At 45.4% G+C, this 922,746-nt stretch carries 786 protein-coding genes, 8 tRNA genes, 3 rRNA genes, 1 other RNA gene, 25 pseudogenes and 3 riboswitches (2 of these 826 running past the window's edge); of the genes and pseudogenes, 416 read left to right on the top strand and 407 right to left on the bottom strand.

All coding sequences use genetic code 11. The features are described 5' to 3' along the window. The 9 genes in view from ACYIA1_RS09595 to ACYIA1_RS09555 are tightly spaced (at most 54 nt apart) and all read right to left on the bottom strand, a layout consistent with a single transcriptional unit that may run on beyond the window. Positions 1-99, bottom strand: partial view of a DNA topoisomerase gene (locus ACYIA1_RS09595; protein ID WP_074908989.1) — the beginning only. It extends 1,806 nt beyond the left edge of the window; only the first 99 of its 1,905 coding nucleotides appear in the window; its start codon is at positions 97-99; its stop codon lies off the left edge, out of view. 54 nt (positions 100-153) lie between these two features. Beyond that, entirely contained in the window at positions 154-267 is a 114-nt protein-coding gene (locus ACYIA1_RS09590) for a hypothetical protein (protein WP_005805286.1), read from the bottom strand. 30 nt (positions 268-297) lie between these two features. Beyond that, on the bottom strand, positions 298-1,182 hold the full coding sequence (locus ACYIA1_RS09585; RefSeq protein ID WP_103877869.1) for a phospholipase D-like domain-containing protein: 885 nt from the start codon (positions 1,180-1,182) through the stop codon (positions 298-300). A 13-nt stretch (positions 1,183-1,195) separates the two neighbouring features. Next, on the bottom strand, positions 1,196-2,407 hold the full coding sequence (locus ACYIA1_RS09580) for a DUF6047 family protein (RefSeq protein ID WP_074908980.1): 1,212 nt from the start codon (positions 2,405-2,407) through the stop codon (positions 1,196-1,198). A 1-nt stretch (position 2,408) separates the two neighbouring features. Further along, positions 2,409-3,509: a DUF6047 family protein gene (locus ACYIA1_RS09575; protein WP_074908977.1), complete on the bottom strand. Its 1,101-nt coding sequence runs from the start codon at positions 3,507-3,509 to the stop codon at positions 2,409-2,411. A 17-nt stretch (positions 3,510-3,526) separates the two neighbouring features. Beyond that, positions 3,527-4,486 (bottom strand): DUF6047 family protein, encoded by a 960-nt coding sequence (locus ACYIA1_RS09570; protein ID WP_074908974.1) that lies wholly within the window; start codon positions 4,484-4,486, stop codon positions 3,527-3,529. A 12-nt stretch (positions 4,487-4,498) separates the two neighbouring features. Next, positions 4,499-5,311, bottom strand: a complete 813-nt coding sequence (locus ACYIA1_RS09565) for a DUF6047 family protein (RefSeq protein WP_074908971.1) — start codon at positions 5,309-5,311, stop codon at positions 4,499-4,501. Between the two features lie 5 nt (positions 5,312-5,316). Continuing rightward, on the bottom strand, positions 5,317-6,747 hold the full coding sequence (locus tag ACYIA1_RS09560) for a DUF6047 family protein (protein ID WP_074908967.1): 1,431 nt from the start codon (positions 6,745-6,747) through the stop codon (positions 5,317-5,319). A 4-nt stretch (positions 6,748-6,751) separates the two neighbouring features. After that, entirely contained in the window at positions 6,752-7,840 is a 1,089-nt protein-coding gene (locus ACYIA1_RS09555) for a DUF4099 domain-containing protein (RefSeq protein WP_074908963.1), read from the bottom strand. Between the two features lie 74 nt (positions 7,841-7,914). Here ACYIA1_RS09555 and ACYIA1_RS09550 point away from each other — a divergent pair, with 74 nt between their 5' ends. The 6 genes and pseudogenes from ACYIA1_RS09550 to ACYIA1_RS09525 form a co-directional block, all read left to right on the top strand. Continuing rightward, positions 7,915-8,049 carry a hypothetical protein gene (locus ACYIA1_RS09550; RefSeq protein ID WP_258042720.1) on the top strand — a complete coding sequence of 45 codons (135 nt, stop codon included), beginning with the start codon at positions 7,915-7,917 and terminating at the stop codon, positions 8,047-8,049. Positions 8,050-8,157: 108 nt separating this feature from the next. Further along, on the top strand, positions 8,158-8,499 hold the full coding sequence (locus ACYIA1_RS09545; protein ID WP_074908960.1) for a M23 family metallopeptidase: 342 nt from the start codon (positions 8,158-8,160) through the stop codon (positions 8,497-8,499). Positions 8,500-8,518: 19 nt separating this feature from the next. After that, entirely contained in the window at positions 8,519-8,677 is a 159-nt protein-coding gene (locus ACYIA1_RS09540) for a hypothetical protein (RefSeq protein ID WP_167369817.1), read from the top strand. A gap of 60 nt (positions 8,678-8,737) precedes the next feature. Then, positions 8,738-9,418, top strand: coding sequence for a toprim domain-containing protein (locus tag ACYIA1_RS09535; protein ID WP_074908957.1), 681 nt, complete (start codon positions 8,738-8,740; stop codon positions 9,416-9,418). A 134-nt stretch (positions 9,419-9,552) separates the two neighbouring features. Beyond that, positions 9,553-12,486 carry a TrlF family AAA-like ATPase gene (locus ACYIA1_RS09530; protein WP_074908955.1) on the top strand — a complete coding sequence of 978 codons (2,934 nt, stop codon included), beginning with the start codon at positions 9,553-9,555 and terminating at the stop codon, positions 12,484-12,486. A 342-nt stretch (positions 12,487-12,828) separates the two neighbouring features. Beyond that, a pseudogene (locus ACYIA1_RS09525) lies at positions 12,829-13,002 on the top strand (site-specific integrase); the annotation flags it as partial. Positions 13,003-13,070: 68 nt separating this feature from the next. On the opposite strand, the gene ACYIA1_RS09520 reads toward ACYIA1_RS09525, so the two are convergent. From ACYIA1_RS09520 to ACYIA1_RS09475, 10 genes and pseudogenes are all read right to left on the bottom strand, one after another. After that, positions 13,071-13,232 carry a hypothetical protein gene (locus ACYIA1_RS09520; RefSeq protein ID WP_181979412.1) on the bottom strand — a complete coding sequence of 54 codons (162 nt, stop codon included), beginning with the start codon at positions 13,230-13,232 and terminating at the stop codon, positions 13,071-13,073. Then, positions 13,233-13,976, bottom strand: coding sequence for a DNA adenine methylase (locus ACYIA1_RS09515; protein ID WP_074908953.1), 744 nt, complete (start codon positions 13,974-13,976; stop codon positions 13,233-13,235). A gap of 36 nt (positions 13,977-14,012) precedes the next feature. After that, positions 14,013-15,314 (bottom strand): annotated as a pseudogene (locus ACYIA1_RS09510) (TraM recognition domain-containing protein); the annotation flags it as partial. Between the two features lie 113 nt (positions 15,315-15,427). Further along, complete coding sequence (gene ltrA / locus ACYIA1_RS09505; protein ID WP_187423474.1) at positions 15,428-17,092, bottom strand: group II intron reverse transcriptase/maturase; 1,665 nt, start codon at positions 17,090-17,092, stop codon at positions 15,428-15,430. A gap of 624 nt (positions 17,093-17,716) precedes the next feature. Next, positions 17,717-17,983 carry a hypothetical protein gene (locus ACYIA1_RS09500; protein ID WP_269114398.1) on the bottom strand — a complete coding sequence of 89 codons (267 nt, stop codon included), beginning with the start codon at positions 17,981-17,983 and terminating at the stop codon, positions 17,717-17,719. Between the two features lie 69 nt (positions 17,984-18,052). After that, positions 18,053-18,391 (bottom strand): annotated as a pseudogene (locus tag ACYIA1_RS09495) (YWFCY domain-containing protein); the annotation flags it as partial. Between the two features lie 81 nt (positions 18,392-18,472). Continuing rightward, positions 18,473-18,913: a hypothetical protein gene (locus ACYIA1_RS09490; protein WP_225700305.1), complete on the bottom strand. Its 441-nt coding sequence runs from the start codon at positions 18,911-18,913 to the stop codon at positions 18,473-18,475. A gap of 99 nt (positions 18,914-19,012) precedes the next feature. Next, positions 19,013-19,600, bottom strand: coding sequence for a relaxase/mobilization nuclease domain-containing protein (locus tag ACYIA1_RS09485; RefSeq protein WP_225700304.1), 588 nt, complete (start codon positions 19,598-19,600; stop codon positions 19,013-19,015). An 89-nt stretch (positions 19,601-19,689) separates the two neighbouring features. Next, positions 19,690-20,091, bottom strand: a pseudogene (gene mobA / locus ACYIA1_RS09480) (conjugal transfer protein MobA); the annotation flags it as partial. 180 nt (positions 20,092-20,271) lie between these two features. Further along, positions 20,272-20,901 (bottom strand): RteC domain-containing protein, encoded by a 630-nt coding sequence (locus ACYIA1_RS09475; protein WP_074908940.1) that lies wholly within the window; start codon positions 20,899-20,901, stop codon positions 20,272-20,274. Positions 20,902-21,903: 1,002 nt separating this feature from the next. Between ACYIA1_RS09475 and ACYIA1_RS09470 the strand changes: the two genes are divergently transcribed. Continuing rightward, the gene (locus ACYIA1_RS09470; RefSeq protein WP_371325560.1) at positions 21,904-22,287 is read left to right on the top strand and encodes a nucleotidyltransferase domain-containing protein; all 384 of its coding nucleotides are present in this window, start codon (positions 21,904-21,906) and stop codon (positions 22,285-22,287) included. A gap of 194 nt (positions 22,288-22,481) precedes the next feature. Here the strand turns inward: ACYIA1_RS09470 and ACYIA1_RS09465 are convergent, their stop codons facing one another. The 4 genes from ACYIA1_RS09465 to ACYIA1_RS09450 all read right to left on the bottom strand — a co-directional run bounded on the left by ACYIA1_RS09465 (position 22,482) and on the right by ACYIA1_RS09450 (position 25,308). Continuing rightward, a complete protein-coding gene (locus tag ACYIA1_RS09465; protein WP_005805251.1) occupies positions 22,482-22,769 on the bottom strand; it encodes an HU family DNA-binding protein in 288 nt (95 codons plus the stop codon). A gap of 168 nt (positions 22,770-22,937) precedes the next feature. Continuing rightward, the gene (locus tag ACYIA1_RS09460; protein WP_229040227.1) at positions 22,938-23,168 is read right to left on the bottom strand and encodes an MscL family protein; all 231 of its coding nucleotides are present in this window, start codon (positions 23,166-23,168) and stop codon (positions 22,938-22,940) included. 204 nt (positions 23,169-23,372) lie between these two features. Then, the gene (locus ACYIA1_RS09455) at positions 23,373-24,065 is read right to left on the bottom strand and encodes an MIP family channel protein (RefSeq protein WP_074908934.1); all 693 of its coding nucleotides are present in this window, start codon (positions 24,063-24,065) and stop codon (positions 23,373-23,375) included. A gap of 82 nt (positions 24,066-24,147) precedes the next feature. Beyond that, on the bottom strand, positions 24,148-25,308 hold the full coding sequence (locus ACYIA1_RS09450; RefSeq protein WP_074909083.1) for an OmpA family protein: 1,161 nt from the start codon (positions 25,306-25,308) through the stop codon (positions 24,148-24,150). Positions 25,309-25,832: 524 nt separating this feature from the next. On the opposite strand from ACYIA1_RS09450, the pseudogene ACYIA1_RS09445 reads away from it, so the two are divergent. The 13 genes and pseudogenes from ACYIA1_RS09445 to ACYIA1_RS09385 form a co-directional block, all read left to right on the top strand. Beyond that, positions 25,833-26,574: pseudogene (locus ACYIA1_RS09445) on the top strand (TonB-dependent receptor domain-containing protein); the annotation flags it as partial. Between the two features lie 45 nt (positions 26,575-26,619). Next, positions 26,620-27,227: pseudogene (locus ACYIA1_RS09440) on the top strand (TroA family protein); the annotation flags it as partial. 240 nt (positions 27,228-27,467) lie between these two features. After that, positions 27,468-28,547 (top strand): linear amide C-N hydrolase, encoded by a 1,080-nt coding sequence (locus tag ACYIA1_RS09435; protein ID WP_005805240.1) that lies wholly within the window; start codon positions 27,468-27,470, stop codon positions 28,545-28,547. Positions 28,548-30,059: 1,512 nt separating this feature from the next. Continuing rightward, entirely contained in the window at positions 30,060-30,524 is a 465-nt protein-coding gene (locus tag ACYIA1_RS09430; protein ID WP_005823213.1) for a beta-barrel fold lipoprotein, read from the top strand. 86 nt (positions 30,525-30,610) lie between these two features. After that, the gene (locus ACYIA1_RS09425; protein ID WP_117720842.1) at positions 30,611-33,607 is read left to right on the top strand and encodes a SusC/RagA family TonB-linked outer membrane protein; all 2,997 of its coding nucleotides are present in this window, start codon (positions 30,611-30,613) and stop codon (positions 33,605-33,607) included. A gap of 19 nt (positions 33,608-33,626) precedes the next feature. Then, the gene (locus ACYIA1_RS09420; protein ID WP_074908918.1) at positions 33,627-35,231 is read left to right on the top strand and encodes a RagB/SusD family nutrient uptake outer membrane protein; all 1,605 of its coding nucleotides are present in this window, start codon (positions 33,627-33,629) and stop codon (positions 35,229-35,231) included. Between the two features lie 413 nt (positions 35,232-35,644). Further along, positions 35,645-36,049, top strand: coding sequence for a hypothetical protein (locus tag ACYIA1_RS09415; protein WP_005798039.1), 405 nt, complete (start codon positions 35,645-35,647; stop codon positions 36,047-36,049). After that, the gene (locus tag ACYIA1_RS09410) at positions 36,046-37,326 is read left to right on the top strand and encodes a DUF3440 domain-containing protein (RefSeq protein WP_074908912.1); all 1,281 of its coding nucleotides are present in this window, start codon (positions 36,046-36,048) and stop codon (positions 37,324-37,326) included. The genes ACYIA1_RS09415 and ACYIA1_RS09410 overlap by 4 nt, the downstream gene beginning before the upstream one ends. A 5-nt stretch (positions 37,327-37,331) precedes the next feature. Next, complete coding sequence (locus tag ACYIA1_RS09405) at positions 37,332-37,853, top strand: IbrB-like domain-containing protein (RefSeq protein ID WP_074908909.1); 522 nt, start codon at positions 37,332-37,334, stop codon at positions 37,851-37,853. A gap of 106 nt (positions 37,854-37,959) precedes the next feature. Next, entirely contained in the window at positions 37,960-38,292 is a 333-nt protein-coding gene (locus ACYIA1_RS09400; RefSeq protein WP_074908906.1) for a hypothetical protein, read from the top strand. Between the two features lie 97 nt (positions 38,293-38,389). After that, positions 38,390-40,726, top strand: a complete 2,337-nt coding sequence (locus tag ACYIA1_RS09395) for a TonB-dependent receptor (protein WP_074908904.1) — start codon at positions 38,390-38,392, stop codon at positions 40,724-40,726. A gap of 41 nt (positions 40,727-40,767) precedes the next feature. Further along, the gene (locus ACYIA1_RS09390; protein WP_074908901.1) at positions 40,768-41,784 is read left to right on the top strand and encodes a hypothetical protein; all 1,017 of its coding nucleotides are present in this window, start codon (positions 40,768-40,770) and stop codon (positions 41,782-41,784) included. A gap of 373 nt (positions 41,785-42,157) precedes the next feature. Next, positions 42,158-43,371, top strand: a pseudogene (locus tag ACYIA1_RS09385) (tyrosine-type recombinase/integrase). 577 nt (positions 43,372-43,948) lie between these two features. On the opposite strand, the gene ACYIA1_RS09380 reads toward ACYIA1_RS09385, so the two are convergent. Further along, the gene (locus tag ACYIA1_RS09380; RefSeq protein ID WP_005805222.1) at positions 43,949-44,794 is read right to left on the bottom strand and encodes an AraC family transcriptional regulator; all 846 of its coding nucleotides are present in this window, start codon (positions 44,792-44,794) and stop codon (positions 43,949-43,951) included. 493 nt (positions 44,795-45,287) lie between these two features. Here ACYIA1_RS09380 and ACYIA1_RS09375 point away from each other — a divergent pair, with 493 nt between their 5' ends. The 17 genes and pseudogenes from ACYIA1_RS09375 to ACYIA1_RS09295 all read left to right on the top strand — a co-directional run bounded on the left by ACYIA1_RS09375 (position 45,288) and on the right by ACYIA1_RS09295 (position 67,924). Then, entirely contained in the window at positions 45,288-45,899 is a 612-nt protein-coding gene (locus ACYIA1_RS09375) for a DUF3575 domain-containing protein (protein ID WP_005823195.1), read from the top strand. A 55-nt stretch (positions 45,900-45,954) separates the two neighbouring features. Next, a complete protein-coding gene (locus tag ACYIA1_RS09370) occupies positions 45,955-47,457 on the top strand; it encodes a hypothetical protein (RefSeq protein ID WP_065849806.1) in 1,503 nt (500 codons plus the stop codon). 55 nt (positions 47,458-47,512) lie between these two features. After that, complete coding sequence (locus ACYIA1_RS09365) at positions 47,513-48,946, top strand: hypothetical protein (RefSeq protein ID WP_117720841.1); 1,434 nt, start codon at positions 47,513-47,515, stop codon at positions 48,944-48,946. Between the two features lie 194 nt (positions 48,947-49,140). Further along, the gene (locus ACYIA1_RS09360) at positions 49,141-50,055 is read left to right on the top strand and encodes a FimB/Mfa2 family fimbrial subunit (RefSeq protein WP_008760204.1); all 915 of its coding nucleotides are present in this window, start codon (positions 49,141-49,143) and stop codon (positions 50,053-50,055) included. Beyond that, complete coding sequence (locus ACYIA1_RS09355) at positions 50,055-51,467, top strand: DUF5042 domain-containing protein (protein ID WP_065849807.1); 1,413 nt, start codon at positions 50,055-50,057, stop codon at positions 51,465-51,467. Before ACYIA1_RS09360 ends, ACYIA1_RS09355 begins: the two co-directional genes overlap by 1 nt. Before the next feature lie 36 nt (positions 51,468-51,503). Beyond that, positions 51,504-54,761, top strand: coding sequence for a fimbrial protein (locus ACYIA1_RS09350; RefSeq protein WP_103877861.1), 3,258 nt, complete (start codon positions 51,504-51,506; stop codon positions 54,759-54,761). A 211-nt stretch (positions 54,762-54,972) separates the two neighbouring features. Beyond that, a pseudogene (locus tag ACYIA1_RS09345) lies at positions 54,973-55,805 on the top strand (RteC domain-containing protein). Between the two features lie 895 nt (positions 55,806-56,700). Next, positions 56,701-57,117: a hypothetical protein gene (locus ACYIA1_RS09340; protein ID WP_074908884.1), complete on the top strand. Its 417-nt coding sequence runs from the start codon at positions 56,701-56,703 to the stop codon at positions 57,115-57,117. A gap of 408 nt (positions 57,118-57,525) precedes the next feature. After that, positions 57,526-58,380, top strand: coding sequence for a helix-turn-helix domain-containing protein (locus ACYIA1_RS09335; RefSeq protein WP_046452333.1), 855 nt, complete (start codon positions 57,526-57,528; stop codon positions 58,378-58,380). Between the two features lie 1,727 nt (positions 58,381-60,107). Next, positions 60,108-61,406 (top strand): DUF3575 domain-containing protein, encoded by a 1,299-nt coding sequence (locus ACYIA1_RS09330; RefSeq protein ID WP_373188497.1) that lies wholly within the window; start codon positions 60,108-60,110, stop codon positions 61,404-61,406. Beyond that, a complete protein-coding gene (locus ACYIA1_RS09325; RefSeq protein WP_046452332.1) occupies positions 61,403-62,347 on the top strand; it encodes a DUF5119 domain-containing protein in 945 nt (314 codons plus the stop codon). The genes ACYIA1_RS09330 and ACYIA1_RS09325 overlap by 4 nt, the downstream gene beginning before the upstream one ends. A gap of 66 nt (positions 62,348-62,413) precedes the next feature. Continuing rightward, positions 62,414-63,541 carry a fimbrillin family protein gene (locus ACYIA1_RS09320; RefSeq protein ID WP_480335097.1) on the top strand — a complete coding sequence of 376 codons (1,128 nt, stop codon included), beginning with the start codon at positions 62,414-62,416 and terminating at the stop codon, positions 63,539-63,541. A gap of 196 nt (positions 63,542-63,737) precedes the next feature. Further along, a complete protein-coding gene (locus ACYIA1_RS09315) occupies positions 63,738-66,389 on the top strand; it encodes a fimbrillin family protein (protein WP_259296590.1) in 2,652 nt (883 codons plus the stop codon). Between the two features lie 422 nt (positions 66,390-66,811). Beyond that, positions 66,812-67,055, top strand: a pseudogene (locus tag ACYIA1_RS09310) (chromosome partitioning protein ParB); the annotation flags it as partial. Positions 67,056-67,133: 78 nt separating this feature from the next. Continuing rightward, complete coding sequence (locus ACYIA1_RS09305) at positions 67,134-67,415, top strand: hypothetical protein (protein ID WP_181035911.1); 282 nt, start codon at positions 67,134-67,136, stop codon at positions 67,413-67,415. A gap of 10 nt (positions 67,416-67,425) precedes the next feature. Beyond that, positions 67,426-67,563: a RagB/SusD family nutrient uptake outer membrane protein gene (locus ACYIA1_RS09300; RefSeq protein WP_252199434.1), complete on the top strand. Its 138-nt coding sequence runs from the start codon at positions 67,426-67,428 to the stop codon at positions 67,561-67,563. Positions 67,564-67,588: 25 nt separating this feature from the next. Next, positions 67,589-67,924, top strand: coding sequence for a RagB/SusD family nutrient uptake outer membrane protein (locus ACYIA1_RS09295; protein WP_229040303.1), 336 nt, complete (start codon positions 67,589-67,591; stop codon positions 67,922-67,924). Between the two features lie 1,190 nt (positions 67,925-69,114). Here the strand turns inward: ACYIA1_RS09295 and ACYIA1_RS09290 are convergent. Next, positions 69,115-69,288 (bottom strand): hypothetical protein, encoded by a 174-nt coding sequence (locus ACYIA1_RS09290; RefSeq protein ID WP_164674624.1) that lies wholly within the window; start codon positions 69,286-69,288, stop codon positions 69,115-69,117. 121 nt (positions 69,289-69,409) lie between these two features. Between ACYIA1_RS09290 and ACYIA1_RS09285 the strand changes: the two genes are divergently transcribed. The 10 genes from ACYIA1_RS09285 to ACYIA1_RS09240 all read left to right on the top strand — a co-directional run bounded on the left by ACYIA1_RS09285 (position 69,410) and on the right by ACYIA1_RS09240 (position 77,790). Beyond that, positions 69,410-69,826, top strand: a complete 417-nt coding sequence (locus ACYIA1_RS09285; protein ID WP_074908871.1) for a DUF3408 domain-containing protein — start codon at positions 69,410-69,412, stop codon at positions 69,824-69,826. Between the two features lie 25 nt (positions 69,827-69,851). Further along, positions 69,852-70,238, top strand: coding sequence for a DUF3408 domain-containing protein (locus ACYIA1_RS09280; protein ID WP_074908868.1), 387 nt, complete (start codon positions 69,852-69,854; stop codon positions 70,236-70,238). A gap of 95 nt (positions 70,239-70,333) precedes the next feature. After that, positions 70,334-71,122, top strand: a complete 789-nt coding sequence (locus ACYIA1_RS09275) for a ParA family protein (protein WP_074908865.1) — start codon at positions 70,334-70,336, stop codon at positions 71,120-71,122. 146 nt (positions 71,123-71,268) lie between these two features. After that, complete coding sequence (locus ACYIA1_RS09270; protein ID WP_074908862.1) at positions 71,269-72,198, top strand: amidoligase family protein; 930 nt, start codon at positions 71,269-71,271, stop codon at positions 72,196-72,198. Then, a complete protein-coding gene (locus ACYIA1_RS09265; protein ID WP_008766505.1) occupies positions 72,195-72,428 on the top strand; it encodes a hypothetical protein in 234 nt (77 codons plus the stop codon). The genes ACYIA1_RS09270 and ACYIA1_RS09265 overlap by 4 nt, the downstream gene beginning before the upstream one ends. A 296-nt stretch (positions 72,429-72,724) precedes the next feature. Further along, positions 72,725-73,525, top strand: a complete 801-nt coding sequence (locus tag ACYIA1_RS09260) for a ParA family protein (protein ID WP_480335093.1) — start codon at positions 72,725-72,727, stop codon at positions 73,523-73,525. A 6-nt stretch (positions 73,526-73,531) separates the two neighbouring features. Continuing rightward, positions 73,532-74,188 (top strand): hypothetical protein, encoded by a 657-nt coding sequence (locus tag ACYIA1_RS09255; protein ID WP_074908859.1) that lies wholly within the window; start codon positions 73,532-73,534, stop codon positions 74,186-74,188. Positions 74,189-74,872: 684 nt separating this feature from the next. Further along, positions 74,873-75,088: a DUF4134 domain-containing protein gene (locus ACYIA1_RS09250; protein ID WP_085938935.1), complete on the top strand. Its 216-nt coding sequence runs from the start codon at positions 74,873-74,875 to the stop codon at positions 75,086-75,088. A 10-nt stretch (positions 75,089-75,098) separates the two neighbouring features. After that, positions 75,099-75,449: a DUF4133 domain-containing protein gene (locus tag ACYIA1_RS09245; RefSeq protein ID WP_074908856.1), complete on the top strand. Its 351-nt coding sequence runs from the start codon at positions 75,099-75,101 to the stop codon at positions 75,447-75,449. Further along, positions 75,412-77,790: a TraG family conjugative transposon ATPase gene (locus ACYIA1_RS09240; RefSeq protein WP_480335090.1), complete on the top strand. Its 2,379-nt coding sequence runs from the start codon at positions 75,412-75,414 to the stop codon at positions 77,788-77,790. Before ACYIA1_RS09245 ends, ACYIA1_RS09240 begins: the two co-directional genes overlap by 38 nt. Here the strand turns inward: ACYIA1_RS09240 and ACYIA1_RS09235 are convergent. Together ACYIA1_RS09235 and ACYIA1_RS09230 are read right to left on the bottom strand one after the other, a co-directional pair. After that, on the bottom strand, positions 77,731-78,714 hold the full coding sequence (locus tag ACYIA1_RS09235; RefSeq protein WP_016270043.1) for an ISAon1 family transposase: 984 nt from the start codon (positions 78,712-78,714) through the stop codon (positions 77,731-77,733). The two genes, ACYIA1_RS09240 and ACYIA1_RS09235, sit on opposite strands and share 60 nt — an antisense overlap. Next, complete coding sequence (locus ACYIA1_RS09230; RefSeq protein ID WP_016270338.1) at positions 78,680-79,060, bottom strand: ISAon1 family transposase N-terminal region protein; 381 nt, start codon at positions 79,058-79,060, stop codon at positions 78,680-78,682. Before ACYIA1_RS09230 ends, ACYIA1_RS09235 begins: the two co-directional genes overlap by 35 nt. 65 nt (positions 79,061-79,125) lie before the next feature. Between ACYIA1_RS09230 and ACYIA1_RS09225 the strand changes: the two are divergent. The 15 genes and pseudogenes from ACYIA1_RS09225 to ACYIA1_RS09155 all read left to right on the top strand — a co-directional run. Then, a pseudogene (locus ACYIA1_RS09225) lies at positions 79,126-79,338 on the top strand (TraG/VirB4 family ATPase); the annotation flags it as partial. A 30-nt stretch (positions 79,339-79,368) separates the two neighbouring features. Continuing rightward, complete coding sequence (locus ACYIA1_RS09220; RefSeq protein WP_074910852.1) at positions 79,369-79,995, top strand: DUF4141 domain-containing protein; 627 nt, start codon at positions 79,369-79,371, stop codon at positions 79,993-79,995. A gap of 23 nt (positions 79,996-80,018) precedes the next feature. Next, complete coding sequence (gene traJ, locus ACYIA1_RS09215; protein WP_480335088.1) at positions 80,019-81,038, top strand: conjugative transposon protein TraJ; 1,020 nt, start codon at positions 80,019-80,021, stop codon at positions 81,036-81,038. Positions 81,039-81,074: 36 nt separating this feature from the next. Further along, positions 81,075-81,698 carry a conjugative transposon protein TraK gene (gene traK / locus ACYIA1_RS09210; protein WP_074910857.1) on the top strand — a complete coding sequence of 208 codons (624 nt, stop codon included), beginning with the start codon at positions 81,075-81,077 and terminating at the stop codon, positions 81,696-81,698. A 2-nt stretch (positions 81,699-81,700) separates the two neighbouring features. Further along, positions 81,701-82,036, top strand: coding sequence for a hypothetical protein (locus ACYIA1_RS09205; protein WP_244155015.1), 336 nt, complete (start codon positions 81,701-81,703; stop codon positions 82,034-82,036). 1 nt (position 82,037) lies between these two features. Beyond that, a complete protein-coding gene (locus tag ACYIA1_RS09200; RefSeq protein WP_234154693.1) occupies positions 82,038-82,220 on the top strand; it encodes a hypothetical protein in 183 nt (60 codons plus the stop codon). Between the two features lie 57 nt (positions 82,221-82,277). Then, the gene (traM, locus tag ACYIA1_RS09195) at positions 82,278-83,327 is read left to right on the top strand and encodes a conjugative transposon protein TraM (protein WP_234154694.1); all 1,050 of its coding nucleotides are present in this window, start codon (positions 82,278-82,280) and stop codon (positions 83,325-83,327) included. A gap of 36 nt (positions 83,328-83,363) precedes the next feature. Next, a complete protein-coding gene (gene traN / locus ACYIA1_RS09190; RefSeq protein WP_074910865.1) occupies positions 83,364-84,257 on the top strand; it encodes a conjugative transposon protein TraN in 894 nt (297 codons plus the stop codon). A gap of 4 nt (positions 84,258-84,261) precedes the next feature. Further along, positions 84,262-84,849, top strand: coding sequence for a conjugal transfer protein TraO (locus ACYIA1_RS09185; protein ID WP_074910867.1), 588 nt, complete (start codon positions 84,262-84,264; stop codon positions 84,847-84,849). 20 nt (positions 84,850-84,869) lie between these two features. After that, positions 84,870-85,364: a TraQ conjugal transfer family protein gene (locus ACYIA1_RS09180; RefSeq protein ID WP_074910870.1), complete on the top strand. Its 495-nt coding sequence runs from the start codon at positions 84,870-84,872 to the stop codon at positions 85,362-85,364. Continuing rightward, a complete protein-coding gene (locus tag ACYIA1_RS09175; protein WP_211435803.1) occupies positions 85,354-85,677 on the top strand; it encodes a hypothetical protein in 324 nt (107 codons plus the stop codon). The genes ACYIA1_RS09180 and ACYIA1_RS09175 overlap by 11 nt, the downstream gene beginning before the upstream one ends. A 183-nt stretch (positions 85,678-85,860) precedes the next feature. Further along, entirely contained in the window at positions 85,861-86,325 is a 465-nt protein-coding gene (locus tag ACYIA1_RS09170; protein ID WP_074910872.1) for a hypothetical protein, read from the top strand. A gap of 5 nt (positions 86,326-86,330) precedes the next feature. Then, the gene (locus ACYIA1_RS09165) at positions 86,331-86,684 is read left to right on the top strand and encodes a hypothetical protein (protein WP_225700288.1); all 354 of its coding nucleotides are present in this window, start codon (positions 86,331-86,333) and stop codon (positions 86,682-86,684) included. 112 nt (positions 86,685-86,796) lie between these two features. Then, positions 86,797-87,264 carry a hypothetical protein gene (locus tag ACYIA1_RS09160; protein ID WP_074910874.1) on the top strand — a complete coding sequence of 156 codons (468 nt, stop codon included), beginning with the start codon at positions 86,797-86,799 and terminating at the stop codon, positions 87,262-87,264. A 124-nt stretch (positions 87,265-87,388) separates the two neighbouring features. Further along, on the top strand, positions 87,389-87,718 hold the full coding sequence (locus ACYIA1_RS09155; RefSeq protein WP_074910876.1) for a hypothetical protein: 330 nt from the start codon (positions 87,389-87,391) through the stop codon (positions 87,716-87,718). A 91-nt stretch (positions 87,719-87,809) separates the two neighbouring features. Here the strand turns inward: ACYIA1_RS09155 and ACYIA1_RS09150 are convergent, their stop codons facing one another. The 4 genes from ACYIA1_RS09150 to ACYIA1_RS09135 form a co-directional block, all read right to left on the bottom strand. Continuing rightward, the gene (locus ACYIA1_RS09150) at positions 87,810-88,586 is read right to left on the bottom strand and encodes a phage antirepressor (protein WP_074910879.1); all 777 of its coding nucleotides are present in this window, start codon (positions 88,584-88,586) and stop codon (positions 87,810-87,812) included. A gap of 5 nt (positions 88,587-88,591) precedes the next feature. Further along, positions 88,592-89,437, bottom strand: a complete 846-nt coding sequence (locus tag ACYIA1_RS09145; RefSeq protein WP_225700322.1) for a DNA cytosine methyltransferase — start codon at positions 89,435-89,437, stop codon at positions 88,592-88,594. Positions 89,438-89,643: 206 nt separating this feature from the next. After that, a complete protein-coding gene (locus tag ACYIA1_RS09140; RefSeq protein WP_008766487.1) occupies positions 89,644-90,018 on the bottom strand; it encodes a MerR family transcriptional regulator in 375 nt (124 codons plus the stop codon). A gap of 3 nt (positions 90,019-90,021) precedes the next feature. Continuing rightward, positions 90,022-90,354, bottom strand: a complete 333-nt coding sequence (locus ACYIA1_RS09135; protein WP_008766486.1) for a helix-turn-helix domain-containing protein — start codon at positions 90,352-90,354, stop codon at positions 90,022-90,024. Positions 90,355-90,977: 623 nt separating this feature from the next. On the opposite strand from ACYIA1_RS09135, the gene ACYIA1_RS09130 reads away from it, so the two are divergent. From ACYIA1_RS09130 to ACYIA1_RS09120, 3 genes are read left to right on the top strand one after another with little or no spacing between them, the layout of a single operon-like run. Further along, positions 90,978-92,543: a glycerol-3-phosphate dehydrogenase/oxidase gene (locus ACYIA1_RS09130; RefSeq protein WP_121962819.1), complete on the top strand. Its 1,566-nt coding sequence runs from the start codon at positions 90,978-90,980 to the stop codon at positions 92,541-92,543. 32 nt (positions 92,544-92,575) lie between these two features. Then, positions 92,576-94,075 carry a glycerol kinase GlpK gene (glpK, locus tag ACYIA1_RS09125; protein WP_008773317.1) on the top strand — a complete coding sequence of 500 codons (1,500 nt, stop codon included), beginning with the start codon at positions 92,576-92,578 and terminating at the stop codon, positions 94,073-94,075. 56 nt (positions 94,076-94,131) lie between these two features. Beyond that, positions 94,132-94,869 (top strand): MIP/aquaporin family protein, encoded by a 738-nt coding sequence (locus ACYIA1_RS09120; RefSeq protein WP_005855011.1) that lies wholly within the window; start codon positions 94,132-94,134, stop codon positions 94,867-94,869. Here ACYIA1_RS09120 and ACYIA1_RS09115 read toward each other — a convergent pair. From ACYIA1_RS09115 to ACYIA1_RS09085, 7 genes are read right to left on the bottom strand one after another with little or no spacing between them, the layout of a single operon-like run. Further along, a complete protein-coding gene (locus ACYIA1_RS09115; RefSeq protein ID WP_005865036.1) occupies positions 94,835-95,314 on the bottom strand; it encodes a HyaD/HybD family hydrogenase maturation endopeptidase in 480 nt (159 codons plus the stop codon). The two genes, ACYIA1_RS09120 and ACYIA1_RS09115, sit on opposite strands and share 35 nt — an antisense overlap. Beyond that, positions 95,311-96,048 (bottom strand): Ni/Fe-hydrogenase, b-type cytochrome subunit, encoded by a 738-nt coding sequence (gene cybH / locus ACYIA1_RS09110; protein ID WP_005865039.1) that lies wholly within the window; start codon positions 96,046-96,048, stop codon positions 95,311-95,313. The genes ACYIA1_RS09115 and cybH overlap by 4 nt, the downstream gene beginning before the upstream one ends. 14 nt (positions 96,049-96,062) lie before the next feature. Further along, positions 96,063-97,784: a nickel-dependent hydrogenase large subunit gene (locus tag ACYIA1_RS09105; RefSeq protein WP_413639322.1), complete on the bottom strand. Its 1,722-nt coding sequence runs from the start codon at positions 97,782-97,784 to the stop codon at positions 96,063-96,065. A gap of 15 nt (positions 97,785-97,799) precedes the next feature. Further along, positions 97,800-98,897: a hydrogenase small subunit gene (locus ACYIA1_RS09100; protein WP_413639323.1), complete on the bottom strand. Its 1,098-nt coding sequence runs from the start codon at positions 98,895-98,897 to the stop codon at positions 97,800-97,802. Positions 98,898-98,916: 19 nt separating this feature from the next. Next, positions 98,917-99,966: a hydrogenase expression/formation protein HypE gene (gene hypE / locus ACYIA1_RS09095; protein ID WP_196009470.1), complete on the bottom strand. Its 1,050-nt coding sequence runs from the start codon at positions 99,964-99,966 to the stop codon at positions 98,917-98,919. 6 nt (positions 99,967-99,972) lie between these two features. Then, positions 99,973-101,052, bottom strand: a complete 1,080-nt coding sequence (hypD, locus tag ACYIA1_RS09090) for a hydrogenase formation protein HypD (protein WP_146375161.1) — start codon at positions 101,050-101,052, stop codon at positions 99,973-99,975. Continuing rightward, positions 101,040-101,273, bottom strand: coding sequence for a HypC/HybG/HupF family hydrogenase formation chaperone (locus ACYIA1_RS09085; protein WP_005865048.1), 234 nt, complete (start codon positions 101,271-101,273; stop codon positions 101,040-101,042). The genes hypD and ACYIA1_RS09085 overlap by 13 nt, the downstream gene beginning before the upstream one ends. A 159-nt stretch (positions 101,274-101,432) precedes the next feature. Between ACYIA1_RS09085 and hypF the strand changes: the two genes are divergently transcribed. The 4 genes from hypF (at position 101,433) to ACYIA1_RS09065 (ending at position 106,997) form a co-directional block, all read left to right on the top strand. After that, on the top strand, positions 101,433-103,715 hold the full coding sequence (hypF, locus tag ACYIA1_RS09080; RefSeq protein ID WP_259011132.1) for a carbamoyltransferase HypF: 2,283 nt from the start codon (positions 101,433-101,435) through the stop codon (positions 103,713-103,715). 12 nt (positions 103,716-103,727) lie between these two features. Further along, positions 103,728-104,075: a hydrogenase maturation nickel metallochaperone HypA gene (gene hypA, locus ACYIA1_RS09075; RefSeq protein WP_048928657.1), complete on the top strand. Its 348-nt coding sequence runs from the start codon at positions 103,728-103,730 to the stop codon at positions 104,073-104,075. 29 nt (positions 104,076-104,104) lie between these two features. After that, positions 104,105-104,857 (top strand): hydrogenase nickel incorporation protein HypB, encoded by a 753-nt coding sequence (gene hypB / locus ACYIA1_RS09070; RefSeq protein ID WP_008780253.1) that lies wholly within the window; start codon positions 104,105-104,107, stop codon positions 104,855-104,857. A gap of 79 nt (positions 104,858-104,936) precedes the next feature. After that, positions 104,937-106,997, top strand: a complete 2,061-nt coding sequence (locus ACYIA1_RS09065) for an acetate--CoA ligase family protein (protein ID WP_005855031.1) — start codon at positions 104,937-104,939, stop codon at positions 106,995-106,997. Between the two features lie 88 nt (positions 106,998-107,085). Here the strand turns inward: ACYIA1_RS09065 and ACYIA1_RS09060 are convergent, their stop codons facing one another. Further along, the gene (locus tag ACYIA1_RS09060) at positions 107,086-107,700 is read right to left on the bottom strand and encodes a recombinase family protein (RefSeq protein ID WP_250788958.1); all 615 of its coding nucleotides are present in this window, start codon (positions 107,698-107,700) and stop codon (positions 107,086-107,088) included. A 139-nt stretch (positions 107,701-107,839) separates the two neighbouring features. Further along, positions 107,840-107,926: transfer RNA gene (locus ACYIA1_RS09055), tRNA-Ser, on the bottom strand. Between the two features lie 139 nt (positions 107,927-108,065). On the opposite strand from ACYIA1_RS09055, the gene mltG reads away from it, so the two are divergent. The 7 genes from mltG to ACYIA1_RS09020 all read left to right on the top strand — a co-directional run bounded on the left by mltG (position 108,066) and on the right by ACYIA1_RS09020 (position 117,206). Next, positions 108,066-109,115: an endolytic transglycosylase MltG gene (mltG, locus tag ACYIA1_RS09050; protein WP_009018288.1), complete on the top strand. Its 1,050-nt coding sequence runs from the start codon at positions 108,066-108,068 to the stop codon at positions 109,113-109,115. A gap of 104 nt (positions 109,116-109,219) precedes the next feature. Beyond that, positions 109,220-110,821: a thiamine pyrophosphate-dependent enzyme gene (locus ACYIA1_RS09045; RefSeq protein ID WP_122380886.1), complete on the top strand. Its 1,602-nt coding sequence runs from the start codon at positions 109,220-109,222 to the stop codon at positions 110,819-110,821. Continuing rightward, positions 110,818-111,399: an indolepyruvate oxidoreductase subunit beta gene (locus ACYIA1_RS09040; protein ID WP_005865060.1), complete on the top strand. Its 582-nt coding sequence runs from the start codon at positions 110,818-110,820 to the stop codon at positions 111,397-111,399. Before ACYIA1_RS09045 ends, ACYIA1_RS09040 begins: the two co-directional genes overlap by 4 nt. Before the next feature lie 213 nt (positions 111,400-111,612). Next, complete coding sequence (locus ACYIA1_RS09035) at positions 111,613-112,122, top strand: TlpA family protein disulfide reductase (RefSeq protein ID WP_029257199.1); 510 nt, start codon at positions 111,613-111,615, stop codon at positions 112,120-112,122. Positions 112,123-112,127: 5 nt separating this feature from the next. Next, positions 112,128-112,916 carry a 4Fe-4S binding protein gene (locus tag ACYIA1_RS09030; RefSeq protein WP_005865064.1) on the top strand — a complete coding sequence of 263 codons (789 nt, stop codon included), beginning with the start codon at positions 112,128-112,130 and terminating at the stop codon, positions 112,914-112,916. Between the two features lie 121 nt (positions 112,917-113,037). Continuing rightward, the gene (locus tag ACYIA1_RS09025; protein ID WP_480335074.1) at positions 113,038-115,464 is read left to right on the top strand and encodes an alpha-L-rhamnosidase-related protein; all 2,427 of its coding nucleotides are present in this window, start codon (positions 113,038-113,040) and stop codon (positions 115,462-115,464) included. 11 nt (positions 115,465-115,475) lie between these two features. Next, the gene (locus ACYIA1_RS09020; protein ID WP_480335072.1) at positions 115,476-117,206 is read left to right on the top strand and encodes a bifunctional metallophosphatase/5'-nucleotidase; all 1,731 of its coding nucleotides are present in this window, start codon (positions 115,476-115,478) and stop codon (positions 117,204-117,206) included. 240 nt (positions 117,207-117,446) lie between these two features. On the opposite strand, the gene ACYIA1_RS09015 is transcribed toward ACYIA1_RS09020, so the two are convergent. Next, positions 117,447-117,671: a hypothetical protein gene (locus ACYIA1_RS09015; protein WP_005865070.1), complete on the bottom strand. Its 225-nt coding sequence runs from the start codon at positions 117,669-117,671 to the stop codon at positions 117,447-117,449. Positions 117,672-118,197: 526 nt separating this feature from the next. Here ACYIA1_RS09015 and ACYIA1_RS09010 point away from each other — a divergent pair. The 21 genes from ACYIA1_RS09010 (at position 118,198) to ssrA (ending at position 143,476) form a co-directional block, all read left to right on the top strand. Further along, a 16S ribosomal RNA gene (locus tag ACYIA1_RS09010) occupies positions 118,198-119,722 on the top strand. 171 nt (positions 119,723-119,893) lie between these two features. Further along, a tRNA-Ile gene (locus ACYIA1_RS09005) sits at positions 119,894-119,967 on the top strand. A 10-nt stretch (positions 119,968-119,977) separates the two neighbouring features. Beyond that, a tRNA-Ala gene (locus ACYIA1_RS09000) sits at positions 119,978-120,051 on the top strand. Between the two features lie 105 nt (positions 120,052-120,156). Next, positions 120,157-123,033: ribosomal RNA gene (locus tag ACYIA1_RS08995) — 23S ribosomal RNA — on the top strand. An 83-nt stretch (positions 123,034-123,116) separates the two neighbouring features. Next, positions 123,117-123,227, top strand: a 5S ribosomal RNA gene (gene rrf, locus ACYIA1_RS08990). The 16S, 23S and 5S rRNA genes sit together here with 2 tRNA genes alongside, the layout of an rRNA operon. Before the next feature lie 138 nt (positions 123,228-123,365). Continuing rightward, entirely contained in the window at positions 123,366-124,247 is an 882-nt protein-coding gene (locus tag ACYIA1_RS08985) for an alpha/beta hydrolase (RefSeq protein ID WP_480335070.1), read from the top strand. 206 nt (positions 124,248-124,453) lie between these two features. After that, positions 124,454-126,766, top strand: a complete 2,313-nt coding sequence (gene bglX, locus ACYIA1_RS08980) for a beta-glucosidase BglX (protein WP_480335068.1) — start codon at positions 124,454-124,456, stop codon at positions 126,764-126,766. A gap of 314 nt (positions 126,767-127,080) precedes the next feature. Continuing rightward, positions 127,081-128,250 carry a site-specific integrase gene (locus tag ACYIA1_RS08975; RefSeq protein ID WP_036633021.1) on the top strand — a complete coding sequence of 390 codons (1,170 nt, stop codon included), beginning with the start codon at positions 127,081-127,083 and terminating at the stop codon, positions 128,248-128,250. Positions 128,251-128,295: 45 nt separating this feature from the next. Beyond that, a complete protein-coding gene (locus ACYIA1_RS08970) occupies positions 128,296-129,156 on the top strand; it encodes a hypothetical protein (RefSeq protein ID WP_036633024.1) in 861 nt (286 codons plus the stop codon). Between the two features lie 177 nt (positions 129,157-129,333). Beyond that, positions 129,334-129,630, top strand: coding sequence for a helix-turn-helix transcriptional regulator (locus ACYIA1_RS08965; protein ID WP_005865081.1), 297 nt, complete (start codon positions 129,334-129,336; stop codon positions 129,628-129,630). Beyond that, a complete protein-coding gene (locus ACYIA1_RS08960) occupies positions 129,627-130,643 on the top strand; it encodes a hypothetical protein (RefSeq protein WP_005865083.1) in 1,017 nt (338 codons plus the stop codon). Before ACYIA1_RS08965 ends, ACYIA1_RS08960 begins: the two co-directional genes overlap by 4 nt. Before the next feature lie 260 nt (positions 130,644-130,903). Beyond that, positions 130,904-131,200 carry a nucleotidyltransferase family protein gene (locus ACYIA1_RS08955; protein ID WP_036633026.1) on the top strand — a complete coding sequence of 99 codons (297 nt, stop codon included), beginning with the start codon at positions 130,904-130,906 and terminating at the stop codon, positions 131,198-131,200. Continuing rightward, positions 131,184-131,525 (top strand): HepT-like ribonuclease domain-containing protein, encoded by a 342-nt coding sequence (locus ACYIA1_RS08950; protein WP_196041616.1) that lies wholly within the window; start codon positions 131,184-131,186, stop codon positions 131,523-131,525. The genes ACYIA1_RS08955 and ACYIA1_RS08950 overlap by 17 nt, the downstream gene beginning before the upstream one ends. Before the next feature lie 724 nt (positions 131,526-132,249). Next, a complete protein-coding gene (locus ACYIA1_RS08945; RefSeq protein WP_036633029.1) occupies positions 132,250-133,320 on the top strand; it encodes a DUF2971 domain-containing protein in 1,071 nt (356 codons plus the stop codon). A gap of 20 nt (positions 133,321-133,340) precedes the next feature. Then, positions 133,341-135,371: a site-specific DNA-methyltransferase gene (locus ACYIA1_RS08940; protein ID WP_036633030.1), complete on the top strand. Its 2,031-nt coding sequence runs from the start codon at positions 133,341-133,343 to the stop codon at positions 135,369-135,371. 14 nt (positions 135,372-135,385) lie between these two features. Beyond that, complete coding sequence (locus tag ACYIA1_RS08935; protein ID WP_036633032.1) at positions 135,386-138,274, top strand: DEAD/DEAH box helicase family protein; 2,889 nt, start codon at positions 135,386-135,388, stop codon at positions 138,272-138,274. Between the two features lie 154 nt (positions 138,275-138,428). After that, positions 138,429-138,731: a hypothetical protein gene (locus ACYIA1_RS08930; protein WP_196041618.1), complete on the top strand. Its 303-nt coding sequence runs from the start codon at positions 138,429-138,431 to the stop codon at positions 138,729-138,731. 363 nt (positions 138,732-139,094) lie between these two features. Further along, positions 139,095-139,658, top strand: a complete 564-nt coding sequence (locus ACYIA1_RS08925) for a hypothetical protein (protein ID WP_080707180.1) — start codon at positions 139,095-139,097, stop codon at positions 139,656-139,658. A 253-nt stretch (positions 139,659-139,911) separates the two neighbouring features. Further along, positions 139,912-141,996 carry an ADP-ribosylglycohydrolase family protein gene (locus ACYIA1_RS08920; protein WP_036633037.1) on the top strand — a complete coding sequence of 695 codons (2,085 nt, stop codon included), beginning with the start codon at positions 139,912-139,914 and terminating at the stop codon, positions 141,994-141,996. 491 nt (positions 141,997-142,487) lie between these two features. Continuing rightward, a complete protein-coding gene (locus tag ACYIA1_RS08915; protein ID WP_229099613.1) occupies positions 142,488-142,781 on the top strand; it encodes a hypothetical protein in 294 nt (97 codons plus the stop codon). A 295-nt stretch (positions 142,782-143,076) separates the two neighbouring features. Beyond that, positions 143,077-143,476: a transfer-messenger RNA gene (gene ssrA / locus ACYIA1_RS08910) on the top strand. A 39-nt stretch (positions 143,477-143,515) separates the two neighbouring features. Here the strand turns inward: ssrA and ACYIA1_RS08905 are convergent. Continuing rightward, a pseudogene (locus tag ACYIA1_RS08905) lies at positions 143,516-144,336 on the bottom strand (M23 family metallopeptidase). 423 nt (positions 144,337-144,759) lie between these two features. Here ACYIA1_RS08905 and ACYIA1_RS08900 point away from each other — a divergent pair. The 4 genes from ACYIA1_RS08900 to ACYIA1_RS08885 all read left to right on the top strand — a co-directional run bounded on the left by ACYIA1_RS08900 (position 144,760) and on the right by ACYIA1_RS08885 (position 148,072). Beyond that, positions 144,760-145,062: a helix-turn-helix transcriptional regulator gene (locus ACYIA1_RS08900; protein WP_005865121.1), complete on the top strand. Its 303-nt coding sequence runs from the start codon at positions 144,760-144,762 to the stop codon at positions 145,060-145,062. 249 nt (positions 145,063-145,311) lie between these two features. Next, positions 145,312-146,307 carry a TRAP transporter substrate-binding protein gene (locus ACYIA1_RS08895; protein WP_480335061.1) on the top strand — a complete coding sequence of 332 codons (996 nt, stop codon included), beginning with the start codon at positions 145,312-145,314 and terminating at the stop codon, positions 146,305-146,307. Then, on the top strand, positions 146,291-146,761 hold the full coding sequence (locus ACYIA1_RS08890; protein ID WP_048927709.1) for a TRAP transporter small permease: 471 nt from the start codon (positions 146,291-146,293) through the stop codon (positions 146,759-146,761). Before ACYIA1_RS08895 ends, ACYIA1_RS08890 begins: the two co-directional genes overlap by 17 nt. A gap of 12 nt (positions 146,762-146,773) precedes the next feature. Further along, positions 146,774-148,072: a TRAP transporter large permease gene (locus tag ACYIA1_RS08885; RefSeq protein WP_008780864.1), complete on the top strand. Its 1,299-nt coding sequence runs from the start codon at positions 146,774-146,776 to the stop codon at positions 148,070-148,072. Positions 148,073-148,250: 178 nt separating this feature from the next. Here ACYIA1_RS08885 and uxuA read toward each other — a convergent pair whose 3' ends face one another. The 4 genes from uxuA to ACYIA1_RS08865 form a co-directional block, all read right to left on the bottom strand. Further along, positions 148,251-149,429 (bottom strand): mannonate dehydratase, encoded by a 1,179-nt coding sequence (gene uxuA, locus ACYIA1_RS08880; RefSeq protein ID WP_413640047.1) that lies wholly within the window; start codon positions 149,427-149,429, stop codon positions 148,251-148,253. A gap of 82 nt (positions 149,430-149,511) precedes the next feature. Beyond that, the gene (locus ACYIA1_RS08875; protein ID WP_005855387.1) at positions 149,512-150,324 is read right to left on the bottom strand and encodes an SDR family oxidoreductase; all 813 of its coding nucleotides are present in this window, start codon (positions 150,322-150,324) and stop codon (positions 149,512-149,514) included. Next, positions 150,324-151,385 (bottom strand): LacI family DNA-binding transcriptional regulator, encoded by a 1,062-nt coding sequence (locus tag ACYIA1_RS08870; RefSeq protein ID WP_008771620.1) that lies wholly within the window; start codon positions 151,383-151,385, stop codon positions 150,324-150,326. Before ACYIA1_RS08870 ends, ACYIA1_RS08875 begins: the two co-directional genes overlap by 1 nt. A gap of 34 nt (positions 151,386-151,419) precedes the next feature. Beyond that, complete coding sequence (locus ACYIA1_RS08865) at positions 151,420-152,046, bottom strand: DUF7847 domain-containing protein (RefSeq protein WP_008771621.1); 627 nt, start codon at positions 152,044-152,046, stop codon at positions 151,420-151,422. 300 nt (positions 152,047-152,346) lie between these two features. Here ACYIA1_RS08865 and ACYIA1_RS08860 point away from each other — a divergent pair, with 300 nt between their 5' ends. The 5 genes from ACYIA1_RS08860 to ACYIA1_RS08840 all read left to right on the top strand — a co-directional run bounded on the left by ACYIA1_RS08860 (position 152,347) and on the right by ACYIA1_RS08840 (position 159,665). Then, positions 152,347-153,558 carry an efflux RND transporter periplasmic adaptor subunit gene (locus ACYIA1_RS08860; protein ID WP_005865137.1) on the top strand — a complete coding sequence of 404 codons (1,212 nt, stop codon included), beginning with the start codon at positions 152,347-152,349 and terminating at the stop codon, positions 153,556-153,558. A 53-nt stretch (positions 153,559-153,611) separates the two neighbouring features. Beyond that, complete coding sequence (locus ACYIA1_RS08855) at positions 153,612-156,833, top strand: efflux RND transporter permease subunit (RefSeq protein WP_146375555.1); 3,222 nt, start codon at positions 153,612-153,614, stop codon at positions 156,831-156,833. 3 nt (positions 156,834-156,836) lie between these two features. Further along, on the top strand, positions 156,837-158,228 hold the full coding sequence (locus ACYIA1_RS08850) for a TolC family protein (RefSeq protein WP_005865140.1): 1,392 nt from the start codon (positions 156,837-156,839) through the stop codon (positions 158,226-158,228). Positions 158,229-158,251: 23 nt separating this feature from the next. After that, a complete protein-coding gene (gene lpxA / locus ACYIA1_RS08845; RefSeq protein ID WP_480335056.1) occupies positions 158,252-159,019 on the top strand; it encodes an acyl-ACP--UDP-N-acetylglucosamine O-acyltransferase in 768 nt (255 codons plus the stop codon). Positions 159,020-159,203: 184 nt separating this feature from the next. After that, entirely contained in the window at positions 159,204-159,665 is a 462-nt protein-coding gene (locus ACYIA1_RS08840; RefSeq protein WP_022193087.1) for a hypothetical protein, read from the top strand. 270 nt (positions 159,666-159,935) lie between these two features. Here ACYIA1_RS08840 and mdh read toward each other — a convergent pair whose 3' ends face one another. Further along, positions 159,936-160,877, bottom strand: a complete 942-nt coding sequence (gene mdh / locus ACYIA1_RS08835) for a malate dehydrogenase (protein WP_005855409.1) — start codon at positions 160,875-160,877, stop codon at positions 159,936-159,938. A 272-nt stretch (positions 160,878-161,149) separates the two neighbouring features. Here mdh and ACYIA1_RS08830 point away from each other — a divergent pair, with 272 nt between their 5' ends. The 4 genes from ACYIA1_RS08830 to ACYIA1_RS08815 all read left to right on the top strand — a co-directional run bounded on the left by ACYIA1_RS08830 (position 161,150) and on the right by ACYIA1_RS08815 (position 166,321). Continuing rightward, positions 161,150-163,927 (top strand): SusC/RagA family TonB-linked outer membrane protein, encoded by a 2,778-nt coding sequence (locus tag ACYIA1_RS08830; RefSeq protein WP_480335053.1) that lies wholly within the window; start codon positions 161,150-161,152, stop codon positions 163,925-163,927. A gap of 12 nt (positions 163,928-163,939) precedes the next feature. Next, on the top strand, positions 163,940-165,565 hold the full coding sequence (locus tag ACYIA1_RS08825) for a RagB/SusD family nutrient uptake outer membrane protein (protein ID WP_480335051.1): 1,626 nt from the start codon (positions 163,940-163,942) through the stop codon (positions 165,563-165,565). Between the two features lie 89 nt (positions 165,566-165,654). Next, complete coding sequence (locus ACYIA1_RS08820) at positions 165,655-165,948, top strand: nucleotidyltransferase family protein (RefSeq protein ID WP_048927716.1); 294 nt, start codon at positions 165,655-165,657, stop codon at positions 165,946-165,948. After that, positions 165,941-166,321 carry a HepT-like ribonuclease domain-containing protein gene (locus ACYIA1_RS08815; RefSeq protein WP_170104864.1) on the top strand — a complete coding sequence of 127 codons (381 nt, stop codon included), beginning with the start codon at positions 165,941-165,943 and terminating at the stop codon, positions 166,319-166,321. Before ACYIA1_RS08820 ends, ACYIA1_RS08815 begins: the two co-directional genes overlap by 8 nt. 41 nt (positions 166,322-166,362) lie before the next feature. Here ACYIA1_RS08815 and ACYIA1_RS08810 read toward each other — a convergent pair whose 3' ends face one another. The 3 genes from ACYIA1_RS08810 to ACYIA1_RS08800 are packed head-to-tail and all read right to left on the bottom strand — an operon-like array spanning position 166,363 to position 168,674. Next, positions 166,363-167,547 (bottom strand): class I SAM-dependent rRNA methyltransferase, encoded by a 1,185-nt coding sequence (locus ACYIA1_RS08810; RefSeq protein ID WP_480335048.1) that lies wholly within the window; start codon positions 167,545-167,547, stop codon positions 166,363-166,365. Beyond that, positions 167,548-168,129 (bottom strand): 3'-5' exonuclease, encoded by a 582-nt coding sequence (locus ACYIA1_RS08805; RefSeq protein ID WP_005855416.1) that lies wholly within the window; start codon positions 168,127-168,129, stop codon positions 167,548-167,550. Continuing rightward, positions 168,126-168,674, bottom strand: a complete 549-nt coding sequence (locus ACYIA1_RS08800) for a DUF5063 domain-containing protein (protein WP_005865156.1) — start codon at positions 168,672-168,674, stop codon at positions 168,126-168,128. The genes ACYIA1_RS08805 and ACYIA1_RS08800 overlap by 4 nt, the downstream gene beginning before the upstream one ends. A 211-nt stretch (positions 168,675-168,885) precedes the next feature. Here ACYIA1_RS08800 and ACYIA1_RS08795 point away from each other — a divergent pair, with 211 nt between their 5' ends. The 19 genes from ACYIA1_RS08795 to metH all read left to right on the top strand — a co-directional run bounded on the left by ACYIA1_RS08795 (position 168,886) and on the right by metH (position 192,018). Beyond that, positions 168,886-170,271, top strand: a complete 1,386-nt coding sequence (locus ACYIA1_RS08795) for an aldo/keto reductase (RefSeq protein ID WP_009017539.1) — start codon at positions 168,886-168,888, stop codon at positions 170,269-170,271. 21 nt (positions 170,272-170,292) lie between these two features. Continuing rightward, positions 170,293-171,813, top strand: a complete 1,521-nt coding sequence (locus ACYIA1_RS08790) for a 4Fe-4S dicluster domain-containing protein (protein ID WP_480335045.1) — start codon at positions 170,293-170,295, stop codon at positions 171,811-171,813. A 156-nt stretch (positions 171,814-171,969) separates the two neighbouring features. Then, on the top strand, positions 171,970-174,489 hold the full coding sequence (locus ACYIA1_RS08785) for a DNA translocase FtsK (protein ID WP_121961076.1): 2,520 nt from the start codon (positions 171,970-171,972) through the stop codon (positions 174,487-174,489). 2 nt (positions 174,490-174,491) lie between these two features. Further along, entirely contained in the window at positions 174,492-175,166 is a 675-nt protein-coding gene (gene lolA1 / locus ACYIA1_RS08780) for an outer membrane lipoprotein periplasmic chaperone LolA1 (protein ID WP_121961075.1), read from the top strand. A 37-nt stretch (positions 175,167-175,203) separates the two neighbouring features. After that, on the top strand, positions 175,204-176,157 hold the full coding sequence (trxB, locus tag ACYIA1_RS08775; RefSeq protein ID WP_480335043.1) for a thioredoxin-disulfide reductase: 954 nt from the start codon (positions 175,204-175,206) through the stop codon (positions 176,155-176,157). A 72-nt stretch (positions 176,158-176,229) separates the two neighbouring features. After that, on the top strand, positions 176,230-177,006 hold the full coding sequence (locus ACYIA1_RS08770; protein WP_008780879.1) for a glycerophosphodiester phosphodiesterase: 777 nt from the start codon (positions 176,230-176,232) through the stop codon (positions 177,004-177,006). 12 nt (positions 177,007-177,018) lie between these two features. After that, the gene (locus tag ACYIA1_RS08765) at positions 177,019-178,506 is read left to right on the top strand and encodes a glycoside hydrolase family 10-like protein (RefSeq protein WP_057329385.1); all 1,488 of its coding nucleotides are present in this window, start codon (positions 177,019-177,021) and stop codon (positions 178,504-178,506) included. 45 nt (positions 178,507-178,551) lie between these two features. Beyond that, the gene (locus ACYIA1_RS08760) at positions 178,552-178,980 is read left to right on the top strand and encodes a hypothetical protein (RefSeq protein ID WP_008771636.1); all 429 of its coding nucleotides are present in this window, start codon (positions 178,552-178,554) and stop codon (positions 178,978-178,980) included. A 113-nt stretch (positions 178,981-179,093) separates the two neighbouring features. After that, positions 179,094-181,331 carry a TonB-dependent receptor plug domain-containing protein gene (locus tag ACYIA1_RS08755; protein ID WP_121961074.1) on the top strand — a complete coding sequence of 746 codons (2,238 nt, stop codon included), beginning with the start codon at positions 179,094-179,096 and terminating at the stop codon, positions 181,329-181,331. A 164-nt stretch (positions 181,332-181,495) separates the two neighbouring features. Further along, positions 181,496-181,846, top strand: coding sequence for a cation transporter (locus ACYIA1_RS08750; RefSeq protein ID WP_022193096.1), 351 nt, complete (start codon positions 181,496-181,498; stop codon positions 181,844-181,846). Positions 181,847-182,014: 168 nt separating this feature from the next. Then, the gene (locus tag ACYIA1_RS08745; protein WP_005865183.1) at positions 182,015-182,542 is read left to right on the top strand and encodes an RNA polymerase sigma factor; all 528 of its coding nucleotides are present in this window, start codon (positions 182,015-182,017) and stop codon (positions 182,540-182,542) included. A 6-nt stretch (positions 182,543-182,548) separates the two neighbouring features. Next, the gene (locus ACYIA1_RS08740) at positions 182,549-183,817 is read left to right on the top strand and encodes a porin family protein (RefSeq protein WP_005865185.1); all 1,269 of its coding nucleotides are present in this window, start codon (positions 182,549-182,551) and stop codon (positions 183,815-183,817) included. Positions 183,818-183,872: 55 nt separating this feature from the next. Continuing rightward, complete coding sequence (locus tag ACYIA1_RS08735; protein WP_005865187.1) at positions 183,873-184,646, top strand: BFO_2992 family lipoprotein; 774 nt, start codon at positions 183,873-183,875, stop codon at positions 184,644-184,646. A 128-nt stretch (positions 184,647-184,774) separates the two neighbouring features. Further along, on the top strand, positions 184,775-185,536 hold the full coding sequence (locus tag ACYIA1_RS08730) for a BFO_2992 family lipoprotein (RefSeq protein WP_048927726.1): 762 nt from the start codon (positions 184,775-184,777) through the stop codon (positions 185,534-185,536). A gap of 5 nt (positions 185,537-185,541) precedes the next feature. After that, positions 185,542-186,291, top strand: coding sequence for a BFO_2992 family lipoprotein (locus ACYIA1_RS08725; RefSeq protein WP_121961072.1), 750 nt, complete (start codon positions 185,542-185,544; stop codon positions 186,289-186,291). 33 nt (positions 186,292-186,324) lie between these two features. Beyond that, positions 186,325-186,891 (top strand): YIP1 family protein, encoded by a 567-nt coding sequence (locus ACYIA1_RS08720; protein WP_480335037.1) that lies wholly within the window; start codon positions 186,325-186,327, stop codon positions 186,889-186,891. A 14-nt stretch (positions 186,892-186,905) separates the two neighbouring features. Continuing rightward, complete coding sequence (gene smpB / locus ACYIA1_RS08715) at positions 186,906-187,367, top strand: SsrA-binding protein SmpB (RefSeq protein ID WP_005855460.1); 462 nt, start codon at positions 186,906-186,908, stop codon at positions 187,365-187,367. Between the two features lie 6 nt (positions 187,368-187,373). After that, on the top strand, positions 187,374-188,333 hold the full coding sequence (locus tag ACYIA1_RS08710; RefSeq protein ID WP_005855462.1) for a nucleoside recognition domain-containing protein: 960 nt from the start codon (positions 187,374-187,376) through the stop codon (positions 188,331-188,333). Next, positions 188,326-192,018: a methionine synthase gene (metH, locus tag ACYIA1_RS08705; RefSeq protein ID WP_480335035.1), complete on the top strand. Its 3,693-nt coding sequence runs from the start codon at positions 188,326-188,328 to the stop codon at positions 192,016-192,018. The genes ACYIA1_RS08710 and metH overlap by 8 nt, the downstream gene beginning before the upstream one ends. 119 nt (positions 192,019-192,137) lie before the next feature. Here metH and ACYIA1_RS08700 read toward each other — a convergent pair whose 3' ends face one another. The 7 genes from ACYIA1_RS08700 to ACYIA1_RS08670 all read right to left on the bottom strand — a co-directional run bounded on the left by ACYIA1_RS08700 (position 192,138) and on the right by ACYIA1_RS08670 (position 200,954). Continuing rightward, on the bottom strand, positions 192,138-193,694 hold the full coding sequence (locus tag ACYIA1_RS08700) for a M81 family metallopeptidase (protein ID WP_005855465.1): 1,557 nt from the start codon (positions 193,692-193,694) through the stop codon (positions 192,138-192,140). 34 nt (positions 193,695-193,728) lie between these two features. After that, positions 193,729-193,971: a RagB/SusD family nutrient uptake outer membrane protein gene (locus ACYIA1_RS08695; protein ID WP_480335032.1), complete on the bottom strand. Its 243-nt coding sequence runs from the start codon at positions 193,969-193,971 to the stop codon at positions 193,729-193,731. A gap of 23 nt (positions 193,972-193,994) precedes the next feature. Continuing rightward, positions 193,995-194,201: a hypothetical protein gene (locus tag ACYIA1_RS08690; RefSeq protein ID WP_480335030.1), complete on the bottom strand. Its 207-nt coding sequence runs from the start codon at positions 194,199-194,201 to the stop codon at positions 193,995-193,997. A gap of 173 nt (positions 194,202-194,374) precedes the next feature. Further along, entirely contained in the window at positions 194,375-198,310 is a 3,936-nt protein-coding gene (locus ACYIA1_RS08685) for a hybrid sensor histidine kinase/response regulator transcription factor (protein ID WP_272060130.1), read from the bottom strand. Positions 198,311-199,255: 945 nt separating this feature from the next. Further along, on the bottom strand, positions 199,256-199,870 hold the full coding sequence (locus tag ACYIA1_RS08680; RefSeq protein ID WP_234154533.1) for an SIMPL domain-containing protein: 615 nt from the start codon (positions 199,868-199,870) through the stop codon (positions 199,256-199,258). A gap of 89 nt (positions 199,871-199,959) precedes the next feature. After that, positions 199,960-200,394 (bottom strand): copper resistance protein NlpE, encoded by a 435-nt coding sequence (locus tag ACYIA1_RS08675; RefSeq protein ID WP_234154532.1) that lies wholly within the window; start codon positions 200,392-200,394, stop codon positions 199,960-199,962. Positions 200,395-200,456: 62 nt separating this feature from the next. Next, entirely contained in the window at positions 200,457-200,954 is a 498-nt protein-coding gene (locus tag ACYIA1_RS08670) for a DUF4825 domain-containing protein (RefSeq protein WP_234154531.1), read from the bottom strand. Between the two features lie 331 nt (positions 200,955-201,285). On the opposite strand from ACYIA1_RS08670, the pseudogene ACYIA1_RS08665 reads away from it, so the two are divergent. The 3 genes and pseudogenes from ACYIA1_RS08665 to ACYIA1_RS08655 all read left to right on the top strand — a co-directional run. Then, a pseudogene (locus ACYIA1_RS08665) lies at positions 201,286-202,270 on the top strand (DUF3945 domain-containing protein); the annotation flags it as partial. A gap of 38 nt (positions 202,271-202,308) precedes the next feature. Next, positions 202,309-203,037 (top strand): IS110 family transposase, encoded by a 729-nt coding sequence (locus tag ACYIA1_RS08660; protein ID WP_480335027.1) that lies wholly within the window; start codon positions 202,309-202,311, stop codon positions 203,035-203,037. 6 nt (positions 203,038-203,043) lie between these two features. Continuing rightward, complete coding sequence (locus ACYIA1_RS08655; protein ID WP_234154529.1) at positions 203,044-203,274, top strand: hypothetical protein; 231 nt, start codon at positions 203,044-203,046, stop codon at positions 203,272-203,274. Positions 203,275-203,696: 422 nt separating this feature from the next. Here ACYIA1_RS08655 and ACYIA1_RS08650 read toward each other — a convergent pair whose 3' ends face one another. The 7 genes and pseudogenes from ACYIA1_RS08650 to ACYIA1_RS08620 form a co-directional block, all read right to left on the bottom strand. Further along, the gene (locus ACYIA1_RS08650; RefSeq protein ID WP_234154528.1) at positions 203,697-203,927 is read right to left on the bottom strand and encodes an ISAon1 family transposase N-terminal region protein; all 231 of its coding nucleotides are present in this window, start codon (positions 203,925-203,927) and stop codon (positions 203,697-203,699) included. Between the two features lie 494 nt (positions 203,928-204,421). Further along, positions 204,422-205,261 carry a prenyltransferase/squalene oxidase repeat-containing protein gene (locus ACYIA1_RS08645; protein ID WP_234154527.1) on the bottom strand — a complete coding sequence of 280 codons (840 nt, stop codon included), beginning with the start codon at positions 205,259-205,261 and terminating at the stop codon, positions 204,422-204,424. 186 nt (positions 205,262-205,447) lie between these two features. Further along, the gene (locus ACYIA1_RS08640) at positions 205,448-206,086 is read right to left on the bottom strand and encodes a GyrI-like domain-containing protein (RefSeq protein ID WP_480335024.1); all 639 of its coding nucleotides are present in this window, start codon (positions 206,084-206,086) and stop codon (positions 205,448-205,450) included. A 20-nt stretch (positions 206,087-206,106) separates the two neighbouring features. Further along, the gene (locus ACYIA1_RS08635; RefSeq protein ID WP_234154525.1) at positions 206,107-206,646 is read right to left on the bottom strand and encodes a ClbS/DfsB family four-helix bundle protein; all 540 of its coding nucleotides are present in this window, start codon (positions 206,644-206,646) and stop codon (positions 206,107-206,109) included. Between the two features lie 19 nt (positions 206,647-206,665). Next, complete coding sequence (locus ACYIA1_RS08630; RefSeq protein WP_234154524.1) at positions 206,666-207,019, bottom strand: VOC family protein; 354 nt, start codon at positions 207,017-207,019, stop codon at positions 206,666-206,668. 47 nt (positions 207,020-207,066) lie between these two features. After that, positions 207,067-207,540, bottom strand: a pseudogene (locus ACYIA1_RS08625) (DinB family protein). 171 nt (positions 207,541-207,711) lie between these two features. Further along, the gene (locus ACYIA1_RS08620) at positions 207,712-208,077 is read right to left on the bottom strand and encodes a VOC family protein (protein ID WP_480335021.1); all 366 of its coding nucleotides are present in this window, start codon (positions 208,075-208,077) and stop codon (positions 207,712-207,714) included. Positions 208,078-208,712: 635 nt separating this feature from the next. Here ACYIA1_RS08620 and ACYIA1_RS08615 point away from each other — a divergent pair. The 6 genes and pseudogenes from ACYIA1_RS08615 (at position 208,713) to ACYIA1_RS08590 (ending at position 212,338) form a co-directional block, all read left to right on the top strand. After that, positions 208,713-209,456, top strand: a complete 744-nt coding sequence (locus ACYIA1_RS08615; RefSeq protein ID WP_480335019.1) for an MGH1-like glycoside hydrolase domain-containing protein — start codon at positions 208,713-208,715, stop codon at positions 209,454-209,456. 318 nt (positions 209,457-209,774) lie between these two features. Next, complete coding sequence (locus tag ACYIA1_RS08610; RefSeq protein WP_480335018.1) at positions 209,775-210,803, top strand: hypothetical protein; 1,029 nt, start codon at positions 209,775-209,777, stop codon at positions 210,801-210,803. Positions 210,804-211,225: 422 nt separating this feature from the next. After that, positions 211,226-211,469: pseudogene (locus ACYIA1_RS08605) on the top strand (chromosome partitioning protein ParB); the annotation flags it as partial. Positions 211,470-211,547: 78 nt separating this feature from the next. Continuing rightward, positions 211,548-211,829 (top strand): hypothetical protein, encoded by a 282-nt coding sequence (locus ACYIA1_RS08600; protein WP_334312045.1) that lies wholly within the window; start codon positions 211,548-211,550, stop codon positions 211,827-211,829. 10 nt (positions 211,830-211,839) lie between these two features. Further along, entirely contained in the window at positions 211,840-211,977 is a 138-nt protein-coding gene (locus ACYIA1_RS08595; RefSeq protein ID WP_252199434.1) for a RagB/SusD family nutrient uptake outer membrane protein, read from the top strand. A 25-nt stretch (positions 211,978-212,002) separates the two neighbouring features. After that, entirely contained in the window at positions 212,003-212,338 is a 336-nt protein-coding gene (locus ACYIA1_RS08590; protein WP_229040303.1) for a RagB/SusD family nutrient uptake outer membrane protein, read from the top strand. Between the two features lie 1,465 nt (positions 212,339-213,803). Here the strand turns inward: ACYIA1_RS08590 and ACYIA1_RS08585 are convergent. Next, positions 213,804-214,070, bottom strand: coding sequence for a hypothetical protein (locus ACYIA1_RS08585; RefSeq protein ID WP_118328058.1), 267 nt, complete (start codon positions 214,068-214,070; stop codon positions 213,804-213,806). A gap of 379 nt (positions 214,071-214,449) precedes the next feature. Here ACYIA1_RS08585 and ACYIA1_RS08580 point away from each other — a divergent pair, with 379 nt between their 5' ends. The 7 genes from ACYIA1_RS08580 (at position 214,450) to ACYIA1_RS08550 (ending at position 219,091) form a co-directional block, all read left to right on the top strand. Next, positions 214,450-215,202, top strand: a complete 753-nt coding sequence (locus tag ACYIA1_RS08580; RefSeq protein WP_195286901.1) for a type IV toxin-antitoxin system AbiEi family antitoxin domain-containing protein — start codon at positions 214,450-214,452, stop codon at positions 215,200-215,202. Positions 215,203-215,206: 4 nt separating this feature from the next. Next, positions 215,207-216,013 (top strand): nucleotidyl transferase AbiEii/AbiGii toxin family protein, encoded by an 807-nt coding sequence (locus ACYIA1_RS08575; protein WP_195286900.1) that lies wholly within the window; start codon positions 215,207-215,209, stop codon positions 216,011-216,013. Positions 216,014-216,058: 45 nt separating this feature from the next. After that, on the top strand, positions 216,059-216,232 hold the full coding sequence (locus ACYIA1_RS08570) for a hypothetical protein (RefSeq protein ID WP_480335014.1): 174 nt from the start codon (positions 216,059-216,061) through the stop codon (positions 216,230-216,232). Positions 216,233-217,030: 798 nt separating this feature from the next. Continuing rightward, the gene (locus tag ACYIA1_RS08565; protein WP_480335012.1) at positions 217,031-217,960 is read left to right on the top strand and encodes an amidoligase family protein; all 930 of its coding nucleotides are present in this window, start codon (positions 217,031-217,033) and stop codon (positions 217,958-217,960) included. Then, positions 217,957-218,190 carry a hypothetical protein gene (locus ACYIA1_RS08560; RefSeq protein WP_234182795.1) on the top strand — a complete coding sequence of 78 codons (234 nt, stop codon included), beginning with the start codon at positions 217,957-217,959 and terminating at the stop codon, positions 218,188-218,190. The genes ACYIA1_RS08565 and ACYIA1_RS08560 overlap by 4 nt, the downstream gene beginning before the upstream one ends. A 391-nt stretch (positions 218,191-218,581) precedes the next feature. Continuing rightward, entirely contained in the window at positions 218,582-218,785 is a 204-nt protein-coding gene (locus tag ACYIA1_RS08555) for a helix-turn-helix domain-containing protein (RefSeq protein ID WP_083810220.1), read from the top strand. 12 nt (positions 218,786-218,797) lie between these two features. Further along, the gene (locus tag ACYIA1_RS08550; RefSeq protein WP_480335009.1) at positions 218,798-219,091 is read left to right on the top strand and encodes a helix-turn-helix domain-containing protein; all 294 of its coding nucleotides are present in this window, start codon (positions 218,798-218,800) and stop codon (positions 219,089-219,091) included. 64 nt (positions 219,092-219,155) lie between these two features. Here ACYIA1_RS08550 and ACYIA1_RS08545 read toward each other — a convergent pair whose 3' ends face one another. Both ACYIA1_RS08545 and ACYIA1_RS08540 read right to left on the bottom strand, forming a co-directional pair. Continuing rightward, on the bottom strand, positions 219,156-220,367 hold the full coding sequence (locus ACYIA1_RS08545) for a site-specific integrase (RefSeq protein WP_272060309.1): 1,212 nt from the start codon (positions 220,365-220,367) through the stop codon (positions 219,156-219,158). A gap of 19 nt (positions 220,368-220,386) precedes the next feature. Continuing rightward, a complete protein-coding gene (locus tag ACYIA1_RS08540) occupies positions 220,387-221,616 on the bottom strand; it encodes a site-specific integrase (RefSeq protein ID WP_272060310.1) in 1,230 nt (409 codons plus the stop codon). Between the two features lie 344 nt (positions 221,617-221,960). On the opposite strand from ACYIA1_RS08540, the gene ACYIA1_RS08535 reads away from it, so the two are divergent. From ACYIA1_RS08535 to ACYIA1_RS08385, 31 genes are all read left to right on the top strand, one after another. After that, positions 221,961-222,098, top strand: coding sequence for a hypothetical protein (locus tag ACYIA1_RS08535; RefSeq protein WP_480335007.1), 138 nt, complete (start codon positions 221,961-221,963; stop codon positions 222,096-222,098). A gap of 419 nt (positions 222,099-222,517) precedes the next feature. Continuing rightward, entirely contained in the window at positions 222,518-223,180 is a 663-nt protein-coding gene (locus ACYIA1_RS08530; protein ID WP_005865210.1) for a transcription termination/antitermination NusG family protein, read from the top strand. A 9-nt stretch (positions 223,181-223,189) separates the two neighbouring features. Further along, positions 223,190-223,627: a hypothetical protein gene (locus ACYIA1_RS08525; RefSeq protein ID WP_048927730.1), complete on the top strand. Its 438-nt coding sequence runs from the start codon at positions 223,190-223,192 to the stop codon at positions 223,625-223,627. 238 nt (positions 223,628-223,865) lie between these two features. Beyond that, complete coding sequence (locus ACYIA1_RS08520) at positions 223,866-225,815, top strand: polysaccharide biosynthesis protein (RefSeq protein WP_036613982.1); 1,950 nt, start codon at positions 223,866-223,868, stop codon at positions 225,813-225,815. Positions 225,816-225,849: 34 nt separating this feature from the next. Next, the gene (locus tag ACYIA1_RS08515; RefSeq protein WP_048927731.1) at positions 225,850-226,278 is read left to right on the top strand and encodes a BT0820 family HAD-type phosphatase; all 429 of its coding nucleotides are present in this window, start codon (positions 225,850-225,852) and stop codon (positions 226,276-226,278) included. A gap of 51 nt (positions 226,279-226,329) precedes the next feature. After that, positions 226,330-227,127 (top strand): polysaccharide biosynthesis/export family protein, encoded by a 798-nt coding sequence (locus tag ACYIA1_RS08510; RefSeq protein WP_005855491.1) that lies wholly within the window; start codon positions 226,330-226,332, stop codon positions 227,125-227,127. Between the two features lie 37 nt (positions 227,128-227,164). After that, positions 227,165-229,612: a GumC family protein gene (locus ACYIA1_RS08505; protein WP_057327102.1), complete on the top strand. Its 2,448-nt coding sequence runs from the start codon at positions 227,165-227,167 to the stop codon at positions 229,610-229,612. Between the two features lie 21 nt (positions 229,613-229,633). Next, positions 229,634-230,833 (top strand): DegT/DnrJ/EryC1/StrS family aminotransferase, encoded by a 1,200-nt coding sequence (locus ACYIA1_RS08500; protein ID WP_005865220.1) that lies wholly within the window; start codon positions 229,634-229,636, stop codon positions 230,831-230,833. 18 nt (positions 230,834-230,851) lie between these two features. Next, positions 230,852-231,958: an ATP-grasp domain-containing protein gene (locus ACYIA1_RS08495; RefSeq protein ID WP_480335003.1), complete on the top strand. Its 1,107-nt coding sequence runs from the start codon at positions 230,852-230,854 to the stop codon at positions 231,956-231,958. A 14-nt stretch (positions 231,959-231,972) separates the two neighbouring features. Then, the gene (locus ACYIA1_RS08490; RefSeq protein ID WP_005865224.1) at positions 231,973-232,854 is read left to right on the top strand and encodes an NAD-dependent epimerase/dehydratase family protein; all 882 of its coding nucleotides are present in this window, start codon (positions 231,973-231,975) and stop codon (positions 232,852-232,854) included. Beyond that, the gene (locus ACYIA1_RS08485) at positions 232,855-233,442 is read left to right on the top strand and encodes a sugar transferase (RefSeq protein ID WP_005865226.1); all 588 of its coding nucleotides are present in this window, start codon (positions 232,855-232,857) and stop codon (positions 233,440-233,442) included. It begins immediately after the preceding gene. A 20-nt stretch (positions 233,443-233,462) separates the two neighbouring features. Beyond that, a complete protein-coding gene (locus tag ACYIA1_RS08480) occupies positions 233,463-234,359 on the top strand; it encodes a glycosyltransferase family 2 protein (protein ID WP_005865228.1) in 897 nt (298 codons plus the stop codon). 9 nt (positions 234,360-234,368) lie between these two features. Further along, entirely contained in the window at positions 234,369-235,340 is a 972-nt protein-coding gene (locus ACYIA1_RS08475; RefSeq protein WP_057327103.1) for a WaaS/CpsH family glycosyltransferase, read from the top strand. A gap of 14 nt (positions 235,341-235,354) precedes the next feature. Continuing rightward, positions 235,355-236,632, top strand: coding sequence for an O-antigen polymerase (locus ACYIA1_RS08470; protein ID WP_005865232.1), 1,278 nt, complete (start codon positions 235,355-235,357; stop codon positions 236,630-236,632). Then, positions 236,607-238,097 carry a flippase gene (locus ACYIA1_RS08465; RefSeq protein WP_347511293.1) on the top strand — a complete coding sequence of 497 codons (1,491 nt, stop codon included), beginning with the start codon at positions 236,607-236,609 and terminating at the stop codon, positions 238,095-238,097. The genes ACYIA1_RS08470 and ACYIA1_RS08465 overlap by 26 nt, the downstream gene beginning before the upstream one ends. A gap of 18 nt (positions 238,098-238,115) precedes the next feature. After that, complete coding sequence (locus ACYIA1_RS08460; protein ID WP_221735060.1) at positions 238,116-239,069, top strand: ATP-grasp fold amidoligase family protein; 954 nt, start codon at positions 238,116-238,118, stop codon at positions 239,067-239,069. Positions 239,070-239,177: 108 nt separating this feature from the next. Next, entirely contained in the window at positions 239,178-240,083 is a 906-nt protein-coding gene (rfbA, locus tag ACYIA1_RS08455) for a glucose-1-phosphate thymidylyltransferase RfbA (RefSeq protein WP_005865238.1), read from the top strand. A 1-nt stretch (position 240,084) separates the two neighbouring features. Beyond that, positions 240,085-240,666: a dTDP-4-dehydrorhamnose 3,5-epimerase gene (gene rfbC, locus ACYIA1_RS08450; protein ID WP_005865240.1), complete on the top strand. Its 582-nt coding sequence runs from the start codon at positions 240,085-240,087 to the stop codon at positions 240,664-240,666. Position 240,667: 1 nt separating this feature from the next. After that, a complete protein-coding gene (gene rfbD, locus ACYIA1_RS08445) occupies positions 240,668-241,579 on the top strand; it encodes a dTDP-4-dehydrorhamnose reductase (protein ID WP_005865242.1) in 912 nt (303 codons plus the stop codon). 5 nt (positions 241,580-241,584) lie between these two features. After that, entirely contained in the window at positions 241,585-242,724 is a 1,140-nt protein-coding gene (locus ACYIA1_RS08440; protein ID WP_005865244.1) for a dTDP-glucose 4,6-dehydratase, read from the top strand. A gap of 14 nt (positions 242,725-242,738) precedes the next feature. Next, complete coding sequence (locus tag ACYIA1_RS08435; protein WP_005865246.1) at positions 242,739-244,001, top strand: nucleotide sugar dehydrogenase; 1,263 nt, start codon at positions 242,739-242,741, stop codon at positions 243,999-244,001. Positions 244,002-245,158: 1,157 nt separating this feature from the next. Then, entirely contained in the window at positions 245,159-245,662 is a 504-nt protein-coding gene (locus tag ACYIA1_RS08430; protein ID WP_008778517.1) for a hypothetical protein, read from the top strand. A 200-nt stretch (positions 245,663-245,862) separates the two neighbouring features. Continuing rightward, entirely contained in the window at positions 245,863-246,312 is a 450-nt protein-coding gene (locus tag ACYIA1_RS08425) for an HU family DNA-binding protein (RefSeq protein WP_005865250.1), read from the top strand. A 5-nt stretch (positions 246,313-246,317) separates the two neighbouring features. Beyond that, positions 246,318-246,515 (top strand): hypothetical protein, encoded by a 198-nt coding sequence (locus tag ACYIA1_RS08420; protein ID WP_005865252.1) that lies wholly within the window; start codon positions 246,318-246,320, stop codon positions 246,513-246,515. A gap of 12 nt (positions 246,516-246,527) precedes the next feature. Continuing rightward, positions 246,528-246,998 (top strand): D-Ala-D-Ala carboxypeptidase family metallohydrolase, encoded by a 471-nt coding sequence (locus ACYIA1_RS08415; RefSeq protein WP_005865254.1) that lies wholly within the window; start codon positions 246,528-246,530, stop codon positions 246,996-246,998. A 46-nt stretch (positions 246,999-247,044) separates the two neighbouring features. After that, positions 247,045-248,088, top strand: a complete 1,044-nt coding sequence (locus ACYIA1_RS08410) for a DUF3810 domain-containing protein (RefSeq protein WP_250788684.1) — start codon at positions 247,045-247,047, stop codon at positions 248,086-248,088. A gap of 60 nt (positions 248,089-248,148) precedes the next feature. Beyond that, complete coding sequence (gene ileS, locus ACYIA1_RS08405) at positions 248,149-251,571, top strand: isoleucine--tRNA ligase (protein ID WP_480334996.1); 3,423 nt, start codon at positions 248,149-248,151, stop codon at positions 251,569-251,571. 167 nt (positions 251,572-251,738) lie between these two features. After that, entirely contained in the window at positions 251,739-252,119 is a 381-nt protein-coding gene (locus tag ACYIA1_RS08400; protein WP_005855535.1) for a TraR/DksA family transcriptional regulator, read from the top strand. After that, a complete protein-coding gene (locus ACYIA1_RS08395; protein WP_005865261.1) occupies positions 252,120-252,737 on the top strand; it encodes a lipoprotein signal peptidase in 618 nt (205 codons plus the stop codon). Beyond that, entirely contained in the window at positions 252,738-253,523 is a 786-nt protein-coding gene (locus ACYIA1_RS08390; protein WP_008771662.1) for a DUF4296 domain-containing protein, read from the top strand. 24 nt (positions 253,524-253,547) lie between these two features. Beyond that, on the top strand, positions 253,548-253,877 hold the full coding sequence (locus tag ACYIA1_RS08385; RefSeq protein ID WP_224202554.1) for a hypothetical protein: 330 nt from the start codon (positions 253,548-253,550) through the stop codon (positions 253,875-253,877). On the opposite strand, the gene ACYIA1_RS08380 is transcribed toward ACYIA1_RS08385, so the two are convergent. Continuing rightward, on the bottom strand, positions 253,800-254,567 hold the full coding sequence (locus ACYIA1_RS08380) for a TrmH family RNA methyltransferase (protein ID WP_057329213.1): 768 nt from the start codon (positions 254,565-254,567) through the stop codon (positions 253,800-253,802). The genes ACYIA1_RS08385 and ACYIA1_RS08380 overlap by 78 nt on opposite strands. 76 nt (positions 254,568-254,643) lie before the next feature. Here ACYIA1_RS08380 and tamL point away from each other — a divergent pair, with 76 nt between their 5' ends. Beyond that, entirely contained in the window at positions 254,644-257,004 is a 2,361-nt protein-coding gene (gene tamL / locus ACYIA1_RS08375) for a translocation and assembly module lipoprotein TamL (protein WP_005865267.1), read from the top strand. A 78-nt stretch (positions 257,005-257,082) separates the two neighbouring features. After that, positions 257,083-257,156: transfer RNA gene (locus ACYIA1_RS08370), tRNA-Arg, on the top strand. Positions 257,157-257,247: 91 nt separating this feature from the next. On the opposite strand, the gene ACYIA1_RS08365 is transcribed toward ACYIA1_RS08370, so the two are convergent. Together ACYIA1_RS08365 and ACYIA1_RS08360 are read right to left on the bottom strand one after the other, a co-directional pair. Continuing rightward, a complete protein-coding gene (locus ACYIA1_RS08365) occupies positions 257,248-258,219 on the bottom strand; it encodes an ISAon1 family transposase (protein ID WP_416921281.1) in 972 nt (323 codons plus the stop codon). 7 nt (positions 258,220-258,226) lie between these two features. Continuing rightward, the gene (locus ACYIA1_RS08360) at positions 258,227-258,589 is read right to left on the bottom strand and encodes an ISAon1 family transposase N-terminal region protein (RefSeq protein ID WP_044546025.1); all 363 of its coding nucleotides are present in this window, start codon (positions 258,587-258,589) and stop codon (positions 258,227-258,229) included. Between the two features lie 279 nt (positions 258,590-258,868). Here ACYIA1_RS08360 and trxA point away from each other — a divergent pair, with 279 nt between their 5' ends. Beyond that, positions 258,869-259,168, top strand: coding sequence for a thioredoxin (gene trxA / locus ACYIA1_RS08355; protein WP_044546266.1), 300 nt, complete (start codon positions 258,869-258,871; stop codon positions 259,166-259,168). Here trxA and ACYIA1_RS08350 read toward each other — a convergent pair. Together ACYIA1_RS08350 and ACYIA1_RS08345 are read right to left on the bottom strand one after the other, a co-directional pair. After that, positions 259,165-260,748: a YfcC family protein gene (locus ACYIA1_RS08350; RefSeq protein ID WP_005865271.1), complete on the bottom strand. Its 1,584-nt coding sequence runs from the start codon at positions 260,746-260,748 to the stop codon at positions 259,165-259,167. The two genes, trxA and ACYIA1_RS08350, sit on opposite strands and share 4 nt — an antisense overlap. Then, on the bottom strand, positions 260,745-262,016 hold the full coding sequence (locus ACYIA1_RS08345) for a DNA recombination protein RmuC (protein WP_048927736.1): 1,272 nt from the start codon (positions 262,014-262,016) through the stop codon (positions 260,745-260,747). Before ACYIA1_RS08345 ends, ACYIA1_RS08350 begins: the two co-directional genes overlap by 4 nt. A 164-nt stretch (positions 262,017-262,180) precedes the next feature. Between ACYIA1_RS08345 and tpx the strand changes: the two genes are divergently transcribed. Beyond that, the gene (gene tpx, locus ACYIA1_RS08340; RefSeq protein WP_005865275.1) at positions 262,181-262,681 is read left to right on the top strand and encodes a thiol peroxidase; all 501 of its coding nucleotides are present in this window, start codon (positions 262,181-262,183) and stop codon (positions 262,679-262,681) included. Between the two features lie 97 nt (positions 262,682-262,778). Here the strand turns inward: tpx and ACYIA1_RS08335 are convergent, their stop codons facing one another. Beyond that, positions 262,779-263,459, bottom strand: coding sequence for an ABC transporter ATP-binding protein (locus tag ACYIA1_RS08335; RefSeq protein ID WP_005865277.1), 681 nt, complete (start codon positions 263,457-263,459; stop codon positions 262,779-262,781). A 49-nt stretch (positions 263,460-263,508) separates the two neighbouring features. Continuing rightward, complete coding sequence (locus ACYIA1_RS08330) at positions 263,509-265,851, bottom strand: ABC transporter permease (RefSeq protein WP_480334990.1); 2,343 nt, start codon at positions 265,849-265,851, stop codon at positions 263,509-263,511. Between the two features lie 175 nt (positions 265,852-266,026). On the opposite strand from ACYIA1_RS08330, the gene ACYIA1_RS08325 reads away from it, so the two are divergent. Genes ACYIA1_RS08325 through ACYIA1_RS08315 form a run of 3 tightly spaced genes read left to right on the top strand, consistent with a single transcriptional unit; the run spans position 266,027 to position 268,712 of the window. Further along, a complete protein-coding gene (locus ACYIA1_RS08325) occupies positions 266,027-266,551 on the top strand; it encodes a response regulator (protein WP_036613417.1) in 525 nt (174 codons plus the stop codon). Continuing rightward, positions 266,548-267,390, top strand: a complete 843-nt coding sequence (locus tag ACYIA1_RS08320; RefSeq protein WP_480334988.1) for a sensor histidine kinase — start codon at positions 266,548-266,550, stop codon at positions 267,388-267,390. Before ACYIA1_RS08325 ends, ACYIA1_RS08320 begins: the two co-directional genes overlap by 4 nt. Positions 267,391-267,404: 14 nt before the next feature. Next, positions 267,405-268,712, top strand: coding sequence for an MATE family efflux transporter (locus tag ACYIA1_RS08315; protein WP_480334986.1), 1,308 nt, complete (start codon positions 267,405-267,407; stop codon positions 268,710-268,712). Positions 268,713-268,848: 136 nt separating this feature from the next. Here ACYIA1_RS08315 and ACYIA1_RS08310 read toward each other — a convergent pair whose 3' ends face one another. The 20 genes from ACYIA1_RS08310 to ACYIA1_RS08215 form a co-directional block, all read right to left on the bottom strand. Further along, positions 268,849-270,558, bottom strand: coding sequence for an acyl-CoA dehydrogenase family protein (locus ACYIA1_RS08310; protein ID WP_005865287.1), 1,710 nt, complete (start codon positions 270,556-270,558; stop codon positions 268,849-268,851). 2 nt (positions 270,559-270,560) lie between these two features. After that, the gene (locus ACYIA1_RS08305; RefSeq protein ID WP_087346086.1) at positions 270,561-271,580 is read right to left on the bottom strand and encodes an electron transfer flavoprotein subunit alpha/FixB family protein; all 1,020 of its coding nucleotides are present in this window, start codon (positions 271,578-271,580) and stop codon (positions 270,561-270,563) included. A gap of 4 nt (positions 271,581-271,584) precedes the next feature. Beyond that, positions 271,585-272,490 (bottom strand): electron transfer flavoprotein subunit beta/FixA family protein, encoded by a 906-nt coding sequence (locus ACYIA1_RS08300; RefSeq protein ID WP_480334983.1) that lies wholly within the window; start codon positions 272,488-272,490, stop codon positions 271,585-271,587. A gap of 415 nt (positions 272,491-272,905) precedes the next feature. Continuing rightward, positions 272,906-278,584 carry a T9SS type A sorting domain-containing protein gene (locus tag ACYIA1_RS08295; protein WP_480334981.1) on the bottom strand — a complete coding sequence of 1,893 codons (5,679 nt, stop codon included), beginning with the start codon at positions 278,582-278,584 and terminating at the stop codon, positions 272,906-272,908. Further along, positions 278,581-280,104, bottom strand: a complete 1,524-nt coding sequence (locus ACYIA1_RS08290; RefSeq protein ID WP_048927742.1) for a hypothetical protein — start codon at positions 280,102-280,104, stop codon at positions 278,581-278,583. Before ACYIA1_RS08290 ends, ACYIA1_RS08295 begins: the two co-directional genes overlap by 4 nt. Before the next feature lie 16 nt (positions 280,105-280,120). Then, positions 280,121-281,227 (bottom strand): FimB/Mfa2 family fimbrial subunit, encoded by a 1,107-nt coding sequence (locus tag ACYIA1_RS08285; RefSeq protein WP_122382767.1) that lies wholly within the window; start codon positions 281,225-281,227, stop codon positions 280,121-280,123. A gap of 196 nt (positions 281,228-281,423) precedes the next feature. Next, positions 281,424-283,424: an Mfa1 family fimbria major subunit gene (locus tag ACYIA1_RS08280; protein WP_048927744.1), complete on the bottom strand. Its 2,001-nt coding sequence runs from the start codon at positions 283,422-283,424 to the stop codon at positions 281,424-281,426. A 105-nt stretch (positions 283,425-283,529) separates the two neighbouring features. After that, positions 283,530-284,951, bottom strand: a complete 1,422-nt coding sequence (locus ACYIA1_RS08275) for a DUF3868 domain-containing protein (protein WP_480334979.1) — start codon at positions 284,949-284,951, stop codon at positions 283,530-283,532. Positions 284,952-284,964: 13 nt separating this feature from the next. Further along, a complete protein-coding gene (locus tag ACYIA1_RS08270; RefSeq protein WP_044545715.1) occupies positions 284,965-285,558 on the bottom strand; it encodes a DUF3575 domain-containing protein in 594 nt (197 codons plus the stop codon). A 619-nt stretch (positions 285,559-286,177) separates the two neighbouring features. Next, positions 286,178-287,158 carry a tyrosine-type recombinase/integrase gene (locus tag ACYIA1_RS08265; RefSeq protein WP_048927745.1) on the bottom strand — a complete coding sequence of 327 codons (981 nt, stop codon included), beginning with the start codon at positions 287,156-287,158 and terminating at the stop codon, positions 286,178-286,180. A gap of 168 nt (positions 287,159-287,326) precedes the next feature. Further along, positions 287,327-288,712: an MFS transporter gene (locus tag ACYIA1_RS08260; protein WP_048927746.1), complete on the bottom strand. Its 1,386-nt coding sequence runs from the start codon at positions 288,710-288,712 to the stop codon at positions 287,327-287,329. 112 nt (positions 288,713-288,824) lie between these two features. Then, positions 288,825-289,934, bottom strand: coding sequence for a glycoside hydrolase family protein (locus ACYIA1_RS08255; protein WP_008778512.1), 1,110 nt, complete (start codon positions 289,932-289,934; stop codon positions 288,825-288,827). Then, positions 289,931-292,783, bottom strand: coding sequence for an aminomethyl-transferring glycine dehydrogenase (gene gcvP, locus ACYIA1_RS08250; RefSeq protein ID WP_480334976.1), 2,853 nt, complete (start codon positions 292,781-292,783; stop codon positions 289,931-289,933). Before gcvP ends, ACYIA1_RS08255 begins: the two co-directional genes overlap by 4 nt. A gap of 12 nt (positions 292,784-292,795) precedes the next feature. Then, positions 292,796-293,434, bottom strand: coding sequence for an MBL fold metallo-hydrolase (locus ACYIA1_RS08245; RefSeq protein ID WP_044545423.1), 639 nt, complete (start codon positions 293,432-293,434; stop codon positions 292,796-292,798). After that, positions 293,431-294,123: a 16S rRNA (guanine(527)-N(7))-methyltransferase RsmG gene (gene rsmG / locus ACYIA1_RS08240; protein WP_347511298.1), complete on the bottom strand. Its 693-nt coding sequence runs from the start codon at positions 294,121-294,123 to the stop codon at positions 293,431-293,433. Before rsmG ends, ACYIA1_RS08245 begins: the two co-directional genes overlap by 4 nt. A gap of 13 nt (positions 294,124-294,136) precedes the next feature. Further along, complete coding sequence (locus ACYIA1_RS08235; protein ID WP_005855566.1) at positions 294,137-294,988, bottom strand: DUF3298 and DUF4163 domain-containing protein; 852 nt, start codon at positions 294,986-294,988, stop codon at positions 294,137-294,139. Positions 294,989-295,189: 201 nt separating this feature from the next. Continuing rightward, positions 295,190-295,624, bottom strand: coding sequence for a hypothetical protein (locus tag ACYIA1_RS08230; protein WP_048927749.1), 435 nt, complete (start codon positions 295,622-295,624; stop codon positions 295,190-295,192). 919 nt (positions 295,625-296,543) lie between these two features. Beyond that, positions 296,544-298,313: a C13 family peptidase gene (locus ACYIA1_RS08225; RefSeq protein ID WP_048927750.1), complete on the bottom strand. Its 1,770-nt coding sequence runs from the start codon at positions 298,311-298,313 to the stop codon at positions 296,544-296,546. 11 nt (positions 298,314-298,324) lie between these two features. After that, a complete protein-coding gene (locus ACYIA1_RS08220) occupies positions 298,325-298,777 on the bottom strand; it encodes a hypothetical protein (RefSeq protein ID WP_005865306.1) in 453 nt (150 codons plus the stop codon). Between the two features lie 448 nt (positions 298,778-299,225). Then, positions 299,226-299,510 (bottom strand): hypothetical protein, encoded by a 285-nt coding sequence (locus ACYIA1_RS08215; protein ID WP_227793693.1) that lies wholly within the window; start codon positions 299,508-299,510, stop codon positions 299,226-299,228. Between the two features lie 395 nt (positions 299,511-299,905). Between ACYIA1_RS08215 and ACYIA1_RS08210 the strand changes: the two genes are divergently transcribed. From ACYIA1_RS08210 to rseP, 8 genes are all read left to right on the top strand, one after another. Further along, the gene (locus tag ACYIA1_RS08210; RefSeq protein WP_005855578.1) at positions 299,906-301,720 is read left to right on the top strand and encodes a glycoside hydrolase family 2 protein; all 1,815 of its coding nucleotides are present in this window, start codon (positions 299,906-299,908) and stop codon (positions 301,718-301,720) included. A gap of 95 nt (positions 301,721-301,815) precedes the next feature. Then, positions 301,816-302,313, top strand: a complete 498-nt coding sequence (locus tag ACYIA1_RS08205; protein WP_480334972.1) for an N-acetyltransferase family protein — start codon at positions 301,816-301,818, stop codon at positions 302,311-302,313. 66 nt (positions 302,314-302,379) lie between these two features. Continuing rightward, positions 302,380-302,985: a DUF4290 domain-containing protein gene (locus tag ACYIA1_RS08200; protein WP_005855584.1), complete on the top strand. Its 606-nt coding sequence runs from the start codon at positions 302,380-302,382 to the stop codon at positions 302,983-302,985. After that, on the top strand, positions 302,982-304,286 hold the full coding sequence (gene murA, locus ACYIA1_RS08195) for a UDP-N-acetylglucosamine 1-carboxyvinyltransferase (protein ID WP_005855586.1): 1,305 nt from the start codon (positions 302,982-302,984) through the stop codon (positions 304,284-304,286). The genes ACYIA1_RS08200 and murA overlap by 4 nt, the downstream gene beginning before the upstream one ends. Before the next feature lie 12 nt (positions 304,287-304,298). After that, entirely contained in the window at positions 304,299-304,832 is a 534-nt protein-coding gene (gene rimM, locus ACYIA1_RS08190; protein ID WP_005865312.1) for a ribosome maturation factor RimM, read from the top strand. 10 nt (positions 304,833-304,842) lie between these two features. Continuing rightward, positions 304,843-305,706, top strand: a complete 864-nt coding sequence (locus ACYIA1_RS08185) for a M23 family metallopeptidase (RefSeq protein ID WP_048927751.1) — start codon at positions 304,843-304,845, stop codon at positions 305,704-305,706. Between the two features lie 6 nt (positions 305,707-305,712). After that, entirely contained in the window at positions 305,713-306,864 is a 1,152-nt protein-coding gene (locus ACYIA1_RS08180; RefSeq protein WP_022193136.1) for a 1-deoxy-D-xylulose-5-phosphate reductoisomerase, read from the top strand. Between the two features lie 30 nt (positions 306,865-306,894). Continuing rightward, positions 306,895-308,223, top strand: a complete 1,329-nt coding sequence (gene rseP, locus ACYIA1_RS08175) for an RIP metalloprotease RseP (RefSeq protein WP_005865319.1) — start codon at positions 306,895-306,897, stop codon at positions 308,221-308,223. A 91-nt stretch (positions 308,224-308,314) separates the two neighbouring features. Here the strand turns inward: rseP and ACYIA1_RS08170 are convergent, their stop codons facing one another. The 5 genes from ACYIA1_RS08170 to ACYIA1_RS08150 form a co-directional block, all read right to left on the bottom strand. Beyond that, positions 308,315-309,058 carry a tetratricopeptide repeat protein gene (locus ACYIA1_RS08170; RefSeq protein WP_005855602.1) on the bottom strand — a complete coding sequence of 248 codons (744 nt, stop codon included), beginning with the start codon at positions 309,056-309,058 and terminating at the stop codon, positions 308,315-308,317. A 155-nt stretch (positions 309,059-309,213) separates the two neighbouring features. After that, complete coding sequence (gene ald, locus ACYIA1_RS08165; RefSeq protein WP_005865321.1) at positions 309,214-310,308, bottom strand: alanine dehydrogenase; 1,095 nt, start codon at positions 310,306-310,308, stop codon at positions 309,214-309,216. Positions 310,309-310,404: 96 nt separating this feature from the next. Next, positions 310,405-313,785, bottom strand: a complete 3,381-nt coding sequence (gene secA, locus ACYIA1_RS08160) for a preprotein translocase subunit SecA (RefSeq protein WP_480334967.1) — start codon at positions 313,783-313,785, stop codon at positions 310,405-310,407. Positions 313,786-313,951: 166 nt separating this feature from the next. After that, positions 313,952-315,541 carry an alkaline phosphatase family protein gene (locus tag ACYIA1_RS08155; RefSeq protein ID WP_080707573.1) on the bottom strand — a complete coding sequence of 530 codons (1,590 nt, stop codon included), beginning with the start codon at positions 315,539-315,541 and terminating at the stop codon, positions 313,952-313,954. Then, positions 315,538-316,725: a lipoprotein N-acyltransferase Lnb domain-containing protein gene (locus ACYIA1_RS08150; RefSeq protein ID WP_480334965.1), complete on the bottom strand. Its 1,188-nt coding sequence runs from the start codon at positions 316,723-316,725 to the stop codon at positions 315,538-315,540. Before ACYIA1_RS08150 ends, ACYIA1_RS08155 begins: the two co-directional genes overlap by 4 nt. A 209-nt stretch (positions 316,726-316,934) precedes the next feature. Between ACYIA1_RS08150 and ACYIA1_RS08145 the strand changes: the two genes are divergently transcribed. Together ACYIA1_RS08145 and ACYIA1_RS08140 are read left to right on the top strand one after the other, a co-directional pair. Continuing rightward, the gene (locus tag ACYIA1_RS08145; RefSeq protein ID WP_005862367.1) at positions 316,935-317,312 is read left to right on the top strand and encodes a transposase; all 378 of its coding nucleotides are present in this window, start codon (positions 316,935-316,937) and stop codon (positions 317,310-317,312) included. A 26-nt stretch (positions 317,313-317,338) separates the two neighbouring features. After that, complete coding sequence (locus ACYIA1_RS08140; protein WP_009018803.1) at positions 317,339-318,301, top strand: IS3 family transposase; 963 nt, start codon at positions 317,339-317,341, stop codon at positions 318,299-318,301. Between the two features lie 335 nt (positions 318,302-318,636). Here the strand turns inward: ACYIA1_RS08140 and ACYIA1_RS08135 are convergent. Then, positions 318,637-318,709 (bottom strand) — tRNA-Gly (locus tag ACYIA1_RS08135). A gap of 77 nt (positions 318,710-318,786) precedes the next feature. Here ACYIA1_RS08135 and argB point away from each other — a divergent pair. Beyond that, entirely contained in the window at positions 318,787-319,554 is a 768-nt protein-coding gene (gene argB, locus ACYIA1_RS08130; protein WP_258912258.1) for an acetylglutamate kinase, read from the top strand. Positions 319,555-319,605: 51 nt separating this feature from the next. Here the strand turns inward: argB and ACYIA1_RS08125 are convergent, their stop codons facing one another. Then, positions 319,606-320,274: a 3-keto-disaccharide hydrolase gene (locus ACYIA1_RS08125; RefSeq protein ID WP_008771694.1), complete on the bottom strand. Its 669-nt coding sequence runs from the start codon at positions 320,272-320,274 to the stop codon at positions 319,606-319,608. A gap of 559 nt (positions 320,275-320,833) precedes the next feature. On the opposite strand from ACYIA1_RS08125, the gene ACYIA1_RS08120 reads away from it, so the two are divergent. The 3 genes from ACYIA1_RS08120 (at position 320,834) to ACYIA1_RS08110 (ending at position 327,201) form a co-directional block, all read left to right on the top strand. Continuing rightward, entirely contained in the window at positions 320,834-324,079 is a 3,246-nt protein-coding gene (locus ACYIA1_RS08120; RefSeq protein ID WP_480334962.1) for a SusC/RagA family TonB-linked outer membrane protein, read from the top strand. 25 nt (positions 324,080-324,104) lie between these two features. Beyond that, positions 324,105-325,592: a SusD/RagB family nutrient-binding outer membrane lipoprotein gene (locus ACYIA1_RS08115; RefSeq protein WP_057327194.1), complete on the top strand. Its 1,488-nt coding sequence runs from the start codon at positions 324,105-324,107 to the stop codon at positions 325,590-325,592. A 136-nt stretch (positions 325,593-325,728) separates the two neighbouring features. Beyond that, complete coding sequence (locus ACYIA1_RS08110; RefSeq protein ID WP_480334960.1) at positions 325,729-327,201, top strand: ATP-binding cassette domain-containing protein; 1,473 nt, start codon at positions 325,729-325,731, stop codon at positions 327,199-327,201. A gap of 95 nt (positions 327,202-327,296) precedes the next feature. Here the strand turns inward: ACYIA1_RS08110 and ACYIA1_RS08105 are convergent, their stop codons facing one another. Together ACYIA1_RS08105 and ACYIA1_RS08100 are read right to left on the bottom strand one after the other, a co-directional pair. Continuing rightward, entirely contained in the window at positions 327,297-328,841 is a 1,545-nt protein-coding gene (locus ACYIA1_RS08105) for a SusD/RagB family nutrient-binding outer membrane lipoprotein (RefSeq protein ID WP_480334958.1), read from the bottom strand. A gap of 13 nt (positions 328,842-328,854) precedes the next feature. After that, on the bottom strand, positions 328,855-331,797 hold the full coding sequence (locus ACYIA1_RS08100; protein ID WP_480336316.1) for a SusC/RagA family TonB-linked outer membrane protein: 2,943 nt from the start codon (positions 331,795-331,797) through the stop codon (positions 328,855-328,857). A gap of 400 nt (positions 331,798-332,197) precedes the next feature. On the opposite strand from ACYIA1_RS08100, the gene ACYIA1_RS08095 reads away from it, so the two are divergent. From ACYIA1_RS08095 to ACYIA1_RS08080, 4 genes are all read left to right on the top strand, one after another. Then, positions 332,198-335,371, top strand: a complete 3,174-nt coding sequence (locus ACYIA1_RS08095; protein ID WP_480334956.1) for a SusC/RagA family TonB-linked outer membrane protein — start codon at positions 332,198-332,200, stop codon at positions 335,369-335,371. A 27-nt stretch (positions 335,372-335,398) separates the two neighbouring features. Beyond that, positions 335,399-336,871, top strand: a complete 1,473-nt coding sequence (locus ACYIA1_RS08090) for a SusD/RagB family nutrient-binding outer membrane lipoprotein (protein WP_005865342.1) — start codon at positions 335,399-335,401, stop codon at positions 336,869-336,871. Positions 336,872-336,914: 43 nt separating this feature from the next. Then, positions 336,915-337,415, top strand: a complete 501-nt coding sequence (locus ACYIA1_RS08085; RefSeq protein WP_008771702.1) for a lipid-binding protein — start codon at positions 336,915-336,917, stop codon at positions 337,413-337,415. A 188-nt stretch (positions 337,416-337,603) separates the two neighbouring features. Further along, complete coding sequence (locus tag ACYIA1_RS08080) at positions 337,604-338,782, top strand: site-specific integrase (RefSeq protein ID WP_259013130.1); 1,179 nt, start codon at positions 337,604-337,606, stop codon at positions 338,780-338,782. A 90-nt stretch (positions 338,783-338,872) separates the two neighbouring features. On the opposite strand, the gene ACYIA1_RS08075 is transcribed toward ACYIA1_RS08080, so the two are convergent. Both ACYIA1_RS08075 and ACYIA1_RS08070 read right to left on the bottom strand, forming a co-directional pair. Continuing rightward, positions 338,873-340,402, bottom strand: coding sequence for a SusD/RagB family nutrient-binding outer membrane lipoprotein (locus tag ACYIA1_RS08075; RefSeq protein ID WP_005865349.1), 1,530 nt, complete (start codon positions 340,400-340,402; stop codon positions 338,873-338,875). A 15-nt stretch (positions 340,403-340,417) separates the two neighbouring features. Then, positions 340,418-343,591, bottom strand: coding sequence for a SusC/RagA family TonB-linked outer membrane protein (locus ACYIA1_RS08070; RefSeq protein ID WP_005865351.1), 3,174 nt, complete (start codon positions 343,589-343,591; stop codon positions 340,418-340,420). A 692-nt stretch (positions 343,592-344,283) separates the two neighbouring features. Here ACYIA1_RS08070 and ACYIA1_RS08065 point away from each other — a divergent pair. The 8 genes and pseudogenes from ACYIA1_RS08065 to ACYIA1_RS08030 all read left to right on the top strand — a co-directional run bounded on the left by ACYIA1_RS08065 (position 344,284) and on the right by ACYIA1_RS08030 (position 357,043). After that, positions 344,284-347,481, top strand: coding sequence for a SusC/RagA family TonB-linked outer membrane protein (locus ACYIA1_RS08065; protein ID WP_480334953.1), 3,198 nt, complete (start codon positions 344,284-344,286; stop codon positions 347,479-347,481). A 22-nt stretch (positions 347,482-347,503) separates the two neighbouring features. Then, complete coding sequence (locus tag ACYIA1_RS08060) at positions 347,504-349,072, top strand: SusD/RagB family nutrient-binding outer membrane lipoprotein (RefSeq protein ID WP_008771706.1); 1,569 nt, start codon at positions 347,504-347,506, stop codon at positions 349,070-349,072. A 481-nt stretch (positions 349,073-349,553) separates the two neighbouring features. Continuing rightward, entirely contained in the window at positions 349,554-350,825 is a 1,272-nt protein-coding gene (locus tag ACYIA1_RS08055) for a replication-associated recombination protein A (RefSeq protein WP_480334951.1), read from the top strand. Positions 350,826-350,957: 132 nt separating this feature from the next. After that, on the top strand, positions 350,958-352,025 hold the full coding sequence (serC, locus tag ACYIA1_RS08050; protein WP_005855647.1) for a 3-phosphoserine/phosphohydroxythreonine transaminase: 1,068 nt from the start codon (positions 350,958-350,960) through the stop codon (positions 352,023-352,025). A 17-nt stretch (positions 352,026-352,042) separates the two neighbouring features. After that, positions 352,043-352,966, top strand: coding sequence for an NAD(P)-dependent oxidoreductase (locus tag ACYIA1_RS08045; RefSeq protein ID WP_005855649.1), 924 nt, complete (start codon positions 352,043-352,045; stop codon positions 352,964-352,966). Positions 352,967-353,038: 72 nt separating this feature from the next. Further along, positions 353,039-354,286 carry a DUF1015 domain-containing protein gene (locus tag ACYIA1_RS08040; RefSeq protein WP_044546169.1) on the top strand — a complete coding sequence of 416 codons (1,248 nt, stop codon included), beginning with the start codon at positions 353,039-353,041 and terminating at the stop codon, positions 354,284-354,286. A gap of 173 nt (positions 354,287-354,459) precedes the next feature. After that, positions 354,460-354,633 (top strand): annotated as a pseudogene (locus ACYIA1_RS08035) (HAD family hydrolase); the annotation flags it as partial. A 28-nt stretch (positions 354,634-354,661) separates the two neighbouring features. Further along, positions 354,662-357,043, top strand: coding sequence for a hybrid sensor histidine kinase/response regulator (locus ACYIA1_RS08030; protein WP_480334948.1), 2,382 nt, complete (start codon positions 354,662-354,664; stop codon positions 357,041-357,043). 69 nt (positions 357,044-357,112) lie between these two features. On the opposite strand, the gene galE is transcribed toward ACYIA1_RS08030, so the two are convergent. The 9 genes from galE to ACYIA1_RS07985 all read right to left on the bottom strand — a co-directional run bounded on the left by galE (position 357,113) and on the right by ACYIA1_RS07985 (position 365,311). After that, entirely contained in the window at positions 357,113-358,153 is a 1,041-nt protein-coding gene (gene galE / locus ACYIA1_RS08025) for a UDP-glucose 4-epimerase GalE (protein WP_005855657.1), read from the bottom strand. A 25-nt stretch (positions 358,154-358,178) separates the two neighbouring features. After that, entirely contained in the window at positions 358,179-358,751 is a 573-nt protein-coding gene (gene rsxA, locus ACYIA1_RS08020; protein ID WP_005855659.1) for an electron transport complex subunit RsxA, read from the bottom strand. A 12-nt stretch (positions 358,752-358,763) separates the two neighbouring features. After that, positions 358,764-359,348, bottom strand: coding sequence for an RnfABCDGE type electron transport complex subunit E (locus ACYIA1_RS08015; RefSeq protein WP_005865370.1), 585 nt, complete (start codon positions 359,346-359,348; stop codon positions 358,764-358,766). A gap of 17 nt (positions 359,349-359,365) precedes the next feature. Beyond that, complete coding sequence (locus ACYIA1_RS08010) at positions 359,366-359,980, bottom strand: RnfABCDGE type electron transport complex subunit G (protein ID WP_259013126.1); 615 nt, start codon at positions 359,978-359,980, stop codon at positions 359,366-359,368. Positions 359,981-359,982: 2 nt separating this feature from the next. Next, positions 359,983-360,951, bottom strand: coding sequence for an RnfABCDGE type electron transport complex subunit D (locus tag ACYIA1_RS08005; protein WP_005855664.1), 969 nt, complete (start codon positions 360,949-360,951; stop codon positions 359,983-359,985). Between the two features lie 12 nt (positions 360,952-360,963). Beyond that, positions 360,964-362,295: an electron transport complex subunit RsxC gene (gene rsxC, locus ACYIA1_RS08000; protein WP_005865372.1), complete on the bottom strand. Its 1,332-nt coding sequence runs from the start codon at positions 362,293-362,295 to the stop codon at positions 360,964-360,966. 11 nt (positions 362,296-362,306) lie between these two features. Next, the gene (locus ACYIA1_RS07995; RefSeq protein WP_022193142.1) at positions 362,307-363,239 is read right to left on the bottom strand and encodes a Fe-S cluster domain-containing protein; all 933 of its coding nucleotides are present in this window, start codon (positions 363,237-363,239) and stop codon (positions 362,307-362,309) included. 9 nt (positions 363,240-363,248) lie between these two features. Next, a complete protein-coding gene (locus ACYIA1_RS07990) occupies positions 363,249-363,665 on the bottom strand; it encodes a SoxR reducing system RseC family protein (RefSeq protein ID WP_057327145.1) in 417 nt (138 codons plus the stop codon). A gap of 101 nt (positions 363,666-363,766) precedes the next feature. After that, complete coding sequence (locus tag ACYIA1_RS07985; RefSeq protein WP_008778497.1) at positions 363,767-365,311, bottom strand: DUF3078 domain-containing protein; 1,545 nt, start codon at positions 365,309-365,311, stop codon at positions 363,767-363,769. A 417-nt stretch (positions 365,312-365,728) separates the two neighbouring features. Here ACYIA1_RS07985 and ACYIA1_RS07980 point away from each other — a divergent pair, with 417 nt between their 5' ends. The 3 genes from ACYIA1_RS07980 to ACYIA1_RS07970 all read left to right on the top strand — a co-directional run bounded on the left by ACYIA1_RS07980 (position 365,729) and on the right by ACYIA1_RS07970 (position 371,221). Beyond that, positions 365,729-367,336, top strand: coding sequence for a CTP synthase (locus ACYIA1_RS07980; protein WP_005865380.1), 1,608 nt, complete (start codon positions 365,729-365,731; stop codon positions 367,334-367,336). Between the two features lie 10 nt (positions 367,337-367,346). Next, a complete protein-coding gene (gene yidC, locus ACYIA1_RS07975; RefSeq protein ID WP_057327146.1) occupies positions 367,347-369,248 on the top strand; it encodes a membrane protein insertase YidC in 1,902 nt (633 codons plus the stop codon). A 248-nt stretch (positions 369,249-369,496) separates the two neighbouring features. Further along, positions 369,497-371,221 (top strand): DUF6057 family protein, encoded by a 1,725-nt coding sequence (locus ACYIA1_RS07970; protein WP_036630262.1) that lies wholly within the window; start codon positions 369,497-369,499, stop codon positions 371,219-371,221. Positions 371,222-371,237: 16 nt separating this feature from the next. On the opposite strand, the gene kdsB is transcribed toward ACYIA1_RS07970, so the two are convergent. Together kdsB and ACYIA1_RS07960 are read right to left on the bottom strand one after the other, a co-directional pair. Further along, the gene (gene kdsB / locus ACYIA1_RS07965) at positions 371,238-371,990 is read right to left on the bottom strand and encodes a 3-deoxy-manno-octulosonate cytidylyltransferase (RefSeq protein WP_005865386.1); all 753 of its coding nucleotides are present in this window, start codon (positions 371,988-371,990) and stop codon (positions 371,238-371,240) included. A 17-nt stretch (positions 371,991-372,007) separates the two neighbouring features. After that, a complete protein-coding gene (locus tag ACYIA1_RS07960) occupies positions 372,008-374,278 on the bottom strand; it encodes a monovalent cation:proton antiporter family protein (RefSeq protein WP_044546197.1) in 2,271 nt (756 codons plus the stop codon). Positions 374,279-374,348: 70 nt separating this feature from the next. Between ACYIA1_RS07960 and ACYIA1_RS07955 the strand changes: the two genes are divergently transcribed. Continuing rightward, a complete protein-coding gene (locus ACYIA1_RS07955; protein WP_259013124.1) occupies positions 374,349-374,984 on the top strand; it encodes an AlbA family DNA-binding domain-containing protein in 636 nt (211 codons plus the stop codon). Positions 374,985-374,990: 6 nt separating this feature from the next. Here ACYIA1_RS07955 and ACYIA1_RS07950 read toward each other — a convergent pair whose 3' ends face one another. After that, positions 374,991-376,370 carry an NfeD family protein gene (locus ACYIA1_RS07950; RefSeq protein ID WP_009017742.1) on the bottom strand — a complete coding sequence of 460 codons (1,380 nt, stop codon included), beginning with the start codon at positions 376,368-376,370 and terminating at the stop codon, positions 374,991-374,993. Positions 376,371-376,635: 265 nt separating this feature from the next. Here ACYIA1_RS07950 and ACYIA1_RS07945 point away from each other — a divergent pair, with 265 nt between their 5' ends. After that, complete coding sequence (locus ACYIA1_RS07945; protein WP_005855686.1) at positions 376,636-377,145, top strand: RNA polymerase sigma factor; 510 nt, start codon at positions 376,636-376,638, stop codon at positions 377,143-377,145. A gap of 49 nt (positions 377,146-377,194) precedes the next feature. Here ACYIA1_RS07945 and ACYIA1_RS07940 read toward each other — a convergent pair whose 3' ends face one another. After that, complete coding sequence (locus ACYIA1_RS07940) at positions 377,195-378,853, bottom strand: AMP-binding protein (protein WP_005855687.1); 1,659 nt, start codon at positions 378,851-378,853, stop codon at positions 377,195-377,197. 140 nt (positions 378,854-378,993) lie between these two features. On the opposite strand from ACYIA1_RS07940, the gene mtgA reads away from it, so the two are divergent. Genes mtgA through ACYIA1_RS07925 form a run of 3 tightly spaced genes read left to right on the top strand, consistent with a single transcriptional unit; the run spans position 378,994 to position 381,339 of the window. Then, the gene (mtgA, locus tag ACYIA1_RS07935) at positions 378,994-379,794 is read left to right on the top strand and encodes a monofunctional biosynthetic peptidoglycan transglycosylase (RefSeq protein WP_259013122.1); all 801 of its coding nucleotides are present in this window, start codon (positions 378,994-378,996) and stop codon (positions 379,792-379,794) included. Next, a complete protein-coding gene (gene lipB / locus ACYIA1_RS07930; RefSeq protein ID WP_259013121.1) occupies positions 379,740-380,405 on the top strand; it encodes a lipoyl(octanoyl) transferase LipB in 666 nt (221 codons plus the stop codon). Before mtgA ends, lipB begins: the two co-directional genes overlap by 55 nt. 1 nt (position 380,406) lies before the next feature. Then, positions 380,407-381,339 (top strand): tRNA-dihydrouridine synthase family protein, encoded by a 933-nt coding sequence (locus tag ACYIA1_RS07925; protein ID WP_259013120.1) that lies wholly within the window; start codon positions 380,407-380,409, stop codon positions 381,337-381,339. Here ACYIA1_RS07925 and ACYIA1_RS07920 read toward each other — a convergent pair. Next, positions 381,296-385,759 carry a translocation/assembly module TamB domain-containing protein gene (locus ACYIA1_RS07920; protein WP_480336315.1) on the bottom strand — a complete coding sequence of 1,488 codons (4,464 nt, stop codon included), beginning with the start codon at positions 385,757-385,759 and terminating at the stop codon, positions 381,296-381,298. The two genes, ACYIA1_RS07925 and ACYIA1_RS07920, sit on opposite strands and share 44 nt — an antisense overlap. A gap of 139 nt (positions 385,760-385,898) precedes the next feature. On the opposite strand from ACYIA1_RS07920, the gene tsaD (ACYIA1_RS07915) reads away from it, so the two are divergent. Together tsaD (ACYIA1_RS07915) and ACYIA1_RS07910 are read left to right on the top strand one after the other, a co-directional pair. Then, complete coding sequence (gene tsaD / locus ACYIA1_RS07915; RefSeq protein ID WP_048928394.1) at positions 385,899-386,918, top strand: tRNA (adenosine(37)-N6)-threonylcarbamoyltransferase complex transferase subunit TsaD; 1,020 nt, start codon at positions 385,899-385,901, stop codon at positions 386,916-386,918. A gap of 62 nt (positions 386,919-386,980) precedes the next feature. Next, positions 386,981-387,517 (top strand): CinA family protein, encoded by a 537-nt coding sequence (locus ACYIA1_RS07910; protein WP_082211393.1) that lies wholly within the window; start codon positions 386,981-386,983, stop codon positions 387,515-387,517. A gap of 12 nt (positions 387,518-387,529) precedes the next feature. On the opposite strand, the gene ACYIA1_RS07905 is transcribed toward ACYIA1_RS07910, so the two are convergent. Then, complete coding sequence (locus ACYIA1_RS07905; protein WP_480334938.1) at positions 387,530-389,269, bottom strand: SGNH/GDSL hydrolase family protein; 1,740 nt, start codon at positions 389,267-389,269, stop codon at positions 387,530-387,532. Between the two features lie 82 nt (positions 389,270-389,351). On the opposite strand from ACYIA1_RS07905, the gene ACYIA1_RS07900 reads away from it, so the two are divergent. From ACYIA1_RS07900 to serS, 5 genes are all read left to right on the top strand, one after another. After that, positions 389,352-391,343, top strand: coding sequence for a glycoside hydrolase family 97 protein (locus ACYIA1_RS07900; RefSeq protein ID WP_480334936.1), 1,992 nt, complete (start codon positions 389,352-389,354; stop codon positions 391,341-391,343). A gap of 98 nt (positions 391,344-391,441) precedes the next feature. After that, positions 391,442-392,464, top strand: a complete 1,023-nt coding sequence (locus ACYIA1_RS07895) for a sensor histidine kinase (protein ID WP_005865410.1) — start codon at positions 391,442-391,444, stop codon at positions 392,462-392,464. Continuing rightward, on the top strand, positions 392,461-393,171 hold the full coding sequence (locus ACYIA1_RS07890) for a LytR/AlgR family response regulator transcription factor (protein ID WP_122246769.1): 711 nt from the start codon (positions 392,461-392,463) through the stop codon (positions 393,169-393,171). Before ACYIA1_RS07895 ends, ACYIA1_RS07890 begins: the two co-directional genes overlap by 4 nt. A gap of 129 nt (positions 393,172-393,300) precedes the next feature. Beyond that, positions 393,301-393,840, top strand: coding sequence for an NlpC/P60 family protein (locus ACYIA1_RS07885; RefSeq protein WP_005865414.1), 540 nt, complete (start codon positions 393,301-393,303; stop codon positions 393,838-393,840). Positions 393,841-393,887: 47 nt separating this feature from the next. Next, positions 393,888-395,162: a serine--tRNA ligase gene (gene serS, locus ACYIA1_RS07880; protein WP_005865416.1), complete on the top strand. Its 1,275-nt coding sequence runs from the start codon at positions 393,888-393,890 to the stop codon at positions 395,160-395,162. 75 nt (positions 395,163-395,237) lie between these two features. Here the strand turns inward: serS and ACYIA1_RS07875 are convergent, their stop codons facing one another. The 5 genes from ACYIA1_RS07875 to ACYIA1_RS07855 all read right to left on the bottom strand — a co-directional run bounded on the left by ACYIA1_RS07875 (position 395,238) and on the right by ACYIA1_RS07855 (position 400,533). Then, entirely contained in the window at positions 395,238-397,706 is a 2,469-nt protein-coding gene (locus tag ACYIA1_RS07875; protein ID WP_005865418.1) for an FAD-dependent oxidoreductase, read from the bottom strand. A 67-nt stretch (positions 397,707-397,773) separates the two neighbouring features. Continuing rightward, on the bottom strand, positions 397,774-398,139 hold the full coding sequence (locus ACYIA1_RS07870; protein WP_005855716.1) for a MarR family winged helix-turn-helix transcriptional regulator: 366 nt from the start codon (positions 398,137-398,139) through the stop codon (positions 397,774-397,776). A 209-nt stretch (positions 398,140-398,348) separates the two neighbouring features. Continuing rightward, positions 398,349-399,326, bottom strand: coding sequence for a dihydroorotate dehydrogenase-like protein (locus ACYIA1_RS07865; RefSeq protein WP_005855718.1), 978 nt, complete (start codon positions 399,324-399,326; stop codon positions 398,349-398,351). A gap of 29 nt (positions 399,327-399,355) precedes the next feature. Further along, positions 399,356-400,024 carry a YggS family pyridoxal phosphate-dependent enzyme gene (locus ACYIA1_RS07860; RefSeq protein WP_005865421.1) on the bottom strand — a complete coding sequence of 223 codons (669 nt, stop codon included), beginning with the start codon at positions 400,022-400,024 and terminating at the stop codon, positions 399,356-399,358. A gap of 5 nt (positions 400,025-400,029) precedes the next feature. Beyond that, positions 400,030-400,533 carry a DUF4494 domain-containing protein gene (locus ACYIA1_RS07855; RefSeq protein WP_005855722.1) on the bottom strand — a complete coding sequence of 168 codons (504 nt, stop codon included), beginning with the start codon at positions 400,531-400,533 and terminating at the stop codon, positions 400,030-400,032. Between the two features lie 155 nt (positions 400,534-400,688). On the opposite strand from ACYIA1_RS07855, the gene ACYIA1_RS07850 reads away from it, so the two are divergent. From ACYIA1_RS07850 to ACYIA1_RS07820, 7 genes are all read left to right on the top strand, one after another. Beyond that, positions 400,689-401,621, top strand: a complete 933-nt coding sequence (locus tag ACYIA1_RS07850; protein ID WP_008778492.1) for a tyrosine-type recombinase/integrase — start codon at positions 400,689-400,691, stop codon at positions 401,619-401,621. Between the two features lie 509 nt (positions 401,622-402,130). Continuing rightward, on the top strand, positions 402,131-403,243 hold the full coding sequence (gene nusG / locus ACYIA1_RS07845) for a transcription termination/antitermination protein NusG (RefSeq protein WP_008778434.1): 1,113 nt from the start codon (positions 402,131-402,133) through the stop codon (positions 403,241-403,243). A gap of 5 nt (positions 403,244-403,248) precedes the next feature. Then, positions 403,249-403,653: a hypothetical protein gene (locus ACYIA1_RS07840; protein ID WP_005863167.1), complete on the top strand. Its 405-nt coding sequence runs from the start codon at positions 403,249-403,251 to the stop codon at positions 403,651-403,653. A 173-nt stretch (positions 403,654-403,826) separates the two neighbouring features. Beyond that, entirely contained in the window at positions 403,827-404,255 is a 429-nt protein-coding gene (locus ACYIA1_RS07835; RefSeq protein WP_057317744.1) for a BT0820 family HAD-type phosphatase, read from the top strand. A gap of 47 nt (positions 404,256-404,302) precedes the next feature. Next, positions 404,303-405,100, top strand: a complete 798-nt coding sequence (locus tag ACYIA1_RS07830; protein WP_005865687.1) for a polysaccharide biosynthesis/export family protein — start codon at positions 404,303-404,305, stop codon at positions 405,098-405,100. Between the two features lie 37 nt (positions 405,101-405,137). Further along, positions 405,138-407,597, top strand: coding sequence for a GumC family protein (locus tag ACYIA1_RS07825; protein WP_121956824.1), 2,460 nt, complete (start codon positions 405,138-405,140; stop codon positions 407,595-407,597). Positions 407,598-407,628: 31 nt separating this feature from the next. Further along, positions 407,629-408,294 (top strand): sugar transferase, encoded by a 666-nt coding sequence (locus ACYIA1_RS07820; protein WP_005867954.1) that lies wholly within the window; start codon positions 407,629-407,631, stop codon positions 408,292-408,294. Positions 408,295-408,296: 2 nt separating this feature from the next. On the opposite strand, the gene ACYIA1_RS07815 is transcribed toward ACYIA1_RS07820, so the two are convergent. From ACYIA1_RS07815 to ACYIA1_RS07805, 3 genes are all read right to left on the bottom strand, one after another. Then, positions 408,297-408,743: an N-acetylmuramoyl-L-alanine amidase gene (locus ACYIA1_RS07815; RefSeq protein ID WP_008778242.1), complete on the bottom strand. Its 447-nt coding sequence runs from the start codon at positions 408,741-408,743 to the stop codon at positions 408,297-408,299. A gap of 33 nt (positions 408,744-408,776) precedes the next feature. Beyond that, positions 408,777-408,872, bottom strand: a complete 96-nt coding sequence (locus ACYIA1_RS07810; RefSeq protein WP_005855736.1) for a smalltalk protein — start codon at positions 408,870-408,872, stop codon at positions 408,777-408,779. A 279-nt stretch (positions 408,873-409,151) separates the two neighbouring features. Then, positions 409,152-409,649 (bottom strand): HU family DNA-binding protein, encoded by a 498-nt coding sequence (locus ACYIA1_RS07805; protein WP_005855743.1) that lies wholly within the window; start codon positions 409,647-409,649, stop codon positions 409,152-409,154. Between the two features lie 229 nt (positions 409,650-409,878). Between ACYIA1_RS07805 and ACYIA1_RS07800 the strand changes: the two genes are divergently transcribed. Next, complete coding sequence (locus tag ACYIA1_RS07800; protein ID WP_005855745.1) at positions 409,879-410,118, top strand: DUF4248 domain-containing protein; 240 nt, start codon at positions 409,879-409,881, stop codon at positions 410,116-410,118. A 133-nt stretch (positions 410,119-410,251) separates the two neighbouring features. On the opposite strand, the gene ACYIA1_RS07795 is transcribed toward ACYIA1_RS07800, so the two are convergent. Together ACYIA1_RS07795 and ACYIA1_RS07790 are read right to left on the bottom strand one after the other, a co-directional pair. Further along, on the bottom strand, positions 410,252-412,084 hold the full coding sequence (locus tag ACYIA1_RS07795) for a DUF3987 domain-containing protein (RefSeq protein ID WP_044546484.1): 1,833 nt from the start codon (positions 412,082-412,084) through the stop codon (positions 410,252-410,254). 55 nt (positions 412,085-412,139) lie between these two features. Further along, complete coding sequence (locus tag ACYIA1_RS07790; RefSeq protein ID WP_005855750.1) at positions 412,140-412,703, bottom strand: BT4734/BF3469 family protein; 564 nt, start codon at positions 412,701-412,703, stop codon at positions 412,140-412,142. A gap of 137 nt (positions 412,704-412,840) precedes the next feature. Between ACYIA1_RS07790 and ACYIA1_RS07785 the strand changes: the two genes are divergently transcribed. The 14 genes from ACYIA1_RS07785 (at position 412,841) to ACYIA1_RS07720 (ending at position 424,647) form a co-directional block, all read left to right on the top strand. Then, the gene (locus ACYIA1_RS07785; RefSeq protein ID WP_005855752.1) at positions 412,841-413,269 is read left to right on the top strand and encodes a hypothetical protein; all 429 of its coding nucleotides are present in this window, start codon (positions 412,841-412,843) and stop codon (positions 413,267-413,269) included. Between the two features lie 86 nt (positions 413,270-413,355). After that, positions 413,356-413,610 (top strand): hypothetical protein, encoded by a 255-nt coding sequence (locus tag ACYIA1_RS07780; RefSeq protein WP_005867958.1) that lies wholly within the window; start codon positions 413,356-413,358, stop codon positions 413,608-413,610. Position 413,611: 1 nt separating this feature from the next. Further along, entirely contained in the window at positions 413,612-414,013 is a 402-nt protein-coding gene (locus ACYIA1_RS07775) for a type II toxin-antitoxin system VapC family toxin (protein WP_005867959.1), read from the top strand. Further along, entirely contained in the window at positions 413,998-414,306 is a 309-nt protein-coding gene (locus ACYIA1_RS07770) for an IS66 family transposase (RefSeq protein ID WP_227793779.1), read from the top strand. The genes ACYIA1_RS07775 and ACYIA1_RS07770 overlap by 16 nt, the downstream gene beginning before the upstream one ends. Continuing rightward, positions 414,278-414,529: a nucleotidyltransferase domain-containing protein gene (locus ACYIA1_RS07765; RefSeq protein WP_008778244.1), complete on the top strand. Its 252-nt coding sequence runs from the start codon at positions 414,278-414,280 to the stop codon at positions 414,527-414,529. Before ACYIA1_RS07770 ends, ACYIA1_RS07765 begins: the two co-directional genes overlap by 29 nt. Before the next feature lie 327 nt (positions 414,530-414,856). Next, on the top strand, positions 414,857-416,395 hold the full coding sequence (locus tag ACYIA1_RS07760) for a lipopolysaccharide biosynthesis protein (protein ID WP_008778245.1): 1,539 nt from the start codon (positions 414,857-414,859) through the stop codon (positions 416,393-416,395). Between the two features lie 83 nt (positions 416,396-416,478). Continuing rightward, on the top strand, positions 416,479-417,255 hold the full coding sequence (locus ACYIA1_RS07755) for a glycosyltransferase family 32 protein (protein ID WP_005867964.1): 777 nt from the start codon (positions 416,479-416,481) through the stop codon (positions 417,253-417,255). Positions 417,256-417,274: 19 nt separating this feature from the next. Then, positions 417,275-418,474, top strand: coding sequence for an O-antigen ligase family protein (locus tag ACYIA1_RS07750; RefSeq protein ID WP_034530492.1), 1,200 nt, complete (start codon positions 417,275-417,277; stop codon positions 418,472-418,474). An 18-nt stretch (positions 418,475-418,492) separates the two neighbouring features. Continuing rightward, the gene (locus ACYIA1_RS07745) at positions 418,493-419,458 is read left to right on the top strand and encodes a glycosyltransferase family 2 protein (protein ID WP_005867966.1); all 966 of its coding nucleotides are present in this window, start codon (positions 418,493-418,495) and stop codon (positions 419,456-419,458) included. A gap of 7 nt (positions 419,459-419,465) precedes the next feature. Beyond that, entirely contained in the window at positions 419,466-420,077 is a 612-nt protein-coding gene (locus ACYIA1_RS07740; protein WP_480334925.1) for a DUF1919 domain-containing protein, read from the top strand. Positions 420,078-420,084: 7 nt separating this feature from the next. Further along, a complete protein-coding gene (locus tag ACYIA1_RS07735; protein ID WP_008778250.1) occupies positions 420,085-420,963 on the top strand; it encodes a glycosyltransferase in 879 nt (292 codons plus the stop codon). A gap of 101 nt (positions 420,964-421,064) precedes the next feature. Beyond that, positions 421,065-422,270, top strand: coding sequence for a UDP-N-acetyl-D-mannosamine dehydrogenase (wecC, locus tag ACYIA1_RS07730; protein ID WP_129984386.1), 1,206 nt, complete (start codon positions 421,065-421,067; stop codon positions 422,268-422,270). 29 nt (positions 422,271-422,299) lie between these two features. Further along, a complete protein-coding gene (gene wecB / locus ACYIA1_RS07725) occupies positions 422,300-423,460 on the top strand; it encodes a non-hydrolyzing UDP-N-acetylglucosamine 2-epimerase (RefSeq protein ID WP_129984385.1) in 1,161 nt (386 codons plus the stop codon). After that, positions 423,457-424,647: a glycosyltransferase family 4 protein gene (locus ACYIA1_RS07720; RefSeq protein WP_005867971.1), complete on the top strand. Its 1,191-nt coding sequence runs from the start codon at positions 423,457-423,459 to the stop codon at positions 424,645-424,647. Before wecB ends, ACYIA1_RS07720 begins: the two co-directional genes overlap by 4 nt. Positions 424,648-424,843: 196 nt before the next feature. On the opposite strand, the gene ndk is transcribed toward ACYIA1_RS07720, so the two are convergent. Together ndk and ACYIA1_RS07710 are read right to left on the bottom strand one after the other, a co-directional pair. Continuing rightward, positions 424,844-425,305: a nucleoside-diphosphate kinase gene (gene ndk / locus ACYIA1_RS07715; protein WP_005867972.1), complete on the bottom strand. Its 462-nt coding sequence runs from the start codon at positions 425,303-425,305 to the stop codon at positions 424,844-424,846. 224 nt (positions 425,306-425,529) lie between these two features. After that, the gene (locus ACYIA1_RS07710; protein ID WP_005867974.1) at positions 425,530-426,159 is read right to left on the bottom strand and encodes a master DNA invertase Mpi family serine-type recombinase; all 630 of its coding nucleotides are present in this window, start codon (positions 426,157-426,159) and stop codon (positions 425,530-425,532) included. A gap of 145 nt (positions 426,160-426,304) precedes the next feature. On the opposite strand from ACYIA1_RS07710, the gene ACYIA1_RS07705 reads away from it, so the two are divergent. After that, a complete protein-coding gene (locus tag ACYIA1_RS07705) occupies positions 426,305-429,217 on the top strand; it encodes a bifunctional fucokinase/fucose-1-phosphate guanylyltransferase (protein ID WP_005867976.1) in 2,913 nt (970 codons plus the stop codon). Positions 429,218-429,336: 119 nt separating this feature from the next. Continuing rightward, entirely contained in the window at positions 429,337-431,895 is a 2,559-nt protein-coding gene (locus ACYIA1_RS07700) for a DUF5686 and carboxypeptidase-like regulatory domain-containing protein (protein ID WP_005867978.1), read from the top strand. Positions 431,896-431,903: 8 nt separating this feature from the next. Here ACYIA1_RS07700 and dinB read toward each other — a convergent pair whose 3' ends face one another. The 3 genes from dinB to ACYIA1_RS07685 all read right to left on the bottom strand — a co-directional run bounded on the left by dinB (position 431,904) and on the right by ACYIA1_RS07685 (position 434,497). Further along, the gene (dinB, locus tag ACYIA1_RS07695) at positions 431,904-432,992 is read right to left on the bottom strand and encodes a DNA polymerase IV (RefSeq protein ID WP_162613643.1); all 1,089 of its coding nucleotides are present in this window, start codon (positions 432,990-432,992) and stop codon (positions 431,904-431,906) included. A 61-nt stretch (positions 432,993-433,053) separates the two neighbouring features. Further along, on the bottom strand, positions 433,054-433,818 hold the full coding sequence (locus ACYIA1_RS07690; RefSeq protein ID WP_005867982.1) for a peptidylprolyl isomerase: 765 nt from the start codon (positions 433,816-433,818) through the stop codon (positions 433,054-433,056). 7 nt (positions 433,819-433,825) lie between these two features. Beyond that, positions 433,826-434,497, bottom strand: coding sequence for a peptidylprolyl isomerase (locus tag ACYIA1_RS07685; protein ID WP_005867983.1), 672 nt, complete (start codon positions 434,495-434,497; stop codon positions 433,826-433,828). A gap of 197 nt (positions 434,498-434,694) precedes the next feature. On the opposite strand from ACYIA1_RS07685, the gene ACYIA1_RS07680 reads away from it, so the two are divergent. Next, positions 434,695-435,966 (top strand): MBL fold metallo-hydrolase, encoded by a 1,272-nt coding sequence (locus ACYIA1_RS07680; RefSeq protein WP_480334920.1) that lies wholly within the window; start codon positions 434,695-434,697, stop codon positions 435,964-435,966. Positions 435,967-435,997: 31 nt separating this feature from the next. On the opposite strand, the gene ACYIA1_RS07675 is transcribed toward ACYIA1_RS07680, so the two are convergent. Further along, positions 435,998-436,894, bottom strand: a complete 897-nt coding sequence (locus ACYIA1_RS07675) for a helix-turn-helix domain-containing protein (RefSeq protein WP_005867986.1) — start codon at positions 436,892-436,894, stop codon at positions 435,998-436,000. Positions 436,895-437,054: 160 nt separating this feature from the next. Here ACYIA1_RS07675 and ACYIA1_RS07670 point away from each other — a divergent pair, with 160 nt between their 5' ends. Further along, the gene (locus tag ACYIA1_RS07670) at positions 437,055-438,218 is read left to right on the top strand and encodes an aldo/keto reductase (RefSeq protein WP_005867987.1); all 1,164 of its coding nucleotides are present in this window, start codon (positions 437,055-437,057) and stop codon (positions 438,216-438,218) included. Positions 438,219-438,235: 17 nt separating this feature from the next. Then, positions 438,236-439,261 (top strand): alpha/beta hydrolase, encoded by a 1,026-nt coding sequence (locus ACYIA1_RS07665; protein WP_005867989.1) that lies wholly within the window; start codon positions 438,236-438,238, stop codon positions 439,259-439,261. Between the two features lie 202 nt (positions 439,262-439,463). Here ACYIA1_RS07665 and ACYIA1_RS07660 read toward each other — a convergent pair whose 3' ends face one another. Beyond that, positions 439,464-440,366 carry a glycosyltransferase family protein gene (locus ACYIA1_RS07660; RefSeq protein ID WP_005867990.1) on the bottom strand — a complete coding sequence of 301 codons (903 nt, stop codon included), beginning with the start codon at positions 440,364-440,366 and terminating at the stop codon, positions 439,464-439,466. An 82-nt stretch (positions 440,367-440,448) separates the two neighbouring features. Further along, positions 440,449-441,984 (bottom strand): alpha-N-arabinofuranosidase, encoded by a 1,536-nt coding sequence (locus ACYIA1_RS07655; protein ID WP_005855809.1) that lies wholly within the window; start codon positions 441,982-441,984, stop codon positions 440,449-440,451. Between the two features lie 182 nt (positions 441,985-442,166). Here ACYIA1_RS07655 and ACYIA1_RS07650 point away from each other — a divergent pair, with 182 nt between their 5' ends. Both ACYIA1_RS07650 and ACYIA1_RS07645 read left to right on the top strand, forming a co-directional pair. After that, entirely contained in the window at positions 442,167-444,209 is a 2,043-nt protein-coding gene (locus ACYIA1_RS07650; protein ID WP_270228860.1) for a M13 family metallopeptidase, read from the top strand. 146 nt (positions 444,210-444,355) lie between these two features. Beyond that, positions 444,356-445,948, top strand: a complete 1,593-nt coding sequence (locus ACYIA1_RS07645; RefSeq protein WP_048928263.1) for an alpha-galactosidase D — start codon at positions 444,356-444,358, stop codon at positions 445,946-445,948. A 3-nt stretch (positions 445,949-445,951) separates the two neighbouring features. Here the strand turns inward: ACYIA1_RS07645 and ACYIA1_RS07640 are convergent, their stop codons facing one another. Continuing rightward, entirely contained in the window at positions 445,952-446,821 is an 870-nt protein-coding gene (locus ACYIA1_RS07640; protein ID WP_008778253.1) for a helix-turn-helix domain-containing protein, read from the bottom strand. Positions 446,822-447,016: 195 nt separating this feature from the next. On the opposite strand from ACYIA1_RS07640, the gene ACYIA1_RS07635 reads away from it, so the two are divergent. Further along, a complete protein-coding gene (locus ACYIA1_RS07635; protein WP_005855817.1) occupies positions 447,017-447,238 on the top strand; it encodes a winged helix-turn-helix domain-containing protein in 222 nt (73 codons plus the stop codon). A 275-nt stretch (positions 447,239-447,513) separates the two neighbouring features. Here the strand turns inward: ACYIA1_RS07635 and ACYIA1_RS07630 are convergent, their stop codons facing one another. From ACYIA1_RS07630 to ACYIA1_RS07620, 3 genes are read right to left on the bottom strand one after another with little or no spacing between them, the layout of a single operon-like run. After that, entirely contained in the window at positions 447,514-448,623 is a 1,110-nt protein-coding gene (locus ACYIA1_RS07630; RefSeq protein ID WP_005855818.1) for a SusE domain-containing protein, read from the bottom strand. 28 nt (positions 448,624-448,651) lie between these two features. After that, the gene (locus ACYIA1_RS07625) at positions 448,652-450,199 is read right to left on the bottom strand and encodes a RagB/SusD family nutrient uptake outer membrane protein (protein ID WP_005867993.1); all 1,548 of its coding nucleotides are present in this window, start codon (positions 450,197-450,199) and stop codon (positions 448,652-448,654) included. 20 nt (positions 450,200-450,219) lie between these two features. Continuing rightward, a complete protein-coding gene (locus tag ACYIA1_RS07620; RefSeq protein ID WP_211737598.1) occupies positions 450,220-453,189 on the bottom strand; it encodes a SusC/RagA family TonB-linked outer membrane protein in 2,970 nt (989 codons plus the stop codon). Positions 453,190-453,389: 200 nt separating this feature from the next. On the opposite strand from ACYIA1_RS07620, the gene ACYIA1_RS07615 reads away from it, so the two are divergent. Further along, the gene (locus ACYIA1_RS07615; protein WP_005855821.1) at positions 453,390-454,403 is read left to right on the top strand and encodes a LacI family DNA-binding transcriptional regulator; all 1,014 of its coding nucleotides are present in this window, start codon (positions 453,390-453,392) and stop codon (positions 454,401-454,403) included. Positions 454,404-454,530: 127 nt separating this feature from the next. After that, the gene (locus tag ACYIA1_RS07610) at positions 454,531-455,895 is read left to right on the top strand and encodes an MFS transporter (RefSeq protein WP_005867995.1); all 1,365 of its coding nucleotides are present in this window, start codon (positions 454,531-454,533) and stop codon (positions 455,893-455,895) included. Between the two features lie 146 nt (positions 455,896-456,041). On the opposite strand, the gene ACYIA1_RS07605 is transcribed toward ACYIA1_RS07610, so the two are convergent. Next, positions 456,042-456,236, bottom strand: a complete 195-nt coding sequence (locus tag ACYIA1_RS07605) for a hypothetical protein (RefSeq protein WP_005855829.1) — start codon at positions 456,234-456,236, stop codon at positions 456,042-456,044. A gap of 393 nt (positions 456,237-456,629) precedes the next feature. After that, positions 456,630-457,031 carry a hypothetical protein gene (locus ACYIA1_RS07600; RefSeq protein ID WP_005867997.1) on the bottom strand — a complete coding sequence of 134 codons (402 nt, stop codon included), beginning with the start codon at positions 457,029-457,031 and terminating at the stop codon, positions 456,630-456,632. A 93-nt stretch (positions 457,032-457,124) separates the two neighbouring features. On the opposite strand from ACYIA1_RS07600, the gene ACYIA1_RS07595 reads away from it, so the two are divergent. After that, positions 457,125-458,015 (top strand): 1,4-dihydroxy-2-naphthoate polyprenyltransferase, encoded by an 891-nt coding sequence (locus ACYIA1_RS07595; protein ID WP_008780291.1) that lies wholly within the window; start codon positions 457,125-457,127, stop codon positions 458,013-458,015. Here ACYIA1_RS07595 and ACYIA1_RS07590 read toward each other — a convergent pair. Next, positions 458,001-458,933 (bottom strand): DMT family transporter, encoded by a 933-nt coding sequence (locus ACYIA1_RS07590; protein WP_005855838.1) that lies wholly within the window; start codon positions 458,931-458,933, stop codon positions 458,001-458,003. The genes ACYIA1_RS07595 and ACYIA1_RS07590 overlap by 15 nt on opposite strands. Positions 458,934-459,032: 99 nt before the next feature. Here ACYIA1_RS07590 and ACYIA1_RS07585 point away from each other — a divergent pair, with 99 nt between their 5' ends. Further along, positions 459,033-460,109, top strand: a complete 1,077-nt coding sequence (locus tag ACYIA1_RS07585; RefSeq protein ID WP_083790429.1) for a linear amide C-N hydrolase — start codon at positions 459,033-459,035, stop codon at positions 460,107-460,109. Positions 460,110-460,236: 127 nt separating this feature from the next. On the opposite strand, the gene ACYIA1_RS07580 is transcribed toward ACYIA1_RS07585, so the two are convergent. The 5 genes from ACYIA1_RS07580 to ACYIA1_RS07560 form a co-directional block, all read right to left on the bottom strand. Next, positions 460,237-460,782, bottom strand: coding sequence for a DJ-1 family glyoxalase III (locus ACYIA1_RS07580; RefSeq protein ID WP_005855842.1), 546 nt, complete (start codon positions 460,780-460,782; stop codon positions 460,237-460,239). Between the two features lie 9 nt (positions 460,783-460,791). Beyond that, a complete protein-coding gene (locus ACYIA1_RS07575) occupies positions 460,792-461,646 on the bottom strand; it encodes an energy transducer TonB family protein (protein WP_008771765.1) in 855 nt (284 codons plus the stop codon). 5 nt (positions 461,647-461,651) lie between these two features. After that, positions 461,652-462,062 (bottom strand): ExbD/TolR family protein, encoded by a 411-nt coding sequence (locus tag ACYIA1_RS07570; protein WP_005855860.1) that lies wholly within the window; start codon positions 462,060-462,062, stop codon positions 461,652-461,654. Positions 462,063-462,153: 91 nt separating this feature from the next. Then, positions 462,154-462,864: a MotA/TolQ/ExbB proton channel family protein gene (locus ACYIA1_RS07565; protein WP_057329418.1), complete on the bottom strand. Its 711-nt coding sequence runs from the start codon at positions 462,862-462,864 to the stop codon at positions 462,154-462,156. Positions 462,865-462,913: 49 nt separating this feature from the next. Beyond that, positions 462,914-463,630, bottom strand: coding sequence for a pyridoxine 5'-phosphate synthase (locus ACYIA1_RS07560; protein WP_480334910.1), 717 nt, complete (start codon positions 463,628-463,630; stop codon positions 462,914-462,916). A gap of 84 nt (positions 463,631-463,714) precedes the next feature. On the opposite strand from ACYIA1_RS07560, the gene ACYIA1_RS07555 reads away from it, so the two are divergent. The 7 genes from ACYIA1_RS07555 to ACYIA1_RS07525 all read left to right on the top strand — a co-directional run bounded on the left by ACYIA1_RS07555 (position 463,715) and on the right by ACYIA1_RS07525 (position 470,364). After that, on the top strand, positions 463,715-464,374 hold the full coding sequence (locus tag ACYIA1_RS07555; RefSeq protein ID WP_480334908.1) for a CBS domain-containing protein: 660 nt from the start codon (positions 463,715-463,717) through the stop codon (positions 464,372-464,374). A 15-nt stretch (positions 464,375-464,389) separates the two neighbouring features. Further along, positions 464,390-465,265 (top strand): NAD kinase, encoded by an 876-nt coding sequence (locus ACYIA1_RS07550; RefSeq protein ID WP_005855867.1) that lies wholly within the window; start codon positions 464,390-464,392, stop codon positions 465,263-465,265. Between the two features lie 245 nt (positions 465,266-465,510). Next, positions 465,511-466,473, top strand: coding sequence for a glycosyltransferase family 2 protein (locus ACYIA1_RS07545; RefSeq protein ID WP_191215908.1), 963 nt, complete (start codon positions 465,511-465,513; stop codon positions 466,471-466,473). 19 nt (positions 466,474-466,492) lie between these two features. Continuing rightward, a complete protein-coding gene (locus tag ACYIA1_RS07540) occupies positions 466,493-466,699 on the top strand; it encodes a hypothetical protein (protein WP_480334905.1) in 207 nt (68 codons plus the stop codon). Between the two features lie 104 nt (positions 466,700-466,803). Continuing rightward, on the top strand, positions 466,804-468,018 hold the full coding sequence (locus ACYIA1_RS07535) for a tyrosine-type recombinase/integrase (RefSeq protein ID WP_117991734.1): 1,215 nt from the start codon (positions 466,804-466,806) through the stop codon (positions 468,016-468,018). Between the two features lie 422 nt (positions 468,019-468,440). Then, a complete protein-coding gene (locus tag ACYIA1_RS07530; RefSeq protein ID WP_480334873.1) occupies positions 468,441-469,334 on the top strand; it encodes a tyrosine-type recombinase/integrase in 894 nt (297 codons plus the stop codon). Beyond that, a complete protein-coding gene (locus tag ACYIA1_RS07525; protein WP_117852433.1) occupies positions 469,324-470,364 on the top strand; it encodes a tyrosine-type recombinase/integrase in 1,041 nt (346 codons plus the stop codon). The genes ACYIA1_RS07530 and ACYIA1_RS07525 overlap by 11 nt, the downstream gene beginning before the upstream one ends. A gap of 104 nt (positions 470,365-470,468) precedes the next feature. On the opposite strand, the gene ACYIA1_RS07520 is transcribed toward ACYIA1_RS07525, so the two are convergent. The 12 genes from ACYIA1_RS07520 to ACYIA1_RS07465 all read right to left on the bottom strand — a co-directional run bounded on the left by ACYIA1_RS07520 (position 470,469) and on the right by ACYIA1_RS07465 (position 480,070). Further along, the gene (locus ACYIA1_RS07520; RefSeq protein WP_480334903.1) at positions 470,469-470,843 is read right to left on the bottom strand and encodes a lysozyme family protein; all 375 of its coding nucleotides are present in this window, start codon (positions 470,841-470,843) and stop codon (positions 470,469-470,471) included. A 65-nt stretch (positions 470,844-470,908) separates the two neighbouring features. Further along, complete coding sequence (locus ACYIA1_RS07515; RefSeq protein ID WP_480334901.1) at positions 470,909-471,409, bottom strand: DUF3872 domain-containing protein; 501 nt, start codon at positions 471,407-471,409, stop codon at positions 470,909-470,911. A 13-nt stretch (positions 471,410-471,422) separates the two neighbouring features. Continuing rightward, on the bottom strand, positions 471,423-471,995 hold the full coding sequence (locus ACYIA1_RS07510) for a conjugal transfer protein TraO (protein WP_195358107.1): 573 nt from the start codon (positions 471,993-471,995) through the stop codon (positions 471,423-471,425). A gap of 2 nt (positions 471,996-471,997) precedes the next feature. Then, complete coding sequence (traN, locus tag ACYIA1_RS07505) at positions 471,998-472,984, bottom strand: conjugative transposon protein TraN (protein WP_057327270.1); 987 nt, start codon at positions 472,982-472,984, stop codon at positions 471,998-472,000. Positions 472,985-473,004: 20 nt separating this feature from the next. After that, a complete protein-coding gene (gene traM, locus ACYIA1_RS07500; RefSeq protein ID WP_195358109.1) occupies positions 473,005-474,294 on the bottom strand; it encodes a conjugative transposon protein TraM in 1,290 nt (429 codons plus the stop codon). Then, positions 474,287-474,583, bottom strand: a complete 297-nt coding sequence (locus tag ACYIA1_RS07495) for a hypothetical protein (RefSeq protein ID WP_195358111.1) — start codon at positions 474,581-474,583, stop codon at positions 474,287-474,289. Before ACYIA1_RS07495 ends, traM (ACYIA1_RS07500) begins: the two co-directional genes overlap by 8 nt. A gap of 30 nt (positions 474,584-474,613) precedes the next feature. Then, complete coding sequence (gene traK, locus ACYIA1_RS07490; protein WP_007664650.1) at positions 474,614-475,237, bottom strand: conjugative transposon protein TraK; 624 nt, start codon at positions 475,235-475,237, stop codon at positions 474,614-474,616. 19 nt (positions 475,238-475,256) lie between these two features. Further along, positions 475,257-476,264, bottom strand: coding sequence for a conjugative transposon protein TraJ (traJ, locus tag ACYIA1_RS07485; RefSeq protein ID WP_258328226.1), 1,008 nt, complete (start codon positions 476,262-476,264; stop codon positions 475,257-475,259). Positions 476,265-476,282: 18 nt separating this feature from the next. Further along, positions 476,283-476,912 carry a DUF4141 domain-containing protein gene (locus tag ACYIA1_RS07480; RefSeq protein WP_025018902.1) on the bottom strand — a complete coding sequence of 210 codons (630 nt, stop codon included), beginning with the start codon at positions 476,910-476,912 and terminating at the stop codon, positions 476,283-476,285. A 31-nt stretch (positions 476,913-476,943) separates the two neighbouring features. Next, positions 476,944-479,442, bottom strand: a complete 2,499-nt coding sequence (locus ACYIA1_RS07475) for a TraG family conjugative transposon ATPase (protein ID WP_342975025.1) — start codon at positions 479,440-479,442, stop codon at positions 476,944-476,946. Further along, the gene (locus ACYIA1_RS07470; protein WP_342975044.1) at positions 479,439-479,771 is read right to left on the bottom strand and encodes a DUF4133 domain-containing protein; all 333 of its coding nucleotides are present in this window, start codon (positions 479,769-479,771) and stop codon (positions 479,439-479,441) included. Before ACYIA1_RS07470 ends, ACYIA1_RS07475 begins: the two co-directional genes overlap by 4 nt. Positions 479,772-479,773: 2 nt before the next feature. Then, positions 479,774-480,070, bottom strand: coding sequence for a DUF4134 domain-containing protein (locus ACYIA1_RS07465; protein ID WP_005794045.1), 297 nt, complete (start codon positions 480,068-480,070; stop codon positions 479,774-479,776). Between the two features lie 355 nt (positions 480,071-480,425). Here ACYIA1_RS07465 and ACYIA1_RS07460 point away from each other — a divergent pair, with 355 nt between their 5' ends. Continuing rightward, entirely contained in the window at positions 480,426-481,694 is a 1,269-nt protein-coding gene (locus ACYIA1_RS07460) for an ATP-binding protein (RefSeq protein ID WP_342975026.1), read from the top strand. Between the two features lie 176 nt (positions 481,695-481,870). Here ACYIA1_RS07460 and ACYIA1_RS07455 read toward each other — a convergent pair whose 3' ends face one another. Genes ACYIA1_RS07455 through ACYIA1_RS07445 form a run of 3 tightly spaced genes read right to left on the bottom strand, consistent with a single transcriptional unit; the run spans position 481,871 to position 483,932 of the window. After that, a complete protein-coding gene (locus ACYIA1_RS07455; protein ID WP_342975027.1) occupies positions 481,871-482,755 on the bottom strand; it encodes a DUF4122 family protein in 885 nt (294 codons plus the stop codon). Positions 482,756-482,760: 5 nt separating this feature from the next. Further along, positions 482,761-483,174 carry a DUF3408 domain-containing protein gene (locus tag ACYIA1_RS07450; protein WP_007664664.1) on the bottom strand — a complete coding sequence of 138 codons (414 nt, stop codon included), beginning with the start codon at positions 483,172-483,174 and terminating at the stop codon, positions 482,761-482,763. A 2-nt stretch (positions 483,175-483,176) separates the two neighbouring features. Then, positions 483,177-483,932: a ParA family protein gene (locus ACYIA1_RS07445; protein WP_342975028.1), complete on the bottom strand. Its 756-nt coding sequence runs from the start codon at positions 483,930-483,932 to the stop codon at positions 483,177-483,179. Positions 483,933-484,536: 604 nt separating this feature from the next. On the opposite strand from ACYIA1_RS07445, the gene mobA (ACYIA1_RS07440) reads away from it, so the two are divergent. The 7 genes and pseudogenes from mobA (ACYIA1_RS07440) to ACYIA1_RS07410 all read left to right on the top strand — a co-directional run bounded on the left by mobA (ACYIA1_RS07440) (position 484,537) and on the right by ACYIA1_RS07410 (position 491,742). Then, entirely contained in the window at positions 484,537-484,983 is a 447-nt protein-coding gene (gene mobA / locus ACYIA1_RS07440) for a conjugal transfer protein MobA (protein ID WP_151882808.1), read from the top strand. Between the two features lies 1 nt (position 484,984). Then, entirely contained in the window at positions 484,985-486,241 is a 1,257-nt protein-coding gene (gene mobB / locus ACYIA1_RS07435; RefSeq protein ID WP_480334894.1) for a conjugal transfer protein MobB, read from the top strand. 33 nt (positions 486,242-486,274) lie between these two features. Then, positions 486,275-487,195 (top strand): annotated as a pseudogene (locus ACYIA1_RS07430) (YWFCY domain-containing protein); the annotation flags it as partial. A 639-nt stretch (positions 487,196-487,834) separates the two neighbouring features. Beyond that, positions 487,835-489,487: a group II intron reverse transcriptase/maturase gene (ltrA, locus tag ACYIA1_RS07425; RefSeq protein ID WP_025836412.1), complete on the top strand. Its 1,653-nt coding sequence runs from the start codon at positions 487,835-487,837 to the stop codon at positions 489,485-489,487. A 121-nt stretch (positions 489,488-489,608) separates the two neighbouring features. Beyond that, positions 489,609-490,721 (top strand): annotated as a pseudogene (locus ACYIA1_RS07420) (TraM recognition domain-containing protein); the annotation flags it as partial. 219 nt (positions 490,722-490,940) lie between these two features. Beyond that, on the top strand, positions 490,941-491,432 hold the full coding sequence (locus ACYIA1_RS07415; protein ID WP_446475696.1) for a hypothetical protein: 492 nt from the start codon (positions 490,941-490,943) through the stop codon (positions 491,430-491,432). A gap of 19 nt (positions 491,433-491,451) precedes the next feature. After that, entirely contained in the window at positions 491,452-491,742 is a 291-nt protein-coding gene (locus tag ACYIA1_RS07410; protein ID WP_446475695.1) for a DUF4120 family protein, read from the top strand. Positions 491,743-491,837: 95 nt separating this feature from the next. Here ACYIA1_RS07410 and ACYIA1_RS07405 read toward each other — a convergent pair whose 3' ends face one another. Then, positions 491,838-492,575 (bottom strand): hypothetical protein, encoded by a 738-nt coding sequence (locus ACYIA1_RS07405; RefSeq protein ID WP_480334891.1) that lies wholly within the window; start codon positions 492,573-492,575, stop codon positions 491,838-491,840. Between the two features lie 15 nt (positions 492,576-492,590). After that, a complete protein-coding gene (locus tag ACYIA1_RS07400) occupies positions 492,591-493,361 on the bottom strand; it encodes an NERD domain-containing protein (RefSeq protein ID WP_480334889.1) in 771 nt (256 codons plus the stop codon). 719 nt (positions 493,362-494,080) lie between these two features. On the opposite strand from ACYIA1_RS07400, the gene ACYIA1_RS07395 reads away from it, so the two are divergent. From ACYIA1_RS07395 to ACYIA1_RS07345, 11 genes are all read left to right on the top strand, one after another. Beyond that, positions 494,081-495,832: a DUF3945 domain-containing protein gene (locus ACYIA1_RS07395; protein ID WP_480334887.1), complete on the top strand. Its 1,752-nt coding sequence runs from the start codon at positions 494,081-494,083 to the stop codon at positions 495,830-495,832. A gap of 51 nt (positions 495,833-495,883) precedes the next feature. Further along, complete coding sequence (locus ACYIA1_RS07390) at positions 495,884-496,138, top strand: DUF4099 domain-containing protein (RefSeq protein WP_005794016.1); 255 nt, start codon at positions 495,884-495,886, stop codon at positions 496,136-496,138. 81 nt (positions 496,139-496,219) lie between these two features. After that, a complete protein-coding gene (locus ACYIA1_RS07385; RefSeq protein WP_480334885.1) occupies positions 496,220-498,316 on the top strand; it encodes a type IA DNA topoisomerase in 2,097 nt (698 codons plus the stop codon). 196 nt (positions 498,317-498,512) lie between these two features. Continuing rightward, positions 498,513-498,746: a hypothetical protein gene (locus ACYIA1_RS07380; RefSeq protein WP_480334883.1), complete on the top strand. Its 234-nt coding sequence runs from the start codon at positions 498,513-498,515 to the stop codon at positions 498,744-498,746. A gap of 376 nt (positions 498,747-499,122) precedes the next feature. Then, positions 499,123-499,335, top strand: coding sequence for a hypothetical protein (locus tag ACYIA1_RS07375; RefSeq protein WP_202192080.1), 213 nt, complete (start codon positions 499,123-499,125; stop codon positions 499,333-499,335). A gap of 45 nt (positions 499,336-499,380) precedes the next feature. After that, positions 499,381-500,340: a PRTRC system protein E gene (locus tag ACYIA1_RS07370; RefSeq protein WP_480334881.1), complete on the top strand. Its 960-nt coding sequence runs from the start codon at positions 499,381-499,383 to the stop codon at positions 500,338-500,340. A gap of 4 nt (positions 500,341-500,344) precedes the next feature. Then, positions 500,345-500,566: a PRTRC system protein C gene (locus ACYIA1_RS07365; RefSeq protein WP_025018924.1), complete on the top strand. Its 222-nt coding sequence runs from the start codon at positions 500,345-500,347 to the stop codon at positions 500,564-500,566. Between the two features lie 34 nt (positions 500,567-500,600). Beyond that, on the top strand, positions 500,601-501,692 hold the full coding sequence (locus tag ACYIA1_RS07360; protein WP_202578457.1) for a hypothetical protein: 1,092 nt from the start codon (positions 500,601-500,603) through the stop codon (positions 501,690-501,692). A 5-nt stretch (positions 501,693-501,697) separates the two neighbouring features. Next, entirely contained in the window at positions 501,698-502,396 is a 699-nt protein-coding gene (locus ACYIA1_RS07355) for a PRTRC system protein B (RefSeq protein WP_480334879.1), read from the top strand. After that, positions 502,393-503,181, top strand: a complete 789-nt coding sequence (locus ACYIA1_RS07350) for a PRTRC system ThiF family protein (RefSeq protein WP_480334877.1) — start codon at positions 502,393-502,395, stop codon at positions 503,179-503,181. Before ACYIA1_RS07355 ends, ACYIA1_RS07350 begins: the two co-directional genes overlap by 4 nt. Positions 503,182-503,410: 229 nt before the next feature. Beyond that, positions 503,411-505,657, top strand: coding sequence for an ATP-binding response regulator (locus ACYIA1_RS07345; RefSeq protein ID WP_480334875.1), 2,247 nt, complete (start codon positions 503,411-503,413; stop codon positions 505,655-505,657). An 88-nt stretch (positions 505,658-505,745) separates the two neighbouring features. Here ACYIA1_RS07345 and ACYIA1_RS07340 read toward each other — a convergent pair whose 3' ends face one another. From ACYIA1_RS07340 to ACYIA1_RS07330, 3 genes are all read right to left on the bottom strand, one after another. Beyond that, a complete protein-coding gene (locus tag ACYIA1_RS07340) occupies positions 505,746-506,786 on the bottom strand; it encodes a tyrosine-type recombinase/integrase (protein WP_117852433.1) in 1,041 nt (346 codons plus the stop codon). Continuing rightward, positions 506,776-507,669, bottom strand: coding sequence for a tyrosine-type recombinase/integrase (locus ACYIA1_RS07335; RefSeq protein ID WP_480334873.1), 894 nt, complete (start codon positions 507,667-507,669; stop codon positions 506,776-506,778). The genes ACYIA1_RS07340 and ACYIA1_RS07335 overlap by 11 nt, the downstream gene beginning before the upstream one ends. 422 nt (positions 507,670-508,091) lie before the next feature. After that, positions 508,092-509,306: a tyrosine-type recombinase/integrase gene (locus tag ACYIA1_RS07330; protein WP_117991734.1), complete on the bottom strand. Its 1,215-nt coding sequence runs from the start codon at positions 509,304-509,306 to the stop codon at positions 508,092-508,094. Positions 509,307-509,436: 130 nt separating this feature from the next. On the opposite strand from ACYIA1_RS07330, the pseudogene ACYIA1_RS07325 reads away from it, so the two are divergent. Together ACYIA1_RS07325 and ACYIA1_RS07320 are read left to right on the top strand one after the other, a co-directional pair. After that, positions 509,437-509,646, top strand: a pseudogene (locus ACYIA1_RS07325) (glycoside hydrolase family protein); the annotation flags it as partial. Positions 509,647-509,722: 76 nt separating this feature from the next. Then, a complete protein-coding gene (locus tag ACYIA1_RS07320) occupies positions 509,723-510,529 on the top strand; it encodes a site-specific integrase (protein WP_195358101.1) in 807 nt (268 codons plus the stop codon). Between the two features lie 30 nt (positions 510,530-510,559). On the opposite strand, the gene folP is transcribed toward ACYIA1_RS07320, so the two are convergent. The 6 genes and pseudogenes from folP to ACYIA1_RS07290 all read right to left on the bottom strand — a co-directional run bounded on the left by folP (position 510,560) and on the right by ACYIA1_RS07290 (position 517,270). Further along, positions 510,560-511,420, bottom strand: a complete 861-nt coding sequence (gene folP / locus ACYIA1_RS07315; protein ID WP_480334871.1) for a dihydropteroate synthase — start codon at positions 511,418-511,420, stop codon at positions 510,560-510,562. 106 nt (positions 511,421-511,526) lie between these two features. Next, positions 511,527-512,075: an Arm DNA-binding domain-containing protein gene (locus ACYIA1_RS07310; protein ID WP_226789571.1), complete on the bottom strand. Its 549-nt coding sequence runs from the start codon at positions 512,073-512,075 to the stop codon at positions 511,527-511,529. A gap of 938 nt (positions 512,076-513,013) precedes the next feature. After that, positions 513,014-513,385: pseudogene (locus ACYIA1_RS07305) on the bottom strand (helix-turn-helix domain-containing protein); the annotation flags it as partial. Between the two features lie 339 nt (positions 513,386-513,724). After that, a complete protein-coding gene (locus ACYIA1_RS07300; protein ID WP_057252323.1) occupies positions 513,725-514,672 on the bottom strand; it encodes a hypothetical protein in 948 nt (315 codons plus the stop codon). A gap of 304 nt (positions 514,673-514,976) precedes the next feature. Next, positions 514,977-516,146, bottom strand: a complete 1,170-nt coding sequence (locus ACYIA1_RS07295; RefSeq protein WP_057252324.1) for a site-specific integrase — start codon at positions 516,144-516,146, stop codon at positions 514,977-514,979. A gap of 149 nt (positions 516,147-516,295) precedes the next feature. Then, positions 516,296-517,270 (bottom strand): helix-turn-helix domain-containing protein, encoded by a 975-nt coding sequence (locus tag ACYIA1_RS07290; RefSeq protein WP_117475664.1) that lies wholly within the window; start codon positions 517,268-517,270, stop codon positions 516,296-516,298. 526 nt (positions 517,271-517,796) lie between these two features. Between ACYIA1_RS07290 and ACYIA1_RS07285 the strand changes: the two genes are divergently transcribed. Beyond that, positions 517,797-518,978, top strand: a complete 1,182-nt coding sequence (locus tag ACYIA1_RS07285) for a site-specific integrase (RefSeq protein ID WP_068855511.1) — start codon at positions 517,797-517,799, stop codon at positions 518,976-518,978. Continuing rightward, entirely contained in the window at positions 518,975-520,135 is a 1,161-nt protein-coding gene (locus ACYIA1_RS07280) for a tyrosine-type recombinase/integrase (protein ID WP_074557834.1), read from the top strand. Before ACYIA1_RS07285 ends, ACYIA1_RS07280 begins: the two co-directional genes overlap by 4 nt. 271 nt (positions 520,136-520,406) lie before the next feature. Here the strand turns inward: ACYIA1_RS07280 and ACYIA1_RS07275 are convergent. After that, positions 520,407-521,695 (bottom strand): annotated as a pseudogene (locus ACYIA1_RS07275) (IS1380 family transposase). A 100-nt stretch (positions 521,696-521,795) separates the two neighbouring features. Here ACYIA1_RS07275 and tet(X) point away from each other — a divergent pair. From tet(X) to ACYIA1_RS07255, 4 genes are all read left to right on the top strand, one after another. Next, positions 521,796-522,956 (top strand): tetracycline-inactivating monooxygenase Tet(X), encoded by a 1,161-nt coding sequence (tet(X), locus tag ACYIA1_RS07270; protein WP_480336314.1) that lies wholly within the window; start codon positions 521,796-521,798, stop codon positions 522,954-522,956. 175 nt (positions 522,957-523,131) lie between these two features. Beyond that, positions 523,132-523,995: an aminoglycoside 6-adenylyltransferase AadS gene (locus ACYIA1_RS07265; protein ID WP_003013318.1), complete on the top strand. Its 864-nt coding sequence runs from the start codon at positions 523,132-523,134 to the stop codon at positions 523,993-523,995. Positions 523,996-524,176: 181 nt separating this feature from the next. Continuing rightward, a complete protein-coding gene (gene estT / locus ACYIA1_RS07260) occupies positions 524,177-525,091 on the top strand; it encodes a macrolide hydrolase EstT (protein ID WP_006744646.1) in 915 nt (304 codons plus the stop codon). Between the two features lie 182 nt (positions 525,092-525,273). Continuing rightward, the gene (locus ACYIA1_RS07255) at positions 525,274-526,245 is read left to right on the top strand and encodes an aminoglycoside phosphotransferase family protein (RefSeq protein WP_015431540.1); all 972 of its coding nucleotides are present in this window, start codon (positions 525,274-525,276) and stop codon (positions 526,243-526,245) included. Between the two features lie 186 nt (positions 526,246-526,431). Here the strand turns inward: ACYIA1_RS07255 and erm(F) are convergent, their stop codons facing one another. Further along, a complete protein-coding gene (gene erm(F) / locus ACYIA1_RS07250) occupies positions 526,432-527,232 on the bottom strand; it encodes a 23S rRNA (adenine(2058)-N(6))-methyltransferase Erm(F) (protein WP_432684517.1) in 801 nt (266 codons plus the stop codon). Between the two features lie 305 nt (positions 527,233-527,537). Between erm(F) and tet(X1) the strand changes: the two genes are divergently transcribed. After that, complete coding sequence (tet(X1), locus tag ACYIA1_RS07245; protein WP_005790841.1) at positions 527,538-528,677, top strand: tetracycline-inactivating monooxygenase Tet(X1); 1,140 nt, start codon at positions 527,538-527,540, stop codon at positions 528,675-528,677. Positions 528,678-529,063: 386 nt separating this feature from the next. On the opposite strand, the gene ACYIA1_RS07240 is transcribed toward tet(X1), so the two are convergent. Continuing rightward, positions 529,064-530,344, bottom strand: coding sequence for an IS1380-like element IS612 family transposase (locus tag ACYIA1_RS07240; protein WP_034533139.1), 1,281 nt, complete (start codon positions 530,342-530,344; stop codon positions 529,064-529,066). A gap of 151 nt (positions 530,345-530,495) precedes the next feature. Between ACYIA1_RS07240 and mef(A) the strand changes: the two genes are divergently transcribed. The 8 genes and pseudogenes from mef(A) (at position 530,496) to ACYIA1_RS07200 (ending at position 538,767) form a co-directional block, all read left to right on the top strand. Further along, the gene (mef(A), locus tag ACYIA1_RS07235; RefSeq protein ID WP_074560477.1) at positions 530,496-531,713 is read left to right on the top strand and encodes a macrolide efflux MFS transporter Mef(A); all 1,218 of its coding nucleotides are present in this window, start codon (positions 530,496-530,498) and stop codon (positions 531,711-531,713) included. Positions 531,714-531,790: 77 nt separating this feature from the next. Then, positions 531,791-532,362, top strand: a pseudogene (locus ACYIA1_RS07230) (aminoglycoside adenylyltransferase domain-containing protein); the annotation flags it as partial. 102 nt (positions 532,363-532,464) lie between these two features. Next, entirely contained in the window at positions 532,465-532,782 is a 318-nt protein-coding gene (locus ACYIA1_RS07225) for a hypothetical protein (protein WP_428844997.1), read from the top strand. After that, a pseudogene (locus tag ACYIA1_RS07220) lies at positions 532,763-532,993 on the top strand (class I SAM-dependent methyltransferase); the annotation flags it as partial. The gene ACYIA1_RS07225 and the pseudogene ACYIA1_RS07220, both read left to right, overlap by 20 nt. A 197-nt stretch (positions 532,994-533,190) precedes the next feature. Continuing rightward, complete coding sequence (tet(Q), locus tag ACYIA1_RS07215) at positions 533,191-535,116, top strand: tetracycline resistance ribosomal protection protein Tet(Q) (RefSeq protein ID WP_119236896.1); 1,926 nt, start codon at positions 533,191-533,193, stop codon at positions 535,114-535,116. Continuing rightward, positions 535,116-536,228: pseudogene (locus ACYIA1_RS07210) on the top strand (sensor histidine kinase); the annotation flags it as partial. The gene tet(Q) and the pseudogene ACYIA1_RS07210, both read left to right, overlap by 1 nt. A 223-nt stretch (positions 536,229-536,451) precedes the next feature. Further along, positions 536,452-537,468 (top strand): tRNA (adenosine(37)-N6)-threonylcarbamoyltransferase complex transferase subunit TsaD, encoded by a 1,017-nt coding sequence (gene tsaD / locus ACYIA1_RS07205; RefSeq protein ID WP_297060443.1) that lies wholly within the window; start codon positions 536,452-536,454, stop codon positions 537,466-537,468. A 48-nt stretch (positions 537,469-537,516) separates the two neighbouring features. Continuing rightward, on the top strand, positions 537,517-538,767 hold the full coding sequence (locus tag ACYIA1_RS07200; RefSeq protein ID WP_297060442.1) for a CinA family nicotinamide mononucleotide deamidase-related protein: 1,251 nt from the start codon (positions 537,517-537,519) through the stop codon (positions 538,765-538,767). Positions 538,768-539,081: 314 nt separating this feature from the next. Here ACYIA1_RS07200 and bla read toward each other — a convergent pair whose 3' ends face one another. Further along, positions 539,082-540,116, bottom strand: coding sequence for a class A beta-lactamase (gene bla / locus ACYIA1_RS07195; RefSeq protein ID WP_480334864.1), 1,035 nt, complete (start codon positions 540,114-540,116; stop codon positions 539,082-539,084). 146 nt (positions 540,117-540,262) lie between these two features. Here bla and ACYIA1_RS07190 point away from each other — a divergent pair, with 146 nt between their 5' ends. After that, positions 540,263-541,369 (top strand): IS4 family transposase, encoded by a 1,107-nt coding sequence (locus ACYIA1_RS07190; RefSeq protein WP_480334862.1) that lies wholly within the window; start codon positions 540,263-540,265, stop codon positions 541,367-541,369. A gap of 352 nt (positions 541,370-541,721) precedes the next feature. On the opposite strand, the gene ACYIA1_RS07185 is transcribed toward ACYIA1_RS07190, so the two are convergent. The 13 genes from ACYIA1_RS07185 to ACYIA1_RS07125 all read right to left on the bottom strand — a co-directional run bounded on the left by ACYIA1_RS07185 (position 541,722) and on the right by ACYIA1_RS07125 (position 553,495). Then, complete coding sequence (locus tag ACYIA1_RS07185; protein ID WP_480334860.1) at positions 541,722-543,371, bottom strand: tetratricopeptide repeat protein; 1,650 nt, start codon at positions 543,369-543,371, stop codon at positions 541,722-541,724. An 87-nt stretch (positions 543,372-543,458) separates the two neighbouring features. Then, a complete protein-coding gene (locus ACYIA1_RS07180; RefSeq protein ID WP_480334858.1) occupies positions 543,459-543,971 on the bottom strand; it encodes a hypothetical protein in 513 nt (170 codons plus the stop codon). A gap of 8 nt (positions 543,972-543,979) precedes the next feature. Continuing rightward, positions 543,980-545,002, bottom strand: a complete 1,023-nt coding sequence (locus tag ACYIA1_RS07175; protein ID WP_480334856.1) for an LPD29 domain-containing protein — start codon at positions 545,000-545,002, stop codon at positions 543,980-543,982. An 11-nt stretch (positions 545,003-545,013) separates the two neighbouring features. Continuing rightward, a complete protein-coding gene (locus ACYIA1_RS07170) occupies positions 545,014-545,223 on the bottom strand; it encodes a hypothetical protein (protein ID WP_480334854.1) in 210 nt (69 codons plus the stop codon). 11 nt (positions 545,224-545,234) lie between these two features. Next, entirely contained in the window at positions 545,235-545,846 is a 612-nt protein-coding gene (locus ACYIA1_RS07165; RefSeq protein WP_480334852.1) for a hypothetical protein, read from the bottom strand. Positions 545,847-545,857: 11 nt separating this feature from the next. Beyond that, positions 545,858-546,433 carry a hypothetical protein gene (locus ACYIA1_RS07160; protein WP_480334850.1) on the bottom strand — a complete coding sequence of 192 codons (576 nt, stop codon included), beginning with the start codon at positions 546,431-546,433 and terminating at the stop codon, positions 545,858-545,860. A 28-nt stretch (positions 546,434-546,461) separates the two neighbouring features. Next, positions 546,462-547,406 (bottom strand): hypothetical protein, encoded by a 945-nt coding sequence (locus ACYIA1_RS07155; protein ID WP_480334848.1) that lies wholly within the window; start codon positions 547,404-547,406, stop codon positions 546,462-546,464. An 85-nt stretch (positions 547,407-547,491) separates the two neighbouring features. Then, positions 547,492-547,779 carry a hypothetical protein gene (locus ACYIA1_RS07150; RefSeq protein ID WP_480334846.1) on the bottom strand — a complete coding sequence of 96 codons (288 nt, stop codon included), beginning with the start codon at positions 547,777-547,779 and terminating at the stop codon, positions 547,492-547,494. 12 nt (positions 547,780-547,791) lie between these two features. Continuing rightward, positions 547,792-548,106, bottom strand: coding sequence for a hypothetical protein (locus ACYIA1_RS07145; protein ID WP_480334844.1), 315 nt, complete (start codon positions 548,104-548,106; stop codon positions 547,792-547,794). A gap of 12 nt (positions 548,107-548,118) precedes the next feature. Further along, complete coding sequence (locus tag ACYIA1_RS07140) at positions 548,119-548,622, bottom strand: hypothetical protein (protein ID WP_480334842.1); 504 nt, start codon at positions 548,620-548,622, stop codon at positions 548,119-548,121. Positions 548,623-548,633: 11 nt separating this feature from the next. Continuing rightward, complete coding sequence (locus ACYIA1_RS07135) at positions 548,634-551,636, bottom strand: N-6 DNA methylase (protein WP_480334840.1); 3,003 nt, start codon at positions 551,634-551,636, stop codon at positions 548,634-548,636. Between the two features lie 81 nt (positions 551,637-551,717). After that, the gene (locus ACYIA1_RS07130; protein WP_480334838.1) at positions 551,718-552,668 is read right to left on the bottom strand and encodes a hypothetical protein; all 951 of its coding nucleotides are present in this window, start codon (positions 552,666-552,668) and stop codon (positions 551,718-551,720) included. Between the two features lie 29 nt (positions 552,669-552,697). Then, on the bottom strand, positions 552,698-553,495 hold the full coding sequence (locus ACYIA1_RS07125; RefSeq protein WP_480334836.1) for a DUF4121 family protein: 798 nt from the start codon (positions 553,493-553,495) through the stop codon (positions 552,698-552,700). 290 nt (positions 553,496-553,785) lie between these two features. Between ACYIA1_RS07125 and ACYIA1_RS07120 the strand changes: the two genes are divergently transcribed. The 6 genes from ACYIA1_RS07120 (at position 553,786) to ACYIA1_RS07095 (ending at position 561,495) form a co-directional block, all read left to right on the top strand. Continuing rightward, entirely contained in the window at positions 553,786-555,294 is a 1,509-nt protein-coding gene (locus tag ACYIA1_RS07120) for a caspase family protein (RefSeq protein ID WP_480334834.1), read from the top strand. Between the two features lie 158 nt (positions 555,295-555,452). Next, positions 555,453-556,499 carry a glycosyltransferase gene (locus ACYIA1_RS07115; RefSeq protein WP_480336313.1) on the top strand — a complete coding sequence of 349 codons (1,047 nt, stop codon included), beginning with the start codon at positions 555,453-555,455 and terminating at the stop codon, positions 556,497-556,499. A 6-nt stretch (positions 556,500-556,505) separates the two neighbouring features. Then, complete coding sequence (locus ACYIA1_RS07110) at positions 556,506-557,810, top strand: DUF362 domain-containing protein (RefSeq protein WP_480334831.1); 1,305 nt, start codon at positions 556,506-556,508, stop codon at positions 557,808-557,810. A gap of 16 nt (positions 557,811-557,826) precedes the next feature. Next, positions 557,827-558,726, top strand: a complete 900-nt coding sequence (locus tag ACYIA1_RS07105) for an ATP-grasp fold amidoligase family protein (RefSeq protein WP_480334829.1) — start codon at positions 557,827-557,829, stop codon at positions 558,724-558,726. 679 nt (positions 558,727-559,405) lie between these two features. Next, positions 559,406-560,716 (top strand): UDP-glucose dehydrogenase family protein, encoded by a 1,311-nt coding sequence (locus tag ACYIA1_RS07100; RefSeq protein ID WP_480334827.1) that lies wholly within the window; start codon positions 559,406-559,408, stop codon positions 560,714-560,716. Between the two features lie 2 nt (positions 560,717-560,718). Further along, positions 560,719-561,495, top strand: coding sequence for a glycosyltransferase family 2 protein (locus ACYIA1_RS07095; RefSeq protein WP_480334825.1), 777 nt, complete (start codon positions 560,719-560,721; stop codon positions 561,493-561,495). A 75-nt stretch (positions 561,496-561,570) separates the two neighbouring features. Here ACYIA1_RS07095 and ACYIA1_RS07090 read toward each other — a convergent pair whose 3' ends face one another. From ACYIA1_RS07090 to ACYIA1_RS07040, 11 genes are all read right to left on the bottom strand, one after another. Then, the gene (locus tag ACYIA1_RS07090) at positions 561,571-564,084 is read right to left on the bottom strand and encodes a beta-N-acetylglucosaminidase domain-containing protein (RefSeq protein WP_480334823.1); all 2,514 of its coding nucleotides are present in this window, start codon (positions 564,082-564,084) and stop codon (positions 561,571-561,573) included. Between the two features lie 146 nt (positions 564,085-564,230). Beyond that, complete coding sequence (locus ACYIA1_RS07085) at positions 564,231-565,829, bottom strand: DUF3858 domain-containing protein (RefSeq protein WP_480334821.1); 1,599 nt, start codon at positions 565,827-565,829, stop codon at positions 564,231-564,233. 13 nt (positions 565,830-565,842) lie between these two features. Beyond that, the gene (locus tag ACYIA1_RS07080; RefSeq protein WP_122369434.1) at positions 565,843-567,804 is read right to left on the bottom strand and encodes a DUF3857 domain-containing transglutaminase family protein; all 1,962 of its coding nucleotides are present in this window, start codon (positions 567,802-567,804) and stop codon (positions 565,843-565,845) included. A 2-nt stretch (positions 567,805-567,806) separates the two neighbouring features. Next, positions 567,807-568,805 carry an AMP-binding protein gene (locus tag ACYIA1_RS07075; RefSeq protein ID WP_005862237.1) on the bottom strand — a complete coding sequence of 333 codons (999 nt, stop codon included), beginning with the start codon at positions 568,803-568,805 and terminating at the stop codon, positions 567,807-567,809. 3 nt (positions 568,806-568,808) lie between these two features. Further along, positions 568,809-569,861, bottom strand: a complete 1,053-nt coding sequence (locus ACYIA1_RS07070) for an o-succinylbenzoate synthase (RefSeq protein ID WP_211737834.1) — start codon at positions 569,859-569,861, stop codon at positions 568,809-568,811. 27 nt (positions 569,862-569,888) lie between these two features. Continuing rightward, positions 569,889-570,713 (bottom strand): 1,4-dihydroxy-2-naphthoyl-CoA synthase, encoded by an 825-nt coding sequence (gene menB, locus ACYIA1_RS07065; RefSeq protein WP_048927313.1) that lies wholly within the window; start codon positions 570,711-570,713, stop codon positions 569,889-569,891. 3 nt (positions 570,714-570,716) lie between these two features. Then, positions 570,717-572,405 carry a 2-succinyl-5-enolpyruvyl-6-hydroxy-3-cyclohexene-1-carboxylic-acid synthase gene (gene menD, locus ACYIA1_RS07060; protein WP_022192642.1) on the bottom strand — a complete coding sequence of 563 codons (1,689 nt, stop codon included), beginning with the start codon at positions 572,403-572,405 and terminating at the stop codon, positions 570,717-570,719. A 14-nt stretch (positions 572,406-572,419) separates the two neighbouring features. Further along, a complete protein-coding gene (locus tag ACYIA1_RS07055; RefSeq protein WP_048927312.1) occupies positions 572,420-573,517 on the bottom strand; it encodes an isochorismate synthase in 1,098 nt (365 codons plus the stop codon). Then, positions 573,514-574,746 carry a Cof-type HAD-IIB family hydrolase gene (locus ACYIA1_RS07050; protein WP_005862246.1) on the bottom strand — a complete coding sequence of 411 codons (1,233 nt, stop codon included), beginning with the start codon at positions 574,744-574,746 and terminating at the stop codon, positions 573,514-573,516. Before ACYIA1_RS07050 ends, ACYIA1_RS07055 begins: the two co-directional genes overlap by 4 nt. Before the next feature lie 260 nt (positions 574,747-575,006). Then, positions 575,007-575,813 (bottom strand): Cof-type HAD-IIB family hydrolase, encoded by an 807-nt coding sequence (locus tag ACYIA1_RS07045; RefSeq protein WP_005862248.1) that lies wholly within the window; start codon positions 575,811-575,813, stop codon positions 575,007-575,009. Continuing rightward, entirely contained in the window at positions 575,803-577,725 is a 1,923-nt protein-coding gene (locus tag ACYIA1_RS07040) for an AAA domain-containing protein (RefSeq protein ID WP_480334816.1), read from the bottom strand. Before ACYIA1_RS07040 ends, ACYIA1_RS07045 begins: the two co-directional genes overlap by 11 nt. Positions 577,726-577,910: 185 nt before the next feature. Between ACYIA1_RS07040 and ACYIA1_RS07035 the strand changes: the two genes are divergently transcribed. Genes ACYIA1_RS07035 through guaD form a run of 4 tightly spaced genes read left to right on the top strand, consistent with a single transcriptional unit; the run spans position 577,911 to position 581,884 of the window. Then, positions 577,911-578,282, top strand: coding sequence for an Hpt domain-containing protein (locus ACYIA1_RS07035; protein WP_005856873.1), 372 nt, complete (start codon positions 577,911-577,913; stop codon positions 578,280-578,282). Positions 578,283-578,326: 44 nt separating this feature from the next. Further along, positions 578,327-579,619 carry an L-cysteine desulfidase family protein gene (locus tag ACYIA1_RS07030; protein WP_008772137.1) on the top strand — a complete coding sequence of 431 codons (1,293 nt, stop codon included), beginning with the start codon at positions 578,327-578,329 and terminating at the stop codon, positions 579,617-579,619. A gap of 9 nt (positions 579,620-579,628) precedes the next feature. Continuing rightward, entirely contained in the window at positions 579,629-580,531 is a 903-nt protein-coding gene (locus ACYIA1_RS07025; protein ID WP_009017469.1) for a cation diffusion facilitator family transporter, read from the top strand. 12 nt (positions 580,532-580,543) lie between these two features. After that, positions 580,544-581,884 carry a guanine deaminase gene (gene guaD, locus ACYIA1_RS07020; protein ID WP_480334813.1) on the top strand — a complete coding sequence of 447 codons (1,341 nt, stop codon included), beginning with the start codon at positions 580,544-580,546 and terminating at the stop codon, positions 581,882-581,884. On the opposite strand, the gene ACYIA1_RS07015 is transcribed toward guaD, so the two are convergent. Together ACYIA1_RS07015 and ACYIA1_RS07010 are read right to left on the bottom strand one after the other, a co-directional pair. Further along, on the bottom strand, positions 581,849-582,817 hold the full coding sequence (locus ACYIA1_RS07015) for a 4Fe-4S binding protein (protein ID WP_122143805.1): 969 nt from the start codon (positions 582,815-582,817) through the stop codon (positions 581,849-581,851). The two genes, guaD and ACYIA1_RS07015, sit on opposite strands and share 36 nt — an antisense overlap. A gap of 44 nt (positions 582,818-582,861) precedes the next feature. Next, on the bottom strand, positions 582,862-584,130 hold the full coding sequence (locus tag ACYIA1_RS07010; RefSeq protein ID WP_005856883.1) for a type IX secretion system plug protein: 1,269 nt from the start codon (positions 584,128-584,130) through the stop codon (positions 582,862-582,864). Positions 584,131-584,262: 132 nt separating this feature from the next. Between ACYIA1_RS07010 and ACYIA1_RS07005 the strand changes: the two genes are divergently transcribed. The 8 genes from ACYIA1_RS07005 (at position 584,263) to ACYIA1_RS06970 (ending at position 591,076) form a co-directional block, all read left to right on the top strand. Next, complete coding sequence (locus ACYIA1_RS07005) at positions 584,263-585,609, top strand: Na(+)-translocating NADH-quinone reductase subunit A (RefSeq protein WP_008772142.1); 1,347 nt, start codon at positions 584,263-584,265, stop codon at positions 585,607-585,609. A 23-nt stretch (positions 585,610-585,632) separates the two neighbouring features. Further along, on the top strand, positions 585,633-586,835 hold the full coding sequence (locus ACYIA1_RS07000; protein WP_005862260.1) for an NADH:ubiquinone reductase (Na(+)-transporting) subunit B: 1,203 nt from the start codon (positions 585,633-585,635) through the stop codon (positions 586,833-586,835). Between the two features lie 13 nt (positions 586,836-586,848). Beyond that, on the top strand, positions 586,849-587,661 hold the full coding sequence (nqrC, locus tag ACYIA1_RS06995) for an NADH:ubiquinone reductase (Na(+)-transporting) subunit C (protein WP_005856889.1): 813 nt from the start codon (positions 586,849-586,851) through the stop codon (positions 587,659-587,661). 7 nt (positions 587,662-587,668) lie between these two features. Then, on the top strand, positions 587,669-588,298 hold the full coding sequence (locus tag ACYIA1_RS06990) for an NADH:ubiquinone reductase (Na(+)-transporting) subunit D (protein WP_005856891.1): 630 nt from the start codon (positions 587,669-587,671) through the stop codon (positions 588,296-588,298). Positions 588,299-588,323: 25 nt separating this feature from the next. Then, entirely contained in the window at positions 588,324-588,941 is a 618-nt protein-coding gene (nqrE, locus tag ACYIA1_RS06985) for an NADH:ubiquinone reductase (Na(+)-transporting) subunit E (RefSeq protein WP_005856893.1), read from the top strand. A gap of 40 nt (positions 588,942-588,981) precedes the next feature. Next, positions 588,982-590,256, top strand: coding sequence for an NADH:ubiquinone reductase (Na(+)-transporting) subunit F (gene nqrF, locus ACYIA1_RS06980; protein ID WP_010182986.1), 1,275 nt, complete (start codon positions 588,982-588,984; stop codon positions 590,254-590,256). Positions 590,257-590,519: 263 nt separating this feature from the next. Next, on the top strand, positions 590,520-590,747 hold the full coding sequence (locus ACYIA1_RS06975; RefSeq protein ID WP_010182987.1) for a hypothetical protein: 228 nt from the start codon (positions 590,520-590,522) through the stop codon (positions 590,745-590,747). A 77-nt stretch (positions 590,748-590,824) separates the two neighbouring features. Further along, positions 590,825-591,076, top strand: a complete 252-nt coding sequence (locus ACYIA1_RS06970) for a hypothetical protein (RefSeq protein WP_005862263.1) — start codon at positions 590,825-590,827, stop codon at positions 591,074-591,076. Positions 591,077-591,137: 61 nt separating this feature from the next. Here ACYIA1_RS06970 and ACYIA1_RS06965 read toward each other — a convergent pair whose 3' ends face one another. Continuing rightward, positions 591,138-591,599: a type I restriction enzyme HsdR N-terminal domain-containing protein gene (locus tag ACYIA1_RS06965; protein ID WP_005856901.1), complete on the bottom strand. Its 462-nt coding sequence runs from the start codon at positions 591,597-591,599 to the stop codon at positions 591,138-591,140. A gap of 56 nt (positions 591,600-591,655) precedes the next feature. On the opposite strand from ACYIA1_RS06965, the gene ACYIA1_RS06960 reads away from it, so the two are divergent. The 5 genes from ACYIA1_RS06960 (at position 591,656) to ACYIA1_RS06940 (ending at position 596,521) form a co-directional block, all read left to right on the top strand. Then, positions 591,656-592,432: an AMP nucleosidase gene (locus tag ACYIA1_RS06960; RefSeq protein WP_005862265.1), complete on the top strand. Its 777-nt coding sequence runs from the start codon at positions 591,656-591,658 to the stop codon at positions 592,430-592,432. Between the two features lie 19 nt (positions 592,433-592,451). Continuing rightward, a complete protein-coding gene (gene holA / locus ACYIA1_RS06955) occupies positions 592,452-593,474 on the top strand; it encodes a DNA polymerase III subunit delta (protein WP_005862267.1) in 1,023 nt (340 codons plus the stop codon). A gap of 841 nt (positions 593,475-594,315) precedes the next feature. Continuing rightward, on the top strand, positions 594,316-594,765 hold the full coding sequence (locus ACYIA1_RS06950) for a helix-turn-helix domain-containing protein (RefSeq protein WP_005856911.1): 450 nt from the start codon (positions 594,316-594,318) through the stop codon (positions 594,763-594,765). Positions 594,766-594,830: 65 nt separating this feature from the next. Beyond that, positions 594,831-595,616: a dihydroorotate dehydrogenase electron transfer subunit gene (locus ACYIA1_RS06945; protein WP_005856914.1), complete on the top strand. Its 786-nt coding sequence runs from the start codon at positions 594,831-594,833 to the stop codon at positions 595,614-595,616. After that, positions 595,604-596,521, top strand: a complete 918-nt coding sequence (locus ACYIA1_RS06940) for a dihydroorotate dehydrogenase (RefSeq protein ID WP_005862273.1) — start codon at positions 595,604-595,606, stop codon at positions 596,519-596,521. The genes ACYIA1_RS06945 and ACYIA1_RS06940 overlap by 13 nt, the downstream gene beginning before the upstream one ends. Before the next feature lie 101 nt (positions 596,522-596,622). On the opposite strand, the gene ACYIA1_RS06935 is transcribed toward ACYIA1_RS06940, so the two are convergent. After that, positions 596,623-597,384, bottom strand: coding sequence for an exodeoxyribonuclease III (locus tag ACYIA1_RS06935; protein ID WP_034530498.1), 762 nt, complete (start codon positions 597,382-597,384; stop codon positions 596,623-596,625). A 136-nt stretch (positions 597,385-597,520) separates the two neighbouring features. On the opposite strand from ACYIA1_RS06935, the gene ACYIA1_RS06930 reads away from it, so the two are divergent. Then, entirely contained in the window at positions 597,521-598,225 is a 705-nt protein-coding gene (locus tag ACYIA1_RS06930) for an MgtC/SapB family protein (RefSeq protein WP_005862277.1), read from the top strand. 9 nt (positions 598,226-598,234) lie between these two features. Here ACYIA1_RS06930 and ACYIA1_RS06925 read toward each other — a convergent pair whose 3' ends face one another. The 3 genes from ACYIA1_RS06925 to serB are packed head-to-tail and all read right to left on the bottom strand — an operon-like array spanning position 598,235 to position 600,249. Continuing rightward, the gene (locus ACYIA1_RS06925) at positions 598,235-598,705 is read right to left on the bottom strand and encodes a C-GCAxxG-C-C family protein (RefSeq protein WP_008772149.1); all 471 of its coding nucleotides are present in this window, start codon (positions 598,703-598,705) and stop codon (positions 598,235-598,237) included. Continuing rightward, positions 598,692-598,997, bottom strand: a complete 306-nt coding sequence (locus ACYIA1_RS06920; protein WP_005856923.1) for a Dabb family protein — start codon at positions 598,995-598,997, stop codon at positions 598,692-598,694. Before ACYIA1_RS06920 ends, ACYIA1_RS06925 begins: the two co-directional genes overlap by 14 nt. Before the next feature lie 25 nt (positions 598,998-599,022). Continuing rightward, on the bottom strand, positions 599,023-600,249 hold the full coding sequence (gene serB, locus ACYIA1_RS06915) for a phosphoserine phosphatase SerB (RefSeq protein WP_005856925.1): 1,227 nt from the start codon (positions 600,247-600,249) through the stop codon (positions 599,023-599,025). Between the two features lie 101 nt (positions 600,250-600,350). On the opposite strand from serB, the gene ACYIA1_RS06910 reads away from it, so the two are divergent. Beyond that, positions 600,351-600,944 carry a hypothetical protein gene (locus ACYIA1_RS06910; protein ID WP_258919887.1) on the top strand — a complete coding sequence of 198 codons (594 nt, stop codon included), beginning with the start codon at positions 600,351-600,353 and terminating at the stop codon, positions 600,942-600,944. Positions 600,945-600,968: 24 nt separating this feature from the next. On the opposite strand, the gene ACYIA1_RS06905 is transcribed toward ACYIA1_RS06910, so the two are convergent. Genes ACYIA1_RS06905 through ACYIA1_RS06885 form a run of 5 tightly spaced genes read right to left on the bottom strand, consistent with a single transcriptional unit; the run spans position 600,969 to position 605,661 of the window. Next, positions 600,969-603,278: an outer membrane beta-barrel protein gene (locus ACYIA1_RS06905; RefSeq protein ID WP_057318760.1), complete on the bottom strand. Its 2,310-nt coding sequence runs from the start codon at positions 603,276-603,278 to the stop codon at positions 600,969-600,971. 45 nt (positions 603,279-603,323) lie between these two features. Beyond that, positions 603,324-603,731, bottom strand: coding sequence for a hypothetical protein (locus ACYIA1_RS06900; protein ID WP_122114906.1), 408 nt, complete (start codon positions 603,729-603,731; stop codon positions 603,324-603,326). 8 nt (positions 603,732-603,739) lie between these two features. Beyond that, positions 603,740-604,108 carry a GntR family transcriptional regulator gene (locus tag ACYIA1_RS06895; RefSeq protein WP_005856933.1) on the bottom strand — a complete coding sequence of 123 codons (369 nt, stop codon included), beginning with the start codon at positions 604,106-604,108 and terminating at the stop codon, positions 603,740-603,742. Further along, a complete protein-coding gene (locus tag ACYIA1_RS06890; RefSeq protein ID WP_122143813.1) occupies positions 604,105-604,821 on the bottom strand; it encodes a hypothetical protein in 717 nt (238 codons plus the stop codon). The genes ACYIA1_RS06895 and ACYIA1_RS06890 overlap by 4 nt, the downstream gene beginning before the upstream one ends. 12 nt (positions 604,822-604,833) lie before the next feature. Then, positions 604,834-605,661, bottom strand: a complete 828-nt coding sequence (locus tag ACYIA1_RS06885; RefSeq protein ID WP_009017461.1) for an ABC transporter ATP-binding protein — start codon at positions 605,659-605,661, stop codon at positions 604,834-604,836. Positions 605,662-606,318: 657 nt separating this feature from the next. On the opposite strand from ACYIA1_RS06885, the gene ACYIA1_RS06880 reads away from it, so the two are divergent. Then, on the top strand, positions 606,319-606,819 hold the full coding sequence (locus ACYIA1_RS06880; protein ID WP_005856939.1) for a thioredoxin family protein: 501 nt from the start codon (positions 606,319-606,321) through the stop codon (positions 606,817-606,819). A 241-nt stretch (positions 606,820-607,060) separates the two neighbouring features. Then, positions 607,061-607,741: a hypothetical protein gene (locus ACYIA1_RS06875; RefSeq protein ID WP_008779890.1), complete on the top strand. Its 681-nt coding sequence runs from the start codon at positions 607,061-607,063 to the stop codon at positions 607,739-607,741. A gap of 99 nt (positions 607,742-607,840) precedes the next feature. Here the strand turns inward: ACYIA1_RS06875 and ACYIA1_RS06870 are convergent, their stop codons facing one another. Further along, positions 607,841-609,214, bottom strand: a complete 1,374-nt coding sequence (locus ACYIA1_RS06870) for an aminopeptidase P family protein (protein ID WP_005856943.1) — start codon at positions 609,212-609,214, stop codon at positions 607,841-607,843. Between the two features lie 112 nt (positions 609,215-609,326). Here ACYIA1_RS06870 and ACYIA1_RS06865 point away from each other — a divergent pair, with 112 nt between their 5' ends. The 6 genes from ACYIA1_RS06865 to ACYIA1_RS06840 are packed head-to-tail and all read left to right on the top strand — an operon-like array spanning position 609,327 to position 613,098. Then, positions 609,327-609,671 carry a hypothetical protein gene (locus ACYIA1_RS06865; protein WP_005856945.1) on the top strand — a complete coding sequence of 115 codons (345 nt, stop codon included), beginning with the start codon at positions 609,327-609,329 and terminating at the stop codon, positions 609,669-609,671. 18 nt (positions 609,672-609,689) lie between these two features. Continuing rightward, complete coding sequence (locus ACYIA1_RS06860) at positions 609,690-610,115, top strand: ATP-binding protein (RefSeq protein WP_480334801.1); 426 nt, start codon at positions 609,690-609,692, stop codon at positions 610,113-610,115. Between the two features lie 3 nt (positions 610,116-610,118). Further along, positions 610,119-611,498, top strand: a complete 1,380-nt coding sequence (locus ACYIA1_RS06855) for a [Fe-Fe] hydrogenase large subunit C-terminal domain-containing protein (protein WP_272057436.1) — start codon at positions 610,119-610,121, stop codon at positions 611,496-611,498. Next, positions 611,485-611,829: a DRTGG domain-containing protein gene (locus ACYIA1_RS06850; protein ID WP_022192654.1), complete on the top strand. Its 345-nt coding sequence runs from the start codon at positions 611,485-611,487 to the stop codon at positions 611,827-611,829. Before ACYIA1_RS06855 ends, ACYIA1_RS06850 begins: the two co-directional genes overlap by 14 nt. Beyond that, a complete protein-coding gene (locus tag ACYIA1_RS06845) occupies positions 611,826-612,572 on the top strand; it encodes a PHP domain-containing protein (RefSeq protein WP_048927298.1) in 747 nt (248 codons plus the stop codon). The genes ACYIA1_RS06850 and ACYIA1_RS06845 overlap by 4 nt, the downstream gene beginning before the upstream one ends. Next, positions 612,565-613,098: an ATP-binding protein gene (locus tag ACYIA1_RS06840; protein ID WP_005862300.1), complete on the top strand. Its 534-nt coding sequence runs from the start codon at positions 612,565-612,567 to the stop codon at positions 613,096-613,098. Before ACYIA1_RS06845 ends, ACYIA1_RS06840 begins: the two co-directional genes overlap by 8 nt. Before the next feature lie 787 nt (positions 613,099-613,885). Here the strand turns inward: ACYIA1_RS06840 and ACYIA1_RS06835 are convergent. The 3 genes from ACYIA1_RS06835 to ACYIA1_RS06825 all read right to left on the bottom strand — a co-directional run bounded on the left by ACYIA1_RS06835 (position 613,886) and on the right by ACYIA1_RS06825 (position 615,908). Next, positions 613,886-614,647 carry a hypothetical protein gene (locus ACYIA1_RS06835; protein ID WP_044546841.1) on the bottom strand — a complete coding sequence of 254 codons (762 nt, stop codon included), beginning with the start codon at positions 614,645-614,647 and terminating at the stop codon, positions 613,886-613,888. A 384-nt stretch (positions 614,648-615,031) separates the two neighbouring features. Continuing rightward, positions 615,032-615,250 carry a hypothetical protein gene (locus ACYIA1_RS06830; protein ID WP_009017457.1) on the bottom strand — a complete coding sequence of 73 codons (219 nt, stop codon included), beginning with the start codon at positions 615,248-615,250 and terminating at the stop codon, positions 615,032-615,034. A gap of 466 nt (positions 615,251-615,716) precedes the next feature. After that, positions 615,717-615,908, bottom strand: a complete 192-nt coding sequence (locus ACYIA1_RS06825; RefSeq protein WP_009017456.1) for a hypothetical protein — start codon at positions 615,906-615,908, stop codon at positions 615,717-615,719. Positions 615,909-616,200: 292 nt separating this feature from the next. On the opposite strand from ACYIA1_RS06825, the gene ACYIA1_RS06820 reads away from it, so the two are divergent. Then, positions 616,201-616,368, top strand: a complete 168-nt coding sequence (locus ACYIA1_RS06820; protein WP_157310332.1) for a hypothetical protein — start codon at positions 616,201-616,203, stop codon at positions 616,366-616,368. 88 nt (positions 616,369-616,456) lie between these two features. On the opposite strand, the gene ACYIA1_RS06815 is transcribed toward ACYIA1_RS06820, so the two are convergent. The 5 genes from ACYIA1_RS06815 to gyrA form a co-directional block, all read right to left on the bottom strand. Further along, the gene (locus ACYIA1_RS06815) at positions 616,457-616,708 is read right to left on the bottom strand and encodes a hypothetical protein (RefSeq protein ID WP_147425488.1); all 252 of its coding nucleotides are present in this window, start codon (positions 616,706-616,708) and stop codon (positions 616,457-616,459) included. A 669-nt stretch (positions 616,709-617,377) separates the two neighbouring features. Further along, complete coding sequence (locus tag ACYIA1_RS06810) at positions 617,378-617,761, bottom strand: D-Ala-D-Ala carboxypeptidase family metallohydrolase (RefSeq protein ID WP_372584216.1); 384 nt, start codon at positions 617,759-617,761, stop codon at positions 617,378-617,380. A 100-nt stretch (positions 617,762-617,861) separates the two neighbouring features. After that, positions 617,862-618,449 carry a hypothetical protein gene (locus ACYIA1_RS06805; protein ID WP_147425487.1) on the bottom strand — a complete coding sequence of 196 codons (588 nt, stop codon included), beginning with the start codon at positions 618,447-618,449 and terminating at the stop codon, positions 617,862-617,864. A 593-nt stretch (positions 618,450-619,042) separates the two neighbouring features. Beyond that, complete coding sequence (locus ACYIA1_RS06800; RefSeq protein WP_122382406.1) at positions 619,043-620,260, bottom strand: tetratricopeptide repeat protein; 1,218 nt, start codon at positions 620,258-620,260, stop codon at positions 619,043-619,045. Between the two features lie 42 nt (positions 620,261-620,302). Then, entirely contained in the window at positions 620,303-622,915 is a 2,613-nt protein-coding gene (gene gyrA / locus ACYIA1_RS06795; RefSeq protein ID WP_122135186.1) for a DNA gyrase subunit A, read from the bottom strand. Between the two features lie 204 nt (positions 622,916-623,119). On the opposite strand from gyrA, the gene ACYIA1_RS06790 reads away from it, so the two are divergent. Further along, positions 623,120-625,678: an ATP-dependent Clp protease ATP-binding subunit gene (locus ACYIA1_RS06790; protein ID WP_005862303.1), complete on the top strand. Its 2,559-nt coding sequence runs from the start codon at positions 623,120-623,122 to the stop codon at positions 625,676-625,678. Positions 625,679-625,817: 139 nt separating this feature from the next. Here ACYIA1_RS06790 and ACYIA1_RS06785 read toward each other — a convergent pair. The 7 genes from ACYIA1_RS06785 to ACYIA1_RS06755 all read right to left on the bottom strand — a co-directional run bounded on the left by ACYIA1_RS06785 (position 625,818) and on the right by ACYIA1_RS06755 (position 630,920). After that, positions 625,818-625,901: transfer RNA gene (locus tag ACYIA1_RS06785), tRNA-Leu, on the bottom strand. Between the two features lie 13 nt (positions 625,902-625,914). Next, positions 625,915-625,998: transfer RNA gene (locus tag ACYIA1_RS06780), tRNA-Leu, on the bottom strand. A gap of 16 nt (positions 625,999-626,014) precedes the next feature. Next, positions 626,015-626,087 (bottom strand) — tRNA-Gly (locus ACYIA1_RS06775). 79 nt (positions 626,088-626,166) lie between these two features. Beyond that, the gene (locus tag ACYIA1_RS06770; RefSeq protein ID WP_005862304.1) at positions 626,167-626,994 is read right to left on the bottom strand and encodes a purine nucleoside phosphorylase I, inosine and guanosine-specific; all 828 of its coding nucleotides are present in this window, start codon (positions 626,992-626,994) and stop codon (positions 626,167-626,169) included. Positions 626,995-627,005: 11 nt separating this feature from the next. Next, entirely contained in the window at positions 627,006-628,262 is a 1,257-nt protein-coding gene (locus tag ACYIA1_RS06765) for an amidohydrolase (protein WP_480334795.1), read from the bottom strand. 11 nt (positions 628,263-628,273) lie between these two features. Further along, positions 628,274-629,629, bottom strand: coding sequence for a dipeptidase (locus tag ACYIA1_RS06760; protein ID WP_009017450.1), 1,356 nt, complete (start codon positions 629,627-629,629; stop codon positions 628,274-628,276). 145 nt (positions 629,630-629,774) lie between these two features. Next, positions 629,775-630,920: an acyltransferase gene (locus ACYIA1_RS06755; RefSeq protein ID WP_008772162.1), complete on the bottom strand. Its 1,146-nt coding sequence runs from the start codon at positions 630,918-630,920 to the stop codon at positions 629,775-629,777. 96 nt (positions 630,921-631,016) lie between these two features. Here ACYIA1_RS06755 and ACYIA1_RS06750 point away from each other — a divergent pair, with 96 nt between their 5' ends. Beyond that, complete coding sequence (locus ACYIA1_RS06750; protein WP_413639794.1) at positions 631,017-631,748, top strand: SDR family NAD(P)-dependent oxidoreductase; 732 nt, start codon at positions 631,017-631,019, stop codon at positions 631,746-631,748. 34 nt (positions 631,749-631,782) lie between these two features. Here the strand turns inward: ACYIA1_RS06750 and ACYIA1_RS06745 are convergent, their stop codons facing one another. Beyond that, positions 631,783-632,115 (bottom strand): DUF3795 domain-containing protein, encoded by a 333-nt coding sequence (locus tag ACYIA1_RS06745; protein ID WP_087342680.1) that lies wholly within the window; start codon positions 632,113-632,115, stop codon positions 631,783-631,785. Positions 632,116-632,229: 114 nt separating this feature from the next. On the opposite strand from ACYIA1_RS06745, the gene ACYIA1_RS06740 reads away from it, so the two are divergent. Further along, a complete protein-coding gene (locus ACYIA1_RS06740) occupies positions 632,230-633,888 on the top strand; it encodes an amino acid permease (RefSeq protein ID WP_005862312.1) in 1,659 nt (552 codons plus the stop codon). A gap of 146 nt (positions 633,889-634,034) precedes the next feature. Here the strand turns inward: ACYIA1_RS06740 and ACYIA1_RS06735 are convergent, their stop codons facing one another. Next, positions 634,035-634,415 (bottom strand): GtrA family protein, encoded by a 381-nt coding sequence (locus ACYIA1_RS06735; protein ID WP_005856979.1) that lies wholly within the window; start codon positions 634,413-634,415, stop codon positions 634,035-634,037. Between the two features lie 101 nt (positions 634,416-634,516). On the opposite strand from ACYIA1_RS06735, the gene ACYIA1_RS06730 reads away from it, so the two are divergent. Beyond that, on the top strand, positions 634,517-634,792 hold the full coding sequence (locus ACYIA1_RS06730) for a putative quinol monooxygenase (RefSeq protein WP_005856980.1): 276 nt from the start codon (positions 634,517-634,519) through the stop codon (positions 634,790-634,792). A gap of 112 nt (positions 634,793-634,904) precedes the next feature. Here ACYIA1_RS06730 and ACYIA1_RS06725 read toward each other — a convergent pair whose 3' ends face one another. The 5 genes from ACYIA1_RS06725 to aspT all read right to left on the bottom strand — a co-directional run bounded on the left by ACYIA1_RS06725 (position 634,905) and on the right by aspT (position 643,435). Then, complete coding sequence (locus ACYIA1_RS06725; RefSeq protein ID WP_008772165.1) at positions 634,905-636,248, bottom strand: citrate/2-methylcitrate synthase; 1,344 nt, start codon at positions 636,246-636,248, stop codon at positions 634,905-634,907. Between the two features lie 5 nt (positions 636,249-636,253). Beyond that, positions 636,254-637,531, bottom strand: a complete 1,278-nt coding sequence (icd, locus tag ACYIA1_RS06720) for an NADP-dependent isocitrate dehydrogenase (protein ID WP_005856984.1) — start codon at positions 637,529-637,531, stop codon at positions 636,254-636,256. A 24-nt stretch (positions 637,532-637,555) separates the two neighbouring features. After that, entirely contained in the window at positions 637,556-639,805 is a 2,250-nt protein-coding gene (locus ACYIA1_RS06715) for an aconitate hydratase (RefSeq protein WP_480334790.1), read from the bottom strand. 270 nt (positions 639,806-640,075) lie between these two features. Continuing rightward, on the bottom strand, positions 640,076-641,725 hold the full coding sequence (locus tag ACYIA1_RS06710; protein WP_480334788.1) for a bifunctional aspartate transaminase/aspartate 4-decarboxylase: 1,650 nt from the start codon (positions 641,723-641,725) through the stop codon (positions 640,076-640,078). A gap of 12 nt (positions 641,726-641,737) precedes the next feature. Beyond that, positions 641,738-643,435, bottom strand: a complete 1,698-nt coding sequence (gene aspT, locus ACYIA1_RS06705; protein ID WP_036610880.1) for an aspartate-alanine antiporter — start codon at positions 643,433-643,435, stop codon at positions 641,738-641,740. An 85-nt stretch (positions 643,436-643,520) separates the two neighbouring features. Further along, positions 643,521-643,718: riboswitch (cobalamin riboswitch) on the top strand. A gap of 128 nt (positions 643,719-643,846) precedes the next feature. Between aspT and ACYIA1_RS06700 the strand changes: the two genes are divergently transcribed. The 12 genes from ACYIA1_RS06700 (at position 643,847) to thiC (ending at position 660,594) form a co-directional block, all read left to right on the top strand. Further along, positions 643,847-644,764: a sirohydrochlorin cobaltochelatase gene (locus tag ACYIA1_RS06700; RefSeq protein ID WP_005862321.1), complete on the top strand. Its 918-nt coding sequence runs from the start codon at positions 643,847-643,849 to the stop codon at positions 644,762-644,764. A gap of 146 nt (positions 644,765-644,910) precedes the next feature. Further along, complete coding sequence (locus tag ACYIA1_RS06695) at positions 644,911-647,292, top strand: TonB-dependent receptor (RefSeq protein WP_008779872.1); 2,382 nt, start codon at positions 644,911-644,913, stop codon at positions 647,290-647,292. 18 nt (positions 647,293-647,310) lie between these two features. Continuing rightward, positions 647,311-648,774, top strand: coding sequence for a PepSY domain-containing protein (locus tag ACYIA1_RS06690; RefSeq protein ID WP_480334785.1), 1,464 nt, complete (start codon positions 647,311-647,313; stop codon positions 648,772-648,774). A gap of 56 nt (positions 648,775-648,830) precedes the next feature. Further along, complete coding sequence (cobJ, locus tag ACYIA1_RS06685; RefSeq protein ID WP_005862324.1) at positions 648,831-650,243, top strand: precorrin-3B C(17)-methyltransferase; 1,413 nt, start codon at positions 648,831-648,833, stop codon at positions 650,241-650,243. Beyond that, positions 650,240-651,439 carry a precorrin-6y C5,15-methyltransferase (decarboxylating) subunit CbiE gene (gene cbiE, locus ACYIA1_RS06680; RefSeq protein WP_480334783.1) on the top strand — a complete coding sequence of 400 codons (1,200 nt, stop codon included), beginning with the start codon at positions 650,240-650,242 and terminating at the stop codon, positions 651,437-651,439. The genes cobJ and cbiE overlap by 4 nt, the downstream gene beginning before the upstream one ends. Beyond that, complete coding sequence (gene cobM, locus ACYIA1_RS06675; protein ID WP_122382400.1) at positions 651,436-653,217, top strand: precorrin-4 C(11)-methyltransferase; 1,782 nt, start codon at positions 651,436-651,438, stop codon at positions 653,215-653,217. Before cbiE ends, cobM begins: the two co-directional genes overlap by 4 nt. Continuing rightward, the gene (cbiD, locus tag ACYIA1_RS06670; RefSeq protein ID WP_121961126.1) at positions 653,217-655,151 is read left to right on the top strand and encodes a cobalt-precorrin-5B (C(1))-methyltransferase CbiD; all 1,935 of its coding nucleotides are present in this window, start codon (positions 653,217-653,219) and stop codon (positions 655,149-655,151) included. Before cobM ends, cbiD begins: the two co-directional genes overlap by 1 nt. 152 nt (positions 655,152-655,303) lie before the next feature. Beyond that, on the top strand, positions 655,304-656,533 hold the full coding sequence (locus tag ACYIA1_RS06665; protein ID WP_005862328.1) for a BamA/TamA family outer membrane protein: 1,230 nt from the start codon (positions 655,304-655,306) through the stop codon (positions 656,531-656,533). A 103-nt stretch (positions 656,534-656,636) separates the two neighbouring features. After that, a riboswitch (TPP riboswitch) is annotated at positions 656,637-656,734 on the top strand. After that, positions 656,729-657,577: a bifunctional hydroxymethylpyrimidine kinase/phosphomethylpyrimidine kinase gene (gene thiD / locus ACYIA1_RS06660; RefSeq protein WP_005862329.1), complete on the top strand. Its 849-nt coding sequence runs from the start codon at positions 656,729-656,731 to the stop codon at positions 657,575-657,577. (Overlaps the previous riboswitch by 6 nt.) Then, complete coding sequence (locus ACYIA1_RS06655; protein WP_005862330.1) at positions 657,570-658,166, top strand: thiamine phosphate synthase; 597 nt, start codon at positions 657,570-657,572, stop codon at positions 658,164-658,166. The genes thiD and ACYIA1_RS06655 overlap by 8 nt, the downstream gene beginning before the upstream one ends. Next, positions 658,157-658,885 (top strand): thiamine phosphate synthase, encoded by a 729-nt coding sequence (locus tag ACYIA1_RS06650; RefSeq protein ID WP_005862331.1) that lies wholly within the window; start codon positions 658,157-658,159, stop codon positions 658,883-658,885. The genes ACYIA1_RS06655 and ACYIA1_RS06650 overlap by 10 nt, the downstream gene beginning before the upstream one ends. 11 nt (positions 658,886-658,896) lie before the next feature. Then, positions 658,897-660,594 carry a phosphomethylpyrimidine synthase ThiC gene (gene thiC / locus ACYIA1_RS06645; RefSeq protein WP_005862332.1) on the top strand — a complete coding sequence of 566 codons (1,698 nt, stop codon included), beginning with the start codon at positions 658,897-658,899 and terminating at the stop codon, positions 660,592-660,594. Between the two features lie 40 nt (positions 660,595-660,634). On the opposite strand, the gene ACYIA1_RS06640 is transcribed toward thiC, so the two are convergent. Together ACYIA1_RS06640 and ACYIA1_RS06635 are read right to left on the bottom strand one after the other, a co-directional pair. Beyond that, positions 660,635-661,471 carry a patatin-like phospholipase family protein gene (locus ACYIA1_RS06640; RefSeq protein WP_048927287.1) on the bottom strand — a complete coding sequence of 279 codons (837 nt, stop codon included), beginning with the start codon at positions 661,469-661,471 and terminating at the stop codon, positions 660,635-660,637. A 101-nt stretch (positions 661,472-661,572) separates the two neighbouring features. Beyond that, positions 661,573-662,571, bottom strand: coding sequence for a 2-hydroxyacid dehydrogenase (locus ACYIA1_RS06635; RefSeq protein WP_005862334.1), 999 nt, complete (start codon positions 662,569-662,571; stop codon positions 661,573-661,575). A 112-nt stretch (positions 662,572-662,683) separates the two neighbouring features. On the opposite strand from ACYIA1_RS06635, the gene ACYIA1_RS06630 reads away from it, so the two are divergent. Then, a complete protein-coding gene (locus ACYIA1_RS06630) occupies positions 662,684-664,642 on the top strand; it encodes a biosynthetic peptidoglycan transglycosylase (RefSeq protein WP_048927481.1) in 1,959 nt (652 codons plus the stop codon). Here the strand turns inward: ACYIA1_RS06630 and ACYIA1_RS06625 are convergent. From ACYIA1_RS06625 to ACYIA1_RS06590, 8 genes are all read right to left on the bottom strand, one after another. Continuing rightward, complete coding sequence (locus ACYIA1_RS06625; protein WP_048927286.1) at positions 664,593-665,768, bottom strand: sensor histidine kinase; 1,176 nt, start codon at positions 665,766-665,768, stop codon at positions 664,593-664,595. The genes ACYIA1_RS06630 and ACYIA1_RS06625 overlap by 50 nt on opposite strands. Then, the gene (locus tag ACYIA1_RS06620) at positions 665,765-666,442 is read right to left on the bottom strand and encodes a response regulator transcription factor (protein WP_048927480.1); all 678 of its coding nucleotides are present in this window, start codon (positions 666,440-666,442) and stop codon (positions 665,765-665,767) included. Before ACYIA1_RS06620 ends, ACYIA1_RS06625 begins: the two co-directional genes overlap by 4 nt. Positions 666,443-666,672: 230 nt before the next feature. Beyond that, positions 666,673-669,798 (bottom strand): efflux RND transporter permease subunit, encoded by a 3,126-nt coding sequence (locus ACYIA1_RS06615; protein WP_480334778.1) that lies wholly within the window; start codon positions 669,796-669,798, stop codon positions 666,673-666,675. A gap of 9 nt (positions 669,799-669,807) precedes the next feature. Then, entirely contained in the window at positions 669,808-670,893 is a 1,086-nt protein-coding gene (locus tag ACYIA1_RS06610; protein WP_121961134.1) for an efflux RND transporter periplasmic adaptor subunit, read from the bottom strand. Between the two features lie 16 nt (positions 670,894-670,909). Further along, complete coding sequence (locus ACYIA1_RS06605) at positions 670,910-672,169, bottom strand: TolC family protein (protein WP_141806838.1); 1,260 nt, start codon at positions 672,167-672,169, stop codon at positions 670,910-670,912. A gap of 90 nt (positions 672,170-672,259) precedes the next feature. Continuing rightward, positions 672,260-673,192, bottom strand: a complete 933-nt coding sequence (locus ACYIA1_RS06600) for a UDP-glucuronic acid decarboxylase family protein (protein ID WP_122297240.1) — start codon at positions 673,190-673,192, stop codon at positions 672,260-672,262. Positions 673,193-673,202: 10 nt separating this feature from the next. Beyond that, positions 673,203-673,664: a septal ring lytic transglycosylase RlpA family protein gene (locus tag ACYIA1_RS06595; protein ID WP_005857026.1), complete on the bottom strand. Its 462-nt coding sequence runs from the start codon at positions 673,662-673,664 to the stop codon at positions 673,203-673,205. A gap of 17 nt (positions 673,665-673,681) precedes the next feature. Continuing rightward, positions 673,682-675,061, bottom strand: a complete 1,380-nt coding sequence (locus ACYIA1_RS06590; protein ID WP_009017426.1) for a cytochrome c peroxidase — start codon at positions 675,059-675,061, stop codon at positions 673,682-673,684. 328 nt (positions 675,062-675,389) lie between these two features. On the opposite strand from ACYIA1_RS06590, the gene ACYIA1_RS06585 reads away from it, so the two are divergent. Beyond that, positions 675,390-675,977 carry a LemA family protein gene (locus ACYIA1_RS06585; protein ID WP_005857030.1) on the top strand — a complete coding sequence of 196 codons (588 nt, stop codon included), beginning with the start codon at positions 675,390-675,392 and terminating at the stop codon, positions 675,975-675,977. 14 nt (positions 675,978-675,991) lie between these two features. Then, on the top strand, positions 675,992-676,963 hold the full coding sequence (locus tag ACYIA1_RS06580) for a TPM domain-containing protein (protein WP_005862349.1): 972 nt from the start codon (positions 675,992-675,994) through the stop codon (positions 676,961-676,963). Positions 676,964-677,036: 73 nt separating this feature from the next. Here ACYIA1_RS06580 and ACYIA1_RS06575 read toward each other — a convergent pair whose 3' ends face one another. The 15 genes from ACYIA1_RS06575 to ppdK all read right to left on the bottom strand — a co-directional run bounded on the left by ACYIA1_RS06575 (position 677,037) and on the right by ppdK (position 694,384). Next, the gene (locus ACYIA1_RS06575; protein ID WP_005857033.1) at positions 677,037-677,525 is read right to left on the bottom strand and encodes an NADH-quinone oxidoreductase subunit NuoE family protein; all 489 of its coding nucleotides are present in this window, start codon (positions 677,523-677,525) and stop codon (positions 677,037-677,039) included. 3 nt (positions 677,526-677,528) lie between these two features. After that, positions 677,529-679,319, bottom strand: a complete 1,791-nt coding sequence (locus ACYIA1_RS06570) for an NADH-dependent [FeFe] hydrogenase, group A6 (protein WP_122379655.1) — start codon at positions 679,317-679,319, stop codon at positions 677,529-677,531. 14 nt (positions 679,320-679,333) lie between these two features. Beyond that, complete coding sequence (locus ACYIA1_RS06565) at positions 679,334-681,124, bottom strand: NADH-ubiquinone oxidoreductase-F iron-sulfur binding region domain-containing protein (RefSeq protein WP_158532601.1); 1,791 nt, start codon at positions 681,122-681,124, stop codon at positions 679,334-679,336. A 21-nt stretch (positions 681,125-681,145) separates the two neighbouring features. Beyond that, on the bottom strand, positions 681,146-681,544 hold the full coding sequence (locus ACYIA1_RS06560) for a (2Fe-2S) ferredoxin domain-containing protein (protein ID WP_158532600.1): 399 nt from the start codon (positions 681,542-681,544) through the stop codon (positions 681,146-681,148). 74 nt (positions 681,545-681,618) lie between these two features. After that, positions 681,619-682,515: a serine O-acetyltransferase gene (locus ACYIA1_RS06555; RefSeq protein ID WP_005857041.1), complete on the bottom strand. Its 897-nt coding sequence runs from the start codon at positions 682,513-682,515 to the stop codon at positions 681,619-681,621. A gap of 2 nt (positions 682,516-682,517) precedes the next feature. Then, the gene (locus ACYIA1_RS06550) at positions 682,518-684,680 is read right to left on the bottom strand and encodes a Kelch repeat-containing protein (RefSeq protein ID WP_480334772.1); all 2,163 of its coding nucleotides are present in this window, start codon (positions 684,678-684,680) and stop codon (positions 682,518-682,520) included. A 12-nt stretch (positions 684,681-684,692) separates the two neighbouring features. Then, positions 684,693-685,649: a hypothetical protein gene (locus tag ACYIA1_RS06545; protein WP_036629346.1), complete on the bottom strand. Its 957-nt coding sequence runs from the start codon at positions 685,647-685,649 to the stop codon at positions 684,693-684,695. Positions 685,650-685,690: 41 nt separating this feature from the next. Next, on the bottom strand, positions 685,691-687,484 hold the full coding sequence (locus ACYIA1_RS06540; RefSeq protein ID WP_196009829.1) for a serine/threonine-protein kinase: 1,794 nt from the start codon (positions 687,482-687,484) through the stop codon (positions 685,691-685,693). Positions 687,485-687,525: 41 nt separating this feature from the next. Continuing rightward, a complete protein-coding gene (locus ACYIA1_RS06535; protein ID WP_005862361.1) occupies positions 687,526-688,329 on the bottom strand; it encodes a PP2C family protein-serine/threonine phosphatase in 804 nt (267 codons plus the stop codon). Between the two features lie 12 nt (positions 688,330-688,341). Then, a complete protein-coding gene (locus tag ACYIA1_RS06530; RefSeq protein WP_008772194.1) occupies positions 688,342-688,857 on the bottom strand; it encodes an FHA domain-containing protein in 516 nt (171 codons plus the stop codon). Continuing rightward, a complete protein-coding gene (locus ACYIA1_RS06525) occupies positions 688,854-689,108 on the bottom strand; it encodes a hypothetical protein (RefSeq protein WP_005857054.1) in 255 nt (84 codons plus the stop codon). Before ACYIA1_RS06525 ends, ACYIA1_RS06530 begins: the two co-directional genes overlap by 4 nt. Positions 689,109-689,250: 142 nt before the next feature. Continuing rightward, entirely contained in the window at positions 689,251-689,904 is a 654-nt protein-coding gene (locus ACYIA1_RS06520) for an FHA domain-containing protein (RefSeq protein ID WP_005857056.1), read from the bottom strand. Positions 689,905-689,908: 4 nt separating this feature from the next. Then, entirely contained in the window at positions 689,909-690,298 is a 390-nt protein-coding gene (locus ACYIA1_RS06515) for a LytTR family DNA-binding domain-containing protein (RefSeq protein WP_005857058.1), read from the bottom strand. A 58-nt stretch (positions 690,299-690,356) separates the two neighbouring features. Continuing rightward, positions 690,357-691,451: a PAS domain-containing sensor histidine kinase gene (locus ACYIA1_RS06510; RefSeq protein ID WP_005862364.1), complete on the bottom strand. Its 1,095-nt coding sequence runs from the start codon at positions 691,449-691,451 to the stop codon at positions 690,357-690,359. Positions 691,452-691,663: 212 nt separating this feature from the next. Next, complete coding sequence (gene ppdK / locus ACYIA1_RS06505) at positions 691,664-694,384, bottom strand: pyruvate, phosphate dikinase (RefSeq protein ID WP_008772196.1); 2,721 nt, start codon at positions 694,382-694,384, stop codon at positions 691,664-691,666. A 342-nt stretch (positions 694,385-694,726) separates the two neighbouring features. On the opposite strand from ppdK, the gene ACYIA1_RS06500 reads away from it, so the two are divergent. From ACYIA1_RS06500 to ACYIA1_RS06485, 4 genes are all read left to right on the top strand, one after another. Next, positions 694,727-695,104 (top strand): transposase, encoded by a 378-nt coding sequence (locus ACYIA1_RS06500; protein ID WP_480334767.1) that lies wholly within the window; start codon positions 694,727-694,729, stop codon positions 695,102-695,104. A 26-nt stretch (positions 695,105-695,130) separates the two neighbouring features. Continuing rightward, on the top strand, positions 695,131-696,093 hold the full coding sequence (locus tag ACYIA1_RS06495; protein ID WP_009018803.1) for an IS3 family transposase: 963 nt from the start codon (positions 695,131-695,133) through the stop codon (positions 696,091-696,093). A gap of 441 nt (positions 696,094-696,534) precedes the next feature. Further along, on the top strand, positions 696,535-697,947 hold the full coding sequence (gene rlmD, locus ACYIA1_RS06490) for a 23S rRNA (uracil(1939)-C(5))-methyltransferase RlmD (protein ID WP_005857064.1): 1,413 nt from the start codon (positions 696,535-696,537) through the stop codon (positions 697,945-697,947). 12 nt (positions 697,948-697,959) lie between these two features. Next, positions 697,960-699,345, top strand: a complete 1,386-nt coding sequence (locus ACYIA1_RS06485; RefSeq protein ID WP_048927278.1) for an MltF family protein — start codon at positions 697,960-697,962, stop codon at positions 699,343-699,345. Between the two features lie 68 nt (positions 699,346-699,413). On the opposite strand, the gene ACYIA1_RS06480 is transcribed toward ACYIA1_RS06485, so the two are convergent. Beyond that, positions 699,414-700,295 (bottom strand): DUF3078 domain-containing protein, encoded by an 882-nt coding sequence (locus ACYIA1_RS06480; RefSeq protein WP_011966289.1) that lies wholly within the window; start codon positions 700,293-700,295, stop codon positions 699,414-699,416. Positions 700,296-700,460: 165 nt separating this feature from the next. Between ACYIA1_RS06480 and ACYIA1_RS06475 the strand changes: the two genes are divergently transcribed. Further along, the gene (locus ACYIA1_RS06475; protein WP_048927276.1) at positions 700,461-700,694 is read left to right on the top strand and encodes a YecH family metal-binding protein; all 234 of its coding nucleotides are present in this window, start codon (positions 700,461-700,463) and stop codon (positions 700,692-700,694) included. A gap of 93 nt (positions 700,695-700,787) precedes the next feature. Here the strand turns inward: ACYIA1_RS06475 and ACYIA1_RS06470 are convergent, their stop codons facing one another. Continuing rightward, positions 700,788-701,051 carry a hypothetical protein gene (locus tag ACYIA1_RS06470; RefSeq protein ID WP_227154340.1) on the bottom strand — a complete coding sequence of 88 codons (264 nt, stop codon included), beginning with the start codon at positions 701,049-701,051 and terminating at the stop codon, positions 700,788-700,790. Between the two features lie 504 nt (positions 701,052-701,555). Here ACYIA1_RS06470 and ACYIA1_RS06465 point away from each other — a divergent pair. Next, positions 701,556-701,906: a DUF1622 domain-containing protein gene (locus ACYIA1_RS06465; protein ID WP_008772200.1), complete on the top strand. Its 351-nt coding sequence runs from the start codon at positions 701,556-701,558 to the stop codon at positions 701,904-701,906. Positions 701,907-702,262: 356 nt separating this feature from the next. On the opposite strand, the gene ACYIA1_RS06460 is transcribed toward ACYIA1_RS06465, so the two are convergent. Both ACYIA1_RS06460 and ACYIA1_RS06455 read right to left on the bottom strand, forming a co-directional pair. After that, entirely contained in the window at positions 702,263-702,484 is a 222-nt protein-coding gene (locus ACYIA1_RS06460; RefSeq protein ID WP_005862373.1) for a helix-turn-helix domain-containing protein, read from the bottom strand. A gap of 2 nt (positions 702,485-702,486) precedes the next feature. After that, the gene (locus tag ACYIA1_RS06455) at positions 702,487-702,966 is read right to left on the bottom strand and encodes a DUF2975 domain-containing protein (protein ID WP_057326559.1); all 480 of its coding nucleotides are present in this window, start codon (positions 702,964-702,966) and stop codon (positions 702,487-702,489) included. 1,166 nt (positions 702,967-704,132) lie between these two features. On the opposite strand from ACYIA1_RS06455, the gene ACYIA1_RS06450 reads away from it, so the two are divergent. Both ACYIA1_RS06450 and ACYIA1_RS06445 read left to right on the top strand, forming a co-directional pair. Continuing rightward, positions 704,133-707,369 (top strand): FAD-dependent oxidoreductase, encoded by a 3,237-nt coding sequence (locus ACYIA1_RS06450; RefSeq protein ID WP_480334762.1) that lies wholly within the window; start codon positions 704,133-704,135, stop codon positions 707,367-707,369. 105 nt (positions 707,370-707,474) lie between these two features. Then, positions 707,475-708,563, top strand: a complete 1,089-nt coding sequence (locus ACYIA1_RS06445; RefSeq protein WP_005862537.1) for a tyrosine-type recombinase/integrase — start codon at positions 707,475-707,477, stop codon at positions 708,561-708,563. A gap of 69 nt (positions 708,564-708,632) precedes the next feature. Here the strand turns inward: ACYIA1_RS06445 and ACYIA1_RS06440 are convergent, their stop codons facing one another. The 11 genes from ACYIA1_RS06440 to ACYIA1_RS06390 all read right to left on the bottom strand — a co-directional run bounded on the left by ACYIA1_RS06440 (position 708,633) and on the right by ACYIA1_RS06390 (position 721,243). After that, a complete protein-coding gene (locus ACYIA1_RS06440; RefSeq protein ID WP_233523998.1) occupies positions 708,633-709,778 on the bottom strand; it encodes a DUF4906 domain-containing protein in 1,146 nt (381 codons plus the stop codon). A gap of 79 nt (positions 709,779-709,857) precedes the next feature. Beyond that, positions 709,858-710,868: a BF2992 family fimbrillin-A clan protein gene (locus ACYIA1_RS06435; protein ID WP_227154344.1), complete on the bottom strand. Its 1,011-nt coding sequence runs from the start codon at positions 710,866-710,868 to the stop codon at positions 709,858-709,860. Positions 710,869-710,885: 17 nt separating this feature from the next. Beyond that, positions 710,886-711,839, bottom strand: coding sequence for a fimbrillin family protein (locus ACYIA1_RS06430; protein WP_227806139.1), 954 nt, complete (start codon positions 711,837-711,839; stop codon positions 710,886-710,888). A 30-nt stretch (positions 711,840-711,869) separates the two neighbouring features. Beyond that, positions 711,870-712,745, bottom strand: coding sequence for a fimbrillin family protein (locus tag ACYIA1_RS06425; RefSeq protein WP_233563968.1), 876 nt, complete (start codon positions 712,743-712,745; stop codon positions 711,870-711,872). A gap of 30 nt (positions 712,746-712,775) precedes the next feature. Continuing rightward, positions 712,776-713,672 carry a fimbrillin family protein gene (locus ACYIA1_RS06420; protein WP_230328005.1) on the bottom strand — a complete coding sequence of 299 codons (897 nt, stop codon included), beginning with the start codon at positions 713,670-713,672 and terminating at the stop codon, positions 712,776-712,778. Positions 713,673-713,693: 21 nt separating this feature from the next. Beyond that, entirely contained in the window at positions 713,694-714,830 is a 1,137-nt protein-coding gene (locus ACYIA1_RS06415) for a hypothetical protein (protein ID WP_480334758.1), read from the bottom strand. A gap of 16 nt (positions 714,831-714,846) precedes the next feature. Then, complete coding sequence (locus ACYIA1_RS06410; RefSeq protein WP_480334756.1) at positions 714,847-715,950, bottom strand: fimbrillin family protein; 1,104 nt, start codon at positions 715,948-715,950, stop codon at positions 714,847-714,849. Between the two features lie 151 nt (positions 715,951-716,101). Beyond that, positions 716,102-717,328 (bottom strand): fimbrillin family protein, encoded by a 1,227-nt coding sequence (locus ACYIA1_RS06405; RefSeq protein WP_480334754.1) that lies wholly within the window; start codon positions 717,326-717,328, stop codon positions 716,102-716,104. 49 nt (positions 717,329-717,377) lie between these two features. Then, positions 717,378-718,436 (bottom strand): fimbrillin family protein, encoded by a 1,059-nt coding sequence (locus ACYIA1_RS06400; protein ID WP_480334752.1) that lies wholly within the window; start codon positions 718,434-718,436, stop codon positions 717,378-717,380. Between the two features lie 22 nt (positions 718,437-718,458). Beyond that, positions 718,459-719,502: a hypothetical protein gene (locus ACYIA1_RS06395; RefSeq protein ID WP_480334750.1), complete on the bottom strand. Its 1,044-nt coding sequence runs from the start codon at positions 719,500-719,502 to the stop codon at positions 718,459-718,461. Between the two features lie 52 nt (positions 719,503-719,554). Beyond that, positions 719,555-721,243, bottom strand: coding sequence for a fimbrillin family protein (locus tag ACYIA1_RS06390; RefSeq protein WP_480334748.1), 1,689 nt, complete (start codon positions 721,241-721,243; stop codon positions 719,555-719,557). 798 nt (positions 721,244-722,041) lie between these two features. Between ACYIA1_RS06390 and ACYIA1_RS06385 the strand changes: the two genes are divergently transcribed. From ACYIA1_RS06385 to ACYIA1_RS06330, 12 genes are read left to right on the top strand one after another with little or no spacing between them, the layout of a single operon-like run. After that, positions 722,042-722,776 (top strand): UpxY family transcription antiterminator, encoded by a 735-nt coding sequence (locus ACYIA1_RS06385; RefSeq protein ID WP_005807993.1) that lies wholly within the window; start codon positions 722,042-722,044, stop codon positions 722,774-722,776. 25 nt (positions 722,777-722,801) lie between these two features. Continuing rightward, positions 722,802-723,620, top strand: a complete 819-nt coding sequence (locus ACYIA1_RS06380; protein WP_480334746.1) for a hypothetical protein — start codon at positions 722,802-722,804, stop codon at positions 723,618-723,620. A gap of 57 nt (positions 723,621-723,677) precedes the next feature. Beyond that, complete coding sequence (locus ACYIA1_RS06375; RefSeq protein ID WP_480334744.1) at positions 723,678-723,983, top strand: hypothetical protein; 306 nt, start codon at positions 723,678-723,680, stop codon at positions 723,981-723,983. 1 nt (position 723,984) lies between these two features. Next, on the top strand, positions 723,985-724,401 hold the full coding sequence (locus ACYIA1_RS06370) for a hypothetical protein (protein ID WP_005807989.1): 417 nt from the start codon (positions 723,985-723,987) through the stop codon (positions 724,399-724,401). 11 nt (positions 724,402-724,412) lie between these two features. Further along, positions 724,413-725,831 carry a hypothetical protein gene (locus ACYIA1_RS06365; protein WP_005807987.1) on the top strand — a complete coding sequence of 473 codons (1,419 nt, stop codon included), beginning with the start codon at positions 724,413-724,415 and terminating at the stop codon, positions 725,829-725,831. Positions 725,832-725,833: 2 nt separating this feature from the next. Continuing rightward, on the top strand, positions 725,834-729,316 hold the full coding sequence (locus ACYIA1_RS06360; protein ID WP_480334742.1) for a hypothetical protein: 3,483 nt from the start codon (positions 725,834-725,836) through the stop codon (positions 729,314-729,316). Next, positions 729,309-730,172, top strand: a complete 864-nt coding sequence (locus ACYIA1_RS06355; protein WP_005807983.1) for a hypothetical protein — start codon at positions 729,309-729,311, stop codon at positions 730,170-730,172. The genes ACYIA1_RS06360 and ACYIA1_RS06355 overlap by 8 nt, the downstream gene beginning before the upstream one ends. A 3-nt stretch (positions 730,173-730,175) precedes the next feature. Beyond that, positions 730,176-730,994: a hypothetical protein gene (locus ACYIA1_RS06350; protein ID WP_005807981.1), complete on the top strand. Its 819-nt coding sequence runs from the start codon at positions 730,176-730,178 to the stop codon at positions 730,992-730,994. Between the two features lie 3 nt (positions 730,995-730,997). Further along, on the top strand, positions 730,998-732,638 hold the full coding sequence (locus ACYIA1_RS06345; RefSeq protein ID WP_008665053.1) for a coiled-coil domain-containing protein: 1,641 nt from the start codon (positions 730,998-731,000) through the stop codon (positions 732,636-732,638). 5 nt (positions 732,639-732,643) lie between these two features. Then, a complete protein-coding gene (locus ACYIA1_RS06340) occupies positions 732,644-733,291 on the top strand; it encodes a hypothetical protein (protein WP_005807978.1) in 648 nt (215 codons plus the stop codon). A gap of 1 nt (position 733,292) precedes the next feature. After that, a complete protein-coding gene (locus ACYIA1_RS06335) occupies positions 733,293-734,054 on the top strand; it encodes a S1C family serine protease (protein WP_008665050.1) in 762 nt (253 codons plus the stop codon). Between the two features lie 6 nt (positions 734,055-734,060). Next, positions 734,061-734,357, top strand: a complete 297-nt coding sequence (locus tag ACYIA1_RS06330; RefSeq protein WP_005807974.1) for a DUF6804 family protein — start codon at positions 734,061-734,063, stop codon at positions 734,355-734,357. Here the strand turns inward: ACYIA1_RS06330 and ACYIA1_RS06325 are convergent. The 20 genes from ACYIA1_RS06325 to ACYIA1_RS06230 all read right to left on the bottom strand — a co-directional run bounded on the left by ACYIA1_RS06325 (position 734,246) and on the right by ACYIA1_RS06230 (position 756,679). Then, positions 734,246-734,593, bottom strand: a complete 348-nt coding sequence (locus ACYIA1_RS06325) for a PcfJ domain-containing protein (RefSeq protein WP_082431359.1) — start codon at positions 734,591-734,593, stop codon at positions 734,246-734,248. The two genes, ACYIA1_RS06330 and ACYIA1_RS06325, sit on opposite strands and share 112 nt — an antisense overlap. Positions 734,594-735,070: 477 nt before the next feature. Continuing rightward, positions 735,071-735,280 carry an IS66 family transposase gene (locus tag ACYIA1_RS06320; protein WP_055169702.1) on the bottom strand — a complete coding sequence of 70 codons (210 nt, stop codon included), beginning with the start codon at positions 735,278-735,280 and terminating at the stop codon, positions 735,071-735,073. Positions 735,281-735,368: 88 nt separating this feature from the next. Further along, positions 735,369-735,947, bottom strand: coding sequence for a hypothetical protein (locus ACYIA1_RS06315; RefSeq protein ID WP_008665046.1), 579 nt, complete (start codon positions 735,945-735,947; stop codon positions 735,369-735,371). 10 nt (positions 735,948-735,957) lie between these two features. After that, positions 735,958-737,175, bottom strand: coding sequence for a hypothetical protein (locus tag ACYIA1_RS06310; RefSeq protein ID WP_022219048.1), 1,218 nt, complete (start codon positions 737,173-737,175; stop codon positions 735,958-735,960). Next, positions 737,165-737,635: a plasmid mobilization protein gene (locus ACYIA1_RS06305; RefSeq protein ID WP_022219047.1), complete on the bottom strand. Its 471-nt coding sequence runs from the start codon at positions 737,633-737,635 to the stop codon at positions 737,165-737,167. Before ACYIA1_RS06305 ends, ACYIA1_RS06310 begins: the two co-directional genes overlap by 11 nt. 437 nt (positions 737,636-738,072) lie before the next feature. After that, positions 738,073-738,546: a hypothetical protein gene (locus ACYIA1_RS06300; protein ID WP_008665043.1), complete on the bottom strand. Its 474-nt coding sequence runs from the start codon at positions 738,544-738,546 to the stop codon at positions 738,073-738,075. A gap of 28 nt (positions 738,547-738,574) precedes the next feature. After that, the gene (locus ACYIA1_RS06295; RefSeq protein ID WP_480334737.1) at positions 738,575-738,817 is read right to left on the bottom strand and encodes a helix-turn-helix domain-containing protein; all 243 of its coding nucleotides are present in this window, start codon (positions 738,815-738,817) and stop codon (positions 738,575-738,577) included. A gap of 247 nt (positions 738,818-739,064) precedes the next feature. Next, positions 739,065-739,478 carry a hypothetical protein gene (locus tag ACYIA1_RS06290; protein WP_008665041.1) on the bottom strand — a complete coding sequence of 138 codons (414 nt, stop codon included), beginning with the start codon at positions 739,476-739,478 and terminating at the stop codon, positions 739,065-739,067. Next, entirely contained in the window at positions 739,475-740,095 is a 621-nt protein-coding gene (locus ACYIA1_RS06285) for a hypothetical protein (protein ID WP_008665040.1), read from the bottom strand. The genes ACYIA1_RS06290 and ACYIA1_RS06285 overlap by 4 nt, the downstream gene beginning before the upstream one ends. A 5-nt stretch (positions 740,096-740,100) precedes the next feature. Then, entirely contained in the window at positions 740,101-741,534 is a 1,434-nt protein-coding gene (locus ACYIA1_RS06280) for an AAA family ATPase (RefSeq protein ID WP_008665039.1), read from the bottom strand. A 338-nt stretch (positions 741,535-741,872) separates the two neighbouring features. Next, positions 741,873-743,039: a site-specific integrase gene (locus tag ACYIA1_RS06275; protein WP_022219044.1), complete on the bottom strand. Its 1,167-nt coding sequence runs from the start codon at positions 743,037-743,039 to the stop codon at positions 741,873-741,875. Between the two features lie 3 nt (positions 743,040-743,042). Continuing rightward, positions 743,043-744,176 (bottom strand): site-specific integrase, encoded by a 1,134-nt coding sequence (locus ACYIA1_RS06270; protein WP_008665036.1) that lies wholly within the window; start codon positions 744,174-744,176, stop codon positions 743,043-743,045. A 368-nt stretch (positions 744,177-744,544) separates the two neighbouring features. Further along, positions 744,545-745,312: a DNA-binding domain-containing protein gene (locus tag ACYIA1_RS06265; RefSeq protein WP_005862562.1), complete on the bottom strand. Its 768-nt coding sequence runs from the start codon at positions 745,310-745,312 to the stop codon at positions 744,545-744,547. 56 nt (positions 745,313-745,368) lie between these two features. After that, the gene (locus tag ACYIA1_RS06260) at positions 745,369-745,773 is read right to left on the bottom strand and encodes a fibrobacter succinogenes major paralogous domain-containing protein (RefSeq protein WP_480334733.1); all 405 of its coding nucleotides are present in this window, start codon (positions 745,771-745,773) and stop codon (positions 745,369-745,371) included. Continuing rightward, positions 745,745-747,775 (bottom strand): DUF4906 domain-containing protein, encoded by a 2,031-nt coding sequence (locus tag ACYIA1_RS06255; RefSeq protein ID WP_480334731.1) that lies wholly within the window; start codon positions 747,773-747,775, stop codon positions 745,745-745,747. Before ACYIA1_RS06255 ends, ACYIA1_RS06260 begins: the two co-directional genes overlap by 29 nt. Before the next feature lie 585 nt (positions 747,776-748,360). Further along, entirely contained in the window at positions 748,361-750,046 is a 1,686-nt protein-coding gene (locus ACYIA1_RS06250; protein WP_170105222.1) for an AAA family ATPase, read from the bottom strand. A 155-nt stretch (positions 750,047-750,201) separates the two neighbouring features. Next, entirely contained in the window at positions 750,202-751,911 is a 1,710-nt protein-coding gene (locus ACYIA1_RS06245; RefSeq protein WP_480336312.1) for a DUF4906 domain-containing protein, read from the bottom strand. Positions 751,912-753,453: 1,542 nt separating this feature from the next. After that, positions 753,454-754,467 (bottom strand): ABC transporter ATP-binding protein, encoded by a 1,014-nt coding sequence (locus tag ACYIA1_RS06240; RefSeq protein ID WP_008779842.1) that lies wholly within the window; start codon positions 754,465-754,467, stop codon positions 753,454-753,456. Between the two features lies 1 nt (position 754,468). Beyond that, positions 754,469-755,506 (bottom strand): iron ABC transporter permease, encoded by a 1,038-nt coding sequence (locus ACYIA1_RS06235; protein ID WP_044546063.1) that lies wholly within the window; start codon positions 755,504-755,506, stop codon positions 754,469-754,471. A gap of 9 nt (positions 755,507-755,515) precedes the next feature. Further along, positions 755,516-756,679: an ABC transporter substrate-binding protein gene (locus ACYIA1_RS06230; protein WP_122380547.1), complete on the bottom strand. Its 1,164-nt coding sequence runs from the start codon at positions 756,677-756,679 to the stop codon at positions 755,516-755,518. A gap of 63 nt (positions 756,680-756,742) precedes the next feature. After that, positions 756,743-756,941, bottom strand: a riboswitch (cobalamin riboswitch). Between the two features lie 66 nt (positions 756,942-757,007). On the opposite strand from ACYIA1_RS06230, the gene ACYIA1_RS06225 reads away from it, so the two are divergent. After that, positions 757,008-757,712: a precorrin-2 C(20)-methyltransferase gene (locus tag ACYIA1_RS06225; protein ID WP_480334728.1), complete on the top strand. Its 705-nt coding sequence runs from the start codon at positions 757,008-757,010 to the stop codon at positions 757,710-757,712. A 48-nt stretch (positions 757,713-757,760) separates the two neighbouring features. Here ACYIA1_RS06225 and ACYIA1_RS06220 read toward each other — a convergent pair whose 3' ends face one another. Then, positions 757,761-758,273, bottom strand: a complete 513-nt coding sequence (locus ACYIA1_RS06220) for a hypothetical protein (protein ID WP_048927265.1) — start codon at positions 758,271-758,273, stop codon at positions 757,761-757,763. Between the two features lie 393 nt (positions 758,274-758,666). On the opposite strand from ACYIA1_RS06220, the gene ACYIA1_RS06215 reads away from it, so the two are divergent. Continuing rightward, positions 758,667-760,334, top strand: coding sequence for a formate--tetrahydrofolate ligase (locus ACYIA1_RS06215; RefSeq protein WP_005862573.1), 1,668 nt, complete (start codon positions 758,667-758,669; stop codon positions 760,332-760,334). Positions 760,335-760,431: 97 nt separating this feature from the next. On the opposite strand, the gene proS is transcribed toward ACYIA1_RS06215, so the two are convergent. After that, positions 760,432-761,913, bottom strand: a complete 1,482-nt coding sequence (proS, locus tag ACYIA1_RS06210) for a proline--tRNA ligase (RefSeq protein WP_196009643.1) — start codon at positions 761,911-761,913, stop codon at positions 760,432-760,434. Between the two features lie 108 nt (positions 761,914-762,021). Here proS and ACYIA1_RS06205 point away from each other — a divergent pair, with 108 nt between their 5' ends. Next, positions 762,022-763,125, top strand: a complete 1,104-nt coding sequence (locus tag ACYIA1_RS06205; protein WP_005862575.1) for a Gfo/Idh/MocA family protein — start codon at positions 762,022-762,024, stop codon at positions 763,123-763,125. Positions 763,126-763,129: 4 nt separating this feature from the next. Here ACYIA1_RS06205 and ACYIA1_RS06200 read toward each other — a convergent pair whose 3' ends face one another. From ACYIA1_RS06200 to ACYIA1_RS06190, 3 genes and pseudogenes are all read right to left on the bottom strand, one after another. Further along, positions 763,130-764,869: a thiamine pyrophosphate-dependent enzyme gene (locus ACYIA1_RS06200; RefSeq protein ID WP_158533119.1), complete on the bottom strand. Its 1,740-nt coding sequence runs from the start codon at positions 764,867-764,869 to the stop codon at positions 763,130-763,132. Positions 764,870-764,942: 73 nt separating this feature from the next. Continuing rightward, positions 764,943-765,065, bottom strand: a pseudogene (locus ACYIA1_RS06195) (cytochrome-c peroxidase); the annotation flags it as partial. A gap of 162 nt (positions 765,066-765,227) precedes the next feature. Continuing rightward, positions 765,228-765,632 carry an HsmA family protein gene (locus ACYIA1_RS06190; protein WP_005857157.1) on the bottom strand — a complete coding sequence of 135 codons (405 nt, stop codon included), beginning with the start codon at positions 765,630-765,632 and terminating at the stop codon, positions 765,228-765,230. A gap of 114 nt (positions 765,633-765,746) precedes the next feature. Between ACYIA1_RS06190 and ACYIA1_RS06185 the strand changes: the two genes are divergently transcribed. Further along, complete coding sequence (locus tag ACYIA1_RS06185) at positions 765,747-766,904, top strand: MFS transporter (RefSeq protein ID WP_036615868.1); 1,158 nt, start codon at positions 765,747-765,749, stop codon at positions 766,902-766,904. Positions 766,905-766,916: 12 nt separating this feature from the next. Next, entirely contained in the window at positions 766,917-770,027 is a 3,111-nt protein-coding gene (gene lacZ, locus ACYIA1_RS06180; RefSeq protein ID WP_480334724.1) for a beta-galactosidase, LacZ type, read from the top strand. Between the two features lie 90 nt (positions 770,028-770,117). Here the strand turns inward: lacZ and ACYIA1_RS06175 are convergent, their stop codons facing one another. Genes ACYIA1_RS06175 through ACYIA1_RS06165 form a run of 3 tightly spaced genes read right to left on the bottom strand, consistent with a single transcriptional unit; the run spans position 770,118 to position 773,238 of the window. Beyond that, the gene (locus ACYIA1_RS06175; protein ID WP_044545375.1) at positions 770,118-771,284 is read right to left on the bottom strand and encodes a MalY/PatB family protein; all 1,167 of its coding nucleotides are present in this window, start codon (positions 771,282-771,284) and stop codon (positions 770,118-770,120) included. 5 nt (positions 771,285-771,289) lie between these two features. After that, on the bottom strand, positions 771,290-772,156 hold the full coding sequence (locus ACYIA1_RS06170) for a DUF3737 family protein (RefSeq protein ID WP_196010042.1): 867 nt from the start codon (positions 772,154-772,156) through the stop codon (positions 771,290-771,292). 8 nt (positions 772,157-772,164) lie between these two features. Next, positions 772,165-773,238, bottom strand: a complete 1,074-nt coding sequence (locus ACYIA1_RS06165; protein ID WP_196010043.1) for an alpha/beta hydrolase — start codon at positions 773,236-773,238, stop codon at positions 772,165-772,167. Positions 773,239-773,471: 233 nt separating this feature from the next. On the opposite strand from ACYIA1_RS06165, the gene ACYIA1_RS06160 reads away from it, so the two are divergent. Continuing rightward, positions 773,472-774,389 (top strand): helix-turn-helix domain-containing protein, encoded by a 918-nt coding sequence (locus tag ACYIA1_RS06160; RefSeq protein WP_036615856.1) that lies wholly within the window; start codon positions 773,472-773,474, stop codon positions 774,387-774,389. 15 nt (positions 774,390-774,404) lie between these two features. Then, positions 774,405-775,292 (top strand): helix-turn-helix domain-containing protein, encoded by an 888-nt coding sequence (locus ACYIA1_RS06155; protein ID WP_048927257.1) that lies wholly within the window; start codon positions 774,405-774,407, stop codon positions 775,290-775,292. Between the two features lie 43 nt (positions 775,293-775,335). Here ACYIA1_RS06155 and ACYIA1_RS06150 read toward each other — a convergent pair whose 3' ends face one another. Both ACYIA1_RS06150 and ACYIA1_RS06145 read right to left on the bottom strand, forming a co-directional pair. Further along, positions 775,336-777,852 carry a glutaminase domain-containing protein gene (locus tag ACYIA1_RS06150; protein ID WP_480334721.1) on the bottom strand — a complete coding sequence of 839 codons (2,517 nt, stop codon included), beginning with the start codon at positions 777,850-777,852 and terminating at the stop codon, positions 775,336-775,338. Between the two features lie 4 nt (positions 777,853-777,856). Then, positions 777,857-778,540: an SGNH/GDSL hydrolase family protein gene (locus ACYIA1_RS06145; protein ID WP_195283871.1), complete on the bottom strand. Its 684-nt coding sequence runs from the start codon at positions 778,538-778,540 to the stop codon at positions 777,857-777,859. 123 nt (positions 778,541-778,663) lie between these two features. On the opposite strand from ACYIA1_RS06145, the gene ACYIA1_RS06140 reads away from it, so the two are divergent. Next, positions 778,664-779,848, top strand: a complete 1,185-nt coding sequence (locus ACYIA1_RS06140; RefSeq protein ID WP_480334719.1) for a dicarboxylate/amino acid:cation symporter — start codon at positions 778,664-778,666, stop codon at positions 779,846-779,848. Between the two features lie 51 nt (positions 779,849-779,899). On the opposite strand, the gene ACYIA1_RS06135 is transcribed toward ACYIA1_RS06140, so the two are convergent. Next, positions 779,900-780,733: a helix-turn-helix domain-containing protein gene (locus ACYIA1_RS06135; RefSeq protein ID WP_057326551.1), complete on the bottom strand. Its 834-nt coding sequence runs from the start codon at positions 780,731-780,733 to the stop codon at positions 779,900-779,902. 150 nt (positions 780,734-780,883) lie between these two features. Between ACYIA1_RS06135 and ACYIA1_RS06130 the strand changes: the two genes are divergently transcribed. From ACYIA1_RS06130 to cysK, 4 genes are all read left to right on the top strand, one after another. Next, entirely contained in the window at positions 780,884-781,993 is a 1,110-nt protein-coding gene (locus ACYIA1_RS06130) for an efflux RND transporter periplasmic adaptor subunit (RefSeq protein WP_008772235.1), read from the top strand. 5 nt (positions 781,994-781,998) lie between these two features. Continuing rightward, complete coding sequence (locus tag ACYIA1_RS06125; protein WP_122382272.1) at positions 781,999-785,202, top strand: efflux RND transporter permease subunit; 3,204 nt, start codon at positions 781,999-782,001, stop codon at positions 785,200-785,202. Between the two features lie 26 nt (positions 785,203-785,228). After that, complete coding sequence (locus tag ACYIA1_RS06120; RefSeq protein ID WP_048927253.1) at positions 785,229-786,593, top strand: efflux transporter outer membrane subunit; 1,365 nt, start codon at positions 785,229-785,231, stop codon at positions 786,591-786,593. Positions 786,594-786,762: 169 nt separating this feature from the next. Further along, positions 786,763-787,710, top strand: a complete 948-nt coding sequence (gene cysK / locus ACYIA1_RS06115) for a cysteine synthase A (protein WP_122382273.1) — start codon at positions 786,763-786,765, stop codon at positions 787,708-787,710. 130 nt (positions 787,711-787,840) lie between these two features. Here the strand turns inward: cysK and hisB are convergent, their stop codons facing one another. The 9 genes from hisB to ACYIA1_RS06070 all read right to left on the bottom strand — a co-directional run bounded on the left by hisB (position 787,841) and on the right by ACYIA1_RS06070 (position 798,696). Further along, complete coding sequence (gene hisB / locus ACYIA1_RS06110; RefSeq protein ID WP_057326549.1) at positions 787,841-788,977, bottom strand: bifunctional histidinol-phosphatase/imidazoleglycerol-phosphate dehydratase HisB; 1,137 nt, start codon at positions 788,975-788,977, stop codon at positions 787,841-787,843. After that, positions 788,974-790,011, bottom strand: coding sequence for a histidinol-phosphate transaminase (gene hisC / locus ACYIA1_RS06105; protein ID WP_022192692.1), 1,038 nt, complete (start codon positions 790,009-790,011; stop codon positions 788,974-788,976). Before hisC ends, hisB begins: the two co-directional genes overlap by 4 nt. Beyond that, the gene (hisD, locus tag ACYIA1_RS06100) at positions 790,008-791,288 is read right to left on the bottom strand and encodes a histidinol dehydrogenase (RefSeq protein ID WP_122297244.1); all 1,281 of its coding nucleotides are present in this window, start codon (positions 791,286-791,288) and stop codon (positions 790,008-790,010) included. The genes hisC and hisD overlap by 4 nt, the downstream gene beginning before the upstream one ends. A gap of 1 nt (position 791,289) precedes the next feature. Continuing rightward, complete coding sequence (gene hisG, locus ACYIA1_RS06095) at positions 791,290-792,141, bottom strand: ATP phosphoribosyltransferase (RefSeq protein ID WP_005857196.1); 852 nt, start codon at positions 792,139-792,141, stop codon at positions 791,290-791,292. 243 nt (positions 792,142-792,384) lie between these two features. Then, positions 792,385-792,546 carry a hypothetical protein gene (locus ACYIA1_RS06090; RefSeq protein ID WP_005862614.1) on the bottom strand — a complete coding sequence of 54 codons (162 nt, stop codon included), beginning with the start codon at positions 792,544-792,546 and terminating at the stop codon, positions 792,385-792,387. Further along, positions 792,536-792,799: a hypothetical protein gene (locus ACYIA1_RS06085; protein ID WP_005862616.1), complete on the bottom strand. Its 264-nt coding sequence runs from the start codon at positions 792,797-792,799 to the stop codon at positions 792,536-792,538. The genes ACYIA1_RS06090 and ACYIA1_RS06085 overlap by 11 nt, the downstream gene beginning before the upstream one ends. 54 nt (positions 792,800-792,853) lie before the next feature. Continuing rightward, entirely contained in the window at positions 792,854-795,382 is a 2,529-nt protein-coding gene (locus ACYIA1_RS06080) for a M1 family aminopeptidase (protein ID WP_480334714.1), read from the bottom strand. Between the two features lie 9 nt (positions 795,383-795,391). Beyond that, positions 795,392-795,847, bottom strand: a complete 456-nt coding sequence (locus tag ACYIA1_RS06075; RefSeq protein ID WP_005857205.1) for a DUF4268 domain-containing protein — start codon at positions 795,845-795,847, stop codon at positions 795,392-795,394. Beyond that, positions 795,847-798,696, bottom strand: a complete 2,850-nt coding sequence (locus ACYIA1_RS06070; RefSeq protein WP_005862620.1) for a M16 family metallopeptidase — start codon at positions 798,694-798,696, stop codon at positions 795,847-795,849. Before ACYIA1_RS06070 ends, ACYIA1_RS06075 begins: the two co-directional genes overlap by 1 nt. A 142-nt stretch (positions 798,697-798,838) precedes the next feature. Between ACYIA1_RS06070 and ACYIA1_RS06065 the strand changes: the two genes are divergently transcribed. Then, positions 798,839-800,008, top strand: a complete 1,170-nt coding sequence (locus tag ACYIA1_RS06065) for a mechanosensitive ion channel family protein (protein WP_005857209.1) — start codon at positions 798,839-798,841, stop codon at positions 800,006-800,008. 69 nt (positions 800,009-800,077) lie between these two features. Further along, complete coding sequence (locus ACYIA1_RS06060) at positions 800,078-801,367, top strand: mechanosensitive ion channel family protein (protein WP_057326544.1); 1,290 nt, start codon at positions 800,078-800,080, stop codon at positions 801,365-801,367. 277 nt (positions 801,368-801,644) lie between these two features. On the opposite strand, the gene ACYIA1_RS06055 is transcribed toward ACYIA1_RS06060, so the two are convergent. The 24 genes from ACYIA1_RS06055 to ACYIA1_RS05940 all read right to left on the bottom strand — a co-directional run bounded on the left by ACYIA1_RS06055 (position 801,645) and on the right by ACYIA1_RS05940 (position 826,512). Continuing rightward, a complete protein-coding gene (locus ACYIA1_RS06055; protein WP_011966257.1) occupies positions 801,645-803,165 on the bottom strand; it encodes an MBOAT family O-acyltransferase in 1,521 nt (506 codons plus the stop codon). Between the two features lie 9 nt (positions 803,166-803,174). Beyond that, entirely contained in the window at positions 803,175-804,506 is a 1,332-nt protein-coding gene (locus ACYIA1_RS06050) for a GDSL-type esterase/lipase family protein (protein WP_057326543.1), read from the bottom strand. Beyond that, positions 804,478-805,926 carry an SGNH/GDSL hydrolase family protein gene (locus ACYIA1_RS06045; RefSeq protein WP_122382274.1) on the bottom strand — a complete coding sequence of 483 codons (1,449 nt, stop codon included), beginning with the start codon at positions 805,924-805,926 and terminating at the stop codon, positions 804,478-804,480. The genes ACYIA1_RS06050 and ACYIA1_RS06045 overlap by 29 nt, the downstream gene beginning before the upstream one ends. A gap of 98 nt (positions 805,927-806,024) precedes the next feature. Beyond that, positions 806,025-806,630, bottom strand: a complete 606-nt coding sequence (locus tag ACYIA1_RS06040; RefSeq protein ID WP_005862629.1) for a rhomboid family intramembrane serine protease — start codon at positions 806,628-806,630, stop codon at positions 806,025-806,027. Positions 806,631-806,702: 72 nt separating this feature from the next. Beyond that, positions 806,703-807,467: a hypothetical protein gene (locus ACYIA1_RS06035; protein ID WP_005862631.1), complete on the bottom strand. Its 765-nt coding sequence runs from the start codon at positions 807,465-807,467 to the stop codon at positions 806,703-806,705. Positions 807,468-807,586: 119 nt separating this feature from the next. Then, the gene (locus ACYIA1_RS06030; RefSeq protein WP_480334708.1) at positions 807,587-808,705 is read right to left on the bottom strand and encodes a universal stress protein; all 1,119 of its coding nucleotides are present in this window, start codon (positions 808,703-808,705) and stop codon (positions 807,587-807,589) included. A 114-nt stretch (positions 808,706-808,819) separates the two neighbouring features. After that, positions 808,820-809,092 carry a hypothetical protein gene (locus ACYIA1_RS06025; RefSeq protein WP_005862635.1) on the bottom strand — a complete coding sequence of 91 codons (273 nt, stop codon included), beginning with the start codon at positions 809,090-809,092 and terminating at the stop codon, positions 808,820-808,822. A 139-nt stretch (positions 809,093-809,231) separates the two neighbouring features. Then, positions 809,232-809,924 (bottom strand): phosphatase PAP2 family protein, encoded by a 693-nt coding sequence (locus ACYIA1_RS06020; protein ID WP_008772270.1) that lies wholly within the window; start codon positions 809,922-809,924, stop codon positions 809,232-809,234. 3 nt (positions 809,925-809,927) lie between these two features. Then, positions 809,928-810,695 (bottom strand): tetratricopeptide repeat protein, encoded by a 768-nt coding sequence (locus tag ACYIA1_RS06015; RefSeq protein WP_008779812.1) that lies wholly within the window; start codon positions 810,693-810,695, stop codon positions 809,928-809,930. Between the two features lie 4 nt (positions 810,696-810,699). Then, entirely contained in the window at positions 810,700-812,511 is a 1,812-nt protein-coding gene (locus tag ACYIA1_RS06010) for a BatD family protein (protein WP_480334705.1), read from the bottom strand. A 32-nt stretch (positions 812,512-812,543) separates the two neighbouring features. Beyond that, positions 812,544-813,284, bottom strand: coding sequence for a tetratricopeptide repeat protein (locus ACYIA1_RS06005; protein WP_005862642.1), 741 nt, complete (start codon positions 813,282-813,284; stop codon positions 812,544-812,546). 12 nt (positions 813,285-813,296) lie between these two features. Then, complete coding sequence (locus tag ACYIA1_RS06000) at positions 813,297-814,316, bottom strand: VWA domain-containing protein (RefSeq protein WP_005857235.1); 1,020 nt, start codon at positions 814,314-814,316, stop codon at positions 813,297-813,299. A 13-nt stretch (positions 814,317-814,329) separates the two neighbouring features. Continuing rightward, a complete protein-coding gene (locus ACYIA1_RS05995) occupies positions 814,330-815,316 on the bottom strand; it encodes a vWA domain-containing protein (RefSeq protein ID WP_005862644.1) in 987 nt (328 codons plus the stop codon). A 3-nt stretch (positions 815,317-815,319) separates the two neighbouring features. Continuing rightward, on the bottom strand, positions 815,320-816,294 hold the full coding sequence (locus tag ACYIA1_RS05990; RefSeq protein ID WP_195319935.1) for a hypothetical protein: 975 nt from the start codon (positions 816,292-816,294) through the stop codon (positions 815,320-815,322). Between the two features lie 9 nt (positions 816,295-816,303). Next, positions 816,304-817,173: a DUF58 domain-containing protein gene (locus ACYIA1_RS05985; RefSeq protein ID WP_005857241.1), complete on the bottom strand. Its 870-nt coding sequence runs from the start codon at positions 817,171-817,173 to the stop codon at positions 816,304-816,306. Beyond that, positions 817,174-818,169, bottom strand: coding sequence for an AAA family ATPase (locus tag ACYIA1_RS05980; protein ID WP_005857243.1), 996 nt, complete (start codon positions 818,167-818,169; stop codon positions 817,174-817,176). Between the two features lie 168 nt (positions 818,170-818,337). Further along, a complete protein-coding gene (locus ACYIA1_RS05975; RefSeq protein WP_480334701.1) occupies positions 818,338-819,429 on the bottom strand; it encodes an HU family DNA-binding protein in 1,092 nt (363 codons plus the stop codon). Further along, positions 819,422-819,712, bottom strand: a complete 291-nt coding sequence (locus tag ACYIA1_RS05970) for an HU family DNA-binding protein (RefSeq protein ID WP_008778384.1) — start codon at positions 819,710-819,712, stop codon at positions 819,422-819,424. Before ACYIA1_RS05970 ends, ACYIA1_RS05975 begins: the two co-directional genes overlap by 8 nt. A gap of 77 nt (positions 819,713-819,789) precedes the next feature. Further along, positions 819,790-821,088 carry a 30S ribosomal protein S12 methylthiotransferase RimO gene (gene rimO / locus ACYIA1_RS05965; RefSeq protein WP_005857250.1) on the bottom strand — a complete coding sequence of 433 codons (1,299 nt, stop codon included), beginning with the start codon at positions 821,086-821,088 and terminating at the stop codon, positions 819,790-819,792. Continuing rightward, entirely contained in the window at positions 821,085-822,038 is a 954-nt protein-coding gene (gene ftsY / locus ACYIA1_RS05960) for a signal recognition particle-docking protein FtsY (protein ID WP_005857252.1), read from the bottom strand. The genes rimO and ftsY overlap by 4 nt, the downstream gene beginning before the upstream one ends. Before the next feature lie 23 nt (positions 822,039-822,061). Next, complete coding sequence (locus ACYIA1_RS05955) at positions 822,062-822,403, bottom strand: toxin RelE (protein ID WP_005857254.1); 342 nt, start codon at positions 822,401-822,403, stop codon at positions 822,062-822,064. Beyond that, positions 822,393-822,632: a hypothetical protein gene (locus ACYIA1_RS05950; RefSeq protein WP_005857256.1), complete on the bottom strand. Its 240-nt coding sequence runs from the start codon at positions 822,630-822,632 to the stop codon at positions 822,393-822,395. Before ACYIA1_RS05950 ends, ACYIA1_RS05955 begins: the two co-directional genes overlap by 11 nt. Positions 822,633-822,652: 20 nt before the next feature. Further along, positions 822,653-823,792, bottom strand: coding sequence for a carboxynorspermidine decarboxylase (nspC, locus tag ACYIA1_RS05945; protein ID WP_480334697.1), 1,140 nt, complete (start codon positions 823,790-823,792; stop codon positions 822,653-822,655). Between the two features lie 413 nt (positions 823,793-824,205). Next, positions 824,206-826,512: an ATP-dependent helicase gene (locus ACYIA1_RS05940; protein ID WP_480334695.1), complete on the bottom strand. Its 2,307-nt coding sequence runs from the start codon at positions 826,510-826,512 to the stop codon at positions 824,206-824,208. A gap of 121 nt (positions 826,513-826,633) precedes the next feature. Here ACYIA1_RS05940 and ACYIA1_RS05935 point away from each other — a divergent pair, with 121 nt between their 5' ends. Then, positions 826,634-826,867, top strand: coding sequence for a hypothetical protein (locus ACYIA1_RS05935; RefSeq protein ID WP_005862659.1), 234 nt, complete (start codon positions 826,634-826,636; stop codon positions 826,865-826,867). Positions 826,868-827,038: 171 nt separating this feature from the next. On the opposite strand, the gene ACYIA1_RS05930 is transcribed toward ACYIA1_RS05935, so the two are convergent. Continuing rightward, a complete protein-coding gene (locus ACYIA1_RS05930; protein ID WP_005862663.1) occupies positions 827,039-829,252 on the bottom strand; it encodes an outer membrane beta-barrel family protein in 2,214 nt (737 codons plus the stop codon). Positions 829,253-829,494: 242 nt separating this feature from the next. On the opposite strand from ACYIA1_RS05930, the gene ACYIA1_RS05925 reads away from it, so the two are divergent. Continuing rightward, positions 829,495-830,421, top strand: coding sequence for a helix-turn-helix domain-containing protein (locus ACYIA1_RS05925; protein WP_048927239.1), 927 nt, complete (start codon positions 829,495-829,497; stop codon positions 830,419-830,421). Positions 830,422-830,449: 28 nt separating this feature from the next. Here ACYIA1_RS05925 and ACYIA1_RS05920 read toward each other — a convergent pair whose 3' ends face one another. Together ACYIA1_RS05920 and ACYIA1_RS05915 are read right to left on the bottom strand one after the other, a co-directional pair. Further along, a complete protein-coding gene (locus ACYIA1_RS05920) occupies positions 830,450-830,821 on the bottom strand; it encodes an RNA recognition motif domain-containing protein (RefSeq protein ID WP_005862667.1) in 372 nt (123 codons plus the stop codon). Positions 830,822-831,035: 214 nt separating this feature from the next. Further along, positions 831,036-836,570 (bottom strand): alpha-2-macroglobulin family protein, encoded by a 5,535-nt coding sequence (locus tag ACYIA1_RS05915; protein WP_480334691.1) that lies wholly within the window; start codon positions 836,568-836,570, stop codon positions 831,036-831,038. A 168-nt stretch (positions 836,571-836,738) separates the two neighbouring features. On the opposite strand from ACYIA1_RS05915, the gene ACYIA1_RS05910 reads away from it, so the two are divergent. From ACYIA1_RS05910 to pbpC, 3 genes are read left to right on the top strand one after another with little or no spacing between them, the layout of a single operon-like run. Further along, positions 836,739-837,782 (top strand): virulence RhuM family protein, encoded by a 1,044-nt coding sequence (locus ACYIA1_RS05910; protein ID WP_288653596.1) that lies wholly within the window; start codon positions 836,739-836,741, stop codon positions 837,780-837,782. Between the two features lie 12 nt (positions 837,783-837,794). Continuing rightward, complete coding sequence (locus ACYIA1_RS05905; RefSeq protein WP_122378617.1) at positions 837,795-838,232, top strand: DUF6078 family protein; 438 nt, start codon at positions 837,795-837,797, stop codon at positions 838,230-838,232. Continuing rightward, positions 838,204-840,750 carry a penicillin-binding protein 1C gene (gene pbpC / locus ACYIA1_RS05900; protein ID WP_480334688.1) on the top strand — a complete coding sequence of 849 codons (2,547 nt, stop codon included), beginning with the start codon at positions 838,204-838,206 and terminating at the stop codon, positions 840,748-840,750. Before ACYIA1_RS05905 ends, pbpC begins: the two co-directional genes overlap by 29 nt. Positions 840,751-840,758: 8 nt before the next feature. On the opposite strand, the gene ACYIA1_RS05895 is transcribed toward pbpC, so the two are convergent. After that, positions 840,759-842,207 carry an alpha-amylase gene (locus ACYIA1_RS05895; RefSeq protein ID WP_217772254.1) on the bottom strand — a complete coding sequence of 483 codons (1,449 nt, stop codon included), beginning with the start codon at positions 842,205-842,207 and terminating at the stop codon, positions 840,759-840,761. Positions 842,208-842,312: 105 nt separating this feature from the next. Between ACYIA1_RS05895 and ACYIA1_RS05890 the strand changes: the two genes are divergently transcribed. Next, a complete protein-coding gene (locus tag ACYIA1_RS05890) occupies positions 842,313-844,079 on the top strand; it encodes a glycoside hydrolase family 13 protein (RefSeq protein WP_480334685.1) in 1,767 nt (588 codons plus the stop codon). A gap of 97 nt (positions 844,080-844,176) precedes the next feature. After that, entirely contained in the window at positions 844,177-844,428 is a 252-nt protein-coding gene (locus ACYIA1_RS05885) for a GlsB/YeaQ/YmgE family stress response membrane protein (RefSeq protein WP_005857281.1), read from the top strand. Positions 844,429-844,541: 113 nt separating this feature from the next. Here ACYIA1_RS05885 and nhaA read toward each other — a convergent pair whose 3' ends face one another. The 6 genes from nhaA to ACYIA1_RS05855 form a co-directional block, all read right to left on the bottom strand. Further along, positions 844,542-845,903, bottom strand: a complete 1,362-nt coding sequence (nhaA, locus tag ACYIA1_RS05880; RefSeq protein WP_121962303.1) for a Na+/H+ antiporter NhaA — start codon at positions 845,901-845,903, stop codon at positions 844,542-844,544. Between the two features lie 113 nt (positions 845,904-846,016). Further along, complete coding sequence (locus tag ACYIA1_RS05875) at positions 846,017-847,225, bottom strand: cation:proton antiporter family protein (RefSeq protein ID WP_005862684.1); 1,209 nt, start codon at positions 847,223-847,225, stop codon at positions 846,017-846,019. A gap of 107 nt (positions 847,226-847,332) precedes the next feature. Beyond that, the gene (locus ACYIA1_RS05870) at positions 847,333-847,932 is read right to left on the bottom strand and encodes an IMPACT family protein (protein ID WP_005857285.1); all 600 of its coding nucleotides are present in this window, start codon (positions 847,930-847,932) and stop codon (positions 847,333-847,335) included. Between the two features lie 3 nt (positions 847,933-847,935). After that, a complete protein-coding gene (locus ACYIA1_RS05865; RefSeq protein WP_005857287.1) occupies positions 847,936-848,157 on the bottom strand; it encodes a hypothetical protein in 222 nt (73 codons plus the stop codon). After that, positions 848,154-851,009 carry an excinuclease ABC subunit UvrA gene (gene uvrA / locus ACYIA1_RS05860; RefSeq protein WP_480334681.1) on the bottom strand — a complete coding sequence of 952 codons (2,856 nt, stop codon included), beginning with the start codon at positions 851,007-851,009 and terminating at the stop codon, positions 848,154-848,156. The genes ACYIA1_RS05865 and uvrA overlap by 4 nt, the downstream gene beginning before the upstream one ends. A 157-nt stretch (positions 851,010-851,166) precedes the next feature. Next, positions 851,167-851,913 (bottom strand): potassium channel family protein, encoded by a 747-nt coding sequence (locus ACYIA1_RS05855; protein ID WP_121772422.1) that lies wholly within the window; start codon positions 851,911-851,913, stop codon positions 851,167-851,169. Positions 851,914-852,110: 197 nt separating this feature from the next. On the opposite strand from ACYIA1_RS05855, the gene gadC reads away from it, so the two are divergent. The 7 genes from gadC (at position 852,111) to ACYIA1_RS05820 (ending at position 861,640) form a co-directional block, all read left to right on the top strand. Beyond that, positions 852,111-853,598 carry a glutamine/gamma-aminobutyrate antiporter GadC gene (gene gadC / locus ACYIA1_RS05850; RefSeq protein ID WP_005857294.1) on the top strand — a complete coding sequence of 496 codons (1,488 nt, stop codon included), beginning with the start codon at positions 852,111-852,113 and terminating at the stop codon, positions 853,596-853,598. A 160-nt stretch (positions 853,599-853,758) separates the two neighbouring features. Then, positions 853,759-853,971 (top strand): hypothetical protein, encoded by a 213-nt coding sequence (locus tag ACYIA1_RS05845; protein ID WP_005857296.1) that lies wholly within the window; start codon positions 853,759-853,761, stop codon positions 853,969-853,971. A 138-nt stretch (positions 853,972-854,109) separates the two neighbouring features. Then, positions 854,110-855,666: a DUF4435 domain-containing protein gene (locus tag ACYIA1_RS05840; protein WP_022192595.1), complete on the top strand. Its 1,557-nt coding sequence runs from the start codon at positions 854,110-854,112 to the stop codon at positions 855,664-855,666. Positions 855,667-855,764: 98 nt separating this feature from the next. Beyond that, positions 855,765-857,531, top strand: a complete 1,767-nt coding sequence (locus ACYIA1_RS05835) for an ArnT family glycosyltransferase (protein WP_480334677.1) — start codon at positions 855,765-855,767, stop codon at positions 857,529-857,531. A 24-nt stretch (positions 857,532-857,555) separates the two neighbouring features. After that, on the top strand, positions 857,556-858,797 hold the full coding sequence (locus ACYIA1_RS05830; protein ID WP_005862697.1) for an anaerobic sulfatase-maturation protein: 1,242 nt from the start codon (positions 857,556-857,558) through the stop codon (positions 858,795-858,797). Further along, the gene (locus ACYIA1_RS05825; RefSeq protein ID WP_008772291.1) at positions 858,787-860,319 is read left to right on the top strand and encodes a TldD/PmbA family protein; all 1,533 of its coding nucleotides are present in this window, start codon (positions 858,787-858,789) and stop codon (positions 860,317-860,319) included. The genes ACYIA1_RS05830 and ACYIA1_RS05825 overlap by 11 nt, the downstream gene beginning before the upstream one ends. Before the next feature lies 1 nt (position 860,320). Continuing rightward, positions 860,321-861,640, top strand: coding sequence for a TldD/PmbA family protein (locus ACYIA1_RS05820; protein ID WP_005862700.1), 1,320 nt, complete (start codon positions 860,321-860,323; stop codon positions 861,638-861,640). An 80-nt stretch (positions 861,641-861,720) separates the two neighbouring features. Here ACYIA1_RS05820 and trhA read toward each other — a convergent pair whose 3' ends face one another. Genes trhA through ACYIA1_RS05805 form a run of 3 tightly spaced genes read right to left on the bottom strand, consistent with a single transcriptional unit; the run spans position 861,721 to position 864,824 of the window. Continuing rightward, positions 861,721-862,371: a PAQR family membrane homeostasis protein TrhA gene (trhA, locus tag ACYIA1_RS05815; protein WP_009275107.1), complete on the bottom strand. Its 651-nt coding sequence runs from the start codon at positions 862,369-862,371 to the stop codon at positions 861,721-861,723. A gap of 17 nt (positions 862,372-862,388) precedes the next feature. Beyond that, a complete protein-coding gene (locus tag ACYIA1_RS05810) occupies positions 862,389-862,595 on the bottom strand; it encodes a heavy-metal-associated domain-containing protein (protein WP_005857310.1) in 207 nt (68 codons plus the stop codon). A gap of 15 nt (positions 862,596-862,610) precedes the next feature. After that, positions 862,611-864,824, bottom strand: a complete 2,214-nt coding sequence (locus tag ACYIA1_RS05805; protein ID WP_005857312.1) for a heavy metal translocating P-type ATPase — start codon at positions 864,822-864,824, stop codon at positions 862,611-862,613. 215 nt (positions 864,825-865,039) lie between these two features. On the opposite strand from ACYIA1_RS05805, the gene ACYIA1_RS05800 reads away from it, so the two are divergent. After that, positions 865,040-865,489 carry a NanQ anomerase/TabA/YiaL family protein gene (locus ACYIA1_RS05800; RefSeq protein WP_005857314.1) on the top strand — a complete coding sequence of 150 codons (450 nt, stop codon included), beginning with the start codon at positions 865,040-865,042 and terminating at the stop codon, positions 865,487-865,489. Positions 865,490-865,542: 53 nt separating this feature from the next. Here ACYIA1_RS05800 and ACYIA1_RS05795 read toward each other — a convergent pair whose 3' ends face one another. After that, positions 865,543-865,683 carry a hypothetical protein gene (locus ACYIA1_RS05795; RefSeq protein WP_005857316.1) on the bottom strand — a complete coding sequence of 47 codons (141 nt, stop codon included), beginning with the start codon at positions 865,681-865,683 and terminating at the stop codon, positions 865,543-865,545. A gap of 135 nt (positions 865,684-865,818) precedes the next feature. Between ACYIA1_RS05795 and ACYIA1_RS05790 the strand changes: the two genes are divergently transcribed. The 6 genes from ACYIA1_RS05790 to ACYIA1_RS05765 all read left to right on the top strand — a co-directional run bounded on the left by ACYIA1_RS05790 (position 865,819) and on the right by ACYIA1_RS05765 (position 871,599). Beyond that, positions 865,819-866,997: a M24 family metallopeptidase gene (locus ACYIA1_RS05790; RefSeq protein ID WP_087344418.1), complete on the top strand. Its 1,179-nt coding sequence runs from the start codon at positions 865,819-865,821 to the stop codon at positions 866,995-866,997. Between the two features lie 43 nt (positions 866,998-867,040). After that, entirely contained in the window at positions 867,041-868,741 is a 1,701-nt protein-coding gene (locus tag ACYIA1_RS05785) for an alkaline phosphatase (protein WP_036611509.1), read from the top strand. A gap of 74 nt (positions 868,742-868,815) precedes the next feature. Next, on the top strand, positions 868,816-869,736 hold the full coding sequence (pyrB, locus tag ACYIA1_RS05780; RefSeq protein ID WP_005857322.1) for an aspartate carbamoyltransferase: 921 nt from the start codon (positions 868,816-868,818) through the stop codon (positions 869,734-869,736). 12 nt (positions 869,737-869,748) lie between these two features. Further along, entirely contained in the window at positions 869,749-870,213 is a 465-nt protein-coding gene (gene pyrI / locus ACYIA1_RS05775) for an aspartate carbamoyltransferase regulatory subunit (RefSeq protein ID WP_005862713.1), read from the top strand. Between the two features lie 92 nt (positions 870,214-870,305). Beyond that, a complete protein-coding gene (locus tag ACYIA1_RS05770; protein ID WP_005862715.1) occupies positions 870,306-870,872 on the top strand; it encodes a flavin reductase family protein in 567 nt (188 codons plus the stop codon). A gap of 4 nt (positions 870,873-870,876) precedes the next feature. Next, positions 870,877-871,599 carry a porin family protein gene (locus ACYIA1_RS05765; protein WP_005857327.1) on the top strand — a complete coding sequence of 241 codons (723 nt, stop codon included), beginning with the start codon at positions 870,877-870,879 and terminating at the stop codon, positions 871,597-871,599. 9 nt (positions 871,600-871,608) lie between these two features. On the opposite strand, the gene ACYIA1_RS05760 is transcribed toward ACYIA1_RS05765, so the two are convergent. After that, a complete protein-coding gene (locus ACYIA1_RS05760; protein WP_005857328.1) occupies positions 871,609-872,883 on the bottom strand; it encodes a hemolysin family protein in 1,275 nt (424 codons plus the stop codon). Between the two features lie 168 nt (positions 872,884-873,051). Between ACYIA1_RS05760 and pheS the strand changes: the two genes are divergently transcribed. Both pheS and crcB read left to right on the top strand, forming a co-directional pair. Beyond that, entirely contained in the window at positions 873,052-874,071 is a 1,020-nt protein-coding gene (pheS, locus tag ACYIA1_RS05755) for a phenylalanine--tRNA ligase subunit alpha (RefSeq protein ID WP_005857329.1), read from the top strand. Between the two features lie 70 nt (positions 874,072-874,141). Then, the gene (gene crcB / locus ACYIA1_RS05750; protein ID WP_008779782.1) at positions 874,142-874,528 is read left to right on the top strand and encodes a fluoride efflux transporter CrcB; all 387 of its coding nucleotides are present in this window, start codon (positions 874,142-874,144) and stop codon (positions 874,526-874,528) included. Between the two features lie 70 nt (positions 874,529-874,598). On the opposite strand, the gene ACYIA1_RS05745 is transcribed toward crcB, so the two are convergent. From ACYIA1_RS05745 to ACYIA1_RS05670, 16 genes are all read right to left on the bottom strand, one after another. Next, positions 874,599-875,375: a glycosyltransferase family 2 protein gene (locus ACYIA1_RS05745; protein WP_158532856.1), complete on the bottom strand. Its 777-nt coding sequence runs from the start codon at positions 875,373-875,375 to the stop codon at positions 874,599-874,601. 2 nt (positions 875,376-875,377) lie between these two features. Then, positions 875,378-876,688: a UDP-glucose dehydrogenase family protein gene (locus tag ACYIA1_RS05740; protein WP_480334669.1), complete on the bottom strand. Its 1,311-nt coding sequence runs from the start codon at positions 876,686-876,688 to the stop codon at positions 875,378-875,380. A 136-nt stretch (positions 876,689-876,824) separates the two neighbouring features. Continuing rightward, entirely contained in the window at positions 876,825-877,229 is a 405-nt protein-coding gene (locus ACYIA1_RS05735) for a HEPN domain-containing protein (protein ID WP_005857332.1), read from the bottom strand. After that, on the bottom strand, positions 877,226-877,540 hold the full coding sequence (locus ACYIA1_RS05730) for a nucleotidyltransferase domain-containing protein (RefSeq protein ID WP_008778387.1): 315 nt from the start codon (positions 877,538-877,540) through the stop codon (positions 877,226-877,228). Before ACYIA1_RS05730 ends, ACYIA1_RS05735 begins: the two co-directional genes overlap by 4 nt. Before the next feature lie 141 nt (positions 877,541-877,681). Continuing rightward, positions 877,682-878,959, bottom strand: a complete 1,278-nt coding sequence (locus tag ACYIA1_RS05725; RefSeq protein WP_480334666.1) for a hypothetical protein — start codon at positions 878,957-878,959, stop codon at positions 877,682-877,684. Between the two features lie 12 nt (positions 878,960-878,971). Continuing rightward, the gene (locus tag ACYIA1_RS05720) at positions 878,972-880,351 is read right to left on the bottom strand and encodes a phenylacetate--CoA ligase family protein (RefSeq protein WP_480334664.1); all 1,380 of its coding nucleotides are present in this window, start codon (positions 880,349-880,351) and stop codon (positions 878,972-878,974) included. Positions 880,352-880,465: 114 nt separating this feature from the next. Further along, entirely contained in the window at positions 880,466-881,299 is an 834-nt protein-coding gene (locus ACYIA1_RS05715) for a hypothetical protein (RefSeq protein ID WP_272056897.1), read from the bottom strand. Positions 881,300-881,335: 36 nt separating this feature from the next. Then, entirely contained in the window at positions 881,336-882,406 is a 1,071-nt protein-coding gene (locus tag ACYIA1_RS05710) for a glycosyltransferase family 4 protein (protein WP_480334662.1), read from the bottom strand. Next, the gene (gene wzy / locus ACYIA1_RS05705; protein WP_480334660.1) at positions 882,397-883,575 is read right to left on the bottom strand and encodes an oligosaccharide repeat unit polymerase; all 1,179 of its coding nucleotides are present in this window, start codon (positions 883,573-883,575) and stop codon (positions 882,397-882,399) included. Before wzy ends, ACYIA1_RS05710 begins: the two co-directional genes overlap by 10 nt. Before the next feature lie 43 nt (positions 883,576-883,618). After that, complete coding sequence (locus ACYIA1_RS05700; protein ID WP_051635696.1) at positions 883,619-884,533, bottom strand: glycosyltransferase family 8 protein; 915 nt, start codon at positions 884,531-884,533, stop codon at positions 883,619-883,621. Next, positions 884,530-885,963 (bottom strand): lipopolysaccharide biosynthesis protein, encoded by a 1,434-nt coding sequence (locus ACYIA1_RS05695; RefSeq protein ID WP_480334658.1) that lies wholly within the window; start codon positions 885,961-885,963, stop codon positions 884,530-884,532. The genes ACYIA1_RS05700 and ACYIA1_RS05695 overlap by 4 nt, the downstream gene beginning before the upstream one ends. Before the next feature lie 91 nt (positions 885,964-886,054). Beyond that, on the bottom strand, positions 886,055-886,351 hold the full coding sequence (locus tag ACYIA1_RS05690) for a nucleotidyltransferase domain-containing protein (protein WP_036614956.1): 297 nt from the start codon (positions 886,349-886,351) through the stop codon (positions 886,055-886,057). Continuing rightward, on the bottom strand, positions 886,330-886,716 hold the full coding sequence (locus tag ACYIA1_RS05685) for a HEPN domain-containing protein (protein ID WP_036614952.1): 387 nt from the start codon (positions 886,714-886,716) through the stop codon (positions 886,330-886,332). Before ACYIA1_RS05685 ends, ACYIA1_RS05690 begins: the two co-directional genes overlap by 22 nt. A gap of 75 nt (positions 886,717-886,791) precedes the next feature. Continuing rightward, entirely contained in the window at positions 886,792-887,727 is a 936-nt protein-coding gene (locus tag ACYIA1_RS05680; protein ID WP_480334655.1) for a UDP-glucuronic acid decarboxylase family protein, read from the bottom strand. Beyond that, positions 887,724-889,040, bottom strand: coding sequence for a UDP-glucose dehydrogenase family protein (locus ACYIA1_RS05675; protein WP_036614948.1), 1,317 nt, complete (start codon positions 889,038-889,040; stop codon positions 887,724-887,726). Before ACYIA1_RS05675 ends, ACYIA1_RS05680 begins: the two co-directional genes overlap by 4 nt. 14 nt (positions 889,041-889,054) lie before the next feature. After that, positions 889,055-889,441, bottom strand: coding sequence for a hypothetical protein (locus ACYIA1_RS05670; RefSeq protein ID WP_232428590.1), 387 nt, complete (start codon positions 889,439-889,441; stop codon positions 889,055-889,057). 197 nt (positions 889,442-889,638) lie between these two features. On the opposite strand from ACYIA1_RS05670, the gene ACYIA1_RS05665 reads away from it, so the two are divergent. Further along, positions 889,639-889,773: a hypothetical protein gene (locus tag ACYIA1_RS05665; RefSeq protein WP_259012395.1), complete on the top strand. Its 135-nt coding sequence runs from the start codon at positions 889,639-889,641 to the stop codon at positions 889,771-889,773. A 360-nt stretch (positions 889,774-890,133) separates the two neighbouring features. Here ACYIA1_RS05665 and ACYIA1_RS05660 read toward each other — a convergent pair whose 3' ends face one another. From ACYIA1_RS05660 to ACYIA1_RS05540, 25 genes are all read right to left on the bottom strand, one after another. Next, a complete protein-coding gene (locus ACYIA1_RS05660; RefSeq protein WP_004320758.1) occupies positions 890,134-890,658 on the bottom strand; it encodes a UpxY family transcription antiterminator in 525 nt (174 codons plus the stop codon). Between the two features lie 19 nt (positions 890,659-890,677). Beyond that, entirely contained in the window at positions 890,678-892,024 is a 1,347-nt protein-coding gene (locus ACYIA1_RS05655) for a sugar phosphate nucleotidyltransferase (RefSeq protein ID WP_259012385.1), read from the bottom strand. Positions 892,025-892,040: 16 nt separating this feature from the next. Continuing rightward, the gene (locus ACYIA1_RS05650) at positions 892,041-892,982 is read right to left on the bottom strand and encodes a GDP-L-fucose synthase family protein (RefSeq protein WP_259012379.1); all 942 of its coding nucleotides are present in this window, start codon (positions 892,980-892,982) and stop codon (positions 892,041-892,043) included. An 11-nt stretch (positions 892,983-892,993) separates the two neighbouring features. Next, positions 892,994-894,082, bottom strand: a complete 1,089-nt coding sequence (gmd, locus tag ACYIA1_RS05645) for a GDP-mannose 4,6-dehydratase (protein ID WP_259012378.1) — start codon at positions 894,080-894,082, stop codon at positions 892,994-892,996. Positions 894,083-894,100: 18 nt separating this feature from the next. Then, positions 894,101-894,844: a WecB/TagA/CpsF family glycosyltransferase gene (locus ACYIA1_RS05640; RefSeq protein ID WP_259012373.1), complete on the bottom strand. Its 744-nt coding sequence runs from the start codon at positions 894,842-894,844 to the stop codon at positions 894,101-894,103. Positions 894,845-894,872: 28 nt separating this feature from the next. Beyond that, positions 894,873-895,826, bottom strand: a complete 954-nt coding sequence (locus ACYIA1_RS05635) for a glycosyltransferase family 4 protein (RefSeq protein ID WP_259012372.1) — start codon at positions 895,824-895,826, stop codon at positions 894,873-894,875. A 159-nt stretch (positions 895,827-895,985) separates the two neighbouring features. Further along, positions 895,986-896,927, bottom strand: coding sequence for a polysaccharide pyruvyl transferase family protein (locus ACYIA1_RS05630; RefSeq protein WP_259012371.1), 942 nt, complete (start codon positions 896,925-896,927; stop codon positions 895,986-895,988). Further along, positions 896,896-897,990: a glycosyltransferase family 4 protein gene (locus ACYIA1_RS05625; protein ID WP_259012369.1), complete on the bottom strand. Its 1,095-nt coding sequence runs from the start codon at positions 897,988-897,990 to the stop codon at positions 896,896-896,898. Before ACYIA1_RS05625 ends, ACYIA1_RS05630 begins: the two co-directional genes overlap by 32 nt. Continuing rightward, on the bottom strand, positions 897,987-899,159 hold the full coding sequence (locus ACYIA1_RS05620) for a glycosyltransferase family 4 protein (RefSeq protein ID WP_302437546.1): 1,173 nt from the start codon (positions 899,157-899,159) through the stop codon (positions 897,987-897,989). Before ACYIA1_RS05620 ends, ACYIA1_RS05625 begins: the two co-directional genes overlap by 4 nt. Next, the gene (locus ACYIA1_RS05615; protein ID WP_480334649.1) at positions 899,132-899,695 is read right to left on the bottom strand and encodes an LbetaH domain-containing protein; all 564 of its coding nucleotides are present in this window, start codon (positions 899,693-899,695) and stop codon (positions 899,132-899,134) included. The genes ACYIA1_RS05620 and ACYIA1_RS05615 overlap by 28 nt, the downstream gene beginning before the upstream one ends. Next, a complete protein-coding gene (locus ACYIA1_RS05610; RefSeq protein WP_259012366.1) occupies positions 899,692-900,771 on the bottom strand; it encodes a glycosyltransferase family 4 protein in 1,080 nt (359 codons plus the stop codon). Before ACYIA1_RS05610 ends, ACYIA1_RS05615 begins: the two co-directional genes overlap by 4 nt. Beyond that, a complete protein-coding gene (locus ACYIA1_RS05605; protein WP_259012365.1) occupies positions 900,768-901,550 on the bottom strand; it encodes a glycosyltransferase family 2 protein in 783 nt (260 codons plus the stop codon). The genes ACYIA1_RS05610 and ACYIA1_RS05605 overlap by 4 nt, the downstream gene beginning before the upstream one ends. A gap of 24 nt (positions 901,551-901,574) precedes the next feature. Continuing rightward, a complete protein-coding gene (locus tag ACYIA1_RS05600) occupies positions 901,575-902,354 on the bottom strand; it encodes an O-antigen ligase family protein (protein ID WP_259012360.1) in 780 nt (259 codons plus the stop codon). Positions 902,355-902,882: 528 nt separating this feature from the next. After that, positions 902,883-903,563 carry an acyltransferase gene (locus ACYIA1_RS05595; protein WP_272060519.1) on the bottom strand — a complete coding sequence of 227 codons (681 nt, stop codon included), beginning with the start codon at positions 903,561-903,563 and terminating at the stop codon, positions 902,883-902,885. Continuing rightward, a complete protein-coding gene (locus ACYIA1_RS05590; RefSeq protein WP_259012349.1) occupies positions 903,551-904,894 on the bottom strand; it encodes a lipopolysaccharide biosynthesis protein in 1,344 nt (447 codons plus the stop codon). Before ACYIA1_RS05590 ends, ACYIA1_RS05595 begins: the two co-directional genes overlap by 13 nt. A gap of 713 nt (positions 904,895-905,607) precedes the next feature. Then, a complete protein-coding gene (locus ACYIA1_RS05585) occupies positions 905,608-906,306 on the bottom strand; it encodes a tyrosine-protein phosphatase (protein ID WP_259012339.1) in 699 nt (232 codons plus the stop codon). Between the two features lie 58 nt (positions 906,307-906,364). Next, complete coding sequence (locus tag ACYIA1_RS05580) at positions 906,365-908,782, bottom strand: GumC family protein (protein WP_349967810.1); 2,418 nt, start codon at positions 908,780-908,782, stop codon at positions 906,365-906,367. A gap of 16 nt (positions 908,783-908,798) precedes the next feature. Continuing rightward, entirely contained in the window at positions 908,799-909,590 is a 792-nt protein-coding gene (locus ACYIA1_RS05575; RefSeq protein WP_259012331.1) for a polysaccharide biosynthesis/export family protein, read from the bottom strand. 13 nt (positions 909,591-909,603) lie between these two features. After that, positions 909,604-910,725: an MraY family glycosyltransferase gene (locus ACYIA1_RS05570; RefSeq protein ID WP_259012329.1), complete on the bottom strand. Its 1,122-nt coding sequence runs from the start codon at positions 910,723-910,725 to the stop codon at positions 909,604-909,606. Between the two features lie 62 nt (positions 910,726-910,787). Further along, the gene (locus ACYIA1_RS05565) at positions 910,788-911,348 is read right to left on the bottom strand and encodes a UpxY family transcription antiterminator (protein ID WP_011967227.1); all 561 of its coding nucleotides are present in this window, start codon (positions 911,346-911,348) and stop codon (positions 910,788-910,790) included. Positions 911,349-912,127: 779 nt separating this feature from the next. Beyond that, complete coding sequence (locus ACYIA1_RS05560) at positions 912,128-913,342, bottom strand: tyrosine-type recombinase/integrase (protein WP_259012324.1); 1,215 nt, start codon at positions 913,340-913,342, stop codon at positions 912,128-912,130. Positions 913,343-913,349: 7 nt separating this feature from the next. After that, a complete protein-coding gene (locus ACYIA1_RS05555; RefSeq protein ID WP_259012322.1) occupies positions 913,350-914,117 on the bottom strand; it encodes a hypothetical protein in 768 nt (255 codons plus the stop codon). A gap of 30 nt (positions 914,118-914,147) precedes the next feature. Continuing rightward, positions 914,148-915,068: a relaxase/mobilization nuclease domain-containing protein gene (locus ACYIA1_RS05550; protein WP_259012320.1), complete on the bottom strand. Its 921-nt coding sequence runs from the start codon at positions 915,066-915,068 to the stop codon at positions 914,148-914,150. Positions 915,069-915,072: 4 nt separating this feature from the next. Next, complete coding sequence (locus ACYIA1_RS05545; RefSeq protein WP_480334643.1) at positions 915,073-915,444, bottom strand: plasmid mobilization protein; 372 nt, start codon at positions 915,442-915,444, stop codon at positions 915,073-915,075. A gap of 227 nt (positions 915,445-915,671) precedes the next feature. Further along, a complete protein-coding gene (locus ACYIA1_RS05540; protein ID WP_480334641.1) occupies positions 915,672-916,166 on the bottom strand; it encodes a DUF3408 domain-containing protein in 495 nt (164 codons plus the stop codon). 477 nt (positions 916,167-916,643) lie between these two features. Between ACYIA1_RS05540 and ACYIA1_RS05535 the strand changes: the two genes are divergently transcribed. Together ACYIA1_RS05535 and ACYIA1_RS05530 are read left to right on the top strand one after the other, a co-directional pair. Beyond that, entirely contained in the window at positions 916,644-916,955 is a 312-nt protein-coding gene (locus ACYIA1_RS05535; protein ID WP_004295307.1) for a helix-turn-helix domain-containing protein, read from the top strand. A gap of 44 nt (positions 916,956-916,999) precedes the next feature. After that, a complete protein-coding gene (locus tag ACYIA1_RS05530; protein WP_004295308.1) occupies positions 917,000-917,323 on the top strand; it encodes a helix-turn-helix domain-containing protein in 324 nt (107 codons plus the stop codon). A 338-nt stretch (positions 917,324-917,661) separates the two neighbouring features. On the opposite strand, the gene ACYIA1_RS05525 is transcribed toward ACYIA1_RS05530, so the two are convergent. The 3 genes from ACYIA1_RS05525 to ACYIA1_RS05515 are packed head-to-tail and all read right to left on the bottom strand — an operon-like array spanning position 917,662 to position 918,830. Continuing rightward, a complete protein-coding gene (locus tag ACYIA1_RS05525; RefSeq protein ID WP_480334639.1) occupies positions 917,662-917,841 on the bottom strand; it encodes a hypothetical protein in 180 nt (59 codons plus the stop codon). 4 nt (positions 917,842-917,845) lie between these two features. Next, positions 917,846-918,238, bottom strand: a complete 393-nt coding sequence (locus tag ACYIA1_RS05520) for a hypothetical protein (protein WP_004295310.1) — start codon at positions 918,236-918,238, stop codon at positions 917,846-917,848. A 31-nt stretch (positions 918,239-918,269) separates the two neighbouring features. Further along, positions 918,270-918,830 carry a sigma-70 RNA polymerase sigma factor region 4 domain-containing protein gene (locus ACYIA1_RS05515; RefSeq protein WP_151850995.1) on the bottom strand — a complete coding sequence of 187 codons (561 nt, stop codon included), beginning with the start codon at positions 918,828-918,830 and terminating at the stop codon, positions 918,270-918,272. A 324-nt stretch (positions 918,831-919,154) separates the two neighbouring features. Here ACYIA1_RS05515 and ACYIA1_RS05510 point away from each other — a divergent pair, with 324 nt between their 5' ends. Beyond that, positions 919,155-919,406 carry a hypothetical protein gene (locus ACYIA1_RS05510; protein ID WP_237471067.1) on the top strand — a complete coding sequence of 84 codons (252 nt, stop codon included), beginning with the start codon at positions 919,155-919,157 and terminating at the stop codon, positions 919,404-919,406. Between the two features lie 373 nt (positions 919,407-919,779). On the opposite strand, the gene ACYIA1_RS05505 is transcribed toward ACYIA1_RS05510, so the two are convergent. From ACYIA1_RS05505 to ACYIA1_RS05485, 5 genes and pseudogenes are all read right to left on the bottom strand, one after another. Beyond that, the gene (locus ACYIA1_RS05505) at positions 919,780-920,379 is read right to left on the bottom strand and encodes a GNAT family N-acetyltransferase (RefSeq protein ID WP_004295313.1); all 600 of its coding nucleotides are present in this window, start codon (positions 920,377-920,379) and stop codon (positions 919,780-919,782) included. Between the two features lie 5 nt (positions 920,380-920,384). Continuing rightward, entirely contained in the window at positions 920,385-920,552 is a 168-nt protein-coding gene (locus ACYIA1_RS05500; protein ID WP_004295314.1) for a hypothetical protein, read from the bottom strand. A 33-nt stretch (positions 920,553-920,585) separates the two neighbouring features. Next, positions 920,586-921,066, bottom strand: a pseudogene (locus ACYIA1_RS05495) (hypothetical protein). Then, a complete protein-coding gene (locus tag ACYIA1_RS05490) occupies positions 921,056-922,303 on the bottom strand; it encodes a site-specific integrase (protein WP_005835714.1) in 1,248 nt (415 codons plus the stop codon). The pseudogene ACYIA1_RS05495 and the gene ACYIA1_RS05490 overlap by 11 nt, the downstream one beginning before the upstream one ends. A gap of 256 nt (positions 922,304-922,559) precedes the next feature. Continuing rightward, on the bottom strand, positions 922,560-922,746 hold the 3' portion of the coding sequence (locus tag ACYIA1_RS05485; RefSeq protein ID WP_157304492.1) for an AAA family ATPase. Its footprint extends 77 nt past the window's final position; 187 of the gene's 264 nt are visible here — the last part of the coding sequence; its start codon lies off the right edge, out of view; it ends in the stop codon at positions 922,560-922,562.

Raw genomic sequence — 922,746 nt, 5'->3', positions numbered from 1 at the left:
GGTGGCTAGCGGGTCGGTGACATACCCTTCCTCCGTCCTGACTTGTCTGACAACGAGGCGGAACGGGACCGGAATAAGGGGAAGCGCCTGCCGTTCCACACGGGCGGGCCCGTAAGCGGACGGCGGTGCCTGTGCCAGCAGGTGGCCGTAAGTTCATGTGACGGCATACCCGTTACCGTAAAGATATCCTTCCGCCTTTTCGTTGGCGCCCAGTACGGAGGCGATGCTCCTTGCCATGGCTGGCTTGTCTGTAAGTACGATTCTCATAATTTTTGTTTTTATCAGGTAAATAATTAATTACATTCTTATGCCTTTGTTTTTGGCTTTTGTATTTTTGACTTTTGTGTTCTGGACCGTTCTCTTCTCCCTTGCGATATTCCTCCCGTTTTTTTCCATCTTTTCGGAGAGCGGTACGGCCTCTTCCGCCCCTTGGGAAACGGAAGGGTCCTTCGGGCCGTCGGGCCGACGGGCGGGAAGCATGTCATACCCTCCCGGGCCGGCATCCAGCCTCACGTGTTCCAGAGGACGCAGATATTGTTGCCCTTTCCCGCCAGAGGCGAACTCGTAGATGACCGTCTCCCTTCCTTGCAGCAGGCTTTCGTAATTCTGGTAATACAGGCTCTCCGGCGGCACACCGTTCTGCCGCAGCATCCCGCAGATTCCGTCCGGACAGAGGGCACTGAACCGCCTGTCATGGGGAGCCATGAATATATACCTGTAGGTGGAGAGCAGCAGCTTCTCTGTGAGCAGGCTGGGACAATGCTCATAGCCGGTCATCCGGTTTATCATCCTTCCGACACGATCCAGCCTTTTGGCAAGGTCACGCGGTCTGGAATGCAGTGGGATGCTCCCCAGCTCTTCCAGCGAGAGGTTGATACGGCCGATGACCGCCCTTTCCCAGTCCGCTGTCAGGTCCGCGCGGTTCTGCCGGAAGTTGTCGCGGAGAATCCGTAGCGGGTTTCTGGTGCCGAGGAACAGCCTGACGCGTTTTCCGAGTGTCGGTTCCCTGAGATTGGATGCGCTCCAGCGGATGACGTTGAAACGGTAGGCGTCCATGAACTGCCGTAGCGGGTTACGGTACGAGAAAATGTCCCTCAGTGTTCGCATCAATGCCCGCCGGCCGACAGCGCGGCGGCTCATGTCGACGGCCTCTTCCGGGGTGAGTGGTTTGTTGGTTGCCATATATGTTTACAATTTACAGTTTTACTTGTCTTCCTGCGGCATGTTTCCGTTTGGAAGAAGGTTGTTTTCTCTTTTTGCCGGTATCGGATCCCCTGAGGGTATCCGCCGGACTCCCCAGCATGCGTGATATCCTGTCGGCATACCTCGTTTCTGACCGTGGCATCCCTGTTCGGACTCCCTCCCTTACTAACAGGGCGGCGGCGATCTTCCTGGAAGTCTCTCGGAGTTCCGCCATCCTCTCCACGAGAGGAAAGTCCGGATGGAGCTCCTTTTCCCTGGATAGCCTTCCGAGTTCTTTTTCCACGGGGGCGAACTCCCTCCTGTAGCGGAACGGTTCCTCCAGCGTCAGGTGGGCGTATCCTTTTTCTGCGATGTCCTGCAGGGTCATGATATCCAGATTGCGTCTGGAAAGTTCCAGGGAGCCGGCCGTAATGAACCTGTCGAGGTTGGCCGCCGTGGGTGACAGCTCGAAGGAGGCTACCGGACGGTAATTCCCGAACACTTCCAGTCCGGGCTGGGAGGCGGGGAAACATCTTCCGGGTTGCCGGGACATCTCCATCAGCCGTTTTGACGAGGTCTCGATGCGGAATATGGACAATGTCCCCGGTCTCTTTCCACAGGATGAGTAGAAATTGTCGGCTATTTCCTGCAGGTATTCGCGTAGGTGGCGCGGGCCGTGCAGCCCCCTGTTGAACACCCTGACACCCTGGTCTGTCTTTACGGCGGTCACGAGGAACCGGGCGTTCTTTCCTTGAAGGATGCGCTCCCGTGCGGTCTCGTGTGCCACGAAGTCTTTGTAGCCTGGCGAGTGTTCCAGCCCCTCCAGATTCCTGCGGTCCGTTTCCACACCGTGTGCCTCCAGATAGGCGGCCCGTCTCAGCGGGACGGAGTTGCCGTCCGTGATCCCGCCGTTTTCGATGATAAAACGCCATGCCTGCCTGGGTTCCTTCTCCAGCAGTCCGTTGGAAGGAGGCAGCTCCTCTTTCCGGATGCCGGCATAGAAGAGCAGCAGGTTGTCAGGGACGCCCCTGGCTTCCTCAAGTACGGCTTTACGGGCCGCTTCTTTGACGAACCGGATGAAGGGATTCCCGCTCCGGGGCGTATGGTCCGTTATCATGAAGGAGGCTATCCGGTTGTCCGGACACAGTTCCAGACAGAAGTCCTTCAGCTCTTCTTTTGGGGGACGCGTTCTTTGCAGTCCCAGCTTTTCCAACCACGAGGCCATATTATCTTCCTATTTTAGTTTTTTTACCTGTCTTTTCCGGTTTCTTTTCCCGTCTGCGCCTCGTATCCGGGGTGGGCAATTCATATCCCCGCACGTCGTATTCGTTCTGCAGGATGCGCCGTGCCGTATCGCTGACGGCTTGTCTCATGGAGCTCCCGAGCAGCGTGTCCGCCTGTAAGGAGAGGAAGGAATGGTTCATCTGCAAGTGCAGGGAGGAAAAGCTGCAGAAATGCCTGAAGTTTCTGTTTTCCGGCATCTCGTCAAGATTTCCCGTCCTGCACAACCTGTCCAGTATGCCGATGTTGAAGGCGGGCTCACTTTCCCTAAGCTTGAATGTCTTCAGCATCTCCCGGTATCGGGCGAGGTCGGGGAACATGTCGCACTCCACGGCGGGCTTGCATCCCCGCAGGATGTCCGACCGGAGGAATTCCGCCTTGGCAGGGATGAAACGGCACCGGTCATCAGAGGTGAACATCCTGCCGCACTCCCGCGCCTTTTCCACCAGCCTTGCGTTGTCCGTACTGAAATAATAGACGCCCAGTTTGTCGGTATTCCGGTGTATCGGACTGAAGAAGTTGTCCGCATTATACTGGAGATAGCTCTCTGCCCGCTCCAGTCCCCGGCCTGTGTCATCGAAGAGCAGCACGCCTTGTCCGGTCTGTATAGCCGTGAGCACACGGTTGCCGGTATCCTTCTCGCGGATCCGGTGGAAGTCGTGGTAGGCTTCCAGCAGCCTGCCCGCCCTCCCGTTGTGGAGTGTCCGTTCAAGCTCGCCGACAATAAAGTCCCGGCTGTCGGTCCTCCTGTAGGAGTCGGCCGTTTCATGGACAAATCCGATATCCCGCAGCCTCTGGTAGTCGTCGGAGGGCCATGCACCTCTGTCAATTATATTCCGCACAAGGGATTCCACCTGGTTGCCATCTTCACCGGCGGCCTCGATGCAGTAGATCCTTTCCTCGGGCAGGTAGGCCCCTTTCAGCTGTCCTCTGACCTGACTGAAACAGAACTCCCCGAACCGGCGGTCCAGGTCATTTACGTCAGAAGACAGCATCCGGCAGTATTCCAGCTCGTTCCTGCCGTTCAATATGAATCCAATATACATGGTGGTACTGTTTTAATTTATAATTTTCTGCCGGAAGGTTTCCGTCCGGCCCTTTTCCTTTTCTCTGATGCCTCCTCACGCTGCCCTGCCGGATGACGGATACCGTCCTTTACCCGGTAGGTCCTGATAGGGAACGGTTCACCGGATACCAGCAATTTGTTCCGTGTAAAATCCGCCATGCAGTAGAGCAGGTGCCGTGAGGCGGGGCGGTCATTCTCCGGCAGGTACAGGGCGTGGCCTTCGGAGAGTACCCTGAACTGCTCGTTCTCCAGCCTCACGTTTCCCACAAGCAGGGCGGTGTCGGGATTGCCGAGGTATTTCTCCAGCGACCGGTGTCCCCTTACGTCAAAGTCCCGGCGAAGGATATCGTCCGCCTTTTTCCTTATCTGGGATGAAAGCTCCCTGAAAGCCTGCGGGTCAAACAGCTCCGCAGCTTTCACCTGCGTCACCTCTTCGAACCGTTCGGCCAGGGGAAGTAGCTCCCTGTAATAGGTGAACGGCCGGTCATGGATATTCATGTAGCCGCGTTCCCTGATCGATAGCAGGCGGTATATATCCTCGTTCTCTCCCCTGGAAGAGAGTTCGAAGCCTGTGTATCCCCTCACTTTAGAGAATAGTCCCCGGTATTCGTCGGCTGTCGGGTTCATCGCGTGGTAGAGCCTTGGCTCGAGGCTCTCGGCAAACCCGGCGGGAAGGGCCTCCCGTGGAATGTATTCCGCCTTTCCCGTTCCTTCCCGGCAGGACATGCCATGTCCGCCACCGTTGATATGGGGCATCAGCTCCCTGCGCCGCCCGGAGTACTCATAGATCTCCAACGCCCCGTCATGAGCATGCGGTTCGAAGTACCTGTCAGCGGCACGCTGGAGATATCTCTTGAGGGCCTCCTCGCCGGCCCTGCTGCCGGAGAACAGCAGGTAACCGTGTTTTCGAAGCACCACTTTTAAGGGTGCGGTCCTGTTGCTTTTTTCCATTGTCATCTGTTTCTTATTTTACATTTTGGGACGTATCTCGGTCCTTTTACGTGTTTTTCCTGGCGGGCTGTACAGTCTCTTCTCGACCTCCGGTCTGATCCTGACGGTTTTCCGGTCCACTGGCGGGTTGCCGCCGAAGATGATCCGGTCTGTAGCTTGGTCCACCCACGCGTAGGCATGCGAGGGGTTATTCCCGCTTTCGTGCGGCAGGTACAACCCAAGGCCCTCTTTCAGTACGCTCCTGTGAGGTCCGTAGAGCGGGACTCCTTCCAAGATAACGCACTCTGCCGGGTCGTCCAGTATCCTCCCGGCCGTCCGGTATCCCCGGACATCATAGGCGGAGTCCATCAGTTTCTGCAGCTGCCTCCTGGTCTCGAGGGTCTGCAGTAATTCCTCCCTGTCCCGGGCGGATTTTGCGGGTATCCGTTGTAACTCCTCCGCCTGGCGGTCATAACGCTCCAGGGCATCCAGGGTGTCCGTGATATTAACGTTGCGGACGCTTATCTCACAGCCCGCGTTATGGCAGAAACTGCGGAGGTCCTCCGCAGTGGGTCTCATCTGATTGCTGTAGAGGAGTTCCATCCAGCTGCCATGGGGCTTCGGACCATAAGGGTACTCGTCCGGCCGCATCCTCCCCGGGTTGACCCAGGGTCGGTTACCAAGTTTCCCTTCGGCCCTGTAGACATGTAACGCTCCGGAATTGAATGCCGGATTGAAATAGGCGTCGGCCGTCTGTTGCAGGAACTGCCGCAGCTTTCCCCTGCCTTCTGCCGTGTCGGTAAAGGCGAGGAAGCCGCCCCAGGTCTCTATTGCTGTGTAGGTCTGCTCCATGATGTCTATAACTTTAAATTGTTCCTCTTACTGTTTCTCTTTGCCCGTGATTTATCCGTTTTTACTGCCTTCGCCTCATAAGGGACGATCTTACCGTCCTTGACCTGGTATACAGGCTTGAGCCCCGGGGGATTCTTATAAGCCATGACCCGGTCGCAGGTCTTATCGGCATGGATGTAACGGAGTCCGGGCATTTTTGCCGATAGTCCGGGGAAGTAAATCCATTTCCCTTCAAGCAGCGCCCTTCTCAAAGTGTCATCGGCCTCGTGGTCACCGATGAGGAACGGCACGCTGCAGTCATTCAGAAGCCGCTCCAGGGTACGGTGCCCCCTTACGTCAAAATCCGTTTTCAGGATGCGCCCCGCCTTGCCGTGCATGTCGTCCAGTATCTTTCCCATGTCATCGTCGCCGGGATTTCCCCGGAGAAAGCTGTCCATGCGTTCCACGAACTCCCGGAACTGATGCCGGTAGGAAAAAGCGGGGTCAAGAATGAGTTGCCGGTCGAAGTGGCGGGTAAGGGAGAGCAGTCGGTAGATATCCGCGTTGCATCTGTTCATCCCGCATCCGGAAAACTCCGTGAGGTTACGGTATCCTTCAGCGGAGGGTGTCATGTCGGTAAAGAAGACCGGCTCCAGTTTTCTTTCATCGGGCAGGTCCGCTCGTACCGGGGAGTCCGTGAACTCGTACACGTATCTCCCGGTATCGGGATCTTTCCTGCAGGAGGCGTCAATCAGCGGGGCCAGGCTTGCCGGAACGGAATGCATGTCATATTGTTTGACCGGTCCCGGTTCGCTATGTATCCACCAATAGTTGTCCGCCAGGTGCTGGTAGAACTCCTCCAGCCCTTTCTGGCCCGCCGGTCCGTCACTGAAAACAAGTATCCCCCTTGATGTTTCCACGATATGCAGGGGCAGCTTGTAAGCGGGATCATAACCATATAGCCGTGCCTTCTCGTCCTGCAGCAGGCGGAAATCCATCAGGCGGTCGATTTCTGCGGCCGTCAGCCGCAACCGTCCGCCCGGTTCCATGGGCCGTTTCAGGGCGGACCTCATGAACACCGCATCACGTAGATTGACGCTTACTACCGGTTCCAGGCCATATCTTCGGATATGGGGCAGCAGTTTGTCCGTGATGTATTCCCTTACGGGGATATCCCGGGATATGGAAGGGACATCGGACATGCGGGGGAAGCGGTAGATCTCCAGGCGGGTATCGGGGACGAAGGCCGATATCCGGGCGGTCTCCACCCCGACATGCAGCAGGCCGAGGAACTGGTAGGTCATGCCGTCTTGTTCCGGATTGACAGGATAAAGTTGGTAGGAAATCGCGGCATGGGGCTTGTCCATGCCGGTTTCGTACCCGATGAGCAGGCACCCTCTGCCGTCCTGCCTGAACAGCTCCTCCAGTTGTTCCATGTTGTCTTTTGGGGATGCCATGCCGTTACATTTTCGGGGTTATCTTTGATTTGCGAGCATAGGTCCTCTTTTCAGGCTTCTGCGTTTTCTCCGGCAAGCCGTCTTTCTGTTCCAGCCCCTGTCTGTTCTCCAGTTTCTTGGTGCTTCTTTCCCACAGGAACTCGGTCCCGCGTTCGGCGGCGCTCATCTGGATGGAGGTTCGCAGGATTTTCCCATTCGATGACTTGAACTCGATGGGGACCTCCTTGCCAGCCGTATAGTCAGCGTACTCCTGCTGCGAGAGCGTATAGTCCTTGATTTTTTTAGAACAGCGCGCCTGGTCTGCCGGAAGGAAGAACATCTCGTTGGTAACCGGATCTTTTGAAAGGTAGCACGGTTTCGTCTCCTTGCTGCGGAAGTCGACGACCAGGTCCACCAGCCTTCCGGCGTTGCCCGTCCGGTTCAAGGCGTCCAGTACGTCCTCCTCCAGCTTGTATCCCCGGTATTCCTGTCCTACCTTGGGGGCCTGGCGGATAAAGTGCAGATCGAACTTGGCCAGGCCGTTCTCGTCACGGAAAAGCGAGAGTTTGGCATCCCCTTTCTGGCGTCCCAGCTCGGTGTTCATGGAGATGTCATAGGCTATGCCGGACTGTCTGCCCTGTAACAGCCTTTCCATGTCGCCTGTCTGTCTGAGCACGTCTGGGGTAAGCCCGTAACGCTCGGCCTGCTGCCAGTTGATCTCGCGCTCATTGAAAAGGTGGTTGTTGTAGATTCGGTTATCCCGGGAGAGCTCGCGTCTTAAAGACTCGTTCTCGGGGAGCTGGGCCTGCTCGATCCTGCGTTTCGCTTCCTCCACCGGAGTCTTCTCCTCCATCCGGTACAGCGCGTAGCGTGTCGGATGGTTGTACTGGTACATGAAGTTCTTCCCGAAGTTGGTGAAGAAATTCCCGTACCGGTCCACACGGATAAACTGGCTCTTGTTCGTTTCATTGGCCTCGAGCGTCTCCAGCTCCCCGTTTGCCGCGATGCCCTTGACACCTTTCGCCTTCTGTTCCTTCTTGTCGTAAGCCATCAGGTAACCCTGTTCCTGAGTGGCGTTTTCGCTGCCTGTGGCAGCCGGTTTTAGTTCTTCCATAACTGTTAAATTTTAAAGTGGATAAATCGTTTCGGGAGATAAAATTACTATCTTCGTCTTAAAATATTCTGATTATGAGAAAGTTGTCATTGATAGTCATGTTTTGTCACCTTTTGTCAGTCTCCTCCTGTGTGAGGGGGGACGGTACGGCTGGCGGAAACAAGGGTGAATTGTTAAAGGAACGTTCCACCGGTACTGCCGGGAAGTGAACGGTTACTTGAAGGTCCCGACATGGCCTCATTCTCCTGACGGATTATCCCGTACTCTTCCCCCTTGACAGAAGATACACCCGTTTCAGGGTCTCGTCCACGTTCGGTATGAGGGTACATCCGGTAAAGGGAAGGAGGCTGTTCCACCAGGGGGTGGACCTGGCTGCTCCCTGTGGCACCCCCGTGTACAGTGCGGGTAACGGCAGGGTCGCCGAGGCACGTTACAGCCGGAGTTACGGTTGGTTCGTGCATGTCCGGCATACGGAAGGATACTCGACACTGTACGCGCATATGAGCAGGCTGCATGTGAAGGCGGGTACTCATGTCCGTATCGGGCAGCATATCGGGGATGTCGGACATACGGGGGTAGCGACCGGCAACCACCTGCATTTTGAGTTAAGGAAGGACGGTGTCTTGCTGGACCCGCTCTCATGGCCGCCTTTTAAATAACCTGTAAAACAAGCAAGCGATGAACATCGAGGAAGTAAAGAAGATTCCGCTGGAGGATTTCCTGGGGCGGGCGGGATTCTCGCCTGTCAGAAGACAGGGGGACAGTGTATGGTACCTTTCGCCTTTCAGGCAGGAGCGTACCCCGTCATTCAAGGTCAGCCTTTCCTTGAACCTGTGACATGATTTCGGGGAGGGAACCGGGGGCAGTATCATCGACCTGGCACAAAAGCTGTACGGGGTGACGGATATCCCGACCGTATTGCAGAGGATCGGGAGCGATTTTCCGGCGTTCAGACCGGTTCCTTCTCCTGCGAAAGGACGGACTGTGGCATCGGCCTTTGAGGAACTGCGCGTCTCACCTCTTAAGAACACCGTCCTGCTGGATTATCTCGGGACAAGGGGCATTCCTTCCGATATCGCCTCAAGGGAATGCGTGGAGGTACATTACCGCATGCGCGGCAAATGGTATTTCGCGGTCGGTTTCAAAAACAGGAAGGGGGGGCTTGAGATACGTAATCCATACTTCAAAGGAGCGGTCTCTCCCAAGGACATCACACATGTCAGCCATAATACAGGGGATAGACGGCAGTCATCGGTACTGGTTTTCGAGGGGTTTATGGACTATCTCTCGTACCTGGCCTTGAAGAAAGGGCAAGCCGTACCGGACTGCGTGGTGCTCAATTCTGTGGCCAACCTGCCCAAGGCAATGGATATCCTTAGAAGCTACGGACAGGTCTGTTGCTTCCTGGATAATGATGAAGCCGGCAAGAAGGCGGTGGAGGAGATCGGAAGGCAGTGTGAAAAAGTGATCGACAAGGCCATGCACTATCTGCCACACAAGGATCTGAACGAATTCCTGCAGGAGAGGATAAAATCTTCTTTGGCGGACCGTACGAAGTTAGGACAAGCCTGTGGATGAAAAATAAAGAGGTAACATCTTTCCCCAACGAGCGGCTGTTACGATATAAAGAAATAGAATAAACAGAACGACAATTTTGTCAATTAAAAGCTGTATCTTCGTATTATATATGTAGGTTTTTAATATTTAGTAATATGATGCATAAAGCTGGTTCAATATGGCATAAATGGGATTTGCATATCCATACCAATGCTTCAGACGGTAAAGGCTCTTGTCAAGAGATATTAGATGAAGCAAAACTAAAGCATGTAAAATGTATTGCAGTAACAGACCATCATACCGTGGATAATGTTGATATAATGAAAAAATTGGCTGCGCCCATGGAAATTTCTGTTATATCTGGTGTAGAATTTCGTACAGAATACGGGAAAGCCTCTGTACACATGATAGGGCTTTTTCCAGATGTACATAATGGAGTAAAACTTTCCGCAGAGTTTCTTAAAGAAAATGTCTTGAACCCACTTGGAATAACTCGTACAAAAATAATACAAAAAGGCCGCGAGATAACAAAAGAAGAATTATCTGATGAACAGTATTTCAAGATAGGAATCTTTCAAGTGCAAGTCGATTTCAAACAGGCTGCAAATATTATTCATAAATATGGTGGGTTAGTAACTGTACATGCCGGTTCAAAATCTAACAGTATAGATGAAGAAATGAAACATGAAGGAAAGGCCGCTAAAAATGTTTCAATTGAAGATTCTTTAGGACCTGTAAAAGAAGAATTGTTCAAAGATGGTTATATTGATATATGCGACTTGACTAAACCAAAGGAAGCTGCTTTTTATCAAAAAGTTTTTGGAAAGCCTTCCATTGCAACATCTGATGCTCATGAAATAAGTGAAGTTGGAACAAATGCTTGCTGGATAAAGGCAGATTTGACATTTGAAGGTTTAAGACAAATTTTAGCTGAGCCAGAACGTATATTCTTCGATGAACCTGATATAATAAACAGAATCAGAAAAAATCCTGATAAATTTATAAAATATTTGGAAGTACGTCGCACAACTAATGCTACGATGTCAGAAAAATGGTTTGAGAATATTAGTATACCTCTAAATCCAGGGTTAGTTGCCGTCATTGGGAATAAAGGCAGTGGTAAAAGCGCTCTTACAGATATTATCGCTCTGTGTGCAGATACGACCAATCAAAATTGGGCTTTTCTGACTCCCACAAAATTCAGAATGTCTAAACCTTATAATCGTTCTAAACAAACTGAGGCCTCTATACAATGGTTTGATGGAGCACATTCAACTATAAAAACATTGGATATGCAGTCGGACTTAACACAGCCAGAGCGAGTTAAATATATACCACAAAATTTCCTTGAAACGCTTTGTACAACTGAAGATGATCAACAGTTTGAAAATGAACTGAAGAAGATTATATTTCAGTATTTAGAGCCAGCACAAAGGTTCGGTCTTAATGACCTTGAAAGTATAATCAATTATCTAACAAAAGAGAACAATGCTTCATGTAATGACATTAAGTCTTTAATTAAATCTATCAATACAGACATTATAGAACTAGAGGCAATGCTTACTCTTTCCTATAAGAGCAAAATTGAAAATGAATTAAAATACAAGCAAGAACAATTAAGTAATGCACAATTAGCTAAACCACAAGAAGTGGCGAAACCTTCGCTGGAAGATGATCCTAATGCAAAGAAAGCTAAGGAAAACATTGAAAAAAATCAGGAATTCTGCAAAACTATTCTTACGTCATTGCAGAAGTTAAATGATGAACGAGAAGCGATTATAAAATTAATACAAGATATCACAGACAGTAAAGTACGCTTAGAAAGATTTTATGCCCAAATCACATCTACGAGAAATGAGTTACGCCCTTTATATGAACAGAATAAATTGGATATTGATTCAATAATGACCCTTTCATTTCACCCTGAATTAATAGACCAAAAGATTAATGAACTAAATGGACGTCTGGCAGATATAAATAACCAGCTTGATGAGAAGAATCCTGAAGGATTAAAATATAAATATGTGCATACTTTACAGCAATTAGAAGAAATCAAGAAAAAGCTGAGTGCTCCGGAACTTGAATATCAAAAATATTTAAAAGATAAACAAGACTGGGAAAACATGATAGAAAAGATAATCGGTACGCCAGAAAAAGATGGAACAATAAAAAATCTTCAAGCGCGTATAGATTATATTGAACACCGACTTATCAATGACCTTTCAATAAAGAAAAATACTAGAAATCAACATGTTAAAGAGCTGATGCAAAAGAAACATCTTGTTCTTGATACTTATAATAGCCTTTTTGCTCCTATTGTAAAATTCATTCATGATTATCATGAGGAATTGAAAGACTATCCAATTGAATTTAATTCAACTTTTGCTATAAGGAGTTTTGGCGAACGATTGTTTGATTATGTTAGTCAACAAGCTGCAGGTTCTTATTACGGTAAAGAACAAGGCGCATCCAGAATAAAGGATAGTATTGATAGTATTGATATATCCAATATTCAATCAATAGTAGAGTTTGCTTGTCTTATCAACGATGATTTACTATGTGACAAACGAGACGGTCAAAATATCGATCGAGAAATTGAAGCACAATTAAAGAAAGGGCATACAAAACAAGAATTATACGATTTTATTTACGGGATGGATTATGTAATCCCTTTCTTTCAATTGAGAATGAACGGAAAACCGTTGTCATCATTATCCCCAGGAGAAAGAGGTGCATTACTTTTATTGTTGTATCTTTTTATAGATATGGATGATAAACCGTTAATCATAGATCAGCCAGAAGAAAACCTTGATAATGAAAGCGTATTCAAATATCTAGTGCATTTTATCAAGACAGCTAAGAAAAAACGTCAAATTATCATGGTTACTCATAATCCAAACCTTGCTGTTGTTTGTGATGCTGATCAAATTATTCAGATGAAAATAGATAAATTAGATGGAAATAAAGTTACTTATGAATCAGGTGCTATAGAAAATCCAAAAATGAACAAAGTAATAGTTGATATTCTTGAAGGCACATATCCTGCATTCCATAATAGAGACTGTAAATATTTTGATAAAACAATTTGATGTATGTGGTTTATAGGTTATCTTAAACTTATAATAGCATTGAAATATAAATCAAATACGCCAAATAAGGTAAATTCAATTTATTTGGCGTACTTTGTTCAAACAAATAAACTTAATGGCAAAATCGTTCAATTTATAAGCATTTTTTTATATACAAAATACTAACATACAGTGAATAATGGCCGCAGTGACAACTTCTTTACTTCTCATTTGGTTATCTGTTCAGCCCAGGTAATCGGATAACTAACATTCTGGTAATTGGACATCTGCAATATCCTGTCCATTTTTCCTTTCTCATTCCTTCATTTACTAACTTCACGTGTTCTGTTCCAATTTTGATATCACTCGTTTGCCTCGCTCGTCATTCTTGAAGCGGGCGTGCCGATAGTGACCATCGGCAAGATGTTGGGGCATAACAATATACAGTCCACATAGGTATATGCCCCCGTGACGCAGAAAAAGCTCTTTGAGGATATGGACAGGATCATTGAGGCTGTTAAAGATTTCAAACTTGTTTTTAATACAGCAGGCGAAAAGATCTCCACCCGCTGTATTAAACTTCTTACGTTTTTGAATGATGTGCATTAATAATTTCTGATCAGCAGTTCGTTGACCGTCTCCCTCTTCTCGGGTATGGAACATACCGAGCGGAAGATGCTCAGTCGTTGGATATGGAAGCCGGCGTACAGGTCGTCGAAGAAGGTGTTCTCTGGATTCTTCTGACGGGGGTCGGAGTTGGAGAGCATTCATTTGCTTCCCTTCTCTCCCAAGTCCCTGCAGAATCCGGCCAGCTCTATCTGACAGTCGTCATCGAAGTCGTCCGGCATGTAGGAGGTACAGGCACCGGCCTCGTTGACGGGCTTGTAGGGCGGGTCGAAGTAGAAGAACGATTTCTCTCCCGCGTATTTTTCCGTCTGGCGGTAGTCCCCGTCCAGGATGATGACGCCCTGCAGCAGCTTGTGGTTGAAGCGGATCAGTTCCTCCTCCAGTATCCTGGTGCGGCTGCCCGTACCGAAGGTTACCGAGAGCCTGCCCTTGCGGTTGACCGAATAGATGCCGTTATAGCAGGTGCGCATGAAGAAAATGAAAAGGGCGGCACGGGTGATGTCATCCGGGTACTCCTCGTTGAATACCCTTCGCTTTTCCATGAAATAGTCCCTTCTTTCCGTACGTTCCTCAAGGGCGTGGTATTCGCCCTGGATGCCGGCAAGCAGTCCGACCAGTTCTTCCGGCGTGTCGCGTATGACGCGGTAGACATTCACTAGGCTCTCGTTCGAGTCGTTGATCACGCAACGGATATGCGGATAGGTCTGTCTCAGCCAGAAGAACAGGGCGCCGCCCCCGACAAAGGGTTCCACATAGGTTTCCATTTCCGTGATATTCTCCGGTAGTGACTGGATCAGTACCGGAAGCAGTCTTCTCTTGCCTCCCACCCAAGGGAAGCAGGGTTTGCCGGGCAGACAGCCCGCGCTGGTTTTCTTCTTTTCCATGATTCGATAAATTAAAATGAATGGTTTAAACTATTGTTACCCGTCATCTTCCGTTTCCAGCAGATGTTTCAGGTTCGGATCGTTCTCTATGCGGCGGAGCTCCTTTTGGATGATCCCGCCCACCTCCTCCTTGATGCGGTAGTAGTTCCGCTCTATCTCTTCCCGCATATGGTCCTTACCGTCCCCGCCGGTAAAGTCCGTAATCACGGGGATCGGTTTATAGGCTTTCGTCTCGGCCGCCACCCTTGCGTTGTCCACGACGATCTCGCAGTGGAAGATTTTCTGTTCCATCTTCTCCCGGAAACTGTCGCAGACGCTTCCCACGAACATGCCCTGGGAGAGGTTGGATATTTTCGAGGCCGGTATCAGCGAGTCTAGTTGGGTGCTGATGCTGGTCGATGTGTCCTCACGGGTCATGTTGACGGACTTGCGCTGCTGGAGCACCTTCCCGAACCGTTCCGAGAGGTTCTTGGCCGTTTCCCCCAACACTTGCCCGGAAAAGATATTGCCGACGGTATTCTGGATGACGCGCGCCTCCTTTTCACCGTAGTCACGTACCAGCTGACTGAAATCCTGCGCGCCCAGACAGACGGCCACCTTGTTGCTGCGGGCCGTGGCTATCAGGGTGTCGAGCCCTTTGAAATATATCGTCGGAACCTCGTCCACCAGGATGGAGCACTTAAGCTTTCCCTTACGGTTCACCATCTTGACGATACGGGCGTTGTACAGCCCCAGGGCCGCCGAATAGATGTTCTGCCGGTCCGGGTTGTTGCCTACGCACAGTACCTTTGGCTCATCCGGGTTATTGATATCCAGCGTGAAGTCGTCCCCGCTCATGATCCAGTAGAGCGAGGGGCTGATCATGCGCGAGAGCGGGATCTTGGCACTTGCGATCTGGCCCTGGAGCTGCTCCATCGCCCCGCCTTTCCAGGCGTCCATGAAAGGCGAGAGGTAGTTCTCCAGCTCCCTGTACGAGGTCAGGATGGTGAATATGTCCGAGTAGGGCTTGTTCAGCAGCTCGATGGCGTGGGGGAAGGTACAGTACTTCCCGTTCTCGTAGATTTTGAGATACCATATGATGGCGGCAAACAGTACGATCGGACTTTCTACGAAGAAGTCGCCCTGTTTCTGTATCCAGGTCCTATTCAAATTCAGCATGATCACATACGCCGATTCGTAGGCGTCGGCGATGTCAGACATGAATGTCGGGTTGATAGGGTTGCAACGGTGGCTGTGCCGCGGATCGTCGAAGTTGATTACGTAGAACTGAACGTTCGCCTTGTACTTGTCCTTATTCTTGAGCAGATGGTTATAGACGATAAGGCTCAGGTCGGGGTCGGGTAGGTCAGCACCCTTACGGGTGCTTTCCCCCCTAAGAACCGTGCGTGAAAGTTTCCCCTCACACGGCTCAAGCAAACAATATTCCTTTTCAAATAGAAATACGCTCATATTTACTTCTTCTTTTTATGTGTAACACTTTGATAACAACCATCATGAACTAAACAGAGGTGGTTTCTGCCATTCTTCTGCTGGCTCATGGTGTGCCATGAGGTTTCTGCTGTTATCGGCTGTCCGCATAACACGCAGTTTCGATTTTGTCTTTCCCACATTGAGATAAGTGACCTCTTACCTTTCAAACTCATTTTCATTTTGGCAGTTCTCCTTTTTTCAAGGTATTGCTTCCATTCAGGGTCAAAAGGATTGACATCACATTTCAGTTGGGGGTATCTTTCAATCTTCGTATTGAACAGAATAGTGATTGGAATAAAATATTCCTCATGCTTTTCGTTCTTCCTTTTAACTGCAAATACCCAGTCACGACCATCAATTCTATGGAAATAGCGGTTCTTAACCCACCCTTTGCATTTGTTACCATGCCTGCGGAGTGCCCACCGCCATAACTTCTTATAGATTTGATAATCTGTCTTACGAAAGACATTTGAGGCTGCACTATGTTTGTAATAGTTTGCCCATCCGTTAAGTATCGGGTTCAATCGCATAATCAGCTCATGTTGAGCATCGCCACGGAATCGTTTGATTTCATCTTTGACTTTGCTCAACATTCGTTTTGTCCTATCTTTAGAGGGTTGTGTCAGCAGGGTATCTCCAAATTTCCGTACATTGAAACCAAGAAAATCGAAACCATCCGTTATATGTGTAATCTTAGTTTTCTCTTCTGACAGTGTCAGTCCTCTTTCTGCGAGGAAATCAGCTACCAAAGGTTTTACACTATGTTCCAATATTTCTTTAGTATCACCTGTTATAATGAAGTCGTCTGCATAACGCACCAATCTGACTTTCGGGCAGTACCATCCTGATTTTCCTGATACCCGTTCCCACGGGAAATGGGTTTCCAATAGGTTCTGTAAACCGTCAAGCGTCATATTGGCAAGTGTCGGTGATATGATACCTCCTTGCGGTGTACCTTCTTCTGTCGGGAAAAGTTCTCTGTTATATACGTACCCACATTTTAGCCATTTTTGTAATATGGATTTATCCATAGGGATATTCTTCATCAACCATTCATGGCTTATATGGTCGAAACAACCTTTAATATCTCCCTCCAATATCCATTGGGCGGATGTTTTCTTGGACAGAAGCGAATGGCATCGAGCCATAGCGTCTGCCGTGCTGCGGTCTTTCCTGAAACCAAAGGAATAGTTGTCTGCTGTAGTTTCAGACACTGGTTCCAATGCCATCAGATAAAGTGCTTGCATGGCTCTGTCTTTCATTGTCGGTATTCCCAACGGGCGAAGTTTGCCGTTACTTTTCTTGATATTTACTCTTTTTAACGGTTGGGGCTTGTAGCCTCTTCTTCTTAGTGTCACAATGGCTTTGAACTTCGATTGCGGAGTTGACCAAAGAATTTTATCAACCCCTGAAGTCTTCTTTCCATTATTGGAAGTAACTCGCTTGACCGCCAATGCTTTGGCATAAAACGAGTGGGTAAGTGTCCATTGCAAGGCTTTTACCTTGCCGAACTTACCTGCTTTCTGAGCTTTTACAATACGCGCTTGTAGCTTATTGACTGCCTGCTCGCACTTGTTCCAGTCTATGCTTTCCCAAGTCCGACCATTGCAGTCAGAAGACGCACACGATTTTTTGTTTTCGTACATTTGCTTTTCTTCTTTCATAAGTTCTAAAAGTTATCTTGTAAAACGTCACCATACCGGAAGTCTGCCCGCTTTCACGTAGGATAATGTTGTCAAAAACAATTCATGGTTTCGGCTCAATCCCTATCCACCCGATTACGGGATGGCATTCGCTTTCTCCGGTTCTCCTTTACCCACATATCCGTCAGATTACCTTGCGGTTCTCCTACCCTTACGGGAGATATATGGGCTTACCGTGTTTTACACCAGTACCGGGAATGGGTTAGGTCTTGCCTCTTCGCCGATGGCTCTATTGTTCACGTGCCCCCAAAATTCACAGGGACAACCAGCCACTTTACCTTTTGGTTCAAGCCTGATAGCATTAGTAGGCTTGTTCGACTTAACGACGTTTATTAGCAATTCACTTACGTTGACCATACCTTCCGAGCCAAGCTCCCCAACCGCATAATGCTTGCGACCTTTGAATTTCCCTCACGGTTCATTCTTACCCTTTCGGGAGGGCTACCTTGTCCGAGCAGCTTGATACCCTTGTATAAGCGCACCTGCTCGTAGGCTACTATTGGTGAAACAATAGGTCTGCTCTATCGATGAACGATTGACAGACAGCTACTGGCGTAACTTTCCACGTCACACAAACTTGAAATCATAGCAATAAAGCGCATAACCTTTCTCTATCTGCTGCTTGATGAACTGGTTGATGACACAGTAGCTCTTCCCGCTGCCCGGTGATCCGACCACTATGCAGCCCCTTTGGGGCAATACGACATTGATCCACCCATCATGCCATTTCTTCTTATAATAGAACCGTGTGGGCAGGTTCACCGAGTATTCGTTGGTGATCAAGCGAGTCTCCTGCATGAAGGACTCGTTCTCCTCATTGAAGACGTCATCCATCAGATGTTCCTTTAAAAGACGCCCGACCCACATGCCTGCGGTGAGCAGGCAGATGTACCCGGCGGCAAGGGCGGACACATACGCAAGGGTGGTGAGCGGAACACTCCAGCCAGCGGTGAGGAAAAGCTCGCTTCCCCAATAGAGGAACAGCCCGGCTGCCAGGTAGCAGCCGATACGCCTTCATGTCATCTCTGAGACCCTCCGCCCTTTGGCGCCCATCGAGGAGAAAAAAAGGAACATCAGGCTGAAGCATTTGGTCACGGGGGAGCTGGTGAACAGTCCGGTGTCATGCTGGAAATTCAGCAGTATCCTGTCCACCATGCCGTTGGTACAGCCGGCGGCATGGAAGAACGGATAGCAGAAATAATAGATGTTCATCACGAGGAACAGGATGCTAACCGCCCGCATGAAGTCGATGGTCTTGCCGAGTCCTCTGGAATCTTCTTGTGCCATATGGGATATGATTGGTTGTTATATGTGAATACTTCGTTAGTTGATCCGCGGGCCTTTCCGCCCCTTCCTCTTTTTCTTCTTTCCATAAATATTCCGGGGAATGTCCTCAGCCGGGTAGGGACAGGATTCCATGGAGAAGATATCCAGCAGGCCTTCCGCAAGCCCCGTCTCCCTTGTGTCCGTATTCACGGGCGGTTCCTGTCCGGGAGCCGGCCTGTCGGGGACGGACGGGAGCGTGCCGTATTTCCGGTTGATAACCGAAGCGGAGAACTCCTTGCCGAGCGCCGATCCCTTGAAGACCGCCCTGATATTATGGTCTATATAGGTCACGCCGTAGATCACGCCCGCCCCGTTCTCCCAGAGTACGGGCACGATGCCTTTGCCTGCCAGCTCGTGCAGGAACCCTTCACGGGTATCCCGGCGGAGTGCCGTACGGATGTTTTCCCTTGTCTTTTCCGGCAGGGGATGCTTTTTCATCCATGTTCTGCTTTGTGAGAACCTCTTTTGGAGGGCACGGTATCCCACGCTTTTACCGATATTGCTGGATTTGATTCCGACCCCGGTACGTTTTCCCTTTCAGTCGGTCGCCGCATAGACCAGACCGTCGCAACGTTTCCCGTCCACGACCTTATGCACTTCCTCCACGGTCACGTTGAAAAGTCCGAGCAGTGCCCTGAACTCCTTGAACGACTGGAAGCGGTAATTCTGCACAGCCGGTTTTACCACACCCGCAATCTGATGTTTCAGATCGCCTTTCGTGTAGTCCACCGCGGTCATCGGCCGGGAAATCCTGTATTCCTCCCCACGTGACTGCAGCAGGCCGTATTTCCTTTCTAGTTCCCGGCAGATGTCCGTCGAACGTTCCCATTCCTTGTAATCCCTAAGCTTTCTTCCCTGTTCATCAATGCGCAGGGAGACTATATGGATGTGAGGACGCGCGTTGTCGTCATGGCGGAAGATAATGTAAGGCTGGTCGCCATATCCGAGCTTGTCCATATATTCCCGTCCGATGGCTTCCAGCTGTTCGTCGGAGAGCACGTCATCGGGATGGGGATTGAGCGAGAGGTGGATCACCGGCTTTTCCGTCCGGCGGTTCATGGCAAGGTAAGGTTCGAAGCTGCGCATGCATTCGGTGATGCCGACCTTTCCCTCCGGTGTCTCCATCACGCGGTTTCATGCCAGTGTCCGCGCTTTCCCCTTCTCCACTTTTTCCTGATTGTAATACAGCGCCCCGTAGATGGCGGCACCGGATGTTATCTTTGCAACCATTGTTCAAACTCTTTGGTAAGACGGATGATTTCCTTGTTCAACGATACGAGTTCCACGGTCAGCTGTTCCAGTTTGTAAAGCAGGGCGAGGGCTTTCTTTTCGGTCAGTTCCCCGCTATGGACCGCCTTGAGAATCTGGTTATAGTTCACCCCGATGCGGCGGTACTCGCTCTGCAGGTTGGTGAGCTTGATGTAATAGTCCGTGGCCGCCTTGTCGATTTTCACCACTTTCATCGGTTTGCCGAAAATGGACGCCAGGATGAACTGCGACTTGGTTCCGGCACCGGAATTCTCATAGAGCCGCTCGAACTCGATGTTTTGGAGCTCGTTCAGACGGAATCCGTAGTAATAGGAATGGAGCTGGGAGGATTCCTTCGGACTGCGCCCCCCTCTTCATGTCCGGGAAGCGGCCGTTTTCTCTTTCTTGTACGCCTGTTTGATTTTAGCCATATTATTGATGTTTTTACCGGAGCAAAGTAAACGATAATTCGGATACCTGCCTAATTTCGGAAGGTGACTATCTCTGACAAAAAATGACTTTTGCTGACAGGGGGATTTTCCTCTCTGTCATCCGTGCCCGATCCCGCAGTTTATGATGTTTTTTTCAAAGGCCTCCCGGAGTTTTGGGAGCAATACCGAGAGACTTTTCTTGCGTCTGGCAAGGTCTGCACGTAAATCATAGGGCTTGGGAATTCGGATGTGCAGGAATCCTTCGAATGCTACCACCAGGGAAGCGAATGACTGCTGGTTACCGTTGCCGTCCGTTATCACTCCCAAGTAGTACAATGAGGCGATCAGCTCCATCAGGTTTACTAGGGAACTCTTCCAGTGGAGGGAGATAACGGATGCGTTATTCTCTTCTGTAGCCGGATGAACAGCGCAGTATTCGGGATGTTCTACGGAGAAACGGAGTAATTCGATTTCGGTCTTGACAAGAGCGACTGCCTTTTTCAGACATACATGTAGATGTTTGCTGGTAGTTTTCTCCACCATGTTCAGGCAGGTGTCCAACTCCACTTCCAGATGATATAGGTACCGGAGCTTTTCAAGAAAGGGCAGTTCACCTTTTGCAAGTTGTAGCAGATAGTCTAGTAATTCATCGTAAGCGGATGACAATATGTTTTCTGAGATGGATTCTTCTCCCTGGACCGCTTTCCTGAAGCAATCCAGCAGACGGTGTGTCGTTAATGCTTTCATACGGTTCGTTCTTTTTAAGTTTGACAATCGATGCCTTCCGGCAAGAAAATAAGCTGCTGGGAATGGCAGATTTTGATATATAATCAACTAACATGAATATCAATAAATAGTAGTGGAGTGTAAATACAAAAGGTGCACATGGTTTACAGAACTGTAAGGCAGGTGTACACCTTTTGTTAAGGTATGTCGTATGCCCGTGCGAACCGTTATCAGGGGGTGACTACCGCCTACAACTCACGCATCTGTTCCGTATTATATAGGGAGTATTTATGATACAAGTTTGTCCATTGGATGTGGACTTCCTAAAAAAATACCAGCCCCGTGCTTGAATTGGAGATTCCAACAAACGGCCTCCCATTGGTTGTCAGACGACAAGTCTCTTCCCGATAGTATTTTATGTAAATGTTTTTCCCAAAAGTTCGATTATTATGGGGATGATCACCCGTTCTTCTATTATTTGTGCTATTCTCTCTTTTGTCTGGCGGAATTTAATGAGAAGGTGAAATCCCGTCCGTCACATTCCTATCCAGCGTTCATAATTGTAGATCTCGAAACTGATTTTGTCGCATAATATCCGTATCTGATCGTATTAAAATTTATTGTAAGCTCAATGGAATTCATATTATTTTGCAAACATATTCTAAAGTAGAAGGTGCAGACGATGGATGTTAATAATATTAGGTCCCTATACCGAAAGGTATCGCTTGTCAGCCGATACTTCACTTTTTCAGCTCGTCACACAGGGACATTTAGCTGAAATCGAATATCCGGGTCCCACGGTACAGTTACTACCAGTCCGTTCGAGTGTGACAAGAATCTGTTATTTCTCTTTTTCCTCTTCCACGAGAATTCCTCCCATGTCACATATTCGTACATAAATCTTTTTTCCCCATAAAAATAAGAGAGGAAAGGTAATAATGACGAAATATATTTCAACGGTCCCTTAAAAAATATGGGACATACAAGGGTATAAATAAAAAGCATACAATTCCCTTACACTGCATGTCAGGAAAGTGTATAATTCCTGTAGGCCTTTTGTACTTTAAAGGTAGAATAGTGAGAGGATTATTCGGGTATTTTCAATATCCACCCTTTTGTGCGAATGAGGATAGTACGGCAAAACAAGCCGATCCATATGACAGATGGTATGAATTTCAGATTGACTATTTCGACTATACACTATTTGGAGGTATGAAACTTCCTTGTATTACTTTGGAAGGGCAACAAGTCTTTCACATAGAATATAAAGCATGTGAAGTCGACAAACATTTCGAGGTACATTATATTATACACAAGAGTAATGCTGGCGAATACCATAGATTAACCTCACTGATATTCTTTGCAAAAGCCTATTCCATTGTTTGGATTCCATGTGGAAAAGTATGAGAAAGGATTTACTCCATATGTAATATAGTAAAAACTATAAATACAAATATCGGTAATCAACGCCCCAAATAAAATGCATAACAGTCAGTGGAAATGTGTTCTATTTCACAGATAAATTTAAAGCAGAAAAATCAAATTTTCGCCATCATAAATACAAGCCGACTATAGCAAGTAATAATAGTTCTATGGCTAGTCTATTTTCGATTATCTCCTTCCCGGCACAATAGAAAAGAATCCGAGGGTTTAAAATGGGGAACCTTACGAGCCGGAATAAATATAGTTGTGTGCTGCTGGATATTCTGTGCCTTCTTTGCTGCCCTTTTCTTTAAAGAAAATGTGCCGAACCCGCGCAGAAATACACTTCTGCCTCTGCCAAGTGCATCCTTCACGCATTTCATGAAACCCTCGATTACCAAGGCAACGGTCTTTTGGTCAATCCCTTGTTCCTCGGAGATCCGCTTTATAATATCTGCTTTAGTCATATCACAGTTTTAATGTTCGTACTATTTTGTCGTTTAGGTAGAGGAAAGTCGCCACCCTCAAGGAGTAGTCTGTTATTCCTTAGACACTTTCCCTGCCTGATACCGATCATGCCGTTTAAACAAACGTTTTTCGTTTCTTTAACATGGTCGTCTGTTCAATCTCGCTGACTATCCGGGCGAAATATAGCCCCATCTCAGTTCCGAGAACTTAGTGTCGCCTATTGGCTTTTCTATCGGGGTGATGATGTCCGCCGCTGCTGAAGAAATTATTTTCCCGAAGGTGCCGCCAATGATTACACCCACGGCTATGTCTATCACATTTCCACGCATAACAAACACCTTGGAATTCTGTAAAGAGTTACTTTTTGACATTTTATATTGTGTTAAAATTTTTGTCATATACTGAAATATCAATTTAAACACATTATATGCGATTGGTAATTATACAGTATAACAATGTCGAAATTAGTGATATCAAACTCTCTGCTCTTTCACGGGAAAGAGGCATATACAGATGAATGCTATCAAAAGATATTACTTGTTAGCGTATCAAACAAAAGAGGATGACACGAGAAGCGAAGGCTCCAATCATCCTCTTTTCCATCATTGTTGTTTATCACTATGGTGAGAAATAGTTTTCCACACAATGGAACTAGCCAAACTTCCTGTTAAGGGAGCGACAACAAAAAGCCAAAGTTGGGAAATCGCGCTGCCCCCCTCGAAAAGCGCTGGTCCTATGCTACGTGCAGGATTTACCGATGTCCCGGTGATTGGGATACACACGATATGCACGAGGATAAGTGTCAATCCGATGGCCAACCCCGCCAATTTACCGGCCCCTTTCCTTTTGTCTGTAGCTCCCAGTGCTACAAGAACGAAAATAAATGTAAAAACGGTCTCGGCAATAAAGGCCTGTAACATTTCTCCCTCACCAAAGCCATTGCTCCCTGTCATAGTGGGACCGGAATATGATCCCGTGGAAACCAGTATGAAAAGTATGGTCGACCCAAGAATCCCTCCGATTACCTGAAAAATCATGTATAACAGGGCATCTTTACCGCCCATTCCTCCCGAGCAGTATACACCCAGCGTAATCGCTGGGTTTATGTGACAACCAGATATCCCGCCAATGGTGTATGCCATGGCGACCACTGACAGTCCGAAGGCCATGGCAACTCCCACCGTACCCACTCCAGTGCTAACTGCCCCAGGCGTATCCCCTGCGAAAATGGCACTTCCACATCCCATTAATACAAGAACCATTGTCCCGATCATTTCAGATATATACTTGTTCATGACATTCAAATTAAGTATAGATAAAAATTATTAATGCATTCGGTTCAGACAATTGTATCTTCCCGGTTTATATCCAGACCATTTAGTGCTTGTGAGATTCCTTTTCCACATTGATTGTACAGATACTTACCCGATTCCAATCAGGCTCCTCGAACATGTTCCCTATTCCCTGGCCTTCGGCTACAATCCGTTTTCCTGCAATTCCATACCTGTCCGTTAGCATTTTTTTTACAATCTCCGCTCTTTGTTGAGCAAGCCGCTCGTTCACTTCCACACTTCCCTCAGGGGAGGCATATCCTTTGATGACCACACTTGCTTCCTTGTGGTTCTTTAAATAAGTCGCGATACGTTCGATGTTCGGGAGTTGAGAGTTGTCAATGGTTGTCTTGCCTTGGCGGAAAGTTATGACGGATTCCAGTGTCTTTCTGCTGTTGTCAATAGTGTCTTTCATGATTTTTGGTTCTTGGCTCTGGCATTTGGCCAACGCAACTTCCAGTTCCGTCACTTTCTGAACTGCTTCCTCCAACGCTTCGGCATTTTTTCCGATTTGTGAATGAAGTTGATTGATTTTCTCGTTCAGAACATTCACCTCCTGCTGGTCGTAAGGTCTCACCTTTGTAAAATGATGTTTCCCATTACTACATCCGAAGTGATATTTCAGTCCGATAGATATCTCCCATACTGCCTGTTTAGAGTGGAAACACACGGGCTCGGAACCCATAGCGTTCATATCATAGACCAAGGCTGGTTTGAGAGCTAGTGTCCACGCCTTACTTTCTCCCAAGTTAAAATTAAAATTTAGCCCCAGTTTTGTTGACATGCTGTTCTGATCGGAACCCATTCCCTGGTTCATGTAATAATGCAACCACCCGATTCCGGCGATCGCTTCGATTTCAAAAGGTCTTGGGGTTCCCGTATAGGTTCCAAAAAGATTGTTCAGGTTCACCAGCCCCAATAGACTAACATTGGAGCGGTCGAAAACTGTCCGACTTTGTGAAGTGTTAAAACTTCCGACTGCCTCTAGACCGAAACCAAAAACCGGTGTCAATTGTTTATTCAATTCTATCCCCGTGATTGGGCGCATATTTCCAAAGAAGGAGTGATGTGTTAACGGGGTTGTTCCTCCTGCACTAACCCCAATGGACCAGTTGTCCAAGAATTTATTACCTTCTACCGCAGTCTGGGCATTTGTGTGATACATAAAAATACCAGATAAAAACAAAGTTGTAAAAATTTTCTTCATGATGCTTTGTGTTTTGATTTTATTTTGCAAAGATCTTAGTTTTTATAAAATAATATATTTCATTTTTGGCTCTATTATTTATCATTTTAGTTCTTTGTGCTAAAATACTAACTGAATCTACAATTTCTCAAATTTTTTTCTCTCTTTTATAAATGTATTTCGTGTAAAAAGGAAACCGTAATTCAGATAAATAAAGAGACTAAATATCCAAGTATTCTAATATTGTGATATTCAAAATATAAGACTCTTATATTTCCTTCTTTTAGCGGCAGTATGGGTGGTATTCAGCTGGACGGTTATTAACAGGACTTCTGCTCCTTACCCATTTTGGGCCAAGTGTGACATCCCAAGATTAGCTTTGATACGTGCGATATCGTTTACGATAATCCCTCTGGCCTCACTCTTTATATGATAGTAGTTCTTTTGTTACCGTAGTCACGCTACAACTGGGAAAAATTTTGAGAGATCAACATAACGGTTACTTTGTCGTTTCAGGGGGAGTAATGAGCTTGTCCAATCTACTTTCCCATAAAGGGGATATAATGATAAAAAACTTCGATTTCGCATAATTACCGTTTCCCAACCTTAAATGATCTTTACTTTTTACCCGGTGGGAACTCCAGTCTGAAAAACGAGCACGGTTTCAGTTATGATGCGGGCGTGAGTTTCGATGTCGACAAGAAGAACGTCTACAAACTGGATGGCAGTGCCACGTGGTTCAATTCCTAAATCGAGGATCGGATCATCTGGCTACCGACAACCAAGGGCTTTTTCTCACCACGAAACGTGAAAAAGGTACATGCTTATGGTGTCGAGGTAAAAGCCAATCTTGCCGTACAGCCGGCAAAAACTGGCTCATCGACCTCAGCGGATCCTACTCGTGGACTCCCTCAATAAACGAGGGCGAAAAGATGTCCCCTGCCGACCAGTCGGTAAGAAAACAATTGCCATACGTCCCGAAATACTCCCCATCACTGACCGGACGCCTTTCATGGGGTACATGGGCATTTCTCTACAAGTGGGCGTTCTACTCGGAGTGTTTCACCATGTCGAGCAACGACTACACACTGACTGGAGATCTACCCCGGTATTTCATGAGTAACATCTTATTTGAGAAGAAGCTGTTGCTCAAACCGATGGATGTTCAGTTGAAATTTGCTCAATAATCTCCTCAACGAGGATTATTTCTCGGTACTATCCTGCCCAATGCCAGGCATCAATTTTGAGTTGTTCATTGGTATCACCTCAAAATCTTGGAAAAATTAAGAAATAGTGTCCCACATATTATAATTATATGAAAGTGCTAATAAATTGCCCCCGCTACTGTTACTTGCGCTAGTATGGACAGGCTGTAACAACAGGAGTGCCCGCCTGACAGGTCTCACTCAACCGGTTTACACTTCGGAATATGCTTCCGACTTCGATATCCAAGATGCCGACGGAAAGGAGGATGTATTGATCACCGTCACGAACCCGTGGCAGGAGCGGACAGCGTTACCGCACAGCTATTCATCGCCCGAGACGGCGAACCCCTTTCCGAAGGATTTGAGGGACAAGTTTTGACGGTCGAAGCCAAACGCATCGCCTGTATATCCTCGACTCATATCGCAATGCTCAATGTAGTCGGCGAGGCCGGCCGCCTAGCCGGTGTATCGGGTAAGAGTATATCTCCAATCCCGGGGTCCAGGCGCACCACGACAGTATCGGCGGCATCGGTTACTAAGGGAACATCAACTATGAGTGCTGCTTTCGCTCGACCCGGCCCTCGTCAGCTCTACGGCGTGAACGGGACAAACTCAATGGAGGATAAATTGAAAGAACTGGACATCCCGTTCCTATATGTCACCGACTACCTCGAAGAGTCACCGCTGGGCAAGGCCGAATCGCTACTGACACTCTCGGAAGTTATTGGAAAGCGTGTCGGATGTCAAACGATATCAAACTATCTGTTTGTCTTGATGAATAGCCCCCCATGCTACACATTGGAGGAGGATTATTGAAGAAAACGCCCTACACTTTTATGACATTTTCTTTGCTTATATTTAATCAATGATCAGCAAAGCATTCTCAGCTTTTTCTACTTTTTCATTTATTCCCCTTATTTCAAACAGTTTTATCTTTCAACTGTTTTATTATTAAAACATAAAAAATAGTGGTTTATGAACTCAAAACAATCGTTAATTTTGCTGGCCACAATTGGGCTGCAATCACAAGCACCGATGGATGCTTGTACAGGTATTACGTTAAAAAGCGGTGATGGCACAGTCGTTACGGCACGTACTATTGAATGGGCAGAAAGTGTTATGAATACAATGTATGTAGTTGTGCCCCGCCATCAGGAGCTTCAGTCACTTACCCCTTCCGGGATGGATGGTATGAAATTTACAACCAAGTATGGATTCATAGGCTTGTCCGTGGAACAAAAGGAATTTATGGTAGAAGGAGTAAATGAAAAGGGCTTGTCTGCCGGCCTTTTTTATTTCCCTAATTATGGAAAATATCCTCCTTATGATCCATCCCAAAAGGAGAGAAGTTTAGCGGACTTCCAGTTAGTGTCTTATGTATTAGGTGAATGTGGAAATGTAAATGAAGTCAAGGAAAAACTTCAAAATATACGTGTTACCAATATTGATCCCCGTTCTTCTACTGTTCATTGGCGGTTTACTGAACCTTCTGGGCGACAGATTGTCCTTGAGATAGTAGATGAAATCATGCATTTTTATGAAAATCCTTTGGGAGTTTTGACCAATTCTCCCGGTTTGGAATGGCATTGGACAAATTTGAATAATTATATCAATTTACAACCTGGTACACCTCCGGAACATAATTATGGTCCTTTACAGATGAAATCCTTCGGACATGGAGCTGGTCTACTTGGACTTCCGGGTGATTTTACTCCTCCATCTCGATTTGTCCGTGCTACTTTCTTCCAATTGACAGCTCCGCAACAGGCCTCTGCTCAGGAAAGTATTTTTCAGGCATTTCATATCCTGAATAATTTCGATATTCCAACAGGTACTGAGCAGCCATGGGGAAAAGCTTCTGCTGATGTACCAAGTGCTACTCAGTTTACAGTTGCTACAGATACACAAAATTGTATCATTTATTATCGAACTATGTATAATAGTAATATTCGTTGTATTGACCTAAAAACTATTGATTTTAAGAATATTAGATATTATAGTATGCCTTTGGATAATGTAAAGAGGCAACCTGTCGAATTGATCAATATACGATGATACAACGCTCATTTAAAGATGATTTCTTTTATAGTCATTGGGATCTGGCAAGATAATTATGAACATTTAGGATCTCACAATCGCATGTTTCCAGATTATATTTGGAAACATGCGATTGTGAGATCTTTACAAATGAGACAAAAACAAGCAGTACATTTATGTATCTGGAGAAACATGATATAACATTTTTATTGTTTATGGTTTTTATTGAGTATGTTATTTTTAATGGGAATATCTCGGATTTTTATTGATTTGATATACCTTGTTGAAAAATGAATTTTGAGTTAATACTGGTTCTCTGAAGTCTTAAAAAAATCCTTTTAAAAGAAGAAAGCTGTCCTAGTATTTTTGAATTTATGGTCATTTCCCTGTATAGGATGGAAAAAGGCAGCTTGTTCCGTTTTTTATGTCATAAAACCGTATGTTACAAAATACTCTTTAAGCTTTGCTTTGTGAAAATGGATGCAACCGCCCCATCCTCCAACTAAGTCGATTAAAAACTTTGACAAATAATTATAACCTGTCCCCTGATTTTAGGTAGTGCATTCTTTTTTGCTCTGGAATTTCAAGCTGTTGAGTTATGAAAATGATATCTTTTTACAACATTGTATAGCATTATCAGATTGCGCAATGACAATGCTCCCTTTTCCTTCGTAAGTGTATCTTCCATATGCTTCTTTTACTAAAACAAGTCATATTACCTGCCAAAAGTTTTAGTTTTTTCCCAACAGGACATCTCCAGTCCTCTTTCTGTTACAAAAATCAGATAGAAAGCACGCTGTGCAGCGAGAGGAAACACCATAAGCACATACGGAGGGGCACAATGGAATCGGTACTAGGAAAGTTAGTACAATACCTGTGTTTGGTTGATAAAGAATACATCAGGATAATGGAGATATTGTGAACAGTGATGCATAGAGTTACCGTAGGCGAAAAAGGAGAATGGCTATATAACAATGAACCTGAATTCTTAGAACTGTTCAGGACGTATGCAGGAGAAGATCAATAACTATCCTAACATACGAAGAACAATGTGTTTTTCTATCTCTGTATTGATTCTTAATAGAATCTTAAGGAAATGACAAATAAACGGTTTCAGATAATGACTTATGTTATGAACAAAGAAGTCACTCGTTTAAAACAAGAATACATAACGAACTAAAATTCTTTTATTGGAAGTTTTAGTATTTTGACTAAAGGAATGCAATTTGGAAAGATGTAGATTAGTTATATAAATCTTTCATACTACTATTTGATGAATTAACTCTGTTACATAATATTGTTTTATATAATCCAAATTGCTAGACCATATTGATAAATCATAGAGCCAAAATGATAATCAATAATATTTTATCTTATTTTTTATTTGCACAGTAAATAATGCGCTGCGTATTATATTCAATAAATATATTGTTGCTAATTATACAATTTGTTTGCCTTAGATGATTAATATTCTTCTTGGCAAGATTTATAGATATATTATTTTTATCAATTATTGTTGTAAATATAAATATGAAAAGTAAATTCACATTATGGAGTGTTGTCTTGTTCTTGGCCGGATTTATATTTATAGGATGTGACAATGAACGAACGGAAAACGCATCTGATTTTCAGACAGGAATTCATAAAATTGTAATCCAACAGTCCGGTGACACAGATTCATTTGAAGTGAGTGTAAGTATCGGTGGTGCTGACAAGGGTGGTCCTGCCAAGTTGTACAATGACAAGGGAGAATACATTGGTGATTCCTATTCTGCCCAAATAAGGACGGCAACCATGTCTTGTCGTACAAATGGGAACGCATTTTTCATGACCTGTGCCGGTTCGGTTTCCAGTATCTCGGAGGCGGGTAAACGACTTCATATAACAGTAATAGGCTACATTGACGACAAGGAGGTTAACCGTTTGGAAAAAGAATATATAACAGATGGTAATACCCTTATTGAAACTTTCAGCGTTTCAACCAAGGAGATATGATCCGGGTAGAATACAGAACTTGTATTAAAAAGAGCATAACGCCTGAACATGTTTCTTATCGAACTTTTTTCCTAACTAAATAATTTATGAATACACTTCAAAAAACAGCGGGAGCAATTCTGTCGCTCTCGCTATTGTGTGGGATGCAGGTTTATGCGTTCCCTGACTACCCTTCCCTGAGGGGACAAATTATCGAACAGAGTGATATCTGTCAAGGAGTTGTCAAAGATGCCAATGGCGAAAGCATTATCGGTGCATCCGTACTTGTCAAAGGGACGACAAACGGCAGCATTACGGGACTTGACGGTGATTTTTCCCTTAGGAACGTAAAAAAAGGGGATATAATTGTTGTTTCTTATGTCGGCTATCAGAGCCAGGAAATAGCCTGGACAGGTGAACCGTTAAACATCGTTTTGAAGGAAGATGCCGAAGTCCTTGACGAGGTGGTTGTTATTGGCTATGGTGCTGTAAGAAAAGCGGATATGGCCGGTTCCGTAGCCGTGCTGGACAACAAAAATTTCAAGGACCAGCCTATAACCCAGGTTGCAGACGCTCTTCAGGGGCGTGTCAGTGGCGTTCATGTTGAGAACAGCGGCGTCCCCGGGGGAAGCGTGAAAATCCGCATCCGCGGTGCTAACTCCATCAGCAAAAGCAACGACCCTTTGTATGTGGTTGACGGAATCGTCCGCGAAAGCGGTTTGGACGGTATCAATCCCGAGGACATCCGTTCGATGCAGGTTCTCAAAGATGCATCGTCCACTGCCATATACGGTTCCAGGGGTTCGAACGGAGTCGTTCTGATCACTACCAAGAGTGGTAAGGCCGGTGTGCGTGAAATTATGTTCGACGCATCAGTGGGAGTTTCCAATGTATATAAGAGATACGATATCCTTGGAGCATACGATTACGCTCTGGCGCTCAAGGAGGTCAAAGGTATTGATTTCTCAAACGAAGAGATGCAATCCTATCAGAACGGAACGGCGGGCATCGACTGGCAGGATGAGATTTTCCGTACGGGGATCACCCAGAATTACAAGTTGGCTCTTTCCAATGGTAGCGAGAAGACCCAATATTACATTTCCGCCAACTACATGAGCCAGGAAGGTGTGGTCATTGAATCGAAGAACGAGCGTTATCAGGCGAAGGCGAATCTTTCCTCACAGCTTACCGACTGGCTGCATATCACGGCTGACATCAATGCTTCCCACGGTGTGCGTCGCGGGGGATCTTTTGCCTCCGGTAAGGATAATCCGATCTGGATTGCTTTGAACTATTCGCCTACCATGACGATGATGGCCGAAAACGGGAACTATAACACCGATACTTATAATTCCATAGCTTCCAACCCGGTCGGTATCCTAAAGCTGCAGTCGGGAGAGACAATGACCAATGTTTTCAACGGAGGTGTTGATTTGCGCCTTGATATAATGAAGGGGCTGACATTCACCACAACCAATGGCGTGGACTATTATGACGGGAAAAGTTATAGTTTCAGCTCCAAACGAGTGGGGACCAAGAGTGGTATGGGCAACAATGACACTTACCGCCTGATGCTGCAGAGTTCCAACAACCTGACATATACGGGTTCTTGGAACGACCATCATCTGACAGCCACGGCCGTATATGAGGTGACCTCCTCCGAAACCAGGACAATGGGTATAACCGGTAACAACCTCCTGACCGAGGGTGTGGGCTGGTGGAATGTGGGTATGGCTTCCTCTCGTGATGCAAACAATGGTTACGAGCAATGGGCGTTGATGTCGGGAGTGGCCCGTGTCATGTACAATTATAAGGATCGTTATATGCTTACCGGAACATTTCGTGCCGACGGTTCTTCTCGCTTTGCCAAAAAGAAATGGGGGTACTTTCCTTCTATTGCCGCAGCTTGGACGTTGAGCAATGAGGATTTCATGAAGGATGTTTCCTCGGTTCAGGACATTAAACTTCGCGCCAGTTATGGTATTGTGGGTAGCCAGGCTATCAGTCCTTACGCGACCATGGGCCTTATGAGTGCTACTGCATACAATTTTGGAACCAACAGTAATTTTACCGGTTATTGGGCAAATGACATAGCGACTCCTGAGCTTACGTGGGAGAAGACCAAACAGTTCGACCTGGGCTTGGAGTTCTCCCTGTTTGACAGGCGGCTGAATTTCAGTGTGGACTATTTCTATAAGCGTACTACAGATGCGTTGCTTAAAAGAAGTATCCCCGGATATGTCGGCGGTAACTCTTTTTGGGTGAATGACGGCGAAATCAGTAATCGTGGTATTGATTTGAGCGTGACCGCCCGGATTATGCAGAATGACCGGTTCCAATGGACCTCCACCTTGAACGGTACTTATTTGAAGAACCGCGTGGAACGCCTTTCCGGTGGTGAGAATGATTTCATCAACGGCTCCAGTCCGGCTGCCGGTATGGTTGATTATGCCACCATTATCAAGCCGGGTGAGGCCATCGGTACTTTTTGGGGATATGAATGGACCGGCTTAGATGAAAAGGGACATGACACTTACACGGATGTAGATGGAAATCAGATGATAGACGGTGGCGACCGCAAGGTCATCGGCAAGGCCAATCCCGATTTCACCCTGGGATGGAATAACTCCCTGTCTTATAAAAACTGGGATCTGAACCTGTTCTTCAACGGATCTTTCGGAGCCAAACGTTTGAATCTTGTAAGATATACGATGGCTTCGGCCGAAGGGAATTCCCGCTTTGTAACTCTGGCAGACGCCTATCTGAAGGGATTCGACAAGATTGGCTCTTCGGCAACATACCCGAGCCTGACCGAAGGTGGAAATAATCTGCAGCCGGTTTCAACCAAATGGCTGGAGAACGCGGACTTCCTTCGTCTGGAGAATATCAGTCTTTCATACACTTTCCCCAAAAAGACAACGGGATTCGCTGATTTGCGGCTTACTTTCAGCTGTCAGAACCTTTTTACAATAACCGGGTACAAGGGGATGGATCCGGCCGGTACTACCTTCTCGAACAGCAGCGTTGACGTTGACGCGGGTATTGACATGGGAGCCTATCCTTCCCCAAGAACATTCACATTCGGTCTCCGGATGAATTTTTAAATCTAAAATAGAAGAACTTATGAAAATAAAAATAATAGCAGGCACTATGGTTGCCCTGTCATTTTCACTGATGTCGTGCAGTGATTTCTTAACGGAAGATCCCAGGGGAAAACTCACTCCGGAAAACTTCTTCTCTACCCAGGATGAATTGAACATGAGCATATATGCCCTTTACCAGAAAGTCAATCTTTCACAGATATATACGAACATGCAGCTGCCCCAGTGGCAGGGGGATGATATAACGACCAATCCGGGGAGCAACAAACAGCCTGCCGCAGAAATGGACAAGTTTGCCGCAGCAAACAACAACAAGGGTGTCAAAGATGCGTGGAACATGCATTATGCCATTGTAAAGGCTGCCAATTTGATCATACAGGGGGCCTCTAAAACACCTACCACTCAAGATGAGATAAATATCGCCCTCGGGCAGGCTAAATTCTGGAGGGCATACGCTTATTTTACCTTGGTGCGACTTTGGGGACCGCTGCCGATGAATCTGGACAATGTCAACGATGATTATACCAAACCTCTATCCCCCGTGGAAGAAGTGTATGGTCATATTGTGCAGGACCTGACCGAAGCTGAGGCCGTATTGCCTACGGGTTACAGTGGCAGCCCCCGCTTTCTGAACGGAGTGAATGTGTATGTAACCCGGCAGGCAGCCAAATCTACTTTGGCAGCAGTGTATATGGCTATGGCCGGCTGGCCGATGAACAAAACGGAATATTACGCAAAGGCTGCTGAAAAGGCGAAGGAGGTCATTGAGGGTGTGAACAGAGGTGAATACGAGTATAAGCTCGATAAGGATTACAAAGATGTGTATGCTATGAGCAATAACTATAATAATGAGACGGTGCTCGGCATAAACTATTCACCGTTCGTGGATTGGGCCCAGGATTCGGAGCTTACTTCATGTAACCAGTTTGAATCGCTGGGCGGTTGGGGAGACGCCTGGGGTGAAATTCGTTTCTGGAAGGAGTTTCCTGACGGTCCGAGAAAAGATGCGACTTATGATCCCAAGATTCGTCTGAAAGACGGAACGTTGGTTGACTGGTGGGAGTTGAAGGAGGACGGTACCCCTGTCGTTCCGGAACATCACCCCATGTTCAGTATATTCTCCGTCAACTGGGATCCTGCGTCAAAAGTGAATACCAGTGCCCCGTATGATTATACAAAACCGGCCAGTCAGAACATGTGTAATGACCATCGGCATAGAATCATTCGTTATTCGGAGGTTTTGTTGTGGTATGCGGAGGCCAAGGCCAGGACGGGGCAGACGGACGAGTTGGCATTCAAGTGTCTGAATGATGTCCGCGAGCGTGCCGGACTGGAACCGCTCACCGGACTTTCTGCAGATGACCTTGCCGAAGCGGCTTATAAGGAGCATGGTTGGGAGGTGGCAGGCTACTGGGTGGCCCTTGTCACACGCCGTGCGGACCAGTTCCGTATGAACAGGCTGAAAGACACCTTTAAGGAAAGAGCGGAGAACACGGCTGTTGAAGTCGCCGACGGGATCCTGGTAAAGGAGTCTGTAGAATATACGAACAGGACATGGAGTGACAATCTGATGTATCTTCCATATCCTGATATGGATTCCCAGAAAAACCCGAATCTGGTAAGGTGATTTTTTATTTTAAGCCAGAGGGCTACCCGCCAATCACCCGTTGATTGGCGGGTAGCTCCTCTGATTTTCAATGTATAATTTTTTAATATCATGTACTAAATTTTGAATTGTTTTTTCCGTGTTCTCTGCTCCTGCCTTTCCGGTCATATGTTTTCGGAAAGAAGGGTATGTGACTTGCACGTGACTTTTAAGCTGATAGGGGAATGGGGTGTGGAGATCGTTCCCGTGGCATTATTGTTCATTCTTATGTTTTTCTCCCTTTTGGAAACTCAGGAGGTATCATTCCTGTCCCCATTGATATCCATGTTTGCGGATAGTCATTTGTAACGTGCTTGCGGCATGATAATGTCGGAAATCACGGACAAACGCATAATAGGTACACATTCGATTTTTAGTAATAACGGATTGGAATCATGAACATTCTGAAGTTACAAGGATTGGACGGTCGGCTTTTTGACCTTGTCGCCCCTTTGGTAATGAACCCGGCCGTATTGCGGCAAAATAATAATTACCCTTTCAAAACGACGCGTAACCATGTCTGGTACATTGCCATGGATGAGCAAAGGGTGTTGGGATTCATGCCCGTGAAAATGACCTTGACAAACAATTGCATAGATAACTACTATATTAGCGGGGATAACTCCTCTGTAATAGAGGTGTTATTGGACCGTATTATCCATGATTTTTCTTCTGATGGTTCCCTTGTGGCCGTTGTACACGAACGCCACGTGGAAGACTTTTCAATGAAGAATTTTATCCCCTGTGTCGAGTGGAAGAAGTATGTCAAGATGCGTTATCATGAAGGAGGTGGGGCATGATGCGCCGGATGGATGTCCACGAGGCCGCCAACCGGAGATTGAAGATCATCTTTGACTATTTTGATTACGTGTATGTCTCTTTTTCCGGTGGCAAGGATAGCGGTATCCTTCTCCATTTGTGCATGGATTATATCCGCATGCATGCACCCGGTAGAAAACTGGGTGTGTTCCACATGGATTACGAGGTGCAGTACCGCCAGAGCACGGAGTACGTGGAAAGGATGTTTTCCAACAACCGGGATATCCTTGAAGTGTTCCACTGTTGTGTCCCCTTCAAGGTACCCACATGTACTTCCATGTACCAGCAGTACTGGCGTCCCTGGCAAGAGGGGTACCAGAATATCTGGGTTCGCCAGATGCCGGGCACCGCTCTTAGCGTGAAAGATTTTGATTTCTGGAACGACAGCCTGTGGGATTACGACTTCCAGTCTCTTTTCCCTTCCTGGATACGTCGTAAGAAGGGATGCAAGCGTGTTTGCTGCCTCGTGGGGATCCGCACGCAGGAGAGCTTCAACCGGTGGCGGGCGATTCATTCCGACAAGAATTACCGTAAGCTGGCCAACTACAAGTGGACTCACCGTGTAGGATATTACACTTATAACGCCTACCCGATATACGACTGGAAGACAACGGACGTGTGGACGGGGTATGCCCGGTATGGTTGGGATTATAACCGTTTGTATGACTTGTATTACCAGGCCGGGATTCCCTTGTCCCGCCAGAGGGTGGCCAGCCCGTTTATCTCACAGGCCGTTTCGACCCTGCATCTTTATAAAGTTATTGATCCGGATACCTGGGGACGCATGGTCAGCCGGGTCAACGGCGTCAGTTTCGCCGGAATGTACGGGAACACGGTTGCGATGGGCTGGCGCTCCATCAGTTGTCCGGACGGGTTCACGTGGAAAGAGTACATGTACTTCCTCCTTGACACGCTTCCCCGGGCGACAAGGGAGAACTACCTGGAGAAACTGAGGGTGAGCCAGAAATTCTGGAGGGAAAAAGGAGGCTGCCTGAGAGAGGAAACGATTGGGAAGCTGCGTGCGGCCGGTGTACCGTTCACGGTGGAAGAATGCACGGCATACCGGACTGACAAGAGGCCCGTCCGCATGGAGTATATAGACGAGATAGATATCCCTGAATTTCGTGAAATACCCACTTACAAACGAATGTGCGTCTGCATCCTGAAAAACGATCATACCTGCAAGTATATGGGTTTCACGCAGACCAAACGGGAGAGGGAGATGAAAGAGAGAGTTTTGAAAAGATATAAATTGTGATTGTCATGTCAAGTTTTAAAAGTCCGGCGTATAACGTCAAGGCCGTGCCAGTCGAGAAAATCGTGGCCAACAGCTATAACCCGAATGTCGTTGCTCCCCCGGAGATGAAACTGTTGGAACTGTCCATCTGGGAAGACGGTTACACGATGCCCCTCGTGTGTTATTACCGGGAAGAAGAGGATATCTACGAGCTGGTTGACGGTTACCACCGCTATCTGGTTATGAAAACATCCGGCAGGATTTACAAGCGCGAGAACGGATTGCTGCCTGTAACGGTCATAAACAAAGACATCTCGAACAGGATGGCCTCGACTATCCGTCATAACAGGGCCAGGGGAATGCACTCGCTGGAACTTATGACAGGTATTGTGGCGGAACTGTCAAAATCGGGTATGTCCGACAGCTGGATCATGCGCAACATAGGCATGGACAAGAACGAGTTACTCCGTTTCAAACAAATCTCAGGTCTGGCTGAATTGTTTCGTGACAGGAGTTTCGGGCTCTCAGACGACTGGTTGGAGGAATAAAACGGTCTGTCTGGTATCCGTAACAAATATACATGGTGTTTATGCTTGCAAATCATTATTTGTAGGTATTGCGAGTGATGATTAAAACCGTTAATTTTGCAAACTAATGGATCGTACGAAAAAAAGACAGAGACAGCGGGCTGTCATAGCATGTATGTTGTTGCTGACATTGATGCCCTTTTTCCTCGTGAAAGCTTTTCATGTTCACGGGGAACATTCGTGCGTATCCTATAACGAACAGGGACACTCCCGTCACGATTCTCCTGAAAATTGTACCATCTGTCTCTTTACGCTCTCCCCGTTTGTCGAGGCAGGGATTTTTATATACGATTATATTCCGACTGGCAGGCCTGTAAGGTATCTTATCTCCGGGGAAACAGATGTCATCGTCATTCTTTTCCCGCATTTCCTCCGTGCACCCCCTGTGTGTTTGTCATAACTCCCTTGAGGGATTCGCATGCCATCACTGTGATTGCGTGCAGGGGCTTTTCATGTCCTGTCTTAACAGATTATAACCCGTTTATATTTTTTCAAGTATGACATTTCATGCATATCTCCAGTATGTGTGCCTGCTTGTTGTCTGCCTATGTACCCTCCCTTCTCCCATGGAAGCACGGGTACAGGCTGACCGGCAATCGACGGGTACACGCGATACTCTGCTGGTCATTGACCAGGAAAGCGGGCTTCCCATTGAAGGGGCCTATATCCTGACCGGGGAACGGTTACTTGTCAGCTCCCCCCGTGGAATGATTGTTTTCGGTCATGGAACGTGTTTCATGGATACGGTCCTCGTGCAGTGCCTGGGTTACGGTTCCCGGCGTGTGCCTTTGAACGAGGTATTCAAAGAAAGCAGCATACATACCGTATGTCTCTCCCCGGACATACAAAAACTCGGGGAAGTGGTCGTGACCGGTGAACGTGCCGGGGCGTCACCCAACGTGGTGAGCCGGCGCCTTTCATCTCCCGAGATCAGGAACGCGCTGGGAACCTCGCTTGCCACCCTGCTCGAACGTGTCAGCGGGGTAAGTTCCATCAGCACGGGAACCACTGTATCCAAACCCGTTATCCAAGGAATGTACGGGAACCGGATACTGATCATCCATAACGGTGCCCGCCAGACTGGGCAGCAATGGGGGGCCGACCACGCTCCCGAAGTGGACATGAACGGCAGCTCCTCTGTTTCGGTAATCAAGGGCTCCGATGCGGTAAGATACGGTTCGGATGCCCTTGGAGGGATTATCGTCATGGAGCAGTCTCCGCTTCCTTTCAGAAAACGCTCCCTTCAAGGGGGAATCTCCGCACTTTACGGAAGTAACGGGCGTCGCTACGTGGCTACCGGACAGCTCGAAGGTGCTTTTCCCGGTGATTTCGCTTGGCGTCTGCAGGGAACCTGGTCAAATTCCGGGGACCGTTCCACTGCGCACTATCTTCTGAACAACACGGGAACCAGAGAGTATCACGCTTCTGCCTCTCTGGGCTATGACCGCGGACGTCTGAGAGTGGAAGGTTTCTACAGCCGCTTCTACAGCCGGACAGGGGTGATGCTCAGCGCCCAGATGGGTAGCGAGGACCTGCTGGCGGAACGTATCCGGCTTGGTCGCCCCCTGCACACGGATCCCTTCTCCCGTGGTATCAGGGCTCCCTGCCAGGAGGTCACCCATCAGATCGCATTCGGCAGGATGCGGCTCGGCATGAAGAAGGGGGGAAGTCTTCACTGGCAAAGTACCTGGCAGAAGGACGATAGGCAGGAAAACCGTGTCCGGCGGCTGGATTCTAACATTCCGGCGGTTTCCCTGCACCTGAATTCATTCCAGCATCTTCTGCGCTGGAAGCGGGATTACCGCTCCTGGCAGGTCGAGGCGGGAGGTCAGGTCATGTTCATCGAGAACCACAGCCGCGCGGGTACCGGATTCGTGCCCGTTATCCCGAACTACACGGAGACACAGGCAGGGATATACGGAATCGGGAAATATCACCTGGCCAGGGGAGGCGTTGAAGCAGGCCTCCGCCTGGATATGCAGGAAACCCGTGCCAGTGGTTATGACTGGACGGGAAGCCCCTATGGCGGGATAAGAAAGTTTAACAACGTGTCCTACAGCCTGGGAGGACACTATCAACTTTCCAGACGCTGGAGGCTCACCTCCAACTTCGGTCTGGCTTGGCGTGCCCCTCACGTGTATGAACTGTACAGCAACGGGAACGAGCTCGGGTCTGGGATGTTTGTCAGGGGAGACTCTGCGATGCACTCGGAAAGAAGCTACAAATGGATATCTTCCCTCCGTTACGGCGACGGGATGTTCAGCGTCTGTCTGGACGGTTACCTGCAATGGGTGGACGGCTATATCTATGACGGGCCGGAGAAAGAGACAGTCACCGTGATTTCGGGGGCATACCCGGTCTTCCAGTACAGGCAGACCCCGGCTTTCTTCCGCGGTATGGACTTTGACCTGCGTTTCACTCCGGGCGGTTCATGGGACTACCATGCCGTCGTCTCCTTTATACGGGCAAACGAACGGACAAAGGGTAATTATCTTCCTTATATTCCCTCCTTCCGTTTCAGCCATGAACTTGCGTGGATCCACGAGACGAAATCGCATCTCAGGCTGCGTCTGAACATCAGGCACCGTTTCACCGCAAAACAGAGGCGGTTTGATCCGGACACGGATCTTATCCCGTATACTCCCCCGGCGTACCATCTCCTCGGGTTCGACGCTGGTCTTGAACTTCCCGTGAAACGGGGACACCAGGTCCGGTTCATGCTGTCGGCAGACAACCTCCTGAACCGTGAGTACAAGGAATACACCAACCGCTCGCGTTACTATGCGCATGATATAGGACGTGATGTGCGTTGCGGTGTAAACTGGATTTTTTAATTTATAAGAACTATAATCAACACTAATAAATAAAAAGAAAAATGAGAACAATTGCATGTAAAACCGTGTGGGCACTTCTGATAGGAGTGTCCCTTGTCCTGTCGCTGAACTCTTGCAGCAAGGATCCTGTAATACCAGAAGACGAGACGAAGAACAAACTGCATGAGGACCCGGCAAAAATGACCGTCCGCCTCGTTGAATGCCACCTGCACGCTGACTGGAACGAGATACAGAAGGCCGGAGGTCCCCACCAAAATCCGGAATCCCCGGCCAGGTATATGAAACGTGTCCAGGAGATCACTTATGAACTGAAGACCGGCAGTGGATGGACCCTTGCTGAAGGAAGCCAGGGCAAGTTTTACGTTCAGAAAAACGGCGAATATAAAAATGGAAACAACTTTACCCCGGCCCCGGTTTACCTGATGTTTATCTATTACTACAATTCCAAAGGAGAGTTGATGAACGGCCAGTTTGTGGAGAACGGGCAGGAGAATATCCACCAGCATTTCTTCACCCCGGAGAACGTGAGACCTACCTTTGACGGGAAACCAGAAGCTGACGACAATGATCCGGATGCACTGGTGGATTATCTCTACGTGGATACCACGCCCTGGGACAAGACCAAACATGACAACGAGGCGGAAATTACGGGAGGCACTAACCCGGTAGGATTAAAAGGAGTTATCCGGTTCCTGAAGGACCGCAAGGAGTTTGATCTGAAACTCCGCCTGTATCACGGCTACAATTCTAAAAGGAACCCGCAGACAAACGGCTTTGACCCGTTCTACAAGCCCTCCGGGGTATTGATCCAGCGTGGAACATGGGATATTAACCTGAGCATCCCGGTAGTGGTGTTTTGGAGCCGCGAGGAGTTTGTTGATGTGGACCCGGAGGCAGATGTGAACCTGATCGGGGAGGATAGCCTGGATGAAGACAGCAACCGCACGCTACACTCCATCATGAAAACCTTCAATCTTACATGGAAGGAGGCGCTTGAGGAGTTCATCTCCTATACCTACCAGACGGGGGATGTGGAAGCTGGATCCATATGGCTTTGATCATCTCGCGTAGGATGGAATTCTCTCTTTATCAATCTACAGGCGGCAGGTGGGGCCGCCTTTTTTCTCTTGTGCAGCGAAAAAATCCCATCTGCCATGTTTAATCCCCGTGGTTTACTTGGGGATGTATTGGGACATGCTTTACCATCTCACCCTGTTCCATTTTTCATGTTTGGCAAGTTGAAAAAAATCCTATACATACAAGACGTACCGTTCCCTTACCGACGGGTCTGGAACCGACTTCCCGTCTTTCGTGCAATTTTCCCGCTTGGTTACTGAACTTTTTTGGTCTTTTTCCGATTTGATGCATATAAGTTTATGCTTCCTTTCCAGGAAACAAGGAAGCGTCAAATGTCTAACTAATAAAAAACTTATGGCAACAGTTAAAACAGTATTGGTAAAAGGAAGGAGCAACCGGTCCGGCAAATTCCCGTTAGTCGTGCAGGTTCTTCACAAGCGAAGGAAAAAGGTTGTTTATACAGGATTCAGTATCTCGGATACCCTGTTTGATCCCGTAAAAGGGAGGGTTATCGACGGCGGGGAAAACACCCTGGAGTCGATTCGGAGGATTAACCACAGGTGCGAAAGTATCTCAAGGGTACTGTTAAAGTGTATTTCAATGATAGAGAAGAAATCCCGGGAATACGAAATAGAGGACGTGTTCAGGACTTACGGCGTGTTAACCCGCGAAGCCGGTTTTTATTTCTATTTTTCACGGAAAATCCGGGAACTTCGTGAAAGCGGTCATGAGGGAACAGCCCGGGCATACGCCTCCAGCCTGCGTTCCATGCAGAGGTACCTGGGAAAAAGGATTTTCCTTTCATAAAACTCTCTTCCCGGATCATTTCCGACTACCAGGGGAAACTACTCGCTTCGGGTATATGCGATAACACCATTGGTTTTTATCTGCATAATATCAAGGCTCTTTTCAGGAAGGGATGTCGGGAGATGGGCCTGGAACTTCCTTGCCCATTTCGCGATATAAGCATTAAAACGGAAAAAACTCTCAAACGCTCCCTTGATCCGGTTGTGATTAAAACACTATCCGCAATTGAACTGGAAAAGGACAGCCCGTTATCTCTTGCCCGGGACATTTTCATGTTCAGCTTTTACACGCGTGGAATGTCATTCGTCGATATTGCATTGCTAAAAAAGAGGCATGTTTTCCCGGGTGAAATCTGTTACAGGCGTCACAAGACCGATCAATTGATGCGGGTAGGTATAAACAAGGAGATCAGTCGTATCCTGGAAAGATACAAGAATGTACCGGGAGAATATATCTTCCCGTTGTTTCCGGCAGAACGGGATCCGTACGCTGGTTATAGAAACGCCTACCATAGGATTCGTTACTCCCTGGGAAAGATTTCCCGGGTCATTGGTTTGGAATTCCCGCTGAGACTTCACGCGGCCCGTCATTCATGGGCCACGATAGCCAAGGTGAACGGTGCCTCGGTTCATGTTATTGGTGAGTGTCTGGGGCATACGTCGGAAAAAACGACCCGAATCTATCTGAAAGAACTGGATCATTCCGCACTGGATGCGGTTAATAATCAAGTGGCTGACTTCATTTTAGCGGTGGATGATTGACCGGGCCCGACCGCGAAAGATATCAGCTCAAATTCTTCAGTTCCCGTCTGGACGATGGACGGCGGTTAACCATTCCCAAAGAGGCTTTTACCACCGATAATTTAACCATTCCCGGATGTTTCTGTAAATCCCGCCTTGGTGCACGTGGCGGGATTATACAGGAAAAAAGGAACACCTTTATTTAGCTAATTTATCTTATACCGTCTTCAATTGAAAGATGGCTACGAGAGGGATTTACATGTTATGGTATCTACGTTTTGGACCGGCGTCTGTTGGGTAAACAAATGATTTAATGGAGTAATAATATTTTTCTACATTAGTTAAATTCTATTATCTAAGATATTTTTTTTACTTTAATTATAGTATATTATCACAATATACGTATATTTGTTCTGTTTCTTCACTCTCTCCCGTAGAGAGTGGAAAATCAAAAAAACTTACAGCATGTGTTAAAAAATAGCGTAATCCTTTTTTTTATTTGGATTACGCTGCAAATTTAAAGACAATAATTTTGTTGGCTGTTTCCGTTTTGGCTCTATTATTTATCAATTTCTTATCTCCCCCATTCAGAGATTGTTTAACCGCCTTTTATCTGCTGTCTTAACTCTCTGGGAGAACATCCCAGACATCTTTTGCAAAATCTGGAGAAGTGTGCAAGAGAGGAAAACTCCAGTTCATTGGCAATGGTTCCCAACGGCAGGTCTGTAACTGAAAGTTTGTATTTGATTTCTCCCAACAACTGTTTCTGCATCCATTCGGCTGGAGCCTCTCCAAACTCCGCGGAAAACTGTCTTTTGAAGGCGGAAAGGGAGATATCACAGGCCGATGCGAGTTCTTTTACGGTCCTGCAACTTTTGTAATTGTTCAAGACCTTATTTTTGAAGTCTTGCGAACGGCCTATAATCATATAGAAAAAATTCGCAAGTTCCTGTCTGGAATAGTAAAAGCGAATGTTCCAGAAAAGTTCCTTGAGTTTTATTTCGTGAAAATGGATACAGTTCGCTCCATCTTCCAGATAACACACCAGTAGTTCAAGAAATTTGCATAACCGATCCCTGATTTCAAGAGGTTCCATACGATATTCGACAATTTCCCTCAGGTGGTATAACTCTGAAAAGGAGGCCCTTTGACAGGGCCATACTCCCCCCTCGAACAGGGCAGCCACGACTTCACATTTTTCCAGTGATTGGGTGTTAAACAGGCTGTCACGGCAAAAAAAGACCATCTCTCCTGATGAAACAGTGAACTGAAAACCGTTGCAGGAGAATTGCAGACTTCCCTTGAGTACGAACAGGATACAATCTTTTACCAATTCCTCCTCGTGGTTCAATCCTTCGTCAAATTTATAATACCGGAATCCCTCCTGCATAGATTTTGAGTAATTATAACAAGACGTGTGCTCGTTCAAATAAAAAAGTTCCATTGTTTCTGTTTTTGTTGCCTAATGAAAATATTAGTAATCTTATTTTCAGTTAGTTATATGATAAAATCTGTCCATGTTTCATCTTTTATTTCTTTTTGGCATCTATAACCGCTTTCCAGAGCGGATTTTGAAAAATTTTCCACTCTCTACGGGAGAGAGTGGAAAATAAGAAAGTCATCGAATAAAGGTTTACATTATGCGAATGAGTCATGAGATATTCAACATGGAATGGTCCAACAGGGATTCGATTTACCTGCATACTCGGGACGGTGTCCTCTATTCGGCTTTCGCCGGATCGGCTGAAAGACTTTTAAGTCTCGTGGGCGGGTTGCGTCCCTGCAGGTCCTTCTGGTGCGGGCAGGAGTTTCCGGTCGTCCACTCTATACGTGCAAGAAAGATTCTGGAGTTTTTTCCGGGAAGCTGCATTTTTATTAATGATTATTACATAAGGATAACTTTGGCTTGTCCTCTTATAAAATAAAGTAACGAAACAATGAATAACAGTATGATGAAACCGTTTTTTCTTCTGGTGTTTTTGCTTTGTTCGGCTGGTGCCTTCTCTCAAAAGGTTGCCTTGAAGAACAATCTGGCCTACGATGCCTTGAAAACTCCCAACCTCTCCTTGGAGTTCTCCATGGGGCGTAAATGGACCCTTGACACACAGGTGGGTATGAATTTCTTTTTCTACACGCGGGACGCCACGTCTTCCCGGTACAAGGCAAAGAAGTTCAGTCACTGGCTTGTCCAGCCGGAGCTCCGTTATTGGACCTGTGACGTTTTCAACGGCTGGTTCTTCGGGTTGCATGCCCATGGCGGCCAGATGAATATCGGAGGTGTCGATGTCCCCTTCGTGCTTCAGAAAGGGGACGGAAACATGAAGGACCACCGTTACGAGGGTTATTTCTGGGGAGGCGGGTTGAGCGCCGGTTACCAGTGGGTGCTTTCCAACCGTTTCAATATCGAGGCCTCCTTGGGTATCGGTTACGTGCACGCCCGTTATGACAAGTACAAGTGTACCACCTGCGGGCAGAAGCTGGGCAAGGGGGATGCGGACTACATAGGTCCCACCAGGGCCGCCATTTCAATTATTTACATGTTGAAATAACTCCCTGAATCCGGGGACACAATTTTTTATTCTATCATGCTAAAAATGTATATCAATGAAACCTTACCATATTAACAAGAAGCAAATCCTTATCATGGGCTGCCTGGGAATGTTTCCCTTGTTTTCTTCCGCCCAGGACATTTTATCAACGTCAGGTACCTCGCGTTGGGATTATTCAAACAGCCGTGTGGAGCGTGAACCGGGTAGAGATGCGTTGGATATTACTTTCAGTGTCTTCCCTCTGGCAGGGCTTGGAAGCCAGGAAGTCGCTTACCTGTTCCCCGTCTATGTCTCGGCTGACGGGCGTGACAGCGTCCGCCTCGAACCGGTCTGCGTGGCCGGCAAGAGAAGATATAAGGTGATCAAGCGTCGAAAGGCGTTGGGCAACCTGAAACCCGGTAACCCCGGATCCGGCGAGGTCCGTTCCGCCAAGGTGCTGGAAAGTTCGGGCCTGACTGTGAAAAGGAGCGTCCCTTTTGAACGGTGGATGGCTGACGGGCGTCTCGTTGTCAGGGAGGTGTCGTACGGCTGTGCCGAGTGCGGCACGAACGAGAGCGAGGATATTGCCTTTCAGGCCGGTATCCCCCTCTTCGGGGAAAAGGATTATGCTTACAGTTTCATCGAACCGGAAAAGGTCATGATCAAATGCTACAAGGATTCCTTCGACTGTAAGGTGGTCTTTCCTGTTGCACGCCACGACCTGCAGGAAGATTTTGCAGGCAATGCTCAGGAGCTTGACAGGCTGAAGAAGTTTCTCTCGGAGAACCTGAATATTCAAGGAACGTCACTCAAGGAGGTACATATAAAAGGCTATGCCTCTCCCGAGGGGAGCTTCGATTACAACAGGTCCCTCGCGCAACGACGCACCCAAACCCTTTCAGATTATATTTCGCGTCAATACCCCGCCTTGAAAAATGCACCGGTTTATCGTACCGAGGGTATCGGGGAGGACTGGGAGGGTCTTAAATCGATGGTCAGCGGCTCCACCCTCGTCAACAGGGACGAAATTCTTTTTATCATCGGACATAACGAGCGTGACACGGAACGCGAGGAGGCCATCCGTGCCTTGGATGACGGCAGGAGCTATCGCCTCCTCCTCGAAGAGTTCTACCCGGGACTGCGGCGCACGACTTTCAGTCTCAGTTTTGACGTGAGACCTTACACGGTGGAGGAACTTCCCGAAATTTTTGAAACGAAACCCGAGTGTCTCAGTCAGCACGAGATGTACCAGCTGGCCGGACTGTACGCTTCCCGGGGGATGTCTCCCCTTCCGGTGTACGAGAGGGCCTACGGGCAGTTCCCGGATGACGCCGTGGCAATCCTGAATTACGCCAACGCCCTGTTGAAATACGGGCAGGATGCGGACGGCGCGTTGCGGGTGTTGGAACCGGTAACGAATGACAGCCGTGCTTTCTTTCCCATGGCCGTTGCCTATAACATGAAAGGTGACTGGAGGAAGGCGGAAGAATTGATCAAGAAAGCCGGTATGGCCCAGGGCAAACAAAAACTCTCAGGGGAGCCCGGGGACGGTGGAAACAATCAGCAGATAGAGATGTAACTCAGACATAGTTATATATAGTATTAGTAATCTTAATTTAAAAACAATTCGAATTATGAAAGTAATGAAGTATTTTGCAGTGGCCTCGTTGGCGTTGTTCGCTGCATGTAACAACGAAGAGAATCCGGTAGCGCCGGAGAGTGGCAACCAACCGGTTGATGTGGTGATGTCAGTGGCATTACCCGGTCCGGGCACACGTGCCGCCATGGGCGAATTGCAGAACACCGCCAACGACCAGGATGCGGCATCGGTTGAAAAACTGCATGTGTACTTGGTGGCTGGGGAAGACATTGTCCTGTCGAAGGAATTTACAAAAGATACTGATGATTTTACCAAGCTGACTTCGGCTACTGCCGTGGGTGTAGAGGCAACGACGGGAGGTTATAAATTCCTTGACGTGGACAATGGCGTGACAAAGGCACTTGTTATCGCTAACCCTCAGGGAGCGTTGGTTGACGGTGAGGGAAAGACTGTTGCTGAAATCAGCAAACAACAGCTGAAAGCCCAAATTAATGAAGTGATTTATGCCGGTTCTGAAACACTTACCACTGTTGGCGCCGAGCCTTATGGCGTCAATCCTCAGGAAGACAAACGTACCGTGAAGAAGGCCGAGCTCACCTTGACCGCCAGCATGAACCGCTTCCAGGTGACCGGTACCAAGTTTGTCAAGGTTATCTGGAAAGACGGGAAAAAGACCGAGGCTGAACAATGGTGCACGACTTGGCTGGCCAAGGATGAAAATAAGGGAAAGAGCAGTGCCGAAGCGTGGGCCGCTTTCAAGGCTGATGCCGCAGGCTTCAACGGCCAGACATGGGACGGCAAGTCCGACATTGCCCAACAGGCCAGCCTGAGTCAATGGCTGCAGGTTGTCGAAGTGACCACTGCAAACCAAGGTATCCTGATGAACCGTTTCAGCAGAACGCTCTCTGTTCCTCAACTTACAGTGGAAGAAGAGGCAAACTGGTTCTGGGCCAAGACCTACGCCGGAGACCGCTATAAATTCGAAGACGGCACGTTCAAACCCGACGGTAACACGGACTTGTCGGAAGTGGCCTCCTATTTCAATGCAGCGGGTTTCGATTTCGCACAGGGGGCAAAGGCCGCAGCGTTTAACTTCTTCGTGAACGGCATTACGGGTTACGGTAAGGAAAACAACGCTCCAAAACTTGCTTTCGTTTTCAAGACAGGTGACGACGGCGTATCCGCCGACAGACGTTTTGTCGTTATATCCGGTTACGCGAAGGCAGAAGGTGAAACTGCAGGCACGACGGATCTGGAAGCCGGCAAGGGCGGTTACCTGATCAATCTGGATCTCGCTGCGCTGAACGGGGGCCAGGGTATCCTCGTGGATGTTGACCCGAGCATTCCTGAAGGTGTGACTCCCGAACCGGGCGGACAGGGGGATTTGGAGGACGAGAACGTGAACGTCATCGTCCGTGTCGAGGTGCAGCCTTGGACCGCTGTGAACGTATTCCCCATCCTTGACTGATACAGATAGAGAGTAATAGCCGCTTGCCGGAGCGCTTTTCCCGTATCGGCCCTGACAGGCCGGTACCGGAATCCGCCCCGCACTCTCGGGGAGGGGAAAGTTTGTCCCCTCCCTTTTTTATTACCCGCGGGAGGGAAACGTGTCCTCTCTTTCGGGAAAATTACAGTATTGATTTATAATAATTAGTGTAAAGTATGAACATAAGAAACATACCGACCTGGCTGGGCCTGTTGGCCGCTTTATACCTCGTGACCGCATGTGACCGGGTGTATGACGACCTGAGCGGCTGCCTTGGCAACACGATCGTCTTCTCCTACCTGGCCGATGACAACCGGGAACATCTGCAGGAATACGTGGATGACATTGACGTCTTCATCTTTGACGTCGGGAACGGGGCCTTGGTGGAGAAACACCACCTGGAGGGAGAACAGCTGCTTTCACCGCTGGAGGTCAGGCTCCCGGAAGGTGATTATAAAGTAGTGGCCGTGGGCAACGCGTTGAACGAGACGGTTATCGGGGATGGTGCTTACGGTGAAGCGTCGGTTTCCCGGCCCGAACTGGCGGAAAAGGACGGACCGGCGGCCGGCACGTTTGACAGGCTATACCTTGGGGAAACCACCATCACGTCGAAGGTCATGAACGACTCCCGTGACGTGGTAAGACTTTATTCCCAGCACGTGAAAATCCACGCGGTAGTCCTTCCCGACGACGATGAGAACGCCGGGACCTGGTACGAACAGAACAAGGGGACGGGCTTCCGCCTGACGATGGAAACGCTCTCAGCCCGTTTCTCCTTTTCCGGGCAGCGTTCCGGAGAAACATCCTTCGACCTTCCGTTTTACACGGGAGGAAAAAACGACCGTTTCGTGCTTGATTTCAATACCCTGCGCTTCAAGGACGGGGACCCGCTGACGATCCGTCTTATGCAGGGAGATAAGGTTCTCTGCACGGTAGATGTCGCGGAATATATCGCTCTGTATCCCGACCAGATACGGATAACGGGGCGGCAGGAAGCGGTGCTTCCACTGTTCTTCCGCCAGAATCCCCGTTCTCTGACAGTAAGTGTAAAACCCTGGGAAGCCGTTGACGTGGTTCCCATAACCGATTGATGAATATTATGCTGAAAGATACTAAATATACTCGCACGGTAAGGGCCTTGAGGAACTTTGTGATGATGGTGTTGCCGCTCTTTTTCCTTGCCCTGACAGGATGCCGGAACGAAGAAGATATCCCGGAACGGCTTTCCGGAGAGGATGACGTGACCGTCAGGCTGAACCTGTCAACCCGTGGCGTAACAGCCGGGGGAAGTGAGATGCTGGACCTTTATTCCTCCGATCCGGCCAACTGGTATAAAACCGGCACACTGTTTCCCCAAGCCCCCGCACAGCCCAGAATAGCACTTATGGTTTTCAACAAGGAGCAGAACCGGTATGTGTACAGTCGCCTGCTTCCTTTCAGTTCGGGCAACGCGGAGGGGGAATATCAAACCAAGATACGCATCCCCAAAGGCGAGAGTGAATTCTATGCTTTCTATGCCCCCAACCAGACAGGAAAGGACCTGCCCTATTATACGCCCGGAGGAATCCTGCAGAACGCGGTTCCATGGGACTTCCTCGGGGAAGGCATGGAGGAGGTGGACAGGGAGGATATTGTCGAAGCCGCATTCCCTGCCATCATCAGGGAGCAGGATGATGGCAGTCTCGGCATTCCGGTGGACAACCCGTATGATGGTGTGACTCCTTCCCCGTCGGATGAGAAGATTATAGATTGGACAACAACTTCCAATATCTCTTGGGATGACGCTCCCGGAATATCCAACAGGTTGCATATGGGCATGCTTTCGGGAAAGCTGTCCACGGCCGTCCAGCCCGCTTCCGGGGAGCAGGTGCAGGATATCACAATCCCGCTGTTCCGTGATTTCTCCCGTGTCAGGATATACATCGCAAGCATTGCCCCCTTTGAGCAGATCATTTATAATTATAAAAGGATTGCCTTTTTGAACTTTCCGGTACTGATGTCTCCCTCTTTCAGGGAGAATGACTCGGACGGCGGCCAGCTTGCAGGATCCACCCCGGGAGCGGGAAAGAACACGGAGCATACGGGCACGTATTCCTATGGAATAAAAAATGAAGCGCAACTGACCATCTACGAGGCCCCCCTCAATGCCGGCGGAGAGATTGACTATACGAAAATGGACGCCCAAAAATACGAGCAGTTCTTCCTTCCCCAGTACCTGGCCCCGTATATTCCGGAAGCCAATTCCTGGCAGGAAGGACACCCTCACCCGAAGATACAGCTGACAGTGGAGTATTATACAGGAGGAGACATCTCACAGACCAGGACAAGGACCTTTTTGCTTGACATTGGCGAGGAAAGTTCTCCCGGGGTGTATTCCGGCCCCATTTACCCGAACCGGGATTATAAGGTATTCATGGTCTTGCCGGAAGCCGCGGACAGAGAGATTATCTACCGGGTCGAATCCTGGGAGCGGAAGGATGTGGAGTTCCCTCCTTTTCAGTGATGTTCACGATTTTGTCATTATAAATTTTTATTATATATGAAAGCATATAGGCTGAAAATAACTTGTTTCATTCTTTTGTTACTGCCCGTTCTTACCTGCTGTACGGACGAGGAGCTGCTTCGGGGCAGCGGTGTCCCGGAAGGCGTGCCCACGACGGTAGACATCAGCGTAGGTACGGCAGCCAACAGGTCCAAGACACGTTCGGGCCTGCCGGAAGGCGAGGAGAGAAAGATATACGACCTTTACCTGTGGGTTTTCGATTCCCGCGGCGGCGTGGAGTTCTCCCGGGAGTATCCCCGTGCGGAGCTTTATCAGGCCGCTGCTGCCTTGGAAACGGCAACCGGCGAGAAGGACACGGATGCACCCACGAGCATGGGATTGCTGAAAAACATCCCCATTACCTCGGGAGAGAAGACGCTGGTCCTGCTGGCGAACTATAAATCGGATGGTGACGGGCTGTTTCAGGTAGAGCCCGGGATCCTGGCTGGCGTGTCGTCCCTTTCGGACATTCAGAGGGTCAAGGCGGAGATGACCGCCCGTACCCTGTTCCGACCGAACGGGAACCTGCTGATGTCAGTTACCAAGACGGAGGAGATCAGTCCCGACACCAGGCGTCTCGAGGTCTCCCTGAAACGTGCGGAGGCGAAAATCACGGTCAACCTGAAAACCGGGGAGGGGCTCACGTTCGTGCCCGGGACATGGAGAGTCGGTAACGTGCCGGCTTCGACCTTTGTCACCGAGCATGTTAAGGGCAGTGACGCCGGGGCTCCTTGGGATGCCGGCGGGATGGAGATGGATTCGTACTGGTTGTCCGAATTATTCCAGTTCGAGGGCGACGCTACTACTACTACTACTACGTTTTACCTTCCGGAGAACCGGAAATTGGCAAAAAAAATGATAACTCCCGCCTCTCCCGGTTACAATGCGGAGAGGAAGGGGTATGACCTGCGGCAGAAACAAGTGAAGTCTCCCGTTCCCGATGCTACGGAGAAGCCGAACGTGCAGAACGGAGCTACAGAATACGCTCCGGATCTGGCTCCCTACATCGAGTTCACGGGTGAGTTACGCCAGGATATGACAACCGGTGAAGTCTCAACGGAGCGTTTCGGGAGGGTGACCTACCGCGTTTACTTGGGATACACGGCGGAGAATGATCCGGTCAACGATTATGATATAGAACGTAACGTGCACTATACCTATAACGTGACGATCAAGGGGATGAACGACCTGGTAGTGGAGGCGATGTCCGACAAGGACCGGGAAGAGGAGCCCGCTCCCGGGGTGGAAGGCCTTGTATATGACGCTCACCGCTCCTTCAGTTTTGACTGCCATTATGAACAGGGCCTGATGCGTTTCAACAAGGACGAGCTTGCCATCTTCAATCCGGATGGCAGTTTGAAGGACGACGCGATGATCTCCTTTGCCATACGCACCCCGTTCTGTGACAAGATAGTCTCTTACACGAGGGCGGAGCTGGAACAGCTGGAGGATAACGGATACGTTCCTTCAGGGGAGAAGAAGGCAGACACTGGTTGGCTCGCGTTCTTCATCCACCCGAGCACCCTGTCTGACAATGGAAACGAAACCATGGAATATTACTCCAACACGGGGGTGCATCTGCTTTCGCTGGAACAGTTTCTTTACCGACTTGTCAAAGAGCCCGATTATGTATTTAATGCCTCCACGGGGCTTTGCAAGGTGACGGTTTACGCCAACGAGTATTTCTACGAGCGGAACCCCATGCAGGATGGCGCCCCCGAGGACAAGAACTTGTGGAAAACCTTTGCCAACGCCCCGGATCGGACTTTCGACCTGCTGGTGAACACGTCGCATGAAATCTCCCCCGACGGGCAGTCACGTTATCACCAGGCTGTCGTTTCCATCCGTCAGATGTCCATCAAGACGGTGTTTACGGAGGGACCCGAAGGCATGCGTGTCTGGGGGGTGGAAAACGTGAACGAGACACCGGACCTGGACTTTATGACACCTGCAGTCAGTGAGGCACGCTATTATTATAACAAATATTATTCCAACGGCTGGTCGAATACCTGGAAACTGATCGGAAAGTCGGGATTGATCGGCGGGTTCACGGGGGAAGTCATGAACGACCCGATCAGGAGCAATCATGACCGGTTGTGGCAGGCTATGACGAAAGTGGAGAACGGGAAGTTGACGCTCAACAAGGATTATTACCAAGTCGCTCTGAGAAACTATCACACGGAATACGCCATCTATACTCCGTTTATACGAAACCGGGACAATGACCGTGACGGGAGGATGCAGGCTTCCGAAATGCAGTGGTACATCCCCTCGGTAGCCGAGAGTAACATGCTTCTCGTGGGGGAACGGGCGTTGCCGTTACATTCCAGGCTGCACGGGCACGCCCCCTCGGACAACGCCACTGCATTTTATACATCAAAAGCCTTTATGGGAAGCACGAACATTTCTGGTTTTAGCGCTAACACTTATATCAACATTATGGAGAGTCGTAGCATGACTCCCATGGACAACTTTGATTATTACAAGGGAGGGAACTCACCCGGGGACCGTACCCCCTACTCGGAGGTGAGGCTGATCAGGGATCTGGGGATACTGGAGCCTGGGGGAACAAGCTATCATATAGATGAACTGGACAAAGAGTTGAACACGACTTTAGTCAACAACAGGACGAGAGAGGAATACCTGGTCTTCAGGGCGGATAACCTGCCATATAGTGTGGTCAGATCGGTGAGAGCCATTTACGAGTTACCCGCACACGACGAGCACTCCCAGTCCAATACTATTTACAAGAACGGGTTCGAGGTGGCCAAGTATATTGCCAATAAGACAGATAAGCCCAAGGATTTGAATAATCCCAATAGGGAGAGCGAGTATTACTTCGAGGATTGGAGCACGCTGATGGCGGACATCGAACAGGGAAACAGCCCGTGCGCCTATTATTACCAGGAGGCGGACAAGAGCGATCAGGGAACCTGGCGCGTGCCCAACGAGGTGGAGTTGAAAATCATGTGCGGGAGCCTGTTTGACTGGGATGACCGTGAGAAAAATGAGGTTTACACATTCGGTAATGACCTTCTTTCCCTGAAAACGACAGATACCAAGGTTTACCATTCCCGAACGGGATTCTCCAAGCGAAACATGGACGGGGCAAGATCGTTCAGTGCCGGCTACCAGATGTATTTTGACGGTTATGTCCGATGGGTCACGACCGTGGATACCCAATGGGCGGGTGACAATGACAGGCTTGTGAATAACAGGAAGGGATACGTGCGTTGCGTGAGGGACCTTGAATAGTCTGGTCCCGGGGATTGGGGAAGAAATTTCCCAGTTTTGTAAGTGTGACCGGAGGAAGCCGTATCATGGCTTTTCTCCGGTCTTTTCGATATGAGGAAAAGGTTTTTCATCGTAAAGGGCCGAAAGGAAAAACTGCGACCGAATCAAGCGAAGCATAAAAATAAACCGGGCAGCGTGAAGGCACTCACGTGCCCCATAATTAAGGAATAACATGATAGAAACGTACTTTAACAACTTGATGCAGGAGGTCGAACGTAAGATGGGCATCGAATCTTCCCGTATGGAGGGAGAGCAAGTGATACGGACTTGTCAGGAGATGGTTTCTTTTTGAGGGAGCGATCCCGTGAGTTGAAGGACTATGTCCTGAACCACCCATTCTCCAACGTGGAAGAGGAAATCTGCTTTTTCAAGTATTACAAGCCTGCCCTGACGGGACGCCTGCTGTATTATTACCGGGTATACCAGATCGAGAGCGGTTGTTCATGTTGCCCGGAGATTGCCCGGATGCATTACCGCAAGGCCATGAAAGAATACCAGCGGAAACTGGAACGATACCTTCCCTTTTACCAGTATTACCGGAGCGGGGCGACTTACCGGGACCATTACTATTTCTGCCGTGCCAAAAAGGAGCTGAGCCCGGAAAGCGGAAGTTTTATGCTGGAGGAGGATTCGGTAATGTCAACCGGTTATGACTTGTTGGCCCCAAGACTGATAGCGGCGGAAATGTTACTTGGTTATCTGAACCGGAAAGTGCTGCTGGCAATGGAGGGGGCGTATGCCGTGCAGGAAAAGGAGCACCATTGGACGGACCGGAAGGCGGCTGCCGTGGAACTGATATATGGCATTTGGGCGATGGGTAGCGTGGATAACGGGAGGGTGAGCATTGTCGAGCTCGTGATGCTGTTCGAACAAATGTTCCATATCGACTTGGGAGACGTGTACCACACGTTTATCTCCATGCGTAACCGGAAGAACAGCCGGACAGCTTACCTTGATCAAATGAAGGAACGTTTGTTGAAACGAATGGACGAAACGGACGGATAACCTTTTGTAAAACAAGGAAGGGACTGGCAGGTTCATAGCAAGTTGCCAAATCACCTTCCCCGATACGCCATTTGGTGAAAATACAGTATATAGCCACCGTATATAGCCCGAATAAGGCCCCGCGGCGTTTTTTTATGGAAAAATGTAATATGTTTATGGATACATTTTTTGGTATTTTTTATTTATACAAAAACAATGTTCTGCCTTCCAATGCAGCATCATTCGACAGCTTCCTTACCATCAAGAAAAATTATGCAATGCTCGTACGTTTTGAAACCGTAACTTAGTCACAAAGCAGACTGAAAGGAAGTAAGGAATAGCACTACCATCCAACTAAAGAAGCCATAGCAGCGAAGATGATTCATCACTTCGTCTTGTTCATGTTTGTGCCCTATCAAATTTGTCGATGTTTTTTCAATTGCTCGGTTTGTTTATTGAGCAAGTTGATTATTTCACTCTTCTGCCTGCTTTCTGCTGCGGTACTCAAAATCGCCTATAGAATCGGTCAGGTTTTAGATGAATCTGTCATTCTTCTGCTTGTCCCTGCATCAGCATATAGGGTATTTCATACTGTTGTCCTGTTAATATTGCATGCGTTCAGTTCAAGAGTATGAAAGCATAACAGAGAACCAACATTGCAGGAAGGAGCAATACCAAACCTTTGCCTTGATTGAAATTAGGTAACGGGCTGTTACGCTGATAAGCTCAGCGATGCGAAATATTGTCATTAAGATAGCTATTAGCTGATTCCCTGAAATATCCTTTTTCGACAATGCTTATTTATTTTATAAAAGGAAAAAAGGAAATAAATGGTAAATGATAGAACTAAAATGATAATTGGTTTTTATTACAAATTGCTTTTATTTGCAAAATAATTTGCTATTTTATTAATATTATGAGAACATTTCGTTTAGGGATAGCTGGTGGAAAAGTTTTGTCTCGTGCCTGTTTTTCACTGCTCGTCATCAGTAATATTTACTTTTCTTCTTGTGAGGATGATTTGGATCGGGGGCGTATTTCCGCAAACATATTTTTTACTCCTGAAATACGTGCTTACTGGGATCTATTGATCCGTTCCATGGCCAGCACAGAGGTACCACAGGATAGTGTCGCTTCTTTACAAGGTGGTTATCCTCTCTTTTTATCTTTACACCTTATATACCGCAGTATTACCGTTCCTTCAATAGTCAGAGAGGAGGAGGCAACGGGTCGGAAGACTCGTGTCACGTCTGTAACGACAAACAATATACACGATTATTTTAGGGTACTGGCTTATGCTTACACAAGTAGGTGGAGCGAGAACCAGCCCTGAGCTATTTCTACAATGCTATTGCCAGCAAGTCCCCGGTAGCAACTATACGCTTTCGTCTGAAGCAAGAGTACATAATGAACTGAAACTCTCTTTTGGAGAGTTCATAGTCTTTTGACTAAGGGCGTATAATCCGGGAAAATACAAATTGTATATTTAAAAAAGTATAATGTCTCTGTAGGAAATATTCCTTTTTATATGTGGAATTATTCCACATATGTGTTGTTCTATTCCACATGCAACTCTGTTGTTGTTAGATAATAATTATCTGATTACAAATGTATTACACTCTATTAATCTTTGCGTAACGTTTTGGCATACGTTTTATTCTATGATTTAATGCGGAATAGAAATAGATATTAATTATACAATAAGATATAAATAATAATATTTTATAAATAAAAATATGCTATGTCTCTTTTTTATTTGAATGAACATACGTCCTGTTATAATTATTCAAATTTTATAGAGGAAGGATTTCGCTACTATAAATTTGATAAAGGAATAAACTATGAAGAGCGACTGATAAAAGATTGTATTTTGTTTGTTCTGAAAGGAAATCTGCAGTTCTTGTATAACGAATTTGAGTTCACAGTTTCAGAGGGGAAAATGTTCTTTTGGAGCCGTGATAGCCTCTTCAACATGTATTCGTCGGAAGAAAGTGAAGTTGTTGTCGCCCTATTTGAAGGAGGTATATCGCCCTGCCAAAAAGCTTCTTTTTCAGATCTGTTCCATTTAAAAAAAATTATCAAATATCACATGGAATCTCTTGTAATAAAGGACGAGTTACGAAAATTTCTTGAACTTTTGGTTTGTTATCTGGAAGACGGAGCAAACTGTATACACTTTCATGAGACTAAGCTCAAAGAACTGTTTTGGAACATTCGTTTTTATTATTCTAGGGAGGAACAGGCAAACTTTTTCTACACAATTATCGGTCGATCCCAGGATTTAAGAAATAAGGTTCTGAACAATTACAAAGAATGCAGTACCGTAAAGGAACTAGCATCGTTGTGTGGGCTCTCTCTTCCTGCTTTTAAAAGGCAATTCATTGCGGAATTCGGGGAAACACCGAGCAAATGGATGAAGATGCAATTGTTAGGAGAAATTAAATATAGACTCTCGGTTACAGATTTGTCGTTAGGGAGCATTGCCGATGAATTCGACTTTGCTTCTTTAGCTCATTTTTCCAGATATTGTAAAAGATATCTGGGATGTCCTCCTAAAGAATGGAGAGAACAAATAAATAGACGTACAGAGAACTGATTTTAGGAGAGTTTTCAGATCCTGTTTATATGATGAATCGATTCGGATTGTTCAATGAGATTTCCGACTGTGTTATCCGTACTTTTTCTGCTTTATATGTCTGTTTTTTATATGTTATGTAATGCTACTTATGAAAAAGTTTTTTAGTTAGGTCTGAATCGTAGTTTCTCTGATGCACAAAATAAATTTTTGACTTTATGCTTGATAGTCAGAGTAAGATTTTGTTTAGATGTTCTGTCTTTTATCTTTTATAGTCACAAAAAGTTTCATTATTCATCAAATTGTCAGAGGCTTGTATTTTCATCGGGTTCGTATGAAACTAAATCCGATTCTATTATGAAAATACAATTATCTTTATAGGCAATCGTCTTGTTTATGGGGTTTACTGCGCAGGTTCAGGAATCAAATGAACATTAGATTTAAGTAGCTGAAAACATCCGAAGTGGAAATCGTACCGAACAAAATCCATTATCTCATTGAGATTCGAGAATATTCCGGAAGAGAGTTTGGCGGGAAATCTAAATCGGAAAAATATTGTACCAAAGTAGCATTGAGCCGAATTGAACAAGGTTTGATACAAACGCTAAACGAAGGGGATCCCGAAGGATACCATCCAGACACAAGAATGCGGTGACTTTTGGCGGTGACTGAAGCAAGACTTTTTAGTGGCTAAGAGTTTGACATTACACTGACAGATTTCAATCAGATAGATGAAGTACTCAAGCTGATAGACACGAAAGGGATCAACATCATGTGCATAGGTGATAAAAACAAAGCTATGTCGATGTACCACCCAAAAGGGAAGATCGAAGCATTAAAGGCGGCGTACCTGAAAGCGCTTTAGCTAATAGAGGCATTGGTCAATAAATTAGGACATGTGAGATGCATTGTGAAAGAAAAGCGCAGTATCATTTTCCCTTTTGCACAAAGCAATGTCAATGTCTCATCCTCCGATGCGGCATCGTTGGGCAATTTTCGTATTATTAAGGAGAGCTCCTCAATACTTGTGCGTTTTGAGATGTAGATTAGCCATAAAGTATCTCAAAAGACGTGGACGAATAGTGTTGTCGCCTAACTAAATCAGCCGAAACGGGGAATATGGTTCATTACTTCAGCTTTTCCTGTCCATGGCGCACCTACCGACTTCCTTTTTCAACCGCTCGCCTGTTCATTGGTCAGCCTTGCACGTTCCAACACTCCCCCTATTTCCTGCTACAGTACTCAAAATCGATCATAGAATCGGTCCGGTTCCGGATAAAGCCGTTATCCCTCTGTCGGTTGAATTTGGTTTCCAGTTTATCTTAGGTTTCTTCCTCTACTTTTCCCCGCATCAACCAATAACAGTATTTCATAGCGTTGTCTTGCAATTGCTGCATGCATTCAGTCAAACAAATATTAAAACAACAGGAAACGAAACAGTGATCTAACAGACGCCAAAGAACAATCCCCAGCCGATATCTTTCGTTGTCAATTGGAATCAGTTTAGTTTGCTTTGGATATATAGATAAAAAGGAGTAATCTTGAGTGTAAATGGTAAATAATAGAGCCGAAATGACAATATATGTCTGACTTTAATTATTTTTCTTTGCGCTGTAATTTTTGACACAAATCATAAATAATTATTAAGCCGTAGTATTCCATGAAAACATTTTACAAATTAAACTTTTTATCTCTTTTTTCCTGTCTTATCAGCTTCTCTTTGATTATAATAAATAATTAAAATAAATATGAGATTTTTTTTATTTTTCTGTTTTTTGTCCTGCTCTATCTGGAAGATGGATGCGGCAGTTTACGGAAGTGATACGTTGCGTTGCCGTATCTGCTTTCCTGTGGGCAGTTCCGTTGTGGATCTTTCCTATGGGGAGAACGGTTCGCGCCTGGATGCCTTTGTGGCAGGGATTCATGCCCGGCAAGCAACAGCCGTGCTGTGCCGTTTGAGTCTGCATTCCGGTGCCTCTCCCGAAGGGGGCTTGACCTTTAACCGACGTCTGTCAGATAAACGGCTCGCCTCTTTCCGTTCCATTCTTCAGGAGCGTCTTTTCTTGCCGGATTCGGTATTTACAACCGTCTCTTTGGGGGAGGATTGGGAGGGCTTAACCTCTCTTGTCGAGGAATCGGATATGCCCTGTCGGGAGGAAGTGTTGCGTATCCTTCGCAATACCCCTGTATGGGTGACCCGTAACGGTGTTGTCGTGGATTCCCGCAAACGGCAGTTGATGAATTTAAGGGGCGGACAGGCATGGCGATACATGCATGCACATTTTTTCCCCGAGCTCCGCAACACTTCGGTGGTCGAATGCGAATTTGCTCCTGTTGGGATGGAAAAAGAGCTAGCCCCCCCGGTGGGAGCAACGGAAGGCCAACCGGCTGATACGGTAATTGTTCGTGATACGGTTGAGAGGGTGATTGTTTTTCGTGATACGGTCCAACTCCCCGTCCCTGTTGCCGGACCTTCCAAACCGTTCTACATGGGGCTCAAGACGAACCTTGTCTATGACGCCCTGCTTGTGCCGAACATCGGCGTGGAGTTCGCTCTTGGCAAGGGATGGACACTGGGGGGCAACTGGATGTACGGCTGGTGGAAAAATGACAGGCGCCACCGTTACTGGCGGGTGTACGGCGGGGAAGTCGGCCTGCGCAAATATTTCGGTCAGCGTGCATCCGATAAACCACTGACCGGCCACCACGTCGGTGTTTACGGCCAGCTGTTAACCTATGATTTCGAATTCGGGGGGCGCGGTTATATGGGTGGCCGTCCCGGAGGGACATTGTGGGATAAGGCCCATTACGGTGTCGGTTTTGAATATGGCTATTCCCTGCCCGTGGCCAGAAGGCTGAACCTTGATTTCTCACTGGGCCTGGGATATTTGGGCGGAACATGTTACGAGTATGTTCCGGTTGATGCCTGCTACGTTTGGGAGAAAACGAGGACACGGCAGTGGGTGGGCCCGACCAAAGCGGAGATCTCGCTGGTATGGTTATTGGGCCGGGGCAATTACAATCAGGAGAAAGGAGGTAAACAATGAACAAGATGACTTATATCCTGCAAGCGTTCCTCATTTTAGCGGTTCTGGTATTCAGTTCATGCGAGCATAAGGAACTGTGTGATGACCATTCCCATACAGCCGGGCTGCACGTGGTTTTCGACTGGGTGCACGCACCCGATGCCAAACCGGAGACCATGCGCCTGTACCTGTTCCCTTTGGATGGCGGCAAGGCGCAGGCCTACGAATTCACGGATTACCGGGGAGGATATATTAACGTACCGGCAGGCCGTTATAGGGCCTTGTGTGTCAATTCGGACACGGAGTCCGTTCTTTACCGCAACATAGACCTCTTTGACAGCTTTGAGGCTTACGCTCCGGACGGCGCTCTGGCAGTAGGTTCATCAACCTCGGTTCCCCGGGCAGAAGGCACGTGGGACGAACGCATTGCCAGGTCTCCGGACCGGCTATACAGCGATCGCCTGGACGATCTGGCCATTGAAATATCCAAGGAAGAGCAGACGGTAACCCTTTATCCGGAACTTTCGGTGTGCCGTTACCGGGTGGAGATCCGGAACGTGTCTAACCTGAAGTATCTTTCTCCGGAGGGTCTTTCCGGATCCTTATCGGGCCTGTCGGGAGGATTTCGGGTCGGTCGGAACGAACTTACGCCGGATCCGGCGACCGTTCCATTCGAGGTGGTTTCCGACGGGATCTCCACGCTAACGGCGGAATTTCTGGCTTTCGGCCAAGTGGGGATGGGAGAACCGGCGCACAAGCTGGTGATTTACGCTATCATGGCTGACGGCAGCAAGAATTATTACACCTTTGACGTCAGCAAACAGGTTGACGAAGCGGCCGATCCGCGGGATGTCTACATCTTATTGGATGGTCTCTCCCTGCCGAAGCCGATCGTAAATGGTGGAGGATTCCACCCTTCGGTCGATGAATGGCAGAATATAGACGTGGATGTTATAATGTGATGTAAAATGTGTATTTATTGATATAGAATCTTCGAAATTTTATTCATTAAACCTTTTTAATTTTTTATGAAAAAGTATTTTTTATTTTCGGCTATGGCTGCTGTAGCCTTAGCCTCGTGTACCAACGACGATGTTGTTGACGTGAACAAAGGAGGAGGTATTTCTTTCCGCGCGTCTTTGGATAAGGCGCGTACCAAGGCGGTAACAAGCTTGAGCAATCTGAATGCGTTCAATGTGACAGCCATTGGTAATAGCAGCAATTATTTCACGGGTCTGGGCGTTACATCCTCGGATAATGGGGCTACCTGGACAACCGCTTCCACTTATTATTGGCCGGGTTATGAGCTCGCCTTTTTCGCATATGCGCCCCAAACTCCCGGTGGTACAGTAGGGATAAGCGGTACGGAAAAGAAAATATCCGACTTTTCTCCCGCGCAGGATGTCTCAGCGCAAAACGACCTTGTCATCGCTTACAATACGGGAACCAAAGCCGCTAATGAAGGATCGGGAGTGCCGTTGAATTTCAAGCATGCCCTTTCTCAGATCGAAGTACAGGCTAAATGTTCCAATGAAAAGATCAAAATTGAGATTTTAGGGGTCCGGATGGTGAATGCGGCGACAAAGGCGGACTTCACATTCCCGGAAGCAGAAACTACATCAGCATATGTTTTAGCACAATCTCAATGGGCTGGTTGGTCAGGAGCAGATGGAGGCCACGCGACAGCTTATTATATCAAGGGAGAGCAACCTGTAACACTGACGGATAATGCCCAATCCATCATGTTCGGGGATGACAATTTCATGCTTTTGCCGCAACAGTTGACGGCATGGGATGGCACTGCTTCTCAAACCGGAGCTTACTTGTCCGTACTTTGCCGTATTTACAGCGTGGTTGGCGGCAATGAAATATTATTGTATCCACAACCGACAGATACGGATAACAAGGATGGAAAATATGCATTCTCCGCAGTGAGCATTGATACGAATTGGGAACCGGGCAAGAAATACACCTATACGCTGAACTTCTGTGACAACGGAGGAGGAGCCGGCAAGGGGGATCCTGATCCGGATCCGGATGAACCGGTAGATCCCGATCCGGGTGTAGATCCCGGCGAACCGATCTTAGGGCCTATCACATTCACTGTAACGGTTGACGAATGGAGTGACCAGCCCGCTGTAAATGTTGGGATGTAATTAGATTTTTTTGTTTCATTTCAAGATGAATTGATGTTTTCAGGCCGGATTGGATTGGACGAGGATTGCTCTTGATATAGAGGGTAAGTGAAGGGTGCCGCCGTATATCTTTCACCCTGTCCGTTCCTTTTCCGGATATCTTACGAGATAATTATTTTCGATGTTTATATTATTGATACACATTTTTTAATGTTATATGCATATGAGACGATTTATATTTCTTTCTGGCAGAGCAGACCTTTCGCGTCTGCTGCCTTTCGTCTTTGTCGCCGGTATTTTTTGTCTTTCCTCCTGTGAGGATGATCTGGAACGTGACAAAACTTCCACAAGTATCTCTTTTACCCCTGTAATACAATCCAGCTGGGATCCACTGGCACGTTCCATGACCGGTACAGACATGCCGCGGGGCAGTGTCTCTCCCTTACAAGGCGGCCGCACGCCCCTTTACCTGCACACCTTATACACCGACAGCATCGCCGTTTCTTCCTTCTCCAAAGGTAAGGATGCCGCTGTCCGGATGACCCGCGCCGCGCGAGTGAGTGCAGAGAATATGTACGATCATTTCGGGGTATCGGCCTACGCCTACACGGGGGACTGGGACGAGAGCCGGACGACACCCAACTATTTCTACAACGCCACAGCCAGCAAGTCCGGCAGCGACTATACACTATCTTCCGCCTATTATTGGCCGGGAGCTTCCTACAAGATGAGGTTCTTCGCCTATGCACCCAAAGGGAACGCCCGGTACGTGTTTTCCGGGCAAGGGCAGGCCGGCTCCCCCCGTATCAGCGTGACCGTGCCGGAAGAGGTGAGCCAACAGGAGGACCTGCTGGTAGCCCGGTCATCCGAGCTCGGGGGAAACAGCAACACGGCCGTTGCGCTGACCTTCAACCATGCCCTGACCGCCGTCAGATTCGTGTGCGGGAATGATATGCGGGGAGGTACCGTAAAGAGCGTCAGTTTGAAAAACGTTTATTCCAAAGGGACTTATAACATGGGCACACAGTCATGGAGCAATGTAGGGAGTCCCGCCACCTTCTCACAGACATTGGATAAAGTGACGACAGGAACAGCTGACGAGGCGCTCACGAGTGAGGCGCAGACCTTTATGATGCTGCCCCAGCAGCTTCCTGAGGACGCGCAGATAGAAGTCTTATTCACAGACGACACCCATACGGACCACACTTTAACAGCCGATATAAAAGGAAGTGAGTGGCCGATGGGCAAGACTGTCACCTACAAAATATCCAGTAGTTCCCTCAACTGGACTTACACGCTTGATGTCACTGCCCTGGCCGATTTTACATATGCCGGTGGTACACAGCAATATCGTGTTACCAGTTACAGGCAAAACGCCCAGGGGGAAAAAGAGGCTGCCGAATGGACCGCACAATATGCAGAAGACGGAACCACGTGGACAGACACCAAACCGGGGTGGCTTACCACATTCACGGCATCCGGTACCGGCGGCGACTCGGCGCAACCTTGTGATGCGACGGTCGAGGCGCAGACCGGAATATCAAATGATTTCCATACGGCTGCCTTGAAAGCGGCCACGGCCAAGGGTTCTGAAACCACACCGTACAACCTTTCCAGCAGCACCGGGGGGAGCAGCGTTGAGAACACGGCCAACTGTTACGTGGTCAGCGCTCCCGGTCACTATTCTTTGCCGCTGGTATATGGCAATGCGATCAAGAACGCGGCCACGAACGTTTCGGCGTATACCTCCACGGCAACAGGGACCAATATCCTGAATCCTTTCATCAACCATGCCGGGAACGGGATCACGGATCCATACATCGCTAATAATAATGGATGTACGCCGGCCAAGGCCGAACTGGTCTGGCAGGATGCGATGAACCTGGTTACGGATATAGAATACAATGCCGGTTCCAATGGCGGCAATATCTCTTTCAAAGTGGACCGTTCTTCTATCCGGCAAGGCAATGCCGTCATTGCGATCAAGGATGCGAGTGATGCCATCCTCTGGTCCTGGCATGTCTGGGTCACGGACGAAGATATCAACGATGTGATTGAGATAACCAACCATCAAAACGTAAAATACAATTTTATGCCCGTTAATCTGGGGCAGTGCGACGGCAATACCATTACCTATGCCGAACGGAGTTGCAAGGTAAAATTCACTGCCGGAGACCAGAGTAAGGAAATAACCATCAAGCAGTTGGCGAACGTAATCGCTACCGGAGACAACCATCCTTATTATGAATGGGGGCGTAAAGATCCGTTCTATCCTTCGAACGGAATGGATAACACAACCAAAACCTGGTATGACAAGGAGGGAATACCATCTACGGACAATCCTGCGAAGGCAAATCTTTCTACAGGTGCAGCTTGTATCAAGAATTATATCCTTAAACCCAATGTGATGCATGCTACAAATACGGCGGACAAATTATTCCTGAATCTGTGGTCTGCGAATAATAGCTCAGTTTCATTCTCTGATCCATCTGTTACTATCAAGACTATTTACGATCCGTGTCCTGTTGGTTTTAGACTCCCTGTTTCCAACTGTTTTTCTGGATTTACTACAACAGGAGAGTCTGTAGAATCTACATCTGAAATTAATGGTTTTTATGATGATAATAGAATCGGTTGGTGTCTATACACGGATGCAACAAGAAGTCGTACCATCTTTTTTCCGTCCACTGGATGGCGTAATTATGTCACTAGCGCAGTCAAAGGAGTCAATGTTTGGGGTTACTATTGGTATGGAATTCCATACGATATGCAGGATGCTCAAGGAATGGATATAGGCAAAGAGTACTTAAGGAATCGGAATAAGACCCATCGGGCATTTGCAGGAAGTATCCGTCCTTGCAGCGATTAAAGAGAGAAAAATGGGTGAAAGAAGGGATATGTTTGGTTGATGTTATTTCCCGAGGGTTCTCAAAGCAGCCTTCGGGGAATATATGTCTATGACAAGAATAGAGAGGCAGGGCAGGAAGTTTATAAAGATATTATAAAATGTAAGCCTATGAAATTTACAGTACGCATATTAGAAGGCAATTCTTCCGAACTCTATCAGGTCGTGGGACATTTAGTGTTTAGCTAGGCATACCTGAGGGCGAATAATATCTACCCTTACAAATCCTTTTGGAGGTTTTCATGGCGTGTCCTATATCAGGGAGAAAAGGTGATGGCATTCATGTCTGTGGAAAGAAAGACTGGCGGAGGTGACAAAATAGACAATTATTGTGTTTCTTCCGTCAGGGAGAGGAACGGTCCTTATTAAAGCTCCTGACAAGTGTTGTTGCTGTCGTCCGTAAGGACCTTGCTGAACGATGGCTTCTACTATACGTCATAACCGTGCCCGCGGGATGCACAAGATTGAGCTTATACACGGCTGGTAAGGGAACTTACGTGATCGGGAATGTCGGACATGTGGATACGCAGGAACTCAGGCATGGACAAGGATGAGTTGCTTCGTTTGAAACAGGTATTGGGATTGGCGGAACTGTTTGCCGATAAAGAGTTCCGAATGGCTGTGGAATAAGCAATCTTACACAGGTATTGGAAATGTGTAGCACTGAAAAATACAGAAGGAGATAAGCCGGTTATAATAATTTTATGAATCTACAAGATGGAAATTACAGATTTAATCAAGGAAAGGGAAAGTGTAAATGTGTCAGACATTTATATCTATCTTTATGAAGATGGTCCCGTCGTTTTCGATGTTTCTGCCGTCCACTTGCAGTTTTACTTTCCTGAAATGGAGATGGAAAGTGTGCTTTGCAGCGACAGGAGACATCACAAGCTCATACGAGGGTTTTCGCTGGAACCAATGCTGAAACGTTTGGCACAATACCCATGTCTGGTTGACGGCGAGTGTATCAGGGTGATGGAAGTATTGTGATCCTTAGGGCATGGGAAACGCAACCGATGAATTTGTCGAAACAATCAGTCTGAATCCGAACAGTACGACTACCGATCGCCATGTCTGGATACTTTTCAGGTATGCAGAGGTATTGTTGAACTATACGGAAGCTTTTGGCTTATGGTAATCCAGATTATACCGATAATGCGTTTATGTCATCCCCACGGGCAGCCATCGACAAACTGAGGGCACATGCCGGAATGCCGGGAGTTGCTTCGGATGATTTTCTTGAACGGATCAGGAATGAACGCCGAGTGGAACTCGCTTTTGAAGGGCACCGGTTCTGTGATACCAGAAGATGGAAAATCGCTCCTCAGACAATGGATATCTATGTGGTGGAGATTGAGAAACAGGACGACAGATTGATTTATTCCCGTCAGTTTGTTGACAAATGTATACGGAGTGACAAGGAATACCTGTATTCTATATCCGATGAAGAATTACTTAAAAATCCGCTTTTAAACAGAATCTTAGTTGGAAAAAATTAAATGAGTTGAGAAGTTACTTCAATTTTGTTTGTGGTGGCGTCTTTTTTGCGGGCTATTGCCTACTCTTTATGGAATAATATTTTTGACATATCAAATACACCTTCCCGATTTATCCCAATGATATTTATTCATAACAGTAGATGACATGAAATGTTATAAGAAAGCAAGCTCCACAATCTTTTCAATCACTCATTGAATAAGATTGTGCACTCAATTTCCATGTAATATTTTTACAGATTATATGCTCCATAAAAAGTTTTCTGATTTTTTAAATATGGTAAATTGCTTCTGTTTTTAATGCGATTGTCTTTCCACTTACAAACATACCGACTCTGGAGGCAAAGGCTGAAATGGTTTGTCGGCGTATTCGCCGTTAAACCGTTCGTTTTCGGTTAAACGAAAACACAACTTGCTGTCCGCAGGAGCGGACCACGTTTCTCCAATAATTATTGTGTATCAGGTTGTTGTGTGGATATTTTCCTGTGGTTTGTGGTTTTTTTCCATTAGATATTTGCCGGCTGTTCTCCCCATTAAAGGGTGGATATCTCTTCATAACCATGTGACTTACGCCCATAATTCGGGGATGAGGAGGCGAATATACGGGAAATCAACTCTTTCCATACCTTATTCTCCATTAACGGATTGTTACTTCTACACTTCTGCAAATGGAGAACGGACATATAGCCGTGTACAATTTATGGTTTTCCTTCATTGTCTCCATTAACGGATTGCTACTTCTACACTTCTGCAAATGGAGAACGGACATATAGCCGTGTATGACTTATGGTTTTTCTTCATTGTCTCCATTAATGGATTGCTACTTCTACACTTCTGCAAATGGAGAACGGGCATATAGCCGTGTATGACTTATGTTTTTTCTTCATTGTCTCCATTAATGGATTGCTACTTCTACACTTCTGCAAATGGAGAACGGGCATATAGCCGTGTACGTCTTATTGATTTCTTATCATTGTCTCCATTAATAGATTGCCACTTCTACACTTCTATAAATGGAGAACGGACATATAGCCGTGTACGACTTATGATTTTCCTTCATGTCTCCATTGATGGATTACCACTTCTACACTTCTGCAAATGGAGAACGGGCATGTAACCGTGTACGCCTTATGGCTTCTTTTCATCGTCTCCATTAACGGGTTACTACTTATACACTTCTGCAGACCGATAATTTAAGAATCCGTATCAGGACGGATGTGTGCTCCCACACCTGCCCATAAGGATTTAAAAGGACCGGTGGACAAGGAAACGGAATCCCGCCGCTTCTCCACGCCGCTACGGCAGCGGGCCTCTGACGTCACCTCCGCATAGGAATAACCGTTCGAACGCAGCGTCATGTGTATCATGACAATAACCGACTTTGGATGACTATAAGTGACAGGTGGTTCCGTCCTGTCCTCTTCTTCCTTTATTTTGTATTCCGATACAATACCAGTTGTATAATTTAATAATTTAAGATTTTAAGATATGAACTCAGAAAAAGAAAAGAACCGGCTTTCCGATATCGTTCTCGAGAGGGTCGGACTCACGGGGAACCTTCTGTCAGATCCCGTTTCCCCATCCCCGGAACCGGCGATGAGGATGCCGGGGTATGAAAGGCCGGTGGGGGCAGGGAAAGTGACAGACCCGGAAGAATACAAGAGGAGGTTTCTGGTTCCCGCTCCCAAGGCCGCTGAGTGGAAGACCGCATACATTGACGGGAGACTGCACCGCCGGATCGCCATGCTGGTCAGGGCCGCCGGTTGTGGCAGCATCTCCGGCTTTATCATCCGGCTGCTGGAGCTCCATATGGAGGAACACAGGGAGGATATCGCCGCCCTGCTCGGTGAGGTCTACCGTCCCTGGGATGAGGACGGGCAGCCGGGAGGAACGGCCCGCCGATAAAACGTTGTCATCAAGAAGGCATATCATGACAGGAAAGAACGTAAAAGACCGGATGGGTCCCGGCGGGATGGACGCAGACCGCATCCGTGAGATCATGGGGGAAGCGCCAGCCTGTCCCCGGCAGGGACGTGGAACGTCCGGTAACGACATTATGCGGCCCGCAAGGAAAAACGGCCCCATGCAGCCGTCCGTCTACGGGAAGGAATACCTGCATGGCATTGCGGGCGTGCAGCGCCGGTCGTTGCATATTCCCGCCGCCCTGCACCGGAAACTGTCCATTCTGGCGGGAGCCTCGAGAAACGGGAAGGTCACGCTGGAGGGGTTCATCAACCACCTTGTCTCGCGGCATCTGGAAGAATACAGGGAAACGGTGGACATGATTCTGGAGGAGTCCCTGCCCGGCCGGTCATAAAGGCCCGTTCCCCATGACAGGGGATCTCCCCCGGTGTGAGCATCGTTTTTTTGTTTCAGAAACAATAGTGTTTAACATTTAATGGAAAAAGAAGTATGATGAAAAAAGAAAAAGAGTTGTTGGTTGCCATCGCCAGCCAGAAGGGTGGCGTGGGAAAATCCGTCTTTACGGTACTGCTGGCCAGTGTCCTGCATTACCGCAAAGGCTTGCGTGTGGCGGTTGTGGACTGTGACTCCCCGCAGCACAGCATCGCCCTGATGCGTGAGAGGGACATGGAGAGTGTCATGAAAAATGACGACCTGAAGGTAAACCTGTACCGGCAGTACGAGAGAATCCGGAAGCCTGCCTATCCGGTCATCAAAAGCGACCCGGAAAAGGCAGTGGAAGACCTGCGGCGTTATATGGACGAAAAAGGGGAGACTTTCGATATCGTGCTCTTCGACCTTCCCGGAACGCTCCGCAGCGAGGGGGTGGTCCATACCGTCTCCGCGATGGACTATATCTTTGTCCCGCTCAAGGCGGACAACATCGTCATGCAGAGTTCCCTGCAGTTTGCCAAGGTGCTGGAGGAGGAGCTGATCGCCAAGGGGAACTGCAACCTGAAAGGGATCCGGCTGTTCTGGAACATGGTGGACAGGCGGGGCCGGAAGGACTTGTATGATGCCTGGAACCGTGTCATCCACAGGATGGGGCTGCGGCTGCTGTCCTCACACATCCCGAACACCCTCCGCTACAACAGGGAGGCGGATACTGTCTGCAAGGGTATCTTCCGCTCCACGCTGTTCCCGCCCGATCCCCGTCAGGAGAAAGGCTCCGGCCTTCCTGAACTGGTGGAGGAGATATGCCCCGCCATCGGTCTGGAGGAATCCGACACCGACCGGTAGCGGATGTTAGGGTACAGACACCTTAAATAAGGACTTTTAGCCTAAGACAAAGTAAGCTAATAGCATGATAATAAGGCTCTTATAATTACGACTTCTCCTATAAAAGCATTACCTTAGCAGTATAATAATAAAGGAGGTAACAAATTATGAACGAGCAAGTTAGAAGCATTTTAGCACAAGAAACAACAAAGACAAGCAAGATCCGGCAGCTGTTCCTTCTGGGAGTTCCCCGTGCGGAAATCGCAAGAGTGGTGACCAACGGCAATTACGGTTTTGTAGTGAACGCCCTGCGCCGGATGAGTGAGCGTGAGAGCGGTCTGAATACCCATCCGGCGACAGTCGCACTGGATTACACTTTCAACCGCAAGTTCGGTATCGAGATCGAGGCTTACAACTGCTCCCGTGAACGGCTCGCCCGCGAGCTTAGGGAAGCCGGTATCGAGGTTACGGTAGAAGGCTACAACCATACCACCCGTCCGCATTGGAAGCTCGTGACGGACAGCAGTCTGAACGGCAACGACACCTTCGAGCTGGTCAGTCCGATCCTGGTCGGTGAAACCGGGTTACGGGAACTGGAGAAGGTCTGCTGGGTGCTTGACCTGTGTGACGTGAAAGTGAACGAGAGCTGCGGGCTTCACGTGCATATCGATGCCGCCGGTTTCAGCATGGCGACCTGGCGTAACCTGGCCCTGAGTTACAAACATCTGGAATCGGTCATCGACAGGTTCATGCCGGCATCCCGCAGGGATAACTACTATTGCAAGGGATTGGGCCATGTATCTGATGAGACGATACGCTCGGCCAGGACGGTGGACGAGCTGAAAAACAGAATCGGCAACCGTTACCACAAGGTGAATCTCGAAGCTTATTCACGGCACAAGACGGTCGAGTTCCGCCAGCATTCGGGAACGACCAACTTCACAAAAATGCGTAACTGGGTGCTGTTTCTCCATAAATTGGTTACCTTTGCCACAAGGGGACAGGTGCCCGCAGCCACCGCGCTCCGTGACATCCCTTTCCTGGACGATGAACAGAAACTATATTATAAACTGAGGACTAAAAAATTATCGGCATGAACAAGCATATGTATATTTTGGCAGACGGCGGCAGGATTGCCGCCTCCGACCCTTCCGAGTTTGTACGCGTCCTGCGTGAGGGCAGCTGGTTTGACAGCGGGTGCACCGACGGGGAGTACATGGTGAATTTCTCCGGGCGGTACAGGGAACTGCACGGGGTGACGGTGAGGACCGACACGCCGGAGCATTTCATGGACGACCTGAAAAAGTACGGTTATATCAAGGGCTGAGAAGTCCGCCCCTTTATTATTGCGATCCCCGCCGGTCTTGAAATGTGCTGGCGGGGATTTTTTCTTTTTCCATGGAACCGGATGTCCTCCGTATCCTGTTTTCCAAAGGGAGGCTGGCTTCACGACTCCCTTCGGGAAAGCATTTTTTTCTTTTCACCGCCCCTTCCTCCATGACAAAAACTGACTATCCATGACAATACATGACAGGGTATTTGAGGTCATTCCGCTTGTTATTTCCTTTGTGGCATGAAACGGCAGGAAAGCTTGCCGGAAATAACCATAAAAAAGAAATGCACATGAAAAAAGAACCTTTGTTTATCGCATTTGCCAGCCAGAAGGGAGGAGTCGGCAAGACTGCCTTCACCGTGCTCACGGCCGGTATCCTGCGTTACCAGCGGGGATACAACGTTGTCGTGGTGGATTGTGACCCGCCCCAGCACAGTATCGGTCTGATGCGGGACCGTGACCTGGAATGCGTCAAGGAAAACGATTCCCTGAAAATGGCCCTTTACCGCCAGTACAAACAAAAACCGCAAAAGGCCTATCCGATCATCAAAAGCGAGCCGGAGAACGCGGTGGAGAACTTTTACCGTTATATGAGAGAACAGGAGACAGAGTTCGATATCGTGCTGTTCGATCTGCCCCGCGCATTCCGCTACATGGGGATGATCCGTACCCTGGCCTTGATGCACCACATTTTCATTCCGCTAAAAGCGGACGATGCCGTGATGCAGAGCACACTGCAGTTTGCCTCTGTAATCCGGGAGGAACTGGTTTCCCATGAGGACTATCCCCTGAAAGGAATCCATCTTTTCTGGAACATGATCGACAAGCGGGAGGACAAAGGGACCTTCGAGGTGTGGAACAAAACCATATGTGACTCAAAACTGCACCTGATGACAACCTGCGTCCCGGAGACCAAACGTTACAATCGGGAAGCAAGCAGCATGCAAGGCGGCATTTTCCGTTCCACCTTGTTGTTACCCGACAACCAGCAGGTAAAAGGTTCGGGACTCATGGAGCTGGTGGATGAGATATGCGGTATCATCGGTCTTGCGGAAAAACAAGGGGAATCCCCCATGACAAACCTTATGTAGACCGGTATGGAGTACGCATTCATCCTTCTGTTCCTGTACACCTCTTACCTGAGCGTAGAGAAGTACGTCCACACGGGCAGCGTCCTTAAATGGAGGGGCGGACAGCGTCCTGCCTCCGGTCTTCCGGTGAAGGAAGAACCGGCGGAACCACGGGAGAAAACGTCCGAGGAAGCTGTCATCGGTAGAAGCCGGTACCGGTTATGGCAATCCCCGCCTATGGACGAGGAATACGCGATGAGCGAAAAGCGGACGGATACGACCATGAAAGGGAGAAAGGCACCCGTGCCCGAATTCCCCGCCCCTTTCGGAAGACCGGAGGACGGTGAGGTGCCGGAACGCTACGAGATCACCGGTTATGTGGAACGTCCCGATCCGCACCGCGCCAGAGGCGTGACCTTTGACGACATGGACCTGCTCTCCAGGTTCATGGCCACGGACCGCCTTTCGGAACCGGAACGGTCCCATGCCCGCCAGACACTGGAACGGCTGGAAGGGACCGACATGGAACGCATCCTGCAGGCCGGCATCCTGGGCAGCGACGAGACATTGAAACGGTACATGGAACTGTACGTGGACAGTGACAGGGAGCCGCTCCTGCTGGCGGGAAAGGACAGGGAAAGCATAATCAGAGATTTCGATATCATGGATTTCATACCCCGATAACCAATAATATTATAATGTATGGCGAAGTATCATGATTCAAGCTGATCCGCATCGCGGACATTTTTCCAAGAAAGCAAAAGCCGCCGAGCGGCAAAGTCGGATTTAAAAGAAGGAGGTAACGATGACCGGATATTACGATTCGGGATGATCCCGGAATCCCGTCCCCGAAGAAAACTGACATTACGTTAAACAGGTAAAAAAAGAAGTATGACAAACGGATATTTCGACTCAGGATGATTTCCTCCGGTAGCGGAAAGGGAAAAATACAACCATCCAAAGAAAAAGTACAATGACAAACGGATATTATGACTCGGGATGATCCGGCGGACATCCCATTCTGAAGAGAGAATAACACGAGTGACGAACAATTAAGGAAGGAGGTAACTATGCGAGGTTATTATGATTCCGGCTGATGCCGGTAGTAAACATGTGGTTGCAAGGACAAGCCGCGGGCATCCGGCCTGCGGCCTGTTAAAAAAGAAAGTCTAACATTTTAATCATACAGGTATAAAAACAATGATACATTCAAGATCCCATTCATTTTTAAGATTCTCCCCTATGGGCAAAGTGACGGACGTATTTGTATCCCTTATCGGGCGCATACCGGCAAAAACGGTCTTCCTGCTGGCATGACTGGCCACATGAACAGCCCCCGCGTTCGCCGTCGGTGACGGGTCCGCCGGGCTGGTACAGGCCACGCAGATGGTGACCTCGTACTTTGATCCCGCCACCAAGCTGATCTATGCGGCCGGTGCGCTCTGCGGGCTTATCGGAGCCATAAAAGTGTATTCAAAGTTCTCGTCAGGCGATCCCGATACGGGTAAAGTTGCCGGCAGCTGGTTCGGAGCCTGCGTGTTCCTGATCGTGGCCGCCACCGTCCTGAGGGCGTTCTTCCTGTAATCCGGCGGTCATGGAACATAAAGTGAACAAAGGGGCCGACCGGGGCGTGGAATTCAGCGGGCTGCAGGCGCAGTATCTCTATGTCCTTGCCGGGGGCCTACTCTCCGTCTTCCTCGTGTTCGTCATCCTGTACATGGCCGGGGTGAACCGGTGGTTCTGCATCCTCTTCGGGATAGTCTCGGCCTCGACCCTGGTCCTCACGGTCTTCCGCCTGGGCAGGAAGTACGGTCCCCACGGACTGATGAAACTGGCCGCGGCAAAGTGCCGCCCCTTCCATATTATCAATCGTAAACGTATCATTTCACTCTTTAAACGAAGCAGTCATGAGAAACATCCTGAAAGCGGCAACACTGGAAAGTAAGTTCCCGGTCCTCTCGGTCGAAAGGGGATGCATCCTCTCCAAGGATGCGGACGTGACCGTCGGCTTCAAGGTACGCCTGCCGGAGCTGTTCACCCTCACCTCGGCGGAGTACGCCGCCATGCACGGGGCGTGGGTGAAAGCCATAAAGGTGCTGCCCTGTTACACGGTCGTCCACCGACAGGACTGGTTCCTGGAGGAAAAATACAGGGCCGTAACTGGCCGGGACGACATGGGATTCCTGGACCGCAGCTTCGAGCTGCATTTCAACGAGCGTCCCTTCCTGAACCATTACGCCTACCTGTTCATTACCCGGACTACCCGCGAAAGAAGCCTGCAGCAGAGCAACTTCTCCATCCTTTGCCGGGGGGCCATCATTCCCCGGGAGGCAAGGGACAGGGAGGCGGTGGTCCGGTTCATGGAGAGCGTGGACCAGTTCGAACGCATCATGGGCGATTCAGGGCTGGTGGGGCTTGAACGCCTCACGACGGACGAGATTGTCGGTACCGGAAAGAAGGCCGGCATCATCGAGAAGTATTTCTCCCTCTCGCAGGAGAACACCACCACACTGAAAGACATCAGCCTTTCCCCCGCGGAAATGCGTATCGGAGACGAGATCCTCTCGGTGCATACGCTTTCCGACGCGGACGACCTGCCCGCCGCGGTGCGGACGGACGGGCGGTTCGAGAAGTATTCCACCGACCGCAGCGACTGCCGCCTCTCCTTTGCCGCCCCCGTGGGGCTGATGCTTTCCCATAACCATATCTATAACCAGTACGTGTTCATGGACGATCCGGCCGACACCCTTCAGCGTCTTGAGAAGACGGCCCGGAACATGCAGTCCCTCTCACGCTACAGCCGCGCCAACCAGATCAACCGCCAGTGGATCGAGGAATACCTGAACGAGGCGCATTCCTTCGGCCTGATCCCCGTACGCTGCCACTGCAACGTCATGTCCTGGGCGGACAGCCGGGAAAGACTAAGGAATGTCAAGAACGACACCGGTTCGGCACTGGCACAGATGGGCTGCAAGCCCCGGTACAATACCGTGGACGCGCCGACCCTCTACTGGGCGGGCATCCCCGGCGGGGAGGGTGATTTTCCCGCTGAGGAGTCTTTCCATACGTTCATCGAGCAGGCGGCATGCCTCTTCATTGGGGAGACGAACTATGCGTCCTCTCCCTCGCCATTCGGCATCAAGATGGCGGACCGGCTGAGCGGCAGGCCGCTGCACCTGGACATCTCGGACGAGCCGATGAGGCGGGGCATCACGACCAACCGCAACAAATTCATCCTGGGACCTTCGGGCAGCGGCAAGTCCTTCTTCACCAACCATCTCGTGCGCAACTATTACGAGCAGGGCGCGCACATCCTGCTGGTGGACACGGGAAACAGCTACAAGGGGCTGTGCCGGCTCATCCATGAGCGTACCCGCGGGGAGGACGGGATCTACATAACGTATGAGGAGGACCGCCCGATCACCTTCAATCCCTTCTACAGCGAGGACCGGCAGTTCGACGTGGAAAAGAGGGAGAGCATCAAGACGCTGATCCTGACGCTTTGGAAGCGGGAAGACGAGGTGCCGAAACGCTCCGAGGAGGTCGCCCTTTCCGGCGCAGTGAACGCCTATATCCGCAGGATTACGGAAAACCCGGAGCTCCGGCCGGACTTCAACGGGTTCTACGAGTTCGTCCGTGACGACTACCGCCGGATGATGGAGAAAAAGAGGGTGCGCGAGAAGGACTTCGACATCGACGGGTTCCTGAACGTGCTGGAGCCGTTCTACAAGGGAGGGGACTATGACTTCCTCCTGAACTCGGACAAGGAGATCGATCTGACCCACAAACGGTTCATCGTCTTCGAACTGGACAACATATCATCGAACAAGGTGCTGCTTCCGGTGGTGACGCTCATCATCATGGAGACGTTCATCTCCAAGATGCGCCGCCTGAAGGGCATCCGGAAGATGATACTGATCGAAGAATGTTGGAAAGCCCTGATGTCGGCCAATATGAGTGCCTATGTCTTGTACCTTTTCAAGACGGTCAGAAAGTATTTCGGGGAGGCGGTGGTGGTCACGCAGGAGGTGGACGACATCATCTCGTCCCCGATCGTGAAGGAGGCCATCATCAACAACTCGGACTGCAAGATCCTGCTGGACCAGAGGAAGTACCTCAATAAGTTCGAACGGATACAGACCCTTTTAGGACTGACCGACAAGGAATGCTCGCAGATCCTCTCCATCAACCGTGCCAACGACGGCTCACCCGATAAACCTGGGGGATTAAGCATACAGCTTTGTAAGTCTGAAAAGAAAGAATTTTATATCCGTTACTCCTCTTAAAGCAGCTCTAAACGCCTTAATTTTAGCATTAAAAGACTCTGCAAATGCATTAGTTGCCCTGTTTACAAAGAAGTTCAAGACTTCATCATAGTGCTCGTAAAGTGTGGCGGCAATAACATTGAAACTCTTAAAGCCAGAGTCGTCCACTTTGTTGTACCATCGTGCAAGCGAGAGTCTTGCTGCATCTTTGACGGTATTCTTGGAAAATATCATTCTTAGGGAATGTGTAAGCGAATAGGCTTCTTTAAGATCAGGATACGTTTCAAAGAGCACCTCAGCTCTTTGTCTCTGACTTTCCGTCCATTTGTCGGCAGATTTAAAAAGCAGATATCTGCTGCGAGCCAACAACTGCTTGTGGGTATCACCATTTGCAAGCACAATTGGAGTGTATGCTTCGCCCAGGCATTTGGCTTCTTCCCTGGCATCCGTGTCTGCTTGAATGGCATCCCATCTATGCGCGATACGCATCTCCTGCAAGGCATCACATGCAAGTTTCTGTATATGAAAGCGGTCTATGGTACGCATTGCATTCGGGAAACAGCGTCTGGCTATAAGTCGCATGGAATTCGACATATCCATTGTTATCTCCTTAACCAACAGTCTCTTGTCCTCGTCAATGCGCATAAGTGCTTCCGTGACAGCATCTGCCGCCACACCCTTTACAATAGCAATGATGGTACCTTTACCTCCACGTGAAGATCTGTTGCTTACTATAGTGTACAGCTCACCGTTGCTTGGAGCCGTTTCGTCAATGCAGATGCTTTCACCAATGTTCTCTGGAAAGACAAGCCAGTCTTCTGCATGTGAGAGTTCTGACCATTCACGATAGCCGCTGAGCACTTCCTTGTATTGCTTTTCAAACGTATCCCCGTTTATGTGATAATAGCGGTCAAGCGAACGGGAGGTCGTAGGAATCGTCTCCATACACTCCTTTTAAAAAAGCCGCAAACTCCTTGGAGTAGCGGGTTTCTTCAGCCTTCAGGTCGTAAGAGTCGGAGAAGTATCGGTTATTCTGCTTGTCATACCATTTGCGTCTTCTGACAATTAGGTCAACACCTTTATCGCGGATTGGAAAGTCACGTATAGTTACGGCTTCACAGAACCCTTTGGATTCAATCTCTGGGTTCTCTTTATATTCAGCCTTAACCGATTCATCAAGATAGATGCGGATAAGGGATGCCTCTTCTTCTACACGTACTACTTCAAAATTTGAAAGTATCTCTGATGGCAGAATCAACTGTGCCAATGCTAATAGTCCTTGATTGTTCATGGTACAAAGGTGCAAATTTTCTATAGAATTAAAGAATTTTCCCCCTGATTTATCGGGTGAGCCCCAACGACCCCTCACGCCGGTACAAGGAGGTATGAATTGGACTGGGAGGTGTGCAGTCGGCTGTCTATGCCACGGAGACCTCCACAGCCGAGTACCTTACCTACACGACGGAGGAGAGCGAGAAGCTGGAAGTGGAACGGATGGCGGCAAAGACCGGCAGCATGGAACAGGCCATACGGGTACTGGCCGCCGAAAAGAACAGCGGCAGGAAATAATCTTTGTAAAACATTTAAAAGAACGATTCAATGAGACGAAAAATTTTCAGCGCATTGTGCGCCTTTTTACTTACCGTACCGGCCATGCACGCGCAATGGGTGGTGACCGACCCGGGCAATCTGGCGCAGGGCATCGTGAACAGCGTCAACGAGATGGTGGAGACCTCCGAGACGGCGCAGAACGCCATGTCCACCTTCAAGGAGGCCTCGAAGATCTATGAGCAAAGCCGGAAATACTACGACATGCTCAAGAGCGTGAACTCGCTGGTGAGCGGGAGCCTGAAGGTCAAGGAGTCCGTGCTGATGCTCTCGGAAATCTCGGAGAGCTATGTGACGAACTACGGGAAGATGCTCACCGACGAGAACTACACGCAGCGGGAGCTGGAGGCCATCGCCTTCGGCTACAACAACATCATGAAGAAAAGCAGCGCGTCCGTGGCCGAGCTGAAGGACATCATCAACCCCACCGGCATGTCCATGACCGACAAGGAGCGGCTGGACCTCATAGAAAGGGTGTACCGCGAGATGCGGCATTACAGGACGCTGGTGAACTACTATACCCGAAAGAACCTGCGCGTCTCCTACCTGCGGGCCAGGGAGAAGGGCGAGACCGAACAGGTCCTGAAGCTTTACGGGGAGAACGAACGCTATTGGTAAACCTTTAAAAAGATACAGACTATATGGTATTGCTATCCCTATCTTTCGACAGCCTGCACGGTATCCTGCGCCGGCTGTATGACGAGATGACCGAACTCTGCCAGCCGATGATGACGCTGGCCACGGCCATCGCCGCCCTGGGTGCGCTCTTCTACATAGCCTACCGCGTGTGGCAGTCCCTCTCGCGTGCCGAGCCGGTGGACGTGTTCGGCATGCTGCGCCCTTTCTGTCTGGGCATCTGCATCCTGTTCTTTGACGTGATCGTGCTGGGGAGCCTGAACGGTATCCTGAGCCCCGTCGTGCAGGGAACGGGTGCCATGCTCCACGACCAGACCTTCGACGTGAGGAAGTTCCAGGAGGAAAAGGACAGGCTGCTCGCCGAGATGCCCCTGAAGGTGGCCGTGACCGGGGAGTTCAATCCCACGGACGAGGAGCTGGAGAAGGAGATCGCCGACATGGGCTGGAACGGGGAGGACTACGCGGTGATGCAGCGGATGTCTCATACCTGTTACTCGTTCTCCCTGCAAAGCATCGTGCAGACCATCATGCGCAAGGTGATGGAGTTCCTTTTCCGCGCCGCCTCGCTGGTGGTGGACACGATCCGCACCTTCTTTCTCATCGTCCTCTCCGTGCTGGGGCCTATAGCCTTCGCTATCTCGGTCTTCGACGGTTTCCAGGGCACGCTCGTCCAGTGGCTGGCACGGTATATCAGCGTATATCTCTGGCTGCCCATCTCCGACCTGCTGGGGGTGATGCTCGCCAGGATACAGACGCTGGTGCTGCAAAGCGAGATGGAAATGATACAGGATCCCCTGAGCGTCTTCTCCCCGGACGGATCGACAGCCATCTATCTGGTGTTCATGCTCATAGGGCTGGTGGGATATTTCTGCGTCCCTACCGTGGCGAACTGGGTGGTCCAGGCCGGAGGCATGGGGGCGTACAACCGGAACATGAACAACACGGCAAGCAAGGCCGCCAACGTGGGCGGGGCCGTAGCCGGGGCATCCACGGGCAACGTGGCCGGAGTGCTGCTGAAAAAGTAAAAACGACTGAATAATAACATTCATTCATTTCAAGACATGGAATTCAAGAGCTTAAAAAACATCGAGTCCTCGTTCAGGCAGATCCGCCTGTTCAGTATCGTCTTTCTCGCCTCCTGCACCCTCCTGACCGTTTTCTCCGTCTGGAAGTCCTACCGGTTCGCCGAGGAGCAGCGGGAGAAGATCTACGTGCTGGACGAGGGAAAGTCGCTTATCATGGCCCTCTCGCAGGACGCCGCGCGCAACCGCCCGGTGGAAGCGAGGGAGCACGTGCGCCGCCTGCACGAGCTGTTCTTCACGCTGGCCCCCGACAAGGCGGCCATCGAGTCGAACATAAACCGGGCGATGTACCTGGCCGACAAGAGCCTGTACGGGTATTACCGGGACTGGAACGAGAAAGGTTTCTACAACCGGCTCATCAGCGGGAGCGTCAACCAGACGGTGGTGGTGGACAGCATGAGCTGCGATTTCGACAGCTATCCCTACCGCGTCACCACCTATGCCCGGCAGATGATCATCCGGGGGAGCAACATCACCGAACGCTCCCTGGTGACACGCTGCCGCCTGCAGAGCACGGTCCGCTCGGACAACAACCCGCAAGGGTTCCTTGCGGAGCATTTCGAGATTCTGGAAAACAGGGACCTACGTACCGTGGAAAGGTAACGGTGTCCCGCAGTAATCAATCATTCAATAATATCTGGAAAATGGATATAAAATCAACGGCAAGGGAAAGGCTGAAGGCATATTTGGACGGCCTTTCCGAGAAACAGAGACGGGGCATCCTCGTGGCGATGCTGGCCTTCACCTGCATCGCATCGGGTATCGTCCTGCTGCGCGCCGCCGGCCGGCTGACACCGGCAAGGGAGCGCATGGAGCTTCCCTTCGGGGAAGGCAGCCTCACGGATACCCTGCGCAGGCTGCCCGATCCCCTGAAAGGACAAGTAACAAGTATTTACCGGACCATTAAACAACCCCAGCAGAATGGAAAACAGGAAGAGTAACATGGAAGAAGGACACGTGCCCGCCGGGGAAGCCCCGGAAGACACACGGCCGGCGGAAGCCGGGGATATCCCCTCCAAAGGGACAAAACCGGAAAAGCGGCTTAGCGGGGAGGAAATCCTGCGCCGCAGGAAATACATCGTCATACCGGTCTTCGTGCTGGTATTCCTGGCTGTCCTCTACTGAATATTCGCCCCTTCCGGTGACAACGGGGAAACGGTGGCGGGCGGTTCCGGATTCAACGTGAACGTACCGGACCCGGCAGCGGTCCAACTGGAAGGGAATAAAACGGACGTTTATGAAAGACAGCAGGTCCGGCGTGAGAAAGACAGACGGATGCAGTCGCTCTCCGACCTTGCCGGAAGGTTATTGGAAGGTAAGGGACAGACGGACAGCGTATCCGGCCCGGACGGAAGCATACGGCAGTCGGCGGACACCTACGAAAGGATCACCGAGCAACTGGAAAGTTTCTACGAGACACCGCAGGGAACAGCCGATGGTACCCTGAAGGAAAAAGTGGACGAACTGAGCCTCCGGCTGGAAGAGGCAGAAGCGGAAAACCGGCGAGCGGAATCCCGCGAGCGGATGATGGAACAGTCCTACCGGATGGCCGCCAGGTACCTGACCCCCAACCCGGAAGGCTCGCCCGGCGAGGCGAAGGAGGAAGAAAAGCCGGAGCCTGTCCCTGTCAGCCGGGCGGAGAGCGGAACGACCTCCGCCCTGGAGCAGCCGCTGACGGATTCCGCGTTTGTCGCCTCACTGGCCGTGGAGAGGAACTACGGTTTCAACACGGCGGTGGGCAGCAGCTACCGGATGGGGATGAACACCATCCCGGCCTGCATTTCCGAGAGCCAGACCCTCGAGCAGGGAGGACGGGTGAAGCTGCGCCTGCTCGAGCCCCTGCAGGCCGGAAGCGTCACCATACCGGCCAACAGCCTGGTGACCGGTACGGCCGACATCCGGGGGGAACGTCTGGACATCCTAGTAAGCAGCATCGAATATGCCGGGAATATCATCCCGGTAGAACTAGCCACATATGACATTGACGGGCAGCGGGGCATCTTCGTGCCGGGATCGGAAAGCCGGACGGCCGCCAAGGAAGTATTGGGGGACGTGAGCCAGAGCATGGGAGGCAGCATCTCCTTCGCCGGTTCCGCCGGGCAGCAGGTGGCGATGGACCTCACGCGGGGTGTCCTGCAAGGCGGGACACGGTTCATCTCGCAGCGGGTCAAGGCGGTCAAGGTAAAGCTGAAGGCCGGGTACAAGGTGCTGCTGGTCACAAAAAAGCAATAACAAAGTTTAACTGTAATTTTTAAGCAATCATTCAAGATGAGAACATTCATTCTTTTAATTATGGCTGCGCTGGCGGGGATGACCTGCCGGGCGCAGGAGCGCAAGCCGGAGGGCGGAGTCAGGATTCTGACCGCCGGCCAGCACATCACGCCCTACAGGATCGGCGTGCCGTTCAGCAAGACGGTTCATATCCTTTTCCCCTCGGAGGTCCGCTATGTCGACCTGGGCAGCACGGACATCATCGCGGGCAAGGCGGACGGCGTGGAGAACGTGGTGCGCGTAAAGGCGGCTGTCCGGGATTTCCCCGGCGAGACGAACTTCTCGGTCATCACGGGCGACGGCTCGTTCTATTCGTTCCTCGTCTCCTACGAGGAGGAGCCGGAAGCGTTGAACATCAATATGGACAGCCGGTTTCCGGCAGAACCCTCCACTGAGGGAAGCGCCGTCCGTGTGACCGAGCTCGGCGAGGAGGACCCTTCGGTCATCGCCAGCCTGATGTACACCGTACACCGTCTGGACCGCAGGGACGTGAAGCACATCGGCTGCCGCCAGTTCGGGATGCAGGCCCTGCTCAAGGGCGTCTATGTGCATAAGGACCTGCTGTTCCTCCACATCTCATTGGCCAACTCCTCGCATGTGCCCTTCGACATTGACTTCGTGCGCTTCAAGGTGGTGGACAAGAAAGTGGCCAAGCGAACGGCACAGCAGGAGACCTACATCGAGCCGGTGCGCGCGCTCAACGAGCTGAGGCGCATAGAGGGCAAGGGGGAAGGACGCATCGTCTATGCTTTCCACAAGGTGGTCATCCCCGATGACAAGCTCATCGAGGTGGAGATTTACGAGAAAGGCGGCGGACGCCACCAGCGGTTCCATATCGAGAACAGTGACCTGGTGGACGCCAGACTGGTGGACGAACTGATAAAGGAGTAATTCTATGAGGAAATATCTGTTTATAATAATGATGTGCGTCTTCCTGTCCTCTTTGGCGGGCAAGGTTTCCGCCCAACGCTACCTGCCCGGGCAGATGGGGCTTGAACTGAGGCTGGGCGGCGTGGATGACTTCGGAAGGAACGTAAGGCACCTGAGGGGGAATTTCCAGATCGGACTGGCCCTGAGCCGTTACAACCGCAACCGCTCGCGCTGGGTATTCGGGGCGGATTATGTGAAGAAGCATTACGCCTATAAGAAAATAGCGATTCCCAAGGAGCAGTTCACCGCGGAGGCGGGCTGTCTCTTCCCGTTCCTCTCGGACAGGGGCAGGAACGTGTTCCTCTCCGCCGGCCTGTCCGCGCTGGCCGGTTATGAGAGGGTAAACCGGAATGGCAGGCTCCTTTATGACGGGGCGACCCTGCTGCACAAGGGTGCCTTCATCTACGGCTTCGCCCCGGCATTCGAGATGGAGGCGTACCTGACCGACCGCTGGGCTTTTCTTTTCAATGTCCGGCAGCGTGTCTTCTTCGGATCGTCCGTAGGACATTTCCATACGGTAGTGGCCGTCGGACTGAAATATATCATCGATTAATCTTTTAAGAACTGGAAACAATGAAATTAGGAACATTCATCATGGGATGCGCGCTGGCTCTGCTGGCGTACACCCTCGCCGGCTGCGACGACCGTCTGGAAGTGCGGCAGGCATACGACTTCTCGCTCTCTTCCTGGTACCTGCAGGAAGGCATCGCACCCGACGAGACGGTGGAGATCCGTCTGACGCTTGACCGCGAGGGGGATTACCGGGAGGCCCGTTACCGCATCGGATACATACAGCTGGAGGGTGACGGTGAGGTGTTCGCTGCGGACGGCACCAGACTGGTGAACCGCGAGCTGACGGAGCTCTCCGGCATCGCGGGGCTGGACACGACGGACATCCTCCGTCAGATATTCACCCTCTTTTACCGGAACACGGGAGAAGATAATCCCGGGATCCGATTCGTGGCGGTGGACAACTTCGGCGTGGAACGGACACTGGACATCCCGTTCTCCATAGAGGATAAAGATATGGCCGACATCGTTAAAAATAAGTTATCATATGTTGATTAGGAGAGTTTGGCAAATGCCCAACAGTCGTACATTCAGTATCAAGCCTATTCGGGAACTCATTCAAAAATACGCAAACGGCTATATCATAGATCCGTTTGCGGCCGGGAACAGGCTTGCGAACGTAACGAATGATATTGATCCCCAGTATGATACTGATTTTCATATGGATGCCACGGATTTCCTGAATTTATTTAAACTGGATAGTGTGGATACGGTTCTATATGATCCTCCTTATTCTCCACGGCAAGTTGCGGAATGTTATAAAGCGTTAGGGATCACGGTCAATATGCAAACCACCCAGGCTTCATACTGAAGCAGGCAGAAAGAGGCCATCGGCCGAATTGTAAAAAAAGGAGGCATTGTAATCACCTGCGGATGGAACTCTGGTGGAATAGGCAAGAAATACGGTTTTGAAATCATAGAGATCCTATTGGTCGCCCATGGCGGGTGGCATAATGATACGATCGTGACAGTGGAAAAAAAAGTATTATAGAATATGACGGAAGAGGAAAAATACGGCATGGAGCGGCTTGCCGAGTATCTGGACATGCGGATACGGAACGAGGAAAAAAGCATAAAGGAGAACCGGGATAAACTGGACCGGGATTACCTTTATCACTTTGCGTGGAACGGGGAGGAGCTGTTCAAGTCCCATTTCATGGTAAAGCGATACGGGGAACTCCGGCAGGTAATCAGGCAGGCGGAAGCTCCCGGAGAGGTACATGGATATATACGGCATAAACGGGAGGAATGCCTGAAGGAGCTGGTCAGCGGGAGTATCCGCAGGCGTAGCACGGACGACATTTTCAATCTGGCACATACCTACCGGCTGGAATGTATGCAGAGACTGGTCAAGGATTATGCGGGCTTCGAACGGCTTCTGTCCATGAAGGCTCCCCAAAAGGAGATAAAAACGAAGAAGGCCCCTGAAAGAAAGAGGCAGGACGGATTAAAGATGTAACGTATATGAGGCAGGAAAACTGGATCGTCCGCAAACTACGGAAATTGCTGGACAACAAGATCGCAGCCGTCGAGAATGCCATGCGCGAGGGGTTGGAGTCCGCCTCTACGGACTACTGCCGTTTCTTTGAGTGGAAAGCCGCGTACCTGTACAAGGGGGAGCTACTGCGCGGGCATTACCGCCTGTTACGTAATAAAGTCAGCAGGACGGATGACGTGGAGGATCTGAAGAGGTATTTCGGGGATATCGCCATGTACCACAGGGAAAGGCTGGCGGGCGGACGTCGGCGGGAAGCGGCACCCACCCGATGGCGGACACCTGCCGCGCGCTGTCGCTGGAATGCTCGCGGCAGGTGCTGAAAGATTGCATGGAGTTCTCGCGTATCCTTTCCCTGGACAGCCGGAAGAGGACATGAAAAAGGAAAACAGACAACCCATAAGACATAGGACAAACGGATTAAAACGATAAGGTATGGAAAGACAGAACCCAGGCATGGTCCGGTTTATGGACCGGCTGAATGAGAAAATGGAACTCCTGGACGAAAAGATCCAGAACAAGGCGGCAAAAGCCGGTGAGGATTACCTCTCCTTTTTCGAGTCACACGCGGAAGAGGCGTACAAGGAGTATTACCTGTACAAATGTTTCAGGGACTTGAGACAGAAGGCAAGGGAATCGGGCAGTCCGGAAAAAGTGTTGGAGTATCTGAAAAAGAGGCAGAATGTCTGCCTAGACACGTTGCTCAGGCAGGACATCGCCGCCCGCAGTACAAGCCCGATGGCGAACATGGCGCACACGCTGCGGCTCGAATGCGTCCAGCAGCTCGTGGAGGATTACGGGCATTTCATCCGGATACTTGCCGACACGCTACGGCAGCAGGAGACGCGGCGGGATACCCGGACACTCAGGGAAAAGGAAAACCGGAGGGGGCCAAAACTATAGCCTTCCCGTTCCCGGATGAGTACGGGAATAAAGAAAAATAAAGTTAAGTCATGGATAATGAGAGTTATATCATTATGAAAGGTCAGGATGGCCGCTTTACTTTGTGAAATAAAAACAACTGGATATGAGGATTGTGGAGCATAGCGTAAGACGTTGGGAGTCTTACCCGGAAGCAGACACGGAAACCTGCCTGTGGGAAGCCTGCGTGGAGCACGAAGGCGAATATTACGAGGTACAGGTGGAAGCAAGGGAGGTCGGCGATGACAAGATGTATTATATGGGGTATATCAGGAATACCCAATGTATAAAAGCGTATTTCAGTGACGGCTGGCTGGGCTTCGGCTTTTCCGATATACGTGGCACGTGCAAGTATATCCTGAAGTCAATGCGGAAAGTGATCCGGGGGGACTACAGCTCCATCAGGGGAGCGGGCCATTCGGTAGACATGCCTTGATAAATAAACCAGGTCCGGGACGGAGATTTCAAGGGTGTTCTCCCAAATAACGGGGAACAGCCCTTTTTTTGTTGCCGCCAGCGGCGAAAGGTTAAAAGAGAGACAGGCCGCTGAAGAGGCAGTGGATGAACAGACGACCTTTCTCGGTCCACACCGTATGCATGGCTGTACCGGTTTCCCCGCAGCGGCTCTGCCAGCTGTGCGTATGGGTCCGTGTGTATCCTTCCTTCTGATAACGTGCGGTAAGCAGCCAGGTTCCGCCAAGGCGGAACTGGATACCGAGAGCCTTCAGTCTCCGGTTCAGCTCCCTGCCGCTCATGCCCAACTCCTTGGCGATCTGCGTGACCGTGTAAGTGCTTGGAGAGTGGAGCACCTCGTCGAAATAACGTACTTTCGGGGCCTGCAGGCTCAATTTAAGGGCGTTCAGCGCGTTTTCCTTTTCCAGTCCGGATATGTACCGGTCACGCTCTCTCAGCTTGGCTTCCGCCAGTTGCAGGGTCCGCGAGAGCAGTTCCGCGTCCGTTTCCCCCTCTTTTTCCAGCAGGTAGCCGCCCTCCTTGAGCGTGCGGGGGACCAGCTCGTCGAAGATCCAGCTTTCGAACCTCTCGGCCGAGGGCAGGCGGCTACAGGCCATCAGGCGGTACAGGTTCCCCTCGTCGATGAACTTCACTTTCTGCCGGCCGCCTGCCGTCAGGAGGTCGTGGACGCATACCCCCTTCGGCCTGCAATGCCGGTTGACGGCATCCTTGGGATTGGCATATCCCAATGCCGAGGCCACGTCCCTGGCGCAAAACCAGACCCTACCTCCGGCTTCCACGGTCCGGACCTTGCCGAACTCGGGATGTTCTGTTATGACTAACGTGCGCATGTCGTTTACTGTTTATAGGTTGATTCTATCGCTTTGAATATCTCATGGATTACCTGGGGGACGATGGCGTTCCCGTATCCCTTGACGGACTGCTGCCGCCAGGAAGAAAAGGTAATACCGTCCAGCTCGTGGGGAACCCCATCATCTCGGCCACAAACAGGGGATTGAGTTGGAAACTCCTTCCAGTTTGGGCAAAGAAATCGGGAAGGCCTCCCTGCCGCGGGTTCTTCCCCTTCCTTCCAATGTGCTCCAAGGTCGGGAGCAGCCCGTGGAAGTCCAGGAAGTCCGTCAGGCCGTTGGGATTCTTCTCCCCGTCTTCCGTCTCGTGCATGGAGGTGCGCCCCTGACGTTTCCAACGTTCCACCCGTTGCCAGTGGTGTATCTCCGTTGCTGTCGGGGTGGGCAGCAGCATCTCGCGGATGCTCTCCGGCAGGCCCTTCTGTTGGCTTCCGGGTCCCCTTACCTTGAAGTCCGAGGCTATCGGCGTGGGCAACAAACCAGACACGGTCCCTTCTGTGCGGGGCACCGACGGCACAAGCCGGAATAAGTAGCGGCTGGACGGTATATCCTTCACGCTCAAGATCACGGCAGATGGTCTCGACGACGTATTCCTCCCGCTTACGGTATACAGGCTGATCCTCTCCGAACAGAGAGGGCTGACATCCCACGTGAGCCGCCTTGCCGGGCTGTACCACCTGGAGGATGCCACCAACGTTCTCACCAACAATCCAACCGGGCCGGATCTCGTGAATGGCACGGAGCATGTGAGGCCAGAGGTAACGGCTGTCCTCCGCACCCTTTCGCCGGCCGGCAACGGAAAAGGGCTGGCATGGAAAACCTCCTGTGAGGATGTCGATCCGTCCCCTTCATCCCCGAAAATCCGTAGTTGTAATATCCGTATAACTTTCTGCATGGCTGAACCAGTAATTTAAAATTCGGTTACAAAACTCATCTATCTCACAGTGGAAGGCGTTGCGCCATCCCATTCATTCGGCGGCAAGATCTGCCGCACCAAACCCGCTGAACAGCGAGGCATGTACCAACTGTCTCATATTTATTATCTGATTGAAGGTTCCGTTTCTTTTTTTTCTTTCTCCGCCACTTCCAGAATGAAGGCTTTCTCGTCTATCTTCCGGTAGACGCCCCCCATCTCAAGCATGTTCTTGAGCCGGAGGATGTCGGTGATTTCATAGACTGTCATACCGTTCCGGTGGACGAAACGGATGTAGCCTTTCTGTCTTTGTCTTTCCACTTCCTCACGGCTTATCTGCAGCAGTTCGCAGATTTCTTCCAATGTGAAGGTCAACTGCACTTCCTTCGTCGCGCAGGCATAGGCCAGGATACTCAGCATCTGCAGGCATTTGCGATGCGCCTTGACAAGAGACGCAAACTTGTTGCGCTCGATCATGATGACTTTACTTTGATTTTCCATCTTCTATGATTTTTTTACGGGTTTGTTATTTCTGATGTCCGGATTTTCGTCCCTGTATTCCTCACGGAGGAACCGGTATACATCGGAAGCCCAGAAGTATATCTTGCCGCTCAGCTTGAAATAAGGCAGCTTGCCCGAGTTACGCCAGCGGATGAGGGTCCGGTCACAGACTTTCAGCTGCAGGCGCATGTCACGGCTGTCCAGCATCTGTTTGCCATTAAAGCTGGTCATGGCATCCAGTGCCGTTTCCAGCCGGGTGATGAGATCCCGCTGCTCGGAGAAGCTCTTCTGGATTAATGCTTTCAGCATTTCGATGTCTTCATTTCCTGCTTCCATCTTTTGTTCTTTTTCGTTCGTCATTTATCCTTCTTTCTGCCGCAAAGTTTGGGAAAAAGGAAATGTAAAAATAGGGCTGACGGATACCGCCAGCCCTATTTTTTATCTGTAATACACTTATTATCAATATCTATTTCTTTTATTTTTTTTGTTTGCCCGAATAAAACGCGGCAGGATTGGAAGTTGTCTTTAGATTTTAAAAAGTATCGATATGCCTTCGAATTTCCAATAAAAAAAGGACCAGCAAATAATGTCGGCCCTTAATAAAAAGTTTTCGATTGATTTGTTGCACTCGAAAATATTGACTATCTTTGTGATAGAGATATTTGAAATTATGCAGAGAAACGCAATATGCAGCAAGACTTTTGCTACTAATGTGTTACCTGTTACCTTTGAATTTAGCCCTTACTTTTTGATTTTCAAAAAGATAAAATCAATCACTTAGATTTCCTATAGCAAAACAAAAGTTTCTTCAGCAGGAAACTTTTGTTTCTTCCAATAGAAACTGCAGTTATCTTTATGGAAAACAGAAAGCGCTACTGATCCTTTTTCCCAAATCCTTTGTTATACTAAGAATTAATGGTTAGATTTGTGACTGTTAATCTTAATAAAGGAGGAGCTATATGGACCGTAGTAAAATGATTTCTCAGTTGGAAGACCCGTCTGAAGTCTTTGATTTTCTTGTGATCGGAGGAGGAGCTACCGGCATAGGTATCGCTCTGGATGCTTCGACAAGAGGATATAGAGTCGCCTTATTCGAACAATCGGACTTTACGAAAGGAACTTCCAGCCGTAGTACGAAGTTGGTCCATGGCGGTGTCCGTTATTTGGCGCAAGGAGATGTCTCCTTGGTTCTGGAAGCCTTGCGCGAACGAGGCCTGCTACGCCAGAACGCTCCCCATTTGGTAAAAGATCAAACCTTCTTAATCCCTTGTTATCGTTGGTGGGAAGGCCCGTTTTATACGATAGGCCTGATCCTATATGATGTGATGGCCGGAAAATTAGGTCTGGGACGTTCGGTTTGTATCGGCCCGAAACGGGCGCTTCGTACCATTCCGATGCTTCGTCCGAAAGGGATGACCGCCGGGGTGCTTTATCACGACGGCCAGTTCGATGATTCCCGCCTTGCGATTAATATGGTCCGCAGCTCTATCGACGCCGGTGCTTGTATCTTGAACTACGCGAAAGTCATAGGGCTTCTGAAGGACGGTGACCACAAAGTATCCGGCGTTACGGTTCGAGATGAGGAGACCGGTACGGTTTATCAAGTAAGATCCCGTTGCGTGATCAACGCTACTGGTGTCTTCGCCGATGAGATCTTGCAAATGGACGAGCCGGGTAAACGCCCGACCGTTCGCCCCAGTCAAGGCGTCCATTTGGTATTGGATTCCTCTTTCTTGCAAAGTGATTGCGCCATTATGATTCCTAAGACATCGGATGGACGTGTGTTGTTCGCCGTACCTTGGCATGATAAAGTCGTGGTAGGGACAACGGATACCTTGATGGAATCGCCGGAAAAAGAGCCGGTAGCCTTAGAGAAAGAAATCCAATTTATACTCGATACGGCCGCTAACTATTTGACCCGGCCACCCAAGCGAAGCGATGTCTTATCTGTGTTCGCGGGGCTTCGTCCGCTCGCCGCTCCCCGTAGCGAAGGTAAAAAGACAAAAGAGATATCACGTAGCCATAAATTGATCCGGGAGAAATCCGGCTTGATCACCATTATCGGAGGCAAATGGACAACCTACCGGAAAATGGCTCAAGATACCCTAGACCTAGCGATACGTTACATGCATATTCCTACAAAAGACTGTATTACCGAGCGTTACCAAATCCATGGTAGCCGGAAGAATCCGGATTTCTCCGATCCTTTATACGTATATGGTACGGATGCCGACGAAATCCGTAACTTAGTGGCCTCTTCCCCCGCCATGGCGGAGAAGTTGCATCCGGACTATGCCTATACGGTAGGAGAGGTAACTTGGCTGGTCCGTAATGAGATGCCTCGTACTTTGGAGGATGTATTGGCACGCCGTTTGCGTATCTTATTCTTAGACGCACGGGCGGCGATGGCAATGGCTCCTAAAGTAGCGGGGATTCTGGCTACGGAATGGGGGAAGGACGAGACTTGGACCTCTGCTCAGGTAAAGGCGTTTAATGAGGTTGCCTCGAATTATATACTGAATTGACAAATTGATAAACGATACTAATATAGAAGGATATGAATTTCAGGAATAAATACGTATTGGCGATCGATCAGGGAACCACTAGCTCCCGGGCTATCCTGTTTAATCATCAAGGAACTATTATTACGTTGGCTCAGAAGCCATTCCAACAGTATTTTCCGAAACCGGGCTGGGTAGAGCACGACCCGAATGAGATTTGGTACACCCAATCGTCTGTCATCAAGGAGGCGATGGCAAAAGCGGATGTCACGGATAGCCATATCGCCTGTATCGGAATCGCTAACCAACGGGAGACTACCATCATCTGGGACCGGGAGACTGGCTTTCCCGTATACAACGCGATCGTATGGCAGGATCGCCGTACGGCGGATTATTGCGAGGAACTTAAATCGCAAGGCTGGGCGGAACGTATCCAGCAGAAGACCGGATTGGTGATCGACGCTTATTTCTCCGCCACGAAGATAAAATGGATATTGGATAACGTAAAGGGTATCCGGGAGCGTGCGGAGCGGGGAGAGCTATGCTTCGGTACGGTAGATACTTGGCTGGTTTGGAAACTTACCCGGGGCGCTCAATTCATTACGGATGTGACGAACGCTTCCCGTACCATGCTTTTCAATATCCGTACTTTGCAATGGGACCAAGAGTTATTGGACTTGTTTACGATACCTGCCTCGATGTTACCGCAAGTGAAAGCCTGTAGCGAGGTTTACTGCGAGACATCAACTCCTATTTTTAAGAAAGGCATCCCGGTATCCGGTATGGCTGGCGACCAACAGGCGGCTCTGTTCGGCCAGCTCTGCGTAGAGGATGGTATGATCAAGACAACCTACGGAACCGGCTGCTTTATGATCCTGAATACCGGCAAGGAACCCGTTCTTTCCCAGAATAACCTATTGACAACGATCGCATGGAAATTAGGGGATCAGACGACCTATGCGCTGGAAGGTAGTGTCTTTGTGGGAGGTGCCGTCGTTCAATGGTTGAGGGATGGGATCGGCTTGATTCCGAATGCCTCGATTACGGAGCAAATGGCGAAATCCGTCAGTGATAATGGGGGTGTTTATTTTGTGCCGGCGTTAACGGGTTTGGGTGCGCCGTATTGGGATCAATACGCACGTGGCGCTATTATCGGGATTACCCGCGGAACTACGGCGGCTCATTTAACCCGTGCGGCTTTGGAGGGCATCTGCTATCAAGTATATGATGTATTGATGGCCATGGAAAACGATATTCACGCCAAGCCGAAAGAGATTCGGGTAGATGGCGGTGCTATCGCTAATAACTTCTTGATGCAATTCCAGTCCGATATCTGCCGCTGTCCGGTCGTACGTCCGAATGTATTGGAGACGACTGCTTTGGGAGCCGCTTATTTGGCGGGCTTGGCGATCGGCTATTGGAAGGATATCGATGAACTGAAAGAACAATGGTGCTTGGATAAGGTCTTTAACCCACAAATGAAAGAGGATACTGCCCGTAAATTATTGAACGAATGGCATAAGGCGGTGGGGCGTTCTCAGAATTGGGCTGAATAATGAAAATCATCTTATAGGCAGATTAACAAGTTAACAAATTCTTAAATTATTATCTTATGTCTCCATTTTTAGCGGAATTATTAGGGACTATGCTCTTGATCCTGATGGGAGGAGGAGTTGTAGCGAATGTCTGTTTGTCGAAAACAAAAGGCAATGGAGCGGGCTGGATAGCGATAACGACCGCTTGGGCTTTAGGCGTATTTATCGGTGTTGTGGTAGCCGGCCCTTATAGTGGCGCACATTTGAATCCGGCGGTATCGATTGGCTTGGCGATCGGAGGGACTTTCCCTTGGTGTGATGTATGTACTTATATAGCCGGGCAAATGATAGGTGCCGCTTTGGGCGCTTTATTGGTCTGGCTGGTTTATAAGGATCACTTCAACGCTACGGATGATCCGGATGCGGAATTAGGCGTATTCTGTACGAGTCCTGCTATCAAAGATTATCCAATTAATTTCTTAGGTGAGATGATCGGTACGTTCGCCTTGATGTTTGTCGTATTTTTTATAACGGACGGAGAACTAACCTACGAAAGCAATAGTACCTTGCCGATAGGTTTAGGTTCGGTAGGTGCCATTCCGGTAGCGTTTACGGTCTGGGTAATCGGCCTTTCCTTAGGTGGAACTACCGGTTACGCGATTAACCCTGCCCGTGATTTAGCTCCCCGGTTCATACACTTTATTTTGCCGATCAAGGGAAAAGGCAGCAGCCATTGGGAGTATGCTTGGGTACCTGTTTTAGGGCCGATAGCTGGGGCCGCTATTGCCGGTATGCTCTATTATGTATTGAAATAATCTCTTGTATCATCCGGATCACTTTCGGAACCGCAGCCTTTACCTCGGGTGTCAGATCCATTCCGACCTCGTTGATATTGAGGGCGGAGATGACAATGAGATGGGTTTCCGGGAGATCGTCGGTTAGGATCATGGCGTCGATCATATCTTTTAGACCGATCTCGTGGGCGCTCATGAGCGGGGGAAAGTCGGTGGCGTAACGAGGTTGGATCAGACGGACGGTGCCCGGAGGGTTATTATCCAGCGTGGCGTCGATCATGATGATACGGTCATATCCTTGCAGCCAACTTAATAAATGAAGTCCTCCCGTGCCCCCGTCCATCAAATGGACGTGAGCCGGGAGCTTCTCGTTTTCTAAAGCCTTGATAACGTGTATGCCTACACCTTCGTCTTTCAGCAATAAATTGCCTACTCCTAATACTAATGTTTCCTTCTCCACTTTCATCCTTTTTTAGCGATCTTAGTGATAGTCTCGGCAGTCTCGGTTACCTCTTCCTTGTCCGCTATGTCTTCCTCGATAAACTTCCAGCCACCGATGATGGACGAAGTCTCGCCACGTTGCTCGATATAGTCATGATAAAATACCAGATAAATATGAACGATAGCGAAAAGGATGAAGAACCACATCAGGAAATGATGAATCTGGCGAGCCATCAAATCCCCGCCCATCAACGGGATGGTCCATGCGAACAATTGCGGGAAGAAAGACTGACTCATCTTGGCGTATAGGCCGAATCCTGTGATACTTTGTAACAAAAATGCCCAGAAAGTTCCGAAATAAATTAAGCTAGCCAAGGCGTTATGCCCGATACTGTCTACCGGTTTGTTCTTAATCATCAAGATATCTACCTTGATCACCTCCAATACCTCTTTCCATTGGGATTTCTTTAAAGGGATGAAGTTATTCCATCTGGCATAACGATTCCCGACGAATCCCCAATAAAGCCGGAATACGAAATTGAAGAAGAATACGAACGCTGTTACGAAATGGATAAACCGAACCACGCCGAACCAATAGCTGAAATAAGCCTCCGAAGCGGACATGATCGCGGGAGGATCGGCGATGATAAAGCCTGTCACGCAGAGTATGACGATACAGAGCGCATTCACCCAATGATAGATACGTACGGGTAATTCCCATACATACACTTCTCTTAAACGTTTCTTACGACTCTTCATGGCTCTATTGTTTTTTAGAATGTATCAACTTGGTGCACATATTTTCCTTCCTCGTCATACAGATGCACGGCACAAGCCAGACAAGGATCGAAAGAGTGGATCGTCCGAAGAATCTCTAAGGGTTGCTTCGGATCGTATATCGGCGTACCGATCAAAGCGGACTCGTAGGCGGACAATACGCCGTTCTCATCCCTCGGTGAGGCGTTCCAAGTAGTAGGCACTACCATCTGGTAGTTCTTTACCCGGTTCTTGTCGATCACGATAAAATGGGCTAATGCTCCACGGGGAGCTTCGGCCAATCCTACGCCTTGCTCATGATCGGGCCAGTTCTCCCGTTCCCATTCGGCACTGTTTGCCATCCGGGAATCCCCGTTTTCGAGGTTCTTGATCAATTGGTTGAAAAACTCAAGGGCCCAGTCCGCTGCCATTCTACATTCCAATCCACGAGCAGCGGTGCGTCCTAGGGTAGAGAATAAAGCATCTACCGGCAAGTCGAGCTGACGTAAAGTCTCGTCTACGATACTCTTTTGTGGCTCCTTCCCTGCGGCGTAAGCTACGATCAAACGGGCTAACGGACCCACTTCCATTGGTTCCTGTTTCCACCGTGGCGTCTTGATCCAACTATATTTATCCTCTACGTCCAGCAACTTATAGGGGGGACGAGGGCCGGTATATTCCAGATGGGTCTCTCCCTCGTAGGGATGCAAACCGGCTTTGTCTCCTTGCGTGTATTTATACCATGAATGATAAATGTACTCCTTGATTTCCTCCGGGGAGTTAGCGTCTACGGGATGTACCTTGCTAAGGTTACGATCCAAGACGATTCCTCTGGGGATCTTATAACTTTCCACTTCCCCGAGATCGAACACCGGGTAGTCTCCGTAAGACAAATAGTTTCGTACGCCTCCGCCAATCTTACTCCATTTGTCTTTATAGACGTTGGCGATCATCAATAAATCTGGGATATAAACTTGATTGATGAATGTTTTCGCCTCCTCTAGTTTCTGCTTTACCAGAGCGAGTCGATCTGCGTTGATCGCATTGGCCTCATTTAAGTCGATGCTGCAAGGCATACCGCCTACGATATAGTTTGGATGCGGATTCTTGCCCCCGAACACAGCGTGTACCTTGACGACCTCTTTCTGCCATTCCAATGCGTCCAGATAATGGACGGTAGCGATAAGGTTCTGTTCCGGCGTAAGTTTATAGTCCGGATGTCCCCAATACCCATTGGCGAATATACCAAGCTGCCCGCTGGCAACGAACTTCTTTAGTCGTTCTTGAGTGGCGGTGAAATACCCCTCGGTATTCTTTGCCCATGGAGAAAGTTGCTGGGCAAGTAAAGCGGCGGCTTTTGGATCGGCTTTTAAGGCGGATACCACATCTACCCAATCCAATGCATGCAATTGATAGAAATGCACCGTATGGTCATGCATGTACAATACGGCTTGCATGATATTACGAACCATACTGGCGTTGGGAGGGATCACGATACCCCGTGCGTTCTCGACCGCCCGTACCGAGGCAAGCGAGTGGATGGAAGTACATACGCCGCAAACACGGCCTACGAAAGCCCATACATCCCGGGGATCCCGGTCTTTTACGATATTCTCGATGCCCCGCACCATGGTACCCGAGCTATAAGCGTTCTTGATCGTGCCACCTTCTATTTCAGCCTCTACCCGCAGGTGGCCTTCTATACGGGTAATGGGGTCTATGACAATTCTTTCTGACATGATAGTAGTGTTTTATTAGATCGTAGATTTACTTTCCGGCTTATCATTGTCGATAAGCTCTTTTTTCCGTATGTTAGTTGCTACGGCATGTACGGCGATACCGGCGGCGGTAGCGGCTCCTAGAGCCAGACCGATCTGATCCGCCGTGGCCTCGATACCGAATCCGTGTATATCGGGCATACGTTTATAGAACGGGCTGTTGTCCCAGAAATTCTCCTCGCTGCAACCCAAACAGGGGTGACCGCTCTGGATCGGGTAACTGGTGCCCTCGTTCCATTTGATGATACCGCACGAGTTATAGGTGCTCGGACCTTTGCATCCCACTTTATACAAGCAGTAGCCATGCTTGGCGTTCTCATCGTCGAAGCTTTCCACGAACAAGCCGGCGTCGAAATTCGCACGGCGGTAGCACGTATCATGTACCCGGCGTGAGTAGAACATCTTCGGACGGCCCAATCCATCCAATTGTGGCATACGATCGAAGGTCAACATATAGATAATGACACCCGCCATCACGTCGGCGATCGGAGGACAGCCTTGTACATTAATAATAGGTTTACCTTTGATGACTTTATGGATACCTTTAGCGCCGGTAGGATTCGGGTTCGCCGCTTGCACGCAACCGGCGGAAGCGCAGTTGCCCCAAGCGATGATCGCTTTAGCTCCTGCGGCGGCCTCTTCGGTGATCTGCAAGGCACTCTTGCCGCCTACGCAACAATAAGCCTCGTCTTTTGTAGGTAACGATCCCTCGATCATCAGCAGATAATTGCCGTAATATTTTTTCATGGTCTCTTCCTTAGCGGCCTCGGCCTGTTCGCCGGCGGCGGCCATCAGCGTCTCGGTATAGTCTAGGGAAATCTTGTCTAACAACAAGGTAGCCACGATCGGGTGGGCGGCACGGATAAACGATTCGGTACAACAGGTACATTCCTGTAGGTGTAGCCAGATGATCGGAAGGCGGGGTTTCGTCTCCAAGGCATTTACTACCTGTGCCACTCCCGAAGCCTCCAATCCCATCAGGACGGCCATGGTGGTACAGAACTTCAGGAAGTCCCGGCGGGAGATGCCTTTCTGACGGCACTCTTCGTAAACGGACGGTCTTTTATTTTCCATATCTCAGCAATTAAGTATTCTAACAAATACGGGGGAGTTGCTCCCCGCTTAGCATATCGATGATCCGGTAGTTACCGTATAATGTCTTCATCTTGACCCGGGCTTGCTCTCCGCTTTGCTTGGTGATACGGCCGATAACGGTCGCTTGCCTGCCCTCCTCAAAACCTCTCATAAGGGGTAACGCTTGTTCCGCAAGGCTTTCCGGCAGGATCACAAGAACCAATCCTTCGTTCGCTATATAGAGTGGGTCTAATCCTAGCATCTCGGATGCGGCACGTACCGCTTCCGGAATAGGCAGGGCGTCTTCGTCCAGCAGGATATCCACACCAGCGTCTTGGGCGATCTCGTTGAGGGTTCCGCTTACGCCACCTCGGGTGGGGTCACGTAAGACATGTACCTCTCCTATAGTATGTAACAGCTCAGAAATCAGAATGTTTAGCGAAGCGGTATCACTTTTTAGATCCGTCTCGAATCCCAAGCTTTCCCGTGCGGAAAGGATCGTGATACCATGTAGACCAATCGGGCCGCTACAAATGACGACATCGCCGGGAGTCGCTTGGTCTGGGGCGATTCGTATGCCCGGAGGGACGATCCCGATCCCACTGGTGTTGATAAACAATTTATCGCATTTGCCCCGTTCCACCACTTTTGTGTCTCCTGCTACGATCTGTACGCCGGCACGCTCCGCCGCACGTTTCATGGATTGTACGATACGCTGAAGATCTGCTAGAGGCAAGCCCTCTTCCAGTATAAACCCGGCGGTCAGATACAAAGGACGGGCACCACAACAAGCCAAATCGTTAACGGTCCCATTGATCGCCAGATCACCGATATCTCCTCCGGGGAAAAAGATCGGGTCTACCACGAAGGAGTCGGTAGAGTAGGCCAGTCGCCCTTCTTCCATAGGGAACACGCATCCGTCATGATCCTGCTCCAATAATGGGTTCCGGAAAGCCGGATAAAATACTTGGCTGATCAGTTGGTGTGTCATGCGTCCTCCCCCTCCGTGCGCTAGTAACACACGGTCTGAGTCGGTAAAAGGAATCGGGCAATTCAAGTGTATATTCATATCTTTCTATTTATATCTATAATAAGCGGCACAAACCCCTTCCGAGGAGACCATCGGGGCTCCCAGCGGATGGGTGGGATGGCAGGCCTTCCCGAAATGGGGACAGTCCGAGGGTTGTCTCAAACCTCTCATAATCAGACCGGCGATGCATTCGGATGCGATCTGGTTTTCTTCCGGACACAATTGAAATCTCATTCGGGAGGAATATCTTTTATATTCGGACCGAAGTTGAAGCCCGCTGGAGGGGATGATTCCGATGCCCCGCCAGTCTTGGTCGCAAGGTTCCAGCATCTCGTCCATAAGTTGGCGGGCGGCGGCATTCCCTTGTTCGGGGACGGCCCGTTTGTAAGCGTTCTCTACCTCATAACTTCCGGCTTCCAACTGGGAGACACAGCGGTAGATACCATATAATAGATCTACCGGCTCGAATCCGGTGACGACCATCGGGATTTTATATCGGGCGGTTAATCGGTGATAGGCCCTGTTGCCTGTGATGGCGCAGACATGTCCGGCTGTCAGGAAACCGTCTACTTTACTTTCCGGATCGGATAAGATAGCCTCGATAGCGGGTGGTACCGTGAATAAGGAAGTCAATATGGAAAAGTTCGGAAGTCCTCGGCGTATGGCCTCTTTCAAAGCCATGAGGTGGACAGGTGCGGTCGTCTCAAAACCAATCGCGAAGAATACGATTTCCTTATCCGGGTTCTCCTCGGCCAGTGATAGGGCATCCAAGGGCGTATATAGCATACGGATATCCGCTCCTCTCGCTTTTACGCTCAATAAATCCTCCTTACTTCCCGGAACTCGCATCATATCCCCGAAAGAGGCTAAGATCACATTCGGCTGTGTCGCCAACTTCAAGGCGTAGTCGATTGTCTCGACCGGTGTTACACAGACCGGGCAGCCCGGCCCATGGAGCAGTTGAAGATCCGGCGGCAACATCTCTTCCAGCCGATAACGGGCGATAGCATGTGTTTGCCCGCCACAAATCTCCATGATATACCAAGGTCGTGTCACCTTTTTGCGGATGGCCTCCAGAAGAGTTTGTACCTTCTCGTTGCTTCTATATTCGTCTACGAAACGCACTTTTGTAATTCTTTAAGGTCTTTCAGTGTTTCCTCCGCTTCTTTCTCATCTACAACAGATATAGCGATCCCTGCGTGAGCGAGGATATAATCCCCCTGTTTCACATCCACCCATTCAATACATATATTCTTTAGGATGCCTCCGAAATCAACTTTAGCCATGGTCATTTCGGGGATGCTTCGATCGATTGAGATAATCTTTCCGGGTACCGCTAAACACATATCGTTTCAATTTATTTAATAACCTCAAAGATACTTAATATGTTTAAGAGGGAAAGATAAAATTGATAAATATTATTTATAAGATGATGGATAATATCTCTTTAGTAAATACGATAGTCGATTCGTGTCTGATTAGACATTTATTCCTATATTTGTGCTATGGCGAAGAATAAAGTATATGCGTTGATTATTCAAGGCTTGGTTCAAGGGGTTGGTTTTCGCCCTTTTATCTACCGGATCGCTAAAGATCTGGGGATGAAAGGTTGTGTGGAGAATATGAATAATGGAGTACGTATATTGGTTGCCGCTACTCCGGATGATCGGGATTTGCTGATAAGTCGTATACGGACCGAGCATCCTCGTGTCGCTTATATCCATCGGATCTCCTATACATCTACGGAAATGGATGAAGATGATTTTGACGATTTTACGATTACGCCTAGCCATTCAGAATCGGATGAGGTCACGCAGGTCTCCCCGGATATCGCTGTTTGTGCGGATTGTATGCGAGACCGGACTACTCAACCCCATCGAATCGGATATCCTTTTATTAATTGTACGCATTGTGGCCCTCGCTTCTCTATTATCCGGGACCTTCCTTACGACCGTTCGCAGACAACGATGGGCGGTTTCCTTATGTGTCCCGATTGTGAGAAAGAATATACGAATGTTATCGATCGCCGTTTCCATGCCCAACCGGTCGCTTGCAATCATTGTGGCCCGACTTATTACGCGACTTATAACGAGGAGACTTATATCGATTATGAGACCTTATTGAAACTTACCTCTCGCTTATTGCTTGGTGGAGAGGTTATTGCGGCTAAAGGAATCGGAGGCTATCATTTGATTTGTGATGCCTCGAACGAGAGAGCGGTTGCCCGTCTGCGAGAGATAAAGCAGCGGGATACCAAACCATTCGCTGTTATGTTCCGTGATCTAGAACATCTGCAAGTCTATACGGTAACGGAGCCGATGGAGGAGCGATGCTTAGTTTCTTGGCGCCGTCCGATCGTACTGCTGAGGCAACGGAGCCGGTTAGCTTCCGGAATCAATCCGGGCATGCATACGCTAGGATGTATGTTGTCTTATATGCCGATTCATTACGATTGGTTTGCTCGTACAGGGATACCTGCGTTGGTAATGACCAGCGGGAATCTAAGCGATTTGCCGATAGCGATCACCCCGGAGGATGCGGAGGCGCAATTAGCGGGAAAGGTAGCGATCCTCTTGCATCATAATCGCCCGATCCATAACCGGGTAGATGATTCTGTATTGCAGGTCTGCGGAGGACAACCTTGCTTGATCCGTCGTTCCCGGGGCTATGTGCCGGAACCCTTTTTCACGGATACAAATGTGGAGGGGATCATGGCTTTCGGTGCGGAGAAAGTGAACACGTTCGCTTTGGGGAAAGGAGATACGATCCTGCAAAGTCAATATATTGGCGACTTAAAGAACTGGGAGACTTTCCGGTTCTATACGGAATCTATGGAGCAGTTTCGTCATTTGTTTCGTTTCAATCCCCAGCGATTGGTTTGTGACCTGCATCCGGATTATCTTTCCAGCCAAGAGGCGGAACGTATCTCGAAATCTCTTTCCTTACCTTTATTAAAGGTACAACATCATCATGCTCATGCCGCTGCTTGTATGTTGGAGCATGGATTGAATGAGCCGGTTCTCGCTATCGTGATGGATGGGACAGGTCTGGGTGATGATGGTAAGGTTTGGGGAGGCGAGTTCTTCTTTTGTGACCGAGCGAAATACCGTCGCCTTTCCCATTTTGAGTATGTCCCGTTACCGGGAGGCGACAAGGCGGCTGAGGAGCCATGGCGAATGGTTGTCGCCTATTTGTGGCATTATTTCAAGGACGAACCGTCGGGTATTTCTTATCCGGCCGATTTCGTGGAACGCATAGGCACGGAAAGGATCGCTATGCTTGAACGAATGATGGAGAAAGGTGTGAATACACCCTATACATCCAGCGCTGGCCGGCTGTTTGATGCGGTAGCTTCTTTATTGGGGATTTGCGATGTCTCCAGCCACCAAGCGGAGGCTCCGGTCTTATTGGAGCAGGCGGCGATGGGAGAGAGGAACGCTTATGCGTATCCAGTCTCGGCGGAGGGAGAGGAAATCTCTTTTTATTCTTTGTTTGAGGCATTATTGCATGATAAGACGAACGAGGTCCCGGTGAGCTTGATATCCGCCCGTTTCCATACGACATTGGCTTCCTTGTTTGTGCAGAAAGCCCGCTTGTTGATTAAACGGACGAAAGCGACACAAGTGGTTATCTCGGGAGGATGTTTCCAGAATAAATTATTGACGGAGTCGATGAGGAGACAGTTCATCATGGCTGGGGTCCCCGTCTATATTCCGTCTCGTATACCTTGTAACGATGGGGGGATAGCCGTGGGGCAATTAACGATCGCCTCGGTGACTCCCTTTTAAAAGAGATCAGATATGCATGAGTTGTCTATAGCCCGTAGTATCGTGGAGCTGGTCGAGGAACAAGCGGATAACCGGGGAGCCTCGGTGGTCGAAGAGTTGGAGTTAGAGATAGGACATTTGTCCGGCGTAGAGATCCAAACCTTAGCGTTCGCATTGGATAGCGCCATAAAAGGTAGCAAGCTGGAAAAGGCCCGGATTATCCGTCATTATATTGAGGGGGAAGGACAGTGTAGCGACTGTGAGACCATTTTCCCAATGAACGCCTTGTTTTCCCCTTGTCCCCATTGTGGCTCCTATTTAGTTAAAATCCTTAAAGGGAAGGAACTTCGGGTGAAGTCGATTGTTATTAAAAAGGAATGATATATTAATGAAATAAAAACTTAAATACTATGTGCGGAACTTGCGGATGCGGAGAGCATCATCACCATCACGATCATACGCATGAGCATTCTCATGGCCATGAACATCATCACCATCCTGATGAAGGGATCGTAATCAATCTGGAACAAGATATACTTCAACGTAACAACTTATTGGCGGAGCGAAACCGGGGATATTTCGAGGCTAAGAACCTGTTCTGCCTGAACTTGATGAGTTCGCCCGGATCCGGTAAGACAACTTTGCTGGAAGAGACGATCCGCCGTTTGAAAGCGAAGCGACCGATCTATGTGATAGAAGGCGATCAACAAACCTCAAACGATGCCGACCGTATAGCGGCGTTGGAGATTGCCGTGTTTCAGGTAAATACCGGTACCGGCTGTCATTTGGAAGCCGACATGGTCAATCATGCTGTTAAGCATCTGAATCCGAAGGAGGGAGCGATACTTTTTATAGAGAATGTCGGCAATCTGGTCTGTCCGGCCATGTTCGATCTCGGAGAGTCCAAGAAAGTCGTTATCGTGAGTACGACGGAGGGAGATGATAAACCGTTGAAATACCCACATATCTTTCAGGAGGCAGATATCTGCGTAATCAACAAGATTGATCTGGCTCCTTATCTGAATACAAAAGTGGAAGTGCTTCGGGAAAACGCCTTGAAGGTAAATCACCATCTCCAGATATTCGAGGTATCCGCCACGAAAGGAGACGGGATGGATGCATGGTGTGACTGGTTGCAGACAGAGAGTGCAAAGTGTAAATAAATACCACGGGTTTTAATGAATAAATGGAGAAAAAAACTATATTTGCTCCCATTCATTGAATCTAACTAATCAAAATGTTATGATTAACCGAGAATTGATTAATCCTCAAAGCATCGTAGTGGTGGGAGGTTCCAACAACGTACATAAACCGGGCGGTCGTATCGTGCGAAACCTGTTGGATGGAAAATATAAAGGAGAATTATGTGTGGTAAACGCCAAGGAGACAGACGTGCAAGGCGTCAAGTCTTATCCTTCTGTACATGATATCCCGGAGACGGAGTTGGCGATCATCTCGATTCCGAGTAAATCGTGCCCCGAGGTGATGGAAGTGCTGGCCCGGCAAAAGGGGGTAAAAGCTTTTATCGTGATCTCAGCCGGTTTCGGCGAGGAGACACACGAAGGCGGTATCTTGGAACAACAGATGCTGGATGTCGTGAATGAGGCGGGAGCTTCCTTGATCGGCCCGAACTGTATCGGGTTGATGAATATGAATTATCATGGCGTGTTTACGCAACCGATACCGGAATTCCATCCCGATGGCGTGGATTTCATCTCTAGCTCCGGCGGTACGGCCTTGTTCATTATCGAGTCGGCGCTGACAAAAGGGCTGCGTTTCTCTTCTGTTTGGTCGGTTGGAAACTCCAAGCAGAATGGAGTAGAGGATATCCTTGAATATATGGATCGGAACTTTGATCCGGTATTGGATTCCAAGATCAAGATGTTGTATATCGAGCAAATCAAGCAACCGGATAAATTGTTGTATCATGCGTCTTCCTTGATACGTAAGGGATGCAAGATCGCCGCTATCAAGGCGGGAAGTACGGAGTCGGGAAAGCGAGCTGCCTCTTCGCATACGGGCGCTATCGCTAGTTCGGACTCTGCTGTGGAGGCTTTGTTCCGTAAGGCGGGTATCGTGCGTTGTTTTAGCCGTGAGGAATTGACTACCGTGGCGAGTATCTTTACCTTGAAAGACGTGAAAGGGAAGAATTGTGCGATCGTGACACATGCCGGAGGGCCTGCGGTAATGCTGGCGGACGCTTTATCCAAGGGGCGTTTGAATGTTCCTAGTTTGGAAGGCCCTATCGCTGATGAGTTGAAATCCAAACTGTATCCGGGTGCCGCTGTCGGTAATCCGATTGATATTATCGGTACGGGGACACCGGAACATTTGGCTACAGCCATCGATTTCTGTGAGAATCGTTTCGATAATGTGGATTTGATGATGGTCATCTTCGGTAGTCCCGGTTTGGTAAAACTTTATGATACCTACGAGGTACTTCATAAAAAGATGGAAGAGTGCAAGAAGCCGATCTTCCCGATATTACCGTCTATCGTAACGGCCGGACCGGAAGTGAAGAGCTTTGTCAAGAAAGGCCATGTGAACTTCTCGGACGAGGTGACATTGGGTACTGCCCTTTCACGGGTGATCAATACGCCGAAACCGATGAGCACGGATATCCAGCTATATGGCGTGGATGTACCGGAAGTTCGTCGTATCATAGATCGGTTGCCGGGTAGCGGTTATTTAAATCCGGAGGAAGTGCGTACATTGTTGCGTGCCGCTAATATCCCGTTAGTGGAGGAATATGCTTCGGATGATAGGGATGCGTTGCTGGCTTTTGCCAAGAAGGTGAAATATCCGGTGGTAGCCAAGGTTGTAGGGCCTGTGCATAAGAGCGATATCGGTGGTGTGGCCTTGAATATCCGTGGAGAAGAGCATTTATTGTTCGAGTATGAACGTATGATGCGTCTGCCGGGTGTTACGGGCATCATGGTACAACCGATGTTGAAAGGACAGGAATTATTCTTGGGAGCTAAATATGAGGATCGTTTCGGCCATGTGGTACTTTGCGGGTTGGGTGGAATCTTCGTGGAGGTATTGAAAGATGTGTCTTATGGTTTGGCTCCGTTGTCATACGATGAGACTTATTCAATGATTCGTTCTTTGAGAGGGTATCCGATCATTAAAGGTACACGTGGGCAAAAGGGTATCGACGAGCAACAATATGCGGACATTATCGTTCGCCTCTCTACCTTATTGCGTTTTGCCAGCGAGATAAAGGAAATGGATATAAATCCGTTGGTGGCTACGGATAGAGGCTTGTTCGCTGTAGACGCCCGTATCCGTATAGAGAAATAATAATGATTCAATGTGCCAATATGCGAATATGCTAATATCTAAATTATCCACTTCTGGTATTTCATTGGCATATTGGCACATTGAATCATTATTTCTTCTTCTTCTTTTTCTTATCGGGAAGATACTCTTTCAGAAAGCGTTTGAAGCTACTTAGCGATACATTGTATTTCTCCGCTATCTGGGCGTAAGTCAAGCTCGGGTCTTTCAAGTCTTTCTCGATTTGTTCCTTATAAGGCTCCAAGCGTCCCATTTGTTGACTACCTTTCGGACGGCCCAGCACCACACCTTTACTTCTGATCAAGGCAAGGGCTTCCTTCGTACGGATAGAGACCAGCTTTCGCTCGATCTCGGAGACCAGACCGAAGGTAAAGGCCAAAGTCTTACTGTCGATATTATCCTCGAACACATATCCGTCGCTTACGCTACGAAGCGTTACCTTTCGCTCTATACAAAGCAAAATGATATGGATGATCTCGATCATCTTACGGCTCACACGGGATATATCGGACACAAGTATCTCATCCCCGGGACTTAAAGATTTGACAATACTTTCCAGTCTGCGGTTCGCACGAGGACTATTTCCCACCTCTTTAGCCCACTTCCCGATCTCTATCTTCTGAGATTCGGCAAATTCCCGGATCACAGCTTCTTGGATCTCGGAGTTTTGCTTATTATTATATGTTCGGATAAAAGCAATTGTCATAATGTATATATTTAATTATCTCCTTTTAATAACAGATCGACTTACGATAAGTTCAAATATGACAAATATATGAAACACTTTAATTCGGTTGGCTTAAAAACAAAAAAACCAACTAATAGATTTATTAGTTGGCTCTTTGCGGAAGCGGGGGGATTCGAACCCCCGGTACCCTTACGAGTACGTCAGTTTAGCAAACTGGTGGTTTCAGCCACTCACCCACACTTCCTTGTGTGTTCTGTGCTTCTTCCTTAGAATTGCGATGCAAAGGTAGAACTATAATTTTAAATAAACAAGGCTTTGCACATCATTTTTTTCGAAAAAAGATACTACTTTTGTGCCTTATTCTGATATTCAATAGATTATTCATGGATTTGAACAAACAAATTTTATCGAGGCGTCCGATAATTATCGCCTTGATAGCGATTCTCGTTGTTTTGATAGGCGGTGGAGGCTTTTGGGTGTACCGTTTGGCTTGGGCTCCGAATTTTAAGCCGGATAAGACGGTCTATGTCTATATAGATGATAAAAAGGATTTTGATGATCTTTGCCGGCAGTTGAGTGATTCGGCGAACTGTCTCCGTATCGGTAGCTTTAAGCAATTGAGTGGATTGTTGAAGTATCCTGCGTCCATGCGTACCGGTCGATACGCCGTGAAACCCGGCATGAGTAATTTAACCTTATTGAATGACTTGCGGAGAGGACATCAAGTAGCGACCCGGGTTACTTTTAATAATATCCGTTTCAAGGAAGATTTGGCGGAACGTATAAGTGATCAATTGATGTTCGGGAAGGAAAATCTCCTGCGTCTATTGAATGATTCCGTGTATTGCGACTCTTTAGGTTTTACCCCGGAAACGATCCATGCCCTTTTCATTCCTAATACCTATGAGATTTATTGGAATATATCCGCGGATAAATTTATACGTCGCATGAAGCGTGAATATGACGCTTTCTGGACACCGGAACGATTGAAAAAGGCAGAGGAGATCGGGCTTACTCCAGTTGAGGTATCTATCTTGGCTTCTATCGTAGAAGAGGAGACGGCGGCATCGGACGAATATCCAATCGTGGCGGGTCTTTATATCAACCGCCTTCGTGCCGGTATTCCTTTACAGGCGGACCCTACCGTAAAGTTTGCGGTGGGGGATTTTTCTTTGCAACGTATCTTATTTGAGCATTTGGAAATAGATTCTCCCTATAATACCTATAAATATGCGGGCCTACCTCCCGGTCCTCTACGGATTCCTACTATCAAGGGCTTGAATAGCGTATTGAATCATACGAAACATAAATACTTATACATGTGCGCTAAGGAGGATTTCTCGGGACGGCATAATTTCGCCGTGACGTTGGCGGAGCATAACCGCAATGCCAACCGGTATCGGGCGGAGTTGAATAGGCGCCGGATACGGTAATGGATCTAGTATAAATCATAAGTCTCTCATTCTAAATTGAACATTTTTCATTACCTTTGGCAGCTAAATAGTGTGAATAGTCAATATTAAGAAAACAGATACACATGGAAAAACATTTATTTTTGGGGGACGAGGCCATAGCGCAAGCCGCTATAGACGCTGGAATCTCCGGGGTGTACGCATACCCGGGAACCCCTTCTACTGAAATCACAGAATATATCCAAGGTTCTCCGGTAACGAAGGAAAGAGGTATCCATTGTCGCTGGAGCGCAAATGAGAAAACCGCCATGGAAGCCGCTTTGGGTATGTGCTATGCCGGTAAACGTGCGCTTTGCTGCATGAAGCACGTGGGTTTGAATGTAGCCGCCGATTGCTTTATGAACGCCGCTATGAGCGGTATCAACGGAGGTATGATCATCCTTACGGCCGACGACCCATCCATGCACTCTTCCCAGAATGAGCAAGACAACCGTGTTTATGGCAATTTCGCCATGATCCCGATGTTTGAGCCATCCAGCCAGCAAGAGGCTTATGATATGGTATATCATGGATTCGAGTTATCCGAGAAATTAGGGTATCCTATCTTGCTGCGTGTAACGACCCGTATGGCGCATTCTCGTGCCGGTGTCGTAACCAGCCCGTTGAAGCCGGAGAACCGGATGAATTGTCCGGAAGACGGTCGTCAACGTTTTATCTTACTCCCGGCATTGGCTCGTAAACGTTTCAAGAGTTTGCTGGCGTCTCAAGAGGCTTTCACGGAAGCTTCCGAGAATTCCGCGTATAATAAGTATTTCGATGCCCCGAATAAAGACTTGGGTATCATCACGACGGGTATCGCTTTCAATTATCTTTCCGAGAATTATCCGGACGGTTTCGAGCATCCCGTATTGAAGATCTCCCAGTATCCGCTTCCGAGAAAGCAAGTGGAGAAGATCGTTGGCGAGTGTAAGGAGATCTTGGTGTTGGAAGAGGGATATCCGGTTGTGGAGGAGCAATTGAAGGGTTTCTTGGGGAAGGGAGTGACGGTTCATGGCCGTTTGGACGGTACGCTTCAGCGTGACGGCGAGCTTACGCCAGACGCGGTAGGCAAAGCCTTGGGTAAGGAGATCCAGAGCTATTACGCGATCCCCGAGGTGGTTGAGCAACGTCCGCCCGCATTGTGCCAAGGTTGTGGACACCGGGATATGTATGAGGCCTTGAACGAGGTGATCGCCGAGTATAACGGTACGGCTAAGGTGTTTGGCGATATCGGCTGTTATACCTTGGGAGCTTTGCCTCCTTTCCGTGCGATCGATTCTTGTATCGATATGGGCGCCTCCATCACGATGGCGAAGGGCGCTTCCGACGCGGGTGTATTCCCGGCTATCTCCGTGATCGGCGATTCTACGTTTACCCATTCCGGTATGACTGGTTTGCTGGATTGCGTGAACGAGAACACGAATATCACCATCGTTATCTCCGATAATGAGACAACGGCCATGACCGGAGGGCAGGATTCCGCCGGAACGGGACGTCTGGAATCTATCTGCGCCGGTATCGGTGTGGACCCGGCTCACATCCGTGTGATGGTTCCTTTAAAAAAGAACTTCGAGGAGATGAAGTCTATCATCCGTGAGGAAATCGAGTACAAGGGCGTATCCGTATTGATCCCTCGCCGTGAGTGTATCCAGACATTAACCAGAAAGAAAAAAGCAAGCAAGAAATGAAAACAGATATTATACTATCAGGCGTAGGAGGACAGGGTATCCTTTCTATCGCCGCCGTTATTGGAGAAGCTGCCTTAAAAGAAGGTCTGTATATGAAGCAAGCGGAAGTACACGGTATGAGTCAACGGGGGGGAGACGTGCAGTCTAACCTGCGTCTTTCCGACGAGCCGATCGCCTCGGACTTGATCCCGAAGGGCCACGCCGATTTGATCATCTCTTTGGAACCGATGGAGAGCTTGCGTTATCTGCCTTACCTGAAGAAAGAGGGTTGGCTGGTGACGAACTCCCGTCCGTTCGTGAACATCCCGAACTATCCGGAGATCGAGAAAGTGAACGCCGAGTTGGACAAGCTCCCTCACAAGGTCGTATTGGACGTGGAGGAGATCGCCAAGGAAGCGGGTTCTGTCCGTGCCGCCAATATCGTGATGTTGGGTGCAGCTACCCCATTTATCGGGATCGAGTATGATAAGATCGAGGCGGGAATCCGTCAGATATTCGGTCGTAAGGGCGAGGATATAGTTAATATGAACCTAAAGGCATTGAAAGCCGGTTATGACTTAGCGCAAAGTTTGCGGTAAATCTTTCTCCGGGTTTGCATGGTATCAGCGTACGTGACATCTCCGGGTTTCACGTACGTTTTTTTTAACATCTAACCCCCTAGAACTTTTAGAAGAGCTGTCGAGGGGTAGGTACAGCATCGTAGAACTTTCGTAAGCCTTAGAATTATGCGGTTTGATGAGAATTTTAATGTATCTTTGTCGCTGAATCCTAAACGAGAAATGATTAAGGTTATGAAGAAGTATTTATTGGTTAGTTTACTAGCGTTATTGGCTTTCGTAGGCAAAGCTCAGGAGGATAATTCCGATATCGTGAAGGTCGGTGATACCATGCCGTCATTTACGATTGTTTCCGACAACGGGAGTAAGTTGCAGTCCGCTTCGTTAAAGGGAAAAGTGATCCTCGTGAATTTTTTCGCCACTTGGTGTCCTCCCTGCCAAAAAGAATTGGCCGCTGTCCAACAAACCCTCTGGCCGAAATACAAGAACAACAAGGACTTCGTTCTCTTGGTGATCGGGCGTGAGCATTCCGATGCCGATCTACAGAAATATAACGAGAAAAAAGGCTTCGATTTTCCTTTGTATCCCGATAAGGACCGGGCTATTTTCGGCGCTTTCGCCAAGAACTTGATCCCTCGTGGCTATTTGGTCGGAAAAGACGGGAAGATCATTTATACGAGCAAAGGCTATACCGATGAGGAATTTGCTGAGTTAATGACTAAAATAGAGGGTGCGTTAAAATAAGAATCATGAAATATAGTAACATACATTTAATTTATTTTTCTCCGACACACACGTCCGCCAAGATCGTTTACGCGATAGCGGAAGGAATGGGTGCCACTTCGATGTCCGAGTCGGATGTCACTTGTGAGAGTCTGGATATGGAAGAGTATATTGATGATGAGCTGACGATTATAGCCGCTCCTGTATACGGTGGCCGTGTGGCGGAGACTGCCATGGAACGTTTTCGCATGTTCCGTTCTGCCCACCATGCGCCGGTAGTCCCCGTGGTACTGTATGGGAACCGGGATTATGAGGATGCCTTGAAAGAGCTCTGTGATTTAGTGTCGGAGCAGGGGTTCGTACCTGTGGCTGCCGGAGCGTTTATCGGCGAGCATTCTTTCAGCCGCAAGGGGATGCCCATTGCCGAGGGGCGTCCGGACGAGTCGGATCTTAATCAGGCTACGGAATTCGGGAAAAAGATTATCGAGGAGCTGGAGAAGGTTTCCTGCGTGGAATGCTTGTCCGCCTTGGAGGTGAAAGGTAATTTCCCGTATCGGGTGAAAGGCCCTTCCACTCCTCAAGCTCCTGTTACGGATAATGATTTATGTACGCAATGTGAGTATTGCGTGGATGTGTGTCCTACGCATGCGATATCCTTGGCAGACGAGGGTATGTATAGCGACCCGAACCTATGTATCAAATGTTGCGCCTGCGTGAAAGAGTGTCCCGAGGGCGCACGTACTTTCGATACTCCTTACACGGCGATGCTCCATAAGAACTTTAGCGCGCGCAGGGAGCCGGAGATATTCTTCTAATGGAGGACCGGGCATCCGGTATATTGTGAGGGAAAGCGTCAAAAGGCAAAAGTTCTTTTGGCGCTTTCTCTTTTTTTGTACCTTTGTTCGGATCGTTAATCTCAAATAATACCGTGTTTGTATGAAAACCTATTTATTCCTTTTGCTTTTTGTGTTTCAAGCCTTCTCCCTTTCCTCCCAGATTAGCCTGAAAGGGTATAATCAGGAGAAGATCGATCCTTCTCTTTTCGAGGGACGATGGAAAGCCCGTTGGATCTCCTACCCGGGTGAGGCCCCGAATGTATATGGGGTCTATCATTTTCGTAAATCGTTCGATCTGGAGGTGGTTCCTTCCCGGTTTATCGTCCATGTTTCCGCCGATAACCGGTATAAATTATATGTAAACGGGAAATTGGTATCCTTGGGCCCGGCCCGTGGGGATATCTATAACTGGAGTTTCGAGACGGTGGATCTGGCTCCTTATCTGAGGAAAGGGAAGAATACGCTGGCCTCCGTTGTCTGGAATTATGCCGAGCGGAAACCTGTCGCCCAGATCAGTTACGATCAGACGGGTTTTATCCTGCAAGGCAATACGGGGCATGAGGCGGTGGTAAATACGGATACCACTTGGGTCTGCCTGCGTAATAAGGCGTATGCTCCTTGGACCGAATGGCAGGTATTGGGGTATTACGTGGCTGGCCCGGGTGAGGAACTGGAAGCCTCCGCTTATCCTTGGGGCTGGGAACAACCGGATTACGACGACAGGAAATGGGAGAAGGCCGTACGGGGCATGGAGGGTGCCACAAAAGGATCGAGAGATTACCCGGGACGGTTGCTGGTTCCTAGCCCGATACCTCCGATGGACAGCCGGATCGAGCGTCTGGCCAAGCTCCGCCGGTCGGAAGGGATCGAATGCCCGCAAGGATTTCCTTACTGGCCAAAAGCTTTGACGATCCCGGCGAATACAGAGGTCCGCTTGCTTCTGGATAATGATTACCTGACGACGGGTTATTTCTCCTTAGCCTTCAGCAAAGGAAAGGAGGCCGAGATCCATATCGGTTATTCGGAAGCCCTCTATAAGCAAGAAGAGGAATCGACCACTAAATCGTATGCGTTGAATGGCAAGGGACATCGGGACGAGTTGACGGATAAGCAGTTTATCGGGTACGGGGATAAGATACTGGCTGATGGGGGAGATAATCGTCTCTTCACCTCCCTGTGGTGGCGTACATGGAGATATGTGGAGTTGAAAGTGAAGACGGCTTCCGAGCCTTTGGTGATCGAGGATATGTATGGGACTTTCTCTGCCTATCCTTTCCGTAACGAGACCGCTTTCTCCGCTCCGGGACATGAGGAGCTGGGCCGTATGCTCGAGATAGGATGGCGTACCGCCCGTCTGTGCGCCAATGAGACGTATATGGACTGCCCGTATTACGAGCAACTGCAATATTTCGGGGATACACGCATACAGGCAATGATTTCCATGTATAATACATCAGACCCTTATATGGTGAAGAATGCCATAGAGCAAGGACGGCAGTCCATGGTGGCGGAAGGGATTACGATGAGCCGATATCCGTCTAGCGTACATCAGTTTATATCCTCGTTCTCTCTCTGGTGGATTTGTATGGGGCACGATTATTGGATGTACCGTGGGGATGAGGCATACATGAAGACCTTGCTTCCCGCTTACCGTCAGGTTTTGTCGTGGTACGAGCAATGGTTGAAGCCGGATTATAGTTTGTCCTACGTTCCTCATTGGTTCTTCGTGGATTGGGCGGCCGGTTTTGATTATGGCGAGCCGATACGGGAGAAAGAGGGAAACTCGGCGCTCCAAGATTTGATGTATATAATGACCTTGGAGTTTGCGGCGGAGATGGAACAAGCGATCGGCCTCCCTGCCATGGCGGATCATTACCGGAAGATCGCTACCGAGATGCGTAAGACGATCCGCCCGAAATATTGGGACGCTGCCCGTAATCTATTCGCCGATACGCAGGATCATCGCAGCTATTCCCAGCATGTGAACGCCTTGGCGATCTTGACTGGGGTTACGAAAGGGGAGGAGGCCGTAAAGGTGATGAACCAAACCTTGGCGGATACGAGCTTGATCCAGTGTACGATCTATTTCCGTTATTACTTGAATCAAGCGTTGAAAGTTTCCGGTTTAGGGGATCAGTTTTTGGATAACTTACAAATATGGCGGGATCAGATGGCGTTGGGATTGACCACATGGGCCGAGATGCCGGAGCCATCCCGTTCTGATTGCCATGCTTGGGGAGCCAGTCCGAATATCGAGTTCTACCGGATCTTGTTGGGTATCGATAGCGATGCCCCCGGATTTAGGAAGATACGGATCGCTCCGTCTTTGGGAAAACTGAAGGAGGTTTCCGGTACGATCCCACATCCGCTTGGAAGCGTGACCGCCGCTTATAAATTGGATGAGAGAGGTGAGGGAACCGCCCGTCTGGTCTTGCCGGAAGGTACTACGGGTATATTTATCTGGGATGGAAAAGAAATCCCGTTGAAACCGGGCGAACAGGTTATTTCGTTATCTTCGCGTCATTAATCTATCTAAATATGAGACGAGTTTATTCAATTGCCTTATTGCTGCTGGTCGCTCTCGGTCTGTCGGCTACTACGAAAGAAGTCAAGCTGAAATTAGTGGAAACCAGTGATATCCATGGAAACTTCTTCCCCTATAATTTTATCGAGCAGCGGGAGTGGGGAGGAAGTCTGGCACGGGTATATTCGTTCGTGCAAGAAGAACGCCGGGCGTATGGCGATAACCTTTTGCTATTGGATAATGGCGATATCTTGCAAGGACAACCTTCGGCGTATTATTACAATTTCATGGATACGGTCTCTACGCATATAGCTTCCGCCATGATGAATTATATGGGGTACAATGCGGGAAATATGGGTAACCATGATGTAGAGGCTGGCCATGCCGTTTTCGATCGTTGGATCAAACAATGTGATTTCCCTATCTTGGGTGCCAATATTATCCGTACCTCCGACCGGGAGACCTATTTAAAGCCCTATGAGGTATTTGAGCGTGATGGTGTGAAGATCGTTGTACTGGGGATGATTACTCCGGCTATTCCTGTATGGTTGCCGGAGACTCTGTGGCAAGGTCTTTATTTCGCCGATATGGAAGAGACGGCCCGTAAATGGATGAAGATCATTCAGGAGAAGGAGAAACCGGATGTTGTGGTAGGTATCTTTCATGCGGGAAATGAGGCTCGTACCATGTCCGGCCAGTACCGTGAGGATGCGTCGATGGAGGTTGCCCAGCGCATTCCGGGCTTCGATGTGGTTATGATGGGGCATGATCATCGTCGGTATTGTGGTAAGGTGGCGAATATCGAGGGAGATTCCGTGTTACTGATAAATCCGGCAAGTAATGGGCGTGTAGTCGGTTCCGTTGATGTCGTGTTAAAGATGGAGCATGGAAAGGTTTTGGATAAACAAGTATCGGGTGTTTTGACGGATGTGGATAAGTTGGAGCCTAGCAAGGAGTTTATGGAGAAATTCGCTCCGCAATACAAAGCGGTGAATGATTTTGTCTCCGAGAAGGTGGGAACTTTTACGGAGAGTATCGCGACCCGTCCCGCTTACTTTGGGCCATCCGCTTTTATTGATTTTATTCACTCTTTACAATTGGAGTTGACTGGTGCGGACGTCTCTTTTGCCGCCCCGTTATCCTTTGACGCAAAAATAGATAAAGGGGATATCACGATCAGCGATATGTTCAGTCTTTACAAATATGAGAATATGCTTTATACGATGAATTTGACGGGAGCCGAGATCAAAGGTTTCTTGGAGGAATCATACGCTATGTGGACCAACCGGATGAAATCTCCGGACGATCATGTCTTATTATTGAAAGAGAGAAAGAAAGGACAGGAGAATTATGTCTCATTCGTCAACTTCAGTTTTAACTTTGACTCCGCAGCTGGTATCATTTACACCGTGGATGTAACGAAACCCAAGGGCGAGAAGATCACGATCTTGAAAATGGCGGATGGTAAGCCTTTCGACGAGAATAAAACGTATAAAGTAGCTCTTAACTCTTACCGAGGTAATGGAGGAGGTGAGTTATTGACGAAAGGGGCCGGCATTCCCCAAGACGAGTTAAAGAGTCGTATCATTCATTCGACCGATAAAGACCTCCGTTATTATATGATTCAATATATAAAGGAAAAGGGTGTACTTAGCCCACAACCTTTAAACCAATGGCAAATGATCCCGCAGGATTGGACGAGACTGGCGGCCGAACGGGATTGTAAGTTTCTTTTCGGGGAATGAGTTTCCGTCCTTGAAGTGTCTGGTTTGCGATAGTATCTCAATGGGAAACGGTGGTAAAGTCAATGGAATAGAGATGGTTTCTCAATGACTTTACGGCCGTGTCCCATTGACTTTTTTGTATCCCGTATTAGGGATGTTGCTGATAGGTTAGGGCGCAAGGGGCGCATCTTTACGTATGTTTCTAAAACTTTTTCTGTAAATAACGTTTATACCCCTCTTGTCTGTAGAGTGATGTAAATATTATTTTTCTAAAAATGTTTCTTTGAAAGCGTAAAGATGCGCCTTTTGCGCCCTAGGATTTTTACCGGGGAATTTTCCTGATGCCTTAACATGTGGATATACAGTTGTTTGTGTGGTTCTTCCCTCTTCGGCTTTTTGGGTCTTTGGGGGGCGATATAATGGGTCCTTACCCACGTTTACGTGATCCGAAAGCACTAAAACCAAGTGCATTTCGCATGATTTCATGAGCTAAAAGCCGTTTTTTCTGTGTGATTTCCTATCGGGGCCAAGATCGTTTTTGTCGTTTTCATACGTGCAAATGTACTCGTGGAGCACTTGTTTTAAGTGCACGTGGTGACACGTGAGGCCACGTGGTGGGCCACGTGAGCCGAGAATGGATATCGACGTATTATTAATGTACGCGATCCCCCTCGTGAAAAAAACTTGAAAAATAATACCGGAAAAGTTTGGAGGTTATGTTTTATAACACTACTTTTGCACCCGCATTCGAGAGAGAACGCCGGTACAAAATGATGAAACAAACTTTTAGAAAAAAAAGTTCTGAAATAATTTGGAAGTTTAAAATAAAAGTCCTTATCTTTGCAGCCACGTTCGCAAAACGAAAGCGACAAAAGAGTTCTTTGAGAGATTTACATAATTCAACAAGTAGTACAAGTATTGGAAAAGAAATTTTCCGGATTGATACCGTCAAAGAAGTATGACTTTGGACTACAATAACGGATTCCGGAGCGAGGATATAAAAACAATTTAAACAACGAAGAGTTTGATCCTGGCTCAGGATGAACGCTAGCGACAGGCTTAACACATGCAAGTCGAGGGGCAGCACAGGTAGCAATACCGGGTGGCGACCGGCGCACGGGTGAGTAACGCGTATGCAACTTACCTATCAGAGGGGGATAACCCGGCGAAAGTCGGACTAATACCGCATGAAGCAGGGGCCCCGCATGGGGATATTTGCTAAAGATTCATCGCTGATAGATAGGCATGCGTTCCATTAGGCAGTTGGCGGGGTAACGGCCCACCAAACCGACGATGGATAGGGGTTCTGAGAGGAAGGTCCCCCACATTGGTACTGAGACACGGACCAAACTCCTACGGGAGGCAGCAGTGAGGAATATTGGTCAATGGGCGTAAGCCTGAACCAGCCAAGTCGCGTGAGGGATGAAGGTTCTATGGATCGTAAACCTCTTTTATAAGGGAATAAAGTGCGGGACGTGTCCCGTTTTGTATGTACCTTATGAATAAGGATCGGCTAACTCCGTGCCAGCAGCCGCGGTAATACGGAGGATCCGAGCGTTATCCGGATTTATTGGGTTTAAAGGGTGCGTAGGCGGCCTTTTAAGTCAGCGGTGAAAGTCTGTGGCTCAACCATAGAATTGCCGTTGAAACTGGGAGGCTTGAGTATGTTTGAGGCAGGCGGAATGCGTGGTGTAGCGGTGAAATGCTTAGATATCACGCAGAACCCCGATTGCGAAGGCAGCCTGCCAAGCCATGACTGACGCTGATGCACGAAAGCGTGGGGATCAAACAGGATTAGATACCCTGGTAGTCCACGCAGTAAACGATGATCACTAGCTGTTTGCGATACAGTGTAAGCGGCACAGCGAAAGCGTTAAGTGATCCACCTGGGGAGTACGCCGGCAACGGTGAAACTCAAAGGAATTGACGGGGGCCCGCACAAGCGGAGGAACATGTGGTTTAATTCGATGATACGCGAGGAACCTTACCCGGGTTTGAACGCATTCGGACCGAGGTGGAAACACCTCTTCTAGCAATAGCCGTTTGCGAGGTGCTGCATGGTTGTCGTCAGCTCGTGCCGTGAGGTGTCGGCTTAAGTGCCATAACGAGCGCAACCCTTGCCACTAGTTACTAACAGGTGATGCTGAGGACTCTGGTGGGACTGCCAGCGTAAGCTGCGAGGAAGGCGGGGATGACGTCAAATCAGCACGGCCCTTACATCCGGGGCGACACACGTGTTACAATGGCGTGGACAAAGGGAGGCCACCTGGCGACAGGGAGCGAATCCCCAAACCACGTCTCAGTTCGGATCGGAGTCTGCAACCCGACTCCGTGAAGCTGGATTCGCTAGTAATCGCGCATCAGCCATGGCGCGGTGAATACGTTCCCGGGCCTTGTACACACCGCCCGTCAAGCCATGGGAGCCGGGGGTACCTGAAGTCCGTAACCGAAAGGATCGGCCTAGGGTAAAACTGGTGACTGGGGCTAAGTCGTAACAAGGTAGCCGTACCGGAAGGTGCGGCTGGAACACCTCCTTTCTGGAGCGAAGGATTCCGTCGCTGGCCAAGTGTCGGCGATGTCCGGTCATACGAGGTATCGATCGCCTTGTGCTGCTGTTGAGATTATGTTTATATATAGATCTTACGTACCGGGAGGCCGGTCTAAAGAGAGAAAGATGACGCTGGGACGTAAGTCTTGGCAAGGTTGACAGTCCTATAGCTCAGTTGGTTAGAGCGCTACACTGATAATGTAGAGGTCGGCAGTTCAACTCTGCCTGGGACTACTCCGAATGAGGGGGATTAGCTCAGCTGGCTAGAGCATCTGCCTTGCACGCAGAGGGTCAACGGTTCGAATCCGTTATTCTCCACGCATCCCGCGAGGGAAAGAGGATCTTTGACATATTGGACATCAAAAAGAAGAAACAAGTAGAGCGAGCTTAAGATATATCAACCCGTACGTATGTACGAGGTGAGAGAAAGTAAGCAAGGGCAGACGGTGGATGCCTTGGCTCTCGGAGGCGACGAAGGACGTGATAAGCTGCGAAAAGCCCGGGGGAGGCGCAAATAGCCCTTGATCCCGGGATATCCGAATGGGGCAACCCGGCAGGCTGAAGGCCTGCCATCCCGTAAGGGAGGCGAACGTGGGGAACTGAAACATCTAAGTACCCATAGGAGGAGAAAATAAACAATGATTCCGTAAGTAGTGGCGAGCGAACACGGAAGAGCCCAAACCCATGTCGTCTAGGCGACACGGGGGTTGTAGGACCACGACGTGGCAAGAAAGCAGGGAAATGGAAGCGCTTGGAAAAGCGCGCCATAGACGGTGAAAGCCCGGTACATGACTCCCTGCCGAAGCCTAGTGGTATCCTGAGTAGCGCGGGGCACGAGAAATCTTGCGTGAAACTGCGGGGCCCATCCCGTAAGGCTAAATACTCCCGAGAGACCGATAGCGAACCAGTACCGTGAGGGAAAGGTGAAAAGAACCCCGAGCAGGGGAGTGAAATAGACCCTGAACCCGTCTGCCTACAAGCGGTCGGAGCATAGCAATATGTGACGGCGTGCCTTTTGCATAATGAACCTACGAGTTACCTTCCCCGGCAAGGTTAAGTACCTAAGGTACGGAGCCGAAGCGAAAGCGAGTCTGAATAGGGCGGCCAGTCGGGGGGGGTAGACGCGAAACCGAGTGATCTACCCTTGGCCAGGTTGAAGGTTGGGTAACACCAACTGGAGGACCGGATGGGTAAGCGTTGAAAAGCTTTCCAATGAGCTGAGGGTAGGGGTGAAAGGCTAATCAAACTCGGAGATAGCTCGTACTCCCCGAAATGCATTTAGGTGCAGCCTCTTTATAGTATATCGTGAGGTAGAGCGACTGATTGGATGCGAGGGCTTCACCGCCTATCAAGTCCAGATAAACTCCGAATGCGCGATATATATTTAAAGGGAGTGAGGGCGCGGGTGCTAAGGTCCGTGTCCGAGAGGAGAAGAATCCAGACCACCGGCTAAGGCCCCCAAATGATCGTTGAGTTGAACTAACGAGGTCGGATCGCAGAGACAGCTAGGATGTTGGCTTGGAAGCAGCCATTCATTTAAAGAGTGCGTAACAGCTCACTAGTCGAGCGATCTGGCGTGGATAATAATCGGGCATAAACGATCTGCCGAAGCCGTGGATGTCGTAAGACATGGTAGGGGAGCATTCCATGCGGCGTCGAAGATGAGGGACGACCCTTGTTGGAGCGCATGGAAAAGCAAATGTAGGTATGAGTAACGATAAGGGGGGCGAGAAACCCCCCCGCCGAAAGACCAAGGTTTCCTGATCAACGCTAATCGGATCAGGGTGAGTCGGGACCTAAGGCTAAGCCGAACGGCGACGCCGATGGAAGAATGGGTTAATATTCCCATACTGCCTCATGGAGTGACGTGGAGACGGAGAAGTGACAGTCCTGCCGGCTGACGGAATAGCCGGTTGAAGGGTGTAGATATTGATTCCCGTAGGCAAATCCGCGGGGAGAGTCGAACCTGACAGTATACCGAGTACTTGTACGAGGTAATATGGACGTAACCATGCTCCCAAGAAAATCCGCTAAACTTATCCATGCGGCACCCGTACCGTAAACGGACACACGTGGTCGGGTTGAGAATACTGAGGCGCTCGAGTGATTCACGGTTAAGGAACTAGGCAAATTGACCCTGTAACTTCGGGATAAAGGGTCCTCGTCGTAAGGCGAGGCGCAGAGAATAGGTCCAGGCAACTGTTTAACAAAAACACATGGCTGTGCTAAATGGAAACATGATGTATACAGCCTGACACCTGCCCGGTGCTGGAAGGTTAAGAGGAGATGTCATCGCAAGAGAAGCGTTGAATTGAAGCCCCAGTAAACGGCGGCCGTAACTATAACGGTCCTAAGGTAGCGAAATTCCTTGTCGGGTAAGTTCCGACCTGCACGAATGGTGTAATGATCTGGACACTGTCTCAACCGTGAGCTCGGTGAAATTGTAGTATCGGTGAAGATGCCGATTACCCGCGATGGGACGAAAAGACCCCGTGAACCTTTACTATAGCTTTACATTGAATTTGGGCAGACGATGTGTAGGATAGGCCGGAGGCTTTGAAGGGGGTACGCCAGTATCCTTGGAGCCGCCGTTGAAATACGGCCCTTCGGTTGTTTGAGTTCTAACTCCTAGGCAGGAGGACACTGTATGGTGGGTAGTTTGACTGGGGTGGTCGCCTCCAAAAGCGTAACGGAGGCTTCTAAAGGTGCCCTCAGACCGATTGGTAACCGGTCGCAGAGTGTAATGGCATAAGGGCGCTTGACTGGGAGAGATACAACTCGATCAGGTAGGAAACTAGAGCATAGTGATCCGGTGGTTCCGCATGGAAGGGCCATCGCTCAAAGGATAAAAGGTACTCCGGGGATAACAGGCTGATCATTCCCAAGAGCTCATATCGACGGAATGGTTTGGCACCTCGATGTCGGCTCGTCACATCCTGGGGCTGGAGAAGGTCCCAAGGGTTGGGCTGTTCGCCCATTAAAGTGGCACGCGAGCTGGGTTCAGAACGTCGTGAGACAGTTCGGTCTCTATCTATCGTGGGCGCAGGAGATTTGAGGGGCTCTGACACTAGTACGAGAGGACCGTGTTGGACGTACCACTGGTTTACCGGTTGTCCCGCCAGGGGCACCGCCGGGTATCTAAGTACGGATCGGATAAGTGCTGAAAGCATCTAAGTACGAAGCCGGCCTCAAGATTAGATCTCCCTGAAGGGTGGTTATAGACGATGACCTTGATAGGCCACAGGTGTAAGGGCGGCGACGTCCGAGCCGAGTGGTACTAATAGCCCGGGACTTTCCTCACGTGAAGGTTGATATATTTTAAGACGATAAGGCGAAGCTGGTCTCTTCGGATTGATGTCCGGTCAAAATCTTGATAATGATATTAAGGTGGCTATAGCACGAGGGATCCACCTCTTCCCATTCCGAACAGAGAAGTTAAGCCTCGTCACGCCGATGGTACTGCGTAACAGTGGAAGAGTAGGTAGCCGCCGTCTTGAAGCAAGGCGATAGCCGATGGAGAGGAGTCAGTCCGTAAGGGGTGACTCCTTTTTCTGTTTTTATTTATTCGATTCTGATTGGATAAATAAAATAAGATGTATATATTCGCTCCCTATAACTTAATAATGTGTTGTATGGTTAAGAAGTGGATATTCCCTTTATTGATTGGGGTTTGTTTAATCAATACGTCTATGGCACAAGAAAATCCGATTTTATTATTCCCAAAAGGGGCGCCGGGAGAAACTATTAAATTAATAGAGAAAGCTGATACGGATGGTGGAAAAACCGGTGGTGAGAGTGTTTTGCGTATTACGAATGTGAGTGAGCCAACGATTACTATATATCATGCTCCGGATGAAGTGGCCTCGGGTGCCGCTATGATTGTCTGTCCCGGTGGTGGTTACAATATTTTAGCTTATGATTTGGAAGGTGATGAAGTCTGTGAATGGCTTAATAATCTTGGAATAACTGCGGTCTTACTTAAATACCGGGTTCCAAGACGGGAAGGACTGGAAAAACACGAAGCTCCTTTGCAAGATGTACAGCGTGCGATTGGTTATGTTCGAGCGAACGCTGAGAACTTGAATATAGATCCAAAGCGAATCGGTGTGATGGGATTCTCGGCTGGTGGCCATTTAGCTGCCATGGTTAGCAATAATTTTTTGAAACGTACTTATCCGGCTATTGATGCTACGGATAAAGTAAGTTGTCGTCCGGACTATTGTTTATTGGTTTATCCTGCTTATTTAGATGGAGAGAATTTCCAATTGGCACCAGAGTTAAAGGTTTCATCTGCCACACCTCCAACCATGTTAATTCAAGCGGAAGATGATAAATCTTATATCAACAGTAGTATTTTCTATTATTATGCCTTAAAGGAAGCTGGTGTTCCGGCATGGATGCATTTATATAGTCAAGGTGGCCATGGATATGGGTTACGAGATACGGGAGTGTCTGTAAATGAATGGCCGGATCGGGCTGAAGATTGGTTTCGTGAGATCGGTCTGATCGAATAGAACTCCAGATATATTTTCTGGAGACTTGCGGAGTAGATTCTTAAATCGATTGCGCAATTTATTTATTACTAGTTTATTATTGATGGTAAACGTAGTAAAAACGTAGTGTAGAAAAGTGTGTTCTATAGCATATCGTATCTTTGAAGTAGTGAGTTTATTGCTGTTTTCTGTTATTCGGGCTTTTTTTGAAGTAAAAAAGCTAAGTTATGAAATTCCTTAAAAGTTCAGTTTTATTTATTTCAATGGCATGTATAGTGCCTGTTTGTTCGATAGCGAGAGAAAAAAGTGAGAGAATTACAAGAGCTGAGATTGAACAGAAAAGTGTGGATGAATTTATAAATGGTCTGATGAGTCGAATGACCGTTGATGAGAAAATCGGCCAATTGAATCTTCCTAGTTATGGAAACGTAATGCCAAATCCTAAAAAGAGTGAGATAGCCAGTCGTATTGTACGAGGAGAGGTTGGTGGTATATTTAATATATTCGGTGTCGATGCGATCCGGCAGTTACAAGAAGTCGCGGTTAAAGAAAGTCGATTGGGGATTCCTATAATTGTTGGCGCTGATATTTGTAATGGTTATAAAACCGTTTTTCCCATTCCTCTAGGTCTTTCGTGTAGTTGGAAACCGGAGAATATAGAAGAGGTCGCTCGAATTTCCGCAAAGGAAGTTGGTGCTGATGGTATCTGTTGGACATATAGCCCGATGGTCGATATATCTCATGATGCCCGGTGGGGACGAGTAAAGGAAGGAGCGGGCGAGGATCCGTTTCTTGGAGGTATAATGGCTCAAGCATGGGTGCGTGGTTATCAAGGCAATGATTTATCGGCTGATACGACTCTTATGGCATGTGTAAAGCATTATGCGCTTTATGGAGCGGCCGAGGCTGGTCGGGATTATAATACGGTAGATATGAGCCGTGTGACTGCCATGAATTATTACATGCGTCCTTATCAGGCTGCTGTAGAAGCAGGAGTAGGAAGTATCATGACTTCATTCAACGAATTTGAAAGTATCCCCGCGACCGGAAATACTTGGCTTCTTAATGACGTGTTGCGTAAACAATGGGGATTTAACGGCTTTGTCGTGTCTGATTTTACGGCAATAGCGGAGATGGTAAACCATGGAATAGGTAATAGTCAGGAAGTCGGAGTCAAGGCGCTAAAGGCGGGTGTCGATATGGATATGATAGCGGACTGTTATCATGCCGTATTAAAGAAATCATTGGAAGATGGGAAAATAACAGAGGCTGAGATTGACTCTGCTTGCCGGAGAATACTAATCGCAAAATACCAATTGGGATTGTTCCATGATCCATATAAATATTGTAATCCGAAAAGAGCCGCCAAAGAGTTCTTGTCGGTAAATAATGTATCTGCGGCCCGTCGTATAGCGGCGGAGTCTTTCGTGTTACTTAAAAATGACAATAATCTGCTTCCAATTAAAGGATGTCGTAAGGTCGCTGTAGTCGGTCCTTTAGCGGATAGCAAGGCGAATATGGCTGGATCGTGGAAATATGATGAGCAGACTAAATCTTATCATGGATTGGTAGAGGATTTACAGGAATCTTTGGGAAATGGAGTAGAGGTTGTTTTTGCAAAAGGCAGCAATCTAGTCGATGATCCCGTTTATGAAGCGAACTTTACGGATCAAAATCGTTCAACCCGGGATGATAGAAGCGATGAACAATTAATCGCCGAGGCTCTAAAAGTGGTGGAAGGCGCTGATGTGATTATCGCTGCTTTGGGTGAATCGATAGATATGAGTGGAGAAGGCGCTAGTAGAGCCATCCTTGAAATGCCGCAAACGCAGAAAAAATTACTGGATGCTATCCAGAAAACAGGAAAGCCGATCGTAATGGTACTTTTTACTGGAAGACCTTTGGCATTACAATCCGAGGAAAAGCAGGTGAATGCGATCTTGAACGTATGGTTCGGTGGTACGGAAGCAGGAGCGGCTATTGCCGATGTCTTGACCGGAAAGGTTTCTCCGACAGGGAAGTTAACCATGTCTTTTCCTCGTGTAACAGGCCAATGTCCGATCTATTATAATCATAAGATGACAGGACGCCCTATGTCTCCCGATGCTTGGTACACTCGTTATGTCTCCAATTATATAGATGTGTTGAATGAGCCTCTTTATCCATTTGGTTACGGCTTGAGCTATACGACTTATACGTATGGCGATGTATCTTTGAATATGAATTCAATGGATGCAAATGGAAAAATTCAAGCATCCGTGATTGTTACCAATACCGGGGCTCAGGATGGAGAGGAAATCGTACAGCTTTATTTACGTGATATCGTACGCAGCATAACCCCTCCGGTCCAAGAATTGAAAGGATTCAAGCGAGTTGCGTTAAAAGCGGGAGAAAGCAAGAAAGTAACCTTTGATATTGATGTGGATATGTTGAAATTCTACGATTCAACCTTAGATTATGTCGCTGAGCCGGGTGAGTTTCAGGTAATGATCGGTGGAAATAGTAAAGAGGTGAAAACAGCTTCGTTTACATTAAAATAATCCTAATCGGAAGGAATCAGTTATGGGGCTTTGCTAAATTCGAAATTATATGTATCTTTGCCAAAAGAAATATTACAAAACCATGGGGATGACCGGTTTTGAAAGACCTATCCGAAAAATCAAAGAAAATAAGAGTAAAGCAAAAGTTAAATAAAATACTAAATATTAGTGTTTTATAAGTAATATAAGAGCTAAATAGGAACAACGTGTTTTCCTTTGTTTAGCTCTTTTTTTTGTTACTTTTGTTACTCGTTTGTTACCCGTGAACGGAAATGTTACTTATCTTTACGGTGGGTAACAAATAAAGTAACGATATGGCAAAGCAAGTCAAAGTTAAAGAGCCGGTACGTATTCGTACAAAGAAACTGGCTAACGGGAATGAATCGATCTACCTGGATCTATACAAAGACGGTGATCGTGTGTACGAGTTTCTCAAACTCTATCTTATTCCGGAAAAATCAAAAGCAGATAAGGAAGCGAACCGTAAAACGTTAGAGTTAGCTAATGCGATCAAGGCTAAACGGATCGTAGAGTTGCAAAATAACGAACATGGCTTTAAAACAAATACTACCAGATCAAAGATGAATCTTATTCAATTTGTCTTACACTTGGCAGATGAACAACTAGCAAAATCGGGTAACAAGCGAAGTTATTATTATACGCTTCATTCACTTGCTAAGCATTTAGAGGCTTATGCTGGTGATAAAATTACCTTTACAAAGGTAAATACAGAGTTTGTTAAAGGGTTCATTGCTTATCTTCGTACTGCAATGAATTTTAACTATGAGAATAGTGAAAAGAAATCAAAATATGAAGTTCTTTCACAGAATACTCAACATAATCTATACAAAAAATTTGCTTGGGTAATTCGTAAAGCGATGCAAGCTGATATAATGGCGATTAATCCTCTTGATAAGATAGATAACACGGATAAACCTAAGTCGGAGGATGGGCAAAGGGAATTTTTAACAATTGAGGAAATAAAGAGGTTGATGAATACACCATGTGAAGATGATATGTTGAAATGCGCTTTTATCTTTTGCTGTTTAGTTGGGCTTCGTTACAGTGATGTGAAGAAGTTGGTCTGGAATGATTTGTATGAAGATAATGAAGGTGCCATTATCCTTCGGATTCGTGTGACTAAGACGAAACGTTGTGAGGACTTTCCTATAAGTAAAGAAGCTTTGAAATGGCTACCGGAAAGAATTGGCTCTGGTGATGAGAAAATCTTTAAATTGCCTAAAAATGATAATTCAAACCGGAAACTAAAACATTGGTGTACCTTGGCTGGTATAACAAAGAATGTCACTTTCCACGTAGCTCGGCATACTGCAGCAACGTTGAATCTTAGTTTGGGTGTACCGATAGAGACAGTTAGTAAGCTATTAGGACATACTAAGATTAGTACAACTCAAATTTATGCAAAAGTTATTGACGCAAATAAAAAGGCTGCTGTTCATAAGCAAGACGGCGTATTTGATTGATCCTTAGTAAATAGAATAATAAGTATCTTAAACTAATCATACGATATGGGTATACAAGAAAGACCATTTGAAAATATTATAAGCATGAATAACTCATTATCTGGTGATCCTATTAATGAGTTAATAACACTAAATAAATTAGAGAGAAGTATTTATAGTGAAGGTCGAAAATTAGAAACTATTATCTTGTTATCTGGTATGACACCAAAAGATAGATGGATATACATTTCTCTTATTCTTGATGATTTGTTATATCAATATGATAGCTCTTGTAGAAAGGTTCGAGGAATGAATACTAATACTTTGTTATATAAAAGAGCTCTATTATTGAAGAAAGCAATCGTGGAAGTGATGGAAGTAACAAGCACACGATTAAAAATAGCATTTGATATTGATTATATAAAAGAAAGAGAAGAAAGATATGCTACAACGGGGGCTGCCAGATGGGATGATTCAACCGATAAAAAATTAGATTTAGATATAGTAGAAAGCATGCGGTATTTTAATGATTTAATTTCGGGGAAGATTGATAGATATTTGGAAAATTGCAAAAGTCGGTTTACGAAAAAATATGACGATGATAAATTAAAAGCTATCTGGCTTCATTTGAAAGAGGAAAATTATATTAATAGTAATACAAGTTTAGATACGTTTCTTTATTTATTTGGGAATGTCGATAATGTGCCTGAGCGCTTTTATATTGAATGGTTAGCTTCATTGAAGGAATTACATGTTCTTATAGATGTGTTTTGGAAGTCAGAGCGAAATAGGTGGAAAAAGGCAAGTGAAATATTTTTATATGGTGATGAATTTTTGAAATATAGAAGCTTAACTACTGCTGTCAGTAAGGAAGATGATATTGAAGATATAGAAAAAAAATTTGCATCTTGGTTAAAAGAGAAGTGACATTCTTTAGGTGATAGTAGATGATTTTGGGTGATACTTTTTATTATCACCCTTTTTATTTGTTTTTTAATATGATCTTTGTTGTGTCAATACTGAGTAGGTACATATTGACAATATGTGAATATGCTGAATCTACCTACATTCAGCATTAAGATATGATAATTAAAAATAAAAAAAATGGAGTCGATTAAAAATATCTTAAAAAGAATAGAGTGTAATACTCTACTTGCGACAAAGACAGTACTAACTGTTGATGATGTAGCAACTCTTACTGGCTTAAGTAAGAGTCATATATACAAGCTTACATATAGTCATCAGATACCTCATTACAAACCATCTGGAAAGCAAGTCTATTTTGATCGCTCGGAGATTGAGGAGTGGCTTAAACGAAATCGTGTTGATTCGGTAGAAGAGATAGAGCAAGCCGCCATAAATCATGTTGTAATGAATAAAAAAGGAAGGGGGAGAGTATGAAAGATGAGATAGCTTCTAAAATCTATGTCAATCTATCAAGGTGTGAGAAAGGACATGATTCATGTACTGAATATAGTAGTATGTTGCATGATATGGTACATGGTCATATGTTATATGATACGGTTGACTTTGTTCTTAATCAGAAAGATGTTCCAGAAATAGATTTGTTAGCGGAAGTGTCGCCATATTTGATGAATAGAAGTGATTGTATTGGTAATGATGGCCTCCCTTATGTACGTGGGAAATATAAGGGGTATAATGTGTATGTAAATACTCATATTCTAAAAATCAATGCTTGTAGCTTATGTAAATATTACTACGGTATCAACATGCACGATTTCCCTTTAGAGGACGTACGGAAAGCCATTGAGAGGATAGGAGAGGATTTAAACATCCCTATGGATAAGGTCATTGTGACTAGACTGGATTTAGCAATGGATTTGGAGTTACAGCGGTCTCCAATAGAATATTTCAATCGGATGTTAGATTTACCTTATTTTAGGTGTCATTCATATTCTACAGGAATTACGTTTCAAACAGCAGAGAAAGAACTTTTGTTTTACGATAAAGGAAAGGAACAGGGGAGTAATAATAAGAATATAGCTCGATGCGAGTTTCGGATAAAGAAAGTTAGGAGGTGCTTTGGGGGATCGGTTACTGCGTCAATGTTATATGATCCTAGCTTTTGGAATGATTTGCTGGATCGGTTCTTATCTTGTTATTCCAAAGTCAAGGTGAGTAAAGAGTCTTTACCGCTTGATAAGATAAATGGGATAAAGATTTTGAAAGATTGTGCCTTATGTGATTATGTTAATCGTAATGGATTTGATCCGTTGAGGTCTGGATTTAAGGCTCGTGTACGTGATGGAGAATTGGCGCAAAGAGCCTGCAAGTCTATTATAGAAAAGATCAAGAAGTGTTGTTTCTCTTCTCAAGGAAAAGACGTTGGCCCAGAGATAGAAGAATTTGATGTGAAATTCAGGTCATTTTTGAAGTTAAAGAGATTTGATTAAATATCATTGTTTTGCCCATATTTGAGGCTTACAACGTATCTAGGCTTAGGTTTTTCCTAATAAAATGTAGGAAATAATACCCTTGTCGGGGATCTGTCAAATAAATTTAGAGAGGTGGGGGATATTTCCGAGGAGGTGGTATCTCTCGCTTCTTTTGTTTTTAGAGGATATTGTTCTGTAAATGATTTTCCAAAAAAGAATCACGATAAAACGGAATTTAGAAAATGTTCGTTATATTTGCGTGAGGTAATCACTAAAAGATGAAACAACAGATAATTAATAAGCTAAGAGGCTTTTTCTCTTTGCAACCAATAGAGAAAGCATGGGTGTTTGGTTCCTGTTCACGTGGAGAGGAGACGAAGGATAGCGATATTGATATTCTGGTTCGTTTTGACTCCCAAGCTCGTATTACATTATTCAAGTATGCGGGTATGGTGGAAGCTCTAAGCCAATTGTTGCATCGTAAGGTTGATTTGGTGGAGGAAGGACAATTGAAGGATTTCGCCGTTTCTTCTGTAGATCGGGATAAAATATTGGTATATGAGAGAGAAGCCTAAAGACGATACACGTCTACGGCATATGCTGGAGGCGATAAATAATGTCATTGAGTTCACGACAGATGTGACTTTTGAGGAGTATTCCAGAAACAAGATATTGCGTTTTGCTGTCATCAAGAATTTGGAGATTGTAGGGGAGGCTGCTTATTTGATTACAAAGGAATTTCGGGAGGAACATCAAGAGATCGCATGGAATGAGGTCATAGGCATGCGCCATGTGTTGGTGCATGGGTATTATCAGATTCGGGATGAGATTGTGTGGGGAACCATTCAAACAGATCTATTTCCGCTTAAGTATAAGATTGAACGGTTGCTCTGTAAATAACTCAATGTATTATTTAGAAAATAACCCTTTATTGGGGGGTATATCAAATAAATTTAGAGAGGTGGGGGATATTTCCGAGGAGGTGGTATCTTTCGCCTCTCTCATTTTTAATACGATCACTATCAATAAAGTACCTATCTAATACTCTTAGGTAGATAACTATTGATAGTATCTGTTGATGTTTTAAGTCCGTTTTAGGTTATATAATTCTGTTTCTGAGTTTTGTCTTTTTCTAAAATGCGCCGTGAATGGCTGTGATAAAATTGTCATTGGAGGTATAAACAATATTAAAACTTTTTCCGAAAACGTTACCTATTTGTTCAATTAAATTGTATTTTTGTATAGTTCTCAATAGCACCACGCCGATTAGGGTGGTGCGGGAACTGACATAAATTAGAAAAGGCGTTTACTTTACGCTTTGGTTTTGACGTTCTAAGAATCTCGCAAATTCAGAAATGTCAGTCAAAAACAAAGCAACGGTGGATGTCCTCAGGGTGTATTATATATAGCCCTCATTGTACCTTGTATAGCCATTGGTGTATCCGCAAGGGAAATGGGTGTATCGTATATATTCACATCGGCGTGGGGCTTTCGGCGTTGCTCGTTTCGACTGACAGGGCAATGCGAGAGCCTTTAGAGCGTGGAACGGGCAGCAAGGTACGGTTCCCACGCTTTTTGTTTGTTAATCATTCCGGAGGGGGACAGGGAAACAAATAAATTACATATGAAAATATTCATTGAGTCAAACCACCCTCAAACTATTTTAAAATATAATCCTTGCACTCAATATAGTAAAGAAGCCTTCATTGAACATTATCTATTCGCAAGTCATCCATTCCATTTAAATGATTTAATGGATGGAAAATCATATTCTATAGATATGAGGAATGTTTCTGATGAATTATACTATGAAATTAAACGACAAACCATAGAGCAAGCACCTTTAATTGTGGAAGGGAAGTACTTTAATCAACTATATCCAGAAATAGATAAAAATCGTGAGTTATTACAAAAGGCTATTTGTGATAGCTATTTTTGCTTTGGTGGTATTGTTTCTTTAACAACTGATAGATTTAACGAACTAATGTGGTCGCATTATACAAATGAAACTGGATACGTAATAGAATTTAATACATCTCTTTTATTAAGAGATATTGCAAATCATCCATTAAATATACCAGTGTTAAAAAATATCTTCTTTAAATCTATATGCTATAAAGAACATCCGACTGGAATTAGTTGCAGTAAACATCCTGACATACACGAAATTAATTTACATAATGCGACACAAAAGAATAAGGTATGGAATTATGAAAATGAATGGAGATTGATTGTAACTTCCTATCCTTTTTTAGGTATTCCCAAACTCCATCCTAATATGGATGAAAAATATACAGATATTAGTAAGAGAAAATTATATTATACTTCAGAGAATATAAAACGCATCTATTTAGGGAAGAAATTTTGGAGTGCAGAAAATGTAGTGCACGAAAAAAAGATAGATGATAATTCTTTCTACTATATAGTTAAAGATGAATTAATTCCTTTCATAAAAGAATTATGTAAATATGAAAACAGAGTTTATATGTCTGGATCAAGCGATTGCGCAGAATTCAAATTTGGAACAGATAAATATACATATAATGAACAATTTAATGAATATACTTTCAATCCAGATTACTACTATTTGAAACGTTCTTTTGAGTTAATAAAAAAGATTTCAATAGAAGGGAAATTTGTTTATGTTGAGTACACAGGTAAAGTAAAAACAAGTGACGAAGAATTTGAATCATAATAACACTAAAAAACAGACTTATGCCAACAACATCTCTTATAGAAGAACTTCCTAAAATCGTAAAAGAAGGAAGACAAGAAGCGCAACGTATCTTAGAACGTTTGAGTAGCAACACCCATATCGGATTACAAACAAATGAATTGGTTCTTCCCGCCAAAGACACTTCCGGATTATGGAAAGGAAAAAACGAACAAGTGATAAACAAAGAATGGATAAATCGCCTCATCTATGGAGATAACTTATTGGTGATGCAAGCTCTGTTAGCTGGAGATGAAACGACCGGATTACCTTCGCTTCGGGGAAAGGTGGATTTGATTTACATTGATCCTCCTTTTGATAGCAAAGCGGATTATCGGACAAAGATTAATTTGCCGGGTGTTGATATTGAGCAAAAGCCTACGGTAATTGAACAATTTGCTTATTCGGATACATGGCAGGATGGAACGGTTTCTTATTTGAAGATGCTTTATCCAAGATTAGTATTGATGCGGGAGTTACTTTCGGATAAGGGAAGTATTTATGTACATATTGATTGGCATGTGGGAGCGTATGTGAAAGTTTTAATGGATGATATTTTTGGAAAGGAAAATTTCATCAATGAATTGATTTGGCAAGCAACAGCAGGTGATACATCCGCAAAAAATAAAAAATATATTAAATCTCATGATTCATTATATTTTTACAGTAAAGGTTTTGAAAAAATCTGGAATGATGTTTATCAACCTTATGATGAAGGAGGATTAGCTCCTTACAAATATCAAGATGAAAATGGTCGTTATCAATGGAGAGATTGCTCTAATCCTGGCGGAGGAGGATACATTTATGATTTAGGATTTGGAGAAAAAATGCCAAGTAGAGGATATTGTATGCCTAAAGAAACAGCTTTAAAATGGTTATCAAACGGTTTATTACGAGTTGAAAAAGATAAAGTACCAAGAATAAAGCAATACATAAATCCCAGTGGTGTTAGATGTAAAGATGTATGGATTGATTTAAAATCTTTACAATCGGCAGAAAATATAGGATATGCAACTCAAAAACCAGCTAAACTCCTCGAACGTATCATCAAAGCCAGCAGCAACGAAGGTGATCTCGTTTGCGACTTCTTCGGTGGAAGTGGAACAACCGCTGCCGTTGCCGAACGTTTAGGCCGTCGTTGGATTACTACGGATATTGGCAAACCGGCAACCTTGGTGATGCGTAAACGCTTTATCGACCAAGAGGTAAAACCATTCCTTTATCAAGCTATCGGCGATTATCAAAAAGAGGCTTTCCAAAACAATAAACAATACAAACGTATTGGAGATTTGAGCCAGATCATCATGCAACTGTATGGTGCCATCCCTTTCACCCAAGAACAGCTGAATGATCGGAACTGGGGATATATCAAGAACGGACGGACTTTGGTACTGGTAGATAGTCCTAATAAAGTAACCGGAGCCGCCACAATCCGCCGAGCATACGAAGCCAAAAAGAACCTGTTAGGAGGTGGATGGAACAAGGCGGTCGTATTAGCTTGGAACTTTGCTTTTGACATTTCTGCGGCTATCCAACAATACAAGGAGGATGTTGAGGTCTTGGTGATTCCACCAGACCTGTTGGACAAACTCTCCAAGAAAGGATATGACAAACTGATAAGGGAAGGCTCTGTCCGTTTCAGCAGTTATCAATATCTATTGGTAAAACCTATTCAGACAGAACCGCATTACGGTGAACAGGACAAACTAACAATCGAATTGGATAATTATGTGCTTCTTTCACCCGACAATATCCCGTTGGATGATAAAGATAAAGCCAAATTGCAACAGGTATTGGAGAAAGATCCGCTGGCTTTGATCGAGTATTGGAGCATCGATCCGGATTACGACGGCATCACATTCCGCAGCCAATGGCAAGACTATCGGGAAAACACGGACAATGATAGCGATCCACTTCATTGTATCTATACAGCTACATTAATCACTCCTCGAAAAGCGGAACGGACGGTTTGCGTGAAAGCGGTCGATGTATTCGGCTTTGAGAGCATGGTAACAGAGACTATTCATTCTTAAAAACGACACACAACATGAGAAACGATATATCCTTGGAATTGGCAAGCCGGTTAACGGAACAAGTCAAAACAGCCTTTGAAAACGGCAGTTTATTAGATGCCGTTACCCCGGTAACACAAGATTTGCTGAAGTTTTGGTTCATGGGGCCTTATACGGAAGAACGCTCCAAGAACTTTCATGAAGGACAAAAACAAAGTATTCTAAACATCATTTATCTGCATGAAGTTTTACAAGTGACAACCGTAGAAGAAATATACCGGCAAGTTGCGCCGGATCTATTAGCCGAATGTAATCTAAGTGATTTGGCTAAAGAAAAATATCGTATTCCCAAATATGCCGTAAAGATGGCAACCGGAACAGGTAAGACATGGGTCATGCACGCTTTACTTTTATGGCAACTCCTTAACGGACGACATGAAGAACAAGAAGAACGAAGCGGACGCTACACCCAAAACTTCCTGATCGTAGCTCCTGGCCTGATTGTTTATGATCGGCTAAAGGATGCCTATTGTGGACGCCTGAAAGAGAACTGCACGGAAAGAGATCCTTTCACGAATGACCTTTATTTGCATAAAGACCTTTTTATACCTCTGGCTTATCGGGACGAAGTATTCTCTTTTATACAAAACAATGTTGTCACCAAAGAAGAGGGAATCGGACGAAAAATAACCGGAAACGGACTGATCGCCTTAACCAACTGGCATCTGTTCTTGTCTGATGAAGAGAAAGAGAATATGGACTCAGATTCCGCTCCATCTATTATAAGAGATTTATTGCCTATTACGCCAGGGCTGAGTGGTGGTAATGTCTTAGAGGCACTGGATAGGAAATATCTACGAGGAAGCGAATTGGGCTATCTATCCGAACTATCGGACTTAATGGTAATCAATGACGAAGCCCATCATATCCATGAGAATAAAAAGCAAGGAGAAATAGAAGAGGTTGAATGGCAAAAAGGATTGAATAAGATTGCCCACAACAAAGGAGGTCACTTCATCCAAATCGACTTCTCAGCTACACCCTACGATACGGTCGGTTCCGGGAAGAAAAAGATGAAATGTTATTTCCCGCATATTATATCCGACTTTGATTTAAGCCAAGCGATGAAAAGCGGATTGGTTAAGACCTTGTTGTTGGATCGCCGACAAGAATTGACAGATCTTGCCAATCTGGATTATAACGCTTTACGTGATGAACGAAAAAAAGTGATTGGATTGAGCGACGGACAACGTTTAATGCTTCGTGCCGGATTACGAAAATTACAAATCCTTGAAGAAGGTTTTATCAAGCTGGATTCTAAGAAACGACCGAAGATGATGGTGATTTGTGAGGATACCAATGTCACCCCGTTTGTCGAATCATTCCTAAAAGAAGAGGGATTAGCCGAAAAGGATGTTCTCCGTATTGACAGCAACGCTAAAGGCGAAGTAAAAGAAAAAGATTGGATGCAAGTCAAAGAACGATTGTTCAATATCGATAAATATGAATCACCCAAAGTCATCGTTTCCGTGTTGATGCTTCGGGAAGGTTTCGATGTCAACAATATATGTGTCATCGTACCGTTACGATCTACGCAATCCGCTATTTTGTTGGAACAAACCGTAGGGCGTGGTCTTCGTTTGATGTGGAGAGAGCCTGAATATTCAGAAGAAAAAAGGGAAAACCGATTGCAAGTATTGGTTAAAAAGAAAGCGCCTAAATCTTATATCGATATGCTTTCCATCATTGAACATCCGGCCTTTCTTGATTTCTACAATGATTTGATGAACGAAGAGCTTGCCGGTATAGACGAAGGTGATTTGCCGGATGGCTCCAATGTAACCGGTGATATTATAAAGGTAGGGTTAAAAGACAATTATCAAGACTATGATTTATTCTGGCCTCTTATTATCAAAGAGCAAGAGGAGGAGATACATCCTTCAGAAATAGATATAAACAGACTCGCACCTTTTACAGACTTTTCGTATGAACAACTAAAAGAAATTTTGGCGAAACCCGGTGAATCCTTTATCTCGCATGACGTCTTAGTCGGTACTCAATTCGGCAAATATGAGGTAAACGCAGACTTATGCAATGCACAAAGTTACAATGAATACTTGCAAAAGGTATTACGCATCGTCACAACACGCTTCGACAAGGTAGGAAGGAGCAAGCCTAAGGAACTACCTACATTGCAAATTAATCAGCAAGAAATCATACGGGTCATCGACCGATATATCCGAACCAAGTTATTTTCACGTTCATTCAATCCGTTCGAGAATTATAATTGGAAGATTTTACTACACAATGAGGGAGTCGCGACCCAGCATATTGTAAGAGAGATCAGTAAGGCGATCTATTATATGCAAGAACAGATAGATATAACAGATGCAATAGTTGAGAAGATTTATTTTTCTTCCATACCTACACTACGTATACGAGAAAGTTTTTCACTTGATTTGGAAAAGATTATCTATGAAAAAGTGGGCTACCCTTCCAATAAAGGAGGTTTCGAGAAAGCTTTCCTTGAATTTTTGGATGCCGACTCGGAAGTGAACTGCTTTATCAAAATAAATGAGAATCAACATAGCTTCGCATCAATCCATTATATCCGGCAGGACGGTCTATTGGCCACCTATCATCCGGACTTTATGGTATGTACATCACAACACATCTATATTATAGAAACGAAAGGGCAAGACAAGATTTTCGACAAAAATGTCCGACAAAAACAATTGGCAACTCTTGAATGGTGTAATAAGATTAATCAACTGAGAGCCCAATATAGAATGAACCGACAGTGGCTTTATATATTGTTAAGTGAAAATGATTTTTATAGTCTAAAACGGAACGGTGCCACGCTTATTGAAATCTGCAATTTGAATAAGGTCTCAGAGAGTGTGGCAACAGGTAATTTGTTTTGAAGGGAGTTGGAGATATCATGATTTTAGTATATGGCCTTATATTATTGGATTGGGAGTGGTAACATAAGGCCGAGGTAAATCGGAGGATTTGTACTTATTTTGTGGTAATAAAAACAGGTGAAGAAAAAGAGTTGATAACGGATATTAGTTTGGTATGAAAACAAGTAAATGCTTTGATCGTGCTTCTTGTAGCTGGGATTGTAAACCTCGGATCACGGGTTTAATACATGATCCGGTTGAGGAATCTGAGGCCTATTTGTCTATAGAGAAGGAGTTGGAGGAAAAGCTACGATCTTACTTCTTTGATAAAAGATTTGATTCTGGTAGCTGGTTTCGTACCCCGGTCTCATGTTTCGAGTATTGGCAAGTGATGAAATGTTTTTTATGGGAGGACTATCGAATAGAGTGGAGATCCCCGGTTGAGTTGAATCCTACTATATTCAAGGATGATCTTTAGGGGGTATTTGGGGTACGAATGGCTTTATTTGGCGTGGATCGGGGCGGCACCAAAGGAGGAGGCTGCGAGTGAGTGCGGAAGACGGCGGCGGGGACACCAGCCCCGTTTTCTATTGTGGTGCTTGGCGATGAGGATATGAAACATAAGCCTATTCCTTGTGAATAAGGGGTGACAACTGATAAAGGGTATTATAGATCTGTCCTATATCGTGCCTTAGAGGGCAAAAGAAACGGTCTGAATACGAGATAACACTAATTAAAAGAAAGGAGTAAGGTCGTGAATATGGTAAAAACGAGGTTTTTGATCTTCTATTCGATAGTGTGTACTATGGTATTAAATAAGTTGTTCCTAATTTAAGGCGTTATGGTGTTTTTGGTGTTAGCTTGTATAAGTTTGATTATCTTTGAATTATCGTTTTTTATGATCCTTGCATTCAAGACAAGGCCGGAGCGATGGACATTTAAGTCTTTTTGTCTTTGGTTGGTTTCTTTGGTCTCGTGGTGTTGTTTTCCACCATTGTACGTGTGGATTGAGCGGAAGTGGCGGCAGGCTAGTCTAAGAAGGGTGCTATTTGTGCTGTTATCCCCAGTCTCTTTTCTTTTCTTGGTGGATGCCTGTACGTTCGATCCGCATCGCTTCATCCATAGCCTTAATAGCCTGATAATAGATCTCAATGCTATTAATAGAGACTGGATAGGGATTGATACGCTGTTATCTCTAATCTCTCTTATTTACTTAGTATATATCTGTTCATTGGTATGTAAGTGCGTCAATAAGCCTTTCTATAACCGAAGAGATCTTTCAAGCAAGGTAGGGATAGGGGCAGCATACAAGATTGTAAATTCTCATGGCCGAAATGGGGATACGGATGAGGTTGACATTAGGTTTGATTCGGGTTGTGAAACGGAGAGTTCCAACAAAGGATGAAGACGAATCCCCCGGCTCATTGGAGTATATCGGAAGATGGTGATTTCCCATTCGATGAGAATTAGATGATGGAATTTACTTCTTTATGGATATAGATCCTAGAGAGAATAAGGCATATATGTGATATGGAGGGACTTCGATAATTGGAGTCGGAATGATTTTCGCCATACAAGATCCTTGGTGGTAGGTCGAAAATGAAACAAGTTACCGATGATAAATCGAGTTTTTTTGCAATCTTTGTGTTAAAGAATTTATGTATAGAGAGAAGTTAGCCATGATGAAAAATACTTACAGAACTATCTATGGAGCGATTGCTGGTGATATTATAGGTTCGATGTATGAGTTTCGTTCTGTCAAGAGCAAAGACTTCGAGTTGTTTCCGTATGGTGCCTGTTTTACAGACGATACGGTGATGACATTAGCTATCGCACGATGGCTAATGGAGGATGTCACCCACTCAGAATACACGCTTGTAGACACTATGTGTGAATTTGGCAACCGTTATCCGGCTGTTGGCTACGGTGGCCTTTTCTGTAATTGGTTATGTAATGATCCAACCCCCTATAACTCATGGGGGAATGGTTCCGCTATGCGTGTTAGTGCGGTAGGTCTTGTTGCTAAGACTTTGGATGAATGCTTGCGCTTAGCGAAACAAACAGCCGCAGTATCACACAATCATCCGGAAGCTATAAAGGGAGCGCAGGCTGTAGCTGCAAGTATATTCATTGCGCTACATTGGACTGGGGAAATAGACGAATTAAAAGTACACATAAGAGATTTTGTTACCAATCAGTTCGAATATAACATGAACCGTACATTGAATGAGATTCGGCCCCGATATGAATTTGATGTATCTTGCCAAGGTAGCGTGCCTGAGGCTATCATCGCATTTTTAGAAGCCGATAGTTATGAAGATGCGATAAGAAATGCCGTGTCACTCGGTGGTGACGCTGATACGCAAGGTGCTATAGCTGGCGCAATAGCGGCTTGTGTTTATCCAATTTCTGAATACATTATTAAAGAGTGCCAGAGACGTTTATCCGATGATCTGTTGAAGGTCGTCATCCGTTTTGAGGATTATCTTGACAATGAATGGCAAAATAAGATTAGTTTGCCCTGTTCGTGCTTGCAACCCAAGCGTGAAACGGTTGAGCCTGAGAAATATGTAGATATTATACGAGACAATATTGATTTGATACACAAATCAATTAAAATCGCAGTGGTGATGGTTGCATTTATATTGGTCAAAATATTATGGGTTTACTGGTCGTGTACTGATAATGGTACATGGGAGGATGAGAAGGGGGAACTCATTCAACGTCGGGATTTCCTGATCGATCGTGTAGTAACTTCACCACGTGCGTTGTTGTGTGAAATGCCAGAAGGAATTGGAACACAATTTCAAGGTGAGTGGGCGTTGTATTCTTGTTCAATGCTGGCGGCAGCCTTATTCAATATGTCGAAACTTTATCCCGAAACAAAAACAGAGAATCTAGAGAACATAGATAATCTTATTGAGATGGTACTTTCCTTTGAGTTGAGAAAATATGATGCTGAGCGTTGGGGCGAGGATCCTCTGGAAACATTGGATGGTGACAGGAGTCATATTTCATATATCAGTCATCTTGCGTGGATGATAAGCGAGTATAAGATGGCCGGAGGAAATGATAAATATAATAACTTGTTTGATGATCTTTGCGGAACTATGAATCGTCGGCTTCTTCGAAGTAAAAGTCTAAACTTACCAACATATCCAAGCGAATGTATATATGTCCCTGATATGCTTGTTGCGATTGTCGCACTGAATAATTACTCGAAATTAAACAAGGGAAAATATATTTCTACGGTACGTAAATGGGTACGAAAGGCTAAATCTGAATGGCTTGACAAAGAAACAGGCCTACTTGTCTCATTTTTGAGTGAGGATGGTATACCGTTTAAAGCCGCCCCGGTGAAAGGCTCGTACTCCGCATTAAACTGTCTATACCTCACGCAGATAGATTCAGTATTTGCAAGAGAGCAATATCATAGGCTCAAATCCCATTTTTTGCAATCAGGTTTATTGTCTGGTATACGGGAATATCATGATTATTCGTGTTGGTTGGGATTTGACATTGATGCAGGCCCGGTACTGTTCAACCTCAGTCCATCCGGAACAGCATTCGCTGTGGGGGCAGCAACATATTTCAATGACGTGAGAGTACGTAATAATTTCTTACGTACGGCGGAAATTGCAGGACATAGTGTGATGTGGAACAATACTCGACATTATTTACTAGCGGAAATAGCACTTGTTGGGGAATGTATCATGTTGGCAATGCGAACAACAACTCCATAGGAAAGAAATGGAACTTTATATGACCATGTGATTTAATTATAAGGGATAGCTGCCCTAAATAGAAATGTAAGTGTTATAGATCTATTTTATACAGAACCTTCGAGTGCAAAAGAATTGGATTGGATACGAGATTATGATAATTATAAAGAAGGAGTATGAATAAGGTAAAATAGTAGTTCTTAATTTGAGGCGTTATGATGTTTTTTTTATTAGTTAGTGTGATAGTTTGGGGTGGTGGGTTACTGGCTTTCATAATCCTTCTATTTTGGGCAAGGCCGGAGCGATGGACATTTAAGTCTTTTTGCCTTTGGTTGGCTACTTGGGTCTCATGGGGATGTTGTCCGCCTTTGTACGTGTGGATTGAGCGGAAATGGCGGCGGGCGAGTTGGAGAAGGTGTTCTTATGCGCTGTTATCCCCTATCTCTCTTATTAGCTTAATATATGTTTGCTCGTTTGTATCAGATATCGTCAATAAGCCGTATGGGAGCCGTATGGAGATCTCATACAAGGTAGGTGTAGGATTGCCAGCGTACGAGGTTATAGATCGCACCTATGGAAAAAAGTCGTTCACTTTGGACTATATTGATCGGATAGATATTAAGTTTGAACCGGGTCGTGAAACGGAGAGATTCTATTGGTGGATGAAGACGAATCCCCCGGCTCATTGGAGCATGTCGGAGGATGGTAGTTTTTACTTTAATGAGATTTCGGAAGATGGAACCTTCTTCACAATGCGTATAGATCCCCAGAAGGGTACGGCATGCATAGAATATGGAGCGTGGTAGATAACTGGGGTTCGATTGTTAGGGGGAGGCCTTGTACCTGTGGACGGCGGCGAGAGTCCTTTACCCCCCTTTGTTTTTCTTTTGGTGTTTGATTGTATAGGCTATAGTTACGTAATCGCTTAGCATCATATGTTGATTTATGTGTGTCTTTTGTATTATTGAGAATAATTCCTATCTTTGTACCAAAGAAAGCGATCATTTGAAGAATGAAGTTCTTTGATTTTGTTACCAGTTTGTTACCTATAACGGAAAATGTGTTCGCTTTCTTTTGATTTTTAATCAGTTATAAAACCATGGGGATGACCGGTTTTGACAGCGGGTAGAAGTGGTTTGTAAGCATGTAGTGCGTGGTTGGCTTGCACTTAAATCTCAGACAACGAACAATTAACTGGCGAAAATAATTACGCTCTCGCTGCTTAATCGAAGTATAGTAGATTCAAGCTTAATCCCTGCAAAAGTTGCGGGGACGTGACATCACCCGGATGCTGTGGCTCCGAAGCGTTCCGATCAGGTGGTGCAGCAATATCGGAGATAGTTTGAGATAAGCCTCGGGTCTCAGGCGAAACTTTAGAGGATAAGGGATGAGTGGGTGGCTTCGGTCTTGCTCTTCCCCGACAATGAAGGCGAAGATAAACATGTAGAAAGCAAATTAATTCCTCGTTTGGACGAGAGTTCGAATCTCTCCATCTCCACGGAATGAAAAAAGGCCTTACGGATTGTCCGTAAGGCCTTTTTCATTCATTGTAAACCCATTATAAGGAGGTGGCGGTACGTATGGACCAGCCTTTTGATGGGGTAATATATCAACCGATTTGACGATTACGTTATTACCTTTCTGGGTACAAACCAGACATTTTGAACGTAATTTCCTTTTAGCCATGTTGAAGACGATATTCGGATTGAAATGAACTCCGTTTATACGAGTCTCAAAATGTAAATGCTCGGTAGTAGCCCTGCCGGTACGTCCGGTTAAGGCGATCGGTTGTCCGGCGAGAACACGATCTCCGGGTTTAACCAAGTTCTTGGAGTTGTGGCTATAGATCGTTTCCAGTCCATTATAATGGCGAACAACGATAACGTTGCCATAGGCGGCGAATGGTTTCGCCATCCTGACAATACCATCGAAAGCAGACACGATCGTATCGTTGGCACAAGTCTTGATATCTACTCCGGAATGATGTCTTCTTCTTCTCCCGTAAGGAGAGATCACGTTTCCATTAGGAAGGGGAAATGCGTATTCCCCGGCGGGGATTAAGGATAAATCAATAATTTCCGTATTATTCTCATCGAATAGCTTGGGGTCCTTGATCGCTATCTGGCTTTTATCACGGGGCGTAAAGGCTTCCGTGATATCTTTTCTAGGAGAATGACAAACCGCTAGCTCCGGAGCTTCCGGCAACATGAAATTGAAATCCACGACGGGAAGAGGAATATTTGCCGTAGGGAAATCCACAGTCTCGGGAGGGGCCGGGCGTGGAGCAGGCTTTTGCGTACGGCAAGACGCAAATAAAATTAGCGTAAGAATGAGTATTCCATTGTGTATTTTAGATGCCATTAGATATTGTTTTACCACAAAAGTATAAAAAAGCCTCTTTCAATGGCCTATATTTCCGATATGTTTATACTTCTTTTTATTCTTTGTGTTTTTTCTGATAGTTGAATTTGCCTACCTTTGTAAAGGTAAAATGGAGATATTATACGATGATTGAGGGGACTAGTTTGTCTCTTTGGTCAGAGAGGATGACGATATTGTATTTGCTGGTATTTCTCTAAACTGAAAACGACCAATTTAAAGTACACAGAGAAATAGACAATGCGAATACACCTGTATTTGGTGTGTTCCTTTGCCTTATTTCTGTTGTGTACAAGGCATTTGGTCGTGCCGCAGTTTGACGGGTTTAAGGTAAAGTGTAACACACCTTTTCTCAGATGTGGGTTTATTTATGAGATAAGATTACCTTAAAAACGGCTTTTGTATATGAAAGAACAAAAGGAGATACATATCGGTTCGTTAATAAAAGAGAAAATGGAAGAGCGGGGACTTTCGGTTTCCGATTTTGCCCATGCGTTGCATTATGAACGTACCAATATTTATAAGATATTTAAGCGAAGCAGTATTGATGTTGATTTGTTACTGCGTATATCGGAAGTCTTAGCCTATGATTTCTTGCGGGAGGTGTATTTAGCAGACGAACCCCGGCGATATTCAATCACTATAGAAGCGGACAAGGAAGATATAGAGGAGATCCGTAAATGGCTGTTAGAGAAAAGGCGTGAATAAGTTTCACGCTTTCGTGAAATAAGATCACGGTCGATATAAGACCGGTCACTTTGATTGTTTCTACATTTGACCGTCTCGATGTTTCATCATAACATTAGAGAAATAGGTTAAATCAAGGCCGTGCTCTTCTTGTTCCGTATGTGAATATAGGCAGGAAGAAAGCGGCCACTTTTTTCTTCTGTGTACGTGCACAATTCGATTATTTCCTTTATATTTGTCGATAAACAACGAATTGTTAACATTTCTAATATGAAAGTTCTAAAGACCGCCCTGCTATTCCTGATGTGCGTATCTTTCTCCTTCTCCTGTAAGGAAGGGGTAAAGGAAGTAAGGGTGCTGAAACTGGCACACGGATTGCCCCCCAGCCATTCCGTCCATTTAGGATTGCTCTATATGAACGAGCGTCTGAAAGAGTTGTCCGGAGGAAAGATGAGCATGGATATTTATTCTTCCGCTCAATTGGGGTCCGAAAATCAATGTATAGAGTTGCTTCAAATAGGAAGTCTCGATATCACGAAAGTTTCCTCCGCCGCGTTGGAAGGATTTGCCGATCCGTTTAAGGTATTTGGCATACCTTATCTATTCCGTTCCCGTGAGCAGTTTTTCGAGGTGTTGGATGGTTCGGTAGGTAAACAGATATTGGGATCAACGGAACCTTATTGGTTTAGGGGACTCGCTTATTTTGACTCGGGGGCCCGTAGCTTTTATACGGTAAACAAGCGGATTCGTACTCCCGAGGATCTGAAAGGACTGAAGATCCGTGTGCAAAAGAGCCCGATAGCCGTGGAGATGATGAAGACATTCGGTGGTTCGGCTACTCCCGTGGATTGGGGTGAATTGTATACGGCCTTACAAAGTAATGTCGTGGATGGAGCCGAGAATAATACGCCTTCCGTGACAACAGCGTTCCATCATGAGGTGGTAAAATACTATTCAGTCAATGAGCACACGATGTGTCCGGACGTGATCATCATTAGCTTGGCTACTTGGCAGAAGCTGACGGAACAAGAACGTAATTGGCTGCGACAGGCCGCTGACGCCGCCGCTATTTATCAACGGAAACTTTGGGCGGAGCAAGAGAAGCAATCGCTAGAGGAGATGGAAGCGCATGGCGTAGAGATTATTTACCCGGATAAGCAGCCGTTTATGGATGCCGCCGCCCCGATGATCGAGCGGTTTAAGAATGATCCGGTTTTTCATGATTTAATAGATCAAATGCAGAATACCCATGAGAAAGATAATTGATAAAGGATTGGAGCTATCGTTGATTTTCTTGATGGCTTTCTTGGTCGTGGATGTGCTATGGCAGGTATTAAGCCGGTATATTCTGGTTTCCCCGAGTTCCGTGACGGATGAATTGGCCGGATATTTATTGATCTGGGTGGGATTGTTGGGGGCCGCTTATGTATCCGGTAAAAATGAGCATCTAGCGATCGATTTATTGCTTCAACATATGCGTCCTTCCCGCAGAAAGCTCTTGCGATTGTTTATCTTCTTGATCGTATTTTTATTCGCTGTATTTGTATTGATCGTAGGAGGGGCTTGGCTGGTATACACTCGTTTTCATTTGGGAGTTACTTCGGCTTCCTTAGAGATTAATTTAGGATATGTGTATTTGGCATTGCCGCTAGGGGGATTGCTTACCGCTTATTATGCGATAGATAACGCAATCACCTTATTTCGTTCCTCTAATTCTTAAAAGACTGATGATATGGATATTATAGGTATACTCGTATTAGTGATAAGTTTCTTTTTCCTGCTGGTGGTCGGGGTTCCGGTAGCGTATAGCATCGGCGTGGCGGGTATATTGACGATGCTCGTGAATATAGACTCGCTTCCCGCCCTTACGACTTATGCGATGCGTATGGCTTCGGGTCTGGACAGTTTCGCTCTGTTGGCGATCCCGTTTTTTATATTGGCGGGGAATATCATGAATAGCGGAGGTATCGCCTTGCGCTTGATCGATTTCGCTAAAGTGCTGGTCGGACGGTTACCCGGAGGACTGGCGGTGGTCAATGTCGTGGCGAATATGTTATTCGGGGCGATCAGTGGCTCTGCCGCCGCCGCTGCCTCTGCTATCGGGAGTATTATGACACCGGAGATGAAAAAGGCCGGTTACGATCCGAATTTCAGTGCCGCCGTAAATATCTCTTCCGCCACTACCGGCATGACGATACCTCCGAGTAATGTCTTGATCGTTTACTCCTTGGCGAGTGGTGGAGTCTCTGTATCCGCCTTGTTTATGGCTGGTTATCTACCGGGAATTCTTACGGGAGTGGCGATCATGATCGTAGCCGCTATGTTTGCCGCACGAAAGGGGTATCCGGTTGGCGTACGTGTTCCGTTCTCGGAGGCGACAAGGGTATTTTTCAGGGCGATCCCTAGTTTGATGCTATTGGTGATCGTGATCGGAGGAATCTTGGCGGGATTGTTTACGGCTACCGAGGCTTCGGCGATCGCTGTACTGTATGCGTTAATCCTCTCTTTTATCTATAAAGAACTTACTTGGGCTAAATTGCCGCAAGTGTTATTGCGATCGGCCAAGACTACGGCTATCGTCCTTCTTTTGGTGGCGACCTGTACGGGTTTATCTTGGATCATGAGTTATGAGAATATTCCTCAGACGGTAAGTGCCGCTTTGCTAAGTATAAGCGACAATCCGGTGGTCATCTTGATACTTATCAACGTGATCCTATTGATTGTCGGGATCTTTATGGACATGACGCCCGCTGTCTTGATCTTTACCCCGATCTTCCTGCCGATAGCGACGGGGCAATTGGGGATGGACCCGGTACATTTCGGGATCATGATGGTATTGAACCTTTGTGTGGGATTGTGTACGCCACCGGTGGGTTCGGTATTGTTTATCGGATGTAGCGTAGCGGGGACAAAGATCGATCAGGTGATCCGTCCGTTGCTGCCGATGTTCGCGGCGATGGTTATCGTCTTGTTCTTGGTGGCCTTCTTGCCGGATTTAAGTTTATTGATTCCCCGGTTGTTCGGTTTGTGATGTTCCCCCATAGGGGCGAGGTAGCCTTGTGCTATAAATAGGGCAGTACTCTGTACGAAGTATTCCAGTACTTACGTGCTGAGTACCGCAATACTTCGTACAGAGTACTGTAGTACTTTAGCCACAGTACTGCGGTACTTCGTACACAGTACTGTGCTAACTGTAAGACGCTGTCTTTTTAATGTCCTTTGAACAGGGATAAGGCGATACCCATCTCCAATCCCCGTAGCTCGGCCAGACCCCGTAAACGTCCGATGCAGGAGTAGCCCGGGTTGGTTTTCTTCTTTAGGTCGTCTATCATTTGATGTCCATGATCCGGTCGCATGGCGATGGAGCATTGGCGGCGTTGTTGCAATTCCAGTAAGGCTTTCATGACACCGTACATATCCACATCGCCTTCCAGATGGTTCGCCTCGAAGAAATTACCCTCCGAGTCTCGTTGCGTGCTGCGGAAATGAACGAAATCGATCCGATCCCCGTAACGTTCCATGATCCCGGCCAAGTCGTTATCACTTCTGACACCGAAAGAACCTGTGCATAGGCAAAGCCCGTTGCTAGGATTCGGCACGGCCTCTATTAACTTCCGGAAATCATCTTCCGTGCTCAAGATACGGGGAAGCCCGAGAATGGAATAGGGGGGATCATCCGGATGGATAACGAGCTTGACACCGGCCTCGTCCGCCACGGGAACTATTTCCCGTAAGAAATAGATCAGGTTCGAGCGAAGTCTCTCCGCGTCGATATCTTTATAACGGTCTAACGCTTCCCTAAACTGCTCGATCGTAAAAGTCTCTTCCGAGCCGGGTAGTCCGGCGATCATATTGCGAACCAACAGCTGGCGGTCTTCCTCGCTCATAGCGTCATAGCGTGCCTTGGCTTTCGCCTTGTCCGCCTCCGTATATTCGGCTTCCGCCGCCGGTCGTTTCAATATAAATAAGTCGAACGCCATAAAAGCCGCGCGTTCAAAGCGCAAGGCTTTGGAACCATCCGGCATCGTATAAGCCAAATCGGTACGAGTCCAGTCCAATACCGGCATGAAGTTGTAAGTAACTACCCGGATATCGCAAGCTCCCAGATTACGGATGCTTTGTTTGTAGTTTTCTATATAGGTTTGAAAATCCCCGGTTTGCGTCTTGATATGCTCGTGTACGGGCACACTCTCAACCACACTCCACCGTAATCCGGCGGATTCGATCAAGGCTTTCCGCTTTTGAATCTCTTCCGTAGTCCAAACTTCCCCGTTCGGGATATGGTGCAACGCATTTACGATACCGGTGGCACCCGCCTGACGGATGTCCCAAAGGCTGACAGGATCATTCGGTCCGTACCAACGCCAAGTTTGCTCACATAGATACATAATGAATAATTTTTAAATTTATCAATGTGCCAATATGCCAATGCGGTTTGATGCATGGCTGGTTGGCACATTGGCACATTATTTAGATGGAGAAAGCGTCGAAACCTCCGTCTATGGGGATCACGGTACCGGTTACGAATGCGGAGGCGTCGCTCGCCAGCCATTGTAAAGTACCGAGTAACTCCTCCGGTTTTCCTAAGCGGCGGAACGGCGTGTGCGCGACGATCGTGTTGCAACGATCACTAGGTGATCCATCCGGATTGCTCATCAATGCCCGGTTCTGCTCGGTAAGGAAGAATCCCGGTGCCATGGCGTTTACTCGCAGGCCCTCTCCGAATTTAATCGCTAGCTCCCCGGCCATGTATTGCGTGAAATTGTTGATAGCGGCTTTCGCACATCCATAGCCAACCACACGAGTCAATGGGCGTAGGGACGATTCGGACGAGATGTTAATAATGCTTCCTTTCCCTTGTCCCACCATGACCTCGGCGAAGACCATTGTCGGCAGTACGGTCCCGAATAAGTTCAGGTCCACGACCGTCCGGAAAGCATCGATATCCAGATCAAAGATCGTCTTGTCGGGAGGAATCGTCGCTCCGGCTTGGTTACCACCCGCCAAATTGACTAAAACATCAATCTTCCCATATGCTTTCAATATCTCTTGCTTGTTTTGCTCCAGCAAGGCTTTATCCAGTACGTTTGAAACCAAGAATAAGGCCTCGCCCCCTTCCGCTTTAATCTCATTGACCAAGGCAGATCCTTTTTGCTCGTTTCGTCCGAGGATTACGACATACGCGCCTTCTCTCGCCAAGTGCTTGGCCATGCAGGCTCCTAATATACCATAGCCTCCGGTCAACAAAATCACTTTCTCTTTTACGCTAAATAAGGAGTTCATCAGATATAATTATTGTAGTATTGTATATTTTCCTTTACCAAGATATCAATCGGCATATAATTGACAGGCTCTATTTTCTCCTTAAGGATCAGATGCCTGAAAAGTGCCTTGATACAATGATATCCTTGTACCTCGGGTCGCTGGGCGATCAAATGCGTGATCAAGCCGTTTTCCAGATAACGGACATTCGGTTCTATCACATCGTAGCCAAGAAGTTTGAAAGGATAGTCCGGCCGTTCGCTACTTAGATAATCTCCAAGGAAATGGGCCCTCGAATTAAAGATGATACCGATTCTTACTTGAGGATATTTGTCGAAGAAAGTATTCAGTAGTCTCGTATTCTCTTCTCGGTCATCTGCGTGCACATGCAGCAAATGAATCTTTCCCTTGAATGAGGTATTGGCGAGATAATCTCGGAATCCTTCCTCTCGCTTCTGCACTTGCGTAGAACATGAATCCCCCTTACGGGTGAAACGGAAAATCACTAGATCGTCCTCTTCACGGATTTGCTCGAATAAAAGGCGTCCCGCTATATACCCCGAATCATATGAATGCGTTCCGTAGTAAGAGATACAATTCGTGTGGTCGATAAAAGAATCGATTAATATATAAGGAATACCTTTCTGGTCTAGCCGCTGGGTCAAGGTCAAGACACTTTGCTTGAATAATGTAGCGATGATAACCCCTTGGCAATCCGCGGTCTCAATCTTCGGGATTAATTCGTCGAAACTGTTACTATCGTATTGGTCAAAATAGATTTGCTCGACATCTATATTATAGCTAAACAATTCCCGTTCCGCTTTCTCGATCCCTTGGCTTAGTTTCGCCCAGTATTCCCCTTCATGGAAAGAAGGGATCAAAGCGATGAAATGATATTTTTTCTTCAACGCTAAAGAACGGGCTATCAGATTTGGTTGATAGTCAATTTCTTTTAAGACTTTCTCCACCTTTTTCCGTGCATCCTCCGATACCTTTCCCCGCTCATGTAAAATGCGGTCTACCGTACCGGTTGATACGCCGGATAATTCGGCGATATCTTTTATCCTGTAATTTTTATTCATGGTATAGATTGTAGTGTGTATTCGTCCTCTCTGCTTATTCGAGTATTTGAAGAGGAGTGTTCAATTTACGGAAAACGTAGCCATACATCATATAGATAAGAGGAACGGCGACGAAAATTCCGATACCGAATAAAATACATCCTAATATCATGATACCGATCATAACCAACGCCAGAATGAACAGAGGCAATACTTGTCCTTTCGTTATCTCCCAGCTTTTATGCAAAGACTCGATAATCCCGGCGTTTTCCTCGATAATAAAGGCTTGGAAGAACTGAAGGCGCAATGCCAGATAAATACCGGGGATGATAAAAAATAAGAAACCCGCCAATACGACAAATCCCGTGATAAGACTCGCTAGAAAGTAGGTGATGATATTCTTTGTCTGTTGTCCATATGCGGAAAACTGAGGTTCTTCCCCATCCAACGCCTGAAATATATTTTTCATATATCCTAAGGAGAAAATAATGGAGAATAACGCACTGATCACGTTTACGATGATTTTACCGATAATAGAACTTTGCATGGGCATAGCGAACGCTGTCAGCGTGAAAGACAAGATACAATATCCGATTAATAATCCGGCTAATATCCATAGCTGCGACTTCGTTCCCTTCCATGCGGTACTGAATACTTCTGATATTATAAATTTAGGCTCCATAATATATAATATTTGTTTATTGTGTGTGGACACAAATGTAAAATATATTGTTGAAAAAAACAATTTTATTTTCGTTTGAAACCAAAAGAGATGTATTTCAACAGGCGCTTCCTTTTAAGTGCTATTAATTTAGGTGAAAAAGATAAGTAGGAAACAGAAATCGTGTAAAAAGTTTCTACATTTGTAGGATGAAACGACGAGTAAAGACCCTATTGTGTGAATAGATGTGAAAGATCTCCACTTGGGTTAGAAAGAGAAGGTAACTGAAAAACAGCCTTGAATATATAATTATATACAAATATGGATAAACGAATGCTGAAAATTACGATTACTCAGTTAAGGCAGATCGCATTGTTTGCGGTTGGTATGTCTTTATTAACTGCCTGTGGAAACAGTCAGAGTGGTATGAAATTAGGGGATGCTGAGTTCGCTGTGATGGCGGTCAATTCAACGACTAGCGACCAAACAACATCCTATCCGGCTACCATCAAAGGTACGCAGGATATCGAAGTCCGTCCTCAAGTTTCTGGATTTATCGTGAAATTATGTGTGGATGAGGGAGCTACGGTTCGTAAAGGACAGGCGTTGTTCCAAATTGATCCTACGCAGTACGCTGCTGCGGTAGGTCAGGCTAAGGCCGCGGTCGAGATGGCGAAGGCAAACGTAAGCACTTTAACATTGACCGAGAGGAATAAGAAGACTTTGTTTGATCAGAAAATCATCAGTGATTTCGAGTATCAAACAGCCGTGAACCAGCTGATGTCGGCAAAAGCGAGCTTGGCGCAGGCAGAGGCTCAATTGGTGAGCGCTAACCAGAACTTATCTTTCTGTACGGTTACAAGTCCCTCGAACGGTGTTGTCGGTACATTCCCGTATCGTGTAGGTAGCTTGGTAAGCGCTTCGATCGCTCAACCGCTGACTACCGTATCTGAGATCGGTGATATGTATGTGTATTTCTCTATGACGGAAAAGGAGTTATTGGCATTGACGAAAGCCGGTGGTACCTTGAAAGAGCAATTAGAGAAGATGCCGGCCGTAAGACTGCAATTGGCGGATGGCTCTACGTACCATCATGAGGGTAAGATTGATGCCGTGAGCGGTGTTATCGATCAATCTACCGGTTCTGTAAGCATGCGTGCTATTTTCTCTAACGAGGGAAATGTCTTACGAAGCGGTGGTACTGGTAATATTATCTTCCCGTATACGATGAACGATATCATTACGATCCCTCAATCGGCTACCGTGGAGATCCAGGATAAGAAGTTCGTATTTGTATTGCAGCCTGATAATACCGTGAAGAATACCGAGATCAAGGTTTCCAATTTGAATGATGGCAAAAATTATTTAGTGACGGGAGGTTTGAAGTCCGGTGATAAGATTGTCGTGGAAGGCGTACAGATCTTGAAAGACGGCCAGGAAATCCAGCCGATTACTCGTGAGCAACAAAAGGCAAAGTACGATCAGGCCTTGAAAGACCAGCATGACGGTAATTTGCAGACTGCTTTTAATTAATAGGTATATAGAATAAGACAAATATTCGCTTTTGTCGAGTAAAAACGAAAGATATGAAATTAGATAGATTTATAAACCGCCCGGTGCTCTCCACGGTGATTTCCATCTTGATTGTCATCTTGGGTTTCCTAGGCTTGATTTCCTTGCCGGTTACCCAATATCCGGATATCGCCCCTCCAACCGTTTCGGTAAGGGCAACTTATACGGGTGCCAATGCGCAAACGGTATTGAATAGTGTGATCGCGCCTTTGGAAGACCAGATCAATGGTGTTGAGAACATGATGTATATGAGTTCCAATGCCTCTAATAATGGTTCTGCGGATATCTCCATTTATTTTAAGCAAGGAACGGATCCGGATATGGCGGCTGTCAATGTGCAGAACCGTGTATCTATGGCACAAGGTTTGTTGCCTGCCGAGGTAACGCAGATTGGTGTGACGACCCAGAAACGTCAGAACTCAATGTTGTTGGTTTTCTCCGTATATGCGGAAGATGATCGTTATGACTCAGAGTTTCTTGAGAATTACGCGAAGATTAACTTGATCCCGGAAGTCCAGCGTGTGCCGGGTGTCGGTGATGCCAACGTGTTGGGTACGGACTACTCCATGCGTATTTGGTTGAAGCCGGATGTGATGGCCCAATATAAATTAAGTCCGAGCGACGTAACCGTTGCCTTGTCTGAACAGAACGTAGAGGCCGCTCCGGGTTCGTTCGGCGAACAAGGAAATCAGTCTTTCCAATATACGATCCGCTATAAAGGACGTTTGCAAGAGGCTAATGAGTTTGAGCAGATTGTTGTAAAGGCTTTGCCGGATGGTGAGGTCTTGCGTTTGAAAGATATCGCCGATATCGAGTTGGGGCGTTTGACTTACAACTTTATCAACCGTGTAAATGGTCACGACGCCGTTACCTGTATCGTTTACCAGATGCCGGGAACCAACGCTACGGAAACAATTAGTAACATTGAAACCTTGCTGGAGGAAACTCAGTTGACAATGCCTCCCGGAATGAAGGTGAATATTTCCATGAATGCCAATGACTTCTTGTTCGCTTCTATCCATGAGGTAATCAAGACTTTGTTGGAGGCGTTCGTATTGGTGTTTATCGTGGTATATGTGTTCTTGCAGGATTTGCGTTCTACGTTGATTCCGGCTATCGCTATCCCGGTTGCCTTGATCGGTACCTTCTTTATGTTATCCTTGATCGGATTTAGTATCAACTTGTTGACTCTTTGTGCTATGGTGCTTGCCATCGCTATTGTGGTCGATGATGCGATCGTCGTCGTCGAGGGTGTCCATGCCAAGTTGGACCAAGGGTACAAGTCGGCGAAACTCGCTTCTATCGATGCCATGAGTGAGTTGGGTGGCGCTATCGTCTCCATTACGTTGGTCATGATGTCCGTGTTTATTCCCGTAAGTTTCATGGGAGGTACGGCCGGTACGTTCTATCGCCAGTTCGGTCTGACGATGGCGATCGCTATCGGTTTGTCCGCTTTGAACGCCTTGACATTGAGTCCCGCCTTGTGTGCGATATTCCTGAAACCGCATGATGAGGAGCATAAAGAAAAGAAAACGACATTTATTTCCCGTTTCCATACCTCATTCAATGCGGCTTACGATTCTTTGCTAGCTAAGTATAAGAAGCAGGTCGTGTTCTTTATCCAGAAGAAATGGCTTTCATTCGGTATTGTCGCCGGTTGTATCGCCGTATTGGTATTCTTGATGCAGGTTACGCCTACCGGTATGGTGCCGAACGAGGATACGGGTACGATCATGGGTGCCGTTACGTTACCACCGGGAACTTCCCAGGAGCGTACCTATGAGGTGATGAATAAGGTCGATAGTTTGATCGCTGCGGATCCGGCGGTAGAGTCGCGTACGGCGGTTGTCGGTTTTAGCTTCATCGGTGGTCAGGGACCTTCTTACGGTTCATTCATCATCAAGCTGAAAGATTGGGAGGAGCGTTCTATGATGCAAAATTCCGATATCGTATATGGTAGCTTGTTCATGCGTGCCCAAAAGATCGTAAAGGACGCTCAAGTATTGTTCTTTACGCCTCCTATGATCCCCGGTTACTCAGCGTCCAGTGATATTGAGTTGAATATGCAGGATAAGACCGGAGGTAATTTGGATCGTTTCTTTGATATCTCCAAGGAATATATGGCTGCTTTGACGGCACGTCCGGAGATCAAGTCCGCTCAAACTACGTTTAACCCGAACTTCCCGCAATACGAGATCGATATCGATGCCGCCGCATGTAAGAAGGCCGGTATCAGTCCGAAGGATATCCTGTCTACCTTGCAGGGATATTATGGTGGTTTATATGCCTCTAACTTCAACCGTTTCGGTAAGATGTACCGTGTAATGGTGCAAGCGGATCCTGATTTGCGTAAGAATATGGAGTCCATGAAGAACATCAAGGTGAAGAGTGGAAACGAAATGGCTCCGATTTCCCAGTTTATTACGATGAAGAAGGTATATGGCCCGGATATCATCAGTCGTTTCAATATGTATACCGCCATCAAGGTCATGGTTGCCCCGGCGGATGGTTATACCAGTGGTCAGGCGTTGAAAGCGATTGACGAGGTGGCTAAGACAACGCTTCCGGCAGGTTTCGACTATGAGTTAGGTGGTATGGCACGTGAGGAGGCAAGTACGAGTGGCAGTACGACGGCTTTGATCTTCTTGCTGTGTTTCGTATTCGTTTACTTGCTGTTGAGTGCGCAGTATGAGAGTTACATCCTTCCTTTGTCCGTATTGCTCTCCGTGCCGTTCGGTTTGATGGGTAGCTTCTTGTTCGTCCAAGGTTGGGCCGCTTTGGGAAATATCCCGGCGTTGAAGATGATCGTAGGAACCATGTCTAACAATATCTATATGCAGATCGCCTTGATCATGTTGGTAGGTTTGTTGGCGAAGAACGCTATCTTGATCGTAGAGTTCGCTTTGGAACGTCGTCGTATGGGTATGAGTATCACATGGGCTGCCGTATTAGGAGCCGCCGCCCGTTTGCGTCCGATCTTGATGACCTCATTGGCGATGGTGGTCGGATTGTTGCCTATGATGTTCGCGTTCGGAGTAGGAGCGCACGGTAACCGTACATTGGGTACAGCGGCTATCGGCGGTATGTTCATCGGTATGATCTTCCAGATCTTTATTGTTCCGGTTTTGTTCGTGGTATTCCAGTACTTACAGGAGAAATTCAAGCCGATCGAATGGGAAGATTTGGATAACAGCGATATGAGTACGGAAATAGAACAGTACGCTAAAATAAAATAAGAGATGACAATGAAGAAACAAATTATATATATGGTATGTGCGACTGCTTTGTTAAGCAGTTGCCATATCTATAAGGCATACGAGCGTCCGGATTCCATCGATGCGACGGGAATTTATCGTGATCCGGTTTCCGAGACTGATACATTAGCCTCCGCGGATACGACCAATATGGGAAACCTTCCTTGGAAGGAAGTTTTTCGTGATCCGAAGTTACAGGCGTTAATTGAGGAGGGATTAGCTAATAATGTAGATATGCAGGCAGCCGTTCTTCGGGTAGAGGAAGCGAAAGTATTGTTGACTTCCGCCCGTCTGTCTTTCTTGCCTTCTATTAATTTCGCTCCCCAAGGGACGATTACATCGATTGGAAATAGCGAATACGTAAAGGCTTACTCAACGCCTTTGGCCGCTAGCTGGGAGGTTGACCTATTCGGAAAGCTCTTGAACGCGAGCCGTGGCCAAAAAGCTTCCTACTTACAGAGCCAGTATTCAAGACAGGCCGTGCGCTCTCAATTGATCGGTGGTATAGCGAATACTTATTATACCTTGTTGATGCTTGATCGGCAGGTGGAAATTACCGCTAAGACGGTTGATATCTATAAAGAGAATGTTCGTGTCATGGAGGCTATGAAGATAGCGGGTATGGCTACCGAGGCTGCCGTGACGCAAATGCGTGCCGCTTACCATCAGGTTTCCGGCTCGTTGATCGAGTTGGAGAGTCAGGTGCGTAGCGTGGAAAACTCATTGTCCGTGTTATTGGCTAAGGCCCCTCAACAGATTGATCGGGGTACTTTGGAGGAACAAGTAATGCCGGAGGATATCATGGTGGGTGTACCTTTGCAATTGTTGGAGAATCGTCCGGACGTGAAGATCGCGGAGATGACACTTGCTAGTGCCTATTATACGACGAACAAAGCCCGTGCCGCTTTTTATCCGGGATTGAATATCACGGCGACAGCGGGCTGGACGAATGGTTCAGGCATCTCTGTCGCCAATCCGGGCCAATTTATGTTTCAAGCTTTGGCTTCGTTGGCCCAACCGATTTTCAACAATGGTAAGTTGGTCGCTAACTTGAAGGTATCGAAGGCAGAAGAGAAGATCGCTCAAATGAATTATCAGCAGACAATTCTGGAAGCAGGTAAGGAGGTGAGTGATGCTTTACATCAGTATGATGCCACGAGCAAGAAGCTTGTCCAAGATAGAGCGCAGATCGAGCAGCTAGAGAAAGCGGTGGCTTATACCAGTGCCTTGTTCCAGTCGGCTCAATCTACTTATTTGGAAATCCTTTCCGCCCAGCAGAGCCTCTTGAGTGCTCAGTTGACGGAAGTGTCCGACAATGTGCAACGTATGCAAGCGGTTGTCAGTTTATACAGTGCCATCGGTGGTGGTAGAGAATAATAACCTTTAAATGTAGTAAAGTTATGATTAGTCCATTAGCATATGTAGATTCAAGCGCAAAGATCGGGAAGAACGTTACGATTCATCCTTTTGCGTACATTGATAAGAACGTGGAGATCGGGGATGATTGCGAGATCATGCCTCATGCCAGCTTGATGAGCGGTACACGCATGGGAAATCGCAACCGTGTATTTAACGGAGCTGTTATCGCTGCTGAGCCTCAGGATTTCTTTTATAAGGGAGGTGATACGATCGCCGTAATCGGAGATGACAACGTGATTCGTGAGAATGTGGTGATTAACCGTTCCTCGACAGCGGAAGGACGTACTAGTATCGGTAATGGTAATTTCTTGCATGAGGGGGTACATGTTTCTCATGATACACGGATCGGAAACCGTAGTGTATTCGGCTATGGTAGTAAGATTTCCGGAAATTGTATCTTGGAAGATTATGTGATCTTCGGAGGCAATGTATTGATGAGCCAAGGATCCCGGGTTGGGGCTTGGGCGATGATTCAAACCGGCTGTCGTTTCCGTAAGGATATACCTCCTTTTATCGTAGCGGCTCAAGAGCCTACCACGTATTATGGCGTGAACTCTTTCATCATGTCTCATGAGGGATTCAGTGAAAAGATTATCAAGCACATCAGTCATGCGTACCGGATCATCTTCCAAGGAAACAGCAGCCTTACGGATGCCTTGTTAATGATAAAGGATCAGGTTCCGATGAGTAAGGAGATCCAACATATTATAGATTTCGTTGGTGAGTCTAAATTAGGTATTGTCAAATAAATACCAATAACAAACGATAGGTAAAAGCCGAAGGAAATTATTTCCTCCGGCTTTTTTTATATAATGGAAGGACGGTTTGGTTAATAATGTTTGTTAAATAATGGTAAACGTGCAGCATTTGTCTCTTTTTAAGTGTCTTACTAATAAGACAACACGCAATGAAATCCAATAAAGGAGGTTTAATATGAAAAAGTCATTTTTATTATATCTTATCATGTCTGTATTTCTCATCGGTTATTGCGCTTGCGATAATGATGAGGAAAATTTTGATACGGCTACTACCGGACAAGTGATCAAAGTCCCGGATGATATCAAATCTTTTAATTCAGTTACAAAAGAAATCGTTTTCGAGAAGAATATTTCTATCAAGCAAGACGTGCTAGGCAATGAGAAGGTTGAATTCCGGATAGCTGGAAACGGTCACTTCACGGTAGGCAGTATCTCTTCGATAAGTTCCGTTATCTATAATGCCCCAGTCTTATTAGGGGATTATCAGAGATATTATTTATATGATGGATATCCTGTTGTAGATGTTCTACAAAATGAGGTAAGTAACCAAGAGGAAAGGGACGAAAACATGCAAAAGATAGAGAAAGCTTGGAGCAACTTCCTGAAAGTATTGAATGAGGCTGGAAAGTTGAAGTAGTAATTACCGGTTTGGGATGAAACGAATAAACTTAGTGAAGCTCGTATTGAACTAGTGAAGGCTTTTCATATTCAAACAAAAACTGTACTTTTGTCATAAATGTTTTACCGTGATCTTTTGAAATAAATCAATGGAGATACGTATGTATCTTCAGAGATTGAAAAACACGAATATTATCTTCGTTCCGTCGTAACTGTCCGTATCCACATAAAAAGAAAGAGGCCAACCCCGAAGGACCAGCCTCTTTTATCGCTTTAATAGAAATTCAAATTAAAGTGCACCCACTTCTTTCAAAGCCTCGTTAGTCTTATGAACAGCGGCAGCGCTCTTAGCGAACAACTCTTTCTCCTCAGCTGTCAATTCCAACTCAACGATCTTCTCGATACCGTTCTTGCCAAGGATAACAGGAACACCGATGCAAAGATCAGATTCACCGTACTCACCTTCCAAGTAAACAGAGCAAGGAACCATCTTACCTTGGTTGTGAATGATAGACTCAACAACAAATGCTCCAGCAGCACCCGGTGCATACCAAGCAGAAGTACCTAACAATTTAGTTAATGTAGCGCCACCAACCATTGTGGAAGCAACAACCTCTTGCAATTTCTCTGCGCTTAACAATTTGCTAACAGGGATACCTTTGTAAGTAGCCAAGCGAGCCAACGGAATCATTGTAGTGTCACCGTGACCACCGATTACCATACCCTCAACCTCGTTAGCGTTACAGCCTAGAGCCTGAGATAAGAAATATTTGAAACGAGAGCTATCCAAAGCACCACCCATACCGATGATACGGTTCTTCGGCAAGCCTAAAGACTTCAATGACAAATAAGTCATTGTATCCATCGGGTTAGAGATAACTACCAAGATTGCGTTCGGAGAGTATTTCAAGATGTTTTGAGCTACGCTCTTAACGATACCAGCGTTAACACCGATCAGTTCTTCGCGAGTCATACCCGGTTTACGAGGAATACCAGAAGTGATAACTACAACGTCAGAGTTAGCTGTCTTCTCATAATCGTTTGTGCAACCTACAACCTTAGTATCGAAACCTAGCAATTGAGCGGTCTGCATCATATCCATCGCTTTACCTTCGGATACGCCTTCCTTTACGTCTAGCATTACAACTTCGTCTGCCACTTCATTGAAGGCAAGAACATTTGCGCAAGTAGCGCCTACATTTCCGGCACCAACAACTGTTACTTTTGACATAATAAATAAGTTTTAGTATGTTATTACTTAATAATACGCTATGTTTTTTAACGATGGCAAAGGTACAATCTATTACGGAATAAAGAAATATTTCCGTATATATTTTTGAGGGACATTATTAAATATCGCTAAAGCCTTGTCGAGGCTTCTTGACAACTTGGTACGCTTTTATTTTTAAGATCTTGAGGAAATGTTGTATCTTGGGTGCGAACAAAACTTAACCGAGGGAAGTTTTATTTACATGGGTTATTAATCTTAAATCCAACGTACTTATGAAAGTTCTTATATATATCCGAAAAGTCCTGTTTTTGTTTCTCTGCGGGGCCTTGTCTTTCTCTTACGGCTACGGTCAGGAGCTACCGCTTCTGCCGGATACGATCAAGCCTCTCTTGTCGGACTCCAATTTGATAGATGAGTTGATCACTGTCGGATATGCTACGGGCAATCGTAGTACTTTATCCGGTTCCGTAAATCGGGTGAATGAAGGAGGGATGAATGAGGGATTGATCTCTACACCCTTGGACGCTCTTAGGGGAAGGGTGTCCGGCGTTAGTATCCCGGTTGGAGGAAATAGCGCCGCTGCCTTGGCTGCCGTCCGGGTCCGGGGTACAACTTCCTTGACGGGAGGTAATGATCCGTTGGTGATTATTGATGGGGTTTTTGCCGATCTTAATTTGCTTAGCTCGATCTATCCGGCGGATATCGAGAACTTCACGATCTTGAAAGATGCCTCTGAGACTGCTCAATATGGTTCTCGTGGTGCTTCCGGTGTTATCGAGGTAACGACAAAGAAAGGGCGGCAGGGAGCTTTTAGTATCAGTTATGATGGGAGTTTCGGTGTGGAGGCGGCTTATAAAAGTTTGGATATGTTATCGGCGAATGGTTTCCGGAAACTGGCGGAGGAACGTAATATCGGTATTTTAGATTTAGGGAATAATACGGACTTTCAGGATGAGGTCACCCGGTTGGGGTTGGTGCAGAATCATCATATCGCTTTTGGGGGTGGTTCGGAGACTTCCAGTTATCGTGCCTCCTTGGGATTTGTGGAAAGGGAAGGGGTTATCCGAAATACGAACTCACGTAATTTTACGACCAAGTTGAATATTACGCAGCATGCGTTCAATGATCTTCTGGTCTTTGATTTAGGCATATTTGGTTCCTTGCTAAAAAATGCTTATTTAAATGACGTACAGAAGATGTTCTATTCCGCCGCTACTTTCAACCCGACATTTCCGAATCATAAGAATATGGAGACGGGTAGCTGGGATCAAATAACTAACGCTAGCCAGATCACGAATCCTTTGGCTTGGTTGGAGGTGAAGGATGATGATTCGAATGCTCATATAAATACGCACTTAAAACTGGTTTTTAACTTGAGTAAGCATTTAATGTTTACGGCTTTCGGTTCGTATACCTATAATGTGGTAGATAACGCCCAATACCTCCCTACTTCGGTTTGGGCACATGGGCAGGCTTATCGGGGGGAGCGGAAAACAGAATCTTTATTGGGAGATTTCATGTTGGCCTATAAAAAAGACTTTGGTTTGCATCAGCTAAATGTATTGGGATTGGCGGAAGCTCAGAAAATGATAACGAGAGGTTTTTATACGACTGCGACGAATTTCAGTACCGATCGTTTTGGTTATGATAATTTACAGGCAGGTGCGGTACGTTTATGGGAGGGGACCGGTTCTTACTATGAGGCTCCTCATCTGGCTTCTTTCCTTGGACGTGTGAATTATATTTATGATGGAAAGTATATCGCTACCGTGAATGCCCGAGCGGATGCCTCTTCGAAAGTGGGGGCCAATAATAAATGGGGTTTTTTCCCTTCGGCTTCTGTCGCTTGGGTGTTGACCGAAGAGGAGTTTATGGAAGGTGTCTCGTGGGTAAGGAATTTAAAGATTCGTTCGGGATATGGCCTATCCGGTAATCAAGACGCGATCGATTCTTACAATTCTTTGCGATTGATGAAGCCTAATGGGGTTGTTTCCGTAAATGGTGCGCCCACCGTTACCTTGGGTACGATCCGTAATGCGAATCCGGACTTGAAATGGGAGGTGAAACGTACGTTCAATGCCGGTATCGATGCCGGGTTTTTCGACAATCGTTTTATTCTTGCCGTAGATTATTATAATTCCAAGACGGATGATATGTTGTATTTATACGATGTAAGCGTTCCGCCTTTCGCTTATAATAAAATGTTGGCGAATCTGGGATCGATGCGAAATAGTGGCGTGGAATTGGGTATTGGCGTCACGCCCTTGCGTACGAAAGATATGGAATTGAATATAAACGTAAACGTAACTTTCCAACGGAATAAATTGCTCTCCTTGAGCGGTTACTATAAAGGGGAATATATGTCCGCCCCGGAATATACCAGCATCTCGGATTTAAATGGGGCTGGTTTCCATGGAGGGTATAATCATATCGTTTATCAAATGGTCGGACAGCCTTTGGGTATTTTTTATTTACCGAAATGTACAGGTTTGGTTTCCGATGGGAATGGCGGCTATAAGTATGAGATTGAGGACTTGAACGGGAACGGGGTGAGTTTGGAGGATGGTGAGGATCGTTATATTGCGGGACAAGCCATGCCGAAAACACTTTTAGGCTCTAATATCAGTTTCCGGTATAAACAATTCGATCTATCAGTACAGATTAACGGAGCCTTTGGGCATAAGATTTATAATGGAACATCGCTAACTTATATGAATATGGATATATTCCCGGATTATAACGTGTTGCGAGAAGCCCCATCCCGGAATATCCAAGATCAGACGGCTACGGATTATTGGTTGGAGAAAGGGGATTATATCAATTTTGATTATTTGACGTTGGGTTGGAACGTGCCTCTTGGTAATTTAAGGAAATATGTAAGAAACGTACGGCTTTCGGTTTCCGTAAATAATTTGGCGACAATTACAGGTTATTCAGGATTGACTCCGATGATAAATAGCTCTATCGTAAATAATACGTTAGGTATAGACGATAAGCGATCTTATCCGGTGGTTCGTTCCTATACGATGGGGTTGAGTTTTAATTTTTAAAAAGGTGTTCGTATGAGAAAGCTTTCTATTTTATCCTATATATTTGCGGGTTTGATGTTATCGTCGTGCGATGGCTATCTGAAAGAGGACCCTCGTGATCAGCTTTATCCGGAGGATGCGTACGATACCCCTCAGAATGTCTATCTGAATACGGTTGCTTCCTTATATAATTATATCGGCGGTTATAGCGATAGCCAAGGATTGCAGGGAACGTACCGGGGTGTCTACGACTTGAATACCTTTACGACTGACGAGGCCATGCTCCCGACTCGTGGCGGCGACTGGTATGACGGTGGTTTCTGGCAAGGTCTCTTCTTGCATAAGTGGGGAACGAATAGTGACGCTATCCAAGCTACTTGGGAATATCTGTATAAAGTAATCGTATTAAGCAATCAATCTTTAGAGATATTAGGCGAGTTGCGGCAAAAAACGGATTATAACGATTTAGATCGGTATGAGGCGGAGGTTCGTGCCTTGCGTGCGATGTATTATTATTATTTAGTCGATATGTTTGGCCGTGTCCCTCTTATCGTTTCTTCTTCCATTCCGGTGAAAGACGTGCGGCAGAGTGACCGGAAAGAGGTCTTTGATTTTGTTGTAAAAGAATTACAAGAATCCCTTTTGTTATTGAGTACGGCGCATAGTAATTCGCCCGGCGATTATTATGGAAGGATTACGAGACCGGTTGTTTATTTTTTATTGGCGAAGTTGGCCTTAAACGCAGAAGTGTTTACGGATAACGACTGGACGGATGGTCTGCGTCCGAATGGACGGGAAATCTATTTTAGGGTAGGCGAGAGGAAGTTGAACGCTTGGCAAACGGTTGTGGCGTACTGTGATTCAATAACGGACTTAAACTATAGCTTATCTCCGAACTATGCGGATAATTTTTCTGTATTTAATGAATCGTCCGGAGAGAATATTTTCACGATTCCGATGGATAAGAACTTATATACGAACCAAATGCAATATCTTTTCCGCTCCCGTCACTATAATCATGCCAAAGCATATGGATTGGGGGGAGAGAATGGCTCTTGCGCTACGATAGAGGCCCTTCGGGTATTTGCGTATGGGACGGACTCGGTCGATACCCGGTTTTATGAGAATTATTACGCCGATACGATGTTTGACCTCAATGGTGATACGATTCGGTTAGATAATGGGACTCCTTTGGTGTATTTACCTCTAGAGGTTAGGTTGGATTTGTCTAGGTTGCCTGCCGAGAAAACGGCGGGTGCCCGCATGAAGAAATACGAGATCGATAAGATGGGGACGAAAGATGGAAAGCTATCGGATAATGATATCGTATTATTCCGTTATGCGGATGTCTTGTTAATGAGATCGGAAGCGAAAGTTCGTAATGGAGAGAATGGGGATGAAGAGTTGAATGCCGTTCGTTTCCGTGTGGGAATGTTACCTCGTAAGGCGACATTAGAAAATATTTTGGCTGAGCGTCAACTGGAATTGGCTTGGGAAGGCTGGAGGAGGCAGGATTTGGTGCGTTTTGGAAAGTTTACCCGCCCTTATACGGATCGCCCTCAATTACCCGATGAATCGAATGGCTATACCACCGTTTTCCCAATTCCCGATAAAGTCCGTTCCTTGAATCCTAATTTGATACAGAATCCGGGATATTAGTAGATTTGGATTGTATTTATCAATTATGTAATAATTTGGAATATAGGAAGATTTTATTTTTCTTTGTGTAAAAAGTAAAACGTTTGTCTATGAGATCGCAAAAAGAGTGTATAGAATTGCTACGTGGCTATTTTCAAAATAAGGCTAAAGATTATGGCATTGTTCGTATGGCCCTTTTTGGTTCAGTCGTGCGAAATGAACAAACAGAGGAGAGTGACGTAGATATTGCTTACGAAGGGGAAGCTAATCTATTATTACGTAGCCGAATGAAACAAGAGTTAGAGTCTTTGTTTGGATGTAGAGTCGATATCATTCGTCTTCGCAAACAACTTGTTGATAGTGTATTTGGACAAAATATCGAAAATGATTTGATTTATGTTTGATAAGGTACGGATTGGCTCATTGTTAGATCGAATAGAAAATTCGATTCTCTTAATACAGAGTAAATCGGGGGAGATAAATTGTCCGGATGATTTCCTTTTGAGTCAAGATGGTATGTTCATTTTAAGTGGCATCTGTATGCAGTTGGTTTTTATTGGAGAAAGTGTCAAGACTATTGATAATAAAACTAATCATAGTTATTTAATAAAATATACAGATATACCTTGGACTGCTATTATGGGATTAAGGGATATTATAGCTCATGAGTATCATCGTATTGATGAGGAAGAGATCTTTGCGGTTGTGAATAAAGACTTAATTTCTCTTTTGAAAATAATTCGGCAAATGAAAATGGATTTAGAGACAATAAATTAAGGGTGAAAATAATTTTCAATTTCTCACCCTTAATATCTATTTTACTCTATATACAATACCAATCCCTTTAAGTATTCACCTTCCGGATGGTAGATATTCACCGGATGGTCTGCGGGTTGGGTTAATTGATGCAAGATACGAACGCTACGGCCGGATTGGGCGGCGGCGCTAAATACAGCTAAACGGAAGTTTTCCTTGCTGACAACCTGTGAGCAAGAGAAGGTAAACAAGATTCCTCCCGGCTTGATCTTCTCGAAAGCGATCGCGTTTAATTTGCGATACCCTTGTAAGGCGTTACGTAGTACATTCTTATGTTTAGCGAACGCAGGAGGGTCCAATATGATTAAATCATAATTACTTCCCATTTTTTCCAAATACTTAAACGCGTCTTCCGCATATGCCTCATGACGGGGATCTCCCGGGAAATTCAACTCGACATTCTTTTTCGTCAAAGAAATCGCTTTCGCCGAACTATCTACGGAATGAACCACCTTAGCGCCTCCTCTCATCGCATAGAAAGAGAAACCGCCCGTATAACAGAACATATTCAATACGGAGCGATCTTTTGCGTAATGCTCTAACAAAGAGCGATTCTCCCGTTGATCCACGAAGAAACCTGTCTTTTGGCCTTTCTGCCAGTCTACACAGAATTTCAGTCCGTTTTCTATAGCGATATCTTCCACTTCGCCTCCGAATAAGTAACCATCTTCGCTACCTAAATTCGCTTTATAAGGTAAAGTCGCTTCCGATTTATAGTAGATGTTTTGTAAAGTATCGCCCAATACCGCTTTCAAAGCCTCCGCGATCTGATGACGGGCATAATGCATTCCTACCGAATGTGCTTGCATAACCGCCGTATGCGCATACATATCGATCACCAATCCCGGTAAGTTATCGCCTTCACCGTGAATCAGGCGGAACGTATTATTATTTTCTACCCCAGCCAGCCGCAAGGTCTTTCTGAGTTCGTAAGCGATACGGATACGTTCAACCCAAAAAGCATCGTTGATGGCGATTGGGCTGAAAGATAACACACGTACGGCGATACTGCCGATTTGGTAATGGCCGATCGCCAAAAAACGCTGGTTCGCTCCGTATACCTCTACCAAGTCACCCTCTTCCGGGGCGCCTTCAACAGATTGGATCGCTCCGGAAAATACCCATGGATGGAAACGCAATAGCGATTCTTCTTTCTTAGGCTTGAGAAAAACTTTACAATACTCCATTTATGCTTGATTCAATAAATTATATATTCTTAGGCAGGCCCAAGCATCGAGGGCCGCATATTTCTTTTGTGAGTCTGTCAATACATCCGCCTCCCAATTCGTGAGGCGTTGTCCTTTTGATATCTTTTTTTGGAAAAGTATCGCATATATCTTTTGCAGGCTGGCATCCTCGATGCCGAACTGGCCTACGTAATTCTGTAAATCAAGGAAATTGGCGGGTTCTATATCCGAACGCTTCCGTATCGCCCCGAAATCATCCCGTAAAGATAACCCGATCTTTAAGGTCGAACTGCTTTTCAGGAATTTCTCCAGAGATTCCGGTATACCGATATGATTCAAGCGGAACAAGAAACAAGTATCATCCGTTGATATCTGCATCAATGAGATCTTGTAACGCTGTCCCTTCTTAAAGCTGGGACGGGTCTCCGTGTCAAAACCGACGATCGGAAAACGCAGCAAGTACTCTACGGCCTTGTCTGCCTCCTCTTTACTAAGGATCGTAATGATACGTCCCTTGAATTCCTCTACGGTAAGTTTCGCTATTTCCTCTTTAGCAATTGTATGTATAAATTGTTGTATCATTCTTCCTCTTCATTCTTTTCCAAATCCTCATCACCACTGTAACGCACAGCGTGCAACGCTTTCAAGGCATTCAATAATTGCTGTCCCCAGTATTCTTGGAAGTTCGTGCGGCACAAAGCGATAGCCTCTTGCATAACTTCCTCGTTTCCTTGACGGAATAAAGATACGAAATTTCCTGTATCTTGATAGACATCAGCCAAGTTCTCGGAAATAAACGCTGCGATAGGAGTATCGCTATACCGCATATCTGCATGAAATGTTTCCAAATAGGAATCTCGTTCGCCAAGCAAACCGGCTATCCGTGAACGAACCGACTCGTACATGTCTTCTGAAACGGAAAGCTCGAGTTCGGTTTCCTCTTCAGATTCCACTTCGGGCAACAGGCTGGCCTTTAAGTATAATAGAGGCAGGAGTTTTGTCGCCTTATCTACGAAGTCGAAAAGCCCGGTATTTCCGGCGGTCTCAACAAAGGTACAATATTCCAGTGCTACCGTAACAAATTCTAGCGTGTTGCGCTCGTATATCGGATTTTCTTCTTTTTCCATGTGCCTGTTCGTCTAATCATTCTTGATAACAATTCGCAAAAATACAACAAAAATCCGTTTTTTTCGTGATAAAGTTCCGAATATTCTTTTTAGTCGGGGATTGCTCTCCTATATATTTCCTGTTTTATTATTTTTGTGCAATTAATAGAAGGAATGTTAATGATAGACTAATGTTGGATATACTAATTAGGATAAAAAAACCGATCGAGTTATGAGTTCATGTGGAAAGAATGAGAACCCTCAAGAGATGAATCGCCGTAAATTCTTGAAGGTATTTGGGGGTGGGGCTGTCGCCTCTTCGGCGGCGCTTTACGGTTGCGCTCCCAAGAATGAGCCGGGGGCGGCTGTGGCGTTAGGTGAGGTTCCTACCGATAAAATGACCTATCGCCAACATCCTACGAATGGCGATAAGGTTTCTATTTTAGGATATGGTTGTATGCGTTGGCCCTTGAAACAAGGATCGGACGGTAAAGACCAGATTGATCAAGAAGCCGTGAATCGTTTAGTGGATTATGCGATAGAACATGGGGTGAATTACTTTGATACTTCTCCTGTTTATGTACAAGGTATGTCCGAGAAAGCGACCGGTATCGCATTGGCACGCCATCCTAGGAACTCCTATTATTTGGCCACTAAACTGTCAAACTTCCAGAACTATACGAGAGAAAACTCGTTGGCGATGTATCGGCAGTCGTTCCGTGATTTGCAAACCGATTATCTGGATTATTATTTGCTTCACTCTATCGGTGGGGGGAATGGTATCGAGCTTTTCAATGACCGCTATATAAATAATGGAATGCTTGATTTCTTGGTGAAAGAACGGGAAGCGGGACGTATCCGTAACCTAGGTTGGTCTTTTCATGGGGATGTAAAAGTGTTTGATTATGTGTTGGATATGGGCGTGAAATGGGATTTCGTTCAGATCCAGCTGAATTATCTGGACTGGAAACATGCCTCGGGGCGTAACGTAAACGCTGATTATCTGTATGGCGAATTAGAGAAGCGAGGTATTCCGGCGGTTATCATGGAACCGCTATTAGGAGGTCGCTTATCGAATGTTCCGGATCATATCGTTGCTCGTTTGAAACAGCAACGGCCTGAGAATAGCGTGGCTTCATGGGCTTTTCGTTTCGCCGGCTCTCCGGATGGGGTCTTGACGGTGTTAAGCGGCATGACGTATATGGAGCATTTGCAAGATAATATCCGTACTTATTCCCCGCTTATTCCGGTAACGGACGAGGAGAAAGACTTTTTGGAAGAGACGGCCCAGCTTATGATGAAATATCCGACAATACCTTGCAATGATTGCAAATATTGTATGCCTTGTCCATATGCGTTGGATATTCCGGGCATTCTTTTACATTATAATAAATGTGTGAACGAAGGAAATGTTCCGAAAAGCGTGCAAGACGAAAATTACGCAAAAGCTCGTCGTGCCTTCTTAGTCGGTTATGACCGGAGTGTCCCAAAGTTGCGTCAAGCGAACCATTGTACAGGGTGTGAGCAATGTAATCCTCATTGTCCGCAGGGTATCGATATCCCCAAAGAGATGCAGCGTATCGATAAATTCGTGGAAGAGTTGAAAGTGAATGGTTAACCTTTAAACAAACGGAAAATTATGTTACGAAAAATAAGAATATTCGCCGCCACCTTTTGCTTTGTGCTGATAACCCTGTTATTTCTTGATTTCACGGGTACGATTCACGCTTGGTTCGGATGGTTGGCAAAGATACAGTTTTGGCCTGCGTTGTTGGCTTTGAATGTCGGTGTTGTGGTAGGGTTGGTAATCTTGACTCTTTTATTGGGGCGTGTATATTGCTCCGTTATCTGCCCTTTAGGGGTATTGCAAGATATTATTTCGTGGTTTGCTAGTAAACGGAAGAAATACCGCTTTTCCTATTCTCCCGCATTGAAGTGGGTACGTTATGGTACCTTGGTTGTTTTTATAGTGGCTTGTATTGCTGGTGTCGGTTCCTTGGTAGCGTTGATTTCGCCTTATAGCGCTTATGGGCGTATCGCTTCTAATTTATTTGCGCCAATCTATCAAGAGGGCAACAATCTATTGGCCTATTTTGCGGAACGTATGGATAGTTACGCTTTCTATTCGGTGGACGTATGGGTGCGTAGTCTGGCTACGATGGGAATCGCTATTCTGAGCTTTGTCATATTGGCGATTTTAGCTTGGAGAAATGGACGTACATATTGTAATACGATCTGTCCGGTAGGTACGGTTCTCGGTTTTTTGTCGAAGTATGCTTTACTTAAACCTCGTATTGATACCGATAAATGTAATGGTTGCGGATTATGCGCACGTAAATGCAAGGCTTCTTGCATCGACTCTAAGAATCATGCGATCGATTATAGCCGTTGCGTGACTTGTATGGACTGTTTGGATAATTGCCGTCAAGGCGCGATTTTGTATACGAGGGCACGCAAGGCTGATAAAGCTACTTCGGTAAAAGAATCCTTAACGAAGGACACTACGGATGTTTCCCGCCGTCGAGCCTTGTCGGCTACGGCATTGGTAGCCATGTCTTCCGTTTTGCATGCTCAGCAGAAAAAACTGGAGGATTATGTGGAGATGAAGAAAGACGGAGGCTTTGCGCCGATTAAAGAACGTAAAGAGCCGAATCGTTTGGCACCATTGGTTCCTCCCGGAGCTTTGAGTATCGGGAATCTGGCGCAACATTGCACGGGGTGTCAGCTTTGTGTATCTGTCTGCGAGAATCATGTCCTGCGCCCGTCTACGGATCTGATGAAACTGATGCAGCCGAAGATGGCATTCGATAGAGGGTATTGCCGTCCGGAATGTGTGAAATGTTCGGAGGTTTGCCCGACGGGAGCGATCAAACCTATTACGAAAGAAGATAAATCTGCTATACAGATCGGTCATGCCGTATGGGTAAGAGATCTTTGTATTGTCAATACGGACGGTATGAGTTGTGGTAATTGTGAACGCCATTGCCCGACAAAATCGATCCAGATGGTGGCGAAAGATCCGGCAGATCCAAAGTCGTTAAAGATCCCGGTGATCAATACGGAAACTTGTATTGGTTGTGGTGCTTGCGAGCATCTTTGTCCGTCTCGTCCTCAAAGTGCGATCTATGTGGAAGGGCATGAGATGCACAGATCTATTTAATGCCGTTAAAATCTATCCCTAAAAACATGTACGTGTTTCCGCGAAAACATGTACATGTTTTTCAGAAAACACGTACGTCTTTTTTTCAAAGGTTCGTCAGACTCGATTTTTCTATGTACATTTGCGTGTTATAAAAGAATTATTGAGAAACTATTTATGGCAAAGAAGACAACAACAACGAAGCAAAATCATACAGAGCCGAGCTGGTTCGCAGCCTTGAAGACTTTTTTTACAAATGAACGGACCCGTTTCATTACAGGTTTGATTATCTCTATACTAACCATTTATGTAGGGCTTGCCTTGATTTCGTTTTTCTTTACAGGAGCTGCCGATCAAAGCAAAATAGAGAATGTTCCTTTAGGTGATTTATTGATCAATCGAGGATCGGTAGAGAATTGGACGGGTGTACGCGGGGCGTATTTGTCTGATCTGTTGATGAATCGTTGGTTCGGTATCTCTTCTTTTATGATCCTCTTTTTCTTGGGATCGGTTGGGGCGAAACTCATGAACTTAAATAAAGTATCCTTGTTGAGGCGTTTTTTGTTTAGCGCTTCGGCGTTGATCTGGGGATCTGTGTTTTTTGCTTTTATATTTATCAAGGGATATGAGGATACGTTTATTTATCTAGGCGGTCAACACGGATATTACATCTCGGAGATGTTTATTACCAATATCGGAATCCCCGGTACGATCTTGCTTTTATTAGGCTCATTCTTAATCATCGCTATTTTTACCAGTAAGAAGACAATCCCGTTCTTACAGCGCGTATTTTCTTTAGGTTGGGTGAAAGATCGTTTGAAACGTGAAGGCGAGGTAGATGTCGATCAGACGGAAAAGGAGGATAATGTAATTCCTCGCTCTAAGCCTGTCGTAGAGCAACCGGATGAACAACCGGAAATGGATGAGTATGAGGAGTTCGATACGGAGGCTGAATTGTTGAAAGCCGAAGGGAAAGAAAACCGTAAAACAGTACCGGAATATAAGAACGAAGAGGTCGCTGTTGCTGATGATTTAGTAGTTACGATCGCTCAAGGTGACGACGATCCGATAAACGAAAAAACAGATGAGATAAATACCCCGGAGTCAGAGGATGAGGAGGATGCCGGATTTACGGTGGAAGTTGCCGCCGGTAATGATGAGACCTACGATGCCTCGGCCTTGGGTACGTATGATCCCCGTTTGGATCTTTCCCGTTATGTATTCCCTACCTTGGACTTGCTGAAAGCGTATGATAGTGGGAGCATGGAGATCAATCGGGACGAATTGGCGGAAAACCAACGCTTGATCAAGCAAGCCTTGGAAGATTTCAATATAAAGATCGCTTCGATCAAAGCGACAGTCGGACCTACGGTTACGCTTTATGAGATTGTACCCGAGGCGGGTGTCCGTATTTCTAAGATCAAGAACTTGGAGGATGATATCGCCTTGAGTTTATCCGCTTTGCAGATCCGTATTATCGCCCCGATGCCCGGAAAAGGAACGATCGGTATCGAGGTGCCGAATAAGAATCCTCAGACGGTATCGATGCAATCTGTTATCGCTTCACGCCGATTCATTGAGGGTAAGTATGAGTTGCCTGTGGCGATGGGTAAGACGATTACGAACGAGGTGTTCATGTTCGATCTTTGTAAGACACCGCATCTATTGGTAGCCGGTGCTACGGGACAAGGTAAGTCTGTCGGTCTAAATGCGATCATCACTTCCTTATTATATAAGAAGCATCCATCGGAGTTGAAATTCGTGATGGTAGACCCGAAAATGGTTGAGTTTAGTATCTATTCCAAGATAGAACGTCATTATCTGGCGAAACTTCCGAATGCGGAGAAGCCGATCGTTACGGAGCCAGCTGACGCTGTCGCTACATTGAACTCGTTGGTGATCGAGATGGAAGACCGGTACCGTTTACTGGTGAACGCGAATGTTCGTAATATAAAGGAATACAACGCTAAGTTTATCGAACGGCGGTTGAACCCGCAGAAGGGACATCGCTTCTTACCCTATATCGTGGCGGTAGTGGATGAGTTTGCCGACTTGATCGCAGTGGCCGGACGTGAGATCGAGTTGCCTATCTCTCGTATTGCGGCGAAGGCCCGTGCGGTAGGTATCCATATGATCTTGGCTACGCAACGCCCGGATACAAAGGTGATTACCGGTACGATCAAGAGTAACTTTCCGAGCCGTATTGCCTTTAAGGTTGCTTCTATGATCGATTCACGTACGATTCTGGATGCTCCGGGCGCTAACCGTTTGATCGGACGGGGCGATATGTTGATTGTCGTGGCGGGACAAGAGCCGGTTCGTGTGCAGTGCGCTTTCGTAGATACGCCCGAGGTGGAGGATATCGTGGATTATATCGGTGAGCAGGCTGGCTTCCAAACCGCTTATCTGCTTCCGGACTATGTACCGGAAGGGGGAGAGGCATCGACTTCGGGAGCTGTCGATTTATCAGATCGAGACCCCTTATTTGACGAGGCGGCTCGCTTGATCGTGATTCAGCAACAAGGTTCTACTTCTTTGATCCAGCGTAAATTCGCTATCGGTTATAATCGTGCCGGACGTTTGATGGATCAATTGGAGGCTGCCGGTATTGTTGGCCCGTTTGAGGGAAGTAAGGCCCGTCAAGTATTGGTGCAAGATGAGTATTCGTTGGAGCAAGTATTAAATGCTTTGAAATAAATATGAGAAGAGAACATAAAATAAGAGTGTGGCGGTGTATCGCGTTTGTCGGATTATTCTTGTGTTTCCTGTTGGGGTTAGGAGTGGGGGCGCATGCCCAGAACGCGAATGATATCTTGGGGAAGGCTGCTGCTGCTTATGAGAATTCGAACGGGATAAGCGCTTCTTTTACGATGTTTACCCGTTCTGCCGGTCAAAATGCGGGAGAGAGTTTTGAGGGAACCATCCAGATGAAAGGTGATAAGTTTACATTAGTCACGCCGGATGCGCTTACTTGGTTTAATGGTACGACGCAATGGACGTATGTGGAACGGAACGATGAGGTGAACGTGACGAATCCTACGGGAGAGGAGTTACAATTTACGAATCCTGCTCTTTTATTAAATAGTTATAAGAAAGGATTCACGGCAACATATAAAGGCGAGAGTACGGCACCGAACGGAAAAGCCGCTTACGATGTGGAATTGACACCGAAGAAAAAAGGGGATATCGTGAAAGTGGAGTTGCAAATCGAGAAATATTCAAATTTCCCGGCTCGTATCACGGTTACTTCTAAAAACGGCGTTAGCAGTACGATCCAGATCAGCCAATTGAAAACAGGTATAAACCAACCGGATCGTTTTTTTGTTTTTAACGAAGGGGATTATCCGGACGTAGAGGTGATAGACCTTCGATAATAGAGAATTGAAAATTGATAATTAATACTTAGATACTATGAGCGATTCAGTGAATGAGAAAGTACGTTGCCTTATTATAGGCTCGGGTCCAGCAGGTTATACGGCAGCGATTTATGCTTCCCGTGCAAATTTATCTCCGGTGCTTTATGAAGGAATACAGCCGGGGGGACAATTAACAACAACTACGGAGGTGGAGAATTTCCCGGGATATCCGGACGGTATAACCGGTCCTGAGTTAATGGAAGATTTAAAAAAACAAGCCGTCCGTTTTGGTGCGGATATCCGTTTCGGTATCGCTACCGCCGCTGATTTGGGTGAGGCTCCTTATAAAATTACGATTGATGGTGAGAAAGTGATCGAGACGGAGACTTTGATTATCGCTACGGGTGCTTCCGCGAAGTATCTGGGTCTTCCGGATGAGCATAAATATGCGGGTATGGGTGTATCCGCTTGCGCTACTTGCGATGGTTTCTTCTATCGTAAAAAGACGGTAGCGGTAGTGGGTGGTGGAGATACGGCCTGTGAGGAAGCGATTTACTTGGCTGGTTTGGCGAAGCAGGTTTACTTGATCGTGCGTAAACCCTATTTGCGTGCTTCAAAAGTAATGCAAGAACGTGTCTTCAAGACTCCGAATATCACGGTACTTTTCGAGCATAATACCTTAGGTTTGTTTGGAGAGAATGGCGTGGAGGGTGCTCATTTGGTAAAACGTATGGGAGAGCCGGATGAGGAGAAAGTGGATATCGCCATCGATGGTTTCTTCTTGGCGATTGGCCATAAACCTAATTCGGATATCTTCAAGCCATGGATAGATACGGATGAGGTTGGTTATATTGTGACGGTTCCGGGAACTCCCCGCACGAAAGTTCCGGGTGTATTTGCCGCCGGAGATGTCGCTGATCCCCATTATCGTCAAGCTATTACCGCTGCGGGAAGTGGTTGTAAGGCAGCTATTGAGGCCGAACGTTATTTATCAGAGATCGGAAAATAATCCGTGGGAGGAGGGTGTGCCATATCATAAATTATGACACACTGTCCTCTTGCCTTGAAATACAAGTTTACCATGAATTTAAAATCTACTCTTCTTTTGCTACTTTGCCTGATGATGGCAGGAATGGTAGCGGCAAAGGATAATACGAAAGTGATAGCCCATCGGGGGTATTGGAAAACGGAGGGCTCTGCCCAGAACTCTATCCGCTCTTTGGAACGTGCTAGCGAAATTGGTGCCTATGGCTCGGAATTCGACGTGCATCTTACAGCAGACAATGTGTTGGTTGTCTACCACGATAATGATATCCAAGGAAAACATATCCAATCTTGTACATACGATGAATTGAAGGATCTACAATTGAGTAACGGCGAAAAGCTCCCTACTTTGGAACAATATTTGAAACGTGCGAAGAAATTGAAGAATATCCGGTTAATATTTGAATTGAAATCCCATGATACCCCGGAACGTAATCGAGATGCGGCAAGGTTATCTGTGCAAATGGTGAAGCGTATGAAATTAGCGAAACGTACGGATTACATATCTTTTAATATGGATGCTTGTAAAGAATTTATCCGTCTATGTCCGAAATCTGAGGTTTCTTATCTGAATGGAGAATTATCCCCGATGGAATTGAAAGAGCTTGGTTTTACAGGATTAGACTACCATTATAAAGTCTTGCAATCTCATCCGGATTGGGTGAAGGATTGTAAAGTCCTAGGCATGACTTCGAATGTCTGGACCGTAGATGACCCTAAATTAATGGAAGAGATGATCGATCTGGGAGTCGATTTTATTACGACTGATTTACCGGAAGAGACTCAAAAAATACTACATTCGCGGGCTCAATAAGGCATTATAAAGATGAGAAAGTTTTGTCTGTTGCTTATCCTGTCGCTGGCTTTACCCGTTTTTTGTCTGTTACAAGCGGTAGAGCCTCCCAAAAAGGAAATTCGTGCGGTTTGGTTGACTACGGTTTATGGTCTGGATTGGCCTCATAAACCGGCTACTACCGAGGCGGGACGAAAAGCCCAGCAACAGGCATTGCTTGATATCTTGGACCGGCTTCAAGAAGCGAATTTTAATATGGTCTTCATTCAGGCTCGCTTGAGGGGAGACGTGATGTATCGTTCGGCTATCGAACCAGTCAGTAAGACATTCTCCGGTAAGTATGGAGAATTACCGGGATATGATCCACTCGCTTTTGTCGTTGATGAATGCCATAAGCGGGGAATGGAATGTCATGCGTGGTTCGTGACTTTCCCGTTGGGAACGGAAAAAAGCGTGAAGGAGCAAGGAAAGCTTTCCGTGGTTAAAAAGAAACCAAAACTCTGCAAACGGCATAATGGGGAGTGGTATTTGGACCCCGGCGTACCGGAGACCGCTGATTATATCTTATCCTTAGTCAAGGAGATCGTGAATGGCTACGATATAGATGGCATCCATTTTGATTATATCCGCTATCCCGAAGAGGCGAAAACATTCCCGGATAAAGCGCTGTATAATAGATCCGGTAAGAAAAAGTCTCTGGCAGACTGGCGTAGGGAGAATATCAACCGGATGGTTTACCGTATTTACGATTGGGTAAAGCAAACGAAACCTTGGGTACAGGTGAGCAGTTCGCCACTCGGGAAATATAATCGTATTGAACGGGTACCTAACGCGGGTTGGACCGCTTACGAAAGTGTCTTCCAAGACCCGAAGATATGGATGCAACAAGGTAAACAAGATATGATTGTTCCGATGATGTATTACCTGCATAAGAATTTCTTTCCTTTCGTGGATAATTGGGTGGATAATTGTAACGGGCGTTTGGTCGTACCCGGCTTGGGAGCTTATCGGATGGACAAGAGTGAGGCGGACTGGGCCGTGAATGATATAACGGACCAGATCGATTATAGCCGTTATTACGGAGGAGCCGGCTGTGCGTTCTTTCGTTGTGGAAATGTCCTGTATAATGATAAGGGACTCTATAAAGAGTTGAGAGACAATTACTATAAATATCCGGCCCAATTGCCTCCATTGACTTGGCTGAATGATTCGGTACCTGCCGCACCGGAGGGGATCAAAGTGGAACGTTTGGACGATGAGTTGCACTTAACTTGGGAGAAACCTGTGTCGGAAAAGCAGGACTTAACTTATACCGTTTATTATTCATTGACAGATTCGATCGATACGGCTTCGGCAAAATCCATATTAGCTACAAATATTTATGGCAACGAGCTTTTTCTTCCTATCGATGTAGAGTCTGAACGTGGGTATACATTTTCTGTAACGGCTTCCACCCGTTACCGGATAGAGAGTGAACCTTCTCCGGATACCTATTATTACCTGTCTAAATTTATCAAGTAAAGGGGGTATTTTGATTTCGAGTTTTTTTGCTTATTTTTGCGGCATATGAGACGATTTGCCACATCCTTGTTTCTTGTAATTCTTGCTTCCTTAATCTTTTATGGGGGAGCGGGGGTTAATTTCGTATCTTATTGTTGTGGCGTTTGCGAGAAAGAGGGAGTGGAGGCTTTATTGGAAGCTAAGTGCTGTGAGATTCATGGACATGATCATAGTCGTGATAATCTTGCGAATAATACGGTGGAGTGTTGTGGCATGAACGGCTGTGGCATTGAACGGGTTGATTTTGATTGGAATTCTGTAAATATACAAGTACCGGATCTGCAACCAGTCGTACATGATTTGCTCTTCTCCTCTATTTTCGAGAGTTTACAAATCGCTTCCTTATTTGCTGATTCCTATGAGATTAGGGTGACAGGTCCTCCCGTAGCCTGTCCTCGTGTGTACCTTTCTTTATTGACTACGCTTTTGATTTGATTGTATTCGTGAGGGTGGAAGCTGCTCGCTGAATACCCTTTGGTTTTTTAAGGTAGGGGATGCTCTATCCCTGCGGAAACTGTATTTAACGATTCAATCAAATAACAACTATCATGTTAAGACAATTATATCTGATATTTTTACTGCCCTGTTTGACTTTTACTTTGACTTGGGCCGAGGATTCCGGCAAGAAAGTGAAAGGACGTGTATGTGATGAAAACAAACAACCTATTATCGGTGCAAATGTATATTGGGAAGGAACCCAAAATGGAACCACGTCCGATGTGGATGGAAATTTCGAGTTAGAACGAAAAGGTGACTCCAAGAATCTGGTGGTTAGCTATATCGGTTATATGACTGAGGTCACCCCTGTGGATGAGAAGGACGATGCTATGCAGATTTTCTTAAAAGGTGAGATCGCCTTGGATGAGGTCGTGGTTAGTGAGCGCAAGATGGGAACCATCGCTTCCCGTACGAGCGTATTGCAAACTCAGAAAATTACGTACGATGAGATTTGCCGTGCGGCCTGCTGTAATCTGGCGGAGAGCTTTGAGACAAATCCGTCTGTCGATGTATCGTACTCGGATGCGGCTACAGGTGCCCGGCAAATTAAGCTGTTGGGATTGGCGGGAACCTACGTACAAATGTTGACCGAGAATTACCCGAATTTCCGGGGGGCCGCTTCCTTATATGGGCTGGATTATGTTCCGGGAGCTTGGATGGAAAGTATTCAGGTGTCTAAAGGAACCTCTTCGGTTAAGAATGGGTATGAGGCGTTGGCCGGACAAATCAACGTGGAATTCAAGAAGCCCCCTACGGCGGATATTTTCTCTGCTAATGTGTTCGCTAGTGATGCCGGACGTTATGAAGGGAATGCGGATGCTTCTTGGCATATCAACGACAAGCTCTCTACCGCTTTATTGGTACACTACTCGAATGATAAAATGCAACATGACGGTAATGACGATGGTTTTCTCGATACGCCGCTAAGGGAACAGGTGAACGTAATGAATCGTTGGTATCATAAATTGGATAAATACGTGGCTCAATACGGAGTTCGCTATCTGCATGAGAGCCGTACCGGTGGGCAGGATACGAAACACCATGATTTCACCGACCCGTATCGGATTCATTTAAATACGAACCGGGCCGAATTATTTACGAAGCAGGCCTATATTATCGATAAGGAAAAGGTAGAGAGCGTGGCATTGATACTTTCCGGTTCTTATCATGAGCAAAAATCAAGATATGACCGTACGCCCTATAATGTATATCAGAATAATGTATATGCCAGTTTGCTGTATGAAAAGGAGTTTACGCCGATGCATAGCTTGAGTACCGGATTAAGTATGAACTATGATGGTTTCGACGAGAATCTGGTTCAATATGCGGGAGGAGAGTCGGTCCGTCATGCCTATGACCGTACGGAAGTCGTGCCGGGAGCTTATGCCCAATATACGTTCAATCTGAATGATAAACTGATCTTATTGGCGGGTGTACGTGCGGATTATAGTACGTTGTATGATTTCTTTGTAACCCCTCGTGTACATATTAAATATAATCCTTTTGACTGGTTCCATATCCGGGCTTCGGCAGGTAAAGGATTCCGGACAGCGAATGTGCTGGCAGAGAACAACTTTTTGTTATCCAGTAGTCGAAAAATGTATATCGCCGACAATCTGGATCAAGAAGAAGCGTGGAATACCGGTCTGAATCTGTCATTTTATATACCTTTGTTCGGGAAGGAACTGAGCTTGAGCGGGGAATGGTATTATACCGATTTCTTGAAGCAAATCGTGGTGGATATGGATAGTGATCCTCATGCGGTTCGTTTCTACAATCTGGATGGGCGTTCCTATTCGAATAGCTTCCAAGTGGAGGCTTCCTATCCTTTTTTCCGGGGATTTACGTTAACGGCCGCTTATCGTTATACGGACGCGAAGACCGATTACCGGAATGAGGAGGGTGTGGCGCATCGATTGAAAAAGCCGTTGGTTAGTGATTATAAAGGTTTATTGACCGCTTCTTATCAAACCCCGTTGAAAAAATGGCAGTTTGATTTGACCGGCCAGTTTAATGGAGGCGGTCGTATGCCGACACCGGATGCGTCTAATCCGTTATGGGAGCCGAATTTTAAGGCTTATACGGTTGTGAATGCGCAGATTACGAAATATTTCCGTCAATGGTCTATTTACGTGGGAGCGGAGAACCTGTTTAATTACAAACAACCGAATCCGATTATCGATGCCAGCAATCCCAGAGGGGATAACTTCGATGGATCTATGGTGTGGGGACCGGTGCATGGACGGAAAATTTATGCGGGTATCCGCTTTAATATAAGCAGGGATTGACACGTATATACGTATAAGCCCGTACGTATATACGTGTAGGCCTATGCGTATACTGGTGTGCCCCTACGCCTATATACGTGTAGCCCGATGCCTATAGTGGTGCTTTTCTTTTGGTAGATATGAATGGATAATTAGAACTGTTAATATTAAAAAAACAATTGATTATGAGACGATTAATTATGTTGCTATTTTGTGCCGTATGTACGGTATCGATGACATTCGCCCAAGAAGCGAAAAAGAAGAAGGACTCTGTGACATTCTTTATCGAAGCGATGGATTGTGATCACTGTATCAAGAAGATCGAGAAAAATATCGCTTTCGAGAAAGGAGTGACCGACTTGAAATGTGATCTGAGCACCCGTACGGCCATTGTGACTTACAAGACGGATAAGACTTCGAAGACCCGCTTGGCCGCGGCCTTCAAAAAGATCGGTATGGAAGCGGTTCCGGTAGATAATGGCGCCGGCTGTCCGGTACCTCCGGCGAAAAAAAGTGAGCATACTCACGCTCATTAACATGGAAATTCATAAGAACATCTTATCTTTGCAGATGTTCCGTGAGGGCGGGCCGGAGTGTCCGCCCTGTTTATGAAATAATTTTTCTACGGAATGCAGCGTTTGTTTAATTATTTACATCCTAATATTGTACAGTCTCCAGAAGGGAGACGTTCAAGGCACGACTGAATGAATGAGCTACAACTGATAGAGGGTTGTCGGAAGGGGGAGAGACGAGCTCAAAAAGAGCTTTATGATGCGTATTCCCGAAAAATGATGGGAGTTTGCCTTCGTTATGTGAACGACAGGGAAACGGCTCGTGATTTGTTGCAGGATGGCTTCGTGAAAATCTTTACCAGTATGGATTCCTATACAGGGAGTGGTTCATTTGAGGGGTGGATGCGGAAGATCTTTGTTAATTGTGCGTTGGAATATCTGCGAAAGTCGGATGTGTTGCGTGAAGCGACCGATCTTGACAATACGGCGGAACTGATTCAACCCGATAGTTCGGCTATCTCGGACATGTCGGCGGCTGAGTTGATGAATCTAGTGAAGGAGTTGCCGGTTGGCTTCCGTACCGTATTCAATATGTTCGCGATAGAGGGATATTCTCATAAGGAGATCAGTGAGATGTTGAACATAACAGAGAGTACTTCCCGTTCCCAATATACCCGTGCCAAGCAGTTATTACAACGTAGAATTAACGCATTGTATTGAGATAAGATGAGTAAAAAGGAAAGAGATATATGGGATGACGCGATCCGATCGAAGCTAGAGGATTTCGAGATGGATACGCTACCCGGCGACTGGGAGGCTATAGCCGATCGATTGCCCGGAAAGGCTCCGGTTCCTTTGCGTCGTACGCTTCGCTACTGGGTTGCCGCCGCCGTGATCTCCTTATTGGTCGTATCGGGTGGTATCTATTTATATGACAGGGAGATGGAAGATCTACCTATAGCCCAAGAAATACAGTCTTCACAAGAGTCGACATCCGTGGATACCCCGGTTGTTCCGGTAGAGAAAACGATGGAGCAAGCACCCGTATTAGCGACTATTCCTGCTGCTGCGGTCGTGAAGGCAAAAGCGGCATCTGGAGCGGTTAAAGTGGGAGCTAAGGCTAGGATGGCAGCGTTCCGGCAAAATGTAGAGAGCGCAGAGGATCGGCCTATTTCTGAGTCGGAGGTAATGTCTGCTGATATACCGGCGAATGAGAAAGATACCGTTGAGCCGGAGGTTGAAAGGAATAATGATGAGATAGTTGTTCTCAAGAATGATGTACTTGTCGCGGATGCTACTCCTGTTGCTAAAAAGAAGCCGGAGAAGACTGCGTCCCGGAAATGGGGGTTCGGTATGGGAGGTGGAGGTCTTTCTATGGGCGCTGATAATCTGGTCCCTCAGTATGTGACGAATAGCAGCGTGCTTAAGAGTGAGAATCTGATGAGCTTAAATTCGTTCGATGCGGAGAAGAAAGATCCTGCTAAGACGGATATTCATCATAAGACGCCTATTGGGGTGGGGATCTCAATTAGTCGTTATTTGAATAATCGTTTTTCTTTGCAGACTGGATTAACTTATTCTTACTTAAGATCGGAGTGGAGTACGAATAATACGTATCATATAGAGAATGATCAGCGATTGCATTTTATAGGAATTCCATTATCATTGACTTATAAGATCGCGGAATGGAATCGTTTTATGTTTTACGCCTCTGCCGGAGGTATGGCGGAAGTGAATGTCGCAGGCAAACGTAGAATGAAATTATTCTCGGATGAGGTAGAGATCGCAAAGCAAAGCGAACATATTCGAATGAAAGAATGGCTATGGTCTGTAAATGCCCGTGCGGGTGTAAGTTATCCGATTATCCGTTTTGTAAGCGCTTTCGCTGAGGTGGGAGCCAGCTATTATTTTGATAATGGTAGCGAGATCGAAACCATCCATTCGGAGAAGCCGTTTAACATGAGCCTTCAGTTCGGATTTCGTTTTGGTTTTTAATACTCGATAGATTAACAGTGTAAATACAAATACTTAAAAATAGAAAAATTGAATTATGAAAGCATTTAAATTAATTGGAGCAGCGGCGGCTGCGTCATTATTGTTGTTGACCTCTTGTCTTGGAGAATCGAATAATACGGTGACTCGTGCCGGCTTTGGTGTCGCAGGTCTTTCTGAAAAGACATATAAAACGGTACTGAATACAAATATGGGAGCATTATACTCTCCGTCTTTATCGGCACAAGTAGTTGACGGAGCTTGTTACTTGATCAACTATGAATTAGACCTAAATTCTCCGGAGAATGCGAATGCGGCGACAAATGGTTATTTAACAGCGACAATCTCTGTGGCAGATGAGATAACAAAAGGACAGCCAGTCTTTTATAATGTGCCAGATTCGGCCAGCTTACTTCAGAATGAGATACCTGTAAAAAACCTATTTAGCAATGGCGACTATGGGGTGTATGTAGACGGTTATTTATTCTTCTTTATAACAATGGATATGTTTAAGGATCAGAAAAATTCTTATACTTTATATTGGGATCGTTCAAAGGAGCCTACTATGGTGGATAATGTCCCGACATATGACTTGTTCTTGCGTGTCGCTAAAGTAGCGGACGGAACAGGTTCTGCTGCATCATCCATAGGAGAAGTCCGTGCGTTTAATGTTAAGTCTGTATTGGAGTCTGTGAATAGCGCTGAGGCTAATAAAGATTCAAAGTCTTTTAATCTTAAGGTCAATTATCTAAATACGATTAATGAAAAAGATAGTACGGATTTGAAATGGGCTTCTTATACCGTTCTATTCCAAGTCGTGAAAAACTCATAAAGAAATTAGTATAGAAGTTGAGGGCGTACCGATAAGAAGATTATCGATACGCCCTATTTTTTTGCCGTTTTTTTTATGTATATGGGTAAAGATCGTATCTTTGCGTACTTTAAGAGGAGTATTGTGAAATGAGATACAAGAATTTAATAGGTTTTGTCTGGGTGGCGGTTATCATGGGTCTGTTTACCTCTTGCCTAAAAGACATAAATAACGTCTATAATCCGGGAACGACCGCCGCTGTGGTTCGTCAACATGGAGATAGCGCGTTGATGATGGCTAATACCCGGTTCGGTTGGATCTATGCGACGAAGCTGAGCTCATACTCAGAGGGTAAATGCTTGTTGGTGAGTTTTGATTATGATCCTAGCTTGCCGGAAAATACGGGTGCGGAACAAAAAGGGTATTATACGGTGACGATACAAGGGGAAACCGCCGTTAACCAGCAAAACGCTGAGAGTCCTCTTACGGATACGCATAAACTATTGACAAATGAGCAACCGATACTTGCGGTTAATCCGAACGACTCTGTTCTGTACGTCAAATTGGAAGATTATTTGTTTTTGCCTTCCGCCTGTTGGACAACAAAAGACCGGGCTTTAAATTGGCAACTGACTTATGATCCGACTCAACAACCAGTTGTTGAAAATCGGAAATCAATTTATTCCTTATATTTACGGGCTGCCGCTACGACCGGAAAGCCAGAGGATAAGGCAGAGGAGGCTATCGCGGTTATCAATGCCTTTAATCTGGCGAATTTTATCAAGGATATGCGAGAACAAGGTGGACGCGACGCGGATATGTATGTTCGGATTCATTATATCGATCAAATTAATCCGAAAGATAGTACCCAGTTTACATGGGGAGTAACAGATCCTTTACTTATAAACTAAAGAAGATGAGAAAGCGAATTTTATACGGCTTATTTTTATCCTTATTTTTCTTAATGACCTCTTGTATGGGGGATGGAAGTAATTCCATCAATTATCATCGAGTAGGAGTGATACGTGAGAATCCTATGCGATGTATCTACACGGCGGATGATCAAGGGGAGATCTTTATCGTCTCTTCCTCTGAGTTTGAGAATCGGACGGATTTGAAAGATGGCGACTGCTGTGTGGTTGATTTCAAGACGAATTTTAGCGAGGAATTGGGCAATGGTGTTTACAACGCTGAGATTTATAAGTATGATTCGGTCGCTGTATGGCCTTTGCATGAGACATTGACTGATACTACGGTTGTATTGGACAAGGAGCGTCTGGTTACGCTGGACTTTAAGAAAAGTATTTATTTGGAAGGACGTTTCTTCTTGCAAACCCAACATGTAAATCATCAGGTAGACCAAAAGGATATTTTCAATTTATCCTATAACCCTGATCAGGAGGTGGAAAAAGATGATGACGGACAACGGATCTATAACCTATATCTCCGGGTAACCCAAGAGGGGGGTACCGGCGATTCCACTAAATGGATCAATACGACCGCTTTTACGATCGATAAGTTTTTGGACCAAGCCAAAGCGATAGAGAGCAGGGAGGGGCAAAATGAGATAAACTTTAAAATAAATTATGCCGAACGCTATAATGCGGATACAACCGCATGTGTTTGGGGGGCTACCGACGTATTTACGTTGCGTTTTACGAATTAAATATATACTTTTGCTATTTAAAAGTAAACAGAGATGTATAAGGAGATATTTAGGTGGGTAATCGCTATCATCTCACAGCCGGCGAAGGCGTGGGGCTTGTTAGCGAAAAAAGGAGAGAAGCAGGAGGAGTTCTTATCCCGATTCGTGTATCCTTTGATCGGCTTCGTTACTGTCGCGGCTTTTCTGGGCGTATTGTTTACGCGGAAGGAGTTTGATTTAGAGCTGGCCTTGAAGTCGTCTATCCGGACATTGGTGTCCTCGTTCGGTGGTTTTTACCTCGGGGCTTATCTGATGAACGAGATATGGCAAGGTATATTTAAACGGGAGAAGGATTTGAAACTGTGGTTGCGCTTCGTCGGGTATTCCTCGTCGTTGATGTTCGCTTTGAATATCGTATTGATGTTGCTTCCCGAGTTTTTCTTCTTGCGGATATTTATCCTTTATACATTCTATATTGTTTGGGAAGGCGCTGGTCCGTATATGGGAGTCGAGGAGAAGATCCGCTTGAAGTTCGTAGGATTTACAACCGCCATTATATTACTGACTCCGGCAGTTATCGAGATTTTGTTATCGATGCTGATGCCCGGTTTGAGTTTTTGACAGAATAACACAAGATGAAGGAGAAGATTAGTAATAACATACAGATAAAGAATAAGCGGGCGACGTTCGACTACGAGTTGCTCGACACTTTTACGGCCGGGATCGTACTGACCGGAACGGAGATTAAATCGATCCGTTTAGGGAAGGCGAGTTTGGTAGATACGTTTTGTATCGTGGAAAAAGGGGAACTGTGGGTGAAGAATATGTACATCGCCGAATATTTTTACGGTACGTACAATAATCACAACGCACGGCGGGACCGGAAATTACTTCTTACCAAAAAGGAATTACGAAAGATCGAGGGTGCGGTTCGTGCTAGTGGTTTTACGATCGTTCCCACTCGTTTGTTTATCAATGAGAAAGGATTGGCGAAAGTAGTCGTCGCGATCGCACGAGGTAAAAAGGAATATGATAAGCGAGACTCCATCCGGGAACGTGACGACCGACGGGAGATGGATCGGGCTTTCAAACGATAAGTCGAGATGGAAACAGGGCAAGGCGTGATCGGTAGGGTTTGGGGATGTATCCTGAAAGCTCTGCCTAAAGCAGGCAAGACGTGTTTATGGCTGCTAAAGATTATTTTGCCTATTTCTTTATTGGTCCGTATATTGCAATATTCCGGAATATTAGGTCAGATCTCGGATTGGTTAGTGCCCGTGTTCTCGTTGGTGGGTCTGCCGGGGGAGACAGCCATTGTTTTTATAACCAGTATATTCTCCCCATTATATGCTCCGATCGCTTTGATCACCTCGATGTCTTTAGGAGTCCGTGAAGCTACGATATTGGCATTGATGTGCCTTACTTCCCATAATCTAATGGTAGAATCCTCCGTACAGGCAAAGACCGGGTCTTCTTTCTGGGAGATGACGCTGCTCCGTTTGATCATGAGTTTCGTGATCGCCTTTTCTTTGAATTGGGTAATGCCCCATGAAGGATGGGGACAGGTCGGGATCGCTCAAAGCGCGGCTGTATGCGATAATTGGTTGGAAGTATTCGTACTTTGGTTTACCAGCTCGATGAAGGTGGTGATTTCTATTTTGATAATTGTTACGGCTTTAATGATCCTTCATTATATATTGGAAGAGTTTAATCTAATGAAAGGATTGTCCTCGGTCTTTTCTCCACTGATGCGATTATTTGGCTTGCCTCAAGATGCCGCTTTTTTGTGGTTGGTAGGTAATGTGGTCGGACTGGCTTATGGCGGGGCTATTATGGTAGAGCAAATGGAGCAGAGGAAGTTGTCTTACGGTGACGGCAACTTGCTGAACCATCATTTGGCCGTGTGCCATTCCCTGTTGGAAGATACGATCATCTTTGCCGCGATAGGGGTACCCGTTCTTTGGGTGGTGCCTACCCGTCTGTTTTTCGCCATCGCTGTGGTATGGATCCTCCGGGGATATAGTTATATGTACGCAAGAAAGGTAAAACATATTTATGAATAAGGAACGATTTCTGCGACTCTTGAATGAGCGCATTTTGATCTTGGATGGTGGTATGGGTACCATGATCCAAAGTTTCAAACTAAACGAACAAGATTACCGAGGCGAACGTTTCGCCGATTTTCCGGGACAATTGAAGGGGAACAATGATTTATTGTGTATCACCCGCCCGGATGTAATCCAGTCTATTCATCGTCAGTATTTGGATGCGGGAGCGGATATCTTCGCTACGAATACGTTTAACGCGAATGCTATTTCCATGGCAGATTATGCGATGGAGGCCTATGTACGTGAGATAAATCTGGCCGCCGGCCGATTGTCGAGGGAAGTGGCGGATACCTATATGGCAGAGCATCCGGATCGTACGATCTTCGTGGCCGGATCGATCGGTCCTACCAATAAGACAGCTTCCATGAGTCCGGATGTAAGCGATCCCGCTTATCGTGCCGTAACTTATAAAGATTTGTATAATGCCTACAAGGAGCAAGTCGAGGGACTTGTTGATGGCGGGGTGGATATCATCCTTTTCGAGACTACTTTCGATACGTTGAACGTAAAAGCGGGATTGGAAGCGGCTGAGGTCGTGTTGAAAGAGAAAGAAAAAGACCTGCCGATTATGTTGTCTTTGACTTTGTCTGCGCAAGGTGGACGAACATTTTCCGGACAGACTTTATTGGCCTTCTTAGCTTCCATACAGCATACACATATTGTTTCGGTTGGCTTAAACTGCTCTTTCGGAGCGGCGGATATGAAGCCCTATTTACAAGAGTTGGCGAAGTATGCCCCCTATTATATCAGCGCTTATCCGAACGCCGGATTGCCGAATAGTTTTGGTACCTATGACGAGACGCCGGATAAAATGGCCCAACATGTGAAGCCTTTTGTGGAAGAGGGATTAGTGAACATTATCGGAGGCTGTTGCGGAACGACTCCAGCGCATATCTCCCGGTATCCGGAGTTGGTGAAAGGAGCTAAACCGCATATCCCGGCTTTGAAACCGGATTGCCTGTGGCTGTCGGGCTTGGAACTGCTGGAGGTGAAACCGGAGAATAATTTCGTGAACGTGGGAGAGCGTTGTAATGTGGCCGGTTCTCGGAAATTCTTACGCTTGATAAAAGAAGGCAGTTATGAGGAAGCGTTGACGATCGCTCGTAAGCAAGTGGAGGATGGCGCCCAAGTGATCGATATCAATATGGACGATGGTATGTTGGATGCCGTGAAAGAAATGAAGACATTCTTAAACTTGATCGCCTCCGAACCGGATATTGCCCGTGTACCCGTCATGATCGATTCTTCTAAATGGGAAGTGATCGAGGAAGGCTTGATGTGCGTGCAAGGAAAGAGCATCGTGAATTCCATCTCCTTGAAAGAAGGAGAGGAGGTCTTCCTTAAACATGCCGCCCGTATTAAGCAACTGGGTGCGGCTGCGGTCGTGATGGCTTTCGATGAGAAGGGGCAGGCGGATACCTATGAAAGAAAGATTGAGATTTGTGAACGGGCCTATCGCCTATTGACTGAAAAGATCGATTTCAATCCCCAAGATATTATTTTTGACCCGAATGTATTGGCGATCGCTACCGGTATGGAGGAACATAATGGCTATGGTCTGGCGTTTATCCGTGCCGTTGAATGGATCAAGAAGAACTTGCCGGGCGCGAAGGTGAGTGGTGGTGTAAGTAATTTATCTTTCTCTTTCCGGGGGAACAATCATGTACGCGAGGCTATGCATTCCGTATTTCTATATCATGCGATCGGGAAGGGGATGGATATGGGTATCGTGAATCCGTCTACCTCCGTACTTTATGAGGATATAGAGCCGGAGTTCCGTACCTTGTTGGAAGACGTGATCTTGGCACGCCGTCCGGAAGCTGCCGAGGAATTAATTACTTATGCTCAAAATTTACATGTTCAAGCTTCCGGAGAAACTCCGGAGAAGCATGAGGCTTGGCGTGAGCTTTCATTGAAGGAGCGTTTGGAACATGCCTTAATCAAAGGGATCGGAGACTATTTGGAGGACGATTTACAAGAAGCCTTGCGGATTTATCCGCATGCCGTGGATATAATTGACGGTCCGTTAATGAGCGGAATGAATAAGGTCGGCGAGTTATTCGGTGCCGGAAAGATGTTTCTCCCTCAAGTCGTGAAGACCGCACGTACGATGAAAAAGGCCGTGGCTATTTTACAACCGGCCATTGAGTCTGAAAAGAAAGCTTCCGGCTCCGCAAAGGCCGGTAAAGTGATTTTCGCTACGGTAAAAGGGGATGTACATGATATAGGTAAGAATATCGTCTCTATCGTATTGTCTTGTAATAACTACGAGGTGATTGATTTAGGGGTAATGGTTCCCGCAGATGTGATCATAAAGAAAGCGATCGAGGAGAAACCGGATCTGGTTTGCTTATCCGGCCTGATAACCCCTTCTTTAGAAGAGATGGCGCATGTCGCGGACGAGATGCAGAAAGCGGGACTTACGATTCCTATGATGGTGGGTGGCGCTACGACCTCCAAATTGCATACGGCAGTGAAGATCGCTCCGCATTATGATTATCCGGTGATTCATGTGCTGGATGCCTCACAGAATCCGTTGATCGCCGCCAAACTATTGAATCCAGATACCCGTGACGCTTATATCAGGGAGTTGGAACAAGAACAAGAAGCCTTGCGTGCCTCTTTAGGGCAGAAGAAAGAGACCTTGGCTTCTCTTTCAGAGGCTCGTAAGCATCCGATAGAAATAGATTGGACCGGGTATACACCGGTTGTTCCGGCCCGGATGGGGGTACATGTTATCCCTTATATCCCCTTGGAAGAAGTGATTCCTTATATCCACTGGACCTTCTTTTTTAGCGCATGGAAATTGAATGGCCGTTTCTCGGAAATCTCCCAGATACATGGTTGCGATTCTTGTCGTGCCTCTTGGTTGGCCGGATTCCCGGAAAAAGATCGTGCGAAGGCTACCGAGGCGATGCAATTATACAAGGATGCTGTTAGGTTATTGGATCGGCTGGTCAATATGAAGGTTGAATATTGTAAAGCGATTTACGGATTTTTCTCAGCGAATAGTGAAGGGGATACGATCCGAATGGGTGATATAGCGCTGCCTTTATTACGTCAGCAAGTAAAAAAAGAGGAAAATATTTATAAATGTCTTTCCGATTATGTAATACCGGTTTCCGAGGAGCGAACTGATTATGTAGGGGCGTTTGTCGTTACCGCTGGAGCTGGCGCTGATTGTTTGAAGGATAAATTTGAGGAAGAAGGCGATACCTATAATTCAATGTTGCTGCAAACCTTGACCGATCGCCTAGCGGAAGCTACAGCCGAATATCTTCATGAGAAAGTACGTAAAGAATATTGGGGATATGCTAAAGACGAATCCTTGTCTATCCCGGATCTTTACAAGGTGAAATACCAAGGAATCCGTCCGGCTATCGGTTACCCTTCTCTACCGGATCAATTATTGAATTTCACATTGGATGGATTGCTCGATATGTCGCGAATTGGTGTTTCGTTAACCGAGAATGGTGCCATGTATCCTACGGCTTCGGTTAGTGGGATTTATATTGCCCATCCCTCTTCTCAATATTTCATGATCGGTTCTATCGATGAGGAGCAGATGAGAGATTATGCGAGCCGCCGGAATTTAACGGAGGAGCAAGTCCGAAAGTTATTGAGTAGGAATATAGGATAATTTAGTAGCATCACTGCAATCCGGGTTGCAGTGATGCTGCAATGCCTGTGCAGTAATACTGCAACACCTATTGCAGTAACACTGCATAGGCATTGCAGTAAAAAATCGATCAATACGATCTATCTGCCATAGTAATGCTTGGCGGAAGGAACCATGATAACGTTCAATTCCGGATCAGCCATGTCTGGATCGATCGGGAACATCGGTCTCACGATATTCTTATAGGGAAGCTTCTTGAAGTCCTGATCCACGCCTCCCCTTGTAAAAGCCATCACCCAATCCGCTTGTATATTGTACCATTGGGTTACAAGGTAACCCTGTTTAACCATTACGATATCCATTTCCTTCGGGTCAATTCCTGAACCCTCTAGGTTTGGAGTGGGAGACGATGTGCCTACTACCACATAAACGCTTCCGGTCTTTACGATAGCGATATCTCTTTTCCGTCTCCATGATTCCGCGTTCTTGTCTTCTTCCGGACTGACATAAACCACGGTACCCGACAATTTCACGGGACCTTCGTAGGAATTATCGACCATGGCACCTACCATGCCTTCTACGTGTCCGCCTACGCCGACCTTACGTGCCTGCTTAACCACTTCTTCTCCCGGGATGGAGCAATAAAGAACGCTCTTTCCCTTATCAGTCTGGAATTCCGGACGCTTCAAGAGTCTCGCCAAAGTCCAAGTGACCTCGCCTGAGCCGCCTCCGCCGGGATTATCTCCCATATCACTGATAAAGAAAGGCTTCTTTTTGCTTGCTATTGCCAAATCGATACATTTCTCGAGCGAATATCCCGGAGCTTCCAGCGAGAACTGCTTACGGACATCCCAGAATTTCTGGGCGAGTTTCTTCGCCCCGGCTTTTACCTGTTCCTCATCGTCACCGTAAACCATCACGGTTCCTTGGTTCCGTGGGTTGTCTCCCCAAACATAACCGATCCAGATCCCTGCGTCTATCACTCCGGGCATGGCTTCAACCTCGGGAACCAATGCGTACAGCGATTTCGCAGGCTCGACACGGGTACTCGACCATTCGCCGGAAACTAGGACAGGAACAGCAACCCATGCCTTGTATGCCGGACGCCCTTTCCCTGATTCAAGACGTTCCAACAAATTGACAACCCCTCGCCGATGTGATTCACGAGAATCCGCATGCGGTGCTTGACGATAAGTCGTAATCAAATCGGAGTTGAGAGCTACCAACCAAGACGTATTTCCGTGAAGGTCCATCGTGGTGGTAGTCAAGACATCGTTTCCGATCAAGCTACGCACCTTCTCCATGAATTCGCCCTCGGGATCGGCTACGCCTTCCACGCTACAAGCTCCGTGGTTATAAAACCAGAAAGCGTCATATGGCATATTGGCCTTGATCATCTCCAATGTTTTTTCCACAAACGCGTCGTACGATTCTTTTGTCACGGGGCCTCTTCCACCGCCATAGCCAATCTGCGTGGGAAGCCAAGTGGCCGCCTGTCCCATTGCGGAGTCTGGGCTGAGATAGTCCGGCATTCTTACGGGGTGTCCTACGAGCGGCTGCCTATTCGGGACGAACACGCTGTTTTCTATCTGTATACCGGCAATACCGATACGAGGTTTTTTCTTCTGTCCAAAGGCCTCTCCAACGAACGATACGGCCAAGAGACAGATTCCGAGCAATACTAAATTCCTTTTCATGCTATTATGATTTTTGCGAATTGTTATTTCCTTATTAATTAGTTATTAAACCGTCACTAATATCAATCTCGGTTTGAGGTATAGGCAATACTTCCGCACCGGCGCTGAAAGGAGTCTTAGCTCCAAATTCCGCCTTCTTGGTTCCGTTAAAGACTTTCTCTCCCCATCCTACACGTACCACGTCAAAGAACCGGAAGCCTTCCATTCCAAACTCCAGATGACGCTCGTTCATGATGTCTTCAAACAATTGGCTTCCTGTATGGTTTTTAGGAGCCAAGTTGATATGGCTTCTTACCTCATTCAGATACTTTTGCGCATTAGCGATATCGCCGCTTCTCCGTTTGTATCGACGATTCGTCCCTTGACTATGTCGTTCTGCATAACCTGCAACTCCTCGTCTACTCCTAGCATTGCATAGGAAGGCTGCGTGTTTCCTATTAATAAAACAAATGTCGCTGTCAGGAATAAAGTCTTCCTTAACGAAATAAAGAAAAAATGTTTTTCCATAAAACTGATTTTAAAATTAACTATTCAAGGCATTGCACCCTCGTTTTGTCGCAAAACTAAACAGGATGCATTGCCTGAAAGGGGAGAAATTCGGCTTTTTTAGGGTGAAATTCGGCTATTGGGCGATTCGGAAGAATCCGTCGTGAATAAGTGAATCAAATAATCAGATCCGGCTATAAACTAAGCACATATTGTTTGGGAGTCATATTCATCTTACGTTTGAAAAGATCACGGAAATGTTTCACATCATTGAATCCGCATTTAGCGCATACCGTACCAATATTCGTCTCGCCTTCCTTAAAATATTGAACGGCTTTGAACAGCCGGTATTCATTTATAAATTCAACAACAGTCATTCCGGTCATCCCTTTTATTTTACGGTACAAGGTGGAATGACTCATCCCCATGTGTTCCGCAAAAGCCATTATCTCAAAACTGGAATTATTCAGGTTATTATCAATAACTTCCCGGCACTTCAACAGGAACTTCTGCTCTTCTTTCGAGTATTTCTTTTCCGTTTTCGCCAATGAGTTCACCACCTCTGCCGATTCTACACGCGCCAACAGTTGATCAATACGTTTACGAAGATATTTTAATGAAATCGGTTTGGTCAGATAAGCATCCGCACCGCAATCAAAAGCCACCATTTGGTCTTCCTCTGAAGTTTTGGCAGTCAACATAATGACAGGAATATGAGCCAGTTTCTTATCTCCTTTCATCAATTGCAGGAAATCCGTCCCACTCATTTTAGGCATCATCACATCGCAGATTATGATATCGGGCAATGCGGTCTGCACCAAAGAAAGTCCATCCATACCATTACTTGCCTTCAATATCTTAAAATCACTGCTTAAGAAGCACTCCAGCATATCGAGTATCTCGCTCTCGTCATCTATTATTAATAAGGTGTGGGGGGCTGCCGGGGAAGAGGCCGACTCTGTCACGACAAGCATATTCTCTTTTACAGATTTCGGCACAATAATGATTTCTTCTTCCGAAGAAACAGGTTCATCCACTCTTTCTTTTTTGGGAAGCTCAACTATAAATTTAGCCCCTTTGTTCAGTTCACTTTCCACGCGTATCGTTCCGTCATGCAGTTCGACCAAGTGCTTTACAAAGGAAAGCCCGATACCATCCCCCGTAGAGAATATTTCGGTATTTTCTATCTGGAAAAAGCGATCGAATATAACTTCCTGAAATTCTTTTTGAATGCCGATGCCATTGTCTTCAACCACTAGCGTTACTTTTTCGTCCGTTTCATCGATAGATAATACGATTTTCCCTCCTTCCGGGGTATATTTAAAAGCATTGGAAATGAGATTGGACAAAAGAATCTCCATCTTTTCGGGATCAAACTCGACACGAATAATTGTCCGTGACGGCAAGAAATGAAAAATAATATTCTTCTGCTGGCAGAGAGCTTCATAATCCACCGTCAAGTCTTTACAGAAAGTGACCAGATTTAGTGATTGCGGCTCGAGTTTCAACTTTCCGGACTCCAGTTTACGGAAGTCTATAATTCGGCTAATCAGCTTGTTCAGTTTCATAGCGTTCCTGTACATACTCACCAGGAAAGATTTAGGAACCGAAACAGGCCCTCTGCCCTCCCTACTCGTTAGAAGTTCCTCCAAAGGAGAGGTTATCAAAAAAATAGGCGTACGCAGTTCATGCGTAATATTCGTATAAAAGCTTAGCTTTGCTTCGTTAATATTCTTAGCCGCTTTCTTCTCTATCTCATTCAAATGTACCAAATGTTTTATATTCAATTCATGACGGTATAGCCAGAATATAAAAATGATAAGTCCCAGGATTAGCAGGCCCCAAAGCGACAATGCCCAAGTGGTTTTCCACCAAGGGGGTGTGATAATAATCTTCAGGCGGGATGCCTTATCGGTCCATTGCCCTTCATTGTCGGAAGCCTTGACATAAAAATAATATTCTCCGGGGGGAATATTAGTATAGGATATCTGTCGGGCATGGGAGATTTCAGACCAGCCGTTTTCAAAATTCTCCATATAACAAGAGAATTGTACCTTGTCAGGGGAAATCAACTCCGGCGTTGAGAAATGAATCGTAAAGAAGTTCTGATCATATGACAAGTGTATATCCTCCGGTTGTATGCCATAGAGACTCACAACTTTATTCTCATGATTCAACAGTTCAAGATTGGTAAAATACACATGATTGACCTGTTCACCGTCATATTTAATATCTTCCGGTTTGAAACTGAACAATCCTCCCGTACTTCCAAAATACATTGCATCACCCTCTTGAAAACACGCGTTATAATTGAATTGGGTAGAAGTCAAGTTATCTTCCTTACCAAAACGAATAAACTTTCCATTGACAGGATTATAGCGGAACAAGCCATTATATGTACTCACCCATAAATAACCGGACTTGTCTTCCAACATCCCCACTACATTTGTATCCGTCAGGCCACTTTCAACTCCATACGGAGTGACTTCCCCGGAACTTTGGTCTAATTTATATAAACCGGCATATTCTATCGAGAACCATACTTGATTCCGGGAATCAATGAACATATACCGTACCATATTACCGGGGATGGGAGTTTTTTCTGATTCTTTAAAGTAATGTTCAAGAGGTTCTGTCGTCTTCCGGTCAAATTTATAAAGCCCATATCCCATCGTACAAACCCAAATGACATCGTTTTCAAATATAATATTCAAAGCATTCAGGTTACTCAGATTGTCGATTACCGTGAATGTCTCGCTCTTTTTATTGAAACAATAAACGTCTTCGGCTATAATCCAAATATTACCCTCACCATCGTCCTTTATCTGCCATATTCTATTTGCACTCTCTTTATCTTTAACCGGTGGCAAGACATAATTCTTAAAAGTGTGACCGGATAGTGAATAGCGACTGAGTCCCTTGCCATATATTCCCAACCAGGCGAAATCATCATCCACTGATAACGACAAAAGATTGTCTCCCGAAATGCCGCTATTATGCGTTGTATATTTCAGTAGCTTGTCATTTTTTACATCATAAATATTCAGTCCTCCGCCGTCCAGTCCCACATACAACCGTTCCTTTTGAGAAACGACAGCGGTTACCATATCATACGAGAGTTTTTTATTTTGTATGCAGAAAGACTGAAACCAGTCGTAATGTTCCGAACTTGCATTCAGCCCTCCCCGGTATGTACCAATCCAAAGATTCTGTCTCCGATCTACAAACAATGAATAAATGGCATCACTACTCATATCACTTTCCCCCGAAGAAATGTCGGAACATCCTGATTCATTAAAAACCATCAGCCCGTTTCCATCTGTTCCAAATAATGTTTCATCTTTATAATCGACAATTGTCTTTACGCTTGACGGTATCCTGACTTCCAACTTTTCAAGGCTATTCTCTTTGTTCATCCTAAAAGCGAGACTTGGATAGCCTATACCAAAACCAAGAAAAATCATATCTTTATTTGTACTGTAATACAGACAGTCGCTCAGTATCTTTGAGTCAAACGGGAAATGAGCCCGAATCCTCATTTCATCGGGATCAATGACATACAAACCATCGGTGGCATGTCCGATCAATAAACCCTCTTTATAGCCTGAAATAGACAGCCATTCTATATTCTTTTTATAGTCACACGGTTCAAAGACACATCCTTCTTTACGCACCAATAGTTGATGCGAAAAGGTCAATATAAAGACACTCTCTTGATTCACTACGATATTTTTGATGCTTTCCGTTATCTTTTGTCTTTCACCTGTCGGAAGAATCCATTCGCACAAACGAAAATTATTCTCTTTATAAGAATAAAGATTCAATCCCCGTTCGGTTCCTACCCAAAGCTCATCTCTCACCGAAGCCACGACTTCCACATGATTATTTATGATAGACAAACTGTCCTGAAGATCATGTCTGAAGATCGTAAAATCAACTCCGTCAAATTTGCACAGTCCGTCAAACGTTCCCAGCCAAATAAATCCCAGATGATCTTGGGTAATAGATTTTACTGTATTATTCGATAACCCATCCGACATATCCCAAACTTTAAAATGCTCATAGCTGGCAAAGACTGGGAAAGGAAGAATGATAAACAGTATAAAATTTATTATTTTCAGGTTCTTCATAATATAGCTATATCTTATAATACCACATTACTATCTTATTAAAATATAAAAAATTGTTCTTTGAAATATTGAAGTTTCTTAGTAGACAGAACATTAATGAAAAATCTCATAGATTAACATAACAAATATAGGAAATTCTTTGTAATCCGACTATAAATAGCGCATAAATTAAAAGGGAGAGCAACCTATATAAGGAAATATTTATATTTGCATATGATACATGCCTGTATCATCCTTGCTTCATGCAAACAAAACACAACCTTTTGGTTTCTGTTGTAAAAGTGGAATTCATTTTTAATACATCAAAACCGTATCCATACATGATGAATGGAGCGAATATGTATGAACTGGTATTTGCTCCAAAAGTAGAACGCATAATTTGCCCTACCCGATAATTTTTCCTTAGAAATACCCAATTCACAGCTCCCTCAATCAAAACAGATAAGATAAAAGCAATGATATATAGTGCGAAAGGAAAGATTTCGCTGGCAGTCCCCAATTATATCTCATGGGCACTTACCCAAAGAAACCATACAACAATAATCCATCCTCCCGTAAACATCAAAGTTGTAAGGATGTCTAAAATGCCACTTATCAATTTATTGACCAGTATTATCCGACAAACTCTTAAATCTATGGACCTATCTATGGGATAGGTATATGAATGCAAACCGACATTCCAAAATAATAATGAAAGCCATAAATAACCAGTCTATCGGCATGAAGCTAAAACCCCGAATGTAACATTCAGCAAAAGTCTTGCCATAGATACTGATAGATTGGTTCACAATCTGATCATTTAAATACCATTTTTCTCACTGCTATTACACCTTTTACTCCAATAAGAAAACAACATGGACTTCTGTCATTACTTTATTGTCTCCATTGGAACAGTCGAAGCATCTGCTGCAGCGCAGGCTTTCTCCACACGTTTGAAACGAATATTCAGTGTGGCTTCGGAAAATCCCGATTACGATTTTCCGTAATGGCTATAACCTTACCGATTTTCCGTTCACATAATGCCGCATACTGCTCAACCTTTTCATACGCTTTATTGTATGCCAATTCACGACTTTTCCTGAATAGCTCCGTCTTCTGGTCTGTGTCAAAACGGATGTCATTGATTTCAACCTTGTCAATAACAGCAATCTCGTCCAACAATGCAGAAAATCTTCCGGCATCTTTCACCAGTTTTTTTACGGTAAGCTCAACGTTCTGTTCCGCTTTCTGTCCAAGACAGACACGGCGGCCATTCCTGTATTCATACTCCACCCGATAGCTGAGCAAAGTCGTCTTCAAATCCTTAGTTTCGATATTCTCGTTCTGAAGCACTTTCAAAATCGCCTGCATCGTCTGTTCCACAACCATCTTAGCCTCCTGAGTAGTAGGTGCTGTATGAGCGAAACTGATGTTTATTCGCGCCATGTCGGGCTGTGCCCGCATACTCCCAATGCCGGACACAGCTACGATATTCTGTTTTTCTTCGACCTTGAACTTACAGGATGCTAATGACAGCAACACCAATAACATTACGTTTATGTACTTCCAAGAAATTTTCATCTCCTATATGTTTCAAGCTGATTTATTATATAGATAAGTGAAAAGCATGCAATCATGGTGATGGTGTGCTAAAAGGGACAAACGATCGTTTATTCTTTTTTCAAAATATAATCTTCCGCAAGTTCCCCTGTCATTTCTTTTTTATCCATGTCCAGTTTACGCAAACAGTTTTCCCCCACATGGTAATAGGACAGTTCACCACCTTTTTCTTGGAGTGTCAGCAAGTCTTCTTTTACCGTGTATGTTCCCTCTCCATCCGATGAACTGTTTCTGTCAATGTATACGGAATGGAGTGTAAAGGTCTTGTCTGGATTCAACGTCAGAATCGTTTCAATGCCAGGACAATCAGCTGCCGGTAGAACCCCTTTGTAAGTTCCCTCGTAGTCCAATGAAATTTCCGCATTGTGCATGTCGGGGACTTCGATAGCAACAGTGTCTGTTTCGCTACTCTTGTTTGTTTTCACACCATTGTTGCAAGCGGTCAAAAGAGCGCATGAACATACTAAAATAAATACTTTCTTCATAATTGTTGTTTTTGTTGATCAGTGATAATATAAATGTTGAATGAATCATACATAAGTATAAATTACTCTGCATTGAGATAAGTTAAAAAAAGCGTTTTACTTTTCCCTATTTCCTCACAGCTGTTTTGTCCGTTTTCTTTTAGAGTCAGATTGACAGCATCTATACTGAAGGAAGCAATCGTCGTATCGTTTATGGAATTAACATATTTCAATTGTGATAGGTTGTCAATCAATGCAAAAGTACTAACCGCATTCTTGAAAAGTTTCCCTTTTGCGACTGGCTTTTCTGCCTGCATTTTTACCAAGAGACAGGAGGTACCACCTGGCTCAATTACATCAATCGCAATGGAAGCATATTTTAATCCTTCAGGATAATCCTGCCTGTTTACAACACCTATCACCTTCGTATTATCTCCGACATACCGCGTCTTGTATTCATAGATTGATCCATGACCCGTTTTTTTTCTGGAATGGCTGCAATCGCAAAACAAACTTCCGACAAGAAGAACTGACAAGACTATTCTTGTGAATACCAGCAGTTTTATTCCTGTTGTTTCCATCAGTATATGTGTTAAAATATAATAGGTGTTTAACAAATTTCAATTGTTCCACACTGTCGAATTTGTCTGAAATAAACAAAATGACGGTATTTTTGGGCAAAATAAAAAACATCTTGCAAAAATGGGTAGATTACGCATGTTTTTTTGTAAAATTAACAAATAAATAGTATTGTTTGTTGCCATTAGTTTTTAGCCTTCTTTTATGATGTGCTCCGTTTCTTTTTCACCCTTTCGTTTCCTGCCTTTTCCCCATTCCTACATAAGATGCTTCATAGCCTGTAATTTTATACCGATTGCAACGAGTTTACACATCTTTTAAAATATCAGTATTATGGAACCGAAAAACAAGGATTATGTTTTGGGCTTGGAAGACCGGACAGAAGTGAAGGGCCAAGAGGAGTAGGAAAAAGTCTCCGTCGTCTCAGGCATTAACGAATAAAGCAACCTCAAAACAATCGAAACTGCTACTAGCCAAGCAGCATTCCTAAAATTCAACAGCAAAGACGGACTGCTAAAGATTTTAATGAGCAATTTCTTCAAACAATTCAACTCCCCGCCCTGTTTCGGACTATACAAAGTCTTAGCAAGCAATGTGGAGCAAGGCGTAGAAAATCCCCGCACAATGCTCCAAAGCCGTAAACTGCCCAACACACAGCAGCCGGTGAATATGGATATACGCTTTGAGGTTTTTCTACCCATACAGGAGAATACTACTGTTATCGCCCCGAAACGGTAGACAGGAAAGTGCTCGACAGTTTTAGCTCCTCCCGTGAACGGCTGAAGTTGAGCGGAGAGCAGGAAAAGATGCTCATGTCAAAAGACCAACCTTATTACTATTGCCGTCTCCATGGGTGGCACGACCATCTATACCGAAGCGCGTCTTACTTTCTGCATAGGCAAAACGGAGATATCGGTTTGACCATCCATCCGCTCCGAAAAAAACGCAACTTAACTTCCTCCATATGAGACCCAGGTTTTCGCCCGAAGAAAAAGAGCAACTCTTCATTACGGATAATCTCGGCAGGAGGATCAAAGTGACGCTTAAACATGGCGAGCCCTTCTGTGTCTATGTTTCCATCGACCCGCCGACGAATGAGATCATCACTCTGCATACCGGCCAGGTGACGATTCCCTAGGAAATCAAGGACGTGCCCTTTTCCGATAAACAGTATAAAGACCTTGTGGAAGGTAAAGCCATGAAGGTAGAAGGCATGACCACCAAGAGCAGCAAATCTTTTTATATCACTCTGCAAGTTAATGCCGAAAAGAAAGGCATCGAGTTTATCTTCGGTAATAACAAGAGCTTGAAAGTTCGGCCCAATGATGGCGAAAAGAGTAAAGTCAAACCTTTGTCTTGATTGAAATCAGAGTGGAATACGGAACGTTTCCACCATCTGCGGCGGCAGAAACATTTTTAGTTATCTTTGCCGTAGGCATAAAAAGCAAGCAGGTTATTTTTGAGGCCTTCAATCCCACAAAAAGTATGGCTCCGTGTCCTGAGAATCGAAGATCAGCCGTCAGAGGCCGTATAAAAGAATCCTCCCTGACAGAACATGGCTTATGCCTTTTATCCACTAACAACAGTAACAATATTACCATGGCAAAGAAAGTAGAAAAAGTCAAGTCCGCCAAAAGTGCGGAACTTCGGATAGTCAATCCCGATGTGTCGGGAATAGATATAGCTGACGGTATCATGCAGGTCTGCGTTCTTGCTGACCACTCCAAGGACAACAATCGTGCGTTCGGAGCATATACACCCGACCTACATGCCATCTCGGCATGGCTCAGGAAATGCGGCATAAAAACAATTGCAATAGAATCCACCTGGGGTTACTGGATACCGCTGTCCTGCCGTCTTCAGGAGGACGGGCTGGATATTGTATTGACCAACGCAAGGGACGTGAAGAACATAACGGAGAGGAAAACCGACAAGTCGGATGCTGAATGGCTGATGTTGCTGCACCAGTACGGATTGCTCAAGGCAAGTTTCCAACTGCACAACGACACCAAACGGATGAGGACACTCACCCCTCATCGTGATACCCTCTCCCTTAAAGCCTCAAGTATAGTCTTGCCCATGTAGAAAACTATGCAGCAGATAAACATAAAACTTACGCTTGTCTTGTTCGACATTACGGGAAAATCCGACATACGTATCATTGAAGCCATTCTCGCAGGTGAACGTGCCCCAAAGAAACTTCCCGGTCCGGCTAACATCCAGTGCAAAACCCCGAAAGAGAAAATAGCCAAGGCACTTGTAGGTAACTGGGAAGAAGGCCTTATAGTTCTGCTGTTGGTGCAACGTCGCACCGAACATTAAGAATCAGTAAGGAAAAAGAATATCAAGCTACGTGCTCCATCGTCAAAACAATGCCAGGTTGATTTTTCGAAGTATCGCTTCCTCGCTCGCCAACGCAAAGAACCAACTGTGAAATTTCTACCGCAGGATACGTTCACGGACCGGAGGTAAAACCGCAGTCCACGTACCATGGGCAAAAATGTACCTTTGCCACCACGTCCCGCACGGTTAGTAACAACAGTATATAATTCTCCACAGCTCAAAGAAGTCTCGTCAACACAAAGGTTAGGACTATATTCTGTTTGAACAGGACATATTCTGAGGCATGATCTAACTGTTCCCACTGTCTGTATGCGCTCATAAACTCCTTATACTGTGAAGTTAACAGTTTTCCGTTTATCCCATATGCATCTGCTATGAAGCTTATGCTAGCCGCGGTAGTTTCAATCTTCTTCTTTTAAAAAAGCAACGAACTCCAGAATAAGTTTCGTCCTTTCGCCCATAAGATCATCGTAAGCATAAGAAAACGTTTCCCCTGTAGCTTTGTCATACCAGCGACGACGTCTTACGTGGAGATAAACAGGTTTGCCACGCAGAGGAAAGTCCTGAATCACTTTCTCATCTGTAAAACCATGTAAAATCACAATTCCACTCTTGTAATCAGAACGTTTCATGTAGTTTTTTCATCAAGCCAAACTTCGATTTTGACGGAGTCCTCATGCCAACCGAAGATCTCGAAATACACCATTAGAACCTCGGAGAAGATGACTCGTAGTAATTTATGTAGGTTGCGATTGGAAAACATTAGACAAATTATTTTAATTTGAACGCAAAGATAGTTCACTTTAGCTTATTAACATAACATACAGGGTTTTCGGACTGACCCAGAATATCCCGTTGGTGAGGACAGGCTTTTTTACCAAGCTACTGATTGTCAAATTGTGTCAATACAAAATTCTTATGACGATACCTCAGAGCGACTTTAATACACCTACCATATTAACTTTTAAAAAAAAGAAGACGGCAGCTTTGATTATTCGAAACCGCCGTTAGGCCGCTGTATCTTGTTTAGGAGCAAAAAAATGCCGCCACAACAACGGTTTTTATCCATCGTTTATGGCAACCATATGTGGCAAAGCTTTAAATATTCTAATTCTTTCTAAGGTAGTCAATATCCCTTGTTTAGGTTTTCTAAAATTTCATAATACCTCCTTGTCGCAAGTTCACTTGGAAAACCCTTTTTACAGAAAGAAAGGTTTGCCAACTTTGGCACAACACGCTCTACCACAATTTTTCCATCAACCGTTTTAGATTTGAGAGTTTCAAAGGCTTCAAGGAAACGACGGTCATTTTTGGCATAGTCATAAAAAGACAAGACATATACATATTCAAACAAATTGTAGTTTCTGAATGGATATTCGACCTGCATAAATAGCGTACCAATTCCATAGTGGCATGGGCCGATTGGCTTACGAATAATCCAATGCCCCAGCAAAAATTCAACAGCTCTATCCAGTGCAGGCTCATTGTTGAGATATTGACTAAGACGAAATGCGTCAAGTGCTTTGAGCGTCGGTTGCGGATTTGAGTACCCGGTTTCTTCCCCATGTCCGAAAGAAAATTTATTGCACCGCCAACCGCCATCTTGATACTGAGTATCTAAGAAATGCTGAAAAGTTTTTTGAAGTCTTTCGTCCTCGGCATATCCCATGTGGCATAGCACGTTGGCGGCAATCGCCGTTTGGCAAGGATAGATACCTCCTGTCGGGTATATTCTAAATCTCCCATCCTCCTGCCATGCACTGAAAATCAAATCCGCAGCCGCTTTCAAAATAGGTCCTTGTGGTGACATTCCAAGCTCCAAAAGATAAAGCACACTATCAAAAGTGGAAAAGGGAGAGCCTTTAAGCAGTTTATTGTCTGGCGTTGCCCAAAGGTCTGCACCGTTATCATGCCGGTGAGATAGTATCGCTGCAACATCTGATAGATACCGTTTTTCTATTGCCATTTCCAACTCCTATTTATAAAGTAATTTCATTGCTATATTATTGTTGTAGGTCATAAATAAGGCAACAGACGGCAACCGTCTTGCCGATGACGTTTTTGAAGCATTTTTGTAATCTTGAACTGCTCATATTGGCTTCACTCGCTAACTCAGGAATGCTCAGTACATTTTCGTTGAGTGTAAAATTCTTCAATCGTCCATTTTTCTTATCGGATGCCGGATTACAGTTCTCAGTTTTTCGGGAGCTACTTTTCGAGCGTCACTGAGATAAATTTCATGATGCATACGTTTATCTGCGATGTCGAGGACGTAACCTCGGCTCTCCATATATTCGTGCATGCGTGCAATAGTAGCCGGTTCATCATCATAAGACCCAATGTGCATGCATTGAACGCATATCCCTTCATCATAGGTCAGGAACTCCACCTTGGAGAAATCGGATTTCTTTTTCTTCTTTGCCTCCTTGATTGCCCACTCCAAATCTGCTTTTGTCACAAAATCCGGAAGGCGGATTGCTGAAATCCACTTGAAGTTTCCTTTACGCGCATAGTCGATACCTGTTGCGCCATCCTGCCACCAGAAGCCTTCAAGCGGGGGCACGACATAATCAAAATATCCTTCGATCCGATAATCGCTTTTTTGGCTCATTTTCACCGTAAAAGCAATTCCATACAAAAGCCCGATCGACTGTTTGTATTCTCCTTCCCGCGCATTCGGATCACCTTGCCCGCGGACCGTCATGTAGTTCATGCTTGGAACGGTAACAATGCCTGGTTCTCGGGAGGGCATATAAAACTCTTTGTATTCTTTCTTATAGTCAAAAGCCATTGTTTATACCTCCATTTTATCTATTTGTTGCTTGTTTTAATATGCATCTTTATCTTCTTCATGGCCCAATCATAATGGCTTGCCGTTGTCGAAACACAGTAGGAACCGAGCGTGGAAGTACCCGTCCAGTCGAACGAGCCATTGGCAAAGAGTTCATCATTGGAGAATTGCTCCAGCAGCGCCATTACCTCTTTGTGACTCTCTTTCAACTTCGCCTTTGCTTCTGTCAATGGCGTGCTTTGATGCTTCCTCCAAAACTCTGCGTTCATTGCCGGATAGGTTTTCCAGTTGTACGGTTTGGGCAGAAAGGTCTTGTACTCGCCGTTAAGATTGGTCTTTATCCAACTCTGTAGCAGTTGATGCCACTCGTACAGATGTACAAGCACATCACGCAGGTTCCTGTCCCTGCTCCAATGTGTTTCTTTACCGGCCGTTGCCATTTCTTCAGCAAAGGCTGCTTTCTGCTGTTCTTCGCTCATACTGTCGATGAGTTTCCACATCTTGTCGAATTGTCCGTTGGCGGATGCTGTCAAATCCGCTTTTGTCGTTGCTCGTGCCATAGTCGTTATCACTCATGTTTTATATAGTTCTTTGGTAAAACTCCAGCCAATGCCCGTCGGGGTCTTCAAAAGTCAGCAACTTGCCGTATGGCTCTTCTCTGATGTTCCCGATGATCTTCACATTTTTGCTTCTCAACTCATCCCGAACAAGTTCGATGTCCTCCACCTCAAACATAATCCTTGTTTTACTCGCAAAGACTTCGCCTTTGCTCTCCGGTCTTTTCAGGATGGCAAACGATGTCTCACCCAAAGCGAACCCTATCCAGTCACCATCAATGGCTTTTATCTCAAATCTGGTATTGCGATAGAATTTTTTCGAGCGTTGTAAATCGCTGACATAAATCCAGCAGGCATATATCCTTTTAATCTTCATCCTTATCATGTTCTTTTTCCGCACTCCGTGCAAACATTTTCGTGCTTTTATTGATCTATTAATTCTTGTATCTCGTTAAGATGCAACTCAATATGCCCCAAATATCCATCAATCATTTGGCGAAGAGTCACGGTTACGCCCTCAAAATTCTGCCATGAGTTTTCAAGTTTAGTATGGTCAACCGATTTTATCACTTGAATCATATGCAGATTATAATACTTCCACAACTGAATGCTAATATTTCAATCAGCATTTTGATAATCTTGTAAAGCAATCCACAAGTCATTATCCTGTTGATAATCGGGAAAATCAAGTTTATCATTGTACTGTAATCGAACCATACGTTGATGATTATTTGCGGCAGAATCGATCAAATGACCCATAATCTGTTTTATAGTCCTGCTTTGTTTATTTCTCTTGTTGGTAATTGTATCAACTGGTAAATCAATCAATTTTTGCGCCCAAATATCAATATACCGTAGAATCCCATTTGTAACATTTGAAAAATCCATTTTTAGCACTCATTTTAATATTCATGAAATGTCTTCTAATAAATCTTCACTCCATTTTTCTCTGGGTAATTCACAACATATCTCAATCAAATTGTTTTCAGGATCTCTGAAATGAGCAACCCTGGAACCCCCATCCTGCAATATACTTTGGTTTATCAACGAAATCTACTCCATTATCAGTCAATATTTATAGGTCTTGTCCACATTATTAACCTTTAAAACAATTACGGTTTTTTCTCTATTATTTGATGGCAATGTTTTGTCTAAGTTGCCAATCTCTTTTGCCATTAAATCAGATTTAAAAATTGAAAAAACCATGTCATGGGATTCTATTCCAATATCAAAACTGGCATAATCTCCTCCGATTTTTCCCCAGGTCACCTTTAATCCAAGCTTCTCGGAATAAAATCTAAAACATTTGTCAAAATCTGACACGAAAAGTCTAATGTTGTTTAACTTCATATTTTTATCAATTCCTCCTTCTGTTCTCCTTGTCGAAGCTGGAGATGTTAACTTTCGGCAAAGGATTTTTTCTTGATAACGCAAAGATAATGAATTTATTGCAAAAAGATCCAAAAACTTTCGGACAAAAGCTAGGTGCTTTTAATAGGTTCCTTACGAGTTTTTTCCGTATATCGTATTTGGCACTCAAATGCGACTGAACTTGAAGGAACTCCCACGACAGTAATAACGGGGGACTGCGAGCCACTACCAGAGCAGGTGGGAAAGGCTGCCTGAAAACCGTTCCTCTTATCGTGCGACAGTCTAATTTTTGCAGGAGGTACTTACGGTGGAGAATGGGTGCGCGATGTATCCATCAACTCTTGGAATGCGGCGGCATTGCCTACCCCTAAGGAGGCGGCTTACTCTTTGTGAAGTGTTACTACCGAGAATCACACGATGATTGGCCACCAGTAGGAACCACATCATTTGGGCACTGGCTGTGCTTATGATTACCATATTATAAACAATGACCGGCAGTTCCTCCGTCAGGCATATATTGCCGGCAAGAATACCATGGCTGCATGCGAACAAAATACTTTCGACAGCAACTATGGGTTGTTTACAGGTCCTTCGGTCTTCAATGATGGCATTGCAAGTTATGAGAAGCCTATTTATAATCCACAAATAAAGGACAGTTATGTTTTGGCACATCCTGAATCGAAAAATATATTATGTGTTTGAGCACTAATTGTTTGTATTTTCAAACTTATAAGACGCTGGCCCTAATGGCGAAAGCCTGTGGTGACAAATGTTCTGTGAATGGCTATGAACATAAGGCAAAGGCACTGAAAACAAATATTCGCAGAAATCTCTATGATCCGCAGGCTAATAAACTCTATTATCTCATGGACGAATATGGTACATTGCACAAATACCAAGAGGGTTTGGGGCATGCTTTTGCTATTCTCTTTGGCGTGGTAAACAAAAAGGAGGCACGCAATCTTATTAAAAAGGTATATATCGGCAAATACGGATTGCCATCTATTTATCCAGCCCTCAAACGATTCAAGGAACATCCCGGTCGTCACAACCAGATACTTTGGCCTTTCGTGGGTGCTTTTTGGGCCGATGCCTGTCACAGTGTGGGCATAAACGAGCCTTTCCTTAAGGAATTATTTTGTCAGGCTGACATGGCCATCAACATCAACAACCACTGCTTTTACGAGGTCTACAATGAGAATACGGGCAAACAGAATGGTGGTTGGCAGATCGATCATCAGTGGGAGTCTGTATACGACCAGACTTGGTCGGCCACAGGCTATATTCGCATGATACTCCAAGATGTACTAGGTATGCGCTGTACTCTCAAGGACATTACTTTCCATCCCGACAAGGCTTTGATGAAGGAAATAGGATTCAAAAGTCTGAATGGGCTAAAGTTTAGAGGAAAAGAAATTAATATAGGAAAAAGTTGCATGTGAATGAGATCTCTTATTCGCCCTTCAACGTTTTTTGCCAATTCATAAAAGGGAGAAAATACTGGAGAAAAGGGAACTTTTTCCAGTTCCTTCAAGTGAAATCCCCCTTTGTGGGTTGCCTCTGAGGGTTAATTTTAAACCAATTGAAACAGGAAAAACTTGTTTTTATTATATATAAATCATATATTCGCATTGAAAAAATGTTCTTTGAGTGATGCAAAAGAAAACTGAATATAGCAATTCACTCGTTTCTAAATCGTTACCTGTTAGTAATAAAATTAAGACTAACTATTTTATTTTCAAATAAATAGAAAGCGTGTTGTGTTTGGCAAGGCCGAACTGGTCTGGCAGGATGCGATGAACCTGGTTACGGATATAGAATACAATGCCGGTTCCAATGGCGGCAATATCTCTTTCAAAGTGGACCGTTCTTCTATCCGGCAAGGCAATGCCGTCATTGCGATCAAGGATGCGAGTGATGCCATCCTCTGGTCCTGGCATGTCTGGGTCACGGACGAAGATATCAACGATGTGATTGAGATAACCAACCATCAAAACGTAAAATACAATTTTATGCCCGTTAATCTGGGGCAGTGCGACGGCAATACCATTACCTATGCCGAACGGAGTTGCAAGGTAAAATTCACTGCCGGAGACCAGAGTAAGGAAATAACCATCAAGCAGTTGGCGAACGTAATCGCTACCGGAGACAACCATCCTTATTATGAATGGGGGCGTAAAGATCCGTTCTATCCTTCGAACGGAATGGATAACACAACCAAAACCTGGTATGACAAGGAGGGAATACCATCTACGGACAATCCTGCGAAGGCAAATCTTTCTACAGGTGCAGCTTGTATCAAGAATTATATCCTTAAACCCAATGTGATGCATGCTACAAATACGGCGGACAAATTATTCCTGAATCTGTGGTCTGCGAATAATAGCTCAGTTTCATTCTCTGATCCATCTGTTACTATCAAGACTATTTACGATCCGTGTCCTGTTGGTTTTAGACTCCCTGTTTCCAACTGTTTTTCTGGATTTACTACAACAGGAGAGTCTGTAGAATCTACATCTGAAATTAATGGTTTTTATGATGATAATAGAATCGGTTGGTGTCTATACACGGATGCAACAAGAAGTCGTACCATCTTTTTTCCGTCCACTGGATGGCGTAATTATGTCACTAGCGCAGTCAAAGGAGTCAATGTTTGGGGTTACTATTGGTATGGAATTCCATACGATATGCAGGATGCTCAAGGAATGGATATAGGCAAAGAGTACTTAAGGAATCGGAATAAGACCCATCGGGCATTTGCAGGAAGTATCCGTCCTTGCAGCGATTAAAGAGAGAAAAATGGGTGAAAGAAGGGATATGTTTGGTTGATGTTATTTCCCGAGGGTTCTCAAAGCAGCCTTCGGGGAATATATGTCTATGACAAGAATAGAGAGGCAGGGCAGGAAGTTTATAAAGATATTATAAAATGTAAGCCTATGAAATTTACAGTACGCATATTAGAAGGCAATTCTTCCGAACTCTATCAGGTCGTGGGACATTTAGTGTTTAGCTAGGCATACCTGAGGGCGAATAATATCTACCCTTACAAATCCTTTTGGAGGTTTTCATGGCGTGTCCTATATCAGGGAGAAAAGGTGATGGCATTCATGTCTGTGGAAAGAAAGACTGGCGGAGGTGACAAAATAGACAATTATTGTGTTTCTTCCGTCAGGGAGAGGAACGGTCCTTATTAAAGCTCCTGACAAGTGTTGTTGCTGTCGTCCGTAAGGACCTTGCTGAACGATGGCTTCTACTATACGTCATAACCGTGCCCGCGGGATGCACAAGATTGAGCTTATACACGGCTGGTAAGGGAACTTACGTGATCGGGAATGTCGGACATGTGGATACGCAGGAACTCAGGCATGGACAAGGATGAGTTGCTTCGTTTGAAACAGGTATTGGGATTGGCGGAACTGTTTGCCGATAAAGAGTTCCGAATGGCTGTGGAATAAGCAATCTTACACAGGTATTGGAAATGTGTAGCACTGAAAAATACAGAAGGAGATAAGCCGGTTATAATAATTTTATGAATCTACAAGATGGAAATTACAGATTTAATCAAGGAAAGGGAAAGTGTAAATGTGTCAGACATTTATATCTATCTTTATGAAGATGGTCCCGTCGTTTTCGATGTTTCTGCCGTCCACTTGCAGTTTTACTTTCCTGAAATGGAGATGGAAAGTGTGCTTTGCAGCGACAGGAGACATCACAAGCTCATACGAGGGTTTTCGCTGGAACTAATGCTGAAACGTTTGGCACAATACCCATGTCTGGTTGACGGCGAGTGTATCAGGGTGATGGAAGTATTGTGATCCTTAGGGCATGGGAAACGCAACCGATGAATTTGTCGAAACAATCAGTCTGAATCCGAACAGTACGACTACCGATCGCCATGTCTGGATACTTTTCAGGTATGCAGAGGTATTGTTGAACTATACGGAAGCTTTTGGCTTATGGTAATCCAGATTATACCGATAATGCGTTTATGTCATCCCCACGGGCAGCCATCGACAAACTGAGGGCACATGCCGGAATGCCGGGAGTTGCTTCGGATGATTTTCTTGAACGGATCAGGAATGAACGCCGAGTGGAACTCGCTTTTGAAGGGCACCGGTTCTGTGATACCAGAAGATGGAAAATCGCTCCTCAGACAATGGATATCTATGTGGTGGAGATTGAGAAACAGGACGACAGATTGATTTATTCCCGTCAGTTTGTTGACAAATGTATACGGAGTGACAAGGAATACCTGTATTCTATATCCGATGAAGAATTACTTAAAAATCCGCTTTTAAACAGAATCTTAGTTGGAAAAAATTAAATGAGTTGAGAAGTTACTTCAATTTTGTTTGTGGTGGCGTCTTTTTTGCGGGCTATTGCCTACTCTTTATGGAATAATATTTTTGACATATCAAATACACCTTCCCGATTTATCCCAATGATATTTATTCATAACAGTAGATGACATGAAATATTATAGGAAAAATCAAGCTCCACAATCTTTTCAATCACTCATTGAATAAGATTGTGCACTCAATTTCCATGTAATATTTTTATAGATTATATACTCCATAAAAAGTTTTCTGATTTTTTTAATATTGTAAATTGCTTCTGTTTTTAATGCGGTTGTCTTTCCACTTATAAACATACCGACTCCGGAGGCAAAGGCTGAAATGGTTTGTCGGCGTATTCGCCGTTAAACCGTTCGTTTTCGGTTAAACGAAAACACAACTTGCTGTCCGCAGGAGCGGACCACGTTTATCCAATAATTATTGTGTATCAGGTTGTTGTGTGGATATTTTCCTGTGGTTTGTGGTTTTTTCCATTAGATATTTGCCGGCTGTTCTCCCCATTAAAAGATAGATATATCTCCATAACCATGTGACTTACGCCCATAATTCGGGGATAAGGAGGCGAATATACGGAAAATCTGCCCTTTACATGCCCTATTGTCCATTAATGGATTGTTACTTCTACACTTCTACAAATGGAGAAATGGATATGTAGCTGTATACGCCTGATTGTTTTTTTATCGTCTCCATTAATGGATTGCTACTTCTACACATCTACAAATGGAGAATGACAGATAACCGTATACGACTGATTGTTTTTTCATCGTCTCCATTAACAGATTACTACTTCTACACATCCGCAAATGGAGAATGACAGGTAACCGTATATGCCTGATTGTTTTTTCATCGTCTCCATTAATGGATTGCTACTTCTACACATCCGCAAATGGAGAATGACAGGTAGCCGTATACGCCTGATTGTTTTTTCATCGTCTCCATTAACGGATTGCTGCTTCTACACATCCGCAAATGGAGAATGACAGGTAACCGTATATGCCTGATTGTTTTTTCATCGTCTCCATTAATGGATTGATATTTATACACTTCTGCAAATGGAGATTTTGAGATATCTGTATCCGGAAGGGTTCGTGCTCCCTTCGCTCCCGGCTATCCTTATTTTGATATCCGGCTATATCGTAATTCTGTGATAGCATTATCCGGATAGCGTATCATACGGCTATATACAAATGCTACACTATAATTCATGGTTGTGGTGGAGATGGCTCTTCCCATCCGGTAACCATGATGCCACAAGGAAAAAAGCGACAGCCGCGGAGAAAAAACGGACGGCAGGAACGATTACGGAATCAGGTAAATAGAAAGTCCGGTACATGCGAATTCAGGCGATCATCCCGGATGGTAACCTGTCAAAGAGGCTTTTGAGATATTTGAAATACCGATAATAAAAAAACGAGATCAGGTATACGGACGCTCTCATATACCCACGGCCTGCCATACGGCTGTTCCGATAATCATATATGGTATCCGTGCATCCCGCCATATCCTTATTCCGATAGAAGGGCGTATCGTTATCGTCGTATCTCCATGTCCGGTCATATGGCTATACGCGTATCCGGTGGTATATCTCCTTTCCCATCCGGGTCTGTCACGGGTTGGATTCGGATATTCCGGATAAGCTTTTAACCTGAGGGTAACCGGCCTGATGGTATAGGGACAAGAAGAAGTCCGTAATCGTGGCATTTACCCGGGTAGAGAAGCCACGTCTTTTTATTGCCGGACTTCCGGCATTGCCTTATCCATGCGTGAAGAGGAGTTTTTTTCTTTCATCGCAACGTTCCTCTCACATACCCCAAGGGGGGAGTGGATCCAGACCCGCCTCGGCTTTCTTTTTCCTTCCCATATGACAAAAACCGACTATCCATGACTATTCCTGACAGCGGGAAGACTACGCTTGTCCCGCATGATTTCCCCCCATATATTTGCACCTGAATTTGACTTGCTAAAAGAAATGAGATACGGGATTGAAGCCGGCGCATTTAATATTGTACCGGTAAATATGTTTTTTAAATAATTTGCGATTATAGTACAAAAGTACTACTTTTGAATAAAATATAAAATCATGGGAAAATATACCGCATTGATTCAGAACCGGCGTTTCGTAACCGGGAAGGAGATGTTCCGCGACGTCGGGAACAGGAAGACCGTCTCCTCCCTGCTGTACAAGTACAGCAGGCGTAATTCCATTGTACGGATACGCAGGAACGTGTACCTGCCGACAAACCCTGTGGACGGTTTTGTCGACGAGAACAAATACGAGATAGGCTGCAATTCCGTTCCCGGCTCCTATCTCTCCTACCATTCGGCCATGGAATTCTACGGATTGCAGAACCAGGTCTGGAACAGGATATACCTGTCCTCGGCCAAACGTTTCCGCCCTTTTGAGTTCGAGTTCGTCGAATATATGTATGCCCCGGACAGGTACCGGGAAGGGATCGTGCGGCCGGCGGAACACGTGAGTGTCCGCGTCACCGACATGGAACGTACCATACTCGACTGCATCGACCGGCCGGATCTTGCCGGCGGCCTGGAGGAGCTGGTCTACAACCTTGAACTGATAGGCACCGTGGATGAGGACAGGCTCCTGCGTTACCTGCCGTTATACGGCAAGTCGGTCATATATCAGAAAACCGGGTTCATCCTCTCGCTCTTCAAGGAGCGGATGGGACTGGGCGGGGAATTTTTCCAGACATGCGGTGAAAAGACAGGCAGGAGTGTACGTTACCTTACCGACAAGCGGGAGTCAAGGATATATATTCCCCGGTGGAGACTGTATGTCCCGCAGTATATCCTATCCTTAACCGAAAACTATTAGTGCCATGGATACATCGGATATTACGCGGTCATATATCATCGAGACAGCCCGGAAATACGGTTTTCAACGTGATACTCTGGAAAAGGTGATACGGCTTTACCAAATACTCAAGGATATGTCCGGAATCCCCTTGTTCAGAGACTGTTTTGCCCTGAAAGGCGGGACTGCCATCAATCTTGTCTGTTTCAACCTTCCCAGGCTTTCTGTTGACATAGACCTGGATTTCACCAGGTTCGGACGGATGCCGGAGCTCCTGCCATTGCGCAAGGAAATAAAATCGGCCCTGTTCGACCTTCTGCAATCCCGGGGCTATACTGTCGGCAAGCTGGGAAAGGAACTTCATACTCTGGACCAGTGGACATTCAATTACCGGAGTATCGCCGGTAATAATGACCACATAAAGATGGAACTGAATTACGGTATCAGGAATCACTTCCTGCCGGTGGTAAGCAAGGAAATCAATCTGGATATAGTTCCTGACGCCGGTATCAGATTCCCGACCCTGCATCCCTGCGAGCTGTTCGCCACAAAAATAAACGCGCTGATAGAAAGGAGGGCCGTCCGGGACCTGTTCGATGTCTACTCACTCTCACAATCGAATATGCTTTCGACTCTCCGGGAAAGGGAGATGCTTAAAAAAGGAATTGTCTTCTATCAGACCATCGGGGTGGAAGGAACCGCCAGAAAAGAGATAGACCTGTCCGGCATCATGGATATCGAGCCTTCCAGAATCAGAAGCCAGCTGATGCCCCTGCTCCCTTCAGGAAAGAAATTCTTCCCTATAGATATTGCCAAGAGGAGTACCATGTAATATCTGACGTCCATACTCACCCTCTCGCCGCGGGAACGGGAATATATGGAAAGTTTCAGCAAGGGGATCTATAAGCCGGAACTCCTGTTCTCCGATCCGGAGATCATCCGGCGGATCACCGACCATCCGATGGCATTATGGAAAATTTCCCGGATAACAGCAGACCCGGGCCTATCTAGCAGGCATCGCCAGATAAAAAGACATGGCAGGAAGCTGTAAGTACCGGCAGATAACGGTTCGAACTGCGGACGTCTTCTCCCGTACCATATGACAAAAACGGACTATCCATGACTATTCCTGCCAGTGTACCGGTCCTGCCTGCTTCATGGTTTCTTCCCTTGTCTCCATTAACGGATTGCTACTTCTACACATCTGCAAATGGAGAAACGGGCATGTAGCCGTATACGTCTTATATTCTTCCCTTTCATATTCCCTATCAACGGATTGTCGTACTTTTACACTACCACAGACGGATAATTTTAAAATCCGTATCAGGGTGGATGCGCGCTCCCACACCTGCCCATAAGGATTTAAAAGGATCGGTGGACAAGGATACTGAATTCCGCCCGTTCTTCCACGCCGCTACAGGCGGCGGGCCTCTGACGTCACTTCCGCATAGGAAGAACCGTCCGAACGGAACGGCATGTGTATCATAGCGATAACCGGCTTTGGATGACTATAAGTGACAGGTGGTTTCATTCCGTCCGGTCCTCTTCTTCCCTTATTTTGTATTCCGAGACAATACCGGTTGTGTAATTTAATAATTTAAGATTTTAAGATACGAACTCAGAAAAGGAAAAGAACAGACCTTCCTGAATCGGTGGAGAAGATATGCCATCAATCTGGAGGAATCCGATATCGACCGGTAGCGGATGTTAGGATACAGACACCTTGAATAAGGACTTTTAGCCTAAGATAAAGTAAGCTAATAGCATGATAATAAGGTTCTTATAATTACAACTTCTCCTATAGAAGCATTACCTTAGTAGTAATAAAAAATAAAGGAGGTAACAAGTAATGAACGAGCAAATTAGAAGCATTTTAGCACAAGAGACAACAAAAACGAGTAAAATCCAGCAGCTATTTCTTCTGGGGGTTCCCCGTGCGGAAATCGCGAGAATGGTGACCAACGGCAATTACGGCTTTGTAGTGAACGCCCTGCGCCGGATGAGGAAACGTGAGGAGGGTCTGAATATCCATCCTGCGACAGCCGCACTGGATTACACTTTCAACCGCAAGTTCGGTATCGAGATCGAGGCCTACAACTGCTCCCGCGAACGGCTCGCACGCGAGCTCAGGGAGGCCGGTATCGAGGTTACGGTGGAAAGCTACAACCATACCACCCGTCCGCATTGGAAACTCGTGACAGACAGCAGTATAAGCGGTAACAACACCTTCGAGCTGGTCAGTCCGATCCTGGTCGGCGAAGCCGGCCTGCGGGAACTGGAGAAGGTCTGCTGGGTGCTCGACCTGTGTGACGTGAAGGTGAACGAGAGCTGCGGGCTTCACGTACATATCGATGCCGCCGGTTTCAGCATGGAAACATGGCGTAACCTGGCCTTGAGCTACAAGCACCTGGAACCGGTCATCGACAGGTTCATGCCGGCATCCCGCAGGGACAACTATTATTGCCGTGGATTGGGCCATGTCTCTGACGGGATGATACGTTCCACCCGGACGGTGGACGAGTTGAAAGGAAGGATCGGCGACCGTTACCATAAGGTGAACCTCGAGGCCTACTCACGGCATAAGACGGTCGAGTTCCGCCAGCATTCGGGAACGACCAACTTCACAAAAATGCGTAACTGGGTGCTGTTTCTCCACAAATTGGTTACCTTTGCCACAAGGGGACAGGTACCCGCAGCCACCGCACTTCAGGACATCCCCTTCCTTGACAGTGAACAGAAACTATATTATAAATTAAGAACGAAAAAACTATCGGCATGAACAAGCATATGTATATTTTGGCGGATGGCGGCAGGATTGCCGCCTCCGACCCTTCCGAGTTTGTACGCGTCCTGCGTGAGGGCAGCTGGTTTGACAGCGAGTGCACCGACGAGGAGTACATGGTAAATTTCTCCGGTCGGTACAGGGAACTGCACGGGGTGACGGTGAGGACCGACACGCCGGAGCATTTCATGGACGACCTGAAAAAGTACGGTTACATCACGGGTTGAGAAGCCCGCTCCTTTATTATTGCGATTCCGGCCAGTTTTTGTGTGAAGATTTTTCTTTTTTCACTGTATCGGATATCCGCCGTATCCTGTTTTCCCGAAGGGGGTCTGGCTCCACGACTCCCTTCGGGAAAGCATTTTTTTCCTTTTTACCGTCTTTTCCGTCATGACAAAAACCGACTATCCATGACTATTCCTGCCAGTGTACCGGCCTTGCTTGTTTCTCAAGGTTTCTTCCCTTATATTCGCACTGACATTTAAACGAGTTGAAAATATGGAAATATGTTACATTGAGGCCGGTGTCCTTGAGAGGATGCTGGCACGCGCCGAGAACCTGTCCGCACATGTGGACAGATTGTATGAGAGAAACCGCTGTAAGGAACCCGGAGAGTGACTGGACGGCCAGGATGTCTGCCTGCGCCTTGACATCTCGCCACGTACCCTGCAGACTCTCCGCGATACCGGACGGCTGGCGTTCACCCGCCTCCAGCGCAAGTTCTATTACAAGCCCGGGGATGTGGAGAAGTTGATGGCCTATGTCGGCATCAGACGCAAGGAGAAGGAGGTGAGAGAAAGAAGAAAGAACGGAAACCTTTAAAGAGCGGAAGAGATGGAAGGCATTATCGACAAGGAGAACGAACGTGTCCGCGGGTTCTTTGCCCTGCTGGACAACATGGAGAAAAAGGTGGAGCGTCTTGCCCGTGACAACCGTCCTCCCTTCAACGGGGAACGGTTTCTGACCGACAGGGAGCTTTCCGGGATGTTGAAGATCAGCCGCAGGTGCCTGCAGGATTACAGGGACCAGGGACGGATTCCCTATATCCAGCTCGGTGGGAAGATACTATACAAGCAGTCGGACATCGAGAAGCTGCTGGAGGGGAATCATCACCCTGCATTGGTATAATATCGTATTCAAGTTTAAGGATTGCCGCCGGAATTGCATTTACGATTCCGACGGCAGTTTTTATTTAGCCTGCGGCTTCCTTGCCGGCCGCAGGCTTTCTTCTTTCCATCAGCCGGTCCATGTCCGAGGATATCTTCCGGTCGGTGACCTGGGCGTAGACCTGCGTGCTGTCGATGTTCGTATGGCCCATCATCCTAGCGATGCTCTCTATCGGAATACCCGCGGTCAGTGTCAGGGTCCCGAACGAATGCCGGGCCATGTGGTAGGACAGGTTCTCTTTCATGCCTAATGCCACGCCCATCCCGTGTACCTCGTACCAGAGGACGTCTCGGACCGGCAGCGGGAATACCGGCCTGTCATCATCCGTGGTGTTGTACAGTTCCAGTATCTGTCCGGCTATGGGATGCAGCGGGATGAACGCCTCCACGTCCGTCTTGGCGCGGCGGATGCGGATATACCTTCTTCCTTCCGAGGTCGTTCCGATGTGACGGGGATGGAGGCCTTTCGTGTCCGCATAGGCCAGACCGGTCAGCGAAGAAAAAATAAACGTCCTGCGCGCCAGCTCCATCATCGGGTCGGGCATCGGGGTTTCCATCATCCGTTTCAGTTCACTGCGGCTGATATGCCTCAGTTTGGGTGCTTCCTTCTTCTCGTATGCCACGTCCTCTATCGGATTGGCTCTTAACACTTCCCGGTCCACGGCGATGTAGATGAGCCGGTTGAGCCAGCACAGGCAGTGGTTCACGTGCCCGTTCCTGTATCCCAGCTCCTTCTTGAGAAAGACCTTGAACGATTCGGCGAACTCTTCGGTGATGTCCGAAAAGGCGATGTCCTTCATCCCGCGGGATTCGATGAACTGCCTGAGGTTAAGCTGCGTGGTCTTCGACTGGCGGTAGGTGGAGGTGGAATTGATCTCCTTGGAGCGGACCCTGAGCCGTTCGCGTTCCACCTCTCCGGCCTGCAGGAGGTATTCCGGCACGGAATCGGTACCGGATACGGTGGTCTTGAGCAGCTCGGCCGTGACCACTCCCTGGTTCCTCAGCAGGTTCCCGTACGCCTCTTCCAGTCGGTTGCGGAAGGCGGCAAGGCGGTTGTTCTCTCTGGCTGTTTTGATTTCCCCCTTCGTACTGTCCCAATCCTCGGGCTTGCAATAGATGCCTGTCGTGACAGCCGATTTCTTTCCGTCGATGCTGATCCGGCAGAGGACGGCGGTCGTGCCGTCCGATCTGACCTTGTTGCGGTTGATGTAGAATAAAAGCTTGAATGTACTGCGCATGATAATGATTGTTTAGGGATTAAAGAATAAGTTTCAAATCACGGGTTGCCTCGACGAACCTGTCCATGTCCTCGAACAGCTTCTTCGGGGTTACACGGGCGTATATCTGGGTCGTTTTTATGTTGGAGTGTCCCAGCATTTTGCTGATGGTCTCGATCGGCACTCCCTCCTCGAGCGTGACCAATGAGGCGAAAGAATGCCTTCCCATGTGGTAGACAAGGTCCTGGCTGAGTCCCGCCATCAGGCGCAGGGATTTCATGTTGGCCCTGAGCGTATGGTAGTCCTGCGGCGGGAAGAGGGTGGGCCGGGCATCATCACGGTACTTCTCGATCAGTGCGAGGGCTTCCGGCAGCAGCTTGACACGTCCGAGGTAGTTGGTCTTCTTCCGCTGGTACTTCAGCCAGAGACTGCCCCCGTCATCGGTGAAGAGGTTTTCCCGGGTGATGCTTACCGCATCCGCATAGGCGGTTCCTGTATAGCAGGCGAAGAGGAAAAGGTCTTTGGTGATACTATGTGACCTGCGTTTTTCCGGTATCTCCAGATCGCGCAGCTTCTCGAAATTCTCCCGGCTCAATGCCCTCGGCGTACTTTCCTTCTGCTTGGGCAGCTTGAAGTGGCAGAAATGGTATTTCTCCGAGTGTCCCTCCTTGTAGGCAATGCGGCAGACCTTTTTCAGGATGGCCAGGTAGCCGCGAAGCGTGTCCACGGCATATCCCTTTTCCAGAAGGATGAAATCCTGGTAGTCGCGGATGAACTGCTCGTTGAGCTGCCCGAAGGCAAGGTCCGAGACCTTGAATTTCTTCCGGATGAACTCCGATAGCGTGCGGTGGGTGAAAATATAAGTCGAGAGCGTGGTGGGCGCACGGTCCACGCCAACACGCGCTTTCATTTCCCCGTTATGCCGGGCGAGAAGTTTGAGCAGGGTCATCCGCGTGCCCGCGTTACCCTGGAACAGGTCCCTGACCGCGGCGGCATCGAAATCCTTTTTCCTTTCCATGAGGGAATTGAAGGCCGAGTGTACGGCAAGCAGCAGCCTCTCTATTTTTTCATTGGTCTCCACCGCTTCCCGGCTCTTGCCGTTCAATCGGCTCTCACGCGCGTTCCATAGCTCGGGGGTACAGGAGAGCTTGCAGCTGAACTGCGCCATTGTGCGGTTGAGGGTGATCCGTCCCATGATCGGGGCTTTGCCGGTCTTGTCCGGCTCGCTCTTTTTCAGGTAGAGCAGCACCTTGAATTTTTCCACTTTCATAACGCTCTTTTTTAGGTTGTAAAAATACTCCTTTGAAAAGCGTCCTTTGGCATGCAAAACATTGATAAACAGTGAATAAAAATCCGTTCCATTTCTCTCTGTAAAAACTCGGTTACCTGTCGTTGTTTCCGAAACAGGCGGCTAACAGTCTGGTAACTGAAACACTGCAATATTTTGTTTTCTTTTGCAGGTCAGACGATTATGCAATTCTTGCAAAATGCTTAATTATAAACGTTTTACGTTTAATTATCGTCATTCTGTTTTTTATTGCATTTCTAAATATTACTTATACGATCCGCCATTCCTTTGCCATGGCATTGAAAGAGCAAAATGTCCCTATAGAAATGATCAGTGAATTATTGGGGCATAAGTCTATCAAGACCACCCAGATTTATCTGAGAAGTTTCTCTTTAGAAAAAATGACAGAGGTGAATAGCACTTGCTTTGGTTGTGTCTATAATTATGTGTCGAAAGTGGGATGAGGCTACTTAGTGAGTAGCGTTTGTTTCACGCCGCAAATGTAGTAAAAAATAACAAAAAACAAGCAATCATTAGGGTTTGTTTGTGTTTCCAGTTGGATTCTCGTTAAATCTTCGTTCTTATTTCTGATGTATAGACATGGCAATAGAGACGAAATGGCCTCGTATTTCCGAAATCATCACGTCCCCCCCTAAAATCGAACATACATTCTTGTAGAGATGGGTATACCCCGTCTCATCCCCTCTAAAAGATGTTTTAAATTACTGTCAGACGGTGGGAGACGGAGCATGCTCCGTCTCTACAACTGAGTAATAACCATTCTCCCACCTTTTGCGCTACTCACTAAGTAGCCTAATTTCTCACATGGCGAAAAAGGGTTATGGTGCATATATCAAACTATCTCTTTTAAGCAATCAACGAGATGCGAGCGAATGTTGTAAAAACGGTTGTAAATTCGGTACCTCATGAGGGTATCGACGCCGTAGGCGTTGAAAGAACCATTCCTGAAAACCCGTTACGGCGAAAATCTGATCAGAAACATTGGTACATCGCTATCGTCAACAACAAGTCCGAGAAACTATGCCGTGACAAGCTGGAAAAGCGCATAGCCAGTCAGCCGGAAGGCGAGAAGGACTATGAGGTTTATATAGCCTCCCAAAAAGAGATGTGTCTTCTGCCAAGCGGCAAGCGTAAGCAAGTAGACCGGATCGTCTTCCGTTCCATTGTATTCATCCGTTGCACCGATGTCTTGCGTAGGAAGGAGATCGTTCATCTTCCTTATATCAAACGTTTCATGGTAAACATAGCTGGCGAACGGTCTGGAGGCATACGCCCCGTAGCCTTCATTCCGGATGAGCAGATGGTGAAACTCCGTAGGATGCTGGACGATTCCGAAGAGCCTGTCATTATCGATCCCCGTCCGCTGCCTCTTGGAGCGAGGGTACGCATTAACGGCGGTAAGTTGCATGGTCTAGAAGGTAACGTGCTGGAAGTGGAGGATGGCAATCTTAACTTTGTGATCCGTGTAGATCTACTGGGATGTGCCAAAGTAAATATCACCCGTGACCTGCTAGAGCTATTATGATACACATAGATGGATACGCACTACGGTAAAAAAGAGGATAGATCCGGAGTACGCCTTATCTCGTTGTTAGGAAACCATTTGAAAGAGATTCTTAAGCGAGAGGCGGATAATCGTGCCTTCATCCATCTTTACTGTACGGGTCCGTATTGGGTGGCGTTCGAGAAATCAGCTTACCTGTTACGCCAAATATCTTCCCGTACCTTAGTGACCCCGTTAAGCCTCACCACGTACCCGTTTCCAATCGTGATGGTCTCTTGGACAGATGGCGAGTTACGTTCCTATACACGTAACCATCTTTTCCATCGCGAAGGCAATGACTACGGTCGGTTATCCGTCCCTACTCGTACGCTTGACGGTTACAAGGAGTGGCATAAGGAAGAGGTGAGGTATTTTCCGATGCCGGAAGTAAAAACCACGTCCATGGATCGTGACATGGAGATTGATTAAAGATACTTCTGAGGTTCAAGAGAGCCTCCAATCAAGAATATATTATCGCTAGGTCGCAATTAGAAAATGAGAATTAGGCGGCCGATATCGATCAAGAGGTCAGCTATCTCTAGTAGCGAGGAGAGTCCCTTTTTCTTTAACCGATAGACTAGACTCTTGCTTTAGCTTATACCACTCCAACCACTTGAGAGGTTCGGTCGCTTATTATTATAGTTAGATAGATATGAATAAAACAAATATGGAAAAGGTGAAATATCGTTATAATCGCTGGCGTTTAGCGCTGGGGCGTCTGGTAAATTTGCGGTATATCAACCGCTGGATCATTTTTTGTGCGGATCTTTTCATTTCCCTATGTGTATCTTTGATAGGAGTGCTGGGATTATTGTCCATCATGCATGTATACATAAGCGGGATTAGTGTATTAAAGGTAGGAATAGCTTCCTTTGTGGCCAGTATCCTTTCTTTTCTTACGTTCAAGGTTTATCACGGGGTGATCCGTCATTCCACGCTACGTGGACTATGGAGGATTGGTGGTGTCGCCATCACAAAATCCATCCTCATGTTCATACTGCTTCATCTTTTGAGGGCGGATTTCAATTCCTCTATATATTGGGTGGGAGGGATAACCGATTGTATGTTGACGATTGTTCTGCTGATCACCTTACGTGTATTTGTGATTAATGTATATAATAGCGTGTTGTCCCAACTTGGAAAAAAGCGCAAGCGTGTACTGGTGTTCGGTATGGATGAGGATAGCGTGATGATAGCCACATCACCCAACCGGCAAGTATTCATGCAAAATTATAGCATCATCGGCTTCTTGACGTTTGGTAGCGCTAAAAAGAACCTTCGCATAGCGGAACTTCCCGTTTACCAGATCGAGGACATTGATGACTTGTTGCGTCTGATCCCCAGAAATAACTTGGATGGTATCCTTTTCCCGAATATAAAGACCGTCCGACGAGAACGTGATCGTTTGATTCATTATTGCGAGCAGGCCTCCTTGAAGCCTCTCGTGGTTCCTGATATGGAGGAGGTCCATGAGGGCGGAATGAAGCGTTCAGTCCGTGAGATCCGTATTGAGGACTTGCTGGGTCGTGAGGAGATCAGTATAAATCTGGGCGAGATCGGTCTCTTATTGAAAGATAAGACGATCCTTGTTACGGGAGCGGCCGGTAGCATTGGTAGCGAGATCTGCCGCCAGCTGGCGCATTTCCCGATCAAGAAACTGATCTGCCTTGATGCCGCCGAGACTCCGATGCATGACTTACGCCTGGAATTGGAGGAGAAGTATAAGGAACTGGATTTTGTACCTATCATAGGCGATGTCCGGAATCCGGACCGTGTAGATTACGTATTCCGCAATTGGCATCCCCAGGTAGTATTCCATGCGGCAGCTTATAAGCACGTCCCCTTGATGGAAGAGAACCCTTGCGAGGCTGTTCGTACCAACGTGTTTGGTACCCGAGTGATAGCGGATGCCGCCGTAAGCTATGGTGTAGAGAAATTCGTGATGATCAGTACGGATAAGGCCGTTAATCCAACGAATATCATGGGATGTAGCAAGCGCCTCGCTGAGATATATGTGCAGAGCTTGAGTGTGGCGATCAGTAAGGGGGCTCTAGCGGGAAACACTAAGTTTATCACGACCCGTTTCGGTAATGTATTAGGAAGTAATGGCTCCGTGATACCTCGTTTTCGCGATCAGATCGCCAAAGGAGGCCCAGTTACGGTAACCCATCCCGATATCATCCGCTACTTCATGACAATCCCCGAAGCCTGCCGTTTGGTGTTGGAAGCCGGTACGATGGGCAAGGGCGGCGAGATTTTCATCTTTGATATGGGTGAGCCGGTCAAGATCGCTGACTTAGCGAAGCGTATGATCGAGCTTTCTGGTTTGCAGGTGGATAAAGACATAGAGATTAAATACACAGGTCTTCGTCCCGGTGAGAAATTATATGAGGAACTATTGAGCAACAAGGAGAATACGAAGGAAACCCCTCATGAGAAGATTCGTGTGGCAGCAGTCCGAGAGTACGCCTACAAGGATGTGGTAGAGCACATTGATCTATTAGCTGAATTATCCCTTCATGTACACATTCTTCCTATGGTGAGAGAGATGAAATCCTTCGTCCCCGAGTTCAAGAGCCAAAACTCTCAATTCACGAGATTGGACGGAGTGAATTAGCAATTTAGTTGGTAGTTATAAATCTGAATTATAAATGATTATCGCAGTAGATTTTGACGGAACAATCGTTGAGCATAAATATCCGGCGATAGGGAAGGAGATCCCTTTCGCTTTCGAGACATTGAGAAAGTTACAAACAGAACACCACAAGCTGATCTTATGGAGTGTGCGAGAGGGTAAGCTTTTGGATGAGGCTGTCACCTTTTGCCGAGAGCGGGGCTTGGAGTTTTACGCCGTGAACCGAGATTACCCGGAGGAAGAGAAAAGCCTGAATAACCATTTCTCCCGTAAGCTGAAGGCCGATATTTTTATTGATGACCGTAATCTTGGTGGTCTCCCGGACTGGGGTATGATTTACGAGATGGTGAGTAAAAGACTTTCCTATGAGGATTTAATGCGGAAATACGAGTCGGAATACGAACCGGAGAAACCGAAAGGCCTTTTCTCTCGTTTGTTTCGCTAAATCCATATCATTCTGTGTTCTAAGAAATAAAAAAAAAGATAACAAAATAATATGAAAATCAAAAGATTACTACTTTTATTAGCTCTACCTCTATTGGTAGCGAGTTGTACTTCTTACAAGAACGTACCATACCTCCAAAACCCAGAGGCAGTGAACGATTTTGAGGAGACCCTTCCGTTGTATGACGCCAAGATCATGCCAAAAGACTTGTTGAGCATCACGGTCAATACGACAGACCCGAAGGCTGCGACTCCATTCAACTTGACGGTACAGACTCCAATCAATGCGGCTTTGACAAATATCAGTACGACCACACAACCGACCATGCAGCAATACTTGGTGAATAATAAAGGAGAGATCGATTTCCCTGTTATCGGTCGCTTGGAAGTGGGTGGTCTCACCAAGAACGAGGCGGAGGACTTGATTCGTGAGCGTTTGAAACCTTATTTGAAGGAATCCCCGATCGTTACGGTCCGTATGGCTAATTACAAGATCTCCGTGTTGGGTGAGGTGGCCCGTCCGGGTAGCTTCACGATCGGCAACGAGAAGGTGAACGTTCTGGAGGCTTTGGCGATGGCAGGCGATATGACGATTTACGGTGTCCGTGATAACGTCAAGCTGATCCGTGAGGACGTGAACGGTAAGCGTGAGATCATTAACTTGAATTTGAATAATGCCGAAGTCGTGACTTCCCCGTATTATTACCTGAAGCAAAACGATATTATTTACGTGACCCCGAACAAGACGAAGGCTAAGAACTCCGATATCGGTAACAGCACGACCCTTTGGGTAAGCTCACTCTCGATTCTGGTATCTATTGCCGGCCTGTTGGTAAACATACTTAAGTAATTGAAAATTGAAAATTGAGAATTGAAAATTAAGAGAGATGATAGACGAACGGATAATTAATAACACTGGGATAGAGAACGAGGAACAAGAGATTGATTTGGTCGCTCTTTTATTCAAATACCTTTTTTATTGGCGTTGGTTTGTTGCTAGTATATTGATATGTTGCATCGCTACTTACCTGTTTCTTCGTTATCAAACGCCTGTATATAACATTTCCAGTTCCGTGTTGATAAAGGAGGAGGATAAGCGAAGCGGTTCGGGCAACAATCCGTTGGCGGCCATTCAAGATTTGGGAATGTTTTCCATGACAAATAATTTTGATAACGAGGTGGAGATATTGAAATCCCGTACATTGATAAAAAAAGTCGTGAACGACCTGAATTTATATGTTCGTGTAGCGGAAAAGCGAGCGTTCGGTTATGCGATGCCTCTTTATAAGAATAGTCCGGTGCGGATTTATATGACACCGGAAGAGGCCGATAAATTGGAGGAGCCGATTAAGCTGGATCTTACATTTACAAAAACAGGAAAATTGTCTGTTAAGGCTGAATATGTGCAAGATAAGGAAGAGCAAGAGATAGAACAGGCATTTGATCAATTGCCGGCGGTGTTACCAACACCTGTGGGTGTTTTAAGCTTTACGCGAGGCGATACCTTGTATATGGAAGAAGAGGAAATCGCTTTACGTGTTACCATAAATACGCCGACGGAGACCGCCGAGGATTATATGAAAGACTTGAGCGTGACCGCCTCTTCCCAGACCACGACGATAGCGAAGATCAGCGTGAACAATACAGTAAAGGAGCGAGGCGTGGATTTCGTGAATCGTTTGGTTGCGTTCTATAATCAAGACGCGAACGATGAGAAGAATGAGGTAGCTCAGAAAACCGCTGAGTTCATAGAGGAGCGTATCGGTATAATTAACCATGAGTTGGGTACGGCGGAGAGCGAGTTGGCGGATTTCAAGCAACGATCCGGTCTGACGGATTTGACAAGTGATGCCCGTCTAGCCTTACAAGAGAGTTCCAAGTATGAGCAGCAACGTACGGAGAACGCTACACAGATCAGCTTGGTTCAATTTCTGCGTACCTATATCAACGATCCGGTCAACAAGGAAGAGATAATTCCTGCAAACGTAGGGTTACAGGATCAAAACCTCACTAGGGTGATTGAACAATATAACACGATGATCATCGAGCGTAAACGTTTATTACGTACCTCTTCGGAAAATAACCCGGCGGTGATAAACATGAACACCGGCGTTGAGGCGATGAGACGTAATGTCGAGACAACCGTGAATAGTGTCTTGCGAGGACTACAAATCGCCCAGAAAGATATTGAGCGTCAGGCTAGTAAATTTGAGAGCCGGATTAGTGATGCTCCAAAGCAAGAGAAAGAGTTCATGACTATTTCTCGCCAGCAAGAAATCAAGGCGACTTTATATATCATGCTGTTGCAGAAGCGGGAGGAAAATGCGATCACATTGGCAGCCACGGCTAATAATGGTCGTATTGTAGAGGAACCATTACCCGGGAAGGATCCTGTGGCTCCCAAGAAGCTCGTGTTTTTATTGGCTGCGTTTGTGGTGGGCCTGTTTATTCCGGTGGGAATCATCTTTGTCGTGGAATTATTGAAATATAAGATCGAGAATCGTGGCGATGTGGAGCAATTGACGAATGTTCCGATTTTGGGCGAATTGCCCTTGTGTGGTCATAAATCCTCCGATAAGGGAGCGATCGTGGTGCGCGAGAATAAGAACGACATGATGGAGGAGACCTTCCGAGGTTTGCGGACCAATCTGCTCTTTATGCTCCGGAAAGATCAAAAGGTCATACTTTTCTCTTCTACGCAGCCCGGAGAAGGTAAGTCTTTCGTGACTGGAAATCTCGCTGTCAGCTTGGCTTATTTGGGAAAGAAGGTGGTAGTGGTTGGTATGGACATCCGTAAGCCGGGCTTGAATAAGGTCTTCGATTTATCGAAAAGGCAGGAAGGAATATCTAATTATCTGATGGATCCGGAGGATAAGGCTCTTTTTGATCTTGTGCAGCCTTCCGGCATCAGTCCGAACCTGGATATCCTTTTAGGAGGAACGATTCCCCCGAACCCGACGGAACTGGTAGCCCGTGATACCTTGGAGAAGGCGATAGAGCAATTGAAATCCCGTTATGACTACGTGTTGCTGGATACAGCCCCGATCGGTATGGTAACTGATACGGCCATAATAAGCCGTGTGGCCGACATGTGTGTTTATGTCTGCCGTGCGGACGTGACCCCGAAAGCCGCTTTCTGCTACATTAATGTTCTTAGGGACGAGCATAAATTTGACAAGTTGGCGGTAGTGATCAATGGAATCGACCTGAGCAAACGTAAGAACACCTATGGTTACGGTTATGGTAAGAAATACGGTTATGGCTATGGTAAACATTATGGTTATGGATACGGCTATGGGTATGGTTTTGAGGCGGAGAATAAGAAAAAGAAATAATAAGGAAATTTATAAAGAGTCATGAGACACGTATTATTTAGTCCCCCTGATATAACAGAGGCAGAGATCAGTGAAGTTGTTGATGCTTTGAAGTCCGGTTGGATAACTACCGGACCTAAAACTAAAAAATTAGAACAGCTGGTAGCAGAACGTTGTCATACCTCAAAAGCTGTTTGTTTGAATTCAAATACGGCATGTGCTGAGATAACTTTGCGTATATTAGGTATAGGAATCGGTGATGAGGTTATTGTTCCAGCCTATACTTATACAGCTACCGCAAGTGTGGTAGAGCATGTGGGGGCAAGATTGGTCATGATAGATTGTGAGCATGGAAAGTTCACGATGGATTATGAGAAATTAGAAGCGGCGATAACCGAGAGAACAAAAGCTATAATCCCGGTGGATTTGTTTGGTATTCCTTGTGGCTATGATACGATTTTCGATATAGTAGAACGGAAAAAGAATTTATTCCATCCAAATGATAACCCGATTCAAAAAGCCTTGAATCGAGTGATTGTTATGGCTGATGGTGCTCATTCTTTTGGAGCCTCATATAAAAAATTCCCAATAGGTTCTGTCGCCGATTTTACGAATTTCTCATTTCATGCGGTGAAAAACCTAACAACAGCGGAAGGCGGTGCGGTTGTTTGGAGAGATATTGAAGGGATAGATAATGATGAGTTATATCACCAATATATGTTATTGAGTCTTCATGGTCAGAGTAAAGACGCTTTGGCAAAAACGAAGTTGGGAGCGTGGGAGTATGATATTATTGGGCCATGGTATAAATGTAATATGACAGATGTCTGTGCGGGCATAGGTCTAGGACAAATAAAAAGGTATGATGAGATTTTGTCCCGTCGAAAAGAAATTATAGACCGTTATAATAAAGGATTGAAGGGGCTACCTATTACGGTGGTAACGCATTATACTTCAGATATTGTCTCTTCTGGACATTTATATATTATAAATCTGAATGACAAAGATGCCGAACAACGGAACAAATTTATAGAGAAAATGGCCGGATTAGGAGTTGCGACCAATGTACATTATAAACCGCTTCCTATGCACACAGGCTATAAGAAATTGGGGTTCAAGATAGAGGACTATCCAAATGCTTATAAGCAATTTAAAAATGTTGTGACATTGCCGCTTCATACCTGCTTGTCTGATGAAGATGTGGATTATGTGATTGAGTGTGTGAAGGAATGTTTAAAATGAGATCTACTAATAAAAATGATGGGAAAGAAAGTTCTAATATTGGGAGTTGCGGCAGTACAAATGGATGCAGTTAGCCAATTAAAAAAAATGGGATGTGAGACATTCACATGTGCAATGGCTAAAGATGGACCTGCTGCGGATTTATCAGATCATTTTAATTTGATTAATATATTAGATGAGAAGAAATTAGCAACTTTTATAGTTGATAATAAAATTGATGTGGTCTATTCAACAGGATCAGACTTAGCGATGCCTGTAGCATGTCGATTGAGTGAGAGACTTGGATTACCTCATTTTGTTTCTTCTTATGCAGCGAATGTTTGTAATCATAAGAACTTGATGCGTGAGAGACTAACATTGGAATGTGAAGGAAATATACCTTTTCAAGTGTTAGATTCTATAGATAAAATAGCAATTCAATATCCTGCTATTTTAAAACCATCAGATGCGCAAGGGCAAAGAGGTATTTTTTTAATTCGTTCACAATCTGAATTTGAGTCTCATTTTCAAGATGTGGTTAAATATTCTAGAGAGGGAAAAGTTATTGTTGAAAAGTACATCGAAGGGCCAGAGGTTTCAGTTAACGGTTATATGGTCAACGGAGTAATGCGATTCTTAATTGTTTCGGATCGGGATACTTGGCCGGAATATACCGGGTTGATACATAAACATATTGTTCCAAGTAAAGCCGTTTGTAATACAGCTAATTCTAAAATAAAAAGAATCGTAGAAGATGCTTGTAATCGGATTGGAATATTGAATGGTCCGGTTTATTTCCAGATGAAAGTAATGAACGGTCATCCGTACATCATAGAAATGACACCACGTTTGGATGGATGTCATATGTGGAATTTATTGGCTAGATCTACAGGGGTTAATTTGATGAAGTTAGTATTTGAGCATCTGCTATATGATGATATTTCAGAACTAAAATGTTTGAATTCGGATATTAAACCGATGGAGTTGGTTTTCTTTTGCCAAAAGCCAAAAACAATAATGGATCAATCTGCTTTCTTGATACCCAAAGATTCGGAGGACAGTTTTTTCTATTATGCGACAGGTGATAATATACGTCCGGTAAATGGACGTTTTGACAAGGTGGGGTATTTTATCCATAGTCTATAAAGGAGTTTTTGGTAATGAGAATTGCTATTACGGGAGCAGGTGGATTTATAGGCTCAAAAGTATTGGAAAAACTTGCTGATTATGATGAGATAGATATTCTTGCGTTGTCAAGAGTTCAAAATGATAGAACACTCTATAATAAAGTAAGATGGGTAAAGACCGATTATTCAGTAGATTCATTAAATAAAGTATTGAAGAATGTAGATGTGATTATTCATTTAGCGGCTACAAGAGGTACACAAGGCTTGATTTCCGATTATCATGTGAATGAGATTGTTACTGAAAATATTTTATTGGCAATGAATGAATTGAATATTAAGCATCTGGTTTTTGCTTCTTCTATTGCAGTTTATTCAGATACAACAAAAATACCGTGGCAAGAGGATATCAGTCTTTCTCCTAAAACTCTTTATGGGATATCAAAGGCATCTTGTGAATATCTCTGTGCTTTTTATACCCGTAAGTTTAAATTCCGATATACTATTTTGAGAATTGCTCAAGTTTTGGGATTAGAGGAAAAGCGTAAAGGCATGATGAATAATTTCATCGAATTTGCATATCAAGGAAAACAATTGATAGTGAAAGGTAAGAGTGTAGCTAAACGTCAATTTATTTATGTTGATGATTTGGCTGAGACTTTTGTTTTGTGTGCAATCAAGCAGAAAGAGGAATCAATCATTTTGAATGTTGGTATGCAAGAGGCTTATACAAATTTGTCAATTGCAAATACGGTAAATTCAGTATTTGAAAATACTAATTCAATAGATTATCAAGAGGATATAGATGAAAATATTGACTCCTCTTTTATGGATACTCATCGCTATGTTAGTTTTTTAGGCTTTAAGCCTAAAACAATGAAAGAAGCTTTGTATGAATTGAAAAATCGAATAGATTAGATGTATAAAAATGTAATTAAGCGTCTTATAGATATTATAATATCTTTGATGTTGATTCCTTTTATTTTGATATTAATAATCCCGGTGGCTTTGTTTATAAAATTAGAAGATCATGGTGATGTTTTTTATAATGCAGAACGCTATGGATGTAATATGAAAAAATTTAAAATGTTTAAGTTTAGGAGTATGAAAATGAATGCTCCTGATGTAAGGAATGCTGATGGTACTACTTTTAATTCTGAAAAAGATGTTCGATTAACCAAGATCGGTGGATTTTTGAGAAAAACAAGTATCGATGAACTTCCTCAAATATTTAACGTACTTTTGGGGGATATGAGTTTTGTTGGTCCAAGACCTAGCCCGATGGGTAATGAAAATACTTATACGGATTTTATAAGAAAAAAATTTGGTGTTAGACCGGGTATTACTGGATATAATCAAGCCTTAAAACGGAACAGTGCTACACTAGAGGAACGGTATAGAAATGATGTTTACTATGCGGAACATGTTTCATTTCTTTTAGATTGTAGAATTATTATTATGACATTAAAATCTGTTCTTCGTAGGGAAAATGTGTACAAAAATTGAATATTTTAAACATAAGTGGAATGATATCAGTTGTTATACCTACATATAATCGTGCTCAGACAATACGTATGGCAGTGGATAGTGTATTAAACCAGACATATCGAGATATTGAGTTGATTATTGTTGATGATGCTTCTACGGATGGAACCCAAGATGTTGTTACTCAGATCGCAGATGATAGAATTCGTTATTTGCGATTAGAGCAAAGATCTGGGGCCTGTAATGCGAGAAATATAGGAGCATTATCTGCAAGAGGAGAGTTTATCTCCTTTCAAGATAGTGATGATAAATGGCATCTTGATAAATTGGAGAAGCAATACCAATTTATGATTGATAGAAATTTGGATTTCTCCTTTTGTGGCATGACTCGGATTATGTTGGAGGATCCCAATAGGAAATATTATTATCCAAATGTAGATATGGATGATAATAAAGATTATTTTGATCAACTTCTTTATTTAAATAGAGTTGGTACTCAAACGATTATATGTAAGCGAGAATGTTTTGAAAAAATACGTTTTGATGTTACATTAAAGCGTTTTCAAGACTGGGATTTTGCGTTACAAGCTGCTCGAATTTATTCCATAGGTTACTTGAGGGAAAGTTTAGTGGACTCTTTTGTACAAAAAGATAGTATATCAAAAAGTAGTTTGGCCAATAAAAATGCATGGGAATCATTATATAATAAATATAAAAAGGATATACAAAAAAATCCGACTACTTATGCTAAATATTTGTTTAGATTAGGAAACGAAGTGGTTCTTTTTAATCAAAAAGTGGCTATGGAATATTATAGAAATAGTTTTTATATAAAGAAATCAAAGGAAGCCTTGGTGTTTTTTGTCTTGAGCTCACTGAGAATGAAATCAACTATAAGCAAGTTATTGGATTATCAGAAAAATCATCTTTTTAGATAAATAAGAGTAATGCGAAAATATTTGTTGGTATATCCAAATCGGGATTATGGTAGATTGATGTGGAGAGATTTAGAAAAACTCGATAATGTGGATTTTATTAATAAACCATTGTTTGTTAATAATGTGTTGATTGATCTGCTTTTTCGTATTCATTTTAGCTTTAAATTGAATATGAAAATAGAATTGCCATTAAAACTATTTTGGGAGAAATATTATTCTTTAGATCATTATGATTTTGATCAATCGAATGAATATGTGATTCTGTTTACAGATCCTTCATTGTGTAATTATAGAAATAATTTTCTTGAGAAGTTGAAGAGGAAATCTAATGTGACTATGGTTCTTGTCTTAATAAATTCATTTTATAGAATGAGACGTATTATTGAGCCTATGTTGAAGAATTTTGATTTGATATACACATATGATGAAAAGGAGGCAAAGTTATTTGGATTTTCTTATTATCCTACTGTTTATTCAATGGTAGATGTGGGTGATGTTGAAATGATAAAGCGTAAATGTTTTTTTGTGGGGGTTGCAAAAGATCGGCTGGAAAAATTGATCCGTATTTATGATAAATTGGAACTTTGTGGATGTAATCCAATTTTTTATATATCAGGAGTACCTAGGAAAAAGCAAAAAAGAAGGAAGGGAATTGTTTATAATACTTGGCTGCCATATAAATCAGTGTTGAAAGAGATTTTAAGTTCTGAGTTTATTGTGGAAATAATGGATAAAAATAATGCAGGAATTACGTTGCGTACTTTAGAGGCAATTTGTTATAATAGGAAATTAGTAACAGATAATGAGAAAATACTTTGTTCTCCATTTTATAGAGAACAAAATATTTATTTGCTAAGTTGTGGATCTGTTTTATTAAGTGATTTTTTAAAATGTGTAGATAAGGTGGATTATGGGTATGATGGGAGATATTCGCCTGTGTTATTTGTGGATAAATTAGATCGTTATTTGAATAAAATTTAATTTATATTTGTTTTATGATAGCACCGTTTTTGTTGTGTGTTTTTGCTGCTTGTTTTAGTAAGTTTGTTTATGGTAAATTATATAATCCTAGTACTGTATTTTTTTTGATTTGGATGCTGTTGCTGGCTTTTTCAAGATTAGGGTTGTTTGGCGTTCCTGTACCAAATAGTGATACGTATTTGTTGTTATTTATAGGATTATTCTCTTTTTTTGTTGGGTTTGTATCTGTTGATTTAAAGAAATGGTTTGGGAGAAAAAATATTTTTTTTAGAAAATTTGAAAGCGATGTAAAATATTCATATGTATTGAATTTTAAAATTGTAATTGTTCTATACTCTATAACATTTGTATATTTAGCTTATCAAGCGGTTATTGTTATTGGATTATTGCAATCAGGCCTAACCCTATCTGCAATTCGAGAGTTGTTTACTTCTTCAGATCTAAATTTGTTGAGACAATCAAATTATATGGTTGCTATACAAAATTTTATAGCGACACCTACTGTCTATTTAGCTATAGCGATACTCCCAATAGAATGGTTTAAAGGTAATAGAAATAAGATTTTTATTGTTTCAACTATTCTGATGATTATTGCTTGGGTTCTTACTTCTGGAGGTCGATCTGTTATTCTATGGATGGCTATTTATGTTATATATTTATATAAGTGGAAGGGTGTAAAGATAAAATTGAAAAAAGAAAATAGGAGAAAAATTGTACTGGTTGTTTTGTCTTGTATTATATCATTGATTTTTACAACGATATCAAGGAAAGGTGAAAATGTTGATTTTTTCTTTCAAATGTATCAATATTTCGTTGTTCCAATTGCTCATTTAGAATATAGAATAAATGAATTGAATGCTTCTTTTTTTAATGTTTATGGGTATGGTATGGCTTCGTTTTATGGTGTTTTTTATCCTTTTATGTTTATTTTAACGCTTGCGGGTTGGAAATATCCAATATGGTTAACTACTATACGTGATCTTTCATTTATGAACTTAGAAAATGTGGTGTTACTTGGGAGTGCTAGAATGAATGCATTTGTAACTACTTTTTTTCAATTTTACTTAGATGGTGGGATGTTTGGTGTTTTTGTTGGGGGGGTATTGTTTGGTTTTTTTGTTATGCATTTTTATAAAAAAGCGAAAAATGGTACAGATGATAAATATACGCTAATTTATTTATTATTGTTGCAAAAGTTGATTTTCTCATTTGTTAGATTCTATTTTACACAGCCCGTTCAAGGCATAAGCTTTTTAATGGCTTTTTTTGTTTATAAAAGAATTAGATTGTGAGGTGTTTAAAAATATAAATTGTAAAAATTTGCCAAATTTAAGGAGAAATATAGTATATCAGTTCTTGTATGAATTGTTGATAGTTTTCATTCCTCTATTTACGATCCCCTATGTATCAAGAGTTTTAGGTGCTGAGAATATAGGACTTTTCTCTTATACATATGCAGTTGCTAACTATTTTGTTTTGTTTGCAAATCTTGGAATTAAAAATTATGGAAGTCGAACGATTGCTATGGTTCGAAATAATAAAGAAGAATTGAATAGGAACTTTTCTGAAATTCTATCAATTCACATTATTTTTTCAATAATTGTAATATTTGTTTATTTAGTGCTTTTGTTTTTTTTTGTAGAGGATAATCTGGTCATATTTCTTATTCAGAGCATTTATGTTTTTGCTGCAGTCTTTGATATTAATTGGTTTTTCTTTGGAATAGAGAAGTTTAAGCTGACAGTAGGAAGAAATACTCTTGTGAAAATTTTGTCTGTATTTTTAGTTTTAGTTTTTGTTAAGACACAAACTGATCTTTGGATTTATGCGCTAATATTAGCCCTTTCTGTTTTTGTCGGGCAGTCAGTAGTTTGGTTTGCTTTAAAGCAATATGTCTCATGGAGGAGGCCTTCTTGGGCTAATATGAAACAACATATTCGACCCCTATTTGTATTGTTTTTGCCGATATTGGCATTGAGTCTTTATAAGTATATGGATAAAATTATGCTAGGATCCATTTCTTCGAATGTTCAAGTCGGGTTTTATGAAAATGCTGAAAAAATAATTAATGTGCCAATGAGTTTGATAATGGCATTTGGTGTAGTTCTTATGCCTCGAATTGCAAATATGGTGACGAGTAAGGATAAAGGAGAGGTTTTTAAGTTAATTGACATGTCGATGGAAGCTGTTATGTTATTAGCAATAGCTATCTCTTTTGGATTGGCAGGTATTTCATTTGTGTTAGCCCCCATCTTTTTTGGTTATGAATTTGAAGAATGTGGAATTCTTATAATGGGATTGGCTGTGACAGTCCCGTTTATGGCTTTTGCCAATGTGATAAGAACTCAATATTTAATACCTTATAAAGAGGATAAAATATTTGTTGTTTCCTTGTTTTTAGGTGCTGCTGTTAATTTGATTGTGAATATAATTTTGATACCATATATGGCTGCAAGAGGAGCTGTTATAGGAACTATTTTTGCTGAAATTATTGTTTGTATATATCAATCGTATTTTGTTAGAAAAAAAATTTTCATTAAAAAATATTTGTTAAATACGATTCCGCCTATACTAATTGGGATAGTAATGTTTGTTTTTGTTTTTCAAATAGGAAATGTAATGAATATAAATATTGTTACATTAATACTTCAACTTCTGGTAGGTATGTTTATTTATGCTGTTGGTGTGTTTTTACTTATGTTAAAAAGTAGAACACGGTTGATGGTTTTGTTGAGAAAATTTGTAGTAAGATATTAGTCGCTTATTATATATATTATGAAACATTTTATTCAAGCTAAATTGCCTTTGATATACCAATCGATTGCTTATATTAAATATTATAAAGATTTTTTAAGAAACAAAAAAATGTCTTTGGCTGTTTCGAGAATGTCTGATGAGGAACTTAAAGCTTATGATGCGTGTCTTTATAAAAATAGGCAAGGTAAAGAACTGGATTGGGAAAACCTAAAAACTTATACTGAAAAAATGCAGTGGGCGAAATTATTCGATAAAGATCCTCGAAAAACATTGTGTTCAGATAAGTATAAAGTGAGAGATTGGGTCGCAGATAAAGTTGGAAGTGAGTATTTGGTCCCATTACTAGCGGTATGGGATAAATATGACGATGTAAATCTCGATATATTACCTAATCAATTTGTTCTTAAAACTAATCATGGTTCTGGAGATGCGGTGATTATTCGCAATAAAAAAGCGATAACACTTGCTAAAAAAATAGAGTTGAAAAGGAAATTGAAATTCTCTTTAGAGACGGATTATAGTTGTAGGTACTGTGAAATGCATTATAAGGATATTTCGCCTAAAATTATCGCAGAAGAATTTATAGATTCTAGAGGCTCTGATTTGGTTGACTATAAGTTTTTATGTTTTGATGGAGTGCCTTACTATTGTTGGGTTGATATGGATAGATTTACAAATCATACTAGAAATGTTTATGATTTGAAATGGAATATTCAAGCGTGGAATCAACGATCATATGGTAATTTTAAAGGTGTAGTAGATAAGCCGAAAAATTTCGATATAATGATTGAAATAGTAAAAAAATTATCTCGAGGCTTTTCTCATGTTCGAGTAGATCTATATAATGTTGATGGGAAAATTTATTTTGGTGAAATGACATTTACTAATGGTAGTGGATTTGAGGATATTTCCCCTATTGAAGCTGATTTGATGTTGGGGGATTTATGGAAAATAAAGGAATTGGACTTTTAGGGAAAGTGTTGGAATGATTTTTCTTTGTAAATGTATTTGTCCTGTTTTACCGGATCTTTATTTGTGAGGTATTCTGAGTTAAATACTAATAATTGAAAATTCATAATTATGAAAGGAATTGTTTTAGCCGGTGGCTCGGGTACCCGATTCTACCCAATCACTAAGGGAGTGAGCAAGCAGTTGCTCCCTATTTTTGATAAGCCGATGGTGTATTATCCTATCAGTGTGTTAATGCTGGCGGGCATCCGGGATATCTTGATTATATCAACGCCCTATGATTTGCCGGGATTCAAGCGTCTGCTTGGGGATGGCTCTGATTATGGGGTGCGTTTCGAGTATGCAGAACAGCCCTCTCCGGATGGATTGGCACAGGCATTTACCATTGGAGCAGAATTCATCGGTGATGACAGCATTTGCTTGGTGCTAGGTGATAATATCTTCCATGGTAATGGATTTACCTTGATGCTAAAGGAGGCGGTTCGTACTGCGGAGGAAGAGAATAGGGCTACTGTTTTTGGCTATTGGGTGAGTGATCCGGAGCGTTATGGCGTGGCCGAGTTCGACCAGGCCGGCAGTTGCCTGAGTATCGAAGAGAAGCCGGAGTGTCCCAAGAGCAACTACGCCGTGGTCGGATTGTATTTCTACCCGAACAAGGTTGTTGATGTAGCGGGTAGCATTCAACCGTCCGCACGTGGAGAGTATGAGATCACTACGGTCAACCAACGATTCTTGGAGGATGGAGCGCTGAAAGTCCAGACTTTAGGCCGAGGCTTCGCTTGGCTGGATACCGGTACGCACGACTCCCTGAGCGAGGCATCTACGTATATCGAGGTATTGGAGAAGCGTCAGGGGGTGAAAGTGGCCTGCTTGGAGGGTATTGCATACCGTCAGGGATGGATAACCGAGGAGCGTATGCGAGAGCTGGCGCAACCCATGCTTAAGAACCAATATGGGCAATATCTACTAAAGGTAATTGAGGAATTAAAGGAGACAGGAGATCCGAATTTAGGTTAAGATGGAGGTAATAAAGACAGATATAGAGGGCGTGGTGATCATTGAGCCGAAGGTGTTTGATGACGCTCGGGGATACTTCTTCGAGAGTTTCTCGCAGCGAGAGTTCGAGGAGAAGGTTCGTAAGATAAATTTCGTACAGGATAATGAGAGTATGTCCTCATACGGAGTGATGCGCGGCTTGCATTTTCAGAGGCCCCCTTTTACGCAGAGCAAATTGGTGCGTTGCGTGAAAGGATGTGTCCTTGACGTAGCCGTGGATATTCGCAAAGGAAGTCCAACTTATGGTAAGCATGTAGCCGTTGAATTGAGTGAGGATAACCATCGCCAGTTTTTCGTGCCCAGAGGGTTCGCTCATGGATTCGCGGTATTGAGTGAGATAGCTGTTTTCCAATACAAATGCGATAATTTCTATGCTCCGCAAGCGGATGGGGGCATCTGTATAAAGGATGAGAGTCTGGGCATAGATTGGCGGATACCAATGGATAAGGCCCTTCTCTCGGAGAAGGATATAAAGCATCCATGCTTGGAGGATTTTGACTCACCGTTTGATTATCATGTAAATTTATACCTTGAATTTGAATAAGATGAATATATTGGTGACAGGAGCCAACGGGCAGTTGGGAAACGAGATACGTATCATCACCCGGGAAAGTGATGACCACTATGTATTCACGGATGTGAATCAAGTGGAAGGAGTAGAGACTGTCTTTTTGGATATTACGGATTTGGAAGCGGTGAGGGTACTGGTTGCGGAGCGGCGCATCGACGTTATCGTGAATTGCGCCGCCTATACCAACGTAGATGCGGCGGAGAGTAATGAGGCGTTGGCCGAGAGGCTGAATGCCGAGGCCCCGGAAAATTTGGCCAAGGCGATGAAGGCGGTCAATGGTTTGTTGGTGCAGATCTCTACGGATTATGTGTTTGGCAAAGAGCCTTACAATGTGCCCTGCCAAGAGGATCAACAGGGTACGCCAACCGGTGTGTATGGTATGACAAAATTGCGGGGTGAGCAGAAGATCATGACTGTAGGTTGCAAGCATGTGATAATTCGTACCGCTTGGTTGTACAGTGAGTTCGGGAAAAACTTTTGCAAAACGATGATGCACCTTACGGCTACTCGGCCCCAACTGAAGGTGGTATTCGATCAGGCTGGTACACCGACATACGCTTACGATTTGGCGAAAGCCATAGCGGCAGTCTTGCGTGATTATGCGACGGACATAGCTTGCGCTATTTATGGCAAGAGCGGCATCTATCATTACTCCAACGAGGGGGTCTGCTCTTGGTTCGACTTCACGAAGATGATCGCCGAATACAATGGCACGACCGCTTGTGATATCCGGCCTTGTCATAGCGACGAGTTCCCCAGCCCCGTAAAACGTCCGTCCTATTTGGTATTGGACAAAACAAAAATCAAAGAAACATTCGGCGTTCGAGTTCCTTATTGGACGGAATCCTTAAAACGATGTATCACTAATTTAAAAAACAACTGTTAAGAATCATGGCAAAACGAAATATAGTAATCACCGGTGGTGCGGGCTTCATCGGCTCTCACGTTGTACGTCTGTTTGTAAACAAATATCCGGGATATAACATCATTAATTTGGACAAGCTGACCTACGCCGGCAACTTGGCAAACCTAAAGGATGTGGAGGACAAACCAAACTATAAGTTTGTGAGGATGGACATTTGCGACTTTGAGGCGTTCTATCAATTGATGCGGGATGAGCAGATCGATGGTATCATCCATTTGGCGGCCGAGAGCCATGTAGACCGAAGTATCAAGGATCCGTTTACATTCGCCCGGACCAATGTGATGGGTACTTTGGCTTTGCTCCAAGCCGCTAAGTTGTATTGGGAAAGCCTGCCGGAGAAGTATGAGGGTAAACGCTTCTATCATATCTCTACCGATGAGGTGTATGGAGCGTTGACGATGAACCATCCGGAAGGAATCGAGCCCCCGTTCATGACAGCGGCTTCCTCCGGTGAGCATCACTTGGCATACGGAGATGATTTCTTCTATGAGACAACGAAATACAATCCTCATTCGCCCTATTCAGCGAGTAAGGCAAGTTCAGACCATTTTGTACGTGCCTATCACGATACTTACGGCATGCCGACCATCGTGACAAATTGCTCAAACAACTATGGCCCCTATCAATTCCCGGAGAAACTGATACCCCTATTCATCAACAACATCCGTCACCGCAAGCCGCTACCGGTCTATGGCAAGGGCGAGAACGTGCGCGACTGGCTGTTCGTGGAGGATCATGCCCGTGCGATAGACTTGATTTTCCACAACGGAAAGATCGCCGAGACCTACAATATCGGTGGCTTCAACGAGTGGAAGAATATCGATATCATCAAGGTGGTGATCAATACGGTGGATAGTCTGTTAGGACGTAAAGAGGGTGAGGATATGGATCTTATCACCTACGTGACTGACCGTTTAGGCCATGACGTACGCTATGCCATCGACTCAACAAAGTTGCAAAAGGAACTCGGCTGGGAGCCTAGCTTGCAATTCGAGGAGGGTATCGAGAGGACTGTGAGATGGTACTTGGAGAAGCATGAATGGTGTGAAAATATTATTAATGGTGAATACCAAGATTACTATGTAGAAATGTATGGAAATCGTTGAAAAATAATTATAAAATGAGCTATATAGTCAACAAACAATACAAAATAGCCGTAGCCGGTACCGGTTACGTTGGTTTATCAATTGCCACTTTGTTATCACAGCATCATGAGGTGGTAGCCATAGACATAGTTCCTGAGAAGGTAGATTTGATCAATAATAAAAAATCACCGATTCAAGATGATTACATAGAAGAGTATTTGGCTAGTCATAAATTGAATTTGAAAGCTACGCTAGATGCGGAGATGGCTTATAAGGACGCTGATTTTGTGGTGATAGCGGCTCCGACAAATTATGATAGCCAGCGAAATTTCTTTGATACGTCCGCTGTTGAGGCTGTGATAGAGCAGGTGCTTCGTTTTAATCCAAATGCTTTTATGGTCATTAAAAGTACGATACCTGTTGGTTATACGATTTCCGTACGTGAGCGGTTTCATACAAAGCGTATTCTTTTTAGTCCGGAGTTCTTGAGAGAGTCTAAGGCTTTGTATGATAATTTGTATCCTAGCCGGATCATCGTGGGTACGGATTTGTCTGATCCGGAATTGGTAGATGCCGCTCATATTTTTGCTGAACTGTTGCAAGAAGGTGCTATAAAAGAAAATATAGATACCTTATTTATGGGGTTGACAGAAGCTGAGGCCGTAAAACTATTCGCAAATACATATCTTGCACTACGTGTTTCTTATTTTAATGAGTTGGATACGTATGCGGAAATGAAGGGGTTGGATACTCAATCGATCATAAATGGTGTGTGTTTGGATCCTCGTATCGGTAATCACTATAATAATCCTTCTTTTGGCTATGGGGGGTATTGTCTGCCGAAAGATACAAAACAATTACTCGCTAATTATGCGGATGTACCCGAAAATTTGATAGAAGCGATTGTGGAGAGTAACCGGACTAGGAAAGACTTTATAGCAGATCAAGTACTTCGTATGGCGGGTTATTATGCTTACGGGGAAGAGAATGAATGGAGTAGTGTACGGGAACATCCTGTTACGATCGGTGTTTATCGATTGACGATGAAGTCTAATTCTGATAATTTTAGACAATCTTCTATTCAAGGAATAATGAAACGAGTGAAAGCAAAAGGAGCTACTGTGATTGTTTATGAACCAGCCTTGTCGGATAATACTACATTTTTTGGGTCAGAAGTTGTTAATGATTTGGATCTCTTTAAAAAACGTAGTGCGGCTATTATAGCCAATCGATATGATGTGGAATTGGATGATGTGAAAAATAAGGTATATACACGAGATGTATATAGAAGGGATTAATCTAAATTAAGGTTAGCGTCCAAAAATGACGTATAGCATCATTCAACAGAAATATAGATCTTTGTTGCTGTAATTAAAACCCAATTAATATGTAGAGCAATAACAATTCTGAAATTTTTTTCCTCCGCTACAAATCCGAAGCGGTCACGAACAAGGATTCCATCCGATCCTTCTGTTTTAGAAATAAGGTACCGTATAACCTGTTTGAAAAATGGTTAAGATGTTTTCATAGGAGATGGGTTGAAATCCGTACATTTAAGGAGGCTGAACATCAACTGTGCCTGTCACATGTCCGGGCTAATATGTTAAAGCGTATGATCAAGGAGGTGAAAAGAGAGCCTTGGTCTTTACGGACAGTTTGGATTTCTTCTTTAGAAAGGAACGTGATTATAATGAAGAGAATCTTATTCTTGAAGAAAGAGTCTGATGATCACTTACTATGCAATGTAACAGTATGTTACACTTTGGTCGTGACGAAGGTGTAGAAATGGCAGCTGCATATCATGGTGTAATCAGTACTGTGAGGCAGCGGGGGAAGTGAGCTTGGGATTTCCTTGGTGAATATTTTAAAAATATTTTTAATGATTGTAAGGACTTTGTTAATCTCATACCCCAGAATATAGAGTTGGTATGTACTAATGGTTAAATTCAATGTTTTTAACATAAAATTAGGTAGGTGCTACAAAAGAGCCTATACATTGGTGCATGCTCTAATTAGAGTACCAACAAAGGTGTTGCGTGATTGCCATAAATTAATTAGGAAAGCACTATTGGCGGTTTACTTTTGTTTATGTGGAGTCGATTTTTAAGATATCTCCTCTTCTATGTCTTCAACTCCCATGGTGTCAATCATGGGAGTACATATCGCCGATATGCTTATCGGTATAACGCCAAAAAAGAAAGAGGAACTTCCATGGAAGTGTTTGCAAGAAATGAGAACCACAAAGGTGCGATGATGAATGTGTAGATGATAGAATAGACTGTAGAATCGATATAGAATAAAGATTTTGTACCGGTCTTCTTTCTCCCTTCGGGGAGGTAAGGAGGCCGGTTCTGTTTTTATGTATGCCTTGATGATCCATATATAAATGTGGGATTCGGCCTTCTGCGGCGCAGGGATAAATATTCCCCCTGTGATCGTGGAAATGAAAAATCTTATGAAAGATTTGAAGGGACTATTAGGCGAATTTCGGGGTTGGCCTACCGTTGAGTTGTTTAGTGTGCGTCTGGCCGGATTGTCGGCGGAAGATAGAGAAAGGCATTTGCTGGGGTTTTGTAAGCTGGCTTTTGGGCATTATGAAGAGTTGCCGATGGGATATCGGAGATTGGTGGATGGTTATTTGGATGGGGAGCGAGGGGAGAACTTGATGGTGTGGTATTTGACAAGGCATACGCCGTGGAAGAATGCCCGTTATGAGTTGCATCGACCGGACTTGTTTTTGCGGATGGCGAAGCTGGTGGAGTTTACGGATCGGGATGGGCGTTTGCCTTATTCTCATTTGGCGGCTTGTTTATGTATGGCGTTTTCCGTCCGGAGTTTATCGGATCCTAATTCGGAGGTCTTGCCGAAATCCTTGGCTAGCCGTTTGAGCGCATTGAATATATTACCAAGTGATATTTTGGAACTGGCGGGGAAGAGGGAAATAACGGATGAGATGTGATTCTTTATTGATAAATGTTAAATGTACGTGGATTGAAGTCGATGAAATTTGGTGTGTTTTTCGTTGATTTGGGAATGTGTGTGTTGGCTGCTAGGTCGTTAACTGTTTTGCGTCATCGAAGTCAGGCTTTGTGGCTATTATACCTTTGTCATGTGTTCGAAGCATGGTTACATTCATTTATTCATTAAAAACGTATAGTTATGGCATTGAAATTTAAATTAGTAATGAGAAAGAATCTAGGTGAGGATCACGAATCTATTCCTGAAAAGGTATACGCTCAAATGGTGTATGGAGATCTGGTTACTTTTGATGAATTTGCGGAGGAGGTGGCAGATAGCTCTGGTGTAGGTAGCGCTAGCGTGAAGGCGGTTCTGGATCGTATGAATGTGGTGTTGGTCCGTCATTTACAGCATGGCAGGCGTGTCAGTGTAGGTGAGCTGGGACTTTTCCGCTTTTGTTTCGGATCGTCGGGGGTACCGGATGAGAAGACGTTTTCAACGAACTTGATTCGGGAGCCGAAAGTACGGTTCTACCCGGGCAAGGCGCTACGCGTAGCCAAGAGCCGGACAAGTTTTGAGAAGACTGTGCTTCCAAATGAAGAAGATACGGGTGGAAACGGGAGTGATAGTGAAAGTCCGGATGAAATCTAAGAGCTATGAGGCGTTTGACGATTCAATTAATTGTTGCGATCCTGCTCTCAATGAGCGGGATCACACTTCTCTTCAGCGGATTCTGGATTGATCCGCAAGGATTGATCGATAACAGTGTACTGGTGGCTTTCGGTGAGATCAGTACGTTTGCCGGGGCCCTTTTTGGAGTGGACTACTCTTATAAATTGAAAATTAATAATTGAAAATTGAAAATTATGGAAAGACATGATAAAAGGTTAACAGAGCATTTTTGTTTGGATGAGTTTACTTATAGTGGTATTGCCGTGGACAATGCGATAAATAATCAGCCTCCTCCTTGTGCATGTCTAGCGCTTCAAAATTTGGCAGTTGGTTTATTGGAACCATTACGTCTATTGTATGGGGCACCGATTGCTATATTGAGTGGATATCGGAATGAGAAGGTAAATCGTCTTGCTGGCGGGGTCGTTACCAGCCAACACTTGAAAGGAGAAGCGGCAGATTGCTATGTTGCCGATGGGCCGGAAAAATTGTTGGATGTATTGCAATGTTCCGGTTTAGTATTTGACCAAGCTATATTATATGGACGAAGACGTTTTTTGCATCTTTCCTTAAAGATAAATGGAAATAACAGGATGCAAGTGTTAGTTTATATGCTTTGTGTTGTCTGTATGTTCTGTAGTTGTGGAGCGTTAGTTCTTTTTTAATAATAAAACTGTGTGGACTGAAAAGGATATGATATATTTGCCTCCTATGATTAAACTTGAATATCTAAAAAAGATACGTGTTCGTTGGATTATATTGGCGATTTTTCTTGTCGCAATATGGATCGTGATGGGAAATCCCAGATTAGGCGAATGGTATTCCCGTTCGATTTATCCATGGGTATCGGGTATGCTATCTCGTTTCTCCTGCTTGTTCCCTTTTTCCGTAGGGGATTGTTTTATTTATGGTAGCATCGCCGGGTTATTAGGGTATCTGTCGTATGCGATTATAAGGAGGCGGAGGATCGGGAGGACAATAAGGCATGTCGTGGAATATCTGGCATGGGTGTATGTCTGGTTCTATATCGCTTGGGGATTGAATTATTTCCGGGAAGATTTTTTCACTCGTACGCGAACCACTTATGTGCCTTTTTCCTCGGAACATTTCCAATCCTTCTTGGATGCCTACACGGATTCCCTGAACGCCTCATGGGTTCCGATAGAGACGATCGATCGGGAGGTCGTGAAAGAGGCGGTGCAGGAAGGATATCGGGAATTGCCTACTCGTTTCGGGCTTACCACTCCCGGAACCTATCTTCATCCTAAAACGATGCTGTTCTCCCGGTTGATGAGTGGAGTAGGGGTGATGGGATATATGGGGCCGTTTTTTACGGAGTTCAATTTGAACGGCCAGCTCTTGCCCGTGCAATATCCCGCCACCTACGCCCATGAGATGGCTCATGTGCTTAGTATATCCAACGAGGCCGAGGCTAATCTATACAGTTATTTAATATGCACGGGTTCTTCCGTGCCGGAAATCCGGTTCTCTGGTTACTTCTCTTTGCTGCCTTATGCGCTGAGTAACGCATATGTGGCTTTGGATAAGGACGCTTTTGAGGCATGGAAGAAAAGATTACGCCCCGAGATCAAGGACTTGTATAACGAGAAAGTCGCCTATTGGCAATCCTTATACAGCCCGTTGATCGGCGAGGCACAAGACGTGGTCTATAATCTTTTCCTGAAAGGCAATAAGATACCTACTGGAACCGCTAATTATTCGGAGGTGATCGCCTTATTGATCGCTATTGTCTAATTCGAAAGAAATCACTAACTTTGCGGCAATTTTTTAGAAGCAAGATAAATACATCGCGATATGAGTAAGAAATTTACCGAATATTCTAAGTTTGACTTGTCGAACGTAAATAAAGAGGTGCTGAAGAAATGGAAGGATGGAGACATCTTCCATAAGAGTCTTGAAACAAGAGAGGGACATCCTACATTCGTATTCTACGAGGGTCCTCCATCCGCAAACGGTATGCCGGGTATTCACCATGTTATCGCCCGTTCGATTAAGGATATTTTCTGCCGCTATAAAACCATGAAGGGATTCTTGGTGAATCGTAAGGCGGGTTGGGATACACACGGTCTGCCTGTCGAGTTGGGCGTGGAGAAGGCTTTGGGCATCACGAAGGAAGATATCGGTAAGAAGATTTCTGTCGCTGAGTATAACGCCGCTTGCCGTAAGGACGTGATGAAGTTCACGAAAGAGTGGGAGGATTTGACGCAGAAGATGGGTTATTGGGTGGATATGGAGAATCCGTATATCACATATGATAACCGCTATATCGAGACCTTGTGGTATCTATTGAAAGAACTTTATAAGAAAGGTCTTTTATATAAAGGCTATACGATCCAACCGTATTCTCCCGCCGCGGGTACGGGCTTGAGCACGCACGAGTTGAACCAACCGGGTTGTTACCGTGACGTGAAGGATACGACTTGTACGGCACAGTTCCATATATTGGACCCGAAACCGGAGATGGCACAATTCGGCGATCCTTATTTCTTGGCATGGACAACGACTCCTTGGACGTTGCCTTCCAATACGGCGCTTTGTGTAGGCCCGAATATTACTTATCTGGCTGTACAGACTTATAATCCTTACACGGGTATCCCGATGACTGCTGTTATAGCGAAAGATTTATTGTCTGCTTATTTCAATCCGAAAGCTGCGGAGCTTTCTTTGTCTGATTACAAACCGGGTGACAAGCTGGTTCCTTTCAGCGTAGTAGGTGAGTGGAAGGGTTCCGAGTTGGCCGGTATGAAATATGAGCAATTGATCCCATGGGTGAATCCGGGTGAAGGTGCATTCCGTGTGATCACGGGTGATTTCGTTACGACAGAGGATGGTACGGGTATCGTACATATCGCGCCGACGTTTGGTGCGGACGATAACCGTGTGGCGAAAACATTCGGGGTTCCTCCTTTGATGATGCAGGATAAGGATGGAAATATGCGCCCTATGGTGGATATGACCGGTAAGTTCTATAAGCTGGAAGACTTGGCTCCGGAGTTTGTACAAAATTGTATGAACGCCTCTGATTATGATCCATGGCAAGGAAAATTCGTGAAGAACGCTTACGATGATACGAAGACGGATAAAGATGAGACGTTAGATATAGAGATCTGCATGATGCTGAAGGCCCAGAACCGGGTGTTCAAGATCGAGAAGCATGTCCACAATTACCCGCATTGCTGGCGTACCGATAAACCGGTATTGTATTATCCGTTGGATAGCTGGTTTATCCGCACGACCGCTTGCCGTGAGCGCATGATCGAGTTGAACAATACGATCAACTGGAAACCGCAGAGCACGGGTACGGGACGTTTCGGCAAATGGCTGGAGAACTTGCAAGACTGGAACTTGAGCCGCAGCCGTTATTGGGGTACTCCGTTACCGATCTGGCGTACGGAAGATGGTAGCGAGGAGAAGTGTATCGGTTCCGTGGTAGAGTTGTTTGGTGAGATCGAGAAATCGGTGAAGGCCGGCTTTATGGAGTCTAACCCTTACAAGGACTTCGCTCCGGGAGATTATACGAAGGAGAATTACGAGAAGATCGATTTGCACCGTCCGTATGTGGATGATATTATCTTGGTTTCCGCTTCTGGCAAGCCGATGAAGCGTGAGACAGACTTGATCGACGTATGGTTTGATTCCGGTGCTATGCCTTATGCCCAGATCCACTATCCGTTCGAGAACTTGAAAGAGTTCGATAATCGTCAGATCTATCCGGCTGACTTTATCGCTGAGGGTGTTGACCAGACACGCGGTTGGTTCTTTACCCTGCATGCTCTGGGCGCCATGATCTTTGATAGCGTGGCTTACAAGGCTGTCGTGTCTAACGGTCTGGTATTGGATAAGAACGGAAACAAGATGTCTAAACGCTTGGGCAACGCTGTTGATCCATTCTCTACGATCGAGAAGTATGGTTCGGACCCGTTGCGTTGGTACATGATCACGAACGCTTCACCATGGGATAATATTAAGTTTGATATCGATGGTATCGAGGAAGTTCGCCGTAAGTTCTTTGGTACATTATATAATACGTATTCATTCTTCGCTTTGTACGCGAACGTGGATGGCTTCGACTACTCCGATCCGGATGTGGAATGGAGCAAGCGTCCGGAGATTGACCGTTGGATCCTTTCTCTGTTGAACAGCTTGGTGAAGGATGTGGATGGCTACTTGGAGGCTTACGAGCCGACTCGTGCCGGACGTGCTATCTCTGATTTCGTAAATGATAACTTGAGTAACTGGTATGTGCGTTTGAACCGCCGCCGTTTCTGGGGTGGTGGTATGACGGAGGATAAGTTGTCCGCTTACCAGACTTTATATACTTGCTTGGAGACAGTGGCTAAGTTGATGGCTCCGATCGCTCCGTTCTATGCCGATCAGTTATTCTTAGACTTGGTCGCTGTTACGGGACGTGAGAACGTAGAGTCTGTACACTTGTCCGATTTCCCGGTTTACGATGAGTCTAAGATCGACAAGAATCTGGAAGAGCGTATGCAAATGGCTCAAGATGTTTCTTCTATGGTATTGGCTCTTCGCCGCAAGGTGAATATCAAGGTTCGCCAGCCGTTGCATACGGTAATGATTCCGGTTGTAGATGCTCATCAACAAGAGAGTATCGAGGCCGTGAAAAACCTGATCTTGAACGAGGTGAACGTGAAGGAGCTGAAGTTCGTGGATAATACGGCAGGTATCTTGGTGAAGAAGATCAAACCGGACTTTAAGAAGTTGGGTCCGCGCTACGGAAAGATCATGAAGGCGTTGGCCGTCACGATTCAATCGATGAGCCAAGAAGATATCAACGCTTTCGAGAAAGCCGGAACGTTTACCTTGATGGTAGATGGACAGGAGGCCGTTTTGGAGCGTACGGATGTAGAGATCATCTCTGAGGATATCCCGGGTTGGTTGGTCGCTAATGAAGGTCGCTTGACAGTCGCTTTGGATATTACCGTAACCGAGGATTTGCGTAAGGAGGGGCTGGCCCGTGAGTTGGTGAATCGTATCCAAAACTTGCGTAAGAGCAGCGGTTTCGATATAACGGATAAGATCCATGTATCCATTCTTTCTTGCGAGGAGATGGATGAGGCGATCCATGATTATAAGGATTATATCGCTAACCAAGTATTGGCGGAATCTATCGAAATCATGGATAATGCGATCAGCGACGCTACGGAACTCGATTTCGAGGACTTTAAATTGTCCGTAAAGATCGAGAAAGCTTAAAAATAGAATAGCATTTCTTGCGGAAGAATTAGGAATGAAATATAGGAAAATCGATAATTATATTATCTTTGCATGCAAAGAAGAAATAATATGATTTTATATTCATTCTTAATTCTTCTTTTTGATTGATATTTGAACGATTGTTGAACCTAATTTTTTTTAGAACCATGGCAGAGAAGACAAGATATTCAGACGCTGAGCTCGAGGAGTTCCGCGCTATTATATTAGAGAAACTGGAAATTGCGAAGAGGGATTACGAGCTTTTGCGATCAGGGGTTACGAATTCCGACGGTAACGACGTGGCTGATACGTCTCCTACATTCAAGGTGCTGGAGGAAGGCGCTTCTACGTTATCGAAGGAAGAGGCGGGCCGTTTGGCGCAACGCCAGATGAAATTCATCCAGAATTTGCAGGCCGCTTTGATCCGTATCGAGAATAAGACCTACGGTATTTGCCGGGAGACTGGTAAATTGATCCCGAAAGAAAGGCTACGTGCCGTGCCTCATGCGACTTTAAGTATCGAAGCAAAACAAGGAGGTGCAAAGTAAATGAGATATTCTAAAGGTTGGGGAGCAGTGTTAATCATAATACTGCTCCTTCTTCTTGACCAAGCGCTGAAAATATGGATTAAGACCCACATGCAGTTGCATGAGAGTATAGAGATAACTCCGTGGTTTTATCTCTATTTTACCGAGAATCCGGGTATGGCATTCGGTATAGAGGTGATTGGGAAATTATTCCTTTCCGTATTCCGTATCGTGGCTGTATTGTTTATCGGATATTATTTGTATAAGCTGGTTAAAGAAAATTATAAATTCGGTTTTATTGCCTGTATATCTTTGGTTTTCGCAGGGGCGGTGGGAAATATAATCGACTCGATATTCTATGGCGTGATCTTCGACCATAGTTTCGGGCAACTTGCTACTTTTATGCCGGAGGGAGGTGGTTATGCCTCTTGGCTGCATGGTAAGGTGGTGGATATGTTCTATTTCCCATTGATAGAGACCGTATTCCCTGATTGGGTTCCGATCTGGGGTGGACAGGAGTTCGTTTTCTTCCGTCCGATCTTTAATTTGGCGGACTCGGCGATTTGCGTGGGAGTTTTCCTTTTGTTAATATTTTATCGGCATACTTTGTCGGCTAGCCTTTCGAAAGAAGAGAAATAAATGCGGAGAAAATTACGGATATATGGTATGGCTTTATTAGCCACGACGTTGCTGGCGGCATGTAGTAAGGTTCCGGATGGTATTCTGTCGGAGAAAAAGATGCAGGGTGTCTTGACGGATATGTTGCTGGCTGAGGCCATGGTAAATGTGGATTATAATACTTATAAATCCGATACCATGAAGCTTGCCTTGTATGAGTCTGTATTCCGTAAGCATGATATTACACAAGCGGTGTATGATAGCTCGTTGGTGTGGTACGGCCGTAACTTGGATATTTATATGGAGGTCTACAACCGGGTCTTGGCCGATCTTAATAAACGGATCAATAACTTAGGGGATGTGCAGGCGGACGCTGCGCCGGTATCGAACCGGGATTCTGTGGATATTTGGCCTCGCCGTTCTTATCTGGTCTTGTCTCCTACCTCTGTATTTAATGGGGTGACTTTCGATATACGTCCGGAAACGAATTATTCCTCGGGCAGTAGTTTCGTGCTGGGCATGCGTGTCTGGGGATTGAATAACAAAATGGCTTATAAGCCGGAGGTACGTTTAAGCGCGGACCAAGGTGATACGACCTTGACGGTGAATAGTAAGATCACGAAAGATGGATATCACGAGACGATCTTGAAGACTATACCAACTAAGAAAGTAAAGCGTGTGTTTGGATATATCCGTATGGATAATATGGATACGACTTATTATAAGGTGTATATAGATAGCTTAAGCTTGATGAAATATAACTATGGTAAGGAGCTTGCCGAATTACCTAAGGATTCTATTAAGTAATCTCTCTATTTGTTTATTGTACTTATGAGAAGAATTGCCGCTCATTACGTTTGGTGTAAGCAGGTTTATCGTATGCATTATATCGAACTGGATGATAATGGTGTGTTTCATGGTGTTTACCCGTTGAATGAGGAGATAGCTGGAACCGCTTTTTATGATGGAGTGCTGGTGCCGGTTCTTTCCTCGGAACCGGCGATTGGTTTTAAGCAGGTGATGGGATCTTGGCCGGCGTTAACCGAAAAGATTACGCCGGGTTGTTCAGTCCATATATATCGTTTAAGCGGGATTCCCTTGGCGTCTGCGAAACTCGGCACAGACCACGGCTGTAGCGATAGCCACATTGAGAGACTCTGAGGTGTCTCTTCCTTCCGGATAGTTCGGGATATACAATTTTTCGTTTACAAAAGCCTCGATGGCGGGACGTATTCCATTTCCTTCATTACCCATTATCAAGATACCGTTTCCGGATAAGGTTTTCTCATATAAGTTTTCTCCGCCAAGGAAGGTGCCGTATAAAGGTATGGCTTGGGCAGATTGGGCCTGTAAGAACGTTTCCAGATCGGTGTAATGTATTTTTACGTGGGCGAGCGCACCCATAGTGGCTTGTACGGTTTTTGGACTGAAAACATCGGCGGTATCTTTGCTGCATACGATATGGGAAATACCGAACCAGTCCGCTAACCGGATGATCGTACCTAAGTTGCCCGGATCTTGGATTCCGTCTAATGCGAGAACAAGCTCCTTTTCCGGCGTTATTTCCGTTATATCCCAATTGGGGCGTTTAAAGATCGCGAGTACATCTTGGGGATTTTTCAGGAAGCTGGCTTTACGAATATCATCTTTTTCCGCTACCAATAACTCCTTGGCCGGAATATCGCCTTGTGTAGCCATCCAAGATGGCTTGGCTATTAATAACTCACATTCAAAGGCCGGTAACATATCGGCTACCAATTTATTTCCTTCGGCTACAAAAACATTATTTTCATTCCGGAATTTCTTTAATTCCAGAGAACGGATGTATTTGACTTTGGTCTTGCTTAGCATCTTAGTTCTTTTTACAAAACAAAAGTACGGTAAATTCTTTAAATTCCAGTACATTCGCGATCGTAAAAAGCTTGGAATGATGAATCGATCTCTACGTATATGCTATTTTATCTGTATCGTACTACTGCTAGCCTCTTGTAGTACGACCAAGTTTGTGCCGGATGGGGAATATTTGCTGGATAAGGTGGAGATCGTGTCGGATAACAAGGATTATAAGTCTGCGGATTTAAAATCTTATCTTAGGCAGCAACCAAACTTCAAGGTGTTTGGTCTGATGAAGTGGCAGTTGTTTGTCTATGATTGGTCTGGTAAGAATGAGAAGAAATGGATCAATAAACAGTTACGTAGGATTGGTGAGCCTCCCGTGGTGCTGGATACGATGTTGGTGGAACAGTCCGCCATGGAACTAGAGCGTTTTTACATTAATAAAGGGTATGTCCATGCGGATGTATCAACGACGATCGATACGACACGCCATAAGAAAGCGGTTGTAACTTACCATATAAAGGCGAACGATCCGTATAGGATACGCAATTACACGATGAAGTTCCCCGATCCGAAAATTGATAGTTTGGCACATCTGAAAGCGCCTCGCCGCTCTCCCTTAGCTTCTGCGTTCCGGTCCTCACAGGAAGAGTATAACCAATTAGTTAAGGAAGGAACTTTATTTGACCGGGATATATTGGACAAGGAGCGGGAGCGTATTACGACCTTACTTCGCTGGAACGGGTATTATGGTTTTAATCGGGATTATTTAGGATATATCGCTGATAGTTCTTTTAACCAAAATGTCGTGGATCTTGATATGTCCATGAAACCTTATCGGAAGGTGTTGCCCAATGGGTCGGTAGAGGATCAGCCGCATCGTCAGTATTATATTAAGGATGTAACGGTCTTAACCGATTATAATCCGATGGGGGTAGGAGAGGACGCTAGTTTCATGGCTACAGATACGATGCTCAGCGCAGGGGTGAATATCGTATATGGCCGGAACGGGAAGAGTATCCGTCCGAGCGTGCTCCGGAGGAGTACTTATATTCGTCCGGGGCAATTATTTAGTGAGAAGAATATAGAGCAGACCTATTCAGCGTTCGCCTCTCTAAGGGCTTTGAGGAACGTAAATATACGTTTTACGGAAGTAGAGGAGCGGGATACGATGAAGTTGGATTGTTACATTCTCACTTCTCCTGCGAAGATAAATACGGTGGGAGTGGATTTGGAAGGTACTAACTCGGCGGGTGATTATGGGTTTGCCTCCAGCTTGAATTATCAGCATAGGAATATCTTCCGAGGATCGGAGCTGTTCTCGGCGAGGGTGAGAGGGGCTTACGAGGCGTTATCCGGAAATAAGGCGAATGGCTTTGGTAATTACTGGGAGTTAGGTGCGGAAGGGTCCTTGCTGTTTCCTCGTTTCTTGTTCCCGTTCTTGAGTTCGGATTTTCGTAGGCGGCTACGTGCGTCAACTGAAGCGAAAATAAGTTACAACCTGCAAAAACGTCCGGAGTATACGAGGGCGATTCTATCTGGTGGTTGGAGTTATATTTGGCAAGATCGGGGCAATACACAGGCACGCCATACCTTTAAGCTTGTAGACTTGAATTATGTGTATTTGCCGGATAAGAATATGGACTTTATCAATAGCTTGCCGGATTATATGGTGTTGTATAACTATACGAACCATTTTATCATGAGTTCGGGATATACTTATTCCTTCAGTAATTATTCTCCCCAGAATCGTTTGAGAAACACGCATTCCCTACGTGCGTCGGTCGAGGTCGCAGGGAATTTGTTGAGTGCCTTTTCGCATCTTACGGGGGCGAAGAAAAATGATGACGGTTATTATGAGTTGTTTGGTACGGAATATGCGCAATATGTGAAATTGGATTTCGACTTTAGTAAAGGAATCGTGCTTGACAGTCGTAACAAGTTAGCTTTCCATATAGGAGTGGGAGTGGGGATGGCTTATGGTAACTCAAACTATTTACCTTTTGAGCGTGCTTATTTCTCGGGGGGAGCGAATAGTGTCCGGGGATGGTCTGTACGAGAGTTAGGTCCGGGTAGTATGGAAGTTGACAGCACGACTTCTTTCGCTCTTCAATCGGGGGATATCCGCTTGGATTTGAACTTGGAATATCGAACGAAACTTTTTTGGAAGTTTGAATTGGCGGCTTACATAGATGCCGGAAACATATGGACCCGGAATGTATCAGATGAACGCTATAAGGCTGGAAACTTTGATTTCTCTCGTTTTTATAAGGAGATCGCTGTTTCCTATGGTTTGGGACTTCGTTTGGACTTTGATTTCTTTCTACTACGTTTAGATACAGGTTTCAAGGCTTATAATCCTCAGGAGAAAAAGTCTAGGCGTTGGGCGATAACCCGTCCTAATTTCAAGGATAATTTCGCCTTGCATTTTGCCGTTGGTTATCCATTCTAAATTCAATATGTAAAAAAGTGTACTAAAAGTTTGCAAGGAAAAGAAAAATCCTTACCTTTGCACCACGAAAATAAGGATGGTCAGGTAGCTCAGCTGGATAGAGCAACAGCCTTCTAAGCTGTGGGTCCTGGGTTCGAATCCCAGCCTGATCACGAGGGAGATTCTAAAAGAGTCTCCCTTTTTTGTTATAATCAGATGCCAGTTTTTTTGGGTCAGTCCGAAAACCCTGTGGGTATGTTAAATCTACCCTGTTAGTTTACATAATCTAAAAATAAAGAATGGTATATCCCCGACTCCCCTAAACTGTGCTCTGAACGCTTTAATTTTTGCATTGAATGATTCTGCAAATGCATTTGTTTCCCTGTTAACGAAATAGTTTAGTATTGTCTCATAATAGTTCTGCATGGTATTTGTTACGGTTCTGAAACATCCGTATCCAAGCTTTTCTATTTTATTGTACCACAAGGCAAGCTTTCCACGTGCCACATCCTTGTTATAGTGCTTATTATACACATTGGTCAACTCTATGGCTAAGTCGTAAACTGATTTCAATTCCGGATAATGTTCGAATATGATTTCCGCACGTATTCTTTGGGATTCAGTCCATTTACTAAAATGCTTGACAAGTACATGCTTAGCCCTTGCCAGCAGCTGCTTACGGGTATCGCCATTGGTATACCGAAACGGAACATACTCTATATCTTGCTCTCTGCACCGCTGAATTTCATCGTTCTCTAAATCCCGTGCCATCCAGCGATAAGTAATCCTGAGCTCATCAATTGCCTCATAAAAGAGCTTCTGTACATGAAACCGGTCATTTGTCATAGTGGCGTTTGGGAAAGCCGTCCGGACAATCCGCATCATGGTCGGCGAAAGGTCCAAAGTGACCTCTTTGACTGTCTTGCGCTTGGAGACATGAATCATTTCAAGCACCTTTATGACGTCTTCAGACTTCGTGCCACGTATCATGGCCACAAGTGTACCTTTGCCACCACGTCCCGCACGGTTAGTGACAACAGTATATAATTCTCCGCAGCTCAAAGAAGTCTCGTCAATACAAAGGCTAGGACCTATGTTCTGTTTGAACAGGACATATTCTGAGGCATGATCTAACTGGTCCCACTGTCTGTATGCGCTGATAAACCCCTTGTACTGTGAGGTTAACTGTTTCCCCTTTACCCCATAAGCATCTGCTATGGAGCTTATGCTAGCCACGGTAGTTTCAATCTTCTTCTTTTAAAAAAGCGACGAACTCAGGAGTGAGTTTCGTCCCTTCGGCCGTAAGATCATCGTAGGTATAGGAAAACGTTTCCCCTGTAGCTTTGTCATACCAGCGGCGACGTCTTACGTGGAGATAAACAGGTTTGCCACGCAGAGGAAAGTCCTGAATCACTTTCTCATCAGTAAAACCATGTGAAATCACAGTTCCACTCTTGTAATCAGAACGTTCCATGTAGTTTTTTTCATCAAGCCAAACTTCAATTTTGACAGAGTCGTCATGCCAACCGGAGATCTCGAAATACTCCATTAAAACTTCGGGGAAGATGACTCGTAGTAACTTATGTAGGTTGCGATTGGAAGGCATTGGACAAATAATTTTAATTTGAACGCAAAGATAGTTCACTTTCGCTTATTAACATAACATACCCACAGGGTTTTCGGACTGACCCGTTTTTTTCTTTTGCTTGTTTTGATCGTTGTTTATTGATCTTTTATGGAAAACTTTGAGTGTTATCTATCGGTTATTATATAGAAGATTTCGAGATAGAATTTCATAATTTAGTTTTTGATGGGATAAGGGCTATTAAGCAGGATTCCTGTATTTGAGATTAAACAGATTGTAAATATTTAAAAAGTAGATAAGATGGAAACATTTGACGATATCATTAAAGGGGATAAACCTGTATTGGTGGATTTTTTTGCGACATGGTGCGGCCCGTGTAAGGTGTTGAGTCCGACGGTCGAGGCATTGGGGAAGGAGTTGGCGGGACAAGTGCGTGTCCTTAAAATTGATGTAGATAAGAACGAGGCACTTGCCAGACAGTTGAGGATTCAATCTGTACCCACTTTGATCATCTTCAAGAAAGGTGAGATCGTATGGCGCTCTTCCGGCGTGATGGACCACGGAAGCCTTTTACAGAAGGTGCAAAGCTATATTGATTAAAAGCCGTTCATCGGGATCAATACCGTCGGGATCAATAAAAGGAATCCAAGGATCACTAGGACAAGGATGAACTTCCATGCCCATTTGAACCATTTATCATACGGGATACGGCTTACTCCTAGAACCGCTATCAGGACCCCGGACGTGGGTGTTATCAGGTTCGTGAAGCCATCGCCAAACTGAAAGGCCATGACGGTGGCTTGCTTGGATAAACCGATCAACTCCGAGAATGGGGCCATGATAGGCATGGTAAGGGCCGCTTTGGCGCTTCCGGAAGGAATCACTAGATTGATAAGCGTTTGAATAACGTACATCATCCCGACCGTAGCTACTTGTCCCAAACCTTCCATCCCTTTCGCTAGGTTAAAGAGAATCGTATCGATCACTTTACCGTCTTGCAGGATTACGATAATACCTCCAGCCAAGCCAACGACTAAGGCGGCGCTCATAATATCCTTGCAGCCCTCTAAAAATAGTTTCACAAGCTCATTCGGATTGCGTCCATTGGCAATTCCCGCCGCTATGCCCAAGGCGAAGAACAAGGTCGCTATTTCCATAATATACCAACCGTAGCCCATTACGCCTGTTATCAAGAAAAAGATCGTGAAGAATAAAAGGTTCAATATATATAAGTGCACGGTTTTCCGTAGGGCAAATATCGAGCAGATCACGAACGCTACGCTAAGAATCGGAATTAAGGGTAGTCCCTTGATTACGCTATTTCCTATTTTTAAGGATGTCTGGGGATAATAGATCGAAAAGATAACGAGTACGATAGTCAATAGGACGAAACTGATCCATGCGGCTTTCGGGGTTCTGTATACGATTTCCAAGGAATTGGTACTATGCAAATCTCTCCAATATTGATCATCCTCATAGACTGGAGACAATTGAGGGTTCTTTTTTACCTTGGCGGCATAACGCAATATCCATGTGAAGCCTACCGCATTGATAATACACCAGCAAACGATGCGATACTCGATACCGGAGAAAAGAGGAATCCCCGCCAAGCCTTGCGCTATACCGATCGTGAAAGGGTTTAAAATCGCCCCGGCGAAACCTAATCCCGCCGCTATAAAAACCATACATACGCCAGTTATGGAATCGTACCCCATAGATATCGCCATCGGGACCAAGACCAGACAAAAAGCGATGGTTTCCTCACTCATCCCGAATACGGCTCCGAATAGGCTGAAAAGTAGCATGATAGCAGTTAATAAGAAATTGTCCACACCTATTTTACGAAGGATAGGGTTGTTCTCCATTTTGCGTGCTTTCCGCAGGAAACTGACTGTTCCGATATCAAATGCCTTACTGTCGTTCACGATCCAGAATGCACCACCGATGATAAGGATAAAGACAATGATATCCGCCTTGTCTACAAATCCTTTATAAAAGGCGGAGAGTACTTCCCAAGTCTGAGGTACGCTTTCCACGGATTCATATACAACGGTTCGCTCTCCGTCCGGGCTGATACTTTCCGTATATTGCCCACCGGGAATAACCCATGTCAATATGGCGCAAAATAAGATGATGTAAAAGATAATTACGTATGTGTGGGGTATTTGTCTCTTTTTCATGATTCTGTTTTTTCGTCTTCTTCTGTTAATATTCCGATCTCGGGAAGGATAGCTCGGGCCTCACGGTCACTAAGCGTATCTACGTCTTTGAGTTTACGTTGGATGGCACGGGTACGGGTACCTAAAACCTCTTCTATTTGCCCGCTGGCGGTTTGCAAGTTCTTTTGGGCTTTCTCGAGCATACCGCCTACTTTCTCGAATTCTTTTTTCACGGCCCCTAAGATCGTCCATACCTCCCCTGAGTGCTTTTGGATCGCCAATGTACGGAAGCCCATTTGTAAACTGTTTAGTATGGCCGCTAGGGTAGTGGGACCTGTTACGACTACCTTGTAGTTTCGCTGCAAGTCCTCCAATAAAGCGGAACGGCGTACGACCTCGGCGTAAATGCCCTCGAACGGCAGGAACATAATGCCGAAATCGGTCGTGGCGGGAGGCGCCAGATATTTGTCCGAAATATCTTTAGCCATCTTCTTGATCGTTGTCTCCAATAATTTTCCGGCTGTCTCGATCGCTTGGGAATCTGCGGCATCGTAAGCGTCTAGGAGCTGTTCGTATACATCTTTCGGAAATTTAGCGTCTATGGGAAGGTATACGAATTCTCGGGCATCATCCCGCCCGGGGAGCTTGACTGCGAATTCAACGACAGCGTCCGAACCTTTCCGGGTACGCACGTTCGCCTCGTACTGCTCGGGGGCCAATAACTGCTCCAATAACATACTGAGTTGGATCTCCCCGATATTTCCCCGGGTCTTAACATTACTAAGTACCCGTTTTAATCCTCCTACATCCTGCGCTAAGGTTTGCATCTCGCCCAGTCCTTTTTGTACACTTTCTAATTGTTCGGTGACTAAACGGAAAGATTGCCCGATACGGTCGTTCAATGTCTTTTGAAGTTTCTCGTCTACGGTGACTCGGATTTCTTCCAGTCTTTTTTCCGTGTTATCCACTAATCTCTGCTGGCGTTCGTCCAAGGCGGCGAATTTCTCTTTCTGCAACCTGTTAAAAGAATCGATACCACGTTCGAAAGCTTCCCTGAACTCGTTCATGGAATGAGCCAGTTCTTCTCGGTTATCTTTCGCTACCAAACGGCTTTCTTCCCGGTTCAGGCGGAAGTCTTCCCTAAAGTTTTTCTCGATACGGTCGAACGAGTGTTGTATCTCGTTTAGCAACTTTTCCAGGTCTTCTTTGTTATTATTTAGCTGTTTAGGACGCAAAAGGATTTGCATCACGATGATTATAAGAAGTCCGCCGATAATAATCCAATCCATCTGTTTTTGATTTTGACGTCAAAGATAGGTAATCTGTATTTTGCAACAGTGGTTAAATAGAGTTAAATAAAAGAACATTGTTTATTTTCGTTTGTTTTATCGACAGAAAGCTGCTTATATTTGTGCAGCCAACTTAAGTAAGACTATTAAATTTACATACAAAGATGGCAAAAGTAACATTAAAAGGTAACGAGATTCATACGAACGGCGAGTTGCCGAAAGTTGGGACAGAGGCTCCGGACTTCAAGGGTGTAAAAAGTGATTTATCCGAATTGTCGTTAAGCGACTTGAAAGGAAAGAAAGTGGTGATAAATGTTTTCCCGAGCTTGGATACAAGTGTATGTGCGGCCTCGGTAAGACGCTTCAATAAAGAAGCCGCTTCGCATCCGGATACGGTAGTATTAGCTGTTTCTAAAGATTTACCTTTTGCGCATGGACGTTTCTGTACTACGGAAGGTATTGATAAGGTGATTACATTGTCTGTGTTCCGGTGTTCATGTTTTGAGGATAAGTACGGGATGCTTCTGGTAGACGGTCCGCTGAAAGGGTTATTAGCCCGTGGCGTGATAGTGGTCGATGGAGCTGGTAAGGTGGTTTATGAGGAACTTGTTCCCGAGATTACTACCGAGCCGAATTACGATGCGGCTTTAGCTGCATTGAAATAAATGTAGTAGATTATTGTTTTTCATTGGTTAAAGTTAAGGGTTAGTGTAGGAGGCCGTCGGATGTGAATCCCGCGGCCTTCGTTTTTGTGTGAAGAGGCTAAAGTTTTCCTTCCAGCTCGTCGACGATTTGCCCATCGAAGAGATTGATGATACGGTCGGCGTAGGTCGCATCATGTTGCGAGTGTGTCACCATGACGATCGTAGTCCCTTCGGCATTCAGTTGACTGAGTAATTTCATAATTTCAAGACTGTTTTTAGAGTCGAGGTTTCCAGTCGGTTCGTCCGCCAATATCAGCATCGGTTTACCTACGACGGCGCGAGCGATGGCGACACGTTGCTGCTGGCCGCCGGAGAGTTGCTGCGGATAATGTTTGGCACGTTGGCTGAGGCGTACTTTGCGCAGGATGTCGAGTACTTGTTGTTTGCGCTCAGCCTTGGGGATGCCGAGGTATTTCAATTGGAGGTCTACGTTTTCCTCGACTGTAAGCTCGTCAATGAGATTGAAGCTTTGGAAGACGAAACCAATGCGTCCCTTGCGATAGCGTGTACGGTCTTTCTCCTTTAGGTGTCCCACCTCTTCGCCTTCTAATAGATAGCTGCCCTCGTCCGGGTTATCTAGCAGGCCGAGAATATGCAGCAGGGTTGATTTGCCGCATCCGCTGGGTCCCATGATGGCGATGAACTCGCCCTTTTTCACTTCCATGCTTATGCCATTGAGCGCGATGGTTTCTACTTCTTCCGTCCGGAAGTTTTTGCTGAGGTTCTTTATTTGAATCATGACTTGTCTTGTTTTTGTGAGAATGTATACCTATTATAGAATGTTGCTTTTATTCGGTCCGGATACTTTTGATGGGGTTACGGCGGGCGACTTTTAGGGTTTGCCCGATGATTGACACGAAAGCGATGGCTATGGTTGCCAAAACTGCCGCAGTTATGAGATACCACGGGAAGGCGATGCGGTTATAGAACGACTCTAAACTGATTTGAACCGCTTTCACGCTGATGGGCAGGGCGAAACAGGCGGCAAGCAACGAGAGTGCCATGAATCGTTTGGAAAGTTCCCATACCGCGCCACTTGTCTCGGCTCCCATCACCTTGCACAAGGCGATCCGTTTGCTTTGCTGTTCGGTGTAGCTTATCGACATGGCCAGCAGTCCCAAGGCAGAGATGAGGATGGAGATGGTCATGAAGCAAAGGACAAGCATCAACGTGTTCTTCTCATGGGTTAAATCCTTGTCCATATAATCGTCGATATAATCGGCTTCCAAGTCTTTCGGCATCCCGATCACTTCATTGGACACTTCCCTGCAAGTGCGGCGGATGGCGGCTAAGGCTTCCGCCCGATCGCCTTGTGCCTTGACGATTTGATGGATGATGTAGCCTTGTGGGTTCAACACCATAACGGCTCCATGCGAATCGGGTTGGGGTGTGTTCAACGCGCCCAGCGAACGATAGTTGCGGATGACACCACAGACGTTGTATCGATAGCCGCCCTTGTCGCTATTTTTTCCAAAATGGGGTCTGCCGGATGAAAGCTGGTAACGACGGCAAGTCTCTTCCGTTACCCAAACCATGCCGGGCAGTGGGTCAGACCAACGTTCTACCACTTCGAAGCCCAACAGCCGGAATGTGGCGCTGTCCATATCCGAAAGGTGGAGCCACGAGTATCCTTCTTCTTCCGATTGCAGTACACCATCGTGACCAGTGAAGAAAGGCAGTCTTCGTGCCAATGCTACTTCTGTCACTTGGGGTAATGCCTGTAAACGTTTCTGGAGGATGACTTGCTTGTCGTAGGTGTGTCCCAAGTCCCATGTCTTGACGAATACTAGGTCTGTATTATAACCGGTCGGCAGGGTGGCAAGGTGGTATATTTGGAAGGCCATGGTGAGTCCCAAGGTGATGAGTACCGTGCTGATGACATTCTGCACGATGATGAACAAGCGGCTGAACAGTTGCTTGTTGTGCATGCGGAAATTTCCTTTTACGATATCTATCGGACTGTATTTGTAGGTGATGATGGCTGGTAACAATCCCGATATGCCGGCGATTCCTACCCATAGTAACAGCGAATAGGCTACCATCGCCGGTGAAGAGACCAAAGCGATCCGGGTGGAGAGCAAGTACTCGAAATAGGGCTTTGTGATGACGGCAACTAAGCAACCGCCGATGAAACAACCGGTTGTGAAGATGGCGGACTCTGCGAGGTAGCGCAATACGATTTGCCCCGCCGAGTCACCCATCAACCGGCGGGTTGCCATTTCATGGGCTCGTTTGCTGGTTTGCGATACAGTTAGGTTGATGTAATTGAAGATAGCCGAGAGGAGCAACACGAATGCCAACGAGAACAAGATTTGTACCTGTTTCCGTGTCCCTTTACGGAAAGGGCCGTATTGGTTCAGGGGAGAGAAATAAATCTCGTCCATGCGTGTCACCGAAGAACCCCAAAAAAGCCTGTTCGTGCTGTTGTCTTCTTTCCAGTATTCCCAATAGCCTTTATACTTATCGAGTAGTTTACGGGTAACAACATCGGGAGTTACCCCTTCTTCCAACGTAATGAGTATTTGCGTTGAACCATAACTGTCCATCCATGCATAATCCTTTTCTGCCAGTTTGAAAGGAATCAAGATGTCTATCGGTTTCAACAGCTCTGTCGAGCTGAAAGCCGGGAGAACCCCAATGACCCGTAGCGGTGTCTGGTTCAAGTACATCACGGTACGGCCGATCGGATTTTCATTCCCGAATACTTTGTGGGCGAATGGCTCGGAGAGGATGACCTCGTCTGTTCCGATCAGTGCTTTGTTGCGGTCGCATCCGATGAGCGTATAGTTGAGCATCTGGAAAAAATTAGGATCTGCCGCGATGCCGTTTACTTGATAATATTGGTTGTCTACCATGAAGTCGGCCGCTTCAATATGGATCAGGTGTGTCCACTCTTTTATTTCCGGAATGGAAGGGAACAATTCCGGGGCAGTCTCGGTTGTCATACCGATCCCATCTCCATAGCCGACAGCATATAATTGGTGAGAGTACGATTGATTGTTACCGATATTAAATTCGGTGTCAGCATACGAGGTCAGAAGGATGACAACTCCCAGTGCGATAGCTAATCCGAAGAACTGGATGGCTGTGTAGAGTTTGTTGCGGCCGAGAAAGGTAAAGTACGATTTCATATTTTGCTTGTTTTTGATACAAAGGTATAGAGCGGTTGGCATCTGGCAAGGGCTTGGATGCCCGGTTGCGGTAGTTTGTATGAAAATCATACACCCGCTTGTATGATATTCATACAGCCTTTTTCCGTACCTTTATCCCCGATAAAAGAGATAAAGGAAAACAAACGAATCGGATATGGCGAATTACGGGACAATATTGGTGGTAGATGACAATCCGGCGATTCTTACGGCGGTCAAGATCTGCTTGGCCGGTGAGTTTGACAGGGTATTGACACTCGCTTCTCCCGACACGCTTCTTACGGTATTGGCACAAGAGGTGGTGGACGGGATTTTGCTCGACATGAACTTCACGCAAGGGGGAAACTCCGGACAAGACGGCTTGCTTTGGCTTCGGGCGATCCACAAGAAGCATCCGGCTATCCCGGTGGTACTGGTGACGGCATATGCTGATATCAAGTTGGCGGTGCGTGGTTTGAAGATGGGGGCGGCAGACTTTGTTGCCAAGCCGTGGGATAATCAAGAGCTGATCCGTGTCTTAAAAGATGCGATTGATGCCGGGCGTAAAGTGGTTCCATTGGAACAGGTCGAGGCGGAACATGTGAGCAAGGTGGTGGAGTGTTGCCACGGCAATATCAGCCGGGCCGCCGAATTGTTGGGAATTACCCGGCAGACGTTGTATGCTAAAATAAAAAAGCGATGATGTTGATAGGCACTTTGGGAGTCGTTGTCGTTCTCTTTATCGGATGGTTCTACCGCCATCAGGTATTGTTGAGAGACCGGGCGCATCTGATGCGTGAGGCGATTCGTAACCAAGAATTTACGTTTCGTCTTCCTGTGAAAGGCCTGTTCTTCGGGGAGCGGGCGTTGCAAGAGGCCCTTAACGAGACGGGCAGGGACATCGGGCAGTTGCTTGCCCGCAATGAGGTGGAATCGTGGCAACGGCTGACCCGTGTGCTTACGCATGAGATTATGAATGCCACTACGCCTATCGCCAGTATCAGCCAGGCCTATCTGGAGCATCCCGCGATTGCCGGGACGGTTTACGAGGAGGGGATCCGTGCCATTCACGATACCAGCCGGGGACTTGCCCTGTTCGTGGACAGCTACCGGAAACTGGCGGAACTGCAAGAACCTGTTATCGGAGAGGTCTATTTGAATGATTTTATGGAAGGGATCCGGGCTCTTTATCCCGATTTAGAGTGGCATCTTTCCATCCCTTTGTCTGCTACGATGTGTACGGATCAGAATATGTTGCGGCAAGTGCTGATTAACCTGATCCGGAATGCTTGCGAGGCAGGGGCTACGACCGTGGATGTGCGTTGGAAGAAGGGGTTGTGGGTCAGCAACAATGGTGCGCCTATTCCGGTGGCTATCGAACGGGAGATTTTTATTCCTTTCTTCACGACTAAAAGGACGGGTTCCGGTATCGGCTTGTCGCTTTCCCGGCAGATGATGGTGCGGCAAGGCGGGGATCTTTGTTTGGCGCAGCGCTCTGTGCCGGATTATCAAGTGACGTTTATAATTTCTTGCGTAGGATAAATTTAGGATAGGATATGAATCGGAAAATACTTCAGCTGGCCATACCTTCTATCGTCTCCAATATAACCGTGCCTTTGTTGGGCCTGGTGGATGTGGCGATCGTAGGGCATCTGGGATCGGCGTCGTACATTGGGGCGATCGCCGTGGGCGGGATGCTGTTTAACATGATCTATTGGATATTCGGCTTTCTCCGGATGGGGACAAGTGGTATGACCGCCCAAGCCTACGGGAAACGGGACTTGACGGAGGTCGTCCGGACCTTGCTGCGGGCTGTCGGGGTAGGGCTTTTGATCTCCCTCGGGCTTTGGATCCTTCAATCCCCGATCCTGAGGGGTGCGTTTGTTTTGATCGACGCGACGGAGGAGGTGAAGCGATGGGCCTCTCTTTATTTTAATATCTGTATTTGGGGAGCGCCGGCCGTATTGGGTTTATATGGCTTTGCCGGTTGGTTCATCGGTATGCAGAATTCTCGTTTCCCGATGTTTATCGCTATCACGCAGAATATCGTGAATATTGTGGCCAGCCTATGTTTCGTGTTTGTGCTGGGTATGAAGGTGGAAGGTGTAGCGCTGGGAACACTGATCGCCCAATATGCGGGCCTCTTCATGGCGTTTGCTCTTTGGTTGAAATATTATGGGCGTCTGAAAGCGTATATCGATTGGGACGGTCTTTGGGGTGGGGAGGCGATGCGTCGCTTCTTCTCGGTCAATAGTGATATATTTTTCCGGACCTTGTGCTTGGTCGCTGTTACTACCTTCTTTACCTCTACAGGTGCGAGACAAGGGGATGTGATATTGGCCGTAAATACCTTGTTGATGCAGTTGTTTACCTTGTTCTCTTATATAATGGATGGTTTCGCTTATGCGGGAGAGGCATTAGCCGGCCGGTTTATTGGGGCTAAAAACGATGTGGGGTTACGTAGATGCATTCGTTTATTGTTTCTATGGGGAATCGGCCTCTCTTTATCATTCACGATTCTTTATGCGTTTTTGGGGAGGGATTTTCTGGGGCTGTTGACGAACGATACCTCGGTCATTAAGGCTTCCGGGGATTATTTCTATTGGGTATTGGCGATCCCTTTATGTGGATTCTCCGCTTTCCTTTGGGACGGTATCTTTATCGGGGCCACGGCTACACGCCAGATGCTTTACTCGATGCTTGTGGCCTCGGCTACTTTCTTTATTATTTATTACCTGTTTTATCGATCGATGGGAAATCATGCGTTATGGATGGCTTTCCTTGGATATCTCTCCTTGCGAGGTGGTATGCAATGGATACTTTGGCGATATAGGAAGATTACAATGCCCATTATAAGCAACTGACAATGCCCATCGTAAGCGGCTTATAATGCCCAGTATAAGGAGCTTATAATGCCCATTGTAATAAATAAAGAAAGCGAGACTTCTATCTGGTTGATAATCAAGTCTCGCCTTCTTTGTTATGTGGAATGATAGTTGTTTATCGTTGTCTGTATGAGATCAATTCTTCTGGGTTGAATCGTCCGATATAACCCTGATGTTTCTCTATCTCAGCCTCTACGTAATTGGTGTAAACAACCGCGGACTTAGCGAACAGCTCCGGCGCTTTCGTCGCGTCTTGGATCAATAGATGAGCCATGATGATATCAGCGGCCATCTCCATCAAGCGGCGAGCCACGAAATCGAGTAATTCCTGATCTTGAGACTCTTTTACTTTCGCCATGCTAGCCTCGAACTTATTAGCCATCTCTACTAAACGAGCCTTCAGCGGTTCCATCTCGGCAGAGCAAGGGATCGCCTCGAATTCACGGATGGTAGCCAGGTAAGACCCGTTTGTCACGTAACGTATGGCCGCTACGGTCTGCAATTGCGTCGTGCCTTCATAGATGGAGGTGATACGGGCATCGCGGTAGATACGTTGGCAAGCATACTCCATCATAAAACCGGAACCTCCGTGTATTTGGATGCAATCATAGGCATTCTGGTTGGCGTATTCGGAATTCATACCTTTTGCCAACGGGGTGAAAGAATCCGCCAATTTGGCGTATTGCTTCTGTTCCTTACGCTCTTCCGGAGTCAGTTTACGCTCACGGGCGATGTCGTCCAGTGCCTTGTAAATATCAACGTAACGAGCGGTTTGGTATAACAACGCACGTCCGGCATCCAGCTTCGCTTTCATGATGGCGAGCATGTCGTAAACAGCAGGGAAGTCGATGATTGCCTTACCGAACTGCTTGCGGTCTTTGGCGTAGGCTAATCCTTCGTTGTAAGCGGCTTGGCTGAGGCCTACCGATTGTGCGGCGATACCTAGGCGCGCGCCGTTCATCAAGGCCATCACGTATTTGATCAAGCCCAGTTTGCGATCGCCACAAAGCTCTGCTTTCGCGTTCTTGTAAACTAATTCGCAAGTAGGAGAGCCGTGGATTCCCAATTTATTCTCGATACGGCGTACGTTTACGCCCCCTTCCTGTTTGTCGTAGATAAACATGGACAAACCACGTCCATCCTTGGTACCTTCCTCGGAACGGGCCAATACGAGGTGAAGATCCGCGTCGCCATTCGTGATGAATCGTTTTACGCCGTTCAACCGCCAGCAATTCTCTTTCTCGTCGAAGGTAGCCTTTAGCATCACGGATTGCAGGTCGGAGCCAGCGTCCGGCTCGGTCAGGTCCATAGACATGGTTTCTCCTGCGCAGATACGTGGGATGAAACGGCTGTGCTGATCCTCGTTGCCGAACTCATATAAGGTTTCGATACAATCCTGTAATGACCAGATATTACCGAAGCCGGCGTCAGCCGCCGCTACGATCTCTGCGCACATGGTGTACGGCGTGATCGGGAAGTTCAAGCCACCGAAACGGCGAGGCATCGTCATACCGTTCAAACCGGCTTTTACCATCGCGTCGAGGTTCTGCTTCGTGCCGGAAGCATATTCCACACGGCCATTCGCGCAGTGAGGACCTTCGGCATCTACGCCTTCCGCGTTAGGGGCGATGATCTCTCCGGTGATCTCTCCGGTAATCTCCAGCACCTTATCGTACGAGTCTATCGCATCGGCATAATCTTGCGGCGCGTAGTCGAACTCTTCCTTGTCTCTGTACTCGCGTTCCTTCAGCTCGCAAATACGTTCCATCATCGGATTGTTCAAGTGATACTTGAGTTCCGGTATGTCTGTATAATAATTAGCCATCTTTACTTACTGTTCTTTTTGTAATACTTAATCATCTTAGGAATCACCTCTTCTACCGTACCATTGATTACGTAATCGGCGATCGTATTGATCGGGGCATTCTCATCATTATTGATCGAAATGATGATACCGGCGTCTTGCATGCCGGCGATATGTTGGATCTGCCCGGAGATACCGCAAGCGATATACAATTTCGGACGCACCGTGACACCGGTCTGACCGATCTGACGGTCGTGGTCGCAGAAACCGGCATCGACAGCCGCACGGCTGGCGCCTACCTCGGCGTGAAGCTCTTTCGCCAAATCGAACAATAAATTAAAGTTCTCCTTGGAGCCTACGCCATAACCTCCGGCCACTACGATCGGAGCGCCTTTCAGGTTGTGCTTCGCTTTCTCTACATGACGGTCGATCACCTTCACCACATAGTCTGTCTCGGGGACATACTTCGCTACGTCGTGGCGGATCACTTCGCCTTTATAGTTCTCGTCAAGGACTTCCTTTTTCATCACGCCCTCACGAACGGTCGCCATTTGCGGGCGGTGTTCCGGGTTGATGATCGTGGCTACGATGTTACCACCGAACGCCGGACGGATCTGATATAATAAGTTCTCATAGGTAATACCCGCTTTTTTATCCTCGTGCGAGCCGATCTCCAAAGAGGTACAATCGGCCGTCAAGCCGCTTGTCAAGGCTGAGGATACACGAGGACCCAAGTCGCGACCGATCACCGTAGCGCCCATTAAGCAGATCTGCGGTTTCTCCTCCTTGAACAAATTAATCAAGATGGAAGAATGAGGAAGTGATGTATAAGGGAATAAACCCGGAGCGTCGAACACATGAACCTTGTCGACGCCAAAAGGCAATACTTGTTTCTCTACACCCTCAAGGCCGGAGCCGGCAACAATCGCTTCCAGTTGGCAGCCTAATTGATTGGCTAGCTTACGACCTTTGGTCAGAAGCTCAAGACTTACATCGGCAACGTTCGTGCCTTCTGTCTCACAATATACAAATACGTTGTTCATAATCTTATCCGATGGTGTGGTTAGCTAACAGTTCGACAATCAAATCCTCTACTTCTTGGTCGGAACCGGAGATCGTCTTGCTTTCCTTGGCTTGGAAGACGATGTTCTGGATCGCTTTTACCTTTGTCGGCGAACCGCTAAGGCCGCATTGAACCAAGTCTCCATTCACGTCGGCCACGCTCCATTCCTGAATATTCAGATACGGGCGGGTCTTGTACAATTCCGGGTAGCGAACGGTCGGTTCTCCATCTTGGTGACAGGCGGGTTGTGCGTTCCGTTCCTGTTTACCCATGGCGTATTTGTACTTCTGTACCAGCTTCGCGTTACGAGGACGGCAGGGAGCGGCGGAACCATTCACGGTGATTACGATCGGAAGCGGACCTTCCACAGTCTCGACACCTCCGTCGATATGACGTTTTACGGTGATACGTCCGGCTTCCTTATCTACGTTCAGGATTTCCTCGGCATACGTAATTTGGGTCAGTCCCAATTTCTCAGCGACTTGCGGACCTACCTGTGCCGTGTCGCCGTCGATCGCTTGGCGACCACCGATGATAATATCATAATCGTTGATTTTCTTGATAGCCGTGGCAAGCGCATAGGATGTGGCTAACGTGTCGGCTCCGGCAAACGCACGGTCGGTCAACAAAAAACCGCCGTCAGCACCACGATACAAACCCTCGCGGATGATTTCGGCGGCACGTCCCGGGCCCATCGTCAGCAGCGTAACTGTCGTCCCGGGGTAAGCGTCTTTCAAGCGTAACGCTTGTTCCAACGCGTTCAGGTCTTCCGGGTTAAAGATCGCTGGCAAGGCGGCGCGATTGATCGTACCGTCCGCCTTCATGGCGTCCTTTCCCACGTTTCGTGTATCCGGGACCTGTTTCGCTAAAACAATAATTCTTAAACTCATTTTATATAGGAATATTAGATTTTTATATTGATATAATACTTCTACTTATTTATTAATCTTGCGTTGCAAAAGTAATCAAACATTCTTTATAACAAAGAACTTTGTGAAGGAATTTGCACACTTCGCGCATGTTTGAGCAGAAAACACTAGCATGTGATGACAGCCTCCTTCCGGGATTTATGACAAAAGTACTGTTTGTATCGGGAATACTAAGGGGCAGGCCATTAAAGAAACTATCGGTATCGGCATGTGGCGTAAGCACTATCGGTGTGGGCTTACGCCACTACTGTTTTGGCCCGATGCCTATACCGGTGTTTGCCGGCGGCGGTCGGGGGAGGGGGGGAAATGAGAAAGCCCCGATGCCGCAAAGGGCACCGGGGCTTTCTGCTTGTTTAAGATAATTAGGTAGATTGATTTATCGAACGATTACTTTCTCCGTATGGGCTTGCTCGCCGTCGCTGGCGTGGATCATGTAGATACCGGCGGGCAGGTCGAAGCTGTATTGCGTCGTGTTCACGGAGAACTGACGCGCTTGCGAACCGTTCAGGCCGAATACCTTGATCTCCTTCACCGGCCGGAGGGAGGAGACGATCACTTGTCCGCGTCGTGCGGAGTAGATCGAGATCGTGTTCTCCAGCTCGGATCCTAGCTCGCTATCGCGAAGGAAGTAACGTCCGTGGCTGTCGCCGGCTACTTGCAGGCTGTAGCTATCGTCTTCCAGTTTCACGCTCTTGCGTGTATGGGCGTCGTAGAGGTAGAGCGGCTCGGCCAGGCGGCTGAGTCCCTCGATGGTCAGCGTCACCTCGTCGTTGGTCTCGTTATAGACACCGAGGCCGATGTTTCGGATGGACTTCACGGCGTTCACCTGCGCCGCCTTGCTGCCGGATACGGTGTAGACCATCGGTGCGTCCAGCTCGGAGTCGAGGAGTACGACCGCGTCCTCGTCGGCCTTATAGCCGTTGTCGGCCTTGTCGTAGGTCAGCAGGCTGGCCTTGCTCTTCACGTCGCCGCGCTCGGCGGTCAGGGTGATGACCGGGTTGGTGGCGGAGGCGGATTTGGTGGTCGCCTCGGTCGCGGATGCTCCGGTTGCCGACATCATGGCGGGGGTGAAGGTGATGTTCGCATCTGTACTTGCCTTTGCTGCGTCGCTCTTCAGCTCCACGAAGAATGCTTGCATCGGGGCTACCGTGCCATTCGTGTTTCCACCCTCAAAGTCTACGTCCGGTGTGCCTACCGAGGCATCCGGTGCGCCGTTTGCCAATGTCCAGTATTTGGGGGCTAATACCTCTTTATTTACATCCAAGAAGGTTTCCATATTCAGATACGTCATGAACGGGTTTCCTACCAAGAAGTGGGTACCGTCACCATCTACGTCCTTATCCAATGTAAGTATATAGGAATCATTTGATGATAATTCAACCAGTCTTCCGGAGTTAGCTTTGGAAGTGTCATCCGCTCTTAAAACGGATGCTTTCGTAGCCTCCTCATATTTATAGTCTGTAACAGCGTCCGCTTTCGGAAGGCGTACCAAGGCTGTTCCATCACCTCCATTTCCGGCAGGTACATCCTCCACGCTCAAATAGAAACCTTTACCGATCGTGTAAGGAACACTTACGTCATTGTATTCGATGCTCCAGTTGGATTGAACGGCTGCTACAGATTCTCTGTTTCCTTCATTGTCCGTCGCATATTCGATCGCCTGATTCCACGCCTTTTGATAGAAGGCCGGGGTCCAGCGGCTGTAGGAGTCCGTATTATACTCGATATCCTTGAATGCTTCCGTATCTTCCTTACCGTTTGCTTTAGGAGCGTAGATATCCCCGGCGTACACGTCTTGCAGCGGGGAGGCCATCCAGCGTTTCGCGTTGTTGGCAATCTCGAATTCTACCCAAGCCTTCACATAATCCAGCCGGTGTTGATTCATCAACTTCGCTTCCGGCTTGAAGTAGATTTGGTCTACCTTGTTGCCGTAGTAGGGAACGACTTCTATGGAATTGCCGGCTCCTGTGTTGTTAACGGCCATGTCGTATTGGATATTGGTGGTTGTTCCAAGATCCAATGTTCCACCATTCTCTGGGGATAAGTTCAATATCTTATTCTCCGGAATCGTGATCTTCGTGAAGTACAGCGGGGTAAAGGCGTTCGTCACGTCATCATCACTGTTGGCGTCTGTTTGGTCTTTATTACCCATATACAAATCCGCTTTCGTGGATTGATTCCAGTTGTTATCGTTATACCAAACGGCATCGGCCTCACCTTCCCAAGTCAGGTACTCGGGAACGATCTTGATTTGCAAGTAAGCCGTTCCCTCGCAGGAGCCCTCAATAGGCTGCGTAGCGTCCTCGTTTTCATATTCGCCGAAGGGGATGTATAAGGAATAGGTTTCTCCTTCCTTGAAGAGGCCCTCAACCTCCGATTCAGTCATATTAAATTTCAACGTCAAGCTATTTCCGTCCCCGGACTCCCTGTTTTGGGCAAAGAGCGAGATTAACTCTCCCACTTCCTCATAAAGATCTCCACTCCTTTGCAAGAAGACTTTCTTTTTTTCAAGACTATTGAGCGCTCTCAATACATGGTTCTCTCCTTCTACGCCAAAATCTATCTTGTTTTGGATCGGGATCGTCAATTCACGACTATTGTCCTTCAAATTGACAAGTCCCAAACGCAACGGGACGTTGGTCAAGCTTACAGCGGTGTAATCGACATCGGGGAATCCGACATTCAATTCCGGCACATCCGTACCCTCCGCCAAGGGAATCCATTCTCCTTCCGCGCAGAAACTTCTTGTCAAGACAGTCTGATTTCCCCCCGCGTCCTCTCTTATAGACTCGATATCCGGAATATAAGGCATGGCGTAAACTTGCTCCACAAAGCGGAACTGTACTTCTCCATTTCCCGAGGCCAGCAAAGGTTCGTATCCATTGCCGCCTAAAAGTCTTATCAATAGACTCTTTTCTTTGTCATCCAATGATGAACGAGTTACGTCATCCACATCAAATCTTTCGGTAGACTCATTTTCCGGTAATCCTTTCCGCAGTTTGCCGATAATATCTTGCAGATCTTCTAAAGGCAAATTTCCAATTCCTACATCCTGACAAATAGCAGCAAACTGCTCCTCTGTCCCTAAGTACCAATCAAAGGTATAACTATGATTTGGATATGCCTCCTCGAAAGAGACCAAATCAGGACTTACGATATTACCGACCTCGTCAACTCTCGCTACCCGTAAGTTGGCATTCACTGATTGAATACTGCCTACACAGGCGATCACGTTATCATCCGTCTCCGTTTGCACGGCGATCGTAGTGGAAGGCATCACATAGATTGTATTCTTCAAAGCGCACTCGCTATCCAGATCGAGGACCTGCTCTTCCTCACCATTGGCTGTCGCGATTTGTCTCGCGCTAAACAATACGACATAGTATTCACCGCTAGCGACCTTCTCCTCGTCTCCGTCTTTATATTTCTCTCCGGCGAAACGCAGGTCGGTATTATGCACGTCAATCTCGCTCAGATACAAGATCGTGTTGTCTTCACTGCGCCACGGACAGCGGATGCGAGGGATTTCCAAGCAGGCGTATAGATCTACTACGGCTTTCTCGTATTCGTCTCCTAATCTTTTTTCCACACCATTTATAGTGACTGCTGCGTTGCTTATAATTGCGTCCGTCTTGAAACTATCGTCTTTAATCCTTTTCGGATCCTCGGCACCATCAGCTTCACTACCAGTAGATGGTTCCAATACACATAACTCTCCGATCAACTGCTCCAACTCTTTCACATGCCCATCGTCTGCGTGATCCTTCCAGTAATCACGTTTCACATCCTCCAGGAAATCGTTCATGGCACGTATGTTCATGATGATCTCGCTTCTCTTGGCATCCTCGGGGTTGTCGGGGATCATCGGACCATCCGCTCCTACGGAATTCATATCTGTCTGTACGGCCACGCGCATGGTATATTGCAAGCCCAAGTCTGACAATTCTGGATTCGATGTCAAGTCCTTGTTAAGCACGATCCAGTTGCCTACTTTACCGTTGCTTTCTTTCTCCGTAAAAGCGAAGTAGACATTACCGACATTCGAGTGCAAGATATCGTCCACCGGCGCATAAGGATCGTTGCCCATCAAGCCGTAGCGGTATTTACGGTAATCAGGATTGCTCAATTCGTTCTCATCAATGGCATGCAAATCGATATCCCACGTCATGTTACTCTGTAGCGTTTGGTAGTCCGTGCTAACCATCAGCACGGAGGATTCGCAAGCGTCCTCGCGCTGAGAGGTGATGGCCGGCAATGTCTTGAATACGGAGATCTCGTCGATACCGAAGTCGGCACCATTGGAGCTCTCACAGTTGCTGGATATTTCCAGGACGAATTCATCGGATGTACCGATCTCTGTATTCGAGAAAGAGAATTTGAAGGAGACTTGTTGCCATTGAGCGGTAGTACCATCATCCGCTGTAGATAATGCCCCGCTATAATATTTGGCCAAGATCGTTTCCGTACCGCTATCTTTGTCTTTTCCTTTTAGGGTAAATCCTATATTAGCCGGTGTTCTGCCGTTACCCTCTGTTACGTCACAGACCCAAGCGTTTACGATAAGACTCGTATTCGGGCAAAGTCCGCTGATTGGTATTTTAGCGATAACACCGGGTATTTCCGAGGCGTCTATATACATGAAATAGCCGGATTCACTTCCATTGGTCTTTTCCCACAGACGGTCAGTAACCCTCCTGTTGTACTGTTGTGGAAAGTAATCCGTATAATAGGCGCCATTTACCTCAGTCGCACCTTGGCTTGGTTTGGTAGTGCTTGTACTAGCTCTTGAAATCTCCGGATAGTTCAACGTTCGATACAGAGCGTATTCACCCTTCATAACCTTCAATTCGTTACCTCTGTACGCATGCATCTCCGGGTGGGCGAACGCGTAATAGGAATCGATAGCTTTACCATCCTCTGTCGTGAATGGTTTAGACGTGAAATTCTCTGTCAAATTACTGCGTAAATAGCTCTCAACATTTCCCGTTAAAATCTCGTTTTCTTTTTCGAAAGAGATATGCTCTATTCGCTGATAGAGGGCTGTGTTACCCAATAACTCATCCTCGAAGCGATGCTTATACGCATTCTTTTCAGCTTCACTGAGGTTATTCAAAGCTTCTTTCGTCATGGCACCAGCCCTCTTTTCCAAGGAGATGTTAAGGAAAGAGACGGGATACCATTCACCGTTTCTTAAGTTGCTAACCTCTGCCAAGATACAGGCTCTTGTTGTATTGTTATTAAAGGATACTTCCGTAATGTTGCTTCCGTTGTTGCCTATCGAAGGAGTAGCAGTAGTCCACGTTCTTCCATCGTACCTATTGATCGTCCAACGAACGTATAGAGCTTGAGCTGATCTATTACCATTTGGAACGAAATAGTTCCGCAATTCTTCCGGCAAACGAAAATTTGATGTGGCACCTGCCGGTAAATAGATATCATACGCATTTAATACATACTTTGAAGGATCTGAGGCTTCCCGCAGTGGTTCAAGATTATTCTCTCTGATACCTAACTCTTCTAATGCAGATTGCTTTTCTCTTAATGCATCAACCCTCTCACTCGCATCTTTTATTTTAAACACGTGACGGATACCGATCGCTCGAGGGCGGATATAGCGATCCCTACCAGAACTTCCTGTTTCCGCTCTGACCGAACTGGCTTCATAAACAAGTTTCGTATCTGCATTTACTTGCGCTTGCGTAAAATTACACGTTACATATCCGGCGGAACCTGTAGTACCGGTTGAAGTGGTTGCTAAGCCATTGGTATACTTAGTCAAATTATCATTGGATATACCGTTAATTGTCTTATTTCCGTTTGCATCCTCAACAGACCATCGGATATATCCGTACATCCCTGTATTGTCACCGTCATCTTGAGTACGTACTTCTATATTCTGATTAGGAACTACATACAATATCTCCTCGATGGTATTATCCGGAGTTATACCTTCGTCCTGAATCTGCCCCATCGCCACCTCGGTTCCCCCGAGCAGGAGCACGCAGGACAAGATGAGTAGCTTGCCTATATTATATAATGTATAGTGTTTCTTCATGAGTTACCTCCTTCCTTATTTTTTAGGGTTATGGTGTAAGGTAGGGCGATTTCCCGATTTCCATTTGTTTGGGGATCTTGCTCTACGATAACCAAGGTTAATTGGATAGTCGCTTCCGCCGCGATGGATAGCTCTTGGGCGGTGACCTTGAAAGAACCTTCTGCCGCGTTCTCCTCCGGTAATTTAAAAGCTTTTTTACTCTTGTCTAACCAAGGAGCGTAAGTGTTATCCTTCGGTGTATTGATAAGCAAATTCGTATGCTCGCTCTCTTCGCCATTTGTCAGCAAGACGGCACTTGAATAGATCTCACTGCCTACGAAGTTGTCTTTATAATGCTTGAACACCGGGCTGGTAAAGCTGGATACGTTTGTTAACCTATAAGTAATCGTGATATCGCCGGCATGATCTGTCTCATACGCTCCTTGCGGAACGATGGGGCCCGATGGAAAATGGATGGATCGCGGTAGGCCGCCGATCGGCATGTGCTGCTGGTCGAATTCGATCACGATATCAGCGTCTGTCACGTTGACCGGGATCTGTAGCCAATCGTTGCGGCGGATGAAGTCGATATCGAATGACTGGGGCTGGTCGTTACGGCCGTCTATCTTTGTGGTGATCGTTAAGTCTGAGTTGCCTTGAGAGGCGGTCTCGTTGACATATGAGGTATAAGTCACTGCGCCTTCGTTGGCGATCTCGACCGCTTCGCCTTCCGTTACGAAAACTTTGGACATTGTCTGTCCCCATGCATCTTCGGGGAATTTTGGCTTATAGCTTTCTTGCACATCCGCTTGTAGCAAATTTCGCGGGTTTCCCGCTTCGTCTATATCGTAAGGAAACAAGAATATAGGCTGTTCGTCAGCGCGCAATCCATCTAAGGAAAGTCCGTTTAATGTGATAGGGCTGCTTTGATAATTCGTGACGGTAAGTGTCACCTTGCCTATCAGGCGGATCAAGGGGATCGCCAGTTCCGGTGTGTTTTCGCTGACTTCCACCTCGTAGCCGTAACTGGTCATGGGGATGTAGTTGCTTTGCTCGTCGAAACGGGTCATGGGGGGAAGGGATACGCCTTTGTCGGTAGGAAGCGTTCCAGCTTCGATAGCCTCGATCACTTCCTGCGCGTTTGTCAAACTCCTTAGGTTCGCGAGGGCGTAGATCTTGTATTGTCCGGCCGGGAGCTCTGCCTTGACGCTGGTCTCGGAGAAATCGGCCGGGTTATCAGATTGAGGATCATCCGTCATGTACTTATAAAAGTCCTTATTATCAGTGCCGTTTCCTTTTATAATCAACCACCAGTTCAGGATATGACGCTCGAAATTGTCATGGTTGGGGTCAGCTTTCGTATAAGTGGGCAGCGCGTTCTCCTTGCTTCGCAAGTTGATGGTCAGGGTGTATAGCTTGCCGTCGGGTATGTCCGGGCTGTTGCCGCCGTTCTCGTCGGAGCAGGCGGGCAGGAACGACAGAAGCAGTAGCGTGAACGCCACTGCCGCTGTCTGGATGGAAAAATATCGTTTGTTTCTCATTCTTGTTTACGTGTTTTTAAAGTTCGCCATTGTTGAGTCGGATCACCCAGTCTTTCACCTGTACCTTGTAGCAGGCGTAGCCTACGATGGGCACCTCGGGATCGGGGATTTCCGGGTCCGGATCGGGTGTCGGGTCCGGATCAGGCTCCGGATCGGGATCGGGATCGGGGTCCGGATCGGGGCAGTCCGGGCAAATGATAGGCGTGAGGAAGAATACGATGGAGTACTCGTCCTGCCGGTCCAGGTATTCCTGCGCCGGTATGTCGTGCCCCTCCATCTGGGTGAGCAGGAGGTATTGGTTGAGGTTGACGTTCAGCACGTCGTTCTTCCAATCCTTGTGGCGCACGATGAGGCGGTAGTTCTCGCCGGCCATGAGCCGCATGGTGTTCAGCTCGGCCACGGCCACGTACTGGTTGGCGGGCTTCCCGTTGATCTGGTCGTCCGCGGATCCGGCGGCGATGTCGACGCTCTCCGTATGGTAGGGCAGGTAGGAGATCGTGTCGTCGTCGAGCAGGGTATTGTCATAGTCCATGTATCCGTTGTCGGCCACGATCCGGAAGGAGAAGTCCTTCACGTCCATGCTGTATCCCTCGGTATCTTGCAAGACGACGCGCAGCTTGTTGGTGTTCTTCGCCAACGATATCTCTTTCTCCTCGTGGCGGTCGCCGGTGATGACCAGCGTGTCGAGCGCGTGCCAGAGGGGTGTCAGTTCATTGGGTTGGGTAGCGTCGGCCTCCCGTAGCGTCTTGACGCGAATCTCCTCGATGGTGGAGGATTCGGGGGTGAGCTCGGGCCATTGGTAGGAGCTCTCGTCCAGTCCGGCCCAAGTGAGCACTTGGTAAGTACCGGGCTCGAGGTCCATCGCGATGCTGTTCGCTTTCAACTCCGCTCCCTCGATATCTTGCCGCCGGATAAAATTACCCTTGTTGTCGCAGATAAACAATGCGGCTTTATCCACCTCGCGTTGGAAGGCGTCGGCAAATTTCATGTTGTAATCGTACACGAGGCGCAGCCGGTACTCGCAAGGGGCGATGGAGTCATCGTGGATATAGTCGCACGCGGCGAGTCCCGTCAGCGTCAGCGCGCCGATCGATTTGATTAATAAATTGGAGAATCTGTTCATATCTGTTTAAACGTTGTTTGTTTACTGCCAAAGATAATTTAATGTCCACCGGGGGGCCGCCCTGCCGTCAATCGCTGATGGGAAGGACGACAATCCCAACCGTGCTATAGGGTCATGTATGTAGGAAGCGGGGATTTCCCCGGTGGCATATATAGGTTCCTCCCTTCCGGCGGAGGGCCGGAGGGGAGGAATAGGATTACAGGCTGACGCCACTGTTGGAGCGAACCACCCAGTCTTTCACGTTAAGAATGACAGTCAGTTGCGCGTCTCCGCTCTCGTCCGGGTCTGTCGGATCCGGGACATCCACCTCGGAAAGGCCTAATCCTTTGATCTCGGAAACAGAGATATCATAGATATTGTTACGAACGATGTCAAACTCCATCACGCCCATCACATGCTGATCGTCATTATTCTCATGACGGATCCAGTACGGATAGTAGCAAACGCCATTGGTATAGACTTTCACGAGCTTATTGATCTCGACCATGTCATTGCCTCCATTTTCATCCATGAAGTCCTCGAATGATTTAACGCCTGTTACTGTATTCATCTTTTTATCACCGTCCGTCTCTGCCTCTACGGCTGTTTTCAAGGCCTTCAAATAACCGAACGGATCCGCTGCCGAGGCTAATGTCTTAGAGTTTTTGAAGTCGGAGACTGTCATATTTCCCAATCCTGCTGTCGTGAAACCGTCGAAGAAGATATATCCCGGGTGCTGTTTGCCATCTCCTATCTCCTCCGCATAGATACGAGCCAAGGTGTATGCGAATACCGATTTGTAATCCTTGAAAATATCGTCGTTATAGGTATAGAATGTTTGAGCGGTTTGCTTAGCTATATCTGTCTCTTTGCTGACATTAGTTGCTTCCACGCTACCATCGGTTTCATCTACTACCATCCACTGTTTTGGATAATAAGTGGCTTGGAACAAGGCACCGGTAGAGTAACCGTTCAAGGACGCGGCCTTGGAAGTGGTATTCTCGCGTGTGTATAGATAAGTCAGGTCATCCGCCTCTCTTCCACTCAGCGGAATGATATTTTTTGTCTGTTCATTCTGCCACCCGCTCCAGATCGCACCGATGGTCTGGTATGTTTGGCCACTCGCCACGCAATATGCATAGTCGTAACTTAGTGCCTTAGGCGTGAAACCGGTTTCCGTCGCGGAGTTGATAGCGGCAAGGTTTGTTACGTTCTCTGCTGTCTTCGCACGAGTCCAAGGATCGATCACGAAGCGCACAGGTAATAATTTATTGGCGTTTACCTCCTCATCGCCTAGATACTCGTCTTTTGTGGCATCAGAGAAATCGCTCAAGTCGCCAGTTGTCGGATCGAACTGGTTGTTCTCCTCTGTCACGCGTTTCAGCAAATAAGATCCGCTACTCAATTGGTTGAAGATAGCTACATTATTCAGGACAACCCTGTCCGTTGTCGCGCCTGTTGGGTTATAAACAAAAGTTGAGTTATTGTTATATTCATTGACTCTTACTTTAGCGGCCAAGCGTTCTACGAATACCTCAACCTCCGGAACATTGTCGGAGCTACGATCGGGGAAGGTGACGGTAGATTCATGATTTTGGTTGTCTTCCAAGGTATGGGAAGACATGATAAAACCACTTTCGGTTTGAAGATCGTTAATCAAGTAGTTGGCCAGCTGGTTACCTGTACTGATTTGATTTGTTCCCGTACCTATCGCCGGCAATTTGTCAGAACCACCCATGTTCGTGATAGCGATTACACCGTATTTTTTTCCGGCGAAACTGGCGGCTTTGTCGCTCATGGTTACCTCGATCGTGGCTTGCCAGCCATGGTTGGTCTCAGTAAGGTCGGTTCCTCCGGTTGTCGGATGGGTTGCGTCCGGATTTTCCTCGGATCCCGTGGCCGCGGTATATCCTTTCGCTACAAGGGTACTCGTGCTCTTGAAGTCGAAATCAGTCGTACTCCCACTATTTTCAAATAAATAGATTGTCAAGTCCTTGATATCACTTTCATCGATATCTCCCTTTTCGAAACCATCGCCATCCTCGCCATTACCGGCTTTCGTAGTGATACCGGCATTGATCTGTACGGCTACGAGTGCGCTTTCACCTAACGCCTCGCCATTCCCGTTGTTACCGTTCGGCCCGCTCTCCAGATCGTCCGAACAAGACACCGCCGCGCAAGCGAAGGCGAGTGCCCATAATGTACTTTTCAGTTTCATGTTGTTTAATTGTTAGATAGTTAGATTGTTTAATTAAAGTTAGTATGTTTGTATGTAATAGTCTTCCGAGGTCCGCGGCAGATCTCGGAAGACATCCGCGGCGGGTCAATCCTCCACCTGCTCCAGGTTGGCCCGGGCCTGCTCGCCCACCCGCGCGTCGTTCGTCTGCGTGCGGAAGATGGTGGCCGCCCGGTCGGTGTCGCCCTCCAGCCAAGCGGCTACGCCCTCGGCCAGCCTACGCTCCGGTCCCTCTTGCGCCTTCGCCAGGTAGCGGTGCGCCGCGGCGGTGTCGCCGTTCAGCAGGGCGGAGTTGGCGGCGTTGAGGTTCGACACGGGGTCGTCCGGATACATGCGCACGGCAATCTCGAACACCTCCTTGAACTCGGCGCTTCCCGTCTCGTAGGTCTGCGCCACGCGGAACATCTCGTCGAGGCTCAGCTGTTTCGGGTCGTTGTAAATCAACTCCTTCGCCTCCTCCACGCTGATCGGACGGATGGTGTAGCTCACCTTATAGTCCGAGTGGCGCAAGGCGGGGTAGATCTCCTTTACGAGGTAGCGGTAAGGCTCGCCCCCGTCGACGCCCCTCAGCTTCTCCTCGCGACGGTCCGGGTCGTCGATGGAAGCGTCCCGGATCACGTCAAGCAGGGCCTCCCGGGCGGGCATCGAGGAGCGTTCCACGCGGGCCTCCAGCCCTTGCCAGTCCTCCGCCTCGTAGCTCGCCTCGGTGTCCGCGCCGTCCAGGCCGTACCGCTCTCTCACGTAGGCCAGCAAGGCTTCGGAGCGGCCCTTGGCCAGACGTTCGTTATTGGCGTATGAGCCTTCGGGAGAGGCATATCCTTTTATGCTGACACCGGTGATGGTGGCGTATTTATCGCCGCGCACGGACTCGATGGTCTCTTGGATCGCCGCCAGCTCGCGCGAGTTCTGGCGGTAGTCCGGGCGGATCTCCGTGCGGTTCACGGGGAAGTCGAGGAACGCGCTACCCTCCTTCGCCCGGTTCTTCACCTCCACCGGCGGCGCCACGTAGGCCATGAGCGGCCGAGGGGTCCGGTTCAGGTGGATCGGGAAGAGCGCGCTCCGGTCGTTCTTGAGGGCCTCCCATCCGCAACCGCACTCGTCGATCGCCAAGGCCATCTCGGAACCGTCCATCCAGCGGGCGTAAGGCATGCGGGCGTGGTAGTCGAAGCGTTGCTCGGTACCGTTCTTGCGGCGCACAGCGAACTCCCCGTCGGTGGCGATGTCGCGCCCCGTGCGCTCGTATAAGATCTGGCGGTTACGCCCGTTCACGATCAGCGCGGGCAGTCTCCTCAGGCTGTCGCCCCGCTGGATGACCGGCGTGTAGGTGACGGACCGGTTGGAGCGGACCACCAGGTCGCTCAGGTTGAGGGTGAGGTCTACTAGCAGGTAGTCACCGGACCGTTCGATGAGTTTTTTCTCTACGCGCAACGTGTTCTCCTGCGCGTACGCGTTCGCCGCCGCCAAGGATCCGGCCAGCAGCAGAGCTATGGGTAAGAATCGTCTTTTCATCAGTTCGCGTGTTTTAGAATAAGTAGATCAAGCTGACGGCCGCCTGCGTAGGGCCGAAGTAGTGCTTCTTGTTGTCTTCCGACTTGTTGCCGCAATTCTTGCAAGGGAACTTGTCGTAATTGAGGTAGAGGTATCCTACGCCGAGCGTGGCCTCCAAGTTCCAGTGCTCGTGCAGGAGCCATTGGTATCCGTAGCTGACGCCTACGCCTGTTCCCCAGCCTTGGCGACGCTCGTTCTCGAGGTCGAGAACCTTCAGGTCGGCGAAGTTATAGGCGATAAAGGGTACGTGAAGCCCCAGGAAATGCCCTTGGAATGACTCGCAGAACCAATAGCGCAACTCGGGGTGCGCCCGGAAGTGTTTCATCGTACGGTCGTAAGATCCGTCGTCGTTCTTCCCGTCGAAGGGGTTGAGTCCCGCCTCCAGGTCCAGCGTCCAGTGCCGTGCCAGCCGGAACTCGGCGCCGAGGTTGAAGGTACCGCCCACTCCCCAGTACGGGAGATTGGTCTTGATGGCCGCCACGGCGCCCTTGTCATCGCCCGGCGAAGTCTGCGCTTGCGAGAGGAACGCTGCGCAGAGAAATACCATTAACGTGAAAAGCCTTTTCATTTTCATTGTATTCATTGAATTAAGTAAATAATCATCTTATGAACGGGTCGTAGTTCTTACCGGATACAGAAGTTGGGTCGGTTTTTTCCTAACGGCCAGTCACTCTCTCTATTTTCAGGAAAAGCCTTCGCGTTTCCATTGGTTCTTCCAGTCTCTCATCCATCACTAAGGGCTTGATATATGGTTCTTCCTGTATAGTGATAACGATCCTTATTTACGAAATAAGGTTTACGGCAGATAGATCTATCGCCGAACGGTTTCGTTATTGGAGCGAAAAAACGGTAAACGACCGTGGTTTTCTTATACATCCTCGTGTACGGAGTTCTTTTGACTGGCAAAAGGCGTGAGAAGAGCTTGTTAATAAAACGTAAAGGCACGATGGTAAGGACAGCCTTTGCCCTCCTTTTGGTAAAAGCGCCTAAAAGGCTTATATCAAGGAAAAAAACGTGAATATTCCTTATGCAGAACTTCTCTTTTCGGGAGAAAAAGGTTGTTTGCTAAAAAAGATTAGAAAAAAGCTTGTTTTTCTAATATATAAAACCGTACTTTGTCGTGTTGTTCTATAACAGAGTTGCCTTGTCGCTTCTTGTTGAATCGCAAACAACTCATTATAGGGCTGTTAATCCGGTTTTGACTTATTTCGTAAATAAGTCTCGTATCCCTTCCTCAGCAGATTATTCAAGAATCTCGTTATTTGTTTATTCGCCTTGTTCAGTTCCGACTGGTCGAGCGAGCTGAGATAGCATCGGGTGGTCTTCTCGGACGAATGCCCCATCGCTTGGCTAATCACGGCAACCGGGACGTGGTGCGCCAAGGCCTCCGAGGCCCATGTGTGACGCATGACGTAAGAGGTGAGCTTGATCTTCAGCCCCAGCCGCTCGCCGATTTCCCTCAAGGCCCGGTTCTGCCGGCTCAATAACCGTTTGTATTCTTGATTATTGGTGTGATCCGGAGATGTCAGCCCCAAGTCGAAGATGAAAGGCGTGTCATTCCTGTATTTCCGGATCAGGGCCTTCATGCCGGAGGTGATTTCGATCCGGATCTGCGTGCCTGTCTTGCGGCGGTTGTACACGATCTCGCCGCCTCGGATATTTTCCTTTCTCAAGTTCACGATGTCCACGAAAGGCATGCCGAAGGCCATAAAACTGAAAATCGACAGGTCAGCGGCCCGCTCAAGGTCCGGTCGCTCCCGTAAGTCCTGTGCCGCTATCTCCCGGATGGCTTCGGAGGGGATGGCCCGTTTGGCGGTCTCTTCCCTTTTCAAGCGTAAGCGTGCGAAAGGGTTCTCCCGTACGGTCACCAGCCCTTCGGACAAGGCGGCGTTGTAGATCGCCCTCAGGCTACTCATATAACTATTGACCGAGTTGGTCTTTAACCCCAGTTTCTGCAAGAAACAGTGGAAATCGGCGATCTGTGTCGCCGTCACATTTTTGATACGGCAAACGCTCTTCCCCAAGAAACGCTCGAAATGTCGTCCCGCCACCTCATATAGTTCCGCGGTACTCAGCTTTCCCTGCTCCCTCTTGCTATGAGCACGTATCTTGACGTACTCGATGAATAAAAGAGCCGTGCTTTTGTTCTTTTGTTTGGATTGTCCCATAGCTTCTCTCCTTAATTAATTACATGAAAACATACTGACCCTATGTCGTGTTTTAAAGACATTCATGGTTTTCCAAAGAGAAACTAAAATATGAAAAAAACTTGGTTTGTACTACTCTCGGGTACAAACCAAGTTCTTACGAAGATATGTATGTTTATTAAGACGATATCAGCCTCGTACCTGTTTTGCGTCTAGGCGTTCTACCACCTTGCCATAAATAATCAAGGCAAAAGCCGAGACTAAAGCGATCGCTCCGAAATAATACCAGATATAATGGGCATTTGCGCTAGCCGTCAGCCATTCCTCATGAGAGGCGAAGAGGGTAGGTTCCGGACAGTATTTACTCAAAAGGAATCCGGATAATCCAAACCCAAAGATAGAGGATAAGAAGGAATGCAAATGGCTGAATCCAAGATAAAGACCTTCCTCTCCCTTGGGAGCTTGCAAAGAGAAATACTCGAGGAAGCGAGGCGATATGAATGTCTCGGCCAAGCCTTGGAACACGATGCCTACCACCATCATGAAGGCAACAGGGTGCATGCCGAGTATATTCGTATTTCCGTCTAGCATATTTCCGGATGCCATGCAAAGAGCGGATATCGGCATGATGAACATACCGACCGTCATGGAAGTAAGCGCTGTCCGCTTCCGCATCATCTGCGTTACTAGATTGACTGTCAGAACTACGACTAAAGGGTTTACGTTGGCGTACCAAGAAGGAGAGGCCCCCTCACCGGCCAAACGAAGCACATATTTAGGCATCGTGGCATACAGCTGGTGTTGCACCATCCAGAATCCGGTGATAATGATGATTAAGGTAATCAGCCGGCCATTACTGCAAACTTTGATCAAGGCGTTCCAAATCTGCCCGAACGTCTTGCCCTCGCCCGAGTGCTGGGCGCTTTTGTAGAAGAACCAGATGGCTAGCAAGGCAAGGAACGTCATGCTCGCCGAGAAATAGTTCAAGGTAATCAACCCCTCGTTACCCAACGCCTCGCGAAGCGGCTTCACGATGGTCTTTCCGGAGAAAGCCCCGATATTTACCATCGCGTAGAAGATAGAGAAACCCTTTGCCCGGGTTTCCGGCGTAGTTTCTTTAGCGACCGTACCGGAGATAACGCTCTTGATAAAAGCCCCGCCGCATACGATCAAGGCCATGATAGGGATAATGCCGTACTGAAGATTGCTCTCCAGCAATCCCGTAAAGGTAGTCGTCGTGCTGTATTCAACAAGTCCGGCGGATTGAAGCCAAGTAGGGTAAACTGCCAGTCCTAGATAACCACAAGTTAACAAAGTGAAAGCCAGTAGCATCGAGTTGCGGAAACCGATCTTATCGGCCAATGCTCCGGCGAACGTGGGCAGCAAATACAAACAGGCGGAAAAGATACCGGCGATGCTGGCAGCCTGAATGTCGTTAAAGCCTAAGATGCGGCTAAGATAAAGGGTGATAACGATAAATACGCCATAATAAGCGGCTCGCTCGAACAACTCGACGGTGTTCGCCACCCAGAACGCTTTACTGAACTTGATTTTCTCTTGTTTCTTAGTTGTCATGATATTTTTATTTAGTAAGATAGATTAGATGGATAAGTAAAAGAGGAGGCGCAGGTGAGAAAATGAAGAGCTGCGCCTCCTTGTCTTTGTTTTATCGTATAGTAATTACGAATTAGGGCTTTACGGTATACGGTTGGTGGATCGCCTTATCGAAAGCTTTCCAATGCTCATCCGTCATGTTGCCCGGCGTAAACAACGCCACGCCAGCCGCTCCGTTTTCCATGGAGCCTCTTACGGCCTCCTCGATCTCGGACGGGATCAGTCCGTGGCCTTCCGGGTCCTTGATATTCGCCTTGTTCTGCCAATCCTCGCAGATGAACAGACCGCTATAAACCGGCTTCTTGCCTTGCACGGAGGCTACTTCCTCTTTCACGATCGGAGCCAGCCAAGAAGCGTCCTCCAGATAGAAATCGTTATAATTCATCGGGAAGAAAGCGTCGATATTCCATTTATTCCATTCTTGACGAACCATCCACTTGGCGTGAGAGTCCGGCCCCGGGAATACGGCGGCGCTCACTTTCTTGCCTTTGCCGTGAACCTCGTCGGCGATGCGGTTTACCAATTTCGTGATCAAGTCGCAACGGAACTGCGCCCATTCTGCGCATTTGGAAGGATCCTCTACGGATTTGATGTCGATACCGGTAGCGGCCTTGAAATCGGCCACGCATTTGTCACAGTAACAATAGTCCGCCGTAGGATATTCCTCGTCCATCACCAATCCGTATTTTTCCCAAAGTCCGCGGGCTAGGATGACATCCACGTAACGGATATAATCCAGATGGATATAATCCACCTCCGGGATATCGGCTACCTTGCCATACAGATTCAGCAAGAACTCCGCCGTACCTTCTTGGTTCGGGCACAGGCATTTGTAATAAGGCACATACGCCTGTACGGAATAGGCCGACTCGCCTTTCCGGTTCACGGCGTAGAGGGTGGAGTCCAATCCATGTTGCAACATGGCGGGAATCCATGCGTGATATTCCATGCCATTGGCATGGGCCGCTTTGGCGGCACGCTGAATTTTCTCCGTGTCATGGCCGGCGTTGTAGCACATCCCGTCTACTCCGTGGGCATGCCATTTACTAAAGTCCGCCTGTAAGGTTTGCTCGGTGGTATTCCCACCTTCGCCTTGCCATGCGTAGACCTTGACTGTTTTCTCGGGAGCCTTGACGCAAGCCGTCAGAGCGACGGCCGCCAAAGCGATAAAGAGCTTCTTCATATCTCGCAAGCGCATAAAGTCGGTATTAAGTTACGGTCGCCATAAGCGTTATCTACACGGGCTACGTTAATCCAGAACTTGCTGTCGTGCAACCATTCCAGCGGGAAGGCGGCCTTCGTGCGGGGATACGCGTGTTTCCACTCGTCGGCGGTCACCTCGTATTCCGGATGCGGGGCGTTCTTCAAGACGTTGTCCTCCTTGGATGCCTTGCCTTCCTCCACCTCCTTGATCTCGCTCCAGATACATTCCATTACCTCTACGAAACGATCCAGCTCGGCCTTGCTCTCGCTCTCGGTCGGCTCTACCATCAAGGTGCCGTGTACCGGGAAAGATAGGGTAGGAGCGTGGTAGCCGAAGTCCATCAAACGCTTGGCGATATCGCCCTCGTCGATGCCCGAACGCTCTTTTACCGTGCGGCATTCCAAGATCAACTCATGACCTACACGGCCTGTCGCTCCGGTATAAACGATGCCGTACGTATCCTTGAACTTAGCGGCCAAGTAATTGGCGTTCAAGATGGCCGTCTTCGTCACTGTCTCAAGACCTTCCGTACCCAGCAAGCGGATGTAAGCGTACGTGATCGGCAGGATACCGGCGCTACCATAAGGAGCTGCGGATACCGTATTCAAGTCGCTGCCCCAAAGCACCGGATGCTGCGGCAAGAACGGAACCAGATGCTCGGCCACGCAGATCGGGCCTACGCCGGGACCACCACCTCCGTGAGGAGAAGAGAAGGTCTTATGCAGGTTCAAGTGACATACATCGGCGCCGATCGTACCCGGATTTGTCAATCCTACCTGCGCGTTCATGTTGGCGCCATCCATATAAAGCTGTCCTCCGCAAGCGTGAACGATGTCGCACATCTCCTTGATGTCCACCTCGAAGATACCATGCGTGGACGGATAGGTAATCATGCTGGCAGCCAGACACTCCTTGTTCTCCTCGGCTTTCGCACGGAAATCTTCCAGATCGATATTACCATTCTCGTCGCATTTAACGGTTACGGTCTTATATCCGCATTGGATAGCGCTGGCCGGGTTGGTTCCGTGGGCGGAAGCCGGAAGCAAAACGATATCACGATGGCCTTGGCCGATGCTTTCCTGATAAGCACGGATCACACGAAGACCCGTGTACTCGCCGGCGGCGCCGGAGTTCGGTTGCAACGTACAGCCCTTGAAGCCTGTGATCGTGCATAAGTAAGAAGACAGGTTCTCGATCAGCTCCGTATAGCCCTCCACTTGCTCCTCCGGAGCGTATGGGTGGATATTCATGAATTCCGGACGGCTGAGCGGCAGCATGGAGGAGGCCGGGTTCAGCTTCATCGTGCAAGATCCCAGCGAGATCATGGATTGAGCCAAGGAAACATCCTTTCGTCCCAAACGGGTGATGTAACGTATCAACTCGGTCTCCGTATGATATTTCTTGAATACGTCTTGCCGCAAGAAATCGGAGGTACGGGCGAATTTAGCGTCGAAATAAGTCTGGGCGGGGATAGACTCGTCCAGCATATAGTCTTTACCGGCGGCACCGGCGAAGATGTATAGTAATACGCCTATGTCCGTAGGCAATGTCGTCTCGTCTATGCTGACGCCCACTTGTCCGGCCTCGAAGTAACGCAAGTTCACCTTGCACTCCAAGGCGATCTCACGCAGCGCGTTCACCGACACGTGCGCGGGAAGCTGTATCTTCAAGGTATCGAAATAATCCTTGTTTAATTGCGTATATCCCAGTTTCTCCAATTCCTTGGCCAAGAATCCGGCCGTGGAATGAATCCGTCCGGCGATGTTACGCAACCCCTCCGCTCCATGATATACGGCGTAGAAGCCGGCCATGGTAGCCAACAACGCCTGAGCCGTACAGATATTGGACGTAGCCTTCTCACGTTTGATATGTTGCTCGCGGGTCTGCAAGGCCAAGCGATAAGCCGGATGGCCGTAAGCGTCCTTGGAGATACCGATGATACGTCCCGGGATCGTACGTTTATAATCGTCCTTCGTAGCGAAGAAAGCGGCGGAAGGACCCCCGTAGAACATCGGGATACCGAAGCGCTGGCTGCTACCGAATACGACATCCGCTCCCCATTCTCCCGGAGGAGTCAGCAATACCAAGCTCATCAAGTCGGCGGCTACGCCTACCTTGGCTCCGGCGGCGCCCGCACGGGCTACGAATTCCTTATAGTCCTCGATCGAACCATCCGCGTTCGGGAACTGTACGATGGCGGCGAACACATCCGGCGTGAACTCGAATTTCTTATAATCGCCCACTACCACCTGGATGCCCTGCGGGATCATGCGGGTGTGGATGACGGCCAGCGTAGAGGCGAACACATTCTCGTCGATGAATACCGTATTCGCTTCCGCTTTCACCTGCGCACGGCTACGTGAACCATGGAACATGGTAACCGCCTCGGCTGCCGCTGTCGCCTCGTCGAGTAGCGAGCAGTTTGTCAAAGGTAATCCTGTCAATTCACTGATAACAGTCTGGAAGTTCAGCAACGCCTCCAAGCGTCCTTGGGATACTTCCGCCTGATACGGAGTATAGGAGGTGTACCAAACCGGGTTCTCGAATACGTTACGTTGGATCGGGGCCGGGCAAACCGTGTCGTACCAACCCATACCGATATAAGAGGTGAATACCTCGTTCTTGGAGGCCAGCTCGGCGATATGCTCGGCGAACTCACGTTCCGTCATGGCCTCCGGGAGGTTCAACGGCTCTTTCAAACGGATGTTGGCCGGAATGGTCTGATCGATCAACTCGTCCAAAGACTTCACGCCAATCGTCTCCAACATAGCGGGAATATCTTCCGCTGAGATGCCCACGTGGCGGTTTACAAACTTATTTGTGTCCATAATTCTAGTATTTTATAAATAAGGATTATTTAATTTCTCATCAATGATTCGTGTCTCGGGGCCATGGCCGGGGTATACCACGGTCTCGTCCGGCAACGACAGTAATTTGTCCTTGATAGCGGCAAGCAGTACATCTTGGTTGCCTCCCCATAGATCAGTACGGCCGATGCTTCCGGCGAACAAGGAGTCTCCTACGATCACGAAACCGTTCTTCTTGTTATAGAAAGCCAAGCCTCCGGGCGAATGGCCGGGAACGCTCAATACCGCCAGCTCGGATTTCCCGAACTTTATGATTTCCCCGTTTACCAGATATTTCCCTACCGGGATGCTTTTCGCCTTCATCGGCAGGCCGAATGCCTTGGCTTGCTCCTCGGGAGAGGGAAGGCCCTCCACGTCCGCTTTATGGGCTTCCGGGCTCAATCCGTAGGTGTCATGGATGAATTCGTTACCGAATATGTGATCCAGATGGAGGTGCGTACAAAGGTAACGTTTCAGCGTCAGCCCGTTCTGGGCGATAAAGTCGCTTACTTCTTTTTGTTCCTCTTTGCGCAGGCAGCCGCAATCGATAAGGACCGCCTCCTTGGTATCATCGTATAGCAAGTAAGTATTCTCGGAGAAATAGTTTACTTCGAAAGATTTTATCGTAATCATAAGGGTACGTACACTACTTTTTTAGTTTCAAAAAACTCTTCTTTAAAATGGTCTTTCAGATCCATGCTTATCGCTTGGTTCCGGAAAGGCAATATCTCGTGCGCCAGCTCTCCACCTTTCAGGCAAATCAATCCGTTGGGCAACGCGTTGATCTGTTCTTTCTTTATATTCTTGCGGACGAGCTTTACCAGATCCGCCAGAGGCATCACGGCACGGCTTACCACGAAATCGAAAAGCTGCTTTTCCTCCTCGCCCCGGCAATGGCGGAAGGATACGTTCTCCAGCCCGATCGCCTCGGCCACGGCTTGTCCCACCTTGATTTTTTTCCCGATGCTGTCTACCAGATGGAAATGGGTCTCCGGGAATAAGATCGCCAAGGGGATGCCGGGAAAACCGCCTCCCGTACCCAGATCCATCACCGAGGAATCCGGCTTGAAACGCAGCATATGGGTGATACCCAGCGAGTGAAGCACGTGATGCGGATATAGGTTCTCGATATCCTTCCGTGAGATCACGTTGATCTTGGCGTTCCAATCCGTATATAGGTCATATAGGGCGGCGTATTGCTCTTTTTGCCGGTCGGTGAGATCGGGGAAATAAGATGTGAGAATTGAGAATTGAGAATTGAGAATTGAAAATTTCTCTGTATTTTGTTCCATAGGACATCTGTTTATAGGTTTATCTATCATTAATTTTCAATTCTCAATTTTCAATTAACTGACTTATCGGGCTGTCATCCCGCAGCAAATAGCGGATTTCCTTGTAAGGGAGATGGACGTTCGTGACGCCTACCACGTATGCCGCTATCTCATATTCGTTGAAAGAATAGGTGATACCCGTCTCGTCCACGAGGAAGTTCCCGTTCGGGAAGATCTCGTCCACGCTAAAGAAACCGATATTTTCCAGTTCCTTGGCGTCGGATACGTTGTTTTGCTTGGCGATCTGATCTACCAATATTCGCGCCAGATTGTCTTGATAGTTGTCCACGAATATCTCCTCCTCGGTGATCGGCTTACCGGTCTTGAGGTTCACTACATGGTTATTGTAGGAATGCGCGCCATGCGCTCCGCCCGTATAGTTCTCGAAGCTTACCGTATAGCTGATGATATCGTCTTGGTTGAAGGCGATATCATCCGACGACATCTCATAGTAAGAGAACCAAGAGCCCACCGGTGTCTCGTCGGATTTCGCCACCTCAGCCTTGTAATCCTCTTCCAGATCCTTATAAGCGGCCAGATAGTCGTCGGTATATTTCCGTACCGCCTCCTCGGGGGATAATTGCTCATAATTCTCGCCGAAATAAGAGGAGACGAACTGTCTCTGTAGATTCTTAAGAACCTCTTTATCCGAATATTTCCGGGGATAAACGAACTTGATCTCTAGATTGCAATTGGGATTATCCGGATTATCTAACAAATGGTAAGTCTTTTCCACGCTGATAGAATCAAACGTGATACTGTTTTCGGAAGCCTTCTTCGTTCCGGTATCGCAACCCGTGGCTAAGATACCTATCAAAAGAAGCGCCAGCATGCTTTCGCGTAAATGCGTTCTCATCGGACTACAGATTTAATTTATTTGTACGCGAATGTACGTTATTAAATTGTATAATCAAATTGCACGATGAAGTTTAATAAGAGGACAATCTTTCCTCGGTGGTTTTCGGGTTGAGTTGTCTATTTGTCCGATACTTTCCGGGTGTTCTCTTGCGTGAGAAGAATAGTTCCCATTTTATATCACCTAGGGGCATACCTAGCCTTATGAGAATATAAATGTTATTTTCAAGCTTTCATCTGGATGAAAGCAAACTGTATAGGTTATCATATTTAGAAAATAAGAGCTTTCTGCCACTATAGACATCACATCCATAGGCTTTAGATCAAAAACAGTCTTTCCTAAATAATCTGTATATAAAACAGAATCTGGCTTAATGACTGTATTATGCCTTTTATACTTTAATATTCCATTTCCTTCATAAGATGCAAGGCCACCAAACGCTGTCGTTATATTAATGTTATAATACAAATACACTTTTGCGCCTGCATCAGGTTTTCTTGAGCTTGTACTTTCTTGGTCATAATAAACCTCTATTTCGGCTTGAGGATCTTCTGGTTTTTCCCCTTCATCGATAATGTCATTTTCACTACAACCAATAAAAATGACCATGAAAAATATGAATAAAGAAGTTCTCATGTTTCTGAATCAGTTTTAATTAGTTAACAACTAAAATAGGATTGCCCTAAATGTACAATTAGTTTTTATCATACCATTATAGTTTGAAGGAAATTATGGGTAATGATGATAAAATTTAACTATAGCCTATTGGCACAAGTCTACCATCAATAGGATGTGAACGCATTAAAAAGGTTAAACAATAGTGAGCTACCTATATTCTCACGAACGAGATAGCTCTTTTCTTTATTTAACTAAATAATCAAACTTTTCCTCCGAAAAGCCATGTTGTTAAATTCGATTAATTATAGGCCAAATGTATAATTATTGGAAAAATAGAGTTTTTATGGGCAGACACAAAAAAAAGCGTGAAGCTGCCGTTATATTGTTATGTGTCTTTTAGGTATCCCCATACCCTTTCAGCCATAACAAACGACAGCTCACGCCTATATTATATTTGAGATAATACAACAGCGTGAGCATGAAGTTTGTTATTCTGGCTGAGTTAAATGGGGAATTTTAAAAGACACAGAATAACACTCGATGCTCTAATACATAATATGTCGCCATGCTTTTCAGCTAACGCTATAGCCACATGACGATGCAAATATAACTATATATTTTGTAAATCAATGTTTTTATTGGCGAATTATTAACAGATATGCAAGTGCATACTACTCGTTCTTATGCTTTCTCTTTAGCTATCAGCCCATCGAAATACCTCCGCAGCAACCATGCCATGGCCTGCTGTCGCACCATCGTCAGCCGATAGTCCTCGCTGATGGGCAGGTGACCCGGTGGTCTCCAATGGGCGAAGAGGCTCATGGCGTGGCGTTTCTCCTCGGGGGTATCGTGTATCAATCCCCGCTCTTGCAAGGACTGATTGAAATGGGGCGGGTAAAGAGAATTTCTTACCCGGCTCGGATAGTCTTCTTATTTCTCAATGATTAACGATGAATTGCTCTTTTTGCAAGATCGAATTCGAATTATGAATCGTAACAAAGTACATTCCATTCGCCAGAGAAGATATATCTATGGAATTGTATCTATTTAGTAATCCAGACTTACATTTTGTTCCATTAATAGAGTATATTTCATAAGAGTCTTGCGACTTACTTAATAGATTGTTAGTTTCTTGATTCTCTAAATTGATATTTAGTATAGATGAATTGTCATTCATGATGCTATAGGTGTTTTTTAGATATAGGCGGAATGTCTGCGTTAAAGTGGAGCCATCAGCTTTAGCTGTAATGACAATAGGCGATGTGCTACTTGAATTTGCTAACACAGAGGCTGTTGTAGATGATGAAGAATAAAAATTACCGGGATTTCCACTGCTGCAATTCCATTTGTACACTATATTCGTTGGGAATTTGATTGATATATTTACAGGTGAATTTAAGGGAATAGTCCAGTTGATAGTTTCCATACCGGAATAATTAAATGTCTCTCCACGTTCTACTGCAATCGTTCCGCTCGTAGTTCTTGCTCTCATCCCATTTAGGGCTAAAAAATGAGAGAGTAAATCCGAAGAATAGTGTTGTGGATCTTCATTTTTCTTATCATGAGTCCTTGCGTAATCATATGCTTCATGAGCTGTTGTAAAAGCGTCTTGGTTAACATCTCCTACCATATATCCAGAAGAAGCTTTCTTCGTGACAGCCTCCGTCCAATAGTAAACGAATTCATCGTAACGGCCGTCACTCATGGAAGAAGATGGCTGATCTTTAGTGGAAGCCGTTGATATGGAAACCTTTGGATTATTTTTAAAATAAGAGATAAAACCGCCACTGAAACATTGTCCCATTACGATATTGATCGCTTTGGCATTAATGGCATTCACCCAAGGAGCGAAAGTTGATGCATACAAATTCTCATCGTTCCATAATGTTAAACTAGAGTTCCCGGAAGAGTCATAATTTCCGTGATCTATTGTGAAAATAAAAAGATAGTCGTTGGAGGTAAGCCTCGACGCAAGATTGCTAAAAGTAGTCTTGATATTATTGCTTGTCGCCGCAAATTGTATATCGTTTGTTCCATTTCCGTCTAAATCTAACGGCGAAGAATCGCCAGTGCTTCTATCGATGTTGCTGCTCGTTCCATCTGACATTATAACGGTAATATGGGCAGAGTCATAATTATACGTATAAAGCAATGTCTGATAAATAGAAGAGCAATCGTTCCAATATCTCGGGTAATTGACAGAGGGATTTCCTCCTCCACTAATTATTACTGCATATTTGTTGCTATCATATGTTGCCTTTGTTTGAAGGAGCTGAGGCCTTGCCATAGGCTTGACAAAAACAGACTCATCAAATGTAACTACGCTAGACTTTATTTTATCCATATCAGCCAATGATGGTTTAGTAGGGTAGAAATTACTCTCTATTATATCTACTTCACCATTGTTACTTCCGATAAACATATAGTTACAAGAGTGTCCCCAATTGGATAAAGGATACTTATTTATGAAAAACATCCAAGAGCCATAATCCGGGGATTCTATACTTTTATCACCAATCTCAATGACTGTGTTGGCTGGTAATATCTGCTTGGATACAAATATTTCAGTGGAATCTAATGTAGTCGAATCAATGCCACTAATAACTATATTATAAGCTTCGAGTTTAGTTATGGATTTATTTGCGCTGTTTATGGCTCCTATAGATAGTAGAAGCACATAAATGATGATAAAATACATTTTTTTCATAATGTCGTAATTTAATTTAGATTAATTGTTTGTGTTAGATCTCTTGTGAAATCAAATTTAAAAGAGGCATATTCACTATTCTCTTGCATGATCACACAATCATAAGACTGCCCTTCTTGAAGGTTGCTGATTTCATATGTTAATTGTCTTCCACAAAGACAATTAGCATCATCGCCAATTGGCGTGAATTTAATTATGATTACTTTTTCATTATAACTGATACTCGACTCTATTTTTTCCAGAGCGCAATTCAGTTGGACATGGTACATGTCCACTCTTAGAGTGTTTGTGTTAACTGCACTGATTTCTACATAAGCGGTCTCTTCTTGCGCCTTGGTCAAGTTTTTCCCCGTGGCGCATTCCGAGTAGGAACCATTTTTTAGGTACACGCTGTTTTCCTTATCGTTACAACTTATAAGGATCATAGCGATTATTGCCATGAATTGCAAAATAATGATTTTCATAAATAGAATGTTAATTTAATATCTTTATTATTAGAAATAGAAAACCATACGCTTTACTAAAAAGTAGAAGTTGGTTTGGCTAGTTTAGATTCAGTCTTACATTTTATAGAAACATGAAGGCTGTTAGAGCATGACTTGTAATTTTATTTTATCTTTTTTCCAAAGATATGATTTAATTATTATTTATTGGCTTGAAAAAGTATTATATTTATGATTTTGCATTAAATTAACAATGTGTATGTTTTATTTCTTAATCTCCAAAGGAGATGGTTCGTTTTGCTTTCTCTTCTGTTATCGGCCCATCGAAATACCTCCGCAGCAACCACGCCATCGCCTGCTGTCGCACCATCGTCAGCCGATAGTCCTCGCTGATGGGCAGGTGACCCGGTGGTCGCCAATAGGCGAAGAGGCTCATGGCGTGGCGTTTCTCCTCGGGGGGGGTCGTTGATCAATCTCCGCTCTTGCAGGGATTGGTAGACATGGGCGGGGTAGAGACGTTCCAGTGGGTAACCGGCCTTGTATTGCTGGAATACCTTGCGGAGGAAGGCAAGCTCACGCTCTTTCTTGTAGGCCGTGATATAATAGCCATTGGCATAGATGTCACAAAGCAGGGCAATATATAATGAAAAGCGTCAGATCCGTATTTGCGCTTTATTTGACGGATTTTACGGTTGCTTAGTAAATCCGTGTCGAGCGGGAAATAATCCGGCTCCTTTTTAATAGGTCGTGCCATTACTCCTTCTTTTCCGGGTATCCTTGAATCAGAAGAATTTTACAATAAGCAGAAAATGAGGTTTTGTTTGCAAGGGGTTGAAAATCAGAGTCGTAAAAAACATCGTAATGTTTGCGTTAAAACACGTACATGTTTTTCCGAAAAGTCGTACATGTTTTTGGATATTCACGTACGTGTTTTTCCGGAAATGATATTGATGTAAAATAGGAACATTAAAAAATACAATAACCTTACCTAGTGAGATTCTGTCACAAGAGATATTCCGGGTATTTTATGGTTAGATCGATTTGGGTACGGTTCTCCTATTGGTATCCGAGGACGATGTGGATTTTGGATATTTTCTATTATCTTTGTCTGCTGAAAGTGTATTATCAATTCAAAATGTAAATAATATCATGAGAAAATTATTGTTAGCCTTTTGTGCGTTCGCAACGATTTGTAGCGCCGGGGCGCAGTGGAAGCCCGCCGGAGACAAGATCAAGACGGACTGGGCTGAGAAAGTAGATCCCCGGAATGTATTGCCAGAATATCCACGCCCCGGGATGGAACGTGCGGATTGGCAGAATTTGAACGGCGAGTGGGAATACGCTATCCTTCCAAAAGGACAGGCAGAGCCGACGAGTTTCGATGGGAATATCTTGGTGCCGTTCGCCGTGGAATCCTCCTTGTCCGGCGTGCAAAAAGAAGTGGGGGAGAAGAATGAGTTGTGGTATAAACGAACCTTTACGGTGCCCTCCTCATGGAAAGGAAAAGATATCTTGTTGAACTTCGGCGCCGTGGATTGGAAAGCGGACGTGTTCGTGAATGATATCTTGATCGGTTCCCACACGGGAGGCTTTACCCCGTTTTCCTTGAATATCACTCCCTATCTGAATGGCAAAAGTACGCATAAGCTGGTGGTGCGTGTATGGGACCCGAGCGATAAAGGCTACCAACCCCGTGGAAAGCAAGTGGCCAACCCGGAGGGAATCTGGTATACGCCGGTCACCGGAATCTGGCAGACCGTATGGCTGGAGCCGGTCGCTTCCTCGCATATCACCTCTATCAAGGCGATCCCGAATATCGATAATGGCGTGATGAGCGTGACGGTCGGGGCTTGTTCCGACTCCCCGGTGTCGGACATCGTGGAGGTCAGCTTGCTCGATAAGGGGCAGGTGGTTGCTACCGCCAAGGGCGTACAAGGGACAGAATTACGCTTGGCCGTGCAAAATCCTACGTTGTGGGAACCTTCCAATCCTTATTTATATGATATGAAGGTGAGCTTGTCGAAGAATGGCAAGAAGGTGGACGAGGTGAAATCGTACACCGCCTTCCGTAAGATATCCGCCGAGCGTGACGCCAACGGCATCATGCGTATGCGCTTGAACAACAAGAACCTGTTCCAATACGGCCCGCTGGATCAAGGCTGGTGGCCCGACGGGCTTTACACGGCTCCCACGGACGAGGCGTTGCTGTATGATATCGTGAAGACGAAAGCGTGGGGCTTCAACATGATCCGCAAGCACGTGAAGGTAGAGCCGGCCCGCTGGTACTATCATTGCGATAAGGAAGGTATGCTGGTTTGGCAGGATATGCCTAGCGGCGACATGGGTAACCAATGGGCGCCTCATACGTATAACGGTGGAACCGACAAGGAGCGTACCGAGGAGTCTATCCGTAATTATTACAAGGAGTGGAAGGAGATCATGGACCTGTGCGTCTCGAATCCTAGCGTAGTAGTATGGGTGCCCTTCAACGAGGCTTGGGGCCAGTTCGATACCGAGAAGGCTGCCGAGTGGACAAAAACATACGATCCTTCCCGTCTGGTGAATCCGGCCAGTGGCGGTAATTTCCGTGCGTGCGGCGATATCTTGGATTTGCATAATTACCCGGGCCCGGCGATGTACCTGTTCGATCCGGTGCGTGTGAACGTATTGGGCGAGTATGGTGGTATCGGCTTGGCCGTGGAGAACCATTTGTGGTGGAACAAACGCAACTGGGGCTATGTACAGTTTAAGAATAGCGATGAGGTGACCGCCGAGTACGTGAAGTACGCCCGTGAGCTGAAGAAAATGGTTCCGAAGGGCTTCTCCGCCGCTGTCTACACGCAAACCACGGACGTAGAAGGTGAGGTGAACGGCCTTATGACCTACGATCGCAAGGTGATCAAGATCAATGAGGCCGAGGTGCGCAAGGCGAACCAAGAGGTGATCAAGGCCTTGTCTGAGTAGAAGGCTTAGAAAAAATAGTTATTTGACTCGATGATAGATCCGGTCCGGGCAAAGAGAGATTCTTTCCCGGATCGGATTGTTTTAGCGAAATGAATATGATTCGGAATGTGAGTTTGCGAGACGCCAAGGCGATCGTGGATATATACAATGAATATGTCGTGAATAGCGTGGCTACGTTCGAGACGAAACCTTTGCGGGTGGAGGAGATGGATGGTCGCATAGCCGGGATCTCGGCGAGTTATCCTTATCTGGTATACGTAGATCATGATGAGGTCGTGGGATATTGCTATGCCCATGCGTGGAAAGAAAAGGCAGCTTATAAATATACGCTTGAGACCACCGTTTATTTATCCCCGAGATACAAGGGCAAGGGGATCGGCCGGCAGCTTATGGAAAGGCTGATCGAGGAATGTCGGGCAGGCGGCTACCACGCCTTGATTGCCTGCATTACCGAGGGGAATGAGGCTAGCTGCTCGCTGCATGAGAAGCTGGGGTTCAGAAAAGTATCCCACTTCGAGAAAGTAGGGCTGAAATTCGGGCGGTGGCTGGACGTGGTAGATTATGAATTGATAATTAAGCCTAACGAGAGGTAACTTTCGAATCTCAATTTTCAATTCTCAATTAATATACCTATCTTCGCGATAAACAAAATGTAAAGAATGAAATACAATACAGAAGGAAAAAGATTGACTTTGCCCGAATACGGACGCAATATCCAAAATATGGTGGACTATTGCGTGACTATCCAAGACAGGGAAGAGCGTAAGCGTTGCGCCAACACGATTATCAACATTATGGGAAACATGTTCCCGCACTTGCGTGACGTAAATGACTTTAAGCATATCCTCTGGGATCATCTGGCGATCATGGCCGATTTTAAGCTCGATATAGACTATCCGTACGAGATCATCAAGAAGGAGAACCTGTATAGCCGTCCGCCTCGTATCCCGTACAACAATAACCGTATACGCTACCGCCATTACGGAAAGACCTTGGAGCTGATGATCCGCAAGGCCACGGAGCTGCAACCCGGTATGGAGAAAGACCAGCTCGTGCGGCTGCTGGCAAACCAGATGAAGAAATCGTTCCTTACTTGGAACAAGGAAAGCGTGGACGACCGTAAGATCTTCAAGGATCTGGACGAGCTGTCTAGCGGCAAGATCGTATTGAGCGAGGAGGAACACAAATTGGCCGAGAGCCGTGATATCTTGGCCCGTAATAACAGTGGCGGCAACAAAAGGAACTTTACGCGTAAAGGCAGATGAGCTCGTTCGTTATAGAAGGTGGTTATCGCTTGTCCGGCGAGATCGTTCCGCAAGGCGCCAAGAATGAGGCGTTGGAGGTGATCTGCGCGACATTGCTAACACCGGAGAAGGTGACCATACACAATGTGCCTGATATCTTGGACGTGAATAACTTAATCCAGCTCCTTAGGGATATGAGGGTCAAGGTGGAGCATCCGTCCGCCGATACCTATACCTTTCAGGCGGACGACGTGGACATGGAGTATTTGAGTACCGAGGAGTTCCTGCGCAAGAGTGGTAGCCTGCGGGGTTCCGTGATGATCGTAGGCCCGTTGGTAGCCCGCTTCGGCAGGGCGCTGATCCCGAAACCGGGTGGCGACAAGATCGGGCGACGCCGGCTGGATACGCACTTCGTGGGAATCCAGAAGCTGGGCGCTTGCTTTAGCTACGACGCCGGGCGGCAAGTATACGAGATAGAGGCACGCCAGTTGAAAGGCGCTTATATGCTGCTCGACGAGGCTTCCGTGACCGGAACGGCGAATATCTTGATGGCTGCCGTGCTGGCCGAGGGGGTGACGACGATCTATAACGCCGCCTGCGAGCCTTACCTGCAACAACTTTCCACGATGCTGAACCGCATGGGAGCGAGAATCTCAGGTGTCGGTTCTAACCTATTGACGATAGAAGGTGTACGGTCGCTTTCCGGCACGGAGCATACCATCCTCCCCGATATGATCGAGGTGGGTAGCTTTATCGGTATGGCCGCTATGACCGGATCGGAGATCACCATCAAGAATACAGGATATGATAAGCTGGGGATCATCCCGGACGCTTTTCGCCGCTTGGGTATTACCGTGGAGCAGCGAGGCGATGATATTTATATCCCCCGGCATGATTCCTACGAGATCGATACGTTTATCGATGGGTCTATCATGACCATCGCCGACGCTCCTTGGCCGGGGCTTACGCCGGACTTGCTGAGCGTATTTCTCGTCGTGGCTACGCAATCTGTGGGGAGCGTGCTGATCCACCAGAAAATGTTTGAGAGCCGTTTGTTCTTTGTGGACAAGCTAATCGATATGGGAGCCCAGATCATCCTTTGCGACCCGCACCGGGCTACGGTGATCGGGCTGGGCAACCGCTTCAAGTTACGGGGCTCTACGATGGTATCCCCGGATATTCGCGCGGGTATCGCCTTGCTGATCGCCGCTATGAGCGCCGAGGGTACCAGCACGATCCATAATATAGACCAGATCGACCGGGGATATCAAGGGATCGATAAGCGATTGAACCAGATCGGGGCACGTATCACGAGGATTTAAAGATTTTAGGCGATGATTAGAGAAGAAGAGGTTTTCAAGATCGGGCAGTTTGCCAAGCCCCATGGCATCAAGGGGGAGTTGTCGTTGGTGACGAACAGCGATGTGCTGGAAGATGCCGAGGACCCGTACATTGTTTGCGAGATGGATGGTATCTTGGTACCGTTCTTCGTGGAGGATTTCCGCTATAAGACCGATACGGTGGTCTTGGTGAAACTGGAGGACGTGAATTCCGAGGAGGATGCCCGCATGTTTGTGGGCAAGGAGGTGTTCTATCCTTTGGACGCCGTGGACGAGGAGGATCTCGTGGGGGATATGACGTGGGACAGTTTTATCGGTTATACCGTGACGGACGTGCAGAAAGGTTATTTAGGAGAGATAACAGACGTGGATGAGACGACAATCAACGTCCTTCTGCGTGTCGATCATAAAGGCGAGGAGCTGTTGATCCCCGCCGTGGAGGAGTTGATCACTGAGGCCGACCATGAGGCCCGTAGTCTCACGGTGTCTTTGCCGGAGGGACTTATAGAATTGATAATTGATAATTGAAGATTAGGGGTTGAAAAAGAAGAATACGAAATCGTTTTGGCACCGGATCCGGTTTAAATATAAACTTTCCTTTATCAATGAGGGGACGTTGGAGGAGGTGTGGTCTTTCCGGCTTTCGCAGTTATCGGCGTTTGTCACTTTGGCGGTGTTCGCCTTTTTCTTGATCGCCGTTACCGCCTTTATCATCATCAAGACACCGATTCGCAACTACTTGCCGGGCTATCTCGACGTGGAGGTTCGCAAGGAGATTATGCAGAATGCCTTGCGGGCGGATTCGTTGGAGCGTATGATGGAGATCCAGTCCCTTTATCTGGATAACGTGGCCGGAATCCTTTCCGGTACGATGCCCTTGGACTCGATCCGTCAGATAGATTCTTTGGCTAGCAACGATATTAACTATGAGATTCCTCGTAGCAAGGAAGAGACTCGCTTCGTGAAAGATTACGAGGAAGAGGAGAAATATAATTTATCGGTATTGACCGACCCGGGCAAGGTACCGACCGAGGGGGTCTTTTTCTATAAGCCCGTGAATGGCGTGGTCACCTCTCATTATGAGACGGATGTCCATCATTATGGCGTGGATCTGGCCGCGGCCCCGAAGGAGAGTGTCTTGGCTACGTTGGATGGTACGGTGATCTATACCGGTTTCGATCCGAACCACGGAAACGTAATTCAAATACAACATAAGAACGGATTCATCTCGGTTTATAAGCACAACGAATTGTTGCTGAAAGAGGTGGGAGACCATGTGGTAGCCGGTGAGGCGATCGCTCTGGTCGGGAATACGGGAGAGTTGTCTACCGGACCGCACCTGCATTTCGAGTTGTGGTATAAAGGCAATCCGGTGAATCCGGAAGAATATATAGCTTTTTGATAATCCATGAAAAAAAGACAGTTAGCGATATTAGGCTCGACCGGTTCCATCGGAACCCAAGCCTTGGAGGTAGTGAGCGAGCATTCCGATCTTTTCGAGGTGTATGCCTTGACCGCGAATAACCAAGTGGACTTATTGATCAATCAGGCCCGGAAATATATGCCGGAGGTGGTGGTGATCGCCAATGAGCGGAAATATCCCGAGCTGAAAGAGGCCTTGGAAGACCTGCCGATCAAGGTATGGGCGGGTGCCGACGCTATCGCCCAGATGGTGCAGTCGGAGCCGATCGATATGGTGCTGACGGCGATGGTGGGCTATTCCGGCTTGCGACCGACGATCTCGGCGATCAAGGCGGGAAAGGCGATCGCCTTGGCGAATAAGGAGACATTGGTCGTGGCCGGCGAGCTGATCATGAAGCTGGCCGCCGAGCATAAGGTGCCTATCTTGCCGGTGGACTCGGAACATTCGGCCATTTTTCAATGTTTAACAGGTGCGTACGATAATCCGATCGAGAAGATCTTGCTGACGGCTTCCGGTGGTCCGTTCCGGCGGAAGACGCTGGAGGAGCTGGCTACCGTGACGAAGGCGCAGGCCTTGAGGCATCCGAACTGGACGATGGGGGCGAAGATCACGATAGACTCGGCCTCGATGATGAACAAGGGCTTCGAGATGATCGAGGCGAAATGGTTGTTCGATGTCACGCCGGATCAGGTACAGGTGGTGGTGCACCCGCAGTCGGTGATCCACTCGATGGTGCAGTTTGAGGATGGCGCTGTGATCGCCCAGCTGGGAATTCCCGACATGAAATTGCCGATCGCCTACGCTTTCTCGTTCCCGACACGTATGAGGAGCATGGCGCCCCGTCTGGATTTCAACCAATATTCGACCTTGACGTTCGAGGAGCCGGATATGGAACGTTTCCGCAACTTGGCTTTCGCTTTCGAGGCGGCCCGCCAAGGAGGGAATATGCCCTGTATCTTGAATGCCGCCAATGAGGTGGTGGTGGCCGCCTTCCTGCAAGATCGTATCGGCTTCTTGCAAATGAGCGACGTGATCGAGCAGACCATGCGGAAAGCCTCGTTTATCGTCAATCCCTCGTATGAGGATTACGTGGCTACCGACACCGAGGCTAGGCGGTTGGCGGCCGAGTTATTTTGAAATAATTTAAAACAGAACAAACAATAGTAGATGGAAACTTTTTTGATTAAGGCGTTACAGCTTATCTTGAGCTTATCGATACTGGTGATTGTCCACGAGTTCGGGCATTTTATCTTTGCTCGGATTTTCAAGGTGCGGGTAGAGAAGTTCTACCTCTTCTTCGATCCGTGGTTCTCGCTATTCAAGTACAAGCCGAAAAACAGTGACACGGAATACGGCGTAGGCTGGCTTCCGTTGGGAGGATATTGTAAGATCTCCGGTATGATCGACGAGAGTATGGACAAGGAGGCGATGGCCCAGCCGCCCAAGCCTTACGAGTTCCGCTCCAAGCCGGCCGGACAGCGTTTGATGATTATGGTAGCGGGCGTGGTGTTCAACTTCTTGCTGGCTTTGTTTATTTATTCCATGATCTTGTTTACGTGGGGCGATACGTACTTGCCTTTGAAGAACATGAAGATGGGTATGAATTATAGCGAGACGTTCCAGAACGTCGGTTTTCAGGACGGTGATATCTTGCTGAGAGCGGACAATGAGGAGTTGGAGCGTTTCGGTAGCGACAGTTTCCGCAAGGTGGTGGAGGCAAAGACCGTGACGGTGCTCCGTGACGGGCGGGAGACCGTGATCTCCATACCGGAGGATATGATGCAACGTTGCATGCGTGACGGAAAAGGCTTCGCCGATCCTTTGCGTATCCCGATGGTTGTTCGTGAGCTTCCCGACAAGAATGCCCCGGCGGCTCTCGCTGGCATGCTGCCGAAGGATAGCGTGGTGGCTATTAACGGTGTGGCTACCCCGACGTTTTATGATGCCTCCGGGTTATTGTTAGAGAATAAGGGCGAAGAGGTGACAGTAGATTTCTACCGGAACGGCCAGTTGGAGTCGTTGACCATGAGGACGGACTCGGCCGGGAAAATTGGCGTAGCGGTGATGTTGCCTACGGATCTCTATCAGACCGTGACCCGCGAATACGGCTTTTTCGAGTCGTTCCCCGCCGGTATTAAATTAGGTATTAATACCTTGAAGGGATATGTGAACGACATGAAATATGTGTTTACGAAGGAAGGTGCCTCCAGTTTGGGCGGTTTCGGTACGATCGGCGGATTGTTCCCGTCTGTCTGGGATTGGCGGATTTTCTGGGAACGTACGGCTTTTCTATCTATCATCTTGGCGTTCATGAATATCTTGCCGATTCCGGCCTTGGATGGCGGACACGTGATGTTCTTGATCTATGAGGTAGTGGCCCGTCGCAAACCGAGCGATAAATTCCTAGAGTATGCCCAAATGGCAGGTATGTTTATCCTGTTCGCTTTATTGATCTATGCGAATGGAAATGACATCTTCCGCTTCTTCTTCAAGTAACGTACGTCTCTACAACTAGATACAAAAAACCTCCCGGATCACTTTTCTATGTGATCCGGGAGGTTTTTTTGTATGAATAAAGTCCTCTTTCTTATTTCAGGATGTCGTTGATAGAAGCGAGGATCTTCTTGGAGTTCTCGTCTTTCGGGTCGAGTTCGACAGCCTTTGTCAAATATTCTTTCGCTTGCTTGAAGTCTTTGTCGGCTTTCGCTTTCTCGGCGTTGTATTTATCCGGCTCGGAAGTAGCGATCGGGGTAGCGGCCTGTAATATCTTCGCTCCGTTGCCATACAGCATGGCGCCAAGGCTGTAGTAAGCGTTGCTCTGGTAATCCTTGTTCGATACGGCTAGGACCTCTTTGTACATTTTCTCGGCACCGGCCAGATCTCCCTTCTTTTGGGCGGCTTGTCCTTGTTTGATGCAGTAACCGTAAAGCAACTTTTCCAGATTGGTCTTATTCTTGTTTCCATCGGGAATCACTTTTAATCCCTCTTTTACGGTAGTCAGGAATTCTTCTGTCTTGTTTAAGTTACGGTAAGCCATGGCCTCGCCTACATAAGAGTCGTCTACGTTGTAGTTCATCTTAACGGCCATGTCGAAATACTTGGCGGCCTCGGCGTAGTTCTTCGCTTGATTAGCGGCGTATCCGCAATTGAAGATACGGGCGGTGTCTTGGTAATTGTTTTGTTTCAAGTATTCGCCGTATTTTGTTACGACGGTAGCGTAATCTTTTGCTTTCAAAGCAGCGTCACCTTCATCTCTTAATTTGTCAGCGTCTTGTGCGAATAGGTTTCCCACACATAGGCATAAAGCCACTAATAAAACAATTTTCTTCATGGTAATTATTAAATTTAATTGATTTTGTGCTCTAAGTTAAGGTGTGCGGGAAAAGAAGCCAAGATATTTTACGTTTTTTAGAAAACAATAAAAATAGAAAACATAAAAAAGGGATTGCCGCAAGCAATCCCTACTAATGAAAGATTCTTTGGAACTTATGCTTTGAGTGAAGGAAAAGCCTCAGCCACGGCGGGGTAGACAATCTTTCCTTCCACGATGTTTAATCCCAGTTCTAGGCCCGGATCTTCTTCGCAGGCTTTTTCCCAACCTCTGTCGGCAAGCTTGATCACGTACGGCAGGGTAGCGTTGGTCAAGGCTAACGTGGAAGTCTGCGGGACCGCTCCCGGAATGTTGGCTACGCAGTAATGGAGGATATCGTCTATCTCATAAACCGGATTGGCGTGCGTAGTCGGATGGGAGGTCTCGAAGCAACCGCCTTGATCGATGGCTACATCTACCAATACGCTGCCCGGTTTTAATAATTTCAACATATCCCGGGTGATCAAGTGCGGGGCCTTGGCTCCGGGGATTAATACGGCGCCGATCACTAAATCGGTTGTGGGTAATTCCTGTTCGATCGTATGCGTGGAAGAGAACAACGTCTTCACGTTTTTCGGCATCGTCTCGGACAGATAGCGTAAGCGGGGAAGCGAGATGTCGGCGATCGTGACATCGGCGCCTAGCCCGGCGGCCATCAAGGCGGCGTTGTGGCCTACCACACCACCGCCTAAAACCAATACCTTACCCGGTTTCACGCCCGGCACGCCACCTAGCAATACGCCTTTGCCACCTTGCGGTTTCTCAAGGAAACGAGCGCCTTCCTGTACGGACATGCGTCCGGCCACCTCACTCATAGGAATCAAAAGGGGTAACGTATGATCTGGGTTCTCCACGGTCTCGTAAGCCAGACAGATGGAGCCGCTCTTTATCATGGCAAGGGTGAGAGCCTCGTCGGATGCGAAATGGAAGTAGGTGAAGACAAGCTGTCCTTTGCGTACCAAGGGATATTCGCTGGCGATCGGTTCTTTTACTTTTACGATCATCTCGGCAATTCCATATACATCCTCAATGGACGGGAGTATCCGGGCCCCTGCCGCCACATAGGCATCATCGGCGAAACCACTGTTTATACCAGCCGTGTGTTGTACATACACGGTATGACCTCTTTTCACCAACTCTTTGGCTCCGGCGGGAGTAAGAGCTACCCTGTTCTCGTTGTTTTTGATTTCTTTTGGAATTCCAATAATCATAATGGTAGCATTTAATGGGTTTATATGCCTGCAATATACAAAAAAGAGGAACAGATTGGTATTCTGTCCCTCTTTTTTTATCTTATTTCTTGTTCCTTATAAACCTTGTCCGTGGCAGTTCTTGTATTTCTTGCCACTTCCGCAAGGACATGGATCATTGCGTCCTACTCGTTTCTCGGCACGGACCGGAGCTTGCTTCGGCTGAGGTGCCTCGGCTTGGGTGTTGTTTCCGCTCAAGTCTGTTTTCTCCGTGCGGTAACGGCTCATATCCTCGTGCTTCTCCGGGGCGGCCTCTTGTACGGCGATACGTTGACGGGCTCTTTCCTCGGCGATCGCTTGGGCTGCTTGCTGGGCTACGGCCGCTTGACGGGCTTGCATGGCTTGGCGTTGCTCCTCGGTCGGCTCCTCACGTACCGGGATCTGTCCACGCATCAAGATGGCGGCTGTCTTACGGTTCATGTTGTCTACCATTGTCTTGAACAGGTTGTAAGATTCAAGTTTGTAGATCAACAATGGATCCTTGTTCTCGTAGCTAGCGTTTTGTACGGAGTGGCGCAGCTCGTCCATCTCACGTAGATGCTCTTTCCATCCCTCGTCGATCATATGCAATACGATTGATTTCTGGAAGGATTTAACGATTGCCTTACATTCCGTGTCGTAAGCCTCTTTCAGGTTACAAGATACATTATACATGCGCTTGCCATCCGTGATAGGAATCATGATGTTCTCGTACATCGCTCCTTGATTCTCGTACACTTGCTTGATGACCGGGTGAGCGACTTGCGTCATGCGTTCCATGCGACGTTTATAAGTCTTCAATGCCTCCTCGAACAATTTCTCTACGAGTTGCTCCGGTTTCATGCTCTTGAATTCGTCTTCCGTGAACGGACTTTCCATGGCGAATGTCTTGAACAATTCTAACTTGAAGCCCTCGAAGTCCTCGGCGTGTTGATCGGCGATAGCCGTAGAAGTATCGTAAATCGTGTTCAATACGTCCAGACCGATACGCTCTCCCATCAAGGCGTGGCGACGGCGGGTGTAGATTACGTTACGTTGTGAGTTCATCACGTCGTCGTATTCCAACAGACGTTTACGGATACCGAAGTTGTTTTCCTCTACCTTCTTCTGGGCACGTTCTACGGACTTGCTCAACATATTGTGCTCCAGAACCTCGCCTTCCTTGAAACCAAGCTTATCCATCAAGCCGGCGATCTTCTCGGAAGCGAATAAACGCATCAAGTCGTCTTCCAGTGAAACGAAGAATACGGAAGAACCCGGGTCTCCCTGACGTCCGGCACGACCACGTAACTGACGGTCTACACGACGGCTCTCATGGCGTTCCGTACCGATGATCGCCAAACCGCCTGCGTCTTTCACGTCCTTGGACAGCTTGATATCGGTACCACGACCGGCCATGTTGGTAGCGATCGTAACCGTACTCTTTTGACCCGCCAAGGCCACGATCTCGGCCTCTTTCTGGTGCAACTTAGCGTTCAATACATTGTGCTGGATCTTACGCATCGTAAGCATACGGCTCAATAACTCGGAGATCTCTACGGATGTCGTACCCACCAATACCGGGCGGCCTGCCTCCGTCAGCTGAACGATTTCCTCGATAACAGCGTTATATTTCTCACGTTTTGTCTTGTAGATACGATCGTTCATATCGTTACGGGCGATCGGTCGGTTGGTCGGGATCACTACTACGTCCAATTTGTAGATATCCCAGAACTCGCCTGCTTCCGTCTCCGCCGTACCGGTCATACCGGATAATTTATGGTACATACGGAAGTAGTTCTGCAAGGTGATCGTGGCGAATGTTTGTGTAGCGGCCTCTACCTTTACACGTTCCTTAGCCTCGATCGCTTGGTGCAGGCCATCGGAATAACGACGTCCGTCCATGATACGACCCGTCTGCTCGTCAACGATCATAACCTTGTTGTCCATAACCACGTACTCATCATCCTTCTCGAATAAGGTGTAAGCTTTCAACAACTGGTTGATGGTATGTACACGCTCGCTCTTAACGGAATAGTTCGCCAAGATCTCGTCCTTTTGAGCTTGTTTCTCTTCCTCGGTTCCTGTCATGTTCTCCAATTGAGATAATTGGGAAGTGATATCGGGAAGTACGAAGAAGGTCGGGTCGTCCGTCTTACCGGTCAATAGGTCGATACCTTTATCCGTCAATTCGATACTGTTGTTCTTCTCGTCGATCACGAAATACAACTCATCGGTCGCCTCGTGCATATGGCGCATATTCTCGGACATGAAATATTCTTCCGTCTTCAACATTTGAGCTTTTACGCCTTGCTCGCTTAAGAACTTGATCAACGCCTTGTTGCGGGGATATCCCTTGAAGGAGCGGTACAGAAGGATAGAGCCTTCCTCAACGACCTTCTGGTCGTCGCTAGCCATTTTCTTCTTGGCCTCGATCAATAATTTGGAGCAAAGGTCTTTCTGCGCGTTCACGACAACCTCCACGTTCGGGCGGAATTGCTCGAATAATTGTTCCTCGCCACGAGGGATCGGTCCGGAGATGATCAGCGGCGTACGAGCGTCATCGATCAATACGGAGTCCACCTCATCGACGATGGAGTAGTTATGCTTGCGTTGTACCAAGTCTTTCGGGCTGATCGCCATATTGTCACGCAAGTAGTCGAAACCGAACTCGTTGTTCGTACCGAACGTGATATCCGCCTCGTAAGCCTTACGGCGAGCCTCGGAGTTCGGCTGGTGCTTATCGATACAGTCTACGGAAAGTCCGTGGAACATATAAAGCGGTCCCATCCACTCAGAGTCACGTTTTGACAAGTAATCATTCACGGTTACCACGTGTACACCGTTACGTGTCAAGGCGTTCAAAAATACCGGAAGGGTAGCTACCAAGGTCTTACCTTCACCGGTAGCCATCTCGGCGATCTTACCTTTATGAAGAACGACGCCACCAAATAGCTGAACGTCGTAATGGATCATATCCCATGTGATCTCGTTTCCACCGGCTTTCCAGTGATTGGCGTAAATCGCCTTATCGTCCTCGATGCGGACAAAGTCGAAACGAGCGGCCAGATCCCGGTCGAATTGGTTAGCGGTAACTACCACTTCCTCATTCTCGGCGAAACGGCGGGCCGTATCTTTCATGATGGCGAATACCTCGGGCAAGGATTGCTCCAGTACTACCTCCATCTTCTCCGTGATGGCTTTCTCAATTTTATCTACCTCGGCCCAGATCGCCTCACGTTCTTCCAGTTCCTTATCCTCGATGCCTTTGCGAAGCTCTTCCACTTGCGCTTTCTCCTCGGCTACGTAGTCCTGGATACGTTGTTTGATCTCATCTGTTTTCGCACGCAACTCGTCGTTCGAGAGTGCCTTGATTGACGGATATACGGCCTTTACCTTATCTACGTAAGGTGTGATTTCTTTAAGGTCACGCTGCGACTTATTGCCGAACAGCTTCGTCATAAACTCATTAAATCCCATGATTCTTATGTTAATTGATAATTGAAAATTGAAAATTGAAAATTGAGAGTTCAACTTCCGATAGTCAATGAGCAATCATCGTCTGTTATTACTTTGTTATTTGAATTCAGATAAAATACTTAGGGGAGAACCACCTACCTTTCCCTTCTATGATAATTTTCAATTCTCAATTACCAATTTTCAATTCCCAAAGCGGTAGGCTTTGAGTAGCGTTTGGTGGCCTGATTCTTAGCACATGGGTTACCGTGGGGGCTACCTCAGTGGCCTTGACTTCGCGGTAGATATGTTGGGGTTTCAACCCGTTGCCCATAAATACCAGCGGGGTGATAACAGCATTATTGCGTATAATCTTGACTTTTTCTTTCGGATTGTCGAGGTTTACTTTCCAACCGGGTTGCAACTCGATGATCAGATCGCCCCGTCTCAAATGGTGCGTACCTTGACGGAATTTGGCGGTTCCCTCGTTCCAGTCGCCCGTAAGCAAGCTTCTGCCCGTGGTGACGAGTTGTACGCCACTAAATTCCTGTATGAATTCGGCGGCCTTGTTCTGTAAAGTCGTCAAATCCAACTTGGCGTCTTCTATCGCCTTGCGGTTCAAGTAGATCTGGTTATTGTAGTATCCTTGTACCCAACTGGTATGTTGGCCGTAAATGGCCATCAAGTACATATTAAGCAGGGCCAGACAACGTTTCGGGTGGAACTCGCCACCGTTCACCATCAGGCCGTCCGGATAAGACTCCTCGCTTTTATAATAACCGGAACCGGTGAAGACTACCAGTGTATTGGCCAAGCCCACTTTCTTGTCGATCGTATCCAATAGCTTCTCGATGTCTTGATCGAGTTGGTAATACGTATCTTGAATCTCCCGGGTGTATTCCTTGCTCATCGTACCCCGGTAATTGCCCGCGTAGTACGTGATAGACAACATATCCGGGCAACTGCGTGTACCAAACCCTCCGTACTCTAGGAACTGGAGGGCCAAACGATTGATCTCCTTATTGATGAACGGCGAGGTCTTCAGGTTCGGATAGCAGTTCGCGAACTTCTCGCTGAACGTATAGCGGAAAGGCAGATCGTCTAATACGTAAGGAAAGGCATCGTATTTCTCCATCGGAAGGGTAGGAGTCCATACCATGGTTTCTAAGCGTGACGCCAAGGATTCCGGGCCGTTATTATAGCGGTCTACGTACCAAGGGATTCCCTTGTAGTACGTCGTGGTAGCCCATTTCCCGTTGGTGTTATCCATCCAGAAAGCTCCGTTGGCCGCATGTCCGGCAGAAAGGATGGCGCTCTCGGCATCCGGGGCGATGGAATATACGTCGCTTCTTCCTTGAGAGGCGATTTTCAACTCGTCGCCGATCGTGGAACTGAATAAATTCTTGGGCGAATAATTCTCTTTCGTGTAATTACCCAGATATTCGGGATCATTTAAGATCGAGACCTCTTTCTCTTTCTCGAAATCAAACGTCTTATCTCCGGCGATACCGCTGAAGCAAGGGTTGCTTCCGGTAAAAAGAGTCGCGAACGCGCTGGCTTGGTCTATGTCCGAGAACTCGAAGCGGATATTGTTGTACACCAACCCCTCGTTCATCAAACGCTTGAAGCCACGTTCGCCAAATGTATTATAAAAGTATTCTATATAGTCGCCCCTTAGCTGATCCACAGTAATACATACCACCAATTTGGGGGTACGTTGCTGCGCCTCAAGGTTTGTTACCACGAGGATAGCGATAAGTGACGTTATAATTTTTCTCATCCGATTCTCCATATCTTTCTGTAAACACCCCAACCCGAACGAACCCAAATCGAGGCTACAAGCGGAATAAAGGCACTGTTTAGATGTTGCGGAATGAAATACCATCCCAGTAACATCAGCGTAAGCGCCGCAAAGTTAATAAAATGATAGTAATATGCAGCCTTCTTCAGCTTTTTTACGCAAAACAAAATAACAGCGATCAAATCGAGCGGCTGTAACCATACCAAAGACCAGTTCGGCCACGTGCAGGGATGGACGGATATGAAGCTAAGAAAGAAGAGGATGACACCTCCGGCTCCGGTTACCGAGAAAAGGACACAATCCACCCACAAGAAGTATTTTTTTTTGCGCCATTCGATCCAAGTAAACCCTAAAACGATTCCGAACAGAAGCCAAGCGCAGACTAAAGGGGTGAATAAATCCCAGATATCTTTTTCCGGCTCGTCGGCTTCCCCGGCTCCGATCACGTGGGTCTCGCTCACCAATGGGCGGATTGTCCCGTCCGGGCCCGTGATGGTGGCTTTAGAGAACGCTTCTTTTAGATAAGGGGGGAGGAAGAGCATCTCGTGCTGGGTGGCCTCCCGGTCGGTGGGGCTGCCTAGCGCTAGGTCGCATCCGAATGTGAGCCACGGATGGTTTCGGGTACAATAATTAATAAGATCCCGGAAGGTCTGGGATTGATAGGGATACTGATAATCGACGCTCCCGTTGATCTCCTTTTCCAATATCGCGGCAGGGCGGGTAGCGCAATTATCGAAGAAGAAGTTATAACGATATACCCTGTTCTCCGGCCTGTAATTAATAAGCAGGGCATCCCATATATGTTCTTTCTCTTCTTGGGTGAGGTTCAATACTTGTTCCGTGATATCGCTGCCCCGCATTTGGTACTCGATCACGTAGTCTTGGAAATCGGCTACTCCCAGTTTATAATCCGTCTCTCCTTTAGCGAATCGGTAGATAAAATTAGGCTTGGAGAAATCAAATATACCGTAATTGAATATATAATCTATATTTTGCTTGGGATCGTATATGCGTAGAGCGGCATGCCCGTACACGGTGAATACCTCTTCATCGTACGGTGCGCTGGTCATTAGACTGATACGGGCTTCCTCGCTCAGTTTGGGGTGCGCCATCGCCGATAGGGAAAGAATCCCCAGCAGGAATAGAAATATGCTTTTTGTCATTCTCTTCTTGATTATTTGACGCAAAGGTAGATTATTTTTCTTAAACAGTATAGATCGTTTAAGCATAACATATGGCTTTATGTCGAGAAAAGAGATAGCTTTGTTTTTATTATAAAGGGAAAAGGAAAATTGGTTACGTCTTTGATTATAAGAGTGTCTTATGCTGATATAGGTAGACACATTCAATAACAATAAAATGTGTAATTATTATGCGCAAAAAACATGAGCATTACAGCGAAGAAGAGAAATTGCATCTTCTTCATTCTTATTATCAATCCGGCATGAGCAAAACCAGTTTTTGCAAACAACATGGTATTAGTGGGATAACTTTGTTAAATAAATGGCTGGCGAAGTATGAATCAGTGGTAAAAGAGGTATCTTTGGCTCCGTGTCAAGCCCCTACGGATATGAGCGATCGAAGCAAAGAGGATTACCATGATGAAAACGCGCGACTCAAGAAGCGTGTTAAGGAGTTGGAGAAGGCCCTTGCCTTCTCCCGGTTGGAAACCGAGGCCCGTGATTTAATGATCACGCGTGCGGAAGAGTATTTTAACATTCCCATCAGAAAAAAACCTGGGGCCAAATAGTAACGGAACTGGTCAGGCTTCGCAAGATGAAAGTAGCGCCAGCCTGCCGTCTGTTTGGCCATTGTCGTCAAGCCTATTACCAGTCCAAGGCTGACATAGGGAGCCATGTGAAGAATGAACGTCTCATGCTGGATACCGTACGTGAGATACGTGGCGAGGATCCCGGTATCGGTGGTTACAAGCTGTGGATCATGCTCACCGCCCTCTTCGGAGAGAGGTTCATGCCCGGTCGCGACAGCTTCTACACGCTGCTTCGTCGACACCGCCTGATGCTTCCTCCGCGCAAAGCCAGGGGCACAACCAATTCCAACCATCGTTACCATAAGTGGAAGAACTTGATAAAGGGCTTTGTCCCAACCTCTCCCAATCAACTGTGGGTTAGCGATATTACCTATATACCGCTTGCCGGCGGAGACGTCTGTTACCTGCATCTGGTCACGGATGCTTATTCCCATAAGATAGTGGGATGGGTACTGGCTGATAGCTTGCGTGCCTCAGCCACGCTTGAGGCGTTGCGGCAGGCCATAGACCAGGCCGTTGAGATGACAGGGAGTGAAAATCTGGAGGGCCTGATACACCACTCTGACCGTGGCGTGCAGTATTGTTGCGACGCGTACGTGGAGCGCCTTCGGCGGCATGGCATTGCCATCAGCATGACGGAAGACTACAAGCCCACGGACAATGCCGTGGCGGAACGTATCAATGGGATAATTAAAGTGGAACGCCTCTATAGGCAAGGGCTGTTCGAGACCATCGAGCGTGCCGCGAGCGTGATAGAGCGCTACATCTACTTCTACAACTACCGCCGACCGCACATGAGTGTCGGTTATAAAACCCCGGGCATAGTGCACGGGGAGAAGGAAACGCAAATAAAAATGTGGCGGAATAAAAGAAAACCCGTGAAAAGTAACGAGAAAGAGATGGATACGATAGCTTTGCAAAGCCGAACAACTAATCTCTCAGAAGGGCTCTGTTCGGCCCAGAGGTAATGTGTCTATGTTATCAGTATGAAGTTAAAAGAAGTGACTACTATATCAGTATTACTTTATAACTACTGTCTACTGATTACGTTTATAAACAAAAAAAGTGTCTAGATAAATCAGGAAAAGACAGAGTGTTGCAGTTTTTACGGATTTTTTTTTTAAGAAACTTTAGTTTCTTCTAGGGAAAACAAAAGTTTTCCTATGAGGAAACAGAAGTTTCCCTTGCACAAAACTCTAGTTTCTAGCTAGAGAAACGGACGTTGCTTTTAGAAGGAGCATTGAGGAGATAAAACAAAATTAGGCGACCATCCTTATTTGGATAATCGCCTAATGCCTGATAGAGCGGTAGGCGAGGCTCGAACTCGTGACCCTCAGCTTGGGAAGCTGATGCTCTACCAACTGAGCTACTACCGCATTGCGAATGCAAATGTATACAAATCTTTCTTTTTTTAGTAACTTTGGCGAGAAAATTTTATAAAAAAGAATTAAGTATGGAAAAACTAGTCTTGATAAAGGTAGGAGGGAAGATCGTTGAGGAAGAAGAAACGCTTCGTCAATTATTGAACGATTTCGCTGCTATCGAGGGATATAAGGTCTTGGTGCATGGGGGAGGACGCTCGGCTACCAAGCTTGCCGCCCAATTAGGGATCGAGAGCAAGATGGTGAACGGTCGCCGTATTACGGATGCCGAGACCTTGAAGGTCGTGACAATGGTCTATGGCGGGTTGGTGAATAAAAACATCGTAGCGGGCTTGCAGGCGTTGGGCGTGAACGCTTTAGGCTTGACCGGTGCGGACATGAACTTGATGCGTTCGGATAAACGTCCCGTGAAGGATGTAGACTATGGTTTCGTAGGCGACGTGAAAGAGGTGAATGCCGATTTGCTAGCCTCTCTTATCCATCAAGGTATCGTGCCGGTACTGGCTCCTCTTACACATGATGGGCAAGGCCATATGTTGAATACGAACGCTGATACGATAGCGGGAGAAGCCGCTAAAGCATTGGCGAAACATTTTGAGGTGACATTGATGTTCTGTTTCGAGAAAAAAGGCGTTTTGTTGGACGAGAACGATGATGAGAGCGTGATACCGGAAATCGATCGTATAGCGTTTAAGGGATATGTAGAACAAGGAATTATCCAAGGGGGCATGATCCCGAAACTGGAAAACGCTTACCAAGCGATAGACGCCGGGGTGAAGCAAGTGATTATTACGCAAGCCTCGGAGATTCACCAAGGAAAAGGGACGAGAGTCTTTTAAATAGATGAGGGGCTGTTTATGGCCCCTCACGTACATTATATAATAGGTCTATCAAAGACTCCGAATCTTGATATTACGGAACCAGATTAATGAATCTCCATGTTTTCCTTGTAATCCGATAAATCCTTTGGTCGGTAATTCGGCGAAAGGTTTGGGCAACCAACTTGGGATATCGCTTCCATCCGGGTTCTTGGTGCCGGAAGTCCATTTGCTCATATCCATTTCGGTAACTTTCTTTCCATTGAGGATAACCATGATATGTTGTCCGGCGCATTTGATACGCATATGATTCCACTCTCCGGGTTTTTTGACTACCTTGTCTTGCACGGCGCCTAGATGTCCGTAAATGGCTCCGCATTTCTCATACGGCTTGCCGTTTCCCCATTTTTCACAATGATCGTCCGCTATCTGTATTTCTACCGAGTTGGGTATCCAATCCTTCGTGTCCGTACAGTAAACGACTACTCCGCTGTTCGTGCCCACGTCGGTCTTAAAATCAAGATCCAGCTCGAAGTTCTCATATTCATCCTTTGTCCAGATAGACTCGTCCTTCACGGCACCTAACACGCCATCAGTCTCGCTCCAAACTTCCGGATTGTAGTTGGCGTTTTCCAGATTTTTACCGAAGAGAGGCTTCCATTTATTGTTATCCGCCGCGAATAAGGAGAATGTACCTGCCACACACCATAAAGTAGCCATGGCTAAAAGAAAATGTTTCATGCTATTAGTTTTAAAGATTTACGTGAGGCAAATGTATTCATTTATTTTGGAAGAAACATAGTCTACGAAGAACGATTTTATTTACAAGTGAAAGCGAAATAGGTTGAAATGCTATGATTCTTAAGGAAATCTTCTTTTTTTATCAAAAATCAAATAGTTTGTTAAAATGATATTAAAATCTTGCATAATCTTTATTGTTGTAAAATAGATTAACTGAAAATTACCTATTGCTTGATTGGTTTTGTGTTATTATGATATTGCTTGTGTGTCAAAATATGTATTTAATAGGTCTAAAAATGACGTTGTGAAATATATTTGACTGTTTTGATGACATAAAACTATTATATTATTTGTTTTTAACAGAAAATATTCTTTATATTTGCGGTGTGAAGATTAGGTATATGTATGATTGTATGTAAAAGTAAAGTGAATATTTTAATGTAATTTTAAATATATGCATGTATAATCCTGCTGTTTTAAACTAAGTTCTTCGTAAACTATGGTAAGTTATGTGTGAATTTTGATTTAAATAATTAATTGTTAAATAAAAAGTGTGTTTATGAGAAGGTTGACTTTTTTGTTATTATGCTTGTTTATAGGCATAGGAGTCGCAACGGCACAGACGATGAAGATAACAGGTAATGTTATATCATCGGAAGATCAGCAACCCGTGATCGGTGCGGCTGTCGTTGTGAAAGGCACTACGATTGGTACGGTTACGGACTTTGAGGGAAACTTTAGTTTAGATGTACCGAGAGACGCTAAGATGATCTTTATTTCTTATGTAGGATTGAAAACGAAGGAAGTCCCTGTGGCATCCGTGATCAACGTTGTTTTGGACTCGGATTCAAAAGCGTTGGATGAGGTGGTTGTAACCGCTATGGGTTTGACTCGTGAGAAGAAAGCCTTGGGTTATGCCCTGCAAGAGGTGAAATCTGATGAGTTGACAAAAGCTGGCCAACAGAGCTTGGCGACCTCACTTTCCGGTAAGATCGCCGGTGTGCAGATTACTTCTCAAGGTGGACAGGTTGGTGCGTCGCAGAATATCGTGGTTCGCGGTAATTCCTCTTTTGGAAATAACCAACCGTTGATCGTTGTGGATGGTGTGCCTATCGCTAATGATAACGCGAAAGGTGCCACTGTAAACTTGGGTTCCGGCTTGAATGATATTAATCCGGAGGATATAGAGTCTATCTCTGTGTTAAAGGGTGGATCTGCCGCTTTGTATGGTATGCGTGCCGGTAATGGCGTTATCTTGGTTACTACTAAATCCGGTAAGAAAGACAAGGGTGTATCTATCTCTTATGAGGGTGATATCACGATTGACCGGGTTTATAATTTGCCTAGATTGCAGAATAAGTACGGACAAGGCTATTACGCTTCCGAGTATGATTGGAAGGAAGCGCAAGCGGGGGGATATTCTGGCGATTATCAAGCTTTTGCCTTGGAGAATGGTTACAATTATGTAGATGGTATGGGTAGTGGTATCAACGATAACGCAGATGAGTCTTGGGGACCTCGCTTGGATATCGGATTGAATTTGCCGCAATACAATAGCCCGGTGATCGATGGCGTGCGTCAGGCTACTCCTTGGGTTTCCAGCCCGGACAATATCAAGAATTTCTTCCAAACGGGTTATTCAATGAATCATACGGTGGCTTTGTCTGCCTCTACGGATAAAACGTCTACACGTGCGTCTTTATCTTTCCGTGATCAAAGCGGTACGACCCCGAACACTGATCAGAAGCGCTATGCTATGGCGGTGAACACGAAAATGACGTTTAATAAGTATATTGATTTCGACTTGTCCGCGAATTATATTCGCACGAAAAGCGCAAACTTGCCGGGTACGGGATATAACAGTACGAATGCTTTGCAGTCTATCATGCAGTGGTTTGGTCGTCAAGTTGATTTGAAGGATTTGAAGAATAATTGGGACCAAGTGGATGAGTATGGAAAATATACGCATTATAACTGGATACAGTCTTTCCATGCGAATCCATATTGGACATTGAATAAGAATACCAATAGTTATGATCGTAATCGTTTCTATGGCAAGACCTCTTTGTATATCAAACCGACCGATTGGTTAAAGTTTGAAGGTCGTATGGGCTTGGATCATTACGATTCTAATCAGTTCTCTCGTATTTTATGGAATATCGACTATCCGAATGGATATTTTCGTAGCTTCGACCGTTCGATGACTGAGTTTAACGCGGACTTTATCGCCTACGTGAACAAGAACTTCGGTGATTGGGCCTTGAATGGTTTGGCTGGAGCCAACTATCGTGATTATCAAACAGCAATCATGGGGACAGGTGCGGACGAATTGACTGCGGAGGGATTGTTTACCGTAGCGAACGCTCATGGAACCCCGTATACCTTGAACGACCATGAGAAACGTCGTTCAAACTCTGTATACGCTAATGCCTCTATCGGCTACAAGAATATGGCTTATGCCGAGGTAAGTGTCCGTAATGACTGGGACTCTACGATCAAGGACGCTTTCTTCTATCCTTCTTTCAGTGGTAGCTGGATCTTGACCGAGACATTCCCCGGATTGCAAAATGGCGATTATTTGAATTTCTTGAAATTGCGTGGTGGTTGGGCAAAGATCGGTTCCGCAACGGACCCGTATCGTTCGAACGCTTATTATTCATTGATCAGTTCTTCGTTCAATGGTACTACATTGTTCTATAATCCGACAATCCTTCCTCCTACAAATCTTCGTCCGGAGAGCGTAAAGACTTGGGAAGTTGGTGTTGAGGCTAATTTGTTCAACAATCGTTTGCATATTGATGCCGCATATTATAATAAGGTGACGAGCGATCAGATCATGAATGCGAACGTGGCTACCTCTACTGGTTATACCTCTATGTATATCAACGCTGGAAAGATCAGCAACAAGGGTGTTGAGTTGCAGGTATCCGGTGATATCATCAAGAATCCGAAGGGATTCAACTGGATGGCTACGTTGAACTGGGCGAAGGATAAGAGCCGAATCGATGAGCTTTATACAGATCCCGTTACCGGACAGTCCTTGGACGCTTACCAAATCGGTAGTAGCTGGAGCGTGAAGAACTATGCTATGGTCGGTAAGAGCTGGGGCACTTTGGTAGGTACTGGTTACGTATATAATGAGGATGGCTCGATCTTGGTAGAGGATGGTATTCCTGTGTACGAGGCCGGAAAAGAGATCGGTGATGTTACGCCGAAATGGTTGGCTGGTTTCAGCAATGAGTTCTCTTATAAGGATTGGAGCTTCGGTTTCTTATTGGATTTCCGTTTGGGTGGTGACATATATTCTGTTACACAAGCATTCGGTTCTCAGACGGGTATCTTGAAACACACGGCAGAAGGCGATTTGCGTGAGAATGGCGTCGTACTTGGCCAGAATTATATGACGGACAAGGTCTTCAAGACCGCAGATGGTAAGATTAATGATGTCGCTGTCAACGCGGAGGACTTCTTCTATAATTATTATACGATTTGTGAGATGTCGGTATTCGATGGTTCTTACTTGAAATTGCGTGAGGCTCACCTGACATATAATTTCCCGAAATCAATTCTAGAGAAGACTAAATGTATCAAGGCCGCTCATGTATCATTGGTTGGTACGAACTTGGCATTGCTTTGGGTGCATAAGTCAAATATCGCTCATATTGATCCGGAGTCTACAAGTACCGGAGGTGATGACCCCGAGACTACGGCTACAAGCAGAGGATTTAACTCTGGTGTAGGTTTTGAGTCCAACTCTTATCCTCCTTCTCGTAGCTTTGGTCTTAAATTAGGTGTAACATTTTAATCAACATTAATCTGAGGAATTTAATATGAAAAGATATATCAAGAATTTCATGATGGCTATGATGGTCGGTGCTACTGTATTCGGTAGCTCGTGTACCGATTCGTTTGAGGAGGTCAATACAGACCCGGATAGCCCTACGGATGTGCCTACGACGAATCTTCTGGCGTATTCTTTATATTACACATCCTATCGTCTGTATGATCGGTGGTTCGCAATGGATGAGCCGATGACTTTCTGCGGATATGCTTCGAAGATGACTTATATCGACGAGTCTCGCTATAATTTCCGTACGGGTGTACAGGATACGAACTGGGAGTATTTGTATCGTATATTGAATAACCTAAAAGATATCGAGAAGCGTGCCACGTTTAATGAGACTCCTAATATGCTGAACGTATCGAAGGTTATGCAGGTTCATTTGATGCAGGTAGCCACGGATCGTTGGCGGGATGTCCCTTATACGGATGCCGCTAAGATGACAGATGGGGTCTTGCAGCCGAAATACGATAAGCAAGAGGATATTTATCCGGGCTTATTGGCTACGTTGAAGGAAGCTGCGGATGGCTTTGCCGATGGTGGTAGTGATGACTTAGGCGAGGGAGACTTGTTATTCGGTGGTGATATCGAGAAGTGGCAGAGATATTGTAATTCTATGCGTCTTCGTTTAGCGATGCGTATCTCAGAGGTTTCCCCGGCGTTGGCTAAGGAGACCGTAGAGGAAGTCATGGGTAATCCCACTAAGTATCCGATCATGGAAAGCAACGATGATAATGCTTTCTTCTGGTGGATCGGAACAGACCCCAACTATTACGAACCGATGGCAGACGGTTATCGTACACGTAAGACGGAGTATTGTGCCGCAGACGTGATCGTGGATCATATGAATACACGTGAGGACCCTCGTCGCTCATCTTATTTCCAACCCACAAAAGAAAGTGTGGAGGCCGGTGAGCCTAAGTATGTAGGTTATACGATCGGGGCGAAAGCGAATGCGGTAGCTTCTAAATATTCCATTTGGGGAGCACGTTTCTTCACGGACTTGGCTGGTTTTTCTCCTTATATGCGTGTCGCTGAGCCTTGGTTCTGTGTCGCTGAGGCATCTATGTTGGGATGGAATACCGGAATCTCCGCAGAGGACGCATACAATAAGGCTGTTACCTATTCCATGGAAGAGAATAGCGTATCTGCCGAAGATATAGCGGATTACCTTGCGAACGCGGGTAAGTTCACGAATGATAAGAAACAGATTTATTATGAGGAATGGGTTGCCATGTTCAAGCAAGGAATGGAAGGTTGGTCATTGTATCGCCGTACAGGCGTGCCAGACAACTTGTATCCGGCTCCGGGCCGTCCGGCAAACTATTCTAATCATAACGTACCCCCGTTCCGCTCTCCGTATCCTGATAAGGAACGTAATTTGAACAATGCGAATTGCGCTCCGTTCGATGCGGAAGTCGTGGATAATTTGTGGGGTAAACAAATGTGGTGGGATACACGTACAGGCGTTCATTAACTACTAGTTAACATAGACATACCAAGTGCCTGTATACTATAGAGGGGCTGCTCGTGATGAGTGGCCCCTTTTTTTGTCATTATGCTGTCATTTTTAAATAAACTATGTACCTTTGTCCGGCTTATTTAGAAAAAAGATGGAAAAAGAAGGAATGATGGTGGTCGATATTAAGAATATCGTTACTCGTTTGCCGGAATTGCGGTTTACGACACCCGTGAATTGGAGAATTGATGAAGGGCAGCAATGGGCTGTAATCGGTCCGAATGGTGCTGGTAAAACCTTGATAGCGGATATTATGCAGCGTAAATTCGCTTTTAAGGAAGGTGAGGTCGTGTTCTCCGGGGATGGTAAGGTGAGTGACTTTATCAAGAGCATAGCGTTTAAGGATATTTATTCGTTGGCGGATTGCCGGAATTCTTATTACCAACAGCGTTGGCATTCGACAGAGACGGAGGAGATGCCTATTGTCGAGGAATTGTTGAAGGAATATGCCGGCTCTGATAATTTAGCGAAGATATTGACTCTTTTCGGTATAGAGGATTTATTGCCTAAGCGGTTGATCTTCTTATCAAGTGGTGAATTGCGAAAATTCTTGATTGTCAGGATGTTGCTTAGCCGTCCTCGTGTCTTGATCTTGGATAATCCTTTTATCGGCTTAGACGCTCCTTCCCGGGATTTATTGGTAGAGATGCTGGGGCAAATGACAAAATTGAATGGTGTTCAAGTTGTCTTGTTATTATCTAACCCCAATGACATACCGGCAATGATCACGCATGTATTGCCTATCCATGATTGTACTTGCTTGCCTCCGCTGACTCGAGAGGAGTTTATGTCGGATACGGAATTAATCGCCCGTCTTTTTCCAACGGAAGGCATTCATGCATGCGAGGAAGTTGGTAAGGTTCGTTTACCTGTGGATATGAACAAGATAGCCTCTTTACATGAGGTGACTTTACGCATGGAACATGTGAAAATACGCTATGGTAGCCGTACGATCTTGAAAGATTTGGATTGGGAAATCAAGAACGGGGAGAAGTGGGCGTTATTCGGTCCGAATGGCGCTGGTAAATCTACCTTGCTGAGTTTGGTTTACGCGGATAATCCCCAGTCGTATGCGAATACGTTGTATTTGTTTGATAGAAAGAGAGGTTCCGGGGAAAGTATTTGGGATATCAAGAAGCGTATCGGATATGTATCGCCGGAGATGCACTTATATTATAAAGAGAATGTCCCTACCTTGAATATTGTCGGTTCCGGCTTTTTCGATTCGATCGGTTTGTTTCGTAAGTGTAATGCGGAGCAAGAAACGGTAGCCTTGGAGTGGATGAAAGTTTTTGGCATCGAACATTTGAAAGACCGTTTATTCTTGACCTTATCATCGGGAGAACAACGTTTGGCTTTATTAGCGAGAGCTTTCGTGAAAGATCCCGATTTAATTATATTAGATGAGCCTCTCCACGGTCTGGATGTGAGCAATAAGAAAAAGGCGGCTGCTATTATCGAGCAATTCTGCGATCGCCCGGGAAAAACCTTGATTTACGTAACCCATTACCCGCATGAATTACCTGCTTGCGTAAACAAGCGGTTCGAGCTAGTGAAGCATGCGTAAATTATCCTTATAAGGACTTGAAAAAAACATAGTTATGATTTTTCAAAAGATAAGTATGAATTGAAAAAATCATAACTATGAATTTATAAGGTCATTTAACGGCTACCACCCGCCCACCAGACCGGTTCGCTGTATACATATTGGCCATCGCCAACAGCTTCCTTGATATTGTTATTTGCTGTTGCGTCACCAGAGCCATAAATGAAGCGTAATGGGAATTTACCTTTATTTTTTAATGTGATAAAGTCTTCACCCGCCGCTTTTAATCTACGATAATCGTTATAAGCCTCGACAGCCTCACCTGATGCGCCAAAGAAAGCAAGATATTTCTGGATCATGGTTTCTTTCAGTGGGTTAGCCTCGAATAACGGTTTTACGTTCTTATCAAAATATTCAGCGGCAACCTCTTCTGTTAGATCGGCTTTTGCTGTAGCCCCTCCATAATTTAATAAATCCGGGCAATTGATCGTTGCTTGGATAGAACGATTCATGTTATTAAATGCTACTTGTATCGCCTCTTTTAGTATTGGTTCAGCCTCGTCTTTTTTATTCAATCGACAAAGAGCTTCTGCTTTCAGGAATAATAATTCATGATAACTTAGCATCATTGTCGGAGCTAAAGAAGAGCCATAAAATATGGAAGTGTCGTATGTGAATTGCACTTGTTCTGGTTTTCCGTTTGGTGCGGCGTTAACCTCTGAAGGATCTTCACGTTGTACCCAGTCCGGGTCCATAAAGGCACGTGTTCCCCTCGGATCGTTACGTTCAACAAACTTTTCCACTATACTTTGGCTAGCGGCTAGAGCATCACGAGTAAAGCAGAATCCAAATAGAGGATTGATATTGGTTACACCATCATAGAAATTAAATTTTAATTCTTCGCTTGAAGATTCAAACGATTTAGATATGCAATCTAGGACAGTGTTCAATGAAGCGGTCTTGTCCGATGCTCTATTTAAGATATGCATTGTTAATCGGGCTTTTAAGGCGTAAGCCGCTTTTTTCCATTTACCTCCGTCGCCCCCATAAGCCAGATCATTTGTTCCTACCGCTCCCATGGCATCTGTACCATCGAAATTACTGATAGCGTCATCTATTAATTTAAAGATGTCGCTGTAAATAGATTCTTGAGAGTCTATTTTAGGCTGCATGCTAATATTCATATCGCAAGCTTCTGTCCAAGGCACATCTCCAAATAAATCGGTAAGTACCGCTAGGTTATAGGCGGCGAAAAACTGTCCGATTCCTAGCGTGATTTGGTTACCTGCTTCTTCTCCTTCTCCGGAACACTTAGCTATTACTGTTTTAGCGTTCTTTAGGTTGGTATAGGTAGAAGACCATACATTGTTATAAGTATTTGTTGAAGATGGTTCTCCATTTCGAGTCTCGGCATTGAATAACTGATTATGAATACCTGCTTCTTGCTCAATATATACAGATGCATAAGTAGAGAAATCGCCTCCTACGGTGCTGAATGCGGTAGAAGTGATCAAGTCTGTTACAATAAATTTGGCTTGTACATCCTGTGCGTGATTTTTGTCTACATTAATATCGTCCATTACGCTATCTGTACAAGAAATCATAGGAACTGCCAGCAATGCCAGAGCCAATAATCCATGCGTTAACTTATATTTATTCATATGAGTAATCATTTTAGAATTTAACATTTAGACCAAAACCGTAACTAGAAGTTGTTGGTAATGAGAAACGTTCAAAAGAACCAGCCATATTCGTGTTTCCTTGAGTGGATTCCGGGTCTATGTTAGCAAGTTCGGACCAAACCAAGATATTTCTTGCGAAAACATTCAAGTTGACTTCTAACCATTTTTTCTGGAATACAGGATAACTAACAGCTAATTCTCTTAACTTAATAAACGAGCTATTATATACGGAAGATTCGTTGATATTATTGATCGTCTCATAATAATGTTGCATCTCGTTCGCTCCGGATATAGGTGTCGTGTTTTTGGAGCCGTCTTCCTTAACTCCTTCAACAATGAATGATCCTTCCCGATTTTCAGTGTTTTTACTTACACCATACATGTCAAGAAGACCATTTGTACCACAATAAATCTGTCCTCCTTGCTTCCAGTCGAATACAGCGCTAATGTTGAATTTCCACAAACGTAAATTTGTATTGAAACCAAGGATGAAATCAGGAGAGACTTTACCGATTACATCATCTTTACCAGCCATGGGAACTCCATCCTCGTCGACAATCAAGTTACCGTTATCGTCTCTTGCGTAAGAGACTCCGTATATTACTGGGAATTTATCACCAATACCCGCACGTACTTGAGGAGTCGTAAATCCGCCTAAGAAGATACTTTCTACTCCGGGAGCCAATTCATCTACGTAATTATCTATCTTACTCCAGTTGATCCCGATATTCCAATCTACATTCTTCAAACGGATTGGATTGATATTCACCGTTAACTCATGAGCGTTCGTGTGAATCTTTCCTCCATTTGTCATAAAACTGCTTGATCCCGTGGATGATGCTAATGGTACTTCGAAAATTTGATCTTTTACATTTTGGCGAGAGTAAGTGTAATTAATCGATACCAAATTGTTGAAGAAACTAATATCCGCTCCTAGTTCATAAGAACGAGTATTTTGAGGTTTCAAATTGGGGTCATACACGATCCCATATTCTGTGAAAGCATTTTGACTATCGATAGGATACATCAAAGGTGTCCCGCTATAAAATCCTCCACCAAAAGAAGGAGTCGTATAGTAGTTCTGATAGTATTTCCCGGCTTGTCCAACCTCAGCGTACGAAGCACGTATTTTTGCGTAATTTACGATTTCATTCTTTAAAGGTTCTAATTCTGTCAATATCCAGCCTACCGATACGGATGGGTAGAAAAATGAGCGGTTGCCTGCCGGCATTGTAGATACATAGTCATTACGGCCCGTAACATTTAAATATAACATATTCTTATACGAAGCAGAAAGACTGCCAAAGAAACCTACTGTACGTTGGCTGCTCTGCTTTTCTTCATTATCTTTAGTTACGGTGTTATTGATGTGATTCCATCCCGGGAAATTATATGTACCACCATATTGCCAGTAATATTTATTATTGTCTTGTACGATCTCATTACCTAGTAAGGCATCAAAGTCCCAAGCTTCGGAGATCTTCCATGCGTAAGTCGCGGTTAATAGAGAGTTGAACGTTGTTGTTGTCCATCCCGAGTTTTCTATCTGTCCTTTTCCGTTCGCATGTCCATATCCCCAAATATCTTGATAATGGGTAGTATAAGCATCTACACCCATTTGATATTTTACATCTAACTTATGATTTTCGGTATTGAATTTAGTACCGAAGTTTACATATGCGTTACCAAAGAAACGATTGGTCTTTTCTGTAAATTCATTGTTGTTGACAGACCAATAGGCTGCGTCGAATCCTCCTGTGCCGCGATACGTATTTTGTTGGTATAAATTATTGGCATAATGGGATGGTATACCTGCTAAATCATAATGAGCGGGTGCGGGATATACGGTCGCCACGATACCGTCATTAGCTCCGGTAGATTTTTGGATTTTTGAATTCACGAAGTTTCCGGAAAAACCGGTAGTCCAATGCTCTTCCAATCGGGATTCCGCTGTTAATTTTACATTGTAACGATCCATACCTGTAGTAGGGACTATACCATCTTGGGTAGTACTACCCAAAGAAAAGGAATAAGAGCCTCTATCCAATGCTTGTGCGACATTTAATGAATTGTTCCAAGTCGTACCTAAATCAAAGAACTCTCCTATATTATCATAAATTTGTGGAGTAGTCCATGGATCCATTCCTGCATTGGCACGTTGAGGAACGTAATACATACCTTCATGTTTGCCCGATTGCTTGGTGTATGTATTATCTATATTTCCTCCGTAGGTAGGATCATTAGGTAATTCTGAGATTTTAGGTCCCCAGCTAGTTGAAGCGTTAGGATTGAATTTACCGTTACTACCTTGAGCGTATATGTTCTGAAGATGAGGTTTTCTGGAAATCTTGTCAAAACTCAAGTTAGAAGAAAACGATACTTGTGGTTTCCCTTTTTTTGCCCCTTTACCACTTTTTGTTGTAATAACGATTACACCATTAGAGGCACGGATACCATACAAGGCGGAAGCTGCTTGTCCTTTCAGGATGTTAATGCTCTCGATATCGTTAGGATCGATATCGACTGCTCGGTTCGCATAATCTGCTCCGCTAACGCTATCGTAAGTACTCATGTCTGCGGCAGAAGAAATAGGCATGCCATCTACAACATATAGAGGAGAGTTATCCCCTGTAAATGAACGGGCTCCACGAATCGTTATCTGAGAAGAAGCACCGGGCATACCGCTAGATGGTTTAATCTCTAATCCGGAGACTTTTCCTTGTAAGGCTCCCGATAGGCTGGAGTTTGCCGCTTGCGTTAACTCATCAGACTTTATATCTTGTACCGCATAACCTAAAGCTTTTTTCTCTTTGGAGATACCCATGGCTGTAATAACGACTTCACTTAGGTTCTGTGCCCCTGATTGTAGCTCCACTTTCATTACAGGCTCGATAGGAACTTCTTTCGCCACCATTCCCACATAAGAGAATACCAGAGTCTTCGCGGAACCTATGAACAATATGTTATTTTTTATTATTACTTAGTTTTCGCGGAACCTCGTTATAGTCTGAAAATCATGATGTACGCAGGAATCGTTCGCTGTTATTTTATGTATATTTTTATCTCTCAAAGTGTTAAATATGTAATTCTTTATACTTGATGTAAGCCGTAATCTCTTGTGTATATATTATAATATTTAAATTAGGGGCTAAAAAAGTCTCCAAATTTTCTACCCCGTTTATCTTTTCTTATTATTTTATTGAAATTTTTTAATTATTTATTTGTTATAATAAATTTATTGTTACATTTGCATTTGTCCGAACCTTAATTTCCATGTTGCTATAAATCTATTGCGAATTAATTATATGTAAGTTAAACAAAAAAAGAGTGTGTCTATGAAGAAGTTGACTTATCTTTTACTTTGCCTAGTTTTAGGCATTGGATTGGCCACAGCTCAGACGAGGAAAGTAACAGGAACTGTTATTTCCGCCGAAGACAGTGAACCGATTATTGGTGCGTCTGTAATAGTCAAAGGTACTACTACAGGAACAGTAACGGATTTTGATGGTGCGTTCAGTTTGGATGTACCAAGTTCCGCGAAGACTCTGGTAATTTCTTATGTGGGCATGATTGCTCGTGAGGTTCCGGTACAAGATGTGTTGAGGGTAGTCCTTCAGTCTGGTACCCAGAATCTTGAGGAGGTTGTCGTAACTGCGATTGGTATGAAAAAGCAGGAAAAGGCGTTGGGCTATGCAGCCTCTACTGTGAAGAGTGAAGATTTGAATGCCGCTAAGTCTGGATCAGTGATGTCAGGCTTGACTGGTAAGGTTGCGGGTTTGAATATTACTAGCGGTGGTGCTACAGGCTCTTCTCAGAAAGTAATCGTGCGTGGTATCAGTTCTTTCAGTGCTAATCAACCTTTGTATGTGGTGGATGGTGTGCCTATTATGAATGATTTCCAAGGTGAGGATTCTTTCTCTAACTCCGTGGATTTTGGTAACCAAGCTAATGACATTAACCCAGAGGATGTTGAGTCTGTAACAGTCTTGAAGGGTGCTTCCGCTACTGCCCTTTATGGTAGCCGGGCTGCTAATGGTGTTATCATGGTGACAACAAAACGGGCTGGGGCTGAGAAGCTTTCTGTTACGTACGATGGCTCATTTATGGGATCTAGCGTATTGCGTGTTCCTCAAACACAAGATCGTTTCGGACAAGGATGGGGATCTTTCGGACCTATGGAGAATGGTTCTTGGGGACCGGTTTTGGATGGTCGTGATCATATCTGGGGACCTTACTCAGACGGCTCAGAAGGTTTATTAACTCCGCTTTCTAAGCCTTTCTCGTATGTAAAGAACAATCTTCGTGATTTTTATGAAACTGGTTTTGAGACGAATAATAACGTCTCGATTCGTATGGGTAATGATAAACTTGGTTTTGTTGCCTCCTATGGTAATGTGAAGTCTGACGGTGTATTACCGGGTGACGCTGATTCATATGCTCGTAATACAATCTCGTTAAGAGGTAATATGAAATATAAACGTTTTTCTGCGGAATTAAACTTGAACTATGTCCGTAAAGATATCACACAAGCTGCTGCTGGCCAAGGAGATGATGGTGCAACGATGTTTTCTGAGATTTTGCAACATGCCGTGGATGTAGATATTAGCTCAATGAAAGATTATACGAATCCTTATTTTAATACGGATAACTTCTATACAGCTTATGCGGAGAATCCATATTGGGTGTTAGATCATAATCGTAATAAATATCAAGACGACCGTGTCTATGGTAAGATCGAGCTTGCTTTTGAGATTATGAAAGGTTTGAAGGCAGTTGGACGTTTAGGTGGTGACTTTACGAACGCTACTCAAAAGAGATGGAATGAAAAAGTGACTTTCGCTTCAGGGTCTTGGAGTGAATTAGGTGGTAAGAAGCAGCAGCCCGGTACTTATACGGAACGTCGTGACAAGGTGGAGCAAATTGATGTGACCGCTTTCTTAAACGCGGATTATAAAATCGGTGAGGATATCGCTTTGAATGGTATGATTGGATGGAACTTGAATCAACAAACGAGTTCTTATTTGAAATCTTATCTGTATGGTTTGGAGCAACCGGGATGGTTTAACCTAGCGAATGGTGTTGATAAGCCCATGACTACGACTTACTCTGATAGACGCCGTTTGGTTGGTTTATTCGCTCAAGGTGAGTTTGGTTACAAGAATTTCTGGTTTGTGAATGCTTCTATTCGTAACGACTGGTCATCTACTTTACCTCAAGGAAATAATAGCTTTTTCTATGGTGGCGTGAATACTTCATTGATCATCACGGATATGTTTGAGGATTTGAAATCTGATTATCTGAATTTCTTGAAGGTTCGTGCAGCTTGGGGACAGACTGGTAACGATGCCCCGATTTACCGTACTAGCAGTTATTTTACACCGACTCAAATCAGTTTAGGTTTTGGAGATTTATATTTACCTATTAATAATACATTAGGCTTGACAGAGTATAATCGTTTGCCGAGTATGGATCTTCGTCCGGAGATCACGACAGAATGGGAGTTCGGTTTAACAACGCATCTGTTTAACAATCGCTTGGATATTGATGCTGCTTATTATAATAAGAGTACGAAAGATCAGATAATATCTGCTAGTCTGGCTCCGGAGTCTCGCTATACGTCTATGACCCGCAACGTAGGTAAGATTGCGAATCAAGGTGTCGAGTTGGCAGTGAATGGCATTCCTGTTCGTACGAAAGATTTCGAGTGGGGATTAGGTTTTACTTTCAGTAAGAACTGGAGTGAGGTGAAAGAGTTATGGGATGATGTAACTGAGTATAAATTGACAAGTTCCTATCAAGTGGATTTCGTTGCGGAAGTAGGTCAGCCTTTGGGCGTTTTCAAGGTTCCGGCTTTGGCCACGACCGATGATGGTAAGGTGATCGTTGATAATAACGGTATGCCGACAATTGATGCTAGCAAGAAAGAGATCGTAGGAACGTCTACTCCTAATTTCTTGATGGGCTTTAATACGCATTTCACATGGAAAGGGATTACTTTATCAGCGGTATTAGATTGGCGTAATGGCGGTGAGTTCTATTCATATACCTCTCAATTGCTTACATTTGCCGGAAACTCTACTTATACGGTGTTTAATAATCGTGAACCATTTGTGGTTCCTAATTCCGTGAAAGTCGTAAATGGTCAATACGTAGAGAATGATATACCTATCGTACATTGGGGAGGTGCTTCTAGCGCTGTTAATACCTACTATAATAACGCCTCCAACTACGCTCAGTATAGAAATTGGATTTTACCTAAAGATTACTTGAAATTAAGAGAGATTACACTTTCTTACTCTTTGCCGAAAGCATGGTTGAAACAAACCCCATTCTCTATGGTTCAAGTTAGTTTGATCGGACGTAATTTATTTATGTGGACCCCGAAAAAGAACAACTACGTAGATCCGGAAGGTACGAATTATGGTAATGACATCTTGTCTGAAATTGGTGAATTTGGTGCGGCTCCGACAAACCGTACGTTTGGTGGTGGTATTAAAGTCGTATTATAATAAGTAACTTTAAAAAGTAAAGATAGTATGAAAAGAAACAATTTAATATATACAGGACTGGTTAGCTGCTTGTTGATGGCGACTACAGCTTGTTCCGATTATTTGGATATTAACCAGAATCCGGAATATCCAACGGAAGCCTCTTCTTCTACTTTGCTTCCTTCTGGTATCGCAGGAGTAGCAAGTATTGTAGGTGGTACTTACGAATTATATGGTAGCATGTGGTCTCAGCAATGTACGCAGGGACATACATCCAACCAGTATAATACATTGGTTAACTATACGATAACTAACGCATCCGATTCTCGTTTGTGGTCTATACCTTATTCAATAGCACTGCCAGACTTGGATTTGGTTATCAAAAGCTCTGAATCGGCTCAAGAATGGAATTATTGGGTAATGGGTAAGACTATGACTGCCTTTATGTATCATATCCTAGTGGACTCTTATGGCTCTATTCCTTTTACAGAAGCTATCCTTGGAAATGAGAATACTACACCAAAGTATGATGACAGTAAGACTGTGGTTTATCCGGGATTATTAGCGATGTTGGATGAGATTATCGCTAAAAAGGCGGAGGCTACCGCAGGTGGTTTGCCTTCGGTTACAAAACAAGACTTGGTGTTCGCTGGTGACGTGAATAAGTGGATTCAATTTGCGAAGAGTTTAAAGCTAAAATTGTTGATGCGTGATTTCGATACGAATAAAGCTGCTATCAAGGCATTGCTCGACGAAGGAGATTTGCTGAGTGTAGACGCTAAGATGGACTGTTTTCAAGATTTGGAAAATAAATCAAATCCATTGTATGAGAATGACCGTCGTAAATTGAATTCAACTGTAAATATTCGTGCGTGCGCTACGGTTTGCGATTATTTGAAAAAATATGAGGATCCTCGTTTAAATGATTTTTATTCACCTAATACGGATGGCTCCGGCGAGACAACAGCTTTGAAGTATGGTGACCGCCCAAACTCGGTAGCGGTAACAACTCGTATGATCTCTGTGGCTAAGCTAGGTCCTACGGATCCTGTTTATTTTATGTCTGCTGCTGAGGTAGCGTTCCTGCAAGCGGAAGCTTACGCTCGTTTGAATGATGTGGCTAAAGCGAAAGTGGCTTATGAACAAGGTGTGAACTATGCGTTTGAACGTTGGGGATATTCTGCTGCCGAGTTTATTTCGGAAGGTGCTCCTTATGCTTTCGATAGTACGGACCAAAATTCAATGCTTACCTCTATTTTGACCCAGAAGTGGATCGCTTCCACTCGTTGTCAAGCATGGGACGCATGGTTTGATATCAATCGTACCGGTATTCCTGTTTTAGGGACAAAGCATGTGGATGAGGAAGGATATATTTGGGGGCAGTTGACTCCTTGCATTGGTTCTGCGTTGGCTCCGGGTGAATATCCTCGTCGTTTATTGTATCCGAAGTCATCTTCAGACTATAACCCTAATACTCCGGCGGTAGTTCCGTTAGCGGAAAAACAATGGTGGCATAAATAAATGGGTGTTATAAATGTATATTAATCAGAAAAGCTTTTTGAATATGAAACAGATAAATAAATTACTGGTTATCTTATTGGCGTTGGTCACCTTTTCTTCTTGTGAGACCTATGGTGATTACGAGATAGAATACACGGCCATTTATCCTTTATGTGGCGAATGGGTAGTTAATGTTACAGGTGAGGATGGTGGTGTCTTGGCGGAAGGTGTGACCTGCAATACTTACAATACGACTGATGATGCCACGGATAAGATGTGGATAAAAATGAGTGTTGCCACAAACGACTGGGGAGTACGTGGCAAGATTCATTGCGATGTGGCTTCTAAATCTTTTGATGGGGATGGTATCGCTAATCTGCTCCATGCGGATGATGGTATAAATTCTACTGTAACCTTCAATATCTCTGGTAAAGTAATTGTGGATGGTTATACTACTCAAGCCAATACAAAAGTGGATGCCATTGAATTTACCTTGACTCAAAATGGAAAGTCGATGACGGTTAAAGGATTCCGTAAAACAGGTTGGGAAGGTGAAGATTATTGATATGATTTAATATCTTGAAAAGTAGGAGAGGCCTGCCATGTATTTGGCAGGCCCTTTTTATTTACTTTGATATATGGTTTTTTATTAGTTGGTAATCCGTGATAACAAACTTTTAGTTTGTAGATTGTGCTACAAAGAACTTATTATTGTTCCTTCGTGTTTACAATCAGATAATATATAAATGTATCATGGAAAAAGTAATTTACAACTTAGTGTTTAATCGAAAAAAGCAATTGAATACGGAAGGAAAAGCTTTGATTCAAGTAGAGGCCTATTTGAATAGGCAAAAGAGGTATTTTTCAACGAAGGTTTATGTGAAACCTTGTCAATGGGACAACAAGAGACGTTCCATAAAGAATCATCCGAATATGGATGCGTTAAACCTGTATCTTCAGAACTATGTTATGGAGTTGGAGAGAGATGAGCTGGAGAAGAGACAAGCGAATAACGGTTTTTCGTTGAAGGATCTGCGTGAGGAGACCTCTTCGATATCTACGTCTTCCTCTTTTCTTGTTTTCATGCGTGAGGAGATTTTACATAGTAATTTAAAAGAATCGACGTTAAAAAACCATTTGTCCACTTTGCATGTTCTATCCTTATACAAGAAGGACGTTCTGTTTAAGGATATTAATTTCAATTTCTTATGCGATTTTGAATATTTTTTATTGAAGCAGGAGTATCATCGAAATACGATCGCTAAACATATGAAGCATTTGAAACGATATATCAACTTGGCGATTAATAAGGAGTTGTTCGAGTTGCACAAATATCCATTTCGGAAATATAAGATTAAATATCAAGAGAGTAAGCGTACTCATTTAACGCCTGAGGAGTTAGGTCGTTTGGAAAACTTAAAGCTGGATGGGCAGCGTACATTGCGCCGGTGTCTGGATATGTTTTTATTTAGTTGCTACACGGGATTACGTTTCTCAGACATAGTAAGTATAACGAAAGAGAACTTTTTGATTATTGATGATAAGGTTTGGCTGGTTTATTCATCGGTGAAGACAGACGTGAGTGTCCGTTTGCCGCTATTTCTCTTGTTCGAGGGTAAATCTTTACCTATCTATGAGCGATATAAGAATGCGCCGAGAACCCTGTTTGGTGTTCCCTTATCCTCTAATTCAAACGTGAATAAGCAATTACGCCGAATCAGCCAATTGGCAAGTATTGATAAGAAGGTATCTTTTCATACGGCTCGGCATACAAATGCTACCTTATTATTATATAATGGAGCGAATATAACTACGGTACAAAAGTTGTTAGGGCATAAAAGTGTTCGTACTACCGAGATCTATAGCAATATCATGGATATGACGATTGTCCGCGATCTTGAGAAGATTGAGACACGATTGAAGTTCGGCTAGAATGTGGATTTATAAGAAAGGAGAAAAATATCATTAAGATATTCTTCCCCTTTTTTGAATGTTGTCACTCGTTATGCTTTTATATCTTGATTAGCGAGTTCCGCCAGCCCACCATACGTTTTCGGTAAATACATACTGACCATCACCATAAGCAGCTTGTATATTAGGATTAGTCGTAGTATCATCGTTACCATACGGACATCTTAACGGGAACTTACCCGGATTTTGCAAGCCATAAATATCCTCACCCAAGCTCTTCAAACGACGTACGTCATTATAGCACTCGGTAGACTCTCCATCCGCGTTCCAGAAAGAAATATATTTCTGAATCATCGTCTCTTTCAAAGGATTAGCATCGAATAAGGGAGCGACATTCTCATCAAAGTAAGAAGCGGCCTCCTCCGGTGTCACCTCGTTTGTTACATTCAAGAAACCTCCCCAATAATCAGAAGCGAGGGCAGACTTGATATTAACCTCCATATTAGCCATACCTGCGACAACAGCCTCTTTCAACACTGCTTTTGCCTCATCCTTACGATTTAAACGACACAAAGCCTCTGCCTTTAAGAACAATACCTCATGATAACTTAAGATGTGAGTCGGAGCGGTTTGAGCTGCACAGAACATGGAAACAGTATATTCTAACTGACTTTGCACTAAATCACCATTATGAGCAAGATTCAATAATGGATCATCCTTAGAAGCAATCATCGTTTGGCTGTTAGCCTCCACATAGCAACGTCTGATACGCGGATCATTACGCTCATTCAATTTATCAAACATACTTCGGCTGGCTACTTCACCTAAACGAGAATAGAATACTCCGAAAAATGGGTTGATATTAACACCCACACCATACATAGCATAGCTACATTGCTCGGCTGCCGAGGTGTACGACTTGGAAATATAATCCAACACCTTTTCCATATCGCCCTTAACATCAGCGCTACGTCCCATCAAGCGCATCGTATAACGAGCCTTCAAGCCATAAGCTGTCTTTAGCCAAGCCGAAGCGTCACCTTTATAAATCAAATCTTGATTAGACAGGCTCGTCAGATCTGATTTCTGAAGATCTTCAATTGCGGCATCCACATAGGCCATGATATCCTTATAAATCTCCTCTTGTTTATCGATAGCGGGAGTCATAGATACTGTATAGTCACAAGCCTCTTTCCAAGGTGTATCACCATACATATCTGTCAAGATCGCCAAATTGTAAGCCACGAAAAGTTCCGCAATGCCTTTTGTTATGAAGTTCTGCTCTTCTTCTGCGACTTTGACAGAGATCAAAGCATCTTTCAGTGTCGAATAGGTTCCCCCCCATGAGTTATTAAAGGTAGAAGCCGATGTACAAGAAGAACGGGTTTCCGCATAGTAGAATTGATTATGCGAACCTGTCTCATGTTCCACATACATACCACCATATAAATTGAAATCGCCGCTAACCACGCTAAACGCAGTCGAAGTCATGACATCCGTAAGGATCATCTTTGCGGGAACTGCTGTGGTATGATTATGATCTTTGTTGATCTCATCCATCTTATCCTCAGAGCAAGAGACCAAGGCTGCGGTGAAAACAACTCCCGTCAATAATTTTTTTGAGATATTTTGAAGTTTCATCTTTTGTTTCCTTTATTAGAATTTCACATTTAAACCGAAGCCATAGCTCGAAGCACCCGGCATAGAAAAGCGCTCGAAGCCACCGCCCATATTATTATTACCTTGAGAAGCCTCAGGATCCAAACCTTTCAACTCAGACCAAAGAATGATATTTCTGGCAAAAACATTTAAGTTCACGTTGATTCCATTCTTATCCCATACCGGATAACTAACGGACAACTCACGTAGTTTCAAGAAACCACTGTCATAGATACCAGCTTCGGAAATAAGCGTCATGCGGTCATAATATGATAAAGCGTCTTCGCCTTTGATATCTATGTCATTAGCTACATAGGAACCATCTTCCAACTGCTTTACAGCCGGATGACTAAAACGGAAAGTCTCGGCCGTACGACTTTCAACAGACTCCATACTTGTACCATAATAGTTCAACGTGTTCAATGTACCGCTATACATCTGTCCACCACATTTCCAATCGAACGTAGCGCCGATACGGAATTTGTAAATCTCAAAATTAGTATTAAAACCCAAGAGGAAATCCGGGGAAACCTTACCGATCACACCCTCACTACCGATCTGAGGCAAGCCATCTTCGTCTACGACAATATCACCGTTGTCATTACGCAAGAAAGTCGTACCATAGATTACAGGGAATTTATCGCCAATATTCGCACGTACCTGCGGATCAACGAAACCTCCCAAGAAAATACTCTCTACACCCGGAGCCAGCTCATCTACGTAGTTATCGATCTTAGAGAAGTTAAATGCCATATCCCATTTAAAATTCTTCGTATTGATCGGATTGATTCCCAAAGTAATCTCATGAGCGTTCGTATGGATAGCGCCACCATTGGTTACTAATTCTGCAGAGCCTGTAGAACCAGCCAAAGGAACCTCAAATATCTGATCCTTCACATTCTGCCGAGAGAAGGTATAGTTCAATGAGAAAAGACCATTCAAGAAGGTCAAATCCACACCTAACTCATAAGACTTCGTGTTCTGAGGTTTCAAATTCGGATCATACACACGAGCATATGGAGTGAACGCCGTAATTCCACTCATAGGATATTGTATAGGCGTAGAACCATAAAAACCACCACCGTAAACAGGTGTAGTATAATAAGAATCATAATAATCTCCAGCCTGTCCTACTTCGGCGTAAGAAGCACGTAATTTACCATAAGTCAAGACATTATTCTTCAATGGTTCTAATTCTGTGAAAATCCAGCCCAAGGAAACAGATGGATAAGTGAATGAGCGGTTGTTACGAGGCATATTAGATACGATATCGTTACGAACAGTTGCGTTGAAGTAAACCATGTTAGCGTAAGACAATGAAATGCTAGCAAAGTTACCAACTGTGCGTTTCCGGCGTAATGACTCGGATGCTACCATAGTTGTAGCATTATCTATATGATTCCAACCCGGGAAGTTATAGTTCGCTCCATAAGACTCGTAAAATTTCCGCTGATTCTCTACCAATTCATTACCAACAAGGGCATCGAACAACCAATCTTCATTGATATTCCAAGTATATGCAGCGGTCAACAAAGAGTTCAACTCCGTGATTGAATATCCATAGTGATCAATCTCTCCATAACCATTTGCATGTCCATAACCCCAAGAATCCGTATAATTAGTCGTATAAGAGTCCACACCCAATTGATACTTGACATCCAATTTGTGATTATCGGTATTGAACTTCGTAGAATATTTCAAATAAGTATTTCCAAAGAAACGTTGTGAACGTTCCAAGAACTCGTTGTTATCTACCGCCCAATAAGCTCCGTCAAAACCTGATGTGCTACGGAATGTATTTTGTGTATACGGGTCACCCTCAACATGACTTGGGATACCGGCTAAATCGTAGCTAGAAGGAGCTCCGTAAACAGTAGCTAAGATTCCATTATTGGCACTAGACTGCTTGCTGATCTTCGAATTTACATAGGTACCGGTAAATCCAGTAGACCAGTTCTTGTGTAATTGAGCTTCGGCACTCATTTTTGCGTTGTATCGGTCCATGCCTGTATTTGGAATAATACCATCTTGCGTAGTATTACCGATCGAGAAGGAATAGTTACCTTTATCAAAAGCTTGAGCTACATTCACGGAGTTACTCCATGTCGTACCCACGTTGAAGAAATCCTTGATATTGTCGTAAGCTTGTGGTTGAGCCCAAGGGTCTAATCCCGCAGCGGCCCGCTGAGGTACATAATACATACCTTCATGCTTACCATATTGCTTGGTAAACTCATTATCCGTATTTCCTCCATAAGTCGGATCGTTAGGCAATTCGCTGATTAGTGGTCCCCAAGAAGTTGAAGCATACGGGCTATACTTGCCATTTGTACCCTGCGCATACACTTTTTGGTATTCAGGCATCGTTGAAACCTTATCAAAAGATAAGCTGGTATTAAAAGCGACCTGAGGTTTTCCTTTACGGGCTCCCTTTCCACTTTTGGTCGTAATGACAATTACTCCATTTGTTGCACGCATACCATACAAGGCAGATGCGGCCTGTCCCTTTAATATATTAATGCTTTCAATATCGTTTGGATCGATATCCACCGCACGAGATGCAAAGTCCGTACCGGAAACAGAACTACCGGTGTCCACATCAGCCGTTGAAGCGACAGGCATACCGTCAATCACATACAAAGGAGTATTATCCCCTGTAAAAGATCTGGAACCACGAATCGTGATCTTAGAAGAGGCACCCGGCATACCGGAAGAAGGAGAGATCTCCACTCCCGAAACCTTACCTTGTAATGCGCCAGACAAACTAGTGTTAGCTCCTTTCGTCAACTCATCCGCTTTCACATCTTGAACCGCATAACCTAAAGCTTTCTTTTCCTTTGAGATACCCATAGCCGTAACCACGACCTCATCCAAGTTCTGGGTATCGGCTAATAGTTTTACATTTACATTAGAAGTGGCCGCAACTTCTTGAGATTTCATACCGATGTATGAAATAACCAATTGTTTACCATTCGCAGGTACTTCTAGTTCAAAGTTTCCATCAAAATCCGTGACTGTTCCCACGGTTGTCCCTTTTACGATAATAGAGGCACCGATCACCGGCTCTCCATCTTCCCCAATTACCTTACCGGTAACCTTCGAGGTCTGTGCTGAAACCACACCTGCACTCAATGCAAGAAATAGTAGCACAGAAGTCAACTTTTTCTTCATAAACACACTTATTTATTAACTATATACTTAAAAATGTTTTCTCTGCATTTTAATGGTTGATTAACTAAGTTCATACAGAACTACTCCATTTTATGTTTTACGACATACCTATTAAATGAAAAACGGTTGCAAAACTATAAATTATACTTGAAAAAAACAACAAATTATTATTATTGTGATATATTTCCTTTGTTTTCTTAATTGTTAAATCTGTCAATTTGCAATATAACCACTGTCTAAATCGACTCAGGTAACATGATCGTATCACAAATCAATGAGTTATCACTGCCGATAGTTTCTTTTTGACAAATAAAAAAATTATTTTTATCTTAATTTTATCGTAACAAATAGTGAGCTTACTCTTTATAGGCATGATATTGGACTTGATATCAACTTATTCTGGATATTTTATAGCATATAGCTTATCACTAAAAATATTTACAACTTTATTTTATGTAGATATTTGTGAAAAACGGCTGACTTTTCTTATCCTCCCAATATGGCTGATAAACAATATCTCTCAAATTCAATATATTTATTACAGAATTTTAATAGATCTAAACTTATATGATAATTTTTTTTTCATATGACTACACTAAATAAAATATTGAAAATTGGTAGTTCTGTATGAACTATAGTCCACGAAAGCTTAATTGAATTTCTAGTTTAGTTTAAATAAAAAGAATGTGTCTATGAAGAAAAAGTTGACTTCTGTGCTACTATTTCTTGCGATGAGCGTAGGAGTAGTTTCGGCACAGACCTCGAAGGTTACCGGTAAGGTAGTCGGAGAAGATGGTGAGCCGGTGATCGGTGCGTCCATTATCGTAAAAGGAACGACTGTGGGAACAGTTACGGATTTTGACGGTAATTTTACTTTGGATGTTCCTCGTGATGGTAAGCAATTAGTTATTTCATACATCGGTATGAAATCCAAGGAGGTAGTTGTGTCTCCCAATGTAAATGTAACATTGATGTCTGATACCCAGAACTTGGATGAGGTCGTGGTTACGGCTATGGGTATCTCAAAGGAAAAGAAAGCTTTAGGTTATGCCGTGCAAGATGTAAAATCGGATGAGTTAACACAAGGTGCTAACACTAGTTTGTCTGGGGCTTTGCAAGGTAAAGTATCCGGTATCGATATCGCTTCCTCATCGGGTATGCCAGGCGCATCTTCCAAGATCATGATCCGTGGAGCCCGTTCATTTACAGGGGATAACTCTCCTTTGTATGTGATCGATGGTATGCCGATCGCTTCTACGGCGGATGTTAATACGGATACGATGAATAATGGTAGTGTTAGTGGAGCTGACTATGCGAACCGTGCCGTAGACTTAGATCCGAACGATATCGAGAGTATCAACATCTTGAAAGGACAAGCCGCTTCTGCGTTGTATGGTATGCGTGCTTCTAATGGTGTGATCGTTATTACTACAAAGAGCGGAAAAGGTGCTCGTAAAGGAAAACCTCAGATCTCATTCAACACGAATCTTGCGTTTGATAAGGTTTCTACATTACCTGAGTTACAAACTGAATATGGACAAGGTAATGAAGGTGCTTATAACCCATATTCGGGATTTAGCTGGGGACCGTCTATCTCTGACTTGGCGAATGATCCTGTATATGGCGGTAATGTACAAAATGAATATACGAAAGGTGGATTGCATAATGGACAATACTATGTGCCTCAGCGTGCTGCGGCAGGATTGGATCCATGGGCTACTCCCCAAGCTTATAATAATGCGAAAGATTTCTTCCAGACTGGCGTTACTTGGAGTAACTCTGTAAATGTAGCTCAGTCTTTCGATAAAGGAAACTATTCATTCTCTTTGGGTAATACGACTTCTGATGGTATCGTTCGTTCTACGGGAATGGATCGTTATAACGTGAAGCTGTCGGGTGAGGCACAATTGCATGATAACTGGACGACTGGTTTTAACGGAAACTTCGTGACATCAAAGATCAAGAAGCAAGGAACCGCTAATGACGGTGTTACCGCTACGGTTTATACGGCTCCTATCAGTTATACTATGGCGGGCATACCTTCCCATATCGAAGGTGATCCTTATACTCAGAATACGTTCCGTGAGAACTGGATCGATGATGGAAACTGGGCGTGCGACAATAATAGCTTTACGGAGAGATCTCAACGTTTCTTCGGGAATGCGTTCTTGAAGTATTCTACTAAATTTGGTACGGACAATCATAAATTGGATGTGAAATACCAAATTGGTGATGACGCTTATACGACCAATTACTCTGATATTTACGGCTACGGTACAACTGGTTATACGAATGGTTATGCTAGCGAATACGGTTTTACGGTAAATGAGATGAACTCATTGTTGACGTTTACGTATAACTGGAATATCAATGAGGACTTCGTATTCGATGCTTTGTTGGGTAATGAGCTTGTAGATAAGCGAATCAGTAATACTCAAGCCGTGGGATATAGCTTCAACTTCCCGGGCTGGAACCATTTGAACAACGCTTCTGTATTTAACAGCTCTCATGAGTATAAGAGAAAACGTACGGTAGGTAACTTCGCTAGCTTATCTTTGGCTTGGAAGAATATGCTTTATTTGAATGTTACGGGACGTAACGATATCGTGTCTTCTATGCCGAGAGATAACCGTTCGTTCTTTTATCCTTCCGTATCCCTTGGATGGGTATTCACGGAAGTGGAAGCCTTGAAGAATGATATCTTGACATTTGGTAAGATCCGTGGCTCTTACGCAGAGGTAGGTATGGCAGGAGAATATGTGCCGTCTTATTATTATACGCTAGGTTATGGTGGTGGTTTCTTCCAGGGAACACCTATTATGTATCCGATTAATGGAAATATGGCGTATATTCCTTATTTCGTGGTTTATGATCCGAACTTGAAGCCTCAGAACACGAAGTCTTATGAGCTTGGTACTGACTTGACTTTCTTGAATGGTTTAGTTTCATTGAATTATACGTATTCTCGTCAGAACGTGAAAGACCAAATCTTCGAGGTGCCTTTGGCTGGCTCCACAGGTGCTTCCAGTATGATGATGAATGGTGGAAAGATGCACTCAAACGTACATGAGATTACATTAGGTATCTCTCCGGTTGATACGAAGAATTTCAAGCTGGACTTCGCTTTTAACTTCTCAAAGATCGACAATTATGTAGACGAGTTGGCTCCGGGCGTAGAGAGCATTATGTTGGGTGGTTTCGTGACTCCTCAAGTACGTGCAGGTATCGGCGATAAATTCCCGGTAATCTATGGTGTTGGTTACAAACGTGATGGCGAAGGACGAATTGTAGTAAACGAAAAAGGTATACCAGAGGCTGGTGAGACCCAAGTAATCGGTAAGGTTTCTCCTGATTTCCGTTTGGGTTTCAATACGAATATCGAGTTGTATAAATTCCGTTTGGCTGCTGTATTTGACTGGAAGCAAGGTGGACAAATGTATAGTGGTACGGCTGGTGAGACAAACTTCTACGGTACAAGTAAGTTATCTGGAGAGGTTCGTAAGAGTGATAAATATCATTTTGACTATGCTGCTGTTGAACAGAAGGGCGTAGATGCGGATGGTAAACCTATCTATGTTCCCTATACGGGTGGAGTGAAAGGATCAGATGCAGAGGAGTATTTCAAAAGCGTGAGGGGCATTGACGAAGCCTATGTCTATGACAACTCGTTCTTGAAATTGCGTGAACTTTCATTGTCATATCCTGTATATAAGAAAGATAACTTGAATGTAAACGTGAATGTTTTCGCCCGTAATATCATTGTATGGTCTGAGATAAAAGGCTTCGATCCGGAGGCTACTCAAGGAAATAACAATATGGCTGGCGCTTTCGAGCGTTTCTCCTTACCGGGTACATCTAGCTACGGTTTTGGTGTCAACGTAAATTTCTAATTTATAAAGAAGACAGATATATATGAATACAATAATAAAATCATTTAAAGGGTTGGCTGTTATGTCGGCCGTATCCTTGGCATTGGCTGGATGTTCCGAGGATGTAATGGATCGGATTAACCAAGATACGAGCCATACAAATAGCGTGGATGGCAAATTTATCTTGGCCGACTTGATTACTTCTACTGCATTTTCCAACGTTAGCGGAGACTTCAATACCTATTCATCTTCCTACGTGGAATATGAAGTGGGTATCGAAAACCAGTTATATAACGCGGAAATTCGTTTGAATGAGCCTTCTGCCTCTTCTACGTTTGAGAATACGTGGGGAAATGTTTATACAAGCTTGAAGAACGCTCGTGTTATTATCGGTCAATGTCAAGAAGGTAAGCGTGATGAGGGAAATTTAGTGACGAGAGGTATCGCTGAGGTCATGGAAGCTTACAATGGCGCTCTATTGGCGGATATATTTGGAGATACACCTTATAGTGAAGCTTCTTTATTGGATGAGAATGGCTCACCGGTGAATATGAATCCTAAAATAGATAAGCAAGAGGAGATTTATGTCTCTATAATGGCCTCCTTGGACAAGGCGATCGAGGATTTGAATCAGTCTGATCGTTCACCGGTTGGTACGTATGATTATTTGTATAATGGAGATGCCGAGAAATGGATTAAATTCGCTTATGGTTTGAAGGCTCGTTATACGATGCGTCTGATCAATCGTTCCACGGATAAGCAAGCTGATTTGAATAAGGTTTTGGACTATGTATCAAAATCTTTTACTTCTGCGGATGACGAGGCTGCATACGCTGTCTATGATGCGAATAATATCAACCCATTCTTTGGTTACTTCGATTCTCGCGCTGGTTTTGCCAATAGCCAGAGCTTGACGGACAAGTTGATTGAGCGTAAAGATCCTCGATTGGAAAGAGTGATGCTTTCTCCTACTACGGCTGACAAGAAACGCGTACAGGTTACAGGCTCTGCTGATAAGAACTTAGTTCCGGCCCCGAATGGTACTCCTGAGCAGAATATGCAGAAATATGGTGTTTCCGCCTTTGTATATTCAAACACGGCTCCTACGATGTTGATGAGTTATCATGAGTTGAAATTCTTGCAAGCTGAGGCGTTATGTCGCTTAAACCGTACGTCTGACGCCGAGAAAGCGTTGAAAGAGGCAGTAGCTGCCGGAATCGCAAATGCTGAAAGAAGTGTCTCTTCTGCTATCACTTATATGGGTAGCAAAATGGTCGTGAATTCAGAAAAAATGACAGAGGAGACGGCCAATACATATTTCGATAACCAAGTTAAACCACTGTTTGCTGTAAATCCTTTGAAAGAGACCATGATCCAGAAATATCTGGCTTTGTGGGGAGCATCGGGAGAGGCTACCGAGACTTTTAATGATATCCGTAGAATGAAAGGATTAGGAGAGAATTTCGTGACATTGGCGAATACGAAAAAATTCCCTCTTCGTATGCCTTATGGTAATAGTGACGTGGTATCAAATCCGGAAGTAAAAGCCGCTTATGGCGACGGTCAATACGTATATTCAGAGCCTGTATGGTGGGCTGGCGGAACTCGCTAATCTAACATATATAATATAATGTATAGGGTGCCTCTCCGATTATGGAGGGGCATCTTTTTTTGTTATATATCTTACATGTTTTGATAGCTTCCCTTATCCCATTTCCTTGGAAGGCTTATTGGTTTTATATGGAAATATAGATCATCTAACAATTGGTGCATGATCATCTAACAGTCGTTGCATGATCATGCACCAACTGTTGGACGATCATGCACCAGTTGATAGATATTTAATGCTTCAAGAAAGAAGGTATAATGTGTTAAGAAGATATCGCTAAAAGTATGGGATAAAAAGGATAGGGAATTAAGGGAATGTTAAATTTTCATTGTCATAATGTTAGTATATTATACGGGTAAAAGTGTATTTATGATGATTATTCTTTCATTATGTCACTATTTCCTGTTGTTTAACATTCTTTTTATACGATAAATTTCTTGACTTATCCTTTGAAAAGTAAATAAAATGTCCGACTTTTGCTTCCATGATGAGTCAACCATTAGCAGAGAGATTACGTCCGAAGACGTTGGATGATTATATCGGACAGAAGCACCTGGTAGGCCAGGGAGCCGTGTTGAGGAAGATGATTGATGCGGGACGGGTTCCCTCTTTTATATTGTGGGGGCCGCCGGGAGTCGGGAAGACTACCTTAGCGCAGATCATAGCGAATAAGTTGGATGCGCCTTTTTATACGTTAAGCGCGATCAGTTCGGGAGTGAAGGACGTGCGGGAGGTGATAGAGAAGGCCAAGAGCAACCGCTTCTTCAATACGGTATCGCCGATATTGTTTATTGATGAGATACACCGGTTCAGTAAGTCGCAGCAAGACTCATTGCTGAACGCCGTAGAGACGGGCGTGGTGACGCTGATTGGGGCAACCACGGAGAATCCCTCGTTCGAGGTAATCCGTCCTTTGTTATCCCGTTGTCAGGTGTACGTGTTGAAATCGCTGGACAAGAATGACTTGCTTACGCTATTGCATAAGGCGATCGCCGAGGATGTCGTTCTGAAGGATAAAAACATAAGGCTGACGGAAACGGATGCCATGTTACGTTACTCGGGAGGAGACGCTCGGAAGTTGCTGAATATTCTGGAACTGGTGGTGTCTGCCGAGGAGAGTGACGATATTGAGATTCTGGATGAGAAGGTAGTGGAGAGGTTGCAGGAGAACCCTGCGGCGTATGATAAGGGAGGGGAGATGCATTACGATATAATCTCCGCTTTTATCAAGTCGATCCGGGGTAGCGATCCCGATGGCGCCATTTACTGGCTCGCCCGTATGGTGGCCGGGGGAGAAGACCCTGAGTTTATCGCACGGCGGTTGGTGATCTCCGCTTCTGAGGATATCGGATTGGCGAATCCGAATGCGCTTTTGCTGGCGAACGCATGTTTCGATGCCTTGAAGAAGATCGGCTGGCCGGAGGGCCGGATCATCCTGGCCGAGACGACCGTTTATCTGGCTTGCAGCCCGAAAAGTAATTCGGCCTATATGGCGATCAACGACGCTTTGGCACTTGTTAACCGGACTGGGAATTTACCCGTACCGCTTCATCTACGCAACGCGCCTACCAAATTAATGGCTGAACTGGAGTATGGCAAGGAATATAAATATGCGCACGACTACGAAAATCATTTTGTAAAGCAGGAGTATCTTCCGAAGGAAATTTTGGGTGAACGTTTGTGGAAAGGACAGGAAAATCCGGCCGAGCACAAACTAATTGAGCAAATGAGGCACCTTTGGGGAGATCGTTTTTAATTGACATATTCTGATTGTAAATTAAAAAATGCTCGAAAAGTGTCGGCAAATGAGAAAAAATAGTTACATTAGCCGCCTGTTTTTGAAAAAATAGTTACTTTATTTATAATAACATTCTAAAAAGACATTGGTATGAAGAAGCACAATTTTTATGCAGGTCCTTCTATCTTGAGCGAGTATACAATTAAGAATACAGCCGCTGCGGTAGAAAATTTTGCGGGTATGGGGTTATCACTTCTTGAGATCTCTCATAGAAGTAAGGAGTTTGTAGCCGTAAACGACGAGGCACGTGCGTTGATCAAGGAATTACTGGATGTTCCGGCAGGCTATGAGGTTGTATTCATGGGCGGTGGCGCCAGCATGCAGTTCTGTATGGTTCCTTACAATCTGTTGAATAAGAAAGCCTCTTATTTGGATACCGGCACATGGGCTTCGAACGCTATCAAGGAAGCTAAGTTGTTTGGGGAGGTAGATGTTGTCGCTTCTTCCAAAGACAAGAACTATACTTACATCCCGAAGGGTTATGCTATCGCTGATGACTCGGATTATTTCCATTTTACTTCTAATAATACGATTTACGGAACAGAGATGCGTAAGGATCCGGATGTGAAGCAACGTTTGGTTTGCGATATGTCTTCCGATATTTTCTCTCGTCCGATCGATATTTCCAAATATGATATTATCTATGCGGGTGCTCAAAAGAACTTGGCTCCTGCCGGCGTGACTTTGGCTATCGTTCGTGTGGACGCTTTAGGACATGTAGACCGTCCGATCCCGACCATGTTGAACTACGCTACCCATATTAAAAAGGATTCCATGTTCAATACACCTCCTGTATTGCCTATTTACGCGGCTTTACAGACCTTGAAATGGTATAAGGAACAAGGTGGTATCGCCGCTATGGAGAAGAAGGATCTTGAGAATGCGGCGATCTTATACGATGAGATCGATCGCAATAAGTTGTTCCGTGGTACGGTAGCGGAGGAAGATCGTTCGATCATGAATGTTTGTTTCGTGATGAATGATGAGTATAAGGAGTTGGAGGACGAGTTCAGTAAATATGCTACTGCCGCTGGTATGGTAGGTATCAAGGGACACCGTTCTGTAGGTGGTTTCCGTGCCTCTCTTTATAACGCGATGCCGAAGAGCAGCGTGGAGGCTTTGGTAGCTTGCATGAAAGAGTTCGAGAAACAACATTAATTAAGGAGGATTCAGACATGGCAAAGATATTAGTTGCTACAGAGAAACCTTTCGCCGCTGTCGCTGTGAAAGGCATCCGGGAGGTAGTGGAAGGCGCTGGCATGGAACTGGCTCTTTTGGAGAAATATACAGAGAAGGCGCAATTGCTGGATGCGGTTAAGGATGCCGATGCCGTGATTATCCGTAGCGATAAGGTGGACGCTGAGGTATTGGATGCCGCTAAGAACCTGAAGATCGTGGTTCGTGCCGGTGCGGGGTATGATAACGTGGACTTGGATGCGGCTACTGCCCATAAGGTATGCGTGATGAATACGCCGGGACAAAACTCTAACGCTGTCGCCGAATTGGTATTCGGTATGTTGGTGTACGGGGTTCGTAATTTCTATAACGGTACTTCCGGAACAGAGTTGAAAGGAAAGAAATTGGGTATCTTGGCTTATGGAAACGTGGGCCGTAACGTGGCTCGTATCGCTAAAGGCTTCGGTATGGAGGTTTACGCTTACGATGCGTTCTGTCCGGCTTCCGTGATTGAGGCCGATGGTGTGAAGGCTGTAGCTTCTACAGCCGATTTGTTTAAGGCTTGCCAAATCGTCTCTTTGCATATTCCGGCTACGGCCGAGACGAAGGGTTCTATCAATTTCGAGTTGATGAATTCCATGCCGAAGGGAGCTATCGTAGTGAATACGGCTCGTAAGGAGGTGATGGATGAGGCTGGACTCGCTAAGATGTTGGAAGAGCGTCCGGACTTCAAGTACTTGACAGATATTATGCCCGCTATCCATGCGGAATTGGCCGAGAAATATGCCGGTCGTTATTTCAGCACCCCGAAAAAGATGGGTGCCCAGACCGCCGAGGCTAATATCAACGCTGGTATCGCCGCCGCCAAGCAGATCGTTGATTTCTTGGTGAATGGCAATGAAAAGTATCGGGTTAATAAATAAGAATATCCGGTTGTAGAGACGGGGCACGCCCCGTCTCTACATTGATACATAAACCAATTAGATTTAATTACCATGGCAAAAATAAAACCTTTCAAGGGAGTTCGTCCGCCAAAAGAATTTATAGAGGAGGTGGCTTCCCGTCCCTATGACGTATTGAACTCGCAAGAAGCTCGTGTGGAAGCGGAAGGAAACGAGAAATCCCTTTACCATATCATTAAACCGGAAATCGATTTCCCAGAAGGGACGGATGAGCATGATCCGGCTGTTTACCTGAAGGCCGCCGCCAATTTCAATAATTTTCAGGAAAAAGGTTGGTTGGTTCAGGATCAGAAAGAATGCTATTATGTTTATGCCCAAACCATGAATGGCAAGACTCAATATGGGTTGGTAGTCGGGGCTTATGTTCCCGATTATATGAATGGCACGATCAAGAAACATGAGCTGACCCGCCGTGACAAGGAGGAGGATCGCATGAAGCACGTACGTGTCAACAACGCTAATATCGAGCCGGTATTCTTCGCTTATCCCGACAACTCAGAGTTAGACGCTATCGTTATGAAATATACGGCTCGTGAGCCCGAATATAATTTCGTGGCGAAATTAGACGGTTTCGGCCATACGTTCTGGATTATCGATGAGGATAAGGACATCGCCCGCATCACGGAGTTATTCGGGGAGATGCCTGCGTTGTATATTGCCGACGGACATCATCGTTCCGCCGCTGCTGCTTTGGTAGGAGCGGAGAAGGCCAAGCAAAACCCGGATCATAAGGGAGACGAGGAGTATAACTATTTCATGGCTGTTTGCTTCCCGGCCAACCAATTGACCATTATCGATTACAACCGTGTGGTAAAAGACTTGAACGGCTTGACCGAGGAACAATTCGTTGAGAGATTAACGAAAAACTTCGTGGTAGAGGAGAAGGGCTCTGCTATTTACAAACCGGGTGCCTTGCACAATTTCTCCCTGTATTTAGGAGGGAAATGGTATTCTTTGACCGCTAAGCCCGGTACGTACGATGATAATGACCCGATAGGCGTATTGGATGTCACGATCTCTTCGAACTTGATTCTGGATGAGATTTTAGGCATTAAGGATTTACGTTCGGACAAGCGAATCGATTTCGTGGGAGGTATCCGTGGCCTGGGTGAATTGAAACGCCGTGTGGATAGCGGTGAGATGAAGGTTGCCTTGGCTTTGTATCCCGTTACGATGAAGCAATTGATGGATATCGCCGATACGGGTAATATCATGCCGCCGAAGACGACGTGGTTCGAACCGAAGCTTCGCTCCGGTTTGGTGATCCATAAATTGGATTAAGTCTTATATACATAAATATAGCTTTGGATTGGGGTATAATCGTTGAAGATTATACCCTTTTTTATCCTTGTAACCTAGATATACGGAATAAATTGTATCTTTAGGACTTAAATAGTATCGCAATGGGTAAAATAAAAAATATAGTATTCGATCTGGGGGGCGTTATCATAGATTTGGACCGGGATGAACCTGTTCGTCGTTTAATAGAGATTGGGGTCAAAGATGCCGATGGATTGATAGATCCTTACGAACAAAAAGGGGTTTTTCAAGATCTGGAGACCGGAAAGATCGGAGTAGAGGAGTTTTGTCGCTATTTACGGAAGTATACGGGTAAAGACCTTTCTTATCCTCTTAATTAAATCTATATCATTGAAAATGACAAATACTACTTTAAATTTGGAAGAACTACTCTGTGGTGTAAACGAGCTAGTCGATACGCTTTGGATCGTCACATTAGGTAATGAAAAGGTTGAGATAATCAAAGATTCGATGACTCCCGAAAGGGAAGGAGAATGTTTGGAGTATACAGAACTTTGCCAGACTTACATTCAAGAATATGTATATCCTGCGGATTTAGGGAAATGGGAGGAGATCTTATCCTTGAATTCATTGCGGCAAATGGCGGCTAGCGGCGTAGCGAATAAGAAGTTCGACATGCGTTTCTGTAATGATTTGTTTGGTTTTGAGTGGCATGAGGCTTTTATTCGTATCTTGAAAGATAAGAGTGGAATTCCGGATCGTATCATTCTTTCCAGCCGTTATGTGAATCATTGCCGCAAGGCACAGATCGTAGAGGCTGCCGTTCAGACTGAGTATGATTATGTCGTTTATATAGAGGCAAACACGAATAGCTATGTCATGTATACTTCCAATCGTGAAAGTGGGACGCCGGTCCCCCCGATAGCGAGTAATGACTATGAAAAAGAGGTAGCCGAGTTCCACCACAAATATGTGCCGGAGGATCAGCGAGATGAGTTAACCCGAAATCTTTCCCTAGATCATGTCTTATCTGTCTTACGAAATTCCCGTGAGTATGTCTTGTTCTGTCAGGTGATGGAGAATGGCGTTTTTAGGGATAAGAAGATGCGTTTTAGCTTTTTCGATAAGGAGAGGAATATACTTCTTTTGACCCGGACCGATATTATGGAGGTTCGTGAGGAAGAGCGGCAAAGGCAATTACTTCAAGATGCCCTACAAGTGGCTAAATCGGCAAATCAGGCTAAATCGGATTTCTTATCCCGTATGAGCCATGATATACGTACTCCGATGAATGCCATTATCGGTATGACCACTATCGCCAGTATGCATATCGACGATCGGGAGCGTATAGTAGATTGCTTGAAGAAGATTATGGTTTCTTCCAAATTGTTATTGAACTTGATCAATGAGGTCTTGGATATGTCTAAGGTAGAGAGCGGACATATTTTGCTGACAGACGAGGAGTTCGATATGGGCGAGTTATTGCAAAGCGTAATTACTATGGTTCAGACTTCGGTCAGTCAGAAGTTTCAGGATTTCCGGGTTCACTTGTTTCAAGTCAAACATGAAAAGCTGATTGGCGATGTGCAACGGATTCAGCAAGTATTGTTGAATTTGCTGTCGAACGCCATAAAGTATACGCCGGACTATGGGAAAATAACACTTGAGATACGGGAAAAGCCAATTAAAAATGGTAATTATGGTTTATTTGAGGTTACGGTTATAGACAATGGTATCGGAATAAAGCCGGATTTCTTACACAAGGTTTTCGAGCCATTTGAACGTGCGGAAGACGCAACCCTGCGGAATATACAAGGAACCGGCTTAGGCATGGCAATAAGCCGTAATATCGCTCATATGATGAATGGTGAGATTCAGGTGGAGAGTGAATATGGCAAAGGTTCCGTTTTTACATTTACGATGCAGTTGAAATTGCAGGATCAAGGGTGTTTTGAGGATGATCATTTAAGGGATTTACCGGTTCTCGTGGTAGACGATGATATCGTGTGTTGCGAGAACGCATGTATGAGGATTAACGAGATCGGTATGAAAGGCGAGTATGCCATTTCTGGTGAGGAGGCTATCGGGAAAGTAGAGAGGGCACATCATCTTAATGATGACTATTTTGCCGTTATCCTTGATCTGAAAATGCCGGGAATGGATGGGATCGAGACCGCTACCCGTATCCGAAAAGTCGTTGGCCGGGATATTCCGATCATTATTCTTTCCGCTTATGATTGTCCGCATTTTGAGGAAATAGCCCAACGAGCCGGTGTCGATGGATTCATAAGTAAGCCGTTGATGAAATCCAAGTTATTTTATTTGATGAAAAGTTTCGCTATCAAGCAAGAGAAAAAAGAGGAAGAGACGGAGAAGCCTCAATATCCTTTCGGTAACTTTGAGGGTAAGCGGATCTTGCTGGTGGAAGATAATAGCTTGAATAGGGAAATAGCGACTGTGTTACTAGAAGAGACCGGTGCGGTGGTAGAGGAGGCGGAAAATGGCCTTGTCGCGGTGAATATGGTAAAAAACTCTAGTCCGGGATATTATGACTTGGTATTTATGGATATCCAGATGCCGGTCATGAACGGGTACGACTCTACTCGCCATATTCGGGCATTAGAACGTCCGGATATCAAGTCCATGCCGATAATAGCCATGTCTGCGAACGCATTTGCGGAAGACATCAAGTTGTGTAAAGAATCCGGAATGAATGAGCATATCGCTAAGCCGATCGATTTCGGGAAGGTTCTTGAGATCTTAGAGAAGTACTTGTAGATATAAGGATATAAAAAAGGCCGTATCTTAGCTAAGCGCTATCAGATACGGCCTCTTTTTTTGTGTTATTTACTGGATGCCACGTTCTCTCAAACGTTTCTGCCAGTTCCATGCGGATTGCAGGGTGTCGGCTAAAGTCTCCTTGGCGGTCCAACCTAATACCTTATTCGCGTGCTCCGGATTGGCCCATACCTTCTCGATATCCCCTTCACGACGGCCCACGATCTTGTGTGGAACCTTAACGCCTGTTGTCTGCTCGAAGGTATTGATCAGTTCAAGGACAGAAACACCATTGCCGGTACCTAGGTTGAATATCTCGATATGCTCATCAGACTTATTCTCAAGCATACGGTCCATAGCGATTACATGTGCTTTCGCCAAGTCTACGACATTGATATAGTCACGGATGCAAGAACCGTCTGCTGTATCATAATCATCGCCGAATACGCTTAGTTCCTTGCGGATACCCATAGCCGTCTGTGTCAAGTACGGGATCAAGTTCTGGGGAACACCATTCGGCAACTCGCCGATCTCTGCGCTTGGGTGTGCGCCTATCGGGTTGAAGTAGCGCAAGATGATACTCTTGAAAGGCGCCCCTGCGTGGATCGTATCCCGGATAATCTCCTCGTTGATCTGCTTCGTGTTTCCATAAGGAGACATAGCGGGTTTGATCGGGGCATTCTCGGTTACCGGCAAGTTCTCCGGGTCCGGTTGTCCGTATACCGTACAAGAGGAAGAGAATACGATACCTTCGATATTGAATTCAGGCATCATCTCCAACAAGTTCACCAAAGTGACAATATTATTGCGATAATACTTCAAAGGCTGCTGTACGGATTCTCCTACCGCCTTGCTAGCGGCGAACAAGATAATGCCTTTGATGCCCGGATGAGCTTCCAATGCCTTGCGAGTACCTTCCTTATCCTTTAGATCCAATTGGATAAACTCCGGACGGATGCCCGTGATTTTCTCGATACCATCGAGCACCTCGATATTCGAGTTTGACAAATCGTCGATAATGACTACCTCATATCCGGCGTTCTGCAATTCTACTGTGGTGTGTGAGCCGATATAACCGGTTCCGCCCGCTACTAAAATCTTCTTTTTCATTCTAGTGTTCATTTAGATAAGTTTGTTATACGATACCCGAGAATCCCATAAAAGCCATAGCTAGCAAACCGGCCGTTATCAAGGCGATAGGAGTGCCTTTCATGCCTTCCGGAACATGCGTCATGGCTAGTTGCTCCCGAATACCCGCGAAGATAATCAAAGCTAGCGCAAATCCAATAGCGGTCGAGATAGCATATACCACAGATTCTAATAAATTATACTCTTTTTGGATTACAAGGATAGCCACACCCAAGATACAGCAGTTCGTGGTGATCAACGGAAGGAATACACCCAACGCTTGATAAAGGGCGGGAGAGACCTTCTTCAATATGATTTCCACCATCTGAACCAAGGCGGCGATGATCAAGATGAAACTGATCGTCTGCATGAACCCTAATCCGAAAGCGTCCAATATGTATTTTTGCACGAGGAATGTAACAATCGTGGCGATCGTAAGCACGAACGTAACGGCGGCTCCCATGCCTGCGGCAGTCTCCACTTTCTTAGATACCCCCAAGAACGGACAAATTCCCAAGAACTGTGCCAGTACAACGTTATTAACGAATACGGCGGCGATAAATATCAATATATATTCCATATGATCCGTTTATTATGCTTTACGCAGTTTGTTTACTATTGCTACCAGATAACCCAAGGCGATAAACGCTCCCGGAGCCAATACGAAGATCAGCGAACCATATTCCTCGGGCATCAAGGTTACGTTGAATAACTTACCGGTTCCCAAGAACTCACGGCAAGCGCCCAGCAGCGTAAGAGCCATCGTAAAGCCCAGTCCGATACCGATTCCGTCGAAAGCGGATGGGATTACGCCGTTCTTCGCAGCGAAAGCCTCGGCACGTCCTAGTACGATACAGTTTACCACGATCAACGGGATAAATAATCCCAAGCTAGCGTATAAAGCCGGGACGAACGCTTCCATGCACATCTGCACTACGGTCACGAACGTCGCGATCACAACGATATATCCCGGGATACGCACCAAGTCGGGGATTACGTTTTTCAAGGCGGAAATCACGATATTCGAGCAAATCAATACGAACATCGTAGCCAATCCCATACTCATGCCGTTGATGGCCGAAGAGGTCGTTCCCAAGGTAGGACACATACCTAACAGTAATACAAATGTCGGGTTCTCCGTGATGATACCATTCATCAATATTTTTAGATTACTCATTGCTCTGTCCTCCCTTTTTATTTGTTATCAGTTGAAGTGGCACCCGTTAATCCGTCTACGCCTGCGAATGCGCTATACGCACGGTTCACGGCATCGAGGAACGCACGGCTGGAGATGGTCGCTGCCGTGATAGCGTCCACGTCGCCACCATCTTTTGTTACTTTTAAGCCTCCGTCCGGAATCGTACGTCCCAAGACACTTTGCTTGTTCTTGTCCGCACGGAACCATTCTTGCATCTTGGCTCCCAAGCCCGGAGTCTCGGCGTGTTGCAATACGGAATAGTTCAAGATCTTGCCATCCATATCGAAACCTACGATAACCCGTATCTCACCGCTAAAGCCTTTTTTCGTATTACTCTCTACGGCTCCGCCAACGACTTGTCCGCCTTTCTTGGCAGGATAAATCTTGAGGGAATCACCATCGGAGGAGACGGCCATATAGACGTCCTCAGTCGGTTTGTTGTCGAACTCGGGAGCAACGGCTTTAATCGCTTCCTCCAAGGCGGTCGCTTTGGCTACCGCTATAGGGCCGGCGGTAAACTGGTTCACTCCGGCTAGGATCGCCCCTGCTACCAAGCAAATGCCTGTTAGTGAAAGGAACATATTGGGTAATGTTGATTTTAATTTTGCCATGCTTACTTTCCTCCGAAATGTTTAGGTTTGATATAGCTGTTGATTAGCGGAGTAAATGCGTTCATGATCAGGATAGCGAACGACATACCTTCCGGGTAAGACCCGAACAAACGGATCACCGTGGTAAGGATTCCGATTCCCACGCCGTAGACAAGCATTCCGTTCTTGCTCATCGGCGAGGTTACGTAGTCGGTCGCCATAAAGATGGAGCCTAATAACAAACCGCCGGATAATAAGTGAACGAACGGGCTGGCGTATTGTACCGGATTCACCAAGTGCATGATGCCCGTGAATACGAATACGGTAGCCAAGATGGATACCGGGATCTGCCAAGTGATGATCTTTTTCCATAGCATGAATAAAAGACCGAGGATCAAGGCCACGGCGCTCACTTCACCGAGACTACCTCCCATAGCTCCTACAAGCATGTTCCCGTAAGACGGAAGCTCGGTCACGCCTTCGTTCATCAACGACAATACCGTTGCGCCGGTCTGGGCATCCGTATAAGTCATCGGGAAAACGTTCAAGGCATCTACCACCGGCCAAGTCGTCATCTGTGCCGGGAAGGAGATCAATAAGAATACACGTCCGACTAACGCCGGATTGAAAATATTATTACCTAATCCACCGAAAGACATCTTGCCGATGCCGATCGCCGCCAACGCTCCGATAATAATGATCCAGACCGGAAGGTTGGAAGGTAGGTTGAAGGCCAGCAATACACCTGTCAGGATAGCGGAGCCATCGCAAAGGGTCGGTTCCTTTTTCATCAGGAATCGCTGGATCAAATACTCGAATATCATACAGGCCAGAACCGATACGACCGTAACGATCAACGCTCCCAGACCGAAGAAATAAAGGGATACCAAGAAAGCCGGGATAAGGGCAATCAGTACACCATACATATTTTTGCTTATGCTGTCGCCACCATGGATGTGGGGCGAGGGCGATACGTATAAATTATTTTCCATGTTGCTCTTGTTTTATGACTTTCTAGACCGGATAATACCCATAACTTTTCCTTTACCCAACCGGATCTGATCCAGCAACGGACGGTTGGCCGGACAGGTATAACTACACGACCCGCACTCGATACAGTCGGTGATATAGTTCTTCTCCGCCAATTCCCAATTCTGGAATTCCGTGGCGTTCATCAATAGGGTAGGGTTTAATCCCATCGGGCAGACACCTACGCATTTGGCGCAACGGATGCAATCCCGGATCGGCTTGCGGACAGACTCCTCTTTCGTCAGTAATAAAACGCCGGAGCTTCCTTTGCAAACCGGCACCTCGGCGCTGATCAACGCTTTACCCATCATCGGTCCGCCACCGATAATCTTACCCGTATTCTCGGGCAGGCCACCTGCGGCCTCGATCAAGCAACTGATCGGGGTTCCCATACGAACCAAGAAATTGGAAGGATTAGCTACCGCCTTACCCGTGATCGTCACCACACGCTCGAACAACGGTTTATTCTTTTGTACCGCCTCGTAAACGGCATAAGCAGTTCCTACGTTCTGTACCACGGCACCCGCCGAGATAGGAAGCGCACCACTTTTTACCTGACGGCGAATAACGGCGTCGATCAATTGTTTCTCGCCTCCTTGCGGATATTGTACCTTAAGCGGCATGATCTCTATACCTTTATAATTTACCGCCAACTTTTGCAGATGGGCGATAGCGTCCGGCTTGTTATTCTCGATACCGATCACGGCCTTGTTCACGTTAACCGCTTTCATTAGGATCGTGACACCGACTAGGATTTGCTCGCCTTTCTCCAGCATCAACGAATGGTCGGAAGTAAGATAAGGCTCACACTCCACGGCGTTGATGATTACGATCTCTGCCTTGTTTCCGGGAGGCGGCATCAATTTCACCTGCGTAGGGAAAGTCGCTCCACCCAGACCGACGATACCGGAAGCGGCGATCTTATCCACGATTTCCTTGGAAGACAGCGCACACTCCTTCACTAAGGTCTCGCTGCGGTCGATCGTCTCTTCCCATTCATCACCTTCCACATCTATATATATAGCGGGACGTTTGTATCCGCTAGCGTCGAGAGCGTTATCTATCTTGTTCACTTTGCCGGATACGGAAGAGTGGATGTTCGCTGATACGAAACCACCCGCCTTGGCTAGCAATGTACCCACCTTTACCAGATCCCCTTTCTTCACCACGGCCTGCGCCGGGGCGCCGATATGCTGGCTGAGGGGGATAATCACCTGTTTAGGCGTAGCGAGAGCCGTAATTTTCTTACCGGCAGACAGTTTATTCTCGGGGGGATGTATACCTCCGATTCGAAATGTCCTTAGCATACTATTAGATTTTAATTTAGATTTGTTTTTTCTTCACTTGTAGCTTTCGGTGTGGCTTCCGGTTTCACGGTAGCCTCTGCCTTCGGCACCGGTTTCACGGTCTCCGCTTTCGGAGCGGGAGCGGCTTCCTTGCGAGGAGGGAAATTCAGCTCATGAATAGCTCCTGTCGGACATACAGCCACGCATTTGCGGCATAAACGACACTTCGTATAATCGATATAAGCTACGTTATTTGTTACGGTGATCGCCTCGAACGGACATTCCTTGGCACATTTGCCACAGCCGATACAAGCGTTGGCACAAGCCTTGCGAGCGGCGGCTCCCTTGTCCTTATTTACGCAAGAAACGTAAATCCGGCGTGATTTAGGTCCTTTCTTTCTTAGCTCGATGATATTCTTCGGGCAAGCCTTCACACAAGCACCACAGGAAGTACATTTTTCCTCGTCTACCTCGGCGATTCCCGTAGCCGGGTTGATGTGGATAGCGTCGAAAGCGCAGGCGTTCACGCAGTCGCCATAACCAAGGCAACCGAAAGAACAATTCGTCTCGCCTCCGTAAAGGGTAGAGGCGATGGCGCAACTTTTCGTTCCATCATAAGAGTTTGTACGTGGGCGGGCCTGACAAGTTCCGTTGCAACGGACAACGGCTACCATGGGTTCGGCTGTACCCGCCTCTTTACCCAGTATCGTAGCGACCTTGGCCATGACCGGGCCACCACCAACGGGGCAGAGCAATCCGTCTAAAGAGTCAGCTTTTACGCAAGCACCCGCGAATCCGGCGCAACCCGGATAACCGCAACCTCCACAGTTCGCCCCGGGAAGGACTTCCTGTACTTGTGCGATGCGAGGATCTTCGTAGACTTCAAATTTCTTGGAAGCAGCGTAGAGGAAAACCGCTCCGACCGCCCCGATTGCTCCTAATGAAATAACGGCAATTAAAATCATGATATATTATCAATTAAGTTTTTTCAAAGTAAATATAAATCGTCTTTTTAGTTTGTCACGCATTAAGTATAGTATACAGTAATAAGGCAGCAAAAGCGATAAACCGGTTAACCCGCTCGTGGTCTCGTCCCATTGTAGATTCGTACCGACCACGATGGCCCCTACGACTATCACCAAAGGAATGACAAATGCCAACAATACGGCCTGAAGCCCCATGGAATTTTGTCCGCATATCATCACTTCCTCGTTAATGCGAAACCGTCCCGACCGATCGGGTACCTCAATGATCTTATCCTTTTTCTCGGAAGCCGAGCACATAGACTGTGCGTGGCATCCCGAGCATGCGGATTGTTGGGTAATGCGGACGAAGACGGTGTCGCCATCAATCTTCTCTACAAATCCTGTATGATTTATACTTTCGCTCATATTTGTAATCTCGACATTGCAAAATCAAGGCAAAAGTAAGTATAATTTAGAAACTATGTCACGATTAACAAAGTTTATTATTCGAAATCTTAAATCCTAGCTTACCATTTGTAATTAAAACCGAAACTTAACAACTCATTAAGCTGGAAATAACTCTTGTTATCCTCTGTTTTTTCCACTCCATCGTCGTATCTAAGGTGAAAATAGATACGTGTGGAGAAAAAGCGGCTGATGGCCAGAACCAAGGTATTCTCGAACTCCCCGATGGTATGATCGCCATAAGTGGTAAAGAAATAAAGACGGGATTGCCAGCTTACGTTACGGTTGAAATCGAAGGCGAGGTCTGCACGGATCGTGGAACCTATTTGGCTTAGCTTGTTATTGAACTCACCGGTTTCCTCGTTTTTCTTGAAACCGTGACGGCTATAATCGATCTCTTGTGTCGTATACATATATGTATAGGAGATCGGCGCCAAGTTGGTGCTGAATTTAATCTTCTTATGCTTGTCGGTAAATTGTTTTTCCAGCTCGTATTTCATACCGAGACCGAAGTTGATAGAGAACGGGGCTAGGAACGCGGCCTGTTTGATGTGCTCGTTCTCTTGATAGTTGGTGAAGAACTGGGTCTTGAACTCAGCGTCGAACGTATAGTACCATTTGTTGAACGCTTGGTAGCCGACGTTGCTGTGTATACGGAATACGTCGTCACCGATCTTATAGTTCCTTAAGGTATCCTTCGGTGCCGTATATACGCTGGCTTTGAATTCCAGTTCGTTCGTTACTTGTACCTTATCTTTCTTATAGTCGTATTTTAAATTGTTCTTGGTGAACAGGTTCAAGTTGCTACTTCCACCCTTGTACCAGTTCTCCGAAACGTAGTTCTGGGAGAATTGGACGGCGCTCTCGAAGGCCGATATCCAGTATCTCCGCTCCGGGATAAAGCGGGCGGGAGCGTCTACGTCCTCAAAATTGGCATCAGCCTCCACCTTGATCGGCAAGTCCTCATAAATATTCTTCTTGATGAATTTAGGTTTGATCACCTCATTGGGCAGATCCCTCTCGGAGTAGCGGAAATAAGTCGGGTAATTGTTCTGCACATATTTGTAAGCCATCTCCTCGAACTGTTTGTTTCGCTCCAGATCTTTGAAGATGGAGTCTGTCCGGTATAAGTTATCATAGGGAGTCCTCTCCTTCAATGAATCGAAGTTGTAGAATATCAAGTTCTTGGGTAGATAATCTCCCCGGAAAACGATCGGCATGAATAAAGGGTTTACGATCACGGTGTCTCGGAAGGTCATCGTATTATCGAAAGCCGTGGAGGCGTCTCGTACCAGACGGGCCCAATACATCGCCTCGTCCGAGATCTCCAGTTCGTCTTTTTTCAAGAAACGCAGTAAATTCGTGCTTGGGGCCAAGGGCGCCGAGTAAGTCTTGTTTTGTTTCTCGAATTGTTTACGAATGTCTACGATGTTGTCTAATTCCTCTTCGCCAAGATTGATCGCAGGAATCGTATCATCCGATACGACTTGCTGTGCGGGACGTTGAACTATCGTTCCGGTAACTAGTTGGTTCTCTTGGCTGTATGCCGAGCTCCCAATTAGTGAAAGTAATAATAGCGCATACACACCATGCCTCTTCATCATCATAATACCTTATTTACATCTATTAGTTGTAGTGGTCGCAAAATTAGCTAAAAAGAATGATATACAACATACGATTTGATATTTATCTGGGTAAAAGTTACGATCACTGAGGCAAAGCAGGTGTGTCTAGCGAGGCTTATACGGACTTGCCTCAGTACTCCGCAGGAAGTACTGGAATACTTCGGTCAAAGTACTTCAGTACTTCCTGCGGAGTACCGAAGTAATTCCATGAGAAGTACTGTCTTTAGTGCCGTGCTTCGGGTCGGGAATCGGAAGAGTCCTGCCGAAGCACGGGTCAGTTCTGGAGATATTCAGCGAGAAATAAAAACATTAAATTTGGCATGTCTCGATGAAAATCGCTAACTTTGCGGTTTCGAAATGCAGGTGTGCAATTAAAAAGATAACTAAAATATTACTATCGTGGCAGATACAAAGTACATTTTCGTTACAGGCGGCGTGGTCTCTTCCTTAGGTAAGGGAATTATTTCCGCTTCTTTAGGTAAGCTCCTTCAAGCAAGAGGTTACAAGGTTACTATCCAAAAATTTGATCCTTACATCAACATCGATCCGGGTACGTTGAACCCTTATGAGCATGGGGAATGTTACGTGACCGTTGATGGACATGAGGCTGACTTGGACTTGGGCCATTACGAGCGTTTCTTGAATGTCCAGACTACCCGTGCGAATAATATCACTACCGGACGTATCTATCAAAGCGTGATCAACAAGGAGCGTAAGGGGGATTATCTGGGTAAGACGGTGCAGGTGGTACCTCATATCACGGATGAGATCAAGCGTAATGTGAAATTATTGGGTAGCAAGTATAAATTTGACTTCGTGATCACCGAGATCGGTGGTACGGTGGGTGATATCGAGTCTCTGCCTTTCATAGAGAGCGTTCGCCAGTTGAAATGGGAGCTGGGTAAGAACTGCCTTTGCGTACATCTTACTTATGTGCCTTATATCGCGGCGGCGAAAGAGTATAAGACGAAGCCTACGCAACATTCCGTGAAGCAATTGCAGGAGTTAGGCATCCAGCCGGACGTGTTGGTTTTACGTACGGAGCATGAGCTGAATGCGAACTTGTTACGTAAGGTGGCGTTGTTCTGTAACGTGGCCGAGGATTCCGTGATCCAGTCGATCGACGTACCGACGATCTACGAGGTTCCTTTGGTATTGCAACGCCAGAAGATGGACGAGGTGGTCTTGCGTAAGGTCGGTATGGAAGTCGGCCCGACTCCGGAGTTGAAGCCTTGGAAGGAATTCCTTGCCTTGAAGAGCACGGCTACGGATACGGTGAAGATCGGTTTGGTAGGTAAATACGTGGAATTGCAAGACGCTTATAAGTCGATCGACGAGTCTTTGTTGCAAGCCGCTATTTACAATCATCATAAACTGGATTTGCATTTGTTCCATTCGGAGAAATTAAATAACGAGAACGCCGCCGAGCAATTGAAGGATATGGATGGTATCTTGATCGCCCCCGGATTCGGGCAGAGAGGTATCGAGGGTAAGTTTGCCGCTATCAAATACGCTCGTGAGCATGATGTCCCTTGCTTGGGCATCTGCTTGGGTATGCAGTGCATGGTGATAGAGTTTGCCCGTGACGTATTAGGTTTGGCGGATGCCAACTCTACGGAGATGGAGCCGAATACGGCACATAAGGTGATCGATTTGATGGAGGAGCAGAAGAACGTTACCAATATGGGAGGTTCCATGCGTTTGGGTGCTTACGACTGTACGCTGAAAGAGGGCTCCAAGGTATTGGAGGCATACGGCAAGGAGCATATCCAAGAGCGTCATCGCCATCGTTTCGAGTTCAACAACGAGTATAAGAAGCAATATGAGGCCGCCGGTATGATGTGTACGGGTGAGAATCCGGAGACAAATCTGGTAGAGGTGGTAGAGATCCCCGCCTTGAAATGGTTCGTGGGCGTTCAATATCATCCGGAGTACAACAGTACCGTGGTGAATCCGAATCCTCTTTTCCTCAGCTTCGTGAAAGCTGCTATCGAAAATAAAAAATAATTGGTGATAAATGGATAAAAACACATTAATAGGTTTTCTGCTGATCGGTGTCGTATTATTTGCGTTTAGCTGGTTCAACCGGCCAACGCCTGAGCAGTTGGAGGCGCAACGTCGTTACCAAGATTCAATCGCGAAGATTGAGTATGCCCAGCAACTGGAATTGCAGAAACAAGAGAACAAAAGTGCTTTAGTGGAGGATTCGTTGGAGAACGTGCCGGACTCGGTAAGGGCGCAACGTTTGCAGCAGAGCTTCGGCGTATTCGGCGAAGCTATGGTGGGTACGGAAGATTACACGACCCTACAAAATAACTTGGTTGAGCTTCGTATCAGCAATAAGGGCGGACGTATTTGTTACGCACGCTTGAAGGAGTATGATACGTATAATGACGAGCCTCTCGTTTTGTTCGACGAGAAAGAGTCTAATTTTAATTTTACGTTGGTCACGGCTACGAACCGTGTCGTGAATACGGGCGATTTGTATTTTACCCCGGTTAAAGGTAATGACCCGAATTCCGTGATCATGCGTTTGAACACCGGCGAGGGTAGTCATCTGGATTTTACCTATACCTTGAAACCGGATGATTATATGGTGCAATACCAGATTCTGGGTACGGGATTGAACGGTGTCTTGGCACCGAGCACGAATGCCTTGGATTTATTGTGGGAGCAGGATATCCGCCAACAGGAAAAAGGACGTAAGTTTGAGGATCGCTACGTGACCTTGAACTACAAGTTCATGGCGGACGACGTGGAACACCTGAGCGAGTCGAAGAGTGACAGCAAGCAGATCCCGAACCGCTTGAAATGGATCGGTTATAAGGATATGTTCTTCTCTACCGTATTGATCTCGCAAGAGGGCTTTGAGGCTACTACCTTAGACTCGAAAGCGATTCCGGAGGGGGATGTATTGAAACAATTCAAGACGACCACTTCCGTACCTTTCGACTTGCAAGGTAAGGAGGCCACGAACCTGTCCTTTTATTTCGGACCGAATAAGTTCGCCTTGTTGAAGTCCTTCGATAAAGGTGTCGTTGCCGAGCAGCAACTGGATCTGGAGAAGTTGGTTCCGCTAGGTTGGGGTATTTTCCGTTGGGTGAATCAATATTTCGTGATCCCCTTGTTCGACTTCTTGGGTAAGTTTATCCATAATTATGGTATCTTGATTCTTTTGATGACTATCATCGTGAAGATCATCCTTTTCCCGTTGACGTATAAGTCTTATATGTCGTCCGCCAAGATGCGTGTATTGCGTCCGCAAGTGGAGGAGATCAACGCTAAGTATCCCGGACAGGATAAGGCTATGGAACGGCAGAAAGCGACGATGGAGCTATATAGCCGTGCGGGGGCGAGCCCGATGAGTGGTTGCTTGCCGATGTTGTTGCAGATGCCGATCTTAATCGCTTTATTCATGTTCTTCCCGTCGGCGATCGAGTTACGTCACCAGAGTTTCCTTTGGGCGCACGACTTGTCTACTTACGACGCTATCTTTAGTTGGAATAAATATATTCCGATCATCACTCCGTATTTCGGAAATCACATCAGTTTGTTCTGTTTGTTGATGACGATCACGAATATTTTTTATACCAAGTATAATATGGAGATGACGAATACTGGGCAGCAACAGATGCCGGGCATGAAGGCCATGATGTACATGATGCCGTTGATGTTCTTGGTGTTCTTCAACCAGTATGCTTCCGGTTTGACGTATTACTATTTCATCTCTACGTTGATCACAATCGTGCAGACATTGATCTTCCGCTATACGATCAATGAGGATAAATTGTTAGCTAAGTTGGAAGCAAACAAACGGAAACCGATGAAGAAATCCAGTTTCATGAAACGTCTGGAAGAGGCTCAACGAGCACAGCAGGAGACGTTGCGTAAACAACAAGAGGCTAAGAAAAAACGATAGGATAATAGTAATTGTTGTCCTTGAAAAAGGTCCCTTTATCTGCTTATTGGTAGATAAAGGGACTTTTTTGTACATCTTGGCTCCTCTACTTGAAAAACAAGACGTCTTGATCATGATTCTATTTGTTTATTTGTATTTATTCAAAACTTTTTGTTTGTTTGCATTGTTTTGTATTCAAAAGATTGATGAGGAAATTGATTTTTTCTATATTGAGGAAATAGGGAGGTTATAAATAAGGGATTTTGTCAATGACAAAAAATGAACGATCGCTTCAATGGGTAATAGCGGGAATATTCTTCGTAGTATGCTTTGCTTTCTTTCAATGGATTTACCCAAACCATTTGTTCTTCAAAGAGCAGATGAGGATTTTTTTGTATACCACCGATTATTTTATCTCGTTCTGGGATGAGCCGGCTTGGTTGAGCTGTTATGTGGGGAATTTCTTGATACAGTTCTTCCATTTGACTGTGATAGGCCCGTTAATCGTGACGTGCGTGTTGTTGCTCTTATGGTACTACTCTATGCGGGTTTTACGCAAGTTCGGGAATGGTAATATGGTCTCCATATATGCGTTGTTTCCGGTAGCGTTAGAGTGGGGATTGATTTGCCGGTTGTCGTATAGTATAGCGTCTACGCTTACGTTGATTTTCGTGCTATGGCTCTTCTTGGGATACATCCGGATTAAGAATAAGAGAACGTCCGTTTGGGTGGCTTTTATACTTCTTCCCATAATTTATAGCATGGTCGGTAGCCGGCTGTTTGTCTTCTCCTTGATGGTGATATTCTATGAGGGAGCCAAGAATAGGAAACGGTGGTGGTTCTGGCTTTCTCTTTTGTTATCGAGTTATTTATATCCGTTGTTCATGCGTCATTTTTATGGATTGAGCATTGAGGAGGCCTATAAATATTCCCATGTGGATGGCTTGAGCGTATATTTCCCCGCTTTAGCGTTGATTCTAGAGATATTCGCTTTGGAGATTAAAAGTATACGTAGGATACGTCTGAACCGGCATAGCTTGCTTATAACCTTTTTAGTCGTATTTGGATTCTTTTCATTTGTTATAGCGGGTACGAACCGGAAGCGGGAAAAGGTTCTGGCAGTAGACCAAGCGATCTATAGGGGTGATTGGGAGCGAGTCTTGGATTTGTCTGCCGGATTTGATTCTCCCGATATCTTGGTAAGTTATTATAGGAATATCGCTTTCTCCAAGAAGAACGAGTTGCCCCAGAATTTGATGGATCATTATCAACGAGGGGCGGACGCCTTGTTCTTACCGATCGATTTGAGGTCTTCTATACTTCCCGTGTTTTTCAGTAATGAGGTGTATTATCAATTGGGAGATATGGATATGGCCCGTCACCGGGCGATCGAAGGAATCTTGTTCAGCCCTAAACAAAGAAGTGTACGGCAGATCAAGCGGCTGGTGGAGATTGATATGCGGCGAGGGGATATTGAGGAGGCTAGAAAATACCTGAACCTATTGGACGCGACGTTATTTTATCACTCATGGGCAAGGTCGAAGGAGGAACAGTTGAAGGGTGAGGAGACCTTGTCGATGGAGAAACGTTTGCCGAGGAAAAGTGATTGGGAGCGAGAGCACGACATACTAATGTCCATATCCGATTATCCGGGCGTACTGTCAAGTTTGGTGGCGGAATATCCGGAAAATAAACAGGCATTGGATTATTTGTTGTGCTATTATTTACTGAACGAGAATTTGAATAGTTTTAAGAATGCGTTCGATACTTATTATAAAGGAAAATTTGAGGTTGTACCCCGTTTGTATGAGGAGGCTTTGGTACAAGTCTTATCTAAAAGCTCGGACGAGGAGGTGGCCGGTTATCAGATACCTCAAGATGTTATAGAGAATTACCAAGATTACATCCATTGTAAATCGGGTAGAAAAGCAAAGGAGGAATTACGAGAACGTTATTCCTCCACCTATTGGTACTACTCTGACTATATTCATTGAATAATAGTGTAAGTGATCAGCGGTTCGCGAGGAAGGCTAAGGCTTTCTCCATGTCCTCCGGTGTATCTATACCGATCGTTTCTTGCTCTGTGATGCCGACCTTGATTTTATATCCGTTTTCCAACCAGCGTAATTGCTCAAGGCTTTCCGCCAGTTCTAAAGCGGATTGAGGTAATTGGGTGATTTCTTTCAGCACTTGCGCACGATAGGCATATAACCCGATATGCTTGTAAAAGGTATGACTCGGCAACCATTCCGTATATTTCTTGCCCCGGATATAAGGAATAATAGATCGACTGAAATACATAGCCTCGTTGTTTTTGTTGAGTACGACTTTCGGGGAATTGGGATTGAATAGGGTACTCTCGAAATCATCGTCCGAACGGAAAGGCTTTACCAATGTCGCTATTTGCGTGTTTGCGTCGGCGAAGCAGGTTTTGATCGTCTGGATTTGCTCGGGATGGATAAAAGGCTCGTCACCTTGGATATTGACAATCACATCATACCCTTCGCCTATTTTCTGATAAGCCTCGTAGCAACGATCCGTACCGCTACGATGTTGATCGGAGGTCATGACGACTTGGCCACCGAAGGCTTTAACCGCATTCTCTATCCGGATATCGTCGGTAGCTACGCAAACGGAGTCTAAGACATCCTTTACTTGCTCATATACACGTTGTATCATGGGCTTTCCGTTCATATCCGCTAATGGCTTCCCCGGAAAACGGGTAGAGGCGTATCTCGCCGGAATAATTCCTATAAACTTCATCATTCTATATCGTTTTGTTAACTGGTTACTACTTTTCCTTCGCTTAACTGGATCAACTTATCCCGTTCGCCTACGATCCATACGATATCTCCTTCCTCGAAAACCGTACTGGGAGGCGGATTCTTGATCGAGCTACTTCCACGTTCGATACCGATTACCAAACAAGCGGCTTTATCACGGATACCGGACTCTATGATGGAGCGGCCAATCAATCGGGAACCTTCCGAGATAATGATTTGCTCCATGTTCATCTCTTCCTTTCTTGTGTTCGATTGCTCGGCGTATGATTTCTTGTAGCGTTCCTCCAGATATTTCCTAAAGTGCTCCAGATCATCATCGGCGCCAACTACTACCAGTTTATCGAACGGGTAGAGCCGCTCGTCTCCTCCCGGTATATTGATTCGCTTCTCTCCCCGGATAATCGTTACGATATTTACGTTGCACTTTTGCCTGAAGTTTAATTCTTTCAGGCTTTTTCCCATACTGGGGGAATTCTGCTTCACCTCGAAATCCGCTAAATGGAGATCTCGTTCTAATAAGTGGTTCGCGAAACGCTGGTTGATCGGGGCTTTTCGCTCTTGTTCCACTTCCCTCGCTACAAGGTTACTGAAAAAATGCCGTTCCATCAGGATCGACTGCCTCTTTAGCCGTTTGGAGAATATCATTAATACGATAACGGCGGAAGCGACCGCTAGCATAATTCCTAGCGCAGCATTCAATAACCGTGCGACTGGAAGCATGACGAGACCGATACAGAGCAGGATTCTGAGGATCACGAGTGAGACTAGGGGACCCCGGTTATATTTATTATCGTTCCATAATTGCTGGAACTCCACGGAATGATTCTTTTTCATCATGATCGCCCGCAACATCGGGGAGATCAGAGCTAGGATTAAGATCAAGGAGATTAGATTTCCTTGGATGCCGGGCAAATGTTTGCAGATGAACGGAGTCACGATTTGTAGCCATAAAAAGATAAGTACTAGGCAGACGGCGGTATAAGTACCGACGATGCGGACCAAAGCTTTTAGTAACTTATTCCATGCGCTTTTTTGACGGATCGTATTGGAACCGGATGAATATCGCTCCAAGAACTGTTTCCAATTCTCCGGTATGATCCGCTCCGCCCATTTGTAGGTAGGTTCCGCTAGCCGGATCATATAAGGTGTGAAGAATGTCGTGATCACGGATACGGCGACAACGATCGGATACAGATATTGATCCGTCACGTTTAATGATAGTCCCAAACCTGCGATGATGAAGGCGAATTCTCCGATCTGCGCTAACGAGAAACCAGACTGGATGGCTATTTTTATCGGTTGTCCGGACAGTAATACTCCGAAGCTGGCGAAACAAATTTGTCCGGCCATGACTACGAGCGTGATAATGAAAATCGGGATTTTATACTCCCAGAGCATCTGAGGATCGATTAACATGCCTACAGACACGAAGAAAATCGCTCCAAATAAGTCTTTTACGGGTTTTACCAAATGCTCGATCCGTTCAGCGTCAATGGTCTCGGCCAAAATCGAACCCATGACAAAAGCTCCGAGAGCCGATGAGAATCCGGCTTTTGTGGCGATCATAACCATACCAAGGCATAGCCCGATGCTCACGATCAACAGAGTCTCCTCATTTAGGAAGCTTTTTGCCTTTTTCAGAAAAGAGGGGATCAAATAGATCCCGACGACGAAACAGAATAAAAGAAAAATGCCTAATTTGACTACGCTATCCAGCATCTCCATGCCTTCCACGTGTTTACTTACCGCTACGGTAGAAAGTAATACCATTAATAATACGGCGAATAGATCCTCTACCACCAAGATACCGAATACGACACCGGCGAATCGTTGGTTACGCAATCCCATGTCGTCGAATGCCTTGAAGATAATCGTCGTGGAAGACATCGATAACATACCTCCGAGGAAAAGACTGTTCATATGTCCCCAACCCAGTGATAAGCCCGTGATATATCCCGCTGTCATCATACCTATAACAACGGTTATGGCTCCAATGACGGCGGTTCCTCCCACCTTCATCAACTTCTTGAAACTGAAATCGAGCCCCAAAGCGAATAACAGGAAGATAACGCCTATATCAGCCCAGATACGGATACTTTCCACATCTGTAACTGTCGGTATTTGCTCGATGGAAGGTCCGGCGAGTATTCCGGCTACGATATACCCCAATACGACCGGTTGCTTTAACTTTTTGAATAACAGGGTAACCAACCCGGCGGATATGAGTATGACCGCAAGATCTGATATTAGCGCAGGTATCTGAGACATCGTTTATTGTTTTTTCGATTGCCAAAGTTAGGTATTTATTTTAATTTTGTGTCTCAAAACAGAAGCCAAAATGAAGAAGAAACATCCGATTGAAGCGCTTATAGAGCAAGGGGAACATCAACAACTTGATTTTAAGTTTGAGGTGAACGACAGCAAGAAGATCGCCCGGACGTTGAGTGCGTTCGCGAATACAGATGGCGGGCGTCTGCTGATTGGAGTGAAGGATAACGGCGCTATTTCCGGTGTGAGAAGTGAGGAGGAATATTATATGATCGAGGCTGCTTCTAAAATGTATACGCATCCCGAGGTGCCGTTTACAGCTAAGCGCTGGGATGTCAACGGGAAGACCGTATTGGAGGTCTATATCGCCCCAAGCGATGAGAAACCGCATACGGCACCGGATAAAGACGATAAATACAAGGCCTATATCCGGGTTGCGGACGAGAATATATTAGCGAACGAAGTCCTCATGCAAGCATGGAAGAAGCAGAAAACCAAAGAAGGTACATTGCTGAAAATAAGTAAGCCCGTCGAGATCCTGTTTTCTTGGCTCGACGAGCATCCGTATATCAGCATAAAGCAGTTTTGCCATATCGCCCATATCAATTATTATGCGGCCCGTAACATCCTAAGTGATTTGATGGCTATGGGAGCGATGGAATATGTCGTGATCGATAAATGTATTGCCTATAAACGGATCGCATAGACTCGTTTATAGGTTGATTACATAGACTTGCGCGCTCTCGAATCTGACGACTTTGATAGGAGTCCCTTTCTCGATGAAGCCAGACTCCGATACGCCGTCATACAACTCTCCCTCGATAGATACCTTACCCGAAGGACGTAAAACGGTAGCGGCCGTGCCCTCTTTTCCGATCAGTTGTGTCAAATTGGGACTGGATACCGCTTTTTCCAAATCAGCGTTTAATGCCATTTTCTTTAGCGGTCCTTTATGTCCTATTTTGTTGGATAACCATATCACTAGCGTGAATCCGATACCCAGACCTAATAGAACCGTTAAAGCGGCTCTGCCCGTATCCATTCCAGATACGTTTTGAAAATCAAAAACAGTATTGTTCAGTAAGCTCATTGTAAGTCCGCCGACCACGAGAATAATTCCACTTATCCCCGCTATGCCAAAGCCCGGGATCACGAATATCTCCAACATTATTAATATAACGCCGAGAATGAATAACAGGATTTCCCAGTTTTCAGCCAACCCGTCCATATAGAGAGGAGCGAAGTAAAGGATAGCCGCTATTATCGCGGCAGCGGATGGAAAACCAAGCCCTGGGGTTTGCATCTCGAAATAAATACCACCGATGATAATGATGATTAATAACCCCTGTATTACCGGACTCATAAAGAAACCTTTTACATTATCGAACCATGAGGGTTCATAACTTTTAATCTCATAGTCCTTACATCCGATATATTCTGTGATTACTTGATCCGGACTCTCGGCGATGCCATCGCAATAACCCCATTTGAGTGCTTCTTGAGAGGTAAGTGTCAATACTTTACCGCTATCGATGAGGTTGGGGACGATCACTCTGTCATCGACCATCGCTTCGGCGATTAAAGGATCTCTTTTCCATTTATAGATCGTGTCGCCGTTTTGTATAAGCGTATCTTTCCCTTGCGCCTCAGCTGTCGAACGGATCATGGAACGCATATAAGATTGATATTTATCAGGTAGAGCCGCACCCGTTTGATTGACAACCGTTGCCGCTCCTATATTCGCCCCTTTCCGCATATAGATTTTCTTGCATGCTATGGAAATTAAAGCACCTGCTGAAGCTGCGTTATTATCGATAAATACATATACCGGTATGGGACTATATAAAATAGCCGTTCGCATAGAATCTGCAGATTCCAGTAATCCGCCGTATGTGTTCATATGCAATAAGATGGCATCGGCGTTCAATTGCTTGGCCTCTGATAATCCGTTATGGAGATAAATCCACGTGGTGTTATCGATCTCTTTTTTTATATCAATCGTATATATTAAGGACTTCTCTTTAGCCTCCGATTGAAGAGAGATTGCAAGTATTAATACTATAGCTGTTAATATTGTTAATAAACGTTTCATCTTGTTTGTATTATATTCGTTTTTAATATTTGGTTGAAAATTGTAACTGGCTTGTTGTAAATGTTGATTTTTGTAACTTGTGCAACTTGTAAATAATACTCATTTTCAGTAAGATTTACAACAAAAATATTAAGTTACGATTTTTAATATTAATATTTATCAAAGAACTGTATATCTCCATTTTTAATTTATATATTTGTTGCATCCTTCAATGTTTGAGGGATAATACTTATACAGTATTAAACTTTATTTAACTAGTAACAATATGAATGCGTTGCAATTTCAGAAAAAATTATTGAGCATGCAAGAAAACATGATGAATTTTGCGCTTATGCTTACAGCGAATAGGGATGATGCCCAAGATCTGATGCAGGACACAACGCTGAAGGTTTTAGACAATCAAGAAAAATTTGTAGACAATATCAATTTTAAGGGCTGGGTCTTGACTGTGATGCGTAACATTTTCATTAACAATTATCACAAGATCGTTCGCACGCAAACTGTCGTAGATCAAGGTGTCGACTTATATAACTTGGATGTCGTGAACGATTCAGGTTTTGACTCTCCGGATGGCGCTTATCAAATTCAAGAGATCACGAAAGCGATCAACGGTTTGAACAATGAGTTGAAGGTTCCATTCTCTATGTTTTTGAGTGGCTATAAATACAATGAGATCGCTGATAAACTGGATGTTCCTCTGGGGACGGTTAAGAGCCGTATATTTTTCGCTCGACAAGAATTACAAAAAGTTTTAAAAGATTTTCGTCAAGGATAAAATTTACTTTATATAAAAGAAGCCGTCTTTAACAAAAGACGGCTTCTTTTTATTCGGCCGGTTGGTATAAATATCTCTTGATGCTTCTTTTGGGTGTTTTCTCGAATTCTTCTTGATACAGCTTGAAACAGGTGATTTTACTGTAATTCGGCATCTCCTCGTTTACTTGGTCAATGTTGGTCTGCATCAACTTCTCGATTTCGGAATGTTGTATACCTGCCTTATCTACTTGCTCCCAATCGGGATAGATGAGGGCGACTAGTTTACCTCCTTGGGAGATGATGAGCGATTCCGCTACATATAGCATATTATTCAAGCGATCCTCGATCTCTTCCGGATAGATATTTTGTCCGCTGGGGCCTAGAATCATGGTTTTACTACGGCCGCGGATATATAAAAATCCATCTTTATCGAGGGTTCCCAGATCGCCGGTACGCATCCATCCGTCAGGCATCATAACGGCTTTCGTAGCCTCCGGATTCTTGTAATAACCGAGCATCACGTTCATACCCTTCACCAATATTTCTCCCACCTTGTTTTCCGGGTCCTCTGAATCGATGCGGACTTCCATACGGTCGACGATACGTCCTACGGAACCGGGCTTAAACTCATCCCATTGCGCATAGGAGACTAGCGGGCCACATTCGGTCATCCCGTAGCCTACGGTATAGCGGAAATGGATGGAATGAAGGAACGTTTCCACTTCTTTATTGATAGCGGCTCCTCCGATAACGATCTCCCCGAAGTTTCCTCCGAAAGACGCCGTTAACTTGGCGGAAATGGTATCCAACACTTTCTGGTCTATATAGGGGACTTTCAAGAGCAATTTAATCAAAGGTTTCTCCAGTTCGGGGAATACCTTGTTTTTGATGATTTTCTCGATAATCAGAGGTACGGCTAGAATCAGCGCCGGCTTGATCGTCGTAAAAGCTTCCGCTATGATTTTCGGGCTGGGGGTACGTGTGAGGAAGTGTACATGGCAGCCTTTATTCACGGAATTCAATACCTCGAATGCCAATCCGTACATATGGGCCATCGGAAGCATACATACGATATTATCTCCCGGATGGATGAACGGTAAATTGTCGTAAGCGAATTGCGTATTACTCCATAAGCTCCGATAGGGGATCATAACCCCTTTCGAGAAACTGGTGGTTCCGGAAGTATAATTAAGTACCGCTAATTCTTCCGGCTTTTCCACGTGATACCGAACATCGTTCGACGTGAATGAACGAGGGTACTTTTTACCGAAATATTCATTGATCCGGTCTCTTACTACCCGGACTTCTTTGCTTTTACTGTGAATGATCGAGAAGTTATCCAGCATCATGAACAGTTTCACGTCGGGCATCATGCGTTCATTCATATTCTCCCAGTTGCTGGAAGCGGCAAGGACTGCCTTTGCCTCGGAATGATTTACGATATGATGTATATTGTCCGGTTTGAATTCATGTAGGATAGGCACGGCTACGGCTCCATAAGCCAAGATCCCGAAGAAACAGATCGCCCAGTTGGAGGAGTTCCGTCCAACTAAAGCCACCTTATCCCCCTTTTTAATGCCGGCATGCTCTAGGATAATATGAAATTTCTCGATTCGACGAGCTACATCTTTATAATGGAAGGTATGTCCATTATAATCGGAGAACGCCGGGAGATCCCAATGCTCCTTGATGCTATTCTCTATGAGTCCTAAAAAACGATTCTCCATACTAATTTATTTATCAAATAACCATATGACAGGGTGGAAAGTTTTCAAAAGCCAAAGATAGTGCCTTTTCTGTAAATTATGAGTTTCAGTCCGCCGGAAACTGAAATATTCTTTACCTTTGTCTCTCCAAATAGAAGAATATGGTAGCACCTCTGGTAAAACGGATATGGATCTGGTGCAGGAATCTGTTGATCTTCCTGTTTGTATCCAGTATATTGGCGGTAGTGGTATATAAATTTGTACCCGTATATTATACGCCATTGATGTTTATTCGTATGTATGAGCAGTATCAGGATGGGAAGAAAATGAAACTCGATCATACGTGGGTTCCTATATCCAAGATCGCCCAGCCTTTGGTTCAAGCGGTCATAGCGTCGGAGGATAACCTGTTCATGGAGCATAATGGCTTTGATGTGGAACAAATCCAGAAGGCACGGGCCGAGGCCGAGAAAGGTAAAAGGGTGAGAGGTGCCAGCACGATTTCCCAGCAGACCGCTAAGAATGTATTTCTTTGGCCGGGGAAAAGTTATTTACGGAAAGGCATCGAGGTCTATTTTACCTTCTTGATCGAATGGATATGGGGAAAGGAACGTATTATGGAAGTCTATCTGAACTCGATAGAGATGGGGGAGGGCATCTATGGTGCGGAGGCGGTAGCGGAGGCTCATTTCGGTAAGCATGCCTACCAATTGACCAAAAGCGAGGCAGCCTTGATAGCGGCCACACTTCCAAATCCCCGGAAGTTTAATTCCGCTAAACCGTCACCTTATATGCTGAAACGACAAGCGAAAATAATTTCCTTAATGGGAAAACTGATAAAAGTAGAAATGGGATATGGTGCCGGGCAAGTTGATCCCGGTACCGGAAAGGTTAAAAAAAGAAAGAAATGGAGAGCTTCCGTTATCATGACTTGGGACGAATCGCTTATGCCGATGCGTTAGAATATCAGACAGCTGCTTTCGAGGTCTTATTGGATGCGAAGGCAACGGGAAAGAAAGAGGATAATCAATTATTCTTTTGTGAGCATTTACCGGTCTTGACGATCGGTAAAAGTGGCAAGGACTCCAATTTGCTTATTCCCGAGGAAACTTTACGGGAACGAGGGATCTCGTTTTACCATATAAACAGAGGGGGGGATATAACGTATCACGGGCCGGGACAGATTACCGGTTATCCGGTATTTGATCTGGAATATTGGAATCTGGGATTGAAACAATACATCCATATGCTGGAAGAGACGATCATCCGTTTCCTATCGCTTTACGACTTGAAAGGGGAACGTTTGGAAGGGGCGACGGGTGTATGGCTAGATCCTGAGGTACCGGGGCGTGCCCGTAAGATCTGTGCGATTGGTGTGAAAAGCAGCCGGTTCGTTACGATGCATGGCTTTGCATTGAATATAAATACGGATCTGAGTTACTTTTCATTGATCAACCCTTGTGGCTTTACGGATAAAGGCGTTACCTCCTTGGCTATGGAGTTGGGGGCACCCCAAGACTTTGAGTTGGCAAAAAGTCAATTGAGATCGATTTTCATGGAAACCTTCGCTTGATATGGCAGTCATTCATTTCGCTCCTTTGCAAGGATATACGGATTCGGTTTATAGAGAGGCGCATACCCGAGTATTCGGGGGCGTAGATACCTATTATACTCCTTTTGTAAGGATAGAGAAAGGTGGTTTCCGGAATAAGGACTTGAAGGATATCGCTTGCGATAGAAATAGGCAGGTACATGTCGTACCGCAATTGATCGCTTCCACACCAGACGAGTTTCGGTCGATCGTGCGTTTATTCCAAGAGAATGGGTACTGGGAAGCGGATATTAATTTAGGATGCCCTTTCCCTATGCAGGTCCGTGCTCATAGAGGCTCGGGACTTTTGCGGTACAAGGAAGAGGCCGAGTCTTTATTACGTACGATTGAGGAGTTCCCGGATATTTCTTTTTCGGTGAAAATGCGTTTGGGGTGGGAGTGTACGGACGAGTCATTCGTGCTTCTTTCCTTATTAAATAAGTTACCTTTGAAGCATATAACCTTGCATCCCCGGTTAGGGATACAGCAATATAAAGGAGCTATCGATTGGGATGGATTCTCCCGTTTTTATGAGGAATGTAAACTTCCTTTATATTATAATGGAGATTTAGTGGGGCTGGAAGATATCCGAGGTATAAAGGAGCGTTTTCCGGGGCTTGCCGGGCTTATGCTAGGACGAGGGTTATTGGCCTCTCCTTGGCTGGCCACTGAGTTTGTGTCCGGACAGGTCTTGACCGTGAATGAGAGGCGGGATAAACTAGTCATGTTCCATGAGTCGTTGATGGATGAATATGCTGCCCGGTTGGAAGGTGGCGAGCATCAGGTATTATCTAAAATGAAGACAATCTGGGATTATCTTTTGCCGGAGGCCGATAAAAGGCTTCGCAAGAAAGTATTGAAAAGTACTTCCCTTACTTCTTATCAGTCGGCAGTGAAAGATTTGTTGAGTCTTTGACTACGGGAGGGACATTCGTAGAGTCTTTGGGGATCAAGGGTAAAAGAGGTCTCTTTCTTCTTCTGAAAATCTCAGAGAAATTTGTAAAGTCTTTCCGGTACATGATTCCTACACCTTGTATGGTTAACGCTTGCTTCAGGCCGAAATACATATCTCTGGCATGGTTATAAGCCTTTAGCCGGATCTCACCGGAGGGGGTCAACTTATATTCTAGGTCGAACTCCCCGATAAAGGTGTTATTTTTGCCTGTAGTAACCGTATTTCTCATACCGAAATTACCATTGATCAATAAGCGGTTGTTTAGCAACTGGCTGGATAATATCATCTCGTATTCCGTGTCTTCCTTGAAACCGTCCTGTCCCGCTCGTATGTTTGTCCCTATTTGCACTTTATCCGTGAAACTACCTAACAGATTGGATAATTGCGCTGAGATAGCGGATGAAGCCACGGCGTTTAACTCGCTAGACTTGTAAGTCGTTTGGGCATACTCGGGTGTATAGAATTTATTTAACACCAACAAATAAACGATTTGCCGGGTCATCATATCCTCTGTGTCTATAAACGCTTTGACTTGACGCTCTAACTCCTCGTTAGAGTTCGGAAATTCTAAGTCGAAGGAAATAGATGGGCTGCGCAATGCACCTTCAAGGTTTAAGACGCAATTGACGGGTATGTTTGTTCGAGAACTTTCTTGTAAGAGACTCTGATCCAAGTCTCCGATATTTGCGGTCAGATTGTAGATCGCATTGATATCCATATGGGCATTAAAGGGATCGCCACGGAAATTGATCGTGCTACCGTCTCTGATCTTAAAGTCTTTATGGATGATTTGCTGTAAGCTGAAATTATAGTTTCCTTGTACGATATTCACGTCGCCATACATACGAAGATCACTTCTTGTTCCATATTGTATTTGTAAACTTCCACTGGCGTTTCCTTTGATACGGTCTCCCGCTATCGGGTCCATGATTAGCTCTATATCGGCATCGGGTGTGATATCAAGGAGGAAGTTCATTCGTAGCTCGGCTCCCTCGTCTGTCTCGTGTACGATATTCAATGGGTGTGTGGACGTGGAATCTACGTTAGCTGCCAACTTACTTTTATCGACGAACGTGATAAAATCATAGTCCGTAGCCGAGTTATTATTCATGAAGTCCAGATAAATAGCGGTCTTAGGTTCGCTTTTCATGTTAATATCAAAGTCTATCAACTTACCGTTGCCCTTGATTTGCGCCGTTCCGCTGGCGAATACCGTTCCATAGATCAGCGGATTCTTTTTCTGGTTGGCGTTATACATCAACATCTTATTACCCTGCACGTTTACGAGGAAGCTATAATCCCGGAAATGCAGATGATTGAACTTAAGGCTGACTTTTCCGGAGTTGCCGAATTGATCCTTGACCGTGATATTCCGTAAATTGACGGACGTAGAGTCAAGGTGGACGGAATCGGAGAAGGTATAATACGTATCCAAGAAATCAACGCCTACCCCTCCATCCATGACATAGGCATCTCCCTCGACATTCAGCTCCTTAAAGGGGCCGTGCAAATGTATACTTCCGAATCCCCGGCCTTGCAAGTTCTTTACGACCGTATCGACAAAGGGTTGCAAGAAGGCCAGATTGATATCATTGGCATCGAAATACAAGGATAGCCCCGCATTGGGCCCGACTGGAAATACATAACCGTTCACATCCGTCCAAGTGCTGTCGTTCTTGTAGATGCTTCCCAGCATAAGGATACCTTTCTGTGCGTCGTCCCATTCGCTGAAGAGATTGAGGCGACCCAAGGGGGGTTGGTTGAATGAGAAATTCTTTACTTCCAGATCCGTATTTAGCATGCGGCTATTGAATAAGTCGTTCACATAGAACTTACCGGTCGCCTCACCCCCGAATTGCAAGACTGGGATATTCAATACGTCGAAGACATAACTCAGCTCTATTTGCTTCAAGTCTACCAATAAAGTATCTGCCGGATCTTTCGAGATCGTCCCTTCCATCGATAAATACTGGGTCTCATGATCTACCCGGAAATGCTCGATACCGATCTTGCCCTCACGAATTGTTATATTCGCCGGATTGATGGTCCAGAGCGTGTCTTTAATAATGAGGGGGCTTTTATTCAACGTGACTTCCGTACGTAACTTGGCCGGCCCTTTCTCGCTTTCCTCCTCGACAAAAAGGGTAGAGGCGGAGATGTCGGCCTTAAATAACCGCTCTTTATTATTCGCCCACCCAATCATGGTATTCACCAGATTGTCTTTAGCGTCTGCCTTGAGATCAAGGTAATTACGCAGTCCCTTGTCGTTGTAATTAATCGTTTTTAATTGGAGGTTTACCTTATCGTTCGGATTGTCGCAAACCAAGTAGCCGGATTCGAACATGGATTTCCCGAGATTGAACTTCGGAAGCCACGCCTCGATACGGAACTTATTATAAATATTATTATAATGTCCCGTGATCCGTCCGGGTTGCACCATCGTGAACGGTAGTTTCAATGTCGTAGAAAGCGCTTCCGTATTCTCGATCGTTAATAGGAGGGCGAAGTTATTCTCCTTCACGATTTGTTTTTTCTGGGTCGTGTTGATCAAGGCTGGCACATATCCCTTGAACGTATTCATAAGGCTGGGGATTAGCGTGTTGAATGAGTAAGACCCGGTGACCTCTCCATTCAAGATATCGGACGTTATGGTTAATTGCCGGTCGAGACTATGCCCCGAGGCAACTACTTCGAATTTCTTAAGGAAGAAGCTGCTGGGAGTGGTCTCGAAAGAAAGACTGTCCAACGTGATGCTACCTTCCAGATTATCTATATTATCTCCGGTGAAATCCGCGTTTAAAGCCAAGGAGATATTCGGCGCCTCATATTTGTCCGTCAGGTTCAATCGGTCCGGCCGGAAATGATCGAGGCGGGCGGTGAAATTAAACAAGGAGTTTTGCCCTTGGTGCTGGAAGATGCCTTGGGCGTATAACTCGCCATTGGGATCGTTTACATGGATAGTCCCATCGAAACTACTCTTCTTGAAATTACCGGAAAGATTTATATCCTTGTATTTATAAGCTTTATAATCGAACTCCTTGACTTGTGCTTGGATATTTCCGGAGAAATTTCCGCCAACAGGTCTACGGGTATCGATATTGATGTCGAAGCGAGCCTCCCCGAAAGGATTATTCTCGCCAAATAACTCATGGAGCCGCAAGTTGCTGGAGGCGATGCGTCCCCGTAGGTAAGCGGCTATATTCTTATCCTTGTTGCTACCGAATATCAAGTCTGTCTGTATGGAGCCGATGGAAGACGATAATTTTCCGAAAGCGACTAGGTTATCAAAAAAGCCTGATATCTCGCCCGTGAAATTGATCGTCCCCAATTTGACGACCGGGGCCGGGAGACTCTTCGGACGCTCATTGAAGTTATTGGCCAAACTGGAGATGCCGTCTGTCGTGATATACATCTTATTCACCTTCCCTAAAAGATACGTTTCCTCGGGATGGGTGATGTTTTTCAGTTCCATCTGGCCGATAAACAGCATCTTATCGCTATACTTCAAGGTGAGGCGCTTCAAGTTAAAATTATTGATGTAGCCGTTTGCCTCGGCCGATAACTCGATCGTGTCGGCGAAGTTCTTGAACGCCGGGACGAAAGGGGATAAGTCCTTCAGGCAGATTTGCGAAGGCGTTATATTCAAATCGATCGGAGCGTTGTTCAAGAGAGCGGGAAGGCTATCGATCTTACTTAAATCGATCCGGGCAAGGCCGATCTTCAAGTCTGTCTGCGGCAAGCGTACCTCGAAGTCCTGCACGAAAGCGCTATCCCGGTTCCCGACCACGTTCAGCGATAACTTATTCAAGGAGAAACCGGACGCCTCGTCGAAACTCATCTTCTTGATATGGGCGTTCACGCTGTCCTTGTTAAAAGCCTTGAGGGATATCTTGGCACTCAGGTTCTTGATATCGATATGCTTGGCGTTGAACTTTCCCGGGGTCTCTTTCTCGCTATCCACGTTATAGCTGAAATTACCTCTTCGGATCATGATGGAGTTGAAACGGAGATCGATATTCTTCTCTTTCTTTATCGAATCCTTGCTGGCGAAAGCGTCGATGACGAATTGCAGGTTCAAGGGGCTTTCAGGCGTATGTTTTCGTAGGTTGAAGGAGAAACCGAACAAGCGTACCGTCGTGAAGACAAACTTCCCTTCCAGTAACGGCATGATCTCGAATCCCGCCGCCACATGGTTCGCCTCGAACATGACTTTCCCGTCTTGGTCTTCCAGATAAAGCCCTTCCAGTACCAGACGATTGAACCATTCGATATCCACGTTACCTATCTTTACGGGCACACCAAGATGGCTGGATAACTGGGTCGTGGCTACTTCCGAGACTTGGGTTTGAATGTAAGGGATTCTCAGCAAGATGCCCGGCAGCGCATAGAATATCCAGAATAACGTAAGTAGGGTAATGATTATGTATTTAAGTCCTCTGATATCTTTTCTATTTATTTAGCGCAAATCTACAACAATATCGCGATAGATTTCGTTAATTCGCGGAAAAAAAGACGAAGATATGAGTATAACAATATTAGGAATCGAGTCTTCTTGCGATGACACTTCCTCTTCCGTGATTCGGGACGGCGTGATGCTGTCCAACGTAATAGCCAGTCAAGCCGTTCATGAGGCCTATGGCGGGGTTGTCCCCGAGTTGGCTTCCCGTGCCCATCAGCAGAATATCATTCCGGTAGTGGCCGAGGCCATCAAGCGTGCCGGCATCGATAAGTCCGAGTTGAGTGCCGTGGCGTTTACTCGTGGGCCGGGTTTGATGGGTTCTTTATTGGTCGGGACCTCGTTCGCCAAGGGTTTGGCCGCTTCCTTGGATATCCCGATGATCGAGGTCAATCACTTACAGGCTCACGTGTTGGCTCATTTTATCAAGGAGACTCCGGACGATGACCATGCTCCCTCGTTTCCTTTCCTTTGCTTGTTGGTTTCGGGCGGTAACTCGCAAATCATAAAGGTGAACGCTTATAATGATATGGAGGTGATCGGCCAGACGATCGACGACGCAGCGGGAGAGGCTTTCGACAAATGCGCCAAGGTGATGGGACTGGGTTATCCCGGTGGCCCAGTCGTGAATCGTTTGGCGAACGAGGGCAATCCGAATGCCTTTACGTTCAGCAAGCCGCATATCCCCGGATATGACTATAGCTTCAGTGGCCTGAAGACTTCCTTCTTATATACCTTGCGTGATCATTTGAAAGATGATCCGGATTTTATTGAGAAGAACAAGCGAGACCTATGCGCTTCCTTGCAAGCTACGGTAATCGATATCTTGATGGGTAAATTGCGTAAGGCGGCGAAGGATTTGCATATAAAGGAAGTAGCCGTCGCCGGAGGTGTATCGGCCAATTCCGGTTTGCGTGAGGCATTCTTGGATCACGCCAAACGTTATGGCTGGAAAGTGCATATCCCGAAGTTCTCGTTCACCACGGATAACGCCGCTATGGTAGCTATCACGGGATATTATAAATATATGGATAAGGAGTTCTGTCCGATGGATGCCGCTCCTTTTTCTAGAGTTGTCTTATAGGAAAATAGTTTTACTATAGAGAAACAAAAGTTTCTTCTATGGAAAACAAAAGTTTCTTCCTAATGAAACTATTGTTTTCCCATAATGAAACTCCTAGTATCATTATAACAATGGAAGTAGGTGATTTACCAATAGAGTTAGAAGTAGCGGACGCACTCAAATCAGGACACCTGATGATGGGTACGGCAGAGAGTTGTACAGGCGGAAAGATCGCCAGCATGATAACCTCCATGGCGGGCAGCTCGGAATACTTCACCGGGGGCGTGGTAGCCTATTGCAACGAGGTGAAGCATCATGTGCTCGGTGTCTCCGAGGCGGACTTGAACACTTTCGGGGCCGTAAGCCAGCCGGTCGTGGAGCAGATGGCCCGTGGAACTATGCGGGTATTGGGATGTGATTGTGCCGTCGCTACCTCCGGGATCGCCGGGCCGGGAGGCGGGACTCCCTCGAAACCGGTGGGAACGGTATGGATTGCCGCCGCTTATAAGGAGAGGATTCTCTCCGAGTGCTATCATTTCGGGGAGAATCCTCGTATGGAGAACATTCGCTTGTCGGCAGAGGCGGCGTTGCGTATGTTGCTCGGATTGATTCGTGAGTAAAGGGACTATCGCTTAATGGGCGATCTCGTCCACGATTTGTTTATAGCCTTCCTCGTTCGGGTGTAATCCGTCTGAGAATAAGGATTCGTTTATCTTGCCGTTTTCCTGAAGCAACTTCGTACCCGGGTTCTTGAACGTGTACCATCCGGTCTCGGCCATTTGACGGATGCGGAGATTGAGGTTCCTTACCCGTTCTTCTTGGTTGCGGCGGGGCAAGATGCCGATTACCTTGATCTTGGCCTCCGGTTGCCGTTGCCTGATGGCGGAAAGCAAGAAACGAATGCCTTCCACGATCTCGTTGTCATTGTTGATTCCGATGTTATTCGTGCCGATCATCAATACTACTTCCTCAGCCTTGTATCCATCCAATTCACCATGATAGACTCTCCAAAGTACGTTCTCGATACGGTCGAAACCATATCCGAGATTGTGGAACCCAGCCGGACGCATGATTTTCTCCCATGTTTCCATACCTCGCACGGACGGTCCTTTGGGCTCTCCTCCCCAGAAATGCGTGATGGAATTACCTAGGATCACCCGTCGAGGTGGGTTGCTTTGATTCAGCGAGAGAATATCCCGGTGACGTTTTTGCCATTCGTAATTATTGGGTTCCCGGCGTTGGGTGACAGGCTGCGTAGTGGAGAGATTACCTTCGGGGATGCGTAATATTTCCCGTACTTTCCGCTCTACGGCGTTCGCCTGTGTTTCCATGCCCCAGTCGGAAGGATGGACGTAATCTACCCAAGCGTCCGGGTGCGGTCCCAGCTCTTCTCGTGTAAGGTAGTAGATATCTTTTATCCCTTGTGCCTGCAATTCCTCGAATGCTTTTTTAGCTCCTTCGTTCATGCGTATATAATCTTGTAACTTCGTATCGTTGGCGAGTGCGTTGCTATATCCGGCATGCTCCACTAATAAGATCGGAGAGGAGTGGGTGGCACGTATTTGCTTGACTGCGTCCGATACGAGTTGCGTGATCTCATCTTTGCTCTTTGGCGTGAGGTTGGGCAGGCAGTCAAGGATATAAAGGCGTGCGTCTATCTCACAAATAAAATCCAATACCTCTTTCTCTAAACGTCCGTTACCGGAGAAGCCTAGGTTGATAAGCGGATATCCCAGAGAACGCTGCAAGATCGTGCCCCAAGTCATGCCCGGGCGAGAGGCGCATGCGCCTTGGGCGATCGAGGTTCCGTATAAAAGAATCGGTTTCTCGGGCGATACGGGGATAAACGTAAGCTCATCGTTTTCGGGCACGCCGATTTCCAACCACTTTATCGTATTATAAGGAGGCAGGTAGAGGCGGAACTCATAGCCCCTGTCATGATACATATCTTTGCCTATGTTCGTATAATGATATTGAAGCGTATCTCCGGAAGGATAACCGCCGAAATAAAATCTCCATTGGCCATCGCTATCGATACTATATAGATCTACACCGGATACGCCTGTCGTGGGCATATGTGGCATATTCAGCGGTCCGCTTACTTGATAGCGTACTTTTAGTTCAGGGGCGTTGCTGAAAAAATGAATCGCCAACCCGGCGGAGTTGCGCGATAAATCCCAGACGGGTTTACGTACCTTGCCTTCGGCTCTTTGGGGAAGCCGGACGTAGCTGTCTCCGATCTCTTCGGTCCATCCTTGGTTTTGTATGACAGGGAATCCACATTCGAGCGGGTTGAGCCATTTCCATTGTGCGTGGGCGGAGAGAACCGTGAAACATACGAGCGTTAAGAGGATTTTGTGAAGTCTCATCATTTCGGTATTATTTGTTTTTTGTTATGAATATGACAAAGATAATATATATTTGTATTCATAAACAAACTTAAATCAATAAACCATGAGTAAAAACATTCTATTTGCTTTTCTCTTTTTAATGGGCGCTATCCCATCGATCGCCCAGAAGAATTATCAAGTCCAGTCTCCGAACCGGGATATAAAGGTGGAGGTTACGGTAGCCGATAAAGTCACTTTCGCTATCGTACAGGATCATTCGGAGGTGATGAATTCTGCCGTATCTATGACTTTACAAGGAGGTGAGGTACTTGGCGCTAACCCGAAAGTCTTGAAAGTGACGAAGACCTCGGTAGACAAGGAAATACCCTCTCCGTTTTATAAGAAGGACGTAGTAAAGGATATCTATAATGAGATGCAAATCTCGTTCCGGGGAAACTACGGGCTGGTTTTTAGGGTGTATAACGATGGAGTCGCTTACCGTTTCACGACGAAAAGAAAGGAACCGATCGTTATCGCCGACGAGGAGGCCGTCTATAACTTCCCTTCGGATTATAAGACATTCACCGCTTACGTGAATAGTACGAAGCCGACGCTCGAGGAGCAATTCTTCAACTCCTTCGAGCAGCCCTACGTAAACGAGACGATCTCTAGCCTAAATGATAAACGCTTGAAGATCCTGCCTCTTTTGGTGGATCTGGAAGACGGTCGAAAGGTCTGTATCACGGAAGCCGATCTGGAGGATTTTCCCGGGATGTTCTTGAATAACGAGACGGGAAGACCTTCCTTGAAAGCGGTTCATGCGCCTTATCCGAAAGTGAAGGAGCAAGGTGGCCATAATCAGTTACAGATGTTGGTGAAAGAGCGTGAGAACTATATCGCCAAAACATCCGGAACCCGTTCTTTCCCTTGGCGTGCGTTTATAATCTCCCAGAATGATAAGGAGTTGGCCGATTGCGATATGGTCTACCGTCTGGCTTCTCCCTCCCGGGTAAACGATATCTCTTGGATCAAGCCGGGTAAGGTGGCTTGGGATTGGTGGAACGACTGGAATCTATACGGTGTGGATTTCCGTGCCGGAATCAATAATCCCACCTATAAATATTATATCGACTTCGCCGCCGAGCATGGCATCGAGTACGTAATCTTGGATGAGGGCTGGGCCGTGAACCTGCAAGCGGACATGATGCAAGTAATACCGGAGATCGATCTTCAAGAATTGGTGGATTACGGTAAGTCCAAGAATGTCGGAATTATCCTTTGGGCGGGTTATTGGGCTTTCGCCCGTGATATGGAGAATGTCGTGAAGCATTATTCGGATATGGGCGTGAAAGGCTTCAAGGTGGATTTCTTGGATCGTGACGATCAGGAAATGGTGAACTTTGTTTATGAGGCCTCCGAGGTATGCGCGAAATATAAGATGCTTGTGGATTTCCATGGTGTATTCAAGCCGACAGGTCTTCAACGGACCTATCCGAACGTATTGAACTATGAGGGTGTGAATGGCTTGGAGCAACTGAAATGGTCTCCCGAGTCTTACGATATGGTGACGTACGATGTCACGATCCCATTCATCCGTATGATCGCCGGCCCGATGGATTATACGCAAGGCGCTATGCGTAACGCCGTTAAAGGTAATTATCGCCCGGTAAACTCGGAGCCGATGAGCCAAGGAACCCGTTGCCGCCAGTTGGCTACTTACGTGATCTTCGAGTCTCCTTTCAATATGTTGTGCGATGCCCCGTCTAATTACAGGAGGGAAAAGGAATGTACGGAGTTTATCTCTAACATTCCCACTATCTGGGATGAGACGGTCTCATTAGATGGAAAGGTCTCCGAGTATGTAGCGATCGCCCGCCGTCATGGTAATGATTGGTATATCGGGGCATTGACCAACTGGACGCCGAGGGAGCTGGATTTAGACCTGTCTTTCTTGGGCGAAGGTGATTATACTTTGGAATTATTCAAGGATGGCATAAATGCCGATCGTGCTGCCCGTGATTATAAGAAAGAGGTAATCCCAGTCCCGACAGATCGCAAATTAAAGATCCGTATGGCTCCCGGTGGAGGCTATGCGGCTCGTATCCAGAAGCGATAATTCTTTTTTCGTCTAAAGCGACCCTGCCACTCGTCGAATAAACGCTTGCGTTCATAGGCGCAGGCGTTAGATTCGCTTACTTTTATAAAAAACGTATTATGAAACTCACGAGGCAAGATTATATATTGGCGGGAGGACAGGCTTTATTGTGGATCACCTTATGGCTGATTCCTCCTGCGATCGATTTTTTCATACGCTTTAATCCGAGTTCGGCTTTCGAGGTGTGGAAGATTAATACGGGGTTCATTACTCCGTTGGCTATTGTTTTCACCGCTAATTTCTATGTATTGGTTCCCTATTTGCTTTATCGGGATCGGAAGATGCTCTTTGGGTTGATGAATTTGCTATTGATCACGGGGGCTAACCTATGGATATTTTCTCCTAAGGCGGATTTCCCGGACGAATGGCGTTCGGGAATGTATATGGTCTCTTTCGGAGCGTTCTTCTTACATTTGCTAGTGGTTGGATGTGCCGTGGGATTCCGTTATATCGTACGCTGGGGCGATATGCAGATGCGTTTGAAAGAGGAACGGCAGAAAAACGCCGAGGCGGAACTGGCTTGGCTGAAGAACCAGTTGAATCCGCATTTTCTCTTTAATACCTTGAATAATATATCCAGCTTGGTCCAGATAGACCAAGATACGGCGCAAGAAAGTATCGGGCAATTGAGCGATTTGCTGCGGTATACGCTCTATGAGTCGAACCATGAGCTGGTACCGGTGGAAGGCGAGATCGAGTTCATGAATAATTACATCGAGCTGATGAGGTTGCGCTGCAATGAACTGGCTACCGTGGAAGTGGATTTGCAAGTTCCGCCTAAACCGATGAGGATCGTGCCGCTTTTGTTCATCTCTTTAATAGAGAACGCATTCAAGCATGGCGTGAATAGCCGTAAGTCGTCGTTCGTACGTATTCGTTTCAAGGCGGAAGGAGATGACCTTGTTTTTACCTGCGAGAATAGCGACCATCCGAAACCGGATGTGAACCGTAGCGGATCGGGGATCGGGTTGGAAAACCTGAGGCGTAGGCTGGATCTGGCTTATCCCGGTCGTTACCGATATGATCAAGCGCTCCGGGAAAATAGTTACTTTGTTCAAATAACACTTCGAGACTGCTTATGAAAACACTGACTTGCATGATCGTAGACGATGAGCCCTTGGCGGTGAAGATGCTGGAGGACTTCGTAAGCCGTACGCCTTATCTGAGGCTGGCGGCTTCCTTCAATGATCCGGTGCTGGCACTCTCCACGTTGCGTGAGTCTTCGGTGGACGTGCTTTTGTTGGATATCCAGATGCCGGATCTGGACGGGCTGAACCTCTCCCGCATGGTGCCCCCCGGTACGAGGGTGATCTTCACGACCGCCTTTAAGGAGTATGCCTTTGATAGCTATGAGGTGAATGCCCTCGATTTCCTGCTGAAGCCCATCCGATACCATAAGTTTCTCGGAGCTGCGGAGAAGGCCCGCCAATGGTTTGAGATGAGTAGCGTGAAGGAGGAGAGAGGCAGCCTTTTCGTGCGGGTGGATAGCCAGTTGCGGCAGGTGGAAATCTCCCGGATATTATACGTGACGGGCTTGAAGGATTACGTGATGATCTATCTGGAAGGGGAGGCCCGTCCGCTTATCACCCACGTGACGATGAAGGCCATGGAAGAGATGCTGCCTTCCGGTCGCTTTATGCGGGTCCATCGTTCTTATATCGTGGCGTTGGATAAGATCCGCTCCGTCGACCGGAATAATTGCGTTTATATCGGGAAGGAGATCATCCACGTGACGGATGCCTACAAAGAGGCGTTCAACGCTTATCTGAAAGCTGCTCAACCTTCTTGAACTTGGATGCCCATTCAAAGCTCCTTACGATGGGCATTCTAACGACCTTACAATGCCCATTGTAGGAACCTTATAATGGGCATTCTAAACTTTATGTGTATATTCGTGCCTTAATTAAGAGAAAACGATATGAAGAATAGCATTCCTTTAGGGTTTATCCGGATCTTTATCCTGCTTATATGTCTGACCTCGTGCGGTAGCAAAAAACAACAAAAAGTAGCTTTGCCCGCCGATTTCAAGGGACCGAAGGAGTTGGCTCGCTTATATGGGGTACGTATCACACCGGAAGATAATATATTCTTGTACAACGAGGGGGCCCGTTGGTTGGGTGTACGTCATAAATTGGGAGGGAGCACGAAACGGGGCGTGGATTGCTCCGGTTTCGTATCGATCGTTTATCGGGAGGTATACGGAAAGCAGCTGGCTCGTTCCTCGGCGGATATGCTGAAGTATAATTGCAAGAAAGTGAGTCGTGCCAAATTGCAGGAAGGAGATCTGGTATTTTTCAAGACGGGTCGTGGCGGGAAACGTGGCGTTCCGAATCACGTGGGGATTTACTTGAAAAATGGGCGCTTCATCCATACCAGTACTTCTAGCGGCGTGATGGTAAGTAGCCTTAGCGAACCTTATTATACAAGAACTTGGTTAACGGGTGGTAGGGTAAAATAAAATTACTAAATTCGCGTCTTAGAAAAACTATTAAACATAAATAGAATATGTTGACAATCAAATTAATCGCTGAAAACACGGATGCCGTAATCCGTGGACTGGAAAAGAAACATTTTAAGGGTGCGAAAGAAAGCATCGATAAAGTGTTGGAATTGAATGATAAAAGACGTATCGCACAAAATCAATTAGATAAGAACCTAGCGGAGGTAAACGCAACCTCGAAGTCGATCGGACAATTAATGAAAGAGGGCAAGAAGGAAGAGGCGGAGGCCGCTAAGAAACATGTTTCCGAGATCAAGGAGGTGAGCAAGGCTTTGCAGGCTGAGATGGATCAGGCTGCCGAGGAGCTGCAGAACTTACTTTATACGATCCCGAACGTACCTTACGATGAGGTGCCCGAGGGTATCTCCGCCGAGGACAATGTGGTAGAGAAAATGGGAGGTATGGAAACGGAACTTCCGAAGAACGCTCTTCCGCACTGGGAATTGGCGAAGAAATATGATTTGATTGATTTCGATCTGGGTGTTAAGATCACGGGAGCAGGTTTCCCGGTCTATAAAGGACAGGGCGCTCGTTTGCAACGTGCGTTGATCAACTTCTTCTTGGATGAGGCTCGTGACGCCGGTTACTTGGAGATCATGCCGCCTACGGTGGTGAACTCGGCTTCCGGTTATGGTACGGGGCAGCTTCCGGATAAGGAGGGACAGATGTATCATTGCGAGGTAGACGACCTCTATTTGATCCCGACAGCGGAGGTGCCCGTGACAAATATTTACCGGGATGTCATTCTGGATGAGAAGCAGTTACCGATCAAGAATTGCGCTTATACACAATGCTTCCGTCGTGAGGCAGGTTCTTATGGCAAGGATGTACGCGGTTTGAATCGTTTGCACGAATTTTCTAAGGTGGAGTTGGTTCGGATCGATAAACCGGAGCACTCTAAGCAATCTCACCAAGAGATGTTGAATCATGTGGAGGGATTACTTCAGAAGTTGGAGTTGCCGTATCGCATCCTTCGTCTTTGTGGGGGTGATATGAGTTTCACGGCTGCCCTTTGCTTTGACTTCGAGGTGTATTCCGAGGCACAACAACGCTGGTTGGAAGTTAGCTCCGTGTCCAACTTCGATACGTATCAAGCCAACCGCTTGAAATGCCGCTATCGTGACGAGAATAAGAAAACGCAACTTTGCCATACCTTGAATGGTAGTGCCTTGGCTTTACCTCGCATCGTAGCCGCCTTATTGGAAAACAACCAAACCCCCGAGGGCATCCGCATCCCGAAAGCGTTGATCCCTTACACTGGGTTTGATATGATTAAATAAGCATCAGATCATTTATATAAAATATCCCAGCATTGTCCTTATTGTGGATATGCTGGGATATTTTTTTTGAATGAATTAGATGAATAAGTTTACGTTTGCGTCTTCCGCACGTTCCAGATAGGTGGCTACGCCTCCTAGGACAACGTTATCCATCAGTTCTTCTTTTTTGACGCCCATTACGTCCATGCTCATCGTGCAGGCGATCATCTCGATACCATTCTCTACGGCTTGTGCCATAAGGCTTTCCAAGCTGTCGATCCGTTTCTTCCTCATGATAAGGCGCATCATCCAACTGCCGGCTCCACCCATATTCATTTTAGATAGTTTCAGCTTTTCGCTATTTGCCGGAAGCATCCAGCCAAACATCTTGCCGAAGATATCTTTAGATACGGCAGGTTTTTCCCGTTTCTTAATCACGTTAAGCCCCCAGAAAGTAAAGAACATAGTCACCTTCTTTCCGGTGGAGGCAGCCCCGTTCGCTATGACGAATGAGGCCAACGCCTTATCGAGGTCATCGCTGAAAACGATCAATGTCTTGTTGTCGGCACTATTACCACCTGTCGCTATTTTGCATTCAGCTTTTTTTTTTCGTACCGTGGCGGCGATCGTGCCTCCCTTATTTTCCAGAGAGACTAACTCTGCCCCGGTTATCTTGCACCATGAAGAGACATCTTTTCCGAAAGCCTGATCTGTTGCGGTGATTTCCAATGACTCATCTTCCCGCAAGTTCTCATAGTTCTTTTTCAACTGCATGATCGGTCCCGGACACATTAATCCGCAAGCGTCTACCTTAATCGCCGTAGCTGCCGGAGTCGATTTGCAAGAGCTACTTTTACCAGATGCCTTATCAGAAACAGCTTCGGACGAACAAGGTGCGCAGGCCGGCTCATTCTTGATCTTTGCTGTCGCTACACTCCAAGTCTTGTAACCACCGGATAGGTTTCGGACATTCGTGAAGCCATTTTGAGTCAGGATGCGATAAGCCAAATAGCCCCTTAATCCAACGGCGCAAGTCACTACGATTAGTTTATCCTTAGGCAGTTCCGCCAAATGTTCTCTTAACTCATCAACCGGTATATTGATGAAGCCGGGGATTGTCCCTAAGCTGTACTCGTCACGGGTACGGACATCGATACGTACGGTATCTGGCGATAAGTTCTGGATCTCTCTCCACTGGATCGCTTTCGCTTTTCCCGTAAGTAGGTTCTCCGCTACGAACCCGGCCATATTTACGGGATCTTTAGCGGCTGAATAAGGAGGAGCATACGCATGTTCCAACTCCGTCAGGTCATAGACCGTACCTTTCCGCTGGATAACTTGCGCTAACATCTCGATCCGTTTGTCTACGCCTCCGAAACCTACGACTTGCGCCCCTAACAGTCGTCCGTCTTCCGGCGCGAACAATATCTTGATCGATAAAGGCACGGCTCCCGGGTAATATCCCGCATGCGAGGCTCCATGCGTATAGGAGGATTGATAAGCGATTCCTTCCCGTTTCAACAGCTTAGCGTTAGCTCCCGCCGTGGCGACCGTCAAGTCGAATACCTTGGCGATAGAGGTTCCCATCGTCCCGTCATAAGTTTCCTTATTGCCGGATACGATATTATCGGCTACGATACGTCCTTGCTTATTCGCTGGACCCGCCAATGGGATCAAGGCTGGTTTGCCTGTCACGAGGTGGCGTACTTCCACGGCATCTCCCAACGCATAAATATCCGGGTTCGAGGTCTGCATATATTCATTGACAGCGATACCGCCGAGTGCTCCGATCGTAAGTCCCGCTTCCTTGGCCAATCGGGTTTCCGGACGGACACCGATACTCAATAAAACCATATCCGCCGGGATCTGCTTCCCACTTTTCAAATGAACGGTCACGCCTCTGGAAGTCTCCTCGAAACGAGATACGCCATCTTCCAGCATCAAGCCTACCTGCTTGCCGATCAATTGCTGATGTACGATAGCGGCCATGGAATAGTCGAGGGGTGCCATCACTTGGTTAGCCATTTCCACGACGGTGACATGGACACCCAGCTCATGCAAATTCTCCGCCATCTCCAAGCCGATGAAACCACCCCCTACAACAACGGCGGTACGGGGCTTTTCCGTGTTCACGTAATTCTTGATCGTGTCCGTATCCGGCACGTTACGTAACGTGAATATCTTTTTACTCTCGATTCCTTCGATGCGTGGACGCAAAGGCTCCGCACCGGGAGAGAGCACTAGTTTATCGTAAGTCTCCGTGTAGGTTTCTCCTGTGCCGAGTTTCTTTACCTCCACTTGCTTGGATTCGGGAAGGATTTGGGTCACTTCCTGCTCCGTACGGATATCGATGCGGAATCGATCCGTGAAGCCTTTCACGGTTTGTACGAATAATTTATTCCGGTCGTTGATCGTGTCTCCTATATAATAAGGTAATCCACAGTTTGCGTAAGAAACATATTTTCCACGTTCGAAAAGGATGATTTCCGCTTTCTCGTCCATTCTACGCAGCCGGGCTGCTACGGTAGCTCCACCGGCTACACCTCCAATAATCAAGTACTTCATATCCGTTTATATTTAATTTATATTATACATATTTGTTAGTAGACAATAATTAGTTAAAAAAAGGGATTCATCCCTTTTGTATGTATTCTTTGAGTTGATTGAACAGGCTATCCATATTTAGCTCGGCCTGCATCATCTGTTGTATTTTCTCTTTCCCTTTTGGGGTGAGCGAGAAAAACATTTGCCGCTTATCCTCTTTATTGATGTTCCTGCGGATAAACCCCTTGTTCTCGACAGAGGTGATCACCTTTGAGACCCGGGAGTTTGAAAGACCGATATAATCGCAAATCATTCCTGCCGACTTTGCCTCATTATCCTTTAAGCAACAAAGCAACATGGCCTCGTTGATGGTGATAGCATGTACTTCCGAGAAATTTTTCTCGAACTGGTACAGTATCTTATAGATATCCTTTATGGCGCAAATTGGTTCCATATTTCTTTATAACTTGTTTGATGATGCAAAGATATAACTATTTTCTAATAAAAATACTTTCTAGTGGAAAATAATTAAGACTATTGTATATTACCCTATAGTAGAGACAGGGCGTGCCCCGTCTCATCACCGTCTGAATAGTATCTTTAAGTTACCATTTAGCTGGGATGAGATGGGGCACGCCCCGTCTCTACTACTAGGTATTTCTTTTAATCTCTGTTGGAGAAATATTTCATGAATTGTGAACGCTCATACATCGCCGGGTTCGGGATATTGGCGTAATTCAATTTGCCTTGGAATTGGGAAAGGGATTGGTAATGTGCCTGATGCATCCACTCTTCCACGCAAGTCAATACTTGGGAGATGATTTCCGCTCCATGTGTATAGACAGCGCTACACATCTGTACGGCGGAAGCGCCGGCCAATAGACATTTAACGACATCTTCCCAATCATGCACACCGGTAGAGGAAGCGATACTGATTCCCGGGATCTTTCCGGATACGATAGCCGTCCAGCGAATCGTGTCACTCAAATCGGAATGATTGCTAAATACATTACCCGAAACGATCTGCATATTATTAATGTCGATATCCGGCTGGTAGAAACGATTGAATAGCACGACACCATCAGCACCGTTTACTTTCAACAAATTAACCAGCGAAGGAATATTGCTGTAATTCTTTCCGATCTTCATGATAACCGGAATCGATACGGTCTCTTTTACCTTGCGGATGATACTGACATACGTATCCCGGATACTCTCGAAATCTTCGGTCAGTTCGGTTTCCATGAAGAACACGTTCAATTCCAAAGCGTCCGCTCCCGCTAACTCAATTTGGCGGGCAAAGTCGATCCAAGCGTCCGCCTTATAGCAATTGATGCTGGCGATAATGGGGATCGTACATAATTCCTTGCTCTTCTTGATCAGTTCCAGATAATCATTTACTTGATTCGCTTTTACATAACCACGGATATAATCCGCCGCTTCGGGGTAATCGGAGTCTTGCATCAAAGCCTCGCTCTGCATCTCGATCTGCTCTTCGAAAAGAGATTTCAATACGATAGCTCCAGCACCTGCTTTCTCAAAATCCCTGTTACGTTCCGCCTTATTGGTGAGTCCGGAGCTCCCTACGATAATCGGATTGCGAAGTGTCAACCCTGCGTATTGGGTTTTAATGTCAATCATGTTGCCTATATTTAGATTTAATAATTACTTTAATATTTCCGTTCGCCAAAGATACTGGTACCCACCCGTATCAAGGTGCTTCCTTCTTGGATAGCGATCGGGTAATCATGGCTCATCCCCATGGATATCTCCTTGAAATCGACATTATCTTTACAGAGCGTCTCTTTCAGTTCGATAAATAAATCATGGATCTTGCGGAATTCTTCCCGTATCAACCCCGTATCATCGGTATTGGTAGCCATGCCCATCAATCCGCAAATACGAATGTGCTGGAATTCGGCCAAGGACTCGTCACGCAACAACTCTTTGCATTCCTCAGGACTGAGTCCGTGCTTGGATTCCTCTTGCGCCACATGGATCTCCAATAATACCCGGATCGTGCGGTCGTGTTTTTTCGCTTGTTTATTCACCTCAGCCAAAAGCTTCAAGGAGTCTATGCTATGGATCAAATGAATAAAAGGAGCGATATCTTTTACCTTATTGCTTTGTAACGGGCCGATAAAATGCCATTCGATATCCTCAGGTAGTACTTTTTGCTTGGCGCTCAGTTCCTGTGCCCTGCTTTCGCCAAACACCCGCTGTCCGGCGTTGTAAGCCTCCCATAGAGCCTCCACCGGGTGAAACTTAGAGACGGCAACCAACGTCACCCCTTGCGGGAGCGACGTTTTCAGTTGTACTATGTTTTGAGCGATACTCATGTTTTTTATCCTCTTTGTTCAGCTTGTTGTTTTTGCTCCGCTATCAGTTCCTCGCCACTTTTCTTCTCGCCGGGAATACTGTTCGCGTCGAATGGGAATACATCCATCAACTGGGTTTCCGTTACCGAGGCGATGGTATAATCCGCCAATGTACCCTTCATTCCATCTTCCAATACGGCTATGGCCTCTTTCAGCGTAGTGGCTTGGGCAAGCATTTGTGCGGCGGTTTTCTTTTCCGCTCCACTCTTCTCGTCCAACGTGATAAAATAAACCTTGATCTTATAGAACCGATCACCATTCTCGTTGAAGAATAATTCGGATAAACGAGCTCGTTTGATGTCTGTTACCGTGAATTCACCCGTGATGAAGGGGCGGATCTCCTCGATGATGCGAGCTTCCGCTTCCGTAAAAGACAGGGCGTCTACCAAGTAAGGCTCGGTTACTTTTTTCTGCATGCCATTTTCCAGCATTTTCTCGTAAGAGACCTTACATTCAAACCAATTGTGCATATGCTTTACTTTTTAATTTAGTCTGTACTCTGTTTAAAACAACGTACAAATATAGTGGCTATTCGTCAATAAAACAACTTGCCGCAAAAGATATAATTTGTCAGGATGTCTAATTTCGCGTGTTTGTTTTCAGTTGGAATTTAAAATAGAGAGATATGGATGAGAAAGATTTGGTGGAAGGGATGCGAGAGTATATAAGTCTGTTACAAAAGGAAGGACGGTATTCCTCGGCGAAAAGTTATCAGGATGCGATGAACTCTTTTATACGGTATAGCGGGACGGATCGTATCCCATATACATATATAAATAAGGATACTCTTCGCCGGTACGAGGCTTATTTGTTGGAGAAAGGCTGCATGCGTAATACGGTCTCCACGTATATCCGCCGTTTGCGTTGTATCTATAACAAGGCGGTGGAGAATGGTGAGGCGGCGTTTATCCCTTCATTATTCAAGGGGGTTTTTACGGGTGTGGAAAGCCAGCGCAAGAAATCCTTGCCTCTGGGTGATTTGAATCGCCTGATGACTGTCCCGGTAAAAGGAGAGAAGTTGAGGAAGACACAGCTGACGCTTTGCTTGATGTTTCAATATGGGGGGATGTCGTTCGTTGATTTCGCCCATTTGAATAGGGGTAATATCAAGAACGGCATATTGGATTACAATCGCCAGAAGACCGGGACCTCTATGCGGTTGGAGGTCTTGGATACGGCGGAAGCTATGTATAAGGAGCTGGCAGGTGAGAGGGGTGGAGGCTCCGGCTATTTATTTCCCTTTTTAAGTGGGACGAAGAACGGCCATGAGGCATATCTCGAATACAATGCGGCCTTGTCCCGGTTTAACCGGAACTTGAGGATGTTGAAGGAGGTTGCGGGAATAGCGTCGGATGTGACTTCCTACACGATCCGTCATTCTTTTGCCATGGCATTGAAGGAGCAAAATGTCCCCATTGAGATGATCAGCGAGTTATTAGGCCATAAATCCATCAAGACAACCCAGATTTATCTGAGAAGTTTCTCCTTGGAGAAAATGACGGTGGTAAATAAGTCTTGCTTTGAGAATGTATATAATTATATGCCAGAGGTGGGATGAGGCTACTTGGGGAGTAGCGCTTATTTCACGGCACAAATGTAGTAAAAAATAACAAATAACAAGCAATCGTTAGGCTTAGTTTGTGCTCCGGCCTTGATTCTCCTTAAATCTTCGTTCTTATTCCTAGTGTATAGACATGGTAATAGAGACGAAATGATCTCGTATTTCCTACATCATCACGTCCCTTCTAAAAATCGAACATACATTCCAGTAGAGACGGGGCGTGCCCCGTCTCATCCCCTCCAAATGGTAACTAAAAGATACTATCAGACAGTGGGAGACGGGGCACGCCCCGTCTCTACAACCGGGTGATAACCGTTCTCGCACCTTTTAGGCTACTCCCCAAGTAGCCTAAGATTTCAAGAGATGGTAATTTTCAGTAATGCCATATTCGAAAATATAAAGTACTGTTTATCAAGATGATATAAATGAATCTTGGTAGGGCTCTGAATTGCCGTGGGGTCTGTTTTCGGGCCACGGGATAACCACTGGAAAAGATAATCATAGAGATGGATATATTGACAGGCAAGTGCTCGGATAGGTTCATGGCGCATGTTCTGAAGCGACGTGACCAGGAGGCCGTCCGTTGGTACGTGCTCACGCTCCCTACCGCCGGTGGCGGGCGTGACAGGATCAGTCCCTCGAAGGGGCTGGACGCTGAGCTTTCCCGCCGTGAGCGTCGTGGGGAGGCCTTGTTCGAGTATTTCTCCCCCTCGTATGTCGAGGCGAGGAAGGTGGGCGGCAAGATGGTCAACACGAAACGGCCCCTGCTGTACAACTACGTGTTCGTCCACGCCTCGGAGGACGAGATCTTTAGCCTGAAGCGTACGCTTCCCCTGTATAATTTCCTCCCCCGGGTTTCCTCCGGCGGGCGGTCTTATTTCCCGTACCTCTCGGATCGTGAGATGGATACCTTGCGTTGGGTCGCGGCTTCTTACTCCAACGAGCTTCCGGTGTACGTGCCAGATAGCGGCCGCTTGTTGAAAGGCGACCGTGTGCGTATCACCTCCGGCCCTTTTACCGACATGGAGGCGGAGGTGGTGGTGCAGCCGGGCGGTGGGCATAAGGACGTGATGGTGCGTATCCTCGACTGCCTGTGGGTCCCCTTGTTCGAGGTGAGAGCTGGGGAGTACGAGTTGATCGAGCTGAACACGGGGGGCAAGCACGTGTATACCCATTTGGACAACGACCGTCTGTCGGAGGGCTTGCACGGGGCCTTGGGCCGTTACCACGCCTCTGGCGTGGTAGTGGATGAGGATGCCCGTCTGGCCCGTGAGGTCCTGCGTGGCTACGCCTCTCTCCGTGCTGAGACCGACGTAATCCGTTGTAAGCTTTACTCGTTGCTCCTTCCGGCCTACAGGTTGTTGGGCGAGTCGGATGAGTTCGATCGTTTGCGCTCCACGATGCGCAGCATGCTCCCGGTGATAAAAGCGGGGCAATCCCGTGCCTTGTTACTGGTCACGCTCTATGGCTGCACGGACAGCAGCCTTTACCAGCGCATGGCGCACGAGTTGATTGACCCTTGGATGGAGGAGGCTTCGCCCAAGAAGAGCAAGTTCGTGTTGATACGTCGTTTACGTGATTACGACCGTTGGTTCGGGCACGGGAACGGCGATAAATAAAAGATATGAGAGAAGAGAGAGAGACATGCGGCGTCCCTTCGGGCATCCGGCTGATGAGCCTGTTGCGTGAGCGTTTGACAGAGATCATGGATCGTGAGCGTGCGAACCGAAACTCAATACACCTGTACTGCACGGGTCCCTACTGGGTAGCGTTCGAGCGTTCGGCCTACCAACTGCATCGTGCGTTCCCGGATAGCGAGATCACGCCGTTGCGCCTGTACGCCTACCCGTTCCCGATCGTGATGGTGTCTGTTACGGATCGCTCGCTCCGCTCATATACTCGCAAGCATATCTTGAGAAGAGACGGGTCGGATTACAAGCTATTGACCGTCCCCGGGTTTCCCTTGGCGGATTACCGTGAATGGCACGCCGGCGAGGTGGAGGGATTGCCCCGGTTAAGCGAGAATTAGATAAGGGCAGAAAAGAAACGGTCGGATCCCCCGGATGGCAATGGCCGTCTCTAGCGGCTAGGAGACCCCTTGGCTTTGGCCGATAGGCTGACCCCGCTTTAACATATACCACTCCGGCCGTCCGGTGGTCCGGCCCTTTTATAATTGAGAATTGAAAATAGAGAATTAAAGAGATGATAATAGCGGTAGATTTCGACGGTACGATCGTCGAGCACAAGTATCCGGCGATCGGGCGTGAGCTTCCTTTCGCCATCGAGACGTTGAGGAAATTGCAATCGGATCGGCATAAGCTGATCCTTTGGACGGTCCGTGAGGGCGGGCTCTTGGAGGAGGCGTTGTCCTTCTGCCGTGAGCGTGGCTTGGAGTTCTACGCGGTGAACCGTGACTACCCGGAGGAGGAGAGAGACCGGAACAACCACTTCTCCCGCAAGCTGAAGGCGGACGTTTTCATCGACGACCGCAACCTCGGCGGCCTCCCGGACTGGGGCACGATCTACGAGATGGTGACCAAGAGACTGAGCTATGAGGACTTGACGCGTAAATACGAGTCGGAATACGAGCCGGAGAAACCCAAAGGTTTCCTGTCCCGCCTTTTCCGTTAAGTCCGTGTGATCCGTGTTTAAAGAAATAAAAACGATAACAAAATAATATGAAGATCAAAAGACTACTGTTCCTATTCTCGCTGCCCCTTTTGCTGGCGGCGTGTACGTCTTACAAGAACGTGCCCTACCTCCAGAACCCGGAGGCGGTGAACGATCTCGAGGGGACGCTTCCCCTGTATGACGCCAAGATCATGCCCAAGGACCTGTTGAGCATCACGGTCAACACGACGGACCCTCAGGCGGCGGCCCCGTTCAACCTGACGGTGCAGACCCCGTTGAACGCGGCCCTGACGAACATCAACACGACGACGCAACCCACGTTGCAGCAATACCTCGTGAACAACTCCGGCGAGATCGACTTCCCTGTGATCGGTACGCTGAGGGTCGGCGGCTTGACGAAGAACGAGGCGGAGAGCCTGATCCGTGAGAGATTGAGGCCTTACTTGAAGGAGGCGCCCATCGTGACGGTGCGCATGGCGAACTACAAGATCTCGGTCTTGGGCGAGGTGGCCCGTCCGGGCAGCTTCACGATCGGCAACGAGAAGGTGAACGTTCTGGAGGCGTTGGCGATGGCCGGCGACATGACGATCTACGGCGTACGTGACAACGTGAAGCTGATCCGCGAGGACGAGAGCGGGAAGCGCAAGATCATCAACCTTGACCTGAACAACGCCGGTATCGTGACCTCCCCGTATTATTATTTGAAACAGAACGACATCCTTTATGTCACGCCGAACGAGACGAAGGCGAAGAACTCCGATATCGGAAACAGCACGACGTTGTGGGTGAGCTCGATCTCGATCTTGGTCTCGATCGCCGGCCTGTTGGTGAACATACTTAAATAATTGAAAATAGAGAATTGAGAATTGAAAATTTAGAGAGATGGTGGACGATGGTATAAATACAAGCAATAATAATAATAACAATAACAATCCGGAGGGGGAGGATCGTGAGATCAATCTTTACGCCGTGTTTTTCAAGTATATGGTTTATTGGCCTTGGTTCGTGGCGAGCGTACTGGCCTGCTGCATCGGGATGTACGTCTTCCTGCGTTACCAGACGCCGGTGTATAACGTCACGTCGTCGGTGCTGATCAAGGAGGACGAGAAGAAGGGGGCTAACGCCGCCAGCGGCCTTGCCGCCATACAGGACCTCGGCATGCTCTCGATGACGAGCAACTTCGACAACGAGGTCGAGATCCTGAGGTCCCGCACGTTGATCAAGAAGGTGGTGAGTGACATGGGCCTGTATATCGACATGGAGGAGTCGAACGCCTTGGGCTTCAACCCCCCGTTATACAAGAACTCCCCCGTTAACGTGTTCATCACCCCCGAGGAGGCGGACCGTCTGGTGGCCCCCGTCGAGCTGCGCATGCGCTACACGAAGGAGGGTCAGCTAACGGTGAGAGCGGAGTACAAGATCGACAAGGAGGGTGACGAGGAGACGATGGAGCAGGGCTTCGACAGGCTCCCCGCCATATTGCCCACCCCCGTGGGGGTTTTCAGTTTCACGGGCATGGATTCCATACCGGAGTTGGAGGGCGGGGAGATCGAGCTGGTGGCCCACGTCCATACGCCCACGTCCACTGCCGAGGCTTACGGCAAGGAGTTGAGCGTGACACCCTCGTCCAAGACGACGACGATCGCCAAGGTATCCTTGAGGAACACGGTGAGGCGACGAGGCGTTGATTTCATCAATCGCTTGGTGTCGTTCTACAACCAGGACGCCAACGACGAGAAGAACGAGGTGGCGCAGAAGACGGCTGAGTTCATCGAGGAGCGCATCGGCATCATCAACGGCGAGCTGGGCACTACGGAGAGCGAGCTCGCTGCCTTCAAGCAACGCTCCGGCCTGACGAATTTGACGAGCGACGCCCAGATGGCTTTGCAGGAAAGCTCGAGGTATGAGCAACAACGTACGGAGAACGCCACGCAGATCAACTTGGTGCAGTATCTCCGCAATTATATCGACGATCCTGCGAACATGGACGAGGTGATCCCTGCCAACGTGGGCCTGCGGGATCAAAACCTCACCTCTGTCATCGACCAGTACAACACGATGATCATCGAGCGCAAGCGCCTGTTGCGCACCTCTTCGGACAGCAACCCGGCCATCATCAACATGAACGCCGGCATCGAGGCTATGCGCCGCAACGTGAGGACGACGGTGAACAGTGTCTTGAAGGGTCTCCAGATCGCCAAGGCGGACATCGACCGTCAGGCGAGCAAGTTCGAGAGCCGCATCAGCGACGCCCCGAGGCAGGAGAAGGAGTTCATGACGATCTCCCGCCAGCAGGAGATCAAGGCCACGTTGTACGTCATGCTGTTGCAGAAGCGTGAGGAGAACGCCATCACGCTGGCAGCCACGGCAAACAACGGCCGCATCATCGAGGAGCCGCTCGCCGATGAGCGTCCTGTCGCCCCGAAGAGGATGGTCTTCATGCTTGCGGCGTTGATCTTGGGCCTGGCGATCCCGGTGGGCATTGTCTACCTTCATGACCTGTTGAAATACAAGATCGAGAACCGTGAGGACGTCGAGGCGATCACGGGCGTGGCTATCTTGGCGGAGCTCCCGTTGGTCAAGAAGACGGGTGAGGGCTCGATCGTGGTGCGTGAGAACAAGAACGACCTGATGGAGGAGATGTTCCGGGGGTTGCGCACGAACCTCTTGTTCATGCTAGGCAAGGACGAGCGTGTGATCCTTTTCAGCTCCACGCAACCGGGCGAGGGCAAGTCTTTCGTCGCTGGCAACTTGGCGGTGAGCTTGGCTTACTTGGGCAAGAGGGTGGTGGTGGTCGGCATGGACATCCGCAAGCCGGGCCTGAACAAGGTGTTCAATATCTCCCGTAAGATGGAGGGCATCACGAACTACCTTAGCGACCCTGATCACGTGGAGTTGTTCGACATGGTCCAGCGATCCGATATCAGCCCTAACCTCGATATCCTCCCGGGCGGTCCCATCCCCCCGAACCCGACTGAGCTGGTCGCCCGTGACGTGCTGGAGAAGGCTATCGCCCGGTTGAAGGAACGCTACGACTATGTCATCTTGGATACGGCCCCTATCGGCATGGTTACGGACACGGCGATCATCGGCCGTGTGGCCGACATGTGCGTGTACGTCTGCCGTGCGGACGTGACACCGAAGGCCGGTTTCAGCTACATCAACGTGTTGCGGCGTGAGCGAAAGTTCCCGAAGCTCGCGACGGTGATCAATGGCTTGGACATGACGAAGCGCAAGAACAGCTACGGCTACGGTTACGGGAAGAAATACGGCTACGGCAAGGGATACGGTTATGGCTACGGCTATGGTTACGGTTTCGAGGCCGGTGACAAGAAGAAATAGAAAGGTAAACAATAACAACGAACTTATAATTATGGAAAAGAATGGAACCGTAACACGGACAGGAGTGTCGGTGGAGGAATCGGAACAGGTTATCTTTGATGGGATGAACGCTTTCGAGCGCAATGTAAAACGTATGGGGGATTGTGCGTTGGCGTTTTTGGCCTTGATCGTATTCTCCCCGCTGTTTTTACTTTGTTATATCGCCGTAAAGCGGGAGGATGGAGGCCCGGCGATCTTTAAGCAAGAGCGTATCGGTCGTTTCGGTCGCCCGTTCAACATCTATAAGTTCCGCAGTATGCGTCTGGATGCGGAGAAGTTCGGTCCGGCCCTTTACAAGGGTGGGGCAGATCCCCGGATGACCCGTGTCGGAAAATTCCTCCGGGTACATCACTTGGACGAGCTGCCCCAGTTATGGAATGTCTTCGTGGGCGACATGTCCTTTATCGGTCCCCGTCCCGAGCGTAAGTTCTACATCGACCAGATCATGGAGCGTGATCCCCGTTACCGTTACCTCTACCAGATCCGTCCGGGGGTGACCTCTTACGCCACGCTCTACAATGGGTATACGGACACGGTCGATAAGATGCTCCGCCGCCTGCGTTACGACCTGTTCTATCTGGAGCATCGCTCTTGGCTGTTCGATTTCAAGATATTGGTGAAGACCTTCTTGAATATAGCCTTTGGTAAGAAATTCTAATGCTAGATCTCCCCGTATTCCTCCCTTGCGTCAAAGCAGGGGCAAGCCTTACGGATATAGGGGCTAAGTTGGTAATGTCCTAGGATGCGTGCCTCCGGGTAATCCCTTCGTAATTGCCGTAACAGGTCCATCAAGGTACAGCGCTGGGCGTAGGTCCGGGTATCGGCCGGACGGCCCTGTTCGTCGAGTCCTCCCTCGTAACATATACCGATACTTTTGTCGTTCCATCCGGCTGCGTGCGCCCCGATCTGGTTGACCGGCCGGCAGCGGTGTAATTCCCCGTCCCGTGTGATATAGAAATGATACCCGATATCGGCGAATCCCCGTGCCTTGTGCGATGAACGGAGCGCCTCCACAGGAAAATCCCTGTCATATCGTGTAGCCGAGCAATGAATTACAAGGAGGCGAACCTCCCTGTAATTCTGGTAGAAACAATAAGCCTTACCCATGATAATTGAAGATTGATAATTGGAAATTGAAAATTAGAGAATACAGGATTGGATGCCAAGTGCCCCTGCGATGGCGGTAGCTACGGCGATGATCACTTTGATAATAGTACTCCATACGGACTTTTTCATGATAATTAATAATTAATAGTGAATAATGAATTGAATAATGATATCCCGGCTGATATAAGAGGAAAGCTTCGCTTTCCTTCGGACGGCCTCAGCGGACGGGCGTCAAGCGAAGAGACTGTAGCGAGCGCCCGGAGCATCCCTGTTTGAGCGCAGCGAGTTGGGATGCGACAGCGAGCGTAGGTCTCGAAGTAGCCCGTCAGCGTCAGCCTTGACCTTTTGGTTACTTTTGGGTCAAGCCAAAAGTGACATACCGATTTGGGTCAAGCCAAAAGTGACACGTTAGATCTCATCAGGCGACTCCGAATCCCCACCCCCAGCAGCCGGCTTCTTCGAGATATCCACGGTAGTCTCCCCAGCCTTCTCCGCACGGAGCACCGCTTGCTGAGCCTTGCGAGTAGCCACAGGTTGGAACTCCAGCCCGGCGAAGACATTCTTCAAGTCCTCGCCCGGTATATACTGGATACTAACCCCGGTGATGTTTGTAGATGTGAATTTCTCAAGACTCTCCGCACCCTCGTTGAGGATATGGAGCCGGAATTTACCCAGTTCGCCGAAATCCACCTGTTTCCCCTCTTGGAGGGCATCGAGCAGGTTCTCGACAGTGGAGATCAATACCGCCACCACATCCGCCCGGCTGACGGTGGTTTGCATGGATACCCGGCGGCTCAGCTGCTTGAGCGATAGCTCACCATTGATCTGTGCCGTGGCGTACGCTTTCGCCGGCTCGTCTTTCTTGATAGGGTTGGTCCGAAGGGACACGCTGTAATTTAAAGCCATAGATTTGATAATTAAAAATTGATAATTGAAAATTGAAAATGAAATCGATTTGTTTTCGATAACGAATGTACGACATTCGGTTTCCTCTGAAATGAATACCGCTGACAGTGGATGAATAAGGGAGATAAAAGAGGAGATATACTGAAAAATAGACCTCCGTATAGTTGTTCGTGTCGTATGTTTTAAGTATCTTTATACCAATAAGATAAATCTTAAAAATGCGAACGATATGCGAACAGGATACACACAAATCGACGAGTGGCCCGTGCGGCCCTATTCCAAGCGGGAGCTGGCCATGGCCTACGCCCCCGAGATCAGCCCCGTCTCGGCCCTGAACCGGCTGGCGGAATGGATGCGGTATAACGATCGTCTGACCCGGGAGCTTGGTGATACGGGCTACCGCCCGAGGCAACGGGTCTTCACCTCCCTGCAAGTGGAGCTGATCTTCCGTTACTTGGGTCGTCCTTGAGAGGAGATACCGCCACCCGTCGGTATAGGCGAGCGGCGATGCCGGTACTGGCATCAGACAACGCCAGTACTGGCGTAGGGCTGCGACGGTAGTGCTTACGGGCGATGACAGTAGTGGCATTTCCTTCATTCCTTCATTCCTTTGGGCGTCTCTCACGCACACACACGTGCGAGGAGAAAGCGTACTCGCCCCGTGCGGTCTTGATCAGTGTTCCCTTCTCCAGCATCCGTTTGAGGGAGGAGTCGAGTGTTTTCTCGGGTATGCCGTTCTTCGCTGCCTCCTCCACGGCCTGCCGACGGCAGAACATCATTGGGAGGGCATTGAATAAAGCCTGTTCAGGAGAGGTCTGGACAGGGACGGCCTCGGAGGTAGGCAGGAAGCCCAGCACATAGCTCGAATGGCGGTAAAGAGGCTCTATGAGCGTGAGTACGGCTTGGAAATCCTCGTCGGTGACCCGTAGGTCCAGCTTGGGGACGATACCATCCTTGATATTCTCGATGGGGATCTCCGGGGCGGGGGAGAGACCGGGGGAATTGAAAATGGAAAATTGAGAATTGAAAATTTTTTGTTGGGGAGGGAGGAATTTCTCCAAGGCTCTCAACAGGGCTACTATGCTCAGGATCCGGCAGGTATTGATGGCGATACGGGCCACGGCGCTTCGCATGGAACCTCCATAGGCGTAACCGGCGTGGGAGAATAACTGGGCGAACCGTTGGTTGAACAGCTCTTTCTGTTTCTCGGATAGCCTTAGCTGGATCGTTTGGACCGATCCGTTGATCAGGTCCAGTACCTGTTTCCATTGTGTTCCCCATGTGGCGAAGCGTAGGCCGTAATCCTCGCCTTCCGAATCGAATTGGTCCATCCACTCATCGATGGGTGGCATGAAATAGAATAACTGGCGAGAGAACAGGCCGTTCTCCGCCGAGGGGATCAGCGGCTTTACTTGCGCCGGGGTTCCACTTAGCAATACGCTGAGATAAGACTCATCGCATTCCCGGTACTCATGATTGGTACGCCGGTTGAAGGCCAGTCGCTCATGGTCGTGGCATTTACGCAAGGTATCGCTCCAATGGCCGTGATCCGCTCCGATGGCGGTACTCACGGTATCAGCCTCGGTCTCGCAGATCAGCCCCACGCCGTCGGCCTCTATGAGGTTCTCTAAGATACCGGTACCCGAGTTATCGCCGGCTATGAGGAACATCTTGAGGGGCGGTTGTTCCGGCTCGGGCGTCTCGGAGCGTTTCTTGCCGAGTGAGTCCCATCGGTTCTTTTCCTCCCGATAATTCTTTAGGCTGTCTTTGTAGCGGGCCATCATCTCCTCGTGAATAGGTTCAGCTAGGCGCCTGACCCATGTCAAGGCTCCTTTTCCGGAGGCGGGAGGCGCTACGATGAAGGTTTGTAGGCATGGGTACATGTATTTTTGTCCGTATAACACCCGTACCCGCTTGTTCAAGGTGCCCCCGAGTACGGTGAATACTCCCAGCAGGAGTATGTCACGCTGGGCGATGGAGTTTCCGCAATCGATCATCTGCTTGATGAACGGGGGCCACGGATAATCCGGGAAAGCGGGTGGCAAGTCCTCACGTGCGTACGTATGTGCGTGTGTGGGTGTGAGAGGGGCTTGAAGGTTTGAAGGATTCTTGTTCTCCCTCGGGTATTGGCGGAAGGTGTCGGCCAGTTGCTTGTCCGTTTTTACGCCGGCAATCTCGGCCCAGTGGAAGACGGAGCCTAATCCGTTGCGCCCGTTGCCCGCTTTGAGGGCGTGGTCGTATAGCTTGTCCGCTTCTTCGTAGACGTATTTCTCGGACAGGCGGCAGATGCGATGAAAGAACGTCCTTCCCGCTTCCCCGCAATCGTTGGCGGTGGCGAAGGCGATCGGCATATACTCTTGGTAAGTGGGAGCGATGTTCGCCCCTTGGTGTTCGATGGCGGCGACAAGCCGCTCTAAATCTGATAATGGGTTCATTTGATTTATAAGTTATAATTTATGATTTAAACTGTCAACAGTCACTTGTCAACTATCAACTCTCCCGCAACTTAGCGGAGGGATCATGGCAGAGGAAACACGCCCGTGAGAGATCGGCGTTTGAGGCATCCGCATTCAATCCGTATTTCCATTTCAGGTATTCCCATGCCGATAGCCGTGCCTTATCAAAAGATTCCTCTATGGAAGCCTTGGGTGAGAGCCGGTAGGGGACGAGCAGTTTCACGCCTGTGGTGCTTGGGCTGACGAAAGCTAGGTCCGGTCTCAGTTTATTATCGGCGAACAAGGTGTCTCGCCAGTGGAGGGTTTCCTCCGGCGAGGGGAGATGGTCGATATCGATGACAAACTCTCCGGAAAGGAATAACAGGCGGTCTTCCTTGCGATAGGAGAAGACCCCGGCCGGTGTGACGTATGGCAGTAAGTTTTGCTTCAGTTTGCGGAACCGTTTCTCATCGCTCAAAGCGTCCTGTACGCTGAGCGTTCGTTCTTTCAGCCACTCGTTGGAGGTGATATAGGTATGCAACTGTTTGACACTGGTCACGCCGCTCGGCACTTGATTGGAGATGGGGGCGTTGAAAAAGGACATGATACATTCTTTCATTAACTCGTTTGATTTAAAGTTTAGGCTGGTAAAGGAAAGGTAAAAGAGTGAGAAAAAACGGTCCGGTAAGTTATTTGCACCTATCGGTAAGTTATTTGCGCATAAAAGTAATTCGGTGACAGGAAAAAGAAGAAGATATGAGTGAAGAGAAAGCGAGCCCGTGTGTGCTGCACATCCATGGCGAGAACATACAGGTGCTGCCCAACGCCATGTTTGCCATTCAATATATTTGCTTGGACCCGGGAGAAAAGCCGGAGGTCGTTTCGGAAAAAGACGTGAGGCCGGATCCGGAGCCGTGTGATTTATTAGCCTCCTATATCCAAGACGAGGAGGTGCGTCACGACTTCGTGAAGCGAATCGCCCAATGCCCGGATGTGGCCACCCTCTGCCAAACGGTGCTGACCGACCTTTTCAACGAGGTCTTTTGCGACTGCGTGGAACCGGCCAAACTTATCAAGAGCAAGGAATTCATCAACGCCATCATCCCCCTGCTCCCCTTCAAGCAAGGCAAGAGCTTGCGCAATATCCGGCGGGCGATCGTGAAGTATGTGCTGGGGGAGGGGTAGAGGGACTGCATATTTTGATATTTAGAGGAGAAATGTTTGCGATAAAGGAGAAAATGGATATATTTGCCTAATAAAGAAAATGAGTTATGAATGCGACGATCGTTCCTGAAATGAATATTCCGAATATGGATACTTATTGGAGTATCCTTAAAAACTTGAGTTCGGATATGAAGTTAGAGCTAATATCCCGGCTTTCTAAATCATTGTTAAGCAAGGATCAGTCCATAGATGATAATTGGGCCTCGCAATTTGCCGGGGAGTGGAAAGATTCCCGTTCCGCTGAGTCGATCATAGAGGATATCCGAAATTCACGAACCTCAAATCGTGAAATAGAACTGTGATATGAAGAAATACCTTTTGGATACGAGTATTTGTGTTTTTCTGTTCCGTCGTAAATATGGAATAGCGGAAAAACTCCAAAAGGTTGGGGCATTGCAATGTTATGTGTCGGAGGTCACCATCGCAGAATTGAAATATGGCGCATATAAAAGTGATCGTATCAAAGAGAACCTTGATTTGATAGATCGATTTATTAGGTTGATAAACATTGTACCTTTTACAGACTCCATCGAGTTCTACGCTCAAGAAAAGAATCGCCTTCGTTCGTTGGGTGTATCCATAGAGGATTTTGATTTGCTCATAGGTTCAGCAGCCTGTAGCGGCAACTTGATCCTAGTTACAGATAATGTAAAGCATTTTGCGAATATAAAGGGATTGGCTATTGAGAATTGGGTAAAGCGATAGTCTTCATTAAGCAGACTGGAACTCATAAGATGCACAATAATGCCATCGAACGAATGTTCCGACACATAGCCATTGGTCGCCGTAACTGGTTGCACAGTGGCAGCCATTTTGCCGCATCGAATATAGGGTTTATGTATTCACTCCTTGAAAGCTGCAAACTTACCTTTGTACCAAGTGAAAAAATAAATGTCATAGAGTTTATGAGAACGGACGTGTTAAATCGAATAAAAGAGACCTTGCGTAAGGTTGTACCGGCTGGAGGACATGCTTTTTTTGTATGGCTCGCAGGCTAGGGACGAGGCACGTCCAGATTCGGATTGGGATATATTGATCTTGTTGGACAAGCTAAAAATCGAGGTGGAGGATTATGACAATGTATCTTATCCGTTAGTGGAACTAGGTTGGTCGTTAAACGAGTGCGTCAGCCCGGTGCTTTACACCTTGAAAGATTGGATGAGATACCATTTCTCCCCCTTTGTACACAACGTAAAAGACGAGGGGATACGATTGCTATGAGTTTGAGTGCGGAAGATATAACAGCGGATCAAGGCGCAAACCCATAACGGGGTAGTCGGTCAATTAGGATTGAATTATGTCTCTAAAGGCCTATTGACAAAAGATGAAGGTCGATTATATTCCCGTTTGTTACAACATCGTATTACCGGAGATTATAATGATTTAATAATATTGTAAATTCGTACTTTACTATTTGTATTATGCTGAGTGATTTATCTCGGTAACTTATCTCTATAAATATAGTTTAAACTCATTTTAAATTTAGACACTTGATTTTCGTCTTGCTGGTTTGTCGGCGGGATGGAAGTGTTTTGTGTACTTATCTTTATGTCTGCTACATCAGAGAATAATAAGCGGATAGCGAAGAATATGCTGTTCCTCTATATGCGCATGCTCCTAATCATGGGGGTGACGCTGTACACCAGTCGGGTCGTGCTACAGGTATTGGGGGTAGAGGACTTCGGTATTTATAATGTGGTGGGGGGAGTAGTCTCGATCATGGCTTTTTTTATCTCCAGTTTGTCCAATGTCTCTCAGCGTTATATGAATATAGGATTAGGAAAGCAAGATATTCGAGAGGTGGAATATGCTTTTCGACAGAGTTTTACTCTAATGTGCCTGTTGTCTGCTATATTATTACTGTTAGGTGAGACATTGGGATTATGGTTTGTTTACAATAAACTGGTAATACCACCGGATCGGACGGTAGCGGCGCTTTGGGTATATCAGTTCTCGTTGATCTCCGTCCTTTCTGCTATCAATCAAGTTCCGTTGATGGGATCGATCGTGGCGCACGAGCGAATGAATATGTATGCGTATTTAGGTTTGTTTGAGGCTTGCGCTCGATTGCTAATAGTGTATTTCTTGAAGGTTTTCGGAACATTTGATTCTTTGATTCTTTATGGAATGTTGACAGCGTTAGTTTCCTTTATCACTTGGTTGCTTTATGCGATTTACTGTATCAGAGTTTTCTCCGAATGTAAATTACGTTTTTATTGGGATCATTCTTTAGTGAAAGATATGTCACGATTTATTGGCCAAAATTTATTTGGATGTTTCGCTTGGTCAGCAGGTATCCAAGGAACTAATATTCTTTTGAACTTGTTTTTTGGCCCTGCGATTAATGCGGCACGAGCCATATCTGTACAGGTGAGTGCAGTGGTAACACGTTTTACCGAGAATATCATGACAGCGGTTAAGCCTCAGATCATAAAGTCGTATGCGTCAGGCGATCGAGAATATATGATAGTTCTTATTGTGAAAAGTTCAAAATATGCTTATTTCTTAGCGGCTCTATTTGCGATTCCGGTAATGATGGAGATAGAGTTCTTATTGAAGGTATGGCTGGGGCAGGTGCCGGAACATACGGTTGCCTTTACTCGTTTGGTCTTGTGTGAATCGTTAATAGGAGTTTTCATACCGCCCCTTTGGATAGCGGCGAATGCCACGGGACGAATCAAGAACAATCAGGTGTACGGGCGAATGTTTACGTTGGCTATTTTGCCTATTAGTTATTTGCTTTTGAAAGTACAGCAGGATCCGATGATACCTTTTTTTGTGGCGGTCGTCGCAAATATAGGTTATTGGCTCTATTGTCTATATGATATACATGTTCAGATACGATTGGATATAAGATATTATTTGAAAGAGGTGGTTATGCCTGGACTGTTCCTGTCCTTGATTTTATGTTCTGTAGGATTAATTCAAAGTTTGATGATTCCGGAAGATACTTTCTCTCGCTTTTTATTAGTGTTCGCAAGCATGTTGATCGTGGGCGTATGTGTCGTTTATAGACTTTTGAGTGAAGGAGAGCGGGTCGTATTACAAGGATATATTCAAAGGGTATGTACCAAATTAAAAAAATAGTATAGCGATTGGAATAATAGCAGTTGCTTAGATACCAGCTTACGTTTTTGTTTATGAAATTGTAACTAATATTTCAAGTAAATATGATACCAAAGAAAATTCATTATTGTTGGTTCGGGGGCAATCCGTTGCCTCCTTTGGCAGTGAAGTGCATAGAATCGTGGAAGAAATATCTTCCGGACTATGAGATAAAGGAGTGGAACGAGAGTAATTTCGATCTGAATTATAACGACTATGTCCGTGAAGCGTATGAGGCTAAGAAATGGGCGTTCATAACGGATGTGGTTCGCTTGTACGCCATGGTGACGGAAGGTGGTATCTATATGGATACGGATGTAGAGGTATTGAAGCCGTTAGATGAGCTGTTACAATATGATGCGGTGTCGGGATTCGAGTCTTCGTCTCGAATCCCGACAGGCTTGATGGCCTGTCGGGAGGGGCAGCCCCTCTTTGAGGAGCTGCTCCATGAGTATGACGTTTTACATTTCAAGCGTCCTGACGGTAGTTTAGATGTGACAACAAATGTAACCCGTATTACGAACGCTTGCCTGAAATATGGTTTTGTTCCTAATAATACGAAACAGACTGTCAATGGATTCACGTTACTTCCCCAAGATTATTTGTGTCCAAAATCGTATGTGGATGGTAAGATTTATTTAACGGAGAACAGTATGACGATCCATCATTTCGCGGGGAGTTGGGTGAGCGATGTGGATCGGTATGCGCAGGAATTAGGTAAAAAACTTATTTTTTTGCCTAAAGGTATTCGTGGATATGTGACTAAATTTTTGTCAATCATAAAATATAAAGGGATTAAAGATATGTTTTGTGAAATGTGGAGATGGATGAAAAGAAGATGACCTAGCTATAAAAACAAAAATGAAAGCGTTCTTTATAATATTCTTGTATTTTTTATTTGATAGGGAAACTTATTATATCCTTCATTCTGATACATTGTCTTTAATATATGTTTCACTTTCAAAGTTTTTTGCTGTTTTTGTAATATTGATGGCTCTTATTAAGCAATTTAATAAGAATACATTAAAAGTTATGGGGTGTATATGTCTTGTCTTTTTTAGTATGTTGATTTCTACTGTTATTAAAGATGGAGATGTGCGTCGTGCTATAATGATTATGTACCCGGTTTTGGCTATGGGAGGATTGATGTTGTGGCAATGTTCTACATTTAATCGAACAAAATTATTTGTTCGATATATCGCTTGTTTTTATTTTGTTTTAATGGCGATTAATTTCTTTTTTTTGCTTGTGTCTCCTTCTTTTTTTGTTAATGATTCGATGTCTGGGGAGTCTTATTTTCTAGGAATTGAGAATCAGGTGGGGTATCCAATGATGAAAGGCCTTTGTTTTGTGCTTATTGATAGCTATTTCCGAGGGGAAAAAAGGCTTTTGTGCGTTTATATAATAATGCATGTTTCTACTATATTGATTATATTTTCAGGTAGCAATGTTGTTGGTTTAGTTTGCATGCTTCTTTTTTTGATTCCAAATGTGATTCAGCGTAAAATAGCTTCTTTGTCATTGAATACTTTATTGCTCGTGTTTGTGTCTTTATTTGTGTTTGTTATATTGTTTGGAAATTTGATGATCATCCTTGAATCTCCTTTAGTTTCATATGTGATAGAAGATTTGTTAGGTAAGAATTTAACACTTACAAATAGAACCCTAATTTGGGGTATGGTGGTAGATGGATTTTTAAATTCTCCTATTATAGGAAACGGTGTTAGAGAAACTACGAGTTTATTCTATATATCTGAGCAATATACGAAAGGTTATATGAGTGCTCATAATCAAATATTGCAATCTTTATATGAGACAGGGATTCTGTTTTTTGTATCTCTTGTTCCTCTTTTTAATGAATTGAATAAATCTTTAAAAAGCAGTGTTCCGTTTTTTTCTTTAATAGTAAAAGGTTCTATTTTTTCTTTTTTAGTAATGTATATGGCAGAAGCTCCAGGTATGGATAAAATACTGAATCTTGTTGTTTTTGGTTTATTAGTCTCAAAAATGAACAATACTGTTACTTGTAAGGGTAATATGTATGTTCGTTGTGAAAAGTGATTTTTTAATGTGTCTATTATGGATTTAATATCAATCATTGTCCCTGTTTACAACGTGGAGCAATATTTGCGAGACTGTATTGAAAGTATTATCAATCAAAGTTATCGAAATTTGCAAATTATCTTAGTAGATGATGGTAGTTTGGATGATTGTCCGAGGATTTGTGATGAGTATGCCTGTAAGGATCATCGCATAGAGGTTATTCATAAAGAAAATGGAGGTCTTTCTGACGCTCGTAATGTGGGGGTCGATCAAGCTTGCGGAAAATATATATCTTTTGTTGATAGTGATGATAGGATAGCTGAAGATATGATTGAGAGCCTTTATGATAGAATTGTAGGGGTGAAAGCGGATATGTCTGTTTGTCAGAGATTTTTAATTGGAGAGAGTGGAGATATTAAGGATGATGATAAAGCTCTTTTTGAGGATTATGTAGTATATGGAAATAAAGAATGTGTGCATGATTTTATGTCTTCAAAAGGAATTGATACGGTGGCTTGGGGGAAATTATATCGTACGGAATTGTTTCAAGATATCCGTTATCCAAAAGGAAAATATCATGAGGATGTATTTATTACTTATCGTTTGGTGGCTAAGTCTAATGTGATAGCGGTTAGTGGTGAGAAAAAATATTGTTATAGGATACGTAATGCCAGTATAACACAATCTTCCTTCTCCTCAAAACATTTGGATGCGGTGATAGGTAAATGTGAAATAGCAAACTTTATGGAGGTTAATTATCCGAGTGAATTGGTTTACGCTCAAGCTGGAATTGTGTATGCGGCCAATCAATGTGTTTGGAGAATGGGTATTTCTCATTGTTTTAATAAACAATACATGAATTTTTTGCAATCGAAATATCGTTCTTTTGAAACACCCTTCTTGCGCTATGGAAAAAACAGATTTTTCTCGAAAATATTTTCCATATGTGCTTTTATTAGTGTGAATATGGTAGTGAAATCTATATCAATCATCAAAAATTAGAATAGGTATGTTGGGAAAAGTGAAAGTTATCTTACAAGAGCGTATCAATCGTAAAAATAGAAGCAAATTAACTAATTTATCACCTTCATTGGTCTGTAGTAATTGTACAGGTGGCTTTTTATATCATTGGTTGGGTTTACGTTTCTATTCACCGTTCATTAATTTGTATATGACCAATGAGGATTTTTTGACAGCCTTGGAAAATTGGGATTTGTTTATTCATTCAGAGATCAAAGAAGTTAAAAATAGTGGTTTTGATTATCCGGTAGGAGAAGGACTATTAGGTGTAAAAATCCACTTTGTTCATTATAAAGCATTTGCAGATTCACTTGCTAAGTGGAAAGAAAGATGTGAACGTTTGAATGCTGACAATATGGCGGTTATGCTGACAAATTGGGGGGGTGATGTCTCTGTGCTAGAGCGTTTTGATAAACTTCCGTTTAAAAATAAAGTAGCGTTTGTTGATAAAATTTATCCTCAGTTTAAATCTACTTGTTATTTGAGTGGGTTTTCGAAGGTGAAAGGCGTGAAAAATATTTATGCTACGCAATATCTCGATGGACGGAGATATATTGATCAATTTGATTATGTTTCTTTTATTAATCAATTAAACAGGTAAATGAAATATGCATAAACTTAAAATATTACTTGCCGCGATTTGTGGTGAGCTACTTAAACTGTACTATAAGGTAGGGTTAGGTACAATCCCATATGGAATCAATCAGGAGAAGGTGCGTAAAGAAAAGGTAATAGTTTCTCTTACCAGTTATGGACGAAGGGTGGGAGAGATACTCCCGTTTACGGTTATTTCATTGCTTCGTCAAACTTATAAACCAGACTTGGTATTGTTATGGTTGGATGATGAACATTGGAATGATGGTAATTTGCCTTTTATTTTGAAGCGTTTGAAAAAGAAAGGGCTTACTATCCGCTATTGTAAGGATATTAAATCTTATAAGAAGTTGATACCCACGTTAGAGGTGTATCCGGATGATTTGATTATTACTTGCGATGATGATTTCTTTTATCGGCGGAATATGGTTGAACGTTTAGTTGCTGAATATCATAAAGATCCCTCTCATGTTTACACGTATCGAGCTCATCGGGTATCATTTAATAATGATGGAATTTTGAGACCTTATAATGATTGGGAGATGGAAATTTCCGGGGTCGGCGGCCGTTTTGTGTTTCCAACGGGGTGCGGTGGTTGTTTATACAAACGCTCCTTGTTGCATAAGGATATTTGTAGGGAGGACCTGTTCATGCGTTTGGCTCCAAAGGCCGATGATGTGTGGTTTTATTTCATGGAAGTTTTGCATGGAACGGAGTGTGTAGTGTTACCGGATAAAGGATATGTCTATATTCCGTTGGACGTTTTTTATCAGTATATTCATAAAGAAGCAAGCCTGTCGGCTACGAATTGCAAGGAGTCTCAGAATGATCCTCAAATTCGAGCGGTGATGGATTACTATCATTTGATGGGTTCAGATTTAATAGGGTGCTGATTTTATTTCATGAAGAAACTTTCTTATACAATAGGTTGATCGTTGTTGGACCATTCTTGATCTGCCTAATATCTTACTTAAAAAAATAATACATAATTCTTATGAAAGCATGTTTCATGGGTTTGGGCTATATTGGCCTGCCCACGGCTATTATTGCCGCAAAGCACGGGGTGGAGATCGCCGGCGTGGATATTAACGCTCAGGTGGTGGAGGTTACCAACCGAGGAAAATTGCATATCATCGAGCCGGGTATGGAGGAGATGTTGCGGGAGGTACTGGCCTCCGGGCATTTCAAGGCTTACACCGAGCCTCAGGTGAGCGACGCTTATTTCATGGTGGTACCCACTCCCTTCAAGGGGGATCATGAGCCGGACGTATCGTTCGTGGAGTCGGCTACCCGTATGGTGCTTCCTTTGTTGAAGGAGGGGGATTTGTACGTGATCGAGTCTACCTCGCCGGTGGGGACGACCGAACGGATGGCTAGTTTGATTTTCTCGGAACGGCCGGAGCTGGAGGGCAGGATCTATATCGCTTATTGTCCGGAGCGGGTGCTTCCGGGTAACGTGATCTATGAGTTGGTGCATAACGACCGGGTCATCGGCGGTATGGACGAGGCCTCCACCCGTAAGGCGATGGAGTTCTACGGCCAGTTCGTGAAGGGTACGCTTCACCCAACGAATAGCAAGACGGCCGAGATGTGTAAATTGACCGAGAACTCAAGCCGGGACGTGCAGATCGCTTTCGCCAATGAGCTATCGTTTATCTGCGATAAAGCGGGAATCAATGTGTGGGAGCTGATCGATTTGGCGAACAGGCATCCCCGTGTGAATATCTTACAGCCGGGTTGCGGTGTTGGCGGTCATTGCATAGCGGTGGACCCTTACTTCATCACGGCGGAGTTTCCGATGGAGAGCCGTATGATCTCTACGGCTCGTGAGACGAATAACTACAAGGCATTTTGGTGCGCGGAGAAAGTGAGGAACGCCATGCTACGGTTTGAGCTGAGACACGGGCGCAAGCCGGCGGTAGCAATGATGGGCTTGGCTTTCAAGCCTGATATCGATGACTTACGCGAGTCTCCGGCCAAGGGAATAACGACGAAGGTGTTGCAATCGTGCAACAACGCTGATATCATGGTGGTGGAGCCGAACGTTTCGGAGCATAAGCTGTTTAAGTTGACCCCTTATAAGGAGGCATACGAGAAGGCGGATATAGTGGTTTTCTTGGTGAATCATAGGGAGTTTGCGGGGTTGAATTATCGGGATGACGTGGAGGTGCTGGACTTTTGCGGGACATTCAAGAAATAATCGTTCGCTAAATAGAAGAATACGCTGTAATGAGGAAAATAATGTTAGTCTTCGGGACCCGTCCCGAGGCGATCAAGATGGCTCCGCTGGTGAAGGAGTTCCAAAAATATCCGGAGTCGTTCGAGACCATCGTGTGCGTTACCGGACAGCATCGGGAGATGTTGGATCAAGTGTTAAAATTGTTCGAGATCACGCCGGATTATGATTTGAATATCATGAAGCAAGGTCAGGACTTATATGACGTGACCGCCCGTGTCCTTACCGGTATGCGTGACGTATTACGTGAGGCGACACCCGATGTCGTGCTGGTGCATGGGGATACCACCACGAGCACGGCGGCCGCCTTGGCCGCTTTCTACCAACAGATACCTGTAGGTCATATAGAGGCCGGCCTTCGTACCCACAATATCTATAGCCCGTGGCCGGAGGAGATGAACCGGCAGGTCACGGGACGTATCGCCACGTATAATTTCGCACCCACGCGGTTGAGCAAGCAAAACTTGATGCGAGAGGACGTGAGTCCGGACTCAATCTTGGTTACCGGCAATACGGTGATAGACGCCTTACGGCAAGTGGTGCGTAAGATAAAGACGGACGCTGAGCTGGACAAGGAGCTGGAAGGCGTGCTTTTACGCTCCGGGTATGATGTGAACCGTCTGGTTGAGGGTAAGAGACTGGTGTTGATCACGGGTCATCGCCGGGAGAACTTTGGTGATGGATTCATCCATATGTGTACCGCTATCAAGGACTTGACGAAGATGTATCCGATGGTGGATTTTGTCTATCCTATGCACTTGAATCCCAATGTGCGCAAGCCGATTCACGAGGTATTCGGCGGGGATTTATCTGATCTGGGTAATATGTTCTTCATTGAGCCATTGGAATATCTGTCGTTTGTCTATCTGATGGAGAAATCAACGATAGTGCTGACCGATAGCGGCGGTATTCAAGAGGAGGCTCCCGGCTTGGGCAAGCCCGTGTTGGTGATGCGTGATACGACCGAGCGTCCGGAGGCTCTCGCGGCAGGTACGGTGAAACTGGTCGGTACGGACTATGACAAGATCGTGAGCGAGGTCTCGGCGTTGCTTGATGATACGGCTTATTACGATGCGATGAGCAAGGCGGTCAATCCCTATGGCGATGGATTGGCTTGCGGAAGGATCGTGGAATTTTTGAACCGGAAGGAATGAGGGTCTTGATCGTTTCTCCCTCTTATCTTCCGGAGATCGGTGCGGCACCCTCACGCATTACGAACATGGCGGAGGGACTGTCCGGCTTAGGGATAAAGGTGGATGTGTTGACTTGCCTACCCAATTATCCCAAGGGACGTATCTTTGATGGATATAGGGGGGCTTTTTCCAAGACAGAGGATGTAAACGGGATAACGGTCTTCAGGTACTGGACGTATGCCTCGATCTCGAGGAGGCCGTTGGTCCGTCTTGCCAGTATGTGCGCTTTCGCCACGACCCTTTGGTGTTTCGCTCTCAAGCGTAAGCGTATAAAATCTTATGATAAGGTGATCATCCAGACCCCTCCTGTTTTGGCGGCGGCCTCGGCCATGTTGCTTTTTCGTTGTTGCTACCGGAAAAAGGTGGTACTGAACGTCTCAGACCTTTGGCCATTGTCGGCCGTGGAGCTGGGGGCCATGAAAGAGGGTGGCGTTTATCATGGGGTGATGGGGCGTATCGAGCGTTTCCTTTATCGTAAGGCCACGGCCTGTCAAGGGCAGAGTAAGGAGATCGTGGATTATATAAAACGGTATGAGCCGGGCAAGGCCTCGTTCTTGTATCGGAATTTACAGCATCGTTTTGTTTTACCGAATCACCCCCCTTCTTCTCGGAAGCCTTTCAGGATCGTCTATGCCGGTTTGCTGGGCGTGGCGCAGAATATATTGGAGTTGATAGAGCGTATCGATTTTAAAGGGATGGGAGCGGAGCTTCATTTATTTGGAGGGGGCAATCAAGCCTTGGAGATAGAGGATTATGTGAGGACACATGATAAAGGGGTCTTTTATCATGGCTCTCTGCCCAAGGAACGGATGCGTGAGGAGCTTACACGTTACCATGCCTCCATTATCCCCTTGACGGTTCGTATAAGGGGGGCGGTACCTTCTAAATTATTTGATTTGCTGCCGTTAGGCGTTCCTATCTTGTTTTGTGGAGGCGGCGAGGGCGAGGAGATTGTAAAGGAGAATCAGTTGGGCCTTGTCTCGGCCCCCGGAGATTATGAGCGACTTTCTAAAAATATACGGGCCATGAGCCACTTGCCGGATGAGGAGTATCGACAGCTAAAAGCGAACTGCTTAAGATTATCCCAGACAACTTTCTGTTTTGAAAGGCAACTGGAGGCGTACAAACGTTTTTTATCGGCTTTCTAATTTCAGGATGAAATCCCTTAAACATTTTGCGGGGATGCCCTGTTATAGATATAGTAGTGTGTTTTTCATGGTATTAGATTTTTAGATTAGTAATTAGGTTGTTCATTCAGTTCGGGAGAATAGGATGTTGGTTTCTAAATATGAGAGCCGGAAAGGTGAGAATGATTTCTCTCGTTTCCGGCTATTCTTTATTTATTTAAAACTCGTCATTGGCGTAAAGACTCAATAGGTTTTTCAGCTCATAATCGAATATCTCGTCATCCTTGAAGAAGCGTTTCAATTCGATCTCGGCTGTCTCCGGTGAGTCTGATGCGTGTACGATATTCTCTTGTACGCTCATACTATAATCTCCCCGTATCGTACCGGGAGCGGCGTTTCTACCATTGGTAGCGCCGGCCAAGGTTCTTACTACATGTATGGCATCTACCCCTTCCCAGCAACATACAATTACCGGGCATACACTCATCGCGTCCTTGATACGTTGGAAGAAAGGCTTTTCTTTTAGGTGGGCGTAATGCTCACTCAAGATCTCGTCAGTCAGCCAAACCATCTTCATGCCGGCCAGACGGAGTCCCTTCTTTTCGAAACGGGTTACGATTTCACCGATCAGCCCTCGCTGAACGGTACAAGGCTTTAAAATAACCAATGTTTTTTCCATAAGATTTATATTAAAAGATTAAACAAATGTTTGATGTCTTGAATACATGTTAACCTTGCGGCGTTTTATGAATGATAGAGGAATAAAGGATGAAATGTTTTTTAGGATATTTCAAGTATATTTCTATCTTATTCCTCCGCAAGTTAATGGGAATAAACAAATAAACGAGCGATAAGTCTGCTAAACTAAACTAATTTAACATACGTTAATTGTTGCTTGAGTTGTTAATCCTTCTGTATTCTTTTCCATTTCCGTGGAATTTCCGGATGAGTCTTGAGAAATTCCCTCAAGGTTTGCCGGTTTACTCCAAGTTTCTTGCTGATATATACTTTAGTCTTATGTTCTTTAATATACTGCAAGATCATCTCTTCCTTACCTTTTAGCTTACAGGTTTCCGGTCGCTCTCCTTTTGGACGGCCCAGTTTGGCACCTTGCACTTTTTTCCGAGCCAACGCTTCTTTCGTTCGTTGCGAAATCAGGTTGCGTTCAATTTCGGCGCTTAGGCTAAATGCGAATGCCAAGATTTTACTGTTAATGTTATTTCCGAGTTCGTAACCTTCCTTTACCGTAAATACAATGATGTCTCTTTCCATACATTGATGAAGGAAGCTCATAACTTGCATAAGATTACGTCCGAGACGTGACAGCTCCGTCGTGATCAGGATGTCGCCTTTACGTATTTGCTTTAATAATTTACCAAGTTGGCGATCGGCGATTACTTTTGTCCCGCTGATCGTCTCATCTACCCACCTGTCGATTCTCATGTTCCTCGATTTTGTGAATTTCTCAATCTCGAATCGCTGGTTTTCAGTAGTTTGTTTGTCTGTACTGACTCTTACATAACCGTATACCATATGTCCTATATTTAATTAAACAACAACCAAGATACTGGAAACGGATTGATTGATAGTGCGTTTTAGTAAAAACAAACTTTTTTATGGGTGTGTTAAAGAAGTTGAGTGGGTTTGAACTCCATACAAATTGTAATAAAAAGGGTTAATGGATATCCGTATAGAAAATTTAAGTTACTTTTGCTTTCGAAAAATAAGATGGAGTCTTAGAATGATCATGGGTATGAAAAAGTTATTGTCTTTACCTCCAAATTTGGTAGATTGTTTCCATGCGGTAGAGCATGTAAGTACAGAGGAATGGTTTTGCACCTCGGATCCGGTAGGCGCCCGCTTAGGATCCGGGGGAGGAACGACTTGGTTGTTGGAGGCCTCCCGGCGAAAAGAGGCTCCGGATGTATCGACGGAAGAGTGGTTGGGACAGGAGAAGCGTATCTTGTTGCATGCCGGAGGGCAAAGCCGCCGTTTGCCCGGATATGCGCCATCCGGGAAAATATTGACTCCGATCCCTGTGTTTCGCTGGGCAAGAGGGCAGAGGCTATCCCAGAACTTATTGTCCTTGCAATTACCTCTTTATGAACGGATCATGAAAAAGGCGCCGGAATCGCTTCATACCTTGATCGCTAGCGGTGACGTATATATCCGTGCTAACCAGCCTTTGCAGGAGATTCCTGAGGTAGATGTGGTTTGTTACGGTTTATGGGTCGAGCCTTCGTTGGCCAAGAATCACGGGGTTTTTGTATCGAGCCGTAAGTCTCCGGACACTCTGGACTTCATGCTACAGAAGCCTTCGTTGGAAACATTGGGGGAATTGGCGGGTAGTCATTTATTCTTGATGGATATCGGTATCTGGCTGCTAAGCGACAAGGCGGTGCGGTTATTAATGAAACATTCCTATACCGAGGATGGCAAGGCGATGAAGGCGTATGATTTATATGCTGAGTTCGGGTTGGCCTTGGGGAAGAATCCACGTATCACGGACTCGGAGTTGAATCAGCTTTCAGTAGCGATTCTGCCGCTTCCGGGTGGAGAGTTCTATCATTATGGAACTAGCCGTGAGTTGATTTCCTCTACATTGGCGGTACAGAACTTAGTTAGGGATCAACGTGCGATCATGCAGCGTAAGGTGAAACCACATCCCGCCATGTTTGTGCAGAATGCGGTGTTACACCAGAAATTGACCGCTGAGAATTCGGAATTATGGATAGAGAATAGTTATATCGGTGAGAATTGGACGTTACGTGGCCAGCAAATTATAACGGGTGTTCCGGAGAATAATTGGAACTTATCTCTTCCGGAAGGTGTCTGTGTAGATGTTGTCCCGGTAGGGGAAGCTAATTGGGCGGCAAGGCCCTATGGTTTTAATGACTTGTTTAAAGGGGCCTTGTCTGATGTGTCTACCTTGTTTATGGGGAAACCTATCTTGACTTGGGCGATGGAGCGAGGGATCACCTTGAGAGGGAATGAGGATATACAAAACGCACCTTTGTTTCCTGTTTGCCAAACCGTGGATGAGCTGGGAAAAGTGCTGCGCTGGATGATTACGAAGCCGGATAGGGAAGAGGGAAAGCATATTTGGCTTTCCGCCCGAAAATTATCGGCGAATGATTTGTCCGATCAAGCGAATTTACGCCGTTTAGTAGCTCAGCGAGAAGTTTTCCGTAAAAAAGACTGGTCATTATTGGCCGCTAATCATGAGAAAAGTGTATTCTATCAATTGGATCTTTCGGATGCGGCGGAAAGCTTCGCCAAAGACAAGATTGTCTTACCGAAAGCCCTTTCCGAGGATAATCCGTTGATGAAAAGGATACATAATCATATGTTCCGCTCTCAGGTGATGAAGATCTTGGGGGAAACGTATAAGGAGGAGGAGCAAAAGGCTTTCGCTTTGTTGCGGGAAGGGCTGGTCAGTTCTGTCCTTGGAAGTAAGCAGCAGCCATGTTTGAATGTCTATCGGGACCAGATCGTATGGGGACGTAGTCCGGTACGTATCGATTTGGCAGGTGGGTGGACAGATACGCCGCCCTATTGCTTATATGCGGGTGGAAACGTGGTGAACGTGGCGATCGAGTTAAACGGGCAACCACCGCTACAAGTCTATATCAAGCCTTCCGATACCCATAAGATTATCCTTCGCTCGATCGATCTGGGAGCGATGGAGGTTATCTCCTCATGGGATGAGCTTCGTGATTATAATAAGGTAGGGTCGCCGTTTTCCATTCCGAAAGCGGCTTTGGCCTTGGCGGGATTTATCCCGGAATTCTCGGCGGAGGCTTATGCTTCTTTGGATGTCCAGTTGGAAGCTTTTGGTAGCGGGCTGGAGATTACCTTGTTGGCGGCGATACCGGCGGGTTCCGGTTTAGGCACTAGCTCGATCCTCGCAGCTACTGTGCTGGGCGCTATCTCTGACTTTTGTGGCTTGGCTTGGGATAAGAATGAGATCGGAAACCGCACCTTGATTTTAGAACAATTACTGACTACCGGCGGGGGATGGCAAGATCAATACGGTGGCGTATTGCACGGTTTGAAACTCTTGCAAACGAACGAGGGTTTTAATCAGAATCCTTTGGTACGTTGGCTGCCGGAATACTTGTTTACTGATCCGGAATACCGGCCTTGTCATCTTCTTTATTATACGGGAATTACTCGTACGGCGAAAGATATTTTGTCGGAAATCGTACGAGGTATGTTCTTGAATAGCGAGGCGCATTTAGGTATTTTGTCTGAGATGAAAGCCCATGCGCTTGATATGTACGAGGCGATCCAATGCGGAGACTTCGTGACTTATGGTAAATGGGTCGGAAAGACTTGGGAGCAAAATAAGGCACTCGATTCCGGAACGAATCCGGCGGCGGTGGAAGCTATTATCTCCAAGATACAGGCTTATGCCTTGGGATATAAACTTCCGGGAGCAGGCGGTGGTGGTTACTTATATATCGTAGCGAAAGACCCGGGTGCAGCCCTGCAAATCCGAAAGATATTGACTCTTTCTCCACCCAATTCGAACGCCCGGTTCGTGGAGATGAGCTTATCGAATAAGGGGCTTCAGATTAGTCGTTCTTGAAAGTACGATTGGCTTTTTAGACCATTTGTTGCTAATTGGAATATATTGCATGTGTTTTGGAACATTTATATAAATGATCCTGTTGTACTTTTGCGGAGTTTAATGAGGTGTCAGATCTGATGGGGAAGAGAATTGTTTTTATATGGCTTTTATTGGCGTTCGCTTGGGTAGCGAAGAGCCAGAACTACATGATAAAAGGAATCGTGACTGATTCTATTACGGGAGAACCTTTGCCTTATGTGGCTGTGATTTTGAAGGGAACTACGATAGGTGCTACGACAGATCTGGATGGGGCTTTTACGCTCTCCTCTTCATCTAAGGTACGTACTTTACAGGTCTCTTATCTGGGTTATACGGAGAAAGAATTGAAATTCGTTCCGGGTAAAGCGGAACATTTGAAGATTCAGTTAGCTCCGACAAGTATTAATTTGTCGGAGGTGATTATCAAGCCGGGAAAGGAAAGATATCGAAAGAAGGATAATCCTGCGGTTACCTTTATCAAAAACGCTATCGCACGTCGGGAGAGCAACGATCCTCGTAATCATGATTATTTTCGGTATGATCAATACGAGAAGATGGTCTTCGCTATGAACGATTACCAACCGAAACCGAAAAAAGATGGAAAGGCGGGAAAGTTTGACTTCTTGACTGAGTTTATCGATACGTTGGAGGTGGGAAAGACGATCTTGCCGGTATCCGAACGTGAGAAAATCCAGACCGTTTATTATCGTAAAGACCCGAAGACGGAAAAGAGGGTCGTTCTGGCTACGAAAGCGGCTGGTGTGGATGAGGTCTTCTCACGAGACGGTATGCAACAGTTCTTGAATGAGGTATTCCGGGAAGTGAATATCTTCCAGAATGATATTCCTTTGTTCTTGAACCGTTTCGTTAGTCCTATGTCTACGATGGGGCCTAACTTCTATAAATATTATTTGCTAGACACGGTGGAGGTCGCCGGACAGAAGTGCGTGGATTTGGGTTTCGCTCCGTTTACTCCGGAGACGTTCGGTTTTACGGGACATCTTTTTATCACGTTGGATTCTACTTATTTCGTGCAGAAGGTTAAGTTGAATGTCCCGAAGAAGATCAACTTGAATTTTGTCGGTGGAATGACGATCGAGCAGACTTTCGACCGTGCCCCGGATGGGACTCGTATCATTACGAAAGATGATATCAACGTGGACTTCAAATTGACGGAGAAATCGAAAGGAATGTATGCCCGCCGTTTGAATATCTATTCGAATCAAGCGTTTGAGGGACCAGATGATCCTAAAGTTTTTGAGGAGAGCGCACCTATTATTATACCGATGGAAGCTTATCGCCGTTCGGCGGATTTCTGGGAGGAGAATCGTCCTACTGAGGCGGGAACTCGCAAGCAGAATAACGTGGAGTTGCTAATGGCGAAACTTCGTTCCGTTCCTATTTTCTATGTGACGGAGAAGGTTGTTTCGATCCTTACCTCCGGTTATATCGCGACGAATAAGATTCCGGAGAAGAGCAAGTTCGAGTTTGGTCCGATGAACACCTATATCAGTGGTAACGCGATTGAGGGGGCCCGCTTCCGTGTCGGTGGAACCACGACAACGGCGTTCAGTAAACGTCTTTTCTTGGATGGTTATTTGGCTTATGGATCGAAAGACCGCAAGTTGAAATATGATGGTATCGTAGAATATTCTTTTATCGATAAGAAGGATTATCGGAAAGAATTTCCCGTGCATTCTATTCGCTTCGAGTACCTATATGATATCAACCAGTTAGGTCAGCAGTATATGTATACCAACAAGGATAATATGTTCTTGGCCTTGAAGCGGCAGAAAGATACGCGTGCCACCTATTTAAGGAATATGGAACTGACGTATTACCGTGAGCATTATAACGGCTGGGCTTATGGGGCGGTACTTCGGAATTTTAAGGAATACTCAACCGGTTACGCCGCGTTTGACCGTATCGGTCCGGATGGCCAGATCACGGCTACCGATTCCTACCGGATGTCGGAAGTGGAGTTTAAGTTCCGTTTTGCCCCGAATGAGAAATTCTACCAGACTCGTAATTACCGTTATCCGATTACGCTTGACGCACCGGTATTCACCTTGAACCATACGATGGCTTTCCAAGATGTATTAGGTAGTTCGTATGATTATCAGAAGACGGAGCTTGGTATCCAGAAACGCTTTTGGTTCTCTGCTTTCGGTTATGTGGATATTCTCGCTAAAGCAGGTAAAGTTTGGACAAAGGCCCCTTATCCTTTGTTGATCTTGCCAAACGCAAACTTGTCGTATTTGGTGCAACCGGAATCTTATACGAATATGAACGCGATGGAGTTCATCAACGATGAGTACGCTTCGTGGGATATTACTTATTTCATGAACGGAGCCTTATTGAACCGTATTCCGCTTATCAAGAAGTTAAAATGGAGAGAGGTCTTTTCTTTCCGGGGTATGTTCGGTCACTTGACGGATAAGAATAATCCGTATATCGGTGAGCAAAATGAGGGCTTGTTCTTATTCCCGCAGGGCTCTTACCTGATGGACCCGTCTACTCCTTATATGGAGGCGGGTGTCGGTATCGAGAATATCTTTAAGTTCTTGCGTTTGGATTATGTATGGCGTCTGACCTATAAGGATCATCCGGGCATCCAGACAAAGGGTATACGTTTTATGATGAAGCTATCCTTCTAGGGCAAGTGTTATTTCCAGTCGCTGAACTCAAAACTTAATTGTTCCCAACGATCTTTCGTATGAGGCTCCTCTTTTACGGGATTGGATACGGATAGGCCGATCAGTCGGATGGGATGCTCGGTATATTCCACTTCTTTCAGTAATTCCTTGGCCAAGGGAAGGATCTTATCTAAGGTTGTTAACTCTTCCGGACGGCTGAGGCTTCTCGTGATTTGGTTGAAATCGTGGAACTTGACCTTTAAGGTCAGTGTGTTTCCCTTGAATCCGGAACGTTCCAGCCTGCCGATAAGTTCGGTCGCTACGTGATAAAGCTCGATGATAACAGAGGATTTGCGGGAGATATCTTTTTCTAGCGTATGCTCGCAACCTACCGACTTCCGGATTCGTACCGCTTCTACGGGACGGTTGTCTATACCTCTGGCAAACTCATAATAAAGTATTCCCGCCTTTCCGAACTGGCGGGTAAGCATCTCCCCCGAACATTCCCGTAATTGCAGCCCGTTGTGGATACCGAGTGTATGCATTTTCCGGGCTGTTACGGGGCCTACTCCCCAAAAGGACTCAATGGGAAGACGTGCTATAAAATCGAGGGCTTGGCTTGGATGGATGGTGCATAATCCATTGGGCTTCCGATAATCCGAGGCTATTTTCGCTAGAAATTTGTTGTAGGAGACTCCCGCTGACGCTATCAGGTTCAAATTATCCCAGATCCGTTTCTTGATCTCCTTGGCGATATCTACAGCGAGAGAGATGCCTCGTTTATTATCAGTGACATCCAAAAAGGCTTCATCCAAGGAAAGCGGTTCTATGATATCCGTATAATCATGGAAGATCTCGTGGATCTGGCGTGAGACGGATTTATATACGTCCATCCTTCCGTGTACGAATATCAGGTTCGGGCATAAACGTTTGGCTTTTTGAGACGCCATGGCGGAACGTACCCCATATTTCCGGGCTTCGTAGCTAGCGGCAGCTACTACGCCTCGCTGCTCCGCATGCCCGACCGCTAGGGGTTTTCCTCGCAACTCCGGATTGTCTCGTTGTTCCACCGAGGCATAAAAGGCATCCATATCGATATGTATGATCTTTCTCAAGATAGCTCTTTTATTACTGGTATTTACGATAACCCTTCGTCTGTTTATGAAGCCGATAATCGCATTATAAGATCTCTACGGAGTTAATGACGATATTCTCGGTCGGACGATCTTGCTTGTTGGTCTTGGAGGACTGTATGGCGTCTACGACATCCATGCCTTCTACCACTTCGCCGTAAACCGTGTATTGATTGTCGAGGAACGGTACGCCACCTTCGTTCTTGTAAGCCTCACGGAGTTCCGGGTTTAACTTTACCTCGTCTTTCCGCTTCTCGGCCTCCAGCTCGGTCTTGCCAATCAAGGTATCACGAAGGATCGCCAGTTCTTCCTTGTTGCCACTGCGATAGAATTCCATGATCTTAGGCTTGTTCTCGTTTTGCAGGCGGGCGAATATCTCTTGTTTCAGACGGCCTTCCAGTTGCTTTTCCATCTGGTTCAACTCTTGTTCCGAATACTTTTTCCCCGTTACGATATAGAATTGGGAGGCGGAAGAGGCCTTTTCCGGGTTCACCTCGTCTCCGGTACGTGCGGCGCAAAGGGCTCCTTTCTTGTGGAAATATTTCGGGTAACGGAATTCGGCGGGAACGGTATAGCCCAGATCGCCCGCTCCCAGTTGCTTGTTCATCGGGGCATCCTTGGAAGTCACGTCACCTCCTTGTATCATGAAATCCTTGATCACACGGTGGAACAGTAAGCCGTTATATTGCCCTTCTTTTACCAACTTGATAAAGTTATCACGATGTAATGGCGTGTCGTTATATAATTTCAGCTTTATATCTCCTTTGTTGGTGTGCATAAGCACCCTTGTCTCAGTTGCTTGATTTTCCATTTTATACTTATTTTTCTATGAGTTTCATTGACTTGATCTTTATGTTCTTCGTGGGTCTGTCATCGGCGTTCGTCTCGACGAACTGTATCTTATCCACGACTTTCATACCCTGTATAACCTCTCCGAACACCGTATAGTTCCCGTCCAGATGAGGCGTTCCGCCTTCCAGCATATAGGCTTCTTTTTGCTCCGGAGTAAACTCGATGCCTTTCTCCTTGGTCATCTTATCTAACTCCATCTCCGTAAAGAACTTTCCGGTCACGATATAGAATTGAGTCGCAGATGAGGCCTTCTCAGGATTTTCCTCATCCGGGGTACGTGCGGCACAGAGCATTCCCCGCTTATGGAAATATTTCGGATACACGAACTCGGCGGGGATGGTATAATCTAAATCTCCGTCGCCCAGATGCGCATCCAAAGGAGCGTCTTTCGAGTTGATATCGCCTCCTTGTATCATGAATTGCTTGATAACCCGATGGAACAATAATCCATCGTAACGGTGTTCTTTTACGTTCTTGATAAAATTATCCCTGTGCAACGGCGTGTCGTTGAACAGTTTCACCTTGATCTTACCCATATCCGTATCAATCAGCACCAATGTCTCAGTCTCTTGCGCATGCAGCGGGCATAGCGAAAGCATAAATACCGAAACAAACAACATCGTAAGAATCCGTCTCATATTTATTTCTATTAGTTTTAGATGGACAAAAATAAGAATAAATATCGATATCTATGATCAAAGGAATAGGTCTAAACATGATTTCTTTGGTAGGAAACCGTAATAGCGTTACAAACATCTGTAATATATGCACATCGTTTTATGTTGAATCTAGGTAATTTTGTCATAGAAACTTAAAACTCTAAATTCAATATACTATGAGAGCAAGTATCTTAGCTATTTTAATTTTAGGGGGGATTGTCTTAAACATAAAGGCTCAGTTTTCTTATAATGAAAAGGGTCAAGCCATCCCTCCTGCATCACAACCTTTCGGCAAAGAGGCTTTTGAGCCAACCGGGCATACGGTTATACGCTGGTTGGGGAACGCTGGCTTTCTGATTAATAGCCGTGGTACGTGTTTGATGGTCGATCCTATGTTGAGGGGATTTGATATGCCTTTGTTAATAAATATGCCGATCGCCCCTAAAGATGTTCCCCATTTGGATGCGGTATTGATTACTCATTGCGACAATGATCATTACAGTGTTCCTACTTGTACGGAAATGTCTTCTGTATGCCGGGAATATCATTCTACATTCTACGTGGATTCTTTGATGGAAACACAGGGCTTGAACTCTTTCGGACATCGTATCGGGGAGACTTTTAATGTCGGTCCGATTTCTATCAAGTTAACCCCGGCTTACCATACGTGGCAAAATGAGTATCCGGGATATACGCATGAATTTAAGGTTGAAGATTATTGTGGTTTCCTCATGAAAACACCGGATGGCTTAATTTGGGCACCGGGAGATTCCCGCTTTCTTCCTGAGTTCTTGGAATTACCTGCCCCGGACGTGATTTTCTTTGATTTCTCGGAAGATTCATGGCATATAGGATTGGAGGGAGCCATAAAGATCGCAAATGCTTATCCTAAAGCGCAGCTTCTCCTGTCTCATTGGGGAACGGTGGATGCTCCCAATATGAAACCATTTAATGCTGACCCTAAAATGCTAGAAGGGCGTATCCGTAATCCGGAACGTGTTCATGTCTTAGCCCCGGGAGAAGCTTTTGACCTTGTAGCTCTCAGCTCTAGCGAGGGTGAACAATGTGCCGAAACCTTGATTTTCCCTGCCGACGCAAAGGCTTCGTCGGAGTATAATACGGGGGATGTCTATGTCTCCTTGTTGAAGGAGTCAGGTAATACGATGATCGCACATTTTATATTCAAACCTTACAGTCGTAATTTCTGGCATTACCATCCGGATGCCGAGCAAACCTTGTTAGTACTTGATGGAGAAGGATATTATCAAGAGGAAGGAGGAGAGAAACGTGTGATCCGGAAAGGCGATGTGATCGTGACACCTCCTAATGTACGCCATTGGAATGGGGCGACACCGGGTAGCTCTATCGTATGTATGACCATTACGGAACATGCGATCGAGAATCATGCCGTACAACTTCGGGCTGTGACGGATAAGGAGTATAATTGACAGGTTCGGATGACAGGCTGGTGGAAACCTATTAATTGGCCGCTCTATATTCATTAGGCGTACAGCCTGCCATTTTTTTAAACCATCGACTGAAGTGCTGCGGATAAGGAAATCCTAACTCGCAGGAGATCTCGCTGATTGTCTTTTTAGTATTGTACACTCGTTCCTTGGCAATCTCCAGTGTTTTTTGCTGGATGTGTTTCAATGCCGATAAGCCAGTTTCCTTTTTCAGCAAATCGCTCAAATAGTTAGGGGACAAACAGAGTTTCTCCGCGCAATAGGGTACGGACGGTATCCCATATAGGGCTGGTTTTCCTGAATTGAAGTATTCGTTTAATAATGCCTCGAATCGGGCAAATGTGTCTTGGTTCGTATTCTCACGTGTGATGAACTGGCGGTCATAGAAACGTGTGCAATAATCCAAGAATAGCTTTATATTATCTGTTATCAATGATTTACTGTGCTTATCAATAGGGTATTGCAGTTCTTCCTTTATCCTTTCCATGCATTCGATCACCGTTTTGCGCTCTTGTCCCGAAAGGTGAAGGGCCTCATTCGCATAGTAAGAGAAGTAGGAGTAGTCCCTCATGATATGGGCCAATGGCGTTCCTCGTAAAAGCTCGGGGTGGAATACCAATACCCATCCTTCCGGTTGGTGTAATAATCCATCGTCTTCCGAACCCAATACTTGGCCCGGGGCAAGAAAGAGCATCGCTCCCTTTTGATAGTCGTATATACTTCGTCCATATTTCAGTTGCCCGCAGTCCGTGTCTTTCAGCAATATAGCATAAAGGTTATATAGCTTTCTGCAAAAGCGCAGGGGTTTTGCTTCACGTCCGTCGATAACGCTGACTAATGGATGTCTGGTTTCTATGCCGAAATAATCGTTGTATTGTTGTACTGTGTTGATATTCATTATCTCATTCATGGCTTAATCTCTTTAGTTTTCGCAAATGTACTTCTTTTCCTATGTTTTTGTCTTCCGAGCGATGAAATTGGTATATCTATCCGTATTTTTGGTACATGTCCGGATGTCGGAACATGGTATTTTTGCGACAAATAGATTATTTATTAAAAGATCATAAGTTATGAGAAAGTACAATGGAATAAATCGTCGGGGATTTTTAAGGTCGGCGATGCTGTCGGGAGCCGCGATGTGTGTTTCTTCTATATCCAATGAAATGGTAGCTAATGAGAGCCGGGATAAGCAAGAGCCCTTGGCTTTAGGTAGTAAGGTCGCGGCTGGAATTAGCGCAAAACGAACCTTAGGAAGCGGTACGGCTTCCATGGTCGTATCGGCTATTGGCTTCGGTTGTATGGGATTGAATTATCATCGCAGCCAGCATCCCGGCAAGAAGCAAGTAATCGCTTTGGTACATGAGGCCATCGATCGTGGCGTTACTTTGTTCGACACGGCAGAGAGCTATGGTTATCAAACGAATGAACGATTAGTTGGCGAAGCGTTGAAAGGTTATTCGGACCGGGTATTTGTAACTACTAAATTTGGGCATAAGTTTGTGGATGGCGTACAAATCAAGACAGAGGAAGATAGTTCTCCCAACAATATACGTAAGGTATGTGAGAATTCGCTTCGCAACCTTGGAGTAGAAACTCTCGGTATGTTTTACCAGCATCGTGCGGACCCGAACACTCCGATTGAGGTCGTCGCTGAGACTGTGAACGAATTGATCAGAGAAGGCAAGGTATTACATTTCGGGCTTTGTGAGGTGAATGCCGATACCATCCGCCGTGCCCATAGGATCTGCCCTGTTACGGCTATACAGAGTGAATACCATTTGATGCATCGTGCCGTGGAGGATAGCATATTGCCGTTGTGTGAGGAACTGGGTATTGGCTTTGTTCCTTATAGTCCGATAAATCGAGGCTTTTTGGGAGGCTTGATTAACGAGTATACTCGGTTTGATCCGGAAAACGACAATCGTCAAGATTTACCTCGTTTCCAACCGGAAGCTATCCGTGCCAATATGCGGATCGTGGAAGTGCTGAATGCTTTTGGGAGGACACGGGGGATCACGCCCGCGCAAGTTGCCTTGGCATGGTTAATGAATAAGAAACCTTGGATTGTAGCTATACCGGGGACTACGAAGCTGTCTCATCTGGAGGAGAATTTACGTGCTGCGGATATCATTTTCACCGCCGGTGAGATGAGGGAATTGGAGGATGCGGTTTCCGCTATCCCTGTAGTGGGAAGCCGTTATAACGCGTTACAAGAATCAAAAGTACAGAAATAGATTTAGCTATCGGAAATATGAGACCTGTTTTTATACTTAGTATCATTCTTTTGCTTGTTGGATGTAAACAGCGAGATGAGCGTGTCCTGATGGTGGATGAGCAAGGCAGCTTCGCTATTGGAGGTACGGTCTTGGTTGACTCATTAGGGCATACTTATCATGGCGACCATGCGTACGTATTTTATCAAAAGCCGGTCGGAGCGAGGAAATACCCATTGGTATTCGCCCATGGTGTAGGGCAGTTTTCTAAGACATGGGAAACCACACCCGACGGGCGTGAGGGCTTCCAGAATATTTTCTTACGTTGCGGGTTTAGTGTCTATCTTGTCGATCAGCCTCGTAGAGGGAACGCCGGTAGAGGTACGGAGAGCGTGACAATTTCCCCGGCGTTTGACGAGGAGGTTTGGTTTAACCGTTTTCGTGTAGGTATCTGGCCGGATTATTTTGAAGGAGTACAGTTTAAGCGGGATAAGGAAACCTTGGACCAATATTTTCGTCAAATGACGCCGACTATTGGCACGACGGATTTTGAGGTCTATTCGGATGCCTACGCCGCTTTGTTCGACAAGATAGGCCCGGGCGTATTTATTACCCATTCGCAAGGCGGGCCCGTTGGATGGAATACATTGCTTAAGACGAGAAACATTAAGGCTATCGCGTCATACGAACCGGGTGGAGCGGTTCCTTTTCCGGAAGGGCAATTGCCGGAGGAGGCTAAGTTTATTACGCTTTCCAAGAAAATGGAAGGCATTGAAGTACCTATGTCCGTATTCATGGAATATACCAAGGTCCCTATCGTCATTTATTATGGAGATAATTTACCCGAGACTGATGAGCGTCCGGAGTTATATGAATGGACACGCCGTTTGTACTTGATGAAGATATGGGCAAAAATGCTGAATGATCTGGGTGGGGATGTCACCGTTATTCATTTACCGGAGGTAGGATTACATGGCAATACCCATTTCCCTATGTCGGATTTAAATAATATAGAGGTCGCGGATTTGCTTTCTGAATGGTTACATACAAAAGCTTTGGACTAGGTCTTTTGGGTAATGGAAATATATATAGTATCGTTTTCATTAGGAGGTATTGATCTTTTCACAGGAGTGAAAAGATCGTATCACCCCCGTGAAAAGATCGTTTCACAGAGGTGAAAAGATCGCTTCACAAGGGTGATACGATAAAAGTCTTAGGCCACGGCTGTTACTTCCTGCTGAGGAATCAGCCATAAGAACCTTATAATCAGAATAATTTGCTTGGATACTCGCCTGCGTCTACCAAGGCTTGGATCTTATCCACAACGCCTTGACGATCCGCTGCGTAAGTTACGCCGAACCATTTGGAGGTTGTATCCAATACTTTCACACGGGCTGTTCCTTCCGTGATCAATTTATTTACCATCAACGGGATGAAATATTCACTCTTTAAATTACCCATGTTCGCTTTCAAGAACTCTTTGAAGAATTCCTCGGAATACTCGAAATAATCGGGAGTGAAGCCCCACATATTCATGGAGACCGGCGTGTTTTCTTCCAATACGACCTTCTTTCCGTTCTCGTCTACAAACTGGATATCTCCGTCGATACGTTCGATAGCGGTACGTTCCACGACGCCTGTCAGATAACCTTCCTCGTTCGTGGCGCAAACACCACGTGCCACGGAACCGCTCTCGCTCAACGTATTACCTACACGGTAGCCTACCATGCAATAATCATTCTTCTTGCCATCCATCTCAGACAATTGCTTGCCTAATACGGCGAAGCTGTCACGTCCGTAGAAATCATCGGCGTTGATTACGGCGAAAGGCTCATTGATAACCTTCTTGCCCATCAATACGGCATGGTTGGTTCCCCACGGTTTCTCACGTCCCTCCGGGCAAGTGAAGCCCTCCGGAAGATCGTTCAAGTCTTGGAATACGACTTCAACCGGGATATGGTTCTCATATTTGGAGATGATTTTCTCACGGAAGTCTTTCTCGAAAGATTTGCGGATAACGAATACAAGTTTACCGAACCCGCCACGAATAGCATCGAAAATAGAATAGTCCATGATGGTCTCGCCATTGGGACCTAGGCCGTCCAATTGTTTTAATCCTCCATAACGACTACCCATTCCGGCTGCCAATACAAATAATGTAGGTTTCATAATGCGTTTCTTTAATGTGTTTTTTAATTCTTCGGGCAAAGTTAATAATTATAGAAACATTGCCATGTTATTGTCCGTCTTTTTATAAAACTTCTAATACGACGATCGACATGGGAGGAAGGCTGACGCTTAACTTTCCCTTTTCCACCTTGGCTCCCTTGAAAACTTCCGGCTTGACCTTCTCCGGCGAATCGAATGTGTTATAGTCGTTTATGGAGGACGCTGTCAGGATACGCCCGTTCACGCTCTTTATCGTTACGTTTTGCAGGTCGATATGGATGTTCTCGCTTTGCCGGGGATCTACGTTTGCCAACGAGATATGGATTTTACCCTGCGAGTCCCGGGATGCGGAGGCGCTTACGACCGGCACTTCCCGGTTGTCTCTTACTTTCTCCTTGTCGCAGATTAGATCCATCGGCAAAAAGGTAGCGTCTTGATGAACTTTGTACATCTCGAACACATGGTAAGTAGGCGTAAGCACCATGTCCTTGCCTTTCGTGAGGATCATGGACTGCAATACATTGACAATCTGTGCGATGTTGGTCATTTTCACCCGGTCCGTATATTTGTGGAAGACATGTAGGGTAAGAGCGGCCACGAAAGCGTCGCGCATCGTGTTTTGCTGGAACAGATGGCCGGGGATCGTACCGGGTTCCACATCCCACCAAGTGCCCCATTCGTCTACCATGAGGGCTATATTTTTCTTCGGGTCGTATTTATCCATGATAGCGATATGCTTTTTAACGACATCCTCTATCTCAAGGCATTTTCCTAAGGTCCAGTAATAATCCTCCGTGTTGAAATCGGTAGCGGAGCCTTTATTGTTCCAATCTCCTACTGTATAATAATGTAAAGAGATACCATCCATGCGTCCGCCGATTTGTTTCATCAGCGTCTCGGTCCAGTTGTAATCATAATCGCTGGCACCGCTGGCGATCTTGAACAAGACATTGCTATCATAGTTACGGCAATACGTAGAGTAACGACGGTAAAGGTCGGAATAATATTCCGGTCGCATACTGCCCCCGCATCCCCAACTCTCGTTCCCAACGCCGAAAAACTTGACTTTCCATGCCTTATCCCGGCCATTTTTCCGGCGTAGGTTGGCCATTGGGCTGTCTCCTTCCGAGGTCATGTATTCCACCCATTTAGCCATTTCCTCAACCGTACCGCTTCCCACGTTTCCGCTGATGTAAGGCTCACAACCTAATAACTCACATAGATTCAAGAACTCATGGGTTCCAAAACTATTATCCTCAATCGTCCCTCCCCAGTTATTATTCACCATTTTCGGGCGATTTTCCTTGGGGCCGATTCCATCCATCCAATGATATTCGTCGGCGAAGCAACCGCCCGGCCAACGTAAGTTCGGGATCTGTAGTTTCTTCAACGCGTTCAAGACATCCGTACGGTATCCTTGGGTATTAGGGATGTCGGACTCCGGCCCCACCCATAAGCCACCGTAGATACAACTCCCTAGATGTTCGGCGAATTGCCCGTAAATATGTTTACTGATCTGTTGGTTACCTTGCTCCGGATAAATACGGATATTCGCGTCTCGCTGAGCGAATAAGGGAAGGGCGATAAATGCCCAAACGCTGATTATTAGTTTCTTCATGATATAAATGATTTGTTGGCAAAGATACACTTATTCTTGAATACATGAATCCTTTTATCGTTCGAAAAACACGTACGTGTTTTCGGAAAAAGTCGTACATGTTTTAAAAGAAACACGTACATGTTTTTCTTTTGTGTATTTATCGTATCTTTGTAAGGTTTTAAGGCAAAAGACTAAACAAAATGAGAAAGAGAAAAATGTTTCCGTTTTTAGCGGCTGGGATAGTCGCTTTAGCGAGTTGTAACACTCCTCAGAAAGAGGTAGTGAAGATCGCTGCTATTAATCCTGCGAATATGGATACCACGGTTGCCGCAGGCACGGATTTTTATGAATACGCTTGTGGTGGATGGATTAAGAATAATCCTTTGAAACCGGAATACGCTCGTTTCGGAACTTTCGACCAATTACTAGAGAATAACCAAGAGCAGCTCCGGGTATTGATCGAGGAACTTAGCGCTACGCCCCATGAGGCGGGCTGTGTCGCCGGGAAGATCGGCGCTTTGTATGCGATGGGATTGGATAGCACGAAGTTGAATGCCGATGGAGTGGCTCCTATCAAAGAGGAACTGGCCGCTATCAATGCGCTGGCGACGAAATCGGATGTCTCTAAGATGGTGGCTACGCTTCATAAGGAAGGCATGGCTCCGTTCTTCGCTTTGTTCGTGGACGCTGACGAGAAGAATAGTGCCATGAATATCGTCCAGCTGTATCAGGCTGGTATCGGAATGGGCGATCGGGATTATTATTTGTTGGAAGATGAAGGCTCCGCCAAGATGCGTGATGCTTACAGGGCTTATATAAATAAATTATTTACATTGGCCGGCTCAAGCCCGGAACAGGCGGATGCGGCGGTGGATGCCGTGATGAAAATAGAGAAGGCTATCGCTGAGATCTCTTATGGCCGTGAGGATTTGCGTGACTCCCAGAAAAACTATAATAAATTGCCTTACGAGGATTTCAAGAAAATAGAGTCTCCGTTGGATTGGGATGTATATTTTGAATCCATGGGATTAGCCGGGCTGAAAGAGTTGGACGCGAAGCAAATCAACTTCTATAAGGATATGAGTGAGGCTTTGCGGAATACGACGGTCGATGAGCAAAAATATTATTTGGCGTTTAATTTATTGAGCGCGGCGGCTCCATACCTAAGTGATGATTTTGTAGATGCTGATTTTGAGTTCTATGGAAAGGTAATGTCCGGAAAGCAGGAACAACAACCTCGTTGGAAGCGTTCGTTGAATACGGTAAACGGTGCGTTGGGCGAGGCCGTCGGCGAGATGTATGTAGAGAAATACTTCCCGGCTTCTTCCAAGGAAAAGATGTTAACGCTGGTGGGGAATTTGCAGACTGCTTTGAGCGAGCGGATCAACGGCTTGGAATGGATGAGCGATACGACTAAGGCGAAAGCTCAAGAGAAATTGGCTGCCTTTACGGTGAAAATTGGTTATCCGGACAAATGGCGTGATTATAGTGGTTTGGAGATCAAGGACGATTCTTATTGGGCGAATGTTCGCCGTTCTAACATCTTCGATATGGCCTATCAATTGGCGGACGTGGATAAGCCGGTCGATAAGTCTCGTTGGCATATGAATCCGCAGACCGTGAACGCTTATTACAATCCGACTACGAATGAGATCTGTTTCCCGGCCGCGATCCTTCAGCCTCCATTCTTTAATCCGGATGCCGACGATGCGGTGAACTATGGCGCTATCGGTGTGGTAATCGGCCATGAGATGACGCATGGATTCGATGATCAGGGACGTAACTACGATAAGGATGGTAATTTGATCGATTGGTGGACTGCCGAGGATGCTGTTCGTTTCAAGGAGCGTGCTGATAAATTGGTTGATCAATATGACCAGATTATCGTAATAGATACGCTTCATGCCAACGGACGTTTTACGTTGGGTGAGAATATCGCCGACCACGGAGGTTTGTTGGTCGCTCACCAAGCTTATTTGAATAGCTTGAAGGGCAAAGAGACTCCGGCCCCGATCGATGGCTTCACGAATGAGCAACGTTTCTTCTTGGGGTATGCGACGTTGTGGGGACAAAATATCCGTCCCGAGGAGATCCGTCGTCGTACCAAGATCGACCCGCATTCATTGGGAAAATGGCGTGTGAACGCTGCCTTGCGTAATATCGCCCCGTTCTATGCCGCTTTTGACATTAAAGAGGGCGATCCGATGTTTATGGCTCCGGCTGATCGGGTGGTTATCTGGTAATCCAAATACAGAGTTTATATAAATGAGGGAAGTATGTCACGTCAAAAAGGCATACTTCCCTTTTTTCGTTTATCCCGATTTGGCGGTCTGATGCACTTTTCTTATTTTTGTTTGATTAAGAACGTTATACATGAAAATTTTATACCATGCGAAACTATATATCAATCGCCTTGCTTCTCTTGGCATCTTCTGTTTTTGCGTATGATCCTCCCACGATGGGATGGAGCTCATGGAATACCTATCGAGTGAATATCAGCGACAAACTGATAATGAAACAAGCTGATGCGATGTCGCGGAATGGCTTGAAAGAGGTTGGATATAAATATATCAATATTGATGACGGGTATTTTGGGGGACGGGATGCGAGCGGGGAGTTAATCACTCATCCGGTCCGTTTTCCGAATGGCTTGAAGCAGACGGTAGATCATATCCATGCGTTAGGGTTTAAGGCGGGTATTTATTCCGATGCGGGCCGGAATACTTGCGGCTCCTTTTGGGATAAGGATTCTTTAGGGATCAATGTCGGCTTTTATGGGCACGATCGTCAGGACGCAGACTACTTCTTTAAGGAAATAGGATTCGATTTTATTAAGATCGACTTTTGTGGCGGCGATGCCAAACAGAATTTCGATCAATTAGGTCTGGATGAGCAAGAGCGATTCACGGCGATCCATAATGCGATACTAGCTACCAGCCGTAAAGATGTGCGTATGAATGTATGTCGTTGGGATTTTCCCGGTACGTGGGTGCATGACGTTGCCTTCTCATGGCGTATCTCGCAAGATATAAATCCTAGCTGGGAGTCCGTGAAGAATATTATCCGGCAGAATCTATATTTGTCCGCTTATGCGAGCGAAGGAAAATATAATGATATGGATATGCTTGAGATCGGCCGTGGAATGAGTGAGGAAGAAGATAAAACTCATTTTGGAATGTGGTGTATCATGAGTTCCCCTTTATTGATCGGCTGTGATCTGACTACCATCTCTGAGAAATCTTTGCGGCTACTGAAAAACGAGGAACTGATAGCGTTAAATCAAGACGTACTAGGCTTGCAAGCTTATGTCGTTAAGCAAATGGATGGAGTGTATATCTTGACAAAGGATCTGGAAGAAGTGAATGGGAATACATGCGCTGTCGCCGTCTATAACTCTACGGATGAGGAACGGACTATTCATCTGGATTTTGCCGATTTCTATTTGCGGGGCGACGTGAGTGTACGGGACTTATTTGAAAGGAGAGATCTTGGAAAGTACAAGGATCGGGATTTTTCCGTAACCATACCTGCGCATGGGACACGTATTTTCCGTCTGGATGGACTGGAAAGGGGAGAACGGACGGTTTATGAGGCGGAATGTGCTTGGCTGCAAGACTATCAAGAAATAAAAAATCACAAAGCGTTTGGAACGGCGATTTATGAGGATGACGGGAATTGCTCTGGAGGTGCGAAGGTTACGGGATTAGGTAATCGTGATAGCAATTATCTGGAATGGCATAATGTATACAGTCGTGAGGGAGGTTTATACTTGATGTCCGTGGATTATCAGTGTGCGGAGAATCGAGAATTAATTTGTCAAGTTAATGGAGTTGTCGTAAAAAATGTAGAGGCTCATCCTGCGCATGAGGTCGCTAGCGAGCAAATAGAGATCCGTTTGAAACCCGGGATGAATCGCATACGCTTATCGAATGGAAACTCATGGATGCCCGATATCGATCGTATGGTTTTACAAAAGAAGTGATGGCTACGTGCTTGAGGGAATTTTCATTCTTCTATATTCTTGAGGTGTCATTCCCGTATGCTGCCTGAAATATTTGTTGAAAAAAGACAGGTTGTTAAAGCCTAAAGAGAAAGCGATCTCTTTTACGGTTAAGTCTGTCGATCTTAATTGTGCCTTGGCATCCATCGTGATAATGGAGGAAATGATTTCCAAGGGAGTAAGTCCGATCGCTTTCTTAATAGTCGTGCAGAAATGAGGTAACGACAAATTTAATTGAGCGGCGTAAAAAGAAACGCTGTGCTCGGTGGTATAATGCTCTACGACAAGTTGGATAAACTTACGGTAAATCTCATTGGTGCGCGTACGGATTCCATTTGTCCAATGGCTATGATTTTTATATAACTCAGCCGTTCCTTGCATGAATATCGTGAGATAAGCGATGACTAGGTTTTTATTTACCATAGAATAAGACGGGGATAAGGATTGCGCACGTATCAATAAACGGTATCCGTCAATATATAATTGAGCTACAGATTCTTCCAGCGGCATGATCGGATGTTCCGTGATAACGGGAAGAAAGCTCATGGTTGATTTAATAAAATTGATGTTTGTCATAAACTCCGAAGAGAATCCGGCGAAATAGAAACGAGCGTCGTCCGATATTTCATGGAACTGGATAAAATTGCTGGGCACTAAGGTCACGAAATCATATTTGTTAATCGTATACTTCGCTAGATTGATAGAAGCCTGCACGGAACCTTCTACACAAAGGAGAAACAAACCTGCCTTTATCTTATGAGGCAGCTTGCTGTATTTGTTTAGCGTCTCTTTTGTGATACGATCTCCGACGATAAAATCGTTCGTGATATCGAATGTGAGCATTTCCTTTTCCATATCTAATCGGTAATTCGTCTCAAATATAGGAATTAATAAATACTTATTATTCAAGATAATAAAAATAGAACATAGAAACGAAAGAATGGATATTGATTCCCTAAAATTTAAGGGCGAACTTTACAAATGACTACTAATCGTAGGAAAGAGGAAACAAAAAGAATATAGTTCGTTTACTAGAAAAGTATTTTGATTATGGAAAAAGGAAGAATTGGACTAAACGCAGGAAAAGTGTGGCATGCGCTAAACGAGGTAAATGAAATATCTACGCAAGAGTTAAGCCGTAAATTGTCTTTAAGTATTGAGGACCTAGCCTTGGCTATTGGCTGGTTGGCTAGAGAAAACAATATTTATATCACAAGAAAGAATGGTTTGTTGTATGTCAGCAATGGCATCAAATCCAATATGTACTATTAGAAGGAAACAAAAAAAGGCTATCCATCACGGACAGCCAATCTTCATTGTTAACCTTAAATCTAATACCATGAAAAACACAGTGCAAATATAGAGGTTTTATGTTATGTAGCATAACGAATAGTTTGGAAATCTCATTTGCTTAACGTGATTTAACAAAATCATGTTCTAAAACATATCTTTTGAGACATAATTCATAAACACAAGCGTTACTTTTATCTATTACCACCTTTACTTGACTTTTAAATCAAGTAAAGGATGGTAATTTAAGTAATGCCTTATTCGGCTAGTAGAATGATATGTTTCGTTAAGTCATTAAACTTGATAAAATAGGTACCGGCGGAAACCTTTACATTATCACCTCCGTCAAATTTGGCGAATTGTCCTTGTTTATCGTTCCACAAACTATTGCTGCCACCGAAGCTTACGGCCCAGTCATGATCCGCACGTAATTTCAAACCGCCATCGGACGGAATCTCTATTTTCTCGCCGATCCAGATGTGCTTGTCGTAACTAGCCTGTTGTAAATCTAGATCACCACCCCAATCATTGAAGTCTCCAATCAGGGAGATTTGTTTGTATTCGGTTGTCGCTCCGGTATAAGGTTCGATGCTGTATTTGTTACCAGCCAAGTCTAACGTGATCGTATAATAGCCATCCTGCGTGAAGCCTTCGATATTACCGCTACCGCCGTCATTGCTTAATGCTCCGTCGCTGTCGTAACCCCATTGAATGCCCCAATCACCCGGGGTTTGAATGATCTTGAATGCGCTACCGGCTTTTACGAAACCCGTGTAAGTGAATAACATATTATTAACATCGTCGTCGGCGAATATACGCATCGATGGGTCGTTATTGTTCCATCCGTTGTCGAATATGTCACCCACGAAATAAACTTGGGTACGGGCGCCACTATATGGAGTGATCGCCATGTTTACCGTGTTCGAATAAAGTTCGGGAACACTGTCGTTAATAAATGCTTTAAGACGGAAGTCCACATTATAAGCTACGGTGGGATTAACCATTCCCAGATTGTTCATGGCATCATTCAGCTCGAATGTCTTGATCAAGACTTTTTCGCCGGAACCGGTAGTCGGCAGCGACTCGAATTTCTCGAATTCAGTTCCTCCTTCACAGACTTGTACGGTATACGTTACACCTGCCGCGAAACCGTAATCCGGTTGTTCACAGGTAAAAATATCGATGATACTACTGGCATTTTCCGGCATTAAAGTATATGAACTGTTATTCGGAGCATTGAGGGTAAAAGATATATTATTACCTTCTGAGTCCTTTAGGTCATTGATAACCGGATCTTTATCGTCCGTGCAGGCAGAAAAAGCACAGATGCCCGCAAACACGATGGATAATATATTGACTTTATTCATAATTGTTACTTATTAATAGGTTTTACGATTAATAACCCGGATTTTGTTTCAAGTTACTGTTTGCCACGAGTTGGGTCGAAGGAATCGGTAACAATGAGAAGTGACTGGAGATTGAAGTACCTCCCGCTGTCTCGCCTTTCCAATCCCAAGTATAATTGGAGGTGAACTTATTGTAGCGGATCAAATCCGTACGGCGTTGCGCCTCAAAATAGAACTCACGGGCCTTCTCATCAAGCACAAAATCCAAAGTAAGATCGGTTGCCGTAATTTCCGTGGCTTTCGCTCTTTTCCGTAGCTGGTTAATAGCGCTTAAAGCGGCTTGTTTATCGCCTCCTGCCCGTAATGTGGCTTCGGCGAAGGTCAGATTAGCCTCGGCTAAACGGAACAATGGGAAATCCATATCCGGGAACTGCTGATTCGGATCGTGACCGATTTGTCCGGATTTCGTGATATTCTTGAATTTAGTTACAGAATAACCTTCTGTAAACTCGGTCGGCTTATTGATCTCGAATGTACGGTCTGTAGTCCAGAAAGAGGCACGTGTATCAGCTGTTTTCGATAAGTCTCCATCAGAAGCGAACTTTTTCACCAATGCCATGCGGGCACGGTTACCACCCCATGCTTCTTTAGTCCCGAAATCATCTAGTGCGTTCATGTCACCACTGATAAAGCTGGCGATAAAGAACAATCCGGACCAAGAGCGAGTCTGTACGCCATCATAACAAATCGGCAGGATCATCTCGGGAGAGGTGTTGTTATCTGCAAGGAAATTATCTCCATAATTAGGAGCCAGAGAGAAACCGGCGTCCATGACTTTCTTTGCGTATTCAGCGGCGGCAGACCATTGAGGGGTACCTGTATATACTTCCGCGTTCAGATATAAGCGGGAAAGTAGCATCCATACGGCGGCTTGATCGGCACGTCCATATACATTTGCACGGGGAGCCTTCATTTGTGGCTCGATTTCTTTCAACTCTTTCTCTATATAGGTATAGAGATTCGCCCGGGTAATCCGTTCGGGAACATAGGTACCGATACCCGTGTTCTCATCAACGAACGGGACATTGCCATATAAATCAATCAAATAATAATAATCCAAGGCACGGATAAAACGAACTTCAGCACGCTGTGTAAGACTTTCCTCGTCATCCTTGCCCTCTGTCTGTATTAAGAAGTTATTACACTGAGCGATTTGGATGTACAGACGGTTGAACATATTCAATACCACACCGTTCGAGGCGGTAAACTTAGCGAAGTTCAAGGGATATACATCCACGTCGCCAGACCAAGCGCAAATCGCCTCGTCCGTAGGAAGCTCATTTAGGTTGAATAGCATACGCATCAAACCCGACGCTCCCTCATCCGTGTCGGCGATATCTCCTTGTCCGTCGGGACCTTTATTTCCTGTGATGGCTAATCCCGCATAGATCTTGGCGAAATTGGCGTTCTGATCGAACTCTACGTTTAGGTTCGGATCGATAGGCGTAACATCGAGATCACCTAGGCAAGAGGTGAAGTTTACGCTGAAAACCAGCGATAAAGCCGGTATTATATATTTAAAGAATTTCGTATTCATATAGATATCCTGATTTAAAATTAGAAGTTAAGACTTACACCGAGTATACCTACCAATGGGCGAGGATATACGTTCTTATCGATACCGAAGGTCTTATCAGCTGCGTTCGCTACCTCCGGATCCAATCCTTTATATTTCGTGATAACAAAAGGATTCTGTACGGTTCCGTAGATGCGTCCGCCCAATACGCCGAATAATTTGTTGAAAGAGTAACCCAACGTGATATTATCGCAGCGTAAGAAGGATGCGTTTTGTACATAATAATCGGACAATACGTTCATGTTCTGGAAATTCGTATCGAAAGCGGATAGCGGACGGTTGGATAGATAGCCTTTATTGTTAATACTACCTTCACTTAATGCCGCATTGGATGAGGCTACATTATTATATACATAGTTCCCGAGGTTGGAACGAAGTGAGAAACTGAAATCCCATGCTTTCCATACCAATTTAGAAGTAAAGCCCATCGTTACATCGGCCGCCGGTTTATGGCAGAAATAACGGTCCTCGTCATTGATCACGCCATCTCCGTTGCGGTCCACGTATAATCCTTCGATCGGATTTCCCTGTTGATCATATACCTGCTCGTATACATAGAATGAGTTCGCCGGGTGATTCACGCCTTGTGCCTGTATCATGGTCCCGGTACCACCTTCTACGGTTCCTGTCAATACGATGGATGAGGCGTCATCCTGTGCGGTTAGCTTGGTAATCTCGTTGTTGTTCCAAGCGACATTAAAGCCTAGATCCCATTTCCAATCAGGGGTTGAGATCGCTTTAGCGTTGATGGAGAACTCAACACCTTGATTTCTCAAAGAACCGATATTGCTGACGATACGGTTCTTGAAGTTTGTTCCGGCAGGTACGTCGATCACATTGATCAAGTCCTTAGTTTCCCTGTAATAATAATCCAAGGATGAAGTGATACGGTTATCTAAGAATCCGAAGTCGAATCCGGCGTTCCAAGTAGTAGTCTCCTCCCATTTCAAGTTCGGGTTGTAACCGTCGGGACGGGCGATAGGAACAAATTGGTCGCCAAATTGATAGTAGGCTCCGTCTTGTCCTGCGAAATAAGTCGCCATATACGGGTAGTCTCCTTGCGAGATATCCTGTTGACCGGTAATACCATAACCCAAGCGTAGTTTTAAATCCGATACAGCGTCCACGTCTTTCATAAAGCCCTCTTCCTTGATCTTCCATCCTAAAGCCACGGAAGGGAACAATCCCCAACGGTTGTCTTTAGAGAAGCGGGAAGTGCCATCGTTACGTAAGGTAGCGGTGATAAGATAGCGATTCATGAATGAATAATTGACACGTCCGAAGAAAGAGATCAAATAACTTTCTGTCTTGAAAATATAAGAAGTCGGGTTATCTCCGTTCAAGTTATTGTATGCGTTCTCTGTGGAACGATGGAAATGTTGCCAAGAGTAACCAGCCATGATATCAAAATGATGCTTTTCATTGAAATCCTTAGCGTATTGCAAATAAAAATCCAATAGGTGATTGTATTTGTCGATTGTCTCATAACCTGTTTTGCCGTTATCCACGTAACCTAATGGAGATTCTTTCGGATAGTAAATGTCTTGCGTACCGGTAGCCATATCCATACCTAAATTCAAGTTTGCACGTAATTCGGGAAGGAAATGGAATTTATAATCAACTTGGATATTACCGACCAAGTTTTTAGAATTAGCCTCTTCTTTTTTCTGTTGAAGCATCGCTACCGGGTTTTTTGTAGCGATTGAGATAAATTCACCGGCATTTTCCCAAGCAAAATAACCTCCGTATTTACTGTTGCCGTTCATGACTGGTTGAGTCGGGTCGAATGCGATTGCCGCTCCGATAGCTCCCGTATCGGCGAAACGATTATTTGAGATCATTCCCTTGGCGTTGAAGTTAATATTTAAATGATCTTCGAAGAAACTGGGAGCTAGGTTTACAGATCCAGTATAACGTTCGAACTTAGAGGTTTTCAATATACCATTTTGGTTTGTATATCCGACGGATACACGATAAGGCATATTATTCAAGCCTCCGGATACCGTGATATTATGATCGGTTCCCACGGCTGTACGGAAGATCTCTTTCTGCCAATCCGTATTTTCTTTTCCTAATAACTTAACGGCGCTTGATTCCGCCCCAAAACGATCCGTTACGAAATTACGATATTCGTCAGCTCCCATAACATCGATTGATTTGGTCTTCGTGCTGATAGAAACGTTTCCATCGTACGTAACCCGTTGGCGGGAGCCTTTCTCTCCTTTCTTAGTGGTGATAAGAATCACACCGTTAGAGGCACGCGAACCATAGATCGCTGTGGCGGATGCGTCTTTTAATACGGTGAATGTTGCGATATCGTTCGGGTTGATCGTACTCAACGGGTTGGATACCCCTTTGATACCGTCATTGTCGATCGGAAGTCCATCGATAACGATCAGCGGGTTGTTGCTGGCCGATAAGGAAGAACCACCACGGATGCGGATACTGGCTCCCGAACCCGGAGCTCCACCGTCAGTCGTGATATTTACACCGGCGATTTTACCGTTGATCATATCGGTTGCGGTGGTGGTCAAACCCCGGTTCATCTTATCTGGCTTAATGGCCGTCACGGAACCGGTAGCGTCATCTTTCTTCACCGTACCATAACCGATTACGACAATCTCGTCCAATACTTCCGTATCTTCTTGTAATACGACAATTAAATTACTTTGTCCTTGGTTGATAATGTCTTGTGATTTGTAGCCTATGTAAGAAATACCGATCGTACTTCCTTTAGGCGCCGAGAGCATAAAGTTACCGTCGAAATCGGTAACAGTTCCATTCGTAGTTCCTTTTTCAAGGATACTAGCCCCGATGATGGGTTCACCTTTCGCGTCTTTCACGTTGCCTTTGATCGTGACGTCTTGTGCGAAAACATTGTAGGAGAGAAACAATCCTATCAAGATAGATAAGATTACTCTTGCGTCGCAAGAATACATTTTTTGTTTCATGCATTAGACAGTTTAAGATTAATACTCTATTATATTTATTGAATTTTAGCCATAGTATGTGAATGCAAATGTATGTTTATCAAACCTCTCATGTTGTTAAAATGTTTGTCGATACCCCTATAAATTTACGCAAACGTTCTCGCAAACGTTTGCATTATATGACCTAAATACATATCTTTGATTTTATAAAAAAGAGAACCATGAAAAAGCGTCAAATCACGATAAAGGATATAGCGAAAGCCTTGCATATTTCCCCGTCAACAGTCTCTCGGTCCTTGGCTGATCATCCGGATATCAGCCAAGAAACCAAGAATATAGTGAATGCTTACGCTCGTGAACATAAATATAAGCCCAATGCCTTAGCCTTGAGTTTACGGACAAATAATACGAAAACAATCGGTGTTATTTTACCGCAGATCGTACATTATTTCTTTTCTTCTGTTTTATCCGGTATAGAAGATGAGGCGGAAAAGGGAGGGTATCGTGTTATTATTTGTCAAAGTAATGAGAATTATGAGAAAGAAGTAAAAGGTGCGCAAGCTTTATTGGAAGCACGTGTTTGCGGTGTCTTGGCTTCTGTCGCTAAAACGACGACGATCTACAATCATTTCCAAGAACTAATCGATAGCGATATACCCATGGTGTTTTTCGATCGTATATGCACGGGGATCTTGACAGACCGGGTGGTCGTTGATGATTATGCCGGGGTTTGCTCCGCTGTTGAATACTTGATTCGTAGCGGTTGCCGGCGAATCGCCTTTTTCGGATCTCCTTCTCATTTAGCGATCTCTAATAATCGTAGGATGGGGTATGAGGATGCTTTGCGTAAAAATGGATTACCGGTAGATAAAGAGTTAATCAAGATTTGTGATAATTATACCGAGGCGCTTCGGTTGACCCCGGAATTATTGTCGTTACCCAATCGTCCGGATGCGTTCTTCGCCGTAAATGATGAGACCGCTATTGGGGTGCTGAATGTTGTCAAGGCCAAGGGGTTGAGGATACCCGATGAGGTTTCGATTTGTGGGTTTACGAATAATAGCTTAGCGGAAGTTAGCGATCCCCTGCTGACCTCCGTGGATCAACATGGTTATGAGTTGGGAGCTATCGCTATGCGTTTGCTGATAGAACGTTTGAATGGCGTGCGTGACGGGGATCGTATCGTGAGCAAGATTATCAAGACAAATCTGGTGGTGAGACAGTCTACCCGTTAAAAAAGTGGCTTCCGAAAACGTTTGCTCTACTTCTTTGCATGAATTTGAATAGGGACGACGTCCTGTTTCGGAATAATTCCGTATGTTTGTCACCAAACAAATAAATACCTTAAAAAACATAATTCTCATGAAAACAAAACCATTTTTGAGTTTTTGGCAAATTTGGAATCTAACTTTCGGTTTCTTGGGCATTCAATTCGGTTTCGCCCTTCAGAACGCAAATTCAAGTAGAATACTTCAAACCTATGGAGCGGATGTAGAGCAACTATCCTTATTTTGGTTAGCGGCTCCGCTGACAGGTATGATCATACAACCTATCATTGGTCATTATTCCGACCAAACTTGGTGCCGTTTAGGACGTCGGCGTCCGTTTTTTCTGGTAGGAGCTATCTTTACGACGATTGCCTTGATATTGATGCCGAATGCGGGATTGTTCTTGTCACCCGGTACAGAGACGGCTATTTTATCTCCCGTATTGATTGGTGCGGGTATGTTGATGATCATGGATGCTTCCATCAATGTAACGATGGAGCCTTTCCGTGCCTTGGTAGGGGATATGCTACCCGATGAGCAGCATACGACTGGCTTCTCGATCCAGACTTTCTTGATCGGCATCGGTGCTGTCGTTGGTTCCTTGTTGCCGAGTATTATGAATAAGGTGTTTGGTTTATCTAATACGGCGGTTGCTGGTGAGGTTGCCGATAATGTTAAATTCGCCTTTTATGCCGGTGCGGCGATTTTATTAGCGAGCGTATTATGGACAATTTTTAAGACAAAGGAATATTCCCCGGAAGAGATGGCTGAGTTTCGGCTTTCCGGTGGTGAGGTCATTGAAAAAAGGCGGGATAGCAATGGTTTTATGGAGATCATGCATGATATTTTTCATATGCCTAAAATAATGTTACAGTTAGGTTTATGCCAGTTTTTCGCTTGGTTTGCCTTGTATTCCATGTGGGTTTATTCTACGCCTGCTATCGCTGAACATGTATATGGGGCAACAGATCCTGCTTCCGCCGAATATGCGATGGCTGGCGATAAGGTAGGTGAGTTATTCAGTATCTATAATTTTGTGGCGATGTTATTCGCTTTATTATTGATCCCGATTGCCCGTCATTTAGGTCGGAAAATGACTCATGCCCTCTGTTTATGCCTAGGAGGGGCAGGGCTGGTTTCTCTCTATTTGTTGAATAGCACAGGAATGATGGTCTTTTCCATGATTGGCATCGGTATAGCGTGGGCAAGTATATTGGCGATGCCTTATGCTATTCTTTCCGATAGTCTTCCCGCTGATAAGATGGGTACTTATATGGGTATATTTAATTTCTTTATAACGATACCTCAGATCACGAATGGAATCATTCATGGATGGATTGTACGTAATGTTTATCATGGGCATGCCGTGTTCGCTTTGTTAACGGGAGGTGTTTTCTTGTTTTTCGCCGCTGCCGCAGTTAGTCTTGTCAAAGAGAAAAAGTTCAGTCGAAAAGTGTAAGGTATATAAGTCCGGTTTCCTGTTGTCAAGCGTAAAAACGCTATACCCAAGTCAAACAGCAAGTTATTATAATGTAGGTAGAAAAACGTATCTCAGATAATCCCGGGTCACCCCGGGACAACAACAGGAAACCAATGGACTAACTACTAAAAGGCTTCTTCCTCTTCCTTTTGGCGTGATCCTATGACGCGAAGAACTAACATCGCTACCGTAATCACACCGAGGGATCCCATGGTTACGTTTTTAGTAACCTCATTGTCAAATGTTGTAGTTCCGACTAATACCAATACGATAAATGAAACCATCATGATTGCATCAGCCAAATCTTTATTTATTCTCATGATCTTCTTATTTTTTTAGGATTCGATAATTGTTGTATTTTATTATTCTTTTTCCAAGACTTCCTCTTCCGATGACGTCCCGGTACTACTCAGTCCTTTCATTATGCCATATAGACCAACACATAGAGTGCCCATAACTACTACTAATTTAATATAGTCGTTAGGGATGATAGAACTGCATGCGAATACACAACCTGCGATTGTTAGAAGAACATAAAGATATATACGTATTTTACCTGATTTATTAGTTGTCATAATTGTAATTTTTAATTGTTTATAATAATGTAAATGGGCAATAACTCCCCGGAAATATTGATTTAATAAATGCAATATTCCTGCCGATAAGACATATCAATGACTTACCGAAAGATACAAATATGAAACAATTAAAAACTAAATAATGAGTTTTCGTAGGGCAAAGACATGCTCTCCCATACGACACAGAAGTGTGGATAAATTTATGATCTGATAAGTGGATATATGTTGAGATACTCTATGAAGTTGATTTACTCCTCTCAAACGCATGTCTTGAAGGGATTTCTCCATATTTTTCCATATCCGTATTTCGATAGTGTTGTTTGTCGTTTGTGAAATCCTGCGGGGAGTTAAGCAGTTGCTGCTTTTCAGCTCGTTACTTAATACTTCGAAACGACGTTGGGCATCCGCCGTGTTTTTTTCTTTCATAACGGCCTCTTTAGTCGCAGACATAACCTCATCCATACTCTTTGTTCCTTCTTCGGGAGCAAACAGCATGAAGCTAATCAACAGACCTAATATGAATAGAAAATTCTTCATGGCGCAAATATACAAGTATTTCTTTAGATAATAACAACAGTATATGTTATTTGTTTTTTATTTTTGTAGTTATTTTAAGAATAAAACAATAGAATGGAGAATAACAGATCGAGAATTCAAGCTTGGTTAGAGGCGGCACGTCCGAAAACGTTGCCGGCATCATTTAGTCCGGTATTAGTTGGGTGTGCGCTGGCTTACAGGGATGGAGTATTTAAATTGGCTCCGGCGATCCTTTGTGTTTTGGTGGCTTTACTCGCCCAGATAGCCAGTAATTTTGCCAATGATTATTTTGATTTTAAGAAGGGGGCGGATAAGGAGGACCGGTTAGGCCCGGAGCGAGCGGTGGCTTCCGGTTGGATAACTCCTAAGGCAATGCTATGGGGGACTTTTATCACGTTGGGGCTTTCTTGTCTATGTGGCTGTTTCTTGTTGTTCTTTGCCGGCTGGGAGCTCATCGGTGTAGGAATTGCTATCGCGATTTGTGTCTTGGCTTATTCAGCAGGGCCATTTCCTTTGGCTTATAACGGGCTGGGGGATGTGTGTGTCGTATTGTTTTATGGGATTATTCCGGTTTGTTTTACGTATTATGTACAAGCATTATCGTTTTCCTTATTGTCATTCTTGCTTTCGTTGTCATTGGGGCTGTTGTCCGCTAATATTTTGATCGTGAATAATTACCGGGATTATGAGCAAGATAAGGCGGCTCGTAAACGGACTACGATTGTGCTATTCGGGCGTACGTTCGGGTTGGTAACTTATTTGCTGAACGGTATATTGGCTTTTTTGATCACGCTGCCTTTATTGATGGATGCCTCACCTTGGCTTGTTTGTTTATTCGCGGCTTTTAGCGTGCTGTTTGCCGCCACATGGCTGGAGATGAAACAGTATCAAGGCCGTGAGCTTAATAGAACTTTAGGGCATACGGCACGGAATGTATTTATCTATGCCGTGTTGCTTTCAGTTGTATTGTTATTTGGTTCTTAAGATGTGCCGTGCTTTGAACAATCGCTTGGCCTCATGGAGATTTTTCTGTATGTATTTGGACAGGATAATCAATGTAACCGCTACGATAATCAGTAAGATTCCTAAAGCGAGGTGAGGGGTGAAAGGCTCTCCAAAGACTAAAACACCTACGCAGACGGCTGTCACGGGTTCTGTTGCTCCCAGTACGGAAGTTAGGGTGGAACCGATATGGTGTACGGCTTGTACCAATGTAATGTTAGATACTACGGTTGGCAAGAAGGCTAATAAGACGAGGTTAATAAAAGAGGGCAGGTCTGGAATGGGTTGGATTCCTGTTCCTGCCTGTGCTTTTATGAAAAATAAAGAGGTACTGACGATAAATACATAGAACGTAAGTTTTCGTCCCGGCATATCATGTACCCTCGATTTATTGACGGTGACGATATAGAGGGCATAAGCGACGGCGGAGAGTAATACGATGATTACGCCTAGCCCGTTTAATCGCATCTCTCCTCCATCAATGGATAGACGGGCTACTCCACAAATAGCGAGCCCGATCGCCAAGAGCGTAATCCATGATGTTTTTTCTTTGAATACAAACAGCATGAATAGGGTTACGAATATCGGATAGGTGAAATGTAGAGTCGTGGCGATTCCCGCCGCCATAAAATTATAGCCCCAAAACAGGAACATTGCCGAGCCTGTATAAAAAGCACCCAATAAAATCAATATCGGTAGGTTTCGCATCTCTGTTCTGAAAGATTCCTTTTTTGCTAGAAGCATACCCGATAAGGCGATGGCCGCGAATAAGAAACGATAGAACAATATCGAATCAAACCGCATACCCTTCTCCATAAGAGGCAATGTAAACAAAGGGATTAAACCGAATGTAACAGAAGTCGCTATTCCATAAGCGAAACCTTTTAGATTATTATTCATATTATACTTTTTGATAAAATGACCGCAAACATACGAAAAAGTCTTGAAATCTTGAAAACAACCTTCTCCTGTCGCTTGTTTTTATCAAAAATGATGTTTATGAGATATTTCTTTATTTTATTTGCGATTGCCGGCTTGCTTATTAATCCTTCCGCTGCAGAGGCTTGCACCGGTATTACCTTAAAAAGCAAGGACAGTACGACTATTGTAGCACGTACGATAGAATGGGGTGGAAGTAATTTGAACAGCCAGTATGTCGTGGTTCCAAGAGGATACACCGAACGATCGTATACTCCGAATGGGGTTGATGGAATGACTTTCACGGCACGTTATGGATATGTGGGCTTGGCAGTGGAGCAAAAGGAATTTATCGCCGAAGGACTCAATGAGGTTGGGTTATCGGCTGGATTGTTTTATTTTCCAAAGTACGGTGAATATGAGAAATATAATGCCGCAGTTCGGGATAAAAGTATCTCTGATCTGCAATTAGTGTCTTGGCTGTTGGGGGAATGTTCAAATGTAGAGGAGGTGAAAGAGGCTGTTAAGAAAGTGCATGTTATCAATATAGATCCCCGTGCGTCTACCGTTCATTGGCGGTTTGCCGAGCCGTCGGGGCGTCAACTGGTTCTTGAGATTATTAAGGGTGAGCTACACTTCTATGAGAATACGTTAGGAGTTCTGACTAATTCTCCCAGTTTCGAGTGGCATCTGACGAACCTGAATAATTATGTTAATCTTTTCCCGGGTACGGCCCCCAATCAACAATTAGGAAATATCGAGTTGTCTTCATTGGGTGCGGGAAGCGGTTTCCTTGGGATTCCGGGCGACGTAACTCCACCGTCACGTTTCGTTCGTGCGGCTTTTTACCAAGCTTCGGCCCCACAACAAGAAACCGCATTGGAAACGGTCTTCCAGTGTTTCCAGATATTGAATAATTTTGATATTCCCGTAGGGATCGAATTCCCATTAGGGCAAGTACCTTGCGATATACCGAGCGCTACTCAATGGACTTCGGTTACGGATATGCGAAACCATGTGATTTATTACCGTACGATGTACAATAGCGTTATTCGGAATATAGATTTACGTTCCATTGATTTCTCCACGGTTCGTTATCGTGCGGTATCCATGGATGGGACGAAGCGACAAGCGGTTGAAACGATCAAAATAGAATAGGGCAGTGAGCTCTTTGGGGGATATCTCGTAAGTCAATAGGATAGGTGATAAAACTCAATGGAATAGGAAACATAACTCAATGGATTACGTTCCCTATTCTATTGGGTTTCGATTGATGATCTAAATCTTATAATAGTAATCCGGCCGCAACTTCCTCCGCAACCGCATCACCTTTTAGTACAGATACTAAAGCTAGGCCAAAATTGAATACCAAGCCCGGTCCTCTACCGGTTACTACATTTCCATCTACCTCGACAGCCTCGCCTGTTACGGTGGCACCAATCAATTTCGGTTCGAACCCGGGATAACAAGTGGCTTTGCGACCTTTTAACAAACCTAGACCGCCTAATACCATCGGGGCGGCGCAGATAGCCGCTACGATACGTCCTTCACGGTATTGTTGTAATAAGGCTTCTTTCACCGGTTCCGAATTGTTTAAGTTGGATGCTCCGGGCATGCCTCCGGGTAAGATCAAGGCATCAGCATCCGAAAGATCGATTTCGGTAAATGTGGCGTCAGCCGTATATTCCATATTGTGAGCACCAATCACTTTACGGTCGTCTGTGATGGAGACTGTTTTCGTGTCTATACCTCCGCGACGCAAAATGTCTACGGTTCCCGTGGCTTCCATTTCCTCGAAGCCATTCGCTAAGAATACGATCGCTTTCTTCATAAGATTCAATTATTTAAATTTGTACACGTAAGTAATAGTACCACTCTGGTTATTAGCGCCGCTGATACTGTTGAACTTCGCCTTTCGAGCTGCGTCCAAAGCGCTTTTACGCATGGAGGCGTTGTCGATATTAGTTCCCCGGCCTACCTCGGCAAATATAACGTTGCCTTTCGGATCTACGGTTATATTGATAACAATACGCCCCTCCTCTTGGATCGTGTAAGCGGGACGGGGGAGACCTCCGGCACCAATGGAACGGCCGTTCAAATTAAATGATCCGTAACCGCCTACGCCTTCATTAGCCCCGTGATCAGAGTTACCGAACGGACTTCCTTGGTTACCGGTTCCGCTTTCAGCGTCGCCTTGGCTGTTACCCTCGGCGTTTCCCATACCAAAAGCTCCGGCCACCTTGTTGCTAATGGCCTGTTCCTTCTTGCGGCGTTCCTCGGCCAGACGCTTCTTCTCGGCTTCTTCCCGGCGGATACGTTCTTTCTCCTCCTCTTCTTTCCGTTTCTTCTCAGCCTCTTGTTTCTTGCGTTTCTCTTCCTCTTTCTTCTTTTTAGCGTCCTCAAGGGCTACGCTTTCCTCGATATCTTGAGTGATGAGTTCCTGCTTGGGTGTTTCCACTTGCGGCTCCGGTACGGGAGGAGGGGGAGTGGTCGTTTCCTGAGGCGGTTCTTGCCCGGTATACTTAGGCTCGAACATTCCGGCGGCGGCATCTACATTCCCGAAATTAACGAGTACACCCCCGTCTTCATCCGGTACCTCGGTTTTCAATACGGTAAACCAAAGTATCAGTAGAATGACACCGTGAAAAGCAACGGTACCGATCAAACTGTATATGTCATCCTTATTCAGTCTCATATCTGTTATTTCTGCGGACGGGTAGCAAGCACCATCTTGAATTTATTCTCGTTCGCTATATTCAGTATCTTTACAATCTCTTTGTAAGGCACGGTCTCGTCGGCATATAAGGCGACGAACATCTCCGGTTCCTTCGCGTAACTATCTTGCAAGAAAGGAGTGATCTCATCAAATGAGACCTGTACCTCTTTTTGCTTTCCAAATGCCACGTAGTAATTCAAGTTTGCGTCTATCGTTACCCTCGTAAGAGGTTTCGCCGCTGTCTGCTTTTGCGCTTGCGGCAAGGTAACCTTGATGGCGTTCGGGATTACTACGGTAGAGGTAACCATGAAGAAGATCAGCAAGAGGAATATGACGTCGGTCATAGAGGCCATGCTGAACGCTTCGTTTACCTTTGTTCTTCTTTTTAGAGCCATAATTTTTTATAATTGAAAATTGAAAATGGAGAATTGAAAATTAAATAGAGGAGAGTTGGCTCATTTTTAATTTTCAATTCTCCATTTTCAATTAATTAGCCGGTTCATTTAATAAATCCATGAATTCCATCGTACGAGCCTCCATCTTGTTCACGACGTTATCTACTTGAGATACCAGATAGTTGTACGCGAACAATGTAATAATACCAACAACCAGACCACCAACAGTTGTTACCAAGGCCTCATAGATACCACCGGATAATAAGGAGACATCAACATTGGTGCCTGCGTTTGCCATATCGAAGAAAGCACGTACCATACCGGTTACTGTCCCAAGGAAACCAAGCATGGGAGCGCCGGCGGCGGTCGTCGCGATCAAGGGGAAACCTTTTTCCAGTTTAGCGATCTCCAAATTTCCGACATTCTCGATCGCTACGAGCACATCGTTCATCGGACGGCCCAAACGGGTAATGCCTTTCTCGATCATACGGGCGGAAGGTGTGTTGGTGCTCCGGCATAAATTGAGAGCCGAGTCCACTTTTCCTTCATGGATATAGTCCTTAATACGATTCATGAACGTCTCGTCTTCTTTTCCCGCACGGCGAATGATGATCAGACGTTGAACAAAAATATAAATAGCCATCAGAGAGAGCAGTAACAATACCACCATAATCCAACCTCCCTTAAAGGCAAGGTCTATCACATTGATTTCCGCTTCCGTAGGAAGGGTTACAGCCGTTAAATCCGGCATTTGATCTGCCGTTTGAGAGCCTACGGCCTGTAGTGAAAGTAAAATACTCATCGTTTTGAATTATAGGTTATAATTTTCAATATTCAATTCTTCTCCATTCTCAATTATTCAAGCATGCCTTGTATAAAGCGATCGTCTCTTGCAAACCATAATAGAGCGCATCACAAATCAAGGCATGGCCGATAGAAACCTCCTCCAGCCAAGGGATATTCTTGTTGAAGAAAGCCAGATTTTCTAAGTTCAAATCGTGTCCGGCATTTACGCCTAATCCTAAGTTTTTAGCTAATTGCGCGGCCTCGACAAAAGGAGCGATCGCTTTGTCACGATCTTCCGGATAATAGGTCGCATAAGGTTCCGTATATAATTCAATACGGTCCGTACCTGTTTTCGCCGCTAGTTCGATATTCGCCAAGTCTGTTCCGACGAAGATGGATGTACGGATTCCTTGTGAGGTAAAGGTGTCTACCAATTCGCTTAAGTAATCGAAATTGTCCTTTACGTTCCAACCTGAGTTCGACGTGATGGCATCCGGAGCGTCCGGAACCAGTGTGACTTGGGTCGGTTTTACCTTCAATACCAAGTCGATGAATTTATCACAAGGATAGCCTTCTATGTTAAATTCTGTCCGGATAAGAGGTTTTAGTCCATAAACATCGCTATAGCGTATGTGTCGTTCATCCGGACGGGGATGAACCGTAATTCCTTGTGCCCCGAATAATTCACAGTCTTGCGCCACTTTCAGCACGTTTGGCATATTGCCACCTCTCGCATTACGAATAGTAGCAACCTTGTTAATGTTTACACTTAAATTTGTCATTGTATATCGTATATCTTTTTTCTTTCATTACATTTGCACAAAAGTATCGGCAAATTTAGCAGGATTTAGGGAATTAACAGAATAATGTTGGTGAAAGATTTCATAACAAAGGAAATTCCGGTGTTAAAAAGTTTTGACACAGCGGAATATGCGTTGGCATTAATGGAGGATTTTAAACTCAAGCATCTTCCGTTATTGAGTGATAGCGCATACCAGTGTTTAGTGTCGGAAAAAGACTTATTGGCGATGCCGGATCCTTCGGCTACGATCGGTGAGCCGGTTTTATTCGCTCCGGCGATTTCGGAAAATGGACATTTACATGAAGCGTTGGCAATGATAACCCGATATGGATTGAGCCTGTTGCCTGTGGTTTCCGTGGACGGAACTTATTTGGGGGCGATTACCCGGGATCGTTTGGTGGATGCTTTATCCGAGCTATGTAATGCGGAGGCGGCTGGAAGCGTGATCGTATTGGAAATGATGCCACAGGATTATTCATTAACGGATATCGCCCGTTTGGTAGAGGCGAATAATGCCCATGTCCTTAATTTGTTATCCCATCAAGATAAAGATACGGGCCGTCTGCTTATAACCCTTAAGATTGATTTGGAAGATGCCTCTCCCGTGATCCGTAGTTTCGAGCGTTTCAATTATACGGTGCTTTATCATTTTATGGAGAAGGGGATGGTGGATGATATGTTGCAGCAGCGGATGAATGAGTTATTACATTATATGAATATGTAAAGTAAGGAGCGTAGAATGAAAGTTGGAATATTTGGAAGTGAATATCAGATTGAGAGACAGAATCTGATTAAACGCCTGTTTGAGAAGCTTCGTGAACAAGAGGCTGATATTTATGTGGACAGCCCTTTTTATACATTCCTTACCGATGCTTTTGGTTTTGAGCCAGTGGTGAGCGGGCTATTAGTGGGTGATGAGTTTGATCTGGATATAGCGCTTAGCGTGGGAGGAGATGGCACGTTCCTTCGTACGGCGGCCCGGGTAAATAAACAAGATATTCCTATTTTAGGTATTAATACCGGACGGCTAGGCTTCCTTGCGGATGTCAGCAGTAATGAGGTTGAGGATACGCTGGACGAGATTTTTAAGAATTACTATAAGGTAGAGGAACGAACCCTTTTGCGTTTATATACGGAAGACCGTGCGTTTCGCGGATATAATTACGCCTTGAACGAGATCGCCGTGCTGAAGCGTGATAGTTCCTCGATGATTACGATTCATACATTCTTGAATGGGGAATATCTGACTTCTTATCAGGCGGATGGTTTGGTAGTGGCTACACCTACCGGTTCCACGGCCTATTCGATGAGCGTAAATGGGCCGATTATCGTCCCGCAAAGTAATAGCATTGTCTTGAGTCCGGTCGCTCCGCATTCCTTGAACGTGCGTCCGTTGGTGATTCCGGATTCAGATATAATAACGCTTCGGGTAGAGAGCCGGAATAAATATTTTCTGATCTCTTTGGATGGACGTTCGGAAATATTCCCGGCAGGTATCGAATTAAAGATGAGCAAGGCCGATTATACGACGAAAGTCATCAAGCGCTATAACCATACATTTTATCAGACGCTTCGGGAAAAATTAATGTGGGGGGCAGATGTGCGAATGAAATAATATTGTGTGCGTCCAGTCTTTGTCCAAATAGTAGCGGATAGTATTGTATTTTGTAAGCTGTTGATAAATAGACTTTTCCGTATGGATAAACTGAGCGTATCTTATGGATTTTGTCCAGTTTTTCTATTATGGGGTAAAAAATAGGGGGTATTCGATGTCCAGCTATGTCCTCTATTTGTCCAGTGCCCTTTTTTGACACACGCTTTTTAACTCTTTACTTTTGTCGGCAGATTAAATCTAGCTTAATGGAAGTATTTTCAATTATTATTCCTGTCTACAATCGTCCGGAGGAGATAGACGATTTATTAAACAGCCTTACCCGGCAGACATATGTACATTTTGAGGTTATCGTAGTGGACGACGGTTCTTCTATACCTTGTGAGTCCATAGTCAATGCCTATAATGACCGCTTGAGGATTCGCTATTTCTATATAGAGAATTCAGGCCCGGGCTTGGCTCGCAATCAAGGGGTACGTTATGCGGAAGGAGAGATCGTGATTGTCTTGGATTCGGATTGTATCGTTCCGGCCAGCTATCTGGAACAAGTACACGAGTCCTTGATGCGTTATAAGGTGGATGCCTTTGGTGGTGCCGACAGGGCGCATTCTTCTTTTTCCGCTATACAGAAAGCGGTCAATTACTCGATGACTTCTTTTTTTACGACAGGAGGGATCCGAGGAAGCCGGAGGCATTTAGATGCATTCTATCCCCGGAGTTTTAATATGGGAATGCGGAAAGAGGTGTATGAAGCCTTGGGTGGTTTCTCTGATATGCGTTATGGAGAGGATATAGATTTTAGTATCCGGATTTTTGCGGCAGGCTATAAATGCCGTTATTTTCCGGGCGCTTGGGTCTATCATAAGCGAAGAACAAATTTCGTCCAGTTTTTCCGGCAAGTATGGCATTCGGGGTACGCTAGGATTATCTTGTACCAGAAGTACCCGGAATCATTGAAATGGGTACATTGCCTGCCGGCCTTATTTGTGGTAGGTCTGCTTGGGGTATGTATTTCCGCTTTTTTCGTTCCAAAGGTATGGGGGCTATTGTTATTTTATATTTCACTGATCTTTTTTGACGCTTTAGTGAGAAATAAGAACGGAATCGTTGCGTTGTTATCTATCATAGCGGCTTTTGTCCAATTGATCGGATATGGGACAGGCTTTTTGGAAGCGATTTGGAGAGAGGGAATTCTAAGAAAGAAGTATTAAGATAATAAATACTATTTATATGAAGTTTGCGCTGCACACATCTACTGCCATAAGCTCGGTTCTAAAGGAGCCGGAGCATTTCTATGTAGATATTTATTATCTGATCATTTTAATCATCGTCGCTTTTACCCTGCTTCTGTTATCTTTTTTGCGTTATCACCTTTATAAGACAAAAAAGGAGAAAGAACTGAGAGAAATAGTTATCCAAACCCCAGCATTATCCTAAAAATACAGTTTTTTATTCTGTAAATCATTCTGTTATAGGATGAATAGGTTTGGATAATACATTCCTATATCTTTGCTAATGGCACTAAAGCCAATAGGAAGAATATGAATATAGCACAGTTAAAATTAAGCCAGAAGAAGTTACTGGACAACCTCGTTTCCCGTGGTTATGACATTCAGTACATCAAAGGAGTAAAATTTGTTTTAAGACTTCTTTTTGAACATGAAGGATGTTTTCATTCGTATGAACAATTTGCAGAAAAGTTTATCCGTACAAGGGGATATACAAAAGCGACATTGGATCTTAGGATGATGCATTTACGTACTATCCAAGCATATGATGAATTTGGGCACTACCCGGACAAGAAGTCCTTTGTTCCGTTATGCTATCCTTCCAGGTATAATATGCTTAACCCCAGTTTTCAGAAAGTTATAGACATTTACCGGAAACGTGCCGCAGAACATAAAAAGAAGTCCACAGTAAAAATGGAAACCGATGCCGTTACAATGTTCCTTTTTGAGATGCAAAAGTTCCACGTCTCTTCATTGGATGAAATCAAAGAAGAACATGTTTTGTCCTTTTTCCTTAAAGAAGAACAGCAAAAGCGTTCAAGGACATATTGCGGTCACATAGCGTCAGCCCTTAAAGAGTTGGGGGATTTATACGACATGAAAAAAGTATTAGGTTATTTCCCTGATTTGAAATATGAAAGGAAAAACTTCAACTATCTTAAGGATGATGAAATCAATGTGATAAAAAATGCTTTGTCAGACTCTAACAATATTTTGACTTTCAGGGAAAAAGCTATAGTTTCATTGGCCTTATATACTGGCATAAGAGGATGCGACATTGCCAACTTGAAATTGACAGACATAGATTGGAAGAAGGAACGAGTCAGCTTCGTCCAGGAAAAGACTGGTAATCCGATAGTGTTGCCCCTTCTTCCTCATGTTGGAAACTCATTGTTTGATTACATACGTAATGAACGGGACAATGAGGCCGGATCCGTGTATCTGTTTCCCAACAAGAAGAATGCGACAGAAAGGTTGGAGAACAAAAGTATCGGCACCATTGTCAATACAGTCTTTGAGAAACTAAACCTTAGAAAAGGTGAATCCGGGCGTGGAGTCAGCGTATTTCGGCACAACCTCGCCTCTAAATTACTTGGTAAAGGTACCGAGATTAGGGTCATCAGCCATATTTTAGGACATATCTGTTCTTCATCTATAGTCCCATATATAGATGCTGACATCCCTCATCTGAGAGAATGCGGAATCAATATTGAATGTTATCCAATAAGAAAGGAGTTGTTCGAATGAAAACAGATTCACATCTACCCCAATTTGCAGATTTGATGTCTGAATATGTCAATTTCATCTCTGGTATCGGAAAATGTGACTATATAACCCGCATATACCTGAACTCTTTCGCCAAGTACTGTATGAATCATGGCGGAGTGCTGTCGGATGATATTATCTCCGGATGGGCATCAAGGACAGATAAGGAAAGCTATTATACAAACCGTAACCGATGCATTATTTTGAGGCGCTTCATCCGTTATATCCGGTCGAAATATGGGGCACCGTTCAAATTGCCATCATATCCTCCGGACATAAAATACACACCTAAGCCAAAGCGTACTCTTGTTTCAGAACAGCCATACTCTTATTCCGCAATATCCCATATAGTCAAGAAATATGAACTTTACAAAAGAGCCTCTGGAAAATTCAGTAGGCGGACAATGGACAAGATTCGCCGTTTCAATGACTTCTGCGCCCAAAATTATCCGTCAGCCGAAGCTCTTACAGAAGAAATTGTCCTTGATTATTGCAAGAAGAAAAAAACGGAATCCGCAAAGTCATGCAATAACAGAATTGTAGGTGTCAGAGGATTTCTGAAATATGCGAATAGCCGTGGTTTCGTAAATATTCCTCTTCCATCCACCATTCCAAGAGTCAATGTCACATCATTCGAACCACATCCGTTTACTCCAGAAGAGCTTGCAAGATTCTTTAATGAAGCGGACAATCTCGAACCTCCAATAAATTGCCGTGACATGAGGGCTGCGCTTATGAAAGTGGAAGTTCCGGTCTTTTTCCGACTTTTGTACAGTACAGGGATGCGTACAACAGAAGCCCGTCTGCTCAGAGTAGAAGACGTGGACTTGCAATCCGGTGTTATAAATATAAGATACACAAAGAGCATAGATGAACATCGGGCTGCCTTGCACGAATCCATGTGGTCGCTATTGCAGATGTATAATGTCAAAATGGAAAATCTCATGCCCGGAAGAAAGATATTCTTTCCTAACGAGTACGACAAACCATATTCCGGAGAATGGGTAACGGCAAGTTTTAAGAAAGTATGGAAGAAAGTCAGTACGGCACACGCAAGAGCATATGATTTTCGCAGTCACTATGCGGTCGTGAACATAAACGGTTGGGATCACTGCGGCATTGAATGGATGGACAAACTCTTATATCTCAGCCGTTCCATGGGACACCGTTACATTCAAAACACATTATATTATTACAGGCTTGTACCGCTGTTTGCACACCAGTTGGAAAATCTGACAGGAGGTGGGTATGAAGAACTTTTACCTGATTTAAACGACTATTTTGAATATGAAGACTAAAGCAGAACATTCAATTATCGCCGATGCCATCCATGAGTGGCATACGGTTTATCTTCCGTGTATAAGGAATCTGAGCCATAACGCTTTAAAATCATACGGAGAGGGAATGGGAATCTATATAGATTTCCTTGAATCCTCGAAGGGAGTCACATCAAATACCATTTGTGGGGAATGCTTCCGTAAGGACTGGATTGAAGAATGGATTGCATGGCTGAAAGAAGTAAGAAAATGCAGCCCGCAAACATGCAATCATCGTCTCTCCATATTGAAAAATTTCCTCCGTTTCCTTGCGCACAAGAAAATCCAATTCATAAAATATGATTGTGATGCCGCTGAAATAAAAAGAATGCAGCAACCTAAAAAACAAGTGGAAGTAATCACAAAAGATACAATCAAACGGATTTTTGCAAGCATCAATACACGGACATTGATAGGTAAGAGGGATTTTGCCTTGTTCAATCTTTTATATAGTACCGGAACAAGAATAGATGAAATATTATCATTAAGGCTGTCGGCACTGCACCTGGATGAAACGAAAAGTTACATTCTTGTTTTGGGTAAAGGGAATAAACAACGTACCATTTATTTGTTGAACAGCATGGTAAAAATACTGAAACATTATGTGAAGTTGTTCCATCCGGCCAATCCGTTACCTTCTGATTTTGTATTTTTCCCCATATATGGCCATGCAAACAAAAAAATCACTTCAGAAGCGATTAGCAAGCGGTTGAAAATGTATGTTAGAATTGCGTCTCAGGGGCTACTTGAAATTCCTGCGGATTTTCATTGCCATAGTTTTCGGCATGCACGGGCTACCCATTGGTTGGAAGACGGTGTAAACTTGGCGCAGATACAAAAACTATTGGGGCATGAGAGCATCGAAACGACAATGAAATACGTAGGAGTTTCATCAGAACAAATGGTACAAGCTTTATGCTCTATGGAAGACAATCTGACTTTAGGCGTTGAAAAGAAATATAAGAAAATCAGAAATAAAGATTCATTAGCAACAGTTCTTGGATTGAGATAATACTTAGTAATAAATGAGTGACTGTTCTTGAATAATGGAACAATCACTCTTTATTATCTGCTACTAAAATATAACAATTTACTGATATTCAATACAATAAAAAGTCAAGTTGGGATAATATTTTGGTTTGGATAATTGCTCTTATCCGAAATTTCGGATAACAAAAGAGCATCTTTCCCATACTGTCGGAAATACTTGTATCGCTCCAATAGGTCGGCTCTGAGCAACGAATCGGCCTGTGCTTCGGTAATATCGGCTGTCAGGTTTTCGTGTGGAAGCAGTTTATGACCGTAACCGATGTACGGGTGCTTGGTGTGGTCGTGCCACCCCTCAAACTCCTTGATGAGTCCTACCGCCTTGTCGAACAGTTCCGCTGAAACCTCCTTGGGTAGTGGTGGCGAAGAGTCGCCACCTCGTGTCTGTGCCTTGGCATATCCGCAAAGCAGGGTCAGACATATAATCATCAACTTTATTCTCATAGATTCTCTTTTAGTGATTGGTTATGGCGGCAGACACCCGACAAGCGAGTGCCTGCCACCGTTGGTTAAGGATTGATGTTGATTGGAGAGACGATAGTTCCTATGGGAGTAATAGTGTTACCCTCTGTGGTATCCTCTTCCTCCTTCGCCTCGTTGTTGAAAGTGAATGTAAGTTGATACACCTGGTCATGGTTATCCTCGAAATAGACATCTATCGTCTGCTGGTCCTCACACTCCGAGGTATAGTACAGACGGAACACATCTCTGTCAAGCGGATAGCGGTCATTCGGGAGTAATACCATACCATCATCCATTCTCAATGTTCCCTCGCCATCGGGCTGAAAGTAACGAATCGTGTAGCGAGTATCTGAGAAACACCCCTCACGCACAATCTCGCAGCGTATCTCCGCTGTCTCGCCCTGCACCAATCGCTTGGGTACAGGCATTGTCTCAACCGTAAAAGGATAGGTTTGCTGAACATCGAGGTCATCCTCGCAAGATGTGAAGCCCAATACTGCGGTCATCATGGCACCGCAAACCATCATATAGGAAAATAACTTTTTCATAACGTTTTTAATTTTAATTGATAATAAACTTGACACCTAAGCCGAACTGAGTGCTGAACTTGCCGAGTGAGCCTCCCCAGAGGACACGCTCACGCACATTGGCAAGCAGTACAATACGGTCTGTTATATAACTCTCCAATTCAAGGGTGATGGCACCGCCATAGATAAAGGCATCCTTGGCAAGCAGCGTAGAGCCGTCGTGTAGTAGTCTGTCGCCCCAATTCACCGTTTCGTAGCCTGCCAAAGCAGAGCCACCGATAGAGAGGAAGAAGGTCTTTGTAGGATCGGACAGGAACTTCAGGTAGTAACCGCCCTCGGCTGTGAACTGGGCGCGAGGAATGGATGTACCCCGATAGTCGTAGTTTTTGAGCAGATATTCTGCACCCACCACCCAGCGGTTAGCCTTCTTGGTATATCCCGACATCGCTATTCCCGTGTAGTAGTTTAGCGGAGATTTTGAGCCGTTTACAAAGCCGCCTCTGAGTTCCACACCCTTCATCTTCGGGAGATAACGCTGGGCGTATGCCTGCCCTGATGACAGGGCAAGCGATACGACTGCAACAAGTAGAAACAGATACTTTTTCATGGTTACTTCACTTTAAGTTCGTTGATTACCTTTGCTCTTACAATGTCCTCACTCTCAACGGTGAAGGTCTGGTGTCTGCCACCGCTCTTCTCGTGCATCTCCACCACAAGCACCTTGTCGGCAGGGATGGTGAACTTGTCGAAGACAAATACGGTACGCTCATCCTTGTTGCCCGCAACGGTTGTGGCATAGTCGTATGCACGCAGAGGAAAGATGACCTGCTCCTGAATGGCTGTACGCTTCATCACCTGCTTATCCACAATTTTGAAGGTCACAAAGTCCACCTCGTAAGGCACATTCGATGTATTCTTCACCTGCGTATGGAAGTAGAGCAAACCATTGTGGGTGTAGAGTCCACGCAACAGATACTGGATGCCGAAAGCCTTGCTGCCGATGTGCTTGATGTGGCGTTTGTTGTCCTTGTGGATAGCCTTGCTGATAAGATGTACCAACTTAGGCGACTCACTGCCAAGCTCTTGCAAATAGATGTCGAGAGCATTGTTGGGACGGTTCACCTCACTGCCATCGTGAATAAAGTCCTTCATCTCGATATTCAGGAGCAGAGGCTCATCCGAGTACTTCACATTGAAGGTGTAGAAACTGCCACTCTCAGTAATCACCGACATATTGGTCTCATCGCGGAAGTTCTTTACCGTAGCCTTCACACGAATCACATTCTCCGAGCCGTCGGCCTTGCCAGCGATAAGGTTAGGCGAGCCAAGATCGACATAGCGTACTGCTGCAGGAAAGATGATGTGAGTAGTCTTGTCGTATGTCACCTCCAAGCCGTAAGGCGGAATCATACGGTCAAAGGTCAGTTTTTTTGTCAAACCGTGATAGATGTCACCATCCTCCTGCTGTGGATAGATGTCCGTAGTGAGGGTAACATCACCGGCTACCGTGTTAGTTACTGCGGTTGAATCAACCGACTGTGCATTGGCACTTACAACGCCCATCGTGAGGGCAAGCATTACAAAAATCTTTTTCATGTCTTTAATGTTTTAATGGGTTATTGATTGTTTTGATAAAGCATCAGGGTATATCCTGATTTGAGGTGTACCTTCTCTTCACGCATCTTCTTGGAGATATACTGCGACACGCCCTGTATGGCACCACGACCTACTTCGGATAGCAGTTGGTCTCCGGCAGACTGGTTGGTGATGGATATGCTTGTTCCGAGGTTCTGTCCCAGATTTGCTGCCATCTCCTTTGCCGCACTTGCCTCCATGGAGCCGGGTATGAAGATTCCCGCCTGTCCGTCATTGTCGTGGACGGTAAGTTCTACGGGAATGATTGTTCCGTTATGCTCCACCTGAAGAATCTCTATGTCGAGCCTTTCGCCTTTGATGCTGCCTTCACCCGTGATGAGGGTGTTTCGTGGCAGTACATACTTCCCGACACGCATTGCCTCCAAGAGTCGCAGTCGCACACTCTGACCGCTTGTGATGGTCTGGTCGCCATGCACGCACGCCTTGATGGTGTTTCGTGAAGTCTCGGCAGGTGCTTCACCCACGGCGGTATGAAAACCTCCGCCTGCGGATTGCGACAGCCTTGCTATCATCGCCGAGTCACTCACAGGCTGAGCGAGTGCCGACACTACGGGAGTCGTTACATGACCTACGGGCTGTGCCTTCGCCTTGCCGCTTCGTGTGGTGCTCTCCACCTCCTCGGCTGCGCCCTCGGAGGTGGCGGCTGTATTGCTTGGCATATACTTCGCTGCAAGCTCGTATGACTTCTCCAAGAGTGCCACCTGATCGGCATATGTCGGCTGGCTGTTCTGCTGTTGTGCCATTGACTGCTTCAACTCTTCAAGCTCCGCTTTCAGAGCCTCCTTTTCGGGATCTTCACGCGGCTCTTCGTAGAAACTGCCGAGTGTGGCGTTAATGTCATTGTAGGCAGATGTGGAAGATGAGAACGAGTTACTGCGACTGCTACTACCACTTCGATAGGACGAGCCACCGCCTGTGTATCTCGGCTCTTCGGGTATCTCGACCACCTCTTCCTCCTCGTCATCGGTGGTCATTGCCGTAAAGTCCTCAAGGGTACGCATCTTCTGCTCCTGCTTGACACGCATATCCTCCAACTCGTATGCAGCAATCTTGTCCGCCTCGATGCCTGCACCTCGCGGGTCGGGAAGTTCGGCGTTGAAGCCTACCTTCTGCTGTTCCGCCTGTACCTGCTCCTTTGATGGTTTGAAGATGAAGTAGAATGACACAAGACATAGCATAACCATTCCGCCATACACAAGAATCTTCTTGATTTGCTCCTTTCTTTTTAGAGCGTTAGCATCGTTACTCATAGCTCTCTGAATTAAATTGGTTAAAGAACTCTTCCATCTCCCGTATCTTCTCATCCGAGAGGCTGTCGGCAGGAGTTACCTCCTCCTCGATAATCAGATTGGTGGCAGGCGGCTCACTTCTGACATACTCCTCATACCCGTAATCGGGAGCAGGCATAAAGATTACATAGAGGGCAAATCCCGAATATGCCAGCAGGAGGCCGTAGATGATAAGGCGTTTGGTCTTCGATGTCTTGTTGTTCCAAGACTTGTTGATTGAATCCTTGATTTTTTGAATGTACTTTTTCATCGCTGTAAATGTTATTGGTGAATAATTGGGTTATCTGTCATAGACTCTCAGGTCCTTGTTCTCCACCACACGGAACGCCTCGAAGATGAATCCGTGAGGGTTGTTGTCACTGCGTGTGGAGTTGAGAAGTCGCCCTTTGGTCACTAGGCTACGCTCGGTGATACTCTTCTCGCGGATGATGGATAGTCTTGCGTATGTCACCACCTCGTAGGGATAGTGGTTGAAGTTGCAGCTTATGCTATCTACCTCGATACGCTGGGTTACATTGCCTGAGATGATACGGTTGTAATACCCCTGCTCCGCAAGGTCGCTGTAGTGCTCATATGCCGAGCGGTCGCTCAGAAACATTGCCCTCTGGATATTACCCTCGATGGCACTCTTGTCGGGTGCAAGCGTGAAGAAGAGTTCGTGGAAACGCTTCACATGCTCCCTTGCCTCCACAGGACGGTTCTGCTCCAAGTCCTGCGAGAGAGCCAGCATCAGCGACTTGCCCTCGTCAAGGACATATATCTTCTGTCGTTGCGCCTCGGCAAAGCTGTATGCCTTCCAAAGCGAGAAGCCCACAAGCGAAGCACAGACAAAGAGGTAGGCAATGCCGAAGAAGCGTATCTGCCTGAAGCCGGTCTCGATGTTTTTAAGTGATTTGAATTCCATTTGAATACTGTTTAATAGGTTATCGTTTAAGTAATCTTCCTGCGATGTTGCCGATTGCGGCACCTGTCGCACCTGCTGCTATCGATCCCGTGCGGCTCGCTGTCTGGGCTACATTTCTGCCGTAGTTACCTGCACCGCCGCCAGCCTGGATTATCCAGTTGGCCACTGTCGGAATGGTGAAATACCCGATGATGCCGATAATGAGGAAGGTGATATAGACCGCATTCGACCCGTCGGGGATGAAGTTGGGATCGGACAACTGCTCGATGTCCTTCTGTAGCATCAGTACCTGTATGCGTGCAAGCACGCTACTGAAAAGGTCGCTCACGGGCAGCCACAGATAGATGCTTATGTATCGGACAAACCACTGCGTGAGCGAGGCGTGGAAGCCGTCCCAACAGGCTATCGCAAAGGATATGGGTCCGAGTATCGAGAGGACGATGAGGAAGAATGTTCTCAGCGTGTCTATGACAAGTGCTGCGGCATTGAACATCAGCTCCAACAGTTCGCGGAAGAAGTTCTGAACAGCCTTTTTCATATTGTACATCGCGCGATCCACATACATTCCGCAAGCCTCAATCGCATCCAACGCTCCCAGCTCATCGAGCTTGTTGTCAAAGGACTCCTTATCCACGAGGTAGGCCGTTTCGGGATTGCGTTTCATCGCCTCAAATTCCAGCTTATCCTTCTGCCTACGATACTCGTTCATATCGAAGGTCTGCGTTTCAAGGATTCTGTGCGTTCCCGTCACGATGGGCGACATTACGCTGTTGAGCGTACCCAACACCAAGGTCGGAAAGAACATGATACACAATCCGAGAGCAAAGGGACGCAGGAGCGGAAAGACATCTATAGGCTCGGCTCTTGCCAACGACTGCCAGACACGATAGGCGACATAGAAGAGAGCACCCAATCCGGCAAGTCCTTTGGCGACACCCGTCATCTGCGAACAGAGGGGCATCATATCCACATACAGATTCTGGAGTATCTGATGCAGATTGTCAAAGTTTACTGCTAATAGTACCATAGTCGTAGGGTTTCAGGTTTACCAATAGCGTTCACTCGGCGAGCCGTAGAGGGACATCACACGGTCAACATCGTTCTGTTTCTTCGCTCTTAGGTAGGATACCCCGATGTTCTTGTTGGTGTAGTACTGCACAAGTCCACGGTATTGGAGCATCTCGCTGTAACACTTGTCGATGATATCCATACGGTCCTTGTCGCTCATCGAGAGCCCGTTCTCATTGACCACCGATTTAAGGTCATTTAAGAGGTGGGCACTCTCTTCGAGCAGTTTCGTATATCCCAAAGCTATGGCACTGAGTTCCTCCACCGTAAAATAGGGGTCGTTCAGCATACGCTCAAAGCTGTTTACATAGATGTCGGTAATGTCGCCCACAAGCAGGATGGTCTGCTGTACCTTGCGTGCATCGCGGACAAGGTTCTTCACCTTCTTCAGAGCATCGTAGTACTCCTTTCCCTGCTTGTAGATCTTTACTGTCTCCTGGAAGTTCTGAATCATCGTACTTGCCGTAGATGATGTATGTACGATGTTCTTCGTGGCATTGATGATGCCTTGTGCGAGGTTACCTGGGTCTGTCACCACCCACTGTGCCCTCGATGTCTGGCTGACAAAGAGAGCCACCAGACAGAGCATAAAAATTTTCAATCTCATACTGTTACGAATTAAAGGGTGAATAAATGGGTTACTTACTTCGCTTGCTCTCGGCAAGCTGCTTGATGGCGAGTTCGATATTGCCGTCCAACTTCTCGGTGAGTCGCTGCAACTCCAGCTTCTCGGTCTCCTCGGTAGTGTAGCAGTAATACTCTTCGGGGGATACCTCCGTGGCATAGACTGCCGACTGTGCTCCGCCAAGACCTATCCACACCTCCTTGTACTTCCTGCCGGGAGCATTGGAGAGGTTGATGGAGAGAATCTGTGCACGCTCCTTGTCGGTGAGACCGAGCAAAGCCTGTATCTCATCGAACTTGTTTACATACTTACGCTGGTCGAGAAGAATCTTGCAGTCGCTGTTGTTGATGATGGTACCCTTGACGATAGAGGAAGAGATAATGTCCTCGACCTCCTGCGTCACCACAACCGCCTCACCGAAGAACTTACGCACGGTCTTGAAGAGGTACTTCAGGTACTCGGCCATGCCCTCCTTGCTGATGGCTTTCCAAGCCTCCTCCAAGAGAATCATCTTGCGGATACCTTTCAGCCTACGCATCTTGTTGATGAAGGTCTCCATAATGATGATGGTCACTATCGGGAAGAGTACCTTGTTGTCCTTGATGTTATCCAACTCGAAGACGATAAACCGCTTGTTGAGCAAGTCCAGCTGCTTATCGGAGTTCAGTAGGAAATCATACTCGCCACCTTTGTAGTAAGGCTCCAAGACATTGAGGAATCCCCATACATCGAAGTCCTTCTCGCGTGTACGCTTCTCTTTAAGTATCTCCTGATACTCGTCACGGATAAACTCATAGAAGGTGTTGAACGAGGGCTTGATGCTCTTGTCGGTGCGTATTCGCTCCAAGAAGAGGTTCACGGCATTGGAGAGTGCCACCTCCTCGGCTCTCGTCGGTGGCTCATCGTCCCTTTTCCACAGCGTAAGGATAAGTGTCTTGATGGACTCCTTTTTCTCAATGTCGAACACACCATCCTCGACATAGAAAGGATTGAAGGCTATCGGATCACTCTCCTCATAAGTGAAGTAAATGCCGTCCTCGCCATGCGTGCGTGCATTGATAAGGTTACACAACCCCTGATAAGAATTACCCGTATCGACAAGCAACACATGCGTACCTTGCTCGTAATACTGCCTTACCATATGGTTGGTGAAGAAGGACTTTCCACTGCCAGAAGGACCGAGAATGAACTTGTTGCGGTTGGTGATGATACCACGCTTCATAGGCAAATCCGAAATATCCAGATGGATAGGCTTGCCCGTCAAGCGGTCCACCATACGCATACCGAACGGAGAGAGTGAATCCTGTCCTGTGGTCTCCTCAATGAAGAGGCATAGTGCCTGCTCGATAAAGGTGTAGAAGGACTCCTCGGCAGGGAAATCGCCTGCATTGCCGGGGATAGCAGCCCAGAATAGTGTCGGTGTATCCACCGTATTGTGTCGGGGCTTGGCCTCCATCAAGGCGAGCTGACTGCCTACATCGTTCTTCACACGCTTCAGTTTTTCCCTGTCATCGCTCCACGCGAAGACATTGCAATGGGCACGGATAGCCGTCAGCCCCTGGCTATGTGCCTCGTTCAGGTACTCCTCAATCCACTCGCGGTTAATCTGGTTGGAGCGACTGTAACGCGATAGCGAGTGCATATTGCGTGCTGTCTGCTCGAACTTACGCAGCATCTCCGCAGAGTCATCTATGAAGAGATACTGGTTCACGATGTGGTTGCAGGTGAGCAACACTCCGATAGGTGCGGCAAACGAGAGGCGGCAATCGCTACGGTCTGTTGAGAGACGCTCGTAACGGCTGTCGGTAGCCACGCTTGTCGGCAGGTCTTCGGGATCGGAGAGCGTATGCAGGCAGAGGTAGTTGTCGCCAATCTTCATCTCGCCAGCTCCGAGGGTGATGTCCTGCAAGCAGGTGGTATCCTCCTGCGAGAGCGAGAAGTATTTCTCGATGATGCCCGCACTTGACTCTGTGCCTGTAATCTCATCGCCCGTAAGACGGGTGAGCGTGATGAATCCGCTGTCGTTGATGATACGCTCGAACTGCTCGCAGCACTCCAGGAATCGACTTACCGCCTCCTTGTCCTGCATCTCCTTCGGGATGATGAAGCCACGGGTAAGGGCATTGAAACTGCTGGTCGTGCGGCTATGCTCCTTGGTGGTCTTGGTGAGGAACAGATAACAAGTGTGCTTCAGGTAAGGACGCTCGTTGAAGTGTCGCTCGAAGGAACGAGATAGGAAACTGATATCTTCCTTCTGCAACTCGGGTGTGTAGCTCTCCTCAATGAAGAAGTCCTGCTTATGCACGATACTGTAGTTCGGCAAGACCTTGACCGCCTTGACCCATGCCGAGTGTATCGCCTCATACTCCGCCTGTGTGACGGTGAAGAGTTCGGGAAGCTCCACACGATAGCAGACCGTGATGTCGGCATCCTTGCTGATGATGCAGTCGTGCTCAACCGAAAGAATCGGGAACTTGCTTTCGAGGGTAGCTGCTTTCATTACATTTCTCATGACTTTCTGTTTTTGAGGTTAGGAATAATCAATCGCAAGAATCGTTTGCGGTTGATGATGTAGCGGGGATGGTTCTTTGCAGCCTGTATCTTCATCAAGCCCCACTCGCCATACTTGGCATTCAGGTGGAAGGTCGCCCAGACAAGTACCGAAGCGGAGATGACTCCCAGTACGATACATATCCATTGGTTCACGCCTGCCATATACAGCACCATAAAGGCAATGAGTATGGCGAGCAGACCGCCGGCGAAGATGAAGAGGTATTGGCTGCGTAGCCCCTTGAACTCGGGGCTACGACCAATCCCTTTGTTGATTTGATAGACCGCCATAATCAGAGGAAGAATGAACGGAGAATAGTGGCGGCTACAATGAGGAAGATACAGGCACCGAACCAAGAGGCTGCGGTCTTCGAGGTATCGGGGTCGCCCGAAGAGAACTTCGAATAGACCTTCACGCCGCCGATAAGACCGACTACGGCTCCCACTGCGTAAATCAACTTGGTACCGGGATCGAAATACGATGTTACCATGTTGGTAGCCTCGGTGATACCTGCGATACCGTTACCCTGTGCGTAAGCACCTACTGTTGCAAGCATAAATGCTGCTGCGAATAATACTTTTTTCTTCATACGTCGAAATGTTTTTTAGTTATACAAAAAGTGATTTCGACTGCGAATATATAGCACTTAATCCATTGATTTTCAAATCGGTCTATACACGTCATAACGTGTCATCAGATGTCATAGTTGGGGTGTTTTGAAGGGTGGATTTTGGGGTGAAAAGAGGTCGTGAGGAGTTATAAATGATGTGCCAAATTTGAAATAGATTTTGTACCGAAGAGTGAATTTATGGAAATAGAAAATGATAATTTGCACTATTTATGGAAATAGAAATAAACAAATCGCATTATTTATGGAAATAGATTGCGAAAGATTTGCTGTTTTATGGAAATAGAATTATTTTTGCAGTAAAATAATATGAATTATGAATACTCAGACATTACTATCAATAGTAGCAGACCAGCGTGAGGAGTTGCTAGCGAATGATTACTCGGAGTTGTGCCTACGTCCTGAAGAATCACAACTTGACTTAAAGAGCAATCGAGCTCAGGTTGTGATAGGTGTCAGACGATGTGGAAAATCAACATTATGCGAAATGTTCCTTAAGCAAAAGGGGATTGACTTTGCCTATGTAAACTTTGATGATGACCGAATGGAGGATATGAAGGCAAGTGATTTAGACCATTTGCTTGAAGCATTATATATGACTTATGGAGAGTTCAAATATCTGTTCCTTGATGAGATACAGAATATAGAAGGCTGGCCATTGTTTGTCAATCGATTGCTTCGCCAGAAAATGCATCTATTTATTACAGGTTCTAATTCTAAATTACTCAGTAAGGAATTAAGTACACATCTGACAGGAAGAAATAATAAGGTAGAACTCTATCCTTTCTCATACTCCGAGTATTGTGCAATGAAAAATATAGATACCACTTCGCTATCAACAAAAGCGAAGGGTATTCGCAAAAGTACCCTACATGAATATCTTCTACAAGGTGGATTCCCAGAATTGTTCAATGAAAGTAATCGTAGAGGTTACATTAACGGATTATTGGATGCCATCATCAAGAATGATATAGCAAAACGTTTCAAAGTTCGCAATGTGGAAGCATTACGAAGAATCGCAGCTTATCTTGCCGATAATTATTGTCAGGAATTTGTCGCAAAAACGGTAGGAGAATTATTCGGAGTATCAAATCATACGGCTGAGAACTATTATTCCTACCTTAAAGAGGCTTTTCTATTGGTAGGAGTAAATCGTTTCTCATATAAAAGTAAAGATCGTGTAAGAAACGAAAAGGTTTATGTAGTGGATACTGCATTTGTCACAGAACGCGAGGATAATTTCTCATTGGAAAATCTCGGCTGGAAGTTGGAGAATATAGTATGCATTGAGCTGATGCGTCGCTATAAGCCACTCTTTTGTGATGTTTTCTACTATAAGGAAACATCTTCGCAAGTTGATTTTGTTATAGCAAAAGATGGCAATGTACAAGAGTTGATACAGGTATCATACGATATCTCTACTGAAAAGACACGCAATAGAGAGATTAGAGGTTTGAAGAATGCAGCCAAGAAACTAAAGTGCAATAATCTTACGCTTGTAACCTTTGAAGAACAAGAAACAATTGAGGAGGATGGTTACACCATAAATGTTGTTCCTGCTACAGAGTGGTTACTTAACAAATAAATCTTATTTAATTTACTAATAGTAAGGCAAGAATCATAATGCACGAGGCATTACGATACTTGCCTTACTTGTTAATTGGAGTAGCTGAATACACATATAAACACTGACACCCCGATTCACATCGGAGTGCCAGCCCAGTTAACCAAATATATAAACAATGAAAAAAAGAATGTTTATTACATAAATTTATTCCAATCAACCGCAATACGCTCTGATTGCATACCATTCAGCCTACGACCTGCACCATCAAGATTATCCTTTAGCAATCTATCCACTTGCTTTTCCGTACTGATAGAAGTAGTGTAAAAATGATAGATGTCGGAATCTTGAAGTTTATATAAGGTCTCTGCGGCATCCATAATCTTTTCCTTATCTGTAGTCCTATTCAATAAGACATCTGCTACATTACCCAACTCTTCAAAAGTACAGGCTCCCGAAAATTCCGGATCAGGAATAGACTCGGAAGACATCAATTCCTTCATATCCTCTTGCGACAATCTTTTCTGCGGTACAAAATTATCCTCAACATCTTCCGGATTGACATCTTCATCAACAGGTAGCTCAATCTGCTTGAGGTCTATTGAACGTGTCGGAGTCTTGCGAGCGACTTCAGGGTCTTCATAATAGATAATATTGGACTTACCCATAACCTCATTCGGATCATCAAAAACCATAGGTTTGATTTTAGGCTTGGGCTTTTCTTCTACGGGTGACTTCAATGTTTCATCTTGTGAAGTGTCTTCAAATCTCTTGGCAAGTTCCTCTACTATTGCTTGAGCTTCCAAATCAGAATAAGATGAAGGTTGAAATGCTTGCTCTTCAGGCTGTACCTTATGCAACATAGGTCTTTGCATTCTGGCTTTTCGCCTGTCCTTCCTCGCTTTCTCTTCCATCCGTTTCTTTCGATACTTCCACAATCTGATACGGGCAATACGAGCCCAATTGTGTAACATATTCCAGAAGTCATACATTCGCTGACTGAAAATCATATTCCATACTTTGTATAATATATAGGTTGCTGATACTGCCTTAACTGATATATAAAAAATGGTTGTTGTCATAGTTGTTAAATTTTAGGTGGTGAAAATCGTTCTTTATAAAGTTGAGTTATCTCCTCAATGTTAAGTTCTATATGCTCTGCTATAATGTTACTGAGATAGCTTGCAATGCTGGTCTCTGGAGCAATCACGGGCAAAAAGTTCTTGATTTGCTCGTATAGCTGACGGTTCAGATACACTTGAACACGCCCCGACATCGGTGTATTCATCAAATACTTCTGTCTATAGTTGCTCTCTTCCTTTTTTTTGCGAGGCTTGGGCTTTTCTTGCACCACCTCTTCAACAGGTTCTTCCTCGGTGGTTATGGCTTCATTCAGAATCTCCTGTACAGAAGTTTCATTCTTAGAAACATTATCAGGTTCCCGCCCTGCCATATACCCCCTTATAAGATCCTCATCGACTTTTACGCTCTTCTTTGCCATAGTTATTTCAGTTTAAGTATTTCAAGAAGTTCATTGGCAAGTTCCTGTAATCCGCTTCCTTTGAGTTGCCCCGCAGGAGGAGGCAACAGCGAACATCGGAAATAGGTACGAGATGACATCGACAACTCCTTCTCGTATCGACAAAGTTCTGGGATACTTGATTTCAGTACTTTTAATCCTGTCTTCTCCATCAGCTCCGAATAGTTCTTGAGTACCTCCACATTGCTCCTTCGCTTTACCTTCGTCCAGAACATATAGATGTCCTTAAGCGGAATGCCTTTCTTTTCTGCCAAGAATCTCACCACACTGCTTGCGAAGCTGAAACTGCTATCCATTACAAAGTTGTCGGCAGCAATGGGAGTCAAAACATAATCCACATTGAAAATGGTCTGTAAAACTCCGGGGACATCCATAGAACCTGGGAGGTCAATAAAAATGATGTCATACTCTCCAGTTTCAGCAAACTCTCCCGCTGTGGCGCGGGCCTCTTCGGGCCTTACCCTTTTGATAGGATAAATCTTACAACCTCGAAGTCTTTGCTCTTCAAGAAGCGTCATATACCTATTGTTTTTCTCCACCATCTCCTTGTCTCGTTCGCGGAGATTATAAAGGCTACGCTGGGTAGCATCACAATCCACGATGGCTACACTCTTATCCATCGTATAGTTCAGGAGGCTGGCAAGGGCTACCAACATTGTACTTTTACCAACTCCACCTTTCTGGTTGCTTACTGCAACAAATACTGGCTTTTTCTTCATAACTGTAAATTTTTTAATTGTTAATTACTTATTACATTATTTGTCTATTACTTGGTTTGTTGGTTACTTGGTGATATGGTGACATTGTGCTCACCAACCAATAAGTCAACCTTTGTTTGTTGCAACGCCCCAATAATGCAATAATTATTTGCTTGCTTACTCTCACAATTTCACCAATCCTTAATCACTTAATCAAGCAATCAATTATTGGTTTGTTGCACCATTTCTGACGCAAAGAAATAGCGAAAAATTGGAATAATCACTATGTCGTCAAGCCTCTGACTATACATGTCATCAGATGTCATTACATAGCATATAACTCTCTATTTACCAATAGAATACACCTGTCTAACTTTGCACCCGAAAGGTCTATGGACGCACGACGAACGGAGTTTTCGGATGCTTCTCTCTGAGGGGAACGGCGATAGCCAATTTTACGAAGGAAAATTCATGTTCAAGCGAACATAGCAAGTTGTGTTTTGAGGCACCCGAAATGTTTTCGGGCACTCAAAACAAACTTGCCACTCGCCTGCGGCTCGGGGAGGGATTCACTCCAAAGTCGTGAATCCATAGCGGAAGTTAGTAACCAATAAAATGTAAAAGTATGCAGACGAACAACAGGAAAAACCAAAGAAAAGGTGTAGGTCGGAAACCTAAATTAGATCCAGCTATACATCGCTATGTGGTCCGATTGACATCGGAAGAGAACGGACACTTCGACATCCAATTCCAAAAATCGGGATTCAAGGAGAGGTCGAAATTTCTAAAGGCTCTAATCTTCGAGCGTGAAGTAAAGGTGGTAAAACTCGACAAGGCGGCTATGGATTATTACATACGCCTCACGAATTTCTACCATCAGTTCCAAGCCATCGGTAACAACTACAACCAGACGGTGCGAGCCGTAAAAGCCAATTTCGGAGACAAGCGGGCATTTGCCCTTGTCGCCAAATTGGAGAAAGCCACACTGGAGTTGGTAGTGCTGAGCAAACAGATTGTCGCCCTCACACGCGAGTTTGAGGAGAGGCACTTGAACCGTAAAAGCGGAGGTTGATATGGTGGCTAAAATCAACAGAGGTGCTTCGCTCTACGGAGCCATCATCTACAATCAGCAGAAGGTGAACGAGGTTACCGCCCGTATCATTGCGGGCAACCGTATGATTACCGATTCTCTCTACGACCCTGATAGGATTGTCAGTCAGACGATGTTCGCTTTTGAGAGTTATCTCGCTGCCAACCGCAACACCGAGAAGCCTATCCTGCATATATCGCTCAATCCTACACTGGACGACAATCTTACCGACAGTCAGTTTGCGGATTTGGCAAGAGCCTATATGCAGAAGATGGGCTACGGCAACCAGCCCTACATTGTCTATCTCCACGAGGACATTGACCGCAGACACATACATATAGTATCTACCTGCGTGAATGAGAACGGTGAGAAGATAGACGATGCCTATGAATGGAACCGCTCGATGAAGGCTTGCCGAGAATTGGAGCAGATGTTCGGACTCAAGCAGATTGCCGACAAGCGAAAGGAGTTGTTGGAGCCTTATCTGAAAAAGGCAGACTACACCCATGGCGATGTAAAGCAGCAGGTATCCAACATTCTCAAGAGTGTCTTCACCTCGTATCGTTTCCAGTCCTTCGGCGAGTATAGTGCCATGCTCTCGTGCTTCAACATTGAGGCAAAGCAGGTCAAGGGCGAATTCGATGGCAAGCCATATTCGGGTATCATCTACACGATGACCGATGACAACGGTAAGCCTATCTGCACACCCATCAAGTCCTCGCTTATCGGCAAGCGTTTCGGCTACGAGGGTGTGGAGAAGCGTATCGCCTATAATGCTCAGGAGTTCCGAGCGAAGAGGTGGCAACCCAAAATCCGCAACGATGTGGCTCTGGCAATGCACGGCTGTCGTGGCAACCGCGAGGAGTTCGTGCGTCTGCTTGGTAGCAAGGGCATTGATGTGGTGTTCCGCGAGAACGATGCAGGGCGCATTTACGGTGTCACATTCATCGACCACCACAATCGTGAGGTATATAACGGTTCCCGTCTGGGTAAGGAGTTCTCGGCAAACAACTTCGAGAAGCTATTCAACTCGCAAGGCGACATTCCATGGGCCGATATGCCGCAAGGTTTCTCCGAGAGCCAAAGCCTCTCATCGGCAGACCTTGAATCGGACATAGAGCAAGCCTTCGGAATCTTCTCGTTTGACGCTCCTGCAAATGATCCGCAGGAGGAGATGCTCGCCAAGCAGTACCAGAAGAAAAAGAAGAAGAAAAAACGCCGTTCACGCGGCATATCGTAAATCAATTTCACTAACCATTAAAACGAATTAATTATGCAACAGGAAGATGATTTGAGAGGATTGGCAAAGGTCATGGAGTTCATGCGTGCCATATCCATTATATTTATTGTAGTACATATCTACTGGTTCTGCTATCAGGCCATCGTGGATATGGGTATCAACATCGGAGTGGTAGACAAGATACTGCTCAACTTTCAGAATACGGCAGGGCTGTTCAGCAACCTGCTTGTGACAAAGGTATTCGCCATCATATTCTTGGCTCTCTCGTGCCTCGGTACAAAGGGAGTCAAGAATCAGAAGATGACCTGGCAGAAGATTTATGCGACCTTCCTAGGCGGTCTTGTACTCTTCTTTATGAACTGGTGGATGCTCGACCTACCGTTCTCGCCAATCGTGAATATGGTAATCTATACGGTTACTATGACTGTCGGATATATCCTCCTTCTTATGTCTGGAGTATGGATTAGCCGTATGTTCAAGCATAACCTTATGGAAGATGTCTTCAATGTGGCCAACGAGAGTTTCATGCAGGAGACACGACTGATGGAAAATGAGTATTCTGTAAATCTGCCTACGAAGTTTGTCTATCAAGGCAAGGAATGGGACGGTTGGATAAATGTAGTGAATCCGTTCAGAGCAACCATTGTATTGGGAACACCGGGTAGCGGTAAGTCGTATGCCGTAGTCAATAACTACATCAAGCAGACCATAGCCAAAGGTTTTGCAACATACATCTACGACTACAAGTTTGATGACCTATCGGTAATTGCCTATAATGAGCTGTTGAAAAATATCGACAAGTACAAGGTAAAGCCGAGTTTCTATGTCATCAACTTTGACGACCCACGACGCTCACACCGCTGTAATCCCATCAATCCGAAGTTTATGGTGGATATCAGCGATGCGTATGAGAGTGCCTACACGATAATGTTGAACCTTAACAAAACATGGGTGTGACCTGAAAAGTCACGTAATTGATTGTTAGACAGTAATATTAATTGCATGATTTAACCCGCTGTTCCGTCAGCGGTAGCCTACTATAAGGTGCATCTCCAGTGATGGGTTGTGCCAAGCTTATAGGACAAAGTACACTTTCCGAAAGGACAAGACTGAACCGTAAGGGAATGTCAAGGACGGTTAGTATCATACCGTTGAGTGGCAAGGCTGGATAGCATGGTTAACGTAAGTGAACTGACTTTAGCCGTCGTAAGGTTTGAAGGAGCGCAAGATACTTTAGCTCTCACCAAAAGGTAAGCAGTCGGATAACCCTTGCCCATGTTGGGGTTACACGGACACAGCACTGCCGGCGGACTTGGCAGAACCTAAACTATCCGTTTGTCAATTACGTGGAACAGGGCAAGCCTGTATCTCTCTCGTAAGAATGCGAGTAAGCGAACCGCAAGGCAAGCCGAATGGGGTGCAGGTATGAGATAACGGAAAAAGCGAATGCCACCCTGTAATGGGGTGGATACGGATTGAATCAACATCACGGGTTGTTATTGGTGACATCATCCGACACGAAAGTGGGCAGACTTCCGTATATGGTAACTCTTTACAAGATAACTTTTAGAACTTTCAAAAGGAGGAAAGCAAATGAACGAAACTAAAACATCGTGTGCGCCTGCTGATAGTAGGAATCTAACTTGGAACGGAATGGACTGGTCCAAGTGTGAAGCCTATGTCCGAAAGCTACAAGCGCGTATTGTAAAGGCTCAAAAGGAAGGCAGACATAACAAGGTGAAAGCCTTGCAGTGGATGCTGACCCACTCTTTTTACGCCAAGGCATTGGCGGTAAAGAGGGTTACTTCCAACAAAGGGAAGAAAACGTCTGGAGTAGATAAACAGCTTTGGGATTCTCCCAAGCGCAAGTACAAAGCAATCGGTGAACTGAAACGTCGTGGTTACAATCCGCAGCCGCTTCGTAGGGTTCACATCAAGAAAAAGAACGGTAAACTCCGACCGTTGGGAATACCGACAATGAAAGACAGGGCGATGCAGGCATTATATCTCATGGCATTGGAACCGATAGCCGAAACGACAGGCGACCGCTTTTCTTATGGTTTCCGCAAGAAACGCAGGACAATGGACGCTATCCGTCAGATTGATACGGTTCTAAACCGCCAGCATTCCCCCGAATGGATTTTGGAGGGAGACATTAAAGGCTGCTTCGACCATATCAGCCACGACTGGCTTCTTAATCATATCCCTATGGATAAGACGATACTCAGAAAATGGCTGAAATGTGGAGCTGTATTCAATGGCAAACTATTCCCGACAGAAGAGGGTACACCACAAGGAGGTATCATATCACCGACACTTGCAAATATAGCACTTGACGGACTTCAACCACTCTTGGCTGAAAGATTCAAAAGATTATGGCGCAACAATAAGACATTCCACTACAAGGTAAACCTCATTCGTTATGCGGATGACTTTATAATCACAGGTCGAGATAAGGAGCTATTGGAAAACGAAGTCAAACCTATCGTGATAGAATTTCTCAAAGAAAGAGGGCTGACCTTATCCGAAGAGAAAACTACCATTACGAACATATACGACGGTTTTGATTTCTTAGGTTTCAATGTGAGGAAGTTTGGCAAAAGGCTATACACATCCCCGTCCAAAGATGCACAGAAACGCTTCAGGGCAAAAATCGGTGACATCGTTAAAGGACATAAAATGTGTAAGCAGGAATCGCTGATACGAATGCTTAATCCTGTAATCACAGGTTGGGGCAACTATTACCGATATGGTGCATCAACCGATGCTTTTCATGGTTGTGACAATCACATTTACAATCTCACGAAGAAATGGGCTTTACGTCGCCATCCAAAGAAACGCAAGTCTTGGGTTGCAGACAAATATTGGCATGAAATTCGGGGGCGTAAATGGACGTTTGCATGGAAATATGAAACCAAGAGCAAGAAAGTGAACTACCTGACCCTTAAAAGGTTGTCGGATATACATTATACCCCGTACAAGCAAATCAAAGGTGAGGCAAACCCTTTCGACCCGGAATACGATGATTATTTCTTTCAGCGAAAGGAGCAACAAATGCTGGAATCTCTCAAGGGACGTAAGTCTCTCTTATATTTATGGAACAAGCAGAACCGGATTTGTCCGTTATGTGGCAAGGAAATAGATTGTACAAAAGCATGGAACGTCAACGAAATATCTGTTGGTGGTTCGATTGTACGGCAACTTGTCCACAACAACTGCTACAAGCGAAATAAACGAAAATGTTGAAAGTATGAGCCGATTTCTAACAACAAATAGAAATATTGAGTTGCTTGAGCCGTATGAGGGGAAACTCTCATGTACGGTTCTTAGGGGAGAAGGGGGCAGCAATGCCCTTGACTTACCCGATATTCAGAAGCAGGGTGATTTCTTTGTGGAGTCTCCGATTATTCTTTTGGCTGCGATTATCTGGTATCTGAGAATCTACAAGGACGGTAAGTATTGTACCTTCCCACATACCATTGAGTTCTTGAACAAACCGTATGCGGATATCTTTACGATTCTGACCTCTTATCCTTCGTTGGAAAACTACCTATCTCCATTTATGGACGCATGGAAAGGTGGAGCTCAAGATCAGCTCCAAGGCCAGATTGCAAGTGCCAAAATTCCGCTGTCGAGAATGATTTCTCCGCAGCTCTATTGGGTAATGACGGGTGATGATTTTACCCTTGACTTGAACAACCCCAATGAGCCGAAGATACTCTGCGTTGGCAATAATCCAGACCGTCAGAATATCTACTCGGCAGCACTCGGACTATACAACAGCCGTATCGTTAAGTTGGTAAACAAGAAGGGTCAGTTGAAGAGTTCCATCATCATTGACGAGTTGCCGACCATCTATTTTCGTGGTATCGACAACCTCATTGCCACAGCACGAAGCAACAAGGTGGCGGTTTGTCTCGGTTTTCAGGATTACTCGCAGTTGGCTCGTGACTATGGTGACAAGGAGGCAAAGGTTATCCAAAATACGGTGGGTAATATCTTCAGCGGACAGGTGGTAGGTGAAACAGCCAAAAACCTTTCGGAGCGTTTCGGCAAGATACTCCAGCAGCGTCAGTCAGTATCTATCAACCGTCAGGACACATCAACATCTATCAACACGCAGTTGGACTTCCTTATACCTGCCTCGAAGATTTCCAACCTCTCACAAGGTACATTCGTGGGTAGTGTGGCGGATAACTTCGGAGAAGAGATTGACCAGAAAATTTTCCACTCACGCATCATCGTGGATAGTGCAAAGGTAAGTGCCGAGACAAAGGCATACAAGAAGATTCCTATCGTCAATGAGTTCAAGGACGAGAACGGCAACGACATTATGCAGGAACAGATAGAGCGTAACTACTCCCGTATCAAGGACGAAGTCGAGCAGATAGTTCAAGATGAGATGGAGCGTATAAAGGCTGATCCTGAGTTGCGTAAACGATTGTTGCCAGACGAGAAGGACGAAGAGGATAACGATTAGAATCTGTATCCTATTTCTTACCGCAAAGGTTGTTCCGTGCCTTTCGGATTGAGCAAGGTCAAGCCCTGTGGGTGTCGTGGAAAAATCATCCTCGCCCCACGGGGCTTGCGGTATTTTTCCCGCCAACCTTGCACAATCCTGCACGGAACAGTCAAGGCGGTAAAGAAATAGAATACAGTGCTTCGCCTGTAATATGTATAACTTATATAATGATTGACTATGATTAGAATGACATTATCAGAGTATCTCCGTGTGCCAAAAGATTATCGCGGAGTATGGACCAACGAAAGATGGGATATCCCCAATTGGGCCGATATTAGAGAGAAACATTTAGGCAAGCGTACACTAATGACAAACATCAATGGTGGCACTTGTTTGGTCGTGGAAGGTATGGGATTGGAGATTATTGATGATTCCGATTGGAAGAAACCCGATGCAGTCAGAAAAGAGATAAGTCGCCAATGCTTGAAGTTCTTTACAGAGCGAGGTATCGAGCCTCACTATGCCGATTGCCTTATCCGCTATAATGACAACTACGATACCGTTGAAGTGCGTATCGCCATCGGAATGCCTGCTGATACCGAAAAGGATGATGACATATTCTTCTATTGCGATACGCTGGAAGATATGAAGTCACTCGCAGAAATTGGCAGTGAGGACTTTTACATTGCCGACTGCTACAGCTTTGGAGTATATGAAGATTTATTATAAACCCTAAAATATATCGAGTATGAAGATTTTATGTCAAGAGCGTTATGAAAAGGCTGTTGCCTACGCAAAGGAAATCAAGAACGACACCCTGCAAAAGTGTATTGACCGTTTGAAACAATGGGAAGAAAATCCAAACTGCCCGTGTGAGATTGAACTCTACTATGATTCGGCACCGCACTCATTCGGATTCCGACAGGTATATCCCGATGGCAGAACGGGTATTGTCGGAGGTTTGCTCTATCACGGACAGCCCGACCAATCGTTTGCCGTATTGATGAATCCTATTCACGGGTGGACTATACACACATAGATAAATTCAAATCCTTAAATTGATAAAGCCAACTTAGGTCTGTCAAACACAGGCTTAAGTTGGCTTTTCTTGTATTACAGTCGTAGATGAGAATCTCATTGTCTTTTCAATTTCTCATTCACTTCAATACTTCCAATTAACTTTTGCAATTCTTTATTTGAATTAATATCAATTATCTCATGTTCTGGAGCTGTTATTTTATCAGAAGATAATAGGCAGTATGTATCACTTATAAAATCTTCCATAAACATATAACCTTCAAATCCATTATTTTCTAAGATTTCCTTAAATGTTTCTCCATTATCAAAATCAGTCAATGACTGTCCCAATAGCGGTGGAAAATTATGAAAAAACTCATTAATTGCATTTTCCGCTGCTAATGATAAACTTTTATTTGTAGATAATAAATCTTCAAATGTGTCTTTTAATTCAGAATATGGCCTCTTGAATTGATAATTATAGAAACGTTCTGTTATAACATTTAACCCTATCTGATGTAGGAATCTAATCTTATCTGAACAACTATACAATCCTGTTTCTAAATCTAAAAGTCTAATATCATCTATAACTTGACAAGATGTTATAGTTCCATAATTATATATTGTACCAATCTTTTTCTGATTATAAACAGCTTGGGCCAATGTGTTTTTTGCTGCCGATATGTCATTATAGAAAAAGAATAAACCTATCTTATTCTTTGGTCCATATTCAGAAAAAGAATATTCAGGACTTGAATAATCTGTTAACCATTCTGCATCTAGTTTTTCCCCGAGATCATATCTATACAATAAATCGCCAGGTTCTAAAATTATGCTATTCTCCTCTTTTCTCATAACCATTCCCAATCTCTATAAATTATGCGTAAACCGACATCGTGGGTAGTTTGAACATCCCAAGAAAGTACCGTATCTTCCTCTCCGTTCCACAAGACTACCACCACACTTCGGACATTTTCCATTAGCTATTGCCATATCCCTATTTTGCTGAGCTGTCTGCACATTACGGATATGGCTTTCTCTACTTCCTTCAGTTGTGATATTTGCAGAAGAAATTCTGCTCACAATCCTTTTGATATCTTCAGGCGATATACAAGATGTCCTATATGATTTGATTGCGGAACGCAAATTACACCAGTTAATCACGATATGATTAGGTGTGGTTATGTTCAGTTCCGCACTATCTGCAAAAACCACTATAGGAATAATTGGGTAATCACCGATCTCTTTCAATATCGCTTTAACTGCTCTCGCATGGGCGGCATTCTGACGAATAGGATTTCTCAATTTATGCTGTTCACTTGACCAACCCCAAAATCTCTTTTTGCCAAGCAGACTCTGTTTCCACTCTTCTGAGTTCTCATGTCCGAATATCCAACCTTTATAATTCTTCGTTTCGATTACAAAGATTCCGTATGGCGAAACTACGATGTGATCTATCTGCGTTGTCCCATAACTTGTAGGCAATAATATATCATTAAGCGTGATGTACTCCTTCGAGAGCCAATCCAGCTTTCGAGCCACACGCTTTTCTCCGAACTTGCCTATATTCTTGGGCGAAGACATCCAAATCTTAAATGCCACAAGTAGGACAAATATGCAGATGATTATTATTGAACTCATTATATTATGCTTTATACACTGCAAAGGTACTCCGTTTTTTACGAATGAAAGACAGAAAGGGCTACAAAAAGTGTATGTAGCGTGAAAATCCCGCTTCACTCGCAAAGTCCCTTCAAGAAGTTAACTCGGAGGGACAATACCTCCACGTTCGAGCCGTGGGTTTTCGGGCAAAAAATTCTCTGCGATAATTTTTCACCCGAAAAAACGCTCCGGTATCGCCGTCCGAGTTGAGACAGAGGTTGGGACTTAGCAAGCGAAGCGACCTACGACGCATAGTACAACAGGTCAAAAATCCATTGCGGTAAGATATGCCGCATCTCTATTCTCAACCTGACTGCCATATTTGTATTTCATTATAAGGTCTATCAACCACCGCCATCTTTTTAGTGCCCGATTTTTTAAGTGGGGACAAAAGCAGCTCAGCTCTCAACTCTGCATATTACAAAAGTTATTTCTTTTCGGTCATACCACCGCTTTTTCTCGCACATTTTTTTGCCTTCGTTTTTCGCTCTTTCCGACCCCGTTTCGGTGTGGAGCGTTTTCCCTCTTTTCACCCTTGTTTTGCCCCTTTTCGTGCCTTTGCTTTCCTACCTGCTATGACAAGTGATGACACCTTATGACTCGTATAGTCTAACGACTTAAATGTCAATGTTTTATCAAATTTTGCTATATATATTTGCGGTGACAACATTAGTTATTAACGCTAAAAACTCACAGTTATGGCAAAGAAAAATGTAAGGGATGACCCCTCAAAAACACAAGTCACCGAGAACCCGCAGATGAGCGACATCGTGCTGGTTTTAGACAAGATGGAACTGCTCATTCAGGCGGTATCCGAAATCAACAAGAACGGCAAGTATTCCACCGTGCCGGCAGACAAAGAACATCAGAACTCCTTTCTCAAGATTGACCGCTATGCGACCTTCTTTGAGAACTTCCTCAAGAACTTCTGGAGTCAGTTGAAAGACCCTACACACTTCGGTCTTTTCACGATGAAGGAGGAGGAGTTCGACAAACCCGAAGTCAAGCAGGCCATCGAAGACCTTGCCGAAGGTAAGAAAACAAAAGCAGTGGAAGAGTTTCTCAAAAAATATGAGATAACACCCAAAAATCAAACAGAACAAAGTATTAACAATCAAAATTCAGAAGCAATGGCAAAGAAAAACCAAACCCAGCAGCCCGTCGTTGAAGCTAACGACCAGCAGCAGAACAATCAGTATCGTTACAACGAGTCTATGATCAACTGGGACCAGTTGAAGAACTTCGGACTCTCGCGTGAGTATCTTCAGGAGCGAGGACTTCTCGACTCTATGCTCAAAGGCTACAAGACCAACCAGCTTGTACCTATCAACCTTAACTTCGGCTCTGCCGTACTGCGTACCGATGCACGCCTGTCGTTGCAGCAGTCCAACACAGGTGAGGTGGTACTCGCCATCCACGGTATCCGCAAGCAACCCGAATTGGAGCGTCCTTACTTCGGACATATCTTCACTGACGAGGATAGAAAGAATCTTCTCGAAACAGGCAATATGGGCCGAGTGGTGGAACTCAAAGGTCGCAACGGAGAATATATCCCATCGTTCATCAGCCTTGACAAGATGACCAACGAGGTGGTGGCCATGCGTGCCGAGAATGTCTATATCCCTAACGAGATTAAGGGCGTTCAGCTCACCGACCAGGAGAAGAACGACCTGCGTGAGGGCAAGAAGGTCTATATCGAAGGTATGACTGCCAAGTCGGGCAACGAGTTCAATGCCCACATTCAGGTGAGTGCCGAGCGCAGAGGTATCGACTTCATCTTCGAGAACGACCGCATCTTCAACCGCACCGCCCTCGGTGGTGTGGAACTTACCAAGCAGCAGATTGAAGACCTCAATGCAGGCAAGGCAATCTTCGTGGAAGATATGCAGCGTAAGGATGGCGAACTCTTCTCATCGTATGTGAAACTCGATGAAGCGACAGGACGACCCAACTACACACGCTACAATCCCGACTCGCCCGAGGGTGCAAGAGAAATCTACATCCCGAAGGAAATCGGTGGCGTGAAACTGACAGCCGAGGAGCAGAAAGACCTGCGTGAGGGACGAGCCATCTTCCTCAATGATATGGTGAACAACCGTGGCGAGGAGTTCTCTTCGTTCATCAAGGCAGACCTTGAGACGGGACGACTGATGTACTCTCGCACTCCCGATGGCTTTGAGGAGCGTGCCAAGTTCGAGATTCCGAAGGAGATCTTCGGTGCCAAGCTCTCCGGCCAGCAGCGTGCCGACCTTCAGAGTGGCAAGTCGGTACTCGTGGAGGGCATGAAGGGCTTCGATGGCAAGAGCATCTCACAGTATGTCAAACTGAACTCCAGCCAGAACAAGCTCGACTTCTACAACGAGAATCCCGACCGTAACCGCAACGCCTCACAGCGTAATGTGGTAGCCGAGAAACAGGAGAAGCGTCAGTCGAAGGGACAGAGCATCTAATCCGTAGTGGGATAAGTCAAATCAATGTATAACTCTAAAATGAATTTTAAGATGAACGATAAGAATAAAGCACCTTTCAAGGTGGAAGATGTAAACTGGGACGAACTATCAGGTATTGGTATCCTCAAGGATGAACTCGAACAGGCAGGTGAGCTTGAGACACTGCTCCGAGGCGAGAAGACAGGTGTCGTATCGCTGAGCCTCGTACTCCTCGGTGTAGATGTGGTGATGGATGCCACTTTGCAGCTTGTACGCAAGAACGACTCTCCGCTGCTGGAAATCATCGGTATCAACCCCACGCAGTAACACGATTCCATTACTAACCTGACAGCCGTTTCCCGCACCGTAATCGGGACGGGAGACGGCTTCTTTAATTCCAAGAATATTATGATAGCAATTATAGCAGAAAAGCCGAGCGTAGGTCAGGACATCGCCCGCGTCATCGGTGCAACAGAGAAGAAGGACGGTTATATGGCAGGTAACGGTTATCTTGTAACCTGGGCATTGGGACACCTCGTTTCCCTCGCCATGCCATCGGCATACGGCTACGGTAAGGCTTCGCATGAGGATTTGCCTATGCTTCCTGAGCCGTTCCAGCTTGTGGTAAGACAGATCAAGACCGACAGAGGTATGGTAACGGACATCGGTGCCGCCAAGCAGCTCAAGGTTATTGACGAGGTATTCAGCAAATGCGACAGCATCATCGTGGCAACGGATGCAGGTCGTGAGGGTGAGCTTATCTTCCGATACATCTACCACTACCTCGGATATACCAAGCCCTTCAAGCGTCTTTGGATCTCCTCGCTCACGGACGAGGCTATCCGTGCAGGTATGAGCAATCTCAAGGATGGCGAGGCTTACGATGCACTCTACCACGCTGCCGACTGCCGTGCAAAGGCTGATTGGCTCGTGGGTATGAACGCAAGCCGTGCATTGGCTTTGGCTTCGGGTATGCCGAACAACTCCCTCGGACGAGTGCAGACACCTACATTAGCGATGATATGCAGTCGCTACAAGGAGAACCGTGATTTTGTTTCCACACCTTATTGGCAACTGCACATCACCCTTGAGCGCTTGGGCGAGTTCCGCCAGTTCGCACATATCGAGGACTTCAAGAGCAAGGAGCAGGCAGAAGCGGCACACGCACGATTCTCGCCCGACTCAACGGCACTCATCACAAAGGTGGAGCGCAAGCGTACCTACCAGCAGGCACCGTTACTTTACGACCTTACCACATTGCAGAAGGAGTGCAATACGCATCACGATATGAGTGCGGAGAAGACTCTTTCGGTAGCACAGGCTCTCTATGAGAAGAAGTATATCTCATATCCGAGAACGGGCAGCAGATATATCTCGCACGATTTGATGGAGCAGGTCTATGATTCCCTTTGGAAGATTGCCACTATGCCCGAGTTCAAGGAGTATGGCAAGCGTTTCGACTTCGAGCATCTGAATATGCGTAGTGTCGATGATGACAAGGTAACGGATCACCACGCACTCATCATCACAGGCATAGAGCCTGAGGAGTTGAACGTCCACGAGCAGATTGTCTACACAATGATTGCAGGGCGTATGCTTGAAGCGTTCTCGCCACGCTGCGAGAAGGAGTCATTGGTAATGGAGGCGATAGCCGAGGATATGAAGTTCCGTTCCCGCTCTACCACCATCGTCAATCCGGGCTGGCGTGCAGTCTTTGCCCGTAAGGAGGATGCCGAGAAGGACGAGACTGAAGCCAACAAGGGTACGGCACGCTTTGCCGAGGGTGAGCAGATACCCGTTACAGGCTATGGCACGGCACAGCGTAAGACAATACCCAAACCGCTCTACACCGAAGCGACACTCCTTGCCGCTATGGAGACTTGTGGCAGGAACATCACCGATGAGAAAGCAAAAGAGGCAATGAAGGAGCTGGGTATCGGAACGCCTGCCACACGAGCCGCCATCATCACGACACTCTTCAAGCGTGACTACATCGAGCGTTCAGGCAAGGCACTTGTACCTACCGAGAAGGGACTCTATATCTACGAGGCAGTCAAGGATATGCAGGTTGCCAATGTGGAGCTGACAGGCAGTTGGGAGAAGACGCTCCTTCAAATCGAGCAGCATACTTTGGAGACACGCTCCTTTATGCACTCCATCGAGAGTTTCACCTCGCAGGTTACACGCGAGGTACTCGGACTGAAGTTCCCTGCACCCAAACAGCGTTCCCTTCCTTGCCCTAAATGCGGTACAGGCAAAGTGATGATACGCCCCAAGGTCGCCAAGTGCGACAATCCTGATTGCGGTATGCTTGTATTCCGCAAGGTGCTGAACAAGGAGCTTAACGAGCAGCATCTGGAGCAGTTGCTCTCATCGGGAACGACCAAGCTGATCAAGGGATTCAAAGGCAAGAAAGGCAACTCTTTCGATGCTGCCGTAGCCTTTGACGATGAGTTCAATGTAACGCTGGCATTTCCCGACAAGAAGAGAGGTAAGAAAAGATGATGTCAGTCATCCCGATTCGTAGGCAAAGGTAGTGAACCGCCCTCATTCCACCCCGCAAGGTCGTGCCGCAGGCGGTTTCGGCAAAAATCATCCTCGCACTGCTGCGGTATTTTTACCGAAAACCTTGCAGGTGGAGGCGTTTCACATCCAAGCCCACGAAATCGGGAACGACTGTTCCCACTAAATAATATAGGATATGAAAACAAATGACCCAATCGTAAGAAAGAGAATAAAGTGGATAGGTATGATACTCTTAGCCGTAGTAGCAGCATTAGGTTTCAGCTATCTCTATACAAGAGGTGTATCACCCGTATGGGCTGCGGTAGCCATCGTATGTTTCCCCGGCTTCTTCCGATTCATATACAAGATTGCCTGTATCGTAATGGCAGCACTAATACTGTTTGCTATCCTCAGTTTCTTGGTCTTCTGAATCTACAGATAATGAAAAGGTCTCTACAACAATATAAACCATACATATCCTTAAGTAAGAATATGGAACATTGGAGCTGTCCTTCTCGGACGGCTCTTTTTGTAGGTAGACGATTCAAGTATGAGGATAAGAATGAAGAAAGGGATAGAGAAAATACCAGCCATTGGCAAGCCGATGAACTACAGGGCAAAGTTGGCCAATGCTTCTTATCGGACAGCAAGGTCGGGCCACAGGTGGTTTCGGAGAAAATCATCCTCGCTGTGCTGCGGTATTTTCCCCGAAAACCTTGCCTTACCGGAAGCATTAGCCGTAACGCCCTCGTAGTTCAACGGACTGCCAAAGTCCGAGTATTAACCATATAATAAAAGATAAAGCTATGAATCAAGCAATCATCGCAAGTGTACCGATGGCACCGATGCAGATGCCTGTGGTACGTAGAAGAAGAGTAAAGGTCACTGAACCTGAAATCAAGTTGCCGCCAAGAGGCTCACGAGGTCCAGTACATATATCGGAGCTGCTCAATCCCATTCTGGAGATAAGCAAGCATCCTGACCGTAACAGACTGCTTGCAGAGTTCTTCAACCAGTGAACATCACAAGAAAATAATTCAGTATTAACATTAAATCATAAAGTTATGTTTTTCACATCAATTTCACAGATGATGACCGAGAGCGTAGATCTTACGCTCGTCATCCGCAAAGCGAACGGACAACTTACTGTATCAACACTGCCGAAGGCCAACGGACTGAAAGATGAAGCCCAGAACCACATCGTTCCGCTGACACTAACGGGCACTCCCGAAGAGATGGATGCAGAGTTCCTGCAACACATCATGCAGCCTATACGCAAGGCTACGGGACTTATCTCCAATTTGATGGAGTTCGAGAAACAGGCAGACAAGGCTGCCGCCAACAGCAAGGCGGCAAAGGATGCCAAGGCTAAGGAGACCAAAGAGGAGAAGGAGAAGCGTGAGAAGTACGAGAAGCATATGAAGAAGGCAGAGGAGCTGATCACTGCCAAGAATCATAAGGATGCCATCACCGCACTCCAACAGGCTCGTATGTATGCCACTGCCGACAAGCAGAAGGAGGTAGATGATAAGATTGCCGCACAGAAGAAGGCGATGAACCAAGGCTCGCTCTTTGAGATGATGGAAGAGACTCCAGCACCTGCTCCACAAGTGGTACAACCGCAGAATGTGGCATCGCAACCTGCACAGCAGACTATCCAGCCGCAGGCTGCACCACGACAGATGCCGCCACAGCCTCAGCAGACGGTAATGCGTCCCGTGCAGCAGCCTATGCAACGACCTGTTCAGCAACCAGCACAGCCTCAGTATGGCGGGCAGCCTATGTTCACCGCACCACAAGGCGGTTATCCACCTCAAAATGTAGGACAGCAGCATCCTCACTATCCGCAGGGTGAGATTCCGATGTTCCCACACCAGGAGGAGCCTCCTATGCCCGAGGATTACGAACAGGCATATATGCACGAAGGCCCTGCATATCGCCCCGAGGATTATGAGGAATATCCCGACTTCCCTCAGTCAATGTTAGAAAATCATTATTCACAGGCATACGCCCAAACAGTTTAAGATTATGGCACTTTTAAGAAACGAAATGCAGCGATCATTCACCTTCAAGAAAGGTACAGAGATGATTACACTTCCTGATCCTAATCCGAACGACTCTCCGGAGAGTGTTATGAGCTTCTACTCGAACATCTATCCAGAACTGACCACAGCAACCGTACACGGCCCGACCATCAAGGATGACAAGGCTGTATATGAGTTCAAGACAACCATCGGAACAAAAGGATGAGAACTATGAGTAAGGACACTAAAAAGAAGAAGTCATGCAGACCATTGGACGAACATCAGTCGGAACAGCTCGCGAGGATGATAATCGCATCGACCAAGCGGGAGGTACGATACGGTGTGACAAGAGTAGAGAGAGTTACGGCGCCAACGGGTGCCGTAATTCTTTTCTAAAGACACCTATTCTCCCCATAGCACCACAGACTATTATGAGGGAGAGCTATAGCGGAAACAGTTATAACCTAATCACGCAGGAGAATTACGAATACCTGCGTGATTCTTATTTCCGCTATGCCGAACTTATGAATGTAAAGGCGGAGCATACGCCAGGCAGAACTATTGGTGAAGGTATTGTCAATCTCTACAATGAGATGAACGACCTCGTAAATAAAAGCGGCATGTATCTCAACCTTGAGGATGACAATGGCTGTCTATACTTCAATGTGTGGAACACACATACTTGGGGTGAGTACACACTGTATTACTTCCCTGTAAAGTTTGTGGAGGAACTGAATCCCACACTCAGACGCATTGTCATCACATTCTATCATAATTTCATGAAAGAGAACGGTATAACCACTATCAACGATGAGTCAGATATGGACTGGGCTATTGATATGCTGACTGAAGGCTGCTATGAGGATGAAGATGCCAAAGAGAGGCGAGCGAGGGAAAAGCTCGTGAAATCATACAAGGATGGTAGAGCATATAAACTCCTCGACAGGGTGTGGCGAAAGTCCTACTACAAGAACCTGCCGAAAGCTATAGAAGAATATGAGTGTAAGAATGGCTTTGAACAAGGTCTTATCGAACTGCTGAGAAGAGGACTTGAGTTCATAAAGACGGAGAAAGCCATCATGTACTATGGCTATGACCCGTTCTACGATGAGGAGCCCGATTATCTGCCGATGACACTCGAACAGCAGATAAGGGTTGTCTATGATAGCGATGATATAATGACGGAACACCTTATCGACTTCTATAATTCCTCCCGTCAGGAGTCATACGATATTATTCCTGCATCAACCTTTGCCGTCTCTCCAACGACCGACAAGGTTTTTACACTTGAAGATACCTACCCCGAAAGGTTTTTCAAGTGGGCAGATGATTTTATTCACTACATACGATAATCACTATGGATACCAACAAACTTACCAAGCAGATAAATACGATGCTGCGCCCCCGTGCGGCATTGATAGCATACTCCACAGATGGAGGAGATACATACTTCCTTGAAGTACGGAACATAGATAATGAGGGTGTTATGAGCGAAGGCCGTCCCGTAACGGTGGACTTCATCAACGAACTCATCAAGGGATATTCCGAAAGGCACAGCAGCACACCGCATGGTCGCATCCCAACAAATATGCTATGGAGTGATACCCGCAAGGGCTACGAGAAATATATCTGGTACAACCCGCCACAAAAGCGTATGATGTTCTTCAAGGAGTCGCTACATATTGAGAATGCCGAGTACAACCTGCCCGGTGTCATCTATGAGGTGCGTGATGAGCGTATGAATATCTACGCATACATAGACAAGGAGCTGAAGCCTGAAACAGAACTCTACGCGGCTCCGTTCTTCAATGTCACGGGGTCAAGCGTCTGTCTTGGCTCGGCAAAGATTGACAAGCCGACAGAGATTACCTACGACAAATTACTTGAGTATTGGGAAAAGAAGTTCTGGCTCACGGAGTTCTCACACCTCGGAGGTAACGGAAATCCCACAAAGAGCAACCTTGTACTCGTAACAAAGGCAGCAAAGGATGCTCCCTTCAACCTCGAAGAGTTAAAGCCTCTAAAGAATTTGAAACTTAAAGATATACTACGATGAAAAGAGTACATTATACCGACAGCTATCTGCTCAATCCACAACACCCCGTAACGGTAAACCTTATAGGTGGTGGAGGTACAGGCTCGCAAGTATTGACAAACCTTGCACGATTGGATGTAACACTTCGTGCCCTCGGACATCCGGGACTATTCGTAACGCTATACGATCCTGATATTGTAACTGAAGCCAACATAGGACGACAACTCTTCGGATATTCCGACTTGGGACTGAATAAGGCGAATTGCCTGATAACACGCATCAACAACTTCTTCGGGAATGACTGGAAGGCTATGCCGGCGTTCTATCCCTCCAATATGAAAGATGTACGACAGGAACATCTTGCCAATATAACCATAACCTGTACGGACAATATAAAGTCGAGAATAGACCTCTGGAATGTACTCAAAGCATTGCCACAGTATAATTATACAAACTATCAGACACCACTGTATTGGCTTGACTTCGGCAATACGCAAACATCGGGACAGGTTGTATTGGGCAGTATCCCAAAGAAGATAAAGCAACCTACTTCTCAAATCTACCAGACCGTACCATCGTTGAAGGTCATCACAAAGTTGGTAAAGTATGCCCGAATCAAGGAAGAGGACTCCGGTCCGAGCTGTTCGCTTGCCGAGGCTTTGGAGAAGCAGGACTTGTTCATCAACTCCACATTGGCACAGCTTGGCTGCAATATCCTCTGGAAGATGTTCCGACACGGTATGATAGAGCATCACGGACTCTATCTCAACCTTACGACAATGAAGGTCAATCCCATAATGGTATAACCGTAATAGACAGCTGTCATATTCTTAACGAGTATGATGGCTTTTTTTATGCTATCGCTCCATATTTATTACAATATCTTCATCATTTATAGCGTTTTATATTAAAAATGCCTTGAAATGCTATTAAAAAATGATAAAGCAACATTAATTTTTTGCTTTATTAGTAATTTTGCACATTAGGCATATATGATAAACAGTTCGGACTAACCCGACTTAAATATAGGACGCAATGAAAATAGAAAGGAAGATAGCCATTGGCTATACTATTATTGTCGCCCTAATTGGTGGTATCGTATATACGTACCTGCACGAATGGCGACAAATGAACAGATTGGAGCGTGAAGTGAAAGAGATTCACCGTCTCCGGCAAAGTGTGCATGAGGCATATGTACATATGCTCGACCTTACTATGTTCGGTGAAACCATTCTCGAATGGGAAAGAGCCGACACAACTCTCTATCGTGCCAAACGCCTCAAGGTGGATAGCATCCTTTGTGAGTTCAAGGATTACTATTCCGGTGAACGGATAGATAGCCTACGGGTGTTGATGGCAGAGAAAGAAATCCAACTCTTCAATATCTCCAAGCTGTTTGAAAAGCAGGTAGAACTCGGCGAAGAACTTGCCGAGCGTGTTCCCGTCATAGCATATGAGAGTACGCAGGAAGCTGAGAAGAAGAGTGGTTTCCTGGGTCTCTTCAAGAAGAAGGATAAACCGCAATCCACGACAACCACAAAACTTTATACCCTTAATCGGGATGTTATCAAGAAGCAGTCCGAGCAGAGCCGTCAACTCTCTGAAACGGCAGACAGCCTTGCTCATCGCAATTATGTAATCAACCAGCAATTGAAGGACCTTATTGCTGCAATGGACGGGCGTGTAACGGAGGATCTTCAAGCAAGGGAACAACAGATTATTAAGACTCGCGAGAGAACAAAGGTTTATTTAGGAAGCATTACGGCTTTTATTTTCATTGCTCTTATAGCCTCGTATTTTGTCATTATGCGTGACTATGGCAAGAAAGAGCGTGGCCGACGCAAGTTAGAGGAGAGTAACCGCAAGAACGCTGAGTTACTTGAAATGCGTAATAAGATTATCCTTACCATCTCACATGATATACGAGGGCCACTCAACAACATTATCGGTTATACAGATCTGGCCATGGACACACGGGAGAAGAAGAAACGCAATCTGCAACTGAAAAAGGTATTAGGTCGCAGCAAGCATATACTGCACCTTGTAAACAACCTGCTCGATGTCTATCGTCTTAATCAAGCGAAAGAGACTATGCACCCTGTGCCATTCCGAATTTCCGATTTACTGAATCGTGTGGTGGACGGTGCCACACAGCCTATCAATGATAAAGGGCTTCTCTTTGAGCATGAGTTCATAGGTGTTGATACAGTAGTCAAAGGCGATGTCGATAGAATAGAGCAAATCATCAACAACCTTATTGCCAATGCCGTCAAGTTCACTTCCGCAGGACATATCGGATTCAATGTAACCTATATGGACGGCACATTCACAATGAAAGTCAGCGATACGGGTATGGGTATGACCGAAGAGATGATGAAGCGTATCTATTTGCCATTCGAGCGTGCCGCAAATGCAGAGAACTCGGATGGTTATGGTCTTGGTCTGCCAATCGCCCACGGAATAGTAACAATGCTTGGCGGAACAATCAATGTAGAGAGTGAATTGAATAAAGGCACGACATTTACAGTTACTTTACCTCTACCTGTTACCAATGAGCCTATAGAAGAGGAAAGCGTTTCGTTTGACGCATCTCTGCACCTACCGAAGAATGTCATCGCCATCGATGATGATATGCTGCAACTTGAACTTGTAAAGGAGATGTTGGAGCGTAATGGAGTATCGTGTACAATATGCAGCAAGGTAGATAAACTGACCGAGGAACTGCGTAAGAAGAACTACGACCTGCTTTTGAGCGATATTCAGATGCCGAATACCGATGGATTCAAGTTGCTTGAATTGCTCCGCAAATCACGCATCGGTAACTCTAAGGATATTCCGATAGTGGCAATGACAGCACGAAGCGAAAGTGAGCGTGAAGCACTTCTTGAGGCTGGATTTGACGGTTGCATCTTCAAGCCGTTCTCCATGAATGAACTGTTGAAGGTCATTGCTTCAGTAGTCAAGGGCCGCGAACCAGGCAGTGATACGGACTTCTCAATGATACTTGCCAATGTATCGGACAAGAAGAAAATATTGAGAACGATGATAGAGTCCTGCGAGAAGGATATTGTCGATCTGAAGATTGCAATGACAGCCGAGAACAGGGAGTCGATGCGAAGCATAGCACATCGTATGTTCCCGATGTGGGAGATGGTCTCGATGGATGAGATTCTGCTTGCTTACCGCAATGTCCTGAAGGATACGGAGTGTGATACTCAAACCGTGTTAAACCACATTATCCAAACCAAAATATTATCCCAACTTGACTTTTTATTGTATTGAATATCAGTAAATTGTTATATTTTAGTAGCAGATAATAAAGAGTGATTGTTCCATTATTCAAGAACAGTCACTCATTTATTACTAAGTATTATCTCAATCCAAGAACTGTTGCTAATGAATCTTTATTTCTGATTTTCTTATATTTCTTTTCAACGCCTAAAGTCAGATTGTCTTCCATAGAGCATAAAGCTTGTACCATTTGTTCTGATGAAACTCCTACGTATTTCATTGTCGTTTCGATGCTCTCATGCCCCAATAGTTTTTGTATCTGCGCCAAGTTTACACCGTCTTCCAACCAATGGGTAGCCCGTGCATGCCGAAAACTATGGCAATGAAAATCCGCAGGAATTTCAAGTAGCCCCTGAGACGCAATTCTAACATACATTTTCAACCGCTTGCTAATCGCTTCTGAAGTGATTTTTTTGTTTGCATGGCCATATATGGGGAAAAATACAAAATCAGAAGGTAACGGATTGGCCGGATGGAACAACTTCACATAATGTTTCAGTATTTTTACCATGCTGTTCAACAAATAAATGGTACGTTGTTTATTCCCTTTACCCAAAACAAGAATGTAACTTTTCGTTTCATCCAGGTGCAGTGCCGACAGCCTTAATGATAATATTTCATCTATTCTTGTTCCGGTACTATATAAAAGATTGAACAAGGCAAAATCCCTCTTACCTATCAATGTCCGTGTATTGATGCTTGCAAAAATCCGTTTGATTGTATCTTTTGTGATTACTTCCACTTGTTTTTTAGGTTGCTGCATTCTTTTTATTTCAGCGGCATCACAATCATATTTTATGAATTGGATTTTCTTGTGCGCAAGGAAACGGAGGAAATTTTTCAATATGGAGAGACGATGATTGCATGTTTGCGGGCTGCATTTTCTTACTTCTTTCAGCCATGCAATCCATTCTTCAATCCAGTCCTTACGGAAGCATTCCCCACAAATGGTATTTGATGTGACTCCCTTCGAGGATTCAAGGAAATCTATATAGATTCCCATTCCCTCTCCGTATGATTTTAAAGCGTTATGGCTCAGATTCCTTATACACGGAAGATAAACCGTATGCCACTCATGGATGGCATCGGCGATAATTGAATGTTCTGCTTTAGTCTTCATATTCAAAATAGTCGTTTAAATCAGGTAAAAGTTCTTCATACCCACCTCCTGTCAGATTTTCCAACTGGTGTGCAAACAGCGGTACAAGCCTGTAATAATATAATGTGTTTTGAATGTAACGGTGTCCCATGGAACGGCTGAGATATAAGAGTTTGTCCATCCATTCAATGCCGCAGTGATCCCAACCGTTTATGTTCACGACCGCATAGTGACTGCGAAAATCATATGCTCTTGCGTGTGCCGTACTGACTTTCTTCCATACTTTCTTAAAACTTGCCGTTACCCATTCTCCGGAATATGGTTTGTCGTACTCGTTAGGAAAGAATATCTTTCTTCCGGGCATGAGATTTTCCATTTTGACATTATACATCTGCAATAGCGACCACATGGATTCGTGCAAGGCAGCCCGATGTTCATCTATGCTCTTTGTGTATCTTATATTTATAACACCGGATTGCAAGTCCACGTCTTCTACTCTGAGCAGACGGGCTTCTGTTGTACGCATCCCTGTACTGTACAAAAGTCGGAAAAAGACCGGAACTTCCACTTTCATAAGCGCAGCCCTCATGTCACGGCAATTTATTGGAGGTTCGAGATTGTCCGCTTCATTAAAGAATCTTGCAAGCTCTTCTGGAGTAAACGGATGTGGTTCGAATGATGTGACATTGACTCTTGGAATGGTGGATGGAAGAGGAATATTTACGAAACCACGGCTATTCGCATATTTCAGAAATCCTCTGACACCTACAATTCTGTTATTGCATGACTTTGCGGATTCCGTTTTTTTCTTCTTGCAATAATCAAGGACAATTTCTTCTGTAAGAGCTTCGGCTGACGGATAATTTTGGGCGCAGAAGTCATTGAAACGGCGAATCTTGTCCATTGTCCGCCTACTGAATTTTCCAGAGGCTCTTTTGTAAAGTTCATATTTCTTGACTATATGGGATATTGCGGAATAAGAGTATGGCTGTTCTGAAACAAGAGTACGCTTTGGCTTAGGTGTGTATTTTATGTCCGGAGGATATGATGGCAATTTGAACGGTGCCCCATATTTCGACCGGATATAACGGATGAAGCGCCTCAAAATAATGCATCGGTTACGGTTTGTATAATAGCTTTCCTTATCTGTCCTTGATGCCCATCCGGAGATAATATCATCCGACAGCACTCCGCCATGATTCATACAGTACTTGGCGAAAGAGTTCAGGTATATGCGGGTTATATAGTCACATTTTCCGATACCAGAGATGAAATTGACATATTCAGACATCAAATCTGCAAATTGGGGTAGATGTGAATCTGTTTTCATTCGAACAACTCCTTTCTTATTGGATAACATTCAATATTGATTCCGCATTCTCTCAGATGAGGGATGTCAGCATCTATATATGGGACTATAGATGAAGAACAGATATGTCCTAAAATATGGCTGATGACCCTAATCTCGGTACCTTTACCAAGTAATTTAGAGGCGAGGTTGTGCCGAAATACGCTGACTCCACGCCCGGATTCACCTTTTCTAAGGTTTAGTTTCTCAAAGACTGTATTGACAATGGTGCCGATACTTTTGTTCTCCAACCTTTCTGTCGCATTCTTCTTGTTGGGAAACAGATACACGGATCCGGCCTCATTGTCCCGTTCATTACGTATGTAATCAAACAATGAGTTTCCAACATGAGGAAGAAGGGGCAACACTATCGGATTACCAGTCTTTTCCTGGACGAAGCTGACTCGTTCCTTCTTCCAATCTATGTCTGTCAATTTCAAGTTGGCAATGTCGCATCCTCTTATGCCAGTATATAAGGCCAATGAAACTATAGCTTTTTCCCTGAAAGTCAAAATATTGTTAGAGTCTGACAAAGCATTTTTTATCACATTGATTTCATCATCCTTAAGATAGTTGAAGTTTTTCCTTTCATATTTCAAATCAGGGAAATAACCTAATACTTTTTTCATGTCGTATAAATCCCCCAACTCTTTAAGGGCTGACGCTATGTGACCGCAATATGTCCTTGAACGCTTTTGCTGTTCTTCTTTAAGGAAAAAGGACAAAACATGTTCTTCTTTGATTTCATCCAATGAAGAGACGTGGAACTTTTGCATCTCAAAAAGGAACATTGTAACGGCATCGGTTTCCATTTTTACTGTGGACTTCTTTTTATGTTCTGCGGCACGTTTCCGGTAAATGTCTATAACTTTCTGAAAACTGGGGTTAAGCATATTATACCTGGAAGGATAGCATAACGGAACAAAGGACTTCTTGTCCGGGTAGTGCCCAAATTCATCATATGCTTGGATAGTACGTAAATGCATCATCCTAAGATCCAATGTCGCTTTTGTATATCCCCTTGTACGGATAAACTTTTCTGCAAATTGTTCATACGAATGAAAACATCCTTCATGTTCAAAAAGAAGTCTTAAAACAAATTTTACTCCTTTGATGTACTGAATGTCATAACCACGGGAAACGAGGTTGTCCAGTAACTTCTTCTGGCTTAATTTTAACTGTGCTATATTCATATTCTTCCTATTGGCTTTAGTGCCATTAGCAAAGATATAGGAATGTATTATCCAAACCTATTCATCCTATAACAGAATGATTTACAGAATAAAAAACTGTATTTTTAGGATAATGCTGGGGTTTGGATAACTGCTACTAACAGTGTTGGCTTACAATGTGGGACATTCACGCTTGCTTGGCTATGGCAAACGCCCCAAGAGTAACCTTATCAAGAAAATAGAGTCCGGCGACAGGAATATTTACGAAGAGTATATCTCGTATCGTTGCTACAAAGGCAAGCCAATTCCCAGCATCGAACGCCGCAGAAAAAGAGAGTTTCAATTGCTATATATCCCGTAGCCGTTATTTAAAGAGCCTTCCCTTAAGCAATTGAGAGAAGGCTTTTATTGTAAAACAAAGATTAATTGAATATACTATGGTATCTATAAAATTAAAGTTCAGACCTTCAACGATTGAGGGGAAAGTAGGTAGTCTATACTACCAAGTGATTTATATGCGAAAAGTACGGCAAGTTTCAACTAACTTCCGAATTACCCGGAGTGAATGGGATTCTAAATTGGAAGATCTTATCATTAAGGATGATGACTCGTCTCGTGCAAATTATTTGCAATATGTACAAAATCACATAGAATACGATAAGAAGTGTTTCAAGCGTATTGTAAAGAAATTGACCATCTCAGATTCTCCATTTACCGTTGATACGATTGTAGATGAGTTTCATAAGCAATCATTTGAAATAACCTTGTTTTCGTATATGGAAAAAATGATTGCTAAACTCTGGAGACAAGGACAACATCGCACAAGTGAAACATATCAAGCCACCCTTAGCAGTTTTAGAAAGTTTAGAGAAGGTGTAGATGTTTGTTTTGATGACATTGATTCGGAGATGCTTATTTCGTATGAGTATCATTTAAGAGCGAAGGAATTGGCTCCCAATACAATCTCTTTCTATATGAAACGCTTGCGTGCGGTATATAATAATGCTGTGGAAGATGGCTATGTAGAGAATAAGAATCCATTTAAGAAGGTGTTTACTTCATCAGAAAAGACTGTAAAGAGAGCTATTCCGTTGAAGTTCGTTCGTAAATTGAAAGATTTGGATTTGAGCTATTCTCCATCCAAGAGTTTTGCCCGTGATATGTTCCTGTTCAGTTTCTACACACGAGGAATGGCATTTGTGGATATGGCATACTTACACTACTCAAATTTTGTTTTATGTTAAAATCGTTTTTGTAAAGAGTAAATAACTCTCTTAGCTATTGTTTCGAAGTTCCGTGAAAATCTTTACGGCTTCTACGGCGGCACGGACATCATGCACTCGGAGGATGTCGGCACCTCGTTCGAGGGCGAGGGTGTTGAGAACTGTCGTGCCGTCGAGGGCTTCATCGGCAGAAGAATCAAGTAATCGCCAAACCATGCGCTTTCTTGAGATGCAAACGAGAAGTGGCAGATTGAATGTGTCCTTAAGCTGCTGTTGGGCAGAGAGTAATGAGTAGTTGCCGGCGATGATATCCTTTCCAAAACCGTAGCCGGGATCAAGAATGATATCCTTTACTCCGATTGAGTTGAGGACCTTGATTTTCTTGAGGAAGACAGAAACTGTATTCTCAAGATCCGCTTGAAGCGACATTAATATATAAGGTACTTGCAATCTGGCAACTTCAAGAAGAATGTCCGAAGGCTCATTCTCATTCGCGTCAACATCCACTTTCGCATTTTCGTTGGAGGTATTGTTGTAGTAGCCACGTCCTTCTGAAATGTCGTTTATGATATCTGCTCCGAATTCCTCAACTGCCATACGGGCTACTGATGGACGGAAGGTGTCAATAGACACGAGGGCATCTGGCTGCTCTCGACGGACAATGGCGAGTCCGTTACGCATACGGAGAAGTTCTTCTTCCTCGCTGACATCAGCAGAACCAGGGCCAGTAGAGAAGGCACCAACATCAATGATTTTGCCTCCTTCAAGGATTATCTGATTGGTACGTTCTGCTATTTCCTGTTCTGTCTGCTTGCGACTTCCTGCATAGACACTATCTGGAGTCACATTTAGTATTCCCATTACCTGTGGGGTTGATAAGTCTAATGTCTTGTTATGAACTGATATCTGCATTTTGGCATTAATTTTTGTTCCACTCCACAAGCACCAAAGGTGCGTTTTCATTTTGTGCGTGGGAATTTCAAATGCAAAGGTAGAAAAAATGTTTTACAAACTTGCGTTAATTTCTGATAAATATTTGCAAGAACGTGAAATTTTCAGTAATTTTGTGCACAATATGAAAGATGAAGAGTTCTTCCTGCAAAAATTGCAGCATCATGACATAAAGCCGACAGTCAAGCGGAACATCCTGCTCGTCCCGGAATGTCATAAAGCTATTGAGTGTAGCAGTATAGGTTTCCGATGTTCGGACTTTTCCCAACTGTTTCAGTTGAGCTATGACACCATGCATAAAGGTAAAGAGAGAGGACTCCTTGGTCAGTTTATGGAACATGGTGATCACGTCGTCAGCTGTGAAGCGACGACGCTCCGTTTCCAACGAGCGGACAACCTTTTCCAGACGAGCCACGTCCCATGCCAGACGTTCTTGAATACCCAACAGAAGGTTAGAACGATTACCATTTACGATAACGCTTTCCGCCTCTGCATCCCATTCCTCTGCAAAGACCTTGTAATCTGTATTCAACTGACGGACTACTCGGTTGTGGATAATCTGGAAATAGAGACCTCCCTCCTTGCCATCCACTGTGGATGGTCTGAACTTTATCATTATTGATGTCATATTCATACCCTAATTGCTTGCTTCTTTATCTGGTCAGCTCCCCTTACATCGATAGATGGCTGGGGTATTAGGCTGCCCCTCCCTACTTTTGAGTGGACAGAGGCAAGCCTCTTATGCATATCCTTCTTTGTGTGAAGTCGCCAGCTGTCTTTCATTTTGAATATTGTTGTTCGAAGAACCATAAAAGTCATAGAAACCCTAAAAGCTTGCTGTTTTATCTGGCTAGTTTCCCCGACATCGATAGTAGGCAGGGGTATTAGGCTTCCCACTACTTGAAAAATGTGGCATCGGCAAGCCGATTTTACACGCTTGATATTACCCTCTGGTATCGGCTCCGATATTCATGGCCTGCCATGTGTGAGAATAGTTTAATGCCAGATACTGTGACCTCTGCTTGCAGATTTATGTGGTCAGTCCACCGCCCGATGAAAATCGGAACGGGTAATGAGCTTCCCGATGCTTGTTTTATGTGGCAAGCATCGGGCAAGCCCTCTACTTCATAGCTACATTGCCTTCATCCACTCCTTGTCACGCAGATAGACATATAGATAGGAACGCAAACTCAGGTCACCTTGCAATCGCTGGGTATGTGCGAATGCAGCCGTTCGCTCACTTTCGCTAAGCTGCTGCCATACGCCAAAGGCTTGCGATTCGTTGTTGCCAACCTTCTTGTAGATGACCTTCAATCGGTCAAAGGAGGAGGTGACATCGCTAGCATTGATACCGTCAATACTGGTTGCATTGTCGGATTCTGTTGAATGGATGCCATCGTTAGATTGCTCAGAATCATCTGGAATGTCAACAACATTAACGCAATCAGCGTTGGATGATGCTATAGCTGGGTCTGCAATCGCTTTGGGGGAAGGTGAAGTAGTTGCGCTCGCTACATTCACTTTTTTTGAAGGTTCAACAATAGGGTCAGTTTGCCAGCTGGACTTGTTCGGCTTGCGCTTGTGCGATGCAAGGATTGCAGCATTCTGCTCCTCATCCGTCAAAGGGATGGGATTCTTGCGGTTCGCTTCCAGCCATTTGTCAATCTCGTCAAGATAAATGACCCATCGCTTGCCGGGTTTGGAGCCAGGGATTTCCCTGTTTGCGAGTTTCTGATAGATGGTCGCAAGGGGAATGTTGGTGTACTCGGCAACCTGCTCTGGCGTGACAGGGCGGTGTCTGTTCTCTCGCTGCTGAGTTGGTCTGTTCTGAAGGTTCAGCAGTAACGCCTTCATGCCCGATACTTCATCCCGAAGTTCGGCAACGACCTGCGGAAGGTCATTGAACGTGATTTGATTATTTGTCATTTTACAACACGACCCTTTAGTGGAATCGTGCTGCAAAGGAACCCCGTTATGAATCGGAGGGCAAGCCACTTTTTAATAACAGGTTCATCACGAAACAATCACGCAGTAGAGCCTCGTTTTTGGCTGTTTTTCATGGTTAAAACAGGTTTTTGAAGTGAATTTTGATAACATCGAATACGTAAGTATAATGAATGACAGTTGAGATTTTGGCCGTGTTTTGGGTAAGATTTATGACTAAAAAGGTATATACACAATAAAGCCACACCAGAGTTTTGTATCTGATGTGGCCCGTAATGTGATGTTTATGTTTTGATGCAGGATTGGTGAGAGATATTAACTTCAGCCTTTCTCTCCACCCAGTTGCAAAGGAATATGAAACAGCAGTCCGTCTTTCCCAGGGTAATCGCAGTGAATCTGGTCGCTGTTGGATGTGACAGTCAGGTTCCTGAGCGTATTGTGTGATAACGGCTCTCCACTGGCTGTTACGCATAATGAAGCAAAACGACGCTCGATATAACAGGCGCAATCATCGTTGCTGTAAACCTTGCCTTTACCAAGTCCCAATCTTGTTGCAATGCTCCAGACCATATGGCGGACATCGAAGCTGCTCAGCTTGGTCTTGTATCTCTTCCACTCAACTTCAGGGCGGTAGTTGTGATCCATCGCGAATCTCAACAGATCTGTACAGAACTCGTCCATGTCTTCCTCATATACAAATGGAGACATGATGTATAAAAGGTATTCATGAATGGTGTCCAGTTTCTTCTTCTGGCTTTCTGCCTGACTTTGGTAGAAGTCATCAATACCCTGCTGGTAGGTTACGCTGATATGGTTGTCTTTTGCGAGTTCTCCTGTCTCTGCCATATATGCCTCTTCTATAACCTCAGTCTCGCTTATCTCTTCAGCGGTTTCTGCTTCACAAGCGGTATCAATACCCTCTGACTCGTTATAGACAGGTATTGCCTCCAAAAGAAAAACAGGCTTCTGTGCCGTTGATTCATTTGTTGCAGTTTGATTATTGCAAGCATGAGTCTTGTTTTTCCACGTCTGCGCTATTCCCACGAAAGCATACTGTACTGCCATATACATTGACCATAGGACTATTACAATCATCATGTAGATGATATAAGCAGGAACAATGCCATTGGGAAGATTTGAGTCTGCCCATTGGCAAAGTGGAATTGAAAGAAGAAGAACTGCAACTCCCGGCAGTATTCTTGTGGAGATCCATTCGAGTCGGATGGATGCCTCCCGTGAAGTGATTGAAGATGGAGAATCTATTTTCATTGTCTTTATGTGTTATTGTCCGTTGTTTCAGGAAACGCGCTGCAAAGTTAAGAAGATTTTTGTACATAGCGTATGGTCTTTTCGTCTGTAGGCCAATGATTTATATTTATTTGTGAATCATACTTGAAGTGAGTATGATTTTCATACTCGACATTTTCCTCCTTTTTCGCAGTTGTTTGATTGCATGACAAAGGTATAACGAAAAATGAGAGCCAATTATGTTGGTTCTCATCTTTCCATGTGTGTGACCTTAAAATAGCATCTTTGGTTTCATTTCTGGAAGAAATAGAACCGAGAAAACTGTTTAGCCCTGTCCGACAACTTTCAACTGCGGAGTTATCTTTGGCTTCAACGTGATGCGATTGATAGACTCTCGCTTGCTTTCGTCTGCCATCGCTGCATAAATCTGAGTGGTGGAAACATTTTTGTGTCCAAGGATGTGCTGGACGGTATAAACACTAGTGCCAGCCTCGACCTGTAGCGAACCGAGTGTGTGACGGCTGCAATGATAGGTTATATGCTTGGTGATACCAGCTGCCTTTAGCCAGTTCTTCAGCGGTGTCTGGGTAAGGCTGTCGTTGAAGCCAATGAACACCTTATCGGTAGGCTTGCGGTTCCCATCATCGTCGTTGAACCCAATCAGTTCCAATGCCTCGTCACTGATGGGATTGTTCACCAGCTCTTTGGTCTTCTGCATACGTAGCGTGACGTACATGCCACCGTCACCGTAGGGCTGAATCTTGTCCCAAGTCAGCTGTTTGATGTCGCTCTTGCGAAGTCCAGTCAGACAAGAGAAGAGGAAAGCCTTTTTCAAGACCTCAGACGAGCATGGCGTATTGGCCAATCTGATAAGTTCGTCCTTGGATAAGTGCTCTTTTTCTGTCGGGATCGTGTCAATACGCTCCAAGAAGCCGTTGGGGTTCTCCATAATCTTGTGTTCCCTGTAGGCGGTATGAAGCACGGCACGGAATGTTGACCAATAGCCAGCTACGCTATTGATGTGCAGTTTGTGCTCTGTGTGGATGGTTTGCGGAGCGTTTAGAAGATACTCACGGAACTTGTTGCACAGGTCTACGTTGATTTCATCGAAACGGCACTTGTCATTGCAGAATCTGGCAAAGTGCTTATAGACGTGCTGCCACTTGCAGTTCTTCTTGTCTGCTTTCTGCTTGAAGTAGGCAAGGAAGTCGCCCTTCATCTTTTCACGGTCAAAGAAATCGTACCTCTCATTCACTATGGACTCATAGCGTCGGCAGCGCAGCGCCTCGGCTTTCTCAGTCATGCGCTCGTTGTAGTCACGCTCGCGCTGGTTCCTGGGTTTGGCAAAGATGTAGATGCCAAGTGACTCATGTCGCTGTACCTTCATGGTTGACTCGTCCCTGTAGCCGGGATAGTAGTCAAGGTAGAAGCTCAGTTGCGTACCTTTCTTTATCTTACGCGTACGCAGGGTTACTGTCTTGCAAATGTTACTCATACTTGTATGAAATTTGTTTTGTTAATAATCAAAGGCTATGCGTCTCATAGCGAGTGCAAAGTAACTGCGTGATGAAAGAGTGACCAACTTACCCATTCATAACTCATGGATAATTGCACTTTCACGCAGTTGATGCTTATTATTGGGCGTTATTGGAGCCTGTAAACCCCGAATTGTGCCAGTCTGCTTGCCATTATTCGGTCTAATTCCTCCTTGACGATGAGGTTCTGGACTCCGACTTTCACCTTAGTGAGATTGTTTGTCTTGACGATAACACAGATGTTACTCTTGGTCATGCCGTACTTATCGGCAGCTTCGGTGGTGGTGTAATAGGCATTACTCGCCTTCAGGTCTGGACGGAAGATGTCGTCAAGATGTTTCTTTGAGTAATAGGTCTTGCCATATTCTCGCTTGGTGGGGATATGGCGGCGATATGCTTGGGTGCGCAGGGATTCTTTGGTCGTGGAATAGAGAGATTCTGCCTCATCCGTTGTGAGCCATTCTGTCAAGGCTTCAATCTCGGCAGAAATTCCGAGGAGCGCATCCATGTGCTTGCGGCTATAATAGTTCTTGCCTGCAATCTTGCAGATGGGTACTTGGTTATTCTTGGCAGAAGTATAGAGCCAAGAACGCTTCACTTTGTAGATTGCCATAACATCGTCTCCAGAGATGTATTCAAGTGGTTCAATGCACTGAATTGAATCCTCTTTTCTCGCTGGCTTACTTGAATCACGTCTTTTCTTCAACGACAGGGAAGAAGAAGTCATAGGCTTGTATGTTGGCAATACTCTATGATAAGGATTGCCAGCAAGCATCATCTCGATGTCTGCCTTACGGACGAATGCCATTCGGCTGCTGATTCGTGATGCAGGAAGTTTTCCCTCGTTTACCAACTTGTAAACATACTGACGGGAGCATCCCATGAGGATGGCAGCCTTGGAGAATGTAAGGTACTCCTGGCTGGCGATGTCTATAACTGGCTGGACAGCCTTCAAAAAGTCCTGTTGCTTCTTCTTGCGCTGAGCCTTTGCCGCCTCGGCACATTGTTCTGAGCAATACCTCTGCGAACCGCTGTTACAAGTGAACTCCTTGCCGCAGAAGGCGCATTTTCTTGTCTTTCTCATTTGACTCCTTTTTATGTGGTTCTACAATCAATTTCATGCAAACAGCCACGGAGTGAACTTTCGTCAATCATTGACAAACCTTGTCAACTCATTCCACGATGTCACGTTCTTCAAATGAGGTCACTTCCTTGCTCTTTTCCCTCTCGTTCATCAGTTAACCGTTGTCCACTCTTGTCAACCTTTGTCAACTCTGTCCACGAGATGGCAAAATAAAAGCCCTCAAAATTCTCCGCGGTAGAAATGCGTTGCAAAGGTAAGCGGATTTTTGAGAACCACCAATTATCCCAAGCGGGTCTAACCATCGGAAATGAAAGGATAGCAAGGTGATGTAATATCACTGATTTACAGTCTATTAGGAATGAAAGCCGATTTTGGATTGGTTCGTTATTCTTTCCTAAATTAGCGGATTGTTTATCCACTTTTGTCTCGTTTTTGTCCCTCGTTGTATTATCTTTGTATCGCAAGTTAAATGCTTGATAATCAGTGATAAAAGAATATATTAACATCAGAAAAGAAAGGAAATAAAATGGGACGAAAGAAGAAGGAAATCCGTTTGAAGGAGCCTGTGCGCATCCGAGAAAAGAAGATAGCAGGTGGCAACATCAGCCTCTATCTTGACATTTACCAAAAGGGATTGAGAAAGAAAGAGACGCTGAAACTCTATCTTGTGCCAGAAATCAACGCTGCTACCAAGTTGCAAAACGCCAATACAAGAAAGTTGGCAGAGCAAATCAAGGCGCAGCGCATTCTTGACATCCAGAGAGAGGGTCTTGTGGATTGGGACAAGGTGAAGAAGTCACGCATGACACTTACCAAGTGGATGGATGACTTTGTGAAGTACAATGCCGAGTTGTCTGAGTCTTCCATGAAGACAAAGCGAAACACTCATGCTCGCATTGACCAATACCTCTTATATATAGGAAAACCAGAGTTTCTGTTGAAAGACGTGGATAAGGAGTTTTGCAAAGGCTTCATTACTTTTTTGAAGACTTGCACCTACAATGATGGAAAGAAACAACTCAGCACCACCACTTGCCGTATGTTCGTCAACTATTTCGGCTCGTCATTGGCAAAGGCAGTAAGGGACGGACTGATTGAGCAAAATCCATTCTTGCTGTTGGAGGCAAAGGAGAAGCCACAGAAGCGAGTGGCAGAGCGTGAGTTTCTGACGATAGAGGAAATAAAGAAAGTGATGAATACACCATGCCGTTATGAACTGGTAAAGAAAGCCTTTCTATTCTCCTGTTTCACTGGTCTGCGATATAGCGACATGAAAGCCTTGAACTGGAGTGAAATCCACAAGGCTGCTGACGGCAAGACAGAATACATTGACCACATCCAAGTCAAGACCAAGGATAGAGTAACCATCCCATTGTCGGAAGAAACAAAGAAGTGGATGCCTAAAAGAGAAGAAGGTATAGACAACATCTTCCACAATTTGACAATCACATCTACAACTGTAGAAGTGGTGCTGAAAGAATGGATGGAGGCAGCAGGAATAACCAAGCATATAACCTACCATTGCTCACGACATACGGCGGCAACTATGCTCCTGACACTCGGTGCAAGTATCTATGTAGTAAGTAAGATACTCGGACACAAGAGCATCAAGATGACGGAGATTTACGCCAAGATTGTTGACAAGAAGAAGTTGGAAACCGTGAACCTCGTGAACGGAATGTTTGACCAAATACCAGTAATACAATGAAGATAGAAATCAAGGAACGTAAGCTGACGGAAGGCAAAAGAGCCTTATATCTGGAATACTACGAGACTGGCTTCCGCAAGAGAGAAAACTTGCACCTCTATCTCTTGCCCGATGATGCCGTTGGTGCTGCAAAGCACAATCGGCTTACATACAACAAGGCTATGGAGATACGAGCAGAGCGCATCCTCACCCCTCCTGTATTGGAGAAAGAGAATGCCAAAAGCGAAGAACAAGGCAACGGCTTGACTTGGCTACAATGGTGCGATGATTATATCAAATGGTCTGTTGATTGTGGCAACTGCAAGAAGATGATAGGTCATAAGAATGTTGTCCGCAAACGTATAGCCACTTATTTACGGAGAGTAGATAAGAAAGACATCCTGCTGAAAGATGTCAGTAAAGATGAAATTTGCGGTCTTTTTGATTATATGCGCAACAAGTATCGCAACAAACGCCAAATCAAGACCAACGGAGGACGGTTGGCTGATTACACATTACTGTTGTTTGAGGAAACTGTCAAAGCGATATTTAACAAGGCTATGCGTGAAGGACTTGTAAAATTCAATCCTGTACACAGTCTAAACAAATTGGAACGCTTCCATGCTCCTGACAAACACAGAGAGTATCTTACGCCCGAAGAACTCACACATTTCCTGGCGGTGGAAGCAGAATGTGAGAATGAACGAACCGTACAACTGGCATTTGGGTTATCATCCATGACTGCCCTTCGCCTTGGCGATATGCAGCATCTGAGGTGGTGTGATATTAAAATGATAGATGGCGTGCCGACAATCAGCATCATACAGCGAAAGACAAAGCGTCCTGCCATTATTCCGCTCAATGAAATGGCACAATCGTTGTTGCCACCTCGGACGGATGACAATCCGGAAAGTCTTGTGTTTCACCTTGTCAAGAAGTCAGACAACGTATCGAAATACGTAAGAAGACTTAAAGAAAAGGCTGGCATAGAAAAGGATTTGACCTACCATTGCTCACGGCATACGACAGCATCGTTGGCTATCTCAGCAGGAGCAGACATATCAGCAGTGAAGGATGTTTTGGGACATGGAAGCATCACTTCAACCGAAGTTTATGCAAAAGTGGCTCTTGAAAAGAAGATAGAGGCGGTCAATCTGTTTAATGGCGTGTTTGATTGAGACATACAGCAGAGTGCGAACAATGGGGAAGTCTTACTTCTTCCCTTTTGTTGGAAAATTGCCGTCAGGCTGTATTCAAAAAACGCTTGTGTTCAAATAAACCTAAAATCCGCAACTATCATCCAATACACGATTAAGGGTAGATTTATGAGTCGTTAGTAGCAGCTTTCAGTAAAAAGCAACAGCACAACATCAATATGTAGCCACCATCCCCTTACCCCACGATGCGACTTGAGGTAATACGCAGATTCTAACCGGAAAGAAAGGATTCTTATCCGAATTCTGTTTTGAAGGGTTTTGCATAAGCGCGGTTCTCTGTGTAGATATTCAGCACGTATTGCCTTGCAGTCATGATCCACTTGGCAGGTACGGAGATGAATCTGAAGACAAAAGCCTTTATGCGACTCGTTTTCTTGAGCCCAAAAGCCTTGGTGTCAAGCCTGCTCATGATGGTCTTGTAGAAATTGTGTATCAATGCAGTAAGCAGAAGAAAGACAGTATTCTCCGCCATGAATGACTTGGGGAGCCTGCTCCAACCGAATCCGTTGTTCATGTCGTCAAAGATACGTTCCTTGCCGCCACGCAGATTGTAGAATTCAACAATGTCCCTTGTCGATGACTTGTAATCGTTGGTCAGAATACAACGGTAAGTGTATTCGCCTTCCCATAGGTCAAGGTCGCCACTGTTGCGTCTTTGTCTCTGGATGACAAGACGATAGCACTTGCCTTCCCATTTCTCAACGAGAATGGAATTGAGTTCGAACTGGATGCCGTTAATCTCCTCCGTCTTCCATCCTCTCAGAGCAAAGATGTCATTGTAGAGCGAACTGCATCGGTTGGCACGGATGTAGAAATGTTTGCAATGCTTCTCTATCTCACTGACGATTTCCTTCGAGCAGGAACCGCAGTCTGCCCTGAAGCGATTTACACGGATGTTCTGGGATTCCAGAAGAGCGAAGAATCTCTTATGGGTGTCTGCCTGATGAAAACGCACATTCGTGTTGCCATCGCTGTTCTCGATATAGACTATCTTGTCACCGATAACATATACGCCAGGCCTGTAGCCGAGGAACTTTTTGTATGTCGGTTTTGCATCATACTTCTCTGTTTCAAGGAACTGATGGTCGAAATCAACATCGTAGGTTTCCACCTCATTCAGTTCACCAGTGGAAACCAAGGCTTTTATAAGCAAGGCGTTGAGCTTGTCTGCCGTATTGAAATCATAGGTCTTGCCCTTATCGGAAGTATATGAGATGTTTTCCTGTGTCAGTTCCTTGATGGCTCTGAGGATGGTATCAGAGCTGCATGTGCGCAAGGTCGGATGATACGAGAGATGACGCATCAGATGCGATGTTACATCCTCCACGCATGAACCGCCACAGAAGTATACGCTCATCAGAGAACGAATAATTTCGCTGTACTGGTATCCGATGATACTGCGGCATCTCTGACCAAGTGTCTGGTCGATAATAGGTGAAAGCATGGAGTCAAATTGCTCCATGATTGAAAAAATTCCTCCAAAAGGTGTGAGTTTTTCAGATTTACTTGTACCTTTGCCATGTCTTGTTACGATTTACGCTTGTTTTGATTTGCAACACTAAGATAAGTGAAAAATCTGACATGGCAAAATCCTGAGCAACTTTTTGTTGCTCAGGAACTTATAAATAAAGTTAAATCAAAGTGTTGCGGAATTAAGGGAGATAAGAACGTTGCAATAATTGGTGGTGGACCCGTTGGACTGACTATGGCAAAATTATTACAGCAAAACGGCATAGACGTTTCAGTTTACGAAAGAGACAACGACCGAGAGGCAAGAATTTTTGGTGGAACCCTTGACCTACACAAAGGTTCAGGTCAGGAAGCAATGAAAAAAGCGGGATTGTTACAAACTTATTATGACTTAGCCTTACCAATGGGTGTAAATATTGCTGATGAAAAAGGCAATATTTTATCCACAAAAAATGTAAAGCCCGAAAATCGATTTGACAATCCTGAAATAAACAGAAATGACTTAAGGGCTATCTTGTTGAATAGTTTAGAAAACGACACGGTTATTTGGGATAGAAAACTTGTTATGCTTGAACCTGGTAAGAAGAAGTGGACACTAACTTTTGAGAATAAACCGAGTGAAACAGCAGATTTGGTTATTCTTGCCAATGGCGGGATGTCCAAGGTAAGAAAATTTGTTACCGACACGGAAGTTGAAGAAACAGGTACTTTCAATATACAAGCCGATATTCATCAACCAGAGATAAACTGTCCTGGATTTTTTCAGCTATGCAATGGAAACCGGCTAATGGCATCTCACCAAGGTAATTTATTATTTGCTAACCCCAATAATAATGGTGCATTGCATTTTGGAATAAGTTTTAAAACACCTGATGAATGGAAAAACCAAACGCAGGTAGATTTTCAAAACAGAAATAGTGTCGTTGATTTTCTTCTGAAAGAATTTTCCGATTGGGACGAACGCTACAAAGAATTGATTCATACGACGTTGTCATTTGTAGGATTGGCTACACGGATATTTCCTTTAGAAAAGCCTTGGAAAAGCAAGCGCCCATTACCCATAACAATGATTGGGGATGCCGCACATTTGATGCCGCCTTTTGCAGGGCAGGGAGTAAATAGTGGGTTGGTGGATGCCTTGATATTGTCTGATAATCTAGCCGATGGAAAATTTAATAGCATTGAAGAGGCTGTTAAAAATTATGAACAGCAAATGTTTATCTATGGCAAAGAAGCACAAGAAGAATCAACTCAAAACGAAATTGAAATGTTTAAACCCGACTTTACGTTTCAGCAATTGTTAAATGTATAAAATGGAATAAAACGGCACATAACAAACAAATTGGCAATAGAGCCGGTGAAGTACTTCTATTGAACTTTTGTGCAATGTTGAAGATTAGTAATTCTATTCAACATTTGTGCTAAAAGTCGGCTCCATCGCCAATTTGCCAAACGTTGTACGACATAGTAAAACCGAACCAAACAAAATGAAAGTCAGAGAAGAAAAGTTAAGAACAATTATAGAATGGTCGGAGAAAAACGAAGATGTAAGAGTTCTTCTTCTGACAAGTTCACTTGTAAATCCTTTAGCACTTGTTGACGAATTTAGTGATTTAGACATTGAATTTGTTTTTGAGGATAATACAAATTACATTTCAGACAAAAGCTGGACGCTTAAATTCGGAAATCCAATTGCTATGATTGAAGAAGACGAAAGTTGTTTTAACCATAAACACGCAATGAAAATGCTACTTTATGAAGACGGTGTGAAAGTAGATTTTAAACTTTACAGCAAATCAAAATTTATAAAGGAAACGCAAGAGAAAGAATTACCAGAAGATTGGGATATTGGTTATAAAATTTTAATTGATAAAGATGGTATTACAAAGCAAATGCTGAAACCAACTTATCAAATTTCCATTATCAAAAAACCGTCTGAAAAAGAGTTTCAAAATCTAATAAACGATTTTTGGTGGGACACAACTTACGTGGCAAAGTGTCTTGTGAGAGATGAAATATTCTATGCGAAATTTATGTCGGAAACCGTTATTCGCACAGAATATCTAATTCCTTTAATTGAATGGCACATTGCAAGTGAACACAATTGGAACATAACGACCAATAAATATGGACGACTTTTCAAAAAGTATCTTAACCAGGAAATGTGGGCTAAAACAGAACAAACATTTTCAGGGAGCGATATAAAGGAAAATTGGACTGCTCTATTTTCAATGACTGATTTAGTTTCAGAAATAGGAACTGAATTGTCAAAAAAATTAGAGTACAAATACCCGGATAAATTAGAAAATGACATACGAAAATATTTAGCTGGACTAAAACCCAAAACATAACTACGTCGTACAACATCGTATTGGCAATAGGCGGGCTGAACGGCTTCGTATCAACGGAAGTGCAAAATTCAACTTCTGTTCTTCGATTAAAGTTCAGTGCTAAAAATCCCGCCCATCGCCAATACGCGGCACGTTAGCGGGCATTGTGAAAGATACCAGCATAACAGTTAAACATTGATAAATGAAAAAAAAACTACTTTGGATATTAATTTTAGGACTGATAATAATCAGTTGCAAACAAAGGAAAACAGAAATGAAAGAGAAAATAATTAAAACAAACGGCATTGAACTCTGTACGGAAAGTTTTGGAAATAAGAAAAATCCAGCAATCCTTTTGGTAGCAGGTGCAACCGTATCAATGCTGTATTGGGACACTGAATTTTGCCAACAATTATCTGAAAAAGGATTTTTTGTTATTCGTTACGACAACAGAGATGTAGGAAAATCCACTAATTATGAACCAGGTTCTACTCCATACGATATTGTTGACTTAACTAATGACGCTATTTCAATATTGGATGGCTACAAGATTGACAAAGCACATTTTGTGGGGATTTCTTTGGGCGGACTAATTTCTCAAATAGCATCAATAAAGTTTGCCGACAGAGTTAACTCCTTAACTCTTATGTCATCAGGCCCTTGGGGAGACTCAGACCCAACTATACCTGAAATGGACACGAGTATTTTAGATTTCCATAGTAAAGCAGGTACAGTCAATTGGACAAATGAAGACAGTGTGGTAAACTATTTAATTCAGGGTGCAGAATTAATGAGTGGCAAGAAACAATTTGACAAACAAAGAAGTGAAAAACTGATAAGAGCTGAGTTCAATAGAGCCAACAATTATATAAGTATGTTCAATCACGCTGCATTGCAAGGTGGTGAAGAATATTGGAACAGATTAAACGAAATCAAACAACCCACCTTAATTATCCACGGAACAGACGACAAAATTTGGCATTATAAGAATGCAGGTTTTTTACTAGAAAAAATAAAAGGTTCAAATCTAATCACCCTTGAAGGTACAGGACACGAATTACACGTTGATGATTGGAAATCAATTATTGATGGAATAGAAAAACACATAAATGACTGATAAACAAAAACAACGACCCGCTAACAATGTATATAAAAAATAGGCGAAACAGTAGTAAATTCAAGGCTTTTGGCTCGTATTATACTTTGTGCTTAACCGAAAATTTGGCACTTCGAAATCGCCTACTTTTCATATACTAACCGTTACCTGCAAGCTGTGAACCAAAAATCCGACAAAATAAAATGGTTGAAACATTGATAAAAACATTGCAACAAAAATATCTTATCAAAACAAACACAATTTCTAAACAAAAAGGTGGTTGGGCTTCTTTGGCTTATAAAATAGAAGATGAAAACGAGCATTTTTATTTTTTAAAAGTTTATGAAAAAAGTCGAAAATCAACTTCTTATTTAACGGAACACATCGACCTTTATCTTCCCATTGTGGATTGGCTTGATAATCAAACTCTGCTGAAAGGAAAAATCATTCGATTGATTAAAACGCAATCTGATGATTTTAGGTGCGAAGATGAAAATTATATATATGTTTTGTTTGATTACATTAAAGGAGAAACAGTTGGAGAAAAAAATTTAACCAAAGAACAAATAACTCAATTAGCCGAAATTGTCAGTCAGTTACATCATTTAAAAAAAACTCCTTTTGACCTTTCGCAGATTTCTGAAACATTTGACCTTTCGTTTATTTCTAAACTAAACAATTGGATAGACAAAAACCTTGACCAACTAAAAACGGAAATCAAAACGGTACTGCAACCTAATCTTTCAATTATAAAAAATCAAATCAACGAATGGTATAATTTATCAAATGCTTTAAAGGAAAAAGATTTAAAATATTGTTTATGTCATACAGATATTCATCATTGGAATCTTATCACAGACAAACAAAAATTATATCTTTTGGATTGGGAAGGAATAAAGTTTGCACCACCCGAAGCCGATATTTTCAGCATTTATCAGCAACCTTATTTTGATTTGTTTATCAAAAGATATTATGAACTCAATCCTGATTATCAAATCAATGAAACGGTTTTACAATATTATCTGACAAGTAGAAAACTTCAAGATATTTTTGAGTTTATCGAACAATTACAATTTGACGAACTCAATTCGGAAGAATACAAAATCAACTTAAACTATCTGAAAAAAGAAGTTGATAACATAATATCCAAACCTAAAAACACAGCCAGCAGGTAACAAGGGTTTTGCAAGAGCGGGGCGAAAATACTCCGTTGGAGATTTTCGCTATATTTGTAGCTTAGTGCTTCGGTCGAGATTTTCTGCTGAAAATTCCCGCCCTCGCAAAGCCCCAAACCGTTATGCGGCAGCTTAAAAGACGACACCAAACCAAAAAAATCATCTTGACAACCACCCGACTTTGAACTACGAAGGATGAAATTTTTCAGGGACAACTTCCAGCATTTCCAAAAAACAGTTTACCCATTGACTTGGAGACAAACAAACAATTTGAGCATTAAGGTTTAAACCGAATTTTTCCGAAATTGACCTGACCTGACTTTTCCTGAAAATCGACTTTAAAGCTGTTTTTACAGATAAATCAGGTTTCTCTAACAGACAGGAAATAAATGCTAAGTATTTGGCTTTAAACTTAAAATCAAAAAATAAGTGTTTTCTTTTAATGTTTAACAGGGCTGATTTTACAGTTGGCGGTGGCAAGAAACTTTCAGGACCTACCTCATAGACAAGTTTCAAATCAAAAAAAGTATGATAGAAAACGGTATATGGATTGTAAAGCTTCCTTGAAAATAACTTTTGTGTAGGTTCGAACTGAAGGATAATGGAACCTCCCAGAAAATTTTCAAGATTCTCAAACATCAGGATTTTGAAAATATCGGAAGTAATGCCATAAGGAATATTTGACACCACTTTGAAAGGAAATTTCGGAACTGCAAAATTCCTAAAATCACAACCGACAACTTGAACATTTCGGGCATCAGAAAATAATTTTCGTAAATGTTCAACCAAAGCTGTGTCGTTTTCAATAGCAACAACATTGTTGGCAATTTTTAATAAATGAACAGTAAGAAACCCCTTGCCTGCCCCAATATCTAAAACCGTATCCTGATTACTTATATTTGCTTGTCTTATTGCATCTTTTATTAGCACTTTATCAATAGTAAAGTGCTGACCCGTAAAACGAACGGGCAATTTCTTTTTTGTCATTAGTAACTTCTTACAGGTGAATACTTGAATTCAAATCACAGAGATATTCTTTTATAATTATACAACGGCAAATTTAGTAACTTTGCTCGATAAATTAACGAGAAAGAAGAAAAAATGAAAGCCGACAGCATAACATCACCTATACGCAAGCAGGGGTTTCGTGCTTCTATGACAGTGAAGTGGTAAATTTGAAGTTCAGTTCTTCGTAGGAAGTTCAGTGGTTAAAATCCCTGCCTGCGTATAGCTGAGAACCGTTGTGGGCTATTTTGCACACGACACGACAAACATCAAATGACTATCGAAATATGAGTTTATTAAACAATAAAAAAGTTGCAATTATCGGTGGCGGACCAGTTGGACTAACAATGGCAAACTTGTTACAACAAAACGGTATTGACATTACCGTTTACGAAAGAGATGAAAACCCAAAAGCACGAGTTTGGGGCGGAACGCTTGACCTTCACAAAAATTCAGGACAAGAAGCAATGAAAAAAGTAGGATTGTTGCAAACCTACTATGATTTGGCGCTACCTATGGGCGTAAACTTTGCTGATGAGAAGGGTAACATTATAGCAACAAGAAACCCGACACTCGAAAATAAGTTTGACAACCCCGAAATAAATAGAAACGCGTTGCGAAAAATGTTGCTTGGCAGCTTGAAAAATGACACAGTTGTTTGGGATAGAAAATCTATTGGGCTTGAACAAGAAAACGGAAAATGGCTGCTACATTTTGAAAATAAGCCAACTGCATTGGCCGACTTTATTATTGTTTCCAATGGTGGAATGTCTAAAATAAGAAATTTTGTTTCAGATAATGAAGTCGAAGAAACAGGTACTTTTATTATTCAGGGCGACATTCCTGAACCAGAAACGAACTGCCCTGAATTTTATAAGTTGTGCAACAACAATAGACTAATGACCGCACATCAAGGGAATTTATTAGTTGCGAATCCATTTAACAACGGAATGTTAACTTACGGTGTCATTTTCAAAAAGCCTGAAGAATGGAATAATGGAAAAGGATTAGATTTTAAGGACACAAAAAGCGTTTCCGAGTTCTTGACAAACAGGTTTTCAAATTGGAGCAATGAATACAAGGAGTTAATTCGTTCAACAACTTTTTTCGTTGGTTTAACAATAAAAATATTTCCGCTAGACAAAAAGCCTTGGAAGAGTAATCGTCCGTTACCCATAACTTTAATTGGCGACACAGCTCACCTAATGCCACCTTTTGCAGGGCAGGGCGTAAACATTGGACTAATGGACGCTTTGATTTTGTCAGAAAATCTTACAAACGGGAAATTTGGAACGATACAAAGTGCTATTGATGACTATGAACAACGAATGTTTGTTTACGCAACAGAAGCACAAGCGGACTCGACAAAGAATGAAATAGAAATGCGAAATCCGAGCTTTACTTTTCAACAGCTAATGAATGTATAACTCGACAGACAAAAAAAACAGCCCACAACAATCGGCTTGAAACGCAAGGCGGGGTAAACGTCTTCGATTGAACATTTTTTTCTAATTTTACGGTATCGGCTTCGATTGAAAGGTAGTGGTAAAAACCCGCCCTGCGTCAAGCCGCCGGACGTTATGTGCCATTTTTGAATGACAATGCGAATAGATACAGACAAACAAATGAATTTACTTAGTGATCCTAAAATCCGCAACTATCATCCAATACACGATTAAGGGTAGATTTATGAGTCGTTAGTAGCAGCTTTCAGTAAAAAGCAACAGCACAACATCAATATGTAGCCACCATCCCCTTACCCCACGATGCGACTTGAGGTAATACGCAGATTCAAACCGGAAAGAAAGGATTCTTATCCGAATTCTGTTTTGAAGGGTTTTGCATAAGCTCGGTTCTCTGTGTAGATATTCAGCACGTATTGCCTTGCAGTCATGATCCACTTGGCAGGTACGGAGATGAATCTGAAGACAAAAGCCTTTATGCGACTCGTTTTCTTGAGCCCAAAAGCCTTGGTGTCAAGCCTGCTCATGATGGTCTTGTAGAAATTGTGTATCAATGCAGTAAGCAGAAGAAAGACAGTATTCTCCGCCATGAATGACTTGGGGAGCCTGCTCCAACCGAATCCGTTGTTCATGTCGTCAAAGATACGTTCCTTGCCGCCACGCAGATTGTAGAATTCAACAATGTCCCTTGTCGATGACTTGTAATCGTTGGTCAGAATACAACGGTAAGTGTATTCGCCTTCCCACAGGTCAAGGTCGCCACTGTTGCGTCTTTGTCTCTGGATGACAAGACGATAGCACTTGCCTTCCCATTTCTCAACGAGAATGGAATTGAGTTCGAACTGGATGCCGTTAATCTCCTCCGTCTTCCATCCTCTCAGAGCAAAGATGTCATTGTAGAGCGAACTGCATCGGTTGGCACGGATGTAGAAATGTTTGCAATGCTTCTCTATCTCACTGACGATTTCCTTCGAGCAGGAACCGCAGTCTGCCCTGAAGCGATTTACACGGATGTTCTGGGATTCCAGAAGAGCGAAGAATCTCTTATGGGTGTCTGCCTGATGAAAACGCACATTCGTGTTGCCATCGCTGTTCTCGATATAGACTATCTTGTCACCGATAACATATACACCAGGCCTGTAGCCGAGGAACTTTTTGTAGGTCGGTTTTGCATCATACTTCTCCGTTTCAAGGAACTGATGGTCAAAGTCAACATCGTATTCCTCAATTTCCTTCAACTCGCCTGTAGAAACCAAAGCGTTTATAAGCAATGTGTTGAGTTTGTCTGCAGTATTGAAATCATAGGTCTTGCCTTGGTCGGAAGTATAGGAGATGTTTTCCTGTGTCAGTTCCTTGATGGCTCTGAGGATGGTATCAGAGCTGCATGTACGAAGGGTAGGATGATACGAGAGATGGCGCATCAGTTGTGACGTTACATCTTCCACGCATGAGCCGCCACAGAAATAAACGCTCATCAGCGAACGGACTATCTCGCTGAACTGATATCCGAAGATACTGCTGCATCTCTGACCCAGTGTTGAGTCGATAACGGGTGAAAGCATGGAGTCAAATTTCTCCATGATTGAAAAAATTCCTCCAAAAGGTGTGAGTTTCTCAGATTTAATTTGTATTTTTACCTTGTCATATTAGAGTTTTGCTTGTTTTCTTTTTGCAACACTAAGATAAGTGAAAATTCTGACATGGCAAAATCCTGAGCAACTTTTTGTTGCTCAGGAACTTATAAATAAAGTTAAATCAAAGTGTTGCGGAATTAAGGTATAAATGGAAAAATACAACAATTGGAAACTTAAGTTTTATACAATATGGGCAGGGCAGGCAGTATCATTAATCACTAGTGCCATCCTGCAAATGGCGATTATTTTTTACCTTACAGAAAAAACAGGATCTGCGATGGTCTTGTCTATGGCTTCACTTGTAGGTTTTTTACCCTATGCGGTCTTTGGACCAGCCATTGGTGTATTAGTGGATCGTCATGATAGGAAGAAGATAATGATTGGTGCTGATTTAATTATCGCAGCAGCTGGGGCCGTGCTAGCTATTGTTGCATTGTATATGGAGTTACCTATCTGGATGGTTATGGTAGTATTGTTCATCCGTAGCATTGGAACAGCTTTTCATACCCCGGCTCTCAATGCGGTTACTCCACTTTTAGTACCAGAAGAACAGCTTACGAAATGTGCAGGCTATAGTCAGTCTTTGCAGTCTATAAGCTATATTGTTAGTCCGGCGGTTGCAGCACTCTTATACTCCGTTTGGGAACTAAATGCTATTATTGCCATCGATGTATTGGGGGCTGTGATTGCATCTATTACGGTAGCAATTGTACGTATTCCTAAGCTAGGTGATCAAGTGCAAAGTTTGAAACCAAATTTCATAAGAGAAATGAAAGAAGGAATGGCTGTACTACGGCAAAATAAAGGATTATTTGCTTTATTACTCGTTGGAACATTATATATGTTTGTTTATATGCCCATAAATGCATTATATCCTTTAATCACTATGGAATATTTTAATGGTACACCGATGCATATTTCTATTACGGAGATTGCTTATGCCTCTGGTATGTTGATAGGGGGTCTATTATTAGGGTTATTTGGGAATTACCAAAAGCGAATCTTATTAATAACGGCATCAATTTTTATGATGGGGATAAGCTTAACCATTTCAGGATTACTTCCTCAAAGTGGATTTTTCATATTTGTAGTCTGCTGTGCAATAATGGGGCTTTCGGTTCCGTTTTACAGCGGTGTGCAAACAGCTCTTTTTCAGGAGAAAATTAAGCCTGAATATTTAGGACGTGTATTTTCTTTAACTGGAAGTATCATGTCTCTTGTTATGCCAATTGGGTTAATTCTTTCTGGATTCTTTGCTGATAGAATCGATGTAAATCATTGGTTTTTACTATCAGGTATTTTAATTATTTGCATTGCAATAGTTTGCCCAATGATAACTGAGATTAGAAAATTAGATGCAAAATAAAATAAAGGGCGTGTTCGTATGATAGATAATATTATTCAATCAGTGACAGAAAAATTATCCTCTTTGCCTTATATAGAAACATAAATGCTATTAGACCACTTGAAGTTACGGTCATAAATCAAAAGGATGTTGTCCCTTGGAAATTTCCTCCTAAACATGAATTTATGTATGGTGAGTGGCTAAGGGAGCAGTTTGATAAGGGAGCAATTCCTGAGCCAACTTATGATCCCGATTTAGCAATTCTTTTATCTCAATTAAGAGAAAATAGTATTAACCTTTTCGGACCAGAGGCAACAGAAGTGATTGAGCCTGTACCAATGACAGATATTCGAAGGGCGATTAAAGAATCCTTACCCGGGTTGATAGCTAGCATTGAAGGTGACGAACGCAATGTGATTTTAACTTTAGCCAGAATGTGGCTGACATCCTCTTCCGGTAGAATTTGCTCAAAAGATCAGGCTGCTGAATGGGCGATACCTAAATTAGCCAAAGAGCATGCTACTTTACTTGAAAAAGCAAAAAAGGCTTATTTGGGAGATTATGATGACAAGTGGGAAGGAATGGAGACTGAGATAATTGAACTCGTTAATTATTTGAAAAGATCTATAGAGTCTTCCCTTAATATTTAAATCCTTTTCGAATAGTTTAAATACAACAGTGATTAGTTTTTAATGCGTATTATTGGTGTTTATTACTTCGATATGTTCCCTCATACCTCGTTTTCTCAAAAAACAGTAAAAAATTGATAGATATGTTTCCGCATACGTCGGGCTCTAAAATTAGCCAAAGACATCAATTCCATCAACTCGAGCCACGTGGAGTGCGTAGTTTTGATGTCAAGGGTAAGCAAATAAAGGGCGAAAAGAAAGCTATAAAACTGCTTGAAACTTTTGAATATAAACCTGAAAAATATGCCGAAAGAGTTAATCATATTTTTGAAGTACTCGGTCTTTCACTTTTTGAATGCTACGATATGACCGAGAAGCTTTATAAAGAAGTGAAAAAAATTGCAACGGAGATAAATAACTTTTTAAACGAGGAGAATTCAGATGAAAGAAAACAAATATGATGATAATATATTTTTTCAAAAATACAGTCAAATGAGTCGCTCACAGCAGGGACTAGCCGGTGCAGGAGAATGGGAAACATTGAGAAAGCTGCTGCCGGATTTTAAAGATAAGCGTGTGCTTGATTTAGGATGCGGCTATGGATGGCACTGTATTTATGCGATGGAACACGGTGCTTCTTCTGTTGTAGGTGTTGATATTTCTCATAAAATGTCTATGGTAAAAAGTTAAAAAATCCTCCCACTTTTGTTAGATATATTTTTTTGTGTAATTTTGTAATCGTTATGCGGCAGTAATAATATACATATTAATACGAGTTAGTAATCCTGTAGTTCTCATATGCTACGAGGAGGTATTAAAAGGTGCGTTTCGACAATGCATCTACTGTAGTATATTATTGCTTAATCCAAATGAATATTATAAATTTAGGAATTCTTGCTCACATTGATGCAGGAAAAACTTCCGTAACCGAGAATCTGCTGTTTGCCAGTGGAGCAACGGAAAAGTGCGGCCGTGTGGATAATGGTGACACCATAACGGACTCTATGGATATAGAGAAACGTAGAGGAATTACTGTCCGGGCTTCTACGACATCTATTATCTGGAATGGAGTGAAATGCAATATCATTGACACTCCGGGACACATGGATTTTATTGCGGAAGTGGAGCGGACATTCAAAATGCTTGATGGAGCAGTCCTCATCTTATCCGCAAAGGAAGGCATACAAGCGCAGACAAAGTTGCTGTTCAGTACTTTACAAAAGCTGCAAATCCCGACAATTATATTTATCAATAAGATTGACCGTGCCGGTGTGAATTTGGAGCGTTTGTATATGGATATAAAAACAAATCTGTCGCAAGATGTCCTGTTTATGCAAACTGTTGTCGATGGATCGGTTTATCCGGTTTGCTCCCAAACATATATAAAGGAAGAATACAAAGAATTTGTATGCAACCATGACGACGATATATTAGAACGATATTTGGCGGATAGCGAAATTTCACCGGCTGATTATTGGAATACGATAATCGCTCTTGTGGCAAAAGCCAAAGTCTATCCGGTGCTACATGGATCAGCAATGTTCAATATCGGTATCAATGAGTTGTTGGACGCCATTTCTTCTTTTATACTTCCTCCGGCATCAGTCTCAAACAGACTTTCAGCTTATCTCTATAAGATAGAGCATGACCCCAAAGGGCATAAAAGAAGTTTTCTTAAAATAATTGACGGAAGTCTGAGACTTCGAGACGTTGTAAGAATCAACGATTCGGAAAAATTCATCAAGATTAAAAATCTAAAGACTATTTATCAGGGCAGAGAGATAAATGTTGATGAAGTGGGTGCCAATGATATCGCGATTGTAGAAGATATAGAAGATTTTCGAATCGGAGATTATTTAGGTGCTAAACCTTGTTTGATTCAAGGATTATCTCATCAGCATCCCGCTCTCAAATCCTCCGTCCGGCCAAATAAGCCCGAAGAGAGAAGCAAGGTGATATCCGCTCTGAATACATTGTGGATTGAAGACCCGTCTTTGTCCTTTTCCATAAACTCATATAGTGATGAATTGGAAATCTCGTTATATGGTTTGACCCAAAAGGAAATCATACAGACATTGCTGGAAGAACGATTTTCCGTAAAGGTCCATTTTGATGAGATCAAGACTATCTACAAAGAACGACCTATAAAAAAGGTCAATAAGATTATTCAGATCGAAGTGCCACCCAACCCTTACTGGGCCACAATAGGGCTGACGCTTGAACCCTTGCCGTTAGGGACAGGGTTGCAAATCGAAAGTGACATCTCCTATGGTTATCTGAACCATTCTTTTCAAAATGCCGTTTTTGAAGGGATTCGTATGTCTTGCCAATCTGGTTTACATGGATGGGAAGTGACTGATCTGAAAGTAACTTTTACTCAAGCCGAGTATTATAGCCCGGTAAGTACACCTGCTGATTTCAGACAGCTGACCCCTTATGTCTTCAGGCTGGCCTTGCAACAGTCAGGTGTGGACATTCTCGAACCGATGCTCTATTTTGAGTTGCAGATACCCCAAGCGGCAAGTTCCAAAGCTATTACAGATTTGCAAAAAATGATGTCTGAGATTGAAGACATCAGTTGCAATAATGAGTGGTGTCATATTAAAGGGAAAGTTCCATTAAATACAAGTAAAGACTACGCCTCAGAAGTAAGTTCATACACTAAGGGCTTAGGCGTTTTTATGGTCAAGCCATGCGGGTATCAAATAACAAAAGGCGATTATTCTGATAATATCCGCATGAACGAAAAAGATAAACTTTTATTCATGTTCCAAAAATCAATGTCATCAAAATAATGGAGCGGTCAGGAAATTTCTATAAGGCAATACAGTTGGGATATATACTTATCTCCATTCTTATCGGATGTATGGCATATAATAGCCTCTATGAATGGCAGGAGATAGAAGCATTAGAACTTGGCAATAAAAAAATAGACGAGCTCCGAAAAGAAATAAACAATATCAATATTCAAATGATAAAATTTTCTCTATTGGGTGAAACAATACTGGAATGGAACGATAAAGATATCGAGCATTACCATGCACGGCGTATGGCAATGGACAGTATGCTCTGCCGTTTCAAGGCCACCTATCCAGCAGAGCGCATCGATAGTGTGCGCAGTCTTTTAGAGGATAAGGAACGACAGATGTTCCAGATAGTCCGGTTAATGGATGAACAACAATCTATTAACAAGAAGATAGCCAATCAAATTCCGGTTATTGTACAGAAAAGTGTGCAGGAACAGTCCAAAAAGCCAAAACGAAAAGGTTTCTTAGGCATATTCGGCAAAAAAAAGGAAGTAACTCCAGCAGTATCAACCACTATCCTTCATTCGGTCAATAGAAACGTAATCAGCGAACAGAAAGTGCAGGATCGCCAATTGTCGGAACAAGCCGACAGCCTTGCAGCTCGTAATGCAGAACTTAACAGACAACTGCAAGAATTGATTTGCCAAATAGAAGAAAAGGTACAAACCGAACTGCAAAGCCGGGAAAACGAAATAGTTGCCATGCGTGAAAAGTCATTTATGCAAGTAGGCGGTTTAATGGGATTCGTTCTTCTATTGTTGTTAATTTCCTACATCATCATACATCGTGATGCAAAAAGCATTAAACAATACAAGCACAAGACAACTGATTTGATAAGGCAACTGGAACAATCCGTACAACGGAACGAGGCACTGATAACGTCAAGGAAGAAGGCGGTACATACTATCACCCATGAACTGCGCACACCGCTGACAGCAATAACAGGCTATGCCGGACTGATACGGAAAGAACAGTGTGAGGATAAGTCCGGGCAGTATATCCAAAACATACTGCAATCCTCCGACCGTATGCGGGATATGCTTAACACTTTGCTTGACTTCTTCCGCCTGGACAACGGCAAGGAACAGCCCCGTCTGTCCTACATCACTGCCAACCAGCAGATGATAGATGCCGCCAACGCCGGTACTCTCAAGTAACACGAATCATCATCAATTCTGATATCAGCCGGAGACTGATCCTGCACATGCGGGGCGGTCTCCGGTTTACTTTGTATCTCATCTTTTCAAACAACCTCTGATACAGGCACGGATTTTAAAGAGTTATTAGTAACTTTGCAGTGAAAAACATATATCATTTTCAGAAATGAGCATAACGGTATTAGGAATAGAGTCGTCATGCGACGATACTTCAGCCGCGGTCATACGCGACGGTGTGCTGCTCAGCAATGTCATAGCGTCGCAGGATGTCCATGCTGAATACGGGGGCGTAGTGCCTGAGCTTGCATCGCGTGCACATCAGCAGAACATTGTGCCGGTGGTGGACACGGCACTCAGGCGTGCCGGCATCGACAAGCACGATCTGTCGGCCATAGCATTCACCCGCGGTCCGGGTCTTCTCGGCTCGCTTCATGTGGGCACTTCTTTCGCCAAGGGTCTGTCGCTCGGTCTGCGTGTGCCCATAATGGATGTAAATCATCTTCACGGTCATGTGCTTTCTCATTTCATACGCCGAGAGGAGTCCGATCCGGTTCCTGAATATCCTTTCCTCTGTCTGCTTGTATCCGGTGGCAACAGTCAGCTGATACTTGTGCGCAATTACAATGACATGGAGATTCTCGGCCGCACTATCGATGACGCGGCCGGTGAGGCTTTTGACAAGTGTGCCAAGGTCATGGGGCTTCCTTATCCCGGCGGTCCGCATATCGACCGTCTTGCCGCCGAGGGCGATGCCGCCCGGTTCAAGTTTGCCAAGCCCCATATCGCGGGTCTGGATTACAGTTTCAGCGGGCTCAAGACATCGTTCCTTTACACGCTTCGTGACAATGTGAGGCTTGATCCCGATTTTGTCGAAAAGAACCGTGCCGACCTTGCCGCTTCGCTCCAGCGCACCATCATTGATATCCTGATGGACAAGCTCGACAAGGCTGTGAAGCAGACAGGTGTAAGGACAGTGGCTATCGGAGGCGGAGTCTCGGCCAATTCGGGCGTGCGTGATGCTGTGTCAGACTATTGCAGACGGCGTGAACTTAAAGCCTTTATCCCTCCTCGTCTGTTTACCACTGACAATGCCGCCATGGTCGCCATTGCCGGCTACTATAAATATATCGACAGAATATTCTGCCGTTATGACCAGGTGCCGTATGCGCGCGTAGGTGTGTGACCGGCAGAAATTGATTGTTAAGAGATTTTCATACAGGGAGAACGCAAGATGAAAGTATCCGTTATCGTCATTGGCGATGAATTGCTCATAGGTCAGGTGACCGACACTAATTCGGGCTGGATAGCCCGCCACATATCCCCTTATGGATGGGAGGTGAATGACGTTCAGACCGTTGGCGACAATGCCGAGGAGATACGTCGTGCCATAGACCGGGCTTTTGAGTCAAGTCAGGTTGTGCTGACTACGGGAGGCCTCGGTCCTACAAAGGATGACATAACCAAATCGGTGCTCCGGGATTATTTCGGAGGTGAGATGGTGACCGACCCGTCTGTGACAGAGAATGTCAACCGCATTTTCGCCCGCCGGGGCATAAAGATGAATCCGCTTACGGCGGCGCAGGCCATAGTCCCGAGTTCATGCCGTGTGATCCAGAACCGTGTCGGGACTGCTCCCATCATGTGGTTTGAACGTGAGGCTGACGGCAAGGTGCTCGTATCGATGCCGGGCGTGCCGTTCGAGACTTCCACGATGATGGCCGAAGCCGTGTTTCCTGCCTTGCGGGAGCGGTTTCCATCGCCGTTGCATATAGAGCATGCCGTGCTTATGGTGACCGATTACACCGAGAGCGGTCTTGCAATGAAGATAGCCGGTTGGGAGGAGGCTCTGCCTGAATATATGCATCTTGCCTATCTGCCTAAGCCCGGGCTCATACGTCTGCGTCTTGACGGCCGTCATGAGGATGCAGCTTTCATAAAGAAAGAGGTCGAAAGGGAGATTGCTGCACTTAAGGATATACTTGGCCCGGCCGTACTTTCCGACGAGGATCTTACTCCGGCCGAGATACTTCTGAAGGAGTGTGCCGCAAAGGGGGTCACAATATCCACGGCTGAGAGCTGTACCGGCGGCAACATAGCTCATGAACTCACGCTTATACCCGGGGCTTCCGAGGTGGTAAACGGCGGGGTGGTTTCATACAGCAATGAAGTAAAGGTCAATGTGCTTGATGTCTCGGCCGCTGACATTGAAGCGCATGGAGCTGTCAGCATTCCGGTGGTGCGTCAGATGGCAGCCGGGGCACAACGCGTGGCCTCATCCCGGCTCGCAATGGCGACGAGCGGCATTGCCGGCCCGGGGGGAGGCTCCGAGGAGAAACCCGTGGGCACGGTGTGCATATGTGCCCGACTTGATGACAGAGAACTTTATGAGACAGCACGTTTCAACGGTTCCCGCTCCCGGGTGATCGACTCGGCTACCACACGCGCTCTCATTCTCGCCGTAAAGCTTGTTAAAGGATTGTAGTCAGCGTCCAATACTTACGATAGAGCCACAGCTCCGAAATTAGCGGCTGTGGCTCTGTCGTTGTTGTATATAATAGTAATAAGTAACTCTTATAAATTAGTTATAATTAAAATAATTTCAAGTAACCCTTCGGGCTGACACATCCTTATTCGTCTTTTCGGCGATTTTCGCGCTGTAGCTCAGTCGTGTAGCTCGCTACACTCCTTCGCTCCATCCCGAAAACCGCTCGAAAATACTTCATAATTATGTATCAGCTAATTTATGCGAGTTACTTAGCAGCTGTAATATATAAATAGCGATTTGTCCTTAAGTCGTTAATTATTCGGTTTGTTTCTTGTGATTGCCCGGTAGACAGTGTCGGATATGCGGGCCATTATGTCGGAGGCTTGTTTTTCATTTCCGGCGAAGTCTTTGACGAGGATGACAAGCGTGTATGACGTGCCGTCGGGGAGCGTGATGTATGCGGCGTCATTGTGGGCGGTGAGTATGCCGCTCTCGTTGATGTATCCTGATCCGGTCTTATGGGCTATTGTTATGCCGTCCTTGCCGGCAAGCGGTGCGGCTATACGGTCAGCCCCTGTGTGACAGCCACGCATTGTCTCACATATGAATTCCTGTTTTTCAGTGCTTAATATGCTGTCGGTGAACAGCCGTTCCACAAGCCTTGCCACGCCTGACGGTGATGAGTGGTTGTTGTAGCTCTTGGCATGATCAGACTGCATGTCGGATTCTCGCTCAGTGATCCTGAAACAGTTGCGCGGGATGAGTGTGGCTATCAGACTGTCGGTTTCAGCGACGCTTACCAACCGGTCAAACATCAGATTGCTCGCATTGTTGTCGCTTTGCATCAGTGTGTATCTAAGGAGCTCGCTTACGGGCATTCTGAAGTGTGCGTCCTGATGCTCCTTGAGCATGGGGCTCCAGGTATCTGGGTTGAGCGATGTGCGGTCGAATTCCAGTATTGTGTCAAGCGGAATGCCTTTGAGATCGAAAGAATGGCAGACGGCTATTGCCTGATGCATCTTGAAGACGCTCATAAGGGCATATTTGTCAATGTCGTTTACTGTCACTGTATCCCTGCTGTCAATTATAGCCGCGACACCGATTTCTCCCGGCATGCCGGAGATGATGGCGGATATGCTGTCACGCACGGCTGCTGTGTCTATGGCAGCACCTATGGCAGCACCTTTGCCGCCGCCGATAAGCGCACCGAGACCGGCACCCACGCCGGCACCGCTGCCTCCGCCTATAAGCGCACCCTTACCTGTATTGTTCATTGACGAGCATCCTGTCATCCCCAGCACACATACCGCCAGCATAGGGATACCAATAATCTTCAGAAGTTTCATTTAATATCTGTTTTTTAAGTTAAATTTTTTAGTAGATGACAAAAATTAATTTTTTGTCAGTTATATGATTGATTTTTTAATTAGTTATTACTTGTAAAAGTCCCTGAAAATTAGTAACTTTAAAGAAAAGTTTGACCGCTTTTTCCATGAAAGTTACGACAACTCTCAGGGACAATGGCAAAGTTAATCAAATCGTCCCGATTATGCAAGAGCATCTTGGCTCGGTAATGAATCTTGCCCGCATAAAATTGCTTGCGTTTGTTCTTCAGGCACTTTGCGTTGTGCAGACAGTCAGTCTCCACAAGATAGCATCTGCAATGCCTACATGTGTGGAGCGTGATTCCAACCTGCGCCGTCTGCAAAGGTTCCTTGCCGGATATGCCCTCAACCTTGACCTTATCGCCAAAGTGATATTTGCTCTTCTGCCCGTCAAGACAGGACTGGTCCTGAGCCTTGACCGCACCAACTGGAAATTCGGTGAGGTCAACATCAATATCCTTATGCTTGGTGTCACTTACAAGGGTGTTGCCTTTCCTCTGCTCTTTACCATGCTCGACAAACGCGGCAATTCCAATTGGAAAGAACGGATGCGGCTGATTGATAGATTTATACGGTTGTTCGGAGCCGAGTGTATCGACTCTCTTGTTGCCGACCGCGAGTTTGTCGGCAAGGAATGGGTCGAATATCTCAACAACAGACGCATCCGATACTATCTGCGGATTAAACAGAATTTTTGGTTGCGCAATCCCAAATCCTGCCAGGATGTCAGGGCGTGGCATCTGTTTCACGGTCTTAAGCTCGGCCAGGAACGTGTCTACGACAAGCTGTTTCTCCTCAAAGGGGAATATGTCTATATTTCCGGAGCCTTGCTGAAAAACTCCGATGGCGTGCCTGAACTGCAAATTCTGATTTGTTATAACCGCCCCGAAGAGGCCGTTGCCACTTACAAACAACGATGGCAGATTGAGACATGCTTCAGAGCTATGAAATCCTCCGGCTTCAACATCGAGGACACCCACCTGCGCGACATCAACCGCATCGCTCGTCTTACGGCGATGGTCTGTATTGCATTGGCGTGGGCGTATCTTGTTGGTGAACATAAGGATATCAATGTAAAAGCTATCAGAATATTGAAACACGGCAAGAGAGCCAAATCACTAATCAAGTATGGTCTGGAAGAAATCGCAAACGTTCTTCTAAGACCGCTCTACAAGCCGAAATTCGATGTGTTCAAATTTTTGTCATGTACTTAATGAAACCATACCTGCAAACAGCAGCGAAATAATTGCAAAATACTTTTTCATAATGTTGAATTTTTGATTGGTTTTACTGCTGCAAAGGTATGGCTGGATAGTTTCATCCGATAATTTATAGTTTCAGATTGCAAATCGTAACTCATTGATTATCAATGGGGGGGGTAATTATTTTTGGAGCACGCCCTCGGATAATTTAAGATTAGGTGTAAAATTGTAAATAAACACCCTTTTTTGAAGAAGATGTTAGCTATAGATTTTATATAATATGATATGTCAAAGCATAAAAAAAGATAGAGTCTCGCATTTGGAAACTCTATCTAAAAAATAAGTGATTATAATGAATGTCTTATTACTCGAAACTCTTAAGTAGCTTTCTAATATAAATGCCGAGATTGGTATCATGTTCATTGATCCCTAATTTCTCACGCACCTCGCTACTATTATTGTAGTGAGAACGCATCTTTATATATGAACCCACCTCTTTGCCCTTAAGGCCGAGTGCATATAAGCAGCAGTAGCTGATTTCCCAATCGGTTAGACCTCTATCCTCAAGATATTTAATAAATTTCGGGTGACTACCAGCAAAGGCCAACTTAGTAGATACCATAAATGTGTCTTTATTAGCTAATAACTCTTCCATCTCTTTACTTGCTGTTCTATCAATATCACTATTATTTGTTATGAAAGCTGTAAAGAACTTATTTAATAGCTCTAATCGCTTACCAACAGCAGTCTTAATATCTGGAGCCAATTCATCACTCTGGGCAAGCAGATTAGTTAAGTTATCGCGCTCTTCCTCCATCTGCAAATATAATAGTCTGTACTTCTCCATTTCTTGCTCGGCAAAAGCTTTCTCCATTCTGTTGACTTTTAACCGCGCACGAATCCATAAAAGGATTGTAATGAGCAATATAATGAAGATTGTTGCAAATAGAAAAACACGATTTTTTGCTTCTCTTTCTTTAATAGTCTCCAATTCCAAGTTATGTCTTTCTTTAACGAACTTGGTGTCTTGCGTATACACGGCATAATCAATACTATCTGATAATACAATATATTCCTCATAGGCTTCAAGAGATTTTTTATACTCGCCAAGATTCTGGTATGCATCTGATATGACAGCATAATATTTTCGATCCTTATGTATATCTATACCTTTAGTGTATTGAGACAGAACTGATAATATCTCATTATACTTTTGAACTCTCAAATATGCATTTGAAATAGTAAGCCAATCGATTCTTGACTCAGAGATAGTTTGTATATATTCTGTGATAACATCTATTATCTCTTCTTCTCTACCGTAATCAATCAGATAGGTCAAATATGCTGAATAGAAATCAGCTAACCTATTTTGGCTTATGGAGCTAAGTAAACGTTTGCATTCTTCAATATAGTGTAAGGCATTCTCTGGTTCTTTTTTTAATGTATAGCCATTTATTATTCTAATTAGGCAATTAGCATAACTGTTGAGAACGCCTGCTTCTTTGAAATAATCAGCAGCATTTTTATTACATTCAATGAAATTATCCCAGTCAAATAACGAATAATATATTTTGCTTTGAGCAAAATGAGTTCTCGCGATTGTTAATATATCATCTGACTCATTACCTGCGACAATTGCATTTACAAAACAGTCCATCGCCAAAGCATCATTGCCCATGTTCTGATATATGCGACCTTGATAATAATATGTGCGAAGTTTATCTGTTGCAGAGCCATTATCCTCATAATAGTCAATAGCAGGTTGCAGAACCTCAAAGTCCGTCTTGTCAACGAAGTTCTTGTCTAATGCCATAGAGTAGAGTAAGGCGTGTTTCGCTTTCTCCTCTTTGCCAGATAACTCAGCCGTATTTATTTGCTCCAATAAAACTAAAGCACTATCAGGCTTCTCTTCTATGTACGACTCAACCTGGGACAAAGTATCCCAATGTGCTGAGTGACTATTACAAGACGCCAAACAAATTACTAGAAAGAGAATAGACAAAAAATGCTTCATATACATTATAAATTGTAATTTTCTGCAAAGTTAAGCGATTTTTCTCAAAATCAGCCTTTCGCATCGATGAAAGTGCGTTTTTACCAACTATTTAGATGCCTTATACTGTTCAGCTTCTTTTAAAATTTTTGTTATAAGTTCTGTATATTGCTGTCGCTTCTTGCTTAATTTCTTTCTGAATTTTATTAGTTGTTCATCGGTCTGTTCATCAAAAAACAGGTTGTTTTGACGCTGATATTGCAGATACTCTTGCTCCTTGCGTTCAGCAATTGTAATTTGTGCTTTGGTAGAGGTGAGTTTGGATAGCAAGGAGTTGAAATCTGTGTTTAACCCAGTACGCTTATCATAATAGGAGTAGTAAGTATGTATATTCTTCTTGGGGTATTGGCACAGGAGCTTGGCCTCTCGCCATCGGATTACCCAGCGATAACGCTCGTGTAGTTCTCTCGGTAGGTCGTAATGATATAGCACTACACGCTCACCATTCTCTTCCTTATATTCTATGGATATATATACCCATTTCTCAATTTTGAGTTCACGCTCTGCTTTTGCCAGTTCGCGGGCATATTCCCACCAGCTATCCATCTTCTCCTGTGCCATATTCTTCTTTACGCTGTCTGTACCTGTTTCGCTTGCCACACCTGATGAGCATTAATTACATCCTGACGCTCTTTCTCAAGCAGAGCTTCCGTTTCGGGAGTGTAGCCGAGAAACTCGATGCAACCGCCATTGTATCCCGTGAGTTTGCAGCGGATACCGGCTTTCTCCAATTTATCCATTCGTTTCTGTGCAGTCTTGGCACTTGAGTATGATAGTGGCCAAAAATATTTATCGCCACTATGTCCGTAGGAATCTTCACCGAGTACCATCTTGCCTTGCAATCGCTGGCTGTTGTGGAAACTGAAGTATGCACCGCCCAATGCCTGGCGTATTGCCTTGTGTGCAGCACCTTCGGGGTGCTTGAAGACATCGGGTTTCTTGCCCTTACAATCTAATTTTGGCAGTTCTACCTTGTATGGTTTCTTGTAGGTTCCAACTCCCAATGTAAGGTAGAAGTTCGTGCAGAAGTAGTCGGTCATCGGATCGCTGTCATCAAAGTTGTATGACATCACAAAGTCGCAGACATTCTTCATAACCTCCTTGGCTCTGTCGGTGAGCGTTTGGTCTCCATCAATGTTATAATGGTTCACATCGTGGTGGAACACTACGCCCTTATCCTTCTTGAATGCCTCGAAGTCGGCTTTGACAAGGCGGATATGTATAGAGTTATAGTGGTGCCTTGATACGGAGAACTTATACTTGGGATAGGTCTCCTTCATCCATTTACGCACCAGTTCCACAATCTCAGGAGCGTGCTGTCCTTGATAGTTGCGACCTTTCCAACGATACTCGTTATATACGAAGTCGGTATACTCCTTTGCCGATGCTCCTGCGTAGTCGTTCTCATAGCCTGAAGCATTTGCCGATATGGTAGTATCGTTCTTCCAAATCTCGTGGAGCCGTTCAAACTCCACATTTATCTGTTGCATCACTTCGGTGCTGCCACCTTTGTCGGGGTGGTTCTCCAATGCCAAGCGGCGGTACTCCTTCTTGAGTTCCGCCAATGAATGTATATTCTTAAAGTAAGCCATAGTAGTAAATGTTAGTAGGTTAATACCATTGTGAAATACTCCATGCACTCGGACTCAATGCCGAGGCCACTGCAAGAGAGTTCAATGTCACTCTCATGCAGGTCGTTTACCTCTTGCAGCTCTCTGAGGTGGCGTATCTCATCATTCAGATACTCCTTTGCGGTCGCTTCATCGCAACCGCACGAACCGCATATTCTCTCGATGATTTCGTTCTCAGCCATAGTAGTAAGTATTAAGATTGTGATTTGCAATAGAGTTCTCGTTGGATATCGTAGTCTTGACCGTTCCACCAATCGTTACAGGCATCTACAAAGGATTGTGAGCCATCTTCCGATGAAAAGTCTGCTTCACGCAAGCTTGTTATGCTTTCCAATGTTATAAAGTCAAGGTCTTTCCACCAGTCTTGCATACGCTGCTTGTAGTCGCTCAATGTGCAGAAATTCTGACTCTGTTCACAGTCTGCACACCATTTGCAGTCCGTATCGTCATCATCTACATCACTTAGATACTCATTGGTATTGGCATTTACCCAAACCTGAATCTCAATTTTTCTTGAACCGCAAGCATCACAAACATATACATCTTCATCGTGTGGCTCCTCTCTTGTGGCCTTGCCGTCATAGAGTGCCACAGCACGATTGACAAGCAGTTCTCGGTTGTTGTCCGAGAGTTCGGCATAGAATCGTTCTGCCGCTCCGAGGATAGATTTGCTTGCAAGGGAGTTCCACTTCTCCCAGAAGTGCTTATAAGCACCTCCGAAGGTAATCTTGCACTCTTCCTCGCCCCAAGCATTCCACATATAGTAGTGGAAACTCGATACTGCATTTACAGGGTCTAATCTCATAGTCGTAATCATTAAGCGTTATTATCTCTGTTCTCTTCCAACTGTTGCCATATGGCATCGTATATCTCATATAGCCAGTCGATGTTCTTTGCTCCGAGTTCAAAGGGTGTGGAACAAGTCACCTCATTGTTGCCAATCTTGTCGTGAGCAATTACCGTCATGCTATTGTCCGTTACCTTGACACCCATTACTTTGCACTCGTATGGGTCTCCGTCCCAATTGAACCATATTACCCAAACAGGATCATACTGCTCTTCGGGAAAGGTTATTTCTGTCAGCCCGTGCGAGTAGAGCAACTGCCTTATGGCATCAATGATGTCCTTACGGAGTGTCTCTATCCTGTCGGAGAAGTCCATCTTCAGACGCTTTGTTTCGTTCTCTTTCTCTGTGTAGGATAGAATCTGCATATCGGGGTGAACATCGAATTCCCAATCCACATCGTCATCATCAAGTGTAGTGTGAATGTTACCACCCAATACCAGCCCGCAATCCCTTGTTACCATTGTGCGTGCTTCATTGCGGTCATCTGCCGCTACGGTGTAAGTACCCTCGAAGAGGTATCTTACCTTTACTTCAATCTTCTTCATACATTGATATTTTTATTGTTAATACTGATTAGTTTGCCGGAACGATGCTTACCTGCTTTCCAAAGAAAGAGTCGCAGACACCATAGACATGCTTGATGGAGCAGTCATACTCGGAGCGTTCATTGTCAAGTCGCAGGCGGAAGCCGTAGCCATCCTTGCGTGCCTTATCCAGTCGGATTCTGACATCGCTCTTGAGTTCCATCTCTATCAGACTGCCACCACCATACATCGAGCTGAACAGCCCACAGGTGTTACCTTTGGGGATAATGACCTCCTTGATTTTGAAGTCGGCATCGTAAAGGTCGCGTAGGTTTACAAGACCGATATAGGTAAGCAGGTTAGCTCCACAGCAGGAGTTCTCCAACTCCTGGCAGAAATCCTCGTAGGATACCTGCTCCTTGCCGTCACGATACTTCTTGTTCGGGAATCTTCCATATACGGTATAGCCTTTCTCCGTCAATGCCTTCTTCACCTTTGCAGGGTTGAGGCGAAGGGTATCAATCATATCCCCGAAGTAACTCTCATTGTATCGGAAGCCACCTTGTGACTCTAACCAGCAGGAGTTGATGCAGTCGTAGTTGGATAGCATCTCCACACGCACAGGAATATCTCTGGTGTTCTTGATAAGGTCGTTTACCGTTGTGGAGTCATCACGCTCACGTATCTCGTCCCTTATCTCATCATCGTGTTCCTCGAAGAAGGCTTCTACTTCACCCTCTTCAAAATCGTGGAAGTCGATGCAGTGGCTCTTCAGCCCCTTGATAATCTCCTGTGTTGCCTGCTCCTCGGCATCCTCATACCAATCCTCGACCTTAGACCATAGATCCTCGCAGCCTTGTTTTTCAAGGCATTTCTGTAATAAGTCTCGGTTCTCATCAAAACTTTCCCGATAGTCCACCCATACGAGGGTGTAGTTCTCGTCCATTATGCTTTCGATGAACTCCATTGTGAGTGTTTTCTTTGCTTCGTTCATTTGTCGTTACCTGTGTACGGCAGGATTCGGTTTTCCCGTACATATTTCTATAAATGCGAAGAGCGACCTTGTGGCCGCCCTTCGGTTACTCTTTACCGTTGAATATCTCTTCGTATCTCTCTTTCTCCATCTCCGTCTCTGCGTTGAAACTGAAATGTGCCGTATATCGGTATCCTGTTCTGGGATTGCCACCGAACTTTTGGATAGCCATATCTATCTCCCAATCCACCTCACCTATGCCGAGCGATATGCAGTCATAGTGCAACAGGTGGTGAGCCAGTCGCAGTGCAGAGTCACTCTTTCTTTCGTGCCTCAGATGGTCGAAGGCTCGTATCGCTATCTCTCTGTTGGATACCTTGATTGTCGTTCCCATATTCTTTGATGGTTAGTTGAATACTCTATCATCGTTCTCTTTATCCTTTGCTGCAAGCATACAGAACGGCATATCCAATATGCGGTGTGAGAAGCACATATCGGAGTTATAGTCCGTGCGTTGCCACAGCGTGAATTTCTCATCGGCAAACGACCATCGGAAATATCCCGACAGTGAGCCGAACTGAGGATTTACATTCCTTGCTATGAGATACCTGTTCACATCCATAATATGCTTTGCAATGAGTATGATGTTTAGTATCTCCACAAATGCCAACTGCGAGTATGGGTCAATCGGCATTACCGGTCCTTTGAAACTGATTTCCATATATCCTTTATTTTAGTTATAGTTATCATCGAATATCTCATACTGAAGAGGGAGCATATCGCAGAAGTTGCCCGATATGCCCGTATATACCAAAGCATCATCGGCAATGTCGGCAAGTTCCTCTTCGGTCTCCTGTATGGTGTTACCGTATATATCCTGATAGTGCGACACCATCATATGCGGATCATCGGTGGTGATGTCATATCCGAAGTGTTCGCTCCATGTGACGAAATACTCCCTTTCGTTCTCATCGAGCCTTTCCATGGCATCGCGTATCTCGAAGAAGTTGGGACATATCCATTCACGCCTTATCAGCCTGTCGGGTATATTCTCCCACTTGGTATATCTGTACTCGGGTTCCTCTTCTTCGGGAAAGAGGTCGGAGCAGGCACAGAGGAATTCTCCCATATCGCTGTAATCGGACATCTGCACCCAGTAGTCCTTGTACTCTTTCCCGTCCATGATGTGCTGTGTGGTTACGGCAACCTCAGCATTGTTCAAATCCATATTTTCCATAGACTTTCTGTTTAACTTGTTACTCGCTGGCTTCCCCAGCTGATATGTATCTTACCCTCGCTGTCCGTAGAGCGTATCAGCAGGCTGTCGATGACCGACATGGTGATGTCGAACTCCTCGAAGATTTCCGACTGCTCCTTCACTTCGCCCGTCTTGATAAACTCGTTGAGACGCTCTTTGGTAAGTACCAATGCCATCAGGTTCTGCTCAACGGAGTCCTCGTAGGTGACATAATGCACATCCTTCATCTCCTTGGAGTCAAGGCGTATGAAGCGGAAGTAGAACTGCTCCATCTTGGGTATGTTCCATTGTAGCGACTCCAGTATCACATCGTTGCAGGTAGGTATGTTTACCGAGCTACTTAGGCTCTGCTGCGTACATATCAGTATGCCGTTGATGGTGGAGTCGAACTCCGTGACGATGCTCTGACGCTTCTTGAACGCCACATCTCCCTTCACGACATATATCGGTCTGTCGGGAAAGCGTTCACGGATATAACTCTCATAGAGGTCAAAGGCGGCAAGTGTGGTACAGCCGATGGCGACCTTGCCAGGTATCTTGCGTATCAATGATTCTATATATCGTGTCTTGCTCGGATAGTCATCACCGTAGTATCCCGATATGAGGTGTGGTACCGAACAAGCCTTGATAAGCAGCTTTATCTGTCGCATAAGCCTCAGTCCTGCATCCTTCTTCGTGTCACCCGTGCTGTTGTAGTAGAGTTCGCATATACGGCAGAACTCCTCGATGATGACACGATATACCTCGTGTTCACCCTCTGACGGGCTTACGGTATGTGTCCGTATCTTGTATTTCTCGCCTGCAAAGTCTCGGAACTTACGGGTGATGATGGTCTTGCCTATGAGGTCGAAGAGTTCATCCTTGTTATAGACATCCTGATTCTGCTTCTCTATGCCGAATACCGTAGCCTTACCCGGACAGTGGCAGGCACGAAACAGTACATGACCTCTGAACGCTGGGAATGGCTCTCCGCAGTGGAGGTTCCTTTCACATTCTATCTCCTTATCTCTGTTCTCGTGGTAGATACTGCTGCACCAACAGGTCATATTGACCGAGTTGTTATAGAGTAACTCAAACTGACTATATAGCTCTGCGATATTGTTACGGGTGGTTGTTCCCGTATCGAGAATCTTGTATTTGAGTCTGCGGAACACTGCCAAAATATGCTTTGTGCGTTGCGATGAAGGGTTGGTAATTTCGTCCGACTCATCGAATACAAGGCATAGCTTCCTTGACGACAGTTTCACGAAACGCATAAGGTCGCGTTTGAGCTTACCGACCATAGAGGTGGATAGCAGCAGGAAGATACCTCTCGGCACATCTTCGAGATCCTTGTATGTGCGTATCACTCTGTATCGCTCCTTGTTGATGGTGAGGAACGGAGTCCAGGTCATATTGGTGGCAATGGCAGGGGCAAGTATCACCACATTGCGTACCTTGCCATATTTGAGCAGATACTTGGCTCTGTGATATACCGCTGCGGTCTTGCCGGAGCCTTGCTGCCAGTTGAGCAGAGCATACCTTTTCTGAAGTACAAGGTTCAGATCGTGCTTCTGCAACTGCGTGAACTCGCATACCTCGCCATCTTTATTTATGAAGGTGGCATTATCGAGATACTCGGCAAGGACATCGTCTGTTTCCATATCGGAGAAGGGTTGGTTCTGTATATCATAGAGCCAACGCTTACGGCGGATAAGCCTTTTGGCGATGCGTATCTGTCGCAGATTCTTCTCGGTTGCTATCTCCGGCATAGGTAGAGTACTGCTATCCAGTATAAGGCCGTTGATGCTTGCCGCCTTATGTTCCACCTTGTCAAGCAGTCGTGGTGCATACTGCTTGAGCTTGAAGCCGTAGGAGGTCTTTACCAATGCCACCTCCTTGCGTGGCACGACATTCTGCGAGGTGATATACTTGCGTATGGTGGCCAGCACTTTGGCGGTGGTCAGCTTCTTGCGTTCCCACTCCTTCATCTGCTCGTTGGTGGCATTCTCTGGAGGCTTCTGGTTACGGAACTTGGTAACAAGAGCAACTGCCTTGTCGATATGCTTGTTGAGTCTTGCGTGAGCCTTCAACTCGTACATATACTTGGCGAGCTTGTACTCGAAGTGCTCCAACTCCTCCTTGTCTATGCGGTTGGTCTCACGCATAAGGTCAAGACGCAGGCGGTGCTTCATCTCACGGGCTTTCTTTACTCTCTCCTTGAGTTCAGCCATAGAGACAAACTCCTCGGCATTGTAGGGATTCATCTCAATATGCTGTGAGCGACGCAGGAAGACCATTATCTTGGTGTTGAAGTTATCTACACCTACCGATGTGAAGACGTGCGGTGACAGTCTTGTCTGTCCGATGAAGGAGAAGTCCTCATTGACTCTTCCTACACGGCTCTTCTCCCAGAACTCATTCTGCATAAAGGAGGCAGGGACGATGATCATCAGGAAGCCTGCGGGATTAAGCAGACGATAGGCTTTGTCGATGTAATACTCCTGTGATAGTCGGAAGTCGAACTTCAGATTGAAGGGAGGATTACCGATTATGGCATCAAAGCGTTGCTCGGAGTGGTACTGCTGTATGTCGCACTTGTCGATATGTGCATCGGGATAGAGATACCTTGCCACTGCCACAGCCTTGCTGTCTATGTCAAAGCCGTAGGCGTTGTGTTGATTCGGCAGATGGTTGAAGAAGTTACCCATACCGCAACACATATCGAGAATCATCTCCGAAGATGTGGGAGAGAGTACATCTACCATATCCCGACATACCTCGTGCGGTGTGAAGAACTGTCCCATCTCGAACTCCTTCTTTGCCTCGGCATACTCGTGGTAGTTGGCGAAGTCCGACTGCTTGAGGTTATGCAGTCCTCCGATACCCGTATAGCAGTTGTATATACTCTCCGCAGGAATCATATCCTTACCGGAGTTGATGGCAAAGAGAATCTTCTCGTTGATCTCTGCACGCTTGCCTTGCGGTATCTGTTGTGGTATGATGGCATACATGGCTGTAATGATTGAAATGGATAAAAACGAAAGACACCCCGCAGGCAGTACCTACGGAGTGTCATACATATCGTGTGGTCATCAGTTCTCGTCTCTTAGTTTGATTTCATTTAGTCGCAGTCGCTTAAAACAGCTCTCGGCAGTTGCACTGTCCTTGAACTTGACATCGATGCGGGTGTTTCCATAAAATTTAAGACTTACAGCATTGGTCGTTGTCAAGCCATACCAGCGGGATATATCTACATTACGGGTGTCAAGACCCATAATCATCTCGATACTGCCGCAGAGTACATCATCTGCACCAAAGGCAATACCTTCGCAAAAGCGGCTCACCTTACGGTCTGTTTCGTATGAGAACTTATAATCCTTATAGTATTCGTAATGGAAAGAGTCCCAAGTGACAATATCGGGGAAGATGATTTTGTCCTTCTTCAGTTCAGGCTTCACCTTGCTCCAATTAGATGGTCTCACCGTTTCAAGGAATCGCTTAATCAGCTCCTCCTCGGCAGTATCTCGGAAACTCTTGCCTCCAAGATGCTCGATAACCACATCCACGTATGTGTTATAGACAGGACGAAAATCTATCGGCAGAGTCTTCTCATCAATCTTCGGTGCTTCAACAGAGACGCTGTAGGTGTTATTGAAATAGCCGATGATGCGGTTGATGAAGTTCCTGATAGCGCTGTGACGACTATCTACCAACTCGTTGATGTTGTTGAAAGGAGTAAACTCGTGATGGGTATAATCCTTCTCATCATTATTGTACCGATAGTGGAGGTCATAGCTGCTTACAGTAATCTTACCGTTCGGCTCGTGCTTGAGTTTGATTTTACCCTCATACTTCTCGGCTTCTCTTTTGAAAATGTTGTACCACCAGGCAATCTGGTCGAGCGTCTTGTACAGCTCGTCCTGCTGATTCTGGCAATAGATACGGTCTTGCTCCGTAATCTTCTCTTCGTTTCTCACTTGTACCTTCAAGATACCTGATAGCAGGTCGGTGTGACCTGTTGATGTTGCTGATGTTGTCTGCATAATGATTAGTGTTAAAGGTTAGTATTTTCTTATTCCGGTTTAATGCGATAGAATGTAGAGATATGCTTCTCGCTATCCTTAACTATCTTGACCTGTTCAGGTCGGTATGACAACCTACGCTCTACGGCTTCGGCATCTACCTTGTTCCATTCGTCAAGTGTGAGGAACTCGAACAGACGCTTGTAGCACCATAGAACGAACAAGGTAGGGTCGGAACAGGTGAATATCGTTCCGTTGTGGTCCTTCACATACTCCTGCAATTCATCCTCATCACGGAATGCAATCTGCATGGAGTCGTATAGATTACCCTCTTTACGCTTACGCAAAGTGATTTTCTTCCAATCTTTGGTTGTAAAATCTCCGTACAAGGGATTTGGCTCGGAATAAGCCCATAGAGGAACTTTAGCCTTGAATCTCACCGTTCCGTTTACTGTTGCTCCACAGTGTCCCCATTCCTTGAAGTCCGCTTCAGCCCAGCCTACAAACTTGAACTTATCGGCATCAGCGTGATAGAACGGGCCACCGCTGACATCCACTTTGATAGCAGTGTCGCTTTCCCATACAAACGGAATAAACGGGTCGAGGCAGACATAGAATTTGTCCTCATGTTTTTTCTCTATCAAACCATGAGGATGATACTCTCCACCTTTCTGCGTATAGACAACTCTATCTCCAATCTTTGGAGTATGCTTTGAACGAGTGCTTTCAATTACCTCTACAAGAGAATTGACCATATCGACATCTTCCTGCGTCAATCCGTGATCACTGTCATATGAAACATTCAGAGGTAGGAGTGTTTCAAGTGTGTACCTTTTAGCTTTTGACATAACATTATATATTTCTTGTTAGTCCGGCTATTCGGGGCCGGAGTTCCCAAACTACAGGCTCTAAAAGGTCGTGTTCTCGTCAGGCAAGGTTGTGTGGAAAAATACAGAAAGCCCCACGGGGCGAGGATGATTTTTCCACGACACCCGCAGGGCTTGACCTTGCTTGGACGAACAGAACACGAGTTACCTTTGCCTGTGGTTTGGTGAACTCTGGTTACGAAAAACATTTATACACTTTTGCCGATTCGTTGAATTGTTATAATTTTGTGCAATTAAATGACATGAATCTGATGGAAGAAAATAAGTTTTATAAAGGAAAAGCTTTTGTCGTTGGTAATGACCATTATGATTATATGAAACCCAATTTGGATAATGCGGTTAATGATGCAAAAGCAATTCACAATGCGTTTCAATCACTTGGTTTTTTAATGATGCCTGAAGCATATGATATTGACATCTATACTTTTGACACATTATTTGAAGAGTTTAAATCAGATTTAAATAAATTTGATGTTGGCATCTTATATTTCTCTGGTCACGGTGTAGAAATAGAAGGCAAGAATTATCTTATAATGAAAGATACACCGATATCGGATCTTGCAAAAACAACAATAAGGCAGTCAGCAGATTTACAAAGTTGTTTGAACGAATTGCATGATTCTGGTTGTAAGATGATAATTGTCATAATTGACGCATGCCGTAATAATCCATTTGAGGGAAGAGAGAGAGGATGGGGATCTGTGAATCTTGCACCAGTTTTTGCACCTAAAGGGACTATAATTGCCTACTCTACATCACCAGGGGAAACAGCTTCTGATTTTGGAATGGAAGGGCATAGCGTTTATACAGGTGCCTTGTTAGCACATCTGAAAGAAGAGGGACTTGAAATAGAGACTTTCTTCAAGAAGGTCCGTTCAACAGTTAATGCTATGACTGGAGGGAAAAAAACGAGTTGGGAACACACTTCTCTAATTGGAACATTTTCTTTTAATTCAGGAAGAATGATACATATTCAAGAGTTGGACTATGATATAACTTCAATAAGAGATAAGGAGTTTCAGTCAAAAGATTTGGCAATAGTAGAAATTATCTCAATGCTGAAATCTTATAATTGGTATACACAAAATGATGCAATCACAGAGTTTGAAAAGATTTCTCCTAATGTAATCAGTAAAAATGACTTGTTTGTTATTGGAAGAAACTTATTACAAGCCGCTATTGGAGGTTCTAATAATGCTATAAACTTCTTAAAGGACGACAATAAGTTAATAAAATATACAATTGATAATGAAAACCATTTGTTAAATGGTATACTGTTTGAAATATATTTTAATAGAGATGGGCAATTTAGATATAAAACATTTAAAGCTGGATTGTTAGATGATATTATTAAATATGCATATAACGAATTACTTAATCCATCTTTTGATTTTATAGGTAATATTCTAAAAGAATTCTCACATTACTTAATGTTCATCCCATCAAAAAATGCAACGGCAATATCAATTAATGTAAAAATTGAAAAAGGACCTTTTAAAACGCCATGGGGTGAGTTAAATGATACATTATTTATTAAATCCATATCATTTGAAGGGTTTGAATTGATAGCAGATGAGGAAGAAATCAATGTTATAAAGGGTATTACTTTATATGAAATAAGCAAACATGAATTAAAAGATCTGCTTTCAAAAGGATATGCGATTCCATCTAATAAACTAAACTTAATATTCAATGAAGATATAGGTAATGATAGAATTTGTTTTAACAAGAATCTAAAATTAAACTTTAGAAACTTATAAAAAAATCGTATCTTTGCACTTAGAAAAGAGTTATTTGAAAAGCATGAGGAATATAGTGTAACAAAACAAGTTAGCAATTTCTTATCCATTGCCCATTCTCATGCAAGTTCTTCTTAATGGTTTGATACTCAAAGAATCTTAATCAAACTACATCAAATATCGTAAAAGATTTAGTAGATTATCAAATTACTCATGGTAACTTAGTGACGGTTGTTTCTTTGTCTATAATGTCTCCTTCTTACGAAAAGGATTTAAAGGAGTTGGGATGTGAGGTTATTTATTTAGAGAATAGAAGGTACTCTTTATATAATCCTAAATTCTTTTTTCAATTAAGAAAGATAATTAAAGAGTTTGATATTGTTCATGTGCATCTGTTTCCCGCTCTTTATTGGGTGGCATTAGCAAAGTATTTCTCTTCAGCTTCTTGTAAATTGGTATTGACAGAACATAGTACGTTTAACAATAGGCAGTCTTTTAAGATATTGAAGCCTATAGAGAGATTTATTTATTCTAAATATGATGCAATTGTTGCTATTTCAGAGGGAGTTTCTCTATTTTTTAAATCGTATCTAGGGAATAAGTATCAGTTTTTTGTGATTAACAATGGTGTTAATGTAAAAAATATTCGGCAATGTGAGATTATTGGCCGAGAACAATTGAATCTTTCCTCTCAAGCAAAATTGATAGTCCAAATAGGTCGGTTTTATCCACAAAAAGATCAAAAGACTCTTATAAAGGCTTTAGCTCTTTTACCAGATGATTTTTATGTTCTGTTTGTCGGAGATGGCCCCTTGTTAGATGAGTATCAAAAACTTGCTCAATATTACAATCTATCGAAACGAATCTTATTTTTGAGTGTAAGGGAGGATGCTATTTCTATCTTGAAGGCATCAGATATTGTTGTTATGTCATCCAATTTTGAAGGTTTTGGTTTAGCGGCAGTAGAAGGTATGGCTGCGGGAAAACCTGTTATCGCTTCGGATGTGGAAGGTCTGTCGAATATAGTAGAAGGTGCGGGGCTTCTTTTTGAGCCTCATAATGAGAAAGATTTAGCGGCTAAAATAAGACAGTTGATGGAAGATAAATTATTTTATAAGAGTGTTTCTGAGAGATGTAAACAACGGAGTGAAAAATATGATGTATCTGTTATGGGGTATCATTATAATGAATTGTATCAATCTTTGTTAAATGATTATAAATTATAAATGAATATGAATGTATATGTAAGAAAAGATACTCCTTATTTGGATTTTATTCAAATAAATAGAGGAGATATGGTTGTTATAAAACCAAATTTAGTAAAAGAATCTAAAGTAACGGATAAAAAAGAATGGAGATGTGTTATCACTTCAGCTTTTGTAATTTCTAAAGTATGCGAATATGTTTGTAGCAAGCTATTGGATTCAGGAAAGGTGGTTATTTGCGATGCTCCGCAAACAGACTCTTCATTCCAAAAAATTTCAGAGAAATTAGGACTGCAAGATATTGCGAATCGTTGTGCGTCTCGTTATGGAACAATAGTAGAAGTGGTCGATTTGCGTAATGAGGAATGGACTAAAGTGGAAAATATTACTGCTCATCGTACAAAATTAGCGGGTGACCCAGAAGGACAAGTTCTTTTTAATCTTGGAAAAAGCAGTCTCTTTTATAAACATAAGGGTGAGGGTAATTATTTTGGAGCAGACTATGATTATGAAGAGCTTAATAAACATCATACAGGTGAAACTCAAGAATACTTATTGGCAGCTACTCCTATAAAGGCAGATGTAGTGATCTCCTTGCCTAAAATGAAAACACATAAAAAAACAGGAGTGACATTGAGTATCAAGAACTTTGTAGGAATTACGGCAGACAAGAATTATTTGCCTCATCATACGTGGGGATCTCCCAAACAGGGAGGGGATGATTATCCTGATGCTTCATTTAAACGGCGAATTGAGACATGGGGTTCTAAACTGGTAAAAAAATGGATTGTCAAAATTCCATTCTTGGGTGTGAAAATTGCTCAGTTAGCCAGACATGAAGGTGAAAAATTATTTGGTAGTACCTTGAATACGATACGTAGTGGTAGCTGGTATGGGAATGATACTACTTGGCGCATGACCATGGATTTGAATCGCTGTTTGATTTATGGTAATCCGGACGGGTCTTTTCGCTCAACGAGAAAACGTTATTATTCTGTCATTGATGGAGGGATAGCGATGGAAGGATCAGGTCCTATGGAAGGTGATCCTAAAGAATGTGGAGTCTATATTTCTGGAGAGGATCCGGCATCAGTGGATGCTGTCGCTGCTACTTTAATGGGCTTTGACTGGAAGAAATTAGCTGTTATAAGAGAAGCATTTTCTAAAGGAATTATGCCTATATCAACTGTTGATCCTACTACGATCAAAGTGGTCAGCGACAATGAGCAATGGAATTGTTGTCTAGAAGAATTACGGGAAAAAAAACATTTTGATTTTCTTCCTCCTTTTGGATGGAGAGACCACATAGAACTACCTAACTATAGGAAGTGAAAAAATATATTATTCGATGAATATGAAAGTTTTTTTACGCTTATTGGGTGGTTATTTAGGGAGGAAATATCCGAATCAATGGATTTCTTTCCGTTATTATCTTAGATTTCATAAGTTGATTAATTGGAAGAATCCAAGAACATTAAACGAGAAAATTTTATTTTTATCATTTATGACTGATACCTCGTGTTGGTCAGACTTGACAGACAAGTATCGTGTACGGGAATATATTACAAATTGTGGTCTCAAAGATTGTTTGGTTGAGTTATATGGTGTTTGGAAAAATGCGTCCTTAATTGATTTCGAAAAACTTCCACAAGCATTTGTGTTGAAAACAAACCATGGGTCTGGAGAGATCAAGATCGTGTGGGATAAGAAGTTTATTGATAAAAAGAAGATTATACAATATTTTAATGAGGAAATGGCTCGGCCTTATGGAGAGATAGAAGCAGGGAAACACTACTCCCGGATCAAACCTTGTATTATAGCAGAGCAATTATTGAAAAATGATCCTCTTTCTGAAAGATATTCAAAATCTGTGATTGATTATAAAATGTGGTGCTTTAATGGTAAGATGTATTATACATGGGTTTGTTGTAATCGTGACACACATGGGGCAGAGGTTTTATTGTATGACCGAGATTGGCAGGCACATCCGGAATATTCAGTATTTACTAAACATTATAGACGTGGTAAGACTATGCCAAAGCCTCTGAATTATCAGGATATGATCTGTATTGCGGAAGCATTAGCACGTCCATTTCCTTGTGTGCGAGTGGATCTTTACAATATAGGAGGTAAGATTTATTTTGGAGAATTGACATTCACTTCTTTGGGTGGAATGATGAATTATTTTACGGAAGACTTCCTTGATATAGCTGGTGATTTGATTGATCTTCCACATAATATTTCTTGAAACAGTAAAAGTGAAAGTGTGTATATGGAAAAGATATATAAGTTCTATTCTTTAGAAAGATGATTTTATCAGCATAAAATGAAAGTATTGGCTGTTTTTGTCCGTGCGTAAAGAAGAGCTTCTTGTGGTTGCGGATAATGTTTTTGTCGTAGCTCATGCCAAAGTCCTGAGGGAAACCATGAATGAAAATCGAAGAGAATATTTGCAGCCTTATCAAAAATAAGTTTCTTTATCCTAAGTACGATTCTTTAATGAAAATGCGAAAGGACGATATATTATATTCTCTTAGGGCTTTGATAAAGCAAGTGATGCCAGCTGGAACAAAGGTTTTTTTTGTTTGGTTAGCAAGCCCGTGGTGATGTTTATGATGAATCGGATTGGGATATTCTAATATTGTTGGACAAGGAAAAGATAACCTCCGCAGATTTTGATACCTATGCTTACCCTTTAATAGATCTAGGATGGCAATTTGGCGAATATTTTAGCACTAAGTTGTATATCTTTACTGAATGGATGAAACGTAAAGGTACTCCTTTTTTCAAGAATGTGGAATTAGATGGTATAGAACTATGAATCTAACAATTGAATACCGCATATCATTTGGCTTGATATGCGTAATATACGTATACCAAAACTTGACTTCTCTATAGATTTCCTGAAATATATAATCTTATAACTTATGAATATCGCAATTGTCGGTACCGGCTACGTAGGCCTGGTGTCCGGGACTTGTTTTGCCGAGATGGGGGTTGATGTCACTTGCGTGGATGTCAACCGGGAGAAAATAAATGGCTTGTTGGAGGGGAATATCCCGATTTATGAGCCGGGGTTGGAAGAGATGGTATTGCGTAATTCCAAGGAAGGCAGGCTGCATTTTACGACAGATCTGACCTCTTGTCTGGATAACGTGGATATTGTTTTTAGCGCCGTGGGTACGCCACCGGACGAGGATGGTAGCGCCGACCTGCGTTATGTGTTGGAGGTCGCTCGTACGTTTGGCCAATATATTAAGAAATATACGGTATTGGTAACCAAGAGTACGGTTCCCGTGGGTACGGCACGGAAGGTAAAAGCCGCGATTCAAGAGGAGTTGAGTAAGCGTGGGATGGATATTCCCTTTGATGTGGCCTCGAATCCGGAGTTCTTGAAGGAGGGTGCGGCCATCAAGGATTTCATGAGTCCGGATCGGGTAGTGGTCGGTGTGGAGTCGGAGAGGGCGAAGGAGATGATGCGTAAACTTTATCGTCCGTTTCTCTTGAATAATTTCCGGGTGATCTTTACGGATATCCCCTCGGCGGAGATGATTAAGTACGCGGCTAATTCCATGTTGGCTACTCGTATCTCGTTCATGAATGATATAGCGAATCTTTGCGAGTTGGTTGGCGCCGACGTGAATATGGTCCGGAAGGGGATCGGTTCGGATAGCCGGATCGGTAATAAATTCTTGTATCCGGGCTGTGGTTATGGAGGCAGTTGTTTCCCTAAAGACGTGAAGGCTCTTATCAAGACGGCGGAAAAGAATGGTTATCCGATGGGAGTGCTAAAGGCCGTGGAAGAGGTGAATGAACGTCAGAAGACGATCCTTTATACGAAGCTTAGAAAACATTTTGACTCTTTGGAGGGGAGAACGATCGCTCTCTGGGGCTTGTCTTTCAAGCCGGAGACGGATGATATGCGTGAGGCTACCTCTTTGGTGATGATTGATCTTTTACGGAAAGCGGGTGCCATGGTCAAGGTGTTTGATCCTGTGGCGATAGGCGAGTGCAAACGTAGAGTTGCTGATCGGGTTGTTTACGCGAAGGATATGTATGAGGCGGTAATCGATGCGGACGCATTGTTGTTGTTGACCGAGTGGAAACAGTTTCGCTTGCCAAGTTGGGCCGTGATCAAGAAAGTGATGAGGCAACCTTTGCTGCTGGATGGTCGCAATATCTATGACGCGAAGGAATTGGGCGAGCTAGGCTTTACCTATGAATGTATCGGAAAATAGTTATGGATAATTTAGGTTTGGTTTCCATCATTATCCCTTCTTATAACTCAGCGTTATTTATAGCGGAAACCATCGAGTCGATTCTTTCGCAGACGTACCCTTATTGGGAATTGCTGATTACCGACGATTGTTCTACGGATCGCTCTATTGAGGTTATAGAGCGGTATGTCCGGAAGGATTCCCGTATTAAGTTGTTCCGGTTAGAAAAGAATCGTGGGGCGGGTGCTTGCCGGAATCGCTCTATCTCGGAGGCCAAAGGACGATTTATCGCTTTTTGCGATAGTGATGATCGATGGTGTCCGGAGAAGCTGGAGAAACAGTTGGCTTTTATGCGAGAGAAGGATTGCGCCTTATCTTATACCTCGTATATGACTTGCGACGAGAGTGGCAAGATTTCCAGTATTGTTATCGGAAAAAGAAAGGAGACCTATTTCTCTATGCGGTGTGATGATGGGATTGGCTGCTTGACCGCTGTCTATGATACGGAGAAGGTGGGAAAGGTCTTTATGCCGGAATTACGTAAACGGCAAGATTGGGGGTTATGGCTTACCATACTTAGGCGTTGTGAGGTCGCTTACGGCTTGAAAGAGCCATTGGCGATTTACCGAATTCACTCAAGTTCTATCTCTCGGAATAAATGGTCTCTCATAAAGTATAATATAAGTGTTTATAGAACGGTTCTCGGATACTCCCGGATTATCTCGTATCTATATTTCTTCATTCTGTTTTTACCTTCTTATTTTTCTAAGAAATTGTTCTTGAGATTAGTTAATAGATAGTCTGTTGTACGAATAAATAAAAAGTCCCGGTCTCCTTCTCCCTATGAGAGAAGGAAATCGGGATTTTTTTATTTCTTATTCCCTAACGATCTGGTGGATATGTATAGGTTCTTTTCCTATTGTGGTGATTTCTAAAGAAGAGAAATCCTCGAACATGGTTTTATTTAATTTGATGTAGCCTACGTTCCCTTGATAGACGATGTTTTTCTCACCATCTTGAGAGAGGCCGGTGATAGATACCAAATTCTCGTTACTTCCGGAGAGGAAGAAAGATACGGCGTTGATATCATCGCATTTTATGTGAATTATTTCTCCCGGATTCAAGTTCTTATACGTATCTAGGTTCATATCGTACATCATAAGAGCCTCATTGATTTGCGGGTCTTGTTGGGTTGTCGCCGTGAATCCTAGTACGTATAGCTCCATTTGCTGATCCGAGTTATTTCGCATACGGATATAACGGGCTTTCGGATCGATGGTGCGGATTGTATCCTTAGCGTTTTCCGTGGAGACATGGGGGATTAGGCTCCAGCTCTTTCCGTCAGCAGACCACTCGAATACCCGTCCGGGTTGGTTGCTTTTCGGAAGATTGAAACAGAAGGATTCCGCTTCTTTCTGGATTTCCCAGCCGATACCCAGATATTGATTAGGCTGTACCTTGACTACCTCGAATAGGGGGACGTAACCGACCGTATTATCACCCTCGGCACAAGGCTGGCTCTTCAATTGGTCGATATTCGTGAATATGGAAGGGATGCTAACCTTCACCTCGTCCGGGGCGATACCGTCCGTAGATAGCAGGTTACGACCTGTCTGACGATATAAGTCTACGATGAAAGGGTGTAAGACTTTCGATCCGACTTTCACGCCTTTAGGCTGTGCCTTCTGGTTCAGCGTGCGGTTTATCAGTTTCATGCTATCTAGCAAGGCAGATGTTTCCAGATAGCGTTGCCATGTATAAGACCGGTCTTTCTCATACCAAGCGTGCGCCATATGCAGAGCACTTGTACCGGCTTTTCCTAAGAACTCGAATTGGATAAGCCATGGATTGATTTGTTCGATCAAGCGTTTATTGGGACTTTGGCTGTAGATCATGCTTGGGGAAGCCGTGATTTGAGCGAATAAGGTTCCCAGAAGATTTGCGCTTTGCTCCGGGAACGTGTTTTTCTTATATCCGGTAAGGAATGTCTGGATAGGAGCCACATAGTTAGCAGACTCTTCCCGGCGGTATTGATGTCCGTTCGGACCCGGATCGCAGTTATGCTCGCAGAAAATGCGGAAAGCCATGGAGGCCTCCGGCATAATAAAGTCGCAAGCGTCTTTCCATGCCTGTGTAGGATCGTAATTCTTGATATTCCAAGTGTACATTCCAACGCCGAATATAGCGACCTTGGAAGCCTCGGCATATTCCATAGGATTGGATACGAATCCGGTCATGGTGCCGGCGGCTTGCGTATCTAGGCCGTAGGCGGCTCCCATCAACAAATGATCTTGGCAATAATCGCTTACGGGGAAGTTCCACCAGATATAGGCGGGACGACGGATACGGTTGTTTACCCATTCGACGCCTTCTTTCGTGATATCGGCTACAACACGGTCTCCGGTCCACATGATTTGGATGGCGGGATCGAGTTGGGTACCGAGGATATCCAGATAGTCGGTCTTAGCCCATGAACGGTTGTATTCGGTAGGGCACATGATCAGGGGTTGCACGTCATTTTTTTTGCTGATAAATTCCTTATGGATGTAATTCAATAAGCCGGCTTGCTTTTCCGGGCGGGCTCCCTCTCCGGATATATCATCGAAGAAAACGGCGAAAGAGCGTACGCCCAAATCGTACATTTTCTCGAATTTGGAAAGGATGTTCATGCTGTCTGTTAGGTTCCATTGAATGTCTTGTCCCGGGTGGATGGCCCAAACGAAGTTTACTTTGTTATGGGCGGCCTCTTTCGCTAGTTCCTTGATATGCTCGGCTTCCTCGGCGGGATAAGGTTTGCGCCAGTTGGGGGAGCTGTGATAAGGATCATCTTTCGGACCATAAATATAGGTGTTCAGCTTGATCCTTCCGTAAAAGCGGATTTGCTCGATACGGTCGGCGTGGCTCCAAGGCTGTCCGTAGAATCCTTCCACGGTACCCCGGAATAATACGTCCGGATAGTCTTTGATCGAGCAGAGAGGCAGGATCTTTTTACCCTCGTCATATTTAGCTAATTGCTTGAGGGTTTGGGCGGCGTAAAACAAGGAATTATCGTCTACGATCCCGATCGTGATACCTTTTTTAGTGATCGTCAGCGTATAGGCACCCGAGCGTTGCATTTCCGGAGTTTTGTCTTTTAGTTTCTTGATCTCTAAAGGGAGAGATTTGCCGGATTTAGCGAAAGGTAGCGCTTCTTTAAGTAGTTTGACCGCATCTGCGTCGGGATTATTTATACCCCGTAGGGTATATCCATGGGGCGGTGCGTATGTTTGGCTGGAAATAGTCACCTCTTGGGGCTCAGGGAAGATTCCTAGGGATAGCTTTTGGCTATGCGTTAGGTTACAAACGCCTAGAAGGAGCATGGTGGCGAGTAAATACTTTAGTGTCTTCATATACGATATGATTTAATGTTAACGTTCGTAAATGTATGAAATAATTAGACACAGAGCACACGGAATACACAGATTTCCATGGATAGAAATGATATTTCCTTATATCCGTGGATATTCGTGTGTTCCGTGCCCTCCGTATTTAGATCTTATAGGGAGAATAGCAATACCCGGTTATCCGGATTTGTCCATTCATGGATCAAGCTACGCACGTCGCTATATTCGGCGGGAGTGAACTGCTGCTTGTTCACCTCGATCATACGTACCACCTCGATCGTATTTCCTTTCGGCGTGATCGTGCGGGTTACTTTACCAAAAGGCTTGCTTATCACTTGCTCTTTTGTGGAGGTCTGCAACTTCATGCCCTCGGCGGGAGTAATCGTATATGTTACCTCTTCCTTGATTAGGGAGGGGAGTTCGAATAAGTTGGAACGCTTGCTGTTCAAGGCGCTCATGCCCCAGCTATCGATACCGCCTGTTATAGCCGGAAGGGTACAGATGGCGAATCCGTTTTGTGCTTCGTTCTTGGTGACGCTGACGGCTTTATTCTCCTTGATGATCGTAGGCTCTGCCTGTAGGCCGATCGACGTACCGTTCAACGTGAGTACCTGATCTAACTCACCCCGGGCTGTTAATGCGGAAGGGGCAAGGCTGACCGCCGAAAGGTATTTGTCTTTCCCTGCGACAGTCGCTTTTACGGCAAGATTCTTGATCGTGCTTAATCCACAAGCGTCTATATCCAGATTCCCGGGATATACGGCGACTACTTCCGATTGAATGCCGACGGCGTTCAATAAGACGTTCAGAAGCTGGGTCTTCTCGGCTAATGTACCGTAAGCGCTGCGAAGGGCCGTATCGACATTGCGGATGGAATAACCCGTACAAGCGAGGGGGATGGCGCAATATCCCATGTTGTTGACTACATGGTTCCGGATGGCGTTCACCTTCTCTTCGTCGCTAGTAGCCTTTTCCGTGATATAAGAGCCGAACGTTTTGCTCTCGTAGTTTCCGGAAGTGTTAAAACGCTTATTTAGCGTAGATAATGCCTCCTTGTTGGAACTATAGCTTGAAGCGATTAGGCGGGGAATCCCGTCTTGGTTTTGAGGAAGGAAAGCTTCCCGGGAAGAGGCCGGCAGGTTACGTAAAGTCCAGCTTACCTCTTTAGCGCCGTTTCGGGTGGCTTGGGATGCTTTTGCGTCGCTACCCAATAATTGCCAAGCGAGCGGACTGTTTTCCGGTACGGAGATAGAGACCTTGCATTCCTTCACGGGAGAAGTCTCTTGTAGTCGCTCGTTGATATCCAGAGCCGGATAGTAGCCCGGTTTTGTGATAATAGAGTAATCCAAGTAAATCGTGGCCCCAAGTTCTAGGCCAGTGTGTACCACGACCATTTCCTTGAGTTGGTTATAGGCCGGAGCGTCGGCGGCGAAACGGGGTAGGACCTCTACAAAGGCGTTATCGGGTGTCTTTACGATCGTACCGTCTTTCTGCCTCGTATAGGATGAGTGGATCTTCAGTGTTTGGAAATCGGGATTGTAGACGATAAAACTCTCGCCATACGTGCTATTCATCGCAGTGTGCGTGAAGAGCGTCAACTCTATGGAGGATCGATATTCTTGGCTACCGTCGGCATGCAAGGTCCAAGCTTTTGATACCTTCCCGTACTCAGCCTCCGATGCGGCGAATGAAGTAACCGTCATCGCTAACAAGCCTAGGAGAAGAATCAGTTTATAGGTTATCTTAATCATTGTCTTTCTGTTTTTATTTCTTGATAATCAAATAGTCACCATAACTCTTATAAGCGTTCACGGCGGAGCAGAAGCCTTTCCAGTCGGCTGCGTCGTAGACACGCTTCTTCAACGCTAGCTTCTGGCGCAAGACGATGTTCTGATTGCCTTCCTGCGAAAGGGAACCTTCGAAATCGGCCGCATTGCTTTGCAGGACGTCATTCTTCGGGGCGTTCAAGAGGGTATAGCCCTTGGGGAGGCGGATGGTCTCATCTTGTTCTACCAAACGGGAGCAAGCATCCTTGAATCCATACGCACGGTTTTCCGGTTTCGTATCGATACGCAAGAAACTCTTCACTTGATTGTAGAGGTTATTCATGACTAGCGGTTTGATAAGCATCTGGTCTCCGGCGATAATCGCGTAATCGGGGATCTCATAAGAGAACGTGATCTTGATAGGGGCCGCTTGATAGTTCTTCGGGTCCTTACCGTAATCTACACGAAGCAGTTTGGCGTTGGGGGATACGGCCAGCAATTGCTTCTCCATCGTGTTCTGCCAGTCGGATTGCCATCCGGTGGTGAAGATGCGGCGGATATTGCTGTCGGACTGTCCCTCGGCGGTGATCGTGAATTGTCCGCGGAGCGTGCCTTTCTCGTCTAGGCGGTTGTCGGCGTGGATGCGGACGTAGTGGTTCTCCGGGGCGGAGACAGGGGTTAAGCGGAGGTCGGAGCCTTCGGGCACACCCGGGAGGTAGTTCTGCTGTTGCTCGGCGCTACTCCATAATTCCCGGCAGAAAGGAACCCAAGTCGGGTCGAGAGGCATATACGTACCGCTCGCCAGTTTTACCACCGCCACGCAATGGTTGAAATGGTCGGCGGGGATACTTTCTACACGGCTTCCCGCCATTGTCATCGCCGGGTAAGCCTCGAAGCCGGCCATGCGGAGGAAGGCGATCAACGTACCGGCGATATCCTTGCAGACACCGCAACGATCGGTATAATTCATTTTCAGGTTGTGAAGCGTGAAACCCTCGCCTTTACCCATCGAGATTCCGGAGTAACGGATGTTATCGGCCACCCAGTGGGTCAGCACGGCTATCTTCTCCATTTCCGTTTTCTTGCCTTTGATCAGCTCGTCTACCTTTTTCTGGGCTTCCGGGATCGCAGTAAAGCTTCCGTAATCCTCGTTAACCTTATTGAACCAAAGGGATTTATCCTCCCAGCGGGGAGTACTGGACATCATGAGCTTCGGGGCAGCGTCGAATAGGTCTACCATGTTCGGTTCCTTGGCGAAAGGAAGGATATCGTCGGAGGCGAAGGTATATACTTTCCGTCCGTCCTCGTATCGCATCGAAGAGGTACATTCGCCTTGGTAGAACTGGAATTGCAACTCTTTCTCCATCGGCATGGATACCCGGTACACCTTGCGCACGGTAGGCTCGGTAGCCCAGAAGGGGACGATATCGTAAAACTGTCCTCGCATAGGAGGGATGAAACGCTCGTCGTCGTCACCCGCCGTCAGCAAGGCGTAGGTGAAACCTTTCTTGGCGATCTCGTACTCCACGATATCTCCCGGTTGCAAGCGGCCCACTTCCAGCATGATCTGCCGGGCGCCCCAGTAGATGGCACGTGCGGGGGCGGCGTAGTCGCAAGCTTGGGTTACGTCGAGATTGATCACGTCGCCGTTCGCACGGTAGATCGTGGCGTAACGAAACTCGGCGTGCGCCGTCAGCGGGTCGTAATCGTATTTGATGATACGGTTGGCGACGGCTCCTTTGGAAGTCTGTACCTTAAAAGCCTTGCATACGGCGAAAGCCCCCGAGCCGGTAGGTTGTACCGTAACGGCGGTGCTATCCAGCAAGGTGACGCAGTCGTATCCTGCATAGGCTTGCGATTTCTCCAAGGTAGGATCTTGCGGGTATCGGCAAGAATCCTGCCCGTACATAGGCGATAAGGCCAATAGGGAGACCGCGGTGATTGTTAGAATTCTTTTCATGTTTATAGTGTTTTTGTAATGATATTTCTCGCTAGCTCCCGGCAGGCGGCACGGTCGATCTTGCCGCTTCCGGTTTGGGGGATCTCGCTTACCTTTATGATGTGCCTCGGACGGAGGTACTTGGGCAGGCTGGCGAGAACCTCTGTTAGCATCTCACCTCGTAGGTTTGAGGCAAGCAGTAGCACGACCGCCTCTCCCAACCGAGGGTCGGGGGCGGCGGTGATGGCATAGGGGCGGTCGAGGTAGGGCCGTAGCCGCTCTTCCACCTCCTCGATCTGGATCTTGATACCTCCGCTATTGATAATATTATCTTTCCTTCCGATAATGGCGAAACTCCCGTCCGGCAGCAGGCGGGCGACATCGTTCGTCACCAGCCGCTCGTCGCAAACCAATGGGGCGTCTATCACCAAGGTATTCTCCGGTGACAAGGATAACGTCACTGAGGGGAAGGGATGGTAATAGGGCGAGGCTTCCGGCCCGTTCAGCCGGCGCAGGGCGATGTGGGACAGCGTCTCCGTCATTCCGTAGGTGGAATAAACCGTGTTTGGCATCTGCCGTATCTCCTGTTCCAAGGCCGCGTCAATCGCCCCGCCGCCGATAATCAGGATATCCGTTTGCTCCAGCCGCTTACGTTCCTCGGGTACTCGCAACGTATTGTAAACCTGCAAAGGAATCATGGCGGCAAAGCGCAGGGGCGTATCCCCCCAATCCGCCAACGGGTGTCCGGAGGGTTCGCACACCTCCAGATCCAGTCCGGCGTATAGGGAGCGGACCACCATCATCTTTCCGGCTATATAGCGTAGGGGCATACATAACAAGGCCTTGTCGCCCTTCTTAAGCCCCAGATAATCGCAGGTAAGCCGGGCGCTGTTCAGCATCCGGTCCTTGCGTACTCGCATCCGCTTGGGCGTACCGGTGGAGCCAGAGGTCTGGACTTCCAGAAAAGGGGAGGGATCGTGCCATTCAGCTAAGAATGCCTGTAAATCTTCTTGTATCGGCATAGGTCAAAGGTCGTTGGTGAACCAGATGGTGTCTCCTTTTCGTTGGATCAACTTATGTTTATCGTCCTTGAAAATCTCGCCGGTTCCCAGACCTTGCGGTAGCGGGTTACCTAGCGTGGCGCACCATTGGGCGATAGCGTTCAGTCCGATTTGCGATTCCAGAGCGGAGGTGACCCACCATTTAGGTTGTTCAGGGGTACTCCCTAAGATAGTTTCCGCTAAGTGAACCCATTCCGTGCATCCGGCGATACCTCCGTGGAGGGAAGGCTTTAATATAATGTATTGGGGGTGGATCGTTTCCAACAACCGCTGTTTCTCGTCCGGGGCGTTACAGCCAATCAGTTCCTCGTCGAGAGCGATGGGAAGGGGTGATTCTGCCGCAAGGCGTGCCATCTCTTCCAACTGCCCGGCACGGATAGGCTGCTCGATGGAATGCAAGTCCATCTCGGCGAGCCGCTTCAGTTTGTCCATCGCCTCCGAGGGGAGGAAAGCGCCGTTGGCGTCTACCCGAAGCTCTATTTCCTTGGCAGAGAAATGCGCACGGATGTGTTTCAATAAAGAGAGTTCCCGGTCGAAATTGATAGCGCCGATCTTCAGCTTGACGCAGCGAAAGCCCTCCTTCATCTTTTCCTCTACCTGTTTCAGCATGTACTTATAATCGCCCATCCAGATCAGTCCGTTAATGGGGATACCCGTCTTGCCTTGAGAGAAGGGCGTGTCATAATGCCGCCAACCGCCCTGTTCATAATGGCGCATGGCCGTCTCCAGCCCGAAAAGGATGGATGGGTAATGGCGCAAAGATTCGGTGTCAACATGCCCCTTCTGTTCCAGATCGAGGCAAGCCTTGGATAACGTGATCTCGTAATCCACTCCATAATCGCAACTGAGATCCGGCAGGGGGGCACATTCTCCGATACCAATAACCGAGGGTTCGTCTTCCTTGCGGATTCGGACCTCCCACAATTTCCGGGTCGTGTAAACACCCCGTGAGGTTCCTGCCGGTCGCTTGAAAGTCAAGCACCGGGGAACCACCTCTATCTGATAATATCTTCTCATAACTGTCACTTGCCAACTGTCCACTCCCTACGGGAATTTCGGGTAATCCTCGAAGCGGGGACGGCGTTTCTCCAAGAATGCCTTACCGCCTTCCTGCGCCTCGTCCGTCATATAGTAAAGCATGGTAGCGTCTCCGGCCAACTCCTGTATACCGGCCTGTCCGTCCAACTCGGCGTTTAAGCCCGCCTTGATCATGCGCAAAGCCAACGGGCTAAGCAACATCATCTCCTCGGCCCATTGAACGTACTCGTCCTCTAATTTATCCAAGGGGACTACCTTATTTACCAGACCCATATCCAAAGCCTCCTGCGCATTGTACTTGCGGCATAGGAACCAGATCTCACGGGCCTTTTTCTGTCCGACCACACGGGCGAGGTAAGAAGAACCGAACCCGGCGTCGAAGCTACCCACACGAGGACCAGTCTGTCCGAAGATAGCGTTCTCGGAAGCGATCGTAAGGTCGCAAACCACGTGCAATACGTGTCCGCCGCCGATAGCGAAACCATTCACGGCCGCGATGACGGGTTTCGGGAGAGAGCGGATCTGCTTTTGTACGTCCAATACGTTCAAGCGAGGTACGCCGTCTTTACCCACGTAGCCGCCACGTCCTTTCACGTTCATATCGCCTCCCGCGCAAAAGGCCGTATCTCCGGCTCCTGTCAGAACGACTACGTTAATGTCCGGGCGTTCCCGGCAGATGTAAAAGGCGTCGCTCATCTCCGTGGTCGTAGTCGGGGTAAAAGCGTTGCGATACCGTTCCCGGTTGATTGTAATGCGGGCGATGCCGTTGTAGAAATCAAATAAGATCTCCTCATATTCGTTGATGGTTGTCCATTCTCTTTTCGTTTCCATATATTATATGTTTTGTGCTTGGGATGAATTTTTCAGTTGATGATAATATTCCTTGAGCAATCGTACGTCTTCCGCTTTGTCCGTGAAAACCTCCATGAATAGGGGATGTTCGCTCGGTTGCTCCGTTTGGGTAAAGGCGCTCATCGCCGCTGCCAACTCCTCGGCATTATGGACAGCGGAGTAGGAGAATCCCCTTTCCGTGGCCCATCCCTCCGCTGAGGTCTGGTGGGAGGCGGTAACGTAACGGTGCGTACGCTCGTTCATCTTGAATCCCGGCAAGGCTTGGAAGATCTCGCCACCTCCGTTGTTCAAGAGCAGGATGCGAAGGTTATTGTGCAAGTTACCGTTCCACAACGCATTCATATCATAGAAGAAACTAAGATCGCCTATAACGATAAAGTTTAGTTTTTGCGAGGCCGAGGCGTATCCGATGGCCGTAGACAAGGAGCCTTCGATCCCGCTCGTACCTCGGTTACAACAAACCTCAACCGTCTCGGGTACGGTGTACAATTGCGCGTAACGTACGGTGGAGCTATTCCCCAGATGCAAGGCCGATTCAGCCGGAAGCGAGCGTATCAAACCACCGATCGCCGCCATTTCGGAGTAAGCGAACTCCGGCTCCGGCAGGTTCCGGGATTTGTATTCCCAAGCCTTCGGATATTCAATCTGCCTATTCTCCAGCATATAAGCGATTTTCTCCAGAAACTCGAAAGGGTCCATCTCGATCACCGTGGTCAGGCTACCGAATAAATCCGCTACCTCTCCATCCAATGAGACATGCCAATGCTCCTTAGGCGGGTGTTTCCGCAAAAACTCTTTCAGCCGCTTGGAGACAATATGGCCACCGTAGGTGATTACGAGCTCGGGAACTAGCTTCTCTTTTTCCTCCTCCGGGGTAGCATACAGGATAGCGTCGAAATTCTTGATCGGTAATCCCGGTACGATACGGTTGCCGATGTGCTCGGAGAGCCAAGTGAAATGCTTGTATAGTAACTTGCATATTTTCTTCTCGAAGAGATAGATCAAGCTCATTTGTCCCGCTATCATCATCCGCTTGCTATATTTGTTCAAGCGCTCGATCAGGTCATCATATTTCCGGTCGTACACGTTCAAGCCTTGATAACGGGTGATTACCCGTACCTTCGGCAATTCGGGTGTCGTGAACTGAAATAAAGGCTCGGAGATCGGAACGTTGATATGCACCGGTCCTTTGCCGTGATGGTTCAGTTCCAACAACGCCTCGTTGATCAATCGATTGCAATACCATTCATCTTGATCCGTATGTATTTCCGGTAGCTGCACCGACTTCTTTACCAGCGAGCCGAACACCCCGGGTTGCGGCAAGGTCTGTCCGTCCATTTGCCCGATCCATGCGGCGGGGCGGTCGGCGGATATCACGACAAGTGGAACTTTCTGATAGAAAGCCTCCGCTACCGCCGGATGTATATTCAGCAAGGCCGTGCCCGAGGTACAGCAAACAGCCGCCGGCTTACCTCCGTGCAACGCTAGCCCTACGGCAAAGAATCCCGCGCTTCGTTCATCCGTCACGGAATGGCAATTGAAGAACGAATGGTTTGCCAATGTGTGCACAATCGGAGAGTTCCGGCTTCCCGGACATAGCACGATATTACTTACGCCGTGCTCTATCAGCAAGGCTACCAATTGAAGGATGTTCTTTTTATCGCTATACATTATATGATATAAAATTATAAATTACCCACTATTCTCCGCATCGTATCTAATTTATCCTCTGTCTCCTGCCACTCATCTTCTAGCTGCGAGGCCGCCAACAGACCGCCTCCGGCATACAGCGTAAAGGTTTGGGGGAGGATATTCATGCAACGGAGGTTTACGTACAGATCTGTTTTGCCTTTGGGATCCAGCCAACCGATGAAACCGGAGTAATAGCTACGATCGTACCCCTCATTCTCGATGATGAAATGATAAGCCTCCTCCTTGGGAAGACCGCAAACTGCTGGAGTAGGGTGTAATAGTTGAAGGACATCACCCAGCTTCTCGGGATTCGGCAAGGAGAAGAAGAAATCACTTTTCAAATGAGAAACCTCTCCGGCCCGGGCTGAATAAGGCCCCTTCTCCTCGGGAGTAATACCCAAGGTGGACAGCTGGCGGCGTATATAGGAGGCGACTAATTGCTGTTCTCTCCAATTCTTATGGTCCCAGCTTTTCGGTAATTTCCCGTCTCGTAAGGATTGGGTTCCGGCCAAAGCTACCGTTTGCCAGTCGCCTTTCTCGCCGGATAACAAGATTTCCGGTGTCCCACCCATCCAAGTTCCGGTTTCCGGGGTATGGCAAAGGTAGACATAGGAGCGGATATATCGTTCTTCCGCGGCGAAGAATGCCTTGCCGGGTGAGAAAGAGGGATCTTTCCAGATCGTTTTGCTACGGGATAGGACTAGTTTATCTTGGCTTCCTTTTAGCAAAGGGTTGGTAAACAGGGAGAAATGGTAAGCGTATCGTTCCTTCTCCTCGGATTCGGACGGGATTTCGATTTCATTCGAAGGGAATTCGTTTTTCTCTCGAGAGAAATCCCAATCGGATTCGGAGGGGATTTCAAAGCAATCCGGTTGGATTAAAACGATAGGTCGTTCCGCTGTCACCTGAAACGGAGCGATTACAAAACCGCTCCGTTCATTTAAGTCTTTTATGTCGTATAATAGGCAAGGAGAGCCGGCACTTTGCATCCTGAAATGGAGCCTATCCTCACCGGGAATACGCCAAATAGCGAAACTCCGGCCTTGCTTGATCAACGTGTCTATTATTTCGTAAGAATCTCTTGGAATCATTTCTTCTTTAGTATACTATTGATTACCCGTACAGAGGAAACCAGTTTGTCGGTAGAGGTGAATATGTCTACGTTCCACACATGGGATGAACGGCCTTTGTGGATAATCGTCCCGACGGCACGTACCGTGTCTCCCTCGTGGGCGGACGACATATGGCTGCCGCTAACTTGCATGCCGACTACCATCTCGTCCGGTTTCGCCAGAATCATGGAACCTAGTCCGGCCACGGTCTCTGCCAGAGCCAGTGTAGCGCCTCCGTGCAAGATACCGAAAGGCTGGCGGGTTCGTTCGTCTACAGGCATGGTCGCTTCCACACGATCCTCTGACGCATAGGTATATTGAATGCCTAGATTACCCATTAAAGCATGTTTGGCCCGTGCGTTTAGTTGATCTAACGGAACCTCTGTGGGTTTGATCGTGGCAAGGATCGCTTTCTCGATCGCTACCGCCACACCTTCCATATTATTGGGTAAGGTCGTGAAATCGGCACAAGCCTTTACGGAATCGCGTGCGTTACCCATCGCCACGCCGGTACCGGCTAATTGAAGCATGGATACGTCGGCCACGCCATCACCGATAGCGACAACCTCTTCGGTCGTGATATTCAGCATCTCCATCAATACCGCCAACGTATTTCCCTTATTGATGAAATGAGGAGCTACCTCCAAGAAATAGTCCTCGGAGCGGAAAGCTTCCAATACCCCGTCCAGACGTTTCTTCCAATGATTTTCGAGACCCACTAGATTGTTCTCGTCATCGCTGGTAAGAATACACTTACAGGGTGCGAAATCCACCGCTTCCGGGAAATTCTCCACACCGATGATGCGCATCTTATTGAGTTCGGCCTCCTCTTGGACATGCTTGTTTTCCGGGCTATCGGTCAGGATATAGTCCTTGTGATACGTGAAGATAGCAAAACCATTTTCCTTCGCCTTCCGGTTCAAATAAGGAATCATGGCCGGATCGATTCGTTTCTCGAACATCAATTCTCCGGTCTGGGCATTGATGATCTGACCTCCGTTATAAGATAATATGAAACCACCGTAATGATTCAATTCAAGGGCCTCCGCCAAGGGTTGAACCCCGTTGGTGGGTCGGCCGGATGCCAATACAACATGAACTCCCATCTGCTGAGCCTTTAACAAGGCGGCATGGGTCCGGGGAGTTATCTCTTTCTTGTCGTTAAGCAACGTCCCATCTACGTCTAAGACTAATAATTTGTACTTCATGGCGTCTTATTTTTATGGTTTAGAATACAAATATACATAAAATAGTTGATAGTTAGAAGACATTTCCATGAAAGGAATTTACGTATATCGGCGCAAGCTCACGCCTATACTGGCGTAGCCCTACGGCACTACTGGTATAGGCGTATGCCGGTATAGGCATTGGGCTGTGTCGATACTGGTGTAAATGTCTCTGAAAAAACACGTACGTGTTCTCGCGAAAACATGTACATGTTTTTCGGAAAATACGTACGTGTTTTTTTTCAAAGCAATTCTTGGATGAAACGAGCCACTCCATCCTCATCGTTCGTGTATTGGGTGATGCGGTCGGCATTGGCCTTGACAGGGGGCTGGGCGTTGGCCATAGCGACTCCCAATCCGGCGAAACGGATCATGGATACGTCATTGAAACCGTCGCCGATAGCGATCACTTCCTCCTGTTTTATCCGGGTTCGCTCTAGTAAGCGGGATAACGAGGCTGCCTTATCGATGCCTTTGGGGACAAGCTCCAGATAGAATGCCTCGGAACGATATACGTTGATACGTTTCCCTAATTCTTGGCGGAGCTTCTCTTCCAACGGTACCAACATCTCCGGTTCGCCTACCACCAAGCATTTATCGGCTGGCTGATGCAAATCCCGCAGAAAATCGTCGGTAGCCTTGATCTTCATTTTGGTTAAGAAAGATTCGTATTGTACGTATTTATTTTCCGGATGCTCGCTTAAGATATATTTACCGTTGTAGGAAAGGATAGCCAGTCCCGCTTCTTTGGAGCGGTTGTATAAAACAGGTACGATATCGGGTGGCAAAGCCTGTTCGAAAAGTACTTTGTCTGTCATCAAGTCGATCACCTTACCGCCGTTGAAGGAAAGGATAAAACCACCATATTGCTTTATGTTCAGTTCCTCGGCTAAAGGCACGATACCGTAGGTGGGCCGGCCGGAGGCTAAGACCAGATGCAATCCTTTTTCCTGCGCTTGCAGAAGGGTTTCCCTCGTAAACGGGGTGATCTCTTTTTTACTGTTTGTCAGTGTACCGTCTAAATCCAGTACCAATAATTTATAGTTCATGCTCTTGTTTCGTGTTGATCGTGATTATTTTACCTCTTTGGGAGATATAATTATAGAGTTCTTTATAAAATGCGTGCCGGGTAAGGGTGGAAGCGTCTCCCAAGATCATCAGTTTCATACGGGCACGGGTGATCGCTACGTTCATGCGCCGCAAGTCGTTCAAGAAGCCTATCTTTCCATCCTCGTTGGCCCTTACCAAACTGATCAAGATGACATCGCGTTCTTGCCCTTGGAAACCGTCAACGGTGTGTACGGTGATCAGTCTGCGTAAAGGCTTGAAGAAAGCGTCTTGTTTGATCAATTTACGGATGTATTGTACCTGCGCCTTATAAGGGGAGATCAATCCGAAGTCGATATTCTCTTCCAGCACTCTCTCCTTGGATATTTTCTGTATATAGGAGCGTAATTGTTCCACGAGCAATTCCGCCTCTTGCCTGTTGACACGGCTCATGGTCTCTTCTCTCGTATTTTCCGTGAAATCGCACTCGGACGTATCGAACCATACGATGGGAGTGTCCAGTCGCAAGATTCCCCGCCCACTTACCTCGGGAGCGGATTCGAGTTCGTTATGATAGAACCATTGGGAGGAGAAGCGCATGATATCCTCGTGCATACGATATTGGATCTTCAGGAGAGAGACCGTTTCCGGTTTCGCATGGGCTATCTTTTGCATCAAGGTACGTCCTAAGCCTTCTCGTTCCGCTTCTATACATTTAATAGTAGGGGGCAATTGGTGATGATCGCCCGCTAGTATGACCCGGTCCGCCTTGCCGATCGCTATCCAGCAAGCGGCTTCCAAGGCTTGGGCGGCCTCATCGATAAACAAGGTCGTGAAGTGCCGGTTCATCATGACCCGGTTTGCGGAGCCAACCAAGGTGCAAGCGACAACACGAGCCTCGTCGAACAGCTCTGTATCGATCTTGACTTCCAGTTCGGTCGCCCGGAATTTCAAACGGGAGAGGCGGTTTCGGATCGTATCCCGTTCCTCCCGGCTTTTCTTTCGCATATTGGATTGTATATCCCGTACCGCTTTCCGGATGCTCCATAACTCGGGATAATCCGGATGCGATTCGAAACGGCGTTCATATGTGAAAGAGAGCATCTTGTCATTGATACGAGTGGGGTTCCCGATGCGCAGGACGTTAATGCCTCTATCTACCAGTTTCTCCGAGATGCAGTCTACGGCGGTATTACTTTGAGCGCAAACGATCACTTGATTCTCCCGGTGAAGGGTCTCGTAAATGGCTTCCACCAAGGTGGTTGTTTTCCCGGTTCCGGGAGGGCCGTGTACGATAGATACTTGTTTCGCTCCCAATACCTTATTTACGGCTTCTTCCTGCGAGCGGTTCAACCAAGGGAAGCGGATCGGGAATAATTCCCGCTGTCCCGGTTTTTCCTGCCCCAGCAATACGTCCCTTAGATGAGAGAGTTGGTTGTTTTTTGCCCGCATCACGTCCGAGAGAGCGGAAAACATCGTTTTATAGCTGGTCTCGTCGAAGTAGAGTTGCACGCCGAGATCATTGCTTTTTCCTTGTATATCCATCAAGGCGGAAGGAGTGGGGAGAACTACCACCATCCGGTCCTCTTGCACGTAGCTGATCGTGGCGGAGAAATCCAGATACTTAAATTTACCACTGATATCTGCCGTGAAGAAGCAAACCGGGCGCCCGTACTCAAAATTATGCTCGATCTCCCGCTCTTCTGTCCTTTCGATCTCGATCACCAATTGGTTTAAGGAGTTATAATAACTGCGTCCCGGAGTGACCGGATACCAACAGAGGCCCTGCGCCACTCGTTTTCGCAAACCCGTACGCTCGGATTGCTGTCGGTATGTTTCCTTCTCATATTCATATTCTTTCTGCAGGAGATCATATTGATGTTGCAAATCTACAAGCGGCGATGAAATTCCCATTCCTTTATCAATTCAATTAATCGGATAAATACAGCCCGGGCGTTCTAGGTCCCGAAGTAGGCGACAAAAGTACTAAAATTATCGTTCCGTACCCAAGTTGCGGTAAGTAAAGAAAAAGAATACCGCTAACGTTGGTAGTGTCTATAAAATTCCTAATTTTGTACGAAAACTAATATCATAAAAAAATGAATGAGAACGATGCTTTTTATAACGCATTAATAGATGTAGCTGCTTGGGATAAAGAGAATACCTTAGATCGTTTTATGAATAGTGATAGCCTCTTCAAAAAGTTTCTATATAAATTTATTACTACAGACGGTTCGTATGTGAAATTACGGAGCTCTTTAGTAGAGCGGGATTTGGAGAATGCCAAGCTATATTCGCATACCTTGAAAGGGATAGCCGCTAATTTAGGTCTGGTAAATCTATTCGATGTATCGAATAATATACTATCGCTGTTGAGAGAAGGGAATCTGGAAGAAGCGTTGCGTTATGAAGATGCATTGGGAAAACAATACGATGCCTTGCGAGATATCGTTGTTGAGTTTTGTTCTTAATCTATTGTATATTAACTATCTAATTCTAAATAAAGACTATCAGTATGGATACTATCATAAAAACTCAAATTATAGATTTGATTCACAGGGAGGTAATCCCTGCTATCGGATGTACGGAACCTATTGCCGTGGCTTTGGCGGCCGCAAAAGCGGCGGAAGTGCTGGGGCGTAAGCCAGAGAAGATAGAGGTTTATCTGAGCGCCAATATCCTGAAGAATGCCATGGGAGTAGGAATCCCGGGGACTGGCATGGTGGGGTTGCCTATCGCTATCGCATTGGGATCGATCATCGGTAAGTCCGCTTATGGGCTAGAGGTGCTGAAAGACTTGACTCCGGAGGGATTGAAAGAAGGTAAGGAAATGGTCTGCAAGAAATGTATCGGTATAGACCTGAAAGAGAATGTAGATAAACTTTATATCGAAATTATAAGTTCAGCAGGGAACGATCGTTCAAGGGTGATCATTTGCCATGAGCATACCCATATAATATATGTAGAGAAAAACGGGGAGGTATTGACTGATTTACGTACGGCAAACGCTTCTGGCGAGGAAGTATGTGAGAATAAGGATTTACGTCTTTCCTTCTCTATGGTCTATGAGTTTGCCATGGAAATGCCATTGGATGAGATTCGTTTTATTTTAGAAACGGCCGAGTTGAATAAGAAAGCTGCCCAAGCTTCCATGAAAGGCAATTACGGACATACCGTAAGCAAGACAGTCTCGGGTGCTTTCGGCCGTAAGTTCATGGGAGATTCCGCTTATACGCATATGTTGATCATGACTTCCGCCGCTTGCGACGCTCGCATGGACGGCGCTATGATCCCGGTGATGAGTAATTCGGGAAGCGGTAATCAAGGAATCGCCGCTACGCTTCCGGTTCTTTCTTTCGCCGAGGATATCCAATGCTCGGAAGAGCAACTGATCCGTGCGTTGATGTTAAGCCATTTGATGGTGATCTATATCAAGCAAAGTCTGGGACGCTTGTCCGCCCTTTGCGGTTGTGTGGTTGCCGCTACGGGAGCGAGTTGCGCTATCACCTATTTGATGGGAGGAAATAAGGCGCGGATTTCTTATGCGATCAAGAATATGATCGGTAATATTACCGGAATGATCTGTGACGGTGCCAAGCCGAGTTGCGCGATGAAAGTATCTAGTGGCGTATCTACGGCGATGCTTTCCGCTTTGATGGCCATGGAGGATAAGGTGGTGACTTCCGTGGAAGGTATCATCGATGAGGATGTGGATAAATCGATCGCGAACTTGACCGCTATCGGTTCTAAAGGAATGGAGGCGACGGATCGTCTGGTGCTGGACATCATGACCGGTAAATCTTGTTAATGGGATTCTATGGAGGAGGCACCAAAGGCGAGGAAAAAAGAGATTATGCGAGTGACACTTTTAGGGTCATTCGCTAATTTTGTTTTATTGGTATTCAAGTTCGTGGCGGGTATCTGGGGGCATAGTAGCGCTATGATCGCCGATGCGGTGCATTCGTTATCTGATTTCGTAACGGATATAATCGTACTTCTTTTTGTCAATATATCTTCCAAGCCAAAGGACGAGAGCCATGATTACGGGCATGGTAAATACGAGACTTTGGCGACTTCAATTGTCGGTATCGTCTTGCTTTGTGTAGGTTTTGGCCTTTTCTGGGAGGGAGCGAACAAGATTTATGACTTTTATTTCAAGGGGATTCCGTTGGAAAGTCCGGGAATGATCGCTTTAGTTGCCGCTCTTATCTCCATTGTGATCAAGGAATTACTGTATCATATTACGGTTTGGGTAGGAAGGAAGCAGAATAGTCAAGTCGTTATCGCTAACGCTTGGCATCATCGCTCGGATGCCTTTTCCTCGATCGGTACGGCTTTAGGTATTGGAGGGGCGATTTTGTTGGGGGATAATTGGCGTGTGCTGGACCCGTTGGCGGCTGTGATTGTCAGTTTGTTTATCGTAAAAGTAGCCTTGCAGCTGGTGATCCCCGCAATCAATGACTTATTGGAGAAATCTTTGCCGAAGGAGGTGGAGGATGAGATCTTGGCGATCATTAGTGAGGTTCCCGAGGTAAAGAGCCCGCATAATCTACGTACCCGCCGCATCGGTAATAATTTTGCTATCGAGGCGCATATACGGGTGGACGGACAGATAACCGTGACTCGTGCCCATGACTTGACGAAAGAGATCGAACAGAATCTGCGTGATAAGTTCGGTCAGGCTACGCACATCGCTTTGCACGTGGAACCAATTAAATAAACGAATTGTTATTTGACCATGATGAAGAACTTATATAGGGGAGAAGTGTTCTATTTGATCGCTTCCCCGCTGGATCATGTGGAGGCTTACCGCTATTTTGAGGATGGGGGACTGGCTGTTGTTGATGGAAAGATTGTAGAGGCGGGGCCGTTCGAGGCGATGCGTTCCCGTTACCCGGATTTCCCGGTGACAGACTATTCCGGTAAATTGATTACACCCGGCTTTATTGATTCCCATATCCATTTCTCCCAGTCGGAGATACAGGGAATGTATGGCAAGCAACTTCTGGATTGGCTGGACGAATATACGTTTCCCGCCGAGGAAGCTTTCTCTTCCATGGAATATGCACAAGATATCGCTCGCTTTTTCGTGAAGGAACTGGTGAAGAACGGAACTACGACTTGTGCCGCTTATGCCACGGTTCATCCTGCTTCCGTAACCGCATTATTTTCCGTGGCTACGGAGTATAATATGTGTATCTTGGCTGGAAAGGTGATGATGAACCGGAACGCTCCGGATTATCTGATGGATACCACGCATCAGGGTAAGTTGGACTGCCGTAGCTTAATCGAGGATTGGGACGGGAAAGGACGGAATCACTATGTGATCACGCCCCGTTTCGCCATAACCAGTACGCCGGATCAATTAAAGTCTGCCGGTCGTTTACATGCCGAATATCCCAGTACCTATATACAGACACATCTTTCGGAGAATCTGGGAGAGATTGAATCTGTCTTATCGCTCTGTCCCGGTCATGCGGATTATTTGGAGGTCTATGAGCGTGCCGGATTGTTGACCGATCGTTCGATATTCGGGCATTGTGTCCATCTAACCGATCTGGAATATAAGCGGTTGGGAGAAACGGGAGGCATTATCGCCCATTGCCCGACCTCGAACCTTTTCCTTGGAAGCGGATTATTCGATATGAGGGAAGCGAACCGTTACGGCGTACGTACTACCTTGGCGACAGATGTCGGTGCGGGTACATCTTTCTCTATGTGGCGTACGATGGGAGAGGCTTATAAGGTACAACAGTTGAACGGTTATCCGATGACAGCTTTGGAGGCTATCTATAAATGTACGCTAGGCTCTGCACGGGCCTTATCGTTGGACGACCGAATCGGAAGTTTCCTCCCTGGCCGTGAAGCGGATTTCATAGTCGTGGATTATGCCGCTACCTCTGTCCAGAAATTGCGTATGGAGTATCTTCGTTCGAGAGATAAATGGACGATCGAGAATAAGCTGTTTGGCCTACAAACCCTCGGCGATGACCGGAATATGGTATGTACTTATATAATGGGCAAGCAAGTATACGGCTCAGATCCGTGCGATCATCAAGAAGCAAGTATGTAATACGACCGTTACGACGATCCATAGACGTTCGGCAGTAGCCGGGCGTAATCCCGGGAAATGATATTCTATAGCCCCGTGCTTGCAAGCGGAAAGACAATCTCCGCAATAGGTACAGGTGTAACCGATCTTCCCCTTCTTGATCTCTTCTTTATGCAGGGCATCATACCGGCAAATGTTTGTGCAAGCCATGCAATGGCAACAATCCGTGGTCAGTCGTACCCGGAAAGGAGAGAGGTACTTGAGGAAAGACACCAAAGCTCCGATTGGGCAATAGCTACTGCAATGTACCATCTTCCGTCTCTTTCTGGAAAACAATAGCATGACAAGTAGCCCGATAACTCCGACCGCTATTCCAAAAGCGGTGGCTATCTTGCCGCTCGCTCCGAATATCCGTAGCAAGATGGCTCCCAGCATGACCAGAAATAATACGCTGTATCGCATTTGCTTGTGGTAGGGGAACCTTTTTCGTTCCAATTTTCCCCGGGCACTCCATGCGTCGAATGCCCCGAAGTAACAAAGCTGGCTACACCAAGCGGGACCGGATAGTAATAAGGTGCTGATAAAAAGTATGGGCATGAATAATCCATCAAAGCGATAAAGCGGTCCGGCCAAGATTACCGCAGGGATCGGTAAATGCAGTTTCCCGGTCATAAGGAAAATGGGATCGGCAAAAATCCCTAGAGCAAGTTGCCCGAAAAAAACGATCGAGAATAACAACCACGCTCGTTTTCTCCATTTGGGACGTTCTTGCCGATCTTGCATCTTATAGCAGAGCCAACCACCGTATAGCATGGCAAGTATCACTTGTATCCATCCTCCATACGGAAATAACCTTTCGCCTATCAACAGTGGATTTTTAGGCATGACTTGAACGATCGAGAGAAGTCCCCCGACTAATAATACGGTACTGATAACAATACGTCTCGTTTTCATGCTCAATTATTTTATGCGTAAAAGTATGCCTTTTACGCGAATAATTATAGCACGGGCATTGTATTTCTGATACTAGTTACACCGATTAAACGATCATACCGTGCTCCCATTGGACAATAGTAGACGTAAATGCTATATTCGTTCTCCGTCTGGAAGAAATTACCCTCGATAGGGCCGGTCTGTCCTACGGTCTGTCCGTTAGGGACAAAGAGGTACTGATAGTTGTAACTGCCTTGTTTCAGTAAGACGGATTTCTCGTATTGATGCGTCTCCGGATTATAGCCCATCTTACTTTTCTCGTCCAATACATTATTATATAATTCACCGTTCAAATACACGTTTCCATCGGGAATTAAGTCCATGGCGAGGGTAAAGTGAACGATGTAATAGTCCGCTTCCGTATCCGGGTCGTTACAATTACTGCAACGGATGAAAAAACGGCCGTCTTGGTCTTGATCGTATTGATACGATAATTGGTCACGCCGATAGTCCGTCATCAACTCTACATGGTAATATGGATTATGGAACGAGATACTTTCTACGTGCATGCCATTGTATTTGTTGCTCAAAAATTCCATACGGCGATATTCGTTTCCTGCGGGAAAGATCAAGTTCTGATTGTTCGTATAAGAGATCTGGTTTTCTAAAATAGTCATAGGCTGAAGACCTGTTACGGCATTATCCCTGCGGTTATTCTGATAAACCCAGATTTTCAAGTCGGTCTGAGGATAGGTGATGGGGAAATTCTTGTTATTGATCGCAAAGCTGACTTGTTGGTGTGACTGATTGGTATCGATATCCGTATTTCCGCTCACCGTAGCGGCGACACTAACCATCGGCTCGAAAATAGAAAAGCAAGCGGTAAATACGATCTGGGAGGGATCATCCTCGTTATATACTTGCAAGGCATAATTCCCCGAGACCTTCGGTTGAACGTCATCGTTTGGGAAAAGTAATCGGTAGTTGGTGTATTGCACCGTAGTACCCATCGCATTGGCGAAATCCTCGATCGTGCTCCCTTGGAAACCATTCATATACTCAATCGGGGAAAGATTCGATTGCGTCCAATCGGCGTTGCAATGAACCAGATTATAGGCGTATCGCCCGAAGCCCGGATTAAAAGCATCGAAATTAACTTCGATACGGTTTTCACCGCCCAGTTCAATGAATGGATCGGAGAACATCTCGCCGGCAACCTTCACTTGGAGGGTCTTTATTTGCTTATCGCTAACGTTGGTGAAGTAAGTCACTTGAGCGTTCAACGGTACTAAAACCGTGATAAGCAGCAGAAATAGGATTTTAAAAACTTTCATTTTCTTATTACTTTCTTTAACGACGCAAAATTATGGAATTATTTCTCTATTTATTTGCCTTTCCCTGCTCTAAAGCATGAAAAAATGTTTACTTTTGCAGGAAAATTACATATAAACAATTTTAGTTGTATTATGGCAAATGTGATTAAGATTAAAAAGGGTTTAGACATTAATCTGAAGGGCAAAGCTTCGGATGTACTGTTAAACGGCGGCAAGAGCGAGTCTTATGCGATCGTCCCCGATTATTATAACGGTATTCTCCCCAAAGTTGTTGCGAAAGTAGGAGAAAAAGTCAAAGCCGGTTCTGTACTGATGATTGACAAGAACCGCCCCGAGATCAAGTTTGTTTCGCCGGTCAGTGGCGAGGTAACTGCCGTAAACCGAGGAGAGAAGCGTAAGGTGCTAAGCATCGTTGTGAAGCCGGATGCGCAGATCGAGTATGAGGAGTTCGGTAAGAAGAACGTAGCATCCCTACAGGGAGCAGAGGTGAAAGAGGTACTTCTGAACGCTGGTATGTGGCCGTTTATCAAGCAACGCCCATACGATATCGTTGCCGCTCCATTGGATACTCCGCGTGATATCTTCGTTTCGGCTTTTTACTCCGCTCCGTTGGCTCCAAACTTCGATTTTATCGTAAAAGGTCAGGAGGCTGATTTCCAGACTGGATTAAACGCCCTAGCTAAATTAACGAATGGAAAAGTGTATGTGGGTGTAAGAAGTGGTTCTGTCGTGAGCGGAATGAAAGGTGTGGAGATCGTGGAAGTAGAAGGTCCGCATCCCGCAGCGAACGTTGGCGTGCAGATCAATCATATCAAGCCCGTTAACAAGGGTGAGGTAGTTTGGACGGTTAATCCGGCAGACGTGATCGTTATCGGACGCTTGTTTAACAAGGGTGTCGCCGATTTCAGCCGTATGGTTGCTATTACTGGTTCCGAGACTACCGAGAGAGGCTACGTTAAAACGATTTCAGGTTGTACGATTAAGAGCTTGGTTAACGGTAAAGTGTTAGGACAGGAACATATCCGTATTATTAGCGGTAATGTTTTGACAGGTACCAAGGTGAATATGGATGGTTACCTAGGCGCTTATGATAACCAGATCACCGTGATTCCGGAAGGTGATGAGACGCATGAGTTCTTAGGTTTCGCTATGCCTCGTTTCAACCAGTTCAGCGCTAGCCATAGTTACTTTAGCTGGTTAGGTACTAGCAAGGAATATGTGATCGACGCCCGTATCAAAGGTGGTAAACGTGCCATGATCATGTCTAATGAATACGATAAGGTGTTTCCGATGGATATCTATCCGGAGTATTTGTTGAAAGCGATCATTGCGTTCGATATCGACAAGATGGAGAACTTAGGTATCTATGAGGTGGCTCCCGAGGACTTCGCTCTTTGCGAGTTCGTGGACACTTCCAAGATCGAGTTGCAAAAGATCGTTCGCGACGGATTGAACCTGTTGTATAAGGAAATGAATTAATAACATAAAAAACTTATAATACATTGAAAGCGTTAAGGAATTATCTCGACAAGATTAAGCCTAACTTTGAGGAAGGCGGAAAGCTGGCGATGTTCCGTTCTGTTTTTGACGGTTTCGAAACATTCTTATTTGTTCCGAACGAGACCTCTAAAACGGGCGTACATATTCATGACTGTATTGATTCAAAGCGTGCCATGACCGTGGTTATCATCGCTTTGTTGCCTGCTTTGCTTTTTGGTATGTATAATGTCGGTTATCAGCACAATTTAGCTGTGGGGGCTGATCCGGGATTTTTGATGACTTTTATTTTTGGATTTTTGGCGGTATTGCCTAAGATCATTGTTTCGTATGTGGTAGGTTTGGGTATAGAGTTCGCTGTCGCCCAAGTGAAGAAGGAAGAGATTCAAGAAGGATTCTTGGTTTCCGGTATCTTGATTCCGATGATCGTTCCGGTCGATACTCCGTTATGGATGATCGCTGTAGCTACTGCTTTCGCTGTTATTTTCGCGAAAGAGGTATTTGGTGGTACGGGATATAATATATTTAATGTAGCATTGGTTACACGTGCGTTCTTATTCTTCGCTTACCCGGCAGCAATGTCTGGTGATCAAGTGTTCGTTCGTACGGCTGATACGTTTGGTATCGGGGCTGGCCAAGTAGTTGACGGTTTTTCCGGAGCTACTCCGCTAGGACAAGTCGCTATCGCTGGTAAGGAGATGATCGGTTCTTTCCAAGCTGTTGACGTATTAGGCAACCCGATCTCTACTTGGGACGCATTTATTGGTTTGATCCCGGGCTCTATCGGTGAGACTTCTGTATTGGCTATTTTGATCGGTGCGGTTATCTTGTTGGTTACGGGTATCGCAAGTTGGAAGACAATGGTTTCCGTGTTCGTGGGTGGTGCTTTCATGTCATTGATCTTTAATATGATCGGTACTACGGTCGCTATGTGCGTATCTCCGCTGGATCACTTGTTCTTAGGTGGTTTCGCTTTTGGTGCCGTGTTCATGGCTACAGACCCTGTGACTTCCGCTCGTACGGAGACAGGTAAATATATCTATGGTTTCCTTGTAGGTGCTATGGCCATTATTATTCGTGCGTTGAACCCGGGTTATCCAGAGGGTATGATGCTCGCTATCCTGTTGATGAACGTGTTCGCTCCCCTGATCGACTATTATGTTGTGGAAGCTAATATCTCTCGCAGATTGAAACGTGTAATAAAATAAAGTAAGAAGGAATATGGCTAAATATAAATGTAAGGTATGTGGCTATGTCCACGAGGGAAATAAGGCTCCTGACACTTGCCCGGTATGTTCCGCTCCTGCTTCCGAATTTGAGGAAATCAAGGAGGAGGGCGCCGCTAAGAAAGGCATAAACCGGGATAGCAATGTTTATACGGTTGTTTATGCGGCTGTGATGGTTGTGCTAGTGGCTGTCGTATTGGCGTTTACTTCACAATCATTGAGAAGTTTTCAGAAACAGAACGAGGATAACGATAAGAGACAACAAATTCTGCGTTCTATCAACGTAAATGTTTCTTCTTCTGAGGCTGAGACCAAGTACAACGAGTTGATCAAGGAAGCTTTCTTGGTAAACGAGAATGGTGAGAAGGTTGAAGGCGACGCTTTCGCTACGGATGTAGTTAAGGCTGCTACTGAGCATCAATATCCGGTTTTCGTCGCGAATGTAGATGGTCAACCGAAATATATCATGGCTTTGCATGGAGCAGGTCTTTGGGGTCCGTTATGGGGTTATATCTCTGTAGATAGTGATAAGAATACTATTTATGGTGCTGACTTCAGCCACCAAGGTGAAACTCCGGGTCTGGGAGCTGAGATCTCTAAACCGGCGTTCAGCAATGAGTTCAAAGGTAAGAAGATCTTCATGAGTGGAGAATTCAAGTCTGTCGCTGTTGTTAAGCCGGGTAAGAGCGTAGCGGGACAGGATTATGTAGACGGTATCTCAGGTGGTACAATTACCAGTAAAGGTGTGGATGAAATGTTATTCAACAGCTTGAGCGGTTATGTTAAATTTTTGACCTCACAAAATTAAGTAGAAGATGGGATTATTATCTGAAAAGAATAAAGAAGTTCTGTTAGGCCCGTTGAGCGCTAACAACCCGGTTGTCGTTCAGATGTTGGGTATTTGCTCTGCGTTGGCTGTAACATCAAAACTTGAGCCGGCCATCGTGATGGGTATCTCGGTGACGGCTGTCGTAGCTTTCGCTAACGTGATCATTTCATTGATGCGTAATACGATTCCGAACCGTATCCGTATTATCGTGCAATTGGTGGTAGTTGCCGCTTTGGTGACAATCGTTAGTGAGGTGTTGAAAGCTTTTGCTTATGACGTAAACAAACAGCTTTCCGTATTTGTCGGTTTGATCATTACGAACTGTATCTTGATGGGACGTCTGGAAGCGTTCGCCTTGGGTAACGGCCCATGGGAATCGTTCTTGGATGGCATTGGTAACGGTCTGGGATATGCGATTATTCTTATTATCGTAGGTTTCTTCCGTGAATTGCTAGGATCTGGTACCTTATTGGGTTTCCAAGTGATTCCGCAGGCATTCTATGATCTGGGTTACGTGAACAATGGTTTGATGATCTTGCCTCCGATGGCGTTGATCGTGATCGCTGTTATTATTTGGGTTCATCGTGCTAAGAACAAGGAACTTCAAGAAAATTAATGTTAACGATTAAACGAATAATAGAATGGAACAATTATTAAGCACATTCGTCCGCTCGATCTTCGTTGACAACATGATCTTCGCATACTATTTGGGTATGTGCTCTTTCGTGGCTGTCTCAAAGAACGTGAAGACCGCTTTAGGATTAGGTATAGCAGTGACATTCGTACTTTTCTGTACGTTGCCGATTAACTATATGCTTGAGAATTATGTATTGAAAGAAGGTGCGTTAAGTTGGTTAGGCCCGGAATATGCGGAGGTGAACCTTAGCTTCTTGGCGTTTATTATCTTTATCGCCGTTATCGCTTCTTTCGTGCAGTTGGTCGAGATGGTAGTCGAGAAATTCTCTCCGTCTTTGTATGCTTCCCTTGGTATCTTTTTGCCGCTGATCGCTGTAAACTGCGCTATCTTGGGTGGTTCTCTGTTTATGCAACAAAAAGCGTTCCCTAATGTAGGTGTCGCCACTGTTTATGGTTTAGGATCTGGTATCGGTTGGTTGCTGGCTATCGTAGGTATGGCGGCTATCCGTGAGAAATTGTCATATTCAAATGTCCCCAATGCTTTGAAAGGTTTGGGTATTACTTTCATCATCACGGGTTTGATGGGTATGGCATTCATGTGTTTCTCTGGTCTGAAGATTTAAGTATTAACGCATTAAACAAAATATAAAGATGACTTTATTAATGTCGGGCGGACTTACGATTGGTGTCAGCGCAATAGTATTCTTATTGATCACGCTGATCTTGGTCGGTTTGCTTTTGTTCGCCAAAGCAAAATTGGTGCCTTCAGGGAATGTAAGCTTGAAGGTTAACGGAGAGAAAGATATAGAGACCCCGATTGGTGGAACTTTGCTAGGTGCGCTACAGAGCGGTGGCATCTTCTTGTCTTCCGCTTGTGGTGGTGGTGGTAAATGCGGTCAGTGCCGTGCTCAAGTTATTGATGGCGGTGGTGAGATCCTACCTACTGAGAAAGGTTTCTTCTCTCGTAAACAAGTGAAAGATCATTGGCGTTTGGCTTGTCAATGCAAGGTGAAAGAGGATATGGTCGTTCAGGTACCAGACGAGGTATTTGGCGTTAAGGAATGGGAATGCGAGGTTATCAGTAATAAGAACGTCGCTACATTTATCAAGGAGTTTATCGTTGCGTTGCCTAAAGGTGAGCACATGGACTTTATTCCGGGTTCTTACGCTCAGATCAAGATCCCTACATACTCAATGGATTATAACAAGGATATCGATAAGAGCTTGATCGGCCCCGAGTATCTGCCGGCTTGGGAGAAATTCGGTTTATTCGGTTTGAAGTGTAAGAACGACTCACCGTCTATCCGTGCCTATTCTATGGCTAACTATCCTGCTGAGGGTGACCGTATCATGTTGACCGTGCGTATCGCTACGCCGCCGTTCAAACCGAAACCACAAGTTGGTTTCATGGATGTGATGCCGGGTATCGCTTCTTCTTATATCTTTACGTTGAAACCGGGTGATAAGGTGACTATGAGTGGTCCTTATGGTGATTTCCACCCAATTTTCGATTCTAAGAGAGAGATGATGTGGATTGGTGGTGGTGCTGGTATGGCTCCGTTGCGTGCCCAAATCATGCACATGACGAAGACGTTGAAGACTACGGATCGTAAGATGTCTTACTTCTATGGCGCGCGTGCCTTGAACGAAGTGTTCTATTTGGAAGATTTCTTGGAAATAGAGAAAGAATTCCCAAACTTTACGTTCCACTTGGCGCTTGACCGTCCTGATCCTGCCGCTGATGCTGCGGGTGTTAAATATACGGCTGGATTCGTTCATCAAGTAATCCATGATACTTACTTGAAGGATCACGAGGCTCCGGAAGATATCGAATACTACATGTGTGGTCCGGGCCCGATGTCAAAGGCCGTGGAAAATATGCTGGATAACTTGGGTGTACCTCGTGAGATGTTGCACTTCGATGATTTCGGTGGATAAAATAGGATTTCTATATCTACAGATAGAAGGCGGGGGTTAAGATCCTCGCCTTTTTTATTTTGGCCCTGAAACTCCTCTTTACGAAGATATACTTCAAATGCTATAGGATATATACTGCATGTGTCATAGGATATATACTTCATTAACGAAATAAGTCGTACTTCTATGTCGGCACATTAAAAATGTAATTATTTTGAAATAATATGCAGCGTTTATCGTTTTATAAGCATCTAAGCTTATATAGTCATAAAAACAAGTTAGACATGAAGCCATTGATTTTATCTTTTTTTGCGGTTTTATTAGGATACTCATTCTTTTTCGATAAAGATGATGAAATAAAATTGCGTAATGTTGACCAGATATCGTTGGAATCTAATTCTACGATGCCTGAGAGGGGTGATTCTGTCACTTTGTATGCGAAAAGGCTCCCTAATACTCCGGAATATATTTTACGAATCGCAAAACCGGAGGATTATCTCTTTACGAAGTAAAATTTTCGTGTTAAAATATTTGTTTATTTGACGAATATTGCTATGTTTGTGCCCATGTAACTTTTAATGCGTGGGATATGGATTTGAAATCTACTCAATATATAGAAAAAACAGGAAGTGTCGCAAAGGCATTCCTGTTTCTTTTTCTTCTCTTTCTATCAAGCATATATAATCTGTTTAAGTTTGCCAGCCTTGAAAATGAGGAGGTAGAAGTATCAGATATGGTGCTACCTTCTAAGACTTCCGGTGATGTCGAGTATATAGAACAAGATGACTTATCTGCAAACTGTAAATTCCTAATCGATAGAACTACTCACTGGTTGGGCTGAGTAAGCCCTTATCTGATCCGTGCGAGTGCATAGAAGGATAAGGGGGACTTATTTTAGATAATTAAACGATTTTCTCCAATAGATTGTATTCCGGTATATCTTCGAGGAAAGCATACGTCTGTTTCTCATAGTCAATTTTGCAACAAAAATGACGGATGCCGTTGCTTACGGTTAAGTATTTTACGTGTAAGACCATGTTATAACGTACGATTTGATCGAATACAGCGCTTGTTATCTCGATATGTGGAGCTTTATATTCAATAATCATTAGAGGTGCTAGAAACCGATTGTATGCAACGGTATCGCATCGTTTGGATGTTCCGTTTAGTTTTACCGCTACTTCATTCGCTAAAAGTTCTTGAGGATAGTTTTTTTCCGTGACCAAATAGTTCACGAAATGTTGTCGTACCCATTCCTCTGGCGTTAATGCGACAAATTTTCGGCGTACAGGATCCCAAATAGAAGGCTTTCCTGCTTTCTCCGTAACTTTGACTGAGAATTTTGGTAGATTTAATGGGAGCATTTGCTATATTTGCTATTTATATTCTAAACTAAAATGCACCTCAAAGGTAGTTATTTATGAGAACAAAACAAGAAATCGTAGAAAATTGGCTGCCTCGTTATACCGAGCGAAAGCTAGAAGACTTCACTAAGCACATATTACTCACTAACTTTACTAAATATGTCGAGATATTTGCGGATCATTTTAATGTCCCGATTTTGGGATTGAAAAGTTCGATGCCCAATGCCTCGGCAGAAGGGATTACCATTATCAATTTTGGGATGGGAAGTGCGAACGCTGCTACAATCATGGATTTATTGTCAGCAGTCATGCCCAAAGCGGTGCTTTTCCTCGGTAAATGTGGAGGATTAAAAAGAGCGAATGTATTAGGGGATTATGTATTGCCAATAGCGGCGATCCGAGGTGAGGGAACGTCGAATGAGTATTTACCACCTGAGGTACCTTCATTGCCCGCTTTTTCAATGCTTCGTGCCATTTCTTCCGCCATACGTGATCATGGAAAAGATTATTGGACAGGTACGATTTACACGACAAATCGCAGGGTTTGGGAATACGATAATGATTTCAAGGAATATCTTCGTAGTACGCATGCCACTGGTATCGATATGGAAACCGCAACCTTGCTTACTGCCGGTTTCGCTAACCAAATACCTACGGGTGCATTGTTGATGATATCGGATAAACCGATGGAAGAAGATGGTGTAAAAACAGAAGCGAGTGACCGGAAGGTAACTCAACAATTTGTAGGAGAACAGGTAATGTTGGGAGTTGAAGCTCTTCAACAGATTTTGGATGGTAAGAAAACCATCCGTCATATCCGTTTTAGTTGGTAATAGCGAAACCTCATAATTTATGGCAAAAAAAGAAATTACTTTCGAGGAGATTTGTAGGGATATAACAGCAAGGAAGTTTCAGCCTGTTTATGTGTTAATGGGCGAAGAGCCTTTCTTCATCGATCAAATAACAGATTTGTTATTAAAAAGCGTATTAGAGGAATCTGAGAGAGATTTCAATCAGATTATTCTATACGGCGCAGATACAGATGCCATTTCTATTATCAATGCGGCACGTCGTTTTCCGATGATGTCCGAATATCAATTGATCGTTGTTCGAGAGGCTCAATTAGTGAGAGATATAGAGTTGCTGAGCAGTTATGTGAAGAATCCTTTGTCATCAACTATTTTGGTCATAAATTACAAATATAAGACTTTAGATCGCCGTCGTGCGTTAGCGGCCGCAACCGATAAAAACGGTATTTTATATGAGTCAAAAAAGATCCCGGATTATAAAATGCCGAGTTTTATCACCTCTTTGATGCAACAGCGTTCTATCGGTATCGATCCAAAAGCCGCTCAAATGCTCTCAGATTTCCTTGGAAACGATTTAAACCGTCTCAATAAGGAATTAGATAAGCTGGCAATTATCTTGGCTGAAAAGGCCTCAAAACGCATCACACCGGAATTGATCGAGCAAAATATAGGGATTAGTAAAGAATACAATAACTTTGAGCTGATAAAGGCACTTGCCATGAAGGATATATTAAAGGCTAACCGGATCGCTCAGTATTTTGAGAAAAACCCTAAAAGTAATCCGATACAGATGACACTTCCTGTATTATTTAACTATTTCTCAAACTTGCTGATTTGTTATTATTCAAAGGATCGATCGGAATCAGGATTGATGACCGCACTTGGTTTACGGGGAACTTATCAAGTAAAGGACTATCTTTTGGGGATGAAAAATTATCCAGCGATGAAAGTTTTTAATTTGATCAGCGATATCCGAACAACTGACGCAAAATCTAAGGGAGTGGAAAACTCTTCAGCGACAGATGCAGATTTACTAAAAGAATTACTTTACAAAATTTTACATTAAACAGAAATCATAGACTTAGTGCAGGCAAAAGGGCCTTTTTTCCTAGAATGATGAAAAAGTCAAACTGGAAAAAGAGGCCTTTTTGTTTATTTATCAATTAATTACGCATATTTTATCTCTCTGAGATTTTAAAATTTATTCAATCACGTACCTTCTTCCTCAAAAATTCCAAGAAATCCATACTTAAAGCTATAATCGGTATAGCCATAGATTGCCTTCATTATCCGTTAAAGGAAAAATAGACAAGTTGGCAGTAAAATAAATAGAGTAAAATTATATTGTATACAAATATAACCGAGAAATGGATGTTTACAATCATATATACAATAAAAGTATTTGAGTAGATTACAAATGTTGGTGGTTTTTGTAATCATTATATAGGCGTTACAAATGTACCATGTTTACATTACTAATATAAATCATGGATTACTATATATTTCTTTATCCACGTAAGATTTGCTATAAATTATAAATAACCAGTTTTTTATATAGAAATATTGATTGTTTACATTAACTAAACATGTTTTTTCGTCTACAAACGTATAAAAACCCCCTAACTATACATCATATGTATTATTATATTTACATATAAATCAGATATATATGCTATTTTTCTAAAGTTTTTCTAAATACTCTATACCTCCTTCTTGAACACGGTTTACAGTTCTACCCATCACATATGTATCGGCTTGACACATATGTATCAATTTAGTTTTATAAAAATAAATTGCACAAATGGAAATATTGATTTATCTTTGTATCTAGTTTACTTTATGGAGATTTATCTTAGTAAACGGTCATAATGGCAGTATTCTAGTAAGAATTTAAGATATATATGAATATGAGAGATCGTATTTTAAAAATAATGGAACGTGAAGGACTTACCCCTTCTAAATTTGCCGAATCGATCGGTATACAGCGTTCGGCAATGTCACATATTATATCTGGGAGAAATAATCCGAGTTTGGATGTTCTGCTAAAAATACTGGAACGGTTCACTTATGTTGATTCTGACTGGCTATTGTTTGGCAAAGGCGAAATGATCCGAGAACATGTGTTAACTGAACCTAATTTGTTTACAAATATGCTTGAAAATCGTCCCAATGTACAAGTTGTTGCCGAAAATCGCAAGGAAATTGGGGTTGAGACACCTGTAAACATCCAGAAACAACCTGTTGTAGAGCAAGTTATATGCCAAGAAAAGCCTTCTAAAAATGTTAGTAAAATAATGATATTTTACTCCGACAATACGTTTGATACTTTCGTCCCTGAAAAAAACAAGAAAGACTAAGGTAAACTGTTCGGTATATACGTTATATTCATGTATCTTTGCGGATAAATTGAGTAATCGTGTATATGAAGAAGTACATCTTAGACATGAAGGTGACTGAAAACTGTCACCTTCATAAAAATTATTGCCTGCTAAAGTTAACCTCGGATGGGAATCTTCCAGAGATGCTTCCCGGACAATTTGTAGAGGTTCATGTAGAAAACTCTCCTACAACATTCTTACGTCGTCCGATTTCCGTCAACTATGTAGATAAGTCTAAAAATGAGTTGTGGTTATTGATTCAACTTGTTGGTGATGGCACGAGAAAAATGGCAGAATTCCGTCCCGGTGATATTGTAAACATAATGCTACCACTGGGTAATAGTTTTACAATTCCTTCCAAGGAACAGGAGAACAAAAGACTTTTGCTGATTGGTGGTGGTGTTGGAACCGCTCCGATGTTATATCTAGGAGCTTGTTTAAAAGAAGCCGGTTTTGAGCCTACTTTTCTACTTGGGGCTCGTTCTAAGGATGATGTATTGCAATTAGATGAATTCCAGAGATTTGGTAAGGTTTATATCACAACCGAAGATGGTTCGCTAGGCGAGAAAGGGTATGTGACTAACCATACGATCCTTAAAGAGGTTCGATTTGACCAGATTTATACTTGTGGTCCTAAACCAATGATGGTGGCAGTAGCGAAATACGCAGGTGCGGAAGCTATTTCTTGCGAGGTTTCTCTTGAGAACACGATGGCTTGTGGCATAGGTGCTTGTTTGTGCTGCGTAGAGAAAAACAAGGAAGGTCATAATGTGTGTGTATGTACAGAAGGTCCCGTATTTAATATTGAGAAATTGTCATGGCTGAATTAAATGTAAACATTGGGAATTTACCGTTGAAAAATCCGGTAATGACAGCATCCGGCACGTTCGGATATGGTATAGAATATGCTGATTTCATGGATATTTCACGTTTGGGGGGTATTTTCGTGAAAGGTACCACTATCCAACCTCGTGAAGGTAATGATTATCCAAGAATGGCGGAGACTCCTTCCGGAATGTTGAATGCCGTGGGGCTTCAGAATAAGGGCGCCGATTATTTCGCTGAGCATATTTATCCGGAGATCAAGGACATCGATACGAATATGATCGTAAACGTGAGTGGATCTTCGGTTGAAACGTATGTCGAGTGTGCGGAAAAGATCGCAGAGTTGGATAGGATTCCCGCTATCGAACTGAACATTTCTTGTCCGAACGTAAAGCAAGGTGGTATGGCTTTCGGCGTTACTACGTGTGGTGCGGGGGAGGTTGTTAAGGCTGTTCGTAGGGTTTATCCAAAGACACTTATTGTAAAACTTTCTCCTAATGTAACTGATATTACGGAGATCGCTAAAGCTGTTGAAGCGGAGGGTGCGGATTCTGTTTCGTTAATTAATACGATGCTTGGAATGGCCATCGACGCAGAGAAACGTAAACCTATATTATCTACAATAACTGGAGGTCTTTCCGGGCCTTGCGTAAAACCTGTAGCTCTACGTATGGTATGGCAAACGTATCATGCGGTAAAGATTCCAATTATAGGTTTGGGAGGTATTTCAAATTGGAAAGATGCCGTGGAGTTCATGTTAGCTGGGGCTAGTGCTATCCAGATCGGAACTTATAACTTTGTAGATCCAACTGTTTCTATCAAGGTTATTGATGGATTGAATGACTATTGTGACCGACATGGTTTTAAATCAGTAAAAGAGTTGATCGGAGCATTGGATATTCAGAGATAATCTAAGTTCATTTATAGACTTTATTTCCATTTTTTCAATAATAAAAAAGGATGTGTTCGCTTACGCAAAAAGAACACATCCTTTCTTTTTATTATGAAAGATTATTCGATCTCTAATACGGCCGGACAATGATCAGAATGTACGGCATCGTTTAATATATAAGCGGCTTTAACTTTCGGCTTCATATTGTCGCTAACCATACAATAATCAATACGCCATCCTTTATTTTTAGATCTGGAATTGAAGCGATAACTCCACCATGTATATTCTTGCTTATCCGGGTTCAAGAAGCGAAATGTATCCGTAAAACCTGCGGATAAGAAGCGAGTCATCCATTCCCGTTCTTCCGGAAGGAAACCACTGTTCTTTGCGTTCCTGATCGGATCATGAATATCTATCGGCTCGTGGCAAATGTTGTAATCGCCACAGAGAATTAAGTTCGGACGGGATTTCTGTAACTCAACGACATATTTCTGGAAATCTTCCAACCATAACATCTTAAAATCCTGCCGTTCATCCCCACTAGTCCCGGAAGGATGATAGACACTTACGATCGATACATCCCCGAAATCCGCACGGAGAAAACGTCCCTCATTATCATACTTCTCGATCCCCATTCCATACTCGATATGATCCGGTTCCTGTTTCGTAAGAATGGCCACGCCACTATATCCCTTCTTTTGGGCACTAAACAAATAAGACTTATATCCTAAAGCCTCGAATGTTTCCGACGGAAACTGGTCTGGTTGTAACTTTGTCTCTTGGATACATAACACGTCTGGCTGTTCTTGAGCCAACCATTCGGGCAAGCCTTTACCTACGGCAGCCCTTAATCCATTTGTATTGTACGTTATTATTTTCAATTTTTCTAAGTTTAGAGGTGAATGACTTTTATTCTGTCTCAAAGATACAACTTTTGACGATTTTACATTGTTTTCATTCCATAATCGGTACATAGAAATTTTCTATATTTGTATAACTTAGAATGAATGACAGACTATGCTGGAACATTTGAACGATATTTTAGAGAATACTCAGATAACGGCCTCGACCGCCGCCGTACGATTAGCTATCAGTTTCGTGCTTGGCGCTATTATCGGTGTAGAAAGACAATTTCGCCGCAGGGACGCTGGTATGCGAACCTTTACCTTGATCTGTATGGGATCTGCCGCCGCCATGTTGATATCTATCTGGATACCACAAACCTATCCGAATTTCTTGAATGGAGATCCGGGGCGTATCGCCGCCCAAGTCCTTACAGGTATTGGTTTCTTGGGAGCAGGAGCTATTATTCAAAGTCATGGAAGCGTGCATGGACTCACTACGGCGGCTTGTATTTGGGTAATGGCTGTAGTAGGTTTGGCCGCTGGTGCCGGTATGTTCTTGGCCGCTTCTATCACTACGGCATTTACCTTGTTCGTATTGGTTTCTTTAGAAAGGTTGGAGCGACGTATGTATTTGGATGGTGTTAATAAAATACTTACGATAATTTGCTCAACCTCGACTCCCGATCTTAAAGGTATCCGGAAAATCTTGGAAAATAGGAGCATATTTATCGTAAGTCTTTCTTATGAGCATAATTATGACAAGAATACGTCGACAATTACCTATAAAGTCAATGTGAAATCCAAGTCCTCTTACAGTGAGTTATTCACTGAGATTCGAAAACTTGGTTACATTTCACAAATACGTCTTCTAGCTTGACAATGCCGTTTATTCAAGTTCACCCTTTAGCATATGCCCGGCTATACGAGCCGCTTCCTCAACGTATTTACCGCAAGGACGTTTGGCATAATACTGTTGTGTGCGTGCGGAAGGAGCGGGATTCGTCGATGTCTCTTCCGGAGGAAGAAGGCTACGGCAAATGATCGTCCCATGTTTCTCCTTGAATAAAGCCGCCATTTTTTGTACCATGCCATAGTTGCGGGCACGCGCCTCTTGATCTAGCGGATCAAATACCGGATACTTAAATCCGGCTAACATCGCCATTGCGTTTACGGTACCACAAACCTCACGCATGCGTCCGACACCTCCTCCAAAAGATACAGACATCTTTTTCGCCAGCTCTAAATCCAACTCGAAGACATCCGAATAAGCGAGGAATACAGATTGAGCGCAATTATATCCGGACTCGAAGTTGTGGACCGCTTGGTTCACACGTTCCTCTATATCAAAGGATTTCATAGTCAACACAAGCTCTGTCCGCCTTTACTGGGCCAATAATTCCTTTAGCGACCGCTACATGTTCCGGATGATTAGCGTACGTATTTACATCTTCCAAGGTAGGTAATTCAGTAGTTAAAATAATATCCCAAGTCTCCGCCGGATTACAATTAAAATCTACACGGATCATTTTCAATACGTCTATCTTATTGATTAAGGCTTCCAGTTTATCCTTAATTTCTTGCATTTTGGCTTGCTTCTCAGCCGGAGTTTGAAACTCCTTCAACTTAAACATTACAATATGTCTGATCATAATCGCTATACGTTAATTATATATATTACATCTGTTCATCCAAATACGAATCCTTGTATCCAAGGAAATATAAGATACCATCGAGGCCAATCGTAGAGATAGATTGCTTGGCGGTCGCCTTAACCTTCGGTTTGGCATGGAAGGCGATACCTAGACCGGCGATACTAATCATCGGCAAGTCGTTCGCCCCGTCGCCAACCGCTACGGTCTGGCGAATATCCACGTTCTCCACTTGCGCGATCAGGCGTAATAACTCCGCTTTACGCTTCCCATCTACGATATCACCCACATGATTACCCGTTAGCTTGCCATTCTCGATTTCAAGCTCGTTGGCGTATACATAGTCGATATTATATTTTTGTTTAAGGAAATTACCGAAATAAGTGAAACCTCCGGAAAGGATAGCGATCTTGAAGCCCACCTTTTTCAAGATACGCATCAAGCGGTCTACACCTTCTGTGATCGGTAGATTCTCGGCGATCTCCTGCATCACGGATACGTCCAACCCCTTTAATAAGGCACAACGCTGGCGGAAGCTCTCGCAGAAATCGATCTCTCCACGCATGGCTGCCTCTGTAATCGCTTTTACTTGATCGCCAACTCCGGCACGTATCGCCAACTCGTCGATAACCTCCGTCTCTATCAAGGTAGAGTCCATATCGAAACAAATCAGACGGCGCATACGGCGATACATGCTATCCTCTTGGAAAGAGATATCCATCTCAAGCTCCGTGGAAAGTTTCATGAACTCCGCTTTCATGCACTCCTTGTTTTTCGGGGTACCACGTACGGAAAACTCCACGCTCGCCTTAGGAGTACGGGCATTCTCGTCCAACGGGATACGTCCCGTGAGCCGCTTGATATCATCAATATTCATATCTTGCTCCGCTACGATCCGGGAAACACCCGCGATTTGCTTGGCCGTAAGCTTACGGCTTAATATCGTGATGATATACCGGTTCTTGCCCTGCATACCTACCCATTTACTATATTCTTGCTCTGTAATGGGATTGAAACGGATATTGACATCTAATTCGTAACTCTTGAACAGTAGTTCTTTCAATATATCGCCGGAATTTCCTTCCGTGCTTTGAAACAAGATACCCAATGATAAATGGTTATGGATATCCGCTTGACCGATATCGAGGATAACAGCGTTGTTCTTGGCTAGAATCTCCGTAAGAGCCGCCGTTACACCCGGACGATCCGCTCCATTGATATTTATCAGTATTATTTCGTCGTTTTGTGCCATATTTGTCATTCTATTAGGCAAAAGTACGTAAGAATTATCGAAAAAGAGTACATTATATTGAACATTTTTGCTTATATTTGTTTTATCGTATTAACGACAAAATGTTTAATGAGAACCTGGCAACCTTAAAAAGTCCTGACCGGCAGGCGAAATGTATGAGAATCCAATTTGAAATCAAGGAAAAGTTGCCCGACATTATTTCTGAAATACTTCATTCAGATAAGTGGTTGACTTTAGTGAGAGATGAGAATCATGGATTGCGACGTGTGACGATTAAAGATCCCTACTTTGATTCAGAGGCATGCGTCGATATCTGGGAGCATGAGATTCATGTAACGACAGCTTGGTCTAACTACACCTATCGAATCTATCAAAAAGGTAATTCTGTTTGGTGCGAATACATTGGCGCTTATAGAGGATTGTTGGAACAAAACCTTTTGCCGACAATGACTCCGAAAGAAAACATTCTGGATTCGGAAGTATTGAACAGTTCTTTGTTTGGTGACAGAAAGGAGACCTTGAGAAATTACAGCGCGGAAAACCTTAAGCTGAAGAATTTTAGGCGGGATAATTTCACCGCGGAATATCAACTGGCTTCTCCGCAAGACCATCCTAAGATCGTATATGATGAGTTTATTAAAGAAGGGGTTCCAATTCCCCCTCCTGAAGATAGAAAAGAAAAGTCCGGTAATTAATACCGGACTTTTTTTATTTGAGGATCATCGCATGATACCCGAATCCTCATCACTATTCCAAAGTTTCTTGTTGGCCTCCTTGAACTTGCGGCCGAAGTCAAAATTCCAAGAGAAGGTTAGCATCAACATTCGGCTGAAGTCGTTCGCGTACATGTTCGTACGGCTGGGAGCGTAAGCGTTCCGATTTTCCTCTACCCGTTTGTACTGGCTGGAGAAAGGCATCATCAATCCGGCTCCAACGGCGAATTTACCTTGATTGTACCGGAACATAAACATATGGATATTCTCGCCACCATGCAATAATTCGCCGACAAACGTATTATAGCTACTTTGTATCTGGAACATAGCCATGAATTTCTTGTACATAGCCATGACGGAAGCCCGGTAATACCAATTGTTATAGGTATGCGAATAACTATTTCCTTCGCTGATATAACGATTGACTCCACCTGTCACGGATAGGCTTATGATCCGCTTGATGATAGGGCCGACACGTAATGTCAAGTCACCGCTTAGTTTCTGCCATCCTTTTTGGTTATCGGTAATGCGAATGAACTTATTATTTTCTCGTATCACTTCCTCCATGATCCGGTCCGGGCTATTACTGTAATAAAAGTTTAAGTCTCCGGTGAATATTCCTTTTTTATATAGATAATTGGCTTGCATGTCATAACTCTTATAGGGTTTCAGATAAGGATTTCCCCGGCGTATCTGTAGCGTATCGATATATTGCTCGATGGCGCTTAGTTCCGATAGGCTAGGTGAGACATTATTTACGCTACCGTTTACCCGGAAATACATATTATCCGTAAAGTTATATTGTAAGGATACCTTTGGGCGGAACGTATAATATTGATAATCTTCCTCGCCTTCTTGCTTGAACCATGAGCGGGAGACACCTATTCCGGCGGTATAATTCAACTTCTTGACACGTCCGCTGAATTCCGTATAGAGATACGTCTCCGACTGTTTCATCTTGGTTCGTCCTCCAACCGTTCCGCTGTAGGTGTTATCCGTCCACGATTGGGTGTGTTTCAATCCTCCTCCCAATCGACCGGCCTCGAATTGCCGTTCGTAGATTCCCTCGCCGATGATGGAATATTTGTCTCCGTCCACGTTCGACAAGATATCCGATAAGAGGATATCGTTTTTCCATTCTTGATACATTTGGTTTGCGTTCGTATGTATGTACGTACCTACCATATTAAGTATCAATGTCTGCTTATGTGGTAAGGAGCGTTGGTAATAAAGGTCGAGGGAAGGACGTTTGGTAGAGTTGCTATTTGGATTCCAAGCGTATGTCTTATCTTCGGGATTATTGTTGGTATACAGGTTCTTGCCGCCACCTTTATCCTCGTCTGATAAGAAATAGCGTAGCGTAGCATTGAAATAATAATGGTCGTTATCTACCAGATTATAATTAAGAGAGAGGTTATGAGAGGTCTCGGACATTCCTCTTGGCAGACCTTCCGAGGTACGTTCCATCGTCTCGCCACTCTCAAAGCGGAAGGTCTCGACTCCTTCCGTCCAGATATGATACGGATTCCGGTAACGGACGGCGTATTGCAATCCGAACTCCGATTTCTTATGATTGAACTTCGTCGATACCTGATCGTCTCCAAAAGAGGTGGTCGGTGAATTACTAAGATCCAGATTGACAGAACCGCCGCTAGTTTCCCTCCGGACAATGTAGTCGAGTACGACAGAGGCGTTACCGTAACGTAAGCCCGGATTATCATGATATTCTACCCGGATTACCTCCTGTGGCGATAAGCCCCGGATATCGGATAGCTCCACCTTGATACCGTTGATGCAGAATTGAATAGTCCCTTCATTTGGTAGCGATACGCTATTCCGGATCGGGTCCACTTCCAAACGAGGAAGCATCAAGGCGTTCAATAGGTTGATGCCATTGCTGGAGGCCGCTTTTTGCTCGGAGGTAGGGAACGCGATCTTACGGTCCGCCGTATTACGGATAGCGGAAGCGTTGACCGTGACTTCATCTAAGGATATAGAAGCGGATGCCAATGAGATCGTACCGAGATCTATATTCTGGGAAAGTCCCAGCACGGAGACTACCGAAGTCTTGTAACCTATGGAGGAAACAGATACTTGATAATCTCCGGCCTTGACTTTCTCGATCCGGAAAAGTCCTTTACTATCCGTCGTCGTCCCTGTGATGAATGCGGAATCGGCTGTTTGAAGCGTGATATTCGCGAACTCAAGAGGAGACTTGTCGGATAGATCGATGACTTTCCCCCGGATCTGTAATTGTTGTGCCCGAATACCCCAAGAAAAGGATATAAGAAGGGCTGCCATAATGATTTGTTTCATTATAGTACGATTTAATGATTAAGAAATAATGTGTGTATGTGCTTGTTACTTAGTCCAAATCTCTTCTCCGTTCAGACGGATCTTCTGGATATTGTTGATACGGATATGCAACGTGAGATTTTTATCTTGCCCGGCGTCCCTCGCCCCGCTAACCAATAATAGAGAATCGTGGCGGCTGACTTCCGGCAAATACCGTTTCATTCCCTCGTAATAGAGTAACGACCGGTCTTTTGCTTCCAGTATTTGCCCCCGAGGAAATTCGGAGGCGGTTCTCGTATCGACTTTTATGTTTTCCGCTTTCAACTCCGGATTATCTATCTGGATAATCTGAAACTTTTGCGTGAAACCTGTAAGGCATTTTTCCGACGTAAACTGGGCAACGCCGAAAGTGAGGGCTGGAACGATATATAATGTCCCTATCAAGGCGATAAATACGCGATTACTTTTTTTCATGATTGTCTTCATTTAATGGTAGATATATATAATGTATAGGCTTTCGTAAGCTCGTCGATACCTACATCTAGCAGGTGCATCTCCTTGAAGACGGCGGGAAGTACCTCTTCCACGAACTGGTTATGGCGCATCTCACGGATTTTCTGCTCGGCGTCGGAAGCGACGAAGTAGCCGATCCCACGCTTGTTGTAAATAATATCGTTGGCTTGCAGGCGCTCGAAGGAACGCATGACCGTATTTGGATTTACCTCCATCTCTACCGCCAGTTCCCGTACGGACGGGATACGGCTATCGGCTTTGTAATTACCACTCAATACCCGGTCGCAAATCCGCTCGGCTATCTGGATAAATATGGATTGATTCGTATTGTAGTTCATCTTAGTTCCTTTTCTTTAAGTTTTAGATAAGCGACGTATAAGACCACGAGGGTTGCGATGAGAAATGCGGGTGTAAAGGCAAAGCTCAGCCAATACACGGCGGTATAAAACGGTGAAGATTCATAACAAAAACTATTCATACCCGGCTGGATATTCAAGATGTTTATACATAGATAGACAATCCCTATGATAGAGGCTGCTATCAATATATATCCGCCACAAGCGATTCCTAAGGCATACTTCCGGAACGTGACATAAGAGAGAAACATCAAGGAGCCGGCAAACGCCAGCATGGTGAAATCTTGCAAGGTCATGATAATGTCCTTGAATGCTACAGGCTGTATATGAATGAGCATTGAGGCTATTCCCGTCCCAGTCCAGAACGTGACTTGGTATGTTAAGAATACCACGATGCCTTCGATCAAGATAGCGGCAAATTTCTCTTGGTTGCTCGCGGGAAGCGTTAAGAACAATCCTCTAGGGCGGTGTATCATTAAGTTTACGTAGCTACAGAAAGCGATAAAAGTCCCCAATGATCCCAATACATATAATGTAAGGGTACGGAATCTCGTATCCCATAAAATGGAGGATAATAGGAAAAAGAAGAGGACTCCGAGGATGACCAACACCCCATAAGCTAATTTCTTCTTATTCTCTATCCAATCTTTGCGAAGTAAAAGATTGATGCGTTGTATACTAAAATCTGTTTTCATATCTATGTGTATTTAGGAGTTCATGATTCTTTGGATCTCTTTGGGATACGTTATCGCCGCGTTAAAGAGCAACTCTAAGGATACGGCCGTCTCTTCCTTGCCATCCCTTGCGGTGACGCCTATTGTCCCTTGCGGGGTAGGCTCGGAATAAAGAGCTTTCTCTTCCGGCAGGAGTGGTCCGAAATAAAGTTTCTCGCCGATCTCGTTCAACGTCTTATTCAATAGGATTTGCCTTTGGTCTAAGATCAATACCGTGTCGATCAAGCTTTCCAGATCCCTGACCTGATGCGTGGAGATAATAACCGTCTGATTGTCATCTATCAAAGAGGCTACCAGTCTGCGGAATGTCGCTTTCGAGGGAATGTCCAGCCCATTTGTTGGTTCATCCATTAGAAGCAGGGGCGTATGAGCGGCCAGCGCCAAGGTTATCGCCACCTTTTTCCGTTGTCCTTGAGACATTTTCGACAGGCGATCGGATAGATTGATCTCAAACGATTCTACGCAAGCCTTGCAGATATCGTCTCTAAATGTCGGATAAAAAGGCGCGTACATCTTTATATATTCTATGGCGGTGACCTCCGGCATGGAGATTTCCTCCGGCAATAAGAAGATCTGTTGCAAGAAACGAGCGTTTCTCTCGGAAGGAATTTCCTCCAATACGAGGCAAGAGCCTTGATCCGGAAAGATCTGTCCGCTTAGAAGGTTTAGAAGCGTAGTCTTTCCTTCGCCGTTCTTTCCCAATAAGCCACAGATGTGTCCCGATCCAACCTCAAGATTGATACGATCAAGTACCTCTTTTTTGCGGCTATAGCTGAATGAGAGTTCTTTTAATGTAATCATATGTTTTGCTACTTTAGTGTATTAGTTTAATAGTACACTGCAAATGTAGTGGAAGTTTTTGAATAAACAAGAGGGAAGGGTATTTTTTTCCTTTTATTTTTCAAGATGGCAGTACAAGGTGATTAAAGGGAATCTCTTAATGCTATTAGCCTCTTTTCCAAGAAGGATTAGCGGTTTGCTCTTGAAGCATTGCTAATTTTTCAGTTGGTGCATGATCATCTAACGGCTGTTGGAAGATCATGCACCAACTGTTAGATGATTATGCAACAGTTGTTGGATAATCTATACTTAAAGATGAAATCGCTAAGGATTCCCTGTTATCGGTCTAAAGGTAGGGGAGCGGGAAGCTAATGATTCTTGATGATTTTGCGGTTCTCTCGGGGAGAAAAAGGTACTCTACTTCTAAATTTATGTTGCAAAACAGTTAATTTTTTATCGATGTGTGCGCTAAAACATATAAAAAAGCTTGCTAATTTGCAGAAAATCGCTATATAATTTGGTGGAAAGAAGTATTTGGTTTTATATTTGCACCCGTTAAAGACAAGTAAGTGTCTCTTTAGCGAAAGAAACATGCTTGTTTACGATCCTGAAAATCAGGAGTCGGGAGTTTGTCCCCCGGGAGATTCCCCCGATTAAGTTTAACGTAAAATTGAAAATATGAAGGTAAGAGCTTATGTTCTCATCGCATCGGTAGCGTTATTAGGAATGTCTGCCGGTTCGAAAAAGGCGAAACTTACCGAGGGTGTGAACCCCGGTGATCTAGCTCCGAGAATAGAGTTTTTGGGAAACGACGCTAAAGCCAGTTTCCACAACCAATTAGGACGTTATACATTGCTCAACTTTTGGGCGGCTTACGATGCGGAATCGCGGGCTCGTAACGTGCAATTGGCGAATGAGGTTAACAAGTTTGGTCCGGACAAAATCGCGATGTGTTCGATCTCTATGGATGAGAAAGAATCTATTTTTACCGAGACGGTAAAGATTGACAAGTTGGATCTGTCAACGCAATTTCACGAAGGACTGGGTAAAGAGTCAGAGTTGTACAAGAAGTATGATTTAAGAAAAGGTTTCAAGAACTTCTTGATTAACGACGAAGGAGTGATAATCGCCGCCAACGTCACACCGGAAAAACTGACCGAGATTCTGAAAGCAATTTAATCAGTATTATTTAGCAAAGAGGGCTGTTCCACTTCAAGATGGGACAGCCTTTTTTTATCGATTCACGAGTTTTCGTTTCGAGATGATGAAATAGCATGTATAGTCTGAGAAGGAAATGTACACTTTCTTTTTAAGTCCGTGTTTATTATTAACTCTTTTTGATTTATTAACCCTAATGGATAGGGTGATTGAGAAGGTCCTCTGTCTTTACTGTAAATGAACAACTAACATCCTATATATAATGAGATCTATACTTTTCTTTATTTGTTTGATCTTTACCTTTGAGGGACAGGCGCAAGAGGTAGAAAAATCCCATATGTGGAAAGTAGAACTCTCCGGTGCCTTGAATAATAATTCAGCATGGGAGGTAGAGCCATCTGTTACTTATCTACCGATTCCTTATGTGGGAATTACTATGGGGTTGCTTTTCTGTAATACGATTGAGAAAGATAGTTATACGGGGTTTTCAAGAGATAATCAGTGGTTCTGGGATTCAGATGAGAGTAATCCGGGCTGTCATTTCTTTGCGTTACGTCCGGCCATCCAGTTAGTAACTCCCACTTTTAAATTCGGGAAAGACAAGGATACGGGACTCTCTTTGGTCGTTTCACCTGGATTAACCATTCCTTTGCCTGTCAATCAAGAGTTTAATATAAGCTATGTTCCAAACACTCCCGGGGTATGGATACCTCAAAAATTCGATCATATAAAGAACAAGGGAGGTAAATCGTTATTTTATCATATTAAAAGTATGTTGAGCCTTGATATAGACCAGCGGTATATATTCTCTTTGGGGTATATATTCTCGAATTTTGATTTATATAGTGGAGGGCGAAACTTCGTTGTAGAGGGAAAAAGGCTTAGTATGCCCCGGATTCGTTTTATGCATTCGTTCTTTCTAAGTATTGGATATCGCTTTTAAATCGTTTCATACATTGTCTTTCTCGTTTAGCCCAAAAAGGGAGAGCTGTTTTTAAGGCTCTCCCTTTTGCATAAGCTTATATATAATAATGTATAGGATTTATCGAATTGCTTCTACTTCTTCCGTACGCAAAGGGATCTTCTTTCCTAATAGACGAGCGCCGTTCTCGGTAATCAGATAGTCTTCCTCGTTACGTATGCCACTGAAATCTTTATATGTAAACAACTTCTCGTAATTGATGAATTCGGTGAACTTGTTCTGGCCTCTCCATAAATCCATTAATTCGGGGATGAAGTATACGCCCGGCTCGATGGTCAAGACAAAACCCGGTTCCAGCTTACGTCCCAAGCGCAATGACTTACGTCCGAATTCCGTACTCTTCGGCTGTCCGTCATAACCAACGTATACCTCTCCCAGATTCTCCATATCATGTACATCCAATCCCATCATGTGACCTAGGCCACAAGGCATAAACATGGCGTGAGCACCGGCTTTTACGGCCTCCATCGGATCTCCTTTCACGAAACCAAGGTCCTTTAAACCCTCCATGATCACTTTACAAGACAACTCATATACATCCACGAAAGGAATACCCGGGCGCAAAGCCGCTACGGCAGCCTCATGGGCGGCTACTTGAATATCATAGATGTCTTTTTGACGGGTCGTGAATTTTGAGTCGGCCGGGATGGTGGACGACATATCTCCGGCATATCCCATCTCAGTCTCGGCACCGGCGTCCAATAACAGCATATCACCGCTCTTAATCATATGACTATGATCATGGTTGTGCAAAGTCTGCCCATTGATCGTGGCGATGATAGGGAAGGAGAGCTGGTAATTGTTGGCGAAAGCTACTTCCGCAACGGCAGCCGCTACATCCGACTCCCGGATTCCCGGACGTACGGTACGCATGGCAGTCAGGTGCATATCGGCGGTTACGATACAGGCTTTCTCGATCTCGGCGATTTCTTCCTCGCTCTTATAATTCCGTTGGTTTACGACACCCATGATGAAAGGTACGGAAGGTTTCTCCGCACCGGGTACGATACCCAACCATTGGAATAACTTGATCTGGTGTTCCGCACGATACGTCGGCAGATAATGGATTGGCTGGCCTTTTTGCTGGGCATTCTTCAAGTATGTCTCGATCTCCTTGAAAGGACGGACCTCCTTGATACCTGCGGCCTCGCTCTTCTCTTTTAGGGTGGGCTGCGTACCCATCCATACAATCGCGTCTATAGTCAACTCATCGCCAAAGATGATCTCCTTATCGTTATCGATATCGATGATAGCGGATAACCCGGCGTATGGCAATCCGAAGAAATACAAGAAGGTAGAGTCTTGACGGAAGTGATACGTATTATCGGCGTAGTTCATCCCACTCTCGTCGTTTCCAAGGAATAGCAACAAACCGGAACCTATGGTTTGTTTCAGCTTAGCCCGGCGGGCCATATAAGTTTCTTTACTGAACATAAGGATTATTTTTTGTTAGTGTACCAAAGATAGTAATTAATGTAATATACTAGGCCGACATTCGAAATTATTTCTTACATTAGCCCATGTAAAATGTAACCTCTGGTACCTTATGAAGATTCAAAGAATTCAAGAACTTACCGATGCCTCCATCGTCTGTGGCTCAGAGAAACGGGAGAATGATGTGCAGTGCGCTTTTGCCAGCGATCTGATGAGTGACGTGCTTACGCTGGATTGTGGTGATGTGCTGTTGGTGACAGGACTTTGTAATTTGCAAACGATCCGTACCGCGGAGATGGCGGAAGTTTCTTATATACTTTTCGTGCGGGGGAAGAAAGTAACCCCGGATATGCTGGAGCTGGCTCGTGAGAACAATATGGTTCTTCTGGAGACGGATCATTCTATGTATCATACGGTCGGAGAGCTTTATAGCGCGGGGCTCCTTCCTATATATTGAGAAAGGAGGTCGTGAGATATGCTATTTAAGTTTGAGTTAGAGGGCGGTAATTTCTCGAAGGCGGGTTATGCGTCTAGCCAGATAAAGAAGGTCTTGAAGCAATTGGCTATCGATCCCCGGATCATTAAGCGGGTGGTCGTGGCGCTTTATGAGGCGGAGGTGAATATCGTGGCTCACGCTTGGAGAGGAACGGTTGTCGCTGAATTGGACGCTGATAAAATATCTTTGGAACTGAAGGATGAAGGGCCCGGAATCCCGGATATATCGCTAGCTATGCGTGAAGGGTATTCGACGGCATCCGAGGCCGTGCGTGAGATGGGATTTGGTGCCGGAATGGGACTTCCAAATATGAAGAAGAACGTAGATGAATTAACGATCGAGAGCCAAGTAGACGTAGGTACCACGGTACGTATGGTCACATGGTTTAATAAAAAAGGAGCGTAGACCATGGAGGAAGCTAATTTTTATCATGCCTTGAAGATTGACAATGACCGCTGTATAGGCTGTACGCATTGCATGAAAGAGTGCCCTACGGGAGCGATCCGTATCCGGGATGGTAAGGCTTTGATCCATAAGGATTGGTGCGTGGATTGCGGCGAGTGCTTGAAATCGTGCCCGACAGAGGCTATCTATGTGGAGCAGGATGACTTCCAGCGTATATTTGATTATAAATGCAGGGTAGCGTTGATGCCCACGGTATTTATCGGGCAGTTCTCAAAGTATACGACCGAGAAGGAAATTATCAGCGCCGTTATGGAACTGGGCTTTACCCATATTTTCCAAGTAGAGTTTACCGCCGATATGATCCATAAGGAAATGGTACGGCAGATGGAAAACGCCGAGGAAAAGCCGGTGATCAGTTCTTTTTGCCCCGCTATCGTCCGGTTGATACAAGTCCGTTTCCCTGCGCTGGTGGATAATATCTTATTGGTGAAAGCGCCGGTAAACGCCTCGGCCACTTATTATCATAAGATATTGGAAGGGCAAGGTATTCCCTCGGAAGAGATCGGTATCTTTTATGTTACGCCTTGCGCGGCGAAAATCGCGGCGTTGAAGGGAGCGGAAGGTTATTCATCTACGATCAAAGGCGTGATAAATATGGATACCCTATATAATAAGGTATACCATATTCTTAAGAATCGCCCGAGAGGATATGAGCCGGAATGTGAGCTTCCTCCGCCATTAACGAAAAAAGAGATGCGATGGAGCCAAACAGGAGGGGAGGCCAAACATTTCTCCGGTCGTTGCCTCGCGATCGATGAGATCCATAATGTGATCGATTTCTTGGAACGAATGGAAACGACCAGCGAGGTACGTAACGTGGACTTTCTGGAACTGAGGGCTTGCGACCGTAGCTGTGCCGGAGGTGTATTAGCCGTAGCGAACCGTTTCCTCACGGCCGAGCGTATCATGAAGCGATCCATGAACCGGGATAAAGTACCGATGATATACGCCGCCGATAATTTCGAGGCTTTATCCTATTTGAGGCAGCATATTACGATCCGTCCGGTGCAACCGAATCCCAAACGGTTGTACGATGGAACGATCGATGAGATGCTGAAGAAAATGGAGCAAGTGCGGAAATTGATGTGCTACCTACCGGGAATCGATTGTGGCGCTTGCGGCAGCCCGAACTGTCAAAGCTTGGCCGAGGATATCGTACGCCACGAGGCTCAATTCAGTGATTGCGTATTTATGCAACGTAATATGGAGAAGCACGGTAAACTAGACCAAGAGCATGCCTTCCGTATCGTTGAGAAGACATGGGGGAAAGATCGTTTAAATAAGGATTGTTATAAGAAAGGAGCTAAATATGAAGGTTTGTGATTTAGTGAAGATGTTGAATCTTACTGTATTTTGTGGAGAAGAGGGCCTTGATACAGAGATAACCGGGGGCTATACGAGCGATTTACTAAGTGATGTCATGGGACATATCGAGGAGGGTATGCTATGGATTACCATGCAAACGCATCAGAATATACTGGCCGTGGCTACTTTAAAAGACGTCTCCGCGGTATTGATCGTGAACGGAACCTCTCCGGATGATGAGACCTTACAAAAAGGTAGGGAAGAGGCTGTCCCTCTTTTAGGAACTACACGCTCTGCGTTCGAGGCTTCCGGTATGATTTACCGCTTATTACAGAATGAGAATGGATGAAACAGTATTTAGCTGATTTACATATCCATACTTGCCTGTCGCCATGCGGCAGTCTGGAAATGAGTCCATCGGAGATCGTGCGTCGTTCCTTAGCGAAAGGTTTGGATGCTATTGCCATTACGGATCATAATACGACCTTACAATGCCCGGAGATTCAATCCCTTGGCGAGAGATTCGGACTAAGGGTCTTTGCGGGCGTAGAAGTTACGACCCGTGAGGAAGCGCATTGTCTGGTTTATTTCCCGACCGATGAATCCCGTAAGCGATTCCAACGATATTTAGAAGAGCATCTCCCTCCAATTCCAAATGATCCGGAACGTTTTGGCGATCAAGTTTGGGTGAATGCGGAGAATGAGATTCTAGGAGAAGTACCCTATCTTTTGCTCTCCGCCTTGGATCAAAGCGTAAACCAAATAGCCGCTCAAGCACGTAAGGTGGATGCTCTATTTGTAGCCGCCCATGTAGAACGTCCGTCATTCAGCTTGATCAGTCAATTAGGTTTTATAGACCCCTGCTTATCTTTAGATGCTATTGAATATAATAATCAGCAAAGATACAGTAAGTTATTGTCTATTCACGGGTATTTGAAAGAGCAGACTCAATACTCAGCCTCGGATGCTCATTGCCCCGAACAAATAGGTACTCAGCCCTCCATTTGGCAAACGGAGGAATTAACCTTCGATGGCTTACGAAAGGCTTTTGATCAAAAAGACAATCACTTAATTTTCGCCTCTCATGGATAATCTCTCGTTTCATATCACGGATATAACCGCTAATAGTATCAGAGCAAAAGCTTCTGACATAGAGATAGATATACAGATAAAGGACACATCCATATGTATTCGTATTGCGGATAATGGCTGTGGTATGGATCCGGAAACAGTCTCTCTGATCCGTAATCCGTTTTATACGACTCGCACGACACGAAAAGTGGGTCTAGGCTTACCTTTCTTGATACAAAACGCGGAGCAAACAGGCGGGAATGTGGAAATATCTTCCATACAGGGAAAAGGTACGGTAGTTGTTGCTTGTTTTGTCTCATCTCATATTGATTGTCCGCCTTGGGGAGATTTGGCGGGTACAATGGCTATGCTTATAGGCAGTAATCCAGACATAAACATTCATTTCTCATATCATTCAGATCTGGTTTCATTTGATATCAGTACGCGAGAGCTTAAAGAAATCCTAGAGGACATGCCATTAAGTCATCCGAAAGTCATGCTTTATTTGAAGGAGTTAATAGCGAATCAAATAGTTGCGTCAAGCTGAATTAATCTTTTCATAGCTGTGATACGATCTTTTCACATCCATGAAACAAACGTTTCACAGCCGTGAAAAGATCTGTGTCTTTACTCAAAGCAGCTACAAGCTTTGCTTGAATGCACTAATTTATCCTTATCTTGCTATTAATTTTATAATTCCCATTATGTTTAATAGAGTTATTTGGTTCTCTCTCATCACAATAAACCTCGTATACATTCTTAAACTGCCTTGTACCGTATGACATTTTGATAATCTTGTAGTCTGTTGGGAATATTGGTACAAAATTCTCTAATTCGTATGTATCTGTAAAACAATAAACTTGCAGCCAATCAACAGAAATAGCGTATGGCTGCATTTATATTCGTCTAGTATAATCCACATTCCCCATAACCGGAGAAGCGGAAAAGGCTGCATTAATCCGGCTCATTCGATTTAAGATTATGGGGGTAAAATTGTCTTGTTTCATTTCGCAAGTCTTTTATTTTTGGGGGAATTACACCGTAAACAAAGACGGCGATCGTTTTACGGATCGCCGGACTTGCTTCTGTTGGGATACCGTTAGTAGACAGCCCCCCAGCCGTCTAGTTATCTCTACCCAACACGAAGTAACATAAAAAAAGGGTGAATCACAAGAACTCACCCTTTGCGTTTTATTTTATTAACAAATTCTACTCTTTTGTTGATTTGCTTCCAGTACCTTTAATTACATTACCATCTTTACCGATAAGTGTTTGCAACACTTTTATTACAACCTCTACTAATAGACCTACGGTATACTTCCAAATAGGTTCCATTAAATTTCATCGGGACTCTCCGAGTCTCCCCCGCTACTTACTGAGACCCCATCGAAGAATGACGCACTCTTATAATCCGTTGATTTCAGCGCCGCCGCATAGACATATGATCCCCTATCCGCATTTACGGGCGTTTTCAACGCCGTAGCTAATTGTGGAATCTTCGATTCATTTAGAGTTATTTCCGTAGAACTACTCGCTACATCTTGCTCGGTAATGACATATTCATAATTTCGCACCATTGACGTAGTCATAGATAAGCCTCCGCTTGATTTTACCTTATAGGACACAACGATTTGAACTTCCACAATATCACCCTTAACAAATTCCTTAGAAGAGGATATTACAGCAGTTAATTTGTCTCCGGTAGCTGTAAAAGTCGTACCCATAACTACAGACCCATAGCCCGCATACAGAGTAACGCCCGCCTCTATCGCTAATGCCATTTTACTAACATCATCCGAAGGTAAATCCGGTTGATCTCTTAACCATGCCATTATAGGAGCGTTTAGTTTCATAAACTGATTTCGAGAAGTGCCGTATTTTGCTGGATCAAAATGGCGATCAATCCATGCCGCATTAATCTTTGCGAAATGACCCAATGAACCAAATGCGGATCGTTGAGATACTTGCTTTGTACTCTTTGACTTGTTTTCACGAATCCTCTTAGAAACAATAACACGTCCGTGAACAGTACGGAATGTGGCATCACCCGTTGACTTACGAGATATGCCGATACCCATCGTTTTATCTAGTCCCATAGTATTTAATAGCTGGTTTCTATGCTCGAGCAGAATTACATTGAGCGTATTCCAGTGTCCGGCAAAGGTGCAAATTAGTATTAACCGAAGCAAGGTCATTGACATTCCGAAGGGATGCCGAAGATAGTAGCAAGATGTAACGATAAAATGGTATTTACATATCAAAATGTCAAAATGATTAGTTTGCAATAGGCTTGTTTTTTATAATTATTTAACTAATAAATGCAAAAATCCCGCCTATGTATCTTCACATAGACGGGAAATCGCCATAGATCAGAACGTCTTCCGATCGGAAAATGCCCTACCCATTGCCAAGAAAAACCAACGGTCACAATAGGCAGTTATAACGTATTCGGGCACAACAACGCAAAGATAAGATTTAATTTAATGAATCGGATCATATTCATAAGTCTTATATACGGAACGATCAAAATTAATGACTGTAACACGTACTGGTATACATAACCCGCTTGTTATAAGATATTTTCGAACACGATAAAATACGTCACACAAAGATGTTATATCTTCATACTCCAAAGCGATCATTTCCAGCCCGCCATCCTTTATAATGATTCTAATCAAATCTCCATATTTTATTTTCATATATATGTATTTATTATGTTAATAATCAGTTAGATACAGGAGGTCTAAGCGTAAAATCCACGCCCGTTCTACTTAACGGGCGAGAGAAGCACATCATTCAACAAATCTTGATACTGGACCTCTAGTCCTTTTTCGTCTAGCACTCTCGAGTTACGATATCTGTTTCTCTCGATACATGTTTCCATAGCATCATCAAGACGCTCAAACAATTCCGAAGGTGAGTAAGCGTAGGGATCGCCATACAGCTTAATGTAGACCGTTTGCCTTCCATTTCGTGACAACACGTGTACACTTTCGATTGATCTTGCGGTATCTGACACATAGAAACAGATACCTCTAGGTTTAGCCCTTACAGGTCTAATCGAATAATACATAAAATCCGGAAACAAGGTCGATCCGTAGGGACTTTCTTGTATCCTCTCGATTTTTAGGGGATCATAGACAGTAACCATAAGCAAGTTATTTTTTATTGTTTATACTTAGCGGTAAGATAGCCGATCGTATATATAGAAGACAGACTATCTACGTTCAATATTATATCAAAATATTCCATACCCTCAATCTTTGAATAACGATAAGAAAAAGACGGATAATATTCTTTTACTATACCTATTAAAATATCTAATTCCTTCCTATCTACAAATAATTTAAGTTCCATAATGAATGCATATTTTATTGATTATCAATACATAAATATACAAATTAATAATGTTAATTACTATATGTATTATATTATTATTTCTTAATAAATTTATTGATATGGGGTGCGCCGGAGGCGCAATATCGCCGCTGCGAAGCAGCCGTAAAGAGCGGAAACAAGAGGGGGGGGGATATACGGTTGCCAGTAGCAAGACAAGGGGTGAAACCCCTACCCGATCCAACTTTTTACCATGATTACGCTCGAGGATAAGAGGCATAATAAAACCCAACGTAAATGATAGTAAGCACTTTTGTATGATTCGCTTCGGGAACGCTGGCGGTTTCCGGCAGCGGGCACGGAGCGAAAGCCAGCGGCAGGCGGCACGAGGCTATTATTAAAACGTTCGGAGCGGAGTTATCACGCCGCTTGGGAGCGAGAGAGCGAAGCGATAGAGCGACTGATCGGCGGGATAGCGTAGCAGATCGTATAGGGACACACGAACATATAGTATCGGCAGTGACGAGGAACGAGGAACGTAAAGCGGTGCCGAGCGAAGCGAAGACGCACTACACGCAATGAGTAACTGTAGATGAAAAGACGCTTATATAAACGCCTACGGTAGCGATCTTTGCGGACTGCGGAGCACAGCCGTAGGCGAGCACCGTATAAGGACGCAAAGAACGCATAACAACAAAGACAGCCCCCACCCGACTGATATGTAACTTTGAATTGAGCTTGATCTTGGCATAGAGCGAAGCGGAATCACGGAACGAAGGATTCTTGCGCCCGCAACGAAGCGCAGCGAAGAGAGGACGCATGAAGCCGTAGTGAGTGATGGAGCGGCACGGTAGGGCTATTTAACATAACAGCAACTTTTAGACGGGCGAATGCGAGCGGTACGGGAGCATAAAGCACGGCTAACAAGTTTTGTTATGTTATATAGCCCGGGGAATAAAGACTAGACGCTACAGGAAAACACGTATATCATTGAGTACCCACGCAGAGAACGGCACAATGGCGGTAGTAATAGAACTGACGTCCAGTTTGGAGCAAGTATTCAGAGACCTAGACACATGTACTGAATAGTGACATAATGACTAGGTGACAGGATAGAACGCCGCCGAGTGCCCGGCGGCAGCGGTTGATTGAGTGCCCCAAAGCGTAGCGAGGGGCACGAAGAGACCGCCCCTTACAGACAGTAAGTAATCAGTATTGTATGATTATAGTGCGTTCCGGTAATCGGTTTGGTGGTCTCCTATACAATCGGACGTGAGCAAGCCCGGACTCTATTCGATCAATCACGCAGTCTCGATCATAGGTCATAAAAGCCCGAGCTAAACGTATGCTTTCGTCCATTCCGTTAACGGAATAGTCCATGTACTGAAACGTAGTCCTAAGCCGGGACAATGTTTCTAGCGCATAGAACATAAATAGCTCGAGTTCTTCGTTATCTGTGATACTCTTATTATCGATTACTATGGTTTCCATTATTGATATATTATTTGTCGTTTATTATCTGCGAACCTACTGTATGATACATGTACGAAGTTTCGCCTAGTATAGAATATACATTGATCGTAAGGGATTCCAGATTTTAAGACGGCACTAACCACACGCATCGCATCGCCGCTAATCCTAATGTCCGCAGCTTCCCCCTTTATATGTTGCGATCCGTAGACTCCCTTCACAAGCCTATTCAACTCCGCAGTTCTATACCCGCTATTGATCGTTATAGGCTCGTTTAGATAGTCCCTTAAAGGCTGTAACGTACAGGACACTAGATTACATAACGCACAAAACGCCTCCGGTGTTGGCTCGTTTCGTAGGTTATTATAATAGGCTATCTCGCTATGTACCAGTTCGGACAGCATGAAATTCTTACTTAGTTGTATATCCATATCATATATTTGTTTGTAACGCTCCGCTATGGGGGGGGACAATATACGGTTGCCAGTAGCAAGACAAAGTACGCTATATCGGGACTCCTTCGCATTCTACCTTATGCAGATATTTAGCGAGAGAGCGAGAAAAAGCATATTCATGCGTTACAAGCCTTAACGCATCTAAATATTGCTCCGTAGGGAACGGAATGTCTCTTTTTGCCTTAACCAGTTTCCGAATGAATATCTTATCAGCCTTTGTCGTATCCTTCGATAGAGTTAATCTAATGGGACGTTTCGTTACAACGCCCGGAGCATACTCGAAGATCGCTACTGATTTCATTCGTGATTTATTTTTCGTAAGATCGTTTATTCTGAAATCAAAGTATTTAGCTGCATAAATATAGAATAAGTCCTCAATATCTGACTGTAGCTTCAACATATCCGTACTTATGCTAAATACCTCTCCGGTAGATAGTTCTAATAGAGTTTTGCTATCTTTCCTGATCGATAGCTCAACACGCCACACATCACTAGTCTCATCAATACCGTTTAGTTTCCACAATTGCCGGATATAGGGCTTATCCTTAACCTCTCGAAGTTCTTTTGTCTTGTTATACAGATATGAGCATACAGAACTTGCATGGCTACCGAAACTCACATAGTTAATATCTCGCACATTTTTAGCAGAACCTCTAAGTTTACATTTGCTAGCGTCGGATCGTTTTATCCGATCGTAAATGACTGAGCGAATAGCGTTCTTTAATTCCGCTGTATTAGAGACATCACATGATTTTATTTTAGCCTCAATAGCATCTACTAATTGATCCCTTTTATCGGATTCCGTGTCGGCTTGTATGGTGTATGATGGTTGGCAGTTCTTTAAATAACGCCCGGAAAGAAATGAGTTTATTAATCTTCGTGGAGATAAGCCGTTGACAAACCTATTACAATCGTAACACAAATCTAATCGGCTGATTGACTTATATTTTAATCCATAAGAGGCAAGGAAATTGACAAATCTATATGAGAAATCCGGTTGATAAAGTTCTCTATTGGATAGTTTTACTAAACATCCTCTCCTATCGATGATTTTTGATACTGGATTCGTTAAAATAGTGGCATAATGATAGCAGTATTGACCATTCCCATTATGTTTAATAGTATTATAAGCGATCAAAAAATGACTACTCCAATACATGATACACAAATAAAAAACCGCCTAGTAACCTTATATTACTAGACGGTTCCAATTTATTCTGAAAGAAGAAATTACTTATTCATCTCTGCTTCAATAGCATCGAATTTATCACCCATATTCAAATTGTAGTAAATACCTCTTAAAGCGGTCATATATTCTCTTTCTTCTGGTTTCATTTGGTGAGCTTTCTCAAAGTAAGGAAGAGCTAGCTTAAAGAATTCCTTAGCTTTGCCTAATTCCTCTTGATATTGTTTTGCGTCGTTGATCATATTAGCCTCACCTTGCTTGTTTACACCTTGGTTGTAATATACACGACCTAAGTTAGAGAGAGATTCGATATAGTCAGGATTGATCGCCAATGCTTTCTTGAAATACTCTTCAGCTTTAGCGTAATCTTTCAAACCAGTCTCATAAACACGGCCCATTACATCGTAAAGCTGTGGATTGTTGGAATCCTTAGCGATAGCTGTGTTCAAATATTCAATAGCTTTCTCATTTCTATTAGAATAGATGTAATTGTTTATAAGGCTCATTAAGAAATACTGTTCCTCAGGGAATTTATTCAAACCTTCTTCCAAAGTCTTCTCTAAATTCACGGTATCTTTAGCTTGCTCATACTCATAGCATAAGTATTGATATACCTCGCTTGCTCTATAATCCGTATTTTTAGCACGCTCTAACGCTGCGATAGCTTTTTGAGAATCGCCAAGTTGGGTCGCTGCTACAGCGGCATAGAACTGAACTGTCATGAAGTTTGAATCTCTTTCAGCGACAGCCTCACCTTTAAACATCGGCATATCAGATATTTTCAGGTATTGCTCGAAGAAATCGTAAGCTTTGTTATAATCTTTCTGATCGAAATAGTAAGCACCACCATTGATGTAATATACGTGGTTTGCTCCTAGGATACCTTTGATATCTTTCGTGAACTTAGGTTTAACTTTTCCTTTTTCATTAGGAAGTTGATCTAACTCATATGCTTTCTCAAAGTATGGCAAAATACTACCCAATGCCTCGTACATAACAGGCTCGTCCGGTTGTTGGCCCAAGACTTGTTTAGTTCTTTCGTTGCTGAACTGTTGATCCTCGATAAAACCGGCAACATACCAAGTTTTAGCGTCATCCTTTGTTTCAGGGTTTTCCAAAGCTCCTTTAATAAGAGTTCTGGCTTCCGAGAAATCAGGAGTTGTCCCCTTAGCTATACTTTGAGCCTCATTTACAGCTTTTTTCTGTGCAAAAGAGACCGATGCTGCGACACATAGTGCCACTGTTAATAATACTCGTTTCATTGCGATAGTAATTTTGAGATTAATATTTCTATTTGTTTAAAATTATTCAGTTATTTCTTCGTTATCATTTTGTTCGTTATCCTCCTCTGATTCCGGCAGATCAACATCGGTACCTAGACTAGCTTGATTCTCACTCAACTCTCTTCCCTCATTCTCTTGTCTGGCTTCTTGTTCCGCTTTTTGCTCGGCAATCTCCTCTTCACTCTCAGACAATACTTTACATACAGAAGCGATTTCGTCGTTGCGCTTTTCCAGATTAATCAAACGAACACCTTGAGTAGCACGTCCTATTACGTTCAAATCGGCCACTTTCATACGGATAGCGATACCCGACTTATTGATAATCATTAAATCGTTCTCGTCCGTAACATTCTTGATGGCAACTAATTTACCGGTCTTCTCCGTGATATTAATGGTTTTTACGCCTTTACCGCCACGATTCGTTATACGATAATCCTCGATAGAGGAACGTTTTCCATATCCCTGCTCTGATACGACGAGTACGGTCTCTTTTTCCTTGTCCTTGATACAGATCATACCAACGACTTCATCGGTATTATCCTCGTCCAAAGTCATACCTTTCACTCCGGAAGCCGTACGGCCCATTACACGTACCGCGCTTTCATGGAAACGGATCGCCCGGCCATTACGGTTCGCTATGATCACCTCGTTGTTGCCATTCGTCATACATACTTGGATCAAGCCATCGTCTTCACGCAATGTAATAGCGTTCACACCGTTTTGACGAGGACGGGAATAGGCCTCCAACAAGGTCTTTTTGATCACACCTTTCTTCGTACAGAATAATAGGTAATGAGAATTAATGAATTCCGTATCGGTGGTTAATTTCTTAACACGTATAAAGGCTTGTACCTTATCATCCGGCTCGATATTCAGAAGATTCTGGATCGCACGTCCTTTAGCGTTCTTAGCTCCTTCCGGAATCTCGAATACCTTCAACCAATAACATTTACCTTTTGCCGTGAAGAATAATAAGGTCGCGTGCATGGATGCCGGATAGATATACTCAACGAAATCCTCGTCTCTAGTCTCGGAACCCTTCGCTCCTACACCACCACGGCCTTGCGCACGGAACTCACTTAACGGGGTACGTTTGATATATCCCATATGAGATACGGTAATGATCATCTCATCATCCGCATAGAAATCCTCCGGATTTAATTCCTCAGAGGCGTAAACGATATCCGTCTTACGTTCGTCGCCAAATTTATCCTTGATTTCCAATAATTCATCTTTGATAACCTTCATACAAAGGTCCTCATTCTCCAGAATCTCATTCAAATAAGCGATCAACTTCTCGATCTCCTCATATTCCGCACGCAATTTGTCTTGTTCCAGACCTGTCAACTGACGAAGTCTCATCTCGACAATAGCACGTGCTTGAAGCTCAGATAAAGAGAAACGTTCGATCAAACGCTCGATAGCCTCTTGCGGGCTCTTGGAAGACTTGATAATCGCGATTACCTCGTCTATATTATCGGAAGCGATGATCAAGCCTTCCAATATATGAGCTCTCTCTTCCGCTTTCCTCAATTCATATTTTGTACGCCGGATAACGACCTCATGACGGTGCTCAACAAACGCCTTGATTAAGTCTTTTAAGTTAAGCAACCTCGGACGGCCGTTCACCAAAGCGATATTATTAACGCTGAATGAGGATTGCAGAGCCGTAAGCTTATACAATTTATTCAGTACGACACTCGAGTTCGCGTCACGTTTCACGTCAACTACGATACGCATACCGCTACGGTCGGACTCGTCATTGACATTGGAAATGCCATCGATACGCTTCTCGTTTACTAGGTCAGCGATATACTTGATCAACTCAGCCTTATTTACCAAATAAGGAATCTCGGTAATAATAATCTTCTCATGATTATTCTCCACCTCAATCTCGGCTTTACCGCGAAGGATGATACGTCCCCTACCCGTCTCGAAAGCGTCTTTCACGCCTGCGTAGCCATAAATTGTAGCGCCTGTAGGGAAGTCCGGAGCCTTGATATATTGCATTAAGCCTTCTACCTCGATATCTCCCTTGGCATCGATATAAGCGATACAACCATCTAATACCTCGCTCAAGTTATGAGTCGGCATATTCGTAGCCATACCAACGGCGATACCCGATCCACCATTTACAAGTAAGTTAGGAACACGAGTCGGCAATACGGTCGGCTCCTTCAACGTATCATCGAAGTTAAGCTGGAAATCTACCGTGTCCTTATCGATATCCCGGAGCATTTCTTCGGCGAGTTTACTCAGTCGTGCCTCTGTATAACGCATAGCGGCAGGACTATCACCGTCCACTGAACCGAAGTTACCTTGTCCGTCTACTAACGGATAACGCATAGACCATGTCTGGGCCATACGAACCATGGCGAAATATACAGACAAGTCGCCATGTGGATGATATTTACCTAAAACTTCACCAACTATTCTCGCAGATTTTTTATAAGGTTTGTCGGATGTGTTACCCAGTTCATTCATTCCAAATAAAATACGGCGGTGAACCGGCTTAAAGCCATCCCTAACATCAGGAAGAGCACGTGAAACAATGACAGACATTGAATAATCAATGTATGCCGATTTCATTTCCTCTTCGATGTTAATCTTAATAATTCTGTCTTGATCAACCATTTAGTTTTATATTAATTACACTCAATATCTCACCTCTGAAAAATTGCACTAAGGTAAGGTTTTTCCGTATACTACGAAAGAATTTGTCTTGAAATTTTGCGCCTCTGGGCTTTTCAAGGCTTATTAAGGAATAATGGCACGAAATTTGATGATAGTTGGAATAGATTATGTAACTTTGCGTAATCAGTACATATATAATATAGTATGAAAAATTATTCGAAAAGATTGATTGACGTGATTGAGTATAGCCGTGAAGAAGCGGCTAGGCTCCAGAATAGCTATATCGGGCCGGAACATTTGATGCTAGGCATCATCCGGGAAGGCGAAGGCGAGGCAATGCGTGTCTTGCGAGAGCTACATACCGATCCGATGGATATTAAACGCAAGATTGAGCAAGAAATAAAGAATACATTCGATTCTGAGGATTCTGTCCAGCATGAGATCGCTATAAGTAAGACTACAGAACGTGTCTTGCGTATGAGTATGCTGGAATCTCGTTTATTCAAGGAAGATGAGACCGATACGGAACATCTTCTATTGGCGATATTGAAAGAGGAGTTTAATGTCGCTGCCAAGGTGTTGAACGATGCGGGTATTACTTATCGTTCCGCATATAATATATTAGTAAGCGGAACCGGTTTGAATAATATGGAGGAATTCGACGAGATCAGCGACGGATATACGGATGATGACGAAGATGACGAGGACGAAGGTTTCTCCTCTCGTCGTGAGGCATCTCGCCCCTCTTCCGGTGCTGGAGCGGGAGCCGCTCAACCGAAATCCCCTAATGATACACCTGTTCTGGATAACTTCGGAACGGATATGACACGTGCCGCCGCAGAAAACCGTCTAGACCCGATTGTGGGACGTGAGAAGGAGATCGAGCGTTTGGCCCAGATATTAAGCCGTAGGAAGAAAAATAATCCGGTATTGATTGGTGAGCCGGGTGTGGGTAAGTCGGCTATCGTAGAGGGATTGGCTTTACGCATTATTCAGCGTAAGGTTTCCCGGGTGTTATTCGATAAGCGTGTGATTAGCTTGGATATGGCTTCTATTGTCGCCGGTACGAAATACCGCGGACAATTCGAGGAACGTATTAAGGCTATCTTGAATGAGTTATCGAAGAACCCGAATATCATCCTCTTTATCGATGAGATTCATACGATTGTTGGCGCTGGTTCCGCTTCCGGATCTATGGATGCGGCGAATATGCTGAAACCTGCGTTGGCTCGTGGTGAGATTCAATGCATTGGCGCTACTACTTTGGATGAATATCGTAAGAATATCGAGAAAGACGGTGCGTTGGAACGTCGTTTCCAGAAAGTGATCGTTGATCCGACTACGGCGGAAGAAACTTTGCAGATCTTGCGTAATATCAAACCTCGTTATGAGGAGCACCATAATGTGATCTATACTGAAGATGCTTTACAAGCGTGTGTAAAATTGACAGAAAGATATATCAGTGACCGTAATTTCCCGGATAAGGCGATCGATGCTTTAGACGAGGCCGGTTCCCGTGTACATATATCTAATATCATTGTTCCGAAAAGTATCGAAGAGCTTGAGGCAAAGATCGAGGATACGAAGAATGAGAAATTAGCGGCCGTGAAATCTCAGAACTTTGAGTTAGCCGCAAGTTTCCGCGATAAGGAGCGTCAGTATTTATTGCAACTGGAGGCCGCGAAAGCTAAATGGGAACAAGAGCTTCAAGAACATCGGGAGACCGTTGATGAAGAGAAGGTCGCTGAAGTTGTTGCCATGATGTCTGGTGTGCCTGTTCAACGTATCGCTAAGGCAGAGAATGTCAAGCTTCTGGAAATGGCGGACGTATTGAAAAGTAAGGTGGTCGGGCAGGATGATGCTGTTCAAAAGATTGTAAAGGCAATTCAACGTAACCGTGTTGGCTTGAAAGATCCGAATAAGCCGATCGGAACTTTTATGTTCCTAGGACCGACGGGTGTAGGTAAAACTCACTTGGCCAAGAAGCTTGCTGAATATCTATTTGATTCGGCGGATTCTTTGGTACGTATCGATATGAGTGAATACTTGGAGAAATTCGCTGTTTCCCGTTTGATCGGAGCGCCTCCCGGATACGTTGGTTACGAGGAAGGTGGCCAGTTAACAGAGAAAGTACGTCGCAAGCCCTATTCGGTGGTCTTATTGGACGAGATCGAGAAGGCGCATCCGGATGTATTTAACTTGCTGCTGCAAGTCTTGGATGAAGGCCGTTTGACGGATAGTCTGGGTAGACGTATTGATTTCAAGAATACGATCTTGATCATGACTTCCAATATTGGTACCCGGCAATTGAAAGATTTCGGCCGTGGCGTTGGTTTCAATACTCAGATGGCTGGTGAGCCGGATAAGGATTTCTCCCGTAGCGTGATCCAGAAAGCGTTGAATAAAGCATTTGCTCCAGAGTTCTTGAACCGTGTGGATGATATCATTATGTTCGATCAGCTTGATAAAGCCGCTATTCATAAGATTATTGATATTGAGTTACAGGGTCTGTATCAGCGTGTATCAAATCTGGGCTATGAGTTGTCGATCACAGACGAGGCAAAAGATTTCATTGCGACAAAAGGCTACGATATCCAGTTCGGTGCCCGTCCGTTGAAGCGTGCGATCCAGAAGTATCTGGAAGATGAGATGGCGGAGATGATTATCCGTGCCTCAGTAGGTGAAGGCGATACGATTATCGTAGACTTTGATAAGGAAGAGCAGAAAATCACGACTTCGATAAAAAAGAAAGATGCTGAATAAGTTTGTCTATGAATATAGAAGCCGGGCGTGAGTCCGGCTTTTTTTATGTTCGTCCATCTTATTCGTCTGTCATTTTGACACGCAAAAAAAGCATGACCTAATTGAATAGATCATGCTCTTATTTCTTTTTTTACTTAAGTACGCAGGATGAGACTTGAACTCACACGCCGTAACCGGCACTACCCCCTCAAAGTAGCGTGTCTACCAATTCCACCACCTGCGCATTTTAGGAAGGGTGCCCAGAACAGGACTCGAACCTGCACGATCGCAAAACCACTCGCACCTGAAACGAGCGCGTCTACCAATTCCGCCACCTGGGCAATCAATACGAGAAAGAGCGGAAGACGGGACTCGAACCCGCGACCCTAACCTTGGCAAGGTTATGCTCTACCAACTGAGCTACTTCCGCATATACAACCGCTTTGTTCTCGATTGCGAGTGCAAAGGTAGTGATTTCATTGAAACCACCAAGCCTTTGCGTTACTTTTTTATTGGATTTTTTTGACCAATTCCGTAAATAGTTGTGTCATAACAGATGCTGCTTTATTAGCCGCTACGATAACATCGGCACCATCATTTACAAAGTCGTCAGCGAAGTGATAACCTTCGTTCGTGATGACAGACATACCGAATACACGCAAGCCCGCATGACGTGCCACGATTACTTCCGGTACCGTACTCATGCCGATCGCATCTCCCCCGACTTTTCCATAGAAAGCGTACTCGGAAGGAGTCTCGAAGGAAGGGCCTGTCAAACCTACATATACACCTTTCTTTAACGGGATAGATCGGGAGGCGGCTATTTCTTCCACATAGCGGATAAATTCACGATCATAAGCACGGGTCATATCCGGGAAACGAGTGCCGAAATCCTCATTGTTCGGACCGATCAGCGGGTTCGGCATCATATTGATATGATCCCGGATGATCATCAGATCACCTACCTTGAACGTATTATTGATACCTCCGGCGGCGTTCGAGACCAAAAGGTTCTTGATTCCTAAGAGCTTCATTACACGTACGGGAAAAGTGACCTGTTGCATTGTGTAGCCCTCATAGTAATGAAAACGGCCTTGCATAGCCAAGACTTGCTTATCCCCTAGTTTGCCACAAATAAAATTCCCCTTATGCCCGGTAGCGGTAGATTTCATAAAATGTGGGATCTCTGCATAAGGTATCACTATAGGATCTGTTATTTGATCGGCTAAAGAGCCTAAGCCACTACCAAGGATAATGGCGGTCTCCGGGTTACCTTCGATCCGGCTAGCTAAATAGGCGGCCGCTTCCCGATATTGTTCGGTTTTAATCATTTCCATATTTAATCAATTTAACGTTTCATCAAGTTATAAGCTATCTCTGTCGCTTTCTCGATAATCTCGTCCTCTCCCGGTACCTTCTTATTCTCCATCAATATTTTACCATCACAGATAACGGTATCCACGCAACTGCCGTTGGCGGCGTATACAAGATTTGAGACGAAATTGAAGTTCGGGGTAAAAGCGGGGGTGTTGAGATCTATCAAACATAGATCGGCTAAATACCCTTCCTTGATCTGCCCGGCTTTTAAACCGAACATAGCGGCTCCTTCCGCAGTAGCGGCTTGCAGCATCTCATTTGCGGTCAAGGCTTCGGGATCCTTTCGCCAAGCTTTTCCTAACAGGGAAGCCAGCTTCATCGCCTCGATCATATCCAAGTTATTGGAAGAGGAACAACCGTCCGTTCCCAATCCCACGGTAATACCCAATTGGCGCATTTCCTTAAACTTAAAATGAATACCGGAAGCCAGTTTCATGTTTGAGGCCGGGTTATGTACGACTTTCACCTCGTGATCGGCCAACATGCGAAGCTCGTCATCATCGATGTAAATTCCGTGAGCGATAATCAAACGTGGAGAAAGCACACCTAACTTATATAAATAACGTACAGGAGTGAGTCCGAATCTATCGAGAGAGTCTTTCACTTCCCCCTCTGTCTCTGCTAGATGCAGATGGATCGGGATTTGATGTTCCATAGCGAACCGATGCGCCCATTTCAGAAGCTCACCGGAAACGGTATAGATGGCGTGCGGCCCGATCGAGAAGCGAACCCGTTTGCTGTAGTTATCCACATCTTGGATCAGTCGCTCGTTATGGCGTTTGCATTTCTCCGCCTCTTCTTTATCAAAACCATCGAAGCAAACGCCGGCTATGATACCTCGCAATCCCATCTCCTCCGTCACATCGGCCGTGACACGAGGGCGTTGATACATGTCGAAGAAAGTGGTCGTGCCACTTTTTATCATTTCCAAGCACGCTAATTTCGCTCCCCAATATACATCCTCACGGGTCATTTTCGCCTCATTCGGCCAGATCTTTTGCTCAAGCCATGGCATAAGCGGCATATCATCGCCGAAGCCGCGGAACAAAGTCATGGCAGCATGTGTATGAGCGTTCACGAAACCGGGAATGACGGCTTTACGGCTACCATCCAGTATCTTATCGGCAGGAAAAGACAAGCCCTCTCCTATTTGCTTGATCTCTTTTCCTTCGATATAGATATCAATCGTCCTATCGTTAAACAGAACATTCTTTATTAATATACTCATCTTCTTCCTTCTTATTTATATAAACGGTAGAATTCCGCTACCGACTCGATTCCCTTGAAGAAGATATCCAACTCCTGACTCTCGTTGGGCGAATGGATCGCGTTTTGCTCCAAGCCGAATCCCATCAGTACGGTCTTGATACCTAATACCTGCTCGAATGTAGAGATAATAGGAATGCTACCTCCGCGACGAACCGCCAACGGTTTCTTCCCGAATGCGATACCAACAGCCTTTTCTGCCGCTTGATAAGCTGGCAAGTCTATCGGACAAACATATCCTTGCCCGCCATGGCTGGGCGTAACTTTCACTTTAACATAAGGTGGGGTCACACGAGCTATATACTCCTCAAACATTTGGGAGATCTTGGCATGATCTTGGTGTGGAACCAAACGAGTGGAAACCTTGGCATAAGCCTTTGAAGGCAATACAGTTTTGCTTCCTTCCCCCGTATATCCGCCCCAAATACCACAGATATCGAAAGAAGGCCGACAACTATTACGTTCTAGCGTAGAATAGCCTTTCTCTCCGAAAAGAGCGTCTACCCCGATCGCTTTCTTATATTTTTCCTCGTCGAATGGGATTTGGGCGATCATCTCCCGTTCTGCGGGAGATACATCCTCCACGTCGTCATAAAAACCCGGGATCGTGATGCGTCCATCCACGTCGGTGATATCTGCCATCAATTTGCAAAGTACATTGATCGGATTCGCTACGGCTCCGCCAAAATGACCGGAATGCAAATCGCGGTTCGGTCCGGTTACTTCTATTTCCCAGTAAGCCAAACCACGTAAGCCTGTCGTGAGCGACGGTGTTTCAGCGCTGACCATGCTTGTATCGGAAACGAGGATTACATCCGCTTTCAATAATTCTTTATGTTCCCGGCAAAAATCTTCCAAGCTAGGAGAACCTATCTCCTCCTCTCCTTCGAAAATAAACTTCACGTTACACTGTAACAAACCTTCTTTAATCGCTGTCTCAAAACCTTTTACTTGAATCATACCCTGTCCCTTATCATCGTCTGCTCCACGGGCCCAAATGCGTCCGTCCCGGATCACCGGCTCGAAAGGTTCACTCTTCCACAGTTCTAGTGGTTCGGCAGGCATCACGTCGTAATGAGCGTAAACCAATACGGTCGGAGCATTGGGAGATACCATTTTCTCGGCGTATACGACAGGATTGCCTTTCGTAGGCATTACCTCGGCCTTATCCGCACCGGAAGACAACAGCACCTCAGTCCAACGCTGGGCACATGTCAACATGTCCGGCTTATTCTCATGCTTGGCGCTGATTGACGGAATGCGGATTAAAGAGAACAATTCTTCAAGAAAACGATCCTTATTGGATTCGATATAAGATTTTACTGACATAGCGTTTTATTTTATCAAGTTTATAAATTGTAGCAAATATAACGAAACAGATGGGGATTGCAAGGAGTTTTATGGTATTTTAGCCGTGTTACTACAATAGGCGTGCAGTAACACGGCAAGGCGGGTTGCAGTATACGAAAGAGTTTCATCCCATGATCCATTTAGCTCGTTCACCTAATATACGGTACATGAACCAAGTAAACGCCCATGAGATTATGAAAATCAAAAGTGCCATTATGGGTACTTGCAAAGGTATCGGTAAATCAAACTTCCCGATCAAGATAAAGATCGGACCTACGACAAAATAATGTACGATATAGATTCCGAAACCATATTTGGATATTTTCGATAGTTTTTTAGCTATGAGAGTATTATGAATACGTACCTTTTGAAGAAGAATAAATACAGCTGCCGTCATTAAGACTACATTCGGACTACAGAAGGTGAAAAATAACTCCATATCCAATTCTGTTGCCTCGGGATTCGCTGCGGCCGAACTGAATCCACAATAGGTTATGGCATAACCAACCACAAACATGGCTGCGCAAATAGCGAAGGTTTTCCAAATATTCCAATTATTACCTTGTTTTAAGTAATGTCCTAATAGGAGATATCCGTTGAATCCTGCGAAATAATAAAACATGCCGAATTGATTCCACGTCGCTTCCCCGTATAAATATTTGCTGATATAGGCAGACATATAAGGCAAGAAAAGAGATACGAACCATATCCCTAAATAGACCCTCTCTTTGGAACGATCCGCCTTCTCGATCCATGCGGAGAAGAATGGCATATACAGATACAATCCGATGAGTAAATAAATATACCACATATGGTTTTCCTTAAAACTGAAATTGAACGGGATCATGGCGATGTCTTTCAATGCGTCGGATAAGGATTGTGACTCATTTCCTTGCACATAGCAGAAAAACTCACCGATTATCTCTTTCGGCAAACCTAATAGCCCTGTAACCCAAGGGAATATATTGTATAATACAGACCATATCAAAAAAGGAAATAATACCCTATATATTCTCTTTTTATAGAAAACACCTAAAGATTGTTCCCGTATAGGCAATAGTAAAAGTCCCGTCATCATAACGAAAAGAGGAACGGAGGGCCGTAAAAGAGAGCCGTAAACAGCGGCCCAATGTTTATATTCCGGTAAACTTCCGAGTGTAGGTGAGATATAAAAAGGATCTATACAATGTACTCCGATAACCATCAGCATAGCTACGGTTCGTATTACATCGAGCCACACGATATGTGACTGTGTTGTTGCGTTGTTCATGGATTTATGTGTTAAATTTAAAAGATGGGTGACAAAGATAGAGCTTAGTATGAGAATTTTGTTTATCTTTATTGTTAATTTATTGTATCAAGTATTATGGTCAAACGAATTATCATTATTGGCGCTACCTCCGGTATCGGCTATGAGGTTGCTAAGATTTATTGGAAACGAGGATATCAACTGGGATTGGCTGGTCGTCGGGTTGATCGGTTGGAGGAGTTTCGTAAGCAAGATCCGGAGCATATCCAGATAAAGCAGTTGGACGTGACCGCCGAGGATGCCGCTGATCGTTTAGACGAATTAATCCGTGATTTGGGAGGAATGGACATCTTCCTGCTTAGTTCAGGGATCGGCAACCAGAATAAATACTTAGATACTTCCATTGAACAAGCTACGATACAGACGAATGTGACAGGCTTTACACGTATGGTACTAGCGGCCTATCGTTATTTTTCCAGTCAAGGTGGCGGGCATATATCTGTAATCAGCTCTATTGCCGGAACCAAAGGATTAGGTGTCGCTCCCTCCTACTCGGCTACCAAACGATACCAAAATATTTATATAGACGCTTTAGCCCAACTTTCCCGTATGGAGAAACAGCCTATTATACTTACGGATATCCGTCCGGGATTTGTCCGTACGGATTTATTGAAAGACGGCAGGAATTATCCTATGCTGATGTCTCCCCAATATGCCGCCCTGCGTATCGCCAACGCTATAGACCGGAAAAAGAGAAGGGCGATCATCGATTGGAGATACGCTATCCTTGTCTTTCTCTGGAGACTGATCCCTGAATGGCTTTGGGAACGGCTGCCGATACGGAATTAGGATCGGATATGTTAGAGGTTCATCTTTTTTGCTTCTACATTAGATTTTCTCTTGCGCCGGGAGCATGCTGAAGGACCGCACCGACTATCTGGCAACTATCCAATTCATCACAATCGCCACATGTATTAAAGCCTTTTCCGGATACACATTTGCATATTTCACAATAATCACTGCAATACGCAAATTTCACTCCGTCCGCACGACAACCCATACAGTTTATAGTTGCGGCTGTAATTTCGGGCGCATTGTTCATGGCGCTCCACTTTTGTGCGGTTTTTTCTCTTAGCTCATTATCATTCTTAACTGTGGCTATGCGGGCATCGCAACTTTCGCAATCTAATCCGCAACAGGCTATTAATTGTTTCATTATTTAGTTGTCTATTTATTTTCTTGTTTGTTTCTGTCCTTGCTTTTACTTTTCGGCAAACATAATAAAAATTCCTACCTTTGCGCCCAATTACTAATTTTTTAATCTATACAGATGGGTTTATTTATTAAGAAGCCTTTAGCGGATTTGATGACCGAGGCAAATGATTCGGGCAGTAAATCGCTGAAGCGTATCCTTGGCCCGTGGAGTTTGATCGCCTTAGGTGTCGGTGTTATTATCGGTGCCGGATTGTTCTCCATTACGGGTGCGGTGGCCGCCGGGTATACGGGGCCTGCCATTACTTTATCTTTCGCTATCGCCGCCTTGGGCTGTTGTTTCGCCGGGTTATGTTACGCCGAGTTCGCTTCCATGATCCCGGTGGCAGGTAGCGCATATACCTATTCGTATGCCACGATGGGTGAGTTGGTCGCTTGGATTATCGGTTGGGATTTGGTGCTCGAGTATTGCGTGGCCGCTACGACCGTTAGCATAAGTTGGAGTCGGTATTTGGTCGTTTTTCTGGAAGGATTCGGAGTACATTTACCGCAAGCCTTGACGGCTTGCCCTTGGGATGGCGGTATCGTGAATATCCCGGCTTTCGTGATCGTGGTGTTAATGAGTATTTTGTTGATACGAGGGACGGAAGGAAGTTCTATCTTCAATGGGATTATCGTATTCTTGAAAGTCTCCGTAGTCTTGGTGTTCGTAGTCTTGGGATGGAAATATATCCGTATGGAGAATTATACGCCTTATATACCCGCTAATACGGGGACCCTAGGCGAGTTCGGTTTCTCCGGTATCCTACGAGGGGCGGCTATCGTATTCTTTGCTTTCCTCGGTTTCGACGCTGTAAGTACGGCGGCGCAGGAAACCAAGAACCCGAAACGGAATATGCCGATCGGGATCTTGATGTCATTAGTGGTTTGTACTATATTATATATGTTGTTTGCCCACGTGATGACCGGAGTCGTACATTACTCAGCGTTTGCTGGCCAGAATGGAATCGCTCCTGTGGCAATAGCTATCGATCATATGGGGCAAATGGATGCTTCTGGTGTGATTCGTCCGGATTACCCTTGGATGAACCGGGCGATCGTAATAGCTATTTTACTGGGGTATTGCTCGGTTATCATGGTAACGTTATTAGGACAGAGTCGTGTATTCTTGAGTATGAGCCGGGATGGGCTGCTCCCTCCCCTATTTTCCCATATCCATGAGAAATTCCGCACGCCGGCACGAAGTAATTTCCTGTTTATGTTATTGGTCGGTGCATTGGCAGCTTTCGTTCCGGCGAGCGTAGCGGGTGAGATGTGTAGTATCGGGACTTTGTTCGCTTTTACGCTAGTTTGCGCCGGGGTATTGATTGTCCGTAAGACAATGCCGGACGCTCCCCGATCTTTCAAGACCCCGTTGGTTCCGTTCGTGCCTATCGCCGGTATCATAACTTGTCTGGTAATGATGCTTTTTCTCCCGGCTGATACATGGATTCGTTTGGTATTATGGATGTTAATCGGTCTGGATATATATGTCTGCTATGGAATCAAACATAGCAAACTGGAACATATGCAGAAACATCGCTCGGGACAGACCACATTGGATATGATCGGTATTACCCTATCCGTGCTTTGCGTGATCACGGGGCTTTGGCACCAGCAAACCGTGGGATGGGGCGAGAGCAAAATCTTATTGATTATCTCATTCGTATTCGCTTTTACGCATCTAGCTTTCTATCTTTACAGACTCGGGAAGCAGTTTACGAGCCTTACCCGTTAGCGATTCAGCACGATTAGTCTCGATGGCTCACGCGACTAGTCCCGATGGTCAATACCAGTAGTGGTGAAGGCTTATGCGAGTAGTCGCGTTGACCTTCACCACTACTGGCGTACTATACCACTTCCTTTGATACGATTTATCGGATTCTAGCTCTTAAAAGTAAGCCTCTTATTCATCATAAAATTAACGGCTCCGTAAACGAAAAGTCCAAGGAACTGACCCAGATATTCATTTAGATCGATCACCTCCACCATTAAAAGCAAGAATATGAATTGAGTAGCGTAAGCGCAACCAAAAGCGATTAGGAATAAAGGAATCTCCTTCCAGAAATTACCTTTCCCGGAAGAAAATACCCAGTATTTACTCCAAAAGAAGTTATTCACCAAGGCAGCCACATATCCAGCCATGTTCGACCACAAGTAATTACAATCCAGAATATCCATTAATATCCAGATTACCAATGCGGTGATCAAAGCGTTAGAAGAACCTACAATGGCGAAACGAAGAATACGAACAGATTCCTTCATGCTGTTAATTATACGTTTCGAATGACAAATATACGGGTTTATTTCTATATTTGTGCTGTACTTTTGATCAAGTATGTAACATTCTTAAAACAATTATGAGTATGATTAGACTAAATGTATTTATTCAAGTAAGTGAGGAGAATCGTCCAGCCGCATTGGAGACAGCGAAAGAATTGGTTGAAAAGTCTTTGAAAGACAATGGCTGTATAGCTTATGATATTTTCGAGAGCTCTACTCGTAGTGATGTATTGATGATTTGTGAGACGTGGAAAGACGCTGAATCCTTATCAGCTCACGAAAAAGCTGAGCATTTCGTAACGTTGGTTCCTAAATTGCAAGGATTAGGTGCGATGAAACTTGAGAAATTTACATTTTAAGGGTTTTATGTAGGATATTATTATCAGCCTGAGCATGCTAAAAAATCATAGTTATGAATCCTTCAACTTATAACTATGAATGAAAGAAAACATAACTATGATTTTTTTAGTGTTATCGCTCGTTGATTGAGATATATTCCCTATCGTCCAAAACGTTCTTGTAAGCCGGACGGATGATGCGTTTTCCGTCAAAGTTCAACTCCTCGATACGGTGAGCGGTCCAACCCACGATTCGGGCCATGGCGAATAAGGGCGTATAGATTTCCTGTGGCAAACCGATCATCTCATAAACGAATCCGGAATAGAAGTCCACGTTCGAGGAAACCCGTTTCTTAGTTCCTTTATGCTTGGCGAAACATTCGATCGCTCTTTCCTCTAATAACTCAAGGAAGGCGAATTCCTCAGAGCGACCTTTCTCTTTTGCCAGATCACGAGCCAGTTCCTTTAATACGACCGCACGGGGATCGGAAATCGTATAGACCGCATGGCCGATACCATAGATCAAGCCTGTCTTGTTATAAGCCTCTTTGTTAAGCATCCTCATGAAATAAGTATCGATCTCGTCCACGTTCTTCCAATCTGCGATATTCTCTTTTAAATGATGGAACATATCTACTACCTGAATATTGGCGCCTCCGTGCAACGGGCCTTTCAATGAGCCGATACCAGCTGCGATAGATGAGTACGTATCCGTTCCCGTAGAACTAGTGACGCGTACCGTGAACGTAGAGTTATTACCACCACCATGTTCTGCTTGCAATACCAAGAGCAAATCCAACGTACGTGCGTCCAGATCCGTGAAATCACGTTTCAGCATGTGAAGGAAATTTTCTGCGATCGATAAGTTCTCGTGCGGATGACGGATGTGTAAAGAACGCCCCTGTGTGCTATGACGATAAATATTGTAGGCATAAGCGATAATCGTCGGGAACTTAGAGATCAATTCAATAGATTGGCGCATTAAGTTATCTCGGGAGGTGTCGTCCGGGTTTGCGTCGAAGGTATACATCTCCAATACGCTACGAGCCAATATATTCATGATGTTCTGTCCTTCCAGATCCAGAATATTCATCTTGGTCTTTTGCTCCAAGGGCATATTATCGTTCAACAGTTCTTTAAAGGCTGATAATTCCTCTTTATCGGGGAGTTTACCAGAAAGTAATAAATAAGCCACTTCCTCAAAACCGAACCGTTTTTCCTTGATGAAATCACGCGCTAAATCCTCTACGTCGTAACCTCTATAGAATAACTTACCGGGGATCGCTTTAAGACCGCCCTCTGGCAAGCGTTCGTATCCTACTACATTACCGACTTGGGTCAATCCTACTAACACGCCGCTACCATCCTCGTTACGAAGGCCACGTTTCACATTATACATCGGGAAAAGTTCGTTGTCAATCTTGCAAGCCTCTCTGGCAGCCTCGGACAATTTGTAAATTAAATATTCTTTCTTCAACATGACTATACTAATTTAATTGTTTCGATAATAGAGATGATACGATCACCAAATTCTTTGGTGCCGAGAGATTTGCCATTCGGCATAAAACGAGCCAAGTCATGAGTGGCCTCTCCAGCGGAGAAAGCTTGCTCCATAGCGGATGTAATCAGGTTAGCTGCATCACTCCATCCCATATATTCCAGCATCATCACGGATGATAATAATAAGGAAGAGGGGTTTACGAGATTCTTTCCCGCGATATTCGGAGCGGTTCCATGTGTTGCCTCGAAGATCGCATGACCACTGTTATAGTTGATATTAGCGCCGGGAGCAATGCCAATGCCACCTACCATTGCCGCTAATTGATCGGAGATATAATCGCCGTTCAGGTTCAAGGTAGCGATCACGGAATATTCTTCCGGAATTAATAGAGTGTTTTGCAAGAAAGCATCGGCTATGACATCCTTGATAATGATTTTACCGGCCTTTGAAGCTTCCACTAAGGCGGTATTGGCCGCTTCCTCGCCTTGCTCTTTCTTGATCTTCTCATATTGAGGCCATGTGAAAGTGAGATCCGCAAACTCCCGTTCCGCTAAAGCGTATCCCCATAGTTTGAAACCACCTTCCGTGAATTTCATGATGTTACCTTTGTGTACCAAAGTCACGCTCGGTAACTGATGCAATATCGCGTATTCGATAGCGGCACGCACCAGACGCTCCGTACCTTCCACAGAAACCGGCTTGATGCCGAAAGAGGAAGTTTCCGGGAAACGTATTTTCTTCACTCCCATTTCCTCGGTGAGGAACTTCAATAACTTTTGTGCCTCCGGAGTCCCTTGTTGCCATTCGATTCCGGCATAGATATCTTCTGTATTCTCACGGAAGATATACATATTCACTTTTTGCGGCTCCTTTACCGGAGATACGACTCCTTTAAACCAACGAACCGGACGGAGACAAACATATAAATCCAACGTCTGACGGAGGGCCACATTTAATGAACGGATACCTCCACCAATCGGAGTTGTCAACGGTCCCTTAATACCGACGATGTATTCACGGAATGCTTCCATAGTCTCATCGGGAAGCCAACTTCCGGTTTGCTTAAACGCCTTTTCGCCGGCTAAGACCTCTTTCCATTCAATGGAACGGGTTCCGTTGTAAGCTTGCTTGATGGCAGCGTTTACTATCTTTTGGCTAACGGGAGTGATCTCATGCCCCACGCCATCTCCTTCAATATAAGGGATCGTCACGTGATCCGGAACGAAAATATGATTACCTTTCTTTGTTATCTTACTCATGATATCAAGATTTTTTTGTTTGTCTTAGTGAGCTGTATTTAAAGCGGAACCCGCCTTGAACCATTTAATTTGTAAATCATTATACGTATGGTTAACCGGGAATGATTCTTGCGTACCATCCGCATGAAGAAGAACGGCCGTCAACGGTTTGCCCGGCTGAAAATCTTTCAATCCGATGATCGAGATATGGTCATTCTCACGGATCTTGCTATAATCCTCCTTATCGGCGAAAGTCAGTGCTAACATTCCTTGTTTCTTCAAGTTTGTCTCGTGGATACGGGCGAAACTCTTGGCTAGGATCACTTTTACATTTAGGAAGCGAGGCTCCATGGCTGCATGTTCCCGGGAAGAGCCTTCACCATAGTTTTCTTCCGCTACGACGATCGAGGAAATACCATTTGCCTTGTATTGTTTCGCTACGGCAGAAACTGCTTCATATTCATTGTTCAGTTGATTCAATACAGAGTTTGTCTTCCCATTGAAAGCGTTTACGGCTCCCATCAACATATTATCCGATATATTTTCCAAATGCCCACGGAAACGTAACCATGGACCGGCCATCGAGATATGATCCGTCGTACATTTACCTTCAGCCTTGATAAGAAGGGGCATATTCGTGAAATCCTCTCCGGTCCAAGGAGCGAAAGGCTTTAATACCTGTAGGCGATTGGATTCCGGATCGATGTTCACCACTACGTTCTTACCCGTAGGTGCCAGATAGCCGTTATCCTTTACCTCGAAACCTTTCGGCGGAAAATCCGTGCCTTTCGGTTCTTTCAGTTTCACAACCTTACCATCCTCTGTCTTCAAGGTATCGGTCAAAGGATTGAAACATAGATCACCTGCGATGGTCAAGGCCAGTGTCAGTTCCGGAGAAGCGACAAAAGCATGTGTATTCGGATTACCGTCCGCACGTTTAGCGAAGTTACGATTAAATGAAGTAACGATCGAATTCTTACGGGTATTATCATCCGTATGACGTTTCCATTGTCCGATACAAGGACCACAGGCATTCGCCATAATGGTTGCGCCAATCCGTTCAAAATCACCGATAATACCATCTCTTTCCGCCGTATAACGGATTTGCTCGGAACCCGGGTTGATGATCAAGGGTGCCGCTACCGGTATTTTATCCTCATAAGCTTGGCGAGCAATGGATGCCGCACGGCTTAGATCTTGATAAGAAGAGTTGGTACAGGAACCGATTAATCCCACCTCCATCTTTCGGGGATAGCCATTCGCTTTTACTTTTGCGGCAAACTCCGAGATAGGCGTAGCTGCATCCGGCGTGAACGGACCATTGATATGCGGCTCCAATTCGGAAAGGTTAATAACGATTACACGATCGTAAAACTTATCTGGCTCGGCACGAACGTCCATATCCGCTTCCAGATATTCACCGATAGCTTCGGCCCAGCTCGCTACCTCGTCACGTCCCGTGGCACGAAGATATTGAGCCATTGTATTATCGAATGGGAATAAGGAAGTAGTCGCTCCTACCTCGGCACCCATATTACAGATCGTAGCTTTTCCGGTCGCTGAGATTGAGGCGGTGCCCGGACCGAAATATTCGATGATAGCGTTCGTTCCACCTTTTACGGTTAAGATGCCCGCTAGCTTAAGAATCACGTCCTTCGGCGAGGCCCAACCATTCAAACTACCAGTTAACTTAACACCAATTAGTTTCGGCATCTTCAGTTCCCATTCCATTCCGGTCATGACATCCACGGCGTCGGCTCCTCCTACTCCGATAGCGACCATTCCAAGTCCTCCGGCATTCGGGGTATGTGAATCAGTTCCTACCATCATACCGCCGGGAAACGCATAATTTTCCAATACCACTTGATGGATAATGCCTGCTCCGGGTTTCCAAAAACCGATTCCATATTTATCGGAGACCGATTTCAAGAAATCATAGACCTCGCTATTGCTTTTGGTAGCCGTATCGATATCCGTCTTGGCTCCCATATTCGCTTGGATCAAATGGTCGCAATGCACGGTAGCCGGTACTGCGGATTTTTCTTTTCCGGCGTTCATGAATTGTAAAAGCGCCATCTGAGCGGTGGCATCTTGCATAGCCACACGGTCGGGACGGAAATTCACATAATCCTCACCTCTTTTGAAAAGGCGAGTCGAGCTTTCATCGTATAGATGCGCATATAAGATTTTCTCGGCCAAGGTCATCGGGCGACCACCGATACGTTCGCGGGCTGTGTCCACTCTTCTGGGGAAATTCGCATAGAAATTTCTAAGCATGTCAATGTCGTACACCATATTCATATTCGTTTTTTATTGTAAGCCTTTTCGCAAATATATTTATCTATAACCAGCTAAAATGTAATAAATAAGACATCTGCCAATGAGTCTTTGTTTTTATTATCAACAAATATATAATATAATGAAATACAATTTGTTCGATAATTTCTATGAGGTTATAGAGGTTATTTATAATCTCCCGGATAACTTAGAAAAACGGGCTAATCGCACGTTTATTAATAAAACGTACCATTAGCCCGTTTTGTTCAAGCCTTGGAGCTGTTTTTTCTACTTATCGAGACTTTCTTTCCATCTTTGGGCATAACTATGCAAAATAGATGCGATACCCTCTCCGATCCGGACATAATCTTCCCGTTTAAGGTTAGCTAAAGATGCGCGGATAGACCACTCGGGAGCATCAAAACCTCCTCCGTTCAGTAAAACCAAGGAAGTTTCCTGTGCCAGACGGAAAACGACATCCAGAGGTTCGTAATTCTTTTTTAGATATTCCACGAAATCATCCCCATAGAATTTCTTAGCCCAGACAAGCATATCGATCTCACTATAATATCCCGCACGCAAAGGGTCGTCTAATAAGGTGAATCCGGTGCTTTCCCACAATGTGTGTAAACGCTCGTGGATCATATCCTGCATCCTTTTCTTATAGGTATTTTCCGCATCTAATAGAGCGAAAGACGCAAACAGAGACATTTGTGTTTGCTGTGGCAAGGAAAGACCGGCCGTATGATTCAAGGCTACTTGACGGCTATCGGCTACCATACGATCAATAAAGCGGATATCCTCGGGATGTAAGGATAGACTGCTATATCGTTTTTTTAGAAGCTCCTGTTTATCTCTTGGCAATTCACGGATCATCCGGTCGTAAATATTATCTTGATGTAAAGCGATTACCGCCAATCTCCATCCGGTTGCCCCGAAATATTTGGAGAAAGAGTAGACACATAACGTATTCTTTGGTAATTCGGCCATCATCGAGCGAAAATGCGGAATAAATGTCGCATACACATCATCCGTAATAATCATGAGGTTGGGATTGTCGTTCCGTACGATCTCAACGATCCTATTCATCAATGCTTTTGTCAATCCGTATGAAGGCGGGTTGCTCGGGTTTGTTATGAAAGCGGCTTTCACGCTAGGATCTTTCAGGACATCTAAATCTTTTTCTTGATATTGCCACGTGTGATAGCCGTCTTTTGTCATCTTCAAGGCTTTTATCTCTATGACATTAAAAAGATAACGAGCCTGTTCCGGAATCTCTATATAAGGAGTGAATACCGGAGCGAAGAGAACGATCTTGTCTCCCTTATTCAACAAGAAATTCTGCTGCAAGGAATCGAAGATATAACACATGGCGGCAGTTCCGCCCTCGGTAGCGAAAAGGTCGAATATTCCCTCAGGGGGCTGGTTATCACATAATTCTTGGTCTAAATAATCCCGCACGAGCATTTCCGTATATTTCAAGATACGATCGGGAACCGGATATTGATCACCAATGACACCTTCCGCCCATTCGTATACAAGCTCATTCTCATCTACACCTTTTTCCGTGACCAGATATTCATAGGTACCCTTCAATAAAGTAGCGCCGGGAGATTGCGCATGTTTCTTTAGAAACTGTACGAAGCGAGACGCGATCCTTTTGCGGTTGGGAACCCCTGCGGCTCCGGCCATCTCATCTGCCAATTCGGTTTCCCGCTGGCATTCCTCCAAGGCGAACTGCCCTAATAGGAAGAATGCCTCCCGTGGAACCGTACTGATCCAGTTTGGATTTCCCCTTCCTGCGTTCAGCATGATGTGCGTACTTTTACGAGCGCTCTCATCCGCTAACTCTATCAAGATGTTCTTTAGCTCGAAAGGGCTAATCTCCGACATCTTTTTCTCATATTCTCTCGTGATCTGTATTTTCTTCTTTTCCATACATTATATATATTACATGATTAGTACGATAACGACACCCCAGATAATTAATAAAGTATTACCTACCGCATAGGTAACGGTATAGCCCAAGGCTGGAGTCTCACTTCCTACGGCATCTTCCACCGCTCCTAATGCGGCAGTTGTCGTACGTGAACCCGCCGTACAACCTAAAGTAATAGCCGGGTGGAACTTAAAAACGTAACGTCCCATCAGAATACCGATGATAAGCGGGATAGATGTCGCTAAAGCACCGATAATAAATAAACTTATACCGACTTCCTTCAATCCGGTCACGAAACTGGGACCCGCCGTGATACCGACTACGGCGATAAACATATTCAATCCCAAATTATTTAATATCCAGACGGAAGGCTCCGGAATACGCCCGAAGGTCGGATGCTTAGAACGAAGCCATCCAAAGACGAGCCCGGCTATCAAAGCACCTCCACTCGTACTTAGGCTAATCGGGACACCCCCGAAATGAATCGCGAGCGAACCTAAAATTCCCCCTAAGAAAATACCGATACCCACGAAAATCAAATCGGTCTGATTGGTTGGGCGATCGGGATATCCTAAAGCCGTCGCCGCTTTATTTACCTCTGATTTCATGCCTACCAATTCCAGCATATCACCGGAATCTATCACCGTAGCGGCCAAGACCGGGATATTGATACCCGCACGCCTTACGGACTTGATGCTAACACCATGCATGAACGATTGATTGCGTAAATAGCAGATCTTTTTCCCCACGTATTCCTTATGGATCACTAGTACGGGTAACGTCTCTGCCGGAAAATCAAGCAATTCAATGTCATTGACCTCGTCGCCAATCCAGTTCTCCTCTCCGATCACGAATTCCCGGCGACCGCTTAGAACAACCTCATTTCCGGTATGTAAAACCAAATCCGGTTTAACATCGGTTACTACATTATTAATACGGACACGCTCCACGAACAAATGCCGTCCCAATTGGTCTAAATATACCTCCAACTGCTTTACGCTTTTGCCATCCTTGAACCATTCATTACTAATCTTATAGGCCCGGAAAGTTACCGGACGGGCGGCTGGCATAAAGCCCGGTTGCTCGCTCTCGTCGTTATTTCCCATTTTAGCCTCTAGCTCTTTACACGCTTTTTTCACGTAGTCGAGTCCTCCTAAAAGACGTGGCCCGATATCACTCACTAACCATGCGGATCCTGCCGTACCGAAAATATAAGTTACCGCATAGGCCACGGGCATTACATTTACCATAGCGCTTTTATCCGTATCGCTAATATTCATCTGTCCGATCGTATCTTCGGCAACTCCTAATACTGCCGACATCGTCTGGGAGCCCGCCAATAATCCTGCGGCCTCGCCTGCGTTATATCCCATAAGTTTCGCTAACAAAAAAGGAGCGATCAAACAAAATATACACATGACGGCGGCGAAAAGCATTTGAGGAAGACCTTCCTTTTTCAATCCCCGGAAGAACTGTGGCCCAACGCTATATCCTACAGCGAAGAGGAACATCAAGAAAAAGACGGACTTTAACGGTCCGCTTATATCGATTTTTAATTGCCCGATCAATACACCGACCAATAATACGCTGGTAACCGTTCCCAGCGTGAACTTCTTTATCTTAAACTTGCCAATCCAGAAACCGAGAGCTAAGGTTATGAAAATAGCTAGCTCCGGATAATGTTGAAGTAAATTAGTTATCCATTCCATATCTATTTATTTGATGTTAAACAAAAAAGATGCTATTGAAACAGGGATTCTTTGAAAGATGTTGTTACTTTTCGGGATTATTTATATAAATTTGCGACCGCTTAGGTGATAGAGTTTGTCTACCGACAACTCTATAAAAGGGAATCCGGTTAGAATCCGGAACAGTGCCCGCTACTGTGAAGCTCTTGAAAAGGAAAGCGTTCTGCTATGCCACTGTCTTAAGAAAGATGGGAAGGTTGCTTTCCGAGCCAGTCAGGAAACCTGCCAAGCGAAGTAATGATTAATTCCTCCCGGGGTTAGGAGTAATTAAGAGGATAGAAATATCACCTATATCTAAAAGATGTTGGAGACAGAATAATACGTTGTCTCCGTGGGATTGATATGTAATCTAATTATTAATATATTCATATGATGAGGAAACACTTACTATCTTTCTTCCTGCTGGTCATCAGCCTAGTTTGTCGTGCGCACGATGGCGAGAATTTTGTAGCATCCGATTTATTCGCCTCTTTACAACCGGGCGATAAGGCCGCTTTATTGATGGTACATTTTGGAACAACCCATGATGATACCCGTGCCTTGACAATCGACGCGATCAATCAAAAAGCGAAAGAAGCTTTCAAAGATGTTGAGTTGCGTGAGGCATGGACTTCTCGCATTGTAATGCGCCGCTTAAAAGCTCGTGGCGTAGAGAAACTGAACCCGATCGAGGCCTTGGAAAAATTAAAGACTGATGGTTATACACATGTCTTGATCCAATCCACGAATATAATCGAAGGTATCGAGATGGAATCCTTACGTAAGGATGTTGCCACCATGAAATCTTCTTTCAAGGAGATTCGTATCGGTAATCCTTTATTGTATACACCGGAGGATTATGAGGCGGTAATCGTCGCTATCACAAAAAATGGGGCGAAAGAAGGCGCTACTTTATTGGTAGGCCATGGCACTTATACTCCGGCGACGGCTCAATATGCCATGTTGGATTATATGTTGAAGGAGAAGGGATTCAAGGATTATTCCGTAGGAACCATCGAGGGCTATCCTACTTTTGATACGATGGTAGCCCAAGTAAAGGCCAATGGAACGAAGAAAGTCTTGTTGATGCCATTTATGTTTGTCGCCGGAGACCATGCGAAAAACGATATCGCCGGTGATTGGAAAGAGGAACTGGAAAAGAAAGGCTACGAGGTAAGCGTATTTATGGAAGGTCTGGGACAGAATCCGGATATTCAGAAGATCTTCATCGAACATGCCCGTTTCATGGCTAAACATAAGATGATCGATATCGTTGATAAGAAGAAAGCTTATGCGGTAGAGAAGGACTAAAAAAGTTCTCCAAATCTATGTTTTATTCCTTTCGGAAGAAAAAGTAATTCCTTCCGAAAGAAACTAAATTTTCATTCGAAGGAAAATGGAATTTCTTTCGAAAGGGATTTCACATGCATACAATAAACAGTTATAATGCTAAATATATGAAAAGAGTTTTGACAATCTTACCGTTGACAGCCTTATGTATCAGTACGATGCAGGCACAACACAAGAATGAGTACACGAATTTCGCCGATACGACATTCAATATTCAAGAAGTCGTAGCGACCGCCGCACGCAAGCCACGTCCACAAATCACGAAGTTGGACGTACCTATGAAATATCTTCCTATTTCAATTAATAGCATTACGGCGAGTAGTTTGGAGTTGCGAGGTATCCGTAATATCCAAGATGCGGTACGCTTTATGCCGGGCGTACGATTCCAGACATCTTATGGCGCATTTCAACAATTGTCGATCCGTGGTTTCGATCATTCTATCATGATGATAGACGGTATCCGCGATGAACGTTCGGCAATAAACAACTCTTATCCCGTACCCGATCTATCCTGTATCGAGTCTATTGAATTATTAAAGGGACCGGCTTCTGTACTTTACGGACATTCAGCCGTAGGTGGAACCTTGAATATCGTTCGTAAATCCCCGTCAGAGAAACAGAGCGTTAATGCTCGATTGGCCTACGGTAGTTACGAGAATAAAGAGGCGACACTTGGCATGGGCGGTAAATTGGTCGGTCCGGTCAATTATTACGCCAATGTCAACTTTTCCGATCAAGAGGGCTGGCGTGATAATGGCAACCGTCGCTTTTCCGGTTATCTGGCATTGCAAGCTAAAATGACGGAACGTGACATATTAGATGTTCGCGGAGGTTTTAACCGCGACTTCTATGGGACGGAGATCGGTCTTCCCGATTTAATGGCAAATGATGTATATAATGTGCAAACAGGACAGTTATATCTCCATAAAAATGAGATGCTACCGGGACTTGACCGTGAGGCTCGCTACAATAACGAGTCCGACTTTATGAAGAATCACGCATGGAACGTATCGACGCAATACACACATACTTTTTGGAACGGCGCGAAACTAACAGATCGCCTTTCTTACAATAACGACGATATCAACTATTTTGGGACGGAAGCCCTCGACTATCTCGAAAGTGATGATCCGATCTATGATCATTATTATATGAAAAACGGCCAGAAAAAATATATCTGTTTGGACAGTGTATATCTTTCTTTCCCGCTTCGCTTCTCCCATATAGCCAAGACGGTAGCCAATACGCTCGAGCTAAGCGGTAAATTCAGGACGGGTGAGATAAAGCATACGTATATGGGAGGTTACTCTTTCGTCGCCTTGAATCGTACCAGCTATTCGGGCTATAATTTAGGAGATGATGTTCAGGGTCCCGGCCTTTATTCGCATGTATCCGTTTATGATCCGCATAGCATGGGATATATGACCAGTAAATTCTCGAAAGCAACGGTTACGCATCATTATTCCAACAGCCTTTATCTTCAAGATATGGTTGAGTTCAACGAGCAATGGAAGGTATTAGCCGCTCTACGTTACGACTTTTTCCGTTATATGTCCGCCAGCGCTACAACTCCTACCGGACGACGTGAGTATGAGGAGCATTCAAGCTTCAATATGATAAAGAATAAGGCGTTGACTTATCGTTTCGGAGCGGTCTATCTGCCCCATCCGAATACATCCATTTATGCGTCTTTCGCCTCTTTCTTCAAGCCGATCCGTACGTTCTATCAAGATAACGTCATTTATGTAGGAGGTGATGGAAATCGTTTCGAGCCTGCTCGCAATGAGGAAGTATTTAAGCCGGAGAAAGGATACCAAGCCGAGGTGGGTCTTAAATATCAATTGAACAATATATTAAGCGCCAATGCCAGCTTGTTCTATATCCGGAAGATGAACAGTACGGCTACGTTGACCAACAACTATCAAGAGGAAGTAAACGGCGAGACTACCACGATGAGTGTAATCGGACAGGTGGGTGTACAAGATTCCAAAGGTTTTGATTTTGATGTCACTCTTTCTCCGGTAAGCACCTTAGCGCTGACGATCGGTTATGGATTGAACGACTCCAAGATCCGGGAGATGAAAGAAATAAAGGATCCGGAATTGATCGAGGCTATCTATGGCAATAACCCGGATGAGACAAAGCAACAATTGAATAGCCAAGAAGGAAACTGGCAGAGCAACGTACCGAACCAGACTTTCTACGCATACGGCAGTTATACCATCCCTCGGGGTGTCTTGAAGAATCTGGAATTTCACTTGAGTAGCAGTTATACCGGTAAAGTATACCGTAATACATCTAACAACTCTTGGTTCGATCCGTATTGGGTAACCGATTTCGGTATGTCTTATTTGTTGAACAACAATATTCACCTTACATTCAACTTGAATAACTTGTTTGACAACAATTATTATAACCAAGCGCTCGGACAACAGATGGTGCCAAGCATGCCTCGTAATTTCCAAGTGGCTATCTCCTATACATTATAATATATAGAACATACGCTCATGAATCTATTGACAAAGATCACGCTATTTATACACAGGATACTGGGCACGGCGTTCAGTATCCTGTTTCTCGTTTGGTTCCTATCGGGATTGGTAATGATCTACCATACGTTCCCGCGAGCGGACCGGGCCGATAAACGGGCGAAGATGGATATTCTCTCTCTGGAGAATCTTCCTTCGTTAGACCAGATAGAGAAACGTTTACCGCAGAACGAGCGGATAAGCCATGTTACCTTAAACAGCTATTTGGGACAAACTGTTTTTCATATCCGGACGGAGAAAGGGAGCTATGATATTCCTGCCGACTCGACGGAAAGATTACCCGTAATCGACTGGAATCGTATCCAACGTGTGGCATCACAATGGAATACCTCTTCCATAGCGAAGGTAGATTCCTTGTACACCTTGGACCAATGGATTCCATTCGGTCGTTTAAAAGAGGAATTTCCGATCTATAAATTCCATTTCGCCGATCCGGAACGACATGAATTATACATATCCTCTAAATCCGGGGAGGTTTTGCAATATACGGATAAAAACAGTCGTTTCTGGACTTGGCTCGGGGCGATCCCTCATTGGGTCTATTTCACTTCCTTGCGGCAAGACGCTGAATTATGGATAAAGGTAGTTGTCTGGTTATCCGGAATCGGGTGCGTTATGTGTATCGCCGGGATCTATTTAGGAATACGGGATTTCCGGTTAGCGAGGAGACGTCATTTGATTTCCCCTTATAAGAAGTTCTGGTATAAATGGCATCATATTCTTGGGGTGTTATTCGGTTTATTCGTCCTCACCTTCTGCTTTAGTGGTATGATGTCTTTAGCTCGTGTACAGGATTGGGGGTTGAAAGCCAAGCTCGATATAAACCCGGTTCAAGAACTGCGGAAGATGGCTCCTTCCCCACTCGATTATCCGTTGGATTACAGGGCGGTCATACAAGCCTATCCCGGCCAGATCCGTCAATTGGAATGGAGTAGTTTTGGTGATATACCCTTTTACATCGTACAAACAGACACGAAGGATATTGTCGTGAACGCAAATAAGAGTGACGGGATATCTTTATTGAACCTGCGACCGGAAGAAATCCGTTCCGTATTGTCTCAGATACATGGTATCAGGACCACGGCTGATATCAAACTGTTGGATGCTTATGATACGTATTATATCTCACGAAAAAGGAATTTAGAACTCCCGGTCTGGAAAGTATCTATTCAAGACGTGGATAATAGTTGTTATTACATTAATCCCCGTAATGGACAATACCGTTATGTAAATACGCCGTCTCGTTGGAACCATTGGATGTATCCGGCATTGCATAGCTTGAATCTGAAATTCTTGGTAGATCATCCGGTCTTATGGAATATCGTGATGTGGGGAACCATGTTGGGAGGCACGTTCGTTTCCTTATCCGGTGTATGGCTTGCGATAAAATATATCAGGCGAAAAGCGAGAAGAAAGAAGTAAAGCCTGTATATTTGTATTATATTTATTGAGAACATTGTATTATAAAATAGATTTGAATGAATAAAGGCAAGATTATAGTCGCCGGAATCGGCCCCGGTAGCGAGGCCGATATAACGCCTGCGGTTTTGGCCGCTATCCAAAGCTCGGATGTCATCATAGGATATAAATATTATTTCCGTTTTATCACCCACTTGCTTCGTGAGGGAACGGAATGTATAGATACAGGTATGAAACGTGAGCAAGCTCGTGCCGAGCAAGCTTTCGCTTATGCCAACGAGGGAAAGACGGTTTGCGTGATCAGTTCCGGTGACGCCGGTATTTATGGCATGACTCCTCTGATTTATGAGATGAAGAAAGAATCCGGAAGCGAGATCGAGATCGAGTCGTATCCGGGCATCAGCGCTTTCCAGAAAGCTGCGTCCTTGCTTGGCGCTCCTATCGGACATGATTTCTGTGTGATTTCCCTCTCAGACTTGATGACTCCTTGGGAACTGATCGAGAAACGGATTCACGCGGCGGCCATGGCCGATTTTGTTACGGCGATCTATAATCCAAAAAGCGAGGGACGTTATTGGCAACTCTATCGCTTAAAAGAATTGTTCCTGCAAGAACGCAAGCCGGAGACTCCGGTCGGTTATGTACGTCAGGCCGGACGGGAGGAGCAAGAAGTATTCGTCACTACGCTCGCAGATCTGGACCCCGAGCAGATCGATATGTTCACGGTAGTCTTGATCGGAAACTCACAAACATATCTTTCCGGGAATCATATGATCACTCCCCGGGGATATTATGGCGAGATCAAACAAAAGAAAATGGATACGGGTATCGGACAGGACATCATGATCCGTAGTTTCCGTACGATCGAGAAGGAATTGAAAAACCAAGAGATCCCGTTGGATAAGAAATGGGCGTTACTCCATGCCATTCATACGACGGCCGATTTCGATATGGAAAATATCCTTTATGCCGACCCGGATGCTGTCTCTACATTATATAATAAGATCAGCGGCGGGGAAGTTCCTACGATCATCACCGATGTCACGATGGCTGCTTCCGGCATTCGTAAGGGAGCTCTGCAACGTCTGGGTGTCGAAGTGAAATGCTACCTTCAAGACGAGCGGGTCGCTGAGATGGCTTCGAGCAAAGGAATTACCCGTACTCAAGCCGGTATTCGTCGGGCCGTGGAAGAGCATCCGACCGCTCTGTTTGTCTTCGGGAACGCCCCGACCGCCCTTATGGAATTATGCGATTTAATACGTAAAGGTAAAGCCACTCCAGCTGGCATTATCGCGGCTCCGGTAGGTTTTGTACATGTGCAGGAATCCAAACATATGGTGAAACCTTTTATCGGTATACCGAAACTAATCGTGGAAGGTCGTAAAGGAGGTAGTAATTTAGCGGCTACGCTAGTGAATGCCATCCTTTGTTTTAATGACGCAGAACAATTAAAGCCGGGAAGAGACGTATGAACCGATTTTATGTCATAGGGCTGGATGATAATATGCGGCAATACTTTCCGCCGGAGATATTGGAGATAATCTTGTCCCACCGGGTGTTCTCCGGAGGCGTGCGGCATCATGAGATCGTACGTTCGCTCTTGCCCGAGAAAGCGGACTGGATCGATATAAAAGTCCCGTTGGACGAGGTCTTCGATCGCTATCGTTCGTACGACGGTCGGGAAAGCATCGTTGTATTCGCTTCCGGAGATCCTTTGTTTTTCGGATTCGCCGTTACGATTCAAAACCGATTGCCGGATGCGCAAATCCGCCTGTACCCGTCATTTAATTCCTTGCAACTCTTGGCACAAAATCTATTGATGCCTTACCACGATATGCGGATCGTCTCCCTTACCGGACGGCCTTGGCACGAGTTCGATCGTGCCTTGATCGAAAGTGCGTCTAAGATAGGCGTGCTCACGGATCGGGAACATACGCCTACGACTATCGCTCGCCGGATGCTGGAATACGGCTATGATAATTATACCATGTTCGTGGGAGAACGGTTAGGAAATACCGAACGGCAGAGCATCCGCCAATTCAGTATACAAGCCGCGGCAATGAATAATTTCGTTCATCCGAATTGCTTGATTCTCCGGAAAGAGCGTGACGGGCATTCCCGTAAGTTCGGCCTGCCGGATTTCGCGTTCGAGCATTTGAGCGGGCGGGAGAAGATGATAACCAAAATGCCGATCCGTTTGTTATCTTTAAGCATGCTGGATCTGAGAAACCGGGAACGTTTTTGGGATATCGGCTTTTGCACGGGTTCTGTCTCGATAGAGGCTAAATTGCTGTTCCCGCATTTGCATATCACGAGTTTTGAGATCCGGGAAGAGGGACGAAAGTTAATGACTGAGAATTGCCGTCGTTTTGGGACTCCGGGTATCGAGGCTATAATCGGAGATTTCTTATCGGTGGATTTATCAGCGTTGGAGGCTCCGGATGCAATCTTTATCGGCGGACATGGCGGGAAATTAGTGGAGATCCTTATGGTAGTTTCCAAAAAGATGAAAGAGAGCGGTGTCATCGTCTTCAACTCCGTATCCGACGAAAGCAAAGCGCTTTTAGAGGAAGCGGTCCGCCAAACCGGTCTTCGGATATCCGCCCAAACCCGTATCACGATTGATGATTTTAATACGATTACCGTGAATGTTATTTATAAATTATGAGTACAATATCAATTATTCCAATATCCGATAGTAGCCGGGTGCTTGCTGAGCGAATTCTTGCTTCTTATCCCGAGGCGAAGATCTTACCATTCGGCTCTTTCTCAAAAGAGGTTTTTCACGAATCCAGTAGTTTGGTATTTATAGGAGCGATGGGAATTTGCGTACGCAGTATCGCTCCCTTCGCGGAAGATAAACATACCGATCCGGCCGTGGTTTGTATAGATAGTACCGGCAAATACGTGATTCCTGTCTTATCCGGACATATCGGTGGAGCGAACGATCTTTCCAAAGAGTTAGCGAACCTATTAGGAGCCGAAGCGATTATTACGACACAAAGCGACAACGCAAACCTATGGGCGCTCGATACATTAGGGAAGAAATACGATTGGACCTTGATCGTCAAAGATAGCAATGCCGCCATCTCCACTTTTGTCAATGGAAAACCGACAGCGCTACTCCTTGATATACGAGATAAAGGAACGGATTATTTGGAGCGTACGGTCCCGTCTCATGTCTCTATCTTTTATTCCTTCGAGGCGATACCGCAGCAAGACTATGAGTTATTGATGATCGTCAGTCCCCAACAATACGATACTTCCATCCCTACGATCACCTATATACCGAAAGTCCTCCACCTAGGAATGGGTTGCCGCAAGGATATGCAAGGCGATCCTACGGTCGTTTACGAACATATTAAAGATGTATTGCGTGATAAACGCCTATATCCGGAAGCTTTGGCGGATGTAAATACAATCGATTTAAAGAAATGCGAACCGGTGCTGACATTACTGGCTTATGGAGTTATGGAATGCCCTTTCCACACCTATACATCGGAGGAGCTGAAAGATATCCCGGTACCCAATCCCTCGGAGAAAGTACTGGAGGTAACCGAATCCCCAAGTGTATCGGAAGCTTCCGCCATTTATGCGGCTCATGGCGGTCCGCTTTTGGTCGAGAAGCAAAAAGCGGATTTAGGGAAAGGAAATGAATATACCTTTGCCGTAGCGTTAGATCGGACGGCCTGCCGCAAGGGACATATCGAGATCGTAGGAGCCGGTCCCGGCGATCCGGACTTGATCTCTATCCGCGGACGGCAAATGTTGGAGAAAGCGGATTTGATCCTGTATGCAGGAAGCCTCGTCCCGAAAGAACTTACCTTATGCGCGAAGGCAGGCGCTACGGTGCGAAGCTCGGCGGATATGAATCTGGAAGAACAGTTCGCGTTGATGAAAGAGTTTTATGATAAAGGATTGTTTGTCGTTCGTTTGCACACGGGCGATCCTTGCATCTATGGAGCTATTCAAGAGCAAATGAATTACTTTGATCAATACGGGATGGATTATCATATCACTCCGGGTATTTCCTCTTTCCAAGCCGCCGCCGCCGCTCTTTATTCCCAGTTCACGATTCCGGAGAAAGTACAAACGATCATCCTCACTCGTGGCGAAGGACGTACGCCCATGCCTGAGAAAGAGCAACTGCACAAACTGGCTCAAAGCCAAAGTACGATGTGTATCTTCTTAAGCGCCGGTGTCGTAGAGAAGGTCCAAGAGGAATTATCGCGACATTACGCTCCAACCACTCCGGTAGCCGCTTGCTATAAATTGACATGGAAAGACGAGCGGATCTACCGTGGGCAACTGAAAGATCTCGCGAAAATCGTAAAAGAGAATCATCTTACACTGACAACATTACTTGTCGTCGGGGATGCCATCGATAATCGCAAGGGTCTATCCCGCTTATATGCGGATGAATTCAAACATCTTTTCCGTAAGTAATGATACTGATCCTTGGAGGAACGACAGAAGGCCGTGTGGCTGTGCGGGTAGCGGACGAGGCAGCCGCTACCTATTACTATTCTACGAAAGGAACTTTGCAATCCATTGAATGCGCGCATGGAATCCGTTTGACCGGAGCCATGAATGCGGAGGAAATGGAGTGTTTTTGTCGTGACCACGCGATTAAGCTATTGATTGATGCGGCACACCCTTTCGCTCAAGTGTTACACCAAACGATCGAAAAAGTATCGAAATGTTTACAGATTCCGGTGATCCGTTACGAACGTCGGTATCCACCTCGTGATGAGGACTTGATTTGGTGCGATAGTTATGCAGACGCAATTCACCAAATGGAAAACAAAGGTATCCAACGGCTACTTGCCCTCAGTGGCGTGAACACCCTTGCCCCGCTCCGCCCTTATTGGCGATCGCATACCACTTGGTTCCGTATATTGGAGCGGGAGGAATCTTTGTCGTTGGCCGAGAAGCAGGGCTTCCCCCAAGAACGTCTGGTTTTCTATCGAGAAGGTGAGGATGAGTTAAAGTTGTTGGAGCAACTCCATCCGGATGCGATCTTGACAAAGGAAAGTGGTTTCTCCGGCTATTTTACGGATAAAGTGAACGCTGCCCGCCAATTCGGAATACCAGTATTTGTCGTGAAGCGTCCCGCATTACCGGAAACTTTCTACCGAGTGTATGGTGAAGACGGATTGCGCAAACAAATCGAACGCCTATTACCCGAATTCTTTCCCTTGAAAAGCGGATATACGACCGGAGCTTGTGCTACCGCCGCCGCAAAAGCCGCTTTATTGGCCTTATTATCAAGGAAGGAACAAACAGAAAGCCAGATAACATTACCCTCGGGAGAACAGATAACGTTGCCGGTAGCCTATACCGAATGGGCCGGGTGTTCCGCCACCTGTACCGTGATCAAGGAGTCTGGGGATGATCCGGACGTGACGAATCATAGCCGGATCCGGGTTACTGTTCAATTATCTCTCGATGCATCCGGTTGTGCCATCGCCGTGGCAGAGTCGTGCCACGGTGATGGCACAGCTGTGCCAAGCCGATGGCACAAGCGTGCCACGGTAATGGCACAAGAAGAATATTGTCAAGAAACAGAAAGCGACGATACGGGAAGAGTCATCTTCCAAGCAGGTGAAGGAGTCGGAACCGTGACCCTTCCGGGACTCGGCTTGAAAGTCGGCGGCCCGGCTATAAACGCCACGCCCCGTAAGATGATCCGGCAAGAGCTGATTCCACTCCTGCCCTCACCCGATTCCGTCGCTATTGTCACGGTCTCGGTTCCCGGTGGCGAGGAGTTGGCGAAACGTACCTTCAATCCGAAACTTGGAATTATCGGGGGAATCTCCATTATCGGGACATCCGGAATCGTGCGTCCTTTCTCATCGGACGCTTTTATCGCCTCGATACGGAAAGAAGCCAGTGTCGCCAAAGCGATAGGTTGCGAGACGTTGGTTATTAATTCCGGGGCGAAGAGTGAACGCTACCTTCGGAGCTTATACGCTTCTTTGCCTCCACAATCATTCGTCCATTATGGGAACTTTATCGGAGAGACGCTAAAGATCGCTGCCGATTTAGGTTTCAAGCAGGTTATCTTAGGTATCATGATCGGCAAGGCGGTGAAACTTGCGGAAGGTTTCCTGGATACACACAGCAAAAAAGTCGTCATGAACAAAGGCTTCCTTCAAGATGTAGCGAAAGAAGCAAAATGCGAGGAGGCGACCGTAGATGCAATCAATCGGATTACGTTGGCCCGTGAATTATGGGAGCTTCTTGCGGAAAAAGAACAAAATCGTTTCTTCCCATTACTTTTACAAAAATGTAAATCGTATTGCGCTCCTATCCTTCCCGACGGCGAACTAACCTTGCTGTTAATATCCGAAGAGGGCAAGGTCTTGTACCAATCTTAGCTGTAGAGACGCAGCGCGCACGCTACGTCTCTACACCCCCCAGACTGTAATAGCATTTCTTTTTAGCTGTTTATTCTTTTTTATTAGGGATTCTTTAAGAATACATATTAGGAGGATTTCGTACTTTTGCCCTCTAAATATTGATTAAAATAATGTTTAGATATCTTTTAATTTATATGGCCTGCCTTCTATTCGCCTTTTCCGTAAAGGCGCAAGGCATTTCCAATGACACGATTCCGAAAGAAGTGCTGATGCTGGATGGTAAGCCTATGACCGAAAAGCAAATACAACGTTATCATAAACAATTACATAAAGACTCCATACGGGCCAACAAAAGGATCTGGTGGTCTATCCTTGGCGGACCGTCTTACACGCCGGAAGCCTCCTTTGGCGTAGGTGGCGCGGTTTTGGCTAGCTTTCGCTTAAACAAGAATGATACGATATCCCAACGATCGTTTATCCCTGCGGGATTTAACATTACCTTAAACGGGACGTTCGTTTTTGCCGGTGCCGGTACCTTATTCTTCAACGAGAATCGCTTCCGTATTTATATCAGTTACGGTTATCGGAACGAACCTTCGCATTATTTCGGGAAAGGCTATGAGACGATCGAGCAAATCGAGAAGAGCGACTCGACAACGAAATTCCATAAGAGTTCTTTCCAACTATATCCCCGTTTCGTATGGGAAGTTAGGCCTCATTTATATACGGGTCCTCTTTTTGATATTAATTTCAGCAAATCAGATGATATCAACCCGGTGATGGCCGAAGATCCTTATTTCAATAAGTTCAAACGAGATTATGTCAATATCGGTGTCGGCGGCTTGATTCAATACGATACACGAAATGACGTGGCGACCCCAAGTTCCGGTATGTTACTAAGCGCGATCGCTAAAGTGTATGGAAAGTATTTAGGCGGTGCATATAATTATGAGATGTTCGAGTTAGAATACCGCCAATTCCAGCAAGTATTTCGTCCTCGTAGCACCTTGGCATGGATCGCCAAGACACAAATCGGTGTGGGAAACGTTCCTTTTACGGAGCTTCCTTCGTTTGGCTCTCCTTTCGATCTTCGCGGATACTATTGGGGCAAGTACCGTGACAAGACCATGGCGTATGGGATTCTGGAGTATCGTCATATGTTCGGCAGCGTGGAGAAATATAAGAGCGGTAATTTCTGGGCGAAGTGTGGTTTTGTTGGCTGGGTCGGCACGGGTACGATCGGAAACGCTCCTATCGTAGACTGGAATAAATGGAAGTTCAACTACGGCGTAGGCTTACGTATCCAAATGCAACCCGGCAAGAACTTCCGCCTAGACGTAGGCAAAGACCCGAACCAAAAAGGGATGGCGGTTTATATGAATATGACGGAAGCCTTCTAAAACCAGAAGGCTCCCGTCTACGATTTATGGAAGTATAACCTTGCGTTAAAATTATCGTTTAAAAGCCGGAAATATCTTAATATCGATTTTTTTCACTAAGTTTGCGTCGTCGAAGGGGTGCCATACTATATGGGCTGAGATCATACCCTTACTACTTGATGCGGGTAATGCCGCCGTAAGAAAAACGAATGTTAGATGGATAAAAATGAAACGTACCGTTATCCGGTAGCTTTAACGATCGCGGGCTCTGATAGTGGCGGTGGTGCCGGAATACAAGCGGATATTAAGACTTTTTCCTCGCTGGGGGTTTTTGGAGCCTCGGCGATAACGGCTATAACCGCTCAAAACACACAGGGAGTGCGAGGGATCCAAGCGATCTCTCCCGAGATTTTGAGAGGACAAATCGAAGCTATTCTTGAGGATTTCATCGTAGATGCCGTAAAAATAGGGATGCTACATAACAAGGATGCCGTAAAGGTCGTATCTGAAACTTTACCTTCCTTCCAACAGACTTCTATCATTTTAGATCCAGTGATGATATCCACGAGCGGAAGTAAATTATTGGAGGATGACGCCATCCGAACCATCATGGATGAGTTGTTCCCTAAAGCGACACTGCTTACTCCGAATATTCCCGAGACGGAATATCTTTCCGGTATAAAAATCAATAACGAGGCGGATATCTTACTTGCCGCCCGGAAATTGCAGGAAAAAGGATGTAACGCTCTATTGATCAAGGGGGGGCATATTCCCGGAGTAGAAACGGTGGATCGGTTATTTATCAATGAGAATAATCCGATTTGTCTGGTCTCGCCAACAGTGGAGACCTTCAATACCCATGGAACGGGCTGTACGCTATCGTCCGCCATCGCCGCTTATATGGCACTCGGCCATTCATTGGTGGAAGCCGTACGATTAGCCAAGGAATATATGAATAACGCGCTCGTTCACGGGGCAAATGTATGCATGGGAAAAGGGCACGGACCTGTAAACCACTTCTTCTCACCCTCTGCCCTTCATAAAATCCGATGGAATCATGAATAAGCTGGTCGTAATTACTACACCTTATTTTTTTGCGGATGAAGCTTCTTTGATCGAACTTCTATTTGCGGAAGGAATGTCTCGTTTACATCTACGTAAACCGGATTGTAAACGTGATGAATTGGAGGGCTTATTGGATAACATCTCTCCGGCCTATTACGACAGGATCGTTCTTCATGATTGGTTTACCTTGGCAGAAGAAAGGGCTTTAGGAGGAGTCCATTTGAACAAGAGGAACCCGGAAGCTCCACCTTTATATAAAGGCAGTATAAGTCGTTCTTGCCATAGTCTGGAAGAGATTATCGAGTATAAACCGGTATGCGACTATGTATTCCTTAGCCCGATCTTTCAGAGTATATCCAAAGAAGGATATGGTAGCGGATTCCCCTTAGATGGATTGCGAAACGCGAAGGGCATCATCGATGATAAGGTGATTGCCTTGGGAGGAATCTGCCCGCAGACAATAACGAAATTAAAAGATATCCCCTTCGGCGGTGTCGCCGTTCTCGGAGCCCTTTGGGGAAACGATCCCTCCCTTCTAGTCGCGGATCAACTCATAAAACAATTCAAACGATTACAAGTATGGCCTTAAATTATTATTTCGGATATGATGAGAATGGAAGAGTCGGTCGGAGAACAACCGGATTACGCCCCCCTTTTGGTGGAAACAATCGCTTGATGTTTATAACGCATCGTACGCCTAAATATACGGAATGCGACGAGGTACGCATGGCAATCCAAGGAGGGTGCTCATGGATACAGTTGCGCATGAAGGATGGGATTTATGAGGATACCGTACGTACATGTGCCACTATCTGCGCGGAAGAATGTGAGCGAATCGTGGATTTCTGCGTAAACGATGATCTGGAGGCTGCCGTGACATGTGGCGCTACGGCTTGTCATCTGGGTAAGAATGATATGCCCTTGGATATCGCTTGGGAAGTACTGAAAGACAAGTTGGATTCCAATGCCATCTTCTATATCGGGGCTACGGCTAACACGTTCGAGGATATCCGGCTGGCCGTAGAACGAGGCGCCTCGTATATCGGACTAGGGCCGTATCGCTTTACGGGTACCAAGAAGAATTTGAGTCCCATCTTAGGTCTGGAAGGTTATCGTAAAATTATCGCTCAATGCAAGGAGGCTGGCATTGATATTCCTATCTTCGCGATAGGTGGTATTACGCTGGAAGACGTAGGCCCTTTGATGGAGACGGGTATAACCGGAATCGCTGTTTCGGGCGCGATTATCAATGCCCCCGATCCCGTGGAGGAAACCCGCCGGTTTATAGAGGAAATCAATAAGTACTAAACTAAATACATATGGCTACTAAAAAGAATATGCGTATTTCCTATCCGTCCTCGGAAAAGATTTATGTCCCGGGCGAGATCAATAAGATCAAGGTTGGTATGCGTAAGATTAAATTGTTGGACACGGTAACTTTGGATGAGCATGGAGAGCGAATCTTCAAGAAGAACAATCCGGTAATCGTTTACGATACGAGCGGCCCGTATTCCGATCCCAAGATATCGATTGATATCGCTAAAGGACTTCCTCGTATACGTGAGGAGTGGTACGGTAAGCGTAAAGATGTGGTTCAATTGCCGGAATTGACTTCCGCTTATGGCCGTGAGCGATTGGCGGACGCGAGTCTGAATTCCCTGCGTTTTCCCAAGCGATACTTGCCTTTCCGGGCTAAAGAGGGTAAGAATATCACCCAGATGTATTATGCGAAGAAGCGTATTATCACTCCGGAAATGGAGTACGTGGCGATTCGTGAGAACCAGCAAATCGAGGCTTTGGGACTGAAGTCGTATATCACGCCGGAGTTCGTCCGCAAGGAAATCGCCGCCGGTCGCGCGATCATCCCGGCGAATATCAATCACCCGGAAGCCGAGCCGATGATTATCGGTAAGAAGTTCTTGGTAAAGATCAATACCAATATCGGTAACTCCGCTCTTTCCTCCGGTATCGACGAGGAGATCGAGAAGGCGATATGGAGTTGTAAATGGGGCGGAGACACGTTGATGGATCTCTCTACCGGCGATAATATCCATGAGACGCGCGAGTGGATTATCCGTAACTGCCCGGTTCCGATGGGTACGGTTCCTATTTATCAAGCCTTGGAGAAGGTGAATGGTAAGGTAGAGGACCTTTCTTGGGAGATCTATCGGGATACGTTGATCGAGCAGGCGGAACAGGGCGTGGATTATTTCACGATCCATGCGGGTTTGTTGCGTAAACATGTGGAGCTGACGGCGACTCGCCTGACGGGGATTGTCTCCAGAGGCGGATCGATCATGGCTAAATGGATGCAGCTTCATGACGAGGAAAACTTCCTGTACACACATTTCGCCGAAATCTGCGAGATACTAAAGGCATATGACGTGGCGGTCTCTATCGGAGACGGGCTTCGTCCGGGTTCTATCTATGACGCGAACGATGCGGCACAATTCGCCGAGCTTCACACGATGGGAGAACTGACGAAAATAGCTTGGGAGCAGTTCGTACAAGTGATTATCGAAGGCCCGGGCCATGTTCCCATGAATAAGATTCATGAGAATATGAAGGAACAACAGTATGCCTGCCATGGAGCGCCGTTCTATACGTTGGGCCCGTTGACGACCGATATCGCTCCTGGATACGATCATATCACGTCGGCTATTGGTGGTGCGCAAATCGCTTGGCATGGGACGGCTATGATCTGCTATGTTACGCCGAAGGAACATTTGGGATTGCCGAATAAGGAAGACGTGCGTAATGGGGTGGTCGCTTATAAGATAGCGGCGCATGCCGCTGACTTGGCGAAAGGGCATCCCGGCGCTCAAGTACGTGATAACGCGTTGAGCAAGGCCCGTTTTGATTTCCGCTGGAAAGACCAGTTCAATTTGTCCTTGGACCCGGAAAGGGCTTTACAGTATTATAAGGAGAGTGCTGTTACGGATGGAGAGTACTGTACGATGTGCGGTCCTAATTTCTGCGCTATGCGGTTAAGTAAGGATTTGCAAGGTTGTAAATAAAATACTGTTTTGAGGGGATGAGACGGGGCATGCCCCGTCTCTACAATTGAGTGATTTGTCTTCCGCATTCGTAGCCTTCCTCATATAGTTCTTCCAGTTTCTTTGTGTCGCTTCCGGTACGGCCGACTTTAATTGGGTTTTGCGGACGGATGATGAAGGCTTTTCCTTCGGCCTCCAGTTGGTCTATGTAATCCAAGACCTCGTTGTACTGCCGGTATCGTAGTCGCAACTGTTCCCGGATCGCCGGGTATTTGTTATAAATAAAGCCGGGAAGGTAAAAATCTTTCTCTTCTTTCCGATAGCCTTTGTTACGGGTAAGGATGATGACGTTCTTGGAGAAGCCGTCGGCGATAGCCCGTCGGATAGGGATGGCATCGCATACGCCTCCGTCGACCATCGGTATCCCGTCTACATACGTAATTGGACAGAGGATCGGTAATGTGCAAGATGCTTTACAGATATCCACCAAACGTTTCTTATCTTTCTTCTCCTCGAAATATTCCGCTTTACCCGTCAAGCAATTGCTCGTGACCATAACGAACCGATCCTTGGACTTGAAATAGGTATCGTAATCCAACGGATAATACAAATCCGGATAGACATAAAACAAGAAATTCAGATCGATATATCCCCTCCCCCGTAAGAAATGACGAAGACCTATGTAATTATATTTCTTCAATAGGTCGATATTGCTAAAACGAGAGCGTCCCCGCTGGCGGGAAGCATACGAGATTCCGTTACTCGCGCCCGCCGATACTCCGATCGTATAAGGAAACCAAATATCATGATCCATAAAATAATCCAATACTCCCACCGTAAATATGGCACGCATTCCGCCACCTTCCAACACCAAACCTGTCTGACTATCTATTTCCATATATATACCTCTGAATTAAAAAAGCCATTGCTGGGTTCCCACCAAGCAATGGCCACAAAAATATAATAAATCAGCGATAAATAATAGTTCCTTTTTAGAATTTACTTGGTCACTTCGTTCACTAAGGGACGGCCTTCCTCGAAATCCTTGATGTTCCGCAAGGTAGTCTCGGCGATATTATGCAGAGCCTCTTTCGTGAAAAACGCCTGATGGGAAGTAACGATCACATTGTTGAATGAGAGCAGACGGGCCAAGACATCATCATCGATAATCTTATCCGATTTATCCTCGTAGAAATAGTCTCCCTCCTCCTCGTAGACATCCAATCCGGCGGCAGACACTTTCTTGGTCTTCAATCCCTCGATCAAGGCGTTGGTATGAATCAGTAACCCGCGTCCCGTATTGATAATCATTACGCCGTCTTTCATCTTGGCGATCGAATCGTCGTTGATCAGATAACGGGTCTGGTCAGTCAACGGGCAATGCAAGGAAATGATATCGGACTCTTTGTATAACTCGTCTAAAGAGACATAGGTGATCCCTTCCTCCTTGGCGAATTTCTCATCCGGATACAGGTCGTTTGCCAATACACGCATCCCCAATCCTTTTAAGATATGAATCAATATCTTGGCGATCTTTCCGGTACCGATAATACCGGCGGTCTTGCCATGCATATCAAATCCCATCAAGCCATTCAAGGAGAAGTTGCCATCTCTCGTACGCCAGTATGCCCGGTGTATCTTACGGTTTAACGATAACATCAAGGCCAACGTATATTCAGCGACCGCATAGGGTGAGTAGGCCGGTACGCGTACGACCGGTAATTTCCCCCTGGCGGCATTCAAATCCACATTATTAAAACCGGCGCAACGAAGCGCCAACAATTTCACACCATTGGCAACCAAAGCGTCTATTACGGCGGCATCAGCCGTGTCGTTTACGAAAATACATACTGCGTCTACCCCTTGGGTTAAGACGACATTATTGATATTCAAATGTCCTTTATAGTAACGAATATCGAACTCATACCGCTCATTGATCTTATCGAAAGAAGCGATGTCGTAGGGTTTAGCACCAAAAAACGCGATCTTATACGCCATATAACTTTAGTTTTTTAATATAACTAAATTAAGTCCTTGATTGTTTATCGAAAAAGAAATCCATTCGTTTAATTATAGTACTTTTGTCCGCTGGGTAACAATATAGATGAGCATGAATCAATCCCATAAAAGATCTTTTATAGCAGTTCTTATTTTTATTGGCTTTCTCTTGTTTATGGCATTTTGGGGCATCGACCTGATCTTAGGGGCGTATGCGGGACATAAATTGAGTAAACTTGCCGAAAGGCATCATCTTGACATACGCTATGATAAGATCCGGTTGATGGGGCTGAGTACCGTACGTATGGAGGGATTGACCGTTATCCCGGTTGACGCTGATACGTTGATACATGCGGACAGGCTTCAAGCGAAACTGGAGCTTGGCAGATTATTGCTACTTACCCCTTCCATAGAGAGTGTACAAGCGGATAATTTGCATATTCATTTTATTAAGAAGGGAGAGAGAGCTAATTTTGATTTCCTTTATAAACCATCGAATCACCCAGGTGAGCCAGTGGAAACAGCTGTAGATGATAAGGAACGGGATTACGCACGCAAGGCTGAACGCTCCCTTAGTCTACTTTTCAATTTATTGCCCGGAAATGCCTTGGTACATGATTTATGTGTTTCTTATAGTAATAAAGGAGATGAACTAATACTAGAGATACCCGAACTCAATCTTGCTAACAATCAATTCTCTACGCATATAAACAGCACGGAGAATGGAGTTCGTAGCGAATGGATTTGCGAAGGCTCTCTCTCTGATAAGGAGCGACTCGTGAAAGCCCGTCTCTACGCCGACGAGCATACGAAGATTCCTCTTCCTTTTCTGGAATATCGTTGGGGGGCATCGGTACGTTTCGACACCTTGGCCTTCGAGCTTAAGGGACCTAAAATAGAAGAAGACATACAATCCTTACTCGGAAGCGCCTATGTGAGCGGGCTTACCATCCACCAAGAGCGTATATCTCCGGACACGGTCTTACTGGATAAAGGCTCTATACACTTCCGGACAAACATCGGTAAGAACTATATCGAATTAGATAGCGTCAGTGATATCCGGTTTAATCATCTGGATTTCCATCCTTATCTGAAGATCGTTAAAGATTCCAGTTGGCAAATCATGGCCTCTGTGAATAAAAGGGATTTCCCTGCGGATCAACTGTTCTCCTCCCTGCCTAAAGGCTTATTCTACAATCTGGAAGGCCTGAGAACAAAAGGTACCCTCTCCTATCATTTTCGATTGGATCTGGATTTCGGACAGGTAGACAGCTTGATCTTGGAATCTACTTTGAAAGCGAAGGACTTCCAGATCCTTGCCTATGGGAATACGGATTTGCGGAAGATGAATGAGCCATTTGAATATACTGTCTATGAGCAAGGCGAGCCGGTACGCTCTTTCGAGATCGGTCCGGCGAATCCCTCTTTCCGCCCGTTCAACGCCGTATCCCGTTATCTTCCTTTAGCGATCATGCAGAGTGAGGATGCCGGCTTCTTTTATCACAACGGTTTTATTCCAAGCGCTATCCGGGAATCGTTGATACAGGATATCAAGGAACGACGTTTCGCCCGTGGCGGCAGTACGCTCAGCATGCAATTGGTGAAGAATGTATTCTTGAGCCGTAATAAGACGATCGCCCGCAAGCTGGAGGAAATGTTAATCGTATGGCTGATCGAGAGCGATCATCTGACCTCTAAAGAGCGGATGTTTGAGGTTTATCTGAACATCGCCGAATGGGGCCCCATGATTTATGGAGCCGCCGAGGCCTCACGTTATTATTTCGCGAAGGAACCTTCCCAGTTAAACCTTGCCGAGTGTATTTTTATGGCCAGCATTATCCCCAAGCCCAAACAGGTCCGCTATTGCTTCGACGGGTTGCGGTTGAAGCCGTATTATGAGGATTTTTACAGGGTAATACTGGATCGCTTGGTAGATCGCGGACTTATATCTTCGGAAGAGGCGGTAGGGGTAACGCCGGAGTCTGTCGAAATAACAGGTCCGGCTAAAGAATATCTGACGGCTACCCAAAGTCGATCTCCACGCTCGTCCCAACCCCTAGATCAGAAGTAATATTCACCTTCGCCCCATAGGTGCTCAATATGCGTAGCGAGAGGCTTAGCCCGACACCATGCCCGGCGTATTCCCGGGTATTGCTCGCCCTGTAAAAGGGTTGGAAGATTCGTTTCAATTCCTCGGGAGGAATGCCGATACCTCGGTCGGATATGGTCAAGATACTGCCTCGAAGCCGCATCTCTACCGGTTTATCGTCCGAATACTTACAGGCGTTGCTCAAGATATTCTTGATCGCTATCTTCAATAAATAGGGATTGGCACTGATCATATAAGAGAAATTATCCGGGGAGAACGAGATCCGGGCCGAGGAGAACTGCATCAAGAAGTCCGCTAGGAAGATCGTCTCCATCGCGCTTTTCTGGATCTCCTTATCCCCGTGCGACAGGAACAGCAGGTGTTTGATCAATTGTATGATACGGCTCGTCTCCGTGGCGATACGTCTTAATGCCGCTTGGTATTCCTCCGGGGAGCGCTCTTTCAGCAGGCTGATCTCGCATTCGCCTTGAATGGCTGTCAGCGGATTGTTCAACTCATGCGAGGCGTTGCTGATAAACGCTTTCTCACTTTGGTAAGCAGCGTCGATCCGGTCTACCATCCGGGTCGCGTATAGTCTGCCGACAAAATAGATCAATACCGAGCTAACCAATATCAATCCCAGCAACAGCCAGCCGATCCGATGCTGGATATCCATCCCATACTGATTCCCGGAAAGGACAATCACGATGAAATTCCCCTCGTTGTCGGGATAATACAAAGCCGCTCCCATTTGCGTATCGTGCTTGAAGTGAACGATATCCTCTTGGTATAGAGATCTCACCTGCGTGGCGTCCAGATAACGGGACAGCACTTGCCGGGTCTCCAAGCTATCGGCGTTCAGCAATATCTCGGTAGCGACGGGAAGGGTTTCCTCGTAACGCTGTTGGATACGGGCATAGCTCTCGTCGTCGGTCTCGTCCTTCTCCCAATGCTTCTGTGCCGTGGCATAGGCTTTTTCCGTCAGGTAAGAATAGTACAGGCGAGAGATATAGCTCGTGGAAACCAAATAGAAGACAAGCGTCACGACGGCTATCACGCCTATGGTAATGGCCGAGTAAAAGAGAGCGATCTTGTTTCCTGTCTTCATGCTTCCATCATATAGCCCACACCCACCACGGTATGGATTAGCTTAGGTTCGAAGTCTTTGTCTATCTTCGTGCGCAAATAATTCACGTAAACATCGACCACGTTCGTATTGGTATCGAAATCCTTGTCCCAGACATTCTTTAGCAAGTTCATCCGGCTCAAGGCCGTTCCTTGGTTCTGTATGAAATATTCCAAGAGCCTATATTCCTTTACGGTCAAATCGATGACCTGCCCATTCCGTATAGCCCGATGGCTTGGAGGATCTAAGACCAGATCCCCGCACCGGAGAGCCATATGGACGGATTCGTTTCCCGATCGACGTAATAACGCCTTTATGCGGGCCTCGAGTTCTTGGAAGCTGAAAGGTTTTACCAGATAATCATCCGCCCCGGCATCCAGCCCGCTAACAATATCCTCGGTGGTTCCCAAGGCGGTCAGCATGATCACGGGGGCATGGTAACCGAACCGTTGCCGGTACTGTTTGCAAAGTTGCAGGCCATTCATCTTCGGCATTATAATATCCAGAATCAGCAATTGGAAATCGTTCTTCTGTGTCAGTTCCCAACCGGTGGCACCGTCGTAAGCGACATATACCTCATGCCCGAACTCCCGCAAGCCTCTTTCTATAAAAGAGGCGATGTTTACCTCGTCTTCTACTAATAATATCTTCGCCATTGTATCGTATGTATTAATAAGAATGTCCATCATTAGTAATGCGTACTTAGGGTGATGCTAATCGTATCACAGAGGTGAAACGTTCTTTTCACGGTTGTGATACGATCGTTTCACCTCTGTGATATGATCTTTTCACAGCCGTGAAAAGATCAGTAAGTATAATCCTTTCGCATAATAACTCCAGTCGCCCTCCCTAATAGTTCCGGACTTTCTTGCTACAAATATAAGAATTACAACCTACGTTGCACTAATTTACCGTTCTTATCATAAAGCATTCGTCGATAAAAAGCCTCCACCATCAACGGAAAGACAAAGAGGGTGAAGAACGTGGCCCCTATTAATCCGCCAATGATCACGATCGCCAAAGGACGCTGGCTTTCCGATCCGATACCGTGGCTCAAGGCGGCCGGAAGCAGGCCGATAGCGGCCATGGAGGCGGTCATTAATACGGAACGTACCCTTGATTTCACGCTCATCTTGATCGAATCTTCCAGAGGATGCCTCTCCCGCAGGTTATTCTTGATGTCCGATATCATGATCACGCCATTCTGTATACAGATACCGAAGAGGGCGATAAAGCCGATACCCGCTGAGATCGAGAAGTTGAAATTCGTGATTAATAGGGCCAAGATACCTCCGACGGCGGCGTAAGGCACGTTCAATAAGACCAGTCCGGCATCCCGGGCGTTGCCGAAAAGGACGAATAGGATCACGAAGATGATCGCTATACTTACGGGGACGACTTGGGCCAAGCGTTTGGTAGCCCGTTGTTGGTTCTCGAAATCTCCAGTCCATTTCAAGGTATAGCCTTCGGGGAGCTTTACCTGCCTCTCCACTTTTCGCTGGGCTTCAGCCACGGCGCTACCCATGTCGCGGCCCCGGACCGAGAATTTCACGGCGCAGAAACGAGCGTGGTTATCCCGGTAGATAATCAACGGGCCGGTAATCGTATGGATATCCGCCAGCTCGCGGATAGGAATCATGGAACCATCCTTTGCCGGAACCAGTATCTTGCCTATCTCATTCTCGCTACGGCGGAAAGCGGATTCGTAGCGGACCATGATATTGAACTTACGCTCGTCCTCATAAAGCAGGGAGGCGCTCTTACCTCCTATCGCCATCTCGATAATGGATTGCACGTCCTCCTTGGCCACGCCGTAGCGGGCTAAACGAGACTCGTTCAACTCGATCCGCAGCTCCGGCTGGCCGATATTCCGGATAACGCCCAGATCCTCGATACCGTCTACGGTCTCCAAGACCTTGAAAACTTCTACCGCCTTTTTCTCCGACTCGTATAGATCCTTACCGAAGACTTTCACGGCGATGGAACCTTTCACGCCGCTGGCCGCTTCCTCTACATTGTCCGAGATAGGCTGCGAGAAGTTAAAATCCACGCCCGGATAGATCGCCAGATCCTCTTGCATCTTCTCGATCAGACCCGCTTTCGAGCGTTCGCTTTCCCACTCTTTCTCGGGATATATATCCACATGGAACTCGATGTTGTAGAAACCTGTCGCATCCGTGCCATCGTTCGGCCGGCCGGTTTGCGACAAGACCTGACGAACCTCCGGATAAGCCGCCAGCTTCCGGCGCATCTGGTTGGCCAACGTAACGGATTCATCCAAAGATATACTTTGCGGTAAGGTCGCACGGATATAAATAGAGCCCTCGTTCAGTTGCGGGAGAAACTCGCTGCCCAACAAGGTGAAGCACCAGATACCTACGGCGGCTACCAGCGTGGCGAACGTGATTGTCCGCTTCTTACGGGCGTGGCACCAGTCGAAAATACCGATCGACTTCCGATTGATCCACGCAAGGAACGGATTATGTTTTTCACGCACCTCTCTCTTTAATAGCATGGAAGATAGGACGGGTACCAATGTCAACGTAAAGATCAACGCTCCCAACAAGGCGAACCCCAAGGTATAAGCGAGCGGGCTGAACATCTTTCCTTCCACCTTCTGGAAAGAGAAGATCGGGACCAAGGCGGTGATGATAATCAGCTTAGAGAAGAAAACCGCTTTCGCACGGTCCTTCGCCGTATGACGGATAATACCCATCTTACTCATCAAATTGAAAGCGGGCATGCCTACTTCACGGGCTTTCCGGTCCAATGCCACGAAAAGCCCCTCCACCATCACGACGGCGCCATCGATAATAATACCGAAGTCGATCGCTCCCATAGATAAGAGGTTGGCGCTCATCCCCATCGCCCGGAGACAAATAAAGGCGAAGAGGAGTGCCAACGGGATAATGATCGACACGATCACCGTCGTACGCCAATCCGCCATGAAGATTAATACGATGAAAGTTACCAGCAGAATACCTTCCGCCAGATTATGTGTTACGGTCTTGACCGCCAGATCTACCAGATTCTCACGATCGTAGAACGATACGATTCGCACGTCTTCCGGCAAGGCGTTTTGTTGGATATCCTTGATCTTATCCTTCAAGGCGGCGATTACCTCGCCGGGGTTCTCCCCTTTTCGCATGACAACGATGCCTTGTACGACATCATCTTCCTCCATGCGGCCGACTTGACCTAGGCGGGGAAGACTGGATTCGTGCACGGTAGCCAAGTGCTTGACAAGGATTGGCGTGCCATTGATATTCTTTACGACGATATTCTCGATCTCTTTTACATCGTTAATCAAGCCAATACCCCGCACGACATAGGCTTGCGAGCTTTTCGTGATCACGTCGCCGCCTACGTTGATATTACTTTTCGCGATAGCGTCATAAAGTTCCAAGGTCGTTACCCCGTAACTGATCAGTTGATTCGGGTTGACGCTAACCTCGAATGTCTTTACCTCTCCTCCGAAGCTGACGATATCCGCTACACCGGGTACGGCCCGCAACTTCCGCTCGATCACCCAATCCTGCAAGGTCTTCAATTCCCGGACGGAACGCTTATCGCTACGTAATGTATAGCGGAAGATCTCGCCGGTCGGGCCGTATAAGGGCTGCACTTCCGGCGTGACCCCTTCCGGCAGGTCGGCGTCGTTCAAGAGATTATAAACTTGCTGGCGGGCGAAGAAATCATCCACCTTATCTTCGAACATCACGTTGATGACGGAAAGACCGAAAAGGGTCGTGCTCCGGATATCCGTCTTTTTCTGTACCGGGTTCATAGCGATCTCGATCGGGATCGTGATAAACTTCTCGATCTCCTCGGCGCTCCTGCCCGGCCATTGGGTGATAATCGTCACCTTCGTATTCGTCACATCCGGAAACGCGTCGATCGGCGTATGGATAAAGCTGGTGATACCGGCGATTACGGCGATCGTGGTACAGAAGAAGATAAAGAATTTGTTCCGGAGGGAGAACGTTATGATATTATCTATGAATGTGTGCATATCGTCTGGTTACTTTAATTCGTTATACACCAAAAGAGCGTTCCGATCTACGATCCGATCCCCATCCTTCAAGCCGGATCGCAGGTAACAGAACTTCTCGGTTTGCTTATACACCGAGATCTCACGCATTTGCAAATATCCCTCCTTCGAGACATAGACAACGTATTCTTTTCCATCCTCGAAAATCACGGCATGGGCGTTTACGCAAGGCATACTTTCTCCTTTTACCGCGCTCTGTACATATACGTTCGTAAACATTCCGGGTTTAAGCATATACTTCTCGTTCCTTAATTTGACTCTTACGCTCATGGTCTTACTTTCTCGGTCTAGCATATGATAGACCTTATCAATCGTTCCCGTAAACTCCATATCCTTATAGGCCAAAGTAGTGATACGAACGGTAGCCCCCTCTTTTACCTTGCTGATATCTCCCTCATAGACATCGGCCATCACCCAGACATCGTCGAGACCGGAAATGGTAAACATCTCCTCCCCTTGATCGGAACGGATCTGCATATCCCGGTTTATATTCTTATCGATGATAAAGCCGGAGACCGGCGCTTTCACCACATAGGTAGATGGGTCTGTTATGTTATAAATGGAATACATTTCTTGGATACGTTTGGTCTCGGCCTCGGCATCGGCTTGCTCTTGCTGGGCTTGCAGGAAGTCCCGGTCGGAAGCCATACCGCTCCGGGCCATATCTTGGGTAGCCTCCAAGTTACGGTTAGCGATAGCCAGTTGATGCTCGGCCTCCTTTCGCTGCTTGTCGATATCAGCGATCTCGCCGCTCCGGATCACCGCTAGGACATCTCCTTTCCCTACGTAATCGCCAACTTCCGCATGAATGGAGGTGACATTTCCACCAAATATCGGATACACATGGGCCACTCGCTCTGGATTGAAACTGACACGGCCATTGAGCAATAACTCGTTGGTTAATGGTGTGTCACGAACCGTATCCAGTGTTATAATCTCCTGTAAACTGTCATTTAATAGTAAAGGTTCCCGGGTATCGACCGAGGTGGTCGCCTGTTTCCCGCAGGAACATACCAAGGGTACTAAAAGGATGCATGTGATTAGATGCTTATTCATATCATTTGATTTGCTTTTAATAGTTGAATACATGGCTACCCGTTACGGTATTTACCTCCTCCAAGGCCAGTAACACTTCTTTTTGAGTTTGGTAAAGTTGCAAGCAGGTTGTTTTGTAGGTCTCATAATAATCGATAAACTCAAGGAGACTGATATTCCGTTTTTGGAAATTCAAGTTCACGCCTTCGATAATCAAGGCGAAATCCTTCTCCAATCCATAGTTCGAGGAACGATAAAGCTGAATCGCCTTTTCCAATCGGGCATAGCTGGTGAATAATTCATTCTCGGCCTGGCGGCGTGCGTATTCTTCCTTATGGGCCTTTTGAGCGACGGATATTTTCGCCGCCCGGATATTTCCTTGATTCCGGTTAAATATAGGAAGGGAGACGCTCAATCCGATCGCCCAATAATCATTGATAAAGTTACCGGCCTTATCATACGTACCCTTTACGCTCACTTCCGGGAAAGCGAGGGAACGTTGTAATCTCACGTCCGCCTCCGAAGCCTTGACGCTTGCTTGCGCCAACTTAAGATCCGGACGTTCGTATAATAAAGAGGTCAATTCTGAGAAAGGGACGGAGTCCATATCGATCTGGTTCAACACAGACTCATCGAATATTGGCTCGAAGGTATCATTGCCGGATATTCCTAGTAAAAGCCGCATGTCTCCTTGAAGGGAGATAACTTGATTGGCGATATCATTCCGCTCTTGCCGCAAAGAGAGCAATAGGGCCTCGATACGGGACTTCTCTAATAAAGAAACATTCCCTTTCTCATTCTGCTCCTTGAGAACCTTCAGCAGATGAGCCAAAGAATCGATCTCACGATCGTAAATGGATTGGGATTTCCGGGTAAAATAAAGCGTTACGAATTTCTCCTTCAACTCGCTCCGGAGGGTTCTTAATACTTCCTCGAATTGGTAAAGGGCCATTTCCTTATGGATCTTCTCCAAACGGACACGTTTGTTTCGCTGTCCGGCGATATAGATCAACTGTTCCACCTCTACGATCGTTTCCCCTTGTTTCCCGAAATCAAAGTAATGCCCGTTCAACCGGTTATAAACATTTTGCTCCAAAGAGACCACGGGATTCTCGAAAAGTTTGGCCTGTACTACTTGGGCCTCGGCTATATCGATATTATACCGTTCGGCTATCACTTCCAGATTGTGTTCAGAGAAACGTTGCTCGGACTCTTTCAAGGAGAGGGAGACAACAGAGGCTTTTGCCCCAGAGAAAAGAAGAGATAAAAAAAGTAAAAGAGTGACTCGTCTGTCCATTTGCGTTAAATTTTACGCAAAGGTAGAAGTCACTCTTTTATCGCTTATGAATATTTAGTTAGAATACTCTTAGGCCAAATTAGAAATTTATTAGAGAGATTTAAAGTATAATATCGTTTTCTTTAATCCTTCCTCCAAACAAACCGTAGGTTCCCACCCATCTAATTTCTCTTTGGCCAACGTAATATCGGGCTTACGTTGCTTGGGATCGTCTCCCGGCAACGGGCGGTATACGATCTTAGAGGAGGAGTTTGTCAAACGGATCACGATCTTGGCCAACTCGTTCATCGAGAACTCTCCCGGATTTCCGATATTTACCGGACCGATAAAATCATCCGAGGTATTCATCATACGAATCATCCCCTCGATCAAATCGTCTACATATTGGAAACTACGAGTTTGGTTTCCATCCCCATAAATCGTAATGTCCTTATTTTGTAATGCCTGTATAATGAAATTAGAGACGACACGGCCATCGTTCGTACTCATATTAGGCCCATACGTATTAAAGATGCGGATGATTTTAATGCGAACCTTGTTTTGGCGATGGTAATCCATAAATAAGGTCTCGGCGCAACGCTTGCCCTCGTCATAACAAGAGCGAGGCCCTATCAGGTTGACATTTCCCCAATAGCTTTCCGGCTGCGGGTGTATCATGGGATCTCCATACACCTCACTGGTAGATGCTTGTAATATCTTAGCGTTCACCCGTTTTGCCAGACCTAACATATTGACCGCTCCTAACACGGATGTCTTGATCGTCTGTATCGGATCTATTTGATAATAAACTGGAGATGCGGGACATGCCAAATTATAAATCTCATCGACCTCGGCTTGGAACGGTATAGAAACATCATGCCTGATCAACTCGAAATGTGGATTTTTCAGCAGAGGAATCACATTCTCCTTACTTCCCGTAAAATAGTTATCCAGACAAATTACTTCATTTCCTTCTTCTAAAAGACGGGCACATAAATGAGAACCGATAAAGCCGGCGCCCCCGGTGATAAGTATTTGCTTCATTATATTAAATTTATTTCGTGAATTTCACCCTATAAGGTGGATCCGGACGTAAATAATCTATATCCAGATAAGGAATCTTAGGATAGATCAAGTCCAGATAGCGGAGGTCTAAGGGGCCGGGAACGACTTCTATCCGTACCTTAGCGACACCTTTATCGATAAAATCCAATATTTCGGCGGCGCTCGCTGATACATCAATGATTCGTTTTCTATAACGAGGTCCACGATCCGTTACGCATACAATGGTACTTTTCATATTCTCCAAGTTCGTGACTCTTAAAAAAGTACCAAAAGGATACGTACGATGCGCGGCGACTAATTCTTCTTTATCATGAACCCTTCCACTGGATGATTTCCTGCCGTGGAAACGATGATGGTAATACGAAGCAAGTCCTTCCTCCTGTGCCCATATTCCTTCTCCACACTTAACTGCGGCAAATATAAGTAATATGTAGAACAAGCGGAAGGACATGTACCTTTTTTAATCAATTATTGAAGCATTTTTCCATTATATTCTCCGTTCAAAGTCCTTAGAAAAACAACGATTTTTTCAACTTCTACATCATTGATCTCCTTTCCGATCTGGAACTCATGCATGATACGGATCGCATCCTCTACAGAGGCTACCGTTCCGTCGTGCATGTACGGATAAGTCAGCATCACGTTACGAAGTGTCGGGGTTTTGAACTTATGACGATCGGATTCTTTCTTAGTCACGGCATAGCGTCCGTTATCACCGTCCGTCAACCCTGTATTCCGGTAATCGAAATAGCTGTTCTTGATACCCATGAACTCGTAAGATTGACCACCGACATTTACACCAACGTGGCAAGTAGCGCATTTATTGTCCTTGAATAGTTGATAACCCTCTAATTCTTCCGCTGTAAGCGCATTTTTATCTCCCATCAAGTATTTGTCAAAACGACTCGGCGTAAGCAAGGTCTTCTCAAACTCAGCGATAGCGTCCGTGATCGTAGATTGAGAATAACCTTCCGGATACACTTCCGTGAATTTCTTCGTGAAATCCTTATCTTGCGCTAAAGCCTCGCAAATCTGGTCGAATGAGGTACAACCCATTTCCACTGGGTTCAATGGAGGACCAGCCGCTTGCTCTTTTAGGTCTGCCGCACGTCCGTCCCAAAATTGAACGAAATTAAGCGCCGCATTATATACGGTCGGAGCGTTAACACCACCGAACTGTCCATTAATACCTTCCGAATATTGCTTACGGTCTACACCACCTGTGTTCAATCCGTGGCAAGTAGCGCAAGAGATCGTATTGTCCGCAGACAAACGAGTATCATGATACAGGGCAAAACCCAACTCTACCTTTGCCGGATCTGTAGGCAAGCTCTTCATTAGAGGCTGAAGAGGCTCATTCTTAAATTCTTCCGCTACGGTTTCGGTCGTGAAACGATCTTTACGGACATTCTTCGCCCATGAAATGATCACCGCTTTCTCATTGTCGTCAAGGCTGGTTCCCCAGTGCATCGGCATATGGGAATACTTAGCCGGGGGCATAGAGCCGCTTAGGGCCGTATTCTCCACCTTCGCCAAATCAACCTCTGAAACGGGCTGCCCGTTCTCCAAGGCTTCCACCATAGCAGTCAAGTCCACATAGTGAACGGCCTCCTTCATGTCTGCCTGTACTACGGGACCGATCAACGGTAAATTACCGTAAAATGGCAGAGGCGCATTTTCAGAGTGGCAGGCCAAACAGTCGTTTTCCCGCAGGATAGAGGCCACTTGCTTACCTTCATTGTCGGCAAATTTCTTGTATTCGGAAGAACCGCACGAGGTAACCGCAAAGGCTAAAGCGCAGAGTCCTACCGGTAATGCCGTCATTTTAGCATAAATTGTTTTACGCATAACTATATTTATTTAGATTTATTAAGTGCAAATATAGAACAATTCACTTACATGTACCCTAAAAGCCTTGGATTTCATTGATCAGTTTTATCTATGGGAAGATAAATAGAATCTATGCGGTGGGCTTCCATCCGCAGCATCACGGCAAGCTCCTTCCTATAATGCCCAGTATGAGGTTCTAACAATGGGCAATATAAGGATGTTACAATGCCCATTATAAGCAGCTAACAATCGCAGTTATAAGCAGCCGCCAATCGCTATGTGGATAATCCGATTTTTTTATATAGCTTTGTCTCATTATGTATAATCAATAAATTATAAGGCAAAGATGTTTAAGAACAAAGTTGTATGGATTATCATCGCTATCGTAGCGATATTATTCTTTTGGGTGAAAGGTGTGTATAATAATATGGTAACTCAAGACGAAGGCGTGAAAACCGCATGGAGTCAAGTTGAGAACCAATATCAACGCCGTATGGATTTGATCCCGAATCTGGTAAATACGGTAAAAGGATACGCCGCACATGAGAAAGAGACTTTAGAAGGTGTGGTCAACGCTCGTGCCGAGGCGACGAAGACTACGATTGATCCTTCTAACCTTACTGAGGAATCCTTGAAGAAATTCCAGTCCGCACAGGGTGAGTTAGGAAATGCCCTCTCCCGTTTGATGCTTGTTTTAGAGCGTTATCCAGACTTAAAAGCGAATCAAAACTTTATGGAGCTTCAAGCGCAATTGGAAGGGACCGAAAATCGTATCTCAGTAGAGCGTAAACGTTTTAATGAGGTAGCTCAGTCTTATAATACCTATATTCGCCAATTCCCGAACAATATTTTGTCCGGAATGTTCGGCTTCCAATCGAAAGCTTATTTCGCCGCTGAATCCGGTGCGGAAAAGGCTCCTAAGGTAGAATTCTAATAGCCATTCGCTGAATGAGTGAGATAAAGAATATAAGATCTAGGCGCAAGTGTCCGGTAAGCCTTTTATGGATCAGTTTATTGCTGGTTGGTTTTGCCTCCTCTATTTTCGCGGCAAAGGATTATTCGATCGAGACCATTCCGAACGTACGTCTTTCCAACCGGTTGAACCATGTCAGTAATCCGGATGGTATCATTACCCCGGATGACGCGGCACGTATCAATCAATTATTAAATGTAGTGGAAGATAGTCTCGGTATCGAGGTAGCTGTCGTTGCCGTGAATAGCATCGGGGATCAGGATGCCCGGATGTTCGCCACAGATCTATTTAAGCATTGGGGCTTGGGGCAGAAGAGCAAGGATAATGGTTTATTGATCCAGTTGGTGACGGAACCTTCCCAACGTTCGGTCGTTTTCGAGACGGGATATGGCATCGAGGGTGTCTTACCCGATGCGATTTGCTACCGGCTCCAGCAGCGGTATATGATGCCCGATCTAAAGGCCGGGGATTATAGCGCCGGCATGTTGAAAGGAGTCATGGCGGTTACCAAGTATTTAATGTCCAGCGACTATGAACGGGCAGGCATGACTGGCAACCGTTCTTCTTCCTCGTCCGATGATGATTTTATGTGGATATTCGTGGTGGGGATTATCGGGATGATCGGTTTCTCGGCGTTTATCGCATACTTAAAGTATCGTCCGAAGGCATGCCCCCGTTGTGGAAAGAAAACCTTTGTGTATATGGGGCAGCAGGTGATCCGGGAAGCGACTCGTTTTTCGGAAGGTCTGGCCGAAGATGTATATCGCTGTAAGAGTTGCGGGTATACAGAGAAAAAAAATCGTACCATCGACCGCATACACCGAGGAGGAGGTGGCCCTATTATTATGGGGGGCGGTGGTGGTTTCGGAGGTTTTAGCGGAGGCGGCGGTGGCGGCTCTTGGGGAGGTGGAAGCTCCGGGGGTGGCGGTTCGATCAGTCGTTTCTGAAAATACGATTATTCGCATTATTTTATACAAGCGGTCACGTAAAACCTTATGTGACCGCTTGTGTTTTCGTATCTTATTGCTCTTTCAGATAGTAGTCGGAAAGTATATCCCGTACCTTCTCGGGAGTAACCCTTCCATAGACCTTCCCGCCGATCATGACCACCGGAGCCAATCCGCAAGCACCGACACAGCGTAAGCAATCCAAGGAGAACAAACCGTCCGGTGTAGTCTCTCCTACCTTTATTTCCAATTGACGTTGCATTTCTTCCAGAACATTTTCCGCGCCACGCACGTAACAGGCCGTTCCCAGACAAACCGAGATGGGGTATTTCCCCTTGGGGGTCATCGTAAAGAATGAGTAAAAAGTAACTACGCCATATACCCTTGAGACCGGGATATTCAATTCGGCGGCGATAACCTGTTGGACTTCCGGTGGTAAATATCCGAACAAGCCTTGGGCGGCGTGCAAGATATTGATCAACTCCCCGGGATCGTTGTTGCGTTCAGCGCATATCGCATGTAGCTCCGCTACTTTTGTTTTAGGCAAATGTATCTCATTCATGGCTTATTTACTTTTTTCAGTTTCTATATACATACCGATTACTTCCTTACGATCTATGTAATGGGTATGCAGTAATTTGTGGGCTTTCGGTCCGCAAGGCTCTCCCAAATACTCGCTGTATAATTGCTGGATATACGGATTCTCATGGCTCTTGCGAAGCGGTTTGTTAGCGTCTTCCCGGTAAAGAGCGGCAGCACGCCGGCGAAGTACCTCCATACGGCCTCGGTGGAACGGTTGTCCGCCACCGCCGATACAGCCTCCCGGACAAGCCATCACCTCGATCGCATGATAAGGAGAGGTACCGTTCTTCACCTCCTCGATCAATTTGCGGGCATTCCCCAGACCATGAGCGATACCGATCTTTACCGGAGTCCCATTAAAATCGATGGTAGCGCTACGAATACCTTCCAGCCCGCGTAACTCCTCGAAGTCCACTTTATCCAGATTTTTCTTCGTATATAATTCATAAGCAGTACGGCAAGCGGCCTCGATAACACCTCCGGTAGTACCGAAGATCACGCTCGCTCCGGTAGATTCACCCAACGGGCGATCGAACTCACCATCCGGCAGTTCATTGAAATCTATATTCGCATAACGGATTAAACGGGCTAACTCACGGGTATATATCGAATAATCTACATCGGGATTACCTTCCACGCTAAACTCCGGGCGGCTAGCCTCATACTTCTTCGCCAAACAAGGCATGATAGATACGACTACCAAATCCTTACGGTCCACTCCCAACTTCTCGGCGAAATAACTCTTGGCGATCGCTCCGAACATTTGCTGCGGGCTCTTGGCTGTAGATAAATTATCCCGTAACTCGGGGAAATGTTGTTCCACAAAGCTAACCCAACCCGGACAACAGCTCGTCATTAACGGTATTTTCACCTCTTTGTCTCCATTTAGGTAACTACCTAGGCGATGTAATAATTCCGTTCCCTCTTCCATAATGGTCAAGTCGGCGGCAAAGTCCGTATCGAATACATAATCAAAACCCAATTGACGCAAAGCTGAAACCATCTTGCCTGTAACCAATGTACCCGGCTCATACCCGAAATCACGTCCCAACGCTGTGCGAACCGCCGGCGCTGTCTGGGCGATAACAATTTTAGTAGGATCGGCCAAAGCGTCCAAGACCGGCTGTTGCGTATTACGTCCGCTAAGTGCGTTTACAGGACAGACGGATACGCATTGTCCACAATAAGAACAGGTACTTCCGGCCATATCCCGTTCGAAAGCTGTCGATACGGCCGCGTTAAATCCACGGTTCACAGCAGTCAAGGCGCCAACCGTCTGTATCGTATTGCACATGGTCTCACAACGGCGGCACATGATGCATTTGTTCATGTTCCGGACAATAGAAGGGGAACGATCTATCATAAATGTAGACATTTCTCCCTTATACCGGATCTCGCGGATTCCTAGGTCGTGCGCGATCTTTTGTAACTCGCAATGTCCGTTGCTACTACATGTCAGGCATTCCGCCGGATGATTCGAGAGGATCAGCTCCATCACCGTCCTGCGGGCATTCATTACCCGAGGGGTATGTGTCCGTACGACCATACCTTCCGTACATTCCATTTTACAGGATGGGGCTAAATTTCTACGTCCCTCGATCTCTACGACACAAATACGGCAAGCTCCCGGATTATTCTCATAATGCAAATCCTCCAGTTTCATATAACAGAGTGTCGGGATATGGATACCTACACTTTTTGCCGCATCTAAAATGGTGGTTCCTCTCGGCACTTCCACCTCTTTATTATCTATGATTAATTTAATTGTTTCCATGATTGTAAATGAATTTAGTGGACATAAATCGCTCCGAACTTACACTTCTCCATACAGGTACCGCAACGGATACAAGCTTGCGGATCGATAATATGAGGAATTTTCCGTCCACCTGTAATTGCGTGCACCGGACAAACACGGGCACAGAGCGTACATCCTTTACATTTCTCCGGATTGATGAAATATTGAGTAAGTTCCCGGCATTGATGAGACGGACAACGATGCTCCCGGACATGCGCCAGATATTCATCGTAGAAATTATCCATCGTAGATAAAACCGGATTCGGAGAAGTCTGTCCCAAGCCGCATAAAGCGGTATCCTTAATCACCATCGCCAGATTCCTTAGACGGGTCAAATCCTCTTCGGTTCCGTTTCCACTCGTAATTTTCTGCAATATTTCATGTAAGCGTTTATTACCGATACGGCACGGTGCGCATTTACCGCAAGATTCCTCGACCGTAAAGTCCAGATAGAACTTAGCCATGGCTACCATACAATCATCCTCGTCCATGACGATCATACCTCCGGAACCCATCATGGAACCAGCGGCAAGCAAATTATCATAATCTATAGGAAGATCTAGATGCTTTTCTGTCAAGCAACCTCCTGACGGGCCACCGGTTTGCACAGCCTTAAACTTCTTTCCATCCTTGATACCTCCCCCAATTCCAAAGATAACCTCACGCAAAGTCGTACCCATAGGAACCTCGATCAGCCCCACATTGTTTACCTTTCCAGCCAAGGCGAACACCTTTGTTCCTTTGCTTTTCTCCGTTCCGATACTACTGAACCATTTAGCGCCTCTTAACAAGATCACCGGGATATTCGCATAAGTCTCTACGTTATTTACATTGGTCGGACAACCTTTATACCCGTGTTCACTAGGGAACGGCGGCTTTACGGTAGCCTCGCCTCGCAAACCTTCCATACTGTGGATCAAAGCGGTCTCCTCTCCACAAACAAAAGCTCCGGCACCGTACCGGATCTCGATATCGAATGAGAAATCAGTCCCAAATATATTCTCGCCCAGCAATCCATATTCTTTCGCTTGCCGTATGGCTATTTTCAAACGTTCCACGGCTAGCGGATATTCGGCACGGATATATACCAAACCTTTGCTAGCTCCCGTACAATATCCATTAATCGCCATAGCCTCCACAATCGAATGCGGGTCGCCCTCCAATATGGAGCGATCCATAAAAGCGCCCGGGTCGCCCTCGTCCGCATTACAAACCACGTATTTTTGAGGCGCTTGTACCTTACGGGTAATCTGCCATTTCAAGCCTGTGGGGAAACCACCGCCCCCACGACCCCGTAAACCACTATCCATGATTTCCTTGATTACTTCCTCGGGAGTCATTTCCACAAGGGCTTTTCCTAACGCTACATAGCCGTCACGAGCGATATACTCATCGATATTCTCCGGGTTGATAAAGCCACAATTTCGAAGGGCGATTCGTAGCTGTTTCTTATAGAATCCGATATGCTTGGAGTCCGGAACCAGCTCACGGGTCTCTGGATTCATATAAAGTAACCGTTCCACTTTACGGCCTTTTACCAAATGCTCCCGTACGATCTCGTCCGCATCCGATGGTTGAACTTGTACGTAAAAAGTGTTATCGGGGATCATCTTAACCACCGGACCCTTCTCGCAGAAACCGAAGCATCCGGTACGGATCACTTGTGTATCCTCTAATCCGTATTGCTCGACGGCGGCTCTCAGATTCTCGATGATCTGCTCGCTTTGTGATGCACGGCAACCTGTGCCACCGCACACCAATATATAATTCGTGTATTGTGCCATTTATGTAAGATATTAAATTTCTTATTCGGGTTTTACGGTGGTGTAAGTTACAGGAATGATGCCATCTACCAAGATACCCTTACAGATATACTTATCTATGATCTCTTCTACTTTTGCCTTATCGACATAACCGAATACCAACGGCTCCTGACCCGGAAGCTTGATTTCGATAGTCGGTTCCGCATAACAATAGCCCATGCATCCGGTTTGAGTTACCAACGCATCGATTCTCTGCCGGTCTAAAACCTCGATAAAATAACTCATTATCTCCTTGGCTCCGGCAGCTATACCGCAAGTGGCCATAGAAACCTTAATTTGTACGAGCTGATCAGGGGTATTGCTTTTTTCACGCAGATCCAAAGACGCACGAAGAGATTCACGCATTTTCTTGAGATCATCTAATGTCTTTACTTTGTTCATGGTCATATTCTATTATTTAAGGAAAACACCGTAATGTCATTTGCACAAACATACGGAATCTCTTTCAAATAATATCATATTTCCGTGAATTTTTCTTCGACACGTGATTGAGATATCTTGGAATTGGGAGGTACACTATGGGTGAGCCAGATGTTACCCCCGATAATAGATCCTCGGCCAATAGTGATCCGTCCTAATATGGATGCGTTGGAATAAATGGTCACATAATCCTCGATGATCGGGTGACGGGGCAAATCTATCGGAAGTCCTTCCTCGTCCAGCGTAAAACTCTTGGCTCCTAACGTCACACCTTGATAAAGGCGGACATGGTTTCCGATAATGGCGGTTTGTCCCACGACAATACCCGTTCCATGATCGATACTGAAATATTCTCCGATCTGCGCCCCGGGATGAATGTCGATCCCGGTTTGCGAGTGTGCCATTTCCGTAATGATACGCGGGAGTACCGGTACGCCTAGCTCGAATAATTCATGAGCGACCCGTTGATGTAAAAGCGCGTAGACCGCCGGATAACAGAATATAATCTCACTCACGCTCTTGGCTGCCGGATCACCATCCAAGATGGCCTTTACATCGGTGGACAGTAAATATTTGATATGAGGAATCCGGTTAATAAAAGCGATCGAGATCTCGGAAGCCCGGTCCTTGGAATCACAACAACGCTCTACCTCAAAACAAAGTCCATTATATATTTGCTCTTGCAAGAGATCATAGATCTTTTCCAAATAGACTCCCGTATAATATTGGATAGAGCCTAATTGAGCCTCTTGTTCCGTACCAAAGAATCCGGGGAAGATAACCGTACGTAATAGGCGCATGATCTCATGCAACGTAGCGACTGAAGGCGATGGCTTCTGATGCAACGGGATATATTTGTATTCCGGTAGATCAGGAGCCGACAGCCGTTCTACGTTCTTCTGTATCTGTTCTAAAATCGCTGTTCTATTCATCTTTAATTATCCCAAGTAGGATCGTAACTGATTAATGAGTTAGAGGCATTGCCCAAACCTATATAGATATAATTATCCAAGACATACATGCAATGTACAGACCTGTTAGCCGCTGGTAACTGGGATTTCTGGCTCCAGTTCTGAGAGTCCGGATCATAGCGCCAAATATAACCGTCCCCGTCTACGCCATATACGTAATTACCATAAGCGATAGCACATAAAAGCATCCTTCCGGGGAACGAAGCCTCCTTTTCCCAAGCTACAGCGTTCTTGTCTGTAGACCAAAACTGTGTCGTATATTCCAAAGAAGGATCCGCTTTATTAATAATCCCCAGTCCGGCATATATACGGTCACCAATTACAACGGATATTCCGCCGTATTGTTTAATCGGGAAATTAGATTTCTTGCTCCAAACGAAAGCGCTCGGTTCATAAGTCCAGACTTCATCGATTAGTTCGTTACCTCTACGTCCACCTATGAGAAACGCTTGATCTTCCATTCTGCAACATGCCGCCCGATACATACCTGTAGGCCGTTGCTGGTCTGTTTGTACGGCGCTCCAAGAATTATCGGATGTGGAGTATACATATAAACTGTCACATATCTTTCCCGTGTTATCCAAACCACCAAAAGTCCATAGGCCAAATCCGATGCTGAAACATGCTTGGCCCGATAATTTCTCAGGCTGAGACCTTAAGGGCAACCATTCTTTCTTAGAGGTCATATATCCCCAAAACTCATCGGTGTATTCCCTACCCGTGTCACCGCCTAACAAGAATCCCGTGCTATTAGCCAAGGTACAGAAAGAGGTAGATCCCGGTATCCGGAAAGCTCCCTCAAACCTTGCCCCTGCTCCAAATATATCCGGAGTTTGGAAGCGAACTTCCTCTCCGTAAGCGATACCATTCTTATTTTTAGCGTAAGCTCTTAAATAATAGCTCGTGCCTCCTCTCAATTCCTTTATCGTACCCGTAAACGCTTGTGTACCGGAAGAAAGAGCTACCGCTCCTTCACAATTACCAAAGGCCGGACTAGGACTAGTTCCCCAACATACACCGGCCTCTGTAACCGGTGAGGCTCCTTCGGCTAAGACCTCTCCTCCTACCCATGCGGTACCGTTTTTAATAGTAGACACCTCCTTCGTATTGACTGTAGGCAACTCACTTTCCAGAATCGTATGGATACCTTCGCCTACGCTATAGGTAGTACCTAAAGCGTTTGTCGCATAAGCACGTACGTAATACCCTTTCTGCTGTTGCATATCATAGATTTTCCCGGCAAATTCTCCGATACCCGCTCCGCAAATAATCGTATCCCCATTTTCTATTGTCGGTGATTTATCAGTACTAAAGCAGAAACCACATGCCGTGATCGGAGAATCTCCCTCGCTTATTATTTCCATGGAGAACTCCGCATAGGTAAACTCTGTCGCTATTTTCTTGAATTTGTTATCATCTAATACAGGACGACCATTCGTGGTCTTAAAGGTCTCGACTTTCGCCCCGTTATACTCACCATATTTACTTTTTGCGTAAGCTCTAACGTAATAGGTAGTTTCCGGTTTTAAATCGGAGATCGTACAATAGAACGAATCGGCTTCCATGTCTATACGAATCGTAGAGTCGGATGCTGAAGGCTCCGGATTCAGCATTAAGTAAATACCCCTTTCCTCGATTTCGGCTTCCCCTTGTTTGGTTATCATACCTCCGCATTGAACGGAAGTAGACATCATGTTGACTGGAAATAAGGTCTTAACGCTTCCTAATCCATCTTTCGTCTTAAAAGGTAAAATCTCTCCATAAGCGGTATCTACCGCATTGATCGCATAGGCCCGGATATAGTAATCCAGATCATTGGTTAAGCCCTCGATCGTAGCCTCATATTTTACCTTACGCTTGGATACGGCTTTTTTATTTTTCTCTATCACAGTAAAGGTAGATTCCGTGCTCCAACAAAAACCGGCCTCTGTCACGGGAGCGCCGTTTTCTTGCAGGACCTCCCCCGATACTGTCACGGAACTAGCCGTGGACTTCAATATCTCGTCTGTCTTAACAGACGGTTTTTTAGCGTTTCGAATGCCACCATCTATATCCGGATCATTCACGCATCCGGCCATTAATAAAGCCGCAAATAGAATAGAGAAGAGTGAGTATATATGTTTCATAAATAATCAATATTAAAAGAATACACCTAAGCCAGCGTTTAGATCCAAGTACTTAAAATTAACCGTATTGCATCCAACGCTAATAAATACAGAGTTCGTTATTTTCATCATCAAGTCAACCTCGGCAGCGACCCCTTTGTATGAGGAATCAATATTCCGGCACCATACCTCTCGTGTACTATCGTAGTTTTCATAGGAATGGGTCGTGAACGAATGTAGTAAAGCTCTTTCACCATATCCCAAACCAACGGAGGCATATAACCACGGAAAGCATTTTACGATTAAACCGGCCGTTCCGGCTATACTATTTGTCTTCGAGGATTTACCTGTATTAAGCTCATAAGATTCCCCTTCCGAATTAGAGAACTTAATAATCTGCCCTTGGTTATTACATTCGTCCGTATAATTCATAAAAGACATATTCGTCTTGAAACGGACATACCAACCGAAGCGTTGCCCCATACCTCCTACCGTGATTCCATAAGGAGATTCGATCGAATACGAGTATCCCGCAAAAAACTCCATTCGTTTCTTAGGGGATACCGCCGCGGAATCTATCGGTTGGGCCTCCGGTTCCGCCGGCTTTAACAACATCTCTTGGTATTCTTTCCAATAGGTTGCTAGCTCCTCACTTTTAGGGGTTCCGATACCTTCCGAATAATAAATGATTAATTTAGAGATGGCATCCGGATCATCTTCCGTAGCTTTGACTGTCAGGCAGTTTAAACATTTATTCATCAAGCTACGCATGGAAGGCCGCATTCGCTCGTTGGAAAGCCAAATCGTAGTCAGCTGATCAATACTGTATGCGTCGCATTGCGATACGCCTTCCTCGTACCACATTTTAGCGTCACTATAATCAAGACGTTTCATCGCTTCATCTCCCTTACGGTTGTATTCCGTACGCTGTTGCGCCAGCAGTCCGAGGGGAAATACCGCACATATCATCAATATCCAAAGTCTTTTCATATAATAGGTAAATACATGTTTAGTTGTTCATAATATTACAATCAATAATAAGTAAGGCCTTCGCTAATCAATGATCCGTCAGAATTATAAATATCAAACAAATTGTCTTCCCGTTCGAATGCTCGGCCGTTATCCGCGATACCGACACTTAGGTATTTGCAAGGAATACGTTCCTCGGCTTTCGAATCGATCGCCCCGTATCTGTTATTTGACTTCTTACGTACGATCTTATATCGTCCGAAAGCCATTTTCTCCTCATACAGGGCCTTTTTGTCCGCTATACGTTTCTCCTCGGTTTTCTCATCGCAAGCGATGATCAACCGGACTACCTCTTCCGTAAGTTTCGTATCCTTTGCCTCCGACAAATCTTTCTTAGCTCCCGAATAATCAGCTTTGGCCATTTTTTCCTTACCGGAGGCGATTAACGAGTTATATTTCTCATTCATCTCATTTTCCGATGGCTGATCCGGGAGAACATTCTCTTCTATCGTATGCTCTGTTTCCATAGGTCGTTTCTCTTCCACTTTAGGCTCTTGTTTCTCCGCTTCCTTTATCTCAGAGATAGGAGGTTCCGTATGTAGAACTGGGTGATCTGGCATTTCTACTTCTTTTGAGACATTGCTATCCGACTCCACTGCTGAAGGTAAATCAATACTCTCGACAACCTCTTTTGTGGGCCTATTGCTATGCACTAAAAGAGCCGTAGCGGATCCTACAACGACAAATATAGCGATTCCGATAGGAATTATTTTCTTTCTGGAATTATTCTTTTCTGTTATTGGCTCCACGGCAGGTGGATTAGCCACATTGACAACAGTCTCTTCATCATCCGATCCTACTAATTTAGAATCTACAGGTGATGAATAAACCACCGTTGTTTCCTCATTCACAATCTCGGGAGATGGACTTGGGACAACCTGAACTTCCTTTTCCGCTTGAGAAAAATCCAAAGACGCCAACATCTCGCCCACCGTCTCAAAGCGATCCGCAGGAATGATTTGCATCGCTTTTATGATAACAGCCTCTGTTTTCGGGCTGATCGCCGCATTGATTTCAGAGGGGTTTCGCAAAGGACGTGCGGCACGTAGTATAGATTCTGTAGGGATTGTTCCCGTTAACAGATTATACATCGTGGCTCCCAAGGAATAAATATCCGGACGGGGCGAGAACACTTGTGTTCCTTCGTTATCGTATTGCTCTATGGATGCGAATCCTTTAGAAAGGGTTAACATCGTAGTGCTGGTCTCTTCCTGCTCGATATCGTAACGTTTGCTGACTCCGAAATCGATCAAGCGGGCGTTCCCGTTCTTATCGATCAAGATATTGCTAGGCTTGATATCCAGATGCAAGATACTCTTATCATGAACGAATTGTAACGCCTCGCCAATTTGCCGTACATATTTAAGGACCGTAGCTTCGGGCAATATCCCGTTTTTCTCAAGCATATATTTTAGCGAGAAGCCGGAAATATACTCCATGGCAATATAAGCCGTATTGTTTTCCTCAAAAACCTCCAGCACATTTACGATATAGGGATGGTGAACTTCCGATAGGATCTTTGCCTCTTTGATCAGTTTTTCCTTGAACTTGTTAAATAAGACCTTTCCCGTCTCCGAATGTACTTTTACGGCTTGGGAACCGGGTTCTCTATAACAATAATCCTTGAAGAAATATTCCTTGACACAGATAGGGACCTCCGTCTTTACGGTGCCTAAAGATCCTTTAACCTCTGTATACCAAACTCCTCTGTAGGTTATGCCAAAACCACCTTGACCAACCACATGAGTAAGTCTGTATTTTCCGTTTTGAAGAAGATGTCCGTCTGGCAGATTCATAACCTTGAATAATTCCATTTAATCTGCCAAAAGTACGTTATTTATATAAAAGAATAAAGAAAAGAGAGAATATTTTGCTTAAAACCCATGCTATCTTCCACTTTTTGAATAGGTATGATATAAAAAGAAAAATTATCCCGAGTCTTGCCGTCACAGGCTTCCATGAGAGCGTCCTTTATTTCCGGAACAGATAAACGACCATTAAATATCTCTGCGATCTTTTCATTCTTCAGTCTTTCAAGAACCCCGTCCGTACAAAGAAAGAGGAAATCGTCGGGTTGAATATCGTTCAAGGTAATAATGTCCGCTTCTGTTGGAGTATGAGTGCCTTGTATAGCCCGGATAATCACATTCCGCTGGGGGTGGGTTAACGCTTCTTCCGGAGTGATCTTACCTAATTTAACCAATGAATTTACCAATGAATGATCTTCTGTTTGATATAAAATCTCCCCCTTCCTCAGATGATAGATCCGGCTATCTCCGATATGAGCCAATACGATTCCGGAAGAAGCGATATAGGCCATGGTGAGCGTAGTAGCCATACCCATCGCTTCCGGATGCTCTTGAACATAGGAGTCGAAACAGACTTCCGCATAATGTACGGCTTTATGGATAAACTCAGGCGTGGGATCATCCTTTAGGAACGTAGAAAAGAAAGTTTGTATGGACTCGCAAGCTAATGAGCTGGCTACCTCCCCTTTCTCGGCTCCACCCACACCATCGCAAACCATAAACAATTTTTGGTCAAGGGTCACTTGTTCGGGAAGCGGGTAAATGGAATCCTCGTTATTCGATCTGCCTCCTTTTTCCGTAATAGCACATGGCTTACCGATCGTTATAATCATAACAAATGAGTTTTATTCATTAAAACGTAAGACGGTGCGACCAATAATAATCTCGTCATTATCATTGAGCACGACCACCTCGCCATTCTCTAGGTAACTGTTATTATATAACGTATGGTTTTTACTATTATTGTCGGTAAGGAAATGTTTATATCCACCTTTTGAATCTTTTTTCACCTCAATGCAAATATGCTCGCGACTCATCGTGCGATCAGCCGTGATAATTGGCATCGTGGCTTGTGAGGCGTTCGACTTCCGGCCAATGACAACCTTCCCTTCGTGAAGAGGAAACGCTTGTTCAGGTGTATCGGCGTCTGGAAGAACCGTCAGTCTGCCGATTCCAGTCTTGACAGGTGTCACTAAAATCGTATCGGAATCGACTTCCTGATGATTACTTTTCTCGGATAATAAGGACAAAGGAATAGGCTCTTTGCATTTCGGACACTTAAAGGAGGTAATGCCGAGGGGAATCTTCCCCTCGTCTACCTTTAATCCTACATGGCAATGTGGACATTTAACTGCGATCATACGATAAACGAAATATCTGCGCCATCCATATCCGTAGAGTACAGATCCATCATATCTGTATCGGAAAGCATAACCGTATCGTCCGCCAATGTTATAAAGTCTGAATGATCGAAAGACTCGATGCTACTATCGTCTATAACAATGGCGTCGCCTAGGTCGACACCTCCTCCTTCCACGTCTATTATGACAGCATCCGCTGGCATGACGTCATTGCCGTCTAAAGTTACGAATGTATATTCCTCTTCTTGCATAACCTTTGTTCCTAATATATTAATATTCCGAAAACAAAAGTACAAAAAGCAATGGATTAATAAACTTGTTATTCTCTCTTATAATCAAACATTTGGGTTTCATGTACAAAAGAGGCTGTTTTACTATACGAAAAGAAAAGGCTCATTCTCTCACCCATTTGGCCTTACAGGAAGAAACTGGGCATTGCTTTCGGTTTTTCAATGATTCCCAAGGGATCTCACCTAAGAATGTCCCACATTTCGGACAAACATAGTCTATCTTAAATTGATTGGCGATATCCTGCAATTGCTGGGGAATCTTGGCCGACTGCTTGGCTCCTAGATAGATTCCTACCGTAGGGGCACAAATCGTTATCAGGAGGCTGATGCCGAATAGTTCCGGGCTACCTTTCCCTAAGAAGCCTATCACGACCCCCACTATTCCGGGCAAAGCAAATGGTAAGGATTGAAATAATCTGGTCTTAAACTGATTAGAGGATTGAATCTTAACTTTTGCTTGAATATAATCATCGTAGACTTTTTTCAATGCGGCAAATTCATCGCTATAATCATTATTGTATTTAAGCACCTCGGAAAGATTTAAGACATAGCTATCCCCCAAGCGAATATGATCCGTAGGAGTAACACGTTTCTTTACGATCTGGGCTCCATTCACGAACGTACCGTTAGTAGATCCCGTATCCTCCAATAATAAGTTGCCACCATCCTCACGTATCAGACGGGCATGATGGCGGCTTACATGAGGATCGTTTGCAATAAAATCATTGTCTTTTGCTTTTCCTATCTTTATAATCATAGTCTTATTCCTTTTCCTCTTCCTCTTGAGGCTTTCCCATCTCCTTCTCAAGATTATCTTTCAGCACTTTCAACGGATCCTTGGATATTACCAACTCTTTAGGCTTACCCTCTTCCGTCAATAATAATAAACGCTGCTTAGGGAGATTTATTTGTAAGATATGATTTTTATTTATGATATGACTTTTTCCGACACGCATTAATATCTTGTTACAACCAGCGACCTGCTTCTCTAAGATCTCTTCTATTTTTCCGATATTTATAGCGAAGGTAAATTGGATGCCATTTGACAACAATAGTTTCGTATAGTTCCTGTCTGCTTCAAAATAAAGGATCTGACCAATCTTAATGCGCAACAACTCATCCCTTGTTTTTATAATTAAATACCGCTCCATACGTAGAAATTGTTTTTTCGTTTCTCTTTCAAAAACAAATATACGGTATTTTCTTTATTTAATAGGTATCTTTTGGGGGAAAGATTGGTAAAGTGCACCAAAAACAAGAGCCTTTTCCCTGCTCAGAAGAGACACCGATACGCCCTCCCAGCCTTTCAATTATATTTTGGCAGATAGAAAGTCCAAGCCCTATGCCTTGCTTTTGGTTTCGTCCTTTATAAAAACGATCGAACACATGAAGTTTTATTTCCTCCGACATTCCTTCCCCCGTATCGGTCACGGACAAAAGAACCTCGTTCTCCATGGCTTGATATGACAAGATGATGCTACCTATAGAGGTGTACTTAATTGCGTTTGTTATAAAATTGCCAAGAACTTGTTTCAAACGGATACGGTCGGAGCGTAATAAAAAGGAATCCAAAGATTCCGGATAGGTCAAAGCTACCCCTCTCGGTACTTTGATCTGGAAAGATGCTACCGTTTCTACAATAAGTTGTCTTAGATCAAATTCCATGAAATCAAAGGTCATGGTACCAGACTCGAGCTTAGCCAGATCCAATACATCATTAACGATACCCAATAATAACTCATTATTGGTCTGAATAAGATTAATATACTCTTGTCTTAGCTCACCATCCTCTTCATCCCCTAAAAGAGAAGAGAATCCGACAATAGCGTTTAATGGCATGCGGATCTCATGGCTGATGTTTGCCAAAAAGGAGGATTTCAAACGCTCTGATTTCTCGGCCTTCAGCATTCGTTCTTCCATCGCTTTCAGTTCAGATATATCATAATTCATCAGTAATAGGATGGGGCTTGATTTCTCCAGACCCGCCTCCATTATATCCAGACGAACCCATTTCCATCCCTCGCCATCCCTGACCCGGACTTCCCCTTGATCATGATCAGTTTCTCCGTGGACAAGTCGGCTCAAGGAAGTTTTCAAGCATTCACGGTCTTCTGGCTTGACATTGGAATATATGCCTACTATCTGGCTCAATGGAGTTCCCGGAACTTCACCCATATTCAGATACCATTGTTCCATCGCCACTCCTTCCCCAGTGGACAAATCATACTTTGCGCAGCCGATCTTGGCACGATGACTTATCTGAGGAAAAAAAGGCTCGAACTCTATGCCTAATGTCGTTTTCATATATATCCGTTCTCATTATATTTATGCAAAAAGAGGGTTTAGCCATAAAAAACGAACGATTAAACTAGTCGTTTTGTTGCCTTCCCCTCCACTTCAATATCCTGATATATAAGATTATACCATATGACTATAAAAAAATAGAGGGTAGATTGATCACTCAATCCACCCTCCTGTCTATCGTGTGCTTAAACTATTAAAAATCAACCCCTTGATTAGTCTTCTAGAGCCGCTTGCGCCGCCGCGATACGAGCGATGGGCACTCTAAAAGGTGAACATGATACGTAATTCAAGCCAACTTTATGGCAGAACTTAACGGAAGAAGGCTCACCACCATGCTCGCCGCAAATACCACATTTCAAATCCGGACGGATGGCACGACCTTTCTCAGTTGCCATACGAACCAGCTGTCCTACACCATTTTGGTCTAGTACTTGGAACGGATCGACCTTCAAAATCTTCTTCTCTAAGTAAACCGGTAAGAAGGAAGCGATATCGTCACGAGAGTAACCAAATGTCATCTGAGTCAAGTCATTCGTTCCGAATGAGAAGAATTCAGCGCTGGAAGCGATACGATCCGCTGTCAATGCCGCACGAGGAATCTCGATCATCGTACCTACCTTGAATTCGATACGATCGCCAACTTCCTTGAATAGCTCTTCGGCCGCGGTACGGATCACCTTCTCTTGTTCCTTGAATTCATATAAGATACCTGTTAATGGTACCATGATTTCCGGTTTAGCCTCAATACCTTCTTTCTTCAAATCCAAAGCGGCACCTAAAATGGCCCGAGTCTGCATTTCCGTAATTTCCGGATATGTATTACCTAGACGGCAACCACGGTGACCCAACATCGGGTTATGCTCGCAAAGAGATTCCACACGTTTTTGGATCTCCTTAACGGACACGCCCATAGTCTCAGCCATTTCCTCTTGACCTTTCAAATCGTGAGGAACGAACTCATGCAAAGGAGGATCGAGCAAACGAACGGTAACAGGACATCCGGCCATAGCCTTGAAGATACCCTTAAAGTCCTCTTTCTGATAAGGAAGGATCTTCGCCAACGCTTTCTTACGACCTTCAGCGTCCTCGGCCAAGATCATCTCACGCATAGCTTTGATCTTCTCACCCTCGAAGAACATATGCTCCGTACGGCAAAGGCCAATACCAACGGCACCGAAGCTACGAGCGATCGAAGCGTCGTGAGGCGTATCAGCGTTTGTACGAACTTGCAATTTTGTATATTTATCGGCTAAAGCCATTAACTCCTCGAAATCACCCGATAACTCAGCGGCTTTTGTCTCAACCTGCCCGACATAGACTTCTCCGGTCGTACCATTGATAGAGATATAATCACCTTCTTTCAAAGTCACGCCATCAACGTCTACAGTCTTATTCTTATAATCGATGTTCAAGGCACCAGCACCGGATACGCAGCACTTCCCCATACCACGAGCTACAACAGCGGCATGAGATGTCATACCTCCACGAGCGGTAAGGATACCTTCGGCGACAGCCATACCGGCCAAGTCTTCCGGAGAAGTCTCGATACGGACCATGACAACCTTTTTGCCATCGGCATGCCATTTAGCGGCATCATCAGCGAAGAATACGATCTGTCCGGTAGCGGCACCCGGTGAAGCCGGCAAACCTTTTACCCACACTTTCGCCAGTTTCTCGGCTTTTTTATCGAATACAGGGTGAAGCAACTCATCTAATTTATTCGGCTCGATACGGTTCAACGCTGTTTTCTCATCGATCATACCTTGATGCAATAAGTCGATAGCGATTTTCACCATAGCGGCACCGGTACGTTTACCGTTACGGGTTTGCAAGAACCAAAGTTTACCCTCTTGTACGGTAAATTCCATATCTTGCATATCCCGATAATGATCTTCCAATTTCTCTTGGATAGCGTCTAATTGCTTATAGATTTCCGGCATGGCTTCTTCCATGGACGGATATTTAGCGATACGTTCTTCTTCTGAGATTCCGGCACGTTCAGCCCAACGTTGTGAACCGATCTTCGTGATCTGTTGCGGGGTACGGATACCTGCTACAACATCCTCACCTTGAGCGTTAATCAAGTACTCGCCATTAAACAAGTCCTCACCATTACCCGCGTCACGAGAGAAACAAACGCCTGTAGCGGAAGTATCGCCCATATTACCGAATACCATGGCTTGTACGCTAACCGCCGTTCCCCACTCGTCTGGAATACCTTCCATCTTACGATACAGGATAGCACGCTCATTCATCCAGCTATTGAACACGGCACAGATAGCGCCCCACAATTGCTCATAAGCGCAAGTCGGGAAATCCTGTCCGGTCTGGGCCTTAACGGCTGCCTTAAATTTAGAGACCAATGTTTTCAAGTCTTCAACGTCAAGCTCGTTATCTAACTTAACGCCTTTCGCTTTCTTTACTTCCTCGATGATCGCCTCAAACGGATCGATATCCTCTTTGCTTGTCGGTTTCATGCCTAATACGACATCTCCGTACATTTGAACGAAACGACGATAGGAATCCCAAGCGAAACGAGCGTTGCCCGTCTTACGAGACAAGCCTTCCACTACCTCGTCGTTCAAGCCAAGGTTCAATATCGTATCCATCATACCTGGCATGGACGCACGGGCACCGGAGCGAACTGAAACTAACAGAGGATTGGCAACATCACCGAACTTAGAGTTCATTAACGTTTCGATATTAGCGATCGCCTTCTCAACATCCGCTTTCAGCAACTCTACGACTTTATCTTTGCCTAACTCGTAATACTCTATACAAACTTCTGTTGTAATCGTGAATCCCGGAGGAACCGGTACACCAATCAGATTCATCTCGGCAAGGTTAGCGCCTTTACCACCCAGCAGATTTCTCATATCTGCCTTACCTTCGGCTTTTCCATTTCCGAACGTGTAAACTCTTTTTCTTTCCATATTCGACAGTATTGAATTTAGATTCTAGTTTTGTTGATTTCAACTGTTATATTGCTATCTCAACTTTGCAATGCTGCAAATATATGCTATTTCTACTTTGCAAGCATGAATAGCGTTAAAGATTTTTACATGTTTTACAACTATTCTTTACCATTTATATCCAGCAAATGCTTACATTTGCGTGCGGAAGTTTGTTGACGCTTCCATTTCCCATCGGATTTCCCGCCTATCTCTTTGCCCCTTACATATAATATATGATCTTTTTCTTTTATTTGTCTATTTATTTCTGTCTTATGCTGATATAGGTAGACACATTCAATAACAATAAAATGTGTAATTATTATGCGCAAAAAACATGAGCATTACAGCGAAGAAGAGAAATTGCATCTTCTTCATTCTTATTATCAATCCGGCATGAGCAAAACCAGTTTTTGCAAACAACATGGTATTAGTGGGATAACTTTGTTAAATAAATGGCTGGCGAAGTATGAATCAGTGGTAAAAGAGGTATCTTTGGTTCCGTGTCAAGCCCCTACGGATATGAGCGATCGAAGCAAAGAGGATTACCATGATGAAAACGCGCGACTCAAGAAGCGTGTTAAGGAGTTGGAGAAGGCCCTTGCCTTCTCCCGGTTGGAAACCGAGGCCCGTGATTTAATGATCACGCGTGCGGAAGAGTATTTTAACATTCCCATCAGAAAAAAACCTGGGGCCAAATAGTAACGGAACTGGTCAGGCTTCGCAAGATGAAAGTAGCGCCAGCCTGCCGTCTGTTTGGCCATTGTCGTCAAGCCTATTACCAGTCCAAGGCTGACATAGGGAGCCATGTGAAGAATGAACGTCTCATGCTGGATACCGTACGTGAGATACGTGGCGAGGATCCCGGTATCGGTGGTTACAAGCTGTGGATCATGCTCACCGCCCTCTTCGGAGAGAGGTTCATGCCCGGTCGCGACAGCTTCTACACGCTGCTTCGTCGACACCGCCTGATGCTTCCTCCGCGCAAAGCCAGGGGCACAACCAATTCCAACCATCGTTACCATAAGTGGAAGAACTTGATAAAGGGCTTTGTCCCAACCTCTCCCAATCAACTGTGGGTTAGCGATATTACCTATATACCGCTTGCCGGCGGAGACGTCTGTTACCTGCATCTGGTCACGGATGCTTATTCCCATAAGATAGTGGGATGGGTACTGGCTGATAGCTTGCGTGCCTCAGCCACGCTTGAGGCGTTGCGGCAGGCCATAGACCAGGCCGTTGAGATGACAGGGAGTGAAAATCTGGAGGGCCTGATACACCACTCTGACCGTGGCGTGCAGTATTGTTGCGACGCGTACGTGGAGCGCCTTCGGCGGCATGGCATTGCCATCAGCATGACGGAAGACTACAAGCCCACGGACAATGCCGTGGCGGAACGTATCAATGGGATAATTAAAGTGGAACGCCTCTATAGGCAAGGGCTGTTCGAGACCATCGAGCGTGCCGCGAGCGTGATAGAGCGCTACATCTACTTCTACAACTACCGCCGACCGCACATGAGTGTCGGTTATAAAACCCCGGGCATAGTGCACGGGGAGAAGGAAACGCAAATAAAAATGTGGCGGAATAAAAGAAAACCCGTGAAAAGTAACGAGAAAGAGATGGATACGATAGCTTTGCAAAGCCGAACAACTAATCTCTCAGAAGGGCTCTGTTCGGCCCAGAGGTAATGTGTCTATGTTATCAGTATGAAGTTAAAAGAAGTGACTACTATATCAGTATTACTTTATAACTACTGTCTACTGATTACGTTTATAAACAAAAAAAGTGTCTAGATAAATCAGGAAAAGACATCCAATAGGAAGACTCAGGAGTTTTTTGCTGAAGAAACTTTAGTTTCTACAGCATGAAACTAAAGTTTCTCCCTAGTGGAACTAAAGTTTTTCTATAGCAAAACAAAAGTTTTCCTTATAAGAAATTTTAAGGAACTGCAATATATTGATTTATAAACACATACTATACATCCCTTTCTGTCCATAATCATATCTTCATCAATCTTGATAGAATAACGAGAACTGTTTGCCGGACTCATTTAAGTATATAGAACGAAGCTCTTTGTTCTTAGCGGAATTGTAAGTATTTTTGCGAAGCGAATTTAAAACTTAACGACATTGGCAAGAAAGAAGAAACAGTTGCCTATATTAGAAAAGGTAACCATTACGGACGTAGCCGCCGAGGGCAAGGCTATCGCGAGAGTGAACGATATGGTGGTATTTGTACCCTTCGTCGCTCCGGGAGACGTGGTTGATATTCAACTGACCCGTAAGAAGAATAGTTATGCGGAGGGGAAACCTGTATATTTCCATGAGTACTCGGCCAAACGTGCGGAGCCGTTTTGTGAGCACTTCGGTGTCTGTGGAGGTTGCAAGTGGCAACATCTTCCCTATGAGGAACAACTTTACTATAAGCAAAAACAGGTCTACGATAATCTTACCCGCATCGGGAAAGTCGAAATGGAAGAGAAACTTCCGATCTTAGGTTCCGAGCGCACGACTTTCTACCGGAACAAGCTTGAGTTTACTTTCTCAAACAAGAAATGGCTTACGGAGGAAGAGATCCAGTCCGGTGCTTCTTTCGATTGCATGAATGGTGTCGGGTTTCATATACCGGGGATGTTCGATAAGGTATTGGACATCCATAAATGTTGGTTGCAAGATGATATATCGAACAAGATCCGTCTTTGCGTCAAGGAATATTGCCTATCTCATGAGGGATATCCTTTCTTCGATTTACGGAACCAAGAGGGATTCGTTCGTACGTTGATGATCCGTACGGCATCCACTGGGGATTTGATGGTCGTATTGGTTTTCTTCCATGAGGATGTAGAGCGCAGGGAAGCGTTATTATCTCATCTGGCGGAACGATTCCCGGAAATCACGTCCTTGATGTACGTCATCAACGGCAAATGTAATGACACGATCACCGACCAAGAAGTTCTCGTATTCAAGGGAAAAGATCATATCATCGAGGAGATGGAGGGGCTTCAATTCAAGGTAGGTCCTAAGTCTTTCTATCAGACAAACAGTGAACAGGCTTATAATCTATATAAAGTGGCTAGAGAATTCGCGGGTCTTACCGGAAATGAGATGGTGTACGATTTATATACCGGGACAGGTACGATCGCTAATTTCGTCTCTCGTCAAGCAAAGAAGGTTATCGGCATCGAATACGTACCGGAGGCTATCGAGGACGCAAAAGTGAATTCCGCCTTGAACCATATAGAGAACACGCTTTTTTATGCCGGTGATATGAAAGATATCCTTACGCAGGATTTCATAAACCAACACGGACGTCCAGATGTTATTATTACCGATCCACCACGTGCCGGTATGCATGATGATGTGATCAACACTATTCTCTTCGCCGAGCCGGAACGTATCGTTTACGTTAGCTGCAATCCTGCTACGCAAGCCCGCGACTTGAGTTTGTTGAGCGTGAAATACTCCGTCAAGAAAGTCCGTCCGGTCGATATGTTTCCTCATACACATCATGTGGAGAACGTGGTTTTGCTTGAGAAAAAATAAACATATAATATAATGTATAGGAAATACGTCCCCTTTCTGCTCTTTTTGTTCTTCTTGTATGGTTGCAACGGTAACAAACAAGAGGAGAAAGAGGACGTTTCCGTTTTCGTGGATTTACCGCAACTGAAAGCGGAAGGCGAGATCACGGCGGTGACTTTATACAGTTCTACCTCCTACTTCCAATATAAGATGCAACCCATGGGTTACGAATACGATCTGATAAACGATTTTGCCAAGAGCCAAGGTTTGAAATTAAACATCAAGGTCGCCGAGAATCCTGCCCGCCTGATCGAGATGCTTGAAGCCGGCGAGGCCGATGTTGTAGCCTACCCTATCCCAATCAATAACAAGCTGAAACAAGAGGTCATTTATTGCGGCCGGGAGGATATCTCCAGTCAAGTATTGATACAACGGGCCAATAAAGGCGATAAGCTTCTTACCGATGTCACTCAATTAATCGATAAGAATGTTTACGTAAAGCCTAACACCAAATACTCCGAACGACTGAAGAACTTGGATGAGGAACTCGGCGGAGGAATCCATATCCAAAAAGTGGAAAATGACTCCATTGCTACCGAAGATCTTATCGAGATGGTCTCCTTGGGCGAAATTCCCTATACGATCAGCGATGATAACACCGCCCGCCTAAACAAGACTTATTATTGGAATATCAATGTCGACCTAAAGGTTAGTTTTCCCCAACGCTCTTCATGGGTGGTAAGGAAAAGTAGTCCGGACTTGGCGAAGGCCATCGATGAATGGGCTTCCGATAAAACGGGTAAACATTCTTTCAAGGCAGTTACTAAGCGGTACTTTGAATTAAGCAAGCGACCTTTTACCGCAGATATTCCGGAGGTAAAGAATGGACATATTTCCCCGTATGACCCTTTTTTCAAGAAACATGCGAAAAACATCGGATGGGATTGGCAGCTGCTGGCGTCTATTTCCTATCAAGAGTCTCATTTCAATCCTACGGTTGTATCGTGGGCCGGTGCCGAGGGGCTTATGGGAATCATGCCAAATACGGCGAAGGCATTAGGTGTCACCCCGCATGAATTGAAAGATCCGGATACGGGAATCCGTACGGGAGTAGATTGTTTACGGCGCTTCCGTCAAGGTTTTTCTGAGATTACGGATCCTGAAGAAAAAGTCAAGTTTACCCTAGCGGCTTACAACGCTGGGATCGGACATATTTACGATGCGCAGCGATTGGCCCGAAAATATGGAAAAGATCCCAATAAATGGGATAATAATGTAGCGGAATATATTCGTTTGAAAAATGATCCCGAGTATTATAACGATCCTGTTTGCAAGCATGGATACTTGCGTGGCTCAGAAACATATAATTACGTCCGGGAAGTGTTGGAGCGTTATCATTACTACAAGAAAAAGTCATAGTTATAAAAAAATTCATAGCTATGAGTGAAAGTAGTCATAACTATGAATTTTCTGCAAGTAAATGCCACTTAAAAATTATAGGCGACACCTATGCCTAATATTTCTTTGAACTGGACCTTCGCCCCCCGTTTCTCTCCATTATCCTCAAAAGTTTTCACGTCGTTATCATATTTAAGCGTCGTATTGAGTGTAGCGGACAGGAATTTATTAATCTTCATGCTTATCAATACATCCCAATTGACATCGATATTTCCGAATTGATCGCTATAAGGAGTAAAAAAGTCAGCTGTAGTAATCAAGTTCACGTTTTCCATCACGGTTAATTCCGCACGAGCTTTCAGGTAAGCTCCCCATTCCATTCTGAAGCGATCTCCCGGATCGACCCCGAAAGCTCCTAACTCGGAAAGGTAATCATCCTCCACGAAAGTCATCTTCGTGGAAGCCGGAGAAAGATAAACCGAATAATTGCTTTTGGGACGATATTCCATACCTACGGAGATATTCGAATACGCCGGCGCAAAGAAGTTCGATATATAATGTGTCTTATCAGGATAATTATATCCTTTGGCAAACTGGGTGTTTAAATCTCCCATCAACGTATAATACCATACATTATTGGTGGAATATCCTAATTGGGTAGACAGGGTTATATTATCGGTACTTTTCCTCATTCCCTGCGATTTAGTCTTTGATAATCCGTAATCGAGAGCGAGATTGGTTACCCATAACCAGTCACCGCTTTTATGTGTTAATGCCCCATTCAGATACGCATTTCCGGCAACAGAGTTCTCACCGCCAGCCGACCAATTCGACATCGCCGTTTGCGACAAGTTCAAACCTGTCACACCTTTCAGTACCCATTTGCCTTCCTCATATCCTTTATCATCCGTTTGACTATATGTGATTGTCGTTAATGCGACAAACAATGTCATGAAGAATATACGTTTCATATTGTGATATATTTTAGTTATTAAAAAATAAGACGTCCTATCATTTAAACAGGTTTGATTAATTTTTGTTTAGAAAAGCCTAAAGTTGAAAGGATGTCACATTTGTTACACCTTTATACGGATAAACCCCTTATTTTTGTATCCGATAATTAAGTAATTTGATTTATGGAACAGTTACATGCACACGAAGTCCTTCATATGATGGAGGGTAATAGTTATTCAGAAGCTTCTTTAAAAGAAGCGATCGTTAAGACTTTTGGTGAGGATCAGCGTTTCTATACTTGTTCGGCAGAAAATATGGATACGGATGAGTTAATCGTATTTCTGAAACAAAAGGGGAAATTCATGCCTGTCGAAAATGGTTTCACGGTAGATATTACAAAGGTTTGTAATCATTAAAGATTCTACGACACTATCAATGACTCTAGGCTAAATCAAAAGAATTTAGCCTAGAGTCATTTGCCTAAAGTTAAAAAAGACTTTCGATTTTACTCAATGGATAATACTATTCCTATAAATAATCGCAAATGATTTTTGCATCAATTCATAATCTTTATCAGAGACATAACTTGGCCTACGGTTACCCGCGTGATTTATCATCCAGACAAAAGACTCTATATACTTTAGTATCTTATTTGACTTATCACTTTTTATACGTGACAAATAATCCATTTTTCCTAAAAGATAATTACTCACTTCAAAAACACTCATCTTATTACACTCATTCAACAATGATATTAATTCAAGGTCTTCCATAATCTTTATTTTTATTACTACAAATATAATATATTTAATCAAATAAACAAATCATATAGACAGATTTTCATCTTTAATTCTTTTACATAAAATAGCAAAAATGGAAAATGAACACATCTCTAAATTATATACCACTAATCTAAATGAGATCATTGAAGTTCATTGCCATTAGATAGGAAGTAGTTTCCTTAAAAAGAAATCAGATGGTCCTACAACAATAAAAATAGGCTTAAAAGAAAAATATTTAATAGATTTGTTTTGATATTCAAATAATAAAGATTATGTTTGATGCGCATTTTGTTGCAAGTGAAAATATTGGGGATTTTTTGACGTTCTGGAATAACACAGACAGCAACCCGGCAAGTTTTGTACTACCGGGTTGTTTTTTATCCATGATTGATCCTATACGTGTAAAAGTGTGAGTCCGAAAACCTACCATACCTGCGAGCCTTCCAACAAACATTCTATAGGCCTTTTATGTTATGGTTGTAAAATGGTCTATTTATGCTTACTGGTTTTTTAAATACCTTAGCGACTATAATAAGTGTGACAAGCCTTCTGATTGTCACCTATGGTGCATTAATCGGAGTCATCTCATTTTTCAGAAATGAACTTAAGCGACTTACTGGTAATTATTCCATTACTAACATAAGAAAACTAAGAGCTGCATTCGGTACATACTTACTTCTCGGACTAGAATTTTTGATAGCGTCAGATATCTTAAAAACAGTATTGGAACCAACACTTAATGAATTGGCCATTTTAGGTGGAATAGTCGTGCTGAGAACAGTTCTGTCTGTCTTTCTGAATAAAGAGATCAAGGAACTAGAGACTGAAAATAAAGATACCGAGTAGATCCCATAAAGTTTTCAAGGGAAAGTACAGAAAAATGGCGCTTAAGTCTTACATGAACAGGATTTAAACGCCATGAAGTAAAGTTAGAAAACCAAACCGCTCGGCCTTCACAGGTGAAGCGGAAGTGGATATATTGCCTTAAACTAATACCTTATATTATTACAACCAGATTAAAGATCATAATGTTTATGCTTTTGATGAATTTCAATAGCCAAAATAAAACAGAAAATAAAAATCCGCATCCAGCATCACTGCTACATGCGGATCAAAAATAACAAACTCTTACAAGAGTTAGGCACTACATAAAGTTGTATTATACTAATAAGCAGACTGAACCGCATCAAAGTGTTGATTCCTTATGTTGTTTTTTTCTCATCATTTACATATTCCAAAATGTCGCTTGGCTGACAGTCTAATGCTCTACAAATTGCCTCTAGGGTACTAAAACGAATTGCTTTCGCCTTTCCCGTTTTTAAGATAGAAAGGTTAGATAATGTCAAACCAACTCTTTCAGAAAGTTCGTTCAAAGAAATCTTCCGCTTTGCCATCATTACATCTAAGTTTACAATAATAGGCATAATTAAACTGTTAAGTCATTCTCTGATTTCATATCTATCGCATTTTGCAATAATTTTTCAAATACAGCCACGGCTGTCGCAACTACGATAGCGACAAAAGTAGTTACGATACAAATGGCAAGAAAACCTGCGGGGTCATCTTCTGTATTATGGGTCAACCTTATAAATAGTCCTGCCACCACGATTAAAATACTTAGTAAGATCGCACAATGCTTTATGTTCTTCAAAGTCTTTACAGAGTTTGTTGAAAACACTTTATTTTGCCCAATATAACCGAGCAACCTAAAAGCATTGTACAACGCAACAAAAAAAGCGATTGACGCTCCATATCCATATAAGATAAATGGATCAGCGTAAGTACTAAATAAATCTAGGTGTGTGGCTCGTCCCTCAGTTAAGGGAAACCAAATCAAAATAATAAGTGCCACAATACCGATAAGAACAATAACTGTTTGAAGAAATGCTGTTGAAATTCTTTTCATGACGTATGATGTTAATTTTAAACGACGTTGCAAATGTAATAAATATTTATTGATAAACAATAAATGAATAGCGAAATTCAAAAAACAGTCTCTTTCTCAAGCTAATTAAAAAATCTGGACTTGAATCGCCAGTGTAGTGTCGAAGTACAATGATCTCCCATTTGGAAGGGAGAATGGGAATAGAAGAAAAAAAGAACGCCTACCTGAAAAGTGGTAGACGCTCATTGCATACGGTTATTGGGACAAATATAGAGTTTATTTCTATCTTGGATTATCCTATTCATTAATAACTACTTCATCTCTTCTCCCTTTTCATTAAAGATAGCGATAGCCTCCTTGCCCTCGATTACCAAAATCACCTTAAAGAGTTTACCTTCAGTCTTTTCCGCAACATATACCTCTTGGATCGCTGAATCCGGATAAGATTTTTAATTAAACAATCTATTCATATTAACGTAATCAATAGATATAGAACAACGGATATGCCGAATTTCGCCTATCTACAGATAATCATGACACACAACATCTTATATTTTAGCATTAACATATGGATTCCATGCGGAAACAAATAAAAATCCGCATCCAGCTTCACAGCTACATGCGGACCAAACAAATAACAAACTCTACTTATATGAAAAAACAAATACTACTAACAAATTATTATACGATGACTACTATCAAGGTGACTTCTGAGTCATTTTATAGTATAACAGAAGATTGTTTGAAAAGGTTCACCAGTAATTTCTTTTAGGCTGAGAGCTTTTCTTTTTATCGACTGTTTGAATATAAAACATTTCAAGCTGCAAATTGTTTTACAAACAAAGATAAAAATGATGATTGATCGGTTTGAGGCATGATTAAGAAGTTACTTTCTATATTATTGTTTATGATAATGCTCTTTGCCTTCCGGATGAATGCGGAAGCGGATGAGGAACACTTTTCTAACGGTTCCTATCGTTAGCGCACTAGGATTAACATTAAATGAAAGCGCTTCCGACGCTATGGTTGGTGGAGCAGTTACCCAAAACGACAAATTTCAAGTAAAACACGGCGATTACTCCTAAATATTTAGGGATAATCGCTTTTTTATGAATAGATTTCAAGTAAAATTAGGACATTTATCCAATTATATCCGTAATTTTAGCCCAATTAAATCAATAGCAATTATGGAAAGAATCGTTAATCATCCTATTTTAACAATTCCACAAGAGGGAGAACACACTTTTTTATTCAATGGCAAACCCGTAACGGGAATGAAGGGTTTTACCATCGCCGCCGCCTTACATCAGGCCGGCTATCCAGTACACAGTCATAGCGTAAATGGCCGCAACCGTTCGTTGAATTGCGGTATCGGTAAATGTGGCGCCTGCGAAATGCTGGTAGACGGAGAAGTAAAGCGTATCTGTATTACGAAAGTAGACAATGTAAAGGAAGTATCGGAAATAACAGTACAGAATTATACGACAGATTCCCAAATAGAACCCAGAGAAGAACCGGTAGAGATCTATCGAACCGATGTGGCCATCATTGGTGCCGGCCCCGCTGGATTAGCTTGTAGGGAAACCTTAAAAGAGCTAGGCTTGAACAGCATCGTAATCGATAGCAATGATAAGATTGGCGGTCAATTCTTGATGCAAACCCATGCATTTTTCTTTTTCGAGAAAGAGCGGCGCTTTGGCGGTATGCGTGGTTTCGATATAGCGAAAACTTTAGCCGGAGACGACCACTCTGGTATTTTCTTACATTCTACGGTCTGGGATATCCTACAAAATAAGCGTATCGCCGTAAAAGACATGCTTAACCATAAAAATTTTTATGTAGAAGCTCAAGCCTTGATAGTCGCTACTGGTGCGGTTCCTTTTATGCCGACCTTCGAGAATGATGATGTGCCCGGAGTTTATACAGCGGCAGTCGTACAGAAAATGATGAACGCTGAATTCACGTTACTCGGCAAAAACATATTGACAGTAGGCGCCGGTAATATAGGTTACCTAACGTCTTACCAATTGATGCAAGCCGGAGCGAAAGTCAAGGCTATTTTAGAGGCGATGCCCCATGAAGGTGGATTTCCGGTACAAGCGAATCGAATTCGCCGCCTTGGCATACCTATTTATACCTCTCATATGCTTTTGAAAGCCATTCCAAACCAGGATCGGACAGGTATCACTGGCGCGGTTGTCTGCGAATGCGAGAACTTCAAGCCAATCCCGGGAACAGAGAAAGTGATTGATGGTATTGATGTTATTAATATATGTACAGGATTGATTCCCGACAACCAATTGCTAACCAAAGGCCAATATACATTTGGAAAACGTTGTGCCGGCGTAGGTGATGCTATACGAATCGGAGAAGGTACTACCGCCGTACTAAGAGGAAAGCAAGCCGCTTATGAGATCGCCCAAGAGCTAGGCGTACGTTTCAACTACAACGATTACTTACAAATATCTAAGGAATACATCGACTCCCAGCAACATCTGATCCGCATCAAGGAAGAGTCCCCAAGGCCCACTCCCGAACGTCAAGCCCAACGCCCTTTCGTTCGTTTGGATTGCCTATACGGTTTCGCTTGTAACCCTTGCTCTTTCGCTTGTCCTCAAAAGGCGATCACCAAAAGCTCCACCAGCGTAACGCCCGAGATCGATTACGAAAAATGTACCGGCTGTATGCAATGCGTATCCCATTGTCCGGGGCTGGCTATTTTCGGCTACGATACCCGGAAGCAAAACTTATTCTTACCGGTAGAATACGAGGTAGAAGAAGGTGCCGAGGTGTGGCTCGTCGATGATAACGGGAAGAAACAAGGCGAAGGTATCATTGAGAAAGTATTAAAGAAGCCGACAAAAACAAACGTGGCCCGTGTGAAAGCGGCAGGAATGGAAAACGATGCCTTATTGAATATCACAGGATTCATCGTAAAAGAAAACTATCCGGAGGAAATCGACTTCAAGCAAGAGCCGGAGTGTGAGTCGGAGACCTATGTTTGCCATTGCGAGGACGTATCTTTGGACGAGCTACTTTCCGCCATTGGGGATCGTAAATATATCTCCGTCGACGAGGTAAAACATATCACCCGCCTAGGAATGGGGCCATGCCGGGGAAAACGCTGCATACCCCGCCTACGCATGAAACTAAGGGAAAAAGGTATCGAACTGGTAGGCGACGCTACCCCCCGTGCTCCCCTATCTACCCGCTTCGTCCTAGGGGAAATGTATCCGCAGCGTCAGATAGCGGATACCTATAAAGTAGATTCCGGAAAGCAGGTTCGTAAGACGGAAGTCTTAATCGCCGGCGGAGGTATAGGTGGTAGCGCATTATTCCGTTATTTTGCGGAAGCCGGTAAAAAGACCGTGCTTATTAATGCGGATCGAGGATCATCATGGCGTAATATCGGTGGTGGTCGTCCAGCGTTCTCGATCCCCGAATTAGCGGAGATCGCCCGTAATAACCAAACGATATTCGAGGAGACACAAAAAGAATACGATATCCATTACCGTGAGATACGCTATATCACGTTCGCCCACGACGAGGCTACCTACAATGATCTGGAACGTTCCTGCGGTTGGTCCAACGCTTATTTGATCGACAAGAAAGACTTCCAGAAAGAGGTGTCTCCCTACTTCAACACGAACCAAAACACCTATTTCGCCGCACAAATCTCCCAGCATTGTTGGCAAGCTACCCCGGGGCGTGTGATAGACTTTATACGAAACAAAGGCAAAGAGCGGCAAGGTGAGGTTTTGGAAGACACACACCTAGTGGAAGTACACAAAAACGGTGGAAAATATCACGTCTTATTATATACGCATGATAAGCGATACATCGAATACGAATGTGATCATTTCGTGAACGCCCTCGGTTATAGCGCCGAGCGTTTCGCCCGCATGCTAGGCCTTTACACCGGCCTCTATCCGGTCAAGCACCAAGCGTTGATTACCCATCGCCTACCGAATCTGGGTAAAGACGGGGATATCCTCGATATGTTGATAGACCGCCGGAAACGTAACGACTTCTCCGCTGTCTACGGTCAGCAATTCGCCGAGACCGGACAAATTATCGCTTGCGCCTCCCCCGCTGTCGACGCTAAAGCGGAGATCAGCAACTTTGATGAGTTGAAGTTTAATACCCGTCGTTTCATGGAGATCATCTCCGAGGTGTTCTGCGATTGGATTCCATCGTTAGCCACAGTACCCGTACAAGCCACATGGTCCGGTTATTATGTAGAGCCTCGCTACATTATCGATCCGGATAACGGACTATTCGTCGGTTTGCAAGGTCACGGCTTCATGCTCGCTCAATACTTGGCTAAACTATACGTAGATAAAGCGTTAGGCCGTACCGTTCCGGATTATATGGAGCGATTGAGGCTCGATGGAGACGGAATTAGTGAGAAAGCTTTCAAATAAACTATAAATAAAACAAAACCTCCTCTACCACAATTGGTAAGGGGAGGTTTTGATAAAACCAATCTTTTCTATTTTTGTTATTCTATATCCATAAATAGTAATCATATGAATATAGAAACAACAGACAACTCCCCTTTGCTACAGGAATGTATAGAAGAATTGATCAGTAGTAAAATCGATGAGGGGAAAGGAAGAACCGCTGGGAATTATCGAAGCGCATGGAATAAATTATCCACCTTTTTAGGTCCGAGAGTAACGGAGTTTACATTTGCCGACTTAACGACCGATTTTCTTCATCACTATCTTTTATGGTTGATGCAAGGGGAAGACGGGAAACAGGCTCCCTTGAAACCGGGTAGTTTGGACTTCTACATTCGTAATCTAAAGACAATGTACAACAAGATCGCTCAAGATAAACAAATGGATGTTCCGAGAGAAAGCCCGTTCTCCGGCCTGCAGATAAAGGTCCCACCCACCCGGAAAAGGGCTTTGCCAAGCCTCGACCTACAAAATCTGGCGACTCTTGAGCGGCCCAAGAACCCACACGCCTGTACGGCCCTTCACTTGGCTCTTTTCTTATTTTACGCTAGAGGTATGTGCTTCGTGGATGTCTTTAATTTGCGACACAGCAATATAAACGATGATTATATCCACTACGTACGTAGCAAGACTGGCGTAGCGATGCAAGTAAAGATCACCCCCGAGATGAAGAACATCATATTCTCTTATCGGCGTTTCAATAACCCGTGGATATTCCCTTTCTTACACGAGAAAATCAGCGGAGAGGGAGAAGTCACGGCCCAGTCCGCGCTTCGGAGAGTGAACCGCCACTTAAAGAAAATGGGAGAGCAATTACACTTCGAACAGCCATTCACTACCTATGTGATGCGGCATAGCTGGGCTTCCATGATGCTGGAGGCGAATTCGGAAATCGGCATTATCAGCCAATCCTTAGGACATATGTCCCTACGGACTACCGAGATCTATCTTGGCCGGATATCAGTATCTAAAATAGACAGGGCCTCCGATAATATGTTGAATAATTTGGTTCGCGGCTCTTCCTCCCGGCAAAGAAGTAAAAATAAGGTGATGGCTTTAAGAGACAATCCTCCTATACAAATAAAAGAGACAATCGGCAAGAAATGCAAGAAGCTCATTTCCTCGATTGCCTCTAAGTTATTCTCATTTATTTAAAATAGTTCATGCAGGAATGCCAAAGGGTAGATTCGTCAAGGCATTCCTGCACAGCCCTTAGAATGGATACTATTTCTCTTCACCAAAATTAACGGTATTCTCGACATTGTCCACATCATCAAAGACAGCCACGTTGCCGTTTGTGATCGTTACACGGAGGTCGGCACTATTAGGGCCGGCGATATTCACCGTCAGCTTATAATGATAATCCCGATAGATATTGTAATCGGTCACCAAGTCACCCCCAAGATAGAATTTATACTCTACATCGATCGGCGAAGAGTATGCTCCTCCACCCAAAGGATACTGATATTGCCCTCTTACCAATAGATAAGTGCATCCTTCCAAAGATCCGCCAGCCCCCGGTCCCATATCCTTCTTATTCTTCTCTTGCGCCGTGGTAGCTAAACCTGTACCCCGGATATTTTCCGCCATATAGAAAACTCCTTCTTTATCACCGAGTGTTATTCCTGATACAGGTATCTCCTCCGTATAGAAATTAGTAGATAAAGGACTTGAAATCGTTGGATATGTCGAGTCGTCATCATATAGCCGGGTTGCTTTAGGTACATTTGACATAATAACCGGTTTCGTATCAATTAACTTAAAATTGCCAGAGGCCACTGAAGAGTTCACGGTCACGGTCACTTTCGCGAACGCCCTGTACATACGGGATAATACGACCAACTTCATGTCAGCCTCTGAGCTAGAGGGATCCTTCGTATAGTCGGTCGGTCCCGAAGATAGTATATTAGTACCTGTTGGAGAGCCATCTGATGAATAAGTAATACTTTTCGTTTTAGCCATCAATTCTGTTACAGAAAGGGACGTAGGGATACCACCTTCTTTTACAAATAACTTGGCGGTAACCTCCGTCGCATTCATATCCTCCGCATTTACGATGATATAAAACTCACTAGTCTCGTTCTTGAAACGCATATCATCCTTCATTAATTGAATCAATAACTGGTCATAGGTAGTGCTACTACTTCCCGGCACAGCCGTTATGCTATTCCTATCGGCAAAGACAGCTTTCAACAACTCGGTTCCATCCTTTTTAAACTGTAAAATCCATACATTATATATATTAGTATTTCCCAATTTAAGAATTTCCGGTTCCGTTCCCGCTTTCGTCTCTACATCAATCGTACCCGGTACCCTTAACAGGAACTGGAAAGCACATTCCTCCCCTCCTTCGGATGTTGATGGTATCATTTCCTCATTACTACATGCCCCTAGCAGCAAGCATAGTATACAAAATAAACTTATTCTTATTCTCATTTTCAGTTCCTCCTTATTCTCCACCAACGGGATCTGTCACATTTTTTATTTCCGTGAATTCCAATATGCCCAATGTCAGTTCTGTTTCTTTAAAATCCCCAAAGAACTTCAAGGTAAATTCAAAGCTATAGGACATACCGGGCAAGAAAGTCTTACGAGCGGTAGCATTGAATACAAAATGACCGGGCACAGATCCACCATTTCCATTTTTATCATAATCTACCGTTAAATCAATTACAAACTGTAATTCCGACCCGCTTAAAGGCAATACGATTTTACGTGGATCTGAGGTATGAGGCAGGCCTACAGCTACGGAATTATTGAAAGAGCTAAAATCCACTCCGTTGTTTTCATTCGCAACTCCATCCGAATACCATGCATTATCCCCTAGCCGATAAGTTCTTGAATCAGATAAGTTTTTCATCGTTATAAAGTTTACACGCAAGCCTTTTACAGTAACAGGAGATACACTAGCCGCTTTTACCGACACCTCTACTTGCGAGCAAAGCCGCGTGAACGGATTCGTCAAGGTAACCGACATCGTGTTTTGTCCCGCTTTCTGGGGCTGGACAGTTATATCGTTCATGAACGTATACATAAAATCTTGCCCATTTTGCACGGTCACCAGATTTCCATCACCCAATTCCGGCGCATTCTCTTCATTGTAGGAAATGAAATAAAGGTTATATACACCCCGATACAAAAATAGGGCCTTGCCCGATTGGGCGGTGACCTTTCCATCCGCACCCACCACATAAGTACCTTCCGCCGAAGGAGTACCAGTCTCACCAGTCCCAGTCTTAGTACCGGTCTCAGTCTTAGTCTCCACCTTGAAAGCATAGACTTTAATCAACGCTTTATCATTCAAGACTGAAACGGCCGCAGCCTTGGTTACATTCGCTTGATAAAGATCGAACTCCAAGGCAACCTTATCACCTTCCCCTTCTTCCCAAAAAGATTCCTTTTGGCAACCCACCAACGTGACCAAAAGCCATAGACTTACAAAACTTAATACATATCTCATATCTCCTCCCTTCTTATTTAAATACCCACACTCGTATTCTGATCCGTACTATTTTGCCAATCGTATACGGTTACGCCCTCGAATGTACCTTCCATCTTATCAATACGTATCTTATAGACATAATGATAACCCGCCAACCATTTCACCCCGCTTTCGGAAGAAATAGAGGCAGTCTCAAACTCACGTTCCACCCCGTCTACATCCACTGTCAAACGGAACGACAATACTTGCTCGGCTGCGTCCATCGGGGCTACGAGACAAGATATGTTCGGTTGCGTCAACGAGGTTTCCAATATTTTCGAACCGGTCAACTCTATCGAGGATGTCCCCGCTAGGCCATTCAGACGCCCTAGTTCCTCCCCTGTCCCGTTCAATCGCATGTCCGCCTTACCGATTTGCAGACGTCCGGTGTTACTACGTATATCTATTTTTTTCAGCGTTAAGATCTCATCGCTGGCATTCGCAGACTTATAGATATAGAAACTCACCTTTGTCAAGGCATGGAACAATTGAAGGCTGATTATCTTTGAGGTTTTGGATGCCTGAACCGGCGTAGCATAAAGGTAATCGATCTGTTTACCATCGAATGTATCCGCATCCCGGACCGTGACCTCGACAGAGTACACGCCGGAGGAGGCTGTTACGTTAATGGCCTTACCTTCTTCTTCCGTAGGATAATAAGCATACACATCCGTAGCGGTACTACCCAGCAGTGGCGCAGATTCACATCCCCATGTTACTCCGGATTTGGAATACACCGGATTCACCCATGTATCACTGGAGTTCTTCAAATACAATTTCACGTTATCCACAGAGGTAGTCACAGCCTTCGTAACAGCGTCGTCAGCCAAAGAGACCGATCGCAGCTCAAGGGTGGAACCTGCCTCCACCTCCGGTATCCCGTCTGACTGGCAAGCTCCCAACAGGGAACAGAGGGCCAATCCCCAACCTAGATTATATAAATTTCTCATATTCTTCATTCTTTATAGATTTTAAATGGATCAAGTGGCGCTAACAGGATTGTCGGGAACCGTTGTCTCCGTAAACCCCATTACTTCCACGGAAGTCAATATCAATTCATCGGATGACGTGAAGTTATATACATAGTTCTTACTAGCCCCAAATGTGTATGCTGGCTGAGTAAATGTTTGTTGTGTAGCCTCTGGACTTGAAGCACCGTCAAGCGTACGGGAAACGCTTAGCTTGAAACTCATACTCGCTCCCGGTCTTAAGATACAGACGAAAGTATGCTTATCACTAGCTACGGTATTATCCCCTGTATGCAACATCTCGATCGTTTCAGAAGAAGAGGCACCAGTCCGGATGCCATTGCCTGCCAAGGTAGCCGTCACATACTTATATTTTGTAGTAGTCCCCCCTGATGAGGCATAATTAATTGAGATCGTGATCTTCGCCGCTACCGGCATGAAGGTAAAGTTTACCTTATTGCTACTCAAGGTAACGTTAGAGCCGCCTTTCGCCTCCAGTTTATTACTTTGCCAGAAATTCTGATATGATTTCTGGTCTTGCAGAATAGCGGTGAAAGCTGCCGGATATGAGGCCGAGAATGAAAAAGCCGTAGATGATCCGGAAACCGTCAACGATTTTCCCGCCGTTTTCGGAATCCACCCGTTAGTGGCATCCTTTCGGTAAGTCACGGTTTGGCTCCCGTCATTGATCTGTATCTCATCGCCCGTACTAAAGCTACTCTTATCATAGTTCGTAGCGTCGACCGCACGGGTAGACAGAGAAGAAACGATCTCCGCCGTCACCTCCAAGGGCTGTCCACCTTCCAGATCCACCTCTGAGGTACAGGCGGGGGCGAGCAATAGCAATAAGCCTCCGGACAGGTGGAGCATGGTTTGTCGTATATTCATAGTATAATGTATCATAATGCTATATAGTTGTTAAGTTAAATTTCCTCCAGCCATGATCTCATCCGTCCATTTGCCGATGGTACAACTTTCCGGGATCAGCATGTCGTTATGCAAGGTCAAATTATATGTATAGTGGTAACCGGTCCGCAAGGCACAACCCGTTAAGGTAGCCTTGTAGGTAACACCATCGCAAGTGAGAGAGACCGTTAGATCCGTAGCGGAGGTTCCCGCGCTACCACCTACAGCCCTTAGGATACCACACCATTCATATCTCCGGGATGCATCGCCCGGGTAAGGCCGATATAGCGTGATCGTCTGGTTCGTAGATACAGCCGTACGTATCCCCGTCGCCGCTACCGTAACGGCATCATTGGCGATAGAGGTCTCACGCTTCACGGTAAACATCAAGGTCAACTTCGAATTGACGTGCGTAAAGGGCTTGCCGCTCGACGTAAAGTCCAACGTACCGTCGCTGGATGTAGCATCACCCGTTTTCAGCAGGTTACTGGCCAGATAAGCAGCGCTCGTGGTTTGAAACTGGTTGATGGCCGAGTAATCCGCCGGAAACTGCGCCGAATACGTAACGGCAGGCTCCAAGGTCACAGGCGAGGTTCCCACCACGGTCCATGCGGAAGTTCCGTCATACCGATAGCTGGCCGATTGGGAAGCCGCCGTCCCACTTGCCTTTTTTGTCCTTGTCACCTTTATCTGATCGCCGGAAAGGAAGGATGTCCTATCGAAACCATTATCCGAGCTAACCGCCTCGCCGCTTTTGGTAACAGGGCTGATCTCGGCAAGTACCGTCACCGGGATTCCCTCCGGAGCGGAAAGCCCCGTCTCTATCCCGTTCGTGCAACCGTAGAGAGCCAGCGCCATGTTCAAGGCTCCCATCCATGCTAAACTGAGGTTCATGTAATTCATATTCATATTTTTCTTTTTATGCCGTAATTAATAGCCGCCGGGCTTAACGTCTCCCGTTCCTGCTGAACCGCTCTCCATCCAAGGGACGATATTGGCGTTCACCGTAATCGCTCGGTTGGATAAGGTTATTTGTATTTTGTGGGTATGTCCTCTTTTCCAAGTGATCTGACTTAGGTTGGCGGATAACGTCCGGTCATCCGTAGTGCCATCCCGCTTGCCGACCACTACCGTAAGGGTCATGTCAGTCGATACCAAAGGAGCCACCAGCCCATAGCCTACCTCCACCGGAACACCCGCGGCACCGCAAAGTATGGCGGTGGTTTTACTCGACGCATCGTTTTTAGGGGTAAAAGTGAGTTCGGCGGTCTTTGTTCCTTTAAGTATCCCATCCGCGATCTGCATCGTTCCCGTGCCGGTAATGAACGCATTGGAGGATGCTTTCAACGTTATCTTCTTCACGTAATCATAGGTCGTATTCACGGAACGTCCCGTGGCGGATTGCATCGTGAAGGAAAGGCGGGCCAACGCATGTTGCAGGTAGATTTCCGGCTGATAAGTACCGCTTGAGGGGGAACCGCCGGACGGCGTGGTATTGCTGGCCGTAATAGCGGTAACCTCTCCTACCGTGTTGCTGGCGGAACCGTACATATAATCGGTAGCGTCAGAATCCCATCCCTTGCCGCCATAGAAATTCTGGTGAGCGGGAAGGGTGGTCGCTATGGTATGCGTCGTGGTAGTCGTTGATTTTGTGAGGGTGGCGCTCGTCGGGCTATAGGCATAGATTCGGGCCTTTACACTCGATAAATTCACGGTGGGATCGCCTACCCAATCGTTTCCGCCGCTACCTACCGACTGATAGGTGAAGGTGGAAAGGCCGGCATCCCCCGCCGTACCAACCCCGCCATAGGGAGTATAGCTGTCCTCTGCTTTAGTAACGAAAAGTTTTACCGCGTTAATCCTTCCCTCACCCTCCGTCGTGGAGGTTCCGCTTATGATGGAGCGGGTCTCGACACCGCTCATGTGGAATACGGGTTGTAAGAATGCCCCTGTCGTGTCTTCCGGCAAGGAGTCGTCGGAGGAGCAGCCGGATAAGAGCGCCAGTATCGCCAACAGGCCTACACCGAGGTGTAGCGGACGTGCGTTTTTGTAAATATCTTGTATCATAGGTCGTATAGTTTTTTTAGATAGTCGTACTTGTATTGTCGGATGATTCATTCGTCCACCCTACCACATTGAAGCCGTCCAGCTTAAGGCCGGTACCGTGGATGGAGATGGTGTATGTATATTTATTTCCGGCGGACCATTCGCCACCGTCGGTAATGGTGTCTAGTTTCATTTCCTTGCCATCTACTACGACGGTCAAGGTAGCGGCGGTAACATTTGCAGTGCCGGAGGGGAATGGTACGCCGTAATTGATGAACTCGATTCCGTCTGTGGTAGCGGCAACGGTTACGCCGCCATTTACCGTGTACTCGTACTTTACCTGTGTACCCGCCTTCGCTCCGGTTAGGTTGCCGAGGGCTCCGTCCTTTAGGCTCATGGTGGTGGTACCATTCGTTTGTAGTGTCGGGATGGGGCGACTATAGGTTATTTTTGTCAGGTTGCAAGGACCGACGTAGTCCGTGTGTTTCTTGAACTTTAGGCTTACCAAGCAAAAGGCATGCTTAAGGCCGAGGTTTATCTTCTCGCCTTTTGAATCGGAGGCTCTGTGGCCGTTATCGGCTATGGGTTGAGTGGTATCAAAGGTATTCGTGGAAGTGTTATAGGCTACACCATACATATAATCGTTACCGGGAACTGTGAAATCCAAGGAGGAGGCATTCGTTACCGTATTCGAATAGGCTATGGCAGTGGCTCGTACCGGGATGGTATAGACCGGGGAAGAGGCATTTCCGGCCGCGGTTATCGTGGTGGCATCCGTGACTGGATAGCAAGAGTAGACTATGGCTTGCTGGGTGCTTAGCCAGATCGTTTGATCCTTACCGTTTATCGTAGCGGGTTTTAAGGAACCCTCTTGGAGGGTGTATTGGCCGTATGTACCATGGGGGGATGTGCCGTAATGGTTTTCACTTGCCACGTTATTTACGGCGTATAAGCCGATGGCCTTTATATCGCCGGATGTGGCAGTGGCCTTGGTGAGGGCTACGCTGGCGATCTGCGGGGACAGGGCGACAGGGGTATCCGGATCAACCGGGGGTACGATGGGGTCTTCGCCATCCTCGCCGCCGCAGGCGAAAAGGGAAAGCGATACTGTTGTTAATAATAGGTATCTATACGGTTTCATATTTATCGTTGTTTATATTGTTCGTTTATTTGCCACCCGGTTTTATTATTACCACCCGGTCTGATTGTTACTACACAGATTTCGTGTTTTGTATTTCGTGTTTTGTTGTAGAGACGGGGCGTGCCCCGTCTCTACAACCCTAGACTGTAGGTTAATTAACTTTCAAATCATCATTGCCGGTTACGGTGCCCCAAGCGGCTACGGTTACGGTGCCTATGGATAATTCCTTACCGCTAAGTTTTACGGTATAGATGTTTTCTTTCCCCTGCTCCCAAGTAACTCCTGTCGCATTATCAGCTAACGCTACCTCATAATCCGCTCCATCAATCGTAAAGATGGCTTTGGTATTATTTAGGGCTTGGTTAGTTATCGGCAAAGCCAAGATGCTGAATCGGTATGAAGCCCCTTTAGCTGCATTATCGTCTGATAAACCAGAGTCTCCTTTCTTTTTCAAGGTATAAGTAGCGCCAGTAGCAAACTCACGGATATAAGATCCCGTTGTCAAGGAACTATTATTAGCCAAGGTTCCCTTATCAATATTCATCGTAGCAAGAGGATTGCTATTACCGCTTACCTTTTGATTAGGTACATCCTTCAACTGTATCTTCGATAGCACACCTTTATTCTTATAAGTTCCATCATTGTAAATGCGGAAACTAACCAAAGTCAAGGCATGCTTCATGGTTAGATCAACAGAGGCATCTATAGAGGTTTCCTTTTTCGTGTTGCTCGCAGTTATCCAATTCGTCTCAGAGCTACCTTGGTCCGCCCACATATAATCGATTTCACCTTTCGCTGAATTAATCTTTGCCTTATTGGTATTTGTCGTTTCAGAGTTGTCTATTAATGTCGAGGGATAATCCCTATGCGCATCATCAGTCGTTCCAGCAAAGACCGTTACTGGGATTGTGGAGTTATCCGTAGCGGTATTATCAGATAATACTAGAGCTGTGGTTGTGGCTAACTCTTGATTTGTTCCGGGCTGATAAGCCGGATAATAAGCGTATATCTTTGCCACTTCGGAGGTCAGATAGATCTTTTTATCTCCGCTTTTCCAACCTGCGGTTCCTGTCGTCGAATAAGTATATAATGCGTAATTATTGCTTTTCGCATTCGTATAAGGATCTTCACCCGATACGACTGTCCCCTTTAAGCGTGCGTACACCGCTACGCTTTTCATGACATCATCTTTACTAGCGTCAGCTTGGGTACCCGAATTTATCACGCTTTTCGTAAGCGTCACCCCCGCCGTAATCCCCAGCTCTACGGCATCCGGCTGGTTGGAAGGGAGGATGGAGGGGATATTGTCCTCGTTGCTACAGGCAGCCAAGAAGAAGGGAGAAAGAAAGAGTAGTTTATAGTTTATCAGTTTTCTCATGATTACTTTTTTTGATTCGTTCTATTAATTGTTCAATTCGTTTAGTCAGTCAGTGGATCAAGTCTAGGTTGCCATCGACATACGAGGGAGTCCATTCGGCTACCTCCACGGAGGAGATACCTAAAGAGGCATCGTAGATATCCAACGTGATCACGTGAGAGAAACCGGGCTTGAAATTATCCTCAGATATTTCATCACCCATCTTCACGGATACGTCGGTAAAGGTACCGATCGAAGTCTCGACCGTTATTTTCACATTGCCCGGATCGGGTGTAGGCGGCAGATACAGGCAGCCCAGATCGATGGGACCGACATTTGATGCCCCTACCGTGGCGTTGCCGGCAGGCTGGAGGGTCACGTCCGAGGTACCGGAGAAGGTGGCCTTGCCCGTAGCCAGCGGAACATTTACTGCCGTAGGTATGCTTTTCACGATAATCTTGTTCACCTTCACCTCCAGGCCTCCGGCATCATGCTTCTTTGCCTTGAATACCAGCTGGGTAAGCAGGTGGGCGTAATTCAATGAGCGATTCGCCTCGACCCCGGCGACGGTATTGCCCGTAAAACGGTTACCATCCCACTTATTACCCGCCAAGGGGCCGGCGTACATCAAGTCCATATGCCCGTCAAGGGTATAGCTTACGGTACCCTCGGTGGCATCGTACGAGTTATCGCCCGCCACGGGAGATACGCCGACCAGATACACGTTCGCTCCCATGCGGGGATAATGGTGCTTACGAGAGGCATCCCATGAGATACTCCCGCCTACCGCCACATCAGCCGTCCGCTCTACCCATTCCTCGTAGAATACGGCATCGGCCCAACTTGTGGTCACGTCGGATACGGGGGTGGAGAAACGATCGGCAAGACTCGTATAGTCGGGAACACCTGTGATAGCGTCGAGACGGGTCACGCAAAAGAGGGTGGTCTTGAACGCCTCCGCCTCTCCCACTTCCGCTTTCGTGCTTATGGACGTGTCCGGGTACGTCGCCCGAAGCTCGATCGGAGGATCAGCGGAAGGTATCTCACCTCCCGCCGATCCATTGTCCGAGCAAGCGGCCAACGATCCCATGACTATCATCGACAATATGTATATAGAGAGTTGTCTCATGATGGTTGAGGGATATTTAGGATTATTTCAAGTCAACGGTTCCGCCGTTACCCTGTTTCCATTCGTTGACAGTGGCTTTCACTTCCAGTGCCTTCACATTATCTCCTGTAGGTTTGTCTGGCTCGGTAATGTTCAACGTAACCGTATGGGCATAGCCTTCTTGGGCATTCAACTTTTCACCTGCATTCTTTGAGTCCATCACCGGGACATTCAAGAAGGTACGATCCGTACCGCCTACGTTGATCGTTACGTTCAGCTTGATATCATTAGACGGAGCGACCATCACCGCCGGGCTAATCGTAGAAGCTGTCGTGGAAAGGGTGGTTGTCGTGATATTCGGGACAGAGAAATCGGAGGCAGTAGCCCAATTCACGTCACCATTTGTCAGGTTCACGGATTGGGGCAATTGCGTGCCCAAAACCTTGATGCTCTTGATGGATACGTCCTTTCCGGCCCATTCTCCTTTGTTATCAGCCACACTAGTGTAACTAGCGGCGAAAACCAATTGGGTGGTCTTGTGTGAAAACGTCAACTTACATCCATCCAGACTTGGTGACGCTGCAGTTCCGGCATCTTGATCCGCACCGATCGTCATGACATCCTGCAAGCCGTCCACCTTGCCGAAAACCACTTTTGAGGACTCGATTGTTCCGGAAGGAACGACCGCCGTAATATGGGAGTTTTTAGGACTCGCCTGCGCATTATCATAATACAAGGTGGGAGTCAAGGTAATATCCGTCTCTGTCCCAGCCGTAAATACAGCGCCGGCTACGTTGGCACGAGTTTTCAATTCCTTTGTAGCTCCATCGATCTCATTCTTGTAAACCGGATTAAAGCTACCCCAATCATGCTCGTGTCCGGAAGTCACGTCCACCATCACCACGATACCTTCCACCTGCGATCCGCTCGTGATCGGGGCTTTAGTCGTGATACCTTCCACGCTTTGTGTCAATTTGATCGCTACCGGAGCGTTCGCCGTACCCAAATCGGGAGTGATCACATCCTTGTCGTTCGAGCAGCTTGCCGCTAACAGGGCCACAGCCGCCATTGTCAAAATCTTTTTCATTTGTCTTGTAATTTTAAAGTATTAATAAAAAATATGAATTAAATAATCTTATCTATAAATCGGCGTTGCCGCCATTGCCCGGTTTCCACGGGGTGACGGTTGCCGTTATCTTTACTTGGTACTCCTCGAAGGGATCCGGCTCCTTGGGTTCCTCGGGAGTATCGGGATCGTCCGGTTCCTCCGGATCAACGGGTATCTCAAGCGAGATCTCAATATCGTAAGCCCCTCCACTCTCGTTGCCCTCGCCACCGAACGAGACGGGGAGATCCTTGAAATCCTGCCCGGAGGCGGGATCACCTTCCGGCGCGAGCGTCATGTCAAGCGTCAAGGAGGCCTTGGGCTGCACCAGCACGAATCCGGGGAGCGTCACTACGCCATCCACCACGGGGATACCATTCCCGTCATCGGAAGAATAGATGATCACCGAGCTGGTCTCCCCGAGCGGGACCACCTCTCCATCCGACAAGGACACCTTAGCTACCGAGGCTAGCCCGTTCAGCTTGACGGCATGTACGCTATACCCGTCCGGCGCTCCCTTGACACGTAGGCGGAAGCTGAGTTGCGTCAGCAGGTGCTTATGGATCAAGGGCGTTTCCGTAGCGTCGAAACGGCGGGACAGGGAGCCGCTCCGCTCATCGGTCAGCATCAAGTCTTCCTGCCCCGTCAGCTCGTACCGTACCTCGCCGTTCACGTGGGGGGCGGCGGGGTGATAGCTGCGAATGAAAAGTGCGGAGCCGTCCGTGGGATAGTAGCGCTCCGGGTCCAAGAGGATATCGCCCTCCGTGGCCGTCCCCGTCCAATGCTCCGTGTAATCGCCGGCGGAAGTGCCTACGGCGATGGATACGGGCGTGGAGTCGAAAACGTCCACGGCGGCACGGGTCTGGATGCCGGTGTAAAGGCGGATCGGGACGGCAGGGCTTACCTTCAAGGAGAGATCCAGCGTATCACGGCCCGAGGACATGACCTCATGCAGGCTTGCGGTCAGGTTCTCCTTGTAGCTGAAACGCTCGCCGCCGGCGGTCTCGAACGAGAGCGTGCAGACGTTGCTCCGGTCCGAGCCGTCCAGCGTCACCGTACCCAAGATACCCGCCACGGCTTGGTAAACGCCCGCCACGCCCGCAGCCGAGGCACGGAAATCAAGGTCGAGCACACCCACTCCTGTCGCTATCCGGTCGGACAGGCGCACCGACGAGGCTATCCCGTCCAAACGGCCCTCCACCTTCGCCCCGCCGAAGCCTTTCCCCGCGTCGATGGTAAGGCGCAAGATCCGGCGGATATCCTTGGGGGTCGATGAGATCGCGGTCTCATCGCCATCGGTCACTTTAATCCCCGTCACGCTCTCCACGTAAAGAGGGCTATCCAGCGATACCAGCAGGCTGTCGCTTCCCGAGGGAAGGGCGGCGGCATAGGCTTTCCCCAGATTCTCCGTATCGCCCAACCGGACCTCGGCGGGGTCGGAGCCGGCGACCAGCAGGGCGTACTCCCCCACCACGAGCCGCTCGCTCCACGACCACGTAGACGGCGTTCCGGCGGGCTCTTCCTTCCCCGCCACGCAGGAACCATCCGCCTTATAAGCGAAAACGGCCAAGGGAGTATCGCCCGTATGTCGCACGGATACCCGCAACAATCCCTCGCCGGAACCGGGAACGGGTGGTTCCGGATCGTCCTTACCGCAAGCTCCCAAGACGAGGAAGCCGAGTAATAAAAAAGCTGTTTTTTTCGATAAATGTCTTAATCTCATATACTAGTTTATCTATAGTTTTTCCTTTCCCTCCAAGATAAATATTACACATATACAACTTATTATTAGATATATAAGTCGATACAAATAGCATAAAGTAACAAAGTAACAACAATAGTAAAGAATATATGTAATTTCCGAATCCTTGATTACGAAGTACAGGTTTAATCGACTTCCATTACTTGGGAGATTATCCTATAAAAGCAAAAATTCTTCATTGAAAATCGTAAAATATCAATCTTGGCGTATTTCCTTTCATTTTGTTTCATGTTTTTGAAAGAAAAATTATATTTTTGCATTCGGACTATAGCACCCCTACGCTTATTTGTTTCCGATAGACGTGTCTTTCACGACAATGGCTGGGGAAGTTCACGCCGAGCCTAGTGCGGCGAAGTCATACGAATGATGCAGTTGCACAAAGCGGGCTTTGGGTGGGAAAGTATAGTCCATACATAATGAAGGCGTTTATTCGACGCTGTGTTTAGGACTTCCTGTAATCTAGCAAATTCACAGAATCATAGTCTTGAACCTAGCAACAGTAGATGTCCCGGGTGTGATTATATCATCCCCGTGGAGACCTTGTAAGCATGGATTGTACCCTTTCGGGCACAACAAGGTTGTTTATATAGGTCTCTTTACGGTGTTTGATTATTCATATCGGCGTGGGCTCTGACGTTGTCTGTTCAACTATGATAGGCAATTGCTAGAGCCTCAGGAAGTGGAATGGACAACAGGACGATTCCACGCTTTTTTATGTGCTATCAACTGAGTTCTGTCTAGAATAAAGTTAGCACCGATATGAATATCAATGAACTTGCATCTAAATATGCAAACACTCATGGAGGTGATATAGTTCCTCCTTGCACCGGACTTACCTCCGATGCCCTCTCCGAAGTTCTAAAGCCTATGATGGTGGAGAACTCAGATACAGGGGTGTCCACCAGAAATGCGCTGTCGGCAACCCACCCCCCATTACATTCCACCTTCCAAACAGACAATTCTCATTGGTACGCTCTACGTACCACTTACGGAAGAGAAAAGAAAGCATACGATTATATTATAAGTAAAGGTGGAACAGCCTTCTATCCTACACTTTCCACCGTTAAACTTGTAGATGGTAAACGTAAAACAGTAGAAGAATCGCGTATTCCCAACCTCTTCTTTGCTTATGGCACAGAAGAAGAAATCAAGTCTTTTGTTTACGATAACGTAAACCTCCATTATCTTCGTTTTTACTATCGTCACTTCCACATCGGCAATAAAATCGAGCCACTGATTATCCCTGACAATCAGATTGAGAGTCTTCGCATAATCTGTAAAGCAGATGCGGATGATATCATTGTATCTACTGATGAGGTGCAAAAATTCCAAAAGGGACAAGCGGTTCGTATAGTTGAAGGGAAATTCAAGGGGGTAACAGGTATTGTGGCTCGTTATCAAGGACAGCAGCGAGTAGGAATAGTTATAGATGGTTTGCTAACTATGGCTACAGCATACATTCCTAATGCGTTTCTTGAAGTTGTAAAAAAGTAAAATATTTAAATAAGCTAACATAAAAATGAAAAAGTCAGTTATGATGCGTGGTTCTATTATTGGCCTGAGTTGCATATACTTAATGATATGTTCTAGCTGTAAAAATCCACGCAGTGGTGAGTCGAAAGGTGAATATAATACCAAATGCATAGAAAAAGTAGAGATAGAACCTACTACATATAATTTCTACGTTGAAAACTCAGGTAGTGTAAAAGGTTATTTTAAAGGGTATGTAAATGATGCTGGTAATATCCTTAAAGAGTTTTATGATAGAATAGAAGAAAACAAAGGAGATGGCGATACTATTTCGCTAAACTATATCAATAATGAAACTATTCCACAAAAAAGTGATATAAATACATGGCTCAACCAGATTTACACAAATTGTAATTCAAGTTATTCAGATATAGATAAGGTCCTTGAGCAAATTCTATCGGGCACTAATGACAATACCGTAAATATTGTTCTTTCCGATTATTGTTTTGAAAGTAGGTTCGGAAATTTAGATAAAGCAAAATCAGAAATCACCAAGATTTTCACCAAAGGAATAAATAAATATAACGATTTATCTATTGCCATATATAAATACGAAGCGTCATTTGACGGGTATTATTTTCCTGGTAAGATAAAGTATAAAGGTAAACGACCACTTTATTTATGGATTTTTGGCCCTAGTAGAAAGGTTAAAGATGTGGTTAACTTGCCAGTAACATTAGAAAATGAAGCAAAAATGTTCTTGCAACCAATGGAAACATGTGCAACAAAGGTTGTTACAAACAATGCCCGAATGACTGATAAAGGTAAAGACATAATTGTTAAGCATTGGAAAGAAGACCGTTATTAAAACAATCTGTACAAGGTTGATATAAAAGTAGATTTATCAAAGGTTATAATTTCTGACTTGGAAATTAAAGATGTTCAAAAATACACGATAGTACCTAATGATTACTATATTGATAATATAAAATCTGAAAGTAATGGACAGTATATCTATACAATTGCAACTAATCGACGACCTTTTGCATGTGATTTAACTATTGGCTATACAACAAAATTACCGAATTGGGTTATTACATCTAATTTTGAAAATAACTCACTTCCTAAAGATAGTACAACTTATGGTATAAAATCACTAATTGAGGGAGTAAACAATGCCTATCAAAATAAAGACAATAACATTTTTACAATTAATTTAAGTCTAAAATAATATGGAAGATTTATTTAACTCGATTTACTATTACACAAATGGCTTCTATAGTGTAGAACTTGATTCATATCTCTATGAAACCATACCAGGCTATCTGCACATAGGTGCTTTTATGCTTATTTGTTCTTTTGTGGTGTGTGCGATATTCTACTATGTTTTAGCTCCAGTGCGCAAGCAAACTATGTGGTGGTTTGTATATTCTGGCATAAATGCTATCATCAATTTTGTATTTGCATTATGGTACACGATGACACCATTAATTAACAATGAAGTTGACCCATCAGAAGAATGGTCATATTTGGATTGTACCATGTTTAGCTTCACTAATGTGATTTGGTCATTTATCTTCTTTGTGGTTGCATCACTAATCATAAAATGGGGTAGCACAGCAAAATATGTACCTTTTCAAAAATTTTAATATCATAATATATGAGTAAGCTCTATGTTTTTGCAATAGGCGGGTCGGGGTCGCGTGTTTTAAGATCGCTTACAATGCTTCTTTCTTCAGGTGTACATACCGATTACGAAATTGTCCCTATGATTGTCGATCCGGATCAATCAAACGGTGATTTGGTTCGCACTGTTGATATTATGCGCTCTTATGAAAATATTCATAATGCTCTTAGTTTTAACAATAATGAAAAAAATGAATTCTTCAAAAATCCAATAAGTGCTCTCAATAACGATGGCAATTATCTACTTCCATTGATTGGAACTTCGGGAATATCATTTGAAAATTATCTGAGTCTTAGCACTATGTCTTTAGAAAATCAAGCCATCATGAGAATGTTGTTTTCTAATGCAAATTTGGCTTCAGATATGAATGTCGGTTTTAAGGGTAATCCTAATATTGGCAGTATTGTACTTAACCAATTCACCGACTCAAAAGACTACAATACTTTCGCAACGAATTTTGTTAATGGCGACAAGGTATTTATTATCAGTTCGATATTTGGAGGAACAGGTGCAAGTGGTTTTCCTCTTTTGTTAAAGAATATGAGAACAAATTCCAATACTGCATTAGCAAACGCACCAATTGGAGCAGTTTCTCTTCTTCCATATTTTAATCTTAAAACAGACAAAAAGAGTTCAATCCAAGCAGATTCTTTCATTACAAAAGCAAAAGCGGCTTTAAACTACTATGAGAAAAATGTCACCGGTAATAACACTTTAGACGATATGTATTATTTAGGTGATGATTTTTCAGCTGCTGGTTACGATAATTGTGACGGTGGTGGTAATCAACAAAATAATGCTCATTTGGTAGAAATGCTTGCGGCTCTTTCTATTATTGATTTTGCCGGAAAACAATCTCAACAGAACACAGTGAAAAATACCAATTTTCATGAATTTGGTCTTGAAAGTGATTCACAAAATGTTATGTTTGCTGACTTTGGAATTGAAACAAATAACATAATACGTAAGCCATTGTCTATGATGGCGATTTTAAATTCATATCTGAACAATCGTGATGCCTCACATCGTTCTTCACAGAAATGGGCAAAAGATAAGAGTTCTATCTTGGGGGATTCTTTTTGGAGATCTTCCAATTTCAGTACATACAACAAATATAAGCAATGCTTTGAAGAATGGCTTAGTGAGATGAAAGAAAATCATATTTCTTTTGAACCATTTAGACCGGATAAGTCTTCTGTAGATGCTTTAGATATTGTTGTAGGTATTACACCTCACTATGGCTTTTTGTCAAAGAAAGGCTGTGACTATATAGACAAGAAGCTAAGTGATAACATTGGTAAAATCTCCGCTAATCTCAATCCACTACAATCTTTTCTTGAGCTATTCTATATTACGCTTAAGGAAATATGTGAAAACAAACTTAAATTGTAATTATGGGACACATTTTCAGATTAAAAAGAGCAGGTATTGTTGCTACAAAGACTACTATCGTCGATTGGAGCAATTCAACTGCAACAACATATAATCATGGGTATGTTGATGGAATCTCTGATGCTACAACTACGCAAAACGAGATAACTTCAATTCCTTCTCCTTTTGCGAGAATAGAATTGGTAAAGGAAGCTTTTGGTAAGATTATTCCAGGCACATTAAATCAAATGTCTGTTGACGATGTAAAATCGCACCTATCAGGCAATACAATTTATCATAAAATGGTATCTGACACCTTGGATGTAGCTCAAATATTTTTCTCATATCCAACCATGCAAGATAAGGTTGACATTGTTGTTTGGAATATGAATCAAGAATTGCAGAAGCTATTGTTGTCACCTAATCCGAATCACCAAGTTGCTGGTAGATCATTAGACATGTTCCTCAAGCAAGATGCCTTAGGAAATGACCCATACAACTTTGGGAAAATGAAGAATATGTATATTCTTAAATATAAGGGATCAGGACAGAAACAGATGCACATCATTGGGGCTACTTCACCTGCAACACTATTTTTTTCTACAGCTAATAACGAGTCTGCTATATCAAAGGAGCTATGTTTCGGTACTGATTATGCATTTGATTCAAACTATTCATCTCTTGACCAAAGAGATCCAGAATTCTTGAAATATATGTTTGCATTTAGATACTCAAATGCGAACTTTAATAATGATTATCCTGAGGTTGCCAAATATATGGATGCTGTTTACTTCGTTCTTGATAATAGCCTCAAAAACGAAATTAATAGCATCCAAAATCAGTGTATTTCAATAATTCCTGGTACAAAAAACTTCGTAGATAAGACTTATGAAGCTCTTAGTGTCAATATTAATACTACAACATCTTTTGATGTCGAAATCAATGGAGTTTCATTCCATTGCAAAAGAGCTGTTGTCACAGGAAACTCTGATTTTGAATTACAAGCTCTGAAATCGACAGAAACATTACCGTTAGTTCTTCCTGTTGTCAGAGGAAACGCTTATGAAAACATGGAGTACTATGGTTCTAAATTTGGTAGAAGTTTTGATGTACCATATTATGATGCTTTGCCTCTTGCGCAACGGCGTCTGCCTGGCATTAATATCCAGCATCCTTATTTAACTATCAGCGACTTCCTTGAAGATAAAATTATAAAGCTCCCTTCTGCTATTAATAAAGCAGACTATTTTGATGGCAACTATCAGAGTTCAAATGGCAATGTTGAAGGTTATTTGTTCCCAATAAAGGATACTTTCTTTGATTACTTTACATCTGATTATTTAACGGGCTTGGCTCCATCAGGTAAAAAGGCTTTTGAAATTAAGCAAGTAGCTTCCGGAGTTGAAGTATCACTCCGTGTACCTATTAAGGCTGGAGAAGTAGAATATAAGCGAATATATACTCTTGATGTTAAAGCAGATGAGCAGAACAATAAGGGTGCAATTGTTGTTCCTGATGAGGATTTAGCAATAGGTGTATTTCCTCCTGTAAAATTTGCTCAAGAGGCTGATGCACATTATAGAATCGTTATTCTTTCCGATCATTCTGTAAATAAAGACTGCACTTGTGTTTGTTATACTAATATTGCTGGTAAGTTTGTACCAGATTATGTTACTAGAAATGTGGACATTCAAGAAGAACTAAGTTCAAAAGTGTACTTGTTGGACGGAAAAACTTTTGATTTTGCAAGAGTTTCTTTAGTTTCAGAATCTGGAAAAGAAAGAGTAGGCAGTGGATTGTTAATACCCAAGTTTAAACAACGTGCAGGTGCCGCCTCGTTGACATTTGCCATTGACTTAGGAACATCGAACACACATATAGAGTACTCTTCAGGTGATGACCAACTACCTAAGCCATTTGAATTTAATAGCGACCAGCCACAGTTCAGTCTGCTTTTTTCAACAGATAGTGCGGTGGTTATGGATCATATTAGAGGTGAGTTTATTCCTGAATCTATAGGTGTGAACGCTAATTGTCATTTTCCCATGCGCACTGTCCTTTGCATTGATAAAGTAAATTCCGGACGTAATGGCACTGGAATTGGAGCATATGAGCCATTTGGCAATGCATCTCCTGCATTTATGTATAATCAAAAAATAGTAGGCACAAAGTACAATGAGTACGTCCCTAACTTAAAGTGGAGTCAAGCTAGTCCCACTAATGAGCAAAGAATAAAATGTTATATCGAATCTTTGTTTATGATGATACGTACAAAAGTAGTTCAAGAAGGAGCTAGTATACAGCAAACGCAAATCAAATGGTTTTATCCAATAAGTATGTCTGCCTTTAAGAAAGGACTATTTGAGCGTTTGTGGACAGCTGCGTATAAAAAATACTTTAATCAAACCGGAGTTCCAACTTCTATAACAGAATCTGTTGCTCCATATTCATTCTTCCAAAAAACCAGATCTGATGTGACTAATATCGTTACAATTGATATAGGCGGGGGTACAACAGACATTGTTGTTGCGGATACAAATGGTGTAAAGTGTATATCATCCATGAGATTTGCTGCTGATGCAATCTTTGGTAATAGCTTAGTTAGCGTTCAAAATGGAGAACTAAACGGTATTATCAGACAATGTAAAGATGATTTCATTTCAAAACTTGAAGGTGAAGAGGAATTACAGAAAATGCTCATCCAAAAGACTGCTAATAACTATGGTAATTCTTCTGAGGTTGCATCTTTCTTGTTTTCTCTTGCTGATAACGAAAAGATTAAAGCAAAGTCTATGAGTGATGCAGTTGATTTTAATGCGTATTTAATGCGTAATGGAAGCCAAAAGATAGTATTCTTCATCTTCTATACTTCTATTATTTATCACTTGGCTCATCTCATGAAAGCAAAGGGATTAGAAGTTCCCGCGAATATAGCGTTTAGTGGTTATGGTTCGAAAGTAGTATCTGTTCTAAGTCCTAATAAATCTTCTCTTGAGAAGCTAACAAGGCACATTTTTAAGTTGGTGTATGATTCTGATATTGATAAGGATATTAAGCTGATACTAAATTCTGAGAACCCAAAGGAAGCTACTTGTAAGGGTGGTTTGTTCTTGAGCCACGAACCAACTAATATAGAATCCGCGAAGAGTATTCTTTTAGGAGTTTCAAGGAACTTACTGTGTGAATCAGAAACATATGCTGATGCACAGACAATGTATGATGATGTTGTTAAAGACGTAAGAGCCTATTTTAACTTTATTGCTTTGAAACTAGCACGTATTCAGGGATTTTCGTTAAGTAACGAGTTTGGTATTGATAAGCAACATCTTGATTTAGCTGCAAAGTGTTTCAACGAGAACCTGTCTACATATGTAGAGAAAGGTGTTCGTTTGAAATTGGATACTAGTGATGTCAGTCTTGATGATAAGTTAGAAGAGACTCTATTCTTCTATCCGATAATTGGTGTAATTAATGATTTAAGTAATAGAGTTTGTGAAAATGAATAATTCAAAGAGAAGAAGCGGCTTGTTTTTGTTTCATCTGCTTGCATACAGCTTTAACAATACTCTTTTTGCCCAAGATAGTATCAAGGTTAAGCAAGATTCTATTTTTGAGGAATTGACTTCAAAGGTGAATTGTCTAGAAACATCAACAAGAGATCTAAGTAATAGCTTAAATGAATCCATACATCATAATCTAATTAGTGGCTTTCCAGACATATATTTGATTTTGATACTTTGTGGTATCGCCATTTTATTTAGTCTATATGCAATCTATAAAGCACACACTAATTATGCATATAGTCATTCTGATATGGATTGCGACAATAGTTTTTCATTCAACGAACTGAAAAAAGATTACACGAAAATAGAAGATGAATTTGTACAGTTAAAGAATCGTATACACGTCCTTGAAAGTCAATTGAGTAATTCACGAAAAGTACAATCAAGCTCTACAACAGGAGGTGTGAAAAAGAATGCTTTTCGTGAACAGGGTACTAATTCTATGTTACCCAACACAGTGAAGCCAAAAGATAATAATGACAAAGTTGCCAATAAGCAAGCAGAAACTCGTGAATATATTTGGCTTAAAGCTGTTGATGGAGGAAAGTTGTCAATAGCTCAATCTGCTGATGTTGCCATGTATAGAGCGTGGAAAAGCAATGGCATTTATGCTTTTGAATTTTGTTGTGCAAAGACAGGTAAAGCTATTAATAACCGAACTAGCGTTATTGATCCTTTCTGTGAAGTTCAAACAAACGGAATTGATCCAGACCAAGCAAAGAGTGTAAATGTGAAGAAGCCTGGGAGCTTGTCTAGTGACTTTCAAGTTCTCACAAAAATTATAATCCAATATTGTTAAGTTATGTTTGAAGTCAATATAAAAGTAGATCCGCAGAATTCTTCTGACATGCAGCGTGCATTAGAATTCATTCTCAATCAACCTTGTATGAGTAGGTTCAAAGAGACATATTATAATAAATCGTCCTATCTTACAGGAAATTTGGCTGGTAATAGTAGAAACAACCAAGAACTCATCGATAAAATTAAGGAACTTGAAAAAGAAATTCAAAAGCATAAAAAAGAGAACGAAAAGAACCAAAAACTGCTTTCAGATAAGGATGTCGAGATTGAAAAGTTTCAGCAATCATTAGAAGAGCAAACTAAGAAATTCGATGAAGAAAACAAAAAAAACAACGAACTTGAAAGTGGTTGGGTAAAAGCTCTTGATGAGAAAGAAAAAATTGAAGAAGAGGCCAAAAGCCAGTTAGAAACATTAAAAAAAGAATATAACAAAAATCTAACCGATAAGGACAAAGAAATTTCTCGTCTTAGGAAGATGCTGGAAAGCTATTCTGTTAGTTTCGGCTCTGATGATCCTTCCGAGAAAATCTATTTTGAAGTATCAGAAAATGGTACACTAGAAGAGAGCATGATTTCGTCTGATTCTCTATATTGGGCAAGCAAAAGTGGCAGTATTTACAAATTTACAATTAATACTGACGATGGTCCTATGATTAAAGCCATATCAGATGTTAATCGATATCTCATTCCATATTGTGACATCCAAAATCAAATGGAAGGTGCCAATACAATCCAGATTATTTCTATTGGAGAAGCAAAACTGATGATGGGATCATTTCAAGTAGAAAAGAAAGCGGTTATTTCATTAATTAAGCAATAAACTATGTCTGTTCAATATTATATAGTAGCGATTGTCGTAGCATTTATCGTTGTCCTTCAAGTAATTGCATTCTTTAAGAACCTGTCAATTATTGGTAAACTTAGAGCATTGTTCCCTAATACAAATACATTGTCATTACATAAAGAAAGTAACACAATAGAATGCTCTCTTAATCATGCAGAATTTGAAGGAACTTTGCATGATATTAATGGGTATCTAAATGAAAATCAGAATACGTCTGCAGATTATCAGATAATCAAGGAGATAGTTGAAAGAGATTCCCAAAGAATAGAGGAAGATGTTGATACAATGTTATCGACACCCCTTTATCTTGGCCTTATGGCTACAATTTTAGGTGCCGCAATTGGAGTTGTATCTTTTGCTTGGACAGACCTTGGAACTTTATTGACAGGTACTAATATTCAGGTCGAAGGAATTAAGACTCTTCTGACTGATATTGGTATTGCTATGATTGCAAGCTTTCTTGGTGTCATGTTTACAGCCATTTCTACCTCAAAGTACAAGGAGGCACGAGGTGAGATGCTTAAGATGAAGAACAAATTTCTGTCTTGGATTCAGACAAAAGTTATGCCTAATATGTCAGATAACCTTACCGGTGCACTTACAAAAATGGCAAATGACTTAAACAATTTCAATAGTACTTTTGCTGAAAATACCAAAGAATTAAAGGAAACCTTATCTCAAGTAACTGACAATTATGACAATCAAGTAAAATTACTTGATGCTATTGATAAAATAAAGATTGCTAAGATTGCTAAAGCTAATGTAGAAGTATATGATAAGCTGCAAGGATGTACAGAAGAGTTGGAACGCCTTTTTGAACATCTTGGAAATTCAGAAGAATATATAGCTCAGGTAGTTAAATTGAATTCACGCTTGGGTGATATTGAGGACAGGACTCGTCTTTCTGAAGAATTAGGTAATTATTTCAAGAGTGAGATTGAATATGTTCAAGACAGACAAGGAATGATGAGACAACAGATGTCTAGTCTAGACTCTGTTGTTCAAGATGCCTTGGATAATTTAGGAACAAGTCTAGCTGGAAGTATCTCTAATTTGACTGAGGTTTTCCAAAAGCAAAATCAACAAGTTCAAGCATTGATTGAAGAACAACAAGAGAGCCTTTCAAAAGCACTTGAAGATCAACGTGTAGCTATTAATAATAAGATAGCAGAAATTAATGACCCATTTGGTGGACTAAAGGATACATTCAAAGAGGTAGAAGAACAATCTCGTCAAGGCATTGAGAGTATATCAAGTACTTTTGAAACTCAGAACACAGCAATCAAAGAAATGTTAGCTGCACAAAAGGAATTGCTTGAAAATGAGATCTCAACTCAGCGCGAATCATTAAAGTTACAATTCGCAAATGTGCCAAGTCAAATGAACGAGTTGGCTAAAGTAATGGAGAAACTGAATCAAACAATACTAACTCAACAACAAAAGATTGATGAGCAAGGTAATGCAATTCAAACTCTAGCAAGTTCTATTGGTACACCATTGGATTCTAAAGGAAATACTAAGCGTAATTGGATGAATGTAGCAATTGCTGTTGGCGTTTGTGGTTCATTTATTATGCTTCTTGCTATGCTTTGCGTCCAAGTGTTTGATATTAAAATCTAACATGTATGGCAAAAGGAAATAAGAAATCTTTGTTTTGGACAAGCTATTCAGATTTGATGACTAGCTTGTTCTTTACATTACTTGTACTCTTTGTTGTAGCGATTATTGCAATGGGACGAGCACTCAAAAAAGCAAATGATTTACAAATTGCAACTCAAGCAGAAATCGATAAGATTCATAATATTGAAAATAGCATACAAAATATTGATAGTAAATGGTTTGAGTACAATGAACTGCATAAGAAACATGTGCTAAAGATTGATGTCTCGTTCCCAATAGGTCAATCTGAAATTACTCATATTCCACTAGAAAAAAGAGAAGAACTATATAGCGCAGGCTTAGCAATAGATCAATTCCTAAGGCATGCAGAAGAAGAGTATGGTGAGTCGGTAAAGTATTTGTTAATTATTGAAGGTCAAGCCTCCAATGATGGATTTACTGGAAATTTTGATTTGAGTTACCAAAGGGCTTTGTCTTTGTATCGCTATTTTCAAATTAACCGCCATTTGGATTTAAAGCGACAAAATTGTGAAGTGCTAGTCTGTGGTAGTGGCACAGAAGGTGCTTTAAGAGCATATCCTGATAATGCTTCTAATACTAAAAATCAAAGATTTCTAATACATATTTTACCCAAGCCGGGGGTTATTAACTAGTATGAAAAAAATATCAGTATTACTAATTGTTTTCTGTTGCGTCACTTTCATTAGCTGCCGTAAATCTGCAAGAAATCAAAGAGAGCGGTTTAGATCAACCGAAATAGTAACCGAAAGTGATAGAGATGGTTCTCCTACAAAAGAAGTTCGAGAAAGACGAACGTCATCAAGTCAAAAAAGGGAAAATAGCAAACGTTCTAATCATAAACTAGAAGGTTCTCAAGTTTTCGATAGATATGGTAATGCTGTATTTATGATTTTTACGAGTGATGGCAGTAATGGGTATCAAGGCTCAGGTTTCTTTGTGAGTAACGATGGGCTTGCCGTTAGTAACTATCACGTATTTAAAGGGACTACCATTGGTAGAGAACAGATAAAGTTGGCTGGCAGTAATAAATCGTATTCTGTAGCAAAAGTCCTTCATAAAAGTGAAAAAGAGGATTTTATCGTATTTAAGGTAAACTGCCAAAATACAAATTACATTCCGATAGCAAAATCTAAACCTAAAATTGGAGATAAAGTCTATGCAATCGGTAGTCCACGAGGATTGGAAAACACTTTCTCTTCAGGAGAAGTTTCACAATGGCGTGCAGATAATTTAATGCAGATAAGCGCACTTATTGATCACGGAAGTAGTGGCGGTGCACTAATCAATGAGTATGGAGAAGCCATTGGCATCACTTCCGGTTCTTTTGCTGATGGTTCTCAAGCTAATTTAAATTATGCTTGGAGTATAGATGTTGTCAAACCATATATAGAATAAATCCACATGAAACCGATATTGAAACTTATAATCGCCATAATGCTAATTCTTTGCTTAGCAGATATGCCATATGGCTTCTATGAATTAGTGAGATTTGCAGCGGCAGGTACATTTGTTTATCTATCATATGACTATTTTAAAAATAAAAGAGATGGACTTGGGTTCTTATTTGCTGGATTAGCTCTTTTGTTTCAGCCATTCTTCAAAGTTGCACTCGGAAGAGTTCTTTGGAATATCATTGACTTAGTAGTAGCTGTAGCTTTGATATTTCTTCTAATAAGAACCTTTAAGAAAAAACTATGACGAAGGATGGATACCTGAGAGTTTCCGATGATAAGAAGATCATTACATATGTCGTTGTCAGTGATAACAATACCGAAGAAACAAGATTTATTCTTGTAAAATTCATCTTCTCGCTGCTTGGCTCTTTGTAGCTTCTCTATGCTTCTGCGCTTTTCCTCCGCTGCATTCACCTTATGCAGCCAGCGGTCGTGTTCCGCTTTAAGGTCTTTCAGACAGATGTACTTCACGCTGCGAATGTCTTTGCGTAAGCATTAACTGAAATACACCTTTTAGAGGTTGTTATCGTGTTGTAATTTTGCCACGTGCAAAGTTGCACCGATAACACCCTTTATAATTATGACAAGATTAGAATTTGAAGAACTTCAGTTAATGCTTACGTCTTTGCCACACTTTTCAAGCAAACGTATGGTGTCGCACCACATTTCGTAGTCCTTCGGCACATAGAGCTATCTGGTAGGATGCCCAGCAAGTATCAAGGTAAGCATTCGGTCAACTACAGGTATTGAACCTTGATCTACAACAATAGCGACTGTCACTATGAATCCAATAGTTGCAGTCGCTATTATTTTGTTGAACCTCTATGGCTACAGTCAACGTTAGTTGGAAGATTCTCCGTTTTGTTTCGTCACTACACTTTCCGGATGTTGCAACTTCCATTTGTATGGAAGTTGTTGTAAGAGTTCCTCGCGGCTTGCCCTTTTAAGATAAGGTATTCAGGCGATGGTATCATTCAGATAATCCCTTGGGTTGACATCGTGGTGAGCCTTGCAGGTAGCAAGCAGTGAACAAATGACCGACATGTTAGCAGCAGCTTCGTGGTTGCCGCAGAAAAGGTAGTTTTTCCGGCCAAGGGTGATAGGGCGGATGGCATTTTCAGCCGGATTGTTATCCCAAAGCAACCGTCCGTCCTCCAGACATCTCATCATGTTGTCCCATCGGGTATATGTATATGAACAACTTTATAGTGGTATTATAAAAACACTCTTTTTCAAAAGTTGCAATAATTGGGATTTATTGCTGCTTCTGACTATAAGTAAAGGCTATGGCTATAAGTATCAGGACAATCAACACGGAGTATATGACTATTATTTCAGCCAATATCCCGGTATGAAGCAGTTTTACGTTGGCGAAAACTACAATCGCGAAGAATGTGGAAAGAAGTATCAGCAACGCAACCATACACCAGAATGTTGTCGGAGTGAGGGGTATGCGGCTCGCATTCCTACGAATGTCATTCCCCACCCGCTCGTGTTCCTTGCGGATTTTCGAGACGGCATTGTCGGCAATGGCGTGTAACTCATTCTGTAACGTTTTCTTGTCCGCATCGGTCAGCTTGACAGGTAGGGCGGTTTTCAAAAGTTCAAGCAGGTTGAGTATGGTTTCGGAAAGCACTCCGGATTTCTCGACAAGGTTGCATAGTTGGTTGTAAGCCCTGCCGATTTCCGGTTTGAGGTCTCGGAACTCGTTTGCCAACGCATTATTACGCTGCTCAAGACGCTGGTGACGCAAGATTTCTTTATTGTCATTTTCATCTTGCGTAACATCGCCTTGTATCATATCATTACTGTAATCGAATTTTTTGTTTGCCATAGTTCTTCGCCTATCGCCTGATTGATGATTTGGGTTTCTTTCCAAGTTTCCTTATGGCGGCACGGGCGCATCTTCGGGCACGTTCCATTTCGTCCTCGTCCTCTTTCCGTCCCCACGGCAAATCGTTGGAAGTTCCGCCTCCGCCACCGGACGGGACAGCCGGGACACTCATCATGCCGACAAACAGAGCCACGGCATAGTCGGTAAGCTCTTTGTGGTTCACCATCTCCCGATAGTCAAACTTGTCATCGAATAACCGCATGACATGATCGGGGAGATAGAAACGGTAATCCTTGCCTTCATGCGCAAGTTCATATCTTGATGTTCCTTCACGCCATGCGGAATAGTCTATAACAGGCCTGTCGCAAGCCGTTGCAGGTTTTGTGTCGGGAGTTGTTGCTGTCTGTGTTTTTATCTTGTTTTCATTCTGCTTCAATTCTGTTACAGACTTGTTGTGAAGTTTCTGCCATGTCGCTTCAATCTTCGAAACCATCAGGTTACGGTCTTTGCCGAGTTCCGAAGCCTTGTAGATGACATCCCCGACACCGACCGTATAACCGCGCAATACACCTTTCTTGTCCCGCCGTTCTTCGAGTGTGTAGCCTTTTGCCCGTATCTTTGCGACATAATCGTCCCATGACCATGACGGCATTGAACGTAAAACTTCCATAAGTCCTGCTGCAACTTCATCGGCATTCGTCCTGCGGATGTCCATTGCCGTAGTCCAACCTCTCTTTCGGGCCACACGCTCCGCCGCATACTGTGCGCGTAAATGTATGTTGTGGTCATTGTTGGTTCTGCCTTCCTTATCCTTGCGGCAGACTGCGGCGTGTAGATGGGGGATGCCACTCTTTGATTCCAAGTGCAGCCACACGCTGTATATACTTCCGGAAAGGTTTGTCTTGTGGGAATAGATTTCACCTTGCCTGTTCCTAAACTCTATACAGTCATACTCCCGGACAAAGTCATTCCATAGCTTTTCCCAGTCTTTCATGGTAAAGTGTTCCGTATGCTCCTTTGCCGGACTGATTTCAATGCGGATAACGTTCTTGCCTTTCGGTGCATGGGCTTTCATCATGTCCCATATGCCTTGCGCATCAAGTCTGCATGGAAGCAAGTTGTCCTTGACGTGGTATATCAGTTCGGGATACTTCTTATTCCTCGACTCTCCTGTGATGTACCGGATGTTGTTTATCCCGTGACTGATGGATTTTGCCTTACCTATCATAACTATTCTTCTGTTTCTGTTGTTCTTGTATTTGGGGAGTTTCCGGAATCCAGTTCGGTGAAAAATGGCTGTCAATCAACTTTGTAACCACTTTTGCTGTCCTGCCGAGCAGTTGCAATGCACCGACCATCCACGTCTGGTTGCGGAACATCGCACGTCGTTCCTCCTGCGGCATGGCGTTGAGCATGGACGTGTATCTGGCGTAATCGCTCCGTGCCATGATGAGTTCGTCACGTACTGCCTCCTGTCTTGGGGTCAGTCGCGCTTTGGGTCTATAATTGTACGACCGTGCCAGCACATAGTCGCTGAGGGTCATGCCGCACTTGTCGGCCAACCTTCCGATATGTTCCCGTTGCGTCTTACTGACACGGAACGAGATGGTCGAATCACGCCTTTCCCGTTTAGTTCCAGTACTTTTGGTATCTTCGGTTTGCTGTGCTGTTTCCTGTTCTCTATCCATAAAAAAGGGGTTAAAGTGATACAATAGGTATGTTACGGTGCGAGCCTGCGAGCGGCGTTCCCCATTGTCCCCGTCGGACAATGGCAAGGGTGCCGTGTATGGAATGACCGCCAGGGAGTGTAATACATCGGCATATCTTGTAATAGGATGCCATTCCCTGCTTCCCCAATACGGTTCACCCTGCTGGATGGATGTCCACAAATACCTTACGGAATCTGTCGGCTGTGTATAAAAGGATGGGGGGTGCAACAAATGGTTTCGGCATTGTTGTCGGTTATCCCTACAAGCCGTTGCAGCTTCTGCCGCTGTTCCTTGTCGGGGCTGCCGACATCTTTGCAGGGAAACGACATCGGAGTATCGGACATTTCTGTTCCCCTTATTTCGCAAAAGTTCACAGAGGGTGGTTCTTGACTGCCAACACTCCGATTGCCTTGTTGTCAACTCCTGCCCGCAGTAGTGGGAGGTTGTGATTGCAAGTGTTGTCGTGCATCCTCCACGGCCTTGAAGTCCGATGAGATTTTCATCAGTGCGACACTGACACGGCATAGCTGGCCGATGTTGACGAACTCCTTGACGGCTTCCATCAGCTTCTGCGCACGTTCCTGCCGGTGTCTCATTACAGTTTCATTGCTTGTTCCGTTTTCCTTTATAAGCCCGTGGTTGAGAAAGCGGTTTACGGCAAGCTGGTCGGTTGCCTCAATCGTTTCGGTATCACCCTTGCCGGTGGCATAACCGACCATCACACGGATGGAATCCGCCTCGTAAGGCGTGCAGCGTCGGAGAAAATCCAGAATGGTCTGCGCTTTCGCTCCGATGGCGGAGCGTGTCGTCTTTGTCTTGGTTTCCTTGTTTGTGGAATCCTGCGGTACGGTATTCCTGATGCCTGTACCGGTCATGTTTGAATCGTTCATACTGTTTCTGTTTTTATAAGTGGATAAATCATTTGTCCTTCTCACGGTTTGCCAGATACCGTGAAGTCTCGCTGTCTATCTCGTCCTGCGACTTTACCCTTACCCGTTTCAGCCAGGCATCAAGGTCTTCCTTTGCGAAGAAGCACAGCTTGCCTCCCGGCTTGTAGTAAGGGATTGCGCGGCGCATCATCATCTTGTAGAGACAGCTCGGTTTCACTCCGAGATACCGGGCCGCTTCGGTGGTGGTCATTAAGTTGCGTTCATTCTCCATGTCACTTGTCCTTTTATTGTTTCAACTGTCTTTCAAATCCTGTCACAACGGTGTGGAACACATTGGCATTTAGCCTTTTGTTGCCTTCCGTTTCGTTTGCAAAGTTACTTTGGACTCAAAAGGGGACAATGTGGGGCGAATGGGGAAAGTGCATAAAAGCGGCAGTGCACCATACTGCTGGCATTCAACAGTATGGCGCACTGCCATGATAGGAAAATGTTATCTCAAATGGGGGACTGGCGGGCAGTTACGGGGTGTTTCTAAACCTTCTCGCGTTTTCGATAGCCTTGTCAACGGATTTGCGGTATTCACGGTTCTCTTCTGTCGTACCCTTGCCGCATACATCACTGCGGTGCTTGTCGTAGTATGACTTGGATATGCCGCAGCGTTTCAGAAACTCTTCCGCCCAAAGTTTGCCACGCTCACGCGGCCTGATGGTCTGCGAGACGGAAAACACCATGTAGCAGACACGCAGGTTCTCTTTCGGGCGCACGGCAACAGCCCGTGATGTGGGTTTCAGGTTCATGAAGTTCACGAAGTCGCTGCCCGACACGTACTCGAACTGACAGTCGTTGCACACCTCGTAGATGAACAGGCACAGGGCGAGGTCAACGGTGTCCATCCATGCGGATGTCTCCTGCAACAGGTCTGTCCGGGTCATGGCTCGTCCTCCTTCATGCGGCTGATGTCGGCAATGATACTTTCCGCGATACCTTTCAGGCGTTCCACCAGAACGTCAAGGAACATCGGCTTGAAACAGTACACATAGAAATACCGGTCACGCTCCTGCTGCCACTCGTTATATAAGAGGTTCACGCGCGCATGAGCCTCGTCATATTCTGTTTTTGCCGTATCGCATTCCGCATCAAGTGACTTGTATTCGTCGGACTCCAGCGGCAGGAAGTCCAGCTGGTTGCTCACCGCAGAATAGTTCTGCCACAAAATTGTGGCGGTTTCCTTGGCTTCTTCGTATCTACGCTCAAACGGCCTGAGGTGTTCTTCAAAAAACGCTTTGAAATCCACGGTCTGCAATACCGACCTGTCAAGCGACAGGTATCTGTTCGTTTCCGAAATAAGGGAGGATGAAAGTTCCGACAGTTGTCCGGGATTCTCCTTTGCCAAGAGGGTGGCCCCACCTACAAGGCTGTTTGTATCGCTGAAATCACGATAGAACAGGGATAATGTCAAAGCCTGGGCAAAAGAGAAATCGTCTTGCCTACAAGTGGTGAGAAGTGTGTTTACCTCACTCAGCCGTTGTATAATTTGCTGTATCATCATAATTGTCAGGAATTGAAAAGGGCATCCATTGTCACCTCGCTGTGGACGATGCTCTTGTGCTTGCCATTGGCAACGCCATAAGTGGTTATAAATGTATGTACTAATGATTTTTTATTTGCGGTCAAATATTTGAATAAGCCCATTCTTTCTCGAAGTTTTTTCTCGTAGTCTTGGGAGATATGATAAACTCCTTCCGAGAATTTCATTTCGCAAAGATGAATCATACGGTCCGCACGTTCAATAATCATATCTATTTGCGCTCCCGGAGTCTGTTCTTTCTCATTTGGTTTGCAATGCCATGTGGAAACCGATGTGGCCATTCCCGATATGCCCAATGCTTTTTTTATCTGGTTGTGATGCCGCAGGCAGACAAGCTCGAAACTTACTCCCATCCATGACGTGACGCTTTGCGAATCAAAGTTATTGCTCCACCATTGTTCATCCTTGGTGTTGTTCGATTTGATAAACTTATAATAAAACAAAGTGTAGAAGTCCGTAAGACGAAGTATTTCCTGCCGTTTCTTGTTGCCATATTGAGACCATCTTTCGATAAAGTCACAACGCTCAAGATTTTTAAGTACACGGGTCAACTTACCTCCTTCCAGTTTGATTTCCTTTGCGATTTCCTGAAATGTCAATCCCGACTTATGCGCACTCAACACCTTGACGGTATCAATATAGTAATCCGCATTTGAGAACAAGGCGTTGTACAGTTCATCAAATTCTATCCGCAATTTGCCATCGGGTCTGAAACAGAGAAGGTCGATGTTCTGCATCAGGCTCTTTTCCGGTGCCAGTATACTATAATAATAAGGTACTCCGCCTAACAGCATATAAGATTGCAATATCTGATACCTGTCCCAGAACATCCCTCGATTTTCCAGATATTTCTCCGTTTCACGCAACGTAAAAGGTGCAAGATGCAGCTGGCATGTGACCCGGGCATGAAGTCCGCCCTTGTTTCCAACCAATTTGTCCCTCATCCAAGAAGTGGCAGAACCTGTGGCAATCATCATCACATTTTCGCGGCTCATCGCCCAGCCATTCCAGAAATTTTCCAATGCAACTACGAAATTGGAGCGGCCTGAATCCATCCACGGCATTTCATCAATGAACACAATTCTCTTCCTGTCCGCAGGCAGATGCTCCAGATAATCCTGCAATGCGTCAAAAGCATCAAACCAGTCTGAAAAGTGGTAGCTTGAAATGCCGGAATACTCTTTGAGGACTTTGGCGAACCTCCGCAACTGGTTTTTGGTTGTCAGCCCACGTACCCCGACAAACCAGAAGTCGAAGTGCTTTTCAAAATATTGCTCTATAAGGAATGTCTTGCCTATGCGACGACGGCCATATACTATGATAAGTTCCGAACGGTCTGATTCCAGACAGCGTTCGAGTTCACCACATTCATATTCACGGCCTATGAGTTTTTCTGTCATATTTCTTTGTTTTGTTGCAAAGTTAACGGTTATATTTGATTCAACCAATTATTTTGCCCACAAACAAGACTTTATCATGCGTATTTATTCATAAGAAGTCCAATGAAAGGGCAAAATCTGTATAAAAGACCACTCAATAGACTTTATGTTTATTTTCAGGGCAGATAAAGTCAATCGTACAGAGCCGTTCTTATATGACAGAAGGATTGGAGCGGAACATACTATTTAAGACAAAAAATGAGCTGAAAACAGACCTAAAACAGCAAACGTGATGTTAATCAGGTCTATTTTCGGACTAAAATAGTTTGTCCAATGCCGAAGTTATTCATTGCATTTTATCAGTCAGATTCCATCTGCTCGAACATTTTGTCAACCATATTGACAGCCTCAATCTTCTTGCTGTCAACGATTTTCGCGTATATCTGCGTAGTGCGCACGTCGGCATGTCCCATCAGCTTGCAGGTCGTATAAAGGTCAGCCCCCACGGTCATCATCATCGTTCCGAAGGTATGGCGGCTTGTGTGGTAGGTGATTTTCTTGTCGATACCGGCCTTCTCCACCCATTGTTTGAGGATTTTGTTGGTGGTCGGGCGTGACGGAAGTTCCGCGAAAACAAACGTCTCGTCACTGTCGTCCGCTTTCCGCTCAGGCAGCCACTTGACTGCATTTTGCGAGAGCGGCGTATAAATGGGGGTGGATGTCTTCTGTTGCACGGTGGCAATCATATACCTGCCGTCATTGCATATAATGTCTTTCCAGCAAAGGGTTTCCATGTCGCTCAGGCGCAGTCCGCAATAGCAAGAGAACAAGTAGGCTTGTTTTACTGTTCTGTTACGGCATTCGGTGGCTATAAGGAGCTTCACTTCCTCGATGGCAAGGAACTGGCGTTTTGATTCCGGTTTCTTTACACGTTCCGAAGCCGAGAGCAGCATGAACGGATTTTCACCCAGCCATTCCGCACGGACAGCGGCATTCAGAGCAATGGAGAGTTGGGAGATATAGGCCACGACTGTTCCCTGTTCCAGCAGTTTTTCCTGTCTGCCTTTATAAGTGTGTTGGAGCCAATCAATGAAACCGAGTGCCCACTTCTTGTCAATGTCGCCCATCCGGGTACTTTTGCCGTATTGGTTGATGACCTTTATAATGCTTCTCAATTTGTCGATACGCTTGATACCCTTGCGCTCCTGGTTGGAATAGAATTTTTCCAGCCAGTCCGCCAACATCAGTTTCTGCCATGCGAACTTGTTCCTGATTCCGGCTCTGGAATTTGTAATCTCGATGATGCGCTGCGACTTTATGGTCTCGACAGCCTCACGGGTGGCGCGGTTCTGCTCCCTGACCCTCGCGTTGACTTCCGGCAGGTGGTACATCTTCAGAAACTCATAACTCCGCTTGCCGTTGACATAGATGTCAAGGTAGTACGATTCGGAACCGTCCGCAAGTTTCTTTGTACGGACTCTTACAGGCTCTTTCAGTTTGCTTGATTTTTTATTTGTCACTGCCATGTCTTAAAATACTTTGTCTATCAGTGAAACGGCCTCTTCTTTTTTCCTGTCAACGATTTTTGCGTAAACCTGCGTGGGGCGCACATCGGCATGTCCCATCATCTTGCTGGCGGTATAAAGGTCAACCCCGGCGGTTATCAGCATTGTTCCGTAGGTATGGCGGCTCAGGTGAAAATGAAGGTGTCTGTCCAGCCCTGCCAGTTCCGCCCATTTACGTAAATGCTTGTTCAGGACGGTATGGGACGGAAGCGAGAATACCGATGCCTCCGGTTCTCCCCGCTCAGGAAGCCACGATAACGCCTTGGCGGGAAGAGGAAGCGATATGGGTTTGGAGTTTTTCTGCATCACCACCGATACGAAGTGTTGCCCGCCATTGACGGATATGTCGCTCCAGCACAAGTCCGTAACATCGCCTACACGCAATCCGCAATAGCAGGTAAACAGAAATGCCCTGCGTATATTCTCCTTGATATAGGGGGTGTCCTCCAGTTTGCGGACTTCGTCAAGGGTCAGGAACTCACGCTTGCTTTCCGGTCTCGCTATCTTTTCCTTGGCGCTCAGCAGTTTCCAAGGATTGTTCTTTATATACCCTTTCTGCCAGGCAGCGGACAGGATGATGCCGAGAATCCAGAAACAGGAACAGGCGGTGGCTTGGGCGAGCGGCTTTCCTTGCGGAGTGAGAGGTTCGGATTGAAGCCACTCGGCATAATCGGTACAGAATCTCTTGTTTATGTCACACAATCTTGTACCGGGGCGGAACTTCTCGAATTTGGTACGTGATGCCCTTAAATGCAGATGTGCGGGCTGTTCCCGTTGCTTGTATTCCTCCATCAACAGGCCAATGAAGTCGGACAACAACATCTTGGACTTGTCTTTGGCTGCTTCCTCCTGTGCCTTGTCATCAACCATGTTTTCGGTCTTGGCAATGATGAGTTCCTCCGCCTGACGGAGCGTTTTTGCATTTTCACGTTTCGCCTTGACGGAATTTTCCGGTACAAGATACAATTTAAGGAACTCGTATTCGTGCTTGCCGTCAACCGTGCGGTCTATAAAAAGGGACTCACGGCCGTCCGTAAGTTTTCTTCTCCGCAGCTTGAACGGACTTTTGTCTACTTTTGATTGCTTTTTTCTACCCATTGTGCTCCAGTGTTTTATATTCTTGTGCAAATATAGTAAATCGGTTTGATATAAGTATCGAAACAGGTAACAAAAATAATTCAAAAATGGGTATAAATGGAATCTCACAGGAATAGATAAGAAAACAAGCTTTATTTTATAACACACAGATATACAATAATATAAATTCTTATTTATAGAAATATTACCCTTTCATTTCTCTTTGATTACAGATATTTATCCTTTTCCCTCTGTATGGGCCGGTTCCCTGCCGTCGGGGAGGGTGTCTCCCTAGCGTTAGGGATGATGCCTCCCCAGCGTTAGGGACAATGCCTCCCTAGTGTTAGGGATGATGTCTCCCCTGTGCTAGGGATGATGCCTCCCCCGGATCAAATCTCATCCGGGCTCTCGGAGTCGCCTCCCCCGGCGCCCACGGTGAGCGGCAGCTTGTACTCGATCGTGCGGGGAGACTTGAGCAAGGTGACGCCTTTCGAGAACTGCGTCACGATGCGCAGCCTGTACTTGCCGTCGGTCAAGGCCGGTACGCGGGCGATGATACGGCTGGGGTCGTTTTGCGTGAGGCGGCGGGTCACGGGCGTAACCTTCTCGCCGTCTTCCGACACGAAAAAGATACCTACCGAGCTGTCTGCCCCGTTAATACGGATACGGTCGCCCTCGATCAGTATGTCCTCGTTCGGGGTGATAGAGCCGTTGGACAATCCCGTGAAGGTATCGGTCACCATGCCGATACGCCCCACCTCGGACTTGGCTCCTAGAACCTCCACGCCCACCTTGCTCAACGCGTCACGCATCTCGGCGGAGGGCACGATATCGAGCGTCAGCTTATGGATAGCGGGATCGAACTTCGCCGTCTCGCCTCCCCAAGGGCCCGTGATACGAGGCGTGTATTGGCACACCTCGGTGAGTAGGCTGTAGCCCATCATGAGGTGCTCCCGCACGATGCGGTCGCGTTGCTTGATGATAGAGAGCAAGGTGTCGTACTTGATCTCGGAACCTTCCTTGATGATGGCGTTGGCTATATTCTCGTTGTGCAGGGTGTCTTTTTGGGTCAATACCTCCGCGATGTAGTCGTTGTCGTCATCCTTGGTTAACAAATTTGGCCGAAGCCATACTTTCCAGTAATACTCGTTTGCCATGATCGGTTTGTTTTTAATTGTTAGTAATCCGTTTAATTAGATGTTATGTCATGATCTTATTCTTGGATACAGCGGATGTTTTGGGCATCACGGTTATCTTTGCCGGCGAACTTAAGTCCTCCTCCCCCTTCTACGATCCCACCGCTACGACTGGCGATAAATACGTTACTCGCTCTGACATTGGAGGCTGTAATAGCCAAGAAAGTCGTGTATCCCACATTATTTAATGTAGTCAAATCCGCCGGATAACCGGAGAATCGCAGGTACGTGCCGTTTGCCGTATTATCGTATTTCAAAAGGACTCCACCATTTTTTTCAGAATTAGATAGTATCGTATTCCAGTCAGAGGAATTACGGCTTATTAGTACTTGAAGTTCATTCTGTGTCGGAACCCGCCAACCGGCAGGACATGGATCATGCACGGTTTTGCTGTCACTCCAAGTGGGCCTGCCAGTTCGCATCCGAACTGGGATTGGATGACCATTCCTGATTTTGGGGCTGCCCAAAAGCCTCGGGATGCTGATAGGCATGATGAACCGAGCTGAAATTAAGACCTGTCGGCATCACCCATGTGATTCCGTCCGCCTTATACCTGTTCAGGCAATGCTTGGGAGGTAGGGCGGCATTGATGGTGAATTTATATTGATTCGCTATTTTTTCCGCCGTATAGCTTCCGGGGAAAGGGTCTTTACGTGCCCTCTGGTAATGAAAACCGTTGGCACGCGACATATCGAGGATATCGGAGGGGACGGACACATAGCCATCGTAGGCGCCTAGGCAACGATCCATGATGGGCTTATATGAGGTCGCCCCGTTCTGCAATTTCAAGATGCGCTGGTTGTCCGGCGAGAGAATGGTAGCGTCGGTTGTCGCCGAGGGACTATAATCCGTTACCCACACATGCCAGCTCCAAAGAATATTGCCCGTTCCGTTCTCGCCATCGTAGGCGGCGATAAGGCCACTGCCTCCCGTGGTGTTCGGAGCGACACGGCAGTAGATACGGGCATCCGTGAGGCTGTCGCCGTTCTTTAGCTCCACTATGTTCGTGTGGTCATCTTCGGCCGGTACCTGCGGGGCGTATTTGTTAACGACTCCCAGTGCGGGGTCGCCCAAGTCGCCATCCTCCAGCGTCTGCCACAATACTTTCACGGATTTTATCGGAGTGGAGAAGGTAGTGCCTGAAAGGCCGCACCAGTCTCGCAATATCGTATTGCCTCCGGCTACTCCCTTTATGGTGTAGTTGTATGGGTTGAAGCAGAACGCTCCACCCGGTTTTACCATAAAGCAGTTCGCCGTGGGGACTATGTTGTTGTTGTTCTGCGAGGCAGGGATTGGGTCGATGATGGTTATGCGACGGTCGTCAACTGGAAGCGTATTGTGCGACATCTCTACATTATATATATAGTTCGTGTTATCGTATAAGTCGAACTCCTTGCTGGTGCTGCCACCCAGATAGACGCGGTAGTTCAGTTTCTTCCGGCTATCCGTTTCGTTGCCGCCGTCGCTCTTGTGGCGGGAGATGAAGGTAGCGTAGGCGCTGCCCTTCGGGGCGTTCGCCTTCGTGCGGTAATAAGCGGAGGAGGCGTAGGCGCTCTCCCCGCGTACGACGGAGGGAACCCAGCAGGTATAGCTTCCCTCGTCCGAGACGCTTGCCACCTGTATGGTGGTATATTGATCCAACAGGGACGGGTAGGTATCGTCATTGACGGGTTTCAACAACCTGTAGTCTACGGGGATGGATTGCAGCAGGACTTGCTCTAGAGTATAGCCGGTTTTCTCCGATTCGTTTTTCCAAGACAGCGTCAGGCGGGTAGCCAAGCGGCGCAGGAGGATGCGGACATCCGTACCGTCAGGGCTTTGGATCTCGCCTGCCGAGGTTACGTTCACCTTAGGCAGGTGAAGGATATAGGGCATGGCCTTTATATCCCCCTCATTCTTGATCCCCTCGATCATGGATGACGTGGCTGTCGTGCTTTGCACGGCGGAAAGGCTTTTCCCGCTAAGGGAACCCACCGTGTAGGCGGAACCGTTATATCCCCGGGCGATTATCACCAGCTGGCAATTGTCCAAAGCCTCCAGCGTGACCGTGAAGGAGGAACCAATCTCAACGGCGCTCGTATAACTCACTCCTTTGCCGGTTTTAAAATTACCGCCCGCATCGTATTGCCAGATCTCCAAGCCGTAAAGCTTATCCGGCTTGGCGGTGGCCAACGGGTCTTCTACGGCAGCCTTGGTCTTGGCAGAGGATTGCAGCCGCACATTGAGACCGGAGCCGGAACCAACGCCCTCCCCCGCTTTCGTACCGGACGTGCCGCCGGCAAGCGATGCGGCATCCACCTCGTCGGCGATACCCACGCAGAGCGATACCTCCACCGCCTTGCCCTCACCCGTAGACGGGCAGGGTGAATCGAGACGATCCTCACAACTTGACATTCCTAACATCGATACTATTGACATCATCATCAATACTGCTTTTTGTAATTTTACACCCATTTCCTCCATAACTGCACGTGCTTTTTCACTACTACATTTCACATTTTTTTACTTGAAAGCACCTGTCTCTTTCTTACGCAGAAAGAGACAAAAGGAGGAGAAACGCTCCTATCCGCTGTTTTTCAATACCTTGGAAATGTTAATAGGACAAAGCACGTCACGCTTGACGGCTCGCTATTGTTTGTCTTTTTTAATTTTGACAAAAGATTTAAGCACTCACCTTGCCTTTATCAGCAATTTGAGCTACTTTTACGTCCGAAAACGGATATTTATCCGTCATTCTGAAAGTTGTCTCTTTCTGCGTAAGAAAGAGACAACTTTTTTTCTCTCATCCCTTCATTCTCAATATCTTCCATTTTCATTCCTCTTTTCCATTTTCTTTCATTTCGCTTTTTGTCTCTTTACAAATCACTACTCATTTAACATTTCGGACTTACTGTCCGGAAAGGCACGCACGAAACCGCACGATACCCGACGGGGTACCGTGTAACTTCACGCACGCGACAACAATCATATCATCGCATGACGGGATTAATAAGGATAAGAAGTGTTATTTTATTCGGAGGTCTTCACCCACACACGTTTGCCATCGAACGTGATCGCCATTTTGAGGATGTCTCGCACCCCAGCCGCATGGAGCGTAGCGGCGTATTGCTTCTTCTCGATCTGCGCCAAGGCGGAATCAAGGACCTTGTCCACGGACTCGTCAAACATGGGGTCGTACACTTTCAACTCCATGATAAAACCCCTGCCACCAAGGTCACGGGGACGAAGAAGGATGTCGTAACGGCCCAAACCCGACTCACGGTTACTGCTCACCTCGTACGCGCCGTGACTTACCAGCATTCCCAACAAGAACGCCTGATAGACCTTTTCCGGCTCACGGCCGTTCGTGTCGTAATACGAGAGCGTATTCACGACGAAGTCATTCAATAGCCGCTGGAAGATATTCATCTCGTTCTCGTCCAAAGCCTGCAGCATCATCTCCAAGCGGTCGTTCTTCACGGGGCCGTCGTTGATCCAACCCCGGATGATCGTAGAAAAAACCGTGGAAACCTCCGTGTTCGGCACCCCCAAGGTGTACGACATCAAGTGATCCGGGGTCATCGTACCGTCCGACGCTTTCAGATAGCCGCTGAACAGCATGAAAGACCAGATGTTGGAGGCGCTAGACAACAAGTCCGGGAAAGCCAGCTTGTCGTTGATCACGCTACACAGACTACCGCCTTGGACAAGCGTCTCGATTCCCTTCCGTACTTGGGAGGGGCCCTCCGCTATCAAATGACGAAGCAACACGTCTGAGCCCGTGTTCACCCAGTAAGGGGCAAAGACACCACCTTTATTTATATAGTTCAATACAGACCATGGATTATAGACCACCTCATTCCCGAACAGGTAACCGTTATACCAGTGCTTGACCTCTGACTTCTGATCACCCAACGAGTATGAGTCGAGCAGCGTGTCGACATCCACTTGCGTGAAGCCAAACGCCGTACACATCGGACGATCCAGCAAGGTATCCACGTCGATATTGTTCAGCCCGCTAAAGATCGACTCCTTGCTTACACGGAGGATACCCGTGATCACCCCCCGGAAGATGGACGTATTGTCCTTGAAAACCATCGACATGAAGTTGCGCATGAAGACGATCATACGATCATAAAAGCCCTTGTCGAAAGCCACATGGATCGGAGTATCATACTCATCGAGCAACACCAGAGGGGGCATGCCCCAATGAAGCGTCAACAGCTCGGATAGCAAGCTGATGGAACCCTCTAATTGTCCCCGGGAAGCCTTGCCCTCATAAAGTGCCATAAAGTCATCCAAGTAATTAGGCCGCATCTTGGGAGAATCGATCAAGTAAGCATGGCGAGTAAACTCGTTTTTCAACTCATAGCCTATCCTGACCAACGTGTCCTCTAACGTATCCGCCTTGCAGTCCTTCAACGTCAACATGATCACAGGGTATTGACCTTGATGCTTATCGAAATCCTTCCACTCCCGGATACGCTTGCCGTCGAACAACGGGCGGAACACGTTACCATCCGTCTTCTCGAAGAAGTACCGCAGCATCGAAAGGTTCAGCGTCTTGCCGAAGCGACGCGGACGGGGCAACAACGTGATCAAAGCGCCTTCTTCTATTATCTGACGGATAAAATCGGTCTTATCCACATAGTAATAGCCCTCATCTATCATTTTCTTGTAATCGCTGATACCGATCGGTATTCTTCTCGTTTCCATAAGTATTACTATTTTGAGTTGTGAATACAAATATAACAATTTATATGACAACAGCGATTATCACTTTTCCTTATTAATCTCATCATGTCAAAGAACGTTTCCCCAAGCGTTTACGGCAAGGCACGAGGGGGGGGGAGCCTTTATGGTTCGTCGTATCAATTCGCCCGTTCCTGGATGCAACGAAGAGGTATGGCCTCACGTAAATGTCCGGAAGTGGGCAAGGTTCCATATTTAGCAGTCAGATTATAATCCCTTCTGAAATGTTTAGCGCCAGCTTTGCTTGCAACGTCGTTTCGGCACCAAAGCAGCGTGTTCTCACCAATCCCAAGATACTGATCGCTTAAATACCAATAACCGGTATATCGGATATAGGTCGTCCTCCTCTGCTCTTTATCAAAATAGACAACGATACCCCCATCTGTCTTTTCGCCATTGTTTTGCATATTCATCAAATACAGGCTAGGACCTGTAGCGCTATGGTTGACATCATTGAATAAGGGATAATAGTTCTCCACTTTTGTCACCCGCCAGCCGGCCGGGCATGGGTCGTGAACGGTCTTCACCGAACTACCACCCCAAGCTTGTCTTACATCATTTAGATTCGTGATCCAGGAAAGATTATCAGCGTTATTGCCACTTGGCTTATAAATAGATGACGGGTCTTTATAGGCTTCCCTAAAAGTCGTGGCAGAAGGTACTATCTTACGTGAATAATAAGTAACACCATCCGGCCTATATAAATTCAATATATTTTTCACGGGTTTAGTCAAATCTATACGCTCTATTTTGGACACGTACTTTGTAGTATAACTACTGGGGAAAGGGTCCTTTCTACCCCATTGATAATGGAAACCATGTGCCTTCGACCTATCCTCCTCTTCCGCGGGTATCGTGGTATATCCGGCTAAAGCGCCCAGATTACGATCCATGATAGGATATTGATTCGGATGATTCCCATACGTATATTTTTGCTTACGTTTTGTCTCCGGCTCGTCTACCGAGGCATCCCCGGTAGCGTCCGGATGATAATCTGTCACCCATACGTGCCAACTCCAGAGAATATCGCCTTTGTCGTTTCTCGCCGCTATCAAGCCGCTACCTCCGGTCGTGTTAGGGGCGACACGGCAATAGATCCGTCCTTGCCCCTGGCCAGACAAGGGGTTCTTCGTTATATCCTGACCGTCGTCTCTCTTTATGTCCACAATATTCGTATGATCCTCTTCGGTATTTACGATACCCATTACCGGATCTCCCAAATCTCCGCTTTCCAAGGTCTGCCATAAAAGTTCCACGGAAGTGATACCCCCCTCCGTGTCAGCCCACCCTTTCAGTGTGGAATTCTCTTGATCCGCCGTCCCATCGACCGTATATTTATAGGGATCGAAACAAAAGGCGCCTCCCGGAACAATCATGAAACAGTTGGCCGTGGGAACCAAGTTATTGTTATTCTCGGAAGCCCCGATCGGATTCACGATGGTAATACGTTTGTCATCCACCGGAAGCTCCGAGTGTGACATCTTAATCCCGTAAACATAGTTCGTATTGTCGTACAGATTGAAATCATGACTTGAACTTCCTCCCAAATAGACACGGTAACTCAATTTTTTCTTGATATTCACAGGATCTTGTGATACCAGCGTAATGTAAACACTACCTTTCGGAGCGTTCACTTTCGTGCGATAATAGAGGGACGTGGCATTCGGGCTTTCGCCTCGTAGCACACTGGGGATCCAGCAAGTATAGCTGCCCGACTCCTCTACATCGGGAACCTGCAAGGTAGAGTATTGATCCAGTAAAGAGGGATATGTCGCCTTGTCCTCCGGATGACGCAATAATCGGTAATTGGCAGGTATGGATTGAAGCATAACTTGTTTCAAGACATATCCCGTGTTTTTCGAGACGTTTTCCCATGTGATCGTCAGCCGGGAAGTCAAACGGCGTAATAAGACGCGGATATCCTGTCCCTCCGGGTTCTGTATCCTATACGTCTCGCCCTCCTTCACTATACAGACATGAGGGAGAAGCAAGAGATAGGGCATCACTTTTATTTGATCCTTTGTCGTTATCGAGTTTATTACCGAAGAATCCAGCATCATGTCCTGAATATCCGACAGCCTCTTGCCCTTAAGGGACTCAATCGTGTTTTTCGAGCCATTATATCCACGGGCGACGATCAGCAATTGGCATTCGGTCTCGGGGGTTGACAGTGTCGCAAGATCTACCAAAGGCACGGTGAAGGATTCCCCTATGGATTTATTACCCAGGTTTTGCGTGCTGTTATTGATGCAATTTCCCGCCCGGTCGTATTGCCAGATCTCCAAACCATATAACTTATCGGGTTTGGCCGTAGCCAAGGGATCTTCAGGAACCGTTATAGCCTTCGTGCCCATGTTTTGACCGGAGAACAGACGCACATCAAAGCCAAAGCCTTCATTAGCCTCCGTGTGGATAGATCTCGTACTCAATGCCGCCGCATCTTCCCAGTCTGCCAATCCCACGCATAGCGATACCTCCACCGTCTTGCCCTCACCCGTAGACGGGCAGGGTGAATCGAGACGATCCTCACAACTTGACATTCCTAACACCCATACTATTGACATCATCATCAATACTGCTTTTTGTAATTTTACACCCATTTCCTCCATACCTGCACGTGCTTTTTCACTACTACATTTCACATTTTTTTGCTTGAATCACGTTGTCTCTTTCTTACGCAGAAAGAGACAACAGGAGGATAAACGCTCCTATCCGCTGTTTTTCAATCCCTTGGAAATGTTAATAGGACAAGGCACGTCACGCTTGACGGCTCGCTATTGTTTGTCTTTTTTAATTTTGATAAAAGATTTAAGCACTCTCCTTGCCTTTATCAGCAATTTGAGCTACTTTTACACCCGAAAACGGATATTTACCCGTCATTCTGAAAGTTGTCTCTTTCTGCGTAAGAAAGAGACATTTTTTTTCTCCCTACTTCTTTATTCTCAATCACTTCTATTTTTCGATTCATTTTACATTATCGTTTTTTTTACCGTTTGTCTCTTTACATCTCACTACTCATTTAACATTTAGGACTTACTGTCCGGAAAGGCACGCACGAGCTAGCACGATTCCCGACGGAAGAACCGTGTAAAGATCCATACATGCAAACTTCATATTGTTACATGACGTTGAATTAAATGTCTAATTGTTTCGATTTTGTCTATATTCATTAGGTGTAACCCCAACCATTTTCTTGAACCAACACCTGTACGTAGAAGTGACAGGAATGGTGGAATTAAAGTTGTATGTATCTTTCAAGCAATTACAGGAAAGCCGACGAAGCTAGCTTACTTTAAAACAATGGATTTGAATGGAAAAAATTCATAACTATGAATGAAGAAAAACATAGTTATGAATTGAAAATTTCATAGTTATGATTTTTCAGTATCAAAATAGGCAAGTAATTCTTCTATCGTTTGGGTGATATAGGTACCGCCGGAAGTCTCATGGATGATAAAGTGGGTGGTCTTTAAATCGCCAGTCTCAATCCAGATATTCGATTCCACTTCCCGATTCGCCAAAATTCCGTTTCGCTGGAGTGCTTTACGCACCATAGCGTATTTCTGGCCATGTCCAACGAGGCGGATCTGTCGGGAGAATTGATTATCTATACGGAATAATCCGGTATCCTTATCGAAAACAATCCCTTTCCGGGCGAAGAAATTGCTTAGATGACCACTCAATGCCAAATCCTCGGGGGTACCGGTAGAGATACCATTCGCTTTGTCCATTAACCAGATCTTATCCGATATCTGGAGAGCCAGCTCCAAATCGTGAGTGGACATAAATATCGTCTTATTCGTTTTCCGGGTTAGATGATGGAGTAATTGCATAATCTCTACCTTGCTGGGAAAATCAAGGAATGCGGTAGGTTCATCCAAGTAAATAACCGGAGTCTCCTGAGCGAGCGCCTTAGCGATCATCACTTTCTGGCGTTCTCCATCCGATAAGGTATGGACCATGCGGGATGCTAGTTCCTCAATGCGGACAAGGGCGATGGATTCTTCCACGATCCGCTTATCATCCTTGCTCAACTTGCCCCAGAAGCCGGTATACGGGCTACGTCCCATCCCGACCAATTCCCGTACCAACATATTCCGGATCTCACATTTATCGGTCAGCACGACACCGATCGTGGTGCTCAATTCCTTATCGGAATAAGCATCTATATCTTTTCCTAGGACCAATATTTCCCCATCTAATTTAGGTTGGAAAGCCGATAACGTGCGCAATAAAGTAGACTTCCCCACCCCGTTAGCACCCAGCAAACAGGTTAATTCACCACTATAGATCGTAGAGTGTATACCTTTAGCTACCAGCTTTGTACTACTCTTAGAATGGTAACCGATCGAAAGTCCGTTAATATGAATCGTATCTTGTTTCATCTTACTCGTTCAATTCATTCTTTCGTTTTCTAAATAATACCGAAGCCACTACAGGAGCACCTACTAAAGCGGTTACCGAGTTGACAGGTAACGCTCCCTCGAACCCCGGCATACGGGCGATCAAATTACAGATCAACGCCAACGCCGCACCTGCGAATAAGACCGCAGGCATTAAAATCCGATGGTCGGAAGTTTGAAATATGGCCCGGCATAAATGCGGAACGGCTAGCCCCAAGAAGATAATAGGTCCGCAATAAGCCGTGACAATCGCCGTAAGGACCCCGGCCGAGGTGATAACCAACAAACGGGCCCGCTTGATATTAAGTCCCAAATTGCGTGCGTAGCTATCCCCAAGAAGCATCAAGTTCATGGTCTTGATAAGCAGGAACGAGAGAGGGATCAAGATTGTCATAAGAATCACGAACAACGTCATCTGATTACCGGAAACACGGGCGAAACTACCCAATCCCCAAATCACGTATGCACGGATATCCTCCTCGACGCTAAAGAATTTAAGTACACCGATCACGGCGTTTGCCACGTAACCGATCATCACACCGATAATCAACAACGTGACATTTCCTTTTACCTTTTGGGAAACATACACGATCAGCGCCATCACGGATAAGGAACCGATCACGGCCGCTATCGATAAGGCGATCTCCCCCATAAAACCAAGTTTACTCAAGGCAACGCCCCCTAAACTACCGCTTAACAACACCACAAAAGCGACACCCATGCTCGCTCCCGAACTGATACCTAAGACCGAAGGTCCGGCCAATGGATTACGGAAAACGGTTTGCATCTGTAAGCCGCTGATGGATAAGCCTGCTCCCGCTACCAACGCTGTCAATGCCTGTGGTAGTCGGGATTTCCAGATAATATTCTGCCATGTAATAGGCTCATTTCCTGAATTCCAGATAATATGCCAAACCGATTGAAGAGGAATAGAGACTGACCCCAACACCAAATTCAAAAAGATTAGAACAAAAATAGCCGTGACAATCGCCAGCATCCATAGGGTATTTGAATGTCTCATCAGTGTTCCTTATTTAAGTCGAGAATAATAGACCGGCTCATGATCCGGTAATAAATCCGGATGAAAGATATGAAGCAAATCCGCTAGGACGATCTCCGGTTCTGTCGGCATACTCTCATAAAACGGCGTGTTCTTCATATTACAATAGATAATCCCTTTCTCCCGGAACGCACGGAAATCCGCATAACGAGGATCTTGCTCTTTCAATGCCTCATAGCTAAACGTTCCCGGGAAACTATTCACGATACGCCAGTAATCAGCATCGTCCGCTTGGTTATAGACCGTCTCGAAGTCTAATGTAACACCACCGGATCGCTCATCGTCTTTCAAGAAATAATCAGCGCCGGCATCCTTGAAAAGCTGTGCCAAGAAACTCTTTCCTCCTACGGCATACCAGTTTCCACCCCGTAACTCGCCACTAAAAACGATCGGACGTTTTTTAACCTTGCCATCCGCCGTAAGTTCCTTTAATTCATTATACCTCTTCTCAATGGCGGCAAAACGCTCATTGCCCTCTTTCTCTACCCCTAACAACAAGCCTATGAACTTGATCCATTCAGCTTGTCCCAATGGCGTAGTCTCCTTATAACCCAAATGGGGAATCAAGGGGATACCCACGTCTTTCAGCGTCTCATAGCCTCCCCGCTTGAATGGCGATACAAGGATCAAATCAGGATTCATACTCATGATAACCTCGTTATCGAAATTTCCCTCTATACCGATCTTTGCGGTTTTACCTTCTTTCAGGCGTTCGTTCATCTCTTTATTGAACAAATGCCGTGTACTGGTAATCCCAACGACCTTATCCAAAGCACCCAATTTAATAAAATTCGATAATTGCAGGGAAGTCATACAGATAACGCTTCGGATGGGAAGCTCTATCATCGTATAATCAACGGGAATCCCCGTGGGTTTCGAACCTCTTTTTACGAACGCATAATGAAACGTGGTGCTTTCCTCGTTTTGAGGATCTTGAATATCAGCCAAGACATATTGATCCGCATAGGTAAGCTTGAATCCTTGGGCGTATAAAGGCTTAACCTGCTCTTGCGAGAATGCGGATTGCTCTACGGAAGCCGTCTTCCCTATTTCTCCTTTTTCACGGATACCTGAAGTACATGATAAAGTCAATACCGATAAAAGCAAGCATCCACCCGCTATAAACTTATTCATAATCCTTGTTTAATTGACAGTTGATCATTGACAGTTACTCTCGTCCTGCTCCACGGGACAGCAACATTTATTTATGAACCGGCAGGTCTTCTGACTTACTTCCATTCTGGACGCCTTCCCGATTACGAAACCAGTGGCCAAGGTATTGTCCGAATGTTTAGAAGTTCACAGCAGCGTGGTCTGTCCGGGATTCTCACCCGGTTCCCTTTTAATCCGCCTCCCGGAAAAAGAGATAAGCGGAGCCTGTTACAGCGACAAAAGTAGTAAGAATATTTGTATACATCCGCAATTTTAAGGACTTTTGCGTTTCAAATAAAAACAGATACACATGAATCATCCTATTCACTTAGTCTCATTAGGTCCCGGTGATCCGGAATTAATTACGCTGAAAGGGCTTAAAACATTACAAAAGGCTGATATTATCTATTGTCCTGCTACACAAGGCAAGCATGGAATCATATCTCGGGCGACGGATATATTGAAAGCTATTGAGGTAGACGAATCCTTGATCCATCCGTTTATTTTGCCAATGAGTAAGGAACGGACAGATGCGTTAAACGCTTATAACGAATTGTTTCTGGATGCCCAAGCTGAATATTTGAAAGGAAAACAAATCGTGATCGTCGCCGAGGGAGACGCTGGTTTTTATTCATCTATACAATATGTATACGATAAATTCGAGGAAGCAGGAATCCCGGTAGATCGAATCGCAGGAATTCCGGCATTTATAGCGGCAGGTGCCTTGGCCGGGATACATATCGTAAAACAAGAGGAGCAAATTAATGTAATCCCCGGGACTGCGTCATTCGATGAACTTTCGGCAAAAATAGAAAATGGAATGATCATCGTCATCATGAAATTACCGGGTTGCCAAGAGGCTATTCATACTTGTATCCGGCAGTATGCGGATAAGGCGGTTTTTCATTATTTCGAGAATGTAGGAACAGGAAAAGAATATTATACTACTGATATCGCCACTATACATTCCAAGGATTTCCCCTATTTCTCCCTACTGATTATCCAACCTCGCTAAAAGAAGAAGGCTGCCCGGAGAGTAACCAAACCCGGACAGCCCATCTTATTACGCTACATGCAATATATGCTTAAGCTGATCGATATGGAAACGAAGTGTATCCATATAAGGTTTCACTGAATTATGGTACATGATCGCTTTTGCGTGCATATCTTCCAACTCGCTTACTTTACGGTTCGCCTCACGCATTTTACAAGCGTTGTAGCGAATACCCGATACATGCCCTTTGATATCCTCGATCGCTTGGTTTCCCCGGTTGAAGATAGACTCTGCTTCTTCCGGAGCGTATACCGTATAGGCTTGGGCAACGTCATCCAGTAATGCCTGTTGATAAGAGCCGGCTATCGGGAGCAATTGATGGATCGCATGATGACATAAAGAATGAACCTCGTTTTGAAGCTTCTTCAATTCTACTTCCCACTTTGATTCACATACTTCATCCAATTGTTTGACTTCCGCTACGACACGGCCGCTAAACAATTCCACTACCATCTTTTCCCATGCTTCTGCTACCCACGATTTAGTAGCAAATGTAACCTGACTAAATCTTACTGTTGACATAACCTTAAATTTACATATTATATTGCTAATGTTATTAATCTCTTATCTATTTCAATTTATCACACTCAAACCATTTTAGCTTTCTTTTTATCGCTGTGACACCACAAAATTAATCAAATTATCATAGATGGATAATTTTAAAGACTATTTTATAATTCTTTAAGAGTGCGACAAGCAAAACGTATGATTTTTGCAAAGTTCACTTTACAAAAAGTTTAATTTCAAGCCTAACAGCTATCACAAAAAGCAAGATCATCGCCATCTTCGCACAAAAATATCAAAATAACACAATCTTATTATTCCATAAAGGGGGAAAACCTTGTTCCGTATCATTTTGTTATTATAATAAATTAGATTTACTTTGTTCAAACTATATAAACTTACATAAAGCACATGAAATCGGACATTGAGATAGCAAGAGAAACAGACTTGCGTAAAATTAAGGAAGTTGCGACAACGTTAGGTATCCCTCGTGAGGAAGTACAAAATTATGGCAGGTATATTGCCAAGGTTCCTATCCATTTGATCGATAAAAAGCAAATGGACCAGCATAATTTAATTTTAGTGACCGCTATCACTCCCACTAAAGCGGGAATCGGAAAGACTACGGTTTCGATCGGTCTGGCTTTAGGGCTGAATAAAATAGGGAAGAAAGCGGTGGTCGCTTTACGTGAGCCGTCTCTTGGCCCGTGTTTCGGCATGAAAGGTGGTGCTGCCGGAGGTGGATATGCCCAAGTGCTTCCTATGGAAAACATCAACTTGCATTTTACAGGGGATTTTCATGCGGTTACTTCCGCCCACAATATGATTACCGCTTTATTGGATAACTATATTTATCAGACTCGCAACACCTGCGAGGGATTGAAGGAGATCAAATGGAAACGGGTTCTTGACGTAAACGACCGTAGCTTACGTAACATCGTATCGGGTCTAGGCGGCTCGGCGAACGGTGTCCCTACCGAGACCGGATTTGACATCACTCCCGCTTCAGAGATCATGGCGATCCTTTGCTTGGCTACGGATATAGAGGATTTGAAACGACGTGTCGGAAATATTTTATTGGGTTATACAAACGAAGATAAGCCTTTCACGGTAAATGATCTTGGCATAGCCGGAGCTATTACCGTATTGCTAAAAGACGCATTACTGCCGAACCTAGTACAAACAACGGAGAATACTCCCGCATTTGTACATGGAGGTCCTTTCGCTAATATCGCCCATGGATGTAATTCCATATTGGCCACCCAAATGGCTCTTACTTATGGAGATTATGTGATTACGGAGGCTGGTTTCGGCGCTGATCTGGGCGCAGAGAAATTCTTTAATATCAAATGTAGAAAAGCGGGGCTTTCACCGAAACTGACAGTCATCGTAGCGACTGCCCAGAGCTTAAAACTTCATGGTGGCGTTCCTGAAAAAGAAATCAAGGAACCGAATATCGAAGGATTAAAGAACGGATTCGCTAACTTAGATAAACACATTGAGAATATGAAGAGCTTCGGACAGCAAGTAATCGTGACTTTCAACCGTTTCGCTACCGATACGGACGAGGAGATCGCTTTAGTGGCTGAGCATTGCAAGGAAAAAGGGGTTGGATTCGCCATGAATAACGTTTTCTCCGAAGGAGGTGAAGGGGGTACGGAGCTTGCCCGCTTAGTGGTTGATACGATCGAAAATCATCCTTCCGCTCCTTTACAATATACATATGATCTGAATGATCCGATCCGTACGAAGGTACAAAAAGTGGCCCAGAAGATATACGGAGCCTCTTCGATTGTTTATACGACTTTGGCCGATAAAAAATTGCGTCAGATCGAAAGCTTGGGTATTTCCCATTATCCGATCTGCATCGCCAAGACTCAATATTCATTCTCTTCCGATCCGAAAGCTTATGGGGTCGCCAAGGATTTCGAACTAAAAGTACGAGATGTAATCATCAATAACGGAGCCGAGATGATCGTTGTCGTCATGGGCGAGATCATGCGTATGCCGGGGCTCCCTAAAGAGCCGCAAGCCCGAAAGATCGATATCGTGGATGGCATGATTGAGGGATTGAGTTAATAGACAGTAAAACAATTTAAATAAAAAAGGTACGCCTCACACATTCAGTAAGGCGTACCTTTTTTATAACCACTCTCGCCCCGAAACCGGGGGGCGATCAATAAGCTCTGGCGAACAGTACCCGGCAAGCCGACGGTTTACCTGTCACCATACACTTACCCGGAGTCTTATCACCAGCTAAAGGAATACAGCGGATCGTAGCTTTCGTCTCGTTCTTGATCAATTCTTCTGTTTCCGGGGTTCCATCCCAGTGGGCCATGATGAAGACGCCATCCTCGATCTTCTCCTTAAATTCCTCATACGTATCTACGTTTATGATGTTATCCTCACGGTGATCGTACGCTTTCTTGAAGATATTCGCTTGGATTTCCTCCAACAGATTCTTCACGTATTCCTCAATGCCATCACAAGTGATCGTCTCCTTCTCCAAAGTATCACGGCGCATTACTTCGATCGTATTATTCTCCAAATCACGACCACCCATAGCCAAACGCACGGGAACACCTTTTAACTCGTACTCAGCGAACTTCCAGCCCGGCTTCTTGTTATCAGCGTCATCATATTTCACGGAAATGCCTAACGCTTTCAATTTAGCCACGATACCAGCGACCTTCTCGCTGATCTGCGTCAATTGCTCAGCGCTACGGTAGATCGGTACGATCACAACCTGTATCGGAGCCAAATGTGGAGGCAATACCAAACCGTTATCATCAGAGTGAGACATAATCAACGCTCCGATCAAACGTGTGGAAACACCCCAAGAAGTAGCCCAAGCATAGTCGCTCTTACCGTTCTTGTCGATGAAAGTAACGTCGAAAGCCTTACCGAAGTTCTGCCCCAAGAAATGGGAAGTTCCCGCCTGCAAAGCTTTTCCATCCTGCATCATCGCCTCGATCGTATAGGTATCCAAAGCACCGGCGAAACGCTCGCTCTCAGACTTCACGCCCTTTATTACCGGCATTGCCATATAATTCTCTGCGAAGTTCGCATAAACGTCTTGCATCTTCTTAGCTTCTATCTCCGCTTCTTCACGAGTAGCGTGAGCGGTATGGCCTTCCTGCCACAAGAACTCAGCCGTACGAAGGAACAAGCGAGTACGCATCTCCCAGCGCATCACGTTCGCCCATTGGTTGCACAAGATAGGCAGGTCACGGTAAGACTGAATCCAGTTACGGTATGTATTCCATATAATGGTCTCCGAAGTCGGGCGAATGATCAATTCCTCTTCCAGTTTAGCTGCCGGATCTACGACAACCCCCGTACCGTCATGATTTGTCTTCAAACGATAGTGAGTAACCACGGCGCACTCCTTGGCGAACCCTTCTACGTGCTCAGCTTCTTTGCTTAAGAAAGACTTCGGGATCAGCAAGGGGAAATAAGCGTTCACATGACCGGTTTCCTTGAACATATCGTCTAGGATACGTTGCATCTTCTCCCAGATAGCGTATCCGTAAGGCTTGATCACCATACAACCACGCACGGCGGAATTCTCCGCCAAATCTGCCTTAATTACCAAATCTTGGTACCACTGCGAATAGTTTACACTTCTCGGTGTAAGTTCTTTCAGCTCTTTTGCCATTTCTTTATATTTCTAAATTATACTGTTTTCCTTAATCTGAATAAGTAATGGGTTGCAAAGGTAAGAAATAATCGTATATCTTTGTAAAAACTATATATAGATAATATCATGAATATACACAAGATCACACGTTACTTACTTATGTTATGTACATTTACGTTCTTAACTCTCACGGCGAAAGGGCAAGATGGAGAGCCTTTGCGACTGGCCGTGGCAGGGGTATCCCACGGACATCTATGGGAGGTGATAAGCCGTTTGGATAGAGGCGATTTCAAGATTGTAGGAGTCGCCGAGAAAGATGATTACTTACGGGAACATAACGGTCTGCGGGATAAGCTAGATCCAAACCTGTTCTATGCGGACCTTGGCGAGATGCTGGACAAGACCCATCCGGAGGCGGTCATCGTATACGAGCCGATCTACGACCATCTTCGTGTGGTAGAGGCTTGCGCGCCGAGAGGCATACATGTTATGGTAGAAAAACCATTGGCCGTAAATAACGAACATGCTACCCGAATGGCATCGCTCGCCCGTGAGAAAAATATCTTGTTGCTTACCAACTACGAGACTACGTGGTATAATACCAACCATGAGGCATTCCGCCTTATTGACAGCGGTGCTATCGGGAAGATCGATCGTATCAACGTATACGACGGGCATCAAGGTCCCTTCGAGATCAACTGCGGAAAAGAGTTCACGGACTGGTTAACCGACCCCGTGCTGAATGGCGGCGGGGCGGTTATCGATTTTGGATGTTACGGAGCCAACTTAGCCACCCGTCTCATGAAAGATGAAAAGCCCCTTAGCGTATACGCCGTACTACGGCAGAATAAACCGAATCTTTATCCCAAGGTAGACGATGACGCGACTATTATCGTGGAATATCCTTCCGCAACCGTCCAGATCATGGGATCATGGTGTTGGCCGATGGGTAGAAAAGATATGCATATCTATGGCGACAAAGGATATATTTACCAAGATACACCTAAGGAAATGCGAATTTATACCAACGGAAAGGAGCGCCAAGAAATAGCACCTTCCTTGAACGCTCCTTATAATGATTCCTTTTATTTCTTGAAAGCCGCCGTCCGTAAAGAGATTGACGTACCTCCCACGGACCTTTCCTCGTTGGAGAATAACCTAATGGTAGTACGGATATTGGACGCTGCCATTCAAAGTGCGAAATCTAAAGCGGTTATCCAGCTCTTTTGAGAGTTTAAAACACCTCTTTCCAATGTTTTAGATTCGTATCGATGGTATCCAAGACCTCCTTGCTTCGCCCCTCCATCATTAACTTATACATGGTTTGGGCAAAACCAAGCATTTGGGAGAACTCAATCTTGGGAGGCATCGCTAATGCGTTCGGATCGGTCATGATGTTAACCAAGGCCGGTCCGTCAGCGTTAAACACTTTCTGCAAGGTGGGGAATACATCGTCGGGGTTGATCACGTTGTAGCCCGCCATTCCCATTGAAAGGGCGACCCGGGCGAAATCCGGGTTCAGCATCGTGGTCTGCCAATCCGGCAGTCCGGCCACCTCCATCTCAAGTTTTACCATTCCTAGGGAACGGTTATTAAACACGATTAATTTAATCGGCAAATGGTATTGCACGATCGTAGCAAGGTCGCCCAACAACATTGAGATACCTCCATCACCACACAACGCCACGACTTGCCTGCCGGGATAAGCCAATGCCGCCCCTATCGCTTGCGGCATGGCGTTCGCCATCGAGCCATGATTGAATGATCCCAACATCTTCCGCATACCCGTAGCTTGCAAATAGCGGGCACCCCATACACAAGTCATACCCGTATCCACGGTAAATATGGCGTCGTCCGAGCTAAGCTTGTCTACGACCGAGATCACGTACTCTGGCTGTATCTTCTCTTCTTTCCCCCGGACAGTGGCGGCAGAACGGAGATTTCCCCGAACTTTCTCATATTTAGCCAACTGTTCCCGCAAGAAACTATTATCTTCTTTCTGGTGAATCAACGGAATCAACTCATCCAAAGTATCCTTCATATCGCCACAAAGCCCCATTTGTATCTTGGCACGACGCCCCAGACGATTCGGATTGATATCCACCTGTACGATCGTGTTGCTCTCTGGCATGAATGCCTCGTATGGAAAATCGGTTCCCAACAACACCAACACCTCTGCCTCGTGCATACTATAATAGCCGGAAGGCATGCCCAATAGACCGGTCATCCCCACCTCGTTCGGATTATCGTATTGGATCTCCATCTTACCCTTGAAAGAATAGGCTACCGGAGCATTCAGTAATTTAGCCAACTGCACCAATTCCGAATGGGCATCTTTCGCCCCTATTCCACAATAAAGTGTCACTTTCTTCGCATTATTCAACAAATCCGCTAATTCCCGGATTTCCTGTTCGGCGGGACAAACCCGTTGTCGCGTAGGAAAAGAAAAGGTAGAGGACAAACCCGCTGTAGCATTCTCTGCCGCCAAGTCACCGGGAAGTCCGATCACCCCGACCCCACGTGATGAGACCGCCGCTTGCATAGCGCCTTGAAGCATCCGGGGAAATTGTTCCGGTGTAGTGGCTACCTGATTATAATAGCTACAATCATCGAACAATTTGATCGTATTTGTCTCTTGGAAATATTCTGTACCAAACTCCCGGGAAGGGATCGTGGAAGCGATCGCCAAAACCGGGGCTCCGGATCGTTGGGCATCATACAGTCCATTAATTAAATGTACATGCCCGGGGCCACTACTACCTGCACAACAAGCCAACTCGCCTGTCAATTGAGCCTCCGCCGCAGCGGCATAAGCTCCCGTCTCCTCATGACGGACATGAATCCACCGCAATCTGCCGTTTTTCCGAACAGCCTCGTTTACCTCATTCAGGCTATCGCCTGTCACGGCGTATATACGTCGTACGCCTGCTTTTTCCAGCGTATCCACTAACTGGTCCGCAACTTTCTTCGCCATAGTTTAAACTCTTCTTTTTATTTTATTAAGAAAACTATCAAGGGCTGGAGAAAGTTTTTGGAAAGACTGATTTTTATTTGATGCAATCCGTCAATGTTCGTAAAAAAGCGACAATCGCAGTCTCCTCTTCCTGAGATAAACCTAAGTTCCCCAGTTCATCCTTATTTACGGTCTCGGGATATTCCGCCGGGGGAAATCCTCTACATCCCTTACATTATGAAGCTAAATAGACACTTCACGACCCCTTCCGAGGTGATACGGGCGTATTTATCGGCAAAACCTTTTTCCGGGATATGGCATATAGTAAACATATCACCAAATGTACGATTTATTTCTCAAGATATATGAGCGATGGCCTCTATTTATGGAGAGACATCCCCATGTAGATACCGATACAATAAGGAATTAACCAGATGAACCACACAACAATGCTAAATCTGTTGAAATGCTGCTTGGCTTTTAACGAACCTTTAAAGTAAGTCCAAATCGCCCAGATCGCATGGATCAGCATCAAGCAAATAGCGATAATTCCCGTTACAGTATGTACCGTATCATGTAAATGGGTCAGTTGGGCGATATGCTCCATCAAGCCCGTTCCAATAGCGTCCGCATAAAGTCCTAATACAAAAAACCAAAGATGCCACGCTTTTAACTGTCCTTGGAAACGCTCGCCCCAGACCCCGATCGTATAGCATATCAAGGCGGATGATATCACACAAATGGCCGTAATCAGTAAATGAATATCAAGTTGATTGAATACCATATTTTTCCTTTTTCAAAAAGAACAGAAGCTTCCTAAAAAAGTTCAGGCTATTGGCAAAGAATTCATACATTCGCGTGTCCAAATAAAAACGACAGGGCAATCCCGTTGAAAAATATGAAACAAAATATACTCGCTCTCTATCTGATCAAGTTATCCAAATGGTTCTCGCTCGTAATGCCTATCATTGTCCTTTTCTATGAGGATCATGGGTTAGGATTGCAAGACGTATTTATTTTGAAGAGTGTCTACTCGGTCGCCGCTGTCGCTTTGGAGATTCCTTCGGGCTACCTAGCGGACGTATGGGGACGTAAGAAATGCTTGATTCTAGGTTGTATACTGTTCTTTGGTGGGTACCTATGTTATTCTTTCACCTCCACTTTCACGGCATTTCTATTCGCCGAGATCCTGTTGGGAACCGGGCAAACCTTGGTAAACGGAGCGGATTCGGCGCTGCTCTACGATACAACCGTACGATATAAAAAAGAAGAACTTTACTTGCGGTACGAGGGACGTATCACGATGATCGGTAATTTCGCCGAGGCCATCGCCGGGATATTCGGAGGATTGCTGGCCGCTTATTCCTTGCGATTGCCGTTTTACGCCCAAGCGTTTGTCGCCTTTATCGGCATTCCGGCAGCGTTCGCCTTGCAGGAATTCAATACTAAGAGTAAGGTGCAGAACCCGGTTTCCGAGATTCTCCGCATTTTGAAATATTCCTTGGTTACGAACCGTAGGCTATGCTATAACATCATGTTCTCCGGTATCATCGGAGCCGCTACATTAACGATGGCATGGTTCGTGCAGCCCGTATTGATGAAGTTGGAAACCCCGACCTCCTATTACGGTGTCATTTGGACCGTGCTCAATCTGACGGTGGGATTGTCCGCCCTCTATTCTGATCGGGTAGAGCGGTATTTCGGGATGCGTAAATCAAACACGTTTATACTACTTGTAATCATCGGTGGATATATATCGCTCGCTTATAACCTTACTTATTGGGGATTAGCGATCTTGTTCATTTTCTATATAGTCCGGGGCTTCGCCACACCGATTTTGAAAGGTTACATTAATCAAATGACCTTCTCGGAGATGCGGGCTACGGTCTTGTCGATCCGTAACTTTGTGATCCGCTTGATATTCGCTGCCATCGCCCCATTTATAGGTTGGCTAAATGATTTCTATTCTTTGCATGTCGCCCTGTTAGTTTCCGCCGGAATTATTGCCATACCCGGAATTTTATTCTTAGTTTTGCAATTCCGTAAAGCAGATTAAAAATATAATAGCATGAAAAGACAACTTATGACCGGACTGTTTGCCGCTTTGGCTTTCACAGCGGTAGCCCAGTCGAATGAGTGGCGAAATCCCGAGGTCAACGCCGTAAACCGTGCCCCGATGCACGCCAATTTCTTCGCCTACGAGACCGCCGAGGTGGCGGCGAAGGACGCCAAGGAACAATCCCAGAACTTCATGACCTTGAACGGTCCTTGGAAATTCTTTTGGGTAAAGAACGCTGACGCTCGTCCTACCGATTTCTGGCGGACCGATTACAACGACAAAGGATGGAACAATATGCCTGTGCCCGGTGTATGGGAACTGAACGGATATGGAGATCCTCTCTACGTAAACGTTGGTTACGCTTGGCGCGAGCAATTTAAGAACAACCCACCCGAGGTCCCTACCGTTAATAACCATGTGGGTTCCTACCGCCGTGAGATCATGGTTCCTGCCGGCTGGAACGGAAAAGAGATCATCGCCCATTTCGGCTCCGTTACCTCCAATATGTATTTGTGGGTAAACGGGAAGTACGTAGGCTATAGCGAAGATAGCAAGCTGGAAGCGGAGTTTAACTTAACTCCTTACTTGAAACCCGGACAAAAAAACCTGATCGCTTTCCAAGTATTCCGCTGGTGTGATGGCACTTATCTGGAAGACCAAGATTTCTTCCGTTACAGCGGTGTCGGACGTGATTGTTATTTATACGCCCGTAACCCAAAGCAACAGATCGCCGATATACGTGTGACTCCGGATCTGGACGCTCAATACCAAAATGGCTCGTTGGCTGTCAACCTGACCATGAAGGGTAAAGGTACGGTAGAGCTTGAACTATTGGATGCCCAGAATAAAGCTGTCGCTACCCAATCCTTGAACGCTTCCGGAAAGGTCAGCACGACGATAGAAGTCTCCTCTCCCCACAAATGGACCGCGGAGACTCCTTATCTATATACTTTACGGGCTACTTTAAAAGAGGGAGGCAAAACAATCGAAGTAATCCCTGTAAAAGTAGGTTTCCGTAAGATCGAATTAAAGAACGCCCAGATACTCGTGAATGGGCAACCGGTTCTTTTCAAGGGTGCCGACCGTCACGAGATGGATCCCGATGGCGGTTATGTCGTTTCACGTGAACGCATGATACAGGACATACAGATCATGAAGAAATTCAACTTGAACGCCGTTCGTACCTGCCACTACCCGGATGATAACTTCTGGTACGATCTTTGCGATAAATACGGTATCTATGTCGTAGCCGAGGCCAATGTAGAGTCTCACGGAATGGGATACGGCGAGGAAACGTTAGCCAAGAACCCATCTTATAAGAAAGCGCATCTGGAACGTAACCAACGTAACGTCCAACGTGGTTTCAACCATCCGAGTATAATCTTCTGGTCCTTGGGTAACGAGGCGGGATACGGTCCTAACTTCGAGGCCGCTTACGATTGGATCAAAAACGAGGATCCCAGCCGTGCCGTACAATACGAGCAGGCCGGAAAGACCGGAAAGACAGATATCTTCTGCCCGATGTATTACAACTACGAGGATTGCGCTAAATACTGCGAGGACAACTCCATGCAAAAGCCTTTGATACAATGTGAGTACGCCCATGCCATGGGTAACTCTCAAGGTGGTTTCAAGGAATATTGGGATTTGATCCGTAAATATCCGAAATATCAAGGAGGCTTCATCTGGGACTTCGTGGATCAATCCGTACGCTGGACCGGCAAGAACAGGAAAATGATCTATGCTTATGGCGGCGATTTCAATAAGTTCGACGCTAGCGATAATAACTTCTGCGATAACGGCTTGATCAGCCCGGATCGTGTTCCGAACCCGCATATGTACGAGGTGGGGTATTATTACCAAGATATCTGGACAACCCCCGGCGATCTGTCGAAAGGTGAGATCAAGGTGTACAACGAGAATTTCTTCCGTGACCTTTCCGCTTATTATCTGGAATGGGAAATGCTGAAAGGTGGCAAGGTTGTTCGTAGCGGACGTGTCGATGACCTGAAAGTAGCTCCCCAACAAACATCAACGATCCGATTGGATCTAGGCGAGACTTGCCAATGCACGGAATGGTTGCTGAATGTATCTTATAAACTGAAGAACCGTGAGGGTTTATTACCCGCCGGACATACCGTAGCCAAGGATCAGCTGACGTTGAATCCATACAAGGCTCCATCTATGGAATTGAAAAACGTGGAGACAACCAATATCGAAACCAAGGCTCCAGTCGTACAAGATAGCGATGCGAATTACCTGATCGTGGAAGGTTGTGGTTTCCGTACCGAGTTCAATCGAGAGAATGGTTATCTGATCAAATACGAGGTAAACGGCCAAGACATGATCAAGGAAGGAGAGGCTTTGACTCCTAACTTCTGGCGCACGCCGACAGACAATGATTTCGGAGCTGGCCTACAGAAAAAGTACGCCGCATGGAAGAATCCGGAGATGAAGCTGACTTCTCTTAACCAACGGATGGAGAGCAAGCAAGTGATCGTAGAGGCCGCTTACGATATGCCGACCGTATCCGCCAAGTTGAACTTGACGTACGTGATCAATAACAAGGGTGCGATCAAGGTTACCCAGAAAATGACAGCAGACAAGAATGCCAAGGTATCCCCCATGTTCCGCTTCGGTATGCAAATGCCGATGCCGAGATCATTCGAGAATATCGAATACTACGGCCGTGGTCCCGTGGAGAATTATATCGACCGCAAGGGTAACGCTGACTTGGCTATTTACCGCCAGACCGTAGATGAGCAGTTCTATTCGTATATCCGTCCGCAAGAGAATGGAACGAAATCGGATATCCGCTGGTGGAAAATGCTGAACGAGGCTGGCAACGGTATCGAGGTTGTAGCCTCTGCCCCATTCTCCGCTTCCGCTTTACATTATACGATCGAGTCTTTGGACGACGGTGCCCGGAAGGATCAAAGACACTCTCCCGAAGTAGAGGAAGCTGACTTGACAAACCTTTGTCTCGATAAGGTGCAGATGGGATTGGGCTGTGTAAATAGCTGGGGAACTATCGCACTCCCGGAATATCAAATTCCTTACGGCGACTATGAGTTCACGTTCATTCTTACTCCGGTAAAACATAGCATCGAGATCGAGTAAAACGAATCTTTTATCTAGCGAGAGATATATGAAAGAAGGGGAAAGCAATTGTTGTTTTCCCCTTCTCTCGTTTTCTATCATCACTATTCTTTAACAGCCACTACCTACAAAATTCCTAAACCGTTCCAGTCCCTTTATCAGCGAGGAACGTGGACAAGCGATATTCCAACGCATGAAACCTTCGCCTTCTGCTCCATACATCGTTCCGGCATTGAGCCATAGCTTCGCTTTCTCGATCAGCAAGTGCTCCAATTCTTCCGATGATTTACCTAACTTACGGCAATCCATCCATACTAGATAAGTGCCTTCCAACAAGGTTATCGGGAAGTCCGGCAGATATTTCCCGCAAAAATCTTTCATGTATAAGTAATTCTGCCATAAATAATCGATCAGTTGCGACAGCCATTCCTCTCCCTCATTATAGGCCGCTATGGTAGCTATTACACCAAAAGGATTCACATCGCATACCTCGTTGATATTGATTGCCCGGTCTATCTTCCGACGTAGGTTCTCATCGGAACACACGATATTGGCGATCTGTAATCCAGCTATATTGAAAGCCTTACTAGGTGACAGGCATGTTACGGAATGCCGTAGGAATTCTTCCGAGATAGATGCGAACGGCGTAAAAGTATATTCCGGAAATACGAGTTCGCAATGTATATCATCCGATACGACTGTTAAACCATTACGGATACATATCTCGCCGATATGACTTAATTCCTCACGTGTCCATACCCTTCCAGCGGGATTATGAGGATTACACAACAACATGACCTTTACCCTCGGATCAGCGGCTTTTCTCTCCAAATCCTCATAATCAATCGTGAATGTATCATGGGCATAAGACAAAGGGTTGCGGATAATCTCACATCCGTTATTGCGGATGGATGAGAAAAAACAGTTATAAACCGGAGTCTGCACCAGTACTTTATCACCCGGCTCGGTCAACGCTTTGATAACGGCGGAAATAGCCGGAACAACACCGGAGGTATAAATCATCCATTCTTTCCGTATTTGCCATCCATGCCGACGTTCAAACCAACCTGTCACCGCTTCGTAATATGCATCCGGCACTTGGGTATAACCGAAAATACCATGTTCTACACGTTGCCGTAAAGCTTCGATAATAACGGGTGCCGTACGGAAATCCATATCGGCCACCCACATCGGTAGTACATCCGTGCCCACGGCACTATCCCATTTATAAGAGTTCGTACCGGTACGAGGCACTATTTCATCGAAGTTATATCTCATATTCTTTATGCGGAAAAGCAAGTACGTTCATTCCATAGCCTCAGTTGGCAATTACCCGGAGCCTTGATGTTCTCGTCGAGGATTACCTCACCATAACTTTCGGCGGTGATACTTCCCGTACGGGGATTCTTCACGCTACGGATCGAGCTGTTGATAGTCGCCTGCACGGAACTGTATTCAAAGGCTAGATCGCAATCATCTGCCATCGTACAGTTCTCCATCATAAGATCGTGGGCGTAACAAAGCGGCTGCGTACCTGAGATCTTGCAATTTACCAAACGCAGGTTCTTCGAGTGCCACCCCAAGTACTCGCCGTTAATCTCGGAATCGTATACGGTAACATTCTCCGTATTCCAGAAAGCGTCTTTCGAGTTGATGACCGCATTACGGATTTCCACGTTCTTGCAATACTGGAACGAGTAGTTTCCATTTTGAGCGTAGTTCCGGATTTTAATGTTCTCGCCGTGCATAAATAAATAATCAGCATGATCTATTTGCACATTTATCAATTCCACGTTCCGGCAATGCCAAAGGGTTTCTTGAGCATTGGGTAGTTGTACGTTTTCCAGTCTGATACCGTCCATCTCCCGAAACATCTTTGGGGCTTCCACCCGTGTATCCGTCATCACTAGATTTTGGGAGTACCATAACGCAGCACGTCCACCTTCGGTAAACAGACTATTCTTGATGGTGAAGCCATCCACGTGCCAAAACGGATATTTACCCTCAAAATGACAGCCTACGGCTATGATATTGCTACACTCTTTCAATGCCGACTCCCCGGCATGAATAACGACATTGTCTAATTGTAAATCGTGAGAGGCGAACAAAGGGCGCTCACCACTAAATTCCATATTCTTTATCTGTTGCATAATGGATCTTATTTGAAGTTTTCTACAAAGAACCGTTCAATCTTATCGAAGGGAATGACATTCATCTGATCGTACAAATCCACATGATTCGCTCCGGGTATAATTAGCAATTCCTTGTTATCACCATTCAGTTTCTTGAAAGCATCCTCGCTGAAGTAACGTGAATGCGCTTTCTCTCCATGAATAATCAATACGGCGCTACGAATCTCGTCACTATACGAGAGTATAGGCATATTGATGAACGATAAAGCCGAGGTCTTGTTCCATCCGCCATTCGAGTTGAGCGAACGCTTGTGGTAACCACGCTTCGTCTTGTAATAAGCGTAGTAGTCTTTCAAGAATTGAGGCGCATCGTCGGGTAACGTATCGGGTAAGCCTCCCGCAAGGGCATATGAGCCGTACTTTGCGTCAGCGGTACGCTGTTCATTGAGTTGCTTGCGCAATTCATAACGTGCGTCGGTATCCATCGCATCAAAATAGCCATTAGCGTTCACACGGCTCATATCGTACATCGTAGAGGTAACGGTCGCTTTGATACGAGTATCGATAGCCGCCGCATTAAGAGCCATGCCTCCCCATCCGCAGATACCGAGGATACCGATATGTTCCGCATCCACATCATCACGTGTCGAAAGGAAATCGACGGCCGCACAGAAATCTTCCGTATTGATGTCGGGAGAAGCTACATAACGAGGCTCTCCGCCACTCTCGCCTGTATATGACGGATCGAAAGCGATCGTCAGAAATCCACGTTCCGCCAATTCCTGCGCATATAAACCCGAGGATTGTTCCTTCACGGCACCGAACGGACCGCTAATAGCGATAGCAGGCAATTTTCCATCCGCATGCTTGGGTTTGTACATATCGGCGGCAAGCGTAATGCCATAGCGATTACGAAAAGTAACTTTACTATGGCTCACCTTGTCACTCTGTGGGAATACTTTATCCCACTCCTTAGTTAGATTCAAATTCTTGTCCATTGTATGATCGGTATTAAATTGATTGTCTGTAGCGAACAGATTTCCCGTAGCGCAAAAGCATATGGCTATTGCCGTACATAATTCTCTTAATGACTTCTTCATGTCGTTCCTTGTTTATTTTTACGATGGCAAAGATAGAAGCTCAAATAGCATCCCTTTGTAGATAAATTACGGATGTCATGACCTCAATTACAGGTTTTGCAGAATCAGCCAGAAAACCTGTAAATACACATAATCCGTAACAATGGTTATATAATCCGTAATTAGGGTTATAACTATATATGAATTATCCTCTATTTTCGCGTACAGAATTATTGATTAAATACGTACGGCTTATGGATAAGATACTTAACTTAGATAGTGTAGACCTATATAACAAACTATATGGTCTCGAAACCCTAAATCCGCTTGTCAGTGTCATAGATTTGAATAAAGCGACGAGTAGTGTAGATCTCATCCGCTTCAATTACGGCATCTATGCGCTGTATCTAAAACTAGAGAAAGCATGCGATATCAAATACGGACGCCAGACATACGATTACCAAGAAGGCACGATCGTTTGCTTCGCCCCCGGGCAAACAGCGGAAACAAACCCGACCACCGATAAAGTCCAAGTAAACGCACATGGTATTCTTTTTCATCCCGATTTACTGCGTGGAACGTCACTCGGAAAGAGTATCAAGAAATATACGTTCTTTTCTTACGAGGTAAACGAGGCGTTACACCTCTCGGAAGAAGAAAGATCTATCGTGATGGATTGCCTGAAGATTATCCGTATGGAACTGGAGCATGGCGTGGATAAACATAGTAAAACCTTACTTGTAAACCATATCGAACTGCTACTTAATTATTGTATGCGTTTTTATGAAAGGCAGTTCATCACCCGAGGCAAGACAAACCGGGATGTGCTGACACGTTTCGAAAATCTATTGGATGAGTATTTCGAAAGTGCACTCGCCGAACAGGACGGATTGCCTACGGTGAAATACTTTGCCGACAAGCTTTGCCTCTCATCGAACTATTTCGGTGACATGTTCAAGAAGGAAACCGGCAAATCACCGCAGGAATACATCCAAGAGAAAGTAATCGAGCTAGCCAAAGAACGTATCTCCGACACGGCGGACACAGTCAGCCAAATCGCATATTCCCTCGGTTTCCAATATCCGCAGCACTTCTGTCGGCTATTCAAGAAACGGGTAGGATACACGCCAAGTGAATACCGTGCGCAGATCGGTCTATCAACGAATCTATAGAAGGCGTTCAAGAAGATGTTAGATATTAAGACCGTATATGAATGTAACCGGTGCTTGGGATGCAAGACGCTGCACCCACAAGTAAGCCTCATCAATCTAGAGAGCCCGAACCTAGAGCAAGAGGCCGTAAAGTTCGAGTTCTATGCGATTCTCTTGATAGAAGACTGCCCGGACGGTTGTTATTGTTGCGGACGTAAGTATTACGATTATTCCAACGCTACGATGGTATTCCTTACTCCCGGTGAGATTTTCCGTATGAGCGAGAATAATACGTTACCCGACAAAGGGTACCTTTTAGCGTTCCATCCCGACCTATTGTTCCGCACGTCATTGGACAACCATATTAAGAACTATACCTTCTTCGCTTATAATAAGGAAGAGGCGCTACATCTCTCCCAACGTGAGACAGCCAAAGTTACGTGTTGTCTGGAAAACATCGAGGATGAGCTTCACCATGCCATCGATACACACAGTGGTACCATTCTATCCCGCCACATTGAATTATTATTGGATTATTGTACACGCTATTATGAGCGACAGTTCATTACCCGGGAGAATAAGAACAAGGCTATCTTGGAGAAATTGGAAAGGCTCCTCGACGAGTATATCATTTCCGGCAAATTAGAGAACGGCCAGCTACCCACCATCGAATATTGTACGGCAGAACTGAATCTTTCTGTCGCTTACTTCAACGACCTGTTAAGATTCGAGACCGGCAAAACGCTGGAGGAATATTTTCAGTTCAAACGGTTGAGTGTGGCTAAGACAATGCTACTGAAAAACGGTAATACTCCCGCTCTGGTAGCACGGCAACTAGGTTATCCGAACGTACAGTATTTCAGCCTTATATTTAAGAAGATCACAGGCATCGCCCCCAGTGAATATCCATATGCGCAAAACTAAGAAACGGAAGGAGGCCATCCCCCTTCCGTTTCTTAGAATAACATTATTTTCCTAGCTTCTTTTCCAGCATCTTCATAAAATATCCCCCGACAACCGAACGGGCTTGAAAACCTCGTTGCGTACCATCAGAAGTAAAATGCCAATCGCTTAGAGGAACACGTGAAGTCGTCTCGTTGGCATAGTTCCAGACCGGAATCATCAACGTATTAAAATCCTCCATCGATCCGGTCAAACAAGCGGACCATAAAATCCAGTCGGACTTCGTATAATCCTTCCGGTTATCCAACGGCAAACCGTATTTATTTTGCTTTGTCTTGTAATAAGCCATTTCCATAGCGGCAACCTCTTTCGGGAAGATATTCAAGCCCAGCAAGCGATCCCATACCAAGTTGTATTTCTGGCTCCAAGTACCCGGCTTATCGAAAGTCAAGCGGTAATGATCGCCATCATCTGCCATTTTTACCCACTTAGCGGCCATCTCACGGGCGGCTTCCGTATATTGCCTAGCGATATCCGTCTTGCCTAACATCTCCGCCAATTTCCCGTAGCCGGCAACTCCCATAATTGCCTTGATGGACAAATTCGTGTTATGGGCGAAATGCCCGGCGAAATCATCCGTACAAAGTTGGTTCTTCGGATCAAGGCCTTCCTTCAACAAGTAATTCGCCCATGTAGTCAAAACCTCCCAATGTTGGGCGGCATAATCGGCATTACCATCCACTACCGCTATGGCGGTCGCTAACACAAGCATATTACCACTTTCTTCCACGGGCATATCGCCACCGTAGGTCTGACCGTTCGCAACCGGATATGTACCCACGTCGTGAGCCGGGAAAGGTTTCTTCCACAGTCCGCTCTCGCTATAATAGAAAATAGGGTTCATCATTCCTTTCAACAAATCCGTATTGTACACTAAGAATAAAGGAGCGGAAGGATACGTTATATCCACCGTTCCGATAGAACCGTTGCTGAAATTTTCTTTAGAGAGGAATAAGAGAGTCCCATCTTTATCAGTCACCAATTTATGGGCGGCGATCGCCTGCCGATATGCGATAGCGCATAACTCGGCGTACTTCTTCCCTCCCACGGCACTCGTCTCGCTCATCAAAGAAGAATCAAAGGAACCGCAACGCCGCATCAGATCCTCGTAAGAAGCCTCCCCTTTCTCAAACGCCTGATGGATATCCACTTTCCCGTCGTGCTTCCAATAAGGCATCCGGTTGTCTTGGAAATACTGGATCGAATATAAATCATCGTAACCGATCATCAAATGTCCGGAGACGGTTTCCTTGGAGACCTTGCCGATCGGGTCCGTATAAGCGAGAACCGTCATTTGCTCGCGCATATCCGAAGAGAGACTTTGCGATCCAGCCGGTAAATTACCAGTAGTCATGAAAGCTTTCTTCGTAGCATAATACTCGTCGATCGTTGCGGAGACTCCCGGTTTCTTTGGGATAGCCAAATAGAAATATCCCCAGTCAATCCGTACATCATCCCCGGTTTTCGCCAGAACCTCTTGATCGATTGTTCCTGTCTTTAGGTAAATTAAATTAGGGGTTTCCGTTTTCTCAAAAGTCACCTCTTGATCGATCGTATTCACGGCCCATTGCGGCGTGGCTTCCATATATAATTGCACGTCGTGATCTTTACCATCGATGGAGCGGACTTGATAGGTTATATAATTAAACGGAGAGGTCATAGCTTCCAGATCATTCAGCAAGAAGGGAGCCGTGAAAATCAAGTCCAGACTTACACCACCGCACTCAAAGGTGTAGAATGTTTGCGTAGGCATCACGTTCACGGATTTCTGGATCGCTTTCTCATCGAACGTATCTCCTCGTTTCACCTTCCGCATGATTCCCATATCCACATAAGCGCCTCCCCCATTGTTCCGGCAATGAGCGGCCAACACGTTACCCGTAGGCTTCAAGCTTTCCGCCACCGCTTCCGGTATCTCTTTCAGCAAATCATAGTCCAGACCATTCCCTGCCACGGCGATTTGCTTTCCATTTAGATACACCTCGATATTATCATCGTGCGAATATTGGAGGTAGAGGGCATCCTTTCGCACATCCGAAGGCCAGTCAAACGTACGACGTACCCAGATATCGCCTGTAGACCAAGGCGTGGAACAATTGGGATTATCTTCCGTTCCAAAAGCGGCTTTTCCCCGCTTCCAACCTTTCGGATCATAAGCCTCGGCGAACCAATCACCGGCAGGCTGAGACATCGTATAATCGGCCTCCCATAGGCCATCCGAGGCCGTACCGATCACCGAGGTCACCTGTATATCGTCCATTCCCATGAAACAGTATGATTTACCATCTACCCGTATACTGCCCAGAAGCGGATAATCACGGCCGGTCCAATGCCGTACCGACTCATCATTCAATTGATCGGCAAACGACCATGCGCTTGTATAGGGATCGATCGTGACCAAAGGAACGGCAGGAGCACGTAAAGAGTTCTCTGCCGCCGCCGTATATACCTCGGAAACTTTCACTTGCGTACAACAAGATAAAGCCGTACAACAAGATAAAGCCAATAAATAGTTTCTCATCTGCTTACTTTACGGTTTTATGAATGGCCTCCAGCACGATCTTCTCCATGATCTTATAGCCTTCCAAGGTCGGATGCACACCATCTTTCGACAGGTTAGCGGGCAATCCGTTTCGCTCATCTTTCATGGCGGAATGATAATCCACGTACGTCAAGCCATTCTTATCCGCATACTCCTTGATCCACTTATTGAGCTGGATAACCTTATCGGCCGGCTTCATACCCGGTCTCCAAGGAAAATCGTATGCCGGCATCACGGAACAAAAAATCACCTTTATATTATTTACTTTCGCCAATTCCGCCATGGAGACCAAGTTACCATACACGTTCTCTAAGGCGATCACACCGTTATTGTGAGCGATATCATTGATTCCCGCCAAGATTACCACTGCTTTCGGCTTCAAATTAATAACGTCTTGGCGAAAACGCACTAACATCTCCGAGGTTGTCTGTCCGCTGATCCCACGGTCTACGAAATTATTCTGGATAAAGAAGGTCGAATCCGCCGGCCACCATCCGTCTGTAATGGAGTTCCCCATAAATACCACGTTCGAAGGGACTTTCACGGTCTTGTTAGCCTCCGCATAACGACCAAACTGAGCCCAGTCCCCCTTCTCGGTCTGGGCAAATAATGTAGTGGTAGCCAATAAACAGCCCGCTACTAGTAAAGCTTGTTTCATGTTTTTCATATTACTTATTATAAAATACGATTTTATTTTCATCAAACAAAAGTAATGAAAATTGTCCACCCACCCATTCACACAAGAAAATATCTTATATTTGCTGTCATTGAAAAATAAAAACATCCGAATATGCTGAAAAAGATTCTTTCCAACACGATCGTACGGTTGATACTGGCCGTCTTGATCGGACTTCTGGTTGGGCTTGTCGTAAACGAGTCTGTGTTAAAAGCGGTCATGATCATAAAACAAATTACGGGACAGATTATTTTCTTCTTGGTTCCGTTGATCATTCTAGGATTCGTGGCACCATCCATCGCCCGCTTAAAAAGCAACGCATCCAAAGTCTTATTATTCGCTTTTAGTATCGCATACCTGTCATCGGTTGGCGCCGCTACCTTTGGCGCCGTTGTGGGTTACGAGTTAATACCGCATTTGCATATTCAAACCGCCTCGGAAGATCTAAAAGACATCCCTCCCATGTTGTTTAATCTAGAGATTCCGCCAGTGATGAGCGTTATGTCGGCATTGGTATTGGCCGTGATGCTGGGACTTTCTACCGCATGGGTTAAATCCGAGGAGATGGAGAGGTTGCTGGAAGTATTCCAGAACATGGTGCTTAAATTGGTAGAACGGGTCTTGATGCCGGTGTTGCCGCTTTTCATCGCCGCGAATTTCTGTGTCCTCAGTTATGAGGGGGCGATTACGAAGCAGTTGCCTATCTTTTTATCCGTCCTGTTGATTGTCATCATTTGCCATTACATCTGGTTGACCTTACTGTATGTAGTCGCATCGATTTACTCCCGGAAAAATAGCTGGGGCGTATTGAAATACTACGGACCCGCTTATTTGACAGCCTTAGGCACCATGTCATCCGCCGCCACCTTGGGCACGGCCTTGACCTGCGCCAAGAAAAGCAAGATTTTGCGAGAGGAAGTAATTGACGTGACTGTCCCCCTGTTCGCGAACATCCATCTATGCGGCTCTATCTTGACGGAAGTGTTTTTCGTATTGACCGTCTCACAAATATTATATGGAAGTATGCCGGACTTCACGACGATGCTCGTATTTATCATCTTGCTTGGTTTCTTCGCGATCGGCGCTCCCGGCGTACCGGGCGGTACGGTGCTCGCCTCATTGGGCTTGATCATCGCTATTCTAGGTTTCGACGAGGCAGGAACGGCATTATTGCTTACGATATTCGCTTTGCAAGACAGCTTCGGTACGGCTTGCAACGTGACGGGAGATGGTGCCCTTACCCTAATTACTGATACGTTTGATCAAAGGCAAACGGAAAAAGCTTCCACGGTCTTATAAAAACAAACTTCCATAGCCATTTTACTGCAATGCGGGTTGCAGTAAGTAGCATCACTTTCTTTTCATTCGATACTCTATGGGTGATTCCCCCGTATGCTTCTTGAAATACCGTCCCAGATAGGATTGGCTAGGAAAGTTCAAGTGATTCGTTATCTCCTGTACGGTCATTTCCGTGGTACGCAACAATACCTTTGTCTCCAATATGATATGCCGGTCTATAATGGTCTTCGCCGACTCGCCCGTCACTTGCCGAGCTATGGTCGATAAATAACGGGGAGAGATACAAAGCTCGTTCGCATAAAAAGAGACATCTTTCTGGTCGAGATAATGGGTGTGGATACAATTGATAAATTTATGAAAGATCTCCTCCGCTCGATTATAACCGTTTCGCTGATGGCTGGGAAACGCATGCCTAGTCTTATCGTACATATTAAGGAAGAAGCACTGTAACTGGTTCTTCACGATCATGTCTCGATATAAGTTATTCCGATCGTAGTAAATCAGCCAGAACAAACGAATTATGACATTTACGATTTCCCCCTCACTCGAAGAATGGGTATGGCAAGGATTATCTTTAATGAAGCGGAAAAAAGAAGGGTCTAGGCGGAACACCGCCTCTTGAAACATAGATGTCGAAAAAGAGATATACTGTACCTTGAAATTATCGCTACTCTGGTTCAATGTCAAGATTGTTTTCGGGATCAACGAGATAATCGTATTTTGCACGATATCCCACTTGTTTAAATCTACCGAGATATTTGCCGTCCCGCTATAACAATATAGAATCATTCCCTGCCCTATCTTATAAGGACTATCCAACAAGCTTTCTAAGTTGGATTCCCCCATGGTAAATGATTCTTCTTTTCTTAATTTAAATGGATTCATTCAGTTACTTTTTTGTTCGCAAATATAAAGGTTCCTTATCACATAACGGATCATTCCATCTCAAAATGAACAATCATCGCCTCATTGTGGAAACAATGGTTCGCCGATAAGCGAGTAGCTTTGCATCCGAAAATATAGGTATTAGTTAAGATGAAAAAGCAAAATCGATTGATGAAGACTGCGATCGCCTTATGGTGTATCGTAGCTGTTGGGTGTAAACAAAGCCCTGTAATCCAACAAAGTTCAGGGTATGCGACAATGACCGTATTCACTTCGGAGAAAACTTTATCCAATAATTACTCGGCGAGTATACGAGGAAAACAGGACATCGATATTTATCCGCAAGTATCCGGCTTTATTACAAAGCTCTGCGTAACGGAAGGCGAGAGTGTAAAAAAAGGACAAGTCTTATTTATTATTGATCAAGTTCCTTATCAAGCGGCCTTAAACACCGCCATTGCGAACGTAGAGGCCGCTAAGGCATCTGTAGCGACAGCGCAACTGACCTACGACAGTAAACAAGAATTGTATAAAAACAAAGTAGTTTCCGAGTTCGACCTAAAGACCGCCTACAACACTCTACTCTCGGCAAAAGCCCAATTAGCCCAAGCGGAGGCACAAGAGATAAACGCCCGTAACAACCTTTCTTACACGGAAGTGAAAAGCCCCTCGAACGGCGTCATCGGAACCCTGCCTTATCGTGTAGGCGCATTAGTAAGCGCAAACCTGCCCAAACCGCTCACCACGGTATCGGACAATTCCGAGATGTATGTGTATTTCTCCATGACCGAGAATCAGCTATTGGCCTTGACCCGTCAATACGGCTCGAAAGACAAAGCCTTGGAGAATATGCCCGAGATAGAGCTTCAACTGAACGATAAATCGCTTTATCCCCAAACGGGAAAGATCGAGACGATCAGCGGCATTATCGATCAAAACACCGGAACAGTCAGCTTGCGTGCCGCATTCCCGAACGAGGAGCAATTATTGAATAGCGGGGGCTCCGGGAATGTGATCATTCCGGTTACATACGATAACTGCGTCGTAATTCCCCAAGCCGCCACGTTCGAGATCCAAGACCGGGTATTTGTCTTCAAGGTAGTGGACGGCAAGACGCAATCCGCTCCTGTAGAAGTTACCCGTGTGAACGGAGGACAAGAGTATATCGTAAACGCCGGATTGAATAGCGGCGACGTGATCGTAGCCGAAGGCGTAGGCTTATTGCGTGAAGGAACACCGATTGAAGTAAAACAAAATTAAGAACAATGAAAGTTAGCACATTTATAGAACGCCCCGTACTCTCCGCCGTGATTTCCATCACGATTATGGTTGCGGGTATCATCGGGCTTTTCACCTTGCCCGTAGAACAATATCCGGATATCGCCCCTCCTACCGTTATGGTCAGTACGACTTACTTCGGGGCGAATGCCGAGACCATGCAGAAGAGTGTCGTAGCCCCTTTGGAAGAGGCGATCAACGGCGTGGAAGATATGACCTACATGACCTCCACGGCTACCAACTCCGGTACCGCCACGATCACGATCTATTTCCAACAAGGAACCGATCCGGACATGGCCGCCGTAAACGTACAGAACCGTGTATCGAAAGCGACCGGGCAATTGCCGGCCGAGGTTACCCAAGTAGGTGTCACGACTTCCAAGCGCCAGACCAGTATGTTACAGATCTTCTCGCTCTATAGCCCGGACGGTTCTTATGACGAGAACTTCCTCAGTAATTACATCAGCATCAACCTAAAACCAGAGATACTCCGTATCTCCGGAGTCGGCGAGTTGATGGTTATGGGCGGCGATTACTGTATGCGTATCTGGATGAAGCCCGACGTGATGGCCCAATACAAATTGATTCCCTCGGACGTGACCTCTGTGTTGGCCGAGCAAAATATTGAGTCCGCCACGGGTTCTTTAGGCGAGAACTCGGACGAGACGTATCAGTACACCATGAAATATAGCGGACGCCTGCTTACTCCGGAGGAATTCGGCGATATCGTGATCCGCTCCACCGAGGATGGAGAGGTATTGAAGCTAAAAGAGATAGCGGACATTGAGTTAGGAAAGGAGAGTTATGCCTATATCGGACAAACAAACGGTAAGCCGGGTATCTCCTGTATGGTTTTCCAGACAGCCGGATCGAATGCCACGGAGGTGAATAATAAGATCGACGCTTTTCTTGAGGAAGCCTCGAAAGACTTCCCGAAAGGTATCGAGGTCGTAAAATTGATGAGTACGAATGATTTCTTGTACGCCTCGATCCATGAGGTTGTAAAAACCTTGATAGAGGCCATTATCCTCGTTATCCTTGTGGTATATGTCTTCTTGCAGGATATCCGTTCTACGCTGATTCCGTTGGTAGCGATCGTAGTTTCCTTGATCGGTACGTTCGCCTTTATGACGGTCGCCGGATTTAGCATCAACTTGATCACTTTATTCGCTTTGGTATTGGTGATCGGTACGGTGGTGGACGATGCGATCGTTGTCGTCGAGGCAGTCCAAGCTCGGTTCGACGTTGGATATAAGTCCTCTTATATGGCTAGTATGGACGCGATGAAAGGATTAACATCCGCCATCGTCTCTACTTCATTGGTATTTATGGGCGTGTTTATCCCGGTATCGTTCATGAGCGGTACATCCGGTACATTCTATACGCAGTTCGGTTTGACGATGGCAGCGGCCGTAGGTATCTCTACCGTTAACGCGTTAACGTTAAGCCCGGCGCTTTGCGCTATCTTATTGAAGCCTTACATCAACGAGGACGGCACCCAAAAGAATAACTTCGCCGCCCGCTTCCGTAAGGCGTTCAACGCCGCATTCGATTCGGTCATCAAGAAATATAAGCACGGGGTGTTGTTCTTTATCAAGCGGAAATGGCTGGCTTGGTCTTTATTGGCATGCTCCATCGTATTACTTATCGTCTTGATGAACACGACAAAATCCAGCTTGGTACCCGATGAGGATCAAGGTACGGTCTTTGTCAACGTAAGTACGGCCTCCGGAAGCTCCTTGGCTACGACTAACAAGATCATGACGAATATCGAGCAACGGATCAACCAGATTCCACAGCTTCAATCTTATTCCAAGGTTTCCGGTTATGGTTTGCTGGCCGGACAAGGTAGCTCTTTCGGTATGTTCATCTTGAAACTAAAACATTGGGATGAGCGCCCGGACAAGGAAGATAACGTACAAGCCGTGATCGGACAGGTATATGGCCGTACGGCAGATATCAAGGACGCTACGATTTTCGCCATCGCCCCCGCCATGATCCCCGGATATGGTATGGGTAACGCATTGGAAATGCATACGCAAGACAAGGCCGGTGGAGACTTAACGACCTTCTTTAACACGACCCAGCAATATCTCGCAGCCTTGCGTGAACGGCCCGAGATCGCTACGGCTTACTCTACCTTCGATATCAAGTACCCGCAATGGCGCGTGGATGTGGACGCGGCGAAATGCAAACGGGCCGGAATCACTCCGGATGCTGTTCTATCAACCCTTTCCGGTTATTACGGAGGGCAATATGTGTCGAATATCAACCGCTTCTCGAAGGTGTATAAGGTGATGATACAGTCCGATCCTAAATATCGTCTGGATGAGACCTCCTTGAATAATACGTTCGTACGCATGTCGAACGGCGAGATGGCACCGCTTAGTCAGTTTATCACCTTGACCAAGGTATACGGTGCCGAATCTTTAGCCCGTTTCAATATGTATAATTCGATCGCCGTCAATGCCGTACCGGCCAATGGATATAGCTCCGGGGATGCTATCAAGGCGGTAAAAGAGACAGCGGCCACCTCACTCCCGAAAGGATACGGGTATGACTTCGGTAGTATCACCCGTGAGGAGAACCAGCAGAGTAATACGACCATTATCATCTTCGGTATCTGTATCTTGATGATTTATTTGATCCTAAGTGCCTTGTACGAGAGTTTCCTTGTTCCTTTCGCCGTGATTCTTTCCGTACCGATGGGTTTGATGGGTAGTTTCTTGTTCGCCAAGTTCATGGGATTGGAGAATAACATTTATCTGCAAACCGGTCTGATCATGTTGATCGGGTTGTTGGCGAAGACCGCCATCTTATTGACGGAGTACGCTACCCAGCGCCGCTTGTCCGGCATGAGCCTGACCTCGGCCGCTCTTAGCGCGGCGAAGGTTCGTCTGCGCCCGATCTTGATGACCGCTCTTACGATGATATTCGGTTTGCTGCCATTGATCGTTTCCAACGGCGTAGGCGCTAATGGAAACCGCTCGTTGGGAACCGGTGCCGTTGGCGGTATGTTGATCGGTACATTGGCTTTGTTATTTATCGTGCCTTGCTTATTCATCACGTTCCAATACCTGCAAGAGAAACTACGCCCGATCCAATTCGAGCGTTCCCTTGATTGGCAGGTGCAAGAAGAGGTAAAAGAGGCCGCCGAAGAAAGAAAAGAATATTTAGATAGCAAGAAATAACCTATCCGGTTGTATATATATTGTATATGAAGAATAACATCATACTCCTTGCCGTAGCGACGCTAGCGTTGAACAGCTGCGGCATTTACAAGAAATACGAGCCTGTCACCACCCTCCCGGAGAATCTATACCGGGAGGAGATAGCCCCGGCAGACACCTTCTCCATCGGGAATATCAGTTGGCGAGACCTGTTCACCGATCCGGCCTTGCAATCCTTGATCGAACGGGGATTAGCCAATAATACAGATCTGCGGATTGCCCATCTAAAGGTGCAAGAAGCCGAGGCGGCGTTAATGACCTCCCGCCTCTCCTACCTCCCGTCGCTCTCCCTAGATCCGCAGGGCACGACAAGTAGTTTCAATAAGGCAAAAGCGTCGTGGACATACAACGTCCCGGTATCGGCCAGTTGGGAGATCGATATCTTCGGCCGGCTGACAAACGCCAAACGACAAGCAAAAGCCGCCTTGTCGCAAAGCCAAGCGTATAGCCAAGCCGTACAAACACAACTGATCGCCAATATCGCCAACCTGTATTACACCTTATTGATGCTGGATCGGCAATACGAGATCACGACAGAAACCGCCGTGAAATGGCAAGAGAGCCTTCGTGCCACCCAAGCGTTAATGGCAGCCGGCATGACTACCGAGGCGGCCGTATCGCAAACCGAGGCTACTTGCTACTCCATCGAGACCTCTGTTAAGGATCTGGAACAGACCATCCGGGAGACCGAGAATACGCTTGCCGTCTTATTGGGAGAGACACCTCAGGATATTGAGCGAGGAAGGTTGGAAGACCAATCCTTAACCCCGGATCTGGCTATCGGTATCCCGCTACAGATACTCTCGAACCGTCCGGATGTACGTAGCGCCGAGTACGCATTGGCGCAAGCGTTCTACGGGACAGCCTCCGCACGCTCCAATTTTTATCCCTCGCTACGTCTTAGCGGCAGCGCGGGATGGACAAACAGCGCAGGTAGTTACATCGTAAATCCGGGTAAACTATTACTATCGGTGGTCGGCTCCCTCACGCAACCACTATTTAACAAAGGAGCGAATATCGCCCAATTGAAAATAGCGAAAGCGCAGCAAGAAGAGGCCAAGCTCACTTTCCAACAAACCGTGCTCAACGCCGGAAAAGAGGTGAACGACGCACTTACCCAAGCCCAGACCGCAAAGGGAAAGATCGACTTGCGTACACACCAAATCGAATCGCTTGAAGATGCCGTCCGTAGCACCCAATTGCTGATGACGCATGGAAACACCACTTATCTGGAAGTGCTCACGGCACAGCAAACCCTGCTCAGCGCCCAGCTCTCCCAAGTAACGGATCGTTTTGACGAGCTTCAAGCCACCGTAAACCTCTACCAAGCCTTAGGAGGAGGCAGACATTAAAGAGAGTCCTTTCAGACTTGTATATAATTATGATTGTAACCTCCTTTTGTGCGTGACGCATAGAAGGAGGTAAAAAAATACCCGGTTTATGGTATATGCCGTAAACAATCCATCCACTATCTTTGTCATATAAATAAAAGAATCCAGAAACAACAAAATTCATTTGTATATGGCAAGAATAGCAAGACAACTGACCGACCTTGTCGGCAACACTCCCCTGTTGGAGTTCTCTAATTTCAACGCGAGCAAGGGCCTTAAAGCCCAAGTAATCGGCAAGCTGGAATATTTCAACCCGGCTGGTAGCGTAAAAGACCGCATCGCCTTGGCGATGATCGAGGACGCCGAGGCTAAAGGCTTGTTGAGACCCGGCGCTACCATTATCGAACCGACCAGCGGTAATACCGGAGTCGGACTCGCTTTTGTCTCCGCCTCGAAAGGCTACAAATTAATCCTGACCATGCCGGATACCATGAGTGCCGAGCGTCGTAACTTATTGAAAGCGTTAGGTGCCCAGCTCGTCCTCACCCCCGGGGCGGAAGGCATGAAAGGAGCCATCGCCAAAGCGGAGGAACTGCGTGACGCGACTCCCGGTTCCATCATCCTACAACAATTCGAGAATCCCGCTAACCCGGCCATGCATATCCGCACGACCGCCGAGGAGATCTGGCGTGATACGGATGGTAAAGTAGACCTGTTTGTAGCCGGCGTAGGAACCGGAGGCACGGTCAGCGGTGTCGGTGCCGGATTGAAAGCTCACAACCCGAACGTACAAATCGTAGCGGTAGAGCCTAGCGATTCACCGGTACTTTCCGGAGGCAAGCCCGGCCCGCACAAGATACAGGGCATCGGAGCCGGCTTTATCCCCAAGACCTACAACGGGGAGGTAGTTGACAAGATCCTGCAAGTAACGAACGATGACGCTATCCGTACGAGCCGGGAACTGGCCGGGAAGGAAGGGTTGCTGGTAGGAATATCTTCCGGCGCCGCTGTATACGCCGCCGTGGAACTAGCTAAACTTCCGGAGAATGAGGGAAAAACGATCGTGGCGTTGCTTCCGGACACAGGAGAAAGGTATCTCTCCACGGTTCTATATGCTTTCGAGGAATATCCTCTATAGGCTTTTATCGGTTTATCTGATGTCATAGAATCTGAGTCGAAAACACTATAGTGTTTGTGGATAAACACAATAGTATTCAGACTAAAACACTACTGTATTCGTGCACAAATACAGTAGTGTTTTTTACAGATTACAAGAGCCCTTTCGTACTCGGTAGCTCAAACCGATAAATATCTCGTCGGATCGCCATCTTGATCGAGCGGGCCAAAGCCTTGAAGATACCTTCTATCTTATGATGCTCGTTCGTACCCTCGGCACGGATATTCAAATTCATGCGAGCAGCGTCGCTCAAGCTCTTGAAGAAATGGAGGAACATCTCCGTAGGCATATCCCCTACTTTCTCACGGTGGAACTCAGCGTCCCAAACCAACCAAGGACGGCCACCGAAATCCAGCGCCACGCTACACAAGCAGTCGTCCATCGGAAGGCAATACCCATAACGCTCGATCCCTCGCTTATCACCCAGCGCTTTCAGCATGGCCTCGCCAAGGGCGATCGCCGTGTCCTCTATCGTATGATGCTCATCGACTTCCAAGTCGCCTTTTACCCGTACCGTCAGGTCCGTACCGGAATGCTTACCGATCTGGTCCAACATATGATCGAAGAAACCAAGCCCGGTAGAGATCGATGTCTTTCCGGTTCCATCCAGATTCCAGTCCACATAAATATCCGTCTCCTTCGTGGCACGCCGTACGACAGCACGACGCTCGCCAGCAAACAGATACTCGGTGATTTTATCCCAATCATCCGTGATATAGGCGGGAGACAATGAGGTAGCGTAAGCCGCCAACTCACTCTCCGCTCCCTCCTCCGGGCGCAACCAGATACCTTTAGCGCCCAGATTATGGGCCAACTCCATATCCGTAAGGCGATCCCCGATCACGAAACTATTCTCCAGATCGTATTCACCTGTCATATATTTCGTAAGCATTCCTGTACGAGGCTTACGATTCGGGGAATTATCCTCGGGAAAGGAAGGATCGATCAATATATCATCAAACACGATCCCCTCGCCTTCCAACGTTTTTAGCATCAAGTTATGGGCAGGCCAGAAAGTCTCCTCCGGGAAAGAGGGCGTACCCAGCCCGTCTTGGTTGGAGACCATCACGAACTCGAAATCCAACCGCTCGCAAATGAAATAGAGGTTACGCATCACCTTCGGGACAAACTCTAGTTTCTCCAAGCTATCCAATTGATAATCTACGGGCGGCTCTTTTACAAGCGTGCCGTCTCGATCGATAAACAACGCTCTTTTCCTCGTGCTCATAATTTCATGTTTTTCATCGCGTTCAATAAGCTATCATTCTCTTTCGGCGTACCGATCGTAATACGAAGGCAACCCCGGCATTTCTGCACGTTGCTACGGTTACGCACTACGATCCCTTTCTTCACGAGCCCATTATACATGGCATCCGCCTTGGCGACATTCACCAACAAGAAATTAGCGTCCGAAGGATATACTTGATAGGAAAAAGGAGGCTCGGACAGGATCTTCTCCAACCGGTTACGCTCCGTGAGGATCTCGTTCACTTGGTGCTTCATGGTCGCCTCGTCGTTCAAGAGCTCCAAAGCTTTCTCCTGTGTAAGCTGGTTGACGTTATACGGATATTTGATCTTATTCAAGACACCGATAATCTCCGGAGAGGCAAATGCCATACCCAAACGAATACCCGCCGCTCCCCACGCTTTCGACAAGGTTTGAAGAACGATCAGATTCGGGAACCCGGATAATTCCTTCAAGAAAGAGGGATAAGCGGAGAAGTCGATATAAGCCTCATCGATCACCACGATTCCTTCATAATTCTTCAATATCTTATAGATCGAGCCACGATCCAGGCTGTTGCCACTGGGGTTATTCGGGGAACATAGGAAGATCACTTTAGTCCACTCGTCCGCCGATTCCAACACTCGGTCAGCGTCCAAGTCGAAATTCTCGTCCAAAGAGACCTTGCGACATTCCACGTTATTTACATTCGCTGCCACCTCATACATACCATACGACGGCGAGATCGTCACCACACTATCCAACCCCGGCTCGCAAAAGGCACGGATCACCAGATCGATGGCCTCGTCACTACCATTGCCCAAAAAGATCGAGTTACGATCCACGCCTTTCAGCACGGCCAGACGATCCTTCAATTTCCACTGCAAGGGATCGGGATAACGGTTATACGGCACATTCCACGGATTCTCATTCGCGTCCAGAAAAACGGAGGCATCCCCATGAAACTCATCACGTGCGGATGAATACGGTTTCAAATTCCAGACATTCGGTCTTACTAAATCTTTCAGGTCTTTCATATCGTGTTCAATCTAATTGTTACTGCGTTGCGGTGAGCATCCAGATGCTCGTTGGCCGCCATGGTTTGGATCGTGCTACCCAAGGCACGGATACCATCGGAAGAGATCTCTTGGAAAGTGATCTTCTTGATGAAGCTATCCAAGTTTACGCCGCTATATGCCTTGGCATAACCGTTGGTCGGCAAGGTATGATTCGTGCCGGAAGCATAATCGCCTGCGCTTTCCGGAGTATATGGACCCATAAAGACACTGCCAGCGTTCTCGATTCGCTCCGCGATAGCGGTGTAATCCGATGTTTGGATAATCAAGTGCTCAGGAGCGTATTGATTCGTGAAGTCCACGACTTCCCGCAAATCTTTCAATACGATGATACGGCTGTGCGCTAACGATTTCTCGGTAATCTCCTTTCGGGGCAAACGATCGAGTTGCTCTTGGATGGCACGGGCCACGGGTTCCACGATCGTTTCCGAAGCGGTTACGAGGACCGCTTGGCTATCCACCCCATGCTCGGCCTGCGAGAGGAAATCGGCGGCGATAAAATCGGGATTTGCTGTCTCGTCTGCGATCACCTCTACCTCGGATGGTCCGGCGGGCATATCGATGGCGACTTCTTTCAGGCTTACTAATTGCTTCGCCGCCGTCACGTATTGATTACCCGGGCCAAAGATCTTATACACCTTGGGAACTGATTCCGTCCCATAGGCCATCGCCGCTATCGCTTGGATTCCTCCAGCCTTGAATATCTTACTTACACCCGCGACCTCCGCAGCAAACAGGATAGCGGGATGTACTTTCCCTTCCCGGTTCGGTGGCGTACATAATACGATCTCCTTGCATCCGGCGATACGTGCGGGCACTGCCAACATCAATACCGTGGAAAACAAAGGCGCCGTTCCGCCCGGAATATATAAACCGACTTTCTCGATCGCTACCGCTTTCTGCCAACAAGTGACTCCCGGGGTAGTCTCCACTTTCTTTCCTTCGAAACGCTGTGAGGCATGGAACTTCTCGATATTCGCCTTTGCCGTACGAATCGCCTGTTTCAAGTCCTCAGCGACCAAGGCATCCGCTTCCCGCATCTCCTCTTCCGAGACTTGAAGGGAAGAAAGGAGCACTTTATCAAACTTTTCCTCATACGCTTTTACGGCAGTGTCACCCTGCTCGCGTACCTCGTCCAATACCGTACGGACCGTATCGAACAAGGTGGTTACATCTAATGCGGGACGTTTGATTAGTGAGCTCCATTCCTCACGTCCGGGATATTTTATAATCTCCATATTATACAATCATTTTCTCGATCGGAAGCACTAAGATACCTTCAGCCCCCAATGATTTTAGTTTACCAATAATTTCCCAGAAATGCTTCTCGGCGATCACGGATTGAACAGAGACCCATTCATCGTTTGCCAAAGGCGTTATGGTCGGGCTCTTCATACCGGGAAGCACCTCGATAATCTCATCCAGCTTTTCTTTCGGAGCGTTCAGCAACACGTACTTCTTGCCCTCGGCGACTTGAATCGCCTCGAAGCGGAATAGAAGCTCATCCAATATCTCCAGTTTCTCTTTGGATAGATTATTGTTAGCGATCAATAAAGCCTCACAAGGAAGGACTACCTCCACTTCTCTCAATTGATTGCTTACCAAAGTGCTACCGGAGCTTACGATATCAAAGATAGCGTCCGCCAAACCAATGCCCGGGGCGATTTCCACAGAGCCGCTGATTACATGAATATCCGCCTTCACGCCTCTCTCCTCTAAGAAAGACCGTAGGATCACGGGATAGGAAGTAGCGATCGTTTTTCCCTCAAACCATTCAGCTCCCTTATATTCCTCATCTTTGGGGATAGCTAAGGATAGACGGCACTTACTAAAGCCCAGACGCTTGATCAATTTCGCCTCTTGCCCTTTCTCCACGTACTCGTTCTCTCCGACAATACCAATATCCGCCACACCGTTAGCCACAGACTGAGGAATATCATCATCACGAAGGAATAATACCTCTACCGGAAAACCTTTTGCCGATAATAACAGAATGCGTTTGCCCCTGTTTAGTTTAATACCCGCTTCTTCAAGCAACATCATGGTCTCGTCGTACAGACGGCCCTTCGATTGTACCGCAATTCTCAACATAACTATATCTTATTTTTATATTATAAATATCAACAAAAAAGGCTTACCGCAAAACGGCAAGCCTTTATCTTTTTATCATGAGTACATACATACCATTCAGCCCACCGAACTATCGCCCGCTGTAATGATGATGGTGATGTAATGTAGTCGTTATTTTCATTTCTTTTGTTATTTACGTCGCAAAGTTACAATAATAATTGAAAGAACAAATATTTCTGACAAAATATTATCACAATATCTATATTACTTCAATCCGTTCTTACGAAGCAACTCTTCTATCTCTTTCAAGCTTATAGATTCACGCTCTGCTTTGTTTTCATAATCATCAATGAAAGAGGCATAATGCTTCCGCAAACGTTTCGCTTCCTTCTTAAAGGAGGCTAAGACTTCTATTCTATATTCCATCTCTCATTTCTTTTAAGAAATCTCTCGCTGATTGTTTCCTCCCGGCAATCATGTCTTTCAGCCCGGCATCAATCCCTGCCAAGATTTCTTCCTTGCTAATATATTCCGTTTCTTCCTCTTCGGCTTTTGTCCTAATTTTATTGTTCAGCTTTTTCAGATAGTTCTTCACACGGTTGAGCGTGTCTTTATCATCGATGCTTAACAATTCTTCGACCAAATCCATCTTTAGGCATTTTAGTTCCATTGCCGTCATACAAATACTCCTTTCTAATTAATTCGTTCTCAAGGACAAAGATGATGATTTACTTTAATACAAATGACTCGCTTGCTGCTTAATCTTATTGGAAAGCATCAAGGGGAGGTCCGGATGCGCGGTAAAAAACGCATCAACTTCTTCCCGAGCTTCCTTCGATGTATGGGCGGAAAGCAAGGAGCGAACCCAAGCGGTGGGGAAAAAGATATCGCCAGTCCGCTGTACTTCCGGCATCGCTTCCAAGGCCGGACGGATATAAGCGACCGACTCTTGTTCTCGTAGGCGATGGTTCAAATTAGCGAGAGCGGAAGAGGCCCATGGCTCCACCCTACGATTCCCGGCGATCAACAAGGACGCGAAGACACTGTCACGTTCCGCCTTGCGGGGCGATACGGATGGGGAGATAAATTGATACTCCTTCTTCCGGTCCGGATTCTGTATGCGGGATAATTGCGTAGCGATAATCTTATCCGCTTTTTCCGGCAAATGCATCGCCAGCATATAGGATAAGCCAATATAATCACTCTCGCTCAACGTACAATCTTTCGGAGCTTTCCGTTCCTGCCATAACGTATACAGACGTTGTACCGCCTCCTCTGAATCCGCTATCGAACGATACAAACGAAACGCCTGCAAACGATGTTGGGATACGGGATTCGTTGTCACGATCTTCCACAAGACCTGTTCCAACGGACGAGAATCCGACGGGAATATCCGCTGGCAATCTCCTAAATAGCTTAAAGCCATCGAGAACAATAAAGAATTAGACTCATTCGGTAAATACGCTAACATCTCTTCACGGAACCCTTGCGGAGAAATCGTTTTCCAACGAAGATTCTCATAAAGGGTAATCAGCAAAGATCCCTTCAACACCTCATCTTCCGATGAGCGAAGCACAGACCATAGACCGGAAGACTCCCCCTCTGTTATTTTAAAGAAGCCATAACCACGCCCATTTATATTCGGAAGAATGACACAATTTCCATTCGGAAGAAAACTTAATTTCATTCGGAAGGAATCAGAGTTTCCTTCGAGAGAAACCGGGATTTCTTCCGAATCCGTTCCACAGATCACCCGATAGGTTAATTCTTGCGGCCATTTTAAACCCCGGCCCAACGGATCACGCTGCTCTACGACCAACTCGCCGTCCTTAACCGAAGCCGTAATCTCCGGCATACCCTTCTGATTCACCCACACCTCACTCCAAGCGGCCAGATCCTCTTCCGTATATTTATTCAAGATACGGATCAAGCCCTCCCGCGTAGCGTTCCCATACGCATAAGTAGTCAAGTACTCACGGATTCCCTGCTGGAAAGCGTCTTCTCCCAGAACACGTACCAACATCTCCATAATCACGGGAGATTTATCATAGATGATATTTCCATATACCAAACCGGCGTTCCGCAAATTATCCAAATCTTGCTTGATCGGATTCGCACCTGACGTACGGTCTTCCGAATAAGACGCAGGAATATAATCCCGAATAAAATTCAACCGGTGATTCACGTCCGGATATAAAGGTTCTACGATACGGGAAGCGAAATAATTAGCGAAAACCTCTTTAGTCCATACATCATCAAACCATTTCATCGTTACATAATCGCCAAACCACATATGAGAGGTTTCATGCGCGATCAAGGCACTCCGGCTCAATCGCTCATTTAAGGTAGGATGCTCATCCAGAAACATCCGGCGATCCGTATATAAGGTAGCACCCGTATGTTCCATACCTCCATATTGGAAACCGGGTAAGATAATCACGTCATATTTAGCAAAAGGATAAGGAATACCAGTAAAGTCTTCCTGCCATTCCAACGCGTCGAACACCTCATCGGCAATGGCTGGGCATTGAGCGATTTTCTTCGGATCTGTCTCCCGATGATAAATAGAGATATCCCGTCCGTTCCGGGAATAAACCTCCCGAGTCAGTTCACCGGCCACGAATGAGAACAGGTAGGTACTAAGCGGTTCCGTCTCCTTGAAAGAAATACGATTCCGACCGGAGACGCCCGTACTATCCGTTTGCGTGATAGCGCTATTCGCCACGGCCTGCCAAGTGGAAGGAACTTCCAAGGTCAAGGTAAAAAGCGACTTCATATCCGGCTGGTCAAAACAAGGGAATACCGTACGTGCCCGGTCCGGAACCAATAACGTGTACAGGAACTCATCCCGTCGGTTCAAGGATTGATCCGCCGGAGTAAAAGCGATCGCTACCCGGTTCTCTCCCACCGCTACCCAATCTGAGGCTATCACGATATGCTCATCTTTCACCTCGTAGGGAATATCGCCTCCGTTCAAGGTTACGGATGTCACTTGCTCCTGTTCTCCGCGGAAATCAATAATAAGCGGCTGCTTCTCGTCTAATCGTAACGATAGCTCCACCTTTCCCCGGATCGCCTCGTCACGAGATTCCGGGATCGAGAAGAAAAGATTATAACGGACATCGGAGAAATGCTCCTTCCGGAATCGCGCCAGCTCAAGGCCCACACCGGGCCGGGACAAACCGGCCTCATCTTGTTTAACAGAGCTACAAGCAACCAGACCGGACAGTACGCAAGCTCCGATAAATACCTTTAGGTTCATATCTCGTAATTATTCTCTTAAGTATTCTGCTATACCCATAAAATTTCGTTCCAACAAATACATCTGGCTAGCCATAAACGTGAAAAAATCTCCCCAATGCGCTCGCCGATGCAAATCCAATCCTTCCTTTGCCACATAGATACGGGCCACTTGTCGGCCATTCTCACGGACAAAGCAAATATCCCAGATCAAGCCTTCGGGAAAATCCTGTTCCAAGGTCTCTTTATACCAAGTCAGGCGCTCAAACATTTCCAGACGTAAATCCTCGCTACGGTGGTTTACCTCAAGAATAACGTAAGCCCCTTGGCGGTTCGCGTCGAATTTCAACTCAACGCCCTTTACCTTCGTATCATATAATGTCCAAATTTTCTTACGCCCCCGCAAATAGGGTTGCACCTCACAAAAAGCGGCGAAGCTTTCCCAAAACTCCAATTTGAGATTCTTCAGTTCCTCCTTACTATACATTATTTATAAATGTCTTTCCTTGTTACCTTAACGATCTGTCCGAATTTGGAGAGTTTCTCCATATCCATACTCTTTGAATTACCGACTATCGCATATATCATTAAATGATCTTGTATATTCTCCTTATAAAAACGAAGGATATCCTCCATAGTCATCCGATCGATGACCTCCAGATAATCCTTGTTCGGATCGCTCTCGTACCCTTCACGCCGGAAACCGGCGATCTTCAAGGAAAGAGAGCGACTAGTAGGATATTCATTATTCACCCAATTACGAATCGTCTGCTTCACCGACTCCACCCGTTCCGGACGTTCCGGCATATCATGCACCAGATTTTCCAGCACTTCCATCGCATCGATCATCTTATCCGTCTGTGTAGCCAGTTTCATCACGAAACTAGCGGGCTTCTCCGATCGATTCAAAGGAGGATGTTTCAAACGGGCATTTACTTGATAAGCGAACGAACGAAACTCACGGATCTCCTGAAACATCAAAGATGACATATCCCCTCCGAAATAAGCGCTAAACAACCGGGAAATAGGACGATCCTCCTTAGCCTTCAACGGATCGATATACATATAGGCATAGATTATGCTTTGCGTGACATCCTCCATGTCCATGAAAAAGACAGTCGGCTTATCATACGTCATAAGATCACGAATATAGGGAGAGTTCGATGGAATACTTACCTCCTCCAAGGGTAAATGCAGCTTGATCTGCCGAGCGGCCTCCTCCGTAGACAATGTACCACAATAATGCAGGTTACAAGCGACCGAACGTACCTTACTGAAGGTGTCCAGCAACATCTTTCCTTTTAGTTTTTTGATTTCAGCGAACGATAATTTGGTCAAATAACGGGATTGCTCCCCAAATTTGACTTTCTCTAACAGCATATCGGCTACGTTCTCGCTGGAATTGAACAACGATTTCTCCGTTACCTTCGCCTCGTCCACAATCTGCCGTAACTTCTTGTCATCTGGCTTGGCGTGCCGCAAGAAATCGCCGACCAAAGCCATTGTTTGGGTAAAATGCCCATCAAAACCATTCACCACCACCAGAAACTCAGAATCCGTGGAATCAAAAGTCAATGTACTACCAAGTTCCTGCAATTTACCCCGAAAGACCTCAAAAGACATCGATTCCGTCGCTACGAAAGGTAGATAAGCGGACAATTTATCAAGATCACGAAGCTCCAACTGCCCCACTCCATAAGATAGTGTCAGCGAGAATATATCATTTACGGAATTATGAGTCTTATACAACGTGACAAGCGGACGCAAGGATACGACCTCGGCGTCTTTCTCAAAATCGAGAAAATGCGGTTTCAATTCTTGTACGGGTATCTTTTCCAGACGTTCCACATAAGCGGAGGAAGCATCGGAGTTCTTCGGTATAATCGGTGAATAATCCGGCTTGGGTAAGATCGTTTTTGGATAGCGTCCGGTCTTCTTCGTGACGTACATATAATTCTCCGTAAAATATTTCTTGGCGACCTCAATCACGTCTTCTCTCGACAAGGCATCGATACGGGTAACCTCATCCAAATAATCCTGCCAGCTTTTCCCTTGAGAGAAAATACGCATCATCACCTCGGCCCTTGAGTTTATGTCTTCCAATTTGGAGGCATATTCACGTTTCTGTTCCAATTTCAAGCTTTGGAACATCTCATCGCTAAAATCCCCCTCCTTAATACGGTTGATTTGTTTCCATACTAATTTCTCAGCTGCCGCATAGGTCTGGAAAAAGAACTTCGGAAATACCAACAAACCTAATATTCCAGCCTCATTCATACTTTGGTTAACCGCCATCGCACCCATCACCTTATGATCTACCGTCAGCTTATCCAAAAATCCCGTACCATTGGAGTTATTCAATAAAGATACGGCGATATTGAGCGCAACTTGATCCGGATGATTCGCAGGAACTCCCCGGAATCCCAATGCCATAATTTTCACGAAAGGCATAGGAATACGTACGCTCACTTTTTCCCGCCCCTCGAATGGTGGAAGCGCAACGATATCCCGGTGGGGCGGCTTCCCTTTTCGTATCCGTGAAAAAGTAGATTCCAAGATTGGCAAGACCTCCTCCGTATCGAAATCCCCGCTTAAGATCAATCCCATATTGGAAGCGACATAGTATTTCTCGAAGAACCGGCGCATCTCCGAAAGACGGGGATTCTTCAAGTTCTCCGCACTTCCGATAATCGGATACGCATACGGATGCGGATAGAAATAACGCTCTGTCAATTTCTCGATGGCGACGCTAGCCATCGTGTCCCCATACATGTTCTTTTCCTCATAGACCGTCTCCAGCTCACTCTGGAAAAGACGAAATACGGGATTTACCAAACGCTCACTATTGATCTCGGCCCATTGGGAGATATATTGCGGAGAGAATGTATTGAAATATAATGTATAGTCGTAAGAAGTCCCGGCATTCAACTTCGTACCACCGAAACGAGAGATCAACCGGTCGAACTCGTTCGGTATTACATACTCAGCGGCACGTACGCTCAGGTCGTTAATGATTTGCTGCAAATGGGCGCGCATCTTGGGATCCTCGGTATCCGCCAAAGCGTCATATTTCTCGGCGATAATGTCCAGCAAGACTTTCTCGGACTCATAGTCGATCGTCCCGATCTTATCCGTTCCTTTAAACATCATATGCTCGAAATAATGCGCGATACCTGTGTTTGGGGAATCTTTAGCTCCGGCTTTTACGACTACGGCTCCGAATATCTTAGGTTGGCTATGGTCCTCATTCAACCATACCGTCAAATCATTACTTAATTTATGCTCTCGTACCTGTAGAAAATCTGAGGTTGACAACAGAGATCTCATGGAATCCATTTAAGTTTATATTATTTCACAAAGATACATTTTTCAATTGGATTAATACGCTTACATTTACAAGCAATCTTAACAAAAGGGCAAATTTAACGTAGGATTGAACCTATTTTTAAGAGTAGTGTTATATCAAAAAACGATTATTATGATAAATTTAGGTAGTTGGATGAACAAAGTCCTCACCGGATGGGGTGTAGACGAGAAAATAGCGAACACATTTGACGAGGCGATCATCGCCATCTTACTAGTGGCGGTCGCTATCGGATTAGATTATTTATGCCAAGCTATTTTTGTCGGAGGGGTACGTAGTATCGTTAAGCATACGCATTATAAATGGGATACGTTATTAATTAAACGTAAGGTCGTACATTATCTCGTACATACGATTCCCGGCATTTTAGTATATGCTTTGCTCCCGATGGCTTTTATCCGAGGAAAGGAATTATTATTCATTTCCCAGAAGATTTGCGCGGTCTATATCATATTTTCCCTGCTGTTAGCGCTCAACGGTCTTCTCTTAATGATGTTGGATTTGTTTAACCAACAGGAGAAAATGAAAAACAGGCCGATGAAAGGCTTTATACAAGTATTACAAGTGCTTGTTTTCTTCGTTGGCGGCATTGTCATTATAGCAATTCTCGTCAATAAATCCCCGGCTACCCTTTTCGCCGGATTAGGTGCGTCGGCAGCTATTCTTATGTTGGTATTTAAAGATAGCATATTAGGTTTCGTGGCAGGTATACAGCTTTCGGCGAATGATATGTTGCGACCCGGCGACTGGATCACGATGCCTTCTGCCAACGCGAACGGTATTGTTCAAGAAATAACCCTAAACACCGTGAAAGTTCAGAACTTCGATAATACGATCTCAACAATCCCGCCTTATAATCTAGTAAATAGTTCTTTCCAAAACTGGCGCGGAATGGTTGAGTCTGGAGGACGTAGGGTTATGAAGTCCATTTATCTCGATTTGAATACGATCAAGTTCTGTACACCAGAGATGCTAGATACATTCCGCAAGGAAATTCCTTTATTAGCGGATTACCAACCGGATAAGGATGTAGTACCTACAAACTCCCAAGTATTCCGTGTATATGTAGAGCGTTATCTGACAAGTCTTCCTGTCGTAAATCAAGATTTGGATTTAATTATCAGTCAACTTCAATCCACGGAATATGGTGTTCCCGTCCAGATTTATTTCTTCTCCCGGAATAAAATATGGAAAGAATATGAACGGATCCAGTCGGATATATTCGACCATTTCTTCGCTATGATTCCTAAATTTGAATTGAAAGTATATCAATATTCAGACTAAAGTACGTGTTCGGATTATTTTTCCTATCTTCGTCTCCGGATTGTCTACTTAAAGTTTAAAATCGTATTTATGAGCAAGATACAAGAATGGGTATATAATTTATTAGTTCAAATGGGGTTGATAAGCGAAAATTCCAGTTACCTAGACAATATAGTGATCTTATTACTTATTATAGCCGTCACCGTTGGGATCGATTATAGTTGCCGGTATATTTTCCTTGGTATGTTCAAACGATTAGCGAGGAAGACGAAAAATCAACTGGACGATTTAATCGTGGATCGTAAGATCATCAATAAGATGATGCATATGATCCCGGCCATATTGATTTATATATTGTTACCATTCGCCTTCTCAGCCGAAGAGACACCGAAGATTTTAATATTGCTCCAAAAACTTTGTCAGATTTATATCATAGCGGTTTCTTTAAGGTTTATAAACGCTTCCTTAAATCTGATCCACGAGATCTATAATAAAAAAGATTCCTTTAAGAACAAGCCGTTAAAAGGCTTCATACAGATCTTGCAGGTTACGGTTTTCTTTATTGGAGTGATATTGATTATCAGTATTCTTATCAATAAATCCCCGGTTTCTTTACTGGCCGGATTGGGTGCGTCTGCCGCTATCTTGATGTTGGTCTTTAAGGATACGATCTTAGGTTTCGTTGCCGGCATCCAATTATCCGCCAATGATATGCTCCGGGCCGGGGACTGGATCACGATGAGTAAATATGGTGCGGACGGCACGGTTATCGAGGTGACATTGAACGCCGTGAAAGTAAGAAACTTTGACAATACCATTACGACCATCCCTCCTTACGCCTTAGTAAGCGACGCTTTCCAAAACTGGAGAGGTATGAGCGAATCCCCGGGCCGCCGTATCAAGCGCTCTATCAATATCGATATGAACAGCGTACATTTTTGTACCCCGAAAATGCTAGAGAAATTTCGTAAGATCTCTCTTATCACGGATTACATCGACGGAAAAGAACAGGAATTATATGAATACAATGAAGAGCATCATATCGATAGTTCCATTTGGGTGAACGGACGTAGACAAACAAATCTGGGTGTCTTCCGTGCTTATCTCGTACGTTACCTAAGAAGCCTCCCGGAGGTAAGTAAGGAATTAGTCTGCATGGTAAGGCATCTACAACCGACTGATACAGGTATTCCCATCGAACTTTATTGCTTCTCATCCAATAAGGTATGGGTCGAATATGAAGGAATCCAAGCGGATATATTCGACCATGTACTTGCAGTAATACCGGAGTTCGGACTAAGCGTATTCCAAAATGTATCCGGGGCGGATTTGAAGAATATCATCATCAAACTTCCCGCCGGCTCACAACCCCCAGAGTAAATGAATTCATTTAAGTCTTACGGCTCACGCAAGACTTAAATGTCACAACCGTTTGATAAATCTGGCGGGATTCCCCCCTACAACGGTATTAGATAGGAACACACTAAGATGTCAAAAAAATATCTTAGGTGCATCGGCCGACGATCCTAAGATACTTCAGTAATGAACCTAAGATACTTTGCCTATGAAATCAGTATCGGCGTAGCCTTACGGCACTAGTAGTGTAGGGTTGTGCCTATACTGGCGTGAGGCTATGCCGATATATGTGTTTGTCCCCTTAGAATTGGAAATAAATAAACGGCTGCACTCCCGCACTCTTAAACTGAACAACAATGAAAATCGCTATCGCCAATATAGCGGCCTGTATCAATAATGGGGAACGGGTCACGACTCCTCTCAAGGCATCCTCAGAGCGTTTAGGCATAAAATGCAGCACATAACCGATCACCATCAACGCAAACACCCCTTTATATCCTAAGACGAATTGCATGAACACCTCCGGATGAAAATTCGTAAAGATCTGGCGAAGCATCTCTCCCACGGCCTTCATCGAGGTAGCCCGGAACAAGATCCATCCGAAACAAACCACATGGAAAGTAATCAGGACACCTAATACCCGTCGCCAAGGCTTCATCTCGCATCCTAAGGCCTTAAAGCTACTGAAATGCCCCATGATGAACTTATGCGCAGCCAAAGCTATACCATGTAAGGCTCCCCATAAGATGAAACTAATGGAAGCCCCATGCCATAACCCGCCTAGCAGCATCGTTATCATCAGATTCATATAGGTACGAATCTTCCCCTTCCGGTTCCCCCCTAAGGATATATACAGATAATCTTTTAACCAAGAGGAAAGGGAGATATGCCAACGACGCCAAAACTCGGTAATCGTAGCCGATTGATAGGGAGAGTCGAAGTTTATATTAAAGCGGAATCCCAACAACAGAGCGATACCGATCGCCATATCCGAATAACCCGAGAAGTCACAATAAATCTGTAGCGCATACCCATAGACACCCAATAAATTCTCCACACCCGTATAAAGCAACGGAGCGTCAAAAATACGATCCACGAAATTCATACTGATATAATCCGAGATAACCGTTTTCTTGAAAAGACCACATAAGATAAGGAACAATCCCTCACCAAACTCAGATCGCGTCACCGTAGGATTCTTATACATTTGAGGGATAAAATCCCGGGCACGAACGATTGGCCCGGCAACCAGTTGAGGAAAGAACGATACATAGAAAACATAATCGATCCAACGGCCGAGAGGTTGGATCCGTCCCCGATAAACATCTATTACATAGCTGATGCTCTGGAAGGTAAAGAAAGAGATTCCTACCGGAAGGAAGATGTTCATCTTTAGCCATTCTCCCCCGGCGGCCATAGTAAACAGTTCGCCTAGGAAATTGAAATACTTGAAATACCCCAGCATACCTAGGTTTATGCAGAGACTAAGCGTAACGAATAATTTACGTTTTAATACCGATGTCGTATGCGAGATACATTGCGCTATCAAGAAATCGGAAGTAGCCGTAAATACCAGCAGCCCGAACCAAAGTCCACTACTTTTATAATAGAAATAAAGGGAAAACAGTGTCACGTAAATAATGCGAGCCAACGTATGTTTCCTTAGCGACATATAAATCATCAGGAAACCGATAAACAAGAAGAAGAACAACCCGCTACTAAACAAGATCGGGGCATTATGATGATACGTTAGGATATCTCCCAGTTTCTCCCACGTGAATTGATGATTACTAAGCCAATCTCTAAGTATATTATATTCCATATAAGATTCTTATCGGTTATTATATGATTCCATGAACGCCCTAAACAGAAGCGTTCCTTGTTCTTGATACCCTTCTTTCGTAAAGTGAATCCGATCCCGTCCCATCAAACGAGAACTATGCCATTTGCGGCACGAGTTTTTCCCTCCTGTCGTAGTGAATAAATCCCAGCAAGCGACCTCTTCTTTCTTCGCTACATTCCGGATAGCACGGGCAGCCCGCTCGGTATTATCATTACGTACATACGTTCGCTGCTTATTGACTCGCACCCTTTTGTAACATTCCGGAGGAGTCGTCAGTAAGATCGCCGTATTCGGCAGCTCCTTCTTGACGATCGCCAAGAAAGCCTCTATCTGGCCGGAAAACTCATCGGTATTAAAACGTCTGCCGAATGTCTCGTTGGTTCCCATAGAGATGATTAGTAAGGACGGTTTTAATAAAGCCAACTGACGTATATAAGCCTCATCCGTATAATTCACATACATCGCCCCATTCACTCCGATGGAATGGTATAAGATACCCCTGCCTCCATTCTTCAGTGTCAGGCCATAATATAAATTCGTAAAGGATGAGGCCGGTCGCAATGTATTCGTGCCCTCTTTCCGTCTCGTACTCTGCAATTGTAGAGTATCGGTCAAGCAGGAGATCCGGAAAGTGTCGGCTAATACACCGGAAACACATACGGTATCCGCACGGAATGTTTGGACCGAGTCTTTCAAAGCCCCGGCAGGAAGCATGGGCATCGACTTCTCCCCTCTATATAAGATCGCCTCATTAAACTCGTATCCGGCACCATTATTCGGAGTTATCACGACATCAAAATTAATCGAGGGGGAAACAGACTTAATCCCGATCCCACCGATCCCTATCGGGGTTTTCCGGACATGCTGAATACAACGTCCGGCAATCCAATCCTTAGCGACGGATTTGATAAAGTAATCATCCGGCTCGTTGGTCTTGCTCAACTTAAAAGGAGCGATCCAGCCTCGTCCGGCATTCCCGAACGCCTGTTGGAAAAGGCGCATGACACGACCGCTTAAATGTCCGGCTTGGATATGCGAATCCCCCAACTGGACGATCGTGATAGCCGTATCTTTCCCTGCACGCAACGAATCCAGTTCATTGAAAAAATTATTCCACGCCTTACTAGAATCCGGTAAGATCAACGTATCTTTTCCCACTTTCATAGAATAAGATAAAGGAGGCAACGCTACAGTATCCCGAACCGCCAAACTATCAAGAGATACATCCCCGTTTATTCCGGCTTTAGGTTTCGGAACAGAGAAGCCCATGATCACTCCTAAAACAACCAGACTAATTAACCACTTTCTCCGCTTCATCATAAAAATCTTTTTCTGATAATAACGCTTTCAGCAAGGCATCGGCAATCTCCCGTCCACCCCTAAAGCTTAAATGCGTATAATCCTTACTAGCCCAGTTTAATTCTACGAAACGGACCATACTGTTCTCTCCTCCCATAGCACCGAATACATTCCAGAAAGGAACCCCTGCCTTTTTAGCGGCTTGCCTTTGCGCATGCAGCAAGGCTAACACGGCCGGCATCGTCTCGAATTCCCCATCGTCTTGACGGCTTCTGTCCGACACCCCCAACATCAATATATCAGCTTCCGGAAAACAAAGTTGTATATGGTTAATGACCTTTACCATCCGGCTACTATACCATCCATAATTCATCACGCTATCGCTCACGACATTCAACCCATACTGCAAGACAATCAAGTCATACGGACGGATCTTATTCAATGCTTGGCAACGGGAAACATCCAATCGCTCCAATATCATACCCGAGTTTCCCCGAAGAGAGAAATTATCGACCACGACACCTGAATGATCCTCCATAGCGACCCCTAATGCCCGGAACTCCGGAGTATTCTTAAAAGTGAAATCCGCTTCGGTGAACATCCCTTCCAACTCGTATTGGGTTACGATCGATGTGGCGGGAAGCATCTCTTGTAGGGTATCGGCGGAAGCGTTGCAAACCAAGCGCATCTCCGTATTCTTATTCTGCTCATAAATCAGTTTCAAAGAAGAGAACGTCTGAAGCTCCGGATAACGCTTAGTCGTCTTCACATGGATGGAGGCGTTTTCCTCGTTTGCCTCGAACATCATCCCAGATAAAGTATATCCATGCTCATGGTCCGTCAGCATAGACCAAGTAGTCCATCCGGAGGCACGTTGCTCCACGGTTGGACGGAACTGTGCCGCTACGGATGTGACCGGTACAAAACCAACACCCCGCCCCCCAAATTCCTTCTGCATCCCGGAACGGAAATCGGCCACCATAATATCTCCTTCGATAAAAGAATCTCCAAGGAAGGCCACACGTACCGGACGATTCAATTCCCGCCTGTTTTTTAAGGCGGCGAAGAATCGTTGCAAACCGATATGTCCAAGAGAATAGTCCTCGATATGAGCCCCCAGCGAATCCGCCCCTTGAACAGCATAGACCGCTTTGTATAACGAATCACGAAGGGCCAAAGCCGCAGAATCTATTCCGGCGGAACGCATGATAGAATCCCTTAATGCTACCGAATCTACTTGAAGGGTGTTCGCTTGTTCCAATTGTTGTTTCAAAGAATCCAAGGAGAGCTTTTCCTCTTTCACCTTGAAATCCGATAAAAGATCTACCTTTTTGATCTTATACCCGAACAATGTATCCGGAAGGCTATATAAACCAAAGCTCATCAACAACGTCAGCGACAGTAACGCTAACACTCTACCCAAATTATTATCTTTGTTCATCTAACTTTTGCTTATAAGGGGACAAAGATAGACAAGTTTACCTACCCGGAAATAATCTTCGGACAAAAAATAACCTTAAATTATCCGTTCAGGGTGGATCATCCCTTAAACGTAAGTTGAGACAAAAAGAGATGCAATAACGAAGGCTCCAGCAGCATTGGGAAAATCAATCCATAAATAGCCCCGTAGAAATGGGCATTATGATTTATGTTATCTCCTGTTTGTTTCGCCATATACTGGCAATAGGCCAGGTATAGCAAGCCGAATACGATTCCGGGGACAGGCAGCACGGCGAAAAACAAGATCTTTCCCCAAGGATCAAGGAATATAGAGGTAAATAGAACCGCCGATACCGCTCCAGACGCACCGATAGAGACATAATACGGATCATTACGTCGTTTTATCAAATCATAAAGCGAAGCCACGATCATTCCCCCGAAATAAAGAGCCAGATAAGCCCCACTGCCGAATCCCATATATCGAAACGTTCGTTCAATATAGAGACCAAATGACCAGAACGTGAACATATTCACTAGCAAATGTGTCATATCCGCATGGATAAATCCATGTGTCACGATACGATAATATTCATGATTCCGGATCGTACGATATGGGATAAACGCTAATTTCATAAATAACTCCCTATTACTAAAACAGATAAAAGAGAGAATCACTGTTATTCCAATAATTAAATAAGTAATCATATATTCTATTGTTTTTCTGATGAGCCACAAAGCAAAGCATAAATTCCGGTTTATACAAATATCAGGTATATATTATCTAAGCCAAAGGAAAAACAAGAATCCCCAAAGAAAAACAGATAACAGTAAAACCAAAGGCTTCAAAACTTTATCGCAAAAATAGCTCCTTACTTTCTTTCGATCAGGAATATTTTCCACTGCGATAACACGATTCACCTTATTCGTCCTATCAAAATAGGAAGAATATAGAATCAATATATAAAAACCGAATATTTGCAAAAGAAATAGGATGGAGACTAATGGCTTTTCATATCTTTTCTGTTTCTCTTCTATTTTGAATTGCTTTAAATCAATCTCTTTTATAACCCGAATCAATGTTTTCTTTTCTTCCAATATTAAAGAATCTAGATTCTCTGAAAAAGAAGAATCTAGACTTTTTAAATTCTCATAGTACCGGACCATACTATCAATTCTATTTCTTTCTGTATTCAAAGAACTCAATTTCATACTTTCAGCAGTCATATCTATATATGATATAGAAAAAGGGAAAAGTAAGAAAGCTAAAGACAACACATTACCACTAATAACAACAAATGTTTTATTCAAGCCTCTGTTTAGTTCCTTCCAAAAAATATTTGTCAAAAAGAACACACTAAGCTGTATAATACAAGCAATACATAAAGTACGTATGGTATACCCCACTAATTGCAGCCAATTCTCCATCGCTTCTACATCTACAGTAATACCAAAGAGGGTCACCGCATAAATCAATGTTATAACCATCATTAATCTATGTTCTTTCTTTAATCCAAGTACCAGATCAAACATTCTTTCCCACATACTATCCTTATATTTTTTCGCCAAAGATACAAAGATTGCTTTAAGCACATGGTATATAATAAAAAAGTGGATAAGCCTTTTCTCATATCCACTTTTTTATTTGTTACTTGAATAAGAAGCTACTTCTTGCTATCGATTACCAATAACGGAGTATCGGTGTGGAATAACATCTTTCTCGCGATCGAAGGATTGAACATTCGGGCTAGGATATTACGGCGATATGTGCTTAGGGCTATAACATCAATTTGTTTATCACGAACAAATTTCTCGATGGCTAACAGCAAGTCACCATCGGCAAGCACCGTATGGGAAATATGGGCATGTGGATATTGTTTCTTGAAATATTCACGAACGCCCGTCAAACGAATCTCATTCCATTCATCATTACTGGTAGAGATATTGAATAGATGAATATTAAAATCAAAACCTTTGATGATTTCCATGAACTCGTCGAAAGCAACCAAATCTCTCTGGTTAAACGATGTAGCGAAAGCGATATTCTTAGCGTCTCTCAAATCCGTGAAAGGAACATTCTCCGGTATCGCCAATACAGGAACCCGGTTTACCTCGATTACCTCTCCGGTCACGCTACCGATCAGATCCATATCTTTTTGGCTCTTACCTCTCGTTCCCATCACGATCAATGTCGGATGATACTCCTTGCTATAGGCGATGATCTCCTCTTCCGGCAAGCCTTCACGTAATACATAATCGTATTTTACCTTGGGTAATTCGCCAGAGGACATCTTCCGGTTGATATGCGTACAAATATTCTCCATATCGATACGGACACGTTGTAAGATATGCTGTACGGATTCCTCCTCGTTTACTTGGTAAGCTAATGTATCTCCCATCGGGATAGCAGATGGAAAATAGGGGCTGAAATAGGCGTGCATGATCATCATCTCCGCACCTACCGCATGAGCGTAATTAATTCCCAACTCACAAGCCTTGGCGGAATAATCCGAGAAATCAATCGGGATCAGAACTTTCTTGACCGCATTAACCTTCGCCTCTTCCTCCTTTGGTTCCTCAAACCACTTATTGTCTTCAATAATGCGTAAAGCATGCGGTAAATCACTCTCCTTAATACGCACACGCACTCCTGCCGAAACGACGGGCTGGATCTGGTTTACATTATGTATATAGACCTCTATGCCTTCTGTTTCGAGGATTGTCTTGAGAATCTGGGCTTTCTCAAACGTGTGGATAGCCAATGTCACTAATTTATCTTCCATACTCAATACATTTTTATAGATGAAACAATCGGGATTTATGAATTGTTGAATATAAAAAAATCCCAAAGCGTTCTTTCATTTAGCTATGGGATTTTTTATACGAATGAATTTCTCTTACGCTTTCTGTGCTTCGGCATCCTGACTCTCGGCCAGTATCTGCAAAGCACGCTCGAAAATAGTCGTATCATCTAAAACAACCAACCCTCCGTCTGGACCGGGCTCGATATGGAAACCACAACTCCGTCCATCTTGAAAATTATGTCCACCGAAATAGTTGCGAACTGTCTCAACCTTTAATCCCAACTCATCAGCGATGCGTTGTATACTTCCGTCAGGTAACGAGTCTTTAATTCTTCTCAGTTCGTTAAATGTAATCGTCTTTGTCATGGCTTTCTTATTTTGAAGGTTAATACTTTTGTTTAATATTATGGCACTAACTTAGTCATTTAATAGCATTGAAACAAATTATTATTGAGAAAATGAGCTGAAAACAAATATGCTTTACGACATACTTAACGAAAACCTCTTATATTAAGCACGATACCAATTGCTCATTAAATAGGGCTATTAAAAGGATGGTCAACCAAATCGCATAGGTGATCAAACGTTTCCGAGTATCCGAGTAAATGGCCTCCGGACGTACCCAAGAATCTGCCGGAATCAATTTAGGCCTTATATAGAGGTATAACAGATATACAAGATACCCGAATAGCAGACCGGATAAAGCTCCCGGAATAATATCCGTGATAAAATGCACTCCTAAATAAATACGAGTATAGGAAGTCAAAATCGCCCAAAAGAAAATAGTCCATCCAAATAGCTTATTTCGGAAGATCAGCGCCATCAAGGTAGCGAAACCGAAAGCGTTCGCCGCATGGCTGGAGATAAATCCATACATACCTCCCCGATAACCGAACACCACCTTTACCTGATCCATAAAATCAGGGTGATGAGTCGGACGGAAACGGGTGAAGATGGGCTTACAAACATGCGAAGCGAACTGGTCGCATAGCGTGATCGTCAAGACTATGGCCAATAAGATCAACAACCACTCCTTCCAGTTCTTCTTATAGCACAATACCACCAATATAAAAAAGGCTAACGGTAGCCAAACCGCCTTGCCTGAATAGATCCACATAAAGCGATCTAAAAAAGCGGAGTCGCTACCGTTAAGCATAAAGAACGCGTCACGTTCCCAAACCAATAATTGTTCTAGCATGTATCAGATTTTTTCTATGTCTTTACTAGGCATCCATCCTACGTTCCCGTCCTCAAGCTCGATCTCGCTCCATTCGCCGAGCGTACTCTTCACGGTCACGTTCGTTCCCTCATGTAATACGAAAAGATCCGTACCGCTAGCGTCGGGCGAGCTTTTCACCGTAACGGTCGGGGCGAATACGATGGCATGTTTACGGTTTATCATCTCATCCTTCTGGTCGCTGGCGAATATATTGGCAAAAACAACCATGATAATAAATAGGACACCCAAATAGAAACCGATCTTCTTCAAGCGTACCCAACGGGAGAAAAAGAACAAGATCAAGCAACCGATAAACAACAGGAAGCACACGATACCTGTCTTCGCCCAAGAGTCTGCGGAACCGAGGTTCTCCACGCTCTTAAACCATTTGACCAAGAAAAAATCACCAACCGGCTCAATCTTATCGATCGTCTTCTGACGGGCCATCTGTAAATTGAAGCGAGCATCGCTATCACCCGGATCCAGCAGAAGACAACGTTCGTAGTTCAATATAGCCGGAGCGATCTTACCCGCCTTATAATAGGCATTTCCCAAATTATAATAAACGGCGGCAGACTCGCCATTGCTCTTCAAGATTCCCTCATATAGCTCGATCGCCTTCGCATAATCTTCTTTCGTATAAGCGACCTCGGCCTCCTTCAAGGCGGTATCTTGCGCATAAGCGGATCCTATCAGACATAGAGTCAATAAGAAAAACAATACCTTTCTTAAATTTATAGTCATCTTCATCTTCTTACTTTTTAATTGTATTCTCCATTTTACCAATAGCGTCTACCGTCAGCTCATACAGCTTATCCATAGCGTCTGACGCTTGGGACGGAGCGTAACGAGCGAACTCACAAGTATTCAAGATATCCATGAACTCATTCGTCAAGGATTCGTCTACACCGTATTTAGCCAATTCTGTCTCTACGTTATCCTTGGTCAGATCGGATTGCGGGATACTCAGCTTATCGCTCAAATAGCCCCACAACGCACGCAGCACCTCGTCGTAGAATTCTTCCTTCTTGTTCTCTTTCATCAGCTTGCCGGCGTTCTTCAGACGTCTAACTGCCATCTTGTTCGCCTTCTTGGTACGAACCAAGGCGATGTCGGCGTTTTCCTTCACCTGCTTACGATAAATAAAGAAGAATACGATAAACAAGATAGCCGGTACGATATAGCAAAGATAATACATAAAGGAACCGAAGAAAATACCATCACCTCCCTCGATAAAGGAGAAACCTTTCGTCTTCAAGTAACGGATATCCTTGCCTAAGTATTTCACGCTCTCTTTATTACTGAAGTTCGATACGACCGGGGAAGAACCACTACCACCCTTGCCTTGCTCCACATGCAACTTATAAGGCTCGGACTTGATGGTCTTGTACGAACCGGACTTGATATCGAAATAGGAGAAAGCGATCGCCGGGATCTCGAAATCACCTGCGTAACGGGGTATCGCCATATATTCGATCGTCTTGCTTCCACTGACACCGGCGGTCGTGGTCTTGATGTCCATCTCTACTTTTGGGTCGTAGACATCGAAATCGTTCGGGAAAACCACTTCCGGATTCTTCACCAACTTCACGTTTCCGTTACCCGTGATTTTCACCTTTATGGTTACAGCCTCGTCTGTCTTGACGTTGTTCGAGCTGATATCAGCCGTCATGGAGAACGTACCTACGGCACCGGAGAAAGAAGCGGGCTTACCGGAGGGCAAAGGCTTCACGTCGATAGTAACCGGAGAAGTGGTCAACACCTTGCTCACATCCCGATACGAGTCGAAGAAGCTATCGAAGATGCTACCGCCGCCCGCTTGTTGCATACGGACACGCACCACGGCATCATACTTTCCACCTTCGATCGTGATCTTACCGGAACGTTGGGGATACAGGATCACCTGACGCATCACGGCCGACTGGTAGTTACGCCCGTTGTAGTTTTCCAAGGTCAGTTGTTTCTCTTGCGGCAACTCAACCTCTTGTACCAAGAAACCCTCGAACTCCGGATATTTCAATCCCGTAATCGAGAAATTTTCCAAGGAATAGACCTTGAAAGTCACCAAGAAACCTTCTTGCTCGAACACGCTTCGTTTGGATACGTCCATCTTCACGAACAGCCGATCGTTAGAGATCGCCCCGCTCGCCGTCGTTGTCTCCGCCTCTTGCTTACCCGCCTTATCCGCCGGAAGCACCTTGATGGCCAAGCCATTCGATGTATAATTAGAGCCGTTCACCTTGATCGTTGCCGGAGCTATATTAAACGTACCTTCCTTCTTCGGCATCAAGACATACGTATACGTAACGGTTGTCTCGCTGGTACTCTTCCCGTTCACCCAGCTACTGCTATAGGAGGTGGATTGGGAGGGACCCATTAATACGTCAAAGTCTGGCATCTCCTGCACTCTCAAATCCTTGCCTTCGGCATTGACGGTGAAAGTTAAGCGAAACTGCTCTCCCATTACCACCGCTTGGGGCGCCGAGGCCTTGAAGGTCACATCCGTGGCCTTTGTCGCCACCCCTACCGTTAACATCAGGATGAATAAGAAAATTAATTTCCTCATTGTGTATCTCATTTTTTCGTTTATTATCCAGTTTACCACTCCTTCTCGGTCTTCCGGCGTTGTTGCTGTTGCATCTGCGCCTTCTTCACCTTCTCTTGAGTGTCTTTCTCGTCTTGCAGGAAGGCATCCAACATCTGCTGGGCATTGTCCTTGCTCATTTGCTCGTTGGATTGCTGTTGCTCTTGGGTCTTATCCTGTTTCTGGTCGTCTTGCGGCTGTTGTTGTTGCTGTTGCTGCTGATCGTCCTTCTGATCCTTGTTCTCCTGCTTGTCGTCGTTCTGTTGATCTTGGCTCTGATCCTGATTCTGCTGATCCGACAGCAGTTTCTGGGCCAAGGCCAAGTTATAACGGGTCTCGTCATCTTTCGGGTTCAAGCGAAGCGATTGCTTATACACCTCCACGGCCTTGCCGTAATCCTTGTTCTGCATGAAGATATTCCCCATATTATGATACACCTCCGACAAGCGTGCCTTCCCTTCCGGCGTAGCCACCATCTTCTCCCCTTGCCCGGCGATCAATTGATATTGCTCGGCGGCCTCGGGGAACTTGCCTTGCTTGTATAGGGAATTCCCCAGATTATAGGTTCCTTCCGTAGAGCGGGGATTCACCTCCAAGCTCTTGCGATAAGCGATCTCGGACTCGGTGTATTTCTCGCTCTCATAAAGCTTATTCCCCTCACGCACGTTCTTCCGTTCCGCTTTCTGGGCAGAGACCGCCCCAGCGCTGAGCGCCAAGACCGATACCCATATCATAGATTTATATATACGTCTCATCACTTCGTCGAATTAAGAGAATAATTTTACTTTCCTAAATATACGGTTCTTACGATCCAAGGTCATGAAATCGGCGATCAAGAGGAACAAAGCTATCCAAGCGAAAATCTGGAACTGCTCGTCATACTCGGAATAGACCTTGCTATCCAGCTCCGTCTTGTTCATTTTCTCGATTTCTTTCTGAAGGGCTTTCAAGGCGGAGTTCGTATTGTCCGCACGTACGTACATACCGTTTCCAGCGGCGGCGATCTCTTGACCCATCTGCTCGTTCAGCTTCGTGATCACCACGTTTCCGTCCTTATCCTTCATATAATTATTACTTCCTTGGATGGGGATCGGAGAACCTTTCGGATCACCCATTCCCACGATGTTCACGTGGATGCCCTTCTCGGCGGCGGCTTTGGCGGCACCGATAGCGTCGTCCTCGTGGTTCTCGCCGTCGGTGATCAAGATGATCGCCTTATCGGTCGTCTCGTCCGGGGTAAAGGAACGGGCGGCCAAGTTGATGGCGGCACCGATCGCCGTACCTTGCGTAGAGACCATCGACGGGTTGATAGAGGACAAGAACATCTTGGCGGAGATATAATCCGAGGTGATCGGCAACTGCGTGAAAGCGTCGCCGGCGAACACGATCAAGCCTACCTTATCATTCGTAAAGCCGTCCGTCAATCGGGATAGCATCTGTTTGGCCTTATCCAAACGGTTGGGCGACACGTCCTCGGCCAACATGGAGTTGGATACGTCCAGACACACCATGATCTCTACTCCCTGACGCTTCACCGTCTCCAGTTTCGAGCCGAATTGAGGCCCCGCTATAATAAAGATAACCATGGTAATGGCTCCGAACAACAGCCAAAACTTCAGATGCTGGCGCTTGGTCGATACCTCGGGCATCAACTCGGCCAACAACGTAGGGTTACCGTATTTCTTTATCGCTTTCTTCTTCACGATCATGGCATACACGTAGAACGCCACCAATGCGGGAAGGAGAAAAAGCAAATATAAAAAGTCCGGATGCGCAAATCGAAACATAAGCCTTTTATCTTTATGGTATATTTCTCAACAATGTATTTCTCAATAAGATCTCCACCAGCAACAAGGCGAACACCAGCAAGGCCCAGTTCTTATACTCCTCCTGCTTCTTGCTGTACTCCTGTACGCTGATCTTGGTCTTCTCCATCTGGTCGATCTCGGAATAGATCTCCTTCAGGCTGGCGTTGTCCGTAGCACGGAAATATTGCCCTCCCGTGGTAGAGGCGATCTGCTTCAACGTAGCCTCGTCGATCTCCACCGGGATATTCTGGTACTGCACGCCGAATGCGGTCTGGAACGGATACGGCGCCATGCCTTTCGTTCCGACTCCGATCGTATAGACACGCACGCCGAACGTCTTGGCGATCTCAGCGGCGGTAACCGGAGCGATCTCGCCGGCGTTGTTCGAACCATCGGTCAGAAGGATGATCACCTTCGACTTAGCGTGGCTGTCCTTGATACGGCTCACGGCATTCGCCAAGCCCAACCCGATAGCCGTTCCGTCTTGGATCATACCGCTTTGGATATCCTTGAAGAGGTTCAGCAAGACCGTATGATCGGTTGTCAACGGGCATTGCGTAAAGCTCTCGGCAGAAAAGACCACGAGACCGATGTTATCGTTCGGACGGCCGTTGATGAACGACGCGGCCACATCCTTCGCCGCCTCCAAGCGGTTCGGTTTCAAGTCTTGCGCCAGCATACTACCCGAGATATCCATCGCCAACATGATATCGATACCTTCCGTGGAAGAATTGGACCAACTATTCGTGGATTGCGGACGGGCCAAGATCACGATCAGCAACGCTACCGCTACCATACGCAACACGAAAGGCACGTGACGCAAGTACACGATCCATGATGTCGCTCCCGGCGCCTCGAACGCCTCCGACGAGGAGACCTGCAAGCTGGCCTGACTCTTGCTCAGCTTGTAGACGTACCATCCGATCATCGGAATGAGCAACAACAATAAATATAAATAATTAGGATTCGCAAATACCATCTCTTAATCCTTTAAATTAGTTGTATCGTTCGTAGATTCGGGCTCTTGCATCTCCTCCACCTTCGTCTGGTTCACGAACAAATACGCATTCATCATACTCAAATCATTCTCATCCGGCAGCGGGTTCATCTTGGCGAATTTCACGAAGTCGGCCAATTGCAGAATCTGCCTCAAGTTATCGTACACGCTCTGCGCCTCGGAGTTCTTGCGGATCAGGTCCAAGATCTCACCGGAAGTCATCTCCATGGCATTGATACCGAAACGTTCCTCAATATACTTACGCAGCGTATCCGTGATCAAGGTGTAATACTCCTTGCTTCGTCCTTGCTGCCAGAGTTTCTGTTGCTTGATCTCATCCAGTTCCTTGATGGCCTGCTCGTGAGGCGGAAGTTTCGGCTCCTCTTTCTTGAATGGGATCAACGACTTCTTCGCACGGATCCGTTTCACGATATAGGCGATCACGCAAATCAAGAACAGGGCCAGCAAGATCCCGTAAATGATCGGATAATAATCGGCCCATACGAAAGGTGGCTTCCATACGGTCTTGATGTCGTTGAACTCCTCCGGCTTGTCCGCGTTCACGGGAATCGTGGAGACCTTCAAGGCGACTTGGTTGGAATATACAGTATCCACCCCGTCTATCACCTTCAACGGAGGCAACAGATAGAGTGACGAGTCAAACGAGGTAATCAATACATCCTGCTTGATAACGAGCCGGTCGTTCTCGATCTCCGTGGAGTCCGCCTTGGAGAGGTTCAGTACCTCCACCCCCGTCATCAAGGTATCGTTCGGGATCACGATCTGCACGGGGCGATCCTTATCCGCCGTTACCGTAAGGTGCAAGGTAGTCTGCTCTCCGATCAATATGGCGGCCGAGTCGATAGCGACATCGATCAACGGCCTTTGCGCATATGCCCTTCCCCCCACGAGGGAAGCGGCGGCGACCAGAAACAGGATACTTTTCTTTATCAATTTCATCTGCTTGCTTTAATTACGTTTGTCAAAAAGAGCAATCAATGCTTTCACATAATCATCCTCGGTACGGACAGATACGGAGTCTACACGGCATTTCTTGAACGTATCGCTCATCTTCGCCTGCCGTTTCTCCCACCATTCCTTATAGGCCGCGCGCACACGGGCGGAGGAACTGTCTATCCATTGCTCCTTCCCGGTCTCGGCGTCCTTGATCTTCATAAGGCCTACGGCGGGAAGCTCGGTCTCACGACGGTCGTACACCTGAATGGCTACCATGTCATGCTTGCGGTTGGCCACCGTCAGGGCGTCCTTGAAACCCTCCTTATCGATAAAATCGGAAATGAGGAAAGCCGTGCAACGCTTCTTGATGGCGTTGGTCAAGTATTTCAACACTTGGCTGATATCCGTTCTCGTCTCCTCGGGATGGAAATCGATCAGCTCCCGGATGATATATAAGATATGTTTCTTTCCTTTCTGGGGCGGGATAAACTTCTCGATCTTGTCCGAGAAGAACACCACGCCGATCTTATCGTTGTTCTGTATCGCCGAGAAAGCCAAGGTAGCGGCGATCTCGGTGATCACCTCCTTCTTCATGACGTTGACGGAGCCAAAGTCACGGCTACCGGACACGTCGATCAGCAGCATCACCGTCAGCTCACGCTCCTCCTCGAACACCTTGACATAAGGGCGGACGTAGCGGGCGGTCACGTTCCAGTCGATATCCCGGATATCATCGCCGTACTGATATTCCCTCACCTCGCTGAACGCCATACCACGGCCCTTGAAAGCCGAATGGTACTGGCCGGCGAAGATGTTACGGGAAAGACCACGGGTCTTTATCTCGATACGGCGTACCTTCTTTAATAATTCGCTTGTCTCCATTTAAGGAACTTCTACTTTATTCAAGATCTCGCTAATTACCTCCTCAGAAGTCAAGTTGTTCGCCTCGGCCTCATAACTCAAGCCGATACGATGGCGCATCACGTCGTGGCATACCGCACGGATATCCTCCGGGATCACATAGCCCCTGCGCTTGATGAAAGCGTACGCACGGGCGGCCAACGCCAAGTTGATAGACGCACGAGGGGAAGCGCCGAAAGAGATCATGCTCGCCAAGTTCGGCAAACCAGCCTCAGCCGGGAAACGGGTAGCGAAGACGATATCCACGATGTAACGCTCGATCTTCTCGTCCAAATAAACCTCACGAACCACGTTACGGGCGTCGAGGATCTCCTCTTTCGTCAAGATCGGCTTGATCTCCGGACGTTCTCCGGATATATTCTGGCGTATGATCAGTTTCTCCTCCTCCTTCTTCGGGTAATTGATGATCACCTTCAACATGAAACGGTCTACCTGCGCCTCAGGCAACGGGTACGTACCCTCCTGCTCGATCGGGTTCTGGGTAGCCATTACCAAGAAAGGCTTCGGCAACTTGTAGGTATGCTCGCTGATCGTGACCTGACGCTCCTGCATGGCCTCCAACAAGGCACTCTGTACTTTCGCCGGGGCACGGTTGATCTCGTCCGCTAACACAAAATTAGCGAAGATCGGGCCTTGCTTTACCTGGAACTCTTCGCTTTTCTGACTGTAAATCATCGTACCGATCACATCGGCCGGAAGTAAGTCCGGGGTGAACTGGATTCGGCTGTATTTAGCGTCGATCAACGACGACAATGTTTTAATGGCAAGTGTCTTAGCCAAACCCGGCACACCTTCCAACAGGATATGTCCGTCCGAAAGCAAACCGATCAACAAGGATTCAACCAAATGCTTTTGTCCGACGATTACTTTGTCCATACCCATCGTAATCATGTTCACAAACGAGCTTTTACTTTCAATTCGCTCATTCAACTCACGAATGTCTACTGTCTGACTCATAAGATTTATTCTATTATATTGTTATTATATTGTCCCAATTTTACGTTGATTTTTTAGGATGCACAAAATTAGAAATGTTAAATTCGTATCCTTCACTTTTGCAGTTAAATAATACTAACCAACACTTCCTCGTTTTGTTTTATTTTACTTAAAAAAGGGGGATTTCTCTTACTCCCCGGCAAGTATCTCTGTTTGTAGGGCGGCGGCTTTCTCCCGCGACTCACGGCTCTTGGCATCGATGCCATACGATTCCGGTGCGGGTATCTCGATCACGGTACCGATCGGGACGTTGTTCGGGTCTTTTATAACAGCCTTATTATGTTGGTAAATATATACCCAGAATAATTTATTGCCATAATATTCCAAGGCGATCACGGTGAGGCGGTCGCCATGCTTGATCTTCACCTGCCCCAATGGTTTGGGCGCCGGTTCCACATAAGGCTCCGGTTCCGTATGCGGGGTCTTCTCCGCTACCGAGTCCGGATGAAGCATCCAAGCTGATTCTTGAACCGTGTCCTTGACCGTATTCTTGGCTTCCGTTATCACCTCTTCTTGGGCAGGCGCCGGTTTCCAATTATTTCTTCCCAGATAGAAGAATACAGAGATTACGATTATCAAAAAGGCGACGATCATTAATACCCCCTTTTCCTCCGGTTTCCTACGGGCTTGCTCTTCCGGTCTCTCTGGTATGGGAGATGGCTCCGCGGGCGGTTCCGGTTCCAATCCACGTTCCGGTTCAGATACCGATGACGGCTCCGGATCAAACGCTTGCTCTGGCTCAGGCAATGGTTCAGGTTCAGGTTCTAGTATCGGTTCGGGCTTCTCTTTGGGCTGAGTATTTGCCAAAGGGATTTCCTTATCCGGCATTACCTCCTCCACGGACTCGTCTTCCGTTTCCTTCTCCTCTACGGACTCATCCATGTCCGAGAAATCCACGTTCTCGTTGATCTCTGTCGTCTCAAAGATAGAGAAAGGCTTGTTTACCTGTTCCCGCAGGTCTTTATCCGGCAGGAAAGAGAATTTATAATGTTCGGGGATCAAGAAACGTTCACCGGTATTCACGTGGATACTCTCCCGCTTCTCCACAGAGATAATCTTGAAAGTACCCAAGCCCTTTACTTTTACGATCTTATCCGTATAGACCCCTTCGGATACCACCGAGATAAAATCTCTCAAGAAACGCTCTACCTCTCCTCTGTCCTTGCCGGTACGCTCCGATAATAAACCGGCTAAATCTTGTATATTCAGCCGGTTATTCATGATCACCCAATTCCTTTAAACGATTCTTCACGGTCGTTCCGGGCTTGAACACGGGAACTAATTTAGGGGGAACCAGATATCGCTTCCCGTTCGCCGGATTCACGGAAATACGTTCCGCTTTCTTTTTCACCTCGAACTGGCCGAAGCCTTGCAGATAGATCGTATCGTTATCCACTAATTTCGAACTTACGACGGAACTGAGCGCAGAAAGCATGTCGGATACCTCCTTCGAGGTCCAATCCATGCGATTCGCCAATTCCGTTATAAGTTCCTTGTTTTTCATATCTAATTCCATAACAGTTCGTGCTGCTATATTAGTTATTTTTTCGTTAACCGACAAATATATTGACAGTTTTTACATCAATTCAACACTTTACCATACAGATCAAACGCTTGTGCGTCAATCACCTTTACTTGGTAAAAGCTACCCGGACTCAAGGGAGTATCCTTGGAAATCAATATTTCCGGATCTACCTCGGGCGAGTCGTATTGCGTACGTCCCACGTAGAAATCCTCCTCCTCCCGGTCTACGATCACCCGAAAGGTCTGCCCTACTTTCGAGGCGTTCACGTCGGCGGAGATGCCTTCTTGCACACGCATCAAGTAATCCAGTCGGTCTTGCTTCACCTCCTGCGGGATCTCGTCTTTATAATGCTGATAAGCATAGGTACCCTCCTCATGGCTATAAGCGAAAGCGCCCATACGCTCGAAACGGATATCTTTCACGAAGCGGATCAACTCCTCGAAATCATGCTCCGTCTCGCCGGGATGACCCACCATCAAGGTGGTGCGTAGATGGATGCCCGGCACTTCCCGGCGCATACGCTCCAGCAGCTCATACGTCTCGGCCTTCGTGATATTGCGGCGCATCATCCTCAACATCGGGTCGCTGATATGCTGGAGGGCGATGTCCATATACTTGCAAACGTTATCACGCTCACGCATCACCGGCAACAGGTCATAGGGGAAATGAGACGGATACCCGTAATGCAAACGAATCCACTCCATGCCCGGGATGTCGGATACCCGCTCCACCAGTTCCGGCAAGGCCATTCGCTTATAGCGATCGAGGCCATAAAACGTAAGATCTTGGGCGATCATCTGGAATTCTTTTACGCCTTGCGCGACCAAGCCACGAACCTCGTCTACGATCTCGTCCATCGGACGGGATTGATAAGCCCCGGTTATGATCGGGATCGAACAGTAAGAACAAGTACGGTTGCATCCCTCCCCGATCTTCACGTAAGCGTAGTGCCTCGGGGTGGTGAGCACACGATCCGTAGCCAGCTCTTGATGGTACGACTTGCCCAGATCGGAGATCAACTCCTTCCAATTAAATTTCCCGTAGAAACGATCTACCTCGGGAAGTTCCTTCTCCAGATCTTTCAAGAAACGTTCCGACAAGCAGCCCATCACGAAGAGCTTCCCGATCCGTCCTTTTTGTTTTTGTTCGCCCAGTTCTAAGATCATATTGATAGATTCCTCTTGGGCGTCGCCGATGAAACCACAGGTATTCACTACCACGATCTCGCCATTGATCTTATGGGGATCATGCTCTACCGTATAGCCATTGGCAACGAATTGGCGCATAAGTTGCTCCGAGTCCACTAGGTTTTTCGAACACCCCAGCGTAATAATATCTACTTTATTTTTTCTCATTCTCCAAATAACGAATTGACAAACTCACGTTTGCGGAATACTTGCAAATCCTCCATCCCCTCGCCGAGTCCGATATATTTCACGGGGATACGGAAATGGTCGGAGATACCGATCACGACACCCCCCTTGGCTGTACCGTCCAGTTTGGTCACGGCCAAGGCGTTCACCTCGGTGGCGGCGGTAAATTGTTTCGCTTGCTCGAAAGCGTTCTGCCCGGTAGAGCCGTCCAATACCAACAAGATCTCGTGGGGGGCGTCCGGGATCACCTTCTTCATCACGTTCTTAATCTTGGTAAGCTCGTTCATCAAGTTGATCTTGTTATGCAGACGTCCGGCGGTATCGATAATCACCACGTCGGCATCGTTCGCCTTGGCGGAGCTCAGCGTATCGAAAGCCACGGAAGCAGGGTCCGAGCCCATGTTCTGCTTCACGATAGGTACGCCTACCCGCTCGCTCCAGATCACCAGTTGCTCCACGGCGGCGGCACGGAACGTATCGGCGGCGCCCAGATAGACCTTCTTGCCGGCTTTCTTGAACTGGTAGGCCAGCTTACCGATCGTGGTCGTCTTACCCACCCCGTTCACGCCTACGACCATGATCACGTAGGGTTTCTTGCCCTCCGGAAGCGCAAATCCCTCGGCATCCTCCGTATTGTTCTCCGTCAGCAAGCTAGCGATCTCGTCACGCAGCAGGGTGGTCAATTCTTGGGTGGTGACATACTTGTCACGGGCCACACGCTTCTCGATACGGTCGATGATTTTCAACGTGGTATCTACACCGACATCCGAGGTAATCAGTACTTCCTCCAAATTATCCAACACATCGTCGTCCACCTTACTCTTACCGGCGATCGCCTTGGTAATCTTGGAGAAAACACTTTCTTTTGTCTTCGATAGACCTTTATCCAAGGTTTCCTTCTTGTCTTTACTGAAAAAGCTAAAAATACCCATATTTATTTTGTTTCTGTTTTTATTTACTTCAAATCACACTTATCAAGTAGTTTCCGGATCTCCTTAACGGACATAGACTCAATCTCGCTCTTATCATACATCGTCACAAGATAAATTGTTCCTTCATCAACGCTGACAAGTACCGTAAAAGTTATCACCCGAGCTCCCCCTCTCTTGCCCTGTGATTTCGAACGGATGGACATCCGGACCTTACGGAGGCCACCTCCCAAATCCGTTCCCGACAAAGGGTTCTCCAGCAGTTCGTCCCTCAACCTTAGGATATCTTCTTTCAACGACTTATATCGTTTCGCCAAATATTTCACCTCCTTAGCGAAGGGCGGTAGTGCCTCAATCTTATAACTCATTCAATAGATCCTCCAATGGGCGAGAGGTTATTTTTCCCGCCTTCAAGTCTTTTACGCTCTGGAAAGCCTCTTCCAGCACCTCCCGCTCGCTTCGCTTGGCAGGCGAGAAGGTCTTCTCTTTTAAGTTCCGCAAGAGCGATAAAGCCTTACGCATAAGCTCCTCATTATCCAAGATACTCATGGCTTCCTCCATGTATGTATATTTCAACTCATTCGCTGTCATGGTCATATTCCTCCCTTTGCTTGTTTTTAATCCATCCTGTTCTTATAATCCTCATAGCCGAACGTACGGTACATCACCAGCTGGTTATCCTTGCTCCAAAGGGCCAAAGAAGGGTGCGGTATGCCGTTGAACATATTCGTCTTCACGATCGTGTAGTGGATCATATCCTCGAAAATCAGCTTGTCGCCGATCGCCAAAGGCTTATCGAACGACCAATCCCCCATATAATCACCGCTTAAACAGCTATTCCCCCCGATCCGGTACGTAGGTTTCCCCTCCACGGCATCCGTGGCGAAACGGATAGCCGGTTTGTAGGGCATCTCCAAGCAATCCGGCATATGGCAGGTGAACGAGGCGTCGATAATTGCCGTCTTGATACCGTGGTTCTCCACGATATCCACCACGGTTGTCAGCAAGAACCCGGTCTGCCAAGCGAAGGCGCTACCCGGCTCCATGATCAACTCCAAGTTCGGATATCTCTCCTTAAAGCCTTTCAGCAAAGCGATTAAATGCTCCACGTCGTAATCCTTACGGGTCATCAAATGACCACCTCCCATATTCAGCCACTTAACGTGAGGCAGGAAACGGCCAAAACGCCTCTCCACCTCGGCCAGCGTCCGCTCCAGATCATAGGAAGTGGACTCGCACAAGGTATGGAAATGCAGCCCCTCGATACCCTCCGGCAACGTGTCTCCCAGCAAGTCGCCGGTCACCCCCATCCGGGAACCCGGGGCACAAGGATTATACAAGTCCGTCTCCACGTCCGAGTATTCCGGATTGATCCGCAACCCACAAGACACCTGGTTACCATCCGCCCGCACCATCGGATAAAAACGATGGAACTGAGAGAGCGAGTTGAACGTAACGTGACTACTGTATCTCAAGATCAACGGGAAATCAGCCTCCGTATAAGCCGGGGAATAGGTATGCGCCGGACTTCCCATTTCCTCGAAGGCCAACTGGGCCTCAAATTTAGAACTTGCTGTCGAAAAAGGAATGTACTCACGTACGATCGGGAACGCTTTCCATAAAGCGAAAGCCTTAAAAGCCAATATGATATTCACTCCCGCACGTTCTTTTACGCTCTTGATCAAGGATAGGTTGTTTCTTAGTAAATTCTCCTCCATCACATAGCAAGGCGAGGGTATCTTGTTGATGTCTATCATGCTGTATCTCAATATTTCATATTAACATGCAAATATAAGAAAAACATTCTGATATTACAACTATTATCGGGGTAATTCATTGAATATGTCGCAGAAAAAAGACAGTTGTGTTAACTTGCGAATACTACTATGTTCGTAGACAAATACTATAGTACTTGGGCACAAGCACTATAGTATTTCTGGGTTCTTTTCATTCTCTTTTTAATCGAAAAAAAAGAAAGGAGGCATCTTGCCTCTATTCTTTATATTTTTATTATAATATCTATTTATATCTTATATGATGCGAAAGTGAGTTCGAAAGCCCATTCGAAAATAAACCTTTCCTTTTCTGCCAATCATTAAAATCCAACGACTTAGCTTCAAAAAGCAGTGTTCGATTCGGCATTCGAAAATGAATTCGAGCAAAAACGCACTTAGCCTAACACGCTGAGTTTGGCAAACTTAAGCAAAAGTCTCCTTTCTCCGAAATTCTTGAAGGCGACCGTCACTTTCGCATCACCTCCCTCACCTTCCATCGAGACGATCTCGCCATCGCCGAAACGGTCGTGATTGACCTTCTGGCCCACCCTCAAAACAGAGGCATCCGTGGCTGGAGCCGCCGAAAAGGACGATTCCATCGTGTTTTTTAGCTTCGTAAGATGCCCTTGACGCTGTGCCGCTTGCTTCACCGGCGACACGAAATCATCCTCAACCGCCCACCTATAGCGTTCACGGGCCGAGGCGAATGCATCTGAAGCGCCGGCATCCGAAGGCATATCCAGATACTTAGCGTCTATATCCTTCAAGAAACGGCTGGGCGTACACATATCTGTCTTCCCATTACGATAGCGGCTCTTCGCATAGCTCAATACGCAATTTTGCTCCGCACGGGTAATCGCCACGTAGAACAAACGACGCTCCTCCTCTACCGCTCTCGGGTTATCTTTCGACAGGGACGAGGGGAATAGGTCTTCCTCCAAGCCTACCACGAAAACATTCGTGAATTCCAATCCCTTGGCGGCATGTACGGTCATCATCGTGACCTTATCGGAGTTTTCCTCTTTATCGTTATCTTGATCGGTGAGCAAGGATACCTCCGCCAAGAAGTCGGACATGGCGACTTGCTCCATGCCCTCCTCACGCCGGATCTCGCAAAACTCAGCGATACCTTTCAGCAACTCCTGCAAGTTCTCTTGCTTGCTCACGCCCTCTACGGAACGGTCTTGAAACAGGTCGGAAACGATGCCGCTACGCTTCACCACCAAGGTAGCCAATTCCTCCGCGGAGAGTTTTTTATTCTCTTCAATGAAAACTTCAATCAAACTACGGAAATCGCTCAGTTTCTTAGCTGTACCATTATTTATCGGTAGCGAATATTCCAAGGGGGCTTGAAGCACGGTCCACAGGCTTACCCCGTATTCGGTAGCGGCGCCAACAAGCTTACCTACCGTCGTATCCCCGATTCCCCGGGTGGGATAATTGATGATTCGCTTCAAGGCCTCCTCGTCGTGCGGGTTCACGATCAGGCGGAAGTAAGAGATCACGTCCTTGATCTCTTTCCGCTGGTAAAAAGACAAACCGCCGTAAATCTTGTAAGGGATGCCCCGCTTTCGCAACGCCTCTTCCAAGATACGGGACTGGGCGTTGGTACGATACAAGATAGCGAAATCAGCATACGAGAATTTCCCTAATATCCCGTGCATCTCATTGATTCGGGCGGCTACGGTGTAGCCCTCCTCATAATCGGAGTACGAGGTGAAAACACTCACCTTGCTGCCCGCCTCCTTCTCGGAATAGACCGTTTTGGGTATCTGACGTGTATTCTTGTCGATCAAGCTATTGGCGGCGTTCACGATATTCTGGGTGGAACGGTAATTCCGTTCCAGCTTGAAGATACGGCAACCGGTATAAAGATTCTTGAATTGCAGGATATTATCTATATTAGCGCCTCGGAAAGAATAGATGCTCTGGGCGTCATCCCCTACCACGCAGATATGGCCGTGTCTCTCGCAAAGCCGTTGCACGATCAAGTGTTGGGCGAAGTTCGTATCTTGATACTCATCCACCAATACATACCGGAAGAAGTTCCGGTATTTCTCCAAGACGGCCGGATGATCCCGGAACAGGATATTGGTTTGCAGCAACAAGTCGTCGAAATCCATGGCTCCCGCTTGCAGGCAACGGCTCTGGTAACGTTTGTAGATTTCCCGGAGCAAGGGGACCTTGGCATTCATATCGCTTTCCACGAGCTCTTTATTTTGCTCGTAGGCCGTATAAGTTATCAAGGAGTTCTTCGCGTTGGAGATCCGGCTCTGCACCATTCCTAAGCGGTACACCTTATCGTCCAATTGCATTTCCTTGATGATGGATTTCAGTAAGCTCTTGGAATCAGTGGCGTCATAAATCGTGAAATTGGAAGGATAACCGATATGCTCCGCCTCGTTCCGTAAAATACGGGAGAAGATGGAATGGAACGTTCCCATCCATAGCCGACGGGCCGTTTGGTCACCGGTGATGGCCGCAATACGCTCTTTCATCTCCCGGGCCGCCTTATTGGTAAAGGTCAGCGCCAAGATACTATAGGGAGGCAATCCCAATTGCAATAAATAAGCGATCTTATAGGTCAGTACCCTTGTCTTACCGGAGCCAGCCCCGGCCACGACCAAGGATGGCCCCTCATTGTAAACCACCGCTTCCCGCTGGCTCTCATTCAGTTGATTCAAATACTCTTCCACATTCATCCGTTTTAGGGATACAAAATTAGGGAAAATAAGCGATTCCACATAAAAAAGTTGGGCAGGTCGCCGATAATATATACATTTGCCTACATATAATCAGTAGTATTAACCAAAACAAGGGACTATGGGAAATTGGGAGAGACAACAGACAATGAGGAAAGAACGGGACAAGGTCCGAAGGGAGACTTTAGGGAAGTTCTTTTTTGACTTGGCTAAATTAATGTTTACGACGATGGTATTAGGAGAAATGCTCCTATTAGCAAAAGACATCGGCGACATTAATAATTGGGGTATGTTAAATATAGGGATTTTAGGTACTTACCTATTAGCCCGAGTTGGAAATAGAATATTAAAATAATATGATCATGATAAAAGATTTAAATGGATTGACAGTGTTGATGCTCGTTGTTACCATTTTAGCCGCTATCTTCTTAGCTTGGCTTTACACAAAGCCCGGCAAGAAATGGTTGGATGAGTTATGATACCGTAGGTGGTGTGCCATATTGTGGATCATGGCACACCATCTTCTTTATTTAGCGTCCAACAGATCATCATTCCTTATGCTCCTCCCCGCCTTCTTCACGCTCGCTTTTAAATCACCGATCCGGTAGCTAATGGCGATGCCGAAACCACGGCTAAACATACGCTCGGTCTGCCGGATATGAAAGTCCGGATATCGCTCGTTAATCTGTATCGTCTTATGATCTCCCAGAAAATCTTGCGCCCGCAGCGTACAAGTCAATTTATCCTTCAAGAAGCTCTTTACCACACTCAAGCCGTAAAAATAAAAGCCGTACGAGTCCATCCCCACATTCGGCTCGGAACGCACGTATCCACCCGACAGGACAAAACGCCACCCGTACTTAAACTTCTGCGAGAAATCGACAAAAGCAGAGCCACAAAAGCCGGAATTACGCACATCCGTATCGTAAACCTCATTCCCCTCCTGCGCCCGTAAATCCAGATAATGCAACATGCTGTTCAGCGACACGCTTGTCCGGGGCGAAGGATTATAGCTTAGATAAAGGTTTCCTCCCGCTGCTTTCACGTCCACGAGATTATCATACGTACTATTCACCACATTCGCCGAATCAATGAACAGATACTCATCAATCACCCCTTTTCCCAAGGTGCAGAGCACGGAAGCCTGCACATTCAATTTCGTTCCGTAATAACTGTATGACGCCGAAAGACGATGATGTTTCTCCGATACCAATCCCGGATTTCCATACGAGATAGAGGTCCCAGACACGAACACCGTAGGATTCAAATAGCTGATATTCGGGCGACGTAAACGTAAGTTGTAAGCCAAGCGAAACAAATTCCGGTCGTCCAAGCGGAAAGCGGAGGTCCAAGAAGGAACCCAATCCGTTACACGATAATTAAAATCCTTGCCTTCGCCTTGTTTATAAGTCACGTCCTGCCAAGTATGTTCCATACGAATGCCCGGGTTCAAGCTCCATTTACCATACTTAAATCCATATCCCGCATAGGCGGAGCCTATATTCTGCACATGCCGATATTCCACCAAAGGTTGTAAATCAGCGGGTAACCAGACACCCTCACCCAACTCCTTTACCTCCGAAGTAGCGTGGCTCGTACTGTTACGCCGAATCAGCTTCAAACCGCCCTCGATGGAATGCGTACTTGTAAAAGGATTCACGTAATCAAGCTGGGCCGTATGCTCATGGGTGCGGGCATGACTGATTTGCCGGGTATAATCGGCCTCCAGTTGGGGTAACGAGACATTGCCCATCTTGTCCTTATCATGAAACACGCTATAAATATCGTTCGGGATATAATCGTACTGATAGGAAAGCGTTAGCATCTCTTCCTTATTTCGTTTGAATAAACGCTGATAATCCGCTTTTAAGGAGGCACTACCCCATTCGTTCTTCTTACTCATATCCTCGTTATAAGCATAGATTTCTTCCCCCTCTTTATCAAACCTGCTATAATGGCTATTCCAAATAGAGTTGCTGTTTCCGATATTCAAGTTTCCGGACAAGGAGATCAAATTCAATGTATCGATCTCGAAACTGCCTTCCAGACTTCCATAATGGGCCGGATATTTCACGTCTACGTCCGAGAGCATCCGGAGCTTCGCACCGTCTCCCGACTGAGTACGGAGATAATCCGACTCGCTCTCGGACGATTGTTGGCTAAACGTATAATTTCCGGAAAGCGATAATCGGCCATATTTCAGCGTAGCGAAACCACCGACACTCTTAAATAAGTTCATCACCGTAGTGTTTATACTCGCGTTATATCCCTCGAACTCCGCTCCTTTCGTCACGATATTCAAGATTCCGCTGACACCCTCCGCATCGTAACGGGCACCGGGATCTGTTATCACCTCCACTTTCTTGATCATGCTGGCGGGGATACTACGCAAGACCTCCTTGGGATTATTAGAGAACATATTCGAGGGACGCCCGTTCATATAAATCTTAAAACTGGATTGTCCGTTTACCTTCACGTTATCCTCGCCATCCACGGTCACTAGAGGGACTTTTCGCAACATCTCCAGCAAAGTATAGGTTCGGGAATCCGGGTCCTCGGCGATACTGTAAGTAGTCTTATCCGCCTCCGCCTTTATCAAGGGTTTCACGGCGACAATGTTTATCTCGGGCAAGTCCTCGTTCAAATACAATGAATCGGGAGAGACGAGTTGGGCAGTCAACGTCGAGTTCCAGTTTCCCACAAGCCCTATCAAGGCCATCATCATCAGAAATCTTTTCATATCCGTATCTTATTTGATTTGTTTTCGGGCAAAAGTAGAGGCAACAGACAACAACAACGTAAATAATCGCCGGATAAGTAGCTGACATTTCCATGACATTTCCATGACATTTCCATGACATCCGGTCATTTGGCAGGATTTATGTCTATTTCATCCCGAATCCTATCGAAAAGGATACTTTCCTTCTATAATATTTAGTACCTTCGAGCGTTCTTTTTATGTTAATTCTAATCTAGCGAATAATGAATACACGACTATCGGCCAATCTATCCGTTTTGGGTACCTCCTTAATGCTGATCCTCTCGTTCAGCTTCGGTTTCCATAGTTATACGGAAGCCAAGAAAACGATCGTGACAGACTTGAATCAAGCGTTGCAACAAACGATCCTGCAAAACTCCCACCTATGGATGAGCCAAGATTCCATACGCACCTATGCCAATCTATCCAAGCTTTTCGGCAATCCGGTATCCATAGAAAGTTATAACAAGGACTTTTCCGACGCATTGAGTTATACGCCCGACAAGAAGAAAACGGGAATCGTGATCCACGTACTCAATAAAGATCCTCAAACCGAAAACGCTCCCGCTAATACCAACAAGAAACTCAACGAATATTATATCGCCAGCGATACGATTATCTGGGCATCATCCATAGCGAACAGCCCCAATACTGCCACGGATCATATCGGGATCTCATTCCAAGGGTACGCCAATTGCTCCACCCTTGCGGTTATCGGGCTATCGGACAAATCTTTGCCCGGCCTATTCCTCGGGCTTGCCTTTTTATCCGCTATCCTGCCCCTATTGCTCAAACGCTATAGAAAGGAACTGATAATGCCTCAGCCTATCCATCCGGAAAAGACCATCTCTTTCGGTAATTTGAACCTTTCTTGCGAGACCGCCTCCTTCTATAAGGAGAATGAGGAGAAACTAAAACTCACCCCTCAGCAATATGCCTTGATGGAGATGTTTTTCCTATCGCCTACGCATATCTTGAACCGCTCGGATATCTGCGAGAGCTTATGGCCGGGAAAGATCAACGCCGACGAGACCTTGAACACCTTGATCCGAAGGCTACGGCCTTTAGTGGAGGAAAACAGTAACCTAAAGATCACGACAGACCGTGGACGAGCTTATGCGCTTGAAATAAAAAAGAGCGACCATCTCTGATCGCTCTTTCCTTTTTATCTAGATAGAATTAATATCTTCCACCATCCCGGTTAGAACCATAACCGCCACCTCTGTTAGAGCCATAGCCACCGCCTCTGTTGGAACCGTAGCCGCCACCTCTGTTGTTATTGAAACGACCACCTCTGTCGCCTCTATCCTCTCTAGGTCTGGCTTCTGTTATATTGATGACTTTGCCGTCATAACTTGCTTGGTTTAACTCCTCGATAGCCTTTTTAGCTAGCTCATCATCGCTCAGCTCAACGAAACCGAAGCCTCTTGAACGGCCAGTTTCTCTATCCATAATAACTTTTGCTGAAGTAATCTCACCGTAATCAGCAAATAACTGTCTTAAGTCCTCATCAGAGATGTTGTAACTTAGATTTGAAATGTAAAGATTCATTTTGTAAACTTTAATTAAATGGTTAATTGAGCTGAGTATGTCGACTAAAAAAGTTTACCTAACAAATCAAGTTGTGAGCCAATACTTTCTAATACTAACTTAAATCAATCTCAAATATGCTGCGAATGTAATGGTTTTATTCGAGCATACAACTATAAATCCAATAAATTTCGAAAAAATATAAGGGCGGGGTCTGCCCGCCCCCCCTACGAAATTAGAATACGGTAACTTCTTGTCCCGCGGTATTCGCACGGATTAAATAATCGTACATCGCCTCGCAATACACCGGAGGCAGGTAGAAGCGGCCCGGGTAGACTGCGCAAAGATTGATCTTCACGGTCACTTGACTGCCTGCCGGCAGACGGTCTATATAACTATAAACACGGTCGTCACGAATATCCTGATAATTCACTCCGGCGCTCAAGCTGTCCGTAGCGGACTCATTCAAGAAACGGGTATTCAGTATTTCCCATCCGGCAGGGAAGATCTCCGATAATACCAAATTATTATATCCCCGGGCCGAAGGGTTCTTTACCGTAACCACGGCGGAGAAATTCGTACCTTGCTCCAATTGGGCGACATTGACCGGACGTCCGTTCAAGTCCACATAGCTAACCGCCAACGAGACACCATTCGCATACGCTTTTTCCTCTCCCTGCTCCGGTATTCCCTCGGTTATGATACGGGCGAAGAGCGTAGATTTACCCGTGTTCTTCAACTCGACGCTCGCCGAGGTCCCCGCCTTATCCAATAAGGTCTCGGACCATATATTCTTATCTGTTTTCACCTGTCCATCCTTTCCGCCACAAGCATACGTGAAATCCATGGCCCCGTCTACCCGATATTTAGCTAGGTAGTCCGACAAGGCAACTAAAGCGAATGCCGTAGATTGTGTGCTCAACCAATCATCCGAAGAAAGCTGTTTGGACAATTCTTCCACCAAAGTAGCGGCCTCCTTGCCTTTATCCAACAAGCAAAGCGTCATTAACTGGATGGATTGATCCCGGACATCACTGCCGAACGTCTCGTCATACTCGGAATAACCGGAAGGAAGAGCCGTCGTCTTACTGATCAAGTCTTGAGCGACATCCTCACGGCCGACCAAGGCATAGGCGGAAGCTAGCGACCAGCGACTCATGGAGGCCAAGTCTTTCATCTCTTTCAAGCGGTTCATGGCACCCATCTCCGGCGACCCGGCCAAAGCCAATACATACAGGCGATAGGCTTGCGTAACCTCTTCCGAATCTTTATAATAAGAGGTAACCGGCTTCCAATTACGGGCTACCCGACGTAGATTATTCAATACGCTTTGTTTCATGGCCTCGGGAACCAAGTAACCTCTCTTCGAGGCCTCCAGCAAGAAATGAGTAGCGTAAACCGTACCCCAGCCATTGCTGCTCGTTCCACCCGGCCAATAGGCGAAAGCCCCATCTACGGTCTGGTAAGAGCGCAGACGGCGGATCACCTCTTTCACGGCCTCCTCCGTGGATTTCGCCTGTTGAGGGGTCAAATCCGTAAACGAGGAGATATAAAGCTGCGGGAATCCTTTCGAGGTGATCTGTTCCAGACATCCGTGCGGATAACCCAACAAATAAGATAGACGTGAGGATAAGTTCACGGGGGCGATATCCGACACTTCTAAGGTCAACTGGTTCGTACCCGTGGCACCCGGCATCGCAACCGTCTTTTTCCAAGACTTGCCGGCCTCCAAGGTAGCGGCGGTAACTTTCACTTGCGGGCGGCGTACCGTACGGATCTCCAGTTCCGTCTCATAAACGGATTTATCCCCTTTACCCGTAGCGGTTATCGTTACCTTCCCGATACCCGGGTTCTTCTTCACCCGGATACGGAACGAGGCTTGCTGATTCCCTTTCCGCTCGAAGCTCAAGCTCCTCGTCGCCTCGCCGACCACTTCCATATTCGAGCTGCAAGCGATAGATACATTCACGGCTCCTACGCCATCCTCGGTAGCGAATACCGTAGCGGGTACTACCATCTCCTCGCCCACGCCGATCACCCGGGGCAAGGTTCCTAGCAGCATTACGGGCTTACGTACCATCACGCTCTTATCGGCATGTCCATAAGCCTCCCCGTTTCCGGCTACCACCATGATCTTGACACGCCCGTTATAATTCGGCATCTGATAGGTATGCCGGGCGGTCTTCCCCTTCTTCAGCAAGAACGGGCCGGCAAATCGCACCACGGGCTTGAAGCGGTTCACGATCGCTTTCGGGCCTTTGTTCAGCGCATCGTCGCCGCCGATACTGAACAATTGCTCGATACGGCCGCCGTAAGCGCCAACCACGTAGTTATACAAATCCCATGTATTCACGCCCAACGCTTCCCGGGCGTTAAACGCCTTCCAAGGCTCCGGCGTACGGAAACGGGTCAGGTCCAGCAAGCCCTCATCCACGATCGCCAGCGTATAAGCCATCTCCTTTCCATTCTTCTCGGAGACGGAGACGGTATAAGAGGCATCCGGTTTCAGCTCGGCGGGAGATTGGATGACCGGGGTCAGATGGCTCTCCGGAGAAGTTACCGTGAACGGGACCACGCCATACAAGCGGATCGGCAAATCGTTCTTCGTGATGCCATGAGGCTGCAAAAGGGTGATATAGACGTAAGCGTTCGGCTGCATATCTTTCGTCACATCCAGTCTCACGGTCGTTTGTTTATCCTCGCACGTATGTTCCGTCAAGGAAAGGACACGCACGCCGTTCTCTATACTGATAATCGCACGGCTTCCTTTCGTAGAGGGGAAGGTGACTACCATCTTCTCGCCGGGCGTATAACTATCCTTATCGGTCTTGAAACTAAGCATCGTGGCGGACTCGCTGCCATCGGTGTTACGTCGGCCCTCGTTATAAGGCCAGTCGAAATAACTCATCACTCCCGTAGAGTGCTTGCTCTCCTTATCTTTCACGGAAATGAAATACGTTCCCCACTCCTTATCCGGGAAAGAGAGCTGGAACGTACCCCGACCGGCCCCATCCGTACGGACGGTAAATGTCTTTACCGGCTTATTGTAGGAATCCGATACGTAATTGGCCAGACCGCTACTGTTGGAATCCCACCACCAATACCAATAGACCTTATATACTTTCACGTCTAATTCCGTATTCGCTTGCGGTTTCCCTAAATAATCAACAGAAGCGACCTCGTAGGTATAATTGGCTCCGGTATTTAGTTGTTCCTTATCTTTCTGCGGAGATTTGATACCGGCATACCGGCGATAAGGCGAGTAAAGCATCCGGTCCGCGTCGATACTGAAATCGCCGGATTCCTCATAGACCCGGGTCACTAGGTTTGCCAGCAACATTCCGGGAGCGGTAGAACCCAGCTCGAAGCGGGCTTGTACCGTGGCATCGCCCCGCTCATTGGTAACGCCGGAGATCAACTTGCTCTCTTCCGTATTAAATACACGGGAAGGATCGTCGAAATAGAAACCCTTATAGCCCTCGAAGGTAGTCGGGGTGGCGATAAAGGTACCTTGTATATCATATTTCAAGTTACGGGCGATAGCTCCTTGCAGCCATTCCACATGCAGGCGGGCATCCATAGGCTCACCACGCAACAAGGTCTTCTCCGGCATGGATAAGGCGATCTTCAGGCGGTTCGGCTTGATGAACTCGATGCGTAAGCGCTTCGAGAAAGAGACCCCACCCACTTGTGCCTTCACATTCCACGCACCCGTGGGGGCATCCGCCTCGGTAACGAAATCGAAGGCGTAAAGCCCCAGCTCGCCACGGGTCTGCGTCTTACGGGCATACATTTGCCCTAACGGGTTGTACAGCTCCATCACCACCGGATGCTCTGCCGGCAATTGCTTCGCCCGGTCGTTCAGCATAAAGCCCAGATGCAACGTATCACCCGGACGCCATACGCCTCGCTCACCATAGATAAAGCCCTTGATCCCTTTCTGGACTACCTCGCCCGATACATCGAACGAACTGAGCGAGAGAGCCGATCCGTTATCCACCCGCAGATAGGAACGTTGGGTTCCCTGTGAGGCGATCAGGTAGAACGGACGTCCCGAGGAGAGATCCAGCCGTACCTGTCCCTTATCATCGGTCGTGCCCGAGGCCAACGCTTGGTGTTGGTAATTATAGGCGGTAACCGTAACTCCTCGCTCCGGCTCCGTATTCTGTATATTATGCACCAACACGGTCATATCATTATCCTGCCCCATCAAGGCGACCAGTCCCAAATTGGTAGCCAAGATATTCTTTCCCTCTACCTTATTAAAGTAATAACTATCCGAGCAAGGATCGTTCCATTCTTTCCAATTATAACTAGACCAATCGTATTGACGGTAATAATACGCTCCCTCGTCAAAACGGGCGGACTCTTCCTTGAAACGGATCTCGTCCGAGGCCAAGATCTGCTCCTTCGAGATCTTCAACGTATCATTCCCGCAAGGATAGGCCGACAAAGGCCGGTCAAACGAAAGCTCCAGACGGTAGATAGCACCCGGTTCCGGCTCGATCAACCGCTTTAAATCGACCGCAAACGTATTCCACCGGGACAGGTCAAGACCCTCCTCATCCAAGAAGATCGTCTTACGGGCGATCAAGCGTCCGACACGCATCAGCTCCCCGGACTCATCCAAGTTGTTCGATTGCAGGAACTGACCGATATTCTGCTCCAATATCTTGATAACGCTCACCGTAACCCCTCGCAAATAAATCGCTTGGAAAGGAACGGATAATTGCGTGGATTGCGGGATGATCACTCCTTTCCCGATAAAACGGACGCCGGGTTTCTGCTCATCTAGGATTATTTGACGCACGACAGCCTCTTTCAGGTTCAAGCCGCTCTTGCTGCGGATGCCTTGGTTCAGGTGGATATTCATCACGCCCTTTTGCCACAAATCGGCATCCGGATATAGGCGTAGCTTGTTTCCGTCCACGGTTACGGTCTCCGACGTATTCTCGGCGATAAAGGCCAAGCCTCTCATATCCTGGCCCACATCCAATAACTTCGTGAAAGCGACCTCCACGTAACGCTCCGGCTCGGACACATACGTCACGTCGTACACCGAGAAATCATTCTGATCCGGAACGCTCACTGTCACGACATCGGCCTTTTCCACGCCTAGTTTATTAGAAGAGACGGAAAGCCTAAGTGTCCGTTCCCCCTCCATCCCGGCGGAGACATTGAGTAAGGTCACCTCATGTTTCTTTCCATCCGGGCTGTGTTGCCAAGTAGCGTCTACCTTCTCCGAGAAATCCACCAACGACTCCACGGTCTCCGGAGATTCCTTATCCGGAGTAAAAAGCACGGCGGTCAGATCGTACCCATTCTCGTTTTTCTTGTTGATATCCATCGATTCCAGATTCCCCCGAAGGGCTAAAGGGAGCGTGGTAAAACCAAAAGCGAACCACTTATCCTTACCTTGTGCCTCAAACCATTCGGACAAATCGGCTTTCACCTGATAAGAGGTGTTTCGCTCAAAGCCTTTCTCCGGCTTGAATACCAACGTCCGGTTATTCTCGAAAGCCCATTTCCCCGGTACATCGGGCTTGAGGCGCACGAGTTTCCCCAATCGGTCCGCCTTTAATCGATCCGCCGGGATCTCTTGATTAAAGATCAGGTAAACGGGAGAATACCGGGAAATCTTCCCGGTAGTAAACGCCTCTACATTCGGATTATAAGGAGGGAGATCTTGATCCGCAGGGCTTGTCGTATGACAACTTGTCAAGATAGACAAGAGACAAAGTACGCAGAATAAACCGATAGACCGTATCATACACATGAATGTTTAAATGGTTAATCCACAAATGTACATAAATAGAAGGATTTCTCTCCTATACTTTCAGACAAACTGATATTTTTCGTACATTTGTCTTAAATATGGAGCGACCTGTATGCCACCAAAGAAGTACAGGAGTCGCTAAACAAGAGGAAAGAAAAGTATATGGCGAAGAAATTCGAAATTCGAAATAGCACGGCGGAATTCCTTATTTTCATGCTAGAAGGCAAGGAAGATGGCATACAGGTAATGTATCATGACGAAACCATCTGGTGCACGCAGAAAGCGATGTCTACCCTGTTTGACTGCTCTACAGACAATATCGGATTACACCTAAAGAACATCTTTACATCCGGTGAATTACGGAAAGATTCAACTACCGAGTTTTTCTCGGTTGTTCAAACCGAGGGCGGACGGCAAGTATCCCGAAAAACATTGTTTTATAACCTTGATGCGATCATTTCTGTCGGTTATCGTGTAAACAGCGTTCGTGCTACACAATTTCGCCAATGGTGCACATCGGTCATCCGGCAATTCGCTATCCGTGGTTATGTGATAGACAAGAAGCGTATGGAGAACGGCTCTTTCATCGGTGAAGATTATTTTGAACATCTACTAGCCGAGATACGGGAGATACGGTTAAGCGAGCGTCACTTTTACCAAAAGTTGACCGATATCTATGCTACCGCTATTGACTATAATCGTGACGCACCAACCACCCGCCTCTTTTTCCAAAAGGTACAAAATAAGATACATTATGCCGTACACGGTCATACCGCCGCCGAGTTAATCGTGAACCGAGCCAACTCGGAAAAAGAACATATGGGACTGACCACATGGGAAAATGCGCCTAAAGGGAAGATCGTAAAAACAGATGTGGCCATTGCCAAGAACTACCTTAACGAGATGGAGTTGGACGACATGGGACATTTAGTCAACGCAGTTCTAGATATGGCAGAGCGGATGGCTAAACGACATATACCCATGACCATGGAAGACTGGGCAAAACGTATCGACCTGATACTCGAAGCCGGAGGTAATGACTTATTGACCAACGCCGGCAAGGTGACAACCGAATTAGCCAAAGCTTTCGCAGAAGCCGAGTTCGAGAAGTATCGGGTCATTCAAGACCGTCTCTTCCAATCGGATTTTGACCGTTTCGATAGCGAGACCTTGTTCCCGACAGATTTCAATCCCGATAATACATAAAATAACAAGATCATGCCCAAGAAACTACACAAGGAAATCCCCATCGACTACGCCGTCTGCCAGCAACAAGATTGCCCTCGGGCCGGAAAGTGCCTGCACCAGATCGCCTACCAACCGCTCATCGAACAACCGGCAACCGTATTACGGCTGCTGAACCCCACCCTCTGTACCCGGGATGAGGCTTGCCCCTACTTCCGAGACTCCGCTCCCGTCACCTACGCACGGGGCTTCACCGGGATGCAGAGCCGGATGTTCCCGGCGCAATACCAGCAATTCATGTCGATACTCATGTCCCATTTCGGACGTAACCCCTACTTCGAGCGGCGAAGGGGCGAATTTCCACTCTCACCTAAAGAGCAAAGGATCGTGCTAAACGCCTTGCGAAGGGTCGGAGTGACGGAAGAGCTAAGGTTCGATCATTATGAGGAGAGTGTCAATTGGTATGATTGAGGCAGTACTCTTTATAAAGTACCGCAATACTCAGCCGGACAGTACCGCAGTACTTCTTAAGGAGTACCGCAGTACTTTGCGCACAGTACTACAGTACTTCCTACGGAGTACTGGCAGATGCCTCAGCCATCTATCCAAGTCGCTACTACCGAGGCCGGGACGAGTGCCATGGCGCCTCCTCGCATCCCTCTTGGGGATCGGCGTGACGGCGTGGTGTATCCTGTATGGCATCGTGCCCCGGCAATTATTTCCCGCCCCCTGCTCTACCTTATTATATTCGGCCGAGGGCGAGCTTTTAGGCGCACGTATCGCACCGGACGGGCAATGGCGTTTCCCGGCGGCGGATAGCTTGCCTGATAAATTCGTGGATTGCTTGCTCACGTATGAGGATAAACGGTTCTTTTACCATCCCGGTATAGACCCCGCCGCCATCTTCCGGGCGATCCGCTTGAACGGGAAAGCGGGGCGTGTGGTGAGCGGAGGAAGTACCTTGACCATGCAATTGGCACGCATAGCGAGAGGGAACCAAAACCGGACCTTCTACGAGAAAACGATCGAGATGTGCTGGGCGCTCTTTCTAGAAACCACCTATAGCAAACAAGAGATACTGAACCTCTATGCCTCGCACGCTCCCTTCGGGGGAAACGTGATCGGGCTGGAGACCGCCGCATGGCGTTATTTCGGGCGAAGCGCCTCCGAGCTATCGTGGGCCGAGAGCGCTACGCTGGCCGTCCTTCCCAACTCCCCCGCCTTGATCCACCCCGGGAGAAACCGGAAACAACTGAAGGAGAAGCGGGATCGCTTATTGGCTTCCCTTCAAAAGAAAGGTGTATTGGAGGAGACCGAATACGAGCTGGCCTGCATGGAGCCACTTCCCGAAGCCCCTCTCCCTTTACCTAATGATGCCCCTCACCTGTTAGAAAGACTGGCTGCGGAACAACCGGGACAACGCATCCAAACCTCCGTCCGCCAAGCCCTGCAACGACAGACACAGGCCCTCGTAAACCGTTATGCCCGTGAATACAGTTCCAACCATATCTATAATCTGGCGGCGATCGTAGCGGACGTGGAGACCGGGGAGGTATTGGCCTACGCCGGAAACGCTACCTATCCGGCCGACGAGCGGCGAGGGAACCAAGTGGACATCATCACCTCGCCCCGCAGCACGGGAAGTATTCTCAAGCCCTTCCTGTATGCCGGTATGCTGCACGACGGGCTGTTGCTCCCCTCCATGCTGGTATCGGACGTGCCCTTGAATATAAACGGCTTCTCCCCCCATAATTACAACAAGACATTCTACGGGGCGGTACCGGCCCATGTAGCCATAGAGCGCTCCTTGAACGTGCCCTTGGTACGTATGCTCTCCCAGTATAATACCGGACGCTTTATGTCTTTACTGAAATCGTGGGGAATGACTACCTTACGTTTCTCCGAGGAACATTACGGGGCCTCCTTGATCTTGGGAGGGGCCGAGGGAACCTTATGGGATCTTTCCGGTATGTATGCCTCCATGTCTCGTGTGCTTAAACATTACCGTACTTACAACGGACGCTATAATCCCGCGGATATCCATCCGCTGACTCCCTTTCCGGCGGAGAGGAAGGAACCCATCCGTTCCCTTACCGATAGCCGGCTCACCGATAAGGCTCTCCTTTCCTCCGCGGCCCTGTGGTACACGTTCGAGGCGATGTCCGCACTGAACCGTCCCGAGGAAGAGGCCGACTGGCAACAATTCGAGTCGATGAAACGGATCGCATGGAAGACCGGGACGAGTTACGGGGGACGAGACGCTTGGGCGATCGGCATGACTCCCCGCTACGTCGTCGGCGTATGGGCAGGTAACGCTTCCGGCGAGGGCCGTCCGGGACTTACGGGTGTCGGCAACGCCGCCCCGGTCCTTTTCGATCTCTTTTCCCTATTGCCCGGTGGCGAATGGTTCGACCTGCCCTACGATGAGACGCTTCCCATGGCGATCTGCCGGAACAGCGGGCATAAAGCCTCGCCCTACTGCGAGCAAACGGACACCTTATACATGCCGCTGTCCGGCAATAACACGGGGATTTGCCCCTACCATAAGCTCGTGCATCTATCGGCGGACGGACGGTACAGGGTCAATAGTTCCTGCGAGTCTGTCGACCGGATGATCAGCCGCCCGTGGTTCGTGCTTCCTCCCGCGCAGGAGTATTACTACCGCAACTATCACATCGATTATATCCCGCTCCCTCCGGTAAAACCCGGCTGCGGGCAAGACCTGAACCGCCAGATCGAACTGATCTATCCCGAGCATAACGCCATTCTCTACCTTCCGAAAGGCTTCTCCGGAAAGTCCGAGAAATTTATCTTCAAGGCCGCCCACGCCCGCCGTGACGCTACGATTTACTGGCATCTGGACGAAAGCTATCTGGGAGAGACCACCGAGAATCACCAGATCAGTTGCTCCGTGAGCCAAGGAAAACATCTCCTTACCCTCATCGACAACGAGGGGAACCAGAAGAAAATACAATTCGAGGTCAAGTAAAGCATCCGTTAAGCCTTGACCTTGACCCAAACAGCCAATTTGCCTCCCTTGACAAGGAAACGGCCTTTCCCTTCCTCATCAATCGTCACGGTATCTTTTACCGAGCCTGTGATCTCATGCCATACCTCGCCTTTCCGGTTCTCCCCCACAGACATTGTTTTCTCTCCATCTTCCCCGTTCGAGATAACCACCGCCAAGCCCGAATCAGCATGTCTCGGATCTCCCAAGCGTACGAAGCCAATCGTGTTCGGATGATCAAAATAATCCACCTCTTCCCCGTACGCATATTCTTTCCGGGCACGCAATAGCATATCCAATACCTTACGATGGGGAGATTTCTTCCCTTTTACGCCATAATAATCCCCATAAAAGATACACGGATACCCTTTCTTCATCAACAGGATCAAACCGTAGGCGGAAGGTTTGAACCAATCCTTCACCTGCGACTCCAAAGAACTGTTTTTCTGGGAATCATGGTTATCCACGAAGGTGACGGCTTGATCCGGGCATATCTCGACCAAGGTCCCTTTTAATAGATCGCGTAAATCATAGTCACGACCTTTCTCGGAAGCCTCATTCAAGTTATAATGTAAGGCTACGTCAAACAAATCCACGTTATATTCTACTTGCGACAGGTAAGCCTCCAACGATTCGGTATCGTTTTTCCAATATTCCCCGACAGCGTAGAAGCCCTCTCCCCGATCCGCTCTCACCGCCTCCAGAAAATGCTTGATAAACTGGTCGTTCATATGCTTGATCGCATCGAGTCGCATACCGTCCAAGTTTAGTTCGTTCGATACCCAGATCCCCCATTCCTGCATCTCACGCACGACTTCAGGGTTATCGAAATCCAGATCGGCGAACATGAGATAGTCGTAATTTCCATTCTCATCATCGACTCCCTCACTCCAATGTTTTCCCTCTCCCAGAATCTGGAATATACCTTCCTTCTTGCGGGATACATCATAGTCCGTCCCGGAGAAATGAAACCAATGCCATTTAAAATTAGAATACATATTGCCACGCCCCGGGAAGTCGAAGCCGGTCCAGCCCTCTATCTCATGGGGTTCGCTGGTAGCGTTTTCCCGTTGCCCAGGATCTACCTCTTGCGCCATAAACCACTCGGTATAATCGGCTCCCGCCTTATGGTTCATCACGGCATCCAGATATACGCCAATCTGGTTCCGGTGAAGTTCCTCGATCATTTCTTGAAGTTCCTGTTTAGTTCCATACTTGGTGCGTATGGTCCCTTTTTGGTCGAACTCCCCCAAATCATATAGATCATAGGTTCCATACCCCTCGTCCGCTTGCTCATGGCCTTTGTACGCGGGTGGAATCCATACGGCGCTGATCCCGATCTCATGTAAATGCGAGGCATCATCCTTCAGCCGTTTCCACAGCATTCCATCGTTCGGCAGATTCCATTCGAAATACTGCATCATTACTCCATTTTCCATATGTTTCTTCTATTTATTGATAAAACAACACTTCCCAAGCGTCATAAGTTGCTGAAACTAACCACCACATCCTTTTGTTATAGTAAAAAACTAAAGAATAATAAAATGGATTCAAAGCATGTTACAGAGAGTACGTCCGGTCAAGAGGACATTCAAAAGACTTGGTGGAAAGAAGCGATTATATACCAAATCTATCCCCGTAGCTTTCAGGACAGCGATGACGACGGAATCGGTGACTTAAACGGTATCACCTCCCGCTTGGATTATATACAAAGCTTGGGTGTGGATATCATCTGGTTAAACCCGATCTTTCTCTCTCCCAACGATGATAATGGTTACGACATCAGCGACTATCGGGAAATCATGAGAGAATTCGGTACGATGGAAGATTTCGACCGCCTCCTGAAAGAGATTCATAAACGGGAGATGCGACTGGTACTGGACTTGGTAGTAAACCATACCAGCGACGAGCATCCTTGGTTCGAGGAAGCCCGTAAATCCAGACATAATCCCTATTATAATTATTACCATTGGTGGCCGGCCGAGAAAGGTGAGCCTCCCTTGCGCCTCAGCTATTTCGACGAGGAAGGCAACGCTTGGACGTATAACAAGCCAACCGACTCGTATTACCTGCATTATTTCTCCCGGAAACAACCCGACTTAAATTGGGAGAACCCAGAGGTACGCCAAGAGATTTTCGATATGATGCGCTTCTGGTTCGATAAAGGGATAGACGGTTTTCGCATGGATTCCATCTCTCTTATCGCCAAAGATCCCTCATTCCCTCTCATAGATTCCAAGAAATATCCGGATATCTTTTCTTTCTATGCCAAAGAGCCTCGCCTACACCTCTATCTTCACGAGATGAATCGGCAGGTATTAAGCAAATACGATTGTATGAGTGTTGGAGAAGGTTCGGCCGTGATGGTAGATGATGTCGCTAAATTTGTCGATCCGGCCCGGGAAGAGTTGAATATGCTTTATCATTTCGACGCCGCCCGTATCCGGAATACAACCCTACCGGACAATCCGGAATCCGGTATAGACTATAGCTTGATCGCCCTAAAGAAGATGTTTACGGAATGGGATAAGGCGGTAGATAAGGGTTGGCCCTCGATCTACTTGGGTAATCATGACCAGCCCCGTATGGTCAGTCGCTTTGGTAGCGATAAGGATGAGTTCAGGGCCTTGTCCGCTAAGATGCTTATTACTTTTCTGCTTACGATGAGAGGAACGCCTTATTGGTTCGCCGGGGACGAGATAGGTATGCGTAACATTCGGTTCGACCATATCGAGGATTATAACGATATCGATACGATCAACCGCTATAAGAAAGCGAAAGCAGAGGGTAAAGATCCGCAGGCGGTATTGGACGAACAGAAAGAGACCGGACGAGACAACGCCCGCACTCCTTTCCAATGGGATCGCTCGCCGGAAGCGGGATTTACGGCAGGAACCCCTTGGTTAAAGGTAAATCCGGATTATACTTGGATAAACGTAGCGGACGAAGAAAAAGATCCGACCTCCATACTTAATTATTTTAAGAAAGTAGTCAGTTTCCGTAAGGAGAATCCGAGTTTGATTTATGGCAGTTATCATTTGCTGGATGCGGAGAATCCCCAATCCTATACCTTCTTACGCAAGACTGGGGCCGACACTTATCTGATTATGCTCAATTTCTCCCCCAAGGCGGCAATCTCCACTCCGGGGATAGATATGAGTAACGCACACGTCCTATTGGACAATTACGGGGACCGAAGTCATATGGCGCCTCAAAAAGATATCACGCTCCGTCCTTTCGAAGCGATTGTCTTTCAATTGAACCATCCCGTCTATAAATCCTTCATCGATTCGCTAGATCTTTTGGAATGATTCGTTAAAAAGAGGTACAAAGCGCAACTAAAGACTTTTCGGATGTGTTTAAATACAAAGCATCAGAACTTTTTAATAAAATATAAAACTATTCGTTATGGGATTTATTTGGTCTATTATCATCGGTATCGTTGCCGGCTATCTGGCTGGTAAGATCATGCGTGGAGGAGGTTTCGGGGTCATTGTTAATTTGATCCTAGGTATTATTGGAGGTGTATTGGGTGGCTGGGTATTCAGCTTACTAGGCATATCGGCCGGTGGTATCTTAGGAAGCTTGATAACCTCTACGGTCGGAGCTATTTTGTTATTATGGATCGGCTCGCTATTCAACAAATCCAAAGAGGTTTAAGAAGGCGTGCTCAATTATCAAATCATATATTACATGGCAACAAGATCTCACGAAACTTTAGTTACGGCATAATATAATGTAAAAGGCAGTCCTTTGCAGGACTGCCTTTTTATTTAGATCGTTTCCACTTTTTCTTTAGGTAAAACCCATTTCAATACCAGATAACCGCAAAGACCGGATATAAACGATCCCGTGAATACACCCAGCTTCGCCTGATTCAAGAGATCGGCACCCGCCGCCGTACTGCCGTCAAAGGAAAGATTCGCTATAAACAAAGCGACCGTGAAACCGATTCCTCCCAACATGGATACTCCAAATAAATTACGCTTGCTCATGCCTGTAGGCATGGAGGCAAATGGCGTACATGCGAACAAGTAAGAGAAAGAGAATATACCTAATGTCTTTCCTACAAATAGGCCCACGAACACCGCCAACGGTACATTAACTAATGTCTGGGGTTGGATATCCCCGAATGTCACACCGGCATTCACGAAAGCGAATAAAGGAAGTATCACATAGTTTACCAAAGGATGCAACTTATCAGCGATGGTCTGCAACGGACTGATCGTTTTATCCGCCAACGTATGGATGTTATTCAATACCTGAATTTGTGTAGGCGTAAGCACTTCCGCTTTACGGGACTGACGAACCTCGGTATAGTCCAGCATATTCAAATACCCGGTCATATCACACGTGAAATCATCTAGCTTAACAACCGGACGGGCTGGAACCGTAAAGGCGATCAACACGCCGGCGATTGTCGGATGGATTCCTGACTCCAGAAATAGCAGCCAAACGATAAAGCCACCGATATAGAAAAACAATCGGTTATGTACCCGGAACTTTCCTCCCACATACAACAAAGCGAGGACTATCAGGGATATCAACAAAGGCTCGAAAGCGATATGCCCGCTATAAAACAGGGCGATAATTATGATACCTCCAATATCATCCACCACAGCCAAGGCGGTCAAGAAGATACGCATGCTCAACGGCACCCGCTTCCCCAACAAGCCCAATACGGCCAAGGCGAAAGCGATATCCGTAGCCATCGGAATAGCCGCCCCGTTTACCTCGGGAGGCGTATTACATACTAACATATAAAATAAGACCGGCACGATCATTCCACCACAGGCGGCGATAATAGGCAATAGCGCCTTCCGCACGGAACTCAACTCACCGATCAATACCTCTTGCTTGATCTCCAGACCGATCACGAAAAAGAAAACCGCCATAAGGGCGTCGTTCACGAAAGCCAGCATAGACATGGTCTCGCCATGATGCGCAAAGAAGTTAAACTGCCCGGCTTGCAGATCGATTGGAAAAGCTAATAACTGGTGATACCTATCTGCCCAAGGCGAATTGGCCAAGACCATAGCGATGATGGTAGCGGCAAACAATAAAAGACTAGCGTTCGGCTTCTGTATAGCGAAGCGACGCAACGGTTTAAGGATAACATTAATCGTACGGTCCATAAATAATAAGTTAGATGAAGGTCTTCAACAATTGATCGTACTATGACTATTCCCGTTCCCTCCCAAGAGGGAAACGGGATATCATCTTGAAATACCTTCAAGTGTTTTTTCTATTAATTGACAGCTTTGGCTTTTCCTGCTTGCTCCAGGTTATAAGCGCTGCGTGTGAGTTTCTCTACCCAGATGACAAAGATACCAGTTAAAATTAAATTAAACACAATAGTTAACACAGAAATTATCAACATAGGGCCACCTAATCCATATCCCAAGGCTATGAAAATAACGCCGGCTCCTACCTCTCCACGGGTAAACATACCGATAGACAGCGCCAAACGCTCCCGTTTCATCCGGTCACGGTAGAAAAACAAAGGAAATAGTTTACCGATATTGGATAAGAATGAGACGATTACGACGTGTAAAGCGATCATCGACCATGACATCATCGGCTGTGCGCCTGTCACCGTAGTTACTTCCGCCGCTTGCTGAGCGAAATCCACACCCATAAACACCGGCATGCTCACTCCGACAAGGAACATAAAGAGATAAGAGATAAAATCGGACACTTGATGCTCGATCTTGGTATCGATATGCTTATGCCGCATGATCATACCTACGACAAACGCAGGTAAAAGTACCTCGATATGGATGCTAGCCTCCTCCCCGTACATATGTTTCGATACCAGATAAATCACTTGCGTGATACCAAACGTCACGACGGCATAGAACAAGATGGCTTTCCAGTCTTGACGTACATTATAATATCCCATTTTCTTCCAGCCCAGAATCAAGAGCAATACCACAACCAGAATAATGACTCCCAATTGCCAGCGCAAGCCGATCATCATGATTTGCAACGGGATCATCAACAGGATCGTGTCCAAGTCATCGAAGATCGCCAATACCTGTACCTTCTTATACACCCAAGAGGCTTTTAGCCCGGCGGCGGCCAACATCGTAAACAAGATACCCGCCGAGGTAGGAGCAGCGAACCGGCTTAGCAACAGGTTCTCCTTCCAAGCGTCCCAACTTCCCCATAAATCGCCCGGAAGCAAGACAAACATATAATATAAAGCCACGAATATCCACGGAAACGCAGCCGTAGCCATCGCTATGAAATAATCTTCGGTATAAGACTTCCACCGGGTCTTATCAATCTCGAACTCACGCCCCACATTAATCATGATAAACGCAAGGCAAATAAACAAAAATGTATTAGAGATCGTCTTTACCAGCGAATACTGTTCCCCCACCATAGCGGGAAGCATTTGCGACACGACCAAACCCAACACTAGAAAAAGAGAGAATAAAAGAACTTTTTTCATTCAGATAAAACTATATTAATATTTACACAATAAAATGCAGGGGCAGGGTTCCTCATGAGCCTTGTCTCTACAAAAAACAATTGAAAATTGAATTAGTTGATCGCTTGCTACTCTTTTAGATAAGCGGTCTCAACCTTTAACAAACGATTTTTGAGGCGTTCAGCCTCTCCTTTACGGATACGAAGCGTCATCTCGCAATCCATCTCGAACTTTTGTGAGATGATAGCGGGGTTATCCTCTTTTACGATACGCATGATCCCGTTCAGGTATGGGTATTCGAAAACGACCGTGATGTCCTCGTCTACCGTACGTTCCTCGATCTCGGCGGCGGCGATAGCCTCGGCGGCGGCCGTGCGATAAGCGACGATCAGCCCGCTGGTTCCTAACTCGATTCCACCAAAGTAACGTACTACGACAATCAATAAATCGGTCAGCTCATTCGAGTTGATCTGTCCGAGGATCGGTTTCCCGGCCGTGGAAGAAGGCTCCCCGTCATCGTTGGCCCGGAACGTCTGCCGCTCTGGACCTAACATATACGCCCAGCATACATGGCGGGCATCATAATATTGTTTACGGTATTTCTCCAGTTGCTCCTTCACCTCTTCCACCGTACGCACGGGGATAGCATACGAGATAAAGCGGCTGCGCTTCTCGGTATAATATCCCTCGGCTACTTGCTTGATGGTCTTGTAACTGTCGTCTGCCATAAATCAATCCGGTATTTTAGTGTTAGACACTTCCTCCCGGTACGCCCGGAAATCTTTCATGATCTCTTCGATCTCCTCGATGAAATAAGGATCTTTCACCTTATTCCTCACCTCCTCATAATAGGTCTCTATGGCAGCCAACGCACATACGTCCTGCCCTCTCAGCACGAAGTAAGGTTCCTCCTTCTCCACGCACTGCTTGATCATTTGTATAGGATTCTTCATTTTTTCTTATTTGCTATATCTAACTCTTCTTTCAAGAACGGAGCCGTAAACCCGACGCCACTCTTCGCTAAAGCCTCCGGAGTCCCGGTGAAAAGGACGTTACCTCCACGGCGACCGCCCTCGGGGCCCATATCGATCAAGTAATCGGCGCTTTTGATAACATCGAGGTTATGTTCGATAACGATGATCGTGTTGCCTTTATCCACCAACTTGTTCAATACCCCCAGCAAGACCCGGATATCCTCGAAGTGCAGACCGGTGGTAGGTTCATCCAATACATAAAGCGTCTTTCCCGTATCCCGCTTCGCCAGCTCGGTAGCCAGCTTGACACGTTGGCTCTCGCCACCGGATAAGGTAGTAGAGGGTTGCCCCAACTTGATATATCCCAGACCTACATCCTGCAGGACCTTGATCTTGGATAAGATAGTCGGGATATTCTCGAAGAACTCCACTGCCATATTAATCGTCATATCCAAGATATCCGCAATTGATTTCCCACGAAAACGAACCTCTAGGGTTTCCCGGTTATATCGCTTGCCGTGACAATCCTCGCAAGGCACCAGCACGTCCGGAAGGAAATTCATCTCGATCGTCTTATAGCCATTTCCCTTACAGGTCTCGCACCGTCCGCCCGATACGTTAAAAGAGAAACGTCCCGGTTTATACCCTCTCACCTTCGATTCCGGAAGTTCCACGAACAGATTCCGGATATCCGAGAATACCCCCGTATAGGTAGCTGGGTTGCTCCGGGGGGAACGACCGATCGGAGATTGATCCACATTCACGATCTTATCGACATGCTCGATTCCCTCGATGGCGTCGTATGCCAAGGGGTCTTCCAGCGAGCGATAGAAATGCTGGCTCAAGATCGGTTGCAGCGTGCGGTTTATCAAGGTAGACTTTCCGCTACCCGACACACCCGTGACGCAAATAAGAGTACCCAAGGGGAAAGACACGTCCACATGCTTCAGGTTATTGCCGCTGGCTCCCTCGATCGTAATAAATTGCCCGTTGCCTTTCCGACGCTCGGCAGGAACGGCTATCTCCGTGTTTCCATTCAGATAGGAAGAGGTCAAGGTATCTACACGCAGCATCTCCTTGGGCGTTCCCTCAAAAACGACCTCACCCCCCAGACGGCCCGCTTTAGGCCCCATATCCACCACGTAATCGGCACTCAGCATCATATCCTTATCATGCTCCACGACGATCACGGAGTTTCCCGTATCACGCAATTGTTTCAGGGAATTAATCAAACGGACGTTGTCCCGCTGGTGCAAACCGATGCTCGGCTCATCCAATATATAAAGTACGTTCACCAATTGGCTTCCGATCTGGGTAGCCAGACGGATACGCTGACTCTCGCCACCGGACAAGGTAGCGGAACCCCGGTTCATGGAAAGATAATCCAATCCCACATCCAGCAAGAAGCGCAGGCGGGAGCGTATCTCCTTCAATATCTCCGTAGCGATCCGAAGCTGTTTCGGGTCTAGCTTCTCCTCAATACCCTCCAGCCACTCATATAATTCCGAGATATCCATGGCCGACAACTCGGCGATATTCTTTCCCGCTATCCGGTAGCTCAACGCCTCCTTATTTAACCGCCAACCGTTACATTCCGGACAAGTGGCCATCTTGATGAATTGTCCCGCCCATTTCTGCGCCGAGGCGGACGCCTCGCTCTCCTGTTGCATCAAGATATACTTGGCGACTCCCTCATACGACAAGAAATAGTTAGACGATCCTAACGAGTCATTCTTGATCTGCAACCGCTCGTCTGTACCATTCATGATCTCGTCCATCGCCTCCTCGGGAATATCCCGTATAGGCGTCTTGATCGTCACGCCATGCTTTTGGCAAAGCGCCTCGATCTGCCAGAATATCAACGAATTCTTATATTTACCTAAAGCGACGATGCCACCGCTATATATACTTAAGGATGGATCGGGAACGATCTTGTCCATATCCAACAAATTGACCTGTCCTAAGCCTTTACATTTCGGACACGCTCCTTGAGGGGAGTTGAACGAGAAATTATGCGGAGCCGGCTCACTGTAAGACAATCCGGTCACCGGGTCCATCAAGCGACGACTATAATGGCGAACCTCGTTAGTCTCGGCATCCAGTATCAGCACAAGGCCATCGCCTTGCTTCATGGCGATCTTCAAGCTCTCTTTCAAACGACGCTCGTCTGCCTCGGAGACAATCATCTTATCGATCACCACCTCGATGCTGTGCATCTTATAACGATCCAGCTTCATCCCATGGAAGATCTCTTTCAACTCGCCATCGACACGGACGTTCAGATATCCTTTTTTACGTATCTGCTCGAAAAGTTCCTTATAGTGCCCCTTACGATTACGGACCAACGGAGCCAAGAGATACGTTTTTTTCCCGTTGTACTCATCCAAGATCAGCCGTAAGATTTGATCCTCGGTATATTTCACCATCTTCTCCCCGCTCAAATAGGAATAGGCCTCTCCCGCCCTAGCGTAAAGCAAACGGAAAAAGTCATAGATCTCGGTAGTCGTACCGACAGTGGAACGAGGATTCTTATTGGTTGTCTTTTGCTCAATGGAGATAACCGGACTCAGGCCCGTTATCTTATCCACATCGGGTCTCTCCATATTCCCTAAGAAATTCCGGGCGTAAGCCGAGAATGTCTCCACATACCGCCTTTGTCCCTCGGCGAAAATCGTATCGAACGCCAATGAGGACTTGCCGCTACCACTCATGCCGGTAATCACCGTCAACTTATTCCTCGGAATCTCTACATCTATATTCTTCAGATTATGAACACGTGCGCCAAGTATGGATATGCGCCCGCCTTCCAATGCCTGCTTATCTTTTATCATCTTTTACCTATCTGGTTTTAGGGGCCGTAAAGATACGAAAAAAACAGAAGCCAATCAAACTTTCCGACAAATCATAGTGTAATCTCAGCCACTTCCTTCCGCCTATTTACTCCCTACGGGAAAACCTCGCAGTATCCACCGTAAGGAACCAGGGTTTCTATTTATCCTTCACCTTTGGCTGGGGAGAAGGAGCCTGTATGTTCTCATAAAACCTCTTTTTCTCCTCGTTACTTTTTTGGACAAGGCTTGTCACATATACCGTAAATATTGGAAACATCATCATGCCCAAAGCAGCCAATACGACTGAGAGGACTCGTCCCGTAACCGTAATAGCGGATATGTTAGAGCCAACCGTCGTCACATCCATAAACGCCCACCATAGAGCGTCCCCATAATTAGCCACCAACGGGTTCACCTTATGCTCCAAGACAAAAAATATAAGACTTGAGAAATAAACCGTGGCCAACAACATCGTCAAGTAAGAAACAAACAAGCCGGATGCCTTATTATACGATAACCATCCCACCACGATCGCCAACGCATACCCGCCCCGTACCAAAGGAACGAAACGTAAGAAATAACTAAGCTCGGGTGAGGTGATAATATGATAATATTCTATTATATTTTGGTAAGGGATCGCTACGAGCAAGAAAATAAAGTGCGTTCGCAAATAACGTAATTTATCTTTCGATAGGAAAAGTTCCAAAACAAAATCGAAAAGAAAAAACAAACAGATCCATAATTGAATCTTCTTATAAGAAGTTTGCGTGTAAAAGGGAATATTCTTAAATGTATCGATGGAGATACTGATAACCAAGAACAGCGACAACAATAGTATAATGATATGTAACACACCATATACCCCCTTCTTTCTCAATGCGAAATCAAATACGGCCATTTTCATAAGCGTTACTATTTATTTAATTATAATCCTTTTCATTTTGGTTTATGACAACAAACCTCATATACCATTTGTTTAAACAGCGAAATGTGTTAATTAACCAAGTTTTACGTAGCAAAAACAAAACATCTTCTTTGATTCGCTGTTATAAACTCAGACTTAAACGAGAGAAGTAATTCTCATTTTTAAAACATAAATCTATGGCAAATATCAACAAGACAGTAAAGCTAGGTGTGTTTACCCTAGCAATCATGAACGTGACGGCAGTAGTATCTTTACGCGGACTGCCAGCAGAAGCCGTATACGGACTAAGCTCGGCTTTCTATTACTTATTCGCAGCAATCGTATTCTTAATCCCGACCTCTTTGGTGGCAGCGGAATTAGCGGCAATGTTCCAAGACAAACAAGGTGGTGTATTCCGTTGGGTAGGTGAGGCCTATGGAAAACGTCTAGGCTTTCTGGCTATCTGGGTTCAATGGATTGAAAGTACGATCTGGTATCCGACAGTATTAACTTTTGGAGCCGTATCCATCGCCTTCATCGGTATGGATCATCCCGAAGATATGCTGCTGGCGAATAACAAATACTACACGTTAGCGATCGTGTTAATTATTTATTGGCTGGCTACATTTATCTCACTAAAGGGATTGAGTTGGGTTGGAAAAGTAGCGAAAATTGGAGGTATGGTAGGTACTATCATCCCGGCGGCCTTACTCATCATTTTAGGTATCGTATATCTAGCGACTGGCGGGCATTCCAATATGGATTTCCACAGTAACTTCTTCCCCGACTTCAGTAAATTCGACAACTTAGTCTTAGCCGCAAGTATCTTCCTTTTTTACGCAGGTATGGAAATGGGCGGTATTCACGTGAAAGACGTTGACAATCCTTCTAAAAACTATCCGAAAGCTGTATTTATCGGTGCCTTGATCACCGTTGTAATCTTCGTACTAGGAACTTTTGCGTTGGGTATTATTATCCCAGAGAAAGACATCAATCTTACGCAAAGTTTATTAGTGGGATTCGACAATTACTTCAAGTACATTCATGCCTCATGGTTATCCCCAATTATCGCTATCGCTTTGGCATTTGGCGTATTAGCAGGAGTATTGACATGGGTCGCTGGTCCTTCCAAAGGTATATTCGCAGTTGGTAAAGCAGGTTATCTGCCCCCGTTCTTCCAGAAGACCAATAAGATCGGCGTACAGAAAAACATCCTTTATATCCAAGGAGCGGCTGTTACACTTCTTAGCTTATTATTCGTGGTAATGCCATCCGTACAAAGCTTTTATCAGATCTTATCACAGCTTACGGTGATCTTATATTTAATAATGTATATGTTGATGTTCTCCGGAGCGATCGCATTACGTTATAAGATGAAAAAGGCAGGCCGTCCTTTCCGTATCGGAAAAGGTGGCAATGGCTTGATGTGGTTGATCGGAGGTTTAGGATTCTGTGGTTCCTTATTAGCGTTCGTATTAAGTTTCATTCCTCCTAGCCAGATTTCTACAGGAAATAATACGGTTTGGTTCGCCGTTCTCTTCATCGGTGTAATTGTTGTCGTTGCGGCACCGTTTATTATCTATGCGTCTAAGAAAGCATCTTGGGTAGATCCGAACACTGAATTCGAACCGTTCCATTGGGAAGTAAAAAATGACGTATCCGAGACGAATACGACAAAAGCATAACACACATTCATCTCGATAATTACCTAGTCCGGGCTGCGAAAATATTGCAGCTCGGACTTTTTCGTAAAAATAGCACAGAATATTTACGTTTTATTATGTGTATTATAAAAATGTAATTATCTTTGCGATAGTATTCATAAAATAAAATATCAAAAGAACTATGGCACGTACAGTAGATTATTCAAAAAAGGCAGAGAAAATCAAAGAGCAAGTAGATGAATTAGTACAAGAATTAATGGCTGCTAAATCGGCTCCGGTAGTCTCCAAAAGAAGTTTAAAAGTAGCTGACATCAATTTCGAGAACGAGGATGTTAATACATTAATGCAAATACAAGCTCGCCTCGCTCGCGTTATCTTGGAGAAGAGCAAATAAGAAAAAACTCTGCTAAGGTTTTAATAAAAGCGCCTTTCCCGTCTTTAAGGATGTTTCGGGAAAGGCACTTTATTTTTCAGGTCTCGTGCGAACTTTCAAAGAAAAAGCTTATCTTTGAAAACCTAATCAATAACATGTATGGAACTAACACTCCCAACGAAAGTTAATGTGACACATCCCATCATGCTAGACACGAAGATATTAGTCGTGATCGGAGCGAACGGTGCGGGGAAAAGCTCTTTTGGCAGAGATTTATTGGAGAGATATGCGGGTCAAGCGAAAAGAATATCCGGTATACATGCCTTATTCATCAGCGATGACGAATCTAAATTATCGGCCTCCAATGAATTCGCACGTTTACAGTCTATGATCAAAGAACGACTGTTCATGCCACGTATTTCTGAATACGAGAAACTGATTTTGCAACTCCAGAGCGAGGAGTTCGAGGCGGCAGTCAATTTCAAGGAAGCCAGCAAAACTAATAACGAAGTAGATCCTCCGATCACCAAGATAGATATTATACAAGCGATCTGGGAAAAGATGTTTCCGCATAATCGCCTGATACGAAAGTCGGGATTTATCGAGCTTGTATCCACGGGGCGTGATTCAAATTCCTACACCGCCGGACGCATGAGCGATAGCGAGAAACTGGTGTTCTACTTGATTGGGGCCGCATTATGCGCATGCCCGAACGCCTTGCTCGTGATCGAAGAGCCGGAAACCCTTCTCCACAACTCCATAAAGAACCAGCTTTGGGACGAGATTGAGGCGATACGCCCGGACTGTACGTTTGTTTATCTCACACATGACATTGATTTCGCCACCTCCCGCTCCGACAGCAAACGGATCTGGATTCGTTCTTACGACGCAGATCATTCCGTATGGGATTACGAGTTGATCGAGAGTAATGAAAGTTTTCCAGAAGAAGTATATATGGAAATACTTGGCAGCCGGAAACCGATCTTGTTTATCGAAGGGACCGACACGAACAGTATCGACAGTAAGCTTTACCCCTTCATATTCCCCGATTATTTGGTGAAACCGATGGGTGGTTGCCAAAAAGTAATCGAGACAACCAAAGCGTTCGGCCAACTGAAAGACTTCCATACATTAGATAGCAAAGGTATCGTAGATCGTGACAGGCGTACGCAAGGAGAAATAAACTATCTACGGGAACAACATATTTATGTACCGGACGTAGCGGAAGTGGAGAACCTATTGATGATAGAGGATGTGATCAAGACGGTCGCCAAACGGTTGATGAAAGATCCGGACGATGTTTTCAAGCAAGTGAAAGAAAACGTAGTACGTCTTTTCCAAAAAGAACTGGACTCGCAAGTAATCCTTCATGCCAAACATCAAGTCCGTAAAAAACTGGAGACTACCGTTGATCGCAAGATAACGACGGTGGAGCAATTAACCGAACATGTAGAGAGTATCCGTCTGAACATCCATGCGGAAGAAATATACAAAAACATAAAAGAAGAGTTCGAGTCTTATATAGAAACGGAGAACTACAAAAGCATCCTCCGTGTTTATAATCAAAAAGGGATGTTACCACAGAGCCGCCTATGCGCGATCTGCGGTATCAGTAACAAAGAGAGTTATTTAAACCTGATTCTCTCCATATTAAAGGAAAACAAGGAGGATGCGGAAGCGATACGAAAGGCTATCAAACATTCATTGGGCACATAAAAAGTTTCTAAAAATGCGGGGAAAGTCCATAAAAAATTGTTCTTTTGCAAACTGTTTTATAACATTAATGGGCCAAAGCCCTATATATTAATTGTCATATGCGTACACCTACACTTCAATATCTTTACTTGCAAAAGCCGGTAACCATGATGGTAGTAATCTGTATTATATCTGTGTTACCTTGGATCGGCCTCGGCGACTTTTCTACCAAAGGGGAACCTCGGGAAGCGGCCGTAGCGATCTCCATGCTTGAGACAGGTAATTGGGTCTTGCCACAATCTTACGCGAACGAGTTCGCTTTTAAGCCACCGATGGCGCATTGGTTAATGGCTGCTTTCTCCTATCCACAGGGATATGTCTCTGAGTTCACCTCCCGCTTGCCATCCGCTTTAGCCTTTATTACCTTGATCGGGTTCGTATTGGTCTTTTTCGGTAAACGAATCGTAAAGTTTCAGGAGGCATTCATAGCGACCCTCCTATTGGTCACCTGCGTAGAGATACATCGAGCGGCCATGACGACTCGGGTGGATATGTTGCTCACTACTTTCATCGTCATAGGGCTTTTCCAGCTATATCGATGGGAAGATAAATTAGAGCTGAAAGGACTTCCCATATTCATACCTTTATTATTAGGATGCGCCGTTCTGAGCAAAGGACCGGTAGGTATAGTATTGCCCCTATTCGTATTCGGCATTTATCTATTAATGTTAGGTCAATACAGTTATCTCACCATATTCAAGACTTTATTATATGCGGGAATTTCCTCTTTATTCCTACCGATGTTGTGGTATACCGCCGCATGGAAGCAGGGGGGAGATGAGTTCCTTAATGTCGTATTAGCGGAGAATTTCGCTCGTTTCTTACACCTAAACACTCCTGAAATTTCCTATGATCTGGGGCATGAGAATGGTGTTTGGTACAATTTCATGACATTGGCGGCAGGCTTTATACCTTGGACTATTTTCTTTTTCTTCTCTTTATTCGGGCTGAAACTTAGCAAGCCTGAGCAACCTATTAAAGAGATCTTAAAGAATACGTGGAAACGTATCCGCTCCATGGAAAAAGTTCGTTTATTTAGTTTGGTTGCTTTAGTCGGCATCCTTTTCTTCTATTCGATCCCTTCCAGTAAACGAAGCGTATATTTAATGCCGGCTTATCCGTTCATTGCCTTGTTCTTGGCTCAGTATGCCTTATATATTACAGAATACCGTACGAAAGTAACTCGGGTATTCGCTGCCTTTTTAGCTTCCGTAGTAAGTGTCGTCATGATAGCGATCTTGCTTACGGTATTCGGTATTATTGATCCTGTTGGTATCGTCGGTCAATATACACAAAACGCATCGACCTTGGACATGGTACAAATGGTATCAAAAGTATTAGTTCACCCCAGTACGCTTACGATCTGTATTATCTTCATAAATCTATTGATATTAGGAACGGTCTATTACCAGATGTTCAAGAAAATAAATATCAAGATCCTCTACGCTACGATAGCCTTGACATTCTCGGTTAATTTATTAATTGACGGTGTCATTATGAGAGGTATTCGTGAAGGGGATTCTTGCCGTGTTTTCGCTGAACGTATCCTGAAAGAATATCCATTGAATAAAAAGAATGTATATGTCGTAAATAACCTTCGGATTTATCGGAATCTGTACGGATTAAACTTCTATATGGGAAATATCTTCCATGACTTCGATAAAGAAACACCCGCCAAAGGTTATTTCCTGATCGGAGAAAATGAGATGGAAAAGGTACTTTCCACATACGGGGATAAATATACCTTCCGTACACTGACTAAGTCAGATCAAACGTTCAGCGAGCTAAAACAAAAAATCGTGCTTAGCGAGTTCGAGTTGAAATAGAAATGTAATATCTAATAGTATACCATGAATAGTTCCTATATTTCCCCTTTCGCCAAGCCGGTCTACATCATGTTGAAACCGGTTGGTTCTGTTTGTAATTTGGCATGCGAGTATTGTTATTACCTTGAGAAAAGTAAGTTCTATCCGGACGTGAAGAATCACATCATGACGGATCAGATACTCGAGAAGTTCATCAAGGAATACATGGAATGCCAAACCATGCAAGAAGTCTTGTTTACATGGCATGGAGGCGAGACGCTGATGCGGCCGATCAGCTTCTATAAAAAAGCCTTGGAGTTGCAGCGTAAATATGCGGGAGGACGGCAAATAGACAACTGTATCCAAACCAATGGTACCCTATTGAATGATGAGTGGTGCCAATTTTTCAAGGAAAATAATTTCTTGGTGGGTGTATCTATCGATGGCCCGCAAGAGTTCCACGACGAATACCGTAGGAACCGGCAGGGACTCCCCTCTTTCTATAAAGTGATGAAGGGAATCGAGTTGCTGAAAAAACATGGGGTAGAATATAACGCCATGGCCGTCGTGAATGATTATAACGTGGATTATCCGCTGGAATTCTATAATTTCTTCAAGGAACTGGATTGCCGTTTCATCCAATTCGCCCCGATCGTGGAGCGTATCGGCCGGCACAAGGAAGGTACCAAGCTATCTTCTCCCGAGGAACAAGACGCTGCGATCGAGCTAGCTCCGTTCTCGGTAGATAGCGAGAAATGGGGGGATTTCCTTTGCGCCTTGTTCGACGAGTGGCTGAAAGAGGATGTCGGCAAGTTCTACATCCAATTATTCGATTCCACCTTGGCCAACTGGGTAGGCGAGCAACCCGGGGTCTGCTCCTTGGCCCGCCATTGCGGTCACGCCGGGGTAATGGAGTTCAATGGCGACGTATATGCTTGCGACCATTTCGTATTCCCGGAATACAAACTCGGGAATATCCAAACAAAGACATTAACGGAGATGATGTACAGTCCGGTACAACAAAAGTTTGGAACGGATAAAGAAGATAAGCTCCCTACGCAATGCAAGGAATGCGAATATCTTTTCGCTTGCCATGGGGAATGCCCGAAAAACCGGTTCCTCCATACGCCGAATGGAGAGCCGGGACTAAATTATCTATGTAAGGGATACAAGAAATTCTTCAAGCACGTAGCTCCTTACATGGATTTTATGAAAAAAGAGTTATTGAATCAACGTCCACCCGCAAACGTGATGGATTGGGCTAAACAACAACAACATGAATATTAACAGACGTGATTTCATTAAAACAGGAAGTATGGTTATGCTTGGAACATTAGCGGCTCCTTCCCTACTAGGAAGTTGCACCGGTAGTGAGAGTGATAAAGCAGCCGGTATTTCATTCGCCATGAATTATTTCAAGGTGAGTGAGGGGGATTTGAGGAAAGTATTGGCGGCAGCCTTGGAGAAAGGCGGGGATTATGCCGATTTGTTTTTTGAGCATTCATACAGGAACAACGTAGGGTTGCAGGATGGTGCCGTAAACCGTGCCTCATCTAACATCGATTTCGGGATGGGCGTACGTGTTTTGTCCGGCGACCAAACGGGATATGCCTACGTGGAGAACGTCAGCTTGGACGAGATGCTAAAGGCGGCTCGTACGGCTGCGCGGATCGCCACCGGATCAGCGAATACCGCTCCTATCAACTTAACGGAAGAAAAGCATACGAACAATTTCTATAGCGTACAAACACCTTGGGACGAGATAGCCATTAATGACAAGATGCCTTTCTTGCAGAAACTAAACGATCAGATCTTCGCCAAGGACAAGCGGGTCACCAAGGTGATGGCCTCTTTGGGAGACACGACCTCTCATATCTTATTCTGTAACTCGGAAGGGCAGATTTATTACGATTATCGCCCGATGAGCGCCTTGAGCGCCGTCTGCATCATGGAGGATAACGGGAAGATCGAGAACTCGTACGCCGCACGGGCTTTCCGCATGGGAGCGGAATTCCTAACGGACGACCTGATCGACGAGCTTGCCCAAGAGGCGGTGGATAAGACCTCTATCTTATTTCAGGCGATCAAGCCTAAAGGCGGGGAAATGCCCGTTGTCATGGGTGCCGGTGGCTCTGGCATCTTATTGCACGAGGCGATCGGCCATGCTTTCGAGGCAGATTTCAACCGTAAGAACACCTCTATTTTCTCTGATCAACTGAACAAGAAAGTTTGCAACGAGCATATCAACGTGGTGGACGACGGCACGATTCCTTTCAACCGGGGCTCAGTCAATATCGATGACGAGGGTGTGGACGGACAAAAAACCTATATCGTACGGGAGGGAGTCTTGACCAGTTATCTGCACGATCGTATCAGTGCGAAACATTACGGCATCCCCTCTACGGGCAATGGCCGCCGGGAGTCTTTCCGTCAGATGCCTATCCCCCGTATGCGTGCCACTTATATGGAAGCGGGCAACGTGACGGAAGAGGAGATCATCTCTACCGTAAAGAAAGGTATCTATGCCGCCAACTTCACGAACGGGCAGGTACAGATCGGCGCGGGCGATTTTACCTTCTTCGTGAAGGATGGTTACTTGATCGAGAACGGTAAGCTCACCCAACCTATCAAGGATATCAATATCATCGGTAACGGCCCGAAAGCGTTGGCGGATATCACGATGGTGGGTAATAATTATAAAATGGATAACGGCACATGGACCTGCGGTAAGGATGGACAGTCTTGCCCGGTAACCTGCGGTATGCCGTCGGCCTTAGTCAGCAAACTTACAGTAGGAGGAGAAAACTAATATGATAACAAACGAAAATAAGAAATTGGCTCAATGGGCCATGGAATATGCCTTGAAGAATGGTTGCCAATCTTCACGTGTCACGCTTTACAATGGTTCCAGCAGTTCGTTTGAGATACGGGATATGAAAATAGACCGTCTGCAACAGGCATCCGAGAACAGCATGGTGGTTCATTTGTTCGTGGACGGCCGTTACGGCTCCTACTCTACCAATCGCTTGGATAAGAAAGAGCTGGAGAAGTTCATCAAGGATGGTATCGCCGCCACTCGTTTCCTCGCCGAGGACAAGGCTCGCACGCTGCCGGACGCTTCCTTGTATTATAAAGGTGGGGCGGCGGACTTGCGATTGGTCGACCCGAATTTCGACTCCGTGCAACCGGACGACAAGGTAGCGTTGGCCATGAGCGTCTGTGAGGAGATCATGGGCAAGGACGACCGGATCATCTCCGCCAACGCTTCCTACAGCGACGAGAAGGACTTTAAGTACATGGTAGCCAGCAACGGTTTCGAAGGCGAGGCTTCTGGTTCCTCTTATGGCTTGGTGGGGAGTGTCAGCATCCGTGGGGAGGGTGACGCCCGTCCCGAGTCTTATTGGTACGACTCTTCCTTGTATTATGACGAGCTGGTGAAGACCGGTATCGGTACGAAAGCGCTGGAACGGGTGCTTCGAAAACTGGGACAGCGGAAAGTGGCGTCCGGTAAATATACCATGATCGTGGATAACATGAACTCCAGTCGTCTGCTTTCTCCAGTAATCGGAGCCATTTACGGTTCCTCCATCCAGCAAAAGAACTCTTTCTTGTTGGATAAGATCGACCAAAAGGTAGCGAGCGACAAGATGACCTTGATAGATGAGCCTCATTTGGTAAAGGCTTCCGGCGCACGTTATTTCGATAGCGAGGGTGTTGCCACGAAACGTCTTCCGGTATTCGAGCAGGGTATATTGAAAACGTATTATATCGATACGTATTCCGCCAACAAGATGGGCATGGAACAAACGATCGGCTCTCCCTCGATTCTTACCATGCGGAATGGTGATAAGGATCTGGACGGATTGATCGCCTCTATCGACAAAGGTATATTGGTGACCGGCTTCAACGGTGGAAACTGCAATAGCACGACCGGCGATTTCTCGTATGGTGTGGAAGGTTTCTTGATCGAGAGAGGCAAGCTATCCCAACCTATCTCCGAGATGAACGCCACGGGTAATATGCTCTCCCTATGGAGTAACCTAGCGGAAGTCGGAAACGACCCCCGCCTATCCTCCAGTTGGCGAATCCCTTCCTTGCTTTTCAATGGGGTTGATTTTAGCGGATTATAAATACGAGAAACAACATACGGAAGAACAAGAATAAAAGAAGCCGGAACCGCTAAACACTGTTCCGGCTTCTTTGTTTCTCCTTACACCAAATTATAGATCGCTATAAAATGGCAAACCGTTCCCCCGAGAACGAATAAATGCCATGCGGAATGCATATATTTATATTTATCCAGAAAGAAGAAAATCGTTCCTAAGGAATAGAACAAGCCTCCTCCGATCAACCAATATAAGACATACATCGAATCCGTACGCTGGAAAACATCGATCAAAGGTTTGAAAGCGATAATCACCACCCAGCTCATCAGCAGATAACAAACCGTTTTCAGATTATCCTTTTTCTTCATCCGACGGAAACTAAACCATACGCCGATAACCGCTGCCAGCCAAACTGTAATAAATAATCCCCAGCCCCAGAAACCCTCGTCGCGGAGAGCCACCAAGGTAAATGGCGTATAAGTACCCGCGATATGCAAATAAATAGCGCTATGATCCCAACGGCGCAACTGGCATTTTCGCTTGGGATCGGAAGCGGCGTGGTAAAAGGTAGAGGTCACATACGAGGAAGTCATGCACAACGCATAAACGGCGAAACTACCGATCACCCACGGATCACCTGTACGAATCCCGGCGATCATCAAGACGATAATCGCCGTTAAGCCGAACAACATACCCGCGCCATGCGTAAGCACATTCGCTACTTCCTCACCATGAGTCTGTCTTTGTTTTCTCATCCATCCGATCGCTACGACTACAAGGCGCTGGCCTTGAAACCGGCCTCCGATACGGCTGAAAGAATGGTCTCCGCCGGAAGATCGGTTGTTATAGTCAATGTTTTATCCGGGGATTTCAAGTCGATCGACCATGCGTCCTCTTTTACTAATTTATTCAACTTAGCGCCGATAGCCGCCACGCATCCGCCACATTTAGCGTTTGTCTTAAATTTTAATGTTGCCATATCTCTACTTATTATTTAAAGTTTACTCCATTTCAACCGTAAGCTATTTAATACCACCGACACGGAACTGAAAGCCATTGCGGCGCTCGCCAACATCGGGTTCAGTAACAGTCCGTTCACCGGGAATAAGACACCCGCCGCCAATGGGATTCCGATCAAGTTATAGATAAATGCCCAGAATAAATTCTGGTGGATCGAGCGAACCGTACGTTTCGACAAGCGGATCGCATCCGGCAATAACATCAAATCCGAAGTAATCAACGTGACCATCGCCACATCCATGGCGATATCCGTTCCCTTACCCATCGCAATGCTCACATCCGCACGGGCCAAGGCTTGCGAGTCGTTGATACCATCCCCAACCATAGCCACTTTCCTTCCGGCGGCTTGCAAGGAACGGATATACTCCTCCTTATCGCTCGGCAAGACATCCGCCTTATAATGACGGATATCCAGCATGGCCGCAACAGTCTCGGCGGTCCGTTTTCCATCGCCGGTCAATAAATGAACCTCGATACCCATTTCTTTCAAGGCCTCTACCGCCTCTCCCGACGTAGGTTTCAACCGATCCGAAATAGCCATGACCGCAAGCAATTCCGATTCCCAACCGTAATAAACGATACTCTTGCCATCCTCTTCCCACCGGATGATTTCCCGCCCAGCCTCGGGCGGAACCATCGCCTTGAAGGTTTCCAAAAAGCCTTTGCTTCCTACCCAATACGTCACGCCATGTACCTGCATTTGGATACCACGCCCCGTTACGCTCTCGAAACTATCAGCGTCGATCTCCGCAGCCTCCGTTCCTTTCAACCATGAGAGGATAGCGGACGCCAAAGGATGCTCAGACTTCATCTCGGCGGTATAAAGGATATCCAGCATATCCCGGCTCGCCTCCGATATCCAGAAAGAGTCTGTCACCTCGGGCACGCCCTCGGTCAAGGTCCCGGTCTTATCCAGCACGACGGTATCCACCTTACAAAGGTTTTCCAAGGCAAAAGCGTCTTTGATCAATATATGATGCTCGGCGCCTTTACCCATCCCGACCATCAAGGCAGTTGGCGTAGCAAGTCCCAACGCGCAAGGGCAAGCGATCACCAATACCGATACCGCCGATAAGAGAGCGTACGAGAAGTACCCGCTTCCTCCTACTACCAGCCAGACGATAAAAGTGAGTATCGCCAATCCGACAACGATCGGTACAAATATACCACTTATTTTATCAACGATACGCTGCACGGGTGCCTTACTTCCTTGAGCGGCTTGTACCATCTGTACGATTTGCGATAATACGGTAGCGCTCCCCACCCCGGTCGCCTCCATCAAGAAAGCGCCCTTTTGGTTGATCGTCCCGGCCAAGACCCGGTCACCTTGTGATTTCACGACAGGGATCGGCTCGCCACTCAACATGCTCTCATCCACGGAAGAGGAACCTTGAGACACCGTGCCGTCCACCGGGATCTTCTCACCGGGACGGACACTGACAAGATCTCCCACCCGCAAGAACGAGATAGAGACCTCTTCCTCCTGACCATCTCGCACACGACGGGCGGTTTTAGGCTGCAATCCCATCAAGCTCTTGATAGCGGAAGAAGTGCTGTTCTTCGCCCGCTCCTCCAGAAGTTTACCCAACAGAACGAACGCTATGATCACGCCGGATGCCTCATAATAAACATGCGGCTCCAATCCTTTCTCATACCAGAACCGCGGATATACGGTATTGAAGAAACTGAACAGGAAAGCGATCGAGGTACTCAACGCCACCAACGTATCCATATTGGCGCTACCGTGCAACGCATGGCGCACGCCGTTCACGTAGAACGACCGCCCGAACACGATCATAATCACCAAGGCCAGCGCCATCATGATCCAGTTACCGCCGGGCGTATGCATAAACACCATTCCCAGCAGGGCCAGCGGAATGGAAAGTACCCACGCCCCGATCGTATTCCGGCGTAGCTTCCGGTAATGCTCTCGTGCCATCTCTTCCTGTACCGCCGTCGGATCCTCTACCTCCACGACCAAATCGTATCCGGCCTCCTGCACGGCCTCTCTCATTTTCTGAGGAGTAATCAAGGATGGATGGTATTTGACGGAAAGCGTATTCGCCGCGAAATTCACCGATGCCTCCTCCACGCCGGGAAGTCCCTTCACCGTATTCTCTACGTTATTGGCACATACGGCACAACTCATCTCGAGAACCGGTAGTATAATTGTCTCCAAATCTTTCATAGATCGTATCACCTGTTTAGTTATATATAAATGAATAACAAAGATACGATAAATATGATTGCAACCAGATTGCAAACTTTGCGAAACAGTATTTACGTACGTTAAGAAACTTAGGAACTTAATAGATTTATTTGAGAAATATGACTATTATTTAACAGGGAAATACCCGACATTTGTAACGATTTTCAAACCAATTACTAAAACTTAATAACAATATGATTCTAGACTCACTTGAGAACTCTAAGCGGATCGAATGTATCCATCCGCTGTTTAAGCAGGCTTTTGACTATGTTAAGTCTACTGATTTTTCAAAAATGGAAGATGGTAAATACGATATAGCGGACGCTGGTTTCACGGTTAGCATCGCCAGCCTCTTCGGAAAGGAGAAGTCGGAAGCGGCCATCGAGACCCACAAGAAATTTATCGATATCCAATTCCCCTTATTGGGCGTAGAGAAAATCGGATGGAAACCGGGAGATCAATTACTAGAGGAGTCCGTTCCATACAACGAGGAGCAAGATATCGCCTTTTATATCGACAAACCTACCGCCTATACGAAAATCTATCCCGGACAATTCGCCATTTATTTCCCGGAAGACGGGCACGCCCCGGGTATCGGCCAAGGGAATATCCGGAAGGTGGTTATCAAGATCCCGGTCCAATAGTATCGAATACCCTATTTGTTCCGCAAGAATAACCAGCTGAATACTTATATATTCTATATCGGATCTACTTCTATTCTACAAACCACGGCGTGGTCTTTGTAAACCACGCCATGATCTGTAAAGACCACGCCGTGGTTTATAGGATTCACGACGAGAATCAAGGAATAGATACAGATACGATTATCTTTATTCATAAGAAGATTTCCCTATTCAACCGTATATTCGCATATATGCGTTTGTAATACTTTATTCACCTCAAATCCACTTAAATCTCGTAAATTCTTGTTACCTTTGATGCCCGGTACAAAATAAAAGTAATACAAAGGAAGATGATTTCAGAAGAATTGAAGAACGACCTAAAGATAAAATGGGATCGGATGAGAGATGGTATGGCAAAAATGGGTATGGATGCCTGTTTGCTTACCGTAGATGTAAATCTTTATTATACGACAGGACAAATCTATAGTGGTTATTTTTATTTGCCGGTAGACGGTGAGCCGTGGTTCTTGATCAAGCGACCGAACGGGCTTTCAGGACATCAAGTGGAATACATCCGTAAGCCGGAAGACATCCCACCCTTATTTGCGGAACGAGGAATTAAGATGCCGAAAAGACTCTTATTAGAGGCAGATGAGTTAACTTATAATGAATACATCCGTTTAGATAAGGTATTCCAACCGGAGGAGGCCGGTAACGCCACCGCTTTCATGCGAAACCTTCGCCGGGTAAAAACCCCTTGGGAGATCGGGCAATTCCGTATCGCCGCCCGCAAGCACGAGGCTACTTATAGCGAGATCCCGGAATGTTTCCGTCCCGGTATGACAGACTTGGAGTTCCAGTACGAGATCGAGAAACGTATGCGCAAGAACGGCTCGATCGGTCTTTTCCGTGCTTTCGGAGCCAATATGGATATCTATATGGGTAGTATTCTCGCCGGGGAAAACGCCGAGACCCCATCCCCTTTTGATTTCGCCTTGGGTGGAGGCGGCATAGACGCTTCTTGTCCGCTAGGCGCTAACGGTACGTTATTAAAAGAAGGCACCGCTATCATGGTGGATATGGCCGGCAATTATACGGCTTATATGACGGACATGACCCGTGTCTTCTCCGTAGGCCGCCTGACGGAGGAAGCTTATCGGGCGCATCAAGTGGCCCTTACGATACAACAGGAGGTGGAAAACGCTACCCGACCGGGAACCGCTTGTTCGGATTTATATAATATAGCGGCGAATATCGCTAAGAAAGAAGGTCTTTCGGCTAACTTTATGGGAACCGAGCAGCAGGCTAAATTCGTGGGACATGGCATCGGTATACAGATCAATGAGCTACCCGTGCTTACCCCTCGCTCGAAAGAGGAGCTTTTGCCGAATATGGTATTCGCCTTGGAGCCCAAATTCGTGATCCCGGGTGTCGGTGCCGTGGGTATCGAGAACAGTTTCCTTGTAACGGAGACGGGCGTGGAGAAGTTGACACGGTTCAACGAGGAGATCATCCCACTTGGAAATTAAGATTTAATAGAAGAATTTGTTATACATTATTAAATTAAAGCACATGAAAAAAACATTAGCTTTTCTACTTTTGCTGGCTATTATCATTATGCCGGCCAATGCCGTGGAAAAGGAGAACGTGAAGCCTGTCAAGAACGTGATTCTCTTAATCCCGGACGGAACCTCATTGGCGACTATCTCTATCGCCCGTTGGTTGCAATGGTACCAAGATCCCAGCAAACCGAAATTGAACATCGACCCGTATTTGTGCGGAACGGTGCGTACGCATTCTTCTAACGCCCCTATCGGCGACTCCGCTCCTACTACATCATGCTACATGACCGGACAGCCGAGCCGTACGGGTTATGTATCCACTTACCCGGAGAACGACGGTGATAACGATATCTACCCGACCGACCCGGCCCGTGCCTTCCAACCGCTTACCACCGTATTGGAGGCTGGCAAGATGTTGCAGGGCAAAGCTACAGGATTGGTTTTCACTTGCGAATTCCCGCACGCTACCCCGGCGGACTGCTCCGCTCATAGCTACAACCGTGGTAAATACGACTGGATCGCTCCGCAGATGGTTCATAATGATATCAATGTCGTTATCGGTGGTGGAGTGTCTATCCTTACGAAGGATATGGAAGATTATCTATTGGCGAACGGATACGGCGTATATAGAAACGACCTGAAAGGTATGCGTGCCGATAATAATCAGAAGATGTGGGCTTTATATGGCAACAAGGAAATGGCTTACGATATCGACCGCAATCCGGAAGAGCAACCTTCTATCGAGGAAATGACTCGTAAGGCGATCGACAAATTATCCAAGAACCCGAATGGTTTCTTCTTAATGGTAGAAGGCAGTAAGGTAGACTGGGCCGCTCATGGAAATGACCCGGTAGGTATGGCTACCGATTTCTTGGCATTCGATCGTGCCTGCGGTGCCGCATTGGAGTTCGCACGCAATAACGGCGAGACTGCCGTTGTCATCGTACCCGACCACGGAAACAGCGGTATCAGCTTAGGTAGAAGAGATTGTAAAGGTTACGATAAATTGACGAAAGATCAATTGTTCCACCAATTCTCCCTGTATAAATTGACCGCCGAGGGTTTCGCCAACAAGGTAAACAGCGTTCCTAACTCAGAAGTGCAGAACGTATTCCGCACCTACGCCGGCTTCGAGCTGACACCGGAAGAGATGAACGCGTTGAACAATTGCAAGGATTATAAGAATAGCCCGATACCGGAAGACCAACGCAAACCGGAAGATAATTCCTCCATGTACAGTGGCTCGTTAACCGGATTGATGGCGCATATCATCACTTCCCGCACTTGCTTCGGTTTCACGACTGGCGGCCATACGGGCGAGGAAGTATTCCTAGCCGCTTACCATCCGCAAGGAACCTTACCCCTAGGTATGAATACGAACATCGAGCTGAATGAGTACTTATGCAATTTGTTCGGATTGACACACGAAAACTTGGAAGATCTTACAAACAAGAACTTCGCACGCCACACGGACGTATTCGAGGATTACACTTGCGAGATCGTCCCTGCCGCCGACGAGAAAGGTTCTCCAACCTTGATCGTTAAGAACAAGAAAGATAAGAAAAAACAGCTAACGATCACCCCGTTCTCCAATATCGTGAAGTCCGGGAAGAAAGGCCAAGATGAGATACGGTTAAACTCTGTCGTCGTTTATGTCGATAAAAATAACACGTTCTATCTTCCGGCAAGTCTAGTTGATTTCTTAAAATAAAATATAAAGCGGAGGCCCTTCGGTCTCCGCTTTTTTTATACATTCGCGTACATAAGACAGAATATACACAACCTATGAAAAGTAAAAGTTTAGTTTCTATCGATCAATGTTCCAAAGAGGACATTCTTCGTATTCTGGATAACGCAAGGAAGTTTGAGGAGAATCCGAACCGGAAATTACTGGAAGGCAAAGTCGCCGCCACCCTGTTCTTCGAGCCCTCTACACGTACGAGACTGAGTTTCGAGACAGCCGTAAACCGTTTAGGTGGACGGGTGATCGGTTTCTCGGACGCTTCCACGACTAGTTCCTCCAAGGGCGAGACCTTGAAAGATACGATCTTGATGGTAAGCAATTACGTGGACTTGATCATTATGAGACATCATCTGGAAGGAGCCGCCCGCTATGCTTCCGAGGTGACGGATGTCCCTATCATCAACGCTGGTGACGGGGCGAACCAACATCCCTCGCAAACCATGCTGGACCTGTATTCCATCCGCAAGACACAAGGCAAGCTAGATAACCTCACCATCACGATGGTCGGCGATTTGAAGTATGGCCGTACGGTTCACTCCTTGATCGTGGGAATGTCTCACTTCCATCCGACCTTCCACTTCGTCGCGCCGAACGAGCTGCGCATGCCGGACGAGCAAAAGAACTTCTGCGACAAGCACGGACTCAAATACGAGGAGCATACCGATTTCACGGAAGATATCATCAACCAGACGGATATCCTTTATATGACCCGTGTACAACGTGAGCGTTTTACAGACTTGGAAGAGTACGAGCGGGTAAAGAACGTGTATATCCTGCGTAACGACATGCTGAGAAACAGCCGTGAGAACCTGCGTATCTTACATCCGCTACCCCGTGTGAACGAGATCGCTTACGATGTAGATGACAATCCAAAGGCTTATTACATCCAGCAGGCACGCAACGGGCTGTTCGCACGCCAAGCTATCATTTGCGAAGTTTTAGGTATATCTATCGACGAATAAAAACGAAGTTTTATGTCAGCAGAAAAGAAAAAAGAATTGCAGGTAGCCGCTTTAGAGAACGGTACCGCCATAGACCATATTCCTCCCAGCCAATTATTCAAGGTAGCCTCTTTACTGGGACTGGAGAAAATGAACAATACGATCACGATCGGCAATAATTTCCATAGCAACAAGATGGGATGCAAGGGTATGATCAAGATCGCCGACAAGTTTTTCGAGGAGGACGAGATCAACCGTATCGCCATGATCGCCCCGAATATTATATTGAACATTATCCGTGATTATGAGGTTGTAGAGAAGAAGACGGTTACTTTACCCGACGAGCTGATTGGCTTGGTCAAATGTAACAATCCGAAATGTATCACCAATAATGAGCCGATGCTTTCCCGCTTCCACGTGATCGACAAGGAGAAGGGAACCATTAAATGTCATTATTGCGAACGTAAGATTAATAAAGAAGACATAATCATTAGATAATTGAAAATTAAGAATTGAGAATTGAGAATTAGCTTTACGGAATCTTTAATTCTCAATTCTCAACTTTCAATTATAAAAACGCAGTTTTTATTATGAAGCACGATTGGAAACCGGGAACCATGATCTATCCATTGCCAGCCGTAATGGTGAGTTGTGGGAATGAGCCTTCCGAGTACAATATAATAACAGTCGCATGGGTCGGTACGATTTGTACGAATCCGGCGATGTGCTATATATCCGTACGTCCGGAACGATTCTCTTATCCGATCTTGAAGAAGAATATGGAATTCGTCATCAACTTGACGAATCGTGAGCTGGCCTACGCCACGGATTGGTGCGGGGTAAACTCAGGGAAAGACCATCATAAATTCGAGGAGATGAAGCTCACTCCCGGAAAAGCGACCGTCGTTAACGCCCCTACGATAGACGAGTCTCCGCTTTGTATCGAATGCCGGGTAAAAGAGGTAATCGCTCTCGGAAGTCATGATATGTTTATCGCTGATGTCGTAAACGTACAGGCCGATGACCGATATCTAGACCCAGAGACAGGGGCTTTTGATATGCAGAAAGCGGATCTTTTGGCTTACTCGCATGGTAAGTATTACGGGTTAGGTGAATTTGTCGGTAAATTCGGCTGGTCCGTGAAAAAGAAAAAATAACGGTATGAAAAAAGTCTACCTTATAGGAGCGTTGCTATCTTTCGGTCTGTTAGCAGAAGCCCAGAGCTTCATGCGTTTCGAGGACAAAGCATTCAACTTTGGAGCCAAAGTAGGATTCAACGCCACTTTCCCAGTCATAAACTCCCTTTCCATCAATGGGAAGGAAGCGGAGAATATAGACATCGAATATAAGGTAGGTTATCTGGCCGCGGTCTTTTGCCGGGTCAATATCGAACGGTTCTTCCTCCAGCCTAGTTTCTCATGGCATCGTTCTGAGGGAAATATCCGTTTTTCCATACCTCAAAGTTTGCCGGAAAATAATATGATGTCCAATACATCGGCAACTACCGACCTCTTGATGATGAAAACCAGTTCCTTAGAGGTTCCCATAATGGTAGGCTATAACCTAGTGAAGAAAGGGCCTTACGGACTTAGCCTTATGGTCGGCCCCAAATTAAAATACAACTATAAGATCGCCTATACGGTAGAGTCTTCCACCACGCACGTAGAATACGTGAATGACAACACCCCGTTCGGAGTCAATATCGCTACGGGCGTAGGGGTTAGCATCGGACGGCTATTCTTCGACTTTGTCTATGAGTTCGGATTGAATCAAGTGGAATCCGATTTCGAGAAAGTCAACAACCCGGTTCCCGAGATTAATTATGATATCAATATTGACAAGCGAACGAACGTGATGAGTATCTCACTCGGCGTACTCTTCTAAAAAGACATTTTACCCATTTTTCAAGTACTTGACCAAAACCTTATCGATCCGGGCGCCATCCATATCTACGATCTCGAACTCAAAGTCCAGCCACTTTAATTTCTCACCCGTCTTCGGTACACGTTCCAATATCTCTAGGATCAAGCCGCTCAAGGTATTATAATCATGCTCGGCATACAAATCCTCCATGTCGAAATATTCCAAGAAATCATAGAAAGAATATTGGCCGTCCACCAACCAAGTACCATCCTCACGTTGTATGATCTCGGACTCCTCTCCGACTTCCGGTACTTGCCCGATTAAGCCTTCCATGATATCCTTCAAGGTTACGATACCTTGAATGCCTCCGAACTCATCCGTAACGAGTCCATATTTCACGTGTGTCTGCTTGAAAGATTCCAAGGCGTTATATACGCTCTGGTTCTCGGGAACGAACTGTGCCGGGCGAAGTACTTGATTGATCGAGAAATCCGGTTGGTCGATCCTTCCGAACAAATCTTTCAGATAAACGACCCCTACTATATTATCGAACTTCTCCGAAGCCACGGGATATATATTAAATAAGTTCTCCTCCACTTTCTCCCGAATCTTCTCCGTACTATCCGTCACATCCAGCCAAACCAGCTCGCTACGATGCGTCATGATAGAACCCACGTTACGGTCTCCCAGATTAAAGACCCGCTCTACGATGTCCTGCTCTACCTCTTGCACCTCGCCACCGTCGAAGCCCTCTTTCACGATCGCCTTGATTTCTTCCTCTGTTACCCTATTTTCCTCTTTCGTATCCACGCCCGTCATCTTCACAGCCAACGCCGTACTCTTTGAAAGTAGCCAAACAAAAGGAGAGGATATCAAGGAAAGAAAATTCATGGGTTTAGCAACTAACATAGAGACCTTCTCGGCACACCCCATGCCGATCCGCTTCGGTACCAACTCTCCGAATATAAGTGTAAGATACGTCACGATAATAACGATCGTCGTTTTAGCGATCCCCAACGCATACGGTTCTAGGGCCGGTATTTGCGCTATTATAACAGCGAAATTATGAGCTAACGCCTCGCCAGAGTACAAACCGGTCAAGATACCGATCAAGGTAATTCCGATCTGGATGGTTGAGAGAAACTTATCCGGCTCATTTGCCAGCTTCAAAGCAGTGCCCGCAGATTTATTACCACGTTTCGCTTCGGTTTCCAACCTAGCCTTCCGGGCCGAGACCAAAGCGATTTCCGACATCGCAAGAATTCCATTCAGTAAGATAAGGCCAATAATAATGACTATTTCCATTAATTAATTTATAGTTTGATTATGCTGCGAAGATATATAAATACTTTAATATATAAAACAAGACACCTAAGTGTCTGCGCTTACATTTAACTAAAAAACCTTACGAATCCCTTGCGGTTTCAAAAGAAAGGCGTACTTTTGCATGACAAATACAAAGTGTGATTAGAAATGCTCGATAAAATTAAGGCTCTGCTTCAAGAAGTAGAGAATATGAAAGCGGCAAATGCCGAGGAACTAGAAGCTTTACGTATAAAGTATCTCAGCAAAAAAGGCGAGATATCGGCGTTGATGAATGATTTCCGTAATGTAGCGGCTGATCAAAAACGTGAGGTTGGCAAATACTTGAACGAACTAAAGGAAACAACCCAGAGCAAGATCAACGAATTAAAAGAAAGCTTTGAGAATGTACAGACCGCAAACGATGATATCGATTTGACTCGTACGGCTTACCCGATCGAACTAGGCACTCGTCATCCTCTATCACTTGTAAAGAAAGAAATTTGCGATATATTCGGACGGTTAGGATTCAGCATCGCTGAGGGACCGGAAATCGAGGACGATTGGCATGTCTTCTCTTCCTTGAATTTCGCCGAGGACCATCCTGCCCGCGATATGCAAGATACGTTCTTTATCCAGCATAATCCGGATGTATTGCTTCGCACACATACTTCTTCCGTACAGACCCGAGTAATGGAAAAGCAAGAACCGCCTATCCGTATCATCTGTCCGGGACGTGTATATCGTAATGAGGCTATCTCTTATCGTGCTCACTGTTTCTTCCATCAAGTAGAAGCGTTATATGTAGATAAGAATGTCTCATTCGCCGACTTGAAACAAGCCTTGTTGTTCTTCGCCAAGGAAATGTTCAGTCCGGATACAAAAATTCGCTTGCGTCCTTCTTACTTCCCGTTCACGGAGCCATCCGCCGAGATGGATATCTCCTGCAACATTTGTGGAGGTAAGGGTTGCCCCTTCTGTAAAGGAACCGGTTGGGTAGAGATCCTCGGTTGCGGTATGGTAGACCCGAACGTGCTTGAGAACTGCGGTATCGATAGCAAGGTTTATTCAGGCTATGCGTTGGGAATGGGTATCGAGCGTATTACCAATTTGAAATACCAAGTAAAAGACTTACGCATGTTCTCGGAAAACGATGTTCGTTTCTTGAGACAGTTTGAGTCGGCCAATTAAATTGAAAACCTAAATCATTTACCATCTCCCCGGGCCTTAACCTAGCCCGGGGGAAACACACTAGGTTGATATGATAAAGGTTTTTCTTTTAATAATAGGAGGAGCTATCGGATCTGCGCTACGGTTCGGAGTTTCCACGTGGGTGCAACGATCGATGCTTTACTCCTTTCCTTTTGGTATCTTGTCGGTCAATGTGATCGGCTCCTTTTTAATCGGCTTCTGCTGGAGTATAGCGGAAGCCTATAATTTTTCTATCAATACAAGAGCTTTCCTATTCACCGGTCTTTTCGGTGGTTTCACGACTTTCTCTTCTTTCGCTCTCGACACGATGGTACTTATGCGTACCGGAGAATACAAGATGGCACTACTCAATGTACTTGCCAGTAATATCCTTGGTTTGATAGCGGTCTTCCTTGGGATCATACTTGGGAAGAATATCATTACAATGATCAAGTAAATAAATAAAAAAACACGGCACAAGTCAGTCATGACAAGGCCGTGTTATATCGAATAAAGCTGTTTCCAAATTATCTATTTACTAACCTCAAGAATACTTTCTTAGAAAAATAAGAAGGTAAAAACAGAATAAAGAAATACAGATACGAAGCCATCGGGGAATATCCGAGAACCGTTCTATAAACACGTAAATTATACTTTATGAGAGACCATTTATTCCGAGAGATAGAACTTGAGTGAATTCGGTAAATCGCCAATGGCTCTTTCAAGCCGTAAGCGACCTCACAACGCCTAAGTATGGTAAGCCATAACCCCCAATCTTGCCGTTTACGTAATTCCGGCATAAAGACCTTTCCCACTTTCTCCGTATCATAGACAGCGGTCAAGCAGCCAATCCCATCATCACACCGCATAGAGAAATAGGTCTCCCTTCTTTTTCCGATAACAATGCTGGAAATCTTTCCACTCTCGTCGCAAGTCATATACGAGGTATAAGATAAGGCACAATCCTTCTCTCGCATAAAAGCCAACTGTTTCTCCAGCTTCTCCGGACACCATCGATCATCACTATCGCAAAAAGCGATAAATCGTCCTTTGGCCTCCGAGATAGAGCGATTCCGGCAAACACCCGCCCCACAATTCTTTTCTAACCGGAACAACTTAATACGGGAATCCCTTTGAATATACCGCTCTATGATCTCAACAGAACGATCCGTAGAGCAATCGTCAGTAATCAACAGTTCCCAATTAAGATAAGTCTGCGAAAGAATCGACTCAATGGTTCCCGCTATAAAAGACGAAGAATTATAAGAAGGAGTAATAATGGAGACCAAACCTAAATTATCCATAACTATTTTCCGATACATTCATAGGTAAAGCCTAGCTCACCCAATTCCTTCGCGTCATAGATATTGCGGCCATCCAGCAGCAAAGGTTGCCTCATCACTTTCTTGATCACGGCCCTACTTGGCAAGCGAAACTGTTTCCACTCGGTCAACAACAACAATGCGTCTGCATCGATTACCGCCTCATACATATCCTTCGCGTAAACAACCCGATCAGCAACTCTACGTTTGCACTCGCCTATCGCCACAGGATCAAACACCTTGACCACGGCACCCGCTTTCCGTAAAAGATCAATCATCACCAAAGAGGTAGCCTCACGCATATCATCCGTCTCCGGCTTGAAAGACAAGCCCCAGAGAGCGATCGTTCTCCCCTCCAAAGAGTCAAAATGTTTTCTAAGCTTCGTATAAAGGATCGTCTTCTGACGTTCATTCACCTCCTCCACGGCCTTTAGCACTCCCATCGGATAACCATTCTTTTCCGCCGTCTTGATAAGAGCCTTCACGTCTTTAGGGAAACAACTACCTCCATAGCCACATCCCGGATACAGGAATTTATTACCGATTCGACTGTCCGAACCGATCCCCTTCCGGACCATATTCACGTCAGCGCCAACCAACTCGCAAAGATTCGCTATATCATTCATGAACGAGATACGAGTAGCCAACATGGAATTAGCCGCGTACTTAATCATCTCCGCCGAGGGAATATCCGTAAAGATCACCCGGAAATTATTCAGGAGGAACGGACGGTAAAGTTTACGCATCATCTCCTTCGCCCTCTCCGACTCCACACCGACCACTACCCGATCCGGACTCATGAAATCCTTGATGGCCGCACCCTCCTTCAAGAACTCCGGATTCGAGGCCACATCAAAGGGGATATCCATCCCACGTTTACTCAACTCCTCTTGAATCGCAGCCTTTACCTTCCGTGCCGTACCCACGGGAACCGTACTCTTGGTTACCAATACCGTATATTTCTTAATATATTGGCCAAACGTACGAGCGACCTCCAACACATAACGCAGGTCGGCGCTACCATCCTCGTCCGGTGGCGTACCCACGGCGCTAAAAACGATATCCACGTTATCCAGACAAGAGGCCAGATCCGTCGTAAAATGAAGTCTGCCTTCCTTGGAATTACGCAATACCATCTCTTCCAACCCCGGCTCATAAATCGGGATATTCCCCTCCAACAAGCCATTTATTTTCTCCCGGTTGACATCCACGCAAGTGACATCAACCCCCATCTCGGCAAAACAAGTCCCAGACACCAGGCCTACGTAGCCGGTGCCGATAATTGCGATATTCATAAGTTATAAGATTATATATTTCAGGAAATCTATAGAGAAGTCAAGTTTTGGTATACGTATATTACGCATACCAAGCCAAATGATATGCGATATTCAATTTTTTAAACTATTTACGGCAAAGAAGACAAGGATAGCCTCATGCTTTTCCCTCTATCAACGAAAGCAAGGTATTCAAATAATTATCAACAGAATCCATCAAGGGAAGAATCTCATTGGCATCGATCACAATCCAATCATCATAATCCCCACTTTGTCTCAACTCAAATAGTTTACTATAAAAACGTCCCAAGTCTTTACTGATTATTCCTGTACTTACAAAATGAAGACCTAATAAACGAATCACTCCTGAATGCGTAGAAGCCTGAAAGCCATTTTTAATTAACAGTGCCGTGGTCATATAATAACAAGCATAATACATTCTATTAGCGGCCGCATGCCAATAACCACACTCTACGATCCCTTTGGTTTCCTCCCAAGTATCAAAAGCTCTAGCCTTTCTTGCTATAACAAGGGCTTCCCGTTCTTCATCTGTTAGATTCATAGTTCTATACCATCTAATTCCACATTCTTGAAAAAAGGAGTACCTTTACGTTTCATCCATTCAGTAAAGGTATATAACTTAGTGCTAAAATATTCGCCAAATTGCCATCCTAGGTCGATTAAAGGATAGGCATAGGTATCAAAATCCGCAGAGGTTATCTTTTCCTTGTCCAACAATATTAGAATATCCCAATCCGATTCATCATGGACATCTCCACGGGCTTGCGAACCAAACAAAAAAACCTTTGTTCCAGCTGGCATCACTTGCTTTATCAAAGCCCTAAGAGAATATAATATATCGTCCTTCCTCATTGTTGTACAAAATAAACATATTATCATACGATCGATCATATTGATTTACAGCCATCGCACGATAGTTACCACCACAAATATACTTACTTTTAGCTAGGCCACAAATATTCTTCTTGATTTTTATCGTATAAGACACCTTGCCTACATAGCCGGTACCGACAATGGCATTATATACAACCCCCGTTTTCCAGTACGAGGCGAATCAAAGCATAGGTACTTTCCAGAAGGGGATACTCTGGGATGTAAATCGCAAGCTATATGGCATTTAAAATCTTTCGTTTGAAACTTTTTGGGAGAATAGATACTTAGCAACAAATCCGCACTTTGAGTATTGATATCAGCCTTATAGATTTTTGCCATCCTATATTTATCCGGATAAGTATCCGCCACAAAAGACGTATCCGAGATAAAGGACTGATGACCATCCGAATTCAACACATCCCCTACTATTATTTGATAATGATCTACATCTTTCATGTCATACAATACATGACAACTGTTACCATTTATAATGCAAGACGCTATCAATTGATTCCTGTTATTCCATACATAATGAGAACCGGACTCTTGAGTAGGTAAGGTAATAAGTCGCCGATCACGCAAATCATAAACCATGATCTTGGTATGCCGCCTCATATAATCCCCATCGATTGGTATTTTTCGGTATAAGAAAGAAAGATACCGACCGTCTTTCGAGAACTCCGAATGGGTTACAAAATGCATATACCCCTGCCTATAGGATTCATCTTCCATCTGTGCCAACTCAGACAAAGAGATAAGCAACTCTGAAGTATTCTCCTTTAAATCCACCAAGAACAAACCGCTATCTTTAGGTGCCGGATCATCCAATTTCCCTCCATCCCGATAAGGATAACCATACCCGGGCATACAACGCTCCAAGCGCTCATAACTAAAAGAAGAAGCCAAAGATCTTTGCTCATCTTGATAGACCGCATCAATCGGGCAGTCTATTACTTGGTATTCCCCTGTCGATAAATCATGAATCTTAGACACAAGCCGATTCGCTATCGCCGTATTATAAATCATCCGGTTCTTATCCAACCATTGCAGCCTGCATCCTTTATGATAATTCCATGCGTAAGAGGTATCCACCCTATGAAAGTCCTTTATAGAGCCTTGTTCCAAATCAAAATATCCGACATCCAGTCCTTCCGTGGGTAAAGGCATACGCAAATCCAACCTATTTTGATTCGCCAATAGCTTGGTCTCATCAAAAGAAAAAGGCGTGACATCGTGAAATCCGAAAAAGAAGCCTTCCCGATATTGATAGGGAGAGGCGAAATACTCCTTCTTCCTTGGCAGCAAATCAAATATGCCTTGATACATATTCCGCACGAACTGCTTTAAGGCTGGATTTTTACGGACGAGGTTATAGATGGTAGATTCTAGTTTATTCATAAATCAACATGATTATTTTTTCAATTCAGAGACAACTGCCTTAAACTTCCCTGCTTTTGTACGGGGAATCTCATCCACATACTCAAATTTTACCTTTATGGAGGGACTAACAAATTGAGAGATATTAACTAACAGCTTCCTTTCTGTTTCTACATCGTAAGAGTCTCTCTTAACAATACGCAATATCATCTCCCCCGATGCCTTTTGTACTACTTGGCACTCCTTGATATCCGATGAATCCTTGAATATATAATCCAGACGTTGGATATGAAGTCCTTCCGGCGTAACAATATAGTCCTCGTTACGCCCAACGATATCTTCTATGATCTGGCTATGCAAGCCACATTCACACTCCCGAACAGAGAACACCGCCGTATCCCCGTTTTGATAACGGATAAAAGGCATACCTAGATTTGCGAATCCGGTAGCTAAGATCTCACCTTGCAATCCATTCGCTACAGGCATAGCCATATTAAGCTCCATGTGCCCAATCTCAAAATCCTCATGATAAACTGATTGCATACAATGTGTAGCAATAGCAGCTTGCTCAGAGAAACTGTATAACTCATGAAAAAGAACCCCCTTATAGACTTTCCGTAAAATATCTTTTTGGTTCTCATAAAGTTTCTCGGCACCCGTGAAGATATGCTTAGGAGGGAATTCCAAAGTCAATCCAGCTTGAAGCATCTCATTTGCAAAAGCCGTCATAATGGAAGGATAGCCAATAAAGATCTCAATACGTTTTGTGTTCAACCATTCTGTAATTGTATGAATGGTATGCGCATTCAACTGCTGCATGTTAAGAAAATAGCGATTCAAGACCCTGTCGAATCTCCAATAAGGAGGTTTAGATATTGTAATTGGCACAATGGGATGCCCTGTAAAATTAACACAAGTTTTTCCCAGCTCAAATCCAAAACGATTTTTATAGCGTTGATCCACTGTCCAATAATAGGCAGAGCTATGCTTAGTCCAATAAAAATCCAAGGCCTTACCCGTAGATCCGCTAGTATGATATAAAATTAAATCCTCCTTAGATACATTATCAGCGACCATGCCTTGCCAATTCTCCCGGATCTCTTCTTTCGTCAAGATCGGGAATTTCCGCAAGTCTTCCAATCGCTTGAAATCAGAAGGAGATAAACCTACATTTGCATATTTCTTCCGATAATATGGACAATGATTATAGGCCTGTTCCAATATTTTAAAGGTATGTTCTTCTTTATAAGAACGAATCTGTTCTTTAGACCAACCATGGGTTGAGTTCAAGAAGTCCAAGATCTTATAAAAGTCATCGTTAAAACGCTGTCGCTTTAGTTTGTAACCGTGAAGGGATACGGCTATATTCTGCAGCCAATAAGGTAGGGATGAGTAAATAGTAATTTTATTCATTTGATATCATATAGATTAAATTGTCATATGGCCCATTACCAGGTTCATCCGAGATTTGGGGTGATGAACTAATTTATAGTTTATCTAAAAGTAAGTTTAGCAAAAATTCGCAGCCTATTCTTTCACTAGATTAAAATAGACCAAAAGCCTCCATAATGTATCTTTATTTTCTGTTTTTACGACATCATATAATCGACTTCCTTTATGAAACCATTGATAAAACAAATCTACATGATAATAATGTAAACCTATTTGAGAAACAGGTAAGAAATCCGCACCTGATAGCCTCGCCATGACATAGAACCACAAATCATCCAAAAGAGGAGATAATTCTGAACGAAGTTGCTCATTAAACACCATTTCATCCAACACTTTTGGAGGATATAAAACTCCTCTCTCTCCTATCGGAAAAGTACATTTATATCCGTTCTTATAACTATACGTATAAGAATAATAAAACAATATTTTATTTGGAAACAATACATATTGTTTATACAAACCATATATTAGATTTGATGAATAATAGACATCATCATCCACCGTCACAATAGCTTTATCCGAATATTCCTCTAAAGCGGGGATTAGCTTCGTATAAGAACGAATATCTTTACAAAACATCACTTTTAATCGTTTCCATTCTATCATTCTACGCAAAGAAAAAGGTAAGTTATCTTTATTCCAATTATCATAATCCAACCATAAGACAATCTCTTCTGGCTCCACCGTCTGTTTTAAAATTGAAAAAATCGTATATGGAACACTTTTTGATACTCTTCGTCCATAACTAGTGAGTGATACCACAACATTCTTTGCGCACTTTGATGATTTTTTAGGAGGAATATTCAACAACAAATGAAACCAAACTTTGAATTTCAATACATTTCCAATAATTGAATTTAACAACAACCTTATTTTCATTATAACCTCACTATTATCTACATTATTCATAACTAACATATATAGTTTAACAAATAAAACATATTATTATTTTAACAACCTTTCTGTTATAAATTTTTCTATATCATTATCCAAATCAAATAGAGAACGAACATTATTATAAGTAACTAAAGCTCCTTTAGATAAATTAGACTGAAAGTTTACATCATTACATAATGCCAAAATAGCATTCTTTAAAGCCTTCACATTCTTATTCTCTACCAATATACCATTTTTTCCATCCTTTAAAGTAAATGGAATAGCTGAATTATTAAATGCAATAACAGGAAGCCCATAAGACATAGCCTCAATTAGTACCATACCATATCCCTCTAACAATGAAGGAAAAACGAAACAATACGCTTTAGAATAATAATTTCTCAATTCTTCGTCAGACACACGACCAGAAAAAGAGACAACATCTTCTAAGCCATTTTCTGACACCAATATTCTCAATTTATTATAGTAATTTTTAGAACTAATATTTCCTACTACATCTAAGTGAATATTTTTCCGTTCTTGTTTATTCATCATTCCTAAAGCTTTTATCAGACAAAAAACACCTTTCCTTTTATATACAGTACCGACATAAAGCAATCTTATTTTTTCATGACATGAACAAGGTCGTTTTTCTTTTCTAAATGCCATTTCTAAAAATATTACTTGACAATGTGGAACAATACGTCTTATAATCGTACGAGTGTACGGATTAGGAGTTATGACTGCGGACGACAAGATCAGTCCAATGCGTTCTAATATTGAAAATAGAAATCTCTTTACCCCTCTCATACTTTGATAACGAAAATGATGATGAATAATGTAAATATCCAAGTGTGAATAAAACAATCTGAAGAGCAAAATAATCCACAAAGATTGGGCCACCCAGCCGCTATTAAAAAAAATAGCATGACAAGAAATAATCTTTTCACGATGTTGCCAAATACGCACAGGAAGATACCATTTATTAACAGAACCTGTATCTGTAAAATAAGAGACTTCAACATTAAGAGATGATGCTATCTTTTTAAACAAATAAGAATCATACACTTCGCCTCCAGTTGTTGGAAACATATAATTTCCTATAGGATATAGGATACAAATTTTCTTTTTTATTTCCATAACATTCTTTTTGATAAGAACAACAAAATCCACATTATCAACAATGTGTATATTGTATTTGATAATTCTGAAATGTCTCCACTTGTTCCAAAACCGATAGTTAGTAGAAAAGCAATACTTGAAGCATTTGGAAATATTTTTCCTGTCAACTTAAATATTATATTGATAAGAAATATAGTGAAGAACAGATTAAGTAAAAATACATATGGCGATTTTATATACGAAATGATAAACACTCCAATAACTCCAGCCATAGTAGAATAGTTCTCTTCCTTAGAATTCTTTATTTGCATTTGAACATAAGTACCTACGCTTTTAAATTCTGGTCTATACCCCCAATAATGTAGAGTATCATATAAATAAAACAAACTAGGAATATATTCTATATCATTAGCTATCTGTAATGATTTTTGAAATATATATGCATTGTTAGAAAAACTACTTACACGTCCACACATTTTACTAAATACAATGTCATAATTATTTATATTTTCAGCTATTTCTTCCCCTCTTAATTGAGACCGAAAATTAAATGCAGTTGAAATTATCACAGGAAGCATACATATTATTACCAAAACAAAAAAGAAATTTCGAATGAATAACACTCTTACTTTCTTTCCATTCCTAAACAAGTATAATAGTAATAACAAAAAGCAACCGCCCAAAGAATGTGCAGATAAAGATTCTATTATAAATAATATAACGGTGACAACAATATTTTTCTTACTATTTGAGAGCAGAAGAAAAACTATCACCCAAGGACGTGGCAATAATTTCGATATTGCTGAACGAACATAAGAAAATAAACTTCCATCAATATGCGTTGAAGTTCCCATAGTTCCATAATTCATAAAATGCAGGCCTATATGAAGAAGGAGCAGGCACCATGTAACATTACGAATAATTGTAATATTAAAACAAGTTGGAACACGAAAAGCCTCCTTAAGATAATATTTTGTATACAGTTTATATATGAACACATAAGGTATAGCTGTTAAAATTGCCATAAGCAACAAAATATCTACCGACAACAAAACAGTTCCTTGAAAAAAATCACCATTGTATGTATTAAATATAACTGTATATAAATAGCTAAAGAAGACTGCTAACAAATATATCAGAACAATAATTTTTCCATCATACATGGCTATTTTAATAGTTGATTGCATAGGTATTCAGTAAATATTTATAAATCTTTGTATACAATTAATACTATCTGTAATTTAACCGATTAGCAATTAAGCCTAATTTAACTAATAAATTTATGCCTACATTTTTCATTCTCTTTCTAAATTCGACATGTTGCATCTTCTTATTTTTCCACGGACTCAAAGATTTATATTTTTGATATAATTCTTTTTTAGGGTGTGTACATTCTTTAAACCAAGGCTTACAAAGTGTATAATGAAGGATTACTGGATTCTCTGCCGCCTCATATATCTCCGCCCAATATTTTTTAGCAATCCATAGTTCATCCCAATAAAATCCCTCTTGTACATTGTATTGAAATGGCAAAGCTAATTTTGTTTCTCTTAACACATAATTCAAGGCATCTTGATCCCAAAGTTTTAGTTTTTCAGGATTATCACTTATATATTCTAAGACCTTTGATGTTACATTATTTTCCCTCCAATAATCCAAATTAAAAAGCATAACACCAGAGTTAAAGTACCCCAAAGACATCTCATAATCCAAATTATTACAAAAACGAATATCACCTCCTCGCTGGTCCATTACAACTCCAGCGGAATATCCCTCTATATCAATAGCCCATAGATTCTCCAACGCTTGAAGCACTAGTATATCACAATCCAAATACAAAACTTTACGAACCAACTCCGGGAGAATCACAGATAAAAGTATTCTAAAATAAGCGACAATACTTACACGATCATTTTTCCGGATCGGACAATCCTTCAAGTCGTTCTCATCAACTTTATACACGCTTATGGTCTGTCCATACCGCTCCACAATACCCCGCAAGGCCTGTTCATTAGATTCCTGAATCGTATTGGTCAATATATGAAAATGGATCGGGCTTTCCCCTTTATTCTCACAGATGGAAATCATCAATATGCCGCAATGCTCCGCATATGTGTCATCCGTACAACATGCTATATGTATCATACTCTTCTAATAATTTGTTTTATAAACCCAAACTCTCTCAATTTAAAAATGTAACAGAAAAAAGAATAAGAAAGCGTTTCCACCACGATTCCTAACAATAATCGCAACACTAAGACTGAAGTTAAACGTAAGGAAACGTACATAAGTAATCCCATCAACAGGGAACTTACCCCTATGGGAAAAGTCTCCATAATCTCTCTTCTCAGATCAAACTGATAAATTCTTCTCACAAAAAAGGAAATGGTAAACATGTCGAACAAACTGTAAGCCAATAGCCCCCAGCAAATGGCATTCATACCCCAAGGAATAGAGACTAAAAGAATCGAGAATGCCCCTATTTTCTTAATGATCTCCGCCCTCAAGGAAAGATCGCTGCGACCCTTCACGTTCAGCAACTGCCAATTAAACACCATGAAAGGATACCACATATAGGCTATACAAAGAATGGACATAAAGGGTGCGGCAGGCAACCACTTTTCTGAAAGTAAAAGCTCCACCAAGGTTTCCGACATGACCGCCAGTCCTATCATCAACGGAAATATAATAAACAACGTAAAACGAAGATAATTGAAAAAAGTACGAATCAACCTCTCCTCATCATTCTGTAATGCACATAAAGTCGGATACATGGTACGATTCACGATCTCAGTCAAGTTCGTCGCCGGAAATACGGCCAAGGTTTGGGAACGGTTAAAATAACCCACCTGCATCGGATTGAAAAAACGCCCGATAACCAATGTATAGAAATTCAGGTAAATCGTATGCAGCAATCCCCCTAACAACAATTTGGATCCGAAAGCAAACAATTCCCGAAACGAGGCCCAGGAAAAGGTTTTTTGAGGCACCCACGCCACAAACCACCAAAGCAACACCATATTAAAAAAAGTATTGCCCAATGATTGCGCAATCAACGCCCATACTCCATAACCCAACCAAGCCAAGCAAATACCCAGCAATCCACTGACACTAACAGCGATCAGAGAGGCTTTCGCCAATGTTCGGAAATCGGAGACAATAAGTAGCCGGGTACGTTGAACCAACAAAAACGCATTCAGCATAAGATTCACACCCACCCACCTCGTCACAGCCACCAATTCCGGCTCCCTATAAAACGAGGCAATGGCAGGTGCGCTAACAAACAATACCCCATAGACAACCAAGGCGATAAGGATATTGAAATAGAACACCGTGGAATAATCCACCTCCGTCCGGTCCTTCTTCTGGATCAAGGCGTTTGAGAAACCACTATCCACGAAAGCCTGGGCGATCGCTAAGAAGATACCCAGCATGGCGATTAAGCCGTACTCCGATGGCAATACCAAACGGGCGATGACAATGCTCAGCGCAAACTGGATCCCTTGAACGGAAAAACGCTCAACAGCACTCCACATCACGCCCTTGACGGCCTGACGGCTAAAAGATTCACGCATATAAAATAAATGTAAAAAAGACTACGCCTAGGTAGAAAGGTATTCTATTTATAGAATGTCAAAAATGGGATGCAAAACGAGTATTTATGCGCTAAATAAGAATACCCGTTTTTGTAATATCACAATAAAGAGGATTATCCATATCCTCCGTAAGCAAGACCGGCTCGATAAGCGTACTTATCTTACGGCGCAGTTTCCACAATAAAGGGGTATCCGCAAAATAATTATCATCCATACGCTCTACCACCACAGCGATATCGATATCGCTATCTTCCGAATAATTACCCTTACTATAAGAACCATAAAGATACAACGCTTTTAACGGCAACCTTTCCGCTACCATTTCCTTATATTTCCGGGCAAGACTTATAGCTTGTTCTTTATCCATAACTGAAGCTCCTTGGTCTGTTCTAATATTCTCGTACAATACTCCTTTGTCAGACTCTTCATCAGTCTCTCTTTATAAGAAGGATAACGAGCCTCTATATTCAACGGTTCAAGCTGATCTATAAAATCAAGTTGCTCTTCCGAAAGCTCTTGATCTAGCCCTGTCCTTTCTGCCAATCGAGATAAGGCATGCGTCTTCAACGGAATTTCGGTCAAGCAATTAGTCCAATAAGCCTTCAATATCTTCTCCATTGTCTGATGGCACATAAACCCCACATAAAGATAACGACCCGTAAGCAACATCGCATTTGCTGTCTCTAGGTCATAATCTGACATTTCAATCCAATAAGTCACTTTATTGTCCATCTAAACACAGTTTTTACAAAAGAAGGATTTCTATACGCTCACTTCATTGGCAAATATAGACAATTCATTCTTTTATCACAAACATTTCTCCTCAAAATAAGCGATCGTCCTCTTCAATCCCTCTTCCAACCGGATTCCCGGTTCCCAATCCAGCTTTTCCTTTGCCAACGTGATATTCGGCTTACGTTGCCTCGGATCATCGCAAGGCAAGGTACGATAGACGATCCTCGATTTAGAATTTGTCAACTCGATTATCTTTTGCGCCAGCTCCAGCATCGTGAACTCTCCCGGATTCCCTGTGTTCACAGGACCGATGAAATCGTCTCCCGTAGCCATCATGCGAATCATCGCCTCTATCAGATCGTCCACATATTGGAAACTACGGGTTTGGGTGCCGTCACCATAGATCGTGATATCCTCGCCTTTCAAGGCCTGTACGATGAAGTTGGAGACCACACGACCGTCGTTCGGGTTCATTCGCGGGCCGTAGGTATTAAAAATGCGGATGATCTTGATACGGACACCGTTCTGACGACGGTAGTCCATAAACAACGTCTCGGCGCAACGCTTACCCTCATCGTAGCAGCTGCGGATACCGATCGGGTTCACGTTGCCCCAATAGCTTTCCACCTGCGGATGAATGGCCGGATCGCCATAGACCTCACTCGTGGAGGCTTGCAAGATCTTCGCTCTCGTACGTTTTGCCAAGCCCAACATATTGATCGCTCCCATCACGGAAGTCTTGATCGTCTTGATGGGATTATATTGATAGTGAGGGGGAGAGGCGGGACACGCCAAGTTATAGATCTCGTCCACCTCCGCATGATACGGATTGATCACGTCATGACGAACCAACTCGAAATGGTCGTTGCCCAATAAATGACGGATATTGTCCTTACTGCCCGTGAAATAATTGTCCAGACAGATCACGTCATTTTCCTCCCTCAGCAAACGATCGCATAGATGAGAGCCGATAAAACCGGCCCCGCCTGTAACCAATATTTTTTTCATCTTTGTCCGATCCTTGAGTACGTGAAACCTAATTCCTTCAATTCCTCACCGTCATAGATATTACGGCCATCCACGACTATATGATTCCGCATCGCCTTATGGATGATCGCCCAGCTGGGTATGCGGAACTGTTTCCATTCCGTCAGCAAGGCGATAGCGTCAGCGTCGATCACAGCCTCGTACATATCCTTGCAATACGTAACCACGTCACCGATACGGCGCTTGGTCTCAGCCATGGCGATCGGATCGAATACATTGATAATCGCTCCGGCTTTCAGCAACTTGTCTATCACGACCAAAGCTGGGGCCTCACGCATATCATCTGTCTCGGGCTTGAAAGACAAGCCCCACATAGCGATCGTTTTACCTTGTAAGTCTCCATGGAACGCACGGCTCAACTTATCAAAAACGATATTCTTCTGTTCCTCGTTCACCGCCTCGACAGCCTCGATCACACGCATGTGATAATCGTTCTCTACTCCCGTATGCAACAACGCCTTCACGTCTTTCGGGAAACAAGAGCCTCCATAACCGCAACCGGCGTACAAGAAGCGGCTGCCAATACGGGAATCCGCTCCCATGCCCTTACGGACATTATCCACGTTGGCTCCCACACGCTCGCAAAGGTTGGCGATATCATTCATGAAACTGATACGGGTAGCCAGCATGGCGTTGGCGGCGTATTTCGTCATCTCAGCGGAAGGGACATCCATCATCAGGATCGGATAGCCGTTCAAGGTGAACGGACGATATAATCTCTCCATCAACTTACGGGCACGGTCGCTTTCCACTCCGACAACCACACGATCAGGAGCCATGAAATCCTTGATAGCGGCTCCTTCCTTCAAAAATTCCGGATTCGAGGCTACATCGAACTCAATGTTTACGCCTCTTTTATCCAACTCCTCCTGCACGGCGGCACGAACCTTTATCGCCGTACCGACCGGGACCGTGCTCTTGGTCACCAAAACTACGTGCTTCTTGATGTTACGGCCTACCGTGCGGGCCACTTCCAGCACATATTTCAAGTCCGCACTACCATCCTCATCCGGAGGGGTGCCTACCGCACTAAAAACGATTTCCACATCATCCAGACAGGAGGTCAACTCCGTCGTGAAACGGAGACGACCGGCCTTCACGTTACGTGCGACCAGATCATCCAGACCCGGCTCGTAGATTGGCATCTTACCGTCCAACAAGCGTTTTATCTTACTCTCGTCAATGTCCACACAAGTGACACTGATCCCCATCTCGGAGAAACAAGCTCCCGATACAAGCCCTACATAGCCTGTACCCACAATAGCGATATTCATATAAATGGATTAAATTATTTGTCGATCTTGAACAACGAACGAAGCTTATCTTGCAACGCCTCGTTCACCAGATAGCAGAACTCACAGCTCACGTTGGTCGCACCCTCATCCGTCACGACCGAGGTATATATAGGGTATTCATTGCCTTTGCTTACATTATTACGCCAATGCAAGGCCCGTATATTCAAAGGGTTATCCCATAAGACTTCCGGTACGCCCAAGCATCTCAACCTCGAAACCGGATAAATATGGTCGATCTCCCAACCGAACATACTATCCCGGTTATTATAATCCTCATAGGCGATCCAAGCACCGCACGCATCTTGACGAATACGATCCAGATCATACCCATCGACCACCATGGCGGAACGCCAAGCTATATCTTTTAATTTGATAATCACGGTTTGATTTTTATTCATTTTTCTTCGAGTACTCAGCTTGCGCCTCTATGGCAGATACTGATTCAGGCATAGTTTACTTTAAATTCTTATCAATTTGATGGATTAATTTGAAAGACAAACGCTTATGGAAGTTCTGAAAAGTCTAAGGTAACGATTTAGAGATTGTGCTAATTTCAATATTTTACAGCCTCATACTCATGAGTATAACTCTTCTTAGAACAAAGGTAAGAATATTTTTTGGATTAAAGAAAAATTCCGAAGGGAAAAATAAAAAATATTTGGGAGAGAGGATTGGAAAAATTCAAGAGAGGGAGGTTGAGGGATTAAGTTAGGGAAATCGCATAATCAATTTGTAGTTACCGAAAAAGGCGTATTCGAAATCCCTGTATATTGCTTCTACCGGCGATTACACGACCGGAAATTATATAAAAAATGACCCCAATCAAGAAGTATTTTATGTTTCTCGGTTGGGGTATAAAGGTTATTTGAATTGTAGCCATACCTCATATATTCAAGCTGCCTTCCTTTAAAGGAATATGCAGTGACGATTTCATTTCCATGTCTGCGAAACTTGGTAACAACATCTTTTAAAGGTGTCTGGAATTGCTGGCAGTTATGTACATATCCGAATTCTGATTTTATGCGTGTTTACTCATAAAATTAGACTCTATATCTGCTTGCACAGGTTATCACTATACTATTTCCTGTAAATAACATTTGGGAATATAATTGGTGGCGACCAATATCAGCAAGCCTTCAAAAGGAATAACCAGCCGCTTGTTCTTTTTGATACGTCTGTAATATCCCACTACTCCGGCATATTCCCCACCTGTCACCCGGTATTTTTCGGCGTTCTTCACGAGATTATCATCATACGGTATCTGTTCGAAACCGTCCTCCATGGAAGAAGTGAGCATGATGAACATGTCCATCTCTTCATCCGGAATGGAAGCTGGAATCTGGGTACCGGGACGATGATACACCATGGCTTTCTCATCGAGAATCGAATTCAAGGAAGAGATATAGTCATCATCGCAACGCAGGAACATCAACATGGCGACAAGCGGAACCCGCCTGATCACGACTTCCCCATCCGGTTGCGGATAGCTTCTGGTTTTCATCGGGATATAACTCTCAATCCCGTCACGTGACAATGTGGCCTTGATTTCCGAAAAACGGTTATAGAAAACCTTCAGGGCATACCATTTTTTCATCATGACCTATTGATTCCTTTTTTTATGATTTCCAGTTCCAATCGAACCTTTCGACATCCTCCTCCACGAGCAGATCTCCTGACTGTACCTCAATAAAGAGCAGATCGGTCATGGCCTTGACGGCATGTCTCATGCCCTTCCTGATACAGACGGTGTCTCCACGGCCGATTCTAGTCATTTTCCCATCAAGAGCCAGCATACCCTCGCCATCAATGAATGTCCAGACTTCATCGCGATAGCGGTGAGCCTGATAGCTTATGCTCTTACCGGCTTTTATCTTTAACTGCCTGGTAAGGGTCTCATATCCGTCAGGAAAACTCACCGTATCGATAACCTTATATTCTCCCCAGCGACGCTCCTCGTACATCGGGCGGCATTGCAAGCGGTCCGCATATGTCTTGATGTGCTCGCTCCTGCCTTTCTCTGAAACCAGGATGCCATCGCATGAAGCGGCTATTACCATGTCTTTGGCACCGATGCACATGACAGGTATTTCCAATTCGTTGATCACATGGGTGTTTTCAGATTTCTCGTCCATCACCACGTTACCGATGCAACGCTCTTTCAGTTCATCGGTAAGCACGTTCCATGTGCCGAGATCTTTCCATTCCCCGTCGTATGGAACGACAGCCAGAGACTTCGCTTTCTCCACCACCTCGTAGTCAAAGCTGATCTTTGGCAGTTCCTCATATCGGAGGCGTACCTCCTCAAAAGTATCGTATGCGAGATAACTCTTTACGATGTCAATCATATATCCGAGACAGAAAGCGAACACGCCGCCGTTCCAAAATGCGCCATCTGCAATAAATCTTTCAGCAGTGGCGACATCCGGCTTTTCCATAAAACGCTCCACTTCATATATTCCGTCTGTTTTGCGATGCTTTTGAGGTATCACATAACCGTATTTGGCGGACGGATAGGTGGGCTTTATGCCCATCAGTACAAGATCAGCCACATTATTCTGCACTGCTTCCGCCATTTCCGCTATAGTTTGAAAATAACGCTCTTCCGTATACGGGTCACATGGCATAACAATGACTGTTTCATTCTTGTCGCATTTCGCTGTTTTCTCCAAATAGGCGGAAGCGAGACAGATTGCGGGGAAGGTGTCCCTACGGCTAGGTTCGGTGACGACAGTCACATCCTCACCGAGCTGATTGGTGATGGCATCCTTTTGGAATACACTTGTAGCGATTGTAACCGGGCAGGAAAGTCCCGATTCCTTGATCTGTCGTATGACACGCTGTACCATAGATTCCCTGCCTCCGTCCGGGTAAGGAAGCAGTCTGAGGAATTGTTTGGAGCGGGATTCGTTTGAAAGCGGCCACAGCCTTTTACCAGAACCGCCGGATAAGAGTATGATTTGCATGATTATGTTGTGAAAGTTATCTTTCCGCCCTCATCGGGTTGTTTAAGAAATCCTCGTAGGAAAGACGGATGCCTTCCTCCAGTTCTGTCTTGTATGTCCATCCGAGCGAAGTCGCTTTCGAAACGTCAAGCAGCTTGCGGGGGGTACCGTTCGGCCGTGAGGTGTCCCAGCGTATCCCGCCGGTGTAGCCGATTATCTTTGCCACTAATTCTGTCAGTGCCTTTATGGTCAGTTCCTTTCCTGTTCCGGCGTTTACTGTCTCGTACCCCGAATAGTTGTTCATCAAGAACACGCAGAGATTGGCTAAATCATCCACATAGAGAAACTCTCGCAACGGGCTACCGTCACCCCAGCAGGTCACCTCTTTCAAGCCCGCTTCCTTCGCCTCATGAAAGCGGCGGATAAGCGCCGGTAACACGTGGCTGTGCTCGGGGTGGTAGTTGTCATTCGGCCCATAGAGATTGGTGGGCATCACGCTGATATAGTCCGTGCCGTACTGGCGGTTGAGAAACTCGCAGTATTTTAATCCAGAGATTTTTGCCAATGCGTATGCCTCGTTGGTCTTTTCCAGTTCGGAGGTAAGCAGGCAGCTTTCAGGCATCGGCTGGGGTGCCATACGCGGGTATATGCACGATGAACCGAGAAACTCCAGCTTCCTGCAACCATTGCGCCATGCCGAGTGGATGACATTCATCTCCAGTATCATGTTTTCGTACATGAAGTCCGCCAATGCCGATTGGTTGGCGATGATACCGCCCACCTTTGCTGCGGCGAGGAATACATATTCGGGCTTTTCTTCGCCGAAGAAGCGTTCCACGGCTTCCTGGCGAGTCAAGTCCAATTCTTTGTGCGTGTGTGTGATGATATTCGTATATCCCTGGCGTTGCAGTTCCCGTACAATGGCAGAGCCTACCATTCCGCGATGCCCTGCCACATAGATTTTTGCGTTCTTCTCCATTGTTTTCTAGATTATTTCACGATTCCTTTCTCCAGATATTCGGCAAGATTGGTTCTTACCTGTTGCGATGCACGCTCCACGGCCACTTTTGCCATATCGGCGTCCACCATGATTTTTACAAGTTGCTCGAACGATGTCTTCTGCGGATTCCAACCCAGTTCACGTTTCGCTTTCGATGGATCTCCCCAAAGATTTACCACATCGGTCGGACGGTAGAAGTCGGGAGAAACCTCGACAAGTACTTTACCGCTCTTGCAGTCGATGCCTTTTTCGTTTTCACCTTCACCCTCGAAACATAGTTCGATTCCGGCATAACGGAAAGCCAATTGGCAGAACTCACGTACCGAATGCTGCTCGCCGGTGGCAATGACAAAATCTTCCGGCTTGTCGTTTTGGAGGATCAGCCACATGCACTCCACATAATCCTTGGCATAGCCCCAGTCACGGAGCGATGACAAGTTTCCTAAATACAATTTATCCTGCTTGCCTTGGGCAATACGCGCAGCGGCAAGGGTTATCTTGCGGGTAACGAACGTTTCTCCGCGGCGTTCCGACTCGTGGTTGAACAGAATACCTGAACAGCAGAACATGTTGTACGCTTCGCGGTATTCTTTGGTAATCCAGAACCCATACTGTTTCGCTACGGCATAGGGAGAGTAGGGATGGAAAGGAGTATTCTCATTCTGGGGTACTTCTTCCACCTTGCCGTATAGCTCTGACGTGGAAGCCTGATAGATACGGCAGGTATCAGTCAGATCACATTGGCGCACAGCTTCTAAAATGCGTAGTACGCCGGTGGCATCGACATCAGCGGTAAACTCCGGGGAGTCAAACGACACCTGCACATGACTCTGTGCGGCGAGGTTGTATATTTCGTTTGGCTTTACTTTTTTCACCACCTGTAAGATGCTCATCGAGTCGCCTAGGTCAGCATAGTGGAGGTGGAAGTTAGGATGCCCTTCCAAATGTGCGATACGCTCACGGTAGTCTACCGATGAACGACGTATAGTACCATGCACGTCATATTCTTTTTCTAAAAGAAATTCAGCAAGATATGATCCATCCTGTCCGGTGATACCGGTAATTAAAGCTGTCTTCATTAATTATGATTTTTATTATTATGACTTATTGTTCTTTTTTCTTCTCCATTCCGCCCAAAGTAATCTGGGCAATGTTACCGCAATCCAACCACAACGTTTCAACTGCTTTCTCGGATCGCAGAAGATGCGGTATACAAATTCCATATGTGCTTTCAGCATCCATTCCGGTGCTCGTTTTTCATCTGTTCCGCTATAAAACTTGAAAGCAGCTCCCACGGCAATCATGACTCCCCGTTTTAGGTGAGGTTTCAGCTTATTCATAAAGTATTCCTGCTTGGGGGCTCCCAAGGCTACCCAAATGATATCAGCGCCATCCGCTTTTATCACCTTGGCTATACTCTCATAATCGAAATCCTCTACTGCTCTATAAGGAAGTTCCATAAATCTCATGCATGCCACATCTGGATTTACTTTTGTAAGATTATGTTTCAATCCCCTCAATGTAGACTGTGATGTTCCCATGAAAATCATTCGGTACTTCCTGCAGCAAATAATGTCCATAAATATCTGGCTTCCGCAGTATTGTTCATATCGCTTTCCATAAATCCAGTGAATATAGAGAGGTACATAACTACTGTCGCAGATAGAGAACATTCCTCCATTGACTACTTTCAAATACTCTGAGTTTCTATTTGCCACATCCAGTACCACACCGTCGGCGACACAGATATAGTCTGCTCCTTTCTCTTTTACTTGCTGGGCAATACAATTCTTTACGAGTTCTTTGTCGAACTCGTAGTGGATATTGAAATAAGTTTGCATGTTAAAGTTTAATGAGGATAGATACCCTTTACATGGATACCGTTAAGATTTCTTTTATATTCGCTTCAAACTGTTCAATGGTATATTGACGTTTATATTTTTCATGACCGGATTCTCCCATCCGTAAGCGTAATGGCTCATCATTTATCAACTCTGATAGTTTTTGAGCAAAAATATCGGCATCCAGTGTTTCGCACACGTATCCATTAACTTTGTTTTCTATGATGTCTGCTATTCCTCCCACATCAGTGGAGACTATAGGAAGACTATGTTGCATTGCTTCTAACAAAACAAGTGGAAAACAATCATCCATTGTAGGATGCACAAATACATCTGCTTGCTGGAAAAAGTGTTCCTTGTCCGCGCCATACTGTTTACCGGCATAAATCACTAATTTATCCAAGCCTCGTTTTTCCACTTCCGCCTTGAAACGTGCCGCATCTATTTCTGCCGTCTCACCACCCACAAAATCGCAGATAAACGAATAATCCTTATTTTTCAGAATTTCCAACGCATCGAGTAGCACTATAACTCCTTTGCTTACCATCAGGTTGGAGAGAAAAAGCAAATGTGGAATTCGGTTGTTCCGCTTGGCTTCCAGCTCCTCTTGTAAAGTATCCGGTATGCCGTTCGAGCAAATCAGTATCTGATCTTTTTCTACAATCTTCTTTATGTCAGGATACAAACGCCATGAAAGTAATATTACTTTTGTATTCCGGTATATCCATGGCATCAACCATCGATAAGGCCACCTTTCCACATCTCTGCTCATCCCTTTATTGTGCTGATGGATGACAATCTTACGCCGAAACAACTTGCAAAGCAGTACAAACGGAGCATCTTTCAAAAAACCGATACCATGGCAGGTTATGGCCAAATAGCAGAGATCGTAACGATGGTACATCAATTTCCCCAAGACTATGCAATAAGCCCATATAAAGCGCACCATTTTCAAGAGCGGCTTCTTTCCAATCTCATCCATCCGTCGTGAAGTGGATAGATTCACATAGTCGCAATTGAATGTCTTATTGATTAGCTTGCTATCCTTGACGTATTGACTCATCATAGCGGAGCCATGTACCGGAGGCGGAAGTGGGGTTATGAAAAGTATGGAAGGCTTTAACTTTGAACTTGTCATATTTCATTTATTTATCATAGTTATTTCCTCGACATCACTAAGCCAAGTTTTCACAAATTCTGAGATTTTACCATAAGAATTATCTACAGCTGTTACAGATTTTCCGCACATTAAAGCAAGAATTATCGCATGTAGTCTTGTGGAAACAATAGGGTCATAGCTATTTATAAAGTCCCGACCAATATCAATCAACTTCTTTCGATATACAGTATCAGCATATCGATTCCATATTCCTACGCTAAACGGTATTCTCAAAGTCGCTAATTTGTTAAGTACTTTAGCGAAAAAGATACCATCAAATAGCCGACCCTCAAAAGTGGGCCAGTCTTTTATATAATCGGCATTAAAATCAACGGTGTCGGCTAATAGTTCCTTGTCAACTCTCTTCAAGTAAAGTGATCCTTTAGTCGGCATATCAAGGACGCAACTGAGCCGATGCAAGGGAATACAAAACGCCATGTCAGGTAGCAGATAAACATTACGCAATCCAATTTTCTTCATTTGCCGAAATCCCTTTTCATCCCTTATACAAAAATGCAAATCGGCATGTCTGTTCAGCCGGGCCACATCTTCCAAGCATAGATGAGGATTTGAATAGAATATTGTCTGAGGGAAAATAACAATTCGATTACGGGAATATTGGTCCATTATAGAACATAGAAAATCAAAATGTTCCCGATATAAGTTGCCGAGGTTGCCACCACCATGAAACAAAATTGTCACCTCCCTCCCCAATTCAGGGAAATTAAAAAAGTCCCGGGAGGAATAGCTCAGGCACTTTCTATTGTATTCTTTAAGAAAGGATTTTTCTCCTTCCCAAATAAGTTGGTCTCCAATATTGGAGTGATATGGACAATCCACGAGGACATACTCTTTCCCAATCAGAGGATTAAGCGTATCTATTATCAGGTTTCTAAGTATTGGTAGCTTGTCTGCAAATTTCATAATACAATTTTTCGTAATTGTTCTGCATTTCAGATAATGAAAACCGTTGGATTGTGTATTTTTCCGCTAGGCTTTGTAGTAGTTTATAATCTAAGTTGCTAAGATTTTCAAATATTTTTATATATTCTCGTAAATCATTATTATTTACCTTTAATGGCCAATCCTGTGGAAGTGTTTCAGAAAGTCCTTTGGCATTATTTATTATCGTTGGAGTGCCGGCTATAGAAGCCTCCATAGGAGTAAGAGCCAACCCCTCAAACAGCGACGGCATAAATAAATAATCAAAGCTACCAAGCTGAGAGGCCAATAATGGAATCCGGTCTTTAAAAGCAACATTATCAAACTTCGATAACGCTTGCGTTACCTTATCTTTTTCAGATCCACTTCCAATGATGTGAAACACAAATCTTGTGTCATTGCCATAATGTGACACAACATCAATCAGAGAGTCTATTCCCTTTTGATATTCCATTCTTCCCGCAAAGAGGATATTTAATTTGCCTTTCACAAGCTCGGGAAACAGTTTCTGTGTCGTCGTCTCTACACCATTGTGTATTATCTGACAAACACTTCCATATTCATCACTATATGAATCTCTAGTTGATTCAGATATGGCGATGTTGGAAGCTTTGTTTTGCATAAATTTTTCGACTTTCTTCCCAATCCACTTCCATCTGTTCCACAATTGGTTATTATGAATGGTACGGACTATACCTATATTTTTGAGAAGATTACCCGAGTATATACTGTATAAGTAAAGAGATAAATCCGGAACTTCAGTATGCGTATGAATGATTGATGGATGAAATTTCCGAATTAAAGCAGCAAGCCTTGACGGAAAAGCAAGCATGGCCAGTTTTGTATTTCTAACTTTAGCTCGATGCACTGTGACACCGTTATCCTCCGCTTCTTTGATAAATTGGACGGTATAATTCGAATCGGCAGCCGCAATTTCAATCAAATGATATTCAATATTCTTAGAGTTGGATTTAGAAATATTCAAGGCTACTCTCTCGGCTCCGCCTATGTCAAACCGGGATATGATATGAAACACAGTCATCATGCTTGCAAATTCTTTATGAGTTCATCCATAAGTGCATCAAAATCATATGGAATGATTGAATCATTCGTCTTCTCCACACAATCCACCGGCTCTACAAGGTCAAGTATCTTCTTCATTTTTACAGCTATATCTTCTACATTATCTGAGTGACATATCATTCCATTATTAGCTGTTATCAAGCATTTAGCTCCAACCTTGTCACTCACTAAAGCCGGCATACCGGCCATGAGCGCTTCGGCGATCACGGCGCCGAAGGGCTCATGCGTGCTTATAAGCACGCATGAGCCCTTCAGGTTATACCATGCGAGCAATTGATTACCCTCATATCTGCCGGGGAAGACAACTTTACTATCTAATTCCAACTCTTTTGACTGATTTATCAGACTTTGTTTTAATTCTCCATCACCAACCAATATTAGTCTGATTTCCTGCGATGATTCTGTAGTAACCAATGAAAACGCTTTAATAAGAAGTTCCAAGTTTTTCACTACAGTGAATCTTCCTACAAATAACAAGCATTTGCAACCTTTCAGATTGAACCGCTTGATATAATCATTGGTTATAGGAATAGATGATTTCAATCTTTCGCAGAAAAGAGAATTTTTATAAATAATCGGAAAAAAGGACGTTTTCTTGGCACCAATGAGCTTATAGTACTCAGCGACTTTGGGATTTATGCAAATTATTTCATTGATATGCTTGGTGAAGAACTGTGTTACTGTTTTCCTTAAACTTGTCCTGTTATTAAACACATCTTCACTATCATCACATATTGTTAGGAGTTTGTATTTTTTGCCTTGGCTAAGTTTGATAAGATAGCTTACCCAAAGTGATATTCCGAACTCATTGCAAATTACAATATCAGGCTTGAAATTCCTGATTTCCTCTGAATATCCGAAATTTATATTCCTTTTAAAGATTATGTGATGGCGGTCAAGATAGCCATATGAATAAGTGGCATCTCTAAGCAACTCATTCTGATTAAATGCTTGGTTAGCGTTATTTCTAGTCATGAATACAACTCTAAGATTCATGCGCTTACCTAGTTCATTAAAGAAATCCACCCTATATGGTGCTAGGGCTGGATGGAATATCAATACTCGCATTTTATCTGATATTACTATTAACTGTGTGCCGACAACTAAACCGGATGAAACGCCCCCTTCCATCCGGGTACAATGTATGAATGCCGGGAAACTCCTGTGGAATTATATAAAAGAGTGCCTGAGGGAATATCTTTTGTAATAGTGCTGTTGGCTCCGATAACTACATTGTTTCCGATAGTGATGGGGCCTGCTACCACAGAGCCAGTACTAATCTGGCAGTTATTTCCTATTACAGGTGTATGGATAGGCTCACCATTGCTGCCTTGTCGTTCTTTGCAATTATTGCCGCCAAGCGTTACATATTGTCCTATCATCACATTTTCACCAATGCTTTTGGCTGCAATGATGATTCCATATGGATGTGGCAGTCTCAAATATGGCCCAATTTCACGACATCCAAGCTCAATGTGGTAGCGTTTTTTTAGTTTTCTGAGCAATATCGGGCGTATTAATTGGCAAAACTTACCCCCCATGCATAACCTTATGTATATCAATGGTTTATAGCTATAGCTAAATAATGTACAAATAATGATTCTTGGTAATGTGGGATTAACGCCGCGTGCTTTAAAATCCGACTTTATTAACTCCAGTGTTGTCATATGTTTGAAAGTTTAGAATAGATGGTATCGAGTGTTTTCACATAAATCTCAGTGGAAAAGTAACTGCAAAATCTTTCATGCGCATTATCTCCCAAATAATCCATCTTATTTTGATTAGACAATAGTTCCTCTATCTTATTACACCATGCCTGTGCATCATATGTAGACACAACAAAACCGCTTTCGCCGTTGACTATCAGTTCAGGCAGTGCGCAGGAGTTAGATACTATTATGGGGCATTTATAACTCATAGCCTCGACGACTGCCATTCCGAAGCCTTCAAGATTGGCCGGATGCACGTATACCGAACACTGGCTCAGGAAGTCTTTGACATCATTTCTGAATCCATGGAGAAAAACATTATTCTCCAAATGGTATTCAGAAATCATACTTTCGATTTTTTGTCTCAGAGGTCCATCTCCGAGTATGTGATATTGTACATTGACACCTTTGTCTTTTAGTAGTTTGACTGCCTCTATCATTGTCTCCGTATTCTTTGTCGGATTCATTCCCCCAATACTAAGTAGATATTGATGTTCAGAACTATGCTTACAGACATTATCATGTGATTCGAATGCAGGACAATTGTACACTGTCTGAATATTTTTGAGATACTTGCCGAATATCCCACGGTAGAAATTCTTGATGTAATTGGATATTGCTATATGATGGTTATGGAACAGAAACGAGCATTTTTGGAGAATCCTTTTCCATTTTGAATAGTGAAGTGCCCCCTCAAAAGATCTCACTATTCTTATCTTGGGATATAGTATCTTCGCTAATGCCGATGAGACAGAATCAATTGGGAAATAAGCATGAATGACCGTAGCGTCATATTCATTACATAGTCTAACCAGTAGAAACGCATTTTTCAAAGGATTTGACAAGCTATATTTTTCAACAAGAATCGCATTATCAATACACTCCCATTTGGGTAGATAAATTCTATTTTTAGGATTGTATGCATAACATATGACCTGTCTGAAATCGGATTGCTGAGCGAGGATTCTTACTTTGGCAGCTGTGCCACCAACTAAACCTATGTTTGGCAGAAGTTGTATTATTGTTCCTTTCATTTCACACCTTTTATTCTGCGTACCATCGTTCTAAGAAAGCCTATGCGCTTGAATGGCTCCTTAACGAATTGCCATGCAACCCACACATTACCTTTTGAAAATAATCGGGCACCATGTAATCTCTTCACGCGAATCAATTCTTTGAAAAATTTTATTTGAGAAGAACAAGTCTTGCTTTCTTCCCAAAGCCTGAATTTAGCAAGATCAACAGGGAGCGTATAGGATTGAAACTGTTTCGATATCCTTACAAAAAATTCATGATCCATGGTATAATGGAATGATTCGTCAAGATGTCCGACCGTATCCAAAACTTCTTTTCTGAAGAATGTTGAATTTTGCATCACAGAGGTCTTAACCCCGTTAAGAAGATGGTCGGCAGTAAATGGTTGGGCTTTTACAACACTTAGTTGATTACCATCTCCATCGATTAGAATCTGGTTGCCGGTTACCACATATTTGTCAGGATTTGCGGTAAAGAACTCATTCAGTGCTTTCATCGCACCGGGTGCAAGCATATCATCGCTGTTTATCCAAGCGATTACATCGCCTGTGGCTCTTCTGAACCCCTTGTTAAGACCGTCACTCTGTCCACGGTCTTTTTCTGAAGTCCATAACAAATGAGGATATTGCTTTAAGATACTGACTGTATCGTCAGTGGAGCCTCCATCTATTATTATATGTTCAAACTCCGGATAATCTTGCGACAAGATGGATTCTATATTGTCGCGAATGTACCTGCCTTGATTGAAAGATACTGTAATTACTGAAATTTTAAGCATGACCAGCTAATGACTATATAGTGTTCAGTTCAACTTCTCCTCCTCTGATTTTAATATATATACAAAAATCATATAGAGTAAAGCGAATGTATAATTGAATTTGATAAATATGGATGTCTGTACATAATTGGGCATTTGTGAGACAATTGATGTGATTACAACTAGAGCAAGTAGTCCCTTTATCTCTTGAGGGTATTTCCTAAAATACCCCCAGGCTTTTGCAAGCAAAAAGAAACAAGGGAGACTACGAAGCACAATTCCAATCACACCTTCACACCACAAAATGGGAGCCACATAAGTATCTGTTCCCAGAACAAAGCTATATTCCCCTTTGGGCGCATCTCGGATATACCCTAATCCGGTCCATAGGCACTGATGGCGTTCTAAGGTATTTACAGCTTTATCTATTAGTCTCTCTCTGAAAGCGTATGTGCCTTCTTCTTTGACTAACTGAGAATTGATTGTTGAATCTATAAGATTTCCCCAAAACGTTAGAGCTTTTGGAAACAATATAGTGAGAAAAGCAATACCTATGAGAACATAAAAGAGCAACTTATACTTATCGCGAATTCCCCATTTCCAGATGTATAATATTATTGTAAGTATTACAATAATACCTGCTGTTGCAATTAGGTTTCTAGTAAAAGAAAGAAATAGCACAGCAAAACATATAATCACATACGCAGCATTTTGTTTATTTTCGTCATATAAGTATGCTATGAAGCAAAATGCAAAAATTACGGGAACAATTGGTGGCAATCCTATAATATTTCTAATTACAGAAATTCCTCCAGCTGTTTCCATACGAACGTCAATGCTAAATATATTGATACCTGCACATTGTACAAAATATAAAACAGCCAATATGACGAACCATTTAAGTACCAGCCTGGCAAAGATTTCCATCTTTATGATAGACATACTTGAAATGTACCTCATACACAGTAAAAATGAAGGTAATAGAATATAGCTCCTGCGATATATAGTGATAGCTTCAGATAGGCCAATTGTGAAAATTGTTGTAACGAATTTGAATAACGTCCAAATTACAGCAATCCATATCAACCCATACAAATTTCTTGCTTTAACCTTATAATGATGCCGATATGCATATTGAAAAAGGTATAGTGACAGAGCAAACGCCAAAATGCTGCTACCTAATGTTGATAGTAGTGGTATGAATGACGTTAGCATCCACCACACACCGCTATCGGTATAAGGACAAATGAATACGATGATAAACAGGATATAGTCATACCTATTCAGTTTTTCTTCATTTGACAAATCTGCCGTGTTTGTTAATTGGGGCAACATATATTAGTCTGTTGGATATTATGACAAGTATTCGAAATGAAATTGTTTTTTGAACTGTTCCAAGTTTGTTTTTCCCAAGTCGCAACTGATGCCGATCGTCTTTTTCCCAGTATAATACTGGTTAAATAATTCCTCAAGATATTCCTTGGTGAATCGCTTTTTCTCAGGATATAAAATTCGTTCATGTTCCATGATTTGGTCAATTGTGAATTTGGCTGCAATAATCTTTGCAGGACTACCAACGACTACTGCATACGGTGGTATCTCTTTATTGACAAGCGTATTCGCTCCGACGACAGCCCCCCTGCCAATATGTGACCCTGCCAATAATGTGACTCGTGCACCAATCCACACATCCTCTTCCACAATAACATCCTTTTCGATATCATTTATATGAGAAGGTGCTAATAGATATTGTGGGATACCTACAGTTGGTTTATGATTGCCCGTTACAACAAGCAAATCAACTGATACGCCAGAATACTCTTTCAGCACAAACTTTCCAGTGTAGTTATAAATCGTATGACGGCTTTGAAGTCGAGAGTAATCATATAGATAGACTTGCGATGGGTTTGAGATAGTGGAGGGAAACGCAAAGTGCACACCTTTCCCCATACCCCCTAAGTGCATGTTTTTTAACTTGCACTTGTTTACAAATCCTTGCCATATATTAAGTATGATAATAACTATTTTAACCATAATCCTTTAGCTGTTTTATTTAGTATTTTTCTTATCTGTATTGTAAAGGTCGTACTGTATATCATGTTTATTACTATCATTGATATAATTACACCATAGCAACTTACGTATCTCCCCAAAAACAATGAAAGTGGAATGTGAACTATAAGACCTATCAAGGTTATATAAGTTTGCAATTTAATAGCACCAACGCCATTTATCATGTTTACTTGAATAATATCCCATGAGTGAACAATGGTGTAAATACCGATGAGTACCGTCATGATTAATGGTACATGAGCTTTTTCGCCTATCCACAGTTGGTAAACGATGGGTGAAACTATAATCATCAATATAACAATGACTGTCAAACCTCCCCAAAGTTTGCACATCTTATTATAAACATTCTTCATCCATGAGTAATCATTTTTTGTGTAGGCTTCGGTAAAAGCCGGCCACAACGGAGCCATAATAATGGTTAAAATCATCATAGAAATCGTGATATACTTGTATGCTATGTTGTATGATGTAACATCTGATGGCCCGGAAAGATTTGAAATCAAAATATTTGTACATTGATACAATACTACAATTTGAGCCTGTATGAGGAAAAATTTTGAGCCTAAGTTGAATAAGTCCTTAATCTGTTTTTTCTTTACAAAATTCCAAGACGGTGCAACAGCCTTAAAAGAACTACTGAACAGGATAAATGATGCAATTATTATAACAAATATCGGAATTGTTGAAATTGCCAATGCCAACAAACTCAGCGATGGAGGACAATATTTTGTAAGCAACAAAATAATAAATAATGAAATGAAATTGCCGATGACAGGGAATGCAGAAGATAAAGCCACTTTCTGATATGCTGCAAGGACAGCTGTAAGTACATTAACGATCATTTGTGCGCATAAACAAGCAGCCAAAATATGTAATGTCTTGATTATATCCGGATTGTAATTTCCTGTCACATTTAGGAACGAAGCCCAATTGATATGGGGAATGATCATTTCCAACAAGATACAGAGGGGGATGAATATGGCTATCATCATAAAATAGGTGGTAGAAACCAAAACCTTTCCCCGTTGCATATCGCCTAATGCAATCGCTTCTGTTAACTTGTTTTTAAGTCCCAACGTAAAACCGATGTCGAAAAAGTTTAGCCACATGATTATAGATGATAATGTTAGCCAGATTCCATACAAATCAGATGATACATACCCCAAAGTTAATGGGACTATCAGTAGTGAAATTATTATACTGCAACCTTTCACGAAAAGGGAGCCAACAATGTTTTTCTTAACGGCTACAGAACGGTCAGTTCCTTGCTTTATAAAATCAAGCATTTTCATCACAATGGGAATTTAAGAGAGAACTTGCCTGCACATCCGATTTAATGGAATTAGTATAAGTGCAAGAAGAACATTTCCAAGTATATAAATCATACTTTTAATATGTATGGATGTAGTTAAATCCAAAAAACAATGGATACATAGGTTTGCAATGTAGAACTCTAGTGAATATTTACCAATATAGCATATTATGTGTTGAATATTCTGTGGAATGTATTTAATGCCCTTTATACATAATATGATCATAATAGGAGCTAATAAAGCGGTTGAAATAAAAAGCAATTTGGGATTAGAAATATTTGCATATAAAAATGTAATAATACCAAGTGTACTTGTTATATAGGCGTACTTCGTGAAATGCTGACTTTCGAGTGAACACGACATTTCATAGTATATAAAAATTCCGAATAAGAAAATGGGCAGTCTGCTGATAAAACTGTTGTACTGAAATGGCATATCAATCATACTGACAACAAGCACTGATAATAGGAGTGAACAAATCACCCCCCTCCGTTTATAATTGTTAACATATAACATGAGTACTGGATAAATAACGTAGAGTAATAGTAAGGAACTTAAATACCAATCACGCACATATCCCCCGGCTCCATATAATACAAATTGATTAATGAACCGTCGTTATTGTATTCGTCTATTGTTATAGTTTGAGTATTCATTAACCGTATTCAATAAGATGAGTGGCAATAATCAGATTAAAAATTGAGCAGTTTTTGTACATTTCTTGTGATGCTTGTACAAATGAACTTTTGAAATATATTGTAACTGTGAATGTCCGTTCCTATATGAGTAATAGCCTTTTCTTTTAATAGCAGCATGGCTTTTTTCTTAATCCGGTTACCGTACATACCTGCTATTGACGGAAGGTTGAGCTGGAACTTTACCCCCATGTCTTTTAGCCGTCGATAATCTGATTCACCCATATAAACATACCGTTCGGGGTGAGCGAGAACCGGATAGTAGCCTTTGGCCTTGGTGCGAAGCAGGATATTGCTCAATCCCATTGGAGGAGTGAAATAAGAGGTTTCCACCAACAAATGGTCTCCATTCTCGCCCAAAGGCAACAAGTCATTCTTTTCCAAACGCTCCTCAAAGAGATTGTCGAGCATATTTTCAGCCGCAAGATGCAGATTTATTAGACCGGTGTAAGCAGCTTGAAGTTCAGCGTAACGCTCCCGGAGGTGTGCTGTAGTATTGGGTATGTCCTCCATGATGTGTGGCGTCAACCACACGGATTTCACGCCCAACTCCTCATACAGACACAATATTTCCAACGCCTCCTCTATAGTCTGCACCCCGTCATCCACACCCGGCAGGATGTGCGAGTGCCAGTCGGTAAACCCCTCGAATATGCCGCTATCTTTCAGCGGAATGCGTTTTCTGAAAGGCCACACAATGATATGAAGATTTTATTTGAAATACCATTTTTTTAATTATTTGATAACCAGCTATTTACCCCCCCCGTTTTTCATCGGAGCCATAGTGGTATCCCGAGCCGTAACCGTAGTGGTAACCATACCGATAGCCGTAACGGTATCCGTAGTGGCCACCGCTTCCCTCGGTTCCATTCAGGATCAGGGACATGTTCTTGTATTTTTTCTCCTCGTAAATTTTCTCCAGTTCAGCAAGCATACTCCGTTCAAGCAATCCTGCACGAACTACGAAAACGGTACGGTCTGCCAGCTTCTCGATAATCTGCGTGTCGGCCACTAATTCGATGGGCGGACAGTCGATCAGCACATAGTCGTATTGCCCCCTTACGGTATCTATCACCTGCTTCAGGCGTTCATCGAACAATAGTTCCGTTGGGTTGGGAGGAATCGTCCCCACGGGTAGTATATCCATAGATTTTTGCTTCGGATCGGATACGATGATTTCGTTCAGGTTATCGATACGGCCTCCCAGATAGTCGCTCAATCCCCTAGCAGGAGAGTCGATATAGGATGACGCAGATCCGTGGCGCAGGTCACCGTCGATTACCAGCACTTTCTTCCCTTTGATGGCAAAGCTCACGGCGATGTTCATGGTCAGGAACGATTTGCCGCTGCCCGGATTGAACGAGGTCACGATAATGACATTCGATGTCTTGTCCTTGTCGGCCATAAACTCCAGATTGGTACGCAATACGCGGAATGCCTCGTTGATGATGTCACGGCTACCCTCCTTGACGACAACAGCCTTGACTTCCTGTGGTTTCTTTCCGAATATCCCTTTCTTCTTTCTTGTGAATAGTGGAATCTCGCCGATGAATGGCACGGTCACGCTCTCTAGGTCTTTCCTTCCCCGTACACGGGTATTCATGTTCTCGCGCGTAAAGATGATGACTACCGGAATAAGCAACCCTAGAGCGAATGCGACCATAAAGATGTTTTTACGCACAGGGGATGTCGGCAACATGCTACCGTGCGGTGGGGTGACAATGCGGGTATTGTAGGCCGTGAAAGCTTGCGAGAGTTCGTTCTCTTCACGCTTCTGCAACAGGAACAGGTAAAGAGCCTCCTTTACCTTCTGCTGGCGTTCCACCGAAAGCAGGTATTTGGCCTGTGTAGGGTTGGCCGCTATACGTGATGTTGTCTGTTGCTCCGTTTGCCGCAAACTTTTTATCTGCGAATTCAAGGTTACTATTTGATTGTCAATAGAGCTGATTATCGCCCCACGCATGGATGCCAAAGCCAGATCCATATCCACGACCAGTGGATTTTCCGTGCTGCTGTTCGCAACCAGGCTGTTGCGCTGCAACAGTTGTTTGTTGTATTCGGCAATCTGCGATTCAATATTGGCGCTTTCAATGCCGGAGTTGGCCGGAAGCAGTTGGGTACGGTTGGCATCGTTGGCTAAATAGTTCCGGATGTAACGGGTCATGTAAAGCTGGTTGTTCAAGGTCAGAATCTGTGCGTTTGTCTGGCTGCTCTGGGCCATATACATGCTTGATGCCGCCTGCACGTCGGGCAGCAGGTGTTCTGACTTGTAGGAGGAAATATCCTCGTCCACGTTTCCCAACTCCTGTTCAATCACGCCCAAACGTTCATTGATGAACATCGAGGTGCTGACGGCGATCTGGTTCTTGTCCTTCACCCAGTTCTCGTTATAAACGGAAATCAACATGCTCAACATATCCTCCGCCCGTTGTGTGGAATTATCCTTGAATGACAGGTCTATAACCGACGCTTTCTCGTTATTCAATGAAACGGACAGATTGGATGAGCAGGAGTTTACAGCGTTATACAAACTGGATTTGCCTACATACAATGTATATGCCTCGCCTTTCACGTAATTGGGTGTTGTACGAATAATGATTTTCCCCAATGGCGTAGTGATGGAGTCAAGCAAGCTTCCCTTTATATCCTTTTCGTCAAGATCCGTCCCGTTACGTATAAAGTCGGATAGGAATAACGTGCCGTCCGGCTGTACTTCCAGCGTAAAACCGGCTGATTCATTTTCAGGCAAGTCACTTATCGTTACATCCACTGGTAATGTCAGTCCATAGGCCACCTGGCGGTGGAATTTACCTGGAACGAAGTAATTCATATCCAAACGTAACCGTTTAACTACCTCGGTCATTAAAGCCGGCGACTGAAAGGTGATGAGTTCATTATTCACGTTGGTACCGGATTGGAACAACCCAAACTCCGAGAAGGATTCCAAATCCGAGGAAACCGACTTGCCCTTGGAATCCTCCTTGATCAATACCGAAGCGGTACGTGTATATACGGTAGGGGTGCGTAACAGATAGGCGGTAGCGGCACCGATTGTTACCGCTAAAGACAGGACAAACCACTTCCATCTTGCGAGGCATAGGTATAACAGATCCTGTATCCGCAGGAAATCATCCTGCTGTCCCGGTTTTACATTCTTTTGATTTACGGTCATCATATCTGATTCTATATTATTTTACAATCAACACGGCAATGGTGGTCAGTAACGAGGCCAATGACATCCAGAAAGAAGCTGAACGGACGTTATTGCCGTTGACAGTCGCCTGCCGTGCTTTCATCGAGTTGGGTTCCACATAAACGATATCGTTCTGTTGTAAATAATACACAGGAGAGGCATAAAGGTTATATCCTGAATTCAAGTTGACCTGATATAAGGTCTTTTTGCCGTTTTCCTCCCGTTGTACCAGCACGTTCTCCCGTTTCCCATAGACGGTAAGATCCCCGGCCATGCTTAAAGCGTCCAAGAGCGTCAGCTTGTCCTTGTCGATATTGAAACGTCCAGGGTTGGCAACCTCACCCAATATTGAAACGGTCAGGTTCATGAACTCCACTGTAACAACGGGGTCTTTCACGAGATTCTTTGAAACCAGTTCTTCTTTTATATACGAGGCAATCTCCTCGCGTGTCATTCCTGCTACATGGATGTTCCCCAACACTGGAAAATCGATGTCTCCGTTCTTGTTTATCGTATATCCCGATATCCCCTGGTTATTGGATGTTCCCGATTTCGTACCGATCTGTCGGGATATGATCGGAAGATTGAAAAGATCCATCAATAAGGGGTCTTTGCTGTTGACCAATATCGAGACCTTGTCTTCGGGACGTACCCGGATTTCCAGCGAGTTCAAGACTTGCTCTGCGGTACCCGGTTTCAAGTCTGTGAAATAAGCGACTTTCGGCGTGGCACATGATCCCAACAGAAGGGTCACGGTCAATAAGAATAAAATGTATCTGATTTTCATATTTAATTGATTTTTATTTGTTGGTCTCCTGTCCCGACCGAAGTTGTCCGATAGATTTTGTCAGCCTAATGTTGGCGAGAGTCCATATCAGAATATCGAGCAGCACGATCCAGTTTACATCGAGATAAAGGGACAGAAGAATATTAAACAATATGAATATGGTTGACACGGAGATAATGGTAATCATGGCATTGCGCTGCTTTATTCCGAGAGCAAGCAGCTTATGGTGGATGTGGTTCTTGTCCGGCAGGAACGGGTTCTTCCCGTTGCGTACCCGATGCAGGTAGACCCGGACCACATCGCAGCATGGAACCAGCAAGGGTGAGAAGGCCAGCACCATCGGATGTACATTTCCTGTATTATCGTCTAGACCGCACATGGTCAGTTTGAGACTGAGGAAACAGAGCATCATGCCAACGGTCAAACTGCCGGTGTCACCCATGAAGATCTTCCTTCCGTGCTCGGCGTTCCCGAAAACATTGTAATAGAAGAACGGTACCAACACTCCCAATGTGGCGAACGCCAGTATGGCATAGACATGCTGGTGGAGCATGAAAAAAGTCAGACCGTAAAACAGGCAGGCGACACTGCATAGCCCGGAAGCCAACCCGTCAATGCCGTCGATCAGGTTGATGGCATTGATGATGAAGACCACGATTAAAATGGTCAAAGGATACCCCAGCCATAACGGAACCGCATGAATACCTAGGATGCCGTGCAGGTTATTGATATATATTCCACCGGCGATAAGCATCACGCCACACAGGATCTGGATGACAAACTTGGCACGATAACGGATACCAATTAGGTCATCGGCCATGCCGACCAGATACAGTACCATGATGGAGCAGAAAGCAAAAGCCAAAGGCCGTACATTGTTTCCGATTTCAGACAACATTTCCGAATGCCCCAGTGCCATATTGATTCCCAGTAACAAAGCTATGGTGAAAAACACGACCGGTTTGAACGCGATACCACCCAATCGGGGCACCGCACAATGATGTATCTTCCGTTCATCGGGAAGGTCGAACAGCTGTTTGCGAAAAGCGATTAGCAGAATCTGGGGAATGACGATACCCGCACAGAGAACACAAAGCAAAAATGCCAGTGAACAATTTACAATCCAAAAATACATATATTCAGATATTGTTTTTTATTTGCGTAAAACCGTGAATGAGGATTCCAGACTTTTCCATATCAGGAAATGACTTCAATCAAATCGGGATGAACCTCAGCCGATATCCCCATAATCCCCTCAAGCATCACGACCACTCGGCGGTTGCGTTTCCCTTTTACCCGCATAAACACACCCTTAACTCCATCAAGCTTGCCGCCGTGGATACATACACGGGTACCTTTCCGTACGTCGATTTCATCCGGCTTATAATAGGCCGTATCCTTCTCATACAGGGAAGCTATTTGGATGAAACTGTCCATCTGGTCGTCTGGCACGGTGATATATTCCATACCCGTGCTTTTTTTCCACATGGCGAATTGCAGGAAGTTGTACCGTTTCTTGAATTCGGTGATCTGCGAATGGCTGGCGTGGACGAAAACCAGACTCGGTATGACCGGCACCAGCCTTGTCGACTTCACCCCGTGATAGGTCTTTACGGCGTAATGTTTCGGAATGAAATATTCCAGACCGTATTCCTTGTCCTTCAGCCTGTCCTCCGCCATTTTCTCATTCTTGTAGGCGCGCATGACGAACCAGCGGACCTGCTTTTTTTCTTCCACCGTAGAAAAACTCATACCCATATTGCCGGGATTATTTTATAGGTGAGGATATACCCCTAGTTCATGCCAATTCGTATATTGGTATGTATTACAACGGATTACATTTCCTTTATTCATAATATCCACTATCAGTCCCATACTTTTGACAAAGTGTACAGACCTCATTTCCGAGGCTTCTGCCGCTACTTCTCTTGGCAAGAGAAATATCCGGGGATCATATTTTACGTAACTGGTTGACGGACAGATAGAAATACGGAACGGCATTATGGTACTTATCCGACATATGTTAAGCAAATACACTCTGTATGAATGTTTTGGTTAATTTTATCACCCGTTTTCTATTGTTTTTTCAATATTTTACGTAACTTTGCACATTGTAATATTTCTCTTGCCAAGAAAACGAGCCGTATGCTCAACAATTTTTATTGTATTACAAAACGCCTTCAAAAATCCATTTTTAAAAACATCCGGTTTTAAATTGTCAATAAGAATATCTCCAACGGTATCCTGCCGCTATATTGACAGTTCATGGATTTTTTCCGGTACTTTTCTTTTTAAGAGAAATATCGGGAAGGGATAGCATCTGACAATCAGAATCATATATGAATCCTGAAAGTGATCTGTTCAACAATCATACCGGTATTTGAAACATTTTCCTTTGGAGAAAACAATTTTTTATCATACGGACGGGTGCTTTCCCATATTTTGATTATCTTTGCAATGTGTAATATTTCTCTTAAAAAGAGAAGCAGGAACGGCACAGCCTTTGTCCGGTATTCTGCGTGCCGCATCCGTCCCCGTTATAAGGATTTGAGTATGATGTCGTTTGCCTTGTCCACTTGTGAGGTATCCAGCGAGGCGAGGTAGATTCTGGTCGTGTTTTCCGAATCATGTCCCATCGCCTCGCTGATGGTTGCCAGCGGCACATTCTTGCTTCTGGCAATACTCGCCCATGCATGTCGGGCTACATACATGGTGAGCGGCATACCGAGCCCGAGCCGTTTCCCAAGTTCCTTGAGTTTTCCGTTGATGAAATGCGCTGCGCTCCTGTACTGCCGCACGGCATCCTTGGCCGTATCCCTGATGACCGGAAAAAGGTAGGGGCTGTCATTGTGGCCATACCTGTCTAGGATCTCCTGCATGGGCTTCTCCCATTTAATGGACAGACGCCGGCCGGTCTTCCGCCTGCGGTAGGTCAGCACGCCGCTCTTCAGATCAGCCTTTTTTAGGTAGGCGATGTCGACGAACGACATGCCCCGGGTATAAAAGCTCAGCATGAACATGTCCCTGGCGTATTCCATGCCCGGGGAAAGACGCAGGTCCAGGTCACGTATCATGCGGACCGCTTTCAATGGAACAGCACGTTTTACGGTCTTGTCTATTCCGGTGTAGACATGCTTGAAAGGGCTGCGCTGTACCGTCAGTTCCCTGTCCACCGCACGGTTGTAGACGGCACGCAGGTTCCGCATGTAATAGGAGGTGCTGTTCGGACATATCCCCTTATCCTTCAGCCATGCCTCGTATTCCAGCATGAGGGTGGAGCCGATATCCTCCAGCGGGATGTCGCCGTCCCTGCCCCGGAAGTGCGTGAAGCTGTTCAGTACGGTGGTGTACCTCTCGGCGGTGCGCTTCTTGCCGACACGCTCCAGTTCCTCCACGAGCCTCTTTCCGAAGGCCATGAAATTATGGCTGTCCTCAAGGGGCGGGTTGTGAAAAAGTTCGACAACCCTGCCGGCGGGATAGGTATCGCCGGAACGTTCCAGTCCGGCAATGATACTTTCCAGACGGCGGATGTCTTTTTCCATCCGCTCCTTTAACGCAAGCAGGAGGCTTCTTCTGGAATCACCGGATACCGGCAGTATGATTTCCGACGTGCGTCCGTCCCATTCCGAAGGGAACAGCCTGTAACCGGTGTTTATCTGGCGCGCTACCCTTTCGTGGATGACCTGGAAATAGAGCGTCCCCTCCCTGCCTTCCACGGACGAGGATCTGAATTTGGTTTTGATTGTTGCCATAGTGCAGTCATTTTGAATTAGGATTGTCCAGTTGCTTCCTGATTTCCTGTGCCTCTCTGAACAGCCGGTGCGCCAGACTGTCCTTGTAGGCCGCCATTTCATGGTTACGGATGCGGTTCCTGACCGAATCCTCAAAAGCGGTCACCAGCCTTTCCACACGCCGGATCTTTTCCTCGTCCCGCTCGATGGTGAAATGCTTCTCCAGGAAGGCGATGTCGGGATCATCCCCCGGCAGACAGATCCTGATGGCACGGTATTTCAAATCGGCATCCTTCAAAAGCCGGTTCGTGCGGTACTGGTTGCAGTTGGCCCAGACGGAAACGACCAGTGTTAGGATCAGTGCTGAAGCCGTCGTTACCACCGCCTTGGATGCGCTCTCCAGACGGCAGGTCACCAGTTTGTGTACCGGTTCCTTTTTCAGCAGGACCATTCTCTCATCCAGCCGTCTCACCGTCTCCTTTACAGCTTGGCAGTCTTGACTCAGGCAGTATCTAGTCTTTTCCATCTCCCCGGCAAACGTTTCGGCAGACAACGGCCTGCCTTCCGACAACCGGGCAGTATGGCTACGTACCGCTGCTATTTCCGAACTGTTTTTCTCCACCGCGGATTGCAGGCGTTCCAGACGGGCCTTCAGTTCCGCAATCCATTCCGCAGATGAGGTACGGCTCCCAACCGTGGGGTTTGCACCTTCCATGGACAATGCCCCCACTTTCTTCTCAATCCTTTCAAGGCATCCGTAGATACCTTCCAGATAGTTTTCCTTGTTCTCTTTCATTGACATAAAAATTAACGTTATACATATGGTTCATAGACTCCTTCCTCTTTTGCGTTTCTTCTTCCTTCTCAGGCGTTCCGCCTCCCGCTCGTCCTCACTTGGCGCAGCCGGCGGCATAAACCGGCTTCCGGTACCGGTGACCTCAATCAGATTACCAATAGCAAAACCATGGTTTTGTTCATGCCACGGTTGCATTCGGGAAACATCATTCTCCTGAGCCACGGCATGGTTACGTTCCAATGCCGTATCTAGCCTTGACCAGCTGAAACTGCGGTCAATCTCACTCCCCTTGAATGACTGGTTATCCTTGATAAAGCGGATGCCCTGCACTTCATTAGTATTTCCCTTGTACTTGAATTCCATTTCCACGCCCATTTTTAAGAGCTTATTTTGAAATTCCTTCCATGTATCTGCACTCCTCAAAGCTTCCTTAACCGCACGGTATATCTCGTATTTCACCCTTTCGGAAGCGTGCAGCTTTTCCGTTTTAACGGCCTGTTTGCCTTCGGAATAAGTAAGCGAATACTTGTCCTTGAGCATTTTTGTCACTTTCTCGTTGCGCCTGAAATCGTTGCTGTCGGAAATCACCTTCCCGTCAAAGTCCACCCGGTTGAAGACGATGTGGCAGTGCGGGTTGTCCGTCCCGTGATGCCTCACCACGATGAACTGCGTGTTCCGTATTCCCATCAGTTCCAGGTATTCCCCCGCCAGCCTTGCCATAAACGCGTCGGTCAGCCTCGGTGCGTCCTCCGGCTTGAAGCTGAGCGCAATGTGTCCCACCGGTTTCGCCACGTCCGGATTCAGCAGGCATTGCCACCGGAAACTTCGCGCCATCTCTTCTGCCGTTCCCAGCAGCACGCCTTCAGAGGCGATGATTTTTGCGTCGTCCTTCTGCGTCACGTAACGTATACAGCCGCCGAACGAGCGGCCTTTTTTGATCTTCCCTATCATGAGGCTATCCTTCTTTAGGTCTGTAATCATCCATGATCCGCTTCAGCTTTTCCAGCAGCCCCTCTATCAGCAACCTTGTCCTGTAAAAACCTGTCTGGTGCGAGAGCTTTGTCAGCTGGTTCAGGTTGTTTGCCATTCCCGCCAGGCTGCGCAGCAGCACGTTCTCTTCAGGCGTATGCCTTGCCGTCACGGTGGCCGCCAGTGCCGCCTCCCTGATATAAACCGCCAGACTCCGACCGGACTTCCCTGCCCTGAACCTGAGAGCCTCGTAGCTGACGGGGGAGAACTTCACTGTCACTCCCCTGGTCAGCTTCCGCGTCCTGCCCAGTGCCGGACGGCCGCGTTTTTTCTTCATCCCATTCACATCCTTTGTCATATGTTTTTCTTTTTCGTCCGTACTTCTTTCATTCCAAAATCTGCGACCGGCGGGAGTAGATCCGTCCTCCCTGCAACCACCGGGCGCGGGGAGCAAGGGTTTTCGGGAATCCGGAAACATAACCTTGCTCCCCCCCACAGAAAAATCCCCCCGCATTTTCCACATTGAAGCGGGTACACAGGGGACTGTGCATACATCGGGTATACTCCACGCCCGGTAACAGGCTGTCAGATTTTTCTCCACTGCTCGATGTCCTCACGGTAGGCGGCAAGATGCTCCCTGGCAAGGTTCTCCAGCAGTCCGGAAACGCTCATGCCACGCCCACCGAGCCTGCGGACGATGGCGTCCAGTTCGTCCCTCACATCCTCACTGACGAACACCGTCTTGCGATTCCTAATCTTCGGGACGGTGAGGTATGTTTCTCGGTACTCCTCCAGCGAGGCCCTACGCTGCCTGCCGCTCGTCCTTTTTCTCACGGGGTCTTCCGGTTCCGGCGGGGTGTCCTTTCTTCCCGCTTCCCCGGACACTTCTTCCGCAACGGCCCCGGATGGAATCACCGGTTCCGCATCCGTACCGGCGGATTCTCCCAAACCGGGTTCCATCATGAGTCTTTCCCACCACTCGTCGTGGCCGGGTCCGGGACTACGGCCGTTCTTTCTGTCTGCGGCTTCGGATACCGCCGTTTTCTTCCCTTTCGTTTTTTCAGTCGGTTCACTTTTCATTGTACATGGATTTTAGATGGTTGATACTGTGGGCACAGTCTACCCGTTTGCCCGATTGTCGGAAGCAAATAAAACGATAATAACAAGTGCTGTGAAACGGACGGGTCCGATTGGCGGGGTTTGCCGTGTTATTCATATTGTTGGATCAGTCTGACGGTGATGACTTCACAAATATACGCACCGGAAATTTCCCACTCTTCGGGAACGGATCTGAACGTCTGTTTACTAAAAGCAAATGAATGTTAAAATCCGATTCCCATGACATCTGATGACATATAATGACATCTGATGAAGGGGCGGAACCATATCCGGGAACAATCATTTACTTTGCGGATGAAACAAGTACGCATATGGTGTCAAAGGTAGTCATCCTGTCTTGAAATTCAGGATGTTCCGCCGGGATTCACTAAATTGCGGAACGGAATCCGGATCCGAAAAGAGAATGAAACAGATGTCAAACCTGAAATTACAGTGATTATGGAAATAGTGAACATTGAGGCAAGGACCTTCGAGGCGATGCTCTCGGCCTTCCGGACGTTTGCGGACCGGCTGGACACCCTTTGCCGGCTGTACGGCGACATGGAGGAGAAGAAATGGCTGGACAACCAGGAGGTGTGCCTGCTGCTGAAAGTCAGCCCGAGAACCCTGCAGACCCTCCGTGACAACGGCACGCTGGCATACACACAGATCTGCCACAAGACATATTACAAGCCCGGGGACGTGGAAAGTATCATCCGGATAGTGGAGGAGCGCCGCAAGCGGGCTGAAAGTATGGGAAGGTCGATCTGAAAGGCCATGAAAAACGAATGTCGAACAAAAAAAAAGATCAAGTCATGATGAATACCGATAACCGTCTGCTCACTCGTGAGAGCAGCGAGCATATAAGAGAGTTCTTCTCCACCGTCGAACGTCTCTCCGTTTCCATGGAGCGTCTCTTTGCCGGCAGGTCACCGGCGATGGCGGGCGAGAACTTCTATACGGACCGCGAACTGGCTGAAAAGCTGAAAGTGAGCCGCCGCAGCCTGCAACAGTACCGTGACAGCGGTCTGCTTGCCTTCACCCGGCTGGGCGGCAAGATACTGTACCGTTCTTCCGACATCGAGAAGCTGCTTGACGGCTGCTACCGGGAGGCGAGAACCAGGCCGGAGGAACTTTAGAAAAGTTCCGTACGGGATCGTGAATGAAGGGGCGGTCGGTTGTCATACCGGTCGCTTCTTCATTTTCTTTCCACCGGATGAACGACTTTAATTTGCCCGTAAAATACTTATACACAGAGTGTTTCTCTTTATGAATTATGATCCGGTGACAACATTGGCATAACATGGCGGGACATGGAAACATTTTTCCGATATGGCAATAAGATACGGGGATTCCATTATAAAAAAAGACTCTTATTTTATTATGTCATTATGTTATTCTGAAATTGGGGCGGGCCGTTCGTGTACCGGTGGGACGATCCGTTCCCGTAATGGCGGCACATTCCGTACTGGTATCATTATCCTCCGGCAATGCCGTTTCCCGGTCTTTTCGGAGTGACCTTATGCCGGTCGGTGACAACCGCATGTCCGTGTGTAAACATGGCGGCGCATAAAAACAGGCACATCCTCCAGGCTCCTGTCCCGTCGGATGCGCCTGTCTCCGTCATGTCATATACAGCCGGACTCCTCCGGTCCATGCCTCTATCTCAGTATCGGGTTCGAGAGCAGTATCTTGTAATAGGCCACCCCGCCAATCTCTACCGGCATCCTCGCCATCATGAACTGCACGCTCTTCCTCTCCACCTTCGCCTGCCGCATGAGTCTCTGCACGATAAACCCCGCCGAGAACCTTGCGCATCTTTTGTCCTTCCAGACAATGAACCCCTCGCTGTCATCAGCCCGGCAGATGTACCAGTCATCCGTCTCGTCGTCGTGGGCGAAGTTCACCCGTCCGCCACCGAGGATTCCCAATTCGATTGACATCGTCTTTGACAGATAGACGGTCCCCCTGCTGTCAAGGTTGATGGTCCGCTTTCCCTTGTATGTGACTTCCTGCGGACGGGAGTTTTCCCTGTTGTATACTATCAGTGCCATAACTTTCTTACTTTTCCGTTAAACAAATTTTTCAATACATGAAGCTTTCCACCGCCAGCATCTGACTTCTCCATGCGAAACCGCTGTGGGTACGTACCGCGTCCACTATCCTGCATACTTTCTGCGATATGGCCGATGCCGAGATACCCATGCATTCCGCCAGTGCCTTGAACGAGAACTGCGCCTCATAGAACCTGAGCATGAACATCCGGTACTCCTCGTAGGAGAACTTCTGCCTTACGAAACGCAGTATGTCTCTTACCAGCCGCTCGCACCCGTTCAGGTCGTCCTCGGAAAGGAATTTTGCCTCTTCGCCACATCGGAGGAAGAAATCATCTTCAGGGTGTGCATACCGGTTCTCCCTTTTAATCTTTACCAGGGCCGCCTTTTTGTAGCATCCGATGAAATACGCGTCATAGTCCGTTATGTTCTTTCCGGGAACCAGCACCTGCCTTCTTACGAAAAGGTAGGTGTCATGGAAATTGTCCTCGTCCAGCATTCCGTACCGGCGTAACGTCCTTCTCAACCTGTCATAGGATTTTGTGAACCACTCGTTGAACAGTCTTTCCTTTTCTGCGCTCTTGTCTGCCATACTTATATTTTTTGAGTCGTTATACATGGCCTACACGGGTAGGCATTCTTATTTCTTGTGCTTCCTCCAGTTTGTTTTTCGGCGGTCTCCGGCAAGGCTTGCCGTGAAAAAATACACTCACGCGAAGCGTGAGGAAGATTTTTTCACGAGCAACCAGCCCGAAGGGCCGCCTTGCGGGACCGGCCTGAAAAACAACTATTTTTGCCGCAAGAAATGAGGATGACGGATTACTTCCTTCTATCTATTGTCTGTCCGATGAGAATTTAAAATTCCATGCAGCTTTTCTGTCTTCAGTATGTTTGGAGAAATATTCAAGGATATGAAATGAGAACGGCAATACGTGATATTGCGGAAGGAGCAGATATGGGATTGGAAACAGGAAGCGTACCCGGGCTTTCATGCAGTTTATACGGCGGTGTTGATTTTGGGGAGGATTACAGGGAAGTGACAGGAAGGTCGGCCGTTCCGGAGAAATTGTATGTGTACGTTGTTCCTTCCGAAATACGGAGTCTTTTAAAATCATGGAAGACCTCATTCGGGAATGTGTCTCGATATTTGCCTGAGACAAAATTATAAGTCACCTATTCATGGATAAGTATTTGGAATATATCAACGACATGCTACGATGCGATAAAGAGAATCGGAACGGCAGACTGAAACTCGCAATCTGCTGATAATGCGAACTATTCTAAAACAAGTGTGGAAAACTTGAAGACATCCGACGGAAAACCTTGAAAAAAGAAGAACCGGACAAAGTCTCCGCCTTCAAAATAATGCTCTATATTTATGCCACAGGTGCGGCATTACTTGTCATTCCGGATTGGCTGCCCATGAAATCCACCGCCCGCCATCAAGAAAACGGCCGGTGCCATATGGCAGGTAATCGTAGCGACAGCCCGTCTTTGGAACCCGTTGTCACCCTAAAGGATTTTACTGATATATTATTATGTCAGTCCTTTTTCAAATCAAAATACAGCAAACGGGTTTTCAAAGGTTCATCTTGCGGAATATCATAATATTGCTTTTCTATCACGTCTGTTTTATAGAGTGGAACGAAACCGTTTCTTTCATAATACCTGAGAATCTTTTCCTCATTGTATGCATCCACCACGATAAAACGGCAGCCTGTCTTGTTGTCCTCATGACGGAACCAGTCTTTTATGAAAGCCATCAGTTGCCGTCCTACGTGGCTTGATGTACCCTGATATTCCAAGTTGACCCCCAGTCTTCCTATCAGCACGGCCGGATAGCTGCGTCCACGTTTAGGATTTACAATATTGCGTTGCAGCCTATTTTTATCATTGGGGGATATTAATCTGGTCTTGATACTGTCATTGGACAAGGTAAACAAGGCCACAATACGATGCGGGATTTCAGTCGTCACCCAACAATATGTTTTCCCAAGGAGTTCATCCGCATACAGATCGGCATCATTGAGAAAAAAATCATCAAGGTCATTCTCGCCACAAGTGAAAGGAAGGCAATTCCTCCGTACTTCCTTGTTATAGGCAAGCATGACACAATCATCATATAAAGAAATACCGTCCATTGCTGTTAATTGAACCGGAATGAACGGGATTTCTCCAATACTTTTCGCAACCGTTTCTTTGCCTCCACTGATAACCGAGGTGTTACCTTTGCGGCGTTCTTGTCTGCACTGCGTACGAAATCTTCCGCCGTAACGCCCTCCAAAACCGGAATGTTCTTGATAGTTATAGCCATAATATTATTTTTTGCAAAAATACAACTTTGTTGTTATACAGCCAAATAATAACCCGTCTTCCACTCTTTTTTCCGGAATGTTCCTCCATATCCGGAAAAGTCTGTGTCACGCCGCCCGTTGCGACAAGCCGTTTCTACCAAGGAAATGGCAGGCAATACCGGCACGTGGATATGGGCAAAACAACCCGCATATGCAATGCAGAGGGAGCAGGAGAGCCTTCACCACAGCCGGAGAGGAAAGCGGTCTCATGCCGGGGTACGGCATGAAAAGGGGCTCCCGGACAGTTCTTTTCCTTGTCGCACATGCACTACGTCGGTCGCAGTTTTCGCCTTCTGAATCCCTCTTACGTCCGTCCCTGCGCTTTCGGAGCGTTTTTCTGGCAGAAAATTTCACCATGCGGAAATTTTCTGCCGGAAACCGAAGGGAAAACGCGGAGTCCCGCAGGGACGGACGAACTTTGATGAGGAAGGGGAAAATCGTCCGTTTCATAAATACCATTTCCTCAGATGGCATCGCATATTTCCTTCTCCATCTTTTCCAGCTTATGGGACAGGATTTCCATGTCGCTGCTGATCTTCTGGTTGGTTATTCGGGCATATATCTGGGTGGTTTTCAAATCCGTATGCCCCAAAAGACGGCTTACGGTCTCGATGGGTACACCGTGCGAGAGCAGCACGGTGGTGGCGTTCGTATGCCGGGCAACATGATAGGTCAGCCGTATCTTGAAACCGCACTGCCTGCCAAGTTCCTTCAATATGGTGTTGCATCTGCCGTTGCTCGGTACCGGAAATACATGACCGTCCTTGGACAGCCCCTTATACTTCTCTATGATGCGCTTGGGCACGTCCAGCAGGCGGATGTTGGACTCGGTGTTTGTCTTGCGACGGCGGGTGATGATCCAGAGGTTGCCGTCGAAGAAGGTCTGGAGCCGGTCGGTCGTCAGTGCCTTCACGTCCGCGTATGCCAGTCCGGTGAACACGGAGAAGATGAAGAGGTCGCGTACCAGTTCGCAGGTCCCGCTTTTCACCGGGGTCTCCATCAGTGTCTGTATCTCACGCTCCGTCAGGTAGCCCCGGTCAACGCTCTCGGGGGAATTGATGTACCCGGCGAAGGGGTTGAAGGGAAGCGCACCGCTGTTGCGGGCGATGGAGATGACGTGCTTGAGCCCGATCATGTAACCCCATACGGTATTGGTGCGGCATTTCTTCTCCGTACGCAGGAAATACTCGAAGTTGTTGATGAAGGTCAGGTTGAGTTCCTTCAGGGGGATGTCGTCACGGCGGTATACTTTCGGGACGAACTCGCAAAGGTGCCTGTATATGGTACGGTAGCGGTTGTATGTTCCCTGCACGCGGCTGTGTCCCACTTTCTTGATGAACTCCTCGTTGTGCTGCTCGAAGAGCTTCAGTAGCGTCTCGCGTTTCACGCCCAGCCCGAGGCAGGCGTCCCTCAGCCTGGCGGCGGTGACATAGCCGTCGGACTGCATCAGTTCCTGGTAACGGCGGTTCACGTCCACGCGTATCCGGTCAACCGCCGCATTGATTTTCTGCGCCTCGGCGCTCTTGCCCGTGGCACGTGCCGTTTTCACGTCCCAAAGTTTCGGGGGCACGTCCAGCTTGCAGCTGAACTGCTTGATTTCGCCGTCCACCGTAAGACGGCACATTAGGGGGAGATAGCCGTTGGCTCTCTCGCTGCCCTTCTTCACGTAGAAGAGGATTTTGAAAGTCGATCTGCTCATACTCGTTTTCATACTTTTTTGATCGTTACAAAGTTAATATCAAGCGAGTTGTCCTCAGGTATGAAAAACTGTGCAAATTACTGAAATAGAATCTATTGTGCCGTTTCTTGTTCCTGTTATATCAGTAACGATATGGGAACTGAAGTCTTTCGCAGCTTTTAGCGGACCTCCTTTTTCAGCTTATGCAGTATTATGAGTTAAACACCTAACCACTTAATAGACTGCATTCTTGCTGTATTATCATCAACCTTGCTTTTTCTTGCTGCGTTTACTTTATTATATCCTCCATATAAACAACTTTATCCCCCCATCCTGTTCCAAACATGCTTGGTGAATGGGTAGCAATGATGATTTGACAGAAAGGATTTATCTGACGCATCCTATCTATTATCTCTCTTTGCCACCTAATATGTAATGAAATTTCAAGTTCATCCATAAATATGATAGCCGGTTTC

The sequence above is a fragment of the Parabacteroides sp. KHUB-02 genome, from assembly GCF_056640955.1.
Note: the sequence above shows the minus strand (reverse complement) of the source record. Positions and strands in the feature narration are given on the sequence as shown.

What these genes read in the sequence shown, in the direction of transcription:
- ACYIA1_RS08085 (WP_008771702.1), top strand. Translation starts at nt 336,915, where the DNA reads ATGAAACAGATAAATAAATTACTGGTTATCTTATTGGCGTTGGTCACC.
- ACYIA1_RS05565 (WP_011967227.1), bottom strand. Translation starts at nt 911,348, where the DNA reads ATGGGTATGAGTTTTTCTACGGTGGAAGAAAAAAAGCAGGTCCGCTGG.
- ACYIA1_RS06515 (WP_005857058.1), bottom strand. Translation starts at nt 690,298, where the DNA reads ATGGAGCGGTATTTAATTATAAAAACAAGGGATGAGTTGTTGCGCATT.
- thiD (WP_005862329.1), top strand. Translation starts at nt 656,729, where the DNA reads ATGGATAAAAATGAAACGTACCGTTATCCGGTAGCTTTAACGATCGCG.
- ACYIA1_RS05580 (WP_349967810.1), bottom strand. Translation starts at nt 908,782, where the DNA reads ATGACCGTAAATCAAAAGAATGTAAAACCGGGACAGCAGGATGATTTC.
- cbiD (WP_121961126.1), top strand. Translation starts at nt 653,217, where the DNA reads ATGATACTGATCCTTGGAGGAACGACAGAAGGCCGTGTGGCTGTGCGG.
- ACYIA1_RS07340 (WP_117852433.1), bottom strand. Translation starts at nt 506,786, where the DNA reads ATGAAGACTAAAGCAGAACATTCAATTATCGCCGATGCCATCCATGAG.
- ACYIA1_RS06690 (WP_480334785.1), top strand. Translation starts at nt 647,311, where the DNA reads ATGAATCTATTGACAAAGATCACGCTATTTATACACAGGATACTGGGC.
- ACYIA1_RS08670 (WP_234154531.1), bottom strand. Translation starts at nt 200,954, where the DNA reads ATGGAAACAACAGGAATAAAACTGCTGGTATTCACAAGAATAGTCTTG.
- ACYIA1_RS06355 (WP_005807983.1), top strand. Translation starts at nt 729,309, where the DNA reads ATGAATAATTCAAAGAGAAGAAGCGGCTTGTTTTTGTTTCATCTGCTT.
- ACYIA1_RS07120 (WP_480334834.1), top strand. Translation starts at nt 553,786, where the DNA reads ATGGAAGAAAATAAGTTTTATAAAGGAAAAGCTTTTGTCGTTGGTAAT.
- galE (WP_005855657.1), bottom strand. Translation starts at nt 358,153, where the DNA reads ATGAAAAAGAAGATTTTAGTAGCGGGCGGAACCGGTTATATCGGCTCA.
- metH (WP_480335035.1), top strand. Translation starts at nt 188,326, where the DNA reads ATGAATAAGGAACGATTTCTGCGACTCTTGAATGAGCGCATTTTGATC.
- ACYIA1_RS07885 (WP_005865414.1), top strand. Translation starts at nt 393,301, where the DNA reads ATGAAGAATAGCATTCCTTTAGGGTTTATCCGGATCTTTATCCTGCTT.
- ACYIA1_RS08795 (WP_009017539.1), top strand. Translation starts at nt 168,886, where the DNA reads ATGAGTTCATGTGGAAAGAATGAGAACCCTCAAGAGATGAATCGCCGT.
- ACYIA1_RS07645 (WP_048928263.1), top strand. Translation starts at nt 444,356, where the DNA reads ATGCGAAACTATATATCAATCGCCTTGCTTCTCTTGGCATCTTCTGTT.
- traK (WP_007664650.1), bottom strand. Translation starts at nt 475,237, where the DNA reads ATGGAATTCAAATCACTTAAAAACATCGAGACCGGCTTCAGGCAGATA.
- ACYIA1_RS07300 (WP_057252323.1), bottom strand. Translation starts at nt 514,672, where the DNA reads ATGAAAATAGATTCTCCATCTTCAATCACTTCACGGGAGGCATCCATC.
- ACYIA1_RS09335 (WP_046452333.1), top strand. Translation starts at nt 57,526, where the DNA reads ATGTCTCTTTTTTATTTGAATGAACATACGTCCTGTTATAATTATTCA.
- bglX (WP_480335068.1), top strand. Translation starts at nt 124,454, where the DNA reads ATGAAATTCCTTAAAAGTTCAGTTTTATTTATTTCAATGGCATGTATA.
- ACYIA1_RS06430 (WP_227806139.1), bottom strand. Translation starts at nt 711,839, where the DNA reads ATGAGAAATTTATATAATCTAGGTTGGGGATTGGCCCTCTGTTCCCTG.
- ACYIA1_RS06395 (WP_480334750.1), bottom strand. Translation starts at nt 719,502, where the DNA reads ATGAAAAAGATTTTGACAATGGCGGCTGTGGCCCTGTTAGCGGCAAGC.
- ACYIA1_RS06385 (WP_005807993.1), top strand. Translation starts at nt 722,042, where the DNA reads ATGAATATCAATGAACTTGCATCTAAATATGCAAACACTCATGGAGGT.
- ACYIA1_RS07145 (WP_480334844.1), bottom strand. Translation starts at nt 548,106, where the DNA reads ATGGAAATCAGTTTCAAAGGACCGGTAATGCCGATTGACCCATACTCG.
- ACYIA1_RS08960 (WP_005865083.1), top strand. Translation starts at nt 129,627, where the DNA reads ATGAAAGATGAGATAGCTTCTAAAATCTATGTCAATCTATCAAGGTGT.
- ACYIA1_RS05520 (WP_004295310.1), bottom strand. Translation starts at nt 918,238, where the DNA reads ATGGCACTGATAGTATACAACAGGGAAAACTCCCGTCCGCAGGAAGTC.
- ACYIA1_RS08770 (WP_008780879.1), top strand. Translation starts at nt 176,230, where the DNA reads ATGAATTTAAAATCTACTCTTCTTTTGCTACTTTGCCTGATGATGGCA.
- ACYIA1_RS07810 (WP_005855736.1), bottom strand. Translation starts at nt 408,872, where the DNA reads ATGAAAAAGTCCGTATGGAGTACTATTATCAAAGTGATCATCGCCGTA.
- wecC (WP_129984386.1), top strand. Translation starts at nt 421,065, where the DNA reads ATGAAAGCATGTTTCATGGGTTTGGGCTATATTGGCCTGCCCACGGCT.
- ACYIA1_RS09570 (WP_074908974.1), bottom strand. Translation starts at nt 4,486, where the DNA reads ATGACAATGGAAAAAAGCAACAGGACCGCACCCTTAAAAGTGGTGCTT.
- ACYIA1_RS07955 (WP_259013124.1), top strand. Translation starts at nt 374,349, where the DNA reads ATGAAGAAGAAACATCCGATTGAAGCGCTTATAGAGCAAGGGGAACAT.
- ACYIA1_RS07900 (WP_480334936.1), top strand. Translation starts at nt 389,352, where the DNA reads ATGAGTAAAAACATTCTATTTGCTTTTCTCTTTTTAATGGGCGCTATC.
- ACYIA1_RS06135 (WP_057326551.1), bottom strand. Translation starts at nt 780,733, where the DNA reads ATGAATCCATTTAAATTAAGAAAAGAAGAATCATTTACCATGGGGGAA.
- ACYIA1_RS07105 (WP_480334829.1), top strand. Translation starts at nt 557,827, where the DNA reads ATGAATATGAAAGTTTTTTTACGCTTATTGGGTGGTTATTTAGGGAGG.
- ACYIA1_RS07405 (WP_480334891.1), bottom strand. Translation starts at nt 492,575, where the DNA reads ATGAGAAAAGAGGAGAATAGCATAATTTTAGAACCTGGCGATTTATTG.
- ACYIA1_RS08325 (WP_036613417.1), top strand. Translation starts at nt 266,027, where the DNA reads ATGGCGAATTACGGGACAATATTGGTGGTAGATGACAATCCGGCGATT.
- ACYIA1_RS09460 (WP_229040227.1), bottom strand. Translation starts at nt 23,168, where the DNA reads ATGACAAAAATTTTAACACAATATAAAATGTCAAAAAGTAACTCTTTA.
- ACYIA1_RS06215 (WP_005862573.1), top strand. Translation starts at nt 758,667, where the DNA reads ATGAAATCGGACATTGAGATAGCAAGAGAAACAGACTTGCGTAAAATT.
- ACYIA1_RS09060 (WP_250788958.1), bottom strand. Translation starts at nt 107,700, where the DNA reads ATGACAATTGCTTTTATCCGAACATATAATAATAAGCAAAACTCCGAG.
- ACYIA1_RS06925 (WP_008772149.1), bottom strand. Translation starts at nt 598,705, where the DNA reads ATGAAATCCTTTGATATAGAGGAACGTGTGAACCAAGCGGTCCACAAC.
- ACYIA1_RS09300 (WP_252199434.1), top strand. Translation starts at nt 67,426, where the DNA reads ATGGGAAACGCAACCGATGAATTTGTCGAAACAATCAGTCTGAATCCG.
- ACYIA1_RS06405 (WP_480334754.1), bottom strand. Translation starts at nt 717,328, where the DNA reads ATGAGAAAACTGATAAACTATAAACTACTCTTTCTTTCTCCCTTCTTC.
- ACYIA1_RS06160 (WP_036615856.1), top strand. Translation starts at nt 773,472, where the DNA reads ATGGATAAGATACTTAACTTAGATAGTGTAGACCTATATAACAAACTA.
- ACYIA1_RS06610 (WP_121961134.1), bottom strand. Translation starts at nt 670,893, where the DNA reads ATGAATAAGCATCTAATCACATGCATCCTTTTAGTACCCTTGGTATGT.
- ACYIA1_RS05950 (WP_005857256.1), bottom strand. Translation starts at nt 822,632, where the DNA reads ATGACCATGACAGCGAATGAGTTGAAATATACATACATGGAGGAAGCC.
- ACYIA1_RS07080 (WP_122369434.1), bottom strand. Translation starts at nt 567,804, where the DNA reads ATGAAAAGAATTCTAACAATCACCGCGGTCTCCCTATTGGCCTTATCG.
- ACYIA1_RS07870 (WP_005855716.1), bottom strand. Translation starts at nt 398,139, where the DNA reads ATGGAACCAATTTGCGCCATAAAGGATATCTATAAGATACTGTACCAG.
- ACYIA1_RS07055 (WP_048927312.1), bottom strand. Translation starts at nt 573,517, where the DNA reads ATGATTCCAAGAGATTCTTACGAAATAATAGACACGTTGATCAAGCAA.
- ACYIA1_RS06165 (WP_196010043.1), bottom strand. Translation starts at nt 773,238, where the DNA reads ATGAAGAAGTCATTAAGAGAATTATGTACGGCAATAGCCATATGCTTT.
- ACYIA1_RS07620 (WP_211737598.1), bottom strand. Translation starts at nt 453,189, where the DNA reads ATGAAACAAAAAATGTATTCTTGCGACGCAAGAGTAATCTTATCTATC.
- hisC (WP_022192692.1), bottom strand. Translation starts at nt 790,011, where the DNA reads ATGAAAGACCTGAAAGATTTAGTAAGACCGAATGTCTGGAATTTGAAA.
- ACYIA1_RS05510 (WP_237471067.1), top strand. Translation starts at nt 919,155, where the DNA reads ATGAGAACGGCAATACGTGATATTGCGGAAGGAGCAGATATGGGATTG.
- ACYIA1_RS08675 (WP_234154532.1), bottom strand. Translation starts at nt 200,394, where the DNA reads ATGAAGAAAGTATTTATTTTAGTATGTTCATGCGCTCTTTTGACCGCT.
- ACYIA1_RS07970 (WP_036630262.1), top strand. Translation starts at nt 369,497, where the DNA reads ATGACAAAAAATGAACGATCGCTTCAATGGGTAATAGCGGGAATATTC.
- ACYIA1_RS06340 (WP_005807978.1), top strand. Translation starts at nt 732,644, where the DNA reads ATGGCAAAAGGAAATAAGAAATCTTTGTTTTGGACAAGCTATTCAGAT.
- ACYIA1_RS05935 (WP_005862659.1), top strand. Translation starts at nt 826,634, where the DNA reads ATGGGAAATTGGGAGAGACAACAGACAATGAGGAAAGAACGGGACAAG.
- ACYIA1_RS06905 (WP_057318760.1), bottom strand. Translation starts at nt 603,278, where the DNA reads ATGAAACAAATCATTATGGCAGCCCTTCTTATATCCTTTTCTTGGGGT.
- ACYIA1_RS08275 (WP_480334979.1), bottom strand. Translation starts at nt 284,951, where the DNA reads ATGAAAAGACGATTCTTACCCATAGCTCTGCTGCTGGCCGGATCCTTG.
- ACYIA1_RS09530 (WP_074908955.1), top strand. Translation starts at nt 9,553, where the DNA reads ATGATGCATAAAGCTGGTTCAATATGGCATAAATGGGATTTGCATATC.
- ACYIA1_RS06245 (WP_480336312.1), bottom strand. Translation starts at nt 751,911, where the DNA reads ATGCTTCAATCCATACCTGCCAATTACCGATTATTGCGTCATCCGGAG.
- ACYIA1_RS06895 (WP_005856933.1), bottom strand. Translation starts at nt 604,108, where the DNA reads ATGAACTACAATACGAATCAATCCATATTTATCCAGATAGCCGAGCGG.
- ACYIA1_RS05980 (WP_005857243.1), bottom strand. Translation starts at nt 818,169, where the DNA reads ATGAGTCAGACAGTAGACATTCGTGAGTTGAATGAGCGAATTGAAAGT.
- ACYIA1_RS08430 (WP_008778517.1), top strand. Translation starts at nt 245,159, where the DNA reads ATGAAAGATTTGAAGGGACTATTAGGCGAATTTCGGGGTTGGCCTACC.
- ACYIA1_RS06715 (WP_480334790.1), bottom strand. Translation starts at nt 639,805, where the DNA reads ATGGTGTACGACATTGACATGCTTAGAAATTTCTATGCGAATTTCCCC.
- ACYIA1_RS06880 (WP_005856939.1), top strand. Translation starts at nt 606,319, where the DNA reads ATGAAGGTAAGAGCTTATGTTCTCATCGCATCGGTAGCGTTATTAGGA.
- ACYIA1_RS08515 (WP_048927731.1), top strand. Translation starts at nt 225,850, where the DNA reads ATGATTATCGCAGTAGATTTTGACGGAACAATCGTTGAGCATAAATAT.
- ACYIA1_RS07650 (WP_270228860.1), top strand. Translation starts at nt 442,167, where the DNA reads ATGAGAAAGAGAAAAATGTTTCCGTTTTTAGCGGCTGGGATAGTCGCT.
- ACYIA1_RS05855 (WP_121772422.1), bottom strand. Translation starts at nt 851,913, where the DNA reads ATGAAAATGGCCGTATTTGATTTCGCATTGAGAAAGAAGGGGGTATAT.
- ACYIA1_RS07625 (WP_005867993.1), bottom strand. Translation starts at nt 450,199, where the DNA reads ATGAATACGAAATTCTTTAAATATATAATACCGGCTTTATCGCTGGTT.
- ACYIA1_RS05490 (WP_005835714.1), bottom strand. Translation starts at nt 922,303, where the DNA reads ATGAAAACGAGTATGAGCAGATCGACTTTCAAAATCCTCTTCTACGTG.
- ACYIA1_RS06255 (WP_480334731.1), bottom strand. Translation starts at nt 747,775, where the DNA reads ATGATGATGTCAATAGTATCGATGTTAGGAATGTCAAGTTGTGAGGAT.
- ACYIA1_RS08820 (WP_048927716.1), top strand. Translation starts at nt 165,655, where the DNA reads ATGAGATCGCAAAAAGAGTGTATAGAATTGCTACGTGGCTATTTTCAA.
- ACYIA1_RS07090 (WP_480334823.1), bottom strand. Translation starts at nt 564,084, where the DNA reads ATGAAGACACTAAAGTATTTACTCGCCACCATGCTCCTTCTAGGCGTT.
- ACYIA1_RS08060 (WP_008771706.1), top strand. Translation starts at nt 347,504, where the DNA reads ATGAATACAATAATAAAATCATTTAAAGGGTTGGCTGTTATGTCGGCC.
- ACYIA1_RS09290 (WP_164674624.1), bottom strand. Translation starts at nt 69,288, where the DNA reads ATGATACACATGACGCTGCGTTCGAACGGTTATTCCTATGCGGAGGTG.
- ACYIA1_RS09340 (WP_074908884.1), top strand. Translation starts at nt 56,701, where the DNA reads ATGAGAACATTTCGTTTAGGGATAGCTGGTGGAAAAGTTTTGTCTCGT.
- ACYIA1_RS07630 (WP_005855818.1), bottom strand. Translation starts at nt 448,623, where the DNA reads ATGAATAAAGTCAATATATTATCCATCGTGTTTGCGGGCATCTGTGCT.
- ACYIA1_RS05760 (WP_005857328.1), bottom strand. Translation starts at nt 872,883, where the DNA reads ATGGAAATAGTCATTATTATTGGCCTTATCTTACTGAATGGAATTCTT.
- ACYIA1_RS08520 (WP_036613982.1), top strand. Translation starts at nt 223,866, where the DNA reads ATGGAAAAGGTGAAATATCGTTATAATCGCTGGCGTTTAGCGCTGGGG.
- ACYIA1_RS07700 (WP_005867978.1), top strand. Translation starts at nt 429,337, where the DNA reads ATGGGGAAGAGAATTGTTTTTATATGGCTTTTATTGGCGTTCGCTTGG.
- ACYIA1_RS08150 (WP_480334965.1), bottom strand. Translation starts at nt 316,725, where the DNA reads ATGACAAAAAGCATATTTCTATTCCTGCTGGGGATTCTTTCCCTATCG.
- ACYIA1_RS07865 (WP_005855718.1), bottom strand. Translation starts at nt 399,326, where the DNA reads ATGATTGACATTAAAACCCAATACGCAGGGTTGACACTTCGCAATCCG.
- ACYIA1_RS08415 (WP_005865254.1), top strand. Translation starts at nt 246,528, where the DNA reads ATGGAAAGACATGATAAAAGGTTAACAGAGCATTTTTGTTTGGATGAG.
- ACYIA1_RS08255 (WP_008778512.1), bottom strand. Translation starts at nt 289,934, where the DNA reads ATGAAGAAGCTCTTTATCGCTTTGGCGGCCGTCGCTCTGACGGCTTGC.
- ACYIA1_RS09355 (WP_065849807.1), top strand. Translation starts at nt 50,055, where the DNA reads ATGAATATTATGCTGAAAGATACTAAATATACTCGCACGGTAAGGGCC.
- ACYIA1_RS07520 (WP_480334903.1), bottom strand. Translation starts at nt 470,843, where the DNA reads ATGAGAATAAAGTTGATGATTATATGTCTGACCCTGCTTTGCGGATAT.
- ACYIA1_RS06365 (WP_005807987.1), top strand. Translation starts at nt 724,413, where the DNA reads ATGAGTAAGCTCTATGTTTTTGCAATAGGCGGGTCGGGGTCGCGTGTT.
- ACYIA1_RS06710 (WP_480334788.1), bottom strand. Translation starts at nt 641,725, where the DNA reads ATGGAAAAGAAGAAAATACAGATCACGAGAGAATATGAGAAAAAGATG.
- ACYIA1_RS06735 (WP_005856979.1), bottom strand. Translation starts at nt 634,415, where the DNA reads ATGAAGGAATCTGTTCGTATTCTTCGTTTCGCCATTGTAGGTTCTTCT.
- ACYIA1_RS06200 (WP_158533119.1), bottom strand. Translation starts at nt 764,869, where the DNA reads ATGGCGAAGAAAGTTGCGGACCAGTTAGTGGATACGCTGGAAAAAGCA.
- ACYIA1_RS08810 (WP_480335048.1), bottom strand. Translation starts at nt 167,547, where the DNA reads ATGGAGTATTGTAAAGTTTTTCTCAAGCCTAAGAAAGAAGAATCGCTA.
- ACYIA1_RS07225 (WP_428844997.1), top strand. Translation starts at nt 532,465, where the DNA reads ATGTTTCCGCATACGTCGGGCTCTAAAATTAGCCAAAGACATCAATTC.
- ACYIA1_RS08565 (WP_480335012.1), top strand. Translation starts at nt 217,031, where the DNA reads ATGAACGAGCAAATTAGAAGCATTTTAGCACAAGAGACAACAAAAACG.
- ald (WP_005865321.1), bottom strand. Translation starts at nt 310,308, where the DNA reads ATGATTATTGGAATTCCAAAAGAAATCAAAAACAACGAGAACAGGGTA.
- ACYIA1_RS09085 (WP_005865048.1), bottom strand. Translation starts at nt 101,273, where the DNA reads ATGTGTTTAGCGGTACCCGGAAAGATTATCTCAATCGATCGAAGCATC.
- ACYIA1_RS06625 (WP_048927286.1), bottom strand. Translation starts at nt 665,768, where the DNA reads ATGAAGACAGGAAACAAGATCGCTCTCTTTTACTCGGCCATTACCATA.
- ACYIA1_RS07330 (WP_117991734.1), bottom strand. Translation starts at nt 509,306, where the DNA reads ATGAATATAGCACAGTTAAAATTAAGCCAGAAGAAGTTACTGGACAAC.
- ACYIA1_RS06500 (WP_480334767.1), top strand. Translation starts at nt 694,727, where the DNA reads ATGCGCAAAAAACATGAGCATTACAGCGAAGAAGAGAAATTGCATCTT.
- ACYIA1_RS08640 (WP_480335024.1), bottom strand. Translation starts at nt 206,086, where the DNA reads ATGGCTTTTGACTATAAGAAAGAATACAAAGAGTTTTATATGCCCTCC.
- ACYIA1_RS07345 (WP_480334875.1), top strand. Translation starts at nt 503,411, where the DNA reads ATGAAAATAGAAAGGAAGATAGCCATTGGCTATACTATTATTGTCGCC.
- ACYIA1_RS05785 (WP_036611509.1), top strand. Translation starts at nt 867,041, where the DNA reads ATGAAAAAAACATTAGCTTTTCTACTTTTGCTGGCTATTATCATTATG.
- rfbD (WP_005865242.1), top strand. Translation starts at nt 240,668, where the DNA reads ATGAATATATTGGTGACAGGAGCCAACGGGCAGTTGGGAAACGAGATA.
- ACYIA1_RS08735 (WP_005865187.1), top strand. Translation starts at nt 183,873, where the DNA reads ATGAAAGCATTTAAATTAATTGGAGCAGCGGCGGCTGCGTCATTATTG.
- tsaD (WP_297060443.1), top strand. Translation starts at nt 536,452, where the DNA reads ATGAGCATAACGGTATTAGGAATAGAGTCGTCATGCGACGATACTTCA.
- ACYIA1_RS07280 (WP_074557834.1), top strand. Translation starts at nt 518,975, where the DNA reads ATGAAGATAGAAATCAAGGAACGTAAGCTGACGGAAGGCAAAAGAGCC.
- ACYIA1_RS09405 (WP_074908909.1), top strand. Translation starts at nt 37,332, where the DNA reads ATGTCAAGTTTTAAAAGTCCGGCGTATAACGTCAAGGCCGTGCCAGTC.
- ACYIA1_RS07895 (WP_005865410.1), top strand. Translation starts at nt 391,442, where the DNA reads ATGAAACTCACGAGGCAAGATTATATATTGGCGGGAGGACAGGCTTTA.
- ACYIA1_RS06620 (WP_048927480.1), bottom strand. Translation starts at nt 666,442, where the DNA reads ATGGCGAAGATATTATTAGTAGAAGACGAGGTAAACATCGCCTCTTTT.
- ACYIA1_RS06145 (WP_195283871.1), bottom strand. Translation starts at nt 778,540, where the DNA reads ATGAAAAACATGAAACAAGCTTTACTAGTAGCGGGCTGTTTATTGGCT.
- nqrC (WP_005856889.1), top strand. Translation starts at nt 586,849, where the DNA reads ATGGCTAAATATAAATGTAAGGTATGTGGCTATGTCCACGAGGGAAAT.
- ACYIA1_RS07800 (WP_005855745.1), top strand. Translation starts at nt 409,879, where the DNA reads ATGCGAACAGGATACACACAAATCGACGAGTGGCCCGTGCGGCCCTAT.
- ACYIA1_RS09285 (WP_074908871.1), top strand. Translation starts at nt 69,410, where the DNA reads ATGAACTCAGAAAAAGAAAAGAACCGGCTTTCCGATATCGTTCTCGAG.
- ACYIA1_RS06335 (WP_008665050.1), top strand. Translation starts at nt 733,293, where the DNA reads ATGAAAAAAATATCAGTATTACTAATTGTTTTCTGTTGCGTCACTTTC.
- ACYIA1_RS06945 (WP_005856914.1), top strand. Translation starts at nt 594,831, where the DNA reads ATGAAGAAGTACATCTTAGACATGAAGGTGACTGAAAACTGTCACCTT.
- ACYIA1_RS09500 (WP_269114398.1), bottom strand. Translation starts at nt 17,983, where the DNA reads ATGGATGACGTCTTCAATGAGGAGAACGAGTCCTTCATGCAGGAGACT.
- ACYIA1_RS07355 (WP_480334879.1), top strand. Translation starts at nt 501,698, where the DNA reads ATGGATACCAACAAACTTACCAAGCAGATAAATACGATGCTGCGCCCC.
- ACYIA1_RS08945 (WP_036633029.1), top strand. Translation starts at nt 132,250, where the DNA reads ATGAAAATATTCATTGAGTCAAACCACCCTCAAACTATTTTAAAATAT.
- ACYIA1_RS09490 (WP_225700305.1), bottom strand. Translation starts at nt 18,913, where the DNA reads ATGAAAAAGCATCCCCTGCCGGAAAAGACAAGGGAAAACATCCGTACG.
- ACYIA1_RS07890 (WP_122246769.1), top strand. Translation starts at nt 392,461, where the DNA reads ATGAAAACACTGACTTGCATGATCGTAGACGATGAGCCCTTGGCGGTG.
- ACYIA1_RS07525 (WP_117852433.1), top strand. Translation starts at nt 469,324, where the DNA reads ATGAAGACTAAAGCAGAACATTCAATTATCGCCGATGCCATCCATGAG.
- ACYIA1_RS05800 (WP_005857314.1), top strand. Translation starts at nt 865,040, where the DNA reads ATGATTCTAGACTCACTTGAGAACTCTAAGCGGATCGAATGTATCCAT.
- ACYIA1_RS05710 (WP_480334662.1), bottom strand. Translation starts at nt 882,406, where the DNA reads ATGGAAATAAAAAAGAAAATTTGTATCCTATATCCTATAGGAAATTAT.
- ACYIA1_RS09115 (WP_005865036.1), bottom strand. Translation starts at nt 95,314, where the DNA reads ATGAAAGTGGAGAAGGAAACATTAGTATTAGGAGTAGGCAATTTATTG.
- ACYIA1_RS07910 (WP_082211393.1), top strand. Translation starts at nt 386,981, where the DNA reads ATGAAACTATTGTTTTCCCATAATGAAACTCCTAGTATCATTATAACA.
- serB (WP_005856925.1), bottom strand. Translation starts at nt 600,249, where the DNA reads ATGGCACAAAACGACGAAATAATACTGATAAATATCAATGGAGCGGAT.
- ACYIA1_RS06205 (WP_005862575.1), top strand. Translation starts at nt 762,022, where the DNA reads ATGAATATACACAAGATCACACGTTACTTACTTATGTTATGTACATTT.
- ACYIA1_RS09400 (WP_074908906.1), top strand. Translation starts at nt 37,960, where the DNA reads ATGGATCGTACGAAAAAAAGACAGAGACAGCGGGCTGTCATAGCATGT.
- ACYIA1_RS06025 (WP_005862635.1), bottom strand. Translation starts at nt 809,092, where the DNA reads ATGACAAAGACGATTACATTTAACGAACTGAGAAGAATTAAAGACTCG.
- ACYIA1_RS08410 (WP_250788684.1), top strand. Translation starts at nt 247,045, where the DNA reads ATGATTAAACTTGAATATCTAAAAAAGATACGTGTTCGTTGGATTATA.
- ACYIA1_RS08475 (WP_057327103.1), top strand. Translation starts at nt 234,369, where the DNA reads ATGCGAAAATATTTGTTGGTATATCCAAATCGGGATTATGGTAGATTG.
- cobJ (WP_005862324.1), top strand. Translation starts at nt 648,831, where the DNA reads ATGAATAAAGGCAAGATTATAGTCGCCGGAATCGGCCCCGGTAGCGAG.
- ACYIA1_RS09230 (WP_016270338.1), bottom strand. Translation starts at nt 79,060, where the DNA reads ATGAACAATCAAGGACTATTAGCATTGGCACAGTTGATTCTGCCATCA.
- ACYIA1_RS09435 (WP_005805240.1), top strand. Translation starts at nt 27,468, where the DNA reads ATGAACTCAAAACAATCGTTAATTTTGCTGGCCACAATTGGGCTGCAA.
- ACYIA1_RS07815 (WP_008778242.1), bottom strand. Translation starts at nt 408,743, where the DNA reads ATGGGTAAGGCTTATTGTTTCTACCAGAATTACAGGGAGGTTCGCCTC.
- ACYIA1_RS06855 (WP_272057436.1), top strand. Translation starts at nt 610,119, where the DNA reads ATGGAGGAAGCTAATTTTTATCATGCCTTGAAGATTGACAATGACCGC.
- ACYIA1_RS06900 (WP_122114906.1), bottom strand. Translation starts at nt 603,731, where the DNA reads ATGAAAAAAAGTAATCGCGTATTTATCGCCTTGATAGGGACATTATAT.
- ACYIA1_RS07085 (WP_480334821.1), bottom strand. Translation starts at nt 565,829, where the DNA reads ATGATTAAGATAACCTATAAACTGATTCTTCTCCTAGGCTTGTTAGCG.
- ACYIA1_RS07765 (WP_008778244.1), top strand. Translation starts at nt 414,278, where the DNA reads ATGCTTTTTTTGTATGGCTCGCAGGCTAGGGACGAGGCACGTCCAGAT.
- ACYIA1_RS06030 (WP_480334708.1), bottom strand. Translation starts at nt 808,705, where the DNA reads ATGGAAGATAAATTAGTGACATTGGCTATCCACACGTTTGAGAAAGCC.
- ACYIA1_RS08210 (WP_005855578.1), top strand. Translation starts at nt 299,906, where the DNA reads ATGAGAAAATTATTGTTAGCCTTTTGTGCGTTCGCAACGATTTGTAGC.
- ACYIA1_RS05955 (WP_005857254.1), bottom strand. Translation starts at nt 822,403, where the DNA reads ATGAGTTATAAGATTGAGGCACTACCGCCCTTCGCTAAGGAGGTGAAA.
- ACYIA1_RS05620 (WP_302437546.1), bottom strand. Translation starts at nt 899,159, where the DNA reads ATGGAAGGGGGCGTTTCATCCGGTTTAGTTGTCGGCACACAGTTAATA.
- ACYIA1_RS08435 (WP_005865246.1), top strand. Translation starts at nt 242,739, where the DNA reads ATGAGCTATATAGTCAACAAACAATACAAAATAGCCGTAGCCGGTACC.
- ACYIA1_RS05730 (WP_008778387.1), bottom strand. Translation starts at nt 877,540, where the DNA reads ATGAGGAAGGACGATATATTATATTCTCTTAGGGCTTTGATAAAGCAA.
- lpxA (WP_480335056.1), top strand. Translation starts at nt 158,252, where the DNA reads ATGATTAGTCCATTAGCATATGTAGATTCAAGCGCAAAGATCGGGAAG.
- ACYIA1_RS08940 (WP_036633030.1), top strand. Translation starts at nt 133,341, where the DNA reads ATGCCAACAACATCTCTTATAGAAGAACTTCCTAAAATCGTAAAAGAA.
- ACYIA1_RS08525 (WP_048927730.1), top strand. Translation starts at nt 223,190, where the DNA reads ATGGATACGCACTACGGTAAAAAAGAGGATAGATCCGGAGTACGCCTT.
- ACYIA1_RS09430 (WP_005823213.1), top strand. Translation starts at nt 30,060, where the DNA reads ATGAAAAGTAAATTCACATTATGGAGTGTTGTCTTGTTCTTGGCCGGA.
- ACYIA1_RS09160 (WP_074910874.1), top strand. Translation starts at nt 86,797, where the DNA reads ATGGAAAGACAGAACCCAGGCATGGTCCGGTTTATGGACCGGCTGAAT.
- ACYIA1_RS06240 (WP_008779842.1), bottom strand. Translation starts at nt 754,467, where the DNA reads ATGAAACAAGATACGATTCATATTAACGGACTTTCGATCGGTTACCAT.
- ACYIA1_RS06060 (WP_057326544.1), top strand. Translation starts at nt 800,078, where the DNA reads ATGAGCAAGATACAAGAATGGGTATATAATTTATTAGTTCAAATGGGG.
- ACYIA1_RS06125 (WP_122382272.1), top strand. Translation starts at nt 781,999, where the DNA reads ATGAAAGTTAGCACATTTATAGAACGCCCCGTACTCTCCGCCGTGATT.
- ACYIA1_RS06235 (WP_044546063.1), bottom strand. Translation starts at nt 755,506, where the DNA reads ATGAGACATTCAAATACCCTATGGATGCTGGCGATTGTCACGGCTATT.
- ACYIA1_RS08260 (WP_048927746.1), bottom strand. Translation starts at nt 288,712, where the DNA reads ATGACAACTAAGAAACAAGAGAAAATCAAGTTCAGTAAAGCGTTCTGG.
- ACYIA1_RS08440 (WP_005865244.1), top strand. Translation starts at nt 241,585, where the DNA reads ATGGCAAAACGAAATATAGTAATCACCGGTGGTGCGGGCTTCATCGGC.
- ACYIA1_RS05650 (WP_259012379.1), bottom strand. Translation starts at nt 892,982, where the DNA reads ATGGAGAAGAACGCAAAAATCTATGTGGCAGGGCATCGCGGAATGGTA.
- ACYIA1_RS09255 (WP_074908859.1), top strand. Translation starts at nt 73,532, where the DNA reads ATGGAGTACGCATTCATCCTTCTGTTCCTGTACACCTCTTACCTGAGC.
- mobB (WP_480334894.1), top strand. Translation starts at nt 484,985, where the DNA reads ATGGTGGCTAAAATCAACAGAGGTGCTTCGCTCTACGGAGCCATCATC.
- ACYIA1_RS06530 (WP_008772194.1), bottom strand. Translation starts at nt 688,857, where the DNA reads ATGATCGCAGTTAAATGTCCACATTGCCATGTAGGATTAAAGGTAGAC.
- ACYIA1_RS08350 (WP_005865271.1), bottom strand. Translation starts at nt 260,748, where the DNA reads ATGAAAAAGAGACAAATACCCCACACATACGTAATTATCTTTTACATC.
- ACYIA1_RS06575 (WP_005857033.1), bottom strand. Translation starts at nt 677,525, where the DNA reads ATGAATGAGATACATTTGCCTAAAACAAAAGTAGCGGAGCTACATGCG.
- ACYIA1_RS06970 (WP_005862263.1), top strand. Translation starts at nt 590,825, where the DNA reads ATGGATTTGAAATCTACTCAATATATAGAAAAAACAGGAAGTGTCGCA.
- ACYIA1_RS06070 (WP_005862620.1), bottom strand. Translation starts at nt 798,696, where the DNA reads ATGGATTCCATGAGATCTCTGTTGTCAACCTCAGATTTTCTACAGGTA.
- ACYIA1_RS08535 (WP_480335007.1), top strand. Translation starts at nt 221,961, where the DNA reads ATGATCAGTGAATTATTGGGGCATAAGTCTATCAAGACCACCCAGATT.
- ACYIA1_RS05505 (WP_004295313.1), bottom strand. Translation starts at nt 920,379, where the DNA reads ATGGACGGTATTTCTTTATATGATGATTGTGTCATGCTTGCCTATAAC.
- ACYIA1_RS06790 (WP_005862303.1), top strand. Translation starts at nt 623,120, where the DNA reads ATGAAAAATTATTCGAAAAGATTGATTGACGTGATTGAGTATAGCCGT.
- cysK (WP_122382273.1), top strand. Translation starts at nt 786,763, where the DNA reads ATGGCAAGAATAGCAAGACAACTGACCGACCTTGTCGGCAACACTCCC.
- ACYIA1_RS08505 (WP_057327102.1), top strand. Translation starts at nt 227,165, where the DNA reads ATGATAGACGAACGGATAATTAATAACACTGGGATAGAGAACGAGGAA.
- ACYIA1_RS09390 (WP_074908901.1), top strand. Translation starts at nt 40,768, where the DNA reads ATGAGAACAATTGCATGTAAAACCGTGTGGGCACTTCTGATAGGAGTG.
- ACYIA1_RS08645 (WP_234154527.1), bottom strand. Translation starts at nt 205,261, where the DNA reads ATGGCAATAGAAAAACGGTATCTATCAGATGTTGCAGCGATACTATCT.
- ACYIA1_RS05640 (WP_259012373.1), bottom strand. Translation starts at nt 894,844, where the DNA reads ATGCAAACTTATTTCAATATCCACTACGAGTTCGACAAAGAACTCGTA.
- ACYIA1_RS07310 (WP_226789571.1), bottom strand. Translation starts at nt 512,075, where the DNA reads ATGATAAAGTTCAGACCATCCACAGTGGATGGCAAGGAGGGAGGTCTC.
- ACYIA1_RS05685 (WP_036614952.1), bottom strand. Translation starts at nt 886,716, where the DNA reads ATGGACAATAAAGTGACTTATTGGATTGAAATGTCAGATTATGACCTA.
- ACYIA1_RS08265 (WP_048927745.1), bottom strand. Translation starts at nt 287,158, where the DNA reads ATGGGACAATCCAAACAAAAGAACAAAAGCACGGCTCTTTTATTCATC.
- ACYIA1_RS07165 (WP_480334852.1), bottom strand. Translation starts at nt 545,846, where the DNA reads ATGAGATTAGACCCTGTAAATGCAGTATCGAGTTTCCACTACTATATG.
- ACYIA1_RS07685 (WP_005867983.1), bottom strand. Translation starts at nt 434,497, where the DNA reads ATGAGACGGATTCTTACGATGTTGTTTGTTTCGGTATTTATGCTTTCG.
- ACYIA1_RS08055 (WP_480334951.1), top strand. Translation starts at nt 349,554, where the DNA reads ATGATGAGTCAACCATTAGCAGAGAGATTACGTCCGAAGACGTTGGAT.
- ACYIA1_RS06265 (WP_005862562.1), bottom strand. Translation starts at nt 745,312, where the DNA reads ATGGCAAACGAGTATTACTGGAAAGTATGGCTTCGGCCAAATTTGTTA.
- ACYIA1_RS07130 (WP_480334838.1), bottom strand. Translation starts at nt 552,668, where the DNA reads ATGCAGACAACATCAGCAACATCAACAGGTCACACCGACCTGCTATCA.
- ACYIA1_RS06565 (WP_158532601.1), bottom strand. Translation starts at nt 681,124, where the DNA reads ATGGCACAATACACGAATTATATATTGGTGTGCGGTGGCACAGGTTGC.
- cbiE (WP_480334783.1), top strand. Translation starts at nt 650,240, where the DNA reads ATGAACCGATTTTATGTCATAGGGCTGGATGATAATATGCGGCAATAC.
- ACYIA1_RS05870 (WP_005857285.1), bottom strand. Translation starts at nt 847,932, where the DNA reads ATGGCAGACGACAGTTACAAGACCATCAAGCAAGTAGCCGAGGGATAT.
- ACYIA1_RS06250 (WP_170105222.1), bottom strand. Translation starts at nt 750,046, where the DNA reads ATGGAAACGAGAAGAATACCGATCGGTATCAGCGATTACAAGAAAATG.
- ACYIA1_RS07590 (WP_005855838.1), bottom strand. Translation starts at nt 458,933, where the DNA reads ATGAATAATAATCTAAAAGGTTTCGCTTATGGAATAGCGACTTCTGTT.
- ACYIA1_RS08635 (WP_234154525.1), bottom strand. Translation starts at nt 206,646, where the DNA reads ATGGCACGAGCAACGACAAAAGCGGATTTGACAGCATCCGCCAACGGA.
- ACYIA1_RS06150 (WP_480334721.1), bottom strand. Translation starts at nt 777,852, where the DNA reads ATGAGAAACTATTTATTGGCTTTATCTTGTTGTACGGCTTTATCTTGT.
- ACYIA1_RS07030 (WP_008772137.1), top strand. Translation starts at nt 578,327, where the DNA reads ATGGATACTATCATAAAAACTCAAATTATAGATTTGATTCACAGGGAG.
- ACYIA1_RS07390 (WP_005794016.1), top strand. Translation starts at nt 495,884, where the DNA reads ATGAACGATAAGAATAAAGCACCTTTCAAGGTGGAAGATGTAAACTGG.
- ACYIA1_RS09025 (WP_480335074.1), top strand. Translation starts at nt 113,038, where the DNA reads ATGAAAACCTATTTATTCCTTTTGCTTTTTGTGTTTCAAGCCTTCTCC.
- smpB (WP_005855460.1), top strand. Translation starts at nt 186,906, where the DNA reads ATGAAGGAGAAGATTAGTAATAACATACAGATAAAGAATAAGCGGGCG.
- ACYIA1_RS07795 (WP_044546484.1), bottom strand. Translation starts at nt 412,084, where the DNA reads ATGAACCCATTATCAGATTTAGAGCGGCTTGTCGCCGCCATCGAACAC.
- ACYIA1_RS08740 (WP_005865185.1), top strand. Translation starts at nt 182,549, where the DNA reads ATGAGTAAAAAGGAAAGAGATATATGGGATGACGCGATCCGATCGAAG.
- ACYIA1_RS08750 (WP_022193096.1), top strand. Translation starts at nt 181,496, where the DNA reads ATGAGACGATTAATTATGTTGCTATTTTGTGCCGTATGTACGGTATCG.
- ACYIA1_RS06890 (WP_122143813.1), bottom strand. Translation starts at nt 604,821, where the DNA reads ATGAAAACAGATTTTAGTATACAACGCATCAATCTTTTACTTCGCAAA.
- ACYIA1_RS08045 (WP_005855649.1), top strand. Translation starts at nt 352,043, where the DNA reads ATGGCAAAGATATTAGTTGCTACAGAGAAACCTTTCGCCGCTGTCGCT.
- ACYIA1_RS09065 (WP_005855031.1), top strand. Translation starts at nt 104,937, where the DNA reads ATGATTAACCGAGAATTGATTAATCCTCAAAGCATCGTAGTGGTGGGA.
- ACYIA1_RS05770 (WP_005862715.1), top strand. Translation starts at nt 870,306, where the DNA reads ATGAAGCACGATTGGAAACCGGGAACCATGATCTATCCATTGCCAGCC.
- ACYIA1_RS05825 (WP_008772291.1), top strand. Translation starts at nt 858,787, where the DNA reads ATGAATATTAACAGACGTGATTTCATTAAAACAGGAAGTATGGTTATG.
- ACYIA1_RS08385 (WP_224202554.1), top strand. Translation starts at nt 253,548, where the DNA reads ATGAGAAGAATTGCCGCTCATTACGTTTGGTGTAAGCAGGTTTATCGT.
- ACYIA1_RS06600 (WP_122297240.1), bottom strand. Translation starts at nt 673,192, where the DNA reads ATGAAGCAAATACTTATCACCGGGGGCGCCGGCTTTATCGGTTCTCAT.
- ACYIA1_RS07395 (WP_480334887.1), top strand. Translation starts at nt 494,081, where the DNA reads ATGGCAAAGAAAAATGTAAGGGATGACCCCTCAAAAACACAAGTCACC.
- ACYIA1_RS08825 (WP_480335051.1), top strand. Translation starts at nt 163,940, where the DNA reads ATGAGAAAGCTTTCTATTTTATCCTATATATTTGCGGGTTTGATGTTA.
- pbpC (WP_480334688.1), top strand. Translation starts at nt 838,204, where the DNA reads ATGAGGAGAGTGTCAATTGGTATGATTGAGGCAGTACTCTTTATAAAG.
- ACYIA1_RS09220 (WP_074910852.1), top strand. Translation starts at nt 79,369, where the DNA reads ATGAGACGAAAAATTTTCAGCGCATTGTGCGCCTTTTTACTTACCGTA.
- ACYIA1_RS07470 (WP_342975044.1), bottom strand. Translation starts at nt 479,771, where the DNA reads ATGGCGGTCTATCAAATCAACAAAGGGATTGGTCGTAGCCCCGAGTTC.
- ACYIA1_RS07095 (WP_480334825.1), top strand. Translation starts at nt 560,719, where the DNA reads ATGGATAATTTAGGTTTGGTTTCCATCATTATCCCTTCTTATAACTCA.
- ACYIA1_RS09135 (WP_008766486.1), bottom strand. Translation starts at nt 90,354, where the DNA reads ATGGAAGCAGGAAATGAAGACATCGAAATGCTGAAAGCATTAATCCAG.
- ACYIA1_RS08830 (WP_480335053.1), top strand. Translation starts at nt 161,150, where the DNA reads ATGAAAGTTCTTATATATATCCGAAAAGTCCTGTTTTTGTTTCTCTGC.
- ACYIA1_RS09420 (WP_074908918.1), top strand. Translation starts at nt 33,627, where the DNA reads ATGAAAATAAAAATAATAGCAGGCACTATGGTTGCCCTGTCATTTTCA.
- ACYIA1_RS06425 (WP_233563968.1), bottom strand. Translation starts at nt 712,745, where the DNA reads ATGAATATACGACAAACCATGCTCCACCTGTCCGGAGGCTTATTGCTA.
- ACYIA1_RS08245 (WP_044545423.1), bottom strand. Translation starts at nt 293,434, where the DNA reads ATGATTACGATAAAATCTTTCGAAGTAAACTATTTCTCCGAGAATACT.
- ACYIA1_RS06605 (WP_141806838.1), bottom strand. Translation starts at nt 672,169, where the DNA reads ATGGACAGACGAGTCACTCTTTTACTTTTTTTATCTCTTCTTTTCTCT.
- ACYIA1_RS07805 (WP_005855743.1), bottom strand. Translation starts at nt 409,649, where the DNA reads ATGGCTTTAAATTACAGCGTGTCCCTTCGGACCAACCCTATCAAGAAA.
- ACYIA1_RS07190 (WP_480334862.1), top strand. Translation starts at nt 540,263, where the DNA reads ATGAAAGTTACGACAACTCTCAGGGACAATGGCAAAGTTAATCAAATC.
- ACYIA1_RS07170 (WP_480334854.1), bottom strand. Translation starts at nt 545,223, where the DNA reads ATGGCTGAGAACGAAATCATCGAGAGAATATGCGGTTCGTGCGGTTGC.
- uxuA (WP_413640047.1), bottom strand. Translation starts at nt 149,429, where the DNA reads ATGTATCTATGTGAGCAAACTTGGCGTTGGTACGGACCGAATGATCCT.
- ACYIA1_RS08310 (WP_005865287.1), bottom strand. Translation starts at nt 270,558, where the DNA reads ATGGCTAATTATTATACAGACATACCGGAACTCAAGTATCACTTGAAC.
- rimM (WP_005865312.1), top strand. Translation starts at nt 304,299, where the DNA reads ATGATTAGAGAAGAAGAGGTTTTCAAGATCGGGCAGTTTGCCAAGCCC.
- ACYIA1_RS06010 (WP_480334705.1), bottom strand. Translation starts at nt 812,511, where the DNA reads ATGAGGAAATTAATTTTCTTATTCATCCTGATGTTAACGGTAGGGGTG.
- ACYIA1_RS07740 (WP_480334925.1), top strand. Translation starts at nt 419,466, where the DNA reads ATGTTGGGAAAAGTGAAAGTTATCTTACAAGAGCGTATCAATCGTAAA.
- ACYIA1_RS07605 (WP_005855829.1), bottom strand. Translation starts at nt 456,236, where the DNA reads ATGAGAATAAATAAAGATTTGGCTGATGCAATCATGATGGTTTCATTT.
- ACYIA1_RS09425 (WP_117720842.1), top strand. Translation starts at nt 30,611, where the DNA reads ATGAATACACTTCAAAAAACAGCGGGAGCAATTCTGTCGCTCTCGCTA.
- ACYIA1_RS06020 (WP_008772270.1), bottom strand. Translation starts at nt 809,924, where the DNA reads ATGCTAGAACAATTATTGGTTTGGGAACGTGACGCGTTCTTTATGCTT.
- ACYIA1_RS07475 (WP_342975025.1), bottom strand. Translation starts at nt 479,442, where the DNA reads ATGAGAAATGTAATGAAAGCAGCTACCCTCGAAAGCAAGTTCCCGATT.
- ACYIA1_RS08490 (WP_005865224.1), top strand. Translation starts at nt 231,973, where the DNA reads ATGAGAATTGCTATTACGGGAGCAGGTGGATTTATAGGCTCAAAAGTA.
- ACYIA1_RS09320 (WP_480335097.1), top strand. Translation starts at nt 62,414, where the DNA reads ATGAAAAAGTATTTTTTATTTTCGGCTATGGCTGCTGTAGCCTTAGCC.
- ACYIA1_RS07755 (WP_005867964.1), top strand. Translation starts at nt 416,479, where the DNA reads ATGATACCAAAGAAAATTCATTATTGTTGGTTCGGGGGCAATCCGTTG.
- ACYIA1_RS06730 (WP_005856980.1), top strand. Translation starts at nt 634,517, where the DNA reads ATGATTAGACTAAATGTATTTATTCAAGTAAGTGAGGAGAATCGTCCA.
- ACYIA1_RS06005 (WP_005862642.1), bottom strand. Translation starts at nt 813,284, where the DNA reads ATGAGACGTATATATAAATCTATGATATGGGTATCGGTCTTGGCGCTC.
- ACYIA1_RS08225 (WP_048927750.1), bottom strand. Translation starts at nt 298,313, where the DNA reads ATGAAAAAAATGTATTTTATCATCATTTATGTGCTTCTACTATCTATA.
- ACYIA1_RS07585 (WP_083790429.1), top strand. Translation starts at nt 459,033, where the DNA reads ATGAGATATTTCTTTATTTTATTTGCGATTGCCGGCTTGCTTATTAAT.
- ACYIA1_RS06295 (WP_480334737.1), bottom strand. Translation starts at nt 738,817, where the DNA reads ATGGAGAATGAACGCAACTTAATGACCACCACCGAAGCGGCCCGGTAT.
- ACYIA1_RS07875 (WP_005865418.1), bottom strand. Translation starts at nt 397,706, where the DNA reads ATGAAGTACTTGATTATTGGAGGTGTAGCCGGTGGAGCTACCGTAGCA.
- ACYIA1_RS06275 (WP_022219044.1), bottom strand. Translation starts at nt 743,039, where the DNA reads ATGGCAGTGACAAATAAAAAATCAAGCAAACTGAAAGAGCCTGTAAGA.
- ACYIA1_RS07375 (WP_202192080.1), top strand. Translation starts at nt 499,123, where the DNA reads ATGAATCAAGCAATCATCGCAAGTGTACCGATGGCACCGATGCAGATG.
- ACYIA1_RS08650 (WP_234154528.1), bottom strand. Translation starts at nt 203,927, where the DNA reads ATGAAACGTTCTGATTACAAGAGTGGAATTGTGATTTTACATGGTTTT.
- ACYIA1_RS08170 (WP_005855602.1), bottom strand. Translation starts at nt 309,058, where the DNA reads ATGAAGAAAATTGTTTTATTAGTGGCTTTATGCCTATGTGTGGGAAAC.
- ACYIA1_RS07575 (WP_008771765.1), bottom strand. Translation starts at nt 461,646, where the DNA reads ATGAGACTGAATAAGGATGACATATACAGTTTGATCGGTACCGTTGCT.
- ACYIA1_RS05635 (WP_259012372.1), bottom strand. Translation starts at nt 895,826, where the DNA reads ATGGATGAGATTGGAAAGAAGCCGCTCTTGAAAATGGTGCGCTTTATA.
- ACYIA1_RS09540 (WP_167369817.1), top strand. Translation starts at nt 8,519, where the DNA reads ATGAACATCGAGGAAGTAAAGAAGATTCCGCTGGAGGATTTCCTGGGG.
- ACYIA1_RS07025 (WP_009017469.1), top strand. Translation starts at nt 579,629, where the DNA reads ATGGAGGAGGCACCAAAGGCGAGGAAAAAAGAGATTATGCGAGTGACA.
- ACYIA1_RS08120 (WP_480334962.1), top strand. Translation starts at nt 320,834, where the DNA reads ATGAGAAGGTTGACTTTTTTGTTATTATGCTTGTTTATAGGCATAGGA.
- ACYIA1_RS06315 (WP_008665046.1), bottom strand. Translation starts at nt 735,947, where the DNA reads ATGGCAAACAAAAAATTCGATTACAGTAATGATATGATACAAGGCGAT.
- nqrF (WP_010182986.1), top strand. Translation starts at nt 588,982, where the DNA reads ATGTCGGGCGGACTTACGATTGGTGTCAGCGCAATAGTATTCTTATTG.
- ACYIA1_RS06520 (WP_005857056.1), bottom strand. Translation starts at nt 689,904, where the DNA reads ATGATTATAAAGATAGGAAAAGCAAAAGACAATGATTTTATTGCAAAC.
- rsmG (WP_347511298.1), bottom strand. Translation starts at nt 294,123, where the DNA reads ATGATAGATAAACCTATAAACAGATGTCCTATGGAACAAAATACAGAG.
- thiC (WP_005862332.1), top strand. Translation starts at nt 658,897, where the DNA reads ATGGCTACTAAAAAGAATATGCGTATTTCCTATCCGTCCTCGGAAAAG.
- ltrA (WP_187423474.1), bottom strand. Translation starts at nt 17,092, where the DNA reads ATGTACGAAAACAAAAAATCGTGTGCGTCTTCTGACTGCAATGGTCGG.
- ACYIA1_RS06655 (WP_005862330.1), top strand. Translation starts at nt 657,570, where the DNA reads ATGAATAAGCTGGTCGTAATTACTACACCTTATTTTTTTGCGGATGAA.
- ACYIA1_RS09100 (WP_413639323.1), bottom strand. Translation starts at nt 98,897, where the DNA reads ATGGAAAATAAAAGACCGTCCGTTTACGAAGAGTGCCGTCAGAAAGGC.
- ACYIA1_RS08865 (WP_008771621.1), bottom strand. Translation starts at nt 152,046, where the DNA reads ATGGAGCCTAAATTTATAATATCAGAAGTATTCAGTACCGCATGGAAG.
- ACYIA1_RS08065 (WP_480334953.1), top strand. Translation starts at nt 344,284, where the DNA reads ATGAAGAAAAAGTTGACTTCTGTGCTACTATTTCTTGCGATGAGCGTA.
- ACYIA1_RS06470 (WP_227154340.1), bottom strand. Translation starts at nt 701,051, where the DNA reads ATGGAAGACCTTGAATTAATATCATTGTTGAATGAGTGTAATAAGATG.
- ACYIA1_RS06495 (WP_009018803.1), top strand. Translation starts at nt 695,131, where the DNA reads ATGAAAGTAGCGCCAGCCTGCCGTCTGTTTGGCCATTGTCGTCAAGCC.
- ACYIA1_RS08925 (WP_080707180.1), top strand. Translation starts at nt 139,095, where the DNA reads ATGGTGTTTTTGGTGTTAGCTTGTATAAGTTTGATTATCTTTGAATTA.
- ACYIA1_RS07365 (WP_025018924.1), top strand. Translation starts at nt 500,345, where the DNA reads ATGGCACTTTTAAGAAACGAAATGCAGCGATCATTCACCTTCAAGAAA.
- ACYIA1_RS07265 (WP_003013318.1), top strand. Translation starts at nt 523,132, where the DNA reads ATGAAAGTCAGAGAAGAAAAGTTAAGAACAATTATAGAATGGTCGGAG.
- ACYIA1_RS06765 (WP_480334795.1), bottom strand. Translation starts at nt 628,262, where the DNA reads ATGAGTATATTAATAAAGAATGTTCTGTTTAACGATAGGACGATTGAT.
- ACYIA1_RS08075 (WP_005865349.1), bottom strand. Translation starts at nt 340,402, where the DNA reads ATGAAACTTCAAAATATCTCAAAAAAATTATTGACGGGAGTTGTTTTC.
- ACYIA1_RS05885 (WP_005857281.1), top strand. Translation starts at nt 844,177, where the DNA reads ATGGGATTTATTTGGTCTATTATCATCGGTATCGTTGCCGGCTATCTG.
- gcvP (WP_480334976.1), bottom strand. Translation starts at nt 292,783, where the DNA reads ATGGACACAAATAAGTTTGTAAACCGCCACGTGGGCATCTCAGCGGAA.
- ACYIA1_RS05695 (WP_480334658.1), bottom strand. Translation starts at nt 885,963, where the DNA reads ATGCGTGAATCTTTTAGCCGTCAGGCCGTCAAGGGCGTGATGTGGAGT.
- ACYIA1_RS06910 (WP_258919887.1), top strand. Translation starts at nt 600,351, where the DNA reads ATGTTTAATGAGAACCTGGCAACCTTAAAAAGTCCTGACCGGCAGGCG.
- ACYIA1_RS07640 (WP_008778253.1), bottom strand. Translation starts at nt 446,821, where the DNA reads ATGGAAAAGGAAATGCTCACATTCGATATCACGAACGATTTTATCGTC.
- ACYIA1_RS08855 (WP_146375555.1), top strand. Translation starts at nt 153,612, where the DNA reads ATGAAATTAGATAGATTTATAAACCGCCCGGTGCTCTCCACGGTGATT.
- ACYIA1_RS06320 (WP_055169702.1), bottom strand. Translation starts at nt 735,280, where the DNA reads ATGAGATGTCTGGAGGACGGACGGTTGCTTTGGGATAACAATCCGGCT.
- ACYIA1_RS06665 (WP_005862328.1), top strand. Translation starts at nt 655,304, where the DNA reads ATGTTTAGATATCTTTTAATTTATATGGCCTGCCTTCTATTCGCCTTT.
- ACYIA1_RS06220 (WP_048927265.1), bottom strand. Translation starts at nt 758,273, where the DNA reads ATGTCAACAGTAAGATTTAGTCAGGTTACATTTGCTACTAAATCGTGG.
- ACYIA1_RS08460 (WP_221735060.1), top strand. Translation starts at nt 238,116, where the DNA reads ATGAAACATTTTATTCAAGCTAAATTGCCTTTGATATACCAATCGATT.
- ACYIA1_RS07775 (WP_005867959.1), top strand. Translation starts at nt 413,612, where the DNA reads ATGAAGAAATACCTTTTGGATACGAGTATTTGTGTTTTTCTGTTCCGT.
- ACYIA1_RS08330 (WP_480334990.1), bottom strand. Translation starts at nt 265,851, where the DNA reads ATGAAATCGTACTTTACCTTTCTCGGCCGCAACAAACTCTACACAGCC.
- ACYIA1_RS08575 (WP_195286900.1), top strand. Translation starts at nt 215,207, where the DNA reads ATGGATACATCGGATATTACGCGGTCATATATCATCGAGACAGCCCGG.
- ACYIA1_RS07040 (WP_480334816.1), bottom strand. Translation starts at nt 577,725, where the DNA reads ATGGGAATTTCATCGCCGCTTGTAGATTTGCAACATCAATATGATCTC.
- ACYIA1_RS05740 (WP_480334669.1), bottom strand. Translation starts at nt 876,688, where the DNA reads ATGAATATCGCAATTATCGGCACCGGCTACGTAGGCCTGGTGTCTGGG.
- ACYIA1_RS06875 (WP_008779890.1), top strand. Translation starts at nt 607,061, where the DNA reads ATGAGATCTATACTTTTCTTTATTTGTTTGATCTTTACCTTTGAGGGA.
- ACYIA1_RS06860 (WP_480334801.1), top strand. Translation starts at nt 609,690, where the DNA reads ATGCTATTTAAGTTTGAGTTAGAGGGCGGTAATTTCTCGAAGGCGGGT.
- folP (WP_480334871.1), bottom strand. Translation starts at nt 511,420, where the DNA reads ATGCAGATATCAGTTCATAACAAGACATTAGACTTATCAACCCCACAG.
- rfbC (WP_005865240.1), top strand. Translation starts at nt 240,085, where the DNA reads ATGGAGGTAATAAAGACAGATATAGAGGGCGTGGTGATCATTGAGCCG.
- ACYIA1_RS08720 (WP_480335037.1), top strand. Translation starts at nt 186,325, where the DNA reads ATGTATAAGGAGATATTTAGGTGGGTAATCGCTATCATCTCACAGCCG.
- ACYIA1_RS09030 (WP_005865064.1), top strand. Translation starts at nt 112,128, where the DNA reads ATGAAATATAGTAACATACATTTAATTTATTTTTCTCCGACACACACG.
- ACYIA1_RS08790 (WP_480335045.1), top strand. Translation starts at nt 170,293, where the DNA reads ATGTTACGAAAAATAAGAATATTCGCCGCCACCTTTTGCTTTGTGCTG.
- ACYIA1_RS08760 (WP_008771636.1), top strand. Translation starts at nt 178,552, where the DNA reads ATGAGACGATTTGCCACATCCTTGTTTCTTGTAATTCTTGCTTCCTTA.
- ACYIA1_RS07655 (WP_005855809.1), bottom strand. Translation starts at nt 441,984, where the DNA reads ATGAAGAAACTAATAATCAGCGTTTGGGCATTTATCGCCCTTCCCTTA.
- hypF (WP_259011132.1), top strand. Translation starts at nt 101,433, where the DNA reads ATGGCGAAGAATAAAGTATATGCGTTGATTATTCAAGGCTTGGTTCAA.
- estT (WP_006744646.1), top strand. Translation starts at nt 524,177, where the DNA reads ATGAAAAAAAAACTACTTTGGATATTAATTTTAGGACTGATAATAATC.
- ACYIA1_RS06040 (WP_005862629.1), bottom strand. Translation starts at nt 806,630, where the DNA reads ATGATTACTTATTTAATTATTGGAATAACAGTGATTCTCTCTTTTATC.
- ACYIA1_RS06435 (WP_227154344.1), bottom strand. Translation starts at nt 710,868, where the DNA reads ATGAGATATGTATTAAGTTTTGTAAGTCTATGGCTTTTGGTCACGTTG.
- ACYIA1_RS07465 (WP_005794045.1), bottom strand. Translation starts at nt 480,070, where the DNA reads ATGAAGAAAAAAGTATTATTCGCAGCAGCATTTATGCTTGCAACAGTA.
- ACYIA1_RS06700 (WP_005862321.1), top strand. Translation starts at nt 643,847, where the DNA reads ATGAGGAAACACTTACTATCTTTCTTCCTGCTGGTCATCAGCCTAGTT.
- pyrB (WP_005857322.1), top strand. Translation starts at nt 868,816, where the DNA reads ATGAAAAGTAAAAGTTTAGTTTCTATCGATCAATGTTCCAAAGAGGAC.
- ACYIA1_RS09035 (WP_029257199.1), top strand. Translation starts at nt 111,613, where the DNA reads ATGAAGAAGTATTTATTGGTTAGTTTACTAGCGTTATTGGCTTTCGTA.
- ACYIA1_RS06960 (WP_005862265.1), top strand. Translation starts at nt 591,656, where the DNA reads ATGAGAACAAAACAAGAAATCGTAGAAAATTGGCTGCCTCGTTATACC.
- ACYIA1_RS08040 (WP_044546169.1), top strand. Translation starts at nt 353,039, where the DNA reads ATGGCAAAAATAAAACCTTTCAAGGGAGTTCGTCCGCCAAAAGAATTT.
- ACYIA1_RS05700 (WP_051635696.1), bottom strand. Translation starts at nt 884,533, where the DNA reads ATGATACATATAGCATGTTGTACGGATGACACATATGCGGAGCATTGC.
- ACYIA1_RS08400 (WP_005855535.1), top strand. Translation starts at nt 251,739, where the DNA reads ATGGCAGAGAAGACAAGATATTCAGACGCTGAGCTCGAGGAGTTCCGC.
- ACYIA1_RS08090 (WP_005865342.1), top strand. Translation starts at nt 335,399, where the DNA reads ATGAAAAGAAACAATTTAATATATACAGGACTGGTTAGCTGCTTGTTG.
- gyrA (WP_122135186.1), bottom strand. Translation starts at nt 622,915, where the DNA reads ATGGTTGATCAAGACAGAATTATTAAGATTAACATCGAAGAGGAAATG.
- ACYIA1_RS09375 (WP_005823195.1), top strand. Translation starts at nt 45,288, where the DNA reads ATGAATAACAGTATGATGAAACCGTTTTTTCTTCTGGTGTTTTTGCTT.
- ACYIA1_RS07785 (WP_005855752.1), top strand. Translation starts at nt 412,841, where the DNA reads ATGAGTGAAGAGAAAGCGAGCCCGTGTGTGCTGCACATCCATGGCGAG.
- rseP (WP_005865319.1), top strand. Translation starts at nt 306,895, where the DNA reads ATGGAAACTTTTTTGATTAAGGCGTTACAGCTTATCTTGAGCTTATCG.
- ACYIA1_RS05725 (WP_480334666.1), bottom strand. Translation starts at nt 878,959, where the DNA reads ATGAATAAACTAGAATCTACCATCTATAACCTCGTCCGTAAAAATCCA.
- ACYIA1_RS06475 (WP_048927276.1), top strand. Translation starts at nt 700,461, where the DNA reads ATGGAACAGTTACATGCACACGAAGTCCTTCATATGATGGAGGGTAAT.
- ACYIA1_RS06510 (WP_005862364.1), bottom strand. Translation starts at nt 691,451, where the DNA reads ATGAAAACGACATTAGGCATAGAGTTCGAGCCTTTTTTTCCTCAGATA.
- ACYIA1_RS06815 (WP_147425488.1), bottom strand. Translation starts at nt 616,708, where the DNA reads ATGCGTCCTCTCTTCGCTGCGCTTCGTTGCGGGCGCAAGAATCCTTCG.
- murA (WP_005855586.1), top strand. Translation starts at nt 302,982, where the DNA reads ATGAGCTCGTTCGTTATAGAAGGTGGTTATCGCTTGTCCGGCGAGATC.
- ACYIA1_RS06825 (WP_009017456.1), bottom strand. Translation starts at nt 615,908, where the DNA reads ATGGAACTTAAATTATTTGTAGATAGGAAGGAATTAGATATTTTAATA.
- ACYIA1_RS06280 (WP_008665039.1), bottom strand. Translation starts at nt 741,534, where the DNA reads ATGACAGAAAAACTCATAGGCCGTGAATATGAATGTGGTGAACTCGAA.
- ACYIA1_RS07665 (WP_005867989.1), top strand. Translation starts at nt 438,236, where the DNA reads ATGAGACCTGTTTTTATACTTAGTATCATTCTTTTGCTTGTTGGATGT.
- ACYIA1_RS05625 (WP_259012369.1), bottom strand. Translation starts at nt 897,990, where the DNA reads ATGATGACTGTGTTTCATATCATATCCCGGTTTGACATAGGCGGAGCC.
- ACYIA1_RS07790 (WP_005855750.1), bottom strand. Translation starts at nt 412,703, where the DNA reads ATGAAAGAATGTATCATGTCCTTTTTCAACGCCCCCATCTCCAATCAA.
- hypB (WP_008780253.1), top strand. Translation starts at nt 104,105, where the DNA reads ATGTGCGGAACTTGCGGATGCGGAGAGCATCATCACCATCACGATCAT.
- ACYIA1_RS06695 (WP_008779872.1), top strand. Translation starts at nt 644,911, where the DNA reads ATGAAAAGAGTTTTGACAATCTTACCGTTGACAGCCTTATGTATCAGT.
- ACYIA1_RS05630 (WP_259012371.1), bottom strand. Translation starts at nt 896,927, where the DNA reads ATGAAATTTGCAGACAAGCTACCAATACTTAGAAACCTGATAATAGAT.
- ACYIA1_RS06400 (WP_480334752.1), bottom strand. Translation starts at nt 718,436, where the DNA reads ATGAGACAACTCTCTATATACATATTGTCGATGATAGTCATGGGATCG.
- ACYIA1_RS08890 (WP_048927709.1), top strand. Translation starts at nt 146,291, where the DNA reads ATGAGAAAGATAATTGATAAAGGATTGGAGCTATCGTTGATTTTCTTG.
- ACYIA1_RS08725 (WP_121961072.1), top strand. Translation starts at nt 185,542, where the DNA reads ATGAGAAAGCGAATTTTATACGGCTTATTTTTATCCTTATTTTTCTTA.
- ACYIA1_RS06120 (WP_048927253.1), top strand. Translation starts at nt 785,229, where the DNA reads ATGAAGAATAACATCATACTCCTTGCCGTAGCGACGCTAGCGTTGAAC.
- ACYIA1_RS07550 (WP_005855867.1), top strand. Translation starts at nt 464,390, where the DNA reads ATGAAAGTTGGAATATTTGGAAGTGAATATCAGATTGAGAGACAGAAT.
- hypE (WP_196009470.1), bottom strand. Translation starts at nt 99,966, where the DNA reads ATGAATATACACTTGAATTGCCCGATTCCTTTTACCGACTCAGACCGT.
- ACYIA1_RS07450 (WP_007664664.1), bottom strand. Translation starts at nt 483,174, where the DNA reads ATGGCAAAGAAGAGCGTAAAAGTCGATGAGGATCTTATAAGGGGGTAT.
- ACYIA1_RS08975 (WP_036633021.1), top strand. Translation starts at nt 127,081, where the DNA reads ATGGCAAAGCAAGTCAAAGTTAAAGAGCCGGTACGTATTCGTACAAAG.
- ACYIA1_RS06445 (WP_005862537.1), top strand. Translation starts at nt 707,475, where the DNA reads ATGAATATAGAAACAACAGACAACTCCCCTTTGCTACAGGAATGTATA.
- ACYIA1_RS06885 (WP_009017461.1), bottom strand. Translation starts at nt 605,661, where the DNA reads ATGATTACATTAAAAGAACTCTCATTCAGCTATAGCCGCAAAAAAGAG.
- ACYIA1_RS06640 (WP_048927287.1), bottom strand. Translation starts at nt 661,471, where the DNA reads ATGGAAATAGATAGTCAGACAGGTTTGGTGTTGGAAGGTGGCGGAATG.
- hypA (WP_048928657.1), top strand. Translation starts at nt 103,728, where the DNA reads ATGCATGAGTTGTCTATAGCCCGTAGTATCGTGGAGCTGGTCGAGGAA.
- ppdK (WP_008772196.1), bottom strand. Translation starts at nt 694,384, where the DNA reads ATGGAAAGAAAAAGAGTTTACACGTTCGGAAATGGAAAAGCCGAAGGT.
- ACYIA1_RS08425 (WP_005865250.1), top strand. Translation starts at nt 245,863, where the DNA reads ATGGCATTGAAATTTAAATTAGTAATGAGAAAGAATCTAGGTGAGGAT.
- ACYIA1_RS09045 (WP_122380886.1), top strand. Translation starts at nt 109,220, where the DNA reads ATGGAAAAACATTTATTTTTGGGGGACGAGGCCATAGCGCAAGCCGCT.
- ACYIA1_RS09470 (WP_371325560.1), top strand. Translation starts at nt 21,904, where the DNA reads ATGTCAGGAAAGTGTATAATTCCTGTAGGCCTTTTGTACTTTAAAGGT.
- ACYIA1_RS07135 (WP_480334840.1), bottom strand. Translation starts at nt 551,636, where the DNA reads ATGTATGCCATCATACCACAACAGATACCGCAAGGCAAGCGTGCAGAG.
- ACYIA1_RS08480 (WP_005865228.1), top strand. Translation starts at nt 233,463, where the DNA reads ATGATATCAGTTGTTATACCTACATATAATCGTGCTCAGACAATACGT.
- ACYIA1_RS06635 (WP_005862334.1), bottom strand. Translation starts at nt 662,571, where the DNA reads ATGGCGTATAAGATCGCGTTTTTTGGTGCTAAACCCTACGACATCGCT.
- ACYIA1_RS06630 (WP_048927481.1), top strand. Translation starts at nt 662,684, where the DNA reads ATGAATCAATCCCATAAAAGATCTTTTATAGCAGTTCTTATTTTTATT.
- nspC (WP_480334697.1), bottom strand. Translation starts at nt 823,792, where the DNA reads ATGATAGACATCAACAAGATACCCTCGCCTTGCTATGTGATGGAGGAG.
- ltrA (WP_025836412.1), top strand. Translation starts at nt 487,835, where the DNA reads ATGAACGAAACTAAAACATCGTGTGCGCCTGCTGATAGTAGGAATCTA.
- ACYIA1_RS05910 (WP_288653596.1), top strand. Translation starts at nt 836,739, where the DNA reads ATGGCGAAGAAATTCGAAATTCGAAATAGCACGGCGGAATTCCTTATT.
- ACYIA1_RS09280 (WP_074908868.1), top strand. Translation starts at nt 69,852, where the DNA reads ATGACAGGAAAGAACGTAAAAGACCGGATGGGTCCCGGCGGGATGGAC.
- ACYIA1_RS06225 (WP_480334728.1), top strand. Translation starts at nt 757,008, where the DNA reads ATGAATCATCCTATTCACTTAGTCTCATTAGGTCCCGGTGATCCGGAA.
- ftsY (WP_005857252.1), bottom strand. Translation starts at nt 822,038, where the DNA reads ATGGGTATTTTTAGCTTTTTCAGTAAAGACAAGAAGGAAACCTTGGAT.
- ACYIA1_RS05940 (WP_480334695.1), bottom strand. Translation starts at nt 826,512, where the DNA reads ATGAATGTGGAAGAGTATTTGAATCAACTGAATGAGAGCCAGCGGGAA.
- ACYIA1_RS05615 (WP_480334649.1), bottom strand. Translation starts at nt 899,695, where the DNA reads ATGACAACACTGGAGTTAATAAAGTCGGATTTTAAAGCACGCGGCGTT.
- ACYIA1_RS08630 (WP_234154524.1), bottom strand. Translation starts at nt 207,019, where the DNA reads ATGAAGATTAAAAGGATATATGCCTGCTGGATTTATGTCAGCGATTTA.
- ACYIA1_RS07760 (WP_008778245.1), top strand. Translation starts at nt 414,857, where the DNA reads ATGTCTGCTACATCAGAGAATAATAAGCGGATAGCGAAGAATATGCTG.
- trhA (WP_009275107.1), bottom strand. Translation starts at nt 862,371, where the DNA reads ATGAGAAAACAAAGACAGACTCATGGTGAGGAAGTAGCGAATGTGCTT.
- ACYIA1_RS07445 (WP_342975028.1), bottom strand. Translation starts at nt 483,932, where the DNA reads ATGAAGAAAAAGCCAGTATTTGTTGCAGTAAGCAACCAGAAAGGTGGA.
- ACYIA1_RS05655 (WP_259012385.1), bottom strand. Translation starts at nt 892,024, where the DNA reads ATGCAAATCATACTCTTATCCGGCGGTTCTGGTAAAAGGCTGTGGCCG.
- ACYIA1_RS07600 (WP_005867997.1), bottom strand. Translation starts at nt 457,031, where the DNA reads ATGAAGAATTTTCTATTCATATTAGGTCTGTTGATTAGCTTCATGCTG.
- ACYIA1_RS07995 (WP_022193142.1), bottom strand. Translation starts at nt 363,239, where the DNA reads ATGATTTTAATTGCCGTTATTTCATTAGGAGCAATCGGGGCGGTCGGA.
- ACYIA1_RS08495 (WP_480335003.1), top strand. Translation starts at nt 230,852, where the DNA reads ATGGGAAAGAAAGTTCTAATATTGGGAGTTGCGGCAGTACAAATGGAT.
- ACYIA1_RS06975 (WP_010182987.1), top strand. Translation starts at nt 590,520, where the DNA reads ATGAAGCCATTGATTTTATCTTTTTTTGCGGTTTTATTAGGATACTCA.
- ACYIA1_RS07255 (WP_015431540.1), top strand. Translation starts at nt 525,274, where the DNA reads ATGGTTGAAACATTGATAAAAACATTGCAACAAAAATATCTTATCAAA.
- ACYIA1_RS09180 (WP_074910870.1), top strand. Translation starts at nt 84,870, where the DNA reads ATGAAATTAGGAACATTCATCATGGGATGCGCGCTGGCTCTGCTGGCG.
- ACYIA1_RS08115 (WP_057327194.1), top strand. Translation starts at nt 324,105, where the DNA reads ATGAAAAGATATATCAAGAATTTCATGATGGCTATGATGGTCGGTGCT.
- ACYIA1_RS08900 (WP_005865121.1), top strand. Translation starts at nt 144,760, where the DNA reads ATGAAAGAACAAAAGGAGATACATATCGGTTCGTTAATAAAAGAGAAA.
- ACYIA1_RS07370 (WP_480334881.1), top strand. Translation starts at nt 499,381, where the DNA reads ATGTTTTTCACATCAATTTCACAGATGATGACCGAGAGCGTAGATCTT.
- ACYIA1_RS08125 (WP_008771694.1), bottom strand. Translation starts at nt 320,274, where the DNA reads ATGAAACATTTTCTTTTAGCCATGGCTACTTTATGGTGTGTGGCAGGT.
- ACYIA1_RS08500 (WP_005865220.1), top strand. Translation starts at nt 229,634, where the DNA reads ATGAGACACGTATTATTTAGTCCCCCTGATATAACAGAGGCAGAGATC.
- ACYIA1_RS05765 (WP_005857327.1), top strand. Translation starts at nt 870,877, where the DNA reads ATGAAAAAAGTCTACCTTATAGGAGCGTTGCTATCTTTCGGTCTGTTA.
- ACYIA1_RS09185 (WP_074910867.1), top strand. Translation starts at nt 84,262, where the DNA reads ATGAGGAAATATCTGTTTATAATAATGATGTGCGTCTTCCTGTCCTCT.
- ACYIA1_RS05920 (WP_005862667.1), bottom strand. Translation starts at nt 830,821, where the DNA reads ATGAATCTTTACATTTCAAATCTAAGTTACAACATCTCTGATGAGGAC.
- ACYIA1_RS09165 (WP_225700288.1), top strand. Translation starts at nt 86,331, where the DNA reads ATGAGGCAGGAAAACTGGATCGTCCGCAAACTACGGAAATTGCTGGAC.
- ACYIA1_RS06300 (WP_008665043.1), bottom strand. Translation starts at nt 738,546, where the DNA reads ATGAACGATTCAAACATGACCGGTACAGGCATCAGGAATACCGTACCG.
- ACYIA1_RS07710 (WP_005867974.1), bottom strand. Translation starts at nt 426,159, where the DNA reads ATGGTATACGGTTATGTAAGAGTCAGTACAGACAAACAAACTACTGAA.
- ACYIA1_RS07670 (WP_005867987.1), top strand. Translation starts at nt 437,055, where the DNA reads ATGAGAAAGTACAATGGAATAAATCGTCGGGGATTTTTAAGGTCGGCG.
- ACYIA1_RS09515 (WP_074908953.1), bottom strand. Translation starts at nt 13,976, where the DNA reads ATGGAAAAGAAGAAAACCAGCGCGGGCTGTCTGCCCGGCAAACCCTGC.
- ACYIA1_RS08070 (WP_005865351.1), bottom strand. Translation starts at nt 343,591, where the DNA reads ATGAAGAAAAAGTTGACTTCTGTGCTACTATTTCTTGCATTGAGTGCA.
- ACYIA1_RS07285 (WP_068855511.1), top strand. Translation starts at nt 517,797, where the DNA reads ATGGGACGAAAGAAGAAGGAAATCCGTTTGAAGGAGCCTGTGCGCATC.
- ACYIA1_RS08390 (WP_008771662.1), top strand. Translation starts at nt 252,738, where the DNA reads ATGCGGAGAAAATTACGGATATATGGTATGGCTTTATTAGCCACGACG.
- serC (WP_005855647.1), top strand. Translation starts at nt 350,958, where the DNA reads ATGAAGAAGCACAATTTTTATGCAGGTCCTTCTATCTTGAGCGAGTAT.
- ACYIA1_RS08010 (WP_259013126.1), bottom strand. Translation starts at nt 359,980, where the DNA reads ATGGCAAAATTAAAATCAACATTACCCAATATGTTCCTTTCACTAACA.
- ACYIA1_RS09240 (WP_480335090.1), top strand. Translation starts at nt 75,412, where the DNA reads ATGAGAAACATCCTGAAAGCGGCAACACTGGAAAGTAAGTTCCCGGTC.
- ACYIA1_RS07350 (WP_480334877.1), top strand. Translation starts at nt 502,393, where the DNA reads ATGAAAAGAGTACATTATACCGACAGCTATCTGCTCAATCCACAACAC.
- ACYIA1_RS06015 (WP_008779812.1), bottom strand. Translation starts at nt 810,695, where the DNA reads ATGAAGATGACTATAAATTTAAGAAAGGTATTGTTTTTCTTATTGACT.
- trxB (WP_480335043.1), top strand. Translation starts at nt 175,204, where the DNA reads ATGAGCGATTCAGTGAATGAGAAAGTACGTTGCCTTATTATAGGCTCG.
- ACYIA1_RS08345 (WP_048927736.1), bottom strand. Translation starts at nt 262,016, where the DNA reads ATGGATTGGATTATTATCGGCGGACTTCTTATAATCATCGTGATGCAA.
- traN (WP_074910865.1), top strand. Translation starts at nt 83,364, where the DNA reads ATGAGAACATTCATTCTTTTAATTATGGCTGCGCTGGCGGGGATGACC.
- ACYIA1_RS05895 (WP_217772254.1), bottom strand. Translation starts at nt 842,207, where the DNA reads ATGGAAAATGGAGTAATGATGCAGTATTTCGAATGGAATCTGCCGAAC.
- ndk (WP_005867972.1), bottom strand. Translation starts at nt 425,305, where the DNA reads ATGGAAAAAACATTGGTTATTTTAAAGCCTTGTACCGTTCAGCGAGGG.
- ACYIA1_RS06175 (WP_044545375.1), bottom strand. Translation starts at nt 771,284, where the DNA reads ATGAGATATAACTTCGATGAAATAGTGCCTCGTACCGGTACGAACTCT.
- ACYIA1_RS09455 (WP_074908934.1), bottom strand. Translation starts at nt 24,065, where the DNA reads ATGAACAAGTATATATCTGAAATGATCGGGACAATGGTTCTTGTATTA.
- ACYIA1_RS07595 (WP_008780291.1), top strand. Translation starts at nt 457,125, where the DNA reads ATGGAGAATAACAGATCGAGAATTCAAGCTTGGTTAGAGGCGGCACGT.
- ACYIA1_RS09585 (WP_103877869.1), bottom strand. Translation starts at nt 1,182, where the DNA reads ATGGCAACCAACAAACCACTCACCCCGGAAGAGGCCGTCGACATGAGC.
- aspT (WP_036610880.1), bottom strand. Translation starts at nt 643,435, where the DNA reads ATGGAATGGATAACTAATTTACTTCAACATTATCCGGAGCTAGCTATT.
- ACYIA1_RS06560 (WP_158532600.1), bottom strand. Translation starts at nt 681,544, where the DNA reads ATGAACAAAGTAAAGACATTAGATGATCTCAAGAAAATGCGTGAATCT.
- ACYIA1_RS09295 (WP_229040303.1), top strand. Translation starts at nt 67,589, where the DNA reads ATGTCATCCCCACGGGCAGCCATCGACAAACTGAGGGCACATGCCGGA.
- ACYIA1_RS06870 (WP_005856943.1), bottom strand. Translation starts at nt 609,214, where the DNA reads ATGTTCAGTAAAGAAACTTATATGGCCCGCCGGGCTAAGCTGAAACAA.
- ACYIA1_RS05985 (WP_005857241.1), bottom strand. Translation starts at nt 817,173, where the DNA reads ATGGAGACAAGCGAATTATTAAAGAAGGTACGCCGTATCGAGATAAAG.
- ACYIA1_RS09150 (WP_074910879.1), bottom strand. Translation starts at nt 88,586, where the DNA reads ATGCGCACGTTAGTCATAACAGAACATCCCGAGTTCGGCAAGGTCCGG.
- ACYIA1_RS09365 (WP_117720841.1), top strand. Translation starts at nt 47,513, where the DNA reads ATGAAAGTAATGAAGTATTTTGCAGTGGCCTCGTTGGCGTTGTTCGCT.
- ACYIA1_RS06650 (WP_005862331.1), top strand. Translation starts at nt 658,157, where the DNA reads ATGGCCTTAAATTATTATTTCGGATATGATGAGAATGGAAGAGTCGGT.
- ACYIA1_RS09360 (WP_008760204.1), top strand. Translation starts at nt 49,141, where the DNA reads ATGAACATAAGAAACATACCGACCTGGCTGGGCCTGTTGGCCGCTTTA.
- ACYIA1_RS08930 (WP_196041618.1), top strand. Translation starts at nt 138,429, where the DNA reads ATGAAAACAAGTAAATGCTTTGATCGTGCTTCTTGTAGCTGGGATTGT.
- menB (WP_048927313.1), bottom strand. Translation starts at nt 570,713, where the DNA reads ATGGAAACGAAAAGAGAATGGACAACCATCAACGAATATGAGGAGATC.
- ACYIA1_RS05805 (WP_005857312.1), bottom strand. Translation starts at nt 864,824, where the DNA reads ATGAAAGATTTGGAGACAATTATACTACCGGTTCTCGAGATGAGTTGT.
- ACYIA1_RS09350 (WP_103877861.1), top strand. Translation starts at nt 51,504, where the DNA reads ATGAAAGCATATAGGCTGAAAATAACTTGTTTCATTCTTTTGTTACTG.
- ACYIA1_RS06310 (WP_022219048.1), bottom strand. Translation starts at nt 737,175, where the DNA reads ATGATAGGTAAGGCAAAATCCATCAGTCACGGGATAAACAACATCCGG.
- ACYIA1_RS05865 (WP_005857287.1), bottom strand. Translation starts at nt 848,157, where the DNA reads ATGAAGAATCCTATACAAATGATCAAGCAGTGCGTGGAGAAGGAGGAA.
- wzy (WP_480334660.1), bottom strand. Translation starts at nt 883,575, where the DNA reads ATGCAATCAACTATTAAAATAGCCATGTATGATGGAAAAATTATTGTT.
- ACYIA1_RS07360 (WP_202578457.1), top strand. Translation starts at nt 500,601, where the DNA reads ATGCAGACCATTGGACGAACATCAGTCGGAACAGCTCGCGAGGATGAT.
- ACYIA1_RS05830 (WP_005862697.1), top strand. Translation starts at nt 857,556, where the DNA reads ATGAATAGTTCCTATATTTCCCCTTTCGCCAAGCCGGTCTACATCATG.
- ACYIA1_RS07410 (WP_446475695.1), top strand. Translation starts at nt 491,452, where the DNA reads ATGAAGATTTTATGTCAAGAGCGTTATGAAAAGGCTGTTGCCTACGCA.
- ACYIA1_RS06840 (WP_005862300.1), top strand. Translation starts at nt 612,565, where the DNA reads ATGGATAATCTCTCGTTTCATATCACGGATATAACCGCTAATAGTATC.
- ACYIA1_RS08700 (WP_005855465.1), bottom strand. Translation starts at nt 193,694, where the DNA reads ATGAAAAGGAATTTAGTATTGCTCGGAATCTGTCTCTTGGCCGTATCG.
- rsxA (WP_005855659.1), bottom strand. Translation starts at nt 358,751, where the DNA reads ATGGAATATATATTGATATTTATCGCCGCCGTATTCGTTAATAACGTT.
- ACYIA1_RS06230 (WP_122380547.1), bottom strand. Translation starts at nt 756,679, where the DNA reads ATGAATAAGTTTATAGCGGGTGGATGCTTGCTTTTATCGGTATTGACT.
- hisD (WP_122297244.1), bottom strand. Translation starts at nt 791,288, where the DNA reads ATGGAGATTATAAAATATCCCGGACGTGAGGAATGGAGCTCACTAATC.
- ACYIA1_RS06755 (WP_008772162.1), bottom strand. Translation starts at nt 630,920, where the DNA reads ATGAACAACGCAACAACACAGTCACATATCGTGTGGCTCGATGTAATA.
- ACYIA1_RS07720 (WP_005867971.1), top strand. Translation starts at nt 423,457, where the DNA reads ATGAGGGTCTTGATCGTTTCTCCCTCTTATCTTCCGGAGATCGGTGCG.
- ACYIA1_RS06950 (WP_005856911.1), top strand. Translation starts at nt 594,316, where the DNA reads ATGAGAGATCGTATTTTAAAAATAATGGAACGTGAAGGACTTACCCCT.
- ACYIA1_RS08730 (WP_048927726.1), top strand. Translation starts at nt 184,775, where the DNA reads ATGAGATACAAGAATTTAATAGGTTTTGTCTGGGTGGCGGTTATCATG.
- nhaA (WP_121962303.1), bottom strand. Translation starts at nt 845,903, where the DNA reads ATGGACCGTACGATTAATGTTATCCTTAAACCGTTGCGTCGCTTCGCT.
- ACYIA1_RS05675 (WP_036614948.1), bottom strand. Translation starts at nt 889,040, where the DNA reads ATGAATATCGCTATTGTGGGTACAGGCTATGTAGGGCTTGTATCGGGA.
- ACYIA1_RS06850 (WP_022192654.1), top strand. Translation starts at nt 611,485, where the DNA reads ATGAAGGTTTGTGATTTAGTGAAGATGTTGAATCTTACTGTATTTTGT.
- ACYIA1_RS06830 (WP_009017457.1), bottom strand. Translation starts at nt 615,250, where the DNA reads ATGAAAATAAAATATGGAGATTTGATTAGAATCATTATAAAGGATGGC.
- ACYIA1_RS06750 (WP_413639794.1), top strand. Translation starts at nt 631,017, where the DNA reads ATGGTCAAACGAATTATCATTATTGGCGCTACCTCCGGTATCGGCTAT.
- trxA (WP_044546266.1), top strand. Translation starts at nt 258,869, where the DNA reads ATGGAAACATTTGACGATATCATTAAAGGGGATAAACCTGTATTGGTG.
- ACYIA1_RS08595 (WP_252199434.1), top strand. Translation starts at nt 211,840, where the DNA reads ATGGGAAACGCAACCGATGAATTTGTCGAAACAATCAGTCTGAATCCG.
- ACYIA1_RS08200 (WP_005855584.1), top strand. Translation starts at nt 302,380, where the DNA reads ATGAAATACAATACAGAAGGAAAAAGATTGACTTTGCCCGAATACGGA.
- ACYIA1_RS08205 (WP_480334972.1), top strand. Translation starts at nt 301,816, where the DNA reads ATGATTCGGAATGTGAGTTTGCGAGACGCCAAGGCGATCGTGGATATA.
- ACYIA1_RS07100 (WP_480334827.1), top strand. Translation starts at nt 559,406, where the DNA reads ATGAATATCGCAATTGTCGGTACCGGCTACGTAGGCCTGGTGTCCGGG.
- ACYIA1_RS09395 (WP_074908904.1), top strand. Translation starts at nt 38,390, where the DNA reads ATGACATTTCATGCATATCTCCAGTATGTGTGCCTGCTTGTTGTCTGC.
- ACYIA1_RS06740 (WP_005862312.1), top strand. Translation starts at nt 632,230, where the DNA reads ATGGGTTTATTTATTAAGAAGCCTTTAGCGGATTTGATGACCGAGGCA.
- tamL (WP_005865267.1), top strand. Translation starts at nt 254,644, where the DNA reads ATGATGAATCGATCTCTACGTATATGCTATTTTATCTGTATCGTACTA.
- ACYIA1_RS06050 (WP_057326543.1), bottom strand. Translation starts at nt 804,506, where the DNA reads ATGATGAAGCGGAGAAAGTGGTTAATTAGTCTGGTTGTTTTAGGAGTG.
- ACYIA1_RS06170 (WP_196010042.1), bottom strand. Translation starts at nt 772,156, where the DNA reads ATGCAACAGATAAAGAATATGGAATTTAGTGGTGAGCGCCCTTTGTTC.
- ACYIA1_RS08015 (WP_005865370.1), bottom strand. Translation starts at nt 359,348, where the DNA reads ATGAGTAATCTAAAAATATTGATGAATGGTATCATCACGGAGAACCCG.
- ACYIA1_RS09520 (WP_181979412.1), bottom strand. Translation starts at nt 13,232, where the DNA reads ATGCTCTCCAACTCCGACCCCCGTCAGAAGAATCCAGAGAACACCTTC.
- ACYIA1_RS07530 (WP_480334873.1), top strand. Translation starts at nt 468,441, where the DNA reads ATGGACAAGATTCGCCGTTTCAATGACTTCTGCGCCCAAAATTATCCG.
- crcB (WP_008779782.1), top strand. Translation starts at nt 874,142, where the DNA reads ATGATAAAGGTTTTTCTTTTAATAATAGGAGGAGCTATCGGATCTGCG.
- ACYIA1_RS07905 (WP_480334938.1), bottom strand. Translation starts at nt 389,269, where the DNA reads ATGATGAGACTTCACAAAATCCTCTTAACGCTCGTATGTTTCACGGTT.
- glpK (WP_008773317.1), top strand. Translation starts at nt 92,576, where the DNA reads ATGAATTTCAGGAATAAATACGTATTGGCGATCGATCAGGGAACCACT.
- mdh (WP_005855409.1), bottom strand. Translation starts at nt 160,877, where the DNA reads ATGTCAAAAGTAACAGTTGTTGGTGCCGGAAATGTAGGCGCTACTTGC.
- ACYIA1_RS07745 (WP_005867966.1), top strand. Translation starts at nt 418,493, where the DNA reads ATGGATTTAATATCAATCATTGTCCCTGTTTACAACGTGGAGCAATAT.
- ACYIA1_RS07850 (WP_008778492.1), top strand. Translation starts at nt 400,689, where the DNA reads ATGGATGAGAAAGATTTGGTGGAAGGGATGCGAGAGTATATAAGTCTG.
- ACYIA1_RS07675 (WP_005867986.1), bottom strand. Translation starts at nt 436,894, where the DNA reads ATGAATGAGATAATGAATATCAACACAGTACAACAATACAACGATTAT.
- ACYIA1_RS08360 (WP_044546025.1), bottom strand. Translation starts at nt 258,589, where the DNA reads ATGCCTTCCAATCGCAACCTACATAAGTTACTACGAGTCATCTTCCCC.
- ACYIA1_RS06770 (WP_005862304.1), bottom strand. Translation starts at nt 626,994, where the DNA reads ATGGAAATGATTAAAACCGAACAATATCGGGAAGCGGCCGCCTATTTA.
- ACYIA1_RS08805 (WP_005855416.1), bottom strand. Translation starts at nt 168,129, where the DNA reads ATGATACAACAATTTATACATACAATTGCTAAAGAGGAAATAGCGAAA.
- ACYIA1_RS09020 (WP_480335072.1), top strand. Translation starts at nt 115,476, where the DNA reads ATGAGACGAGTTTATTCAATTGCCTTATTGCTGCTGGTCGCTCTCGGT.
- ACYIA1_RS05515 (WP_151850995.1), bottom strand. Translation starts at nt 918,830, where the DNA reads ATGGCAGACAAGAGCGCAGAAAAGGAAAGACTGTTCAACGAGTGGTTC.
- ACYIA1_RS07480 (WP_025018902.1), bottom strand. Translation starts at nt 476,912, where the DNA reads ATGAGATTGAAAATTTTTATGCTCTGTCTGGTGGCTCTCTTTGTCAGC.
- ACYIA1_RS08110 (WP_480334960.1), top strand. Translation starts at nt 325,729, where the DNA reads ATGGAAAAAGAAGGAATGATGGTGGTCGATATTAAGAATATCGTTACT.
- ACYIA1_RS08965 (WP_005865081.1), top strand. Translation starts at nt 129,334, where the DNA reads ATGGAGTCGATTAAAAATATCTTAAAAAGAATAGAGTGTAATACTCTA.
- ACYIA1_RS09325 (WP_046452332.1), top strand. Translation starts at nt 61,403, where the DNA reads ATGAACAAGATGACTTATATCCTGCAAGCGTTCCTCATTTTAGCGGTT.
- ACYIA1_RS06555 (WP_005857041.1), bottom strand. Translation starts at nt 682,515, where the DNA reads ATGAATAGAACAGCGATTTTAGAACAGATACAGAAGAACGTAGAACGG.
- ACYIA1_RS08655 (WP_234154529.1), top strand. Translation starts at nt 203,044, where the DNA reads ATGCAGCAGATAAACATAAAACTTACGCTTGTCTTGTTCGACATTACG.
- ACYIA1_RS06745 (WP_087342680.1), bottom strand. Translation starts at nt 632,115, where the DNA reads ATGAAACAATTAATAGCCTGTTGCGGATTAGATTGCGAAAGTTGCGAT.
- ACYIA1_RS07735 (WP_008778250.1), top strand. Translation starts at nt 420,085, where the DNA reads ATGCATAAACTTAAAATATTACTTGCCGCGATTTGTGGTGAGCTACTT.
- ACYIA1_RS05975 (WP_480334701.1), bottom strand. Translation starts at nt 819,429, where the DNA reads ATGAATAACCGGCTGAATATACAAGATTTAGCCGGTTTATTATCGGAG.
- ACYIA1_RS06290 (WP_008665041.1), bottom strand. Translation starts at nt 739,478, where the DNA reads ATGACCCGGACAGACCTGTTGCAGGAGACATCCGCATGGATGGACACC.
- ACYIA1_RS06540 (WP_196009829.1), bottom strand. Translation starts at nt 687,484, where the DNA reads ATGAATCTGCCAGACGGACATCTTCTTCAAAACGGAAAATACAGACTT.
- ACYIA1_RS06090 (WP_005862614.1), bottom strand. Translation starts at nt 792,546, where the DNA reads ATGGAATATAGAATAGAAGTCTTAGCCTCCTTTAAGAAGGAAGCGAAA.
- cobM (WP_122382400.1), top strand. Translation starts at nt 651,436, where the DNA reads ATGAGTACAATATCAATTATTCCAATATCCGATAGTAGCCGGGTGCTT.
- ACYIA1_RS09175 (WP_211435803.1), top strand. Translation starts at nt 85,354, where the DNA reads ATGTTGATTAGGAGAGTTTGGCAAATGCCCAACAGTCGTACATTCAGT.
- ACYIA1_RS09465 (WP_005805251.1), bottom strand. Translation starts at nt 22,769, where the DNA reads ATGACTAAAGCAGATATTATAAAGCGGATCTCCGAGGAACAAGGGATT.
- ACYIA1_RS05995 (WP_005862644.1), bottom strand. Translation starts at nt 815,316, where the DNA reads ATGGTATTTGCGAATCCTAATTATTTATATTTATTGTTGTTGCTCATT.
- ACYIA1_RS08300 (WP_480334983.1), bottom strand. Translation starts at nt 272,490, where the DNA reads ATGAGTTTAAGAATTATTGTTTTAGCGAAACAGGTCCCGGATACACGA.
- ACYIA1_RS08985 (WP_480335070.1), top strand. Translation starts at nt 123,366, where the DNA reads ATGGTTAAGAAGTGGATATTCCCTTTATTGATTGGGGTTTGTTTAATC.
- ACYIA1_RS05875 (WP_005862684.1), bottom strand. Translation starts at nt 847,225, where the DNA reads ATGAAAAAAGTTCTTTTATTCTCTCTTTTTCTAGTGTTGGGTTTGGTC.
- ACYIA1_RS07690 (WP_005867982.1), bottom strand. Translation starts at nt 433,818, where the DNA reads ATGGAAAATCAAGCAACTGAGACAAGGGTGCTTATGCACACCAACAAA.
- ACYIA1_RS05690 (WP_036614956.1), bottom strand. Translation starts at nt 886,351, where the DNA reads ATGGATAAAGAACAAGCTATAAGTCTTGCCCGGAAATATAAGGAAATG.
- ACYIA1_RS07580 (WP_005855842.1), bottom strand. Translation starts at nt 460,782, where the DNA reads ATGAAGAAAGCGATCGTATTCTTAGCGAATGGCTTCGAGGAAATGGAA.
- ACYIA1_RS05525 (WP_480334639.1), bottom strand. Translation starts at nt 917,841, where the DNA reads ATGGACCGGAGGAGTCCGGCTGTATATGACATGACGGAGACAGGCGCA.
- lolA1 (WP_121961075.1), top strand. Translation starts at nt 174,492, where the DNA reads ATGAGAAGAGAACATAAAATAAGAGTGTGGCGGTGTATCGCGTTTGTC.
- ACYIA1_RS07565 (WP_057329418.1), bottom strand. Translation starts at nt 462,864, where the DNA reads ATGAGTATTTTACTTTCACTACAGGCCGTAGGCTCTCAAACGGCAGAT.
- ACYIA1_RS08380 (WP_057329213.1), bottom strand. Translation starts at nt 254,567, where the DNA reads ATGCTAAGCAAGACCAAAGTCAAATACATCCGTTCTCTGGAATTAAAG.
- ACYIA1_RS06460 (WP_005862373.1), bottom strand. Translation starts at nt 702,484, where the DNA reads ATGCCTATTATTGTAAACTTAGATGTAATGATGGCAAAGCGGAAGATT.
- ACYIA1_RS09555 (WP_074908963.1), bottom strand. Translation starts at nt 7,840, where the DNA reads ATGGAAGAACTAAAACCGGCTGCCACAGGCAGCGAAAACGCCACTCAG.
- ACYIA1_RS06525 (WP_005857054.1), bottom strand. Translation starts at nt 689,108, where the DNA reads ATGCAAGAAGAGGAATATACATTCGTAACTTTAGACGGCAATGACGTC.
- ACYIA1_RS06305 (WP_022219047.1), bottom strand. Translation starts at nt 737,635, where the DNA reads ATGGATAGAGAACAGGAAACAGCACAGCAAACCGAAGATACCAAAAGT.
- ACYIA1_RS08285 (WP_122382767.1), bottom strand. Translation starts at nt 281,227, where the DNA reads ATGAACAGATTCTCCAATTTATTAATCAAATCGATCGGCGCGCTGACG.
- ACYIA1_RS09200 (WP_234154693.1), top strand. Translation starts at nt 82,038, where the DNA reads ATGGAAGAAGGACACGTGCCCGCCGGGGAAGCCCCGGAAGACACACGG.
- pheS (WP_005857329.1), top strand. Translation starts at nt 873,052, where the DNA reads ATGCTCGATAAAATTAAGGCTCTGCTTCAAGAAGTAGAGAATATGAAA.
- ACYIA1_RS08295 (WP_480334981.1), bottom strand. Translation starts at nt 278,584, where the DNA reads ATGAAGAAACACTATACATTATATAATATAGGCAAGCTACTCATCTTG.
- ACYIA1_RS05720 (WP_480334664.1), bottom strand. Translation starts at nt 880,351, where the DNA reads ATGAATAAAATTACTATTTACTCATCCCTACCTTATTGGCTGCAGAAT.
- ACYIA1_RS07035 (WP_005856873.1), top strand. Translation starts at nt 577,911, where the DNA reads ATGAATGAGAACGATGCTTTTTATAACGCATTAATAGATGTAGCTGCT.
- ACYIA1_RS05990 (WP_195319935.1), bottom strand. Translation starts at nt 816,294, where the DNA reads ATGAAATTGATAAAGAAAAGTATCCTGTTTCTGGTCGCCGCCGCTTCC.
- ACYIA1_RS06190 (WP_005857157.1), bottom strand. Translation starts at nt 765,632, where the DNA reads ATGGTATTCAATCAACTTGATATTCATTTACTGATTACGGCCATTTGT.
- hisB (WP_057326549.1), bottom strand. Translation starts at nt 788,977, where the DNA reads ATGAGCACGAGGAAAAGAGCGTTGTTTATCGATCGAGACGGCACGCTT.
- ACYIA1_RS08580 (WP_195286901.1), top strand. Translation starts at nt 214,450, where the DNA reads ATGGGAAAATATACCGCATTGATTCAGAACCGGCGTTTCGTAACCGGG.
- ACYIA1_RS08280 (WP_048927744.1), bottom strand. Translation starts at nt 283,424, where the DNA reads ATGAAACTGAAAAGTACATTATGGGCACTCGCCTTCGCTTGCGCGGCG.
- ACYIA1_RS09155 (WP_074910876.1), top strand. Translation starts at nt 87,389, where the DNA reads ATGAGGATTGTGGAGCATAGCGTAAGACGTTGGGAGTCTTACCCGGAA.
- ACYIA1_RS07200 (WP_297060442.1), top strand. Translation starts at nt 537,517, where the DNA reads ATGAAAGTATCCGTTATCGTCATTGGCGATGAATTGCTCATAGGTCAG.
- ACYIA1_RS09105 (WP_413639322.1), bottom strand. Translation starts at nt 97,784, where the DNA reads ATGTCAGAAAGAATTGTCATAGACCCCATTACCCGTATAGAAGGCCAC.
- ACYIA1_RS05610 (WP_259012366.1), bottom strand. Translation starts at nt 900,771, where the DNA reads ATGAAAGGAACAATAATACAACTTCTGCCAAACATAGGTTTAGTTGGT.
- ACYIA1_RS06285 (WP_008665040.1), bottom strand. Translation starts at nt 740,095, where the DNA reads ATGATGATACAGCAAATTATACAACGGCTGAGTGAGGTAAACACACTT.
- ACYIA1_RS09475 (WP_074908940.1), bottom strand. Translation starts at nt 20,901, where the DNA reads ATGAAAGCATTAACGACACACCGTCTGCTGGATTGCTTCAGGAAAGCG.
- ACYIA1_RS05925 (WP_048927239.1), top strand. Translation starts at nt 829,495, where the DNA reads ATGAATACACGACTATCGGCCAATCTATCCGTTTTGGGTACCTCCTTA.
- ACYIA1_RS06185 (WP_036615868.1), top strand. Translation starts at nt 765,747, where the DNA reads ATGAAACAAAATATACTCGCTCTCTATCTGATCAAGTTATCCAAATGG.
- ACYIA1_RS06380 (WP_480334746.1), top strand. Translation starts at nt 722,802, where the DNA reads ATGAAAAAGTCAGTTATGATGCGTGGTTCTATTATTGGCCTGAGTTGC.
- ACYIA1_RS07985 (WP_008778497.1), bottom strand. Translation starts at nt 365,311, where the DNA reads ATGATGATGAAGAGGCATGGTGTGTATGCGCTATTATTACTTTCACTA.
- ileS (WP_480334996.1), top strand. Translation starts at nt 248,149, where the DNA reads ATGAGTAAGAAATTTACCGAATATTCTAAGTTTGACTTGTCGAACGTA.
- ACYIA1_RS06450 (WP_480334762.1), top strand. Translation starts at nt 704,133, where the DNA reads ATGGAAAGAATCGTTAATCATCCTATTTTAACAATTCCACAAGAGGGA.
- ACYIA1_RS08180 (WP_022193136.1), top strand. Translation starts at nt 305,713, where the DNA reads ATGAAAAAAAGACAGTTAGCGATATTAGGCTCGACCGGTTCCATCGGA.
- ACYIA1_RS06990 (WP_005856891.1), top strand. Translation starts at nt 587,669, where the DNA reads ATGGGATTATTATCTGAAAAGAATAAAGAAGTTCTGTTAGGCCCGTTG.
- ACYIA1_RS08550 (WP_480335009.1), top strand. Translation starts at nt 218,798, where the DNA reads ATGGAAGGCATTATCGACAAGGAGAACGAACGTGTCCGCGGGTTCTTT.
- ACYIA1_RS07535 (WP_117991734.1), top strand. Translation starts at nt 466,804, where the DNA reads ATGAATATAGCACAGTTAAAATTAAGCCAGAAGAAGTTACTGGACAAC.
- ACYIA1_RS09415 (WP_005798039.1), top strand. Translation starts at nt 35,645, where the DNA reads ATGAACATTCTGAAGTTACAAGGATTGGACGGTCGGCTTTTTGACCTT.
- ACYIA1_RS09580 (WP_074908980.1), bottom strand. Translation starts at nt 2,407, where the DNA reads ATGGCCTCGTGGTTGGAAAAGCTGGGACTGCAAAGAACGCGTCCCCCA.
- ACYIA1_RS06440 (WP_233523998.1), bottom strand. Translation starts at nt 709,778, where the DNA reads ATGATACCATCAACATCCGAAGGAGGGGAGGAATGTGCTTTCCAGTTC.
- ACYIA1_RS07075 (WP_005862237.1), bottom strand. Translation starts at nt 568,805, where the DNA reads ATGCCGATACAAGAAGATTTACAGGCATTCTTAGCTGAATGGCACGAT.
- ACYIA1_RS08935 (WP_036633032.1), top strand. Translation starts at nt 135,386, where the DNA reads ATGAGAAACGATATATCCTTGGAATTGGCAAGCCGGTTAACGGAACAA.
- ACYIA1_RS05590 (WP_259012349.1), bottom strand. Translation starts at nt 904,894, where the DNA reads ATGAAAATGCTTGATTTTATAAAGCAAGGAACTGACCGTTCTGTAGCC.
- ACYIA1_RS05745 (WP_158532856.1), bottom strand. Translation starts at nt 875,375, where the DNA reads ATGGATAATTTAGGTTTGGTCTCCATTATTACTCCTTCTTATAATTCT.
- traJ (WP_480335088.1), top strand. Translation starts at nt 80,019, where the DNA reads ATGGTATTGCTATCCCTATCTTTCGACAGCCTGCACGGTATCCTGCGC.
- icd (WP_005856984.1), bottom strand. Translation starts at nt 637,531, where the DNA reads ATGAGTAAGATAACAAAGAAAGGTAATCATATTTTCGTTCCGGATCAC.
- ACYIA1_RS06920 (WP_005856923.1), bottom strand. Translation starts at nt 598,997, where the DNA reads ATGATCAGACATATTGTAATGTTTAAGTTGAAGGAGTTTCAAACTCCG.
- ACYIA1_RS06455 (WP_057326559.1), bottom strand. Translation starts at nt 702,966, where the DNA reads ATGAAAAGAATTTCAACAGCATTTCTTCAAACAGTTATTGTTCTTATC.
- ACYIA1_RS07015 (WP_122143805.1), bottom strand. Translation starts at nt 582,817, where the DNA reads ATGAAAACGAGACGTATTGTTATCAGTACCGTATTATTAGTCGGGGGA.
- ACYIA1_RS08685 (WP_272060130.1), bottom strand. Translation starts at nt 198,310, where the DNA reads ATGAAGAACCTGAAAATAATAAATTTTATACTGTTTATCATTCTTCCT.
- ACYIA1_RS05540 (WP_480334641.1), bottom strand. Translation starts at nt 916,166, where the DNA reads ATGAAAAGTGAACCGACTGAAAAAACGAAAGGGAAGAAAACGGCGGTA.
- ACYIA1_RS08485 (WP_005865226.1), top strand. Translation starts at nt 232,855, where the DNA reads ATGTATAAAAATGTAATTAAGCGTCTTATAGATATTATAATATCTTTG.
- ACYIA1_RS08955 (WP_036633026.1), top strand. Translation starts at nt 130,904, where the DNA reads ATGAAACAACAGATAATTAATAAGCTAAGAGGCTTTTTCTCTTTGCAA.
- ACYIA1_RS06585 (WP_005857030.1), top strand. Translation starts at nt 675,390, where the DNA reads ATGTTTAAGAACAAAGTTGTATGGATTATCATCGCTATCGTAGCGATA.
- ACYIA1_RS06260 (WP_480334733.1), bottom strand. Translation starts at nt 745,773, where the DNA reads ATGCGAACTGGCAGGCCCACTTGGAGTGACAGCAAAACCGTGCATGAT.
- ACYIA1_RS05560 (WP_259012324.1), bottom strand. Translation starts at nt 913,342, where the DNA reads ATGGCAACAATCAAAACCAAATTCAGATCCTCGTCCGTGGAAGGCAGG.
- ACYIA1_RS08710 (WP_005855462.1), top strand. Translation starts at nt 187,374, where the DNA reads ATGGAAACAGGGCAAGGCGTGATCGGTAGGGTTTGGGGATGTATCCTG.
- ACYIA1_RS08895 (WP_480335061.1), top strand. Translation starts at nt 145,312, where the DNA reads ATGAAAGTTCTAAAGACCGCCCTGCTATTCCTGATGTGCGTATCTTTC.
- menD (WP_022192642.1), bottom strand. Translation starts at nt 572,405, where the DNA reads ATGTATAGCGATAAAAAGAACATCCTTCAATTGGTAGCCTTGCTGATA.
- ACYIA1_RS07175 (WP_480334856.1), bottom strand. Translation starts at nt 545,002, where the DNA reads ATGGCTTACTTTAAGAATATACATTCATTGGCGGAACTCAAGAAGGAG.
- ACYIA1_RS08220 (WP_005865306.1), bottom strand. Translation starts at nt 298,777, where the DNA reads ATGAAAATCATTATTTTGCAATTCATGGCAATAATCGCTATGATCCTT.
- ACYIA1_RS07610 (WP_005867995.1), top strand. Translation starts at nt 454,531, where the DNA reads ATGAAAACAAAACCATTTTTGAGTTTTTGGCAAATTTGGAATCTAACT.
- nusG (WP_008778434.1), top strand. Translation starts at nt 402,131, where the DNA reads ATGGATATATTGACAGGCAAGTGCTCGGATAGGTTCATGGCGCATGTT.
- ACYIA1_RS08870 (WP_008771620.1), bottom strand. Translation starts at nt 151,385, where the DNA reads ATGAATAAAAATTACAGGATAAAAGATATCGCCGAATTATCCGGCGTA.
- ACYIA1_RS07780 (WP_005867958.1), top strand. Translation starts at nt 413,356, where the DNA reads ATGAATGCGACGATCGTTCCTGAAATGAATATTCCGAATATGGATACT.
- ACYIA1_RS05970 (WP_008778384.1), bottom strand. Translation starts at nt 819,712, where the DNA reads ATGAAAAACAAGGAACTTATAACGGAATTGGCGAATCGCATGGATTGG.
- ACYIA1_RS08570 (WP_480335014.1), top strand. Translation starts at nt 216,059, where the DNA reads ATGGAAAGTTTCAGCAAGGGGATCTATAAGCCGGAACTCCTGTTCTCC.
- ACYIA1_RS07960 (WP_044546197.1), bottom strand. Translation starts at nt 374,278, where the DNA reads ATGTCTCAGATACCTGCGCTAATATCAGATCTTGCGGTCATACTCATA.
- ACYIA1_RS05715 (WP_272056897.1), bottom strand. Translation starts at nt 881,299, where the DNA reads ATGAATAATGTAGATAATAGTGAGGTTATAATGAAAATAAGGTTGTTG.
- ACYIA1_RS07045 (WP_005862248.1), bottom strand. Translation starts at nt 575,813, where the DNA reads ATGAACTATAAATTATTGGTACTGGATTTAGACGGTACACTGACAAAC.
- rsxC (WP_005865372.1), bottom strand. Translation starts at nt 362,295, where the DNA reads ATGCTAAGGACATTTCGAATCGGAGGTATACATCCCCCCGAGAATAAA.
- ACYIA1_RS06410 (WP_480334756.1), bottom strand. Translation starts at nt 715,950, where the DNA reads ATGAAACCGTATAGATACCTATTATTAACAACAGTATCGCTTTCCCTT.
- ACYIA1_RS08885 (WP_008780864.1), top strand. Translation starts at nt 146,774, where the DNA reads ATGGATATTATAGGTATACTCGTATTAGTGATAAGTTTCTTTTTCCTG.
- ACYIA1_RS05545 (WP_480334643.1), bottom strand. Translation starts at nt 915,444, where the DNA reads ATGACAAAGGATGTGAATGGGATGAAGAAAAAACGCGGCCGTCCGGCA.
- ACYIA1_RS07555 (WP_480334908.1), top strand. Translation starts at nt 463,715, where the DNA reads ATGTTGGTGAAAGATTTCATAACAAAGGAAATTCCGGTGTTAAAAAGT.
- ACYIA1_RS07860 (WP_005865421.1), bottom strand. Translation starts at nt 400,024, where the DNA reads ATGAGTATCGCTCAAAACATAGTACAACTGAAAACGTCGCTCCCGCAA.
- ACYIA1_RS06835 (WP_044546841.1), bottom strand. Translation starts at nt 614,647, where the DNA reads ATGGGACTAGATAAAACGATGGGTATCGGCATATCTCGTAAGTCAACG.
- ACYIA1_RS06000 (WP_005857235.1), bottom strand. Translation starts at nt 814,316, where the DNA reads ATGTTTCGATTTGCGCATCCGGACTTTTTATATTTGCTTTTTCTCCTT.
- ACYIA1_RS09485 (WP_225700304.1), bottom strand. Translation starts at nt 19,600, where the DNA reads ATGGAGACACCGGAGGGAAAGGTCGGCATCACCGAATGCATGCGCAGC.
- ACYIA1_RS06545 (WP_036629346.1), bottom strand. Translation starts at nt 685,649, where the DNA reads ATGAAAAGACTTTGGATATTGATGATATGTGCGGTATTTCCCCTCGGA.
- ACYIA1_RS08560 (WP_234182795.1), top strand. Translation starts at nt 217,957, where the DNA reads ATGAACAAGCATATGTATATTTTGGCGGATGGCGGCAGGATTGCCGCC.
- ACYIA1_RS08800 (WP_005865156.1), bottom strand. Translation starts at nt 168,674, where the DNA reads ATGGAAAAAGAAGAAAATCCGATATACGAGCGCAACACGCTAGAATTT.
- traN (WP_057327270.1), bottom strand. Translation starts at nt 472,984, where the DNA reads ATGAAAAAGATTTTTGTAATGCTTGCCCTCACGATGGGCGTTGTAAGT.
- cybH (WP_005865039.1), bottom strand. Translation starts at nt 96,048, where the DNA reads ATGAAGAGTCGTAAGAAACGTTTAAGAGAAGTGTATGTATGGGAATTA.
- ACYIA1_RS06045 (WP_122382274.1), bottom strand. Translation starts at nt 805,926, where the DNA reads ATGAACAAAGATAATAATTTGGGTAGAGTGTTAGCGTTACTGTCGCTG.
- ACYIA1_RS07945 (WP_005855686.1), top strand. Translation starts at nt 376,636, where the DNA reads ATGAATGCGTTGCAATTTCAGAAAAAATTATTGAGCATGCAAGAAAAC.
- traJ (WP_258328226.1), bottom strand. Translation starts at nt 476,264, where the DNA reads ATGGTACTATTAGCAGTAAACTTTGACAATCTGCATCAGATACTCCAG.
- tpx (WP_005865275.1), top strand. Translation starts at nt 262,181, where the DNA reads ATGGCAAAAGTAACATTAAAAGGTAACGAGATTCATACGAACGGCGAG.
- ACYIA1_RS07385 (WP_480334885.1), top strand. Translation starts at nt 496,220, where the DNA reads ATGATAGCAATTATAGCAGAAAAGCCGAGCGTAGGTCAGGACATCGCC.
- ACYIA1_RS07545 (WP_191215908.1), top strand. Translation starts at nt 465,511, where the DNA reads ATGGAAGTATTTTCAATTATTATTCCTGTCTACAATCGTCCGGAGGAG.
- ACYIA1_RS07705 (WP_005867976.1), top strand. Translation starts at nt 426,305, where the DNA reads ATGGATATCCGTATAGAAAATTTAAGTTACTTTTGCTTTCGAAAAATA.
- ACYIA1_RS05820 (WP_005862700.1), top strand. Translation starts at nt 860,321, where the DNA reads ATGATAACAAACGAAAATAAGAAATTGGCTCAATGGGCCATGGAATAT.
- ACYIA1_RS08840 (WP_022193087.1), top strand. Translation starts at nt 159,204, where the DNA reads ATGAAAAAGTCATTTTTATTATATCTTATCATGTCTGTATTTCTCATC.
- holA (WP_005862267.1), top strand. Translation starts at nt 592,452, where the DNA reads ATGGCAAAAAAAGAAATTACTTTCGAGGAGATTTGTAGGGATATAACA.
- rimO (WP_005857250.1), bottom strand. Translation starts at nt 821,088, where the DNA reads ATGAGAAAAAATAAAGTAGATATTATTACGCTGGGGTGTTCGAAAAAC.
- ACYIA1_RS06055 (WP_011966257.1), bottom strand. Translation starts at nt 803,165, where the DNA reads ATGGAATATAATATACTTAGAGATTGGCTTAGTAATCATCAATTCACG.
- ACYIA1_RS05810 (WP_005857310.1), bottom strand. Translation starts at nt 862,595, where the DNA reads ATGGCAACATTAAAATTTAAGACAAACGCTAAATGTGGCGGATGCGTG.
- ACYIA1_RS05840 (WP_022192595.1), top strand. Translation starts at nt 854,110, where the DNA reads ATGGAACTAACACTCCCAACGAAAGTTAATGTGACACATCCCATCATG.
- ACYIA1_RS08785 (WP_121961076.1), top strand. Translation starts at nt 171,970, where the DNA reads ATGGCAAAGAAGACAACAACAACGAAGCAAAATCATACAGAGCCGAGC.
- ACYIA1_RS07540 (WP_480334905.1), top strand. Translation starts at nt 466,493, where the DNA reads ATGAAGTTTGCGCTGCACACATCTACTGCCATAAGCTCGGTTCTAAAG.
- ACYIA1_RS08005 (WP_005855664.1), bottom strand. Translation starts at nt 360,951, where the DNA reads ATGGAAAATAATTTATACGTATCGCCCTCGCCCCACATCCATGGTGGC.
- ACYIA1_RS05605 (WP_259012365.1), bottom strand. Translation starts at nt 901,550, where the DNA reads ATGCTTAAAATTTCAGTAATTACAGTATCTTTCAATCAAGGCAGGTAC.
- ACYIA1_RS05795 (WP_005857316.1), bottom strand. Translation starts at nt 865,683, where the DNA reads ATGAATAAAGATAATCGTATCTGTATCTATTCCTTGATTCTCGTCGTG.
- ACYIA1_RS08030 (WP_480334948.1), top strand. Translation starts at nt 354,662, where the DNA reads ATGACAAATACTACTTTAAATTTGGAAGAACTACTCTGTGGTGTAAAC.
- nqrE (WP_005856893.1), top strand. Translation starts at nt 588,324, where the DNA reads ATGGAACAATTATTAAGCACATTCGTCCGCTCGATCTTCGTTGACAAC.
- uvrA (WP_480334681.1), bottom strand. Translation starts at nt 851,009, where the DNA reads ATGATAAAAGATAAGCAGGCATTGGAAGGCGGGCGCATATCCATACTT.
- ACYIA1_RS09315 (WP_259296590.1), top strand. Translation starts at nt 63,738, where the DNA reads ATGCATATGAGACGATTTATATTTCTTTCTGGCAGAGCAGACCTTTCG.
- ACYIA1_RS05550 (WP_259012320.1), bottom strand. Translation starts at nt 915,068, where the DNA reads ATGATAGGGAAGATCAAAAAAGGCCGCTCGTTCGGCGGCTGTATACGT.
- ACYIA1_RS09330 (WP_373188497.1), top strand. Translation starts at nt 60,108, where the DNA reads ATGAGATTTTTTTTATTTTTCTGTTTTTTGTCCTGCTCTATCTGGAAG.
- hisG (WP_005857196.1), bottom strand. Translation starts at nt 792,141, where the DNA reads ATGTTGAGAATTGCGGTACAATCGAAGGGCCGTCTGTACGACGAGACC.
- ACYIA1_RS07825 (WP_121956824.1), top strand. Translation starts at nt 405,138, where the DNA reads ATGGTGGACGATGGTATAAATACAAGCAATAATAATAATAACAATAAC.
- mltG (WP_009018288.1), top strand. Translation starts at nt 108,066, where the DNA reads ATGGATTTGAACAAACAAATTTTATCGAGGCGTCCGATAATTATCGCC.
- ACYIA1_RS06370 (WP_005807989.1), top strand. Translation starts at nt 723,985, where the DNA reads ATGGAAGATTTATTTAACTCGATTTACTATTACACAAATGGCTTCTAT.
- ACYIA1_RS06865 (WP_005856945.1), top strand. Translation starts at nt 609,327, where the DNA reads ATGAAGATTCAAAGAATTCAAGAACTTACCGATGCCTCCATCGTCTGT.
- ACYIA1_RS07840 (WP_005863167.1), top strand. Translation starts at nt 403,249, where the DNA reads ATGAGAGAAGAGAGAGAGACATGCGGCGTCCCTTCGGGCATCCGGCTG.
- ACYIA1_RS06595 (WP_005857026.1), bottom strand. Translation starts at nt 673,664, where the DNA reads ATGTCCTTCCGCTTGTTCTACATATTACTTATATTTGCCGCAGTTAAG.
- ACYIA1_RS06350 (WP_005807981.1), top strand. Translation starts at nt 730,176, where the DNA reads ATGTTTGAAGTCAATATAAAAGTAGATCCGCAGAATTCTTCTGACATG.
- ACYIA1_RS08335 (WP_005865277.1), bottom strand. Translation starts at nt 263,459, where the DNA reads ATGATTCAAATAAAGAACCTCAGCAAAAACTTCCGGACGGAAGAAGTA.
- ACYIA1_RS06130 (WP_008772235.1), top strand. Translation starts at nt 780,884, where the DNA reads ATGAAAAAGCAAAATCGATTGATGAAGACTGCGATCGCCTTATGGTGT.
- ACYIA1_RS05790 (WP_087344418.1), top strand. Translation starts at nt 865,819, where the DNA reads ATGATTTCAGAAGAATTGAAGAACGACCTAAAGATAAAATGGGATCGG.
- ACYIA1_RS08540 (WP_272060310.1), bottom strand. Translation starts at nt 221,616, where the DNA reads ATGAAAGTGGAAAAATTCAAGGTGCTGCTCTACCTGAAAAAGAGCGAG.
- ACYIA1_RS07320 (WP_195358101.1), top strand. Translation starts at nt 509,723, where the DNA reads ATGGTATCTATAAAATTAAAGTTCAGACCTTCAACGATTGAGGGGAAA.
- ACYIA1_RS08590 (WP_229040303.1), top strand. Translation starts at nt 212,003, where the DNA reads ATGTCATCCCCACGGGCAGCCATCGACAAACTGAGGGCACATGCCGGA.
- ACYIA1_RS06485 (WP_048927278.1), top strand. Translation starts at nt 697,960, where the DNA reads ATGTATAGGAAATACGTCCCCTTTCTGCTCTTTTTGTTCTTCTTGTAT.
- ACYIA1_RS09450 (WP_074909083.1), bottom strand. Translation starts at nt 25,308, where the DNA reads ATGAAGAAAATTTTTACAACTTTGTTTTTATCTGGTATTTTTATGTAT.
- ACYIA1_RS09235 (WP_016270043.1), bottom strand. Translation starts at nt 78,714, where the DNA reads ATGGAGACGATTCCTACGACCTCCCGTTCGCTTGACCGCTATTATCAC.
- ACYIA1_RS08080 (WP_259013130.1), top strand. Translation starts at nt 337,604, where the DNA reads ATGGAAAAAGTAATTTACAACTTAGTGTTTAATCGAAAAAAGCAATTG.
- ACYIA1_RS07925 (WP_259013120.1), top strand. Translation starts at nt 380,407, where the DNA reads ATGGCAGTCATTCATTTCGCTCCTTTGCAAGGATATACGGATTCGGTT.
- ACYIA1_RS06550 (WP_480334772.1), bottom strand. Translation starts at nt 684,680, where the DNA reads ATGAAACATATATACTCACTCTTCTCTATTCTATTTGCGGCTTTATTA.
- ACYIA1_RS06940 (WP_005862273.1), top strand. Translation starts at nt 595,604, where the DNA reads ATGGCTGAATTAAATGTAAACATTGGGAATTTACCGTTGAAAAATCCG.
- ACYIA1_RS08915 (WP_229099613.1), top strand. Translation starts at nt 142,488, where the DNA reads ATGGAGATCTCATACAAGGTAGGTGTAGGATTGCCAGCGTACGAGGTT.
- ACYIA1_RS06080 (WP_480334714.1), bottom strand. Translation starts at nt 795,382, where the DNA reads ATGAACCTAAAGGTATTTATCGGAGCTTGCGTACTGTCCGGTCTGGTT.
- ACYIA1_RS08230 (WP_048927749.1), bottom strand. Translation starts at nt 295,624, where the DNA reads ATGAGAACTTCTTTATTCATATTTTTCATGGTCATTTTTATTGGTTGT.
- ACYIA1_RS05665 (WP_259012395.1), top strand. Translation starts at nt 889,639, where the DNA reads ATGAGTATAACTCTTCTTAGAACAAAGGTAAGAATATTTTTTGGATTA.
- ACYIA1_RS05660 (WP_004320758.1), bottom strand. Translation starts at nt 890,658, where the DNA reads ATGATGAAAAAATGGTATGCCCTGAAGGTTTTCTATAACCGTTTTTCG.
- ACYIA1_RS07160 (WP_480334850.1), bottom strand. Translation starts at nt 546,433, where the DNA reads ATGAAGAAGATTGAAGTAAAGGTAAGATACCTCTTCGAGGGTACTTAC.
- ACYIA1_RS08970 (WP_036633024.1), top strand. Translation starts at nt 128,296, where the DNA reads ATGGGTATACAAGAAAGACCATTTGAAAATATTATAAGCATGAATAAC.
- ACYIA1_RS07990 (WP_057327145.1), bottom strand. Translation starts at nt 363,665, where the DNA reads ATGAGCGAAAGTATAAATCATACAGGATTTGTAGAGAAGATTGATGGC.
- ACYIA1_RS07415 (WP_446475696.1), top strand. Translation starts at nt 490,941, where the DNA reads ATGATTAGAATGACATTATCAGAGTATCTCCGTGTGCCAAAAGATTAT.
- ACYIA1_RS08235 (WP_005855566.1), bottom strand. Translation starts at nt 294,988, where the DNA reads ATGAGAACGCATTTACGCGAAAGCATGCTGGCGCTTCTTTTGATAGGT.
- ACYIA1_RS07125 (WP_480334836.1), bottom strand. Translation starts at nt 553,495, where the DNA reads ATGTCAAAAGCTAAAAGGTACACACTTGAAACACTCCTACCTCTGAAT.
- traM (WP_195358109.1), bottom strand. Translation starts at nt 474,294, where the DNA reads ATGAGTAACGATGCTAACGCTCTAAAAAGAAAGGAGCAAATCAAGAAG.
- ACYIA1_RS05680 (WP_480334655.1), bottom strand. Translation starts at nt 887,727, where the DNA reads ATGAAAAAAATATTGGTTACAGGCGGGGCCGGTTTTATCGGCTCTCAT.
- ACYIA1_RS07185 (WP_480334860.1), bottom strand. Translation starts at nt 543,371, where the DNA reads ATGAAGCATTTTTTGTCTATTCTCTTTCTAGTAATTTGTTTGGCGTCT.
- wecB (WP_129984385.1), top strand. Translation starts at nt 422,300, where the DNA reads ATGAGGAAAATAATGTTAGTCTTCGGGACCCGTCCCGAGGCGATCAAG.
- rfbA (WP_005865238.1), top strand. Translation starts at nt 239,178, where the DNA reads ATGAAAGGAATTGTTTTAGCCGGTGGCTCGGGTACCCGATTCTACCCA.
- ACYIA1_RS09550 (WP_258042720.1), top strand. Translation starts at nt 7,915, where the DNA reads ATGAGAAAGTTGTCATTGATAGTCATGTTTTGTCACCTTTTGTCAGTC.
- ACYIA1_RS08290 (WP_048927742.1), bottom strand. Translation starts at nt 280,104, where the DNA reads ATGAGAAACAAACGATATTTTTCCATCCAGACAGCGGCAGTGGCGTTC.
- ACYIA1_RS06065 (WP_005857209.1), top strand. Translation starts at nt 798,839, where the DNA reads ATGATAAATTTAGGTAGTTGGATGAACAAAGTCCTCACCGGATGGGGT.
- ACYIA1_RS09120 (WP_005855011.1), top strand. Translation starts at nt 94,132, where the DNA reads ATGTCTCCATTTTTAGCGGAATTATTAGGGACTATGCTCTTGATCCTG.
- ACYIA1_RS09245 (WP_074908856.1), top strand. Translation starts at nt 75,099, where the DNA reads ATGGAACATAAAGTGAACAAAGGGGCCGACCGGGGCGTGGAATTCAGC.
- ACYIA1_RS08470 (WP_005865232.1), top strand. Translation starts at nt 235,355, where the DNA reads ATGATAGCACCGTTTTTGTTGTGTGTTTTTGCTGCTTGTTTTAGTAAG.
- argB (WP_258912258.1), top strand. Translation starts at nt 318,787, where the DNA reads ATGGAAAAACTAGTCTTGATAAAGGTAGGAGGGAAGATCGTTGAGGAA.
- ACYIA1_RS08270 (WP_044545715.1), bottom strand. Translation starts at nt 285,558, where the DNA reads ATGAAAAGGCTTTTCACGTTAATGGTATTTCTCTGCGCAGCGTTCCTC.
- ACYIA1_RS07380 (WP_480334883.1), top strand. Translation starts at nt 498,513, where the DNA reads ATGAAAACAAATGACCCAATCGTAAGAAAGAGAATAAAGTGGATAGGT.
- ACYIA1_RS07950 (WP_009017742.1), bottom strand. Translation starts at nt 376,370, where the DNA reads ATGAAACGTTTATTAACAATATTAACAGCTATAGTATTAATACTTGCA.
- ACYIA1_RS05905 (WP_122378617.1), top strand. Translation starts at nt 837,795, where the DNA reads ATGCCCAAGAAACTACACAAGGAAATCCCCATCGACTACGCCGTCTGC.
- ACYIA1_RS07155 (WP_480334848.1), bottom strand. Translation starts at nt 547,406, where the DNA reads ATGAACGAAGCAAAGAAAACACTCACAATGGAGTTCATCGAAAGCATA.
- pyrI (WP_005862713.1), top strand. Translation starts at nt 869,749, where the DNA reads ATGTCAGCAGAAAAGAAAAAAGAATTGCAGGTAGCCGCTTTAGAGAAC.
- ACYIA1_RS06570 (WP_122379655.1), bottom strand. Translation starts at nt 679,319, where the DNA reads ATGGAAACAATTAAATTAATCATAGATAATAAAGAGGTGGAAGTGCCG.
- ACYIA1_RS09265 (WP_008766505.1), top strand. Translation starts at nt 72,195, where the DNA reads ATGAACAAGCATATGTATATTTTGGCAGACGGCGGCAGGATTGCCGCC.
- ACYIA1_RS09565 (WP_074908971.1), bottom strand. Translation starts at nt 5,311, where the DNA reads ATGGAGCAGACCTACACAGCAATAGAGACCTGGGGCGGCTTCCTCGCC.
- ACYIA1_RS08305 (WP_087346086.1), bottom strand. Translation starts at nt 271,580, where the DNA reads ATGAACAACGTATTTGTATATTGTGAGACAGAAGGCACGAACGTTGCC.
- ACYIA1_RS07290 (WP_117475664.1), bottom strand. Translation starts at nt 517,270, where the DNA reads ATGAGAAAGACAAGAAAATGCGCCTTCTGCGGCAAGGAGTTCACTTGT.
- ACYIA1_RS07660 (WP_005867990.1), bottom strand. Translation starts at nt 440,366, where the DNA reads ATGAAACCTACATTATTTGTATTGGCAGCCGGAATGGGTAGTCGTTAT.
- secA (WP_480334967.1), bottom strand. Translation starts at nt 313,785, where the DNA reads ATGGGATTTAATGAGTTTATGACGAAGCTGTTCGGCAATAAGTCGCAG.
- ACYIA1_RS08215 (WP_227793693.1), bottom strand. Translation starts at nt 299,510, where the DNA reads ATGGCACGACCTATTAAAAAGGAGCCGGATTATTTCCCGCTCGACACG.
- ACYIA1_RS08545 (WP_272060309.1), bottom strand. Translation starts at nt 220,367, where the DNA reads ATGCGCAGTACATTCAAGCTTTTATTCTACATCAACCGCAACAAGGTC.
- ACYIA1_RS06930 (WP_005862277.1), top strand. Translation starts at nt 597,521, where the DNA reads ATGCTGGAACATTTGAACGATATTTTAGAGAATACTCAGATAACGGCC.
- ACYIA1_RS05890 (WP_480334685.1), top strand. Translation starts at nt 842,313, where the DNA reads ATGGATTCAAAGCATGTTACAGAGAGTACGTCCGGTCAAGAGGACATT.
- ACYIA1_RS05930 (WP_005862663.1), bottom strand. Translation starts at nt 829,252, where the DNA reads ATGAAAAGATTTCTGATGATGATGGCCTTGATAGGGCTTGTGGGAAAC.
- ACYIA1_RS07005 (WP_008772142.1), top strand. Translation starts at nt 584,263, where the DNA reads ATGGCAAATGTGATTAAGATTAAAAAGGGTTTAGACATTAATCTGAAG.
- kdsB (WP_005865386.1), bottom strand. Translation starts at nt 371,990, where the DNA reads ATGAAGTTTATAGGAATTATTCCGGCGAGATACGCCTCTACCCGTTTT.
- ACYIA1_RS09260 (WP_480335093.1), top strand. Translation starts at nt 72,725, where the DNA reads ATGAAAAAAGAACCTTTGTTTATCGCATTTGCCAGCCAGAAGGGAGGA.
- ACYIA1_RS08690 (WP_480335030.1), bottom strand. Translation starts at nt 194,201, where the DNA reads ATGGAAAAACATTTTTTCTTTATTTCGTTAAGGAAGACTTTATTCCTG.
- ACYIA1_RS05500 (WP_004295314.1), bottom strand. Translation starts at nt 920,552, where the DNA reads ATGGCTATAACTATCAAGAACATTCCGGTTTTGGAGGGCGTTACGGCG.
- ACYIA1_RS06535 (WP_005862361.1), bottom strand. Translation starts at nt 688,329, where the DNA reads ATGATTATAACGATCGGTAAGCCATGTGCTATTACGGAAAAAGGAGGC.
- ACYIA1_RS07400 (WP_480334889.1), bottom strand. Translation starts at nt 493,361, where the DNA reads ATGAGTTCAATAATAATCATCTGCATATTTGTCCTACTTGTGGCATTT.
- ACYIA1_RS08395 (WP_005865261.1), top strand. Translation starts at nt 252,120, where the DNA reads ATGAGATATTCTAAAGGTTGGGGAGCAGTGTTAATCATAATACTGCTC.
- ACYIA1_RS08755 (WP_121961074.1), top strand. Translation starts at nt 179,094, where the DNA reads ATGTTAAGACAATTATATCTGATATTTTTACTGCCCTGTTTGACTTTT.
- traK (WP_074910857.1), top strand. Translation starts at nt 81,075, where the DNA reads ATGGAATTCAAGAGCTTAAAAAACATCGAGTCCTCGTTCAGGCAGATC.
- ACYIA1_RS05595 (WP_272060519.1), bottom strand. Translation starts at nt 903,563, where the DNA reads ATGGTTAAAATAGTTATTATCATACTTAATATATGGCAAGGATTTGTA.
- ACYIA1_RS05530 (WP_004295308.1), top strand. Translation starts at nt 917,000, where the DNA reads ATGATGAATACCGATAACCGTCTGCTCACTCGTGAGAGCAGCGAGCAT.
- ACYIA1_RS07455 (WP_342975027.1), bottom strand. Translation starts at nt 482,755, where the DNA reads ATGACAACAACCATTTTTTATATATCAGTTAAGGCAGTATCAGCAACC.
- ACYIA1_RS07495 (WP_195358111.1), bottom strand. Translation starts at nt 474,583, where the DNA reads ATGAAAAAGTACATTCAAAAAATCAAGGATTCAATCAACAAGTCTTGG.
- ACYIA1_RS07615 (WP_005855821.1), top strand. Translation starts at nt 453,390, where the DNA reads ATGAAAAAGCGTCAAATCACGATAAAGGATATAGCGAAAGCCTTGCAT.
- ACYIA1_RS06140 (WP_480334719.1), top strand. Translation starts at nt 778,664, where the DNA reads ATGCTGAAAAAGATTCTTTCCAACACGATCGTACGGTTGATACTGGCC.
- ACYIA1_RS07515 (WP_480334901.1), bottom strand. Translation starts at nt 471,409, where the DNA reads ATGAAAAAGTTATTTTCCTATATGATGGTTTGCGGTGCCATGATGACC.
- ACYIA1_RS06760 (WP_009017450.1), bottom strand. Translation starts at nt 629,629, where the DNA reads ATGTCAGTAAAATCTTATATCGAATCCAATAAGGATCGTTTTCTTGAA.
- ACYIA1_RS05600 (WP_259012360.1), bottom strand. Translation starts at nt 902,354, where the DNA reads ATGGAAACAGCTGGAGGAATTTCTGTAATTAGAAATATTATAGGATTG.
- ACYIA1_RS08860 (WP_005865137.1), top strand. Translation starts at nt 152,347, where the DNA reads ATGGATAAACGAATGCTGAAAATTACGATTACTCAGTTAAGGCAGATC.
- ACYIA1_RS07110 (WP_480334831.1), top strand. Translation starts at nt 556,506, where the DNA reads ATGAATGTATATGTAAGAAAAGATACTCCTTATTTGGATTTTATTCAA.
- yidC (WP_057327146.1), top strand. Translation starts at nt 367,347, where the DNA reads ATGGATAAAAACACATTAATAGGTTTTCTGCTGATCGGTGTCGTATTA.
- ACYIA1_RS07680 (WP_480334920.1), top strand. Translation starts at nt 434,695, where the DNA reads ATGAGAGCAAGTATCTTAGCTATTTTAATTTTAGGGGGGATTGTCTTA.
- ACYIA1_RS09575 (WP_074908977.1), bottom strand. Translation starts at nt 3,509, where the DNA reads ATGTATATTGGATTCATATTGAACGGCAGGAACGAGCTGGAATACTGC.
- ACYIA1_RS06480 (WP_011966289.1), bottom strand. Translation starts at nt 700,295, where the DNA reads ATGAAACGTATATTCTTCATGACATTGTTTGTCGCATTAACGACAATC.
- ACYIA1_RS06035 (WP_005862631.1), bottom strand. Translation starts at nt 807,467, where the DNA reads ATGTGGGAAAGAATGTTTGATCTGGTACTTGGATTAAAGAAAGAACAT.
- ACYIA1_RS08530 (WP_005865210.1), top strand. Translation starts at nt 222,518, where the DNA reads ATGCGAGCGAATGTTGTAAAAACGGTTGTAAATTCGGTACCTCATGAG.
- ACYIA1_RS09380 (WP_005805222.1), bottom strand. Translation starts at nt 44,794, where the DNA reads ATGGAACTTTTTTATTTGAACGAGCACACGTCTTGTTATAATTACTCA.
- ACYIA1_RS07510 (WP_195358107.1), bottom strand. Translation starts at nt 471,995, where the DNA reads ATGAAAAAGTATCTGTTTCTACTTGTTGCAGTCGTATCGCTTGCCCTG.
- ACYIA1_RS07140 (WP_480334842.1), bottom strand. Translation starts at nt 548,622, where the DNA reads ATGGAAAATATGGATTTGAACAATGCTGAGGTTGCCGTAACCACACAG.
- ACYIA1_RS06360 (WP_480334742.1), top strand. Translation starts at nt 725,834, where the DNA reads ATGGGACACATTTTCAGATTAAAAAGAGCAGGTATTGTTGCTACAAAG.
- ACYIA1_RS08105 (WP_480334958.1), bottom strand. Translation starts at nt 328,841, where the DNA reads ATGAATAAATATAAGTTAACGCATGGATTATTGGCTCTGGCATTGCTG.
- tsaD (WP_048928394.1), top strand. Translation starts at nt 385,899, where the DNA reads ATGAGTATAACAATATTAGGAATCGAGTCTTCTTGCGATGACACTTCC.
- ACYIA1_RS07180 (WP_480334858.1), bottom strand. Translation starts at nt 543,971, where the DNA reads ATGGCACAGGAGAAGATGGATAGCTGGTGGGAATATGCCCGCGAACTG.
- ACYIA1_RS07560 (WP_480334910.1), bottom strand. Translation starts at nt 463,630, where the DNA reads ATGACAAATTTAAGTGTAAACATTAACAAGGTTGCTACTATTCGTAAT.
- ACYIA1_RS08920 (WP_036633037.1), top strand. Translation starts at nt 139,912, where the DNA reads ATGTATAGAGAGAAGTTAGCCATGATGAAAAATACTTACAGAACTATC.
- ACYIA1_RS07050 (WP_005862246.1), bottom strand. Translation starts at nt 574,746, where the DNA reads ATGAAGTACAAATTATTAGTCTTAGACGTAGATGGGACGTTGCTTAAC.
- ACYIA1_RS06845 (WP_048927298.1), top strand. Translation starts at nt 611,826, where the DNA reads ATGAAACAGTATTTAGCTGATTTACATATCCATACTTGCCTGTCGCCA.
- gmd (WP_259012378.1), bottom strand. Translation starts at nt 894,082, where the DNA reads ATGAAGACAGCTTTAATTACCGGTATCACCGGACAGGATGGATCATAT.
- ACYIA1_RS06155 (WP_048927257.1), top strand. Translation starts at nt 774,405, where the DNA reads ATGTTAGATATTAAGACCGTATATGAATGTAACCGGTGCTTGGGATGC.
- ACYIA1_RS07150 (WP_480334846.1), bottom strand. Translation starts at nt 547,779, where the DNA reads ATGGGAACGACAATCAAGGTATCCAACAGAGAGATAGCGATACGAGCC.
- ACYIA1_RS06270 (WP_008665036.1), bottom strand. Translation starts at nt 744,176, where the DNA reads ATGGGTAGAAAAAAGCAATCAAAAGTAGACAAAAGTCCGTTCAAGCTG.
- ACYIA1_RS07070 (WP_211737834.1), bottom strand. Translation starts at nt 569,861, where the DNA reads ATGAGAAGATATTATCAGATAGAGGTGGTTCCCCGGTGCTTGACTTTC.
- ACYIA1_RS09140 (WP_008766487.1), bottom strand. Translation starts at nt 90,018, where the DNA reads ATGGAAAATCAAAGTAAAGTCATCATGATCGAGCGCAACAAGTTTGCG.
- ACYIA1_RS05735 (WP_005857332.1), bottom strand. Translation starts at nt 877,229, where the DNA reads ATGAATCTAACAGATGAAGAACGGGAAGCCCTTGTTATAGCAAGAAAG.
- ACYIA1_RS08155 (WP_080707573.1), bottom strand. Translation starts at nt 315,541, where the DNA reads ATGAGAAAAATTATAACGTCACTTATCGCTATCCTCGTGGTAACAAAC.
- ACYIA1_RS08315 (WP_480334986.1), top strand. Translation starts at nt 267,405, where the DNA reads ATGAATCGGAAAATACTTCAGCTGGCCATACCTTCTATCGTCTCCAAT.
- ACYIA1_RS07855 (WP_005855722.1), bottom strand. Translation starts at nt 400,533, where the DNA reads ATGCACAATTGGTTTGAATGTAAGGTCTCTTACGAGAAAATGCTGGAA.
- ACYIA1_RS09410 (WP_074908912.1), top strand. Translation starts at nt 36,046, where the DNA reads ATGATGCGCCGGATGGATGTCCACGAGGCCGCCAACCGGAGATTGAAG.
- ACYIA1_RS06345 (WP_008665053.1), top strand. Translation starts at nt 730,998, where the DNA reads ATGTCTGTTCAATATTATATAGTAGCGATTGTCGTAGCATTTATCGTT.
- ACYIA1_RS09560 (WP_074908967.1), bottom strand. Translation starts at nt 6,747, where the DNA reads ATGGCATCCCCAAAAGACAACATGGAACAACTGGAGGAGCTGTTCAGG.
- ACYIA1_RS07830 (WP_005865687.1), top strand. Translation starts at nt 404,303, where the DNA reads ATGAAGATCAAAAGACTACTGTTCCTATTCTCGCTGCCCCTTTTGCTG.
- ACYIA1_RS06580 (WP_005862349.1), top strand. Translation starts at nt 675,992, where the DNA reads ATGAGTGAGATAAAGAATATAAGATCTAGGCGCAAGTGTCCGGTAAGC.
- ACYIA1_RS08585 (WP_118328058.1), bottom strand. Translation starts at nt 214,070, where the DNA reads ATGCCACGATTACGGACTTCTTCTTGTCCCTATACCATCAGGCCGGTT.
- ACYIA1_RS06415 (WP_480334758.1), bottom strand. Translation starts at nt 714,830, where the DNA reads ATGATACAAGATATTTACAAAAACGCACGTCCGCTACACCTCGGTGTA.
- ACYIA1_RS09545 (WP_074908960.1), top strand. Translation starts at nt 8,158, where the DNA reads ATGAGGGTACATCCGGTAAAGGGAAGGAGGCTGTTCCACCAGGGGGTG.
- bla (WP_480334864.1), bottom strand. Translation starts at nt 540,116, where the DNA reads ATGAAACTTCTGAAGATTATTGGTATCCCTATGCTGGCGGTATGTGTG.
- ACYIA1_RS07460 (WP_342975026.1), top strand. Translation starts at nt 480,426, where the DNA reads ATGAATACTCAGACATTACTATCAATAGTAGCAGACCAGCGTGAGGAG.
- ACYIA1_RS08145 (WP_005862367.1), top strand. Translation starts at nt 316,935, where the DNA reads ATGCGCAAAAAACATGAGCATTACAGCGAAGAAGAGAAATTGCATCTT.
- ACYIA1_RS08875 (WP_005855387.1), bottom strand. Translation starts at nt 150,324, where the DNA reads ATGAACTCCTTATTTAGCGTAAAAGAGAAAGTGATTTTGTTGACCGGA.
- ACYIA1_RS07635 (WP_005855817.1), top strand. Translation starts at nt 447,017, where the DNA reads ATGGAAAAAGGAAGAATTGGACTAAACGCAGGAAAAGTGTGGCATGCG.
- ACYIA1_RS08850 (WP_005865140.1), top strand. Translation starts at nt 156,837, where the DNA reads ATGACAATGAAGAAACAAATTATATATATGGTATGTGCGACTGCTTTG.
- ACYIA1_RS09040 (WP_005865060.1), top strand. Translation starts at nt 110,818, where the DNA reads ATGAAAACAGATATTATACTATCAGGCGTAGGAGGACAGGGTATCCTT.
- ACYIA1_RS08950 (WP_196041616.1), top strand. Translation starts at nt 131,184, where the DNA reads ATGAGAGAGAAGCCTAAAGACGATACACGTCTACGGCATATGCTGGAG.
- ACYIA1_RS07835 (WP_057317744.1), top strand. Translation starts at nt 403,827, where the DNA reads ATGATAATAGCGGTAGATTTCGACGGTACGATCGTCGAGCACAAGTAT.
- ACYIA1_RS08745 (WP_005865183.1), top strand. Translation starts at nt 182,015, where the DNA reads ATGAATGAGCTACAACTGATAGAGGGTTGTCGGAAGGGGGAGAGACGA.
- mtgA (WP_259013122.1), top strand. Translation starts at nt 378,994, where the DNA reads ATGGTAGCACCTCTGGTAAAACGGATATGGATCTGGTGCAGGAATCTG.
- ACYIA1_RS08815 (WP_170104864.1), top strand. Translation starts at nt 165,941, where the DNA reads ATGTTTGATAAGGTACGGATTGGCTCATTGTTAGATCGAATAGAAAAT.
- ACYIA1_RS05915 (WP_480334691.1), bottom strand. Translation starts at nt 836,570, where the DNA reads ATGATACGGTCTATCGGTTTATTCTGCGTACTTTGTCTCTTGTCTATC.
- ACYIA1_RS08095 (WP_480334956.1), top strand. Translation starts at nt 332,198, where the DNA reads ATGAAGAAGTTGACTTATCTTTTACTTTGCCTAGTTTTAGGCATTGGA.
- ACYIA1_RS09590 (WP_005805286.1), bottom strand. Translation starts at nt 267, where the DNA reads ATGAGAATCGTACTTACAGACAAGCCAGCCATGGCAAGGAGCATCGCC.
- lacZ (WP_480334724.1), top strand. Translation starts at nt 766,917, where the DNA reads ATGAAAAGACAACTTATGACCGGACTGTTTGCCGCTTTGGCTTTCACA.
- ACYIA1_RS07940 (WP_005855687.1), bottom strand. Translation starts at nt 378,853, where the DNA reads ATGGAGAATCGTTTTTTAGGACTCATAGAGAATAGCATCAAGGAGCAT.
- ACYIA1_RS08510 (WP_005855491.1), top strand. Translation starts at nt 226,330, where the DNA reads ATGAAAATCAAAAGATTACTACTTTTATTAGCTCTACCTCTATTGGTA.
- ACYIA1_RS09270 (WP_074908862.1), top strand. Translation starts at nt 71,269, where the DNA reads ATGAACGAGCAAGTTAGAAGCATTTTAGCACAAGAAACAACAAAGACA.
- ACYIA1_RS07820 (WP_005867954.1), top strand. Translation starts at nt 407,629, where the DNA reads ATGGAAAAGAATGGAACCGTAACACGGACAGGAGTGTCGGTGGAGGAA.
- ACYIA1_RS07570 (WP_005855860.1), bottom strand. Translation starts at nt 462,062, where the DNA reads ATGGCTCTAAAAAGAAGAACAAAGGTAAACGAAGCGTTCAGCATGGCC.
- ACYIA1_RS06330 (WP_005807974.1), top strand. Translation starts at nt 734,061, where the DNA reads ATGAAACCGATATTGAAACTTATAATCGCCATAATGCTAATTCTTTGC.
- ACYIA1_RS08420 (WP_005865252.1), top strand. Translation starts at nt 246,318, where the DNA reads ATGAGGCGTTTGACGATTCAATTAATTGTTGCGATCCTGCTCTCAATG.
- ACYIA1_RS06465 (WP_008772200.1), top strand. Translation starts at nt 701,556, where the DNA reads ATGCTTACTGGTTTTTTAAATACCTTAGCGACTATAATAAGTGTGACA.
- ACYIA1_RS05535 (WP_004295307.1), top strand. Translation starts at nt 916,644, where the DNA reads ATGGAAATAGTGAACATTGAGGCAAGGACCTTCGAGGCGATGCTCTCG.
- ACYIA1_RS06615 (WP_480334778.1), bottom strand. Translation starts at nt 669,798, where the DNA reads ATGCACACATTCATAGATAATATCATAACGTTCTCCCTCCGGAACAAA.
- ACYIA1_RS07295 (WP_057252324.1), bottom strand. Translation starts at nt 516,146, where the DNA reads ATGAGTAACATTTGCAAGACAGTAACCCTGCGTACGCGTAAGATAAAG.
- ACYIA1_RS08140 (WP_009018803.1), top strand. Translation starts at nt 317,339, where the DNA reads ATGAAAGTAGCGCCAGCCTGCCGTCTGTTTGGCCATTGTCGTCAAGCC.
- ACYIA1_RS05570 (WP_259012329.1), bottom strand. Translation starts at nt 910,725, where the DNA reads ATGTATTTTTGGATTGTAAATTGTTCACTGGCATTTTTGCTTTGTGTT.
- ACYIA1_RS08765 (WP_057329385.1), top strand. Translation starts at nt 177,019, where the DNA reads ATGAGAAAGTTTTGTCTGTTGCTTATCCTGTCGCTGGCTTTACCCGTT.
- ACYIA1_RS09170 (WP_074910872.1), top strand. Translation starts at nt 85,861, where the DNA reads ATGACGGAAGAGGAAAAATACGGCATGGAGCGGCTTGCCGAGTATCTG.
- gadC (WP_005857294.1), top strand. Translation starts at nt 852,111, where the DNA reads ATGGCAAATATCAACAAGACAGTAAAGCTAGGTGTGTTTACCCTAGCA.
- ACYIA1_RS09370 (WP_065849806.1), top strand. Translation starts at nt 45,955, where the DNA reads ATGAAACCTTACCATATTAACAAGAAGCAAATCCTTATCATGGGCTGC.
- ACYIA1_RS06810 (WP_372584216.1), bottom strand. Translation starts at nt 617,761, where the DNA reads ATGCTGTCCGAACTGGTACATAGCGAGATAGCCTATTATAATAACCTA.
- mobA (WP_151882808.1), top strand. Translation starts at nt 484,537, where the DNA reads ATGCAGACGAACAACAGGAAAAACCAAAGAAAAGGTGTAGGTCGGAAA.
- ACYIA1_RS06965 (WP_005856901.1), bottom strand. Translation starts at nt 591,599, where the DNA reads ATGCTCCCATTAAATCTACCAAAATTCTCAGTCAAAGTTACGGAGAAA.
- ACYIA1_RS06390 (WP_480334748.1), bottom strand. Translation starts at nt 721,243, where the DNA reads ATGAGATTAAGACATTTATCGAAAAAAACAGCTTTTTTATTACTCGGC.
- ACYIA1_RS06075 (WP_005857205.1), bottom strand. Translation starts at nt 795,847, where the DNA reads ATGTATAGTAAGGAGGAACTGAAGAATCTCAAATTGGAGTTTTGGGAA.
- ACYIA1_RS06085 (WP_005862616.1), bottom strand. Translation starts at nt 792,799, where the DNA reads ATGACGGCAATGGAACTAAAATGCCTAAAGATGGATTTGGTCGAAGAA.
- ACYIA1_RS05835 (WP_480334677.1), top strand. Translation starts at nt 855,765, where the DNA reads ATGCGTACACCTACACTTCAATATCTTTACTTGCAAAAGCCGGTAACC.
- ACYIA1_RS06420 (WP_230328005.1), bottom strand. Translation starts at nt 713,672, where the DNA reads ATGAATATGAATTACATGAACCTCAGTTTAGCATGGATGGGAGCCTTG.
- ACYIA1_RS06800 (WP_122382406.1), bottom strand. Translation starts at nt 620,260, where the DNA reads ATGAAACGAGTATTATTAACAGTGGCACTATGTGTCGCAGCATCGGTC.
- lipB (WP_259013121.1), top strand. Translation starts at nt 379,740, where the DNA reads ATGGAGAGCTTCCGTTATCATGACTTGGGACGAATCGCTTATGCCGAT.
- proS (WP_196009643.1), bottom strand. Translation starts at nt 761,913, where the DNA reads ATGGCAAAAGAGCTGAAAGAACTTACACCGAGAAGTGTAAACTATTCG.
- ACYIA1_RS09130 (WP_121962819.1), top strand. Translation starts at nt 90,978, where the DNA reads ATGGACCGTAGTAAAATGATTTCTCAGTTGGAAGACCCGTCTGAAGTC.
- ACYIA1_RS08680 (WP_234154533.1), bottom strand. Translation starts at nt 199,870, where the DNA reads ATGAAAATTTCTTGGAAGTACATAAACGTAATGTTATTGGTGTTGCTG.
- ACYIA1_RS05575 (WP_259012331.1), bottom strand. Translation starts at nt 909,590, where the DNA reads ATGAAAATCAGATACATTTTATTCTTATTGACCGTGACCCTTCTGTTG.
- ACYIA1_RS08320 (WP_480334988.1), top strand. Translation starts at nt 266,548, where the DNA reads ATGATGTTGATAGGCACTTTGGGAGTCGTTGTCGTTCTCTTTATCGGA.
- ACYIA1_RS07335 (WP_480334873.1), bottom strand. Translation starts at nt 507,669, where the DNA reads ATGGACAAGATTCGCCGTTTCAATGACTTCTGCGCCCAAAATTATCCG.
- ACYIA1_RS05555 (WP_259012322.1), bottom strand. Translation starts at nt 914,117, where the DNA reads ATGAAAGAGAACAAGGAAAACTATCTGGAAGGTATCTACGGATGCCTT.
- ACYIA1_RS09015 (WP_005865070.1), bottom strand. Translation starts at nt 117,671, where the DNA reads ATGAAATCATGCGAAATGCACTTGGTTTTAGTGCTTTCGGATCACGTA.
- ACYIA1_RS09275 (WP_074908865.1), top strand. Translation starts at nt 70,334, where the DNA reads ATGATGAAAAAAGAAAAAGAGTTGTTGGTTGCCATCGCCAGCCAGAAG.
- ACYIA1_RS07750 (WP_034530492.1), top strand. Translation starts at nt 417,275, where the DNA reads ATGAAAGCGTTCTTTATAATATTCTTGTATTTTTTATTTGATAGGGAA.
- ACYIA1_RS06590 (WP_009017426.1), bottom strand. Translation starts at nt 675,061, where the DNA reads ATGCGTAAAACAATTTATGCTAAAATGACGGCATTACCGGTAGGACTC.
- ACYIA1_RS05845 (WP_005857296.1), top strand. Translation starts at nt 853,759, where the DNA reads ATGGCACGTACAGTAGATTATTCAAAAAAGGCAGAGAAAATCAAAGAG.
- ACYIA1_RS07010 (WP_005856883.1), bottom strand. Translation starts at nt 584,130, where the DNA reads ATGAAAGTTTTTAAAATCCTATTTCTGCTGCTTATCACGGTTTTAGTA.
- serS (WP_005865416.1), top strand. Translation starts at nt 393,888, where the DNA reads ATGTTGACAATCAAATTAATCGCTGAAAACACGGATGCCGTAATCCGT.